The sequence below is a fragment of the Arthrobacter sp. PAMC25564 genome (assembly GCF_004798705.1).
Lineage (GTDB): Bacteria > Actinomycetota > Actinomycetes > Actinomycetales > Micrococcaceae > Arthrobacter.
Genome location: NZ_CP039290.1, coordinates 57,672 through 980,417, shown reverse-complemented (window position 1 = coordinate 980,417; position 922,746 = coordinate 57,672). Strand labels below are relative to the sequence as shown.

General features: G+C 66.9%; 800 protein-coding genes, 11 tRNA genes, 6 rRNA genes, 1 other RNA gene, 18 pseudogenes, 3 riboswitches and 1 other annotated feature (2 of these 840 running past the window's edge). Of the genes and pseudogenes, 426 read left to right on the top strand and 410 right to left on the bottom strand.

What is annotated here, in order from left to right; translation table 11 throughout:
* Positions 1-107: the end of a rhodanese-like domain-containing protein gene (locus E5206_RS04420; RefSeq protein ID WP_136321428.1), read on the top strand. Its footprint begins 304 nt before the window's first position; 107 of the gene's 411 nt are visible here — the last part of the coding sequence; its start codon lies beyond the left edge, outside the window; it ends in the stop codon at positions 105-107.
* Positions 108-1,316, top strand: a complete 1,209-nt coding sequence (locus E5206_RS04415; RefSeq protein ID WP_136321427.1) for an O-succinylhomoserine sulfhydrylase — start codon at positions 108-110, stop codon at positions 1,314-1,316.
* 10 nt (positions 1,317-1,326) lie between these two features.
* On the opposite strand, the gene E5206_RS04410 is transcribed toward E5206_RS04415, so the two are convergent.
* The 5 genes from E5206_RS04410 to E5206_RS04390 all read right to left on the bottom strand — a co-directional run bounded on the left by E5206_RS04410 (position 1,327) and on the right by E5206_RS04390 (position 7,319).
* Positions 1,327-2,448 (bottom strand): glutamate--cysteine ligase, encoded by a 1,122-nt coding sequence (locus E5206_RS04410; RefSeq protein WP_136321426.1) that lies wholly within the window; start codon positions 2,446-2,448, stop codon positions 1,327-1,329.
* Between the two features lie 115 nt (positions 2,449-2,563).
* Positions 2,564-4,087 carry a UDP-N-acetylglucosamine 1-carboxyvinyltransferase gene (locus E5206_RS04405; RefSeq protein ID WP_136321425.1) on the bottom strand — a complete coding sequence of 508 codons (1,524 nt, stop codon included), beginning with the start codon at positions 4,085-4,087 and terminating at the stop codon, positions 2,564-2,566.
* A 130-nt stretch (positions 4,088-4,217) separates the two neighbouring features.
* On the bottom strand, positions 4,218-5,021 hold the full coding sequence (locus tag E5206_RS04400; protein ID WP_136321424.1) for an energy-coupling factor transporter transmembrane component T: 804 nt from the start codon (positions 5,019-5,021) through the stop codon (positions 4,218-4,220).
* On the bottom strand, positions 5,018-6,631 hold the full coding sequence (locus E5206_RS04395) for an ABC transporter ATP-binding protein (protein WP_136321423.1): 1,614 nt from the start codon (positions 6,629-6,631) through the stop codon (positions 5,018-5,020). The genes E5206_RS04400 and E5206_RS04395 overlap by 4 nt, the downstream gene beginning before the upstream one ends.
* Before the next feature lie 55 nt (positions 6,632-6,686).
* Positions 6,687-7,319 (bottom strand): ECF transporter S component, encoded by a 633-nt coding sequence (locus tag E5206_RS04390; RefSeq protein ID WP_136321422.1) that lies wholly within the window; start codon positions 7,317-7,319, stop codon positions 6,687-6,689.
* 67 nt (positions 7,320-7,386) lie between these two features.
* Positions 7,387-7,530: riboswitch (TPP riboswitch) on the bottom strand.
* A 139-nt stretch (positions 7,531-7,669) separates the two neighbouring features.
* On the opposite strand from E5206_RS04390, the gene E5206_RS04385 reads away from it, so the two are divergent.
* Positions 7,670-7,933: a DUF4235 domain-containing protein gene (locus E5206_RS04385; RefSeq protein ID WP_136321421.1), complete on the top strand. Its 264-nt coding sequence runs from the start codon at positions 7,670-7,672 to the stop codon at positions 7,931-7,933.
* 36 nt (positions 7,934-7,969) lie between these two features.
* Here the strand turns inward: E5206_RS04385 and mnhG are convergent, their stop codons facing one another.
* The 6 genes from mnhG to E5206_RS04355 are packed head-to-tail and all read right to left on the bottom strand — an operon-like array spanning position 7,970 to position 14,398.
* Positions 7,970-8,365, bottom strand: coding sequence for a monovalent cation/H(+) antiporter subunit G (gene mnhG, locus E5206_RS04380; RefSeq protein WP_136323957.1), 396 nt, complete (start codon positions 8,363-8,365; stop codon positions 7,970-7,972).
* A gap of 19 nt (positions 8,366-8,384) precedes the next feature.
* Positions 8,385-8,663 (bottom strand): monovalent cation/H+ antiporter complex subunit F, encoded by a 279-nt coding sequence (locus E5206_RS04375; RefSeq protein ID WP_136321420.1) that lies wholly within the window; start codon positions 8,661-8,663, stop codon positions 8,385-8,387.
* Positions 8,660-9,205, bottom strand: coding sequence for a Na+/H+ antiporter subunit E (locus E5206_RS04370; RefSeq protein ID WP_136321419.1), 546 nt, complete (start codon positions 9,203-9,205; stop codon positions 8,660-8,662). The genes E5206_RS04375 and E5206_RS04370 overlap by 4 nt, the downstream gene beginning before the upstream one ends.
* The gene (locus E5206_RS04365; RefSeq protein WP_136321418.1) at positions 9,202-10,818 is read right to left on the bottom strand and encodes a Na+/H+ antiporter subunit D; all 1,617 of its coding nucleotides are present in this window, start codon (positions 10,816-10,818) and stop codon (positions 9,202-9,204) included. Before E5206_RS04365 ends, E5206_RS04370 begins: the two co-directional genes overlap by 4 nt.
* Entirely contained in the window at positions 10,815-11,393 is a 579-nt protein-coding gene (locus E5206_RS04360) for a Na(+)/H(+) antiporter subunit C (protein WP_136321417.1), read from the bottom strand. The genes E5206_RS04365 and E5206_RS04360 overlap by 4 nt, the downstream gene beginning before the upstream one ends.
* Complete coding sequence (locus E5206_RS04355) at positions 11,390-14,398, bottom strand: Na+/H+ antiporter subunit A (protein WP_136321416.1); 3,009 nt, start codon at positions 14,396-14,398, stop codon at positions 11,390-11,392. Before E5206_RS04355 ends, E5206_RS04360 begins: the two co-directional genes overlap by 4 nt.
* 185 nt (positions 14,399-14,583) lie before the next feature.
* On the opposite strand from E5206_RS04355, the gene E5206_RS04350 reads away from it, so the two are divergent.
* The 6 genes from E5206_RS04350 to E5206_RS04325 all read left to right on the top strand — a co-directional run bounded on the left by E5206_RS04350 (position 14,584) and on the right by E5206_RS04325 (position 21,380).
* Positions 14,584-15,987 (top strand): MFS transporter, encoded by a 1,404-nt coding sequence (locus tag E5206_RS04350; RefSeq protein ID WP_136321415.1) that lies wholly within the window; start codon positions 14,584-14,586, stop codon positions 15,985-15,987.
* A 39-nt stretch (positions 15,988-16,026) separates the two neighbouring features.
* Positions 16,027-16,509, top strand: a complete 483-nt coding sequence (locus E5206_RS04345) for a cation:proton antiporter regulatory subunit (RefSeq protein ID WP_136321414.1) — start codon at positions 16,027-16,029, stop codon at positions 16,507-16,509.
* A 5-nt stretch (positions 16,510-16,514) separates the two neighbouring features.
* Positions 16,515-17,702: a cation:proton antiporter gene (locus tag E5206_RS04340; protein WP_136321413.1), complete on the top strand. Its 1,188-nt coding sequence runs from the start codon at positions 16,515-16,517 to the stop codon at positions 17,700-17,702.
* A gap of 212 nt (positions 17,703-17,914) precedes the next feature.
* Positions 17,915-18,814 carry a helix-turn-helix domain-containing protein gene (locus E5206_RS04335; RefSeq protein ID WP_136321412.1) on the top strand — a complete coding sequence of 300 codons (900 nt, stop codon included), beginning with the start codon at positions 17,915-17,917 and terminating at the stop codon, positions 18,812-18,814.
* A gap of 105 nt (positions 18,815-18,919) precedes the next feature.
* Positions 18,920-20,830, top strand: coding sequence for an NADH:flavin oxidoreductase (locus E5206_RS04330; protein WP_205760003.1), 1,911 nt, complete (start codon positions 18,920-18,922; stop codon positions 20,828-20,830).
* Between the two features lie 13 nt (positions 20,831-20,843).
* Complete coding sequence (locus E5206_RS04325) at positions 20,844-21,380, top strand: VOC family protein (protein ID WP_136321411.1); 537 nt, start codon at positions 20,844-20,846, stop codon at positions 21,378-21,380.
* 551 nt (positions 21,381-21,931) lie between these two features.
* Here the strand turns inward: E5206_RS04325 and dcd are convergent.
* Together dcd and E5206_RS04315 are read right to left on the bottom strand one after the other, a co-directional pair.
* Positions 21,932-22,507, bottom strand: a complete 576-nt coding sequence (dcd, locus tag E5206_RS04320; RefSeq protein WP_136321410.1) for a dCTP deaminase — start codon at positions 22,505-22,507, stop codon at positions 21,932-21,934.
* 27 nt (positions 22,508-22,534) lie between these two features.
* Entirely contained in the window at positions 22,535-22,981 is a 447-nt protein-coding gene (locus E5206_RS04315; RefSeq protein ID WP_136321409.1) for an SRPBCC family protein, read from the bottom strand.
* Positions 22,982-23,220: 239 nt separating this feature from the next.
* On the opposite strand from E5206_RS04315, the gene E5206_RS04310 reads away from it, so the two are divergent.
* From E5206_RS04310 to E5206_RS04300, 4 genes are all read left to right on the top strand, one after another.
* A tRNA-Gly gene (locus tag E5206_RS04310) sits at positions 23,221-23,294 on the top strand.
* A 98-nt stretch (positions 23,295-23,392) separates the two neighbouring features.
* Positions 23,393-23,542, top strand: a complete 150-nt coding sequence (locus E5206_RS19175; RefSeq protein ID WP_168709263.1) for a hypothetical protein — start codon at positions 23,393-23,395, stop codon at positions 23,540-23,542.
* A complete protein-coding gene (locus tag E5206_RS04305; protein WP_136321408.1) occupies positions 23,539-24,699 on the top strand; it encodes a N(5)-(carboxyethyl)ornithine synthase in 1,161 nt (386 codons plus the stop codon). Before E5206_RS19175 ends, E5206_RS04305 begins: the two co-directional genes overlap by 4 nt.
* Positions 24,700-24,996: 297 nt before the next feature.
* Positions 24,997-25,356, top strand: a complete 360-nt coding sequence (locus E5206_RS04300) for a hypothetical protein (RefSeq protein ID WP_240689935.1) — start codon at positions 24,997-24,999, stop codon at positions 25,354-25,356.
* An 89-nt stretch (positions 25,357-25,445) separates the two neighbouring features.
* On the opposite strand, the gene E5206_RS04295 is transcribed toward E5206_RS04300, so the two are convergent.
* Together E5206_RS04295 and E5206_RS04290 are read right to left on the bottom strand one after the other, a co-directional pair.
* The gene (locus E5206_RS04295) at positions 25,446-28,976 is read right to left on the bottom strand and encodes a bifunctional proline dehydrogenase/L-glutamate gamma-semialdehyde dehydrogenase (RefSeq protein WP_136321407.1); all 3,531 of its coding nucleotides are present in this window, start codon (positions 28,974-28,976) and stop codon (positions 25,446-25,448) included.
* Positions 28,977-29,181: 205 nt separating this feature from the next.
* Complete coding sequence (locus E5206_RS04290; protein WP_136321406.1) at positions 29,182-30,645, bottom strand: amino acid permease; 1,464 nt, start codon at positions 30,643-30,645, stop codon at positions 29,182-29,184.
* Positions 30,646-30,787: 142 nt separating this feature from the next.
* Here E5206_RS04290 and E5206_RS04285 point away from each other — a divergent pair, with 142 nt between their 5' ends.
* The 4 genes from E5206_RS04285 to E5206_RS04270 all read left to right on the top strand — a co-directional run bounded on the left by E5206_RS04285 (position 30,788) and on the right by E5206_RS04270 (position 34,572).
* On the top strand, positions 30,788-31,723 hold the full coding sequence (locus tag E5206_RS04285) for a LysR family transcriptional regulator (protein ID WP_136321405.1): 936 nt from the start codon (positions 30,788-30,790) through the stop codon (positions 31,721-31,723).
* A gap of 82 nt (positions 31,724-31,805) precedes the next feature.
* Positions 31,806-32,234: an aspartate 1-decarboxylase gene (gene panD, locus E5206_RS04280; protein WP_205760002.1), complete on the top strand. Its 429-nt coding sequence runs from the start codon at positions 31,806-31,808 to the stop codon at positions 32,232-32,234.
* Positions 32,235-32,364: 130 nt separating this feature from the next.
* On the top strand, positions 32,365-33,291 hold the full coding sequence (locus tag E5206_RS04275) for an AEC family transporter (RefSeq protein WP_136321404.1): 927 nt from the start codon (positions 32,365-32,367) through the stop codon (positions 33,289-33,291).
* Between the two features lie 162 nt (positions 33,292-33,453).
* Positions 33,454-34,572, top strand: coding sequence for a DUF1524 domain-containing protein (locus E5206_RS04270; RefSeq protein WP_136321403.1), 1,119 nt, complete (start codon positions 33,454-33,456; stop codon positions 34,570-34,572).
* A gap of 38 nt (positions 34,573-34,610) precedes the next feature.
* On the opposite strand, the gene E5206_RS04265 is transcribed toward E5206_RS04270, so the two are convergent.
* The 3 genes from E5206_RS04265 to E5206_RS04255 all read right to left on the bottom strand — a co-directional run bounded on the left by E5206_RS04265 (position 34,611) and on the right by E5206_RS04255 (position 39,300).
* Positions 34,611-37,238 (bottom strand): trehalase-like domain-containing protein, encoded by a 2,628-nt coding sequence (locus tag E5206_RS04265; RefSeq protein WP_136321402.1) that lies wholly within the window; start codon positions 37,236-37,238, stop codon positions 34,611-34,613.
* Between the two features lie 143 nt (positions 37,239-37,381).
* Positions 37,382-38,371: an LLM class flavin-dependent oxidoreductase gene (locus tag E5206_RS04260; protein WP_136321401.1), complete on the bottom strand. Its 990-nt coding sequence runs from the start codon at positions 38,369-38,371 to the stop codon at positions 37,382-37,384.
* Positions 38,372-38,496: 125 nt separating this feature from the next.
* On the bottom strand, positions 38,497-39,300 hold the full coding sequence (locus E5206_RS04255) for a hypothetical protein (protein ID WP_136321400.1): 804 nt from the start codon (positions 39,298-39,300) through the stop codon (positions 38,497-38,499).
* Between the two features lie 117 nt (positions 39,301-39,417).
* Between E5206_RS04255 and E5206_RS04250 the strand changes: the two genes are divergently transcribed.
* Positions 39,418-41,106 carry a helicase HerA-like domain-containing protein gene (locus E5206_RS04250; protein WP_136321399.1) on the top strand — a complete coding sequence of 563 codons (1,689 nt, stop codon included), beginning with the start codon at positions 39,418-39,420 and terminating at the stop codon, positions 41,104-41,106.
* Between the two features lie 106 nt (positions 41,107-41,212).
* Positions 41,213-42,205: a hypothetical protein gene (locus tag E5206_RS04245; protein WP_136321398.1), complete on the top strand. Its 993-nt coding sequence runs from the start codon at positions 41,213-41,215 to the stop codon at positions 42,203-42,205.
* Positions 42,206-42,278: 73 nt separating this feature from the next.
* On the opposite strand, the gene E5206_RS04240 is transcribed toward E5206_RS04245, so the two are convergent.
* From E5206_RS04240 to E5206_RS04215, 6 genes are all read right to left on the bottom strand, one after another.
* Positions 42,279-44,240 carry an NHL domain-containing thioredoxin family protein gene (locus E5206_RS04240; protein ID WP_136321397.1) on the bottom strand — a complete coding sequence of 654 codons (1,962 nt, stop codon included), beginning with the start codon at positions 44,238-44,240 and terminating at the stop codon, positions 42,279-42,281.
* Positions 44,240-46,276 carry a cytochrome c oxidase assembly protein gene (locus E5206_RS04235; RefSeq protein ID WP_240690121.1) on the bottom strand — a complete coding sequence of 679 codons (2,037 nt, stop codon included), beginning with the start codon at positions 46,274-46,276 and terminating at the stop codon, positions 44,240-44,242. Before E5206_RS04235 ends, E5206_RS04240 begins: the two co-directional genes overlap by 1 nt.
* A gap of 256 nt (positions 46,277-46,532) precedes the next feature.
* Positions 46,533-46,820, bottom strand: coding sequence for an HU family DNA-binding protein (locus tag E5206_RS04230; RefSeq protein ID WP_011776355.1), 288 nt, complete (start codon positions 46,818-46,820; stop codon positions 46,533-46,535).
* A gap of 340 nt (positions 46,821-47,160) precedes the next feature.
* A 5S ribosomal RNA gene (gene rrf, locus E5206_RS04225) occupies positions 47,161-47,277 on the bottom strand.
* A gap of 237 nt (positions 47,278-47,514) precedes the next feature.
* Positions 47,515-50,641, bottom strand: a 23S ribosomal RNA gene (locus tag E5206_RS04220).
* A gap of 563 nt (positions 50,642-51,204) precedes the next feature.
* A 16S ribosomal RNA gene (locus tag E5206_RS04215) occupies positions 51,205-52,728 on the bottom strand.
* Together the 16S, 23S and 5S rRNA genes form the textbook arrangement of a ribosomal RNA operon.
* An 857-nt stretch (positions 52,729-53,585) precedes the next feature.
* Between E5206_RS04215 and E5206_RS19530 the strand changes: the two genes are divergently transcribed.
* Positions 53,586-53,939: a hypothetical protein gene (locus tag E5206_RS19530; RefSeq protein ID WP_240690214.1), complete on the top strand. Its 354-nt coding sequence runs from the start codon at positions 53,586-53,588 to the stop codon at positions 53,937-53,939.
* A gap of 252 nt (positions 53,940-54,191) precedes the next feature.
* Here the strand turns inward: E5206_RS19530 and E5206_RS19525 are convergent.
* Positions 54,192-54,386, bottom strand: a pseudogene (locus tag E5206_RS19525) (hypothetical protein); the annotation flags it as partial.
* Positions 54,387-54,541: 155 nt separating this feature from the next.
* Between E5206_RS19525 and E5206_RS19170 the strand changes: the two are divergent.
* Entirely contained in the window at positions 54,542-54,661 is a 120-nt protein-coding gene (locus E5206_RS19170) for a transposase (RefSeq protein ID WP_168709261.1), read from the top strand.
* Between the two features lie 289 nt (positions 54,662-54,950).
* Here the strand turns inward: E5206_RS19170 and rrf (E5206_RS04200) are convergent.
* From rrf (E5206_RS04200) to rpmB, 6 genes are all read right to left on the bottom strand, one after another.
* Positions 54,951-55,067, bottom strand: a 5S ribosomal RNA gene (rrf, locus tag E5206_RS04200).
* A gap of 237 nt (positions 55,068-55,304) precedes the next feature.
* Positions 55,305-58,431, bottom strand: a 23S ribosomal RNA gene (locus E5206_RS04195).
* A 563-nt stretch (positions 58,432-58,994) separates the two neighbouring features.
* Positions 58,995-60,518: ribosomal RNA gene (locus E5206_RS04190) — 16S ribosomal RNA — on the bottom strand.
* Positions 60,519-61,152: 634 nt separating this feature from the next.
* The gene (gene rpsN, locus E5206_RS04185) at positions 61,153-61,458 is read right to left on the bottom strand and encodes a 30S ribosomal protein S14 (protein WP_136321394.1); all 306 of its coding nucleotides are present in this window, start codon (positions 61,456-61,458) and stop codon (positions 61,153-61,155) included.
* Between the two features lie 4 nt (positions 61,459-61,462).
* Positions 61,463-61,630 (bottom strand): 50S ribosomal protein L33, encoded by a 168-nt coding sequence (rpmG, locus tag E5206_RS04180; RefSeq protein WP_013602737.1) that lies wholly within the window; start codon positions 61,628-61,630, stop codon positions 61,463-61,465.
* Positions 61,630-61,866, bottom strand: a complete 237-nt coding sequence (rpmB, locus tag E5206_RS04175; protein WP_050687447.1) for a 50S ribosomal protein L28 — start codon at positions 61,864-61,866, stop codon at positions 61,630-61,632. Before rpmB ends, rpmG begins: the two co-directional genes overlap by 1 nt.
* 485 nt (positions 61,867-62,351) lie before the next feature.
* Between rpmB and E5206_RS04170 the strand changes: the two genes are divergently transcribed.
* From E5206_RS04170 to E5206_RS04160, 3 genes are read left to right on the top strand one after another with little or no spacing between them, the layout of a single operon-like run.
* Positions 62,352-63,794, top strand: a complete 1,443-nt coding sequence (locus E5206_RS04170) for a ferredoxin reductase family protein (protein WP_136321393.1) — start codon at positions 62,352-62,354, stop codon at positions 63,792-63,794.
* Positions 63,791-64,327, top strand: a complete 537-nt coding sequence (locus tag E5206_RS04165) for an FMN-binding protein (protein ID WP_136321392.1) — start codon at positions 63,791-63,793, stop codon at positions 64,325-64,327. Before E5206_RS04170 ends, E5206_RS04165 begins: the two co-directional genes overlap by 4 nt.
* Complete coding sequence (locus E5206_RS04160; RefSeq protein WP_240689934.1) at positions 64,311-65,153, top strand: FAD:protein FMN transferase; 843 nt, start codon at positions 64,311-64,313, stop codon at positions 65,151-65,153. The genes E5206_RS04165 and E5206_RS04160 overlap by 17 nt, the downstream gene beginning before the upstream one ends.
* Here E5206_RS04160 and E5206_RS04155 read toward each other — a convergent pair.
* Both E5206_RS04155 and E5206_RS04150 read right to left on the bottom strand, forming a co-directional pair.
* Positions 65,150-65,920 (bottom strand): SGNH/GDSL hydrolase family protein, encoded by a 771-nt coding sequence (locus E5206_RS04155; RefSeq protein WP_136321391.1) that lies wholly within the window; start codon positions 65,918-65,920, stop codon positions 65,150-65,152. The genes E5206_RS04160 and E5206_RS04155 overlap by 4 nt on opposite strands.
* An 83-nt stretch (positions 65,921-66,003) precedes the next feature.
* Positions 66,004-66,483, bottom strand: coding sequence for a MarR family transcriptional regulator (locus E5206_RS04150; RefSeq protein WP_136321390.1), 480 nt, complete (start codon positions 66,481-66,483; stop codon positions 66,004-66,006).
* Positions 66,484-66,595: 112 nt separating this feature from the next.
* Between E5206_RS04150 and E5206_RS04145 the strand changes: the two genes are divergently transcribed.
* Complete coding sequence (locus E5206_RS04145; RefSeq protein WP_136321389.1) at positions 66,596-66,883, top strand: YciI family protein; 288 nt, start codon at positions 66,596-66,598, stop codon at positions 66,881-66,883.
* A gap of 29 nt (positions 66,884-66,912) precedes the next feature.
* On the opposite strand, the gene E5206_RS04140 is transcribed toward E5206_RS04145, so the two are convergent.
* Positions 66,913-67,761 carry an SGNH/GDSL hydrolase family protein gene (locus E5206_RS04140; protein ID WP_136321388.1) on the bottom strand — a complete coding sequence of 283 codons (849 nt, stop codon included), beginning with the start codon at positions 67,759-67,761 and terminating at the stop codon, positions 66,913-66,915.
* A gap of 225 nt (positions 67,762-67,986) precedes the next feature.
* On the opposite strand from E5206_RS04140, the gene E5206_RS04135 reads away from it, so the two are divergent.
* Positions 67,987-69,939 carry an MFS transporter gene (locus E5206_RS04135; protein ID WP_136321387.1) on the top strand — a complete coding sequence of 651 codons (1,953 nt, stop codon included), beginning with the start codon at positions 67,987-67,989 and terminating at the stop codon, positions 69,937-69,939.
* The gene (locus E5206_RS04130; protein WP_136321386.1) at positions 69,936-70,502 is read left to right on the top strand and encodes a TetR/AcrR family transcriptional regulator; all 567 of its coding nucleotides are present in this window, start codon (positions 69,936-69,938) and stop codon (positions 70,500-70,502) included. Before E5206_RS04135 ends, E5206_RS04130 begins: the two co-directional genes overlap by 4 nt.
* A gap of 111 nt (positions 70,503-70,613) precedes the next feature.
* Here E5206_RS04130 and E5206_RS04125 read toward each other — a convergent pair whose 3' ends face one another.
* The 3 genes from E5206_RS04125 to E5206_RS04115 are packed head-to-tail and all read right to left on the bottom strand — an operon-like array spanning position 70,614 to position 76,488.
* A complete protein-coding gene (locus tag E5206_RS04125; RefSeq protein WP_136321385.1) occupies positions 70,614-74,087 on the bottom strand; it encodes an ATP-binding protein in 3,474 nt (1,157 codons plus the stop codon).
* Entirely contained in the window at positions 74,084-75,013 is a 930-nt protein-coding gene (locus E5206_RS04120; RefSeq protein ID WP_240689933.1) for a DUF4194 domain-containing protein, read from the bottom strand. Before E5206_RS04120 ends, E5206_RS04125 begins: the two co-directional genes overlap by 4 nt.
* A gap of 2 nt (positions 75,014-75,015) precedes the next feature.
* The gene (locus E5206_RS04115) at positions 75,016-76,488 is read right to left on the bottom strand and encodes a DUF3375 family protein (protein ID WP_136321384.1); all 1,473 of its coding nucleotides are present in this window, start codon (positions 76,486-76,488) and stop codon (positions 75,016-75,018) included.
* Between the two features lie 310 nt (positions 76,489-76,798).
* On the opposite strand from E5206_RS04115, the gene E5206_RS04110 reads away from it, so the two are divergent.
* On the top strand, positions 76,799-77,098 hold the full coding sequence (locus tag E5206_RS04110; RefSeq protein ID WP_136321383.1) for a hypothetical protein: 300 nt from the start codon (positions 76,799-76,801) through the stop codon (positions 77,096-77,098).
* A gap of 12 nt (positions 77,099-77,110) precedes the next feature.
* Here the strand turns inward: E5206_RS04110 and E5206_RS04105 are convergent, their stop codons facing one another.
* The 10 genes from E5206_RS04105 to E5206_RS04060 all read right to left on the bottom strand — a co-directional run bounded on the left by E5206_RS04105 (position 77,111) and on the right by E5206_RS04060 (position 95,175).
* A complete protein-coding gene (locus E5206_RS04105; protein ID WP_136321382.1) occupies positions 77,111-78,073 on the bottom strand; it encodes a hypothetical protein in 963 nt (320 codons plus the stop codon).
* 44 nt (positions 78,074-78,117) lie between these two features.
* Positions 78,118-78,984 carry a hypothetical protein gene (locus tag E5206_RS19410; RefSeq protein ID WP_240689932.1) on the bottom strand — a complete coding sequence of 289 codons (867 nt, stop codon included), beginning with the start codon at positions 78,982-78,984 and terminating at the stop codon, positions 78,118-78,120.
* A gap of 293 nt (positions 78,985-79,277) precedes the next feature.
* Positions 79,278-80,330 carry a hypothetical protein gene (locus E5206_RS04095; protein ID WP_136321380.1) on the bottom strand — a complete coding sequence of 351 codons (1,053 nt, stop codon included), beginning with the start codon at positions 80,328-80,330 and terminating at the stop codon, positions 79,278-79,280.
* A complete protein-coding gene (locus E5206_RS04090; protein ID WP_136321379.1) occupies positions 80,330-83,101 on the bottom strand; it encodes a hypothetical protein in 2,772 nt (923 codons plus the stop codon). The genes E5206_RS04095 and E5206_RS04090 overlap by 1 nt, the downstream gene beginning before the upstream one ends.
* On the bottom strand, positions 83,091-83,612 hold the full coding sequence (locus E5206_RS04085; RefSeq protein WP_136321378.1) for a hypothetical protein: 522 nt from the start codon (positions 83,610-83,612) through the stop codon (positions 83,091-83,093). The genes E5206_RS04090 and E5206_RS04085 overlap by 11 nt, the downstream gene beginning before the upstream one ends.
* A gap of 13 nt (positions 83,613-83,625) precedes the next feature.
* Positions 83,626-85,515: a hypothetical protein gene (locus E5206_RS04080; protein ID WP_136321377.1), complete on the bottom strand. Its 1,890-nt coding sequence runs from the start codon at positions 85,513-85,515 to the stop codon at positions 83,626-83,628.
* A 66-nt stretch (positions 85,516-85,581) separates the two neighbouring features.
* On the bottom strand, positions 85,582-88,257 hold the full coding sequence (locus E5206_RS04075; protein ID WP_136321376.1) for a hypothetical protein: 2,676 nt from the start codon (positions 88,255-88,257) through the stop codon (positions 85,582-85,584).
* 1 nt (position 88,258) lies between these two features.
* Positions 88,259-91,753, bottom strand: coding sequence for a tubulin-like doman-containing protein (locus tag E5206_RS04070; protein ID WP_136321375.1), 3,495 nt, complete (start codon positions 91,751-91,753; stop codon positions 88,259-88,261).
* A gap of 111 nt (positions 91,754-91,864) precedes the next feature.
* Positions 91,865-94,687 (bottom strand): vWA domain-containing protein, encoded by a 2,823-nt coding sequence (locus E5206_RS04065; RefSeq protein WP_168709259.1) that lies wholly within the window; start codon positions 94,685-94,687, stop codon positions 91,865-91,867.
* On the bottom strand, positions 94,684-95,175 hold the full coding sequence (locus E5206_RS04060) for a hypothetical protein (protein WP_136321373.1): 492 nt from the start codon (positions 95,173-95,175) through the stop codon (positions 94,684-94,686). The genes E5206_RS04065 and E5206_RS04060 overlap by 4 nt, the downstream gene beginning before the upstream one ends.
* A 507-nt stretch (positions 95,176-95,682) precedes the next feature.
* Here E5206_RS04060 and E5206_RS04055 point away from each other — a divergent pair.
* The 3 genes from E5206_RS04055 (at position 95,683) to E5206_RS04045 (ending at position 98,983) form a co-directional block, all read left to right on the top strand.
* The gene (locus tag E5206_RS04055) at positions 95,683-96,243 is read left to right on the top strand and encodes a TerD family protein (RefSeq protein WP_346763465.1); all 561 of its coding nucleotides are present in this window, start codon (positions 95,683-95,685) and stop codon (positions 96,241-96,243) included.
* A gap of 48 nt (positions 96,244-96,291) precedes the next feature.
* A complete protein-coding gene (locus tag E5206_RS04050; protein ID WP_136321371.1) occupies positions 96,292-96,873 on the top strand; it encodes a TerD family protein in 582 nt (193 codons plus the stop codon).
* 118 nt (positions 96,874-96,991) lie between these two features.
* On the top strand, positions 96,992-98,983 hold the full coding sequence (locus E5206_RS04045) for an acyl-CoA dehydrogenase family protein (protein WP_136321370.1): 1,992 nt from the start codon (positions 96,992-96,994) through the stop codon (positions 98,981-98,983).
* Here the strand turns inward: E5206_RS04045 and E5206_RS04040 are convergent.
* The gene (locus E5206_RS04040) at positions 98,980-99,375 is read right to left on the bottom strand and encodes a YchJ family protein (RefSeq protein WP_136321369.1); all 396 of its coding nucleotides are present in this window, start codon (positions 99,373-99,375) and stop codon (positions 98,980-98,982) included. The two genes, E5206_RS04045 and E5206_RS04040, sit on opposite strands and share 4 nt — an antisense overlap.
* Positions 99,376-99,613: 238 nt before the next feature.
* Between E5206_RS04040 and E5206_RS04035 the strand changes: the two genes are divergently transcribed.
* From E5206_RS04035 to E5206_RS04020, 4 genes are all read left to right on the top strand, one after another.
* A complete protein-coding gene (locus E5206_RS04035) occupies positions 99,614-99,973 on the top strand; it encodes a hypothetical protein (protein ID WP_136321368.1) in 360 nt (119 codons plus the stop codon).
* A gap of 40 nt (positions 99,974-100,013) precedes the next feature.
* Positions 100,014-101,018, top strand: a complete 1,005-nt coding sequence (locus E5206_RS04030; protein ID WP_136321367.1) for an aldo/keto reductase family protein — start codon at positions 100,014-100,016, stop codon at positions 101,016-101,018.
* Between the two features lie 2 nt (positions 101,019-101,020).
* On the top strand, positions 101,021-101,875 hold the full coding sequence (locus E5206_RS04025) for an SDR family oxidoreductase (RefSeq protein WP_136321366.1): 855 nt from the start codon (positions 101,021-101,023) through the stop codon (positions 101,873-101,875).
* Positions 101,876-102,012: 137 nt separating this feature from the next.
* Complete coding sequence (locus E5206_RS04020; protein ID WP_136321365.1) at positions 102,013-103,128, top strand: sulfite oxidase; 1,116 nt, start codon at positions 102,013-102,015, stop codon at positions 103,126-103,128.
* 44 nt (positions 103,129-103,172) lie between these two features.
* Here the strand turns inward: E5206_RS04020 and E5206_RS04015 are convergent, their stop codons facing one another.
* The 6 genes from E5206_RS04015 to E5206_RS03990 form a co-directional block, all read right to left on the bottom strand.
* The gene (locus E5206_RS04015) at positions 103,173-104,054 is read right to left on the bottom strand and encodes a cytochrome c oxidase assembly protein (protein WP_136321364.1); all 882 of its coding nucleotides are present in this window, start codon (positions 104,052-104,054) and stop codon (positions 103,173-103,175) included.
* 46 nt (positions 104,055-104,100) lie between these two features.
* Positions 104,101-104,820 (bottom strand): SGNH/GDSL hydrolase family protein, encoded by a 720-nt coding sequence (locus E5206_RS04010; protein ID WP_136321363.1) that lies wholly within the window; start codon positions 104,818-104,820, stop codon positions 104,101-104,103.
* 129 nt (positions 104,821-104,949) lie between these two features.
* Positions 104,950-105,726, bottom strand: coding sequence for an SDR family oxidoreductase (locus E5206_RS04005; RefSeq protein ID WP_136321362.1), 777 nt, complete (start codon positions 105,724-105,726; stop codon positions 104,950-104,952).
* An 83-nt stretch (positions 105,727-105,809) separates the two neighbouring features.
* Positions 105,810-107,576: a DUF4389 domain-containing protein gene (locus E5206_RS04000; protein ID WP_136321361.1), complete on the bottom strand. Its 1,767-nt coding sequence runs from the start codon at positions 107,574-107,576 to the stop codon at positions 105,810-105,812.
* A 75-nt stretch (positions 107,577-107,651) separates the two neighbouring features.
* A complete protein-coding gene (locus E5206_RS03995; protein ID WP_136321360.1) occupies positions 107,652-108,707 on the bottom strand; it encodes a zinc-dependent alcohol dehydrogenase family protein in 1,056 nt (351 codons plus the stop codon).
* Positions 108,704-109,042: a hypothetical protein gene (locus tag E5206_RS03990; protein ID WP_136321359.1), complete on the bottom strand. Its 339-nt coding sequence runs from the start codon at positions 109,040-109,042 to the stop codon at positions 108,704-108,706. The genes E5206_RS03995 and E5206_RS03990 overlap by 4 nt, the downstream gene beginning before the upstream one ends.
* A gap of 343 nt (positions 109,043-109,385) precedes the next feature.
* On the opposite strand from E5206_RS03990, the gene E5206_RS03985 reads away from it, so the two are divergent.
* Positions 109,386-110,885 (top strand): amidohydrolase family protein, encoded by a 1,500-nt coding sequence (locus E5206_RS03985; protein ID WP_136321358.1) that lies wholly within the window; start codon positions 109,386-109,388, stop codon positions 110,883-110,885.
* 18 nt (positions 110,886-110,903) lie between these two features.
* Here E5206_RS03985 and E5206_RS03980 read toward each other — a convergent pair whose 3' ends face one another.
* Positions 110,904-112,049 (bottom strand): Fic family protein, encoded by a 1,146-nt coding sequence (locus E5206_RS03980; protein ID WP_136321357.1) that lies wholly within the window; start codon positions 112,047-112,049, stop codon positions 110,904-110,906.
* A 181-nt stretch (positions 112,050-112,230) separates the two neighbouring features.
* Positions 112,231-112,740, bottom strand: coding sequence for a hypothetical protein (locus E5206_RS03975; RefSeq protein ID WP_136321356.1), 510 nt, complete (start codon positions 112,738-112,740; stop codon positions 112,231-112,233).
* Between the two features lie 161 nt (positions 112,741-112,901).
* Between E5206_RS03975 and E5206_RS03970 the strand changes: the two genes are divergently transcribed.
* Entirely contained in the window at positions 112,902-114,221 is a 1,320-nt protein-coding gene (locus tag E5206_RS03970; protein ID WP_240690118.1) for an HNH endonuclease signature motif containing protein, read from the top strand.
* Between the two features lie 811 nt (positions 114,222-115,032).
* Here E5206_RS03970 and E5206_RS03965 read toward each other — a convergent pair.
* The gene (locus E5206_RS03965; RefSeq protein ID WP_136321354.1) at positions 115,033-115,542 is read right to left on the bottom strand and encodes a hypothetical protein; all 510 of its coding nucleotides are present in this window, start codon (positions 115,540-115,542) and stop codon (positions 115,033-115,035) included.
* 2 nt (positions 115,543-115,544) lie between these two features.
* Complete coding sequence (locus E5206_RS03960; RefSeq protein ID WP_136321353.1) at positions 115,545-116,849, bottom strand: hypothetical protein; 1,305 nt, start codon at positions 116,847-116,849, stop codon at positions 115,545-115,547.
* Positions 116,850-117,085: 236 nt separating this feature from the next.
* Between E5206_RS03960 and E5206_RS03955 the strand changes: the two genes are divergently transcribed.
* The 4 genes from E5206_RS03955 to E5206_RS03940 all read left to right on the top strand — a co-directional run bounded on the left by E5206_RS03955 (position 117,086) and on the right by E5206_RS03940 (position 119,217).
* The gene (locus E5206_RS03955; RefSeq protein WP_136321352.1) at positions 117,086-117,313 is read left to right on the top strand and encodes a hypothetical protein; all 228 of its coding nucleotides are present in this window, start codon (positions 117,086-117,088) and stop codon (positions 117,311-117,313) included.
* A 521-nt stretch (positions 117,314-117,834) separates the two neighbouring features.
* A complete protein-coding gene (locus E5206_RS03950; RefSeq protein ID WP_136321351.1) occupies positions 117,835-118,086 on the top strand; it encodes a type II toxin-antitoxin system prevent-host-death family antitoxin in 252 nt (83 codons plus the stop codon).
* Complete coding sequence (locus E5206_RS03945; protein WP_136321350.1) at positions 118,083-118,355, top strand: Txe/YoeB family addiction module toxin; 273 nt, start codon at positions 118,083-118,085, stop codon at positions 118,353-118,355. Before E5206_RS03950 ends, E5206_RS03945 begins: the two co-directional genes overlap by 4 nt.
* Before the next feature lie 244 nt (positions 118,356-118,599).
* Complete coding sequence (locus E5206_RS03940; protein ID WP_136321349.1) at positions 118,600-119,217, top strand: uracil-DNA glycosylase; 618 nt, start codon at positions 118,600-118,602, stop codon at positions 119,215-119,217.
* A 15-nt stretch (positions 119,218-119,232) separates the two neighbouring features.
* On the opposite strand, the gene E5206_RS03935 is transcribed toward E5206_RS03940, so the two are convergent.
* Both E5206_RS03935 and E5206_RS03930 read right to left on the bottom strand, forming a co-directional pair.
* Positions 119,233-120,474, bottom strand: coding sequence for a HipA domain-containing protein (locus E5206_RS03935; RefSeq protein ID WP_136321348.1), 1,242 nt, complete (start codon positions 120,472-120,474; stop codon positions 119,233-119,235).
* Positions 120,471-120,773: a type II toxin-antitoxin system Y4mF family antitoxin gene (locus E5206_RS03930; RefSeq protein WP_136321347.1), complete on the bottom strand. Its 303-nt coding sequence runs from the start codon at positions 120,771-120,773 to the stop codon at positions 120,471-120,473. Before E5206_RS03930 ends, E5206_RS03935 begins: the two co-directional genes overlap by 4 nt.
* 247 nt (positions 120,774-121,020) lie before the next feature.
* Between E5206_RS03930 and E5206_RS03925 the strand changes: the two genes are divergently transcribed.
* Positions 121,021-121,779 carry a glucose 1-dehydrogenase gene (locus E5206_RS03925; protein ID WP_136321346.1) on the top strand — a complete coding sequence of 253 codons (759 nt, stop codon included), beginning with the start codon at positions 121,021-121,023 and terminating at the stop codon, positions 121,777-121,779.
* 16 nt (positions 121,780-121,795) lie between these two features.
* Positions 121,796-122,752 carry an L-lactate dehydrogenase gene (locus E5206_RS03920; RefSeq protein WP_136321345.1) on the top strand — a complete coding sequence of 319 codons (957 nt, stop codon included), beginning with the start codon at positions 121,796-121,798 and terminating at the stop codon, positions 122,750-122,752.
* A gap of 57 nt (positions 122,753-122,809) precedes the next feature.
* Here E5206_RS03920 and E5206_RS03915 read toward each other — a convergent pair.
* A pseudogene (locus tag E5206_RS03915) lies at positions 122,810-123,427 on the bottom strand (cation diffusion facilitator family transporter); the annotation flags it as partial.
* A 257-nt stretch (positions 123,428-123,684) separates the two neighbouring features.
* Here E5206_RS03915 and E5206_RS03910 point away from each other — a divergent pair.
* From E5206_RS03910 to E5206_RS03885, 6 genes are all read left to right on the top strand, one after another.
* Entirely contained in the window at positions 123,685-124,401 is a 717-nt protein-coding gene (locus E5206_RS03910; RefSeq protein ID WP_136321344.1) for an FCD domain-containing protein, read from the top strand.
* 47 nt (positions 124,402-124,448) lie between these two features.
* Entirely contained in the window at positions 124,449-125,504 is a 1,056-nt protein-coding gene (locus E5206_RS03905) for an asparaginase (protein ID WP_136321343.1), read from the top strand.
* An 8-nt stretch (positions 125,505-125,512) separates the two neighbouring features.
* Complete coding sequence (locus E5206_RS03900; RefSeq protein ID WP_240689931.1) at positions 125,513-126,940, top strand: aspartate ammonia-lyase; 1,428 nt, start codon at positions 125,513-125,515, stop codon at positions 126,938-126,940.
* Positions 126,941-126,977: 37 nt separating this feature from the next.
* Entirely contained in the window at positions 126,978-128,504 is a 1,527-nt protein-coding gene (locus tag E5206_RS03895; protein WP_136323950.1) for an amino acid permease, read from the top strand.
* A 122-nt stretch (positions 128,505-128,626) separates the two neighbouring features.
* Complete coding sequence (locus E5206_RS03890) at positions 128,627-129,943, top strand: GNAT family N-acetyltransferase (RefSeq protein ID WP_136321342.1); 1,317 nt, start codon at positions 128,627-128,629, stop codon at positions 129,941-129,943.
* Between the two features lie 105 nt (positions 129,944-130,048).
* Positions 130,049-130,702 (top strand): hypothetical protein, encoded by a 654-nt coding sequence (locus E5206_RS03885; RefSeq protein WP_136321341.1) that lies wholly within the window; start codon positions 130,049-130,051, stop codon positions 130,700-130,702.
* 22 nt (positions 130,703-130,724) lie between these two features.
* Here the strand turns inward: E5206_RS03885 and E5206_RS03880 are convergent, their stop codons facing one another.
* Together E5206_RS03880 and gluQRS are read right to left on the bottom strand one after the other, a co-directional pair.
* On the bottom strand, positions 130,725-131,414 hold the full coding sequence (locus tag E5206_RS03880; RefSeq protein ID WP_136321340.1) for an HD domain-containing protein: 690 nt from the start codon (positions 131,412-131,414) through the stop codon (positions 130,725-130,727).
* A gap of 9 nt (positions 131,415-131,423) precedes the next feature.
* Positions 131,424-132,320, bottom strand: coding sequence for a tRNA glutamyl-Q(34) synthetase GluQRS (gene gluQRS / locus E5206_RS03875; protein ID WP_136321339.1), 897 nt, complete (start codon positions 132,318-132,320; stop codon positions 131,424-131,426).
* A 353-nt stretch (positions 132,321-132,673) separates the two neighbouring features.
* Here gluQRS and E5206_RS03870 point away from each other — a divergent pair, with 353 nt between their 5' ends.
* Entirely contained in the window at positions 132,674-133,132 is a 459-nt protein-coding gene (locus tag E5206_RS03870) for an Lrp/AsnC family transcriptional regulator (protein WP_205760049.1), read from the top strand.
* A gap of 21 nt (positions 133,133-133,153) precedes the next feature.
* On the opposite strand, the gene E5206_RS03865 is transcribed toward E5206_RS03870, so the two are convergent.
* Positions 133,154-133,609, bottom strand: coding sequence for an Lrp/AsnC family transcriptional regulator (locus tag E5206_RS03865; protein WP_136321338.1), 456 nt, complete (start codon positions 133,607-133,609; stop codon positions 133,154-133,156).
* A gap of 117 nt (positions 133,610-133,726) precedes the next feature.
* Here E5206_RS03865 and E5206_RS03860 point away from each other — a divergent pair, with 117 nt between their 5' ends.
* Positions 133,727-134,410, top strand: a complete 684-nt coding sequence (locus E5206_RS03860) for a LysE family translocator (RefSeq protein ID WP_136321337.1) — start codon at positions 133,727-133,729, stop codon at positions 134,408-134,410.
* Positions 134,411-134,428: 18 nt separating this feature from the next.
* Here the strand turns inward: E5206_RS03860 and E5206_RS03855 are convergent, their stop codons facing one another.
* From E5206_RS03855 to E5206_RS03835, 5 genes are all read right to left on the bottom strand, one after another.
* Positions 134,429-134,785 carry a nuclear transport factor 2 family protein gene (locus E5206_RS03855; protein WP_240689929.1) on the bottom strand — a complete coding sequence of 119 codons (357 nt, stop codon included), beginning with the start codon at positions 134,783-134,785 and terminating at the stop codon, positions 134,429-134,431.
* 39 nt (positions 134,786-134,824) lie between these two features.
* Positions 134,825-135,802: a hypothetical protein gene (locus tag E5206_RS03850; protein WP_136321336.1), complete on the bottom strand. Its 978-nt coding sequence runs from the start codon at positions 135,800-135,802 to the stop codon at positions 134,825-134,827.
* Positions 135,803-135,833: 31 nt separating this feature from the next.
* Positions 135,834-136,334, bottom strand: coding sequence for a DUF456 domain-containing protein (locus E5206_RS03845; protein WP_136321335.1), 501 nt, complete (start codon positions 136,332-136,334; stop codon positions 135,834-135,836).
* Positions 136,335-136,480: 146 nt separating this feature from the next.
* Positions 136,481-137,692, bottom strand: coding sequence for an NADP-dependent malic enzyme (locus E5206_RS03840; RefSeq protein WP_205760000.1), 1,212 nt, complete (start codon positions 137,690-137,692; stop codon positions 136,481-136,483).
* 302 nt (positions 137,693-137,994) lie between these two features.
* Positions 137,995-138,612, bottom strand: coding sequence for a TetR/AcrR family transcriptional regulator (locus E5206_RS03835; RefSeq protein ID WP_136321334.1), 618 nt, complete (start codon positions 138,610-138,612; stop codon positions 137,995-137,997).
* A 249-nt stretch (positions 138,613-138,861) separates the two neighbouring features.
* Here E5206_RS03835 and rraA point away from each other — a divergent pair, with 249 nt between their 5' ends.
* Positions 138,862-139,338: a ribonuclease E activity regulator RraA gene (gene rraA, locus E5206_RS03830; RefSeq protein WP_136321333.1), complete on the top strand. Its 477-nt coding sequence runs from the start codon at positions 138,862-138,864 to the stop codon at positions 139,336-139,338.
* Positions 139,339-139,444: 106 nt separating this feature from the next.
* The gene (locus tag E5206_RS03825) at positions 139,445-141,106 is read left to right on the top strand and encodes an MDR family MFS transporter (protein ID WP_136321332.1); all 1,662 of its coding nucleotides are present in this window, start codon (positions 139,445-139,447) and stop codon (positions 141,104-141,106) included.
* 80 nt (positions 141,107-141,186) lie between these two features.
* Here E5206_RS03825 and E5206_RS03820 read toward each other — a convergent pair whose 3' ends face one another.
* From E5206_RS03820 to E5206_RS03805, 4 genes are all read right to left on the bottom strand, one after another.
* Complete coding sequence (locus tag E5206_RS03820) at positions 141,187-141,636, bottom strand: MarR family transcriptional regulator (RefSeq protein ID WP_136321331.1); 450 nt, start codon at positions 141,634-141,636, stop codon at positions 141,187-141,189.
* 116 nt (positions 141,637-141,752) lie between these two features.
* Positions 141,753-142,901, bottom strand: a complete 1,149-nt coding sequence (locus E5206_RS03815) for a mannitol-1-phosphate 5-dehydrogenase (RefSeq protein ID WP_136321330.1) — start codon at positions 142,899-142,901, stop codon at positions 141,753-141,755.
* Positions 142,901-144,874, bottom strand: a complete 1,974-nt coding sequence (locus E5206_RS03810; RefSeq protein ID WP_136321329.1) for a PTS mannitol transporter subunit IICBA — start codon at positions 144,872-144,874, stop codon at positions 142,901-142,903. The genes E5206_RS03815 and E5206_RS03810 overlap by 1 nt, the downstream gene beginning before the upstream one ends.
* A 58-nt stretch (positions 144,875-144,932) precedes the next feature.
* Positions 144,933-145,661, bottom strand: a complete 729-nt coding sequence (locus E5206_RS03805) for a TetR/AcrR family transcriptional regulator (protein WP_136321328.1) — start codon at positions 145,659-145,661, stop codon at positions 144,933-144,935.
* 143 nt (positions 145,662-145,804) lie between these two features.
* Between E5206_RS03805 and ptsP the strand changes: the two genes are divergently transcribed.
* The 3 genes from ptsP to E5206_RS03790 all read left to right on the top strand — a co-directional run bounded on the left by ptsP (position 145,805) and on the right by E5206_RS03790 (position 148,360).
* Complete coding sequence (gene ptsP / locus E5206_RS03800) at positions 145,805-147,490, top strand: phosphoenolpyruvate--protein phosphotransferase (RefSeq protein ID WP_136321327.1); 1,686 nt, start codon at positions 145,805-145,807, stop codon at positions 147,488-147,490.
* Positions 147,491-147,574: 84 nt separating this feature from the next.
* On the top strand, positions 147,575-148,000 hold the full coding sequence (locus E5206_RS03795) for a helix-turn-helix domain-containing protein (RefSeq protein WP_136321326.1): 426 nt from the start codon (positions 147,575-147,577) through the stop codon (positions 147,998-148,000).
* Between the two features lie 96 nt (positions 148,001-148,096).
* The gene (locus E5206_RS03790; RefSeq protein WP_205759999.1) at positions 148,097-148,360 is read left to right on the top strand and encodes a hypothetical protein; all 264 of its coding nucleotides are present in this window, start codon (positions 148,097-148,099) and stop codon (positions 148,358-148,360) included.
* An 18-nt stretch (positions 148,361-148,378) separates the two neighbouring features.
* On the opposite strand, the gene E5206_RS03785 is transcribed toward E5206_RS03790, so the two are convergent.
* Positions 148,379-149,599, bottom strand: a complete 1,221-nt coding sequence (locus E5206_RS03785; RefSeq protein WP_136321325.1) for a PucR family transcriptional regulator — start codon at positions 149,597-149,599, stop codon at positions 148,379-148,381.
* A 235-nt stretch (positions 149,600-149,834) separates the two neighbouring features.
* Here E5206_RS03785 and ald point away from each other — a divergent pair, with 235 nt between their 5' ends.
* Positions 149,835-150,953, top strand: a complete 1,119-nt coding sequence (gene ald, locus E5206_RS03780) for an alanine dehydrogenase (RefSeq protein WP_136321324.1) — start codon at positions 149,835-149,837, stop codon at positions 150,951-150,953.
* A 110-nt stretch (positions 150,954-151,063) separates the two neighbouring features.
* Here the strand turns inward: ald and E5206_RS03775 are convergent, their stop codons facing one another.
* The 6 genes from E5206_RS03775 to E5206_RS03750 all read right to left on the bottom strand — a co-directional run bounded on the left by E5206_RS03775 (position 151,064) and on the right by E5206_RS03750 (position 158,970).
* Positions 151,064-152,119 (bottom strand): Gfo/Idh/MocA family oxidoreductase, encoded by a 1,056-nt coding sequence (locus E5206_RS03775; protein WP_136321323.1) that lies wholly within the window; start codon positions 152,117-152,119, stop codon positions 151,064-151,066.
* A 1-nt stretch (position 152,120) separates the two neighbouring features.
* On the bottom strand, positions 152,121-153,830 hold the full coding sequence (locus E5206_RS03770; RefSeq protein ID WP_136321322.1) for an ABC transporter family substrate-binding protein: 1,710 nt from the start codon (positions 153,828-153,830) through the stop codon (positions 152,121-152,123).
* Positions 153,827-156,091 carry an ABC transporter ATP-binding protein gene (locus tag E5206_RS03765; RefSeq protein WP_136321321.1) on the bottom strand — a complete coding sequence of 755 codons (2,265 nt, stop codon included), beginning with the start codon at positions 156,089-156,091 and terminating at the stop codon, positions 153,827-153,829. Before E5206_RS03765 ends, E5206_RS03770 begins: the two co-directional genes overlap by 4 nt.
* Positions 156,088-157,047 carry an ABC transporter permease gene (locus tag E5206_RS03760; protein WP_136321320.1) on the bottom strand — a complete coding sequence of 320 codons (960 nt, stop codon included), beginning with the start codon at positions 157,045-157,047 and terminating at the stop codon, positions 156,088-156,090. The genes E5206_RS03765 and E5206_RS03760 overlap by 4 nt, the downstream gene beginning before the upstream one ends.
* A 2-nt stretch (positions 157,048-157,049) precedes the next feature.
* Positions 157,050-158,036 carry an ABC transporter permease gene (locus E5206_RS03755; RefSeq protein WP_136321319.1) on the bottom strand — a complete coding sequence of 329 codons (987 nt, stop codon included), beginning with the start codon at positions 158,034-158,036 and terminating at the stop codon, positions 157,050-157,052.
* A 280-nt stretch (positions 158,037-158,316) separates the two neighbouring features.
* Positions 158,317-158,970: a TetR/AcrR family transcriptional regulator gene (locus tag E5206_RS03750; protein WP_240689926.1), complete on the bottom strand. Its 654-nt coding sequence runs from the start codon at positions 158,968-158,970 to the stop codon at positions 158,317-158,319.
* 126 nt (positions 158,971-159,096) lie between these two features.
* Between E5206_RS03750 and E5206_RS03745 the strand changes: the two genes are divergently transcribed.
* The 4 genes from E5206_RS03745 (at position 159,097) to E5206_RS03730 (ending at position 162,127) form a co-directional block, all read left to right on the top strand.
* Positions 159,097-159,660, top strand: a complete 564-nt coding sequence (locus tag E5206_RS03745; RefSeq protein WP_136321317.1) for an NADPH-dependent FMN reductase — start codon at positions 159,097-159,099, stop codon at positions 159,658-159,660.
* Between the two features lie 157 nt (positions 159,661-159,817).
* Positions 159,818-161,110: a PLP-dependent aminotransferase family protein gene (locus E5206_RS03740; protein ID WP_136321316.1), complete on the top strand. Its 1,293-nt coding sequence runs from the start codon at positions 159,818-159,820 to the stop codon at positions 161,108-161,110.
* Between the two features lie 70 nt (positions 161,111-161,180).
* Positions 161,181-161,609: a universal stress protein gene (locus tag E5206_RS03735; protein ID WP_136321315.1), complete on the top strand. Its 429-nt coding sequence runs from the start codon at positions 161,181-161,183 to the stop codon at positions 161,607-161,609.
* A 179-nt stretch (positions 161,610-161,788) separates the two neighbouring features.
* Positions 161,789-162,127 (top strand): hypothetical protein, encoded by a 339-nt coding sequence (locus E5206_RS03730; protein ID WP_136321314.1) that lies wholly within the window; start codon positions 161,789-161,791, stop codon positions 162,125-162,127.
* Positions 162,128-162,345: 218 nt separating this feature from the next.
* Here E5206_RS03730 and E5206_RS19515 read toward each other — a convergent pair whose 3' ends face one another.
* The 7 genes and pseudogenes from E5206_RS19515 to E5206_RS03695 all read right to left on the bottom strand — a co-directional run bounded on the left by E5206_RS19515 (position 162,346) and on the right by E5206_RS03695 (position 168,911).
* A complete protein-coding gene (locus E5206_RS19515; protein WP_240690213.1) occupies positions 162,346-162,492 on the bottom strand; it encodes a hypothetical protein in 147 nt (48 codons plus the stop codon).
* The gene (catA, locus tag E5206_RS03720) at positions 162,489-163,367 is read right to left on the bottom strand and encodes a catechol 1,2-dioxygenase (RefSeq protein WP_136321313.1); all 879 of its coding nucleotides are present in this window, start codon (positions 163,365-163,367) and stop codon (positions 162,489-162,491) included. Before catA (E5206_RS03720) ends, E5206_RS19515 begins: the two co-directional genes overlap by 4 nt.
* A gap of 186 nt (positions 163,368-163,553) precedes the next feature.
* Positions 163,554-163,813 (bottom strand): annotated as a pseudogene (locus tag E5206_RS03715) (enolase C-terminal domain-like protein); the annotation flags it as partial.
* 45 nt (positions 163,814-163,858) lie between these two features.
* The gene (locus E5206_RS03710; RefSeq protein ID WP_136321312.1) at positions 163,859-165,358 is read right to left on the bottom strand and encodes a dihydrolipoamide acetyltransferase family protein; all 1,500 of its coding nucleotides are present in this window, start codon (positions 165,356-165,358) and stop codon (positions 163,859-163,861) included.
* Between the two features lie 56 nt (positions 165,359-165,414).
* Positions 165,415-166,395 (bottom strand): alpha-ketoacid dehydrogenase subunit beta, encoded by a 981-nt coding sequence (locus E5206_RS03705; RefSeq protein ID WP_136321311.1) that lies wholly within the window; start codon positions 166,393-166,395, stop codon positions 165,415-165,417.
* Entirely contained in the window at positions 166,395-167,645 is a 1,251-nt protein-coding gene (gene pdhA, locus E5206_RS03700; protein WP_136321310.1) for a pyruvate dehydrogenase (acetyl-transferring) E1 component subunit alpha, read from the bottom strand. The genes E5206_RS03705 and pdhA (E5206_RS03700) overlap by 1 nt, the downstream gene beginning before the upstream one ends.
* A gap of 147 nt (positions 167,646-167,792) precedes the next feature.
* A complete protein-coding gene (locus tag E5206_RS03695) occupies positions 167,793-168,911 on the bottom strand; it encodes a histidinol-phosphate transaminase (RefSeq protein ID WP_205759998.1) in 1,119 nt (372 codons plus the stop codon).
* A gap of 60 nt (positions 168,912-168,971) precedes the next feature.
* On the opposite strand from E5206_RS03695, the gene E5206_RS03690 reads away from it, so the two are divergent.
* Positions 168,972-169,400 (top strand): phage holin family protein, encoded by a 429-nt coding sequence (locus E5206_RS03690; RefSeq protein WP_136321308.1) that lies wholly within the window; start codon positions 168,972-168,974, stop codon positions 169,398-169,400.
* 12 nt (positions 169,401-169,412) lie between these two features.
* Here E5206_RS03690 and E5206_RS03685 read toward each other — a convergent pair whose 3' ends face one another.
* Positions 169,413-170,798 carry a hypothetical protein gene (locus E5206_RS03685; protein ID WP_136321307.1) on the bottom strand — a complete coding sequence of 462 codons (1,386 nt, stop codon included), beginning with the start codon at positions 170,796-170,798 and terminating at the stop codon, positions 169,413-169,415.
* Complete coding sequence (locus E5206_RS03680; RefSeq protein ID WP_240689924.1) at positions 170,798-171,142, bottom strand: hypothetical protein; 345 nt, start codon at positions 171,140-171,142, stop codon at positions 170,798-170,800. Before E5206_RS03680 ends, E5206_RS03685 begins: the two co-directional genes overlap by 1 nt.
* A gap of 211 nt (positions 171,143-171,353) precedes the next feature.
* Here E5206_RS03680 and purB point away from each other — a divergent pair, with 211 nt between their 5' ends.
* The 5 genes from purB (at position 171,354) to E5206_RS03655 (ending at position 179,543) form a co-directional block, all read left to right on the top strand.
* Positions 171,354-172,796, top strand: coding sequence for an adenylosuccinate lyase (gene purB / locus E5206_RS03675; protein WP_136321306.1), 1,443 nt, complete (start codon positions 171,354-171,356; stop codon positions 172,794-172,796).
* Complete coding sequence (locus tag E5206_RS03670) at positions 172,793-173,461, top strand: histidine phosphatase family protein (RefSeq protein ID WP_136321305.1); 669 nt, start codon at positions 172,793-172,795, stop codon at positions 173,459-173,461. Before purB ends, E5206_RS03670 begins: the two co-directional genes overlap by 4 nt.
* Positions 173,462-173,592: 131 nt before the next feature.
* A complete protein-coding gene (locus E5206_RS03665) occupies positions 173,593-178,434 on the top strand; it encodes an NAD-glutamate dehydrogenase (protein WP_136321304.1) in 4,842 nt (1,613 codons plus the stop codon).
* Between the two features lie 97 nt (positions 178,435-178,531).
* The gene (locus E5206_RS03660) at positions 178,532-179,035 is read left to right on the top strand and encodes a GNAT family N-acetyltransferase (RefSeq protein WP_136321303.1); all 504 of its coding nucleotides are present in this window, start codon (positions 178,532-178,534) and stop codon (positions 179,033-179,035) included.
* 73 nt (positions 179,036-179,108) lie between these two features.
* A complete protein-coding gene (locus E5206_RS03655; protein WP_136321302.1) occupies positions 179,109-179,543 on the top strand; it encodes a hotdog domain-containing protein in 435 nt (144 codons plus the stop codon).
* A gap of 7 nt (positions 179,544-179,550) precedes the next feature.
* Here E5206_RS03655 and E5206_RS03650 read toward each other — a convergent pair whose 3' ends face one another.
* The 3 genes from E5206_RS03650 to E5206_RS03640 form a co-directional block, all read right to left on the bottom strand.
* Positions 179,551-179,943: a nuclear transport factor 2 family protein gene (locus tag E5206_RS03650; protein ID WP_136321301.1), complete on the bottom strand. Its 393-nt coding sequence runs from the start codon at positions 179,941-179,943 to the stop codon at positions 179,551-179,553.
* A 111-nt stretch (positions 179,944-180,054) separates the two neighbouring features.
* Positions 180,055-181,245, bottom strand: a complete 1,191-nt coding sequence (locus E5206_RS03645; protein ID WP_136321300.1) for a 4-hydroxybenzoate 3-monooxygenase — start codon at positions 181,243-181,245, stop codon at positions 180,055-180,057.
* Positions 181,246-181,418: 173 nt separating this feature from the next.
* On the bottom strand, positions 181,419-182,189 hold the full coding sequence (locus E5206_RS03640; RefSeq protein ID WP_136321299.1) for a helix-turn-helix domain-containing protein: 771 nt from the start codon (positions 182,187-182,189) through the stop codon (positions 181,419-181,421).
* Positions 182,190-182,392: 203 nt separating this feature from the next.
* Between E5206_RS03640 and E5206_RS03635 the strand changes: the two genes are divergently transcribed.
* The gene (locus tag E5206_RS03635) at positions 182,393-183,733 is read left to right on the top strand and encodes an aromatic acid/H+ symport family MFS transporter (RefSeq protein WP_136321298.1); all 1,341 of its coding nucleotides are present in this window, start codon (positions 182,393-182,395) and stop codon (positions 183,731-183,733) included.
* Positions 183,734-183,743: 10 nt separating this feature from the next.
* On the opposite strand, the gene E5206_RS03630 is transcribed toward E5206_RS03635, so the two are convergent.
* A complete protein-coding gene (locus E5206_RS03630) occupies positions 183,744-184,808 on the bottom strand; it encodes an FUSC family protein (RefSeq protein ID WP_136321297.1) in 1,065 nt (354 codons plus the stop codon).
* Positions 184,809-184,957: 149 nt separating this feature from the next.
* On the opposite strand from E5206_RS03630, the gene E5206_RS03625 reads away from it, so the two are divergent.
* Positions 184,958-185,812, top strand: coding sequence for an amino acid-binding protein (locus E5206_RS03625; protein WP_136321296.1), 855 nt, complete (start codon positions 184,958-184,960; stop codon positions 185,810-185,812).
* Here the strand turns inward: E5206_RS03625 and E5206_RS03620 are convergent.
* The 8 genes from E5206_RS03620 to E5206_RS03585 form a co-directional block, all read right to left on the bottom strand.
* Positions 185,809-188,406, bottom strand: coding sequence for a WecB/TagA/CpsF family glycosyltransferase (locus tag E5206_RS03620; RefSeq protein WP_136321295.1), 2,598 nt, complete (start codon positions 188,404-188,406; stop codon positions 185,809-185,811). The two genes, E5206_RS03625 and E5206_RS03620, sit on opposite strands and share 4 nt — an antisense overlap.
* 9 nt (positions 188,407-188,415) lie before the next feature.
* The gene (locus E5206_RS03615; protein WP_136321294.1) at positions 188,416-189,021 is read right to left on the bottom strand and encodes an acyltransferase; all 606 of its coding nucleotides are present in this window, start codon (positions 189,019-189,021) and stop codon (positions 188,416-188,418) included.
* Between the two features lie 58 nt (positions 189,022-189,079).
* Positions 189,080-189,736 (bottom strand): acetyltransferase, encoded by a 657-nt coding sequence (locus E5206_RS03610; RefSeq protein WP_136321293.1) that lies wholly within the window; start codon positions 189,734-189,736, stop codon positions 189,080-189,082.
* A complete protein-coding gene (locus tag E5206_RS03605) occupies positions 189,729-190,916 on the bottom strand; it encodes a DegT/DnrJ/EryC1/StrS family aminotransferase (RefSeq protein ID WP_136321292.1) in 1,188 nt (395 codons plus the stop codon). Before E5206_RS03605 ends, E5206_RS03610 begins: the two co-directional genes overlap by 8 nt.
* Positions 190,913-191,908: an NAD-dependent epimerase/dehydratase family protein gene (locus E5206_RS03600; protein WP_136321291.1), complete on the bottom strand. Its 996-nt coding sequence runs from the start codon at positions 191,906-191,908 to the stop codon at positions 190,913-190,915. The genes E5206_RS03605 and E5206_RS03600 overlap by 4 nt, the downstream gene beginning before the upstream one ends.
* Positions 191,905-193,017: a Gfo/Idh/MocA family oxidoreductase gene (locus E5206_RS03595; RefSeq protein WP_136321290.1), complete on the bottom strand. Its 1,113-nt coding sequence runs from the start codon at positions 193,015-193,017 to the stop codon at positions 191,905-191,907. The genes E5206_RS03600 and E5206_RS03595 overlap by 4 nt, the downstream gene beginning before the upstream one ends.
* Positions 193,018-193,034: 17 nt before the next feature.
* Positions 193,035-194,696 carry a sugar transferase gene (locus E5206_RS03590; RefSeq protein WP_240689922.1) on the bottom strand — a complete coding sequence of 554 codons (1,662 nt, stop codon included), beginning with the start codon at positions 194,694-194,696 and terminating at the stop codon, positions 193,035-193,037.
* 332 nt (positions 194,697-195,028) lie between these two features.
* A complete protein-coding gene (locus E5206_RS03585) occupies positions 195,029-195,952 on the bottom strand; it encodes a diacylglycerol kinase family protein (RefSeq protein ID WP_136321289.1) in 924 nt (307 codons plus the stop codon).
* Positions 195,953-196,103: 151 nt separating this feature from the next.
* Here E5206_RS03585 and E5206_RS03580 point away from each other — a divergent pair, with 151 nt between their 5' ends.
* Entirely contained in the window at positions 196,104-196,334 is a 231-nt protein-coding gene (locus tag E5206_RS03580; protein WP_136321288.1) for a hypothetical protein, read from the top strand.
* Positions 196,335-196,355: 21 nt separating this feature from the next.
* Here the strand turns inward: E5206_RS03580 and E5206_RS03575 are convergent, their stop codons facing one another.
* The 12 genes from E5206_RS03575 to E5206_RS03520 all read right to left on the bottom strand — a co-directional run bounded on the left by E5206_RS03575 (position 196,356) and on the right by E5206_RS03520 (position 207,881).
* Complete coding sequence (locus E5206_RS03575; protein ID WP_136321287.1) at positions 196,356-197,171, bottom strand: IclR family transcriptional regulator C-terminal domain-containing protein; 816 nt, start codon at positions 197,169-197,171, stop codon at positions 196,356-196,358.
* Positions 197,172-197,232: 61 nt separating this feature from the next.
* Positions 197,233-197,916 (bottom strand): 3-oxoacid CoA-transferase subunit B, encoded by a 684-nt coding sequence (locus tag E5206_RS03570; RefSeq protein ID WP_136321286.1) that lies wholly within the window; start codon positions 197,914-197,916, stop codon positions 197,233-197,235.
* The gene (locus E5206_RS03565; protein ID WP_136321285.1) at positions 197,916-198,575 is read right to left on the bottom strand and encodes a 3-oxoacid CoA-transferase subunit A; all 660 of its coding nucleotides are present in this window, start codon (positions 198,573-198,575) and stop codon (positions 197,916-197,918) included. The genes E5206_RS03570 and E5206_RS03565 overlap by 1 nt, the downstream gene beginning before the upstream one ends.
* A 3-nt stretch (positions 198,576-198,578) precedes the next feature.
* Entirely contained in the window at positions 198,579-199,793 is a 1,215-nt protein-coding gene (locus tag E5206_RS03560; RefSeq protein ID WP_136321284.1) for a thiolase family protein, read from the bottom strand.
* Positions 199,794-199,875: 82 nt separating this feature from the next.
* Positions 199,876-200,328, bottom strand: coding sequence for a 4-carboxymuconolactone decarboxylase (gene pcaC, locus E5206_RS03555; protein ID WP_136321283.1), 453 nt, complete (start codon positions 200,326-200,328; stop codon positions 199,876-199,878).
* Positions 200,325-201,143 carry an alpha/beta fold hydrolase gene (locus tag E5206_RS03550; RefSeq protein ID WP_136321282.1) on the bottom strand — a complete coding sequence of 273 codons (819 nt, stop codon included), beginning with the start codon at positions 201,141-201,143 and terminating at the stop codon, positions 200,325-200,327. The genes pcaC and E5206_RS03550 overlap by 4 nt, the downstream gene beginning before the upstream one ends.
* A complete protein-coding gene (locus E5206_RS03545) occupies positions 201,136-202,611 on the bottom strand; it encodes a lyase family protein (RefSeq protein WP_240689920.1) in 1,476 nt (491 codons plus the stop codon). Before E5206_RS03545 ends, E5206_RS03550 begins: the two co-directional genes overlap by 8 nt.
* Positions 202,608-203,207 carry a protocatechuate 3,4-dioxygenase subunit alpha gene (gene pcaG, locus E5206_RS03540; protein WP_136321281.1) on the bottom strand — a complete coding sequence of 200 codons (600 nt, stop codon included), beginning with the start codon at positions 203,205-203,207 and terminating at the stop codon, positions 202,608-202,610. Before pcaG ends, E5206_RS03545 begins: the two co-directional genes overlap by 4 nt.
* The gene (gene pcaH, locus E5206_RS03535) at positions 203,200-204,108 is read right to left on the bottom strand and encodes a protocatechuate 3,4-dioxygenase subunit beta (protein ID WP_205759997.1); all 909 of its coding nucleotides are present in this window, start codon (positions 204,106-204,108) and stop codon (positions 203,200-203,202) included. The genes pcaG and pcaH overlap by 8 nt, the downstream gene beginning before the upstream one ends.
* A gap of 36 nt (positions 204,109-204,144) precedes the next feature.
* Positions 204,145-206,115: a sugar phosphate isomerase/epimerase and 4-hydroxyphenylpyruvate domain-containing protein gene (locus E5206_RS03530; RefSeq protein WP_136321280.1), complete on the bottom strand. Its 1,971-nt coding sequence runs from the start codon at positions 206,113-206,115 to the stop codon at positions 204,145-204,147.
* The gene (locus E5206_RS03525) at positions 206,115-206,996 is read right to left on the bottom strand and encodes a shikimate dehydrogenase (RefSeq protein ID WP_136321279.1); all 882 of its coding nucleotides are present in this window, start codon (positions 206,994-206,996) and stop codon (positions 206,115-206,117) included. Before E5206_RS03525 ends, E5206_RS03530 begins: the two co-directional genes overlap by 1 nt.
* A gap of 144 nt (positions 206,997-207,140) precedes the next feature.
* Positions 207,141-207,881, bottom strand: coding sequence for an IclR family transcriptional regulator (locus tag E5206_RS03520; protein WP_136323942.1), 741 nt, complete (start codon positions 207,879-207,881; stop codon positions 207,141-207,143).
* A gap of 360 nt (positions 207,882-208,241) precedes the next feature.
* On the opposite strand from E5206_RS03520, the gene E5206_RS03515 reads away from it, so the two are divergent.
* A complete protein-coding gene (locus E5206_RS03515; protein ID WP_136321278.1) occupies positions 208,242-209,561 on the top strand; it encodes an MFS transporter in 1,320 nt (439 codons plus the stop codon).
* Positions 209,562-209,745: 184 nt separating this feature from the next.
* The gene (locus E5206_RS03510; protein WP_136321277.1) at positions 209,746-209,982 is read left to right on the top strand and encodes a hypothetical protein; all 237 of its coding nucleotides are present in this window, start codon (positions 209,746-209,748) and stop codon (positions 209,980-209,982) included.
* A gap of 4 nt (positions 209,983-209,986) precedes the next feature.
* Here E5206_RS03510 and E5206_RS03505 read toward each other — a convergent pair whose 3' ends face one another.
* The 3 genes from E5206_RS03505 to E5206_RS03495 form a co-directional block, all read right to left on the bottom strand.
* Positions 209,987-210,277, bottom strand: coding sequence for a MoaD/ThiS family protein (locus tag E5206_RS03505; protein ID WP_136321276.1), 291 nt, complete (start codon positions 210,275-210,277; stop codon positions 209,987-209,989).
* 6 nt (positions 210,278-210,283) lie between these two features.
* On the bottom strand, positions 210,284-211,408 hold the full coding sequence (locus E5206_RS03500) for an exo-alpha-sialidase (RefSeq protein ID WP_136321275.1): 1,125 nt from the start codon (positions 211,406-211,408) through the stop codon (positions 210,284-210,286).
* Between the two features lie 96 nt (positions 211,409-211,504).
* On the bottom strand, positions 211,505-211,705 hold the full coding sequence (locus E5206_RS03495) for a hypothetical protein (protein ID WP_136323941.1): 201 nt from the start codon (positions 211,703-211,705) through the stop codon (positions 211,505-211,507).
* Between the two features lie 148 nt (positions 211,706-211,853).
* Here E5206_RS03495 and E5206_RS03490 point away from each other — a divergent pair, with 148 nt between their 5' ends.
* The 4 genes from E5206_RS03490 (at position 211,854) to E5206_RS03475 (ending at position 215,629) form a co-directional block, all read left to right on the top strand.
* Positions 211,854-212,351, top strand: a complete 498-nt coding sequence (locus E5206_RS03490) for a universal stress protein (protein WP_136321274.1) — start codon at positions 211,854-211,856, stop codon at positions 212,349-212,351.
* Between the two features lie 236 nt (positions 212,352-212,587).
* Positions 212,588-212,935 (top strand): metal-sensitive transcriptional regulator, encoded by a 348-nt coding sequence (locus E5206_RS03485; RefSeq protein ID WP_136321273.1) that lies wholly within the window; start codon positions 212,588-212,590, stop codon positions 212,933-212,935.
* Positions 212,936-213,002: 67 nt separating this feature from the next.
* A complete protein-coding gene (locus E5206_RS03480) occupies positions 213,003-213,233 on the top strand; it encodes a cation transporter (protein WP_136323940.1) in 231 nt (76 codons plus the stop codon).
* 59 nt (positions 213,234-213,292) lie between these two features.
* Positions 213,293-215,629 carry a heavy metal translocating P-type ATPase gene (locus tag E5206_RS03475; RefSeq protein WP_205760047.1) on the top strand — a complete coding sequence of 779 codons (2,337 nt, stop codon included), beginning with the start codon at positions 213,293-213,295 and terminating at the stop codon, positions 215,627-215,629.
* A 12-nt stretch (positions 215,630-215,641) separates the two neighbouring features.
* Here the strand turns inward: E5206_RS03475 and E5206_RS03470 are convergent, their stop codons facing one another.
* Positions 215,642-216,607 carry an EamA family transporter gene (locus tag E5206_RS03470; protein ID WP_136323938.1) on the bottom strand — a complete coding sequence of 322 codons (966 nt, stop codon included), beginning with the start codon at positions 216,605-216,607 and terminating at the stop codon, positions 215,642-215,644.
* Between the two features lie 162 nt (positions 216,608-216,769).
* Here E5206_RS03470 and E5206_RS03465 point away from each other — a divergent pair, with 162 nt between their 5' ends.
* Positions 216,770-217,312, top strand: a complete 543-nt coding sequence (locus E5206_RS03465) for a CGNR zinc finger domain-containing protein (protein WP_136321272.1) — start codon at positions 216,770-216,772, stop codon at positions 217,310-217,312.
* On the opposite strand, the gene E5206_RS03460 is transcribed toward E5206_RS03465, so the two are convergent.
* From E5206_RS03460 to E5206_RS03450, 3 genes are all read right to left on the bottom strand, one after another.
* Positions 217,309-217,665 carry a hypothetical protein gene (locus tag E5206_RS03460; protein WP_136321271.1) on the bottom strand — a complete coding sequence of 119 codons (357 nt, stop codon included), beginning with the start codon at positions 217,663-217,665 and terminating at the stop codon, positions 217,309-217,311. The genes E5206_RS03465 and E5206_RS03460 overlap by 4 nt on opposite strands.
* Before the next feature lie 84 nt (positions 217,666-217,749).
* Complete coding sequence (locus tag E5206_RS03455; protein WP_205759996.1) at positions 217,750-218,343, bottom strand: hypothetical protein; 594 nt, start codon at positions 218,341-218,343, stop codon at positions 217,750-217,752.
* Between the two features lie 80 nt (positions 218,344-218,423).
* Positions 218,424-219,752: an MATE family efflux transporter gene (locus E5206_RS03450; RefSeq protein WP_136323936.1), complete on the bottom strand. Its 1,329-nt coding sequence runs from the start codon at positions 219,750-219,752 to the stop codon at positions 218,424-218,426.
* Positions 219,753-219,961: 209 nt separating this feature from the next.
* On the opposite strand from E5206_RS03450, the gene E5206_RS03445 reads away from it, so the two are divergent.
* Complete coding sequence (locus E5206_RS03445) at positions 219,962-220,396, top strand: DoxX family protein (protein ID WP_136321270.1); 435 nt, start codon at positions 219,962-219,964, stop codon at positions 220,394-220,396.
* 91 nt (positions 220,397-220,487) lie between these two features.
* Here E5206_RS03445 and catC (E5206_RS03440) read toward each other — a convergent pair whose 3' ends face one another.
* Positions 220,488-220,766, bottom strand: coding sequence for a muconolactone Delta-isomerase (gene catC, locus E5206_RS03440; RefSeq protein WP_136321269.1), 279 nt, complete (start codon positions 220,764-220,766; stop codon positions 220,488-220,490).
* Positions 220,767-220,811: 45 nt separating this feature from the next.
* A complete protein-coding gene (locus E5206_RS03435) occupies positions 220,812-222,200 on the bottom strand; it encodes a TIGR00366 family protein (RefSeq protein ID WP_205759995.1) in 1,389 nt (462 codons plus the stop codon).
* Positions 222,201-222,416: 216 nt separating this feature from the next.
* On the opposite strand from E5206_RS03435, the gene E5206_RS03430 reads away from it, so the two are divergent.
* Together E5206_RS03430 and E5206_RS03425 are read left to right on the top strand one after the other, a co-directional pair.
* Positions 222,417-223,346, top strand: coding sequence for a LysR family transcriptional regulator (locus E5206_RS03430; protein ID WP_205759994.1), 930 nt, complete (start codon positions 222,417-222,419; stop codon positions 223,344-223,346).
* 81 nt (positions 223,347-223,427) lie between these two features.
* A complete protein-coding gene (locus tag E5206_RS03425; protein WP_136321268.1) occupies positions 223,428-224,417 on the top strand; it encodes an acyl-CoA thioesterase in 990 nt (329 codons plus the stop codon).
* Here the strand turns inward: E5206_RS03425 and lhgO are convergent.
* Positions 224,414-225,613: an L-2-hydroxyglutarate oxidase gene (lhgO, locus tag E5206_RS03420; protein ID WP_136321267.1), complete on the bottom strand. Its 1,200-nt coding sequence runs from the start codon at positions 225,611-225,613 to the stop codon at positions 224,414-224,416. The two genes, E5206_RS03425 and lhgO, sit on opposite strands and share 4 nt — an antisense overlap.
* 31 nt (positions 225,614-225,644) lie before the next feature.
* Positions 225,645-227,024, bottom strand: a complete 1,380-nt coding sequence (gene dnaB / locus E5206_RS03415; RefSeq protein ID WP_136321266.1) for a replicative DNA helicase — start codon at positions 227,022-227,024, stop codon at positions 225,645-225,647.
* A 628-nt stretch (positions 227,025-227,652) separates the two neighbouring features.
* Between dnaB and E5206_RS03410 the strand changes: the two genes are divergently transcribed.
* Positions 227,653-228,120, top strand: coding sequence for a hypothetical protein (locus tag E5206_RS03410; RefSeq protein WP_136321265.1), 468 nt, complete (start codon positions 227,653-227,655; stop codon positions 228,118-228,120).
* Between the two features lie 3 nt (positions 228,121-228,123).
* A complete protein-coding gene (locus E5206_RS03405) occupies positions 228,124-228,696 on the top strand; it encodes a hypothetical protein (protein ID WP_136321264.1) in 573 nt (190 codons plus the stop codon).
* 25 nt (positions 228,697-228,721) lie between these two features.
* Here the strand turns inward: E5206_RS03405 and E5206_RS03400 are convergent, their stop codons facing one another.
* The 5 genes from E5206_RS03400 to rpsF form a co-directional block, all read right to left on the bottom strand.
* Positions 228,722-229,348, bottom strand: a complete 627-nt coding sequence (locus E5206_RS03400) for an FMN reductase (RefSeq protein WP_136321263.1) — start codon at positions 229,346-229,348, stop codon at positions 228,722-228,724.
* A 288-nt stretch (positions 229,349-229,636) separates the two neighbouring features.
* A complete protein-coding gene (rplI, locus tag E5206_RS03395; RefSeq protein ID WP_136321262.1) occupies positions 229,637-230,089 on the bottom strand; it encodes a 50S ribosomal protein L9 in 453 nt (150 codons plus the stop codon).
* Positions 230,090-230,106: 17 nt separating this feature from the next.
* On the bottom strand, positions 230,107-230,346 hold the full coding sequence (rpsR, locus tag E5206_RS03390) for a 30S ribosomal protein S18 (protein ID WP_003800144.1): 240 nt from the start codon (positions 230,344-230,346) through the stop codon (positions 230,107-230,109).
* A 125-nt stretch (positions 230,347-230,471) separates the two neighbouring features.
* Positions 230,472-231,056: a single-stranded DNA-binding protein gene (locus tag E5206_RS03385; protein WP_136321261.1), complete on the bottom strand. Its 585-nt coding sequence runs from the start codon at positions 231,054-231,056 to the stop codon at positions 230,472-230,474.
* Positions 231,057-231,111: 55 nt separating this feature from the next.
* Positions 231,112-231,417 (bottom strand): 30S ribosomal protein S6, encoded by a 306-nt coding sequence (gene rpsF / locus E5206_RS03380; RefSeq protein WP_136321260.1) that lies wholly within the window; start codon positions 231,415-231,417, stop codon positions 231,112-231,114.
* Between the two features lie 289 nt (positions 231,418-231,706).
* On the opposite strand from rpsF, the gene E5206_RS03375 reads away from it, so the two are divergent.
* The 9 genes from E5206_RS03375 to E5206_RS03335 all read left to right on the top strand — a co-directional run bounded on the left by E5206_RS03375 (position 231,707) and on the right by E5206_RS03335 (position 243,566).
* Positions 231,707-232,390 (top strand): DUF1345 domain-containing protein, encoded by a 684-nt coding sequence (locus E5206_RS03375; protein WP_136321259.1) that lies wholly within the window; start codon positions 231,707-231,709, stop codon positions 232,388-232,390.
* A gap of 342 nt (positions 232,391-232,732) precedes the next feature.
* Positions 232,733-235,453 (top strand): LuxR family transcriptional regulator, encoded by a 2,721-nt coding sequence (locus tag E5206_RS03370; protein ID WP_240689918.1) that lies wholly within the window; start codon positions 232,733-232,735, stop codon positions 235,451-235,453.
* Positions 235,454-235,988: 535 nt separating this feature from the next.
* Positions 235,989-236,648, top strand: a complete 660-nt coding sequence (locus tag E5206_RS03365) for a NeuD/PglB/VioB family sugar acetyltransferase (RefSeq protein ID WP_136321257.1) — start codon at positions 235,989-235,991, stop codon at positions 236,646-236,648.
* Positions 236,582-237,730 carry a glycosyltransferase gene (locus E5206_RS03360; protein WP_136321256.1) on the top strand — a complete coding sequence of 383 codons (1,149 nt, stop codon included), beginning with the start codon at positions 236,582-236,584 and terminating at the stop codon, positions 237,728-237,730. Before E5206_RS03365 ends, E5206_RS03360 begins: the two co-directional genes overlap by 67 nt.
* On the top strand, positions 237,727-239,217 hold the full coding sequence (locus E5206_RS03355; RefSeq protein WP_136321255.1) for an oligosaccharide flippase family protein: 1,491 nt from the start codon (positions 237,727-237,729) through the stop codon (positions 239,215-239,217). Before E5206_RS03360 ends, E5206_RS03355 begins: the two co-directional genes overlap by 4 nt.
* A gap of 10 nt (positions 239,218-239,227) precedes the next feature.
* A complete protein-coding gene (locus E5206_RS03350) occupies positions 239,228-240,343 on the top strand; it encodes a DegT/DnrJ/EryC1/StrS family aminotransferase (RefSeq protein WP_136321254.1) in 1,116 nt (371 codons plus the stop codon).
* A 5-nt stretch (positions 240,344-240,348) separates the two neighbouring features.
* Positions 240,349-241,449: a glycosyltransferase family 2 protein gene (locus E5206_RS03345; RefSeq protein WP_136321253.1), complete on the top strand. Its 1,101-nt coding sequence runs from the start codon at positions 240,349-240,351 to the stop codon at positions 241,447-241,449.
* 31 nt (positions 241,450-241,480) lie between these two features.
* Complete coding sequence (locus tag E5206_RS03340; protein ID WP_136321252.1) at positions 241,481-242,716, top strand: glycosyltransferase family 4 protein; 1,236 nt, start codon at positions 241,481-241,483, stop codon at positions 242,714-242,716.
* Positions 242,703-243,566: a glycosyltransferase gene (locus E5206_RS03335; protein ID WP_136321251.1), complete on the top strand. Its 864-nt coding sequence runs from the start codon at positions 242,703-242,705 to the stop codon at positions 243,564-243,566. Before E5206_RS03340 ends, E5206_RS03335 begins: the two co-directional genes overlap by 14 nt.
* Positions 243,567-243,584: 18 nt before the next feature.
* Here the strand turns inward: E5206_RS03335 and E5206_RS03330 are convergent, their stop codons facing one another.
* The 18 genes and pseudogenes from E5206_RS03330 to E5206_RS03245 all read right to left on the bottom strand — a co-directional run bounded on the left by E5206_RS03330 (position 243,585) and on the right by E5206_RS03245 (position 273,720).
* Positions 243,585-244,709 carry an O-antigen ligase family protein gene (locus E5206_RS03330; RefSeq protein WP_168709257.1) on the bottom strand — a complete coding sequence of 375 codons (1,125 nt, stop codon included), beginning with the start codon at positions 244,707-244,709 and terminating at the stop codon, positions 243,585-243,587.
* A gap of 139 nt (positions 244,710-244,848) precedes the next feature.
* Positions 244,849-245,556 (bottom strand): hypothetical protein, encoded by a 708-nt coding sequence (locus E5206_RS03325; RefSeq protein ID WP_136321249.1) that lies wholly within the window; start codon positions 245,554-245,556, stop codon positions 244,849-244,851.
* Entirely contained in the window at positions 245,553-246,341 is a 789-nt protein-coding gene (locus tag E5206_RS03320) for a hypothetical protein (RefSeq protein ID WP_136321248.1), read from the bottom strand. The genes E5206_RS03325 and E5206_RS03320 overlap by 4 nt, the downstream gene beginning before the upstream one ends.
* Complete coding sequence (locus tag E5206_RS03315; protein ID WP_168709256.1) at positions 246,319-247,245, bottom strand: glycosyltransferase; 927 nt, start codon at positions 247,243-247,245, stop codon at positions 246,319-246,321. The genes E5206_RS03320 and E5206_RS03315 overlap by 23 nt, the downstream gene beginning before the upstream one ends.
* Before the next feature lie 5 nt (positions 247,246-247,250).
* Complete coding sequence (locus E5206_RS03310; protein ID WP_136321247.1) at positions 247,251-248,696, bottom strand: glycosyl hydrolase; 1,446 nt, start codon at positions 248,694-248,696, stop codon at positions 247,251-247,253.
* A gap of 28 nt (positions 248,697-248,724) precedes the next feature.
* Positions 248,725-253,770 (bottom strand): DUF4082 domain-containing protein, encoded by a 5,046-nt coding sequence (locus E5206_RS03305; RefSeq protein ID WP_240689916.1) that lies wholly within the window; start codon positions 253,768-253,770, stop codon positions 248,725-248,727.
* Between the two features lie 540 nt (positions 253,771-254,310).
* Entirely contained in the window at positions 254,311-258,996 is a 4,686-nt protein-coding gene (locus E5206_RS03300; protein ID WP_136321245.1) for a DUF4082 domain-containing protein, read from the bottom strand.
* A 323-nt stretch (positions 258,997-259,319) separates the two neighbouring features.
* Positions 259,320-260,639: a M18 family aminopeptidase gene (locus E5206_RS03295; RefSeq protein ID WP_136321244.1), complete on the bottom strand. Its 1,320-nt coding sequence runs from the start codon at positions 260,637-260,639 to the stop codon at positions 259,320-259,322.
* 47 nt (positions 260,640-260,686) lie between these two features.
* Positions 260,687-261,010, bottom strand: a pseudogene (locus E5206_RS03290) (3,4-dioxygenase subunit beta); the annotation flags it as partial.
* 271 nt (positions 261,011-261,281) lie between these two features.
* Positions 261,282-262,730, bottom strand: a complete 1,449-nt coding sequence (locus tag E5206_RS03285; protein WP_136321243.1) for an amino acid permease — start codon at positions 262,728-262,730, stop codon at positions 261,282-261,284.
* A 327-nt stretch (positions 262,731-263,057) separates the two neighbouring features.
* Positions 263,058-263,957: an ABC transporter permease gene (locus E5206_RS03280; RefSeq protein ID WP_240689914.1), complete on the bottom strand. Its 900-nt coding sequence runs from the start codon at positions 263,955-263,957 to the stop codon at positions 263,058-263,060.
* Complete coding sequence (locus E5206_RS03275; RefSeq protein ID WP_136321242.1) at positions 263,954-264,904, bottom strand: ATP-binding cassette domain-containing protein; 951 nt, start codon at positions 264,902-264,904, stop codon at positions 263,954-263,956. The genes E5206_RS03280 and E5206_RS03275 overlap by 4 nt, the downstream gene beginning before the upstream one ends.
* Before the next feature lie 145 nt (positions 264,905-265,049).
* On the bottom strand, positions 265,050-266,552 hold the full coding sequence (locus E5206_RS03270; protein ID WP_136321241.1) for a phosphatase PAP2 family protein: 1,503 nt from the start codon (positions 266,550-266,552) through the stop codon (positions 265,050-265,052).
* Between the two features lie 54 nt (positions 266,553-266,606).
* The gene (locus tag E5206_RS03265) at positions 266,607-267,803 is read right to left on the bottom strand and encodes an MFS transporter (RefSeq protein ID WP_136321240.1); all 1,197 of its coding nucleotides are present in this window, start codon (positions 267,801-267,803) and stop codon (positions 266,607-266,609) included.
* Between the two features lie 131 nt (positions 267,804-267,934).
* Positions 267,935-269,617, bottom strand: coding sequence for an ATP-binding cassette domain-containing protein (locus E5206_RS03260; protein WP_136321239.1), 1,683 nt, complete (start codon positions 269,615-269,617; stop codon positions 267,935-267,937).
* A 51-nt stretch (positions 269,618-269,668) separates the two neighbouring features.
* Entirely contained in the window at positions 269,669-271,657 is a 1,989-nt protein-coding gene (locus E5206_RS03255; RefSeq protein WP_136321238.1) for a penicillin-binding transpeptidase domain-containing protein, read from the bottom strand.
* Between the two features lie 66 nt (positions 271,658-271,723).
* Positions 271,724-272,380 carry a response regulator transcription factor gene (locus E5206_RS03250; protein WP_136321237.1) on the bottom strand — a complete coding sequence of 219 codons (657 nt, stop codon included), beginning with the start codon at positions 272,378-272,380 and terminating at the stop codon, positions 271,724-271,726.
* Entirely contained in the window at positions 272,377-273,720 is a 1,344-nt protein-coding gene (locus E5206_RS03245; RefSeq protein WP_136321236.1) for a sensor histidine kinase, read from the bottom strand. The genes E5206_RS03250 and E5206_RS03245 overlap by 4 nt, the downstream gene beginning before the upstream one ends.
* A gap of 186 nt (positions 273,721-273,906) precedes the next feature.
* Between E5206_RS03245 and E5206_RS03240 the strand changes: the two genes are divergently transcribed.
* Positions 273,907-275,028 (top strand): ABC transporter permease, encoded by a 1,122-nt coding sequence (locus tag E5206_RS03240; RefSeq protein WP_136321235.1) that lies wholly within the window; start codon positions 273,907-273,909, stop codon positions 275,026-275,028.
* A gap of 45 nt (positions 275,029-275,073) precedes the next feature.
* Positions 275,074-275,775: an ABC transporter ATP-binding protein gene (locus E5206_RS03235; protein ID WP_136321234.1), complete on the top strand. Its 702-nt coding sequence runs from the start codon at positions 275,074-275,076 to the stop codon at positions 275,773-275,775.
* Positions 275,776-275,785: 10 nt separating this feature from the next.
* On the opposite strand, the gene E5206_RS03230 is transcribed toward E5206_RS03235, so the two are convergent.
* Genes E5206_RS03230 through E5206_RS03215 form a run of 4 tightly spaced genes read right to left on the bottom strand, consistent with a single transcriptional unit; the run spans position 275,786 to position 280,862 of the window.
* On the bottom strand, positions 275,786-277,225 hold the full coding sequence (locus E5206_RS03230) for an NAD(P)/FAD-dependent oxidoreductase (RefSeq protein WP_136321233.1): 1,440 nt from the start codon (positions 277,223-277,225) through the stop codon (positions 275,786-275,788).
* Positions 277,218-278,687 (bottom strand): glycosyltransferase 87 family protein, encoded by a 1,470-nt coding sequence (locus E5206_RS03225; RefSeq protein ID WP_136321232.1) that lies wholly within the window; start codon positions 278,685-278,687, stop codon positions 277,218-277,220. Before E5206_RS03225 ends, E5206_RS03230 begins: the two co-directional genes overlap by 8 nt.
* A gap of 60 nt (positions 278,688-278,747) precedes the next feature.
* Positions 278,748-279,332, bottom strand: coding sequence for a histidine phosphatase family protein (locus E5206_RS03220; RefSeq protein WP_205759993.1), 585 nt, complete (start codon positions 279,330-279,332; stop codon positions 278,748-278,750).
* The gene (locus tag E5206_RS03215; RefSeq protein ID WP_136321231.1) at positions 279,333-280,862 is read right to left on the bottom strand and encodes a CCA tRNA nucleotidyltransferase; all 1,530 of its coding nucleotides are present in this window, start codon (positions 280,860-280,862) and stop codon (positions 279,333-279,335) included. It abuts the gene before it with no gap.
* 182 nt (positions 280,863-281,044) lie between these two features.
* On the opposite strand from E5206_RS03215, the gene E5206_RS03210 reads away from it, so the two are divergent.
* From E5206_RS03210 to trxA, 5 genes are all read left to right on the top strand, one after another.
* Positions 281,045-281,593, top strand: a complete 549-nt coding sequence (locus E5206_RS03210; protein WP_240689912.1) for an NUDIX hydrolase — start codon at positions 281,045-281,047, stop codon at positions 281,591-281,593.
* A 60-nt stretch (positions 281,594-281,653) separates the two neighbouring features.
* A complete protein-coding gene (gene murJ, locus E5206_RS03205; protein ID WP_136321230.1) occupies positions 281,654-283,711 on the top strand; it encodes a murein biosynthesis integral membrane protein MurJ in 2,058 nt (685 codons plus the stop codon).
* A 172-nt stretch (positions 283,712-283,883) separates the two neighbouring features.
* Positions 283,884-285,506: an ABC transporter substrate-binding protein gene (locus E5206_RS03200; RefSeq protein ID WP_136321229.1), complete on the top strand. Its 1,623-nt coding sequence runs from the start codon at positions 283,884-283,886 to the stop codon at positions 285,504-285,506.
* A gap of 175 nt (positions 285,507-285,681) precedes the next feature.
* Positions 285,682-286,638, top strand: coding sequence for a thioredoxin-disulfide reductase (gene trxB / locus E5206_RS03195; protein WP_136321228.1), 957 nt, complete (start codon positions 285,682-285,684; stop codon positions 286,636-286,638).
* Positions 286,639-286,676: 38 nt separating this feature from the next.
* On the top strand, positions 286,677-287,003 hold the full coding sequence (trxA, locus tag E5206_RS03190) for a thioredoxin (RefSeq protein ID WP_136321227.1): 327 nt from the start codon (positions 286,677-286,679) through the stop codon (positions 287,001-287,003).
* Between the two features lie 2,866 nt (positions 287,004-289,869).
* On the opposite strand, the gene E5206_RS03185 is transcribed toward trxA, so the two are convergent.
* The 5 genes and pseudogenes from E5206_RS03185 to E5206_RS19165 form a co-directional block, all read right to left on the bottom strand.
* Complete coding sequence (locus E5206_RS03185; RefSeq protein ID WP_240689909.1) at positions 289,870-290,481, bottom strand: ATP-binding protein; 612 nt, start codon at positions 290,479-290,481, stop codon at positions 289,870-289,872.
* 125 nt (positions 290,482-290,606) lie between these two features.
* A pseudogene (locus E5206_RS19810) lies at positions 290,607-291,372 on the bottom strand (IS21 family transposase); the annotation flags it as partial.
* A gap of 39 nt (positions 291,373-291,411) precedes the next feature.
* A complete protein-coding gene (locus tag E5206_RS03175) occupies positions 291,412-293,847 on the bottom strand; it encodes a site-specific integrase (RefSeq protein WP_136321225.1) in 2,436 nt (811 codons plus the stop codon).
* Entirely contained in the window at positions 293,835-295,055 is a 1,221-nt protein-coding gene (locus E5206_RS03170) for a site-specific integrase (RefSeq protein WP_136321224.1), read from the bottom strand. Before E5206_RS03170 ends, E5206_RS03175 begins: the two co-directional genes overlap by 13 nt.
* A gap of 33 nt (positions 295,056-295,088) precedes the next feature.
* The gene (locus E5206_RS19165) at positions 295,089-295,250 is read right to left on the bottom strand and encodes a hypothetical protein (protein WP_168709255.1); all 162 of its coding nucleotides are present in this window, start codon (positions 295,248-295,250) and stop codon (positions 295,089-295,091) included.
* An 83-nt stretch (positions 295,251-295,333) separates the two neighbouring features.
* Here E5206_RS19165 and E5206_RS03165 point away from each other — a divergent pair.
* Positions 295,334-296,561: pseudogene (locus E5206_RS03165) on the top strand (IS3 family transposase).
* Positions 295,619-295,734: a sequence feature (AL1L pseudoknot), on the top strand. It overlaps the preceding pseudogene by 116 nt.
* Positions 296,562-296,597: 36 nt before the next feature.
* Here E5206_RS03165 and istA read toward each other — a convergent pair.
* Positions 296,598-297,935: pseudogene (gene istA / locus E5206_RS03160) on the bottom strand (IS21 family transposase); the annotation flags it as partial.
* A 386-nt stretch (positions 297,936-298,321) separates the two neighbouring features.
* Between istA and E5206_RS03155 the strand changes: the two are divergent.
* A complete protein-coding gene (locus E5206_RS03155) occupies positions 298,322-298,822 on the top strand; it encodes a hypothetical protein (RefSeq protein ID WP_136321222.1) in 501 nt (166 codons plus the stop codon).
* 37 nt (positions 298,823-298,859) lie between these two features.
* Here the strand turns inward: E5206_RS03155 and E5206_RS03150 are convergent, their stop codons facing one another.
* From E5206_RS03150 to E5206_RS03135, 3 genes and pseudogenes are all read right to left on the bottom strand, one after another.
* Complete coding sequence (locus tag E5206_RS03150; protein WP_136321221.1) at positions 298,860-299,165, bottom strand: hypothetical protein; 306 nt, start codon at positions 299,163-299,165, stop codon at positions 298,860-298,862.
* A gap of 1,264 nt (positions 299,166-300,429) precedes the next feature.
* Positions 300,430-300,896 (bottom strand): annotated as a pseudogene (locus E5206_RS03140) (IS481 family transposase); the annotation flags it as partial.
* Positions 300,897-301,092: 196 nt separating this feature from the next.
* Positions 301,093-302,331, bottom strand: a pseudogene (locus tag E5206_RS03135) (IS110 family transposase).
* Between the two features lie 112 nt (positions 302,332-302,443).
* Between E5206_RS03135 and E5206_RS03130 the strand changes: the two are divergent.
* On the top strand, positions 302,444-302,623 hold the full coding sequence (locus E5206_RS03130; protein ID WP_136321220.1) for a hypothetical protein: 180 nt from the start codon (positions 302,444-302,446) through the stop codon (positions 302,621-302,623).
* Between the two features lie 772 nt (positions 302,624-303,395).
* Here the strand turns inward: E5206_RS03130 and E5206_RS03125 are convergent.
* The 8 genes from E5206_RS03125 to rpmH form a co-directional block, all read right to left on the bottom strand.
* Positions 303,396-304,631 (bottom strand): ParB/RepB/Spo0J family partition protein, encoded by a 1,236-nt coding sequence (locus E5206_RS03125; RefSeq protein ID WP_136321219.1) that lies wholly within the window; start codon positions 304,629-304,631, stop codon positions 303,396-303,398.
* 66 nt (positions 304,632-304,697) lie between these two features.
* A complete protein-coding gene (locus E5206_RS03120; protein ID WP_136321218.1) occupies positions 304,698-305,765 on the bottom strand; it encodes a ParA family protein in 1,068 nt (355 codons plus the stop codon).
* Positions 305,766-305,851: 86 nt separating this feature from the next.
* Entirely contained in the window at positions 305,852-306,502 is a 651-nt protein-coding gene (rsmG, locus tag E5206_RS03115; protein WP_136321217.1) for a 16S rRNA (guanine(527)-N(7))-methyltransferase RsmG, read from the bottom strand.
* A gap of 17 nt (positions 306,503-306,519) precedes the next feature.
* Positions 306,520-307,113 (bottom strand): R3H domain-containing nucleic acid-binding protein, encoded by a 594-nt coding sequence (locus tag E5206_RS03110; protein ID WP_136321216.1) that lies wholly within the window; start codon positions 307,111-307,113, stop codon positions 306,520-306,522.
* Positions 307,113-308,090: a membrane protein insertase YidC gene (gene yidC, locus E5206_RS03105; RefSeq protein WP_136321215.1), complete on the bottom strand. Its 978-nt coding sequence runs from the start codon at positions 308,088-308,090 to the stop codon at positions 307,113-307,115. The genes E5206_RS03110 and yidC overlap by 1 nt, the downstream gene beginning before the upstream one ends.
* 16 nt (positions 308,091-308,106) lie before the next feature.
* The gene (yidD, locus tag E5206_RS03100) at positions 308,107-308,484 is read right to left on the bottom strand and encodes a membrane protein insertion efficiency factor YidD (RefSeq protein ID WP_240690111.1); all 378 of its coding nucleotides are present in this window, start codon (positions 308,482-308,484) and stop codon (positions 308,107-308,109) included.
* Positions 308,485-308,506: 22 nt separating this feature from the next.
* Positions 308,507-308,917: a ribonuclease P protein component gene (gene rnpA, locus E5206_RS03095; RefSeq protein ID WP_136321213.1), complete on the bottom strand. Its 411-nt coding sequence runs from the start codon at positions 308,915-308,917 to the stop codon at positions 308,507-308,509.
* Between the two features lie 40 nt (positions 308,918-308,957).
* Complete coding sequence (gene rpmH / locus E5206_RS03090; protein ID WP_003800212.1) at positions 308,958-309,095, bottom strand: 50S ribosomal protein L34; 138 nt, start codon at positions 309,093-309,095, stop codon at positions 308,958-308,960.
* Positions 309,096-309,557: 462 nt separating this feature from the next.
* On the opposite strand from rpmH, the gene dnaA reads away from it, so the two are divergent.
* From dnaA to E5206_RS03040, 11 genes are all read left to right on the top strand, one after another.
* A complete protein-coding gene (gene dnaA, locus E5206_RS03085; protein ID WP_136321212.1) occupies positions 309,558-310,979 on the top strand; it encodes a chromosomal replication initiator protein DnaA in 1,422 nt (473 codons plus the stop codon).
* Positions 310,980-311,561: 582 nt separating this feature from the next.
* Complete coding sequence (gene dnaN, locus E5206_RS03080; RefSeq protein ID WP_136321211.1) at positions 311,562-312,686, top strand: DNA polymerase III subunit beta; 1,125 nt, start codon at positions 311,562-311,564, stop codon at positions 312,684-312,686.
* A 103-nt stretch (positions 312,687-312,789) separates the two neighbouring features.
* Positions 312,790-313,674, top strand: a complete 885-nt coding sequence (gene gnd, locus E5206_RS03075) for a phosphogluconate dehydrogenase (NAD(+)-dependent, decarboxylating) (protein WP_136321210.1) — start codon at positions 312,790-312,792, stop codon at positions 313,672-313,674.
* Between the two features lie 26 nt (positions 313,675-313,700).
* Positions 313,701-314,897: a DNA replication/repair protein RecF gene (recF, locus tag E5206_RS03070; protein ID WP_136321209.1), complete on the top strand. Its 1,197-nt coding sequence runs from the start codon at positions 313,701-313,703 to the stop codon at positions 314,895-314,897.
* Entirely contained in the window at positions 314,894-315,457 is a 564-nt protein-coding gene (locus tag E5206_RS03065; protein WP_136321208.1) for a DciA family protein, read from the top strand. Before recF ends, E5206_RS03065 begins: the two co-directional genes overlap by 4 nt.
* Before the next feature lie 412 nt (positions 315,458-315,869).
* Positions 315,870-317,975, top strand: a complete 2,106-nt coding sequence (gene gyrB / locus E5206_RS03060) for a DNA topoisomerase (ATP-hydrolyzing) subunit B (protein WP_136321207.1) — start codon at positions 315,870-315,872, stop codon at positions 317,973-317,975.
* A 60-nt stretch (positions 317,976-318,035) separates the two neighbouring features.
* The gene (gyrA, locus tag E5206_RS03055; RefSeq protein ID WP_136321206.1) at positions 318,036-320,696 is read left to right on the top strand and encodes a DNA gyrase subunit A; all 2,661 of its coding nucleotides are present in this window, start codon (positions 318,036-318,038) and stop codon (positions 320,694-320,696) included.
* Positions 320,693-321,328, top strand: coding sequence for a DUF3566 domain-containing protein (locus E5206_RS03050; protein ID WP_136321205.1), 636 nt, complete (start codon positions 320,693-320,695; stop codon positions 321,326-321,328). Before gyrA ends, E5206_RS03050 begins: the two co-directional genes overlap by 4 nt.
* A gap of 97 nt (positions 321,329-321,425) precedes the next feature.
* A tRNA-Ile gene (locus E5206_RS03045) sits at positions 321,426-321,499 on the top strand.
* Between the two features lie 34 nt (positions 321,500-321,533).
* Positions 321,534-321,686, top strand: a complete 153-nt coding sequence (locus E5206_RS19510) for a DLW-39 family protein (RefSeq protein ID WP_240689907.1) — start codon at positions 321,534-321,536, stop codon at positions 321,684-321,686.
* Between the two features lie 71 nt (positions 321,687-321,757).
* Positions 321,758-321,833, top strand: a tRNA-Ala gene (locus E5206_RS03040).
* A gap of 76 nt (positions 321,834-321,909) precedes the next feature.
* Here the strand turns inward: E5206_RS03040 and E5206_RS03035 are convergent.
* Positions 321,910-322,356 (bottom strand): cupin domain-containing protein, encoded by a 447-nt coding sequence (locus E5206_RS03035; RefSeq protein ID WP_240689905.1) that lies wholly within the window; start codon positions 322,354-322,356, stop codon positions 321,910-321,912.
* A gap of 40 nt (positions 322,357-322,396) precedes the next feature.
* Here E5206_RS03035 and E5206_RS03030 point away from each other — a divergent pair, with 40 nt between their 5' ends.
* Positions 322,397-323,311 (top strand): DMT family transporter, encoded by a 915-nt coding sequence (locus E5206_RS03030; RefSeq protein WP_136321204.1) that lies wholly within the window; start codon positions 322,397-322,399, stop codon positions 323,309-323,311.
* A 12-nt stretch (positions 323,312-323,323) separates the two neighbouring features.
* Here the strand turns inward: E5206_RS03030 and E5206_RS03025 are convergent, their stop codons facing one another.
* Positions 323,324-324,199: a glycosyltransferase family 2 protein gene (locus E5206_RS03025; protein WP_136321203.1), complete on the bottom strand. Its 876-nt coding sequence runs from the start codon at positions 324,197-324,199 to the stop codon at positions 323,324-323,326.
* 98 nt (positions 324,200-324,297) lie between these two features.
* Positions 324,298-325,239 carry a hypothetical protein gene (locus E5206_RS03020; protein ID WP_136321202.1) on the bottom strand — a complete coding sequence of 314 codons (942 nt, stop codon included), beginning with the start codon at positions 325,237-325,239 and terminating at the stop codon, positions 324,298-324,300.
* A gap of 155 nt (positions 325,240-325,394) precedes the next feature.
* Between E5206_RS03020 and E5206_RS03015 the strand changes: the two genes are divergently transcribed.
* Both E5206_RS03015 and E5206_RS03010 read left to right on the top strand, forming a co-directional pair.
* Positions 325,395-325,940, top strand: a complete 546-nt coding sequence (locus tag E5206_RS03015) for a peptidylprolyl isomerase (protein ID WP_136321201.1) — start codon at positions 325,395-325,397, stop codon at positions 325,938-325,940.
* Between the two features lie 9 nt (positions 325,941-325,949).
* On the top strand, positions 325,950-326,813 hold the full coding sequence (locus E5206_RS03010) for a rhomboid family intramembrane serine protease (RefSeq protein ID WP_136321200.1): 864 nt from the start codon (positions 325,950-325,952) through the stop codon (positions 326,811-326,813).
* Positions 326,814-327,780: 967 nt separating this feature from the next.
* On the opposite strand, the gene E5206_RS03005 is transcribed toward E5206_RS03010, so the two are convergent.
* The gene (locus E5206_RS03005; protein ID WP_136321199.1) at positions 327,781-328,386 is read right to left on the bottom strand and encodes a DNA-3-methyladenine glycosylase I; all 606 of its coding nucleotides are present in this window, start codon (positions 328,384-328,386) and stop codon (positions 327,781-327,783) included.
* A gap of 129 nt (positions 328,387-328,515) precedes the next feature.
* On the bottom strand, positions 328,516-328,770 hold the full coding sequence (locus tag E5206_RS03000) for a cell division protein CrgA (protein WP_136321198.1): 255 nt from the start codon (positions 328,768-328,770) through the stop codon (positions 328,516-328,518).
* 243 nt (positions 328,771-329,013) lie between these two features.
* Here E5206_RS03000 and E5206_RS02995 point away from each other — a divergent pair, with 243 nt between their 5' ends.
* The 3 genes from E5206_RS02995 to E5206_RS02990 are packed head-to-tail and all read left to right on the top strand — an operon-like array spanning position 329,014 to position 330,545.
* Positions 329,014-329,733: a class E sortase gene (locus E5206_RS02995; protein ID WP_136323928.1), complete on the top strand. Its 720-nt coding sequence runs from the start codon at positions 329,014-329,016 to the stop codon at positions 329,731-329,733.
* Positions 329,734-329,736: 3 nt separating this feature from the next.
* On the top strand, positions 329,737-329,892 hold the full coding sequence (locus E5206_RS19160) for a hypothetical protein (protein ID WP_168709253.1): 156 nt from the start codon (positions 329,737-329,739) through the stop codon (positions 329,890-329,892).
* A gap of 11 nt (positions 329,893-329,903) precedes the next feature.
* A complete protein-coding gene (locus E5206_RS02990; protein ID WP_136321197.1) occupies positions 329,904-330,545 on the top strand; it encodes an aminodeoxychorismate/anthranilate synthase component II in 642 nt (213 codons plus the stop codon).
* A gap of 134 nt (positions 330,546-330,679) precedes the next feature.
* Here E5206_RS02990 and E5206_RS02985 read toward each other — a convergent pair.
* Positions 330,680-330,937 (bottom strand): annotated as a pseudogene (locus E5206_RS02985) (3-oxoadipyl-CoA thiolase); the annotation flags it as partial.
* A 225-nt stretch (positions 330,938-331,162) separates the two neighbouring features.
* Between E5206_RS02985 and arsD the strand changes: the two are divergent.
* Together arsD and arsA are read left to right on the top strand one after the other, a co-directional pair.
* On the top strand, positions 331,163-331,558 hold the full coding sequence (arsD, locus tag E5206_RS02980; RefSeq protein ID WP_136321196.1) for an arsenite efflux transporter metallochaperone ArsD: 396 nt from the start codon (positions 331,163-331,165) through the stop codon (positions 331,556-331,558).
* 8 nt (positions 331,559-331,566) lie between these two features.
* Positions 331,567-333,330, top strand: coding sequence for an arsenical pump-driving ATPase (gene arsA, locus E5206_RS02975; RefSeq protein ID WP_136321195.1), 1,764 nt, complete (start codon positions 331,567-331,569; stop codon positions 333,328-333,330).
* 53 nt (positions 333,331-333,383) lie between these two features.
* On the opposite strand, the gene E5206_RS02970 is transcribed toward arsA, so the two are convergent.
* From E5206_RS02970 to E5206_RS02955, 4 genes are all read right to left on the bottom strand, one after another.
* Complete coding sequence (locus E5206_RS02970) at positions 333,384-333,617, bottom strand: hypothetical protein (protein WP_136321194.1); 234 nt, start codon at positions 333,615-333,617, stop codon at positions 333,384-333,386.
* 76 nt (positions 333,618-333,693) lie between these two features.
* Positions 333,694-334,179: a GNAT family N-acetyltransferase gene (locus E5206_RS02965; RefSeq protein ID WP_136321193.1), complete on the bottom strand. Its 486-nt coding sequence runs from the start codon at positions 334,177-334,179 to the stop codon at positions 333,694-333,696.
* Positions 334,180-334,214: 35 nt separating this feature from the next.
* Entirely contained in the window at positions 334,215-334,565 is a 351-nt protein-coding gene (locus tag E5206_RS02960) for a metalloregulator ArsR/SmtB family transcription factor (protein ID WP_136321192.1), read from the bottom strand.
* 66 nt (positions 334,566-334,631) lie between these two features.
* On the bottom strand, positions 334,632-335,372 hold the full coding sequence (locus E5206_RS02955; protein ID WP_136321191.1) for an MIP/aquaporin family protein: 741 nt from the start codon (positions 335,370-335,372) through the stop codon (positions 334,632-334,634).
* 45 nt (positions 335,373-335,417) lie between these two features.
* Here E5206_RS02955 and E5206_RS02950 point away from each other — a divergent pair, with 45 nt between their 5' ends.
* From E5206_RS02950 to E5206_RS02920, 6 genes and pseudogenes are all read left to right on the top strand, one after another.
* The gene (locus E5206_RS02950) at positions 335,418-336,092 is read left to right on the top strand and encodes a helix-turn-helix domain-containing protein (RefSeq protein ID WP_136321190.1); all 675 of its coding nucleotides are present in this window, start codon (positions 335,418-335,420) and stop codon (positions 336,090-336,092) included.
* 233 nt (positions 336,093-336,325) lie between these two features.
* On the top strand, positions 336,326-336,748 hold the full coding sequence (locus tag E5206_RS02945; protein ID WP_136321189.1) for an arsenate reductase ArsC: 423 nt from the start codon (positions 336,326-336,328) through the stop codon (positions 336,746-336,748).
* A gap of 154 nt (positions 336,749-336,902) precedes the next feature.
* On the top strand, positions 336,903-337,865 hold the full coding sequence (trxB, locus tag E5206_RS02935) for a thioredoxin-disulfide reductase (protein WP_136323927.1): 963 nt from the start codon (positions 336,903-336,905) through the stop codon (positions 337,863-337,865).
* A 114-nt stretch (positions 337,866-337,979) separates the two neighbouring features.
* Positions 337,980-339,217: pseudogene (locus E5206_RS02930) on the top strand (NAD(P)-binding domain-containing protein).
* Complete coding sequence (locus E5206_RS02925) at positions 339,214-339,876, top strand: arsenate reductase ArsC (RefSeq protein ID WP_136321188.1); 663 nt, start codon at positions 339,214-339,216, stop codon at positions 339,874-339,876. The pseudogene E5206_RS02930 and the gene E5206_RS02925 overlap by 4 nt, the downstream one beginning before the upstream one ends.
* Positions 339,873-340,307 (top strand): low molecular weight phosphatase family protein, encoded by a 435-nt coding sequence (locus E5206_RS02920; protein WP_136321187.1) that lies wholly within the window; start codon positions 339,873-339,875, stop codon positions 340,305-340,307. Before E5206_RS02925 ends, E5206_RS02920 begins: the two co-directional genes overlap by 4 nt.
* 32 nt (positions 340,308-340,339) lie before the next feature.
* Here the strand turns inward: E5206_RS02920 and E5206_RS02915 are convergent, their stop codons facing one another.
* Together E5206_RS02915 and E5206_RS02910 are read right to left on the bottom strand one after the other, a co-directional pair.
* Positions 340,340-341,410: an NAD(P)/FAD-dependent oxidoreductase gene (locus E5206_RS02915; RefSeq protein WP_205759992.1), complete on the bottom strand. Its 1,071-nt coding sequence runs from the start codon at positions 341,408-341,410 to the stop codon at positions 340,340-340,342.
* A gap of 283 nt (positions 341,411-341,693) precedes the next feature.
* Positions 341,694-342,569 (bottom strand): helix-turn-helix transcriptional regulator, encoded by an 876-nt coding sequence (locus E5206_RS02910; RefSeq protein ID WP_136321186.1) that lies wholly within the window; start codon positions 342,567-342,569, stop codon positions 341,694-341,696.
* A gap of 188 nt (positions 342,570-342,757) precedes the next feature.
* Between E5206_RS02910 and E5206_RS02905 the strand changes: the two genes are divergently transcribed.
* The 9 genes from E5206_RS02905 to E5206_RS02860 all read left to right on the top strand — a co-directional run bounded on the left by E5206_RS02905 (position 342,758) and on the right by E5206_RS02860 (position 352,958).
* Positions 342,758-343,429, top strand: coding sequence for an SDR family NAD(P)-dependent oxidoreductase (locus E5206_RS02905; RefSeq protein ID WP_136321185.1), 672 nt, complete (start codon positions 342,758-342,760; stop codon positions 343,427-343,429).
* Positions 343,430-343,462: 33 nt separating this feature from the next.
* Entirely contained in the window at positions 343,463-344,668 is a 1,206-nt protein-coding gene (locus E5206_RS02900) for an MFS transporter (RefSeq protein ID WP_136321184.1), read from the top strand.
* Positions 344,669-344,722: 54 nt separating this feature from the next.
* Positions 344,723-345,271 (top strand): cyclophilin-like fold protein, encoded by a 549-nt coding sequence (locus tag E5206_RS02895; protein WP_136321183.1) that lies wholly within the window; start codon positions 344,723-344,725, stop codon positions 345,269-345,271.
* A gap of 60 nt (positions 345,272-345,331) precedes the next feature.
* Entirely contained in the window at positions 345,332-346,372 is a 1,041-nt protein-coding gene (locus E5206_RS02890; protein ID WP_136321182.1) for an alcohol dehydrogenase catalytic domain-containing protein, read from the top strand.
* 188 nt (positions 346,373-346,560) lie between these two features.
* Entirely contained in the window at positions 346,561-346,905 is a 345-nt protein-coding gene (locus tag E5206_RS02885; RefSeq protein ID WP_136321181.1) for a carboxymuconolactone decarboxylase family protein, read from the top strand.
* Positions 346,902-347,303: a cupin domain-containing protein gene (locus E5206_RS02880; RefSeq protein ID WP_136321180.1), complete on the top strand. Its 402-nt coding sequence runs from the start codon at positions 346,902-346,904 to the stop codon at positions 347,301-347,303. Before E5206_RS02885 ends, E5206_RS02880 begins: the two co-directional genes overlap by 4 nt.
* A 565-nt stretch (positions 347,304-347,868) precedes the next feature.
* Positions 347,869-349,131 (top strand): bifunctional glycosyltransferase family 2/GtrA family protein, encoded by a 1,263-nt coding sequence (locus tag E5206_RS02875; protein WP_240689904.1) that lies wholly within the window; start codon positions 347,869-347,871, stop codon positions 349,129-349,131.
* 8 nt (positions 349,132-349,139) lie between these two features.
* Positions 349,140-351,353, top strand: coding sequence for a glycosyltransferase family 39 protein (locus tag E5206_RS02870; RefSeq protein ID WP_136321178.1), 2,214 nt, complete (start codon positions 349,140-349,142; stop codon positions 351,351-351,353).
* 837 nt (positions 351,354-352,190) lie between these two features.
* Positions 352,191-352,958 carry an MFS transporter gene (locus E5206_RS02860; protein WP_205759991.1) on the top strand — a complete coding sequence of 256 codons (768 nt, stop codon included), beginning with the start codon at positions 352,191-352,193 and terminating at the stop codon, positions 352,956-352,958.
* Positions 352,959-353,106: 148 nt separating this feature from the next.
* Here the strand turns inward: E5206_RS02860 and E5206_RS02855 are convergent, their stop codons facing one another.
* Positions 353,107-354,129, bottom strand: coding sequence for an acetylxylan esterase (locus E5206_RS02855; RefSeq protein ID WP_136321177.1), 1,023 nt, complete (start codon positions 354,127-354,129; stop codon positions 353,107-353,109).
* A 219-nt stretch (positions 354,130-354,348) separates the two neighbouring features.
* Between E5206_RS02855 and E5206_RS02850 the strand changes: the two genes are divergently transcribed.
* Entirely contained in the window at positions 354,349-355,080 is a 732-nt protein-coding gene (locus E5206_RS02850) for an FCD domain-containing protein (RefSeq protein ID WP_205759990.1), read from the top strand.
* Positions 355,081-355,153: 73 nt separating this feature from the next.
* Complete coding sequence (locus tag E5206_RS02845) at positions 355,154-355,930, top strand: glucosamine-6-phosphate deaminase (protein WP_136321176.1); 777 nt, start codon at positions 355,154-355,156, stop codon at positions 355,928-355,930.
* Between the two features lies 1 nt (position 355,931).
* Here E5206_RS02845 and E5206_RS02840 read toward each other — a convergent pair whose 3' ends face one another.
* The 18 genes from E5206_RS02840 to E5206_RS02755 all read right to left on the bottom strand — a co-directional run bounded on the left by E5206_RS02840 (position 355,932) and on the right by E5206_RS02755 (position 378,906).
* Positions 355,932-357,209 (bottom strand): amidohydrolase family protein, encoded by a 1,278-nt coding sequence (locus E5206_RS02840; protein ID WP_136321175.1) that lies wholly within the window; start codon positions 357,207-357,209, stop codon positions 355,932-355,934.
* A 50-nt stretch (positions 357,210-357,259) separates the two neighbouring features.
* A complete protein-coding gene (locus E5206_RS02835; RefSeq protein ID WP_136321174.1) occupies positions 357,260-357,946 on the bottom strand; it encodes an N-acetylmannosamine-6-phosphate 2-epimerase in 687 nt (228 codons plus the stop codon).
* A gap of 46 nt (positions 357,947-357,992) precedes the next feature.
* Positions 357,993-358,931: an ROK family protein gene (locus E5206_RS02830; RefSeq protein ID WP_136321173.1), complete on the bottom strand. Its 939-nt coding sequence runs from the start codon at positions 358,929-358,931 to the stop codon at positions 357,993-357,995.
* A 46-nt stretch (positions 358,932-358,977) separates the two neighbouring features.
* Entirely contained in the window at positions 358,978-359,895 is a 918-nt protein-coding gene (locus E5206_RS02825; protein ID WP_136321172.1) for a dihydrodipicolinate synthase family protein, read from the bottom strand.
* A 52-nt stretch (positions 359,896-359,947) separates the two neighbouring features.
* Positions 359,948-360,754 carry an ATP-binding cassette domain-containing protein gene (locus tag E5206_RS02820; protein ID WP_136321171.1) on the bottom strand — a complete coding sequence of 269 codons (807 nt, stop codon included), beginning with the start codon at positions 360,752-360,754 and terminating at the stop codon, positions 359,948-359,950.
* Positions 360,751-362,847: a dipeptide/oligopeptide/nickel ABC transporter permease/ATP-binding protein gene (locus E5206_RS02815; RefSeq protein ID WP_136321170.1), complete on the bottom strand. Its 2,097-nt coding sequence runs from the start codon at positions 362,845-362,847 to the stop codon at positions 360,751-360,753. The genes E5206_RS02820 and E5206_RS02815 overlap by 4 nt, the downstream gene beginning before the upstream one ends.
* 3 nt (positions 362,848-362,850) lie before the next feature.
* On the bottom strand, positions 362,851-363,756 hold the full coding sequence (locus tag E5206_RS02810; RefSeq protein ID WP_205760046.1) for an ABC transporter permease: 906 nt from the start codon (positions 363,754-363,756) through the stop codon (positions 362,851-362,853).
* 162 nt (positions 363,757-363,918) lie between these two features.
* The gene (locus tag E5206_RS02805; protein WP_136321168.1) at positions 363,919-365,577 is read right to left on the bottom strand and encodes an ABC transporter substrate-binding protein; all 1,659 of its coding nucleotides are present in this window, start codon (positions 365,575-365,577) and stop codon (positions 363,919-363,921) included.
* Between the two features lie 237 nt (positions 365,578-365,814).
* Positions 365,815-367,524, bottom strand: a complete 1,710-nt coding sequence (locus tag E5206_RS02800; RefSeq protein WP_136321167.1) for a sialidase family protein — start codon at positions 367,522-367,524, stop codon at positions 365,815-365,817.
* Positions 367,525-367,626: 102 nt separating this feature from the next.
* A complete protein-coding gene (gene pknB, locus E5206_RS02795; protein WP_136321166.1) occupies positions 367,627-369,624 on the bottom strand; it encodes a Stk1 family PASTA domain-containing Ser/Thr kinase in 1,998 nt (665 codons plus the stop codon).
* A gap of 6 nt (positions 369,625-369,630) precedes the next feature.
* The gene (locus tag E5206_RS02790; RefSeq protein ID WP_136321165.1) at positions 369,631-371,454 is read right to left on the bottom strand and encodes a protein kinase; all 1,824 of its coding nucleotides are present in this window, start codon (positions 371,452-371,454) and stop codon (positions 369,631-369,633) included.
* The gene (locus tag E5206_RS02785; RefSeq protein WP_136321164.1) at positions 371,451-372,905 is read right to left on the bottom strand and encodes a penicillin-binding protein 2; all 1,455 of its coding nucleotides are present in this window, start codon (positions 372,903-372,905) and stop codon (positions 371,451-371,453) included. Before E5206_RS02785 ends, E5206_RS02790 begins: the two co-directional genes overlap by 4 nt.
* Positions 372,902-374,353 carry an FtsW/RodA/SpoVE family cell cycle protein gene (locus E5206_RS02780; protein WP_136321163.1) on the bottom strand — a complete coding sequence of 484 codons (1,452 nt, stop codon included), beginning with the start codon at positions 374,351-374,353 and terminating at the stop codon, positions 372,902-372,904. Before E5206_RS02780 ends, E5206_RS02785 begins: the two co-directional genes overlap by 4 nt.
* Positions 374,350-376,080, bottom strand: coding sequence for a PP2C family serine/threonine-protein phosphatase (locus E5206_RS02775; protein ID WP_136321162.1), 1,731 nt, complete (start codon positions 376,078-376,080; stop codon positions 374,350-374,352). The genes E5206_RS02780 and E5206_RS02775 overlap by 4 nt, the downstream gene beginning before the upstream one ends.
* 2 nt (positions 376,081-376,082) lie before the next feature.
* Complete coding sequence (locus E5206_RS02770; protein WP_136321161.1) at positions 376,083-376,565, bottom strand: FHA domain-containing protein; 483 nt, start codon at positions 376,563-376,565, stop codon at positions 376,083-376,085.
* Positions 376,562-377,311: a DUF3662 and FHA domain-containing protein gene (locus tag E5206_RS02765; RefSeq protein WP_136321160.1), complete on the bottom strand. Its 750-nt coding sequence runs from the start codon at positions 377,309-377,311 to the stop codon at positions 376,562-376,564. The genes E5206_RS02770 and E5206_RS02765 overlap by 4 nt, the downstream gene beginning before the upstream one ends.
* A gap of 354 nt (positions 377,312-377,665) precedes the next feature.
* Positions 377,666-378,634: a multidrug DMT transporter permease gene (locus E5206_RS02760; RefSeq protein ID WP_240689903.1), complete on the bottom strand. Its 969-nt coding sequence runs from the start codon at positions 378,632-378,634 to the stop codon at positions 377,666-377,668.
* Positions 378,635-378,684: 50 nt separating this feature from the next.
* Positions 378,685-378,906, bottom strand: a complete 222-nt coding sequence (locus tag E5206_RS02755) for a hypothetical protein (protein WP_136321159.1) — start codon at positions 378,904-378,906, stop codon at positions 378,685-378,687.
* A gap of 240 nt (positions 378,907-379,146) precedes the next feature.
* On the opposite strand from E5206_RS02755, the gene E5206_RS02750 reads away from it, so the two are divergent.
* Positions 379,147-379,229 (top strand) — tRNA-Leu (locus E5206_RS02750).
* A 513-nt stretch (positions 379,230-379,742) separates the two neighbouring features.
* Positions 379,743-381,056 (top strand): polysaccharide deacetylase family protein, encoded by a 1,314-nt coding sequence (locus E5206_RS02745; RefSeq protein WP_168709251.1) that lies wholly within the window; start codon positions 379,743-379,745, stop codon positions 381,054-381,056.
* A 62-nt stretch (positions 381,057-381,118) separates the two neighbouring features.
* Here E5206_RS02745 and E5206_RS02740 read toward each other — a convergent pair whose 3' ends face one another.
* On the bottom strand, positions 381,119-381,808 hold the full coding sequence (locus E5206_RS02740; protein ID WP_205759989.1) for a TetR/AcrR family transcriptional regulator C-terminal domain-containing protein: 690 nt from the start codon (positions 381,806-381,808) through the stop codon (positions 381,119-381,121).
* 175 nt (positions 381,809-381,983) lie between these two features.
* Between E5206_RS02740 and E5206_RS02735 the strand changes: the two genes are divergently transcribed.
* The 3 genes from E5206_RS02735 to E5206_RS02725 are packed head-to-tail and all read left to right on the top strand — an operon-like array spanning position 381,984 to position 385,849.
* Positions 381,984-383,372, top strand: coding sequence for an NAD(P)/FAD-dependent oxidoreductase (locus E5206_RS02735; RefSeq protein ID WP_136321156.1), 1,389 nt, complete (start codon positions 381,984-381,986; stop codon positions 383,370-383,372).
* A 33-nt stretch (positions 383,373-383,405) separates the two neighbouring features.
* Complete coding sequence (locus tag E5206_RS02730; protein WP_136321155.1) at positions 383,406-384,329, top strand: universal stress protein; 924 nt, start codon at positions 383,406-383,408, stop codon at positions 384,327-384,329.
* Positions 384,326-385,849: an APC family permease gene (locus E5206_RS02725; RefSeq protein WP_136321154.1), complete on the top strand. Its 1,524-nt coding sequence runs from the start codon at positions 384,326-384,328 to the stop codon at positions 385,847-385,849. The genes E5206_RS02730 and E5206_RS02725 overlap by 4 nt, the downstream gene beginning before the upstream one ends.
* Before the next feature lie 24 nt (positions 385,850-385,873).
* Here the strand turns inward: E5206_RS02725 and E5206_RS02720 are convergent, their stop codons facing one another.
* Together E5206_RS02720 and E5206_RS02715 are read right to left on the bottom strand one after the other, a co-directional pair.
* On the bottom strand, positions 385,874-386,512 hold the full coding sequence (locus E5206_RS02720; protein ID WP_136321153.1) for an NADPH-dependent F420 reductase: 639 nt from the start codon (positions 386,510-386,512) through the stop codon (positions 385,874-385,876).
* A gap of 31 nt (positions 386,513-386,543) precedes the next feature.
* Positions 386,544-387,155: a hypothetical protein gene (locus E5206_RS02715; RefSeq protein ID WP_136321152.1), complete on the bottom strand. Its 612-nt coding sequence runs from the start codon at positions 387,153-387,155 to the stop codon at positions 386,544-386,546.
* A 136-nt stretch (positions 387,156-387,291) separates the two neighbouring features.
* Between E5206_RS02715 and E5206_RS02710 the strand changes: the two genes are divergently transcribed.
* Entirely contained in the window at positions 387,292-387,669 is a 378-nt protein-coding gene (locus E5206_RS02710; protein WP_136321151.1) for a VOC family protein, read from the top strand.
* A gap of 24 nt (positions 387,670-387,693) precedes the next feature.
* On the opposite strand, the gene E5206_RS02705 is transcribed toward E5206_RS02710, so the two are convergent.
* Complete coding sequence (locus tag E5206_RS02705; RefSeq protein ID WP_136321150.1) at positions 387,694-388,305, bottom strand: NADPH-dependent FMN reductase; 612 nt, start codon at positions 388,303-388,305, stop codon at positions 387,694-387,696.
* 136 nt (positions 388,306-388,441) lie between these two features.
* Entirely contained in the window at positions 388,442-388,846 is a 405-nt protein-coding gene (locus tag E5206_RS02700) for a DUF5997 family protein (RefSeq protein ID WP_136321149.1), read from the bottom strand.
* Positions 388,847-388,926: 80 nt separating this feature from the next.
* Here E5206_RS02700 and E5206_RS02695 point away from each other — a divergent pair, with 80 nt between their 5' ends.
* A complete protein-coding gene (locus tag E5206_RS02695; protein WP_240689901.1) occupies positions 388,927-389,673 on the top strand; it encodes a LysR family substrate-binding domain-containing protein in 747 nt (248 codons plus the stop codon).
* Here E5206_RS02695 and E5206_RS02690 read toward each other — a convergent pair.
* The gene (locus E5206_RS02690) at positions 389,670-390,005 is read right to left on the bottom strand and encodes a hypothetical protein (RefSeq protein WP_136321148.1); all 336 of its coding nucleotides are present in this window, start codon (positions 390,003-390,005) and stop codon (positions 389,670-389,672) included. The two genes, E5206_RS02695 and E5206_RS02690, sit on opposite strands and share 4 nt — an antisense overlap.
* A gap of 205 nt (positions 390,006-390,210) precedes the next feature.
* Between E5206_RS02690 and E5206_RS02685 the strand changes: the two genes are divergently transcribed.
* Both E5206_RS02685 and ureB read left to right on the top strand, forming a co-directional pair.
* Positions 390,211-390,480 carry an urease subunit gamma gene (locus E5206_RS02685; RefSeq protein WP_240690107.1) on the top strand — a complete coding sequence of 90 codons (270 nt, stop codon included), beginning with the start codon at positions 390,211-390,213 and terminating at the stop codon, positions 390,478-390,480.
* 10 nt (positions 390,481-390,490) lie between these two features.
* Positions 390,491-390,736, top strand: a pseudogene (ureB, locus tag E5206_RS02680) (urease subunit beta); the annotation flags it as partial.
* Between the two features lie 104 nt (positions 390,737-390,840).
* On the opposite strand, the gene purU reads toward ureB, so the two are convergent.
* From purU to E5206_RS02630, 10 genes are all read right to left on the bottom strand, one after another.
* Positions 390,841-391,695 (bottom strand): formyltetrahydrofolate deformylase, encoded by an 855-nt coding sequence (gene purU / locus E5206_RS02675; RefSeq protein WP_136321146.1) that lies wholly within the window; start codon positions 391,693-391,695, stop codon positions 390,841-390,843.
* Between the two features lie 3 nt (positions 391,696-391,698).
* A complete protein-coding gene (gene cycA / locus E5206_RS02670; protein WP_136321145.1) occupies positions 391,699-393,141 on the bottom strand; it encodes a D-serine/D-alanine/glycine transporter in 1,443 nt (480 codons plus the stop codon).
* A complete protein-coding gene (locus E5206_RS02665; RefSeq protein ID WP_136321144.1) occupies positions 393,131-393,967 on the bottom strand; it encodes a methylenetetrahydrofolate reductase in 837 nt (278 codons plus the stop codon). The genes cycA and E5206_RS02665 overlap by 11 nt, the downstream gene beginning before the upstream one ends.
* Positions 393,968-394,012: 45 nt before the next feature.
* Positions 394,013-395,020, bottom strand: a complete 1,008-nt coding sequence (lipA, locus tag E5206_RS02660; RefSeq protein WP_136321143.1) for a lipoyl synthase — start codon at positions 395,018-395,020, stop codon at positions 394,013-394,015.
* 13 nt (positions 395,021-395,033) lie between these two features.
* Positions 395,034-396,431 carry an L-serine ammonia-lyase gene (locus E5206_RS02655; protein ID WP_136321142.1) on the bottom strand — a complete coding sequence of 466 codons (1,398 nt, stop codon included), beginning with the start codon at positions 396,429-396,431 and terminating at the stop codon, positions 395,034-395,036.
* Between the two features lie 123 nt (positions 396,432-396,554).
* The gene (gene glyA, locus E5206_RS02650; RefSeq protein ID WP_136323923.1) at positions 396,555-397,865 is read right to left on the bottom strand and encodes a serine hydroxymethyltransferase; all 1,311 of its coding nucleotides are present in this window, start codon (positions 397,863-397,865) and stop codon (positions 396,555-396,557) included.
* A gap of 11 nt (positions 397,866-397,876) precedes the next feature.
* Positions 397,877-398,260 carry a glycine cleavage system protein GcvH gene (gcvH, locus tag E5206_RS02645; RefSeq protein ID WP_136321141.1) on the bottom strand — a complete coding sequence of 128 codons (384 nt, stop codon included), beginning with the start codon at positions 398,258-398,260 and terminating at the stop codon, positions 397,877-397,879.
* Between the two features lie 99 nt (positions 398,261-398,359).
* Entirely contained in the window at positions 398,360-399,472 is a 1,113-nt protein-coding gene (gcvT, locus tag E5206_RS02640) for a glycine cleavage system aminomethyltransferase GcvT (RefSeq protein ID WP_136321140.1), read from the bottom strand.
* 12 nt (positions 399,473-399,484) lie between these two features.
* Positions 399,485-402,358 (bottom strand): aminomethyl-transferring glycine dehydrogenase, encoded by a 2,874-nt coding sequence (gene gcvP / locus E5206_RS02635; RefSeq protein WP_136321139.1) that lies wholly within the window; start codon positions 402,356-402,358, stop codon positions 399,485-399,487.
* Between the two features lie 157 nt (positions 402,359-402,515).
* A riboswitch (glycine riboswitch) is annotated at positions 402,516-402,613 on the bottom strand.
* A 120-nt stretch (positions 402,614-402,733) separates the two neighbouring features.
* Positions 402,734-403,426, bottom strand: a complete 693-nt coding sequence (locus E5206_RS02630) for a GntR family transcriptional regulator (protein ID WP_136321138.1) — start codon at positions 403,424-403,426, stop codon at positions 402,734-402,736.
* A 106-nt stretch (positions 403,427-403,532) separates the two neighbouring features.
* Between E5206_RS02630 and E5206_RS02625 the strand changes: the two genes are divergently transcribed.
* From E5206_RS02625 to E5206_RS02605, 5 genes are all read left to right on the top strand, one after another.
* Entirely contained in the window at positions 403,533-404,291 is a 759-nt protein-coding gene (locus tag E5206_RS02625; protein WP_136321137.1) for a 5-oxoprolinase subunit PxpA, read from the top strand.
* An 80-nt stretch (positions 404,292-404,371) separates the two neighbouring features.
* Positions 404,372-405,709: an MFS transporter gene (locus E5206_RS02620; protein WP_136321136.1), complete on the top strand. Its 1,338-nt coding sequence runs from the start codon at positions 404,372-404,374 to the stop codon at positions 405,707-405,709.
* 19 nt (positions 405,710-405,728) lie between these two features.
* Positions 405,729-407,375 carry a 5-oxoprolinase/urea amidolyase family protein gene (locus E5206_RS02615; RefSeq protein WP_136323922.1) on the top strand — a complete coding sequence of 549 codons (1,647 nt, stop codon included), beginning with the start codon at positions 405,729-405,731 and terminating at the stop codon, positions 407,373-407,375.
* Positions 407,375-409,159, top strand: coding sequence for a biotin carboxylase N-terminal domain-containing protein (locus E5206_RS02610; protein WP_136321135.1), 1,785 nt, complete (start codon positions 407,375-407,377; stop codon positions 409,157-409,159). Before E5206_RS02615 ends, E5206_RS02610 begins: the two co-directional genes overlap by 1 nt.
* Before the next feature lie 365 nt (positions 409,160-409,524).
* Positions 409,525-410,205 (top strand): HD domain-containing protein, encoded by a 681-nt coding sequence (locus E5206_RS02605; protein WP_136321134.1) that lies wholly within the window; start codon positions 409,525-409,527, stop codon positions 410,203-410,205.
* Positions 410,206-410,255: 50 nt separating this feature from the next.
* On the opposite strand, the gene E5206_RS02600 is transcribed toward E5206_RS02605, so the two are convergent.
* Positions 410,256-412,637, bottom strand: coding sequence for an excinuclease ABC subunit UvrA (locus tag E5206_RS02600; protein ID WP_136321133.1), 2,382 nt, complete (start codon positions 412,635-412,637; stop codon positions 410,256-410,258).
* 144 nt (positions 412,638-412,781) lie between these two features.
* Here E5206_RS02600 and E5206_RS02595 point away from each other — a divergent pair, with 144 nt between their 5' ends.
* The 10 genes from E5206_RS02595 to E5206_RS02550 all read left to right on the top strand — a co-directional run bounded on the left by E5206_RS02595 (position 412,782) and on the right by E5206_RS02550 (position 423,359).
* Positions 412,782-413,576, top strand: a complete 795-nt coding sequence (locus E5206_RS02595; protein ID WP_136321132.1) for an IclR family transcriptional regulator — start codon at positions 412,782-412,784, stop codon at positions 413,574-413,576.
* A gap of 154 nt (positions 413,577-413,730) precedes the next feature.
* Complete coding sequence (locus E5206_RS02590) at positions 413,731-415,008, top strand: cytochrome P450 (protein ID WP_136321131.1); 1,278 nt, start codon at positions 413,731-413,733, stop codon at positions 415,006-415,008.
* Between the two features lie 5 nt (positions 415,009-415,013).
* Positions 415,014-416,102, top strand: a complete 1,089-nt coding sequence (locus E5206_RS02585; RefSeq protein ID WP_136321130.1) for a PEP/pyruvate-binding domain-containing protein — start codon at positions 415,014-415,016, stop codon at positions 416,100-416,102.
* A gap of 58 nt (positions 416,103-416,160) precedes the next feature.
* On the top strand, positions 416,161-418,029 hold the full coding sequence (locus tag E5206_RS02580) for a PEP-utilizing enzyme (RefSeq protein WP_136321129.1): 1,869 nt from the start codon (positions 416,161-416,163) through the stop codon (positions 418,027-418,029).
* Positions 418,022-418,810, top strand: a complete 789-nt coding sequence (locus E5206_RS02575; protein ID WP_136321128.1) for an SDR family oxidoreductase — start codon at positions 418,022-418,024, stop codon at positions 418,808-418,810. The genes E5206_RS02580 and E5206_RS02575 overlap by 8 nt, the downstream gene beginning before the upstream one ends.
* Before the next feature lie 47 nt (positions 418,811-418,857).
* Positions 418,858-419,178 (top strand): 2Fe-2S iron-sulfur cluster-binding protein, encoded by a 321-nt coding sequence (locus E5206_RS02570; protein ID WP_136321127.1) that lies wholly within the window; start codon positions 418,858-418,860, stop codon positions 419,176-419,178.
* Positions 419,179-419,180: 2 nt separating this feature from the next.
* Positions 419,181-420,530, top strand: coding sequence for an FAD-dependent oxidoreductase (locus E5206_RS02565; protein WP_136321126.1), 1,350 nt, complete (start codon positions 419,181-419,183; stop codon positions 420,528-420,530).
* Between the two features lie 32 nt (positions 420,531-420,562).
* Positions 420,563-421,345 (top strand): HD domain-containing protein, encoded by a 783-nt coding sequence (locus tag E5206_RS02560; RefSeq protein ID WP_136321125.1) that lies wholly within the window; start codon positions 420,563-420,565, stop codon positions 421,343-421,345.
* Positions 421,342-422,865, top strand: coding sequence for an aldehyde dehydrogenase family protein (locus E5206_RS02555; RefSeq protein ID WP_136321124.1), 1,524 nt, complete (start codon positions 421,342-421,344; stop codon positions 422,863-422,865). The genes E5206_RS02560 and E5206_RS02555 overlap by 4 nt, the downstream gene beginning before the upstream one ends.
* Positions 422,866-423,047: 182 nt before the next feature.
* Positions 423,048-423,359: an antibiotic biosynthesis monooxygenase gene (locus E5206_RS02550; RefSeq protein ID WP_136323921.1), complete on the top strand. Its 312-nt coding sequence runs from the start codon at positions 423,048-423,050 to the stop codon at positions 423,357-423,359.
* Positions 423,360-423,375: 16 nt separating this feature from the next.
* Here the strand turns inward: E5206_RS02550 and E5206_RS02545 are convergent, their stop codons facing one another.
* Both E5206_RS02545 and E5206_RS02540 read right to left on the bottom strand, forming a co-directional pair.
* Complete coding sequence (locus tag E5206_RS02545; RefSeq protein ID WP_136321123.1) at positions 423,376-423,978, bottom strand: hypothetical protein; 603 nt, start codon at positions 423,976-423,978, stop codon at positions 423,376-423,378.
* A 6-nt stretch (positions 423,979-423,984) separates the two neighbouring features.
* The gene (locus E5206_RS02540) at positions 423,985-424,479 is read right to left on the bottom strand and encodes a hypothetical protein (RefSeq protein WP_136321122.1); all 495 of its coding nucleotides are present in this window, start codon (positions 424,477-424,479) and stop codon (positions 423,985-423,987) included.
* Between the two features lie 254 nt (positions 424,480-424,733).
* Here E5206_RS02540 and E5206_RS02535 point away from each other — a divergent pair, with 254 nt between their 5' ends.
* Together E5206_RS02535 and E5206_RS02530 are read left to right on the top strand one after the other, a co-directional pair.
* On the top strand, positions 424,734-425,732 hold the full coding sequence (locus E5206_RS02535) for an ABC transporter substrate-binding protein (RefSeq protein ID WP_136321121.1): 999 nt from the start codon (positions 424,734-424,736) through the stop codon (positions 425,730-425,732).
* Between the two features lie 118 nt (positions 425,733-425,850).
* On the top strand, positions 425,851-426,207 hold the full coding sequence (locus tag E5206_RS02530; protein WP_240689899.1) for a hypothetical protein: 357 nt from the start codon (positions 425,851-425,853) through the stop codon (positions 426,205-426,207).
* A gap of 201 nt (positions 426,208-426,408) precedes the next feature.
* Here the strand turns inward: E5206_RS02530 and E5206_RS02525 are convergent, their stop codons facing one another.
* The 7 genes from E5206_RS02525 to E5206_RS02495 are packed head-to-tail and all read right to left on the bottom strand — an operon-like array spanning position 426,409 to position 433,879.
* Positions 426,409-427,833, bottom strand: coding sequence for an NtaA/DmoA family FMN-dependent monooxygenase (locus E5206_RS02525; RefSeq protein WP_136321120.1), 1,425 nt, complete (start codon positions 427,831-427,833; stop codon positions 426,409-426,411).
* 10 nt (positions 427,834-427,843) lie between these two features.
* The gene (locus E5206_RS02520; protein ID WP_136321119.1) at positions 427,844-428,995 is read right to left on the bottom strand and encodes an LLM class flavin-dependent oxidoreductase; all 1,152 of its coding nucleotides are present in this window, start codon (positions 428,993-428,995) and stop codon (positions 427,844-427,846) included.
* Positions 428,992-429,861, bottom strand: a complete 870-nt coding sequence (locus E5206_RS02515; protein ID WP_136321118.1) for a DUF1684 domain-containing protein — start codon at positions 429,859-429,861, stop codon at positions 428,992-428,994. The genes E5206_RS02520 and E5206_RS02515 overlap by 4 nt, the downstream gene beginning before the upstream one ends.
* Complete coding sequence (locus E5206_RS02510; protein WP_136321117.1) at positions 429,845-431,017, bottom strand: LLM class flavin-dependent oxidoreductase; 1,173 nt, start codon at positions 431,015-431,017, stop codon at positions 429,845-429,847. Before E5206_RS02510 ends, E5206_RS02515 begins: the two co-directional genes overlap by 17 nt.
* Positions 431,014-432,036: an ABC transporter substrate-binding protein gene (locus E5206_RS02505; protein WP_136321116.1), complete on the bottom strand. Its 1,023-nt coding sequence runs from the start codon at positions 432,034-432,036 to the stop codon at positions 431,014-431,016. Before E5206_RS02505 ends, E5206_RS02510 begins: the two co-directional genes overlap by 4 nt.
* An 11-nt stretch (positions 432,037-432,047) precedes the next feature.
* Entirely contained in the window at positions 432,048-432,866 is an 819-nt protein-coding gene (locus tag E5206_RS02500; protein ID WP_136321115.1) for an amino acid ABC transporter ATP-binding protein, read from the bottom strand.
* On the bottom strand, positions 432,863-433,879 hold the full coding sequence (locus tag E5206_RS02495) for an amino acid ABC transporter permease (RefSeq protein WP_136321114.1): 1,017 nt from the start codon (positions 433,877-433,879) through the stop codon (positions 432,863-432,865). Before E5206_RS02495 ends, E5206_RS02500 begins: the two co-directional genes overlap by 4 nt.
* A gap of 260 nt (positions 433,880-434,139) precedes the next feature.
* Here E5206_RS02495 and E5206_RS02490 point away from each other — a divergent pair, with 260 nt between their 5' ends.
* The 3 genes from E5206_RS02490 (at position 434,140) to E5206_RS02480 (ending at position 437,343) form a co-directional block, all read left to right on the top strand.
* A complete protein-coding gene (locus tag E5206_RS02490; RefSeq protein ID WP_136321113.1) occupies positions 434,140-436,086 on the top strand; it encodes an FAD/NAD(P)-binding protein in 1,947 nt (648 codons plus the stop codon).
* A 2-nt stretch (positions 436,087-436,088) separates the two neighbouring features.
* The gene (locus E5206_RS02485; RefSeq protein ID WP_136321112.1) at positions 436,089-436,703 is read left to right on the top strand and encodes a GNAT family N-acetyltransferase; all 615 of its coding nucleotides are present in this window, start codon (positions 436,089-436,091) and stop codon (positions 436,701-436,703) included.
* 82 nt (positions 436,704-436,785) lie between these two features.
* Positions 436,786-437,343: a LacI family DNA-binding transcriptional regulator gene (locus E5206_RS02480; protein ID WP_136321111.1), complete on the top strand. Its 558-nt coding sequence runs from the start codon at positions 436,786-436,788 to the stop codon at positions 437,341-437,343.
* Here E5206_RS02480 and E5206_RS02475 read toward each other — a convergent pair.
* Together E5206_RS02475 and E5206_RS02470 are read right to left on the bottom strand one after the other, a co-directional pair.
* Positions 437,340-438,377: a bile acid:sodium symporter family protein gene (locus tag E5206_RS02475; protein WP_136321110.1), complete on the bottom strand. Its 1,038-nt coding sequence runs from the start codon at positions 438,375-438,377 to the stop codon at positions 437,340-437,342. The genes E5206_RS02480 and E5206_RS02475 overlap by 4 nt on opposite strands.
* A 205-nt stretch (positions 438,378-438,582) precedes the next feature.
* Entirely contained in the window at positions 438,583-440,250 is a 1,668-nt protein-coding gene (locus E5206_RS02470; protein ID WP_136321109.1) for an MFS transporter, read from the bottom strand.
* Positions 440,251-440,426: 176 nt separating this feature from the next.
* On the opposite strand from E5206_RS02470, the gene E5206_RS02465 reads away from it, so the two are divergent.
* On the top strand, positions 440,427-441,014 hold the full coding sequence (locus tag E5206_RS02465; RefSeq protein ID WP_136321108.1) for a TetR/AcrR family transcriptional regulator: 588 nt from the start codon (positions 440,427-440,429) through the stop codon (positions 441,012-441,014).
* Here the strand turns inward: E5206_RS02465 and E5206_RS02460 are convergent.
* Both E5206_RS02460 and E5206_RS02455 read right to left on the bottom strand, forming a co-directional pair.
* The gene (locus E5206_RS02460) at positions 441,004-442,185 is read right to left on the bottom strand and encodes an FAD-dependent oxidoreductase (RefSeq protein ID WP_136321107.1); all 1,182 of its coding nucleotides are present in this window, start codon (positions 442,183-442,185) and stop codon (positions 441,004-441,006) included. The genes E5206_RS02465 and E5206_RS02460 overlap by 11 nt on opposite strands.
* Positions 442,186-442,187: 2 nt before the next feature.
* Complete coding sequence (locus E5206_RS02455) at positions 442,188-442,376, bottom strand: ferredoxin (protein ID WP_136321106.1); 189 nt, start codon at positions 442,374-442,376, stop codon at positions 442,188-442,190.
* Positions 442,377-442,588: 212 nt separating this feature from the next.
* On the opposite strand from E5206_RS02455, the gene E5206_RS02450 reads away from it, so the two are divergent.
* Both E5206_RS02450 and E5206_RS02445 read left to right on the top strand, forming a co-directional pair.
* The gene (locus E5206_RS02450) at positions 442,589-443,062 is read left to right on the top strand and encodes a MarR family transcriptional regulator (protein ID WP_136321105.1); all 474 of its coding nucleotides are present in this window, start codon (positions 442,589-442,591) and stop codon (positions 443,060-443,062) included.
* Between the two features lie 90 nt (positions 443,063-443,152).
* On the top strand, positions 443,153-444,601 hold the full coding sequence (locus E5206_RS02445; protein WP_240689896.1) for an MFS transporter: 1,449 nt from the start codon (positions 443,153-443,155) through the stop codon (positions 444,599-444,601).
* 289 nt (positions 444,602-444,890) lie between these two features.
* Here E5206_RS02445 and E5206_RS02440 read toward each other — a convergent pair whose 3' ends face one another.
* The gene (locus E5206_RS02440; RefSeq protein WP_136321104.1) at positions 444,891-445,997 is read right to left on the bottom strand and encodes a RelA/SpoT domain-containing protein; all 1,107 of its coding nucleotides are present in this window, start codon (positions 445,995-445,997) and stop codon (positions 444,891-444,893) included.
* A 198-nt stretch (positions 445,998-446,195) separates the two neighbouring features.
* Between E5206_RS02440 and E5206_RS02435 the strand changes: the two genes are divergently transcribed.
* From E5206_RS02435 to E5206_RS02415, 5 genes are all read left to right on the top strand, one after another.
* On the top strand, positions 446,196-446,987 hold the full coding sequence (locus tag E5206_RS02435) for an alpha/beta hydrolase (RefSeq protein ID WP_136321103.1): 792 nt from the start codon (positions 446,196-446,198) through the stop codon (positions 446,985-446,987).
* Positions 446,988-447,074: 87 nt separating this feature from the next.
* Positions 447,075-448,454 (top strand): Na+/H+ antiporter NhaA, encoded by a 1,380-nt coding sequence (nhaA, locus tag E5206_RS02430; RefSeq protein ID WP_136321102.1) that lies wholly within the window; start codon positions 447,075-447,077, stop codon positions 448,452-448,454.
* A gap of 67 nt (positions 448,455-448,521) precedes the next feature.
* Positions 448,522-449,886 (top strand): MBL fold metallo-hydrolase, encoded by a 1,365-nt coding sequence (locus tag E5206_RS02425; RefSeq protein WP_136323918.1) that lies wholly within the window; start codon positions 448,522-448,524, stop codon positions 449,884-449,886.
* Positions 449,887-449,960: 74 nt separating this feature from the next.
* Positions 449,961-450,938, top strand: coding sequence for a PfkB family carbohydrate kinase (locus tag E5206_RS02420; RefSeq protein WP_136321101.1), 978 nt, complete (start codon positions 449,961-449,963; stop codon positions 450,936-450,938).
* Positions 450,935-451,468 carry a YbhB/YbcL family Raf kinase inhibitor-like protein gene (locus E5206_RS02415; protein ID WP_136321100.1) on the top strand — a complete coding sequence of 178 codons (534 nt, stop codon included), beginning with the start codon at positions 450,935-450,937 and terminating at the stop codon, positions 451,466-451,468. The genes E5206_RS02420 and E5206_RS02415 overlap by 4 nt, the downstream gene beginning before the upstream one ends.
* A 123-nt stretch (positions 451,469-451,591) precedes the next feature.
* Here the strand turns inward: E5206_RS02415 and E5206_RS02410 are convergent, their stop codons facing one another.
* Complete coding sequence (locus tag E5206_RS02410) at positions 451,592-452,935, bottom strand: MFS transporter (RefSeq protein WP_136321099.1); 1,344 nt, start codon at positions 452,933-452,935, stop codon at positions 451,592-451,594.
* Between the two features lie 270 nt (positions 452,936-453,205).
* Between E5206_RS02410 and E5206_RS02405 the strand changes: the two genes are divergently transcribed.
* The 7 genes from E5206_RS02405 to E5206_RS02375 all read left to right on the top strand — a co-directional run bounded on the left by E5206_RS02405 (position 453,206) and on the right by E5206_RS02375 (position 459,421).
* Positions 453,206-453,787 (top strand): PadR family transcriptional regulator, encoded by a 582-nt coding sequence (locus E5206_RS02405; protein ID WP_136321098.1) that lies wholly within the window; start codon positions 453,206-453,208, stop codon positions 453,785-453,787.
* Positions 453,788-453,956: 169 nt separating this feature from the next.
* On the top strand, positions 453,957-455,054 hold the full coding sequence (locus E5206_RS02400; RefSeq protein WP_205759988.1) for an aromatic ring-hydroxylating dioxygenase subunit alpha: 1,098 nt from the start codon (positions 453,957-453,959) through the stop codon (positions 455,052-455,054).
* Positions 455,055-455,085: 31 nt separating this feature from the next.
* Positions 455,086-456,090 (top strand): PDR/VanB family oxidoreductase, encoded by a 1,005-nt coding sequence (locus E5206_RS02395; protein WP_136321096.1) that lies wholly within the window; start codon positions 455,086-455,088, stop codon positions 456,088-456,090.
* Between the two features lie 94 nt (positions 456,091-456,184).
* Positions 456,185-457,003 carry an HAD family hydrolase gene (locus E5206_RS02390; RefSeq protein ID WP_136321095.1) on the top strand — a complete coding sequence of 273 codons (819 nt, stop codon included), beginning with the start codon at positions 456,185-456,187 and terminating at the stop codon, positions 457,001-457,003.
* A gap of 114 nt (positions 457,004-457,117) precedes the next feature.
* The gene (locus E5206_RS02385; RefSeq protein WP_136321094.1) at positions 457,118-457,366 is read left to right on the top strand and encodes a hypothetical protein; all 249 of its coding nucleotides are present in this window, start codon (positions 457,118-457,120) and stop codon (positions 457,364-457,366) included.
* Between the two features lie 76 nt (positions 457,367-457,442).
* Positions 457,443-458,252, top strand: a complete 810-nt coding sequence (locus E5206_RS02380; protein WP_136321093.1) for a glycerophosphodiester phosphodiesterase — start codon at positions 457,443-457,445, stop codon at positions 458,250-458,252.
* 44 nt (positions 458,253-458,296) lie between these two features.
* Positions 458,297-459,421: a glycerate kinase gene (locus E5206_RS02375; RefSeq protein ID WP_136321092.1), complete on the top strand. Its 1,125-nt coding sequence runs from the start codon at positions 458,297-458,299 to the stop codon at positions 459,419-459,421.
* 27 nt (positions 459,422-459,448) lie between these two features.
* Here E5206_RS02375 and E5206_RS02370 read toward each other — a convergent pair whose 3' ends face one another.
* Together E5206_RS02370 and E5206_RS02365 are read right to left on the bottom strand one after the other, a co-directional pair.
* A complete protein-coding gene (locus E5206_RS02370; RefSeq protein WP_136321091.1) occupies positions 459,449-459,937 on the bottom strand; it encodes a DUF6328 family protein in 489 nt (162 codons plus the stop codon).
* Between the two features lie 51 nt (positions 459,938-459,988).
* Positions 459,989-461,215: a multidrug effflux MFS transporter gene (locus tag E5206_RS02365; RefSeq protein ID WP_136321090.1), complete on the bottom strand. Its 1,227-nt coding sequence runs from the start codon at positions 461,213-461,215 to the stop codon at positions 459,989-459,991.
* 236 nt (positions 461,216-461,451) lie between these two features.
* On the opposite strand from E5206_RS02365, the gene E5206_RS02360 reads away from it, so the two are divergent.
* A complete protein-coding gene (locus E5206_RS02360; protein WP_136321089.1) occupies positions 461,452-461,748 on the top strand; it encodes a hypothetical protein in 297 nt (98 codons plus the stop codon).
* Between the two features lie 102 nt (positions 461,749-461,850).
* On the opposite strand, the gene E5206_RS02355 is transcribed toward E5206_RS02360, so the two are convergent.
* Positions 461,851-463,206, bottom strand: coding sequence for a solute carrier family 23 protein (locus tag E5206_RS02355; protein WP_136321088.1), 1,356 nt, complete (start codon positions 463,204-463,206; stop codon positions 461,851-461,853).
* Between the two features lie 237 nt (positions 463,207-463,443).
* Between E5206_RS02355 and E5206_RS02350 the strand changes: the two genes are divergently transcribed.
* The 3 genes from E5206_RS02350 to E5206_RS02340 all read left to right on the top strand — a co-directional run bounded on the left by E5206_RS02350 (position 463,444) and on the right by E5206_RS02340 (position 466,036).
* A complete protein-coding gene (locus E5206_RS02350) occupies positions 463,444-464,049 on the top strand; it encodes a malonic semialdehyde reductase (protein ID WP_136321087.1) in 606 nt (201 codons plus the stop codon).
* Between the two features lie 166 nt (positions 464,050-464,215).
* On the top strand, positions 464,216-464,761 hold the full coding sequence (locus E5206_RS02345) for a 2'-5' RNA ligase family protein (protein ID WP_136321086.1): 546 nt from the start codon (positions 464,216-464,218) through the stop codon (positions 464,759-464,761).
* Between the two features lie 108 nt (positions 464,762-464,869).
* The gene (locus E5206_RS02340; RefSeq protein ID WP_136321085.1) at positions 464,870-466,036 is read left to right on the top strand and encodes a GGDEF domain-containing protein; all 1,167 of its coding nucleotides are present in this window, start codon (positions 464,870-464,872) and stop codon (positions 466,034-466,036) included.
* Between the two features lie 32 nt (positions 466,037-466,068).
* Here the strand turns inward: E5206_RS02340 and pgm are convergent, their stop codons facing one another.
* Positions 466,069-467,730: a phosphoglucomutase (alpha-D-glucose-1,6-bisphosphate-dependent) gene (gene pgm, locus E5206_RS02335; protein WP_136321084.1), complete on the bottom strand. Its 1,662-nt coding sequence runs from the start codon at positions 467,728-467,730 to the stop codon at positions 466,069-466,071.
* 151 nt (positions 467,731-467,881) lie between these two features.
* On the opposite strand from pgm, the gene E5206_RS02330 reads away from it, so the two are divergent.
* Positions 467,882-468,478, top strand: a complete 597-nt coding sequence (locus tag E5206_RS02330) for a DUF4190 domain-containing protein (protein WP_136321083.1) — start codon at positions 467,882-467,884, stop codon at positions 468,476-468,478.
* Between the two features lie 67 nt (positions 468,479-468,545).
* Here E5206_RS02330 and E5206_RS02325 read toward each other — a convergent pair whose 3' ends face one another.
* Positions 468,546-469,457 (bottom strand): glutaminase, encoded by a 912-nt coding sequence (locus E5206_RS02325; protein ID WP_136321082.1) that lies wholly within the window; start codon positions 469,455-469,457, stop codon positions 468,546-468,548.
* Positions 469,458-469,592: 135 nt separating this feature from the next.
* Positions 469,593-471,206, bottom strand: coding sequence for a PucR family transcriptional regulator (locus tag E5206_RS02320; protein WP_136321081.1), 1,614 nt, complete (start codon positions 471,204-471,206; stop codon positions 469,593-469,595).
* A 568-nt stretch (positions 471,207-471,774) separates the two neighbouring features.
* On the opposite strand from E5206_RS02320, the gene E5206_RS02315 reads away from it, so the two are divergent.
* The 3 genes from E5206_RS02315 (at position 471,775) to E5206_RS19800 (ending at position 476,115) form a co-directional block, all read left to right on the top strand.
* Positions 471,775-473,220 (top strand): amino acid permease, encoded by a 1,446-nt coding sequence (locus E5206_RS02315; RefSeq protein ID WP_240690105.1) that lies wholly within the window; start codon positions 471,775-471,777, stop codon positions 473,218-473,220.
* 65 nt (positions 473,221-473,285) lie between these two features.
* On the top strand, positions 473,286-474,515 hold the full coding sequence (locus E5206_RS19805; protein WP_346763463.1) for a hypothetical protein: 1,230 nt from the start codon (positions 473,286-473,288) through the stop codon (positions 474,513-474,515).
* The gene (locus E5206_RS19800) at positions 474,463-476,115 is read left to right on the top strand and encodes a hypothetical protein (RefSeq protein ID WP_346763474.1); all 1,653 of its coding nucleotides are present in this window, start codon (positions 474,463-474,465) and stop codon (positions 476,113-476,115) included. Before E5206_RS19805 ends, E5206_RS19800 begins: the two co-directional genes overlap by 53 nt.
* 32 nt (positions 476,116-476,147) lie before the next feature.
* Here E5206_RS19800 and E5206_RS02305 read toward each other — a convergent pair whose 3' ends face one another.
* Both E5206_RS02305 and E5206_RS02295 read right to left on the bottom strand, forming a co-directional pair.
* The gene (locus tag E5206_RS02305) at positions 476,148-477,617 is read right to left on the bottom strand and encodes a peptide MFS transporter (RefSeq protein WP_136321079.1); all 1,470 of its coding nucleotides are present in this window, start codon (positions 477,615-477,617) and stop codon (positions 476,148-476,150) included.
* Between the two features lie 264 nt (positions 477,618-477,881).
* Positions 477,882-478,483 (bottom strand): annotated as a pseudogene (locus tag E5206_RS02295) (maleylpyruvate isomerase family mycothiol-dependent enzyme).
* Positions 478,484-478,950: 467 nt separating this feature from the next.
* On the opposite strand from E5206_RS02295, the gene E5206_RS02290 reads away from it, so the two are divergent.
* The 4 genes from E5206_RS02290 to catC (E5206_RS02275) all read left to right on the top strand — a co-directional run bounded on the left by E5206_RS02290 (position 478,951) and on the right by catC (E5206_RS02275) (position 482,819).
* Positions 478,951-480,336, top strand: a complete 1,386-nt coding sequence (locus E5206_RS02290) for an aromatic acid/H+ symport family MFS transporter (RefSeq protein WP_205759987.1) — start codon at positions 478,951-478,953, stop codon at positions 480,334-480,336.
* Positions 480,337-480,469: 133 nt separating this feature from the next.
* Positions 480,470-481,414, top strand: coding sequence for a LysR substrate-binding domain-containing protein (locus E5206_RS02285; RefSeq protein WP_136321076.1), 945 nt, complete (start codon positions 480,470-480,472; stop codon positions 481,412-481,414).
* Positions 481,411-482,514 (top strand): enolase C-terminal domain-like protein, encoded by a 1,104-nt coding sequence (locus tag E5206_RS02280; protein ID WP_136321075.1) that lies wholly within the window; start codon positions 481,411-481,413, stop codon positions 482,512-482,514. Before E5206_RS02285 ends, E5206_RS02280 begins: the two co-directional genes overlap by 4 nt.
* A 26-nt stretch (positions 482,515-482,540) precedes the next feature.
* Positions 482,541-482,819, top strand: a complete 279-nt coding sequence (gene catC / locus E5206_RS02275) for a muconolactone Delta-isomerase (RefSeq protein WP_136321074.1) — start codon at positions 482,541-482,543, stop codon at positions 482,817-482,819.
* A 38-nt stretch (positions 482,820-482,857) separates the two neighbouring features.
* Here the strand turns inward: catC (E5206_RS02275) and E5206_RS02270 are convergent, their stop codons facing one another.
* The 5 genes from E5206_RS02270 to benA all read right to left on the bottom strand — a co-directional run bounded on the left by E5206_RS02270 (position 482,858) and on the right by benA (position 490,231).
* Positions 482,858-485,662 (bottom strand): AAA family ATPase, encoded by a 2,805-nt coding sequence (locus tag E5206_RS02270; RefSeq protein WP_240689894.1) that lies wholly within the window; start codon positions 485,660-485,662, stop codon positions 482,858-482,860.
* An 89-nt stretch (positions 485,663-485,751) separates the two neighbouring features.
* Complete coding sequence (locus tag E5206_RS02265) at positions 485,752-486,579, bottom strand: 1,6-dihydroxycyclohexa-2,4-diene-1-carboxylate dehydrogenase (RefSeq protein WP_136321072.1); 828 nt, start codon at positions 486,577-486,579, stop codon at positions 485,752-485,754.
* Entirely contained in the window at positions 486,579-488,150 is a 1,572-nt protein-coding gene (gene benC, locus E5206_RS02260; RefSeq protein WP_136321071.1) for a benzoate 1,2-dioxygenase electron transfer component BenC, read from the bottom strand. The genes E5206_RS02265 and benC overlap by 1 nt, the downstream gene beginning before the upstream one ends.
* Positions 488,151-488,275: 125 nt before the next feature.
* Complete coding sequence (gene benB / locus E5206_RS02255; protein ID WP_136321070.1) at positions 488,276-488,812, bottom strand: benzoate 1,2-dioxygenase small subunit; 537 nt, start codon at positions 488,810-488,812, stop codon at positions 488,276-488,278.
* 36 nt (positions 488,813-488,848) lie between these two features.
* Positions 488,849-490,231, bottom strand: coding sequence for a benzoate 1,2-dioxygenase large subunit (benA, locus tag E5206_RS02250; protein ID WP_136321069.1), 1,383 nt, complete (start codon positions 490,229-490,231; stop codon positions 488,849-488,851).
* A 322-nt stretch (positions 490,232-490,553) separates the two neighbouring features.
* On the opposite strand from benA, the gene catA (E5206_RS02245) reads away from it, so the two are divergent.
* Positions 490,554-491,450, top strand: coding sequence for a catechol 1,2-dioxygenase (gene catA / locus E5206_RS02245; RefSeq protein ID WP_136321068.1), 897 nt, complete (start codon positions 490,554-490,556; stop codon positions 491,448-491,450).
* Positions 491,451-491,906: 456 nt separating this feature from the next.
* Complete coding sequence (locus E5206_RS02240; RefSeq protein WP_136321067.1) at positions 491,907-493,232, top strand: benzoate/H(+) symporter BenE family transporter; 1,326 nt, start codon at positions 491,907-491,909, stop codon at positions 493,230-493,232.
* A gap of 197 nt (positions 493,233-493,429) precedes the next feature.
* Here the strand turns inward: E5206_RS02240 and E5206_RS02235 are convergent, their stop codons facing one another.
* A complete protein-coding gene (locus tag E5206_RS02235; protein ID WP_136321066.1) occupies positions 493,430-494,857 on the bottom strand; it encodes an amidase in 1,428 nt (475 codons plus the stop codon).
* 121 nt (positions 494,858-494,978) lie between these two features.
* Between E5206_RS02235 and E5206_RS02230 the strand changes: the two genes are divergently transcribed.
* The 3 genes from E5206_RS02230 (at position 494,979) to E5206_RS02220 (ending at position 496,635) form a co-directional block, all read left to right on the top strand.
* Entirely contained in the window at positions 494,979-495,305 is a 327-nt protein-coding gene (locus E5206_RS02230; RefSeq protein ID WP_136321065.1) for a rhodanese-like domain-containing protein, read from the top strand.
* 18 nt (positions 495,306-495,323) lie between these two features.
* Positions 495,324-496,304, top strand: a complete 981-nt coding sequence (gene pheA, locus E5206_RS02225; protein WP_136321064.1) for a prephenate dehydratase — start codon at positions 495,324-495,326, stop codon at positions 496,302-496,304.
* A 94-nt stretch (positions 496,305-496,398) separates the two neighbouring features.
* Positions 496,399-496,635: a hypothetical protein gene (locus E5206_RS02220; protein ID WP_136321063.1), complete on the top strand. Its 237-nt coding sequence runs from the start codon at positions 496,399-496,401 to the stop codon at positions 496,633-496,635.
* Here E5206_RS02220 and E5206_RS02215 read toward each other — a convergent pair.
* Entirely contained in the window at positions 496,632-497,696 is a 1,065-nt protein-coding gene (locus tag E5206_RS02215) for a diacylglycerol kinase family protein (protein ID WP_136321062.1), read from the bottom strand. The genes E5206_RS02220 and E5206_RS02215 overlap by 4 nt on opposite strands.
* Positions 497,697-497,773: 77 nt before the next feature.
* Between E5206_RS02215 and serS the strand changes: the two genes are divergently transcribed.
* Complete coding sequence (gene serS, locus E5206_RS02210) at positions 497,774-499,054, top strand: serine--tRNA ligase (protein WP_136321061.1); 1,281 nt, start codon at positions 497,774-497,776, stop codon at positions 499,052-499,054.
* Positions 499,055-499,152: 98 nt separating this feature from the next.
* Positions 499,153-500,058, top strand: a complete 906-nt coding sequence (locus tag E5206_RS02205; protein WP_136321060.1) for an HAD family hydrolase — start codon at positions 499,153-499,155, stop codon at positions 500,056-500,058.
* Here E5206_RS02205 and E5206_RS02200 read toward each other — a convergent pair.
* Both E5206_RS02200 and E5206_RS02195 read right to left on the bottom strand, forming a co-directional pair.
* A complete protein-coding gene (locus E5206_RS02200; protein ID WP_136321059.1) occupies positions 500,055-500,654 on the bottom strand; it encodes a MarR family transcriptional regulator in 600 nt (199 codons plus the stop codon). The two genes, E5206_RS02205 and E5206_RS02200, sit on opposite strands and share 4 nt — an antisense overlap.
* Before the next feature lie 157 nt (positions 500,655-500,811).
* Positions 500,812-501,300: an inorganic diphosphatase gene (locus E5206_RS02195; protein ID WP_136321058.1), complete on the bottom strand. Its 489-nt coding sequence runs from the start codon at positions 501,298-501,300 to the stop codon at positions 500,812-500,814.
* Between the two features lie 141 nt (positions 501,301-501,441).
* Here E5206_RS02195 and dacB point away from each other — a divergent pair, with 141 nt between their 5' ends.
* The 15 genes from dacB (at position 501,442) to E5206_RS02120 (ending at position 516,712) form a co-directional block, all read left to right on the top strand.
* Positions 501,442-502,932 (top strand): D-alanyl-D-alanine carboxypeptidase/D-alanyl-D-alanine-endopeptidase, encoded by a 1,491-nt coding sequence (gene dacB, locus E5206_RS02190; protein ID WP_136321057.1) that lies wholly within the window; start codon positions 501,442-501,444, stop codon positions 502,930-502,932.
* Positions 502,933-503,016: 84 nt separating this feature from the next.
* Positions 503,017-504,135, top strand: coding sequence for a zinc-dependent metalloprotease (locus E5206_RS02185; protein WP_136321056.1), 1,119 nt, complete (start codon positions 503,017-503,019; stop codon positions 504,133-504,135).
* A 128-nt stretch (positions 504,136-504,263) separates the two neighbouring features.
* On the top strand, positions 504,264-505,301 hold the full coding sequence (gene tilS, locus E5206_RS02180; protein WP_205759986.1) for a tRNA lysidine(34) synthetase TilS: 1,038 nt from the start codon (positions 504,264-504,266) through the stop codon (positions 505,299-505,301).
* Between the two features lie 29 nt (positions 505,302-505,330).
* On the top strand, positions 505,331-505,882 hold the full coding sequence (gene hpt, locus E5206_RS02175) for a hypoxanthine phosphoribosyltransferase (protein WP_136321055.1): 552 nt from the start codon (positions 505,331-505,333) through the stop codon (positions 505,880-505,882).
* A gap of 222 nt (positions 505,883-506,104) precedes the next feature.
* Positions 506,105-508,171, top strand: coding sequence for an ATP-dependent zinc metalloprotease FtsH (gene ftsH / locus E5206_RS02170; RefSeq protein ID WP_136321054.1), 2,067 nt, complete (start codon positions 506,105-506,107; stop codon positions 508,169-508,171).
* Positions 508,172-508,228: 57 nt separating this feature from the next.
* Positions 508,229-508,822, top strand: a complete 594-nt coding sequence (gene folE / locus E5206_RS02165; protein ID WP_136323916.1) for a GTP cyclohydrolase I FolE — start codon at positions 508,229-508,231, stop codon at positions 508,820-508,822.
* Between the two features lie 11 nt (positions 508,823-508,833).
* Positions 508,834-509,781 carry a dihydropteroate synthase gene (gene folP, locus E5206_RS02160; RefSeq protein WP_136321053.1) on the top strand — a complete coding sequence of 316 codons (948 nt, stop codon included), beginning with the start codon at positions 508,834-508,836 and terminating at the stop codon, positions 509,779-509,781.
* Between the two features lie 13 nt (positions 509,782-509,794).
* Positions 509,795-510,163 carry a dihydroneopterin aldolase gene (gene folB / locus E5206_RS02155; RefSeq protein WP_136321052.1) on the top strand — a complete coding sequence of 123 codons (369 nt, stop codon included), beginning with the start codon at positions 509,795-509,797 and terminating at the stop codon, positions 510,161-510,163.
* The gene (folK, locus tag E5206_RS02150; RefSeq protein ID WP_136321051.1) at positions 510,160-510,696 is read left to right on the top strand and encodes a 2-amino-4-hydroxy-6-hydroxymethyldihydropteridine diphosphokinase; all 537 of its coding nucleotides are present in this window, start codon (positions 510,160-510,162) and stop codon (positions 510,694-510,696) included. The genes folB and folK overlap by 4 nt, the downstream gene beginning before the upstream one ends.
* Positions 510,693-511,214: a DUF3180 domain-containing protein gene (locus tag E5206_RS02145; protein ID WP_136321050.1), complete on the top strand. Its 522-nt coding sequence runs from the start codon at positions 510,693-510,695 to the stop codon at positions 511,212-511,214. Before folK ends, E5206_RS02145 begins: the two co-directional genes overlap by 4 nt.
* Positions 511,195-511,707, top strand: a complete 513-nt coding sequence (locus tag E5206_RS02140) for a PH domain-containing protein (protein ID WP_136321049.1) — start codon at positions 511,195-511,197, stop codon at positions 511,705-511,707. Before E5206_RS02145 ends, E5206_RS02140 begins: the two co-directional genes overlap by 20 nt.
* Positions 511,708-511,748: 41 nt before the next feature.
* Entirely contained in the window at positions 511,749-513,278 is a 1,530-nt protein-coding gene (locus E5206_RS02135) for a PH domain-containing protein (RefSeq protein ID WP_136321048.1), read from the top strand.
* Positions 513,271-514,218, top strand: coding sequence for a DUF2520 domain-containing protein (locus E5206_RS02130; RefSeq protein ID WP_240689891.1), 948 nt, complete (start codon positions 513,271-513,273; stop codon positions 514,216-514,218). Before E5206_RS02135 ends, E5206_RS02130 begins: the two co-directional genes overlap by 8 nt.
* Positions 514,219-514,232: 14 nt before the next feature.
* On the top strand, positions 514,233-515,120 hold the full coding sequence (panC, locus tag E5206_RS02125) for a pantoate--beta-alanine ligase (protein WP_136321047.1): 888 nt from the start codon (positions 514,233-514,235) through the stop codon (positions 515,118-515,120).
* A gap of 167 nt (positions 515,121-515,287) precedes the next feature.
* Positions 515,288-516,712, top strand: a complete 1,425-nt coding sequence (locus tag E5206_RS02120) for a DHA2 family efflux MFS transporter permease subunit (protein WP_136321046.1) — start codon at positions 515,288-515,290, stop codon at positions 516,710-516,712.
* 67 nt (positions 516,713-516,779) lie between these two features.
* On the opposite strand, the gene E5206_RS02115 is transcribed toward E5206_RS02120, so the two are convergent.
* Together E5206_RS02115 and E5206_RS02110 are read right to left on the bottom strand one after the other, a co-directional pair.
* A complete protein-coding gene (locus tag E5206_RS02115) occupies positions 516,780-517,613 on the bottom strand; it encodes an alpha/beta hydrolase (RefSeq protein ID WP_136321045.1) in 834 nt (277 codons plus the stop codon).
* Between the two features lie 49 nt (positions 517,614-517,662).
* Positions 517,663-518,592: an alpha/beta hydrolase gene (locus E5206_RS02110; protein WP_136321044.1), complete on the bottom strand. Its 930-nt coding sequence runs from the start codon at positions 518,590-518,592 to the stop codon at positions 517,663-517,665.
* A 77-nt stretch (positions 518,593-518,669) separates the two neighbouring features.
* Here E5206_RS02110 and lysS point away from each other — a divergent pair, with 77 nt between their 5' ends.
* The 8 genes from lysS (at position 518,670) to dhaM (ending at position 526,909) form a co-directional block, all read left to right on the top strand.
* Entirely contained in the window at positions 518,670-520,202 is a 1,533-nt protein-coding gene (gene lysS, locus E5206_RS02105; RefSeq protein ID WP_136321043.1) for a lysine--tRNA ligase, read from the top strand.
* Between the two features lie 2 nt (positions 520,203-520,204).
* Positions 520,205-520,390 carry a hypothetical protein gene (locus E5206_RS02100; protein WP_136321042.1) on the top strand — a complete coding sequence of 62 codons (186 nt, stop codon included), beginning with the start codon at positions 520,205-520,207 and terminating at the stop codon, positions 520,388-520,390.
* Positions 520,391-520,522: 132 nt separating this feature from the next.
* Positions 520,523-520,849 (top strand): Lsr2 family protein, encoded by a 327-nt coding sequence (locus E5206_RS02095; RefSeq protein WP_136321041.1) that lies wholly within the window; start codon positions 520,523-520,525, stop codon positions 520,847-520,849.
* A gap of 226 nt (positions 520,850-521,075) precedes the next feature.
* Entirely contained in the window at positions 521,076-523,568 is a 2,493-nt protein-coding gene (locus E5206_RS02090; protein WP_136321040.1) for an ATP-dependent Clp protease ATP-binding subunit, read from the top strand.
* 113 nt (positions 523,569-523,681) lie between these two features.
* A complete protein-coding gene (locus tag E5206_RS02085) occupies positions 523,682-524,191 on the top strand; it encodes an amino-acid N-acetyltransferase (protein WP_136321039.1) in 510 nt (169 codons plus the stop codon).
* A 404-nt stretch (positions 524,192-524,595) separates the two neighbouring features.
* Entirely contained in the window at positions 524,596-525,597 is a 1,002-nt protein-coding gene (gene dhaK, locus E5206_RS02080; RefSeq protein WP_136321038.1) for a dihydroxyacetone kinase subunit DhaK, read from the top strand.
* 2 nt (positions 525,598-525,599) lie between these two features.
* Complete coding sequence (gene dhaL / locus E5206_RS02075; protein ID WP_136321037.1) at positions 525,600-526,226, top strand: dihydroxyacetone kinase subunit DhaL; 627 nt, start codon at positions 525,600-525,602, stop codon at positions 526,224-526,226.
* Positions 526,223-526,909, top strand: coding sequence for a dihydroxyacetone kinase phosphoryl donor subunit DhaM (gene dhaM, locus E5206_RS02070; protein ID WP_136321036.1), 687 nt, complete (start codon positions 526,223-526,225; stop codon positions 526,907-526,909). Before dhaL ends, dhaM begins: the two co-directional genes overlap by 4 nt.
* 31 nt (positions 526,910-526,940) lie before the next feature.
* Here dhaM and E5206_RS02065 read toward each other — a convergent pair whose 3' ends face one another.
* From E5206_RS02065 to E5206_RS02045, 5 genes are all read right to left on the bottom strand, one after another.
* Complete coding sequence (locus E5206_RS02065; RefSeq protein WP_136321035.1) at positions 526,941-527,483, bottom strand: hypothetical protein; 543 nt, start codon at positions 527,481-527,483, stop codon at positions 526,941-526,943.
* 89 nt (positions 527,484-527,572) lie between these two features.
* On the bottom strand, positions 527,573-528,409 hold the full coding sequence (locus tag E5206_RS02060) for an A/G-specific adenine glycosylase (protein WP_346763473.1): 837 nt from the start codon (positions 528,407-528,409) through the stop codon (positions 527,573-527,575).
* Between the two features lie 205 nt (positions 528,410-528,614).
* The gene (locus tag E5206_RS02055) at positions 528,615-528,905 is read right to left on the bottom strand and encodes a Dabb family protein (RefSeq protein ID WP_136321033.1); all 291 of its coding nucleotides are present in this window, start codon (positions 528,903-528,905) and stop codon (positions 528,615-528,617) included.
* On the bottom strand, positions 528,902-530,566 hold the full coding sequence (locus E5206_RS02050; RefSeq protein ID WP_136321032.1) for an FAD-dependent oxidoreductase: 1,665 nt from the start codon (positions 530,564-530,566) through the stop codon (positions 528,902-528,904). The genes E5206_RS02055 and E5206_RS02050 overlap by 4 nt, the downstream gene beginning before the upstream one ends.
* A 102-nt stretch (positions 530,567-530,668) precedes the next feature.
* Complete coding sequence (locus tag E5206_RS02045) at positions 530,669-531,430, bottom strand: SDR family oxidoreductase (protein WP_136321031.1); 762 nt, start codon at positions 531,428-531,430, stop codon at positions 530,669-530,671.
* A gap of 145 nt (positions 531,431-531,575) precedes the next feature.
* On the opposite strand from E5206_RS02045, the gene E5206_RS02040 reads away from it, so the two are divergent.
* From E5206_RS02040 to E5206_RS02020, 5 genes are all read left to right on the top strand, one after another.
* Positions 531,576-532,355, top strand: coding sequence for an IclR family transcriptional regulator (locus tag E5206_RS02040; protein ID WP_136321030.1), 780 nt, complete (start codon positions 531,576-531,578; stop codon positions 532,353-532,355).
* A gap of 322 nt (positions 532,356-532,677) precedes the next feature.
* The gene (locus E5206_RS02035) at positions 532,678-533,946 is read left to right on the top strand and encodes a cytochrome P450 (RefSeq protein WP_205759985.1); all 1,269 of its coding nucleotides are present in this window, start codon (positions 532,678-532,680) and stop codon (positions 533,944-533,946) included.
* Positions 533,939-535,189 (top strand): FAD-dependent oxidoreductase, encoded by a 1,251-nt coding sequence (locus E5206_RS02030; RefSeq protein WP_136321028.1) that lies wholly within the window; start codon positions 533,939-533,941, stop codon positions 535,187-535,189. Before E5206_RS02035 ends, E5206_RS02030 begins: the two co-directional genes overlap by 8 nt.
* 11 nt (positions 535,190-535,200) lie before the next feature.
* Positions 535,201-535,524, top strand: coding sequence for a 2Fe-2S iron-sulfur cluster-binding protein (locus E5206_RS02025; RefSeq protein ID WP_136321027.1), 324 nt, complete (start codon positions 535,201-535,203; stop codon positions 535,522-535,524).
* 187 nt (positions 535,525-535,711) lie between these two features.
* Positions 535,712-536,293 carry a hypothetical protein gene (locus E5206_RS02020; RefSeq protein ID WP_346763462.1) on the top strand — a complete coding sequence of 194 codons (582 nt, stop codon included), beginning with the start codon at positions 535,712-535,714 and terminating at the stop codon, positions 536,291-536,293.
* 1 nt (position 536,294) lies between these two features.
* On the opposite strand, the gene disA is transcribed toward E5206_RS02020, so the two are convergent.
* Positions 536,295-537,371, bottom strand: a complete 1,077-nt coding sequence (gene disA, locus E5206_RS02015) for a DNA integrity scanning diadenylate cyclase DisA (RefSeq protein ID WP_136321025.1) — start codon at positions 537,369-537,371, stop codon at positions 536,295-536,297.
* Between the two features lie 319 nt (positions 537,372-537,690).
* Between disA and E5206_RS02010 the strand changes: the two genes are divergently transcribed.
* Positions 537,691-539,304 (top strand): peptide chain release factor 3, encoded by a 1,614-nt coding sequence (locus E5206_RS02010; protein ID WP_136321024.1) that lies wholly within the window; start codon positions 537,691-537,693, stop codon positions 539,302-539,304.
* Between the two features lie 51 nt (positions 539,305-539,355).
* Here the strand turns inward: E5206_RS02010 and E5206_RS02005 are convergent, their stop codons facing one another.
* A complete protein-coding gene (locus E5206_RS02005; protein WP_136321023.1) occupies positions 539,356-540,558 on the bottom strand; it encodes a helix-turn-helix domain-containing protein in 1,203 nt (400 codons plus the stop codon).
* A gap of 97 nt (positions 540,559-540,655) precedes the next feature.
* Between E5206_RS02005 and E5206_RS02000 the strand changes: the two genes are divergently transcribed.
* Both E5206_RS02000 and E5206_RS01995 read left to right on the top strand, forming a co-directional pair.
* Positions 540,656-541,732 (top strand): ferredoxin reductase, encoded by a 1,077-nt coding sequence (locus tag E5206_RS02000; protein ID WP_136321022.1) that lies wholly within the window; start codon positions 540,656-540,658, stop codon positions 541,730-541,732.
* A gap of 13 nt (positions 541,733-541,745) precedes the next feature.
* A complete protein-coding gene (locus tag E5206_RS01995) occupies positions 541,746-542,951 on the top strand; it encodes an acyl-CoA desaturase (protein WP_205759984.1) in 1,206 nt (401 codons plus the stop codon).
* A gap of 27 nt (positions 542,952-542,978) precedes the next feature.
* Here E5206_RS01995 and radA read toward each other — a convergent pair whose 3' ends face one another.
* Together radA and E5206_RS01985 are read right to left on the bottom strand one after the other, a co-directional pair.
* The gene (gene radA / locus E5206_RS01990; RefSeq protein WP_136321021.1) at positions 542,979-544,352 is read right to left on the bottom strand and encodes a DNA repair protein RadA; all 1,374 of its coding nucleotides are present in this window, start codon (positions 544,350-544,352) and stop codon (positions 542,979-542,981) included.
* 78 nt (positions 544,353-544,430) lie between these two features.
* Positions 544,431-545,558: an FUSC family protein gene (locus E5206_RS01985; RefSeq protein ID WP_136321020.1), complete on the bottom strand. Its 1,128-nt coding sequence runs from the start codon at positions 545,556-545,558 to the stop codon at positions 544,431-544,433.
* A gap of 268 nt (positions 545,559-545,826) precedes the next feature.
* On the opposite strand from E5206_RS01985, the gene pstS reads away from it, so the two are divergent.
* The 4 genes from pstS (at position 545,827) to pstB (ending at position 550,022) form a co-directional block, all read left to right on the top strand.
* The gene (gene pstS, locus E5206_RS01980; RefSeq protein ID WP_136321019.1) at positions 545,827-546,948 is read left to right on the top strand and encodes a phosphate ABC transporter substrate-binding protein PstS; all 1,122 of its coding nucleotides are present in this window, start codon (positions 545,827-545,829) and stop codon (positions 546,946-546,948) included.
* Positions 546,949-547,145: 197 nt separating this feature from the next.
* A complete protein-coding gene (gene pstC, locus E5206_RS01975) occupies positions 547,146-548,078 on the top strand; it encodes a phosphate ABC transporter permease subunit PstC (RefSeq protein WP_136321018.1) in 933 nt (310 codons plus the stop codon).
* Positions 548,079-549,188, top strand: a complete 1,110-nt coding sequence (pstA, locus tag E5206_RS01970; RefSeq protein WP_136321017.1) for a phosphate ABC transporter permease PstA — start codon at positions 548,079-548,081, stop codon at positions 549,186-549,188.
* A 54-nt stretch (positions 549,189-549,242) separates the two neighbouring features.
* Entirely contained in the window at positions 549,243-550,022 is a 780-nt protein-coding gene (gene pstB / locus E5206_RS01965) for a phosphate ABC transporter ATP-binding protein PstB (protein WP_136321016.1), read from the top strand.
* Positions 550,023-550,049: 27 nt separating this feature from the next.
* Here pstB and E5206_RS01960 read toward each other — a convergent pair whose 3' ends face one another.
* The 3 genes from E5206_RS01960 to E5206_RS01950 all read right to left on the bottom strand — a co-directional run bounded on the left by E5206_RS01960 (position 550,050) and on the right by E5206_RS01950 (position 552,673).
* The gene (locus E5206_RS01960; protein WP_136321015.1) at positions 550,050-551,066 is read right to left on the bottom strand and encodes an inorganic phosphate transporter; all 1,017 of its coding nucleotides are present in this window, start codon (positions 551,064-551,066) and stop codon (positions 550,050-550,052) included.
* Position 551,067: 1 nt separating this feature from the next.
* Positions 551,068-551,685 (bottom strand): nuclease PIN, encoded by a 618-nt coding sequence (locus tag E5206_RS01955; RefSeq protein WP_136321014.1) that lies wholly within the window; start codon positions 551,683-551,685, stop codon positions 551,068-551,070.
* 331 nt (positions 551,686-552,016) lie between these two features.
* Entirely contained in the window at positions 552,017-552,673 is a 657-nt protein-coding gene (locus E5206_RS01950) for a hypothetical protein (protein ID WP_136321013.1), read from the bottom strand.
* A gap of 226 nt (positions 552,674-552,899) precedes the next feature.
* Here E5206_RS01950 and E5206_RS01945 point away from each other — a divergent pair.
* Positions 552,900-552,972 (top strand) — tRNA-Lys (locus E5206_RS01945).
* A 75-nt stretch (positions 552,973-553,047) separates the two neighbouring features.
* Here the strand turns inward: E5206_RS01945 and E5206_RS01940 are convergent.
* On the bottom strand, positions 553,048-554,208 hold the full coding sequence (locus E5206_RS01940) for a GGDEF domain-containing protein (RefSeq protein WP_168709250.1): 1,161 nt from the start codon (positions 554,206-554,208) through the stop codon (positions 553,048-553,050).
* A 226-nt stretch (positions 554,209-554,434) separates the two neighbouring features.
* Between E5206_RS01940 and E5206_RS01935 the strand changes: the two are divergent.
* Positions 554,435-555,245 (top strand): annotated as a pseudogene (locus tag E5206_RS01935) (putative protein N(5)-glutamine methyltransferase).
* An 85-nt stretch (positions 555,246-555,330) separates the two neighbouring features.
* Here E5206_RS01935 and E5206_RS01930 read toward each other — a convergent pair.
* The 4 genes from E5206_RS01930 to E5206_RS01915 form a co-directional block, all read right to left on the bottom strand.
* Complete coding sequence (locus E5206_RS01930; RefSeq protein WP_136321011.1) at positions 555,331-555,594, bottom strand: GlsB/YeaQ/YmgE family stress response membrane protein; 264 nt, start codon at positions 555,592-555,594, stop codon at positions 555,331-555,333.
* A 139-nt stretch (positions 555,595-555,733) separates the two neighbouring features.
* Positions 555,734-556,705, bottom strand: a complete 972-nt coding sequence (locus E5206_RS01925; RefSeq protein ID WP_136321010.1) for an aldo/keto reductase — start codon at positions 556,703-556,705, stop codon at positions 555,734-555,736.
* A 103-nt stretch (positions 556,706-556,808) separates the two neighbouring features.
* On the bottom strand, positions 556,809-557,018 hold the full coding sequence (locus E5206_RS01920; RefSeq protein WP_136321009.1) for a dodecin: 210 nt from the start codon (positions 557,016-557,018) through the stop codon (positions 556,809-556,811).
* A 76-nt stretch (positions 557,019-557,094) separates the two neighbouring features.
* Positions 557,095-557,988 (bottom strand): SGNH/GDSL hydrolase family protein, encoded by an 894-nt coding sequence (locus tag E5206_RS01915; protein ID WP_136321008.1) that lies wholly within the window; start codon positions 557,986-557,988, stop codon positions 557,095-557,097.
* 170 nt (positions 557,989-558,158) lie between these two features.
* On the opposite strand from E5206_RS01915, the gene E5206_RS01910 reads away from it, so the two are divergent.
* Positions 558,159-558,416, top strand: a complete 258-nt coding sequence (locus E5206_RS01910; protein WP_018774886.1) for a metal-sensitive transcriptional regulator — start codon at positions 558,159-558,161, stop codon at positions 558,414-558,416.
* A gap of 41 nt (positions 558,417-558,457) precedes the next feature.
* On the opposite strand, the gene E5206_RS01905 is transcribed toward E5206_RS01910, so the two are convergent.
* Positions 558,458-559,168, bottom strand: coding sequence for a FadR/GntR family transcriptional regulator (locus tag E5206_RS01905; protein ID WP_136321007.1), 711 nt, complete (start codon positions 559,166-559,168; stop codon positions 558,458-558,460).
* Positions 559,169-559,328: 160 nt separating this feature from the next.
* On the opposite strand from E5206_RS01905, the gene E5206_RS01900 reads away from it, so the two are divergent.
* From E5206_RS01900 to E5206_RS01870, 7 genes are all read left to right on the top strand, one after another.
* Positions 559,329-560,840, top strand: coding sequence for a four-carbon acid sugar kinase family protein (locus E5206_RS01900; protein WP_136321006.1), 1,512 nt, complete (start codon positions 559,329-559,331; stop codon positions 560,838-560,840).
* A gap of 27 nt (positions 560,841-560,867) precedes the next feature.
* Positions 560,868-561,767, top strand: coding sequence for an NAD(P)-dependent oxidoreductase (locus E5206_RS01895; RefSeq protein ID WP_136321005.1), 900 nt, complete (start codon positions 560,868-560,870; stop codon positions 561,765-561,767).
* 130 nt (positions 561,768-561,897) lie between these two features.
* Complete coding sequence (locus E5206_RS01890; RefSeq protein ID WP_136321004.1) at positions 561,898-563,364, top strand: GntP family transporter; 1,467 nt, start codon at positions 561,898-561,900, stop codon at positions 563,362-563,364.
* Positions 563,364-564,227, top strand: coding sequence for a class II fructose-bisphosphate aldolase (locus tag E5206_RS01885; protein ID WP_136321003.1), 864 nt, complete (start codon positions 563,364-563,366; stop codon positions 564,225-564,227). Before E5206_RS01890 ends, E5206_RS01885 begins: the two co-directional genes overlap by 1 nt.
* 109 nt (positions 564,228-564,336) lie before the next feature.
* Positions 564,337-565,677: an acyltransferase gene (locus E5206_RS01880; protein WP_136321002.1), complete on the top strand. Its 1,341-nt coding sequence runs from the start codon at positions 564,337-564,339 to the stop codon at positions 565,675-565,677.
* Positions 565,674-566,018 carry a GNAT family N-acetyltransferase gene (locus E5206_RS01875; protein ID WP_136321001.1) on the top strand — a complete coding sequence of 115 codons (345 nt, stop codon included), beginning with the start codon at positions 565,674-565,676 and terminating at the stop codon, positions 566,016-566,018. The genes E5206_RS01880 and E5206_RS01875 overlap by 4 nt, the downstream gene beginning before the upstream one ends.
* 49 nt (positions 566,019-566,067) lie before the next feature.
* Complete coding sequence (locus E5206_RS01870; protein WP_136321000.1) at positions 566,068-566,841, top strand: SDR family oxidoreductase; 774 nt, start codon at positions 566,068-566,070, stop codon at positions 566,839-566,841.
* A gap of 12 nt (positions 566,842-566,853) precedes the next feature.
* On the opposite strand, the gene E5206_RS01865 is transcribed toward E5206_RS01870, so the two are convergent.
* Together E5206_RS01865 and E5206_RS01860 are read right to left on the bottom strand one after the other, a co-directional pair.
* Entirely contained in the window at positions 566,854-567,930 is a 1,077-nt protein-coding gene (locus tag E5206_RS01865; RefSeq protein WP_136320999.1) for an FUSC family protein, read from the bottom strand.
* A 129-nt stretch (positions 567,931-568,059) separates the two neighbouring features.
* Positions 568,060-569,655, bottom strand: a complete 1,596-nt coding sequence (locus E5206_RS01860; protein WP_136320998.1) for an MFS transporter — start codon at positions 569,653-569,655, stop codon at positions 568,060-568,062.
* Positions 569,656-570,031: 376 nt separating this feature from the next.
* Here E5206_RS01860 and E5206_RS01855 point away from each other — a divergent pair, with 376 nt between their 5' ends.
* Both E5206_RS01855 and E5206_RS01850 read left to right on the top strand, forming a co-directional pair.
* On the top strand, positions 570,032-570,265 hold the full coding sequence (locus E5206_RS01855) for a hypothetical protein (protein WP_136320997.1): 234 nt from the start codon (positions 570,032-570,034) through the stop codon (positions 570,263-570,265).
* 85 nt (positions 570,266-570,350) lie between these two features.
* A complete protein-coding gene (locus E5206_RS01850; protein ID WP_136320996.1) occupies positions 570,351-570,611 on the top strand; it encodes a hypothetical protein in 261 nt (86 codons plus the stop codon).
* Positions 570,612-570,776: 165 nt separating this feature from the next.
* Here E5206_RS01850 and E5206_RS01845 read toward each other — a convergent pair whose 3' ends face one another.
* Entirely contained in the window at positions 570,777-571,772 is a 996-nt protein-coding gene (locus E5206_RS01845; protein WP_136323914.1) for a LacI family DNA-binding transcriptional regulator, read from the bottom strand.
* 274 nt (positions 571,773-572,046) lie between these two features.
* Between E5206_RS01845 and E5206_RS01840 the strand changes: the two genes are divergently transcribed.
* Genes E5206_RS01840 through E5206_RS01830 form a run of 3 tightly spaced genes read left to right on the top strand, consistent with a single transcriptional unit; the run spans position 572,047 to position 575,404 of the window.
* Complete coding sequence (locus E5206_RS01840; RefSeq protein WP_136320995.1) at positions 572,047-573,030, top strand: nucleoside hydrolase; 984 nt, start codon at positions 572,047-572,049, stop codon at positions 573,028-573,030.
* A 50-nt stretch (positions 573,031-573,080) separates the two neighbouring features.
* Positions 573,081-574,451 (top strand): MFS transporter, encoded by a 1,371-nt coding sequence (locus E5206_RS01835; protein WP_240690103.1) that lies wholly within the window; start codon positions 573,081-573,083, stop codon positions 574,449-574,451.
* A 2-nt stretch (positions 574,452-574,453) separates the two neighbouring features.
* On the top strand, positions 574,454-575,404 hold the full coding sequence (locus tag E5206_RS01830) for a ribokinase (RefSeq protein ID WP_136320993.1): 951 nt from the start codon (positions 574,454-574,456) through the stop codon (positions 575,402-575,404).
* A 43-nt stretch (positions 575,405-575,447) separates the two neighbouring features.
* Here the strand turns inward: E5206_RS01830 and E5206_RS01825 are convergent, their stop codons facing one another.
* The gene (locus E5206_RS01825; RefSeq protein ID WP_240690102.1) at positions 575,448-577,892 is read right to left on the bottom strand and encodes an ATP-dependent DNA ligase; all 2,445 of its coding nucleotides are present in this window, start codon (positions 577,890-577,892) and stop codon (positions 575,448-575,450) included.
* Positions 577,893-578,052: 160 nt separating this feature from the next.
* Between E5206_RS01825 and E5206_RS01820 the strand changes: the two genes are divergently transcribed.
* On the top strand, positions 578,053-579,042 hold the full coding sequence (locus tag E5206_RS01820; protein ID WP_136320992.1) for a Ku protein: 990 nt from the start codon (positions 578,053-578,055) through the stop codon (positions 579,040-579,042).
* 266 nt (positions 579,043-579,308) lie between these two features.
* On the opposite strand, the gene E5206_RS01815 is transcribed toward E5206_RS01820, so the two are convergent.
* Genes E5206_RS01815 through E5206_RS01800 form a run of 4 tightly spaced genes read right to left on the bottom strand, consistent with a single transcriptional unit; the run spans position 579,309 to position 583,513 of the window.
* Positions 579,309-579,587 (bottom strand): HPr family phosphocarrier protein, encoded by a 279-nt coding sequence (locus E5206_RS01815; protein WP_136320991.1) that lies wholly within the window; start codon positions 579,585-579,587, stop codon positions 579,309-579,311.
* Between the two features lie 58 nt (positions 579,588-579,645).
* Positions 579,646-581,706: a fructose-specific PTS transporter subunit EIIC gene (locus tag E5206_RS01810; protein ID WP_136320990.1), complete on the bottom strand. Its 2,061-nt coding sequence runs from the start codon at positions 581,704-581,706 to the stop codon at positions 579,646-579,648.
* Positions 581,707-581,708: 2 nt separating this feature from the next.
* Entirely contained in the window at positions 581,709-582,695 is a 987-nt protein-coding gene (locus tag E5206_RS01805; protein WP_136320989.1) for a hexose kinase, read from the bottom strand.
* Positions 582,692-583,513, bottom strand: coding sequence for a DeoR/GlpR family DNA-binding transcription regulator (locus E5206_RS01800; protein ID WP_136320988.1), 822 nt, complete (start codon positions 583,511-583,513; stop codon positions 582,692-582,694). The genes E5206_RS01805 and E5206_RS01800 overlap by 4 nt, the downstream gene beginning before the upstream one ends.
* Positions 583,514-583,839: 326 nt before the next feature.
* Here E5206_RS01800 and E5206_RS01795 point away from each other — a divergent pair, with 326 nt between their 5' ends.
* From E5206_RS01795 to E5206_RS01725, 15 genes are all read left to right on the top strand, one after another.
* Positions 583,840-585,060: a beta-ketoacyl-[acyl-carrier-protein] synthase family protein gene (locus tag E5206_RS01795; protein WP_136320987.1), complete on the top strand. Its 1,221-nt coding sequence runs from the start codon at positions 583,840-583,842 to the stop codon at positions 585,058-585,060.
* Positions 585,061-585,126: 66 nt separating this feature from the next.
* Positions 585,127-585,756, top strand: coding sequence for a phospholipase (locus tag E5206_RS01790; RefSeq protein ID WP_136320986.1), 630 nt, complete (start codon positions 585,127-585,129; stop codon positions 585,754-585,756).
* A gap of 118 nt (positions 585,757-585,874) precedes the next feature.
* Positions 585,875-586,909 (top strand): LacI family DNA-binding transcriptional regulator, encoded by a 1,035-nt coding sequence (locus E5206_RS01785; RefSeq protein ID WP_240689888.1) that lies wholly within the window; start codon positions 585,875-585,877, stop codon positions 586,907-586,909.
* Between the two features lie 139 nt (positions 586,910-587,048).
* Positions 587,049-587,786: an HAD-IA family hydrolase gene (locus E5206_RS01780; protein WP_136320984.1), complete on the top strand. Its 738-nt coding sequence runs from the start codon at positions 587,049-587,051 to the stop codon at positions 587,784-587,786.
* Positions 587,787-587,857: 71 nt separating this feature from the next.
* Positions 587,858-590,191 carry a glycosyl hydrolase family 65 protein gene (locus E5206_RS01775; protein ID WP_136320983.1) on the top strand — a complete coding sequence of 778 codons (2,334 nt, stop codon included), beginning with the start codon at positions 587,858-587,860 and terminating at the stop codon, positions 590,189-590,191.
* Between the two features lie 220 nt (positions 590,192-590,411).
* Positions 590,412-592,082: an ATPase, T2SS/T4P/T4SS family gene (locus E5206_RS01770; RefSeq protein WP_136320982.1), complete on the top strand. Its 1,671-nt coding sequence runs from the start codon at positions 590,412-590,414 to the stop codon at positions 592,080-592,082.
* 29 nt (positions 592,083-592,111) lie between these two features.
* Positions 592,112-593,590: a type IV pilus twitching motility protein PilT gene (locus E5206_RS01765; RefSeq protein ID WP_276605953.1), complete on the top strand. Its 1,479-nt coding sequence runs from the start codon at positions 592,112-592,114 to the stop codon at positions 593,588-593,590.
* Positions 593,591-594,820, top strand: coding sequence for a type II secretion system F family protein (locus E5206_RS01760; protein ID WP_168709249.1), 1,230 nt, complete (start codon positions 593,591-593,593; stop codon positions 594,818-594,820).
* 206 nt (positions 594,821-595,026) lie between these two features.
* Positions 595,027-595,470: a prepilin-type N-terminal cleavage/methylation domain-containing protein gene (locus E5206_RS19715; protein ID WP_136320981.1), complete on the top strand. Its 444-nt coding sequence runs from the start codon at positions 595,027-595,029 to the stop codon at positions 595,468-595,470.
* Positions 595,471-595,624: 154 nt separating this feature from the next.
* The gene (locus tag E5206_RS01750) at positions 595,625-596,992 is read left to right on the top strand and encodes a prepilin-type N-terminal cleavage/methylation domain-containing protein (protein ID WP_136320980.1); all 1,368 of its coding nucleotides are present in this window, start codon (positions 595,625-595,627) and stop codon (positions 596,990-596,992) included.
* Positions 596,989-597,729: a hypothetical protein gene (locus tag E5206_RS01745; RefSeq protein ID WP_136320979.1), complete on the top strand. Its 741-nt coding sequence runs from the start codon at positions 596,989-596,991 to the stop codon at positions 597,727-597,729. Before E5206_RS01750 ends, E5206_RS01745 begins: the two co-directional genes overlap by 4 nt.
* Positions 597,726-599,579: a hypothetical protein gene (locus E5206_RS01740; RefSeq protein WP_136320978.1), complete on the top strand. Its 1,854-nt coding sequence runs from the start codon at positions 597,726-597,728 to the stop codon at positions 599,577-599,579. Before E5206_RS01745 ends, E5206_RS01740 begins: the two co-directional genes overlap by 4 nt.
* Positions 599,576-600,421: an A24 family peptidase gene (locus E5206_RS01735; RefSeq protein WP_136320977.1), complete on the top strand. Its 846-nt coding sequence runs from the start codon at positions 599,576-599,578 to the stop codon at positions 600,419-600,421. Before E5206_RS01740 ends, E5206_RS01735 begins: the two co-directional genes overlap by 4 nt.
* Before the next feature lie 57 nt (positions 600,422-600,478).
* The gene (gene pilM, locus E5206_RS01730; RefSeq protein ID WP_136320976.1) at positions 600,479-602,377 is read left to right on the top strand and encodes a type IV pilus assembly protein PilM; all 1,899 of its coding nucleotides are present in this window, start codon (positions 600,479-600,481) and stop codon (positions 602,375-602,377) included.
* On the top strand, positions 602,377-603,030 hold the full coding sequence (locus E5206_RS01725; RefSeq protein ID WP_136320975.1) for a hypothetical protein: 654 nt from the start codon (positions 602,377-602,379) through the stop codon (positions 603,028-603,030). Before pilM ends, E5206_RS01725 begins: the two co-directional genes overlap by 1 nt.
* A 10-nt stretch (positions 603,031-603,040) precedes the next feature.
* On the opposite strand, the gene E5206_RS01720 is transcribed toward E5206_RS01725, so the two are convergent.
* The 8 genes from E5206_RS01720 to E5206_RS01680 all read right to left on the bottom strand — a co-directional run bounded on the left by E5206_RS01720 (position 603,041) and on the right by E5206_RS01680 (position 611,495).
* Positions 603,041-604,348 (bottom strand): MFS transporter, encoded by a 1,308-nt coding sequence (locus E5206_RS01720; RefSeq protein WP_136320974.1) that lies wholly within the window; start codon positions 604,346-604,348, stop codon positions 603,041-603,043.
* Between the two features lie 257 nt (positions 604,349-604,605).
* Positions 604,606-604,728: a type B 50S ribosomal protein L36 gene (gene ykgO, locus E5206_RS01715; protein WP_136320973.1), complete on the bottom strand. Its 123-nt coding sequence runs from the start codon at positions 604,726-604,728 to the stop codon at positions 604,606-604,608.
* Between the two features lie 510 nt (positions 604,729-605,238).
* Positions 605,239-605,382, bottom strand: a complete 144-nt coding sequence (locus tag E5206_RS19400; RefSeq protein WP_205759983.1) for a hypothetical protein — start codon at positions 605,380-605,382, stop codon at positions 605,239-605,241.
* A 387-nt stretch (positions 605,383-605,769) separates the two neighbouring features.
* A complete protein-coding gene (locus tag E5206_RS01705) occupies positions 605,770-606,720 on the bottom strand; it encodes a zinc ABC transporter substrate-binding protein (RefSeq protein WP_136320971.1) in 951 nt (316 codons plus the stop codon).
* A gap of 500 nt (positions 606,721-607,220) precedes the next feature.
* Positions 607,221-608,114: a hypothetical protein gene (locus E5206_RS01700; RefSeq protein WP_205759982.1), complete on the bottom strand. Its 894-nt coding sequence runs from the start codon at positions 608,112-608,114 to the stop codon at positions 607,221-607,223.
* Between the two features lie 232 nt (positions 608,115-608,346).
* Complete coding sequence (locus E5206_RS01695; RefSeq protein WP_168709248.1) at positions 608,347-609,684, bottom strand: hypothetical protein; 1,338 nt, start codon at positions 609,682-609,684, stop codon at positions 608,347-608,349.
* Positions 609,674-610,441 carry a TIGR03943 family protein gene (locus E5206_RS01685; RefSeq protein WP_136320968.1) on the bottom strand — a complete coding sequence of 256 codons (768 nt, stop codon included), beginning with the start codon at positions 610,439-610,441 and terminating at the stop codon, positions 609,674-609,676. The genes E5206_RS01695 and E5206_RS01685 overlap by 11 nt, the downstream gene beginning before the upstream one ends.
* The gene (locus E5206_RS01680; protein ID WP_136320967.1) at positions 610,431-611,495 is read right to left on the bottom strand and encodes a permease; all 1,065 of its coding nucleotides are present in this window, start codon (positions 611,493-611,495) and stop codon (positions 610,431-610,433) included. The genes E5206_RS01685 and E5206_RS01680 overlap by 11 nt, the downstream gene beginning before the upstream one ends.
* Before the next feature lie 634 nt (positions 611,496-612,129).
* Here E5206_RS01680 and E5206_RS01675 point away from each other — a divergent pair.
* Complete coding sequence (locus tag E5206_RS01675; RefSeq protein WP_168709247.1) at positions 612,130-614,550, top strand: polysaccharide deacetylase family protein; 2,421 nt, start codon at positions 612,130-612,132, stop codon at positions 614,548-614,550.
* Between the two features lie 390 nt (positions 614,551-614,940).
* On the opposite strand, the pseudogene E5206_RS01670 reads toward E5206_RS01675, so the two are convergent.
* Positions 614,941-616,085: pseudogene (locus tag E5206_RS01670) on the bottom strand (IS110 family transposase); the annotation flags it as partial.
* 374 nt (positions 616,086-616,459) lie between these two features.
* Here E5206_RS01670 and E5206_RS01665 point away from each other — a divergent pair.
* The 7 genes from E5206_RS01665 to E5206_RS01635 all read left to right on the top strand — a co-directional run bounded on the left by E5206_RS01665 (position 616,460) and on the right by E5206_RS01635 (position 626,289).
* Positions 616,460-617,344: a hypothetical protein gene (locus E5206_RS01665; RefSeq protein ID WP_240690100.1), complete on the top strand. Its 885-nt coding sequence runs from the start codon at positions 616,460-616,462 to the stop codon at positions 617,342-617,344.
* A complete protein-coding gene (locus tag E5206_RS01660; protein ID WP_136320965.1) occupies positions 617,335-618,084 on the top strand; it encodes a 5-oxoprolinase subunit PxpA in 750 nt (249 codons plus the stop codon). Before E5206_RS01665 ends, E5206_RS01660 begins: the two co-directional genes overlap by 10 nt.
* An 82-nt stretch (positions 618,085-618,166) precedes the next feature.
* Positions 618,167-621,877 carry a nitrate reductase subunit alpha gene (locus E5206_RS01655; protein WP_136320964.1) on the top strand — a complete coding sequence of 1,237 codons (3,711 nt, stop codon included), beginning with the start codon at positions 618,167-618,169 and terminating at the stop codon, positions 621,875-621,877.
* On the top strand, positions 621,877-623,574 hold the full coding sequence (gene narH, locus E5206_RS01650) for a nitrate reductase subunit beta (protein WP_136320963.1): 1,698 nt from the start codon (positions 621,877-621,879) through the stop codon (positions 623,572-623,574). Before E5206_RS01655 ends, narH begins: the two co-directional genes overlap by 1 nt.
* On the top strand, positions 623,571-624,191 hold the full coding sequence (narJ, locus tag E5206_RS01645) for a nitrate reductase molybdenum cofactor assembly chaperone (RefSeq protein ID WP_136320962.1): 621 nt from the start codon (positions 623,571-623,573) through the stop codon (positions 624,189-624,191). The genes narH and narJ overlap by 4 nt, the downstream gene beginning before the upstream one ends.
* Position 624,192: 1 nt before the next feature.
* Complete coding sequence (gene narI, locus E5206_RS01640; RefSeq protein ID WP_136320961.1) at positions 624,193-625,020, top strand: respiratory nitrate reductase subunit gamma; 828 nt, start codon at positions 624,193-624,195, stop codon at positions 625,018-625,020.
* Positions 625,021-625,065: 45 nt separating this feature from the next.
* Complete coding sequence (locus E5206_RS01635) at positions 625,066-626,289, top strand: MFS transporter (protein WP_136320960.1); 1,224 nt, start codon at positions 625,066-625,068, stop codon at positions 626,287-626,289.
* A gap of 24 nt (positions 626,290-626,313) precedes the next feature.
* On the opposite strand, the gene E5206_RS01630 is transcribed toward E5206_RS01635, so the two are convergent.
* Positions 626,314-627,519 carry a DUF445 domain-containing protein gene (locus tag E5206_RS01630; protein ID WP_136323910.1) on the bottom strand — a complete coding sequence of 402 codons (1,206 nt, stop codon included), beginning with the start codon at positions 627,517-627,519 and terminating at the stop codon, positions 626,314-626,316.
* Positions 627,520-627,725: 206 nt separating this feature from the next.
* On the opposite strand from E5206_RS01630, the gene E5206_RS01625 reads away from it, so the two are divergent.
* From E5206_RS01625 to E5206_RS01605, 5 genes are all read left to right on the top strand, one after another.
* Positions 627,726-628,625 carry a glycerophosphodiester phosphodiesterase family protein gene (locus E5206_RS01625; protein ID WP_136320959.1) on the top strand — a complete coding sequence of 300 codons (900 nt, stop codon included), beginning with the start codon at positions 627,726-627,728 and terminating at the stop codon, positions 628,623-628,625.
* Positions 628,626-628,673: 48 nt separating this feature from the next.
* Positions 628,674-629,135, top strand: coding sequence for a hypothetical protein (locus E5206_RS01620; protein WP_136320958.1), 462 nt, complete (start codon positions 628,674-628,676; stop codon positions 629,133-629,135).
* 10 nt (positions 629,136-629,145) lie between these two features.
* Entirely contained in the window at positions 629,146-629,907 is a 762-nt protein-coding gene (locus E5206_RS01615; RefSeq protein WP_136320957.1) for an AzlC family ABC transporter permease, read from the top strand.
* Positions 629,904-630,215, top strand: a complete 312-nt coding sequence (locus E5206_RS01610) for an AzlD domain-containing protein (protein ID WP_136320956.1) — start codon at positions 629,904-629,906, stop codon at positions 630,213-630,215. The genes E5206_RS01615 and E5206_RS01610 overlap by 4 nt, the downstream gene beginning before the upstream one ends.
* A 78-nt stretch (positions 630,216-630,293) precedes the next feature.
* Positions 630,294-630,584: a hypothetical protein gene (locus E5206_RS01605; RefSeq protein ID WP_136320955.1), complete on the top strand. Its 291-nt coding sequence runs from the start codon at positions 630,294-630,296 to the stop codon at positions 630,582-630,584.
* Between the two features lie 43 nt (positions 630,585-630,627).
* Here E5206_RS01605 and E5206_RS01600 read toward each other — a convergent pair whose 3' ends face one another.
* Entirely contained in the window at positions 630,628-631,266 is a 639-nt protein-coding gene (locus E5206_RS01600; protein WP_136320954.1) for a TetR/AcrR family transcriptional regulator, read from the bottom strand.
* Between the two features lie 155 nt (positions 631,267-631,421).
* Between E5206_RS01600 and E5206_RS01595 the strand changes: the two genes are divergently transcribed.
* From E5206_RS01595 to ppsA (E5206_RS01585), 3 genes are all read left to right on the top strand, one after another.
* Positions 631,422-631,808, top strand: coding sequence for a thiamine-binding protein (locus tag E5206_RS01595; protein ID WP_136320953.1), 387 nt, complete (start codon positions 631,422-631,424; stop codon positions 631,806-631,808).
* A gap of 49 nt (positions 631,809-631,857) precedes the next feature.
* Complete coding sequence (locus tag E5206_RS01590; RefSeq protein WP_136320952.1) at positions 631,858-632,535, top strand: O-methyltransferase; 678 nt, start codon at positions 631,858-631,860, stop codon at positions 632,533-632,535.
* Between the two features lie 66 nt (positions 632,536-632,601).
* The gene (gene ppsA, locus E5206_RS01585; RefSeq protein WP_136320951.1) at positions 632,602-634,989 is read left to right on the top strand and encodes a phosphoenolpyruvate synthase; all 2,388 of its coding nucleotides are present in this window, start codon (positions 632,602-632,604) and stop codon (positions 634,987-634,989) included.
* Here the strand turns inward: ppsA (E5206_RS01585) and E5206_RS01580 are convergent.
* Together E5206_RS01580 and E5206_RS19500 are read right to left on the bottom strand one after the other, a co-directional pair.
* On the bottom strand, positions 634,940-636,859 hold the full coding sequence (locus tag E5206_RS01580; protein WP_136320950.1) for a heavy metal translocating P-type ATPase: 1,920 nt from the start codon (positions 636,857-636,859) through the stop codon (positions 634,940-634,942). The genes ppsA (E5206_RS01585) and E5206_RS01580 overlap by 50 nt on opposite strands.
* Before the next feature lie 93 nt (positions 636,860-636,952).
* Positions 636,953-637,237, bottom strand: coding sequence for a hypothetical protein (locus E5206_RS19500; protein WP_240689886.1), 285 nt, complete (start codon positions 637,235-637,237; stop codon positions 636,953-636,955).
* 67 nt (positions 637,238-637,304) lie between these two features.
* Between E5206_RS19500 and E5206_RS01575 the strand changes: the two genes are divergently transcribed.
* Positions 637,305-637,982, top strand: coding sequence for a polysaccharide deacetylase family protein (locus tag E5206_RS01575; RefSeq protein ID WP_240689884.1), 678 nt, complete (start codon positions 637,305-637,307; stop codon positions 637,980-637,982).
* Positions 637,983-638,041: 59 nt separating this feature from the next.
* The gene (locus tag E5206_RS01570) at positions 638,042-641,242 is read left to right on the top strand and encodes an HAD family hydrolase (RefSeq protein WP_136320948.1); all 3,201 of its coding nucleotides are present in this window, start codon (positions 638,042-638,044) and stop codon (positions 641,240-641,242) included.
* A 53-nt stretch (positions 641,243-641,295) separates the two neighbouring features.
* On the opposite strand, the gene E5206_RS01565 is transcribed toward E5206_RS01570, so the two are convergent.
* From E5206_RS01565 to E5206_RS01540, 6 genes are all read right to left on the bottom strand, one after another.
* Positions 641,296-642,306, bottom strand: a complete 1,011-nt coding sequence (locus E5206_RS01565; RefSeq protein ID WP_136320947.1) for a zinc-dependent alcohol dehydrogenase family protein — start codon at positions 642,304-642,306, stop codon at positions 641,296-641,298.
* A gap of 78 nt (positions 642,307-642,384) precedes the next feature.
* Positions 642,385-643,236, bottom strand: coding sequence for a universal stress protein (locus tag E5206_RS01560; protein WP_136320946.1), 852 nt, complete (start codon positions 643,234-643,236; stop codon positions 642,385-642,387).
* 108 nt (positions 643,237-643,344) lie between these two features.
* The gene (locus E5206_RS01555) at positions 643,345-644,463 is read right to left on the bottom strand and encodes a YihY/virulence factor BrkB family protein (RefSeq protein ID WP_136320945.1); all 1,119 of its coding nucleotides are present in this window, start codon (positions 644,461-644,463) and stop codon (positions 643,345-643,347) included.
* Positions 644,464-644,544: 81 nt separating this feature from the next.
* Positions 644,545-645,090: a DUF3618 domain-containing protein gene (locus E5206_RS01550; RefSeq protein WP_136320944.1), complete on the bottom strand. Its 546-nt coding sequence runs from the start codon at positions 645,088-645,090 to the stop codon at positions 644,545-644,547.
* Positions 645,091-645,107: 17 nt separating this feature from the next.
* Positions 645,108-645,521, bottom strand: coding sequence for a phage holin family protein (locus E5206_RS01545; RefSeq protein WP_205759981.1), 414 nt, complete (start codon positions 645,519-645,521; stop codon positions 645,108-645,110).
* Complete coding sequence (locus E5206_RS01540; RefSeq protein ID WP_205759980.1) at positions 645,518-646,357, bottom strand: hypothetical protein; 840 nt, start codon at positions 646,355-646,357, stop codon at positions 645,518-645,520. The genes E5206_RS01545 and E5206_RS01540 overlap by 4 nt, the downstream gene beginning before the upstream one ends.
* A gap of 235 nt (positions 646,358-646,592) precedes the next feature.
* On the opposite strand from E5206_RS01540, the gene E5206_RS01535 reads away from it, so the two are divergent.
* Complete coding sequence (locus E5206_RS01535; RefSeq protein ID WP_136323908.1) at positions 646,593-647,501, top strand: fused MFS/spermidine synthase; 909 nt, start codon at positions 646,593-646,595, stop codon at positions 647,499-647,501.
* 28 nt (positions 647,502-647,529) lie between these two features.
* Here E5206_RS01535 and E5206_RS01530 read toward each other — a convergent pair whose 3' ends face one another.
* On the bottom strand, positions 647,530-648,447 hold the full coding sequence (locus tag E5206_RS01530; RefSeq protein WP_136320943.1) for a LysR family transcriptional regulator: 918 nt from the start codon (positions 648,445-648,447) through the stop codon (positions 647,530-647,532).
* 132 nt (positions 648,448-648,579) lie between these two features.
* On the opposite strand from E5206_RS01530, the gene E5206_RS01525 reads away from it, so the two are divergent.
* Positions 648,580-649,956 carry an MFS transporter gene (locus E5206_RS01525; protein ID WP_136320942.1) on the top strand — a complete coding sequence of 459 codons (1,377 nt, stop codon included), beginning with the start codon at positions 648,580-648,582 and terminating at the stop codon, positions 649,954-649,956.
* Positions 649,957-650,033: 77 nt separating this feature from the next.
* Complete coding sequence (locus E5206_RS01520) at positions 650,034-650,783, top strand: 3-hydroxybutyrate dehydrogenase (RefSeq protein ID WP_136320941.1); 750 nt, start codon at positions 650,034-650,036, stop codon at positions 650,781-650,783.
* 56 nt (positions 650,784-650,839) lie between these two features.
* Here E5206_RS01520 and E5206_RS01515 read toward each other — a convergent pair whose 3' ends face one another.
* Complete coding sequence (locus E5206_RS01515; protein ID WP_240689882.1) at positions 650,840-652,357, bottom strand: amino acid permease; 1,518 nt, start codon at positions 652,355-652,357, stop codon at positions 650,840-650,842.
* Positions 652,358-652,533: 176 nt separating this feature from the next.
* Entirely contained in the window at positions 652,534-652,977 is a 444-nt protein-coding gene (locus E5206_RS01510) for a protein-tyrosine phosphatase family protein (RefSeq protein WP_136320940.1), read from the bottom strand.
* A gap of 192 nt (positions 652,978-653,169) precedes the next feature.
* On the opposite strand from E5206_RS01510, the gene E5206_RS01505 reads away from it, so the two are divergent.
* The 15 genes from E5206_RS01505 to E5206_RS01435 all read left to right on the top strand — a co-directional run bounded on the left by E5206_RS01505 (position 653,170) and on the right by E5206_RS01435 (position 669,082).
* A complete protein-coding gene (locus E5206_RS01505; RefSeq protein WP_240689880.1) occupies positions 653,170-654,078 on the top strand; it encodes an IclR family transcriptional regulator in 909 nt (302 codons plus the stop codon).
* A gap of 159 nt (positions 654,079-654,237) precedes the next feature.
* Positions 654,238-655,941 carry a urocanate hydratase gene (locus E5206_RS01500; protein WP_136320939.1) on the top strand — a complete coding sequence of 568 codons (1,704 nt, stop codon included), beginning with the start codon at positions 654,238-654,240 and terminating at the stop codon, positions 655,939-655,941.
* The gene (gene hutH / locus E5206_RS01495) at positions 655,938-657,530 is read left to right on the top strand and encodes a histidine ammonia-lyase (protein ID WP_136320938.1); all 1,593 of its coding nucleotides are present in this window, start codon (positions 655,938-655,940) and stop codon (positions 657,528-657,530) included. Before E5206_RS01500 ends, hutH begins: the two co-directional genes overlap by 4 nt.
* Positions 657,531-657,682: 152 nt before the next feature.
* The gene (locus tag E5206_RS01490) at positions 657,683-657,919 is read left to right on the top strand and encodes a hypothetical protein (protein ID WP_136320937.1); all 237 of its coding nucleotides are present in this window, start codon (positions 657,683-657,685) and stop codon (positions 657,917-657,919) included.
* 302 nt (positions 657,920-658,221) lie between these two features.
* Positions 658,222-659,334: a DUF475 domain-containing protein gene (locus tag E5206_RS01485; RefSeq protein WP_136320936.1), complete on the top strand. Its 1,113-nt coding sequence runs from the start codon at positions 658,222-658,224 to the stop codon at positions 659,332-659,334.
* A gap of 51 nt (positions 659,335-659,385) precedes the next feature.
* The gene (locus tag E5206_RS01480) at positions 659,386-659,976 is read left to right on the top strand and encodes a TerD family protein (protein ID WP_136320935.1); all 591 of its coding nucleotides are present in this window, start codon (positions 659,386-659,388) and stop codon (positions 659,974-659,976) included.
* A 37-nt stretch (positions 659,977-660,013) separates the two neighbouring features.
* Entirely contained in the window at positions 660,014-660,595 is a 582-nt protein-coding gene (locus E5206_RS01475; RefSeq protein ID WP_136320934.1) for a TerD family protein, read from the top strand.
* 69 nt (positions 660,596-660,664) lie between these two features.
* On the top strand, positions 660,665-661,246 hold the full coding sequence (locus tag E5206_RS01470; RefSeq protein ID WP_136320933.1) for a TerD family protein: 582 nt from the start codon (positions 660,665-660,667) through the stop codon (positions 661,244-661,246).
* Between the two features lie 32 nt (positions 661,247-661,278).
* Entirely contained in the window at positions 661,279-662,475 is a 1,197-nt protein-coding gene (locus E5206_RS01465) for a toxic anion resistance protein (RefSeq protein WP_136320932.1), read from the top strand.
* Positions 662,476-662,509: 34 nt separating this feature from the next.
* The gene (locus tag E5206_RS01460; protein ID WP_136320931.1) at positions 662,510-663,019 is read left to right on the top strand and encodes a hypothetical protein; all 510 of its coding nucleotides are present in this window, start codon (positions 662,510-662,512) and stop codon (positions 663,017-663,019) included.
* Between the two features lie 8 nt (positions 663,020-663,027).
* Entirely contained in the window at positions 663,028-663,570 is a 543-nt protein-coding gene (locus tag E5206_RS01455) for a TerD family protein (protein ID WP_240690098.1), read from the top strand.
* Between the two features lies 1 nt (position 663,571).
* Positions 663,572-664,327 carry a hypothetical protein gene (locus E5206_RS01450; protein WP_136320929.1) on the top strand — a complete coding sequence of 252 codons (756 nt, stop codon included), beginning with the start codon at positions 663,572-663,574 and terminating at the stop codon, positions 664,325-664,327.
* Positions 664,328-664,362: 35 nt separating this feature from the next.
* Positions 664,363-665,547, top strand: coding sequence for an HpcH/HpaI aldolase/citrate lyase family protein (locus tag E5206_RS01445; RefSeq protein WP_136320928.1), 1,185 nt, complete (start codon positions 664,363-664,365; stop codon positions 665,545-665,547).
* Positions 665,544-668,207 carry a phosphoribosyltransferase domain-containing protein gene (locus tag E5206_RS01440; protein WP_136320927.1) on the top strand — a complete coding sequence of 888 codons (2,664 nt, stop codon included), beginning with the start codon at positions 665,544-665,546 and terminating at the stop codon, positions 668,205-668,207. Before E5206_RS01445 ends, E5206_RS01440 begins: the two co-directional genes overlap by 4 nt.
* Positions 668,204-669,082 carry an HAD family hydrolase gene (locus tag E5206_RS01435; RefSeq protein ID WP_136320926.1) on the top strand — a complete coding sequence of 293 codons (879 nt, stop codon included), beginning with the start codon at positions 668,204-668,206 and terminating at the stop codon, positions 669,080-669,082. The genes E5206_RS01440 and E5206_RS01435 overlap by 4 nt, the downstream gene beginning before the upstream one ends.
* Here the strand turns inward: E5206_RS01435 and hutG are convergent.
* Both hutG and E5206_RS01425 read right to left on the bottom strand, forming a co-directional pair.
* Positions 669,063-670,043 carry a formimidoylglutamase gene (gene hutG, locus E5206_RS01430; RefSeq protein WP_136320925.1) on the bottom strand — a complete coding sequence of 327 codons (981 nt, stop codon included), beginning with the start codon at positions 670,041-670,043 and terminating at the stop codon, positions 669,063-669,065. The two genes, E5206_RS01435 and hutG, sit on opposite strands and share 20 nt — an antisense overlap.
* A 76-nt stretch (positions 670,044-670,119) precedes the next feature.
* The gene (locus tag E5206_RS01425) at positions 670,120-671,562 is read right to left on the bottom strand and encodes an NCS2 family permease (RefSeq protein ID WP_136320924.1); all 1,443 of its coding nucleotides are present in this window, start codon (positions 671,560-671,562) and stop codon (positions 670,120-670,122) included.
* Positions 671,563-671,673: 111 nt separating this feature from the next.
* On the opposite strand from E5206_RS01425, the gene E5206_RS01420 reads away from it, so the two are divergent.
* The gene (locus E5206_RS01420; protein ID WP_136320923.1) at positions 671,674-672,066 is read left to right on the top strand and encodes a hypothetical protein; all 393 of its coding nucleotides are present in this window, start codon (positions 671,674-671,676) and stop codon (positions 672,064-672,066) included.
* A gap of 26 nt (positions 672,067-672,092) precedes the next feature.
* On the opposite strand, the gene E5206_RS01415 is transcribed toward E5206_RS01420, so the two are convergent.
* Positions 672,093-672,728 carry an NAD(P)-binding protein gene (locus E5206_RS01415; protein ID WP_136320922.1) on the bottom strand — a complete coding sequence of 212 codons (636 nt, stop codon included), beginning with the start codon at positions 672,726-672,728 and terminating at the stop codon, positions 672,093-672,095.
* Positions 672,729-673,176: 448 nt separating this feature from the next.
* Here E5206_RS01415 and E5206_RS01410 point away from each other — a divergent pair, with 448 nt between their 5' ends.
* The 5 genes from E5206_RS01410 to E5206_RS01390 all read left to right on the top strand — a co-directional run bounded on the left by E5206_RS01410 (position 673,177) and on the right by E5206_RS01390 (position 680,115).
* Positions 673,177-674,214, top strand: coding sequence for a universal stress protein (locus E5206_RS01410; RefSeq protein WP_136320921.1), 1,038 nt, complete (start codon positions 673,177-673,179; stop codon positions 674,212-674,214).
* A gap of 33 nt (positions 674,215-674,247) precedes the next feature.
* Positions 674,248-676,977 (top strand): PEP/pyruvate-binding domain-containing protein, encoded by a 2,730-nt coding sequence (locus E5206_RS01405; protein ID WP_136320920.1) that lies wholly within the window; start codon positions 674,248-674,250, stop codon positions 676,975-676,977.
* A 72-nt stretch (positions 676,978-677,049) separates the two neighbouring features.
* A complete protein-coding gene (locus E5206_RS01400; RefSeq protein ID WP_136323905.1) occupies positions 677,050-678,165 on the top strand; it encodes a hypothetical protein in 1,116 nt (371 codons plus the stop codon).
* A gap of 17 nt (positions 678,166-678,182) precedes the next feature.
* The gene (locus E5206_RS01395) at positions 678,183-679,220 is read left to right on the top strand and encodes an ATP-binding cassette domain-containing protein (protein WP_136320919.1); all 1,038 of its coding nucleotides are present in this window, start codon (positions 678,183-678,185) and stop codon (positions 679,218-679,220) included.
* Positions 679,221-679,365: 145 nt separating this feature from the next.
* Positions 679,366-680,115, top strand: coding sequence for an ABC transporter permease subunit (locus tag E5206_RS01390; protein WP_240690097.1), 750 nt, complete (start codon positions 679,366-679,368; stop codon positions 680,113-680,115).
* A 30-nt stretch (positions 680,116-680,145) separates the two neighbouring features.
* Here the strand turns inward: E5206_RS01390 and E5206_RS01385 are convergent, their stop codons facing one another.
* From E5206_RS01385 to E5206_RS01365, 5 genes are all read right to left on the bottom strand, one after another.
* Positions 680,146-681,582 carry a C40 family peptidase gene (locus tag E5206_RS01385; protein ID WP_136320918.1) on the bottom strand — a complete coding sequence of 479 codons (1,437 nt, stop codon included), beginning with the start codon at positions 681,580-681,582 and terminating at the stop codon, positions 680,146-680,148.
* A 246-nt stretch (positions 681,583-681,828) separates the two neighbouring features.
* Positions 681,829-682,749 carry a cation diffusion facilitator family transporter gene (locus tag E5206_RS01380; protein WP_136320917.1) on the bottom strand — a complete coding sequence of 307 codons (921 nt, stop codon included), beginning with the start codon at positions 682,747-682,749 and terminating at the stop codon, positions 681,829-681,831.
* A gap of 10 nt (positions 682,750-682,759) precedes the next feature.
* On the bottom strand, positions 682,760-683,206 hold the full coding sequence (locus E5206_RS01375) for a metallopeptidase family protein (RefSeq protein WP_136320916.1): 447 nt from the start codon (positions 683,204-683,206) through the stop codon (positions 682,760-682,762).
* Positions 683,207-683,242: 36 nt separating this feature from the next.
* Positions 683,243-684,220, bottom strand: a complete 978-nt coding sequence (locus E5206_RS01370) for a DMT family transporter (RefSeq protein ID WP_136320915.1) — start codon at positions 684,218-684,220, stop codon at positions 683,243-683,245.
* Between the two features lie 95 nt (positions 684,221-684,315).
* Positions 684,316-685,197, bottom strand: a complete 882-nt coding sequence (locus tag E5206_RS01365) for an ArgP/LysG family DNA-binding transcriptional regulator (protein WP_136320914.1) — start codon at positions 685,195-685,197, stop codon at positions 684,316-684,318.
* Positions 685,198-685,266: 69 nt separating this feature from the next.
* Between E5206_RS01365 and E5206_RS01360 the strand changes: the two genes are divergently transcribed.
* From E5206_RS01360 to E5206_RS01285, 16 genes and pseudogenes are all read left to right on the top strand, one after another.
* Positions 685,267-685,869: a LysE family transporter gene (locus E5206_RS01360; RefSeq protein ID WP_136323903.1), complete on the top strand. Its 603-nt coding sequence runs from the start codon at positions 685,267-685,269 to the stop codon at positions 685,867-685,869.
* Between the two features lie 42 nt (positions 685,870-685,911).
* A pseudogene (locus E5206_RS01355) lies at positions 685,912-686,322 on the top strand (FMN-binding negative transcriptional regulator); the annotation flags it as partial.
* A gap of 169 nt (positions 686,323-686,491) precedes the next feature.
* Positions 686,492-686,564 (top strand) — tRNA-Glu (locus E5206_RS01350).
* Positions 686,565-686,660: 96 nt separating this feature from the next.
* Positions 686,661-686,734 (top strand) — tRNA-Asp (locus E5206_RS01345).
* A 48-nt stretch (positions 686,735-686,782) separates the two neighbouring features.
* A tRNA-Phe gene (locus tag E5206_RS01340) sits at positions 686,783-686,858 on the top strand.
* Positions 686,859-687,107: 249 nt separating this feature from the next.
* The gene (locus E5206_RS01335; RefSeq protein WP_240689878.1) at positions 687,108-687,563 is read left to right on the top strand and encodes a hypothetical protein; all 456 of its coding nucleotides are present in this window, start codon (positions 687,108-687,110) and stop codon (positions 687,561-687,563) included.
* 52 nt (positions 687,564-687,615) lie between these two features.
* Positions 687,616-688,077, top strand: a complete 462-nt coding sequence (locus tag E5206_RS01330; protein WP_136320912.1) for an Asp23/Gls24 family envelope stress response protein — start codon at positions 687,616-687,618, stop codon at positions 688,075-688,077.
* Positions 688,074-688,265 (top strand): hypothetical protein, encoded by a 192-nt coding sequence (locus E5206_RS01325; protein WP_136320911.1) that lies wholly within the window; start codon positions 688,074-688,076, stop codon positions 688,263-688,265. The genes E5206_RS01330 and E5206_RS01325 overlap by 4 nt, the downstream gene beginning before the upstream one ends.
* A complete protein-coding gene (locus tag E5206_RS01320; RefSeq protein ID WP_136320910.1) occupies positions 688,262-688,645 on the top strand; it encodes a hypothetical protein in 384 nt (127 codons plus the stop codon). The genes E5206_RS01325 and E5206_RS01320 overlap by 4 nt, the downstream gene beginning before the upstream one ends.
* The gene (locus E5206_RS01315; protein WP_136320909.1) at positions 688,642-689,271 is read left to right on the top strand and encodes a DUF6286 domain-containing protein; all 630 of its coding nucleotides are present in this window, start codon (positions 688,642-688,644) and stop codon (positions 689,269-689,271) included. The genes E5206_RS01320 and E5206_RS01315 overlap by 4 nt, the downstream gene beginning before the upstream one ends.
* Positions 689,268-689,879, top strand: coding sequence for a hypothetical protein (locus E5206_RS01310; RefSeq protein ID WP_136320908.1), 612 nt, complete (start codon positions 689,268-689,270; stop codon positions 689,877-689,879). The genes E5206_RS01315 and E5206_RS01310 overlap by 4 nt, the downstream gene beginning before the upstream one ends.
* A gap of 175 nt (positions 689,880-690,054) precedes the next feature.
* The gene (locus E5206_RS01305) at positions 690,055-691,344 is read left to right on the top strand and encodes an ABC transporter substrate-binding protein (protein WP_136320907.1); all 1,290 of its coding nucleotides are present in this window, start codon (positions 690,055-690,057) and stop codon (positions 691,342-691,344) included.
* Positions 691,345-691,351: 7 nt separating this feature from the next.
* On the top strand, positions 691,352-692,389 hold the full coding sequence (locus E5206_RS01300; protein WP_136320906.1) for a sugar ABC transporter permease: 1,038 nt from the start codon (positions 691,352-691,354) through the stop codon (positions 692,387-692,389).
* Positions 692,386-693,273 (top strand): carbohydrate ABC transporter permease, encoded by an 888-nt coding sequence (locus E5206_RS01295; protein ID WP_136320905.1) that lies wholly within the window; start codon positions 692,386-692,388, stop codon positions 693,271-693,273. Before E5206_RS01300 ends, E5206_RS01295 begins: the two co-directional genes overlap by 4 nt.
* 74 nt (positions 693,274-693,347) lie before the next feature.
* Positions 693,348-693,554 carry a hypothetical protein gene (locus E5206_RS01290; protein WP_136323901.1) on the top strand — a complete coding sequence of 69 codons (207 nt, stop codon included), beginning with the start codon at positions 693,348-693,350 and terminating at the stop codon, positions 693,552-693,554.
* 107 nt (positions 693,555-693,661) lie between these two features.
* Complete coding sequence (locus E5206_RS01285) at positions 693,662-694,729, top strand: LacI family DNA-binding transcriptional regulator (RefSeq protein WP_136320904.1); 1,068 nt, start codon at positions 693,662-693,664, stop codon at positions 694,727-694,729.
* A 30-nt stretch (positions 694,730-694,759) separates the two neighbouring features.
* Here E5206_RS01285 and E5206_RS01280 read toward each other — a convergent pair whose 3' ends face one another.
* Together E5206_RS01280 and E5206_RS01275 are read right to left on the bottom strand one after the other, a co-directional pair.
* The gene (locus tag E5206_RS01280; protein ID WP_136320903.1) at positions 694,760-695,671 is read right to left on the bottom strand and encodes a hypothetical protein; all 912 of its coding nucleotides are present in this window, start codon (positions 695,669-695,671) and stop codon (positions 694,760-694,762) included.
* Between the two features lie 31 nt (positions 695,672-695,702).
* Entirely contained in the window at positions 695,703-696,509 is an 807-nt protein-coding gene (locus tag E5206_RS01275; RefSeq protein ID WP_136320902.1) for an exodeoxyribonuclease III, read from the bottom strand.
* Between the two features lie 202 nt (positions 696,510-696,711).
* Here E5206_RS01275 and E5206_RS01270 point away from each other — a divergent pair, with 202 nt between their 5' ends.
* Genes E5206_RS01270 through E5206_RS01255 form a run of 4 tightly spaced genes read left to right on the top strand, consistent with a single transcriptional unit; the run spans position 696,712 to position 701,071 of the window.
* Positions 696,712-698,211 (top strand): CoA-acylating methylmalonate-semialdehyde dehydrogenase, encoded by a 1,500-nt coding sequence (locus E5206_RS01270; protein ID WP_136320901.1) that lies wholly within the window; start codon positions 696,712-696,714, stop codon positions 698,209-698,211.
* Positions 698,211-699,302 carry an enoyl-CoA hydratase/isomerase family protein gene (locus E5206_RS01265; RefSeq protein WP_136320900.1) on the top strand — a complete coding sequence of 364 codons (1,092 nt, stop codon included), beginning with the start codon at positions 698,211-698,213 and terminating at the stop codon, positions 699,300-699,302. The genes E5206_RS01270 and E5206_RS01265 overlap by 1 nt, the downstream gene beginning before the upstream one ends.
* A complete protein-coding gene (gene mmsB, locus E5206_RS01260; protein ID WP_136320899.1) occupies positions 699,295-700,236 on the top strand; it encodes a 3-hydroxyisobutyrate dehydrogenase in 942 nt (313 codons plus the stop codon). The genes E5206_RS01265 and mmsB overlap by 8 nt, the downstream gene beginning before the upstream one ends.
* Before the next feature lie 58 nt (positions 700,237-700,294).
* Complete coding sequence (locus E5206_RS01255; RefSeq protein WP_136320898.1) at positions 700,295-701,071, top strand: enoyl-CoA hydratase; 777 nt, start codon at positions 700,295-700,297, stop codon at positions 701,069-701,071.
* Positions 701,072-701,141: 70 nt separating this feature from the next.
* Here the strand turns inward: E5206_RS01255 and E5206_RS01250 are convergent, their stop codons facing one another.
* Genes E5206_RS01250 through E5206_RS01240 form a run of 3 tightly spaced genes read right to left on the bottom strand, consistent with a single transcriptional unit; the run spans position 701,142 to position 704,118 of the window.
* Positions 701,142-701,780: a class I SAM-dependent methyltransferase gene (locus E5206_RS01250; protein ID WP_136320897.1), complete on the bottom strand. Its 639-nt coding sequence runs from the start codon at positions 701,778-701,780 to the stop codon at positions 701,142-701,144.
* Between the two features lie 59 nt (positions 701,781-701,839).
* Positions 701,840-702,346 carry a MarR family transcriptional regulator gene (locus tag E5206_RS01245; protein WP_136320896.1) on the bottom strand — a complete coding sequence of 169 codons (507 nt, stop codon included), beginning with the start codon at positions 702,344-702,346 and terminating at the stop codon, positions 701,840-701,842.
* A 35-nt stretch (positions 702,347-702,381) separates the two neighbouring features.
* Complete coding sequence (locus tag E5206_RS01240) at positions 702,382-704,118, bottom strand: AMP-binding protein (protein ID WP_136320895.1); 1,737 nt, start codon at positions 704,116-704,118, stop codon at positions 702,382-702,384.
* A gap of 162 nt (positions 704,119-704,280) precedes the next feature.
* Here E5206_RS01240 and E5206_RS01235 point away from each other — a divergent pair, with 162 nt between their 5' ends.
* A complete protein-coding gene (locus E5206_RS01235) occupies positions 704,281-705,516 on the top strand; it encodes an acyl-CoA dehydrogenase family protein (RefSeq protein WP_136323900.1) in 1,236 nt (411 codons plus the stop codon).
* A 9-nt stretch (positions 705,517-705,525) separates the two neighbouring features.
* Here the strand turns inward: E5206_RS01235 and E5206_RS01230 are convergent, their stop codons facing one another.
* The 3 genes from E5206_RS01230 to E5206_RS01220 all read right to left on the bottom strand — a co-directional run bounded on the left by E5206_RS01230 (position 705,526) and on the right by E5206_RS01220 (position 709,237).
* The gene (locus E5206_RS01230; protein ID WP_136320894.1) at positions 705,526-706,209 is read right to left on the bottom strand and encodes a response regulator; all 684 of its coding nucleotides are present in this window, start codon (positions 706,207-706,209) and stop codon (positions 705,526-705,528) included.
* Positions 706,206-708,905 carry a DUF4118 domain-containing protein gene (locus tag E5206_RS01225; protein ID WP_136320893.1) on the bottom strand — a complete coding sequence of 900 codons (2,700 nt, stop codon included), beginning with the start codon at positions 708,903-708,905 and terminating at the stop codon, positions 706,206-706,208. Before E5206_RS01225 ends, E5206_RS01230 begins: the two co-directional genes overlap by 4 nt.
* Before the next feature lie 128 nt (positions 708,906-709,033).
* A complete protein-coding gene (locus tag E5206_RS01220) occupies positions 709,034-709,237 on the bottom strand; it encodes a cold-shock protein (protein ID WP_013599688.1) in 204 nt (67 codons plus the stop codon).
* A 157-nt stretch (positions 709,238-709,394) separates the two neighbouring features.
* On the opposite strand from E5206_RS01220, the gene E5206_RS01215 reads away from it, so the two are divergent.
* Entirely contained in the window at positions 709,395-710,138 is a 744-nt protein-coding gene (locus E5206_RS01215) for a glycosyltransferase family 2 protein (protein WP_136320892.1), read from the top strand.
* Here E5206_RS01215 and E5206_RS01210 read toward each other — a convergent pair.
* From E5206_RS01210 to E5206_RS01190, 5 genes are all read right to left on the bottom strand, one after another.
* On the bottom strand, positions 710,135-711,082 hold the full coding sequence (locus E5206_RS01210) for an alpha/beta hydrolase (RefSeq protein WP_136320891.1): 948 nt from the start codon (positions 711,080-711,082) through the stop codon (positions 710,135-710,137). The genes E5206_RS01215 and E5206_RS01210 overlap by 4 nt on opposite strands.
* A gap of 67 nt (positions 711,083-711,149) precedes the next feature.
* Positions 711,150-712,157, bottom strand: coding sequence for an alpha/beta hydrolase (locus E5206_RS01205; protein ID WP_240689876.1), 1,008 nt, complete (start codon positions 712,155-712,157; stop codon positions 711,150-711,152).
* On the bottom strand, positions 712,157-714,817 hold the full coding sequence (locus E5206_RS01200; protein WP_240689874.1) for a PEP/pyruvate-binding domain-containing protein: 2,661 nt from the start codon (positions 714,815-714,817) through the stop codon (positions 712,157-712,159). The genes E5206_RS01205 and E5206_RS01200 overlap by 1 nt, the downstream gene beginning before the upstream one ends.
* Positions 714,818-714,831: 14 nt before the next feature.
* Positions 714,832-715,188, bottom strand: a complete 357-nt coding sequence (locus tag E5206_RS01195; RefSeq protein ID WP_240689872.1) for a hypothetical protein — start codon at positions 715,186-715,188, stop codon at positions 714,832-714,834.
* A 95-nt stretch (positions 715,189-715,283) separates the two neighbouring features.
* Positions 715,284-716,339, bottom strand: a complete 1,056-nt coding sequence (locus E5206_RS01190) for a zinc-dependent alcohol dehydrogenase family protein (protein WP_136320890.1) — start codon at positions 716,337-716,339, stop codon at positions 715,284-715,286.
* Positions 716,340-716,527: 188 nt separating this feature from the next.
* On the opposite strand from E5206_RS01190, the gene E5206_RS01185 reads away from it, so the two are divergent.
* The 6 genes from E5206_RS01185 to E5206_RS01160 all read left to right on the top strand — a co-directional run bounded on the left by E5206_RS01185 (position 716,528) and on the right by E5206_RS01160 (position 725,594).
* On the top strand, positions 716,528-717,388 hold the full coding sequence (locus E5206_RS01185; protein WP_136320889.1) for a 3-hydroxyacyl-CoA dehydrogenase family protein: 861 nt from the start codon (positions 716,528-716,530) through the stop codon (positions 717,386-717,388).
* 290 nt (positions 717,389-717,678) lie between these two features.
* Positions 717,679-719,607: a hydantoinase/oxoprolinase family protein gene (locus E5206_RS01180; protein ID WP_136320888.1), complete on the top strand. Its 1,929-nt coding sequence runs from the start codon at positions 717,679-717,681 to the stop codon at positions 719,605-719,607.
* 53 nt (positions 719,608-719,660) lie between these two features.
* A complete protein-coding gene (locus E5206_RS01175; protein WP_240689870.1) occupies positions 719,661-720,104 on the top strand; it encodes an acetone carboxylase subunit gamma in 444 nt (147 codons plus the stop codon).
* 14 nt (positions 720,105-720,118) lie between these two features.
* On the top strand, positions 720,119-722,245 hold the full coding sequence (locus E5206_RS01170; RefSeq protein ID WP_136320886.1) for a hydantoinase/oxoprolinase family protein: 2,127 nt from the start codon (positions 720,119-720,121) through the stop codon (positions 722,243-722,245).
* A 62-nt stretch (positions 722,246-722,307) separates the two neighbouring features.
* Positions 722,308-724,653: a hydantoinase B/oxoprolinase family protein gene (locus E5206_RS01165; RefSeq protein WP_136320885.1), complete on the top strand. Its 2,346-nt coding sequence runs from the start codon at positions 722,308-722,310 to the stop codon at positions 724,651-724,653.
* Between the two features lie 119 nt (positions 724,654-724,772).
* Complete coding sequence (locus E5206_RS01160; protein WP_136320884.1) at positions 724,773-725,594, top strand: hypothetical protein; 822 nt, start codon at positions 724,773-724,775, stop codon at positions 725,592-725,594.
* 24 nt (positions 725,595-725,618) lie between these two features.
* On the opposite strand, the gene E5206_RS01155 is transcribed toward E5206_RS01160, so the two are convergent.
* From E5206_RS01155 to E5206_RS01140, 4 genes are all read right to left on the bottom strand, one after another.
* Entirely contained in the window at positions 725,619-728,435 is a 2,817-nt protein-coding gene (locus tag E5206_RS01155; protein WP_136320883.1) for a LuxR C-terminal-related transcriptional regulator, read from the bottom strand.
* A gap of 224 nt (positions 728,436-728,659) precedes the next feature.
* Positions 728,660-729,844 (bottom strand): acetyl-CoA acetyltransferase, encoded by a 1,185-nt coding sequence (locus tag E5206_RS01150; RefSeq protein WP_136320882.1) that lies wholly within the window; start codon positions 729,842-729,844, stop codon positions 728,660-728,662.
* Positions 729,841-730,539, bottom strand: a complete 699-nt coding sequence (locus tag E5206_RS01145; protein WP_136320881.1) for a CoA transferase subunit B — start codon at positions 730,537-730,539, stop codon at positions 729,841-729,843. Before E5206_RS01145 ends, E5206_RS01150 begins: the two co-directional genes overlap by 4 nt.
* 32 nt (positions 730,540-730,571) lie before the next feature.
* The gene (locus tag E5206_RS01140; RefSeq protein ID WP_136320880.1) at positions 730,572-731,300 is read right to left on the bottom strand and encodes a CoA transferase subunit A; all 729 of its coding nucleotides are present in this window, start codon (positions 731,298-731,300) and stop codon (positions 730,572-730,574) included.
* Between the two features lie 255 nt (positions 731,301-731,555).
* Here E5206_RS01140 and E5206_RS01135 point away from each other — a divergent pair, with 255 nt between their 5' ends.
* Together E5206_RS01135 and E5206_RS01130 are read left to right on the top strand one after the other, a co-directional pair.
* Positions 731,556-732,332 (top strand): IclR family transcriptional regulator, encoded by a 777-nt coding sequence (locus E5206_RS01135; protein WP_136320879.1) that lies wholly within the window; start codon positions 731,556-731,558, stop codon positions 732,330-732,332.
* Positions 732,333-732,711: 379 nt separating this feature from the next.
* Positions 732,712-733,614, top strand: a complete 903-nt coding sequence (locus tag E5206_RS01130) for a plastocyanin/azurin family copper-binding protein (protein ID WP_240689868.1) — start codon at positions 732,712-732,714, stop codon at positions 733,612-733,614.
* Positions 733,615-733,638: 24 nt separating this feature from the next.
* Here the strand turns inward: E5206_RS01130 and nadE are convergent, their stop codons facing one another.
* Positions 733,639-734,463 (bottom strand): ammonia-dependent NAD(+) synthetase, encoded by an 825-nt coding sequence (gene nadE, locus E5206_RS01125; RefSeq protein WP_136320878.1) that lies wholly within the window; start codon positions 734,461-734,463, stop codon positions 733,639-733,641.
* Between the two features lie 78 nt (positions 734,464-734,541).
* Entirely contained in the window at positions 734,542-735,507 is a 966-nt protein-coding gene (locus E5206_RS01120; protein WP_240690095.1) for a LacI family DNA-binding transcriptional regulator, read from the bottom strand.
* A 288-nt stretch (positions 735,508-735,795) separates the two neighbouring features.
* Between E5206_RS01120 and E5206_RS01115 the strand changes: the two genes are divergently transcribed.
* The 16 genes from E5206_RS01115 (at position 735,796) to E5206_RS01040 (ending at position 758,069) form a co-directional block, all read left to right on the top strand.
* Positions 735,796-736,644: a sugar phosphate isomerase/epimerase family protein gene (locus E5206_RS01115; RefSeq protein WP_136320877.1), complete on the top strand. Its 849-nt coding sequence runs from the start codon at positions 735,796-735,798 to the stop codon at positions 736,642-736,644.
* On the top strand, positions 736,641-737,651 hold the full coding sequence (locus E5206_RS01110; protein WP_136320876.1) for a Gfo/Idh/MocA family oxidoreductase: 1,011 nt from the start codon (positions 736,641-736,643) through the stop codon (positions 737,649-737,651). Before E5206_RS01115 ends, E5206_RS01110 begins: the two co-directional genes overlap by 4 nt.
* Before the next feature lie 285 nt (positions 737,652-737,936).
* On the top strand, positions 737,937-739,466 hold the full coding sequence (locus E5206_RS01105; RefSeq protein ID WP_136320875.1) for an ABC transporter substrate-binding protein: 1,530 nt from the start codon (positions 737,937-737,939) through the stop codon (positions 739,464-739,466).
* A gap of 74 nt (positions 739,467-739,540) precedes the next feature.
* A complete protein-coding gene (locus E5206_RS01100; RefSeq protein WP_136320874.1) occupies positions 739,541-740,482 on the top strand; it encodes an ABC transporter permease in 942 nt (313 codons plus the stop codon).
* Positions 740,479-742,314, top strand: a complete 1,836-nt coding sequence (locus E5206_RS01095) for a dipeptide/oligopeptide/nickel ABC transporter permease/ATP-binding protein (protein ID WP_136320873.1) — start codon at positions 740,479-740,481, stop codon at positions 742,312-742,314. Before E5206_RS01100 ends, E5206_RS01095 begins: the two co-directional genes overlap by 4 nt.
* Complete coding sequence (locus E5206_RS01090; protein WP_136320872.1) at positions 742,311-743,219, top strand: ATP-binding cassette domain-containing protein; 909 nt, start codon at positions 742,311-742,313, stop codon at positions 743,217-743,219. The genes E5206_RS01095 and E5206_RS01090 overlap by 4 nt, the downstream gene beginning before the upstream one ends.
* A gap of 71 nt (positions 743,220-743,290) precedes the next feature.
* Complete coding sequence (locus E5206_RS01085; RefSeq protein WP_136320871.1) at positions 743,291-744,127, top strand: sugar phosphate isomerase/epimerase; 837 nt, start codon at positions 743,291-743,293, stop codon at positions 744,125-744,127.
* Between the two features lie 21 nt (positions 744,128-744,148).
* Complete coding sequence (locus E5206_RS01080) at positions 744,149-745,315, top strand: Gfo/Idh/MocA family oxidoreductase (RefSeq protein WP_136320870.1); 1,167 nt, start codon at positions 744,149-744,151, stop codon at positions 745,313-745,315.
* Positions 745,316-745,428: 113 nt separating this feature from the next.
* A complete protein-coding gene (locus E5206_RS01075) occupies positions 745,429-746,508 on the top strand; it encodes a LacI family DNA-binding transcriptional regulator (protein WP_136320869.1) in 1,080 nt (359 codons plus the stop codon).
* 174 nt (positions 746,509-746,682) lie between these two features.
* The gene (gene uxaC / locus E5206_RS01070) at positions 746,683-748,110 is read left to right on the top strand and encodes a glucuronate isomerase (protein WP_136320868.1); all 1,428 of its coding nucleotides are present in this window, start codon (positions 746,683-746,685) and stop codon (positions 748,108-748,110) included.
* 74 nt (positions 748,111-748,184) lie between these two features.
* Positions 748,185-749,552: a mannitol dehydrogenase family protein gene (locus E5206_RS01065; protein ID WP_240690093.1), complete on the top strand. Its 1,368-nt coding sequence runs from the start codon at positions 748,185-748,187 to the stop codon at positions 749,550-749,552.
* A 232-nt stretch (positions 749,553-749,784) separates the two neighbouring features.
* On the top strand, positions 749,785-751,593 hold the full coding sequence (uidA, locus tag E5206_RS01060; protein ID WP_136320867.1) for a beta-glucuronidase: 1,809 nt from the start codon (positions 749,785-749,787) through the stop codon (positions 751,591-751,593).
* A 62-nt stretch (positions 751,594-751,655) separates the two neighbouring features.
* Positions 751,656-753,092 (top strand): glucuronide transporter, encoded by a 1,437-nt coding sequence (gene uidB / locus E5206_RS01055; protein WP_136320866.1) that lies wholly within the window; start codon positions 751,656-751,658, stop codon positions 753,090-753,092.
* A 47-nt stretch (positions 753,093-753,139) separates the two neighbouring features.
* Positions 753,140-754,369 carry a D-mannonate dehydratase ManD gene (gene manD, locus E5206_RS01050; RefSeq protein ID WP_136320865.1) on the top strand — a complete coding sequence of 410 codons (1,230 nt, stop codon included), beginning with the start codon at positions 753,140-753,142 and terminating at the stop codon, positions 754,367-754,369.
* Complete coding sequence (locus E5206_RS01045; RefSeq protein WP_136320864.1) at positions 754,369-756,681, top strand: gluconokinase, GntK/IdnK-type; 2,313 nt, start codon at positions 754,369-754,371, stop codon at positions 756,679-756,681. Before manD ends, E5206_RS01045 begins: the two co-directional genes overlap by 1 nt.
* Positions 756,682-756,803: 122 nt before the next feature.
* A complete protein-coding gene (locus E5206_RS01040; protein WP_136320863.1) occupies positions 756,804-758,069 on the top strand; it encodes an FAD-dependent oxidoreductase in 1,266 nt (421 codons plus the stop codon).
* A 14-nt stretch (positions 758,070-758,083) separates the two neighbouring features.
* On the opposite strand, the gene E5206_RS01035 is transcribed toward E5206_RS01040, so the two are convergent.
* The 5 genes from E5206_RS01035 to acsA are packed head-to-tail and all read right to left on the bottom strand — an operon-like array spanning position 758,084 to position 763,630.
* Positions 758,084-758,326: a phosphopantetheine-binding protein gene (locus E5206_RS01035; RefSeq protein ID WP_136320862.1), complete on the bottom strand. Its 243-nt coding sequence runs from the start codon at positions 758,324-758,326 to the stop codon at positions 758,084-758,086.
* A 13-nt stretch (positions 758,327-758,339) separates the two neighbouring features.
* Complete coding sequence (locus tag E5206_RS01030) at positions 758,340-759,800, bottom strand: dihydrolipoamide acetyltransferase family protein (RefSeq protein ID WP_136320861.1); 1,461 nt, start codon at positions 759,798-759,800, stop codon at positions 758,340-758,342.
* Positions 759,793-760,773 carry an alpha-ketoacid dehydrogenase subunit beta gene (locus E5206_RS01025; protein ID WP_136320860.1) on the bottom strand — a complete coding sequence of 327 codons (981 nt, stop codon included), beginning with the start codon at positions 760,771-760,773 and terminating at the stop codon, positions 759,793-759,795. The genes E5206_RS01030 and E5206_RS01025 overlap by 8 nt, the downstream gene beginning before the upstream one ends.
* On the bottom strand, positions 760,770-761,804 hold the full coding sequence (pdhA, locus tag E5206_RS01020) for a pyruvate dehydrogenase (acetyl-transferring) E1 component subunit alpha (protein WP_136320859.1): 1,035 nt from the start codon (positions 761,802-761,804) through the stop codon (positions 760,770-760,772). Before pdhA (E5206_RS01020) ends, E5206_RS01025 begins: the two co-directional genes overlap by 4 nt.
* Complete coding sequence (acsA, locus tag E5206_RS01015; protein WP_136320858.1) at positions 761,801-763,630, bottom strand: acetate--CoA ligase; 1,830 nt, start codon at positions 763,628-763,630, stop codon at positions 761,801-761,803. Before acsA ends, pdhA (E5206_RS01020) begins: the two co-directional genes overlap by 4 nt.
* A gap of 156 nt (positions 763,631-763,786) precedes the next feature.
* Between acsA and pyrE the strand changes: the two genes are divergently transcribed.
* The 4 genes from pyrE to E5206_RS00995 all read left to right on the top strand — a co-directional run bounded on the left by pyrE (position 763,787) and on the right by E5206_RS00995 (position 767,017).
* On the top strand, positions 763,787-764,356 hold the full coding sequence (gene pyrE, locus E5206_RS01010) for an orotate phosphoribosyltransferase (protein WP_136320857.1): 570 nt from the start codon (positions 763,787-763,789) through the stop codon (positions 764,354-764,356).
* 99 nt (positions 764,357-764,455) lie between these two features.
* On the top strand, positions 764,456-765,250 hold the full coding sequence (locus E5206_RS01005; RefSeq protein ID WP_136320856.1) for a GAF and ANTAR domain-containing protein: 795 nt from the start codon (positions 764,456-764,458) through the stop codon (positions 765,248-765,250).
* Positions 765,251-765,345: 95 nt separating this feature from the next.
* Positions 765,346-765,894 carry a hypothetical protein gene (locus E5206_RS01000; RefSeq protein WP_136320855.1) on the top strand — a complete coding sequence of 183 codons (549 nt, stop codon included), beginning with the start codon at positions 765,346-765,348 and terminating at the stop codon, positions 765,892-765,894.
* Between the two features lie 82 nt (positions 765,895-765,976).
* On the top strand, positions 765,977-767,017 hold the full coding sequence (locus tag E5206_RS00995; RefSeq protein WP_136320854.1) for a thioesterase domain-containing protein: 1,041 nt from the start codon (positions 765,977-765,979) through the stop codon (positions 767,015-767,017).
* A gap of 17 nt (positions 767,018-767,034) precedes the next feature.
* Here the strand turns inward: E5206_RS00995 and E5206_RS00990 are convergent, their stop codons facing one another.
* A complete protein-coding gene (locus E5206_RS00990) occupies positions 767,035-767,889 on the bottom strand; it encodes an HAD-IIA family hydrolase (RefSeq protein ID WP_136320853.1) in 855 nt (284 codons plus the stop codon).
* A gap of 161 nt (positions 767,890-768,050) precedes the next feature.
* On the opposite strand from E5206_RS00990, the gene E5206_RS00985 reads away from it, so the two are divergent.
* From E5206_RS00985 to E5206_RS00975, 3 genes are all read left to right on the top strand, one after another.
* On the top strand, positions 768,051-768,635 hold the full coding sequence (locus E5206_RS00985) for a TrmH family RNA methyltransferase (RefSeq protein ID WP_240690091.1): 585 nt from the start codon (positions 768,051-768,053) through the stop codon (positions 768,633-768,635).
* Between the two features lie 128 nt (positions 768,636-768,763).
* Positions 768,764-769,783, top strand: a complete 1,020-nt coding sequence (fbaA, locus tag E5206_RS00980) for a class II fructose-bisphosphate aldolase (protein ID WP_136320851.1) — start codon at positions 768,764-768,766, stop codon at positions 769,781-769,783.
* Between the two features lie 2 nt (positions 769,784-769,785).
* Positions 769,786-770,211: a DUF3151 domain-containing protein gene (locus E5206_RS00975; RefSeq protein WP_136320850.1), complete on the top strand. Its 426-nt coding sequence runs from the start codon at positions 769,786-769,788 to the stop codon at positions 770,209-770,211.
* 122 nt (positions 770,212-770,333) lie between these two features.
* Here the strand turns inward: E5206_RS00975 and E5206_RS00970 are convergent, their stop codons facing one another.
* Both E5206_RS00970 and E5206_RS00965 read right to left on the bottom strand, forming a co-directional pair.
* Positions 770,334-770,966, bottom strand: a complete 633-nt coding sequence (locus tag E5206_RS00970; protein WP_136320849.1) for a uracil-DNA glycosylase — start codon at positions 770,964-770,966, stop codon at positions 770,334-770,336.
* A 233-nt stretch (positions 770,967-771,199) separates the two neighbouring features.
* Complete coding sequence (locus E5206_RS00965) at positions 771,200-772,408, bottom strand: cobalamin-independent methionine synthase II family protein (protein WP_136320848.1); 1,209 nt, start codon at positions 772,406-772,408, stop codon at positions 771,200-771,202.
* Between the two features lie 266 nt (positions 772,409-772,674).
* On the opposite strand from E5206_RS00965, the gene E5206_RS00960 reads away from it, so the two are divergent.
* From E5206_RS00960 to E5206_RS00945, 4 genes are all read left to right on the top strand, one after another.
* On the top strand, positions 772,675-773,964 hold the full coding sequence (locus E5206_RS00960) for an adenylosuccinate synthase (RefSeq protein WP_136320847.1): 1,290 nt from the start codon (positions 772,675-772,677) through the stop codon (positions 773,962-773,964).
* 209 nt (positions 773,965-774,173) lie between these two features.
* Positions 774,174-774,674 (top strand): hypothetical protein, encoded by a 501-nt coding sequence (locus tag E5206_RS19150; protein ID WP_168709246.1) that lies wholly within the window; start codon positions 774,174-774,176, stop codon positions 774,672-774,674.
* Positions 774,675-774,761: 87 nt separating this feature from the next.
* Complete coding sequence (locus E5206_RS00950) at positions 774,762-775,310, top strand: sigma-70 family RNA polymerase sigma factor (protein ID WP_136320845.1); 549 nt, start codon at positions 774,762-774,764, stop codon at positions 775,308-775,310.
* Positions 775,307-776,110, top strand: coding sequence for a hypothetical protein (locus E5206_RS00945; RefSeq protein ID WP_136320844.1), 804 nt, complete (start codon positions 775,307-775,309; stop codon positions 776,108-776,110). Before E5206_RS00950 ends, E5206_RS00945 begins: the two co-directional genes overlap by 4 nt.
* Before the next feature lie 112 nt (positions 776,111-776,222).
* Here the strand turns inward: E5206_RS00945 and E5206_RS00940 are convergent, their stop codons facing one another.
* Genes E5206_RS00940 through E5206_RS00920 form a run of 5 tightly spaced genes read right to left on the bottom strand, consistent with a single transcriptional unit; the run spans position 776,223 to position 781,670 of the window.
* Entirely contained in the window at positions 776,223-776,720 is a 498-nt protein-coding gene (locus E5206_RS00940; protein ID WP_136320843.1) for a CoA-binding protein, read from the bottom strand.
* Complete coding sequence (locus E5206_RS00935) at positions 776,717-778,066, bottom strand: O-acetylhomoserine aminocarboxypropyltransferase/cysteine synthase family protein (protein WP_136320842.1); 1,350 nt, start codon at positions 778,064-778,066, stop codon at positions 776,717-776,719. Before E5206_RS00935 ends, E5206_RS00940 begins: the two co-directional genes overlap by 4 nt.
* Positions 778,066-779,274: a dimethylsulfone monooxygenase SfnG gene (gene sfnG / locus E5206_RS00930; RefSeq protein ID WP_136320841.1), complete on the bottom strand. Its 1,209-nt coding sequence runs from the start codon at positions 779,272-779,274 to the stop codon at positions 778,066-778,068. Before sfnG ends, E5206_RS00935 begins: the two co-directional genes overlap by 1 nt.
* A 9-nt stretch (positions 779,275-779,283) precedes the next feature.
* Complete coding sequence (gene acs / locus E5206_RS00925) at positions 779,284-781,335, bottom strand: acetate--CoA ligase (RefSeq protein WP_136320840.1); 2,052 nt, start codon at positions 781,333-781,335, stop codon at positions 779,284-779,286.
* Positions 781,326-781,670: a hypothetical protein gene (locus tag E5206_RS00920; RefSeq protein WP_136320839.1), complete on the bottom strand. Its 345-nt coding sequence runs from the start codon at positions 781,668-781,670 to the stop codon at positions 781,326-781,328. The genes acs and E5206_RS00920 overlap by 10 nt, the downstream gene beginning before the upstream one ends.
* 357 nt (positions 781,671-782,027) lie before the next feature.
* On the opposite strand from E5206_RS00920, the gene E5206_RS00915 reads away from it, so the two are divergent.
* From E5206_RS00915 to E5206_RS00885, 7 genes are all read left to right on the top strand, one after another.
* Positions 782,028-782,453 carry a CoA-binding protein gene (locus E5206_RS00915; RefSeq protein WP_136320838.1) on the top strand — a complete coding sequence of 142 codons (426 nt, stop codon included), beginning with the start codon at positions 782,028-782,030 and terminating at the stop codon, positions 782,451-782,453.
* Positions 782,454-782,565: 112 nt separating this feature from the next.
* The gene (locus E5206_RS00910) at positions 782,566-783,471 is read left to right on the top strand and encodes a polysaccharide deacetylase family protein (RefSeq protein ID WP_168709245.1); all 906 of its coding nucleotides are present in this window, start codon (positions 782,566-782,568) and stop codon (positions 783,469-783,471) included.
* Positions 783,472-783,532: 61 nt separating this feature from the next.
* A complete protein-coding gene (locus tag E5206_RS00905; protein WP_136320837.1) occupies positions 783,533-783,955 on the top strand; it encodes an MmcQ/YjbR family DNA-binding protein in 423 nt (140 codons plus the stop codon).
* Positions 783,952-784,500, top strand: a complete 549-nt coding sequence (locus E5206_RS00900; RefSeq protein ID WP_136320836.1) for a DUF1990 domain-containing protein — start codon at positions 783,952-783,954, stop codon at positions 784,498-784,500. The genes E5206_RS00905 and E5206_RS00900 overlap by 4 nt, the downstream gene beginning before the upstream one ends.
* 160 nt (positions 784,501-784,660) lie before the next feature.
* On the top strand, positions 784,661-784,978 hold the full coding sequence (locus tag E5206_RS00895; protein WP_136320835.1) for a putative quinol monooxygenase: 318 nt from the start codon (positions 784,661-784,663) through the stop codon (positions 784,976-784,978).
* 77 nt (positions 784,979-785,055) lie between these two features.
* The gene (locus tag E5206_RS00890; RefSeq protein WP_136323892.1) at positions 785,056-785,349 is read left to right on the top strand and encodes a DUF503 domain-containing protein; all 294 of its coding nucleotides are present in this window, start codon (positions 785,056-785,058) and stop codon (positions 785,347-785,349) included.
* A 115-nt stretch (positions 785,350-785,464) separates the two neighbouring features.
* Positions 785,465-786,406 carry a hypothetical protein gene (locus tag E5206_RS00885; RefSeq protein ID WP_240689866.1) on the top strand — a complete coding sequence of 314 codons (942 nt, stop codon included), beginning with the start codon at positions 785,465-785,467 and terminating at the stop codon, positions 786,404-786,406.
* Between the two features lie 71 nt (positions 786,407-786,477).
* Here the strand turns inward: E5206_RS00885 and purL are convergent, their stop codons facing one another.
* The 3 genes from purL to purS all read right to left on the bottom strand — a co-directional run bounded on the left by purL (position 786,478) and on the right by purS (position 789,894).
* Positions 786,478-788,808 (bottom strand): phosphoribosylformylglycinamidine synthase subunit PurL, encoded by a 2,331-nt coding sequence (gene purL, locus E5206_RS00880; RefSeq protein ID WP_136320834.1) that lies wholly within the window; start codon positions 788,806-788,808, stop codon positions 786,478-786,480.
* A 62-nt stretch (positions 788,809-788,870) separates the two neighbouring features.
* Positions 788,871-789,641 (bottom strand): phosphoribosylformylglycinamidine synthase subunit PurQ, encoded by a 771-nt coding sequence (gene purQ / locus E5206_RS00875; RefSeq protein ID WP_136320833.1) that lies wholly within the window; start codon positions 789,639-789,641, stop codon positions 788,871-788,873.
* 1 nt (position 789,642) lies between these two features.
* Positions 789,643-789,894, bottom strand: coding sequence for a phosphoribosylformylglycinamidine synthase subunit PurS (gene purS, locus E5206_RS00870; RefSeq protein WP_018776110.1), 252 nt, complete (start codon positions 789,892-789,894; stop codon positions 789,643-789,645).
* A 329-nt stretch (positions 789,895-790,223) separates the two neighbouring features.
* Here purS and E5206_RS00865 point away from each other — a divergent pair, with 329 nt between their 5' ends.
* Together E5206_RS00865 and E5206_RS00860 are read left to right on the top strand one after the other, a co-directional pair.
* Positions 790,224-790,409 (top strand): hypothetical protein, encoded by a 186-nt coding sequence (locus E5206_RS00865; protein WP_136320832.1) that lies wholly within the window; start codon positions 790,224-790,226, stop codon positions 790,407-790,409.
* Positions 790,410-790,767: 358 nt separating this feature from the next.
* Entirely contained in the window at positions 790,768-793,953 is a 3,186-nt protein-coding gene (locus E5206_RS00860) for a S8 family serine peptidase (RefSeq protein WP_136323890.1), read from the top strand.
* A gap of 68 nt (positions 793,954-794,021) precedes the next feature.
* Here E5206_RS00860 and E5206_RS00855 read toward each other — a convergent pair whose 3' ends face one another.
* Genes E5206_RS00855 through E5206_RS00840 form a run of 4 tightly spaced genes read right to left on the bottom strand, consistent with a single transcriptional unit; the run spans position 794,022 to position 796,445 of the window.
* Complete coding sequence (locus E5206_RS00855; RefSeq protein ID WP_136320831.1) at positions 794,022-794,402, bottom strand: serine protease inhibitor; 381 nt, start codon at positions 794,400-794,402, stop codon at positions 794,022-794,024.
* Positions 794,399-795,358: a 3-methyladenine DNA glycosylase gene (locus tag E5206_RS00850; protein ID WP_136320830.1), complete on the bottom strand. Its 960-nt coding sequence runs from the start codon at positions 795,356-795,358 to the stop codon at positions 794,399-794,401. The genes E5206_RS00855 and E5206_RS00850 overlap by 4 nt, the downstream gene beginning before the upstream one ends.
* Complete coding sequence (locus E5206_RS00845) at positions 795,327-795,896, bottom strand: SSI family serine proteinase inhibitor (protein ID WP_136320829.1); 570 nt, start codon at positions 795,894-795,896, stop codon at positions 795,327-795,329. Before E5206_RS00845 ends, E5206_RS00850 begins: the two co-directional genes overlap by 32 nt.
* Positions 795,897-795,923: 27 nt before the next feature.
* Entirely contained in the window at positions 795,924-796,445 is a 522-nt protein-coding gene (locus E5206_RS00840) for a MarR family transcriptional regulator (protein ID WP_136323889.1), read from the bottom strand.
* A gap of 110 nt (positions 796,446-796,555) precedes the next feature.
* Here E5206_RS00840 and E5206_RS00835 point away from each other — a divergent pair, with 110 nt between their 5' ends.
* Positions 796,556-796,780, top strand: a complete 225-nt coding sequence (locus tag E5206_RS00835) for a hypothetical protein (protein ID WP_136320828.1) — start codon at positions 796,556-796,558, stop codon at positions 796,778-796,780.
* A 119-nt stretch (positions 796,781-796,899) separates the two neighbouring features.
* Positions 796,900-797,118: a hypothetical protein gene (locus tag E5206_RS00830; protein ID WP_136320827.1), complete on the top strand. Its 219-nt coding sequence runs from the start codon at positions 796,900-796,902 to the stop codon at positions 797,116-797,118.
* A 135-nt stretch (positions 797,119-797,253) separates the two neighbouring features.
* Here the strand turns inward: E5206_RS00830 and E5206_RS00825 are convergent, their stop codons facing one another.
* From E5206_RS00825 to ffs, 4 genes are all read right to left on the bottom strand, one after another.
* Complete coding sequence (locus E5206_RS00825) at positions 797,254-798,612, bottom strand: aspartate kinase (RefSeq protein WP_136320826.1); 1,359 nt, start codon at positions 798,610-798,612, stop codon at positions 797,254-797,256.
* Between the two features lie 324 nt (positions 798,613-798,936).
* The gene (gene recR, locus E5206_RS00820; protein ID WP_136320825.1) at positions 798,937-799,536 is read right to left on the bottom strand and encodes a recombination mediator RecR; all 600 of its coding nucleotides are present in this window, start codon (positions 799,534-799,536) and stop codon (positions 798,937-798,939) included.
* Between the two features lie 48 nt (positions 799,537-799,584).
* On the bottom strand, positions 799,585-802,383 hold the full coding sequence (locus tag E5206_RS00815; RefSeq protein WP_136320824.1) for a DNA polymerase III subunit gamma and tau: 2,799 nt from the start codon (positions 802,381-802,383) through the stop codon (positions 799,585-799,587).
* Positions 802,384-802,410: 27 nt separating this feature from the next.
* Positions 802,411-802,507: signal recognition particle sRNA small type (gene ffs, locus E5206_RS00810), an RNA gene on the bottom strand.
* Between the two features lie 226 nt (positions 802,508-802,733).
* Here ffs and E5206_RS00805 point away from each other — a divergent pair.
* A tRNA-Ser gene (locus E5206_RS00805) sits at positions 802,734-802,818 on the top strand.
* 86 nt (positions 802,819-802,904) lie between these two features.
* Here E5206_RS00805 and E5206_RS00800 read toward each other — a convergent pair.
* A complete protein-coding gene (locus tag E5206_RS00800) occupies positions 802,905-803,816 on the bottom strand; it encodes an oxygenase MpaB family protein (RefSeq protein ID WP_136320823.1) in 912 nt (303 codons plus the stop codon).
* A gap of 228 nt (positions 803,817-804,044) precedes the next feature.
* Here E5206_RS00800 and E5206_RS00795 point away from each other — a divergent pair, with 228 nt between their 5' ends.
* From E5206_RS00795 to E5206_RS00780, 4 genes are all read left to right on the top strand, one after another.
* A complete protein-coding gene (locus E5206_RS00795; RefSeq protein ID WP_168709244.1) occupies positions 804,045-805,475 on the top strand; it encodes a M23 family metallopeptidase in 1,431 nt (476 codons plus the stop codon).
* A 122-nt stretch (positions 805,476-805,597) separates the two neighbouring features.
* Positions 805,598-806,083, top strand: coding sequence for a glutathione peroxidase (locus E5206_RS00790; protein ID WP_136320821.1), 486 nt, complete (start codon positions 805,598-805,600; stop codon positions 806,081-806,083).
* A gap of 230 nt (positions 806,084-806,313) precedes the next feature.
* Positions 806,314-807,525, top strand: coding sequence for a formaldehyde dehydrogenase, glutathione-independent (gene fdhA / locus E5206_RS00785; protein ID WP_136320820.1), 1,212 nt, complete (start codon positions 806,314-806,316; stop codon positions 807,523-807,525).
* Positions 807,526-807,720: 195 nt separating this feature from the next.
* A complete protein-coding gene (locus E5206_RS00780; RefSeq protein ID WP_136320819.1) occupies positions 807,721-808,662 on the top strand; it encodes a phosphodiesterase in 942 nt (313 codons plus the stop codon).
* 46 nt (positions 808,663-808,708) lie between these two features.
* Here E5206_RS00780 and E5206_RS00775 read toward each other — a convergent pair whose 3' ends face one another.
* Together E5206_RS00775 and E5206_RS00770 are read right to left on the bottom strand one after the other, a co-directional pair.
* Positions 808,709-810,343 (bottom strand): stealth family protein, encoded by a 1,635-nt coding sequence (locus E5206_RS00775; RefSeq protein WP_136320818.1) that lies wholly within the window; start codon positions 810,341-810,343, stop codon positions 808,709-808,711.
* Between the two features lie 97 nt (positions 810,344-810,440).
* Positions 810,441-811,352 (bottom strand): hypothetical protein, encoded by a 912-nt coding sequence (locus tag E5206_RS00770; RefSeq protein WP_136320817.1) that lies wholly within the window; start codon positions 811,350-811,352, stop codon positions 810,441-810,443.
* Positions 811,353-811,533: 181 nt separating this feature from the next.
* Between E5206_RS00770 and E5206_RS00765 the strand changes: the two genes are divergently transcribed.
* Together E5206_RS00765 and E5206_RS00760 are read left to right on the top strand one after the other, a co-directional pair.
* The gene (locus tag E5206_RS00765) at positions 811,534-811,833 is read left to right on the top strand and encodes a type II toxin-antitoxin system VapB family antitoxin (RefSeq protein WP_205759979.1); all 300 of its coding nucleotides are present in this window, start codon (positions 811,534-811,536) and stop codon (positions 811,831-811,833) included.
* Complete coding sequence (locus tag E5206_RS00760; protein WP_136320815.1) at positions 811,826-812,512, top strand: LytR C-terminal domain-containing protein; 687 nt, start codon at positions 811,826-811,828, stop codon at positions 812,510-812,512. The genes E5206_RS00765 and E5206_RS00760 overlap by 8 nt, the downstream gene beginning before the upstream one ends.
* 39 nt (positions 812,513-812,551) lie before the next feature.
* Here E5206_RS00760 and E5206_RS00755 read toward each other — a convergent pair whose 3' ends face one another.
* From E5206_RS00755 to E5206_RS00745, 3 genes are all read right to left on the bottom strand, one after another.
* On the bottom strand, positions 812,552-813,190 hold the full coding sequence (locus E5206_RS00755; protein WP_136320814.1) for a TetR/AcrR family transcriptional regulator: 639 nt from the start codon (positions 813,188-813,190) through the stop codon (positions 812,552-812,554).
* Between the two features lie 35 nt (positions 813,191-813,225).
* Complete coding sequence (locus tag E5206_RS00750) at positions 813,226-813,939, bottom strand: DsbA family oxidoreductase (RefSeq protein WP_136320813.1); 714 nt, start codon at positions 813,937-813,939, stop codon at positions 813,226-813,228.
* 79 nt (positions 813,940-814,018) lie between these two features.
* Entirely contained in the window at positions 814,019-814,555 is a 537-nt protein-coding gene (locus E5206_RS00745) for a GNAT family N-acetyltransferase (protein WP_136320812.1), read from the bottom strand.
* Between the two features lie 268 nt (positions 814,556-814,823).
* Between E5206_RS00745 and E5206_RS00740 the strand changes: the two are divergent.
* Together E5206_RS00740 and E5206_RS00735 are read left to right on the top strand one after the other, a co-directional pair.
* Positions 814,824-815,002, top strand: a pseudogene (locus tag E5206_RS00740) (sugar kinase); the annotation flags it as partial.
* Between the two features lie 135 nt (positions 815,003-815,137).
* Positions 815,138-816,334 carry an MFS transporter gene (locus E5206_RS00735; RefSeq protein WP_136320811.1) on the top strand — a complete coding sequence of 399 codons (1,197 nt, stop codon included), beginning with the start codon at positions 815,138-815,140 and terminating at the stop codon, positions 816,332-816,334.
* Between the two features lie 201 nt (positions 816,335-816,535).
* Here the strand turns inward: E5206_RS00735 and aceB are convergent, their stop codons facing one another.
* Positions 816,536-818,200: a malate synthase A gene (aceB, locus tag E5206_RS00730; RefSeq protein ID WP_136320810.1), complete on the bottom strand. Its 1,665-nt coding sequence runs from the start codon at positions 818,198-818,200 to the stop codon at positions 816,536-816,538.
* Between the two features lie 258 nt (positions 818,201-818,458).
* Positions 818,459-819,790 (bottom strand): isocitrate lyase, encoded by a 1,332-nt coding sequence (aceA, locus tag E5206_RS00725; protein WP_136320809.1) that lies wholly within the window; start codon positions 819,788-819,790, stop codon positions 818,459-818,461.
* 145 nt (positions 819,791-819,935) lie between these two features.
* Here aceA and E5206_RS00720 point away from each other — a divergent pair, with 145 nt between their 5' ends.
* Positions 819,936-821,447, top strand: coding sequence for an XRE family transcriptional regulator (locus E5206_RS00720; protein WP_136320808.1), 1,512 nt, complete (start codon positions 819,936-819,938; stop codon positions 821,445-821,447).
* Positions 821,448-821,513: 66 nt separating this feature from the next.
* On the opposite strand, the gene E5206_RS00715 is transcribed toward E5206_RS00720, so the two are convergent.
* Positions 821,514-822,755 (bottom strand): IS110 family transposase, encoded by a 1,242-nt coding sequence (locus E5206_RS00715; protein WP_136320807.1) that lies wholly within the window; start codon positions 822,753-822,755, stop codon positions 821,514-821,516.
* Between the two features lie 465 nt (positions 822,756-823,220).
* Here E5206_RS00715 and E5206_RS00710 point away from each other — a divergent pair, with 465 nt between their 5' ends.
* Complete coding sequence (locus tag E5206_RS00710; protein WP_136320806.1) at positions 823,221-824,969, top strand: pyruvate dehydrogenase; 1,749 nt, start codon at positions 823,221-823,223, stop codon at positions 824,967-824,969.
* Between the two features lie 85 nt (positions 824,970-825,054).
* On the opposite strand, the gene E5206_RS00705 is transcribed toward E5206_RS00710, so the two are convergent.
* Positions 825,055-825,837, bottom strand: coding sequence for an ABC transporter permease (locus E5206_RS00705; protein WP_240690089.1), 783 nt, complete (start codon positions 825,835-825,837; stop codon positions 825,055-825,057).
* Positions 825,837-826,628 (bottom strand): ABC transporter ATP-binding protein, encoded by a 792-nt coding sequence (locus E5206_RS00700; protein ID WP_136320804.1) that lies wholly within the window; start codon positions 826,626-826,628, stop codon positions 825,837-825,839. Before E5206_RS00700 ends, E5206_RS00705 begins: the two co-directional genes overlap by 1 nt.
* Before the next feature lie 227 nt (positions 826,629-826,855).
* Between E5206_RS00700 and E5206_RS00695 the strand changes: the two genes are divergently transcribed.
* The gene (locus E5206_RS00695; RefSeq protein WP_136320803.1) at positions 826,856-827,551 is read left to right on the top strand and encodes a queuosine precursor transporter; all 696 of its coding nucleotides are present in this window, start codon (positions 826,856-826,858) and stop codon (positions 827,549-827,551) included.
* 39 nt (positions 827,552-827,590) lie between these two features.
* Here the strand turns inward: E5206_RS00695 and tgt are convergent, their stop codons facing one another.
* The 6 genes from tgt to E5206_RS00665 all read right to left on the bottom strand — a co-directional run bounded on the left by tgt (position 827,591) and on the right by E5206_RS00665 (position 834,068).
* A complete protein-coding gene (tgt, locus tag E5206_RS00690) occupies positions 827,591-828,859 on the bottom strand; it encodes a tRNA guanosine(34) transglycosylase Tgt (protein WP_136320802.1) in 1,269 nt (422 codons plus the stop codon).
* Between the two features lie 54 nt (positions 828,860-828,913).
* The gene (locus E5206_RS00685) at positions 828,914-829,639 is read right to left on the bottom strand and encodes an SRPBCC domain-containing protein (RefSeq protein ID WP_136320801.1); all 726 of its coding nucleotides are present in this window, start codon (positions 829,637-829,639) and stop codon (positions 828,914-828,916) included.
* Positions 829,640-829,723: 84 nt separating this feature from the next.
* The gene (locus E5206_RS00680; RefSeq protein WP_136320800.1) at positions 829,724-830,740 is read right to left on the bottom strand and encodes a DUF6707 family protein; all 1,017 of its coding nucleotides are present in this window, start codon (positions 830,738-830,740) and stop codon (positions 829,724-829,726) included.
* Positions 830,741-831,052: 312 nt separating this feature from the next.
* On the bottom strand, positions 831,053-832,651 hold the full coding sequence (locus E5206_RS00675) for an IS1182 family transposase (RefSeq protein WP_136320799.1): 1,599 nt from the start codon (positions 832,649-832,651) through the stop codon (positions 831,053-831,055).
* Between the two features lie 87 nt (positions 832,652-832,738).
* Positions 832,739-833,278 (bottom strand): NUDIX hydrolase family protein, encoded by a 540-nt coding sequence (locus E5206_RS00670; protein ID WP_136320798.1) that lies wholly within the window; start codon positions 833,276-833,278, stop codon positions 832,739-832,741.
* Between the two features lie 43 nt (positions 833,279-833,321).
* Positions 833,322-834,068 (bottom strand): VOC family protein, encoded by a 747-nt coding sequence (locus E5206_RS00665; protein ID WP_136320797.1) that lies wholly within the window; start codon positions 834,066-834,068, stop codon positions 833,322-833,324.
* Between the two features lie 90 nt (positions 834,069-834,158).
* Here E5206_RS00665 and E5206_RS00660 point away from each other — a divergent pair, with 90 nt between their 5' ends.
* Together E5206_RS00660 and E5206_RS00655 are read left to right on the top strand one after the other, a co-directional pair.
* Positions 834,159-834,758 (top strand): YdeI/OmpD-associated family protein, encoded by a 600-nt coding sequence (locus E5206_RS00660; RefSeq protein WP_136320796.1) that lies wholly within the window; start codon positions 834,159-834,161, stop codon positions 834,756-834,758.
* Positions 834,759-834,832: 74 nt separating this feature from the next.
* A complete protein-coding gene (locus E5206_RS00655) occupies positions 834,833-835,588 on the top strand; it encodes a phosphatase PAP2 family protein (RefSeq protein WP_136320795.1) in 756 nt (251 codons plus the stop codon).
* Here the strand turns inward: E5206_RS00655 and E5206_RS00650 are convergent.
* The 5 genes from E5206_RS00650 to E5206_RS00630 form a co-directional block, all read right to left on the bottom strand.
* On the bottom strand, positions 835,585-837,477 hold the full coding sequence (locus tag E5206_RS00650) for a glycogen debranching N-terminal domain-containing protein (RefSeq protein WP_136320794.1): 1,893 nt from the start codon (positions 837,475-837,477) through the stop codon (positions 835,585-835,587). The genes E5206_RS00655 and E5206_RS00650 overlap by 4 nt on opposite strands.
* Positions 837,478-837,547: 70 nt before the next feature.
* Positions 837,548-838,684, bottom strand: coding sequence for an ABC transporter ATP-binding protein (locus E5206_RS00645; protein WP_205760036.1), 1,137 nt, complete (start codon positions 838,682-838,684; stop codon positions 837,548-837,550).
* A gap of 50 nt (positions 838,685-838,734) precedes the next feature.
* On the bottom strand, positions 838,735-840,327 hold the full coding sequence (locus tag E5206_RS00640; protein ID WP_136320793.1) for an iron ABC transporter permease: 1,593 nt from the start codon (positions 840,325-840,327) through the stop codon (positions 838,735-838,737).
* A 5-nt stretch (positions 840,328-840,332) separates the two neighbouring features.
* Positions 840,333-841,388 carry an iron ABC transporter substrate-binding protein gene (locus tag E5206_RS00635; RefSeq protein ID WP_136320792.1) on the bottom strand — a complete coding sequence of 352 codons (1,056 nt, stop codon included), beginning with the start codon at positions 841,386-841,388 and terminating at the stop codon, positions 840,333-840,335.
* Between the two features lie 167 nt (positions 841,389-841,555).
* On the bottom strand, positions 841,556-842,773 hold the full coding sequence (locus E5206_RS00630) for a glycoside hydrolase family 76 protein (RefSeq protein ID WP_136320791.1): 1,218 nt from the start codon (positions 842,771-842,773) through the stop codon (positions 841,556-841,558).
* 170 nt (positions 842,774-842,943) lie between these two features.
* On the opposite strand from E5206_RS00630, the gene E5206_RS00625 reads away from it, so the two are divergent.
* Both E5206_RS00625 and E5206_RS00620 read left to right on the top strand, forming a co-directional pair.
* Positions 842,944-843,777 (top strand): SDR family NAD(P)-dependent oxidoreductase, encoded by an 834-nt coding sequence (locus tag E5206_RS00625; protein WP_136320790.1) that lies wholly within the window; start codon positions 842,944-842,946, stop codon positions 843,775-843,777.
* A gap of 56 nt (positions 843,778-843,833) precedes the next feature.
* Positions 843,834-845,015: an acyl-CoA dehydrogenase family protein gene (locus E5206_RS00620; RefSeq protein ID WP_136323887.1), complete on the top strand. Its 1,182-nt coding sequence runs from the start codon at positions 843,834-843,836 to the stop codon at positions 845,013-845,015.
* Here the strand turns inward: E5206_RS00620 and E5206_RS00615 are convergent.
* From E5206_RS00615 to E5206_RS00600, 4 genes are all read right to left on the bottom strand, one after another.
* Positions 844,990-845,880: a DUF1684 domain-containing protein gene (locus tag E5206_RS00615; RefSeq protein ID WP_240689865.1), complete on the bottom strand. Its 891-nt coding sequence runs from the start codon at positions 845,878-845,880 to the stop codon at positions 844,990-844,992. The two genes, E5206_RS00620 and E5206_RS00615, sit on opposite strands and share 26 nt — an antisense overlap.
* A gap of 78 nt (positions 845,881-845,958) precedes the next feature.
* Positions 845,959-846,564 (bottom strand): TetR/AcrR family transcriptional regulator, encoded by a 606-nt coding sequence (locus E5206_RS00610; protein WP_136320788.1) that lies wholly within the window; start codon positions 846,562-846,564, stop codon positions 845,959-845,961.
* A gap of 543 nt (positions 846,565-847,107) precedes the next feature.
* Positions 847,108-847,485, bottom strand: coding sequence for a cupin domain-containing protein (locus E5206_RS00605; protein WP_136320787.1), 378 nt, complete (start codon positions 847,483-847,485; stop codon positions 847,108-847,110).
* Positions 847,486-847,860: 375 nt separating this feature from the next.
* Positions 847,861-848,094, bottom strand: a complete 234-nt coding sequence (locus E5206_RS00600) for a hypothetical protein (RefSeq protein WP_205759978.1) — start codon at positions 848,092-848,094, stop codon at positions 847,861-847,863.
* A 114-nt stretch (positions 848,095-848,208) separates the two neighbouring features.
* Here E5206_RS00600 and E5206_RS00595 point away from each other — a divergent pair, with 114 nt between their 5' ends.
* The 3 genes from E5206_RS00595 (at position 848,209) to E5206_RS00585 (ending at position 852,328) form a co-directional block, all read left to right on the top strand.
* Positions 848,209-848,889, top strand: coding sequence for an NAD(P)-binding domain-containing protein (locus E5206_RS00595; RefSeq protein WP_136320786.1), 681 nt, complete (start codon positions 848,209-848,211; stop codon positions 848,887-848,889).
* Positions 848,890-849,099: 210 nt separating this feature from the next.
* The gene (ppc, locus tag E5206_RS00590; protein ID WP_136320785.1) at positions 849,100-851,913 is read left to right on the top strand and encodes a phosphoenolpyruvate carboxylase; all 2,814 of its coding nucleotides are present in this window, start codon (positions 849,100-849,102) and stop codon (positions 851,911-851,913) included.
* A 109-nt stretch (positions 851,914-852,022) separates the two neighbouring features.
* Positions 852,023-852,328, top strand: a complete 306-nt coding sequence (locus E5206_RS00585; RefSeq protein ID WP_136320784.1) for a hypothetical protein — start codon at positions 852,023-852,025, stop codon at positions 852,326-852,328.
* Here E5206_RS00585 and E5206_RS00580 read toward each other — a convergent pair.
* Both E5206_RS00580 and E5206_RS00575 read right to left on the bottom strand, forming a co-directional pair.
* Positions 852,325-852,948: a VTT domain-containing protein gene (locus tag E5206_RS00580; RefSeq protein WP_136320783.1), complete on the bottom strand. Its 624-nt coding sequence runs from the start codon at positions 852,946-852,948 to the stop codon at positions 852,325-852,327. The two genes, E5206_RS00585 and E5206_RS00580, sit on opposite strands and share 4 nt — an antisense overlap.
* 68 nt (positions 852,949-853,016) lie before the next feature.
* A complete protein-coding gene (locus E5206_RS00575) occupies positions 853,017-853,946 on the bottom strand; it encodes an RluA family pseudouridine synthase (protein WP_136323886.1) in 930 nt (309 codons plus the stop codon).
* A 221-nt stretch (positions 853,947-854,167) separates the two neighbouring features.
* Here E5206_RS00575 and E5206_RS00570 point away from each other — a divergent pair, with 221 nt between their 5' ends.
* Positions 854,168-854,836 (top strand): helix-turn-helix domain-containing protein, encoded by a 669-nt coding sequence (locus E5206_RS00570; protein ID WP_136320782.1) that lies wholly within the window; start codon positions 854,168-854,170, stop codon positions 854,834-854,836.
* A complete protein-coding gene (locus tag E5206_RS00565; protein ID WP_136320781.1) occupies positions 854,829-855,521 on the top strand; it encodes an SRPBCC domain-containing protein in 693 nt (230 codons plus the stop codon). The genes E5206_RS00570 and E5206_RS00565 overlap by 8 nt, the downstream gene beginning before the upstream one ends.
* Before the next feature lie 111 nt (positions 855,522-855,632).
* Here the strand turns inward: E5206_RS00565 and E5206_RS00560 are convergent, their stop codons facing one another.
* A complete protein-coding gene (locus E5206_RS00560; protein ID WP_136320780.1) occupies positions 855,633-857,138 on the bottom strand; it encodes a PLP-dependent aminotransferase family protein in 1,506 nt (501 codons plus the stop codon).
* Between the two features lie 61 nt (positions 857,139-857,199).
* Here E5206_RS00560 and E5206_RS00555 point away from each other — a divergent pair, with 61 nt between their 5' ends.
* A complete protein-coding gene (locus E5206_RS00555) occupies positions 857,200-857,805 on the top strand; it encodes a hypothetical protein (protein ID WP_136320779.1) in 606 nt (201 codons plus the stop codon).
* A gap of 78 nt (positions 857,806-857,883) precedes the next feature.
* Here the strand turns inward: E5206_RS00555 and E5206_RS00550 are convergent, their stop codons facing one another.
* The 4 genes from E5206_RS00550 to E5206_RS00535 all read right to left on the bottom strand — a co-directional run bounded on the left by E5206_RS00550 (position 857,884) and on the right by E5206_RS00535 (position 865,125).
* Positions 857,884-858,717 carry a DNA-formamidopyrimidine glycosylase family protein gene (locus tag E5206_RS00550; RefSeq protein ID WP_136320778.1) on the bottom strand — a complete coding sequence of 278 codons (834 nt, stop codon included), beginning with the start codon at positions 858,715-858,717 and terminating at the stop codon, positions 857,884-857,886.
* Positions 858,710-863,743: an ATP-dependent helicase gene (locus tag E5206_RS00545; RefSeq protein WP_136320777.1), complete on the bottom strand. Its 5,034-nt coding sequence runs from the start codon at positions 863,741-863,743 to the stop codon at positions 858,710-858,712. The genes E5206_RS00550 and E5206_RS00545 overlap by 8 nt, the downstream gene beginning before the upstream one ends.
* Positions 863,744-863,816: 73 nt before the next feature.
* Positions 863,817-864,455 carry a DUF4232 domain-containing protein gene (locus E5206_RS00540; protein ID WP_136320776.1) on the bottom strand — a complete coding sequence of 213 codons (639 nt, stop codon included), beginning with the start codon at positions 864,453-864,455 and terminating at the stop codon, positions 863,817-863,819.
* A 457-nt stretch (positions 864,456-864,912) separates the two neighbouring features.
* On the bottom strand, positions 864,913-865,125 hold the full coding sequence (locus E5206_RS00535; RefSeq protein WP_136320775.1) for a hypothetical protein: 213 nt from the start codon (positions 865,123-865,125) through the stop codon (positions 864,913-864,915).
* A gap of 230 nt (positions 865,126-865,355) precedes the next feature.
* Between E5206_RS00535 and E5206_RS00530 the strand changes: the two genes are divergently transcribed.
* From E5206_RS00530 to E5206_RS00510, 5 genes are all read left to right on the top strand, one after another.
* Complete coding sequence (locus tag E5206_RS00530) at positions 865,356-866,513, top strand: AI-2E family transporter (protein ID WP_136320774.1); 1,158 nt, start codon at positions 865,356-865,358, stop codon at positions 866,511-866,513.
* Between the two features lie 78 nt (positions 866,514-866,591).
* Positions 866,592-868,121, top strand: a complete 1,530-nt coding sequence (locus tag E5206_RS00525; protein WP_136320773.1) for an HlyD family efflux transporter periplasmic adaptor subunit — start codon at positions 866,592-866,594, stop codon at positions 868,119-868,121.
* Positions 868,122-868,151: 30 nt separating this feature from the next.
* Positions 868,152-868,844 (top strand): ABC transporter ATP-binding protein, encoded by a 693-nt coding sequence (locus tag E5206_RS00520; protein ID WP_346763461.1) that lies wholly within the window; start codon positions 868,152-868,154, stop codon positions 868,842-868,844.
* Positions 868,841-870,085, top strand: a complete 1,245-nt coding sequence (locus E5206_RS00515; RefSeq protein WP_136320771.1) for an ABC transporter permease — start codon at positions 868,841-868,843, stop codon at positions 870,083-870,085. Before E5206_RS00520 ends, E5206_RS00515 begins: the two co-directional genes overlap by 4 nt.
* A 7-nt stretch (positions 870,086-870,092) precedes the next feature.
* Complete coding sequence (locus E5206_RS00510; protein ID WP_136320770.1) at positions 870,093-870,671, top strand: hypothetical protein; 579 nt, start codon at positions 870,093-870,095, stop codon at positions 870,669-870,671.
* A 5-nt stretch (positions 870,672-870,676) separates the two neighbouring features.
* Here the strand turns inward: E5206_RS00510 and E5206_RS00505 are convergent, their stop codons facing one another.
* The 4 genes and pseudogenes from E5206_RS00505 to E5206_RS00490 all read right to left on the bottom strand — a co-directional run bounded on the left by E5206_RS00505 (position 870,677) and on the right by E5206_RS00490 (position 874,685).
* On the bottom strand, positions 870,677-871,336 hold the full coding sequence (locus E5206_RS00505) for a GntR family transcriptional regulator (protein WP_136320769.1): 660 nt from the start codon (positions 871,334-871,336) through the stop codon (positions 870,677-870,679).
* Between the two features lie 121 nt (positions 871,337-871,457).
* Positions 871,458-872,450 (bottom strand): transketolase C-terminal domain-containing protein, encoded by a 993-nt coding sequence (locus E5206_RS00500; RefSeq protein ID WP_136320768.1) that lies wholly within the window; start codon positions 872,448-872,450, stop codon positions 871,458-871,460.
* Positions 872,447-873,349, bottom strand: a complete 903-nt coding sequence (locus E5206_RS00495; protein ID WP_240689862.1) for a transketolase — start codon at positions 873,347-873,349, stop codon at positions 872,447-872,449. The genes E5206_RS00500 and E5206_RS00495 overlap by 4 nt, the downstream gene beginning before the upstream one ends.
* Positions 873,349-874,685: pseudogene (locus E5206_RS00490) on the bottom strand (MFS transporter). The gene E5206_RS00495 and the pseudogene E5206_RS00490 overlap by 1 nt, the downstream one beginning before the upstream one ends.
* 195 nt (positions 874,686-874,880) lie before the next feature.
* Between E5206_RS00490 and E5206_RS00485 the strand changes: the two are divergent.
* From E5206_RS00485 to E5206_RS00465, 5 genes are all read left to right on the top strand, one after another.
* Positions 874,881-875,705, top strand: coding sequence for a sugar phosphate isomerase/epimerase (locus E5206_RS00485; RefSeq protein WP_136320767.1), 825 nt, complete (start codon positions 874,881-874,883; stop codon positions 875,703-875,705).
* A 29-nt stretch (positions 875,706-875,734) separates the two neighbouring features.
* Positions 875,735-876,511, top strand: a complete 777-nt coding sequence (locus E5206_RS00480; protein WP_136320766.1) for an SDR family NAD(P)-dependent oxidoreductase — start codon at positions 875,735-875,737, stop codon at positions 876,509-876,511.
* A gap of 35 nt (positions 876,512-876,546) precedes the next feature.
* On the top strand, positions 876,547-878,289 hold the full coding sequence (locus E5206_RS00475; protein ID WP_136320765.1) for a dihydroxyacetone kinase family protein: 1,743 nt from the start codon (positions 876,547-876,549) through the stop codon (positions 878,287-878,289).
* The gene (locus E5206_RS00470) at positions 878,286-878,804 is read left to right on the top strand and encodes an RpiB/LacA/LacB family sugar-phosphate isomerase (RefSeq protein WP_276605952.1); all 519 of its coding nucleotides are present in this window, start codon (positions 878,286-878,288) and stop codon (positions 878,802-878,804) included. The genes E5206_RS00475 and E5206_RS00470 overlap by 4 nt, the downstream gene beginning before the upstream one ends.
* Before the next feature lie 189 nt (positions 878,805-878,993).
* Complete coding sequence (locus E5206_RS00465) at positions 878,994-879,254, top strand: hypothetical protein (protein WP_136320764.1); 261 nt, start codon at positions 878,994-878,996, stop codon at positions 879,252-879,254.
* Positions 879,255-879,308: 54 nt separating this feature from the next.
* Here E5206_RS00465 and E5206_RS00460 read toward each other — a convergent pair whose 3' ends face one another.
* From E5206_RS00460 to E5206_RS00450, 3 genes are all read right to left on the bottom strand, one after another.
* Positions 879,309-879,725 (bottom strand): DUF1003 domain-containing protein, encoded by a 417-nt coding sequence (locus tag E5206_RS00460; protein WP_136320763.1) that lies wholly within the window; start codon positions 879,723-879,725, stop codon positions 879,309-879,311.
* 58 nt (positions 879,726-879,783) lie between these two features.
* Positions 879,784-882,171 carry a phosphoenolpyruvate synthase gene (gene ppsA / locus E5206_RS00455; RefSeq protein ID WP_136320762.1) on the bottom strand — a complete coding sequence of 796 codons (2,388 nt, stop codon included), beginning with the start codon at positions 882,169-882,171 and terminating at the stop codon, positions 879,784-879,786.
* 153 nt (positions 882,172-882,324) lie between these two features.
* Positions 882,325-883,143 carry a pyruvate, water dikinase regulatory protein gene (locus tag E5206_RS00450; protein WP_136320761.1) on the bottom strand — a complete coding sequence of 273 codons (819 nt, stop codon included), beginning with the start codon at positions 883,141-883,143 and terminating at the stop codon, positions 882,325-882,327.
* Positions 883,144-883,309: 166 nt separating this feature from the next.
* On the opposite strand from E5206_RS00450, the gene E5206_RS00445 reads away from it, so the two are divergent.
* Positions 883,310-883,570 (top strand): hypothetical protein, encoded by a 261-nt coding sequence (locus tag E5206_RS00445; protein WP_136320760.1) that lies wholly within the window; start codon positions 883,310-883,312, stop codon positions 883,568-883,570.
* A 338-nt stretch (positions 883,571-883,908) separates the two neighbouring features.
* Here E5206_RS00445 and E5206_RS00440 read toward each other — a convergent pair whose 3' ends face one another.
* The gene (locus E5206_RS00440) at positions 883,909-884,649 is read right to left on the bottom strand and encodes a DUF981 family protein (protein ID WP_136320759.1); all 741 of its coding nucleotides are present in this window, start codon (positions 884,647-884,649) and stop codon (positions 883,909-883,911) included.
* Positions 884,650-884,771: 122 nt separating this feature from the next.
* Between E5206_RS00440 and E5206_RS00435 the strand changes: the two genes are divergently transcribed.
* Positions 884,772-885,443 carry a TetR family transcriptional regulator gene (locus E5206_RS00435; RefSeq protein ID WP_136320758.1) on the top strand — a complete coding sequence of 224 codons (672 nt, stop codon included), beginning with the start codon at positions 884,772-884,774 and terminating at the stop codon, positions 885,441-885,443.
* 187 nt (positions 885,444-885,630) lie between these two features.
* Here the strand turns inward: E5206_RS00435 and E5206_RS00430 are convergent.
* Positions 885,631-885,720, bottom strand: a tRNA-Ser gene (locus E5206_RS00430).
* Positions 885,721-885,869: 149 nt separating this feature from the next.
* Between E5206_RS00430 and E5206_RS00425 the strand changes: the two genes are divergently transcribed.
* From E5206_RS00425 to E5206_RS00410, 4 genes are read left to right on the top strand one after another with little or no spacing between them, the layout of a single operon-like run.
* The gene (locus tag E5206_RS00425) at positions 885,870-886,889 is read left to right on the top strand and encodes a zinc-binding alcohol dehydrogenase (protein ID WP_136320757.1); all 1,020 of its coding nucleotides are present in this window, start codon (positions 885,870-885,872) and stop codon (positions 886,887-886,889) included.
* 4 nt (positions 886,890-886,893) lie between these two features.
* Complete coding sequence (locus tag E5206_RS00420; protein ID WP_136320756.1) at positions 886,894-887,292, top strand: 6-carboxytetrahydropterin synthase; 399 nt, start codon at positions 886,894-886,896, stop codon at positions 887,290-887,292.
* 10 nt (positions 887,293-887,302) lie between these two features.
* Positions 887,303-888,475, top strand: coding sequence for a glycosyltransferase (locus E5206_RS00415; protein WP_205759977.1), 1,173 nt, complete (start codon positions 887,303-887,305; stop codon positions 888,473-888,475).
* A 4-nt stretch (positions 888,476-888,479) separates the two neighbouring features.
* Positions 888,480-889,748, top strand: coding sequence for a crosslink repair DNA glycosylase YcaQ family protein (locus tag E5206_RS00410; RefSeq protein ID WP_240689860.1), 1,269 nt, complete (start codon positions 888,480-888,482; stop codon positions 889,746-889,748).
* 15 nt (positions 889,749-889,763) lie between these two features.
* Here the strand turns inward: E5206_RS00410 and E5206_RS00405 are convergent, their stop codons facing one another.
* Positions 889,764-890,267: a nucleoside deaminase gene (locus E5206_RS00405; protein WP_136320755.1), complete on the bottom strand. Its 504-nt coding sequence runs from the start codon at positions 890,265-890,267 to the stop codon at positions 889,764-889,766.
* 61 nt (positions 890,268-890,328) lie between these two features.
* On the opposite strand from E5206_RS00405, the gene E5206_RS00400 reads away from it, so the two are divergent.
* From E5206_RS00400 to E5206_RS00385, 4 genes are all read left to right on the top strand, one after another.
* On the top strand, positions 890,329-891,132 hold the full coding sequence (locus tag E5206_RS00400; protein WP_168709243.1) for a phosphatase PAP2 family protein: 804 nt from the start codon (positions 890,329-890,331) through the stop codon (positions 891,130-891,132).
* Between the two features lie 12 nt (positions 891,133-891,144).
* Positions 891,145-891,780 carry a uracil phosphoribosyltransferase gene (gene upp / locus E5206_RS00395; protein WP_136320754.1) on the top strand — a complete coding sequence of 212 codons (636 nt, stop codon included), beginning with the start codon at positions 891,145-891,147 and terminating at the stop codon, positions 891,778-891,780.
* 76 nt (positions 891,781-891,856) lie between these two features.
* Complete coding sequence (locus E5206_RS00390; protein WP_136320753.1) at positions 891,857-892,234, top strand: glyoxalase superfamily protein; 378 nt, start codon at positions 891,857-891,859, stop codon at positions 892,232-892,234.
* 90 nt (positions 892,235-892,324) lie between these two features.
* Positions 892,325-893,005 carry an HAD-IA family hydrolase gene (locus tag E5206_RS00385; protein ID WP_136320752.1) on the top strand — a complete coding sequence of 227 codons (681 nt, stop codon included), beginning with the start codon at positions 892,325-892,327 and terminating at the stop codon, positions 893,003-893,005.
* Between the two features lie 39 nt (positions 893,006-893,044).
* Here E5206_RS00385 and E5206_RS00380 read toward each other — a convergent pair whose 3' ends face one another.
* From E5206_RS00380 to E5206_RS00355, 6 genes are all read right to left on the bottom strand, one after another.
* Positions 893,045-895,060, bottom strand: a complete 2,016-nt coding sequence (locus E5206_RS00380) for a glycosyltransferase family 39 protein (RefSeq protein WP_136320751.1) — start codon at positions 895,058-895,060, stop codon at positions 893,045-893,047.
* 6 nt (positions 895,061-895,066) lie between these two features.
* A complete protein-coding gene (locus E5206_RS00375; RefSeq protein ID WP_136320750.1) occupies positions 895,067-897,067 on the bottom strand; it encodes a glycosyltransferase family 39 protein in 2,001 nt (666 codons plus the stop codon).
* Positions 897,068-898,468 (bottom strand): bifunctional glycosyltransferase family 2/GtrA family protein, encoded by a 1,401-nt coding sequence (locus E5206_RS00370; protein WP_136320749.1) that lies wholly within the window; start codon positions 898,466-898,468, stop codon positions 897,068-897,070.
* A gap of 152 nt (positions 898,469-898,620) precedes the next feature.
* On the bottom strand, positions 898,621-899,382 hold the full coding sequence (locus E5206_RS00365; protein WP_136320748.1) for a hypothetical protein: 762 nt from the start codon (positions 899,380-899,382) through the stop codon (positions 898,621-898,623).
* Positions 899,382-899,540, bottom strand: a riboswitch (cyclic di-AMP (ydaO/yuaA leader). Its footprint overlaps the gene before it by 1 nt.
* A 149-nt stretch (positions 899,541-899,689) precedes the next feature.
* Entirely contained in the window at positions 899,690-901,297 is a 1,608-nt protein-coding gene (locus E5206_RS00360; protein WP_205759976.1) for a HAMP domain-containing sensor histidine kinase, read from the bottom strand.
* A 3-nt stretch (positions 901,298-901,300) separates the two neighbouring features.
* The gene (locus E5206_RS00355) at positions 901,301-902,041 is read right to left on the bottom strand and encodes a response regulator transcription factor (protein ID WP_136320747.1); all 741 of its coding nucleotides are present in this window, start codon (positions 902,039-902,041) and stop codon (positions 901,301-901,303) included.
* 233 nt (positions 902,042-902,274) lie between these two features.
* Between E5206_RS00355 and E5206_RS00350 the strand changes: the two genes are divergently transcribed.
* The 5 genes from E5206_RS00350 to E5206_RS00330 all read left to right on the top strand — a co-directional run bounded on the left by E5206_RS00350 (position 902,275) and on the right by E5206_RS00330 (position 906,302).
* Positions 902,275-903,126 (top strand): hypothetical protein, encoded by an 852-nt coding sequence (locus E5206_RS00350; RefSeq protein WP_205759975.1) that lies wholly within the window; start codon positions 902,275-902,277, stop codon positions 903,124-903,126.
* Between the two features lie 503 nt (positions 903,127-903,629).
* Entirely contained in the window at positions 903,630-904,493 is an 864-nt protein-coding gene (locus tag E5206_RS00345) for a winged helix-turn-helix domain-containing protein (RefSeq protein ID WP_136320746.1), read from the top strand.
* A 402-nt stretch (positions 904,494-904,895) separates the two neighbouring features.
* Positions 904,896-905,099 carry a dodecin family protein gene (locus tag E5206_RS00340; protein WP_136320745.1) on the top strand — a complete coding sequence of 68 codons (204 nt, stop codon included), beginning with the start codon at positions 904,896-904,898 and terminating at the stop codon, positions 905,097-905,099.
* 56 nt (positions 905,100-905,155) lie between these two features.
* A complete protein-coding gene (locus tag E5206_RS00335) occupies positions 905,156-905,683 on the top strand; it encodes a histidine phosphatase family protein (RefSeq protein WP_136320744.1) in 528 nt (175 codons plus the stop codon).
* A 115-nt stretch (positions 905,684-905,798) separates the two neighbouring features.
* Positions 905,799-906,302 carry a hypothetical protein gene (locus tag E5206_RS00330; protein WP_136320743.1) on the top strand — a complete coding sequence of 168 codons (504 nt, stop codon included), beginning with the start codon at positions 905,799-905,801 and terminating at the stop codon, positions 906,300-906,302.
* Between the two features lie 32 nt (positions 906,303-906,334).
* Here E5206_RS00330 and E5206_RS00325 read toward each other — a convergent pair whose 3' ends face one another.
* The 5 genes from E5206_RS00325 to E5206_RS00305 form a co-directional block, all read right to left on the bottom strand.
* Positions 906,335-906,997, bottom strand: coding sequence for a hypothetical protein (locus E5206_RS00325; protein ID WP_136320742.1), 663 nt, complete (start codon positions 906,995-906,997; stop codon positions 906,335-906,337).
* Positions 906,998-907,022: 25 nt separating this feature from the next.
* Entirely contained in the window at positions 907,023-907,697 is a 675-nt protein-coding gene (locus E5206_RS00320; protein ID WP_136320741.1) for a TetR/AcrR family transcriptional regulator, read from the bottom strand.
* Positions 907,694-909,742, bottom strand: a complete 2,049-nt coding sequence (locus E5206_RS00315) for a YhgE/Pip domain-containing protein (protein WP_136320740.1) — start codon at positions 909,740-909,742, stop codon at positions 907,694-907,696. The genes E5206_RS00320 and E5206_RS00315 overlap by 4 nt, the downstream gene beginning before the upstream one ends.
* Positions 909,739-910,425, bottom strand: coding sequence for an ABC transporter ATP-binding protein (locus E5206_RS00310; RefSeq protein ID WP_136320739.1), 687 nt, complete (start codon positions 910,423-910,425; stop codon positions 909,739-909,741). The genes E5206_RS00315 and E5206_RS00310 overlap by 4 nt, the downstream gene beginning before the upstream one ends.
* A gap of 135 nt (positions 910,426-910,560) precedes the next feature.
* Positions 910,561-912,042 carry an NAD(P)/FAD-dependent oxidoreductase gene (locus tag E5206_RS00305; RefSeq protein ID WP_136320738.1) on the bottom strand — a complete coding sequence of 494 codons (1,482 nt, stop codon included), beginning with the start codon at positions 912,040-912,042 and terminating at the stop codon, positions 910,561-910,563.
* Positions 912,043-912,197: 155 nt separating this feature from the next.
* Between E5206_RS00305 and E5206_RS00300 the strand changes: the two genes are divergently transcribed.
* Positions 912,198-912,929, top strand: coding sequence for an FCD domain-containing protein (locus E5206_RS00300; RefSeq protein WP_136320737.1), 732 nt, complete (start codon positions 912,198-912,200; stop codon positions 912,927-912,929).
* 74 nt (positions 912,930-913,003) lie between these two features.
* Here E5206_RS00300 and E5206_RS00295 read toward each other — a convergent pair.
* Positions 913,004-913,077, bottom strand: a tRNA-Arg gene (locus tag E5206_RS00295).
* A 277-nt stretch (positions 913,078-913,354) separates the two neighbouring features.
* Here E5206_RS00295 and E5206_RS00290 point away from each other — a divergent pair.
* A complete protein-coding gene (locus E5206_RS00290) occupies positions 913,355-915,187 on the top strand; it encodes a phosphoenolpyruvate carboxykinase (GTP) (protein WP_136320736.1) in 1,833 nt (610 codons plus the stop codon).
* A gap of 66 nt (positions 915,188-915,253) precedes the next feature.
* On the opposite strand, the gene E5206_RS00285 is transcribed toward E5206_RS00290, so the two are convergent.
* From E5206_RS00285 to E5206_RS00270, 4 genes are all read right to left on the bottom strand, one after another.
* A complete protein-coding gene (locus E5206_RS00285; RefSeq protein WP_136320735.1) occupies positions 915,254-916,414 on the bottom strand; it encodes a globin domain-containing protein in 1,161 nt (386 codons plus the stop codon).
* 143 nt (positions 916,415-916,557) lie between these two features.
* Positions 916,558-917,007, bottom strand: a complete 450-nt coding sequence (locus E5206_RS00280; RefSeq protein ID WP_136320734.1) for an Rrf2 family transcriptional regulator — start codon at positions 917,005-917,007, stop codon at positions 916,558-916,560.
* 19 nt (positions 917,008-917,026) lie between these two features.
* On the bottom strand, positions 917,027-917,503 hold the full coding sequence (locus tag E5206_RS00275) for a hypothetical protein (RefSeq protein WP_136320733.1): 477 nt from the start codon (positions 917,501-917,503) through the stop codon (positions 917,027-917,029).
* Positions 917,504-917,506: 3 nt separating this feature from the next.
* Positions 917,507-918,925 (bottom strand): phosphomannomutase/phosphoglucomutase, encoded by a 1,419-nt coding sequence (locus E5206_RS00270; protein WP_136320732.1) that lies wholly within the window; start codon positions 918,923-918,925, stop codon positions 917,507-917,509.
* A gap of 109 nt (positions 918,926-919,034) precedes the next feature.
* On the opposite strand from E5206_RS00270, the gene E5206_RS00265 reads away from it, so the two are divergent.
* On the top strand, positions 919,035-921,236 hold the full coding sequence (locus E5206_RS00265) for a RecQ family ATP-dependent DNA helicase (RefSeq protein ID WP_136320731.1): 2,202 nt from the start codon (positions 919,035-919,037) through the stop codon (positions 921,234-921,236).
* Here the strand turns inward: E5206_RS00265 and E5206_RS00260 are convergent.
* Both E5206_RS00260 and E5206_RS00255 read right to left on the bottom strand, forming a co-directional pair.
* Positions 921,181-922,677 carry an MFS transporter gene (locus E5206_RS00260; RefSeq protein WP_136320730.1) on the bottom strand — a complete coding sequence of 499 codons (1,497 nt, stop codon included), beginning with the start codon at positions 922,675-922,677 and terminating at the stop codon, positions 921,181-921,183. The genes E5206_RS00265 and E5206_RS00260 overlap by 56 nt on opposite strands.
* On the bottom strand, positions 922,674-922,746 hold the end of the coding sequence (locus E5206_RS00255; protein WP_136320729.1) for an NAD(P)/FAD-dependent oxidoreductase. 1,535 nt of this gene lie beyond the right edge of the window; 73 of the gene's 1,608 nt are visible here — the last part of the coding sequence; the start codon falls outside the window, past its right edge — the gene reads right to left on this strand; it ends in the stop codon at positions 922,674-922,676. The genes E5206_RS00260 and E5206_RS00255 overlap by 4 nt, the downstream gene beginning before the upstream one ends.

Here is a 922,746-nt window from a genome sequence, read left to right as displayed (position 1 = left end):
CCTACAACGTCCTTGAGGGCTTCGAAGGCGAGACGGACCAGCACGGCGAGCGGACCGTCAACGGCTGGAAGAACCGCGGGCTGCCCACCAACCTCGGAAAGCACTAAATGACCTTCAACCCCGACGCCGCCGGCTGGAGCCCCGAGACCCAGGCCGTCCGGGGCGGACTCGACCGCACCGGCTTCCAGGAAACCACCGAGCCGATCTTCCTCAACTCCGGTTTCGTCTACGAATCCGCCGCAGCCGCCGAGCGTGCCTTCACCGGCGAGGACGAGCGCTTCGTCTACTCCCGCTATGGCAACCCCTCGGTCGCCACCTTCCAGGAGCGCCTCCGGCTGCTCGAAGGCACCGAGGCCTGCTTTGCGACGGCGTCCGGGATGTCCGCCGTCTTCACCGCCCTCGGCGCGCTGCTGGGGGCCGGCGACCGCGTGGTCGCCGCCCGCTCGCTGTTCGGCTCCTGCTTCGTGATACTCAACGAGATCCTGCCGCGCTGGGGCGTGGAGACGGTCTTCGTGGACGGCCCGGACCTGGAGCAGTGGCGCTCGGCGTTGTCCGAGCCGGCGACGGCGGTCTTCTTCGAGTCGCCCTCGAACCCGATGCAGGAAATCGTGGACATCGCCGCGGTGAGCGCACTGGCCCACGCCGCGGGGGCGACGGTCGTCGTCGACAATGTCTTCGCCACTCCCCTGCTGCAGCGCTGCGGGGATCTCGGCGCGGACGTGGTGGTCTACTCCGGCACCAAGCACATCGACGGCCAGGGCAGGGTGCTCGGCGGCGCGATCCTGGGCACCAGGGAATTCATCGACGGTCCGGTCAAGCAGCTCATGCGCCACACCGGCCCGGCGCTCTCAGCCTTCAACGCGTGGGTGCTGACCAAGGGCCTGGAAACCATGGCCCTGCGGGTGAACCACTCCTCTGCGTCGGCCCTGCGGCTGGCCGGATGGCTCGAGGAGCAGCCCGCCGTCAATGCGGTGTTGTACCCGCTGCTGCCGTCCCATCCCCAGCATGAACTGGCCGCGAAGCAGATGAGGGCCGGCGGCACAGTGCTGACGTTCGAGCTCTCACCGTCAGCCGGACGCTCCGCGAAAGAGGCCGCCTTCGCGCTGCTGGACGCACTGCGGATCATTGACATCTCCAACAACCTGGGCGATTCGAAATCCCTCATCACGCACCCCGCCACGACGACCCACCGCGCCATGGGGCCGGAAGGCCGGGCGGCAATCGGGCTCAGTGACGGCGTCGTGCGGCTCTCGGTGGGCCTGGAAGACGTCGACGACCTGATCAGCGATCTGGGACAGGCGCTAAAGCAGATCTGACAGCGCTGATTTAACCCTGCGATGGCACTTCCGTCGGCTCTTCCGTCGTTACGCGGACGGCGTGACCAACGGCGCCGCAGAGTCCGGCTTCCCGGAACGACCGGCGCAGCTCCTGCGAACCGGTCCCCTGCGCCAGGATCCGGTGGACGCCCGCGCGCACCAGTCCCAGCTCACTCTGCTCCGCGAGCACGGGGGCCACGAAGTCCACCAGGGCTTCGACCACCTCCCGGGCAGGTGCAGGTCGGAAGCTGCCGAAATCCAGCAGCTGTTCCTGCAGCCCGCAGTTGCTGGCCTGCCAGGCGGCCATCCGCAGCAGCACGGTCGGCACCGGGGCAGGGTCCACGCCGTCACGCCATTCCCGGCTCGCCGATTCCACGAGCGCCCGTACCAGCACAGCGATCAGCGCCGCGTCTTCGGCCCGAAGGCAGACGTCGGCAACCCTGACTTCCACGGTGGGATGGTTGCGGGACAGCCGCGCATCGAAGTAAACCATCCCTTCGTCGAACAGCACGCCGCTCTCCAGGAGCCGGGCGACCACCCGCCGGTAAACCGGCAGGCCGCCGAAGATCATCGAGGGCCCCGACCCTGGCCACCGGTTCCATGCCTGCGTACGGTAGCTCTCGAAACCCGTCTCGCGGCCATTCCAGAAGGGGGAATTGGCGCTGAGCGCAATCAGCACGGCCAGCTTGTCGCGGATCCGGTCCATGACAGCCACACCTTCCTCGGGCGACTCCACGAGCGTGTGGACGTGCAGGCCACAGGTCAGCTGGTCGAGGACGGTGAGCCCGAAGCGTTCCTGCATGGTTCCGTAGCGGGGGTTGGGCGTCGTGTGGCTGTCGGCCGCCAGCGGGGAGGTGGCCAGGGCTGCCACGCGGGCGCCGTGCTGCCGTGCCGCCTGGTCCGCGAGGGCCCTACCCCGCCGGATTTCGTGCAGCAAGCCTGTATGGTCCAGGCACGGCACCGTCTGGGTTTCAATCTGTTCAAGCTTAAGTTCGAAACTGAAGCCGGCGGCCTCGTGGCCGGTGACCTTCCCCGGGTTCAGGCGGGACATCAGGGCGCCGGCGAGCGCCATCGGGGAACCCGTCCCCGGGTCCACAATCAGCAGCTCTTCCTCAACGCCGAAAGTGCGCATGCATCCATTGTGCGCGGGAGGGGAGGGAACGCGCCACAACGCGGGGTCATCTACGGCCCATTTGCCGCCGCCGCATGGGCGCGATGTGACCCCGCGTTGCTTGAACCGGGGGCGGTCAGTCCTGGAAGTACTCGATCTTCGCCCCGATGGTGTTGAGCCGTTCGGCCAGGTCCTCGTAGCCGCGTTCGATCACGTAGATGTTGCGCAGTTGCGAGACCCCGCGGGCAGCGAGCATCGCCAGCAGCAGGCAGGCTGCCGGGCGGAGGGCCGGCGGGCAACCCACTTCCGCCGCACGCCATTTGGTGGGCCCGTTGACGTAGATCCGGTGCGGATCAAGCAGCTGCACCTGGGCGCCGAGCTTGTTCAGCTCGGTCAGGTAGATGGCGCGGTTGTCGTAGACCCAGTCGTGGATCATCGTCTGGCCCTGGGCGTTGGCGGCGATGACCGCGAAGAACGGCAGGTTATCGATGTTCAGGCCGGGGAACGGCATGGGGTGGATCTTGTCCTCCGGCGCGCGCAGTTCCGAGGGCCTCGTGGTGACGTCCACCAGCCGGGTGCGGCCGTTGCGGGCCAGGTACTCCCCGGACACCTCGAGCCGCTGGCCCATCTGCTCCAGCGTGGCGAGTTCGATTTCCATGAACTCGATCGGGACGCGGCGGATGGTGACTTCCGAGTTCGTCACGATGCCGGCGGTGATGAGGCTCATCGCCTCGATCGGGTCCTCGGACGGGAAATATTCGATGTCGACGTCGATCGACGGGCGGCCGGTGATCTTCAGCGTGGTGGTGCCCACGCCCGCGATCTCCACGCCGAGCATCTGCAGGTAGAAGCAGAGATCCTGCACCATGTAGTTGGGGCTGGCGTTGCGGATGATGGTGCTGCCCCGGCGGTGGGCTGCGGCCATGATGGCGTTCTCGGTGACGGTGTCGCCGCGTTCGCTGAGCACGAAGGAGCGGTCGTGACCGTCCGACGGCGGCGCCTGGACCGCGTAGAACCCGGACTTCGCCTCCACGCTGAGGCCAAACTGGCGCAGCGCCTGCATGTGCGGCTGCACGGTGCGGGTGCCGAGATCACAGCCGCCGGCGTACGGCAGCCGGTATTCGCTGGATTCGTCCAGCAGGGGGCCCAGCAGCATGATGACGCTGCGGGTCCGGCGGGCCGCCTCCACGTCCATCGAGTCCAGGTCCAGGACCGCGGGGCGGCGGATCTGGAGATCGTTTGCGTTGAGCCAGGTGCATTCGACGCCGATGCTGGTCAGCACCTCGACAATCCGGTTGACCTCTTCGATCCGGGCAAGGCGGCGCAGCGTGGTGGTTCCGCGGTTGATCAGGCTGGCACACAGCAGGGCCACCCCGGCGTTCTTGCTGCTGTTGACGTCCACGGCACCGGAGAGGGTACGGCCGCCTTCCACCCGCAGGTGGGTCATCTGCGGCCGGCCGACCTTGACGATGGTCCGGCCGACGATTGTCTCGAGCCGCTGGATCATTTTCAGGCTCAGGTTCTGCTTGCCCTGCTCCATCCGGGCAATGGCGCTCTGGCTGGTTCCCAGCTCCGCGGCGAGCTGTCCCTGGGTCCAGCCCCTGTCTCCACGGGCATCGCGGAGCAGCAGGCCAACATGTTCAGCAGTCTGTGGAGTCATCCAAGGAAAATATCACAGATGAGTTATTCACCCCTGGTATTCCCGCCGGGGTGCCGTTAATCTCACAGGAATACCCGCTCCGTGCGATAAACGGACGGTCATCGGGCAGTCGGCGGCCGATCAGCGGCTGTTACTGCCTCGTGATGAAGACAAGGTTCCAGGTGCCGGCACCCAGGGCCGCCGCGACGGCGGCCGCGGCGATGCCCAGTCCGCCCAGCAGCACCCAGAGATCGAGGCTGCTGAACGTCGAGGGCCGCGCCCAGGTCCGCTGCGCCCCGCCGAAGCCGCGCGCTTCCATGGTCACGGCGAGCCGGGAGGCACGCCGGATGGCTTGTACCAGGAGCCCGAAGCTCTGCCCCAGGGTGGCCCGCAGCCGCTGGTACGGGTTGCCGTGCGAGCCCACGCCGCGGGCCCGCCGGGCCATGCCGATGGTCTGCCATTCCTCGGCCATGAGCCCCACGAGACGCATCGCAGCGAGGGTCCCCAGGACAAAGCGGTGCGGCAGTTTCGCGTTCTGGGCCAGCGCGTCGGCAAGATCCGTCGGGTCCGTGCAGCTCATCAGCAGTACCGCGGGCAGCGCGATGGCGAGCCCGCGGAGCATGAAGCCGAGCCCCAGCTGCAGGGAGCCGGCGCTGATGGACCAGATGCCGGCGTCGAGCAGAATGTTCCCGGTGTCCGGCGCCAGGATGGCGGTGCTCCAGCCGCCCAGCGCCGCCGCCAGGATCAGCGGCCAGCCGCGCTTCCACAGCAGCGGCAGGCTCAGCCCGGCGAGCGGGAAGAGCAGCAGTTCGCAGGCCAGCGCCACCGATGCCGAGACCCAGTCGATGGACAGGGCCAGAACGAGGGTGATGAGTACGACGGCGGTGAACTTGGCCAGCGGATTGGCGCGGGTCAGCAGCGCATGGTTGCCGCCCAGGCTCAGGACCTCCCTCATGGCGCCACCACCTTGCCCGGTCCCCGGCGCCCCGGTGCTTGGCGTTCGGGAGCGGCCAGGCTGAGCTGGGTGCCGCCCAGGACGGCGGTGAATTCCTCGTCATGCGTCACGGAGACGACGGCGGTGCCGGCGTCGAGGAGCTCGGAGAGGAAGGACGCCAGTTCGGCCCAGGTGTTCGCGTCCTGCCCGAAGGTCGGTTCGTCCAGGACCAGGACCTGGGGGTGGGCTGCGAGCACGGTGGCCACCGAGAGGCGCCGTTTCTCGCCGCCGGAGAGCGTGTAGGGGTTGGCGTCCACCAGTTCGGTCAGCCGCAGCCGTTCCAGCAGCTCGTCCACGCGCTCTTCGCCGCGGCCGAGGTGGCGGGGGCCGAACATCAGCTCATCGAGCACCCGGCCGGTGACGAACTGGTGCTCGGGTTCCTGGAACACGGTTCCTATCCTGGCGATCAGCTGCTCGGCCTTCCATTTGTAGGGATCGAGGCCGGCCCCGGCGCTGAGCGCCAGGGTGGCGGACACCGCGCCGGAGACCGGCGCGAGCAGGCCGGCCAGGGTCAGGGCGAAGGTGGATTTCCCCGAACCGTTCGGACCGGTGATGGTCAGCGCCTCCCCGGCCCGGACCTGGGCCGTGATGCCGGACTGGACCGGACGTGGGGGGATGGCGCGGAAGCCCCCGCGCAGGCCGGCCCGGCGCGGCCGTTCGCGGGACACGGCAAGCTCTTCCGCGGCCAGCAGGAGCGTGCCGGCGTCGGAGGAAACGCCGGAACGGCCGGCAGTGCCGCGTCCCCGGGTCTGCGGCACATGTCCCGGCACCCAGACGCCGGCGGAAATGAGCATGTCCCGTGCCTGCACCAGGACCTGGTCCGGTGGTCCATCGATCAGCACCGCGGGCTCCGTGGGGGATCCGGGCTGCAGCACCACGATCCGGTCCACGAGGTCTTTCCACACGGCAACCCGGTGCTCCACGACCACCAGGGTGGCCCCGGTCTTGTCCAGGCAGCGGCCCACGGCGTCGCGGACCTCCAGGACGCCGGCCGGGTCCAGGTTGGCGGTGGGTTCGTCGAGCAGGAGCAGGCCCGGACGCATCGCCAGGATGCCGGCGAGCGCGAGGCGTTGCTTCTGGCCGCCGGAGAGGGCCGCCGTCGGATGGTCCAGAGGCAGCCGGGCCAGCCCGACGTCGTCGAGTGCTTCCTGGACCCGCCGCCAGATTTCCGCCGGCGGCACAGAGAGATTTTCCGCCCCGAACGCGACGTCGTCGCCGAGCCGCGACAGCACCACCTGGGTCTCCGGGTCCTGCTGGACCAGACCGGCCCGGCCGCGCTGTGCGCGCGGCGGGGCGCCGTCGACCAGGAGGCTTCCGGTTTCGTCGGAGTCCTCGGCACCGCCCGGGGAGCCGGCAGCGCCGGCGCCGGAGGTGCTGTCGCCTAGTACCCCCGCCAGGGCATGGAGCAGGGTGGACTTGCCGGCGCCGGAAGGACCCAGGAGCAGTACCCGTTCGCCGGGTCGGATGTCCAGGTCCAGCCCGTTGACCGCGGGGCGGGGCCGGCCGGCGTGCCGCCAGCCCCAGCCGCGGGCCGTGATGGCCGCCGGGCGGACGCCGTCGGAGGGTGTCATGGGTCGATATCCGTTGTCACGAGGGGAACAGTCAGTAGGGCAGCAGTCGCAGCCGTCAGGAGTAGACGGGCTCCGTGGCAGCCTTCCGGGAGGCGAAGGAGCTCAGCACCCCCGTCCTGGCCAGGCCTCGGGTGGCGAGCCAGGACAGGGCGCCGGCGATTACGGCGCCGGAGATCGCGGTGAAGATGATGTACGCGAGCTTGTCGCCGGCGGCGTAGGCGATGTTCCAGCCCCACGGCAGGAAGGAATCGTTCAGGCCGCAGAACAGGCCCGCGCCGGCGCCGGCCAGCAGGGACACCGGCAGGTTGAACTTCCTGTACACGAGCGCGGCGAACACCAGTTCCGCTCCGAGGCCCTGGAGGACACCGGAAATCAGCACCGTGGTGCCGTACTGGGAGCCCATGATCAGCTCACCGGTGGCTGCCACGGTTTCACAGAACAGCGCGGCACCCGGCTTGCGGACGATCAGCATGCCCAGGACCGCCGGGATCATCCAGCCGCCGGCGTAGAGCCCGGTCAGGGGCGGGTAGAGCGCGTTGACCGGTGCGGAAATCAGGTTGGCGCCCTGATCCCAGGCCCAGAAAATCACGCCGCCGGCAACCGCGATCAACGCGGCCACTACGATGTCCACAACACGCCAGCTGTAGCCGCGTCCGGGAAGTGTCAGCTTTGCAGAAATACCAGTCATGTCGTCCTCCTGAGGAACAGGAGGGGAGAGTGCTCCGGCGGGCCGCGGCTTCCGCCGCCGCACCGGTCACTCTGAGAACTCGACTCCCTTGCGCCGGTACTAACCGGATCAGGTTCGAGGGTCTGCGGCTGTCCGCACTCTCAGCGCCCACCTGTGGTTCCCCTGGATTTCTCCAGTGGGGCCCGACGGCGGCGCTCCCCTGTCGTCTTAAAATCACGTCGTATTAAAATCGCCCTTGTGGGCGTTGCTCAGTTTACACCCTGGAGGCCTGATTTCAGCCGGTCTGGACGGTCCGGCCGGGGAGGCTAGGCTAGGGGAAGCCCTCTTTCCTCCCGCAAGGAGTCCGAAGAATGAACATCTTCATCAAACTACTCGGCACCGGCATCAGCCTCCTCGCCGGCTTTGTCGGCACCAAGCTCGTGGACACCGTCTGGGAAAAGTCCACCGGCAACAAGCCGCCCAAGGGTCACGACGACGACGTTCCCACGACGTTGCGCTCCGCCCTGACGTTCGCGCTGATCTCGGCATCTGTCAGCGCCGTCATCCAGGTCCTCGCCAACCGCGGCACCCAGCGCGCGATCACCCGCTTCGCCAAGACCCAGGACCTGGTCTAAGCGCATCGTCTGACCGGACCCGGCCACCACCGCCCGTCAGCGCTCTTCCGCCACCGGCCCGGCATCGTCGGTAAAACCGCTCTTGCCGGCTGCCTGCTGCACCACGGCCTCCAGCTCGTCGGTGCTCAGCAGCTCCGGGCGCAGGTGCTTGGTGCGGTAGCCGGCGCGGCCCACCATGTGGGCGGACACCGGGACGGTGAGCAGTTGGAAGATCCAGGCCACCACCAGCACCGGCCAGACCCACCAGGTGCGCAGCTGCAGTCCCACCGCGGCGAGCAGCAGGAACAGCCCGAGCACCTGGGGCTTGGTGGCGGCGTGCATCCTGCTCATCAGGTCGGGGAAGCGCAGCAGTCCGATGGCTGCGGCGAGGGACATCAGGGCGCCGACCACCATGAAGACTGCCGAGACCGCGTCGATCAGGGCGTCGGTCATGGTGCCGGCGGCGAGCGTTTCAGGATTCACGGACGTTCTCCCGCCGGTCTGCCACGAACCGCGCCACGGTGACCGAGCCGACGAATCCGATGATGGAGATCGCCACCAGCAGCATCAGGTTGTTGAGGTGCCGGTTCACGGCCATGTCGATGCACAGCGCCGCCCCGACAATCGCCAGCAGCACATCCGCGGCGAGCACCCGGTCCAGCAGCGAGGGTCCCCTCGCGATCCGGATGATCGCTCCCGCCGCGGCCAGGGTCAGCACGACGGCGGTTACGGTCAGGACAAGCTGCATCATGGGCCCACCTCCTGGTTGAGTGCGGTTAGTTCGTCCTTGGTCCCCATGATGCGGATCAGCCCGGCCTCGGTGTCCCGCACCTCCTTACGGAGCCTGGCCGCGTCACCGGCGTTGCGGACGTTGATGCCATGGATGTATAGCGTGGACGTGGAGCGGTCCACCTCCACCACCAGGGAGCCCGGAATCAGCGAAATCACATGCCCGGTGGCTGTCACCAGCAGATCGGAGTGGCTGCGCAGCGGGACGGCGACGACGGCGCTGACCACCCGGGGCCCGCGGGCCACGGCCAGGAACAGGACCTGGCAGCTCGCTGCCACCACCTTGGCCAGGAAGACGACGGCAAAGGGGATGGCGCGCAGCACGTTGAAGCGACCGCCGAGCTCCACCGGGGGCAGGTAGAACAGCCGGGCCACCACCACCGCGATGAGGGCGCCGAAAAGCAGGTTGCCGGCGCTGAAGTCCTGCCAGAGGGCGCCCCAGACGATCACCAGCCAGATCAGCAGGGGCAGTTCCTGGCGCAGCGAGATGCGTTTGCGGCTCATTTCCCGCCGCCCTGCGCCGGCCCCGGCTGGGCGATCGGCGGCACCGGCGCGTCCTCGCCGAGCACCGCCTGGATGTAGGAGGACCTGTCCAGCATCTCCTGTGCCGACTGGTCCGCCACCCGGAACAGCGGCCCGGCGAAGACCGTCAGCGCCACACCGAAGATCACCAGGCCAAGGGTGGACCCCACCATGGCCCGCGGCAGCAAGGTGACGTTGGTCCGGCCCGCCCGGTTGCCGGTGGCAGAATCCCCGGGAGCGGCGAGCAGCACCGGATCCGGATGTTCCGCATCTTCGGGCTTGCGCCAGAACGCGCGGTTCCAGACCCTGGCGACGGCCAGCAGGGTCAGCAGGCTGGTCAGCACTCCCCCGATCACCAGCGCATAGGCCAGCGGCGTACCGAGTTGAACCCCGGCCTGCAGCAACCCGAGCTTGCCCAGGAAACCGGAGAACGGCGGAATCCCGGCCAGGTTCATGGCCGGGACGAAGAACAGCACCGCCAGCACCGGGGACAGCTTGGCGAGCCCGGCCACGCGGTCCATCGACGAGCTGCCGCCGCGGCGTTCAATCAGGCCGGCCACCATGAACAGACTCGTCTGGATGGTGATGTGGTGGGCCACGTAGAAGACCGCGGCGCCCAGCCCGGCCACCGTGGACATCGCCAGCCCGAACACCATGTAGCCGATGTGGCTGACGAGGGTGAAGGACAGGAGCCGCTTGATGTCGCTCTGGGCCAGGGCGCCGAGGATTCCCACCACCATGGTCAACAGCGCCGCGACCATCAGCGCGGCGTTGAGCGTGTCCCCCGGGAAGAGCAGCGTCTCCGTGCGGACCATCGCGTAGACGCCCACCTTGGTCAGCAGGCCGGCGAACACCGCCGTGACCGGCGCGGGGGCGGTCGGGTAGGAGTCCGGAAGCCAGAAGGACAGCGGGAACACGGCGGCCTTGATGCCGAAGGCGACCAGCAGCATGACATGCAGCAGGGTCTGCGTGCCCTGGTCCAGGCCCGCCAGCTTGATCGCGAGGTCGGCCATGTTGATGGTTCCGGTGGCCCCGTAGACCATGGCGATCGCGATCAGGAACAGCACCGAAGACACCACCGAGACCACCACGTAGGTCACGCCGGCGCGGATGCGGGGACCGGTGCCGCCGAGCGTCATCAGCACATAGCTCGCGGTCAGGAGGATCTCGAATCCCACATAAAGGTTGAACAGGTCGCCGGAGAGGAAGGCGTTGGACACCCCGGCCACGAGGATCAGGTAGGTGGGGTGGAAAATCGACACCGGCGCATCCCGGTCGCCGTCGGCCATGCCCTGCCCGGTGGCGTACACCAGCACGGCGAGGCTCACGGCCGAGGACACCACCAGCATCAGTGAGGAGAACTGGTCCACCACCATTACGATGCCCCACGGAGGAAGCCAGCCGCCAATGTTCACCGCCGCTGTGCCGCCCTCCCAGACGGAGGCGAGCAGCCAGCACTCGAGCAGCAGCGTCAGGGACAGCAGCCCGATGCTGACGGCCCGCTGGGCCCGCGAGTACCGGATCAGCAGGAAGGTCAGGGCTGCGCCCACGATGGGAAGTACGACGGCGAGCGGGGCAAGACTGGCGATGTTCACGCTCCGTCTCCTTCCGGGTGTTGGGTCACGTTCCGGGAACCGGGCTGTTCTTCCGCCGCGGCGATCTCGGCCTTGATCATGCGGTCGCCCGCCAGCACGCCGGCGGTGCTGGCTCCGGCGGGCGTGTTTGAGATCCCGGTTCCGTCCGAACCGATCATGGTCAGCGGGAATTCCGAGGTTTCCATCGGAACCACGGAGTCGTCCTCCGCGTCGAAACTCGGCGTCTCCGCCACGCGGCGGTCCTCGGCGTCGTCCTGGATTTCATCCTGGCGGCCCAGGACCCAGGTGCGGTAGATGATGCCCAGCATGAACGCCGTGACGGCGAAGGAGATCACGATCGACGTCAGGATCAGTGCCTGCGGCAGCGGATCGTTGTAGGCCCGCGGGTCCGTGTCCTTGCCGAAAATCGGTGCCAGCCCTGCGTAGCCTCCGGTGGCGAGGATCAGCAGGTTGGTGGCGTTGGCCAGCAGCATGAGGCCCAGCAGGACCCGGGTGAGGCTGCGCTCCAGGATCAGGTAGATGCCGCAGGCATACAGGGCTCCCATGACCATCAGCAGGGTCAGGTTGACGCTCATGCTTTCCCCCTGGCCGTGGCTTCGGCCGGAATTCCGCCGGCTTCCTGGTCTTCCTGCGGCTCCGCCGGATGTTCCTCGAAGTGCTCGTCGATCTCCGCCCCCAGGCTGCGCAGCACATCGATGACCAGGCCGACGACGACGAAGTACACCCCGATGTCGAAGAGGGTCGAGGTGACGAACTTGATGTCACCGAAGACGGGCAGCCACAGCTCGACGATGGCGCTTTGGAACACCTGGCCGCCCAGCAGCAGCGGCATCACCCCGGAGGCCGCCGCCGTGGCGAGGCCGATCCCCAGCATGGTTCCGGCCCTGACCGGGGTGGCTTCCCGCAGCTCGAAGCGGCCGCCGGCGAGGTACCGGATGGTCAGGGCGAGTCCCGCGGTAAGACCGCCGGCAAAACCTCCGCCGGGCAGGTTGTGCCCGGCCAGGAGCAGGTAGAGGGAGAAGACGATGATGGAGTGGAAGATGAGCCGGGTGACGACTTCGAAGATGATCGAGCGGCGTTCCGGCGCCAGGGTCCGCCCGGCCACAAGCCAGGCGTCGCGGCTGGCGGCGGCGAACCGGCGGCTCATGGCCAGCGCGGCGTCGTCGCGGGTGTTTCCCCGGACGTGGTTCCGCCGGCCTACGGTTCCTTCGGGCACGGTCGAGGATGCCCGGATGCGGTCGCCGCGGCCGCGGACGAAGATGAGGCTGGCAACGCCGGTGGCCGCCAGGGCCAGCACGGAGATCTCGCCGAAGGTGTCCCAGGCGCGGATATCCACCAGGGTGACGTTGACGATGTTCAGCCCCCCGCCGCCCTCGTAGGCCAGCCTCGGGAACTCAAGCGACACCGGCACCGCCACCCGGGCCCCGAGGGCGTAGATCGCCACGAAGACCATAGTGATCCCGAAGGCCGCGCCGATGATGACCCTGATGACCCGGTATTTTCCCCCGGTGCGGTCCCGCAGCTCGGCGGGGAGGCTTCGCATGGCCAGGACAAAGGCCACCAGGATGATGGTCTCGACCAGCATCTGGGTCAGCGCGAGGTCCGGCGCGCCCTGCAGGGCGAACATCAGGGCAATGCCGTAGCCGGTGACGGAGACCATCAGCACCGCCAGGAAGCGCTTGTTGGCGCGTACGGCGGCGAGCGCGGAGATGACGATCCCGGCGCCTGCCACGAGCTGCAGGGGGGAGTTGGGGTCGATGAAGTACAGGCCGCCGGGCAGCGGCTTGTTGGCGAGGACCAGCGCCGTGAGCGGCAGCACGAAGGCCACGGTGAGGATGACGGAGAGATAGAAGAACAGCGAACCGCGCTGCGTCCGGCCGGTCACCCAGACCGCCGCGTCGTCGAGGGCGCCGATGGTCCACTGGTACACGCGGTCACCGTCGATCCAGCCCGGGACCACGCCCTGCAGCCGGGAAATAGCGTCACGTCCGTAGAACATGGCCACGCCGAGCGCGAAGGTGAGGACGGTCAGCCCCAGCGCCGGGGTGAAGCCGTGCCACAGCGAGAGCTGACCGGCCGCACCGGACGCGGATCCGCCGTCGTGGGCTGCGCCGTCGGCAAAGAGCGCCGCGTACGGCTGGATCCAGCCGTCGACGGCGGCCGGCCACAGCCCGTAGAGAACCGTCAGGACGCTCAGGATGGCCGGGGCGGCGAGGAACGCCGGTTTGATCGGCTGGAACAGGGTTTTTTCGACGCCGGGTTTCAGCGCGAAGGCGCCCCACATAAAACGGGCGCTGTAGGCGAAGGTCAGGATGGAGCCCAGGACCAGCCCGGCGAGGATCATCAAGCCTGCCGGCGAGCCGGCGCCGTAGTGGACGAATGCCTCGAACACGGATTCCTTGGCGACAAAGCCGGCCAGCGGCGGAACGCCAGCCATCGACGCCGCACCGATCCCGGCCACCACCGCCAGCGCCCGGGCGGAGCCGTAGACGCCGGAGAGCTGGCGGATGTCGCGGGTTCCGGCCTGGTGGTCGATGATGCCCACTACCAGGAAGAGGGCGGCCTTGAAGAGACCATGCGCCAGGAGCAGGGCCAGGCCGGCGAGCGCCGCATCCGGGGTGCCGAGTCCCACCACCATGGTCAGGAAGCCCAGCTGGCTCACGGTGCCGTAAGCCAGGATGAGTTTGATATCCGTCTGGCGCAGCGCCCGGTACCCGCCCACCAGCATCGTGGCCAGGCCCAGTCCCAGCACCACCGGCAGCCAGTACGGGGTTTCCGCGAACCCCGGGGCGAGCCGCGCCACCAGGTAAATGCCGGCCTTCACCATGGCGGCGGCGTGCAGGTAGGCGCTCACGGGCGTGGGCGCCGCCATGGCACCGGGCAGCCAGAAATGGAACGGAACCAGGGCGGATTTGGAGATCGCACCGATCAGGACAAGGACGACGGCGGCGTCCACGGCTCCCGATGCCGGCCCCGTGGCCAGCTGGGGTGCCAGCGTAAGGATGGTCGAGATCCGGTAGGTCCCGGCGGCGGATCCCAGCATGATCAGGCCCACCAGCATGGCCAGGCCGCCGGCGGTGGTCACCATAAGCGCCTGGAGCGCGGAGCGGCGGGCAGCCAGCCGGGTGCGTGCGTAGCCGATCAGCAGGTAGGACAGCAGGGTGGTCAGTTCCCAGAAGATGAACATCAGAAGCAGGTCATCGGCCGTGACCAGGCCGAACATCACCCCGGCGAAGGCCAGCAATTGGGCGCCGAAACCGCCCAGGTAGTCGTCCTTGTCCTTGAAGTACCGGGCGCAGTAGACGAGCACCAGCGCGCCCACGCCCAGGACCAGCAGCGACATGACCCAGGCCAGGGCGTCCATCCGGAAGGCGAGCTCGAGCTTGAGGTCGGGAATCCACGGCAGCACCTCGGACGTGTATCCGGCGTCCGAATAGACCGGCCCCTGTTGCAGGAGCAGCCAAAGGAAGGAGCCGCCCGGAACCACCGCGAGCGCGTAGAACGCATTCCTGCCGAACTTCCGGAAGAGGAACGGCGCCACAGCAGCCACCGCAAAGTGCGCGGCAAGGACTGTGATCACTGGTATCTCCGCAACGTCTGGAATTCGATTGGCAAAAAGTTGGGGCTGGCGGTTATTCGTTAGGTTCGGTGCGGACAGTTTACCAAGCGTGCACAAATTCTTTTCCTAACGGCTCCGCACGGCGGCTCGTGCTGGCGGCGTTGCCGTTCATCCGGCGTCCGCAGTGGACGGCTACCATTGCGGCTATGAACTCCGCTGCGGCTCCCGGGGCCATCCGCCCGTCCCCTGAACTGGAATCCGGGAGCGGCGTCTCCCACAAGGGACGGATCCTTGCCTGGGCCGCCTGGGACTGGGGTTCCGCGGCCTTCAACGCCGTCATGACCACCTTTGTCTTCACCGTGTACCTGACTTCCAGGGCCTTCGGCGGCGAGGACCAGGCCTCGGCGGTCTTGGGCGTCGCGCTGGCGATCGGCGGCGCGGCCATCGCGCTGCTGGCGCCGGTCACGGGCCAGCGCTCGGACACCGGCGGCCGGCGCAAGCTGTGGCTGGGCGTCAACACCGCCGCCGTCGCGATCCTGACCGGCCTGTGCTTTTTTGTCTTCCCGCGGCCGGAATTCCTGCTCCTCGGCGTGACGCTTATTGCCCTGGGCAATGTGTTCTTCGAATTCGCCGGCGTGAACTACAACGCCATGCTGGCACAGATCTCCACCACCGGGAACATCGGCAAAGTCAGCGGATTCGGCTGGGGCATGGGCTATCTCGGCGGCATCGTGGCACTGCTGATCGTGCTTCAACTGTTCGTCCAGCCCAGCTTCGACTGGTTCGGCGCATCCACCCGGGACAGCCTCAACATCCGGCTCGTGGCCGTGTTCTCCGCCCTCTGGTTCTTCGTCTTCGCCCTGCCGGTCCTGTTCGCCGTGCCGGAAGTCCCCAGGGCCACGAAGGGCGCGGGCCTGGGCTTCGTGGCGTCCTACGGCCTGCTGATCCGCCGCATCAAGGCGATCTACCGGACGAGCCCGCACACCATCTTCTTCCTGCTCGCGAGCGCCATCTTCCGGGACGGGCTGGCCGCGGTGTTCACCTTCGGCGGGATCATCGCCGCCGGCACCTTCGGCTTTGAACTGAAGGACGTCATCTTCTTCGCCATCTTCGGCAACATTGTGGCAGCGGCCGGGGCTATTGCCGGCGGCTTCCTGGACGACCGGATCGGGCCGAAGGCTGTCATCATCGGTTCCCTGATCGGGCTCCTGACCGCGGGCACCGCCATCCTGGTCCTCGGCAGCGGCAACTATGTCATCCTGGGCCGGGACTGGGCCGGCGCCACGACCTTCTGGGTGTTCGGGCTGTTCCTGTGCCTCTTCGTGGGGCCGGCACAGTCGTCCTCGCGCGCCTACCTCGCACGGCTCGCCCCGCACGGCGAATCCGGGGAGCTCTTCGGCCTCTACGCCACCACGGGCCGGGCCGTCAGCTTCCTCGCCCCGGCGCTGTTCACCCTGTGCATCGCCATCGCATCCCCGCTCGTGGCTGCCGGCGAGGCCCAGCGCTGGGGCATCCTCGGCATCATGGTGGTGCTGCTGGCCGGGCTGCTGTTATTGCTGCCGGTCAAGCCGCCAGGCAAGGCGGACATCGCCGTCGTCCCGGACGCCTGAGGCCGGACGAAACGCCGGTCCGCGCACTAGGCTGGAACCATGAACGTGGATGAGACAGACCTCCCCGGCCTTGGCCGGCGCAAGGACTTCATGACCGCTTCGGGGCGCCGGATCGGCGTCGTCGAGTACCGTGAAGGCCAGACTGAACTGATCGTCTCGACCTGGGACGATCCGGACACCTGCCAGGCGTCCATCCCGCTGACCGCTGATGAGGCCGCCGCCCTCGGCAACCTGCTGGGCGGCCAGCGCCTGGCCATGCAACTCTCCGAAGCACACCGGGAAGTCCCGGGAATCGTCACCCGCCAGTTCTCCATCGGCGCGGAATCCCCGTTCCATGACAGGCCCATGGGAGACGCCTGCATCCGCACCCGCAGCGGCGTCTCCATCGTGGCCATCATGCGCGAAGGCGAGGTGCTGCCCTCCCCCGGGCCCGACGTCGTCCTCCACCCCGGTGATCTCCTCGTCGCCGTAGGAACGCAAGAAGGCCTGGACACGGCAGCGCGCATCCTGCGCAACGGCTGAACGGGATGGATCCGCTGGCACTGACCCTGATCGAACTGGGGGCCGTCGTGTTCTGCCTCGGCCTGCTGGCGAGATTGGCCGGGCGGATCGGAATGTCCCCCATCCCGCTGTACCTTGTCGGCGGCTTGTTTTTCGGGGCGGGAGGCCTGGTCAAACTCGAAGGCATGCACGAGTTTGCACATCTCTCCAGCGAGATCGGCGTGATCCTCCTGCTGCTTATGCTCGGCTTGGAATATACGGCGGCCGAGCTCGTGACGGGCCTGCGGCGCTCCTGGCAGGCCGGCGTCCTTGACCTGGTCCTGAACTTCCTCCCCGGCGCCGGGCTGGCAGTGATACTGGGCTGGGGGCTCGTGGGAGCCATGGTGATGGGCGGCGTCACCTACATTTCGTCCTCCGGCATCGCGGCCAAGGTCATTACCGACCTCGGCCGGATCGGCAACCGTGAAACACCCACGATCCTGTCGATCCTGGTCTTCGAGGACCTGGCAATGGCCGTCTACCTGCCGATCCTGACAGCCACCCTGGCCGGAGTCAGCTTCGTGATGGGCCTGCAGACGGTAGGGATTTCCCTCGCCGTCGTCAGCTTCGTCCTCGTGGTGGCCCTGCGCCACGGCCACCATGTCTCCAAAGCGGTGCACAGCGAAAACTCCGAGGTGTTCCTGCTCAACCTGCTGGGCGCGGCGCTGCTCGTGGCCGGGCTGGCTGCCGCCATGCAGGTTTCGGCGGCCGTGGGCGCCTTTATGCTCGGCATCGCCATTTCCGGCGCGACGGCGCACAATGCCACGCGCATCCTCGAACCGCTGCGGGATCTCTTCGCGGCGATCTTCTTTGTGGTCTTCGGGCTGAACACCAATCCCTCGACCATACCGCCGGTCCTCGGCTGGGCCCTGCTGCTGGCGGTCCTGACGGCGGCCACCAAGATGATCACGGGAATCTGGGCGGCGAAGCGTGCGGGGATCGGTGTGCCGGGCCGGTTCCGGGCCGGCGCGGCACTGATCGCCCGCGGCGAGTTCTCGATCGTCATCGCAGGCCTTGCCGTCGCCTCCGGCGTGGTGCCCCAGGACCTGGCGGCGCTGGCCACCGCGTACGTGCTGATCATGGCCATCATGGGTCCGCTGGCGGCACGCTTTGTGGAACCGCTCGTGAAGATGCTGCGGCGTCCCGTGAAACGGCCGGCGGTCCTGCACCCCTGAGGTCACGGTCGCGCGATGGACCCGTTCGAGGCGCTTCACTACCTTTCGCGGCCCCGGTGTCCACCGAAGAGCGGGTGCCGCCCCTCGCACCTATATTCCCTATATCGGGTATCGGGCTAGAATTTGTAAGCCTGTGCGATCGGACCGCAGCAACGTTGCTGGGGAGCCGAAGGCGGAGGGATGTTCCAGTTCTCGATGGACGGAGGCCTCATATGGCGTCGGAAGACGTTGTCAGCAACGAGATGGTTGTGGATTTCGCGACCAGCCATCTGCCGTGGAGTCTGGACGTCAGGCGCGAGGCCGAGCTCCGCCACGAGACCCGGACGCTCGGAGAGTTCTGGGCAGTCGGCTGCACGCTGGGTGGGATGGTCGGGCGGCGCGGTTCCACCGAACTCCGTCGGACCGACGGCGAGTATCTGGCCGTATTGCTCGTGCGGCAGGGCACCGAGGTCTTCTCCCAGCACGACAGGAAGGCCCTTGTGGGCGGAGGAACGGCCGTGCTCTGGGACGGGCTCCGGCCGGCTGAATGCTACAGCACCGGTCATCTGGACAAGATCACTTTCTTCCTGCCGCGGGAGCTCGCCAGGGAGGCCTTGCCCCGCTTCGAGTCAATCGTTGGGATACCGTTGCCTTCCTCCCCCAGTCTTCGCCTGTTGTACTCCTGGCTTGAAACGTCGATAGGCGCCGATTACCTGGACGACGGCGCGGCTTCCACAGCCGGGCGTGTGGCCGTCGATCTGCTGACGTCCGCGATCGGGGCGTCGTCGAATTTTGTCCTCGACACGAAGTCGATCCGGCTGATGGAGGTGCGCGCCTTCATCGACTCCAACCTGAACGACAACGCACTGAGCGTCGGGGACATCGCCCGTGCGAATGCGGTGTCAATCAGGTATCTGCACCTGCTGTTCCAGGGTGCTGGCGAGACGTGCGGGCAGTACCTGTCGCGCCGGCGACTTGAGGTAGCACAGCGTCTGCTGACGACGCAGTCGGACATGGCGATCACCGATGTCGCGCTTCGTTGCGGCTTCGCCAGCCCCTCATCGTTCAGCCGGGCATACCGGTCCGCCTACGGGCTCGCACCGAGGGATACACGGCTGCGCCTGCCGTCCTGAGAACTCTGCACCGCAGGCCAACTATTCTGCACCCGAGGGCATGCGCGGGAACTGTCGAGCCTCCATTGTTGATGAGATGACCGTCACAACACGAGGAGATCAACGATGACTACTCAACCCTCCGCCGAAGCCGTCCAGACCAGGCAGGGCATCGAGATGTCCCGGCCCCACCCTGCGCTGTTCCAGACTGGCCAGATCGGCCGGATGACCCTGCGGAACCGCTTCGTCCAATCCCCGATCTTCACCCAGTACGCGGGCACGTTCGGCGATGTCAGTGACCGCATGATCGAGTACTTTCGGGCCAGGGCCCGGGGTGGCGTCGGCCTGATCATCACCGAGAACACTTCTGTCGACTGGATGGTCGGCCGCACCGTGGGCCATCCCATCCGGATTGACCATGACCGGTTCCGTTCGGGCCTGGCAGCCCTGACCGAGGCGGTGCACAACGAGGGCGCCAAGATCGCCGTCCAACTACACCACACCGGCCGTCAGAATTCGCAGGGCAACACCGAACGGAACGAACCACCGATAGCCCCGACAGCGGGCATCACCAGCGCATTCGGAACGCCTCCGCGTGCCATCGAACTGGCCGAGATCCCCGGTCTGATCGACATGTACGCGCAGGGCGCACGGCGTGCAGTCCAGTCCGGGTTCGACGCGGTGGAGCTCCACGGTGCCCACGGGTACCTGCTGGGGCAGTTCCTCTCACCGAAGACCAACAAGCGCACCGATGAGTACGGCGGTTCCCTGGAGAACCGCGCGCGCTTCGCCCTCGAGGTAGTCAAAGCCGTCCGGGACATTGTTGGCCCGGACTTCCCGGTCATGTACCGCCTGAGCGTGGAGGAGCCGTACGAGGGCGGACTCCCGCTGGAGGAAGGCCTCGCGTTCTGCCAGATGCTGGAGCCGTATGTGGATGCCCTGGACGTCTCGGCTGGAAATTACGACACTGCGGACGTCCTCCTGCCCATGTACCCGCCCGGCAACCTTGTGCATTACGCCAAGGCGGTGAAGGAACGCGTGTCGGTGCCGGTGATCGCTGTCGGCCGGCTGACCTGGCTGCTCGACGAGATGGACGAGGCCGTCGCGGCAGGCGAGCTGGACTTCGTCGCCCTGGGCCGGGCCCAGCTCGCCGATCCCGACGCCGTGGCCAAGACCCGCCGCGGCGACGGCGCCCACGTGCGCCGCTGCATCGCCGTCAACGAGTGCATCTCACGCTGGATGTTCAACGGCCAGCGCACCCAGTGCGTCATCAACCCGGCCCTCTCGCAAGAGGCGCGCGCAAAGGAAGCCCTGCGCCGGGCGGACGTCACAAAGCGGGTGCTCATCGTCGGGGCAGGGCCCGCCGGCTGCGAGGCGGCCATCGTCGCCGCCGAGCGCGGCCACGATGTCACGCTCATCGAACGGGAGCCGGAGCTCGGCGGCCAGTTGCGCGCGTGGTCGGCGGCCAGCTTCCTGAACACCGAGATGACCAACATGATCAACTTCTACCGAGTCGAGCTCGAGCGCCTCGGTGTCGATGTGCGGCTCGGCGTCGAAGCCACCCAGGACGACCTCGATGGCCACGACTCCGTCCTGCTGGCCACCGGCACGCTCACCGACGGGCTGCCCGAAGGCGCCATCGACGCCGTCGACATGCTCTCCACCGGCAACCTTCCCGACGGCGGGCACGTCACCGTGCACGGCGACACCGAGATTGCGATGTTCGCCGCGCTCTGGCTCGCGGAGCAGGGCCGCGGCGTCACGCTCAGCTCGCCGTCCGACGACGTGGGGCTGGACACCAACGACATGCAGCGCGCCCGTCTCGCCCAGCTGCTGACCGCCGCCGGTGTCGAGACGATCACGGGGCAGCCCGCCCCGGACGGCGGGGTCGTGGTGTGGGCCCAGGAGCGCATCGCCAGCGACGTGCTCGCGGATAAAGTCGACGACGAAAAAATCCACGCGGTCGGCACGCGGGCGCGTGGCGGCCGGATGTATGAGGCCACCCAGTCCGGATTCTGGGCAGCGGCAGAGATCTAAGGGAAGAAAATCAATGACAATCCGCGCAATTGAACACGTCGGCATCACCGTGCCCGACCTCGAGCAGGCCACCACGTTCTTCACCAAAGCCTTTGGTGCCGAGACTCTCTACGACATGCTCGACGAGCCATTGGCCGGACCTGCGGTCGAGTCGGGACTGGGCATACCACCGGGGGCAACTATCGAATCGATCCGGATGATGCGTCTTGGTGAAGGGCCGAACCTCGAACTCTTCGTGTACTCCGGGACAACGCAGCGTGACCCCGTGGTCCCCAGCGACTACGGCCTTCAACACTTCTGCATCTACGTCGACGACATCGACAAGGCCGCCAGCCAACTTGAGGAGGCCGGCGGAACGCTGCTGAGCCAGCCGAACGACCTACCGGGAGGGGACGCCGGAGCCGGCAACCGTTACCTCTACGCCCGAACTCCGTGGGGCAGCACGATCGAGCTCGTCACCTACCCATCGACGCAGGCCTACGAGGCCGGTACGCAGCTTCGTCGGTGGCGTCCCCGCGCGGCGGCAGATCACTCTCAGCAGGAACTATGACCGTCGTCTGACCCAGTTCCGCGAGCAGTACCCGGTGACCCGGACGAACAGATGCCCTTTGCCTTGGAATCATGAGGTTTGCCAACAACCCCAGGACCAGGCGGAGGGCATCTGTTCCGTGGCAACTCTTCGCAGGCCAGCCCTGTCCGCATCCGGGTGGGAGCTACGCGACGTGCTCCACTGCTGTCGAATTCCGTGTGGCCTTCCGCGAAGCAGGGACAGACGTGGATTCCCGCCACACGACTCCTACGGGAAGCTTGACGGCCGGCCGGCGAGCTTCGGGCCAGGGCCGTCAGGCCCTTCCTGCGCTTCTCGTCCGGCCAGGATCCCTCAGGGACGCCAGGGCAGACGCGGTTGGACAGCACCACCGCTTCTGCGCCTTCCAAGTCCAGCCTTGGCCGGAATGCCTACCTCGCTGACCCCGACAGCGTTCGGATCGAACTGCTCGGCAGGCCCGATCTCAGGAATCTCTAAGTATCGAAATTCTGGGCGCCGCCGGCCAAACGCAACCAAGTCCCGTCGATCCGGCCCGTGGCCCCGGCCTGGTGGTCCTAAAGTTCCGTACGGTGGAAGTTCAGGTGGCTGCGGCTTGCCGTCGGGCCACGCTGGCCCTGGTAACGGTTGCCGTACTCACCGGAGCCGTAGGGGTGCTCGGCCGCCGAGCTGAGCCGGAAGAAGCACAACTGGCCGATCTTCATGCCCGGCCACAGCTTGATCGGCAGCGTGGCCATGTTGGAAAGTTCCAGGGTGACGTGTCCTGAGAACCCGGGGTCGATAAAGCCCGCCGTCGAGTGGGTCAGCAGGCCCAGCCGGCCCAGCGAGGACTTGCCCTCGAGCCGTGCGGCGATGTCATCCGGCAGTGTGACGGTCTCGTAGGTGGAACCCAGGACGAACTCCCCCGGGTGCAGGATGAACGGCTCACCGGCGTCGACCTCGACGAGGCGGGTCAGCTCGGGCTGTTCCTCCGCGGGGTCGATGTGCGCGTACTTGTGGTTGTCGAAGAGCCGGAAGAACCTGTCAATCCGCACGTCCACCGACGACGGCTGGACCATGCCAGGGTCGAACGGCTCCAGCACAATCCGTTGGGAATCAATTTCGGCACGAATGTCGCGGTCAGAGATCAGCACACGATCAAAAATACCGTACCCGTCCGCTTATTCTTCCTCAGGCATATTTTCCAACACGGCCTTGAGCCGTTCAAGCTGGCAGACTTCGGCCTTCATCCGTCGGCTGAATACGTTGGTCAGCCGGTCCAGCAGCCCCTTCGGCTCGTATTGCAGGGCGAAGCGGACCCGGGTGTTCCGGCCTTCAGTGCTCAGGTAGTAGCCTCCGTGCGGCCGTTCGGGGCCGACGATGACCTGGTACTGGATCTCCGCGCCCGGCCGTGCCTCGGTGATTTCAAAATCCGCGGCAACGGGGCGTCCGCCTGGCCCGGTAAGGGTCTGCCGGTAGACGGCGCCCTTGGCACCTTCGGCGCCGGATTCCAACTCGATGCTCCTGATGCCCTCACGCCAGCTCGGGAGATTGTGGGCGCCCAGCAGGAAGGTGTACACACTCATGGCATCGCGCTCGATGACGACGTCGTACTCTGCGAATGCCACGGAAAATCCTTGCTCTGGGGATGACTGATGGGCGTAGCCCGCTTCCCCCAGAGACTGCAGCTAGCTTCTTCAGAATAGACAGCAATGCCCGCCATGCGCGGTCGCGCGGCGGGCATTGCCGAAGACTTATCCGAAGCGTTATGGGACCCTGCCGTTGCGTGTGGCCCCGCTGTACCGCGTCCGGCAAAGTCCTCCGGCTGTTGTAAGCTGGTTTCCGCAGTGCTGAAAATCGCGGCAACGCGGCTGTAGCTCAATGGTAGAGCGCTAGCTTCCCAAGCTTGATACGCGGGTTCGATTCCCGTCAGCCGCTCCAATTCGTGCATAACCCCCTCCCTGCCGCTGACCGCCGTTAGGTCGCTACCTGTATCGTTCGAAGTCAGGAACCGCTACGGTTCCGCTACAGGAGCGATCATGGCTGACAAATCCCCCCGTCAAGCAGCATCCAAAAAATCCGGCAAATCCATCAAGGAAAAACGCGCCGACAAAAGAACTGCTTCAGCACCGCCCAGCTCCATGGACAAGGCCACGGCCGCCAAGCCGGCGAGTCCCAAAAAGAAGTGACCGGCGCCTTGAACCACCTCACCATCGGGGTCCTCGCCAGCTCACGCAAGCCCGACGAGCGGCGCCTCCCCATCCACCCCCTGCACCTGGAACGCATCGCCCCGGAGCTCCGGCAGCAGCTGATCCTGGAAAAGGGCTACGGCGAGCGGTTCGGCGTTTCGGACGCGCACCTGGAGCCGCTCGTGGGGCGCATGGCCACACGCACGCAACTGCTGGCGGAGGCCGATGTCGTCCTCCTGCCCAAGCCGCAACCGGAAGACCTTGCCGAACTCCGCGACGGGCAGGTCCTCTGGGGCTGGCCGCACTGCGTCCAGGACCGGGCCATCACCCAGCTGGCGATCGACAAGAAGCTCACGCTGATCGCCTTCGAGGCGATGAACCACTGGGCCAGCGACGGCGGCTTCGGCCTGCACGTGTTCCACAAGAACAACGAACTGGCCGGTTACTGTTCCGTGCTGCATTCGTTGGCCCTCACCGGCTCGACCGGAGACTACGGCCGGAGGCTGAGCGCCGTCGTGATCGGTTTCGGGGCCACAGCCCGCGGCGCCGTCACGGCCCTCAATGCCCACGGCATCCATGATGTCCAGGTCCTGACCAGCCGCGGCGTTGCGGCCGTGGGGTCGCCCATCCACTCGGTACGGATCGCACAGTTCGACCACGATGACAAGGCGCCGTTCCTCAGCGAGGTCATCACCGAGCGCGGCCGGGTGCCGCTGGCACCGTTCCTCGCCGCGAGCGACATTGTGGTCAACTGCACGCTGCAGGATCCCAACGCCCCCCTGACCTATCTGCGCGCCGAAGACCTGGACGCCTTCCGGCCCGGCAGCCTGATCGTGGATGTTTCCTGCGACGAGGGCATGGGCTTCAGCTGGGCGAGGAACACCACCTTCGCCGAGCCGATGTTCAAGGTCGGCGACCACATCGACTACTACGCGGTGGACCACAGCCCCTCCTACCTCTGGAATTCCTCCAGCTGGGAGATCAGCGAGGCGCTGCTGCCGTTCCTGGAGACCGCGATCTCCGGCCCCGAGGCCTGGGCGAAGAATGAGACCATCCGCCGGGCGATCGAAATCCGCGACGGAGTGATCCTCAACCTGGACGTGCTGCAGTTCCAGCAGCGCGAGTCCGAGCACCCCCACTTCCCGCTGGAGGTTTAGTCCGCATCCGGGACCCCGGGCGGCCGTTGCTCGCCCGCCCGGGGTCCTGCCCTGCCCCGCCGGGCCACGACGGCGGCCTACGTGTCATTCCCGGTGCCCGAGGCGCATACCTACTCGGAGTGCTTGCTGTACTTACGCGAATTGGACCCTACTCGGCCATTGAACACGGCCGGTACTTGCTTTATCCTGAAGGTCTAAGGTCAAGCAGAGGCCCCTGACGACGATTCGAAAAACGAACGATGTCCTTTGCTGATGCCCTGAGGCGACTGCACTGGAGGCGTTCGGGATAGGCCGACAATGACGCCAGTCACAAACCGTCCCCATCTTCCCGCATCCGCAGGAGCCAATGCGCTGAAAACCGCGCGGACCCTGACAGCTGCCGCGGCACACGGCGCCGCCGCACCGCATGCCAGCCGCGGGCGCCTGGACGCGCACCACCACAGCCTTGTTGAATCCGAATACGTGGGCAGCCCGTACTGCGAGCGGTGCGGCACGGATGAATTCATCTATCTGGAGACCTTTGTCCCCGCCGCGCACCGCCGGGACGGTTCGATCAGCAAGCTTGGCGAGGTCACCTACTTCTGCTCAGGCTGCGACGACTTCTCCGCCCACGCAGTGCCCGCCTCCTGGGTACCGCCAGGCTGGTACTTCGGCTGATACAGCCCGCGGCTAAAGCCCCCTAACGACATCGCCGCTCGCCCGCACTTTTGGTGCGGGCAAGCGGCGATGTCGTTTAATGGCGGTCCTTAGATCAGGGCGTCCGAGAGGTGGCTGGGCGTGCCGAAGCGGTGCGCCGTGATGCTGATGGACTGCTCGTGCAGGAACGGCAGCAGCTCGACGCGTCCGGCTTCGGTGACCGGGTGGGCGTAGATGGCCAGGTCCGGGCGGCCTCCCGTAGCCTCCGCCAGTGCCTTGGTGTCCCCGCCGATCAGCCGGATCCGGCTACCGGACAGCTTGCCGGCCTGGGCGAGTTTCCCGGCCGAGGCCAGCCACTCGGCGTCGTTCTCCACCGTGGCGGCGATGCCGAGCCCGGACAGGACGGCGCGGAGCCGGGCGGGCAGTTCGACGGCGGCAGAGACCGTCAGCGCGGACCCTGCCAGGACGCCGGCCGCGACGGTCCGGACCAGGCCGGCCAGCGGCCCGCCTTCCGCGAGGCGGACGGTGACGGGCAGGGCACGGTAACGGAAGATGTTGCGTTCTGCGCTCAGGCCGGAGACGTCCCTGGCCGTGCCGAACTCATCGGCCCAGGCGTGGGCGTCAGAGGCCAGGGCCCGCTGCAGCGGCGCGAGTTCGTCGACCGCCAGGAAGCCCTTGGCCGCTTCCTCGAGCCGGCGGACTCCCGAGTGGGCGGGGGTACCGGCGGCGGCGCTGGGCTTGCTGACCCAGTCGCCGAGCCCGGCGAGGTAGTTGGGTCCGCCGGCCTTGGTGCCGGCGCCGACGGCGGATTTCTTCCAGCCGCCGAAGGGCTGGCGCTGGACGATTGCGCCGGTGATGCCGCGGTTGACGTAGAGGTTGCCGGCCTGGATGGTGTCCAGCCAGAGTGCGAGTTCGTCCGAGTTGAGCGAGTGCAGGCCCGCGGTGAGGCCGTAGTCGATCTGGTTCTGGATCGCGATGGCTTCCTCGAGGGTCTCGGCCGTCATGACGCCGAGGACGGGGCCGAAGAACTCGGTGAGGTGGAAGTGGGATCCGCGCCGGACACCTGAGCGCACGCCGGGGCTCCAAAGCCTGCCGGTTGCGTCCAGCTTCCGCGGCTCCACGGCCCAGCTTTCGCCCTCGCCGAGGGTGGTGAGGGCGTTGAGGAGCTTGCCGTTGGCGGGCTCGATGATGGGGCCCATCTGGCTGGCCGGGTCCTCCGGGTAGCCGACCTTCAGCGAGGTGACGGCGTCGATCAACTGGTTGTGGAACCGCTTGGATTTGGCGACGGAGCCGACCAGGATGACGAGGGAGGCGGCGGAGCACTTCTGGCCGGCGTGGCCGAACGCGGAGTACGCCACGTCCTTGGCCGCGAGGTCGAGGTCCGCGCTGGGGGTAACGATGATCGCGTTCTTGCCGCTGGTCTCGGCCAGCAGCGGCAGGTCCTGGCGGAAGGAACGGAACAATTCGGCGGTCTCGTAGCCGCCGGTGAGGATGACCCGGTCCACGGCGGGGTGGGAGACCAGCTGCCGGCCGAGTTCACGCTCGCCCAGCTGGACCATGGTGAGCACATCGCGCGGGATGCCGGCTTCCCAGAGGGCTTCGATCATGACCGCACCGCTACGCCGGGCCTGCTTGGCGGGCTTGATCACGACGGCGGAGCCGGCGGCCAGGGCGGCCAGGGTCGAGCCGGCCGGGATGGCGACCGGGAAGTTCCAGGGCGGCGTCACGACGGTGAGCCTGGCCGGGACGAAGGTGGCGCCGTCGATCTTCTCCAGCTTGCGCGCCGACTCGGCGTAGTAGTGGGCGAAGTCGACGGCCTCGCTGACCTCGGGGTCGCCCTGGTCGATCGTTTTGCCGGTCTCGCTGGCCATGACCTCGAGGAGGTCGGCGCGGCGGGCTTCGAGGACGTCGCCGGCGCGGTGCAGGATTTCGGCGCGCTCGGCGCCGGACAGGGCGCCCCAGGCTTTGCCCTTCTCGATGGCGGTGTCGATGACCGCGTCCAGGGTCGCCTCGTCGTTGATCGTGGCGGCCTGGACGGCGGCGTTGCCCAGGGTGGACGTTGCCACGCGGCCCAGGATGGCGCGGCCCCAGTCGCGGTTGGCGGGCAGCGACGGATCGGTGTCCGGGGTGTTGCCGAAGGAGTCGTGCGGCATCGGCTCGGCCGGGAGGGCGCGGTTCTGCCGGCGGTTCGGCGGCGGGACCTCGTCGTCGAGCTTGGCGAGGGAGGCCAAGAAACGCTGCTTCTCGCGTTCGAACAGCGATTCGTTCTCGGAAAGTTCGAACACCGCGGACATGAAGTTGTCCTGGCTGGCGCCTTCTTCGAGGCGGCGGATCAGGTAGGCAATCGCGACGTCGAACTCGGCCGGGTGCACCACCGGGGTGTAGAGCAGGAGCGAGCCGACGTCCTTCTTGACCGCTTCGGCCTGGCCCTGGGCCATGCCGAGCAGCATCTCGAATTCGATGCCGGAGTCCACGCCGCGCTGCCTGGCCAGCAGCCAGGCGAAGGCGATGTCGAAGAGGTTGTGGCCGGCGACGCCGATCCGGACGTTGTGGATCCGCTCCGGGTGCAGCGCATAGTTGATGACGCGCTTGTAGTTGGTGTCCGAATCCTGTTTGGTGTTCCAGGTGGCGAGGGGCCAGCCGTGCAGTGAGGCTTCGACCTGTTCCATCGGCAGGTTGGCGCCCTTGACCACGCGGACCTTGATCGCGGCGCCGCCGTCGGCGCGGCGGGCGGCGGCCCAGTCCTGCAGGCGGATCATGGCGGCGAGGGCGTCCGGCAGGTACGCCTGGAGCACGATGCCGGCCTCGAGGTTCTTGAACTCGGGCTTGCCCAGGATCCTGGTGAAGACCGCGATGGTCATGTCCAGGTCCTTGTATTCCTCCATGTCCAGGTTGATGAACTTGGCCTTTTTCCCGCCGCCGGCGAAAGATGCGGCGCGGGTGAAGAGCGGGGTCAGCTTCTCGACGACGTGCCCGACGGCCTCGTCGAAGGCCCAGGCGGAGTGCGGGGCCACCGTGGAGGAGACCTTGATCGAAACGTAGTCGACGTCCGGGCGGGACAGCAGGGTGTGGGTGCCCTCAAGCCGGCGGGAAGCCTCGTGCTCGCCGAGGACGGCCTCGCCGAGCAGGTTGACGTTGAGCTTGATGCCGTCCTTGCGGATCTTGGCGATGGCCGGGCCCAGCTTGGCGTCGGTGGCATCGACAATCAGGTGGCCGACCATCTCGCGGAGCACACGGCGGGCGGCCGGGATGACCAGCTGCGGCAGGACCGGAGCCATGGTTCCGCCGAGGCGGACCGCGCTGCGCATGTACCAGGGCAGGAAGGCCGGGACCTTCGGGGCGAGGGCGGCGAGGTTGCGGGCGGCGACGTTCAGGTCTTCAGGGCGGACCACGCCGTCGACGAATCCCACCGTGAAGTCCAGGCCGTTCGGGTCTTTCAGGACACCGGCGAGCTGCTCGGCCGAGGCGTCGACCGGGACCTTCGCCGCCTCGGTGAGCCAGTGGCGGACCAGCGCGACGGTCTCCTCGGCCAGGGCAGCGGCTTCGAGGACCGGCGAGCCTTCCGGGACGGCGGCATGGGCGGCTTCGTTGCCGGCGGCGCTGCCGGTGTTCACGCCGGATTCCGTGGAGATGTGGGTCATGGCTGCAACTCGTTCTTTCTCAAGATGTGGACCGTTCTAAGAATCAGTATGGGACCGGTTTTCCATAAGATAAAGCGACGTTTTCCGAGCAATACTGGTTAGAAAAAGCGAATGTTTCAGCACCCCTTAAACACCTCTGGCCGCCAGCCGGAGTGGCTGACGGCTAGAGCGGACGGGGCGGCAGCGCCGTCGTCGTCCTCCGCAGCTAAGCGACTGGACGGTGCATCTCCACGGCCTCCTCGTGCCGGGGGCTGTCCGGGTTCATCAGCGAGTGCTTGCGGCCGTACCCGAAGTAGATGACCAGGCCGACAACGAGCCAGACGAAGAACCGCAACCATGTCTCCCAGTGCAACTGCAGCATCAGGAAGGCCGACGCAAGCATGCCGAACGCGGGAACCACGGGCATAAACGGCAGGCGGAAGGTGCGGGGGGCGTCGGGTTTCTTGTAGCGGAAGATGATCACCGACAAACAGACGACGACGAACGCGGCGAGGATGCCGATGTTGGTCAGGTCCGCCACAGTCTTGATCGGGAAGATACCGGCCAGCACGGAGGATGCGATGCCGGCGATCCAGGTGACGCGCTGCGGCGTGCCGTGGCGGTCCGTCTTCGCGAACCAGCCGGGAAGGAGCCCGTCGCGGCTCATCGAGAACCACACGCGGGTGACGCCGAGCAGGAACGTCAGCATCACGGTGAGGATGGACAGGACGGCGAACACCGAGATGATCGTCGCGATCACCGGCAGCCCGACGCCGTTGAAGGCGGAGGCGAAGCCGGCCTTCGGGTCAATCTCCTTGTAGTTCTGCATGCCGGTGAGCACCAGGGTGGCGGCGACGTAGAGCAGCATGGCAACGATCAGCGAGAGGATGATGGCCTTGGGCATGTGCTTCTTGCCGTCCGTGGCTTCCTCCGCCGCGGTACTCATGGCGTCGTAACCGAACACGGCGAAGAACACGGTGGCTGAGCCGGCGAGCACCGGCCCGAAGCCGCTGGGCATAAACGGGTTGTAGTTGTTGGTGTTGATGTAGAAGATACCCAGGCCGATGATGAACAGGATCAGGACGACCTTGATGGCCACGGCCACGAGCTCAAAACGGCCGAAGGCCTTCGTGCCGCGGGACAGGATCCAGGTCACCAGCAGGCAGACCAGGATGGCCGGCAGGTTGATGACGCCGCCCTTGCCCTCGTCAGCCGTCGAGGTCATCCAGGCGGGCATATGGATCCCGATTCCGGAGAGGAACGCGTCGAAGTAGCCGGAGATGCCGATGGCGACGACGGCCACGATGGCGATGTACTCCAGCAGCAGGTCCCAGCCGATGAACCAGCCGATCACTTCGCCGAGGGCCACGTAGCCGTAGGTGTAGGCGGAGCCGGCCCGCGGGATCATGCCCGCGAATTCGGCATAGGACAGCGCGGCGGCGGCGGACGCCAGCCCGGCAATCAGGAAGGAGAACAGTACCGCCGGCCCGACGCCGGGTTCGTTCTCGCTGCCGTGCGCCACGAGGCCGGCCAGGGAGAAGATGCCGACGCCGATAATGCCGCCGACGCCGATGGCCGTCAGCTGCCAGAGCCCGAGGCTCTTGAACAAACCACTGTGCTTGTTTTCCTCTTCGATGTCGTCGATGGGCTTGCGCCGCATGATCGACCGGGTCAAATCTCTTGTGCTCATCAGGGTCTCCTGCTTAGGTCTTTGGCCCATCAATCCGCCCTGTGATGGGGGTTACTCGAGGACAACAGTATGCAAGCCCTGTTGCGTTAGATAAAGTGAATTCTTCTTATCAATAACCATTAGATTTCACGAAGGAACAGCGATGCTCGACGTCCGGCGATTGCGGTTGCTTCGTGAACTGAAGATCCGGGGAACCCTGGCCGAGGTCGCCGAAGCCCTCCAGTACAGCCCCTCCTCAGTCTCGCAGCAGCTGGCCCTGCTCGAAAAGGAAGCCGGCGTCGAGCTGCTGCGGAAGACGGGGCGACGTGTCCAGCTCACCCCCCAGGCCGAAGTCCTGGTGGCCCACACGGCCCAGTTGCTTGAAACCCTCGAACAGGCCGAGGCCGACCTCGCGGCTTCCCTGACCACGGTCACCGGCACCGTGCGGATCGCGGTCTTCCAATCCGCCGCCCTGGCACTCATGCCGGACGCCCTGACCCGGATGTCCTCCAGCTACCCGCAGGTGCGGGTGGAAATGACCCAGCGGGAACCTGAAACGGCGCTCCACGAGACCTGGGCCCGCGACTTCGACCTGGTCATCGCCGAGCAGTACCCCGGCCACGCGGCCCCCCGCTACGCCGAGCTGGACCGTATCCCGCTGACCAGCGACGCCATCCGGCTCGCCGTCCCGCCGCCGTCGCCGGGCCGGCCGGCCATCAGGACCCTTACGGACACGGCAGAGCTGCCCTGGGTGATGGAACCGCGCGGGGCAGCATCGCGGCACTGGGCCGAGCAGGCCTGCCGGAGCGCCGGATTTGAGCCCGACGTCCGCTTCGAAACCGCCGATCTGCAGGCCCAGATCCGGCTGATCGAATCCGGAAATGCCGTGGCCCTGATGCCGGACCTCGTGTGGACGGGCCGCGGCACCAGCACGCAACTCCTGGATTTGCCGGGGGATCCGCGCCGGACGGTCTTCACCTCGGTGCGGCGTTCCAGCGCGAAGCGGCCCGCCATCCTGGCCGCCCGCGAGATCCTGGCCGAGACAGCCGCCTCCATCGGCCCCTCGACGCCGTCGCAGTCCCGGCCGCCGACGGCATGAGCCGTGGCCGGCACGTAAGCTGGCGGACGGTGTTCTGCGCGTCACAGCGCGCCGGACGGCCGGGCGCTAAACTGATGACGTTATGAATCGAACAATATTCAAATCCAAGATCCACCGCGCCACGGTCACGCACGCGGACCTCCACTATGTCGGTTCGGTCACCGTGGACCTGGATCTGCTGGAGGCGGCCGATATCCTCCCCGGCGAGCTCGTGGCGATTGTCGACGTCACCAACGGCGCCCGGCTGGAGACCTACACGATTGCCGGCGAGCGCGGCTCCGGTGTCATCGGCATCAACGGCGCAGCCGCGCACCTGATGCACGAGAATGACATCGTCATCCTCATCACCTATGCCCAGATGACCACGGAAGAGGCCAAGGCCTACAACCCCAAGGTCGTCCACGTGGACAAGGACAACCGGATCCTCCAGATCGGCAACGACCCTGCCGAGGGGCACACGCCCGGAATCATGCGTCCGCCGCACGCGCTGAACAACGCCTCCCTGAACTGAGCAGCCTGACTCCCTGGAGGGGCCCCGGCAGGGCTTCGCGGCGTAACACGCCCGCCGGCTGAATAAAAGCTGATTACTCTGGGATGGTGACCGCCTCCCCTTGCCTGCCTGAACTGCTGCGGGCAGCCGCGTGCTAGGCGTCCTCGCCGGCTTCTTCGTCGTCTGGTCCATCATTCTGGTGGGCATGTTCGTCGGCCGGCGGAACATTCTGGGGGAAAACGCCCGCTCCGTGCTCAGCGCGCTGACCTTTTTTGTCGCCAGCCCCGCCCTGCTGTTCGAGACGCTGAGCAAGGCCAGGCTCCAGGACGTCTTTGCGGCACCGCTGCTGGTGACCGCCGTCGGCGCCGTTACGACGGCGGCACTGTTCTTTGGGATCGTCCGGTTCCTGCTCAAACGCTCCCTGCCGGAATCCCTTATGTCGGCCATGAGCGCGTCCCTGGCCAACTCGGCCAACCTGGGCATCCCGATCGCCGTCTTCGTCCTCGGGGATGCCAGTTATGTGGCGCCGCTGCTGATCTTCCAGCTGGCCTTCTTCACGCCGGTGTTCCTGATGGCCCTCGATTCCGCCACCACTGCGCACCGGACCACTCCGCTGAGTTTCGTGCTTATGATCCTGCGGAATCCGATGATCGTGGGGTCCGGCCTGGGCCTCGTGGTGGCCGGGACCGGCTGGCCGGTACCCGAGCTCGTGATGCAGCCGATCCACCTGATCGGGGGCGCCGCCATCCCGGCCATGCTGATCGCCTTCGGCATGAGCCTCAACGGTTCCAAACCCCTGCAGGCCGCAGAAGGTCGCCGGCTCGACACCCTGCTGGCCAGCGGCTTCAAGCTCATCGTCCACCCGCTGCTGGCATACCTGTTCGCGCGCTTTGCACTGGGGATGGACGGGCAAGGGCTGTTCGCCGCCGTCGTGACCTCCTCCTTGCCCACCGCGCAGAACGTGTTTGTCATCGCCAGCCGCTACCGGACCGGCATCACCGTGGCCAAGGACACCGTGCTGATCACGACGGTGGTTGCCGTGCCGGCCATGATCGGTGTGGCCCTTCTCCTCGCCTGAAGACGCTGACTCCTTCTGAAGCAACGCGGGGTCATATCGCGCCCATGCCGGAGCCCTGGATGGGCGCGATATGACCCCGCGTTGCTGTGTGCGCAGCTAGGCTGGGACCGGTCTTAAGCCGTCGCGCGGGCACCCCCGGGCAACAGCACGAAATGGGGAGAAATGCACAAGGTCAGAACACGCGGCACCGCCACGTCCGGGGCCGTCGACTGGATCGCGGCCGGGCTGGCCGGGCTGCTGCTGGTATCCGCGACGGCGTGCGCCCCGGCCGCGGGCAGTTCACCGTCTGCCGCGCCTGCTGCCGGGACCGCCGTAGGAAGCCCGACGGCGGGTGCAACACCATCCCCGACGGTCACGGCCACCGCCACCCCGTCGGACCCCGACGCCGCCCCGCTCGATCCTGACTCGACGCCCGGCGTCGCCCTTTCCGGCGCCAGCGCCCCGCATCAGCAGCCCGCCTACGCCAGCAAGGCCCTGGACGTGCTGGCCATCCTCCCGATCAAGGGCCGGGCGCCCAAGACCGGTTACTCCCGGGACCAGTTCGGCCAGGCCTGGGCCGACGTGGACCGCAACGGCTGCGACACCCGCAATGACACACTCCGGCGGGACCTCACCGCCATCGCCCTCAAGCCCGGGACCCATGACTGCGTGGTGCTTTCCGGCGTGCTGAACGATCCCTACACGGCGACCCTGATCAACTTCCTCCGCGGCAACAACACCAGCACCGCGGTGCAGATCGACCACGTCGTCGCGCTCAGCGACGCCTGGCAGAAGGGCGCGCAGCAACTCAGCGTCGCCCAGCGGCTCTCCTTCGCCAACGACCCGCTGAACCTGCTCGCCGTCGACGGACCCAGCAATATGAAGAAGAGCGACGGCGACGCCGCCACCTGGCTGCCGTCGAACAAGTCGTACCGCTGCACCTACGTGGCCCGGCAGATCTCGGTCAAGTCCAGCTACGGGCTCTGGGTCACCCAGGCCGAACACGATGCCATGGCCCGGGTCCTGGGCGACTGTCCCGATGCCCAGGCGCCCACAAACCAGGGGGCTCCCCCGGGGCCGGCGGCAGCCCCGGCAGCCGGGACCCCGGCGCAGCAGGCCGCCCCGGCGCAGGCCCCTGCCGCCCCGGCCTACGTCCGACCCGCGCCGGCTCCGGTTCCGGCGGCCGCCTATTACGCGAATTGCGCCGCGGCCCGTGCCGCCGGCGCGGCCCCGCTCCATGCGGGCCAGGCCGGCTACCGCCCCGAGCTCGACCGTGACAAGGACGGCGTCGCCTGCGAATAGCCGCCTGCGGATAGCAGGCCGGTGCGGGTTCCACGGAGTCAGTTCTTCGGCAGCCCGTCCAGCAGGCGCGCGCAGCGGATGAACCCCAGGTGCGAATACGCCTGCGGATGATTGCCGAGATGGGTTTCGGTGCCCGGATCGTATTCCTCCGGCAACAGGCCTGTCGGCCCGAACAGGTTCACCAGTTGGTCGAACAGGTCCCAGGCCTCCTCGATCCGGCCCACGGCAATGTAGGCCTCGATCAGCCACGTGGTGCAGATGTGGAAGCCGCCCTCCAGGCCCGGCAGTCCGTCGTCGTACCGGTACCGGAAAACGGTGGGCCCCACCCGCAGTTCCCGCTCCACCGCCGTGACCGTGTCCAGGAAGCGCTGGTCGGTGACGTCGAGCAGGCCGGACAGGCCGATGTGCAGCACCGCGGCGTCGAGGTCCGGGCTGTCGTAGGCCACGGTGTAGGAGTTGGCTGTCCCGTCCCAGCCCTCGCGCAGGACCTCCTCCCGGATGGTGGCGGCCGCGGGTCCCCAGGCGGGCGGCGCCGTCCGGCCGTGGCGCGCTGCCGTGCGCAGGGCCCGGTCCAGCGCCACCCAGCACATCACCTTGGTGTAGATGTGATGCCGGGGCGCCCGGCGGGCCTCCCAGATCCCGTGGTCCGCTTCCTGCCAGCGCGCCAGCACGGCCGAGGCCATCTGGACCATCAGTTCCCAGTGGGGATCCGACAGGACACCCTTCCGCGCGCTCAAGGCATCGATCAGCTCGGCGATCGGCCCGAACACGTCCAGTTGGACCTGGTGGTCGGCCGCGTTGCCGATCCGGACCGGGCGGGACCCCGCATAGCCGGGCAGGCTTTCGATGATGGCCTCGGTGGACAGCGGCGCCCCGGTCACGGAGTACAGCGGATGGAGCCATTCCGGTCCGGGTGCATGGGAGAGGATCCGGCCCAGCCAGGCCAGGAATCCTTCGGCCTCCGCCGTGGAGCCCAGGTCCACGAGCGCATTGACGGTCATGGAGCCGTCCCGCAGCCAGCAGTACCGGTAGTCCCAGTTCCGCGTGCCGCCGATTCCTTCCGGCAGCGAGGTGGTCGGCGCGGCCAGCACCGCGCCGGTGGGCTCATGGACCAGGGCGCGCAGCACCAGCGCCGAGCGGCGCACGAGGGACGGCTTCACGCCGGGCAGCTGCAGGCCCTGGACCCAGCGGCGGGAATGATGTGCGACGGCGGAGCGCCGCCCGGTCTCGTCGTCAGGTTCCGCGGGCTGGGGTTCCGTGTCCCCGCAGCGCATGTTCAGCACGATGGGCCCATGCAGCAGGTCCACGTCCGCCGTGGCGGTGGCATGGCGGCCATCGGAGGTGATGGCGAAGCTGACGCCGGGCGCCAGCAGGATGATGGGATCCGCCGTCCCCACCACGTGCAGTTCCGCCCCGCGCGCCTCCATGCTGAACGGGGCGTTGGCATAGTCGGGCCGGGGCGCAAAGACGATCCTGGCGGTACCTGTCCCGGAAAGCACCCGGACCAGGCTGGTGATGCCCTCCGGGGCAGGCTCCAGATAGTCGGTCACGGTGACGTCCGCCCAGCGGGTCTCCACGATCATGGTGCTGTCCACATAGCGCTGCCCCAGGACCTGCGACGCCTTCACCGGTCCCACCGAAAAATGACCGGCCGCGTCCCCGCCGAGGATATGGGCGAAGAGTGAGCCCGAGTCCGGCAGCGGGTGGCTCATCCAGCAGATCTTGGCGTCGGGCGTGATCAGGGCCGTGGAGGATCCGTTCCCGATCATCGAGTGCCGTTCCAGCCCCACGGCGTCCTCACCGAAGAGCCAGGCGCGCCGGAGTTCAAAGAGGATGGCCAGGACCCGGGCGAAGGACTCCGGATCCCGGAGCCGGTGCGCGGCGCCTGTGGGGCCCTCCCCCACCCGAAGGCCCATATCCGGCCCGCGGAGGGTGGCCATGGCGAGCTCGTCGCTGAACGCGTCGCCAGCGTAGAGGGCGGCGCTCACGCCGAGCATGGAACGCAGGTGCTCCAGTGCGGCGGCCTTGGACGGTTCCACCACGGACAGGTCCAGCACCGATCCGTCCACGATGAAGAACAGGCCGTGCTCCCTGGCGATCTCCTCGGCCTGCTCGGTAGCCGTTGCCACGATGTCGGGCGACGCCGGCCTCGTGTGCACTGACACGGCGACAGGTTTGCGCTCGATACTGATGCCACGATAGGCCCCGGCGGTTTCCGCGAGCGCCTGGCTGGCCTGCTGCAGGACGGATTCGGTGGCCAGGGACAGCCCGTGCGCATAGCCCATATCGAACTCGGCGCCGTGCGAGCCCACCAGATGGACTTCGGCCGGGAGCCGTGAGACGGCCGCGAGGTCGCGCAGCGAACGGCCGGAGATGACGGCCGCGTGGGTGTTGGGCAGGGCCGCAAGGGCGCGGAGGGCGATGGCGGCGCTGCCCAGCGGCAGCGTCTCGGTCGAGATGCCTTCCGCGGCACAAAGGGTTCCGCCGTAATTGCAGGCCACCAGCAGCCCCGGCGTGCGGGCCAGGATCTTCAGTTCCGCCAGCAGCTGCGGCGTCAGTCCGTCGTCGGCGGCGTCGGTCTGCACGAAGGCGCGGAGCAGGCCCAACGGCAGGGATTTCGTCAGCAGGGCAGAGTCGGCCAGGGACTGGTTGAGCGGAGTGGGCATGTGCGGAATCCTTCGGATAGTCCCCCATGAATTCGTGAGAATTGTCCGGCCAGGGACTGCATCCAGTGTCCCGCGCCGCTATTTCGCCCGGGTGTCCCGTCTGTTGCAGCCGTGTAACGTCTGCAACTCTTCAGCCAGGGCGCCTACGCCCGTACGAGCCCGGCGGCCTGGGCCAGCAGTTCCACCGAGCGCAGCCGCGCTTCGGTGCCGGTGCTTTGGTGTGCAACGATCAGCTCGTCGGCGTCGGCGTGGGCGGTGAACTCATCCAGGTACTCGATCACGGCGTCGGAGGTGCCGACGGCGGAGTACCTCATCATCTGCGCCGTGTGCTGGCCCTGCGGCGAGTCCAGGATCAGGTCCGCCTCATCGTCGCTGAACACGCGGCCGTTGCCGAAGAACAGGGAGATACGTGCGCGTTTGGTGGCCTGGAAGATCGCCTGTGCCTCGGCGGCGGAGTCCGCGGCGATCACGTTCACCCCGGCGATGACGTGCGGGGCCTCCAGCTGCGCGGAAGGCTTGAACTCGCGGCGGTACAAGGCGACGGCGTCCTGCAGCGCGTTGGGCGCAAAGTGCGAGGCGAAGGCGTACGGCAGGCCCAGCTGGGCGGCAAGCCTGGCCCCGAACAGCGAGGACCCCAGGATGTACAGCGGCACGTTGGTGCCCTTGCCGGGCACTGCCTCCACACCCGGGATCCGGGTGGGGCCGGTCAGGTAGCCCTGGAGTTCCAGCACGTCCTGCGGGAAGCTGTCCGAAGACATCGGATCGCGGCGCAGCGCCCGCATCGTGTTCTGGTCGCTGCCGGGGGCACGGCCCAGGCCCAGGTCGATCCGTCCCGGGTGCAGGGTTTCCAGGGTTCCGATCTGCTCGGCGATCGTCAGCGGTGAGTGGTTGGGCAGCATGACGCCGCCCGCGCCGAGGCGGATGGTCTCCGTATTTGCGGCGATGTGGGCGATCAGCACGCTGGTGGCGGAGGAGGCGATGGCGGACATATTGTGGTGCTCCGCGTACCAAATCCGCCGGTAGCCAAGCTTCTCGGCGCTTTGCGCCATGGCCACGCTTCCAGCGAAGCTCTCCGCCGCCGTCTGGCCCTTGCCGATGGTTGCCAGGTCAAGGATGGAAAGCGGAACAGTCACGGAAAAGCCGGCCTTTCGTAGCGGAACAGTGTTGTGGACCAGGGTCCGGAGCCGCACCGGGTTTCCGGTGCGGGCACACTGGGGTCAACGACGGCGGGGCCCGGGTTATTTCTGCGGCTCTCCGCTCACTTGCACGGGTAGTCGTAGTCCAGGCCGCCGGAAACATACTGCGTCAGGGACACCCGGCTGCCGGGGGTCAGCCCGGGAAGGGTGCAGGCAGACTTTGCTCCGGCCAATGACCGTGCCCCCGCCAGCCAGCTCGGCAGCCCGGCGAGCGGGCTGTTGGACGGGACGGAGCCGGCGATCTGGCTCCACTGGCTGCCGGTTGAATAGATGCCGACGCCCGCACCGATGCTCTTGAAGTAGGCGGTCATGCCTTCCAGATCAGCGGTATTGGCGGCCTTGTCGGCCTGCCAGGTGTTGCCCGTTTCCACGTCTAGCCACCAGAAATACGACGCCGGATTGCTCACCCCGCGCAGCATAGCGTCGTCGTAGGCCTTCGCATAGCCGTACATGTAGGAGCAGGCTTTGAAGTCAGCGGCGGCGCAGTCCCCGTAGGGGTTGGCCACGGCCGTCCCCTGGTAGGTGTTCGAGCTTGGCCACCACGAGCCCTGCAGCCCGGGATTGGCCGTGTTGACGTAGAGCGCGATCCTGGGCTGGGACGTCGCCGCAGGGGATAGTGCCGTGCCGGCCCACGCAAGTTCGGCACCGAGGCACGGGTTTGTCGTGTTGGCGAGCCCGTTGTTGACACCGACGATGGCGAACGCGGGTTTCGTGGGAAGTGTTTTGCCGCACTGCGGCCAGGACACATCAATGCCCACAAGGTCGGATGAACGGGCCGGGGCCGCCGTGGCCGGGGCGCTGCCCAGGAGGACAAGGCCCAGCATGGTGGCAACTGTCAGGATGAGCTTCAATATCGATGTGGCCATGCCGAAGTCTAAGGTCCGCCTCCGCGCCGGTCCGGGAACTTCTCCGCGCATGTCCGGATGGAATTGGCACGGCCCGTATCCGGGTCAGGCGCCAACAGACCCGTCTATGCTAGCGGCATGGCCATCAAATCCACGGCAGAAAAAGTCGCCACGATCCAGAAGGGGTACACCCTCGAGGGCCCCACGATCGAGTTGGGAGCCGCGATCATCGACGGCGAGCTCCACAAGGATGCCCCCGTCCGGCTGCCGCTGGCCATGATGAACCGGCATGGCCTCGTGGCCGGTGCAACCGGCACCGGGAAGACCGTTACCCTGCACATGATGGCGGAGCAGCTTTCCACCGCAGGGGTGCCGGTGTTCCTCGCTGACATCAAGGGCGACCTCTCCGGCCTGGCCACGGCCGCCACTGTCAGCGAAAAACTACTCGCCCGCACCGAAAGCATCGGCCAGGCCTGGTCCGGAAAGACGTTCCCGGTGGAATTCCTGGCCCTCGGCGGCGACGGCAACGGCATTCCGGTCCGTGCCACCATCACCTCCTTCGGACCCGTCCTGCTCTCCCGCATCATGGAGCTCAACGAGACCCAGGAATCCAGCCTGCAGCTGGTCTTCCATTTCGCGGACACGAAGAACCTGGAACTGATCGATCTGAAGGACCTGCGCGCCGTCATCGCGTTCCTCACCTCGGACGAGGGAAAGGACGAACTTGAGGAGCTGGGCGGACTCTCCAAGGCGACTGCCGGCGTCATCCTCCGCGAACTGATCACGCTCGAGGCACAGGGCATGGAGAAGTTCTTTGGCGAACCGGAGTTCGACACCGCCGAATTGCTGCGCACCGCCCCGGACGGGCGCGGCGTCATCACCTGCCTGGAGCTGCCCACGCTGCAGACCAAGCCCATGCTGTTTTCCACCTTCCTGATGTGGCTGCTCGCGGACCTCTTCGAGGAACTGCCGGAGGCCGGCGACCTGGACAAGCCGAAGCTGGTGTTCTTCCTCGACGAGGCCCACCTGCTGTTCAACGGCGCCTCGAAGGCGTTCCTGGCGGCCATCACCACCACCGTGCGGCTCATCCGGTCCAAGGGCGTCGGCATCTTCTTTGTCACCCAGACTCCCAAGGATGTCCCGGCCGATGTACTGGGCCAGCTCGCCAACCGGATCCAGCACGCCCTCCGCGCCTACACCCCCGAGGATGCCAAGGCCCTCAAGGCGACGATTTCCACCTTCCCGATCAGTGACTACGACCTTGAGGAGACCCTCACCTCGGCCGGAATCGGCGAGGCCGTCGTCACGGTCATGAATGAGAAGGGCGCGCCGACCCCCGTGGCGCTGACCAGGCTGCGTGCCCCGGAATCCGTCATGGGTCCCAGCACCGATGCGCTGGTCTCCAGCTCTGTGGCCGGCTCCGCCCTGCTCCCCAAGTACGGCACCGCGGTGGACAACGTCTCCGCCGACGAGAAGCTCACCGGCAAGGCTGCGGCCTCGACGGGACCGGCCGCTGCCGGGCCGGCCGCTGCGCAGGGTCGCTCCCTTGATCCCGCTGCCGTCGACGCCGATGCCCGGCGGATCGAGGAAGAGATCCTGGGCCGGCCCAGCAGCAGGCCCGCACCGGCGCCCGGGCACCCGGCCGAACGTGAGGCCCCGCGGCAGGCTCCGAAGGACGGCGGCGGCATGGTCGGCGAAATTGCCGGAGCCCTGGGAGGAGCCCTCGGCGGCGGCCTCAAGAGCATGGCCCGCTCACTGGGAACGCAGCTCGGGAGGGAGTTGCTCCGCGGAGTCTTCGGCACCGCCCCCAAACGCCGCCGCCGCTAGGGAACCCCGGCGCCGCCGGGCGCACGCTGAAGCGATCCCCCGGTGCTGCAGGGGCACCTGTGACACCGGCAGTCCTTGGGGTGCAGGTATCGTAAGGTACGTGCAAATGAGTCAGGCGTTGGTCAGGATCGCAGCCGGGTGGCTGCTGGGCCTGATGCTTGCCGTGGCTGCGTCCATCGTCGCCGTCAATCTGGTGAACAACTCCATCGCGAGCCCGCAGCAGCCTGTCCGCGAGTATCTTGACGCTTTGCAGAAGGGTGAGGGAGAGCGGGCGCTCGGCCTGCTGCACGCTTCGGTGCCGCAGAGCAACGCCGCCATGCTGGACGGAACGGCGCTGCAGACGGCCGCAGCACGGATCGCAGGGGTGAAGTTCGGCGACGCCGAGGAGCGCGGCGGGAACCAGGTCATGGTGCCAATCGATTATGCGATTGACGGCAGCCAGCTGCACACCGAGTTCCTGCTGGAACGCTCCAGCACAGAGTGGCTGTTCTTCCACACATGGTCCTTTGTCCCCTCCGCGTTGCCGGTGCTGGACGTCACCGTGGTCAATTCCAACGAGGCCACCCTCAACGGCATCCCGGTGAACATGCCCAACGGCCGCAATTCCTTCGCTGTCTTCTACCCTGGCGAATACGAGGCCGCCCTCAACGGCCAGTACTTCTCCGCCCCGCCCACCCGTGCCACGGTCTCCAGCCGGGACGTTCCCGCGGCACCGCTGAACCTCCTGACCGAAGCCACTCCTGCACTGAAGGACGCGGTCAGCGCCAAGGTCAAAGAATTCCTGGACTCCTGTGCCGCCGAGGCTGACAAAGAGCAGAAGCTCCAGCCGGACTGCCCGTTTTACCACGCCACCAACAACCGCGTGATCGACGGGACCATCGACTGGAGCATCACCGAATACCCCTCCGTCCGGATTGAGCCGTTCGGCGGCCGCTGGGTGGTGGCGCCGCTGGACGGCAAAGCCCGGATCAAGGCCCGGCAGGTGGACCTGTTCACGGGCGCCGTCACGGAGCTCAACGCTGTCCACGATTTCAGCTTCACCACACGCCTGGACATCGACGCGGCTTCCGTGAAGCTCACCCCGCTCCTGAACTACTGAGCCGCCGGCCGGGCCGGCTTAAAGCCAAAAGGCTGCTGTCCGTGACGCAGTGGTCACGGACAGCAGCCGGGGGTCAGTCCATTCCGCGCAGGTCCAGCACCAGTTCGGTGTCGCCGTCGGACTGCAGCAGCACCGGGATGCCCCAGTCCTGCTGGTACAGGTGGCAGGCCGCGTGGTCCGGGATCTCGCCAGCCGCGTCCTCCGGGCCGTCGCAGGCCGCGGCGCGGGCGGTAATGTGCAGCACGCCCTCGGGGATGTCGGAGGCAAGTTCCAGGGTGCGGAGCAGGCCCACGGAGGTCCCGCCGCCGGCCAGCAGCAGCTCCGGCGGGGTGGAGGAGATCTTCAGCTGCGTGGGGTCGCCCCAGCGGTCGTCCAGCTTCTGGCCGGTCGGCGCAGTGAAACGGACCGTCAGCTCCAGCAGCCCGGGAGCCACGGGGCTCTTGGGCCGGTGGGTCTGCGCCGCGCCCTCGTCCACCTGTTGTGCTTCCTTCGGGATCGGCACATATACCAACTGGTGCTTGTTCGCCTCGACGACCACCAGCAGCGGCTCCGAACCGGCGGCGCGGGTGTGGTCCACGATCACGTCGGAGGGCTCGGACAGTCCGCGCGCCAGGGTGGAGACGGTGCCTGAGGCGGGGTCGTAGCGGCGGACGGCGCCGTTGTAGGTGTCGGCGACCGCCACCGAGCCGTCGGGCAGCACGGTGACGCCGAGCGGGTGCTGCAACCGGGCTTCGGCGGCGGGTCCGTCGCGGAAGCCGAAGTCGAACAGGCCCTTGCCCACGGCCGACTCGACGGTGATGCCGCCGCCGTCGCCGATCACGAGCTTGCGCAGCGCCGAGGTCTCGGAGTCCGCCACCCAGATGTTACCGTCGGCGTCCTCGGCGAGGCCGGAGGACTGGGCGAACCAGGCTTCGGCCGCCGGGCCGTCCAGCAGGCCCTCGAGCCCGTTGCCGGCGATGACGGACACGGCACCGGAAACCGGGTCGAAGCTGAAGATCTGGTGCACGCCGGCCATCGCCACCACCACGGCGTTGAGCCTGCTGGACCACACGACGTCCCATGGGGAGCTCAGCGAGACCGCGAGCGGATCGGCCTCCAGCCGGGCGCCGAAGGCCGCGCCCTCTTCATCCACGCGCGCCGGTCCGGTCTCGAGCAGCCGCTGGATACCGTTGCCGGCCAGGGTGCTGACGGTTCCGTCGGCGAGCGAGAGCCCGCGCAGCCGGTGGTTCACGGAGTCCGCGATGACGACGTCGTAGCCCGTCTCCGCCGCGGCGTCCGACGGGAGCAGGACGAGGCCCTGCGGCTCGTTGAACCGGGCTGTCGCGGCGTAGCCGTCGGCGTAGCCTTTTTCGCCGGAGCCATAGGTGCCCAGCACGGTCTGGAAATCGGTGGACAATTCCACCAGGCGGTGGTGGCCGGTGTCGGTGACCAGCCAGGAACCGGCCTCCGGTCCGGTTCCGATGCCGCGGCCGGCGGGGAGGTACAGGGCCTTGCCGGGGAAGCGCAAGGTGCCCGACGTCGGCTCCGGCGCCACGTAGGGGCCGCTGCCGCGGTGCAGGGTGCCCTTGGCCTCATGCTCGGCGATCAGCTCGGGGACCAGCACGGCAAGGCCGTCCGCGTGGCCTTCACCGGAGAGGTGGGCCACGATGTAGCCCTCGGGGTCGATGACCACCAGGGTGGGCCATGCGCGGGCGGTGTAAGCCTTCCAGGTGTCCAGTTCGGGATCGTCCAGGACGGGGTGGCGGATCTCGTAGCGTTCCACGGCTGCGGCAAGCGCCACCGGATCCGCCTCGTGCTCGAACTTGGGCGAGTGCACGCCTACGGTAACGAGGACATCCGAGTACTGCTGCTCCAGCGGACGGAGTTCGTCCAGCACGTGGAGGCAGTTGATGCAGCAGAAGGTCCAGAAGTCCAGCAACACGATCTTGCCGCGCAGGGATTCAAGGTCCAGGGGCTTGCCTCCGGTGTTCAGCCAATTGCGGCCCACCAGTTCAGAAGCCCGGACCCGGAGGTGGGTGCGTACAGTTTCGCTCATCAGCGTCCTTCCAGCTTTGAGTTGCGTTCGCCCAGCCTGGCATCTCGCTCCGCCAGCTTGGCAAACATATCGTTGTAAGCAGTGAGATCGGCGTCGTTATTCCGGTCCGCGGCCCGGTCGGTCCGCTTGGACTCGCGCGCATCGGAACGGGACCACATGACGGCGACGCCGATCGCCACCAGCAGGGTGGGCACTTCGCCGATGCCCCAGGCCACCGCACCGCCCATCTGCTGGTCCAGCAGTGCCGAGGGTCCCCAGGTCCGGCCGAGGTTGCCGAAGTAGTCCGCAGCAAGTAGCCCGGTCCCGCCCATGATCGAGACGCCGAAGAAGGCGTGGAAGCCCATCGTGGCCAGCAGCAGCAACAGCCGCATGGGGTAGGGCGCACGGCGGGGCAGCGGATCGGTGCCGATCATGGTCAGCACGAAGATGTAGCCGGTGAGGGCGAAGTGCAGGTTCATCAGCTCGTGGCCCACGTGGTCCCGCATGGCGTAGCCGAAGGCGTCCGAGTAGTAGAACAGCACGATCGAGCCGGCGAAGTTGGCCGCGGCGAACAGGGGGTGCGTCACGAGCTGGGAGAACTTCGAGTGCACGAAGATCAGCAACCATTCACGCGGCCCGCGGGAGCTGTCCCGCCGCGGCGCCAGTGCCCGCAGCGCCAGCGTGACGGGGGCGCCCAGCACCAGGAACAGCGGGGCCACCATGGTCAGCGCCATATGGTCCACCATGTGCGCCGAGAACAGTACGCGGCCATAGACCGACGGCGGCCCCGAGGTCACATACGTCAGCACAGCGAGTCCGATCACCCAGTTGATGGAGCGGAACCAGGACCAGGAGTCACCGCGCTGGAGGACCCTCCGGATGCCGAGGAAGTAGGCGACAAGGCCAAAGAGTACGACGGCGACCCACAGCCAGTCGAGGCGCCATTCGGTGAGCCAGCGGCCGGGTGTCAGTTCAGGCGGCAGTTCGTAGCCAGAGAGGATGAAGGCCGGGGAAGCATCGGGAGCGAAGGATGTGGGCTGCGGCGGGGCCGAGCGGCCCAGCGCGACGGCGATTCCCGACGTCGCGCCCATGATGGCCAGCTCCGCTGCGACGAGCTGCCAGAGGAGCCTGCGTGCGGATCTGCCGACCCCCTGGTCGCCCAGCTGCGGGATGACCCAGCGGCGGTGCATCAGGCCGATGCCGCCAAGCACCACGGTGGCTGCGGCCTTGGCCAGGATCAGTTGACCGTAGGCCGAGCCGAAGAGGTCCCCCCAGTTCGTGATGCGGATGCTGGCGTTGACCACGCCGGACGCGAAGACGAGGGCGAAGGCGAAGCCGGCAAGGGCGGAGAACCGGCGGAGCGTAGGTTCGGTGATATCAGGGTTTCCTGCGGCTTTCCCGCCCGCCCCGGCGCCGCCCAGGATCCCGGAAAGGAGCGCGAGCATGATGATCCCGCCGACCCAGACCGATACGCCGACCAGATGCAGCCCGAGGGAGTTGATCGCACCTTCGTGGTCGCTGGAACTGGAGGAGTGGCCGATCAGCGCTGCGGGAACGAGCCCGACCAGGGCAAGCAGCAGGGTTGCTGCCAGTCCGCCGCGGGAGCGGACCCCGAAGAGCGCGGTGGTGACCACGGCGGCAATGATGACCACGGTAAGCCAGGCCCGGCCGGTCTCGATGTCGGTCATGAAGTAGACGAGGGACCGGGTGAACTCAGGGTCGCCGGAAATCCCTTGTCCGGCGATATCCGAGTACCCCAGGACCAGCACGGAGATCGCCGACAGCGTCCAGACGGCTCCGGCGGCCGCGGTAATCGCCAGCGCACGGGCAAAGGCCGGATGTTCCGGGGCGCCACGGTCCTTGGACCGTGAGCCGTTCAGGGTCCGCGGCAGGATGGCGACGGCGAAGATGAGGCCCCCGATCACAGTGGCCAGGGAGACGTTATGGATCGCCTTGGCCACCGGCAGCCCCCAGCGGACCAGGGCGCCGGGGTCCGAGACTTCACGGGCGGCTGCGGCCCCGGAGAAGAGCAGTGCCGCTGCAAGGCCCAGGAACAGCGCGGCGAGGCCGGCGAGCTGCCAGGGGCGGGTGACTCCGTCCGCGCTGGCAGCAGGGCCCCGCGCTCCCCGTGTGGGGGTTGGCGCTGTGGCTTTGGAAGAGGGTTTTGCTGCGGAAGGCACATGTCCATTGTCCGCTATGCCCGTCTGCTCGCCGAATCGTGGGGTGTGCGGGCGCCCATGACCACATCCGGGTTAACGAAAAAGGAGCGGCAACCCTGGGGTTGCCGCTCCTTTCAAGCATTCGGGAAGAAGACTACTTCTTCTTGGCGACTGCAGCCTTCAGCTTGGAGCCGGCGGTCAGCTTGACGCTGTGGCCAGCGGCGATCTGGATGGTCTCGCCGGTCTGCGGGTTGCGGCCGGTGCGGGCTGCACGGTCGGTGCGCTCAACTGCGAGCCAGCCCGGGATGGTGATCTTCTCGCCCGCGGCGACAGAGGTCTCGAAAACCTCGAACAGTGCATCGAGCACGGAGTTGACGGCTGCCTGGCTGGTGCCGGCCTTGCCCGCTACCTCTGCAACAAGTTCACTACGGTTCTTAGCCATTTATGTCCTCCTGGACGGTCATGATTTCTGGAGCCTGCACACGGCATGCGTACAAGCCACTGTTCGAAAACTTACCAGCTTGCCGCCGCAGAGACCGCAAATTCCGCGTGTTTTCGGCCTTTTTTGGGGAAAATCACCGGAATCGTCAGCTTTCGAGGTCAAATTCCGCCATCTGCCGGCGTTCCCTCAGGTCCTGCGGGTTCCCGGGGCGGCGTTCCCTCAGGTTCCGCGGGTTCCCGGTTCCGGGACCGGCGGCGGGCGGTGTGGGAGTGGCGTGTTGGTGGTGGGTTTTAAATGGCGCGAGCCCCGACCGGGGGTCGGGGCTCGTGCTCTAAATAGTGTCCGGCGGTGTCCTACTCTCCCACACCCTCCCGGGTGCAGTACCATCGGCGCTGTGGGTCTTAGCTTCCGGGTTCGGAATGGGACCGGGCGTTTCCCCCACGCTATGACCGCCGTAACCCTTGCTCCGCACCTGGCACCCTGGTGGGTGTGGTGGGAAATCTGTGGTTACAACCTGTCCGCTGCATGTGTGTGCAGTGGTGGTGTTGTTGTGTTGTGGTGGTGTTCCCTGGTGCAACGTGCCCGTGGTGCGGGTTTGTTGTTTGGGAACCACATAGTGGACGCAAGCAGTCTTGTTTCTTTGTACTCTCTTCATGGTGTGAGCGTCTTTTGAATCCGTTCACGAAGAGAGTGTGTGGTGTAAGTTATCGGCCTATTAGTACCGGTCAGCTTCAACAGTCTTTAGTCCTGTCTTCCACGTCCGGCCTATCAACCCAGTGGTCTGGCTGGGGGCCTCTCACACACAAGGTGTATGGAAATCTCATCTCGAAGCGAGCTTCCCGCTTAGATGCTTTCAGCGGTTATCCCATCCGAACGTAGCTAATCAGCGGTGCACTTGGCAGTACAACTGACACACCAGAGGTTCGTCCGTCCCGGTCCTCTCGTACTAAGGACAGCCCTTCTCAAATTTCCTGCGCGCGCAGCGGATAGGGACCGAACTGTCTCACGACGTTCTAAACCCAGCTCGCGTACCGCTTTAATGGGCGAACAGCCCAACCCTTGGGACCTACTCCAGCCCCAGGATGCGACGAGCCGACATCGAGGTGCCAAACCATGCCGTCGATATGGACTCTTGGGCAAGATCAGCCTGTTATCCCCGAGGTACCTTTTATCCGTTGAGCGACGGCCATTCCACAATGTACCGCCGGATCACTAGTCCCGACTTTCGTCCCTGCTCGAGATGTCTCTCTCACAGTCAAGCTCCCTTGTGCACTTACACTCGACACCTGATTGCCAACCAGGCTGAGGGAACCTTTGGGCGCCTCCGTTACTTTTTAGGAGGCAACCGCCCCAGTTAAACTACCCATCAGGCACTGTCCCTGACCCGGATTACGGGCCGAAGTTAGATGTCCAAAGTGACCAGAGTGGTATTTCAACGATGACTCCACCCGGACTGGCGTCCGGGCTTCCACGTCTCCCACCTATCCTACACAAGCCACTCCGAACACCAATACCAAACTATAGTAAAGGTCTCGGGGTCTTTCCGTCCTGCTGCGCGTAACGAGCATCTTTACTCGTACTGCAATTTCGCCGAGTTTATGGTTGAGACAGCGGGGAAGTCGTTACTCCATTCGTGCAGGTCGGAACTTACCCGACAAGGAATTTCGCTACCTTAGGATGGTTATAGTTACCACCGCCGTTTACTGGGGCTTGAATTCTCAGCTTCGCCTTGCGGCTAACCGGTCCTCTTAACCTTCCAGCACCGGGCAGGAGTCAGTCCGTATACATCGTCTTGCGACTTCGCACGGACCTGTGTTTTTAGTAAACAGTCGCTTCCCCCTGGTCTCTGCGGCCCCTGCACGCTCCGGACAGCTTGTGTCCATCACGCTGGGGGCCCCCCTTCTCCCGAAGTTACGGGGGCATTTTGCCGAGTTCCTTAACCATAATTCTCTCGATCGCCTTAGTATTCTCTACCTGATCACCTGTGTCGGTTTGGGGTACGGGCGGCTAAAACCTCGCGTCGATGCTTTTCTCGGCAGCATAGGATCACCGGATCCCCCCGTGAGGGGGTCCCATCGGGTCTCAGGCATCATGAACGGCGGATTTGCCTACCGTTCGCCCTACATCCTTAGACCGGGGCAACCATCGCCCGGCCCGGCTACCTTCCTGCGTCACACCTGTTAATACGCTTGCCTCCCAGGATCAGGTCCCGCGCTCCACCAAAACCCTCACACCACAAGGGCGGTCGGGCAGGTCTCGGGCGGTTAGTATCCCCTGTTCAGCATGGGCGGTTTTTCGCCGGTACGGGAATATCAACCCGTTGTCCATCGACTACGCCTGTCGGCCTCGCCTTAGGTCCCGACTTACCCAGGGCAGATTAGCTTGACCCTGGAACCCTTGATCATTCGGCGGACGGGTTTCTCACCCGTCTTTCGCTACTCATGCCTGCATTCTCACTCGTGTAGGCTCCACCGCTGGTTTACACCGCGACTTCACTGCCCACACGACGCTCCCCTACCACTCCAGACACCTGAACCACGAAGGCTAGGCACTTGTCTGAAATCCACAACTTCGGCGGTGTACTTGAGCCCCGCTACATTGTCGGCGCGGAATCACTTGACCAGTGAGCTATTACGCACTCTTTTAAGGATGGCTGCTTCTAAGCCAACCTCCTGGTTGTCTTCGCAACTCCACATCCTTTCCCACTTAGCACACGCTTAGGGGCCTTAGTTGGTGGTCTGGGCTGTTTCCCTCTCGACTATGAAGCTTATCCCCCACAGTCTCACTGCTGCGCTCTCACTTACCGGCATTCGGAGTTTGGCTGACGTCAGTAACCTTGTAGGGCCCATTAGCCATCCAGTAGCTCTACCTCCGGTAAGAAACACGCAACGCTGCACCTAAATGCATTTCGGGGAGAACCAGCTATCACGAAGTTTGATTGGCCTTTCACCCCTACCCACAGCTCATCCCCTCCATTTTCAACTGAAGTGGGTTCGGTCCTCCACGACGTCTTACCGTCGCTTCAACCTGGCCATGGGTAGATCACTTCGCTTCGGGTCTAGATCACGCCACTGCAACGCCCTGTTCAGACTCGCTTTCGCTACGGCTTCCCCACACGGGTTAACCTCGCGACGTAACACTAACTCGCAGGCTCATTCTTCAAAAGGCACGCCGTCACCAGAATCAGACTGGCTCCGACGGATTGTAAGCACACGGTTTCAGGTACTGTTTCACTCCCCTCCCGGGGTACTTTTCACCTTTCCCTCACGGTACTGGTCCGCTATCGGTCATTAGGGAGTATTTAGGCTTATCAGGTGGTCCTGACAGATTCACACGGGATTTCTCGGGCCCCGTGCTACTTGGGATACTCTCCAGGCGGTATGACAACATTTCGGTTACGGGGCTCACACCCTCTCTGGCCGGCCTTTCAAGACCGTTCACCTATGCCCACACTTCGCACCTCACCAGTCCGGCAGAACTGGTACGGAAAGTCCCACAACCCCGACCATGCAACGCCCGCCGGCTATCACACATGGAACGGTTTAGCCTGATCCGCGTTCGCTCGCCACTACTGACGGAATCACTATTGTTTTCTCTTCCTGCGGGTACTGAGATGTTTCACTTCCCCGCGTTCCCTCCACACACCCTATGTGTTCAGATGCGGGTCACCAGGCAGCTCGCGCCCCTGGCGGGGTTTCCCCATTCGGACACCCTGGGATCACAGTCCGGTTATCGACTCCCCCAGGCTTATCGCAGATTCCTACGTCCTTCTTCGGCTCCTAATGCCAAGGCATCCACCGTGTGCTCTTAAAAACTTGACCACAAAAGATCAAAAACGCTATTTTCGAGAGAACCACGGAAACCACACCGCCACCAGCCACACCCCCGAAGAGGCACAACCACGCAACGGCACAGATCCAGGTTCATATTCTTGGAAATTGCTTCTTATAAAAGATGCTCGCGTCCACTATGTAGTTCTCAAACAACAACCCCGTACCACACACCCCACACACCAGCCCCGCCAAAGCAGGAACCGGAACCGTGTGATCGGTGCAGCCAGGAAACCAGAAACAAACAAACCCACACCACACCCCGCCCGCCCCCACAAGGGAACAAACAGACATGCGGCATGGCCCTGTTGCCTCAGGACCCAACAGTGTGCCAAACACTACCCGGCGGACCATCCCGGCGAGCGTTCCAGGACAGGACACCCCGAAGGGAACCCGTCCGTACTAGCTGCCGGCCTGTGCCGCCAGGCACCTATCTGCTGATATTCCACCCGTGAGCACCCGCCGCAGAACAATCGCCTGCGCAACGGGCCTACTCCTGACAACCCCTGAACACCCGCATACACGGGGCACGGAAAGTTGTAGGTGCTCCTTAGAAAGGAGGTGATCCAGCCGCACCTTCCGGTACGGCTACCTTGTTACGACTTAGTCCCAATCGCCAGTCCCACCTTCGACAGCTCCCTCCCACAAGGGGTTAGGCCACCGGCTTCGGGTGTTACCAACTTTCGTGACTTGACGGGCGGTGTGTACAAGGCCCGGGAACGTATTCACCGCAGCGTTGCTGATCTGCGATTACTAGCGACTCCGACTTCATGGGGTCGAGTTGCAGACCCCAATCCGAACTGAGACCGGCTTTTTGGGATTAGCTCCACCTCACAGTATCGCAACCCTTTGTACCGGCCATTGTAGCATGCGTGAAGCCCAAGACATAAGGGGCATGATGATTTGACGTCGTCCCCACCTTCCTCCGAGTTGACCCCGGCAGTCTCCTATGAGTCCCCGCCATCACGCGCTGGCAACATAGAACGAGGGTTGCGCTCGTTGCGGGACTTAACCCAACATCTCACGACACGAGCTGACGACAACCATGCACCACCTGTGAACCGGCCGCAAGCGGGGCACCTGTCTCCAGATGTTTCCAGTCCATGTCAAGCCTTGGTAAGGTTCTTCGCGTTGCATCGAATTAATCCGCATGCTCCGCCGCTTGTGCGGGCCCCCGTCAATTCCTTTGAGTTTTAGCCTTGCGGCCGTACTCCCCAGGCGGGGCACTTAATGCGTTAGCTACGGTACGGAGAACGTGGAATGTCCCCCACACCTAGTGCCCAACGTTTACGGCATGGACTACCAGGGTATCTAATCCTGTTCGCTCCCCATGCTTTCGCTCCTCAGCGTCAGTTAATGCCCAGAGACCTGCCTTCGCCATCGGTGTTCCTCCTGATATCTGCGCATTTCACCGCTACACCAGGAATTCCAGTCTCCCCTACATCACTCTAGTCTGCCCGTACCCACCGCAGATCCGGAGTTGAGCCCCGGACTTTCACGGCAGACGCGACAAACCGCCTACGAGCTCTTTACGCCCAATAATTCCGGATAACGCTTGCGCCCTACGTATTACCGCGGCTGCTGGCACGTAGTTAGCCGGCGCTTCTTCTGCAGGTACCGTCACTTTCGCTTCTTCCCTACTGAAAGAGGTTTACAACCCGAAGGCCGTCATCCCTCACGCGGCGTCGCTGCATCAGGCTTGCGCCCATTGTGCAATATTCCCCACTGCTGCCTCCCGTAGGAGTCTGGGCCGTGTCTCAGTCCCAGTGTGGCCGGTCACCCTCTCAGGCCGGCTACCCGTCGTCGCCTTGGTGAGCCATTACCTCACCAACAAGCTGATAGGCCGCGAGTCCATCCAAAACCACAATAAAGCTTTCCACCCCCCACCATGCGATGAGGAGTCATATCCGGTATTAGACCCAGTTTCCCAGGCTTATCCCAGAGTTAAGGGCAGGTTACTCACGTGTTACTCACCCGTTCGCCACTAATCCCCCCACAAGTGAGGTTCATCGTTCGACTTGCATGTGTTAAGCACGCCGCCAGCGTTCATCCTGAGCCAGGATCAAACTCTCCGTTGAAGTAAAACAAAAACAGACACAACCAACAGGCCCACGGGAAAACGCGGACCCAGGCTGCACAAAATTTGAAACCAGCTGTAAAAACCAGACCACACCACGGGGTGGCGGATCCAGTCAATTCAACCAATCCAATACAATAAATTGGTATCAACAAACTTGGCACACTATTGAGTTCTCAAACAACAGACACACCCGGCACCACCCGGACCACACGGTCCAGGATCGCTCCGGAGCAACCTAACAAACTTACCCGAACCCGGAAAACAAAGCAAATCAACGTTTCCGCAATCCGCACCCTCCCGGGAAGGCCCCCACCCGCATCCGTTGCGCACGAAGGCGTCAACCAGATACTGGCTTTGAATTTTAGGGGATTGGCCGCCGTGGTTTCCAGTGTTTCCGCTGGTCTCCCTCTCGGCGACTTAGAAAACAATACACCCACTTGGCCTCCAACGCAAACCCACCCGGGTATCACCTCCGTTGCAGCCCAAAAAGCCTGCCAGTCCGGGCCAGAACGGCCCCCACCCCGCCCAAACAACCGTTGGTCTCAGCACCAAGAAACGTGTCCTCCGCCACCGCAGTAGACCTCCCCGATGGAGAGCATCGAGTGCTGAGGGCACAACCTGATACAACCAGCCGACGCCTGCGCCAGATCTTCCAGGCCAACGTGCTGTGGCATTCAACGGACCTTCGAGAGGATAGGCGTGGTTTGGTGATATTGCCGTGCGTACGTCACCGGCCATCTCTGAGGTAGTGTCACCGCCACGGGGACAGGGTAGATCACGGACGGCAATGAGACACCCGAACGCCGCCCGCCCCCGCGGCGAGAACGGAAGTTCACGGTCGGCCTGCTCGCCCTCGTGCTGCTCATCCTCCACACCGCGGTCTTCACCTTCAGTTACTTTGCAGCCGGAGCCGGCGTCGACGCAGGCATCGGTGTGGGCCTGCTTGTCGTCTTCTTCACGCTGCCCCTTGCCCTTTACGAGATTTTCCTCGGCGTTCTCTCCCTCGCCGGAGAGCAAGGCAGAATCCCGGGGTCCATCGCGCTGAAAATCACGTCCACGGTACTCCTGTTTGCCATCTACAAATCCGTCGAACCCCAGGTCATCTACGGCTTCCTGGTACACAACGCAGGGAGAGCCTTGCCGACCTTCTCCGGGGGTCAAGCCACGTCCAGCCAACATGCTGGCTCGTCCGCCCGTTTGCCCGGATAGGCCGCCTGCTGCGAGTAGGCATCTGAGTCTGTAGTTGGTGAAGTTGCGCAAGCCGCGAGGGATGCTGCGCGCGGTTTCGACGACGCCGTCGATCGATTGGGGCCCGTTTGAGGCGCCGTTGTTGTCGAAGGAGGCCAGGGTCGCTGTTTTCCACGTCCGCAGGGTCCGGCGGATCCCGTCGAGCTCATCGCTCTGGACCCGCCGGCGGACCATGGCGGACCCGAACTTCACGATATGGAACGCGTCCAGGACAGTGATGGCTTCGGGCAGCTCGTCACGGATCGCGTTCGCGTAGCCATGGAACGGGTCCAGCGCGCCGGTTCTGATGCCGGCGATGAAATCCGCGCCGCATTCTTGGAGCCAGCACGGGCCGTGAGTTTCGCCCGGGGAACTGCCAGCGGGTGTTCTTCGGTGAACGTGGTCCTCGGGCAGTCCGGGTCCGGGCACCGCCAGAGACGCTTCGCCCACAGCAGCCGCACGGTGCGGCCGAATCAGGGGATGTCCTGGAGGCGCACGTGCCGGCGGCTGTGCCGGACCGCGGCGTCGCCGCGGTCCGGGCAGCCACTGAACCGGGGCCGTGCCGGTCGCGTGACAGAGCTAACGTGGATGCCTTCGACACCAACGGCGCCTCCATCAGGCCCGCCGAAGCGATGAACGGCGCCATCAAAACCGCCCGCCGTATCGCTCGCGGCTTCCGCAATTTCCCCAACTACTGTCAATAGCCAATAGTTTGTACCCACGGGCAGCCAGCAAATGCCCGCGGCGGTCCGCGTTGCATCTCTCGATGGTTGGTCCTCCGGATACTGGCGGTGGTCTTCCATCCGTTCGATGTCACGGTTCTGCCGGCGACGTGCCTCTGCCTAGTGATTTTGCTTAACTTCCCGCTTGAGCACGGGGTGTGAGGGAAGGTTCGTGTCTTGAGCGCGAGGTGTGAAGGGGCGTGTGGATTTCGGGGTTAAATGCGGGAGAGCCCCAACCGTGTGGTTGGGGCTCTCGACCGTGTTAATGGTTGTCCGGCGGTGTCCTACTCTCCCACACCCTCCCGGGTGCAGTACCATCGGCGCTGTGGGTCTTAGCTTCCGGGTTCGGAATGGGACCGGGCGTTTCCCCCACGCTATGACCGCCGTAACCCTTGCTCCGCACCTGGCACCCTGGTGGGTGTGGTGGGAAATCTGTGGTTACAACCTGTCCGCTGCATGTGTGTGCAGTGGTGGTGTTGTTGTGTTGTGGTGGTGTTCCCTGGTGCAACGTGCCCGTGGTGCGGGTTTGTTGTTTGGGAACCACATAGTGGACGCAAGCAGTCTTGTTTCTTTGTACTCTCTTCATGGTGTGAGCGTCTTTTGAATCCGTTCACGAAGAGAGTGTGTGGTGTAAGTTATCGGCCTATTAGTACCGGTCAGCTTCAACAGTCTTTAGTCCTGTCTTCCACGTCCGGCCTATCAACCCAGTGGTCTGGCTGGGGGCCTCTCACACACAAGGTGTATGGAAATCTCATCTCGAAGCGAGCTTCCCGCTTAGATGCTTTCAGCGGTTATCCCATCCGAACGTAGCTAATCAGCGGTGCACTTGGCAGTACAACTGACACACCAGAGGTTCGTCCGTCCCGGTCCTCTCGTACTAAGGACAGCCCTTCTCAAATTTCCTGCGCGCGCAGCGGATAGGGACCGAACTGTCTCACGACGTTCTAAACCCAGCTCGCGTACCGCTTTAATGGGCGAACAGCCCAACCCTTGGGACCTACTCCAGCCCCAGGATGCGACGAGCCGACATCGAGGTGCCAAACCATGCCGTCGATATGGACTCTTGGGCAAGATCAGCCTGTTATCCCCGAGGTACCTTTTATCCGTTGAGCGACGGCCATTCCACAATGTACCGCCGGATCACTAGTCCCGACTTTCGTCCCTGCTCGAGATGTCTCTCTCACAGTCAAGCTCCCTTGTGCACTTACACTCGACACCTGATTGCCAACCAGGCTGAGGGAACCTTTGGGCGCCTCCGTTACTTTTTAGGAGGCAACCGCCCCAGTTAAACTACCCATCAGGCACTGTCCCTGACCCGGATTACGGGCCGAAGTTAGATGTCCAAAGTGACCAGAGTGGTATTTCAACGATGACTCCACCCGGACTGGCGTCCGGGCTTCCACGTCTCCCACCTATCCTACACAAGCCACTCCGAACACCAATACCAAACTATAGTAAAGGTCTCGGGGTCTTTCCGTCCTGCTGCGCGTAACGAGCATCTTTACTCGTACTGCAATTTCGCCGAGTTTATGGTTGAGACAGCGGGGAAGTCGTTACTCCATTCGTGCAGGTCGGAACTTACCCGACAAGGAATTTCGCTACCTTAGGATGGTTATAGTTACCACCGCCGTTTACTGGGGCTTGAATTCTCAGCTTCGCCTTGCGGCTAACCGGTCCTCTTAACCTTCCAGCACCGGGCAGGAGTCAGTCCGTATACATCGTCTTGCGACTTCGCACGGACCTGTGTTTTTAGTAAACAGTCGCTTCCCCCTGGTCTCTGCGGCCCCTGCACGCTCCGGACAGCTTGTGTCCATCACGCTGGGGGCCCCCCTTCTCCCGAAGTTACGGGGGCATTTTGCCGAGTTCCTTAACCATAATTCTCTCGATCGCCTTAGTATTCTCTACCTGATCACCTGTGTCGGTTTGGGGTACGGGCGGCTAAAACCTCGCGTCGATGCTTTTCTCGGCAGCATAGGATCACCGGATCCCCCCGTGAGGGGGTCCCATCGGGTCTCAGGCATCATGAACGGCGGATTTGCCTACCGTTCGCCCTACATCCTTAGACCGGGGCAACCATCGCCCGGCCCGGCTACCTTCCTGCGTCACACCTGTTAATACGCTTGCCTCCCAGGATCAGGTCCCGCGCTCCACCAAAACCCTCACACCACAAGGGCGGTCGGGCAGGTCTCGGGCGGTTAGTATCCCCTGTTCAGCATGGGCGGTTTTTCGCCGGTACGGGAATATCAACCCGTTGTCCATCGACTACGCCTGTCGGCCTCGCCTTAGGTCCCGACTTACCCAGGGCAGATTAGCTTGACCCTGGAACCCTTGATCATTCGGCGGACGGGTTTCTCACCCGTCTTTCGCTACTCATGCCTGCATTCTCACTCGTGTAGGCTCCACCGCTGGTTTACACCGCGACTTCACTGCCCACACGACGCTCCCCTACCACTCCAGACACCTGAACCACGAAGGCTAGGCACTTGTCTGAAATCCACAACTTCGGCGGTGTACTTGAGCCCCGCTACATTGTCGGCGCGGAATCACTTGACCAGTGAGCTATTACGCACTCTTTTAAGGATGGCTGCTTCTAAGCCAACCTCCTGGTTGTCTTCGCAACTCCACATCCTTTCCCACTTAGCACACGCTTAGGGGCCTTAGTTGGTGGTCTGGGCTGTTTCCCTCTCGACTATGAAGCTTATCCCCCACAGTCTCACTGCTGCGCTCTCACTTACCGGCATTCGGAGTTTGGCTGACGTCAGTAACCTTGTAGGGCCCATTAGCCATCCAGTAGCTCTACCTCCGGTAAGAAACACGCAACGCTGCACCTAAATGCATTTCGGGGAGAACCAGCTATCACGAAGTTTGATTGGCCTTTCACCCCTACCCACAGCTCATCCCCTCCATTTTCAACTGAAGTGGGTTCGGTCCTCCACGACGTCTTACCGTCGCTTCAACCTGGCCATGGGTAGATCACTTCGCTTCGGGTCTAGATCACGCCACTGCAACGCCCTGTTCAGACTCGCTTTCGCTACGGCTTCCCCACACGGGTTAACCTCGCGACGTAACACTAACTCGCAGGCTCATTCTTCAAAAGGCACGCCGTCACCAGAATCAGACTGGCTCCGACGGATTGTAAGCACACGGTTTCAGGTACTGTTTCACTCCCCTCCCGGGGTACTTTTCACCTTTCCCTCACGGTACTGGTCCGCTATCGGTCATTAGGGAGTATTTAGGCTTATCAGGTGGTCCTGACAGATTCACACGGGATTTCTCGGGCCCCGTGCTACTTGGGATACTCTCCAGGCGGTATGACAACATTTCGGTTACGGGGCTCACACCCTCTCTGGCCGGCCTTTCAAGACCGTTCACCTATGCCCACACTTCGCACCTCACCAGTCCGGCAGAACTGGTACGGAAAGTCCCACAACCCCGACCATGCAACGCCCGCCGGCTATCACACATGGAACGGTTTAGCCTGATCCGCGTTCGCTCGCCACTACTGACGGAATCACTATTGTTTTCTCTTCCTGCGGGTACTGAGATGTTTCACTTCCCCGCGTTCCCTCCACACACCCTATGTGTTCAGATGCGGGTCACCAGGCAGCTCGCGCCCCTGGCGGGGTTTCCCCATTCGGACACCCTGGGATCACAGTCCGGTTATCGACTCCCCCAGGCTTATCGCAGATTCCTACGTCCTTCTTCGGCTCCTAATGCCAAGGCATCCACCGTGTGCTCTTAAAAACTTGACCACAAAAGATCAAAAACGCTATTTTCGAGAGAACCACGGAAACCACACCGCCACCAGCCACACCCCCGAAGAGGCACAACCACGCAACGGCACAGATCCAGGTTCATATTCTTGGAAATTGCTTCTTATAAAAGATGCTCGCGTCCACTATGTAGTTCTCAAACAACAACCCCGTACCACACACCCCACACACCAGCCCCGCCAAAGCAGGAACCGGAACCGTGTGATCGGTGCAGCCAGGAAACCAGAAACAAACAAACCCACACCACACCCCGCCCGCCCCCACAAGGGAACAAACAGACATGCGGCATGGCCCTGTTGCCTCAGGACCCAACAGTGTGCCAAACACTACCCGGCGGACCATCCCGGCGAGCGTTCCAGGACAGGACACCCCGAAGGGAACCCGTCCGTACTAGCTGCCGGCCTGTGCCGCCAGGCACCTATCTGCTGATATTCCACCCGTGAGCACCCGCCGCAGAACAATCGCCTGCGCAACGGGCCTACTCCTGACAACCCCTGAACACCCGCATACACGGGGCACGGAAAGTTGTAGGTGCTCCTTAGAAAGGAGGTGATCCAGCCGCACCTTCCGGTACGGCTACCTTGTTACGACTTAGTCCCAATCGCCAGTCCCACCTTCGACAGCTCCCTCCCACAAGGGGTTAGGCCACCGGCTTCGGGTGTTACCAACTTTCGTGACTTGACGGGCGGTGTGTACAAGGCCCGGGAACGTATTCACCGCAGCGTTGCTGATCTGCGATTACTAGCGACTCCGACTTCATGGGGTCGAGTTGCAGACCCCAATCCGAACTGAGACCGGCTTTTTGGGATTAGCTCCACCTCACAGTATCGCAACCCTTTGTACCGGCCATTGTAGCATGCGTGAAGCCCAAGACATAAGGGGCATGATGATTTGACGTCGTCCCCACCTTCCTCCGAGTTGACCCCGGCAGTCTCCTATGAGTCCCCGCCATCACGCGCTGGCAACATAGAACGAGGGTTGCGCTCGTTGCGGGACTTAACCCAACATCTCACGACACGAGCTGACGACAACCATGCACCACCTGTGAACCGGCCGCAAGCGGGGCACCTGTCTCCAGATGTTTCCAGTCCATGTCAAGCCTTGGTAAGGTTCTTCGCGTTGCATCGAATTAATCCGCATGCTCCGCCGCTTGTGCGGGCCCCCGTCAATTCCTTTGAGTTTTAGCCTTGCGGCCGTACTCCCCAGGCGGGGCACTTAATGCGTTAGCTACGGTACGGAGAACGTGGAATGTCCCCCACACCTAGTGCCCAACGTTTACGGCATGGACTACCAGGGTATCTAATCCTGTTCGCTCCCCATGCTTTCGCTCCTCAGCGTCAGTTAATGCCCAGAGACCTGCCTTCGCCATCGGTGTTCCTCCTGATATCTGCGCATTTCACCGCTACACCAGGAATTCCAGTCTCCCCTACATCACTCTAGTCTGCCCGTACCCACCGCAGATCCGGAGTTGAGCCCCGGACTTTCACGGCAGACGCGACAAACCGCCTACGAGCTCTTTACGCCCAATAATTCCGGATAACGCTTGCGCCCTACGTATTACCGCGGCTGCTGGCACGTAGTTAGCCGGCGCTTCTTCTGCAGGTACCGTCACTTTCGCTTCTTCCCTACTGAAAGAGGTTTACAACCCGAAGGCCGTCATCCCTCACGCGGCGTCGCTGCATCAGGCTTGCGCCCATTGTGCAATATTCCCCACTGCTGCCTCCCGTAGGAGTCTGGGCCGTGTCTCAGTCCCAGTGTGGCCGGTCACCCTCTCAGGCCGGCTACCCGTCGTCGCCTTGGTGAGCCATTACCTCACCAACAAGCTGATAGGCCGCGAGTCCATCCAAAACCACAATAAAGCTTTCCACCCCCCACCATGCGATGAGGAGTCATATCCGGTATTAGACCCAGTTTCCCAGGCTTATCCCAGAGTTAAGGGCAGGTTACTCACGTGTTACTCACCCGTTCGCCACTAATCCCCCCACAAGTGAGGTTCATCGTTCGACTTGCATGTGTTAAGCACGCCGCCAGCGTTCATCCTGAGCCAGGATCAAACTCTCCGTTGAAGTAAAACAAAAACAGACACAACCAACAGGCCCACGGGAAAACGCGGACCCAGGCTGCACAAAATTTGAAACCAGCTGTAAAAACCAGACCACACCACGGGGTGGCGGATCCAGTCAATTCAACCAATCCAATACAATAAATTGGTATCAACAAACTTGGCACACTATTGAGTTCTCAAACAACAGACACACCCGGCACCACCCGGACCACACGGTCCAGGATCGCTCCGGAGCAACCTAACAAACTTACCCGAACCCGGAAAACAAAGCAAATCAACGTTTCCGCAATCCGCACCCTCCCGGGAAGGCCCCCACCCGCATCCGGCACACACAAAGTGCGCCATTTTCCAGGCTGTTCATCAAGGGGGTCGGTCGCTATCTTTCCGCATCAGCGGCGGCGACTCGAATGACTTTACACGCCCCACGCACCCGGCGCAAATCCACCTCCGGAGGCACCAGAATCCGCGGCAATCCGGACCAAAACAGGCTATCGGGCTCCCAACCGGGGCGCCGGCGTCGTAAATCCAGCCTGTGCGGTGCATCACCTAACGGGAGGCTAACGGGCGACGCAAAAAGGGCCGGCAACCAAACGGTTGCCGGCCCTTTTCAAGCCACTGGCTTCAGGGGTGCTGAATTACCAGGAAGACTTCGTGATGCCCGGGAGCTCACCGCGGTGAGCCATGTCGCGGAAGCGAACACGGGAGATGCCGAACTTCTGGAAGGTACCGCGCGGGCGGCCATCGATGATGTCGCGGTTACGCAGACGTACCGGCGACGCGTTGCGGGGCAGCTTCTGCAGGCCGAGGCGTGCAGCTTCCCGTGCTTCGTCGGTCGAGTTGGGGTTAACCAGGGCCTTCTTCAGTTCGAGGCGCTTTGCGGCGTAACGCTCGACGATGACTTTACGCTGTTCGTTCTTAGCAATCATTGACTTCTTAGCCATGTGTTTAGCGCTCCTCTCGGAATTCGACGTGCTGGCGGATTTTGGGGTCGTACTTCTTCAGGACCATGCGGTCCGGATCGTTACGACGGTTCTTGCGCGTCACGTAGGTGTAACCCGTGCCCGCGGTCGACTTGAGCTTGATGATCGGACGTACGTCCTTGTCCTTTGCCACTAGAGCTTCACTCCTCGTGCCAGGATGGCGGCGACTACTACGTCGATGCCACGTACGTCGATGGTCTTGATGCCCTTTGCAGAAACCTGCAGCGTGACATTACGGCGCAGGGACGGAACCCAGTAGCGCTTCTTCTGGATGTTCGGGTCGAACCGGCGCTTGTTGCGGCGGTGCGAGTGCGAAATGCTGTGTCCAAAGCCCGGCTCGGCTCCGGTCACCTGGCAGTGTGCTGCCATGACGACTCTCCTCAAAAATAAATGAAACGGTTGGCGGAGTTCCCGCATAACCGTGCGATAGGCAGCGTCCGCATCCAGCCCCCGCCCAGATAACTCCGCATTTGTGGAACAGACGAAAAACCGGCTGTTTCCTCATTGCGGCGAAAATTGTGGGCCACGGGCACCGGGCAGTGGCAAGCCTTGGGAAAGCCACTACGAAGTACCGGGATGCTGGGCGAATACAGGAGTGCGCGCAACTTGAGCCCCTAACTACCGGCCATCAGGACCGTCGATTTCTCAGACAGATCCTGCCAACCGGAGCAATTGCACACGCTCCGCGCCACCTAGCGCCTCCCAAGTCTACGAGCTAGGCGAATTAAAGACCAATCCTGCGTTGCCGGGAGGAGCCGGGGGTGTATAAGGGCAGGCGGCACCGAACCGGATGTCATATCCCCGCCGTAGTGTTTTCACAGCCAAATGAAAGGCGGCAGGTGGACTCTGGAGGCATGAACACACAACTCCTGGCGCCCCGGCCTGCGGTTCCCCGCCGCTCCCCCGGCGCCGCGAATCCTTTCAGGGGACAGCACCGACGACGGTTGCTCACCGCGGACCTGCTGACAGTCCTGTTCTGGGCATCGCTGGCCGCAGCCGTCGCGTTGTGGATGGCCGACGGCGGCGCGGCGGGTTTCTCGACCCCCGCCGGGTCCTTCACGGCACTCGGGATTGTCACCGGCCTGGCCGGCATGGATCTGGTGTTGCTCATGCTGCTGCTGGCGGCCCGCATCCCGCTGATCGACCGCACCGTCGGGCATGACCGGGCCCTTGAGTTCCACCGCAAACTCGGGAAACCGGCCCTCTATCTTCTGCTCGGCCACGGGATCCTGATCGCGATCGGCTATGGAATGGCCGAAGGGCTGGACCCCGTCAGCGAGCTGGTTGCCCTGTGGGTCCTTGTCCCGGATATGTGGCTGGCCATTGTCTCGATTGGCCTGTTCATCGCCGTCGTCGTCACCTCCCTGGTGGCCGTCCGGCGACGTTTTCCGTACGAATTCTGGTACGCCGTCCACCTGCTGACCTACGCCGCGGTGCTGACCGCGATCCCCCACCAGTTCAGCGTCGGAGCGCTCTTTGCCGAGGGCACCTGGCAGCGCTGGTACTGGCTGGCGCTGTGCATCCTTACCGGCGCCGCACTGCTGTACTACCGGGTGGCGCAACCAGTGCTGGCAACGTTCAGGCACCAGTTGACGGTCAGCCGGGTGATACCGGTGGCGCCCGGCGTCGTCAGCATTGAAATGTCCGGGCTTCACCTTGATCAGCTAGCCGGGAGCGGCGGCCGGTTCTTCGTCTGGCGGTTCCTCGCCCCGGGCCTCTGGTGGCATCCACACCCGTTCAGCCTCTCGGCCGAGCCTATGAAGTTCGACGCCGGCGGCCGGGGCACGCTGCGGATTACGGTCCGCAACCTGGGACGGGGTTCGGCGCAGCTCGCTTCGCTGAAACGCGGCACCAAGGTGGCCGTGGAGGGTCCGTACGGACTGTTCAGCACCGCTGCGAGGAGCCGGAACCATGTAGTCATGGTCGGTGCCGGGATCGGCATTACGCCGATCCGCGCCCTGCTGGAAAGCACGCCGTTCCAGCCCGGGAACGCCACCGTGATCCTCCGCGGACACAGCGAATCCGAGCTCTATCTGGGCAAGGAAATCCTTGAACTCTGCAGGCGCCGGGGCGCCACGCTCTTCCACCTGACCGGATCGCGGCCAGCCGGCGTCCGGACCTGGCTGCCGGAGGGCTCCGCACGCGCCGGCCACCGGCTGGCCAGTTACGACCCGAACGTCGCCGATGCGGACGTCTACGTCTGCGGCCCCGCCGCCTGGGCGGAAAACGTTCTTGATGATGCCCGTGCAGCCGGCGTCCGCGACGAACAGCTCCACTACGAAAGGTTTGACTGGTGAGAATCCGTGCAGCAGTTTCAGCAGCCCTGGCCTCCGCCGGCATCCTCATGGCGGGCTGGCAATCGGGCATCCACGTAGCCGATACCGGCAGCTCCATCGCGAGCTCGGCCGGCACCACCGGCACCGGTTCGTTGGGCACCGATGCATCGGCGGGATCCCCCGGCAACTCCGGGTCCACGGGCTCGAGCGCAACGTCAGGCTCGAGCGCAACGTCAGGCTCGAGTGCCGGCGGCGCCACAGGGGCCTCGGCCAAAGCCGGAGGGACCTACCCCGGCGCCGTCGTCCAGACCCGCTTCGGCTCCGTCCAGGTGCAGATCACGGTTCAGGCCGGGAAAATCACCGATGTCACGGCGCTGCAGCTGACCGACGCCGAACGCAAGTCCGTGCAGATCAGCAACCGGGCCGCCCCGCTCCTGCGCGCCGAGGTGCTCAAAGCCCAGTCCGCAAACGTGCAGACCATCAGCGGTGCCACGGTGACCAGCGGCGCGTACTTGACCTCGCTGCAGGCGGCTCTCGATGCAGCCAACCTCTGAGCTGGGCAGTTCGGCGCTGAAGACCAGGACCTTTGGTTCCATGGGCACCATCGTCAGCCTGGCGGTTCCCGCCGGGGCCGTCCACGGAACGGCCGGTGGCGCGGACGGCGGGCTCGACGCCGCAGCTGCCGCCGTCGAACGGGTTTTTGCCGGGCTGGACGAGACTTTCAGCCTGTACCGCCCCGGTTCGGAGGCCAGCCGGCTTGCCCGTGGCGAGACCTCGCTGCGGCAGGCCTCCCAGCTGATGCGGGACCGCTACGCGGACGCGGTCAGTTGGCGCCTGCTGACGGAGGGCGCCTTCTCTGCGGAGCGGCCCGACGGCGTCCTGGACCTTTCCGGAATCATCAAGGGTTACGCAATCCAACGGTCAGGCGACGCGCTGCTGGCCCTGGGGATCGAGGACTGGTGCCTGAACGCCGGGGGCGATGTGCTGGTGAACGGCTCGCCTGATCCCGGGACGGAGACCGGGACCGGGGCTCACTGGCAGGCCGGGATTGTTGACCCGCAGGACCGCGGCACACTGATGGCCGGCTACGCCTTGGGCGGGTCCGGCACAAAGCGGGCCCTGGCGACCTCAGGCTCCGCGGAACGTGGCGACCATATCTGGGGCGTCCGCAGCCGGACAGAGGCCGGGGGCGCCGGGTTCCGCCAGGTGTCGGTGGCCGCGGCGGACATCGTCACCGCGGACGTGCTGGCGACGGCGATCGTGGCCGGCGGGATGCCGATGCTGAACCGGGCAGCCGACGGCTGGGACATCGAGGTGCTCGCCGTGCGGAACAGCGGCGAGCTGCTGGCGACGCCCGGTTTCCGGGCTTCGCGGACTTAGCCTGCTTCGAGGTGGGTGAGCCGGGCGTACCGCGGCGCCAGGCCGTCGCCTGAGGACGTTCCCGTCACGCGACGGACGACCCACGGCGCGGCGAATTCGCGGACCCACCGGGCGTTTGCGCGGATCGCTTCGGCCCGGCTGAGTTCCGGCACCGGCGTCATGGGCGGGATGTCGATCGAGTGCTCGTGTTCCAGAACGGTCAGGACGCGTTGGGCCATGTTGGCGTGGCCGGCGGGGGACATGTGCATCCGGTCGGTGCCCCACATGCCCCAGTCGTAGTACTCGCTGAAACGCCAGTAATCCACCAGCAGGGCTCCGTGGTCCCCGGCAATCCCCCGCACCAGCTCGTTGTAGATGGCAGTCCGGCCGCGCATGGTGCCGAAGATCTTGGAGCCACGCGCGTCGAAGCCCGTGAACATCACCACGGTGGCGCCCGTTGCCTTCAGCTTGCGGATGCCGGCATCGTATTCCACCAGAAGGGCATCGATGTCGATCTTGGGCCGGAGAATGTCATTGGCGCCGGCGTAGATGCTCACCAGCGTGGGTTTGAGTTCGACGGCGGCATCGACCTGCTCGGCCATGATCTGGCGGAGTTTCCTGCCGCGGATGGCAAGGTTGGCGTAGCCGAAGGACGGATCCGCGGAGCCGAGCTGTTCGGCGACCCGGTCTGCCCAGCCCCGGACACCGTTGGGACGCGTCGCGTCGTCGTCGCCGACGCCTTCCGTGAAGGAGTCTCCAAGGGCTACGAAGCGGGTCGTGAAATCCATGGATCCAGTCTGGCATCAGTTGCCGCGAGCAACAAAGACGGGCGTCCCCGCCCTACCTTGCCGGGGGCTGTCCTCGGCCGGACTCAGTTGTCGCGCAGGATCCAGTGGCCTGAGTCCAGGCGGCCCACTATCTTCTCGCCGATCCGGGCCAGGTCCGCGACGTCCTCCTCGCTCAACGCATCCAGGAGCAGCGACCGGACAGCCTCGACGTGTCCCGGAGCGAGCTCCTCAATGATGGCCATTCCGGCGTCGGTGAGGTGCGCGGTGGTGACGCGGGCGTCGCCCGGGTGGGGCCGGCGTTCGAGCCATCCCCGGTTCTGCAGCTTGGTGACCACATGGGAGAGCCTGGACAGGGAGGCGCTGGTGCGCGCGGCCAGTTCACTCATGGGCAGATACCGGCCCTCGGCCTCGGAAAGCATCGCCAGCACGTTGTAGTCGAACAGCGAGAGCTTGCCCGCTGCATGAAGCTGGGTGTCCAGGGCGGCCGGCAGCAGCGTGTTGATGCTCAGCTGGGCCAGCCAGGCACGGCGTTCGTCGGCATTGAGCCAGCGCGTTTCGGTCATGGCTACATTCTAGACTCGGAGCTTGACGGTTCAACCGCCCACCCGGGGTCCGCGCCCCGGTCCGCGGAAAACTTCCTCCCTGCCGGTCGCAGGCTCCGGGTAGGCTGACCGTATGTACGTAGTCTCCCTGACCTATAAGGTGCCCGAAGAGATCGTGGACTTCCACCTCCCGGCGCACGTCACCTGGCTGCAGGACGCCTTCGACCAGGGGGTATTCATGGTCGCGGGGCGCAAGATCCCCCGCACGGGAGCACTGCTGCTCTCCAACGCGGACCGGGACATCCTCGACGCCGCCCTGGCCAAGGATCCGTTCTACGTCAACGGAGTGGCCGACTTCGAGGTCATGGAGTTCCATGCGAACAGGGTGGCCGACGGCTACGAAAACCTCCTGGACAGCTGAACCGCGGGCGCCCACGCCACCGGCAGTCCTCAGCCCGGTCGCTGGCCCGGTCCCGGAACCCGGAGCAGTTTCTTCAGGCCGCCCTTGCGCGGAACCCTGACAGGTTCGGGCCAGCGCGGGCTGAGTTGATCCCCGAGGGTCACGCCGCGCAGCTTTCGTCCGAAGAGGGGCAGCACCCAGTCGCGCACCCAGCGGCGCTGCCGGCGCTCCCAGTCCCGGAGGCCCAGCTTGGCGGGCGGCTCCCACTCCAGGGGTTTGATCTTGTGCGGCACCCCAAGATGATCCAGGACCTGCCCGGCGAGGTATTTGTGGCCCGGCTTGGACATGTGCAGGCGGTCCGAATCCCACATCCGCGGATCGTAGTACGCGTCAAAGCACCAGTAGTCCACGAGCACGGCGCCGTATTTGGCGGCAATCCCGCGGACGCCCTGATTGTAGGCGGCGTTGCGCTTCTTCAGCGGTTCGAGCAGCGCGGACACCTTGACGTCGAAGCCCGTGAACAGCACCAGCGTGGCCCCGGTACCGGCGAGCGCACGCACAAGGGATTCGTAGTCCGTCATCAGGGAGCCGACGTCGGTGCCGAAATCCAGGATGTCGTTGCCGCCCGCGTAGAGCGTGACCAGCGTTGGTTTCATGGCAAGCGCCGGAGCCAGCTGTTCGTCGATGATATGGCGCAACCTCTTGCTCCGGACGGCGAGGTTGGCGTACTCCCAGCCCGGTTCGGCCTTGGCCAGCCTCTCCGCGACCCGGTCCGCCCAGCCCCTGACCCCGTTGGGCAGCCGGAGGTCGTGGTCCCCCACCCCCTCGGTGAAGGAATCCCCCAGCGCGACATAAACCCGCCGCCCATCCGTGCCCGGGGACAGTAGGTTTTCTGCCATGCCGCCACGCTAACCGACCAAGCCGACGTCGGGGTTAACGCACGGGGCCCATCAGGTGAGCTAAGCGGACGCCCCGCAGGACCGGGAGGCCTGTGGGCAGGAAGTGAGCAAACACATGGTGCCGGCGATTGCACCGGCCAGGTGAACAGTGGTTCACTCATCACGAGAGTAAACGCGCGTTCACCACCTGGCTGAGCGGCCCCTCCCTGCGGAAAGTTCAGCCCTATGACGCGAGAAAGCACCCTGCCCCGATCACCAAGGACCATCACGGCGGTCCTCGCAATTTCCGGCACCCTTGTCGCCCTGATGCAGACCCTTGTTGTGCCGCTGCTGCCGGACTTCCCGAGGATCCTTAATGTCACCGCCGACGACGCCTCCTGGCTCGTCACGGCGACGCTGCTCTCCAGTGCGATTGCCACCCCGATCGTTTCCCGCAGCGCGGACATGTATGGCAAGCGGAAGATGATGGTGGTGTGCATGGCCATCATGGTGGTGGGCTCCGTCCTGGCGGCCGTCGGCGGGAGCTTTCTTTGGCTGATCATCGGGCGGGCCATGCAGGGCTTCGCCTCGGCCCTGATTCCGGTGGGAATCAGCATCATGCGCGATGAACTGCCCAAGGAGAAAATGGGCTCGGCGGTGGCGCTGATGAGTGCCACGCTGGGCATCGGCAGCGCCCTCGGGCTGCCGCTCGCCGGGATACTTTACGAAAGCCTGGGCTGGGAATCGATCTTCTGGGTGTCTGCGGGCGCAGGCTCACTGCTGCTCGCTGCCGTGGTGCTGGTGGTTCCGGAGTCCAGGGTGCGGACGCCGGGCCGGTTCGACTACCTCGGAGCCATGGTGCTCTCTGCGGCGTTGGCCGCACTGCTCCTGGCCATCTCCAAGGGAGGATCCTGGGGCTGGGGCTCCGAGCCGGTGCTGCTGCTGTTCCTTGCCGCTGCGCTGCTCCTGGCTGTCTGGGTGCCCTATGAACTCAAGGCCGGCCAGCCGATGGTGGATCTGCGCACCTCCGCCCGCAGGCCGGTGCTGCTGACGAACCTGGCCTCGTTGCTGATCGGCTTTGCCATGTTCGCCAATATGCTCCTGACCACGCAGCAGCTCCAGCTGCCCGCCTCCACCGGCTACGGGTTCCAGCTGAGCGTCATCACGGCCGGCCTGTGCATGGTCCCCTCGGGGCTGGCCATGGTGGTGTTCGCTCCGGTATCCGGGGGCATCATCAAGCGGTTCGGAGGGCAGCCCGCCCTCATCGCCGGGGCGGCAGTCATGATTGCGGGGTACGTCGGGCGGGTCTTCTTCTGGGATTCCATCGCCTCGGTCATCATCGGTTCCACGGTTGTCAGCATTGGCACGGCCATCGCGTACGCGGCCATGCCCACCCTCATCATGGGAGCCGTGCCCATCACCGAGACAGCCTCGGCCAATGGCCTCAACAGCCTGGTTCGGTCGATTGGAACCTCGACGTCGAGCGCCGCCGTCGCAGCTGTCCTGACGTCCGTCACCATAACCGTCGGGACCGCGCAGCTCCCGGCCTTCCAGGCTTTCCAGGATGTCTTCTGGATGGCAACACTCGCGTCCGCGGCCTCGATCATGGCCGTTGTCTTCATTCCCGCGGCGGTGGGCGGCCGGCGGGCTCCGGTCCCGACGCCAGTCGCGAGCGAGCTCGTGGTGCAGGGCCGCGTCCTGTCGGCAGACCACCGCCCCCTCACGCCCGCCGTCGTCACGGTGCTGCAAACCACCGGTGAACCGGTGGACTGGAGCCGGGTGGACAGCGAGGGAAACTATTCGGTCGCGCTGCCCGGCGCCGGCAAATACCTGATGGTGGCCAATACGGCAGGATGGGCGCCCATGGCGGAAGTGTTCGACTTCGATGGCCGCACGCTTGGGCAGAACTTCCATCTGCACGACCGGCTGCAACTCGGCGGCGTGGCCAGGGCGGCCGGCACGCCCCTGGAAGGTGCGGTTGTGACGCTGCTGCAGGCCACCGGCGAGCATGTGGCCACCACCAGGACGGAGAACGACGGCACGTATTCGCTCCCGTTGCCCGCCCCCGGCCGCTACATCCTCACCATGCTTCACCCCCTCACCCATCAGGCGATGGCGCGGAAGCTGGCCGTGGACAACCGCTCGGTCAATGCCGATCTGGAGCTGGACACGCCCACCGAGCAGTTGGTGGACGCATGACAGGCCCGGGCTACGCGATCCCGTCCAGCCGCGACGCCGTCCTCGACTCTGCCGGAAGGCTGTTCGGCGCGCGCGGCTACCGTGCCGTGACAGTGCGGGACATTGCGTCCGACGCCGGCGTCTCGGCCGCTCTGGTGATGAAGCTGTACGGCTCAAAAGAGAAGCTGTTCGCGGCAGCGCAACCGGACGAATCGCTCCTGACTGAGCTGCAGGTGCCGGCCGCGGAGCTCGGCGCAAACCTGGTTTTCCGGGTGCTCATGAGGCGGGAGCGTGGCCTCAGGGAACCCTGGGCGATGCTCCCGTTCACCATCCAGGATTCCCCCACCCCGGAAACAGCCCGCGCCGGGACGCGTGAACTTTACCTGGCCAGTATCGCCGGCCTGATCGGGGACACGACCCGGGAGCGGCGCTACGCTTCCATGGTGGTGGCGCTGATGACCGGCTTCGGCGAGGCGGTCCGGACGTTTGGCCTGTTCGAGGGCTGGGATTTTGACGACGTCGTGGCCCGCTACGGGGCGATCGTGCAGGCCCAGATCGACGAGTGCCGGGCGGCCTGCCCCTGACCAGGCCCGGCGTCGCAAGGCAACGCGGGGTCACCTACGGCCCATTCCGGTGCGGATTATGGGCGCGGAGTGACCCCGCGTTGCCTTGGGCCGGAGCGGGCGCCGTCCGGGTCAGCGGAGGACGATGTCTACCGGGTTGGCCTCGGAACGCCAGGTCCCCTCGGATCCCGGACGCGGTCCGATCACCGGGGATGTGAGGACGCCGGAGCGGTTGGTGCGCTTGTCCCGGAGGATCTCCGTGACCGATCCGAGGTGCCGGGATAGGTCAATCACGTTCTCCGGCGCGGCCAGGAGCAGCTGGAAGCCGAATTCGTGCAGCGCCTTGATGCCGGCGCCGGCGAATTCCTCCGAGGCCAGCACGAAGGCCTCGTCCATCATCACGGTGCCGTAGGTGGTGAAGCCCTGCTCGGCAATGCCCAACTGGTAGCTCAGCGCCGCGGCCATGATGAAGGCCGTGAACCGCTGCCGCTCGCCGCCGGACATCGAGCCGGTGTCCGCGTGCATAAAGACCTCGGACTTCCCTGAGCCCTTTTTCGAGCCCTGGATCTCGCGGTGCTCCTTGCACTGGATGAACAGGTGCCCGCGGACGTCCAGCACCTCGGCACGCCAGCGCCGGTCCTCCGGGGTCTGCGAACCCAGCCGCTTCACCAGCGTTTCGAGCGACTTGTAGCGGTTGGTGAGCTCGGCGTCGTCGTCCTGCCCCGGCCCGGACGCCGGCACCGGCGCCTTCCCCGGCCGGCTGTGGCGGACCTTGAGCGCAGCCTGGATGGCGTCCTTGAACTGCTTGGCCGTGGCGGGCAGGGTCTGCTTGATATCCAGTTCCAGGAAGCTGCCCTCATGGAAATTGACCTCGGAGAGGATGCCGTTCAGCGGCAGGATCCGGCTCGTGATGGAGCGGCGTTCCTCATCGAGCAGGTGCAGCAGCGTGCTGAAGGATTCGTGCGTGCGCTGGTTGAAGAACTGCCGGAATTCGGCCTCCTGGGCGGGCAGCCCGTCGCTGACGATCGCGTGGTAGCGGGATTCGAACTCCCCCGCGGCGCCGATCGAGGTGCCGTGGTCCGCGGAGATCGCCGTGCCCCATTCGCGGACGAAGCCTTCGAAGATCCGGGTGAGGCGCTCGGAGGTGGCCTGTCCGCGGGACTCGGCCACGTGCAGTTCGGCGAGGAGCCGGGTGCGGACCTGGTTGGCCAGGTTGTCCAGTTCGTGCATCTCCCGGAGGTCCCCGGCGTCGGCGAAGTACGGTTCCAGCGCTTCGACGGTGGAGTCCGACGGCGGGGACTGCGCCAGCCGGGCGCGCGCGGCGTCCAGCAGCGAATCGGCAGCCGTCAGCTGGGAGTCGAGGGCCTTGTACTCGCTTTGCAGCACGGCGGCAGCCTCGGTGCTGGACTGGTGTTTGTGCCGGGCCGCCTCGATGTTCGCCCGCAGGGGCTCGAGGTCGGCCTGGGCGGCGAGGGCATCCTTGAGCCGCTGTTCGATCTTCGCGAGCTCATCCGCGGCCACGGCGGCCGAGACCTGCTCCCACGGGCGCAGGTCATCGGCCACGCGGCGCAGGGCCTCGAGCTGCCGGGTCATGCCCTGGTGCGATTCTTCCCGGCTTTGCGCCAGTTCGGCGGCCTTGGCCAGTTCCTGCTGCAGGTCCTCGACCTGGGCCGCCACGAGCTCCAGCTTGGCGGCGTTGTCGAAGCCGAGCACATAGTCCTGGCGGGACGTGAAACGGTCATCCTTCTCCACCGTGTGGCGGTTGCGCTTGACCACGCCGCCCAGGCTCAGGCCCTTGTCCAGCCTGGCCAGCTCGTCCGGGTCCTCCACACAGGGGTAGGCGAAGTCGAGGGCAATCCGTTCCCGGATCCAGGTACTGGCCGCCGCCAGCGCGTCCGGGTGGGGGGCCGCGTCGGTGAGGAAACCCAGCTTGGTCAGCAGCTCGCCGTCGGCCACGTCCTCGACGGCCAGCGCTCCGCCGGCGAGCGGCTTGGACACGTCCACCGCGCGGAGCGCCCCGCGGACGGAATGGTCGTTGAGGTACCGGGTCACGGCGGCGAAGTGCTCGCCGGGGACCAGCAGCGTCGTGGCGAGGCTCCGCAGTGCGCGCTCGGCGGCGGGCCGCCACTGTTCCTGGCCTTCGGCGAGGTCGATCAGCTCACCGCCGAACGGCATCTGCTCCTCTGGGACGCCGGTGGCGGCGGCGATGGCGCTGCGGTTTTCAATGCTCGACGGCGGCAGCAGGGACTTGCGTGTCTTGAGCGAGACGAGCTCCTGCTGGGCCGCGGCAAGTTCGCGTTTCCTGGTCGCGTGACCGTCGAACGCCTCGAAGCGCAGCTCCTTGAGCGCCTCCGAATCGTCCTTCAGTTCGGCCGAGCGTGCCGCCGCCTGCTCATGGGCCTGCTCCCAGCCGGCCGCCGACCACGGAAGTTCCAGGCCGGCGTCGGACAGCGCCGTCCGGGCGGATTCCTCCACCTGCTGCCGGAGCTTGAGCCCCACCCGGGCGTTCTCCAGCGACTGCTCGATCGCGGAGATCGCATTCCCGCCCTGGTTGTTGTAGTCCGCCTCGAGCTGGCGCAATTCCTTGGCCAGGCCGTCGCGGATGCCGCGTTCGGCGCCGAGTTCCCTGGCTTTGGCCTGCGCGAGCCCGCGGTAGCGTTCCAGTGTCTCCTCGTGGACCGTGACCGCGAGCCGCTGCTTGTAGGCCTCGAATTCCCCACCCGAGAGGTCCCGCAGCCGGTTCGCGTCGAGCAATGACTGGGCATATTCCCGGTTCAGTCCGGGGACCGGGGCCAGCTGGTCGCGCTGCTGCCGGACGTCCTCAAGGCGCTGCCGGATGGACATGAGGTTGCTGAATTCCTCCACTACGTCATCCGCGGCGGACAGCGTGGCGGGGGCATCCAGGACCTGGTCGCGGAAGAAGGTATTGACGCTGCCGCCCAGGCCCTTGCCGGCCTGGATCACGCGCAGCAGCGGAAGGGCCTGGTCGGAATTGATCCCGAGCAGCCGCCGGAAGCGTTCGGCGAAGGCCTTGTGGACGTCGAATACCTGGGCATCGGGAAAGATCGCGTCCAGGGCGGACTTGGTGAACCGCTTCTCCGCGATGACCTCGAGCGCCTCAAGGTCCAGCGGCCTGTTGTCGATCAGGTAGTAGCGGCCGACGCTGGACTCCGTGCCGTTTTTGGGCAGGTCAAACAGCGCCGAGACGGTCACCCTTGTGCCCGCGGCGTTGTCGAAGGTCAGTGCGACGGCGGACCAGGTGGCGCCGGGGCGCTGGAAGGCACTCGCCGAGCCCTCTCCGACGGCCTTGTCCCCCACCTTGCCGCGCATGTAGGTAAACGTGGTCCGCTTGTCCTCCACCGCACCGCCGGCACGCTGGGCCGCTGCCTCGTTGGAGCGCGGCCGGGCATCGAAGACCCGCAGCATCGCGTCGAAAAGCGTGGACTTGCCGACGCCGGAGTTACCGGTCAGCAGGGTGCCGTTGCGGTCCACGTGCATCGTGTGGGCGCCATGGAACGTGCCCCAGTTGACCACCTGGACTAGGGCCAGGCGCATCTGGCCGGGGTTGGTGAGGTCGCCGATGGGCAGCATGGTTGCGATGCTCACTTGGCTGCCTCCGCTTCGTCAGTGTGGTCGCCTTCCGCGGCCGCGTTGGTGGACGACGACGCCGCCCCCGCCCCTGCGCCGCGCAGCTGATCTTCGATCAGCTCAGCGCGCGGCTCCGACAGGCCCGATGCCACTCCCGGGGCGGCATCGGCGTCGTCGTCCTCTGTGTCATCCGCCTCGGTGTTCGCGGCCACATCGACGTCCAACTCCAGGAGCGGTTCGGTGCCTGCCTGGTCGGTGCTGGCTGCCACGAGGGCTTCGATCTGGGCCGGGATGTCTCCGATGTTTTCGAAGGGGAGAGCCAGGGGGAGGGCGTTGGAGATGGTGTAGACCTCGTCCAGTCCGGTGGTGAGGAGGAGTTGGCGGGCCAGGAGCTTGGTGATGGCCCGGTTGACGACATCGGAATCGCGCAGGGCGTCCTGCTGGCCGGCCGGCTGGTAGTGGGCCACGAGTTCGGCGATTTCCTCGCGCGTGATCGTGGGGTCCGTCTGGGCCGTGACATGGCGGTCCAGCAGGAGCCGGAGGCGGAGCAGCACGATCGTTTCGACGCGGCTCAGGGCCCGCTGCTGGCGCAGGATGCTGGAGCGGGTGCTGCCGCCGATCGCCTCGGGATCCACCGGGCGCAGCACGGCCACCTTGCGTTCGTGATCCAGCTGGAGGGTCAGGAAGACCTCGGACAGGCGGCTCCGCAGGATCAGCTGGTTATCCAGCAGGGTGGTCCAGAGCTTCTCGTCGCGGCCGCCGTCGACGTAGGGACCTTTGAGGAGTTTCACGAGGGCCTGGCGGACCTTCATCGGGAGCACGCCGGTGTCCCCCGGAAACAGCGCGGCGCCGTCCACGAAGGTGTCCCGCGGGGTCACGGTGAACGGGTCGGCGTGCGTGTGTTCAGGCTCCGCGGCCGCTGCTTCTGGCGAAAATTCAGTCATCGTCAATCTTTCTTGAGCGTAACCACCGGCAGGTATGCCCTGCGGGTGGTGCCGTCTATCTGTTCGAAGTCGATGGGCTCCCAGGCTTCGCGGTCGAAGCCTGCACCGTCGTGGAGGGCGTGGGAGAGCAGGGCGCGGATCGAGTTGATATGGCGCTCCTCGACCGGGAGCTGGTTCCAGGCCTCGGAAAGGGAGGAGGCTCCCGCCACCGCGGCACGGATGAGCTCCGGCCTGGCCTTGCCGGTTCGCGGCGAGCGCGCGCGGTCCGAGTCACTGAAGGCGATCGGGTCCGCGAGTTTGGGCGGGGCCGCGAACTCGTCCGGGTCGAAGAGCTTGACCATCGCGAGGGATTCGAAGCCGGCATTGAACAGTACCGGGCCGCGGACCAGGCCCGGGCGTTCGCGCTCGTACGGCAGGGACCGGATGGCCTGCTCGGCCTCGCGCAGGACCTTGCGGAGCCGTACCGACTGGCGGAAATCGTCGCTCTGGACGTAGGTGTTCAGGCTTTCGCTGAGCTTGCCGTAGATCCGCTGGATCTGGCTGTGCTGGGTGCGGAGTTCGGCCACGAGGTTCTTGAGGGTCTCGCGTTCGTCCTGGCTGAGCTCGTCCGCGAACTGCCGGCTGAGCACCTCGCCGATCGCGGACCGGAACCTCAGCTGCTGCTGCGGATCCTCCAGGAACGCGGTGAAGGAGCGGAAGGTCCTGCCCTCGGGGCTCTGCCGGAGCCGCTTGTCCGCCTCCAGGACCTGGGCCATGGTGGCGCCCTTGCTGAGGGATTCCTCGATGATCTGGTTGCGGAGCTCCCCCACGAGTTCCTCGATCCGGTCACGCATCTTCTTGTAGTCGGCGGGCAGGCTGGCCGCGAGATCCAGGATGTTGCCGGCCGCTTCCACCGCCTCGTCGTCGTCGAGCAGGCCGTCAAAGTCGCCGGAACTGATGTCCTCGATCAGCTGGCGCCGTTCACCGATCTCCTCCTCGAGGGCCTCCAGCCGGGCGCTCTGGTCCGGGTTGGTCTCGTTGGCGAGCTTCTCGACGTCGCCCAGCAGCGTGCCGAGCCGGGAGCCGTTGAGGGTGGAACGTTCGCTGGAGAGGCTGTCGAGGAATGCGAGGACGCGGGCCGCGGGCTCGGTGACTTCGTAGACGATCTGGCCGGACTGGTTACGGCGCGTCAGGAAGTTCTTCCGGGTCCACTCGTCCGCATATTTCTTCCCTGAGGGCGCGCCGCCGGCGGGGCCGCCCTGTTGCTCTGCCGTGCCGGGGCCTTGGCGGCGGAGCTGCTCGAGGAAGGCGTCGACGTCGGCGTGGAACTGTTCCAGCGGCAGCTGCGGCCTGATGCGGGTGAAGGAGGCTTGAAGCACTGCGATCACCCAGGGCGCGGAGCGGGTGAGCGCCCAGGCTGGTCCCTTGATGAGGAGTTCGAGGTCCCGGAGCCGGGCGCTGATGGCGTCGGCAGAGGACACGGCGGAGCGGGACATGCACTCTCCTTCGGCTGCCTTGGGGATGTTGTCGGGCAGCGGATTCGAAGAAGACTGCCAACTACAAGGTTAACGCAGCCCCCCGGCCGCATTAATCCAACGCGGGGTCGTACCGGGCCCATCGCGGACCGTGACATGGGCCGCAGATGACCCCGCGTTGTTTCCGCGACCGCTCCGTGACCTACTCTCCAGTAGTATTTCGATCCCGTATCAACGGCCGCGCCACGGCCCCAAGACCCTAGTTGCATCCACCACAGTCCCCCTACGCTCGGGGCTAGCGGTTCAGCCAAGGTGATGATCAGGGGGAACAATGCAGTTCGACCTAAGCGCAGTGGAAACGGCAACCATGGTGTTCTTTGGAACTCTCGTGGTTGCCTTGGTGATTGCCCTCTTCATGATGACGGCGGCCTTCGCGGCGCTGGTCCTGGTGGGCGTCGGGCGCCTCGCCTGGGCCATCGTGGCCAGCACATTGCTGGGGCTGGTCCACGGCATCAATCACGCGTGGGACCGCCTGGTCCACCACGCCTCCGCGGTGGAGCTTCCCGGTGACTTCCAGCCGCAGACGTCTTCCGTTGGGGTTGTTCCGCAGGGTGGAATGCTGGACCGCTGACAGGTTCGCCTGTCAGTTTCCGGTACCCCAATACGATCCGTCGCTGGACCGCTCTTGGCTCCAGCTGAGCGGGCGGACCGGAATCGGAGCTTCCGGTCCGGCCGCAGCTTGACGGTCCATGCCTGAGCCGCCCGGTGAAGGGCGGCGGGCTATCCTGTCGGCCTGCCGGACTACGAGAAAAGACCACAGCAGGAGTCCTGCGGAGAACAGAAGCAGGCAATACCACGCCGGGCCGATCTCAAACTGGAGCCCCTGGATGGGGGCAGCCAAATCAACGGCGCCCGGTTCGACCCTGGCACCGGAAAGCCCGAGCATGGCGGGGTCCACCGTTGGCGGCAAGTCGATCCCCACCGCGCCCGCATCCAGGTTCAACGCCCCCAACGCGTCCGCGACCGTGAACTTCAGGGCACCCAGGGAAGAGGCCAGTTCCACAACCGGCGCACGCAGCGCGACGGCTACACCGGCCAGGAACATCCAGGTGCTGCCGACCCACGCCAGCAAAATCGCAGAGCCCCGGCTGGGACGCCTGAGCAGCGGCAGGCCCCCAAGGATCATGAGCGCAATCGTGACCACTACGGCACCGCCGAGCACCGTTCCCCACGCACCAACGCTGATCCGCGAGACCCCGGGAATCCGGACCACGAACCAATCGACAAAGGCCGTCACCGCAACGACGCCAGTGAGCGCCGCGAGGCTAGCCAGGGAAACAATGCCGCTGCGGCTCTTCCACTGCCACGGCAGGGCGGTGTCGTGACCAGACCGGCGCTCCCTCCTCGCGACCGCGACTGCCGCCAGGATGGCCACGCCCAGCACCGGAACGAGGATGCCGGCCGCGACTCCAAGGGTGCGGCTGAATCGGCCGATCGAGGCCAGTCCAAAGCCGGCTATCGCGCCGAAAAGGCTGGCAGCCAGGACCGCGATGAGCCCGGACTGAATCGCGAAATTGGCCCACATGCCCAGATTCACTGTGACCATTCCTCCCACCGCGGCTGAACGCGGGTTCCGGACTCGGCGGATGGCTAGATGGCACCCGTCATGCTTAGTACCCATTTGGCAGGATCAAGGCACCGGAACGGCGCGATTCCCCGTGAGTGGACGGCGTCGCCTGACGGTGACTCGCCGAGTGCGGAAACTGCAAAGAACCTGTACGGGATGCGCTGGCCGGCGCCCGGATTCTCCAGGCTCAGGACCAGGTGCCGTGCGTTCAGTTTGTGCAGCAGGCTGCGCACCTCTTCGTGCAGGAGTTCGCCGTCGTCCTGGTCATACTTGGAGGACTCCAGGCTTGGGTCCCGCAGGAAGGCCGCACCGGAATTGGACATGACTGATTGCCACTGGACATCATCCACATTCCGGAGCTCTTGCATTGCATCAAACTTCGACAAGATGACGGCCAGCGGCGGCGTCGCCGTTCCGATGATGTTAAGCAGGTTGCTCAGGACCGTGTTGGGATCCCCGCCCAGGCGGAGCTGCGCCGGGATGAGGTCCTGCACCTTGGCGCGGATGTCCGGAACGGTGAGCGGGTCAAACATGAAGAAGACACCGTCAGCGTGCCGCAGGAAAGCCAATGGCATCGTGTCTGCTGGCGGCTTTTCCATGTCCTCGCCTGCCACGTCACGGATCACCAGGTATCTCCTGACCCCATTCAGGATGCCAAGGCTAAAGATCAAAGGCTCCACCACATACGAATCGTGCGTAGCGGCGGGTGGGGTTGCCGGCATCAGTCCACGGGCTTCAAATAGGGGCTTTTCGTATATGTTTTTGTACGTTTCCTGCGTTCGCGCATCTGCAAAGTGAATTGTGCCGTTCATCGTGGCCATAAAGTGGCCCAATTGCTTGATGAGGACGGCGATGTAGAGGGATTTTCCGGTGGCCCGTGCCCCATTCATGGCGATGCAGGTAGCGCTTGCTTCGCGCCATCCCTCAATGAGGGTTTGGTGGCAATGCGGGCAGGCCTCCGGTGCAATCTCGTGGCATTGGGGGCACTGGACCGGTGCCGTGGGCGCCCAGCCCCGGGGTGCCGCCGGAGGTCGGTCCTGCCGCACAGCAGGGCCGTTGCTGACCGTCTTCCCCATGTAGCGGCTGGCCACATCGTCGGGTGAGGTGGGGCATTTGCCCGAGCGGCAGAGCCACAAATAGGAGTCTTCGGGCAATCGCTGGAAGCACGAAGGGCATCGGGTCGTCACAGACCGGTCCTTTCAGCGAAAACGGTGTCACGGTCAAAAACGCTTTGCAATAGCGAAGTTACGAGTCCGCGTAATTCTGCCGGGTCGGCCAGAAGCCTGGCTTCCAGCGTTTCGTCCCCCGCGGGCGGCTCAACAACAGTACTGTGAACGGTTGTACCGCCCAGCAGCCGCCAGACGCCGGGGGACGTGACGGCGACGATGTGCCGCCGGCCCGGTGCCGCTTGCTCGGCGGTTTCCAGTTCGACGACGTCTGCCGGCAGCGAGTCCGTCAGAAGATAGGTGAGGGAGTTCGAATTATCGGGCTGTGTCCAAGGCAGACGCGACGCCGACCGGAAGCCGTTCGAGGGAATGCGGCTAAGTTGTGCGTCCTGTACCGACTGGGGAAGAGCCACCAGAGGCTGCGAGGGGAGCCGCTCCGCCGAGTTCCCAATGATCCCAGCGGAAATATCGGTACCGTTCGTGATCACTTGGGCGACACCGGTCAGGACTCGGACCAGTCCGGCGAACGTTCCGTTCCTGGCCAAATGCAACGCCGAACCCGAGCGGTCCACCGCAATATTCATTGTTAAGGCCGCACCGTCATCGAAGCTTTGCACACCGAGCAATTCGCGAGCGGCGACACGTGCCGCGTTTCCGAGTGCCCCCAGATCGGAATCCTCCTTGTTCTGGGCAGCCCTGAGGCTCAATGCTCCGTCGACCAGTTCGACCGAGACCAGGTCCTTCCTGTCCAATCCTGAAACATCGACCGGAACCAGAACGGCTCGTTGCGGATCCCCCGATTCCCGGTCTTCGACGGCAACAGAAAAATGCACAACCGTCTGTGACGGGAAACGATCCCTGCCAGTCGGAATCACGGAGACAGTCGTCGCGGCCTCAACCCTGGGCAGGATGACCATGCTCGGCGGCCGGACCACGGACGGGACGGAGCGGCCACCCTGCGTCACCTCCAGCCAGGCCTCCACGCCCCCGCCCTCGACACGCACTGTCATGTTAAGGGGACGGACGGTGAGCCGGACTTCATTCGTGCCCTCCAGCAAATATGTGGGCATTAGCGATCCTTTCTTGTTCCGGGCCTGAGGGCACCCAGAAATGTCGGCCTTGGGCTTGCTGTTGGTTCAACCAAGGATTTCCACCAGGACCGCAGGAACCGGTCCCGGTCGTCGTATGCCTTCTCTGCACGGCGATCGGTCATCGCTTCCGAAGATTTCGGCCAGAGCCGGGCGGCGAGCGACTCGGACAGTGCCATGGAAGTGGACGCGTGGCATGTTGCCAGGACCCTGCGCAGTGGAACCTCCAACAACGGCACCGGCCCGTCACCCGGATCCCAGGTCACACCGGACAGCGGATGCCGCTGCGCGGATGGCGGATCCGGATAGCCGGGCGCATTTTCCAGAGCAACTTCTGCAAGACGCTGGAGGAGTTGCCCGCCCAGAAGCCCCTGGTCTGCGCAGTCCTGCAAGATGCCAACGGCCCGGGCCTCCGGCTCCGGCTTGTAGCCGGCCACGAGGTTCCGCACCAAGGATGGCCATACATACTCGCCCGGACGATGCCCGGAAACCAGCGCTGCCGCGACGACGACGGCATCCGTCACCTCCGGGGGCAGGCTACGCGGGTGGACCGCCTCCAGCGCAGCCTGGACCGTCTCAATCATCCAGTCCGCAACGCCGGGAAGCTGTTCGGCATATCTCGTCGTCCACCCCCCGCGGGACTCAAGCCTGAGACGCGCGAAATCGACTTCGGCGCCGTCGCCGTCCCCGCGTTCCTTCTCGATCAGATCCACCAGTTGATCCAGCGTCCCGGATCGCGGCTCGAGCACGAGTGCCGGCACAAAGGTTTGCCCCGGCAGATACCGGGGACAGCGACGCTCGATCACCAGCAGTTCGCCGGCGCTCCACGCGGGGGCCGACGTGAAGACTGCGTCCCACAACCGGTTGTGAGGGCTGCTGGGGTCGTCCGCTATCAGTGCCATGGCCGCGATCGGCCGCGCTCCCTCCGATGTTCCCTGGCCGGATACACACTGCCAGATTGCAATTTCGCCGAGAAGTTCCGGAATCTGCGAGGTCTCCGTCACGGTCCGGAAGAATCGGTCGAGCTCAGCGGGCGCGGCCGCCCACAGGAGCCAGTCGCAGAAGGGCGGCGGGATGCGGTGTCCGGCCGCGGAGGTGTGGAATCTCGCGGTGCTTCCTACAGCGGCGACAATGGATCTGCAGAGCCGGGGCGACAACTGGCCGACGGCGGTCACCATGGCCGCCGCGGCGGTGTCGTCGTCTATCACGGCGGAGACGACGCACTCCAGAATTTGCGTCGTGGCCTCGGCAAGGACGTCATCGTCCGGGTCCCAGAGATCTGCCAACCCGCCGCGGCAAAGGAAATCAAGGAACCGCAACGCCCCGTACAGCGAGTCGTGTCGGGGCTCCGCCAAGACCTGGGTCCGGATTCCGAGAACGGCCTGACGGGCGGAAGCGCGCAATTCCGGCGTCGCGAGTTCGGGCCGGTAATCGGGTGGGAGGGGCATGGGCCCTGTGCGGGCCCTCCACTCAGGATCGTCGAGGGCACGCGCGATGTAGACGTTTATCAGGGTGTCCCGGATGGACGGGGAAACGTCCACGCGCTGCAGATCGCCCCAAGCCTGAACAGCCCCGCCGCCGTTGTCCCTGCCCATACTCGATAGGGCCAAGGAAAGCAGTTGCTCGTCGTGCCGCAGAGCGTCAGGAGAATGCATCTTGACCACAGCAGCGGCCTCATCCTGGAGATCGCCAAATAGCTCGGCAAGCCTGAGAACTGCCATCGCAAGAGGCCAGGCCGGTTCCCGGCCCGTATCCCCAACACGGGCCGAAATGTCATCGAGTTCAGCCAAAGCCGCAGCCGCAGTAGCTGCGTTCAGCAGCACCGACTGAGCGAGTTCTGACCACGCCGTCGCAACGATCAGCGATCCGGCCTGGGTCTCATGCGGCTGACCGCCCACTTCACCGAGGTCCGGCATTTCGCGCTCATCGAGAACCGCGTAGCCGGCGTCCGGGCTCAAGTCCGGCACGTCGCTCCGCGGCACGCACGCTATCTGTACGCCCCGTTCGAAGACCGTCGCCAGGGCACCGGCTCTCTCGTAGACCGAGAAACTCAGGCAACGGGCGGTGCTCGGGGACGTCAGGCTTGCCAAAGCACCGATCCAAAGCGCAGCCGATTCCGCAGAGTCGGCAACAAGGACTATCCGGGGTCCCCCGCGCAGCGCTGCCGACGCCGCGTCAAGCAGCACACTGAGCAGCCCGATGCGCCAGCGGCCGGGGTCGAAGAGGAATTCCAGGACAGTCTCCCGGCTCAATCCAGCCCCAAAGACGGGCTGCCCGGTGTTGGCCAGTCCGGACCTGGCAACCTGTTCGGGACCGAAGGGGCACATCAGGTCCGGCGAACGCCACAATTCAATGGGCCTGATCGCTGGTTCGGCCGCGTCAATGGTGCGGTCCAGCAGCACGTGGCTGAAAACGTTCCCGGGCCGGCCCGTGGAATCCCGGCCGGCCATGACGCTGTGCCAGTAGGAACCCCGGCCCCCGCCGTCGGCGATGTACGTCAGTCTCCGGGGCATTGCCTCCAGCTCCGCGGGACTCGGAAACGCGCTCAACGGGACAGCAGGATCAAATGATGTCACGATCCGGGATTTCAGGGCTTCGACTTCGTCGTGGCTCAGGTTTCCGGCGGTGTCCTTGACTTGCCATCCGCCTCCGGCACCGTTCCCGGGGTCAAATGAGGCGTACGTGAGCTGCGCCCACCGCGAAACACCCTTGGGCGAATTTTCCACTGTCATCTTGCCCCCGTCAGCGCCCATCGAACATCCCCTTGAAGGGGTTCACGGGGCCGGCGAGCCGCAATGACCGAAGCGGCGGATCGAGCAGGGCGACCATCCTCAAGACATCGACCGGCAAGTCGGCGAACAGCCGGACATAGCCCTCGGTCGGACTGACTTCACGGGACCATGCCTCGGGCTCCGTTTTCCAGGTGCGGGACCCGTCGGGCCCAGGATTGGTATCGGGAACAAATCGACGGGCCGGCGGGGTTGCCTCATCCCCATCACTGACCATGCTCAGGGCGACCCCATCGAGAACAGTCAGGGGGAGCCGCTCGCGGTTGTACACCAGGACGAAAGGAGGCATGGACGGCGTCGAATCGATCGCATGGACGCTGACGGTGAGACCGCTGGTCTTACCGAGCAGGCTCTTCTTGACCCCGATCTGGTAGCCGAGCCTCAATATCGGCGGATACGCCACCGTCGCTGGCGCCCCGGCCACGCGTCTGCCGGCCTCGAAACTGACGGGCACCAGGTGAAGGTCACAGCCCATGGACGGAAGCTGGTCATGGAAATGCAATCCCCCACGCTGCTGGTAGTCCGCCTGGGTGATTTCCAGTGGATCTCCGCCCAGCGCCAGCTCCGGGTCTGTCCCCTGTCTGGCCGCGATACACCAGCACCGACGCTGCACCGGCCGGCCAGTCGAAGGTGAGGATCTGGCTGTTGACGCGCTCCAGGATCTTGGGATTACGGACCTTTTCCCGGCGCGACTTGAAGGTCGTGCCTCCGACGAGCGCCATGCCGTCAAGCAGAGTCACAGGTGTGAAGTATGCCCTGGTCCAACCCGACGGCCACGGAACGCTGACCATCGAGGCCCGCCCCTGTGAAAGCGCTATGGGATGCGACAGCCTCGATTCGTCCGTCAAACCGTTGATCACCAAAGAATCAGCGGACAACGCCTCCAACTCGATGCCTGAAGTTGGCGGCAGTTCGGTGCGGTAAATCGACACCGTTCCGCCCGCAGGTGCGCTCCATTCCAATTCGAAGTACGGTATGTCCGGATCGGAGCTGAGCCGGATTTCCAGGTCCGAGACCGGCTCCAGCACCGCTGAGACCTTTAGTGAACTGTTGGCGGGGCTCGACAACCGCGCGACGCCGTCCACAACGGCTTCCGCATAGACCTGGTAGAGGTAATGGGATCCCCGTTCGGCGCGCGCGTCAACGAATCCGCCGAGATTGTCTGATTCGGCCAGGATCCGGTACTGCGGGTCTCCTCCCGCGGTGGCCGCCTTTTCGATCGGAATCCGGAACACCTGGACGCTTCGCGTACCGGGCAATGCCGACCATTGTCCAATGATCCGCCCCTCATCCTCCGTGACATTAACGCCGAGGACCTCGCCTACGAAGGCACCTTGCGCATGCAGGGTGGGCTGGGCTGCCACCGCGGCTTCGATCGAAGGTCCTTCGTTGAGCCAGACTTGAAGGTGCCGGACAGCGGCTCCGAGCGGCCTGCCATCCACGGCTGAGTCGCTGTGCGCGACACAAACGAGGTCTGCCCGGTCGGGTGAATAGGGCGGGTGGTCATCGCTCGAGATCACCCGGTAGATCTTGATCGGCTGATCTGATCCGCTGTGTGGCCACGAATACTGCCGGGCACCGTCGCCGTCCCGTCGGATGGTTAGCGCGACCGGATTCAGCGTGGACGGGCCATATTCGAACTGAGCAAAGGACTTTGGATCTATCGGCTCGGCCGGCGCCCGGCCGGCTTCAGCGGGGGCAGGCTGCCTGACCGGCGGCTCGGCCGCCGGCACGCTCTTGGGTTCGGCCGGAACCGTTCCCTTTGGACCGGTCGGAACCGGAACCTCGACGGCGGGAACGCTTGGGGAAGCTCCCGGATCAGGCTCCCCGACGACGTCCGCGACCTCGTCCGCGAACCGTCCGGCTGCGGGCGGAAGCATCCTTCGGATGTCCTCCGCAGTGGTCACCCCGGAGTTGGCCACCTGATGGAGGTGCGACTCCTTCAGGTTTGAAATGAACGACCGGCCGTTCGCGGTTTCGCCGTCACGCCAGGCCTTGAGCGCTTCGAGGACTCTCGCCTCGGGCGTTCGGGGCTGCGCCTCGGGCGCCGCCGGCGCTCCCGGTCCGACCACCGGCGATGGATCGGACCTGCTCTCCGTTGCGGGCTTTCGCCCGGCATCGGTTTCAGGCTCATCAAGTTCGGGACCCAGTTGCCGGTGCGGCTCGGCGATGTTGAATGCCACCTGGTTCATGACTTCCTTGATCGCCTTGGGCCAGGCCCCGACCAGGTCAGCGTCCACGCCGGGGACGTCGACGGTCTTCGCCCTTGCTATCGATGCCAGATCCCCAGGGCAGGGCACGCGGAATCCCCGGGCCTCAGCATCTGCGGCCCACAACGTCAGGGCCAGGTAACGGGCCTCGAACTTCTTGTCAGTCATCAACATCTCCTGCGGGGTCGCCCATCCTGGCGGTCGGCGAAAGGGGAATCAGGTTCGATCGGGGGATCAAAAGGTGGGGCCCGTCGGCATGACGAATTCCGGGGGGTCGGTGGGGTCAAAAGGATCCTCTGCGGGAATTGACCACCAGTCCTTGTCTATGGTCGTTTTCGAGATCAGAAACTCGTGTTCGGGAATCCCCGCGCTGAACTGGACAAGCGTGAGCTGCTGGCTGAGACCCGAGTTGCTCTGGAATCTGCTGCTGCGGTCTACGGCGGCCCGACCGGCGCTGCGGCCGACATCCGTGAGGACAGCACTGTCAAAGAGTTGGGACACTGCGCCGGCGCCGGAATCCTGCATTCCGGACATGAATTCGCTAAGTGATGTCTGAACCTGGCTGGATCCGCGGACCTCATCCACAGTGGACTGCAATCCCGCCGCTGTGGACGCCCTGTGACCTTCCAGGCTGTTGAGGGCTCCTGCCCACAGCTCTTCGCCGGCGGCCGGGTCGATGCCGCGCCCGTCCAGAATCCGAATCCAGTCCGGCAGGAGTGACAACTCGCCGTCGCCCGGCTGGCGGAAGATCGAGTCAGGCTGGCCCGTCAGCTCGTAACCGCGCACCCCAAGTTGGCGGCCGGCGTTCAGAATGGCCAGTTCCCAGGACCTTGTCAGCCAACCGACGCTGAACAGATCACGGCGCAGTTCAGCGGCCGCGAGGCCGATAACCTGCTGGTCAACCGCGGCCGCGCCGACCCGCACATTCAAGGGAAGTCCTTCGACCGCCGGAGTCCGTCCGGTTCCGGTTGCGCCCGCCCGGCCGAATGGCTCGTTGAGCACGGTACCGATGATGTCGGACCAGGCGAGAAACTGGCTGTAAGCACCTCCCAGCCTGCGGAGATCGCGAAGTGCGTGCCGCAGGTTCCTGCGTGAGACCTCGTCGTCACTGATCAGCTGCTTGCGTGCGTTCAGCAGCCGGAACAGGTCCCGCTGGCCCCTGAGGAACGTGACCAAGGCGGCCGCAAACCAGCCCAGAACCAGCGTGGTAGCGGCGATCGCAGCGGCGGCAACGGTGAGCACGCCTGTCAGGAACAGAACAGCGATAACAGCCACCCCGGCGATCAAAATACCCACCAGGATCTTCATCCACCAGGAAAGCCTCTTCTGCTTCGCCATGACGCTGCCCATCATTCCGTCCGCTGAGGCCGCGTCGCGGATCTGGGTGAGGAGGCGCTGAACCTCGTTCTGGACCTCCATGAGGCTCTGGCCGATCCGTGTGCCCACACGCGCAGCGAACGTGTCCTCGAACTGTGCCTTCCAGCCACGCAGTTCCTGCACCGTCCGGCTGGCAGACAAGCCCAGGGCCGGATCATCGGCCGCGCGCTGAAGGCGCTGCTCCATGGTGAAGGTGCCCAGGACATCAAAGGGGCGTACGGAGTGAAGCTCGATGGCAGCCGCCAGATGTGGTGGAATCTGCTCAAATCGGGCCTCCGAACCCGGGACGGCCATTTCCGGTCCCCGAAGCACGGCCCGCTGGGTACCTACCTGGACCGGCGGAAGCGCGTCCACCCGCTCGCCGGCATCAGCCAGGGTCATGGCACCGGCCGCATAGTCCCGCCACACCGCGGACAGATCTGCGGCGGCTTCATGGTCATCCTGCATCCCGGAGGTCCCAAGGGCTTTGTCCAACGTCACGGCGGCGTCGCGGACATCCAGCCACGAGACCGGAAGGCCATGGGGAGTCACGCCGTCGACCATCACTGTGTACTGGGACGGGGCAGAGCCGAACACGGCACCGTGAACTGCTGCGGCGGCCTGGGACTTGGCTCTCGTCGCGATCCGGTTGGCCCAGCTCCGGGGCGCGCCCTTCAGTGCGGCCAGCAGGAAACTGAACATCATCCTGAGCGCTTCCAATGCGCCGATGGGCTTCGGAGTCTCCGCCCGCCTGGCCTCACGGGGCCCGCGCAGAACACCCTGATGTTTAGCCCACAGGCTGTCCGACATCGCCTGGGCCGCGCGTCCATGGTCTTCGATGTAGGTGGTGGATCCGCCGTGATGGGTCGGTAGCGGCAGCCCTTGCCGCGTGGAAATTACCTCCTTCTTCAGCATTTCCTCCACCGCCGAGGTGTCGAGCTGGCGGTGGTAGGCCCGCACCAGACAAGCGCTTTGCCCGGGGAGGGGGGATTGCCCATCCAACGGCGTTCCTTGGCTGCCATGCCACAGCCCGAGAACGGAAGCGCACGCGGATGCCGCGAGGACACCAAAATCGTGCGGGTCCTGCGTGGAATACAGAAGTTTCTGGCCGATGCCGGGCCCTGCGGATTCTTCGGGAGCGAGCACCAGATTATGCCAGCCGTCCTGGGCAAGTCCCTCTATCTGCTTGGACTCCCCGGCCCGTGTGATGACCATCCGGACGCGGAGGACCTGGCGTCCTCCCATCGAAGACTCCAGGAACTCCGCAATGTCCTGCCCGGTCCGGACGTCGACCTGGTCTTGCGAGGCCATCCCGGGTACCAGTACGCACAACCGAATGGCGCTGTACCCTTCTTCTCCGGCCATGCCCTGCAGGGTGATGCCAGTCTGGGCGCCATCGGCGACCAGGACACCACCGATGCTTGTTCCAGTCACCATCCGGGGCTCGATCCAGACAAAGGGGCCGATCAGGTCCAATCCCGACAGATCGGTCAGCGAGTCCCGGATTCCGGCGGCCAGACCCCGCGGAGCCACAAGAACTGTCAACGCACCCATCTCAGAACGCTCCAATCCCGGGGAACGTCAGGCCATCATCGGCGCCGCCCGGCGTCACGGCCACGACGGGGACCGCGAGCGAGCGCTGGTACGCGGTTTCAAGATGCTGCAGCAGCTCGCCGAGGACAATGTAAATGTCGTCGGCGAGGTCGCGGAAGATTGGCGTGGCGCTGGCCGCCCGTCTGGTCGCAATGACGGAAAAACTGCCCCCTCCGGTGTTGCCCTCCTTGCCCGGCGGCATGAAATGGTCGCCGGCAAGCCCCCGGATTGTCTCCAGCCACGCCTTGGTCAGCTCAAAGCGATCGTCGACCGTGCTTTCCGGCACCACGTCCGGGACCCGGCTTGGTGATCCGGAGAGCGTCTCGCCCGTGCCCAGCCAGGCGGCCAGGGAGGCGCCGGCAGAAACTTCGAACAGCCCCGCCGCCGGCTCTTCGGCCGTCGAATCGTACAGCCCGCGCAGTACGTGGTACGGCCGCAGGGAGGACAGGACCGGGGCCTGGTGCGTCCGCGCTACAGCGATAAGGATGGATTCCATCACCGCCGGCAGCCAATCGAAGGACTTGGCCAGGAACTGTGCCGGAGGAGTCAACAGCGGGTTGGGGAACTGGATCCATTTGCGGTTCAACTCGTCCCAGATCTCGACGGCGGTTTCGTACGGCGGCTCCGGGAGCCGGAGCTGGCCGGTGATCTGGCCGACGAACCAGCCGGCGATCATGGCGCGGCGTTCCGCGTCTCCCATGGGCAGGGACGCAACGAGCGGCCGTGACCTCCGGTGGCTCCAGAAGCCCTTGCGCTCGGGCAGCGAGGTGCCCGCCCATTGCTGTGCCACGGGGCCCAGTACGGAGTCAAAAACTAGGGGCGAATAGTTCCGGTAGGAGCCAAAGATGTCGATCCGCTGCACGTTCGCGTCTTCGCTGAGTGATCCCCTCAAGATGTCCGCCGTTTCCTCGGCGATGTTCGGATTCTCCGCCGTTTTGGCGATCAGCATCTGGGTGAGGTCGTCGACTGCCATGAAGGGGATCGACGAAAACTTGTAACGGTACGCCACGGACGCGTCGTGGACCATCCGCACAACGTCGGGATTGACGCCGATCAGCGGTACCGCCCGGTTCAAGGCCTGCGCGAACTTCGTCGCGAGTTCTGCCTTCCGCTGCGGTATCTCCGATTCCCGCGCGTCCAGGCCCAGCACGTAGTCGCGTAGTGACAGCGAACAGAACCGGTGGAAAGGCTCATGGGGGCGGGCGACGTACTGCCGCGCCCGGTCCAGGACCTTGGATGGCGCGGTGTGGAGGACAAACCGCGGCCGTGACGGAGTTACCGGCGCGTGTGAGACCGGATCGCGGTTGAACTCTCCCGGCCGCCAGGCCGCGACTTGTTCGAGCAGGCCGGCGGGAGCGGCAGATCCGCTTGCAACCGGCCATCTGCCACTGATCACATGGTCCGTGAGCCGCCTGCGTGCGTCACGGAACGCGAGCTGTCCGGCCGCTCCGCCACCGCTGGCCGTCACATCCGCTTCATACTGGCCGGCGAAGAATCTGGACTCCGTGATGAGGATTTCGTTGTCCGCTACGTCAAAGCGCTGCGGCACGCCGCGGTCCTCGTCCGAGGGCCAGGACCCGTACTGGTCCGTGGCGACGTCGGCCAGGCCCACCGGAGTTGACGTCGCGGCAACGGCCCCCGTCAGGACGTCCAACGCTTCGCTCAGCGCGTCCTTCATCGACGGCAGCACCTCCGATACGAAGGCGGTGAAGACGTTGCACGCTGACCCGGCGGCCTGCGCAAACAAGAGGTCTGTCGCCTGTCCGCGGATCAACCCGGCCAAACGGTCGATGACGGATTGGCCGTTGGCAATGACGTTCATCTGCCCGACCTCGTTCTCGAACTGCCCCGGTATGGCCGCAACATTCGGCATCCCGTGGTTGGCCATCTCCTTCAGCGTGACCACCAACTGGTCACGCAGCAGGGCTTCCAGCCGTTCAACGATGGCCCGCGCATACGGCAGCCCGAACTGCGTGACGGCCTGCTCGATCTGGCTCATAAAATGTCCGAGGAGGACGTCTTTGTAGTCGTACGCCCAGGCATAAGCTGCCTCGGATGTTCCCGCGGTCACCGCGACCTTGCGCTCCTGAAGCTTCTGCCGCAGCACCGGCAACCACTGCGCCGCATGGTTTCCCGCGGGCGCGGGGAGATAGGGCACCACCTGCTCATCCGAGATCGTCGCTGCCAGCCGGGTGACGTCCTGGCGCCTGAATGCCGTCTCGGTGAACCACTCCAGCACCTGGCTCTGCCCCAGCGCGCCCTCCGCCGCGGTGGGCAGCCCCAAGGCCCCACAGATGTTGCTCCACTGGCTGGTCACCAATGCGTTGACCTGTTCCACGGACGACGCCGTGTTCCCGGTTTGCAGATGTCCGCTGCGCAATCGATCCACTGCCGTACGCGCCAAGCGCTGGGCCGAGTACTCCGCGTAGCGGTCACGACCCATGCTGAGGCTGGCGAACCCGAAGGCCCCCCATGCGACGTCGTTTGACTCGGCTCCCCAGCCAAGGAACTGGCGGCGTGCCGGCTTGTCCTCGGATAGGTTGCCGAGGTCGAAGGAGACGAAGTCGCCCGACGCCCTGCCGCTTCGCATCAGCGCAGCAAGGCCCCGGCCGAGGCCGCGGTATACGGCGTTTTGCGTGCCGTCTCCAAACATGGTCCGCTCCACGCCCGAGAACCGGCCGACCGGGAACACGCGCGCGAACGGCTTTTCACCCGTGGCGCCGCTCTGTTCGCCGAGGGCTGCCAGCGTCCGTGCGTCGTGCTCTTGCGCGGCAACGGTTTGGGCGGCCACGATTTCCCCGAGCATGGCCAGCGAATTGGCGCGAACGCCGCCGCGGGCTGCCGGCGGCAAACTGTCAAACACGTCGGCCGCCAGCATGAACACACCCATGAGGCCAGGAGTCACGCCGGGGACAAGTGTGAGGAGGCGGCAGACGTCGAGTGCCATGGACGCGCCGGCGCCTCCCGCCATCGATGAAACCACCAGGACGATTGGAGGCTCGACGGAATGGAACGCGTCCGACCCCGGCAGGAGTCCTTGTACATGCTCCATCTGGGCATTGGTTTCCACGAGGTTGAGTTTCTGGAACGCACGCTCAAGTCCCATCCGCACGTCGGACGCTTTACTCAAGGTAATCATGCGGCCAACAGCCCGCATCTGGCCGGCGCCACTGTGGATCGGAACGCCGATCTTGTTCGGGTCACGCGGAGCCCACGTGCCGATCTCTTCCAGCGACCGCTCGTTGGAAAGTCTGTGGCTCAGCGCGTTGTCCAGGATCGGGTAACTGCCGCTGTTGGGTCCCGTCCCGATGTAGGTGCCGCCCTGTTGGAACACATTGCCCACCCCCGGGATGGCAGTATCCGGAGCCAGCGGCACATCAATGTGGACGAACTGCCATCCCGCAGGGATCTCATCGATGCCTTGCGCATGGAGCTCGGACTTGAGCTGATCCATCATGAACGCCAGCGTCGCTCCACCGGATCCCCCACAACCAACAACCAGGAATTTGCGCACGGCCCTACCTATCTGCTCTGTAATCGAAAACTTCGTCGCTGGGACTGGGACCTGTCACGGAGGCGGGGTGCCCCACGGACTCGTGACCTGGGGGTCTTGCGATCCGGAGGCCGGTTCCGGTACCGGGGCCTGGTCCGGGCTGGCGCCGCCGAATCCGCTGAATCCCCCCGGCCCGGCACCCCGGTTTGCCGCGCTGAACCCGGAAAATCCGCCGGCGCCTCCGGATGCTGTCGGTCCGGACCCGGGCACCTGACCAGGGGTAGTGGCTTCAGCGACGTCCGCGGCGCGCATCGCTTCGGCCAGGCGCTCCCTGAGCAGCGGAAGCCGGCGCGCAATGTCGGCCGCGATGTCCTTCTTCTCCGCGGGCGAGGCATCCCCGGCGGTCAGCACCAGGACCGAGGCCGACGCCGGATCCCCCATCGGGTCCACCAGCAGGACCCAGTGGTTGTGGACCGCAAGGGGCAGCCGCGGGGTGAGCCCGCGCCGGTCGGCGGCGGGGGCTGCTGATCCGACGCCGTACCGGGCGGGAGCCAGCACAGCCACGTACCCGGATCCCAGTGGAGACCAGCCTGTCTTGGCACGCAGCTCGATCCCGGCCACCGTGAGTGATCGTGAGCCCGAGGCCTTCATTGGAACAAGGTCGGTCAGGTCGGTGTCCCGGATGACGAAGGGCTGGCCGTCGCGCAGCAGCTGTTGGTGGGAAATGGTCACAGGGATGATCTCGCCGGACAACACACGTCCCGGGATCCTGGCGACGAACCACTTGGCGCCGTACATCAGCAGCAACGGAATGCCGGGGCCAAGCACAAGGGCCACGATCAATGCCAGCAGGAAATTGGTGGTATTTAGGGGCTTGGACATGCTCGCCGTAAACGCCACGCTCACCGGCAAAGCCCTGCCCGGTTCGCCGTCGGGCGCAATCATGAGCTCAATCCGGCCGTTGACCGAACCGTTGTCCGGCTGGTCTGCCGCAAAAGTCATCGGCAGGGAATTGACGTCCTTGACCTTGATGCAGCTTTCCGGTCCGGAGGCTTTGGCGAGCCCGATCGTCACTTTGCCCAAAGCCGCGGGCGACGCCACGATGTCCGGTGACTTGCCCGCGGCCAGCCAGACGCAACCGGCGCCGGAGACCTGAAGCGCGGCGGATGCCTGCGACGTCCCATCCATCTGGCCGAAATCGATCTTCGAACCCACCACGGGAAACTCTGCCGGAGGAAGCAGGTTCACCGGAACAGATGCCAAAGCGGGCGTCAGCGCCGTACCCGGGACAGGGTTCCCGCCTGCCGTCGTTGGTGCCGTCGTGATGGCCAGGTCCAGCTTCAGTTCGGCAGCCCCGACGGAAAACCCGGTGAGATCCAGGGTGACCGGCTTCGCAATGTCGGCTTTGCCCAGCGCATCAGCCACGACCATCGTTTTGCCTTCGGAGCCAACCAACGAGGCCGTCAGTTTTACGTCACCGAGCAGCGAGCCGGGGTCAACCGGGTTTCCGGCGGCGTCCAGCAGTCCCAGCTGGATATTGCCGATCTTCTCGCCCACGTGGAGCGGAGATGCTGCCGGATTGAGCCACGCCGGCTTGAGGCTCCCCTCGATGTGGATGCTGGACCGGGAGGGTTTGCCCCCCGACTGGCCGGCCGGGTCCGTAAATGCGAGCTGCCACAATCCGCTCCAGGACTTGCTTCCAGCACCTGCCGCCATGGAAATCACGACCGTTTTCTCGGACAGCCACGTGTACTTCAACGAACTGCCGTCGGCCGCGAGCGTTACCTCGGTGCCGACGTTCGTCCTGGGGAGCTGGCTAAGGTGGCCCAGCGGATCCAAGAGCGACGCCGAGATGCCCGGGGCATCGGCTGTCGCCAGCACCCGGACAGCAGGGGTGGACTGATCAAGCACGAACCGGTGTGCGCTGTCAGCGCAGACGGCCACCTGGCAGATGCCGCTGGTCTGGAGAATGGCACGGCTCTTCGGTGAACTCACGCCATCGAAGGCGAACAGCAGTCCGTCGATGTCCGTCGCCAGATGGAACTCACCGGGGATGGGTGCAGTCAGTTTTCCACATTCCGAGGAGTCCGAAGTTGATTTACCGGCCACCACAGATTCGAGAAACGAGAAATCCGATGGTTCGCCGCTTTGCAGGCCCACGCCGAAAACTGAGACGTGCGATGAGCGCAGCTGGTCAGCCAGGCCACCGCCCCGGCAAATGTCCGAAACAGCCAACTGCCGGACTTGCTCGACGGCGGCCTGGCTGGTCAGCTCCACGTCGGGAGCAAATGGCTTGGCGGCGCCAAACAGTGCCTTGTCCTCGTTGCTTTGACGGATGGTGTAGTTGATGGCACCGTCGGTGAACCAGACCAGCGTTTGACAGCTTTGTGTTCCGGGACGGGCTGCGGCCCTGGCAGCGAGCTCAGTCCGGGCACCGTCCAGGGCCGTCCAATAGTCGGTCTCCATACCCTGGACGCGGTCTTTCAGTGAAGCGATGGTGGCTTGGACGCCCGGGAGGGTCGTGTTGTCCAGCGACGTCCAGTCGTCGATTCGGGAATAGCCCTGGGCGAAGACGCTTACCGCGACGCTCAGGTCCGCCTTCGAGCCGGTCGCAAAGTCTGCCAGTTGTTTGACCAGGTAGGACGCCGACGTCACGCGGGCATTTTCGGGGTCCGTTCCCTGCAGGCTTGACGACTCGTCGACCAGGAGCAATATGTCCGTTGCCCCGCCACCGGCGACGCAGGCTCGAAAATCATCCACCTGGGTCGAGGTCTTTTCCGCCGTTGCAACCGGGGCCGGCGCAGCCGGGGCTGCTGCAAGCGCGGAACCTGCTCCGAGGGCCGGAAGGGCGGCGCACAGCGCTGCGGCGGTCAGCGCCGCCAGCCAGCGGCGGATCAAAGCCGGCCTGCCCAGTTTGCGATGTGCAGCGCGCTCACGACGACGGCCACGAGACTTGCCAGCAGGGCCAGCCGTTGCATCCATGGAGCCACAGCACTGCCCGAATAAAGCGTAAATGTCCGTGCCCTTGTGTCCTTCAACGAGAACAGCGCCACGGCTGCAATAGCCACCGGCCCGCCCAGGAACCAGGCGGAAATAGCCGCTGCCGGCAGTTGGCCAAATGTGAGGGCCACGCCAATCGAAAGGGCGGCCGCGGCTGCCGCAATATACAGCCAAAGCATGGGTGCCGCAACAACTTCAGAACCCGTTGCGTCGTGAGTTGCGTGGGGAAGGGTTGAAACAGAACCACCAAATCCTGCAAATGGGTCGGCGGGTGCCACACGGTTCTGGGCGTCGCCGAATTGGCCGTCCGCTGGAGCCGGCGATTGACTGTTCGCCGGAGTCCCGCTGTATTGACTGAAGTCAAAGGGGCTAGGCCCGTTGGACATGCTTGATTCCCCCATTTCATGGCCGCAAAGCCCGGCACGAGTGCCGCTGGCGCACAGCGGCACTCGTGCCGGCCCGTCAACTCGAAGGCCCGGGAATGCCATATTCTCCGGCCCCATGTCAAGTCACAGGCGCTTCTTGCGGCCATACTATGTCCAAGCACCCGCCTGCACAACAAAAAGATTTCCAATTTCAAAAACCGACGAAACATGGGTCGAATATGTCGTGTCCAGCCCGAAAAAACGTGGGCCCCGAAAGAATTTTGCGCGGAAAAGGTAGATATTCTGCGATCAACTAATATGATGCGAGAAGTCTTGGGGGACTCTCTTCCGGGATGTATTTCGCAGTCCTGAAGGCATACGCTCGGCCTTGACAATGCCGTGTTCAACACGCGCATCCGGAGCGAATGAATCCGTTCTGCAGTTGTGTCCAGTCACTGAGCAGCAAACCGCATAAGATCAACGGAAGTGGGAACCAGAATGAGCTTGAGTTTGCAGAAGGGTCAGTTTTTGTCGCTGACCAAGCAGAACGGTGAGACACTGACCAATGTCCGTTTCGGCCTCGGTTGGGACGCTGCTGTGCCAGCCAGGAAGGGCTTCTTCGGCGGCAAGAAGGCCGTCGAGATCGACCTCGACGCCTCGGCGATTCTCTTCGACGCCAACAAGATCCATGTCGACACGGTCTTCTATAACCAGCTGGCCAGCAAGGACGGCTCGATCCAGCACACCGGCGACAACCTGACGGGCGATGGCGACGGCGATGACGAGACCATCCTGGTCAACCTGACCGGGGTCTCAGCCTCGGTCCAGCACATTGTCTTCACCATCACCAGTTACTCCCAGCAGACCTTCGACCAGGTGCAGAACGCCTTCTGCCGCGTGATCGACGATTCCGTCCCAGGCAGCCCCGAAGTGTCGCGCTATGCGCTGGCAGAAACCGGCCGGTACACAGCGATGATCATGGCCAAGCTGTCGCGCAACGGCGGCACGTGGACGTTCCAGGCCATCGGCGCACCCGCCCAGGGCCGCACCCCCGTCGACGTAATCGCCAATGCGGCTGGCGTTCTGTAGCCGCACGCCCGGCCAGATCCGCACCCGCAACAAGACAAGGAGCCATTCATGTCCACTCTGACCCTCAGCAAAGGTAGCAACCTGTCCCTGACGAAGGCCGACCCTGGTCTCCGGCGGGCAATGATAGGCCTGGGCTGGGACCCCCGCACCACCGCCGGCCAGCAGTTCGACCTCGATGCTTCGGCCCTGCTGGTGTCAGCCTCCGGCCGGGTCCGTTCAAACGATGACTTCATCTTCTATAACCAGCTCTCCTCGAAGGACGGCTCCGTCGTCCATCAGGGTGACAACCTCACCGGCGAGGGTGAAGGCGACGACGAGCAGATTCTCATAGATCTGGATGCGGTCGCGGCCGACATTGAAAGGATCGTCATTGTGGTTTCCATCCACGATGCGGAGGCACGCCGGCAGAATTTCGGACAGGTTCGAGATGCGTTCTGCCGGGTGGTCAATGATGAAACCGATGCCGAAGTGGTCCGCTATGACCTCACCGAAGACGCGGCCGCCGAAACCTGCATGATCTTCGCGGAGCTCTACCGCAGCAGCGCGGAATGGAAATTCCGCGCCGTCGGCCAGGGATACGCGTCAGGGCTGCACGGAGTCGCCGTCGACTTCGGCGTCCAGCTCGGGTGAGGAGCCAACCCCTAGCACCGCAACCTACCCGCGGGTAGTATTGCGGGACAGCTGAAGGGTCTCCCACCCACGGCGGACCCAGGGCTCGAGCCGGCCAGCCGGTTAGAGGAGATGCCCGATGAGCTCCGCCATTGAAGATCCAGCCGCCGAGCTGCCGGCAGCGCCCGGCACGGACCACATCGGCCCGGACGCCACCGCCGCCGACGCCCGGGCCGTCACCGAAGCCGCCCGCGAGACCAGCTGGGACCGGCCCAGCTTCGCCAAGGGACTCTACCTCGGCAGCTTTGACCTGAGCCTGGTCCACCCTTGGCCCGAGGCCCCCGCGGACGACGTCGAACGCGGCGAAGCCTTCATGGCGCGCCTCACCGACTTCTGCCGGACCCTGTCCGGGCGCACCATTGAGCGCGATGCCCGGATCCCGGACGAATACCTGGCCGGGCTCGCGGAGCTCGGTGTGTTCGGGATGAAAATTCCCCGCGATTACGGCGGACTGGGCCTCTCGCTCGTGTACTACGGCCGGGCCCTGGGGCTTCTGGGCTCGGTGCATCCCAGCCTCGGCGCCCTGACTTCCGCGCACCAGTCCATCGGCGTTCCCGAGCCCGTCAAGGTCTTCGGCACGCCGGCGCAGAAGCAGGAGTACCTGCCGCGCTGCGCCGCCGGCGCCATCACCGCGTTCCTGCTGACGGAGCCCGACGTCGGCAGCGACCCCGCCCGGATGGGCAGCACCGCCGTTCCCTCGGAGGACGGCGAATCCTATCTGTTGGACGGAGTAAAGCTGTGGACGACCAACGGCGTGATTGCCGAACTCGTCGTCGTGATGGCTCTGGTGCCGCCCCACACCGGAGCGGACGGCATGGTGCAAAAGGGCGGCATCAGCGCGTTTGTCGTCGAAATGGACTCCCCCGGCATCACGGTGGAAAACCGCAATGCCTTCATGGGGCTGCGCGGCATCGAAAACGGGGTCACCCGCTTCCACCAGGTCAGGGTTCCGGCGGCCAACCGGCTGGGGCGCGAGGGCCAGGGACTCAAGATTGCCCTCACCACGCTGAACACGGGCCGGCTCTCGATTCCTGCGCTCTGTGTCGCTTCCGGCCGCTGGAGCCTGAAGATCGCCCGCGAATGGTCCAACGCCCGCACCCAGTGGGGCCGGCCGGTCGGCCAGCACGAGGCCGTCGGCAAGAAGATCGCCTTCATTGCGGCCAGCGCGTTCGCCCTGGACGCGGTGTTCGAACTGTGCGCGGAAATGGCGGACGCCGGGCAGAAGGATGTCCGGATCGAGGCGGCCCTCGCCAAGTTGTGGTCCACCGAAATCAGCTGCCGGATCGCGGACGAGCTGGTGCAGATCCGTGGCGGCCGCGGCTTCGAAACCGCAGACTCGCTTCAGGCCCGAGGCGAGCGCGCCGTGGCGGCCGAGCAGCAGCTCCGGGATCTGCGGATCAACCGGATCTTCGAGGGTTCCTCGGAAATCATGAAGCTGCTGATCGCCCGCGAAGCCGTGGACGCGCATCTGGCAGCCGCCGGCGACCTCGCCTCCGCCGACGCTAGCCTGTCCGACAAGGCGAAGGCCGCCGTCGGAGCTTCCGGCTTCTACGCCAGGTGGCTACCGAAGCTGGTGGCCGGCGCGGGCATGGACCCGCGGTCCTACAGCGACTTCGGCCGACTGGCGAAGCAGCTGCGGTTCGTGGAACGGTCCTCGCGGCGGCTGGCCCGGCAGACCTTCTACGGAATGGGCCGCTGGCAGGCGAAGCTCGAGCACAAGCAGGCATTCCTGGGCCGGATCGTGGACATCGGGGCGGAACTGTTCGCCATGGCTGCGTCCTGCTCGCGGGCCGAAATGCTGCTGCGCACCTCCCCGGAGCGGGGCGCCTCCGCCTACGAGCTGGCCGAAGCCTACTGCGAACAGGCCCGCGTCCGCGTGGAGGAATACTTTGACCAGCTGTGGAGGAACACGGACGACGCCGACCATGTGCTCTCCCGCAAGGTCCTCGCCGGCGGGTACGAGTGGCTGGAGGCCGGCGTGCTTGACCAGTCCGAAGGGACCGGCCCGTGGATTGCGGATGCCAGCCCGCGCGCTTCGGTGAAGGAGAACCTGCACCGAAAATACCGCTAGGCGGCCACGACGCCGTCGAGATAGTACCAGCGGCGTGCTACCCGCACGAAACGGCTTGTTTCATGCTGGACTCCGCGTTCGCCGTCGTGCCGGAAATGGGCCTGGAACTCAACGGTCCCCTCGCTGTCCAGTGGACCGCCGCGGCTGGTGGAGACGATATCCAGGCGGCGCCACTGGATCGCGGGGTCAAGCTCCAGTCCGGCGGGCCGGGTGTCGGGATGCCAGGTCCGCAGCAGGTAGCCGGCGTCCAGCACCACGAAGGCGCTGTACCGGGACCGCATGAGTTGCTCCGCCGTCGGGGCCTCCGCGTCGCCGCGGTGGAAGCGGCCGCAGCACCCGCTGTACTGCTCGCCGGAGAGGCAGGGGCAGTTGCCTGCATCGGGGTACGTCACGAAATGTCCTTCCGGCGGGCCGGACGGCGCCGGCAGGGCTGCTTCCGACTATAGACGCACCCACATGGACGCACCCACCCGGGGCACCGCCGTCGCCTCCGGGATATCAGCTTGGACACATCTCCACAGCGGCCGCAAAACCCCGTGTGTCCGCGCCGAAAAGTCCGTATTGTTAAGGGGGCTGTTGACTGGCGGACTTTTGGCGGCAGGAACCTCCAGGCTGGAGAGGAGAGGTGAAGTGGACGACCCGACAACCATCGCCCTGAACCTGACTTTCTTCGGGACCCTCGGCGTGGCGTTCGTCATGTCCATCGGGCTCTTCATCGTTTTTGTCGTCACGCTGGTGCTCGCCGGCGTCGGCCGGCTCGTGGCTGTTATGGTCATGGCCCTCGCCGGACTCCTGGGGAAACGCCAGTCCGGGCAGAGAACATCATCCGCCAGGCAGGCCAGGGCGCCGCGCCCGGGGCGGAAGGAACCCCAGCTCTCAGCGGAATGGGCTGCCGCGGTGGCACGGGCCGATGCGCGGGCCAGTGCCCGGGCCGCAGCGGAGACCGGGCCGGAACACAAGCCGCAGGCCGAGGCCCGCAAAGCCGGCTGAACCCTTACCCCGGACAGGCAAGTCCGCTACGGTGAAACCCATGGAATTCAGATACCTCGGGAACAGCGGCTTCAAGATTTCGGAAATCACGTTCGGCAACTGGCTTACCCACGGTTCGCAGGTGGAGAACGACGTCGCCACCGAGTGCGTCAGGGCAGCGCTCGACGCCGGCATCAGCACCTTTGACACGGCGGACGTCTATGCCAACACGGCGGCCGAGAAGGTCCTCGGCAACGCCCTGAAGGACGAGCGCCGGGAGTCCGTGGAAATCTTCACCAAGGTCTTCGGCCCCACCGGCCCCAAGGGCCACAACGATCTAGGCCTGTCCCGCAAACACATCATGGAGGCCATCAACGGCTCCCTGACCCGGCTGCAGACGGACTATGTTGACCTCTACCAGGCCCACCGCTACGACTACGAGACCCCGCTGGAAGAGACCATGCAGGCTTTCGCGGACATCGTGCGGCAGGGCAAGGCACTCTACATCGGCGTCAGCGAATGGACGGCCGGCCAGATCCGCGACGGCCACGCCCTCGCCAGGGAACTGGGCTTCCAGCTGATCTCCAACCAGCCGCAGTACTCCATGCTCTGGCGGGTCATCGAGGCCGAGGTCATACCGGCGTCGGAAGAGCTGGGACTGTCCCAGATCGTCTGGTCCCCGATGGCGCAAGGCGTCCTGAGCGGCAAGTACCACCCCGGCAAACCGGCCCCGGAAGGCAGCCGCGCGACGGACACAAAGGGCGGCTCGAAGATGATCGAGCGCTGGATGGCCGACGAGGTCCTCACCGGCGTGCAGCAGCTCAAGCCGATTGCCGAGGAGGCCGGCCTGACCATGGCCCAGCTGAGCATCGCCTGGGTGCTGCAGAACAAGAATGTGGCCTCGGCCATCATGGGTGCGTCCCGTCCGGAGCAGATCGAGAAGAATGTGGCAGCCGCCGGCGTGAAGCTGGATCCGGAGATCATGGACAAGATCGACGCCGCCATCGGCACCCTGGCCGAGCGGGACCCGGCCCAGACCAAGTCGCCCGCGTCGCGGGAGGGCTAGGGATGACGACCGGGCCTGAGCTCGCCGTCACGGGTTCCACCGGGCAGCTCGGCGGCGCCGTGGCCAGGCTGCTGGCCGACGCCGGCAGCCCGCAGCGGCTGCTGGTGCGCGACGCCGGCCGGGCGCCGGAACTCGAAGGTGCCGTTCCCTTCGTGACCAGCTACGCCGACCCGGAGCGGGCGACGGCGGCCCTGGCCGGCGTGAAGACGCTGTTTATGGTCTCCGCGGCCGAGGCCGAGGACCGGCTGCAGCAGCACTACACCTTTATCGACGCTGCGGCCGCGGCCGGGGTCCAACACATTGTCTACACCTCGTTCTTCGGGGCCGCGCCTGATGCGACGTTCACCCTGGCCCGGGACCACTTCGCGACGGAGGAGCGGATCAAGGCCTCCGGGATGGACTACACCCTCCTGCGGGACGACTTCTATCTGGACTTCCTGCCGCTGCTGGCCGGGGAGGACGGCGTCATCCGCGGCCCTGCCGGGGACGGGGCGATGGCCGCCGTCGCACGCGCGGACATTGCCCGCTCGGCCGCCGCCGTGCTGCGGGACCCGGCACTGCACGTCGGACGGAGCTACGATCTCACGGGGCCGGAGGACATCTCGCTGGCCCAGGCCGCGGCGATTCTGACCGCGGGGACCGGCCGGACCATCACCTTCCACAACGAGACGCTCGAGGAGGCCTACGCCTCACGGGCCTCCTACGGCGCCCCGCCGTGGCAGGTCGACGCCTGGGTGAGCACCTACACGGCCATCGCGGCCGGCGAACTGTCCGGCCCGACGTCGGCCGTGCACGAGCTGACCGGCCGGGAACCTCTGAGCCTGGCGCAGTTCCTGGCGGAGTCGCACCACATCTAGAGGCTCCGGGCTCGGGCATACTGCTGCACGGGAGCATCCTTGACGGCTTCGGGGCCCCGGCGTAGACCTGTGGAGAGGGAACCTGCCAAAACGAGGCCGGACCCGGCAAGCAGATTGGCAGCGCCATGCCCAAGCAGATGTCAAAACACACATCCGGGAGCCAGCGGCGGCAGGCACCGCGGCTCACACCGCATCCGGGCGAGCCGAGCCACGGCCCGCTCACGGGCGAGGAGCTCCAGCTCGCCGTGCGGAACCATTCCATGCCGCTCGAAGCGCTGCGCAATGACATCACGCCGCCCGGGCTGCACTACCTGCTGGACCACTTCGACATCCCGTTCATCGATGCCGAGCACTGGCACCTGCGGATCGGCGGCGCCGTGCAGCGGTCGCTCGAGCTGAGCCTCCGGGCCCTCCGCAAGGCCCCGAGCATCAGCGTCCCGGTCACGCTGGAATGTGCCGGCAACGGCCGGTCCCTGCTGCGGCCCCGCCCGCTGAGCCAGCCGTGGATGCTTGAGGCCGTCGGCACCGCGACGTGGACCGGTGTCCCGCTCGCCTACCTCCTGTCCCAGGCCGGAGTCGAGGACGACGCCGTCGAGGTGGTGTTCACCGGCGCGGACACCGGGATCCAGGGCGGAGTCCGCCAGCAGTATGCCCGGAGCCTGCCGGTCTCCGAGGCGCTGCGGCCCGATGTCGTGCTGGCGTACCGGATGAACGGCGCCGAGCTGCCGACGCAGCATGGCTACCCGCTCCGGCTGGTGGTGCCCGGCTGGTATGGCATGGCGAGCGTCAAGTGGCTGTCCTCGATCAAGGTGGTGACCAAACCCTTTGACGGATTCCAGCAGCAGATCGCGTACCGCTACCAGCAGGACGCGGAGGACGCCGGGACCCCGGTCACGTGGATCAAGGTCCGTTCCCTGATGGTCCCGCCGGGCATCCCGGATTTCTTCACCCGCCGCCGGATCCTGCCCGCGGGGCCGGTGATGCTGATGGGCCGCGCCTGGTCCGGGGAGGGCGCGGTGCAGCGCGTCGACGTCGGGATCGACGGCAAATGGGCGCCCGCCCATCTGGAGCACCCCGCGGCGCCCTTCGCCTGGTGCGCGTGGACGATGCCGTGGGTGGCCGATCCCGGGGAACACGAGCTGTCCTGCCGTGCCACGGATGCCAGCGGGGCTGTACAGCCGCTGGAGCAGGTGTGGAATTACCAGGGCATGGGTAACAACGTGGTGCAGCGGATCAAGGTCACCGTCGAGTAGGGGCCTCCGGATAGGGGGCGCCGCCGCAGGCTTCGTGCCCCGGCCTACTGCCCGCGCCGCAGGTGCTGCTCGTTGAGTTCGTCGAGCTGCTGGTCCGTCAGGTCGTCAAAGCCGCGCGCCTCGCGTTTGTCACTGCGGGAGAACCGCATGAACATCAGGATGATCAGCGGCAGGTCCACGATTTCGCAAATGAACCACAGGATGTCCCCCGCCAACTGCTGGTCCCGCAGCGGATCCGGGAACCAGCCCGGCGCCGCCTGCATCGTCATGACGTGATCGAGCACCTGCCCGTTCAGCCGCAGCAGGATCCCGGGGACCGCATCGATCAGAAGCTCGATGAAGACGAAGACGAACTCCAGGGTGATGTACGCGCTGGAGCGGTGGAAGTCCGCCTCCTCGATGATGGGAAGTGCCATCAGCAGGCCGAGCAGCGGAATCCCGATGGTCAGGAGGGCCTCGGCCACCGGATCCGTGCGCAGCGTATAGAACAGCGGGGTGAGGAATGTGGAGAAGAGGGCCAGCCCCAGCAGCGGAGCGGCCATCGAGTTGCTCACAAACCGCACCAGGCGGTTGGCGAGCGCAGCGTTCAGCCGCCCGATTCCCGTGGGCGGGAGCGCCGCGCGGGCCAAGGAGATGGGCCTTCCCAGTCCGATCAGCAGCGGCACCACGAACAGCAGCAGGGAGATCTTCAGGGTGAACGCCCACCGCAGCTGGGCGCTGTAGACACCGGGGAATCCGCAAGTCAGCACGGTCAGGGAGCCGAGGCCGAGGAGGTAGAACGCCACGGTCCGCCACAGCGGCCAGCGGTGGCCCTTGGCGGCGGACGCCTTGAGGCCGAGCGCGTAGAGCACGCCGGAGGCGGTGATCATCGCCAGGGCGGCCCAGTCAATCTGCCAGGCGGTGAGGACTATGTCGAGGGGTGGCACTGGCCTATGATAGCGGCGCTTCCTTGGAGAACGCCCGGGCGGCAGGTCATCCAGCGGCCCGGGCCAGCCCAGGCGGCGCGCCCGCTGACGCCTGCTCGATGACGGCGGCGATGTGTTCCAGGAGGTAGTGCTGGCCGGCGACGGTGGGGTGGTCGCCGTCGGGACCGATCAGATCCGCGACGTCATTGCTGATCCAGCCCTCGGCGATCGGGTCCACGAACTCGGCTCCCGCTCCCGACGCGGCGGTCTTGAGCTGTTCACGGACTGCCAGCAGCCCAGGGTCAGGATCGGGCAGGTAGGACGGCGGACCGACGACGATGATCTTTGCGGACGGGGCGAGGGCCACCGCGTCGGTGATCGCCGCGGATGCTGCGTCGGCCACGGCACTCGGGGCGTAACCGATGTCGTTCTCGGACCCGAAGAAGACCACCACGCCGGTATCGGGGGTAACGAACTGGTCCACCTGGCTGCCGAAGGTGCCGTCGAAGTCACCGGCGGTGACGTAACCGCTGCCGTTCTCGGCGGCGTTGACCACCTGGTAGTCGCTCAGGACCGGGTCGGTCCGGATCAGGGCAGGCCAGGCGTCCTCGGGCGAGGTCCCGTGGCCGGTGCTCAGCGAATCGCCCACGACGACCACCCGGATCCCCGGGGCGGCTGTCCCGAGGATTTGCGGCGGGGGCGCCGCAGCGGCGGGCAACAGGAAGATCAACAGTCCCACCGCGGCCAGCCAGCTGAGGTGTTTACGGGGCAGCAGACTAGGCGACATGGTTGCTGCCTCCCGATCCGGTTTCGCGGTTGCCGGACATGGCACCGCACCTGCCATTCTGCCTTGTGAATGTTTCATCGGTGTAGCCGGCGGGCAGCGGTAGGGAAATCATCACGTCAATCCACGCTGTTAGTCCACGATCGCGCCGCTGGAGATGTTGACGGTGGCGTCGGTAATGGCGCCCGCCTTGTCCGAGGAGACGAAGCAGGCCACGTTCCCGACGTCGGCGAGGGTGGCGGTGCGGTTCAGGTGGGCGGCTTTGGTGATCTCCGCGACGATCTCCTCCCGCCCCTCGGTCTGCCAGGGGATGGTCTCGACGATCCCCCCGGAAACCATGGTGACCACGCGCACGCCGTGCCGGCCCAGCTCCAGTGACCATTGCCGGCGCAGTCCCTCCAGCGCGTCCAGCGCCACCTTGAAGCCGCCGAGCCCGGGGAGGGTCTGCGGTCCGGAGCCGCCGAACATCAGGACGACGCCGGAGCGCTGCTTGATCATGTAGGTGGCCGCCGCGCGCGTGGTGAGGAATTGGGTGCGGGTGGCCAGGGCAATGGGCCTGGTGAAGTCATCGACGTCGATTTCCATCAGCGGCTGCTGGACGTCGCCAAAAGAGATCACGTTGAAGGAGATGTCGATCCGCTTGCTCTTCTTGGCCACGCGGTCCACGAAGGCATCCACCTGTTCTTCGTCCAGGGCATCGACGACGGCGATTTCCGCCTTCCCGCCGGCCTCCTGGATATCCCGGGCTACTTTCTCCAGCGGCGCTTCGGTGCGTCCGGCCAGGTGGACGGCCGCGCCCTCCGCCGCGAAGGCCCTCGCCACGGCCCCGCCGATCGCCCCGCCCCCGCCGTAGATGAGGGCCGTCTTGCCATGCAGCAAACCGCTTTCCGGCGTTCCGTTCTCCGGCATCGTCGCCTGCCTCCCGCCTCGGAGTGGTGAATTCCCTCAACTATGTTCTTGCCGGCGGCCGGTGGCAAGGGGGCTGAGGGTCGCTACGGTCCGGGCGGGGCGCCGGGTCCTGGCTGCGCGGGGCCGTTCGGGCCCTGCGGCGCGCCGGCACCGCCGTGATCCTCCGGGTTGATGGAAGCCGCGGGACCGCCGATGCCGTAGTAGCCGGCTGGTCCGGCGGGGGGACCGCCGGCGGCCGGTGAGGGACCCGGTCCGGAAGCAGGCGGCGCATACGGCGCGGCTGCGGCAGAGCCTGCGGGAGGGCCGCCGTAGGCGATGGCGGGGACGTCCCCGGGATCGGCGGGCCCCATGTCCAGATGGAACGGCGGGTATTCATCGCGCATCAAGGACACGTAGGTGATGACGCGGTAGATCCAGCGGTTCAGGCCGAGCAGAAGGTCGAAGATGCCCCTCCAGTACTCGCCGGTGAACAGCAGGATGAATCCGGCGATCAGGACCAGCAGCCCGATGAGGGATAGTCCCATACTTTCCTGGACCCAGTTGCCGTCCCGGGAGGTCCAGGTCCTGGCCGTGCCGGTCAGCACCCCGATGATGAGCAGGTGCGGGATTGCCAGCAGCCAGGACTTGACCAGCACCAGGCCACGGGACAGCCGCTCGGGATAGTCGACGTCGAAGTCCGCCGGGTAGTCCGTGCGGGCCAGCGTGAAGGGCGGGTACAGGTCCGTGCCGAGCGCCCCGTAGGAGTAGAAGGCCACCCGCCAGTTCCAGCGGATCACCCCGACGTTGAAATTGAACAGCGAGCGCGGATAGCGGCCGGTGAACAGGATCGCGAACCACGCCACAATCGTGACGACAATGAAGGCGAACCACAGGAAGAACAGCACGACGTAGTGCGGGATCACGAGGAACCACTTCACCAGCCACATCCAGCGGGAGAGGTTGGGATCCAGGTAGCCGCTCAGCCGCGCCGGATAGATGTGGGCGGACGGCCCCGGGGGCGCGCTCCCCCAGGCTGGCTGCCCTGGGACGGGGTAGCCGGCCGCCGGGTAGGGTTGGGCTGGGTAGGGCTGGGCCCCGTACGCTTGACCGGGACCGGGCTGGCCGGGATACGGCTGCATGGCGTGGGCCTGCGCCCCGTAGGGCTGTGCAGGATACCCCGGCGGGAGCGGAGGCGGTCCCGCGCGGCCCAGTCCCGCGGCGCCGAGGACGATCAGGGGCAGGCCGATGAGCAGGAAGACGATGCCACTGATCAGCAGGCCGATGAAGATGGGCCCGAGCAGATCGGAGCGGGCACCGGCCTGAAGATCAAAAGCCACCGGGGTGCTGGCGTCGGCGTTCATGATGACCACGGCCCAGGTCCCGGACTGCAGATCCCATTTGAGCTGCTGCGTTCCCGGCCCGGTGGCGGAGGCCGTCCAGAACGGCTGGTCGGCCGGCCGTGCCGGGGCCCTGGTGCCGGCAACCTCACGGTACTGCGTCCGGAACGGATTGAACCGCACCTCGACGATCTCGGAATGTTGGACGTTGCTCAGGTACGCCTCCACATCGGACCGGGGCGCGATGCCGATGAAGATTGCCTTGACCGGGTCGGCGGCCGTGCCGCTGAGCATCACGCTGCCGGCGATGTCCATGGGCCCCGCCTCCGGCACGCCGCGGGTCATGATGTCCAGGCGCGGGGAGGACAGGGCATAGGAGTCGGCCGAAAAACGTTCGGAGGGCGAGGTGAAGTACCCGCCGTCGCGCTGCTGGTAGTTGGCCCACCCGGTGGCGCCCGCGCCCGCCAGCAGCCCCAGGCCTAGAAGGGCGCTGAGCGTGCCCAGCACCAGCATGACAATCCGGCCTGGTCGCATGGCGGCCGTCCTTTCAGATGGTCCTTTTCAGGACTCGGGGTTCCGCCAGGTGCCTGACCGCCCTGACTCGGGCCTTCATGCAGTGATCACGACCTTGAGTGCCTTGGTTTCCGCAGCGCGCGAGAAGGTGTCGTAGGCCTCGATGAACTGGTCAAAGGTGAAGTGGTGGGTGGCGAACTTCTCCGCCGGCACCTTCTTCTGGGCCACGAGCTTGAGCAGCATCGGGGTGGTGTTCGCATTGACCAGGCCCATGCTGATATTGATGTTCTGGATCCAGAGATCTTCCACATGAAGTTCCACGGACTTGCCGTGCACGCCGACGTTGGCAATGTTGCCGCCTGGCCGGACGATCTCCGTGCACATGCTGAAGGTGGCAGGGATGCCTACCGCCTCGATGGCCACGTCCACGCCCTGCCCGTCGGTCAGGGCCAGCACCTGCTTCTTCCAGTCCGCGTCTCCGGAGAGGACGACGTCGGTGGCACCGAACTCGCGCGCCTTCTCCAGCCGGTTGGCGTCAAGGTCGACGGCGATGATGGTGGCGGCGCCATAGAGGCCGGCGGTGGTGATCGCGGCCAGGCCGACGGGGCCGGCACCGATCACGGCGACGGTGTCCCCGGGCTTGACCCGCCCGTACTGCACGCCGATCTCGAACCCGGTGGGCAGGATATCGGAGAGCATAACGGCTTGGTCGTCGCTGACGCCCTCGGGCAGCAGGTGGAGGGAATTCTCGGCGTAGGGGACGCGGACGTATTCGGCCTGGGTGCCGTCGATTAGGTGCCCGAAGACCCAGCCGATGCCGGACTGGCCCTCCTCGCCCAGGCAGTGGGAGTAGAGGCCGCTCTTGCAGTTGGCGCAGTGTCCGCAGGACTTGATGCAGGAGATGATGACCCGGTCCCCGACCTTGAGGCTGGTGACGGAGGAACCGATCTCCGTGATGGTCCCGACCCCTTCATGGCCCAGGATCCTGCCCTTGGTCACGGCGGGGACATCACCCTTGAGGATGTGAAGGTCTGTGCCGCAAATGGTGGTGGTCTCCACCTTGACAATCACGTCGCTGGGATTCTGGATGGTGGGATCGGGGACGTCCGTCCAGGACTTTTCTCCGGGACCGCCGTAGACGAGGGCTTTCATACGTGCTCCTTGGTTTTCATGATGGTCGGCTTGGTCTTGATGATGGTGGGTGGGTCCACGATGCTCAGCCGGCACGGGGTCTCCGAAGCGTCGATCCCTGAGTGCAGCAGCGAGAGCCGGGCACGTTCGCGGAGTTCGTCCATGGCGGCGGCCGATACCCGTGCGTGGGCCAGGTCAATGACGATTTCGTGACTCGGCAGTTTGATGGTGGCGCGCCGGCAGACGACGTAGAGTGCACGGATGTTTGCGGCCGTGACCACGCCATGCACCTCGATCCGCGATTTTCGTAGATTCTCATCGATCCGGACCGTCACCTTCAGCCGCGGATTCCTCACGTGCTCGTCCATGGGACGCTCAGGGCTCCCGGACCGGCGAGATCCGGGATGTCTTGATGTCCAAAGGTTCAGTGTGCGTGTTCATTTGGTCGTGGTCTCCTGCCTTTTCCTGCTGGCGCGGGAAAGTGCAAACCGCCATTTCCTTCCCCAAGGTGTAGCGAGACCGGTACTGCATTTACTGCTTACAAGGCGGATCATCCCCCAAATGGCCGTGCAGGAGCCGCCCAAGTTCAGCTTGGCGTGTGGGTGTTGCAGGGACAAGGGACGAAAGGCCCTTGCCTGGAGTTTTGGCGTCCGGAGTTTTGGCCCGGTCGCCGGCCGTTCACCCCGTAGCCTGTTGCTTATGGCTGAAACCACTGCCGCCCCTGGCCTCGTGCTCGCCTCCGTCAGGCAGCCGGGCGGGACTATACCGTGTGACATCCACATCGCCGACGGCGCGGTCACCCGGATCACGCCCGCCGGAGCCGCAGCAGAGCTGCCCGCCGGGTCCCGGATCATCGACCTGGACGGGCGGTACGCCATTCCGGGCCTGTGGGATGAGCATGTGCACATGACGCAGTGGGCCCTCGCCGCCAACCGGATCGACCTGTCCCGCGCCGGATCCGCCCGCGAGGCAGCCGACGTCGTGCGTTCCCGTCTTGCCGGCCCTCCGGACGACGGCGGCAGCTCCGGAACGGTGGTCGGCGTCGGGTTCCGCGACTCCGTCTGGGCGGACGTGCCCAGCCTCGAACTGCTCGACGGCGTGACCCGGGACCGTCCGACGGCGCTGATCAGCCATGACCTGCACTGCGTCTGGCTCAACAGTGCGGCGGCTTCCCGCTACGGCGTGGCGGTGGATGAGTCCGGCCTGCTCCGGGAAGAGCCCGCGTTTGAGCTGACCCGCGAGCTGGGCCGCTTGCCGGACGCCGTCGTGGACGCCTGGGTCCGGGACGCGGCCCGGGCGGCGGCCGCGCGCGGGGTCGTGGGGATTGTCGACTTCGAAATGACCTGGAACCGGGACGTCTGGCTGCGGCGAGTGGCTGACGGATTCGATTCCCTGCGGGTGGACGCGGGGGTCTATCCGCAGGATCTGGACCAGGCCATCCAGGAGGGCATGCGCACCGGCCAGGAGCCCGGCGGCGGCGCCGGGCTGCTGCGGGTGGGGCCGCTGAAGGTGCTGATCGATGGTTCCCTGAACACGCGCACGGCCTACTGCGTGGACCCGTATCCGCACGGCGGCCGGGGCCTGCTCACCGTGAGCGAGGCGGAGCTGGTGGCGCTGCTGGTCCGGGCCCGGGAGGCCGGGTTCGTCCCGGCGGTGCACGCGATCGGCGACGCCGCCAACGAGGTGGCGCTGAACGCTTTCGAAGCGGCCGGCATCCGCGGGCGGATTGAGCATGCCCAGTTTGTCCGCAGCCAGGACTTCGCCCGCTTCGGCGAGCTGGGACTGACCGCAAGCGTCCAGCCGGCCCATGCCCTGGATGACCGTGATGCTGCCGAGGCAAACTGGGCCGGACGCACGGACCGGGCGTTCCCGTTGCGGTCGCTGCTGGCTGGCGGAGCTGCGCTGGCGCTGGGCTCCGATGCGCCGGTGGCGCCCTTGGAGCCGTGGACCGCGATGTCCGCGGCCACCACTCGGGCACGCGGGGACGGCCGAGCGCCGTGGCACCGGGAGCAGGCCCTCACCCGGCAGGAGGCGCTGACAGCGTCGACGCGCGGACGGAGCAGGATCCGGGTGGGCGATCCGGCCGACATCGCGGTGCTCGACGGCGATCCGCTGGCCGTGCCGGACGCGGTGTTCGCTTCCATGGCTGTCGCTGCGACACTGGTGGCGGGGCGGTTCACGCACCGGAGCGGCGTATAACTCGGACGCTTCGTCTGCTTACTCACTGTCGCGGAGAATCCTCGGCAGGAAATCCAGCTCGTCGAGTTCCCGCACAAGCAAGCCAGTCAGATCACTGGGTGCCAGGCGCAGTCGATAGGCACGTTTGCCCTCGGCAACTGGCTCGATGATTCCCCGGTCCAAGAGTTTGCGGATCGCCTGGCTACGTGTCGCTGGTGACCCCGGGAACGCCAGAGCCAGGTCTGCGGCCTTCGCCTCGGTGATCTTCGCTATGGTCGAGAGTGCTTGGGCCTCCGCGACGGTGAATCGCGCGGAGCGTAACCCGCGCGCGATAGCAGGCAAGAGCAGCTTCCCAATAACGAATTCCTGTTTTCCAAGCATCGACAGCTTGTTTAGATCGGACAGGAGACCCTCGAGCACGTAGGTCGACCACCGGATCAGCGCCTCCGGCTCAAGGGAGTCCGCATCCTCCAGCCTTTCGTAGTAGAGCTCCCGGTTCTCCCCGAAGACCGCGGTGGGATTGAGACCCCGGTAACCGGCGGCGGCAAATCCCTGGCGCCTCATAGCCGCGTAAGTAAGCAGCCGGCCCACGCGTCCATTGCCATTGCCGAACGGGTGTATCCACACAAATCGGTGGTGGGCCAAAGCGATCTTCAAGAGGTCGTAATTCTGCTCAACATCTGCATTGATGAAGTCCAGAAGCAGCGTCATATCGCTGTGCACATCGCCAGGAGCGGGAGGACGATGGTGTGATCCACTAATGGTCACATCACTCAGCCTGTAGGCCCCGGGCGTTTTGTCACCTTCCCGCTCCAGCCCGGTGACTGCGATACGGTGAAGTTCCCGGACGAAGCCATGACTGAGAGTGGTGCCCCGCTCAACGGTGCTATCCACAAACGCCGTTGCTTCGTGAAGCTGGATGATCTCCTGCACTTCGTCATTGGCTCGTAGTTCATCCATGCCAGACGCCGCGACCCCTGCCACGGCATCAACAATCGAAGTGCGGTTCCCTTCGATCCGGGCACTCATGATCGTCGACAGCAGTTGGAACAGCGACCTCAACTGTGCGAATACAGCAGGAGGGGTGGTGCCATCGCCCAACTCTCCACGGACCCGCTCCAGCTGAATGATCGCTTTCGCCAGCGGGGAGCTGAATGGGAACTCGGGGTAATTGATGGGCAGCATGGCGCAATACTTTCACCTAGAGGTCCAAACATTTAAGACACTGCCCTACTTTGACCTGCTAAGTCAAGGAACATGAGGGAGCACTGGGGAACAACAATTAATTCTTGGAGGACAGACATTTAATCCCGCGGCTGGCAGGGTCCGCTTCCTCAACCGTGGCCGGGCGGTTCACCTTCGGCCGCTAAACACCCTTAACCCGTGCCTGGACCAGGTTGGCGAACGGCAGCCGGCCGTACTCTTCCACGAACGCGGCGTGGTACCCCGCTTCGGCCGCGTTGAGCTGCTCAACGGGCAGCTCCTTCCACGCGATGACCAGGGATCCGGCCGCGGCGAGCTGCCAGATCAGCCGGCCGTCCCAGTGGCCCGGCGGTTTGCCTTGGCCGAAGTCCACGAATTCCTGGATCTGCCGGCGCAGCCCTCGGTTGCCCTTGCTGCCGGGACCGGCCTTGCCCACATAGAGGACGTCGGCGCCGTCGACCCATTCGGCGTCGAGCTCTTCCGCCTTCAGGGTGGGGTCCTTTTTCTTGAAGATGCCGGCCGTGCTCTTGGCCAGGAACTGCGGCCGGAAGCCCTCGGGCCGCAGCACCGCGAAGATCCCGGGTTTCTGCGGGATCCGGTTGATGTCAAGGTCCGCGAGCGGCCGGAAACCGGTGAACCCGTCGGCTTTCAGGGTCTGTCTGTTGATCGGCATGGGTTCCTTGGATCGGGTCGAGGGCGTTCCTTCAAAGCTTACGGATACACAGTTCCGTGGCCGCGCAAATTGTCACAGGTGCCTGATTGACTGTTTCCATGGACGGCGAGCAGAGGCCCGAAGTGGCCCCGAGTGCAGCGGTTGGTGTGGTGGTTACGGAGATGATCCGCAGCCTGGCTGCCGCACGGCCGTCCGGCGACGGTGCCGGGATGATTGACCAGCTTCGTGACCTGGAGGACTTGAAGTCCGCCGCGGCAGCTTTACAGGCCCGGATCGCCGTCGCCTTCGACGCCGAGCAGCGCAGCGACCAGTCCCGCGCGGGCGTTCCCGCCGATCAGCTCGGCGCCGGCATAGCGGCGCAGATCGCCCTCGCCCGGCGGGAATCCCCGCCCCGCGGCAGCCGGCTCCTGGGCCTGGCCAAGGCGCTCGTCACCGAAATGCCCCGCACCCTGGCGGCCTTGGAGACCGGCCAGCTCAATGAATGGCGCGCCACACTCCTGGTGAAGGAAACCGCGTGCCTGAGCGCGGCGGACCGCCGCGCCGTCGACGAGGAGCTGGCGTCCGACGCCGGGACATTCAGTTCAGCGGGCGACCGTGCGGTCGTCGCCGCGGCCCGGGCCGCCGCCTACCGGCGGGATCCGCGCTCCGTCACCGAACGTGCCAGCCACGCCGCAGCCGAACGGCACGTCAGCCTCCGCCCGGCGCCCGACACCATGTGCTACCTGACCGCACTCCTCCCGGTGGCCGAGGGCGTCGCCGTCCACGCGGCGCTGACCCGGCAAGCCGACACCCTGCGCTCGGCCGGGGACCCCCGCTCCCGCGGCCAGCTCATGGCCGACGCCCTCGTCGAACGGATCACGGGAACTCCGGGCGGGATCAGCGGCATCGAGATCCAGCTCATCATGACCGACCGCACGCTCCTCCAGGGGGACAGCGAACCCGCCCGGCTCCCCGGCTACGGCATCGTCCCCTCAGGGTGGGCCAGAAACCTAATCAAGGGACCGGGCACGGACGATACGGAATTCCACACCTTTCTCCGCCGGCTCTACACCGCCCCCGGCACCGGCGACCTCGTCGCGATGGAATCCCGGGCACGGCTCTTCCCGCCCGGGCTCCGCCGCTTCATCCAGGCCCGGGACAACAGCTGCCGCACGCCGTTTTGCGACGCCCCGATCAGGCACCTGGACCACATCCTCCCCTGGCGCACTGGCGGAACGACTAACCAGATCAACGGCGCCGGGCTCTGTGAAGCTTGCAACCACACGAAAGAAGCACCCGGCTGGAGCGCCCACCCCCGCCCGGGCCCCCGGCACTCGCTCGAACTGACGACACCGACCGGCCACAGCTACCACTCCACAGCCCCGCCGTTACCGGGAGCTCCGTATCCCGAGACGGCAGCATTCCGCCACCGGCGCGAACCCCGGCACCTCGCCAAATCGCTCATGCGCGGCAGACCCAGGGGCGCAGCGGCCGCGGCCTGAGCTGTTCAGGTTATCGCCCGAACCGCGATTCGGCACACGGATGCCGAAAACGATGGGGGCGTCCCCGCGGACGCCGTCGGGGCTTTCACCCCAGTAGCACATGCACGGGCTTGAACCTGAAAGGTCCGCCACAGTCGGGCCCGAAGGGGTGCTCCCCGGTTGATTCCGTTTCGATCTGCAGGATGCGGACAACGCGGGCACCGGAAATGGCCACCGCTTCCACGTAGATAGACGTGACACTGACGGGCGGTGTCAGGTACGGCGCGGACTGCGGCACCATCCATTTACCGTCCGGTCCCATTGTCACGGACGCGGGAGTGCAGCCATCCCCGAAACAGGCGGCCACTGAGGCCGGCTGCGTGGAAAACACCAGCTCTACGTCACCCACGTACCCGTACCCGATGGCCGGGCACACCCGAGTTGACCCCGGCATGCGCCCGAACAGGAGGGCCAGTGCCAACAGGCCGGCAAGCACCCCTAGCGCAAGCAGAAATATCCCCCGAGGCTTCATGGTGTGAGCCTAGCCCGTCGTCCTGCGGGAGTCTCGACTGAAAGGACTCAGATCGCAGTCTCCAGTCGGGGCAGTGCGTCGATCAGACTCTCGGCGTCAGCAGCCTCAAGGCCGAACGCGAGGCTGACTGCGGTCACCAACGGTTGCTTGGCATGCTTGAGCAGTGACTTCTCCACCGGAGACAGGTGGCCCGCACCGAGCGGCGTTGGAGGTTGCGGACCACCCCGGCGACGGCGTAAATGTCACCGGATCGGAGCTTTTCCTGGGCATCCGCCGTCCGGGGTGCGCGTACGACGGCGGTTAGGCACCTTGGGTGCGTGCCCTGACCAGGTTCGCGAAGGGCAGGCGATCATGGCGCTGGATGAATTTAGCGTGGCAACGGGCTTCCGCCGCGTCCACTTCGGATCCGGGCAGGACTTTCCAAGCGATCACGAGCGACTGCGACTCGGCCAACTGCCAGATCAGCCGCCCACCCCAATGGCCCACCGGGGCGCCGCGGCCGAAGTCCGCAAATTCCTGGATCCTCTTGCGGAGGCCGCGCTTGCCCGTCTTCCCGGCGCCTGCCTTGCCTATGTAGAGGACTTCTGCCCCGTCCACCCATTCGGCCGACAAGACTGGCCCGGGCAGGGAGGGATCCTTGCCCTTAAAGCGGCCGCCCGCGCTTGTCGCCAGAAAGCGGGGCACGACGCCCTCGGGTATCAATACGGCGTAGATACCGGGCGCCTGCGGGATCTCAGTCAGCTCGAGCTCGGCGAACGACCGGAAACCGGCAAACCCGTCGGCGGTGAGGGCCTGCTTGGTGAAATCCACTGCTAGCCGTCGGCGGCCGGCATTCGGGTGATTGACGAATCGTCGACGTCGGGTTCAGACTCTGCTTGCGTGATTTCTGCCGTAGGGAGTCGGCGCTCCTCGATCCCGTGCGCTACATGCAGGATGGCATCCTCGACCGTTCCCCCGATCGCCTTGGGAACGGAAGCCACTCCTTCGGCAACAGCGACAGCGGCACCCGACACCGCCCCACCTGCTTTCTGGCCCGCTCGCATGACGGATTCATGCCAGCGGGTGCGCTTGATCGACGAGGGTTCGGGCATGTCGAAGTTCGAGCTGAAGATCCGCAGCAGCCGCTGCAGTTCTTCGGCGGCGGTATACAGCCTTGCCATCTCCATGGGGTTCGTGACGCGGGTGAACGTATCGACGTCGACTGCCGCCGATATAGCGTCGGACAGATTTTGAAGTGCGGCGGCGGTGCTTGCCATTCGCCGCTCCCGCGACTTGGCGATGTGTCGGGAATGAGCTGCGGAATCCGATCCGTCGCGCGCGCTGCGGACCGCCTCCAGAGAGTCCATTCGAACCATGTTGGTGAGCGCCACTGCCGCGATGACCAGCCAGTGCTTCAGTTCGCCCTTGGCGGCCGCCTCGGCGCTACCCACCCGCTTGCTGAGGTTCTTGACGCCGAGCCCGTCAGCAATGGTGTTGAGGTGGTTAAGGGCGACGGCGTGCGCCTGGGCCAGGGCTGCAGCCTGTCCCGAAATCTGGTCCCAAAGGGCATCGTTGAGCTGGCCGGTCTCCTCGAAATACCCAAACGCCTTGTCCAGGACGTGGGTGGTGCCCTGCACGTTGCCGAGTGCCTCATCGCGGTTATCTCGGATGATTGTGTCTAGCTTCGCATCCACAGCCTGAACAAGGGCATCGAGTTCTTTGAGGGCCACGCGGATCGCCAAAGTTGCGGCCATGATCTGCACGTTCGCGGCCGCGGCGGGGTTGACTGGTGAGGAGCTCACCAGTTCGATGATCGTGTCGATCCTGCCATCGGACTGTCGTAGCACACCGCTGATAATCCCGAGCTTTTCCTCGGTGGATCCGACGAGTTCCAGGAATCGAGCGTAGGACTCGGGAGTCATGTGGAAAGAGTTGCCCTGGACATTTGCCGACATAGCAAGCGCAGCGGCCCCAGCCAGGCTGGCAAGCAGATCCGCCACCCCTGACCCTAGGTTCGCGGTGCCCTCTTCCTTGACGTCAAGCTTGCGGAAAAGCTCGGCGATTGCTGTCGGATCACCCGCCACCAAGGCATCGCTGCCGTCGACGTACAGGGAAAGTTCGCGGTCATTGTCGGTCATCCCAACATCTTCACACACGCGGGTCCTGGCATGGCGGGCGCCACTTCGGAGTCCTCAGGAACGGTGCGGCCGAGCAATGTCACCCGTCCCACACAATGCCAAGGCGCGTACAGCGAGCTGGTCTGCGAGGAGTTACAGCCATGAATGTGCCATTTCACCACTTGCCTCAGTTCCTCGGGCACAATCTCGCACAGTGCTAATCTCGGGGACAGGCGAAACGAAGTGTGGAGAAAACTGTGGCAGGAAGAGCGGACAAAGTCGCAGCAGCGATCAAGGCTGGCGGCGCGACGGCGAAGCAAGCTGCTGCCAAAGTGCATGACATAGCCACCGACCCAGTTGTGCAGGAGAAGGCCCGGAAGCTCGCCGAGAATGGCGCAAAAGCCTACCGCGCGGCCACCAGCCCAGAGGCGAAGAAGGCCTACCGTCAGGTCGCAGCCTTCTTGAAGAAGACACGCAGGAAGTAAGGCTGTCCGGCCGACGCTCCGGACTCACCAGAATCTGTGTAACCGCCCAACGTCGCCCCTCCCCCACACATGCAGTGCACGGCCGTCTACTCATCGCCCACTTGATCCTAAAGAAGATCGGGCGACGAAAACTCACGGATCCAGATTCTGACCTGAGTGACGACTTGGGCGAAGTCGAGGTCACGACGCTCAAGTACCTCCAAAGCTTCGAAGATAATTTTCCTAACGAGTCGTACCCGGCGAACGTGTTCAAAAACAAGTCGCGATGCGACGAGCTAGTGGTGTGGATTTGATGGGTTGAGCCTGACGCGGCATTCAAAAACGCTCCGAAGCGCTCGAGAGGCCGCGTCAATCCTCCTCCATAGACAGTCGCGGATAATCTGAGCCTCCCGGGCCCTGGGCGACAAGACCAAGATGCATGCCCTACTGAAGATGCTCAGCGAGCTGGTTTACGAGGAGCTGCAGATATGACCGACACGGCCGCCTCAGGCGTACAATAAGTTGTACGCAAGGAGATCCCCATGAAAACACTTACCTACTCCCAGTCACGCGCGCACTATAAGGAGACCCTTGACGCGGTCACCGATGACCGCGAAGAGGTCGTGATTACGCGCCCCGGCAAGGAAGACGTCATCATGGTGTCCCGGTCCGACTACGAGTCGCTGCGGGAGACGGCTTACCTGCTCCGCAACCCGGCCAACGCCCGCCGACTCCTGGGCTCGATCGAGGAGTTGGAGGCCGGCCGCGGCGTGGCGCGGGATCTGGCCGAATGAGGCTTGTCTGGTCCGAGGCCGCATGGGAAGACCACGTTTGGTGGCAATCCCAGGACCGCAGAATCCTCACGCGGATCAATGCCCTTATCAAAGATATTGAGCGCAACGGCAACGAAGGCATCGGAAAACCGGAGCCGCTCAAACACGGCTTCCACGGCTACTGGTCCCGCCGCATCACCGACGAGCATCGGCTGGTCTACAAGTACTTAGCGACGGACAACGGCGTCGAAGTCCTGATTGCCGTCTGCCGTTACGACTACGGAAACTGAACCCCGGAGCCCGCCCCGACCCCGGCACGCAGGACCTGCAGGTACCTTCGCGATCTCGCTATGAGATGGTTCGGACTTTTGATGGTCTCTGACAACCCGGCGTACATCTGATGGTTACCTGCAGGCAGTTTTAAGATTACTCCGGGCCGTCCCGGAGCGCCACCGAAAAAGGCGCCCTGTCACCCGACCGCGTAGAGTGGAAGGAGACGCCTGATTCTGGACGCCAAGCGCTGAGGGAGAAATCGTGACGATTGACTGGGACGAAAAAAAGGCCCTGCTGCAGGAGCCGAACATCGCTGCCGTGACGCAGCTGTGCGACGAACTCATGGAGAAGAAGCCGGGGTCGGTCGTCCCCTATATCGATCCCATCCATGACGAGGACGAATGCCGGATCGTCAGCCTGCACATCAGCCCCGGCAAAGGCACCGAGTCGGGTTTCGTCTCCCACTTCAACGATGACGAAGCCGCCCGCCGCGCGACCTCCATCTACGAGACTGCCGAGCTTGACCCCCGCTACGTGATGCCGTGGAACGCCTACCCGTGGGTCCGCGATCCGGAGCTCCCTTCCGCCCTGAACGTCCAGGAGAAGACGGACGGACTCCGCCCCTTCCGCCAGTTCCTGAAGATCAACAAGCGCGTCTCCGCCGTGATCGCCCACGGCGCCGATGCCCACGCCTTCCTGACGCTCTTCGAGAAGACCTACCACTCCTCGCTGAAGAACCATGGCGTCAAGATCTACAAGGCCACCGCCCTTGGCGGCCGCGCCTTCGCCGTCTCGGCCGCCAAACAGGAAGAACTCCTCACCAAGAACGTCGAGGTCTACAAGGACGCCATGCAGCGCGCCGGCATCCAGCACCTCTGATCCACCACCCCCGGCTCAGCCCTCGAGCAGCCTCCGCCGGTGCCTGAGCTCCTTGAGCCACGCCCTGGTGACCATCGCCGCGAAGGGCGAGCCGCCGTCGTCGTTGGTTGACGCGAACGCGGTGCCCGCCTCCAGATCCGCCAGCAGCAGGCCTGACGCCTTCAGCCCCAGCTCAAGCACCTGGAGCGCGGCGCGTTCCGTCAGCCCCAGCCCTGTGGCCCAGCCGAGGAAATGCCTCCGCGAGATCCCGGTCCGTTTGCCGTCCAGCGTGAGCGCCAGCGTCTTGTCCCCGTAGACCACGGTGGAGGGGATGTCGTACACCGGGGCAATGGACCACTCCCCCGACGGCTGCTGTACCATGGACACGTTCTTCGCATGCAGGTCCCCGTTGCCGCTCAGCCACGCAAACACCGCCTGGATAGCCAGGTTCCGCAGCGCCGGCAGCGGCGCCGCGCAATATGCCGCCAGCGCCCGGCACAGCTGCCCGTACCCCACGTTGTACTTGTCCGCCGGGTAAAGCCCCAGCACCTGCGCCCCGTCCTCGACGGCGAGCCGCAGCACCGCATCCGGCGCCCCGCCCGCCGTATATTCCCTAGCAGGAATACGGTCGAAGCGCTCCACCAGCAACCCTGTCCGGCCCGCAACGTCGCGGATCAGCTGCACCCGGCTCAGCGGAATCCGCAACTTCGCCGCATAGCGGAACATGACGAACTCGTTCTCCACCACGTGCGGGAACTCCGGGGCATTGAGCTTGAGGATGAACCGCCGGCCTGCCCGCGCCACCGGCATCGAGATCATCCCGGCGGAGAGTTTGTCCTGCACCCCGGCGAGCGCCACCGGGTCGATCAGGCCCGAATCCCCCAGCAGCGCGTCGAAATCCACGGGCCTCTTGGGATCCAGCTGCACGGCATGCTCGTCCGGATCCAGCTTCTCGCCGTGGCCCACGATCTGCACGTCACCCACGGGATTGGCGCCGGCCGCGATCAGCAGCGAGAGCTCGTCATCGACGCTGGTCTTCACCGAACGGCGCAGCGCGTTCAGCCGCCGCCCCTCCGGCAGCAGCCCGGTGAAATAGGGCGGCGCGGCGCCTGCCGCGGAGAACACCGGCTCCGCGGTCAGCGGCAGGGAACTCGCGACGGCCCGCCCGCCCGCCGCGAGATACGCCGGCAGGTAGCTGAACCTCGTGCCGCCGCCGTGCCGCTCCAGCCGCGCCGCCAGCACGCCGGCTTTGTAGACGTCCGCTACCCGGCGCGTCATGGCCGGGGCGCTTCGGGTTTTTGGAGTTCGACGGCGGGATGCCCGCCGTCGGGCGCCGCGCCTTCAAGCGCCCGGGCGGCGGAACTGGTCCGGGTTCCCAGCCGCAGTTCGAGCCCGAGCGTGTCCAGGAGCGCCAGCAGCGAGTCAAGCTGGACGCTGCGCTTGCCCTGCTCGACAAACCTCACGAAGCGCTCGGACACCCCGGCGAGTTCGGCGAGGTCCCGCTGGCTCAGCCGCAGCCTCCCGCGGCGCGCGCGGACCTCGGCCGCCAGCCGGTCCGGGAATGATTCCGCCGTCATGATCCCCCCTTCTCGCTGCTCAACAAAGTAGGCACGAACGTGCCGTTCTTCCTGGAAATCCAGTCTAGACCCCGACACCGGCTGCGCATAGGGCCATTCCGGTACGTTCGTACCGGCGAGCGGGAGATATCCACATAGGGTCCAACGGCCCTCCACACCCGCGTTCCGCATGAGGATGCTTGAGGGAGAGCCCGCTTCCAAAACGGATGCCCCGTCGCGGACTGCTCCGGATCGGAAGGACAAAGCCATGGGACGGTTGGATGGCAAAGTAGGCCTCATCAGCGGCGGTGCCCGTGGCATCGGAGCCGCCATCGCCGGACGCATGCTCAGCGAAGGCGCGAAAGTCGTCGTCGGGGATGTCCTGGACGAGGACGGCGGGAAGCTGGCGTCACAGCTCGGCGACGGCGTCCGCTACGTGCATCTGGACGTGACGAAACCTGCCGACTGGGAGCAGGCGGTGAACGAGGCCGTGACCGCATTCGGTCGCCTCAGCATCCTGGTCAACAATGCCGGCATCGTGAACTTCGGCCGGATCGACGAGTACGCCTACGAGCAGTGGTCCCGGATCCTCGATGTGAACCTCACGGGCGTCTTCAACGGCATCAAGGCCGCCGCGCCCGCGCTGGCCCGGGCAGGCGCCGCATCCATCATCAACATCTCCTCGATCGCGGGGCTGCGCGGATACGAACAGCTCTCCGGGTATACGGCGTCAAAGTTCGGGGTCCGCGGCCTGACCAAGAGCGCGGCCCTGGACCTGGGTGGTTCCGGAATCCGGGTCAACTCCGTGCACCCGGGGGTCATCCAGACACCCATGACGGATGGCATGACATTTGACACCGGGCATGTCCCGTTGCACCGGATCGGCCAGCCGGGAGACGTTGCAGACCTCGTGGTGTATCTGGCCGGGGACGAGTCCAGTTTTGTTACGGGCGCCGAATTCGTCATCGACGGCGGGGAAACCGCGGGCACCGTAACGCCGGATTCTGCCGTTCTGCCGCGAGACTGAAGGGAAGAGGAAACCCATGTCCGAGAATTCCGGATCGAAGCTGGCGATCGTCGGCGCCGGCAGCGTCGGCACCTCCCTCGCCTACGCCGCCCTGATCCGCGGCTCGGCCAGCCACGTCGCCCTGTACGACGTGAACGCCACCAAGGCCGATGCCGAGGTGCTGGACCTCGCCCACGGGACCCAGTTCGCCGCGGCTGCGGCGACGGTCACCGGTGGCGGGGACATCGCCGCGACGGACGGCGCCGACGTCGTCGTCATCACGGCCGGCGCGAAACAGGCGCCGGGCCAGACACGCCTGGACCTGGCCGGCACGAACGTCCGCATCCTCGAACAGCTTATGCCGCGGCTGCTCACCCATGCCCCGGACGCCGTCTATGTGCTGGTCACCAACCCCTGCGACGTGCTGACCGTCGCGGCCCAGAAGATCTCCGGGCTGCCGGCCTCCCGCATCTTCTCCTCCGGCACCGTGCTGGATACCTCCCGGCTGCGCTGGCTCCTGGCTCGGCGGGCCGGCGTCTCGCTCACCAGCGTCCACGCCAGCATGGTGGGCGAGCACGGTGACACGGAGTTTCCCATCTGGTCCGGCGCCACGATCGGCACGGTCCCGATCCGTGACTGGAAAGTGGAGGGCCAGCGCATCTTCACCCCCGAGTCCCTTGCCGAGACCGCCTTGGAAGTGACGCAGGCTGCCTACAAGGTCATCGCCGGCAAGGGCGCCACCAACTATGCGATCGGCCTGTCCGGCGCGCGCATTGCGGAGGCGCTGCTGCGCTCCGAGAACGCGGTCCTTCCGGTCTCCACCGTTCTCAGCGGCCAGTACGGGATTTCAGGAGTGGCCCTGTCCCTGCCGAGCATCGTGGGGCACGGCGGAGTCCGTCTGGTTCTGGAAACGCCCATGGACGACGGCGAGATCGTGTCCCTGCACCACTCGGCGGAAACGCTCCGGCAGAGCCTGGCGACGCTGGGGATCTGAACCGGCTGACTCGCAGCTGGGGCCGTTTTGAACCCTGAAAACGGCCCTAAGTACGTGTCAGATGGGCTGAGGGGGACGCGTCACGGCGGGCACCACCGTCACCGAGTCGAGGTGCGGAAGCGCGGCCCTCGCGCCCTCCTCCAGCTTGGGGGCCAGCGAGGCAAGCTCCGCCAGCCGGGAGTCAGGGGCGATGGGGACGGTGATCTCGGCGTGGAGCCGGTGCCCGGACCAGCGCAGCCGCGAGCTTCCCCCGCCCAGCGAGTGTTCCCGGACGACGGCGGCGAGCCTGTCGCTCAGCTCAGGATCGACGCCGTCCATCAACCGGCGCCCGACGTCGCGCATGGCGCCCCACAGCAGGACCACGATGGCGGCGGAGATCAGCAGGCCCACAATAGGATCCGCGAGCGGGAAACCCAGCCAGACGCCGACGACCCCGGCCACCACCGCCAGGGAGGTGAAACCGTCCGTCCGGGCATGGACGCCGTCGGCCACGAGCGCCGGGGAGCCGATCCGGCGGCCGACGCGGATCCGGTAGACCGCCACAAGCTCGTTCCCGGCAAAACCGAGCAGCCCGGCCGCAAACACCCAGCCGAGGTTCTGGACCGGTTGGGGTTCGAACAGGCGGCGGATGGATTCGACGGCGGCCACGATCGCCGAAAGCGCGATCATCGCCACAGTAGCCGGCTTCCCGACCCTCTCGGCCAGGCGTTGACCGGCATCTCGCCCTCCCCCAACGCCCGTATCAGCCTGACCCGGGTGGCGTCAGGCAGCATGGCGAACACCTCAACGGCCAGTTCCACGTGCGGGCTGTCCAAACCAATTTACATATATGCATCTATACGCAGATTCTTTCATACATCAACCCCCTGCCTGACTGGCCTGAATCAATAAAGGTGTTGACACCATAGTGTGATCCATGCCATATTAGTTGCGTGAACCTGTCAGACAGCCGGACAGCCGGATATCAAAGCGAAGGAACCATCACTCCGCTTGCCCGCCTCAGCGCCGCCGAGGCCGTTTTCAACGCCATTCGCGGCGACATCGAAAGCGGCAGGGTAGCCGTTAGCGCCAAGCTCAGCTCCGAGGCCGCGCTTGCACAGCAGTACGGCGTCAGCCGCTCCGTGGTCCGTGAGGCGCTGCGGTCCTGCAACGCGCTGGGCCTGACAGTCACGAGGACGGGCAAGGGGACGTTCGTCGTCGCCAACCAAGTGGCCAATGACCTTGTGCTCGGCCAGTTCTCTGCCCGGGACCTCACCGAGGCGCGCCCGCACATCGAAATCCCTGCCGCAGGCCTGGCAGCCGAACGCCGATCCGCCGAGGACCTGGACACCCTGCGAAGCATGGTGGCCTCCATGGCGGTGGAGTCCGATCCGGAAGCCTGGGTCACCCTCGATTCCAGCTTCCACGCAGCGATCGCCCGGGCCAGCGGCAACAAGGTATTCGAAAGCGTCGTGGCGGACATCCGCGATGCCCTGGCGCACCAGTCCGAAACGCTGAACCTGGTGACCGACCGCCAGCTCGCGTCGGACCACGAACACCAGCGCATCCTGCAGGCCATCGAAGCGGGCAATGCCGCCGACGCCCGCGCCGCCATGAGCGAGCACCTCCATGCCGTGGGCGTGGCCCTCGATTCCATCCTCAGCGAGTAACCAGCGCCCGATCACCGCCAGCGCCCAGTCACCACCACAAGGATTCCATGTCCCTCCCTGCCTTAGCCGAAAACGCCCCCAACCGGGAGCTCGGCCGCCTCCCGCGGCACGTTCCCCTGGCCGCCCAGACCCGCGGCGGACTCGTTGAAAGCATCCATTACGGTTCACTGATCGCCACCGCGGGGGAAGCATCGGGCACCCGCACCCTGCTCTCCGCCGGCGACCCCCTGGCGCCCTTCTACCCGCGCTCCGCGCTCAAGCCGCTGCAGGCCGTGGCCATGGTCCGGGCGGGGCTGGACCTGCCTGCGGACCTCCTGGCTCTCACCGCTGCCAGCCATTCCGGCGCGGCCATGCACCGCGACGGCGCCGCCCGGATCCTTCAGATCCACGGCCTCACGGCAGCAGACCTCCAAAACAGCACCGATCTCCCCTACGGCCCCAGCGAGCGCGAGGAATGGCTGCGGGGCGGCGGCGTGCCCACGCAACTGACCCAGAACTGCTCGGGAAAGCACGCCTCCATGGCCGCCACGTGCGTCATCAACGGCTGGCCGGTGCGGGGATACCTCGACCCAGCACACCCCCTGCAGCAGCTCGTGGCCGGGACCGTCCGCGAACTCACCGGCGAGGACCCGTCCCGCATCACCACCGACGGCTGCGGCACCCCGCTCTTCGCCCTGACGCTTCGCGGCATGGCCCGCGCCTTCGGACGCCTGGCTGCTGCCCAAACGAGCGGCGGCGACGCCACAGCCGAAAGCCCGGAGGCCGCCGTCGCGCAAGCGATGCGCCAGTATCCGGAGATGGTGGCCGGAGAAGGGCGGGACGTTACCGAACTGATGCGCCTGGTGCCCGGTCTGCTGGCCAAGGACGGCTTCGAAGGCGTGCAGCTGGTCGGACTGCCGGACGGGCGCGCCGTCGCGCTGAAGATTTCCGACGGCGGCGACCGCGCCCGCATGCCCGTCACCATCCGTGCACTTGAGGCGCTCGACGTCGACACCGCGCCGCTCGCACGAATCGCCGCCCAGACCGTCCTGGCCGGTGGCCGCCCCGTGGGGCAACTTCAGCCCACCGATTTTCTCACTACCACCACACCCGAATCCCATTGAGGACACCCATGACTGCCGCCGCTGCCAGCATCACTACCCGCATGGATTTTCGCTCCGAGCACGATCTGCTCGGGGACCGCGATGTGCCCGCCGACGCGTACTGGGGTGTCCACACACTCCGCGCCGTGGAAAACTTCCCCATCACCGGTCAGCCGCTGTCCTCCAACATGTACCTGGTCCGCGGGCTGGCCGCCGTCAAGATGGCGGCAGCCCGCACCAACCGCGAGCTCGGGCTCCTGGACGCCGAGCGCGCCCAGGCGATCGAGGACGCCTGCATGGATGTGCTGAGCGGCAAGCTCAGCGAGCAGTTCGTGGTGGACGTCATCCAAGGCGGCGCCGGGACGTCCTCGAACATGAACGCGAACGAGGTCATCGCCAACCGGGCCCTGGAAATCCTGGGCCGCCCGAAGGGCGACTACGCACGGCTGCACCCGAACGACCACGTAAACCTCAGCCAGTCCACCAACGACGTCTACCCGACGGCGGTGAAGCTGGGCACCATCTTCGCCGCCCGGGAACTGTTGGAGGCCCTCACCGAACTGGAGGAGGCCTTCGCCGCCAAGGCCGTGGAGTTCCGCACCGTGGTGAAGATGGGACGCACGCAACTGCAGGACGCCGTGCCCATGACCCTGGGCCAGGAGTTCGGCAGCTACGCCGTGACCATCGGCGAGGACCGGCTGCGGCTGGCCGAGGCGGACCTGCTCATCCACGAGATCAACCTGGGTGCCACGGCGATCGGCACCGGGCTGAACGCTCCCGCCGGGTATGCCGAGGCGGCCTGCCGGCACCTGGCCGATATCACCGGCCTGCCCCTGGTCACCGCTGCGGACCTGATCGAGGCCACCCAGGACGTGGGCGCCTTCGTGCACCTCTCCGGGGTGCTCAAGCGCGTGGCTGTGAAGCTGTCCAAGATCTGCAACGACCTCCGGCTTCTCTCCTCCGGCCCGCGGGCCGGCTTCGGCGAAATCAACCTGCCCGCCGTGCAGTCCGGCTCCTCCATCATGCCCGGCAAGATCAACCCGGTGATCCCGGAGGTGGTGAGCCAGGTGGCCTATGAGGTCATCGGCAATGACGTCACCATCACCATGGCCGCCGAAGCCGGGCAGCTCCAGCTCAACGCGTTCGAACCGATCATCGTCCATTCCCTCCACAAGAGCATCTCCCACCTGGAAGCCGCCTGCCGCACCCTGACGGCCCGCTGCGTCCGGGGCATCACCGCCAACACCGAGCACCTCCGCCTCACGGTGGAACAGTCAATCGGCCTCGTCACCGCACTGAACCCCCGACTTGGCTACGCCACGGCCACGGCCATCGCGCAGGAAGCGCTCGCCACCGGCAAGGGCGTTGCGGAGCTCGTGCTCGAACACGGGCTGCTCACCGCCGAGCAGCTCGAAGACCTCCTCAGCCCGCAGCGCCTGGCCAACCTGAGCAAGTAGACAAAGGATTCGTATGACACAGCAGCAAGCGGCCGCCATGCAGAAACCGGCCCTTACCGACCACACCATTCCGGCGCATGCCCATGCCTCCGAAGCCACCCTCCATGTCGAGGATGAGGGCTACCACAAGGGCCTCAAACCCCGCCAGGTCCAGATGATCGCGATCGGCGGCGCCATCGGCACCGGGCTCTTCATGGGCGCCGGCGGCCGCCTGGCCGCAGCCGGCCCGGCCCTGGTCATCAGCTACGCAGTATGCGGATTCTTCGCCTTCATGATCCTCCGCGCCCTCGGCGAGCTGGTGATGCACCGGCCCTCATCAGGTTCCTTCGTCTCCTACGCCCGTGAATTCTTCGGCGAGAAAGCCGCATTCGTCACCGGCTGGCTGTACTGGCTGAACTGGGCCATGACCGCGATCGTGGACATCACCGCCGTCGCGCTTTACATGAATTTCTTCAAGAAATACTGGGCGCCCATCGCCGACGTGCCGCAGTGGACCTGGGCGCTGACCGCACTGCTCCTGGTGCTCGGCCTGAACCTGATCTCCGTCAAGGTGTTCGGCGAACTCGAGTTCTGGTTCGCACTCATCAAGGTGGTGGCCCTCGTGACCTTCCTGCTGGTCGGCATCTACTTCGTCCTCTTCGGCACCCCGGTGGATGGACAGCAGGTGGGCTTCAGCCTCATCGCTGACAACGGCGGCATGTTCCCCAATGGCTTCCTGCCCGCGATCGTGGTGATGCAGGGTGTGGTGTTCGCCTACGCCTCGATCGAACTGATCGGCACCGCCGCCGGCGAAACCGAAAACCCGGAAAAGATCATGCCCAAGGCCATCAACACAGTGGTTGTCCGGATCGCGGTGTTCTACGTCGGTTCCCTGGTACTGCTCTCCCTCCTGCTCCCCTATACCTCGTACAAGGCCGGCGAAAGCCCGTTCGTCACGTTCTTCGGCTCCATCGGAGTGGAGGGCGCGGACGCCATCATGAACCTGGTGGTCCTCACGGCGGCACTGTCCTCCCTGAACGCCGGCCTGTACTCCACCGGCCGCATCATGCGCTCCATGTCCGTCGCCGGCTCGGCCCCGAAATTCGCCGCACGCATGAACAAGGCGGGCGTGCCCTACGGCGGTATCGCCCTCACCGCGGCAGTGGCGGTTCTCGGCGTGGTGCTGAACGCGCTGGTTCCGGCTGAAGCGTTCGAGATCGTGCTGAACGTCGCATCCCTGGGCATCATCAGCACGTGGGGCATGATCGTCCTGTGCCAGATGCAGCTCGCCAGGCTGGCCAAACGCGGCGAGCTGTTGCGCCCGGCTTTCCGGATGCCCGGCGCGCCCGTCACCGGCTGGATCACGCTGGCCTTCCTGTTGGCGGTGCTGGTCCTGATGGCCTTCAACTCACCGGTTGGCACGTGGACCGTCGCCTCGCTTGTGGTCATCATCCCGCTGCTGATGCTCGGCTGGCGGCTCTGCCGCGAGCGTGTGCTGGAACTGGCCGCGGTCCGCGACGGCTTCACCGGACCGTACCCGCTCGTGGCCAACCGGCCCACGGCAGGGTCGCCCGGCGGCAAATAGAACCTCGCCCGCCGCGTGCCGGCGTAATGCAACGCCGCCGCAACCTCTCAACAAAGCTGTTCGCATAAGCTCAACAGACAAGCTCACACCGGCTCAGCGACGAACCATACGGGAGACACCTCATGACCACCTGGCGGATCAGGGATTTTCATTCGGCCGACCTCGACGGCATCCTGCACCTCTGGGAATCCCTCAAGGCCACGAACGTGGAGCCGGTCTACGCGCTTTCGGAGGTCCTCGCCTCCTGCGAGAAGGACCACGCCGTCGTCGCGGTGCAGGGCGATCAGGTGGTGGGTGCCGCCGTCGGACGCGCCGCCCATGACCAGGGCTGGATCGTCTTCCTGGCCACGCTCCCCGAGTTCCGCGGCCGCGGGATCGGCACCTCGCTGCTGGCCGCCGTCGAAAACCGGATGGCCCCGCACGGGCTGAACAAGCTCTCCGCGCTGATGCCCGAATCCGAAACCCGAGTGGAGGCCTTCCTGGGCCGCGGCTTCGTGCTCAAGAAAAACCTGCGCTACTTCGAACGCAAGATCCCGGTCCAGCGGCAGGAGCTCGAACCGCTGGGCCAGCTGGGCGGCCGGATCCTGGCCCGCGACCTCTGGGAAAACGTGGCGGGCATGCGCAAGGAAAAGGAACTGCTGGAACGGCGCCTCGTGCTGCCGCTGGCCGAGGCCGATCTCGCCGATGAATACGGCGTGGTGCCGCCGCGCGCCGTCGTCCTCTTCGGTCCTCCCGGCACCGGCAAGACGACCTTCGCGAAGGCGATCGCCTCCCGGCTGGAGTGGCCGTTCGTGGAGGTATTCCCGTCCCGGCTGGCCTCCGACCCCAAGGGCCTGGCCGGCGCGCTGCGCGAGACGTTCCTGGAGATTGCCGAGCTGGAGCACGCCGTCGTGTTCATCGACGAGGTGGAGGAGATCGCCGCGCAGCGTTCGGGCGAACCGCCGTCGCCGCTGCAGGGCGTCACCAACGAGCTGCTCAAGATCATTCCGGCGTTCCGCGAACAGCCCGGCCGCCTGCTGGTCTGCGCCACCAACTTCATCCGGGCCCTGGACACAGCGTTCCTGCGCCACGGCCGGTTCGACTACGTGATTCCCATCGGCCTGCCCGACCGCCAGGCCCGCGAGGCCATGTGGCAGCGCTTCATCCCCGCCACCGTGGTGGACGACGTGGATGTGGAGCTGCTGGTGGACCGCACCGAGGGCTTCTCCCCCGCGGACATCGAGTACGCGGCCCGGAGCGCCTCCCAGCGGGCCTTGGAAAAGGCGGTGTACGACGACGGCGGCGCGGCTTCGAGCGGCAGCGTCTCCGTCCGTGAGGCCGTCCGGAAGGGCCCGGCAACCCAGGATTACCTGGACGCGATTGGTGACACCCGCACCACGGTGAGCGACGAGGTCCACGAGCAATTCCTCGAGGACATCGACGCCCTGGGCCGGGTGTAGCCGCACCTCAAAAGCAACGCGGGGTCAGATACGGCCCATGTCGGGCCCCGGGATCGGCGCTAGGTGACCCCGCGTTGCATTCAATCCTGAGCCCGGGAGGCACCCTTGACCCTCTTCTTGACGATTCTCAGCGGCGTCGCCTGGACCGTGGTGTACGCCGACGCCATCAGGGTTGGATTCAGGGACAAGAGCTACGCGATCCCTGCCGCCGCGCTGTGGCTGAATTTCGCCTGGGAAGCCATCTACGCCGTACGCTCCGTCGCCACCGGAATCTCCGTCCAGGGCGTTTTCAACATCGTGTGGGGGCTGGCCGACGTCGTGATTGTGTATACCTTCCTCAGGTTCGGCAGATCCGAGCTGCCGGACTGGGTGACGCGGAGGCTCTTCATCGGCTGGACGCTCCTGCTGGGCGTCACATCGTTCGCCGTGCAACTGCTGTTCGTGGCGGCGTTCGGCTGGGAGGAGGCGTCCCGGTATGCGGCGTTCCTGCAGAACCTCCTGATGTCCGGGCTGTTCATCGCGATGTTCGCGGCCCGCGGCGGACTCCGGGGGCAGTCGCTGCTGATCGGCGTCGCGAAGTGGATCGGGACGCTGGCGCCCACCATCGTCTTCGGCTGGTACGGGAATTCGCCGCTCATCCTCGGCGTCGGCGCCCTCTGCAGCGTCTTTGACCTCGTCTATATAGCCCTTCTGTGGCGGGCAACCATAACGCGGGGTCAGCTACGGCCCATGATGGGCCCCGGGATGGGCGCCAAATGACCCCGCGTTGGCAGGCAGGCAGTCAGTCCTGTTCGGCGTCCGCGGTCCCCAAGCCCCCGGAAGGGCGTTCGACCGGCGCATCGTCCTCCGCTACAGGTTCGTAGGACAGGTTCTCGTAGTCGGTGTCGTCCGCCTCGTCGAGCATGTCGTCGAGTTCCTCGAGCAGCCACGGATTAACCCGGGCAAGGATCTTCCGGGTTTCCTCCACGGGAACGGCGGCGTAGAGCACCGGGCGGGCGTCGTCGTAGCGGGTGACCGGCGGCTTGTCCGGCCACTTCTCCGCCAGCGCCTTGACCCGTCCGGGCAGTGAATTGTGCGCGTTGTCCGCGATCTTCACCAGGCTGGCGTCGTGGTCCTCGGCGATGTAGCGGATGCCGGCCTGGTAATCGTCGGGGTTCTCGTGGAAGCGCTTCGTGACGCGCTCGATGATGCCCACGGCACGGTCGGAAACGCCCATGTCCAGCAGCGCCTGCCGCGTCATCGGGGTGTCCTCGGCGATGTCATGCAGGTAGCCGGCAATCCGGATGTCATCGTCGAAGTCAGCCAGCGCATCGCCCACCGCCAGCACGTGCTCGCGGTAGGGCCGCTTGAGCTTGTCCTTCTGCCGGTTGTGCGCCACCTCGGCCAGGACCTTGGCCGTCTCAACGGTGAAGCGGGGCTGAGTGGACTGTGGCTCAGGAGAGCTTGCTTCCAAGAATTCTGGTTCTGACATCCTCCCAGCCTACGCGCCGCGCCCGTGCATCTGCGGCCACACCCAGGGTTCCCGCGGCAGCGCGGCAGGGTCAAAAACGGCAAGCGCCCGCTCCAGCGGCCCGGCCGGCAGCCCGAGGGAGGCCAGCAGCCTGTCCCGCACCTGGTCCACCGGCACGCCGGCCGACGCCAGGTCGGCGAGCGTCACGGCGCCATCCCGCTTGGCCAGCCGGGCGCCGTCGGCGTTCAGCACCAGCGGAACATGCGCATATTCCGGGACCGGAATATCCAATAGGGCCGCAAGGTAGGCCTGCCGGGGCGTGGAGGGCAGCAGGTCCTCGCCCCGGACCACCTGGTCGATGCCCTGCGCGGCGTCGTCCACCACCACGGCCAGGTTATAGGCCGTCACGCCGTCGTTGCGCCGGAGCACGAAGTCATCCACGATTCCGGTGTAGCTTCCGTGCAGCACATCCTGCACCGTCGCTGCAGTCACCCCGGATCGGAGCCGGATCGCCGCGGGCCGGGCGGCGCGTTTGGCCTCGCGTTCGACGGCGGAGAGGCCGCGGCAGGTGCCCGGATAGGCGCCCTGCGGCGCATGCGGCGCGGAGGGGGCCTCCTGGATTTCCCGGCGCGTGCAGAAGCACTCATACGTCAGGCCCGCCGCCGCCAGCCGGCCGATCGCTTCCGAGTACAGCGGCTCCCGGTCCGTCTGGCGTACGACGCCGCCGTCCCAACTCACGCCGATCGCCGCCAGATCGCGGAGCTGCTCCGCCTCGGCGCCGGCCCGGGCACGGTCCAGGTCCTCCACCCGCATCAGGAACCGCCGGCCGGTGGACCGGGCAAAGAGCCACGCGAGGATGGCCGTCCGGAGGTTGCCCACGTGGAGTTCGCCGGAGGGGCTGGGGGCAAAGCGGCCTGCAGACGTCATGGCACCACCCTATTCCCGGCAGGACAGCAGCAAGACAAGAGCCCCTCAGCTACCGATGACTTCGGAAAAACCGACGTCGGTGGCTCAGGGGCTCTTGCCAGTGGAGTGCGGAAAATATTGTGCGGAGTGACGATGCGTGAACAAGAGTCAATCAGCGGCGGGTTCCTTGCGGGAAGCCTGATCGAGGGTCCGGGTGGTGTGCCGGGGTGCCTGTAGCCGTTGGGATCCGGCGGTGGCCAGCGTCCCTTGTTGTCACCATTTCAACAGAAGCCCTACAGTTGGTGCAACAGACTTCCACTGCACTGGTCAATCTGACCAATACCAGCCATGCCAACGGACAGGAAGTGGTCATTTTGCAGGAACTCGACCCGACGGACCGGCGGATCCTCGTCGCCCTCGATGCGGACCCCCGGGTGCCGATCATGGTGCTGGCCCAGAAGCTGGGGCTCGCACGCGGCACCGTGCAGTCGCGCCTGGAGCGGATGACGGCGTCGGGCGCCCTGCGCCCGAACAGCAGCCGGGTGCTGCCGTCCGCGCTGGGCCGGGGCGTGGCGGCGGCGGTGAGCGCCGAACTGGACCAGAGCCACCTGAATGAGGCCATCGCCGCCCTGCGGAACATCCCGGAGGTGCTCGAATGCCATGCGCCGGCCGGCGATACCGACCTGCTGATCCGTGTGGTGGCCAGGAGCCCGGACGACCTGTACCGGGTTTCCGAAGAGATCCGGCTGTGCCCGGGGATCGTACGGACGTCCACGAGCATGTTCCTGCGCGAGGTCATCCCGTACCGGACCACGGGGCTGCTGGACACCTGAGCCCGCCACACGGTAGCGGATTCAGACCGGCGGGCCGGTGTTGGCTTTCAGGTTCTTCATCACCAGCGTTGAGGTCAGGCGTTCGACGCCGGGCAGGGACGTCAGTTCGCTGTCGTAGAACCGCTGGTAGGCCGGCAGGTCCTCCGCGATGACCTTGAGCAGGTAGTCCGGCGAGCCGAACAGCCGCTGCGCCTCCACGATGTTCGGATTGTCCGCGACCCGGTTCTCGAAGATCTCCATCGTGGCCCGGTCCACCTGCCGGAGCGTGACGAACACGATCGCCTCGAAACCGAGCCCGACGGCGGACGGATCGATGTCCGCGCGGTAGCCCCGGATGACGCCCGAGGCCTCCAGATCCCGCAGCCGCCGATGGCAGGGCGCCACGGTGAGGCCCACCTTCGCGGCGAGCGCGGTGGCAGTCATCCGCCCGTCCTCTTTGAGGTAGCGCAAAATATTTCTGTCGACGGCGTCAATCACGCAATAATTTTACCCAGACCCGGTATTTCCCCGCTAAATCAGGGAACACTTCTGGCGCGAAATTTCCTAGAGTTACTCCTGTACCCGCCGGGGGTACCCGCGCAACAGGAGTCCGCCGTGAACACCCAGCTTTTCCTCGCCTTTATCGCGGTTGCCGTCGCCCTGGCCTGCACCCCGGGCGTCGACTGGGCCTACTCCATCGCAGCCGGGCTGAAGGAGCGCAGCTTCGTCCCCGCCGTGGCCGGGCTCTGCGGCGGCTACGTCGTCCACACGGTGCTCATGGTCGCCGGGCTCGCCGCCCTGCTCACGAACATGCCCGGCGTCCTTGGCTGGCTGACCGTCGCCGGTGCCGCGTACCTGATCTGGCTCGGCGTCGCCACCCTCCGGTCCTGGCGCGGGGCCAGCTTCAACGCCGGCGAAGCCGGCGGGCCCGGCGCTGGGACCACCGGGGCCGCGCCGTCGCCGTCGAACCAGTTCCGGATCTTCCTGCAGGGGATGGGCACCAGCGGGATCAACCCGAAGGGCCTGCTGTTCTTTATCGCCTTGGTCCCGCAGTTCGTCAGCCCCGAGGCCGCGCTTCCGGTCCCGGTCCAGTCCGGGCTGCTGGGCCTGACCTTCGTCCTCCTCGTGGCGGTCATCTACAGCTGCGTGGCACTCCTGGCGCGGAAGCTGCTGCAGTCCCGGCCCGGGGCCGCCCGCCGGGTCACGCTGGCCAGCGGAGTCATCATGCTCGCACTCGGTGCCGTGCTGCTGTCAGAACAGCTCATTCCGGTGCTGAGCGCCGCCGTCCTGCGCGGCTGATTCCGGAGGCCGCTGCCGCTACTTGCGCTGCATGTACCACTCGGTGAAGGACGAGGCTCGTCCATCCCCGGCGAGCTGGATGATCCAGAGGTTGTCGTAGCTGCGCCCGGTCCCCCGGTAGCTGGTGTTGCCCTGGACGAAGGCACGGCCGCCATCAACCCCCAGCAGCTTCCACTCGAAGGTCCAGTCGTCGGGCTCATCCCGGCTCGCGAGCCAGTGTTCCACGATCCGCTCCCGGCCGGTCCATGGCTCGGGTTCGTGCGGGCTGGTCGCGTAGACGGCGTCCTCGGTGAACAGCGCCCGGATATCCTCCGGATCGTTCGACGTCCATGCCGTGATGTAATGCTGCATCCAGCATGCCGCTGCATCTCTCATGCCTTGTTTGTACCCCCTGTGCCGGGGCCCCGCAAGCCGTCAGCCGCCGTCGGCCTGGCCGTATTCCCGGTCCCAGAGTTCGTGCAGTTCCGCGTCCTTCCTGAGCGCCTTCACGGTTTCCAGCTCGGCCGGTTTCCGGCGCTGCCACTCCCGTGGATCCAGGGACTTCCGTCCGGTGTCCAGCAGGAGCAACGCACGGTCCGTCAGTGCATCATTGCGCAGCGAAAAGTCAGTCTTCCGGCGGCGCAGGACCTCCTGCAGCGCGGACCGCGCACCGTCGTAGTCCCCGACTTTCCGCAGCGAGCGGGCCCGCACCAGCAGCAGCGCCGCCGAAAGGTCGTCGCCGTTGAGCAGCCCCTCGGTATCCGCCGCCACCTCGGCATCGCGCCTCAGCAAGGCCGCCAGCGAACAGCGCGCCAGCGCGAGCGGCAACGACGGCGGCAGCCCAGTCAGCGCCGCCAGCGCCGCCTCCGTCTGCCCGGTCTCGCGCAACGCGTGGGACAGGGCCAGGAACACCGCCTCCTCGCTGAACAGCACCGGGACCTCGATCCGTTCGGCGACTTGGACGCGGGTGAGCACCCCGGGAAGGAAGACGGAGGCATAGCGGTTGGCGTCGTCGTCGTTCCTCGTCAGCAGGCCACGCTGGAGCAGTTCGGAGGCACGCAGGTGGCTGCCCTGCGAGTAGGCCAGCAGCCCTGCCATGAGGTGGCAGAGCCCGGCCCAGCCAGGGAAGGCGCGGGCGAGGGCGATCAGCCGGTCCGGATCGGCGCCGCCGAAGACGGCACCGTGCACGGCTTTGGCCGCCTTGCCCGGCATCCGGCCCAGCCGGGGAACCGGGCCCTCCACGGCCAGGCTGCCGCGGATCCGTCCGCCCAGGACGCCGGAGACCAGGCCGCCCACGCCATCGGCCAGCCCACGCACGGGCGTCCGCACCACCGCCTTGCGGAAGGGCGTGAGGTCACGGGTGTCGCGGTACAGGACCTGGTGGGGTGCGGATTCTGGGGCTCCGGAGGTCATGCCCCCAATGGTAGTAGGGCGGGGGGCGGTCTCAGGAGGCCGCCGCCACCCAGACGCCGATCAGCCAGGTGCTCGCGGCGAGGCAGGCCAGCCCGAACTCGACGATCATCCCCAGCCCGGTGGCCTTCAGCGCGGCCCAACTGGAGGCCACGGCGCCCCGGAAGGTGCGGGTGCGGTGGAATTCACTGGCCAGCAGTCCGGCGGCAAAGCCGATAACGAGTCCCAGCACGGGGATGATGAGCATTCCGATCGTGCCCAGGACCAGCCCGGCAAGGACGGAGCGGCTGGGGATGTTGTGCTGTTTGAGTTTCCGGCCGGTGAGCACCGCGCTGGAAGCCATCCCGGCCAGCACGAAGACCATGCCGACGCCGAACACGACCCAGCCGGTGGTTCCGGCGCCGCCCCAGAGGGCCCAGGCCAGCAGGCTCAAGCCGATCACGATGCTGCCCGGAAGGACGGGGATGATCGTCCCGGCCACCCCCACGAGGATGGCGAGGCCGCAGAGGATCGTCACGATGGCCTGCGGGTTCATCGCCCCAGTCTATGGTCCGGCCGGGTCCGGCGGGGCGGAGCCGCTTGGGCCACGGGTTAAAGACCGGCGGCGGAGCCTCCCCCAAGAAGGCCCCGCCGTCGTCGTCTATCCGGCCGGCCGCTGACCGGCCGGCGTTGCGCGGTGGACTATTCCGCTTCGACCGCCGCGGCGACGGCCGCAGCCACTGCCGGAGCCACGCGGGGGTCCAGCGGGCTGGGCACGATGTACTCGGCGGAGAGTGCATCTTCCGCCAGTGCCGCGATGGCGCGGGCGGCGGCCAGCTTCATGGCCGGGGTGATCCGGCGGGCGCCGGCGTCGAGGGCTCCACGGAAAATGCCCGGGAACGCCAGGACGTTGTTGATCTGGTTCGGGAAGTCGCTGCGCCCGGTCGCAACGACGGCCGCGTACTTGCGTGCGACCTCCGGCAGGACTTCGGGGTCCGGGTTGGACAGCGCGAAGACGATCGAGTCCTGGCTCATGAGCTTGAGGTGCTCCTCGTCCAGCTTGGAGGAGGAGACACCGATGAAGACGTCGGCGCCGAGCAGCGCCTCGGCGGGGCCGCCGGAGACGCCGCGCGGGTTGCCGAGCCGGGCCAGCTCGGCCTTCTTGCTGGCCCGGTCGGCGGCGATGTCCGCGCGGTCGCTGTTGATGACGCCGCGTGAGTCCAGCAGGACCACGTCCGTGATGCCGGCCGTCAGGAGCATCTGGGCGACGGCGATACCGGCCGCGCCGGCGCCGGAGACCACAACGCGCAGCTTCTCGAGTTCACGTCCGGTCACCTTCGCGGCGCCGGTCAGTGCGGCGAGGACCACGACGGCGGTGCCGTGCTGGTCATCATGCATGACGGGGCAGTCGAGCGCCTCGATCAGCTTTTCTTCCAGCTCGAAGCAACGGGGTGCCGAGACATCCTCAAGGTTGACGGCGCCGAAGCTCGGGCGGAGCCGGACCAGGGTCTCGACGATCTCGTCGACGTCGGTGGTGTTCAGCACCAGCGGGATGGAGTCCAGCTCGCCGAAGGCCTTGAAGAGGGCGGACTTGCCCTCCATGACGGGCAGCGAGGCGCTGGCGCCGATGTCGCCGAGGCCCAGGACGGCGGTGCCGTCACTGACGACGACGACGAGGCGCTGGGCCCAGGTGAGGGTCTTGGCCAACTCCGGGTTGGCGTGGATCGCCCGGCTGACCTGGGCGACGCCCGGCGTGTAGGCAATGGACAGGTCGCGCTTGCTGGCAAGCGGGACGGTGCTGGAAATCGAAAGCTTGCCGCCCTGGTGGGCTGCGAAGATTTCCTCGTCGCTGAGCACGGCTGCCGGCTCTGCGGGGGAAATGGTGTTGGCGGGAATGGTCGTTTCAGTGGACACTTCGTTGTCTCCTGGGGCTCATCGTGGGCTTAAGGCTCATGGAAGCTCAAGCACAGGCATGCTCAAGATGGTCTGGGAACGTCCGCAGCGGCCCCATGGATGGCGGGTCTGCGATAAAGCTCCGGGTACTGCTGGCGGCGGGCCGCGCTTGTCCTGCAATGGTAAACAAAACCGCGGCGGGCTGACGTGTCGCGGGACACAGGGTTGGCGACGGTGAAACGTTTATCCAACAACCTGAGTGAGTGAAATCACCGAAACAAGCGGTTACCGGCCGGTAGTTTATCGCCACTGGTCTAGACCAGTTACGCGGCTTCGGTGGCTTTCGACAGCAAGGAGCAGGCCTTCTTGAGGTCCTCCTCGGCCTCAAAGAGGGACAAGCGGCGGCAGCGGACCGCCTGGACCAGACCGGTGACCGTCAGCAGCAGGACCCGGGAGATGGCGGCGTCGCCGCTCACTGCGGTCACCGCCTTCTCGGCAATGGAGTCGATCTCGCGGAGCAGCCGGGTGGTGTCTGTGTCCTTCACATAGACCACCCGGTTCAGGGACTGCTCCACGGCGGGCTGCATGAGGCGCATGTGGAAGATCTCCATCACCGCCCCGGCCAGCGCGTGGGCCGGTACCTCCCCCGGGGCGTGGACTCCCGCGGCGCCATGTCCCGCGGCCTGCGGGCTGCCGGCCAGAAGCTCCCCGAGCTGCTTGCGGTAAAGCGCCAGCACCAGCTGGGTGGCGGAGGGGAAATAGCGGTACAGCGTCCCCAGCGGAACGTCGGCCCGGGCCGCCACCTCGGAGAGTACGACAGAGTCGAGGCCTTTGCGTGCGAACCCGGCGGCAACCTCGAGAATCCGTGTGTAGCGGATCCGTTGCCTGGGCAGCGTGGGGGGAGGGGCCATCGGTGGAAGATCTGAGTGGAATTCAGGCATCAGCAGCGTTCCGGGGTCGTTTTTTCTCGGCAGCCGGGAGGGTTCCCCCCACAAGCGCTGCCGCGGCAATTCCCGTCAACTATACGCCACAGCAGGGGGCCGGAAGCCAGTCAAACGGCGGCACCGGGGGTGGCTGGCGGGGCCTGCAGTCCGCCAAAAGCGGCCACTCAGCGGACTGCTGAATCAGCCCGGGCCGGGCTATCGTGGGGATCGACACCGACCACCGAGTTCCAACGCAGGGAGAATCCAGTGACCGCACCAGCCGTCAATACCGCCGATCTTTACGACGAACGCGGCGCGGAGCTCGACTCCGTGGCGCTGCAGTTCCAGTCGCTGGGCGGGCGGTCGCATTTCAGCGGCCCGGTCCGGACCATCCGGTGCTTCGAGGACAACGCCCTGGTCAAGGCCACCCTGGCCACCCCCGGCGACGGCGCCGTCCTCGTGGTCGACGGCGGCGGCTCGCTCCGCACGGCCCTGATGGGGGACATGATCGCCGCGAGCGCCGTCGCGAACGGCTGGGCCGGCGTCGTTATCAACGGCGCGATCCGGGACCGGACGGCGATCGCGGAATTGCCGCTGGGCGTGAAGGCTCTCGGCAGCAACCCGCGCAAGAGCGCCAAGGCCGGCGCCGGGGAGAGCGGCGTGGACCTGGAGATCGACGGCGTGGGAATCCGGCCCGGCGTCATGATCTGGTGCGACCCGGACGGGATCCTGGTCGAACGCTGAGGCCTTACTGCCCGGGGAGGTGGCAGCGGGAACAAAGCAGCCCGTAACATAGTTACTGAAAGCAACTATCAGCTTGATTCCAAAGAAACTTCCCCTGGGAGCAGTCATGTCCAAAACCACCTCTATGCGCGTGCCAGGAGAGGTCCTGACCCACCGTCAGACCATCACCGTCATGGTGGGACTCATGCTCGGCATGTTCCTGTCCTCGCTGGACCAGACCATCGTGTCCACCTCGATCTACACCATCGCCAACGACCTCGACGGGCTCTCGCTGCAGGCCTGGGCCACCACGGCGTACCTCATCACGTCCACCGTAAGCACCCCGCTCTACGGCAAGCTCAGCGATATCTTCGGCCGCCGGCCGCTGTACCTCGCCGCGATCCTGATCTTCCTGGCCGGCTCGCTGTATGCCGGGTCGGTCCACTCCATGACCGAACTCGCCATCGCCCGTGGCATCCAGGGCATGGGCGCCGGCGGCCTGCTGGCCCTCGCACTGACCATCATCGGGGACATCGTGGCCCTCAAGGACCGCGCCAAGTTCCAGGGCTACTTCATGTCCGTGTTCGGCATTTCCTCGGTGCTGGGACCGGTCATCGGCGGCGCCTTCGCCGGCTCGGCCAACATCCTGGGCTTCGACGGCTGGCGCTGGGTGTTCTTCATCAACCTGCCGATCGGCCTCGCCGCCCTGGCCGTAGTGTTCCTCTACCTGCACCTGCCCGCCAAGCACGAGAAGCAGAAGATCGACTACTGGGGCGCCGCCGCCATCACGCTGGCGATCGTGCCCCTGCTGCTGGTAGCCGAACAGGGCCGCAGCTGGGGCTGGGCCTCGGCCGGCTCACTGCTGTGCATCGGCCTCGGCGTCGTCGGCATCGTCGCGTTCCTGCTCGCCGAGAAGCGCGCCGGCGACTACGCCCTGATCCCGCTGCGGCTCTTCCGGAACATCACCTTCGGCCTGTCCTCGCTGCTGAACTTCATCATCGGCGTCGGCATGTTCGGGGCCATCGCGATGCTCCCGATGTACCTGCAGCTGGTCAAGGGGCTCACCCCCACCGAGGCGGGCCTAATGATGATCACCTTCACGGTAGGCATCCTCTTCGGCTCCATCACGGCAGGCCGGACCATCTCGGCGACGGGCACGTACCGGATCTTCCCCATCCTGGGCACCGCCATCCTGACCGGGGCCGCCGTCGTCATGGGCCTCTCGCTCGGCGCCGACACCCCGCTCTGGGTCCCCGGAGCCATCGCCGTGTTCTTCGGCCTGGGCCTGGGCTTCTGCATGCAGCCGCTCACCCTGGCGATGCAGGTCTCCGTGCCGGCCAAGGACATGGGGGTGGGGACCTCCTCTGCCGCGTTCTTCCGCTCCATGGGCGGCGCCGTGGGCACGGCAGTGTTCATCTCCATGCTGTTCAGCCTCGCTGCGGACAAGGTCGCCAGCGGCATGAAGGACGCCATGCAGAACGCTGACTTCCTCAAGGTCCTGAAGGATCCCGCCGTTGCCGCCGACCCGGCGAATGCGAAGCTCTACGACTTCTTCAAGGGCGGCGCCAGCAACGATTCACTCAATGACACGAGCTGGCTGCACGCGGCGAACCCGACGCTTACCCGGCCCATCACCGAGGGTTTCGCCCAGTCGATCGACGCCGTGATGCTCACCGCCGCCGCGCTCACCGGCATCGCGTTCCTGGTCAGCTTCGCCCTGCCCAAGAAGAAGCTCACCGACCCGAAGGCTGTCGCCAAGGAGGCGGGCGCGGCAGTAGCGGCCCACTAGCCGGTCCGGGAACCGGCCCGCGTCACGGCAGGCAGTCTTGTGGGGCTGCCTGCCGTCGCTGTTTCCCGCCGGGCGCCGGGTCAGGCGTGCAGCGCAGCGTTGATCTTGCCGAACACCGGCAAGGCTGCGTCGAGGGCGGCACGGTCGCCATCCGAGAGCGAAGCCAGGATCCCGGCCATAACGGCGTTGCGGCGCGCGTTGGCGTGTTCGACGGCGGTCCGGCCTTCCCCTGTCAGCGTCACCCGCACGGCACGTGAGTCGTCCGGATCCGCGTCCCGCCTGGCCAGTCCGGCGCGTTCAAGCTTGATGATCTGCTCCGTGGCGCTGGGTACCTTGACACCGAGGTTCCGTGCGATTTCGCCCACCCGGACGCCGTCGTCGAGCAGCATCTTGAGGGTGCTGAGCTGGGCGGCGCTGAGCTCGCCGTCGGCGTCGAGGCGGCGGACCAGGTAGATGGTGAGCCGGAGGGCTTCACGGAAATCCTGGGCGAGGGCGATGAGCCCGGCGTCGGACGGTTCACTGGGGTTCATATTTAGGGAGCCTAACAATTTATCATCGGACCGTCAAGGATCCTGCGGTGCATGCCGCCACCCAACACACGACGCCGGACCCCGCGTGGGTTCCGGCGTCGGCGTCCAGGGACGGTTCAGACCGCGGCCTTGGCCTCTTCCACCAGGGCGGCGACGGCTGGGAACAGCGGGTGGTCCGGGGCCAGACCGGTGATCTTCGCCGTGGCCTCATCCGGGGTGGAGGACGCCAGGATCTGCGCGAGTTCCACGGCTTCGGCGTCGGCCGGGTCGTTGAAGCGCAGGGCCGCGGCGATCGCACCCAGCAGCGCCTCCGGGACGATCCCGCGTTCGGCCAGCTCCGCCGCCGGACCGATGAAGCGTTCGTGCCGGCTGAGCTTGCGCAGCGGCGCCCGGCCCACCCGGTTCACGGTATCCGGCAGGTACGGGTTGGAGAAACGGCCGAGGATCTTCTGGACGTAGGCCTCCTGCTCGTCACGGCTGAAGCCGTGCTTGTGCACGAGCAGTTCCTTGGTCTCGTCCAGGACGGCACGCACATCGGCGGCGACGTCCTGATCGGCCATGGCCTCGGAAATCTTGTCCAGGCCCGCGTCGAAGCCGAAGTACGCGGCCGCGGCATGCCCGGTGTTCACCGTGAACAGTTTCCGCTCGATGTACGGCTCAAGGTTGTCCACGAAGGTCGCCCCCGGGATGACCGGTTCCTTGCCCGCGAACGGGGTGCGGTCGATGACCCACTCGTAGAACGTCTCCACAGTGACATCCAGACCCTGCCCCGCGTCCTGGTTCGGCACGATCCGGTCCACGGCCGTGTTCGCGAACACGGCCGCCGCGTCCAGGGAGCCCGTGGCCGGATCCCACGCGGCGGCAACCTCGGACTTCAGGATGTCCGTCGCATTGATGGCGTTTTCACACGCCATCACCTGCAGCGGAGCCAGTCCCGCGGCCCGGGCGGCGATCCCCTTGGCGATCACGGGGGCCACGAACTTGAGAATGTGCGGCCCGACCGCGGTGGTGACGATGTCCGCCGCCGCGATTTCCCCGATGACGTCCGCTTCCTGCGTGCTGGAGTTCAGCGCACGGAAGTTCTCCACGGTGCGCACGGCGGGGTGCTCCCCCACCTCATGGACCTGGTAACTGTCCGCCGCGGCCAGCCGGGTGATCAGGTCCTCCGCGACATCCGCGAACACCACCTCGTACCCCGCCTCGTGCAGCAGCAACCCCACGAATCCGCGCCCGATGTTTCCAGCCCCGAAATGAACAGCTTTCACTAGGAGTTGACCTTTCCGAACAGGGCCAGGACTTCCTCGACCGTGGTGGCCTCCTCAAGCTGCGCGACCTGGGCCTTGTTCGTGAAGACCTTGGCGATCGAGGACAGGATGTGCAGGTGCTCGTTGTTGATCCCGGCGACACCCACCACGAACTTGACCTCCTTGCCGTTCCAGTCGATCCCGTTCGGGTAGCGGATGACGGACACCGCGGACTTCATGATGTGGTCCTTGGCCGCGTTGGTGCCGTGCGGGATGGCGAGGAAGCTGCCCATATAGGTGGAGACGGATTCCTCGCGTTCGTGCATGGCATCGAGGTAGCCGGAGTCGACGGCGCCGCGGTCCAGGAGGAGCTGTCCGGCCTCGTCGATCGCCGCGTCACGGGTGGTCGCCTTGCCGCTCAGGATGACGCTTTCGGCCACCAGGATGCCGGCCGGGCCGGTTTCCTCGGCCTCCGCTTCCGCGGCGGGCGCGGCAGCCACAGCGGCGCCGGCCGCCCCGGCGTCGGCCTCTGGCGTCCCGGCGGTGTTGCTGCTCTTGACCAGCTCCACGATCTCGTCGTAGCGCGGGCTGTTCATGAAGTTGTCCACCGAAACATGCACCGCGCTGGCGGTCGCGGGCTTGGCCCGCTCGGTCAGGTCCTGGTGGGTGATGACGACGTCGTACGTATCGCTCAGGTTCGCGATGGCGGAATTGGTGACCTTGACGTCGGGGAATCCGGCAGCCTTGATTTTGTTCCGCAGCACCGAGGCGCCCATCGCGCTCGAGCCCATGCCGGCGTCGCACGCAAAGACGATGTTCCTGACCGGCCCGGCGAGCACGGCAACGCCGCCTGCGCCCGCGCCGGCACCCGCGAGGGCGGAGGAGACGGAGCTCTTCTTGCCCTTCATGGATTCCATCCGGGAAGTGGCCGCGCCGAGGTCGTCTTCCTCAGTGGACTTGCTGGACTTGAGGATCACCGAGGCGATCAGGAAGGACACCGTGGCGGCGAGCAGCACCGAGAGTGCCACGCCGAAGTAGCTGTCCTTCGCGGTCGCGGCGAAGACGGCGATGATGCTGCCTGGAGCTGCGGGGGAGCGCAGTCCGGCGCCGGTGACCACGAGGGTGAAGATACCGGTCATGCCGCCGCCGATTGCGGCGAGGATGATGATGGGCTTCATCAGCACGAACGGGAAGTAGATTTCGTGGATGCCGCCGACAAACTGGATCAGCGCAGCTCCCGGTGCCGACGCCTTGGCCAGGCCCTTGCCGAACAGCATGTAGGCGAGCAGGATGCCCACCCCCGGGCCGGGGTTGGCCTCGAGCAGGAACAGGATGGACTTGCCCTGGGTCAGGGCCTGTTCCGTGCCCAACGGGGTCAGGATGCCGTGGTTCACGGCGTTGTTCAGGAACAGGACCTTGGCCGGTTCGATGAAGATGCTGGTGAACGGCAGCAGCCCGTTGTTGACCAGGAATTCGACGACGGAACTGGCGCCGTTGCTGAAGGTCTTCACCACCGGGCCGATCACGAGCATGCCGAAGATGGCCATAACGGCGGCGACGATGCCTGCGGTGAAGTTGTCGATCAGCATCTCGAAGCCGGGCTTGACCTTGTTCTCCCAGAGGCTCTCCAGCTTCATCATGATCCACGCGGTCAGCGGGCCCATGATCATGGCGCCGATGAACATGGGGATGTCCGTACCGACGATCACGCCCATGGTGGCCGCGGCACCGACCACGCCGCCGCGCACCCCATAGACCATCCGGCCACCGGTGTAGCCGATCAGGAGCGGCAACAGGAAGGTGATCATCGGTCCGACGAGTTTGGCCAGGTCCGTGTTGGGCGTGAAGCCTGCCGGAATGAAGAAGGCCGTGATGATGCCCCAGGCGATGAAGGCACCGATGTTGGGCATGATCATTCCGGACAGGAACGTCCCGAACTTCTGGACGCCGACCCGCATGCTGGTCCGGGGTTTCGCAACTGTCTCTGTTGCCATCTGATTTCCTAACCGTCATTCCTGCTGCACCGCAGGATGATCCGATAATTTCGACGAGCTAGCTGGTGGAGCTGGTGGAGATCCGGTGGAGCCATTCGAGGAACAGCTTGAGTTCCGAGCTGGAGAGCTGGTCCGAGTGGGACGCTTGGAGCGCCGCATTCAATGCGATGGCCGCCACGACCACTGACGATTTCCCGGTATCTTCGGGACTGCTGTCCCTGGCCTGCTCCGTGGAAACCGCAAAGATCATGGCGTCGCGGGTCATGGCGGACAGCTCGAGATTGCGCTCGGGCGCCTTTTCCGTGATTAGCATGAGAGTCACGCCCACATTGGCCGCCAGGATGCTCCTGGCCGCTTCCCTGGGCGGGACGTTGAGCTGGCCGGCGACTGCAGCCTTGTTGAGCATCTCTTCCATAAGCGACTCGGCATCGGCGACGATGGCCGGCCTGCTCTCAGGGCGGATATTGCCAAACATGACCAGATACAATTCCGGCTGGTTCAGCCCGAACTGCACATGGTTGTCCCACATCCGCCGGATGTCCTCCAGCGGCTGGCCGGACGGGGCGAAGTCGCGTTCGCCCGCCACATATTCCTCAAAACCTGCGGCGACGACGGCGTCGAACAGCCCCTCCTTGTCGCCGAAGTGGTGATAGAGGGTAGGGGCCGTGACGCCCGCCAGCTGGGTGATCTGGCGGGTCGAGACCGCCGATCCGCCAGAGTTGGCCAGCAGCTCGGCCGCCGCATGCAACAGCCTCGCTTTGGGCGGAAGCTGGCCATCGAAACTCATAACCGCTACCCTAGCACCTATAGCAACGCTATATGAAGTGCATCACATACAATTTTTGCAGGTGCCCCATCGGCCGGCTGACGTAGCTGTCAGCAGGTCCGGCGCCTGGCGAACTGGCTACCGGCAGAGAATGAGGACCTTCAGTGCAGAACTTCCCAGGAGTAGGCGTCAGCCCCGGCCGCATCATCGGCACCATCCGCCAGATGCCGAAACCGGTCAGCGAGCCCCCGGCCGGCGAGCAGCTGCCGTTCGATGTCACGGCGGAGGAGGCCACGGCAGCGCTGAAGACGGCCGCGAAGGCCGTCCATGACGACCTCAAGGCCCGGGCCGCGACGGTCAGCGGCGATGCCAAGGCGGTCCTGGAAGCGACGGCACTCATGGCCTCGGACACCATGCTGCTGAAGTCCGCCACCAAGCTGATCGGCCGTGGCACCTCCAACCAGCGCGCCATCTGGGAGGCCGGCGCCTCGGTCTCGGAAATGCTCCACAACCTGGGCGGCTACATGGCCGAGCGCGCGACCGATGTCCTGGACGTCCGGTCCCGGATCGTCGCCGAACTGCGCGGCGTGCCCGCCCCGGGCATCCCGGCTTCCGCCACCCCGTTCATCCTGATCGCAGAGGATCTTGCCCCGGCCGACACCGCCACCCTGGACCCGGACAAGGTCCTGGCCCTCCTCACCGCCGGCGGCGGCCCGCAGTCCCACACCGCCATCATCGCCCGCTCGCTCGGCCTGCCCGCCGTGGTTGCCGCGGCCGGCGTTGACCAGCTTCCGGACGGCACGGAAGTCTACGTTGACGGGGCCGCCGGCATCATTGTGGTGGATCCCGATGAATCCCAGCGCGCCGCGGCGGCAGCATGGGCCACCACCGCCTCGCTGCTGGCGGCTTTTGACGGCACGGGTTCGACGGCGGACGGGCACCTCGTGCCGCTGCTGGCCAATGTCGGCGGGGCCAAGGACGCCGTGGCCGCCGCGGGCCTGAACGCGCAGGGCGTCGGGCTGTTCCGGACCGAGTTCTGCTTCCTGGAGCGGGACACCGAGCCCACCGTGGAGGAACAGGCCGCCGCCTACAAGGGCGTCTTCGACGCCTTCCCTGGCAAGAAGGTGGTGCTCCGGACCCTCGACGCCGGTGCGGACAAACCTCTGCCCTTCCTGACCGACGCCACGGAGCCCAATCCGGCCCTGGGCGTCCGCGGCTACCGCACCGACTTCACCACCCCGGGCGTGCTGGAACGCCAGCTGCAGGCAATCGCCCGCGCCGAGCAGGACTCCGAGGCCGACGTCTGGGTCATGGCGCCGATGATTTCCACTGCCGAGGAGGCCGCCCGCTTCGCATCGCTTTGTGCCGCGGCCGGGATCAGGACGCCGGGCGTCATGGTGGAGGTCCCGTCAGCGGCCCTCACGGCCGAGGCCATCCTTCGGGAAGTCGCCTTCGCCAGCCTGGGCACCAACGACCTCACGCAGTACGCCATGGCCGCCGACCGGCAGCTCGGCCCGCTCGCTGCGCTGAACACGCCCTGGCAGCCCGCCGTGCTCCGGCTCGTGGGCCTGACGGTTGAGGGATCGATGGCGGAAGGCCACAACAAGCCGGTGGGTGTCTGCGGCGAGGCCGCGGCGGATCCGGCCCTCGCCGTCGTCCTCACCGGGCTCGGCGTCACCACACTGTCCATGACGGCACGCTCGCTCGCGGCCGTCGCCGCCGTTCTCAAGACCGTCACACTGGCCGAGGCGCAGGAGCTGGCCAAGCTGGCGCTGTCCGCGCCGAGCGCCACGGAGGCGCGGGCCTGGGTCCGGGAGAAACTGCCGGTGCTGGAGGAGCTCGGGCTGTAGGGCCCGAAGCCTGCGGGGCGCGGGGCGGGGAACTTGGACGGTCCGGGATGCCGGCCGCGCTGCGGGCCGCGCTAGGATTCAGCCATGGCACTGATCGCACCCCGGGTGGCGGCCGGCCTTCCGGCCGAGGACGCACAGAACCTCCGGTACGCCCTGAGCGGCAGCCACGACATCACGGTGTTCGTGGACGGCACCGTGCACCGGCTGCCCCCGGCGGCGCGGGACGCCGTCGTCGACCTGCTGGGCCGGTTCAGCCGGGGCGAGGCCGTGACGGTCAGCAGCGTCGAAGAAATGCTCACCACCTCCCAGGCCGCGGAGCTGGCGGGCATCTCGCACACCTACCTCCGGAACATGACCGACCGCGGCGAGATCCCGGTGGAGTACCGGGGTACGCACCGTCGCATCCGGCTCGCGGACATCATGGCATGGCTCGAAACGCAGAAGAAGAACGCTCCTCCGGAGGGGGCCGGAGACGGTGCCGCCACAGAGGGTCCCGGCCCACGGGAATGACGGCGGCACGGATGGTTCGTGACGCCCTGATAAGGATCAAGCAACGATCCCGGGCCTGCGCTGAAACGCCAGTGAGCCCGGGGTTACGCTTGAATCGTGGGTAAATTCAGAGGGTGGCACGTCGTGGCCGGCATTGCCGCCATGGCGCTCACGTACGTCCTCGGAACCGCCCTGGGGCTGAACAACACGGCCACCTTCATGTCCAGTTGCGTCGCCTTCGTGGCCGTCTCGCTCTGGATCGACCGCCGGATTTCGCTCCGTAGGAGCAAGGCAGCGAGGGGCGCCGCCCGCCAGCCCGGGCCGGACGGCCATGACACGGGACTGGCCCTCGACGCCGACGCTTCCAAGCGCGAGGGCTGACCCGAAGGCTGGATCTGGCTAGATCCGCGGCCGGCCGGCCCAGCGCCGCGCCTTGAGCGCCGCGTGAAGTTCCAGGCGGACGATTCCCTTCAGCGGATCCACGCCCAGCAGCTGGCGGATCCTGCCCAGCCGGTTGTAGATGCTGCTTCGGTGCAGGTGCAGCTTTTCCGCGACCTCCTGGACCGAGCCGTCGTTGTCGTAGAAGAGTTCCAGGACGGGCAGCAGTTCACCGTTGCGGTCGTGGTCCTCGAGAATGCGGAAGTACACGGATCCCGGATCCGTCCCGGCCCCCATGCCGCCCCCGGCCGAGGCCAGGAGCTGGTAGAAGCCGGTGGCGCGGCAGTCCACGAGTTCACCCAGCTGGGCGTCCACCGCCGCGGCCTGGGCCGCTTGCTTTGACTGCCGGTAGGCCTCGGCCATTTCACGCGGCCTCGAGAAGCCTTCGCTGGTGCCCAGGATGATCCGCCGGACGGCCCGGCCGGCGCGTTTCGCGAGTTCCAGCTGGTAGTGGACCAGGACCTGGGCGTGGTCCGCCCGCCCGGTGGACTCCTTGAAAAGTACGACGGCGTGGGTTTCGGTACCGGCGCTGAACAGTGCCGCGTCCACCCCGATGGTGGCCTGCAGCGCCGCGGAACGGTGGATCAGCCTGGCGGCGATGGGGTCCGGGCCTTCGGCCCAGCCATCGGCGTCGAGCACGGTCACAAGCTGCCAGGGGCCGCGCCCCTGCACTTCCTTCCAGCCGGCCACGGCCGCCACCGCATTCGCCTCGCCGGCGCAGGCGGCCAGGAATTCCTGTTCGCGCCGGCGGCGGAACTCGGATTCGGCGGTGTTGGAGTCCAGCAGCAGCTCGGACAGCTGCTCGAGATCGCGTGCGACCTCCGGCAACTGGAGGAGGACCGACGTCGCACCGGGCTCTTCCTCGTCCAGCTGGACCCAGAGATACCCAACCCGGAAGCCGCGCACCAGCAACGGCACACAGACCCGCCCCAGCATCCCCAGCTCCTCATTGGCCGGCACAACAACGGGACGTACCGCCGTCGCAATCCCGTGTGAGAGCTGCCAGGCGCTGACATCCACCGCCACCCGCTTGCTGAGCAGGAAGTTCACCCGGACCCGGTCCGCGTGGGACTGGTTGGAGCTGTAGGCGAGGAGGAGTCCATCAAGGTCCTCCAGCGAGAGGCCGCGGCCCAGCTTCTGCGCCACCCGCTCCACGAGCTGCTCCACATCCTGCTGCTGCATGCTGCCAGACTACTGCCCCGGCCCGGTCCGAAGCGAACGGACAGCAGGCGACACCTGACGTTTGCTGTCCCGACAAATGTCGAATGCAGGATGGGAAGAACCTTGGAATTCCGGGGAACGGCGATCCGGGCCGGCCTCCAGTTCTGTCGCCTGCATCACAGGCGGATCTATTCTGGAAACACAACGTCCCCCGCACAAACCCGGCCCATACGGCCGCCAGCACTGGAGCCAAAAAATGATCATCGGTGTCCCCAAAGAGATCAAGAACAACGAATTCCGCGTCGCCATCACGGCCGCAGGCGTCCACGAATTCCGCACCCACGGCCACGCGGTCCTGGTGGAGCGCGGCGCGGGCCTGGGCTCCGGCATCACGGACGAGGAATACGCCATCGCCGGCGCCGAGATCGTTGCCGAGGCCGACGACGTCTGGGCCCGCGCGGACATGGTCATGAAGGTCAAGGAGCCGGTCAAGGCCGAATACCACCGCTTCCGCAAGGGCCTGATCCTCTTCACCTACCTGCACCTGGCCGCCGAACCGGAACTGACCCAGGAACTGATCAACACCGGCGTCACCGCCATCGCCTACGAGACCGTCCAGGAGGGCCGCTCGCTGCCGCTGCTCGCCCCGATGTCCGAGGTTGCCGGCCGCCTGTCCGTCCAGGTCGGCGCCACATCCCTGATGGCGCCTGCCGGCGGCAAGGGTGTGCTGCTCGGCGGCGTACCGGGCGTCCGTCCGGCCAAGGTTGTTGTCCTGGGCGCCGGTGTCGCCGGCACCAACGCCGCCGCCATGGCCCTGGGCCTCGGCGCGGACGTCACCATCCTGGACATCAACATCAACCGCCTGCGCGAGCTGGATGCCCAGTACCAGGGCCGGCTGAAGACCGTGGCCTCGAACAAGTACGAGATCGAGAAGTCCGTCGTCGACGCCGACCTCGTGATCGGCTCCGTGCTGATCCCGGGCGCCAAGGCGCCGAAGCTGGTCAGCAACGAGCTCGTGTCCCGGATGAAGCCCGGCTCCGTGCTGGTGGACATCGCCGTGGACCAGGGCGGCTGCTTCGAGGACACGCACCCCACCACGCACCAGGAACCGACGTACAAGGTCCACAACACGATCTTCTACTGCGTTGCCAACATGCCGGGCGCCGTTCCGAACACGTCCACCTACGCGCTGACCAACGTCACCCTCCGCTACGGCGTGGCGCTGGCCAACCTGGGCGTCAAGGCTGCCTTCGAGCGGGACGCCGCCCTTGCCGCCGGCCTGAACATCGCCGCCGGCAAGGTTGCCCACCACTCCGTGTCCGAGGCGCACAACCTGCCCCTGGTGGCCGACTGGCACCAGCTGGTCTCCGCCTAGCAACCGCCTGCAGTCAGCATCGGCTGCTCCGTTACCGCCCTTTGGGACCTCCAAAACGGCGGTTACGGAGCAGCCGATCGCTGTTTAAGTCCGTCTCACGCGAGTGCCCGTTAAACCAGTGCCCGGGCCTGCTCCATGAGTTTCAGCACTTCGACCGGGCCGGCCGGATCCACGGGCACGGGGAGCGCCGAGGCTGCGCCGCCGTCGTGGATCTTGTCCGCCAGGATGCGGTAGAACTCGGGGTAGGCGCCACGGTCGGTCGGCAGGCGGTCCAGGTGGCCGTCCCGGCCGAGCGTTCCGGCCCAGTCGCGGTCCTCGACGCCGTACCCGGCGTCCAGCGGGCTGCCGCCGGCCACGATGTAGGGTGCCTGCGGGTCCACCCCGTGCTTGGTGAAGCCGCCGTCGCTCCCCAGCAGGCGGTAGCGGGGCCCCTGCTGGGCGCAGAGCATGTTCATCCACAAATGGCTGATCACCCCGGACCCGTGGCGCAGGGCGAGGAATACGTCGTCGTCCACCTGCTCCCCCGGGCGCCGGGCGTTCAGTTCCGCGTGCGTGACGGTGGCCGGTCCGAAGAGCTGGAGTGCCTGGTCCAGCAGGTGGGTGCCGAGGTCGAACAGCACGCCGCCGCCCTCGTCCGCCGTCGCGGCCGCCTTCCAGGCCTTGGTGACCTCCGGGGACCAGCGCTCAAAGCGGGACTCGAACCGTGTCACGGCGCCAAGGGAACCGCTCTCCAGCAGGCCGCGGACGGTCAGGAAGTCCCCGTCCCAGCGCCGGTTCTGGAACACCGTAAGCACCCGTCCCAGCCGGGCCGCGAGCCCGATCAGCTCCTGGCCCTCGGCGCTGCGCACCGTGAACGGCTTGTCCACGACGACGTCGAGCCCGGCTTCCAGCGCGGCCTTCGCGAGCGGGTAGTGGGTGGCCGGCGGCGTGCCGAGCACAAGGAGGTCCAGCTCCCCGTTGAGCTCAATGATGTCCGCGGGGGTGTCCACGATCCTGGCCCCGGGGTGGCGGCCGGCCGCGGATGCCTTCCTGCCGGCGTCAGACGTGGCGATGACGTCGAGGGAATACGCGGGGTTCGCCCCAATCAGGGGGGCGTGGAAGACGCTGCCCGAGAGTCCGAAGCCGGCCACGGCGGTACGGATGGGCCGGCTGGATTCCGGATTCATGCTATTTTTTTTCCCAGCCGAGGGTGGTCCAGTCCGGAACCTGGGATGCGCTCTTGAACAGGGACGGGCCGAAGTTGGCCAGGCCGGTATGCACGAAGGAGATCTGCGGACCGTTCATAACAACGCCCATGGAGAAGTACTTGGCCATGTGCTTCTTCTCGACTTCCATCGCTGCCTTGTTGCGCTCGGCGTTGTCGGCAATGGTGGAGAGCTTCTTGATCTCGGCGTCCAGCTCGGCGTCCCCGAGTTTGTTCTCGTTGGTCGTCGAATCGTAGAACTGCTTGACGGCATCCGTGGCGTCCGGGCCGACACCGTAGCCGGAGACGCTCAGGACGTAGTCACGGCTGCCCATCGCCTTGCCGAAGTCGGCGGAGGCGCGCTGGTCGATCCCGACGTCCATGCCGCCGTCCTGGAGCTGCTTCTGCAGGGTCTGCGCGAAGGCCAGGCCGGTGGGGTCGTCCCCGAAGTTGCTGATCTTGAAGGCGGCGGGAACACCGTCCTTCTCCATGATGCCGGCGGCGTTGGGCTTGTAGCCAGCGTCGGTGAGGACCTTCTTGGCAGCGTCCGCGCCGGTTTCCTTGACCGGGTAGTTGTCCTGGTAGTACTTGGAGAACGGCATCAGCATCATCGATCCGGGGCTGGGTTCGTCCCAGTTCAGGCCGTTGAAGCGGACCTTGCGGAGCGCCTCACGGTCGACGGCGGTGAAGATCGCCTTGCGGATCGCGACGTCGGTCAGCGGCGCCTTCTGGGCGTTGAGGTTCAGTCCGCCGGCGAAGAGGCGCTGGCCACGGCGGACCTCGGAGTTCTTGGTGCCCTCGAGCTGTTTGTACGGGGTGACCGAGTTGGCGGAGACGGCATCGATTTCGCCGTTCTTGAAGGCGGCGATGGCGGCGCTGCTCTCCAGCTGGCGGAAGACGACCTTGTTCAGGACGGGCTTGGCGCCCCACCACTTGTCGTTCGGGGCCAGGGTGACGGTCTTGGCGGCGCTGTCGTACTGGTCCAGCTTGAAGGGACCTGCCATCCACTCGGGGTGCATCTCCCCCGTAAAGCCGTTGTTGAAAATTTCCGGGGTGTTCACCTTGGGGTGCACGAAACCGGTGAAGAGGGAGTCCAGCGGGTAGACCGGCTGGGTGGTGGTGACGATGACTTCCTTGTCGTTCGCACCGGCCTTGACGGAATCCACAAACTCGTAGGCGCCGGAGCTGACGATGTCGATGTCCTTGTTCGTGCCCCTGAGCATCTGCCAGGTGTTCTCGAAGGTCTTCACATCGATTGGCGTGCCGTCGTTGTAGCTTGCCTTGTCGTTCACCTTGATGGTGATGGTCTGCTTGCCGTCCTTGACCTCGCTCTTGACGTCTTCGCAGAAATCCTTGTTCGGCGTTGCGGTGCCGTCGAAGTCGAAGTTCCAGCAGCCCCAGGTGCCGGCTTCGTCGATCGGGCGGTGCAGGGCAGTGTTGTCGCCGCTGTTGCCATTGGTGGAGAAGCTGTTGAAGTCCGGACCGATGCTGCCCAGCGGCAGCGTCACGGTGCCGCCCGGCTCGAGATCCTTGGCGTCCTTGGCGTTGATGCTGACGAGCTTGGACAGATCGCTTCCCGCCTCCTGGCCTTTGCCGGACTCGGGCCCGGTGGCCTTGCCACCGCCGCCGCAGGCGGTCAGCGCGAGCGCCGCCACGACGGCGGCGACGCCGCCGATCTTCGTCAGATTCTTCATTGAGTTCCCTTCAATTCCTGGTGCGGGTTGTGCTGAGTGATCGGGCCCGGGTCATGGACGACGAGCAGCTCCGCGTCCAGTTCCCCGTCGGGGAAGAAGCAGGCGAACTGCTGGTCCGGGACCGCGGCCGCCGTCGGACGGTCCGAAGCGGGCCGGTCCGGCACCGGGCTGCCGGCCGCCTCCTGCGGCCCCGGCTCCAGCGGGGGTTCCAGCGTCAGGCACTTCTCCTGCCTGGCGGCCGGAAGCGCGGCGAAGACGGGGCAGCGCGAGGCGAAATTGCAGCCCTTGGGAGCGTCCACGGGCGAGGGCAGGTCTCCCTTCAGGATGATGCGTTCGCGGCTGCGCTCCAGCCGGGGGTCCGGCACGGGGATCGCGGAGAGCAGCGCGCGGGTATACGGGTGGCGGGGGTTGTCGAAGACGCAGTCCACGGTCCCGATCTCCACAATCTTGCCCAAGTACATCACGGCCACACGGTTGGAGATGTGCCGCACCACGGACAGGTCGTGGGCCACCATGAGGTAGCTCAGCCCCAGTTCGGCCCGGAGCTGGTCCAGCAGATTGATGACGCCGGCCTGCACGGACACATCCAGGGCGGACACCGGCTCGTCCAGGACCACCAGTTTGGGGTTCACGGCCAGGGCTCGGGCAATGCCGATGCGCTGGCGCTGGCCGCCGGAGAACTGGTTGGGGAAGCGGTTGACGTGGTCCGGCTGGAGGCCGACGAGTTCCATCAGCTCCAGGATCCGCTTGCGGATGGCGGGCTTCGCCATCCCGGAGTTTTCCAGCGGCTCGGCGAGGATCTCGTAGACGGTGAAGCGGGGATCCAGGGCGCCGGTGGGGTCCTGGAACACGAGCTGGAGTTCCTTGCGCATGGCGGCCTTGGTCCTGGCATCGGCGGCCACCTTGTTGCTCAGGCCGCCGATGATCACCTCGCCGTCCTGGTCCTGGTGGAATTCCATGATTTCCAGCAGCGTGGTGGTCTTTCCGCAGCCGGACTCGCCCACGATCGAGAAGCACTCGCCCTCGCGGAGGTCGAAGCTGATGCCGTCCACGGCCTTGACGGTGCCGATCCGGCGCTTGATCAGTGCGCCCTTTGTCAGCGGGAAGTGCTTCCTGACGTCCTTGAGCTCCAGCACGGCCTTGCGCCCGGCCCGGGGGATCGCGTCAAAGCGGGACACCGGCACGGACGGGGCAGAGAAGATCTTATGGACGTCGACGCCGCCGAGCGAGTCCGCCTTGATGCAGGCGGCCGCGTGTGCCGGCGTGCCGGCGACCGGCCGGAGGGCCGGTTCGCCGGCCCGGCAGGCGTCAATGGCCAACGGGCAGCGCGGTGCGAAGGAGCAGCCGGTGGGGATGTGGACGAGGTTCGGCGGGATGCCCTCGATCGGCACCAGTGAGGTCTTTTCCGCAATGTCCACGCGCGGCACGGCGCCCAGCAGGCCCATCGTGTAGGGCATCCGCGGGTTGTAGTAGATCTCGTCGACCGTGCCGGTCTCCACCGGCTTGCCGGCGTACATCACCATGATGTCGTCCGCCATGCCGGCTACGACGCCGAGGTCGTGGGTGATCATTACGACGGCGGCGCCGGTTTCCTCCTGCGCGTTGTGCAGCACCTCGAGCACCTGCGCCTGGATGGTGACGTCGAGCGCCGTCGTCGGCTCATCCGCAATGAGCACCCGCGGATTGTTGGCGATCGCGATCGCGATCATAACGCGCTGGCGCATGCCGCCGGAGAACTCGTGCGGGAAGGCCTTGAGCCGGTCCCTGGGGCTCGGGATGCCCACCAGCCCCAGGAGTTCGACGGCGCGGGCCTCCTTGGCGTGTTTGCTCATGGCGGGGTTGTGGACCGCCAGGGCCTCGATGATCTGGCTGCCGACCGTGTAGACCGGGGTCAGCGAGGACAACGGATCCTGGAACACCATGGCGATATCGTTGCCGCGGTACCGGCACATTGCCTTGTCACTCAGCCCAAGCAGCTCCGTGCCCAGCAGCCGGACCGAGCCGGTGACCTCGGCGGTGTCCGGCAGCAGGCCCATCACGGCCAGGGACGTGACGGACTTCCCCGAACCGGATTCGCCCACGATGCCGAGGGTCTTGCCCGGCAGCAGGTCGAAGTCGACGCCCCGGACGGCGTGCACCACCCCGTTTTCCGTGTTGAAGCGGACGGACAGGTCCCGGACGGAGAGCACGGCCTCGGTGGGCGCGTGCAGCCCGGCCACGTGCAGCCGCTCGGCCGTGCCGGCGGTGACTTCCCTGCTCATCTGCGTCTCTTCTTTGCGCTGCCAATGGAACCGGAGCCGGGATCGAACGCGTCGCGCAGTCCGTCGTTCATCATGGCCAGCGAACCGGTCAGCAGGAACATCACGAGCAGCGGCACCCAGAACATCCACGGAAAGGTGGAGACCTGGGAGGTTGCCTGTCCGATCAGCACACCCAGGCTGACATCCGGGACCTTGATGCCGATCCCGATGAAGGAGAACGCCACTTCGGCAAGGATGGCCCCGGTGACGCCGCGGGTGATGTCCAGGACCAGCAGCGAGCCGATGTTGGGCACGAGGTGCCGCCAGACGATCCGCCGTGCCGGGATCCCCATGTACTGGGCGGCCTTGACGAAGTCGCGCTGCATGAGGGACATCGAGAGGGAACGGATCAGGCGGGCGGTTCCCATCCAGCTGAAGACCAGCAGCACGATGATCAGCAGGAGCCAGCTGGGAAGGTTTTTGCGCAGGCCGTTTCCGCCGCCGCTGGTGGCCACGGCCACCACCAGCAAGGCCGGCATCATGATCAGGGCTTCGAGGATGAACAGCATGACCTTGTCCACCCTGCCGCCGAAATAGGCCATGGTGCAACCGTAGACTGCGGCGATCAGCACCGAGACGAGGCCGACGACGAGGCCGATCAGGATCGAAATCCTGGTCCCCTCCACGGTCAGGGCGTAGAGGTCGATCCCGGCCTGCGAGGTACCCAGCAGGTGTTCCCCCGACGGCGGCATGCCGATATTGAGCGGGTCGATCGTCTCCTTGTCCCAGCTGGACAGGAACCCGCCGATGAAGGAGAAGAGCGTCAGGGCAAGAAAGATGGCCAGGCCTGCGACGGCGGTCCTGTTGCGCAGGAAGCGCCGGAGGATGATTGTGGACTTCGCAATGACGACGTCGTCTTTTTCGAACCTGGCTTCGTCGGCCGCGGCCGCCGGGCCGGCGGCGTTCAGGTTGGTCATGGTTACCGCACCCGCACTCTCGGGTCGACCAGCGTGGTGGCAAAGTCCGCGAGGATGGCCCCGACCGCGAAGATCACCGAGCCGTAGGCGAGGGTCGCCGTCGCCGCGTTGACATCCTGCAGGGCGATCGAATCGATGGACCAGGAACCGATGCCGTGCCAGGCGAAGATCTTCTCCGCGAAGAAGCCGCCGGCGAAGATCGCCGGGACCGTGAAGGCGATGCTCTGCGCCACGGGAATGAAGGAGACGCGCAGGGCGTGCCGCGTGATGGCCTGGTTGCGGGTCAGTCCCTTGGCCCGCGCCGTGCGGACGAAGTCGGCGTTGACGTTGTCCAGCAGGTACTGGCGCTGGGCGATCTGGTAGGCGCCCCAGCCCACGATCGTGATGGCGAACGTCGGCACCGCATAGTGGGCCAGCATGTCCAGGAACCGGGTCCAGCCGTCGCCCTCCAGCCCGGGGGTGGAAATCCCGGTGACAAAGAAGATGCGTTCGCCCACGGCGTCGTTGATGCTGATGGCGCCGAGCTGGACCAGGAAGTACGCGATCGGCGCGGGAACGATGTACATCAGGTAGCTGTAGGAGGTGATCACCCGGTCCGCGGCCTTGTACTGCCGTGCGGCGGTGTAGACGCCCAGGGCGACGCCGATGATCAGGGTCAGGATGATCGCGGCCAGGAACAGCCGGGTCGAGATCCAGACCCGGTCGCCGAACTCGGCGTTGATGTAGGCCCCGTTGGGGCTGCGGCCCCAGTCCCAGCGGGTGATGACTCCCGTGAGCCATCCGACGTAGCGTTCCCATGGGCTGAGCGTCGGGTCAAGGCCCTTGAGCCGGAAGGAATTGACCACCTGTTCGGGCGTGGGCTTCGGAATGCGCTCCTGTTCCAGCAGTGCCGGCTGCAGCGTGCTCACGGCGAGGAGGTATCCGGCCGAGGTGGTCAGGAAGATCATGACGACATATGTGATGGCACGTTTTGCGAGATATCGAAGCATGGGCCGACTAGTTCCGGATCGCCGTGGTCTGTTCAGTCCCGGACGTCGCGGGCCGGGCTGGAACGGCCTGCCTGCGCGCCGGGGTCTTTACATTATTCACAACTTCGGTCCTTCCGTCCTCCCCTAGCCGGCATGGGGGTTCCCCTGCCGATCCGGGATCATAGGCCGGCGGATGCCTGGCCGTCCGCAGGCCGTCCGGCGGAGTCTTGGTGGACCCATGTTGCGGGTCACAGTCCTGAGGAAACTACCACACCTTGGTTATGGAAAGGTGCGGTCCGGCCTACGCCCCGCGGACGACCCGGGTGACAAGCTCACGCCAGGTCCCCGCGAGCCGCTCCGGCGCTATCCCCTGCACCCGGACTGCGAGGAGCAGGCGGTCCGGGTCCAGCACCGCGCTCAGCGCCGAGGCCATCAGCCACGGGTCCGCCGTGACACCGGCCTCGCGCAGCAGCATCTCCAGGTGACGGTGCCAGAGCACGGCCGCGGGCACGTCGAACCTGTTGTGCGCGGACTCTTCGGCCGCCCTGGCCAGCTCCCCGAATTCCAGGAGCCAGGCGATGCGTGCCGTGCCGACGGCAATCAGCCGCTGCAGCGGCGAAGCGCCGGGCCCCAGCGGGGGCGCCCCGAACATGAAACGCCCCTGGAATTCGGCCTCGGCATCGCTGAGCAGGGCCATCATCAGCCCGGCACGGCTTCCGAAACGGCGGAACACGGTGCCCTTGCCGACGCCGGCCCGCTGCGCCAGCTCGCCCATGGTGAGCCTGTCCACCCCGCCTTCCTCGACGAGCTCGCGGGCGGCGCAGAGCAGGAGCTCGCGGTTCCGGGCGGCATCGCGGCGTTCGGTCTCCGGACCCGCCGCTGCGCCATGCGCAGCGCCATGCGGTGCACCGTGCCGGCCGTCGGGCGCGTCGGAGCGGATTGGGATGAGGCTCACACCGTTCATTCTAGCCCCGGGGAATAATAACCGGACCGTAGTCCGTTTAGACTGGGTGAAGGCCCCAAAAGCCTCCACAATCAGCCAGCCGCTGGAACCTCCGCGGCGCGATGCATAGGAGAACACATGTCCAAGAACACTGTCCTCACCCTGGTCGGCAGCCTGCGCGCCGGCTCCACCAACCACAAGCTCGCCGAGGCCATCGCACTGAACGCACCCGAGCAGGTTGAGGTTGTCATCCACGACAGCCTCGGCAACATCCCGTTCTACAACGAGGACATCGACGTCGAGGGCCAGGTCCCGGCCGCCGCAGCCGCACTGCGCGCCGCAGCCAACGCAGCCGACACCCTGCTGTTGGTCACCCCGGAGCACAACGGCACGGTACCGGCGTCGCTGAAGAATGCCATTGACTGGCTGTCCCGCCCGTACGGCGCCGGCGCACTGTCCGGCAAGCCGACCGCCGTCGTCGGCACCGCCTTCGGCCAGTTCGGCGGCGTCTGGGCCCAGGACGAGGCCCGCAAGGCCGTCGGCATCGCAGGCGCCCAGGTGCTCGAGGACGTCAAGCTGGCCGTCCCGGGCTCCATGGTCCGCTTCGCCGAGGTCCACCCGAAGGACGACGCCGAGGTTGTTGAGCAGATCAAGGGCGTCTTCGACGCCTTGGCACAGGCACGCACCGTCGAAGCAGCCTGAGTCCAGGCACATCCGGCTTCACTCCAGAACGCCCCCGACCGCCACGGCGCCGGGGGCGTTCTGCGTCCCGGACCGGGTTGCTGCCGGGAGGATGCGGCGCGGCTTCGAAGTGAACAAACGTTGCCCCATTGACAACATGGGTTGTAGTCTTGGGAATGTGACCCACAAAACACTTGATGCCGCCGCCGACATTCTCCCGGCCGAGGCAATTGATGCAATCGAACGTGCGGCTACGTCCGCCCACCGCCACGAGATCCTCTTCTCGGAGCGCGCAGCAAACATCAAGCAGTCAGCAGTCCGCGACGTCTTCGACATTTCGATGCGCCCCGGCCTCGTCTCCCTGGCCGGCGGGAGCCCGTACCTTCAATCGCTCCCGCTGGAACGCCTTGGCCAGACCGCCGCCAAGATCATCGCCGAACAGGGAATGACGGCCCTGCAGTATGGCACCGGCCAGGGCACCCCGGAGCTGCGCACCCAGATCTGCGAGGTCATGGCGGCCGAGGGAATCCTCGATGCGCGGCCTGAGAACGTTGTGATCACGGCCGGCTCGCAGTCGGCCCAGGATGTGGCCACCAAGGTCTTCTGCAACCCGGGCGACGTTGTCCTCGTGGAGGACCCCACGTATGTCGGGGCACTCAATACCTTCGAGGCCTACCAGGTTGAGATTGCGACGGTGCCGATGGACGCGGACGGCATCATCCCGGAACTGCTGGCGGCCCGGATCGCGGCCCTCCAGGCGGCGGGCAAGAGCGTCAAGTTCCTCTACACGATTCCCAGCTTCAACAACCCCTCCGGCATCACACTCGCGCCGGAACGCCGGCAGCGGGTCGTCGACATATGCCGTAAAGCGAATATTTTAGTGCTGGAAGACAACCCGTACGGACTGCTCCGCTTCGACGGAAAACCCCTGACACCCTTGCGGGCAGCCAATCCGGACGATGTCATCTACATGGGATCCTTCTCCAAGATCTTCGCGCCGGGGCTTCGGATCGGCTGGGCCCTCGTCCCGGCGCATCTGCAGCGCCGCTACTACCTGGCCTCGGAGGCCGTTACCCTGTGCCCGCCCACGCTGAACCAGATGCTGGTCTCCGCCTACCTGCGGGACTATGACTGGCGCGGCCAGATCGAGACCTACCGGGGGCTCTACGAGGAGCGCTGCAAGGCGATGCTCGCGGCCTTGGACGAGTACATGCCCGAGGGCCTGAGCTGGACCCGCCCGGACGGCGGCTTCTTCGTCTGGGTCACACTGCCCGAAGGCGTGGACACCTATCCCCTGCTGCAGAAGGCGATCGACGCCGGCGTCGTGTTCATTCCCGGCGCGGCATTCAGTCATTCGGACAAACCGTCCAACAAGATCCGGCTGGCTTTCAGCGCCGTGCCGCCGGAATCCATCCGCGAGGGCGTCCGGCGGCTGGCGCCGGTCCTGCGGGACGCCATCTCCGCACTGTAGATTGCAGCCTGTAGCCTGAATCATCATTGCTGCATAGCCGAAGACGTTTGTTGACCCAGAGGAGCATTTAATGACCGGAATTATTGTCGTCGGCGTCGATGGCAGTGACACTGCCCTGAAGGCTGCGCAGGCGGCGCGGGACCTGGCCGCTTCCCTCCGGGCAACCCTCCACGTCGTCTCCGCCTTCGACAGCGACAAGACCGAGATCTTCAGCAGCGGCAGCGACCAGTGGATCGTCTCCGACGCCGGCAACGCCGAGAAAGTCGCCAAGGGCGTGGCAGATTCCCTGCGCACGGAAGGCGTCAACATCACTTACGCCGCTGCACGAGGCAAGCCCGCGGAGGCCCTCGTCCAGGAAGCGGAGCGCTCCGGAGCCCGGATGATCGTGGTGGGCAACAGGAACATGCGCGGGCTCGGGCGGGTGCTGGGCAGCGTTGCGAACAGTGTGGCCCACAACGCCCCCTGCGACGTCTACATCGCCAAGACCGACGAGGCCTAGGACGGCATGGTTCCTGGCTGGCCGACGGCGGGCAGGAATGCGCCGGTTTGGGCCGCATCACAGGCCCTGGTGGGCAGCCTCACCCGTATTTTGCTGAGGGAGGCAGCGCCCCGGCAGTAAAATTGGAGATGCCCCCGATGATGCGGACATCCTAAGAACCTACTGATCCGGGGGACCCCTTGCTCACTCTTCAGCGCCGCCAGCTAGTCGGCCACGACATCCTGCTGGCCCGCCACGGCAACCACATCAGCGCCATGCGCGTGGACCGCAGCGCAGGCAGAGTGGTCGCATTCCTGGACGACGGCTCCACGGACAGCGCCCCCAACATGATCACCCCCGGGCTCCGGATGCCCCACACCGTCCAGAGCGTCCTGCGCGAGGACTGGAAGTTCCTCGCCGTCGTAAGCGGATGCTGCACGGGATTTGCCGGCCTGTTGTTTGCCGCCGCGGCCGCCCTGGCCAGCATCAGCGGCGATGCGGGCCTGGCCAACATGCTCTCCATCTATTCGGCGAACTGAGCCGTCTTCCGGCGCCACAAGCAACCACACGTCTTAACCCCGCCGCGGGGTTAAGACGTGTGGAGGGTTTTGAAGGAACTTGCCCCGGCGAACCAGCCCGATTCCGGGGCATCACCGGAGTGGTCCCAAGGCGCTCCCTCGACGAGGCGTCCGACCTGGCGGAGGGGTACCGGGCGGCGCGCGAGGTGCGGGTCAGGGTGGCCTGGACGAGCGGCGGGTCAAGCGATACCGCGGTGAAGGCGGTGATCGTGGCGCGGAACGCCGTCGACCGTCCGGGTGGTGACCACCGTGACAACGGTGGTGAACGTGCCGAATGCGTGGCGCAGTTCCCGGTTGTCAATGGCCCCCCTGACCTCCTGAGTCATCGACTTCTCCCTATCCGGTCGAGCGCCTCAGTCGTGCGGTCGAGGATGAAGTCGTAGGTGACTTCCCGGCCCTGGCCGTCGGCGCGCCCGGTGGGGGCGAGCACGAGGTCTGGTTTTACGGCCGAGGCGATGTCGTCGGCAACGTGCTCGTCGCCTTCGAAGTACAGCTGGGTGGTGATGAGCCGGTGTCCGGCCGCCGAAACCTTGAGGTGGATATGGGCGGGGCGCCAGGCGTGCCAGCCGGCGGCCGCGATGAGGGCTCCGCAGGCGCCGTCGGTGGGGATCTGGTAGGGCGCGGGCTGGATCGTGTTGATCTGGAAGTTGCCCTGGTCATCGGCGATGACGGTGCCGCGGAGGTTCCATTCCGGCAGGCCCGGGGCGAACTGGGAGTAGAAGCCGAGGTCGTCGGCGTGCCAGAGCTCGATCTGCGCGCCGGCGAGGGGCTCGCCGGCAACGCTCTTGACGTGGCCCTGGAACAGCAGCGGGGTTCCGGGCTCCTCGTCGCGCATCGGCAGCGTGGCGGGGCTGTGCTGGACGGGGGCGCCCGGCAAGTAGTATGGGCCCTCGATGGTGCCCTTGGAGCCGTGCCGGTTGGCGTTGGCGACCTCCTCGACGGAGTGTTCCACCCAGACGTCCAGGAACAGCGGCCATTCGCCGGTTTCGCCGACGCTGATGAGCCAGGCTTTCAGGGCGTTGTACTCGTCGTAGCTGACCAACTCGTCCGTGACGATGTCATTGACCGCCTTGATCAGCCGGCCGGCGAGGGCGCTGACGCGCGCCTGGCTGGTACCTCCCCCGACGTGCTTGTTCTCCCTGAAGCGGGCCGTTGCCCCTGCGCCCGAAGCGGCGGCGGTGGCCTGGGTTTCCGTCGTCATGATGACTCCTTTGTCGATGCATCGTGCGTGGTTTCCGGACTGATATGCACTCACGTTGGGTGCTGTGCCCTGTCTCACATCCGGTCTTGGTTCAACGGTAGGACCGTTATTGATCGATGGGAAATACCTATTTCGGCCTTATTGAAAGCTTTTGCATATCAATGTGGAGTTTAGCGGACTGTCCACGAAGGCCGCACCGAATGTCACGGTCGCCAGGCTTCCCACCTGGGTGTCGATCTGGTTGCCCATCGTGACGTCCTGCGGCGGCCAATCGCCTTGCCGGCGTCGCACGGCTCTTCGAGCATGGACAGCCCCAGGCCCTCGGTGCAGCGGAGCACCTCCATGGCCCCGTTCGCCCTCCAGCCGCGGCTCGCGTCGAGGTAGATCTCGGTGCCCTCCCCCAGGAGTTCTGCGGCGGGCTTGAAGCCGAGCATGTGGGACACGCGCTGCATACCAATGGCCGGGATCGTGCCGGCCGGGGTCCAGCAGAGTCAGTCCAGCAGCAGTGCAGGCTCCTCCAGGATGGCCGCGACGTCGGCCATGAAGCGGGCCGAGAGGTCGCCGTCCACCACCCGGTGGTCGAAGGAGCCGCCGAGGGTGGTGATCCAGCGCGGAATGACTTCGCCGTCGAGCACCCAGGGCTTCTGCTTGATGGTGCCGAAGGCAACGATCGCCACCTCGCCGGGGTTGATGATCGGGGTGCCGGTGTCGATGCCGAGGGCGCCGATGTTGGTGATGGTCAGGGTGCCGCCCTGCATCTGCGACGGCTGGGTCTTGCCCGCCCGGGCGGTCGTGGCCAGCTCGTTCAGGGCCAGGGCCAGTTCCTTGAGGGAGAGGTCCTGGGCGTTCTTGATGTTCGGCACCATCAGGCCGCGCGGTGTGGCGGCGGCGATGCCGAGGTTCATGAAGTGTTTGACATGGATCTCGGCGGAATCGCCATCTGCGCTGTCCACCCAGGTGGCGTTGACGCTGGGGTTGCGCGCCGCGGCCCAGATGACCGCCTTGGAAAGAATCAGCAGCGGGGAAACCTTGATGCCCTCGAAGTCGCGGGACAGCTTGAGCCGCTTGACGAACTCCATGGTCCGGCTGGCATCCACGTCCACGAAGATGCTGACGTGCGGAGCCGCGAAAGCCGACTCGACCATGGCCTTCGCCGTGGCCTTGCGGACGCCCTTGACCGGGATCCGCTCGATCCGCTGTTCCTGCGGACGGCCGGTCTTGCCCCAGAAGGTGTCCGCCTTGTCCACCTCGGCGTCGCGCTGGGCCTGGTAGCTCACCAGATCCTCACGGGTCACCTCCCCGCGGGCGCCGGTGGGGACGACGTCGGCGAGGTCGATGCCGAGATCCCGGGCAATCTTGCGCACCGGCGGCTTGGCCAGGACCTTGCTGACGAGGCCGCTGATGGCCCCGCCAAGGGTGGGCCGCTGGTCGATGCCTTCAGCGGACACCGTCCGCTCTGCATGGGCGACGGCCTCCGGGCTGATCCAGATGCCGTGGCTCTCCACGGGGTCGACCAGATCTTCGATTGAGCCGGCCGAAACTTCGGAGACGGCGGCCGGGGCGGCGGAAACCCGGCGGCGGCGCTTGACGGCGTCTGCCTTGGGTCCGGAGCCCACGAGGGGGCCTCCGGCCGGGCGCCCGGCCGCCTCGCCGGCGTCGGACACATCCGGCGTCAGCTTTCCGTACAGCGGGGCATCGGGAGCCGGCGCGGCGGCGGGCGGCTTCCCCGGCGCGCCTGCGTCGGCGTCCACGGCGTCGGTGACGCTGATGATGGGGGTCCCGACGTCGACCGTCACGCCCTCCGGAACGAGCAGCTCGGTGACGGTGCCGGCGAAGGGCGAGGGCAGTTCCACGAGGGACTTGGCCGTCTCGATCTCGCACAGCACGTCATTGATGGCCACGGTGTCGCCGGCTTTGACCTTCCAGGCAACGATTTCGGCCTCCGTCAGACCTTCGCCCACATCGGGGAGGTTGAACTTATTGAGCGTCATAGGGGTCCTCGGTTTCGAAAGGCTGCATCGGTCCGCTGCATCAGTGGCAAGGGCCGTCAGTAAGAAAGGGCACGGTCCAGTGCCTCAAGGATGCGGTCGATGTCCGGCAGGTAGTCTTCTTCCACCTTGGCCACGGGGTAGGGCATGTGGAAACCGCCGACCCGGATGACGGGGGCCTCGAGCGAGTGGAAGGCCCGCTCACTGATCCGGGCCGCAATTTCGCCGCCGATGCCGCCGAAGGTGGGGGCCTCGTGCGCCACGATCAGCCGGCCGGTCTTCCGGACGGACTCCGTGACGGTGTCGAAGTCGATCGGCGAAATGGACCGGAGGTCGATCACTTCGACGCTGTGGCCGTCCTCGGCGGCGGCGTTGGCCGCGGCAAGGGCCACCGGCACGAGCGGTCCGTAAACCACCACGGTTGCATCCGTGCCTTCACGCAGTACATGGGCCTTGAAGGGGTCCGTGGCCTGGCCGGCGGATTCCGTGTCGACCTCGCCCTTGAGCCAGTAGCGGCGCTTGGGTTCGAAGACGATCACGGGGTCCTGGCAGTCGACGGCCTGCTGGATCATCCAGTAGGCGTCGTGCGGGTTGGACGGGGTGATGATGCGCAGGCCGGCCGTGTGGGCGAACAGGGCTTCCGGGGATTCAGAGTGGTGCTCGATCGAGCCGATGCCACCGCCGTAGGGGATCCGGATGACGACGGGAACGGTGAGGTTGCCGTTGCTGCGCGCGTGCATCTTGGCCAGCTGGGTGGTGATCTGGTTGAAGCCCGGGAAGACGAAGCCGTCGAACTGGATCTCACAGATGGGTAGGTAGCCGCGCAGGGACAGGCCGATCGCGGTGCCGATGATGCCGGACTCGGCCAGCGGGGTGTCCACCACACGGTCCGCTCCGAATTCGGCGATCAGGCCGTCCGTGACGCGGTAGACGCCGCCGAGCGGCCCGATGTCCTCCCCCATCAGGAGGGAGCGCGGGTTGTTGCGCAGCGCCGCACGCAGGCCTTCATTGATGGCCTTGGCAATGGTCATGGTGGTCATCAGTGGCCCGCACCTTCTGCCTGAACGGCGCCTTCGTCGGCGAATCCTGCGCTGTACTCCTCGAACCAGGCCAGCTCTTCGGCCACCAGCGGGTGTGCTTCCACGTACGTGTTGGCGAACGCGGTCCGGATGTCCGGGGTTTCAAGGTCGTAGGTGGTCTTGCGGACGTAGGCTGCGAGCTCGTCGCCGTCGGCCTTGACCTGCTCGAAGAAGGCCTCGTCCGCCAGGCCCTCGGCCCGGAGGTACTTTTCCAGGCGCTCGAGCGGATCCTTGGCCCGCCACACGGATTCCTCGGCGGATCCGCGGTACTTCGTGGGATCGTCGGCCGTGGTGTGGGCTCCGACGCGGTAGGTGAAGGCCTCGATCAGCACTGGGCCCCTGCCCTCGCGGGCATGCTCGAGCGCCCATTCGGTGACGGCGTGGACGGCGATCACGTCGTTGCCGTCCACCCGGATGCCAGGGAAGCCGTAGCCCTTGGCGCGGTTGGCCAGCGGAATCCGGGTCTGGACCGAGCTCGGGACCGAGATCGCCCAGTGGTTGTTCTGGCAGAAGAAGACGACGGGGGCGTTGTAGGACGAGGCGAAGACCATGGACTCATGGACGTCCCCTTCCGAGCTGGCACCGTCACCGAAATAGACCACGACGGCGGCCTTGGGCTCCGTCACCTGGCCTTCCGCCCCGCCCGCGGCCGCGGCCGCCGCCGCCGCGAGTTTCTGGTCGCGCTGGATGCCCATGGCGTAGCCGACCGCGTGCGGGGTCTGGGCCGCGAGGACGAGCGTGTAGAGGTGGAAGTTGGTGTCCTTGGGGTTCCAGCCGCCGTTGGAGACACCGCGGAACTGGCGCAGCAGCTCAGCCAGGTCGACGTTGCGGGTCAGCGCCACACCGTGTTCGCGGTAGGTGGGGAAGATGTAGTCCTGCGGCTGGCTGGCCCGGCCGGAGCCGATCTGGGCGGCTTCCTGTCCAGTGAGCGGGACCCACAGCGCCAGCTGGCCCTGCCGCTGGAGGGCCGTGGCTTCCACGTCAAAACGTCGGATCTTTGCCATGTCGGCATAAAACCCGCGCAGCTTCTCCGGGTTGAGCCGCTCGGCATATTTCGAGAAGACCGGGTCGGTGCCGAGTTTCCCGTCGGGGCCCAGCAGCTGCACCATCGGCTCGGCCGGGGCGCCCAGTTGGGCTTCGGCTTCCGCCTCAAGCTGGTCATCGAGATCGGTTCCGTCGAACTCGGTAGAGGGCAGATGTGTGGCGCCCATACCGTCTCCTTGCTTGCCGCATCCGAATGCGCCGCAATCGCTGGGATACCTGCCGGGCCGGGAATGTATTCCGAATTCGGCATGTATTTTGGCTTACTGGTCCTTACTTTATCCGCAGGGCGCTGCCCGCAGGCGTCATGTTAAGCGCTAGGAACGCCGTGGCGGTTTTGTATAGATCGCACAGAGTTCCAGGAAGCGGGTGTTGGCCTCGGTCTCGCCGATGCTGACCCGGACTCCCTCGTCCCCGAAGGCCCGGACGGACAGTGCCCGTTCCCCCGCCAGCGCGGCGAACTCCGCGCTGTTGGCGCCGAGATTGAGCCACACGAAGTTACCTTGGGCCTCCGGAACGAACCAGCCGAGCTCCCGGAGCCCGGCGGTGACCCGGTCGCGTTCGTCGACCAGGCTTTGTACCCTTTCTACAACCTCGCCATAGTGTTCCAGCGATGTGACCGCCGCGATTTCTCCGATCTGGGACACGGAGAAGGGCGTCGCGGCGACGCGCAGGTGCTGGGTGAGTTCAGGGCGGGAGACGCTGTAGCCGACCCGAAGCCCGGCGAGGCCGTGCGCCTTGGAGAAGGTCCGCAGTACGACTACGTTCGGGTACTTGCGGTACATCTCGATGCCGTCAACGGCGTCCTCGGCGCGCACGAACTCCTGGTAGGCCTCGTCGATGACCACCACGACGTCGGAGGGTACGGCCTTGATGAAGCGCTCGGTTTCCTCCCTCGTGATGATCGGCCCGGTGGGGTTGTTGGGCGTGCACAGCAGGATCATCCTGGTGCGTGCTGAGACGGCAGCCGCCATCGCATTGAGATCGTGGCGGCCGTCGCTCGTGAGCGGGATCCGGATGCTCTCCGCCCCCGCCAGGCCGACACAGATGGGGTAGGCCTCGAAGGAACGCCAGGCGTAGATGACCTCATCGGCCTTGCCGTCATCGTTCTGGCCCGCGAACGTGGTCAGCAGCTGGTTCAGGGCCCCGAGGCTCCCGGCACCGGTGACGATGTCCTCGGCAGGGACGTCCAGGAACCCGGCGAGGGCAGCGCGCAGCTTGCTGCTGAGCGGGTCCGGGTAACGGTTGAAGTCGGTCTGTGCCGCGATCGCCTGCTGCACTGCGGGAATGGGCGGCAAGGGGTTCTCATTGGAGGACAGCTTGTAGCTGACCAGACCCTCGACGGGGACCGGCGGCTTGCCGGCCGCGTAGCGCGGAAGGAGGTCTACCACCGGGCGCGGCCTGATTCCTCCGGCCGAATTCTCTGATGAAGTCATGACACCTAGCCTACTTCGCCGTCCATGCCGCAACGCGGTGGCATGTGACAGCATGGGGCCATGCGCTCATTCATCGTCCGGGTAATCATCAACGGGCTTGCCCTCTGGATTGCCAGCTGGATCCTTCACGGCAGGCTGGACATCTCCACCTCCGCCACCGAGGCGGCCGTGGCCCACAGCGGAGTCGTCCAGGGCGCGGACATCATCGGGCTCATCCTGGCCTACCTGTTCATCGGGCTGATCTTCGGTGTGGTCAACGCACTTGTGAAGCCGCTGGTGAGTCTGCTTTCGCTCCCGATCACGATCCTGACCCTGGGGCTTTTCACGATCGTCATCAACGCCGCGATGCTCTATCTGACGTCCTGGCTGAGCAGCTACACCCCCGTCCACTTCACCATCGACTCGTTCTTCTGGACCGGGGTCTTCGCGGCCATCATCATCACCGTCATCTCAGTGGTCGCCGGCCGGCTGGCGGGCGCGAGGCGCTGAGTCCAGGCGCCATCACCTGCCCCGGGGCGCGGCGTCGCGCCTGAGCGAGAAACGCGTGACCCTGGCGCCGCCGCCGGCACCAACGACCGCGGCGAGCGCGGCGGTGGAGGCCTGCAGTGACGGATCCCGGCTTACGGAAACCGCCTCGGCGCCCTCCGCGTAGTTGGCCAAGCGGTGGCCGGGTCCCAGGCCGACGTCGTCCCACGCCCCAAAATCCAGCGGATTGGTGAGAATCAGCGGGTTGGTGAGGGTCACCGTCACCCGCTCTTTCGTGTCGGCGTTGGGCAGGCCGTCTGCCCCGGGCACCAGGTCCTGCTCGTGCTCCAGATGCAGGCTGCCGATCCCGGGGGCCGGCTCTATGCCCCCCACCGGGGAGCCCGCCGTCAGCACGAATTTCAGATCGTATTCGGCCAGGAACGCCCGGTCCTGGCTGAGGTTCATGGCATGGATGCCGCCCTGGCTGTAGCCCACGGCGGCAACCTGCTCGCCGGCTTCCGCTCCTGCCTCCCGCAAGGCCTCGCGGACGGCGGCGTTCATCTCCGCGGAGTCGAAGCCCAGGGACTCGGCGATCCCCGCGATATCGAAGGGGTTCGTGCCCTCGGGGAGTCCGTCCAGCTGGGTTCCCGGGATGATGACCACCCAGGCCCGCTGGCCGCCGCTGCCGGTCTGGAGGACTTCGATGTCTCCACTCGTGCGGCCAACGGCTTCAGCCCGCCGCAGCAGCCCGGCCGGCGCGAGATCCGCCTCCTCCGTCCTCGTTTCCTGGCCGGCGATCCGGACCGGGCGTGGCCTGAGGAACTCCAGCCCGGGGGCCGCAGCCAAGCCCCGGACGATGCGGCGGACGTCCGTGGGCCCGCCGGCGGCGCCGATGGCCGCTGCCGTTGTGACCGGCACGCCCAGGAGCAGGGCCAGGTTCCGGGGCAACATGGCGATCCCGTCCTCCGCGATGTCGCGGGCTTTCATCGGCGGCAGGCCGAAGATGCCCGACCCGGAACCGTACTCTGCGCCGTACAGCCCCATCCGCAGGAGCAGTGCGTTCCGGGCCTCCGTGAACTCATACTCGCGCTGGCTCGCCCTGACCTCCCGGGCCATGCGCTCCAGATCCAAGCGGACACGGCCGATGGCCCGGGCGCCCTCTCCCACGGCGGTAATGGCGGAGCTTCCGCTGGCATAGGAATCGGGCTGGTAGGGGAACAGCGCATGCCGCACCGCGTCCGCCTCCATTTCCACCTCCTGCAACTGCCGCAGGACGCCCTCCAGGGCCGCCGCACCGGCAAGCAACTCCTCAAACTGGAAGCTGAGTCCACCCACCCCGCCGCGGATCCGGAGCATGCCGTCGTCAGGGGGCTGCGACGGCTGCGGCGCTCCCCCGGTGCCGGACGGTGTCGCCTCCGCCATCAGTACCCCTGCCGGCCGGAGGAAAGCACCACATTCTGGGCGTGCCGGAGCACGACGGCGGAGGCTTCCTGCAGGGTGTTCCGGCTCCTGCGCAGCGAAGCCGCCTGCAACGACAACGCCGTCCGGTAGGCGCGCCCCGCCGGCGACTGCCAGGTTTGCAGCTCAAGGCCGGCCAGCCGCGAGAGGGCGGAGTCCGCCCGGTCGGCACAGACCGCGACGCGGGCTGCCAGCAGCCGGACCTCGTAACTGCGTGAGGCGCAGGCAGCCGCATCGGCCGCCGCCACCGGATCGGCCACGGTGCCACCCGTGGCGCCTGCCATCGTGCCTGCCATCGTGCCTGCCATTTAGCGGCCCGCCCTCTCCCGTTCCCGGCATCACACCGGATGTCTTCGACGCTAAGGATCCCCGCGGCCGTGCTGAAGCTCCCCGGCGGGCTATGTGGATAAGCAGCCGGAAGGGCTGCCGGACCCGTCATGGCGGATCCGTCACGGCCGGCGGAAGTCACACGGACAGCCGTGCTTAAGGCCCGCCGCCAGTTCGTGAAAGAATCGGACCATGCCTGAAACTGCCGCCACCGCCGCCACCCGTACGCCTTCCGGACGCCTGGCCCTCGCCGCGTCTTCACACCAGATCGCGCTCGGCCCGCTGGATGGCCGCTACCAGTCCGCCGTCGCGCCCCTGGTTGATTATCTTTCCGAAGCCGCCCTGAACCGCGACCGCGTTGCCGTGGAAGTCGAATGGCTCATCCACCTTGCCGGCAACAACGTCCTGCCGGGCGCCGGGCCGCTGACCCCGGAGCAGCAGGAAAAGCTGCGCGCCATCGTGACCGAATTCGACGCCGACGCCGTCAGTGAACTGGCCGACATCGAGGCCGTCACGGTGCACGATGTCAAGGCAGTGGAGTACTACATCGGCCGCCGGCTGCCCGGCATCGGCATCGAACGGCTCACGGCCATGGTGCACTTCGGCTGCACTTCGGAGGACATCAACAACCTTTCCTACGCCCTGGGCATCAAAGGCGCCGTGGAGGACGTGTGGCTGCCGGCCGCCCGCGGCCTGGTGGCCCAGATCAGCACGATGGCGGAGGACAACCGCGCCGTGCCGATGCTCTCCCGGACGCACGGCCAGCCGGCCACCCCCACCACGCTTGGCAAGGAACTGGCCGTCTATGCCCACCGGCTCACCCGCCAGCTGGAGCGCATCGCCGGGACCGAATACCTCGGCAAGATCAACGGCGCCACCGGCACCTACGCCGCCCACGTGGCCTCCGTCCCGGGAGCAGACTGGCAGCAGGTGTCGAAGACCTTCATCGAAGCCCTTGGCCTGAGCTGGAACCCGCTGACCACCCAGATTGAAAGCCACGACTGGCAGGCAGAGCTGTACTCCGACGTCGCACGCTTCAACCGGATCCTGCACAACATCTGCACGGACATCTGGAGCTACATCTCCATCGGTTACTTCGTGCAGGTCCCGGTCGCGGGGGCCACCGGCTCCTCGACCATGCCGCACAAGGTCAACCCGATCCGCTTTGAAAACGCCGAGGCCAACCTGGAGATCTCCTCCGGACTCTTCGATGTGCTGGGCTCCACCCTGGTCACCTCCCGCTGGCAGCGCGACCTCACGGATTCCTCCTCGCAGCGCAACATCGGCGTGGCCTTCGGCCACTCGCTGCTCGCCATCTCCAATGTGGCGAAGGGCCTCGAACGGCTCAACGTCGCGGAGGATGTGCTCGCCGCGGACCTCGACACCAACTGGGAAGTCCTGGGCGAGGCGATCCAGATGGTCATGCGCGCCGAGGCGATCGCCGGCGTCGAAGGCATGGAAAACCCCTACGAGCGGCTCAAGGACCTGACCCGCGGGCAACGCGTCGATGCCGCCCGGATGCAGGAGTTTGTCCAGGGCCTCGGCCTCCCGGCCGAGGCCGAAGCCCGGCTGCTGGCCCTCACCCCCGGCAAGTACACCGGTCTCGCGGAAAAGCTGGTGGACCACCTTAAATGAGGCTCCTCCTCATCCGCCACGGCCAGACTCCCGGAAACGTGCTGGGGCAGCTGGACACCGCCCACCCCGGCCCCGGGCTGACCGAGCTCGGCAAGCGGCAGGCTGCCGTCCTGGCCCGGGCACTGGCGAATGAGCAGATCGACCAGCTGTACGCCTCCACCCTGATCCGCACCCAGCTCACGGCCCGGCCGCTCGCCACGGTGCGCGGGCTCGGCATCGAGGTACTGGAAGGTCTGCGGGAGATCGAAGCCGGATCGCTGGAGAAGCTGACCGATCACGAATCGCACCTGCGCTATCTGGGTACGGTGTTTGCCTGGACGGCCGGGGAGCTGGACCGCCGGATGCCCGCCGGGCCCAACGGCCACGACTTCTTCGAGCGCTACGATGCCTCGATCGCCCGGATTGCCGCGGCCGCGGCGGACTCCGCCACGGGGACGGTGGCCGTGGTCAGCCACGGCGCCGCCATCCGGGTCTGGGCCGGGCGGAGGGCCGGCAACGTCGAACCCGGTTTCGCCGCCAAGCACGTGCTCGCCAACACCGGCATCGTTGCGCTGGACGGCGATCCCGACGCCGGCTGGCGGCTGATCCACTGGGACGGCAGCCCGGTGGGAGGCCTGGTCCTCGCGGACCCGACGGCGGAGGACCCCACCGGCCGCCCGCTGTAGGCCAACCGCACGCCACAGCAGCGGCCGGCACTGGACGGCTCCCGCGCAGCCCGCCATGATAAAAGGAGGCGCGGGGGCTGGACCGTCTACCGCAGTTTGCGATGGCACCCCCGCAGTGGAGGCGCGGTGACATGTCACGCAAATCGGTACCCCCGGAGCACGCCAGGACCGCCGGTTCCTTTGAACCCAGCGGACCTTTTCTGGCCGACTACTACGCGCAGGTGCCCGCGGAGGACCTGCGAAGCTACAACCCCGGGACGCTTCAGGCACGGGCGGCGCATCACGTGTTGCTGGCGTCGTCGCTGGCGCCCGGCCAGGCAGCCGTCGGGATCCTGAACGAACCGGACGCCAGCATCGTTGCAGTGGTCGCCGAGGACATCCCGTACCTGGTCCACTCGATCACGGCGGAGCTCACACGGGACGACGCCCCGATCCGGCTTCTTGTTCATCCGAGCTTCCAGGTGGTGCGTGATCCGGTGTCCCACGAGTTGTTGGACGTCCGGCGTGCCCCTTCTACGCAAGGCGCTGTGGGAGGACCGGGGCGGGACGCCGGCAGAACGGAGACCTGGATTGCCGCGGAGATCGGCAGGCTGGCAGACGACACTGCGGCAAGGGAACTCACGGAGAACCTGCACAGGGTGCTGGATGATGTCCGGGTGGCCGCCGAGGACGCCGCCGCCATCCATGGCAAGCTGTCCGAGGCCGTTGCCTCGGTGGACGGATTCCCCGACGCCGTTGTTCCGCCGCGGGAACAGCTTCGTGAGCTGCTCCTCTGGCTGGAGGATGGCAACTTCCTGTTCCTCGGCTATGCCGAATTTACGCTCACGACGGCGGGTGGCCAGGAGCTGCTCACTGAGCGGCCGGGTGCCGCGCTGGGCCTGCTGAGGCGCCGCCCGGGCGGCACCGATGAAGGACCGGGGCACGGGCAGCCGAGCATCCGCGGGCTCAAGGCACTCACGCTTGCCACCTCGGGGCTGCGGTCTACCGTCCTGAGGCGGTCCTACCTGGACGAAGTGCGCCTGCAGCTGTTCAACGAGACCGGCCGGGCCACCGGGGAACGACGGTTCGTGGGGCTGTTCACCCCCGGCGCCGCGCATCAGTCCGTCCGGCGGATTCCGGTGATCCGCGAAAAAGCCCAGGCCGTCACCGAACACCTGGGATTTACGCCCCGGTCCCACCATGGCAAGGACCTGCTGGCGGTTCTGGAGACCTTCCCGCGCGATGAACTGTTCCACATCGAGGTGGATGACCTCACCCGGCTGGCGGGCGAAATCCTCCGCGCCGAGCAACTCCGGCAGACACGCGTGTTCCTTCGGCCTGACAGCTTTGGCTTGTTCATGTCCGCGCTGGTCTTCTTTCCGCGCCGCCGCTACAGCACGGCCGTCCGGCTGCGGATGGAACAGGAGCTCAGACTGGCCTTCAAGGCGAAATCCATCGAATTCGAGGCCCGGCTGACCGAATCCCCCATGGCCCGGGTGTTCTTCCGGATCCTCATGGCTGGTGCAGCGTCCGATGTCCCGGCATCCGGCACGGCCGGCGTCGATCCCTCCCAGCTGGAGCGGCGCCTGATCTCGGCCACCCGTTCGTGGTCGGACGGACTCGACGAGGTTATCCGTGAGCGCTTCCCCGCGGCAGAGGCCGCACGGCTCTCCGGGCTGTGGTCGGACGCGTTTCCCCCGAGCTATCGAGCGGACTACGAAGCGGAAACCGCCATCGGGGACATCGTCAATTTCGAAACGTTCGATCTGGACGGCACGGGCGGTCGTCCCTTCGGGGATCCGCTGCTTACGGTGTACATCCGGCGGGGCGCGTCGCCCACCCTGGCCGAGGATGCCCGGATCCGCCTCTACCTGACTACGCCCAGGAGCCTCACGCAGATCCTGCCTTTCCTGCACAACCTCGGGCTCGAGGTGCTGGACCAGCGGCCGTTCGAGCTCCGGCGGGGGACCGGCCAGGACGTGTTTCTTTACGACCTCGGTGTGAAGTACCCCGCCGGCGTTGACCCCGAGGAAACCAGCGGACTGCTCGCCGATGCGTTCGGCGCTGCCATGCGGGGCGACGTCGAATCCGACCGGATCGACGCACTCGTCATCCGGGAGGGCGTGGGCTGGCGGCAGGCGGCAATCCTGCGCAGCTATGCGAAGTACCTCCAGCAGTTGGGGACAACCAACTCGTACGGGTTCATCGCGGATACGCTGCTGGCCAACGTCCGAGCAACGCACGCGCTCCTGGCCCTGTTCCAGGCGAAGTTCGATCCCGGGCTCGACGTCCCCCGCCGGTTCCGGGCCACCGCGGCCGCCCGGAAAGAGCTGCTGGCCGCGATCGACGAAATCCCCGTCCTCGACGCCGACCGGCTGCTGCGCACGTTCATGAACCTCGTGGAAGCCACGCTGCGGACCAACTACTTCCAGGGCAAGGGCCACCTGAGTTTCAAATTGAATCCGGCCGCGATCGCCAACGCACCGTTTCCACGGCCGAAGTATGAGATCTGGGTCTACTCCCCACGCGTTGAAGGCGTCCATCTCCGGTTCGGAGCATTGGCCCGCGGCGGGCTGCGCTGGTCTGACCGAAGCGAGGATTTCCGGACCGAGGTCCTGGGCCTGGTCAAGGCGCAGAACGTGAAGAACTCCGTCATTGTGCCGACGGGGGCCAAAGGCGGGTTCTATCCCAAGCAATTGCCGGACCCGGCCGCAGACCGGGAGGCTTGGCTGGCCGAAGGCCTGGCATGCTACCGGATATTCGTCAGCGGGCTGCTGGACCTCACGGACAACCTGGTCCCGTCCGTGCACGGCGAGTCGGTCGTGCCGCCGGAGCACGTGGTGCGGCACGACGGCGACGACTCCTACCTGGTGGTGGCTGCAGACAAGGGAACAGCATCTTTTTCCGACGCCGCCAACGCCGTTGCCAGGGAGTACGGCTTCTGGCTCGGGGACGCCTTCGCATCCGGCGGGTCAGTGGGCTACGACCACAAGCAGATGGGAATAACGGCCCGCGGGGCGTGGGAATCCGTGCGGCGCCATTTCAGCGAACTGGGCATGGATTCGCAGAGTGAAGACTTCACTGTCGCGGGCATCGGCGACATGAGCGGCGATGTTTTCGGGAACGGGATGCTGCTCTCGCCACACATCCGGTTGGTGGCGGCATTCGACCATCGGCACATCTTCCTTGATCCGGCCCCCGATGCCGCGGCATCCTTTGAAGAACGCAAGCGTCTCTTCGGGCTCCCCCGTTCGTCCTGGGCCGACTACGACCCCTCGCTGATCAGCGAGGGCGGCGGCGTCCACTCCCGCCGGGCCAAGACCATCGCAATCACGGAACAGGTCCGGAGCTCCCTCGGCCTGACGCCGGGGACGGTGTCGCTGCCGCCTCACCGGCTTTTGCAGGCCATCCTCCGGGCCCCCGTGGATCTGCTCTACAACGGTGGCATCGGAACGTATATCAAGGCGTCCACGGAAAGCCACACCGAGGTGGGCGACAAGGCCAACGATGCCATCAGGGTCAACGGCGCCGAGCTGAGGACCCGGGTCGTCGCCGAGGGCGGGAACCTGGGCGTCACCCAGCGCGGACGGATCGAGGCGGCCCTCTCCGGCGTCCTGCTTAACACCGATGCGATCGACAATTCGGCGGGCGTGGACTGTTCGGACCATGAGGTCAACATCAAGATCTTCGTTGACCGGATGATCGCGGCCGGCAAGATGCCGGCCGCGGAACGCACCGGCTTCCTGCATTCCCTCACCGATGAGGTTGCCCGCCTTGTCCTGGAAAACAACGTGGACCAAAACGTCCTCCTGTTCAACGACCGGCACTTGGTGCTCGAGTGGAGTCCCGGGTTTGAGCGGATCATGGATTGGCTGGAGAACGCCACGGACCTGGACCGCCGGCTGGAGGCGCTGCCAAGCACGGAGCAACTCCAGGACAGGCTGCGGTCAGGCAAGGGACTGACCGCACCGGAACTGTCAGTGCTGGCCGCCTATGCAAAGATCGAGCTGGCCAGGGAGCTCAACGCCAGCGATCTCGCCGATGACCCATGGTTCAAGCGGGCGCTCCGCGGCTACTTTCCCCGCCGGTTGTCCGAGCGCTTTGACGCCGATCTCGACGCCCATCCCCTGCGCCGCGAGATCGTGTGCACCGTTGTGGCCAATGACATGATCAACCTGGGAGGCATCACCTTCGCCTTCCGCGCCATCGAGGAAACCACGGCCACCGCGGCGGCCGTGGCCAGGGCCTTCGTGGTCGCCCGGGAGGCTTTCGACCTGCCGTGGATAGTGGCACGGCTTGCCGCCCTTCCCCCCGGGTCTCCGAACGAAGAAGCCGCTGAAGTGGCCCTGCATATGCGCCGGGTCCTCGACCGCGCAACCCGGTGGTATGTATCGCGTGATCATCGGGACCAGCCGGTCGTCGAGGCCTTGGGGCGGATCGCGCCGACTTTTGAGCTGCTGAGGACCAGGACCCTGGACTTTCTGCGCGGTTCCGATCTTGACCGCGCCCAGGACCGGCTGTCACATTGGGACAAGGCGGGGATGCCGCGGGAGTTGGGAAGGCGCGCCTGCGATCTACTGGAGAGTTTTGGGCTCCTGGACATCTCCGTGGTGTCGGAACAGGTGGACGAATCCCTCACCACGATCGCCGATCTGTACTTCGCGGTCTTCCAGCGGATCGGTGCGGCGAGCCTGTTGCTGCGCATCACCGACCTGCCCCGGCAGAGCCGGTGGGAAGCCCTGGCCCGTGCAGCCCTGCGTGACGACGTCTACTCCGCCGTGGCGGACATGACGATTTCCGTCATGCAGTCCACCCATGGCCGCGACGCCTCCGGCGCCGATACCGTGGAACGCATTGTGGCGTGGGAACGCGGTCACCAGGAGCAGCTGGGACGCATCAAGGACACCTTCGCGGAGGTGACCAAACCGGGACAGGTGGATATCGCCTCCATCTCGGTGGCACTCAAGCTGCTCCGGACACTCGTGCGAAGGTGAAGATACAGTTCTCCGAACCCTTACCCGCAGGAAACACCGCCGAAACCGCCATTGCCTAACCTTGAACTGCATAACCCTTCGGCGAATCGAGGCAGTGATGCAGACCAACCCCCGGCTCAACATCAGGCAGGTCACGTGGACCAACCCGGTGGGGGCGGCCCTGCGCGCAGCCCAGCAGGCGGAACTGGACGCCCGCTTCGGCAGCAGCGACCACGAACCCGGGCCGCCGCCGTCGGAAGCCGACACGGCCATCTTCCTTGTCGCGCACGACAAGGCCTCCGGACAGCCCGTCGGCTGCGGCGGACTGCGGATCCTGGACGGGCACACCGCCGAGATCAAGCGGCTCTACGTCCTGCCGTACACCCGCGGATCCGGCGTGGCGACCTCGATCCTGGCCGCGCTGGAAGCCCACGCCCACGCCATCGGCATCACCTCCATCACCGCAGAGGCGGGCTCCGCCCAGCCCGATGGCCGGCATTTCTACGAGAGTTCAGGCTTCGGAGCCGTGCCGAATTTCGGGCCCTATGTGGGGGTGGAGCACTCGTACTGCTATGCCAAGGCCATCGATTCGCACAGCGCCGCCCACACCGCCATGGCGTGAGGCCACAGTGCCAGGCCACAGCGTGAGGCCGTCACAGAGGGAAGGCCGCGCCGCCGTCGGCTAACCTCGCACTATGGAAACGGCCGATATTACCTTCCGCACCCGCAAATGGGTGCGGCCCGAAGACCTTAATGCCAACGGCACGCTGTTCGGCGGAAGCCTGCTCAAATGGATCGACGAGGAAGCTGCGATCTACGCCATCCTGCAGCTGGGCAACGGCCGGGCCGTCACCAAGTACATTTCGGAAATCAACTTCGTCAGTTCCGCCGTCCAGGGCGACCTGATCGAGATGGGCCTGACCGCCACCCGATTCGGCCGGACCTCCCTGACCATGCGCGCCGAGGTCCGGAACATGATCACCCGCCAGAGCATCCTCACGATCGAGGAAATCGTCTTCGTGAACCTGGATCCGGCCGGCAAGCCCGAGCCGCACGGCTACACCGAGATCACCTATGACCGGGACAGGGTTCCAACCCACCATCTGACGGAGACGCTTAACCAGGACTAGTCCCGGGTCAGGTCCAGAACTCGTCTGCCTTGGCCGTGTCCTCGAAGAACTCCCGGCCCTCGGCGACCTTTCCGTCGCGGATCACGAACGTGATGACGGTGGCCAGGTCAAGGGTTTTGCCATTGCTTTCGCCCCGGGTCTGCTGGATCCCCACCGTGTGGTTTTCCCCGCCGATGATGTCCTGGACGTCGGCTTGGAAGTGACCCTGGGTGCGCGCTCCCAGTTCACCGAAATACGCCAGGACGGCGTCGCGACCCTGTTTCTTCCCCGACAGCACGCCGCTTCCGGCAACGTGCCAAACAGCGTCCTCGGCGAATATCTCGCTGAGGGTCGGTATGTCCCCTGCGTTGAAGGCCTCGTACCCCCGCCGGACCAGTTCAGCATTTTCTGCGGCTCCCATTTCGGACACCTCTCCGTCATCCTTGTCGGGTCATTCCGGGACGGCTTAAGGCTAGTCCTGGCCCGGGTGCCTGTCGATGGGAAAATCATCGGCAGGCACCCGGGACGGCCGCTAGCTGGAGGCCGGCCAGCCGGTGTACGCCTCGGCCAGGTAGGCGCGGCCGTGACGGGAGGACACCACGGAGTTGAGCTCCCCGAGCTGGCGGGCACGGGCGAAGTCGTCGCCGCCGACCGGGGTGTGCAGCATGGAAGTCATCCAGTAGGAGAACTGCTGGGCTTTCCAGACGCGGTCCAGGGCGCGGCCGCTGTAGCCATCGAGCAGCGCGGTGGAACCGGACTTGTAGAAGCTGTCGAAGCCCTCGAAGAGCACCTTGACGTCGTGGAGCGCCAGGTTCAGCCCCTTGGCGCCGGTCGGTGGAACGGTGTGCGCGGCATCCCCGGCAAGGAACAGGTTCCCGTGCCGCATCGGGGCGTGCACGAAGCTGCGGAACTTCAGGACCGTCTTGTCGATGACCGGCCCCTCCTTCAGCTCGAAGCCGTTGCCGTTGACTCGGCTGCGGAAGGCGTCCCAGATCCGGTCATCGCTCCAGTCGTTGACGTCCTCGTTCGGGTCACACTGGAAGTAGAGGCGCTGGACCGTTTCGGTCCGCTGGCTGATGAGGGCGAAGCCGTTTTCGGAGTTGGCATAGATCAGTTCGTCGGAGCTGCGCGGCGTCTCGGCGAGGATACCGAACCAGGCGAAGGGGTATTCGTGGAAGTACCACTTGCGCTGCGCCTCCGGAATCTGGAACCGGCTGTGGCTGCGGGAGCCGTCGGCGCCGGCGATGAAGTCGGCCTGGAGTTCGTATTCCACGCCGTCTGCGTCCGTGAACCAGACCTTCGGCTTGCCTTCGAGGTCGTGGATGGTGGTATCCGTGACGCTGTAGCGCACGTCCCCGCCGTCGGCCTGGCGCCGGGCAGCAAGGTCGAGGAACACGTCGGTCTGGGGGTAGAGCCAGACGGATTCCCCGACCAGGTCCTGGAAATCGATGCGGTGGCTTTCGCCGTTGAAGCGCAGTTCGATGCCGTCGTGCCGGTCGCCGTCCCGGAGCACCCGGTCGGAAGCGCCGCTGTCCACGAGGAGGTTCACCGAACCGTGTTCCAGGATGCCGGCGCGGACGGTCTCCGAAATTTCCTGGTGGCTGCGGATCTCGATGACGGTGGATTCGATCCCTGCCTTGGCCAGCAGGTGCGAAAGCATAAGCCCCGCCGGGCCGGCACCCATGATGGCGACTTGGGTGGTGATGACTTTACGGTTTGCCATGTGTTCCTCGCTTCGTTGCGGGGCCGTTGCTGCTGGGCTCCCTGCGGTACTTGGCGTACCTTGCAGGCGGTGCATTCAGCGCGTCGGGCCGGTTGGATTCCCTGGCTACAGTGTGCGCCCGGACACGTGATGAGCGTTACATCAATTTCATTGAATGGAACCAGCGCATGGAATTAGACGGACCGGGGGGACACGGCCCCCGGGGAGTCATGCAACTGCCGCCCGATGCCGCGTGCCGCCGTCTGCAGCGCCGGAACCAGGGCCTGCAGCCGCATTTCATGCAGCGGAACCACGACGCCGAGCGCGGCCACCGTGCGGTTCCTCGCGTCCCGCACGGGCACGGCGATGCCCCAGGTGTCCGGGTCCACCACCCCGGCCAGCTGGGCGTAGCCGTGGGCCGCGGTCTCGTGCAGGAGGGTGCGGACATCCTGCGCCCGCAGCTTGCCGGCGGGATCCTTGAACCGCCGCAGGTATTCGGCCTGCACGGCCGGTGGCTGGTTGGCCATCAGGGCAAGGCCGGCCGAGGAAACGTGGACCGGCATCCGGCCCGCGATCTGTGCGCGGTTCGCGACGGATCCGCGGCGTGAGAGGCGTTCCACGAAGAGCGCCTCCCAGCCGTCCAGCACGGCCAGGTTCACATTCTGGTTCAGCACCTGCTGGATGTCCTCCATGAAGGGCATGGCCGCCTGACGCAGCGCCAGCGTGGGCGAGTTGCGGTTGACCAGTTCCCAGAGCCGCAGCCCCAGCCTCACCGAGCCGCCGCTTCCGAGCTCCAGCAGCCCGTGCCCGGCGAGCTGCCGGACCAGCCGGTGGGCCGTGGCCAGGGGCAGGGCGGCCCGTGCGGCCAGCTCGGAGAGCTGCAGTTCCGTGACGCCCGCGGGAAAGGCTTCGATCACCCGCACGACGCGGTCCACCACGGAATCCCCGGACCCGGAGTTCGCCATCGGAGCCCCTTCCGTTGAATGGTAGCTGGCTTTCCACTCTACACATTCCGGCGGGAGGGAACGGCGGGGGCCTTGGGCGGGAGCCTTTCCCGCGCCCCGCCGAAGTGGTAGAACTCTCACGTGGGAACAATGCGGAAAGGAACGCGGCCGGTGCCGTGTTCGGTTGGAAATCCACGCACAGAATCGCTGAGGTAGCCACGTCCATGTCCTCGCTGAAGAAGAAATCGCGCTGGCCCGTCTGGCTGTGCTGGCTGGCCATGGTCCTGGACGGCTTTGACCTCGTGGTTCTTGGCACCGTCATCCCGACCCTGATCAAATCCCACGAACTCGGGTTCGACGCCGTGGGGGCCACATTTGCGGCCACCATCTCGCTGGTGGGCGTAGGGCTGGGTGCGTTGTTCATCGCCCCACTGGCGGACCGCTTTGGCCGGCGTAAGCTGCTGGTGGCCTGCGTGACCTGGTTCTCCATCTTCACCATTGCCGTCGTCTTCGCCCCGAACGTGGCGCTCTTCAGCGTTTTCCGGCTGCTCGCCGGGCTTGGCCTGGGGGCGTGCCTTCCGGCCGCGCTGGCCTACATGAATGACTATGCCCCGGCCGGCTCTGCCGGGAAGTCCACGACGCGGACCATGACCGGTTACCACGCCGGTGCCGTGGCCACGGCTTTCCTTGCCCTTATGGTCATCCCGAGCTGGCGGACCATGTTCGTGGTGGGCGGCGTGGCCGGCCTCGCCCTGGTTCCATTCCTCTGGTTCAGGCTTCCGGAAACACTGCCGGCGGCGTACCGCGTCCCCGAGGCTGCTGTCAGCCAGGCGGCGCAGCCCGGCGCTGTGGCCGGCCCCGCGGTGACTCCGATGCCTGCACCGGCGTCCCAGCCGGTGCCGTCGGCGCCGGTGCCGTCCTGGTCCGGGGCAGCCCAGCCGGAGCGGGCCGGTTTCCGGCACCTCGGCCGGAAGCCCTACCCGCTGGTGGCCGCCGGCGTGGCCGTGGCGTCCTTCATGGGGCTGCTCCTGGTCTACGGGCTGAACACGTGGCTGCCGCAGCTCATGTCATCCGCCGGATATTCCCTCAGCGCGGGACTTTCGCTGCTGCTGGTGCTCAACGTCGGTGCCGTGGCGGGCCTCCTGGTCGCCGGTGTCCTGGCGGACCGGCACGGTACGAAGAAGATCGTGCTCCTCTGGTTCGGCCTCTCCGCGGTGTTCCTGGCGGTGCTGAGCGTCAAGCTCCAGAACGAACCTCTGCTCAATGTGGCGGTGTTCGTGACGGGCGTGTTCGTCTTCAGCTCCCAGGTCCTGGTGTACGCCTGGGTCAGCCAGCTCTTCCCGGCCAGCCTGCGCGGCACCGCCCTGGGCTTCGCCGCCGGGGTGGGCCGCTTCGGCGCCATCCTGGGCCCGGCCGTGACCGGCACCCTCGTGGCCGCAGGCATTGCGTATCCGTGGGGCTTCTACGTTTTCGCCGCCGCAGCCGTGCTGGCTGTCGCGGCGCTGGCTTTCGTGCCGCAAACCGTCGCCGCAGCGCCCGGACCGCCGGCCGCCGTCGGGCGCTAGCAGGTAGCGGTCAGCCCGGCGGCTGCCGGCCACGCAGGCGCCGCCAGAGCGTCGGGGCCAGGACGACGGCGATGCCGACGGCGGCACCGATGGCGGTCTCCACGATCCGGTCCCGCAGCAGGATTACGGGCGAGGAGGGCGCGACCAGCAGCGTCGAGATCAGGGCCAGGGGCGTGACGAAAATCTGGGCCAGGACGTATTGGCGTGCAATGAACATTTCGGCCCCGAACTGGCAGGCGGCAATCACCAGCACGGTCTGCCAGGGCGCGGGCCGGAGCAACAGGATCCCGGCCAGCAGCACGAGCCCCAGGGCCGTGCCCACGATGCGTTGCACACCCCGGCTGACGCGGTGGCGGGTGGTATGCCCGACCAGGGGGACCACCGCCGCCACCATGGCCCAGTAATTGTGGCCGAATCCCAGCCATTCGCCAGCCAGGGTCCCCAGGGTTCCGGCCAGGCCGGCCGCGATGAGATAGCCGACCGCTTCGAGCCGGGCTGCCCGCTTTTCGCCCGGAGTCAGCCGCGGGGGTTGCGGCCTCACCCATGGCGTCCGGTGGCTCCGGACCACGCGGGAGGAGATTCCGATCAGCAGAGACAAGGCGACGGTGAGCACCGCCACCAGCATCCCCTGCCACAGCGGCGGCTGGTCAGGGATCGACGCGATCGCCGCGAAGGCGAAGATGTGGAAGAGCGAGCCTGCCGGGCGGAGACGCCACCAGGCGATGATCAGGGAGCATCCCCCTGCCACCACGGTGGTGGCCAGGACCTGGATCCAGGTGGTGTTCGAGGCGGTGAGCGCGAAGGCCTCGCCGGTGCGGGCCGTCAGGGTGGCCAGGAGCATCACGAGCACCATCAGCAGGCCGCCCCGCAGCTGGATGACGAACCGCTTGGCGTGCGGCTCGTTCCGGCCGTAGATCCCGGTGAAGGCCCCGAAGGAGGCAAAGACGGCCAGATCCAGCCGGTCCAGCAGCAGCAGGGTGATGAGGGGGACAAAGACGCCGACAGCGCACCGGAGCGCCACCTGATGGTCGTTCCTGCTGGGTGCCATCGTGAACATTTCGGAGGGCATCTTCACGGCTGGGGGCGCCTTTCGTTGCGATCAGGATTTACGACGGCGGCAGTGGCATCCACGCTGGATTCTACGCCGGAAAGGCCAGTGCTGCCGGTCCGAAACTGTCACCGGGCGGCAATCCGCCTGAAACAGCGGGCCGCCATCATGGGAGCATGAATCCCAAAGCCCATGGCAGAACGCCGTTCCCGGCGCCGTCCGAGTTGAGCTGTGAAGTCTGCGGCCAGATGCCCGAACCGACCAAGGCACGGCTGACCCTCGCCAACATCGCCGTGATGCTGCCGATCGAGCTGCTGCTGCATGCCGCCGTCGTGGAAACACAGCTGCCGTATGTCGCCAAGGTGCTGGTCCTCACGCTGACCGCCACAATCCTGGTCATCTGGGTGGCGGAGCCGTCAGCGGCGCGGATGCTGCGGCGCTGGCTGCACGCTCCGGCCCTGCGCCACCGCAGCCGGCTGGTGGCCGCGCCGGCCCTGTGGCGGGCCCGGACGGTGCTGAAGGACAGGCCGGGTTCGCTGCTGAAGATTACCCAATCGCTGGCCCGGCTGGACACCAACATCCTGAGCATCCACGTCCACCCGGTGGCCGGCGGGGTGCTGGACGAGTTTGTGCTCTCCGCCCCCGGCGGGCTCCGCGACGGGGAACTGCTCCGTGCCCTGCGGGACGGCGGCGGCGGGGATCCCCATGTCTGGCCCACCACCGCTCTGGCCATGGCGGACGGGCAGACCGGGGCGCTGAGCCTGGCCGCCCGGATTGCCGCCGATCCCCATGAGCTGCCGCTGGCCGTGGCGGAACTGCTGCACGCCGGGATCGTCCCCCCGGAGGCTCCGGACACCCGGCAGCAGCCTCCCGCCGTCGACGGCACCATGCTGCGGATCCCGACGGCCTGGCAGGGCCCCATCACGTTTGTCCGGCCCGGCGAACCGTTCACCCCGGCAGAATCCGCCCGCGCCCACCGGCTGGCGGAACTCGCCGAGATCCTGGCATACCGTCCCGTCCCTCCGGCCTAGGAATCCCCGCGGCTGCTGTTGTCACGTTCCCAGCCGCCCGGCCGCGCCGCACCCCGGCGGCCGGCAACCGCAAATCCCAAATAGACGGCGGCATTGGCTGCCGAGAGCGGTCCCCGGATGGATCTGACCACCTCCGCCAAGGTGTGCCGGGCGGTACTGTGCTGGCCCTCACGGCCGTTCTGCTCGGCGTTGCCGCGGTAGACCCGATGCAGCACCGCCAGCTGGTCACGGGGTGTCCGGGGAGGCCGGATCACGACGGGCTCGACATCCAGGACCGCCTTTTCCGAAGCCGCAAACAGGCGGTCCACGAACAGGTCATCGGCAATCACGTCCGGGAACTCCCCGAACCGCTGGTGGCCCCGCTCGGACACGCCATACACGCCGCCCGCCCAGAGCCCGCTGCGCGCAGACGGCAACCGCAGGCGCGTGCCGTAGTAGGCGTGGATTAACGGATGGGCGTCCTGGAGGTCCACCCGCGCCGCCGGACGTGCCGCCAGGAGCGTGCCCTCCGACAGTGCGTTCAGGACGTCCCGCACCGTGCCGGGGCTTATCTGTGCATCCGCGTCGAGGTAGAGCCTCGGCCACCGGGTGGCGGCAGCGTCGCCCGCGTTCAGGGCCGCGGTCTTGGAGGGCCGCGGCGATTCCAGGACCGTCACGCCTTCGAAGCGGCGGGCGATCTCGGCGGTGTCATCGGTGCAACCGTTGCAGACCACGAACACTTCCAGCCTGCCGGCAGCCGCCAACTGGGCCAAAGGAGCCAACGTCCTGGCAATCACCCCTGACTCATTGTGCGCCGGGATGATCACCGAGCCCGCAGGGAATTCCGAAGCGTCAGCGTCCCTGGTGGGGCCGGGAAGGTCAGCCCAGCGATCTTCGGAGAGCATGGTCCACAGCACACCCTGACGGTCCGGCTTCCAGCACCGCAGCACTTCGGACAGGATCTGGACGGTGTGGAACACGGCCGCGTACGCTGCCGAGTGGTACTTGCGGATGTAGCGGGTCCGATTAATGGCCATCAGTGCGTTCAGTTCCGTTGACGCGCCGGATCCGCCGCCCTTATGGGTCATGGTGGCCGCAGGCTCGTACCAGACCGTTTCGTCCAGCATCCGCAGGCGGCGGAAGAAATCTGTCTCTTCCGAGTAAAGGAAGTACGACTCGTCCCACGGCACTGAGTCGGCCAGGGAGCGCCGGACCATCAGCGCGGCGCCGGTCGCCCACTGGACCGGGTGCGGGTGGTCGTAGCCTTCCGGGTTGAAATCGGTGGTGGCGAGCCAGCCGGGCCGGCTGCCCGCCCGGCGGCCCAGAAACGCGTCACCGACGGCGCGCGTGAGGCTCGGTTCCCGGTGCAGCGTCGGACTGGTGCCGCCGTCCGGGTCGATCAACCGCGGGACGACGGCCCCCGCCCGGGAAGCACGCAGCCGCTGCAGCATGGTCTTCAGGCTGCCCCGTTGGACCCTGAGGTCCGGGTTGAGCACCACCACCGTGGCGGAATCACCGGCTCTCCGCAGGGCAGCATTGATTCCCGCCGAATAGCCAAGATTGCCCCCGGTGGAGAACGCGATGACGTCGGGGTGTCCGCGGCGCACCAGCCCCAGGGTTCCGTCCCTGGAGGAATTGTCCGCCACGAGCACCCGCAGGGTCAGATCCGCTGTTTCCTCCCGCAGGCTTTCGAGCAGTGCACCGATGTCCCGTGAACTGTTGTAGGTGACGACGACGACGGCAGCGTCCGCCAAGCCGTCCGGCCCGGTAAAGCGGGCCGGGGTCCGGGGGGCGGGTGCAGCGTGCGGCACCGAAGCCGTTAGGGCCGGGGGCACGGTGCACGAGTCGGTCCGCAGCTTCAGATATGCCGGCGGTCCACCGATCAGGTAGCGGCCGGCCAGCCGCCGTGGCTCCAGGGCCAGCCGGTAGCTCCATTCCAGGCCGTGCTCGCTCACCCACCGGGGTGCGCGCCGGACGCGGCCGGCAAGGAAGTCCACGGCCGCGCCGAAGGCCAGCAGCACGGCAGCACCGGTGAGGCTTCCGTACTGGTCGATCCAGAGCTCCTGGCGGGGTTTGCCGAGTCCCACATACAGGATCTGCGCTCCGGAGCCGGCTATGTCCCGGGCGATCCGTTCCGAGTCCGGGATGGAGGCCAGTTCCTTCCGGTCCGGAGACCACATCCCGGCCACGTGGAGCCGCGGATGTTCCGCCGCAATCTTGTCCGCCAGCAGCCGCTGGTTGTCCTCCGAACCGCCGAGGAATCCCACCCTCAGGCCGAGTTCCTCAGCCCGGGCCAACAGGGGGGACGCCAGATCGCTCCCGGCCAGCCGCGGCCAGCGGCGCCCGGTGAGCCGTTGTGACTGCGCCACCAGTGGCGCTCCGTCCAGCAGGTACAGCCACTCCACGGCGCTGGCAGGATCCGCGTGCAGGGTGCCGGCCCAGCGGCCGCCGGTGCCGAAATGGTTGAGATGGTCAAGATTCACCGAGGCGACAGCCAGCGGCGGAATACCACCACGGGCTGCACGCGCGAGGATCAGCTCCAACGCCGGTTCAGGGTCCATGAGATCCACCGGCGTGCCGCCCAGGATCACCCTGCTGCTGCCCAGCTCTTCCATGCCGCCCCCTCAGGATATTTCCGCGGGCAACAACTGCCCGTCAGCTTCGACATAGCGCCGCCCGGTGGCGGGGCACAGCCAGGTACCGCCGTCGTCCTGCTTCAGCGGATGCCCGGCCTCTCCCACCCAGCCGGCCTGCCGTGCCGGGACCCCGACAACGACGGCGTAGGCCGGAACGTCCTTCGTGACGACGGCTCCGGCGGCCACAGTCGCCCATTCGCCGATGACGACCGGTGCGATGCAGACAGCGCGGGCTCCGATGGAGGCACCCTTGCCCACGGTGACCCCGACGGCCTCCCAGTCGTCCGATCCTTTGAGGCTTCCCTCCGGGGTGATGGCCCGCGGATACAGGTCGTTGGTCAGAACGGCCGCGGGGCCGACGAAGACGCCGTCGGCAAGGCGTGCCGGTTCATAAACCAAGGCATAATTTTGCAGCTTGCAGTTATCGCCGACGGTGGCCCCCGGGCCGATATACGCGCCCCGGCCGATGTTGCAGTTCTTGCCCACGGCGGCGTCCTCGCGGACCTGGGCAAGATGCCAGATCCGGGTGTGCGCCCCGATGCTCGCGGTCTCTGCCACGTCTGCTGTGTTGGCAATGTTCTTCGTGTCACTCATGTCGCTCCTGCCGTAAACGGTTCCTGGATCCCAGTGGCGGGCACTGGTTTTCATGGCCCTATCCCGCCGATCGGCTAAGGACTCCGCTTCGCATAGCGCGCGCCGGAACACCGACCCAGGTCTCGTCCTCGGGCACGTCGGCCAGGACGACCGCGCCCATGCCGATCACCGCCCCGGCACCCACCGAGGCCCCTTCGCGCACGCTGGCGTTCATGCCCAGGTAGGCGCCACGCCCGATCCTGACACCGCCGCCCAGCGAGACTCCGGCGGCGAAGGTGGCGAAATCCTCAACGAAATCGTCATGGGTGAGCGTCACGCCTGGCATCACCACCACGTGCTCCCCGAGCGTCACCCCCGCGGTCAGGGTGACGTGGCCCAGCAGGATGCTCCCCGGGCCGATGTCGCAGCAGTACGGGACCCGTACAGAAGGATCGACAACGGTCGCAAAGCGGTATGCCGGGAAGCCCAGACCGGCGAGTCTGGCGACGACCCGCTCACGCGCCCGCCCGGCACCGATGCAGACGACCGCCCTGGCTTCCGGGTAGCGGAGCACGTCGCTGGGCGGCCCGAGGACGCGTGCGCCATCAACCACGGACCCCACCTTGGCAGTGTCATCGTCGAGGATGCCGACGACGTCGAACTGGCCGGACTCGCGGACGGTGGCCAGCACCTCGCGGGCCAGGCCACTGGCTGCAATGAGAAGGAGCTCACTCATGTGATCGCTCCCCGCTCGCGCGCAGGATGGAGCGGGTCACCCGGTACTGATCGTCCGGGGTCAGCTGATGGTAGACCGGGAGAATAACGGTGTTGTCCGTGAGCCGTTCGGTGACGGACAAGTCCGCGCTGCCGGTGTCCAGTCCGGCGTAGGCCGGCTGCCGGTGCGCGGCCATGATGCCGCGCCGCGCGGAGATGCCGTCCCACGCCAGCTGTTCCAGCAGTTCCTCCCGGCCCAGGGGGAACTCCGGCAGGACCTCGAACCAGAAGGACTGGAAATTGCTGGTGCCGTAGACGGGATCCCGGCTGAAGCGCAGCCCTTCCAGGTGACCGAGCGCCTTGGTGTAGCCGGCGACGATCTGCCGGCGCCGGACCACCGCCTGGGACAGCCGTCCGAGCTGCACAAGCCCCACGGCTGCCTGCATATCGGTCATCCGGTAGTTGAAGCCGATTTCCAGGTACTCCTCCGCCGGGGCCAGGATCGAGGCGTGGCGGTCATTGGCGGACACACTCATGGCGTGTTCGCGCAGTTGCCTGGCCCGGTGCGCCCATTCGGCGCGGCCGGTGGTCAGCATGCCGCCCTCGCCGGTGGTCAGGATCTTGCGGGGGTGGAAGGACCATGCGGCGAGTTCGGCGCCTGCCCCCACCGGGCGCCCCCGGTATGTGGAGCCTGCCCCGCAGGCCGAATCCTCGATCACCGTGATGCCCAGCGGGTCGCACAGCTCCCGGATCGGTTCCAGGTCGACAGGCATGCCGCCCTGGTCCACCACGATGACGGCCCGGGTGTCCGGGGTCAGGGCCGCGGCCACGGTCTGCGCCGACACGTTGCCGGTGTCCGCCTCGACGTCGGCAAATACCGGCCGGGCGCCCACGTACGTGGCGGCGTTGGCGGTGGCGATGAACGAGAAGGAGGGCACGACGACGTCGTCGTGCGGCCCGACGCCGGCCACTTTCAGCGCCAGGTGCAGGGCCGTGGTGCAGTTGGAGACCGCGACGGCGTGCGCGGCCCGCTGCGAGGCGGCAAAAGCTTCCTCGAACCTCGCCACGCGGGGCCCCTGCGCCACCCAACCGGAAGCGATCACTTCCGCCACGGCGTCGGCTTCCTCGCTTCCGAGCCATGGTTTCATCACGTTAATCCGGCTCAGCGCCTGGTCCTGGTCATGGTCCTGACTGATGGTCATCGTGCGGCTCCAACCCGGGAGGCTGCGATTTCATCCCGCAGCGGGCGCCACCAGGCGACGAGCTCCCGGAGGCCTTCCTCGAGCCCGGTTTCAGCACTGAAGCCAAGATCGAGCCTTGCCGCCCTCGTATCCGCCTGCCGACGGACGACGCCGTTTACGGCGCGGTCCGGACCGTGCTCCACGTGCAGGCCCGAGTCCATGGCGCGCAACAGGGCCTCGGCGAGTTCCAGCAGGCTGGTCTCGGCGCCGCTCGCGACGTTGTAGACGCCCTCCCTGACGTCACTGCCGGCGGCCAGGATGTTGGCCCGGGCGATGTCCCGGGTGTGGACAAAGTCCATGGTCTGCCGTCCGTCTCCGAAAATCAGGGGCGGCTGGCCGTCCGCGATGCGTTCCATCCAACGCACCAGCACCTCGGTGTACAGGCCGTGCACGTCCATCCGGGGTCCGTAGACGTTGAAGTACCTCAGCAGGACATAATCCAGCCCGGTCATGGCCCGGAAGCTGCGCACCATGCCTTCGTTGAAGGACTTGGCCGCGCCGTAGAAGGTGTCGTTGTTGTGGTGATGGTGGCGTTCCGTGGTGGGGAACGCCTCCGCCATGCCGTACACCGAGGCGCTGGAGGCCGCAATCAGCTTGTCCACGCGCTGGGCTGCCGCAGCCTCGATCACGTTGAAGGTGCCGTCCGCCAGCACCTCCAGGGCCAGCCGGGGCTCCTCCGCACACTGGGTAATCCGGATGGCCGCCTGGTGGAAGACGATGTCCTTGCCCCGGGTCAGGTCGTGGACCAGGTCCCGGTCGCGCACATCGCCTTGGACCAGCTGCACCCGGCCGGTGGCCAGCGCATCATCGAGGTTCGCCCGGCGGCCCCGGACGAGGTTGTCCAGGACGTCGATCCGGTCAACCCCGGCGGCGACCAGATGGTCAACAAGTGTGGAACCGATGGTTCCGGCTCCCCCGGTCACGAGGACCCGTGCCCCCTGCAACGTGCTCATCGCGTTCCCTCCAATTGGACCTCGTTGCCGATGACGGCGCTGGACCGTCCATCCGCTTCGAGGCTGCTGCTCACTGCTTCCAGCACCGAAAGCACCCGGAGGCCGGCGGCCCCGCTGGTCCGCGCGGGCCGCTGCTGCCAGATGCTGCTGGCGAATTCGGCCACCATCTGGCCGAGCGCCTCGTGTTCGGGCAAGGCCGGCGACCAGGTGTCGCCGAGCCGGTAGGAAATGGCCGAGGCCTTCTTGTCTGCCGCGGACCGGGACTGCCTGTCCAGGCTGACGCCGCGGTCGTAGATGCTGAGCCGCTGCTGCGGATTCAGATCGTCCCAGACGAGCGTGCGCCGGGAGCCCCCGACGACCAGCTGGCGGATCTTGGTCGGGCTCAGCCAGTTCACGTGGACGTGTGCCATGGCGTCGTTGGGCAACGCGAACGTCAGGTGCCCGATGCACGCATGGCCGGTGCCCAGGGGATCCGCACCGTGTGCCGCCACCTCCACCGGCTGCAGCCCGCCAGGAAGGATGAAGTCGAGGATGGACAGGTCGTGCGGGGCGAGGTCCCAGAAGACATCCACGTCCGGCTGCACCAGCCCCAGATTGATCCGTACCGAATCGATGAACAGGATGTCGCCAAGCGACCCGTCGGCGATCAGTTCCCGGATCTTCAATACTGCCGGGGTATAGCAGTAGGTGTGGTCCGCCATCAGGACCAGCTCCCGCTCTTCCGCCTCCTCGACCATCTCCAGTCCCTTGATCCGGCTGTCGGCGAGAGGCTTCTCGACCAGCACATGCTTGCCGGCCTTGAGTGCCGTCAGGGCGATGCCGTGGTGCGTGTGTGCCGGCGTCGCAATCGCAACGGCGTCGACGTCGACCAGGTCCAGCAGTTCGTCAATGGACCTGAAGACGGGAACCCTGCCCTGGGCCGCGGCGAGCTTGGCTGCCCGCGGCTGGTCCAGGTCCACTATTCCGGCGAGCTCCCAGTCAGGGCTCGCCGTGAAGTTGCGCGCCAGGTTGGGGCCCCAATAGCCGGCGCCGATGACGGCAACACGCAACTGACCCGTAGCTCCCGCAAGGTCCAGGCCGCGGGAGTACCCCGGAGGTGTTTCATCCATTGTGTATCCTCTCTAAGTCAGTACGCGCCCGCAGGCAGGCACATAGCTCTGAAGGTGCGCCACATGATGATGACGTCGCCCATGATTGACCAGTTTTCGACGTAGTAGAGATCCAGGCGCACAGCCTCATCCCACGGCAGATCCGATCGGCCGTTGATTTGCCACAGCCCGGTGATTCCCGGTTTGATCAGCAGCCGGCGGTGCGTGTGCCGCTCGTAGCCGCCGACCTCGCGCTGCAACGGGGGCCGGGGTCCGACCAGGCTCATTTCGCCGGTCAGGACGTTCCAAAACTGGGGGAGTTCGTCCAGCGAGTAACGCCGCATCCAGCGTCCGCAGCGGGTAACCCGCGGATCGTTGTGCATTTTGAACAAAACGCCGGCGCCCTCGTTCTGCGCCCCGAGCCCGGCCAGCGCGGCTTCCGCGTTGGTGACCATGGACCGGAATTTCAGCATCCGGAATGGTTTCCCGGCTTTGCCCACCCGCTCCTGCCGGAACAGGACCGGCCCAGGGCTGTCGCGTTTGACGATGATCGCCAGAACGAGGAACAGGGGCGACAGCAGGGCCAGGGCAGTCGCGGCCACCGCGATGTCCAGCAGCCGCTTGAAGGCATGCTTGGCGCCGCTGTACCGCGGCACGTCCACGTGCATCAACGGCAGCCCTTCCACCGGACGCCAGTGGATCCGGGGCCCGGCGACGTTGGTCAGGGACGAGGCCAGCACAAGTTCCGCTTTGTGCTCTTCAAGCCCCCAGCCCAGTTCGCGGATGTACTGGTTGCCGCCGGGCATCGGGCCGGCAACGATGACCGCTTCCGCCCCGCAGCGGCCGACTGTCCGGACGACGTCATCAGTGGAGGACAGGACCGGCACCCGGCGGCCGTCGACGTCGAACGAGGTCCCCCGCCGCCCGCCGGGCAACGACACCCCGAGAACTTCGTAGACGGAACCGGACTTCCGGGCGATCCGCTTGAGCACGTAGCGCACATCATCGGCCTGCCCAATGACAATCGCCTTGACGAGGTACTGCCCCTGGGCCTGCCGCGCGTTGTACCAGCGGCGGGCAAACCAGCGGCTTCCGGGCAGCAGGATGAGACCCAGCGGCAGGGAAACCAGGTGGAACGCCGATGCCGGCTGGACGCGGAACGCTACCAGGCCGACGGCGAGCAGCCCGAAGACCGCGCTGCTGGCGGCGGCGACACGCTTGTACTCGCTGGTCCCGGTTCCCAGAATCTTCGGGTCCCTGGTGCGGTAGAGGCTCAGGGCCGCAATCCACAGCACGCCGAGGACCCCGCCGATGAAGGCCGCGTTAAGATCGGCCTGGCTTCCCCCGAAGGGCTGACCGGCCTCGAAACGGACGAGGAATCCAGCGATGACGGAGACGATGACGACCAGGGCATCCGTGCCACGCAGCAGACGGCGCAGGAACCGCGCCCATTCCCGGCCGGAGAGCCTTGCCGTTGCGGGCGTGGTGGCGGGCAGGACCGCAGCGTCAACCGGGGCGCGTCCGGCGGAGGGCCGAAGTGCGGGCGCAACGGTTGCAGGAGCAGCGTGCGTGGCATGGCCCGTATGCAGGGCATGGGGTGCGTACACGAGATCGGGCACCATCCCTCCGGGGCGGGCGCCGGCGTGTCCGGGGCTTTGGAGGGCCAGGCCGAGCGGCATGCCCTCTGGCTGCGGTGTCACCGTCGCCAGCCCGAGCTGGAATCCGTGGCCCGCGGGCCCGCGGACGTTTCGTCCGCACAAAATAAGGTTGCCCGGCCATTCGGCCGAACACTCCGGGCGACAACGACCCTTCGTGCCATTGCGACTCCCTCCAAAGGCAATTGGCTGCATCGTTTGATGCCTGAGCCAATCCAAGTTGGTGGGGCCCCAAGGGTCACGAGTGGTTTATACTTGGCTTTTCGCACCGCCCTCCGGCGGCACTGTCCGGGTAGTACTCACTGACCGGAAATTTCCGCTGCGCCGGCACCGGAAATTGGCCGACACGTATCGCCGAACGGCGGCGGAAGATGCCTTTAGGCGCTCATCCGGATCTTCAGGGCGTCGCGCTCGACGGCCACGGCGAGATGCGTTCCGGTGCCGAGGTGGTCACCGTCCAGCTGGAATTCCTGTTCATGGCCGAGGTCGATTTCCGCGGTTTTGCCGGCGAAGTACTCCACCGACCGGTTCTTACTCCGCTTCCGGCCGAACACACCGGAGAGCACATTCAGCCAGCCGAACCGCCCGGCGGGTGCCAGGATCACAACATCGAGGATGCCGTCGTCGACCTTGGCGTCGGGGAAAATCTCGACGCCGCCCATGATCTTGCCGCAGTTTCCGACCATCACGCTGCGGATCCGGCGGCGCACCGGCGCCTGTCCGTCGATGCTGATCGTCGCCTTCACCGGTTTGCCCGGCAGGTGGCGGATCCCGGCCTCCACATACGCGAGCCAGCCCACGCGGTCCTTGAGCTCATCCAGGGTGTTCGCCATGATGGCGGCGTCGTAGCCGAGGCCGGCCATCACCAGGAACACCTCTTCCTGGTCCGAGTGGTCCAGCCGCGCCTTGATCACATCGATGGACTTTTCGCTGCCGTTCAGGACGTCGTAGCTGGCGGCCACCGGATCCGTGATGTCGATCCCGAGGTTGCGTGCCAGCAGGTTCCCGGTCCCCAGCGGGACGATGCCCATCGGGATGCCGCTGCCGGCAAGGACCCCTGCCACGCAACGGACGGTGCCGTCGCCGCCGGCGGCGATGACGACGTCGACCCCCTGTTCCAGGGCCTGCCGTGCCTGGCCGAGGCCGGTGTCCTTAGCCGTGGTTTCCAGCCAGAGCGGCTCGGCCCAGCCTTGCGCCTCACACAGCCGGTGGAAGGCGGCGCGGAAGTCCGCCCCCGAGGATTTCATCGGATTGATGACCACGGCGGCGCGCCTGGACGGGGCTGGGGTGTTCTCTGGCATGGCGTCCTTCGGGGCGAGGGGCGGGAGGTGGGCCGAACTGAAATCCTAGCCGGACTCCCGCCGTTACGTCGGCAGCCTGGGTCCGAACCGTGGACGTCCGCGCGCCGGAGTCACTAGACTGGCCATGCCCACGGCGCCGAAGCGGAGGAACATGACCGAACCAAAGAGTTACTCAGCCGAGGCTGAGGCCTCCAGCATGGATCCCCACGACTGGGGCCGGGCGATGGCGCTGGCGGTCACGCGGCTGGCCGCGCAGCTGGCCCCCGGAGACAGCGAGGACATCCATGCCTCCTTGCTGGGCAGGGACCTGCGCCTCTTGATCAGCGACGACCCCGCGGGGGTCAGGATCACCGTCTCGACCGGGCCCGTCGCAGGCTCCTGACACCAGCCGGAAACCCGGCCGCTAACGGCCGGCGGACAGATCCGCGGAGATGAGCTCCGCGGTGGCCACTGTCTCCGCCCGCACCGTCTCCAGATAACGTTCCGGGTCCGGCTGCGCGGCGACGGATTGGGCCTGCAGGGAGACGTTGATGGCCGCCACAACCTTGGGCCCATCAAGGACCGGGGCTGCGACGGACATCAGCCCGAGTTCGAGTTCCTGGTCCAGCAGGCACCACCCCTGGGCCCGGACGGTGGCCAGCTCCGCCAGGAGCGCCTCCCGGGTCCCGATGGCCCGCGGGGTGAGCGGCCGGATCTCGGCCGCGGCGAGGTAGTCCTCCAGCCGTGCGGGCGGGAGGGCCGCGAGCAGCACCCGGCCCATGGACGTGGCAAAGGCCGGGAACCGGGTTCCGACCGTGATGCCAACGGTCATGATCCGCCGGGTCGACACCCGCGCTATGTAGGCAATGTCGGTGCCTTCCAGCACGGCCGCCGACGTCGACTCCCCCAGCTTGAGCGCGAGTTCCTCAAGGTGCGGCTGGGCGAACTGCGGCAAGGACAGCCCGGACAGGTAGGCGTATCCGAGCTGCAACACCTTGGCGGTCAGGGCGAAGATCTTGCCGTCGGTGCGGACGTAGCCCAGTTCCACGAGGGTGTGCAGGAACCGCCGGGCGGTGGCCCGGGTGAGGTCTGTCCGGGCCGCCACCTCCGTCAGCGTCATTTTCGGGTGGTCCGTGTCGAAGGCCCGGATCACGGCCAGTCCGCGCGCCAGCGACTGTACGTACTGGTCGCTGGCGGCGGGTGCGCCGTCCGCGCCGGCGCCCTTTGCTGCCTCAATCATTTCTGCCCCTCATGGTCCCGCATCACTTCCTACCCGGGCTTCGGACCCGCGAGCGGCTCCGTCAGCTTCCGGCGGCGGATGCGGCCTTGAGCGGCACCGGCACCATGGCCTGCAGCTCCTCGAGGGTGCAGCCGAAAGTCTCCCGCACCTCGACGCCCTCCGGGCCGGTCAGGAACACGGCCTTGTCCGTGTACACCCGGGTCACGCAGCCGATCCCGGTGAGCGGGTAGCTGCAGGTCTCGACGAGCTTGGACACGCCCTCACGGGTCAGGAGCGTCATCATCACGAAGACGTCCTTGGCGCCGGTGGCGAGGTCCATGGCCCCGCCGACGGCCGGGATCGCGTCCGGGGCGCCGGTGTGCCAGTTGGCCAGGTCGCCGGTGGCGGAGACCTGGAAGGCCCCCAGCACGCAGATGTCCAGGTGCCCGCCGCGCATGATGGCGAAGGAGTCCGCGTGGTGGAAGTAGGAAGCCCCGGGCAGCTCGGTCACAGGGATCTTGCCGGCGTTGATGAGGTCGCCGTCGATCTGGTCCCCCGTGGCTTCCGGGCCCATGCCCAGCATGCCGTTCTCGGTATGGAGCGTGATGTTCTGCTCCGGCTCCAGGTAGTTGGAAACCAGGGTGGGCTGGCCGATGCCGAGGTTCACGAAGGATCCAGGCTTGATGTCCCGGGCCACCAGGCGGGCCAGGTCATCGCGGCCCAGGGGCTTGTCTGAGGTCCGAATGGACGTCTGGGTGCTGCTCATCAGGCCACCTTCACAATGCTGTTGATGTAGATTCCGGGGGTCACGATGATCTCCGGGTCCAGGCCGCCGGTGGGGACGATCTCGGACACCTGGACCACGGTGTGCTTGGCCGCTGCGGCCATGATCGGGCCGAAGTTGCGGGCGGTCTTGCGGTAGACGAGGTTGCCCTTGCCGTCGGCCTTGAGCGCCTTGATCAGGGCGACGTCGGCGTGGATGGGGGTTTCGAAGACCTGGCCGCGTCCGTCCAGGATCCGGGTTTCCTTGCCTTCGGCGAGCATGGTGCCATACCCGGTGGGGGTGAAGAATCCGCCGATGCCGGCGCCGGCGGCGCGGATGCGCTCGGCCAGGTTGCCCTGCGGGACGAGTTCCAGCTCGATCTCGCCGGACCGGTACTTGGCATCGAAGTGCCAGGAGTCGGACTGCCGCGGGAACGAGCAGATCATCTTCCTGACCCGGCCTTCCTTGATCAGCAGCGCGAGGCCCTGGTCGCCCTGGCCGGCGTTGTTGTTGACCACGGTGAGGTCCTTGGCGCCGCAATCCATCAGGGCGTCGATGAGCTCGAACGGCTGGCCGGCGTTGCCGAAACCGCCGATCATCACGGTGGAGCCGTCCTTGATGCCGGCAACGGCCTCGCCGACGGTGTCTACGAAGTTCAACATGCCTTAACCCTTTTCTGTCTTTGCCGACGGCGCGGCAGTCACGTTTTCGAGGACGATGGCGAGGCCCTGGCCGACGCCGATGCAGATCGCGGCGACGCCCCAGCGTTGGCCGGTGGCCTGCAGGGTGCGGGCCAGGGTGCCCAGGAGGCGGCCGCCGGAGGCGCCGAGGGGGTGGCCCATGGCGATCGCGCCGCCGTGCCGGTTCACGATTCCCGGGTCGATGTCCCAGGCGGTGATGCAGGCCAGGGACTGCGCGGCGAAGGCTTCGTTGAGTTCGACGGCGCCGACCTGATCCCAGCCGATGCCGGCCTTGGCGAGGGCCTTGTTGGCGGCCTCAACGGGGGCGTAGCCGAAGTACTGGGGGTCGTTGGCGTGCGCGCCGCGCCCGGCGATCCTGGCCAGCGGGTCCATCCCGAGGATCCCCGCGGCGTTTTCGGAGCCGAGCCAGGCCGCGGAGGCGCCGTCCGAGAGCGGGGAGGCGTTCCCGGCGGTGACGGTGCCGTTGCCGGTGCGGAACACGGTCTTGAGTCCGGCGAGTTTCGCCGCGGAGGACCCGGCCCGGATCGTCTCGTCGCGGACCAGGTCCGTGCCCGGGACCGGGGCGACGAGGTGGTCGTAGAAGCCCTCGTCCCACGCCTTGGCGGCGAGGTTGTGCGAGGCGGCGGCGAATTCGTCCTGCGCCTGCCGGGTGACACCGTATTTCTCGGCCAGCCGTTCGGTGGCCTCGCCCAGGGAGATCGTCCAGTCCGGGTCCATGGCCTGGTTGACCAGGCGCCAGCCCAGTGTGGTGGAGGCCAGGTTCAGGTCCCCGGCCGGGTAGGGCTTCTCGGTCTTGGGCAGCACCCAGGGTGCCCGGGACATCGATTCGACGCCGCCGATCAGCATCAGGTCCGCGTCGCCGGTGTTGATCTGGCGGGAGGCGATGATCGCGGCGTCCAGCGAGGAGCCGCAGAGCCGGTTGACCGTGGTGCCGGGGATGGAGACCGGCAGGCCGGCCAGCAGGGTACCCATCCGGGCGACGTTGCGGTTTTCCTCGCCCGCGCCGTTGGCGTTGCCGAACACGACCTCGTCGATGCGTTCGACGTCGAGCCCCGGGGCGCGCTTCACGGATTCTTTGATCACGTGCGCGGCGAGGTCATCCGGGCGGACCCCGGCCAGCCCGGAACCGAACTTACCGAACGGCGTCCGCACGGCATCGTAAACAAAAGCCTGATTCATTTTTGCTCCTCTAATTCTCTGTGCACCCATCTAGCTGGCAGTCGATGTCGTTATGAGGGCTCAAAACGACACCTGCTGCCAGCTAGTTGGGCGGGACGGGGGTTTCGTCGAGCTCAGTGTTGTCCATGGAATGGAAGACCTGCTGGGCGGTCTTGAAGGCGGTGTTGGCGGAAGGGACTCCGCAATAGATGGCGGTCTGGAGCAGGATTTCCTTGATTTCGTCCCTGCTCAGGCCGTTGGTGATGGCGGCGCGGATATGCATGGCCAGTTCTTCCCAGTGCCCGTGGGCCACCATCGCGGTGATGGTGACGGCGGAGCGCATCTGCCGGGTCAGGCCGGGCCGGGTCCAGATGCCGCCCCAGGCGATGCGGGTGATCATGTCCTGGAAGTCCTCGCTGAAGGCATCCTTGTTGGCGTTGGCGCGGTCCACGTGGGCGGCGCCGAGCACCTCGCGGCGCACTGCCATGCCGCCGTCGTAGATTTCCGTGCTGGTGGCGTCCGGCTGGACCACACCGTTCCGTTCGGGGCCGGTCACTGTCCGGCTCCGCGAGATTCGGCCCAGGTGATCAGGGTCCGCAGCAGGTCGGCGACGTGCCCGGGAGCTTCGAACGGCGCCAGGTGTGCGACGCCCTCGAGGCTCACGGCACTTGCGGTGCCACCGCCGGCGGTGATCCCTTCGACAATTTCCTCGGCGAAGGACGGCGGGGCAACAGTGTCCTCCACGCCCGCGATGGCCTGGGTGGGGACGCGGATGCTGCCAAGCTCTTCCCGGACGTCGAAGCCGGCGAGGGCTTCGCAGCAGAAGGCGTAACTGAAGCGGTCGGCGTCGCGCAGGTTGTGCAGCAGGCGGCCGCTGAGCTCCGGTTCGCGCTCCATGAAGCCGGGGCCGAACCAGCGCTGCGCCGAGCCCTGGATCATCACCGGGGTGCCCTGGGTGCGCACGGTTTCGGCGCGTTCCAGCCAGCCCTCGGGGGTGCCGAGCTTGGCTCCGGTGCACTGCACGGACAGGCTCTTGAGCCGTTCGCCGTGCTTGATGCCCAGCTGCAGGCCGGTGGCCCCGCCGAGGGAAACACCGGCGTAGTGGAACTGCGCGCCGGGGGCGATCGAATCGACGAGCCCGATGACGGCGTCGGCCAGCTCGGCGACGTCGAACGTTTCCTTCGCGGCCGGCGAGATGCCGTGGCCGGGCAGGTCCCAGGCGACGACGTCGAAGTCGTCACCCAGCAGCGCGCCGGCCCGGGCCCACAGCAGGGAGGACGTCCCCAGGGACGGCCCCACCACCAGGAGTGGCTTGTGGCCGAGGGTGCGCTGGGGGGAAAGCAGTACGGCCTTGACTGTTGGTCTAGCCACGGGAGGCTCCGTTCAGATCGGGATTCAATGATGGCTGGGCGTCCGCGCCGGCTGCTGTGCCGCCCGCGTAGTCCGGGAAGGCCGCGAGGATGCGGCGGGAGATTTCGGCGGCCTGGCCCAGGTAGCTGGCCGGGTCCAGCAGCTCCTCGAGCCGGGCGTCGGAGAACAGCTCCGCCGGAACGGCCGCCCGGAGCAGCCGCCGGTAGATGGCGGCCTGGTCCGCGGCCGGGGCCTGCAGAGTCCGGTCCACAACGGCCTGCAGCCGCTGCTTGCCGTCGGCCCCCAGAAGCGGTGCCACTGCGGCGGACACTCCCTCGCTGAGCAGCAGCGGGCCGGACAGGTCCAGGTTGCGGCGCATGGCGTCCGGGAAGAGCTGCAGGCCCTCGGCGAGCTCCCTGAGGTGCCCGGCGGCGCCGAGGGCCAGGCGGAGCAGTTGCCGGAGGGCCGGCCACTCGGTGTGCCAGGCGCCGTCGGGGCGTTCGTCGTTGAAGTTGGCTGCGGCAAGGTGCAGCTGGGCGGCCTGCGCGGGCGCCTGGAGGGCTGCGCTGCGGACCAGCACGGAGAGCACCGGGTTCTGTTTTTGCGGCATGGCCGAGGACACGCCGCGTCCGGCGGCGCGCGGCTCGGCAAGCTCGGCCACTTCGGGGCGGCTCAGGAACAGCACATCGCCGGCGATCTTGCCCAGCGCATCCGTCACCGCCGCCAGCGAGTCCCCCAGCGCGGTGATGGCCAGCCGGTTGGTGTGCCAGGGGCCGGGCGTGGCGGCCAGGCCCAGCCCGGCGGCGAGGCTGTCCGAAAGATCGAAGGGTGTCACGGCCGCGCCGGTGGTCAGCACGGTGCCGGCCGCCAGTGTTCCGGCGGCGCCGCCCATCTGCACCGGCAGCTCAACGGCCTCGAGGCGGCGAGCCGCGGCGGCGACTCCGTGGAACCACTGGGCAGCCTTGAGCCCGAAGGTGAAGGGAAGCGAGTGCTGGGTCAGGCTGCGGCCCACGCACAGCGTGTCCGCATGCTCTTCCGCGAGGGCCGCCAGCGCCGCCGCCGTCCGCTTGAGGTCGGCCAGCAGCGCCGGGAGGGCGTTGCGGGCGAGCAGCATCAGCGCCGTGTCGAGCACGTCCTGGCTGGTCAGCGAGGTGTGCACCGCCTGTGCGGCGCCGACGCCCGCTGTGTCCAGGGCCTTGACCTGTCCACGGAGATCGGCCAGCAGCGGGATCACCGGGTTGGCGCCGCCCTGCGCGCGCACGGCGATGCCGGCGGCGTCGTAACGGTATGCCTCGGCGGCGGCAGCCACCACGGCGGCGGAGCCGGCCGGGGCGAGGGATGCCTCTTCCAGGACGGCGGCCCAGGCGGCCTCGACGGCGAGAATCGCCGCGAGCACTGCCCGGTCCCCGGTCAGCGCCGCCACAAGGGGCGACGCCGACACGGGGCTCAGCAGGCCGACGTCGCCGTCGGAGCGGGGCGGATCAATCACTGGGCGGCGCCCTCGGCAGCCGTTCCCTCGACGGCAGGTCCTCCCTCGAAGTCGAGGAACACGGTTTCGCCCTCGCCTTGGAGCCGGATGTCCCAGCTGAGGCCGCCGTCGGCATCCCGGCGCGCGATCAGCGTGCGGCGGCGTTCCGGCGTGAGCGAGCTCAGCAGCCGGTCTGCGGCCAGGGCTTCCTCGTTTTCCGGAAGGTAGACCCGGGTGAAGAGCCGGTTCATCAGGCCGCGGGCAAACACGGCCACGGAGATGAACGGCGCCGCCCCGGCTTCGGTGGGGCCCGGGTTGACGGTGGTGAAGGTGAAAGCCCCGGTGTTGCCGACGGCGCTGCGGCCGAAGCCGGTGAAGGTGTAGCCGTCCCGGACGAGGGAGCCCGTGTGATGGGGGACCTTGCCCTCGGCGTCCGCCTGCCAGATTTCCAGGATCGCGTCCGGGATGGGGTGGCCGGCGCCGTCGTACACGGTTCCCTGCAGCCGGATGGAGCCGGGTGAGCCAGGGGCCAGCAGTTCGCGGTCCTTGTTGTAGGGCAGGGCGTAGCCGTAGAACGGTCCTACGGTCTGGCCGGGGGTGGGGGTGAGTTTACTCATGGTCATCTCCGCCTGATCCCAGAGCCTCGTTTTCGGTCCAGGTCCGCTTCGACCCGGTCAGGACGATGTCCCAGTTGTAGGCCAGCGCCCATTCGGGCCTGGTCTGCTCGTGGTTGTAGGTGGCCACGAGCCGGTCCCGCGCGTCCTGGTCGACGATCGACTGGTAGATCGGGTCCAGCGGGAAGAGCTGGTCACCGGGGAAGTACATCTGGGTGACGATCCGCTGGGTGAATTCCTGTCCGAACAGCGAGAAGTGGATGTGGGCCGGGCGCCAGGCGTTGAGGTGGTTCTTCCACGGATAGGCGCCGGGCTTGATGGTGGTGAAGCTGTAGGAACCGTCCGCGCCCGTGATGCAACGGCCGACGCCGGTGAAGTTCGGGTCCAGCGGTGCCGGGTGCTGGTCCCGCTTGTGGATGTAGCGCCCGGCGGAGTTGGCCTGCCAGATCTCCACGAGCTGGCCCGCAACGGGCCGGCCGTCGCCGTCGAGTACGCGGCCCGAGACGATAATGCGTTCGCCGACCGGTTCACCGTTGTGCTGGATCGTCAGGTCCGCTTCGAGCGCGTGCACGTCCATGTGCCCGAACGCGGGAGAGTACAGCTCGATGGTCTCCGGGTCAGCGTGGTGCAGGTCCTTGGTAGGGTGGCGCAGGACGCTGCTGCGGTACGGGGCGTAGTCCAGCCGGGGCTGGGTTTCCGCCGCAGTACCGTTCTTGAGCGCCTGGGCGTAGGCATCGCCGATGGCCTTCATTTCGGCGCTGAGGTCCGCCTGCGACTCCGCAGCGGCATCGAGCGGCGCATACGTCTTTGGTGCGGCTCCGGTTTCGGCCTGTGGCGCCGCATCCGACACATCTTCGGTGATTGGGTCGGCGTTGAAAAATTCGAGTTCGATTTCTTCAGGCACAGCAGCCTCCCTTCGTTGGGTGGTGGTGGGTCGGGGTCAGGTGGTCAGTTTGGGCTGGTGCAGGTGGTCGTACTGCACCGCGTGCCGGACCGGGGCGTTCGGTGCGCCGTAGCCGTCGTAATTGCCGCGGCGTTCCACCATTTCGAAGAACACGCTGCCTACGGTGGCGGTGTAGAAGTGCAGGAATTCGCCGTCGGCGTCGCGGTCATAGAGCAGGTTGAGCTCCCGCAGGGTGGCCAGGAAGTCGGGCTCCAGGCCGAACCTCGCATCCAGGTCCTCGTAGTAGTTCGCCGGGATCTTCAGGAAGTCCAGGCCGCGGTCCCTCGCGGCCCGGGCGGTGGCCACGAGATCATCCACCGCGAAGGCAATATGTTCCTGGTACGTCCTGCGCTGGCCGGTGCCGGCGGCATTGGCGGTGCCGGCGGCACCATCCTGCTGGATGAGCGGTGCCAGGTTCAGCACGAGGCGGACCCCACGGTCCTCGGTGAGCATCACCTGGGAGCGGACCAGCCCGGTGGGGCTCGGAACCTCCGCGTAGGGCTGCGGCTCCAGGGCCAGGGCGCTGGTGTAGAACAGCACGGCCTCGTCAAAGTGCTGCCAGGGCTGGGCCAGGTTGACGTGGTCGATCACGGCACTTGGCTGGCCGGGTGCCGGAATTTCCAGCCCTTCGCCGAATTCGCGGGTCCACGCGGCGGTGCCGTCGGGGCTGCCCTGGCACAGGAAGATCTCGGTGGAGTCCGGGGCGGCGAAGCCCTGGAAGATTTCCTCGTCGGCCTGGCTCTTGCGTGGCACGGCCGGGGCCTTGAGCTGCTGGGCACGGGCGGCGGCAATGACGGGGGAATCGACGTCGAAGCCTAAGGCAGAGATTGCAGGCGCGCTGGCGGTCTCCGGGTTTGCGGCGGGGGCGCCATCCAGGGCCGGGGGCTGTTCGTTGATGATCACCCGCGCGTGGCCCATAGTCCACAATTGCACATTCTTGGTCCGGTGGCGGCCGTTGAACGCGAATCCCAACTGGCCCAGCAGGGTTTCCAGGCTGGCGGTGTCCGCGGCCCTGACCTCTGCAAAGTTGAAGCCGGCCGGCTCGGCCACCTGCGGCAGGGTGGCCAGTTCCATCGGATAGCGGCGGCGGCCGGCAGCCCGGGCGCCGCCGGGTCCGCCCGTGCTGTCCGCAGCGGGGCCCGGGTTGGCCTCAAGCCATTTGGCGCTCTGTTCTTCGAGCCAGATCAGGGAGCGCATCGCGTCCACGGCCGTGCGTTCGACATCGGACTGGCGGAAGACGTCGTTGAAGACCTCCAGGGACACCGGGCCGGCATAGCCGGCACGGACGACGTGGCCCATGAACTTGGCGAGATCAAACTGTCCTTCACCCGGGAAGACCCGGTAGTGCCGGCTCCAGGAGAGCACGTCCATGGACAGTTTGGGGGCGTCGGCGACCTGGACGAAGAAGATCTTCTCCGGGTTGAACCCTTCGATCGGGGCCGTGTCCCAGTCGCGGGAAAGGATGTGGAACGAGTCAAGGCAGGTGCCCAGGCTGGGGTGGTCCACCATTTCCACGAGGCGGTGGGCATGCTCGTAGTCGTTGACGTACTTCCCCCAGGCGAGGGCCTCGTACGCCACCTTCATGCCGTGTTCCCCGGCGAGGGCGGCGAGGCGGGAGAGCTGGGCGGCCCGGAGTTCGTCGTCGTCGATGGCGGCGGTTGCCACGTTGGAGCAGACCAGGATGGTGTCCGTGCCCAGCCGGGACATCAGCCTGAACTTGGCCTCCGCCCGGCGCAGGTTGGTGGCGAGGAGCTCCTCGGGAACGCTGTCGAAGTCGCGGAACGGCTGGTAGAGATCCAGGGTCAGGCCCAGATCGGCGGCCATCTTGCGGACCTCCTCCGGGCTCAGCGGGGACGTGACGAGGTCCTGCTCGAAGATTTCGATCCCGTCGAAGCCGGCGATGGCGCAGGCCTGCATCTTTTCCCGCAGGGTGCCGGAGAGGCAGACGGTGGCGATTCCGGTGCGCATCAGGCGGCCACCTCTTCGGCGGCCACGAGTTCCAGGAAATGTGCGCGCATGCGGTCCGCGTCGGCCTCGCGTCCGGTGAAGATCCGGAAGGCGTCGGCTGCCTGGCCGACGGCCATCCGGCCGCCGTCGAGCACGTCGCAGCCCTTGGCCCGGGCTTCGCGGACCAGCTCGGTTTCGATCGGCCGGTACACGATGTCCGCGACCCAGTGCCGGGGCTCAACGAGGGACATGTCCAGCGGAACGCCGGGATGGGCGGCCATGCCCACCGGGGTGCAATGCACCAGTCCGTCGGCCAGCGGCATGAGCCGCGGCAGCTCCGCCGTCGTCCGCGCCGTGACCTCGCTGCCCGGGAAGAATCCAGCGAGTTCGGCCGCGCGTGCCGCGCAGCGGGCAGCATCGGTGTCCACCAGGTCCAGTTCACGGACGCCGGCTGTCAGCAGGGCGTAGGCGACGGCGGAGCCGGCGCCGCCGGCTCCGAGCTGGACCACCCGGTCCAGCTTCGCGCCGGGAAGGCCCGATGCCAGGGCCGCCGCGAAGCCGGAGAAGTCTGTGTTGTGGCCGATGAAGCGGCCGTCCCGGATGACCACGGTATTGACCGCTCCCAGCCGGCGGGCGTCGGGCGAGACCTCGTCCAGGTGCTCCAGGACCAGCTGCTTGCAGGGGTGGGTGATGTTCAGGCCGTTGAAGCCAAGCCGCCAGGCTCCGGTCAGCAGCTCCCCGACGGATTGGCCTGGCAACCCCAGCTCAATGAGATCGATGGGGCGGTAGAGGTACCGGAGGCCCTGCACATCGCCTTCGCGTTCGTGCATGTAGGGCGTGAGCGACGGCATGACGCCATCACCCACCAGTCCCACGAGGAAGGACTCTGCTCGATTGCTCATCCGTGTAGCTCCTTTGACAACGGCACTCGGCGGGCGGGGACGCGCTGGGCGTCGCCGGCAGGCCGGGTGATGGGGATTACATTACCGTAAATGTTCATATCTTGCACTGTTGTTCGTATAGCGAACAAAGTATTGCGACCCGCCTCATCGCTGGGGCAGCCTGGCCGACAGCTCCGCCGCGGCGGACTGCAGCAGCGGAACGAGGGCCACAAGGGCCTCCATGCTCATCCGGAAGACGGGGACGGCGGTGGCCAGCGAGGCGAAGGCATGGCCCTGCGAGTCGAAGACCGGGACGGCAAGGGCCCGCATCCCCAGCTCGTTTTCCTCATCCATGGTGGCGTAGCCGCGGCGGCGGACCAGGTCGATCTCGGCCCGGAAGGCGTCGCGGTCGGTGATGGAAAACTCGGTCAGCGGGTCCAGCTCCAGCTCCTCGACAAGCCGCGCGCGGGTGGCGTCATCAGCGAAGGCCACCAGCGCCTTGCCCACCGAGGTGGTGTGCAGTGCGCCCAGATGTCCGGGGTCGCTCGTGACGCGGAAGGTCTGGGGGCCGTCCACCTTGTTCACGGTCAGGTGATGGTTTCCGTCGCGGACGGAAAGGATGGTGGCCTCCCCGGTCTCTTCGGTGACTCGCCGCAGGACCGGCAGGGCAGTTCCGGCGAAACCGTGGTGGTTGGAGACGCGCTGGCCAAGCTGGAAGACGCGGAGGCCCAGTCGGTAGCGGCGGCCGTCCGGCTCGTAGTCCACGAAGCCGTCCCGCGTCAGGGAGCCGAGCAGGCGGTAGGTGGTACTGAACGGCAGCTCGGCCCGGCGGGACAGCTCGGCGGCACTCGCGCCACGGGGCTCGTCGCCCAGCAGGACCAGCAGCCCCAGGGCCTTGCCCACCATGTCGGTGCGGGCATCTTCCTTGCCTGGCTTGGCGGCATGCGCCGCAGTGCCTCCCGGACCCGCGACCCCCGGAACGGCATCGCCGGGGCGGGCTGCAAGCTCGGGCACTTCTGTGTCCTGATTCACACTCATGCCTAAATACTCTCACATGGTGAGAGCTATTTCTAGATGGTGATCATTTTCTTGACAAGTGACTGTGCTCACAGCCATGATTGCTACATCGCACAAGTAGCTTCCACCATGTGGCTACTAGTCCGGGTCTTTCCACGGACCTCCGGCTGCCGCACACTTAATGAAGCCTGTGGCAGTCGAGACCTTCCTGATCCATCCGCGACAACGTCGTCACATCAAAGGAACATCATGAGCAAGACACTCCCGTCCACGACGGCGGCTACTGCCACCCCCGCCGGGACGCCCAAAAAGGCAGCCCTCGCCAGCTTCCTGGGCAGTGCCGTCGAATATTACGACTTCTTCATTTTCGGCTCGGCAGCCGCTCTGATCTTCCCCAAGGTCTTCTTCCCGGACGCCGACACCAACGCCGCAATCATGTCCTTCGCGACCTTCGGCTTCGCGTATGTGGCCCGTCCGGTAGGCGCCGTCATCCTGGGCCACTTCGGTGACCGGGTGGGCCGCCGGAAGGTCCTCATGTTCACGCTGCTGCTGATGGGCGCCTCGACGTTCGTCATCGGCTGCCTTCCGGACTTCAAGTCGGTCGGCTGGTGGGCTCCGGTGCTGCTGGTGCTGGCGCGTCTTTGCCAGGGCCTCTCCGCCGCGGGCGAGCAGGCCGGCGCCTCATCCATGACGCTCGAACACGCGCCTGACAACCGCCGTGCCTTCTTCACCTCCTGGACCCTGACCGGCACCCAGGGCGGCCAGATCCTCGCCGCCCTCGTCTTCATCCCCGTTCTAGCCCTGCCTGACGACATCAAGTACGGGATCGGCTGGCGCATCCCGTTCTGGCTCAGCGCCGTTGTGGTCATGGTGGCGTTCTTCATCCGCCGCACCCTGCACGAGCCGCCGGCCTTCGCGGAAGCCCAGAAGACCGCACAGATCGCCAAACTCCCGGTCGCCGACCTGCTCAAGGACCACTGGCGTGACGTCCTCCGCGTGATCGCCTGCGCCTTCATCGCCGCCGTCTCCACCGTCTTCGGCACCCTGGCCATCAGCTACGCCAAAAACGTCGCCGGTGTGGACGGCACCACCACGCTGTGGCTCGTCGTCGGAGCCAACTTCGTCGCCCTCGGCACGCAGCCGCTCTTCGGCAAGCTAGCGGACCGGATCGGCCGCAAGCCGGTCTTCGTCTACGGCGCACTGGCCAGCGCGGTCCTGACGCCGGTGTTCCTGCTGAGCCTGGAGTCCGGCAGCGTCCCGCTGATGTTCCTCGCCGCGATCGGCTTCTTCTCCTTCGGCTACGCGGCCTCCAACGCCGTCTGGCCTTCCTTCTACGCCGAGATGTTCAGCACCAGGGTCCGGTTCTCCGGCCTGGCAATCGGCACCCAGCTTGGCTTCCTGATGGCTGGCTTCGCCCCGGCGATCGTCGCAGCCATGGGCGGCATCCAGCCCGGCGGCTGGGTCCAGATCAGCATCTTCACAGCGATCATCTGCGTGATCGCCGCCGTCTCGGCCCTGACCGCCAAGGAAACCTTCAAGGTCCCCACCAGGGAACTCGGCCTGCGCTAGCCCCCGGCAGCGTTCCCGCCCGCTTACTGACCGGTCGCCCGGCGTGTTCACCCAACACGCCGGGCTTTTCCGTGCCGGAAATAACCCACCGCTTACCGGGCCGAAACGGCGCCGCAACATTGGCGCGGCACACTGGAAGTGCCGGCAATTGCAGGCACCAGCTCCAGTCCAGGAGGCCCCCGCCATGTTGAAGGAAGCGAAAGCCCATGTAACCCGTATCCGCGCCCTCGACCAGCTGCACCGCGGCGATGAGATCGAGGCCCGCCTGCGTGTAGGCCCGAATTACGACGACGTCGTGATCCGCCGCGGCAGCGTCCAGGAGACCGCGCCAGGAATCGGCGTCGTCTGGATCATGGACCGGCTCTCCGGCATGCGAAAGGCCGTCAACACGGATGAGTGCACTCTCTGGCGGGTCGCCTGAGGCCTCAGCCGCCGGCCACGGACTGGATGATCAGGACCTCCTGGCCCGGGGCCACCTCGGTCGCCAGGCCCTGCAGCCGCCGGATCTCATTCCCGTTGACGTAGATATTCACGTAGCGGCGGACCGAGCCGGTTTCGTCCCGCAGCCGCCTTGAAAGCGCCGGATATCCTCCGGCTACCAAATCCAGCAGCCACTTCACCGTCACCGCCGAGTCGGCGGGCGCAGTCAGGATGGACTGCCCGCCGGCCAGCGGCTGGAGCACGCTGGGCAGCAGCACGCTGATTTCAGGCGCCATTGACGCTCACGGCATCCCGGAGACGCCGGGGAGCCGGGCTGCCGCGACGGACGCTGCCCGCACGCACAGCACATCCGGCAAGTGTGAGGCCACCTCGGTGAAGTGTTCGCCCTCATCGTCGCTGGCATAGACACTTCCGCCCCGGGTCCCGAAGTAGACGCCGGCCGGCTCGCCCGAATCGACACAGGCGGCGTCGCGCAGCACCGCGTTGTACTCGGCTTCCGGAAGCCCGGTGTCCAGCCGCTTCCAGCTCCCGCCGGCGTCGTCGGTCCGGTGGACGGCCAGTTTGCCGTCCGGCGGGATCCTTTCACTGTCGGCCTTCAACGGAATCACCCAGGCGGTACCGGCCCGGCGCGGATGCGTCAGCATCACGAACCCGAAGTCCGCCGGCAGCCCCTCGGCGATCGACTCCCAACTCTCGGCGTCATCGTCGCTGCGGTAGACGCCGTGATGGTTCTGCGCGTACAAACGGCCGTCGACGGCGGCATCGCCGGCAATCTTATGGACGCACTGCCCGAATTCAGGGTTGGGATCAGGCATGAAGCGGGCGGAAATCCCCTTGTTACGCGGCTCCCAGGAGGTACCGCCGTCGAGCGAGCGGTAAACCCCGCCGGTGCTCATGGCGACGTGCACCTTCTCCCCCGTCGGGTCCACGACGATCGAGTGGGCCGCGGCGCCGCCATAGCCGGCGCCCCATTCGCTGCGGTGCGGGTGGTTCCAGAGCCCCCGGTTGAGCTCGAAGTGCTCACCGCCGTCGGTTGATTTCCAGACCGAGATCGGCTCGCAGCCGGCCCAGACCACTCCCGGCCGGGCCGCTGAGTCCGGGTGGATCTGCCAGACCCGCTCCAGCGCAGCCCCGGTGTCGTCAGGGAAGCGGATGGCGCCCTGGTCCGGCTCGTCCCAGGTCCCGCCCAGGTCATCGGAGTGGAAGACGGTGGGGCCCCAGTGCTCGGAACGGACTCCCACCAGGATCCGGGTCCGGTCCCCGCGCGTGTCGATGCCGATGCTGGGGATTTCGCTCATCAGGAAGTGCGGGCCGGAAAGCGACCATTCCTTGCGGTCGGGGCTGGTGGCAAGCCACAGCCCCTTCCGGGTTCCGATCGCCAGGACATAACTGTCTGCGGTAGCCATGCCCCCATGCAACCACCCCTGCCGGGTGACCGCAATGGTTTCTTCGTGCGCCCGGACGACGCCGGGGGTCCAGCCGTGAGTCCGCCGGATCCGGCGTCAGTCGACGAACTCCGACTGTGTCTCGATAAAGTCCCAGTCTGCCTCGGTCAACACTGCGGCCACGACCTCCGGGCCGGGGCCGCCGGCCGCCGCGATGCTCTGCAGCACCTCCACGGGCAACTCGGCGGAGCGCAGGTTTTCCCGGAGCCACTCCTTGCACGCCAGATCCAGATCCAGCCACCACATGAAGATTTCCACGGCGGTCACCCTTTCCTTGTCCTTCCACGTTAGGCCCCGCACCGAGGGCGTTCAATAGCCGGTCCCCCGCCGAAGCCCCGCCGAAAGTCCGCCGAAGATCGGGAAGTAAGTCCCTGTTCAGGCTGCCGGCCCGGGGAAACAATTGGGTATGTCTTCAGAGCGCAGCAGCGGCGCGGCTCCCCTGGTGGTCGGGGTGATGCCCGGCCAGCATCCTGAGGTGCTGGAAACCGCAACATCACTGGCAAAGAGCCTCGCCGTCCCGATGATCTGTGCCTATGTGGACGAGGCGAGCTACCTCGTGGAGTGGGACCCGGCACGGTCCGCACATCGGCTTTCCCTGCACCCTGACACCGACGACGCCAAGATCCGGGCCGTGACCGAGGGTCTGCAGTCCACGATGGAGGCAGCCTGCGCAGGCCAGGGGATCGAGTGGTCCCTGCGGACCCTCGCCGGGGATCCCGCCCGGGCGATCGGCAGGCTCGCTGCCGAATCCGGCGCAGCCATGATCATCGTCGGGACACCAGAACGCGGGCTCGGCCACCGTCTCGCCGCGGCTCTCAACGGCTCTGTGGCTGCGTGGCTGAGCCATCACCAGGAGCATCCGGTCCTGGTCGTTCCGGCACGGGCCGCGGATGCCGGCGGGTGACCCGGCAGGCTAAAAATAAAGTGAAAGTACTTATTTGAGACGCTGGTTTTACCCCCGTGCCGCCAAGTATGCTTAATCCGGTGGAAAGGTAAACGGCCCACCCCCAAAGCCGCTCCGGAGTGCGTATCCCCCAATAACGCACTCCGGAGCTCTTTAATTTTCCGGACCGCCCGTTGAGACCCGAGATACCCCGCCGGGTACTTGATTGATACCCCTAGGGGGTATATTCTGGGTTTATGAACGAGTCCGAAGTTCCCCTCCATGCCCCGGTGGAGACGGAAGCGCAGGGGCAGCACGGCTATTCCTCCAACAAGGAGGCCTACCTGCGGCGGCTCAAACGGATTGAAGGCCAGGTGCGCGGCATCGCCCGGATGGTCGATGAGGACAAGTACTGCATCGACATCCTCACCCAGGTTGCCGCCGTGACCAAGGCCCTGCACGCCGTCAGCCTGGGGCTCGTGGAAGAACACATCGGCCACTGCGTGGTCGGTGCCGCCGCTGAACCGGACCCGGATCTGCGGGCCGAGGCGATTGACTTCAAGGTCAAAGAGGCCACCGATGCCATCGGCCGCCTGCTGCGGTAGCGGCAACACCACTCACCACACCATCGGGCTGATGAACCACAATCAGTCCACCGACAAGGAGCAGGCCATGAGCACCGTTTCCACCACCGTCGACGTTTCCGGGATGACCTGCGGACACTGCGTGTCCTCCGTCAGCGAAGAACTCGAGGCCCTCGACGGCGTCGAAAAGGTCGACGTCGACCTCAACTCCGGCGGTATCTCCACCGTCACCATCACCTCGGCACGGGCGCTGTCCCCTTCCGAAATCGGCGAGGCCATCGCCGAGGCGGGCTACCTGGTGGTCGCCAACGAAGCCTGAGCCCCACCCCATCACCAGCCGGACCACCATCGGAACGGGAAAGTACAGTGAGCAGCACCGTGGATAAAGAGCAACTGCTGGACCAGCCGCAGGGCCGGGTGCTCGAGCTCGATATCGAGGGCATGACCTGCGCCTCCTGCGTCAGCCGCGTCGAACGCAAGCTCGGAAAGCTCGACGGAGTGGAGGCCACGGTCAACCTCCCGCTGGAATCCGCCCACGTCACGGTGCCCGCCGGCGTCACCGACGAGCAGATCACCGCCACGGTAGCCGCCGCCGGTTACAAGGCCACGGTCCGCGCCCCGCTGTATACGGGCCCAGTGCCTGCGACCGCCGAAATCCCCGCCGGCGGACCGGCGAAGCACCCAGGCGGCTCGGCGAGACACCCCGCGAGCCGCCTGCGTTCCCGGCTGATCCTCGCCGCCGTGCTGACCGTCCCGGTGGTCCTGATTTCGATGTTCCAGGCCTTCCAGTTCCCCAACTGGGGCTGGTTCGTGGGTGCGCTGGCCTTGCCCGTGGTCACCTGGTCGGCCTGGCCGTTCCACCGGGCCGCGGCCGTCAACGCCCGGCACCTTGCCTCCACGATGGATACCCTGGTGTCCATCGGAGTAACCGCGGCCTACGTCTTTTCAGCCTGGCAGCTGCTCGCGGACCCGTTGCTGACGGCCCACCCCGATATGACTGGCATGACCGGCATGGAAGGGATGGAGAGCGCGTCCGGCGGGCTCTACTTTGAAACCGCCGCGGTCGTCACCACGTTCCTGCTGCTGGGCCGCCATCTGGAGGCCAACGCCAAACTCAAGGCCGGCGATGCCCTCAAAGCCCTGCTGAATCTCGGCGCCAAGGATGCCACCATCCTCCGCGACGGCCAGGAGTACAAGGTCCCCGCCGACCGGCTGGACGTGGGTGATGTCATCGTGGTCCGCCCCGGCGAGAAGATCGCGACCGACGGCGTCGTCATTGACGGCTCCTCCGCCGTCGACGCCTCCCTTGTGACCGGCGAATCCGTTCCGGTCGAAGTCGGTCCGGACAGCCCTGTCACGGGCGCCACCATCAACACCTCGGGCCGGCTCCTCGTCCGCGCCACGCGCGTGGGCTCCGGGACCACCCTGGCCCAGATAGGCCGGCTCGTCGCCCAGGCACAGACCGGAAAGGCTCCGATCGCCCGTCTCGCGGACCGCATCAGCGCCGTGTTCGTGCCGGTCGTCCTGGTCATCGCCGTGGTCACCTTCGCCGTCTGGCTCGTGCTGGCAGGCCCGGCCATCGGCGACGCCGAACTCCGCGCCGCCTTCACGGCCGCCGTCGCCGTGCTGGTCATCGCCTGCCCCTGCGCCCTCGGGCTGGCCACTCCCGTCGGGCTCCTCACCGGAACCGGCCGGGGAGCACAACTGGGCATCCTCATCAAGGGCCCGCAGGTCCTCGAGGACACCAGGACGGTGGACACCATCCTGCTGGACAAGACCGGCACGGTGACCACCGGCCAGCTCGCCGTGGACGGCACCCAGGCGTTCTCCGGCTTCACCCGTGCCGGGGTCCTGCGCCTGGCCGGTGCTGTGGAGGCCGCCTCCGAGCACCCGGTCGCCCGGGCCATCGCCGAGGCGGCAGGTTCCGCGGCAGGCCCGGGCAACGACGCCGGGAAGCTCCCCGCCGTCGTCGGCTTCCATTCAGCCCCGGGCGGCGGAGTGACCGGAACCGTGGAAGGACGCCTCATCACGGCAGGCCGCACCGGCTGGCTGCGGGAGAACGGCATCGCCGTCACGGCGGCACAGCAGGATGCCCTCCGCGCGGCCGAGGAATCCGGAGCCACCGCCATCTGGGTTGCCGTGGACGGGGCCGCTGCGGGCATCATCAGCCTGCGGGACACCCTCAAGCCGGGCTCCGCCGCGGCGATCGCCAGGCTCCGGGGTCTCGGCCTCCGTCCGATCCTGCTGACCGGCGACAATGCCGCGGTGGCGGCGCAGGCGGCCGCCGCCGTCGGGATCAGCCCCGAGGATGTGTTTGCCGGCGTGCTGCCGGAGGGCAAGGTCGAGGCCGTGCGGAAGCTGCAGGCCGGCGGCGCCACCGTGGCCATGGCGGGGGACGGTGTGAACGATGCCGCGGCGCTGGCGCAGGCAGACCTGGGCATAGCGATGGGCTCGGGCACGGACGTGGCCATCGAGGCGGCCGACCTGACCGTCATGGGCAACGACCTCGGGCAGGTGGCACAGGCCATTGAACTGTCCCGCCGGACCCTCGGCACGATCAAGACAAACCTCTTCTGGGCCTTCTTCTACAACGCGGTCGGCATTCCCGTGGCGGCCCTGGGCCTGCTCAACCCCATGATCGCCGGCGCGGCGATGGCCGCGAGCTCCGTGCTTGTGGTGGCCAACTCGCTGCGGCTCCGCAGCTTCGGCAAATAGCGGCGCGTCCGCTTAGGGAACGGGTTCGACGTCGTTCGCGTGATCCAGCTGCGCCGGCAGCGGGACCGCCCCGGGCGCGGAGGCGCCGCGGAGTTCGTCCACGCGGACCAGCACCACCCCGCCGACAATCAGGATCCCGCCCAGGAGCTGGACGGGGCCGGGGAGCTCGCCAAGCAGCAGCCAGGCCCAGATGACGGCAAACAGCACTTCGGTCAGCGAGACAAAGGAAGCGACCTTCGAGCCGAGGGCCCGGGCTGCGACGATGCCCGAGACATAGGCAACGACCGTCGCCAGGACGACGAGGCCGGCCAGCGCCACCCACCACGGGGTGATCCAGGGGCCCAGCCTGGTATCGGCCGTGCTGAACGCCATCGGCAGCAGGCCTGTCGCCGCGGCGAGCCACATCACGACGGCGCCCACCATCAGCCCGCCGGAGGCCAGGACGATCGGCGGAAGGGTGTCGTTCTCCTTGGCCGTGATGAAGAAGTAGATGGCGAGGCAGACGGCGGCCGCGATCCCCCACAGGACGCCGATGAGATCGATCTTCACCGCTCCGGTGAGGTCCAGGACCAGGACCAGCCCGCCCAGGGAGAGCAGCGTGCCCGCGATGGTCAGTGGCCGCGGCCGTTTCCGGCTGGCTGCCCAGAGCCAGAGCACGATGATGACAGGGGCCAGGTATTCGAGCAGGAGGGCGACGCCGACCGAGAGCCGGGACACGGCGTTGAAGTAGAACAGCTGGCAGGCCGCGACGCCGATCAGGCCGAAGAGCAGGACGGTGAGCCAGTTGTCCTTCAGCTGGTGCCAGCGCCCGCGCAGTGCCGGCAGGGCCGGGATTGCCAGGATCAGCGCGGCGCCGGTGAGCCGGGCGGTGACCGCGGCGCCGGGGGTCCAGCCTGTCTCCAGCAGCGCCTTGGCGAACGAGCCGGAAAGGCCGAACACCGCCGAGGAAAACAGGGCAACGCCCAGGCCCGAGGCCATGAAGCCTGAAGCCGGGAGCCTTGTATCAGGACCCGGCTTTCCGGCATGGGCTTTGACCGGTGCGTCGGCGGGGTGGCGTGCGGCAGACACGGGCTGCCTCCTGTCAGGAGTAAACTGGGGTTATGGTCATGACAATACGCGCCCCCAAGGTAAGGAGTCAAGATGGTTTTTGCCCCTGACACGGAAATTGCCCTGCGTTCGGTGGTCAACCTCATCAACAGTGCGGCCAACGGCGAAGAACATCTGGCCACCACCGGGGACCTGGACCGCTTCCTCGAAGCCGAGGGATTCACCGGCTCCCGGACCCGGGACGCGGCGGAGCTGGCCAGCGTCCACCGGCTCCGCGGCCAGCTTGCCGCGCTTTGGCTCGCCGGTGAGGATGCCGCCGTGGAGACCGTCAACCGGCTGCTCCGGGAGGCCCGGGCACTTCCCCAGCTGGTCAAACATGATCAGTGGGACTGGCATCTGCATGCAACCACGCCGGAGGCGCCGCTGGCGGACCGGATGAGCACCGAGGCAGCCATGGCCCTGGTTGACGTGATCCGCAGCAAGGAAATGGACCGCCTGCTGGCCTGCGCCGCCGACGACTGTGACGCTGTGGTGCTGGACCTGAGCCGGAACCGCTCCAAGCGCTATTGTGACACCGGAAACTGCGCCAACCGGGCGCACGTGGCCGCGTACCGGGCGCGGAAAGCCGCCTCCTAGCCGCGGGGCGCGTCACCCGGGGCGTCGGAGGCTCCGGGGGCCGGCGGTGCGGAATGGCCGCCGTGGCCCGGGGAGGGCTTCTTCGAGCTCAGGTTGACGCCCGATCCTTTGCCGAGGTGTTCCGGGTTGTCCTTGTGTCCCATCGACAGCATGGCGAGCACCACCAGGATCACGATGAAGGCGCTGACCCCGCCGATGAAGGCCAGGTCAAATCGGGGCGAGCGCGCGCTGCCGCCCGAGGCGAAGATCAGGACGCCGAAGAAGACCAGCACGCCCCAGAACGTGGAGAACATGAGCGGTCCCTTGACCGAGGTCCGCAGCTTGCGCGGTTCTCCGGATTTCTGCTGTGCCAAGGTGCTTTCCTCCTGCAGCCAACGCCCGGCAGGCGTGGCAGGTTTGTAACGCAATCGTTCTACGCAAGGTAGAACCTGTCGGTACTAGTTTACGGCCTCGCCGGAATCGCCCCGCGCATCGTGGCGCAGGGTCAGGCCGGCCAGCAACCACAACACGCCGCTGATGATGGCGCCGCCGCCGGCAACGCCGAGGAGCGCATGGGCGCCCAGGCCGATGAAGAACGGCAGGGCGGCGGCGGTGCCGAGACCGATCACGCCGGAGGCGATCCAGTCACGTGCCAGCACCGAGCGGCCGCTGCTCCTGACGCCGAGGTACAGCTCCGCAATGGCTGCCAGGCCCAGGCCCAGGGCCGCGAGGGTCCCGAAAACGAGTCCGCTGGAAAGCAGTGCCACCGCCGCGCCTGTTCCGGTCAGGACGGCTCCGCCGGCGGACAGGATCTTGCCGGAGGGCGAGCCGGCCGCGAATCCGGTCTTTTTCACACTCCAGATCAGCGCCAGGCCTGTGGCCAGCAGGTAGATTCCGCCGGCCCAGCCCATTCCGGCGTCGGACGGCACGGCCCAGAAGACGGTCAGCGCTCCGAACACGAGCGCGACGGCGGCACGGACGAGCACGGGCTTCCAGAGGTCCGCCGCGGCGGGCAGGGCGGTGGACGCGTGAGGGCTTGCGGGGAGAGTCACCCGTCCAGTTTAGTGCGAAGCGGATCCGCGCCGTGCCCAGCCAGCCAGCGGCCCGGCGGGAACGGCTCAGCGGGCACGGCTCAGCGGGAACCGGGCACCATCCAGCGGTCGGTGCGTGCACGGAGGCCCAGTGTGAGCGCGCGCGCCAGCATGTAGCCCAGGGAGAACGCCGCCCACACCCAGAGCAGCCCCGCACCGCCGTCGGCCCCGGACAGCCGGACGGCCAGCAGCAGCGGGAGGTAGACGGCGAGATTGACGACGCCGGCGATCGCCAGGTACCGCGCGTCACCCGCGCCGATCAGGACGCCGTCGAGGACGAAGACGTAGCCCGCTATCGGCTGGCCGGCGGCGAGCACCCAGAGTGCGAGCGTGAGCGCGGCCCGCACCCCGTTGTCTGCGGTGAAGAGCGGTCCCGCCCAGGGCGCCACCGCGGCCAGCAGGACGCCGGTGCCGGCACCGAACCCGAGGCCCCAGCGGGTCATGGTGCGCGTCAGTTCGCGCGCCGTACCCGTGTGCGCGGCGCCGAGCTCCTTGCCGATCAGGGCCTGGGCGGCAATCGCGAGGGCATCCAGGGCGAACGCGAGGAAGGTGAAGATGGTCATCGCGAGCTGATGGGCGGCCAGGTTGACGGGGCCCTGGGCGGTGACCACGAGGACCGTGGCGAGGATCGCGATGCGCAGGCTGAGCGTTCGCAGCATGAGCCAGGAACCGACCCGGGTCATCGCCCGGATGCCGCGCCAGTCCGGCAGCAGGGGGACGCCATGGCGGCGGGCATTGCGCTGCACCATCAGCACGTATACAAGCGCCATGGCCCACTGGGCGATGCTGGTGCCGACGGCGGAACCGGTGACGGACCAGTTGAGCCCGTAGACCAGGACGAGGTTCAGCACAAGGTTCAGCGTGAATCCGGCGGCGGCCACCGCCAGCGGGGTCCGGGTGTCCTGAAGTCCCCGCAGCACGCCGGTGCCGGCGAAGATGAGCAGCATGGCCACCAGGCCGGGCATAGACCAGCGCAGGTAGTCCACCGCGAACAGCCGCACCTCACCGCGCGCGCCCATCAGGTCCATCAGCGGTTCCGCGGCAAGGAACCCGGCCGCCGCCAGGACGATCCCCAGCAGGAGCGCCAGCCAGACGCCGTCGCGTCCGGCCGCGAGTGCCCTGGGGAGCTGGCCGCTGCCGACCGCCCGCGCCACGGCCGGCGTCGTGGAATAGGCCAGGAAGACCATAAGTCCCACCGCGGTGTGCAGCACGGCGGATGCCAGTCCGACGCCGGCCAGCTGGGCCACGCCGAGGTGGCCCACGATGGCCGAATCCGCGAGCAGGAACAGCGGCTCGGCGACCAGGGCGCCGAAGGCGGGCACCGCGAGGCGCAGGATCTCCCGCCGGTGGCCGGCGGGAGCGGGCTTCATCGCGGTCTGCCGCGCAGGCGGCCGTGCGGGAGGCGGAGGGGAGGCAGGCACGGAACCACCCTAGCGGGGTCGGCATCGTCACAGCAGGTCGCTTTTAGTTGACAATTCAACCAAATCAGTGGAAACTCGAAGTTGAAGCTACAACCTTGAGGTCGTGACTGAACGCCCGAGACAGCGCCCTTCCCCCGACTCCTGAAAAGGCACATCACATGAACCAGCCCGCACTCACCACCTCGGCCCGCACCATCCTGCGCGTCATCACCGGATTCCTCTTCGCCGCCCACGGCTGGCAGAAATTCAACGAATGGACCATCGCCGGCACCCAGGCCGCATTCACGCAGATGGGTGTTCCGGCCGCCGGGCTCGCGGCCCCGGCCGTCGCCACGCTCGAACTCGTCGGAGGTATCGCGCTGATTGTCGGCGTGCTGACCCGCGTCTTCGCCGTCCTCCTGGCCCTGGACATGCTGGGCGCCCTGTTCCTGGTGCACGTTTCGGCCGGCGTCTTTGCCGCCACCGGCGGCTATGAACTGGTGCTCCTGCTGGCCGGCGCGGCCGTTGCCGTCGCCTTGGTCGGCGCGGGCAAGCTCTCCGCGGACCGCGCCCTCTTCGGCCGCGCCAACTCGAAGCTCAGCGTCCTCGCATAGCCCCTCCCCCAAAACAAGAGCAGTGCACGACGGCGGGCAGCCACCTCAGGGTGGCTGCCCGCCGTCGTGCACTGTCAGCTGCTGGCGCTGTTCAGTGGATATCCGAGGGGTGCTTCGCCAACGGCGTCACCTCGATGTCCATGTAGGGGAACAGCGGCAGGCCGGAGAGCATCTCGTGCAGCTCGTCATTGCTTTCCGCGTCAAAGACCGAGTAGTTGGAGTATTCGCCCACTACCCGCCAGATGTGGCGCCACTTTCCCTCACGCTGGAGGTTCTGCGAGTAGGCCTTTTCCACGGCCTTGATCTCGGCGGCCTTCTCGGACGGCATGTCAACGGGAATGTTGACGTCCATGCGTACCAGGAACAACATCGGCATCTCTCTTTCGTTCGTGTTCGTTTGTGCGGGATTGCGGTCCTAGCCCAGGAAGCCCCAGAGCAGGACAGCGGCAATGTAGATGATGCCAACCCAGAACATCATGATCACCGTATAGCCCATGATGTCCTTGAGCTTGAGCTTGGACAGGGCCAGCGCCGGCAGGATCCAGAACGGCTGGACCAGGTCGTTCCAGGCGTTGCCGAGCATCACGGACATGGCGGTCTGGGCCGGGGAGGCGCCGATCGCCTTGGCCGCGTCCATCATGAACGGACCCTGAATCACCCAGTGTCCGCCGCCGGAGGGGGCAAAGAAGTTGATCAGGAACGAGCTGACCAGGCCCCAGAACGGCAGGGTCTCCGGCGTGGAGATGCTGGTGAAGATGCCCGAGATCGTCAGGACGAGTCCCGAGGCGCCCATGATCGCCATGATTCCGGCGTAGAAGGGGAACTGCAGGATGATGCCGGAGATGGTCTTGATGCCCTCGTTCAGCTGGCGGAGGTAGGCGTTCGGCGTGCCCAGCAGCAGGAGGCCCAGGAAGAGGATGAAGAAGTTGATCAGGTTCAGGTCCACGCCGCCGCCGCGGATGAAATTGATGACCACGTAGGCCATGCCGAGCGCGCCGATGCCGAGCGCCAGGATGCGGCTGTTGTTCAGCTTTGCCGCGAAGGTGTTGGCGTCCACGTCCGCTGCCGTAGTCGTGACGGGTGCTGCGGCGTGCTGGGCGCGGTCAATCTCGGTGACGGGCTGTCCCGGCTTGGGGTGCAGCATTCCATTCAGCAGCGGCAACGTGATCAGGACGACGGCGGCGGTGATCAGCATCGGAGCGGAGAAGATGGTCTCGGCCAGCGTGATGAGGCCCATCTGCTTCTCCATCGGGTGGCCCGGCGTGGAGATGACCATCGGAATCGTGGCGGACAGGCCGAGGCCATACATGGTGAAACCGCTGTAGGCCGCGGCGATGATCAGCGGGTAGTGCACGTTCCTGACGTGCAGGGCCAGCTTCTTGGCGATGATGCCGCCGATCACGAGGCCGAAACCCCAGTTCAGGTAGGACCCGACTGCGCCCACCAGGGTGGCGACGATGACGGCGGTCCGCGGGGTTTCGACCCGGCTGACGATCGCATCCATCAGCCGGTCCACGGCGGGAGCGTTGGCCAGGACGTAGCCCATGGCCAGGATGACCGCCATCTGCGTCGTGAACGCCAGCAGGGACCAGAAGCCCTTGCCCCAGGCAGCGGTCACGTCGGTGAAGCTCTGCTGCTCGACGACGATGGCCAGGATGACGGTGAGGAACGTCAGGACAATGGCGAAAACGAAGGGGTCCGGCAGGTACCGGCGCATGAGCTCGGTAAAGAAGCCCGCCACCTTCTGCATGAGGCCTGCGCGTTTGACCGCGGGGAGTTCAGTCTCGATGACTGTCTTGTTCATGGATTTTTTCCTCTTTGAAGTGCCGAAATTTCACGGGTAATTCATCGCAGACCGCGGGCGTCCGGCTGCCCGAAGGGTGAATGGAGGCCGCAACGGGCCTCCGGGTCGCAGTGCTTCCCATCACAGGCTCTCGTTAGGCGGCGCACATTCAAGATGACAGAAGGCGCCAATTAGCGTCCAATAAAATATCGCTAGACATCTAATAAGGAAACCGTTATGGGTAGCATGATGCATTTGAAGTACCTCCATGCCTTCGCGGTCCTCGCGGAGGAATTGCACTTCGGCCGCGCCGCGGAACGCCTGTCGGTTGCGCAGCCGCAGCTGAGTGTCTGGATCCACAAGCTGGAACAGGACCTGGGGGTTGAGCTGTTCGACAGGAGTTCACGGACCATCCGGCTGACCGAGGCCGGACATGCGGTGCGGGAGCCCATCCTGCAGACCCTGGACAGCGCACGACTCATTGATCGTGCCGCACTGCTCGGCGGGGCCAGCGTCGTGGGGCAGGTCACCGTCGGCTATGCGGGGGCAGGCAGCCGGTCGGTGCTGCCGCCGCTGGCCAAGGCAGTCCGCACTGCCGAGCCCGGCATCGAGCTCAAACTTGTGTCGATGGTGTACGCGGGGTCCGCGCCGGCCCAGGTCGCGGCGGGCGTCCTGGATATCGGCTTTTCCCGCCTGCCGGTCCGCAACACCGAAGTCAACACCAGGGTGTTTACCTACGAGCGCCTGCTGGCGGCATTACCGGAGGACCACACCCTGGCCTCACGGGATGCCGTGGACCTCAAGGATATGGCCAACGAACCCTTCGTCAGCTTCCCGGCCACGCAGGGCGCGTCTTTGCGCGACGCTGCGATGCGGCTGGCCCTGGAAGCCGGCTTCTCGCCCCGCGTGATGCAGGAGGCCCCGGATTCCTATGCCATTCTCGGCCTGGTCGCCGCTGGCGTCGGCGTGACCCTGACGCTCTCCTCGGTGAGCCACATCAACCATCCCGGCCTGGTCTATCGGGAGCTGACGGGCACCCCCACCTATCTGGCGACCGTCATCGTGTGGCCAAAACACTATGTCAGCCGGGCCACGCAAGCGGTACTGGCGCTCATGGAAGGGATCTTCCCGACCCCGGAACGGCCTTCCGGCCGCATCCTCGACTGAGGGCCGGCCCGTGTGGCGCACGCGCGGCGTTTATGTCCTTCCCCCGCGGCGGAATTCCGGGCCTGTCAGTAAACTCGCAGCATGAACGAAACAGCCGCCAATTCCGTGACCCTGCGTTTCCTTGCGGCCCCCACCGACGTCGGCCACAGCGGCTCCGTCGACGCCGGCACGGTGCTGGAGTGGGTCGACAAGGCGGCCTATGCGGCCGCCGTCGGCTGGTCCAAGTCCTATTGCGTCACTGCCTACGTCGGCAACATCCACTTTGCCGATCCGGTCAACAGCGGCGACATGGTCGAGGTCACGGCCACCATCGTCTACACCGGCCGCTCCTCGATGCACATCCGCACAGTGGTCTCGTCCGGCGATCCCAAGGGCGGTGCGGCCACGATGCGCAGCCAGTGCATGGTGATCTTCGTGGCGGTCGGGGAGGACGGCAAGCCCATCCCGGTCCCGCACTTTGAGCCCGCCACGGACGAGGAGACCGAACAGCGTGACCACGCGCTGGCGCGGATCAAGGTCCGGGAGGACATCGTCAAGGCCATGAGTGCCCAGGAATACACCGACGCCGGGACCGCCGAGCGTGTGGTCCTGCGGTTCATGGCTGCCCCCACCGATGTGAACTGGGGCGGGAAGGTCCACGGCGGAACCGTCATGAAATGGATCGACGAAGCCGCCTACGTCTGCGCCTCGCGGTACTGTGGGAAGGACACCGTAGCCGTGTTCTCCGGTGGCGTGCGGTTCTACCGTCCGCTCCTGATCGGCGATGTGGTGGAAGTTGAGGCGCGGCTGGTCTATACGGGGACCAAGGGCATGCACATTGCCGTCCATGTCCGCTCGGGAGATCCCAGGGGGCGGGAACTGAACCTCACGACCTACTGCCTGACGGTCATGGTCGCCCGCGATGAACACGGCACCTCAGTCCCGATCCCGCCGTGGGTGCCGGTGTCCGGGGAGGACAAGCGGCTGCATGCCCATGCCCGGGAGCTGCTGGAGATCCGCGGCAGGGCGCCCGGAAACCGGCTGCCCAACCATCTGCTGGCAGCCGGCCGGCAAGATCCTTCGGCGGGCTAGCCCACCAACAGGTAGCGGTTGACGAGGTGGTCCGCGATGGCCATGCACGAGGTGGCGGCCGGCGACGGCGCATTCCGCAGCAGCGTCACCGGTCCGACCTGGTCCACTGCGAAGTCGTCCAGCAGCGACCCGTCGCGGCCCCACGCCTGTGCCCGGACGCCCGCGGCGCTCTTCGCCGTAAGGTCCGGCATGGTGAGCTCCGGGATGAAGCGCCGGGCCTTGCGGTAATACATGGATTTGACCAGCGAGGCACTGATCTCGTCGACACCCATCCGCCAATGCTTTTTCGCCAACGGCCCGGCCCCGGGCCACCGCAACGATTCCCAGGTATCCTTCACCGAGACCGAGAGCCAGCCGTAGCCCTCGCGTGCCAGCGCCGGCACGGCATTCGGACCCACGTGGACCTCGTCGTACACGCCACGGGTGAAGTGCACCCCGAGGAACGGGAAGCGCGGGTCAGGGACCGGGTAGATCATCCCCTGCACCAGATCGTTGCGTTCGGGATTCAGCGACCAGTATTCGCCCCGGAAGGGGAGGATTTTCGGCGAGGGGTCGGCCCCCACCAGGCGGGCAACGACGTCGGACTGCAAACCGGCGCAGGCGATCACCCGGTCGAAGAGGTGCTCCGAGACGGCCGTGCCCACGCGCACCTTGCCGCCTTCAAGGGCCATCGATACCACCTCGTGTCCGAGCAGAATGGTGCCACCGGCTACCCGTACGTCCTGGGCCATCGCTTCGGTGATCGCCGCAAAATCGACGACGGCGGTGTGTGGCGAATGGACCGCTGCCACGCCGGCGACGTGCGGTTCGATGTCGCGCAGCCGGTCGACGTCGTTGATCCGGACCAGGCCGGGAACCCCGTTCGCCCTGGACCGCTTCTCGATTTCGGCCAACGCCGGCAGCTCGGATTCGTCGACGGCGACCACCAGTTTGCCTACTTCCCGGTACGGAAGGTTCTTCTCCTGACAGTAGTCACGGATGGCGGTGCGTCCCGCAACGCATAACCGCGCTTTCAGCGATCCCTCGGCGTAGTAGAGGCCGGCATGCACCACCCCCGAGTTATGGCCCGTCTGGTGGGCGGCCAGCCGGGCCTCCTTCTCGAAGACGGTGACCTCCCCGATCCCACGCTGGACGAGGGCCCGGGCCAGCGCGATGCCGACGATCCCGCCACCAATGATTCCGATTCGTTCGCTCACGTCAATGTGTCCTTATGCCGCGGTCTGCACGCTAGAAGCCGCCGCCGGCGTCGGCCGCCATGTTGGCGAAGCGCGAGTAGTGCCCCTGGAACGCCACCACGATGTCCTTGGTTGGGCCGTTACGGTGCTTGGCGATCAGGATGTCCGCCTCGCCGGCGCGGGGCGATTCCTTGTCGTAGACGTCTTCGCGGTGCAGCAGGATGACCATGTCCGCGTCCTGCTCGATGGAGCCGGATTCGCGGAGGTCGGAGACCATGGGCCGCTTGTCCTGGCGCTGCTCGGAACCACGGTTCAGCTGCGAGAGGGCGATCACCGGCACCTGGAGTTCCTTGGCCAGCAGTTTCAGTGCACGGGAGAACTCGGAGACTTCCTGCTGGCGGGACTCGACCTTCTTGCCCGAGCTCATCAGCTGCAGGTAATCGAGGATCACGAGCTTGAGGTCATGCTGCTGCTTGAGCCGCCGGCACTTGGCGCGGATTTCCATCAGCGACATGTTGGGGCTGTCATCGATGAACAGCGGGGCATCGTTCATCCGGCCCATCGTCGTGGCGATCTTGGACCACTGCTCGTCCTTGATGGTGCCCTTACGGAGGTCCTGGAGGCCGATGGTGGCCTCGGCCGACAGCAGGCGCATGGCGATCTCGTTCCGGCCCATTTCCAGGGAGAACATCACCGTGGCCAGGTTGTTCTTGATGGCCGCGGAGCGGGCGAAGTCCAGGGCGAAGGTGGACTTGCCGACGGCGGGGCGGGCCGCGATGACGATCATCTGTCCCGGGTGCAGGCCGTGGGTAAGCTCATCGAGTTCATAGAATCCGGTGGGCACCCCCGTCAGTCCCTCACCGCGGTGGCCGGAGGCTTCGATCTCGTCCACGGTGGCTTCCATGACGTCCTTGAGGACAACGTAATCCTCCGCGGTGCGGCGCTCGGCGACAGCGTAGATCTCGGCCTGTGCCTGGTTGACCAGGTCCTCGACCTCGCCGTCGGCACCGTAGCCCAGCTGGACGATCTTGGTGCCGGCGTTGACCAGGCGCCGCAGCACCGCGCGTTCGCCGACGATTTCCGCATAGTAGCCCGCGTTGGCTGCGGTGGGGACGGTCTGGATAAGTTCGTGGAGGTAGGCTGGGCCGCCGATCCGGTTGATCTCACCGCGTTTGGTCAGCTCATCCGAGACGGTCACGGCGTCGGCGGGCTCCCCGCGGCCGTAGAGGTCAATGATGGCCTCATAGATGGTCTCGTGCGCCGGGCGGTAAAAGTCCTGTCCGCGCAGGATCTCGACGACGTCGGCAATGGCGTCCTTGGACAGCATCATGCCGCCCAGGACGGACTGCTCCGCGGGAATGTCCTGTGGCGGTTTGCGGCTGCCTTCAGATCCCCGCGTGCCCTCGACTGAGTCCAGATGCGTAACTGACAAAGCTGCCGTCCTCCATTGTGTGCCGCGGTGGATATCCGTCCGCCGGCGGCGCGTAAACCATGTGCCTTCGTATGTGCTTGGTGCAAAGTGGCGTATAACCCGGCATGTACCGACCGGTTAAGTCCTATCAGCCGGCTCCGACAATATTGCCGGTGCGCCGGTACCCCCTGCGGCGGACGAAGCCGGACCCGTCAAGGAAGGTGCGCTGCATACCCCGGACTTCCGGATCCGCGGCTTGATATCCAGCTACGTTATCCCCCGATCCGGCGGGCACCAACCCGGCCTGGCGATGCCCCTGTGGATAAGCTGTGCACTAGTGCCTCCTGCTTGTGCACAGCCTGTGGGAATAGCTGTGGATAGAAAAATACTTCAGCGTGAAACAGGTCGTTGACCTGCGGAAACACTGGGATTACCTTGTGGACACAAAAATACTTTCGCAAAGCTTCATCCACAGCTTGCATCCTGCCGCTGGGGATACGTGGCGGATTCAGGCCCATAAGCGGAGCCAAATGCGCGCATTTTGTGGCCGACGTCACGGGATCTGGCCGAATTGACGGCTGTCCGGGCGCACTGTAAGCGACGGCGCGAAGGTGCTGTGGATAACTGCAATCTGGCATAAGCTCTAGACATGGGCGATGTACTGCTAGTCATACTGCCTGCCCTCATTCTCGCGGCAGTGCTGTGGGCCTTCGCCACGGCCCTGAAGCCGCGCAATTTCGGTATTTCCGACGCGGAGCGCTATCAATTGGAGCTTGCCGTGCGCTCACAGGCCCACTATGCGGCCCAGGTCCAGGCCGCCACGGCGGCGCGCGCCCGGGTGGATGCGGCCACCCGCCCCAGCCAGAATGAGCAACAGCAGTCGCAGCAAGCGGAGCATGCCCGCGCATCCCTGCGCGCCCAGGTGGGCTCCGCCCCGGCGGCGGGGCAAGCCGGCTACCAGGGCGCAGTCCTGCCCGGCGGCCAACTGAACCCCCAGTTCACCCTGCAGCTTCAGTCGCTGGCCCGGAACGGCAAGAAGATCCAGGCAGTCAGGCTGCTGCGCCAGGCAACGCATTCAGATCTCCTGACCGCCAAGAATTATGTAGATCGGCTGTAGCGCATGGAACCCCTGCTCATTCCCATTCTGATCCTGGCGCTCGTCGGCGCCGGCGTGCTGCTGGCAACCCGCGCACTGGGCCGCCGGGGCCTCCGGCCGCGGCCGGAGGCCCCGGCGCAGCCCGGCCTGGACCCCGTGGAACTCGCCCGGGCAGCGGCAGCCAAGCTCAACCAGGAGCAGCACCGCCGCCTGTACGCCCTGATTGCGCAGGGACAGGCCATGGCCGCCATCAAGCTCTACTTCGAGGCCACGGGCGACGGCCTCCGGGCCTCCCGGGACGCCGTCGGCGCCCTGGCCGCGCATCCGCAGCCCTTCCGCCCCACAGTTCCGCAGCAAGCCGTCGCTGAAGACGAGGAAGACACGCCGCAGCGTTTCCCGTACCGCTACCGCGCGATCGCCAGCAAGGGCGATGTCACGCGGGAGGTCAGCAGCAACATGCTCAACGATGAGATCTACGGCAGGATCCGCACCCTGGCCAAAAGCGGCGATCCCGAGGCGGCCGCGGCGGCCCTGACCCGCCACTCGGACATTTCCATGAAGCAGGCCAGGGAATTCATCGCATTGCTCGACGACTGACCGTAATCCGGGTCGGCTCCGGCCGCTAGTGTCCGCCTGAGATTCCGGCGAGCAACTGCTCAAAGGGCAACGATTCCAGTACTGCCGGCTTCTGTTGTGGCTGCACACCTTCCAGCAGGCGGGCGAACTCCCCTGACGCCCGGTCTATCCGTACCGAGAGCGGCGATCCGCCGTCGTCGGCGTTCCCCCAGTCCTGCGGGCCGGCGAAAACCGCGGTAGCGGCTATCCGGGTGCGCAGGTAGGTGAACAGGGGCCGCATGGCGAAATCAAGCACCATCTGGTGCCGGTCCGTGCCCGCCGTGGCGCCGAGCAGCACGGCCTTTCCCGCCAGGGACTTGGGGTCCAGGACATCGATGAACGACTTGAACAGGCCGCTGTAGGAGGCACTGAAAACGGGACTGACCGCGATGATGCCGTCCGAGGCCTCGACGCCGGCGATAACCTCGGCCAGGCGAGGGGCGGCGTAGCCGGTCACAAAGTTATTCGCGATATCCACCGCCAGGTCCCGCAGTTCCACGACATCGACGGTAACGGCGTAGCCGGACGCCGAGAGCTGGCGTTCAGCCGAGGCCGCCAGCTGGTCCGCCAGCAGGCGGCTCGAGGACGGGACGCCGAGGCCGGCGGAGAGAACAGTGATGCGGCGGGTTTCCACGGAGTACTCCTTGGGTAGATAAATTCAAAACTGCAATACATGCGTTTGCATCTATCTATGGAAGGAGCGGGGCCCTACTTTTATTCCCGTTCCTGTCTTCCGCCCCGCCGCCGGACTACTGCAACGCGGGGTCACTTACGGCCCATCCGGGGCGGCACAATGGGCGCTATCTGACCCCGCATTGGTTCAGACAGCAGAAAGCCCCCGCCATCGGTTCCTCAGAGGAATCCGAAGGCGGGGGCTTCCGGGCAGTTCAGGACTGCCTGGCCACAGGCCGTAGTCGAAGGACTACTTGCCCGGAACTACGTCGAGTTCGATCACAGCGGCGACGTCGTCGTGGAGACGGACGTGCGCCTGGTAGGAACCGATCGACTTGATGTGTGCCGGCAGTTCCACCTTGCGCTTGTCGATGCGGCCAAGGCCAGCGGCCTCAACAGCGTCGGCTACGTCGGCCTGCTTGACGGTGCCGAACAGGCGTCCAGTTTCGCCGGCCTTGACGACCAGCTTGACCGGCTTGGCGGAGAGTGCAGCAGCCTGCTTCTGAGCGTCTTCCAGGGAAGCGTGCTCGCGGGCAACGCGGGCAGCCTTGATGGACTCAACCTGCTTCTCGCCACCCTTGGACCAGGTCAGGGCGAAGTTGCGGGGCAGCAGGTAGTTACGTGCGTAACCGTCCTTGACCTCGACAACGTCGCCAGCAGCACCGAGACCGGTTACTTCGTGGGTCAGTATGAGCTTTGCCATGTTAGTTAATCCCTTCCTTAGCCGCGGCCAGCGCCGGAGTAAGGCAGCAGAGCAACTTCGCGGGCGTTCTTGATTGCCTGGGCGATCTTGCGCTGTTCCTGCACCGTGACGCCGGTGACGCGACGGGCGCGGATCTTTCCGCGGTCGGAGATGAACTTGCGCAGCAATGCTACGTCCTTGTAGTCGATGACAGTGATGTCAGCGGCCTTCAAGGGGTTGGACTTTGGTTTGGGCTTACGGAGTTCAGCCTTAGCCATCGTGGAGCTCCTATTCGATGGAGCCCGTGGATATTGATCCACGGGATGGTGGTGGTCCGGCGTCGTCTGCGCCTGGCAGCCTTGCGGCGTCCTGGCGGGTTCCGCCGTCGGGCCTTAAATGTTGTTTAGAAGGGAGGTTCGGAATCCGGGCCGTTGCCCCAGCCGCCGGCATTGCTGACCCCGGGCGTAGCCCAAGGGTCTTCCTGCGCTGCGGGCTGGTTGCCACCCCAGGTCCCACCGGAGTTGCCGCCCTGGCTTCCACCAGAGCCGCCGCCGAAGCCGCCGCCGCTGTTGCCGCCGCCGAAGCCACCCTGGGCACCGTTTCCGGCGCCCCCGGCGCCGGAGCGCTGGGTGCGGTTGACCTTGGCGTTGGCGTAGCGCAGGCTCGGGCCGATCTCATCGACCTCAAGCTCGATTACGGTGCGCTTCTCGCCTTCTTTTGTCTCGTAGGAACGGCTCTTCAGGCGACCGGAAACAATCACACGCATGCCCTTTGTCAGGGATTCGGCGACGTTCTCGGCTGCTTCGCGCCATACCGATGCACGGAGGAACAGGGTTTCCCCGTCCTTCCACTCATTGGACTGGCGGTCGAAGGTGCGCGGGGTGGAAGCGATGGTGAAGTTCGCAACTGCCGAACCTGACGGCGTGAACCTCAGTTCGGGGTCATTGGTGAGATTACCGATGACCGTAATAGTGGTTTCGCCTGCCATCTACTGCCTCCTTGTTCGTTCCTGCGGGTGTGAAGCTTGAAAGTCGGGGGCTGAATTACTCAGCAACAACCTTCTGCACTTCGGGGCGGGTGATCTTGGTGCGCATGATGGTCTCATTGAGGCTCAGCTGGCGGTCAAGTTCCTTGGCGGTAGCCGGCTCAGCGGTGAAGTTCACCACGGCGTAGATACCTTCAGTTTTCTTCTGGATTTCGTAAGCCAGGCGACGGCGGCCCCAGATGTCAACCTTTTCGATGGTTCCACCATCGGTGGTGATGACACTCAGGAACTTCTGAAGCGTTGGCTCAACGGTACGCTCTTCGACCTCGGGGTCGATGATTACCATCAATTCGTAAGGACGCATATGTGAACCCACCTCCTTTGGGCTAAGCGGTTACGGCATTTCCGTAACAGGAGGTTCATTTGCGGTGCCGTGCAGTTCCCAGCCACCCGAACGGGGGCGTGGCGCAGCACAGACTTCAATATCTTAGTGCATTCCGGTGGGTTTCGGCGATTCCTTCCCTGCCCACGGTAGGCGCGGCAGCCGTGCGGACGGAAGCATTGCAGTCACCATGTGGATAACGCCGGGGTTCTCGTCTGTGCCCGGGCAGCGGGCCGGCGCTGTGCAATGGTCGCTGTGCAATGATCAGGGAATGAACACCGGATCACCGTCCCGAGGCGCCGTCCGCGCCCGGCGAAGCCGCCTCCGGTTCGCTGTCATGCTGCTGGCGGGGCTGCTTGCAGCGATGGCTGCGGGCCTGACCGGGCACTGGGTGGAGGCTCCGGCGATTGGCTGGAGCAGTGCGGCGCTGACCTACATGCTTTGGGTGTGGCTCGTGGTCGGGCGGCTGGACCCTGCGGAGACCCGGTCACACGCCACTGCCGAGGACCCTTCCCGCAGCACCACCGATTTGTTGATCCTGGCCGCGAACGTCGCCAGCCTGGCGGCGGTGGCGGCGGTCGTCGTCGACTCCCACAGCAATACCGACGGCGCGTCCCGGCTCGGCGGCGGCCTGCTGGCTCTGACCTCGGTGGCCCTGTCCTGGATGCTGGTCCAGACGCTCTTCACGCTGCGCTACGCACAGCTTTACTACAGCACTGGCAGGAAAGCCGGGGCTGGGGTCGGCGGCATCGACTTCAACCAGACCCAGCCGCCGCAGTACACGGACTTCGCCTACCTGGCAACGAGCCTGGGCATGACGTACCAGGTCTCGGACACAGCCCTGCAGAACCATGGCATCCGTGCCGAGGCGCTGAAGCACAGCCTGCTGTCCTATCTCTTTGGCACGATCATCCTCGCCGCCACCCTCAACCTCGTGATCGGGCTGGCCGCCTAGCGGCCCACGGGACGGGCCGTCGCCCACGGGACGGGCCGTTGCCGGAAACGGCGCCGTCGATTCCTTGTCGAGGCCTTTCCAAGTATTTATGGCCTTCGCTACTCGTCTTCCGCGACAGCCCTACTCGATTCTTCCCGGGCCGTAGTAGTCCGGGGGAGCCAAAGCTATATTTGCAGCAGTAAAGCCATTTGGTCAGGGCTTGCGCTTCAACCCCGGAGCGTGATCCCGGACCTTTATTTTGGAAAAGCATTTGTCTGTTGCAGGCAAATACGTCAGTCAGGCTGCATTACTTCTTATGCGGAAATACAATGAAGCCAGGAGTGACGGTCTCTCGGGGATTAAATGGGGGGAACCATGGTCCTATTCGGCCGCGACAAGGAACTAGCCCGCATCGTTGCGTTAATCCGGAGTCCCCGGGAATCCGCAATGGTGGTCACCGGAAATCATGGAAGCGGGAAGTCCTCGCTCCTCGCGGAGATCCCGAAGCTCCATGATTTCCGCACCGTGCTCCTCCGCGCCAATCCTTCAGAATCGGATTGGCCCTTCTCCGGCCTGACGGCCCTGCTCAATGGCATCGACGACCCCGTGCTGGGCCCCATCACCGACCATGTGACCGACTCGGCTCGCCGCCTGCAGGATTCTTCGACCCTTGCAACAATGCTCCTGTCCGCGCTGCGACAACGGTCCGCGGCCAGGATAGTGGTGGTTATTGACGACGCCGACGAACTGGATTCCGCCAGCCAGACAGTTCTCGGATTCCTGGCCCGGCGTCTCGCAGGTACGGGCATCGTGCTCTTCGCCAGCATGCGCCGTGAGGCCCCGCAGAGCCCGTTTGCGCGGCTTACGTCCATTCATTTACAGGACCTCGGCCACAACGACACCGTGACAATGCTCCAATCCATTTCAGCAGGACAATCCAACAACGCCGTAATTCACGCTGTGGCTGCGGCTACGCAAGGAAATCCGCTCGCCTCGATTGAACTCTTCGATGCGCTGGTTCAACGGCAACGGCACGGAATGTACGCGCTGCCCATCCCCCTGCAGTGGAAGGGGAGCTTCGACGCTGATCTTGCCGCATCCATTTCGACAATTTCTCCCCGTGCACGACGCGCGCTGGACTTCCTGTCCCTTTCGTACCGCAGCCGGGTCGGTCTTTTGGAGCAAATGCCCGGCGATCTGTGGTCCGGAGTGGAGGAACTCCTCTCCGCCGGGATCGCCATCCGTGCAGGATCTTATGTGAATATTCAGAGCCAGATGCTGCGGTCCCATGTTTTCTCGGCTATGTCTCCCGGGCAAATAGCCGGCAGCCATCAGGCGTTGGCCGCGGCCGCGGAAACCGGGGATCCATTGGCGTGGCCCTGGCATCTGAGCTACACGCCGGCGGCACGACGGGACACATCATTCCGCCTGCTCCGCTTCGCCATTGAGCTGGTGAGGACCGGGCAGACTCAATCCGCCGTGGAGTACATCGAACGGGCGCTCACGATCAATCCGTGGGAAGAAGAGACAGCCGCGCGGCTGGGTACCATCGCCGAGGTGCTGTTCAGCAGGGGTGAGTTCGTCCACGCGAAGCGTTACCTGGACTGGGCACAGCGAACCACCCGAAACCGGGCTCTGACATTGCGCCTCACGGGCCTCGATTTCCAGATCGAACTCATGAAGGGCCATGCCGTGAGGCCGAGCATGATGCTGCGGCTGATCAAGGAATTCGGGCATCATGATCCGGCCTTCTCGGCCTGCCTCCTGTCCACCGGTGCGCTTTACCTGGCGGACCGCTGGCAGGTCGAGGACGCCGAGCGACTGCTTGAGCATGCAGAACAATTCCTGGGCTCGGCCTCCGGCGAATCCCTGGCGGTGAACCAGCGCGCCAGGCTCCTGACCGACGCGGTGAAAGGAAGCATTGAACGGATCCCGCGGTCAGCCGATGGGAGTGGCAACAGTTCAGTGGCGTCGCTGCTCCTGAAGGGCCGCGCCCTCAGCTACGCCGAGAACTATGAGGGCGCACGTGACCTCTTTGCCCTCGTCCGGAATCTGAACGCGGCCAGCGATGCCAACTGGAGCGAAACCGCCCGCTACTTCGCAGCCGACAACGAAATCCGTGCCGGGAATTTCCGCTCTGCGATCGCGCTGATTGACGAAATCGCCGGTTCGCCAACGAGCCAGCACTATCACCGTGGCCTGCGGAACAACCTGCTCCTCTGGCGCGCCCATGCGGCGGGGGACGAGGTGGAGGCGCAGTCGCGCCTCGCCGAGGCCCAACGGTTCGCCAGTGCTGACACCCCGGCGCAAGCCACAGCGCAACTTGTTGCCTGCCAGGGCCAGTTTGCGCTGATGCGCGGCGATCTTGCGGAGGCCGCGGCCATGCTCGCCCGGGCTTCGGAGATAGGCCTGGACTTCCCCAATCCCGCACTTCTGCGCTGTGAGTCCGATCTGGTCGAAGTACTGGTCAGGCTTGGCCGGCGCCGCGAAGCCACCCGGGCGCTGGCACGGCTGGAATACCGGTCAACCGGCCTGAAATCCCGGTGGCTGCGCATGGCCGTATCCCGGTCAAGGGCCCTGGTGGCGGAGGGTGACCAGTCCTTGGGGCTCTTCGCCCAGGCATTGGAGGCGTGGCAGAAAGGCGATTCTGTATTCGACCGGGCCCGGACGCTGCTCTGCTATGCCGAGCGCCTGAAGACCTCCGGCAGGCCCAAGGATGCGAAGGACTCACTCCTGAGGGCAAAAGCGCTTTTCGAGGAAGTCGGCGCTGCCGCATGGACGCAGCAAGTGGACACGTTGCTCCTCGGCGGCCGCGTCGCAGTGGTGCCGGAGATTCAAAACCCGGCCCTGCTGCTGCTCTCGGACCACGAACGCGAACTGGTGCAGCTGGTCTCCCGGGGCCGGCGCAACAAGGAAATCGCCGCATCGCTGTTCGTATCTGTTCGAACGGTAGAGGTGCGCCTGACGGGGATCTACCGGAAGTTGGGAGTCCAATCACGGTCCCAGCTCACCTCCCTGATATCTGCCAGGGAACCGTTGCCGGCGCCGGAGCCGGCCCGCGAGACGTCCCCGGTGGCCGTCTGACGGATTGTCTGCGGCTGAGGCCCCGGATCCGGATCCCGCGGATCCCGCAGATCCCGCATACTTCCCGCGCTTGAACCACATCGGCTCCCCGTTTCCGGTTTTCCCCCGCCCGTCGGGGCTAGCTTTTCCCTAGGCCCACCGAGCGAACTGCTGAACCGGGTCCATGTCGCCGGTATCCGCCGGCAGGTTCCGCAAAGAATCGGCGCCGCGCCGCGAAGGTTCGGCGAGAGAGAAGGTGGGGGATGGCGGTTTGGCCAGTTGCACGTCGGGACAGGCAATCCAGCGGGAACCGACCGGCGTCCGGTGCGGAGCGTCGCGTCGCACGGGCCGCGGCCGCCCGTCACAGATTCAATCCGGCCATTACCGGCCGGATTGCCGGGTCTGTTGCTGCACAACCGACCCGCGAACAGGAGCTGGCAGCATCCGGAGCTGACGGAACCCGAGTCCGGATGCTGCCAGCCAACCTCACCCCCGTGTCTACCGGGAGGGCTCCGCAGCCCTGCGCCGGTTTCCCGAAAATCGGGCTGGTGACCAGATGAGCGAGCTTTTGCTGATCGCCGCCACCGGCCTGGCCCGTGAGGTCCTGGCCACCGTTCGCAGCAGCGGACGCTACGACGTCGTCGGATTCCTTGATGACGCCGAGATGATCGGGAGCGATGTGGACGGAGCGCCCGTCCTTGGACCCATCGATGACTCTGTCCACTACACGCACGCCTTCTTTCTGGTCTGCCTGGATGCCGGCCGTCCCCGAGAGGCCCTGGTTGAACGTCTGAGTGCTCTCGGCATTGGCAGCAACCGCTATGCCACAGTGATCGACCCGTCGGTCCGGATGCCTGAGGGTTGCCGTATCGGCCGGGGCAGCATCCTGCTGCAGAACGTGACACTGACGGCCTCTGTCACCTTAGGTTCGCACGTGGTGGCCATGCCCGGGGTCACGTTTACGCACGACGACGCCGTGGCGGACTTCGCGACGTTTGCCGCCGGGACCACTCTTGGCGGCGGGGTCCGGATAGGCCGCGCCGCCCACCTTGGCATGAATTCCAGTGTGCGGGAACGGACGTTGATTGGCTCGTACGCTACGGTCGGCATGGGTGCCGCGGTCCTGAGTGACGTCCCCGACGGCGAAACGTGGGTGGGCGTCCCGGCACATCAGCTCAACCACGGTGGCGTCAACGGAGCGGCGGCTCAGCTGTGAACCGCGCGGCAATCCGGATTGGGTTCGGAAATCATCAGAAACCGACGGCACTGTTGCGTCGCCCGGTGGTTTCGGTCGTCATCCCGTGTTACAACTACGCCCGGTACCTCACAGAGGCTGTGGCGTCCGTCGTGAGCCAGGAGGGCGTCGATCTGGACGTCATCATTGTCGATGACGCCTCAACCGATGCCAGTCCGCGGGTTGCGAGGGAGCTTGCCGCCGGGGACGAGCGAATCAGCGTGGTTTTGCATAGTCAAAACCTGGGGCACATTGCGAGCTACAACGACGGCCTGTCGCGGGTCCGAGGCGAGTATGTTGTCCTGCTGTCAGCGGATGACTTGCTGGCACCCGGATCTCTGGCTCGATCCACAGCCCTGTTGGAAGCCCACCCCGAAGTCGGGCTGGCCTACGGCTATGCCCAGGAATTTCACGACAAGGTACCGCCGACCGGGGAGATGAGGAAGTCGTGGTCGCTCTGGACCGGCGAAGAATGGACCCGGATAATGTGCCGGCGAGGGTCCAATATCATCGTGAATCCAGAGGCGGTACTGCGCCGTTCCGTCATGGATCGGCTCGGCGGCTACAGGCCGGACATGCCGCATTCGGCGGATATGGAGCTTTGGCTGCGCGCCGCGGAGATTGGTTCAGTCGGACGAGTCAACGGAATCGTTCAAGCCTTCTACCGGGTCCATGGACTGAACATGCACCTGACGGATTTCGGTGGGGGACTCGCGGACATCCAGGCGCGGCGCCATGTCTTCGAAGATCTAGCGGGTATGCCGGGATCGGCCCTGAACCGTCACCCCGGACTGTTGCGCATGGCACGGCACGCACTGGCAGTTGAAGCAGTCCGCGCCGCCAACCAGGCCCTCGACAAAGGCGGGATGAACGCGGCTGCCGCAGAGGAGCTGGCCAAGTTCGCGGTGGAAACTGATGCCGGCATTACGGGCTCTGCGCCGTGGAGGGCATACCGCATTCGCGGGAAGGGCCGGATGCCCGCCTATCGGCGTCGGCTGTCCGGCAGGGTGGATAACTGGCGCTGGTCGTTGCGGTGGCGCCGCTGGAGGCGATTTGGCGTATGACGGCAACCGCATACCCCGGACTCCGGCAACGCATCGGACACGGACTCGCCTGGAGCAGCGTCAACAGCCTCGTTCTCCGCCTGAGCAGTTTCGCTGTGGGCATCGTCCTTGCGTGGCTCCTGGCGCCTGCCCAATTCGGGGTTTTCGCCGTGGCTCTGAGCGTTCAGGCGGTGTTGATATCGCTGGCCGATCTCGGAATGAGCGCAGACCTCGTCCGCTCAGAGGATCCTGTCCGTAAAGCGCCCACCGTCGCCAGCCTTGCCGCCGTCTCGGGAACCGTACTGACGGTGACGATGGCGGCGTCGGCCCAAGGACTGGCGGATCTTCTGGGTAGCCACGAGGCCGGCCCCGTCATTGCAGTCATGTCCCTCTCCCTGCTGCTCGCCAGCCTCGGTGTGGTGCCGTACGCGGCCCTGCAGCGGCTATTCGCGCAGAAGAAGATTTTTGGCATCTCGTGCGTAGAATTCGTTGTTGGGACATCGCTGACTATCGCACTCGTGCTTGCCGGGTGGGGGGTCATGGGCCTGGCCGTTGCCCGGATCTCCTCCCAGGCAGTTTCGCTGGTCCTTCAATTTGTCCTATCCGGGGAACGCCCCCGATTCGGTTTTGACCGGCACGTGGCCCCTGGAGTCCTGGACTACGGTCTGCCCGTAGCGGGTGCAAATATGTTGTCCTGGGCGCTGTTGAACGTTGACACCGTCGCCATCTCACGTCTTGCCGGGCCCGTGGCGCTCGGATTCTATTTCCTGGCATTCAATATCTCGAACTGGCCGATGAGCGCACTCGGCCAGGTGGTTCGTTCCGTTTCTATTCCAGCATTTGCCAGACTGGCACGGGGACGGTCGGATCAGAGCTTCGCGGCCATGCTTGGACCGGTGTGGGCCGTCTCCTTGCTAGCCGGTCTTATGTTGGCGGTTTTGGCCGGACCTGTGGTGCAACTCGTCTACGGGCCCAAATGGCTGCCCGCGTCATTGATCCTGGGCTGGCTTGGAATCTTCGGGGCACTCCGAACCCTATTTGACCTTTCAGCTTCGTATCTCCTCGCGCGGGGAGCAGCCCGGGTCACGCTGTTCGTTCAAGTTGCCTGGATCGCCGGCCTCATACCCGCCGTCCTGCTCGGCATCAGCCTGGATGGAACGGCCGGAGTGGCCGCAGCCCACCTGGCAACAGCCCTTCTTGTAGTTTGTCCGGCCTACGCCGTGTCCCTGAAGCGCAGCGGGGCAGACCTGCGGGCCGTGGCCTCCAAGCTCTGGCCACCCCTGGCCGCGGCCATACCGGCGGCTGCCGCCGCGATGGTCACGATATCCCTGCTCCCGACGCCGCTGACCCAACTCCTTGCCGGGGGCGCCGCCGGCACAGGTGTCTACATTCTGTTGCTGGCCCGGTGGTTCAGCAGACAAGTGCGTGCCGCTGCCCGTTGGGCATCAGACACCGAAACACCGGACCGCGGCAAAGAAGTATCGGAAACTCCAGCATCGACGAGCTGAAAGGAACATCATGACTACTCATCGCGTGCCACTGGTCGATTTGGCCCAACAACAGCGGCAGATCAACGACACAATTCGTGAGGGCTTCAACCGGGTCATCGCGGAAAGCAGCTTCGTCCTCGGACCCCAAGTCGGGGAGTTCGAAGAGGCCTGGGCAAGGTACTGCGGCGCCCAGTTCGCCGTCGGCGTGGGAAACGGGACCGACGCCATCGAGCTCGCCCTTCGGGCAACCGGCGTCAAGCCCGGAGATGAAGTGATTGTGCCGGCCAATACGTTCGTTGCCACGGCAGGCGCCGTCATGCGCGCGGGCGCCAAACTTGTCCTCGCGGACTGCGACACCGATTTCCTGGTGGAGCCCGGGAGCGTCGCGGAAAAGCTGACATCGCGGACCAAGGCTGTTATAGGCGTCCACTTGTTCGGCCAGGCGGCTCCCATGGAACTGCTTCGCCGTGCGACGAACGCGGACGTGGCCCTCGTTGAGGACATGGCCCAGGCCCAGGGCGCACAACGCTTCGGTGCCCGCGCAGGGTCGTTGGGCGACGTCGCCGCCACCAGCTTCTACCCGGGGAAGAATCTCGGAGCGTACGGGGATGCCGGGGCCGTCATGACGAGCTCGGCGGCAATTGCCGATCAACTCCGCAAGCTTCGCAACCACGGCGGAACAACCCGCTATGAGCACGGTGACATCGGCTTCAACTCGCGGATGGATTCCCTTCAGGCGGTGGTCCTGTCCGCCAAGCTCGCGCTCCTGGATCAATGGAACCAGCAGCGGGCGGAGGCTGCGGAGCTGTACGCCACGCTGCTGGAAGGTCTTGACGACGTCGTGCTGCCGGCCACCACGCCAGGCAACGAACACGTCTTCCACCTGTACGTCGTCCGTGTTCCCGGGCGCGACCGCGACCGTATTGTCGCCCGGCTGAACGAAAGCGGCGTTGGAGCCGGGGTCCACTATCCCCTGCCCGTCCATCTGCTGCCGGCCTATGAGTTCCTGGGCCACCGTCGGGGATCCTTTCCCGAGGCCGAGAAACACTCCCAGCAAATACTGTCCCTTCCCCTCTATCCGGGAATCACGGCGTCCCAGCAGGAATTCGTCGCCGAGCAACTGCGTACGTCGTTGGAGAAGTGAGAAAAATGGAGAATACGGTGCAAAGCGTTGATCGACGGATCCGGGTCAAGCCCCGGGCCGTACCGGAGCCGCCGGCAACTGTGACGGTCGTGGTTCCTTGTTACAACTACGCGAACTTCCTTCCCCAGGCCGTCCACAGCTGCCTTGCCCAGGAAGAGGTTGAGGTCGACGTGATCATCGTCGACGATGCCTCCACGGACTCCAGCCTGTCAGTCGCCAAAGGCCTAGCCGCAACGAACCCGAATGTCTCTGTGCTGTCGCACGAGCGAAACAAGGGGATGGTGGCGACATTCAATGACGGAGCAAAAATAGCCACGGGAGAGTTCCTGGTGCGGCTCGACGCGGACGATCTGCTCACTCCCGGGTCCCTTGCCCGTGCAACGCAGCTGGCCGGGGCGTACCCGTCCGTCGGACTCGTCTACGGTCACCCGATTCACTTTTCCACCGAGAGCCTGCCGGAGGCCCGGAGCCAGGCGTCGGCGTGGACCATCTGGCCCGGGCAGGACTGGCTGAGGGACCGGTGCCGCTCCGCGCAGAACGTCATCACGTCACCGGAGGCGCTCATGCGCCGTTCCGTTGTTGAACGCATCGGGTATCAGGCGCCGCTCCGCCATACACCGGATATGGAGTTGTGGTTTCGTATTTCCGCATTTGCGGACGTCGCCTACATCCACGGGGCTGACCAAGCCTGGCATCGGGACCATCCAAACAGCATGTCTGCCAAGGAAGTGGACGGCTGCCTGGATCTTGGCGAGCGGTATGAAGTCTTCGAAACCCTCTTCGGGGGTTTAGCCGGGCAGATACCCGGGGCCGAGGAGCTCCTTCGCGATGCCCGGACGGCGCTGGTCAACGAGGCGCTTTACACGGCGGGATTGGAACTCGACCGAGGCCTGCCCGATCCGGCCCTGTTCGCGGCGTACCGTGCGTTCGCGAAAGATGTGGATCCCGAAATCGAGGGATCGGCCCTGTGGGAAACTCTGTCCCGAAGGATCAACAACCCCGCTCCCGCTGCGGGCGCCAACGTGCTGCCTTTGCTGCGCCGCGTCAGGGGCCGCATCCGCACAAACAGGAATTGGCGCAAATGGCACAGAAACGGAGTGTTCTAAGGTGCAGAAGCAGTGGACCTCGATTCAACGCTTGAGTGCCAGGTTGCGGACCAACGGCGCGAGGGACGTCGCCCAGCGACTTGCCAAACGCACGGCCAGGAAGATCTCGACGACGTTCCGGACCGCAGAGCTGGATTTCCCGCTGCTGTATGCCGATATCGCCAACTCGACGGGCTTGCAACTGCCGACCCCTCAATCGCTCCCGTCTGAGGAGCCCCTCCGGATTGCCTGGATCTGCACTCCTCCCGGGCCTGGGAGCGGAGGCCATACGACGCTCTTCCGCATGGTCCAGGAACTGGAACGGCGCGGCCACGCCTGCACCCTGTTGCTCTACAACCGCCATGGATCCGAACTCCCTTACCACGCCGCTGTGATACGCCAGCACTGGCCATGGCTCCGCGCAGACATTCGCTACGTACCTGCCGAAATCGAGGGATATGACGCGACCGTGGCCAGCTCCTGGGAGACAGCCCACGTACTGGCCACGAGGGGGACCGCCGCGCAGCACAGGTTCTACTTCGTGCAAGACTTCGAGCCCTACTTCTACCCGCGCGGAAGTCTGTACGCGTTGGCCGAGGACACCTACAGGTTCGGCTTTCGGCACATCGCCGTCGGACACATGGTCCAGCACCTGATCAACGACGAAACCGGGGCGGCTTCCGTCGTCGCCCCCTTTGGCTGCGACACCGGCGTGTATCGCCTTGATAATACCGGACCACGCACTGGAGTCGTGTTCTTTTCGCGCCCTGACGTGGACCGGCGGGGTTTCCTGCTGGCCAAGTTGGCGCTGGAGGAATTTCACGCCAGGCATCCCGAGCAGTTGATCACGAGCTATGGGGACCGCCCGGAGAACTGGGATGTCCCCCATGTCCATGCAGGGAAGCTCTCGCCGTCTGATCTCAACAGGCTTTACAACCAGTCCGCTGCCGGACTCGCGCTCTCCTTCACCAACGTTTCCCTCGTCCCCGAGGAAATGCTCGCGGCCGGCACGACGCCGGTAGTCAACGACTCGCCCCTGGCCCGGATGGGCCTGAGCAATTCTCACGTGAACTGGGCCAACCCGACACCAGCCGGGCTCGCTGCCGCCCTGTGTAGCGCGGTGGAAGAGCCTCCATCGGCAGAACGGCTGGCGATGATCGCGGCGAGTGTGCGCTCCGGGTGGGAACCAGCGCAGCACGTTGTCGCGGGCGAACTCGAGCGCGCCTGCTATGGCTGCGGGTCGGCGCATTCAAAACCAGTAGGAGCAAGTGAACATGTTGAACGGTGACCTCACTACAGCGCCCAAAATAGCCGGCGGCGAAGCGTCTCATTTCGTCCTTACGCGCTTCAACGTGCGCTCGTTCTACCATGCGTCCGAACCGACTGATGCGTGGCTCCGCGAGCGGTTGCGGCTGTTCCGCCAGTATTGTTTACCCGCGTTGGCCGACCAGTCGTCCGCACAGTTTCTATGGCTGGTCTTCGTTGATGATCAAAGCCCGCAGTGGTTCCGGCAGGAAATCGAAAAGGATGCACGGGGAAGATTCGAAACAGTTTTCGTCTCCGGAGCATTCACCTCGAAGACCGTTTCGAAAGCCGTGGCGGCTCGAACGGATGCCCCTTACATTCTGACAACCAGGGTGGACAACGACGACGCCGTCGCACGGGACTTCGTTCAAACGATCCAGAACTGCTTCCAACGACAGGACTTCGAGTTCATCAACCTCGTCAACGGCGCCCAGTATGCCGACGGGAGGGTCTACTTGCGCCCATACACCAAGAATCCTTTCCTGTCCCTCGTCGAGGCTGCAGGAACGGCCGCGCCGGAGACCGTATTCGTAGAACATCATTACCGCGTCGATGAACGCGGCCCGGTGCGAAATATTCGCACCGCACATCCCATGTGGCTCCAAGTCATCCATGGCGGGAATGTCCTGAATGAAATTGTCGGACTCCGGGTCCCAGGGCATCGTATTGCCCGATTCTTTAACTGCGGCCTCGACTTCAATGACAGTTTTGTCGACTTGTTCACAGAGGTCTCCAAAGGAACGGCCCGTATTCTTTGGCGCATTGCGCGAAAGCCGTCTCGAGTCACCGAGCTTTGGCGGGCGACGTTCGCCAAGGGAATCAGCCGGAACTGAGCCTTGCAACATTCGCGGCTAACGCGCCGATCGCACCAATGAAGCTGATATCCCCAACATCATGAACAGCAGCCCTGCGGACATTGGGAAGCCCAGACCGTCGAAGAATGCGAACGTCAGGGCAGCGGCCGCCACGGACGCGGAGACCGCCGCGCCTAACTGGCGGAGGCCTGCATCGGTGGATCGGCGGGTAGCAGTCCACGGAATGATGATTGACATCGCCACAAGAACCAGGAATGCGGCGAGACCCAGCACGCCGACCTCGATCAACAAGCCCAAGAATTGATTATCAAGAATCAAATACTGCGGCAGGAAAGTGCTGAATCCCCGACCCACGAACGGGCTCCGCTGAGCTATATCAAAAGCAGCGGCGTATGAATTCGTTCTCGACACCGTGCTCGAATCATCGGCTACGCCAAGGAACATTCCCTTCAGCGTTCCTGCCATGCCGGGGACAACCGAATACATGATGACACCCAAACCGACTGCCGCAACAACGGCATACAAACGGACTCGCGCCGGCCAGCGGGGTAAAAGAACCAGAACGCCAGCGAGAACGCCAAGAAGTGCCGAGCGCGAGACCGAAAGCAGGGAGGCGAACATGATCACCGACACCGGAAGCCATCGAAGCAACATGCCGCGTTTGGTTTCGGTCATGGCCAAAGAGATCGCAAGCGGCAGTGACATGCATAGCACCACCCCATATTCCAGCGGGTGGGCCGCCGTTCCTTGCGGCCTGATGAACCCTCCTCGGCCCTCGACTCCGGAAAGGGAGGAATCCACGGCAAACCCAGGCAAAGAGATCCATTCGATTAATGATTCTCCCGTCCAGAACTGGGCGAGTCCCAATGAGGCCATCAGGGCGCCCGCCATCACGACGCGCCGGAGCAAAGTTTGCAGGCGTTCTCGCGTTTCGATTCCGTCGGAGGCAATCAAAGCAATGCCGACCCATCCCGCCAGCCGCAGCATTCCGCTGTCGGCCGGACTCGATTCCGAACCCGGCAGGCCACGGAAGTTTGCATACGCATAGCTGGCCAGAACACACCCGACGAACACCAGCAAGGCCGTCCGGATAACTCCGGAACCTCCCTTATAAGGAACAACTACCCCCACCCTGTTCCAGATCCACCAGAGAAGGCCCACCAGGCCCCAGAGTGTGGAGGGCCGGCCTGCTGACCCCAGCACCGGAATAGTCAGGTATGACGGGAGCGCGCAGACAAGCACCAGGTAGACCGTCAGAAATGAGGCAGCGTCCCATCCGGAACGCCTCCCCTGGTCAATCTCAGGCTGTGGCCGCGGACTGCGGCGCAATTTCAGTGGCACGGTGCCTCGTCCTTTCCGAGCGGCGACGACGTGATCGTGCCCATCTGTCAGAGAGGGCCGCTGCGCAGACGGTGAGGCTCAGGCCCAATACCCAAGCCGCGGCAGTGGCTTTGGCTTCACTCGTTCGATTGCGGGTGTAGACGAAGACCTCCGGCCGTAGAGGCACGGTCTCCATACCGATCCTTGCACTCCGTGCGACCCCACTTTCATCTTGAATGGAAGTCGACGCCGAAGAAATGTCGGCAACGACTTCATCCAAGGCAGCAGCCACGCGTTCGGGGCTGGAATCGACCGCTTGGATCCGGATGACGGGCGCATTGAAGATGCTTCCCCACTGCCCACCGGCATCAGCCAACGTGACGGACACTCCTTCCCGGACACCGAGTCCGTACAACTCGGCCGTCGGCGAGGAAAGCTTCACGGAGGGCCGTATCGCGTTGGTCCTTACCGCCACCACGCTGGTGAAATTTATCAGGGGTTCCGCGAACGCATCGTCAGTTCTCGACGACGCCACCCCTCCTGGCACGACAAAAACAACATCCATCTGCGCCGCATAGGCGCGGGGCGTGAGCATGAGAACTGCACAGGCAAGCGCCGTGCACGCAACCCCCGCGATGACCACGTACCAGCGTCGCCCCAATAGACGGAGCAGTTTGGCCATGGTCATGGGAGCATGGCGCGAACGTCGGTCTTCTCGGTTGGTTCGGCCGAATCCTCATCCCCCGGATCCGGGGCGAGCGGCTGGGACAGGGATGACTTTGACACTCCAGACCGCAACTGCCGTCGACGCAGGGATGGGTCTGGAGTTCCGCCCGGGCGCCCAGGGGCCGGACGCTCCAGGTTTCTGCGCGCGATTCCTCTGGCAAGGAGCAGCCCGTCCAGCATTCTGGCCAACAGCACAGTGCCTATGACGCCAACTCCCGCGGCGACGATCATGAGCTGAAGCTGGGCCTTGTTCTCCCTGGTTGGCTCGGGAGCCACGACTATCGTCTTCAGGTTAATCCTCGAGAAGTCCGCGACGGAAAGTTCGTCCTGCATGGTCTTGAGTGTGGCCGGGACTGTGGCCAAGGCGGCTTTCAGGCCGCCCATCGTTGCGCCTGGATCAGGGCCCGAAACCTTCACAACAACTATTGCCCCGCTCGTGGATCGGTCCGCGTCGATGCTGTAGGTCATGCCCGGAAACTGATTCAGGACAGGATCTCGCACCTCGGCTGCATTCGCCCGTCGTGTCAGGACGTCAAGTGCCTGCGACATTCCGACGAGGTAGAGGTAAGGGTTACCGGTGTCCCCCACCGTCGCCGACGGAGGCATGAGTACGAGGCTGCCGCTGGCTTCATATGTCGCCGGAACCTTCACGTACACCACAGAACACATACCTGCGGTCAGAACGAGACCGGCCAGCACCACGTACCAGCGTCTTGCGAGGCTCCTAATAAGTTCCTTCAGCCGCATCCGCTTCCCCCCTTACAGGGCCTGCCTTTCTGGCAGACAGCACTTCCTTGACCCTGCTAAGACCGTCCTTGCCCAAGACCATTATCATGAGGCATTTAACTGTCGATCTGCCATGTTCGCCCAGATATCGAGCGGGAGCTACCACCAGGTTTTCCCAGCGCAGTTCTCTGTCAGAAGGATAGCCGGTATCGGGTGGAATAACCGGAAAATTTTTCACATTAAGCAGGGACGAAACCATTCTTCCGCGAACCCGATTGCTGACATTCCCTCCGTGAACTACCTGCAACCAGGCCGGGGATCCAGCAATCTCCCGGACAGGCATGCTTTTACCGAGGAGATTGTGCCAGTCCGCCCAGCAAGTGACCGGCTCCTCCCACGATTCGACCACTGAACAAAACGCATTTCGGCGGTCGATTCGTGAGTAAAGGTCTTTTCCGGCCAGTATCAAGCCGCGGGAAAAATAAATCGCCGTCCGGACGCTCGGGATACTGGCCTGCATTTGAAGTCTTTCGCCAAAATCCACGGCCAATCCATCATCATTGTCAAGATTTGTCGTTACCAATCGTTTCCGCGGTTTTCCCACAACCTTGATCAGATCCGCCACCAGCTCATCGTGGTCGACGCTCGCCCTGAAGATCGGCACAAAGCCGCCATCGCCGGCCAGCTGTGGGATCCTCTCCTTCAGCCATGTCGGACTCTCGGGATCGAAATAGACAATCCAGCGGAAGTCCCCCGAAGTCTGTGCCCGGACAGACGGCAGGCAGAATCGCTCGAAGAGGTCAACCCTGTTCCTGAGCCAGCCCTCCTGCGCGCGGACCTGGCTCTCCCTGCCCGCCGTCGGCAGGTTGAAACGGGTCAGCAGCACATGATCCACATTGGACCCCGAAGAATCAGACACATCCATGTCGCTCAACCTTTCGTCGCACTTCCGGTCAGAGTGAAAACCGAGTTCGGTAGGGCCGTCAGGTTTGTTATCCCCGCGGCCATTAGCGGGCCTTCGACGGCCTCCATGTCACGCTCGGAATCGGTGGTGAACATTGAAAGCCGTATCGTCCCGCTCAGTCCCGCAAGCCGCACCGTCACCTTCACCGGTGAGTCGGAACTGTTCCGTCCGAAAACCGACACCCATCCTGACGCGGGGTCCTGGAAGGCCACGATCTCGACGCTTTCTTCACTGGACGACGCCGCAATGCGGACAGCATTGCGAGGCACGTAACGGATCAATTGCCGGAGGACGTAGTACGTTTTGCGTGGACTGTAAGTACCCTTTTCGGAGTCATAGGCGAGAAGTCCCCAGTAGCCGGTGCTTTCGTGGTGCTCGTAATAGCCGTCCCAGGCGTCATATTGCATAAGCCCGGCGGCGCCCTCCTGGAGGAGTCTGATGGCCAGGGAAGCTGTTTGCGCGGCAGACGACCAGTCGGCAGGGTTCGGTGACCCCGTGTCGCAGCCCGGACAGGGGCCGGAGAACTCGGTCACCCAGTAGTCCAGCCCAGGATGGGAGGACTTGGCCAGCGCCTCCGCCGCGCCTCCGGAGCCACCGTCGTAGCTGTGGATCCCGAAATGCGCCATCCGGGACATGACCAGGGAATCCGCGTTCAGCGCCTTCAGGTATTCGGAGCTGGCCTTGGCTGCGGACGCCGTGTCCGGCCCGACGAGCCGCATATCGCGAAGGCCCAGGCCGTCCAGACGGACCACAAGCTTGTGGAGGAGCCTCACATATTGCTCCGGCTCCACATGGGGTCCTTCGATCCCGTTCCAGTCGGTCTCGTTCATGGGGCTAAGCAAGGTGAAGTCCAGCCTCCGGACATTCCGTCCGTAGGCGACCATGGAAGCAATCATGCGGACCCACTGGTCCTCGGCTGCCGGGTCGATGTGGTTGCCACCCATCCACTCCGGCACGCCCCCCATAACGTTGACCATGACCTGTTGTCCGGGCTTGGACGAGATGTACTCGATGGTGTTCCACAAATCGGCCATCTTGCCGCGTTCATAAATGGGTGTGTAGCGGGACCAATCAATGGTGGCTGGATCAGACGGGTCCCTTTCCGCCACCCAGTCGGCCTTGTCGATGATCACGCGCCAGCTGACCTCGCCCAGATCGGCAATCATGTCGATCGCCGGCCGGAGCCGGCCGTTGTCCCAGCTGTGCACGTTCGCATTAACCCCCAGGCCTGAGACCGTCTGGAAACGCTCCGGACCGTCGGGGCTGGGGCTGTCCGGCTGCACTGCCGGGCCGCCGGGCGCTTGCTGGGACGCAACGTCCCGCCGAGCGTCTGCGACGCTGCCGGAACACGCGGTAATCAGCGCCAGGCACCCGACGACCACAGCCGCCCCGAAGCGTCCAACGGCTCTCATATGTGTTCCACTTTCCCCTTCACGACTATTATCTGACGACGACGTCGACCCAGTAGTTGGTGCTGTTGTAGCTGTCGGTGGGGAACGCCGTGGAGGTGCCATACCGGTAGACGCCGTTGGATCCGTCGGTGCCCGACGCGAGGCCATGCAAGGGCGCCGTGTCCGCCGCGTTGTTGAAGTAGCCGCCGTCAGCGGAGTACGACCCGTTCGGGGCGTAGTAGGACACCACATACGTGGTGTTCGCCGAGATCGGTACCGGCGTGGAGAACGCCGCCTGCTGCCAGCCCGAGTCCGTTTCCCCCGTGAACGTCACCGACGCCAGGAGCGTCCCGGTAGCCGTCCACAGATGCCCGACATGGGTTCCGCTGTTCGCCCCGCCCTTGTAAAACCGGACCCCCGTGACCGTCCCCGCCACATCCGAACGGAACTTCATCCCCAACTCCACGGCATTCGGATCATTGGCTACCAGGGTCGCAGGCACCGACGTCGGATTGAACACGGTGCACGGACACGATGACGGAGCCGCCGCCGTGGTGAACGTCCACGAATAGGGCGCCATGGTCTGCCCCGTCACATTCGTCGCACCGTTGACCGTGACCCCATATCTGGTGCTGAACGCCAGAGCACTCCCGGGAGTAAACGTCGCGGTCCTGGCCGCCGCGTCATACGCGGCAGTACCCGCCACCACAGCACCCCCCGCATCCTTCACAGTGAACACCACCGAGGACCCCGTCACCGCCTGATCAAACGTCGCAGCAGGCTTCGCCGCCACATCGACAGCCGAAGCACTGTCCGCCGGCGACACCGAGGAAACAACAGGCGCCGTGTTCGGGGCCGTGGTGGCGAGAACGACGTCGACCCAGTAGTTGGTGCTGTTGTAGCTGTCGGTGGGGAACGCCGTGGAGGTGCCATACCGGTAGACGCCGTTGGATCCGTCGGTGCCCGACGCGAGGCCATGCAAGGGCGCCGTGTCCGCCGCGTTGTTGAAGTAGCCGCCGTCAGCGGAGTACGACCCGTTCGGGGCGTAGTAGGACACCACATACGTGGTGTTCGCCGAGATCGGTACCGGCGTGGAGAACGCCGCCTGCTGCCAGCCCGAGTCCGTTTCCCCCGTGAACGTCACCGACGCCAGGAGCGTCCCGGTAGCCGTCCACAGATGCCCGACATGGGTTCCGCTGTTCGCCCCGCCCTTGTAAAACCGGACCCCCGTGACCGTCCCCGCCACATCCGAACGGAACTTCATCCCCAACTCCACGGCATTCGGATCATTGGCTACCAGGGTCGCAGGCACCGACGTCGGATTGAACACGGTGCACGGACACGATGACGGAGCCGCCGCCGTGGTGAACGTCCACGAATAGGGCGCCATGGTCTGCCCCGTCACATTCGTCGCACCGTTGACCGTGACCCCATATCTGGTGCTGAACGCCAGAGCACTCCCGGGAGTAAACGTCGCGGTCCTGGCCGCCGCGTCATACGCGGCAGTACCCGCCACCACAGCACCCCCCGCATCCTTCACAGTGAACACCACCGAGGACCCCGTCACCGCCTGATCAAACGTCGCAGCAGGCTTCGCCGCCACATCGACAGCCGAAGCACTGTCCGCCGGCGACACCGAGGAAACAACAGGCGCCGTGTTCGGGGCCGTGGTGGCGAGAACGACGTCGACCCAGTAGTTGGTGCTGTTGTAGCTGTCGGTGGGGAACGCCGTGGAGGTGCCATACCGGTAGACGCCGTTGGATCCGTCGGTGCCCGACGCGAGGCCATGCAAGGGCGCCGTGTCCGCCGCGTTGTTGAAGTAGCCGCCGTCAGCGGAGTACGACCCGTTCGGGGCGTAGTAGGACACCACATACGTGGTGTTCGCCGAGATCGGTACCGGCGTGGAGAACGCCGCCTGCTGCCAGCCCGAGTCCGTTTCCCCCGTGAACGTCACCGACGCCAGGAGCGTCCCGGTAGCCGTCCACAGATGCCCGACATGGGTTCCGCTGTTCGCCCCGCCCTTGTAAAACCGGACCCCCGTGACCGTCCCCGCCACATCCGAACGGAACTTCATCCCCAACTCCACGGCATTCGGATCATTGGTGGAAACAGTTGTTGGCACGGAGTTTGAGCTGAAAATATTACACGGGCAGGTGACGACAGCGGCCGTGGTGAACGTCCACGAATAGGGCGCCGCCATGGTCTGGCCCGTGGTGTTGGCAGCCCCACTGACGGTGGCAGTGTAGGTGGTCCCGGGGCTCAAGGCCGCACCTGGAGTAAACGTCGCGGTCCTGGCCGCCGCGTCATACGCGGCAGTACCCGCCACCACAGCACCCCCCGCATCCTTCACAGTGAACACCACCGAGGACCCCGTCACCGCCTGATCAAACGTCATGGACGGCTTCACTCCTGTGTCGACGCCAACGGCGCCGTTCGCTGGCGACACCGACGCCACCGTCGGCGCCGCCGGCGGCGCGGCCGTCGTAAACGTCCACGAATACGGCGCCGCCATGGACTGGTCCGCGGAATTCGTGGCACCACTCACCGTGGCCGTGTAGCTGGTGCTGAAGGCCAGGGACGTCCCAGGGGTGAACGTAGCCGTGTTCGTGGCCAAGTCGTATGCCACCGTCCCCTGGACCGCAGTGTTTGCCATGTCCTTCACTGTGAACACCACCGAGGACGCCGTCACGCCCTGATTAAACGTCCCGGAAGGCTTCGCCGCCACATCGACACCTGTCGCATTGTTGGACGGTGATACCGATGAAATTGCCGGTGCTGGGCTGCTCGACGGGCTGAAGACAGCGTCCATCCAGTAGTACTCTGCGTCGTACACCTGATCAGGGAATGAAGACGACTCGCCGTACCTGTAGAAGCCGTTCGGGCTGCCAGGCACGCTCCGGGTGAAGTGAAGCGGCGTGCCTCCCGTGCTGCCGTTCCCTGCGGGTGCCGGCGAGGGATGGTTGTAGAAATAGGCGGTGTCTTGGGCATAGTGACCGGCCGGAGCAAAGTAGGACACCACGTAATTCGTATTTGCGGTGACCTCGAGAGGCGGAGACAGGGTGGCACTCTGCCAGCCAGTCGCCGATTCCCCACTGAAAGTGACCGTGGCAAGCCGTTGCCCGGATTCGCTCCAGACGCTGCCTACGTGGGTGCCGGTATTCTTGGCGGACTTGTAGAACCGCAAGGCGCTGATGGTTCCCGCGACGTCGGAGAAGAATTTGGCCCCGACCTCGATTCCACTGCCGTCGCCGACGTCAGGAACAGCCGGGCTGACGTTAGTCCCGATCATGGAGCACGGACATGACACGTTCGTGACCCTGCCGGCCGTGGGCGATTCGATATTGCCGCTGTCATCAACGGCCCGGGAACGCAGAGTAGACGTCGGGCTCCCGTGCGCATTCCAACTGAAGGTCCAATTCGAGGTGCCCGTTGCCGGGCGCCAGGTTGCACCGCCATCCGTCGAGACCTCGACGCCGGCAACCACGCCGCCCACATCGGCGGCGGTCCCCGTCACGGTGACAATCGTGCCATCCGAAACAGTTGATCCTGCTGTAGGCGAAACGATGGTGGAAGTCGGAGCCGTCGAGTCTGTCGACGCCGACGCGGTCACCAAGCCAGCCGTGATCGTCGTAGCTTGCGTGCCCATGTCAGCAAGAAGGTTGACGGTGGCTTGCTGCATATTCTTGTCAGCTGCTTTTCCGGTGGTGAAGCCGTCCAGCCCCCAGGACCATTGCACCGTGCCGGCGCCGAAGACGAGGGCACCGCTGGGAGCCTTGTAGAGCGTGAGGTTATGGGTTGCGGCTTGGCCGTTCATCGTGCTGGACCCGTAGTCTGTGAAGACTTCCGCCGAGGAACTGACTGTGTTGGAAAGCCTGAACGAACCAGCTGGCCGGAACCCGTTGTCGGCGTCGATGTCCCACTCGTAGCCAAGGGTGCCGACTCCGGCCCCCAGGGTGGCCGAGGCGCCGGCGGCCAAGTTCGCAATCGAGGTCCCCCGCCATAGCCTGAGCTGTTTGTACGCTGCCGGGACCACGATGTCGGTGGTTCCGGAATTGACCATGAAGAATTGGCCTGTCAGGGAATTTTCCGGGTTACCCCCGCCACCGGTTGTCCCAAAACGCGGGTCCCGCCAGGTCCCGGTCCACGACACGGGATCGGTGGGTGCGTTGAAGTGCGTGTCTTTGTAGGCCACCAGAGTCCTGTCCGGTGTGTTCGTTCCGTCGGAGCTTGGTTCCAGCCGTGTCTTCCAGAACATTTCGTTCCCGCTGAAGAACGCCAGGTTCACGCCGGCGTCGCGAGCAGCCTCCACGTTGGCCCGTTGATCCCCTGTCCAGTATTCGTCGTGGCCCACTGACATAAAGACCTTGTGATTCAGCAGCAACGGGCCCCGGGTGGAGACGTCGACGCCGCTCATGTAGCTGACGTCGTAGCCGTTGGCCTCCATGAAACGGATCATCGGGTACTCGGCGTACATCAGCCAGCTTCTACCTTGGTCGTCCGCGGCGGAGTTGAAAGGCCTGTTGTACGAGACCTTGAACACGGCTTTGTATGTGAGTGGTTCTCCCGCCGGGCAGGCCACGGTGCAGCTGTACAGGCTATTGCCGCCGTAGGTGTTGTAGGCCTGCCACGTGGCATCAGAGGTCTGGAAGAGCATGGCGGAATGCGCGGCGTCATCGCGGACGATAAAGGGAACAACGCTTGCTTCACTAGTGTCATTGCGTACCAGCCGGGCCAGGTAAACGCCGGAAACCGCGGTATCCGGAACCTGCCAAGTGGCCGAAACTCCCCAGTTTCCGCAGTCGATCAGACCTGTGTCGGAGAACGTCGCACACGCCGGCTGGCTCTGCGGAAGGGCGGCGCTCGGCAGCACGTTCGCCGCGACCTTGCGGGCGCCCATCCCCTGGTAGTAGCCCAACCGGTAGACATCGATGTGGTACGAAGTGGACGGCGTGTTGACCTTGAACTCGATCGAGGCGCCGATATTGACGCTCATGGACGTGGCATAGCCTTGGATTGTGCTGCTGCCGGCCCCCGTGACCTGCCACTCCGACGCCGGGCTACCGGGCTGGGTGTTTTCGCAGGCTACTTTGCTCATGATCGGTGCCGTACACGGTCCGGCCGCATCCGCCGCCGGAACAGCGAAGACAGACAAGGCAGCAGCCAACAAGGCCGTAATCACGGCGTAAACTGTCGGCCGGACCAACCGGCGGGGCCAAACGATGTGTGCGGACTTCACGATGTACTCCCGACTCAGGCGCGATCATTCAAGGGCGCAGCCGCGGCGTCTGTACTGCCTTGGCCCCTCAAGGACGCCGACAAACCGGAGTCCTGCAGTTATGCGCCATCCAGCTATTTCAAACCGATCGCAGGTGGAGACGTCGAGGTGACTCTCCGCGGTAGTCCGGAACCTGAATCACCAACCTGCGGGGCTTCCATACGCCTTGAACTCTAAGCGCCCCCGGAACCCCTGCCAGGGCGTCGGAGTCAACTTTGTGGGTATCCGCAGGATCCATGTGGATGTGCAATTTGCGGGTCCGGCGTCCAATCGCAGAGGGACCCTGGGAACCGCGGTCATGAGGGGACTCGGAGCTGTTCTCATCCGGACTCCCTCGATGTACGAGGCCTCCGGCTATTGTCAGCTAAAGATGACGTCGACCCAGTAGTTGGCGTTGTTGTAGCTGTCGCTGGGGAAGGCAGTGGAGCCGTACCGGTAGACGCCGTTAAGGCCGTCGGTCCCGCTGGCCAGGCCATGCAGCGGCGCGTTGTCCGCGGCACTGCCGAAGTAGCCTCCGTTGGCGGAATAGAACCCGTTCGGCGCCTGGTACGAAACCACGTACGTGGTGTTGGCCGTGATGGCCACCGGGCTCGAGAAGGAGGCCTGCTGCCAGCCCGAGGCGGACTCACCCGCGAACGTCACCGAGGCCAGCAGCGTCCCGGAAGCGGACCACAAATGGCCCGTATGGGTCCCGGTATTGCTACTTCCCTTGTAGAACCGGACACCCGTGACAGTCCCTGCCACGTCGGAACGGAACTTCATCCCCAACTCCACGGCATTGGAGTCGTTGACTGTGACGGTGGACGGCACCGAAGTCGAACTGAACACGCTGCAGGGGCATCCGGCCGGAGCCGCGGCCGTGGTGAACAACCACGAATACGGAGCCGCCATCACCTGACCCGTGCTGTTCGTGGCACCGCTGACCGTCGCCGTGTACGTGATGCCGTACGCCAGGGCGCTCCCCGGAGTAAACGTCGCCGTGTTGCCCGCCGCATCATACGCAACCGTCCCCGCCACCGCAGCACCGCCGCTGTCCTTCACCGTGAACACCACCGACGAGCCAGTCACCGACTGATTGAACGTCGCAGCAGGCTTCACGGACACCGCCACACCCGTCGCCGCATTCACCGGAGACACCGACGACACCGCCGGCGCCGCATTCGAATTCGTGGCGAAGATGACGTCGACCCAGTAGTTGGCGTTGTTGTAGCTGTCGCTGGGGAAGGCAGTGGAGCCGTACCGGTAGACGCCGTTAAGGCCGTCGGTCCCGCTGGCCAGGCCATGCAGCGGCGCGTTGTCCGCGGCACTGCCGAAGTAGCCTCCGTTGGCGGAATAGAACCCGTTCGGCGCCTGGTACGAAACCACGTACGTGGTGTTGGCCGTGATGGCCACCGGGCTCGAGAAGGAGGCCTGCTGCCAGCCCGAGGCGGACTCACCCGCGAACGTCACCGAGGCCAGCAGCGTCCCGGAAGCGGACCACAAATGGCCCGTATGGGTCCCGGTATTGCTACTTCCCTTGTAGAACCGGACACCCGTGACAGTCCCTGCCACGTCGGAACGGAACTTCATCCCCAACTCCACGGCATTGGAGTCGTTGACTGTGACGGTGGACGGCACCGAAGTCGAACTGAACACGCTGCAGGGGCATCCGGCCGGAGCCGCGGCCGTGGTGAACAACCACGAATACGGAGCCGCCATCACCTGACCCGTGCTGTTCGTGGCACCGCTGACCGTCGCCGTGTACGTGATGCCGTACGCCAGGGCGCTCCCCGGAGTAAACGTCGCCGTGTTGCCCGCCGCATCATACGCAACCGTCCCCGCCACCGCAGCACCGCCGCTGTCCTTCACCGTGAACACCACCGACGAGCCAGTCACCGACTGATTGAACGTCGCAGCAGGCTTCACGGACACCGCCACACCCGTCGCCGCATTCACCGGAGACACCGACGACACAGCCGGCGCCGTCGGAGCCGCGGCCGTGGTGAACAACCACGAATACGGAGCCGCCATCACCTGACCCGTGCTGTTCGTGGCACCGCTGACCGTCGCCGTGTACGTGATGCCGTACGCCAGGGCGCTCCCCGGAGTAAACGTCGCCGTGTTGCCCGCCGCATCATACGCAACCGTCCCCGCCACCGCAGCACCGCCGCTGTCCTTCACCGTGAACACCACCGACGAGCCAGTCACCGACTGATTGAACGTCGCAGCAGGCTTCACGGACACCGCCACACCCGTCGCCGCATTCACCGGAGACACCGACGACACAGCCGGCGCCGTCGGAGCCGCGGCCGTGGTGAACAACCACGAATACGGAGCCGCCATCACCTGACCCGTGCTGTTCGTGGCACCGCTGACCGTCGCCGTGTACGTGATGCCGTACGCCAGGGCGCTCCCCGGAGTAAACGTCGCCGTGTTGCCCGCCGCATCATACGCAACCGTCCCCGCCACCGCAGCACCGCCGCTGTCCTTCACCGTGAACACCACCGACGAGCCAGTCACCGACTGATTGAACGTCGCAGCAGGCTTCACGGACACCGCCACACCCGTCGCCGCATTCACCGGAGACACCGACGACACCGCCGGCGCCGCCGGAGCCGACGGGCTAAAGACGGCGTCCACCCAGTAGTATTCCGCGTCGTAGATCTGGTTGGGGAAGGTGGACGAGCTGCCGTAGCGGTAGAAACCGTTGGGAGTGCCCGGCAGACTGCGGGTGAAATGCAACGGGGCGCTGTCGGTACTGTTATTTCCCGCAGGCGGTCCGGAGGGGTGGTTATAGAAGAATCCCGAGTCCTGGGAATAGTGGCCGGCAGGCGCATAGTACGAGACCACGTACATGGTGTTGGCGGTTACCGCCAGAGCCGGAGAGAGGGTGACGGTCTGCCAACCGCTGGAGGATTCACCGCTGAACGTGGCGGTGGCCAGGCGTTGCCCGGACATGCTCCAGATGTTTCCGATGTGCGTGCCGGTGTTCTTGGCGGCCTTGTAAAACCGTAGGGCGCTGATTGTTCCGGCCACGTCCGTGTAGAACTTCGCACCGACCTCAACGCCATTGGCATCGCCGGAATCGGGGGCCGCCGGTGCGGTATGAACGCCCACCAGTGAGCATGGGCACGAAATGTTCGTTACGAGACCGGGGGCGGGTGATTCGATGTTCCCGCTGTCGTCAACGGCACGGGACCGTAACGTGGATGTTGGACTTCCATGCGCGTTCCAGCTGAAGGTCCAGTTTGTTGTGCCGGTGGCAGGACGCCACGTCTTACCGCCATCGGTCGAAATCTCGACGCCCGCAACGACTCCGCCGGTGTCGGCAGCGGTGCCGCTGACCGTCACCACCGTGCCATCGGTTATGGTGGCTCCCCCCGCTGGTGAGGTGATGGCCGACGTCGGCGGAGTAGTATCCGTTGAGGCCTGGGCAGCGGACAGGCCAGAGATGATGGTCACCGGCTGTGACCCCATGTCGGCGAAGAGATTGACCGTGGCCTGCTGCATATTCTTGTCCACCGCCTTACCGGTCGTGAAGCCGTCCAGTCCCCAGGACCACTGCACGGTGCCGGCACCGAAGACCAAAGCGCCGCTTGCGGCCTTGTAGATCGTGAGGTTATGTGTTGCGGCTTGGCCGTTCATCGTGCTGGATCCGTAGTCGGTGAAGACCTCCGCCGATGTGCTGTTCGTTTGCGACAATTTAAAGGACCCTGCAGGCCTGAACCCATTGTCCGAATCGCTGTCCCATTCATAGCCGAGCGTGCCCAACCCCGCTCCCAAAGTCGCCGTGGCCCCCGAGGCCAGCCCGGCAATCGTGGTATTTCTCCACAGCCGCAGTTTGCTGAAACCGGAGGGCACAGTGATATCGGTGGTACCGGAGTTGACCAGGAAGAACTGTCCGGTCAGGGCGTTCTCAGGATTTCCTCCTCCCGTGGCGGTCCCGAAACGGGGGTCGCGCCAGGTCCCGGTCCACGACACGGGATCGGTGGGTGCGTTGAAGTGGGTGTCCTTGTAGGCCACCAGGGTGCGTCCTTGGGTGTTCGTGCCGTCGGCACTGGCTTCCCAGCGGGTGCGCCAGAAGGCTTCGTTGCCGCTGAAGAAGGCCAGATGCACGCCGGCGTCCCGGGCGGCCTCGACATTGGCCCGCTGGTCCCCGGACCAGTATTCATCGTGCCCCACAGACGTAAACACTTTGTGGTTCAACAGCAAAGGAGCCTTGGTGGCAACGTCCAGGCCGCTCATGTAGCTCACGTCGTAGCCGTTGGCCTCCATGAATCGGATCATCGGATATTCGGCGTACATCAGCCAGCTTCGTCCTTGGTCGTCCGCCGCGGAGTTGAAAGGCCTGTTGTACGAGACCTTGAACGCCGCCTTATACGCCATCGGGTTACCCGGAGGGCAGGACACCGTACACGAGTAGAGGCTGTTGCCGCCGTAGGTGTTGTACGCCTGCCACGTGGTATCCGAAGTCTGGAACAGGACGTCTGAGTGGGCCGCGTCGTCGCGGACGACAAAAGGAATCACGCTCGCGGCCGTCGCGTCATTGCGCACCAGCCGGGCTAGGTAAACTCCAGAGACGGCCGAAGTCGGGACCTGCCAGGTGGCCGAGATGCCCCAGTTGCCGCAGTCGATCAGCCCGGTGGCGGAGAAAGTGGCGCACGCCGGCTGGGACTGCGGAAGCACGGCGCTCGGCAGCACGTTGGCAGCGACCTTACGGGCGCCCAGCCCCTGGTAGTAGCCAAGACGGTACACATCGATGTGGTATGAGGTGGACGGCGTCTTGACCTTGAAATTCACGGTGCCGCCGACATTGACGCTCATGGACGTCGCATACCCCTGGATAGTGCTGTCGCCCGCGCCGGTGACCTGCCACTCCGAGGCCGGGTTACCCGGCTGGGTATTTTCGCAGGCCACCTTGCTCACAATCGGGGCAGTGCACGGTCCGGCCGCATTCGCCGTCGGGACTGCGAAGACCGACAACGTGGCGGCGAGGAGGGCCGTAATCACGGCGGAAACTGTCGGCCGGACAATCCGGCGGGGCAAGAAGGCATGTGCAGACTTCATGGTGGACTCCATGGTCGGGGGCGCGATCACTCAAGGGCGCGGCCGCGGTGTCTGCACCACCTTGGCCTGACGAGGACGCCGATACCTCGGAGTCCCGCTGTTTGGTGCTATCCAATTGTCTTGAAGCCAGCTGCAGGTGGAGACGTCGAGGTGACTCTCCGCGGCAGTCCGGAACCTGGACCACCTGCCTACGGGGCTTCCATACGCTTTGAACGTTAGGGCCGCTCCCGGGGCACCACCAGACGGCTGGAGTCAACTTTGTGGGTATCCACAGGATCTATGTGGGTCTGCAGGCTTCCGCTCAACCACCCGCTGACCTGCTGTTACGCCGCCGTACGGAAGAACAGCGCGGTCACCTTCGCCAACCGGTATGGGTCCTCGACGCCGCAGAGCTCGCGTGCGGAGTGCATCGAGAGCAGGGGCACTCCGACGTCGACTGTCCTGATCCCGAGCCTGGTTGCCGTCAGCGGGCCGATCGTGGAGCCGCAGGGCATCACGTTGTTGGACACGAATTCCTGGTACGGGATGCCGGCCGCGCTGCACAGCCGCGCCCAGCGGGCCGCGCCGGCGGCGTCCGTGGCGTAGCGCTGGTTGGCATTGATCTTCAGCAGCGGTCCGCCGTTCAGGGCCGGACGGTTGGCCGGGTCATGCCGCTCGGCGTAATTGGGGTGCACGGCGTGGCCCGCGTCCGCCGAGACACAGAACGACGCCGCGAACGCCTGCCGCCGCTGGCTCGCCGAGGCGCCCAGGCCGTCGGAGATGCGCACCAGGATGTCCTCGAGGACGGGCCCGCAGGCGCCGGAGCGGGAGGCGGAGCCGATTTCCTCGTGGTCGAAGGCGGCCAGCACGGCGATCGGGGCGCCCTCGGGCAGCGGTCTTGATGCGTGCGCGATCAGCGCCGCCAGACCGGCGTGCGTGGCGGAGAGGTTGTCCAGCCGCCCGGAGGCGAAGAACTCGCCCTTGGCGCCGAACACTGCCGGCGCCTGGGTGTCCGCGACGACGATGTCGTAGCCGCCGATCTGCGCAGGATCCACGCCTCCGCCCCGGACGCGCCCCGCCAGCAGCCCCAGCAGGTCCGCACCCGCGGGGTCACCGAGCCCGAAGACCGGATTCATGTGCTGCTGCTTGTCCAGCGCCAGGCCCTCGTTCACGGAGCGGTCCAGATGGATGGCCAGCTGGGGGAAGCGCAGCAGCGGCCCGGTGGCGGTGAGGTGCTGTGTGCCGTCCAGCATCACGAGCCGCCCGGCGAGCTGGAGTTCGCGGTCCAGCCACGAGTTCAGCAGGGGTCCGCCATAGACCTCGACGCCAGCCTGGAGCCAGCCGAACTTGCCGGTGGTGGGCTTGGGCTTGAGTTTAAAGGAAGGCGAATCCGTGTGCGCTCCCAGGATATTGAACCCCCTGGCCGGCCCGGCGCTGCCAGGCGCCACCCAAGCGATCAGGGCGCCGTCGCGGATCACGTAGTGCTTTCCGGCACCGTTTTTGGGGGCGGCACCGTCCCACGGCTCCAGCTCATCGAGGCCGGTGAAGCCCGCCTCATCCAGCCGGCGGGCGGCCTCATGGACGGCATGGAAGCTCGACGGCGACGCGGTGACGTACGCCCCGAGGTCCTGGATGTGGTCTGCGGCGGGGCTCTGTGTCGGCATGGCTCCGAGTCTATCCCCGCCCGATCCTGGGCTTCGCGCACCAAGACCTAGACGGTGACGTTCAGCCCGGCTGTGTTTCCCGCGGACACCGATCCCGTCATCGTCGCCGGCTGGTAGATCCCGCCGTCGTTGCCGAACACGTTGTTGGACTTCAGCGTGGTGCGGGGGAAGTTCCGCGCGCTGGATTCATAGCCGGCCGAGGCATAGAGCTCCTTGCAAGCCGCCTCGGTCAGCGCGATCTGGGAGACCGCAAGGACCTGGCCGGCCGCCGTCGCATTGCTCATGGACTCGAAGACCTCGAAGTGGATGTGCGGCCAGCGGCCGCTGTAGGCGCCGGGGTAGATAGTCGTGAAGGTGACCTGGCCGTTGGCGGCCCCGAGGAACATGCCCAGGGAACGGCGGCTGATCAGGGTGGAGAGATCGAATTCCAGCCCGCGGTCGTGGTTGGGGTGCGGGGGCTGCGGGGATGGGTTCATGGCTCTATGGAACCCCCGCACGCTATGCCGGAGCCAGTCCGCCGCTGTGAGCTGTGGTTTGCCCTCCCCGGACATGCCCTCTCGCGGCGGCAGGGAGTGGGCATGGTGCCCCTATGTCCACTCCCTGAGCGCCAGCACTGGGCATGTCCGGTGGTGGTTGAGAGGATTACGACGCGGGTCCGCCGCCGACAATGGCCTCTTGGCGGCTGGCGTCCTGGAGGGTGGACTCGGCCGGAATATCGGCGTTGGAGAGACGCGAGGCCTTCGCGCCGTTCTTGCGGTAGCGCCACAGACCGATGCCGACTACGACGGCGGCAAGGGCCAGTGAGAGCACGAGCGACTCCCGTGTGGTTTCGAGGATCACCATGCCGATCAGCAGGGCGACGATGCTTATGATGGCCAGCCAGGTGAGGTAGGGGAACAGCCACATCTTCAACTGGAGGTCCTTGGCAGCGGCACCCATCCGGCGGCGCAGGATCAGCTGGGAGCCTGCGATCACAAGCCACACGAACAGGGCGATGGCTCCCGAGGTGTTGACCAGGAACAGGAAGACCGTGTCCGGCGCGATGTAGTTCAGGCCGACGGTGACGAAGCCGACCACGGTCGAGGCCAGCACGGCGGCGGCGGGGACCCCCCGCTTGGAGATGCGCATCCAGGAGCGCGGGGCGTCGCCGCGGCGGGAAAGCGAGAACAGCATGCGGCTGGCAGTGTAGAGGCCGGAATTGAGGCAGGAGAGCACGGAGGTCAGCACCACGATGTCCATGATGGTGCCGGCACCCGGGATGCCGAAGAGCTCGATCACGGCGACATACGGGCTCTTGGCCACGGAGGCCGAGTTCCACGGCAGCAGGGTGACCACAACGGCGATGGAGCCGATATAGAAGACCAGGATGCGCCAGACGGTAGACTTCACGGCCTTCTTGACGGCGTCGACCGGGTTCTCGGATTCGCCGGCGGCGATAGTCGCGATTTCGGCTCCGAAGAAGGAGAAGACGACCACCAGGATGCCGGCCAGCACCGCGCCGGGGCCGTTGGGCATGAAACCGCCGTTGTCGATCAGGTTGCTCAAGCCCGGGGCGGGAACTCCGGGGACGAGGCCGAGGATGGCGGCCACGCCGAAGAGCAGGAACAGCGCGATCGCGGTCACCTTGATGGAGGCGAACCAGAATTCAAACTCGCCGAAGGACTTCACTGAGCCCAGGTTGGTGAGGGTCAGCAGCACCATCAGGAGGAGCGCCCAGACCCACTGGTCGATGCCCGGCACCCAGCGGTGCATGATCGCGGCTCCTGCCGTAGCCTCGATCCCCAGCACGATGATCCAGAACCAGGCGTAGAGCCAGCCGATACTGAATCCCGCCCAGCGGCCGAGTGCTTTGTCCGCGTAGGTGGAGAACGAGCCGGTCTCCGGGTTCGCGGCAGCCATTTCGCCGAGCATGCGCATGACCAGGATGACAACGAGTCCCGCCGCGGCGTAGGCGACCAGGATGCCGGGGCCGGCCTGCTGGATGGCGGCCCCGGACCCGACAAACAGTCCGGCGCCGATCACGCCGGCGATGGCGATCATGGACAGGTGCCTGGGTTTCAGGGATTTTGAAAGCTGTTGGTCAGCGTGCATTGAAGCGCCGTCCTTCGTGTATGGTGCGGGCCCGGATGCAGCGGGGTGTGTTGTGTTCCGGGCCACATGGTCGTTTCACCCTAGACGGGGCCGGTGATGGTCCGTCCTGTGCAGTTCCACAAATGACGCACCGGAAGACCGTGCGGTACTCCAAAAAGCGGCGAAGAAGGCAATAGAAGTTGCCTCAGAGGCAATTATGACATGTGCCTGAAACCACTGCTTCAGGACTCCGGGCGGTGAAGTAGTGAAGGACGCGTCAGCTTGGCGGGCCGGCGCGTCCTTCACTGCATCAAACATGTTCTGTGCCCAGAGGGCGGAGGCCCAGCCCTAAACGTCGCGCTTCTTGAGCAGCACGGCGGCCAAGAGCACCGGGATGACAACCCAGGCGCCGAGGACCAGACCGGCCTGCCACGCCTCCAGGGTGTCGGCGACATGGTCGGCGGCGGTCATGGGCGCCAGGGTGCTGTCCGGGATGAACTTGCGGAGTTCCTTGACGAAGTCGCCCTGGATAATCTGCAGGGCAATCGGCAGGACAAAGAAGATCCCGACGAGGCTCATGATGCCGCCCGCGGAGTTACGGATCAGGGCGCCCAGGGCCATGCCGATGGCGGCAACGGCGGCAACGTAGACACTGTTGATCACCAGCGTCCGGACGTAGTGGCCGCTGGAGATGTCCAGGGTGTGCCCATACTGGTCGAGGATGGGCGCTGCCACGAGGCCGGCCAGCCAGAGCGAAAAAGCCGTGACCAGGAAAGCGGCGACCACGACGACGAGGAGCTTGGCGAGGAAGGCCGGGGTCCGCTTCGGCACGGCCGTAAACGTTGAACGCGCCATGCCCGTGGTGAACTCGGAACTGATGATCAGCACGGCCAGCGACCCGAGAATCAGTTGCGCGAAGGAGATCCCGGCGCTGGGCGCCGAAGCTGCGATGTCCCCTTGGGCTGCCATGGCAGCGGCCCGCTGCGGATTCGCGCCGGAGGCCTGCAGTGCCTGGCCGATTCCCCACGCCGCGAGGGCGCCGACGCCCACAATGACGACGATCGTGGAGCCGAGCAGGATCAGCGTGGACAGCAGGGTGCGGAACTTGATGAATTCGGAATTCAGGACGCGTAGGAAGCTTGGGCCCGCGCCGGTGCTTGTGCCGTTGCCGGACAACGGGGGCCTGACGTCGGTTCCGGTGTGCGCGCCGCGGTGTGAGGGGATGGGTTCGAGGGTGGTGGAGCTCATGCCTGGTTGCCTCCGGACTGGACGGGAGCGGCAGCGCCCGTGGTGATCAGCGAGTGGTATTCGACCTCATCCTTGGTCAGTTCCATGTAGGCCTCCTCGAGGCTGGCCTGAAGCGGGGTGAGTTCGTAGATCATGACGTGGTTGTCCAGCGCGGCACTGGCGATCTGCCGCGGGTCCAGCCCCTTGACTTCGAGGAGCTCGCGCTCCTGGACCACCACCGAAGCGCCGGTACCGGCCAGCAGCTGCAGGAGCCGTTCCGGCTGGTCGGTGCGGACACGCGTGCGGCTCTGGCCCTTGCCGTTGATGATCTCCTCGATCGGGGCGTCGGCGATGATCCTGCCGCGGCCGATCACGATGAGGTGGTCCGCCGTGACGGCCATTTCGCTCATGAGGTGGCTGGACAGGAACACGGTGCGCCCCTCAGAGGCCAGATACTTGGCCAGGTTTCGGACCCAGACGACACCCTCCGGATCGAGGCCGTTGACCGGCTCGTCCAGGATGATTGTCTGCGGGTCGCCCAGCAGCGCCGCGGCGATTCCCAGCCGCTGGCCCATGCCCAGCGAGAAGCCCTTGACCTTCTTCCTGGCCACTTCCGCCAGTCCGGTCATCTCGATGACTTCGTGCACGCGCTTCTTCGGGATGCTGTGCGTGGCGGCCATCGCGAGCAAGTGGTTGTACGCGGTACGGCCGGTATGGACGGCCTTGGCATCCAGCAGCGCACCGACGTCGCGCAGCGGAGCGGTGTGCCTGGCGAACGCGGCACCGTTGACGGTGACGGAGCCCGACGTCGGACGGTCCAGTCCCATGATCATGCGCATGGTGGTGGATTTGCCGGCACCGTTGGGGCCCAGGAAGCCGGTGACCCGGCCGGCTTCGACGGTGAAGTTGACTCCGGCGACGGCGGTTTTATCGCCGTAGACCTTGGTCAGGCCTCTTGCTTCGATCATGGAAGCGTTCCTTTGCGTAGCAGGGGATGTGCGGAGCGTCGTGGACACGACTCGGTGTGCACACCCCACGCTACAGAGGCTGGCGGCGGATTCCGCCGGTCTCAGGGATGATTCAGGGTTGAATCAGGGTAATCCTCGCGGACGATCAACTCCCAGGCAGTGGCGAGTAATACTTGAGCGCGCCACGCTTCACCGAGAATTCGGCGGCGCGGACCCCCGGCATGACTTCGCCATCCACCGCCAGGACCATGGTCGAGTCCGCCGGCTCCACCCGGATGCTGGTGGTTTCCGTGAGGTGTGTGATCCGGGAGGTGGCCATGGTGCCCGTCAGCACGGCCCAGAGCAGGCGCAAGCGGGAAAACGGCTCGTCGGCGGTGATCATCCGCAGGTCCAGGACGCCGTCGTCCAGCACCGGACGCACCAGGGGTGCGTGGTCCCGGGGATAATAGCGGCCCCGGCCCACGTACATGATCCAGACCTTGTGCCGCACCCCGTCCACGATCAGCGAGGTGGGCGTCCCGGCCGCGAAGGTCCGGAACATCGCCACGACGCCCGCAAGTGGTTTGCCAAGCGCCGGCTGGAGCTGTTCCCGCCGTCGGACCAGGTTCGGGTAGAGGCCGATACTTGCCGTGTTGAGCATGGCCAGTTCCAGTCTCTCGGGGCTCTCCTGAAGGCCGCGTTCCACGGCCACGTGGCCGACGTCCGCCAGGGCGGCCCCGCCCGTGGAGGCCGCTTCGACTGCCGCGGCGAGGGTGGGCGTCCCGGCGTCGCGGGCGAAGTGGTTCAGTGTCCCGCCGGGCAGCACCAGCAGCGGGAGGGAGTGTTCGACGGCGGTTACGGCTGCGGTGCCGACCGTCCCGTCGCCGCCCCAGACGCCCAGGGCCACGACGCCTGGGCGGGACGCGACGGCGTCGATTTCGGTGGCAACATCCTCCTCCGGACCAATTTCCTTTATATACGCCTTCGGGAATACTTTGCGGAGGGCGTCCGCGGTCTCGTCGGCGTAGGAGCCGCCGAGAGTGTTCACCGCAATCCCCAATCCCTGCCCGTCGGCAAGTTCCGGGGCATGCACGCCGGTGCGGCTGGTCTCCGGGAAGGGCGGCCGGACGGGCCACCATTTCCGCGTCAGCAGGGCCGCGCCGGCGCCGATCACCGATCCGATCAGCACATCGGAGGGCCAGTGCGCCCCGGTGTGGACCCGGGAATAGGCGACGCCCGCCGCCGCGGGAGCCAGCGCCGCACCCAGTGCCGGGCGGACCATTCCAACCCCCAGCGTGAAGGCGACAGCCGAGGCGGAATGGCCCGAGGGCATCGAGGAACTCGTGGGCTGCGGACGGACGAAACGGAAAACGGGCAGCTGTTCGGGGAGCGGACGCGCCCGGGGGAGGAGTGTCTTGAACACCAGATTGGTCACACCGGAAGCCACCCCCTGTGCCAGGACGCCATGGAGGGCCGCGCGCCGGGTCTTCCCCGGAAAGAGCGCAAGAACGGAGGCGATGCCCAGCCATAGGCTGCCGTTGTTCGCGGCCGCCGACAGTTGCCGGAAGAAGTCATCGTGGCGCCCGCTTGGGAAGGCCGAGACAGCCCGCACCAGCTTGCGGTCCAATCTCGACAGGGGGCCCGGCGCTTTCCTCAGCATGCTTTTCATCTGACCACATTACTGCCGGCGAGCCGCTCCAGGGCCGGCAGACGCGCGGCTGTATCAGTCGGCCCGCAAGGGCTTCGCGGCGCCGGCGAGCAGCAGCGCCCCCAGGATGGGCACCCCGATGGCCAGCAGCGCCGGCCTGATTCCGGTGGCGTCGCCCAGGTAGCCGAGCAGCGGCGGCCCGGCGAGGAACGCGACGTAGCCGATCGTGGAAACGACGGACACCCGGGCAGCCGCACGCCTGGGATCGTCCGCCGCGGCGGACATGCCCACCGGGAAGGCGAGGGCGGCGCCGACGCCCCACAGGACGGCACCGGCCGTGGCGAGCCAGATGTTGCCGGCCAGCACAAAGAGCCCCAGCCCTGCAGCGGCCGCGGCCATGCTGGCACGCAGGACCGCCACCCGCCCGTAAGCGTCGATGGCCCGGCCGCCGAAAAAGCGAGTTGCTGTCATTGCCAGCACAAAAGCCGCGAACAAGAGGGCACCCGTGGACTGCGAGGCCCCGAGGCCGTCGACGACGGCCTTCGCGATCCAGTCATTGCCGGCGCCTTCGGTCAGCGTGGCGCCGAGGACAACGACGCCGATCAGCAGGGTGCGTCCATCGGTCCAGGCCGGGCGGCCCCTGGCTTCGTCCGTTTCCCCGGCCAGCGGGGCGGTTGCCGGGATATGGGGCAGGAAGTAGCGCGGGGCCAGCATGGTCAGCACGGCCACGACGCCGGCGATGACGAGCAGGTGCGCGGGGAGTCCGACGCCGAGGTTCGACAGTCCGGCCCCGATCAGGGCGCCCAGAAAGGCGCCGGCGCTGAAGGCCGCATGGAACTGCGGCATGATGGTGCGCCCGAGCCGGTGCTCGACGTCGGCCCCTTCAATGTTCTGGGAAACATCCCATAAACCGATGCCGATCCCGAAGAGGAACAGCGAAATGGCCGTCCCCGGGACGGAGGCCGCCATCAGGGACAACGCCACGCCGACACCGGCCGCCGCAGCAAAGAGTCCGGCACTCCGCACCGTATTGGCGGTGCCGATCCGGCCCACGACGAACCCGGCCGTGGGAAGGGCGATCAGCGAGCCGGCCGCCAGGCATAAGAGCAGGGTCCCCATCTGGCCGGACGTGACATGCAGAAGCTCGGTGACCGCCGGAATGCGCGCCGCCCAGCTGGCGAACACGAGGCCGTTGATCCCGAAAACGAGGAACGTCGCCGCGGCTGCGGCCTTGAGCTGGGCCGTGCGGGCTGCCGGGGAGAGCGCTGTCATGCCACCACTCTAGCGACAGCCCCCGGACATGCCTGCCGCTGCCAGGTGCCACCTCCACCAGCAACGCGGGGTCACTCCGCGCCCATAAAACTCCCCGGCTTGGGCGATATCTGACCCCGCGTTGTTGTGGACTAGCGGGTGCGCTCCACTCGTTTCTCGTCCCAGACGGGTTCCTCCGACTCGTAGACCTTGCCATCGGAGCCGAAGACCAGGAAACGGTCGAAGGTCCGGGCGAACCAGCGGTCGTGGGTGACGGCCAGGACGGTGCCCTCGAAGTGGTCGATCGCCCGTTCCAGCGCCTCGGCCGAGTGCAGGTCCAGGTTGTCGGTGGGCTCGTCCAGCAGCAGCAGCGTGGCGCCGGAGAGCTGCAGCAGCAGGATCTGGAAGCGGGCCTGCTGGCCGCCGGAGAGCGACTCGTACTTCTGCTCGGACTGCCCGGCCAGGCCGTAGCCGTCCAGGGCGCCGGCCGCGGCCTCGCGGCCCAGTCCGGAACGGTGTTCGTCGCCGCGGTGCAGGATCTCCAGCAGCGTCTTGCCCAAAAGGTCGGGCCGGACGTGCGTCTGGGCGAAGAAGCCGGGCCGGATGCGGGCGCCAAGTTTCACCGTGCCCTCATGCGGAACCTCAGCGATGTCGATGTCGGACACGGGCAGGTGCTCCCGCTCCGGATCGGTGCCGCCGGTGGCGAGGAGGCGCAGGAAGTGGCTTTTGCCGGAGCCGTTGGAGCCCAGGACGCCGACGCGGTCCCCGAACCACACCTCGGTGGAAAACGGCTTCATCAGGCCGGTCAGTTCCAGCTTCTCTGCCACGATGGCCCGCTTGGCGGTCCGGCCGCCCTTGAGCCGCATCTGGACATTCTGTTCGATCGGCAGCGCCTCAGGCGGACCGGCTTCCAGGAACTTCGCCAGCCGGGTCTGCGCGGCGTGGTACCGGTTGGCCATGTCGGAGCGGAACGCGGCCTTGTTCTTGTACATGTTGACGAGTTCCTTGAGCTTCACGTGCTCCTCGTCCCAGCGCTTGCGCAGCTCCTCGAAGCGGGCGTTCCGGTCCGCACGGGCGTCCACGTAGGAGCCGAAACCGCCACCGTGGACCCAAGCCCCGGCACCGTTGATGCCCGGTTCGAGCGTGACGATCCGGCCCGCGGCGTTATTGAGCAGCTCGCGGTCGTGGCTGATGAAGAACACCGTCTTCTTTGACTCGTTGAGCCTGGCCTCGAGCCAGCGCTTGCCCGGGACATCCAGGTAGTTGTCCGGTTCGTCGAGGAGCAGGAGCTCATCGGGGCCGGCGAAGAGCGCCTCGAGCACCAGGCGCTTCTGCTCGCCGCCGGAGAGGCTCGACGCCGGGCGGTGCTGGGCCCGGTCAAAGGGCAGGCCCAGGGCGGCCATGCAGACCTCGTCCCAGACGGTCTCGACGTCGTAGCCGCCGGCATCGCCCCAGTCCACGATCGCCTGGGCATATTTCATCTGGGTGGGCTCGTCGTCGAACTCCATCATCGCAAGTTCGGCCTCGTCGACGGCGCGCGCGGCGGCGGCCAGCGCGGGCGGGGCAGCTGAGACCAGCAGGTCACGGACCGTGGAATCGTCCCGGACCTGGCCGACGAACTGGCGCATGATGCCCATGTTGCCGGAACGGCCGATCACGCCTTCATCCGGGATGAGGTCGCCGGAGATGATCCGGAACAGCGTCGTCTTGCCGGTTCCGTTCGGCCCGATCAACGCCGTCTTGGTGCCGTCCGGGACCTTGAAGCTCACCCCGTTCAGGAGCTGGGTGCCGTCGGAGAGGTAGTAGTCGATGCCGGAAACGTCAATATGAGCCACGCGTTCAATCTTCCCACGGTTGCGCCCTCAGACCCCGCGCCGGCGGTGTCCTCAGCCGGCGGCGGTGAGGAACTCCTTGAGCAGCGGGCCGGACGTGGTGGCGCCGAGCCCGCCGTCCTCGACGAACACCGCCACGGCCAGGTCCCCGTGCACGGCCACGATCCAGGCGTGCGTCTTGGGCGGGTTGTCGTTGCCGAATTCCGCTGTTCCGGTCTTGGCCCCCACGGGTGCGCCCGGGACGGAGGCGAGGAACCCGGCATGCCCGGAGGTCACCACGGCGCGCATCATGTCGGCCAGCGAGGCGGCTTCTGCGGCGGTCAGCGGCGTACCGGAGCCCGTGGCGGGGGGAGCGGCGGAGGACGACGGCGAGGCGCCCGCCGCCGTCGGGTCCGCCCCCGCCGGAGCTGCCGGAGCGGTACCGGCGTCCGGATTCAGCACGAGCTGGGCCGAAACAGGGGATCCCTTCGCGACCGAGCCTGCCATGATGGCGGCCGCCAGCGGGGACATGAGCACCTTGCCCTGGCCGATCATGGAGGCGGCGTGCTCGGTACCCTCGGCCGCGCCGGGGACGGAGCCGAGGAAGGCCCCGGCACCCAGCGCCGGCGCCTCGGCGGCGACGCCCAGCGAGGTGGCCGCGGCTTCGAGCTGGGCCTGGCTGACGCCGTCGCGGGCGTTAATGAAGGCCGTGTTGCAGGAGTGGGCGAAGGCGTCGCGCAGGGTCACGGAGCCGAGGGAGGTCGCAGGGTAGCCTTCGGCGTTTTTGAAGGTCCGGCCGTCCACGGTGAGGGTGGCCGGGCAGTCGACCTTGGAATCCGGGGTCATCCCGTTGCGGAACATGGCCAGGGAATCCACGATCTTGAAGATGGAGCCGGGGGCGTACTGGCCCAGCATGGCGGTGTCGTAGCCGTTGCTGCCCGGCCCGGAGGCGGCCGCGAGGACTGCACCGGTCGAGGGGCGCAGTGCCACGATGGCCGAGGCCGGCCCGACCTTGCCCAGCACGTCCTCGGCCAGCTGCTGGAGTTTCGGATCCAGGGTGGTTTTCAGCGGGGTTCCGGCCTTGATGTCCACCCGGAACAGGAGCCTCCGCGGGTCGGGGGAGGCCGCCTTGATTTCTTCGGCCGTGAGCCCGGCCTTCTGTGCCCGGATCGTGATGCCGTCGGTGCCGCGCAGCTGCGCGTCGTATTGCTGTTGGAGGCCGCCGGTCCCAGTGGTGTCGCCGGCTTTGAGGACACCGCCGGACTTTTCGATCTGTTCCGCGCTGGCCTCGGCGGCGGTGCCCAGCAGGGCGCGTGCGAAGGTCCGGGTGGGTGCGAGCGGCAGCATGTCCTTGACGGCCCGGCCGCCGGGAATCGCGGAAATCTGCCCGTCCGTGATGGTCCGGGTGCCGTCGTCGCGCAGCGTGATGGCACTGACGAACGCCGCGGGGCCGGCCGCCGCGACCTGCGCGGCGTACACGGCGGGATCCACGCCCACCAGCTGGGCCAGCTTGGTGGCGGAGTCCGCCGCGTCGGCCCCGCCGAGCTGGGGTTTGTCGATCCCGACATTGACGACGGGGCGGTAGGTGACCAGTGGTACATCTCCGGCGCCCAGAATGGCGGCCCGTTGCGCGGGCTCGACGGAGCTGCTGAGCACCTCCCCCTCCGCCAGGTCCGGCACCAGGATGCCCGGGTTCCACACGGTCAGCCATTTATCGCCGGACTTCTTGAGCTGGGCGGATACCGTGTACTTCCACTCATCCGAACCGATCTTCCAGCTGTAGGCCAACGGGACGGTGGCCACACCGGATTCCAGCTTCAGCTCGCCGGCCTGCACCGATGGCTTAACCGGTTCAAGGGCCTTGAATACCTGTTTGAGCTGGTCGTTGGCTGCGCCGGAGTCGTTGCCCTCGAAGGCGACGGAGCCGACGTCGAGCGCGGCAACCGCGGCGGCAAGCTGCTTCACGGCATCCTGCGCGCCGGCGCGGCCGTCGTCGCAGGCCACAAGCGAGGCGCCAAGAATGAGTCCGACAAGGGCAAGTGAAAGTTTCGATGAGTTCCCCACCGCGCCATTATGCCTCGAGCCACGGACAATGCGCTTGTCATGCCATCCGGTCCGCCGAACCGGCGTTCAGTGGCGCCGGATAATCCGGCGCCGCGTGGCCACGGAGACCGCGGCGGTGCGGTTGTCCACGCCGAGCTTCCCGTAAATGTGCACCAGATGGGTCTTGACAGTTGCCTCGGAGATGAACAGCTGCTTCGCGATAGCCCGGTTGCCCAGGCCGCTGGCGAGCAGTTCCAGCAACTGGATCTCCCGGCCGGACAGGACCGGCTCCGGATTCCGGATCCTGCCCAACAGCCGGGCGGCCACCTCCGGTGCCAGGGCCGTCTGGCCCGCGGCTGCGGAGAGCACCGCCTGGCGGATCTGCCCGGGCGGCGCGTCCTTGAGCATGTACCCGCTGGCGCCGGCTTCCACCGCGGCAAGGATGTCGGCGTCGGAATCGTAGGTGGTGAGGATGAGCACCGGCGGGGCGGGCTGCCCGGCCTCGCCCGCCTTGATCCTGCCGGTCGCCGTAACGCCGTCCATTCCAGCGCCCATCTGCAGGTCCATGAGCACGACGTCGACCGGCTCGCCGAGGGTGCGGAGCCGGTTCAGCGCCGCCAGCGCGGCGCCGCCGTCGGCCGCTTCCGCGGCAACCGTAATGCCCTCAAAATCGCTCAGCATCGCCCTCAGCCCGGCCCGGACCACGGGGTGGTCGTCGACCAGCAGCACGCGGATGTCATTCACTGTTGTTGTTCCTTATCCAGGCGGCCATCCGGGTGGCCGGTGCCTGCCGCCGCGGGCGCCAGCGGCAGCCGGATGGCCACCACCGTTCCTTCCCCCGGCGCGGACTCGATGTCCATCCTGCCGGCCAGGGCGGCCACCCGTTCGCGCAGGGACTTCAGCCCATAGCCCGAACCGCCCGGGCGCCGCCGGGCCACACCGGCGGGATCGAACCCCACGCCGTCATCGTAAATATCCATCGCAACCTCGCTGCCGAGGAAGGACAGGGTCACGACGGCGGTACTCGCCTTCGCGTGCACCCACACGTTCGCGAGGCTCGCCTGCGCGGCCCGGAGCAGGGTGGTCCGGTACGGATTGGGGAGCTCCAGCGGCGTGCCTTCCAGGTCAAAACGGCACCGAAGCCCGGTGCCGTGCGCGGCCGCCTCGGTCTCGGTCCTTTCGCAGAGCCGGCGCAGGCTGTTCACCAGCGAACTCTCCTCCAGCGCCGGGGACTGCAGGCCGCGGACGAAGTTGCGGGCCTCGGCGAGGTTGGCGGAGGCCGTCTCCTGGACGGTCCGGAGCCTGTCCCGCGCGGTGACGGTGTCCCCGTCGTCGAGCGCCTTCTCGGCCGAGCGGCCCATCAGGACAATGCTGGACAAGCCCTGGGCCAGGGTGTCGTGGATCTCGCGGGCCAGCCGCGCCCGCTCGGCGAGGGTGCCGGCGTCGTGCTGGCTGCGGGCGAGTTCGGCGCGGGTCCGGCGGAGCTCTTCGGCCGCCCGCCGCTGGTGCTCCGCCTCACGGTAGAGCGCCCGGTAGGCAAGGCCGGTGACCACGGCGAACGCCGCCCCGAAGGCCGGGCCCAGCACCATCGGCAGTTGGAGGGCGGCATCCGCCGTTCCGCGATTGTGGAACCACAGCGCCACGATCACCAGCACCGTGCTGAGGACGATCGCCGGCAGGGCCAGGCGCCGGGGCAGCACGTGCAGCTGCAAGAAGAAGAGCGGGAAGGCCAGCCACACGAAGTCGGCGCTGGACCAGATGAGGAGCAGCCAGAGCAGGCAGGCGGCAGCCAGCCAACATGCGGCGAACGGTGCCGGGTCGAAGCGGGACGGGTCCTGGGCATGGCGTTTCTCCAGCACCGTGCCCGCCACGTAGACGGCCGCCAGAATCATGGCCGTGGCCAACGTCAGCGGTCCGTTGCCGTGGATTCCGGCCCCGGGCAGCCGGACCACCGCCACCAGCAGCAGCACCGCGAAACCGACGTGGAGGCTGACCCGCAGCACCCGCAGGATCCCGGCAGCACCGGTCGGTTCAACGGCAGAACCTGAAACCTCCACGTCCGCACTCCCGGCTTTGCCATCCATGGCTTCAGCGTAGTCCCCGGTCGCGGCCAATCCGCCCGAAAACGGCACGGCGCCGCGGCTATCAACCTATTGGTTGACAGCCGGATCATCCATCGCGTTCCCGGGGACCAACCGCCCGCCCGATGGCAGCGGCGCAGCGCCGCGGGAGAGTGGAAACACGGACACAATCCCCCGAAAAGGACAATCATGTTTCTTGCAATCCGCGATATCCGCTTCGCAAAAGGTCGATTCGCCCTGATGGGCGGGGTGGTCGCGCTCATCACCCTGCTGCTCGTTCTGCTCTCCGGCCTCACCGCCGGCCTGGGCAACCAGTCGACGTCGGCCATCGCCGCCCTCCCCGTTGACCAGATAGTTTTCGGCGCCCCGGCCGGGAGCAGCCCCAAGGCATCGTTCACCGAATCCGAGGTCACCCGACGGCAGCTCGCGGACTGGGCAGGACGTGGGGACGTCGCAAGCGCCGAGCTGCTGGGAATCACCCAGAGCCGTTTCCAGGCAATCGGCGCCGGTGGTGTCCCGGCAGGCACCGCAAACGTTGCCGTTTTCGGCACCGAAGAACCATTCGGCCCCGAAGAAACAGCTCCCCGCGGAATCGCCCCCGCACCGGTCGCCGAGGGAACCGTCGTGGTCGGCGAAGGCGTGGCCAAGGAACTGGACCTCCGGGCCGGCAGCCGCGCCACCGTCGGCGGCTCCGAACTGACCGTGTCCGCCGTGGTTCCGGACCAGTGGTATTCCCACACCGGAGTGGTCTGGACCTCGCTGGGCGAGTGGCGGAAGCTCGCCCACATCACGGGCAGCGAAGCCGCCGCGACGGTTATCGCCGTCACCTACGACGCCGGGGCAACGGCCGACGCCGACGCCGCCAACGCTGCGGCCGGTACGGTGAGCGCCAGCCGGGAGGGATCTTTCCAGGCCCTGGGATCCTACCGGAGCGAGAACGGCTCCCTGTTGCTCATGCAGGCGTTCCTCTACGGGATCTCGGCGCTCGTGATCGTCGCGTTCCTGACGGTCTGGACGGTCCAGCGAACCCGTGACATCGCGGTGCTGAAGGCCCTCGGCGGCTCCTCCGGCTATGTCCTCAAGGACGCCATGGTCCAGGCCGTGATCGTCCTGGTCGCCGGTGCCGCGGCGGGCGGCGGGATGGGTGTGCTGGGCGGTTTCCTGGCCGCTCAAGCAGCACCCTTCCTCATTACCCCGCAGACCACGCTTGTGCCGATCACGGGCATCGTGCTGCTGGGTCTGGCCGGGGCAGCGCTGGCGGTCCGGAATATCACCCGGGTCGATCCGCTCCTGGCCCTGGGCGGCAACTAGCGCCCGCCGGCTCTTCCCTGAAACATTCTGCGAAAGGCATACTTAATGAACACCGCTCTCAACCTCGTCAACGTCACGCTCGAATACCCGGACGGGGATGGCACCCTCAAGGCCCTCGATGGGATCAGCCTCAAACTCGATCCGGGGGTGTTCCTGTCCCTCGTGGGTCCCTCGGGCTCCGGAAAGTCCTCTTTGCTGGCAGTAGCCGCCACCCTGATCAGGCCCACCGCGGGGCTGCTCGTCATCGATGGAAGGGACGCCGGGGCTCTCTCGGACGCCGACCGCACCTCGCTCCGCCGGGACAAGATCGGCGTCATCTTCCAACAGCCCAACCTGCTGCCCTCCCTGACCGCCGTCGAACAGCTCGTGATCGGCGACCACCTGCGCCGCAAGCCGGCCCGGAAGGCAGCCAGGCGCGCCGCCGATTTACTCGAACTGGTGGGCCTCGGGCCGGCCCTGGACAAGCGGCCGCATCAGCTCTCCGGCGGCCAGCGCCAGCGCGTCAACATTGCCCGGGCGCTGATGGGAAGTCCCGCGGTGCTGTTGGTGGACGAGCCGACGGCGGCCCTGGACCACGAACGCAGTGAAGCGGTGGTGCGTTTGCTGCGCCAGGTCACCGACGAATTCCAGGTCGCGACGGTGATGGTCACGCATGACACGGAGTTTGTCCCGCTGACGGACGCGGTCGCAAGCATGCGGGACGGACGCTTGTCCGCCGTCCGGATGCTGAGTCCGGCTGCGTCCTGACCTCGAAGGGCTAGGGCGCCAGCTCCGGAACGGGAAGCTTGAATATGTCCGCAAGGGCATATTTCGCCGCGTGGAAGCCGGGCATGCCGGTCACCCCGGGCCCCGGCGGTGTCGAGGAGGAGCACAGGTATACCCCTGGCAGCGGAGTCCGCCACGGCACCGGGCTCAGCACGGGCCGCCGCAGCAGGCCCCGGATGTCCATCAGGCCGGCACCGAAGTCGCCGCCCACGTAGTTTTCGTTGTACTCCGCCAGCCCGGCCGCCGTCGTCGTCCGGTGCTGGATCACGACGTCCCGGAATCCCGGGGCGAAGCGCTCCAGTTGCGCCATGACCGCCTCGGCCATGTCCACGCCGGACCCGGCCGGGACGTGGCAGTAGCTCCAAAGGATGTGCCGGCCGTCCGGGGCGCGTCCGGCGTCGAAACGGGAGGGCTGGGAGACCAGGACATAGGGCCGCTCCGGGTGGCGGCCGGCGGCCACGAGGTTCTCCGCCTCGGCCATTTCTTCCCTCGTTCCGCCCACGTGGACGGTTCCGGCGTCGGCCAGTCCGGGCGCGGACCATGGCACCGGACCGGAGAGAATGAAATCGACCTTGCAGGCCGCATTTCCGAACCGGAACGCTTCAAGCGCCCGTCGGTAGCGGCCCGGGAACCTGCCGCCCGCCAGCCGGAGCAGAGCAGGTGGGGCCACGTCCAGCAGGGTGGCGCGGACCGGCGGCAATTCGGCCAGGGAGCCGATCCGGGCCCCCGTCTCGACGACGCCGCCGTGCGCTTCGATGTCCGCCACCATGGCCCGGGCTATCGCCGCCGATCCGCCCTGCGGGATCGGCCAGCCGCCTACGTGGGCAAGTGTCCCCAGCATGAGGCCGGCGCCGGCGGGAGCGAGTCCCGGCAGCGGCGCGACGGCATGTGCGGCGGCCCCGGTCAGCAAGGCCGGGGCCAGGTCCTCCCGGAACCTCGCATCCCAGAGCCTTGTGCCTTGTTCCAGCGTCCGGAGGCCGAACACCGCCGCCGCCACGGGATCCCGCGGCACCCGCAGCAACTGGTTCAGGGTCAGTTCCGTGATGCCTTCCACACGCCGCACCAGCGGGGCCATCAGCCGGTGGTACGCGCCGCCGTCGCGCCCCAGCCCGGCCGCCGTCCGCTCAAGCGAGCGGTAGGCCAGGGCCGCCCGGCCGCCGACCAGGGGAGAGCCATAGGAGATCTCCGGCACGGTGAGAGAGATGCGCCGCGACAGTTCGAACTGCCGGAAAAAGGGCGACGCCAGAGCCATCGGATGCACGGCGGAGCATACGTCATGGAAGTGCCCCGGCTCCATCAGCTCCGCGGTGCGCAGACCGCCGCCCGGTGTAGGGGCTGCCTCGTAGACATGCACCTTGAGTCCGGCCCGCGCCATCGTCACGGCCGCGGCCAGTCCGTTGGGACCGGAGCCGACGACGGCGACGTCAGGCATCGGCCGCGGCCTTCCGCCAGGGCAGCAGCGACGCCGACGGCCGCAGGAGGTCCAGCCGCAACCAGTCCGGGGCGCGGTCGAACGGTCCCCCGTGAGGATCGTCCAGGTCGTGGCGGCGGATGACGTCGTACTCCGGCTCCCAGATGTCCCAGGCCACCCGCGCCATGAGGTAGCCGATAGCGATCATGTGGCAGACGACGGCCAGGACGTAGTAGGGCATGTCGATGTTGTGCTGGGCGACGCCGCCGCTGGTCACCTGTCCCAGATACATCCAGACGGCAGCCCAGTGCAGGCCTTCAATGGCCTGCCAGATCAGGAAATCCCGCCATCTGGGCCGGGCGAGGGCAAGCAGCGGAATGAGCCACAGGACGAACTGGGGGGAGTACACCTTGTTGGTAAGGATGAACGCGGCAACGATCAGGAAGGCCAGCTGCGCGATCCTGGGCCGCCGGGCAGCCGTGAGGGCCAGCACCGCGATCAGGACGCAGGCCAGGAGGAACAGGTCCAGGGCCAGGGCGTTGATGGCTTCGGACTCCAGCGGTGTCCAGCCGAGCCGCCCTGCCACCAGGTTGTAGGCGAACCAGGCTGAGCTGTAGCCGGCCGGGCGCTCCTCGGTGAACTGGTAGAAGTACTTCCAGCCCTCGGGGTTGAGCGCGGCAACGGGGAGGTTGACGGCAAGCCACGCAACCACGGCGGCACCGGCGGTGACCACGAGGGCCCGGATGCGGCCGGTGCGCAGGGCCAGCAGCAGGATGGCGCCCAGGATCAGCAGCGGGTAGAGCTTGGTTGCCGTCCCCAGGCCGATAAAGATGCCTGCAAGGACCAGTTTGTTCCGGGAAAAGAAGTACATGCCGACGGCAAGCAGCCCGACGGCCCACATGTCCCAATTAATGGTTCCTGCCAGGACAATGCCGGGGGCCAGCGCCACCATGGCCGCGTCCCAGGGGCGCCGGCGGGTCATCCGGGCCGTCGCCACCACCGTGACGATCCAGACGGCAGCGATCAGGGTGGCATTGATGTCAAAGTAGGCCAGGACGCGGGGGGCGCTGGCGCCGTCGCCGGGCACCAGCAGTGCGGTGGCGCCCGCGATGAACCCCATCAGGACGGGGTATTCGAAGAAGCTTCCGTGCGTAACGAAGGGGAAGACGCCGTCGCCGAGTCCCCGGTTCCTGAACAGCTCCGGGAAGTCCGAGTAGCACGTCGCGTAAAACTGGCCGGGAGATTCCCAGCCGTTGCTCCGGCAATAGTTCTTGATCAGGACCCCGAGCAGCGCAGCCAGGATGGTGAGCAGGATGAGGACCCGTTCAACGGTGAAGAAGCCCGGCGAGACGATGCCAGGTGCCGAGCGGTGGCCCATCGGCCCGCCGATGAGTTCGGTGAAGTTCCTTAGCAACAGATCGCTGCGGCTCGGAATGACCAGTCGGGCCCGTTTGCGGTGCTCCGCCGGCTTTGTCTCCTGCATGGTCTCGAGCTTACCGGTGAGGCCGGGGCTGCCGGCGGAGGAAGCCCGGCCGGGTGGTGTTTACAGGCCCCAGCGGACGATCGCAGGCGTCTTCTTGTCCCAGCCCAGCGTGCAGACTTTCGCGGTCCCGAGGATGAAGTGGCGGCCCTCGTGGGGATCGAGTCCGAGCCACCGGGCGGTCAGGATCCGGGAGAAGTGGCCGTGCGCCACGATCAGGATGTTGTCGAGGCCGGATTCGAGCACCCGGGCCACAATCTTGTCTGCCCGCGCGGCAACGTCGTCGAGGGATTCGCCGTTTGGTACGCCATGGGTCCAGATCAGGTAATCCGGATTGTCCTTGCGGATCAGGTCCGAGCTGATGCCCTCATAGTCGCCGTAGTCCCATTCCACCGCGAGCGGTTCGAGCTGGGCGTCGGGATAGCCGGCCAGTTCCGCCGTCCGCCGCGCCCGGCGGAGGGGAGAGCTCAGCACGAGGTCAAAATCGACGGTTTCCAGCACCTTGCGTGCCTCCACGGCCTGCTGCTCGCCCTCCACCGTGAGGGGAAGATCGGTGAGGCCGGTGTACTGCCCGCTCTTGGACCATTCAGTCTCGCCATGCCGCAGGATCCAGAGCTGCGGACGGGGACCGTTGGAAGGTGCAATCACTTAGGACTCCTCGGTGGTGGAAGGTTCGACGCCGGCGGCCACGGTGGCGGCCCCGTGTGACGTGCCTGTCTCAGACATTCCCGCCGGTGAAGCTGCTTCAGGCTGCGCTGCCCACCACTGACGCAGCCTGGCCTCGGCGACGGCCGGATCGAGCGGGCCGTGCTCCATTCTTTCCTCCAGCAGGAACTTGTAGGCCCGGCCCACGACGGGGCCCGGCCTGAGTCCGAGCAGCACCATGATCTGCCCGCCGTCGAGGTCGGGACGGACGGCCTCGAGGGATTCCTGCTCACGCAGGGCCGCGATCCTGGCCTCGAGATCGTCATAGGCGAAGGAGAGCCGGTCCGCCTTGCGCTGGTTGCGGGTGGTCACGTCCGAGCGGGTGAGCCGGTGCAGTCGCTCCAGCAGGGGCCCGGCGTCGGTGACGTAACGCCGGACGGCGGAATCGCTCCACCCTGCGTCCCCGTAGCCGTAGAACCGCATGTGCAGTTCCACCAGCCGGGCCGTGGCCTTGATGGTGTCGTTGTCGAAGCGGAGGGCCTTCATCCGCTTCGCGGTCAGCTTGGAGCCCACCATGTCGTGGTGCCGGAAGCTGACGGCGCCGCCGGGCTCGAAGCGGCGCGTGGCCGGCTTGCCGACGTCGTGCATCAGCGCGGCGAACCGCAGCACAAAGTCCGGGCCCGGAACCGGGCCGTCCGCCTCCGTTTCCAGGCCGGCCGCCTGCTCCAGGACCTGGAGCGAGTGCTGGTAGACGTCTTTGTGGCGGTGGTGCTCGTCGGACTCGAGGCGCAGGGCGGACACTTCAGGCAACACAAACTCGGCCAGCCCGGTATCCACCAGCAGGTCCACCCCCGCCCGCGGATGGGCCGAGCAGATGAGCTTGACCAGTTCATCGCGCACGCGTTCCGCGGAAATGATGGTGATCCGTTCGGCCATCCGGGTCATGGCCTCACGGACGTCGTCCCGGACCGCCACACCCAGTTGGGCGGCGAAGCGGGCGGCGCGCATCATCCGCAGCGGGTCATCGGAAAAGGAGATTTCGGGCGCTCCCGGCGTGGCGAGGACCGAGGCGTGCAGGTCCCGGACGCCGCCGAAGGGGTCCACGAGTTCGAGCGACGGCAGGCGCAGGGCCATGGCGTTGATGGTGAAATCCCGCCGCAGGAGGTCGTCGGTGAGTGAGTGCCCGAACGCCACCACCGGTTTGCGGGACTCCGGATCATAGGCGTCGGCCCGGTAGGTGGTGATCTCGATCTGGAACCCGGCCTTGCGCATCCCGATGGTCCCGAAGGCGCGCCCGATCTCCCAGTAGTTGTCCGCCCACTTCCTGATCAGCGCGACGGTCTGGTCCGGAGTGGCATCCGTGGTGAAGTCCAGGTCCAGGGCTGCCCGGCCCAGGAAGAGGTCGCGGACGGGCCCGCCCACCAGGGAGAGTTCATGGCCGGCTTCGACGAACCGCTGCCCAAGCTCCAGCACCACCGGATCCACCTGGAAGTCAACGGTGTGGGAGTCGATCTTGTGATGTGCGTGCGCCATAGTCTCTTAAGCTTGTCAGAAAACCGGGCCAGCACCACACCGAAACCGTTCGTGAATCCCTTTGTGGGTCCGGTTGCTGGTTCCGTCAGTGGGCCGGCGGCGGCAATCCACTTTCCCCGCAGTCCACTTTCCAGCCACGTTTAGGTCATCAACAGCGTGCAAGAGTAGTTAGAGTGGACTTCATGGCCCATCCCGTACCGAGCGCTCCCGGCAGGAGGACAAACGCACCGTTGCCGTCGGCAATCGGTGCCAATGTCGCGCCCGTCCAGCACTCGGGACAGGCCTCCCTGCCCACCGTGGAGGAAATCTCCGCCGGCGGCGTCGTTGTGGACACGTCCGACGCCGAACTCCGGGTCGCGATCATCGCCCGCCTCAACCGCGGGGGGCGCCTGGAATGGTGCCTGCCGAAGGGCCACCCGGAGGGCAAGGAAAGCAACGAGGAAGCCGCCGTGCGCGAAATCGCGGAGGAAACCGGGATTGAGGGCGATATCCTCGCGCCGCTGGGAAGCATCGACTACTGGTTCACCGTCAGCGGGCACCGTGTCCACAAGACCGTGCACCACTACCTGCTGCAGGCCACCGGCGGGGAACTCACGATTGACAACGATCCGGACAAAGAAGCCGTGGATGTCGCCTGGGTTCCCATCCATGAACTCGCACGCAAGCTCTCCTTCCCCAACGAGCGCCGCATCGCGGATCTCGCCAAAGAAGTGCTTCCCGGACACCACTGAGCGTACGGAAGGCGCCGCCGCCGGCCGCGGTGGCGCGCAAAACCACGCCCGGATGAGACGATGAAGACAATGTCATCAGCCAAACCCACCCCCGCATCCTCCGGCGCCGCCAATTCCCCGGCTGCCCATCCCGGAGAAGCCCGTTCCAGCGCCATCATGGCCGCCGGCACCCTGGTTTCACGTTTCCTGGGGTTCGGAAAGACCTGGATGTTGGGCGCCGCGCTTGGCCTGGGCTCCACCGTCAATGACACCTTCATCAACGCCAACAACCTGCCGAACCTGATCTTCCTGCTGGTGGCCGGCGGCGTCTTCAACGCCGTCCTGGTTCCCCAGATCATCAAGGCGAGCAAGGCCCCGGACAGGGGAGCGGACTACATCAGCCGGCTGCTGACCCTCGCCGTACTGGTGCTGCTGACATTAACGCTGTTGGTGACCCTGCTGGCGCCCTGGGTGATTGAACTGACCACGCAGGGCTACTCGCCCCAGCAGAAGTCCCTGGCCGTGTCCTTCGCGTTCTGGTGCCTCCCGCAGATCTTCTTCTACGGCCTGTACGCCCTGCTGACCCAGATCCTGAATGCCAACGGAGCCTTCGGGCCGGCCATGTGGGCGCCGATCCTGAACAACATCGTGGCGATCGCCGGGCTGGGCATGTTTATCGGCATCCTGGGCGCCAACGTTGCCAACCCCCACACGCTGGATAACTGGGGTTCCTTCCAGACCTTCCTCGTAGCCGGGTTCTCCACGATCGGTGTCATCGCCCAGACAGCCATCCTGCTGATCCCCGTGCTCCGGCTCCGGCTGGGCCTACGGCCGCGCTTTGGCTGGCGGGGTGTGGGACTGGGCCAGGCTGCCAGGCTGAGCGTCTGGACCCTGGCGACTGCCGCCGTCGGGCAGCTCGCCTTCCTGTATGTCATGCGCATCGCCACTATCCCGGGGGCCGAACGGCTCCGCCTGGAGCACGCCGGGGACCCGGCGGCGTCAAGCCTGCCGGGCAACGCCGTGCTGGAAGTGGCCAGCCAGCTTTACCTCCTGCCGCACTCCATCATCGCGCTCTCGCTGGCCACCGTGCTCTTCAACCGGATGACCAGGGCTTCGCAGGACGGAAACAGGAACGAACTGCGGAACGCCCTCTCGCACGGCCTGAGGACCATGGCCGTGGCCACCGTCTTCGGGGCCCTGGCGCTGTTTGCCCTCGCCGGGCCGCTGGGCATGTTCTTCTCCGGCGGCTTGCGCCAGGACGGCGTTATGCTGGCCCAGACGCTGACGATCCTGGCGCTGAGCACACCGTTCATGAGCGCCAACTTCATGATGTCCCGGGTGTTCTACGCCAATGAGGACGCACGGACGCCGTTCTTCATCCAGCTGGTGCTGGCCCTGGTCAACGTCGTTTCCGCCTTCCTGATCCAGTTCCTGCCCTTCGACCAGATCATCTTCGCGATCGCCATCCTGTACACGGGCGGAAACATCCTCTCCGTCATAGTGAGCGCGTTCTTCCTCCGCCGGCTCCTGGGACACCTGGACGGTCCCCGCATCGCCAACTCGTATATCCGGATGGGCTATGCGGCGCTCGGGTCCGCCATCGCCGGGACCGTGGCCTTGTGGCTGCTGGGCAGCTACAACCCGGACGGATTCGCCTGGAGCAACCGCATCGCAGCCCTGGTGACCATCGTCATCGTCGGGCCCATCATGCTGGCCGCCTACCTGTTTCTCCTGAAGATCTTCCACGTGACGGAACTGCGGGACCTGCTGCGGCCTTTGCTGGGCCGGCTGGGGCGCGGCCCGGCCGCCGAACCCGGGCCCCGCCCGGAAGGCGCCGTTCCGGCACATGCGACGCCGGAACGTGCCACCGTCTCGGTGGATACCGGCCTGATTCCGAGGATCTCCGGTGAATTCGACGCGGCGTCGTTCCGCGCCGGCCCGGATCTTCGGGGCCGGGAGGAATTCTTCGATCGACGCCCCTCCGGCCCGGAAGGCGGCTACCTCCCCTCCGAGGACGTTCCCAACACCGCCCAGGGCGGACTGGGACGGGAGGACATCCCGCTGCCGGGACGCAGGACCTACCAAGGCCCGGCCGGTCATAATCCGTATTTCCCGTTCGGCCGGAAAAAGAAAAAATAGCGGCCTGCAGGTTCGGCTGCGCGGTGCCCGCGTGGCCCGGACACCGCATCGGCTAGGATCGAAGACTAACAAGGGGAGTTGCAGACCAGGGGTCAACCGGCTTACCGGGGGACGTGCGGACACTGATGAGGTGGTCACGGTCAGTAACTCCCGGACAGTCTAGGAGGAGCCCGTGTCCCATCCGATCGATGTCGGATCAGTACTTGGCGGCCGCTACAAGGTCACTGCCACCGTACTGACCTCGCATGACCAGGATCTGGTGCTGGATGGTGTGGACCAGGTACTGAACCGTGCCGTGAGCATCCTTGTCGCCGGCCCGGGAAACGCCGATCAGGTAGCACAGAGCGCGCGCGAGGTGGCCACGGGCGAGCGTCCCGGGCACGTGCAGATCCTGGACCTTGGCCTGAGTGACTCCACGACGTACCTCATTACCAACCACACCTCGGCAGCTGATCTGTTGGACCTCGTGGTGTCCGCCAACCCGCCCTATGTGGAGCCGTTCTTCACGGACACGCTGGGCAGTGAAATCTTTGGGCAGGCCCGTTCGCAGGAGCCCGAAACATACGACGGACTCTACGACGACGAGGAAGTCGACGCCGGGTACATCAGCTACGGCCAGAACCAACCGCAGCAGCCAGGACGGCAGCCGACCGCCCCGCCTGTTCCGCCTTCCCGGGTGCCGGCGCCTGCGCCGGCGTCTGAGGCCGCGCCCCCGGCACCCTCCGCGGGCAACGGTGCTGCCGCCCTTGGCGCAGCAGGGCTGGGGGCAGGTGCGGCTGGGTACGCTGCGGCCGCCGCCTCGGATTCTCCCGATACCGCGCCCCAGGAAGCGACTCCGCATACGACGGCGCCCCAGCCGATCCAGAACGGCGCCGCGGACCATCCGGCCGGGCCGGCAACCGCTCCCGCTGCGGCCGAGCCGCCCAAGGTGTCCCTGTGGTCCGACGAAGACTACGACTACGACGCCGTCGAGCAGCCGGCTCACCCGGCTGAGCAAGGCTACATTGCGGAGCCCGCCGCGGCAGCCAGTGCCGGCCGGGGCACCTTTGACCGCGCCCCTGGCAACTTCCCGGCTTCCGCCCGGGGCAATGACGGCACCCGGGGCAATGACTCCGGCGAGGATTTCTACGACGAGGACGAAGAGCAAAGCCGCGAGCCGCGGTCCATGCGCTGGCTCGTCGGGGGCCTCCTCGCCGCCGTCCTGGTGGTCGGCCTGATCTTCGCCGTCACCAACCTGGGCAGCCTCTTCAAGAGCAGCCCGCAGCCCAACGCCGGAGCAGGCTCCGCCAGCTCCCCGGCTGAGACCTCTGCACAGCCATCCGGCACCGCCAGTTCGGCACCGGTGGCGGGGCCGCCGGTGATCGAAGGCGTCACCCGGCTGGGGAACTTCGATTTCGCGGGGACGTATGACGGGGACCTTGTCAAGACGTTCGACGGGAATGGGGCCAGCTACTGGTCGGACATGGAGTTCGCCACGGACAACTGGGGCGGCCTCGCCACCGAAGTCCCCCTGGTCGTCAAGCTGAAGGGCCCTTCAAAGGTTTCTTCGGTGACGCTGAGCCAGTTGGGAGCGTCTGGCGGAAGCATCAGCGTGTTCACCAACGACCGTCCCGCCCTGGATGGAGCCAAGCAGGTGGGCAGCAACAGCTTCACATCCCCGGATCTCACGATGCCCTTGCCGGAACCTGTCACGGCACAGTACGTGATCGTCTCCATCAAGACGCTCCCGAAGCTGGCAGCACCAAAGACCCGCTATGGATATGGCCTCCGGCTGGCCGAGATCAAGGTCCAGTAGGCAGCCGTAACAAGCCTCAATCCCCGGCGGTCTCCGGAGGGGAGCCGGTATCCTGAATGGTGGCGGGCTTCCGCGACGCCCGCGTCCGGCGGAATATTCAGCACCAAGTATCAGTTGTGCCATGTGGCCGGCCACGCAGGCGGGCGCATCGACAAAGGAAGAGGTTCACCGTTCAGTGAGCAACGCAGAAAACACCGCGTCCGAAGTACGTGATGTCATCATCGTAGGCTCCGGCCCGGCGGGCTATACCGCCGCGGTGTACACGGCACGGGCCAACCTGAAGCCGCTGCTCCTGGCAGGGTCCGTTACCGCCGGCGGCGAACTGATGAACACCACCGACGTCGAGAACTACCCCGGATTCCCCGAGGGAATCATGGGACCGGACCTGATGGAGAACTTCGAGAAACAGGCTGCCCGTTTCGGCACTGACATCCAGTTCGAGGATGTCACCGAACTGGATCTCGACGGCGACATCAAGACCGTGACGATCGCGACGGGGGAGACCTTCCGAGCCCGCTCGATCATTCTGTCCACAGGATCCGCCTACCGCGAGCTGGGCCTGCCGAACGAAAAGCGTCTCTCGGGCCACGGCGTCAGCTGGTGCGCAACCTGCGACGGTTTCTTCTTCAAGGGCCAGGACATCGCCGTTATTGGCGGCGGGGACTCCGCCATGGAAGAGGCGCTGTTCCTGACCAAGTTCGCGAAGTCCGTCACGGTGGTGCACCGGCGTGACTCCCTCAGGGCCTCCAAGATCATGGCCGACCGCGCCCAGGAGCACGAGAAAATCAACTTCGTCTGGAACACCGGCGTGGAGGACATCATCGGCCAGGACAAGGTCACCGGCCTGCGGCTGAAGAATCTGGTGAACGGCACCGAGTCTGAACTGCCCGTTACCGGCGTCTTCGTGGCGATCGGCAACGATCCGCGCACTGATCTGGTCAAGGACAAGCTGGACCTGACCCCGGCGGGAACCATCGCCGTCGAGGGGCGCAGCTCGAAGACCAGCATCAAGGGGGTCTTCGCAGCCGGTGATGTCATTGATCCGACCTACCGCCAGGCGATCACGGCGTCCGGGTCCGGCTGTGTGGCCGCCCTCGACGTCGAACACTACCTCGCAGACTTCCACGCCTAAACGGCGCGCAGCAACCAACCGAAGAGAGAGACAAGGTTATGAGCAACGCAAAAGACGTAACAGACGCAAGCTTCAGCACTGATGTGTTGGCCGCCGACAAGCCGGTCATCGTGGATTTCTGGGCCGAATGGTGCGGCCCGTGCCGCAAACTTGGTCCCATCCTCGACGAGATCTCCGTGGAGTACGGCGAGAAGGTCAACGTCGTCAAGGTCAACGTCGATGACAATCCGGCGATCGCCGCGCAGTACGGCATCACTTCCATCCCGGCGGTCTACCTGTTCCAGGGCGGCGAAGTGAAGAGCACCGTCATTGGCGCCAGGCCGAAGCAGTTCTTCGAGAAGGAATTCGCGGACGTGTTGTCCTAGTTTTGTTTAGGTCCGTGAGCCGCGCGGACTGAGTGGTGGCCCTCACTTCCTGGAAGTGGGGGCCGCCGCTGTCTTGTGCTCGTCCTGGCGATGCCGGGTTGCCCGATAATTGGTTACGGTGCCGGGGGATCCCCGGGCACTAATATTCACAAAAGCATCTCTTTCTGGTTGTGTGCCGCCTGGTTTTTCAATCAACGGGATTGGCTTGTTGACCAGCACCATCCCCTACTTGGGGTTGGGGGAAAATCGCTTCCACTGGGCCGGATTATGTGGCTCCGGGATGTTTCACGTGAAACACCAGTGAACGGGACCAAATTCCGATGGCCCAGGGCGGGTGGGCGCCGGTCCTGACGACGCCGATTCGGCGTTTGCGGGATTGCACCCGATACCGCCGGTTCCTGATGGAGGACCGCAGCCAGGCCAACCAGGGCCGGCAGGGGATCCGGCGAGATTCTCCGGGAGGCGGCAGTGTTTCACGTGAAACACCGGACGGCGCAGGTGCGGGCATCACCGCAATTGCAGACCGGCCTCTCGAGTTTCTGCAAGCCGCTTAGTCATGGGGGGCCGGTGTGGCCAGCACGCCCGGCACATGTTTCACGTGAAACACCGGACGGCGGAGGTGCGGGCATCACCGCAATTGCAGACCGGCCTCTCGAGTTTCTGTGAACCGCATAGTCATGGGGGGCCGGTGTGGCCAGCACGCCCGGCACATGTTTCACGTGAAACACCGGACGGCGGAGGTGCGGGCATCACCGCAATTGCAGACCGGCCTCTCGAGTTTCTGCAAGCCGCTTAGTCATGGGGGGCCGGTGTGGCCAGCACGCCCGGCACATGTTTCACGTGAAACCTTCTTTGCCGGCTCTCTCCGGCCAAGACATCGGCCGGTTCCTCGCTTCACGACAGGGGACTATCTCTCTGGGCTGGATGTCGCTCAATAGCACTATCTGAAATATTCCTATCATATTCTGTCCAGGCCGAGGTTGACTCGTATGCCGCGTGACGTTCCGTTTCACGTGAAACATGCTGCAGGGCCGGGAACTCTTAGGAAACATGGACCATTACAAGTCGCCTAAGCCGCTCGCCCGGCCACCGGACTGCACTTGCCGTTCTCCCGAGTGGCCGTGCCTCCTGCCCGATCTGGCTCTATGTCATTGGCGGACCAGCCACAGTGCCGTCCCGGGGCACCTGTTGGCTGGTCGCCCGCTCTCTGAGGGGCAAGGGGCTGCTGCCGAGTGGGGAACCGTGAAGAAAGGGATTCACACTCGTATGCTCCGGCAATCCGGCTCGTTCTCCAGTTAATCACCGTATCTTCAGGGACTGCTTCCTCGAGTTCTCCACAGAAGTTATTCACACCGTTATCCACAGGTATTGAGGTATTGCTCACAGCCGGTGTGACCGTGGGTCCGTTGCCCGCGCGCCCATTGCCAAGCGGGCCTAATAGGGTGAACCGGACCACGTATCGGAGCGCCCGTTTGGTGCTGAAGCCGCGAGGTAATGAGTAACGTTCGAAAACCCAGAAAACCGCGAGATCTCGGGGAAAATTGGCCCGCTGACGTGGACTCAGCTAGCGGCAGGGCTCGAGCAGTATGGCGGTAACCCCGGCATATCCATGTTTCACGTGAAACCCAAAGCGACATGAAGAAGCTGCCGTGACAGCACAACGGCCGTGAAACGGAATGCCCGCGCAACTGCCTCCGATACTGCCGCGGGAAAACCCATCCACACAGTTATCCACAGAAATATCCTCCGGATATTCCCGCTCACGCCAGACCCGGCGCGTGCCGATCGGATGTCCTTTAGATGCCTCTGCCGCCCACCCTAAATCAACGTGGACTTCGGGCAGTCAGCCCATCGGACAGGGACAGCAACAGAGGTTACGACGCAGCCCCGATGATGTCTCCACCAGGCCCAACGTCCGGGGGACAGGTCCGCGGACACCCTGGTAGCACTCCTGCGGGCTATCCCGGTTCGTCTGAACATTCCCCAACGCCAGCCCATGACGGAACCACGGCCACACTCCCAACGAGGGCCAGCCTGCAGCGCCCGCAGGCCGAGCCATCCAAACTGCTCTGACAACGAATCCGGCATCTGCCACCGTCGACCCACAGAACCCGGGGCCGCGTTCGCCGGATCCCTGGGGCTGGAACCCAACGGGGTGCTCATCGCGGCTGCGTCCGGATCCGGGCCGTCACCCGGCGGTGACAGATCCCGTCCGAGTGGTCCGGGTCGCGATGATGCGCCGGAACGTCAGCGGTGGATTCGGTCGGCTGGGGGACCATTCCCGGGACGCAGTCTGGTCGCACGAGGAAGATCTGATCCCTTCCTCTCCCGTGAAGACTCGCCCAACGCGAGGCCTCCCGGCTGCGGATCAAGGCCGCCAAGGCCGCCAATCCCGGGGTCCTCTTCGGCCCTGCGAGCGGGTGCGTGGCCCGCCTGCAGGAGGGGCCCATTCTCGAGGGAAACTCGCACAGGAACTGGTAAAGCTACGCCAAAACAGCCTGCTCCTAATCGATCTAGTCCAGCTTGCGCCTATGCCGAGGCAATCGCGGGCCGCCGGTTGAAACGATGGTTCTGGGTTTTGTCGTCCCGGCGGGCGCTCTGACGTCAGCAGAGTTTCCGTGGTGGGGGCCCGATTGCGGGACCAACAGTGCTTCCGCGAAGTAGTCGAACTGGAATATCGGCAACAAGAAGGAGGGCCGTGCACTGCTTCCGCTGTTGAACCATCTGCTGTAGACGGGCAGCGTCGACCGGACGCGTGTTTGCCCCACAGCGCTGACCGGGGGCGAACATCACTGCGATCCTGTCGCGGGAATGACCCCGGGTGCCGGCGGGGTTGGCCATCGTTGGGCTGGTCAGTTCACCCGGGTTACTCCCTTTCGGGCGAGGGCCTGGGTGAGGCGGACGGAATCGCCGCTGGTCTGACACACGTGTGCGTGGTGCAGCAGCCGGTCAACGACCCTGTAGAGGCCTTCGCCGGCGTCCATTGCCACCGGCCCATATCGTCAATGACCACAAGCTCGGCGCGCAGGATCCAGGACACAGCCCGGGTGACGCTGTCATCGGCGCGGTGGACCCGTATCAGGACGCCGAGGGCTTCGAGAAAGAACGTCTTCCCGGTGACGGAGCCGCCGCAGACTATGAGGTTCTCCCGCCGGGTGATCCATTCCACGGCCCCCAACGTCTGCCGGATCGGGGCCGGGACGGAGGATACGGCGGGGTCCCATGCGTCGAAGGTTTTCCCGGCCGGGAAGCCTGCGGCCTTCCGGCGGGAGGCGAGCATGGACCGGGCCCGTCCGGCGGCTTCTTCGGCGACGAGTGCCTTGATATCCTCGACCGGTTCCCGGCGCTGCGCCCGGGCAGCCGCGATCAGTTCCGGGGCCAGCGCCCGGGCAGGGGTCATTTTCAGGGACCGCATCAGGACCTCCAGATCCGCGGGCAGTCGTGGAGCGGCGGTGTTGGTCGTGGTGACCCGGCCCATCGGGCATCCTCCGCGGTGGCATTGCTGGCGGTTGGGTCGCCGATCGCTGCCCAGGCGCCTGTTGCCTGGGTCAGGGAGGTCGCATCGTTGGCGACGTGCGTGGTGGTGCGGCGGATGTTGACGTTCAGGATCGAGGCCGGGTCCGGGTGGCGAAGCGGCCGGGCAGTGCAGCGTCGCCCCGGGCCCGGTCGATCTGGGCAATGTTGGCGTCTTTAGCCATCGTGAGGGCTTCGGCCATTTTCACGTTGATCCCTGCCGTCCCGGCCACGGCGGCCTCGGCAGCCAGGCCCTAGCGCCCTCGCCGATGGTAAGGAATGGCGGCCTCGTCCGCGCTGCGGGCCCTCACGTCATGCTCGCCGAAGATTCGGGTCTTGGCCGCGGAGAATGGCTCATCGTTGATGGCAGGGCTGCCGGGCCGTGCCCTGTCGTGGCAGGCGACTTCAACCTGGCCGGAAGTGCCATGGTGGACTATGATGACCTGCTCGCCGGGCCCGGGCGCATGGCTGCGTACGAACACCCGGGCCCCGAACCGATGCGCAGGGACCGAGTATTTGGCATTCTCGAACGCGGCCGTCGGGGTGTTCTCCGGAACCGTGCGGGCTAGCCCGAACACGACCGTGCGGGCGGTACTGGGGATCAGGTGCAACCGCGGGGCCTCCTCGGCCAGCATGGCCGACGGTTTGCGCCGGGTCACCCGATGCTCACGGTTGTTCACCTCGTCCACGAATGCCGCTCGGGCTGCCTCCAGTTCGGCGAACGAGGCTTATTCGCCGCGGGGGTTGGTGTCCTTCGGCACGGTGTCGGCCTTGGCGAGCTTCACGGACGCTTCACCCCGCCCTTTGTTGCTGGGTCCGCTTGCTGGCAGGTCAGCACGGTCACCGCGTATTCTCTGAACTCGCCCAAGGGGATGCTCGGAGGTGTCGGTGATGATCAATTTCTCTTGGTGGAGGGCAACCCGAGAGAGACGGTCGGTTGGCCTGTGCGGCGACGTTGAGCTTGGGCGAGTTTGTCCTCGGCTCCGGCGAGACTGACCTGCAAGCCCTCGATCTCGCCGAGCCAGCCTTCGCGTTCGGCCTCGGCGATGCGGGCGAGGAGGTTGTCGCGGATCTCGAGGAGCCGGTCGTGCTGGGCAGGGTCGGGCCAGAGCATCGGGCAGCGGATGCAGGCGTGCTCGTGAATGCAGGGGGTTCCGAATGCTCGCCCGCAGGTCCCGGTCGCGACTTTGCGTTTTTCGAAGTGCCCGAGGAACTCCTCCCATTCCTCGTCGGTGGGGGTGCGGTACTCCTCGCTCGGCCGAAGTGATCGTCTGCGGGCCAGGAACGCCAGGTGGGCGTCGACAGCCTCGGTGGGGTAGACAGCCTTGTAGCCCATGGTGACGTTGATGTCGCGATGTCCGGCGATGATCTGCGCGATGTGCGGCGGCAGCCCGCTGAGGACCGCGTCGGTGATGAACAGCCTTCTGAAGTCGTGGGGTGTGAAGTGCAGCGGCTTGCCGGTGACCGGGTCGGTCAGGCCCGACTGTTCCAGGGCTTCGGTGAGCAGATCGCGGATCAGTCCTGGGTTTATCGCCCGCTGCTCGCCCACGTCGCTGCGCTGGAACAGGACCGGTGCGGCTGGCCTCCAGATTCGCTCATGCTGGTCGTATGCCTCGACCAGCGGAACGGCTCCGGACTTGGGGTTTTGGACGCGGCGGATGATGAGGCTGAGGACGTCGGCCAGTTCGGGACTGACCACCAGCAACCGCTCGGTGTCGGTCTTGGACGGGGCGATCTGCAGCAAAGGAACGAGCTCTCCGCTGGTGGGCAGCCGGTATTGGACCAGACTGTGGTGGGACAGCTCGGTTAGTTCCTCGACGCGGATCCCGGTGGCCCGAAGGACCTCGACTGCAGCGAAGGCCCAGAACGCGTGCTCTTCCTCGTGGCCCAGATCGCGCCACTGTCCGGTGTCGGGGTCGACCGCCCAGATCTTCGCGGCAGCCGATCGTGAGGGAGCCACTCGCATCAGTGTCTGACCGGCCGCGGTGAACATCGTTCCGGGGGCAGCCTCGTTTGCCGATTCCAGCAGCGCGGCGGCGTCCTTCCGGTGCCGGTTGACGCTCTCGACCAGGACGGGCAGTACCGGCAGTCGTTCTCGCGTGCGGGCGTCCATGCGGGACTTGCGGTGGCGCTTGGACTTGCGGCGGTCGATCTCCTCCCTTCCGATTGGGCAGGGAGCGACCCAGTGCGCCCAGCGGGCCGGGTCCTCGAGGGCCCACTGTGCCAAGTCGAGGTAGAGCGCACGGACAGGAGTCAGGCATTCGCGGTAGTTGACCCGCTCGACTTCGATGTTTCGCTTGCGTCCGTCGGGGCCGGTGACGGTACGGGTGATGGTGCGCAGCCGCCGCTTCCAGGCACCGGCGACGCCGGCGGGGAGGACGAGGCTGTCAATGCCGGGGTGATGGCGCTCCACCTCGGCCCAGAACAGGCCGGCCAGATGGTAAGCGATCGAGGTCAGACTGCGGTAGTCGAGAGTCGGCTGGCGTTCCTTGAGGTAGGCGACCAAGAGATCGCGGATGTGACGGGAGGAGAGTTGGTACTGGTCGATCAACTCTTCAGGGGTTTTCTGTCCGGCGACGCGCAAGTGACGCAATGTGGCTGGTGCGTCGGGTCCGAAGGAGCCCATCTCGTGCAGCAGCCGGTAGAACAGGCCGGTCGAGCCGACATTGGTGCCGCGCGCGTCGGCTTCGGCGTCCAACATCTCCAGGACATCACCAGGGGTGATGTCCTTGATCGTCCCGCCCTTTGCCGAGACCAAAGCCGCGGCGCGGTAAAGGTTACGGGTCAGTGCCGCCTGGGCGACCTTCGGGTCGGCTGAGCATCGGGCCCGCAGTTCGGCGAATCCGTCGGGATCACGCATGGCCGCCATCGTTCGGCCCAGTGATCCGGCCCCGAACGCCGCGACGCTCAACCAGGCAAGCGAGGGGCGGATCAGGTCGGCGCCGAACACGATGTGAAGGGAACGGAAGAACTGCTCCTCATCCCAGCGGCTCTCCCGGCCGAGGCTTCGCAGCCAGGCCAGGGGAATCTGCCGCCAGGGCCGACCCGCTGCTTCGACGCCGGACGCCAACCACCGCTCCTGCCAGGTCGCGCCCGGATGTTCGCCGAGCCAGTCGAGAACCCATCGGCTGCCCTGACGCGGGACGCTCATATGATCGCTCGCCTCGGCATGCCGCGATCGCATGCGGGTCAAGGCCTCCGGCCGGTCCAGCATCGTTGCGGGCCAGTCGGTGTCGGCCGCTCGGGCCCGAAGCGACCCGCTCAGCAGTGGCGCAGGCGCGGCGGAGATACCGTCTTGGGTTTGGGGATCGTCGGTGATCAGGACAGGCATGATGGTGACCCTCCGAACAGGACTTGCAGGGTCTCGGGCGCATAGCCCGGCGCTGGAACTGGAGCCGCCCGCCGCGGGGCTTGGCGGGTCTGTTGCTCGTGGTGGTCCAAGACGCGCCGGATCACTTCCTGCTTCCGCGGACTCAGGTAGATCTGCGTGGTCGTCAACAGCGCGTGCCCGAGCACGAACTGGACATCGGTCAATGGCAGGTTCGGGTCCTCAGCCATCCGGTAGGCCGCGGTATGCCGCAGTGCGTGGAGCGTCGCATCACTCCCTGCCGCGCGGACCGCCCGTTCGAACATTCGGTGCGCCGCATGGTAGGTCAGTGGACGATAGGGCTCCCGCAGCGTCCACCAGACCGGCTGCGACCGTCCTTTTGGCAGACGCCCTTGCATCTCGAGCTCATAGAGCCGCAGCCAGACGAACGCATCAGGTGAAGCCGGCAGTTCCTGACTCGCCCCCGAGCCCTTGCGGATGACCGTGATCACCTGCCTGCCAGGATCAACGCCGCTGCGCAGGGCCGACAGTAGCTCCGAGGCCCGGGCCCCCGTCGAGACATAGAAAGCGACCATCGCGCGATCCCGGTGTGAGGGCAGGCGAGCAAAGATCTCGTTGAACTTCTCGTCAGGAATGCTGCGCGGGATCCTCGAGGCAAGTCGCGGCCGGAACAAGCCGCTCCGTTCGTTCCGGTAGGGCTCCATTGGATTGTGATGGGCATGCGCACGACCCCCGCGCCGTGAACTCTCCAACGGGTTGAGCAGTGGCCCAGTCCCGGTCTCGAGATGGAAGTCGTAGAACCGGCGCAGCACCGTCTCGCTGTGCGCCCGGACCGCCGGCGAATACGGGACCGGCTTCGACCAACGCCGCACCGACTCATCGGGCCTGCGCCAATGCGATCGTTGCGGCTTGCCCGCCACCAGCATCCAGCGGGCGAAGTCACGGGCATCGACACGGCTCGCCCGGTTCCAGTCGACGTCGACCGCCCAGAGGAAGCGGAACCACCGCAGCAGGTCCATCCCGTAGGAACGCAGCGTCGAGGCCGATCTGCCCGCCGCCTGCAACTCGTCGAAGAACGCCGACACCGCCGCGATCGGCGCACCTCCGGCATCAACAAGCCGACACGGCCGACACGGGTCCCCTGTGCTCTCAACCGCCCCTACCAACGGCACCGACAGTCGAGCCAGGTCTCTGTCCACGTCTTCGCTCATCACAAAACAAGACCGTAGACACCGAACCAGAAACTAAGCGTCAACCAGCACAAACGCGTGTCGTAGTTCAGTAAACGGGTAGTAGCGGGCGAAGTCCAGGGTCCGCTGGTTCCGCAACGCGACCCCGGCAACATGGGCGGTGGTGACGGTCTTCACCCCGCCGATCCGTGGCCCGTCATCGACGTCGTACTGCATCCCACATCCCCGGCTCGGTGATCCAGGGCCGGTGGACTCGTGAATCGCACCGGGTTTGATGGAGACATCGGTTACCCGGAAGGATGATTCCCATCCCAGAACGGAAGTACCCGGTTGAGCTGCGTGAGCGGGCGACACGGATGGTCCTTGATGCACGGAAAGACCCTGCGACCAGGACCGGCGCATACCGCCGGATCGGCGAGCAGCTCGGGGTGAATCCCGAAGCGCTCCGGACCTGGGTGAGCCGGGCCGAGATCGACGAGGGCCTGCGCCCGGGGAACGACGACGGCGGACTCAGACCGGATTACTGAACTCGAGCGTGAGGTCCGCGAGCTGCGCCGGGCGAACACGATCCTGAAGCAGGCCTCGGCTTGTCTATCGCGGCGGAGCTCGACCGCCCGTCGAGGTGATGTGCGCCTTCGTGGAAGAACACCGCGTTGAGCACGGGGTCGAGCCGATCTGCAAGGCACTGCAGATCGCCCCGAGCACGTACTACGCCCACCGTTCCCGGCCCGAGTCCGCCAGAAGCATCAGGGACAGGGAGCTGGCCGAGGAGATCCAGGACATCCATAAGAGGAACTACGGTGTCTACGGGGCCCGGAAGATCCACGCGCAGCTGCGCAGGCAAGACATCCAGGCTGCCCGCTGCACCGTGGAGCGGCTCATGCGGGCCGAGGGCTTACGCGGGATATCGCGGGCCAAGGGGCCACGGACGACTAAACCGGCACCGGAGACCGGCAGGCCCTCGGATCTGGTCGAACGCCGGTTCCAGGCGGCGGCACCGAACCGGTTGTGGGTCGCCGACATCACGTACGTCCGCACGTTCGCCGGCTGGGTGTACGCGGCGTTCGTTCTGGATGTCTTCTCGCGCCGCATCGTAGGCTGGCAAGTCTCAACCAGCCTCTATACCGAGCTGGCCCTGGACGCCTTGGAAATGGGGATCTGGTCCCGCCGGAAGGACGGCGCCGACCTTGCCGGGCTGGTCCACCACAGCGACCGGGGGTCCAGTATCGGGCCATCCGCTACGCCGAGCGCCTCGCTGCCGAGGAGGCTGTGGCTTCGGTGGGCTCAAAGGGCGATAGTTACGACAATGCCATGGCGGAGGCTCTAAACTCGCTGTTCAAAGCCGAACTGGTCCGGAACAAGGGGCCATGGCGTGACATCAACCACCTCGAGGTCGCCGTCGCCGAATGGGTCGATTGGTACAACCACCGGCGTCTCCACGGCGAGTTAGGCCACGTCCCGCCAGCCGAATACGAGCACCTCCACGCCAGTCACACCGAACCAGAACTACTCACAATTTCCAATTAAAAATGTCTCCATCAAACCCGGGGCTTGACACATGTCAGGGGCGTCCCCGCGCCGGATCAGCGTGTCGGCAGCGGCCATTGCGGCGTCGAAGCCGGCGGATCCGGACGCGGCATCCACCGCGTTGAGCAGCCGCCGCCGATCCGTGGCAGTGGCTTGATCCAGCCAGTCGCGCACCGGATCGGTGACCAGGGCCCGCAGCGGGGAATGGGACCACGCACCGGGCTTGGTCACCAGCAACGGGACCAGAGACGCTGGTTCAAAGATCGTCTCGGTCTGCCGGCCGAAAGCCCGCGGGAAAGACCTCACGGGTTCGGAATGCTCGTCAAGGATCTCGATGACGTCGTGGCGCAACCCCACGGTCAGCATCCGCCCATGGAAGGAGGGCCCGGCGGCGTAGGTGTTCCCGTCGATGAGCAGGTTCCGGGTCTTGTCGGCCTTCCGGGACTCGTAGCGGACCGGGTCGAACCCTACCCCCGGCAACTCCAGGGATGCCGCCACGTCCTGGGCGAACAGTTCACCCAGCGGCAGGCCCTTGCGATAGTGCGTGTTGCTGGCCAGGGCGTCGCACCGGGCCAGCAGAACTTCGTTGAGGCCGGCCAACGTGGCCGCCTCGGGTTCGGGGACCATGAGGTTGCGGCGCAGGAACCCGACAGCGTTTTCCACGTTCCCTTTCTCATGTCCCGAATACGGGTTGCAGTACCTGGATTCTGCCCGGTAGTGCAGCTTGAACGCGCCGAAGAGTTTGGTCTCCACGACCTTGGTCCCGATGCGGCGTCCGATACCCGTGGCATTGTCAAAGACCATATGCCTCGGCACGGCCCCCACATGCTCGAACACCCTGCGCAGCCCGTGGCAGACGCATTCGGCGGTCTCGCCGCGGTATGCCTGGACGAAGCGCATGTTCGAGAACGGGAAGGTTGCCACAAGGATGTGCAGGACCTGCCGGATCCCGGCGATGATGGCCTCGGCCTGCCCGAAGTCGACCTGCACGGTGCCGGCCGGCCACACCAGTTCGGTGAAGCCCTCCCCGGCCTGCCGGTTCCGGGCCGTCCACTTCTTCACGTGGCGTTGCACCGGGGAATACGTGCCGCTGAAACCATGCTCATCCACGAGCCGGTCAAAGATCCGCTTGGCCGTATGCCGCTGCTTGCGCGGCCGGCGCTGGTCCTCGCCCAGCCACCGCTCAATGATGTGATCGAACCCTGTCAACACCGAGGCGCCGGGCCTGGCCAGCGGTGCCGGCGCCGCCGGGGAGAAGTCTTCCTGCTCGGCGTACTTGGCCACCGAAGCACGGCTGACGCCCAACGTGCGGGCGATCTCACGCACCGGGACTCCCTGGGAATCGAGCCTTCTGATATTTTCTTGTACGGACATGGGTACCGTCATCTGCTTTCCAGCCCTTCCGGCGCATACGCTTCGCAATGGCAGCGCCGTAAGGAACCTATCCGGGAGGTGGCGGGCCCATGTCCCTGACACTCTAGGAAGGGCCCCGGCCACCGGGTGATCTCTATCCAAGCCAGCCCCCGAAACAACGATTTTCAGGAGAAAAGACTGGCCTGATTCTTACCGCTCTTTTGGCCTGAAACAAGCCACCAACCTGGCTCAAATTCCTGGCTGAAACGGCCTACAGATAGTCGATCACACACGGCCCCGCTGCGTGAGCTGTTCACCCTTCTCAAGGGCCCTGCGGTGTGCGGGTCCCGGCAGATGACCCGGTTCGCTGGCCGGCTGGTCGTGGCCATGACGGCACGCAGATGGCCGTGGCCGACACCGAGGCCAACCGGGCCAGGTACCCCAAGCCGCGCGGCGGCCCCAACGGGGAGGCCGGATACCCGATCATCCGGCTGGTCGCGATCCTCACGGCCGGGACCCGTTCGGTGATCGACGCGGACTTCGGCACCGACGCCATAGGCGAGCTGACCTACGCCCGGCAGCCCATCTCCTGCCTGCAACCGGGCATGGTGCTGCTCGGGGACCGGAACTTCGCCACCTGCGACTTCTTCCGTGAAGTGGTCGCCACCGGAGCGGACTTCCTCTTCCGCGCCAGGACCGGTCTCAGCGCCATGAAACTCCCGGTCCTTCAGCAACTGGCCAACGGTTCCTACCTCTCCCATGCCGCCGGCCAACGCGTACGGGTCATCGACGCCGAACTCACGGTCACCACCGAGGGCAAAACGCTCACCGCCGAATACCGGCTGGTCACCACGCTGCTCGACCCGATCCCAGGCTCCCGCCCCGGGACTGGTCAGGCTCTACCATGAGCGTTGGGAGATCGAAACGGCGTACTGCGAATTGAAATCATGCATCCTGAACGGCCGGGTGCTGCGCGGCCGGCACCTTGCCGCGGTCATCCAGGAGACCTGGGCGCTGCTGTCCTGCTGCCAGGTGTTGCGCACCGCGATGACCGATGTGACGCTGCGGCATCCCGAGGTCGATCCGGACCGCCTGTCCTTCACCATCGGACTGAGGTCCGCCCGCGACCAGGTGGTCCAGGCCCGCGGGATCCTCAGCGGAACCGTGGTGGACCTGGTCGGTCGCCTCGGGCCGGCCGTGCTGGCCGAACCGCTGCCGCATCCGCTCCCGGCCCCGGCCCCGGGTGGTCAAACGCGCGATCTCCAAATACCGCGCCAAGGAACGGGATGTCGACCATCGGACCTATCCCGCAACACTCAACACCAGGATCTTGACACCGGATCCCGGCCCCTAACCGAACGGCATTGGGGTTATGGTGCTCCGCTCCGAGGCGTTGGATCGGCGGACCGGCCAGTCCACCCCGAGCGCCTTGAACGTACTGCCGCCCGCTGCAAACAGACTGGAAATGCGCGGCAAGGTAGGTTCCCTTGGTCAGCATCGCGGCCAGCCCGTGACATGCTCGTCCCGGAGCTGGGGAATTTCGGACTGTAGCCGCCCCAGCGACAGCTCGGCAAGGATCGCCGGCTCATTTTCCTCCGCGAGCATCGCCTCCAGGGCCGCCCCCACCGACTTCGTCAGGATCTTCGAGGCAACGCTGGAGAGCTTGATGCCGACGTCCTACAGAACCTTCTCCATCCCTTGGTCGGCTCGGCTACGTTCCTCCACCTGGGTCTACGACGATGCCTGGGCTTTCCGTCGCCGACGTAGTGTGTTCCCATCGGCGACCTGGGGTGGCTGAGAATCTCGGTGTCTTGCGGTCCGAAGAACATGATGGCGTCGTCGTCGGAAATGACGCGGACGGTTTCTCCGATGTGTTCTTCACCCATCGAAGGGCCCGGCGACTCCCCGTGCAGGTATTGATGCAGGGTCTGGTGGAAGTGTACGTTTTGGTGGTCTTGTAGGGCTTGCCGGTGATCGGTCGCATTCCCTTGGCCTTGAGGAATTCGACCATGGCGCCGCTGCGGCCACGCCGGGTCGGGTTCCGGGATGCCCCGTTGTCGGAAAGGAATTTCAGCGGCACACAGTGGCGTTCGATAGCCAGGGCGACGGCGGTGATCGCAGCGAGCATGGTTTTCCCGCTGGCCACCAGGGAGGCCAGCACGAGCCGGGAATGGTCATCGATGAGCTGGAAGACTGCTGTCTTCGTCCGGCCGGCAAGCAGCCACTCCGTCGGGTGGATTTGCCAGACGGCATTCGGCTACGGATTGACGACGCGCTTGTAGGCCGCTGCGCGGCTTCTTCCGGGGTTCCGGACCACCCGGCCCCGGAAGAAGATCATGGCCACGCTCGCCCGCGACGGCGGCGGGAAGCCCGGCCTGGTCAGCTTTGCCACCACCGGCGGCGGGGGCACGAACGAGGGCCGCACAAGGCCGTGTTCGACCAGTCGCGGTCTCAGGCTTCCCCTTAGATGCAGGCCGCCTGACCGTGCCCCGGTGGGCATCGAGCCCGACACAAGGTTGAGCGCCATCCCGTTGTCGGTCAGCAAGCGTTGCGGCACCCCATGGGCTGCGATGACCTTGGGCACGACCGCCAGGCCGCCTCGCTCGTTTCACCGGATGCTACGTGGGAGGCGACCGCGAGGCGTGAATGATCATCTTGCAGGTGGAAGATCACGCACTTGCGCCACCGGTGAGTACCTCCTCGGTGGCATCCAACCGCCAGCAGGCGTTCGGGCCGGGTAGACGAACCTGCGGTACGCGGCCCGGGGTTTCTTCTTCGGTTCGGAACGGGCCACGTTCTTCTCCCGAAAGATCCGCGCCAGCGAAGCCGGCGAGGGTACGTGCATCCCCAAGGACACCATTTTGTCGTACACACTGATCGGCGCATGATCCAGCCCGGAAGACTCCAGGGCGGCACGCACCTTCAGCCGTCCATGCTTGAGGACCTGGGACAGCCGGTCGGCGAAGTTTGCGGGCGGCGTGCCTATTCACCCGTCCTTCTTTGCCACCACCACTATGGGCCGGCCAAAACCCCGCCAACACCACCGGGAAGTGTCACCACCACAACCCTCGGAAGTGTCACCGGTCTCCTGAGGCAGAACTGTCACCGATGTCCTGAGAGATAACACGCCCCTTGAATTCGACGGACCACTGCCTTCCAAATACGAAAGTAAGGCTCGTCAGGCTGCGGTGGCCGGGGTGATGGTGACGTCGAAGCCGGGGCTGTTGAGCTTTTTGATGGCGTTGTTCCTGGCTTTGACCGGGTCCAGCCGGGTGAAGTGGTCGGGCCCGGGGCCGGCGTAACATTCGCCCTCGGCGAGCAGGTGCCAGGCCGCGGTGAGGATGGAGTGCTCCACGGCGACGAGGGCTTTCATCGGTCCCCGGCGGGCGGCGATGCGCCGGTATTTGGCGGCGAGGTAGGTGTCCTTGCTCCCGGAGGCGGAGAGGGCCGCGGTGCCGAGGGCGGCTTTGAGGTATTTGTTGCCGGGCAGGATGTGCGCGGATTTGATCCGGCCGGCTGATTCGTTGGAGCCGGGACAGACACCGGTCCAGGATGCGAGCCGGCCGGGGGTTTCGAAGCGGGTCATGTCCGCCCCGGTTTCGGCGATGATCACGTCGGCGACTTTGAGTGAGACTCCGGGGATGGTGGCCAGGAATTCCCTGGCGGTACGAAAGGGTGTCATCGCCTCCTCGATGCGCTCGGTGAGCTGCTCGATGATGCGGGTCTGGGCGTCGATCCGGTCCAGGTACAGCCGGGCCATGAACGCGTGGTGTTCCTTGAACCGGCCGGTCAGCGCGTCCACGAGTTCCGGGATTTTGGAGCGGAGGGTTCCCTTGGCGAGTCCGGCGAGGACTTCCGGGTTCCGTTCCCCGTTGATGAGGGCTTCGAGCATCGCTCGGGAGGAAACCCCGGTCAGGTCTGAGACCACCGCGGAGAGCTTGATCCCGGAGCCTTCCAGGAACTTCTCCAGGCGCTGGATTTCACGGGTCCGGTCACGGGTGGCGATGGACCGGGCCCGGGTCAGATCCCGCAGTTCACGGATCGGTTCCGGCGGGACGAACGAGGCCCGGAGCAGGCCGTGCGCGGCGAGCCGGGCCAGTCAGGCCGCGTCGGAGACGTCCGTCTTCCGGCCCGGGATGTTCCGGGCGGCCTTGGCGTTGACCAGCATCACCGGCAGCGTCTCCTCCAAAAGATAAAAGAAGGGTTTCCAGTAGCCGCTGGTCGCTTCCATCACCACCGTGGTGACGTGCTCGCGTTCCAGAAGCTCCCGCAGCTCAAGGATCTGCCTTGTCGTCGCACCCCAGGTGGTCACCGTTGAAGTGTAGGTCCCGGCCCGTTGCCCCGGCCGACGGAGACAAACCTTCGCGTCGCGCTTGGAAATATCCATTCCCGCGGCCCGTTCGTGCACGACATCCATGACTGTTCCTCCTGACACCTTGACCTGGTTTATGTCGGCGTCTGTCGCGGGGAGGACAGGGAAAATTCAGGAATCTAACACTCGTGCTCCAAGGCAACAATCCACGGTTCCCATGGGAGTCCTCCGCGCCACACTAATGGGCAGGCTCACCATCAGCACCAAGTACGCACCGGCGTCGACCGAGACAGACACCTCCATGATCCGCCTCGTCACGCACCAACTGCCAGAGGCAAAACGCGAGGCACCGGCAACATTCTCCCACCACGGCGCGACAGCGACGCTGGGCCGCTAATCGGGGTCCCGGACCGGCATGCCGCGGGCGCGACACTGTTTCACGTGAAACACTGCTCGTTAGGTATTTCCCCAAAGGAGCGCTATGGGTGCGCGACTACGCGCGAAGGCAGCGCCCACCACCATGGCTGGCGCTGCTTCGCCGCGTTTCCGGCGCAGGACCATGACGTTTTGATGGGTGTGCATACTCTCGGCGCATATGCGGTCGGCCCGGCGCACGGCCGCACCAGTGTCCGGCGGGCACGAAAAGCCGGCCGGTATGTCCGGGAACAAATCGCAGCGTCCCCGTCACCGATGGACCCCGGGCAGCACGACGACGGATCCTCCGTATGTGGATTCCCGCTCCTGCCGCCGTGGGCAAGGCAGGCGGCAAGCTTTTCGGCTGGGCACCGCCCGACGATGCGACCGGCTCAGGGAGACCCTGACCGGGCTGTCCGGCCATAGGGAAATCCAAGCATTCATCGCCTGGCACGCGGGTGCTCAGGTCTTCTGTTCATCCTGCCCGCCATCCCTTGGTGAAACTCAGAAAGGATCCCGTCAGATGGGCCCGGAAGTTTTCCGCCTGAACGGCTATTTTCGCCCGCAAAGCCCGGCCTGTTTCACGTGAAACAGCAGAAGCGATGGTGACATCCACGCGGGGGCGCCGCACGTGGAGGACAGCAATGCAAGGAACCGCAGCACAACAGGACCCGCGCAGACTCCTACCCCGCGCCCTCACCCGGAGACAGCTAAGGCCTGTTTCACGTGAAACAGGCCTTATCTGAACCGGACTGCTAGCCCGATGCGCCTGGCGACAGTACATCCATGATCCGATTGAGATCCTCAACGCTTGCAAATTCAATGCTGACGCGGCCCTTCCTGGCCCCCAGCGAGATCTTGACGTTCGTGTCCAGCCGGTCAGACAACGAAGATGCCAGGTAATCGAGCCGCTCATGGCGCGCGCCGGGACGCGGGATGTTGTTCTTCGCCGGTGAAGCCGGGCTCTGGTAGAGAGTCACCGCCTCCTCGGTGGCACGGACGGACATACCTTCGGCGACAATCTTCTGGGCCAGACGTTCCATCGCCGCAGCGTCGGGCAGCGCCAGGAGGGCGCGCGCATGGCCGGCCGAAATGACGCTTGCCGCAACGCGACGCTGGACTAGCGGCGGCAGCTTCAGCAGGCGGAGCGTGTTGGAAACCTGCGGGCGCGAGCGGCCGATGCGATCCGCCAACTGCTCATGGGTTGTCCCGAAGTCTTCCAGCAGCTGCTGGTAGGCCGCGGCCTCTTCGAGCGGGTTCAGCTGGCTGCGGTGGAGGTTCTCCAGCAAAGCATCCCTGAGGAGGTCGTCATCCGTAGTATCACGGACAATCGCCGGGATTGTTTCCATTCCCGCGGCCTGCACTGCCCGCCAGCGGCGCTCACCCATGACCAGCTCATAGGGTTCTCCACCCTTTTCCGTTGAGGTACGGACAACAATTGGCTGGAGGACGCCAATTTCCTTGACCGAGTGAACCAGCTCCGCCATGTCATCCTCATCGAAGATGGAACGCGGCTGTTTGCGGTTGGGGTGGATGTCGGTGACAGGAATTTCGGCGAACCGGACCCCGGGGACCTCAACCAGTTCCACCTCCGCCCCGGTGCCGAACTCAGGGGCAGAATCCTTGGCAGCCTGTGCGGCGACCTTCTTGGCGGCTGCCTTGGAAGCGGCCGGCGTCCGAACGGGCGCCTTCTTGGGTGCAGGAGTTGTACCGGCAGCCGCATCGCCGGCTTCATCTGCAGCAGCCGCAGAATCGGCAGCGGCCGGCTTTAACGAGAACAGTTGCGGCGCTGCCGCATCCTGCTTCAAGTTGGCTGGCAGTTTGTCCGCGATTACGGGAGTATCCTCGACGAGAGACTTCTTCCGGGACTCGGGAAAGAAGAGATCCACGGGCCGGGAAGGTGCAGCAGCATTTCCGGAGGCGTTAGCCGGGGCGGAACTTGGAATGAGTGCGCCAAGTCCACGGCCGAGGCCGCGTCGCTTATCGCTCATGGATAAATCCCTCCAGTGGAAGAGCCGGGCATCACCTGGCTCTGGCTAGTGCAAGTCTTGAAGATTCTAACGTTCAGCGATTTCCGCTGCGGCTTCCAGATATGACAGGGCCCCGCTGGACGAGGGGTCATATGTCATGACGGTTTGCTGGTAACTGGGTGCTTCGGAAATACGCACGGAGCGCGGAACTACAGCACCAAGTACTTGCTGCGGGAAATGTTCCCGGACCTCTGCAGCCACCTGGGCGGCAAGGTTGGTGCGGCCGTCGTACATGGTGAGCAGAATGGTGGAAACAACCAGATCCGCATTCAAATGCTTCTGGATCATCTCGATGTTCTTCAGCAACTGGCTCAGTCCCTCGAGTGCGTAGTACTCGCACTGAATCGGGATGAGGACCTCGTTGGCGGCACAGAAGGCATTGACGGTGAGGAGTCCCAGGCTGGGAGGGCAGTCGATGAAGATATAGTCGAGCCGCTCCTCACCATTTGCGGCGCGTTCCTTGGAATAGACATCGATCGCCCGGCGCAGCCGCTGTTCGCGGGCTACGAGGCTTACCAGCTCGATCTCGGCACCGGCCAGATGAATGGTGGCGGGGGCGCAGATCAGCTTGCCGATATCAGGGCAGGGAGCCACAACGTCCTTCAGCGGCATGTCGTTGATCAGGACATCGTAGATGCTGTCGACGTCGGCGTGGTGTTCAATCCCCAGAGCCGTCGAGGCGTTCCCTTGTGGGTCAATGTCGATCACCAGGACATTGAGTCCGGCGGCGGCCAGGGCGGCGGCGATGTTGACCGTTGTGGTGGTCTTGCCAACGCCACCCTTCTGGTTGGAGACGGTGAAGATCCGGGTCTTCTCCGGCTTTGGCAGGTTCCGGCCCAGCAACCGTTCACGGCGCCTGTTCTCGTGCGCGAGCTCCCGGGCAATGGGGCTGGAATCGTCGATGGAGTCCAGGACGTTACGGCTGGCAGAAACTGCTGTTTCACGTGAAACATTCGCCATGCCGGTGCTTCGTGCAACCGATGCCGTGTGATTTCCTGAGTAATCATGAGCGACTGCGGGCGCAACAAACGCCCTTGCGGACCCCAGGGACACAAACGGGGGGATCCGCTGTGTGGAGGCTTCGCTACTGGTCACTGTGACACACTCACTCTCGTCCGGCTTTCACTGCCGGTTACTAGCCTAACCTCTTCCCCTTGGACTCCACGGGCACCGGGCTGGTGCTAGGTAATCTTTCGAGGCTTCTTCACGACGATCCGGACAACGGTTGTGGGTTCCTCAAGAAGATCCCCACCGACCACCACCACGGATGTCTCGACGCCGCCCAGCTTCCGGATCACCTTGGCTGCCTTTTCGATCTCCTCGCCGGCGCTGCGTCCCTTGATCGCAATGACCTCACCGTTGCCGGCAAGCAGCGGAATGGTCAGTCCGGCAAGGTTTGACAGCGCAGACACGGCCCGGGCCGTCACCACATCGGCGTCGACCATACCGACGGCAAGTTCCGCGCGGGTGCGCATGACCGTGACATTCTTCAGGCCCAGATCATCCACTACTTCCTGCAGCCAGATGACACGTCGTTCAAGGGGCTCAATAAGCGTTAATTCCAGGTCCGGCCGCGCGATGGCCAGGCACAGACCAGGCAGCCCGGCCCCGCTGCCGACGTCGGCCACGTGGCTGCCCTGGGCAATCTGGCTCTCGATGACCGCACAGTTCAGCACATGCCGGCTCCACAGTCGGGGCACCTCCCGCGGGCCGATCAGGCCCCGTTCGGTGCCGGTTGTGGCTAGATGCTCTACATAGCGCTTCGCGAGGTCCAGGCGGTCGCCAAAAATCGATTGTGCTGCCTGCAGTTCGGCCGCAGAAATTTCAACCATCAAGCTACTCAACGGATTCAGTCTGCGGAAACGACGATGTGCCGGTCGGCGCCTTCGCCCTCGGACTCACTGACAAACCCGAGATCCGCGACGGCGTCGTGCACGATCTTCCGCTCATAAGCGCTCATCGGCGCCAGTGCGACGGACTCGCCGGACTCCTTGACGGAGGCCACCGCCTCCTCTGCGATCTTCTGCAGCTCACCGGAACGTTCCGCCCGGTAACCGTTGATGTCCAGCACCAGGCGCGACCGGTTCTCCGTGGCGGACAGGACCGCCAGGCGAGTCAGCTCCTGCAGTGCTTCGAGGACTTCGCCGTCCTGGCCCACCAGGTTCTCCAGGCCGGCCGATTCTTCCTCGGTAACGATCGAGATATAGGTGCGGCCGTTGCGGACCTCAATGTCGATGTCGCCGTCGATGTCAGCGATGTCCAGGAGTTCCTCGAGATAGTCGGCCGCCACGTCGCCTTCTTCTTCCAGGCGGCTTGGGGTCGCCTCCTCTTCGGAGTTCCCGGATTCCTGACCCGCATCCTGGACATCGTCCTGGCCAGCGTCCACAGTCTCGTCGTCGATGACCTCGGTGGAAAAAGTGTGTTCGGTGCTCTCGGCGGACATTACTTCCTCTTCCTGTTTTTACGTTGCGGCTGGATGCGCTGGCTCTTGGCCTCAGCCACAGCAGCGGCGGCAGCTTCGGCGGCCTCGGCGTCGGCCTTCTTGGCACCCATCAGCGGCAGGGCCGGCAGGCCCCGGGCGGCCCTGCGCTCAGCAAGTGCCTTCGCTGCGGGGGATCCCGGCGTCGGCATCCGGCGGATCACGAAGAACTGCTGGCCCATGGTCCAGAGGTTGGTGGTGGTCCAGTAGATCAGGACACCGATCGGGAAGTTGATGCCACCCACGCCAAAGACGAGCGGCAGGATGTAGAGCATCATCTTCTGCTGGCGCATGAACGGGCTGGCCATGGCCTCTTCGGACATGTTCTTGGCCATGATCTGCTTCTGCGTGATGAACTGCGAGGCCGTCATGGCCAGGATCATCACGATCGAGAGAACCCATACGACCATTTCCTGGTCCCCGCCGCCGCCATGCAGGAGGGAGGCCGACAGCGGAGCGCCGAAGATGCTTGACTCGTCGAACTGCTTGACCTGCTCGACGCTCATGGCGCCGATACCCTGGCCGCCCGCCTTGGCGGTGCTGATGCCGGAAAGAACCTGGAACAGGGCGAAGAAAAACGGCATCTGGATCAGCATGGGCAGGCAGGCCGAGAACGGGTTGGTGCCGTGCTTCTTGTACAGGGCCATCTGCTCCTGCGCCATGGCCTGGCGGGACAGCTGGTCGGTCTTGCCCTTGTACTTGTCCTGCATCTTCTTCAGGTCAGGCTGCAGCAACTGCATGCCACGCTGGGCCTTGATCTGCTTGACGAAGACCGGAATCAGGGCGGCGCGGATGACCAGCACCAGCCCGATGATGGACAGCGTCCACGTCCAGCCGTTGGCCGCCGGCAAGCCGATGACGCTCAGTCCGTCATGGAATCCGACCATAATGACCGAGACCAGCCACTTGAACGGAAACATGATTGTTCCAAAGAAGTCCATACGATATCCCTATTCGTCAGGCCGCAAAGCGGCCTTCTCCATCAGACTGAGCAGCCAGGTACTTGTCCGGGTTGTTCAACACAACAATTGTGGGGGTGCGGTCTTCGGGCCACTCCCGGTGGCCGGCGGGGACGTGGTCCACTCCACCGGCGTTCCAGGGATGGCAGCGCGCCAGGCGCCGGGCAGCGAGCCAGCTTCCCTTCACAGCACCATGGACCGTGATCGCCTCCAGGGCGTAGGCCGAGCAGCTGGGGAAGAAGCGGCATACCTGGCCGTACAGCGGTGAAATCACCTTGCGGTAGGCCATCAGCAGCAGAATGAGGATATTGCGCGGCAGGTTCCAGAGGGCAGTGCCCAACCAGAGCAGGGCTGATACCAGAGCCGCTGATTTCAGATGAGGGACGGCGGCAGTTGAGTTACGCACGCGGGGTCCCTTCCTGTGTTATCTCGTCAGAAACTGATGAAGCAGCCTGGGGAAGGCGGCTGCCCAGCCGTTTCATCGTTGTTTCCAAAGCGGCGTCATAGTCGGCAAGCAGTTGGTCCCAGCTGGCCCCCGCCGCGGCGGGCAGGGCCCTGACCACGATGGCGAACCCACTGCCGTATTTCTGCAACGACAAGGCGCCGGCTTCTCTCAGTCTCCTCTTAACGAGGTTCCTGACAACAGCGTTCCCGACACTCTTGGAAACGATGAATCCGATCCGGCTTGGTTCATCGGCAGCGCAAGCTGCCGTATATAACACTAAGTTCCGGCGTCCATTGCGGACGCCGGAACGTACAGTTGTTGAAAAATCGGTTGATGTCCTTAGACGGTTCCGGGTGGCTAGCACCGTTCAACTCGCACAGGGATGTGGACCGACGAGTCAGTATTTAGGCCGACAGTTCGGTGCGGCCCTTGCCACGACGGGCTGCCAGGATGGCACGGCCGGCACGGGTACGCATACGAAGGCGGAAGCCGTGCTTCTTGGCTCGACGGCGGTTATTCGGCTGAAAAGTCCGCTTGCTCACGTTAGTTACTCCAGTGGATCAAAGGTGCGCCCACCCGATCAAGGGGAAGAACTGGCCGACGCTTATGTGTATGTGCCGCTGCCCTGGACTCGCAAGACGCGGAGCGTCAGGGAGAGATTCAAATTAGGGCGGAAAGCGGACACAAAGGACTTCACAACGTTAGGGCAAAATCCCACCGAGAGTCAAACCGGGGGTCGCTTCGCAGACTATCCCCAGCTGTGGCTAACTTACGTGCCAGCCTGTGGATGAAATGGGTCACAGGGCCCGATCCAGAACCACAACGGTGTAATTATCCACAGGCCTCAACCCAGCTATCTTCTAGGCTTTTGATCCCCTAGAGTGGCTCAGTAGCCGATTATCCACGGACTGTGCATAACCCTGTGGATGAAGCCGGGGCCAGGGCACTGGTTCACGACTTGTGGCTGCAGTTAATGCAGACAAGCAAGTTTGAGGAACTGATTGATGACAGTAGACGAAGCCAACCAAGCCAACACTGTCGGAAGTTCCTGGCGGCGAGTAGTGAGCCTTCTCGAGAACGACCACCGTGTCTCACCCCGGCAGCGCGGCTTCGTTATCCTCGCCCAGGCGCAAGGACTGATCGGCTCCACCCTTCTCGTGGCAGTGCCGAACGAACTGACCCGGGAGGTCCTGCAGACCCAGGTCAAGGAAGCCCTCGACGACGCCCTCCGGAATGTCTTCTCCGACGAAATCCGCTGTGCGATCGACGTCGACACCGATCTGGTGCCGCTGCACACTGAACCGGAACCCGCCGTCGAACTTTCCCGCGGGGCGGACCCCACGGTGGAGCTCAAGCCGCAGCCGATGCTGCCTAGCACCTCCCACGAATTCGGCCGCCTCAATCCGAAGTACGTCTTCGACACCTTCGTGATCGGATCCTCCAACCGTTTCGCCCATGCGGCCGCCGTCGCCGTCGCCGAGGCACCGGCGAAGGCCTACAACCCATTGTTCATCTACGGCGATTCCGGACTGGGCAAGACCCACCTGCTGCACGCGATCGGCCACTATGCCCGCCGGCTCTACAGCGGCATCCGCGTCAGGTACGTGAACTCCGAGGAATTCACCAACGACTTCATCAACTCCATCCGGGACGACGAAGGCACCAGCTTCAAGACCACCTACCGCAACGTCGATGTCCTGCTCATTGATGACATCCAGTTCCTGGCCGGCAAGGACCGGACGCTGGAGGAGTTCTTCCACACCTTCAATGCCCTGCACAACAACAACAAGCAGGTCGTCATCACCTCCGACCAGCCGCCCAAGCTCCTGGCGGGTTTCGAAGACCGGATGAAATCACGCTTCGAGTGGGGCCTGCTGACGGACATCCAGCCGCCCGAGCTGGAAACCCGGATAGCGATTCTCCGGAAGAAGGCCCTCAGCGAGGGTCTCTCCGCACCGGATGATGCCCTGGAATACATCGCATCCAAGATTTCCAGCAACATCCGCGAACTCGAGGGCGCCCTGATCCGGGTCACCGCGTTCGCCAGCCTGAACCGCCAGCCGGTCGATGTGGCCCTGGCCGAAATGGTCCTCAAGGACCTCATCACCGATGACGGCGCCCAGGAAATCACCTCCGCGCAGATCCTGACGCAGACGGCGGACTACTTCAAGCTCAGCATGGAAGAGCTCTGCAGCAAATCCCGCACCCGCACCCTGGTCACCGCACGGCAGATCGCCATGTACCTGTGCCGCGAGCTCACGGACATGTCCCTTCCCAAGATCGGCCAGGAGCTCGGCGGCCGCGACCACACCACGGTGATCCATGCGGACCGCAAGATCCGCGAACTGATGGCCGAACGCCGTGTGATCTACAACCAGGTGACCGAGCTGACCAACCGGATCAAGCAGCAGCAGCGCAATTCCTGAGCCGTCCGGTCACACACTCCTACCTTATTAACAGGCACCTGTGGACAACCCTGTGGATAGTTAAGGGGACAACCGCGGTTAATGGGCTTAAAACCCTTAAGGCGTCTGTGGATCAGCGAATCAGCCGAAAAAGTTGTCCCCATCCACAGCCTGTTTAAAACCTGCTGAACCCACAGTCCATGAACAGGGCTTAACCGCGGAACGGCACCGCGAAACGGAGTTATCCACAGTTTCCACAGCAGTTATTAACACTACTAATCCCAAGAAAATGAAATTCCCTCAAACAACAGTTTCTTGTCCGGCCCCCCTGACACGGCCTGGCCGTCCCCGACAACGGCGAAGAACGGAGCCAGGAACAGCCTGCCGGAGCACCAGCGGTGCAACCCGGGGATGGGAGAAACTCACATCATGGGGCTAAGCTGTCTGCAGTGCGTCCGTCCCGGAAAAACTTGTGGTTCACAACTGGCCCGCGGCACCCGGAACGGGAGGCACTTCCCTTTGTGATGGAGCCCGGCCCTGCCGGAGCCCTTACGGTTCGATGTTTTTGGCGATGACAGCAGCAATGAAAGGCGGCACCCTTCCGTGAAGTTCAGAGTCGAGCGGGACGTCCTGGCCGAGGCCGTGACCTGGACCGCCCGGTCGTTGTCTCCGCGGCCGCCAGTGCCGGTACTTTCGGGCCTGCTGCTCAAGGCCGAAGCGGGCACCGTCAGCCTCTCGAGTTTCGATTATGAAACCTCTGCGAGGCTCGAAATCCCTGCCGACATCACCACCGAGGGCACCATCCTGGTCTCCGGACGCTTGCTCGCCGATATCTGCCGCAGCCTGCCATCCGCTCCCGTCGACATCGAAACCGACGGCAACAAGGTCACTCTGAGCTGCCGCCGAAGCAGCTTCCACCTGGCCACCATGCCGGAAGCCGAATACCCGCCGTTGCCTGCCCTGCCGCCGATCAGCGGCACCGTGCCGGGCGACACCTTCGCCCAGGCGGTTTCCCAGGTGATCATCGCTGCCAGCAAGGACGACACCCTCCCGATCCTCACCGGCGTCCGGATGGAGATCGAGGACGATCTCATCACGCTCCTCGCAACGGACCGCTATCGTCTGGCCATGCGCGAACTGCCCTGGAAGCCTGTCACCCCGGGAATTTCCACCACAGCCCTGGTCAAGGCAAAAACGCTCAACGAAGTGGCGAAGACCCTCGGCAGCAGCGGCGACATCAACCTCGCCCTTGCCGAAGACGACAGCCGGCTCATCGGCTTCGAAAGCGGCGGCCGCACCACGACCTCGCTCCTGGTCGACGGCGACTACCCCAAGATCCGCTCGCTCTTTCCGGAATCAACCCCGATCCACGCCACGGTCCAGTCCCAGGAACTGGTCGATGCAGTGCGCCGTGTCTCCCTCGTGGCCGAACGCAACACCCCCGTCCGGCTCGCGTTCACCCAGGGCCAGCTGCATCTGGACGCAGGCACCGGGGAAGATGCCCAGGCCTCGGAAGAGCTCGAGGCCCAGCTGACCGGCGATGACATCACGGTTGCCTTCAACCCGCATTACCTGATCGAGGGCCTGAGCGTCATCGAAACCAAGTTCGTGCGCTTCTCCTTCACAGCTGCCCCGAAGCCGGCGATGATCACGGCCCAGCAAGACGCGGACGGCGAGGACCAGGGCGATTACCGCTACCTGGTCATGCCGGTCCGGCTCCCCAACTAGCTCACAGACGTTGTCGTTTTGAACCCTCAAAACGGCAACTAGTGCGAGCCAGTTGGGTGACGTTCCAGCCTGAAATACCCCAGCGCAGAAAAGAGTTCATACCGTGCACATCGGACTGATCGGCCTTGGAAAAATGGGTTTCAACATGCGCGAACGGATGCGCAACGGTGGAATCCAAGTGACGGGTTTTGACCGCAACACCGACGTCACCGACGTCGCAAGCATCGACGAGCTCATCGCCGCTGTGCCGGCGCCGCGACTCATCTGGGTGATGGTCCCGTCAGGCGACATCACCGACGCCGTGATCACCGAACTCGGCAACAAGCTCGACGCCGGGGACCTCGTGATCGACGGCGGCAACTCCCGCTTCACCGAGGACCAGAAACACGGCGCGGCCCTGGCCCAAAAGAGCATCCGTTTCGCCGATTGCGGGGTTTCGGGCGGTGTCTGGGGGCTTCAGAACGGCTACGGCCTGATGGCAGGCGGGGACGCAGCGGACATCGAACGTGCCCTGCCGGTCTTCGACGTTCTTCGTCCCGAAGGCGACCGCGCCGACAGCTTCGTCCACGTCGGCGGGATCGGCGCCGGGCACTACGCCAAGATGGTCCACAACGGAATCGAATATGGCCTGATGCAGGCATACGCGGAAGGCTACGAACTCCTCGCCGCGAAGGACATCGTCACCGATCTTCCGGGAACCTTCCGGGCCTGGCAGAAAGGCACCGTCGTGCGGTCCTGGCTGCTGGACCTGATGGTCAAGGCGCTCGATGAAGACCCGGGCTTGGAATCCATTGACGACTACGTCGAGGATTCCGGCGAAGGACGCTGGACCGTCGAGGAGGCCATCGCCAATGCGGTGCCCGCACCGGCCATCACGGCGGCACTGTTCGCCCGCTTCTCCTCCCGGGAGGACACTTCGCCGGCAATGAAGATGGTTTCGGCCTTGCGCCACCAGTTCGGCGGGCATTCCACCCGTCCGGCGAAATAGTTCCGCCCTGAGATCCTGAACCCGGCGTGTATCTAGAAAAACTCTCCCTGTTTGATTTCCGCAGTTACGCCCAGGTGGACCTGAGCCTCGAGCCTGGCGTCACCGTCCTTGTCGGGTCCAACGGGATCGGCAAGACCAACCTGATGGAAGCGATCGGCTACCTTGCCACGCTCAGCTCGCACCGGGTCAGTTCCGATGCCCCGCTGCTTCGTTTCGGCACGGAAAGGGCGATGATCCGGGCCAAGCTGGTGCGCGGCGGGCAGTCCACCGTCCTGGAGCTCGAAATCAACGCCAGCCGTGCCAACCGTGCACGGATCAACCGGAGCAATCCTGTGCGCGCCCGCGACATCCTCGGCATCTGCCAGACCGTACTCTTCGCGCCGGAGGATCTGGCCCTGGTCAAGGGCGATCCGTCGAACCGCAGGCGATTCCTTGACGACCTCCTCGTCAGCCTGATCCCGCGCCATGCTGCCACCCGGGGCGACTATGACCGGGTCCTGAAACAGCGCAATGCGCTGCTCAAATCGGGCCGGAGCGGCAAGTTCAGCTCCGCCCATGAAGCCACGCTCGACGTCTGGGACCAGCACATGGCGAGGGCCGGTGCGGAACTGCTGCACGCGCGGCTTGAACTGGTGGAGCGGCTGCGTCCGCACCTGAAGAACGCCTACGCCCAGCTCACCGACGGGTCGAAGGAAGCCGGCGCCATCTACCGCTCCACGCTGCAGCATGCTACAGAGGACGACGGCCCCGCGCCCGCCGCCACAGACGGGACCGGGCAGGCTGAAGATCTCCGTTTGCTTTCGATCGATGAGCTGACGGACCGTTATGTCCAGGCCTTCGCGGCATCGCGCCGCAAAGAACTGGAGCGGGGCATCTCGCTGGTCGGGCCGCACCGCGATGAGCTCGAACTCGTGTTGGGCGTGGCACCGGCCAAGGGCTATGCCTCCCACGGGGAAACCTGGTCCATGTGCCTGTCCCTCCGGCTGGCCTCGTACTATGTGATGCTGGACGACGCCCGGACCGGCGGTTCCGCGCCGATCCTGATCCTGGATGATGTTTTTGCCGAGCTGGATGTCCAGCGGCGGCGTAAACTGGCGGCAATAGTATCCGGTGCCGAGCAGGTATTGGTCACTGCCGCCGTCGAGGACGATATCCCGGCGGAGCTGGCCGGACGGCGGGTGAAGGTCATCCCGGGAGGAATCGATGAGCCGGAATATCGATGAATAAGGACACCGACGGCGGCCTGCAACCGGGCCGCGACCCCGATGACATCGATGCTGCCCAGGCGGCTTTGAACAGGATGCGCGACGCGGCCGCTGCCCGCGGGGAGATCCGGCGGAAGGCCCCGCCACGGCCCGGTTCCAGCCCGCAGAAACCCGGCCGCGGCATCGGTGGGACCCGCGGATTTCGGCAGTTCCACTCCACCGGACGTGACCCGCTGGGGTTGGGAAAGGTCGTTGGGCGCCTCGTCGCGGAACGCGGCTGGAGTTCACCGGTGGCGGTTGGTTCCGTGATGGCTCAATGGGGAACCCTGGTGGGACCGGAAATCTCAGCCCACTGCACCCCCGAGAGTTTCGAGAACACGACCCTGCACGTGCGGTGTGATTCCACGGCCTGGGCCACGCAGCTTCGCCTGTTGAGCCTGAGCCTGCTGGAAAAGTTCCGCACCGAATTGGGCGACGGCATCGTGACCAGCATCAAGGTCCTCGGCCCCGCCGCGCCGAGCTGGCGGAAGGGCATCCGGACAGTCAACGGCCGCGGTCCCCGGGACACCTACGGGTAGTTACGCCGTGCCGGAAGCCTCCGGATCTGAAGCACTCCTTGCAAAAATGCTTGAAAATTCCGCAAGCCGCGTGTAGGGCGCTTTAACGCCCGGGAGCCGTATAGGAACCTAGGGCAGGACCCCTAACGCCGTGCAGGGGGAGCCAACGGCCTCCCAGCGGCACTTTCCAGCGCGTTTGAGGCCTCGGAATGCGGGATAACGCTCCCTCGCACGGTAGAATTGTGGTAGATAACTGGGCGCCGGTGAAACGTTGACTGAGTCCGTTTCCGACGCAATGTCTGCGTGCGGCGGACGGTTCCTCGAGTCAGCGGACCAGCCGGTGCAGTCAGCGACGTGCCTGTTGGCAAAAGCCTTTCCCCCGGGAAGTGGCAACGGCCGGCCTTCAACGAATAAAGAGGAGTCGAAAGCGCCTGTGGCTAACGACAATGCAGATATCCCGGCAGTGGAACCAGCAGCGGAGGACGCCCTCACGGCTGATGCGCTGCCGGAGGCCGATACCCCGGAGGCCGATACCCGTCATGGGTACGGAGCCAGCGATATTACGGTGCTGGAGGGACTGGAAGCCGTCCGCAAACGCCCGGGCATGTATATCGGATCCACGGGTCCGCGCGGATTGCACCACCTGGTCTATGAAGTCGTTGACAACTCGGTCGACGAAGCCCTGGCCGGCTACTGCACCCACATTGAAATCGTTCTGCAGGCCGACGGCGGGGTCAAGGTGGTCGACAACGGCCGCGGCATCCCGGTCGACATGCACCCGACGGAGCACAAGCCCACAGTCGAAGTCGTTATGACCATCCTGCACGCGGGCGGCAAGTTCGGCGGCGGCGGCTATGCCGTGTCCGGCGGCCTGCACGGCGTCGGCATTTCGGTGGTCAACGCGCTCTCCAGCCGCGTCGAGACGGAGGTCCGCCGGCAGGGCCACGTCTGGCGGATGACATTCGCCGACGGCGGCAAGCCGCAGGGCGGACTGGTCAAGGGCGGGGAAACCACCGAGACCGGCACGACGCAGACGTTCTACCCGGATGCCAGCATCTTTGAGAGCACGGAATTCGACTTTGAGACGCTGCGGGCCCGCTTCCAGCAGATGGCCTTCCTGAACAAGGGCCTTCGCATCACGCTGACCGACGAACGCCAGCCCGCCGGGGAACCGTCCGAGGACGCGGACCTGGACCTCGATGCGGTTCCCACCGAAGGCGAAGTCCCCGCCGAGCACCACACGGTCGTCTACCAGTACGACGACGGGCTGCTGGACTACGTCAAGCATTTGAACTCCGGTAAAAAGGTCGATGTGGTCCACGAGGACGTCATCTCCTTCGAAACCGAGGACAAGGAACGCCACATCGCGCTGGAAATGGCGATGCAGTGGACCACCGCGTATTCCGAGAGCGTCCATACCTACGCCAACACCATCAACACCCACGAGGGCGGCACCCACGAAGAGGGGTTCCGCGCCGCGATGACATCGCTGATCAACCGCTATGCGCGGGAGAAGAGCATCATCAAGGAAAAGGATGACAACCTCACCGGTGACGACATCCGTGAGGGCCTGACAGCGGTCATCTCCGTCAAGCTGGCGGAGCCCCAGTTTGAGGGGCAGACCAAGACAAAGCTTGGCAATTCCGAGGTCAAGGGCTTCGTCCAGCGCGTCGTTACGGATGGGCTCGGAGACTGGCTGGAACGTAATCCCGGTCCGGCCCGTGACGTCATCCGCAAGGCGATTTCCGCGGCCCAGGCCCGGATGGCTGCCCGCAAGGCCCGGGACAACGCACGCCGCAAGAGCCCGCTGGAGTCGTTCGGCATGCCCGGAAAACTCTCCGATTGCTCGTCCAAGGATCCCTCGAAGTGCGAGGTCTACATCGTGGAGGGCGATTCCGCCGGCGGTTCCGCCAAGCGCGGCCGCAACCCGGCAACCCAGGCGATCCTGCCGCTGCGTGGGAAGATCCTGAACGTGGAGCGGGCCAGGCTGGACAAGGCACTGGGCAACGCCGAGGTCCAGTCCATGATCACGGCCTTTGGCACCGGGATCGGCGAGGACTTCGACCTCGCCAAGCTGCGCTATCACAAGATCGTCCTGATGGCCGATGCCGACGTCGACGGCCAGCACATCACCACACTGCTGATGACCCTGCTGTTCCGCTATATGCGCCCGCTGATCGAAAACGGCTACGTCTACCTCGCCCAGCCGCCGCTGTACCGGATCAAGTGGTCGAACGCCCCGCACGACTACGTCTACAGCGACCGCGAACGCGATGCCAAACTTCTCTCCGGCCAGGCCGCCGGCCGCCGTATCCCCAAGGACAACGGGATCCAGCGCTACAAGGGCCTCGGCGAAATGGACTACACCGAACTCTGGGACACCACCATGGATCCGGACCACCGCACGCTGCTGCAGGTCACCATGGATGATGCCTTGGCGGCAGACCAGACCTTCTCCGTATTGATGGGCGAGGACGTGGAATCCCGCCGGAACTTCATTCAGCAGAACGCCAAGGACGTTCGGTTCCTCGATATCTAGCGGCCACCAGCCCTTGAATATTCCTGGACTGATATATACCTGAAACGGAAAATATAGACTATGAGTGACGAAACACCCGAGGTTCCGGCCGAATCTGCCGATGCCGCCGAACCCGTCCTAGAGGGTGATGTGCTGGTAGACCGCATCGAACAGGTGGATCTGCAGACCGAAATGCAGCGCTCCTACCTCGACTATGCGATGGCGGTGATCGTGGGACGTGCCCTGCCGGACGTCCGAGACGGTCTCAAGCCTGTCCACCGCCGTGTGCTGTACGCGATGTTCGACGGCGGTTACCGCCCGGAGCGCTCGTTCAACAAATGCGCCCGCGTGGTCGGCGAGGTCATGGGCCAGTACCACCCGCACGGTGACACGGCCATCTATGATGCGCTGGTCCGGCTGATCCAGGACTGGACCATGCGTTACCCGTTGGCGCTGGGACAGGGCAACTTCGGCTCGCCCGGCAACGACGGGGCAGCCGCACCGCGGTACACCGAAACCAAGATGGCCCCGCTTGCGATGGAGATGGTCCGCGACATCGACGAGGAAACCGTCGACTTCCAGGACAACTACGACGGCAAGAACCAGGAACCCACGATCCTGCCGTCGCGTTTCCCGAACCTGCTGGTCAACGGCTCCTCGGGCATCGCCGTCGGCATGGCCACCAATATCCCCCCGCACAACCTCCGGGAGGTGGCTGACGGCGTCCAGTGGTACCTGGCCAACCCGACAGCCAGCCGCGAGGAACTGCTCGAAGAGCTGATCCAGCGCATCAAGGGACCCGACTTCCCGACAGGCGCCACGATCCTGGGCCACAAAGGGATCGAGGATGCTTACCGCACGGGCCGCGGCTCGATCACCATGCGGGCCGTCGTCAACGTGGAGGAACTCCAGGGCCGCACCTGCCTCGTCGTCACGGAACTGCCCTACCAGGCCAACCCGGACAACCTGGCCATCAAGATCGCGGAACTTGTCAAGGACGGCAAGATCTCGGGAATCGCCGACCTCCGCGACGAAACCTCCGGACGCACGGGCCAGCGCCTCGTGATCGTGCTCAAGCGCGACGCCGTCGCCAAGGTCGTGCTGAACAACCTCTACAAGCACACCCAGCTGCAGGACAACTTCGCCGCGAACATGCTGGCGATTGTCGACGGGGTGCCCCGCACACTGAGCCTTGACGCGTTCATCCGCCACTGGGTAACCCACCAGCTGGACGTCATCGCCCGCAGGACGCGCTACCGCCTCCGCAAGGCCGAGGAGGAAGCGCACATCCTGCGCGCCCTGCTCAAGGCGCTGGACATGCTGGATGAGGTCATTGCCCTGATCCGCGCATCCAACACCACCGAGGCGGCCCGCGATGGCCTGATGCAGCTGCTGGACATTGACGAGCTCCAGGCCCGGGCGATCCTGGACATGCAGCTCCGCCGGCTGGCGGCCCTGGAACGCCAGAAGATCCAGGACCGCCACGCGGAGCTGGAAGCCATGATCACCGAGTACAACTCGATCCTGGCCTCCGAGGTGCGCCAGCGCGAAATCATCAGCAACGAGCTCGCCGAGATCGTCGCCAAGCACGGCGACGACCGCCGCACCAAGGTCCTGCTGGGCTTCGACGGCGACATGTCCATGGAAGACCTGATCCCCGAAGAGGAAATGGTCGTCACCATCACCCGCGGCGGCTATGTCAAGCGCACCCGCAGTGACAACTACCGCTCGCAGCAGCGCGGCGGCAAGGGGATCAAGGGCGCCCAGCTGCGCGGCGATGACGTCGTCGAACACTTCTTCGTCACGACGACGCACCACTGGCTGCTGTTCTTCACCAACCTGGGACGCGTCTACCGGGCCAAGGCCTACGAACTCGCGGAAGCCGGACGTGATGCCAAGGGCCAGCACGTGGCCAACCTGCTGGCCTTCCAGCCCGATGAGCACATCGCCCAGGTGCTGGACCTCCGGGACTACCAGCACTCACCCTACCTCGTGCTCGCCACCAAACGCGGTCTCGTCAAGAAGACCCGGCTGGAGGACTATGACACCAACCGGTCCGCCGGCGTCATCGCGATCAACCTGCGTGACGGCGACGAGTTGGTATCCGCCCAGCTGGTCTCGGAAACCGATGACCTGATGCTGGTGTCCCGCATGGGCCAGTCCATCCGCTTCACCGCGACCGATGAAGCCTTGCGCCCCATGGGCCGGGCAACGTCGGGTGTGACCGGAATGAAGTTCCGTGAGGACGATGAACTGCTGGCAGCCGACGTCGTCAAGGACGGTTCGTTCGTCTTCATCGTCACCGAAGGTGGCTACGCCAAACGCACCGCGGTGGAGGAATACCGGCTCCAGGGCCGCGGTGGACTCGGCATCAAGGTGGGCAAGTACCAGGAGGAGCGCGGACACCTCGTGGGCGCCCTGATTGTCCAGGAAGAGGATGAAGTACTGGTGGTCATGGAGGGCGGCAAGGTGGTCCGTTCCTCGGTGGCCGGTGTGCCCGCCAAGGGCAGGGACACCATGGGCGTCATCTTTGCCAAGCCTGACAAGAACGACCGCATCATCGAGGTTGCGCGCAACAGCGAACGCGGTCTGGACGGCGACGAATCGGACGATGACGTAACGTTGGCTGAAAATACCGGATCACATGAGCGGTCCGCAGAGGCAGAATCAGTACCGGCCCCGGAGTCAGATGAATCGGGCAATGCCGAGCTGGACGAAGACAATACCGGAGGTAACGAGTGAGTAATTCCGACTCATATCCCAAGCCAGGCAGCGGCGTTCCTGGCGGAACGCGGCAGCCTGCAGCCGCCCCGCGCGTGGGGGCTCCCACGCGTCCGCAGCAGCGCCCGGGCGTGCCCGGCCTGGCCCCGGATTCAACACAGCGTCCGCCGGCCCCCGGACAGCGGCCTGTGCAGGGCCAACGCCCTGCAGCGCCGGGACAGCGTCCGCAGTTTTCCGGGCAGCGGCCCGACCAGCAGGCGGGCCTGATCAAGCCGGCGCCCAAGGCGAAGGTGCGCCGTGCCCGCCTGCTGGTCAGCAAGGTGGAGCCATGGTCCGTCCTGAAGATGGCGTTCCTGCTCTCGGTGGCCTTGGGCATCGTGACCGTCGTGGCCGCGATCGTACTTTGGACAGTGCTGGACCTGACCGGGATCTTTGACCAGGTGGACAGCCTGCTCGGAACCCTGGCCGGCTCGGAGGGCGGCGGCTTCGAACTCAAGAAGGTCGCCTCGCTGGGCCAGGTGGCTTCCTTCGCCACCATCATCGCCGTGATCAACGTGGTGCTGCTGACGGCCCTCTCCGTGCTCTCGGCGGTGCTGTACAACATCTCCGCGACCCTGGTCGGCGGCATCGGCGTCACCCTCACGGACGACTAGGACCAGTATTTTTCCCGATTTTCCCGGGAAAATAGCCTCGATTTGAGATCGGGCCGGGATGTGCTGTACAGTCATATCTCGGCCCGATGAGGCATCGGGGCGTATAGCTCAGGCGGTTAGAGCGCTTCGCTGATAACGAAGAGGTCCCAGGTTCAAGTCCTGGTACGCCCACGGAACCTGTACAGGTTCTGTAGAGGTTGAGGTGATGGTCCAGGGTCAAGTGGGCCGGAACGGGGTGCAAGTGAAGAAGTTGCTGGTTATTGCAGCTACGATCGCAGGCGTCCTGCTCTACAGGAGAGTGCAGGAATCCGAAGCCCGGAAGACGGTCTGGAGCGAATCAACCGATACGGTTGACTAGTCGGGATTACCGGTACGGAGGCATGAAAGTGGCTTCCGGAACCAAGATATGATTGTCGGGTTGCTTCTTATGGGGGCATGGCGCAATTGGTAGCGCACCTGCTTTGCAAGCAGGGGGTTCGGGGTTCGAGTCCCCGTGCCTCCACCATAAGAAAGGCCCCGGATTGCGGAAACGCAGTCCGGGGCCTTTTGCATTTGCCAGATCCGGTCGACGGCGGGCTGCCTCATTCCTTGGGCTTGGCATAGTCCTCCATGCCCCGCCAGTCGATGAAGACGTACGGCTCGTCGCCCACTACCCATGGGTCGTGCCCCGGGGGTATTACGCCGAAGCCGCCCGGGCCGAACTCGCTTTCCTCGCCGTCGTCCATGACGACCTTGAGGCGGCCCGAGACGGTGTAGCCCTTGTGGGCAACCATGCAGCTGTCCGTCTGGACCATCGGTTTGACGTGCTGGGACCATTTCCATCCAGGCAGGAACGTCGCCCGGGCCACGGCGCCGGCGTCGAGATTAACGAGCTCCACCTGACCCATCCCGTCGTTGACGGGCGGGTTTCCTCCGGATTGTCCAGGTTCTTGCGGATGGTCGAAGCCATGATGGTCTCCTTTGTGGAGGATGGTGAGAACGGATTTAAGACCGGCACCGCCGCCGGCGGCCGCCAAGGATCCGGACATTCGCCACCGGCCACCCTTCGCGCCCCACTACTGTTGGACCGTGAACTTCTTCCTTGCCGCCCTCGGGGTGCTGGGGGTGGCGTCCTCCGGCCCGCTCATCGCAGCCACCCTGGGCGCGACGTCCGTCAGTGCCCTCGCCATCGCTTTTTGGCGCAACGCCATCGGGGCTGCCGTGATGGCCGCGCCCGTTCTGATCCGGCAGCCGCGCCAGTTCGCCCGCGTCACGGCCGTGGAGTTCCGCTGGTCACTGGCGGCCGCCGTTGCCCTGGCATTGCATTTCGCCTGTTTCATCACCTCCCTGCAGCTGACCTCCGTCGCTGCAGCCACGGCGCTGGTCTGCCTGCAGTCCGGCTGGATTGCCGTCTTCCAGCTGTTCCGGGGAGTCCGGCACCGGTGGCCGGTGCTGGCCGGCCTCGGCATCGCCTTTGGCGGTGTCGTGGCCATCACGGGGTTCGATATGGGCGCCTCGCCGGATGCCCTGCTGGGAGACCTTCTCGCCGTGGCTGGAGGCGCCCTGGCCGGCATCTACACCCTGGCGGGCGGGAAGGCCCGGCAGACGATGGGTACCGGCGTCTACACGACGCTGTGCTACGGCATGTGTGCCGCGCTGGTCGCGGTATTGGCGCTGGTCGCGCAGCAGCCTCTCGCAGGGTTCGACGCCGCCGGCTGGCTGGGCATCCTCGCCATCACCGTGTGCGCCCAGCTGGTGGGGCACACTGCTTTCAACCACCTGCTTGCGACGATGAGCCCGCTGCTGGTGTCCATGATCATCCTGCTGGAGATTCCCGGCGCAGCACTGCTTGCTGCGGCGTTTCTGGCGGAAAAGCTGCCCGCCGGGACCTACGGGGGACTGGCGATGATCCTGGTGGGGCTCGCCGTCGTGGTCGCCGGACAGCGGAGCTCCCGGTCGGTCAGACGCAATGCCGCCCGGCTGGCGGAACTCGGAACCGACTGACGGCGACGGCGGCTACTGGCCGCCGCGGCGTGCGGGCTGGGCAGTATTGACCGTGTGGATGGCCCGCAGCAGCTTCGCCGGGAAGTACACCGAGAAGAAGACGACCATGGGCGCCTTGAGCGCCATTTTCTTGACGTTGTGCGCCTTGTACGTGCGGTCGAAGCGCGTCACGTAATAGCGGTAGTCGCGGGGCGAATCCTCGAGCCGGCGCGCGGACATTCCGGAAACCATCTGCGGCCAGTACTGGATGCGCAGCTCATGGTCGGCCAGGTGCAGGGATAGGTCAATATCCTCATGCATCTCGTCCTTTTCATCCCGGCAGGTCTCGGTACGGATGATTTCCCAGGCGGAGCGGCGCAGGGCCATATTGGACCCAAAGAGGAAGTGATACTGATGTTTCGCGAGCTTGAGCATCAGTTGGCGCATCTTGTCATCGGCCTTGAGACCGAAGCGGCGCATCGGCATGTCGTAGTAGACTACCGGTCCCGTGGCCGCATGGACGGACCCATCCGCGAAGGCCTTTTGCACCTGTTCAACCCAGTCGGGTTCCAGCACAGAGTCTGCGTCGATCCGGCCCAGGACTTCGCCGGTGGCGTGGTCCAGGCCGAAATTCCGGGTGGGGATGAGGCCCTGGGCCAGGTCCTGGCTGAGCAGGATGATCCGGCTCTCCGGATACTCCTGCTGCATCTGCACCACGATGTCAGCTGTGCGGTCTTTGGACATGTTGTCCACCACGATGATCTCGTGCGCGGGGACGGACTGGTACACGGCGGCGATCAGGCACTGCCGGATGACGCTTTCCTCGTTGTACGCCGGGATGACAATGGAGACGGCCGGTGGCGTCACGGCAACGTTCAAGGCATCCTCGGAGGATCTATCGGGTGACATCTCCTCAAATCTAGCATCAACGGGGCAACAAGAAGGGAGGGATCCCGTCCACGACGGAATCCCTCCCTTTGCGGGCTGCAAGCGGCCCGCAGTTGAAGCTACTTGGACGTGCCGTCTTCTTTGGCTTCCTCGGCGGCGTCCGTGGCCTCTTCGGCCACACCGGCCACACCGGCGGCGGCGTCCGTCACGGAGCCGGCGAGATCGGCGGAGACCTCCGCGGCGGTGTCGGCAGCGGCAACGGCGGCGGAACCGGCCGCGTCAGCAACCTCGTGGACCTCTTTGGCCGCGTCATCCGTGGCCTCGTTGACAGTGGCCTCGTTGACAGCGGTCGCCGGCACCGGTGCAGGCGTTACCGGCGTCGGGGTCTTCCACGGATCCTCGACCGGCTTGGATGCCTTCCAGGCGGCAACACCGGCGGCGACCGCAGCGGCGATGACGCCGAAGATCAGCAGACCGCGGTGCTTGGGCTTCTGCGGCTGGGACAGTTCCCCGCTCACGGCCTTGCTGGCCTGGTCGGCCGCAGCCCTGAGATGCTTGCCCGCGGTCTGCGCCTGCTCCTGGATGTTGTGCACCACACCGGAGTCGACGAGCTTCTGGGCGACGGCATCCACATGGGCGGGCGCGCCTTCCAGCGTGCGGTGCACGGCCTCGGAGGCGTGGCCGATCTGGTCCGAAAGCCTCGGCAGGTATTCGACGACGACCCTGTCGCGGGCCTGGGCGATCACCGGCGTCGCCTTGTCCAGGGCCTCGTGGAGCCGCGGAGTGGCGACCTCCACGGCGTCGTGGATCTTCGGCGCCAGCTGGGCCAGGCCGTCCTGGATGCGCGGGGTTACGGTGGCGACGCCGTCAGCCAGGTTGTGGGCTGCCGATTTGAGCCCCTCCTGGATCTTGGGAGAAGCGCTATCGATGCCATGCTGAAGGCGCGGAACGGCCCAGTTAACGGCTGCCTCGACCCGCGGTGCCGCCCAGTCCTTGGCGTTCTCAACGCCGGTGCTGACCGACTGCTCAAGGTCACGGGCAATACGATCCGATTTCTTCACAACTACCTCCCGATTAATGTGACGGTTCTGCTGTTAGCCTACGTGTCCGGGACCGGACCGGCTATTCTTCAGGCGGATTTCGGGGTGATTTCACCCAGCGCGGAACTGGCTGTTCGGCCCTGTGTGCTTTGCCCCGCCATGGAAGAATGGGCCCTATGACTGCCATCGCAACTGCAAAAGCAACCATCCACACGAGCCTCGGCGACATCGTCGTCAACCTCTTCGGCAACCACGCTCCCAAGACCGTCGAAAACTTCGTCGGACTCGCCACCGGCGAGAAGGCCTGGACCCACCCCGAAACCGGCGAGGATAAGACCGGAACGCCGCTGTACAACGGCACCATCTTCCACCGCATCATCAAGGACTTCATGATCCAGGCCGGCGACCCGCTGGGCCGCGGTGTGGGCGGACCGGGCTACAAGTTCGACGACGAAATCCACCCGGAGCTGACCTTCAACGAGCCCTACAAGCTGGCCATGGCCAACGCCGGCATCCAGATGGGCCGCGGCACCAACGGATCCCAGTTCTTCATCACCACCATCCCCACCGGCTGGCTGCAGGGAAAGCACAGCATCTTCGGCGAGGTGGCGGACGAGGATTCCAAGAAGGTCGTTGACGCCATCGAGGGTGTCCGCACCGGCATGGGCGACCGTCCGGTCGAGGACGTCACCATCAACAGCATTGACGTCGTTAAGCTCTAAGCCCAGTCCATGAGCTACGGAATTCCGGCGGCCGAGCCGTCCGCGGAGATTCCGGTGTGCCCTCGGCACCCGGACCGGCCCGCCTATGTGCGCTGCCAGCGTTGCGGGCGCCCGGCCTGCCCGGACTGCCAGCGGGCGGCCGCCGTCGGATTCCAGTGTGTTGACTGCGTCAACGAAACAAAACGTATGACGCCGCAGGCCAGGACGGTTTACGGCGGCACGGTGGCCACCGGCAAGCCCCTGGTCACGTTCCTTATCATCGGGCTGTGCGCCCTGGTTTACGTCCTGCAGTGGCTGATCCCCAATGACGGGATCTACCAGGAGTTCGCCTACGCCCCCGCCTTCACGGACATCGAGCCCTGGCGGATGCTCACCTCGGCCTTCCTTCATTCGCAGGGCTTCGTTCTGCACATTGTGCTGAACATGTACATGCTGTGGATCTTCGGCCAGGCGCTGGAGCCGCTGCTGGGCCGGGTCCGATTCCTTGCCGTCTACCTCTTGTCCGCCATCGGCGGCTCGGTCGGCTTCCTGCTGCTGACGCCGGTTTATCCCGTGGACGGTCCGGTGGGAGTCATCGGGGCCTCCGGTGCAATCTTCGGCCTCTTCGGCGCCATGATGGTGGTACAAAACCGCCGCGGCGGCGACACGAGACAGCTGTGGGTACTGATCGCCATCAACGGTGTCATCGGCTTCATGGTCCCGGGGATTGCGTGGCAGGCCCATCTCGGCGGCCTGGTCACGGGAGCCCTGAGCGCGGCCGTCATCGCCTACTCGCCCCGCGGCCGCCGGCAAAGCCTGCTGCAGACCGGCGGCCTGGCCCTTGTCCTCGTGCTGCTGGTTGCCGCATCGGCCTTCCGCATGGCCACGTCCTAGAACACCGGTGCCCGGTGCCCGGTGCCCCGTGGACGCCCAGCACGGTAAGCCCCGGCCTGATCGGGTGGGCAGGCGGTTGTCCTGGCCGGCCCAGCAGCCCGCGAAACCTCCGATCCGGACATGTCCCATGCAGGGGCCGGCGCGTGGACATATTCCGGTTATGCCCGGTCCGGGGCGCGAGGAATGGATATGTCCTCCCGTCCACGCGCATCCCAAGGTGTCGGCCTAAGGGTTTTCCACAGGGGTTATCCACATTGTTGGTAACTTACACGACTGTATTTCACAGACGATGGCCGATCTGGCCGCCCGGGCTGGCGATTTTCTCCGGGGGCGATTCCTTTCTCCACAATTGTGGATAAGTCCTGTGGGTTGTCCTGTGGTTAAGTGGACAACTTTGCCCGTGGGACGGATGTCTTTGTGGAGCGGGAGGCCTCGGCCACACGTCCTTAGGTACGGCAGGGGCTTCGGTGCGGCTGGCCGTTGGAGGTGATGCCGGATTTCAACAGCGTTATTCACATTGTTAATAACTTCGTCTCCGCAGGAGCCGGACGGAAAACCCCTGTTTTCCGGGCTACGGAGGTCCTTGAACCACATAGCTGTCCGGGTTATCCCCATCTGTGGATAAGTTGTGGGTAGTCTCTTGTTGCTATGTGGATAACTTCCCTGACCGTGCGGAAATCGAGCGCCGGCGCGAAGAGGAAACCGGGGAGGGGTCCGCCGTCGGACGTCGAGGGCGCGGCTTGGCCGATCCCTGGGCGAGGGTGCCGCTTATCCACAGGAAATCCACACTGTTAATAACTTTCAGGGGTTTAATCCGGTCGCCATCCGGGGAAGGTCCCGGCCCTCCGAGGGCGCGAGGGCGGCAGGATGGCAGGGTGCGAGCAGAATTTTCCACGAAAGTTATCAACATTGTGGATAACCTTCCCCACAGCTGTGCACGGCAGTGCTGCCGTGGAAGGCGGACGCCTCAGCGCGGCCAGATGCCGGAGCTGCCGCGCCGGTGGCTGTCCAAGAGGTGCGTGTCGACCATGCCGATGGCTTCCATGAGGGCATACATGGTGGTGGGGCCGACAAAGGCGAACCCGCGCTTCCGCAGCGCCTTTGACAGCGCGATCGACTCCGCCGAGGTGGTCGGGATGTGGTCGAGGGCCGTGGGCTCGGGAGTGGTGTCCGGCTTGAACTGCCACACGAAATCAACCAGGCCGCCGTCGGACCGGAGCGCGATGGTGGCCTGGGCGTTCGTGATGGCGGCGCGGATCTTGAGCCGGTTCCGGACTATTCCGGCGTCCTGCAGCAGCCGCTGGACATCATCCTCGGTGTAGGCGGCGACGATGTCGGGCTGGAAGTCGTGGAATGCAGCCCGGAAGGCCGGCCGCTTCCGGAGGATCGTTGCCCAGGAGAGCCCGGCCTGGAAGGCCTCGAGGCTGATGCGTTCGTACAGGCCCTGCTCATCACGGACCGGCAGGCCCCATTCGGTGTCGTAGTACTCGCGCAGCATCGGGTCTACGGCGGCCCACACGGGCCGCGCGAATCCATCGTCGCCGATCACGGTGCCGTTGGCGGCCGGGGTCATCTGGAATCCTTCCTCGGGGGTATGGTGCTGCCGGAATTATCGATCGCCCGGGGGAACGGGATATTAACGAGGGGCCGGTACACAGTGTGTACCGGCCCCTCAGGGTAATTCCCACAGCGTGATGCTTGATCAGGAACGCCAGCGTGTCGTCATCAGGAAGCCCGCGATGGCGATGCCGAACCCGGCGACGATGTTCCACGATGCCCAGGCCTGGACGGGGAGGGTGCCTTCGCTGATGTAGAAGGTGATGATCCACAGCAGGCCGATAATCATCAGGCCGAACATAACCGGCTTGAACCATACGGGGTTGGGTTTGTAAGCCTGTGCGGCGGACGTCTGCTGTGCGACGCCGGCGGTCTTTTTTCGCGGCTTTGACTCGGGCACGGGTCCTCCTTGGCGGGCGGAACCAGGAGCGGCACCGCGGCTTGATATCCTGCAGGAAGGAAACGCCGGCGGCCAACGCGCTCATGGTCAAGTTTGGGATTCTTACTCGCAGCCAATTCTAGCTGTAGTTCAGGCCACACCGGCGTCAAGCGCGAACGCCGTCCAGGAGGGGAACCCAAGGTGCCGCAGCCAAAGCAGAGGTCCGCTGCCGCCCCAACCCGCGGCGCCGGCGTTCTTTCCCGCATGGTCCAGGTGGCCGGCGAGCTGCTTATCACCGCAGGGGTGATCCTGCTGCTCTTCGTCGCCTGGCAGCTGTGGTGGACCAACGTGGAATCCGACGCCAAACAGCGCGACGTCATCAAGGACTTCGCGCAGGATCTGAAGACCGTGCCGGCGGCGCCGTCGACTGCCGCCTCCGCTGACTCCTCCGCCGCCTACGGCCCGGCCACTGTCGCTGCCGAACCCGCCGCCGGCGGGACGATCGGCATACTCTATGTCCCGCGTTTCGGTGCGGACTACACGCGCCCCATCGTCCAGGGAACAACTGCCGGCGTGCTGGATTCGCTGGGCATCGGCCACTACGCGGGCACGGCGATGCCCGGCGCGGTGGGGAATTTCGCGGTGGCCGGGCACCGGCAGACGCACGGCGCCGTGCTGGATAACATTGATTCCCTGGTGCCCGGGGACAGGATCTACGTCCAGACGAAGGACGGCTACTACGTCTACGAATTCCGGAACAGCGAGATCGTTCTGCCCTCCCGAACGGATGTGCTGCTGCCGGTCCCGACCCAGCCGGCGGCAACACCGAAGGAAAGTTACCTCACGATGACCAGCTGCAACCCGCGCTTCGGCTCCCAGGAACGCATTATCGCGTACTCGCTGCTGGAACGGTGGCAACCCGCATCGGCGGGGCCGCCGCCGGAGATCTCCGCCCAAGTGGCCCGCACCACCGGGCAGGGCTGAGCCATGTACGGCTGGATCTTCCGCCATCTTCCCGGTCCCCTGTGGCTGCGCATTGTCACATCGCTGGTGCTGCTGGCGGGCGGGCTGGTATTGATGGTTCAGTTCCTTTTCCCCTGGATGGCACAATTCACCCAGTTCACCGATTCGACGATTAATTAAGCAAGGCACCCATGAGCACAACCAAGATCCTCGTCGTAGACAACTACGACAGCTTTGTCTACACCCTGGTGGGTTACCTCCAGGAACTCGGCGCGGAAACGACCGTGGTCCGGAACGACGACGTCACCCTGGCGGAGGCCATCGAGTTGGCGGAGGCGCGCGACGGCGTGCTCATCTCGCCCGGGCCGGGAACGCCCGCCGCCGCGGGGGTCTGCATCGAACTGATCAAGTGGTGCGGCAACAACAACAAGCCCATGCTGGGCGTGTGCCTCGGCCACCAGGCGCTGGCGGAGGCCTACGGCGGAACGGTGACGCACGCCCCGGAGCTTATGCACGGCAAGACCTCACTCGTGGAGCACAGCGGAACCAGCGTGTTCGCCGGTCTTCCCTCTCCGATCACGGCCACCCGCTACCACTCCCTGGCGGCCGTCAGGGAGAGTATCCCTGAGGTCCTGGAAATCACCGCCGAAACGGCTACCGGCGTCGTCATGGGGCTGCAGCACCGCACCGCGCCGCTCTGCGGCGTCCAGTTCCACCCTGAATCCGTGCTCACCGAGGGCGGTTACCAGATGCTGGGGAACTGGCTGGAGTCCTTGGGTATGGAGGGCGCCGCGCAGCGGGCCTCGGCATTGAGCCCGCTGATCAAGCACTGACCCGCCGGACACCGGCGTGGGCTGTGCCATCCGCCGCTCGCCCATGGGGACTTGAGGGGCGGGCGGTGGATGCGGCGGAAACCATCGGCGGTCAGGGCATGCGCATCGGCCGCGGCCGGCGGCTGTGACGTTCCGAGGACGACGGCGAGGCCCTGGCCGACGCCGATGCAGATCGCGGCGACGCCCCAGCGTTGGCCGGTGGCCTGCAGGGTGCGGGCCAGGGTGCCCAGGAGGCGGCCGCCGGAGGCGCCGAGCGGGTGGCCCATGGCGAACGCGCCGCCGTGCCGGTTCACGATCCCCGGGTCGATGCCCCAGGCGCTGATGCAGGCCAGGGACTGCGCGGCGAAGGCCTCGTTCAGTTCGACGGCGCCGACTTCATCCCAGCTGATGCCTCCGTGGCATGGTGGAGCGCGGCGAGCTCGGACGGAATTCCGGCAAAGGGTCCTACGACTACTCCATGAACTGCCAGGGTCATGCCTTTATTGATCGACGATTATCGATATACTCAGGGGAGAGTCGCACCATGCTGGTCACGTCCTCCCGGGACGACGGCCTGGATGAATGGGGCTCCGTGTTTCGGTATCGGATCGAACCACCATGAAGCCAAGGAGAACCGCATGCCTGTTATCCGAATCTACGAATCCGCCCTCTGCTGCGACACCGGCGTCTGCGGCCCCGACGTGGACCAGTCCTTGGTGGACGTGACCGCGGATGTGCGGCACCTCCAGGGCCTCGGTGCCGACATCGCCCGCCACAACCTGGCCAGCGAACCGACCGCTTTCGCGGAGGACGAGACGGTTCGTGGGTTCATGCACCTGGTCGGCTCCAAAGGCCTTCCACTCACTATCGTCGACGGCGTCACGGTCGCCACCGGCACCTACCCGAACAGGGAGCAGTTGCTGACTTTCGCCGGACTCGGTGAAGCTGCGGAGGAGCCGACGTCGCGCCCGGAGCTGGGCCTCACCGAAAAGCAGTCCGCCGGCTGCTGCGGCGGCTCGACGAGCTGCTGCTAGGTTCCGGCGTGAAGTTCCTCGAGAACACGCCCCGGTTCCTGTTCTTCACCGGCAAGGGTGGTGTGGGCAAGACCTCCGTGGCGTGTGCGGCAGCGCTCACCCTTGCGAAGGCCGGTGGAAAGGTTTTGCTGGTCAGCACCGACCCTGCGTCCAATGTCGGGCAGGTCTTCGGCGTGACCATCGGGAACACCGTCACTCCGATCCAGGATGCGCCGGGTCTTTCCGCGCTGGAAATCGATCCGGAACAGGCTGCCGAGGCCTACCGGGAACGGATCATCGCGCCGGTTCGTGGTCTCCTGCCCGAGGCTGAACTGGCCGGCATCGCCGAGAGCCTTTCAGGGTCCTGCACCACGGAGATCGCCTCCTTCGATGAGTTCACCAACCTGCTCGCGGACGACACGGCCTACGGGGAGTATGAGCACATCGTCTTCGATACCGCCCCGACCGGCCACACGATCCGTCTGCTGCAGCTGCCTGGCTCGTGGACCGGCTTCCTCGAGACGGGCAAGGGGGATCCGTCCTGCCTCGGCCCCCTGTCAGGGCTCGAGAAGCACAAGCAGGTGTACGCCAAAGCCGTCCAGGCCCTCACGGACCCGGCCCGGACCAGGCTTGTCCTGGTCAGCCGGGCCCAGACCTCGTCACTGAGTGAGATTGAGCGGACGTATCTGGAACTCAACCAGATCGGCATCGGAGGCGGTTACGTCGTCGTCAACGGCGTCCTGCCGGAAGCCGCCGGTGAGGAGGAACTGGCGCAGGCCCTGCGCGCCCGGGAGGCTGCGGCCATCGCTGCCATTCCCGAGACGGTCGCCGGTCTTCCACGCGATGTCCTGGATCTGAAACCGGGCAACATGGTCGGCATTCCCGCACTTGAGTCCCTGTTCGTGGCCACTTCCGCCGCCGACATCACGGCTGACGCAGCACTGGTCCCCGAGGTTGAGGACGCCCCGCTGGCGGCACTTGTGGATGAAGTGGAACTCGACGGCCACGGCCTCGTGATGTGCATGGGCAAGGGCGGCGTCGGCAAGACCACCGTCGCTGCCGCCATCGCGGCTGCCCTGGCCAAACGGGGGCATGCGGTCCACCTGACCACGACTGATCCCGCCGCGCACCTCACCGAGACACTGCACGGTTCCATCCCGGGCCTGACAGTTTCACGCATCGATCCGGAAGCGGCGATCCAGGAATATCGAAGCCATGTAATGGAGACCAAGGGCCGGAGCCTGGACGATGCAGGACGCTCGGCCCTGGCTGAGGACCTGATGTCCCCGTGCACCGACGAGGTGGCCGTGTTCCGGCAGTTCTCCAGGGTGGTCCAGGAATCCCGCCGGCACTTCGTGGTGATTGACACGGCACCGACCGGCCACACCCTGTTGCTCCTGGACGCCACGGGTTCGTACCACCGGGAGATCTCCCGCCAGGTCGGCGACACGATGGGGTTCGTGACACCGCTCATGCGGCTGCAGGACCCGGCGCAGACGAAGGTTGTCCTCGTCACGCTGGCCGAAACGACACCCGTGCTGGAAGCCGAAGAGCTGAAGAGTGACCTGGAACGGGCCGGGATCCACCCGTGGGCCTGGGTCATCAACAACTCGATCGCCGCCGCACACCCGCGGACGCCGTTCCTGCGGGCCCGCGCCGGGAGCGAAATCGAACAGATCACGAAGGTGCACACCCTGACGGACAGGGTAGCCCTCATACCGCTGCTGCCCGACGAACCCGTCGGTGAAGAGAAGCTATCGGCACTGACCGCCCTCAGCTCCCAGCCTGCCTGACGCGGATCCGGCCCCCGCCGCCCCCTGGGCGGCGGGGGCTGTGGCCCGTCTGGCTAGCCGCCCAGGCGCTGGGCCAGGATTGATTCGATGTCCCGGGCGGTGGCATCCAGCCTGGCAATCGTGTCGCGCTGGATCGACCGCAGGTACTCGGCATCAGACTCGCCGTCCTGGACCCAGTTCTCGTCGCCGGGTGAGTCCATCGTCTGGCGCGTGTTGGCGGTTGCCGCCCTGATGTTGTCCAGCATCGCGCGCAACCGGTCCTCGGTGGTGGGAGCCTCGGTGTTCATGGTGTCCTCCTTGCTTGCGGTCCTGTTGCCAGGTCCATAGGGCTACTTTGTCGCCGTCGTGGGCGTTGCAGAAGAACTAAAAGGCCGGGGTCCGCCGCTCGATCAGGACGGTGTCCCGCCATTGGCCGGCAGCAGGGCCGTGGGGCATCCGGGCAATCTTTTCCCGTCGCCCTACAACCCTGAAACCGTGTGCGAGGTGCAGCTTCAAGCTCGGCTCGTTCTCAGGAAAGATGCTGGCCTGGATGGTCCAAATGCCGTCTTCTTCCGTCGAGGCGATCAGGGACCGGAGGAGGACTGACCCTATCCGCCGGCCGCGGGCTGCCTCGGAAACGTAGATGGAGTGTTCGACGACGCCGGAGTACACCGGGCGGGCGGAAACGGCAGAGACAGCTGCCCAGCCAAGAATCCGGCCGGTGGGCGCCTGCGCCACCAGGCGGTGGGCGGTGAGCCTCGAATCGTCGAAACGGCGCCAGTCCGGCGCACCGGCCTCGAAGGTTGCCTGCCCGGTCGCGATTCCCTCGCGGTAGATCCGTTGGACCTCGGACCAATCTGATTCCTGCATCGGCCGGACAATGCCGTCGGACGCCGAACTGTGACTCACAGGGTGGCCAGGAGTCCGGCCGTCTGTTCCAGGGCGCCGGGAACCAGGGAGTAATAGGCCCACGTACCGCGCTTTTCGCGGTGCAGCAGTCCCGCGTCGACCAGGATCTTCAGGTGGTGGGAGACCGTGGGCTGGCCCAGATCCAGCGGTTCGGTCAGGTCGCACACGCAGGATTCACCAGAGGCTTCCGCCTTGACGATGGAGAGCAGCCGCAGACGGTTCGGATCGGCCAGAGCCTTGAAGACCAGGGCTTTCTGCTTCGCCTCCTCGGCGCCCAGGGCAGGCATTCCTGCCGGGGTGCAGCAGGCTTCATCCGTGGCCGGCTCGAGGATAGGCAGCGAGTTCATATACCCATTATGCCCGGATATTGACAATCATCAATGTTGAAGCGAAAGGCCTTGGGCCGGCGAATGCTATGAGCGGGCCGTCTGGGAACTGTGCGGGAGAACGACGTCGTCCGCGGCGCGGGCCGCAGACGGGAACAGGACGAGGAGGAGGCCAAGGCCTACTGCCGCGCCGATCAGCTGCGCCACGACGAAGCCGGGAACGGAAGCCGGTGCGATGCCGGCGAAGGTGTCACTGAAAATGCGGCCGACTGTCACGGCCGGGTTCGCGAACGATGTCGAGGACGTGAACCAGTACGCGGCTCCGATGTAGGCGCCCACCGCCGGCGCGGCGAGGACGCCGCGGGAGGTGGCGGCCAGGGCGAAGATCAGCAGGATGAGCCCGGCGGTCGCGACAACCTCACCGAGCAGATGCCCCGTGGTTGCGCGCTCCCTGGCGGAGATGGAGGTGCCCACCTCAAACATGGCGTTCGCGAGCACGCTGCCACTGACCGCACCCACGGTCTGGGCAACCACATAGGTGCCAAGCTCGGGCAGGGTGAGCCCGGAGCCGCTGCGTCGGCCCAGGATCCAGTCGGTGAGGGAGACCACCGGATTAAAATGTGCGCCGCTCACGGGCCCGAGTACCAGAATCAGCACCGTCAGGCCCAGGACCGTGGCGGTGCTGTTCTGCAGCAACTGCAGGCCAACGTCACCCGGGGAGAGCTGCTGCGCGGCGATCCCGGAGCCGACGACGATGGTCACGAGCAAGCCGGTGCCGAGCAGTTCAGCGATAGCACGACGCCATAGCGGCGGTTGGTTGGAAGTCATGGCACCAGCTTGACCGAAAGAGTTAACTCAGTCAAAATTGAACCAATGAGTATTGAGACAATTGACGGATTTCGGGCGAGGGTGGCCAAGCACGCGGCCCTCGCCGATCCTGCGCGGCTGCGCATCGTTGACCTGCTGACCCTGGGGGACTTCTCCCCGACCGAACTGCAGGCCGAACTGGAGATGCCGTCGAACCTGGTGTCCCACCACCTGCGCGTGCTGGAAGTGGCGGGGCTGGCAACCCGCCACCGCTCTGAAGCCGACAGGCGCCGCAGCTATCTGCGGCTTGCAGCCGGCGCCCTGGAGGGACTGGTGCCGGGGGCTGAACACGGGGCCCGCCGTGTCCTGTTCGTCTGCACAAAAAACAGTGCACGGTCCCAGCTGGCCGCCGCGCTCTGGCAGCAGGTCAGCGAAATCCCGTCCACGTCGGCGGGAACACACCCCGCGGAGCGCATCGCCCGGGGCGCCATCGAGGTCGCCCGCCGTCACGGCGTGGACCTTGCAGACCTTCCTCCGCGCAGGCTGGACCAGGTGGCCGGGGAGGGGGACTTCGTCGTGACCGTGTGCGACAACGCCCATGAGGAGCTGGTGGGATTGGGCGGAGTGCACTGGTCGGTGCCGGATCCGCTGCGACTGGGCACCGAGGAAGCCTTCGACAAGGCCTTCAATGACATCGCCCACCGCATCAATGACCTTGCACCGCGCGTGCTTGCTGCCTGACCGGCCGACACGGCCCGCCCGCTCCTTACCGCTGCAGAGACGGGGAATTTTGCCAGGCTTCATCCGGAGCGGGCCGGGATGACGAAGGCTGTATCCCGCAAATATTGACAATCATCAATTTATAGTCCGATACTCTCAGTATCGATCGGTATCAATGTTCAACTGAGCGCTGCAGCGGCGGACACGAAGACCTCAAACAGATCCGTCAACCCACTGATTCCAGGAGAAACCCCGTGAGCACCGAAAACGCCAAGAAGCCCTCCGTCCTCTTCGTCTGCGTCCACAACGCCGGCCGCTCCCAGATGGCAGCCGCGTTCCTCACCACCCTCGGCGAGGGGCGGATCGAGGTCCGCTCCGCCGGCTCCCAGCCCGCGGACAAGGTCAACCCGGCCGCCGTGGCGGCCATGGCCGAACTGGGCATCGACATGTCCGCCGAGATCCCCAAGGTCCTCACCACCGAGGCCGTGAAGGAATCCGATGTAGTCATCACGATGGGCTGCGGCGATGCCTGCCCGATCTTCCCGGGCAAGCGTTACGAGGACTGGGAACTCGAAGACCCCGCCGGCCAGGGCGTGGACGCCGTCCGCCCGATCCGCGACGACATCAAGGCCCGCATCGAGGACCTCATCGCATCCCTGACTCCCGCCGCCAAGTGACCGGCCCGGCCACCAACCGCCAAGGAGCACGACCGTGAGCGCTGAAACCGGCAACACTGAACCCGGCAACACTGAACCCGGCAACACTGAACCCGGCAACACTGAACCCGGCAACACTGAACCCGGCAACACTGAACCCGGCAACACTGAACAGCTGATCATCATCGGATCCGGCCCCGCCGGCTACACCGCGGCGATCTACGCCGCCCGTGCAGGCCTGGCACCCCTCGTGATCGCCGGAGCCGTCACCGCCGGCGGCGCCCTGATGAACACCACCGAGGTGGAAAACTTCCCCGGCTTCCCGGGCGGTGTCCAGGGACCCGAGCTGATGGACGGGCTCCAGCAGCAGGCCGAGAAATTCGGCGCGCGGGTGGTGTTCGACGACGTCACGGAGGTCACGCTGACCGGGCACCTCAAGCGCATGGTTACCGCAGCCGGCGAGACCCACGAGGCGCCCGCCGTCATCCTCGCCACCGGCTCCGCCTACAAGGAACTCGGGCTGCCCGAGGAGAAGAAGTTCAGCGGACATGGTGTCTCCTGGTGCGCCACCTGCGACGGCTTCTTCTTCCGCGACCAGGACATCATCGTCGTCGGCGGCGGGGACTCCGCGATGGAGGAAGCGACGTTCCTGACCCGCTTCGGGAAGTCCGTCACCGTCGTGGTGCGCAAGGGTGAGCTCCGGGCCTCCCGGATCATGGCCCAGCGGGCCAAGGACAATCCCAAGATCAGCTTCGCCTGGAACTCCGCGGTCACGGCGATCCACGGCGATGGCAAGGTCACCGGCGTGACGCTGCAGGACACCCGCACGGGCGAAACCCGGGAGCAGGCCGCCACCGGCATCTTCGTCGCGATCGGCCACGTGCCGCGCACCGAACTGCTGCACGGCCAGGTGGACCTCGACGCCGAGGGCTACATCAGGGTGGACGTCCCCGCCACGGTCACCAACCTCTCCGGCGTCTTTGCCTGCGGGGATGCCGTGGACCACCGCTACCGCCAGGCGATCACGGCCGCCGGCACCGGATGCGCCGCCGCACTGGACGCCGAACGCTACCTCGCCGCGCTGGACGACGCCGACAGCATCGCCACCGCCCTGGTCGAAGCCCCCACCCACGGCTGACCCGGCCTGCCCAACTCGGTAGCAGCAGGGGTCGTTTTGAGCCCTCAAAGGGGCCTTAAATGACACCTAGTTGGGCACCGAACCGTCACCCCACCGGATGAAACAGAGGACACCATGGCTGTACTCAACAACCTTCCCGTAGCTGTCATCGGAGCCGGCCCCGTCGGCCTCGCCGCCGCAGCGCACCTGATCGAACGCGGCATCGAACCGCTGATCCTGGAGACCGGTTCGACGGCGGGAGCCGCCATCGAACAGTGGCGCCACATCCGGCTCTTCTCCCCGTGGCGGTACAACACCGACGCGGCCGCCGTCCGCCTGCTCGCCGGGACGGGCTGGGAATCACCGGAACCGACGGTGCTGCCCACCGGCGGCGAACTCATCGACCAGTACCTCACCCCACTCGCCGCACTGCCGGCGATCGCGTCCCGCCTGACTACCGGCGCCCGCGTCGTGGCAGTGACCCGGCAGGGCATGGACAAAACCCACAGCCGCGACCGCAACACCACACCCTTCGTGGTCCGGGTCGAACACACCGACGGAGAAGTCCGCGACTACCAGGCCGCCGCCGTCATCGACGCGTCCGGCACCTGGTCCACGCGCAATCCGCTCGGCACCTCCGGCCTGCCCGCCCTCGGCGAGGCCGCCGCCGCTGACAGGATTTCCGCACCGCTGCCGGACGTCCTGGGCCACGACCGCAAGACGTTCGAGGGCCGCACGGCGCTCGTGGTGGGCGCCGGCCACTCGGCCGCCAACACCCTGATCAGCCTCTCCGAGCTCGCAGCCGAGGCGTCCGGGACGAAGATCGTGTGGGCGATCCGCGGGGCCTCCGCAGCCGGCTCGGCTCCCGCCTGCGCCGACTGGTCGAGGCCGGTACCATCGAACTGCACACCGGCTTCGGGATCGCCGCCGTCGCAGCGCCCGACGGCACCGTCACCTTGACCTCTACGGACGGCCGTACCCTCGAGGCCGACGTCGTGGTCCCTGCCACCGGCTTCCGTCCCGACCTGGGCATCCTCCGCGAACTCCGGCTCGAACTGGATCCAGCCGTCGAGGCACCTAGCGACCTCGGCCCGCTGATCGACCCCAAATTCCACTCCTGCGGCACGGTCGAACCCCACGGCGCCAGGCTGCTGGCCCACCCCGAGCAGGACTTCTACATCGTCGGCATGAAGTCCTACGGCCGGGCCCCGACCTTCCTGCTCGCCACCGGCTACGAACAGGTCCGCTCCGTCGCCGCGGCCCTGGCCGGGGACCAGGAAGCGGCCGACACCGTCCAGCTCGAACTCCCCGAAACCGGCGTCTGCAACCAGACATCATCCGTCAAGGAACCCACCATTGGAGTGCTGACATGACTGACCACCCTGAATACGGCCTGGGCCTGCAGGACAACACCGAACTCCTGCACCGGATCAGTGCCCGCCTGGCCGACCGGTTCTCCGGCGTGTTCGCCGCAGAGACCGTCGAACGCTACGTCTTCGAGTCCTACACGGCGCTGGCTCGGACCGCGAAGATCAAGGCCTTCCTGCCCGCCACCACAGAGCATTTCGCCAACGACCGCCTCCATGCCCTGGCCAAGTCCAAGGGTGCCGTCACCAGCGACGTCCCGGAGGTGTTGTTCGTCTGCGTGCAGAACGCCGGACGCTCCCAGATGGCCGCGGCACTCCTGAACGTCGAGGCCAAGGGCCGGATCCGGGTCCGGTCCGCCGGATCCTTGCCGGCCGCCCAGCTCGACCCGGCCGTCATGACCGTGATGTCCGAAATGGGATTGGATCTGTCCAAGGAATACCCCAAGCCCCTCACCGACGACGTCGTTCGCGCCTCTGACGTGGTCATCACCATGGGCTGCGGGGATTCCTGCCCGATCTACCCCGGCAAGCGCTACGAGGACTGGGACCTGATGGACCCGTCGGGACAAAGCCTCGAAACGGTCCGGGAGATCCGGGACCAGATCCACACCAAGGTCAAGACACTGGTCTCCTCCCTGCTCACGAAGGAAACAACGCTCCCATGACCCAGCAAACCACGGGCATATCGAAGACCCCGGCCGTGCTCTTCGTCTGCAGCAAGAACGGCGGGAAATCGCAGCTCGCCGCCGGACTGATGAACCAGCTCGCCGGCGGGGCCGTCACGGTCTACTCCGCCGGCACCAAACCTGGCCAATCCCTCAATCCCCAGGCAGTGGAGTCCTTGACCGACCTCGGTATCGACATCACCGGCGAACATCCCAAGCCCGTTACCGACGAAGTACTGAACGCGGTCGACGTGGTGGTCATTCTCGGGACCGAAGCGAAAGTCGAACCCCGGATGGGAAAACGATTCGAGATATGGGAGACCGACGAACCCTCCGAGCGCGGCATCGAAGGCATGGAACGCATGCGCCTGGTCCGGGATGACATCAAGGCCCGGGTCCAGAAGCTCTACGTGGAGCTCGCCGGGAACTAGACCATGCCCGCCGTTCTGGCGTTTGACGCCGGTTACTCCGCCGGAGCGAGCACCTTCAGCTCGAACCCTTCGTAACCGGCTTCGCGGACTTCGGCGAGCTTGTTCCGGTAGTTGCCGAGGCCTCCGAGGTAGAACATGACGGTCTTCGTCTTTCCCGGGATGTTGGCGCCGAAGATCCAGGAGTCGGCCTTCGGGAAGAGCGTCATGTCGGCGATCTCCTGGCAGGTCCGGGTCCAGGCTTCCTCGGCCTCGGCCGTCGGCTCCACGGAGGCAACCTGTCCGGTCTCGGCGTCGTTGATCAGCTGTGAGATCCACTCGACCTGGGCCTCGATGCTCGGCGGCAGATTGGTGAAGGGGCCGTTGGGGCCAAGGATCATGAACATGTTCGGGAATCCGGCGGTGGTGACGCCGAGGTAGCTGGTGGGCCCATGCTCCCAGTGCTGCTGGATCGTCTCGCCGCCGCGGCCACGGATGTCGATCCGTGTGTAGTTTCCGTCCACGGCGTCGAAGCCGTTGGCGAAGATCAGGACATCGAGCTCGTGCTCCACGCCGTCCGAGGTCCTGATGCCCGTGGGCGTCAGCTCGACGATCGGTGTCTCCTTGACCGACACCAGCTCGACGTTGTCCCGGTTGAAGGTGGCGTAGTAGCCGCTGTCGCACAGGGGGCGCTTGGCGTAAAGGTCGGTCGGGGTGAGCTTGCGGGCCGTCTCCGGGTCCTCGACGATCTCGGCGATCTTGCCGCGGACAAACGCTGCGGCGGCCTCGTTAGCGTCCCGGTCCGTGGCAATGTCGCCGAAGGTGTTGAACATGAAGCGGAATCCGCCGCCGGTCTCCCAGGCCTTCTGGAAGACAGCCTGCCGCTCCGTTGCGGAGACGCTCATGGCAGGAACGGTGCTTTCCTCGAACCCGAAAGCTACGCCGGAACCCCGGACCTGTTCCCAGATCCTGCTGTAGTCCTTCTTGACGGATGCCACGTATTCCGGCGTGACAGTGGTGTTGCCGACCGGGACGCTGTACTGCGGTGAGCGCTGGAAGACGGTGAGGTGTCCGACATTGGGGGCAATGGCGGTGATGATCTGCAGGCCGGTCGAGCCGGCGCCCATGACGGCCGGTCGGCGCGGTTGTGATGGGACACTTCAGCGACCGAATCGGCCGTAAACGCGTCATGTGTGGAGTTTAGCGCTTCGTGGCGGTCACAGACCTCCCCCCGTTTATCGCCAACCTCAACAGCGCAAGGAAATCGGGGCTTCTACCAAGCATTGACGGGCTGCTCGTCCCGTCTCGGTAACGGATCCCTCGGAGGGCCAAAGCTGCAAATTGCATCGACAAGTGGCGGTCATGTTGCGGCACTGTCTGTCAGCTGATGCCTCACATATTTGAGATGCCCTAACGGGGCGCAGCCGGCATGGATCCTGTGGCTGCCCAGCTGGCGAGTAGCCTCAGTCGCTCAGCGCTGGGTGAGCCGGGTTCGGCGGTGTAGATCATGAGGACGCAGCCTGGGTCGGCAGTGATAATGAGTTCTTCGTAGGCGAGAGTGAGTTCGCCGACGACGGGGTGGTTGAATCGTTTTGTGCCGGACCCGTGGGTCCGGACGTCATGGGCGCCCCACAGCTGCCGGAATATATCGCTGCGCGTGGACAGCTCACCAACGAGGTCCTGGAGACCTTTGTCGTTGGGGTCACGGCCGGCTTCGGTCCGCATGATCGCGACGCACATCTCAGCGAAGAGCTCCCAGTCTGGGTAAAAGTCCCGGGATGCAGGGTCGAGGAACTGGAACCGGGCCAGGTTCGGAGTGCGACCGCCGGCGCCGATGAGGGGTGAATAGAAAGCCCGGCCGAGCTCATTCGTGGCAAGGAGGTCCTGGTGTTGGTCGCGCACGAAGGCAACGCCGTCAGTGATCGTACTAAGCACCCAGTGGAGACTGGGCCGACTTACGGTGTTCTTCGTGGATCGTCGGCGGGGACGCCCGGATAGCGGAATGCCGTCGGCCGCACGGGCAAGGTCGAAGAGGTGGGTCCGCTCCGTGTCGTCGAGGAGAAGGGCGCGGGCGATGGCGTCAAGCACGGATGAGGAGGCTCCGCTGATAGCACCACGTTCGAGCTTGGCGTAGTACTCGACGCTGACGTCGGCGAGTGTCGCAACTTCCGTGCGGCGAAGCCCGGCAACTCGTCTGTTCGGCCCGGCAGGAAGCCCGGCCTGTTCGGGGGTCACCTTCGCGCGGCGCGACATCAGGAACTCCCGTACCTCGGCTTTATTATCCATGCCACGAGAATACGTCCCCTCGAACTTCGTTGGGGTCCCCTGCTGGTACACCCCCCGATAGAGACTCCTCCCCGGGACGGTTCGCGTGTTGACTGGTTAAGGGCTTGCCCAGCGGTACGACCCGGGCGGGCTTTTCGACCTGACCCTTTCCCGCTGAAAAATGCCGCCTCATCGCTAGGAAGGACGTTATGACCGTTATCGCCATCGTCGGCGCCGGCACAGGGCTCGGCGCAGCCGTCGCCCGCCGCTTCGGAACCGAAGGCTTCGGTATCGCCCTGATCTCCCGCAACCAGAAAAAGCTCGACCTGCTCGCCGATGAACTAACTGCCGAGGGCTTCACCGCCCGCGGCTACGCCGCCAATGTCCGTTACCCGGAAGCCCTCACCGCGGCGCTGGAGCAGGCCGCACAAGAGCTCGGCCCGATCGAGGTCCTTGAATACAGTCCGCTGCCGCAGAAGGAATTCCTGCGCCCCGTGCTGGAGACGACGGTGACGGATCTGGCCGCAGCGGTGGAGTTCTCCATCTACGGGCCCGTCACGGCCGTGCACCAGGTCCTCGGCGGCATGCGCAGTCTGGGACGCGGAACCGTCCTGTTCGTCAACGGCGGTTCCGCCGTCCGGCCGAACCCGTCAGTTGCCGGAACGTCCATCGCGTTCGCGGGTGAAGCCGGGCTGGCGACGATGCTCCACGACACCCTTGGCGCAGAGAACATTCACGTCGGACAGCTGATCATCTCCGGCGCGATCGAACCCGGACACCCGCAGAACGATCCCGGCGCCCTCGCGCAGCGGCTGTGGGAGCACCACACCCGCCGCGACACGTTCCGCGAGTACACCGAAACGTTCCCGACCAGCAAGTAGCCCCGCGCAACGCAGTCGCGGGCAAGGAGAAGAATGACCACCACCACCAGCGCTCCGGCGCCGGCCCTGGAATCTACTGAGAAGCCGAAACGGCTGCCGTTAGCCAGCCTGGCCGCTCTGGCGGTCATCGGCTTCGTCCTTGTCGCGATGGAGACCATGCCGGCGGGCCTGCTGCCGGTTATCGCCGCCGGGATGGGTGCCAGCGAAGGCGCCGTCGGGATGTTCGTCAGCGCCTACGCCCTGGGCACGGTGATCATCACGATCCCCGCCATCACCCTGACCCGGGGCATGCGCCGCAAGCCATTGCTCCTAGGCGCGATTCTCGGCCTCATCCTGGCCAACAGCACCACGGCCCTCTCGAGCGACGTGATCCTGTCGCTGGTGTCGCGTTTCGTCGCCGGTGCGTTCTCGGGAATCATCTGGGGCATGCTGGCCGCCTACGGCCGGAAGATCAGCCCGCCCTCCCGTGCAGGGCTGTCGTTGGCGATCGTCTCCGTCGGGGCGCCCGTCGGATTTGCCCTCGGCACACCCCTGGGGTCCTGGCTCGGAACGACCTTTGACTGGCGGTGGGCCTTCGCCGGTCTTACCGCTGTCGCCGTTATCGCCGGTGTGTTCATCGCTGCGATCGCGCCCGACGCCGAAGGGCAGCCGGGCACCGCCCGGCTTCCCCTGGTCCGGGTGTTCCGCATCCCCGGTATCGCCGTGATCCTGGCCGTCATCTTCACCTGGATGCTGGCCCACAACACCATCTACACCTACATCGCACCGTACCTGAGGACTACCGGCAGCAGCCTCACCCTCGACGTCGAACTCTTCATCTTCGGGGTCGCCTCGATCGCCGGAATCATCATCACGGGTGCGCTCCTGGACCGCCACCCGCGCCCGTTGCTGCACGGAAGCGTCGCCCTGTTCATCGTGGCCGCGGTGGTGCTGTTAGCCGGCCACACATCGGTCCCGGCGATCATCGTCGCGACCGTGCTGTGGGGGATCACGTTCGGCGGGGCGGCCGCCCAGCTCCAAGCCGCCCTCACTACCACCGGAGGCGCGGACTCGGACGTCGCGAATTCGTTCCTGCCGGTGGCGTTCAACCTCGCCATCTTCACAGCCGGCATCCTCGGCGCCGCCCTGCTGACGAATTTCGGCGGCCTGGTCCTTGCGGTCGTGATGATCGTCGCCGGCATGGCGGCTCTCATGCTGACCATCTACGGGCGCCGCACCGCATTCCCCGCCCGGCTCTAGCAAAATCGGCCGGCCCGCAGAATCGCCCTCCCCTCATCCCCGGAAAGGATCCTCATGAACACTCCCAAGCGTTTTTCACCGGGCAAAGCCTTGCGGCCAGGCGTCGTGGCGCTGGTTTTGATCTCTACCGCTACGGCTATCGCTATGGCTGGCTGCACCGGCAGCCCGGGCGGGAGCGCTGATGCACGGCCGCCCTCCCCGGGTTCAACGGCGGTCGATCCGACTGCCGCTCCGACCGAAACGTCAACTACCACGCCGATTGTCATCGAGCTCGATGGCCGGAGAATTGCAGGAGAACTCGACGGCAGCGCCACGTCAGTGTCGCTTCTGGCCCAGCTTCCCCTGACCCTGGCGTTCCGTGACTATGGCGGCCAGGAAAAGATCTCGGAACTTCCGGCCCCGCTGGACCTCGAGGGCGCACCAGAGGGAAGTGACGCCGCGCCGCTGACGCTCGGGTACTACGTCCCCGAGCGAAGCCTCGTCCTTTACTACCACCACGTCGGATACTTCGCCGGGATCGTGCCAATCGGCACCTACGAAAACACCGATGCCGTCAAAACCCAGACCACCGATTTCACCGCCACCATCCGTAAAGCTGACTGACCCAGTCCCATCCCATTTGATTCTTCGCACCCCCCGGCCACCACACATCTGGAGATAGCAATGAAAGCAACCTACATGTTCGGCCCCGGCGACGTCCGCATCGTCGACGCCCCCGACCCGGTCCTCAAAGACACCACCGACGCCGTAGTCCGGATCGTCCGGGCGTGCGTCTGCGGATCGGACCTGCACCCGTACCACAGCATGGCCAGCGCCCCCGACCGAGTGTCCATGGGACACGAGTTCATCGGCGTCGTCGACGAGATCGGAACCGACGTCCGCACCCTCGCACCGGGCGACCTCGTCATCGCCCCATTCGCGTACTCCGACGGAACCTGCGAATTCTGCAGGGAAGGACTCCACACATCGTGCCTGCACGGAGGATTCTGGGATGCACCCGGAATGGGCGGCGGCCAGGCTGAAGGCATCCGGGTTCCGTTCGCCGATGGGACCCTCGTGAAAGTACCCGGCGTCGACGAGAAGTCCCCGCTGCTGACCTCCCTGCTGACCCTGTCCGACGTGTACGGCACCGGATGGCACGCGGCCACCCGCGCCGGCGTCACCGACGGAGACACCGTTGCCGTCATTGGCGACGGCGCCGTGGGCCTGATGGCCGTGCTGTCCGCCAGGCAGCTGGGCGCCGAACGCATCATCCTGATGGGACGCCACCCATCCCGCACCGGCCTCGGCATCGAGTTCGGGGCAACCGATATCGTCGCCGAACGCGGCGAAGAAGGTATCGCGAAGGTCCGGGAACTCGCCGGCGGTCACGGTGTCCGGAAGGTGCTCGAGGCGGTCGGACACATGCCGGCCTACGAGCAGGCGTACGGCATCGTCCGCCCCGGCGGAATCATCAGCCGCGTCGGGGTTCCCCAGTACGAAGAAGCCCCCGTCGGCTTCGGCAGCCTCTTCGGCGGCAACATCACCCTTACCGGAGGTCCGGCACCCTTACGCGCCTACATCGAACAGCTGATGCCGGCGATCCTCGACGGCACCGTCAACCCCGGCAAAGTCTTCGACCGCACCGTTGGCCTCGACGAGGTCCCCGACGCCTACCGCGCCATGGACAACCGCGAAGCCCTCAAAGTGATGATCGCCTTCTAACCGATAAAGCGTTGCGGGGGCTGTGCCACGGGGAACTGCCCCGAGGCAAGCCCCTGTTAGCGACGCCGGACCGGCACAGCGCCAGGATCGGTGCCCCAGCGGCCCGCCATTCCCGCTCGCCCACGAGAACCAATGACCCCGCTGCAACCGTCAGTAGCCGCAGTACACCCACCGAAAGAAGGATCATCATGACTGACCAACCCAAGCAGGTAGGTGGAGGCCGGAACATGTTCGGTGACTTCGCCCAGAAGCTTGCCGGGCTCACCGACGACATGCTCTTCGAGGACGTCTGGAACCGGCCCGAACTGAGCGCACGGGACCGGAGCCTCATTACCGTGGCCGTGCTCACCGCTGGCGGAAACACCGAGCAGTTAGGGTCCCATCTCGGCCGCGCCATCGAGAACGGCCTAACCCAGGAGGAGCTCATCGAAGCCATCACCCATGTCACGCTCTATGCAGGCTGGCCCAAGGGCATGTCTGCGATGGGCGTCGCCAAGCAACTCTTCACAGACATCAAGCAAGGAAAATCATGAACATCGAACCCTCTGTGCCCACCTCGAAAAACCCGGCGGCCCAATTCGCTGGCGACGTCTGGCTCGACCCGATCGCTCTTCCCCACGAGTCCGACCAGACAATGGTCGTCGCGACCGTCCGTTTCGCGCCCGGAGCACGTACCGCCTGGCACTCCCACGAGCACGGCCAGTATCTGCGTGTCACCCAGGGCGTGGGCCGTTTCGGTACCCGTGACGGCAGGATCATCGAGGTCCACCCGGGCCAGACGCTTTACACGCCGCCCGGCGAGGAGCATTGGCACGCGGCTGCCCCAGGCTGCTTCATGGAACACATCGCGATGCTTCAGAACGGCGAGGACCCGTCAAAGACCACCACTTGGGGCGAACACATCACCGATGACGAGTACAACGGCAACTAGGTAGACCGAGACGGTTCGGGCCGGGGCCGACCCGTTGGCCGCGGCCGCTCCCAGCTGGGCCCGTTATGTGACTCGCAGCGATAAATGGCGGGTTTTTCGCAGCGTTATTTGTCAAATGTCACCTTCGGCGCCCCAGCATCAGCGGATGCTATCTACGCGTGCGAAGCCCAACTCGGGCACAAACTCCCTGACTACCTTTGGCAACTCCCGGCTGAGACGAGTGGCATCGAGGGCGAGTACGGACTTGGCCTACTTTGGAGCACGCAGCGGCTCGCTCACCCCGCGCGATTTCGGGACGGCTCCACTCTGGGACATACACCCCCCTTCTCGGTGACACCGGCGCCGGTCTCGGCGCGTCGGACCAGAGCGGCTGGACGGCCATGGGCGTCCACCTCATTTATCGCAGGGCCTCGCCGAGCGCGGGCATGCAGGGTCTTTTCGGGAAGGTCACAGCTTCGTTGCGTACGTTGAGATCATGTCCAGTACGATGGGGACCCACTCCGGGAGCCTGCCGGCCGACCCCCCGGGGGGACAAGAGCCAGCGGAGGTGCCCGCGGTCGGTCGTATGCCTGCCATCCGGCCCGAGCGGGCTCCCGTCCCCACGTCCGACGGCACCGTGGTTCTCGATGTCGCGCTCCCGGTGTACAACGAAGAAGCGGCCCTGGAGCCGGCGGTCCGGCGTCTGCATTCCTACCTCAAGGACAGTTTTCCGCACCGGTTTGTCATTACCATTGCGGATAACGCGAGCACGGACTCGACTCTGGAGATTGCCCGCAGCCTTTGCGCTGAACTCAGTGACGTTCGGGTCGTGCATCTGGACCGGAAGGGGCGCGGACGGGCGCTTCGGACGGTGTGGCTTGCGTCGGAGGCGGCAGTTTTGGCGTATATGGATGTTGATTTGTCCACTGACCTGGCTGCGCTCGGGCCGCTTATCGCACCGCTGCTGTCGGGGCATTCGGATTTGTCCGTCGGGACGAGGCTGAACCGGAACTCACGCGTGGTGCGGGGGGCCAAGCGGGAGTTCATCTCCCGAAGTTATAACCTGGTTCTCCGGGGTTCCCTGGGCGCCCGGTTTTCAGATGCCCAGTGCGGCTTCAAGGCCATCCGTTCCGACATTGCGCGGGCACTCCTGCCCTGGACGGCCGATGACGCCTGGTTTTTCGACACGGAGCTGCTGGTCATCGCTGAACGGGCGGGCCTGAGGGTGGCGGAAGTGCCGGTGGACTGGACTGATGACCCGGACTCGTCGGTTGATATTCTGCGGACTTCCATCGATGACCTGAAAGGGATCGTGCGGATCGGGCGAGACATGATGAGCGGACGCATTCCCGTCGCCGAGCTGCGCGACGCCCTGGGCCGCAATGCGACGGACAGAAGCAGCGGAGCCCTCCTGGGGCAAATGGTCCGCTTCGGTGTCATCGGGGCCTTCTCGACCCTGGCCTACCTTGCACTGTTTATTCTCATGCGTACGATTGCCGATGCCCAGGCGGCGAATTTAGTGGCGTTGCTGATCACTGCGGTCGCGAACACGGCGGCCAACCGGCGGTTGACGTTCGGAGTCGCCGGACGCACGGGCGCCGTGCGGCATCAGTTCCAGGGCCTTGTAGTCTTTGTTTTGGGCCTGGCGCTGACGTCCGGGGCGCTGTTCTGGCTTCATTCCGGACGCGAACCCTCCAGGGGCCTCGAAGTGGCGGTCGTCGTCGGCGCCAACCTCCTGGCCACCTTGCTGAAGTTTATTTTGTTCCGGGTCTGGGTCTTCAAGCACCCACGCCGCAACCTCGCCGTGCCGCCCCCGCCGGGGCCCACTGATGCGCCCATAATCAAGTGAAAGACACCATGAGCTCCGAATTTATCACCGAGACCCACCCCGCCCGCGATCAGGCCCCCGATGCTCGCCGGCAGGGCGCTTCCGCCGCACTGTGGAAGCGCCTGGCCTACGGCGAAGGGCAACCGCGCTGGGTTCGGCCCTCCGCCGCGGCATTGCTCCTGCTGACAGGGCTCATTTACCTATGGAATCTGACGAACTCCGGATACGCCAATGCCTTCTACGCGGCGGCCGTCCAGTCCGGGACGAAGGACTGGACGGCGTTGCTGTTCGCATCCCTGGACCCGGCCAATGCCATCACCGTCGATAAACCGCCGGCAGCTTTCTGGATCCCGGCTCTTTTGGGCCGGATCTTCGGGTTCAGTTCCTTCACCATGCTCCTGCCCGAAGCCGTCATGGGAATCGCATCCGTCGGGCTGCTTTATCTCGCGGTGAAACGGGCAGCCGGACCGGCCGCAGGCCTTATCGCCGGAGCTGCACTCGCCGCGACACCGGTAGCGGCCCTCATGTTCCGTTTCAACAACCCCGACGCCATGATGGTCTTCTGCCTCATGACCGCCGCCTGGATGACGGTGACCGCCACGCAAAAGGGCAGTCCCGTCTGGCTTTTCTGGGCAGGAACCTTTGTCGGTATGGCCTTTCTGAGCAAGATGCTCCAAGGATTCATGACCGTCCCGGCTTTCGGACTCGCCTACCTGATAGCGGCCCCCGTTCCCCTGAAGAAGAGGCTTCAGCACCTGCTCGCCGCCGCAGGCGGTATCACGGTCGTCGCCGGAGCCTACGCGCTGGTGTTCCAACTCTTCCCGGTCTCCGCCCGGCCCTACATGGCCGGTTCCCAAACTAACTCCCTCTGGGAACTCGTCTTCGGCTACAACGGGCTCAGCCGCATCCTCGGTGGCAACGCCGGGGGCCCGGGCGTTGGTGTGGTGCCGGATCTCCCCGGCAACCCCGGGGGCCCCGCAGGTGGCCTCCCGGGCTATCCCGGGGGCGCCGGCGGCTTCCCTGGTGCGGGCGGCTTCCCCGGCGCCGGCGGCGCCGGAGGCGGATTTTCCTTTGGAGGCCCTCCGAGCGTCCTACGCCTGTTCGGGGGGGAGTTCAGCGCTGAAGTGGCATGGCTGCTGCCCACGGCGATCGTCCTTCTCGCCGCCACGCTGTGGTTCATGCGTCGGGCTCCGCGAACTGATATGGCCCGCGCGTCGCTGATCATGTGGGGCATCTGGCTGCTCACCGTCGCCGTGGTTTTTTCCTTCATGAGCGGCATAATCCACCCCTACTACACGGTCCAACTTGCTCCTGCCGTGGCGGCCGTGATTGGTATCGCCGGGGTCCAGCTCTGGAGGCACCGGTCCCGGCCCGCCGTTCGGGCTGTCCTGGTGTCGGCACTCCTGGTCACGGCGGTCTGGTCTTTCGTCCTGCTCTCCAGCAGCCCCGGGTGGCTCCCGTGGCTCCGTTGGACCGTGCTCGCCGTCGGCATACTCAGCGCGGCCCTGATCGCGGCCGGTCCGGCCCGGACCGGGCGGGCAGGTGTTGCGGCGGCGACATTGGCACTCCTTTCTGCAGGCCTTGGCACGGGCGCGTGGACTATCGCCACTGCGGCAACCGGCCATACCGGCGCTATACCTTCCTCAGGCCCGGCCTCCGCGACAAACAACCAAACCATGGGGCTGGCCGGCATCAGCAGCCCGAACGGCGCTGATTCCCGCGGCGGGGCAGTACGCGGGCGTCCTGACTTCCGCGCCCCGGCTAACCTCCAGCCAGGAGCCGCGCCCGGAGGTTTCGCGGATGCCCCCAGCGACCCGGCGCTGAATGCACTGCTGCAAAAGGAAACGACAACATGGTCCGCTGCCACCGTCGGGGCGAATAGTGCAGCCGCTCTTGAGCTTGGGTCCAATACGTCAGTGATGGCCATCGGCGGTTTCATGGGCTCTGATCCGTTCCCGACGCTGGACCAGTTCAAGCAAATGGTGTCCGCAGGACAGATTGCCTATTTCATCCCCGGCAGTCCCTTCGGCGGCGGCCCGCGCGGTCCGGAAATGCCGGCCGGATCCGGTGGCGCCGAATCGCAGGACAGCGGCCCGGGGGCCGGAGCCGGGAGCAACGGTGGCCCCGACGGCCGCACACCCCCGGGCGGGGGCGGCACGTCCTCGGCCATCACCCAATGGGTCCAAGCGACATTCCCGCCCACAACGGTCGGAGGGAGCACCGTCTACCAGTTGCGCAAATAAAGTCAGTCAGCCAACATGACTGCCATGGGCCGTGCGTCGGAAGCCCAATATGAATACTCATGCCATCGCTTTCAGCGGCCGATTCCCGGCCGCTCAGAGCTCAACGCGCCGACGACGCGGCATGACCGCTCAGCGTGAATTTCCCTACCGGCTGGGGCTCGGCGGTCGTGCCGGCGATAGCCTGCGCGGACGTCGCCGGCCGCCTTTGTCCCCCTGCCCGGTAGGCGCACGCTCCGTCACTGCGTAAGAGCCGGCGCGTCCATGAGATGCGGGAAGGTATGCGCCATCTCCAGCGCCGCCAGGGTCACCGCCTGGTTCTCGTTGATGGGCCGGCCGAGTACCTCGGCGGCTCGTTTGACCCGGTACGCCACGGTGTTGGTGGCCAGATGCAGGGCCTGGGCGTCTCAGACATGTCCAGATCGGATTCACCCCGTCGTTACGGCCCTGGTTGGCGCCGGACTAAAGATATCAATTGATACTGAGAAGCCTCAGCGACTCCACCTGCCGCTGTCTTGGAAAACAGCAGTTTTTCCAGACAACCCTTCAGACCCGGGAACAGGGCCGCGGCTCCCCCCGCGATAACGCTGCTTTCCGCCAGGCGGCCTTGTCTCGGCAAGTCGTCTCATAGACGGGAGTGTCTCCGGCACGTCTTAAGGGGATGAAGAAATCCACAGGCGTAAGGCCTGTCTACGCCGCTGTTCCGTTCGCCACTGACGAGCCTTAGGCCCTCCGGCGCGGCCCATCACCGTGAACGAAAGCCCATCGGCTTACGGGCACCAAGGGCGACATTTAGCGCTGCGAAAATGCCGCCACTTATCGCTGCAATTCAAAAGCGTCATGCTTGCCACGGTTGTCCTGATGGGCATCGCATCCTTCGCCATCGGGTGTCTTCCGACGTACGACCAGGTGGGCCTGTTGGCTCCGGCACTGCTGGTGGTACTCCGCATCGTTCAAGGCTTCTCCGCGGGGGCCGAGTCGGCGGGAGCTTCGACATTGACCGTTGAACATTCCCCGGTCGGGCGCCGGGGATTCTTCACCAGTTTCGTCATGGTCGGCTACGCCGTCGGCTGCTCACTGGCGACCGTCGTGTTCCTGCCGGTGGCGCTCCTGCCCGTCGAGCAGTTGCACAGCTGGGGCTGGAGGGTCCACTTCTGGCTCAGCGCCGTCGTCGTCATTACCTACTACGTGCGAAGCCACCCGGACGAAACCCCGGTGTTCGCCGAAGCAAAAGAGGAAAGCGCCGTCCGCAGGCTGCCGCTGAACGACGTATTCAAGTACCACTGGCGCGATGTGATCCGTGTCGCGGGCGCATCACTGATGGCAGCGATGCAGGCCCTGTTCGCCGTGTTCAGCCTTTCGTACGCAACCTCGGTAGGGGTGGACCGGAGCGCGATGCTCGCCATCATCTCCGGACCGATAGCGTTGTCGATTGTCGGCATCCCTGCAGCCGGCTACCTCTCCGACGTCATCGGCCGGAAGCGGACGATGCTGATCGCCTCTGTCGGCTGTGCGCTCACCATCTTCGGGTACCTTTGGGCGATTTCGACAACTGCTGATCGCGATTTTCGCGTTCCTCAATATGACCCTGTCCTTCAGCGGCTATAACGGCGTGTGGACGTCGTTCTTCGCCGAGCAGTTCCCCACACCCGTCCGATTCACAGGTATGGCCGTCAGCAACCAGATCGGAAACCTTCTTGCAGGATTCGCGCCGCTGGTCGCTACGCTGCTCCTGACCCCAGGTCCAACCGGCCCGCTAGCAGGCCAGCAGATCAGCGACGTATCGAAGTTGGCTGACCCAGTGGTGTTCCTGGCCGCCCTCGTGGTTGTTGAAACGGTAGACCACCACCGACTTGGCAGGGGCTGCGGACGGGGCTGCTGCTGCGCCGGCCCCGTAGGCGTTGTACGCGGCAAAGACCGTTGACGGCGGGCAGACATCGTCCATTAGCGCCACAGAGAACAGCGCGGGCGCCGTTGCACGCCGGCCCAGGTGGACGCCGTCGAAGTAGTTCAGGACAGCCAGCATGGACTCATAGCGGTCCCGGTGGCGGGAGAGGAATCCCGCAATTTCCGGATACGGGCCGCGCGGGGCGATGTCGATGGCGCGAGGAAAGTCCTGCAGGAACGGCACGTCCGCCATGGTGCCCAGGACGCCGTCCAGGCGCCCCGCCGCCAACCCGGCGGCTGCGATGGCCAAACCGCCTCCCTGGCTCAGGCCCACCAGCAGCACCCTCCCGGCATCCACTTCGGAATGACTCTGCGCGGCCTCGATAGCCCGGAAGGCGTCAACGAAGACGAGGCGGTAGTAGTAGTCCTCCCTGGCGGAGATGCCGCGCGTCATCAGCCCGGCGTAGGACACCTCTCCGGCCGACGGATGCGGATCGGCGGTCTCGCCCAGCATGCCGCCGTAGCCCTGGCCCCGGGTATCCATGATGAAGTGCGCATACCCGGCCTGCGCCCATTTGGTGTCCTGCTGGACCAGGCCGCGCCCACCGGAATAGCCGATGTACTGAACGACCACGGGCAACGCGCCAGCGGTGTCCCGGTTTGCCGGCAGATGCAGCCAGCCCTTGATCCGGGCCCCGCCGAAGCCGGAGAAGGAGACATCAAAACTGTCAATGACCCGTAGATGGTTCTCGACCGGCGTATAGACGGCATCCAGCGGGAATTCCCGGGCTTCGGCAATGGTCTGTCCCCAGAACTCGTCGAAGTCTTCGGGTTCGACGGCGGATGAGGTGTATGCGCGCAGTTGGTCCAGTGGCATGTCAAAGAGGGGCATGGCGGTCTCCGGAGTCGGGGCATACGTTCGAAAGATGATCCTACGTCCCATCTGCAAGATTGCGGGGGATCTTCCCGCGGAACTTCCCTGTTCAGCCGTCGCGTTGACTTTCTCGGAGGTCTTGAAGTTTTTCTCAACATTAGGACAAAGGACGTCCCATCTCCGATAGGATGAAGGAGACTAGTAGCCGTGTCCAGAAGCGCGGCCGAAGGAGATGAAGTGACAGTAGCACCGCAAGCGGTGTCGTCGGCCCGATACAGCGCGCAAATCAGATCCCATGCCCTCCAGACCAGGATTATGGACCTGATTCTTGAGCAGGGGCTGGACGTGGGGGATGCCCTCCCGACCGAAAGTGAGCTGTCCGCCGTCCTCGGAGTGGGCCGAAATACCGTCCGGGAATCACTGAAAGTGCTGCAGGCGCTGGGCGTGATCGAGATCCGCCATGGCTTCGGAACCTTCGTGGCCCCCAACAACTTCAGCGCCCTGACCGACGGGCTGGTCTTCCGCGGGAGGCTGTCCCTGCGGCACCACGGCGAGGAAGCCATGGAGCTTGTCGACGTGCGGCAGGCCCTGGAATCGGGTCTAATCGGCCCGGCCATCGATCTCGTGACGGTCGAGCAGCTCGGCGACCTCCGCCTCGTCATGGAGGCCATGGAGGAAGCCGCCGCGGCCGGTGAGCCGCTGGCCGAGCTCGATGCTGAATTCCACCGCCGGCTCTATGCTCCCTTGAACAATGAGCTGCTGATGAACCTCATGGATGTCTTCTGGAAGGTGTACCGGCAGATCCATCAGGCCCTCGGCGCGGGTCCTGTGAACCTCGGCGATCAGGTCCGTGACCACTGGGAGATCTACGAGGCAGTCGCGGACAAGAACAAGACCGTGGCAGCCGAGCGACTGCAGCGGCACTTCGACGGCATCCGCCAAAAACTCAAGGACGTCGCGGCCCGATAGTCCGCCCGCAGCGCCCCTCCCACCACTGCCGGTTCCATCCGGAACCAACCTGTCCCAGAAAGTGCCTGTTGACATGGAATTCTTCGTAGTACCCGACGCCGCCTCAACGGGCGCAATAGCTGCTGGCATCCTGGCCGCCGTCATCCGCAGCAAGCCCGAGGCCGTCCTCGGCCTGGCCACCGGTGGCTCGCCGCTCCCTGTGTACGCCGCGTTGGCCGCCCACCGCCTCGACATGTCCGGTATCCGGGGCTTCGCGCTGGACGAGTACGTGGGGCTGCCGGCAGGCCATCCACAGAGCTACGCCGAGGTGATCCGCCGGGAAGTCACCGAGCGGCTGCACCTGGATCCGGCGAGGGTCTCAGTGCCCGCGGGTGCCGCTGTCGATCCCGAGCGCGCAGCCGCGGCCTACGATGCCGCGATCGCCCAGGCCGGCGGCATCGACGTACAGATTCTCGGCATCGGACACAATGGGCATGTGGCGTTCAACGAACCCGGCTCGGCCCTGGACTCCCGCACCCGGGTCGAAGCCCTCACGGAGCGCACGCGGCAAGCCAACGCCCGCTACTTCAGCTCGCCCGACGACGTGCCGGGCCGGTGCATCACCCAGGGCCTGGGCACGATACTTGAAGCCCGCCAGCTGCTGCTGGTGGTAAGCGGGGCGGACAAGGCCGACATCCTCCACACGGCACTCAGCGGACCGGTCACGACGGACTGCCCAGCCTCCATTCTCCAGCTTCACCCCCATGTGACTGTCGTCGCCGACGAGACGGCGGCAGCACGGCTCGGGTCTGCCTCGGCCTCGGCCGAAACCACCCCGGTGACGGTGCGCACGGGAGCCGTCGGCGTCTGACTCAGGCTGCGGGCCGGTCGAGCACCCGGCCGGCCCGCAGTACGGTGAGCAGGCTGAAGCCGCGGTCCACGGCAACGATGTCCGCGTGCATCCCGGCCCGCAGGCTCCCGATCCGGGAGTCGAGTCCGAGCAGCTTCGCCGGCACCGCCGTTGCGGCCTGCACCGCATCGGCGGGGCTCACCCCCGCCCCGATTGTCCGGCGCACAACTTCGAGCAGGGTGGCGGTGCCGCCGGCCAGGGCGCCGTTGCCCTGCAGGGTGGCGGTGCCGCCGTGCACCACCACGGCAGAGGGCCCCAGTTCGTAGTCGCCGTCGGGCAGCCCGGTTGCCGCCATTGAATCGGTCACGAGTGCGACGTTGCCGGCTCCGACCAGCTCGAACACCATCCGCACCGTCTCCGGGTCCAGATGCACGCCGTCGCCGATGAGCTCCACGGCCACGGTGCCGGCGCGGGCCAGCCGGAGGCACGCCGCGACAGGACCGGGGCTCCGGTGGTGCAGCGGCGGCATGCCGTTGAACAGGTGGGTCACCGTCGGCCGGGCGCCCGCCCCGAATCCCCGCGCACCTGCGCCGGCGGTGCGGGCCGCGTGTTCCGCCGCCAGGAGGTCCGCGGCATCCGTCAGCGAGGCGGCGGCCGTGCGCGCATCCGCGTCGGTGTGGCCCAATGACGGCGTGACGCCGTGCCTGGCCAGCATGGCGAGGAGCTCGCGGGCCCCGGGCAGCTCAGGGGCATAGGTCATGGTTTTCAAGGTGCCGCCGGCCGCCCGCAGCAGTTCGCTGAGCAACGCCGGATCCGGGTCACGCAGCCAGCGCGGGTTCTGCGCCCCGCAGCGCGCGTGGGACAGGAAGGGGCCTTCGGAGTGGATTCCGGCGATGAGCCCCTCGGTAGCCAGGGGCCGCAGTATCGCCAGGGCATTCAGGAGGTCCGCGCTGGAGGCGGTGACCAGGCTGGCCAGCAGCGTGGTGGTGCCGCTGCGGTGCAGGAAGTCGACCGCGGCCCGGCAGGCCCGGCTGTCCCCGGTGGGGAAGTCCCCGCCGGCCGCGCCGTGGCAGTGCAGGTCGATCAGGCCGGGCAGGATCGAACTCCCCGGCGGCAGGCTGATCTCCTCAGCATTGGGGAAGTCCGCGGCCCTGAAACCACTTCGCGGCCCGGCATAGGCGATCCGTCCGCCGGTGACGGCCACCACGGAGCCTGGGTGTGCCTGGCCGTCCGAGATCAGCGTCCCGGACAGGAAGTACGCCGCAGGGCTGGTGGCATCATGGGGTTCCGGGCTGTGCATGGGTGTCCCTTTCACGGGTGGCGGCTTAGCTGGTCGGCATCAAAGAAGGTTCAGGAGCGCAACGCCTCCGCGAACCAGCCGGTGACGGTGGCCGGGTGTGTGATGGCGGTGCCGACGACGACGGCGAACGCGCCGGCATCGAGCGCCTGCTTCGCCTGGGCGGGGGTGTGGATGCGGCCCTCCGCCATGAGCGGCCGGCCGAGGCCGGCGGACGCGATCTGCTCCAGCAGCTCCAGATCGGGGCCCTGCGTCTTGGGCCGTTCGCCTGTGTAGCCGGCCAGGGTGGTGCCGATCAGGTCAGCGCCGGCCTCAATGGCGGCCGCGGCATCGGCGTAGGATCCGCAGTCAGCCATCACCAAGGCGTGGGATTCGGCATGGATGCCGGCCACCGTCTGGGCCAGGCTCAGCCCGTCCGGCCGCTGGCGGCGCGTGCCGTCGACGGCGACCACATGGGCGCCCGCGTGGGCCACCGCCACGGCATGGCGGAGGGTGGGGGTGATGAAGACGCCGTCGTGCCCGTCCTTCCAGAGCCCGATCACGGGGACCTCTACCGCGGCGCGGGTGTGCTGCACATCCGCGAGGCCCTGGACGCGGACCGCGGCGGCGCCGCCGAGGACCGCCGACGCCGCCAACTGCGCCGTGGTGCGGGGGTCCCGCATCGGCTCGCCGGGATACGCCTGGCACGAAACGATCAGTTGGGAGCGGAGGGACTCGAGGTCCCCGGGTGTCAGGATCATGGGGGTTCCTAGGTAGTCGAAGGGGTGTGCTGAGGCGTCAACGTAGTCAGTACAGCACGAGTCTGGCGGCGCCGGTGATGGCTGCGGAGTTTCCGAGCCCGGCGCGGAGCACCGGGACCCTTACCAGCGGGTCCAGCAATTCCCTGCGCAGTGCGGTTTTCATCGGCCCCCACCAGGCCCCTCCGGCGTCCGCGAGGCCGCCGGAGACGACGACGACGGCGGGATCCAGGATGTTGATCAGACCCGCCAGTGCCTGGCCCGCTGCCTGGGCGCCGGCCAGGATTGCCAGGCTTGCTTCAGCATTGCCCTCCTCTGCCAGGGCGAAGACGGCGCGGGTGTCGGCTGCCTCAGAAGAACCGCCCAGGCGGCGGAACGCCGCGTGGATGGCCGGTCCTGAAGCGACTGCCTCGAGATGGCCCGCGCCGCCGCACACACACGGCAACGGCTTTCCGTCGTGATAGGCATACGGCGAGGCGAAGTGGCCGACGTGGCCGCCGACGTAGCGGTGCCCGAGCACCGGCTTGCCGTCCAGGACCAGGCTCCCGCCAACGCCCGTGCCGAAGGCCACCAGCAGCGAGCTTGCTGTGCCGGCTGCCGCACCGTGCCACGCCTCACCCAGGGCGTGGGCATGGACATCGTTGACGGCCCGGACAGCCTCCGCGGCAAGCCCGAGCCGCTTGGCCAGCCCTTCCGTAAGTGCCGTGCCCGCCCAGCCGTGGATCGCTTCGGTAGCCGAGACCACAACTCCGCGCCCGGCATCGATCACTCCGGCAGATCCGACGCCCACCCGGGAGATGGGCATGCCCTCCGCAGCGGCCCGCTCCCGCAGCCCTGCAACCAGGGCTGCGGTCGCATCCAGAATCGCCTCGCCCCCGGCCCGGTTGAGAGTCGGAACTGTCTCTATAAACAGCACCTCCCCGGCCTCCGAAACAACCCCGGCAGCAGTCTTCGTCCCACCCAGGTCAACACCGATTGCGTACATCATTTTCCTAACAGAGGGATCCCGACGGCCCGCAGCGCACGGGGCAGGGCTAGACGAGGCCGTTGCGTTCCAGGATGACCTTGATCGCCGTCGTCTCGTCCTCGTTCAATGCCAGCATGGGCGTGCTCATGGTGTTGGATTCGATCACGCCCATGATCTGCAGGGCGGTCTTGAAGGCGCCGAGTCCTGCGGCTCCGCCGGAGACACGTCCGTTGGGGGTGTAGACGATCTCGAACAGGTCTGCCAGCCGGTCCTGTTCGGCAGCGGCCTTGGCCCAGTCGCCCGCGGCTGCGGCCTCGACGAGGTTGCGGTAGCCGCGCGGGTCCACGTTGCCCAGGCCCGGTACCACGCCCTGGGCGCCGCCGAGCAGTGCGCCGTCGACGACAACCTCGTGGCCGGTAAAGATGTCGAAGTTCGGGATGTCCCGGGCCGCCAGGAGCAGTTGGCGGAAGGCGACGTCGTCGCCTGAGGAGTCCTTGACTCCGGCGATTACGCCGTCGCGGCCGAGACGGACCAGCAGTTCGGTGGGCAGCTTGAAGTGGGTGCGGACGGGGACGTCGTAGGCGAAGACCGGCGTGCTGACGGCGTCGTGGATGGTGCGGAAGTGGGTTTCAGTCTCGTCCGCGTTGCCGATGGCGTAGTACATCGAGGTCACCACGATTGCGTCGGCGCCGAGGTCAATGACTTTCCTGGCCTCGTCGATGACGCGGTTGGTGGTCTGCTCGTTGGCGCCGACGATCAGCGGCACGGTGCCGGCGTTCGCCGCGGCGATGGTGCTGACGACGAGTTCACGCTCGGCGTTCGTCAGGTAGGGAACCTCTGCGGACGAGCCGAGGACGAAGAGTCCGGATACGCCGCCGTCGAGCAGGTGCCGGGTGAGGTTCTGCAGTGAATCGGTGTCGATGCTGCCGTCCGCGTGGCGGGGGGTGACGACGGGCGGGATGACGCCCTGGAATCGGGTGGACACAGGAAACTCCAATGATGGGTGGTTGAACGGGGTAAAAGCTGAAAGGGAAGAATCAGGGGTGCAGCAGGCTGGGCGCGGCGCCGAGCAGCTTCTTGGTGTAGTCGTTGCGGGGGTCGCCAAAGACCTCGGCCGCGGGTCCTTCTTCCACGATTTCGCCGAAGTACATGACGCAGATCCGGTCCGAGACGTAGCGGACGGTCTGGATGTCGTGGGAAATGAACACCAGCCCCAGGTTCAGTTGCATCTTGAGGTCGGCCAGCAGGTTCAGCACCTGCGCCCGCACCGAGACGTCCAGGGCCGACGTCGGCTCGTCCGCCACGATGATGTCCGGATCCAGGGCGAGGGCGCGGGCAATCGCAACGCGCTGGCGCTGGCCGCCGGACACCTGTGAGGGGGTGACTTCGGCCGCGGACTGGGGCAGCCCGACGAGGGCCAGCAGCTCTTTGCTTCTGGCGGCGCGGGAGGCTGCCGTCCCGATCCCGTGGATCTGGAGCGGGTCGGTGAGGATGTCCTGGATGGTCATCCGCGGGTTCAGGGCCGTGGCCGGGTCCTGGAAGACCACGGCGACGGAGCGGCCGAATTCCTTGCGCAGGGCGGCGTTCCGTTTGATGGCCGGCCGGCCGCGGAACAGGACCTCGCCGGAGGTGGGCGCCTGCAGGCCCACGAGCACGGAGGCCAGGGTGGACTTGCCGCAGCCCGATTCGCCCACGATCCCGACGGTCTCGCCGCGGCTGATGCTGAAGTCCACGCCGTTGACGGCCTTGACGATGTTGGGCCGGAAGAACCCGCCGGTCCGTGCCCGGTGGTGGACCTTGACGTTCTTCAGTTCGATCACGGGGGTGGCGGTTGACGTGCTCACTTGGCGTCCTCTTTCAGATGGCTGGCCCAGTAGTGGTCGGAATTCCCGCTGACGGGGGTCAGCACGAGGTGCTGGTCCGGGTCGGCGTCGGACCGTTGCGAGCGGGAGGCGAACCTGTCGCCGGCGGCGAAGGCGCCCGGCGACGGCACGGTACCGGGGATCTGGTGCAGGCGCACGGCGTCGGCCTCGATGGAGAGGACGGCACCGAGCAGGCCGCGGGTGTATTCGTGCTTCGGGTTCTGCAGCAGCGCGGATGCCCGTGCGGATTCCACCACCTGCCCGGCGTACATCACCGTGATGCGGTGCGCGAGCGACGCCACGAGGGCAAGGTCGTGGCTGACGAACACCATGGCGAAGCCCAGCTGCTCACGCAGTTCGTTGAGCAGCTCCACCACCTGGTGCTGCACGGTGACGTCCAGTGCCGTGGTGGGCTCGTCCGCCACCACGATCCTTGGCGAGCGGGACAGCGCCATGGCGATGAGGACGCGCTGGCGCTGGCCGCCGGAGAGCTCGTGGGGGTAGCTGGCGAGGGTGCGGACGGGATCCAGCTTGACCATTTCGAGCAGCTCGGTGGGGGTCTTGCGGCCGCCGCGCCGGGTCAGCTGCTCCAGCTGGTCCTTGATCTTCATGGACGGGTTCAGGGAACTGAGGGCATCCTGATAGACCATGGCGATCTGCTGGCCACGCAGCCCCTCGTACGCCTTGGCGCTGCTGCCCCCGGCCGCCGAATCGAGCAGTTCCTTGCCGTCGAAGGTGATGGATCCGGAGATCTTCGCGGTCTTGGGCAGGAGGCCCATGATCGCGAGGGAGGTGATGGACTTGCCGCAGCCGGATTCGCCCACGAGCCCCATGGTTTCTCCTTCGCGGACGGTGAAGGAGACGTTGTCCACGATGGCGGTGTCGCCGAAACGGGCAGGGAAGCGGATGGAAAGGTTCTTCACCTCCAGCACGGTCCGGGCTCCGGCCGGGACCTGGGGGAGCCGGTCGGTGCGGGTGGCTTCGACGGCGGCCAGCAGCCGCAGTTCCGCATCGAGCAGCGCGTGCGGGTCGCCGAAGGCGGCATCCTGGTCCTGAAGCAGCCCGGCTTCCGGATCCGCGTCGCCGGACGCGGCGCGGACGCCGTCGAGTTCATGCTGTTCCGCCACGGACCCTTGGGCCACGGACGTACCGATCTCCGTATCGACGGCGACGGCGGCCGCCGCGGCGGAGGAGCCGTCGTCGTCTTTCACGACCGGGGCGCGGCGGAGCTTCGGGTTCACCATGGCGTCGGTGAGGCCCTCGGCAAGGATGTTCAGGGCGAGCACGGTCAGCAGGATGGTGAGGCCCGCGAAGGTGGTGGCCCACCAGCCGCCGGAGAGCACCAGGTTGCGGCCGTAGGAGATCACGTTGCCCCAGGACGGTGCGGGATCCTGGACCCCGGCACCGAGGAAGGACAGTGATGCCTCCAGGATGATGGCGTCCGCGACCATGACCGTGGCGAACACCAGGACCGGGGCCGCGGTGTTGCGCACGATGTGCCTGAGCAGGATGTAGAAGCGGCCCGCGCCGATCACCCGCTCGGCGCGGACGTAGTCCTCGCCGTACTGGGAGAGCACATTGGCGCGGACCACGCGGGCCAGCTGCGGGGTGTAGATGATCGCGATGGCGACAATGATCGTGGGCACCGTGTTGCCGAAGGCAGCCAGCAGCACGGCGGCCAGGGCGATCCCCGGAAAGGCCATCAGGATGTCCATGAGCCGCATGATCAGTTCGTTCACGGCCTTGCTCGAGGTCGCGGCGAGCGAGCCCAGCAGGGCTCCGGCCGCGACGGCCAGCGTGACCGCACCCAGGCCGATCATCAGCGAGGACTGGGATCCGTAGAGCAGCCGGGAGAAGATGTCGCGCCCCAGCCGGTCGGTGCCGAATAGGTGCTCGCCGCCGGGTGCGGTGGCGGGAATGAAGGATTGCAGCGGATCGTGCGGGGCGATGAGGGGCGCGAAGATGGCGGCAAGGGTAATGACCACCAGGAAGACGAGGGCCAGCCGGGAGCTCCAGGGCAGGGCCCGGAAGCGGATCCCCGGGGCGCTCAGGCGTTCAGCGAGTTTGCTGCGCATGGGTCAGACCGTCCTGATTCGGGGGTTGATGAGCAGGTAGAGAAGGTCGACGGCGATGTTCACCAGGACAAAGGTGACGGAGATGGTCAGGACCACGCCCTGCACCAGGTTGACGTCCAGGTTGGTGATGCCGTTGAGGATCAGCTGGCCCATGCCCGGAAGGGCAAAGATCATCTCAATCACGACGGCGCCGCCCAGCAGGTAGCCGATCCGCAGGCCCAGCACGGTCACCGGGGTGACCAGGGCGTTGCGGAGCACATTCCTGGACACCACCTCACGGTAGGGGACGCCGTTGCCGACGGCGGTGCGGACGTAGTCGCGGTCCAGTTCCTCGACCATGGAGGTCCGGACCACCCGGATCAGCGAGGCCGAGACCGGGATGCCGAGCGCCAGGGCCGGCAGTGCCATCGAGTTCAGCCAGCCGCCGAAGCCTGATTCCGGCGTCGCGATGCCGCCCGAGGGAAACAGGGGGCTGTCGCCCAGGGCGAACCACTGGATGAGCAGGATGCCCAGCCAGAAGGACGGCGTCGCAACGGCGGCGATCGAGAAGATCCGGACCAGCTGGTCCTGCCACTTGTCCCGGTAGAGCGCCCCCACGATCCCGAACCCCAGGGACAGCACTATGGCGATCAGGACGCCGAGGAAGGTGAGCTGCAGGGTCAGCGGGAAGGCCGATCCGATCATGGCAGCCACGGACTTCGCCGGCGGCGTGGTCACGCCGAGATCAAGCTGGAGCAGCCTGCCCAGGAATCGGAAGTACTGCAGCACCAACGGATCGTTCAGTCCGTTGCTCTGGCGGTATTGTGCCTTGGCGTCCTCGCTGGCACCGTCGCCCAGCGCGCTGCTCGCCTGATCGCCTGGGGCAGCCTGCAAGACGAGGAAAACCAGCAGGGTAATGCCCAGGACCATCAACGGCAGTGCTGCGAGCCTGCGGCCCAGCAGACGCAATATCGTGACCAATGTTGTCTCCGGAATTCGTGGAAGGTTGTCCCGGCTTCAGCCGGTGTGGGGGATAAGGCATGTAGGTCCGGGCGGGAGGGGGGAGCCGCCCGGACCGGCGGTCAGCCTGAATCAGGCTGTGCGTCCGACGCCGATGAAGCCGACGCCGGTGGTGGGCAGAGGCTTGAAGCCGCTGAGCTTCTTGGCGTCCCAGGCACTCGGGAGCTGGCGGTGGAAGATCGGGTAGAGCGGGACCTCTTCGGAGACGAGGTCCACGATGTCGCCGGTGAGCTTCCGGGCGTCGGCCTTGGCTGACTGGCCGGCCTTGGCCATCAGGTCCACAAGTTGGGCCCGTTCCGGGGTGGCGGCCCAGTAGGCGCGGCCTTTCATCCAGGTGTCGCCGGCGTAGAACCAGCTCAGCAGCAGGTCCGCGTCGTTGCCGAACACGGACGGATCGCCAGGGGCCGCGACGACTGAGAAGTCTGCCTTGCCGACGCGGTCGGTGTACAGGGCGCCGGACTGCATGGTCTTGAGCGTGACCTTGACGCCGGGGATCTTGTTCCAGGATTCGAGCATCAGCGGGGCGACGTCCTTGACCCAGGCGGTGTCGGTGGTCAGGAGTTCGAATTCCAGGCTCGTGGCTCCCGCCTGCTTCAGCAGGTCCGATGCCTTCTGGGGGTCGTAGCCGTAGACGTTCCTGGCCTTGACGTAGTCCGGGTGGCCTTCCTGGAAGTAGGAGCTGGCGGCCTTGGCGTTGCCGAACAGGGCCTTCTTGATGATGGAGTCCTTGTCCAGCCCGTAGTGCAGGGCCTGGCGGACCAGCTTGTTATCGAACGGAGCCTTGGCGCAGTTGAACATCAGGAAGAGCATGCCGAAGGACTGGACGGATTCCACCGTGGCCTTGGACTTCAGTCCCTCGATGTCCAGGTACGGGACGTCCTCGATGGCCTGCACGCGGCCGGACTGCATCGCCGTGACGCGGGCGGCAGCGTCGGAGAGCAGCAGCCAGGTCATGCCCTTGGCCAGGGCGGGCATCGGTCCGTTGTAGTCGGCGTTCGCCTCGAACACGATCTTGTCGTCCTTGACGGCGGAGACCAGCTTGTACGGTCCCGTGCCGACCGGCTTGGCGTCGAATGCCTTGAGCTGGTCGGAGCCCAGCGGGAAGTTGGTGAGTGCCTTGGGTACGATCTTGACGACGGAGATCCGCGGGGCGAAGCCGGGGAAGGCATACGCCAGCGAGAACTCGACGGTCTTCGCGTCGAGAGCCTTGACGTCCTTGATGAACGGGATGAACTGCGAGAAGAGCGACTTGTTGGCCGGGTCCATAACGCGGGTGAAGGAGAACACGACGTCTTCGGCGGTGACCGGGGCGCCGTTGTGGAACTTGGCTCCGTCTCGGAGGGCCACCTGGTAGGTGGTGTCGTTGACCATCTTCGGGTCGGCGGCGGCCAGCGCGTTGTAGGGCTCCCGGGTCGCCGGGTGCAGCTCCACGAGACCCTCGTAGACATGAAGGTTGGCTGCCAGGGGAGTGGCCCCGGAGGATGACAGGGGATCGAATCCGGTGGAAAGAGCGTAGGAGATGCCGGCCTCGATGATGAGGTCCTTGTTGATCGGCGCCGTGTTCGCGGCCGCCCCCGTGGTCGTGGCGGCCGGGGCGCCGCAGGCGGCCAGGGAGGTAGTGAACGCCGCCGCCGCGCCCAGGGCGCCCGACAGCTTGAGGAAGCTCCGGCGGCTGGCATCGTTGGCCAACGGCAGGTTCTTGAGGGTCTTGCTCATGTGATGCCTCACCATTCCAGTAAATTTATCGGATGTAGGACGTCCGATGCTCGTATGGAAAACTGTAAGGGGCGTCACAGCACCTCGTCAAGGCGGAACCCCTGAGCCGGGGGCGGGGTGGGAGCATTTTGGTCGAGCTGTCCATCACAGGCTTCAAGACCGGACTGCCGCAGGACGCTGTGGCACCCGGGGAGCGGGCCGCGCGCCGACGGTAAATGTACGATTTGATCACCGACGCATCGGCCAACCTGGTCAGCAGGCGGGACTCTCCTCCACTTGAACCGCACCTGTTGCCATGTCGAAATGGAATCTTCGCCCGAGGCGCACGACCGTACCCTCGCATGTTCCTTCCACAGCAAAGACCAGCTTGAGAGCGCCCCGCGCCACATCCTCCTCGGTCACGGTGTAGCTCGGTGTGAAATAGAGGGCTTCGTCACCGGGCGCAAGGTCAGCAGATGGGAATGCCCCGGCCCCCGGTCCTGACAGCCGGACAGCCGTCGCCGCCTGGGACCCTTCATTTCGAACGCGCCCGGTGAAAGCAAGGATGTCGCCCGCCTTATAGCCCGGGATGATCGGACCATAGTTCAGATCCTGCGCCTCCCGGCTTCCGATCACCTGAACCCGTTCCGGCGAATAGCCCTGCCCGATTTCCTTCCAGGTGTGGACCCCCCAGTCACCACCCGGAGCAATGATGTGGAACTCCCCGGCATTCTGCCAGACAGGGGGGAGGCCAGGAGTGATGGAGCGCAGTTCCATGTGGAAGAGCAGGCCAGGGCCGGCACCGGGCGACGGAGTCTCCTTTGCCGCAGTGAGTTGATCTGTGAGCTGCTCGGCAGGGAGGGAAATGAATACTATTTCCCGGTATCCCTGCCGCTCATACAGGACCCCGATATTGCCGTCCGGCAGCCGTGCAGCCGTCGAATACGCGGAGCTTCCGGGGCACAGGAGCAGCTTGGCAGGCCAGGTCAGGCCGTTGTCAGGGGAAAGGCTGAGGACCGTGTTGCGTCGCAGCTGGGCGTCCTGGTTGTTGCTGGCCAGGAGCCAGGAGCCAGTGGACTCCGAAGCGAAAGCCCTCAACGCTGGCACGCCGTCAAAACGCACCAGCGAACCGTTGTCGCTTGGATCCGGCAGGTCCTCGACTGGAATCAACGGGCTCCAGCTATGGCCGCCCTCCTCCGACATAGCCGCCAGACGACGGGGAGTGGCCCGACTATGCAGCAGAAGCCGGCCGTCTGCGAGGACGGCGACCTTGTTCTCGTTGGGACCGATGCCGTCGGGCCCGGCGCCGATGAGATCCCCGAGCATCCAATTCTCGCCGTGGTCATCGCTATACGCCGAGGCTGCCATGATCTCCCCGCCGGCCAGGACGACAAACTGCTGCACCAACCTGCCTTGGAAAGGCCCGGCATGAATTTGAACGCCCTGCCCGGCCGATGCGAAGAGCCCTGTGATATCCGGGCCGCCCGCGCCGCCAGTGGCCGGGCGGAGCTTCAACTGTCCGGTGATCCGGCGATGCTGCCAGGTCAAACCGTCGTCATCGGAGAAGCTGATATCGCAGTGCTGGACATCATCATCCGGCTGCAGCCCGGCCGCGGCTTCGAAGAAGCCGGCACGCGTCCCCGCAGCATGGAAAATGAAAATCCGTCCGGTTTCAGCATCAACCAGGAGGCTCGGGTCACCGTAGCCGTTAAGCCCGACGCCGGTGCGCACGACCTGCTGGCTTTCCCAGGTCCGTCCGCTGTCAGTACTGCGGCGCAGCAGGAGATCGATCGGGCTGGGCAGGTCATCAAGGTTGGGACGCCCATCGTAGGCCGCCAGCACGGTGCCCTGCAGCGACACCGCCAAGGCCGGGATCCGGTATTGCCGGTATCCACCGACACCTCGGACCGCAAGGACGTGTTCAACCTCGGGATCAACCAGCGGTATAGGCGCGGCATCAACCGATGGAAGGTAGGATGTCATATCTACATCGTAAGGGGTCAGGAAATGCAGGGAAGAAATGCAGCCCGGAATCTCCCGCCGGACCCGGCCCAAAGATCATCGGTGGATCAAGGCTGAGGCAGGCTAGGGGAGGAGCTGGCCCAGGCTGAGGCCTTCCGTGTTGCTCTTGCTGCTCCTGGTCGATGTCGGCGTCGATGTAGGTGTGGGCGTGGGCGTGGGTGTTGGCGGGGGCGGCGGGGCCTTCGCCACCGTAACCGTGATGTTCTTGCCCTGTTCGATCTGGGCGTCCGCGGCGTCACTCTGCGCGGTCACCTTCCCCGGTTCCACCTGGGAGTTTTCGACTTCCTTGACCGTCATGGCCAGCCCGAGGTCCTTAAGCGCCGCTTCAGCCTCGGCCAGCGGCAGCCCGATCAGCTGCGGCATGGCTACCTTGCCGTTGGACACCACGAGTTCCACCGTGCTCCCCACGGCCACGTTCTGCCCCGGGGCAGGTTTGGTGGTGATGACGACGCCGGCCGGAACCGTGGGGCTGTTCGTCATGGTTGTGAAGGGCACACCGGCCAGCCCTTTCTGGCGCAGGTCATCGCGCGCGGCCGCCTCGGTACGGCCAGGCAGATCCGCGGGGATGGTGATGACGCCCGGGCCCTCCGATATGTTGAGCGTGATGTTCGAATTGCGTTCCACCGAGCTCCCCGAATCCGGAACCGTGCCGATGGCAATGCCCTTGGCGATGGTTGCGTGCCGGAGCCTGTTGAGCTGCGGCTGGATGCCGGCGTTGTAGAGCTTCTGCAGGGCCTCGGACTCGGTCAGCGATGTCACCGAAGGGACCACGACCTTCGCCACCGGCGCGGGCTGCTGGTTCATCATGTTGTACAGCCACAGGCCGCCACCGGTCAGGACCAGGACGGTGAGAATCACGAGCGTGGCAATCCAGGTCCGGCGGCGCGACCGCTGAAGCTGGGTGTGTTCGCGGGCGGCTGGCAGAACCAGCGGAAGACTGCCCGTGTCCGCGGCGGGATAGACCTCGGTATCATGGGCCGGAATGGCTGCGTCATCGCCCAAGCCGAGACGCGTCGGATGCGGCCGGCCAGTAAGTGCCTGATCCGGGGACTTTGCCCCGGTTGGCGAGAATGCGGCGGTCGGCGCAATGCCGCTGGACCCATCGACGGTGTTGGTGGGGCTGGTGGGAATCTCGTTCAATCCCAGCGGGTCCACGCCGACGCCGGCGCGCGCCGCACGGAGGGCGCGCCCGAAGGCCGCCGCATCCTGGAACCGGTCCGCCCGGTTCTTCTGCAGTGCCTTCACCAGCACGCTGTCCAGGGCTTCGGAAATCTCAGGGTTCAGACTGCTGGCCAGTTCCGGGATCTCGCGCACGTGCTGGTAGGCCACGGAAACGGGGCTGTCCCCGACGAACGGCGGGCGGCCGGCCAGCATTTCATACAGCAGGCAGCCGGCAGAATACAGGTCGCTGCGGGCGTCCACGGTTTCTCCGCGTGCCTGCTCCGGGGAGAGGTACTGGGCCGTGCCCACCACGGCCTGGGTCTGCGTCATGGTCGCGGCCGAGTCCGCCATGGCCCGCGCGATGCCGAAGTCCATGACCTTGATGCTGTTGGAGTCAGGACAGAACATCACGTTGGCCGGCTTGATATCGCGGTGGACGATCCCTGCCTTGTGACTGTAGTCGAGGGCTGCGAGCACCCCCAGGGTGAAGTCGATCGCCTGATCGATCGTGACTTCCTTCGCCCTGATCAGCTCACGGATCGTCTTGCCGGAAACGAACTCCATCACGATGTAAGGCACCCGGATGCTGTCGTCGTGATCGCCCGGGACCGCGTGGTCTCCGGTGTCATAAACGGCCACGATCGAGTGGTGGTTCAGCGCGGCCACGGCCTGCGCCTCGCGCTTGAACCGCGCCTGGAATTGCGGATCCCTGGCCAGATCCGAACGCAGCAGCTTTACGGCCACGGTGCGTCCCAGCCGGGTGTCGACCCCGCGGAAAACATCCGCCATTCCGCCCCGGCCGATCAGATCACCCAGCTCATAGCGCCCGCTGAGGACGCGCTGCGTGTTCTCAGGGCGGCGGTCCTCCCTGTGTGACGGTGTGCGGGGTGAAGTCGACATGGTTGCCTAGGGTGTCGACTTTGTGGTGGGAGTTGTTGCGGCTTTGGCCAGGTGGTAAGTCACCACGGAACCGGCGGTGACGTCGCTGCCGGGTGCAGGGTCGGAGCTGACAAACGTGCCTTCGGCTTCCTTGTTGATGGGGTCGACATCGGCGCCCTTGACCCAGCGCAGCCCCGCGTTCTGGATGGCCAACTGCACGTCCGCCTCCTTCGCGCCGGACTTGATCGAGGGAACCGTAGCCGGCTGGGGCCCCTTGGAGTAGCTCACCTTGATGGTTTGACCGGGCTGGACCGGCCCGGACGGGTCGATATCGATCACGGTGCCGGGGGTCGCATTATTGAAGACCTCGGCGCCGGTGACGCCCAGCTTCAGGCCGATCAGCTCATTGCGGACCTCGTTGTACGGCCGGCCGCGGTAAGCATCCGGAATCAGGTTGATGGCCACAGGGGTGGACTGGGTGGGCGTCGCGGAGCTGGGGGAAGGGCTGGGGGTGGGGGTCGCCGACGTCGGCGAGGCACTCGTGGAGCTGGGCTTTGCGCTGCTGGCGGCGGCGCTGCTGCTGGACGAGGACTGCGCGGGGAAGAGGATGCCGGCCTGGCTGAGGAAAACACCGACCAGGGCGAAGACCACAAGCAGGATCAGGGCAATCAGCGGCCACGTCCAGGGGCTGCGACCGCGGCCGCGGCGTTCCGGTTCATCCAGTGGCTCCTCGTATTCCTCGTCCTCCTGCACCCAGTTCCGCTCCGCTGCCAGGGCATCGGCGCGGGAGAGCGCGTCGCGGGCCCCGTAGCCGCTGGCCGCGGCAGCTCCGGCGGCCAGCCCTGCCGCGGCGCCGGCACCGGCGGCGCCGAGGACGGGCAGCGCCGAGGTGGCCGACGTCGAGCTGTCCCCTGCTGCGCTGGCGCCGATGACGCTCGTCGCCGCAGTGGGGACCTCCACGGGTGCCGTGATGGGCCCCGTTGCCGCCTCGAAGAGAAGCATGCCGGGAACGGCGGCGTGGGCGGCGGCGATGTCACCCCTGCGGATGGCCTCCGCTGCCTCGGAGAGTTTGATGGCGTTGGCCGGGCGGTTCTTCGGGTCCTTGGCCAGCATGGACATCAGCAGGGCCCGGACCGGCTTGGGCAGGTTTTCCGGCAGCGGCGGGGGAGCATCGTTGACCTGGGCCAGGGCAATGGCGATCTGGGATTCGCCGGAGAATGGACGGTGTCCGGCGAGGCACTCGTAGCCGATCACGCCGAGCGAATAGATGTCGGAGGCGCCGGTCGCCGTCTGGCCGGTGGCCTGTTCCGGGGCCAGGTACTGGGCGGTACCCATCACCTGCCCGGTCTGCGTCAGGGGGACCTGGTCGGCCAGGCGGGCGATACCGAAGTCGGTGACCTTGACGCGGCCGTCCGGGGTGATCAGCAGGTTGCCCGGCTTGATGTCGCGGTGCACGAGGCCCTGCGCGTGGGCGATTGAGAGCGCCCGCGCGGTCTGGGCGATCAGGGAGAGGGTACGGTCCGGCGAGAGCACCTGTTCATGTTCGATGATGCTGCTCAGCGGCTGCCCTGGGACCAGTTCCATCACGAGGTAGGCGGAGCCCTCTTCCTCGCCGTAGTCAAAGACGTTGGCGATGCCCACGTGGTTCAGGAGCGCGGTGTGCCGCGCCTCGGCCCGGAACCGCTGGAGGAACCCGGGATCGCCCGTGTACTCCTCCTTGAGCACCTTGATGGCGACGATGCGGCCAAGGATCAGGTCTTTGGCTTTCCAGACTTCTCCCATGCCGCCGATCGCAATGCGCGTGGTCAGCTGGAATCTGCCGCCGAGGGTGATTCCTGATGTAGGCCTCACTTATTCAACACCGCCTCAAAAATCTTCTTCGCGTTCGGACTGGTTAGCTGTGCGCCGGTGGTGATGTCTACGCCTTGCATGACGATGGTGACGGCCACTTGCGGGTCATTCGCCGGGGCAAACCCGGTAAACCATGAGTTGTTCAGGCCGGTGCCGAGTTCAGCGGTGCCGGTTTTTCCGGCAACCTGGACCCCATTCACCGCCGCGCCCCGGGCGATGCCGTCACTGACGACGCTCGTCATCCACTCGGTGATCTGCTTCGAGATTTCCGGCGTGGTGGACGTCCGCAGCGCCTGGGGCTTCGGCTCGCTGATGGCCCGCAGATCCGGTGAACGCACGGCCTTGATCAGGTTCGGTTGCATCTGTACGCCCCCGTTCGCGATCGCCGCGGTCATCATGTTGATCTGGAGCGGCGTGGCCCGGACGTCGCGCTGGCCGATTGCGGACTGTGCCAGCCCGGCCTGGTCGAGGTCTTTCGGGAAGACACTCGGGGCGAAGTCCAGCTTCAGCTGGTCGCCCCAGTCCTGGCCGAAGCCGAACTTTTCCGCCTGGTCGGCAATTGCCTTCTCCCCCAGATCGAGGGCGATGCTGGCGAACGGGGTATTGCAGGACTGCTGCAGCGCGAAGGCGAAAGTCGCCGTCGTCCGCGTATAGCAATTGCCGCCCGCGTAGTTGGGGAGCTTGTACTGGATGCCGGGGAAGGGCATTTCCGCCGGGTTGGGCAGCTCGCTGTCCTTGTTGTACTTGCCCGAGGTGAGTGCCGCAGCCGTGTCAACCAGTTTGAAGACCGATCCGGGAGCCAACAGGGCGCCGGTCGGTCCGCTGACGTTCTGGTTCAGGTTGATCCCGGGGATCTTGTTCAGCGCGTTGATGTTCTCCTGTTCGGCATCCGGATCCTGGGTGGCGATCAGGTTGGGATCGTAGGACGGCTTGGACACCATCGCGAGGATCGCGCCGGTCTTAGGGTTGGTCACCACGATCGAGCCGCGCTGCCCCTCAGGGATGAGATCGTAGGCAAGCTTCTGGATCTTGGGATCGAGGGTGAGCTCCACCGAGGCGCCCTTGGGCTGGTTTCCGAGGAAGAGCTGGCCGATCCGGTCCAGGAAGAGCTGGTCCGAGCTGCCGGCAAGCTGGCCGTCCATGGACTTCTCAAGCCCGGACAGTCCGTAGTTCTTGGAGAAATAGCCGGTGATCCCTGCGTACAGCTCGGGCTGGGTGTAAGTGCGCTGGAACTTGCAGCTCTCTGTGGCGGGAACGGACTGTGCAATCGGGGTGCCGCCGACGATGATCGCGCCGCGGTCATTGCAGTAGTTCTGAAGAAGGGCGCGCTTGTTCCAGGCATTGGCCTTGAGCTCGTCCGCCCCGATGACCTGGACGTAGCTGAGGGCACCGAAGATCAGGGCGAACATCGCGATCGCGGCAATCCATGAATTGCGGATGGCCTGGTTCACAGGTGCTTCACCGCCTCGGTGGGTGCGTCGGGAGTTGTCAGCTTGCCGGGGACCGCAGCCGGCTTCGAAGGCATGGCAGGGGTTCCCTTCCTGGTTCCCGGATCCTGTCCGGGCTGCATTGGGGTGGTGTCCACCGGGCTCCGCGCGGTGTGCGAGATCATCAGCAGCAGCCCGACGATGATCCAGTTAGCCAGCAGGGAGGAGCCGCCGGCGGCCAGGAACGGGGTGGTCAGGCCGGTGAGCGGGATGAGCCGGGTGACGCCGCCGATCACGACGAAACACTGCAGGGCGATGGCGAACGAGAGCCCGGTGGCCAGCAGCTTGCCAAAGGCGTCCCGGGTGCCGAGGGCGGCGCGGAAGCCGCGGGTGAAGAGCAGCAAGTACATCAGGACGATCGCGAAGAGGCCAATCAGTCCGAGCTCTTCGCCGAAGGAGGCGATGATCATGTCGCTGTTGGCGAAGGGCACGAGGTTGGGGCGTCCCTGGCCGAGGCCGGTACCGACCAGTCCGCCGTTGGCCATGCCGAACAGGCCTTCGACAATCTGAAGGCTTCCGCCGAACTGCCGCCCATAGACCTCGGGGGTGAAGGCGTTGATCCACCCGTCGATCCGGAGGGCCACGTGCGAGAAGACCTTTGATGCCACGAAGCCGCCGCCGGCCATAAGTACGACGCCGATGATCACCCAGCTGATGCGGCTCGTAGCGACGTAGATCATCGCCAGGAACAAGCCGAAGAACAGGATTGAGGTGCCGAGGTCACGCTGGAAGACGAGCACGCCGATGCTCACGAGCCACGCCGTAATCATTGGTCCCATGTCCTTGAACCGGGGGAACTGCAACGGCCCGATCTTGCGGCCCGCCAGCAGGATCAGGTCCCGGTTGGACGAAAGATACCCGGCGAAGAATACGGCCAGGGTGACCTTGGCGATCTCACCCGGCTGGAAGGTCATGGAACCGATCCTGATCCAGACGCTGGCGCCCAGGACCTCGCCGGCGGAGATGCCCGGCACGAGCGGCAGGACCAGCAGGACGGCGCTGAGGGCCAGTGAAATGAAGGTGAAACGGCGCAGGATCCGGTGGTCCTTCAGGAACCAGATGACGGCGATGGACACTGCCATGGCGACCAGCGTCCAGCGGAGCTGGTTGTTTCCGGTATCTTCGCCCACCCGGTCCAGGCGGTGGATCATCGCGAATCCGAGGCCGTTCAGGGCCACCACGATGGGAAGTATTACCGGATCAGCATACTTAGCCCGGATACGGAGCACCACGTGGAAAGCCAGGGCAGCCGCTGCCAGGAGGCTCGACTGGAACCAGAAGTCGGTGTCGAAGGCCTTCTGCCGGTCCACGCCCACGAGGGCGTTCGCGCCGATGCCGACGGCGAGGGCCAGGATCAGCAGGACCAGTTCCACGTTGCGTCGCGGCTTGGGTGCGGTGTCGATCGGTGTCATTTTCCGCCCTCACAAATCGGAGCAGTCTGCGTCGGCGAGGCCGACGGCTGGGCCGCTCCGGAGGTTCCGGGGCTGGCGGTTGCGCCAGGGGCCGGGGCCGAGCCGGCGACGGTCGGACTGGGGGAGGGCGTCAGGCATTCATCCGCGGGGGCCGTGGTGCCGGTGCGCTCAAGGTTCTTGACGATCCGTTGGGCGTCGTAGAGGTCCCGGGCCGGCACCGTCTGGCGCACGCGCTGCTGGGAGAATTCGGGGAGGTCTGACATCCGGATATCGGTCACCGTTTCGAGGGTGGAAAGCTGGATGGGCCCCAGGCGCTGGGAGACCCCGTTGAAGATGGCCACATGCTGGTCGTGTTCGCCGATGTAGTAGCGGGTTTGGGTCCACGCGTAGCCGAGCCACAGGCCGATGGCGAGGAGGGCGACGATGGCCGCCGCGATCGCGACGGTCAGCCAGCGGCGGGGGCGGCCAGCCGGCTTGTATTCCTCGGCGTCGTCGCGCGCCTGGTCCGACTTATGGGTCAGGACGGTGGCTGCCCGGCGGGACAACGTGCGCCCGGCGATGGACGGGATGGAACCGGATTCGGCGGCGCTGGCGGCAGCGCCAACAAGTTCGTGTGGGCGGCTGGAGAGTTCCTCGCGCAGGACCTCGGCGGAAAGATGCTCGCCGAGGTGCGGATCGGTCGTGGGCTCGGGCTCCTTGTCCGCAGCCTTATCCGCTTCCTCACCGGCTCCCGGAGAACCAGGGGAAGAGGCCGCGGCCGGCGTGCCCGTTGTGGCCGCGGCAGCGGAACCGGCGGCATCCTTTTTTGGTGATCCGTCGGGGGACTCCGCGGCACCGAAGGTGCTGCCGCTCAGCGGTCCGGCCGGCGCAGCGGGCGCTGACGTCGTGGCGGGGACGGCTGGCGGCACGGGGACGATGTCGACGGCGGCGGTGCTCACATCGTCGGGAGTCTGTTCGGCGATCTCCAGCATCACGACCGTCACGTTGTCCGGCGCACCGGCCTCAAGGGTGAGGTCGACGAGGAGTTCGGCGCATTCCCGGAGGTTCTTTGTCTCCCGGACGGTGCGCTCGACGACGTGTCCGGCGACGTAGTTGAGGCCGTCCGAGCAGAGCAGCCAGCGTTCGCCGGGTTGGACCTCGAGAGTGTCGAGGTCCAGCTCCGGACTCGCATCAACGTCGCCCAGGACCCGCATCAGGACGTTCTTGTGCGGGTGCGTTTCCGCCTCTTCCGGGCGGAGCCGGCCTTCGTCGATGAGGCGCTGGACGAAGGTGTGGTCAACACTGACCTGCTCGAATTCGCCGTTGCGCAGTCGGTAGGCGCGCGAGTCGCCGATGTGGGCGAAGTGGAGCTTGCCTTCGGCCAGCAGCAGTGCTGTGACGGTGGTTCCCATCCCGGCGAGCTTGGGGTTGATGTGGACCAGTTCGGAAAGCAGCGAATTGGCGGTCTGGATCTCATCCGCAAGGATGGTGCCGGCGTCGCCGTCGTAGTCGTCATGGTCCAGGTGGATCATATCCAGGACGGTGGCCGCCGAGGCGACGTCACCGCCGGCATGGCCGCCCATGCCGTCGGCAACGACGGCGAGATGCCGGCCGACGTAGGCTGAGTCGTCATTTTTCGCACGCACGCGGCCGACGTCGGAACGCGCGGCGTAGCGCATGATGAGCGGCCGCTTCGGGGCAGCTGATTTGCCTGCTGCCTGGCCTGCGGGGATGTCCGGTGCAGCCATGGCTACGGCCTCAATTCGATGACCGTCTTGCCGATTCTCACGGGGACACCCAGCTCCACCGGAAGGGCCCGGGTCAGCTGCTGGTCGGCCAGATACGTGCCGTTGGTGGAGCCGAGATCCTCGATGAACCAGCGGCTGCCCTGCGGGAACAGGCGCGCGTGCCGGCCGGAGGCGTAGTCGTCCTCCAACACAAGCGTGGCTTCCTGTGCCCGGCCGAGCAGGATAGGACTCGCGGCCAAGGGGATTGTGGTCCCCTTGAGGGGGCCTTCGGTTACGACCAACTGACGGGCCTGCTGCTTCACGGGAGCCGGGGCGGGCTCGGCCAGGGCGGGGTTCTTACGCACCTGGCGTGCGGTGGGGGCCCCGGCGGCGGCTTTGCTCCCGATCATCAGGTCCCGGCGCATGGCGGAGACGATGCTGAAGATCAGCACCCAGAGAAGGAGGAGGAAACCGAAACGCAGGGCCGTGATCGTCAGTTCACTCATGCGCGGCCGCCGGGGTTGGCGGGCAGGAAGCGGAAGATGATCTTGGTCCGTCCCATCGTTATGGTGGAGCCGTCGGTCAGGTCCGAACTGCCCACAATCTTGTGGCCGTTGACGTAGCTGCCATTGGTGGAACCCAGGTCAATGGCCTGGGCGGTGCCTTGGCCCGTGCGGATTTCCAGATGGCGCCGTGACACGCCGGTGTCATCAACGAGGATATCGGCGTCAGTGGAACGGCCCAGGACGATGGAAGGGGCATTCAGGGAATAGCGCTGGCCGTCAATATCCAGCACCGGCTGAAGCCGGGAGGGCTGGCGGGTTGGGGCAACGGGCAGCGTGCCGTGGAGGCCGGGCTGCGCCGGTGCAGACGGAGCGGAGGCCTTCTCGGTCCGGGAGGTGATTTCGAAGTCCCCGGCCCGGCGCTCTTCATCCCGGCGGAAACTGATGCGGACCGGCCCCTGAAGGGTGTAGCCCTGGCTGCGGACGTGGTTGATGACGACGTCGCACAGTTCCTCCGCGAGGGGTGTGCCCCATTCCTGGGCCCGGTGGAAATCGTCATCACTGAGAAGGACGTCGAAGACGTTCGGGGCCAAGGTGCGTCCCGCGGCGATCGTCATGGCTTTATGGTCCACTTCGCGGCGGAGGCGGCTGGCGATCTCGACGGGCTCAACCTGGGCACGGGAACCGGTGGAGAAGACTCCACGGACGGCCTTTTCGATGCCGCGCTCGACTTTGTCCAGCAATCCCATGGTCCTTCTCCTTTCCTGATGGCTGCAGGGCAGCATTCGTTCCGGAACTCGGTTTCCAACATGTGCAGGTGCCCACAGATAACGGGCACTCCTACATCAGATACTACTGGGCGAGGCTGGGAATGGCCTTAATGGGCGCCGTCACCCCGTGCCGAAAAACAGCTGCGGGGCCGTCCTGACATGCGGTGACACTCCCGGCAACGTTCGTGCACGCGTTAGTGCGGCCATGAAAGACGGTGCGCCTAAACAGACCAGCCGAGCAGGATCCAACCGGAGCGAGGCCGCCGGAGGGAGGGCCGCACGCCGCACCCTTTCAGCCATTCAGCGGCAGGGTTTGATACCCCAGGGACAGGTTCAGCTACGGGGTGGAGTGGCCGAATCCGATGCGAGCTTGTACGGGGGTGTGGGGGAGGCGGCCGGGCGGCCGGAGAGCTGGATCACGCCGTAAACTGCCAGGGCCCCGGCTGCCAGGAAGACGAAGATTGCCCACAGCGGTGCGCTGGCTGCTTCACCGAGCACGACGATTCCGATGGTGACCCCGATCATGGGGTCGATAACTGTGAGGCCCGCGACGACGAGATCGGGGGGCCCGGAGGAGTACGCGGTTTGCACAAAGTATGACCCCAGGAGTGCGGCCGCAACTATCCCGACGAGACACACAATGGTGAGTCCGTCGTCCGGCGTGAGGTGAAAACCTGTCTGAATCAGTGTGTGGACGCGGTCGATGATGACCTTGGCGAGCGTCGCGACAAATCCGAAAACAACGCCCGCACCGACAATGTAGAAGATGGCCGTGAATCGTTTGCGAAAGAGGACGAACGCCAGGGCCAGGGCTGCGAGGACACACGCGAGGATGATGAGGACCACCCGCAATTGAAGCGCGTCGATGGGCAGAGACGTTGTGGTGAGCGCTGCTACCGTGACGAAGAGTCCGATACCCCCAACGCAGAAAGTGATGGCCTTGATCGTGGCCCCGGTGAGCGGTCTCTTGCCGCCATGTGCGTTCATGATCGACGTGACGACCAACGCGACTGCACCCAAGGGCTGCACGACGGTCAAGGGGGCAAGAAACAAGCTGATCAGCTGAAGTACGATCGCGAGGCCGAGCATCAGCGTCCCGCTGACCCACGATGGGCGACGCGTCAGTGCTAGCAGTTGACTGAGGTGAAGACCCCTTTTGGCATTACCCGAGGTTGAGGCATTCACCTTGGTGACACCGCGGTGTTGAAATTCGGCGCCCAGGGCCAGGCAGACCGACCCCGCGAGAGCTATCGGGATGCCCAGTGCCTGCATCGGGGACAACGAAATGATTTCTAATGCCATCAGGCCAACGTACCTCCTAGTTCGAAGCTGGCGGCCTGCCCCGAATGGAGTTACCCCGCTGCCACGCCGTCCCAGCTGACGTGAACCCACCGCTGCCCCTCGCCATCCCAGGACTCCGAATGCCCCAGCAGTGCGATGTCCTCAAAAGTGGAGTGGATTCCATGGTGCTGAAGAGTGTCCCGGAGTTCCTGCGTGGCCTCCCGGACCGCTGAAGTCACGACCTCATGGTCATCGGACGTGACAAGACGGGAGGCAGCATAGGTGGGGGTCATGGACACTATCTTCCCGGTTCCTTCCCTCCAAGGGAAACGGTCCGGGGGTGCAATACCGGATCGCGGCGCTATCCCAGCGGGAGGGCAAGGACCGGCCCATTGACGTCCGAACAACAGCCCCGGCAGCCCACGAGGTCCTCGATTGGTGTTTTGCCGCAGTTGTCCGTTATGCTTGATCTCGCTGCTTTTACGAGGTTGGCGGACCGGAAATCGGGCCGAAAACCGGGTAGGAGAAGTTGCGCGCGAGTGGCGGAACGGCAGACGCGCTGGCTTCAGGTGCCAGTGTCCGAAAGGGCGTGGGGGTTCAAATCCCCCCTCGCGCACGCAATTAGGGACCCCGGGAAATCAATGATTTCCCGGGGTCCTTTTATTTTGCCCGCGACCCCTTGGGTGTTATAGGAGCCCGGGACGAAGCAGGTAGTTGTCCGGACGAAGCAGGTAGCAAAGGAGCCTGCGTTCCTGGATTAGCTGCAGAACCCCAGTGTTCGCTACTCATGACCCGTTGGGACCTGGCCGTTAGGATCCGAAGTGGCTTGTTGACGCACCATGCCAACTGTTCGGAATCCGGGCGATTCCTTAGGCGTCGGGCGATATGCCGCCACGACGCACCAGAAGATTCACTGTGGCTGACAGTCCAATGTCCGGTGACGCGGGGGGAGCCGGCACGGCGCAGCCGCACTACCGAACTGCGGGATGCAGACATGAAATTCACGAGTCACAAATTTTCCTTTCGGCCCACAACCGGGACCACAACCGAGCCCACACCGCGGGCCACCGCCACTGGAACTGTCAAGGTCCGGGGCAGGTGGCTGGCCGCGGGCAGCGTGGTGGGGGTCATGGCCAGCTTCTTGATGAGCGCCGTATTTGCGGTCCCGGCCCAGGCCGCCGACCCTCCGGCCGTTTCGCTGACGTTTGATGACGCCAACGGCGATCAGATGGCCGCGGCGCAGATTCTGAACGCGGCGGGCCTGAAGGGTACCTTCTTCACCCCCTCGGGCTTCCTGGATGCGACAGGTTATATGACTACGGCGCAGGCTCTGGCCCTCCAGGCTGCAGGCAATGAGATCGGCGGCCACACCGTGACGCACCCGGACCTGGCGCAAATGGGCCCGGACGAGGTCATGCGACAGGTCTGTAACGACCGCGTCAACCTGACAGCCAAGGGTTTCCGGGTCACGAGTTTTGCCTATCCGTTCGCATCGTTGACGCCTGCGGTGGAGCAGACGGTGAAGGACTGCGGGTTCAACAGTGCCCGGGGCCTGGGAGATCTGGAAAGCAAAGTGCCTGGCACCGCCGGTCTCGGGTTTGCCGAGACGGTTCCGCCCGCGGACCCGTGGCTGACCATGGCCCCGGATGAGGTTGACAACACCTGGACCCTTTTGGACCTGCAGAACCTTGTCACGAATGCGCAGCCGGGAGGCGGGTGGGTGCAGATCACCTTCCACCACATCGGCACGGGAGTTGATCCGACGTCTAACATTGCCGACCCGCTGACGGTGTCCACGGACGTCTACACGCAGTTTGTGCAGTGGCTCGCAGCGCAGCAGTCTGCCGGGCTCGCCACCGTCAAGACCGTGGACCAGGTGATCGGCGGAACGGTGCAGGCAGCCGTCAGCGGGCCGGCCGCACCGGCGCCCCAGACCACCGGGAACCTGTTCAAGAATCCGAGCCTGGAGACCGCCGGACCTCTCGCCACGGGCCTGCCCCAGTGCTGGGCCGGCGGCGGGTACGGAACCAACACGCGGGTCTTCACCACCGTGGCCCCGGGCCATACCGGAGCCGTTGCCGAGCAGATGGATGTGACGGGCTTCGCCAGCGGTGACGGCAAGCTCCTGCCGACATTGGATCTGGGTGAATGCGCCCCCAGCGCCACCCCCGGCCACAGCTACCAGATGAAGGCCTGGTTCAAGTCCACGGCTGCCACCCAGTTTGAGCTGTATTACCGCACTGGCCTGGGCACCTGGCATTACTGGACAGCCAGCCCCCAGGTGTTGCCGGCGGCGGACTGGACCCAGACCGCGTGGACGTCGCCGCCCGTGCCGGCCGGGGCTTCCGCCATCAGCATGGGTCTGAACCTGGTTGGTAACGGCACCCTGGTGACCGACGATTACGAGCTGACGGACGTCGCAGCGACGGCCCCGGCACCGTGAAATAGCCGGCGCAGTTCTTCCCCTTGGGCGGCAGGGATGCCCGTCCCCGGGGGAAGCGCCCGCTACGTCCGGAGCGCCCCGAATCCCGTAATGAGCGCTTCCAGTCCCAGGCTGAACGCGACGTCGGCCGGGTTTTCGAAGCCCTGCCGGGCCAGGCTCTCGACGGCGGAGGTGAAGTTGGGCGTCGAGGCCGCCATGCTGCCGGAATCAAAGATGTCCGCCGGTGCGGTGACGTCGTAGGCGGAGCCGAAGATGAAGGACTCCAGCGCCACGATGGCCGGGATGATGCGCTCCGTCGGGAAACCGGCCCTGCCGAAGCCCGCGCTGACGGCCTCATACATGGCCAGGGTCTTCGGCGCGTCGGTGACCGGCAGCACGGCGATGACCGGGATCAGCGGCGTGTGCTTGGAGAACACATCCCGGTAGCTCCAGGCCCACTCCCTGACGGCCTGGTCCCAGGTCCCGGTGTCGAATGCTGACACGTCCACGAACGAGGTCAAGTGGTCCTGGACGAGGACCAGCACGTCCCGCTTGGAGGAGACGTGGTTGTAGAGGGCCGACGGCGCGACGTTCAGCGTGCGGGCAAGGGCGGCCATGGTGAAGCCGTCGTAGCCGCTCTTGCGGATCAGCTGCAGGGCGGCGGCGGTGATGCCGTCCTGGTCCAGGACGGCGGCCGGCGGCCTGCCGACCCGCCGCCGCGGTTTGGCGTCCGCGGGGTGGGAATCTGCTGGGGCGCTCGTGGCTGCCGGCATTCCTGGCCTTTCTGCTGGGGGTATCCCAAGGATTATTCCATTGTGCGCTTCCCGGGCTGTGCACTTCCTAGCCCGCCGGGTCTTCCCTGTTCCGAACTAAGCCGCTATAGTCATTCTAAATGAATGACATTCATTTAGTGGTTCGCATCACTCTAGCGGCCACGGAGAGGACATCATGCTGGAACTTGACCGCGACGTCGTCATCGTCGGAGCCGGCCCCGCCGGGCTGACCGCAGCCCGGGAACTGAAGACGGCCGGACTGAGCGTGGCCGTACTGGAGGCCCGCGACCGGGTCGGCGGGCGCACCTGGACCGACACCATTGACGGCGCCATGCTCGAAATCGGCGGCCAGTGGGTCTCGCCGGACCAGACCGAACTGCTGGCACTGCTGGACGAGCTCGGCCTGAAGACCTACTCCCGCTACCGCGACGGCAAATCCGTCTACATCGGCTCCGACGGCAAGCGCACCCTTTATACAGGCGACACCTTCCCGGTCAGCGGCACCACCGCCGCGGAGATGAACAAACTCACCGCCCTGCTGGATACCCTCGCCGCCGAGATCGGCCCCACCGAACCATGGGCGCACCCCAAGGCCCGCGCCCTCGACACCATTTCCTTCCACCACTGGCTGCGCGAGAACTCCTCCGACGAGGAAGCCTGCAACAACATCGGGCTGTTCATCGCCGGCGGCATGCTCACCAAGCCGGCGCACGCCTTCTCGGCGCTGCAGGCCGTGCTGATGGCGGCCTCCGCCGGATCCTTCACGCACCTGACCGATGAGGATTTCATCCTGGACAAGCGGGTCATCGGGGGGATGCAGCAGGTCTCCCTGCTGCAGGCCGCTGAACTGGGCGACGACGTCGTCCTGGACAGCCCGGTCCGCACCATCAACTGGGGTGTGGACGCAGGCGGGGACCATCGCGTGAGCGCCGTTTCCGAACGCGCCACGGTAAACGCGCGCTTCGTGATCATGGCCGTGCCGCCGAACCTGTACTCCCGGGTGTCCTTCAACCCGCCGCTGCCGCGCCGCCAGCACCAGATGCACCAGCACCAGTCGCTGGGCCTGGTCATTAAGGTGCACGCCGTCTACAGCTCGCCGTTCTGGCGCGAGGACGGACTGTCCGGAACCTGCTTCGGCGCCGGCGCGCTGGTCCAGGAGGTCTACGACAACACCAACCACGAGGATCCCCGCGGCACGCTGGTCGGCTTCGTCTCGGACGAGAAGGCCGACGCGATGTTCGAGCTCAGCGCCGAGGACCGCCGCCGCGCCATCCTCGAATCGATGGCCGGATTCCTGGGCGGGAAGGCCCTGACGCCCGAGGTCTACTACGAGTCCGACTGGGGTTCGGAGGAATGGACCCGCGGCGCGTACGCCTCCAGCTACGACCTCGGCGGCCTGCACCGCTACGGCAAGGACCAGTTGGCGCCGGTGGGACCGATCTACTGGTCCTCCTCCGACCTGGCAGCCGAGGGCTACCAGCATGTCGACGGCGCCGTACGGATGGGACGCCAGACGGCGGCCCGCATCGTGGCGGCGGCAGACCGTGCATCCGTCACTTCCTAGAATTCCGCCCAGCAGCTCAGAAAGGACCACCGGATGCGATACGTAGTGGGGTATTCAGCCAACGCCAGGGGTCATGATGCCGTCAATCTGGCCATCTCGCTCGCCCGGGGCCGGGGCGCCAGCCTGGATCTTGTGCTGGTGGTTCCCGAGGTTTCGCAGTTCGGGGCCGCCCATGCGCCCAAGGCCGGATTCGAGAACCTGCTCAACGAGCAGGCCCGCGAATGGCTCGACGAAGCGCTGGCCCTGGTTCCCGCCGACGTCCCGGCGGAAGCACATGTCCGCAGCGGTGATTCCGAGGCGCACGCGCTGATCGACGCGACCGAGGAACTGCACGCGGAAATGCTCATCATCGGGGCGGCCAGCAGCGGACTGTTCAAAAGGTTCACGGTCGGTTCGGTGGCCAGCGCCCTGCTCCACGCAGCGTCTGTTCCGGTGGCTCTCGCGCCCCATGGATACCACCGCCAGGAGGCTTTGACCCGGCTCAGCTGCGGACTCGGCACGCGTGCGGGCGCCGAGAAGCTGCTGGACGTCGCGGTCGAGATGGCCGCCCAGCGGAAAGTGCCGCTGCGGGTGGTGTCGCTCCTGGCGCTCGACGGCGGCGACTCGCCGGTCGCGGCCGAAGCCGCGCGCGAGTACGCAGCGAAACACGTGGCTGCGGCGGCGGGCAGCCCGTCGGGAGCCCGGCCTGCCATCCAGGCCGACGTCGTGGTGGCCCAGGGCCGGAGCATCGAGGAAGCCGTGGACCGCCTCGACTGGGAGGACGGCGAAGTCCTGCTGATCGGATCCAGCCGGCTGGCCCGGAACCGCTCCATCTTCCTGGGGAGCACAGCCAGCCGGATCCTGCGGGCGCTGCCGGTGCCGATGATCGTGGTCCCCGGCGATTACGAAAGCAAACATGAGCCGGACGGCTCGACCCATTCAACGACGAATGACCCCTCCGGAGAGGCACACCAATGAGCACCGAACACGCGACGTCCGAGACGTTACCCAAGGAACACAAAGGCCTGAGCGACAAGGGGCTGAAGGCAGGATCGGTGGGACTGATCGGCGCCGTCGTCATCGGCGTGTCCTGCATCGCGCCCGCTTACACGCTCACTGCGGCCCTGGGCCCCACCGTGTCCGAAGTGGGGGTGCACCTGCCGGCGATCTTCCTCGTGGGCTTTGTCCCGATGCTGCTCGTGGCGCTCGGCTACCGCGAACTCAACAACGCCATGCCCGACGCCGGCACCTCCTTCACCTGGGCCTCCCGGGCGTTCGGGCCGTGGATCGGCTGGATGGGAGGCTGGGGCCTGATCGCGGCGACCATCATCGTGCTCTCCAATCTGGCGGCCGTGGCGGTCGACTTCTTCTACCTCATGCTGGCCCAGCTGTTCGGGAACCCGGACCTGGCCGGGCTGAGCAAGATTCTGCCGCTTAACATCGCCACGACGCTGGTGTTCATTGCGCTGGCCTGCTGGATCTCCTACCGCGGCATGGAAACCACCAAGGGTGTGCAGTACGTGCTGGTCGCGTTCCAGCTGCTGGTCCTGGGCTGGTTCGCGGTGGCCGCCTTCAGCCACGTCGCCAACGGCACTGCGTTCGACGCCACCGCCATCACGCCGGACTGGTTCAACCCGTTTGCCGTCGATTCCTTCTCTTCCTTCGCCGCCGGCGTATCGCTGTCGATCTTTATCTACTGGGGCTGGGACGTCACGCTGACCATGAACGAGGAGACGAAGAACCCGGAGAAGACACCGGGCCGTGCCGCCACCGTCACCGTGCTGGTGATCGTCATCATCTACATGACCGTCGCGCTGGCTACCCTGTCCTTCGCCGGCATCGGCGACACCGGACTGGGCGCCGGAAACCCGGAGAACCAGGGCAGCATCTTCGCCGTCCTCGCCGGACCCGTGATGGGCCCGTTCGCCATCCTGATGTCCCTGGCCATCCTGAGCAGCTCCGCCGCCTCGCTGCAGTCCACCTTCGTCTCCCCGGCCCGGACGCTGCTGGCCATGGGCCACTACAAAGCGCTGCCGCACAAGTTCAGCAGGATCAGCCCCACCCACAAGTCCCCGAGCTACGCCACGATTGCTGCGGCCGTGGCCGCCGCAGCCTTCTACGTCATCACGCGGACCACATCCGAGAACGCCCTGTGGGACACCATCACGGCCCTGGGCATGATGATCTGCTTCTACTACGGCATTACCGCACTGGCCTGCGTCTGGTTCTTCCGTGCCCAGGCTTTCAGCGGCGCCCAGGCGTTCTTCTTCAAGTTCCTGGCACCCCTGCTCGGCGGCGTCATCCTGCTGGTGATGTTCTTCAAGACCGCCTACGACTCCATGGATCCGGATTACGGCTCCGGATCATCGATCGGCGGCCTGGGACTCGTCTTCATCCTGGGCATGGGCGTGATCCTGCTCGGCGTGGTGCTCATGCTGGTCATGTACAAGCTCCGGCCCGAGTTCTTCAAGGGTCAGGTCCTGGCCCGGGGGATTTGAGTCCCTTCTAGCGGGGCACCGGGCTCAGTCGATGACCTTCAGTCCGGTGCCCCAGTTGAAGTTCTCGTACGCGGGGTTGGCCTGCAGCGCCATGATCAGGAGCTGGAATCCCTCCAGTTCCCGGGCATGGCGCAGTCCGCCGACCTGGAGCGGACGGAGCCCGGCCGCGCTGGCGAAGGCCGCCACCTCGTTGCGGGCCTTTTCGGAGTCGGAGGCGATGAAGACATCCAACGGCATCCCGCCGGTGGTGCCCGCGGCGAGGGGACCTGCAAAAGTCGTGTTGAAGGCCTTCACCACGCGTGCGCCGGGAAGCAAGGCGGCGATCTCTTCGGCGGCGGACGTGCCGGGTTCGACGACGAGGGAGTCGAAGGTTTCCATGTTGATCGGGTTGCTGATTTCGATCACGGTCTTGTCGCTCAGGGTATCCCCGTAATGCGTAGCGACTTCCTTAGCCGGACCAAAGTAGAGGGCCAACACCACGATGTCGCCGTCGGGGATGTCGCCGAGGCTCCCGGACGTGGTGTTGCCGCCGAGCTCCGTCGCGAGCTTGGCGGCATTTTCAGGGGTCCGGTCCAGGATCTGGACCTCGCGGCCGGCCGCCACGGCACGCGTGCCGATCGCCCGAGCCATGTTTCCGCTGCCGATGATGGTGATGTCTGTCATGGTGCTTCCTTCCGGGAAATGGTGCAGGGATTCAGCTCAATAGGGAAGCATTCAGGTTCACGCCGGCGGCGCGTTCGGCCTCGGCCAGGGCCTGTTCCAGCCGCCGGACTGCCGGGACGTAGCCGGCGTCGTTTCCGTCCCGCCGGTGCCCGGCACTCAGCCGTTCCGCCGCTTTCATCGCTTTGATGAGGGCAGCCGTTTCCGGTTGCCGCGGATCACTCATCGCAGGGAAGTCGATGCAGTAGCCCGGGTCGAGCTCGTAGCGCTGCCACCTTTCCAGCACCCTCCGGTGCAGGGCGGCGGCAGCCTCATCGGCAGTCACGGCTTCCCGGGAAGTGCGGCGGGCCCCCTGCCGGCTGATCAGCCCTGGGGCCAGCCGGTAGGCGGCAACGGCGGTCCCCGCCGCAAGGAGCCCAAGCATCATTCCGGCCCAGGGCGAGGCGAGGGAGGGGAGGATCACTGCCGGCACAACGACGGCGAGTCCCGCGAAACTGTCCCAGAACACCGCATCCGGCAACCCGGTGTCGTCGTTCAGGTGTTTCCGGGCCAAGTAGACAGAGCCGGCCACCGCGCACACAACGAGGACGGCGAGGGCGGCCAACTGCCACATCCCGAGCGGGAAGGATCCTGAGAGCGACGGCATTCCAACACACCTCCAGGACACGTTGACGGGGAACCTGCCCGGGCGGGCGCGGTTCCGCTAGTTCCATTGGAATCCCTGCGGACCCGGCCGTCAATGGCGTTCACAGCCGGGGCCCTCCTGACGTAGCCTTGGCCGCATGCGATTGAAAATGTGCAGCATCCACGTCAAGGATCCCGCCGCGGCCCACGAGTTCTACACCGGTACCCTCGGGTTCGAAACCCTGCTGGCCCTGCCGGAACACAACCTCTACATTGTGAAGGATCCGGGCGGCGGGAAATCCGCAGGCCTATTGTTGGAGCCCAGCGACAACCCGATCGGCGCCAACTACATGAACGCATGCCACGACGCCGGGATGCCGGCGATCGTCCTCGGTGTGCTTGATGTCCGGGCCGAATACGACCGGCTCGCGGCGAAGGGCGTCGTGTTCCAGGGCGAACCGACTGAGGGTCCCGCCGGAACCTCGGTGGTGCTCGATGACGGCTGTGGCAACTTCGTCCAGCTGCACCAGGACTGACGGCCACTTTCCAACGGCCCCGCCCTACCGGTCCAGCTTGCGCTCGTCCGGGTGCTCGTCGCCGATGTGCCCGGGGGCGTTGGCGGCGAGGACCCGCTCGACGAACGCGCCGAACTCCTCCATAAAGTGCCGGAGGAAGGTCTCGGTGCCGGGGTCGCTGACCTCGCCGTCGTCCCCGTAGATCGCGGGGTCGAACCGGATGTACGCTTCCGGCGCGTTGAGCTGGGGAGCGTCCAGGAAGCTCAGGACGCTACGGAACGAGGACTGCATGACGGCCGTGCCGATGCCGCCGGGGGAGGTGCCGATGATTCCGGTGGGCTTGCGGGCGAAGGAATTCGTGCCCCAGGGCCGGGATCCCCAGTCGATGGCGTTCTTCAGGGCCCCGGGGATGGAGCGGTTGTATTCCGGGGAGATGAACAGGATCCCGTCCGATCCTTCGACGGCCGTTTTGAGGGCCTGCCCCTCGGGCGGGTAGGCGGCGTCGAAGTCCGGGCTGTACAGCGGGAGGTCCCGGATCGGGATTTCCGTGAACTCCAGCCCTGCCGGGGCGAGCCTGATCAAGGCCTTGGAGAGCTTCCGGTTGATCGATACGCTGGACAGGCTACCGACAAAGTAACCAATTTTGTGCGTAGGCATAACGGGGTCCCTTCCGAAGTGCCGCCGGTGCGGTAACCGGGTTTTCGGGGGCCACCGCGCTGCGGATCTGACTCATTCCGCGAGCATAGTCCTGCGCGGGCGCCATGAGAACAGCCTTCGGGAACGGCGTTGCGTGCTACTCGGCCGCGGTGCGTGCCTTCTTAGCGTCCTTCTTCACGGCCTCGTCCTTGACCCGCTGGGCTTCGGCGCGGACGGCGGCGTGGGTGGAGCGCTCGGCCACCAGCCACGCGGGCGGAGCCTGCAGCAGCGCGGTGATTTCCGCCGTCGTAAGGGCCTCTTCGACGCCGCCGCGGGCAAGGCCGCTAATGGAGACGTTCAGCTTCTGCGCCACCACGGGGCGCGGGTGCGGGCCGTTGCGGCGGAGTTCCGCGAGCCACTCCGGCGGGTTGGCCTGGAGCTCGGCGAAATCGGCGCGGGTAATGAGCGAATCCTGAAACTCCTGGGGTGTTGCGGGCAGGTAGATGCCAAGCTTCTTGGCAACGGTCGCCGGCTTCATGGACTGGGAGTTTTCAGAGGTCATGCTTCAAGGGTATCCGGCGTGGAGGCCTGCAAGGCACCAACACCGGTACCATACTCCAGCACTGGCGGTACTGTGAACGTGTGTCCGCTGAAGATGAATCACCCCAAAACGCCTCCCCGTCCGAGCCGTCCGAGCCCGAAGCGCGGGAGCTGCGGTTCGCGTACGTTGCCGGCGTGACCCCGGGCAAGTGGATCCGGCGCTGGGAAGAGCGGATGCCTGATGTTCCGCTGCGCTCCTTTATGTCCGACGACGGGGCCCAGCTCGCGGTGTTGCGCGAGGGTACCGCGGACCTGAGCTTCGTCCGTCTTCCGGTGGAGCGCGAAGGCCTGAGCGTCATTCCCCTCTACGAGGAGCAGCCCGTGGTGGTCGGGCCCAAGGGCCACGAGATTTCCCTGTTCGAGGAAGTGGCGCTGGCGGACCTGTCGCAGGAGACCTTCCTGGATGTGCAGGAACTGGGCGGCCCCCAGATGGCCCTCCAGATGGTGGCTTCCGGCGCCGGCCTGGTGATCCTGCCGATGTCCGTGGCACGCCATTTCAACGTCAAGGACACCGTGGCGCGCAAGCTCACGGGGGCGCCTGTCACGGAAATCGCGCTGGCATGGCCCAGCGAAACCACGGATGAAGTGATCGAGGAGTTCATCGGGATTGTCCGAGGCCGCACCGCGGCCAGCTCACGCCAGCCCTCCGCCCAGCAGGAGAAGCCCAAGCGGGAACCGAAGCCGGACCGGCGGGGCCCCGCCGTGAAGAAGCCCAAGGTGGCCCAGCGCTATGCGCCCAACCCCGACAAGGGCCGCGGCAAGGGATCCCGGAAGAAGGGCAAGCGCTAAGCCGCGCAGGCGTCCCTGAGGGACTTCACCGCGTCCGCCGGAACCTGGTCTCCCGAGGCTGCGATCTGCCGCAGCGCCGCGGTGATGTCCGCCCGAACCCCCGAGGTCTCCGCCCCGGCGACAAGCCCGCGGAGCAGTTCCTTGTCCTTGATGCTGACCAGCCCGTCGTCCACGAGGGCACAGGCCTGCTTCTTCACCTCGCTGGCGGCTGCAGTGGCGAGCTGCGAGGCGCCGTCGCTGACGGCCTTGTTAGCGGCGTCCTGCACCTGGCCGCACCCGGTCAGCACCACCAGGAGCGACGCAGCGGACAAAGCGGCCAAGGTTGCTTTCATAACGTCAGCATAGTGGTGAGCCGCCGCGCAGAACCCGCGCTGGACGCGTGACCCGGATCCGGCGTTGCTCATGCAGGCCAACGCAAGCTGCAGGAAATGTCCCCCGACTATGCTGGGCACTACCGCGGCGCTTGTCGGCCGGGGTATTGCCTTGTCCGGAAGGGATTCCGTCACGCACCTGTTGCCCCGGGAGCAGGAGAAGCTCATGATCGTGGTCGCGGCGGACCTTGCCCGTCGACGGCAGGCCCGGGGTCTGAAGCTGAACTTCACCGAGGCCGTGGCGCTCATCAGTTACGAACTGATCGAGGGCGCGCGGGACGGCCGGACTGTGGCGGAGCTGATGAGTTACGGCACCACGCTGCTTGGCCGCGGCGACGTCATGGAGGGCGTTCCGGAGATGATCCACGATGTCCAGATCGAAGCCACCTTCCCGGAGGGCACCAAGCACGTCACCGTCCACGATCCCATCCGCTAGGAGCACGTTGATGATTCCCGGAGAATACGTCCTTGGGGCCGCGCCGCTGGTGACTAACGCCGGCCGCGAGTCGATCGACGTCGCCGTCACCAACACCGGCGACCGGCCCATTCAGGTGGGTTCACATTTTCACTTTGCCGAGGCCAACGCCGCCCTTGAATTTGACCGTACCGCTGCCTATGGCCGCCGCCTGGACATCCCGGCCGGGACCGCGGCCCGGTTCGAACCGGGGGACAGCAGGACGGTCCGGCTGATCGCCTACCGGGAGGCCAGTTACCGGCAGAACACCCACATCATGCTGCGGCCGCCGCCGGGCCAGGCTGGGCGTGGGTTTCACGTTCAGCCTGGGCCACGGGCGGGTCAGCGCAGGATCACAGTCCGGTTTCCATCGAGCAGGATTCGGCCCTCGCAGTGCCAGCGCACGGCCGTGCTCAAGGCTGCGCACTCGGCGTCCCGGCCGACGGCGACAAGGTCCTCAGCGGTGTAGGTGTGGTCGACCTCGATGACCTTTTGCGAAATGATCGGGCCCTCGTCGAGCTCGGCGTTGACGTAGTGGGCGGTTGCTCCGACTGTTTTTACGCCGCGTTCGTAGGCCTGATGATAGGGCTTGGCACCCTTGAAGCTTGGCAGGAAGGAATGGTGGATGTTAATGGTCCGTCCCGTCAGCTTGGCCGACAGCTCGTCGCTGAGGACCTGCATGTAGCGGGCGAGGACCACGAGTTCGACGTCGAATTCGTCCACGAGCTCCAGTAGCCTTGCCTCCTGGGCGGCTTTGGTCTCCTTCGTGACCGGAAGGTGGAAGAAGGGGATGCCGTGCCACTTGACGAGCTCCTCATGGTCACGGTGGTTGGACACGACGGCCACGATATCCACTGGAAGGTCGCCCGTGCGCGTCCGGAACAGCAGATCATTGAGGCAATGCCCGAACTTGGACACCATAACGAGGACCCGGCGTTTACGGCCGTGCGGCTCCAGCTGCCAGTTCATTTGCCATTTCTCGGCCAAGGGTGCGAAGTCGGTGCGCAGCTCCTCCGTGCTGAAGGCCTTGCTCCCGGACGCGAAATGCATCCGCATAAAGAACTGCTTTTCCGGGCGGTCGCCGAAGTGCTTGGTGTCTATGATGTCGCAGTCGTGGTCCAGCAGGTACCCGGTGACCGCGTGGACGATCCCCGGGGATTCGGCACAGTTGACGGTGAGAACGTGTTCGGTTTCCATGACTCAGCCTTCCCGCTGTGTCTTCTCGCCGGCAAGGTCCTGCTGGAAGGCCGCGTAGCGGGCCAGGTGGGCCGGGCGCCGGCGCAGGACGAGCCAGGCGGCACCGAGCAGGATGAACCAGACCGGGGTGATCAGGAGTGCCAGAAGGGTATCCGGCTGCGTGGTCAGCGCCCACAGGACGAACGCGAAGAAAGCGAAGACCAGCCAGATCATGGGCCTGCCGCCGGGCATCTTGTACTTGGACGCCTCGTGCAGGTGCGGACGGCGGGCCCGGAAGGCAAGGTAGCTGGCCAGGATGATCGACCAGACGAAGACGAAGCAGACCGCGGATACCGTGGTCACCATGTCAAAGGCCTTGCCGATGTCCTGTCCCGCGTACATCAGCACAACGCCGGAGAGCAGCAGGACGCAGGACAGGAACAGCGCGTTCTGCGGGACCTTGCGCCGGGACAGTCCGCCGAACAGGGCCGGGGCATCGCCCTCCTGGGCCAGGCCGTAAACCATGCGCGACGTGGAGTAGATGCCCGAGTTGGCCGAGGACATCGCCGATGTCAGCACCACCAGGTTGACCACGGTGGCGGCAGCTCCCAGGCCGGCCAGGGAGAACATGGCTATGAAGGGGCTGTGCCCGGCCTGGAACTGGGTCCACGGGGTGACGGACATCAGGATGATGAGGGCGCCCACGTAGAAAAGCAGTACGCGGATCGGGATGGAGTTGATGGCCTTGGGCAGGTTCTTTTCCGGGTCCTTGGCCTCCGCGGCCGTGGTGCCTACCAGTTCAATGCCCACAAAGGCGAAGACGGCGATCTGGAACCCGGCCACGAAGCCCATGAATTCATTCGGGAAGAAGCCTCCGTGGCTCCACAGGTTGGTGAAGGTGGCCGGTCCGGCGTCGGAGCTGAACCCGCTGAAGATCATGAACAGGCCAACCACAATCAGGGCCGCGATGGCGATGATCTTGATGAGGGCGAACCAGAATTCGGTCTCCCCGAAGGCCTTCACCGTGGTGAGGTTGAGGAGCAGTAGGATGGCGATGGTCGCCAGGCCCGGAATCCAGAGCGGCAGCCCCGGCCAGAGTTCCTGCGAGTAGCCGGCGATGGCAATGACGTCGGCGATTCCAGTGATCACCCAGCAGAACCAGTAGGTCCAGCCGGTGAAGAACCCGGCCCAGGGGCCCAAGAGGTCGGCGGCAAAATCGCTGAAGGATTTGTAGTGCAGGTTGCTCAGCAGCAGTTCGCCCATCGCCCGCATAACGAAGAACAGCATGAAGCCGATGATCATGTAGACGAAGATGACGGAGGGGCCGGCGGCGGAGATCGTCTTGCCCGAGCCCATAAAGAGCCCCGTACCGATGGCACCGCCAATGGCGATGAGCTGGATGTGCCGGTTGCTGAGCTGGCGCTCAAGATGCGGCGCCTGCTGGGCCGTAACAGTTTCAGATGACACTTGCTGCTCCTCGAATCAATGCGGGCTGGAGTGCTGCTGGGGTTGACGCCGGAAACGGTTCATCGGAAACCGAATCCAGGTTGTTGAAGCTGTAGAGATGGATGCCCGCGATGCTGCCGGGCTGGATTTCGAGCCCGGCCACCAGGTTGTGGGGCGAGTAGCGGTCCCCGCTCAGGAGCTTGCGGGCCAGCGGCCCCTTGCGGCTGAGGAACTTCAGGGAACTTCCGACGCCGATCTGGGTGGCCAGGGAGACCAGCTTGGTCCGCGGGACGGACCCCGCCACCCCGGCCCAGACGGGCAGCTGCACGCCCTCGCGGCGCAGGAGCGCCGCGTAGTCCAGGACCGTCGGGGCGGAGAAGCACATCTGCGTCACGACGTGGGTGGCCAGGTGCTGCTTGGCCAGCAGCGCGTCCAGCAGGTCCAGGGGGCCCACAGCGGGGTGGCCCTCCGGGTAGCCCGCAATGCCGGCCCGCATCGCGCCGCCGGAGTGTTGCGCGATGTCTTCCAGGAGCGGGAGAGCGGACTGGTACGGCCCCGCGGGCTGCTTCCGGTCGCCGCCGATCACGAACACTTCACCGATGCCGGCGACATTGCAGTCCCGCATGATGCCGGTCAGCTCGGCACGGCTATGCAGGCTCCGCGCCGCGAGGTGCGGGATGACCCGGTAACCGAGCATGCTGAGCTGCACCGCGGCGCGCATCGTCCGCTCGATGCCGTGATGGGGCAGGCACGTCACCGTGAGCGTGGTGGTCAACGGCACCACGGCCTGGACCTGTTCAACGATTCCCTCTGAAGGGATGATTTCGATTCTGGTGGGGAACATCATTGGTCCTCTCTGGATATTACATGGTTCCGGGTGCTGTACCGGGTGTCAGGCGTGCGCCGCGAGCAGGGAGCTGGCTTCCTGGCGGGTGCTGCCGGAGGACTCGATGTGGGCGAGGTGGGCGGGGATTTCCCGGCCCTTCTTGCGCATCGCGGTGGCCCAGAGCCGGCCGGCGCGGTACGAGGAGCGCACCAGCGGGCCGGACATGACGCCGAGGAAGCCGATCTCGTCGGCTTCGTGCTGCAGGTCCACGAATTCCTGCGGCTTGACCCAGCGGTCCACCGGCAGGTGCCGCTCGGAGGGGCGCAGGTACTGGGTGATGGTGATCAGGTCGCAGCCGGCGTCGTGCAGGTCCTGCAGGGCCGCGGAGATCTCCTCGCGGGTTTCGCCCATGCCCAGGATCAGGTTGGACTTGGTGACCATGCCCAGGGCCCGGCCCTGGGTGATGACGTCCAGGGAACGGTCGTAGCGGAACGCGGGGCGGATGCGCTTGAAGATCCGCGGCACGGTCTCGACGTTGTGGGCGAAGACCTCCGGTTGGGAGTCGCAGATCGCCTGAATGTGTTCGGGCTTGCCGGAGAAGTCCGGAATCAGGAGTTCCACGCCGGTGCCCGGGTTCAGTTCGTGGATCTTGCGGACCGTCTCGGCGTAGAGCCAGACGCCCTCGTCGGCGAGGTCATCGCGCGCCACGCCCGTGACGGTGGCGTAGCGCAGCGCCATGGCCTGGACCGAGCGGGCCACCTTGGTGGGCTCGAACACGTCCACCGGAGAGGGCTTGCCGGTATCGATCTGGCAGAAGTCGCAGCGCCGGGTGCACTCGGAGCCGCCGATCAGGAACGTCGCCTCCTTGTCTTCCCAGCATTCGAAGATGTTGGGGCAGCCGGCCTCCTCACACACCGTGTGCAGGCCTTCCTTCTTCACCAGGTTCTTGAGCTGGACGAACTCGGGGCCCATCTGGACCTTGGCCTTGATCCACTCCGGCTTCCGCTCCACGGGTACAGCCGAGTTACGCTGTTCAACGCGCAGCAGCTTCCGGCCTTCTGGTGCCAATGTCATTTGATCTCTCCCCTTAGCATTCGACGACGTTGACGGCGAGGCCGCCCATGGCGGTTTCCTTGTATTTGGAGGACATGTCCTTGCCGGTTTCGCGCATGGTCACGATCACCTCGTCCAGGGAGACCCGGTGGGTGCCGTCGCCCCAGAGCGCCATTTTGGCGGCGTTGATGGCCTTCGCGGCGGCGATCGCGTTGCGTTCGATGCAGGGGATCTGCACGAGCCCGCCGATCGGGTCGCAGGTCAGGCCCAGGTTGTGTTCCATCGCGATTTCCGCGGCGTTTTCCACCTGCGCGGGGGTGCCGCCCATGACCTCGGCCAGGCCCGCGGCCGCCATCGAGGACGCCGAACCGACCTCGCCCTGGCAGCCGACCTCGGCGCCCGAAATGGACGCCTGTTCCTTGTAGAGCACCCCGACGGCGGCGGCGGTCAGCAGGAACCTGACCACAACGTCGTCGCGGTCCCCCTGGCTGGCCTGGTCCATGCCGGGCGCGAAATGCAGCGCGTAGTACAGGACGGCCGGGATGATGCCGGCCGCGCCGTTGGTCGGGGCGGTGACCACCCGGCCGCCGGAGGCGTTTTCCTCGTTCACGGCCAGGGCGATCAGGTTCACCCATTCCTGCCAGTACTTCGGGTCCCGGTCCTTGTCCTCTTTCATCAGCCGTTCGTGCCAGTCAGGGGCACGACGGCGGACCTTCAGCCCGCCGGGCAGCAAACCTTCGCGTTTGAGGCTGACCTGCACGCAGCCTTCCATGACGGAGTAGATGTGCAGCAGGCCTTCACGGATCTCGGCCTCGGTCCGGGAGGCGCGTTCGTTCACGAGCATGACCTGCCCGATGGACAGGCCCGTGGAGGCGCAGTGCTCCAGGAGTTCCGCCGCGGTCCGGAAGGGCAGCGGCAGGCCCTGTTTGGAGGCGTCGAGTTCCTTCAGCGCCGCGTCCTCTTCGCCCTCGCGGACGATGAAGCCGCCGCCGACGGAGAAGAACGTCGCCGTATGCAGGACCTGCCCGCCGGCGTCCGAGACGGTGAACGTCATCCCGTTGGTATGCCGCGGCAGGATCGTCAGCGGCCGCAGGACCATGTCCTTCACCCCGTACGGCAGGGCTAGGGCACCGGCCAGCTGCAGGGTCCCGGTCCCGGCGATCGCGGCGAGGCGGTCCTCGACCTCCTCCGGGAGGATCTTTTCGGGATGGAAACCCTCCAGGCCCAGCAGGATCGCCGTCATGGTCCCGTGGCCATGGCCCGTTGCCGCGAGGGAACCGTAGAGGTCAACCCGCAGCGACGCCACCTTCTCCAGCACCCCGGAGGCCCTGAGTTCCTCGGCGAACACCGCAGCAGCCCGCATCGGGCCCACCGTGTGTGAACTGGAGGGCCCTATTCCGATGGAAAAAAGATCAAAGACGCCAACAGCCATAGCCGGGTTCCTTACTGGATAGGTGTGCGGACGGAGCGGTGGGGAGGACGAGCGGGCACGCGTGAAAAGTCCGGTCCGCCGGCGCCGGAGCCGACCCAAAAAGAGATCAGTCCCGGGATGACATCAGCCGAGGTTGGCAACCGAGGGGTAGAGCGGGTGGGCGGCGGCGAGGGCCTCCACCCGGGTGCGCAGGCCGGAGAGGTCCGCGCCGGCGTCGGCCATCAGGGCCTCGGCGATGATGTCCGCGACCTCGGCGAAGGCAGCCTCGCCGAAGCCGCGGGTGGCCAGGGCCGGGGTGCCGATCCGCAGGCCCGAGGTGACCATCGGCGGGCGCGGGTCGAACGGCACGGCGTTGCGGTTCACGGTGATGTCAATCGCGGCCAGGCGGTCCTCGGCCTGCTGGCCATCCAGCTCGCAGTCGCGCAGGTCCACCAGGACCAGATGGACGTCGGTGCCGCCGGAGACCACGTTGATCCCCTTCGCGGTGACGTCGTCCCGGGCCAGGCGGTCGGCCAGGATCCTGGCACCGGCCAGCACACGTTCCTGGCGTTCCTTGAACTCCGGGGACGCGGCGATCTTGAAGGCCACCGCCTTGCCGGCGATGACGTGCTCCAGCGGTCCGCCCTGCTGGCCCGGGAACACCGCGGAGTTGATCTTCTTCGCGATGTCCGCGTCGTTGCTCAGGATGATCCCGCCGCGCGGACCGGCGAGGGTCTTGTGCGTCGTGGAGGTGGTGACGTGGGCGTGCGGCACCGGGGACGGGTGCAGGCCCGCGGCCACCAGGCCGGCGAAGTGCGCCATGTCCACCATCAGGTACGCGCCCACCAGATCGGCGATCCTACGGAACTCCGCAAAATCCAGCTGCCGGGCGTACGCGGACCAGCCGGCCACGATCAGGGCCGGCCTGGTCTCCAGCGCCAGGCGCTCCACCTCGGCCATGTCGATCCGGTGGTCATCCTCGCGGACCTGGTACGGGACAACGTGGTAGAGCCTGCCGGAGAAGTTGATCTTCATCCCGTGGGTCAGGTGCCCGCCGTGGGCCAGGTTCAGGCCCATGATGGTGTCCCCGGGCTTGATCAACGCGTGCATCACCGAGGCGTTCGCCTGCGCGCCGGAGTGCGGCTGGACGTTCGCGAACCCGGCACCGAACAGGGCCTTGACCCGGTCAATGGCGAGCTGTTCGATCACGTCCACGTGCTCGCAGCCGCCGTAGTAGCGCTTGCCCGGGTACCCCTCGGCATACTTGTTCGTCAGCACCGAGCCCTGCGCCTGCATCACAGCCACCGCGGTGTGGTTCTCCGAGGCGATCATCTCCAGCCCGTCCCGCTGCCGGCCCAGCTCCGCATCAATCCGGGACGCGACCTCCGGATCCAGGACCGACAGATCCGCATCCAGGGACCGGGAAACCACCTGCTGGAACGCCGTCGTTCCCATCGCGGCGCCGCTCACAGTTCGCCGCCGTTGGCTGCAGCATAGTCCGCGGCCGACAGCAGCGGACCCTCTTCCGTCACGGTCACCTTGAACAGCCAGCCCGCACCGTACGGGTCGGAATTGATGACTGCCGGATCGCTGACGACGCCGTCATTGACCTCGATGACCTCGCCCGTGACCGGGGAGTACAGGTCCGAAACAGACTTCGTGGACTCGATCTCGCCGCAGGTTTCGCCAGCGGTCACCGTCGCGCCGACCTCGGGCAGGTCCACGTACACGATGTCGCCGAGGGCCTCAGCGGCAACAGCGGACACGCCAACTACGGACGGGCCGGAGCCATCAGTGGCGATCCACTCGTGCTCGGCGGAGTATTTCAGTTCAGCAGCTACTTTAGCCATGGTGTCATTCCTTAAAGTTTTGGTGTTTGCGAAAAGTGACGGAGCGTCGGTCCAAACCTTGCGAAAGGTGAGGGAGCGTCGGATTTTTAAGCGGGAGGGCTACTTTTGGCGCTTGTAGAACGGCAGGGTTACAACCTCGAAGGGCTCTGCCTTGCCCCGGAGGTCGATGTCCAGGGCGGTGCCCGGTTCGGCGTGCTCGACGTCGACGTAGGCCATCGCGACCGGGTAGCCGAGGGTGGGTGAGGGCTGGCCGGAGGTGACTTCGCCAACCACTGCGCCGTCCTTGAGGACCGGGTAGTGGCCGCGGCCGGCACGGCGTCCCAGGCCCTTCAATCCGACCAGCTTGCGCTTGGAACCGGCTTCCTTGGCTGCTTCCAGCGCGGAGCGGCCCACGAAGTCGCCTTCCTTGCTCTTGAGCGCCACAACCGGGCCCAGGCCGGCGTCGAACGGTGAGCGCTCGAGGGACAGCTCGTTGCCGTACAGCGGCATGCCGGCCTCGAGCCGGAGCGAGTCGCGGGAGGCGAGGCCGCACGGGATGATGCCGAACTCGGCCCCTGCTTCGGCGACCTTTGCCCACAGGTCAGCGGCGCCGTCGTTCGGTACAAAGAGCTCGAAGCCGTCCTCGCCGGTGTAACCGGTGCGGGCCAGGATGACGTCGTGGCCGGCCACGGTGAGCTCGTTGAACGCGTAGTACTTCAGCTCGGTGATCAGCGCGTGCTGGGCCTCATCGGTGAGCTTGAGCAGGATGGCCTCGGCCTTGGGACCCTGCACGGCGATCAGCGAGGTCGCCGCGGAGGCGTCCTCCACCGTCACGTCGAAGTTCGCTGCGCGCTCGGCCAGGGCAGCTGCGACGACCTTGGCGTTGCCGGCGTTGGGGACCACCAGGTACTTCTCGTCACCGAAACGGTAGGTGATGAGGTCATCGATGATGCCGCCGTCGGCGTTGCAGATGAGCGAGTATTTGGCCTTGCCGTCCGCAATGGCGGAGAGTTTCCCGACCAGGGCGTAGTCCAGGAAAGCGCCGGCTTCGGGGCCGGTGACCCAGACTTCGCCCATGTGGGAGAGGTCGAACAAGCCTGCGGACTTGCGGACGGCGTGGTGCTCGGCCAGCTCGGAGCTGTACTTCAGCGGCATCTGCCAGCCACCGAAATCGGTGAAGGAGGCACCGAGTTTCTTGTGCTCTTCGTAGAGAGCCGTGTAGTTCTCAGTCATTTCTGGCTGTCCTTAGTTCGCGGCGTCGTCGGAGTGGTCCTCGAAGTCTTCGAGGGGCGGGCAGGAGCAGATCAGGTGGCGGTCCCCGGCGGCGCCGTCGATCCGGCCCACGGGCGGGAAGTACTTGTCCTGCTTGAGGTGGTGGACCGGGAAGACGGCCTGCTCGCGGGAGTAGTCACGGGCCCAGCCGGTGCTGACGACGGCGGCCGCGGTGTGTGGTGCGTTGCGCAGCGGGCTGTCCTCGACGGTGAAGTCACCGTTGGCGACCTGGTCGATTTCGGCGCGGATGGTGATCATCGCGTCGATGAAGCGGTCGATCTCGGCCAGGTCCTCGGACTCGGTGGGCTCCACCATCAGGGTCCCGGCCACCGGGAATGCCAGGGTGGGGGCGTGGAAGCCGTAGTCGATGAGGCGCTTGGCGACGTCCTCGGCCGTGACCCCGGTCCTCGCGGTCAGTTCGCGCAGGTCCAGGATGCACTCGTGCGCCACGAGTCCGCCCTCACCGGTGTACAGGACCGGGAAGTACTCGTTCAACCGGGCCGCGATGTAGTTGGCCGCCAGGAGCGCGGACTTGGTGGCCTCGGTCAGGCCTTCAGCGCCCATGAGCTTCACGTACGCCCAGGAGATCGGCAGGACACCGGCGGAGCCGAAACGGGAGGCGCTGATGGCCACGCCGTGGCCTGCCTCGTGCGCTGCCTTGTTCGCGTCACCGGGCATAAACGGTGCCAGGTGGGCCTTGGCCGCGACCGGGCCGACGCCGGGTCCGCCGCCGCCGTGCGGGATGCAGAAGGTCTTGTGCAGGTTCAGGTGCGAGACGTCGCCGCCGAACTGGCCCGGCTGGGCCAGGCCCACGAGCGCGTTGAGGTTGGCGCCGTCCACGTAGACCTGGCCGCCGGCGGCATGCACCGCGTCGCAGACCTCCCGGACGTCGGCGTCGTAGACCCCGTGGGTGGACGGGTAGGTGATCATGATGGCGGCCAACGCGTCCTTGTGCAGCTCAATCTTGGCCGTGAGGTCGGCGTGGTCGATGGTGCCGTCCGAGGACGTCGCGACCACAACGACCTTCATGCCGGCCAGGACCGCGGACGCGGCGTTGGTGCCGTGCGCGGAGGCCGGGATCAGGCAGATGTTGCGCTGGGCCTCGCCGCGGGAGTGGTGGTAGCCGCGGATGGCCAGCAGGCCCGCGAGCTCGCCCTGGGAACCGGCGTTCGGCTGGATGGAGACCTGGTCGTAGCCGGTGATCTCGGTCAGCTGGGCTTCGAGGTCCTCGATCAGCTCACGCCAGCCGGCGGTCTGGGAGTCCGGGGCGAACGGATGGATGGAGGCGAACTCCGGCCAGGAAATCGCTTCCATCTCCGCGGTGGCATTCAGCTTCATCGTGCACGAACCCAGCGGAATCATGGTGCGGTCCAGCGCCAGGTCACGGTCCGAAAGCCGGCGGATATAACGCAGCAGCTGGGTCTCGGAGCGGTGCGTGTTGAACACCGGGTGCTGCAGGTACTCGGAGGTACGGAGCACTGCTTGGGGCAGGTCAAAGCCCTTCGCGTCGACAACCGGACCGGCACCGAAGGCGACGGCGATGGCGGAGAGGACCTCCGTCGTCGTGGTTTCATCAGCGGAGACGCCGATGGTGTCGTCGTCGATGTGGCGCAGGTTGATGCCGCGTGCTTCGGCGGCGGCGATGACCTTGGCGGCCTTGCCCGGGACGCGGACCGTGACGGTGTCGAAGAAGGTCCCGGTGACCAGTTCGCGGCCGGCGACCTGAAGGGTGGTGGCCAGGCTGCGGGCGTTGTTGTGGACCCTCTCGGCGATGGCCTTCAGTCCGTCCGGGCCGTGGTAGACCGCGTAGAACGAGGACACGATGGCAAGCAGCGCCTGCGCGGTGCAGATGTTGGACGTGGCCTTCTCGCGGCGGATGTGCTGCTCGCGGGTCTGCAGGGCCAGGCGGTACGCGGGCATCCCGGCGTTGTCCTTGGACACGCCGACCAGGCGGCCCGGCATGGACCGCTCCAGGCCCTTCGCCACCGCCATGTAGGCCGCGTGCGGGCCGCCGAAGAACAACGGGACACCGAAACGCTGGGAGGAACCGACGGCGATGTCGGCGCCCTGCTCACCCGGAGGCGTGATCAGGGTCAGCGCGAGCAGGTCGGCGGCGACCGTGACGAGCGCACCACGCTCCTTGGCCTCGGCGATGACGGCGGAGTGGTCGAAGACCCGGCCGGACACGCCGGGCTGCTGCAGCACAATGCCGTTGATGACGCCCTCCGGCAGGCCCTGGGACAGGTCCGCGACCTCAACCTCGAAGCCCAGGGCCTCGGCGCGGCCCTTGACGATCGCGATGGTCTGCGGGAGGCAGTCGGCGTCCAGGACGGTCTTGCCGTCGTGGGCTTCCTTGTTCTTGTTGGCGCGGCGCATCATCAGCACGGCCTCGGCCACCGCCGTTGCTTCATCGAGCAGGGACGCGTTCGCGATCGGCAGGCCCACCAGGTCCTGGACCATGGTCTGGAAGTTCAGCAGCGCCTCGAGCCGGCCCTGCGAGATCTCCGGCTGGTACGGGGTGTACGCGGTGTACCAGGCCGCGGCCTCCAGGATGTTCCGGCGGATCACCGCAGGGGTGACCGTGTCGTAGTAGCCCTGCCCGATCATCTGTACAGCCGTCTTGTTCCTGGACGCAATCCTGCGCAGCTCCGCAAGGACCTCGACCTCGCTGAGGGCTTCGGGGAGAGCCAGCGGCTTTGCCTGGCGGATGGAGTCGGGGACGGCAACGTCCACGAGGCCATCAACGCTGTCATAGCCGACGGTCTTGAGCATGGCGTCGACGTCAGACTGGCGGCGCGCGCCAATATGCCGGTCGGCAAAAGCGCTGGATTTGGATTGAACGGTCATGAGGAACTCCATAATTCAGGTAGCGCAAAAGCGCCACGATGATTCGGGTTCCTCCCCGCTCTGTCTGGGACCTGAGAGTTTCCGCATTGCCCGCTGTCGCAGGACGCCACTTGCACCGTCGGTGAGTCCGGTCTCCCGGACTGCTTTCCAGAGTTGCCTTGCCGCGGCGGTACGTGGGCCTGAGAGATTCCTGGGGAGGATTTGCTCCTACGGCGCCTGCTGAATGTACCGGCAGGACTCTCCCGCCGCAGATCATAAGCACGATCACTTGTCAGTGATACGCCTCACAACTTAGCCGAAGTTTGGGCGGCACGCAACAGACCGCGAAATCACACCGACTATTACGCCCACCTCAGCCCACAGCACATCCGGCCCTCACTCCCCGTGGACGGCGCTCTGCTTCGCCTCGGACCGGTCCAGATACGCGAGGAGCAGGTCACCGGCACGGTCCAGTTCGCTGGCCTCCAGTGCTGCGCAGATTTCCTCGTTGTCGCGCAGGTAGCCGCGGTAAAAGTCCGCCTCCAGCGTCGCCTTATGGAAGAAGAGCCGCATTTCGGCCAGCACCTGGGACATGATGGTGTCCAGCCGCCGGCTCCCGGCCAGCGCCACGATGGCGCCGTGGAAATGCTGGTTTGCGTTTCCGAGCGCCTCGTCGTCGTTGACGGCCGCCGCTGCGCGGCCTTCCTGCACCGCCGCCCGGACCGCAGCGATGCGCTCGGGGCTGCCGCCGCCGCGGATCGCACTGACTTCGATCGCCCGGCGCACGGTGTAGACATCGTGGATATCGCCGGGTTCCAGGCTCGCGACAAACACCCCGCGGTTGGGATGCCGGACCACAAGGCGTTCGGCGGCGAGTTCGGCAAACGCCTCGCGGACGGTATTGCGGGAGACGCCCAGCTCCTCCGCAATCGCTGATTCCGTCAGCCTGGTACCCGGGAGCAGCCTTCCCTCCGCCAACTGCAGGCGCAGTTCAGCGGCCACCCGGTCCGCCACCGAGGGGACCGCGACGCGGAGGCGTGCGGCGGCGCCCAGGGTTACCCCCGGGGCGGGGGCTTCGGAAGTCGTCATGCCCCGAATCTACACGATTGTCACATCGTGGAATCGAAGGATTGTTGAACAATCAGAGTTTTTGGTACATCCTAGATAGGGGCCCATCAATGAGACGAGGATCACAATGGCAACCATCGACCTGAACAGCGACGTCGGGGAGTCCTACGGACGCTGGAGCCTGGGCGACGACACGGCAATGTTCCGTTCCGTCACGAGCGCCAATGTGGCCTGCGGTTTCCACGCCGGGGACCCGTCCGTGATCCGCCGGACCTGCCGTGAAGCGGTCGCCGCAGGCGTAATGATCGGCGCCCACGTCGGCTACCGCGACCTCGCCGGCTTCGGCCGCCGGTTCCTGGATATCGACCCGAACGAGCTGGCGGACGACGTCGTCTACCAGATCGGCGCGCTGCAGGCCCTGGCCGCAGCCGAGGGCGGCAAGGTCAGGTACGTGAAACCGCACGGCGGTCTGTACAACGCGATCGTCGCGCACACCGCGCAGGCGAAGGCCGTCGTCGACGCCGTACGGTCCGTCGACCCCAACCTCCCCATCCTGGGCCTGCCGGGCTCGGAAGTACTCCGGCTGGCCGAGGCCGCCGGGCTCCGCGCGGTGACCGAAGCCTTTGCAGACCGGGCCTACAACCCGGACGGCACCCTTGTTTCCCGGACCCTCCCCGGAGCCGTCCTGATGGATCCGGCGCTGGTCACCGAGCATGTCCTCCGGATGGCCGCCGATTCCGCCGTCCGCACCATTGACGGCTCCATCCTGAAGATCCGCGCCGAGAGCATCTGCGTCCACGGCGACTCCCCGGGAGCCGTCACCATGGCTGCCGCGGTGCGGAAGGCGCTCTCCGACGCCGGCATCATCACCGCCGCCTTCGTCTAAGCCGCACGCGCCCCCCGGCGCCCCCGCACGTCACCCACCAAGCAGCAACAGGCAGCACCCGCACACCTGGAGGAACAGTCATGACCGCAGCACACCCGGCCACCCCGGCCACTGCCAAGAGGAGGCTGCCGCCCGGCGCCCTGAAGGCCTACATCGCCAGCCTCACCGGCACCTCGCTGGAGTACTACGACTTCGCGATCTACTCCGTGGCCTCGGCCCTCGTATTCCCCAAGATCTTCTTCCCCGGCAACAACGAGTTTGTCGGCCTCCTGCTCTCCTTCTCCGCGTTCGCCGTCGGCTACCTGGCCCGCCCTATCGGCGGCGTCATCTTCGGCCGGCTCGGTGACAAGATCGGCCGCAAGCAGGTCCTCGTCGCCACCCTTATGCTGATCGGTGCCGCCACTGTGCTGATTGGCGTGCTTCCGGATTACTCGGTCATCGGCGTCGCAGCCCCCATCCTGCTGGTCCTGTTGCGGCTGGCCCAGGGCATCGGCGTCGGCGGCGAATGGGGCGGTGCCGTCCTGCTGTCCAGCGAATTCGGCAACGCCAGCAAGCGCGGCTTCTGGTCCTCGGCAGCACAGATCGGGCCGCCCGCCGGAAACCTGATGGCCAATGGCGTCCTGGCGCTGCTCGCCGCCACCCTGACCAACACGGAATTCCTGTCCTGGGGCTGGCGCGTGGCCTTCCTGGCCTCCGCCCTGCTGGTGGTCTTCGGTCTGCTGATCCGGCTCAAGCTGGAGGAAACCCCCGTATTCAAGGCCATCCAGGCCCACGGTGAGGCGCCGAAGGCCCCCATCAAAGAGGTCTTCACCAAGGAACCCCGCGCCCTCGTGGCCGCCGCGCTGTCCCGTGTCTGCCCCGACGTGCTGTACGCCCTCTTCACCGTCTTTGTGGCCGTCTACGCCACCAAGGAACTTGGCATGACCACGGGCAACGTGCTCGGCGCCATCCTGATCGGCTCCGCGTTCCAGCTGGGGCTGATCCCCGCGGCCGGCGCCCTCACGGACCGCTTCAACCGCCGCCTCGTCTACGGCATCGCGGCCGCCGGCACCGCCGTGTACATCCCGCTGTTCTTCCTGATGATCCAGGGCAGGTCCGTCCTGATGCTGACCATCGGCGTCGTGATCGGCCTGGCCTTCCACGCCTTCATGTACGGTCCGCAGGCCGCCTACATCACCGAGCAGTTCCCGGCCCGGCTGCGCTACGCCGGCAGCTCGCTGGCCTACACCCTCGCCGGTGTGATCGGCGGCGCCGTCGCACCGCTGATCTTCACGGCCCTGTACGCCGCCACGGGCAACTGGTACCTGATCGCGGGCTATCTCCTGCTGGCCTCCGTGGTGACCGTCGTAGGCCTGGCCCTCGGCCGGAACCCGCAGACCCAGGAAGAAGAGCGGCTCCTGCAGGAAGCCCGAGCCTGAGGGCGCGGTAAAACGGATGATGGAGTCAGCAATGGAAGCCTTGACCGTGCACAAGGTCCGCGCCGTGCGGGCCGTGGGAACACGCGCGGTGCTCGCCGAGCTCTCCGGCACCCAGGATGTGCTGGCCCTGCAGTCGCTGCTCCTCGGGAAGCCGCTGCCGGGCCAGCTGGACGTGCTGGCCGCGGCCCAGACGGTCCTGGTCACGGCCGACTCGCCGGCCTCGGCCCGGCGGATCGCCGCCCGACTGCTGCAGCTCGACCTCACCGCTCCCGTCCAGCGTGACGGCGAACTGGTTGTCATCGACACCGTGTACGACGGCGAGGACCTCGCCGAAGTCGGCAGGCTGACCGGCCTCAGAACCGAGGGCGTGATCGCAGCCCATTCCGGCCAGCTCTGGACCGTGGCCTTCGCCGGTTTCGCGCCCGGATTCGGGTACATGGTGGGGGAGACCCAGCAACTGGAAGTGCCCCGTCGCAGCTCCCCGCGCACCGCCGTCCCGGCGGGCTCGGTGGCTCTGGCCGGGAACTATTCGGCCGTGTATCCGCGCAGCTCACCCGGCGGCTGGCAGCTGATCGGCCGGACGGGCGCGAAGATGTGGGACCTGGGCCGGGAGCAGCCCGCACTGGCCGCCCCCGGTCACCGCGTGCGGTTCCGCGCGGTCCGGGACGTTGTGGCACTGGTGCCGGAACACCCGGCCCAGCGTGCTGCTCCGGAGGCGGCTTCGGGCCTGCGGGTTCTCTCGCCGGGGCTGCAGAGCCTCGTCCAGGACCTTGGCCGGCATGGCCATTCGGCCCTGGGCGTCTCCACCGCCGGCGCGTTGGACCGTGCCTCACTGCGCCGTGCCAACCGCCTCGTCGGCAACGCGCCGTCGGCGGCCGCGATCGAAACCGTGGCCGGGGGACTCAGGGTGCAGGCCTTCGGGGACCAGGTCATCGCCGTCGCCGGGGCGCCGTCCGAGCTGATCATTGAGTCGCCGTCGGACTCCGGGCCACTGCGCACGGTGCCGGTGGCCACGCCCTTTGCCCTGCTCGAGGGGGAAATCCTGAGCATCGGTGCGCCGGCAAGCGGCTTCCGCAGCTACCTCGCCGTCCGCGGCGGCGTGGATGCCGCCCCGGTGCTGGGCAGCCGCTCCACGGACACCATGTCCGGGATCGGCCCCGCCCCGCTGGCCGCGGGGCAGCTGCTTGCCGCCGGTGGCGAGGCCGAATCCGGCGTCGTCGGACACCCGGAACTGCAGCCGGACTTCCCTGGCTGCGGGGTGACCGTGCTCGACGTCGTCCCCGGCCCGCGCGCCGACTGGTTCGACCAGGCGGCGCTGGACTCCTTCACCGGGCAGGAATGGGAAGTGACGCCGCAGTCCAACCGGGTGGGCATGCGCCTGCGGGGCACCCCGCTGCAGCGCAACCGCCAGGGCGAACTGCCCAGCGAGGGGACCGTGGCGGGCGCCCTGCAGGTCCCGCCGGAGGGGCTCCCCGTACTCTTCCTGGCCGACCACCCGGTCACCGGCGGCTACCCGGTGATCGCCGTGGTGGTCGACTCCCAGCTGGATCTCGCCGCGCAGGTCCCCATCGGCGGCACGATCCGCTTCCGCTGGGCGGCCTCCGAAAAGAGCACGGCCCCATCCAACACCGTAAACACCACTTCCGAACGAAAAGCGAGTAACTGATGCGCAAGGTCCTGATCGCCAACCGTGGCGAAATCGCGGTCCGGATAGCCCGGGCCTGTGACGACGCGCAGCTGGCGTCCGTCGCCGTGTACGCGGACATCGACGCCGACGCGCTGCACGTCTCCGCCGCGGATGAAGCCTTCAGCCTCAACGGGAACGCCCCGGCGGACACCTACCTGAACATCCCGAAGCTGCTCGCCATTGCCGCCGTAGCAGGGGCGGACGCCGTCCACCCCGGCTACGGTTTCCTCTCCGAGAACGCGGACTTCGCCCAGGCCGTCCTCGCCGCCGGGCTGACCTGGATCGGGCCGAGCCCGGACGCCATCCGCCTGCTCGGCAACAAGATCACCGCCCGCGACGCGGCCCTCCGGGCCGGCGCCCCGCTCGTGGCCGGGAGCGACGGCCCGGTGGAGACCGCCGCGGAGGCCCGGGCCTTCGCCGAACAGCATGGCCTGCCGATCGCCATCAAGGCGGCCTTCGGCGGAGGCGGCCGCGGCATGAAGGTGGTCCGCGGCCTGGACGAGGTCGAGGAAGCCTTCGACTCCGCGGTCCGCGAGGCCGTCGCCGCCTTCGGCCGGGGCGAATGCTTCGTTGAGCGCTACCTGGACCGCCCGCGCCACGTCGAGGCGCAGGTCCTGGCCGACGCGCACGGCAACGTCGTCGTCGTCGGAACCCGCGACTGCTCGCTCCAGCGCCGGCACCAGAAGCTCCTGGAGGAGGCCCCCGCACCGTTCCTGACGGAACGACAGACCCGCCAGATCTACGACGCCGCCAAAGCCGTCTGCCGGGAGGCGGGCTATTCCGGAGCCGGCACGGTGGAATTCCTCGTCGCGGCCGACGGCACCGTCGCGTTCCTTGAGGTGAACACCCGCCTGCAGGTGGAGCACCCCATCACCGAGGAGACCACCGGGATCGACCTCGTGCAGGAACAGTTCCGCATCGCCGCGGGGGAGCCGCTGCGCTTCACCGAAGACCCGGCGCCCCGCGGGCACTCTTTCGAATTCCGGCTCAACGCCGAGGACGTCGGCCGCGGCTTCCTCCCCTCGCCCGGGACCATCACCGGGTTCTCCGGCCCCACCGGCCCGGGAATCCGGCTCGACACGGGGGTCCGTTCGGGCTCCTTCGTGGCGCCGCAGTTCGATTCCCTCCTCGCGAAGCTCATTGTCACCGGCGCCGACCGCCAGCAGGCCCTGCGCCGGGCCCGCCGGGCACTGGCCGAGATGAGCATCACCGGGGTGGCGACCGTGCTGCCGTTCCACCGTGCGGTGCTCGAATCCCCGGACTTCACCTCCGAAACCGGCCTGGGCATCCACACCCGCTGGATCGAAACCGACTTCGCGGACAGTATCTCCATCCCGGCCGACCCGGGCTACGGCACCACGGCGCCCGACGGCGAACGCCGCACCATCACCGTCGAGGTGGACGGCCGCCGTCTCGCCGTCGGGCTTCCCGCTGAGCTGCTGGACGGCTGGGCACGCTCCGGCGGCGCTGTTCCGGCCGGGGTGCCGTTACATCCGGCGTCCGACGGCGGCGCTGCCGCAGGCGCCGCTTTGGGCATAGAGGACCTTGACCCGGAGGAGTTGCGCGCGGACATGGCCGGGACCGTGGTGAAGTGGCTCGTTGAGCCCGGCGCCGAGGTGTCCGCCGGCGATCCCGTCGTTGTGCTGGAAGCGATGAAGATGGAAACCCAGGTCTCCGCGCACCGCGACGGCACCGTCACGGGTGTCCGCGCGGAAGCCGGCGGCGTGGTTGCAGCGGGCGCGGTGCTCGCGCTGATCGGGTAATGGCCGATCGGACAGCCGCGGCCCGGAGCCGCCGTCCGGTCCTTCACGCAGAAGGGGTCCGGCCGGTACGGAACCGGACGGACCCCTTATCGGCGTGGGGGTGCCGCTATCCGATGTGGCCCGACAGGGCGACAAGGACGCCCGCCGTCGGCGCTGGCCACGGCCGCGGGTCCGGGGTCCCGGGTATTCCCCGTTGCCCTTGGTTGCAAGGCCAGCGCAGCGTTCCGGGGACTGCCGGGACATTGGCCGCACTATTTTCGGCCCGGGCCGGCCCGGCCCTTTCCGCCCGGCGTTTTCCGCTGGCCGGTTCCGCTGGACGGAAGCGCCGGCTTGCCCGCGCCCTCGTGGGAGGGCAGGCTGGCAGGATGACCAAACTGCAGCCTGCTGCCAACCACTCCGGCCTGGATGCCTCCGCGGGAATCGAGGCGGAGCCCGACGGTGTCATCGCCCTCGACCCGGTGTTGGCCGCCCTCTGGGAGCTCGCCGCACCGTTCCTGAAGGTGCGGGACAACGACGCCCATACGCTCTACGCCTTCGGGCTCGCCCGCGCCCTGCTGGACGCGCACCCGGAGGCGGACGCCGCCGTCGTCCTTCCTGCGATCATGCTGCACGACATCGGCTGGTCGCAGGTGCCGCCGGCGGAGGTCCTGCAGGCGATTGCCCCCGGCGGGGGCAGGCCGGACCTGGTGCTGCTGCACGAGAAGGAGGGTGCCCGGCTGGCCGCCGGCATCCTTGAACAGGCCGGGTACGACGCCGCGAAGGTGCCGGCCATCCTGGCCATCATCGACGGCCATGACTCCCGGCGCGAGGCCCTCTCGATCGAGGACTCGATCGTCAAGGACGCCGACAAAACCTGGCGGCTCAGCCCCCACGGCATCGACACCGTGATGGACTGGTTCGGCCTGGACCGCGGGCAGGCCCTCCGCCTCTGCAGCCAGCGCGTCCACGGTCACCTGTTCACGCCGGAAGCGCGTGCCATGGCGCGGGCGCTGTCCGCGCTCGAATCCGTGACCCTGTGGCCGCAGCGGCAGGTGCTCTTGCGCTGAAGGGAACGCTCGAAACAGACGGGCAAACCCGGTGCCCGCGAGGGCCCCAGTCAGGTGCCGACGTAGGCCGCCAGGTGCTCGCCGGTGAGGGTGGACCGGGCCGCGACGAGGTCCGCGGGGGTGCCCTCGAAGACGATCCTGCCGCCGTCGTGCCCGGCGCCGGGGCCGAGGTCGATGATCCAGTCGGCGTGCGCCATGACCGCCTGGTGGTGCTCGATGACGACGACTGACTTGCCGGAGTCGACGAGCCGGTCGAGCAGGCCAAGCAGGTTCCGGACATCGGCGAGGTGCAGGCCGGTGGTGGGCTCGTCGAGGACGTAGACGTCACCCTTCTCGGCCATCTGGGTGGCCAGCTTGACGCGCTGCCGCTCGCCGCCGGACAGTGTCGTGAGCGGCTGGCCGAGGCTGAGGTAGCCGAGCCCGACATCCACGAGCCGGTCAAGGATCTTGTGCGCCGCCGGCGTACGGGCCTCTCCCTCGCCAAAGAACACCTCGGCCTCGGTCATCGACATTGCCAGTACCTCGGCGATGTTGCGGCCAGCCAGCTTGTATTCCAGGACTGACGCCAGGAACCTCCTGCCCTCGCAGTCTTCGCAGGTGGACTCGACGGTGGCCATAACGCCCAGGTCGGTGAAGATGACACCCGCACCGTTGCACGTGGGACAGGCGCCTTCCGAGTTGGAGCTGAACAGCGCCGGCTTCACGCCGTTGGCCTTCGCGAACGCCTTGCGGATCGGCTCGAGAAGGCCTGTGTACGTCGCAGGGTTGCTGCGCCGCGACCCCTTGATGGCACCCTGGTCGATCACCACAACACCGTCGCGGCCGGCCACGGAGCCTTGGATCAGCGAGCTCTTGCCCGAGCCCGCCACCCCGGTGACGACGGCCAGGACCCCGAGCGGGATGTCGACGTCGACGTCCTTGAGGTTGTGCGTCGATGCGCCACGCACCTCGAGCGCGCCCGAGGGCGTGCGCACCGTCGCCTTAACCGTGGCGCGGTCGTCGAAGCGGCGGCCCGTGATGGTGTCACTGTCCCGCAGCCCCTCGACGGTGCCCTCAAACACGACCTCGCCGCCCTCAGTGCCTGCGCCCGGGCCGAGGTCAACGACGTGGTCAGCGATGACGATGGTCTCCGGTTTGTGCTCGACGACGAGCACCGTGTTGCCCTTGTCCCGCAGCTGCAGCAGCAGCTGGTTCATCCGCTCGATGTCATGCGGGTGCAGGCCGATCGTTGGCTCGTCGAAGACGTAGGTGATGTCCGTCAGGGACGAGCCCAGGTGCCGGATCATCTTGGTGCGCTGGGCCTCTCCCCCGGACAGGGTGCCCGCAGGCCGGTCGAGCGAGAGGTAACCCAGCCCGATTTCGGCGAACGACTCAAGCAGGTGCCGCAGGCCTTTGAGGAGCGGCGCGACCGAAGGCTCGTTGAGCCCGCGGACCCAGATGGCCAGGTCGCTGATCTGCATCTCGCACAATTCGGCGATGTTCTTGCCCTGGATCTTCGAGGACCTGGCCTCCGGGCTGAGCCGCGTGCCGTTGCACTCGGGGCAGGCCTGAAACGTGATGGCGCGCTCCACGAACGCCCGGATGTGCGGCTGCATCGCGTCGACATCCTTGGAGAGCATCGATTTTTGGATCTTCGGGATCAGACCCTCATAGGTGAGGTTGATGCCCTCCACCTTGATCTTGGTGGGCTCTTTGTAGAGCAGGTCGTTCAATTCCCTTTTGGTGTACTTCGCGATGGGCTTGTCCATGTCGAAGCCAGCGCCGCTGAAGATGCGGCCGTACCAGCCGTCCATGCTGTATCCGGGGATCGTGAGCGCACCCTCGCTGAGCGACTTGCTGTCGTCGTAGAGCGCAGTGAGGTCGAAGTCCGAGACCGATCCCATGCCCTCGCACCGCGGACACATACCGCCAAGGTAGACGGCGTTTTGGACGACGCTTTTCTCCACCCTGCCGCTCTTCTCGGTGCTCATCACCCCGCTCGCCTTCCGGGTCGGAACGTTGAAGGAGAACGCCGTGGGGGGCCCCACATGCGGCGATCCGAGCCGGCTGAAGAGGATCCGGAGCATGGCATTGGCGTCGGTGGCGGTGCCGACCGTGGAGCGGGGGTTGGCGCCCATCCGCTCCTGGTCGACGATGATTGCGGTCGTCAGGCCTTCGAGGATGTCGACGTCGGGCCGTGCCAGTGTGGGCATAAAGCCCTGCACAAAGGCGCTGTAAGTTTCGTTGATCATCCGCTGCGATTCCGCGGCGATCGTGGCGAACACGAGCGAGCTCTTACCCGAGCCGGAGACGCCGGTGAACACCGTCAGCCGGCGCTTCGGGATCTCGACGCTGATGTCCTTGAGGTTGTTCTCGCGCGCACCCTGCACGCGGATCAGCTCGTGGCTGTCGGCGGGATGCGGCGATGCCGGCGTCGTGGTGGTGATGTCCATGGCGCGATCATACTAGTGGCGGGCCGGCCCGTTCCTGATCGACGGCGGGAAGCGGACTAGACTACTAGACTCGGATCCGGGCTGCCAGCTGGCCCGGTTGACGGCCGCATCCGGGCGGTAAAACCCTGCGACAAGGAGGTCAGGATGGCCGGCGGCAGCCGCGAACCCGGCAGGACCGTGACCTCGAAAGTCCTCTCCATCCTGGAAGCCTTCGAAAAGTCGCGGGGTGCCCTCAGCCTGACCGATATCGCGGAAAAATCCGGGCTGCCGCTGAGCACCGCGCACCGGCTGGTCACTGAACTGGCGGACTGGGGCTTCCTCACGCGCCAACCCAACGGCCGCTACCAGCTTGGGATCCGCCTCTGGGAGCTCGCCCAAAACACCGGCCGGCAGCTCCGCGATGCGGCCCGCCCCTATGTCCAGGACCTGTTCTCGCTCACCGGCGAAACCGCGCACCTGGCCGTCCGGGCCGGCCACGAGGTGCTCTACATCGACCGCGTCTACGGCTCCAAGCGGGTGCCCCGCGCCGGCCGGGTCGGCGGCCGGCTGCCCATGCACGCGACCGCCGTCGGGAAGGTCATCCTGGCCTTCGAGGAGGACTGGGTCCGGGACGCGTACCTGAACCGGCAGCTGGAGCGGCATACTGCGCATACCCACGTGGACCGCAAGCGGCTGGCCGCGGAACTGGCGCAGATCCATGAGCAGGGCTACGCGACCACCCTGGAGGAAGTCCGGCTCGGCTCCTGCTCCATCGCCGTCCCGGTCTTCCACACCGGCAGGATCGGCGCCTCGATCGGCCTGGTGCTGCCCACGAACCAGGCCGCCACGATGACCCGGCACCTGCCGGTCCTGAAGGGCATCGCGGCCCAGATCGAGCGGGCCACGGCCCGGATCCCGCTCGAGACGCTGCTGGGCAGCAACGTCGCGGGGACGGACTGAGCCAGAGTCCCCGCCCCACAAGGACGGAAAGAAACTGACTTCCACTCAGTGGAAGCGACCACTGCCATTCCGAGGTGATGGGGGCCACACTGATGACTAAGAACCCCCGGCATGCACAGCCGCCGCCGGCGGGACCGAACACCAAGGAGCCCAGATGTCATCGTCGACTGAAACGGCCGGCCGCTGTCCCATTGGGCACGGCGCCGAAGCCCCCGCCGGGCACCACGGCTACGAGCCGTTCCAGATGAAGGATCCCTTCCCCGCCTACGCCGAACTCCGGGCCGAGCAGCCCGTCATGTTCGACGAGCGGATCGGCCTGTATGTCGTCTCCCGCTATGACGACATCAAGGCCGTCTTCGAAGACTGGGAGACCTTCTCCAGCGAAAACGCCCAGGCCCCAGTCCGCGAACGCGGAGCCGCGGCCAAGAAGATCATGGAAGACGGCGGCTTCACCGCCTACTCGGGCCTGTCCGCCCGACGCCCGCCGGAGCACACCCGCATCCGCGCGGTCGTCCAGAAGGCCTTCACGCCCCGCCGGTACAAGGCGCTCGAACCCTTCATCCGGCAGAACGTCGTCGAACTCCTCGAGAAGATGCTGGCCCGCCCGGAACACCGCGGCGACATGGTCAAGGACCTCGCCTACGACGTCCCCACCATCACCATCCTGACCCTCATCGGCGCGGACGTCTCCCAGGTGGACACCTTCAAGCGCTGGTCCGACTCCCGCGCCGCGATGACCTGGGGCGACCTGTCCGACGAGGAGCAGATCCCGCACGCCCACAACCTCGTGGAGTACTGGCAGGAGTGCCTGCGCCTGGTCAAGGTCGCCCACGAGGAAGGCGGCGACAACCTCACCGCGGACCTGGTCAAGGCGCAGCAGGAAGGCGCCGAGATCTCGGACCATGAGATCGCCTCCGTCCTCTACAGCCTGCTCTTCGCCGGGCACGAGACCACCACCACGCTGATCTCCAACGCCCTGCGCGAACTCCTGGGCCGCCCCGAGCAGTGGAAGCAGCTCGTCCAGGACCCCAAGAAGATCCCCGCCGCGATCGACGAGGTCCTGCGCTACGCCGGCTCGATTGTCGGCTGGCGCCGCAAGGCCCTCAAGGATACAGAGGTGGGTGGGGTGAAGATCCCCGAAGGGGCGCAGCTGCTGCTCCTGATGGGCTCCGCCAACCGCGACGACACCAAGTTCGACGCCGGCGAGGACTTCGACATCACCCGCCCGAACGCCCGTGAGCACCTCTCCTTCGGGTTCGGCATCCACTACTGCCTGGGCAACATGCTCGCCAAGCTCCAGGCCAAAATCGCGCTCGAGGAAGTGGCCCGGCTCGCCCCGGAGCTGCAGCTGGAGAACCCGGAGGCCATCACCTTCCGTGAAAACCTCTCCTTCCGCGTCCCCGAGACCGTCCCCGTCAGCTGGAAGGCCTAACACCGATGGAAAGCAACGAATACATCCAGTTCTTCGACGGCGGCATTGAGCCGGCGCTCGAAAACCTCGGCGGCAAGGGCGCCTCCCTGGTCACCATGACTTCCGCCGGCATGCCCGTCCCGCCCGGCTTCGTGGTCACCACCGCCCAGTTCGACGCCTTTATGGAGGAAGCCGGGATCACCAGGCACATCCACCAGCTCCTGGCTGATCTGGACCCCGAGGACATGGGCCAGGTGGACAAGGTCTCCTCCGCCATCCGCGAGGACATCTGCTCCCGCCCGGTGCCGCAGGCGATGCGCGAACTCACCGTCGGCGCCTACGAATCCCTGATGTCCCGCTTCGAAGCGCCCGTCCCGGTCGCCGTGCGCTCCAGCGCCACCGCCGAGGACCTGCCGGACGCCTCCTTCGCCGGCCAGCAGGACACCTACCTCTGGCTCGACGGCGTCAAGGCCGTCACCGAACACATCCGCCAGTGCTGGGCCTCGCTCTTCACCTCCCGCGCCATCATCTACCGGCTCAAGAACAACATCCCCAACGAGGGCCTTTCGATGGCCGTGGTGGTGCAGAAGATGGTCAACGCACGCGTCTCCGGCGTCGCCATCACTATGGATCCCACTAACGGCGACCGCTCCAAGATCACCATCGACTCCTCCTACGGGGTGGGGGAGATGGTGGTCTCCGGGCAGGTTACCCCGGACAACATCAAGCTCGACAAGGTCACCTTGACCGTCATCACCGAGCACCTCGGCGACAAGCATGCCGAACTCGTCCCGGACGCCGTCGCCGGCCGCCTCGTGGAGCGGGAGGTCGACGCCGAACGCCGCGGCCGCCGCAGCCTCACCGACGCCGAACTCACCGCCGTCGCACAGATGGCCAAGCGCGCCGAAAAGCACTACAAGTGCCCGCAGGACATCGAATGGGCCCTCGACGCGGACCTGCCCGACGGCGAAAACCTGCTCCTGCTGCAGTCCCGCCCGGAAACCGTGCACTCCTCCAAGCCCGCCGTTCCGACGGCCGCCAGCACCGGCGGCTACTTCAGCGGGCTCAGCCCCTCGACGGTTGCAACGGCACCGGCAGCCACCCGAAAAGTTTGACCCGCTAGTCCGCTCCATCACCCAGGCTCAACGCCGAGCCCGTATTGAAAGGACCGCTATGTCCCTGAAGTCCTTCCCCAAGCCCTCCGAGCTCCCGGTACCCGCCGGCGCCGAGGGCTGGGAAAAGATCTACCCCTACTACCTCGTCTTCCAGGACAAGCTCAAGGAGCAGGAGGACGCCAAGTTCTGGTTCTGCGACAGCCAGCACTGGCCCACCGTGTTCAAGCCCTTCGAGACCATCGGCGGCGAGTTCGCGGTCAAGTGCCTGGGCCAGTACAACGCCCGCCACCTGATGATCCCCAACGCCAACGGCATCGAGTTCCGCATCCACCTCGGCTATCTCTACATGTCGCCGATCCCGGTGCCGGAAGACCAGATCGCCGCCCGTGTGCCGCTGTTCGAGCAGCGCGTCGGCCACTACTTCCAGAACTGGGAACAGCTGCTCAAGCAGTGGCATGTCAAGGTCAAGGGCACCATCGACGAGATGGAAACCATCTCCTTCCCCAAGCTCCCGGACGTCGTGCCGATCGAGGACATCCTCTCCGGCAAGGGCAAGGACGGCTCCGAGAAGCTGCTGGAAAGCTACGACCGGCTGATCCAGCTGGCCTACCAGAACTGGCAGTACCACTTCGAGTTCCTGAACCTCGGCTACATCGCGTACCTGGACTTCTTCAATTTCTGCAAGCAGGTCTTCCCCAGCATCCCGGACCAGTCCATCGCGACCATGGTGCAGGGCGTGGACATGGAACTCTTCCGCCCGGATGACGAGCTCAAGCAGCTCGCGAAGCTCGCCGTCGAGCTGGGGCTGCAGGCTCATTTCAGCAACACGGACGACGTCGACGCCACCCTGGCTGCCATCGCCGCCGCCCCGGGCGGAGACCGCTGGACCGCCCAGTACGAGGGCGCGAAGGACCCGTGGTTCAACTTCACCGTGGGCAACGGCTTCTACGGCCACGACAAGTACTGGAACGAGCACCAGGAGATCCCGCTGGGCTACATCGCCGACTACATCCGGCGCGTGGACGAGGGCCAGGAAATCATGCGCCCGGTCGAGGCCCTGATCACCGAACGCGACCGCATCATCGAGGAATACCGCGAGCTGCTGGAAGGCGAAAACCAGGCCCTCTTCGATGCCAAGCGCGGACTCGCCGCCACCGCGTACCCGTACGTGGAAAACCACAACTTCTACATCGAGCACTGGACCATGGGCGTCTTCTGGCGCAAGATCCGCGAGCTGTCCCGGATGATGCAGGCCGAAGGCTTCTGGACCCAACCGGACGACCTGCTGTACCTGGGCCGCAACGAGGTCCGCGACGCGCTCTTCGACCTCGTCACCGGCTGGGGTGTCGGCGCCAAGCCGATCGGCCCGGACTACTGGCCCGAAGAGATCGAACGCCGCCGCGGGATTGTGGACGCGCTCAAGACCGCCCGCCCTGCCCCGGCCCTGAACACCCCGCCGGAGTCCATCACCGAACCCTTCACCCGGATGCTCTGGGGCATCACCACCGAGCAGGTCCAGCAGTGGCTGGGTGCCGGCGAAGCGGTCGAAGGCGGCGGCCTGCGCGGCATGGCGGCCTCGCCTGGCGTCGTCGAAGGCCTGGCCCGCGTCATCACCGACGCGGACCAGCTCTCCGAGGTGCAGCAGGGCGAGATCCTTGTTGCCACGGTCACGGCGCCGTCCTGGGGCCCGATCTTCGGCAAGATCAAGGCCACCGTTACGGACATCGGCGGCATGATGAGCCACGCGGCCATCGTCTGCCGCGAATACGGCCTGCCGGCCGTGACCGGCACCGGCTCGGCCTCGACCACCATCAAGACCGGGCAGCGGCTCCGGGTGGACGGCACCAAGGGCACGGTCCAGATCCTCGACGACGATGCCGAGCTGCAGGTCGCCGGACCCGGGGCACACAGCCACAGCCATGTCTGATCCGAACATGCCTGATCCGCAGCAGGATGGTGCGGGCCGGCCGGCCCGCACCATCCTGATCACCGGTGCCGCCGGCGGGCTGGGCCGGGCGTTCGCGCTCGGCTTCGCCCGCCGCGGCTACCGCGTGGCGGTGGCCGACGTGAACCTCGCCGGCGCGGAGGAAACCGCCAAGCTGGTGCTGGATACCGGGGCCGATGCGGCCGCCTTCCATGCCGACGTCACGAGCGTCGACTCCACCGAAGCCCTCGCGAAAAGCTGCGCGGACTTCGGCAACGGAAGCATCGACGTCGTGCTCAACAACGCCGCGGTGTACGCGGGGGTGACCCGCAGCCCGTTCGAGGACATCGACCCGGCCGAATGGGACCTGGTCATGAACGTGAACCTCAAAGGCCCCTGGCTCGTCACCCGCGCGGCGAGCCCCTATCTGCCCGAGGGCGGGCGCGTCATCAACCTCTCCAGCGCCACGATCTTCAGCGGCTCGGAACAGTGGCTGCACTACGTCGCCTCCAAGGGCGGTGTGGTGGCCCTGACCCGGGTGATGGCCAAGGAACTCGGCCGGCGGGGGATCACGGTCAACACGATCGCCCCCGGCTTCACGCTCACCGAGGCCAGCTACGGGCTGATGGAGAACGCCGAGAACTACGGCGTGGACCGCGGAGCGATCAAGCGGGCCAGCCAGCCCGAGGACATCGTCGGCGCCGCACTGTTCCTTGCCGGCCCGGACAGTTCCTACTACACGGGCCAGACCATGGTGGTCGACGGCGGCCGCCAGTTCATCTGACTGTGCCCGATCTCCCGACTTTCCGACTTCAACCCTAAGGAGGGCCAATGCCAACGGTCCATTTTACCGACGCCGAAGGCGCGGTCCGCGACGTCCAGGGCAACGCCGGCGACTCCGTCATGGAAACTGCGGTGCGCAACGGGGTCCCCGGCATCGTGGCCGAATGTGGCGGCTCGCTGTCCTGCGCCACCTGCCACGTCTTTGTCCGCGAGGACTGCCTCTCCCAGCTCCCGCCGATGGAGGACATGGAGGACGAAATGCTCTACGGCACCGCCGTGGACCGCGAGGACAACTCGCGGCTGTCCTGCCAGCTGCGCCTGAGCGACGATATCGAACTGTTCGTCACCACCCCGGAAACCCAGGTGTAGCCGTGAGCACCCACGCAGTTGAGCAGTCATCCGCCGGGGCAGCAACGGGCGCCGCAACCGAGGGCGCAACGCCGTCAGAGACTCCCGCCCGGACCGGCCTGCTGATCATCGGGGCGAGCCAGTCCGGCGTCCAGCTCGCCGTGTCCCTCCGGGCGCTCGGGTTCGAGGAGCACATCACCCTGCTCGGCGACGAGGACCACCGCCCCTACCAGCGGCCCGCCCTGTCCAAGGAGTTCCTACAGGGCACGGTGGAGAGCGAATCGCTGATCTTCCGTTCCAACGAGTACTGGGCCGAGCACAACGTGGACCTGGTCAAGGGCGAATACATCGTCCGGATCGACAAGGAAGCGGACGGCTCCGGCGTCGCGCACTCCTCCTCCGGCAAGCAGTTCCCCTTCAAGCGGCTAGCCCTCACCGTGGGCGCCCGTGCCCGCAAGCTCGAGATCGAGGGCGGGGACCTCGACGGCGTGCTGTACCTGCGCAATGCCGATGACGCCCTGGCGCTCAAGGCCCGGGTGGGGGACGCGCAGGACGTTGTGGTGATCGGCGGCGGCTTCATCGGCCTCGAAGCCGCGTCCAGCCTGCAGAAGATGGGCAAGAACGTCACCGTGCTGGAGTTCGGGCCGCGGCTCGTGGGCCGCGCCGTCGGCGAGGAAACCGCCGAGTACTTTCTGCAGGCGCACCGCTCCCGCGGCCTGGACATCCGGCTCAGCACAAGCGCCAAACGGTTCACCGCGGACGGCGCCGCCGGCGACGGTCGTCGTGCGGTCGCCGGCGTCGAACTCCAGGACGGCACCGTGCTGCCGGCGCAGATCGTACTGATCGGCATCGGCGTCATCCCCAACACCCAGCTGGCCGAACAGCTCGGGCTGGCGGTGGACAACGGGATCGTGGTGGACCGCTTCGCGCTGGCCTCGGACGGGACCACGGTGGCGATCGGGGACTGCGCCAACATGCCCAACCCGGTGCCCGGCTCCGCGCCTGGCGAGCGGATCCGGCTGGAAAGCGTCAACAACGCGATCGAACACGCCAAGGTGGCCGCCTACTCGCTGACCGGACGGCGCGAGGAATACGCGGGCATCCCGTGGTTCTGGTCCAACCAGGCGGACCTCAAGCTGCAGATCGCCGGCCTCTGCAACGGCTACGACCAGACCGTCCTCCGGCGGGATCCGGAACGCGGGAAGTTCAGCGTCCTCTACTACCGCCAGGGCCAGGTCATCGCCGCGGACTGCGTCAACGCGCCACTGGACTTCATGGCCGTCAAGAACGCCCTCGCCAAGGGCCAGAACGTCCCGGCCGCCGCGGCCGCGGACCCGGCCACACCCCTCAAGACGATCACGACGGACAGCTAGCCACTCCGGCCGGCCGCCCGCGAAGGAGCATTATGACCACGCCCAAGACTCCGGTTGCCGACGTCGGCAACGCCGGCGCAGCCGGCACCGCGCCCGTGCACCCTGCGGACGTCAATCCCGCGGACGTTCACCCCGCGGCTGCGGACTTCGCCGCCGCCTATCCGGTCCGCCCCGTCCCGGCTCCGGGCCCGGTGGACACCGACCCGATCGCCACCACCCCGGCCGCCGTCGAGGAACTCGACGGGCTCTGGAAGGCCGTGGTGCAGGAAACCCGGACCCGCGGCAACGACATCCACCTGCCGATCTCCCTCGCCTTCGCCGAACGCCTCTGCCGGGCCTACCCCGACGCCGACGCCGAACTGGTGCGGGTGGCCACCCTGCTGCACGACACCGGCTGGGCGCACGTGGACGAATCCCGCATCCTCTCCGAGGGCTTCACCGGCGACTGGCGCAAGGCCACCATCCGCTACGAGCACGAGAAGCAGGGTTGCGACGTCGCCCGCCGGGTCCTGCCCGGGCTCGGCTACTCCGCGGAATTCATCGAACGCGTCTGCGCCATCATCGACGGCCACGACACCCGGCCCGTGGCGCACTCGCTGGAAGATGCCCTGATGCGCGACGCCGACAGGCTGTGGCGCTTCGACCAGGCCGGGATCGCCCTCGCGTCCTCCTGGTTCAACATGGACCCGGCCACCTACACCGACCGCCTCGCCGCGGAAATCATCCCGGAACTCATCACCCAGGCAGCCGTGGACATGGCCACCGCGGACCTGAACCGCTCCACCGCCCTGCTCAAGACGGCGGTCATCCGATGACGTCCCCAACCCCCTCCGCAACGCACGACGCCCTCGCGGCCCGCGCCGCGTTGTCCCTGCCGTACACAAACGTCGACGACATCTTCATCGACGGCGCCTGGACCCCGGCGCGCGGCACCGGCCGCAACCCGGTCACCGACCCCGCCACGGGCGAAGTCTGGGGTTCGGTGCCGGACGGCACCGTTGAGGATGTGGACGCCGCCGTCGCGTCCGCCCGCAGGGCGTTCGACGGCGGATGGCCGCGGCTGGCGCCGTCCGAGCGGGCCGCGTACCTGCTGCGCATCGCCGAGGAGGTGGAGAAGCGCGCGGAGGAGCTCTCGCTGACCAATACCCGCGAGAACGGCTCGCCGGTCGCCGAATCTTCCGGTGCGGCAGCGAACGCCGCCGGCATCTTCCGCTACTTCGCCACTCTCGCCGGGTACCTCGAGCGCGAGGACGTGCGGGCTTTCCCCAAGGGCGGCGGCGAATCCGTGGTCCGGCGTGACCCTTTGGGGGTCTGCGCGCTGATCGCACCGTGGAACTTCCCGATCAACCTGGTGGTCATCAAACTGGCCCCGGCGCTGCTGGCCGGCTGCACCGTGGTGATCAAGCCGGCGTCGCCCACCCCGCTGTCCCTGCGGGTGATCATCGACGCGGTGGCCGCCGCCGGTGTCCCGGCCGGCGTCGTCAACCTGGTCACCGGTTCCGGCCGGCTGGGGGACGCGCTGGTGAAGCACCCGGGCGTGGACAAGGTCGCCTTCACCGGGTCGACGCCGGTGGGCCGGAAAATCGCCGCCGCCTGCGGGGAACTGCTGCGCCCCGTCACCCTGGAACTCGGCGGGAAGTCCAGCGCGATCGTGCTGCCGGACGCGGACCTGGACGCGATGTCCAAGGTGCTGATCCGCTCCTCGATGCGCAACACCGGGCAGACCTGCTACATCTCCACCCGGATCCTGGCCCCGGCCAGCCGGTACGAGGAGGTGGTGGACATGGTCACCAAGACCATCGCCGCCGGCAAACAGGGCGACCCGCTGGACCCGGACACCGTGTTCGGGCCCTGCGCGACGGAATCCCAGTACCGGACCGTGCTGGAGTACGTTGAATCGGGCCTGGCCGAAGGCGCCCGCGCCACCACCGGCGGACGCGCAGCGTCGCTCGGCGGCGGCCTGGAAGGCGGCTATTTTGTGGAACCCACCGTCTTTGCCGACGTCACCCCGGAGATGCGGATCTCCCGCGAGGAGATCTTCGGCCCGGTGATCTGCATCCTGAAGTACAACGACGCCGGCGGCAGTGCCGATGAGGCGGTTGAGTTGGCAAACAACACCGAGTTCGGCCTGGGCGGGCTGGTGTTCGGAGGCGATCCGGAGGCGGCGTTGGCCGTGGCCGACAGGATGGATACCGGCTCCGTCGGCATCAATTTCTTCGCCTCCAACCACGCCGCACCCTTCGGCGGCCGGCACGATTCCGGCCTCGGCACCGAGTACGGCATCGAGGGCCTGAACGCGTACCTGAGCTACAAGTCGATCCACCGGAAGGTGTGATTGCTCCAACGCGATTACTCCAACGCGGGGTCACTTAGCGCCCATCCGAGGCCGCGGGATGGGCCGTAGGTGACCCCGCGTTGCTGGGTGGCGGCCGCCGTCGGGCAGAAGGGCCCTACCGCCGTCCGGGGGACGGGAAGATAATCGGGGTATCCATCCCCTCAATCCACCCCGTGCAGAAAATGGAGGCGATCGACGTGTCGGTTTACACGCTGGGAATCTGGTTGGTACACCCGGGCCGCGAGAACGATTTTGTGCAGGCCTGGCGTGATCTGGCCCGGAAGACGCAGGAGGATTTCCCGCACGCCAAGGCCGTGCTGATGCATGACCATGACGTGCCGAACCGGTTCATCAGTACCGGCCCATGGGAGTCGCTGGAACAGGCTGAAGTGTGGCGGGCGTCCGAGATGTTCAAACAGAGCATGGAAGGCATGCGCGAAATGCTGGAGCATTTCGAGGCACGCACCCTGGACGAGGCAGCCAGCATCGGCTGAGGCGGTGAGCCTCCGGTCAGCCTGCCGTCAGCGCCTCGAGGACGGCAGGGAGGAGCACGCCATTCCGTCCCCAGACCGGGTCGAAGACCTCGACATACCAGGAGTCTGCCAGCACGAGCGCCAGGCTTTCGTTGGCTTCCTCTGACCAGTCCCGGAGCTGATCATCGCCGACCGGGCCCTCGCTGCTGCCCAGCACCGTCACGACCTCACCATCGCGCAGGGTCACGGGGATTGACGACTGGCTGGCTTCGCCGGGGGCGTGGGCGACGGTCACCAGATCGGTCCGCCCGGACAACTCCAGCAGCGCCGCCGCTGACTCGACACTGCAAAAGCCGGCCACATAAGCGCGCTGGGCGTGCCCTTCGGCGAGAACCCCGGGCTGGGATTCCTTGGTGAAGAGGCCGCTCCGGTTGAGTCCCGCAAGCGCGCCGGCAATGGGCCGGGTTTCCTCATCAAAGCCGGGAGCTGATGTCCCCGGCTGATACTGGCTGCGTCCCTCCAGCCATCGTGCAGTCAGCTCGCCGGCCGCCGGGATGGTGGCCGCCTGCCGCCAGACCTCACGGTCGGCCAGGAGCCGGCCGAAACGGTCCTGTTCGGTGGTGTACCGGTCCGTCGCCATCTTCAGCTACGCCTCCCGCCCAGCAGAGTGCTGCTGCAGCAGTTGGGCGAGGCGCTCGGAGCTGAGCCGCAGCGCCTCAAGCTCGCGCCGGCTGAACTCGTCGATGTTCCGGTTGACCCGCTCCGCGAGCTCCTCGACGTCGGCGCCGGCGTCCAGTTCGTATTCGTGGCTGAGCGTCACCAGGGACTGCCCGTCTGCGCGGTGGATTTCCCATTCACCGCGCAGCGCGTGGAAGGGAGCCTCGACGTCTAGCTGGCGGAACTGTGCACGGTGGCGGTCCGCATCGAAAACCCGGCGGCAGTAGCTGGAGCTGAGGGACCCGTTGGCGACGATCGAGATCCGCAGTTCGTGGATGGAATCGTCGCCGCTGACGCGCTCGGCGTAGACGGTGAGACCATCAAGGTACGGCCAGTGTGCGGCCTCCCGCAACAGGCCGAAAATGACGTCCTCCGGGGCATCGATGCTGAGCCGGTGCGTGGTCCGGCGCGTGGTCAGTGACATGTCCGGCCCTCCTGTTCGTGTGGTCTTCTAAGCAGGCTAGGCGCAGCGGGGCCCCGCCGGGTAGAAATTCGTCCCGCCGCGTCACGGAGGGCAACCTGCGGTAACACTGGGCCACCCCAGGTCATTTCCAGGCCTCCGGGTTAACCGCGGTTACCCCCTGTATCCCTTGGTTTCACCGCCTTTTGACCGGCATCCGGCCAGCCCGGATAGTTGCTGGCATGAGCAGTAATCCACGAACTTCCACGGGGAGAAAAATGTCCAGAAAATCGTCCACAGCGTTCAGATCCGGTGTCAGCGTGGCTCTTGCCGCCACCACCCTGCTGGGCCTGGCCGCCTGCTCCGACCCCGGCGCGTCGGCCGCCGGCAGCGCCAACCCGGCCACGCCGTCGTCCTCCTCCACCGGAGTCAAGACCTTCAACCTTTCCCCGCAGCAGGACCGGGTGAAGGCCACCGTCGACAAGGCCGCCGCCGCCCTTGTCCCGGACGCCATCAAAAAGGACGGCAAGCTGACCGTGGCAGTCAGCCCCTTCGCCGCACCGCTGGCCGTCTATGCCACGGACAACAAGACGCCGGTCGGCAACGAGGTGGATCTCGCCGTCGCACTGGCCGAGTCGCTGGGCCTGGAAGCCGACATCGTTCCCACGGCCTGGGCCGACTGGCCCCTCGGCGTCGACTCCGGCAAATATGAGGCCGTCATCTCCAACGTCACCGTCACGGAGGAGCGCAAGCTCAAGTTCGACTTCGCCAGCTACCGCGAGGACAAGCTCGGCTTCTACGCCAAGGCTGACAGCGCAATCGGCAAGGTGGAAACCGCGGCCGACGTCGCCGGTAAGCGCGTGATCGTCGGATCCGGCACCAACCAGGAGGCCATCCTGCTGCGCTGGGACGAGGAGAACAAGAAGAACGGCCTGAAGCCGGTTGAGTTCCAGTACTACGACGACGACTCCGCGTCCCAGCTTGCCCTCCAGTCGGGCCGTGCGGACCTGACCTTCGGCCCCAACGCCACGGCAGCCTTCAAGGCCGCCTCGGACGCCAAGACCAAGCTCGTGGGCCTCGTCGACGGCGGCTGGCCGCTGAAAGCCAACATCGCCGTCACGAGCAAGAAGGACAATGGCTTCGCTGCCGCGGCCGCGGCCGGCCTGAACCACCTGATCGAGGACGGCAGCTACGCGAAGATCCTGGACCGCTGGGGGCTGGGCGATGAGGCTGTGAAGAAGTCCGAGGTCAACCCGGCAGGCCTGCCCAAGACGTAGCTCCCAGGCCACCAGAGGACCAACGCGGGGTCAGATCGCGCCCATCCCGGAGGGGATTATGGGCGCGATCTGACCCCGCGTTGCTGTGGCCTCCGGAGAGTCCTCCAGCTCTCTCCAGATGGACGCCGCACGCATTATCGTGATTACCCAATCGAGGAAAGGATCAAGGATGTTCACGCTGCAGGTAGGTTATCCGGTCCGGGACTATGCCGCATGGAAGCAGGTGTTCGATAGTGATCCCGCAGGCCGTGCCGCCTCGGGCGCCCGCTCGATCCGGGTATTTCGGGACACCGACGACGGGAACAGTGTGGCCGTGCACCTGGACTTCGACACGAAGGACGCCGCGGCGGCGTTTCTGGAGCGGCTACGCACCAATGTGTGGAATAACCCGGAAGTGATGGAGCCGCTGATGGCGGGATCGCCGGCAGCCAGGATCCTGGAGCAAGTGGGCAGCGAAAATCCGGCCGCGGGCTGACCTGTTCCGGGGCTGATGCATCGATCGCTCCGTAACTGCCCTTCCGGGGCGTGAAAAGGGCGGGTGCGGAGCAATCGATGTGGGTTAGAGGTTCTGCTGCCAGATCGTCAACTGCAGCCTGATGGTGTCGGCGCTGTTGTTGCTCCGGGGGCCATTGCCGCTGCTTACGCCGGCGGTGCCGGACTCTGCCGCGCCCATTGCCTAGACCCGCACTGCGTTGGCAACGGCTTCGGCCGCGGCGACGGGGCGGACAGGGGTGGCCAGTCCGAGGTTTTCCCGCAGCGTGGTGCCGGCGTATTCACTCGGGTACACGCCGCGTTCCTGCAGGGCGGGCACCAGATGGTTGACGATGTCATCCAGGCCGCTCGGGATGAGCCAGGGCGAAATGTTGAACCCGTCGACGGCGCCGGTGCGGGCATACTCCGCGAGGCGGTCCGCCACCTCGGCGTAGGAGCCGGTGAAGGTGGAGTCCCCGCGGGAGGTCTTCGCGGAGACGAACTGGCGGATGGACAGGCCCTTCTCCTTGGCCTCGGCCCGCCACTGGTCCGCGAGCTGCCGGGCCTTGGCGCCGTGGAAGCCGCTGCCGCGGGTTTCGGACGTTTCCTCCACTACGGGGTCGATCTCCGGAAGCGGCCCGTCAGGATCAAAGCCCTGCAGTTCGCGGCCCCAGAACTGCTCCAGATAGGCAATGGCCTGCTGCGGGCCGATCTGCAGCTCACGGACCCAGGCCTTCTTCTCGAGCGCCTCCTCCGGTGTGGCGGCCAGGATGAACTCGCTGGCGGGCATGATCTTGACGTCGTTGGCTCCCCGGCCGGCCTTGAGCGTGCGCTCGACGATGTCGCGGCGGAACTGCAGCGCGTCCTCAAGCTGCGGGTGGGCCGAGAAGATGACGTCCGCCTGACGTGCGGCGAAGTCACGGCCGTCCGGGGAGTCCCCGGCCTGGAACAGGACCGGCCGGTACTGGGCGCTGCGCGGCAGCCCCGGGGTGACATCCACGGTGTAGTGCCGGCCGGTGTGGTGCACCCGGCGGACGGCACCGGGGGCGGCCCAGCGGTCCGCCGACGGCGAGGAGGCGACGGCGTCCTCGTCCCAGGCATCCCAGATCCGCTTGGCCGTTTGCACGAAGGCCTCGGCATGGACGTAACGGTCCGCATGGTCGAGGTAGCCGCCGCGGCGGAAGTTGGCCCCGGTCCAGGCGTTGTCCGTGGTGACGATGTTCCAGGCCGCGCGGCCTCCGGAGATCAGGTCCAGGGAGGAGAGCCGGTGGGCCAGGTCTGCCGGGTCGTTGTACGTGGTGTTCTGGGTGGCCACCAGGCCGATGTGCGAGGTCACGGCGGCCAGGGCGGCCAGGGCGGTCTGTGCATCGGGCCGGCCGGCGACGTCGAGGGCGTGCGGGCGGCCGAGGTGCTCCCGCAGCCGCAGCCCTTCGCCGAGGAAGAACGCGGAGAACAGCCCGCGCTCGGCGGTCTGGGCGAGGCGCCGGAATGATTCGAAGTCCGTCTGGGAACCGGACTCAGCGGATTTCCAGATGGTTCCCGAGTTGACGCCCTGGAAGAAGACGCCCAGGCTGAGCTGCCCGGAGGGCGTGGATTCCCGGGCCGGATTCGGGTACGGATTGTGGCTCACGGTTCTCTCCTTAGTTTCCTGCGGCGGGTGTGGCGGCGTGGCGGCTGGCCGGCCGCGCGAGGCCGAGCTGGTCCCGGAACGAGGCGTCCAGGACCACCGGCGCCAGGATTCCGCGGCGGCGCAGTTCGGGAAGCACCAGCCGGGACAGCTCTTCAAGGTCGGTGTCCAGCACGGCCGGGTGCAGCCGGACGCCGTCGGCGACGGCGAGGACCTCGGCCAGCAGCTCGGTCAGCCCGGTGGCGGTGCCAAGGAAGCGTGCCCGCGTGCTGTCCCAGGGTGTGTGCGCGTCCAGTGCGGCGAGCCTTTCGGCGGCAGCCTGCCCCCGGGCGTCCAGGACGACGTCGAGCTCGGCGATCAAGGCCGGCGCAGCGCCCGCGCCGAACGCGGCGAGGGCTTCCCGTGTTTCCGTGAGTTCGGCGGAGAGGAGCTCGGGGGTCGGGGCAGAGACCAGCAGCCCATCAACAGCCCCGGCAACGAGCTCCTCGGGTGCGAGCAGCCCCGCCGGCGCCAGCACGGGAAGCTGGCCCTGGAGCGGCCGCGGGACGATTGACGGACCCTTCACGGCGTAGTTCCCGCCCTCGAAATCGCTGTAGTGCAGCTTGTCCACGTCCAGATAGCGCCCGGTGGGGACGTCGCGGATCACCGCGTCGTCCTCCCAGGAGTCCCAGAGACGGCGGCTGACCTCGATGGCGTCCGCGGCTTCCTGCGCCAGCCGGCCCCCGCGCACCGTTTCACGGCCGACGGCGGCGGCGTCGGCGGAGCTGGTCGAGGCGGCGACGAGCCAGCCGGCCCGCCCGCCGGAGACATAGTCCAGGCTGGCGAGCTGGGTGGAGATGTGGAACGGCTCCGTGTAGACAGTATCCACTTCCGGGATCAGGGCGATGGAACGCGTGATGGGTCCGGCAAAGGCGGCGCGCTGCAGGGCGTTGAGCCGCGCAGCGGCATCCGGCCCCTCGGGGAGCCGGCCGTCGGCAATCGTTGCGCCGTGGAATCCGGCGGATTCGGCGGCCAGGATGACGTCGCGGAGACGTGCGGGGGTGAGCACGGCCTCCGGCCGGGAGCGGGAAGCCCGCCATGCCGCCGGGTGGGCTCCGGCGCCGTCGAGCTCCAGCAGCAGGAGAGCGTGCCCCTGCCCGGGGTGGTTCTGGGAAGCTTGGCTCATGACGCGTCCTGACGCTCGTAAGGGATCTTTTCTCCGGCCTCGACGGCCACGGGCAGGCGGTTTTCCGCCGGAGGCAGCGGGCAGGTCGCCAGGTCCGTGTAGGCGCAGGGCAGGTTCACAGCCCGGTTGAAATCGAGCGTGACGGTGCCGTCCGGGCCGGGGGCTGCGATGGTGAGCGAGCGGTTGGCCGCATAGGTGGTCTTGCCCGAGGTCGCGTCGGTGAACAGCACGGACAGGGTTCCGGGGGTGTGGCCGTTGAAGGCGGTCAGGACCAGGTCCTGGCCTGCCAGCCGGAAGTGGAGCTCGCCGGAGGCTTCGTAGACGTGCTGGATGCCTTCGACCGCGGCGCCGACGGTGGTGGGACGTGGTTCGGCGAACGGAAGAAATATGCCCGTAACGGAATATTTAGAGTCCGGTGCGTACGCGGGCGTTCCGCGGTAGCCGGTGAGCAGCGGATTGAGGGGATGCCGCGGCCGCACGACATAGCGGCCGCCGCGTTTGGCGAGCTCGATCACGGTGTGCCCGGCGCCGGCGTCCTCCACGCGCAGGGTGAGCCCGTCGCGCTCGGGAACCGGGCCGAGGAACACGGTGGCTCCGGTGTCGTCGGGGTTCAGGTCCTGCCCGTCCAGGAGGACGTGTTCGCCTGCCCCCAAAACCAGGCGGACGACGTCGTTCTCCACACTCCAGATGCCGGGCGCCCCGTCCAGGCGGGACGGCTCGGCGTCAAGCCAGTGCAGGTGGGTGACGGCGAGGAAGCCGTGCGGCTCCGCCCGGTGGCGTTCGTGCGCGGCGTGCCAGTCTGTCCAGATCGTGGCGAAGGAATCGTAGCTCGCGGCGGGACCGGCAGTGTCAGTGGGCGTAGACATGGGAGCTCCTGTAGCTGTTGTGGTCGGCAGTGACGCGGGCCGCGGCGTCGGGTTCGGTGCCTGACTTGCCGGCGAGGCTGGACTCCGGGCGGCCGGCGAAGGGATCATCCTCGGACCAGAGCGTGGTGGGCGCCGCGGCGCGGAGGGCCGGGATGACCTCAAGCGCGAACCGTTCCAGGATCTCCAGCTGCTGCTCGAACGGCTGCGTGGTCGGAAGGGCGATGGACTGCAGGTCGTGGCCGTAGAGCTCGTGGTAGCTGAGGATCTTGTCAATCACCTGTTCCGGGCTGCCCACCAGGGCAGGGCCTTCGGCGACGGCGTGGTCGATGTCCCGGTAGGGGGAGTTGTTGCCGGGAACGTCGCGGCCCGAGGTGAGGGCCTCGTAGACCGGGCCGAACTGGCGCTTGGCTTCCTGCGTGGTGTCCGCGATGAACACCCCGCCCGCGCCGGAACCGGAGCCCAGGTACTGGTGCCGGGGATCGTGGCCGTGGCGTTCGTATTCTTCGCGGTAGTGGTCAATCAGCACCTTGTAGTTTTCGCGCGGCTGGATCGCGTTGGCGGTGAACAGAGGATCGCCCCATTTGGCGGCAAGCGCCGCGGAGGTCAGGCTCGTCGCCGAGCCGTGCCAGATGCGCGGAGCCCCGGCGAACGGCCGCGGCGTGGTGGTGGTGGGCTCGGTCAGCGCCGGGCGGAACGTCCCGGACCATGTGACGTTCTCCTCGGTCCAGAGCCGCCGCAGCAGGCCGTATTTCTCCGCCAGCAGCGTCCACTGGTCAGCCAGGTCCAGGCCGAAGAGGGGGTACTGCAGCACCTCGTTGCCCTTGCCGATCACCAGCTCGAGCCGGCCGCGGCTGAGCTGGTCGATCGTGGCGTAGTCCTCCGCGACCCGCACCGGGTCCAGCACGGACAGCACGGTTACGCCGCTTTGCAGCCGGATGGTGGACGTCACGGCCGCGATGGCTGCCAGTACCGTGGTGGGGGAGGAGGAAATGAACTCGCCCGCGTGGCGTTCCCCGACGGAGAAGGCGTCGTAGCCAAGTTCCTCGGCTCGGCGGGCCGTCTGGACCACCTGGTTGAGCCGGTCCGCGGTGGAGACAATCTCCCCGGTGACCGGGTTCTTCAGGTGGGGGATGATGTCAAGGACCTGGAACCTCATTTGCCGGTCCCGAAGTTCGCCTCGGTGACGGTCTTGGACTCGGGGAGTGCTTCCTCGGAGAGTCCCCAGCGCTCCAGGACCTTGCCATAGGAGCCGTCCTTGATGACCGCGTTCAGGGCATCGGTGATCACCGGGGCCAGGCCGTTGCCCTTGAGCGTCGTGGCGGCGACGAGGGTCTCGGACGGCCAGCCGGCGTTGACCTTGCCCACGACCTTGAGGTCATCGCGGGTGTTCTCGCGGTAGGAGACCGTGGGGTAGGGGGCGAGGTTGAGGTCGGTGCGGCCCGAGGCAAGAGCCAGGACGGTGTCGGCATCGTTGGAGTAGTACTGCAGCTCCGCGGGGGCCTTGCCCTTGGCCTCGAGCTCCTTGTTCCAGGCGATCAGGATCTTCTCCTGGTTGGTACCGGAGCCGACGGAGACCTTCAGGCCGGAGATGTCATCGGAGCCCTTGATGTTGTAGCTGGAGTTCTTCTTCGCCTCGAAGCCCATGTAGGCGGCGCGGTAGCTGGCGAAGTCGAACAGCTTCACCCGGGCGGCATTGATGCCGACGTTGGAGAATACGGCCTCGAAGTCGCCGGACTGGGTCTTCAGCGGCCAGTTCTCCCAGGATGTGATCTGCAGGTCCAGGTCCAGGCCCAGCTTGTCCGCGACGAGCTGGGCCAGGTCCACCTCGACGCCGATGGTTGTTTTGTCATCGGTGGCGTGGAAGGTCAGCGGGATGGAGCCGGCGGTGGTGGCCACGGTCAGCTTGCCGTCCTTGCTGATCAGCGCGGGAACCTTCGCCGCCAGGGCCGTGTCCTTCTCCGCGCGGATCCGGTTCTGGTCCGGTGAGGTGTTGTAGACGACGCCGTTCTTGGCAGCTGTCGCAGTGCCGCTGGACGCGGAACCGGCCGCCGAGGCGCCGGGATCGGAGCAGCCGCTCAGCGCCAGCGTGCCGGAAAGAGTGCCGATGAGGGCGACGACGGGCAGCGCCGCGAGTTTGCGCAGCCGGGCTGGGAGCGGGGTGATGAAAGATGCCATGGGGGAGTTCCTTAGATGTTGAAAGCGGGTTCGATCACCTTGGAGAAGAAACTCCGGGTGCGCTCTTCCTGCGGGTTGGTGAAAATTGCCTGGGGGGTGCCCTGTTCGACGATCTGGCCCTGGTCCATGAAGACCACGGTGTCCGCGACGTCCCGGGCGAAGCCCATCTCGTGTGTGACGATGATCAGCGTGGTGCCGGACTTGGCGAGCTCGCGGATGACGTCCAAGACCTCGTTGACCAGTTCCGGGTCCAGCGCCGAGGTGGGCTCGTCGAAGAGCAGGATCTTGGGGTCCAGCGCCAGCGCGCGGGCGATCGCGACGCGCTGCTGCTGGCCGCCGGAGAGCTGCCGGGGGTAGGCGCCGGCCCGGTCCTTCAGGCCCACGCGGTCCAGCAGTTCAAGGCCGCGTTCCCGGGCTTCGGCCTTCGAGAGCCGGGGCTTTCCGGAACGCGGCGCGACGACGGGTGCCTCCACCACGTTTTCCAGCGCCGTGAGGTGCGGGAACAGGTTGAAGTTCTGGAACACCATGCCGATTTCGGTGCGCTGCTTCAGGATGTCCTTTTCGCGCAGCTCGTGGAGTTTGCTGCCGCGGATCTCGTAGCCCACGAGCGTGCCGTCGATGGCGATGAAGCCGCCGTCGAGCTTTTCCAGGTGGTTGATGGTGCGCAGGAGGGTGGACTTGCCGGAACCGGAGGGACCGACGATGACTGCCACGCCGCCGGGCTCGACGGTCAGCGTGACGCCCTTGAGGACTTCGACTGCCCCGAAGGACTTGCGGACCTTGGTGATTTCCACGAGGCCGCGGGTGGCTTCCGTGACTGCGGTGCTCATCGGAGTCCCTTCACTCGGGTGTCGGTGGCGTGGGTGGACAGGAACTTCCGGACCTTCTGCAGCGGTGTCAGCGGCAGCGTGCGGACGGCGCCCCTGGAGTAGTGCCGCTCGATGTAGTACTGGAAGATGCTCAGGACCGAGGTGATCGCGACGTACCAAAGCGTGGCCACGAGCAGCAGCGGCAACACCTGCTGGGTGCGGTTGTAGATGACCTGGACGGTGTAGAACAGCTCGGAGTAGGCCAGCACATAGACGATCGAGGTGCCCTTGACCAGACCGATCACTTCATTGAAGGCCGTTGGCAGGATGGCCCGCATGGCCTGGGGCAGGACGATCCGGGTGGAGCGACGCCAAGCCGGGATGCCGAGTGCCGCGGCGGCCTCCAGTTGGCCCTGGTCCACGGAGAGGATGCCGCCCCGGATGATTTCGGCGGAGTAGGCCGCCTGGTTGAGGGTCAGGCCGAGCACCGCCGCTGCGAACTGGCTGATCAGTGTGGTGGTCTGCACCTCGAAGAACCGGATGTCCGTGAAGGGGATGCCTAAGCTGACCTTCTCGTACAGGTAGCCCAGGTTGTACCAGAGCAGCATCTGTACCAGCAGCGGGGTGGAGCGGAAGATCCAGGAGAACGTCCAGGACACGGAGAGCAGCAGAGGGGACGCGGACAGGCGCATCAGGGCCAGGATGAAACCCAGGATGAAGCCGAGGGCTCCGGAGATCGCGGTCAGCTTGAGCGTCTCCAGCAGGCCGTTGAGGATCGACTTGGCGGTGAACCACTGCGCGACGACGCCCCATTCCCAGCGCGGGTTCGTGGCGAGGGACCAGGCGATGCCTAGGACGCCGAGGGCCACCAGGACGGTGCCTACCCAGCGCCACGGGTGGCGGGCCGTGATCACGCGGTAGTCGGCGTAGTCGGTCGCCGGCCCGCGGGACTCCGGTGCGGTCCCGGTGCCGACGGGACCGGCGCCGTCGTCCCCTGGCAGGGTCTGCGCCATCGTGGTTACTGTCGAACTCATGCGCCACCTCGCTTCTTCCGGTTGGTTTGTGGGGTTCAGATTGGTGCAAATCTAGGGGCGCCCGGATGGCGCGGCAAGGCGGGAAGTTGCATTCGTTCACGGGGGCTCTCGCGGCGTCATGAGTCGTTTTCTTGCCCCGTCTTACGCGCGGTGACGCGGGGTGAACAGCCGTGAACGGCGCCTCGACCGGGGCCCTGGCCGGTGCCTAGCATGGGGCCCTGAACCACCCGAATTATGTGCCGTCCTGATCAGGAGTCCCCATGCCAGCGAATCCACCAGCCGTTGTCTTTGTCGGCGGGGGTCCCCGCGCTGCCGGAATCCTGGAGCGTCTCGCCGCCAACCGGCCGGAACTCTTCGAGGGACCGCTGGACGTCCACGTGGTCGAGCCGCACGAGCCCGGCTCCGGGCGGATCTGGCGCTACGGGCAGGACCCTGGCCTGATGCTCAATTCGGCCGCCGCGGACGTCACAATGTTCACCGACTCCTCCGTGCAGTGCGAAGGCCCTGCCTCGGACGGTCCCGGGCTGTCCGAGTGGGCCTCCGGTGTGCTGGATGGCTCCATCACGGATGTGCAGGAGCTGCCGGCGGAACTCGTCCGTCAGTTGCGGTCCCTGACCGGGGCCACGTTTCCCACCCGACAGCTGCAGAGCAAGTACCTGGAATGGTTCTTCCGCCGCGCGGTCGCCGCCCTCGGAACCGCCGTCACCGTCACGGTTCACCGGGACTGGGCCATAGGCATCGAGGCAGGCAATGAGCCCGACGCCGGTGCGTACCTCGTTCGGCTGGCCGGCGGCGCAGTGCTGCGGGCCGACGTCGTGGTCACCGCCCTGGGGCACACTGATTCGCTGCCGGACGCGGCGTCCGCTGCCTGGGGCGACTTCGCCGCCCGCCACGGCGGGTATCACGCGGCACCCAGCTACACCACCGACGTCGACTACTCACCAATCGCGCCCGGGCAGGACGTGATCGTCTCCGGCATGGGCCTGGCGTTCGTTGACCTGCTGGTCCTGCTGATGGAGGGCCGGGGCGGACGCTTCGAGGAGGCGCCCGACGGCGGCCTGCGGTACCTGCCGTCCGGCGCGGAACCGCGCCTCTGGGCCGGATCGCGGCGCGGCGTGCCCTATCACTCCAAGATCTCCTCCACCCTCCGCGGCGAACCCGTCGGTGCCCCGAGGTTTTTCACGACGGCCGCCGTCGGGGCACTGCTGGCGGTGCACGGCGAGCTCGATTTCCGCAGCCAGCTCTGGCCGCTGATCGCGAAGGACGCCGGCTACGCGTACTACCGCGAGCTCTTCACCGGCCATCCGGAGCGGGTCAGCATCGGCTGGACCGAGTTCGCGGAACGCTTCACAGCGGCTGACTGGTACAGCGCGGAACGGGTCCGGCTCGTAACCGAGTCCGTCCCGGACGGGGAACTGCACCTGGACCTGGAACGGCTGGACCACCCCTTTGCCGGCCGCGGTTTCGCCGGACATGACGAGGTCCAGGCGGCGGTGGCGGCGTACATCGAAAACGACCTCCGGCTGCGGACAGGGCCGGAGCATTCCGAGACGCTGGCCCTCTTCCACGGACTGCTCAGGGTCTACATGGACCTGGGCCGCCTGGTGCCGGCCGAGCGGCTGAACGCCCGCTCCCAGCAGGCAGTGCACGGCTGGTGGCACGGCTTCTTCAGCTTCGTGGACTCCGGGCCGCCGCCGCGCCGGCTGAAGGAGATGCTCGCGATCCACCGCGCCGGACTGCTGGAGTTCATCGGCCCCGGGCTGCAGATCTCGGCCGACGAGGAATCGGGCCGGTTCGTGGCCGGCTCGGCCCGCTCCGGCGTGAGCGTGTCCGCCACGGCGCTGATCGAGGCACGGCTGCCGGCACCCTCCGTGGCGCGGTCCGCGAACCCCCTGCTGCGCCACCTGCACGGCTCGGGTCTCGGGACCGAACAGGAGCTGCTCACCGCGGAAGGCCTGCACGCGACGGGACGTCTGCTGGTATCAAGGGAAAACGAGCTGCTCAGCCCCCTGGGCGAACCCCGCCCCCGGGTGTTCGGCGTCGGCCCTGGCACCTCTGGCTGGGGGGCAGGCGCCTTCGCGCGGCCCGGCATCAATGCCGCACCCTTCCGGGAAAACGATGCCCTCGCACGGCGTGTCCTCAAAGTCCTGGCACAGGACGACAACCACTCGGCGGGGGCGCCCGCCGCCGTTTCTGAAAAGGCCTGACAATGATCCGCCAAACGATTCCAGCAGCCGTGCGCCCTTCGGAACTCACGGTTTTGGACCTGCCCCTGGCCGATCCCCGCGTCCGCCCGCTCCTGGATGAGCTGGCCTGGGAGTACGAGACCCGGTACAGCGGGCTGTTCGGTCCCGGGGCAGCTGCCGAGGAGCTGAGCCGCTACCCGGCGGACGAGTTCGCGGCCCCCGACGGCGCCCTGCTGATCGTGCAGGAGAACGGCGAATCCATTGCCGGCGGGGCATTCCGGCGTCACGGGCCCGCGACCGCCGAGTTCAAGAGGATCTGGACGCACTCGGCCCACCGCCGCCGTGGCCTGGCCCGGTTTGTGCTCGCCGAGCTCGAGGCGTTGGCTGCCGCGCGCGGCTACCGGACTGTGTACCTCACTACCGGCCCGCGGCAGCCCGAAGCCAAGCACCTCTACCTGAACACAGGCTACGAGGCGCAGTTCGACCTCTCTGCAGACCCCGAAACCATCGGCCCGCTGGCCTTCACCAAGGCTCTCGCGGCAAAGAGGGGCCCGGAAAACCCCAACGCGGGGTCACCTGGCGCCCATCACGGGGCCCCGGATGAGCGCCACGTGACCCCGCGATGGGGTGAAGGATAGAGTTCAGACTGGGGGTCTGCCCCAGACAAAATTTTGAGCACCCGCCACGAATCAGCGGCGGAGAAGTACCCGGGAGTCATCAGTGCGGCATGGATCCAGGCCCACCATCCGCGACGTCGCGGAGTCGGCAGGTGTATCACTCACCACCGTCTCCTACGTGCTCTCCGGCCGGCCCGGCGGCACCACCCGGATCAGCCAGCCCACCCAGGACCGCGTCCATGCCGCCGTCCGGGAACTGGGCTACGTGGCCAACCGGGCGGCCCGCGGAATGCGGCGGGGCCGGACGGACCTTGTGGCAGTCGCCGTCGCTGACCTCGAAGACCCCCGGGACCGGGTCCTGGCCGCCGCGGTAGCGCGGCTCCTGCCGCAGCACGGGTACCAGCCGGTCATCCTGCTGGGCGAGGGCTGGCGGCAGTTCATGCTCTCCGGCGGTGCCGACGGCGTGATCCTGGCGGTTCGCGGCGAGGACACCGACGACGTCGAGACCCTCGCGGAACTGGCCCGGCGCGGCGTCGCCCAGCTGGTTTTCTCGGACACCCTGCAGCCCGCGGGTTTCGACGTTTTGGCGGCGGGGACCGCAGCGGAGGAAGACTTCGCGGAGCGCGCCGTCGCTATTCTGATCAGCCGCCTGCGCGCCTAAGCGCCGCGGCTGGGTGCCGGCCTCTCAGCGTCCCGCAGCGGGCGCCGGGCCAGCCAGGCTGCCACGATCGCACCCGAAACGTTGTGCCAGAGCGAGAATACGGCGGACGGCAGGGCGGCCAGCGGGCTGAAGTGGGCGGTGGCCAGCGTGGCGGCCAGGCCCGAGTTCTGCATTCCGACCTCGAAGGCCAATGCCCTGCGGGCCTTGTCGTCGAGGCGGCCCAGCTTCCCGGCGAGGTAGCCCAGGCCCAGGCCGAAGCCGTTGTGGAGCACCACGGCGAGGAAGACGATGCCGCCGGCGGCCACGATCTTGCTGGCGCTTCCGGCCACCACGATCGCCACGATCAGGGAAATCACGACGGCGGAGGCCCACGGCAGTGCCGTCAGCACCCTGGCCACCAGTTTCCTGAGGAACAGCCTGGCCAAAAGGCCTGCGATCACCGGCAGGAGCACGGTCTTGACGATGTCCAGCACCATGCCGCCGGCGTCGATGTCCAGGAAGGAACCGGCCAGGAACAGCACCAGCAGCGGTGTCACAACCGGGGCGATCAGGGTGGAAACGGAGGCGACTGCCACGGAAAGGGCAACGTCGCCCTTGGCCAGGAACGCCATAACGTTGGAAGCCGTGCCGGACGGGGCGCAGCCTACCAGGATCAGGCCCACGGCCAGTTCCGGTTCCAAGTGGAGGCCGACGGCGATCACCCAGCCGGCGCCGGGCATGATGACGTAGTGCGCAACGATGCCCAGGACGACGGCCCAGGGCCGCTTGGCCACGGAGGCGAAGTCCGGCGGCGTCAGGGTCAGGCCCATGCAGAACATGATGATGCCCAGCAGGTACGGAACGCCCGGTGCCAGGGGTTTGAACGCGCCCGGCAGGAGGAAACCGGCCACGCCGGCCAGCACCACCAGGATCGGGAAGACGGTCACCGCGACGCGGGCAATCCTTGCCTCGGCGGCCAGGGCGGGATTGGCCGGAACGCCAGTGTCGGTGCTGGGTTTCAGGAGGGATGTGGGGGATTTAGTTGCCTCAAGCATCCAAGTATGGTTCCACCGCGGCCGGACCGTGGCCAGTTCATGACCGCAGCCCGGAAAAGTATGTCAGATTACTTTCGCCGCTCGCCCGCGTTCCTGCCCGGTTGCTTCGGCCCGGACGCTGAAAAGCCCGGGCGTGTCCTTGGTGGCACGCCGGGCGACCGGTCAGCTACCGGGCAGGAACGCAGGCTCCCGGCCCCGGACCTGACTAGTGTGCCGCGACGGCTCCGGTTTCAGAGGGGTCCCGCAGCGGGTCGACGAAGGCCTCGGCGTCGGGCTGGGTGTCGCGCACCCCGTGCAGGCCGATCAGGGTGAGCAGCGCTGCTGCACCTGCCGCGATGGCACACACGAGGAATGCCTGGGAGAAGCCGTTTCCGAGGGCCAGCAGTGCTATTTCGTGCGCTGCGGAGCCGGGAGCTCCCGGCGGCAGGCTGTTGAGCGCGATGGGGCCGCCGGCCTGGGCGATGGCCGCGGCTGCTCCCGCCTGGTCAGCGGGAAGGCCGGCACCCGGAAGGGCGGCACCCAGCCGGGCTCCGGCCGCGCTCAGGGCCACGGCGCCGGCCAGCACGGGGCCGAGGGCGAAGCCCAGGTCGCGGAGCAGGTTGGTGGTGGCGCTGGCCATGCCGGCCAGGTGCAGCGGGACGGTGTTCAAGGCAATGGCCGTCATCGGGCTGAGCGTCAGGGCGAAGCCGACCCCGATCAGCAGGGCCGGGGCCATGAATGGGGTCATGCTCATGTTGGTGACATCCAGGGCCGAGGCCATCAGCGCACCGATGGTCATCAGGAAGAAGCCAGCGGTCAGCAGCCAGCGGCCTGCGACGCGGGTGAGCAGCCGGGAGATCAGCGGAACCAGGACGAAGGTGGGGCCCTGCAGCAGGAGGAACAGCAGGCCCACGTTGAGCGGGCTCTGGTGCTGGACCGGACCGAGCCACATGCTCAGGGAGAACAGGCTGCCCAGGAATGCGAACATGCCGACGACGGCGACGATGGAGGAGACCGTGAAGCCGCGGTTGAGGAAGAGCCGAAGATCCAGCAGCGGGGACTTGACGCGGGTTTCGATGATGACGAACGCGGCCAGCAGGACGATGCCGGCGACGAAGGCGAAGACGACGTGGGACGCGCCCCAGCCGTCTTCCGGTCCCTGGACCAGGCCGAAGAGGACCAGGATCAGGCCGAGGGCAAAGGTGATCTGGCCCCACCAGTCCGGCTTGCGGCCCTGGGCGGCCTTGTGTTCTGCCGCCACGAGGAGCGCCACGATCACGGTCAGGACGCTGAGGACGGCGACCACGATGTACGCCGCGCGCCATGAGCCAAGGCTGGCCAGAGTGCCGCCGAGCAGCGGAGACAGGGCCGCGCCCACGGACAGGAAGCCTGCCCACATGGCGATGCCCCTGGCCCGCTCACGCGCATTTGTGGTGACGGCCGCGACGAGGGCCAGGGAGGCGGGGAAGATGGCTCCCGCGCCGAGCCCGTTCAGGGCCGAACCGATCCACATTCCCTCAATGCTGGCGGACAGGGCGCAGACCAGAGATCCGATAACCAGCAGCGCGGAGCCGCCGATGACGAGCTTCTTGTGGCCGAGCTTGTCGCCCAGCAGGCCGAAGGTCAGCTCGAACACGACCACGGGGATCATGAAGGCTGCCGTGATCCAGGTCAGCTGTGACCCCACGGTGTTGAACGTCTGCTGGAACACCCCGTTGAGGGATCCTGGCAGCGCGTTGGCGATCTGCGCGATCATGACGGCGACGGCGGCAGCGGCGAGGGTGCCCTTTACACGGAGGGGCGCGAGTGATGCCGCCGCTGCCAGTGCAGATGGAGGAGGTGCCTGCTGCGGCGGGTAGGTCTGGAGTGGAACGGTCCCGGAATCGTGACTCATGGAAAACTCCTTTGTTCTCTTGCTTAATCGGCGATGAGTTACCGATGTGATGTCTATTACAAAGCTACTGTTCACTAGACATTGCGTCAAGTGAGTTATCAGTATGATGGCAGGTGGGGCATGAGCCGCGTACCGTCCCGCCAGATGGGGGAGCGCACCTGCATTACGCTGGCCTTGTGGCAAGCATTAGAGAAGCTCAGAAACAGATGACCCGCCGGCTGTTGCTCGAGAAGGCCCTGGAGCTCTTCGAACGGAAGGGGTACGCGGCAACGACCGTCGATGACATTGCCGCCGGTGTCGGGACCACCAGGGCCACCTTCTACGCGCATTTCCCCTCCAAGGGGCAGCTCATGCAGTCGCTTGTCACCCGCTCCAATGAGATGCTCACGGCGGCGGATGCGCCGTCCTTGCAGTCGGTGGTGGAGTCAGGCGACCGTGGGCAGATCAGGGTGTGGCTGGAGCGAAAGTTCGAGCAATGGGCCGAAATCCGCCCCTATGTCACTGCTGCGCATCAGGCTGCCGCGAGTGAACCTGAAATTCAGGCGGCCCTGGATGAGTGGTTCGACGGCGCCATCGATGAGATGCAGGCCGGATTGGACCGGGCCGGGCGGTTCGAGCCGGCCAGTCGACGCGTCCGCTGCTCGCTCGCCTTCGGCGACCTGGAGTTCATTTCGCGGCGGTGGATGCGGCTCGGCTGGACCGTGGACCGCGACATCTCGCTGGACCTGATGGTTGACACCTGGTGCTTCCTGCTCACCGATTAGTCAGCGGGGGCGCCGCTGCCGGGGCGGTGTTGCTGAGCCGGCGCAGCTTGGGAATGGGGATCCGGTAATTGATCGCCACCGCGGTGCCCGAACCGTCCTCGTGGGACCAGCGCATGAGGGCCGGGCCGTCATGAGGATTGCCTTCGACGAATCCTGGCGGGCCTGCCAGGGGAAGGAAGCCGCTCGCCTTCAGATTGAGGCCGAACTGTTCGGTCCAGAAGTACGGCTGGAAGTCGAGCTCCGGGGCGTCATCGCCCTGGACCAGTGCCAGCGCCCCGACCTTGCTCTGCTCGATGGCGCTCGTCCACAGCGGGACCCGACGGATGCCATGCCGGGTCGGGAACGCTGCAACATCTCCCGCGGCGACAACGTCGGGCCGAAGCCGCCCGCGGGTGTCGACTTCGAGCCTTCCGTTGCTCAGGAGCCCGCTGGTCGACAGCCACTCAAGGTTGGGTACGTCTCCTACTGCGCTGATCACGAGTTCAGCCTCGATGACCGAACCGTCGGCGAGCAGTACCTGGCGGTGCCCGCCGGCATCGCGCAGTCCGACCGCCCGGGACGACGCGACCTTCAGCCCATCGCGGTGGGCTGAAGCGACGAAGACATCTGACAGGTAAGGACCGAGCTGCTGGACCAGCGGACGGTCGCGCGACACGAGGGTGACCTCGCACCCCGCGGAGAGGCAACCGGAGGCGATCTCCATCCCGAGTGCGCCGCCACCGAGGACAACGACCGAGGGCTTGCTGATGAGCCGTTTCCGGAGGGTGAGCGCGTCCTCGAGGTTGCGCAGCGTCAGCTGCTCCACCTCAGGGCCGTCAAGGTCAGCGTTGCCCAGCCGCCGTGCACGCGAGCCGGTGGCGATGACGACGGCGTCGTACGGAACGTCCGTGCCGTCGTCGAGAATCACGGCCTTCCGGGCGACATCGAGCCGCGAGGCGCTCACGCCAAGGATCTCCTGTGCCCCGTGACCTGAGGGCGGAAGATGATGGGATGTCATCTCCCCGCCGTCCAGGAGCGCGGCTTTGGACAGCGCGGGCCGGCTGTACGGCGCATGGTTCTCGTCGCCCACGATGGTGAGTTCGCCGTCGAAACCGGCGGCCCTCAAGGAATCGCTTGTGGTGAGGCCGGCGATTCCGTTGCCCACAACGACGACACGTTTCAGTGGCTGCATCGTCAGGCCACGCGGAGCGCGGCAACCGGGCAGACGCGGACGGCGGCCTTCGCGGCTTCGAGGTCGCCATTGTCAACGGCCTCGACGTCCAGGACCAGTTCGCCATCGTCGTCCAAATGCATCAGCTGCGGCGCGGCTTCCTCGCACAGGCCGTGGCCTTCACAGCGCGGCCGATCAAGGACAATCTTCATTTCTTCCTCCGGGTGTGTCCAGGGTGTGGCTACGTTGCCAGCCCCGTCCCAAAAGTGTGACAGCGGCCATATAGTTCGGCAAATGAATATTGATTATCCGTTAAATGCATCAGATGAATTATTGAACGCGGCAGGCACTGTTCCGCCGGCCAGTCCCGTCATCGCGGCGGTGACCCCGGAAGCCCTCCCGGCCCCGCGCCTATGCTTATGGAATGGAAAGTGTTGAAGCAAGCACAACGCCGGCACAAGCCATGGACCACCGGGCCCTGGCCGTGGCGCTGCTCGACATCTCCTCCGATGTCCGCCGGAAATCCCACAACGATACGGGAGTCCGGCCACTGTCAAACGGTGTGCTCGAAATCCTCCGGGTCATCGAAAGCCATCCGGGGATCACCGTCGCCGAGGTCGCCTCCCGCCTGGGCCGGCAATTCAGCAATGTCAGCGTGCAGTTGCGCGAGCTCGTGGCCGGAAATCTTGTCACCCGTACGCGCGACGCGGCTGACAAGCGTTATGTCGCCCTGCATCCGACGGCGGAGTCCCAGCGCATCAAAGCGCTGCTCGAGGGCGCGTGGGCGGAAGCGCTGGCCTCCGCGAGTTCCCGTCTGTTGCCGGCGGAACGCGAGCAAATAGCCGCCAGCCTACCGGCCCTGCAGCGGCTCGCCGCGGTCCTCGCCGAACCCGAGTAGTCACCCCCGTCACTTCAATTCCGGACGTGATCACTTTCCTCCAGTAATTATACTTGTATAAGTATAATTACCTTGAAGAATGGAGACAGCGTGGCGACACAGTTGGCAAACGCGGGCGTGCAGCAGGGCAGCCGGCCGGTCTGGGGAGCGCTGGTGTTCCTGGCCCTGGCGCAATTCATGGTCGTGCTGGACGGAACGATCGTGAACCTGGCGCTGCCGCGTCTCCAGACCGAGATGGGGATCAGCGATTCGACGCGTTCCTGGGTGGTCACGGCCTACGCGCTGGTCTTCGGTGCTTTCCTGCTGCTCGGCGGGCGCATCGCGGATTTCTGGGGACGGAAGCGGACCTTCATCGTGGCCGCGGCGGGTTTTGCCCTCGCGTCCCTCATCGGCGGCATCGCACAACAGCCGTGGGAACTGATCAGCGCCCGGGCGCTGCAGGGTGTGTTCGCGGCGCTGCTGGCTCCGGCCGCGCTGGCGCTCCTGACCGTCGCGTTCCCCGGCGGCAAGGACCGTGGCACGGCGTTCGCGATCTTCGGCTCCATCACCGGCGTCGGCGCCGCCGCCGGCGTCCTGCTGGGCGGGTTCCTGACCGAACACGTGACCTGGCGCTGGTGCTTCTTCGTTAATGTGCCGATCGCCGCCATCGCCCTCGTCGGCGTGTGGTCACTCGTCAGCGAAAGCAAGGCCCAGGGGTCCACCAAGTACGACTGGCCCGGCGTTGTGCTGGCCGCGCTGGGCCTGGGGTCCCTGGTCTACGGTTTCACCAACGCGGAGCACGGCTGGGACGCCCCCGAAGCCTGGGGCTTTATCCTCGCCGGCGTCGTTCTGATGGTGCTGTTCGTCGTCGTCGAACGGAAAGTCAAGCACCCGCTCCTGCCGCTGCGCGTGGCAACCGAACGCAACCGCGGAGCGGCGTTCCTGGCCTCGTTCCTGTCCGGTGCGGTGCTCATCGGCGGCGTCCTGTTCATCAACTTCTACATCCAGATCGTTCTCGGGTTTGCACCCTTCCTCGCCGGTCTTGCCTCCCTGCCCATGACGGTGGCGGTGCTCATCACGGCAGCGCTCGTCGCGAAGAACCTGCCGAAACTGGGCGCAAAGATCCCCACGGCACTCGGCCCGGTCTTCATGGCGTCCGCCATGCTGTGGCTCACCCAGGTGGGTGCGGACGGCAGCTACGTCGTCAACATGCTGCCTGCCCTGCTTCTGATGGGCGCGGGCCTGGGGATGGTCTTCGTTCCGATGCAGAACCTGGCCCTGTTCGGCGTGGACAAGGATGATTCGGGCGTTGCCAGTGCCTTGGTCAACGCGTCTCAGCAGATCGGCGGCTCCCTGGGGATTGCCTTCTTCAGCACCGTCGCTGCCGCGGCCACCGCCGGTGGCGTCTCGTTGGCGGCGCTCAGCACCGGCTATGCGGCGGTCTTTCTCTGGGCCGCCGGAGTCGCCATCCTGATCGCCCCGATCGCCCTGCTGCTCATCAACATCGACCGCAAGAAGTTCAGCGGAACCGAAGGCGACGCCCCCGTCCACCTGGGCTGAACCGCGTCCCCAAGGCGGTCACGGTCCTTCATGATGCGCACATTCCCTGACGCAGCCGGTATTCCGGTAGCGCCGGGGAACTTGCGCATCGCCCAGAGGAAATCCTCCGCGCTGTGGAACATTGAGCCGACCTCGTCCCAGCTCCGGACGAGGTCGCGGACCTCGGGATCGTCGGCCCGCTTGCCTGCCGTCAGGTAGCCCAGGCCCTCCTCGACGAGGCCGGCCCAGCGGGTCCTGGCGTCAGAAGTGGGGAGAACCGGCACAGCTCCTGGTCAGCGCGCGCCAAGCCCTACCCTTGCGTGAGCCGGTACCGCTCGATCTGCTTGAGCCGCCGCAGGAGGCTGTCCCGCCGCGGGTGCGGCACGGCGTCGGCCGGTTCCGCGGTGAGCTCAATGTGCTCGGTGCCGTACTGCCAGAGCAGCAGGTCATCCAGCAGCCGGTCCGGGCCGGGCGAGTAGCGGTGGTCCAGGGCCTTGCGGACTTCGGTGATCCGGTTGGCACTGAGCAGTCCGGCGAGCTGCATGGTCTGGTTGAGGCCGTGGGCTGCCATCAGCTCCGCGGCCCAGCCCCAGTCGTCGTCGACCTTCCGGTCCACGTGCGGCAGCAGGGTGCGCCAGACGTCCCGGATCCGGTTCGGCGTGAGCTGGGCTGCGCCTTCGCCGTCCATGTCCCAGTAGCTGCGGACCTCTTCGTAGCGGTCGTGGAGGTCCGAGAATGCGCTCTCCACCGTTTCCAGCATGGCCGCCGTGGCGGTGAACTGGCGGTCGAAGTGCGGTGTCCACGCGCGCGGATCCTCGGCCTTGAACCGGATGTCGTGCTCGATTTCGCTCCAGGCATGGGCAAAGACCGTGCGGATCTGGCATTCGAAGAAGTAGCTGCCGTTGGGCGGGACGTCCGGGTTGAAGACCTGCTGGTAATCCTTGACCACTTCGTTCTGGATGGTCCGCAGGATCAGGTGCCGGCTGGAATAGCCGTAGGTCCCGGACTCGATCGAACCGATGTCCTTCTCCCGGTCCCCGCGGCAGTCGAAGAGGTGGCGCTGACGCTTGATAAGGTTGGCCACCGCCGCGTTCTCAGCCGGAAGCTTCGTGATCACCCGGATGCCCACCATGTCATTGAGCGTCCGGAAAGGGTCCGGGAACTTGAGGATCCGGGGGCCGCCGGGTTCCAGCGGCTCCTCCGTCCGCGAGATCTTTTCCCGGAAGGACTCCACCGTCTTGGTGCGGCCGGTGACAAACAGCGGCGTCACGTCGGTGCCCTTGAGCATGGTCCGCAGCATCAGCAAGACCTCGCGGGTGATGAGTTTCAGGGCAGGGCGCACCCGTTCGTAGAGTTCCACGTTTTCCTGCACGGATGCGCGCAGGACGGGGTCCAGACGGTCCCAATTGCTAGCCATGCGATTAGCTTACGGCGCAGCTACGACGGCGGCCGGGTGACACCCCCGCCCGCCGTTGCCCTACGCGGTGCCGCGCGGCGCCCAAGGTAGGCTCAGCACATGGCTCACGTGCGGCGTCGGCCTGTCACCGCAGCCGCAGCGGCGGTGACACTGGGGACAGTCTCCGCCGGCTCATAACCGGGCCCCGAGGAGGACACAGTGATGCGGCACAAGTACCACTACGGGGATGATCCCAGCCAATGGGGTGAGCTGTTCCTGCCGGAAACCGCGCCCAAGGGCATTGTCGTCGTCATCCACGGCGGCTACTGGCGTTCACAGTATGGCGCCGAACTCGGAGAGCCGCTGGCCAAGGACCTCGCGGCGCACGGCATGGCTGCCTGGAACCTGGAATACCGGCGCGCCGGCAACGGAGGCGGCTGGCCGAACACCTTTGCGGATGTGCTGGCCGGCATCGACAAGCTTCGCGACGTAGCGGCCGAGCACGGCCTCGGCCTGGAGCGCGTCGTTGCGCTGGGGCACTCCGCCGGCGGCCATCTGGCCGTCTGGGCGGCGGGACGCAGCCGGCTGGACCGGCTCGGCGCCCCGGAGGCGGACCGCCAGCTGCTGCGAAACCTCGACGGCGGCGCGGTGCAGCTCACCGGCGTCGTGAGCCAGTCCGGGGTGCTCAACCTGGCGGCCGCCGAGCGGCTCAACCTCAGCAACGGCGCCGTCAGCAACCTGCTCGGAGGATCCTCCGAGAAATACCCCAAAAGGCATAAATACACGGACCCGATGAGCGCCGTGCCGTTGGGGGTTCCGGTCTATGCCGTTCACGGCACAGAGGATGACACCGTCCCGGTGAGCCAGTCCGAGTCGTATGCCGCAGCGGCGAAGGCTGCCGGCTCCCCGGTCCAATTGCTGAAGATCCCCGGTGATCACTTTGCCCTGATCGATCCGAAGGCCGCCGCCTACCGGAAGTGCCGCGAACTCGTCCAGCAACTGCTCGGCTGAGCCCCGGCCCGTTTGCGGATAGACTAGCAACAGGTGCGCCGGGAAGTCTGGTCGGCATAGTTCAGTCGACCCAACTTTTAGGACCCCATGAGCGCCACGCCTCCTCCCGTCCCGCCGCGTTTCACCGTCTTTGGCCGCGGCAGCTACGCCGAATCGCTGCGGATCGGGGAAATCCTGCGCAAGGAAACGGTGGGCGGCGCCCTGCTGGTCGCGGCCGCCGTGATCGCCCTCATCTGGGCCAACTCTCCGGCCTCGGGCAGCTACTTTGCGCTCCGGGACTTCCGGATTGGCTACGCACCCTGGCACCTTGAGCTGAGCCTGGCGGCGTGGGCTTCCGACGGACTGCTGGCCATCTTCTTCTTCCTCGTCGGGCTCGAGCTCAAACGGGAGTTCATCGCGGGCGACCTGCGGCAGCCGAGCAAATCGGTCGTGCCCGTCGCCGCGGCGGTGGGCGGCGTCATCGTTCCCGCCCTGATCTTCGCCCTGGTCAACCTCGCCAGCCCGGAGACCCTGCGGGGCTGGGCCATCCCCACCGCCACCGATATCGCCTTCGCCGTCGCGGTGCTGGCGATCGTGGGCTCGCACCTGCCCAGCGCCCTGCGGATCTTCCTGCTCACCCTCGCAGTGGTGGACGACCTCCTGGCCATCTGCATCATCGCGGTCTTCTACTCCAGCAACCTTCAGCCCCTGCCGCTGCTGCTGGCGCTCATCCCGCTGGGCCTCTATACCTTCCTGGCGCAGAAGTACCGGCGCTTCTTCGGCACCCACCCCATGGCCGCATGGCTGATCCTGCTGCCCCTCGGCATCGCAACCTGGGCGCTCGTACACTCCTCGGGCATCCACGCCACGGTGGCCGGCGTCCTGCTCGGCTTCGCGATCCCGGTGATCCGCTCCCGGGCCAGCGGCGGCCCCGAGGCCGGGCCGGGCCTGGCCGAAATTTTTGAACACCGCTTCCGCCCGATTTCCGCCGGGGTGGCCGTTCCGGTCTTCGCCTTCTTCTCCGCCGGCGTCGCGGTGGGTGGCTGGGAGGGACTCGGCTCGGCGCTGACCGATCCGGTGGCGGTGGGCATCATCCTGGCCCTGGTGCTGGGCAAGCCGGCAGGGATCCTTGGGACGACCTGGCTTCTTACCAAGGCCACCAGGGCACGGCTGGATGCGTCCTTCAAATGGATCGATATCTTCGGGGTCTCCATCCTGGCGGGCATCGGTTTCACCGTGTCCCTGCTCGTCGCCGAGCTGAGCTTCGGCCAGGGCAGCGTCCACGATGACCACGCGAAGGTCGCGATCCTGGTGGCATCGCTGCTGGCGGCGCTGCTGGCCACCGCGGTGCTGCGGACCCGGAACCGCCAGTACCGCCGGGCAGAGGAAGAGGAAAAGGTCGATTCGGACCACGACGGCATCCCGGACCTCTACCAGCAGGACGCATACCAGCAGGACGGCGCCGCGGGCCAGCATCGCCAGCCCTAGCCAGCCGGGCGGCCCCGGCCCCGCCGACCGGCTTGATTTCGCACGCCCAGGGGCCATGATGGGAACCATGGACGTCATCGTGATCGAAACTCCCCAGTTGGGGGACCGGAGCTATCTGGTCCACGACGGCTCGGTGGCGCTGGTCATCGACCCGCAGCGGGACACCGACCGCGTCGAAGCCGCGGCCAGGGAAGCCGGCGTCGTCATCACGCACGTGGCTGAGACGCACGTCCACAACGACTACATCACCGGCGGCCTGGAGCTGGCCAAGGCGCACGGCGCGCAGTACCTCGTGAACGCCGCGGACCCGGTGACGTTCGATCGCCAGCCCATCACCGACGGCCAGACCGTCAGGGTGGGCTCGCTGACGGTCAGGGCCGTCGCCACCCCCGGCCACACCCACACGCACCTGTCCTTCATCGTCGACGACGGCGGGAGGCAGGCCGTCTTCTCCGGCGGAAGCCTGCTGTACGGATCCGTCGGCCGGACCGACCTCGTCGCAGCGGAGGACACGGTCGGCCTCACCCACGACCAGTACGCCTCGGTACGGCGCCTCGTTGCCCAGGCCGGGCACGACGCCGCGCTGTTCCCGACGCATGGCTTCGGCTCGTTCTGCTCGTCCGGGCCGGCGTCCGGCGCCGGATCCTCCACGATCGGCGAGCAGCTGACCGCGAACCATGCCCTGACGGACCCGGACGAGGAGCACTTCGTCCGCGAACTCATTGCCAACCTCACGGCCTACCCCTCGTACTACGCGCACATGGGCGTCGCCAACGCACAGGGCCCCGGCCCGGCGGTGCTGGCCGTGGCGGAGTCGCTCGACGCCGCGGAGCTCGCCCGGCGCCTCCACGACGGGGAGTGGGTGGTGGATCTGCGCCACCGCGTGGCGTTCGCCAGCAACCACCTCCAGGGCAGCGTGAGCTTCGAATACGGGAACAGCTTCAGCACCTACCTGGGCTGGGTGATGCCATGGGGTGAGAAGCTCACCCTCGTCGGCTCGCACGGGGACGTCGAACACGCCATCCGGGACCTCACCCGCATCGGCATCGAATCCCCGGATGCCGCCGTCGGTACGGATCCGCACGCCCTGGCCCCGGAGTCCGCCCTGGCCTCCTACCCCCGCGTGGGCTGGGATGAGGTGCTGGCGGGCCGGGCCGGCGCAGACACCGTCCTGGACGTGCGGCGCGCCGACGAATACGCCAAGTCGCGGGTGGCCGGTGCGGTGAATGTCCCGCTGCACGAACTCCTGCTGCGCCTGACGGACATCCCGGCCGGAAAACTCTGGATCCACTGCGCATCCGGTTACCGGGCCGGCATCGCCGCCAGCCTGCTGCAGCGCGCCGGCAAGGACGTGGTCCTCATCGATGCGAGGTACCGGGATGCCGAGGCCGCCGGGATACGGATGGACACGTCCCGCCCCCTCCCCGGCTGAGCGGCATGCCGGGTCCGTCAATCGGACGCCGCAAAACAGGGGCGCCGGGCTGCGTTCTCTGGCAGAGTATGAGCATGCTCACAGTTATTGGCGAGGGCCTGGTCGATGTCGTCCAGCGCTCCTCCGGGACCCAGGCCCATGTCGGCGGCAGCCCCCTGAACGTGGCGGTGGGGCTGGCCAGGCTGGACCACCCGGTGCAGTTCGTCGGCCGCTACGGGCGGGACGCCTACGGTGAATCCCTCGCCGCCCACCTTAAATCCAGCTCCGTGCTGCTGCCCGTGGCCCCGGACGGACTACCCACCTCCGTGGCCACCGCGCAGATCGGCGACGACGGCGCCGCCAGCTATACGTTCGACCTCGCCTGGGAGCTGCCCGGCTTGGCGGAGCGGCTGCCCTTCCTGCTGCAGGGCACCACCCTGCTGCACACCGGATCGATTGCCACCATGCTGGCGCCCGGCGCCGCCGCGGTGCTGGCCGCCGTCGAACATGCCCATCCTTCAACGACGGTCAGTTTCGATCCAAACTGCCGGCCGAGCATCATCGCCGATGTGGACTACGCGCGCGGACAGGCGGAGAAATTCGTCGCCCTGGCGGACATCGTGAAGGCCTCCGACGAGGACCTTGAATGGCTGTACCCCGGAGTGGATCCGCTCGACTCGGCGCGCCGCTGGCTCGCGCTGGGCGGCGCGGAAGGCCCGGCGATGGTCGTGGTGACCCGCGGCGCCGAGGGCCCCTGGGGCGTCAATGCCGCCGGCGAAGCGCACTTCCCCGCCCCCGCGGTGACCGTGGCGGACACCGTCGGTGCCGGGGACTCCTTTATGGCCGCGCTGCTGTCCGGCGTGGTGGACCGGGGCCTGGACGGTGCACAGAACCGCAAGGCCCTCCGCGAATTGTCCGCCGGCTCGATGCGCGAACTCCTGGCGCACGCGGCCGCCGCGGCGGCGGCGACCGTGTCCCGCGCCGGCGCGAACCCGCCCACCCGGGAGGAACTGAAGCTGGCGGAGGCCGGTGCGCCCCTGCCGGCCTCAACTGCAAGGGAAAGGCAGCCATGACAACCCGTGATCCCCACGAAGCCCGGCACGGCAACTCTGCCTTTACACTGGGCAGCGAATCGTTCGACGACGGGCAGACCCTCCCGGCCGCGCAACGCGGCGCCGCGACCGGACCCGGCGGCAGCGACGAATCGCCACAACTGAGCTGGCGCGGCGCCCCCGCCGGCACCAGGAGCTATGCCGTCACCATGTTTGATCCGGACGCCCCGGGCCACGGCGGATTCTGGCACTGGGCCGTGCTGGACATCCCCGCGGACGTCACCTCCTTGGCGGCGGGCGCGGGTTCCCGGCACGGCGGCGGCCTGCCGCGGGGCGCCTTCCAGTTGAGGAACGACGGCGGGTCGGCCGGCTATCTGGGGGCCGCGCCGCCCAAGGGCCACGGGCCGCACCGTTACATCGTCACCGTCCATGCCCTGGATGTTGCGCAGTCCGGGCTCGACGCCGGCGCCTCCCCGGCGAAGCTGGAAGCGAAGCTCGGCCCGCACACGCTGGCCAAGTCGACGCTGACCGGAATCTACGAACGGCGCTAGCCCCCGGCCCGGGGTGCTGGCCGGTCCCGACGCCGAAATCGCCGGAATCCTGCGAATTCGCCGTAATTTTCCGGCGATCCGGCACGCTTCCGGCGGTTTCGCGCTCGCGGCAGGCCTGCCGCGTCAGACCGCCGTCGTCAGCTTCTCCTGTACTTCGGCGCTTGACCGCGCCTCCGGGGCGGCCGGCCGCATGGCGGCCACGGCGGCACCGGCCACGAGGACCACGACGCCGACACCCATGTAGAGCATGGAAGCCGTCCAGTGCGCATCAAGCAGGGCGCCGGTCATCAACGGGGCGACGATCGCGCCAACCCGTCCGATCCCGATTGCCCAGCCCACGCCGGTGCTCCGCACGGACGCGCCGTAGAGCGCCGGGGTGATGGTGTACATGCCCGCGATGCAGCCGTTGATCAGCATGCCCACCACGCCGCCGGCCACGAAGGCGAGGGCGAGGACGCCCGCGGTGGAAATGAACATCACCATGGTGGCGGCGGACAGGACAGCAAAGGCGATCATCACCTTCCGGCTGTTCCAGCGGATGGTTAGCAGGCCGTAGAGCAGGGACCCAAAGGTGCCGCCGAGGGTCAGCATCAGCCCACCGACGACTCCCTGGCTCTCGGTCATACCGGCCGTGACGAGGAGCCGCGGCGTCCAGCTGTTCACGAAGTAGAAGCCGAACATAGTGGCAAAGAAGGCCAGCCAGACGAGCCACGTGGAGCGGCGGTTGCCTGCCGTGAACAGTTCGGAGAGTTTGTTCTCGCGGTCCGCCTTGACGGCGGCTGCGGGGAGCTCCGTCACGGCCGGCTGTCCGATCTTGCGGGCGATCTTGTTGAGGCGATCAAGGACATTGCGGGGACGGCGGGTGGCCAGGAAGTCCACGGACTCGGGCAGCAGGACCGCCAGCAGGACGAAGGTGGCGGCTGTGCAGATGCCACCGAACAGGAAGACCGAGCGCCAGCCGAAGCTTGCCTGCAGGGTCACCGCAGCAGTGCCGCCCAAGGTCGCCCCGATGCCGTAGCCGGCGGTGTAAATGCTGATGGCCAGCCCACGCCAACGCTTTGACGAGTACTCGCTGGCGATCACATTGGTGCAGGCGAGGATCCCGCCGATGCCGAGGCCCGTGACCACGCGCCAGATCCCGAGTTCAACGGCGGAATGCGACAGGGAAGCCAGCAGCATCCCGGTGGTGGCGAGACCGACGGAGACCAGAACCATGGGCCGGCGTCCGATAAGGTCGGCGAAGGGGGCCAAGCCCAGCGAGCCGATGGCCATGCCGACCAGTCCGGCGCTGAGCAGAATGCCAAGTTCTGCGCCGCTGAGGCCGAATTCGCGGGTGACGCTGTTGGCTGTGAAGGCCATGGCCAGGACGTCGAAGCCGTCAAGGGCATTGAGGACGATGCACAGTCCCACAATCAACCATTGGTACAGGGACATGCGTGACGCGTCGATGCGTTCTTGGAGTTGCATGGGACTACTTTCTGGAGGCCTCGGGCGGTCCGGGCGGATGCTTAACTGCGGGTACGGAAGGGGAGGTGTGGCTTTCCGGAGCCAGCGGCCGGACCTCATCGTTGAAGGAGCGGCAGCAGGGCAAACTATCTATACTGATAGTTATATGTGGCGCGAGACACAGCATAACTATGAATGTAGATAGTTGACAAGGGGTTTAATGGAGGCTGCGTCCGGTCCTGCCGAAAGGCATCGGCACCGCGGCGCCCTGACGGAGAGGATCGGTGGCAGGTGAGTCTGCGTTACGCCCTACTTGCATTGCTGACGTCCCAACCCCTGACGGGCTATGACGTTTTCAAGCACTTCGAACAGTCTGTCGGCTACGTCTGGCATGCCCCGGATTCTCAGATCTACCCCGAGCTCCGCCGGATGGAAAAGGATGGACTCCTCCGTGGTGTCGAGGAGCCCTGGGGTAAAAAGGGCAAGAAAAAGCGTTACCACATCACCCCGGAAGGGGTCGAGGCTTTCCGGGCCTGGATGAACACCACCCTGGACTATGCGCGGGAGCGCGACCCGATCCACCTCAAGGCGGCTTACCTGGAGTGGGCCGAACCCGAGGCGGCGCGGGCCCAGATGCGCGCTCACATGGCGTACCACTCCTCCCGTGCACGGCAATGGCAGGAGATGATCGAGGCACTGGAGGACCGCAGCAACCCCATCCTGGCAAGGCGCCTCGAATCGGCACCCGAAGTGGATCGGGCCAAGATTGCCGGGTATAAGATCTTCACCTACGAAGGCATGATTGACCGCGCCAAGGCGGAGATAGCATGGGCCCAAAGAGGCCTGGAGTTGATTGACAAACTCGAATCCTGATCGCCGAAAGGCCCGGAAACCGAAGGTGTCCGGGCCTTTCGCATTCCCGCTGCCCTGTGCCATTTTCCGTGCGGATCGGGAAGGGTTGCAACTAACTATCAACATAGGTATGCTGTGATCCAGACCACTACCTATGTATATAGGTATAGCGTGACGGGAAGGAATAACCATGACCGCGCTGATGCAGTCCATGAGTTCGACAACCAACAAAGTGCTGGGCTACCCGCTGAATGCCTGGTACGTGGCCGCCTGGGACCATGAAGTTACCCGAAAGCCGATGTCGCGTCGGATCGCCGACCGGCCCCTGGCCCTGTACCGCACCGAGGACGGCAGGGCCGTGGCCCTCGCGGACGCATGCTGGCACCGGCTGGCACCCCTGTCCATGGGTAAGACGCTCGGCAAGGACCAGATCCAGTGCCCCTACCACGGCATCGTCTACAACTCCGCGGGCCGCTGTGTCTCCATGCCGGCGCAGGAAACCGTCAACCCGAGCGCCACCGTGCCGTCCTTCCCCGTGGTCGAGCGCTACCGCTACCTCTGGGTGTGGCTGGGCGATCCGACCCGGGCAGATCCGGACCTGATCCCGGACATGCACCAGATGAGCTCGGACGAATGGGCCGGCGACGGGGAGACCATCTTCGCCCCCTGCAACTACCAGCTGGTGCTGGACAACCTGATGGACCTGACCCACGAGGAATTCGTGCACTCGTCCTCGATCGGGCAGGACGAGCTGAGCGAATCTGATTTCGTCGTGACCCAGGATGGCAACACCGTCACTGTGTCCCGCTGGATGCTCGACATCGATGCACCGCCGTTCTGGCTCAAGAACATGCGGGACAAGTTCCCCGGTTTTGACGGCAAGGTGGACCGCTGGCAGATCATCACCTTCCAGTCGCCGTCGACCATCAACATCGACGTCGGCGTCGCGATGGCCGGCACGGGTGCCCCGGAAGGTGACCGCAGCCAGGGCGTGAACGGCTTCGTCATGAACACCATTTCCCCGGAGACCGCCAAGACCTGCCACTATTTTTGGGCCTTCATGCGCAACTACCGGCTGGAGAGCCAGCTCATCACCACCCAGCTGCGCAACGGGGTGCACGGCGTGTTCGGCGAGGATGAGGCCATGCTCAAAGCCCAGCAGGAGGCCATCGACGCCAACCCGGACTATGAGTTCTACAACCTCAATATCGACGCCGGCGGCATGTGGGTGCGGCGGCTGATCGAGCGCCAGCTCGTCGCCGAAGGCCGCCTCATCCCGACCGTCTGACCGTACCGGCACCGAGAAGTTAGAAGAAGCCATGGCAGCAACGAACCTAGAGATCTGGCAGACAGGCACTGTCGTCGAGGCGGAGTCCATCACCGCGGAGACCCGCCGCCTGGTCCTGTCCCAGTCCCTGCCCAAGCGGGCGGAGCCCGGCTCGCACATCGACGTGATGGTGACGATCGACGGCGAACGGCACAAGCGCTCCTATTCCGCGGTGGATTCCAGCGAGGACGGCCAGCGTGTGGCGATTAGCGTCTTCCGGACCCCGCAATCACGCGGCGGCTCGGTGTTCATGCAAGGTCTTGAGATCGGGGACCAGCTTGAGATCACCCAGTCCCTGCAGAACTTCCCGCTCCGGGTGGGCGCACCGCGTTACGTGCTGCTGGCCGGCGGCATCGGCATCACCGCGATGGTCAACATGGCCCGCGTGCTCCGCAACACCAAGGCGGACTACACCCTCGTCTACTCCGGCCGCAGCCGTGACGCGATGGCCTACCTGCCCCAGCTGGAGGGGCTCCACGGCGACGCACTTCGCGTTCACGTGGACGACGAAGGCACGGCACTGCAGGTCGATGAGCTGCTAGCTTCGGTGGATCCGGAGACGGAACTCTATATGTGCGGTCCGATCCGGCTGATGGATGCCGTCAAGCGCGGCTGGGACACGCTCGGGCTCAGCATGCCGAACCTCCGGTACGAGACCTTCGGCAACAGCGGCTGGTTCGACCCGGAGGAATTCCTCGTCCGCGTGCCGCGCCTGGGCGTCGAGGCGACTGTGGGTCCCGGGAAGTCCATGCTGGAGGCCCTCGAGGATGCCGGCGTCGACATGATGTTCGACTGCCGCAAGGGTGAGTGCGGGCTCTGCGAAGTGCGGTTGCTGGGCCTGCAGGGTTCCATCGACCACCGCGACGTCTTCTACAGTGAGCGCCAGCAGCACGCCGCGGCGAAGATGTGCTGCTGCGTCTCGCGGGCCGTCAGTTCCGAAACCGGGGCGCGGGCGGACTCGGGCGGGGAACGCGCCGTCGTCACGATCGACGTCTGAGCCGCACCCTGCGGCCGTCGGCCCGCGAGCCGGACGCAGCGCAGACCGGAGCGGGCCGGGAATCCGCCCCGACAAGCCAACGTAGACTGGCAGTATGCGGCTCGTAGCAAGTGACATTGACGGAACGATCCTCGGCCACGACGGCAAGATCAGTGCCCGCACTGTCCGGGCGTTCCAGGCCTGCCGCGACGCCGGGGTCGAACTGGTCTTTGTGACCGGGCGCCCGCCGCGCTGGCTGAACCCCCTGCGCGAGCAGCTGGGCCACACCGGAACCGTGATCTGCTCCAACGGTGCGGTGGTATGGGACCTCGAGGCGGACCGGATGGTATCGGCCCGGGCCCTGGAACTGGACGCCGTGTTCGAGGCGCGCCGCATCATCCGACGGCTTCGCCCCGCGGCACTGTTCGCCGCCGAAACCCTGACCGGCTTCCACCTGGAACCGGGGTTCATCGAGAACGGCTCCGGCCGCCTGCTCGCCGAGTACACGCCTGCAGCGCTGCACACCACGCTGACCGCCGCGGATTCCGTTGTGAAGTTCCTGGCAATCGTCCGCGAGGGGACCGCGGATGATTTCCTGGCCGAGGTGACCCCTGCCGTCGCACACCTGGCAGCGGCCACCCACTCGGCGCCGAACATGGCGCTTCTGGAACTCTCCCTCCCCGGTGTGAACAAGGCCGTCACCCTCGCCGAATATGCCGCGTCGCTGGGCATCGGGGCCGGCGACGTGGTGGCATTCGGGGACATGCCCAACGACATCGAGATGCTGCGCTGGGCCGGCGACGGCTATGCGATGGCCAGCGGCCACCCGGAGGCCATCCGCGCCGCCGGCCAGCAGGCCCCGCATTTCGACGACGACGGCGTGGCCCAGATCCTTGAGGCCAAACTCGCTGCCCGGGGCGTCCGGCTTCCCTGATCCTCCCCGCTGACGGGCCGCCACCCGTTTCCCGGCGGCCCGTCAACTGCCGTTCACCTTGGCCTCCTACGCTGAAGCTTCGCGACGGGTTTATTGAGCAATGGTGGGGAAATCATGGCCAGGTACCGTATGGAAAACAGGGACGAGCAGCCTCTGCGCCGGGTGGATCCGGACGAGCACTGGAAGAGCCTGCGCCAGGGTGACCGGGTCCGGGTCCGGCTCTTGCCCGGCTATGAAGCCACTGGCCTGGTGGCCGCCGTCACCTCGGACCACACCGCCGTCTGGGTGGACCTCGACGGCGGCCGCGGCCGCACCCTGCTGCACTGCAGCGACGGCGTGGACATCCTCCCGAACCCCTCCTGATTCCGCCCAAGGAGTCGAAGCCGGAGCCGGACCGGGGCTCCGGCTCCGGCAGGCGGGGCTCCGGTACGCTTCAGGAGTGAGCGATCCGCATCCCTTCTTCGCGGCCGGCGGCTTGAATGATGAGGGCCCCGCGGCGCCCCTCGCGATGGCACACCGCGGCTTCTCCCGGGACGGCCTGGAAAACTCGATGGCCGCGTTCCGCGCCGCCGTCGAGCTGGGGTTCCGGCACCTGGAGACGGACGTCCACACCACGGCCGACGGCGTCCTGCTGCTCTTCCATGACGAAACCCTGGACCGGGTCACGGACGGACGGGGCAGGATCTCGGAACTGTCCGCGGAGACGGTCGCGCTCGCGCGGATCAACGGCGCGGAGCCGATCCCGCTGTTCGAGGAGCTGATCACGGCCTTTCCTGAGGTCCGGCTCAACCTCGACGTCAAGGACTGGGGCTCGGTGGCACCCCTGGCCGCAGCGATCGAACGGTACGGGCTACACGACCGGGTGCTGATCGCCAGCTTTTCGGACCGCCGTCGCCGCGCCGTGCTCAGGCAGCTGAGCCGGCCCGCCGCCGGCTCGGGCGGCATCGTCTCCAACGCGCTGTTCGTTCTGCTGGGGCCGGTGCTGCCGGCGCCGCTGCTGCGGCTCGTGGCGGGGCGGGCGCTCCGCGGTGTCCACGCCCTGCAGGTCCCGGTCCGCTACGGCGCCGTGACGGTGGTGACGCCGGGCCTGGTCCGCCGCGCGCACCGGCACGGCCTGCAGGTCCATGTCTGGACCATCAACGAGACCGCGGAAATGCACCGCTTGCTCGACCTCGGCGTCGACGGGATCGTCACCGACCGCGCGGACCTGCTCAAGGAGGTCCTGCAGGAGCGCGGGCTGTGGGACTGAGCACCATGGCAGCCGCTGTCGGCCCCGGCTGGCAGGATAGTGCCATGCGCATCCTCATCGCCCCGGACAAGTTCAAGGGCTCCCTCACCGCCGCCGAAGCCGCCTCCGCCATCGCCGAAGGCGCCCTCCGGGTCTATCCCGACGCCGAGGCCATCCAGTTTCCCGTGGCCGACGGCGGCGAAGGAACCCTGGCGGCAGCCGTCGCCGCCGGGTACGAGGAGCGGCTCAACGCCGTCGTCGGCCCGATCCTGGCTCCGGTCGGCGCCGCCTGGGCCATCCGCAAGGACGCGTTCGGCGGGGCCACCGCGGTGATTGAAACGGCGCAGGCATCCGGCCTGGCGCACATGGAACCCACACCGGCCAACGCCCTGCGCGCCCACAGCTACGGCTGCGGGCAGCTGATCGCCGCGGCGCTGGACGCCGGCGCCACGGAGATCGTGCTGGGCCTGGGCGGCTCGGCCATGAGCGACGGCGGCAGCGGCGCCCTCCGCGCGCTGGGGCTCACGCCTCTGGACGCCGCCGGCAACGTCGTTCCCCTGGGCGGCGGTTCGCTGGCGGATGTAGTGTCCGTGGATGCCGGCGGCCTCGATCCCCGGCTGTCCGCCGTGAAGTTCCGGATCGCCGTGGATGTGCAGAACCCGCTTTTCGGCAGCGACGGGGCAGCGCAGGTGTTCGCTCCCCAGAAGGGTGCCGACGAGGACGCCGTGGATCTGCTCGACGCGGGACTGCGGAACTGGGCCTCGGTCCTGCGCCAGGCCACCGGCCGGGACGTCAACATCCCCGGTGCCGGAGCGGCCGGTGGCTTCCCGGCGTCGTTCCTGGCCTTCACCAACGCCGCCCTGGAAGGCGGGTTCCAGCTGGTGGCAGGTCTCACCGGCCTCGCTGCCAGGCTCGCCGGGGCGGACCTCGTGATCACCGGTGAGGGATCCCTGGATTCCCAGTCCCTGACCGGCAAGGCACCGATTGCCCTCGCCGATGCAGCGCAGGAACGCGGCATCCCGGTGATCGTGGTCGCCGGACGGATACTGGTCACACCGGAGGAGCTTGCCGGGCATGGCGTGGTGGCGGCGGCGCAGTTGCTGGACCTGGCCGGGAGCCCGGACGATGCCCTCGCGAACGCCGCGAAGTACCTCAGCCGGGCGACCAGCCAGGTGCTCGAAGGGGCCTAAGGGCGCGCCCGGCCTGCGATGCCTTGGTCACTTTCGTGCCTGCCGGCGGAGCCTGGCCGGGAGATAGACCAGCAGGACCAGGAGCACGGCCAGCAATGCCGCGCCGGCGGTGAGCCCTGCAGTCCGTCCGGCTGCGACGTCGAAGACCAGGGCCGAGGTGCCCACGCTGAGCAGGCCGACGCCGGCCAGCGCCACCTTCGCGATCCTGTCCGCGCTGGACACCAGCGTGGATTTCAGGTGCATCCTGAACAGCCGCCGGTGCACACTCACCGGCAGCAGGATTAGGGCCGTGGTAAGCGCGGCCAGGACGACGTTGGCGAGATAGAGCGTTGTCTCGAAGCGGTCCAGGGTCTCGAACCTCGACTGGAACGGCAACGTCAGGAGAAAGCCCGCGAGGATCTGCACCCCGGTCTGCAGGACGCGGAGCTCCTGGAGCAGTTCGAGCCAGTTGCGGTCCAGCTGCTCTTCGACCGACTCATGCCGCCCGTCGTCGGCGGACTCCTCCGTATGGGACACTGGCACACCTCCGGGCGGGGCAGAACCGGTCTATGGGACGGCAGTCTACTCTCAGGCCAGGCGGCGGGCGGACAGCGCGGCCGCCACGGCCAGGGCCGAGCATACTGCCATGGAGATGGCCATCGGCACCGCCGACTGCTGGCCGGCCAGTCCGGTCAGCGGGCTCACGAGGCCTCCGAAGATGAACTGGACCAGGCCCAGCACCGCCGAGCCCGCGCCGGCCCGCCCCGGGGCCCGCCCCTGGGCGAGGCCCACGGCGTTGCCGAAGACGAAACCCAGGCAGGACTGGCTGACGAAAAGGTGTACCAGCGTGGGCCAGCCGGTGATCCCGGCCAGGACGAGACCGAGGCCCGCGACGTTGACCGCACCCACGATCACGACCGCCGTGCGCAGGATGGTGCCGGGCTCGATGCGGTCGAGCAGCCGGGTATTGACGATGGCCCCGAGGATGGAGCCGCCCGCGTTTACGGCGAAGATCACGGAGTAGCCCAGGGCGGAGAAGCCCAGCACGTTCTGCACCACGAACGAGGAAGCGGAGATGTAGGAGAACAGGGAGCCGAACGCGAAACCGAAGGTCAGGGCGTAGGCCATGAACGAGGGGGTGCGCATGACCGCCCAGGAGGTGCCGACGACGGCGCGCAGTCCACCGCGGTGGCGCTTTTCCGGCGGCAGCGTCTCCGGGATGACGAATAGGGAGCAGGCGAGCATCAGCAGGCCGAACCCGGAGAGCGCGTAGAACACGGCCTGCCACGGGGCGACGGTGGCAATGACCCCGCCGAGCAGGGGGGCCACGGCAGGGGCGAAGGAGGTGATGGTCGCCAGCACCGAGAAGAGTTTCGCTGCCTGCCGCCCGGTGGCGATATCGGCGACCACGGCCCGGGCGATCACCACGCCCGCGGCGCCGGCCAGGCCCTGGACCGCGCGCAGCGCGATGACCACCTCGATGCTGGGGGAGAGGACGGCCGCCAGGGAACTGAGCAGGAACAGCACATTGCCCGCCACCATGAGTCGGCGCCGGCCCACCACATCGGAGACCGGGCCCAGCAGGAACTGCCCGAGTGCCATGCCGACCATGTAGGTGGTCAGGGTCAGCTGCACCGCCGTGGCCGAGGTCCCGAAGTACTCGGCCATGCGGGGCATGGACGCCAGGTACATGTCCGTGGCCATCGGGCTGACCGCGCTCAGGATGCCGAGCGCCACCACGAGCGCGACCCGGTCCTTGCGGCCGGAGAGGTTGAGCCGGGAGCGGACGCGGTCCTCGAGGTGCGGTGCCGTCATGGGTCATCCTTCGAGCGGGAAGCAGGCGGGGTGCCGGGTGTGCCGGAGCCAGTCCATGCTATCCCAGCGGAACCGCGGGAACGCCTGCGTCGCTGGGCGGGGGCATCCGGGGACGCATTGGTACTAAGTTTACTGACTATTTCCGCGTAGGCTGGAACTGTCTGCTTCGCCGGGCCATTCCGAGGGGCCTGCTTCGCCGGGTCCGGAGGAAGGCACCCATACACAGGAGGACTGAAATGACGCAGGAGAACCAGCAAGGAAGCCGCATCGAGGAGCCGGGCGGCTACGGAACGCCGACCCCCGAAGAGGAGATGCCGGGCGCAGCCGGGAACAAGCCGGACGCAGCGGTGCCTTCCACTGACGCCGAGATGGACGCCTCCAACACGGAGAAGCCAGACGCAGAGGGCCCCGTCTCCTCGGAGCCCGGCCAGGACGCGGCCGGCCTGCCCGACGGAAGCGGCACCGACCTTCCTGGCAGCAAGGCGCCGAAGGACCGTGACAGCGACGACAAGGAATCCTTCGACGCCGGCTGAGCACCGCCGTCGGACGTCCCGCCGCATGCTGACAACAAAGGCCGGCATCCCGTCGCTCTTCAGCGGCAGGATGCCGGCCTTTTGTCCGGCGCGGGCCAGAGGCTAGCGGCGCTTCCTGGCCGCGCGCTTCGCCGCGGCGCTCGCTGCAGCCTTGACCGCGGGAGGCAGGACGGAACCCTCGGTCTCGGGCTCGGCCACCGTGCCGCGTGCCTTCCCGATGGCCTTCATGCCGTGGTAGATCACCAGGGCGGCGGCGGAGCCCAGGGCAATGCCGTTGAACGTCAGGTCGCCGACGGCCCAGGTGTAGTCCGCGATGCCGATGATCAGTGCGACGGCGGCCGTGGTGAGGTTGACAGGGTTGGAGAAGTTAACCTTGTTCTGGACCCAGATCTTCACGCCCAGGACGCCGATCATGCCGTAGAGCATCGTGGCCGCGCCGCCCAGCACGCCAACCGGAACGGTCGCGATGAGCTCACCGAACTTCGGCGAGAAGCTCAGCACTACGGCAAAGATGCCGGCCACCCAGTAGGCCGCCGTCGAATACACCTTGGTGGCGGCCATTACGCCGATGTTTTCCGCATAAGTCGTGGTGCCCGAGCCGCCGCCGAAGCCGGCCAGCACGGTGGCCGCGCCGTCGGCCATCAGCGCGCGTCCGGAGACTCCGTCGAGGTTCTGTCCGGTCATGGCGGACACGGACTTCACATGGCCGATGTTCTCTGCGACGAGCACCAGCACGACCGGCACGAAGAGTCCCACGACGCCGAGGTGGAATTCGGGGGTCTGGAAGTACGGCAGCCCGATCCAGGCGGCGCCGTCCATCTTGGAGAAATCGACTTCGCCGCGCATCATTGCGACGATATAGCCCACCACGACGCCCACCAGGATGCTCAACCGGCCCAGGATGCCGCGGAAGAAGACGCTGACCAGGATGATCGTGGCGAGGGTGATCACGGCCGTGACGGGGGCGGCGGCGAAGTTGTTTTTGGCAGCCGGGGCCAGGTTGAGGCCGATCAGGGCGACGATGGTGCCCGTGACGATCGGCGGCATCAGCCGGTTGATCCAGCCCGCGCCGAACTTCTGCACGAGGGCGCCGATCAGGGCCAGCCCGACGCCGGCCAGCACGACGCCGCCGAGCGCGCCCGGGATGCCGAACTGGTGCTGCGAGGCCATTATCGGCGCGATGAAAGCGAAGCTGGAGCCGAGGTAGCTCGGCACCTGGCCCTTCGTGATGACCAGGAACAGGAGTGTGCCGATGCCGGAGAAGAAGAGCGTGGTGGCGGGCGGCATGCCGGTGATGATCGGGACCAGGAAGGTGGCGCCGAACATGGCGACAACGTGCTGCATCCCGACGCCGATGGTGAGGGGCCAGGCAAGGCGCTCGTCCGGCTTGACGACTTCACCGGGGCGGATCGACTTGCCGTTGCCGTGGAGCTTCCATTTGGTACCGAGCATGCTCATTGCCGGGAGCCTTTCAGAGAATAGGGCGGGGCGGGGAAGGAATCTTCCGCAGCAACTTTACCGCGCGGCCCGTTCCGGCCCGCGCGGTCCTGTCCTGTGCGGTCCTGTCCCTTGCAGGGGCATGTGCCGAAGGTCATGGGCGGACACGGGAAGTGGAGGACCGGCGCCGGGGTTGTAATTATGGAAGCAGAACGCCAGCCATCACCCGGATGCGCGGGCCCAGCGAAAGGGATGCGAATGACAATCGCCCATGACGAAGCAGCAATCGACGCAGCGGCCGTAGACGCAATCTTTGCCGAAGCCCGCACTGCCAACGCCTTCACCGGGGAGGTTACGGACGAGCAGGCGCGCGCCATCTACGAGCTGACCAAGTTTGGCCCCACCGCGTTCAACTCGCAGCCGCTGCGCGTCACCTACGTCCGCTCTGAGGCGGCCCGCGCCACCCTCGTGGGCACCCTCTCCAACGGCAACCGTGCCAAGACGGCGTCCGCGCCGCTCGTGGCGGTCCTCAGCTACGACACGTCCTGGCAGGAACAGTGGGACAGCTTCCTCCCCGGCTACAACGCGCCCAAGGCCATGTACGATGCCGCTCCGGACCTCGCCGCCGCCACCGGCAACAACAACGCCCACCTGCAGGCCGGCTACTTCATCCTCGCCGTCCGCTCCCTCGGATTCGCCGCCGGTCCCATGACGGGGGCGGACTTCCCCGCGATTGACGCCGCTTTCTTCCCCGACGGCAGCCAGAAGAGCTTCCTCGTGGTCAACATCGGCCTGCCCGGTGTGGACGCGTGGGGTGAGGCCAAGCCGAAGTTTGCTTACGAGGACGTCGTCCGCACCGTCTAAGGGTTTTCGCGGAGGTGCCTCCGGCACCATGGGGGACAGGCCGGAGGCACACGGGACGCAAATATGCGGTTGAGCGCAAGGCCTGCATCCAGGGCCACTTCACATCTTAGTCCGCAGCGGAGCCCGGGCCATAGGGCGTTGCGCGCTGCCGTGGCAGACTTGCCCCATGCGGAACCTGATCGTGGTGGCCTTCCTGGAGCCCGTCACCGAGGGGCTCGAATTCCCCCGGGATGACTGGCCGCTTCACATCACCCTGGTGAAGTTCGACGTCGTCGGGCCCCGGATCGCAGCGGGCGAAGGTGCGCGGGGTGCCCCCGTGGCGCCCCCAGCGGAGCCCGATCCGGGTGATCCGCTCGCCGAACGGATCGCCGCCTTGATGGACGCCCCGGTCGCGGCGGCGCTGGGTAGCCCGATGACCGTCGGCGCGGAGGCTGGCTTCGGCCGGACCGGGGCGGTCCCGGTCAGCCTGATTGAGCCCAGCGGCGCGCTGCAGACCCTGCATGAGGCCCTGGTGCAGGTCGTGGGGGCACTGCCCGGCCGGATCCCCACCCCGGGCTACACCCTCGGCGGCTACCGCCCGCACGTCTCCCACCTCCGCGAAAAGCGGCTCAGTGCGGGCGACGTGCTGGTCCTGGACCTGATCGGGCTGGTGGACATGGCGCCCGACGGCGGGCACGCTACCCGGCGGGTCCTACGGCTCTGGAGCGCCTGACCCGTAGCCCGGCGTCACAGTTTTCGGGCCGGGGTGCCATACTGGGGTCAATTGCGATGCTGGGTCGATCACTATCGGGCCATCGAGTGTGGACCGGGGGGTCACGACATGACGCTGGACACGTCGACGCTTCGGGTTGCGTTCGCTATCGTGTCGCTGACGCTGCTGCTGCTCTTCTATTTCATCACCTTCCGCCGGACCCGTGCGGCCTACAGTGGCTGGTGGTGCCTGGCGCTGACCCTTTTCCTTACCGGCTCCGCCGCGTATCTGCTGAACGGCACCGTGCACCAGGTATGGGCAAACCCGCTGGGGAACGTGGTGCTCGTTGCCGGCTCGGCCAGCGTGTGGGCGGGAGCCCGTTCGCTACGGACTGCCGTGCCAGGGATCTGGTACCTCGCGGCCGGTCCTGCGGCAGCCGCGGTGGCCTCGCTGCTTGACCACCCCGCGACGAACAACTGGGCCGGGGGTGCCGTCTTCCTCGCGCTGATGGCAATCCTGATCGGGCTATCGTCCCGGGAATTGTTCCTGCTGGACCACAGCTACTCCCGCGTGCACCGTCCCCTGGCCGTGGCCACATGCATCCTGGCCGCCTACTATCTGGGCCGTCTGGTGGCCTTTGTGGTGGAGGGGCGCGACGGCCGGATCTTCACCTCGGTCTTCGGATCCGCCGCAACCACCATTGTCTCGTCGGTGCTCCTCGTCGTCGCGTCCTTCTCGATGGCCGAGCTGAGCTACGAACAGCAGACGCAGGACCTCCGGGCCCGGGCGACGGTGGACGGGCTGACCGGGCTGCTCAACCGTACGGCGTTCATGGACCTTGCCCGGGACGAGCTGCGCAGGCTCAACCGGGCCAGGACCACCGCCACGCTGATCCTGGCCGATCTGGACCATTTCAAGTTGATCAACGACCAGTTCGGGCACTCCGCCGGAGACACCGCGCTGCAGGCCTTCGCAGACGCCTGCACTGCCGCGGTGCGTTCCACGGACCTCGTGGGCCGGTACGGCGGGGAGGAATTCATCCTGCTCCTGCCCGGAGTGCCGCCCGAACGTGCCAGCGAAATCGCGGCGGACATCAGCCGGCGGCTCCAGTCCCACCAGTCCACGCTGGTCCCTCGGCTGCCCACCGTGAGCTATGGGATTGCCGGCACCGCCCCCGGCCGTGTGGACCTTGAGGCGCTGGCCGCGTCGGCGGACGCGGCCCTCTACCGGGCCAAGACCCTTGGGCGGAACCGCTCGGTGCTGGCCGCGAGTCTCCTCGAGGACAAATCAGCCTGACGGCGGCCCGCCCGCGGGGCGGCGCCTGAGCCCTAGGAAATGACCCCGTCCACGAGTGCCTTGGCCTCGGCCTGGACCTGCTTGAGGTGCTCCGCGCCCTTGAAGGACTCGGCGTAGATCTTGTAGACGTCCTCGGTGCCGGATGGCCGCGCCGCGAACCAGGCGTTCTCGGTGACCACCTTGAGCCCGCCGATGGCCGCGCCGTTGCCGGGCGCCTCGGTCAGCTTGGCGATGATGGGTTCGCCTGCCAGTTCCGTTGCGGTGACGTCCGACGACGACAGCTTGCCCAGCGCGGCCTTCTGCTCACGGGTGGCAGCGGCGTCGATCCGGGCGTAGACGGGGTCGCCGAACTGGTCGGTGAGGCCCTTGTAGAGCTGGGAGGGCGACTTGCCGGTGACCGCGGTGATCTCCGAGGCAAGCAGCGCCAGCAGGATGCCGTCCTTGTCCGTGGTCCAGACGCTGCCGTCCATCTTGTTGAAGGAAGCGCCCGCGGACTCCTCGCCCCCGAAGGCCCCTTCGCCGGAGAGCAGGCCCGGAACGAACCATTTGAAGCCGACCGGGACCTCGACGAGCTTGCGGCCCAGGCTTGCGGCCACGCGGTCGATGATCGAGGAGGACACCAGGGTCTTGCCGATCACGGACTTCGGGTTCCAACCGGTCCGGTGGCGGTAGAGGTAGTCGATCGCGACGGCGAGGTAGTGGTTCGGGTTCATCAGCCCGCCGTCCGGTGTGACAATGCCGTGCCGGTCGGCGTCGGCGTCGTTTCCGGTCGCGATGTCGAACGGCGTCTTGCCGGAACTGTCGGCGGCCATCCGGCTGATCAGCGACGCCATGGCCGAGGGCGAGGAGCAGTCCATCCGGATCTTCTCGTCCCAGTCGAGGGTCATGAAGGCCCACTGGGGATCGACGGTGGGATTCACTACGGTGAGGTTCAGGTGGTGGCGTTCGCCGATTTCGCCCCAGTAGTCCACGGACGCGCCGCCCATGGGATCGGCGCCGATCCGCACGCCGGCCTCGCGGATGGCAGTCAGGTCCAGTACCGAGGGGAGGTCGTCCACATAGCTGCTGAGAAAGTCGAACTTGCCGGTGGTGTCGGCGGCCAGGGCGTCCGCCACGGGTATGCGCTTGACTCCGCGGAGCCCGTTTTCCAGCAATTCGTTGGCGCGGTTGGCGATCCATCCTGTGGCGTCGGTGTCCGCCGGGCCGCCATGGGGGGGGTTGTACTTGAAGCCGCCGTCGCCGGGAGGGTTGTGGCTGGGGGTGACCACGATGCCGTCGGCCTGCGGTGCCCCGGCCGGGGAGTTGTTGTTATGGGTGAGGATGGCGTGGCTCAGGGCCGGGGTAGGGGTGTAGCCGTGGCGGGCGTCGATCAGTACGTGGACGCCGTTGGCCGCGAGTACCTCCAAGGCGGAGTTCTGCGCCGGTTCGCTCAGGCCATGGGTGTCCTTCGCCATGTACAGCGGGCCGGTTATGCCCTGGCCCGCACGGTATTCCACGATCGCCTGGGTGATGGCGAGGATGTGGGGTTCGTTGAAGGACGCCTTTAGGCTCGAGCCACGGTGCCCGGAGGTGCCGAAGGCCACCCGCTGGCCCGGGTCCCCCAGGTCCGGCGAAACGTCGTAGTACGCATCAAGGAGCGCAGTGAGGTCAACAAGGTCTTGGGGTTGGGCAACTGTGCCCGCGCGGCTAGCCATGGCACCAGCATGCCAGACGACGGCGGACGGCAACACGATTTAGGCGGAATCCGGTCCCTGTGACGCGGAAAATATCCTGCTCTTTGGTTCGGGGCGGCGGTACCCTGAGTCCAGAGACTTCACGAGGGGACGATCCACGGGGTGACGATCCATGACTGACCAGCCGAAACAGGGTAACGACGGGATGCCGGAGGGCTACGGACCGCCGCCCCATATCCCGGCCCAGGATCCGTACGGCCAGCCGGGAAGCCCCTATGGCACCGCCTACGGTGCGCCGACCCCGCAGCCGTACGGCGCACCGACCCCGCAGCCGTACGGCGCACCGACCCCGCAGCCGTACGGCGCACCGACCCCGCAGCCGTACGGCGCACCGACCCCGCAGCCGTACGGCGCACCGACCCCGCAGCCGTACGGCGCACCGACCCAGCAGCCGTACGGCCAGCCGGGAAGCACCTACAACGCGTACGGCCAGCCGGGCTACTACGGGGTGCCGCCCGCGCCCAAGAGCCTGAGCATCGCGAGCCTGTGCTGCGGCATCGCCGTGTTCCTGGGGTTCGGGTTCTTCATCCTGACGCAGATCGCCGCGGTCATCCTGGGGCACCTGGCCTTGACCCGGGAGCCTGCCGGCAAGGGCATGGCCATTGCGGGCCTTGTTCTGGGCTACGTGGGAATCGCGATCACCGTGCTGGTAATCGTGATCTTTTCGCTGGCCATGGGCAGTGCCAGGTATCGCGGCTACGGCGCCTAAAGCCGGCTTCCAGCACCGGAGGCTTTTTGCCACCGCCAACTGCCAGCCCGATCTGTCGGTTCCGAAGTCAGAAAATGGACAGGCCGGTTCGCGTGGTGAACTCGTCGAGGGCGGCGACTCCTGCAACGGAATTTCCCGAACGCCCAAGCCCGGGGCTCCATACACAGATGGTGCAGTTGTTGGGCACCACAGCGATGATCCCGCCGCCTACACCGCTCTTGCCGGGAAGGCCCACGCGGTAGGCGAATTCACCTGCGGCATCGTAGGTTCCACAGGTAAGCATCACTGCATTGATTCTCTTGGTCTGGGCCGGGGAAAGCAGGGCAGTGCCGTCTGCGCGTAGCCCGTTGCGGGCCAGGAATCTGCTGGCCAACGCCAGATCGGTGCAGCTCATCGCCAAGGAACACTGACTAATGTAGGCGTCGAGGACTTCTTCCACCGGGTTGTCCAGGTTTCCGCAGCTGGCCAGGAAGTGCGCCAGCGAGGCATTCCGGTTGCTGTTCCGGGCCTCCGAATCGGCCACTATGGAGTCGATCTGGATCGAGCCGTTTCCGCTTTCGGTCCGGAGCAGATCGCGAACAGCCGTGGAAGCGTCCTGGGAGACGCTCAGGAGCCTGTCCGTGACCACGAGTGCGCCCGCGTTGATGAAAGGGTTACGGGGAATGCCGTCCTCGTGCTCAAGCTGAACCAGCGAATTGAACGGATTGCCGGACGGCTCCCGGAACACGCGCTTCCAGATCCTGTCGCCGTCGCCGGCGAGCACCAGCGCCAGCGCATACACCTTTGAAATGCTCTGGATCGAGAATGCCATTTCCGAGTCCCCGGAGGAGAACACTTCCCCATCGCCGGTTGCTACAGAAATTCCGAAGTGATCGGCCCGCACTGAGCCGAGCTCGGGGATATAGCCCGCTACTTCCCCCTGGCCGATATGGGGTTTGATCGAGCCGACGATATCGTCCAGCAGGTTTTGGATGTCCATGATTCTCTACTTCTGTTTCGGGGGATGTGCACGTGCTGGCAGGGATGACCACGTGCGTAATCGCGGTGATTGCTGGATGAATTGTTGATACTTTCAGCCGGCTGCCGGGGCGAGCTCTCCGTGGCTTACAGACTGTTACCGGTTTTCGGATTCCGTCCAGAGCCGGATTTGAAGATGGGCGAGTAACCGCTGGCCCGGATCCTGGAGGTCGATGCCCGCGACCTCGCAGGATCGGCGGAGCCGGTAGTGGACAGTGTTCCGGTGGATCAGGAGCTGCTCAGCGCACTGGTTCACGTCGCCGAAGGACTCGAGGTATGCCAGCAGCGTGATGGCAAATTCGGGGTATCGCGCGCAGAGCAGCGTGATGCCTTTGTGGCGAAGACGGTCATTGGAACCGATCAGTTCAAGCAATTCGTTGACCAGGACCGTCGTCTCCACCTCGCTGAAAGAGGCCACGCGCATGGACGGAGTGTCCTTGAGGACCTTCAGCACGTTGCGGACGTGTTCAAGCGAAGTATGCAGGCGGTCCAGCCGCTCGACTACGGGTCCGATGGCAGCCTGCACCTGTAGGCCAAGGTGGGTGCCGGCGTCTCTGACAATCAAATTGACGAGCCTGCTGATAGCCGCGGGTGACTTATCCGGGTCCAGATCCGGCAAGATGATTGCTGTCTCGAGTCCAAGCGTGCCCACTACGGCGCCGTGCCTGAAGGCGGCGGTATGAATGGAGATCAGGTTGGCCAGCTCTCCCCGTCTCAGCTGCAGTCCGGGGGCTGCCTGATTCAGGCCACCTGATGAAACGAGCACAAGGGCTGCAGGCTTGGACGGATCGAGCCCTGCGGATTGGGCCTGGGAATGACTCTGGGCAGTGCTGCTGAGCAGGCTTGAAACACGGTCCCGACGCATGGACTGGGATTGTTCATTGCGGTGCCGCACCAGTTCGATTGCTGCATGGCGGGCAGATCCCACCAGGATCCTGTCGGTGTTGGGAGCAAGGCCTTCGGTTCCTTCCTGCAGCCAGATGTAGCCCAGAACCCTCCGACCTGCATGAATGGCAATCGCGACACGTTCGCGGAGGCCCTCTTCAGGATTTGCCGGGATGTGGATTGGCGCCTCACCGGCCTGCAGGTGTTTGTAAACGCCGGATTCCTTGAGTAGTTTCTGGTAGCGCTCCGGCCCCCGTCTCGCCAAGATCGACAGCCTGCGCAGTTCATCCACGTCGTTGGACGCGGGGGAGTACGCCAGGACCCTGTTGGCGGTGTCCTCTATGATTACGTGCCCGTGCGCGAGCGTTGCCGTCGTCTGCGCGATCCCGAAGAGATCCCGTTGCATCAACGTGGAGGTATCCCCGGAAGGGAGCGATTCCCTGATGCGGTCAATCGCTATGCCCTCGATCTGGCCCCACCGCGTCGACGGCGAAACGGCAATAAGGCCGATTCCCGTTGGACGCAGGAGTTCCAGAACCGCCGCGAGCTCGCTATCGGTGCCCTTGACCGCTATGGCCACGGGGTTGTCCGGGATCAATTCCCGAATCTTGGGCAGTGCTGCCCGGCCCCTCGCGCCAACGAGAAGGACAAGCGCCCCCGGGCGGACAGGGTCCCTGTCCTCGGAATCAACGATGACTGTCTCGCTGACTCTTTCGTTGTCAGCCGCAGGAGCTATCAGCAACTGACCGTTATCCACACCGATGTCTTCAAGAATATCGCTGAGCGTGACACTGACAGCGACCCCATCGAGTTCCTCAGGTTCCACTGCTGCGTTCAGGCCCTTCCCCGTCGAAGTTGTCAATGATGGCCAGTGCCACAGCCATGAACGTTACTCGCCCATCGGATCAACAAAGTTGGCATCCGGCACAATTCTGCATTTGTGAATTTGTCGGCCCTGCCAAGTTAAATTTATCGCCCTGGATCTAGAGTTGGATACCGTCCTCCCATCGCAAAGGTGCGCAGGGAGCGGCAAGAACGCTTCAACTTTTCCACCGCTGAGCGCGGTACAGGAGTCAAAGGAGACCCCAGTAGTGACAAGCTCGCTAAGACCGCACGTCCGTTCAGTTTTGCAGCCGCGGTGACATTGAAGCGGCACTGAACGCTTTACCTCCCGCCTCCCCGGCCCCGCCTGGGAGGACCTCACACAGCGGGGACTTCGCCTCGCAAATCGGCGAGCAGGACCTTCCTTGGCGGTACTTCGTCCTGCCCCGGCTGACACTCGCTTGTCTCCTCCAACAAATTTTGGGAATCTCATGAAAACCAACGACTTGGATCCACAGCTAGACCGGGCGGATGCCCTAGAGAACAGCAGGGAACTGCTCGGCGACAGATTGATGGCCGCGCAGGATTTCTCCAACGAGGAAACCGGCTACCACAAGACCCTCAAGCCCCGGCAGATCCAGATGATCGCGATCGGCGGTGCCATCGGCACGGGGTTGTTCATGGGCGCCGGCGGCCGGCTCAACGGTTCAGGACCGGCGTTGATCCTGGTTTATGCCGTCTGCGGCTTCTTCGCTTTTCTCATCCTGCGCGCGCTGGGTGAGTTGGTGCTCTACCGCCCGTCGTCGGGATCCTTTGTTTCCTACGCACGGGAGTTCTACGGCGAAAAAATGGCGCACACCGCTGGGTGGCTATACTTCCTCAACTGGGCGATGACCTCCATCGTGGACGTAACAGCCGTGGCCCTCTACGTGAAGTTCTGGGCGCCGTACTGGGAGCCGGTCCGGGACGTTCCGCAGTGGCTGATCGCCTTGGTTGCACTGGTTGTGGTGCTCGGACTGAATCTGGTTTCGGTCAAGGTATTCGGTGAGATGGAGTTCTGGTTTGCACTGACCAAGGTTGCCGCGCTTGTCGCGTTTCTCATCGTCGGCGTGTGCTTCATCGTCCTGGGCGGCAAGACCGACGTCGGAACACCGGGTTTTGGCGTCATCCTGGACAACGGCGGGGTGTTCCCCACCGGGGCTGTGGCGCCTCTCTTGGCCATCAGCGGCGTCGTGTTTGCCTACGCGGCGATTGAACTCGTCGGTACCGCCGCGGGCGAAACAGCGAATCCGGCAAAGGTCATGCCCAAGGCCGTCAACACGGTAGTTGTGAGGATTGCCGTCTTCTACGTCGGATCCGTCCTGTTGCTGTCCATGTTGCTGCCGTTCACGGCATACAAGGCCGGCGAATCTCCCTTCGTGACGTTCTTCTCCCATTTGGGTTCCGCAGAAACCGGAGCAGTCTCGGCCTCGATCATGAACTTCGTGGTCCTCACGGCCGCTTTGTCCAGCCTTAACGCCGGGCTGTACTCCACGGGCCGGATTCTACGGTCCATGGCGGTCAACGGATCGGCTCCCGCTTTCACAGCCAGGATGAGCCGGAACGGGGTCCCCTACGGCGGGATCCTGCTCACCGCCGTCGTCACCCTTGTCGGTGTGGGACTGAACGCCTTGGTGCCGTCGCAGGTCTTTGAGATCGTGTTGGAGATATCGGCCGTGGGAATCATCGGCGGGTGGGGAACCATCATCCTCTGCCACATCAGACTTCAGAAATGGGTCAGGCAGGGCAGGGCACAACGTCCATCGTTTCGGCTTTTCGGTGCGCCCTACACCTCCTATCTCACGCTCGGCTTCCTCGCCTTCGTCCTGGTGACGATGGGTTTCTCGGAAACCGGCCGCTGGGTGCTGGCGTCCCTTTTGCTTCTGATCCCGCTGCTGTCCCTTGGCTGGTACGCATCCCAGCGGCGGAGACGGCACTCTGACGCGACGGCGGCTGCTCATCTGGAGACGACTCCCTAGGCAACGTCCCAGAACGAACACGCATTCCACCCCGGACTCTACGAGAAAGCATGAAAATCCAAGACATGAACAATGACGCCGCCTCCTCATCACATCGCGTCGAACCGGAAATGAGCACCCCGAGCCGGGCCTGGCGCGTCCGTGCCGACGCGTGGGATTTCCTCGGCTACGCCATGAAACAGTTGAGCGCGGCAGACTCGTCCCCGGGAAACCAGAACGGCCTTCATGGCCAGGTTCGGCGGGCCCTCGGATTGCTGGACGCCATCGAGCTGTACTGGTCGTCTCCAGGGCTGGAGGCCGTGGCCCGCTTGCGCCGCTGCATCAGCGCAGGTGACTACGGCGAGGCTTTTGACCTGGTGGAAAGGGTCAAGCGCCGGGTGTGCCGTATCCAGTCTGCGCCGGAACAGTTCCAACACGGCCTGGAGCCGCACGTCCCGGTCGAAAACGGGGCCCCGGAAGGACCTGAGCTGTTTCCGGACCGGCCCACGTTCGAAGTGCTGGTGGTTGACGACATCACAGAGCAGGAAGCGGAGGCACTGAAGAGCGACATGCTCGGCCAGCGCAGGCCGGCGGATGCCTTCAGCTACGAAGTCAACGTTGTTCCTTCCTATGAGGACGCACTCATTGCGGTCCTGCTCAATCCCGACATCCAAGCGTGCGTCCTCCGGCCAGGCTTCACCAACCATAGCGGCCAGCCGACAGGAACGGACCTGTTGCAGTTCCTCGCCCGGCACCTCGAGGACGATCTTGAAGCCCTCCGCCCCATCGACCGGATTTTGCGGCTGGCCGAACGGATCGCCGGGCTCCGGCCAGAGCTGGACGTCTATCTTGTGGCGGGCGTTGCCATCGAAGGCCTTGCAGGCTCGTTGACCCGCAGGTTCGCCAGGATCTTCCGGCGCGAGGATCGCCTGGATCTGCATCTGTCCTTGCTGGCTGGAGTGGCGGACCGCTACGAGACGCCGTTCTTCACGGCGTTGCAGGAATACAGCCGCCGACCAGCCAGTGTCTTCCATGCCCTCCCGATTTCCCGCGGCGGTTCCGTTGGCAACTCACCGTGGATCAAGGACATGGCCGATTTTTACGGGCTGAACCTGCTTCTGGCTGAAACATCGGCCACCTCCGGGGGTCTCGACTCCCTGCTGGACCCGCACGGTTCAATCAAGAAAGCCCAGACGCTGGCGGCACGGGCGTTGGGCGGAGAAGACATTCTTCGTCACCAACGGAACCTCCACCGCGAACAAGATCGTCCACCAGTCCATCGTCGCCCCTGGCGACGTAGTCCTGGTCGACCGTAATTGCCACAAGTCCCACCACTACGCCTTGATGCTCTCCGGTGCGCAGGTGGCCTATCTCGATGCCTACCCGTTGGACCAGTACTCCTTTTACGGGGCCGTGCCGCTGGCCAGCATCAAGAAGATGCTCCTTGACTACCGGCGTGCGGGGCGGCTGGATGACGTCAAAATGATCGCCCTGACAAACTGCACTTTCGACGGCATTGTCTATGACGCCGAGCGGGTCATGGAGGAGTGCCTGGCCATCAAACCTGACCTGGTGTTCCTGTGGGATGAAGCCTGGTTCGCCTTCGCGGGTTTCCACCCCGTCTACCGGCGCCGGACAGCAATGGCGGCGGCCAGGAAGCTTGAGTCCGAATTCAGGGATCCCGATTTTGCGCTCCGTCACGCCGAACAGGCTGAATCGCTTTGGGACCAGGAAACGGGGGAACCAGCCGATGACGAGGCCTGGCTCAGGACCCGGCTGATCCCGGATCCGGCCAAGGCGCGGCTTCGGGTCTACGCCACCCAGTCAACGCACAAGACCCTGACGTCTTTGCGGCAAGGATCCATGGTTCACGTGTTCGATCAGGACTTCGAGCATCTGAACGGAGAGGCATTCCGCGAAGCCTATATGACGCATACGTCGACGTCGCCGAACTACCAGATCCTCGCCTCACTCGACATTGGCCGGCGCCAGGTGGAGTTGGAGGGCTATTCGCTGGTGCAGAAGCAGGCTGATCTTGCGGTCAGCATCGCCCAGGCCGTGGCCCGGAATCCGCTGCTGAAAAAGTACTTCCGGGTCCTGGGATCGAGGGAGCTCATTCCGGCCGAATACCGGGAAACGGATTGCTCCATGCCGCTTAGCCAAGGTCTGTCTGTCCTTGACGAGGCCTGGCGGCGGGACGAATTCGTGGTCGACCCCAGCCGCCTGACGCTGGACATCGGACTGACCGGAATCGACGGTGACACTTTCAAACACGATCACCTGATGGACAAATACGGGATACAGGTCAACAAGACCTCCCGCAACAGCGTGCTCTTTATGACCAACATCGGCACGTCGCGCAGCGCCGTTGCGTATCTCGTGGAGGTGCTCGTCAAGCTCGCCGAATCTTTCGATACGGAGCAGCGGACCCTTGGTCCGCGTGGGCTGACGGCACGCGCTGCCCGTGTAAGCGCCCTCAGCAGCGCACCGCCCGCGCTCCCGGATTTCAGCCGGTTCGCCGATCGCTTCCGGCATGACGACGCGACGCCTGACGGGAACCTGCGGGCCGCCTACTTCGAGACCTACAAGGCCGGCGCGACTGAATACATGGCGCCGGACGAGCTGGACAGAAGGGTCTCCTCGGGAGCCGAAGTGGTCTCCGCCGGCTTCGTGACGCCGTATCCGCCCGGGTTCCCCATTCTGGTGCCGGGGCAGGTGATCACTGCAAACACGTTGAACTTCATGGCAGCCTTGGATACCCGCGAGGTCCACGGGTATGATCCTGACCTCGGCTTCAGGGTGTTTACGGAATCCGGCATGCCCGACACAGCGGGCGCCGGACATGGTGCGGAGGGACGTACGACGCCCGTCGGGCACGGAGCCGGGCAACTGCACTGCGCTTCGGTCAGTCCATGAGTGCCGCGAGCAGCCGCCCGGCGTTCATCGGGTCAGCGTACGCCGCCCATGAGTTTCCTGATCGCGGGCGAGGCGGCAGCCAGGCCCACGGCCAGAAGCATGGCGGTTCCGCCGATGCCGATGAAGTAGGGCAGCTCGTCCTTCGGGTTGTACAGGCCGGACAGGATGCCGGCCAGCGTGGTGCCCAGCGACACGGAGAGGAAGAACAGCGCCACCATCTGGGTGTGGAAGGCCTTGGGTGCCAGCTTGGTGGTCACGGACAGGCCGATGGGGGAGAGGAACAGCTCCGCCAGCGTGAACAGGAACAGGATCCCCACGAGCGCCAGCAGCGGGGTCTTGCCGCCGCCGGCCAGCGGGATGAAGGCCAGGAACGCCAGGCCCATCACGAACAGGCCGATCGAGAACTTCAGCGCGGAACCGGGCTGCTTGCGGCCGAGCCTGGTCCACAGGGCGGCCATGATGCCGGCGAAGACGATGATGAACACCGGGTTGATGGACTGCACCCAGGCGGCCGGCATCTCCCAACCGAACAGGTTCCGGTCCAGCTTCTCCTCCGAGTACACGGCGATGAAGGTGAACTGCTGCTGGAACAGCGCCCAGAACGCGGCCGAGGCGATGTACAGCGGGATGAACGCCGTCACGCGGCGGCGCTCGGTGGCACTGACCTTCCTGCTGCTGAAAATCAGGGCAAAGTACAGCACGGACGCGCCGATGGCCGCGTAGGCCATGGACAGGGCGAGGTTGCCGGCGTTCACGGTGCCGGTCACCAGCAGCACCGCGATGGCCACGGCGAGCCCTAAGAAGATCAGCCCGTACCGCGTGCGCTCCGCGGCGGGCAGGGGGTTCGGCACCCGGTGGGTTTCTGCGGGGAGTTTCTTGCGGCCCAGCGAGTAGATCACGAGGCCCAAGGCCATGCCGACGGCGGCGGCGCCGAAGCCCCAGTGGAACCCCTGGCTTTCCTGGAGCCACCCGGTGACCAGCGGGCCGATCAGCGCGCCGGCGTTGATGCCCATATAGAAGATGGAGAAACCGGCGTCGCGGCGTTCGTCCTTCTCGCCGTACAGGCTGCCGACCAGGGCGGTGGCGTTGGCTTTCAGCCCGCCGGAGCCGACGCCCACCAGCACGAGCCCGGTGATCAGGCCGGGAATGCCGGGCACGAGCGCCAGGGCGACGTGGCCGGCCATGATCATGATGGCCGAGCCGAACAGCACGCGCTCGGAACCGAAGAGCCGGTCCGCGAGCCAGGCGCCGAGGATGGTGGAGAGGTAAACGCCGCCGCCGTAGGCGCCGACGAGGCCGGCCGCCAGGCCCTGCTCAATCTCCAGCCCGCCCTTGGCGGCCGAGAAGTACATGTAGTAGAGCAGGATTCCCTGCATGCCGTAGAAGGAGAATCGCTCCCACATTTCTACGGAGAAGAGGCTGGCCAGCATCTTTGGGTGGCCGAAAAAGGAGGTATCGCCCTGCGTTGGGGCGGCGGGCCTGGATAAATGAGTTGTGCTCATTTACTTAATGCTGACAGTGTGACGCGGGATTGTCACATTCGGGCGGGCCAGGGGCAAACAGCCCGGACCATGTTTTGCCTCCCCTGCGCCGGATTTCCGAAGGCGTGCCGGGCTGGGCGGGGCTTATTCTCCACAGCGTCCACGGCGTTGAACATGATGACCTGCCGGACGGCTTTTCCGTCGGCCAGCTGGTCTGTGGCCTCGTTGATGTCGGCGCATTCGATCACGAACTTGGCTTTGACACCGTCCTTCGTTGCGGTCCGCTCACCAGGAAGGCAGTGCCGGCACCGGGCCGTCCACATCAATGTTTTCGGCGTCCCCGCGGGCCAGCCACTGGAGCAGGCCCTCGCGATCGGACACAACGTGCAAGCCGCCGTCGCCGATGACCCACTCGTCACGCTCTTCGGTCACGAGTGTCATTCCCGGGGCGCCCTTGGCACGCAGCGACCGCACCACGGCTTCGAGGGCGTTCAACAGCGAATCGGGGTCGGCCTCCTCGAGGGTCCAGGCAGTGTTGAGGTCATGGTGATGCACCACCACCTCGGCAATTCGAAGCGCCACGATGGAAGTGGCGGGGATCGTCTTGCCGCTCACCTGCACTTCCGGGGCTGCGAGCTCCCCGCCCAGCCGCTGGGCCTGCTCGGCAAAGTTCCGGGCGGATTCCCGCAGTTCTCCAATGAGCTCCTCCCGCGGCAGGGCCGCCAGGGCGGAGATCGCTTGGGAGCGGGCCTCGCTTGAGGCGTACAGGGTGCGTTCCTCACCGGAGGAAGCCCAATCGATGAGCTTTACCAGGGCGCGGCGCTGGATGCGACGTGGGCGATGACATCGGCCCGGGTCCATCCCTCGCACAGCGAGGGCGCGGTCATCTCCTCGTCGGACAAGGACGCGACGGTGGCCAGGAACATGTCCGTTTCCCTGCCCAGGCGGGACAGGTCTGAGTGCAGGCGTGCGCGGTTGATCATCCTGCCAGCCTATACACGCGTCCGAACCCGTACCAGCGTTCCTGCCCCGGCGTTCCATATCCAGATCGTATGGACTGATACGGTCCCTGCGCCCACAGGCCACGACGCCCAGCGGCTCACCGAAAGCCTTCAGGCTCGATTCGGCGTTTCTCTCTCGAATTTCCGCTAGCAGCCTTCCTTTACCAATTGAGTGCATAAAACGTTCCGTTGATAATCGAAAACATCTCAATACCACCCCGGCCAAAACCCGGACATTTACCTCATATGGCATGCGTCACACTTCTGTCAGGCTGGAAGCACTCGGAGGACGGCCCCTCGGATCCTCCCGGCGCCGCAGCGCCTCCACTTCGCCCAGAGAGGACTTGGGGACCGTGACACAATCGCATGTCGATATCGCCGAAAATCCACGAAAGGAGGCGCGCACGGCCAATTGGGTCGCCTTCATCATCTGCACAGCCCTCTTGTTTGACGGGTACGATCTCGTCGTTTACGGCACTGTCCTTCCGGGTTTGCTCGCGGACCCAAGCCAGATCGGACCGTTTGATGCAGCCGCAGCTGGCCTCCTCGGGTCCTGGGCCCTCATCGGAGTACTCGTGGGCTCACTGATCTGCGGCGCCGTCGGCGACTTTTTCGGTCGGCGCCGGCTGATGCTCCTGGGCATCGCCTGGTTCTCCGTCGGCATGTTCGCCACGGCCCTGACCACAAGCGTCCCTGCTTTCGGTGCCATGCGGTTTGTGACCGGACTCGGCCTGGGACTGGTCATTGCCAGTGCCGGCGCCACCATGGCTGAGTTCGCGCCCGCGGGAAGGCGGCAGTTCTACAACGCAATTGTTTATTCAGGGGTCCCGGCAGGCGGCGTCCTGGCATCAATCCTGGGCATCCTGTTCCTTGACAGCATCGGCTGGCGCGGCCTGTTCATCATCGGCTCCCTGCCGCTCGTCGTTCTCCTGCCCATTGCCTGGCGCAAGCTCCCGGAATCACCGCGTTGGCTGCTGTCCCGGGGCCGTGAACAGGACGCCCTGGCCGCCGCGCAGCGCACCGGCGTCCCGCTCATCGAAGAGCGGGTGATCCTTCAGGTGGGCGCCGCGCCGCACAAGTCCGGCTTTGCAGCCGTATTTTCCCGCCAGTTCGCCGTGGCATCCATTCTGCTGGGCCTGATGTCCTTCTCAGGCCTTCTGCTGACTTACGGACTCAACACGTGGTTGCCAAAAATCATGGAGGGCTACGGCTACGGGCGGACGTACTCCCTGTTCTTCCCACTGGCACTCAACCTTGGCGCGGTGGTCGGCGGTTTGCTCGCGTCCCGTTTCGCGGACAAGAGTGGCCCCCAGCGGGTCATCGCCGCCACCTTCGTACTGGCCACCATCTCCCTGACGCTCATGACCTTCAGCTTTCCGCTGCCGCTGTTCTTTGCCTTTATCGCCCTCGCGGGGGTTGGAACACTGGGCACCCAGGTACTGGTTTACGGGTTCCAGTCCAACTACTTCACCACCAATGCCCGGGCGGCCGGGGTCGCGTGGTGCGCAAGCGTGGGACGGCTGGGCGGGGTGCTCGGTCCGATCATCGGCGGCTGGCTCGCCGCCGCGGGGGTCGGCGGGTCCACGGCCTTCTACATCTACGGGGCAGTGGCACTTATCGGGGCCGTGGTGACCGTCCTGGTCCCCCGCCAGCGCAGGCTGGAGGAGGCCGGGCATAAAGTCGAGGCGATCGCCGAAAGCCGGGCAGAGGACGGCATCCCTGCTGGACAGCTCAGATAGTCGGTCGGTGGCTGCCCTGACAATATTACGTCTGCGAAATATACTAGTAGGGCTCTTTAGGGATATTCTTTGAATCAATCACGGGCCCAGGGCAGCACCATCGGGGCCGGTCGGGCGGAAGGACGGCATCACGTTGGACATCCGGCAGCTGAACTATTTCATCGCGGTTGCCGAGGAGCGGCACTTCGGCCGCGCGGCCAAGCGCCTGCATATGGCCCAGCCACCCCTGTCGCAGCAGATCCGCCAATTGGAGGATCAGCTTGGAGTCCGGTTGCTCAACCGCACCACCCGCAGAGTGGACCTCACAGCGGCAGGCCAACTCCTGCTGGACCGCGGACGGCAGATCGTCAACGACGTAGCGACGCTTCAGGCCGATGTCTATCAGGTCGGGAGGGGCGCCACCGGCGTCCTGCGGGTGGGCTTCTCAGGGTCCGCAACCTACGGCGTCATGCCCCGCATCGCCCGCCTCGCCAGACAGCTCCTGCCGGGCCTGTCCCTTGCGCTGCACGGCGAAATGCTCACGCCTTCCATGGAAGCGGGGCTGCGGGACGGCACTTTGGACGCGGCATTGCTGCGTCCCCCTGTTGCTTCCCAGGACATCGACTACCGGATTGTGACCCGGGAGCCGCTCGTCGTCGCGCTTCCCTCGTTCAGCGCCCTGGCCGTGGATCGGCCCGTGGCCATGCACGAACTGCAGGACCAGGACTTCATCGCCTACCCGCCCGAATCTGCGCTCTCCCGCACCACCTCAGACCTGTGCCGCCAGGCGGGCTTCCAGCCACGCATCACCCAGGTCGTAGGCGAGACCTCCACGATGCTGGCGTTCGTAGCCGCAGGGGGCGGGGTGGCCGTCATGCCGTCCAGCGTGCGGGCCTTCCAGCTCGAAGGCGTCGCCTACCGGGAGATCGAAAACGTCCCCGCGGTGGAGCTCGCTGTCGCCTGGCTGCGCGGGCACCCCTCCGCGCTGCTACAGAACTTCCTGGACGTCGTGGATACCGCGACTGCAGGACCCCCGGCGCCTGCCCCGGCCCCCGGCAGCGCGCCGTTTCCCACTGATGAAAGGCTTACCCGCTCATGAAGATCGCAGCCATTGAGGCGATTCCCTACTCGATCCCCTATCTTCATCCACTGCACTTCGCCTCCGGTTCCGTGCACGAGGCAGACCATGTGCTGATAAGGCTTCGCACGGACGATGGGGTGGTGGGCACCGCCGACACCCCGCCGCGCCCCTACACCTACGGTGAGACGCAGAAGTCCATCGTTGCGGTGGTGGAGGATGTTTTTGCCCCGCAGCTGATCGGCGTCGACATCTTTGACCGCGAGAAAATTCAGGCGATCCTGCACCGGACGGTGCACAACCAGACCGCCAAAGGCGCCGTGGATATCGCCCTGTGGGACGTCATTGGCAAGGCTCTCGGACAGCCGGTGACAAAACTGCTGGGCGGATATACTGACTCGCTGCGGGTCTCCCACATGCTCGGATTCAAGCCCGCACAGGAGTTGCTGGCATTGGCTCTGGAGTTCCGTGAGACGTATGGCATCAACACGTTCAAGCTCAAGACCGGCCGCCGCCCCCTTCACCTTGACATCGAGGCCGCCCGGGTATTACGGGAGGGTCTGGGTGAAGACGCCGAGCTCTACATGGACGCCAACCGCGGCTGGTCCGCCAACGAGGCCGCCGAGGTACTGCGCCGCACGGCGGACCTGGGCCTGCAGTTCCTTGAGGAACCCGACGACGCCCGCGAAGTCCTCGGCCGCCGCCGTCTCGTGGAGAACTCCCCCATCCCCATCGCCGCGGACGAATCTGCCGCCAACCTTGGCGAGGCCGCGCGGGAAATCCTCACCGGCGGCGCGAACCTCCTGGCGGTAAAGACGGCCCGGTCCGGTTTTACCGAGGCCGCCAAAATCGTCGGGATGGCCGAGGGCATGGGCATCGACGTCTATATCGGCAACCAGATCGACACCCAGGTCGGCACGGTCGCATCGGTGGTCTTCGGCGCCGCCTTCGCCCACACGGCCAAGCGCGCAGCGGAGCTGTCCAACTACCTGGACATGGCCGACGACCTTTTGGCCGAGCCTTTGGCCATCACCGGCGGGCGCATCCGTGTTCCCGAGGGCCCGGGCGCGGGAACCGCTGTTGACGAGGACAAGCTCTCCCTCTACCGCACAGACCGATAACCGCACCTTCCACCGAAAGGACATCCATGAAGTACCTGGTCCACATGGACGTAAAACTGCCCGTCGACCTGCCCGCCGACGAGGCTGCGGAGATCAAGGCCAGGGAGAAGGCCTACTCGCAGCAGTTGCAGCACTCGGGCAAGTGGCCGGAAATCTGGCGCGTGGTGGGCGAATACGCCAACTACTCGATCTTCGACGTCGGCTCGAACGACGAACTCCATGAGATCCTGCAGGACCTGCCGCTGTTCCCCTACATGGACATCTCTGTGGTGCCGCTCGCCAAGCACCCCTCCGACGTCAAGTAAACACCGGCGTGTGGGCTCAGTACCGGCTGTGTTTCGGGTCAGTCCTTGGCGCGGAACGCGGCCGCGAGTTCACTGCGGGAGCGGATTCCCATTTTCCTGTAGAGCCGCGTCAGGTGGTACTGCACCGTTTTCTCCGCCACGAACAGAGCCCGGGCCGCCTCCTTGTTGGTAGCCCCGGTCGCCACCAGCCTGGCCACCGCCTGCTCCTGCGCAGTGAGCTGAACCTGGTGGCGGCTGACGGCAGTGAGCACGGGGTCGGCCGGGTCGGGCATGTTCCCGACGTCGAGGCCTGTGGCCGCCAACTCCCGGTCGCACCGTTCCACGTAGGTGGCCGCCCCCAGGGAGTCGTACAGGTCACGGGCCGCGCGCAGGACTGTGGACGCCAGACGCCGTTTGCCCGCCCGCCGCATGCTCTGGCCAAAGGCAAAACTTACCCGGGCCCGTAGATACGGCCGGTTGAGCCCCCGGAGGTGGCCCAGGGATGCCTCAAAATGTTCCCTGGCCGTGTCGGGGTCCCCCTGCGCGGCCACGAGCCGGCCCCTGGCCCAGGCCATGCGCGCCAGGTCCGAGGGTATTTCCCGCTCGCGCGGCACGCGCTCGAACGCCGTGAGGAACGAGTCGGCAGCGTCGAGCTGGTCAGTCATGACAAGCGCGTTGACATATGTGTCCTGCCACGGCCAGAAGGACACCCGGTTCTCCGTCCACGGGTCCAGCTCCGTCAGCGGCTGCAGCACAGCCAAAGCGCTTTCATAGTCGGCCCTCGCCTCGTGAAAGCGGGCACGGGCGAGGCTTGCCGGCACCTGCATGGCACAGTACGTCCCCGGCTGCACCGCGGCCTGCGAAACGTAGTATCGGGCCCGCTCCCAGTCTCCGCGCATGGACCAGAGCTCGGCCGCGGTCCAGTAGAGCAGGGGGCGGATCAGCGGCATCCGCGAGGTCTCGAGGCGCACGGATGCGCGCGCCACGGTGGCGGCGGCGGCATCCCAGTTGCCGAGGATCAGGTGGGTGCGCGCCAGCCAGGCCTCGGCCCACAGGGAAATCCGCATCGAACCGCCGCGGTACTCCGTGGGAGCAGCGGACTCGAAGTTCACCAGCGCTGACTCAACGTTGTCAAGGCGCAGTGCCAGCCAGCCGGCACCCATCTGGACCCGCTGCTTCTGGGCGTTCTCGGCAGCGTGTTCGAAGGCCCGGTTATAGGAGGCCTCCGCCTCTGCCAGCCGGCCCTGCGCATACAGGCCCAGGCCGTAGATCGCCTCTGACTCAATGTGGGCGGGGGTTTCCGGCTGCGTAAGTTCCATGGCCCGCTCTGCCCAACCGGTAATCAGCGGGCCGTCCCAGGACGCTACCCCGTGCAGAACGAAGCGCTGCGCTACTTGCGCTGCGGCGGAGGGATCACGCTGCGGGTTGCAGGTCCGCCACGCCATCTCCAGCTGCGTCTGCGCGCTGCCGTTCTGTCCCGACGCCGTGGAGAGGTAGCCCAACACGGAGGAGCGGAGCGACGAGGACGGCAGGGCGTCCACGGCTGCGGCCCACATCTGCGCCTGGGCAATGTCGCCGGAACCCACCAGGGCATCCACGGCCCTCAGGAGCCTGTCGTTCCGGGAGCGGATGTCCCGGGAAAGCCGGGACGCGGAGAACAGAGCTGTTGAGGCATCCTGCCACGCTCCCACCAGGGCTTGGCAGCGGGCGAACTCCTCCAACTCCTCGGCCAGGGCCTCGTCTGCACCGGGCGTCGCGGAGACACGGTGGCCCAACCGTTCGCCCTCGGGCTGCACGGCCTCAGCGGCCAGCCGGTGCAGCGCAATGCGCCGGCTGGGAACGATCTGTTCGTAGATGGCCTCGGCGGTGCCAGGTTCAAAGAAAACGACCGCGGAACGGGCCTGATCAACAGACAACCCCAGCAGCCCGGCGCGGTGTCCTTCGTCCAGGACTTCCATGACGGACTCCACCCCGCTGACTTGGGAAACCTCTGCCAGGCCGGCGCTGCGCCCGAGCAAGGATGCAGCCTCCGCGATAGAGACCAGCCCCGGGGACGCTGCGCCGAGGATACTGCGCACCCGGGCACGCACCCGGGAAGTGGGAGGCAGCGAGGGAAACCACCTCTGCCAGGTCTCCGGCGGCAACTCGCGCAGCAGCTCCACGATCGGTTGCGCAAGCCCTCCGGTGTGCTGGACCAGGCGGTGGGCCGCCGTCACGCTGAGGTCGATGCCGAGCACCCGCCGGGCGAGATCCTGGACCTGCTGCGGGGTGAGCGGATCCAGCGGGATACGGGTGACCTGGTGGCCCGTGAGAAAGTCCAGCGCACCTGCGGGGACCCGGGGCGCGTCCTCAGGGTTGAGCGTGAGTACGAACATGATCCGTTTTCCGTGCAGCCGGCGCATGACGAAGGTGAGGATGCGCAGGCTCTCCACGTCGAGTTTGTGAACGTCGTCGACGGCGACAACTACGCTGCCGTGGGACTGCAGTCCTTCGAGATGGGTGGTGAGGGTCGAGGCGTAATTGACCACCTGGGCGGGGGTAAGAGCCGCGACGGGGCCCGCGGGCAAGGCCGGGCCGCCGTCGTAATCCTTTGCCGAGCGCGGCGGCAACGTGAGCATGAGCTGGGAGTAGCCGGCGAGGGCAAACTGCGCCTCCCATTCGTCGCCCGTGGCGGACAGGACACGGACACCACGGGCCACCGTGCGGCAGTGCTCAAGGAAGAACTCCAGGACGGCGGTCTTCCCGGACCCGGATGGACCGGTGATCACCACTGCGCCCACATTGCCCTTGCGGACCGTGCGGAGAATTTCCAACAGCTCCTCGAAGACCCCGGACCGGCCAAGGAGCGGCAAATCCTCCGCCATTTCACCGTATATGGAGCCCGCCGTCATGACGGCAAGTCTACCGGAGCGGGCCGCCCGGCCCTGGCGGCGGGCATCCATCACCGGCGGCCTTAGCCCAGGTCTCCGCCAGCGACTGGAAGGATGCTGCCGGTCAGGTAGGACGCTTCATCTGATCCGAGGAATACGATGGGCGCGGCCTGTTCGTCCAGGGTTCCGTAGCGCTTCAAAAAGGACGACTCCACGGTTTGGTCAACGATCGCCTGGTACCAAGCCTTTTCCGTGGTGGACTCAGCCTCCGGCCCACGCTTGACCTTGCGGGGCGGTGCCTCGGTGCCGCCCGGGGCGGTCGCGACCACGCGGATGCCGCGTCCGCCCACCTCCATCGCCAACGACTGCGTCAGGGCATTAACGCCACCCTTCGCAGCCGCGTAAGGCACGCGGTGCAAACCGCGGGTGGCCACCGAGGAAACGTTGACGATGGTGCCCGAACCCTGTTGCAGCATGGCCGGCAGCACAGCCCGGCAGGTCCAGAGGGTGGGAAAGAGCGAGCGGCGGATCTCCTTCTCGATCTTGTCCTCGTCGTACTCTTCGTAGGGGCGGGCCCAGATGGTGCCGCCTACATTGTTGACCAGCACGTCGACCCGGCCGTGGGCGGCCAGCGCCGCCTCGACGGCTTGCTGCGCCCCTGCGAAGGTCTCGAGATCAGCGGTCACAGCGGTAGCCGAGCCTCCTGAACCGGAACCCTGTGCGGCCTCCTGGATCTCCCGTGCCACGTCATGGACCAGTCCGGACCGGTCCACCAGGACCACCGCGCCGCCCTCGGCACCGATCCGCTCGGCCACTTTCTGGCCAATACCCTGGGCGGAGCCCGTCACGACGGCTACCTTGCCGGCGTACCGGCCCGGAGTAACGAACTGTCCCGCATAAGGGCGCGACATCAGCGGCCGGCCTTGGCATCGATCGCCGCGGCCATGGTTTCCTTGGCGTCCCGTGCGTGGGCCATCATGACCTCCCGCACCCGAGCCTTGTCCTGGCGCTCGAAGGCATCAACGATATCAAGGTGGTCCTGCGTGACCCGCTCGAAGATTCGGGTCCCCGGTTCGAAGGCCGCAGCCATCTGTGCGTGGACGTCGAGCCTGCGGTAGGACTCAAGCAGCATGGGGTTGTCGCAGACAATGAAGAGGTATTCGTGGAACTCCTCGTTGGTCCGCGCGAACTCATCCGGTTCCCGGACGGTGCCGGCAGCCACAGAGCGCGTGGTGGCTTCGGCGAGCCGCCGGAACTGGGACAGCTGTTCCTCGCTGAGGCGGCCCAGCATCAGCTCGCTCACCGCGAGCTCCAGGCCCATGCGGGCGTCCAGTTGGGCGAAGCTGTCCTCCTTGCGGAAATCCAGCCGGCCGGTCTCCAGGGAGGAGACGGCCTCGCTGCGGGTCATCGTGTCGCCTTCGGCCTGGATCTTCTCCGTGGGTGCCGGTGCCCCCGTTTCGGCGTCGCCGCCGGTGGCCTCTTTCGGGGCAAAGCGCTCGAAGTAGAAGTTGGCGGGCTTGATGCCCTCGGAGTCCAGCCACTTCGAAACGGCATTGACCATGGGCGGCGGGCCGCACAGGTAGATGTCAACATCGCCGTCGTTCAGGTGGGAGGGTTCGATGATCTGTGGGACATAGCCCGTGTGGGGAGCGGACGTGCCGGGTTCGGAAGCAATGTAGTCCCAGGTGAATCCGGGTACCTTCGCCTCATATTCCCGCAGCCAGTCCAGCCCGGCGATGTCCGCCTCGCGGGACACGCCGTAAATCAGATGGACCGGTACCGACGGCGGGTTCTCGGAGAGCTTCTCGAGGATGGACAGGAGCGGGGCCAGGCCCGTGCCGCCTGCCAGGAGCAGCAGGGGGCGCTTGGGCTCCCGCAGGAAGAACGAGCCGTACGGACCGGTGAACTCGATGGTGTCGCCCACCGCCGCCCTGTCGCGCAGGTATTCGGACATCGCGCCCTGCGGTGTGACCCGCACCATGAACGAGGCATCCTGCACCTCGGGGCCGCTGCTGAAGGAGTAGGAGCGCTCCGCGTCGGTTCCGGGGACCTTGAGGTTGACGTACTGGCCCGGGAGGAAGGCCAGGGCGTCCCGGTTTTCGACCTCAAGGGCGAAGGAAACCGTGGTTTCCGAGTGCTTGTTGAGTTCCTTCATGGTGGATGTGAAGGTGGAGGCTGAGGTTTTCGCGGATTCCGACGTGGCAGGAATCTGGATGGCCAGATCCGACTCCGGGACAGCCTGGCAGGTGAGCAGGTAGCCCTTTTCGAGCTCTTCCTCCGTCATCGCGTCGTCAATGTAGTCGCCCGGGTCAAAGGTGCCGGAATCACAGAAGGCCTTGCAGGTGCCGCAGGCACCGTCCCGACAGTCTGATGGAATGTTGATGCGTGCCTTGTACGCGGCGTCCATCACGGTCTCGTGGTCGCCGACCTTGATGACTTTGGTGACGCCATCCTCGAAGCTGAGGGCTACTTTGTGGCCCATGGTTTCCTCCTGGCTGGGGGTCGTTGTCGTCGCGACCCGGGAAAGTGCGGACATGCCCGGCGGGCACGGGTTTCGGAACGGTCGAGGCCGGTGCCCGGGAGGTGCCGGGCACCGGCGTGTGGCCGTCAGATCATGTAGACGTCCACCACGTGGTGGATGTAGTCGTTCTTCAGAACGACCTTCTTTTTCATGATTACCGGCTCGGCGCCGGCGAGGTCGATCGTGTAGAAGCTGGTCCCGAAGTACGTGTCTGTGGTGTTGTAGCGGAAGTACAGGGTGAACCAGTTGAAGCGCACCTTCACTTGGTCACCGTCGTGCCCCACGATCTCGATGTCTGTGATGTTGTGCCCGGTACGGGGCTCCGGGAGGGAGGTGGCTGAAGACCGGTCCGTCTTGATCCGGAAGACACGGTCTTCAATGCCGCCGCGGTTGTCGTAGTAGATGAGCGAGATCTCGTTCTGCGGGTCCTCGGTCAGACGGTCGTCGACGTCCCATGCGGGCATCCAGAACTCGGAGTCCGGGTGGTAGCACTGAAGCCACTCGTCGAACTGGCGCTCGTCCAGCAGGCGGGCTTCCTTGTACAGAAAGGCACGGACAGTTTCGAGGGTGGCGATCTCCTCGACGGTCTTGAGTGCCGCAGTTGGTCTGGTCAGGTTTGTCATGGGTTATGCACTCTCTCTGGTTCGACGTGGACGCGGTCAGGCGGTGACGGGAACGGTATGCAGTGCGGAGTGCTCCTCTTCCGCCAGCGCCCGGTCCATGACTTCCTTCCAGTACCCGTGCTGGACGGGGTAGAGCCCCTCGTCCTCGGTGCGCACCCCGGAAGCGATGACCTTGGTCATGCCCAGCGCCTGGGCCTGTTCGTCGGGGCCGGCAATCTCATGGGTGGACCCGCGGGTCATGTCGTTCCATGGGGCCGAGGTGGCCCAGTAGGTCTTGTTGCAGGACCGGAACTCCTCAAGGTCGTCGGGTGTGGCCATGCCGGTGGCGTTGAAGAAGTCCTCGTACTGTCGGATGCGCTTGGACCGGTTCTCCTGCGATTCACCCTTGGGCGCGATGCAGTAAATCGTCACCTCGGTCTGGTCCGCGGAGATGGGACGGAAGTGGCGGATCTGCGAGGAGAATTGGTCCATGATGTAGACATTGGGGTACAGGCAGAGGTTCCGCGAGATGTTGATCATGAAGTTCGCCATCTCCTCGCCGTACTTTGCAACGAGCTCCTCGCGGCGGTCCCACAGAGGACGGTCCTCCGGGTTGGTCCATTCCTGCCACAGCAGCAGGTGTCCGTGTTCGTAGGAATAGAAACCGCCCTTGACCTTGCCCCACTTGCCGGCGTCCATGGCCTTGGTGGTGTTGGCGGAGTCGCCAGCGCTGCGGCGGGCCGTGGTGGCGGCGTAGTTCCAGTGCACGGCCGTGACATGGTAGCCGTCGGCGCCGTTCTCGGCCTGCACCTTCCAGTTGCCGTCATAGGTATAGGTGGACGACCCGCGCAGCACCTCAAGTCCCTCCGGGGACTGGTCCACGATGGAGTCGATCACCTTGGTAGCGTCCCCCAGGTGCTCCTCGAGCGGGAGCACATCCGCCTTCAAGGAACCAAAGAGGAAGCCGCGGTAGGAGTCGAAGCGGGCGACCTTGGTGAGGTCGTGGGAGCCCTCTTTGTTGAAAGTCTCCGGGTAGCCGGCGTTGCGGGAGTCTTTGACCTTCAGCAGCTCACCGGAGTTCTTGAACGTCCAGCCGTGGAACGGGCAGGTGAAAGTGGTGCGGTTATCCGTCTTGCGACGGCACAGCATGGCGCCGCGGTGTGAGCAGGCGTTGACGATGCAATTGAGGTTTTCGTCCTTGTCGCGGGTGATCACCACGGGAGTGCGGCCGATGTTGGTGGTGAAGTAGTCCCCGACGTTGGGGATCTGGGACTCGTGGGCGAGATAAACCCAGTTGCCCTCGAAGATGTGTTTCATCTCCAGTTCAAAAATATCTTCATCGGTAAAAATTTCGCGCTTGGCCCGGATGACGCCGTTCTCACGGTCGTCGATCACGGCGTCTGCAAGGACCTCGCGGACATGGGTCAGGTTCTCGGTCATGGCGTGCTCCTTCATTGGAGAGTGCTGGACGGATGGTCGGGAGGTCCGCGCCAGGCGGCGGTGGGTGCCCCGGGGACGTTGTGAGGCAATTCTTCCCTATCGTGACCGCACTCACATCAGGCAAACACCTAGGTTCGACCAAGGGTGCCTTTATGTACGCTTTATGACAAAAAACCGGCCAAATCGATATTTGTAGCGTTCTTATTTCATGCCTACGATGAGACAGACATCACGCGAAGCGGCGTTGCAGCAGGTTGAAGCCTGCGCCCAGCGCTTCGCAGCGGGTGCAGGAGCCCTTCCTGGCCCCTTTTCAATGAGGACTATGGAGATCACCATGACTGAGACCCAAGCGGAGAGCCGCAAAGAGAACGAGGGCACGGCCGTCGAGGCCGGCTCAAAGGCCACCGAGCGTTTCACCGCCTCGGGCAAGCTTGCGCGGCTGGATGTGCCGAAGGAAAGGGTGAGCCTGCTGGCGGGGGCACTCATCAAAGCCGCCAATGACATCGTCGTCGAACACCAGGTCACGTACGAGGAGTACAACGCACTCAAAGCCTGGCTCATTAAGGTGGGAACTGACGGTGAATGGCCGCTGTTCCTCGACGTGTGGCTGGAGCACACTGTGGAGGACGTCAACTCCCAGGACCGCCCCGGCACCGTGGGTACCATCGAAGGACCCTACTACGTGCCGGGCTCCCCGGTGCTCCAGACCCCGGGCACTGTCGAAATGCGTGAGGACGAGGAAGGCACCCCGCTGCACTTCAGCGGCCGCTTCACCGATACGGATGGCAACCCGATCCAGAACGCCCAGGTGGAGATCTGGCACGCCGACAGCGCCGGTTTCTACTCCCAGTACGCGCCGGGCCTCCCCGACTGGCTCTTCCGCGCCACGGTCAAGGCAGACGACGACGGCCGCTTCGAAATCAACACGATGCGCCCGGCGCCCTACCAGATTCCCACGGACGGGGCCTGCGGGCAGCTGATCAGCGCAGCAGGCTGGCACGCCTGGCGTCCGGCGCACATCCACATCAAGGTTTCCGCGCCTGGCTTCCAGCCCGTAACCCAGCAGCTGTACTTCCCCGGTGATCCCCACAACGCGGATGACATCGCCTCGGCAGTCAAGCCTGAGCTCATGCTTGACCCGAAGCCGCGCACGGACGGCGGGGCAGGCGAAGAAGTGGTCTATGACTATGTCCTCGCCAAAGAGGGCCAGCACAAGTAAGGGCCACCGCTCAGGACTTGGTGCCGGCGCCTCCGCCCGGCACCGAAGGCGCCCCGGAGTGCAAACTCCGGGGCGCCTGTACTTTTTTGCCGCCCTTGCCAGGAGCCCGAATGCCGCCATCCCATCAGGAGCCACCCGCAGTCACCCCGTGGGAGCCGCCGTGGCTCGGGCCCGAGAGCGGTCAGCCTGGCCGTTGGAGCGGCGGGGGGCTTTACTTAGGGCCAGCTTGCGTCCTGGGTGTTTGGCAGCTGGTCTGGTCCCCGTCAGCGAACCCCTGGCGCTTATCGCACCCTGGTGACAACCCCCGTTACTTTGTTAAGAGCTCCTGGGACCGATACGGGCTTGGGGTTGCGGGCCAGCAACCCCGATTCTTGCTCGTTCAGGGGCTATAAGAAAGGTAACGGGGTGGCGGTGGCGGACCGGTAGGAGCATTGTCATCGTCGATCAGGAGCAACCATGCCCAGTCCAGCCTCAGAGCCGCCCACACGGGAACCCGGGGGGCCTGCCGCGGCGCCCAAGCGTTCACCGCTGCTCGAACGCCCCGCGCTCCGGCCCGCCGGGGTGCGCGACCTGATGCGCGACATCGCCCCGCAGTATGTCAGCAATGGGGTGATCGGGCTGATCTTTTCCGCCTCCGGGCCCATCGCGGTGACCCTGGCCGTCGGCGCGGCCGGCGGTCTGAGCCAGGCCGAGCTGGCCTCGTGGGTGTTCGGCATCTTCCTCTCCGCCGGCCTCGCAACCCTGGTGATGTCCCTGCTCTACCGCCAGCCCCTCGGGTTCGCGTGGTCCATCCCCGGCACGGTGCTGCTGGGCCCGTCCCTGCAGCACCTGACTTTCCCGGAAGTGGTGGGAGCGTTCTTCGTCTCCGGGGTGCTCATCCTCGCCCTGGGCGCAACCGGGCTGGTGCGACGGATCATGGCGGCCATTCCCATGCCCATCGTCATGGCCATGGTCGCGGCCGTGTTCCTGCGCTTCGGCACCGACATCGTCGCCTCTTCCCAGGCCAACCCTGTGGTCGCCGGGCCGATGGTGCTGGCTTTCATCGTCCTGACCGCCGTGCCAGCCCTAGGCAAGTACCTCCCGCCGGTGTTGGGCACCCTGGTGGTCGGCATCGTCGCCGTAGCGGTGAGCGGGCAGTTCGCGATGGAGTCCGGAGCCGGGCCCGTCATCGCTACCCCGGTGTTCACCCCACCCGAGTTCACCTGGGCAGCGCAACTGGAACTGGTGGTGCCACTGGCTATCACCGTCCTGATCGTGCAGAACGGCCAGGGCGTGGTCGTTCTGCGCGCCGCCGGCCACCATCCACCGGTCAACGCCTTCGCCATTGCCTCCGGCGGGTTCTCCGTGCTCAACGCCGGATTCGGCGCCGTCTCGGCGTGTGTGACGGGCCCGACCAACGCCCTGCTGACCTCCTCCGGGGACAAACACCGCCAGTACACAGGTGCGGTGGTCTATGGCCTGCTGTCACTGGTATGTGCGCTGCTGGCCCCGACCCTGACCCGGTTCATGCTCGCCACCCCCGAGGCCTTCGTCCTGGCCCTGGGCGGCATTGCCATGCTCAAGGCCCTCCAGCAGGCCTTCGTCACCGCGTTCTCCACGACCTTCACCCTCGGCTCACTGGTGACCTTCGTCGTCACGATCTCGGGTCTGAATCTGCTCAACATCCACGCCGCGTTCTGGGGCATCCTCATCGGCTACGCTGTCTCCCGCCTGCTCGAGCGGCACGACCACTCCGCCTCGCCACAGTTGGCATCACCAAACGATCAGTCCGGCGCCTCGTAAAACCACAGTTTGATATGAAACTGGGTGACTGTTGACTTCGTTTGGGGGCATTTTCACAGTTGGGAAGGGCGGTTCCTGTTGACGCCGGACCCGAGATTTCCCCGCACGGCACTGCAGGCTGTCCGCGACACGAGGTCCGGAACCGCCATTCGAGGCTGAAAGAAAACCGCCATTCCCAACCAACAGCCACGCGCGGGTCAGAAACCCAGCTGGGCAGCCACCTGCAGCAGCAGCGCCTCGGACCCCATCGGCCCGATCAGCTGGATGCCCATCGGCAGGCCGGCACCTTTGGCGCCGCCGGTCCAGTGCACCGGGATGCTGACGGCCGGCAGCCCGCACACGTTCACCATCGAGGACCAGGGCGCGTATTCGCACTGCTTGCGGTAGTCGCCGTCGGCGTCTCCCGTCCACTCGGCCGCGGGCCAGTAGCCGTCGCCGTGGGCGGCACCGGTGAACCAGCCCACCGGGCGGGGGGTCTGGGCCAGTGCGGGCGTCAGGATGAGGTCCCAGGCGGAATACTGGGCGATCGTGTCCCGCTGGAACTGCCGCAGGAACCCGAGGGCGTCGCTGAGCCTGGCTGGACTGCGCTGGTGGGCGCGCCGCCGGAACGTCCGTGTGAGCGGGGTCAGCAGCGCCTCGCGTTGGGGAGCGATCCGGGCGCTTCCGACGCCGGCGGTCCAGGCCGTCGTGAACGCGTCCGGGTAGCGGTTGTCGTAGCGGATGGCGGCTTCCGTGGTTTCGTGGCCGGCCGCCTCCAATAATCTGATGCCTTCCGCCAGGGCGTCGAGCGACTCGTCCTCCGGGGCGCAGGGGAAGAGCGCGTGCCACGGGCTGTCCAGGCTGACGCCGATCCGCAGCCTGCGCGGTTCCCGGGAGGCCTGCGCAAGGTAGCCGGGCCCGGGGGTCCCGGGCGTCTCCGGAACCAGCGCATCGAGCATCAGCGCCGCGTCCGCGGCGGAGCGGGCCAGCGGACCCGCGACCACCAGGCCGGCCGGATCTCCGCTGCTTTCTCCCGCGGGCACAAGCCCCCGGCCGGGTTTCAGCCCGACGAGGCCGCAGGCCGCCGCGGGAATGCGGACCGAGCCGCCGCCGTCGCTCCCGGGGGCGAAGGGCAGCAGCTCCGCGGCCACGGCGGCAGCACTGCCGCCGGAGGAGCCCCCGGAGCTGCGGCTGAGCGCGTACGGGTTGCGTGAGGGCGGTGCGATCCGGTTTTCGCTGTACGCCGTCAACCCGAACTCCGGAACCTGCGTCTTGCCCAGCGAGATGGCACCTATACCCTTGAGCCCGGCGGCCAGGGCCCCGTCGGCCAGCGGGGGCCTGCGCTCGAGGGCGGCACTGCCGTGGGTGGTGACGACGCCGGCCACGTCCGTCAGGTCTTTGAAGGCGACCGGCACGCCGTGAAGCATGGGCACGGTCCCTGCCCTTGCGGCGCCGGCATAGGATTCATCCGCCGCAGCCGCATCTTTGAGGGCCTGCTCGGCCGTGACGGTGATGAAAGCGCCCAGGTGCGGGTTCCCGGCTGCGATCCGGTCCAGGAAATGAGCCGCCGCCTGTTGGGCCGAGAGTTCGCCCGAGCGCAGCGCGTCACGCAGCCGCACGGCCGAGAGCTCGTGGATTTCAGCCACGGATGGGGTCTCCTCTCCACACTCCTGAATCCCTGAAGCGTAACCTGCCGCCTGCTAGGGCATGGCGCGGGCCGCGGGCGATACGCTGGGACGGACCCTTAGATTTCCGGAAAGGACTTCCATGAGCCACCTCGATACCGTGAAAGTGTCCGAGATCCCCGACGGGGCCACGATCCTGGACGTCCGTGAAGACTACGAATGGGTTGCGGGACACGCCGAAGGCGCCCTGCACATTCCCCTGGACCAGCTTCCGTCCCGGATCGACGAGCTCGACCCGGATGAGGATCTCTACGTCATCTGCCGCACCGGCGGACGGTCCTTCCGCGCGGCCCAGTGGCTCGTGGGCCAGGGCTATTCCGCGCTGAACGTCGCGGGCGGCATGGACCAGTGGCTTGAAACCGGAATGCCGCTGGTGTCCGACAACGGACTCAAGCCGGTCATCCTTTAACCGCAGAAAGAAGTGCCGATGTCCGCTCCAACCGTCACCTACACATTCCTCGGACCCGAGGGCACCTTTACCGAGGCAGCCCTGATGCAGGTCCCGGACGCGGCGGACGCCATCCGCGTCCCGTCCTCGAATGTGAACACGGCGCTGGACAAGGTCCGGGCCGGTTCGGCGGACGCGGCCATGGTGCCGATTGAGAACTCCGTCGAGGGCGGCGTCACGGCGACCCTCGACGCCATCGCAACAGGCCCGGAGCTGCGGATCCTCCGCGAAGCCCTCGTGCCGATCAGCTTTGTCCTCGTGGCCAGGCCCGGCACCCGGATCGAGGATATCCGCCGCATCTCGACCCACGGCCACGCCTGGGCACAGTGCAGGTTCTGGGTTGACACGAATATTCCTGATGTTGAATATATCCCCGGGTCGTCCACGGCCGCCGCCGCACTGGGCCTCCTGGCGGACGGAGCCCGCCACGACGCCGCGATCTGCGCTCCGATTGTGGCCACCCAGCAGCCTGGCCTGGCCGTGCTGGCAGAAGACATCGGCGACAATCCCGGCGCCGTCACCCGCTTCGTCCTGGTGGGCCGGCCCGGCGTGCTGCCCGAGCGGACAGGCGCGGACAAGACCACCGTGGTGGTGCCGTTGCCCAAGGACCGCCCGGGCGCGCTGATGGAGATCCTGGACCAGTTCGCCACCCGCGGCGTGAACCTGAGCCGGATCGAATCCCGTCCCACCGGCCAGTACCTCGGCCACTACTTCTTCAGTATCGACGCGGATGGCCACGTTGCCGATGCCAGGATGGCGGATGCCCTCGCGGGCCTGCACCGGATCAGCCCGGCAACCCGGTTCCTGGGTTCCTACGGACGCGCCGACAGCCACCGGACGAACGTGGCACCGCATACCTCGGACCAGGCATTCCGGGCGGCGCATGCATGGGTGAAAAGCATTCTCACCGGCGCATCAGTGGCCCCTGGACAGGCGCCGGAGGCTTCGCCCACAGCGTAGACAAATGCCAGATGGGGCACTTCCGCCCCTAGAAAACTGTGCGTATGCTTGCCTGATCCATATTGGGGAAGTCCTCTACCAGAGGGAGCAGGTCATGTCAGGCACCAGTACCGAAAATGACGGCCAGGGAATGATTGTCAATCCCAAGCCGACTGCTGAAAACCAGGACTGGGACGGCGACGACGCCGACCGTGCGGACCGGCTGCGCTTCGAAGAGGAGCAGGCAATGATCCGTGAGCAGTCCGAGGCCCGGGCCGCGAAGGCCGCTGCTGAGGCGAAAAAGTCCGCCGCTGCGAAAGACGAAGCCGCGAAGAAGCAAGCCAGCGCCTAGCCCGCTTCGGTGCCTTCCTTCACCCTGACCAGCAGCGAGCCCGGCGCCACCTGGACGGTGACCTTGGTGGCCTCGCCCGAGGGGTCGCCGTCGATCTGCGTCGGCATCGGCTCCGCGCACCGGATCGTGATCTTGCCGGAGCGGTAGTACGTCATCACCGGCAGGGTCCGCTTGTGTTTCAGGACGATCTTCCAGTACATCGCCAGCCAGCCGATCGCGCTGCGCGGGCTCATCACCACCACGTCCAGCATGCCGTCATCGATCATCGCCTGCGGGATGAAGTCGATTCCTCCGGGGATGAGCCCGCAGTTCGCGAACAGCACGCTGCGGATCTTCCGGGTCTGCTCGGCCTGGCCATCCAGCGAAATGGAAACTTTTTTGCGGCGGCCGGGCAGGTGCCGGACTCCCGCCTCGGTGTAGGCCAGCCAGCCAACGGCCTTCTTCAGCCCGTCATGGGTGTCGCCGATGACCTCGGCGTCCATACCGATGCCGGCGATTACCAGGAAGAGGTGTTCCGCGGACTCCGCGGTCCGTGAGTTCTCCACCCTCATGCGCGCCGTATCGATGAAGCGCTGATGCCCGAACAAGGCTGTCTGCACGCTGCCTTGGAGATCGGAGACGTCCAGATGCACATTGCGGGCAAGCAGATTGCCGGTACCGAGCGGGATCAGTCCCATGGCAATGTCGGTGCCGGCCAGGACCGCTGCCACGACGCGCACGGTGCCGTCGCCGCCGCCCACCAGGACGACGTCGGCCCCGTAGTCCACGGCCTGCCGGGCCTGCGAGAAGCCTGGATCCGCGGCGGTGGTGTCAAAGAAGCGGGGCGGGTCCCAACCGGCAGCACGGCAGGCATTGCTGATCAGCACCCGGGCCTCTGCCGACTTGGCTTTGATCGGGTTCATGACGACGGCGACCTTCTGCCGCCCCAGGCCGGGACGGTGTGTTTCTTCCCAGACCGCGCTGCGGGTGTGCTTCGCCTTCAACCGGCGCACGCCCCACCAGCTGGAGGCGGCGAAGGCCAGGACTCCAGCAATGATGAGGTAGAGCAGCCAATCGCGCATGGTGCTCCAACACTATCCCGCCGTTGCCCCGTGGCAGGGTTGCCCACCTGCGGCACCGGATTGGATAGTCTTATCCGGTGATCGACGTAAAAGACCTCAGCGAAAATCCGGACAAGTTCCGGGCCAGCCAGCGCGCCCGCGGCGCAGATGAATCCGTCGTGGACGCGATCATCGCCGCGGACTCGGCCCGGCGCGCGGCACTGATCCGCTTCGAGAACCTGAGGGCCGAGCAGAACGCCTTCGGCAAGAAGGTCGCGAAGGCCAAGGGCGAGGAGAAGCAGGCCCTGCTCGCCGATGTCAAGGTCCTGGCCGCCTCTGTCAAGGCTGCCTCCGCGGAAGCCGACGTCGCACAGGCCACCCATGAGGAGCTGCTCCGGGTGGTCCCCAACCTGATTGAGGACGGCGTCCCGGCCGGCGGCGAGGATGACTACATCGTGGTCAAAACGGTCGGCACGCCGCGCGGGTTCACCGACTTCGAGCCCAGGGACCATCTGGAAATCGGTGAGCTGATCGGCGCGATCGACATGGAACGCGGCGCCAAGGTCTCCGGCTCGCGCTTCTACTTCCTCCGCGGCGTCGGGGCCCGGCTGGAGATGGCGCTGATGCAGATGGCGATGGAGCAGGCCATCGACGTGGGCTTCGTGCCCATGATCACACCCACGCTGGTCCGCCCCGAAATCATGCAGGGGACCGGGTTCGACGTCAAGCACGACGCCGAGATCTACCGTCTCGCCGAGGACGACCTTTACCTCGTGGGCACCTCGGAAGTGGCCCTGGCCGGCTACCACTCGGACGAGATCCTGGACCTCACCGCCGGGCCTATCCGCTTCGCCGGGCAGAGTTCCTGCTACCGCCGCGAGGCCGGTTCGCACGGCAAGGACACCCGCGGCATCATCCGGGTGCACCAGTTCAACAAGATCGAGATGTTCGTCTACACCACGGTGCAGGAGGCGGCCGCCGAGCATGCCCGGCTGCTGGCGTGGGAAGAGGAGATGCTGGCCAAGTGCGAACTGCCGTACCGGGTGATCGACACCGCCGCCGGCGATCTGGGCAATTCCGCGGCCCGCAAGTTCGACTGCGAGGCCTGGGTCCCGACCCAGGGCGCCTACCGGGAGCTGACCTCGACGTCCAACTGCACGACCTTCCAGGCGCGCCGCCTGAATATCCGCGAACGCGTGTTCAACGAGGACGGCGCGCCCAAGGGCACCCGGGCCGTGGCCACGCTGAACGGCACCCTGGCCACCACGCGCTGGATCGTCGCGATCCTGGAACACCACCAGAACCCGGACGGCTCCGTCAACATCCCCGCCGCGCTGCAGAAATACCTCGGCGGGATGACCGTCTTCCCCGTCCTCTGATCCCGCGGGCCCCAGGACACGGAAGTTTCACCCCACGTTCACGCCCTGCTGTGGCGTGCATCCTAGCGGCTCCCGGGGGTCTCTGTTCTACTTGTTGAATGACTACATTGACTGAAACCTCAGTCGCCGGCAACGATGACCAGCGCAACGATGACCAGCGAAACAACAAGCAGAACACCGACGGCGGGAAACTGATGATCGCCCTCGACGTCGACGGCACCCTCGTGGACCACGACGGCCACATGTCGGTCCCCGTCCGCGAAGCCGCCCAGGACGTTGTGGCCGCGGGCCATCACGTCATGATCGCGACGGGCCGCTCGCTCAAGGCCACGCTGCCCATCATCGAGCACATCGGCATTGAGAACGGCTATGCCGTGTGCTCCAACGGCGGCGTTACCCTGCGCCTCGATTCCAGCCTTTCCGAGGGCTACGAGGTGCTGCACAAGGCCACGTTTGATCCGGGGCCGGCCCTCCGCGCCCTGCGCAAGCGGCTGCCCTCGGCCAAGTACGCCCTGGAGGACGAGGACGGCAACTTCCTCTCCACGGAGCGCTTCCAGGACGCGAGCTTCGGCGTCGAGGCAATCGGCGTCGACTTCCAGACGATGCTGGAGGCCACCGCCGTGCGCGTTGTGGTGTTCAGTTCCGAAAACACCCCCGAGGAATTCACGAAGGCCATCCGCCACATCGGGCTGGCCGGCGTGACCTACTCGGTGGGCTGGACGGCATGGCTCGATATCGCCGCCGCGGGCGTCACCAAGGCCAGTGCCCTGGAGCATCTCCGCGGCAGGCTGAGCATCGAGGCCCACCGCACGGTCGCCGTCGGCGACGGCCGCAATGACATCGAGATGCTCACCTGGGCTGCCCGTGGCGTGGCCATGGGCCAGGCACCCGAGGAAGTCATCGCCGCCGCGGACGAGGTCACCCACTCGGTTTACGACGACGGCGCCGCCCACGTCCTGCGCAGTATCCTCCGCCCGGAGTCCGCGCTCAGGGAAAACAGCTAGCGGGCCTCGAGAATAAGACCCAGCAGCCGGGCCGCCGCGGGCCGCGCGGCGTGTTCCTCGTTCCACTGGGCCCGCGCAACGGCCTTGCTGACAGCCTGGGTGGTAATGCCGAGTTCTGCCGCGACGGCCTTCTGCTGTCCACGCACGCCAGGGGTCAGCAGATCCAGCACCCGCCATTCCGCGGGACTCCGGTCCAGCACAATATGGCCCAGCAGGCGCAGGACGGCCTCCGCTTCGGCGGCCAGTTCGGCCAGCGGGCCCTCCACTGCCACCGGGACACGGTCCTTGCCGTGGCGCAGCCGGTCCACGGCGCGCCGGGCATAGACCAGCCCGTGGCCGGAGGCGTCCTTGATCTGGTTCGGCAGGGGCTCATTGACCGGCCCGACGCCGATTCCGACGTACCAGCTGCCGCTGCGCAGGCCGATCATCGCCGCTTCCACGGCCTGGCGGGGGCAGTCCAGGATGCCCTGGACCTCGTCCTCCACGGAGCGGTCGAAATCGAGGCGCGCCGGAATATGCCGCAGGTCCTTGAGGAGCTGGGGCACACGATCGCCGTCGCGCCGGCTGTCGATTTGGTTGATGGTCAGCGTGAACATACTGCCTCAAACACTACCTGCTGTCCGGGTGGTTGCCAGGGCAAGGATCCGCAGCCGGACCCTCCCTTAAACCAGCCACGCGGGGTCACTTACGGCCCATTCCGGGTGTCCGGATGGGCCGTAAGTGACCCCGCGTTGGGGTGCAGGAGGGGAAGCGTCAGTGCGCGGCCGGCACGTAGCGTTTGATGGAAGCCTCAAGCTCGGCTTCGGCGGCGGCGCGGTCGCCCCAGCCCTCGGCCTTGACCCACTTGCCCGGCTCCAGGTCCTTGTAGCGGGTGAAGAAGTGCTCGATTTCCCTGATCAGGAACTCGCTGACATCGCTGATCTCGTTGATGTGGTCGAAGCGGGCATCGGCCGGGACGCACAGGACCTTGGCGTCTCCGCCGCCGTCGTCGGTCATGTTGAACACGCCGATGGGGCGGGCCTCAACGATCACGCCGGGGTGCAGATCGAAGTCCTGCAGGAGCACCAGCGCATCCAACGGGTCGCCGTCCTCACCAAGGGTGTTCTCGAAGAAACCGTAGTGTGTGGGGTACTGCATCGAGGTGAACAGGACGCGGTCCAGACGGATGCGGCCGGTCTCGTGGTCGACTTCGTACTTGACGCGTGATCCCTTGGGGATCTCGATGGTCACGTCATGCTTCATGGAATGCTCCTTGACGATTTCGGGGGTGCGCGGCACACAAAAAGGACTGCCGGTGCCGCCGACTACTATTGAGGATATAGCGAGAGGCCCAGGTTTCAGGAACTAGTGGGGACATTTCAGGACTAAAGGACCAGCAGCAGCATGAAACGCAGAGCCAGCCGCGCAGGCACGGACCCGGTGGCGGGCCTGCTGCGGGGCATCCTCCCGATGCTGTTCCTGACCCTCCTGGTGGTGGCGCTCGCGATCCCTGCCGGCCTGGCAATCGCGCCTGCCTTCCACCGTCCGGACAGCTCCGCGGCCGCCGCAGACACGCCCGCTCCCTGGCAGCAGGTCCCCACCCGCCTGAGTCCACCCGGCGGCACCGGCGCCGGGGCGGTCCAGCCGCTCAGCAGTTCCGCGCCCGTCCCTGGCCCCGGTGCCCTCGCCGCCCAGCTTAACGACGCCCTGAAAACCGACGGCGCCGGAGCCTTCACCGGTGTGGTGCAGGACGCCGCCACCGGAGCGCTGCTCTTTGACCGCGCAGGGGACGAGACCCGCGTACCGGCGTCCAACATGAAGCTCCTGACCGCGGTTTCGGCGCTGCGCGTCCTGGGCCCGGACCGGCGCTTCAGTACCAAGGTGGTGGCGGGGTCCGCTCCCGGCTCCGTGGTCCTCACCGGCGGAGGAGACGTCCTCCTGGGCGCCGGCGAGTCAGCCCCGGACGCAGTCCTCGGCCATGCCGGGCTCGCCACGCTCGCAAAGGCGACCGTCCAGGCCCTCCGGCACGACGGCGCGGCCGGCACCGTATCGGTGCAGCTGGATGACTCCCTCTTCACCGGGCCTTCCCTCAACCCGGCCTGGAGCCCCGATGACGTCGCGGCCGGGGAGACGGCCCCGCTGTTCCCTCTGGCCTTGAACTCGGCACGCTTCGACCCGGCCAGCACCACCGGCCCCCGACCCCAGGACGCCGCGATGGGCGCGGCCGAGGCGTTCTCCGCCCAGCTCGCAACCGCCGCCGCGGCGGCGGGACTGACGGTGGCGCCCGGCGTCGAACGGGTACCGGCGCCGGTACCGTCCGGCAACGCGCGGATCCTGGCGGAGGTCCAGTCCGCGACGGTAGGCCAGCAGGTGGACCTGCTGCTGCGGACCTCGGACAACTTCCTCGCCGAGGTGATGGGCCGGATGTCCGCCCTCGCCAGCGGCCGGCCCGGGAGCAACGACGGCGCCATCGCAACCGTCCTGCAGCAACTGGGGGAGCTGGGCATCCCCACGGAAACCCTCCATGCGGCCGACGTCTCCGGCCTCGCCCTGGCCAACCAGGTCTCCGCCCGCCAGCTCACCGAAGTGGTCCGCGCCATAACCTCCGGCCCGGACCCGCGGCTCCGCGCCGCCCTTGCCGGGTTCCCGGTGGCCGCCCTCACGGGAACGCTGGGGGACCGCTACACCGATGCGTCCACGGCACGCGGCGCGGGCCTGGTCCGCGCCAAGACGGGCACGCTGAACACCGTGATCGCGCTCAGCGGCTATGTCGTCGACGCCGACGGCCGGCTGCTCGTGTTCTCCTTCATCGGCAACGGGCTGACTCCGGGCGCCGCCAACAAGCCCGCCCTGGACCGGGCCGCGTCACTCCTGGCCGGCTGCGGCTGCCGCTGACGCGGCCTTCGCCGGTCAGCGGACTCGTTCGCCGGTCAGCGAACTTAAGGCGGAACGCCAGCCCGCTGTGATCTGATGGATCCTATGGAGTCCTCTGCACGCGAGACATCAGCCCAAGCCCAAAACCTCGTCAACTGGGAACTTGCCGCTGCGACGGCCGCCCGCCTGGCGCCTGCCGGGCCCACCCTGGGATCCGCCGAAATCGGTGCCGCGGTGGACAATCTGCGGCTCATGGCCGAGATCTCCGTGCCCCACGTCCACGACATCACCGGACTCGAGGCCGCTCGGGACCTGCGGGACTCCTCGGTCCTAGTGGTGGACCGGGCATCCTGGGCCAGGGCGAACACCCAGAGCTTCGCCGTCATGCTCCAGCCCGCGATGGAAAGGATGCTCGAGGGCCGCCGCGGCACCGTCAGTACAGGCGCGGCCAGCGTCAGCGGCGCCATCACCGGCGGGCAGCTCGGCGCGGTCCTGGCCTTCCTCTCCAGCAAGGTCCTGGGCCAGTACGATCCCTTCTCCGCGCTGGCCGAAAACTCCACGGCCCCCGCCGCCGGACGCCTGCTGCTCGTGGCCCCGAACATCATCTCCGTGGAACGCGACCTCAACGTAGAACCCGCTGATTTCCGGCTCTGGGTCTGCCTGCATGAACAAACCCACCGGGTGCAGTTCGCGGCCGCCCCGTGGCTGCGGCACCACATGCTGGACGAGATTGAGAACCTCAGCGGCCAGCTGCTGGGCAACGTCGATTCCCTCATGGAGCGGGCCTCGGCTGCGGCAAAGTCGCTCAAGGACCGGGCCGCGCCCGGTGCCGTCCCCGGCCGCGGCGCCATCCTTGACCTGCTGCAGAATCCGGAGGAAAAAGCCGCGCTCTCCCGCCTCACGGCCCTCATGAGCCTGCTCGAAGGTCACGCCAACGTGGTGATGGACGCCGTCGACGCCGGCATCGTCCCCTCGGTGAAGACCATCCGGCAGCGCTTCAACTCGCGCGGCAAGAACCACGGCGTGATCGAGAAGTTCATCCGCAACCTCCTGGGCCTCGATGCCAAGATGCGCCAGTACAGCGACGGCGCAAAGTTCGTCCGAGAGGTCGTCGCCGTGGCGGGGATGGAAGGCTTCAACAGGGTCTGGGACTCCGCGGCCCAGCTGCCAACCGAAACCGAGATCCACGATTCGAAGCTCTGGCTCGAACGGATGGGGCTCTAGTCCCGGTGCCTGCCAGCAAACCCCCCGCCGCACCTCCAGGCCCACCTCCCGCCGCCGGCGGCCCCGCCGTTCCCACCGGACGACGCAGGCCCGGCCGGCTCGCGCCCGTCGTCGGCACGGCGCGGAAAATGCTGCAGGACGCACTGGCCGCCGCCGGCTACCCGGAGCGTGTGCTCGTCGCCTGCAGCGGCGGCCCCGATTCGCTGGCCCTCGCGGCCGTCGCCGCCTACTTCGCCCGCCGCGGGCACGTGGACGGCCGCCCGGTGTCCGTTGGCGCCGTCGTCGTTGACCACCAGCTGCAGCCGGGCTCCGCCGCGGTGGCCGCCACCACGGCCCGGGTGCTCCGGGAACTGGGACTCGCACCCGTCGCGGTCCGGGCCGTCGAGGTCGCCGCCACCGGCATGGGCCCGGAAGCAGCTGCCCGGGACGCCCGCCATGCGGCGCTCGAAGGCATCGCCGACGAAACCGGCGCAGGGGCGATCCTGCTCGGGCACACCCTCGATGACCAGGCCGAACAGGTCCTCTTGGGGCTGGCGCGGGGTTCCGGGACCCGGTCCCTTGCCGGGATGCGTCCGGCCCGCGGCCGACTGCTCCGGCCCTTCCTCGGCCTGCGCCGGGACCAGACCCTGGAGATCTGCGCCGTGGAGGGCCTGGATCCCTGGCATGATCCCAGCAACGCCGATCCGGCCTTTGCCAGGTCCCGGACACGCGTCGAGGTGTTGCCGCTGCTCGAGAAAAAGCTCGGACCGGGAGTCGCCGAGTCGCTGGCCAGGACCGCCGCCATCCTGCAGCTCGACGCCGATTTCCTTGAGGACGTGGCGAACGACACCTTTGCCCGGCTGCGGGAGCAGTCCGGGGCTGAGATCAGCCTCCCCGAGGACGCCCTGCGCGAACTGGCCCCGGCCGTGAGGTTCCGGGTCATCGCCAAGGCGGCCGCCGCCGTCGGCGGTCAACAGCCCAGTTACCAGCGCCTGCTCGCCGCGGAAGCGCTGCTGCGCCGGCAGGGATCGGCCGGCCCGGTGGAGCTCCCCGGCGGGGTCAGCGTCTACCGGCTCTCGCTCGCGCGACTGCTCACGGCGGGGCAGTCCGACGCCGCCGGCGTGCCCCGGCAGGGCGCGCGCTGTGGGAAGCTTGTATTCCGGCCTCACAAACCGCCCCTTATCTAGTCGACCCCGCATCTACACAGGAGCCATTGGTGGATTCAAACGACGTCCAGGCAGACCTCAAGCACGTTCTGTACTCCAAGGAACAGATCCAGACCCGGATCACCGAACTCGCTGCCGAGATCGACAAGGACTATGAAGGCCGTGATCTGTTGATCGTCGGCGTGCTCAAGGGCGCCGTCATGGTCATGGCAGACCTGGCCCGGGCCCTGCACAGCCACGTCTCGATGGACTGGATGGCCGTCTCCTCCTACGGCTCCGGCACGCAGTCCTCCGGCGTCGTCCGCATCCTCAAGGACCTCGACACGGACCTGATGGGCAAGGACGTCCTGATCGTCGAGGACATCATCGACTCCGGCCTGACGCTGTCCTGGCTCAAGACCAACCTGGAATCACGCGGCACGGCCTCGGTCGAAATCTGCACCGCCTTCCGCAAGCCCACGGCCGCCAAGGTCAAGATCGACGTCAAGTACGTCGGCTACGACATCCCCAACGAGTTCGTCGTGGGTTACGGCCTGGACTACGCAGAGAAGTACCGCAACCTGGACTTCGTCGGCACCCTCGCACCGCACGTCTACGAGTAGCGGCGCGCCTGCCCCGGCCCGGTGATGCGCCATTCCTGTGACCCGGCTGGGTCTGTCCTGAGTCAAAACCGTCCCGGTCCGCTACGCCCAGAGGGAACTTTTGGACTTCACCGTGCGTGAGTTATTGCGACGGTGTATAGCTAGACACTGACGCAGCACCACACGCGCGCAGAACGGTCGCCGTGCAGCACTACCAGGAGGGACGGGGCCAGCCCCGAACAGATGAAAGCTAAGAGTTTCTTCAAGGGCCCGGGCATCTGGATTGTCGTCGTTGTCGGTATGCTGCTTCTGGCCTTTGCCACCCTGGCACCGGGCGGCTCAAACCGGATCGATACGGACAAGGGCCTTGGACTGCTGACCGCAGGCGGCAAGGTTGAACAGGCCAAGATTTTCGACGCCGAGAACCGTGTGGACCTGGTGCTCAAGGACAACCTTTCGGTCGACGGCCAGGACAAGGGCAAGAACGTCCAGTTCTATTACGTCAACGCCCGTGCCCAGGACGTCGTCAAGGCCGTCACGGATTCCAAGCCGCCGAGCGGCTTCACCGACCAGCCGGTCGAGAACAACTGGTTCTCCGGGCTGTTCTCGCTCCTGATCCCCGTGCTTCTGCTGGGCGTCCTCTTCTGGTTCCTGCTCTCCCGCATGCAGGGCGGCGGCTCCAAGGTCATGCAATTCGGTAAGTCCAAGGCCAAGCTGGTCAACAAGGACATGCCACAGGTCACCTTCAGTGACGTCGCCGGCGCCGACGAGGCCGTCGAAGAACTCGAAGAAATCAAGGAATTCCTCCAGGAGCCGGCCAAGTTCCAGGCCGTTGGCGCCAAGATCCCCAAGGGCGTGCTGCTCTACGGCCCTCCGGGCACCGGAAAGACCCTCCTGGCCCGCGCCGTTGCGGGTGAGGCCGGGGTGCCCTTCTTCTCCATCTCCGGTTCCGACTTCGTGGAAATGTTCGTCGGCGTCGGCGCCTCCCGCGTCCGCGACCTGTTCGAACAGGCCAAGGCGAACGCGCCGGCCATCATCTTCGTGGACGAGATCGACGCCGTCGGCCGCCACCGCGGTGCCGGCATCGGCGGCGGCAACGACGAACGCGAGCAGACCCTCAACCAGCTGCTGGTTGAAATGGACGGCTTCGACGTCAAGACCAACGTCATCCTGATCGCGGCCACCAACCGCCCCGACGTGCTCGACCCGGCCCTGCTGCGCCCGGGCCGCTTCGACCGCCAGATCTCCGTCGAGGCCCCCGACCTGATCGGCCGCGACCAGATCCTGAAGGTCCACGCGAAGGGAAAGCCGATGGCTCCGGGCGTGGACCTGCGGGCCGTGGCAAAGAAGACCCCCGGCTACACCGGCGCGGACCTGGCCAACGTGCTCAACGAGGCCGCCCTGCTGACCGCACGCTCCAACGCCAACCTGATCGACGACCGCGCCCTCGACGAGGCCATCGACCGGGTCATGGCCGGCCCGCAGAAGCGCAGCCGGGTCATGAAGGAACACGAGCGCAAGGTCACCGCCTACCACGAAGGCGGACACGCCCTCGTGGCGGCGGCCCTGCGGAACTCGGCGCCGGTCACCAAGATCACCATCCTGCCGCGTGGCCGCGCCCTGGGTTACACCATGGTGGTCCCGGAAAACGACAAGTACTCGGTCACCCGCAACGAGCTGCTCGACCAGATGGCGTACGCCATGGGCGGCCGCGTCGCGGAAGAGCTCGTCTTCCACGATCCGTCCACGGGCGCGTCCAACGACATCGAAAAGGCCACCGGGATCGCCCGGAAGATGGTCACCGAGTTCGGCATGAGTGAGCGCGTCGGGGCCGTGCGCCTCGGCCAGGGCGGCGGCGAGCCCTTCCTGGGCCGCGACGCCGGCCACGAGCGCAACTATTCGGACCAGATCGCCTACATCGTCGATGAGGAAGTCCGCCGCCTGATCGAAGGCGCCCACGACGAGGCTTACGCCATCCTGACCGAAAACCGCGACGTCCTGGACTCGCTGGCCCTTGAGCTGCTGGAACGCGAAACCCTGAACCAGGCCGAGATTGCCCAGGTCTTCACCAACATCCGCAAGCGCGATTTCCGTGAGATCTGGCTCTCCAAGGAGACCCGCCCGATCCAGGGTGCCGGTCCGGTGGAATCCCGGATGGAGAAGGCCGAGCGGGAAGCCCAGGAGGAAGCCACGCACGCCCGGCTCGAGGAACCGCTGGACACGTTCCCGCCGCACGCCCAGGGCGTCGCCAGCCAGGAGCCCTTCCAGGGCGGTGTCACGGATCTGGGGCCCGACGGCCATCCCGGCTAGGCTGTTTCCGTGACTTTCATCTTTGACGACGACAATATTCCTGCCACCGCCGCCCCGATGACGGGGGATGCGTCCACGCCCGTTTCGGCCGTGGACCGCCCCCGGATCGAGGCGGCGGTGCGGGAAATCCTGCTGGCCATCGGCGAGGACCCGGACCGCTCCGGACTCGTGGACACCCCGAAGCGGGTGGCCAAGGCCTACACCGAGATGTTCGCCGGCCTGCACCATGATCCGGCTGAAATCCTGGCCACCACCTTCGACCTCGACCATGAGGAACTGGTGCTGGTCAAGGACATTCCCTTCTACTCCACCTGCGAGCACCACCTCGTGCCGTTCCACGGGGTGGCGCACGTCGGCTACATCCCCTCGCACGACGGCAAGGTCACCGGCCTGAGCAAGCTGGCGCGGCTGGTGGACATGTTCGCCCGCCGCCCGCAGGTCCAGGAACGGCTGACCACCCAGATCGTCGAAGCCCTCGTCGCCCACCTCAAACCGCGCGGCGCGATCGTCGTCATCGAATGCGAACACCTCTGCATGTCCATGCGCGGCATCCGCAAGCCCGGTGCCAAGACCGTCACCAGCGCGGTACGCGGGCAACTGCATGACCCGGCCACCCGTGCCGAAGCCATGAGCCTCATCATCGGAAGGTAATACAACAGACAATGGACTCCCTCGCTGCAGCCCCTGGAACCGGGCCGGCAACCTCGCCCCTGCCCATCCTGCGCAAGCCCCGCCCGGTGGCGCGCTTCAAGGACCTGCCCACGGACCGGACCCTCGTGATGGGCATCCTGAACGTCACCCCGGACTCCTTCAGCGACGGCGGCAAGCACCCGACGGCGGATACCGCCATCGCCGCCGGGCTGCGGATGTTCTACGCGGGGGCCGACATCATCGACGTCGGCGGGGAGTCAACGCGCCCCGGCGCGGCCGAGGTCAGCGTCGAAGAGGAGAAGCGGCGCGTCCTGCCGGTCATCGAGGCGCTCGTGAAGGCCGGCGCCCTGGTCAGCATCGACACGACCCACGCGGCCACCGCGGCCGCCGCGCTCGAAGCCGGCGCTGCGGTCATCAACGACGTCTCCGGGCTGACCATGGAGCCGGAGATGGCCGAACTGGCTGCCCGCACCAAGGTCCCCTACATCCTGACGCACCGCCGCGGAAATGCGAGCACCATGGACTCGCTGACGGACTACCGGAACGTGGCGGAAGACGTCGCCGCGGAAATCGCCGGCGTCCGGGACAAGCTCTATGCCGCCGGCGTCGCCCCGGAGCAGATCATCGTGGATCCGGGCCTGGGCTTCGCCAAGACCGATGTGCAGAACTGGGAACTCCTGAAGCACCTGGACGTCCTTCAGGCCCTGGGCCACAAGGTCCTCGTGGCCGCCTCGCGCAAGCGCTTCCTTGGCACCCTCCTGACGGTGGCCGGCAAGGCCGCCCTGCCACCGGAACGCGATGCCGCCACCGCCGCCATCACCGCGATCAGCGCCTTCCGCGGCGCCTGGGCAGTCCGCGTGCACGACGTCGGCCCCAGCCTTGACGCTGTCAAGGTCGCCGCACACATGGCACCTTCAGCCCCCGCGGCGACTAAGCCGGCCGCCCCCGGCCATAACTGATCCGGCCGCCGCCATGGACCAGATCACGCTGAGCGGTGTCACCGCCGTCGGCCATCACGGGGTGTTCGACTTCGAACGCCGCAACGGACAGCCTTTCGTTGTTGACGCCGTGCTGCACCTCGATTTCGGCAAGGCCGCCGTCTCTGACGACGTCCTGGACACCGCGCACTACGGTGAAGTGGCCGACTGCATCCGGAGCTGGATCACGGGGGAGCCGCTGAACCTGATCGAGGCACTGGCCGTGCGGATCGCCGACGACGTGCTCGCGAAGTTCCCCGTCACCGCCGTGGACATCACCGTGCACAAACCCAAGGCGCCCATCGAGGTCGAATTCGCCGACGTCGCCGTCAGCGTGCACCGCGTGCAGCAGTCCCCGTCATGAGCCCCGCCTACACCCGCGCCGTGATAGCGCTCGGCAGCAACCTGGGGGAGCGTAACGACACCCTGACCGCCGCCGTCGCCGATCTCGTTGATCCGCCCGAGGTCCGGCTGCTGGCCATCTCGCCGATCGTCCAGACGAAGGCGGTGGGCGGCCCGCCGGACCAGCCGGACTTCCTGAACATGGTCATCGCCGTCGAGACCAGCCTCACCGCGGCGGAGCTGCTCAGCCACTGCCACGCCGTGGAGCAGCAGCACCTGAGGGTGCGTGGCGTCCGGTGGGGCCCGCGGACCCTGGACGTGGACATCATCACGTACGGGGACCTCGTAAGTTCGGACCCCGCGCTTACGCTGCCACATCCACGTGCCGCCGAGCGGGCCTTCGTGCTCTATCCGTGGTCGCTGATCGATCCCGCGGCCGAGCTGAACGGCGAGCCGGTCGGCGATCTCGCCGCCAAAGCCGCGGATTTCGCCGACCTGACGCCGTTCGACGGCTTCCAGCACGCCAGCGGCGTGGCAGGAGCGGAGCAGCCGTGAAGCTGACCAATCCCTGGCTCCTCGTGGTCATCTGCGTGGCCCTGGTCGGGGCAGGCTGGGCCGCAACCATAATGACCACCCGCTACGGCCTGGCGACGCCGGTGCTGCCGCTTACGGCGCTCATCACCATGGGCGTGATCCTGGTCCTGACCCTGGTGCTGGGCATCCGGGTGCTCCGCTGGCGCAACGGCAAGAAAAAGAAGATGCTCAACCCCATCCTGGCCGTCTGGACCCTCGTCCTGGCCCAGGCCTGCGCGTACACGGGAACCGTGTTGCTGGGCTGGCACGCCGGGATCTTCGCGGAGCAGCTGCGGCTCTGGAACCTGCGCAGCAACCAGGCCATCACCTGGCAGGCACTCGCCATGGCCGGCGGCGGGCTGGCCATGATCGTCGTCGGCCTCGTCGTGGAACGGTTCTGCCGGATTCCGCCCGAAGACGGCGACGCCGACTCGGCCCCCGGGCTGCAAGGAAAACGCAAGCCGACCGCGGAAGGCGAATATGCATACCGAGGCGATTGACCCGCCGGGAATCACCTGGCTGCGGGTCTCGCCCAGATACATCACGGTGCGCCTCGCGGGCTGGGCCCTCGGAAACCTCATCGCTGTCGCCGTGCTGTCGCTGCCGCTCGTGTTTGTCCTGGCCGGATCGTGGACGTGGCCCCCGCTGTGGCTGGCGGTTGCCGTGCCCGTTGCGATGCTGCTCCTGGCCCTCTGGCGGCTGGTGCTCATCCCGCGCCAGGTGCGTTCCATCGGTTACGCCGAGCGCGAGGACGACCTGCTCATCCGCCGCGGCATCTTTTTCCAGCGCACGCTTGTGGTCCCCTATGGCCGCATGCAGTACGTGGATATCGGTGCGGGGCCGGTGGAGCGCGGCCTGGGCCTGTGCACCGTGAAACTGCACACCGCCTCCGCCGGGACCACGGCCGGGATTCCTGGCCTGCCGGCCGCCGAGGGCGCGCGGCTCCGCGAGCAGCTGTCCGTCCGCGGCGAAGCCCGCCTGGCCGGGCTGTGACGGATCCGCAGTGACGGCCTGGCCATGAGGGACCTGTTGTGATGCCCGGCGGCAACGGGGTTGCCCCGCAGCTGTCCGACGGGGCCGGGACGGATCAAACGCCCGACGGCGGCTGGCGGCGGGTGCACCCGGCGTCGCCCTTCGTCCGGGGCTGGGTGGCGCTGGCCGCGATGGGATTCTTCTTCGGCCGCGACACCTTCGAGCGGCTCCTGCAGGGGGCTCCGCTGGTGGACGAGCGGCTCGCGGGCCGGGCGCCGTGGCTGCTGCTCGGCGGCGGGGCGGTGCTGCTGCTGACCGTGCTCGGCTACATCCTGAGCTGGTACTTCACCCGCTATCAGGTGGCGCAGGGCTACGTCCGCGTCAACACCGGTTTCCTCTTCAAGCAGCAGCGGCAGGCCCGGCTGGACCGGGTGCAGGCGATCGACGTCGTGCAGCCGCTGCTGGCCCGGATCTTCGGACTGGCCGAGCTCAGGTTTGAGGTAGCCGACGCCGGGGAGTCGGCCGTGCGGCTCGCATACCTCCGGATGGAGGAGGCGCGGCAGTTGCGTGCGACGATCCTGGCCCGCGCGGCCGGCGTCGCGCCGGATCCGGAGCGCCCCGGGGCAGCCGCCGCCGAGGCCCCCGAACAGGCGGTGCTGACCGTACCGCCGTCGCGCCTTGCCGGATCGCTGGTCCTGAGCGAGCAGAGCGTCGGTGTGGTGCTGGGCGCCGTTGCCTCCGTGGTGCTGTCCGCCGTCACCGAGAACCGCGGTTTCTACCTCTACCTGATCCCGGCGGCGCTGGGCCTGGTGGCCGCCTACTGGTCGATGTTCAGCAAGGGCTACAACTTCACCGCCGCCGTGTCCCCGGACGGCATCAGGCTGCGTTACGGGCTGCTGGACACCCGGGCGCAGACGCTGCCGCCGGGCAGGATCCAGGCGCTGCGGGTCAGCCAGCCGCCGCTGTGGCGGATCTTCGGCTGGTACCGGATGCAGGTCAACGTGGCCGGCTACGGGGCCGCGGGAAACAGCGGGGAGGGCTCGGCCCGGACAACGCTCCTGCCCGTCGGGACCGTGGCCGACGTGCTGTCGATGCTCTCCCTGGTCCTGCCCGATCCCGGGACCCCGGACCCGGTGCGGGTCTTCACCGCGGGCCTCACCGGGTTGGCGGACCGGACACGCGCGGCTAGGCGGGACGCCGACGCCGGGTTCATTACGACGCCGCGCCGCGCCCGCCTGCTCGCGCCGCTGGGCTGGCGCCGCAACGGCTTCACCGCCACGGACACCGCCCTGCTGATCCGCTCGGGACGCTGGTGGCGGCACCTGGTGGTGGTGCCGCATCAGCGTACGCAGTCGATCGCGCTCGAACAGGGTCCGCTGGCCCGGCGCTTCAGGGTGGTTGACCTGGTCCTGCACACCACGGCCGGGCCGGTGTCCCCGAGGCTCGTCCAGGCCGGCCTGGACGAAGGCCGGGCACTGTTCGAGGCGCAGTCCGTCCGCGCCCGCGCCGCCCGGAAACTCCAGAGGAGTGAACACTGGCTGGCGCAGGCGCGGCCGGCTCCCAAGCAACAGGAAGGCCCGCAACATGGCTAAGCCAGGACGCCTCGGCGTCGGAATCATCGGTGCCGGCAAGGTCGGCGCCGTGCTCGGTGCGGCCCTGCGCGGCGCCGAGCACGCCATCATCGGGGTGTCCGCCGTCTCCGAGGCCAGCCTCGAACGCGCCGCAACCCTGCTCCCCGGGGTGCCCGTCCTCGCGGTGCAGGACATCGTGGAACGCGCCGAACTGGTACTGCTGGCGGTCCCGGATGACGCCCTTGGCCCGCTCGTGGAAGGCCTTGCCAAGCTCGGCGCCTGGCAGCCCGGCCAGCTCGTGGCGCACACCTCCGGCCGTTTCGGGGTCGGCATCCTGCATCCGGTCCGCGCCGCCGGTGCGGTGCCGCTGGCACTGCACCCGGCGATGACCTTCACCGGCATGAGCCTGGACCTCACCCGGCTGCTGGACTGTACCTTCGGTGTCACGGCGGACCCTGCGATGCTGCCGATCGCCCAGGCGCTTGTGGTGGAAATGGGCGCCGAGCCTGTGGCGATCGCCGAGGGCGATCGCGTGCTCTACCACGCGGCCCTCGCGCACGGCTCGAACCACCTGGTCACCCTCGTGGCGCAGGCCTCGCAGCTCCTCCGGGAGGTCGGCGTCGACGCCCCGGAGCGGATGCTGGGGCCGCTGCTGCGGGCCACCCTGGAAAACGCCCTCGCCTCGGGGGAATCGGCACTGACCGGGCCGGTGGCACGCGGGGACGCGGGCACCGTGGCGGCGCACGCGGAGGCCCTCCGCGAGCACGACGGCGGTTCCGGCGGGGATATTCTGGAGGCGTACCTGGCCATGGCCCGTGCGACGGCCCGCCGGGCAGGAAGCCGGGGACTGCTGCGGCCGGAACAACTTGACGGCATCAGGCAGGCGCTTGACACCGCAGGCCAAGAGCCGGGCGGTGACGTCGACGGCGGCGACCCCGACGCTGAAGCGGCGCAACCCTAAGGAAGGACCCTGACATGGCAATCCAACTCGTGACGACGGCGGCCGAATTGCGCGCCCAAAGCACCCGGCTGCTCTCGCGGAAGCGCGGCGCGTCCCAGGGCCTGGTCCCCACCATGGGCGCCCTGCACGAGGGGCATGCCCAGCTGGCGCGCACCGCCGTCGGCCAGAACGACGTCGTGGTGGCGAGCATCTTCGTCAACCCGCTGCAGTTCGGCGAGGCCGCGGACCTGGACCGTTACCCCCGCACCCTGGATGCGGACCTGGCCCTGCTGGAGGCCGAGGGCGTGGACCTGGCGTTCGCACCTTCGGTGGATGAGGTCTACCCCGGCGGAGAGCCGCTGGTGCGGATCACCGCGGGGCCGATGGGGGAGAAGTGGGAGGGCACCTCCCGTCCCGGACACTTCGACGGCGCCCTGACCGTTGTGGCAAAGCTGCTGCACTATGGGATGCCCGGGGCGGGCCTCTCCGCGTACCGGGCCTATTTCGGCCAGAAGGATGCGCAGCAGCTGGCCCTGGTCAGGCGCATGGTCGAAGACCTGAACTTCCCGGTGGAGATCGTGGCCGTGCCGATCGTGCGCTCCGCGGACGGCCTCGCGCTGTCCAGCCGCAACCGATTCCTGTCCGGGACGGAGCGTGAGGCGGCGCTCGTGCTGTCCCGGGCCCTGCGGCTGATCGAGGAACGGGCCAAGGCCCATGAGCCGCTGGACCTGGAATCTGCGCGGGCGCTGGTGGAATCGCAGCCGCTCGTGGGGCTGGACTATTTCGAGGTCGTGGATCCGCGCACCCTCGAACCGCTCGCCGAGAACTGCAAGGACACCCCGTTCCGCGGCGAGGGACTGGCCATCATCGCAGCCAAGGTCGGCCCGGTGCGGCTGATCGACAACGTGCCGCTGGACTCCTGAACTAAAGGCAACGCGGGGTCACCTGGCGCCCATCCGGTGGCTCTCCATGGGCCGTGTCTGACCCCGCGTTGCCTTCAGACGGGAATGCGGCCGGGGCTTAGGCTGTTTGAACCTGCAGCAGCGCCGACGCTCGCCGGACCCACACCCAACTCCCTGAGGGAATACCCATGTCGACAGACGTCACCACCAACGCCGCCCCGGCGAAGATCTCCCGGGAATCCGTCACGATCATCGTCACGTTGTTGGTGGCCACGTTCGTCGTGATCCTCAACGAGACCATCATGAACGTGGCCCTGCAGCGGCTGATGGTGGACCTGGACATCGATGCGCCCACCGTGCAGTGGCTGTCCACGGGCTTCATGCTGACGATGGCCGTCGTGATTCCCACCACCGGGTTCATCCTGCAGCGTCTCTCCACCCGTGCCGTGTTCATGCTCGCGATGGGCCTGTTCTCCGGCGGCACGCTGCTGGCTGCCCTGGCGCCGGGCTTCGAAGTCCTGCTGCTGGCCCGCATCGTCCAGGCCTGCGGCACGGCGATCATGCTTCCACTCCTGATGACCACCATCCTCACGCTCGTGCCGGTGGAGCGCCGCGGCGCCGTGATGGGCAACGTGAGCATCGCCATCTCGGTCGCGCCGGCGATGGGCCCCACGGTTTCCGGCCTGATCCTGGAGCACTTTTCCTGGCGCTTTATGTTCGTCTTTGTCCTGCCGATCGCCCTCGCCGCGTTTGCCATCGGCGCCAGGTTCCTGAGGAACGTCGGCGAAACGGAGAAGACCCGGCTGGATGCCCTGTCCGTCGTGCTGACGGTGCCTGCCTTTGGTGGGCTCGTGTACGGGCTGAGCCAGATCGGCGGCGGCAGCGCAGGATCCGGCAGCCCTGCCGTCATTGCGCTCGCCGTCGGCGTCGTGGCAATGCTGGCTTTCGTGCTTCGCCAGCTGAGGCTGCAGAGGTCCGACGCGCCGCTGCTGGACCTGCGTGCGTTCAACTTCCGGATGTTCACCGTGTCCGTGCTGCTGCTGGTGGTGGCCATGATCGCCCTGTTCGGCGTGGTGATCCTGCTGCCGCTGTACCTGCAGGAAATCCGCGGGCTGAAGTCGCTGGAGACGGGCCTTGCCCTGTTGCCCGGGGGCCTCGCGATGGGCCTGCTGGGTCCGTTCATCGGCCGGCTCTTCGACAAGGTCGGGCCGCTGCCCCTGACGGTCACCGGCTCGGTCCTGATGGTGCTGGCCCTGTGGCAGTTCTCCATGCTCGATGCGGGCACGCCTGTCTGGTGGATCATTGCGTTGCATGTGGCCCTGAGCCTGGGCCTGGCACTCCTGTTCACGCCGGCCTTCACCACCGGGCTGAACCCGCTGCCGCCGCACCTCTACTCCCACGGTTCGGCGATCATGAGCACACTGCAGCAGGTGGCCGGCGCCGCCGGTACGGCGCTCCTGGTTTCGATCTACGCCGTTGTATCCGCCGCCGCGGGAATCGTCGCCGGCATGCACGCCGCGTTCCTGACGGCGGCAGTCATTGCCCTCGCCGCCGTCGTGCTGTCCGTCATGATGCGCAAGACCGCCGGGGCCGAACAGCCGGCCGCCAAATAACGCAACGCGGGGTCACGTAGCGCCGGTGCCGCCGGGCAACATGGGCCGCATCTGACCCCGCGTTGCCTTAGCCGGCGAAGAAGGCGCTCAGCTCGGAGATCAGCCGGTCCGGGGCCTTGTTGACGCCGTCGTGCCCCATGCCCGGCAGGATCGTGTAGCTCGAGCCGGAAAGCACATCGTGGATCTGGGCGCAGGCCACGCCAAAGTACGCGGGGCTCTTCTCGCCCACAATGATGAGCGTTTCCAGGGGCAGTTCCAGGAACGGCTCGGCCGGCATGTCGGCGGCGATGATGGCCTTGATCTCGCGGACGCCGGTCTGCATGAGCTCGCGCAACTGCTTGCCGAGCGGCGTGCCGGACGCCAGCTTGTTGGCCAGGGTCAGCATGGACAGCGGCATTCGGGACAGGGCGCTGCCGGTTTCGAGGCCCTTGACCAGCACCGCGAGGGCGCGGTCGTCGTCGCCGGCCGCCGTCGCGCGCTCATATTCCGCGGTCCAGTCGGCGGTGACGCTGTGGTTCACCGAGACGGCCGGGTCGTAGACGGCCAGCCGTTCCACCGGCAGGGTGCGGGCCGCGTGCAGGGCCACCGCGCCGCCGAAACTGTGTCCGAAGACATCGGTGCTGGAGGTGTGTTTCATCACCGCGTGGAGGTCGCGGATGTCCACGTCCAGGGTGTAGTCCTCCGGCTGCGGGGAGGAGGAGCCGCGTCCGCGCCGGTTGAAGGTGTGCACGGGCCTGCCGAGCGAGGCGCTCAGCTTCTGCGCGAAGCGCGTGTAATCGGCGGCTGTCACCATGGAGGCCGGAACGACGACGACGCCCGAGCCTGCCGAGGCCAGCTCGGCACCCGTGCTGAAAAGCTCAATCGTTCCGCCGTCGGGGGTTCTGATGTTCTCGCGGGTCATGGTCCGAGCCTAGCCGAGGCATCCGTAAGCGCGCAGCCCGCCGGCCTCCTTATGGGCCCGGGCGGAAGCGCCGCCGGCGTCCGGGGAGCGGGCCGGCGCTGCCGGGTGCGCCAAGGAGGAACCTCGCCGTGGTCAGGGCGAGCCGGTTGCCGGGACGGATGGGGCCCTCGTGCAGCTGCCCCGGAACCAACGCGAATTCGATGGCCGGGACCGCCGCCGCGAGCTGCCGCGCGGTCTCGGCGAAGTACGCGGGACTCCAGCCGCCGCTGAGCATCAGCGTGGGAGTGGTGACGGCGCTGAAGTCTGCCAGCTCCGCGTCGGCGTCGAGCACGGCACGCATCTCCGCGACGGCGGTGGGCAGCAGTTCGCGCATTTCGGCACCCAGGCTGGTCCGGGCGGAGAGGATGCTGAGCATGCGCAGCGCGCCGAGCGGCAGTTTGGATACCGGCCCCGCTGTTTCCAGCCCTTGGACCAGATGCGCCCAGGCGTCATCGAGCTGCCCGGCCGCCACCGAACGCTCCAGCTCGGGGCGCCAGCGCCGGTTGAGGTTTCCGGACAGGGACACCGCCGCGTCATAGGTCACCATCCGGCGGATGGGGACGGCCAGCGCCGTCTGCATGGCCACGAAGCCGCCGTAGCTGTGCGCCACGACGTCGGTCGAACCGGTCTCGCGCAGCACAGTGGCCAGGTCGGCGGTTTCCGTCGCGGCGGAGTAGCCCGGCGGCTGGGGCGAGGATCCGGCGCGCCCGCGCCGGTTGTAGCAGTGCACCGGCCGCCCCAGCAGGCGGCCGAGCTTCCGGGCGAAGGGCCGGTAGAGCGCGTCGGTGACCAGCGTCCCGTGAACCACGACGACGCCGGCACCCTCCGGGGCCCCCGCGCCGCCGGGCGCTGCCGGCGCCATGCCCGCGGCGGCCGGGCGGAACGTGTGCACCTCCAGGTGCCCGCCGCCGTCGTCAGTGCCCACCGTCCAGGTCTCCACAGCCCTGAGTCTATTCCCGAACGCCTTCCCGGCTGCGGGAACCGGTGCGGGCGGAACTCCCGGTAAACTTGGGGATTGTGACTTCCCAAAACACCCCCGCCCCGATCACCGCCGCCGAACCAGCCGACGCCAGCGAACAGATGCGCATCCGGATGGAGAAGCGTGCCAAGCTGATCGAGCGCGGCATCGAGGCGTATCCGGTGGGTGTCGAGCGCACCCATTCGCTGGGTGAAATCCGCGAAAAGTACGCCCACCTTCAGGCCGACGAGACCACCGGCGAGATCGTCGGCGTGACCGGCCGCATCGTGTTCATCCGGAACACCGGAAAGCTGTGCTTCGTCACCCTCCAGGAGGGCGGCGCGGAGGGCAAGGCGGTCCGGTTGCAGGCCATGCTGAGCCTGGCCAACATCGGCGAGGAAGCCCTCGCGGACTGGAAGTCCCTCGTGGACCTGGGCGACCACGTCTTCATCAAGGGCGAGGTCATCTCCTCCCGGCGCGGCGAACTTTCCGTGATGGCCGAATCCTGGGCCATGGCGTCGAAGGCACTGCGCCCCATGCCCGTGCTGTACGCCGAACTTAATGAGGAAACCCGCGTCCGCCAGCGCTACGTTGACCTCATGGTCCGCGATGAGGCCCGCGAAATGGTCTACACCCGGGCGGCGATCACCCGCTCCATCCGCGAGACCCTGCACCGCCAGGGCTACGTCGAGGTGGAAACGCCGATGCTGCAGCTGGTCCACGGCGGCGCCACGGCCCGCCCGTTCGAGACCCACATGAACGCGTTCGACCAGAAGATGACGCTGCGCATCGCCACGGAGCTGTATCTCAAGCGCACCGTGGTCGGCGGGATCGACCGGGTCTATGACATGGGCCGCGTGTTCCGCAACGAGGGCGTCGACTCCACCCACAGCCCCGAGTTCACCACCCTGGAAAGCTACGAGGCCTGGGCCGACCAGTTCGTTATGGCGGACCGGATCAAGGAGATCATCCTTGATGCCGCCGACGCAGCCGGCGTGGGCCGCGTCCTGCAGACCGAGGCCGGGGAGATCAACCTCGACGGCGACTGGGCCTGGATGGCGGTCTACCCCGGCTTGTCCGAAACCGTGGGCCGGGAGATCACTCCGGACACCCCCGCCGCGGAGTTGTTGGAACTGGCCGCCACGCACGAAGTCAAGGTCGATGCCAACTGGGATGCCGAGAAGCTCGTCGTCGAGCTCTTCGGTGAACTCGTGGAGCCGACGCTGCTGAACCCCACCTTCGTCTACGACTACCCGCCGTCCGCGCAGCCGCTGGCCCGCCAGCACCGCGAGGATGACCGGCTGATCGAAGCCTGGGACCTGATCATCGGCGGCATGGAACGCGGCACGGCCTTCTCCGAACTGATTGATCCTGTGATCCAGCGCGAACGCCTCACCGAGCAGTCCCGACGCTCCGCCGCGGGCGATGTCGAGGCCATGCAGCTGGACGAGGACTTTCTCCGTGCCCTGGAATACGGCGCCCCGCCGATGGGCGGCATCGGCCTTGGCATCGACAGGCTGGTGATGCTGTTCACCGGCGCCGGAATCCGCGAGACCATCCTGTTCCCCCTGCTGAAGCCCGAAGGACACTGAGCGTGGACTACATTGCCGTATTGCTGCCGTCCGTCGTCGTCGGCCTTATTTTCTGGTTCGCCATGAAATCGATCTTCAACGCGGACAAATCGGAGCGCCAGGCTGAGGCCCGCGCCCAGGCTGAAGCCGAAGCGCGTGGCCAGGATGCCGGTCCGGCAGAAGGGCATTCCGCAGGGAATAGCAAATAGCGGCTAATCCGGCCTTTGGTTTTCCTTTGGCCGGAGTTTTCCACTTTGACGCCTTGCCATAAAGCAGAGGATACTTTTCATATACACATCCTGCTTTGTTAAAAAGCTCGTCCTTTTGGAAAGAGAGTCTTTATGGCACAGAAAGTAAAAATCATCCTCGTGGATGATCTGGATGGGGGATCCGCGGACGAAACTGTCCGGTTTGGCCTAGATGGCGTCAGCTATGAGATCGACCTGTCGGCAGGCAATGCTTCAGAACTCCGCTCGGCCGTTGAGCGGTTTATAAACCATGCACGCAAAACATCAACCGGCCGCGCCACGCGGACCAAGATTTCAAGCGGACGGAATCAGGATTCCGCTCAGATCCGTCAGTGGGCCCGGGACAACGGCTATGCGGTAAACAGCCGCGGCCGTATCCAGGCTGAAATTCAGGAAGCCTACCAGAAGGCCAATTCCTAGATTTTCCCGGGTCTGACCGCCACACACGCCAGTGCCCCCGCCACCCGGTGGGGGCACTGGCGTGTGTGGGCCCCGGTTGCGGCCTGTCGACGCCCCTCCGGGGCAGCCTTGCCGGGGGTTGTGTGTCGGCGCGGATGCCTCCGGGTTTCCCCTGTGGCGAACAAACCCCAAATCTTGTAGCCAGCCACGTAGCATCAGAGTAAGTCGTAGCTAGGAGTGTGGCGAAATGTTTGAGCGATTTACGGACCGTGCCCGTCGAGTAGTTGTGCTTGCCCAAGAAGAGGCACGCATGCTGAACCACAATTACATTGGTACCGAACACATCCTCTTGGGTCTGATCCATGAGGGTGAAGGTGTGGCCGCCAAAGCCCTTGAGTCCTTGGGCATTTCGCTCGACGGCGTCCGCGAGCAGGTGCAGGAGATCATCGGACAGGGCCAGCAGGCCCCGTCCGGCCACATTCCCTTCACGCCGCGCGCCAAGAAGGTGCTGGAGCTCTCGCTGCGCGAGGCCCTGCAGCTGGGGCATAACTACATCGGAACCGAGCACATCCTGCTCGGCCTCATCCGCGAGGGTGAAGGCGTTGCCGCCCAGGTGCTGGTCAAGCTCGGCGCGGACCTGAACCGTGTCCGCCAGCAGGTCATCCAGCTGCTCTCGGGCTACCAGGGCAAGGAAACCACCGGCGCCGGCGTCGGCCCGGGCCAGGCCGAAGGCACCCCTGCCGGTTCCGTGGTCCTGGACCAGTTCGGCCGCAACCTCACCCAGGCTGCGCGCGAGAACAAGCTGGACCCGGTGATCGGGCGCGAATCCGAAATGGAACGCGTCATGCAGGTCCTGTCCCGCCGTACCAAGAACAACCCGGTGCTGATCGGCGAGCCCGGCGTCGGCAAGACCGCCGTCGTCGAGGGCCTGGCCCAGGCGATTGTCCGCGGCGACGTGCCCGAGACCATCAAGGACAAGCAGCTGTACACCCTGGACCTCGGGTCCCTCGTGGCCGGCTCCCGCTACCGCGGTGACTTCGAAGAGCGCCTCAAGAAGGTCCTCAAGGAGATCCGCACCCGCGGCGACATCATCCTGTTCATCGATGAGATCCATACCCTCGTCGGTGCCGGTGCGGCCGAAGGCGCCATCGACGCGGCGTCGATCCTGAAGCCCATGCTGGCCCGCGGCGAGCTCCAGACCATCGGTGCGACCACATTGGATGAATACCGCAAGCACATCGAGAAGGATGCTGCCCTGGAACGCCGCTTCCAGCCGATCCAGGTCAAGGAACCCTCTGTCGCACATACGATCGAGATCCTCAAGGGCCTCCGCGACCGGTATGAGGCACACCACCGCGTCACCATCACCGACGGCGCCCTCGCGGCGGCCGCGAGCCTGTCCGAACGCTACATCTCAGACCGTTTCCTTCCGGACAAGGCGATCGACCTGATCGATGAGGCCGGCGCCCGGCTGCGCATCCGCCGGATGACGGCCCCGCCGGAGCTGAAGATCATGGACGAGAAGATCTCCGCCATGAAGCTGGAGAAGGAATCCGCGATCGATGCCCAAGACTTCGAAGGCGCCGCATCGCTGCGCGACAAGGAGCAGAAGCTCATTGCCGAACGCGCCGAGAAGGAACGCCAGTGGAAGTCCGGCGGCATGGACGACATCTCCGAGGTGGATGAGGAACTCATCGCCGAGGTGCTGGCGAACTCCACCGGCATCCCGGTCTTCAAGCTCACCGAGGAGGAGTCCTCGCGCCTGCTGAAGATGGAAGACGAACTGCACAAGCGCGTCGTCGGCCAGGACGCGGCCATCAAGTCGCTGTCGCAGGCCATCCGCCGCACCCGTGCAGGCCTAAAGGACCCGAAGCGTCCGGGCGGCTCGTTCATCTTCGCCGGCCCCACCGGCGTCGGCAAGACCGAACTCGCCAAGGCCCTTGCCGAATTCCTGTTCGGTGACGAAGATGCCCTGATCACCCTGGACATGTCCGAGTACTCGGAGAAGCACACGGTGTCACGGCTCTTCGGTGCCCCTCCGGGCTATGTGGGCTACGAGGAAGGCGGGCAGCTGACCGAGAAGGTCCGCCGTCGTCCGTTCTCCGTGGTGCTCTTCGACGAAGTGGAGAAGGCCCACGCCGATCTCTTCAACTCACTGTTGCAGATCCTGGAAGACGGCCGCCTGACCGATTCCCAGGGCCGCGTGGTGGACTTCAAGAACACGGTGATCATCATGACCACCAACCTCGGCACCCGGGACATCTCCAAGAGCGTGGCCACCGGCTTCCAGTCCGGCACGGACACCCAGACCGGCTACAACCGGATGCGGGCCCGGGTCACGGAGGAGCTCAAGCAGCACTTCCGTCCGGAGTTCCTGAACCGTGTTGATGACGTTGTGGTCTTCCCGCAGCTGACCCAGGACGAGATCATCGAGATCGTGGACATGATGATCGGACGGCTGGAGAAGCGCCTCAAGGACAAGGACATGGGCATCGAGCTCACGCCGGCGGCCAAGGTGCTGCTGGCAACCCGCGGCTACGATCCCGCCATGGGTGCCCGGCCGTTGCGCCGCACCATCCAGCGCGAGATCGAGGACCAGCTCTCCGAGAGGATCCTCTTCGGCGAGCTCAACGCCGGTGACATCGTGGTGGTGGATGTGGACGGCCAAGGCGACGAGGCCAAGTTCACCTTCGCCGGCACCTCCAAGCCGCGGATCCCGGAGATCGCTCCGAGCGTCTAGGTACCAAATGCGAGGGCCCCGCCAGCTCCGAAAGGAGTTGGCGGGGCCTTTGCCGTGTCGCCGCTGTGCACGGGCGGGGCGCCGGAAAGACGGCGGCGCCGTAGGATTGGGCTGTGACTGAGACGATCCGCATCCGCCCTGCCCGCACCAGTGATGTAGCGGCCATCAAGTCGCTGGTGGCGCCGCTGGCCGATCAGCGGATCCTCATGGCGAAGGAGACTGTGGCGTATTACGAAAGCCTGCAGGAATTCCGGATAGCCGAATCCCCTGACGGTGAAGTGATCGGCTGCGGCGCTCTTCACGTCATGTGGGAGGACCTGGCCGAGGTGCGGACGCTCGCGGCAGCGTCGTCCTGGCGGGGCACGGGAGTAGGGCACCGGCTTGTCGAACGGCTGCTGGAGGATGCCAAGGACCTGGGAGTCTCCCGTGTTTTCTGCCTGACCTTCGAAGTGGGGTTCTTCAAGAAGCACGGTTTTGAAGTCATGGCGGACCAGACGGCCGTGGACCCGGAGGTTTATTCGGAACTGCTGCGCTCGCATGACGAGGGCGTCGCCGAGTTTCTGGATTTGGCCAGGGTGAAGCCCAACACCCTTGGCAATACCAGGATGATCAAGGCCCTCTAACGGCTCCAAAACCGCATTAAATGCGGCCGGCGACAAGCCCCGAAGATGCATTGCCCCGCGGCCCGGCTCCGGGACTTCCGCTCAATAAACTTGGTGGATAAACTGATCCCGGCCCAGGGGGCGGGCCGTCATCTTCCGGAGGCAAAGAAATTGCACAAAGACCTAATTTTTCCAGGTTTCTCGGCATTTCAAATGACTGCCGCCGGAGCGCCCGCGGGGCCGGACTTCCGGCATGGGCGGACAGGCGGCCCTGACTGACGACGTCCCCCGGACACCAGCAGATCCTGGGATTTCCGCAGTCTCCAGGCTCCGCTTCAGCCGTTTGGAACCGGTGCCTACCACTGGCAGGGTCCCGGTAGTAGGGTCTAGACAAGCAGCCAGGACACCATCCAGGGAGCACCGCCATGAAGAAGCTCATCAATGATCCCCGCGCCGTGGTCGACGAGTCAGTGGAGGGGTTCGGGCTTGCCCATGCCGACCTCGTGACCGTCTTCGCGGACCCGAAGTACATCGTCCGCAAGGATGCGCCGGTGGCAGGCAAGGTGGGGCTCGTTTCCGGCGGAGGCAGCGGCCACGAGCCGTTGCATGGCGGCTATGTGGGGATGGGCATGCTCGACGCCGCCGTGCCCGGCGCCGTGTTCACCTCGCCCACCCCGGACCAGATCCTGCCGGCCACGCTCGCCGTGAACTCCGGCGCCGGCGTCGTGCATATCGTGAAGAACTACACCGGCGACGTGCTCAACTTCGAGACCGCAGCGGAACTGGCGCAGGCCGAAGGCGTGGAGATCCGCACGGTCCTGGTCAACGACGACGTCGCGGTGCAGGACTCGCTGTACACCGCGGGGCGCCGCGGCGTGGGCGGCACCGTGCTCGTGGAGAAGATCGCCGGGGCGGCCGCCGAGCGCGGGGACAACCTCGACGCCGTCGCCGCCATCGGTGACCGCGTGAACCAGAACGTCCGCAGCATGGGCGTCGCCTTGACCGCCTGCACCGTCCCGCATGCGGGCGTGCCCAGCTTCGAGCTGGAGGAAAACGAGATCGAGATCGGCATCGGCATCCACGGTGAGCCCGGCCGGCACCGCATCCCGATGGAAAACGCCGACGGCATCACGGACCGGCTGCTGGACCCGGTCATCAGCGACCTCGGTGTGGCCTCCGGCGACAAGGTGCTCCTGTTCGTCAACGGCATGGGCGGGACGCCGCTGAGCGAGCTGTATATCGTCTACCGCCGGGCCGCGCAGGTGCTCGCCGGGAAGGGCGTCACCGTGGCCCGCTCGCTGGTGGGGAACTACATCACCTCCCTCGAAATGCAGGGCTGCTCCATCACGGTCCTGCGCCTTGACGACGAGATGACGGCACTGTGGGACGCTCCCGTCCACACCCCCGCCCTCCGTTGGGGCGTCTGACCGTGGGGCTGGACGTCAACTGGGCGGTGCGGTGGCTCACCCTGTCGGCCCAGGCAATGTCGGACCACCGGGTGGAACTGATTGAGCTGGACCGGCCGATCGGGGATTCCGACCACGGCGAGAACATGGACCGCGGCTTCAGGGCCGTGATGGAAAAACTGGCAGAGTTGCCCCCGGAAACCCCCGCGGCGGCGCTGAAGCTGACGGCGATGACCCTGATGTCCAAGGTGGGCGGTGCGGCCGGCCCACTGTACGGGACGGCCTTCCTGCGGGCGTCCACAGCGCTCGGGGACCTCGCCGACGTCGACGCCGCCACGCTGGCGACGGCCCTGCAGGCCGCCCGCGACGGTATTGTCGCCCGAGGAAAGGCAGAGTCCGGGGACAAGACGATGGTGGACGCGTGGACGCCGGCAATAGAAGCGGCCGCGGCTGCCGCCCGAGGCGGCGATGTCCACAAGGTGCTGCTGGCCGCGGCGGAGGCGGCCGAGGCCGGGGCCGTGTCCACGGATCCCATGCTCGCCCGAAAGGGACGCGCCAGCTACCTGGGGGAGCGCAGCATCGGCCACCGTGACCCCGGCGCCGTCTCCAGCGCCCTGATCCTGCGCGCCGCGGCCGGAGCCGCCGAATGACGGTCCGGCTCGTCGTCGTTTCACACAGCGGGAAGATCGCCGACGGCGCCGTCGAACTTGCCGCCCAGATGGCGCCCGACGTCATGATTCTCCCGGCCGGAGGCACCGACGATGGCAGGATCGGCACGAGCCTGGAAAAGATCATGGCAGCACTGGAACAGGCCGCCGGCGGCGCGGATGCCGGCGACGGAGTCGTCATACTGACGGATCTGGGCTCGGCGGTGATGACCGCGGAGTCGGCAGTGGAATTCGCGGCGGATCCGGAGTCGGTGCTGCTCGCCGATGCCCCGCTAGTGGAGGGGCTCGTCGCGGCCGCCGTCGCGGCGCAGGCCGGGGCCGACGCGCAAGCCGTGAAGGAAGCCGCCGAGGCGGTCTACCGGCCCCCGCCGGTCCCCGAAATGCCGGCACGCGAGCATCAGCAGCCGCCGGACGCGACGGGCGACTTCGAGCTCGTGAACCAGGCCGGAATGCACGCACGGCCGGCGGCGAAGATTGCGGGCGGGCTGTCCGGCATGGACGTCGAGGTGACGGTCAACGGCGTTGACGGCACCTCGATGACGGAGCTCATGATGCTCGGGGCGCCCAAGGGAACCGTGCTCCATGTGGAGGCGAGCGGGCCGGACGCCGCCAAGGCGATGCGCTATGTCGGCGGCCTGGTCGAGTCGGGCTTCGGGGAACCATAGGGCCCTGCCGCTATTCCGTAGGGCCCAAGGGTTACCCCGGAGCGGGCCGGACCGGGGCCGGCGCCTCGGGACCCTGCCGAAGGCCGCCGGCATCCAGCACGAGGCCGGCTGTGATGAACCGGCCGCACTTCTCGCCGAAGGGGTAGGCCACGCGCGGCGTGAACGTGAGCGTCCGGACCGGCAGCGGGAGGCCGCCGGGATCCGTTCCGGTGGACGTCGCCTCGATACTGTCTCCGGTCAGGCCATCAAACATCAGCATTCCCCGGAGCGTGCCGTCAGGGGAAGAGCTTGCCGAACAGGGCCGCTCGCCGTCCTCCGGACCGGGTCCACAGCCCTGGTCCACGGTCGTGTACCCCGGTACGAGCTGAAGGTCAGCCTCCGCGCAGCGGCCGGCCTGGCATGCCCTAAGGTGGACGGTCCGCACCGAAGCGGCGTAGTCCTTGGCAACGGTCAGGGCGACCAGGGGCGCCTGGCCGATCGCGGGGCAGACCGTCCCGGCCCGGCATCCGCTCATCAGGAGCGCGCCGGTGAGCGAAATGCCGGTCAGGGCTACGGCCGCCGCGGACTTGCGCATGCTTCAGCGTAGTGCGGTGGGGCGTGCCCGGCCAGGTCCCGGGGGCCAGGTCCCGGGGGCCAGATCCCGGGGGCCAAGAGTCCCGGGAGTCACGCCGGGAGCCGGAAGCCGCCCAGATGGAGTTCCGCCAGCCCGTCGCTCAAGAGGCCGGCCAGGGCGCGTTCAAGCTGCTCGGGAGCCGAGTTGAGCCGGTGCAAAGCGGCGAGCGGAATGCCGATCCCCTCCGGCGCGAAGCCAAGGTCCGCCGGGGCGCGCTGGAATAGTTCCGGCTCCACCGGCGCCTCGGCCATCCGGAGGACCGCCATCACGGCGCCGCGGACCTGCCGGTCCGTTCCGTGCCAGGACTGCCCCTTGGGCGTATACGTCGGCGGCGGCTCGCCGGCTGCGAGCCAGGCGCAGGAGCTGCGCACCGGGCATTCCCCGCACTTCGGCGCCCGCGCCGTGCACACGAGCGCCCCCAGCTCCATGACGGCGGCGTTCCAGCGCACCGAAGCGCCGACGTCGTCCGGGAGAACCTGTGCCGCGAGCCGCATTTCAGCGGCGGTCAGGGCCTGCGCCGGCAAGGCTGTGCCGGAGAGCAGGCGGGCGTGGACCCGGCGGATATTGGTGTCCACCACCGTTTCCCGGCGGCCGAATGCGAAGGCGGCAACGGCCGCGGCGGTGTAGTTGCCCACGCCGGGCAGCTCGAGCAGCTCCGCATGGCTGGCCGGCACGTCGCCGCCATGGTTGTTGACGATGGCGGCGGCGGCCGCGTGCAGCCGCAGGGCCCGGCGGGGATAACCCAGCCGCCCCCAGGACCGGACCGCCTCCCCGGCGGGTTCCCGGGCCAGGCCGGCCGGTTCCGGCCAGCGCCGCAGCCACTCCTCCCACACGGGCAGGACACGGACCACCGGTGTCTGCTGGAGCATGATCTCGCTGACGAGCACGCCCCAGGGGGTGCGGTCCGCGGCCCGCCACGGAAGTTCCCGGGCATGGGCCCGGAACCAGTCAGCCAGTGCTTCATGGAGCACGGCCAGGGGCGGCCCGCCGGCAGGAGTGCCGGCGGGCGCTGTGGTGGGATCGGCGAGGGCTTTGATCCAAATACTCTAGTAGATCGGCACGCCGGACGCCGCCGGGATCCCGGATGCGGGGTCAGAGTTCGAAGTCGACCGAGAGGATCTGCTCGCTGTTGGGGAACGAGTACTGCTTGAGCGGCTCGTGCAGCGGGTGGGTGTTGTAGACCGCGATGTCCTCGAGCCGGTCGAAGTCCGCCACGATGGCGTAATCGAAGGACCGCTGCTGGTTCACGACATCCGGGCCGTGCGTGAGTTTCAGCAGCCCCGGAATGTTGCCGTCCATCCGGTCCAGTCCGTCAATCCAGGCCTGCCGGTCCGCGGGCGGGAAACCGGGCTTGAACTTGAACAGGACTGTATGGCGGATCATGCGTGCGTCCCGGCAAGCTCGGTGGCCGCGGTGTACTCCGCCGGCTGCCCGGCGATGGTGCGGCCCGCGAGGTAGCCCATGGTCATGATCGGGCCCAGGGTGGCGCCCGCGCCGGGGTAGCCCGCGGCATAGGCGTTTTCGGTGGTGTTGCCGGCCGCGAAGAGCCCACCGATCGGCTGGTCGTCGACATCCAGCACCCGGCCGAGGCCATCGGTGGCGACTCCGCCGTTGGAGCCGAAGGCTCCGTTGACTACCTCCAGGGCGTAGAACGGCCCGGACTGCAGCGGCCCCAGCGAAGGGTTCGGCCACGGGCATTCCTCATCGCCCCAGTACTTGTCGTAGGCGCTCTCCCCACGGCCGAAGTCCGGATCCTCGCCCAGCACCGCGTGTTCGTTGAACCGCTCCACGGTGGCTTCCAGGGCGGCTGCGGGAACACCGATCTTCTCGGCCAGCCCGGCCAGGGTCGGGGCCTCGATCAGGTAGTCCGGCGTGGGCTGGCCGGCCCGGTGGGCCAGGATGCCGTAGCGCTCGAGGTAGCTCTCGTCGAACACGACGTGCGCCGGGGTGTTAAGGGTCTGGTTGTTCGGAGAGTCCCAGGACTGAAGGCAGCGGGCCAGGTCGTTGTAGTTCTGGGATTCGTTGGCGAAGCGCTCGCCGTGGCGGTTGACCATGATCGAGCCGGGACCCTGGCGCTCGAAGCGCAGCAGGGTGCCGATCGGCTGGCCGTCGCGGGTGTCACCGGTGATGGCCATCGGGGCCCACCAGGCTTCGCGGGTGCCGCGGGTCTGGCTGCCGAGCCGCTGGGCCATCTTCAGGCCGTCACCGGTGTTTCCGGGAGGCGAGCACATGATGTAAAGGCGCGAGGCCAGCAGGGAATCAGCGAGCTTCCTGTCCCATTCGAACCCGCCGGTGGCGAGCACGACGCCGTCGTTGGCTTCGAAGATCTCACCGCTTTCCAGCTCGACGCCGGTGACGCGGACCCCGTCGGTGAGCAGGCGGTGGCCGCGGGCGCCGACCACCAGTGAGGCGCCGTCGCGGACCAGGCTGCCCAGGAGCATGGTGACCAGCGCATGGCCCTTGGCCACCAGCCCGTCAGCCTGGCGCCGGTTCAGGTCATCCCAGGGAAACTTGGTGAACGCACCCCAGTTCTCGTATTCCTGCATGGTGAAGGGCGCGCGGCCGTCAGAGCGGACATGTGCGGCCAGCTCCCCGAGGGTCTCGCGGATATTGGCCAGTTGGGGCTCCACGGTGCGGCCGCCGTCGACAGCGCCGGGCAGATCCTGGCGGTAGTCCGGGAAGTTATCGAGGAAGATGAACTTCACCCCGCACTCATCTTCCGTGAACCGCAGCATGGTGTCCCCATAGTCCAGGGCGGCGTCGAGCAGTTCGTCCCGGCCGCGCCCGCGGGCAACGGCGCGGACGTACTCGGCGGCCGCTTCCTTGGAATCCGCGATGCCCGCGGCCCTGGCGTAGTGGTTGTCGGCAATCCAGAGCATGCCGCCGGAGACGGCCGAGGTGCCGCCGAGGAGCTCGGTTTTTTCCAGTACGACGACGGACTTGCCGGCGCGGGCCGCGGTCGCGGCGGCGGTCAGGGCGCCGGCGCCCGAGCCAACGACGACGACGTCGTAGCGGTTGGTTTCGGTTCCGTTCAGGAATTTCATGGTGGGACCTTTCGGGTGGATCAGGTGCTGGGGAGGCTGGCTGGTGCGGGGAACCCCTGATGGGGAGCCCTCTGACAGTTGTGGTTCTGGCGGGGTGCGGCCTCAGACGGCGGTGTAGCCGCCGTCGATGACGAGCTCGGAGCCGGTGGTGAAGCGGGACTCGTCCGAGGCCAGGTAGAGCACGCCGTAGGCGATTTCATCGGGTTCGCCCTGGCGGGGGAGCGGGTTCGAGCCGACCAGCTGCTTGTAGTAAGCCTCGGCGCCGATCGAGGACTGTTCGGCGGAACGCCGGCTCATCCGGGTGTCCATCGAGCCCGGGTGGATCGAGTTCACCCTGACGCCGTGCTCGCCGTAGGTGGCGGCATCGGACTTGGACAGCAGCCGGACGGCGCCCTTTGTGGCGTGGTAGAGCGGGACGTTCCTGCCGCCGGTTATCCCGTGGATGGAGGAGAAGTTGATGATGCTCCCGGCGCCCTGCTCGATCATGGCCGGGACCACGTACTTGGTCATCAGCCAGACGCCTTTGACGTTGACGTCGAAGATCAGGTTGAAGTCATCGACCGATGCGGTGTGGGAGGCCCCGGCGCGGCCGATGATTCCGGCGGCATTGACCAGGACGCCCGGTGCTCCGAGCTCGTCCCGGATCCGCGCCACGGCGTCGGCGACGCTGTCCTCGCTGGTGACGTCGACGTCGTACTGGGTCACTCCGGGGTGCGGTTCACCGGCGGGGATACCGGCGACGTCCAGGCTGGCGACCTTCGCTCCGTGCTCGGCCAGCAGGCGGACAGTGGCGCCGCCAAGGTCCCCGCGTCCGCCTGTCACGATTGCGATTTTTCCTGCCACGCGTCCGGCTGAAATTTCCATGTTGTCGCTCTCCTCGGCCGCTACGCTGCGGCTGGTCCGGTGCTTCTGGCCTGTGTCCTGAGCAACGGTGACACAGAGCACATCGGCCGCAATATGGGCCTTACCGATGAACGGAAGAATGTTCCTTGGGTGGGAGACTGTGAGGGTGGCTAACTCTCCCTCCGGTGATTCGGTCATCGGCCGCGTCGTCCGGCTGATGAGCGCTTTTGACCGCCAGATGCCCTCAATGTCGCTCTCCGGACTTGCCCGGCGGGCCGGCCTGCCGCTGACCACCGCCCACCGCCTGGTGGAAGAGCTGGCCAGGCACGGGCTGATCGAGCGCTCCGACGACGGCGAACTGCGGGTCGGGATGCGTATGTGGGAGCTCGCGGCACGCGGCTCGCAGGCGCTGAACCTGCATGAAGTTGCTTTGCCCTTCATGGAGGATGTCCAGGCGGCGGTGCACCAGCACACCACCCTGGCCGTGCTGGACCGCGGCACGGTGCTCTATGTGGAGCGGCTCTCCGCCGCCGACTCCGCTCTGGACTCGGCCCACATTGCCCAGCGGATGCCCGTCCATGCCGCCTCATCCGGGCTCGTCCTGCTGGCCTATTCCCCGCCCTCCCGCCAGGACGAAGTCCTCGCCGGGCGGTTGGAGCAGGTGACCCCGGAGACCATCACGGATCCCCTGATTATCCGGAAACACCTTGCCGAGATCCGGCAGCGCGGATTCGTCGCGCTGCCGGGCATCGGCGTCACCGACTGGCTGGGAATCGCAGTCCCCGTCTTCGGCCCCGAGAACAAGATAGTCGCCGCACTGAACGCGATTGTTCCGCGGGGTGAGGCCGATGTGCCCATCACCGTTCCGGCGTTGCTCACCGCTGCGCACGGAATCTCGCGCGGGCTTGGAGCGGAAAACCGTCCGCGGGGATCCCGCCGCCTCTAGCCACCCCCGCCGTCCCTGGCGGTCCCTGGCGGTCCCTGGCGGCCCCTGGCGGCCCCTGGCCGCAGCGACCGGGCGGCCCGGTCCACTTTTTCCGATCATCGGAAGCGGGGTAGGTCTCTTCCTGCCCGGTTGCCATTCTGGGTGGAGACGCAGATCACCATCCCGGCCCAGTCGGAGCCCAACTCGACGTCCAGCGGGAAACGGGATCCATCGGCCCGGCGGAATGATCCCCGGCGGTCGCCAAACAATCCCATTGCCATCAGAATCCGTCAGCCGTCCTGGCTTCAGGACGGCCGGAAACAACTTCGAAAGAAGGACAACGATGTCCGCAATCACGCACACCGCGATTCCCGAGGCCCAGGCCGCCGGAGAGCTTCCCCCGTATTCCCATGAACTGGCCTGGCCTGGGCACCTCGCACCTTTCAAGGTGGTCGACGACGGAACCCAGGGCGACCCCTACGAGCACTACGCCTGGATGCGGGAGAACGCCCCGGTACTGCGCGCCCACTCGCCCGCCTCCGACGTCTGGTTCATCTCCCGGTTCGACGACGTCCGAAAGGCCATGCGGGCACCGAAGATCTTCTCCTCACAGGTGGTGGACCCGGTCCCGCTGACCTTCCTCACCCTCTTCGATGCGCCGAACCACACGCGGCTGCGCCAGGTGGTGGCCCAGGCCTTCACACCGAAAGCCATCGCCCGGTTTGAGGGCCGGGTGCGGGAAAACGCCCACAAGTACCTTGACGCGATGATCGCCAAGGGCGGCGGCGACGCCGTGGAGGACTTCGCGATTCCGCTGAGCATGTCCACCATCAGCGCCCTCCTGGACGTCCCGGCCGCAGACTTCGAGAAGATGAAGTTCTGGTCCGATGAGACCTTCAGCTACTTCGGCCGGCTGGCGCGCAACGCCCCCGGCACCGGCACCGACGAGCAGAGCACCTTCGAGTTCTTCGCCTACCTGAAGGAGACCATGGAGCGTCTCTACCGGGAGGAGAACGACTCCGTGGGCGGCCACATCGCCCGGATGTGGAAGGACGGGCTGCTCTCGGAAAAGGAAGCCAAGGAGCTTTGCGCCTTCGTCTTCGTCGCCGGCCATGACACCACGACCATCCTGCTCGCCAACGCCTTCCGCATCTACAGCGAACAGCCCGGCCTGCTGGCCCGGATCCGCGAGACTCCCGCCGACGCGGACGCCTTCGTTGAAGAACTTGCCCGCTTCCGCGGAACCGTACAGCGGGCCAGCCGCATCACCACCGAAGAGGTGGAGGTTGCCGGCGTCACCATCCCCAAGGGTGCCATCGTGCGGCTGCTGCCCGCGGCTGCCAACCATGACGACGCCAAGTATCCCGACGGCGGAAGATTCGACATCGACCGCGATGCCAGCGGCCACCTCGGCTTCGGCCACGGCGTCCACAGCTGCCTCGGGTCCCCGCTGGCCCGGCTGGAAACCCGCGTCACGGTTGAACTCCTGGCGGAAAAACTGGGCTCCATCAAACTGGATCCGAACAAGCCCATCACCTACGTCCGGGGTAACAACCTGACCAACTCCGGACCCGAAACCCTGCACGTGGAACTGGAGACGTCCAATGGTTGAGAACCACGCCACCGAGCCCATCATCATCGTCGGAGCAGGCCATGCCGGAGTCGCAGTCGCCGCCGGACTGCGCACCCGGGGCTGGCAAGGAGGCATCCTGCTCGTCGACGCCGAGAAGGAAGTGCCCTACGAGCGCCCCCCGCTGTCCAAGGAACTGCTCAAGCCGGGGGCGCCGGAGGAGCCCACCCTGCTGCGCAGGGAAAAGTATTACGAGGACAAGGCAATTGAACGGATCGGCGGCCTCACCGTGGAATCCCTCGACCGTGCCGGCCGCACGGTGCTGCTTTCCGACGGCAGCCGCCGCGGCTACCACCGCCTCGTCATCGCCACGGGTTCCCGGGCACGGGCGTTGCCGGTCCCCGGCGCCGATCTCCCGGGCGTCCAGGCGCTGCGCACCCGGGACGATGCCCTCGAACTCAAGCGCGCCCTGGTCGCCGGGGCCCGTGTGGTCATTATCGGAGCCGGCTACATCGGCCTCGAAGTGGCCGCAGCTGCCGCGAAGTCCGGCTGCGAGGTCACCGTGCTGGAATTCCAGGACCGCGTGATGAGCCGGGTGACCTCAGAACCGGTGTCACGATTCTTCGAAAGCCTGCATCAGGCCAACGGCGTCCGCTTCGTCTTTGGAGCGGCGGTGACCGCGGTCGAGGGAACCGATCGGGCCGAGCGCGTCATCACGGCCGATGGGTCCTCTTACGGCGCCGACGTCGTGATTGCCGGCATCGGCGTGGTTCCCAACCAGGAACTGGCCGAGCAGGCTGGCATCGATTCCCGGGACGGGATCCTGGTCGATGGACACGGCCTCACCTCGGACCCCTACGTCTACGCAGCGGGTGACGTGACCCGCTTCACGAGCCCCTGGGACGGGGCCAGCCAACGCCTCGAATGTATCCAGAGCGCATTGGCGCAGGCCGACGGCGTGGCCGAAGCCATCGCCGGAGGCGCCCCTAAAACCACCGAAATTCCCTGGTTCTGGACGGTCCAGCACGGAGTTCGGCTGCAGACAGCCGGCGTCCGGCACCCCGATGACGAGACGGTTGTGCGCGGCACCCCCGCCGAAGGGAAGTTTTCCGTGGTTTATCTCCGGAACGGCAGGCTGTCCGCCGTGGACACAATCGGCGGGCTCACGGACTTCCGTCCGGCCAAGAAGCTCATAGCCGAGGGAGCCCGCATCGATCCCGCACTCGCCGCCAATCCCGCCGTCAGCCTCGCCGAGGCCGCCGCAGCAACCGATCCGAAGAATTGAGAGCAACCGCGATGAGCAACAACGAAGTGAATGTCATCGACCGCGAAGGTGCAGCACGTCCCATCGAGTGGGAGCCGGAACAGTCCCTGATGGAAGCGCTCCGCGACGCCGACCTGCCGGTCCTGGCGTCCTGCGGCGGCACGGCCTCCTGCGCCACCTGCCATGTGTTCCTCGAGAAAGAGGTCTTCGACGCCCTCGGGGAGCGCAGCGAGGACGAAATCGAACTGCTCGTGGACGCCGAAGGGTACCGCGAGGATGCCTCCAGGCTCTCCTGCCAGGTCGGGTTCGAAAGCCATTTGGACGGCCTGACCGTCACGCTGGCCCCGGAAGACTAGCCGGCGGTGGGGAGACAGGGGTCTCACCGTGCCGCTCCGCCTGCAACCGGCGTGGTGGTTCCCCGGAACGCCGGCCACTCTCTAGCCTAGAAGAATGGTCAGGCAAGGCAACTCAGGAACGAACGGTCCACGGCGGAAACCCTCGCGGAAGCCGGCCAGTCCCGTTTTCCGCCGCCGCCGTCTGTTCGTGGGCGCCGCCCTGCTGCTGGTGATCGCCATCGCCATCGGCGGCTTCGCCGCAATCTCCAGCGCCCTCGCCGGCGGCCAGGCCTCCACGGACGCGGGCGGATCCGCCACGGTGGGCACGCAGGCCGCTCCCTCGGATGCGGCCTCGCCTGCGGCCACGGCGCCCGCCGCCTCGGCGACCCCCACGCCTCCCAGCTGCGAGCAGAATCTGGTGACGGTGACGGCCGCGACGGACAAGGCCGCCTATGCCGACGGCGAGAACCCGCTGCTGACCCTGAAGGTCACGAACGGCAACAGGGTCCCGTGCGAGGTGAACATCGGAACATCACAGATGGAGTTCCTGATCACCAGCGGTTCGGACCGGATCTTCTCCTCCCAGGACTGCCAGGCGGACAGCACCGATCTGGTGAAGACCATCGCGCCGGGACAGAGTGAAACCGCGAATTTCCCCTGGGAACGGAACCGCACGGTGCAGGGCTGCGCCCCCATCCAGGCGAAGCCCGGCGCCGGCGGCGCCTATTACGTCTTCACGGCGCGACTGGCGAACAAGACGAGCCCCAAGGCTGTGTTCCAGCTCCACTGAGTCAGAGGAACCGGTCCAGGAGGCTCGCCTCGGCCATCCGGCTCAGGCCCTCGCGGACCGTCCGGGCGCGCTGGTCGCCGATCCCGTCAACGGTCATAAGGTCATCGATGGTGGCGGCCATGAGGAACTGCAGTCCGCCGAAGTGGTCCACGAGGCGGTCGGCAACGGCCTTCGGCACTGCCTTCAGCCCGGAAAGCAGGCGGTAGCCGCGCGGCTGGACGACGGCGTCGAGGTTCGCCTCGCCGCCGGCGAAGCCGACGATCCCGGCAATCCTGCCCAGATCGATCAGTTCGGTGGGGCCCAGGCCCACGAGCGACTTGACCGCGTTCTCAATGTCCGCGGCAGAGGCGTCCGGGCCGGAGTAGTCGCGGATGATCACGTCGCTGCCCGGGCCGCGGCCCACGGTCAGTTCGTCCAGTTGCAAGGAGAGCAGCCGGCCGTCTTCGCCGAGTTCGAGCACATACTGCGAAATCTCCTCGGAAATCCGGCGCACCATTTCCTGGCGCTGCAGCGTCACGGCGACGTCGCGCACCGTCACCATGGCTTCGATTTCCAGGGCCGAGAGCGAGCTGGTCACCTGGTCCAGGCGCGACCGGTAGCGCTCCAGAGTGGCCAGCGCCTGGTTGGCGCGGGCCAGGACTTTTTCGGAGCCCTCCAGGACGTGGCGGAGCCCGTTCACGTAGAGGGCGATGATCTGCATCGACTGGCTGACCGAGATGACCGGGACTCCGGTCTGGATGGCGACCCGCTCCGCGGTCCGGTGCCGGGTGCCCGATTCCTGGGTTGCGATGCTGGAGTCTGGGACCAGCTGGACGGCCGCCCGCAGGATGTTGCTGGCATCCTTGTCGCAGATGATGGCGCCGTCCATTTTGGCCAGTTCGCGCAGGCGGGTGGGGGAGAAGTCGATCCCGATGTCAAAGCCGCCGGAACAGATGGATTCAATGGTCTTGTCAATGCCCAGGACGATCAGGGCGCCGGTGCGTCCCCGGAGGATGCGCTCGAGGCCGTCCCGGAGGGCCGTGCCCGGCGCCACCCTGCCCAGAGTCGCCTTGAGTGAATCTTCAGGGCTCCGAGCCATGGTTTTCCCTTCAAAGGTGCGGGCTGCCGCCCGCAAGTGCGCCGGTTTCCAGTGTTGGCCGGCAGGATCAAAAGTACTCGGTTTTCCGCTCTCACCATAGTACGGGTACGGTGCCGCCTTAACCGCACAGGCAAGCCTCAAAGTGCTCCATCGGGACGCTCCCCGGGGCGCTTCCCGGATGGCCTTGGCGGCCCCTTTCCGGGGCGGCACTTTCAGCAGGCAGCACGGCGGGTCCGCGGCCTGCGATAAACTTGGAGTCTCGGGTGTACCGCGGGCTCTCCGCCGATCCCCTCCCCACAGCCACAGCGAAAGTAGCACCGTGTCTCAAGAAGTCGTTAGCCCCGCACGAGTCCAGGAGATTCACAAGCAGGCGGCCCGGCGTCGGACTTTCGCGGTCATTTCCCATCCCGACGCCGGCAAGTCCACGCTGACCGAGGCGCTCGCGCTGCACGCCAAGGTGATCGGCACGGCCGGTGCGTCCAGCGGCAAGGCCAACCGCAAGGAAACGGTCTCGGACTGGATGCAGATGGAAAAGGACCGCGGCATCTCCATCAGTTCGGCCGCCCTGCAGTTCGCCTACCGGGACACCGTGATCAACCTCCTGGACACCCCGGGCCACGCCGACTTCTCCGAGGACACCTACCGGGTGCTGGCCGCCGTGGACTGCGCCGTGATGCTCGTGGACGCCGCCAAGGGCCTGGAAACGCAGACCATGAAGCTCTTCGAGGTCTGCAAGCAGCGCAACCTGCCCATCATCACCGTGATCAACAAATGGGACCGGCCCGGCCTGGACGCCCTGGCGCTGATGGACGAGATCACCGAGCGCACCGGGCTCCAGCCCATGCCGCTGACCTGGGCCGTCGGCATTTCCGGCGACTTCCGCGGCGTGTGGGACCTGCGCAACGACCGCTTCGCGAAGTTCCAGCGCAACAACGCCGGCGCCAACATCGCCATCACCGAGTACTTCACCCCGGAGCAGGCCGCTGCCAGCCAGGGCAATGACTGGTCCAACGCCGTGGACGAGGCCGGGCTCGTCATCGAATCCAACCTCGGGTTCGACGTCGAGGCCTTCCACTCCGGCCAGGCCACGCCGATCCTGTTCAGCTCGGCCGCCCTGAACTTCGGCGTGAAGGAAATCCTCGACGCCCTCGTGGACTTCGCGCCGCCCGCCGCTCCGCGGCCCGACGTCGACGGCGCCCCGCGCCCCGTCGACGCACCCTTCGCCGGCTTCGTCTTCAAGGTCCAGGCGGGCATGAACAAGGCCCACCGCGACCACGTCGCCTTCATTCGGGTCTGCTCCGGCATCTTCGAGCGCGGCATGGTGGTCACGCAGGGCCGGACGGGAAAGTCTTTCGCCACGAAGTACGCGCAGCAGGTCTTCGGCCGCGAACGCGAGGTCATCGACGAGGCCTTCCCCGGCGATGTCGTCGGGCTTGTGAACGCCTCCTCACTGCGGGTCGGAGACAGCCTGTTCCTGGACGAGCCGGTGGAATTCCCCGCGATCCCGCTGTTCGCCCCGGAGCACTTCCAAGTGGCCCGGTCCAAGGACCCCAGCCGCTTCAAGCAGTTCCGCCGCGGCATCGAACAGCTCGAGCACGAGGGCGTCATCCAGGTGCTCCGCTCCGACATCCGTGGCGACCAGGCCCCCGTGCTGGCCGCCGTCGGCCCGATGCAGTTCGAGGTGGTCGAAGACCGTATGGCGCACGATTTCAGCGCGCCGATGCGGCTGGAGCGGCTGCCGTATTCGATCGCCCGGATCTCGACGGCGGATGCCATGCCGGCGCTGGCCAACGTGCCCGGCGCGGAGGTGCTGCTGCGTTCCGACGGCGAGTACCTGGCGCTGTTCAACGACGTCTGGGCGCTGCGCCGGATCGAAAAGAACCACCCGGACCTGACCCTGCTGCCGATCGGCACGCACAACCCGGCGAAATAGCGGCAAGGAGCCCGGCGGCTTAGCGCCCGCCCTGCTTAACTCCTGCCCTGCTCAACGCCTGCCGGCGAGGAGGGCCAGCTCCAGCTCGAACCGTGCCTCCGGATCCTCCAGGGCGTCGCCGAAGAGCTCGCGCAGCTGCGCCGCCCGGTAGCCCACGGTCTGCGGATGGATTCCGAGTTCGGCCGCGACCGGACCACGTTGGCCCCAGTGCCGGAGCCAGGAGAGCAGGGTTTCCGCCAGCCGCTCGCGCTGGGCGGGGCGCAGGCCCTCCAGGGGCGCCAGCCGGCGGTTGGCCAGCTCGGCGATCGCGGAGGGCTCCGCGCCCAGAATTACCTCCGCCAGATGCTCGTCCGCCCAGATAGGCGGGTCTTCCGGCCCGTCCCGCGGAGGCAGGACGGAGGCCGCCAGCACGGCAAGGCGCAGCGAATCCGGGACTTTTTCCCAGCTGCCGGCCGGCCCCACGGATGCGCCACGCCCCAGCAGGGCCTTGTCCAGGTCCGCGCGCGCGGACCTGGACTGCTGCGCCGGGACGAGGGCGACGGCGTCGGTTTCGCGTTCGACGACGAGCGTGCGGGCTCCCAGCCGCACCCGCAAGCCGGCCGAGCGTTCCACCGGCAGGGTCACCACCACCATCCGCTGCGGCAGGGACCAGTCGGCCATGGCGGCCGTCTGGCGCAGGGCGGCTTCATCCGCCTGCCCGAGCAACAACAGATCCAGCAGCTCGGTGCGGCGCCGGTCCACCGCCCCGGCGCGCTCGGACTGTTCGACGGCGTAGGCCTCGGCGCTCACCGCCGACAGCTCGTCAATGTACGCCAGGATCGATTCGCCCAGGTCCACGACCACGCTCTGGCCGAGCTGGCGTTCGACGGACATCCGGGACATCTCCCGGAAGACCACCCGGGCGCCCATCCGGTAGGCGCTCAGCAGGGCGTCCATGCTCCGGCCCTGCCGGAACTCGCCGCTGCCAAGACCGGCCACCAGTTGCCTGCTCTCCTCGGACAGGGCCGGAAGCCGGGTCCCGGGCAGCTGCAGGAACCGGTCCAAGGCTGCGGCCACGCCCCGCCGGAGGCCGCGGCCGAACCGGCCTTCAATGGGCCTCGCATAGGCGGGAACCAGTTGCGGCACGGCATCGATGATCGCCTCCACAATGCCGGGCATCATGGGCCGGAGCATGTCGCTGACCTCCCGCGGCAGCGCCAGCCAAGGGGGGTCATACGCGGGGGGTGCGGGGCGGCTTTCGGCTGGTGAATTCATGGGCAGATCCAAAATTTGTTTCTCGGCGATAGTTTCCAGGAAATGATCGTATGCCTTGGGTGAAGAGTTATGACCCGGACTGACATAAGCTGGAAGCATGATCCGGCTCCGTAAGCTGGCGCGCGCCGCATCGATACTGACCACCCCCCTGGCTCCAGAAGACATTCTGTCGCTGTTCAACCCTGTGTTTTCTGCCCGCCAACTGCGCGGCGTAGTCACCCGGGTGGTCCCCGAAACGGCCGATTCCGCCACCATTTTCTTCCGTCCCGGCCGCGGCTGGCAAGCGCACCTTGCCGGCCAGTGGGCCCGCATCGGCGTCGAACTCGACGGCGTCCGCCATTGGCGTTCCTACTCGCTCAGCGCCCCGGCCGGCATGGACCCGGCCATCACGGTCACCGACATGGGCGCCGTCTCCGGGACCCTCGTGCATTCCACCAAACCCGGCGATGTCCTCTTCCTGGCACCCCCGCAGGGCGACTTCGTCCTGCCGGAACACCCCCGTCCGCTGCTCATGCTGACCGCCGGCAGCGGAATCACGCCGGTGATGTCGATGATCCGCACGCTCGTGCCGCACCGCCCCGACTCCGACGTCGTGCTCATCCACACCGCCCGGACCGCCGCGGACGCCATCTTCCGTGAGGAACTCGCCGAACTCGCCGACCAGTTCCCCAACTTCCGCGTCACCCACTGGTTCACCGGGGAACGCGGCCGGCAGGACTTCAGTTCCGCCGACGAGCTGGAAGCGCTCTGCCCCGACTGGCGCCGGCGCGCCGCCTATGCCTGCGGCCCCGAAGGCTTCCTTGACGACGCCGAGGCGCTCTGGGCGGCCGAAACCGCTGGCGCTGCCGGCGATGCGGAGGGTGCCACCCTGACCATCGAACGTTTCAGCACCAAGCTTGCCGGCGGCGACGGACACGACGGCGGACTGGTCACCTTTGAGGCCTCGGACCGCGAAGTCGAAGCGGATGGCGACACGCCCCTGCTCGACGTCGGCGAAGACGCCGGGGTGCTGATGCCCAGCGGCTGCCGCATGGGAATCTGCCACAGCTGCCTGATTCCGCTCCGGGCCGGCCAGATCCGTGACCTGCGTACAGGCGAAATCCACGGCGAGCCTGGCCAACTAATCCAGACGTGCGTTTCGGCAGCCGCCGGACCCGTTAACCTCGACCTCTGAGGAGTACCACCGCATGACGATCGTTACCAACAAACCGGACGTTTCCGAGGGCGGTGCCTCCGACGGCGGCGCTTCCCCGAAGAAGGTGCCCGCCGTGAAGACGCGGCCCGGCGCCCTCGCCGAGTCCGGCAGCCCGCTGGTCCGCCCCCCGGCCGCCGCGCACCTCTCCGACGAGCAGGTCGCCGAGCTGGGCCGCGAACTCGACGCCATCCGCGACGAGGTCCTGGCCAAGCGCGGGGCATCCGACGCCGCCTACATCCGCCGCGTCATCAAGATCCAGCGCGGGCTGGAGATTTCCGGCCGCGCGGCGCTGCTGGTGAGCAAGAACAAGGGCGCCTGGATTGCCGGCACCACCCTGCTGAGCCTCGCCAAGATCCTGGAAAACATGGAGATCGGGCACAACGTGCTGCACGGCCAGTGGGACTGGATGCGGGACCCTGATATCCACTCCACCACGTGGGAATGGGACTTCGTGACGCCGGCCCGCGCCTGGCAGCACACCCACAACGACCTGCACCACCGCTGGACCAACGTGGTGGGCAAGGACAACGACGTCGGATACAACCTGCTCCGGATGGACCCTGACCAGGAATGGAAGCCCTTCAACCTGGGCAACCCGCTCTATAACGCCCTGCTGGCGCCGGTCTTCGAGTGGGGCATTGCGATCTACGACCTCGAGCTGCAGGACTACAAGGAGGGCAAGAAGACCAAGGCCGCCCTGGTCAAGGACCTCAAGGCCCTGGGGCGCAAGGCCCTCAAGCAGTTCACCAAGGACTACGCCGCCACCCCCGCCGTCGCCATGCTCACCGGCTCCGGCAAGCAGGCGCTCTACGGCACCCTGACGGCGAACGCGGTCCGCAACGTCTGGGCCCACGCGGTGATCTTCTGTGGGCACTTCCCGGAGGGGACGGACACCTTCACCGAGGACATGGTCGAAGGCGAGACCCGCGGCGACTGGTACGTCCGGCAGATGATCGGATCCGCCAACATCTCCGGCTCCAAGTTCATGCACTTCATGACCGGCAACCTTTCGCACCAGATCGAGCACCACCTCTTCCCGGACATTCCGTCCAACCGCTACGCCGAGGTGGCGCCAAAGGTCCAGGAAATCTGCCAGCGCTACGGACTGACGTACATTTCGGGTCCGCTCCTGAAGCAGGTCGGCTCCACCTGGGCCAAGGTCTTCAAGCTTGCGCTGCCGCCCAGGAAGAAGGCCTAAGCACCGCGTCTCCGGCCGCTGCCGGACCTAGCTGATCAGCAGGCCCAGCGCCTCGGCCAGGTGCCCGACCTCCCGCACGGAGAACCCGGCGGGGACCGGGCCGGGGCCGTTGGGGCTGGCCGGGACGACGGCGTGCGTGAACCCCAGCCGGTGGGCTTCCTGGATGCGCTGGTTGATCCCGGGCACCGGCCGGACTTCGCCGGCCAGGCCCACCTCGCCGAAGGCGATGAGCCGCTGAGGCAGCGGCTTTTTGGCTTTGGCGGACGCGACGGCCAGTGCCACCGCCAGGTCCGTGGCCGGTTCGCTGAGCTTCACACCGCCCACGGTGGCCACGTAGGAATCATCCTTGTGCAGCAGGCAGCCGGCGCGCTGCTGCAGCACGGCGAGCAGCATCGCAACCCTTGAGCTGTCCAGCCCGCTGGTGGCCCGGCGCGGCTGCGAGCTTGAGCTTTCGGCCAGCAGGGACTGCACCTCGGCCAGCAGCGGCCGGCGCCCTTCCAAAGTCACCGTGATGCAGGTGCCGGAGACAGGCTCCTTGGTCCGCGAGACGAACAGCCCGCTCGGATCGGCGAGGCCCACGATGCCGTCCTCATTCAGGTCGAAGCAGCCGACGTCATCCGTGGGCCCGTAACGGTTCTTGACGGCGCGGAGCAGCCTGAGCCTGGAGTGGCGCTCGCCCTCGAACTGGCACACCACGTCCACGAGGTGCTCCAGCAGCCGCGGCCCGGCGATGGAGCCGTCCTTGGTCACGTGCCCCACCAGGAGTGTGGTCATGTTGCGGCGCTTGGCCGCGGCGATGAGGGAGGCCGCGACCTCGCGCACCTGCGAGACGCCGCCAGCGCTGCCTTCAACATCGGCGCTGCTCAGGGTCTGGACCGAGTCCACCACCAGCAGCCGCGGCTCAAGCTTCTCCACCTGCCCCAAGGCCTGGCCAAGGTCGGTTTCCGCGGAGAGATACAGGGATTCGGCGACGGCGTCGATCCGGTCCGCGCGGAGCTTCACCTGCGCTGCGGATTCCTCCCCGGTGATGTACAGGACATCCTGCGCGGTGCGGGCGAACTTGGCCGCAACATCCAGGAGCAGCGTGGACTTGCCCACGCCGGGTTCGCCGGCGAGCAGGATGACGGCGCCGGGGACCAGCCCGCCGCCGAGGACCCGGTCCAGTTCGTCCACACCGGTGGGCAGGAACGCCGCCGTCGTGGCATCGATGTCGGCGATCCGGCGGGCCGGCTCCAGCACGGTGGTTGCCGCCGTCGTCCGGGCGACGGCGCCGCCGGTCTCCTCGACGCTGCCCCAGGCCTGGCACTCGCCGCAGCGGCCCACCCACTTTGCCGTGGTCCAGCCGCATTCGGCGCATTTGTAGCCCGGTGCCTTGGATGCGCGGGAAGTCTTCGTAGCCATTGCTCCACACTATCCGGGGGCAGCGACATCCATGGCCGGTGACAGGGCCGGCCCCGGTCCGCCCCGGACAGCGGCGGCCTACAGCGGCGGCAGGATGTCCCGGGCTTCCTTGGAGTCCACCCCGGCGGCCTCGAGCAGGTCCACCATGAGCGGACGGAACAGCATGACCACCGTTTCGCCCTCGAGCAGCTGGACGTCCAGGAGCCGGGGATGCAGCCGGCCGGCGATCTCCCGCAGGTCCGTCCGGGCCGTCCGCAGGTGCGCCCGCCGGACGCCGTCGTGCAGCTCCGCCAGGCCCAGGGAGAGTTCGTCGATGGCGGCGGCTGTTTCGTCCAGCACCTCGGCGATGTTCTCCGTTGCCTCGTCCGTGAGGGCGGCATGGTTGATGGCGCTGGTCAGCCGGCGGGCAAAGACACGGCTGTTGCGCAGGGCAAGATCGATGAAGTCCACCGATTGCTCCAGCCGGTCCAGCTCGTCCCGGTGCCGCCGGTAGGCCGGGGCCAGGGTGGCCACCTCGCCGGAGGTGCGCAGGGTCTGGCGCATGGAATCGACGAGCGGCTGGACGTTGCGTCCGCGGATCAGGGCGTGCCAGGCCTGGGTGGAATCGCTGTACCGCAGGGCGGAGGAACATTCCCGCAGTACCTCGGCCAGCTCGTGCAGGAGTTTCTTCACGTCGTTGCGCGGTTCCCGGCGCGGGTCTTTCGGGACGAGGAAGGTCACCAGCAGGGCGAAGGTCCCGCCGACGAGCGCGTCGATGCTGCGGGTGAACGGGCCACCGGCCGGCGCGGGTAGCAGCACCACCAGGAGGGACTGCAGCCCCAGCTGGGTAGTGAAGATCACGCCGCGGTCCAGGAAGCGCGCCAGCAGGATGGAGAAGAAGAGGACGACGGCGGCCTGCCAGATTCCGGCCCCCAGCCAGTGCAGCAGCAAATCACCCACCACGATGCCCAGGGTGCAGCCCAGGCCCACCTCCACCACCCTGCGCAGCCGGGGCTCGCGGGAGAAACCGAGCGCAATAAGGGAGGAAGTGGCGGCAAAGAGCGGACCCGTATGGCCCAGGACGTATTCCGCGAAGGCATAGGCCCCCACGGCGCAGACGGTCATCTGGACGGCCGGCAGCAGGGAGTTGCGGCTCCTGACAATACCGGTGCGGACCCGGCCCCGCAGGAATCGTGCGCTTGCGGAGAGTCCAGTACCGGAGGCCATGCCCACCAGTCTATTTGCTGGCAACACCCGCCGGGCACCCGCACGGCACGCGCCCCCGCCACTACGACTGTGACCCACATAACGCAATGGGAACCCGGCAGTTGTAAGCCACTGTCCCGGCGCCGTTCACCTTCCGTTAACTTTGGACCCCAATTCTCTTCATCTGGGGCACCTACCTTCGATAAAGGTACAAAAAGTACTCACAGTCTTTTGTCCGGACGCCTCCGGTCCGGCACGCATCAGAAAATCCCTGGAAGGGGTACATCTAGTGAAGGCACTTCGCATCGGCCGCCACGCGGCTGTCGCTGTTATCGCAGCCGGCGCACTCGCGCTCACCGCTTGTGGTTCAGACAACGCCACGAACGCCACCCAGTCCGCAACGCCGTCCGCGGCCGCCGTGAAGGTCACCGGCACGCTGACGGGCATCGGCTCCTCCGCGCAGGGTGCAGCCATGGACGTGTGGAAGACCAACTTTGCCTCGGCAAACCAGGGTGCCACCGTGCAGTACTCCCCGGACGGCTCCGGCGCCGGACGCAAGGCGATCCTCGACGGTTCCGCCCAGTTCGCCGGCTCCGATGCTTACCTCAAGGATGACGAGTTCGCCAGCTCCAAGGACAAGTGCGGCCCTGACGGCGCCATCAACATCCCGGTCTACATTTCCCCGATCGCCGTGGCCTTCAACCTCCCGGACGTCAAGGAACTGAAGCTCGACGCCGACACCGTTGCCAAGATCTTCCGTGGCTCCATCGCCAACTGGAACGACCCGGCCATTGCAGCCCTGAACCCGGACGTCAAGCTTCCGGACCTCAAGGTGACCCCGGTCAACCGCTCGGATGACTCCGGAACCACCCAGAACTTCACGGACTACCTGGCCGCCGCTGCCCCCACCGTCTGGACCGACAAGGCTGCCGGCATCTGGCCCGCATCCCTCAAGGGGGAGAACGCCAAGGGCACCTCCGGCGTCGTCAAGACCGTCACCGACACCCCCGGTGCCGTCACCTACGCCGATGACTCCGCCGTCAGCGGCAAGCTCGGCACCGCCCAGATCAAGGTCGGCTCGTCCTTCACCAAGATCTCCGCAGACGCCGCCGCCAAGGCAGTCGACGCCGGCAAGGCTGTTGACGGCCGCAACGCCAACGACCTCTCCATCAAGCTGGACCGTACGACCACCATCGAGGGCGCCTACCCGATCGTGCTCGTCTCCTTCCACGTCGTTTGCGCCACCTACGCCACGCAGGCAACTGCTGACCTGGTCAAGGCCTTCGAAAGCTACGTAGTCTCCGACTCCGGCCAGAAGGCTGCCGCTGACGCCGCCAAGTCTGCACCGCTGTCCAAGACCCTGCAGGACAAGGCACTCAAATCCATCACCGCCATCAAGGCCAAGGCCTAGGGATACGACGCACTCCAAGGCATAGTGGAAACACCAGCCTGACTCAGGTTCCCTGTCCCGGTCCGGGCGGTCACAGACCGCCCGCCGGGGCAGGGAACTTAAGTGTTTCTCCCCAGCTTCAAAAACTTTCCACCGCTGCCGACGCCAGAGAGATCCTGGACAGGCAGTCGATTCTGATCGAACCCTAAGGATCGCTTGTGACCACCAACTCCCTGACAAGATCCCAGGGCGCAGGACGCGCCGGGGACAAAGTCTTTTCCGGAGCCACCTTGGCCGCTGGGTGCCTGATCCTTGCCGTGCTCTTCGGTGTTGCACTGTTCCTGGTGATCCAGTCGATCCCCGCGCTGGTGGCGTCGCCTGACAAGATCCAGGGCGGGGCAGGCTTCTTTGCCTACATCTGGCCGATCGTCATCGGCACGCTCATCGCGGCAGTCATCGCCCTCGTGATCGCCACGCCCGTCGCAATGGGCGTGGCCCTCTTCATCTCCCACTATGCGCCCCGCCAGCTGGCAAACGGCCTTGGCTACGTGATCGACCTGCTGGCCGCCATCCCTTCCGTTGTCTACGGTGCCTGGGGCGCGGCATTCCTTGCCAAGGAGATCTCACCGGCCTACAACTGGCTGGCGGCCAACATGGGGTGGCTGCCCATCTTCCAGGGCCCCGCCTCGGCCACCGGCAAAACCATCCTCACGGCCGGCATCGTGCTCGCCGTTATGGTGCTGCCCATCATCACCTCCCTGACCCGCGAAATCTTCCTGCAGACCCCCAAGCTGCACGAGGAAGCCGCGCTGGCACTCGGAGCCACGCGCTGGGAGATGATCAAGATGGCCGTCCTGCCGTTCGGCCGCCCGGGAATCATCAGCGCCGTCATGCTGGGCCTGGGCCGTGCGCTCGGCGAGACCATGGCCGTCGCGCTGGTGCTGTCCTCCGGCGCCCTCACCGCCAGCCTGATCACGTCCGGAAACCAGACCATCGCCGCCGAAATCGCACTGAACTTCCCTGAGGCCAGCGGCCTGAAGGTGAGCACACTGATCGCGGCCGGCCTGGTCCTGTTCCTGATTACCCTGGGCGTAAACATGATCGCCCGCTGGATCATCACCCGGCACAAAGAATTCTCGGGAGCCAACTAAATGACCTCCACGCTTTCCCCAGTCCGCAAGCGCTCCGCCCTGACCAAGGGCCAGCTGCCCAAGTTTGCCCCGTACGTGGTCCTGGCCCTCGCCCTCATCATCGGCGCCGCCATCCTCGCCGTGATCGGCTTCAATGCCTTCGGCTGGGGGATCGTCTCGGCTATCCTCTTCGCCGCCGGCCTGACCGGCTGGAGCGCCGCCGTCGAGGGCTCCCGCAGGGCCAAGGACAAACTGGCCACCTGCCTTGTCATGGGATCCTTCCTTATTGCGCTGCTGCCGCTGATCTCCGTGATCTGGACCGTACTGGTCAACGGACTCCCGGGCATCGCCGCCCCCGGATTCCTCGGCACCTCCATGAACGGCGTGACGGGTTCCTTCGACAACAAGAGCGTCGAGGAAGGCGCCCCGGTGGTCGGCGGCATTTACCACGCGCTTATGGGCACCGTCCAGATCACGCTGCTCGCGACCGTCATCTCCGTGCCGGTGGGCCTGCTGACCGCGATCTACCTCGTTGAGTACGGCAACGACCGGCGGCTGGCCCGCGCCATCACCTTCTTCGTGGACGTCATGACCGGCATCCCGTCGATCGTGGCCGGCCTGTTCGCCGCCGCCTTCTTCTTCGCCGTAGTGGGGCCGGGCACCAAGACCGGCGCCGTCGCCGCCGTCGCGCTGTCCGTGCTGATGATCCCGGTGGTGGTCCGCTCCAGCGAGGAAATGCTCAAAATCGTCCCCAACGAACTCCGTGAGGCGGCCTACGCCCTCGGCGTCCGGAAATGGCGCACCATCCTCAAGGTGGTCATCCCGACGGCGATTTCCGGCATTGCCTCCGGCGTCACCCTCGCGATCGCCCGCGTGATCGGGGAGACCGCCCCGATCCTGGTCACGGCCGGCTTTGCCACCACGATCAACACCAACGTGTTCGGGGGCTGGATGGCTTCGCTCCCCACGTTCATCTACACCCAGATCCTCAACCCCACCTCGCCGTCGAACCCGGACCCGTCATCGCAGCGGGCCTGGGGAGCGGCCCTGGTGCTCATCATCCTGGTGATGCTGCTGAACCTGGGGGCGCGCCTGATCGCCAGGATCTTCGCCCCCAAGTCCGGGCGCTAGCCCCGGCGGCGCGACTAAACTTCAATCCGTACCTCCAGCAAGTGAAGGAAAATCATGTCTAAGCGCATCGACGTCAAGGACTTGAACGTCTACTACAGCAAATTCCTGGCCGTCGAAGACGTCAACATCAACATCGACGCCAAGTCGGTCACCGCATTCATCGGCCCCTCAGGCTGCGGCAAGTCCACCTTCCTGCGCACCCTGAACCGCATGCACGAGGTCATTCCCGGCGCCCGCGTCGAAGGAGAGGTCCTGCTGGACGGGGACAACCTTTACGGCCCGGGCGTGGACCCGGTCACGGTACGCTCGCAGATCGGCATGGTATTCCAGCGCCCCAACCCGTTCCCCACGATGTCCATCCGTGACAACGTGCTGGCAGGCGTGAAGCTGAACAACCAGAAGATCTCCAAGGGCGAGGCCGATGCCCTCGTGGAGCGCTCGCTGCGCGGCGCGAACCTGTGGAACGAAGTCAAGGACCGCCTCGGCAAACCCGGCTCCGGCCTCTCCGGCGGGCAGCAGCAGCGCCTGTGCATCGCCCGCGCCATCGCCGTGGAGCCCCAGGTGATCCTGATGGACGAGCCCTGCTCCGCCCTGGACCCGATCTCCACGCTGGCCATTGAGGACCTCATCAACGAGCTCAAGGACCAGTACACCGTGGTGATCGTGACCCACAACATGCAGCAGGCGGCCCGTGTTTCGGACAAGACGGCCTTCTTCAACATCGCCGGCACGGGCAAGCCGGGCAAACTGATCGAATACGGCGAAACCCACACCATCTTCAGTAACCCGACCCAGAAGGCCACCGAGGACTACGTTTCCGGCCGCTTCGGATAACCACTCGGGGTAGGCCGAGCTGAAATCTTACAGCCGCGCCAGGGGCGAGAGCGAGAGTCCCAGGATGAACGCGACGGCGGCGGTGACCGCCGGGGTCAGCACCCAGAAGGCCAGGATGCGGATCACCAGCCAGCGGTTGGTCGCGGGGAATCCCTGGTTGGTGCCGGCACCGAGGACCGACGAGGTCACGGTGTGGGTGGTGGAAATGGGCCAGTGCAGCCCGATCGCCCCCACCAGCAGGATCAGCGAGCTGTACAGCTGGGCCACGGACCCGCGCAAGGGATCGATCCGGGTCAGCCGGTAGCCGATGGTGTAGGAAACCCGCCAGCCGCCGGCCAGCGTCCCGGCCGTCAGCATCCCGGCGGTGAGCAGCACCACCCACAGGGGCAGGGAGGCGCCGTCGGACAGTCCGGAAGCCAGCAGCGCCAGAATCACGACGGCGCTTGTGCGCTGGCCGTCCTGCAGCCCGTGGCCGAGGGCCACGGCGCCGGCGGCGACCGCCTGCGCGCGCCGGGACCGCCGGTTCACGACGTTCGGCGGCGTATAGCGCGCCACCCAGACGGCGGGCCAGACCAGGAGATAGGCGCCCAGGAAAGCGATCGCCGGCGACAGCACCAGCGGCAGTACCACCTGGAAGATCAAGGAGTCGTCCACTCCGGTGACGGGGTGGCCGCCCACTGCGATGCTCGCGATCCCGGCTCCGGCCACCCCGCCGACCAGGGCATGTGTGGATGAGGACGGGATGCCCCGCCACCAGCTGTAGATTCCCCAGATCACCGCGCTGAGGAGCCCGGCCAGGAGAATGACCAGGCCGTTCTCCCCACGCGGAAGCGTTATCCAGCTCCGGCTGATCTCCAGCGCCAGCGTGGCGCTCACCGCGGCACCGACAAAGTTGAACAAGCCGGCCAGCAGCACCGCCACGGTGGGGGTCAGGGCACGTGTCCGCACTGCCAGGGCCACGGAGGCGGAGGCGTCCCGGAAGCCGTTGAGAAACGCAAACGCCCCGGCGAAGACCACCACCAGGGCGAAGAAGGTGAGCGCCACGTCAGGATTCCTTGACGATGATGCTGCCCACCTGGGTTGCGATCCGCTTCATGTCCCTCGTGACTTCCACCAGCTGGTTGGCGATGTCGCGGTTGCGGACATACGGGGCCCACTTCATGTCATTGAGCATGTCCGCCATCCAGACCCGGTGGGTGCGCTCCGCACGCTTGGACAGGCGCAGGATCTCGATCCAGTAGTCCTCCAGCTCGTCCAGGTTGTTCAGTTGCCGCATGGCCTCAACGGTGAGCTCGGCCTGCCTGCTGATGATTTCCAGCTGGTCCGCGGCCCGCTTGGGCAGCCGTTCCAGCCGGTAGAGGGATATCAGCTCGGCGGCGGCGTCGAGCTTCTCCATCGCCTCGTTGAGGTAGCGGGAGAGGGCATACAGGTCCTCGCGTGGGAGCACGTTCACGAAGCTGGTCCGCATGTGCGTCAGGAGGGCAAAGTGCAGCTCGGCAGATTTCGCCTCGTGGTTGTGCATGTCCTCCACCAGGCGGGCGTGCTCGCTGGCCGGGACACCGATGATCTCCGAGAGTGTGCCTGTCGCGAGCATGATCTGGCGGGCCATCGTGGACAGCAGGTTCAACCCGGCCGGTTCCTGGGGGAAAAAGCGCAGCTTCACGCGGGGTTGCCGGGCTTCGGGAGGGACGTGCTCGGGTATGGTCGGCCGGCTCTATGACGTGACGATGACCCGCTCATAAGCATTACTTTACCGTCCATGGTGTGGGGACCGGGACATCCGGCGGGGCGCCGCCGGGCATGTGGGGACTCCGGGCTCCGGGCGCGTGGGGCGGGCATAAAAATGGTGCCGAACCGGATACGCCTCTCGGCGGTAGGCCGCTCTAGGCGGCTATTTGTTGAAGCCCGGGGGTTTCGCGGTTCGGCACCGCCTTTAGTTTTCTACGTCGCCCGCACCAAGTCAACATTGACAGCCCGGCGCCGGCGTGCGCGGCTCAGTCCAGTTCGCCCAGCCGCCACGCGTTGGCGGCGTGTTCCAGGTCCTCGGCGGTCTTGACCAGCAGGTGCGAATTGCGGGTCAGCTTGCTCGCATGATTCTCATTGCTGTGTTCCGCGCCGTCGGCGAGGGTGGCCTGGCCGAGTGCCACCACCCGGCAGAACGCGGCGGAGCGTTCCAACGCGACGTCGAAGTCGCCGTCGAAAGCTCCGGACAGGATGGCGTCCGCCATTGACTTCATCTCGTCCGCCCCGGGCGGCTCTGCGGCGCCGGCGACCACATGGGAGACCTGTGCGGTGTCCTTGCCGGCCCTGAAGTAGACGGAGATCCGTTCGGGATCCTGGATGGTGGCGGCCCGCAGGGCGTACAGCCGCCACAGGGCACCCGGGAGGGACCGCGCCGGGCTCTCGGCCCACATCTCGGCGATGGCTTCGAGGCCTTGCTCGTCGGCCAGCTTCACCAGCCGCTTGGTGACCGTGGGATCGTCGCTGTCCCGGCCGCGGCGCACAAGCGCCTGCGCCGCCAAATGGGCGGCCTCCGAGACCCGGGCAGGATCGGCCCCGCCGGCGAACGGTTCAAAGTCCATGGGCGCGAAGGGCTTCGGCTTGTGGGGCCGGTGCGGTCCGGAGGTGCTGGATCCTGCTTGCTCGGTCATTCCACCACGCTACTCCAGTGCCGTCCGGTAATCGAGGATGCCGGCGCAGCCATCCGGAGACCCGAAGGGATGGACTATTGAAGCGGCGTCGGAATACGACGGCGGCGCCCACGCCTGCGTGCGAAAGCCGGCTCCGGTCTGGGGTACAGTATTAACGTTCAGAAATGGACTGGGCTGATCGGCTTTGGAATGGTGGATTCATCCGCAATTCCGGGGCATTCAGTTGGGGCCTTTAGCTCAGTTGGTAGAGCATCGGACTTTTAATCCGTGGGTCGTGGGTTCGATCCCCACAGGGCCCACTCTTTTAGCGAAGAGTGGAAAACCCCCGGCATCCTGGCGAAAGGATGCCGGGGGTTTTTGTTTGTGCCGGCTGCTCAGCCCACCGGGTGGCTGGCCGGTGCCGGGCCCACCATGGCCCGGTTCCGCCCGGCTGCCTTCGCCGCGTACAGGGCGCCGTCCGCCTCACGGATCAGGCGCTGCAGGCCGGCGTTCCTGCCGCGTGTGTCGACGACGCCGAAACTCGCCGTGGGCGCAGGGGCCCCCTCGGGCAGTGATCTGTGCGCAGCCAGGGCTGTATTGATCCGGTCGGCGATCCGGGCGCCCTCCTCGGCGTCGACTCCGGTCAGCAGCATGGCAAATTCCTCGCCCCCGTAGCGCCCCACAAGGTCCGCCGTCCTGACGGTCGAACGGCAGGCCTCGCTGAAGGCACGGAGAACACCGTCCCCGGCGGCGTGGCCGTAACCGTCGTTGATGGCCTTGAAACAGTCCAGGTCTGCCATCACGATCGCCGTGTCGACGCCGGCGTCCAGATTGGCGCGGAGGCGCAGCTGTGCCTTGTTGATGAATTCGCCGCGGTTCAGGAGGCCGGTGAGTGCATCGCGGGAGGCGCGCTCTTTGAGATCCTGGGTCCGGCGGGCGGTGTTCAGGGACGTGATGCTGGAGGAGACCACCACCAGCAGGACCATGGCCATGAGCAGGCCCACGCCAGCCCCGAACAGCAGCTGGAAGAGCGCGCCCTCGGGATCCAGCAGGAGCAGGCCCGCCGTGCGGCTGAGGTAGTAGAGGGCGCAGGCGGCCGCAGCGATGGCCAGGGAGCGCTCGACGTTCCAGGAGCTTTGACGCTCACGCCACAGCTCCAGCGACGCCAGGCCGAGCGCCGTCCCCATCAGGGCCAGGCATGCGATGCTGGCGGACCTGGTGTCGGTGGCAAAGCGGACGGCGAAGACCACGACAGTGGGAACTGCCAGCAACCAGGGACGCACCTGGCGCCCGGCCAGGGACCGGGTTCCGGCCCAGACGCAGCCGGAGCCGAGCACCATCACGCCGTTGCCGATGCTCGGCGCCCAGGCCTCGTTCCAGGCTTCGCCCATCAGATAGAAGAGCGCGGCGCTGAAGAAGGAGCCGACGGCAACGCACCACCAGGCGGCGAAAACGGCCCGCGACTTGCGGTACGTATCGAAGTAGAACAGCACCAGCATGGTCAGGGTCAGTACGGCAAAGACCACCATGAGCGTCGACTTGTCGAGCAACACCATCCGCGAACGATTCCCATCTGCCGGTGGCCGCCCCGCAGACCGTCGGCGTAATTGCCCCGCCGGATCAGGCCCCGGCCGGGTCCAGTCTCCCAGAACCTCCGCCGCCGCCCAAGCTGCGACACCATGGTTGCCGAAGCTGCACAGGTCCGCGTAAAGCATGCCGTCCCGCCAGTTAGGTAGCATTGGCTTTCCAACGACCATGGCGGAAAGGGAAAGGGTGCCCTGCATGCCGTCTTGCCAGGCACCGGACTCCGCGATTGTCCGGAAACTGCGGGCCGCCGGTTGCGTTTTTGCTGAAGACGAAGCCCGCCTGCTGACGGAGACCGCTCAGACGGCGCGGCAGCTCGAGCAGATGGTGGAGCGCAGGGTCTCCGGACTTCCGCTGGAGCACATCCTGGGTTGGGCGGAGTTCTGCGGGTTGAGGATTGCGGTGGAAACGGGGGTCTTTGTGCCCCGCCGCCGCACCGAGTTCCTCGTCCGGCGGGCCGTCCGGCTCCTGAAGCACTCCGGCGCCGTCGGTCCGGTGCCCGTCGTCGTCGACCTCTGTTGCGGTACCGGTGCCGTCGGGGCTGCGATCGCCTCGCTGGCGGGCGCCGTGGAGCTGCACGCTTCCGACGTCGACCCGGCAGCGGTGGCGTGCGCACGCCGGAACATCGTACCGCTGGGCGGGGAAGTCCACGAGGGCGACCTCTTTGACCCGCTGCCGGCCCGGCTCCACGGTGCGGTCCGGGTGCTTGCGGTCAACGCGCCCTACGTGCCGTCGGCGGCGATCGGGACCATGCCGCCCCGAAGCCCGCCTGCACGAGCCCAGGGCCTGCCTGGACGGCGGTGCCGACGGGCTGGACGTGCAACGGCGGGTGGCCGCCGCGGCCCCGCAATGGCTGGCACCGGGCGGCCACCTGCTGATCGAGACGAGCCGGCGGCAGGCTCCCAGGACCGCCGATCTGTTCCACCGGAGCGGGCTCACCGCCCGGATGCTCAGCTCCGCGGAACTGGACGCAACCGTGGTGGTGGGCGGGATCCGTACGGACCGCTAGGACACCTTGTCCGGGTCGACGTGCCTTGCACGAAAAAACCGGCCCCGGGAAGAATCCCGGGGCCGGTTTCCGGCCAGGCTCCGCTTTAGCGCACTGAGCGCTTGGTGATCATGCCATAGATCAGCAGGACGATGATCGCACCGCCGATGGCCAGCAGCCAGGTCGACAGCGAGAAGAACTCATTGAGGCCCGTGCCGAACAGCGCGCCGCCAATCCAACCGCCAAGAATGGCGCCGACAACGCCGAGCAGCAGCGTCATGAAGATGCCGCCGCCCTGGCGTCCCGGAAGGATTGCCTTAGCGATTGCTCCGGCGATGAGGCCCAGAATCAGAAATGCGAAAAAACCCATTTTGTCGTTCCTTCTTCTTTCTAGTGAGGAGACACCCGGGTTGCCGGGTGCGCTTCATCCTTCTCCCCTAATAGTAATCATGCTTACTATAAAAGGGCCACCCGGTGCGTGGAAATCTGTCCCGGCGCCTGGCCGGCTGTCACCAGGCGTAGTCCTCCGGCGCGGTCCGGTGGCCCGGGAAGATCCCGTCGAGGCGCTGGAGCGCGGCGGCGTCGAGCGTCACGGTCAGGGCGCGGATGGCGGCGTCGAGCTGCTCCCGGGTGCGCGGGCCGACGATGGGAGCGGTCACGGCGGGCTGGTGCAGGAGCCAGGCCAGGGCCACGTCGCCGGGTTCGTGGCCCAGTTCGTCGGCGAACTCCTCGTATTGCCGGATCTGGTCCTGGTGGGTCTTGAGGGTTTCGAAGGCGCGGCCTTTGGCGCGGCGGACGCCGTCGCGCTCCTTCTTCAGCACGCCTCCCAGCAGTCCGCCGTGCAGCGGCGACCACGGGAGGAGCCCCAGCCCGTACTGCTGCGCGGCCGGGACGACTTCCAGCTCCACGTTGCGGGTGAGCAGGTTGTAGATGGACTGTTCGCTGACCAGGCCGTTGTAGCGGCGGCGGCTGGCGGCTTCCTGGGCCTGGGCAATGTGCCAGCCGGCGAAGTTGCTGCTGCCCGAGTAGAGGATCTTTCCCTGCTGGACCGCGACGTCGGTCGCCTGCCAGATCTCATCCCAGGGGGTGTTCCGGTCCACGTGGTGGAACTGGTAGAGATCGATGTAGTCCGTCTGCAGCCGCTTCAGGCTTGCATCCAGCGCCCGGCGGATGTTCAGGGCGGACAGCCTGGACTCGTTGGGCCGGTCCGTCATGGTGCCGTAGAGCTTGGTGGCGAGCACGGTGCGTTCCCGGCGCTCGCCACCCTTGGCGAACCAGCGGCCCAGGATTTCTTCGGTCCAGCCCCGGTGTCCCGTTCCGCCGTAGACGTTGGCGGTGTCGAAGAAGTTGATGCCGGACTCCTGCGCCGAGTCCATGATGGCGTGGGCGTCCGCCTCTTCGGTCTGCGGGCCGAAGTTCATCGTGCCCAGGCAGAGGCGGGACACTGACAGGCCGGAGCGGCCCAGATGGGTGTACTGCATGGCTTTCCTCGTCTTCCCGGGGAAGCGGCCGCCGGCGCGCCGTCCCCCGTGGGAGCCCCGGAACGGGGGGCCGTGCGGGGGACCGGCGCTCCGGTGCCGGATCTCAGCGCTCCAGGCGGAACCCGAGCTTGATGGTCACCTGCCAGTCGGAAACCTCGCCATTGTTCAGGTGCCCGCGGATCTCCTTGACCTCAAACCAGTCCAGGTTCCGGAGGGTCTTGGCGGCCTCCGCAATGCCGTTGCGCACGGCAGCGTCAACGCCCTCGTTCGAGGTTCCGACAATTTCAGAAATGCTGTAGGTGTGATTAGACAACTTCGCTCCTCGTGATCGCCTTTTTGATACCGGCTGTGGGCCGTTCCTGCAGACTAGCGGACGGATCACGGCCGGACTAGGGGTGGGGGATGCCCGCCGCAGGGTCCGGGGCGGTGCTGCCGGACCCGGAAACGGGGCCGGCAGCGGACCCGGAAACCGGCCCGGGTTCGGGCCGCTTGGCCGTCAGCGGCGCCTCATCGGCGCGTGGCCTGATCCGGCTCACCATCCAGGGGAAGAGGTAATGCGTCGCCCAGGCCAGGTCGCCGGCGCGGGTCTCCCGCCAGCTGCCGGCGGGCATCGGCTTGGGTTCCAACGGCCGCAGGCCGTGCGGCACATTGAGGGTGTCCAGCACCATCGTGGCGATGGTGTGGTGTCCCAGCGGCGAGAAGTGAAGCCGGTCCGGATCCCACATCTGCGGGTGCGCCAACTGCCGCAGCGTCCATAAATCGGCAATGATGCCGTTGTGCCGGGCCGCTATGGTGCGGATGTTCTCGTTGAAGACGGCCACTTTGCCGCGGGTGTGGCCCAGCAGGGGAGTCTCGCCCCAATCGGGCCCGGTAAACAGCACGACGGTCGCGCCGGTGGCGGCCAGCTGCCGCACCGCGGCGTCCAGGGCGACGGCGAGCCGGTCCGGGTCGCTCCGGTGGAACACCAGATCATTCCCGCCGGCGGACAGGGTCACCAGGTCGGGCTTGAGTTCCAGGGCCGGCCCGAGCTGCTGGTCCAGGATCTGCCGCAGCAGGAGGCCGTTGATGGCGAGGTTGGCGTAGGCAAAGTCGTCGCGGCGCGCGCTGAGCTCCTCTGCGGTACGGTCCGCCCAGCCCCGAATGCCGCCGGGGCTCAACGGTTCCGGATCCCCGAGTCCTGCCGTGAAGGAGTCCCCCATCGCGACATACCGGCTCCAGGACCCCGGGGTGGGTCCGGTGTTGCCGGTGCTGCCGGCCCCCGGCTTGAAGCTGGCGGCGTTCACATCCCCAGCATTACGCCGGTATTTCCTGCCGCGCTAGGTACTTAGGTCCCTAGCGCGGTGGCGCCAGGCGTCGTAGGCGCCGGCACCACGCATCCGCTCATACCCCAATGGGGTATAAAATACTGAGGGGGGTATAGAATTAAGCGAAGCCTGTGAACCCGGAGGTACCCATGGAACTCGATCCCACCGACATGAAGCCCGTCATCAACCGGCTCCGCCGCGCGCAGGGGCAGCTCGCCGCTGTCACCCGGATGATCGAAGAGGGCCGCGACTGCAAGAGCGTCGTCACCCAGCTCGCCGCCGTCTCAAGCGCCCTGGACAAGGCGGGATTCTCGATCATCGCCACCGGCCTGCAGCAGTGCATGCAGCAGGAGGACCCCAGCCTGGACCGGGCCGAACTGGAGAAACTCTTCCTCTCGCTTGCCTGAGCGGGCTGCCGGGTAACCCCGGCGCCTCGGTCCGGGCCCGATCAGGCCGGACGGTCCGCCAGGACATAGGTCTTCAGGTCATCCAGCGTCTGCTGCATGTGCGCGTCCATGGCCTCGCGGGCACGCCGCGGATCGCGGGAGGCCAAGGCATCCACAATGGTCTGGTGGTGCCCGATGGCATGCGCCTGGATATCCGGCACTTTGGACGTTTCCGTCCGCCGCTTTTCCAGGATCCGGTGCAGCGGTTCGAACAACACGCCGACGAACACGTTCTCCGAGGCCTGCAGGATGAGGTCGTGGAACGCCAGGTCCGCCTCCACAAATGCCGCGACGTCGTTGTTGCCGTGCGCCAGCCGCATCGTTTCCAGTTGCCCGTAGAGGCCCTGGATATCGGCGTCGCTGATCCGTCCGGCCGCCAGTTCGCAGGCGCCGGTTTCCAGCATCCGGCGGAGCTCAATCAGCTGGATGGCGGCGGAGGCATCGTTTTTTCCTTCGGATGCTGCGCGCAGGACGGCTTCCAGGGAGGCCCAGCGGTTCAGCGGATTCACGAAGGTCCCCCGGCCGCGCTCCACGCTGAGGATTCTCTGGGCTTCAAGGGTCTTCATTGCCTCGCGGACGGTCATGCGGCTGACCTCGTGCCGGGCGCTGAGTTCGAGCTCCCCGGGGACACTCGCCCCCGGCGGGAACTCGCCGGCAATGATCCGGTCCAGCAGTTCATCCGCCACCACGCCGACTAACGATTTCCTGGCCAATTTTCCCCGTTCAGCGCCTCACTCCTGCCTGAGGGACAAGTCTACTTGCGCGTTTTTGTACTGCATGTCACACTATCATCAGTCATCAGATGTCAGACATCTTACAAATACCTATCTGGCGATACCAAGTACCGCAGACTTACACACAATGGAGTGCAAAGTGCACGTTGAAGCAGAAGTGCTGGCCGCCTTCCCCGCGGAAGTGCAGATCCCCGCCCGGCTCGTGGCAGAGGGCCTGGACGCGTCCTCCGGGACTTCGCCCCGGGTCTTCGTCGTGCTCGACGACGACCCCACCGGAACCCAGTCCGTCGCGGACCTGCCGGTCCTTACCCGGTGGGAAGTGGCGGACTTCGCCTGGGCCTTCGCCCACGAAATCAACGGCCGGCGCCAGCGCGCCGTCTACGTGCTGACCAATACCCGGAGCCTGGACCCGGCAGGGGCGGCGGCCCGCAACGGGGCAGTCGTCCGGAATGCCCTCGCGGCGGCCGCATCGGCTGACCCGGCGCTGCGGCTCAGCTTCGTCAGCCGCAGCGATTCCACCCTCCGCGGCCACTACCCGCTCGAACCGGACGTCATCGCCGCCACCGTCACCGAGGTTAACGGCGAGACGAGCGACGGCGTCGTGATTGTTCCCGCGTTCCCCGACGCCGGACGCGTGACCATCGGCGGGGTGCACTACATGCGCGGCACCGGCGACGACGCCGGACACCTCACCCCCGTGGCCGAGACCGAATTCGCCCGGGACGCCAGTTTCGGCTTCGCCAACTCGGAGATGGCCAAGTACGTGGAGGAAAAGTCGAAGGGCCGCTTCCCCGCGGACTCGGTGATCGTGCTGGACCTGAACATCATCCGGGCCGCGGGACCGGACGGCGACCCGGCCGTCTCTGCCAAAGCCATCGCCGACGCCCTCGATGCAGCCACGGACTCCACCCCGATCGTGGCGGACATCGTCACCGAAAACGATCTCCGCGCCCTTGCCCTGGGTCTGGAGGAAGCCGAGCGCCGCGGCAAGAAACTGCTCTACCGCGTGGGCCCGCCCTTCGTGCGGGCCCGGATCGGCCAGGAGATCCGCGCCGAACTCAGCGGCGAGGAAGCCTTCGCCCGCACTACCCCCTCCGAAGCCGGCGGCCTGATCATCGTCGGCTCGCACGTCGGCGTCACCACCCGCCAGCTCAAGGCGCTGACCGAACAGCACAGCGCCGCGCGCATCGTGGAGATCGACGTCGAGAAGCTGCTTGCCGCCGAAACCGAAACAGGCGGCGCCGACGGCTACCTGGATGAGACCGTGGACGCCGTGGTGCAGGCCCTCCACGGCGGTGACGTGATCGTCCACACCAGCCGGCTGCTGATCAAAGCCGGCGACGCCGCCGAAAGCCTCCGGATCGCCCGCACGGTGTCCGCCGCCGTCGTCGCGGTGGTGAACCGCACGCTCAACACGTTCCCGCCGCGCTTCGTGATTGCCAAGGGCGGCATCACCTCCTCGGACGTCGCCGCACATGGCCTGGAAATCCGGCACGCCATTGTCCGCGGCCCCATGCTGCCGGGCATCGTGAGCCTGTGGGAGCCGGTGGACGGGCCCGCCGAGGGCATCCCGTACGTCGTCTTCGCCGGGAACGTCGGCGATGACCAGTCCCTGGTCCAGGTCACCCGCAAGCTCAGCAACACCTTCTAGACTGCCTCGATTTCAACGGAGAAAACCATGACTGCAAACTACAAAGTCACCGTCCTGGGCCTCGGCGCCATGGGCCTGCCGATGGCCACCCGCCTCGCCACCCGGCTGACCGTGCACGGCTTCGACATCGCCGAGCCCCGCCTCAGGCTGGCCGAAGAGGCCGGCATCCGGACCTTCACTTCCGCCCGGGAAGCTGCCGAGGGCGCCGACGCCCTGCTCCTGGCCGTGCGCAACGGCGAGCAGCTCGACGAGGTCCTCTTCGGCGAAAACGGCGTGGCCTCCGTGCTGAAGCCCGGCGCCGTCGTGATCCTTGGCAGCACGGTGGGCACCGAGGCCATCCCGGAGACCGTCGCCCGCCTGGCCGGATCCGGCGTCGCCCTGGTCGACGCACCCCTCTCCGGCGGTCCCAAGCGCGCCGGCGAAGGTGACCTGCTGATCGTCGTCGGCGCCGAGCCCGCCGCCCTGGAAACGGCCCGACCGGTCCTGGAACTGCTGGCCTCCACGCTCACCGTCGTGGGCGACAAGCCCGGCGACGGGCAGGCCCTCAAGACGGTCAACCAGCTGTTGTGCGGCATCCACATCGCGGCGGCCGCCGAGGCCATGGCCCTCGCGGACGCGCTGGGCCTGGACCAGGCAAAGACCCTCGCGGCCCTCGAAGCCGGCGCCGCAGGGTCGTTTATGCTCTCCAACCGCGGACCCCGGATCCTCGAGGCGTACACCGAGGGGGGCGCCGAGGTCCTCAGCCGCCTGGACATCTTCGTCAAGGACATGGGGATCGTCGGCAAGGCCACCCGCGCCGCCGGCCTCGCCGCTCCGGTGGCCGCGGCCGCAGAACAGCTCTACCTCCTGGGCCAGGCCCAGGGCCTCGCCGCCGCCGACGACTCCGCCGTCATCAGGGTCCTCGCGCCCACTAAACACACCGCCTAGCCCTCGCTTAAAACGGGCCCCGGGCCCACACCACCAAGCCCGGCGACGGCGGATCCCCCCTTCCGCCGCCGCCGACCCCTCCCGTCGTTACCCTTTTCCAAGACTGTCCTGTCAAAGGAGACACCCCACCATGACACCCTTGATCAACTCCTTGATGGTGAGGGCCGCCGATGCGCCCGTCATCAAGCCGGCCGTAGAGCTGGGTACTCCGCTGCTGCTGACCATCGCTGCTGCCGGCGTCGCGCTGTTGCTGCTCATGATCATCCGCTTCAAGATCCAGGCCTTCGTGGCCCTGCTGACCGTCAGTATCCTGGTCGCCGTGGCCGCGCAGATCCCGCTCAAGGATGTCTTTACCGTGGTGGCCAACGGGGTCGGCAGCACCCTGGGTAAGGTGGCAATCCTGATTGCCCTCGGCGCGGTGCTCGGCCGGATGATCGAGGTCTCCGGCGGCGTGCAGTCGCTGGCGGACCACTTCACCCGGAAACTGGGCGCCAGGCGGGTGGCCGTGGCCTTGACCGCCGTCGGCTTCCTCGTCGCGATTCCGGTCTTCTTCGAGGTGGGCATCATTGTGCTGGTGCCGATCGTCTACGCCTTCGCCAAGATCGCGAACGCGCACCCGGTGAAGTTCGGCCTGCCCATGGCCGGCATCATGCTTTCCATCCACGTGGCGGTACCGCCGCACCCGGGCATTGTTGCCGGCGCGGGCGTGCTCGGCGCCGACATCGGCCTGATCGCCCTGATCTCGCTGTCCATCTGTGTCCCGCTCGGATTCCTGTCCTACTGGGTGGCCAGCATCATGAACCGCAAAGACTACGAGCTGCTGCCCGCCGTCAAGACGCAGGTGGACGAGTTCGGCTCCGATTCCCTGGTCCGCGCCGGCCACGCCGGCCCCGGCCACCATGCCATCGCCCCACCCCGTCCGGGCCTGATCATTTTCCTCATCGCCGCCCCGATCACCCAGATCCTGCTCGGCACCATCGGCACACTCCTGATCGACAAGAAGGACTACTGGTACGGAGTCGCAGCGTTCGTCGGCAACCCGTTCCTGGCCCTCCTTGTGGCGGTGGCGCTCTCCTTCTTCCTCCTTGCCGTCCGCCGGAACTGGTCCCTGAAGGAGACCGGTGAAATTTTCGAGGGCGCACTGCCCCCGATCGCCTCGATCCTCATGGTGGTGGCCGCCGGCGGCGTGTTCGGCGGGGTACTGCAGGTGTCCGGCATCGGCGCGGCGCTCTCCGAAACCCTGGACAAACTCGGCGTGCCCCTGCTCCTGCTCGGTTTCATCATTTCGCTGGCCCTCCGCGCAGCCCAGGGCTCGGCCACCGTGGCCATCGTGACCACCACGGGCCTGCTCTCCGCCGCCGTGGCCAACGGCGGCTACACCCCGGCGCAGATCGCCGTGATCGTGATCGCCATCGGCTTCGGTTCCCTCGGCCTTTCCCACGTCACCGACGCCGGCTTCTGGGTGGTGGTCCGCTATTACGGACTGACCGTCGCCGACGGGCTCAGGACCTGGACCGTCCTCACCACCGTGCTGGGGCTGGCGGGCTTCGCGCTGACCTTTGTGGCCTGGATCCTGGTCGGAGGCCTCGGCGTCTGATGCGTGCCAACCTTGACCAGCTGGTCGCCTCCGCCCTGCAGCACGGCTCCGCAGTTCCGGCCTTCACCTGCTACGACTTCACCACCGCGCTCGCCGTGGTAGGTGCGGCCGAACAGGCAGGCCGCGGGGCCATCCTGCTGGTGGCACCGAAGACTGCCGCGACGCCCAAGGGCCTGCGGCTGATCGCGGCCCTCCGCGGACTCGCGGACGGCGCCGCCGTTCCGATCGCCGTCCAGCTGGACCACGCCTCCGACCTCCGGGTGATAGCCGACGCCGTCACCGCCGGGGCGGATTCGGTGCTGGTGGACGGGTCATCCTTGCCGTACGAGGAAAACATCGCCCTGGTACGGGACGCACGGGCTGCCCTGGACGCCCAGGGGAGTACCGGCGTCGTGATCGAAGCGGAACTCGGCGGCCTCGCCGGTGACGAGGACCGCGCCTTCGGTGCGGACCGGTCCGGCGTTGCCGTGGCGGGTCTGACGGACTCCGCGCAGGTGGAGGATTTTGTTGCCCGCACCGGCGCCCAGTTGCTGGCCGTGGCCGTGGGCAACGTCCACGGGAAGTACCAAGGGGAGCCGCAGCTGCGCTGGGACGTGCTGCAGGACATCGCGGTGCGGACCCGCATCCCGCTGGTGCTGCACGGCGCCTCCGGGATCCCGTCGGAGGAACTGGTCAAGGCCGCTGCCATGAACGTGGGCAAGGTGAACTTCAATACGGAGCTCCGCACCCGGGTGCTGGCCACGCTGGAGGAAAAGACCCCGGCGTACCGTGCCGACGGCGAGAACCTCCAGGGACTGCTGGCCGACTGGGACGCCGCGGCCAGGGACTTCGCCGCCGCGGCGCTGGGCACGCTCTCGCGCTGAGACGGGCTGCCTATGGGCTGGCAGTTGACCGCGGCAAGGCCGAGAATGGAGGCACAGCGGCACAATGAGCGGCCGCGTCCGTTCTATTGGCAGTTTCCTAAGGGGCGCAATGGGTGTTCCGCAGCTTGGGGCAGGCGGCGGACCGGCAACCAGGCCGGAACGCGACCTGGTGATCGACCTTGCCAGGTTCTTCTGCCTTGGCATCGTGGTGGTGGGACACACCATGATGGTCAGCCCGGTTCTGCACGCTGACGGCACCGTGACCACGGAAAACACCCTGGGCAATCAGCGCTGGTTCGAGCCGGTCGTCTGGGTCCTGCAGGTGATGCCGCTCTTCTTCGTCGCCGGCGGCATCACCGGGCTGCGGTCCTGGCAACGGCTCCGCGCCCGCGGCGGCAACGCCTTCGACTTCATCCAGGCAAGGATGCTGCGCCTGATCCGTCCCGCGGCCGTGCTGCTGGCCGTGATGTTCACCGGGCTGTGGGCCGCCCGGCTGGCAGGGGTGGACCCCGAGGTCATCCAACTGCTGACCGCCGGGGCCGGCATGCCGCTATGGTTCCTCGCCGCCTACCTGGCCGCCCAGCTGAACCTTCCGCTCCTGGCCGGCCTGCACTCCCGGGCCCCCTGGCTGACCCTTGCCGGCCTCGTCGCGCTCGTGGTGACCGTGGACTGCCTGCGAGGAACCCTGCCGCTGCTGGCCTATGCCAACATGATCTTCCTGTGGTGCGCCGTGCAGCAGCTCGGCTTCATCATTTCGGACAGCTGGTTGCTGAACCTGCGCCGGTCCGCGCTGGCGGGCATCATCGTGGCCAGCAACCTGGTGCTCGGACTGCTTGTGCTGCTGGGGCTCTACCCGGGAAACATGCTGGTCAACCTCAATCCGCCCAACTTGACCCTGCTGTTCCTGGGCATCTCGCAGGCCGCCGCCCTCCAGCTGTTCCGGCCGGTCCTCGCCCGGCTGGCGCGCGTCGGATGGGTACAAAAGGTCGTGGCCTTGGCCGGCCGGCGGGCCATGACCGTCTACCTGTGGCACCTGCCGCTGCTTGCGGCCATGTCCGGGCTCCTGCTGTTGACCAGGTTCCCCCAGCCGGCGGGCGGTACCGCCGCCTGGTGGTGGGCGCGGCCGCTTGTGCTGCTGGCCGTCATCGTCCTCCTGCTGCCGGTGCTGGCGCTGTTCGGCCGGCTGGAAGAGCGTCCGACGTCGTCCGGCCACGCGCGCCCCCGGCCGGCGGCCGCCGTGGTGACGGCTGCCGTCGTCGTTTTTGTCCCGGTGTCCGACGCCGCCCTCAACGGGCTCACGCTGGGACTCCTCGGCGGGGGAGCAGCGTGTTTCGTCCTCGCCACCCTGCTCCTTGGCCGGGTCCCGGCCCGGAGTCCGGCGGATGCGCCGCCCGGCGGTTCCGGACCGCCATTGCCACACCCGCCATTAAGTGCCAATGTCGAACCATGACGGAGAACTCGGCAGCCATTGAAGACACGTTCAGCCCGGACGTCACAACAACCCGAAACGATGAGTTGCACCGCTATGAGCTGCACAGCGGCGGCAAGCTGGCTGTCCAGATCCGCTTCATCGACAGGCCCGGCCATGTGGATTTCATCCATACCGACACGGCGGAGCAATTCCAGGGCCAGGGGCTCGGCAAAGTGCTGGCCCACTTCGCCCTGGATGACGTCGTGGCGGCAGGCAAAAGGATCATCCCGGACTGCCCGTTCATGTACCGGTACCTGCGCAAACACGAGGTCTACCACCAGTGCGTGGACTGGCCGGAGCAGGCTCCGGAAGGAGCCTGAGGCCGGCACCGACGAGCTCCAAAGCCGCCGCCACGGTTAGGCTGTCGCCATGACGTCAACTCCCCAGACAACCACTGCCCTGATTACCGGAGCGACCGCCGGTATCGGCGCGGAATTTGCCCGCCAGCTCGCCGAACAAGGCCACAACGTCGTGCTCGTGGCCCGGGACGCAGCCCGGCTCCAGGCGGGCGCGGCGGAGCTGGAGAAACGGTACAGCATCCGTGCCGAGGTGATCGCCGCGGACCTGACGGAGGACGACGGCGTGGCCGCCGTCGTCGCGCGGCTTGCGGACCCGGCGCGGCCGGTGGAGATCCTCGTGAACAACGCCGGAACCGGGCTGCTGCATTCCTTCGCCGAGAACGACATTGCCGAGGAGAAACGGCACCTCAGGCTGCACGTCGGGACCGCCATGGAGCTCACCCACGCCGCGCTGCAGGGCATGCTGGCGCGCCGCTCCGGGCGGATTATCAACGTGGCCAGCGTGGCGGCGTTCCTGCCCCGCGGAACGTATTCGGCCGCGAAGGCATGGCTCCTTAGCTTCAGCCGCTGGGCCAACCTCGACTACGCCAGGCAGGGTGTCAGGGTGACGGCGGTCTGCCCCGGATTCACGCACACCGAGTTCCACGACCGCATGGGCATGGACAAGGCGGTGGCACCGCGCTGGATGTGGCTGCAGGCGGAGCGCGTGGTGCGGGAAGGACTGGCTGACAATGAACGCGGCAAGGCCGTCTCCATCCCCACCAGGCGCTACAAGCTGCTGACCGTGGCCGCCCGGATCCTGCCGGCCCGGCTGGTGGCAGGACCGCCCAGAAGGACCAAATAGCGCCGGTTTGAATCAGCGGGCCGGATCCATAACGCCCGGGACCGGGGGCCGCCGGCTGCGGATCAGGACCACTACGGCGATGCCGACGGCGGCGCCGAGCAGCGTCTCGATGGCGCGCTCCGTTACCAGAAGGTCGGGATCTGCGGGGGCGGCGAGCTGCGTCATCAGCAGGATCAGCGGCGTGAACGAGACCATGGCAAGGCCGTAGTGCCGGGTCATGAACAGCTCGGTAGTGAATTGCAGGACGATCACCAGTATGGCCAGGACGGCGGCCTCGTGCCCCGGGAAACCCTTCAGCGGGGACCCGTCCCAGGGGAACAGGACGATCGCGACCACCACGAGGCCAAGGAGCGTCCCGACGATCCGGTGGATGCCCCGGTAGACGCTGCTGGGCATGTCCGCCCCGGCAAGCGGCACGGCCGCCGCGGCCATCGCCCAATGCGGATGCCCGCTTCCGCTGAGGACCCCGATGGACCCGGCAGCCCCCACCGCGGCCACGTAGCGGGCCGCATGGATCCAGGCCGCCCGGCGTCGGACACCACGCCACGGCGCGATATCCCGCGCGGCGCCGCGCTTCCAGCTGCGCACCCGGACCCAGCCGCCGAAGCCGACGGCGAGGGAGAAGGCGGCGGACACGGCGCCGATCAGCATGGCGGCATACCAGGGAACGGTGGTGGGAACCGAGGCGCAGGCGCCCAAGGCCAGGATCCCGAAGAAAGGGCCGTTGGGCTTGAGCCCCACTTTGTCAGCGAACAGTGATCCGGCGCCGGCCAGCACCGTTTCGATCGCCACCAGCGCCCAGGAATGGAGATGGTTGACCGAAAGGAACACTCCCACCCCTGTCCCGGAAAGGAGCAGGAAGGCCGCCTGGCCCTGGTGCCGGAGCCTGAGCTGGTGCGGCTCGGTGCGGCCGTACATGCCCGTCAAAGCGCCGAAAACGGCGTAGATGATGAGGTCCGGGCGCCCCGCCGCCAGCAGCGCCAGGGACGGTACGGCCACGCTGATCGCGACACGCAGCGCGGAGAGGTGGTCGCGGTCGGCAGGAGCAAGACGGTGCAGCCTGCGGACATGCCGAAGAGCGGACTGCATCCGGCACGCCTCCTCTCGCTCTTTCCAACCTTCAAGTCTGCCAGACGCGCCTGAGGCCTGCTGAGGTGCTGTCACAAGGAGCAACACGCAGAGCAGGCCTCACCGGGCGGGGCTTGAGCTACCGCAAGCCTAGGCCCGGGCCGGAACCAATATGTCTTCGCTGACGGAATCCGTGGCCGGCGCCACGAAGGGCATCTCCATCTCCTCGAGATCGATCAGCGGATTCTCGTCCTGCGTGGCAACCAACTCGCGGGCCTCGGCCTGGGTGTCCACGCTGGGCATGGAGCCCGGCAGCGGACGCTGGGCCGATTCCTTGAGGAAGTAGATCGCGACGGCGCCGATCGCCGAGGTGGCCATCAGGTAGTAGGCGGGCATCATGTCATTGCCGGTGGCAGCGATGAGGGCCGCGATGATGAACGGTGTGGTGCCGCCAAAGATGGCCACGGAGAAGTTGTATGCGATCCCCATGGCACCGTAGCGGCTTGACGTCGGGAACTGGGCCGGCAGGGCGGAGGCGAGGTTGGCGACGTAGAACGTCACCGGGAAGGCGATCAGGCCCAGTCCCAGCATGGTGGACCAGATTTCGCCGACGCCGATCAGCGCGAATGCGGGGGCGGACAGGACTACGGTGCTGACGGCTCCGATCCAGAGCACGGGGCGGCGGCCGATCCGGTCAGAGAGCTTGCCGGTCAGCGGAATGCAGAGGCTCATGATGACCAGTACGGGGATCGTCAGCAGGGTGCCGTGGACCGGGTCATAGCCCTTGGACTCCGTGAGGTAGGTCGGCATATACGACGTGAGGGCGTAGCCCGCGGTATTGGCGGCTGCCACCAGGATCATCGCAACGATGATGGAACGCCAGTAGGCCTTCACAATGCCCACCGGGCCCTTGGCCGCGGCGGCATCGCCGGCAGTGGCGTCCTTGGCGATTTCTTCCTGGGCGTCCAAAGTCGCCTGGAACTGCGGGGATTCCTCAATCTTGCTCCGGAAGTACACTGCGATCAGTCCGAGCGGGCCGGCGACCAGGAACGGGATCCGCCAGCCCCACTCCTCCATGGCGGCCTGGCCCAGAGTCAGCTGCAGCACGGAGACGAGGGCGGCACCCAGGGCGAAGCCGAGGTAGCTGCCCATGTCCAGGAAGCTGGCGAAGAATCCGCGGCGCTTGTCCGGGGAGTATTCACTCACGAAGGTGGTGGCACCGGCGTACTCGCCGCCGGTGGAGAAACCCTGGACCACCTTGAGCAGCACCAGCAAGGCGGCTGCCCACATGCCGATCTGCGCATAGCCGGGCAGCAGGCCAACGGCGAAGGTGCTCGCGGCCATGATCATCAGGGTCGTGGCCAGGATTTTCTGGCGGCCGATCTTGTCGCCGAGCCAGCCGAAGATCACGCCGCCGAGGGGCCGGGCAATGAAGGTGGCGGCGAAGGTTCCCAGCAGGAACAGGGTCTGAACGGACTTGTCCGCGTCCGGCAGGAATACCGGTCCCATGGTGGTGATCAGGTAGCCGAACACGCCGACGTCGTACCACTCCATGGTGTTACCCACGATCGTGCCGCCGAGTGCCTTCTTGAGCATCGGCTGGTCCACAACGTTTACGTCGGACTCTTTGAGCCGACGGCGTGCCAGTAGCTTTGGTTTTCTCACACCCTGGGGTGCGGTTTGGTTGGTTCTGCCGGCGTTCACAACGCCTGCTGAAGAGTCGGTCGTGCTTCGGTCTGTGGGCATTTGGGCCACTCCTAGGGAGGTCATTTGCTTGCGACTTGTAGCTGCCCCGCTCCGGGCAGGCTTTCAATTTTACGTGACTTCTATGGCTTTTTCGATTTTGGTGCCGTATGATGCGGTGATTTGGCGCCCGATCGGCCCCGATCGGCAGGATTCTTTTCCCCGGTTTCACCGCCCGGCTGCTGGGAACGGCCGGCGTTTGCGGTGAAGTGTCCAAATTTTTCCGCCGACGGCGTCCGGCAGCCGGTTTTCAGGCCAGGATCGCGGTCCGGGGACCGGCGGAAGGAGGGTGTTCAGGGGGTTCCCACACCGCATAAAGTGGATCCACCGGGGTGCCGGGACGAGGCCGGACGAAACGGCCATACAAGGAGAGCGTTCCATGACTGACAAAGACAGCAAGAAAAGCGACACTTCAGAAGGCAAAGACGGCGGGAAGCAGCGCGGAGCCGAGACTCCGGACACGGGCATCAAATCCCGCCTGACCGATGCCCAGAAGGAAATGCTCGCCAGCAAATCGCGGGGCGGCGCCGGCTCGCAGAGCGTCGGGCACAGCCATAAGCCCACCCACGCCAGCGGAAAGCAGGGACCTGCGGAGAAAAAAGTCCGCTGGTAGCGCTACAGACATCTCCTCCCTGCGGACCTACCATGGGTGGACACTTCATTTCACAGCATTAATTGGCACAGCGGAAGGAAGAGCAATGGCGGATCATCACTCCGGAGAAGAAATCGAACCTGAGGTGGCCAGCCACTTGGCTGAGTCCATGGATGAGGCCCCCGGGCCGGAACCGGTGCATCCCCTTCCACCCCCCGCGTCCGAGGGACACTCGTGGCCCGATGGCAGCGGCAAACACCGCCACCCGAAGGATCGCGACGAGGTCCACGGACGGCAGAGCCAGCAGGTTGCGGAGGCAGCCGAGCACCGGACCAGCCGGCCGGACATCCCGCACCGGGACAAATGACACACCACCGCCGGCCGGGTGGAGTCCAGGCTCAGCGCCGGGCCCGGCGGATGGACATATCCCGGTTGCGCCCGGTCCCGGGCGCGAAGAATGGGCATGTCCTCCCGATCCGAAGAGGTACTGGCCCCTAAACCCTGCCCCCTGACGGATTAACGAAAACGGCCGCTAGGGACCACCCACCGGCCCCGTGGTGGAGGCGCGTTCGATGAGCGTGCTGGCCAGGGTCCGCTGCGGTTCGGTGAGCACACCGCCGCGCATCAGCTTCCTCAGCGCCTGGCCCGCCTCCTCGCCGAGCGCCGCCGCCGGCAGGTGCACGCTGGTCAGTGCCGGGCTGCTGGTGGACGAATACGGCAGATCGTCGAACCCGGCCACGGCCAGCCGCGCCGGAATCGCTATGCCGGCAACCCGCGCCTCCTGGAGTACGCCGTAGGCATGGGTGTCCGTGCAGCAGACGACGGCGGTAATCCCGCTGCGCTGCCAGGCGGGCCAGGCGGCGGCAAAGGCGGCGGCCGCGGCACCGACGTCGATGGGGGTGCTGGCGAAGGCGCCGTCGGGCACCTGGATGCCGCTGGCGGCGGCCTGAGCCAGAAATGCCTCCCGGCGCACCCGGAACGTGGCAGTCCCGCTGGTGCTGTCCAGATACGCCACCCGGACATGGCCCAGGGCCGCCAGGTGCTTGGCGAGCTCGCGGGCACCGTGGCCGACATCGAAGTTGACGGACGGGGCATAACCCTCAACCCCGGGCGCATCCATCAGCACCACTGGCGCGGTGCTGTGCAGCCGGTCCAGGAACGCTGCATCCGGGGCGTCCACGAGCAGCCCGGCCGGCCGCAGCGACATCAGGGCGCGGACCTCCTCCGGGGTGGGCAGCTGGCCCGGATCGCTGACCGCCAGAAGCAGCTGGTAGTCGGCGCCCAGGGCGCTGCGCACGCCGCCGATCACCTTGGCAAAGAAAGGGTTGGCAACGTCGGGGGCGGCCAGAATGACCAGGTTGCTGCCGCCGCGGGCCAGCGAGCTGCCGATGCCGTCCACCACATAGCCGAGTTCCTCGATGGCGGCCGTGACGCGGGCGATGTTCTCCGCCGAGACGCGGCCCTCCGTCTTGCCGTTGGCCACGAGGGAGACGGTTGCGGTCGAGACGCCTGCCCGGGCGGCCACCATGGCGGCTGTGACGCGCGCACCGGGCATGCCGGCCACGGCTGTAGCTGCCGTGCGGGCCGGGGCGGCGCGGGGTTTGGGGGTGGATTCGTTACTGGGCCGCATGCCTCGATGGTATCGGCCAGACATCGTTCTTCGCGGGATTCACGCGGGATATGGCGTCAAGCGCTTGACGCATTTCACGTTAAGCGCTTGACGTGACGGCGTTGTGGTGCCACACTTTTTCTAAATGACTCTGCATGCCCCTGTGCAGAGGCCCCAAAGACGTGGAGTAATCATGACTGTTACATCTGCACCACCGCGTACATCTGCACCACCGCGCAAGATCATCCTGGACTGCGATCCCGGCCACGATGACGCCGTCGCCCTCTTGCTGGCGCACGGCAACCCGAACATCGAGCTGCTGGCCGTGACCACCGTGGTCGGCAACCAGACGCTGGAGAAGGTGACCCGCAATGCCCTGGCCGTGGGCACCATCGCCGGCATCACCGGCGTCCCGTTCGCCGCCGGCTGCGACCGCCCGCTGGTGCGCACCATCGAGAACGCACCCGACATCCACGGCGACTCCGGCATGGACGGCCCCGACCAGCCCGAGTCCAGGATCGAGCTGGACCCGCGCCACGCCGTCGACCTCATCATTGAGACGATCATGGCCCACGAGCCAGGCACCGTGACCCTGGTTCCCACCGCGGGGCTGACCAACGTTGCCATGGCCGCCCGCAAGGAGCCGCGCATCGTTGACCGTGTGCAGGAAGTTGTCCTGATGGGCGGCGGCTACCACGTGGGCAACTGGAGCGCCGTGGCGGAGTTCAACATCAAGATCGACCCCGAGGCCGCGCACATCGTCTTCAACGAGAAGTGGCCCGTGGTCATGGTGGGCCTGGACCTGACACACCAGGCGCTGGCCACCCCCGAGGTGGTGGCGCAGATCGAGGCCGTGGGCACCAAACCGGCCAAGTTTGTGATGGAACTGATGGAGTTCTTCACCAAGACCTACAAGGACGCCCAGGGCTTCGACTACCCGCCGGTGCACGATCCCTGCGCCGTGGCCTACGTCATTGACCCCACCGTCATGACCACCCGCAAGGTGCCGGTGGACATCGAGCTCACCGGCATGCACACTCTCGGCATGACCGTGGCTGATTTCCGTGCTCCGGCCCCCGCTGACTGCCACACCTCCGTGGCCGTGGACCTGGACCATGCGAAGTTCTGGAACCTGGTGACGGACGCCCTCGTGCGCATCGGGGAGGTCGACCTGTGAGCACCTCCCTGATCGGCTCAAAGTCCGGCACCGCCAACATCGCCGCACTGATGACGGCGCTGCTGGCCGCCTGCGTGGCGTTCCAGCTCAATGCCTCCATGCTCAGCCCCGCCCTGGTCACGATGGGCAGGGAGTTGCACACGGACCAGGCCACCATTGGCCTGTCCCAGACCTCCTTCTTCACCGCGGCGGCCCTGTTCTCGCTGTTCCTGCCGCGCCTGAGCGACATCGTGGGCCGCAAGAAGATCCTGGTCATCATGATGGTCCTGATGGCTGCCGGCTCCGTGATTTCCGCCCTGGCACCCGACGTCACCTGGCTCTTTGTGGGACGCATCGTCCAGGGCGTCAGCGGCCCCACGGTGCCGCTGTGCCTGATCATGCTGCACTCGGCCGTCAGCGAGCCGAAGAAGTACGGCGTGCTGATGGGCCTTATCACCGCAGTTAACGGCGGCATCGCCGGCGTCGATTCCTTTGTGGGCGGCTACTTTGCCGAGCACTATGGCTTCCGCAGCATTTTTTGGCTGATGGTGGCCTTGGCCGTCGTCGCCACGGGCCTGATTGTCTGGCTGGCCGGCGAAAGCAAGCCCGGCGAGGGCACCAGGATGGACTGGGCCGGCGTGTTCTTCATTGTGGTGGCCGTGGGCGCCCTGCTGACGGCGCTCAACCAGGCCTCCGGCCTGCTGGCCGGTTTCTCTGCCGCAACGCTGGCCTGGTCCGTGGGCCTGGCCGTCGTCGCCGTCGTCGCCTTTGCACTGTTCTGGAACACGGAAAAGCGTTCCAAGCACCCCATGGTGGAGGTGGCCCACTTGCGCCAGCGCGCCACCTGGGCACCCCTACTGACCACCACGCTGACCATGACGGGCATCTTCGCCGTCATCAATGGCATTGTGCCCGCCTTCGTGCAGGCGGCTGACCCCGGCTTCGGGATCGGTGCCACGGAGATGTCGCTGCTGATCCTCACCCCGTACGCCCTGCTGGGCTGGGTCTTTGGCCCGGTCAGCGGCCGGCTGGCCCCCATGCTGGGCTACACCCGCGTACTGCGCATCGGCATGGTGGGCTCGCTGGTGGCACTGGCCATCATCGGCTTCTTTGGCCTGCACAGCCTGGGGCTGATGATCACCGGAACCGTGCTGCTGGGCATCATGTACGCCGGGACTGTGAACATCATGCTCAACGGCCTGGGCGTGGTGCTCTCGCCCAAGGGCAACCCCGGGTTCCTGCCGGGCATGAACGCCGGAGCCTTCAACCTGGGTGCCGGGCTGAGCTTCCTGGTGCTGCCGGCCGTGCTGGTGGCCGCGGGATCCATGGGCGGCGCGGGCTCGTACCTGGCCACCGTAGTCGTGGCCCTGGTGGTCACCGCGCTGGCGCTGGGCGCCTCGATGCTGATCCCCAAGCCGGTTGAGGCCGAGGTGGCGCACTGACCATGGAGGCACCGACCAAGACCGGAAACGCCGGCCGCATTGTGGTGGTGGGCTCCTTGAACGCGGACCTGACCATCTACACTGAACGGCTGCCGCTGCCGGGCGAAACCCTGCACGGCAGCGGCTTTGCCGTGAATCCGGGTGGCAAGAGCGCCAACCAGGCCGTGGCCGCGGCCCGGCTCGGTGGCGCCGTCACGCTGATCGGTGCGGTGGGCAATGACGCGAACGGCGCAATGCTGCTGGCCTCCACGGCAGGGGCGGGCGTGGACGTCACGCGCGTCCGGCACACGGCCGAGCCCACCGGCGTCGCGGTGATTTCCGTTGACGCGGCCGGGGAGAACTCCATCATCATCGCCGCTGGCGCCAACGGAACGCTGGCATCGGAGCATGTGGACCCGGCCGCCTTCGACGGCGCCGCCGTCGTCGGGCTGTGCCTGGAGGTGCCGCTGGCGACGGTGCAGGCGGCCGCGCAGGCCGGGCACAACGCTGGCGCCCGGGTGCTGCTGAACCTCTCGCCGTATGCGCAGATTCCGCAGGCGCTGGCGGGGCTGACTGATGTGCTGCTGGTCAACGCCCACGAGGCCTCGCAGTTCCTGGGCGGCTTCGACATGCCGTCGCCGGAGGCGCCGGAAACCGAGTGGGAGGCCGCCGTGGCGCAGTTTGCCGCCTACGGGCTGGCGCAGGTGCTGGTGACGTTAGGCTCGCAGGGCTCCGTGGTGCTGGACTCAACCTCCGACACCCCGGTGGTGCGGATTGCGCCCACCCGGGTGGACGCCGTGGACACCACCGGCGCCGGAGACGCCTTCACCGGTGCCGTTGCCGCGCGCCTGGCCGCCGGGGACGCGCTGGTGGACGCCGCCCGCTATGCCTCCGTGGCCGCGGCCATGGCGGCCACGCGCAAGGGCACCCAGACCGCCTACCCCACCGCGGCCGAGGTCAGCGCCTTCCGCTGACTCAGGTCGCTTTCCTCGCGCCTGGCGTGATTGCGGCGGACGCTCAGCCGGGCTCCATCACCACGTCGGCCGGTGCCTTGTCCAGCCGCCAGCCACGCCACACCGGGTGCCGGAGCTTGCCGCTTCCGGTCCATTCCGCGTAGCTCACTTCCCCGACGAGCTTGGCACGCACCCACTGGGCGTCCGCGGCATCAGCGGCCGGCACCTCGCCGAAGGGGGAGGTCTTCCGCGGCATGGCATCGAGCTGCTGCCGGAGTTCCTTGAGTTCACGGGTGCTGAAGCCAGTGCCCACCCGCCCCACGTACCGCAGCCTGGCGCCTTCGGGGATGCCGAGCAGGAGTGACCCTACGGAGTGCTCCCGCTCGCCCTTCCCCGGGCGCCAGCCGCCGACCACCACCTCCTGGGTGCGTTCGAGCTTGAGCTTGAGCCAGGACCTGCTGCGCTGCCCGACGTAGCGGCCGTCCGTCCGCTTGGCCATCACCCCTTCAAGCCCCAGCTCCGCGGCGCTCTCCAGAATGTACCTGGCGTCGCCGGCGACCAGTCCTGAGAGCTCGACCGGGCAAGCCGAGTGCCGGAAGAACCTCTCCAGGCGGGGCCGGCGGTCCCGCAGGGGCAGTCGGCGAAGGTCCTCGCCGCCGTCGGACAGCAGATCGAACAGCATCAGCCGCACGGGGGTGGAGGACAGCGCCTTGGCGACGTCGTCCGGTTTGGTGAGTTTCATCCGCCCTTGCAGGAGCCCGAAATCGGGCCGGCCGGAGGGTCCGACGGCGACGATCTCGCCGTCGGCGGTGAAGTCCCGTTCGGGCCAGCAGATGCGGTCGGTCAGCTCCGGGTACGTCGCGGACATGTCCTTGCCGTTGCGGCTGATGAGACGGATCTTCCCGGCGTCGCCGACGATCAGCGCGCGCACCCCGTCCCACTTGAGTTCAAACTGCCAGTCCTTGCCAGCCAGGTCCGCGGTGGTCCCGGAACTGGCCAGCATCGGCCGGAACTCCGCGGAACCGGCGGCCGGTTCGGATCGGCCCGCGCCGGCGGTGGCCGGCGCAGCGGTGTGCCCCTTCGCCTGCCCTGGCGGGTCCATCAGGTGGATGAGCCACTGGTCGTTGCCCTGGCCGGTGTGGATCAGGGCGAACCTGCGCGTGCCGCCCAGGCCGCCGTCGTCTGCTCCCGTGAGGGTGGCGATGACTTCCTTGCCGGCGACCCATTTTTCACATTCGTAGTAACCGTGGTCCCAGATGCTGACCGTGCCGGCGCCGTATTGGCCTTTCGGGATGGTGCCCTCGAAGTCGGCATAGTCCATCGGGTGGTCCTCGGTCTGGACCGCGAGGTGGTTCTGCGTCTTGCTGGTGGGGACGCCCCTGGGCAGGGCCCAGGACACCAGCACGCCGTCGCGCTCCAGCCGGAAGTCGTGGTGCAGCCGGCGGGCATGGTGCTCCTGGATCACGAACTTTTCCCGCTGCGTGCCGCCGTCAGCCTCGCCGTCGTGCCGTTCCGCCGTGAACGGCTCGGGGGTGCCGGCCGCGTCCCGTTTGCTGCGGTACAGCTCCAGGCGTGGGTCCGCGTCGCCGCCGTCGCCCGGGCCTTCCGCGTGGCCGCCCGTCTGGTCTTCCTCCTGCCCGCCGCCGCCCCGGTTGCTGGCGGCTGCGTCCGGATGGCCGCCGTGCCGGGTGCCCCCGGAGATCACGGCGAAGGGATCCTTCCCGGCCTTCACCCGCCGCATCACCTCCCGGTAGTCCAGCTGGTGCAGGGAGGGGGAGCTGAGCTCGCGCCAGGTCCGGGGTGCCGCCACCATCGGTTTCAGCCGCCCGCGGAGGGAATACGGGACGATGGTGGTTTTCGCGGCACTGTTCTGGCTCCAGTCCACCAGTACCTTGCCGCTGCGCAGCGTCTTCTTCATATCGCTCACCGCCAGCTCCGGATAGTCGGACTCCAGGGCCCTTGCCAGCTCATGGGCGAACTCGGAAATCTGTTCCGAACTGCGGGTCCCGTCCAGCGCCGCGTAGAGGTGGATGCCCTTGCTGCCGCTCGTCACCGGCACCGGGTCCAGCCCCACGTCCCGCAGGATGGCGCGGGCCAGCCTGGCGACTTCCGCGCATTCGGCCAGACCCGCACCCTCGCCCGGATCCAGGTCCAGGACCATCCGGTCCGGTGGCATCGCGTTCCCGTGCGAGTCGACGCGCCACTGCGGCACATGGATCTCCAGGGCGGCGATCTGCGCGAGCCAGGCCAGCGTGGCCGGGTCATTGACGAGCGGGTACTGGTTGGTGCGCTCCTTGTGCCTGATCGAGGCGCGCGGCACCCAGCCCGGCGTCGACTCGTCCAGGTTCTTCTGGAAGAACATCTCGCCCGGTGCCGCTGCGGTGCCCACCCCGTGCACCCAGCGCTTCCGCGTGGCCGGCCGGTTGGCGGCGGCCGGGATCAGCACCTGCGCCACGGCGGCATAGTAGGCCAGGACGTCGCCCTTGGTGGTGCCCGTTTCCGGATACATCACCTTGTCGAGGTTGCTCACGGTCAGTTCGCGCCCGGCGATCCGGACCCGCTGCTTGCCGTTTGACGGGCCCGGATCGCCGGACGAAGCCTTACCGGGCGGAGTCTTGCCGTTGGCCAACGGTCTTCACCTCCGCACAAGTCTGTTGTTCACTTGTTCCATGAGAGCCATCTGGAAAGGTGCGATAGCGTTCGGGCTGGTCAACGTCCCGGTCAAGGCCTACAGCGCCACCGAGGACCACGACATCAGCCTTCATCAGGTCCACAACGCCGACGGCGGACGGATCCGCTACCAGCGCCGCTGCGAGGTCTGCAGCAAGATCGTGGACTACGAGGACATCGACAAGGCCTACGAGGACGACGGCCGCACCGTGGTCCTCAGTCGGGAGGAGCTGAAGTCCATCCCCGCGGAGAACAGCCACGAGATTGAAGTGGTGCAGTTCGTTCCGGCGGACCAGCTCGATCCCATCATGTTCGAGAAGAGCTACTACCTTGAACCGGATTCGAAGTCGCCCAAGGCCTACGTGCTGCTTCGCGGCGCCCTCGAGGACACGGACCGGGTGGCCATTGTCCAGTTCGCCCTGCGCGAGAAGACCCGGCTGGGCGCCCTGCGGATCCGCGACGAGGTGCTGATGCTGCAGTCCCTGCTCTGGGCGGACGAGGTGCGCGAAGCCAGCTTCCCGGCCCTCGAAACCCCGGTCCGTATCTCCGCCCAGGAACGGGAAATGTCCGCTGCCCTGGTGGATTCGATGGCCACGGACTTCGAGCCGGACCAGTTCACGGACGACTACCAGATCCAGCTGCGCCAGCTGATCGAGGCGAAGCTGGAGAAGGGGGAGTCGCTGGACACCGAGGAAACCTTCGGAGTACCGGCCGCCGACGCCGGCGACGGCGAAGTGATCGACCTGATGGAAGCACTCAAACGGAGCCTGGAGAAGAAGCGCGGAGCCGGGGCAGCGTCCGCCCGGGACAAATCCGCCGGCAAGCCTGCCGCCACCACGGCCGCGACGGCCGCCCCGAAGGCGGCGGCTGCCAGGACCACGGGCAAAACCGCTTCGAAGACCACGGCCGCGGCTGCCCCTAAGGCTGCGTCGAGGGCCGCCAAGGCAGCCCCCCAAGCCGCCGCCAAGAGCACCCGCAAGGGGGCCTGAGGCTTCGGAAGGCGCGCCCTTGCCGGCCGCGGCCATCGGGATCAGGAGTTCCTGAGTGCGGAGGTGAGCGCGTACTTCCTCGCGGGCATGGCTACCTCGGATTCCGGAAAAGGAGAGCTGAGGATTAAAAACTAGCGGCGCAGCCGGGCCTAGACAAGCTTTTACTAAGTTCCCTTATGGGATCCCCTCAAGGACCGTCTGGAACGCCGGAGGCCCGGCCACACCCCGTTCAGGGTGCAGCCGGGCCTCCGGGAGCCGCTGCGCTGCTATTCGGCGTCGTGATCCGTCTCAAGGATCTGCACGAGGCGTTCCAGCGCCGCGTCGGAGCCTTCGCCCTCGGCCCGCAACACCACAACCTCGCCGTGTGAGGCGCCCAGGCTCATCAGCGACAGGATGCTGGCGGCGTCCATGGCCTCGTCTTCCGGCTCGCCCAGCCGCGCGATGGTGATTTCAAGATCGAACTCGCCTGCTGCCTCGGCGAAGATGGCCGCCGGGCGGGCGTGCAGCCCGACCCGGCTGGCAATGGTGGCGTTACGTTCGGTCATTTCTGCTCCTTGATTTCAGCTTTGGGAATGTCAGTTGGGGAAGTATTGCTGGACCGGCTCAGACGGTTACGGGAACCGCTTCCACCGTATCAACGGACTTCTTGACTGCCCAGCGCTTGAGCGCCAGTACGCTCAGCGCGGTGACGACGGTTCCGACCAGGATGGCGACAACGAACATCACGAAGTTGTCGATGGCGAAGAAGACGAAGATTCCGCCGTGCGGAGCCTTGGACCCGACTCCGGCCGCCATCGAGATGGCTCCGGTGATGGCCCCGCCGAGCATGCTGGCCGGAATGACCCGGAGCGGGTCGGCGGCAGCGAAGGGGATGGCGCCTTCGGAGATGAACGAGGCGCCCAGCAACCAGGCCGCCTTGCCGTTTTCACGCTCGGCCAGGCTGAAGCGCTGCTTGTCCAGGACCGTGGCGAGTGCCATGGCCAGGGGCGGAACCATGCCGGACGCCATCACCGCGGCCATGATCTGCCAGGGAGCCTGGTTGTCCATGCTTGCGGCGCCGAGGCCGGCTACGGCGAAGGAATAGGCCACCTTGTTGACCGGACCGCCGAGGTCGAAGCACATCATCAGGCCGAGGATCACGCCGAGGGCGATGGCGCTGGCGCCGGTGAGGCCGGACAGCCAGCCGCTGAGGCCCTTGCTGATGGCGGCGATCGGACCGCCCAGGATCAGGAACATCAGGCCGGACGCGACGAGCGAGGCCAGCAGCGGGATGATGACCACCGGCATCAGGCCGCGCAGCCAGCGGGCAACCTGGATCCGTCCGATCACCAGGGCGATGTAGCCGGCGAGCAGGCCGCCGACGATGCCGCCGAGGAAGCCGGCACCCATGAACCCGGCAACGGCGCCGGCGACGAAGCCCGGCGCGATGCCCGGCCGGTCAGCGATCCCGTAGGCGATGTAGCCGGCCAGGGCCGGCACCAGGAAGCCCAGCGACAGTGCGCCGATCTTGAACAGGACCGCGCCGATGTAGGCGCCGAGCGGGCCCCAGGCGTTGTCCGGGAACTGGGTCGGCAGGTTGAAGAGGCTGTTGTCCACGACGATCGCATCCGCGTACTTCGTGATCAGGTAGCCGCCCATCAGGAAGCCGAGGGCGATCAGCAGACCGCCGCCTGCGACGAACGGGATCATGTAGCTGACACCCGTGAGCAGGGCCTTCTTCAGCTTCTGGCCGATGTGCTCGCCCTTCTCCTCGGCCTCGTGTTCGGCCTGCTCCTCCGCCCCGAAGTGCGGCACGCGGCGGGCGTTCGGGTTGTCGGCGGCGGCCAGGGCTTCCTGGATCATCTTGTCCGGCTCGTCGATGCCGCGCTTGACCGGGGCGTTGATGACGGGCTTGCCGGCGAAGCGCTCCTTGCCGCGGACGTCTACATCCACGGCGAAGATCACGGCGTCCGCGGCGGCGATGACCGCAGGATCCAGCGGCTTGGCGCCGGAGGAACCCTGGGTCTCCACCTGCAGGTCCACCCCGACCTCCCGGGCCGCGGCCACGAGCGAGTCGGCGGCCATGTAGGTGTGGGCGATGCCGGTGGGGCACGCGGTGACCGCCACGAGGCGCTTGGGGCCCCGAGCGCCGGCAGCTGCACCGGCCGCAACGGCACCGGCGGCGGGCGCCGCGGCTTCGGCGGGAGCCTCGGGTGCGGCGTGGGCCGCGGGCTTGTCAGCCAGTGCGCCGTCGACCAGTTCAACGATTTCCGTAGGGGAGGACGCGGCGCGCAGGGCTGCCGTGAAGTCCTTTTTGATCAGCGAGCGGGCCAGCCTTGAGAGGAGTTTGAGGTGCTCCTGGTCCGCGCCTTCGGGCGCCGCGATGAAGAAGATCAGGTCCGCCGGGCCGTCCTTGGCGCCGAAATCGACCGGCTGGGAGAGCCGTGCCATCGCCAGGGTGGGCTCGGTGACCGCCGTCGAGCGGCAATGCGGGATTGCGATGCCGCCGGGGACGCCGGTGGCGGTCTTCTGCTCCCGGGCGAAGGCGTCGGCAAAGAGGCCTTCGACTTCGGTGGCGCGTCCGTTGGCCGCAACCCTGCCTGCCAGGTGCCGGATCACGTCCTCGGGCGAACCGCCCAGGTTCTGGTCGAGCTCGACCAGATCGGTGGTGATGAGCTGGGTCATTGTCAATCCTTCCGGAGGGCCGTGATGGTTACGGCGTCAGGGGTGGTTTGGTGGACTGCCGGGACGGTGGAGCCCGGCAGGGACGCGGCGGCGGCACCATGGGCCACCGCCTGTCGGAGGCAGTCGGCCGGGGCGGCGCCCTGGCTGGCGGCGAGCAGGTAGCCGGCAAGCGAGGAATCGCCGGCGCCGACAGTACTGACCGCCTTGACCGGCGGATGCGTGGCCAGCCACGCGCCGTCGGGCGTTACGAGGACCGCCCCCTTGGAACCGAGGGTGGCCAGCACTGCGCCCACTCCGGAACGCACGACGGCGGCGGCGGCCGCTGCGGCGGCCTCCGGATCCGCTTCGAGTTCTTCGGCGGACTTGTCCGTGGCGAATCCGGCTGCGGCAGCCAGTTCCGCCAGTTCCTCGGCGTTGGGTTTCAGCAGGTCCGGTTTTCCCGAGGCGTCGCCGGAGATTGCGGCGGCGAGCGGTTCGCCGGAGGAATCGACGGCGATGCGCGGTGCATCGTTGCCGTCATTCATGGAGCGCAACCGCCGGGTGACGGTGGCGTAGAAGTCGGCTGGGACTCCGGGTGGGAGCGAGCCGGCCAGGACGACCCAGCTGGCCCCGTGGGAGTGGTCCAGCAGCAGCCCGATCAGGGCTTCCTGCTGGTCCGCACTGAGCCTTGGGCCGGGTTCGTTGATTTTGGTGGTGACGCCGCCGGGCTCGGTGAGCGCCACGTTGCTGCGCAGCGGCTCGCCGATGGGCAGCGCCGCGAACGGCACCTCGCTGTCGCGTAGCCCGGCAAGCACGGGATCGGCCTCGGCGCCGGGCAGCACGGCGACCGTCTGCAGCCCGGAGGCCACGAGGGCGCGGGAAACGTTCACTCCCTTGCCTCCGGATTCCTGCCGGACGGAGACGGCCCGCTGGACTTCGCCGCGGAGCAGGGGCCCCGGCAGGGCCACGGTGCGGTCCAGGCTGGGGTTGGCGGTCAGGGTGACAATCACGCGACCACCACCTCCACTCCGGCGTCCGCAAGCGCTGCTGCAAGGGCCTGGCTGGGTTTCCTGTCTGTGATCACGGTGTCCAGATCTTTCAACGAGGCGAACTGGACCAGCGTTTCCGCGTCCAGCTTGGAGGAATCAGCCAGCACCACGATGCGGCGCGCTGATTGGACGAAGGCAGCCTTCACGGCGGCTTCTTCAGGATCGGGAGTGCTCAGCCCGAAGGCTGCGTGGATGCCATTAGTGCCGATGAAGGCAATGTCCGGGCGGATCCTGCGGGCGGCTTCCACAGTGGACTGGCCGACGGCGGCCTGGGTGATCCCGCGGACCTTCCCGCCCAGCAGGTGCAGGGCGATGCCGGGTTCCCCGGAGAGTTTTACGGCGATGGGCAGCGAATGGGTGATGACGACGAGTTCGACATCGGCGCCCGAGGCAGCGGCGGGCGAGGCCGCGGCGGCCGTTGCCGCCGTGCGGGCGGACAGGAGTTCGGCGAGGGCCTCGGTGGTGGAGCCGGCGTCGATTAGGATGCTTCCGGCGAGACCCTGGGGGATGAGCGCCAGCGCGGCCTCGGCAATGCGGATCTTCTCCGGCTGCCGCTGGACGGTGCGCTCGAGGACGCTTTCTTCGGCGGTGCTGAAACGGTCCGGGGAGACGGCGCCGCCGTGGACGCGCCGGACGCTGCCGGTCGCCTCGAGGGCGGCGAGGTCCCGGCGGACGGTTTCCGTGGTGATGCTGAAGCGCTCGGCCAGGTCCGTGACGCTGGCCCGGCCGCTGACGGAGATAAGCCCCACGATCAGCTGTTGGCGTTCCTCGGCGAACACTTACCCTCCATTGCGTCAGTACTGCTGAAATCCGTTATCCGCTTCAGTGACCCCCATCACATGAAGTGGAATTGATTGACTTTATCTGTGTTCTTGTTGCTTTGTCAATGGAAAACAACAGGAACGCAGATGCCATGCGGCAGCTCCCTCGGGACATGTCCATTTTTCGCGCCGCGGGGTGGGCACATGAGGAGTATGTCCACCCGTGGCCTCACGAGTGGGGCATGCGCAACAGTCGGCACGTACCCTTGAAGGGTGCCTGGCGCCAGGCCTTGCAGTGCGCCAGCCCCGCTCTCCCGGCGGGCCTCACAGAATCACGGTTAGCAATGTCTGAATTTTTCCCCAGGGTCGTCGTCACCGGACTGGGCGCGGTGACCCCGGTGGGCGGCACGACGGCCGAGACCTGGGCCTCCCTGCTGGCCGGGCGCTCCGGAATCCGGGCGCTCGACGAGGACTGGGCGCAGGGTCTGCCCGTCCGCATGGCCGGCCGCGTGACCACGGACCTGGCTTCGCTGCTCTCCGTTCCCGAATACAAGAGGATGGACCGGTGCGGGCAGTTGGCACTCATCGCGGCGAGGGAAGCATGGGCGCAGGCCGGCCGCCCGGAAGCCGACCCGGAACGGTTGGCGGTGGTGATCGGCTCCGGCTACGGCGGCCTGGACACCACGCTGGAGCAGACCCGGACCCTTGACGGCAGCGGCCCCCGCCGGGTATCCCCGCACACGCTCACCCGCATCATGACGAACGCCCCCGCCGCCTGGGTGTCCATCGACGTCGGCGCCAAGGGCGGGGCAAGGACCCCGGTGAGCGCCTGCGCCTCCGGGGCGGAAGCCATCTCGCAGGCGGCAGGCATGATCCGGGCCGGGGCCGCGGACGTTGTGATTGCCGGCGGCGTGGATTCCTGCATCAACGGACTGATCATCAGCGGTTTTGCGCAAATCCGTGCCTTGTCCACGCGAAACGAGGATCCGCAGTCCGCATCGCGGCCCTTCGACCGGGACCGGGACGGGTTCGTGCTGGCCGAAGGCGCCGGCATCCTGGTGCTGGAACGCGAAGACCATGCCCGCGCCCGCGGCGCGGAAATACTGGGCGTCGTCGCCGGGACCGCGGTGACGTCCGACGCCGTCGACATCGTCGCTGCCGATCCGGCGATGCAGCGCCGGGTGATGGAAAAGGCCATCGCGGACGCAGGGCTGAGCCCCCGGGATATCGGCCTGGTCCACGCCCATGCGACCTCCACCCCGGTGGGGGACCGCCTGGAAGCGGAAGCCATCACCGCCGTCCTCGGAAACCAGGTTCCCGTCACGTCAACGAAGTCCCTCACCGGGCACCTCCTCGGAGGCGCCGGCGCGCTCGGTGCCGTCGTCATGATCCAGGCGCTGCGGACCCGGGCGTTCCCGGGCACGCGCACCCTTGCGAACCCGGACGAGGGAATCGGCCTCAACATCATCCCGGAATCAGTCTCGGGCCTGACGGCGACGGCTGGCATAGCCAACGCCTTCGGCTTCGGCGGCCACAGCACCGCGTTGGTGATGACCGCGGACTGACCCCCGCCCCGGGGCGACGGGTTGATGCGCAGCCGGCCGGGGCCGCGGGAAAGTTAGGCTGGGCCCATGGAGACAGTCGCCTGGTCCAAACCCGAACACAAACGTGCCGGCACGCCGTTGCTGGTGATGATGCACGGCTACGGAACGGACGAATCACGGATGGCGCAGCTGTTCGGCTCCCTTCCGCCCGAGTTCAGTTGTGCGGCCCTGCGCGCCCCGAAGGTGATCGGGGACCACTACGGCTGGTTCCTGCTGGACTACTTCCTCACCCACGATTTCGCTGACGTCATCTCCAGCACGAACGCCGTCTTCGCCTGGATCGACTCCGTCAAAGCGCAGCACAGCAGCGTCAGCCTGCTCGGCTATTCGCAGGGAATGGCCATGGCGAGCACGCTGCTGCGCCTCCGGCCCGCGCAGTTCCGGGCCGTCGTCGGACTGTCCGGATTTGTCCTGGACAACGAACTGCTGGCAATGAGCGAATCCTTCGAGGTCCGGCCGCCGTTCTTCTGGGGCCGGGACCGGGCGGACGTTGTGATCAACGACGACGCCGTCGAGCACACCGGGGAATGGCTGCACCGGAATACCGCGCTCACGGCGCGGACCTACCCCGGGATGGGGCACTCCATCGCCAAGGCGGAACTGGTCGATGTCAGCGTCTTCCTGCGCCACTACGCGCTGCGGCTAAAGCCCCGCTGACGCCCCGCCGGCACCAAACGGCGTTTCTCCACTTGCATGCCAATTTTGTAAGCGTTTACACTCTACTTCGGCCATGTTCACTGGCCCATCACTTCAGGGGGAAGAAAGGGCTGAGCCCGTGCTGCAGGCCAAGACCCCGCGCGCAACCATCCAGGACGTCGCCGCGCTGTCCGGGTTGTCCATCTGTACCGTCTCCCGGGCGCTGCGCCAGCTGCCCAATGTCTCCGAAAAAGCCCAGGCCAAGGTCAGCGATGCGGCAGCCAAACTGGGCTACAAGGCATCGTCCGCGGCCTCCCGGCTGGCCGGCGGAAGCACCGGTTCCGTGGCCATCATCGTCCCCACCGCGACCGCCTGGTTCTTTGCCCAGGCCGTGGAGGCTGCCGAGGAAGTGTTTGCCGCCGGCGGTTATGACACCGTCCTGATCAGCCTTCGGAACCGGCCCAGCGTGCACCGGAAGCTGTTCGGCGACCTGGCCGGGCTGTCCCAGCGCGTGGACGGCGTGCTCCTGCTCAACATCGCCCTGAGCGAAGCCGAGATCGCAGCCCTTGCCGGCTCGGGGCTGGCCGTGGCGAGCGTCGGCATGCACGGCGTGCCCTGGGACAACGTCGGCATCGACAACGAGGAGGCGGCGCGCACGGCCACCAAGCACCTGCTCGGGCTCGGCCACTGGGACCTGGCCATGCTGTCCGGGAGCGAGGCCGGCGGGCCCTCGGTGGTGACCGGCAGCGAGCGGCTGCGGGGCTTTGGGCGTGCCCTGGCGGACCATGACCTGACCGTCGATCCGGACCTCGTGATCGATGCCGGCTTCAGCATCGACGGCGGCCGCCTGGCCATGACCGAGCTGATCGAAAACCGCAGGATGCCGTCCGCGATCCTGGCCGGCTGCGACGAAACAGCCTTCGGTGCGCTCATGGCCCTGAGGGAGTTCGGTTTGTCAGCGCCGAAGAACGTGTCCATCATAGGAATAGACGATCATCAGATGAGCTGGTTCCTGGGACTGACCACAATGGCCCAGCCAGTAGCCGATCAGGGCGCCTTCGCAGCCAACCTGCTGATTGAAAGACTCCACCACCCGGGGCTTCCGAATCCCCCGACCAGCCATGTGCTGGACACCAGGCTGGTGGAGCGCAGAAGCACCCGCCGCCGCCGCTGAACCGGACGGCGCAACGCCCCTGGACCACCGCAGCACCCCCAGCGTCCGGCGCCCGGCGTCGTCGATGACCGCCGCCCCCGTCCCGCACCGCCGCCGAAAAACCCACCGACTTGCCTGCCGTCTGGAAGGACACCGATTCATGACTGAGCTCCCCGCCACCGCCGCCCCGGGCTGGACCGGCGCCTCCGCCATCCTCTTTGACCTCGACGGCGTCCTGACCCCCACCGCGATCGTGCACGAACGCGCCTGGCAGGAACTCTTCGACGGCTTCCTGCGCTCTGTGCCGGAGGCGGCCGGTTACACCGGAAGCGACTACTTCGACCATATCGACGGCAAGCCCCGGTTCGATGGCGTCCGCGATTTCCTGGCCTCCCGGAACATCGTCCTGCCCGAGGGCCCGCTGGATGATGATCCGGAGAACAACACCGTCCACGGCCTCGGCAACCGCAAGAACAAGGTCTTCAACGACATCGTCGCGGCCGGCGGCGTGAAACCGTACGAAGGCTCCGTACGGTTCATCGAAGCCGCGCTGGCCCGGGGACTCAAGCTCGCCGTCGTCTCATCCTCCCGCAACGCCCCGGCCGTGCTCAAGGCAGCGGGCCTGTCCGATTATTTCCCGGTGGTGGTGGACGGCGTCGTCGCCGTGGCCGAGGGGCTGCCCGGCAAGCCCAGCCCGGCCACCTACGAATACGCCGCGCGGCTGCTGGGACTGCCCAGCGGGGACTGCGTCGTCGTCGAGGATGCCGTCTCCGGCGTCCAGGCCGGAAGCGCCGGGAACTTCCATTCCGTGATCGGCGTGGACCGGGGAGCCGGCCGGCAGACCCTGCTCGACGCCGGCGCCACCCTGGTGGTCAACGACCTCGCTGAGCTGCTCTAGCCTCCGCACGCCCCGCCGCACACCCCGCACTTTTCGCCACCCGCAGCCAATACCCGCCAAGGACCCCCATTATGGCTCTCATCACCTCGGACCGCGCACGGTTCCCCAACGACCCCTGGAAGCTCGTCGAGACCGTCCACCTGCCCGGAAACGCCGGCACGCTGGAAACCCTCTTCAGCCTCGGCAACGGACATCTGGGGATCCGCGGCGCCCATTGGGCTGCTGCCGACGCCGACCTTCCGGGCAGCTTCATCAACGGATTCCACGAGACCTGGGACATCAAGCACGCCGAAAACGCCTACGGCTTCGCCCGGACCGGCCAACGGATCCTCTACATCCCCGATGCCAACAACTTCACCGTGATCATCGACGGCGAAACCCTCAGCCTCGGCGAATCCACCGTCCTGGACTACCGGCGCAGCGTTGATTTCGCCACCGGCATCTACGAATGCCGGATCACCTGGCAATGCCGCTCCGGCGCCGCCGTCACCACCACGGAGCGGCGCGCCGTCGGCTACCAGTCCCGCGGCGCGCTGGGCATCTCGCTGGAGGTGGCAGCGGACCGGGACATCTCCGCCGACGTCACGTCCTCGGTGATCAACCGCCAGGACCAGCCGGTCGATGACCACTCCGAGCACGACCCGCGCCGCGCCGGACGCCACGCCGGCCGTGTGCTGCTGCCCGTCCGGCTCGACGGCGGCGACGGTTCGCTGCGCCTGTCCTGGGAGGCCGCGGAATCCAGGCAGCGGCTCGGTATGGCCGTGGACCACTGGACTTCCGCCGGGGTCCAGCCCTTCGAGACCCTGGTGGACCAGGACGACAGCAGCGTCCGCTACGTGCTGGCCGTCGGCCCCGCCGTGCCGTTCGTGCTGGAGAAGAGCGTCAGCTACGCCGTCGGGCAAAACGTCGAGGACCTGGCCGACGCCGCCGAGGCCGGCCTGCGGCCGGTCGGCGAGGTCTTCGCCGAGAGCACGGCGCACTACCGCGACTATTGGACCACGAGTGACATCGTCCTGGCGGGCCAGACCGAGCTGCAGCAGGCCGTCCGCTGGAACCTCTTCCAGCTGGCGCAGGCAACGGCCTGCGCCGATGTCGCCGGCATCCCGGCCAAGGGGGTGTCCGGCTCCGGCTACGACGGCCACTACTTCTGGGACCAGGAGGTGTACCTGCTGCCGTACCTGAGCTACACCAACCCCGCCAACGCCCGCCAGGTGCTCGAATTCCGCCATGAAATGCTGCCCGAGGCCAAGATCCGCGCCAAGGAGCTCAGCGTCGACGGCGCCCTGTTCCCGTGGCGCACCATCAACGGGCTGGAGGCCAGCGCCTACTACGCCGCCGGAACGGCCCAGTTCCACATCGCCGCCGCGATCGCCTTCGCCACCAACCGCTACATCTGGGCCAGCGGGGACCGGGAGTTCCAGGCGACCATGGGCTCCCAGTTGCTGATCGAAACCGCGCGGATGTGGGTCTCGCTGGGCTTCTTCGGCAAGGACGGGCTCTTCCACATCCACGGCGTCACCGGCCCGGACGAGTACACCGCCGTCGTCAACGACAACCTGTACACCAACGTCATGGCGCGCTTCAACCTGCGCGCCGCCGCGGCGCTGGAGCATGCGGAGATCGACGACGCCGAACGCGAGCTCTGGGAGCAGGCCGCCAACCGGATGCAGCTGCCTTACGACGAGGACCTCCAGGTGTACTCGCAGGACAACGACTTCATGACCCTGGAACCGTGGGACTGGACCACGCCGCGGTCCAAGTACCCGCTCCTGCTGCACTTCCACCCGCTGGTGATCTACCGGCACCAGGTGCTCAAGCAGGCGGACACCGTGCTGGCCATGTTCCTGCAATGGCAGGATTTCTCTGCCGAGGACAAGCGCCGGGCCTTCGACTTCTATGACCCGATCACCACCGGCGACTCCACCCTGTCCGCCTGTGTGCAGGGCATCATGGCGGCCGAGGTCGGCTACGGCAAGGCCGCGCTGGAGCACTTCACACACGCCCTGTTCATCGACCTCGACGACACCCACGGCAATACGATCGACGGGGTCCACATCGCCTCCACCGGTGGCGTGTGGAGCTCGCTGGTCAGCGGCTTCGCCGGCCTGCGGGACCAGGGCGCAGTGCCGTACTTCGATCCGCGGCTGCCCACGGACTGGGACGGGCTCGAGTTCCACTTGAAGATCCAGGGCCGGCTGCTGCACGTCGAACTGGACCAGGCCTCGATCCGGCTGTGCCTCCGGGAGGGTGCCCCGCTGCAGGTCGACGTGCGCGGGGAACTCTTCACGATCGGCAGCGGGCCGGTCCGGGTTCCGCTGGCGCCCGTGGCCGCCCCCGAGCCCACGATTTTCCCCAGCGGACTTCCGACGGCGTCGATCCCGGTGGTCCGCGCCCGCGCCTCCTAGACCCCCGCCACCTAGACCCCCGCCACCCCCGCAGCCCCCGCCAAAGCAACGCGGGGTCACCTACGGCCCATGATCCCCACTGACATGGGCCGTACGTGACCCCGCGTTGCACTCGCCGTCCCGCATCCGGGCGGGTTAGTCTTGGCAGGCTTGCCGACGAAGGGCAGGCATTCCTGTTTGGCCGACGGACGCGGCTGGTGCGTCCCTGAAGGAGGCGCGTGTGGCATCCTTGACGGACATTTTGCTGCTGGAGGGCGTGGTGACCCCCGAGCACGTGGCCCGGCTCGGCAGGGACCGGTCCAACGATGCGGCGGCTATCCGCAGCCTGCTCAGCGACGGCGACGTGACGAGTGCACAGGTTGCCAGGGCGCGTGCCGTGCAGGCCAATCTGCCGTTTGTCGAGTTGCTCGTCGTCCCGATCGACCGGGCCGCGGTTTCCCGGCTGGCGCCGTCGTTGTGCCGCAGGCATGAGGTGCTGCCGCTTTCCATTGCCGACGGGCGGGTGACGCTGGCGATGTGGGATCCGGGAAATGTCGTGGCGATCGATGATGTGCGCACCGCCACCAGGCTGCCGGTGGATGTTGTTGTTGCCGACCGCGCCGACCTGCTGTCCGCCCTCGACCGGTTCCTGCGCGCCGACGACGAGCTGAACGACCTCACCCACACCCTTGAAGAAGAAAGTGTCGCGACGGAGGACGACGGCCGGGCTCCGATCGACTCCTTCGAGGACGATGTGCCGATCGTCCGGTTCGTCAACCTGCTGGTGAGCCAGGCGATCCAGGACCTCGCCTCCGATATCCACATCGAACCGACGGCCAGCGAGGTGCGCGTCCGGTACCGGATCGACGGCGTGCTGCACGAGATGCAAAGCGCACCCAAGAGCATCCAGAACGGCGTGATTTCCCGGCTGAAGATCATGAGCGACATCGACATCGCGGAGCGCCGCAAACCGCAGGACGGCCGGATGTCGGTCCGGCACGGCAGCCGCACCGTGGACCTGCGCGTCGCGACGCTGCCCACGGTCTGGGGCGAGAAAATCGTCATGCGAATCCTTGACAACAGCTCGCTGACCGTCTCGCTGCGTGACCTGAACCTGCTGGAACACAACTTCGAAGCCTACAAGACCTCCTACACCAAGCCCTACGGCATGATCCTGGTGACCGGGCCCACGGGGTCCGGGAAGTCCACCACCCTCTACACCACGCTGAAGACGGTGGCGCGGCCGGAGATCAACGTGATTACGGTGGAAGACCCGGTGGAGTACCGGATGGACGGGATCAACCAGGTCCAGGTCAATCCGAAGGCAGGGCTGACGTTTGCCAGCGCCCTGCGGTCCATCCTGCGCAGCGACCCCGACGTCGTCCTGATTGGCGAAATCCGCGATCACGAGACGGCCCAGATCGCCGTGGAGGCGTCGCTGACCGGCCACCTTGTGCTCTCCACCCTCCACACCAACGACGCGCCGAGCGCCATCACACGACTGACCGAGATGGGGATCGAACCGTTCCTGGTGGGATCCGCCATGGACTGCGTGGTCGCGCAGCGGCTCGCGCGCAGGCTCTGCGACCGGTGCAAACGGCCGGTGGAATACGAGCCGGAGAAGCTCGCCGCGCTGCGCTTCAGTTTCGACCCGGACAGGCCGCCGCCGGTGCTGTACCGGCCCGGCGGCTGCACCGGCTGCTCACAGACGGGCTACCGTGGGCGGATGGCCGTGCACGAGGTCATGACGGTGACGGAGGAAATCGAGCGGCTGGCCGTCGCCCGGTCCTCAAGCGCCGAGATCGCCCGCGTGGCGCGTGAGCAGGGGATGCTGACCTTGCGCGAAGATGGCTGGGAGAAGGTCAGGATGGGCCTGACGTCCATCGAAGAGATCTTGAGGGTAGTGGCTTAGTGGCTCGTCGAATGCTGGAAGGACAGTGAATGGTGGAGCGCCCCGTTTATGAGATCCCCGTGGTGCAACCCGGCGATTCCGCGGCGGGCTGGGCGCCCCAGCGCCTCGTGACCGGGGGCCGCCGCGTGGCCCGACTCGAACCGGAGCCCGCGGGTATGCCGGACCATGCGGCGGATCTTGACGGTGAGCCGGGGCCTGGTGCGGGGCGGCTCTGGGATGTCACGGATCCGGAGTCCGCCGATCCGGTCGACGTCGGCCGTCCGGCCGCCGTCGACGACACCAGTGACGCCGCCAGCGCGCCGCCCGACCGGACAGCCGGGCCGGCGGCCGCGGGCCGGGTCCTGGTTGGTGAGGCGGCGGGTGCCGCCATAGATCCCGAGCTGTTGGCCGCCCTGCACGCGGTGCTGAAGCAGGGGGCATCAGACCTGCACCTGACCGTCAATGCCCCGCCGATGATCCGTGTGGACGGCGCGCTGCGGCCGGCCGGCGGCCCGGAGCCGTGGCAGCGAGACAAGGTGCTCTCCTCCCTTGGCAGCCTCCTGACCGAGGAGCAGCGGACCATCTTCGATGCGGAGCTGGAGCTCGACTTCGCCTACACCCTCCCCGACACCGCCCGCTTCCGGGTGAACTACTATCAGCAGCGCGGTTCGCTCGGCGCAGCGTTCCGCCTGATCCCCTGGGAGATCAAGCAGTTCGAGGAACTCGGGATCCCCGAGAGGATCGGAGAGTTCGCCAAGCTGCCGCGCGGCCTGGTGCTGGTGACCGGACCCACCGGCTCCGGCAAATCGACGACCTTGGCGGCGATGATCGATCTCGTCAACCGGACTCGTGCGGACCACATCGTGACGGTGGAGGACCCGATCGAGTTCCTGCACAAGCATCGGAAGTCGATCGTCAACCAGCGCGAGGTGGGCAACGACACCCACAGCTTCGCGGCAGCGCTCAAACATGTGCTGCGGCAGGACCCGGACGTTATCCTGATCGGAGAACTGCGCGACCTCGAGACGATGTCGGTAGCCTTGACCGCGGCCGAGACCGGCCACCTGGTCTTCGCCACCCTCCACACGCAGGACGCAGCCCAGACCATCGACCGTGTGATCGACGTCTTCCCCCCACACCAGCAGGGGCAGGTACGCTCCCAGCTCGCCGGAGTGCTGCAGGGCGTGGTCTGCCAGACGCTGGTGAAGCGTGCCAACGGCCGCGGCCGCGTGGTGGCCACAGAGGTGCTGGTGGCCACCCCCGCCATCGCCAACCTGATCCGGGAGGGCAAGACCTACCAGGTGCACTCCATGATGCAGGCCGGGCGCAGCCTGGGCATGCATACGATGGACCAGCATCTGGCCGAGCTGGTCGGCTCCGGCCGGATTACCCGCGCCGCGGCGAACGAGAAGGTGCACGATCCGGAAACCTTCGACCGGCTCATCGAGCGGGGCGACTCCTCCGGCGCCATGGCCGAGCGTGCCGCCGGCATCGATTTCGGGGATTCGTTCTCTTCCGAGGCCAGCTAGGTGGGCGCCGCGCAGGCCTGGGCCTACACCGGCCGGGACAGTGCCGGCAAGCTCGTCAAGGGACGCTTGGATGCCTCCAGTGAGGCCGCCGTCGCCGCACGACTGAAGACTATGGGCCTTTCTCCCGTCAGCATCGCGGAGGCGACGGCGGGAACCGGGCTGAACCGCGAGATCTCGATTCCCGGATTCGTAAAGGGCGTCAAGCTCAAGGACCTGGCCATCATGAGCAGGCAGCTGGCCACCATGGTGGGCGCCGGGCTCTCGCTCTTGCGCGCGCTCAACATCGTGGCGGAGCAGACCGAGAGCAAGCCGCTCGCCAGGATCCTCACGGAAGTGCGCGACGACGTCGAGACGGGGCTCTCGCTCTCGGACTCCATGCAGAAGCACCCTGTCGACTTTCCCCCCATCATGGTCAACATGGTGCGTGCCGGGGAGATCGGCGGCTTCCTTGACGGTGCGCTGGAGTCCATTGCAGGCAGCTTCGAGGCGGACGTCAAGCTCCGCGGCACCATCAAGTCGGCCTTGAGCTACCCCATGATCGTCCTGGTCATGACGGTGTTCTCGGTGGCCGCGATGCTGATCTTCATTGTGCCGGTATTCCAGAAGATGTTTTCCAACCTTGGCGGCACGCTGCCGTTGCCTACCCAGATGCTCGTGGTGCTCTCGGAACAGATGGTGTGGCTCGTGCCGGCCGCCGTCCTCACTGGTTCCGTCTTCGCGGTGTGGTGGGGAAAAAACAAGAACGCCGTCGAGGTGCGCCGGGTGGTGGATCCGCTCAAGCTCAAGCTCCCGGTGTTTGGGCCACTGTTGACCAAGCTCGCCGTGGCCCGGTTCAGCCGGAACTTCTCCGCGATGATCGGTTCCGGCGTGCCGATCCTGCAAGCATTGCGGATCGTGGGGGAGTCGAGCGGGAACTGGGTAATGGAGTCGGCGCTGAACGAGGTCGCGGAATCCGTGCGGCAGGGCGAGTCCATTGCGGGCCCGCTGGCTAAATCCCCTGCTTTTCCGGCCATGGTGACGCAAATGATCGCGGTAGGAGAAGACGCCGGAGCCCTGGAGCAGATGCTCGCCAAGATTGCCGATTTCTACGACGCCGAAGTCCAGGCGACCACGGAGCAGCTCACGGCGCTGATTGAGCCGCTAATGGTCGCATTCCTCGGAATCGTGGTGGGCGGCATGATTGTGGCCCTGTACCTGCCCATTTTCAATATCTTCACCTTGATAAAGTGATTGTGGCTGCCTCGCGGAGCAAGGGGAGTTGGGGAACAGAGCCTGAACAGTAACTGCAGGAACAGCCTGCCATGCCGTCATTTAGCGACCGGACATCACGTGTTCGTGCAATTTTCCCAAAATAACACCAGAAAGTAGATTGCTCGGATACACTTCAGTTCGGCTCGCAATTGTGCGCCCTCCAGCTGAGTATTTAGGGGAATTTCATGGTCTCACGTGCTTTCCACGCGCTCGCCGCCAGGCGCAGCGCCCTCGCCGAGAAAGAAAAGGGATTTACCCTGATCGAACTCCTCGTCGTCGTCATCATCATCGGCATTCTTGCCGCCATTGCCATTCCGGTTTATTTGAATGTCCAGAACGGTGCCAAGGACAGCGCAGTGCAGGCCGACCTGACCAGCGCCAAGACGGCTGTCATCTCTGCGCAGACCACTGGCAACGGCACGCTTCCTACGGACCAGCCCGCTTTGGTGGCCACCGGTTACAGTGTGCCGGGCGCCAGCAACTACACGACAGCGCTGGCTTACGCACCGACCGTCGACAAGAAGGGTTTCTGCATCTTCGCGCAGAGCGCGAGCGGAACCTGGTTCGCTATTGATGCTTCATCGTCCGTGCAGAAGGACAAGAAATGCGCAGCCGGGGTCATGGGCTAAAGGCCGCCGCCTGAGCATTTTTCAGTAGGGCGATCGCTGGTGGGATGTCCGTGGGGCTGCATCCCGCCAGTCTTCGTTTCGCATTACTGCTCCCTGGAGCAATCCCGAAACAAACCACAAGAGTGCTGCCCGACCCCGCTGAAAGAGGTGCACCGTGAGGACTTTCCGCGCACGCCTGCGCCCGGGCTTTGGATCAGACACCGCGCCGGAGGATGGTTTTTCCCTCGTTGAGGTCCTCATCGCCATGATGGTGTTCGCCATTCTCTCCATCGGGGTCGCCTACTCGCTGCTTTCCGTCCTCGCCATGACGAAGGAGGGCCGTGCCCGGGAGATGGCCACGAACCTCGCGGCGCAGGAGATCGACCTGGACCGCTCGGCGAAGGACGTCTTCACGCTGGGCGATTCCACCAACCCCGTGACCAACTCCCTCGGCAGCTTCCTCGTAAAACGCACCACCCAGTGGGTCAGCGGCGCCAGCGAAGGCAACGGATGCGGCTCCGGAACGGGGGCGCTCCAATACAAGCGCATCAACGTTTCCGTCACCTGGGACGGCATGCGTGCCGGGGCATCGCCCGTCCGCAGCGACACGCTGCTGGCGCCCAAGAACGTCATCAACGATCCCGCCCTTGGCACGATCATCGTATCTACGCTGACCGCCGGTGGCGCCGGCAGCGCCGGAATCTCCGTCTCCGCCGCGCCCACGCCGGGCGTTACCGGCAACACCGCCGTCGCGGTCACCGGTACGGCCACGAATGCCCAGGGCTGCAGCTACCTGCTGAAGGTGGTGCCGGGCACCTACGATGTCACCGTCTCCCGCGCCGGCTACATCGACAACGGCCAGGTTCCCACCAGCACGAAGGCCACCAACATCGCCGTCACCGCCGGGACCTCCGCGTCCGCCGGGTTCAACTTTGACCTCGCCGGCTCGTTCTCCGTCAACTATGCGTCCAACGCCACCGCCGGAACCGTGCAATTCCCGAGCAACCTGGACACCACTTTCCTCAGCACGGCCGGCGTCTACGTCTCCACGGCCGCCACCGCCGCCGCCAGCCGCACCCTGCAACTCTTTCCCTTCCCAAGCGGCTACGCCGTGATGGCCGGCAAATACGTTGCCCCCAGCCAGAGTTCCCCCGGATGCCTCTCCGTCGACCCTGAGGCCTGGCCGGCGGCTCCCACCCTCACGGCGGCCGTCCGGACACCATCGACGACGACGACGGCCGCCGCCTTGCCGATGGGCTTGCTCACCCTCTCCGGAGCCGCCGGCAAGTTCATCACGGCGGTATCGGCTACGGGAACGGGCGCCGGGGATCCGGGCTGTTCGGTGCCGATGACGTACACTTTCGACGCCCTCGCAACGGCCGGAAGAATCGCTTTGCCCTACGGATCGTGGACCCTGTACACCGGTTCCTCAAAGGGTGCGAAAACCACAGTCCTCGCTGCCGGCTCCATCACCGTGGCGGCCCCCAGCGCCGTCTCATCCGGCGGCGTGGTGACGCTCGACCCGCGTACGGTGGCGCCATGACCGCGCTGACCACAGCATGCGGGGCCCGGTTCCGCCGCGTCGCAGCAAGTCCGGAGCGCGGTATGAGCCTTACCGAGCTGCTGGTGGCCAGCATCGTGCTGATGATCGTCCTCACGGTCACCGCCAACCTCTTTATCAACGCCACGAAATCGATGGGGATGGCCTCCGCCGTCAACGCCAATACCGCCAACGCCTCCACCGGCATGAACGAGGCCACGCGCGTTATCCGGGGCGGCACCTCCAACCCTGTGCAGGCACAACTCCTGGACAATCCAGCCTTCATCGAGGCAAGGCCGGAATCTGTCATCCTGTATTCCTTGGTAGGCGGAGACCGGAACGATCCGCATCCGGTGATGATCCGGCTCTCGCTCAACGCGCAGCGCCAGCTGGTCGAAGAGCGGTGGACCGCCACGGTCGTGGCCGGTTATTCGACCTTTACCTCACCCTATGTTGGCGCCTCCGGCTACGTCGCCCCGCAGACCACCCGCATCCTGACCACGACGGTTTCCCCGCACACGGGGACCGCGGCCTACCTCTTCACCTATTACAGTGATGTGCCGGGGACGGTGCCTCTCGCCACGGCCGGGACGGATGTCCCTGCGGCGAGCCTCGCCGCGATCGTCACCGTGCGGGTCAGCCTGACGGTGCAAAAAAGTTTGACTGACAGCAATTTGCCCGTCACGCTCGAAAACCTCGTCGGCATCCCGAACCTCAACGCCTCGGCGACGATTTCATGAGCGGAAACAGAGTGGCCAGGCCGCAGACCGCGGGAATACCCGTCCCGCGGCGTGAAGAGGGCGTGGCCCTGATCGTGGTGATCGGGATCGCCGCGGTCCTCACCGTGCTCGTCACCGCGGCCCTCAGCGTCTCGCTCGGCGGCCTGGTCAGGGCCAGGACGGACCAGGACTGGAACGCAGCCATGGCAGCCGCCTACGCCGGGGTCGATGACTATAAGAGCAAGCTCGCCAATGACAACACGTACATGCAGTATGGCAATCCGGACTCACCATTCAGCGCCGCGAGCAAGGCGGCCGGTACGTTGGCGCTCCCGACGGGCTCCGCGATCAACCCGGCGTTCGGCATCGGCCAGGCCGGCTCCTGGGCCACAGTCCCCGGCAGCAGCGGCACCGCCACCTACCGCTACGAGGTGGACAATTCCAACTACTGGGCCACCGGGGTCCTCCGGCTCCAATCGACCGGACGCGTGGGAAACCAGACACGGAGCATCGTGGTCAACCTCAAGCAGGCCGGGTTCATCGATTTTCTCTACTTCACCAACTATGAGGTCCAGGACCCCGATCTGACGGGCATGAACGGCACGAACGGACAGCCCAATTGCGCCCAGTACAAGTGGCAGGGCCGCTCCTCCTCATGCGTTCAGATCCAGTTCGGCCCCAGTGACGTGATCAACGGCCCGCTGCACTCCAATGACACGCTTTACATCTGCGGCGCCACCTTCAACGGCCCCGTAACGACTGCCAACACCGCGAACCCGCCGAGGTATGACAAACCATCATCCGGATGTTCGACGCCCACCTTCAGTGTCCCGGGCAGCCCGGCCTATGCCGCCGTCGTCGGCATGCCGCCGTCGAACGCCAAAATGAAGGACGAGACACGCACCGACATCCCCGCCCTGGTGCCCCGGCCCGGTTGCCTGTACACGGGGCCGACCAGCATCGTCTTCAACGCGGACGGGACCATGACGGTGCGCTCTCCCTGGACGAAGGCCACCCGCGTCGTCGGGAACCCGGCAACGGCCGTCGGCACCCCTCCCACCGGATCGTCCTCCTGCGGAACGCCGGGGGACCCGGCCAAGACCCTGGCCCAGAATGCGAACACCTTGGCGGGGGCAACGGGTCAGGTCATCACCGTGCCGGCCAAGAACCTGATCTATGTGCAGAATGTGCCCTCGAGTACCGGCGACCCTAACTACTGGCCGTCGGCGAGCACTCCGCCCGGACTGAGCTGCACGGGGCTCACAGGCAGCAGCGGTACTGGCAACGGAATCGGTTACCCCACGACGAACGAGTACGCTCCCACCGCGACGTCCGGAACCCAGGCCTACGGCTGCCGCAATGGCGACGCCTTCGTCGAGGGCCAGTTGCACAGCGCCGTCACCATCAGCGCCGCCAATTACCTCTACGTGACCCGGAACATCACCTATGTTGACCCGAAGGCGGACATCCTGGGGCTGGTGGCGGAGAACGCGGTCTGGGTCTGGAACCCGATGAAGTGCACGACAAACTGTTCGAGCATGAGCAACACCCCGCTTCTGAACGACAGCGTGAAGGACAACGGGCGGACCGTCAATGCCGCCATCCTCTCGGTCAACCACACTTTCCAGGTACAGAATTACGACAAGGGCAACCTGCGCGGAGCTCTCACGGTCGGTGGCGCGATCGCCCAGAACTTCCGTGGTCCCGTCGGCACCAGCGGGTCCACCGGTTATACGAAGAGCTATCTCTACGACCAGCGCTTCCGGAACATTGCGCCGCCCAAGTTCATGGTGCCGGTTTCCACCACCTACGGCGTCAGCGTCCAGGTTGAGGTCGGCAAAGCGTTCAACCCCGATGGGAGCGCCGGATGAGTCCCTCCAGCCCGGGCCTCTGGCCCACCTTCATCAGCGCGTACGCAGGCCTCTTCGGCCTGCTCATCGGGTCCTTCCTGAACGTCGTCGTCTACCGCGTGCCGAACGGCCTCTCCATCGTGTCCCCGCCGAGCGCCTGCCCCGGCTGTGGCCACGTCATCAAGGCCTACGACAACATCCCGGTCCTGTCCTGGCTCATCCTGCGCGGGAAATGCCGCAGCTGCGCCAAGCCGATCTCAAAGCGCTACCCGCTCGTGGAAGCGGGGACCGGGATCGTCTTCGCCGGGGTCGCATTGTGGGCCTGGACCGGCGGCGCCTCCGCCCGCCCCGCCGAGGGGGCCCCAGGCATCCTCGTCCTCGTCGGGTTCCTGTACCTGGCCGCGGTCAGCGTGGCGCTTGGACTGATCGACATCGACACCCACCGCCTGCCCGACGCCATTGTCCTGCCCAGCTACCTCGTAGGCGTCGCCCTCTTCACCGTGGCCGCCGTCGTTTCCGGGGACTATTCCGCGCTCCTGCGCGCCGGCGTCGGCATGGCCGTGCTCTGGACCGCCTATCTGCTCATGGCGCTCGCCTACCCCGGCGGCATGGGATTCGGCGACGTCAAACTGGCCGGATTGCTGGGACTGTTCCTGGGCTGGGTGGGCTGGGGCCCGCTGCTGGTTGGGGCCTTCGCCGCGTTCCTGCTGGGCGGCCTGTTCTCGCTGGCGCTGCTTGCAGCCCGCAAGGTGAACCGCAAGAGCGGCATCCCGTTCGGCCCCTGGATGCTTGCCGGAGCCTGGACCGGCATCATTGGCGGCGACTCGTTGTGGAAGGGGTACCTTGCGTTGGTCGGACTCTAGCAGCACATCATCACCGCATACGCGGAAATCCCCACTGACAGGGAAGGAGCAGGGCACTTGGTACAACGCATAGGAGTGGACATCGGCAGCACCGCGCTGCGCGCCGTCGAAGTCCGAAATCCCGACAAAGCCAGGCCCACCGTGCTCCGGTACCTCGAAGTCCCGCTGCCTGACGGTGCGGTCAGCCGCGGCCTGGTGGCAGAACCGGACGTCGTGGCGGCAGCCCTCAAACAGCTGTGGTCCAAGGGCGGTTTCCGGTCCAAGAGCGTGGTGCTTGGCGTCGGAAACCAGCACGTGCTGGTGCGTGACCTCACCGTCCCCGGAGCCACCCTGGCCGCGATCCGGGAATCGTTGCCGTTCCAGGTCCAGGACATGCTGCCGATGGCCGTTGCCGATGCCCAGCTGGATTTCTACCCGACAACGGAAGACACGGACGCCGACGGGACCGCCGTCGCCGGGCTGCTTGTGGCCGCGGGGAAGGAGGCGGTGCTGGGCAATATCGAGGCCGTGCGCCGCGCCGGACTTCGGACGGTCGACGTCGACCTCCTCCCGTTCGCCGTCAGCCGCGTGCTGCTTCCGCGTGCGGACGGCGACGGCGTGGTGGCAGTCATCGATGTGGGCGCGAGTACCACCAGTGTGCTCATCGCAAAGGACGGCGTCCCGCAGTTCGTGCGCCTCATCCCGGCCGGTGGCCGCGACCTCACCAACGCCCTGGCGACGCGCCTGGGGATGGGCACCGCCGACGCGGAACTCCTTAAGCGGAAGCTCGGGCTTGGCTCGCGCAAGGGGGTCCCGGAAGAGCATCACGAGGCCCTCGGAATCATTTACGAGACAACCAGCGAGCTCCTGATCAGCCTCCGCAACACGATCGAGTACTACCTGAACAGCCGCCCGGATGAGACCGTGCGGCATCTGGTGCTGAGCGGCGGTGGGGCCGAGTTGCCCGGTTTCGCGGACAGCCTCACCGAGGTGACCCGGCTGGAAGTGGTCACGGGGGATCCGTTCCAGCGTGTGGACCTTTCGCGCCGCCTCCAGTCAGACGGGCAAGGACCGGACCGCTTGTCCATGACCGTGGCCCTCGGCCTCGCGGTCGGGGACGGTGGCACGGATGAAGCAGGCACAGACACCGGCAAATCCACAGGCGCCGCCAAATCCACAGCCACCGCTGATCCGGGCCCGGTCCGGAAGCCGTGGAGTTTGGCCGACGCCGCCACCGCTGATCCGGGCCCGGCCCGGAAGCCGTGGAGCTTCGCCGACGCCGCCAAACAGCCGCTTCGCATGCCGTCGTTCCGCGGGAAGCCGGCCGGGCACGGCGGCGGCATCGCCGTCGGCGGAAAGCGCCAGATCGATCTGCTGCCGACGGAGACCCGCAAGCTCGTCGCCGCCAGGAAGATGCGCGACCGTTTGGGACTGGCCGTCGTGGCCGTGCTCCTGCTCACCTTGCTCAGCTCGGGAGGCGCCGCCGTGGCGGCGCTCGTGGCGCAGGGCGAGCTGGCCTCCGAACAGGCTCAGACGGGGTTGCTCCTGGCGGAGCAACGGCAATATGGGGGAGTGCGGCAGGTCCAAGATGAGGTGGCGCTTCTCCAGGCCGCCCGTGCGATCGGGATGAGCCCGGAAATTGATTGGAAGGCCTATCTGGATGACGTGCAGAAGACGTTGCCCGGGGGCATGACCATAGATACCGTGCAGATCGACTCGTCGTCGCCGCAGACGGCGTACGTCCAATCCACCGCACCCTTGCAAGGCGACCGGGTGGCTACGCTCAGTTTTACCGCAAAGAGTCCCACCCTGCCCGTGGTACCGCCCTGGCTGGACCGGCTGCAGGCCCTGAGGGGCTTTGCCGATGCGCTGCCGGGTTCCCTCGTCAAAAGCGCAGACGGCGGCTACCAGATCAACATCACGATGCACATCAACGAGGCCGCGTTCTCGAAGCGTTTCCCGGCGGGGGGAAAGTGATGGATAAGAACAGGATCTTCCTGATCGGCGCGGTTCTGGCGATGGCCGTTATTGTGCTGTTCGGGTTTCTCGTTGGCGTGCAGCCCCAGCTCGCTGCCGCGGCCGCGGCGCAGGAAAATGCAGCGGCGGCGCGGGCGAAGAATGCCGCCAGTGCCAATGTCCTGGCTGCCTTGAAACGGGACTACGCGACGCTGGATGTGCTGAAGCAGCAGCGTGACGCGCTGCGCCAGGCCATCCCGGCGGGCACTGACATGTCATCCTTTATCGCCGAGATCCATTCGCTCGAGGTTGCCCACGGCGTGACCCTCTCCGCATTCACCGTGACAGATGGCCAGGCCTATCTGCCCGCGAAAACCGCGACGCCGGCCGCGGCAACGGCCACAACTCCAGCCACAACGCCGGCTCCGGCGTCGAGCGCCGGAGTGAATTCAAAGAACTTCACCTTAATGCCGATCCAGCTCACCGTGACCGGTCAGTATGCCAAGGTCTTGAATTTTGTCTATGGTTTGCAGACCGGGACCCGGCTCATGCTGGTGACCACGTTTTCGAGTTCCGCCACGGGAGCGGGGCCTTCCTCGGATGTCAGCGCCTCGATCGGTGGCTTCGCCTATGTGCTGTCCGATACGCCGCCGGGCCCGCCGGCAGCTGGATGACAGGTGCTCCCTACTTGCCCACCTGCGCCGTGCCCCGGCCGGCTCCGCGCTCCACAGCCCGGTCCAAGGGGTTGGCGAGCTCGTCGGCCCGCATCCGGGCGACGATCATCGCCGCCACGGCCACAACCGGGCATACCCCTCCGGCCACCAGGAAGATGAGCCAAACCGGTACAACTTCGGCGGCGGGCCCGGCCAGGGCCATGGAGACCGGCATAAGACCCAGCGAGACGAAGAAATCCAGGCTGGACACCCGGCCCAGCAGATGCGGGGGCACCCGGCGCTGCAGCAGGGTCCCCCAGATGACCATGCCCACGCCGTCGGTGGCGCCGAAAACGAACAGGGCGAGGGCCAGCCCCCAGAAACTGTCCATGATTCCCACCGCGGCCATCGGGAGGCTGCCGGCTCCCCAGCAGACCATCATGACGGTGAGGTAGCGGCGCGGCAGCGGGAACCAGGCGGTGGCCAGCGAGGCCGCGGCGCCTCCGACGCCCATGATCGCGAGCAGGAAGCCGAACATGCGGGAGTCGCCGCCGAGCTGGTCCCGGACCACAAAAGGGAGCAGGACCTCGATGGGGCCGATCAGGAACAGCACGGAGATGCAGGCCCACAGCAGGGTCCACAGCAGCCAGGGCGTCCGGACCGTGTAGGCCACCCCTTCCCGGAGATCCTGCAGCAGCGGGGCCTTGGCACGCTCCTCGGTGTGTCCGCTGCCCGGCCGTGACTGTCCAAGGTCGCGGCCGAGGAAGTTCAGCACCCCGAAGGCCAGCAGATGGCAGGCCGCCACCCCGGCCACGGCATGGGCCGGGGACACGGCCGCCACCAGGAGGCCCGCCACGGCCGGCCCGGCGGCCTGTTGCAGGATCGGCCGGATGGTCCCCTCCATGCCGTTGGCTGCCAGCAAGTCTTCCGGCGGCAGGATCCGGGGCAGGATGGCGGAGTAGGCCGGGAAGAAGAACGCCGCCCCGATGCCCAGCACGAATGCTCCGAGCGCCAGGTGCCAGAGCTGCAGCCAGCCCAGTACGGCCAGTCCGCTGATTGTGGCGATAACGGCCAGGTTGGCGCCCTCAACCCCGATGATCAGGAGCCGCTGCGGAACGCGGTCCGCCGCGATGCCGCCCGCCAGCACAAAGGCCACCAGGCCCGCGCTGCCGGCCGCCGCCACCAGGGAGAGTTCCAGCGGGCCGCCGCCGAGGTGGATCACCTCGTAGACCATTGCCACGGCCCACATCCCGGAGCCGAAGATGGAGATCGCCAGCGCCATGATCAGCACCCGGTATTCCCGGTGCGCGAACGGTCGCAGGGCCCTCAGCGCGCGCATGGATCCAGTGTAGGCGCCGCTTTCGTGGCAGAAACAGATAGAAACCGGACAGAAACAGAAGGAATCTCAATGATGTTGTCAACGGCTTGTACGGTCGTCAGTGACTGAACCGCCACCGCCTGGCGCGCACACTCATTGGTAGTGTTCTCGGCCTGACCTGCAGAGGTCCCCCACCAGAGAATCTGGTCGGGGGCCCTCTGTCATCCCTGCGGTCCGGCTACGTGTGGTTCCGACGGGGAAATCCCACCCCAGCCTGGTCAGCCCTGCCGGGCTTTCATTCGGGGGTTTTTCTTGTTGATGACGAAGGTCCTGCCGCGACGTCGCACGACCTGCGCTTCCGGTATTTTCTTCAGCTCCCGCAGTGAGTTCCGTACTTTCATGTGTCGCTCCTTCTTGTCAGGCTCAGTGTGTTGAGTTGAGCTCGAACGGTTCGGACAGGCCGGCAAAGCCTGCATTCATTTCAGCATCGGTGAGTTCGCAGCCGGCGAGGAGCCGTGCGATTTCAGCCTGTCAATGTCCTCACCGGTTGCCGCCACAGATCTTTAGGAGGCGGCATCGCCTCCCCTGTGACTTCTCCCCGGACGTTGCTTCAGGCCGGCGCCGGTGTTTGGCTTGGACTGTGGGCACTGCACAGCTGGGAGGGAAAGCTCACCTTTTCTGCATCACGCCCCCCCGCGGATCCGTTGCCGGATTGTGCGGTGTTCATTTCCGGACCGGCGGGTGTCCCGGCCGCTGGTCGCCCAGTACCTTCGGCTGCTGCGCGGTGATGGAGTTTTTTGCCTGGACGGTCCCGGGCCGTGAGGCACTTACGGCATTCCAGGTCCGGATTAACCGCATCCTTCAATGACACTTTCCTGGAAACAGGACGCTGCGATAGTAGAGGAGCAAGACTAATGACCGTTGAAGATACTCGTGCCGAGCATGGCCCTGCTGAGCACGAGCACCGGCCCGGCTGCGGGCACGAAACCGTCCAGCATGATGACCACGTGGACTACGTCCACGACGGCCCCAAGCATGCCCTTCATGGTGACCATTACGACGAACACTAAGCCCTGAAAAGCGGTAGTGCGGACCGCCGGCCACGCCGGAGTCCGCGCTTCCAGGTCTTTAGCCTCACGCGGAACCGGTTGCGGGCCAAGGCCGGTCCCACGTGTCCACACCTAATTGTCCTGGCCTCCTTGAGGCAATGCCAGAGGCTTCGCGGGGACAGCAGGGGCCGGGGCAGGAGTTGTCCTGTTCGCGGATGAGTTTCCGCTCTGCCGCGATCCTGGCTTTTGCCGTCCTGCGCACTTTGCTGGCGGGCATGGGGCGTCCTCGTTCGTGCGGTCTGCGGGGTTCAGGGGGCCTGCTCTGGCTCAACCCCGGCTATGAAGTCAGCGCATCAGGTCTGGTTAAAGGCCCGTTCCTGATCCTCCCGGGGTTCAGCCCTGCAGGGCTTTATCGATGTGGTCGACGTTACTGTTCATCCATTGAAGGTAATTCTGGCCCTCCGGGAGGGTTTCGGTGAAATCGACGACGGGGACTCCGGCTTTCGCGGCAGCATCCTTGAGGGCCTTGGTTTCGGGTCCCTCGGTCTGGTCATTGTAGGCCAGGAACTTCACCCCCTTGCCGGAGATCAAATCAAGAGTCTCCTTCAATACGGGCACTGCCACGTCTTGGCCGGCTTCGATGGCGTGGCTGTATTCTTCGGGGGTTTTGTTGACCAGCCCGGCCGCCTGGAGAAGGTAGAGGGGCACCGGTTCGGTGATCGCGACGGCATCGCCGGTGTGGTGCGCCTTCAGGGCAGCGGTGCGGCCTTTGAGCTTGCCCAGATCGGCCTTGAACCGGTCGGTGTTCGCCGTGTAGCTCGCGGTATTTGCCGGGTCGATGCGGGCCAGGTTTGTGGACACGGTGTCCGCGAACGCGGTCATGGCCTCGAAGTTATACCAGAGGTGCTCGTTGAAATCCGCGGCCGCGGTGGTGGATTCCGGGGAAAGCCCGGAGAGTTTCGTGACATCGATGAGCTGGTGGTCCCCGGTGTTTTCTGCGGCAAGGGTGCTGAAAAAGTCATCGTAGCCGCCGCCGTTTTCGATCAGCAGCCGCGCCTTGGACACGGCGAGCCTGTCCTGTGGGGTGGCCTGATACGAATGCGGGTCCTGGCCGGAGCTGTGGATGATCGGGGTGATGTGGACCTTTTCCCCACCGATCACGTGGACAATGTCCCCGTAGACATCCGTCGACGTTGCCACCTCCACCGGCCCCGCTCCCGCCGAGGCAGGCGCCTGGCCCGTTCCTGCCGAACCGCAGCCCGCCAGCAGCAGCACCGCTCCCGCCGCTGCGAAGGCGGCAAGCACGCCCGCCCGCGGACCCCGCTGAAAAGTTCCTTCATGCATGTGAAAACTCCTTTTAGTGCTAATGAGAATCAATCGCATTAACCATACATGGAGCCGATCCTTTTCACGGCATAGTGACGATGCCCCATCCTGAACCGGCGGGAGCAGACGCCATCGAGTACCTTTGGAGGTATTCTGCCGGTCAGCGACCACCCCTGCCCCTTCCCCGGCTCCGGCCCCAACGGAACCCTCCGCGACACCGGCCGCGGCGTCCTCCACCGGCGGTGAGACGGCCGGGTGGTTTGGGCTGGCCACAGGGTTGCCCGGCCTGGTCATAGGCGTGACCGCTCCGCACACGCCCCGCTAAGGCGACCTGACTTACGCCGGCTGCCGAAACTTTGAAGGATCGGATAGCGAAAAGGCGACGAATTCCGCGACCTGCGAGGCCCTGATCCGTCTGGCCGGGAATCGAAGGCCCCGTCGGACCGACGTCAACAAGGCGCAGCGCCAAGGCCAAGGAGTGGATCCCGGCCGGCCTGTTGGACCCCTTAGTTGACGAGTTAGTTGACGAGCTGGATGGCGTGCGCGCGGTGCGGGATTTGCACCGGCTGCGGGGTGGGTGGCTCCAGGGTCGGCGGCTCCTGCGGGAGGATCGGGCAGTGGTAGTTGTAGTCGAGGTCTCCGGCGGTAAATTGGGTTAGTGCGACGATCCCGCCGGCTGTGAGCGGGGCGGACGCGCACTTCGCCTGCGCGGAGGCTGTTGATGTTGCTCCGGGGATCCAGCTCTTGAGCCTGTACAGGTTGCTGCCGGGATCGACGGCGCCGGCAATTTCTCCGAACTGGTATGTGGTGGAATAGATGCCGACTTCTGCCCCGGTGCTCTGCAGATATGCGGTCATGCCCTCCAGATCTGCGGCGTTGGCTGCTGTGTCGTCTGACCAGCTGTTCCCGGTTTCCACGTCCAGCCACCACATACGGCGTGCGGGATCTGTGACTCCCCGCAGGTTCACGTCATCGAAGGCCATGGCGTAGCCGTAGACGTAGGCACAGGCCGCGGTTCCGGTGCCGTCGCATATCCCATAGGGGTTGGTGACGTCCGTTCCCCGGTAAATGTTCGATGAGGGCCACCACCAGGACGCGCCGGGTCCCGGATTGGCAGTGTTTACGTACACCGCCGCCGGGGTACCTGCCGCCGCACCAGTGGTGCCGGCCGCCCAGGCCAGTTGCCTGGCCAGACAAGGATTCGTGGTGTTCGCCCGGCCGCCGTTCACGCCGATGACCGCGGATCCCGGGGGTGCGGGAAGGTCGCCCCCGCACTGGGGCCAGGAGATGTCGTTGCCCAGCGCGGCGGGGTCCGGGGGCGGATACAGCGAATCGGGGCTTGCGGCGCGGGCAGGGCTGGCTTGGCACGCGAACAGCAGACAGGCAACGACAAGTAGTTTTGCGGCTTTCATTAACGGCCCCAGCTTCCGAACAACAGGCAACGGGCCTTCAGCAGCCCACTTCGCACCCTAGCGGTCCTGTCCCGGAGGATCATGAGTGGTCGCTACTGGACTTGCAGAAGTGAATCCGCACATGACACCTGTCTTCTACTTATTTCGACCCGCACAGCAAAGCAGCGGGTCTGGCGGTTAGTAATTGGCGAGGTGCACAGTCCTGCGATGCCAGTGTTGTGTGAGGGGCGGGCTACCCGCACCAGTTCGGAAGGAACCCGGGAATGGTGCGCACCAGGGCTCCGGTCTTCACGTCCACGACGGCGGTCTGCATGGGGGTTGGTGCGGCGCGGTTCGGGTAGTGGTCCCCGACATAACCGGGGGAGGCTGTTTCGATGGCGAGGTACTCGCCGGTGGGCGCGAGGCAGACGTTGAGTATGCGGGACCAGCCGGGGTCCGGCCGGTAGAGCAGGTGTGAGCCGTTCCTGTCGGTGAGGTTGACGACAGAGCTTTCCTTCCCCGCATCGAAGGTGCTCTTCACTTGGGCGTACAGGCCGCCGACGTCCAGAAGGAGGGGCTGGCCGGTGGTGGCCGTTGTCCCGTTTTGGCTGCTCTTCAGCCCGGCACCGTCGGCGATGCTCAGCGGCGTGGGCGTGGGCGTGGGCGTGGGCGTGCCGGTGGCGAGGTGGATGGTTGAGTACCGTTCCGGGTCTATGCCTTGGCGCAGTCCCCGGTCGGCGACGACGAGGTCGCCGGTGCCGGGGACAAAGCCGAGGAATCCGCTGTGCGTTCCCAGGGGTGTGATTTTGCCTGGGCTCAAGGGATCCAGGAGGAACATGGACTGGTCATCGGTCCGTGCCACGAGCGAGGTGGAGCCCGGGACAAATTTCCAGTCCGCCGCGGAGACCGGACCGTTGATCCCCTGGACCGGCTTCGGTGTGGAGGAAGGGTCCTCGACGTCGTAAACGAAGAGTTCTTTCCCAAGCTGGTCCGTGGCCGATGAACTGGTGAAGGTGTAGCCAACCAGATGGCCCGACGCGGCCGCGTGAATGTTCTCCACGTTCCCGGGCTTGGGCAGCGGCACGAGCCGCGGGGCACCGCCGTCGAGGGGGACGATCTCCAGGGTGCTGGTGTTGTCGTCGTTGAGCGTGGCAACGGCCAGGGCGGCGGGAAGCGCAGCAAATTCCTGGATCCGCGGGGCACGGACAAGCTCCGTGCCACCCCCGCCGCCGGGGAGGTTGGCCCCCAGGATGGTGTCTGGAATCTTCTTGCCTGCGCCGTCGAGGCCCGCTTTCCGTTCCAGTGTGTAGATGGCAAAAGAGGCGGTGCCGGAGGCGTGCTGCAACGCCGAGACGGAGTTGGGGTGCTGCAGTTGCGCCAGGTTCCCCGCGGTCAGGGCGCCGGCGAGGATGGCGAGCGTGGCGATGGTGCCATAGAGCGAGCGGGCAAAGCTGCGCCCGGCCCGGCGCGCCGCGGCTGCCTGCTTGGCAGACGCCTTGCCTCCTGGCCTGGTGGAGGGCCTGGCTGCCGGCCTGGCTGCCGGCTTGGCAGAGGGCTTGGCTGCGGGCCTGGTGGACGGTTTAGTAGACATAGGGCTGGGCCGGTTGTGTGGTGGGAGTGATCGTGTCAGGGATGAGAACGATCGATTCGTGGCTGGCGGCATCCGGGTTCGGGTGGAAGCCGCTGGTGGTGGTCACCCAGCTGTCCGTCTTGTACTCGTTCTGCCAGCCCGGATGGTAGACGGGCACCCCGATGGGCTGGGCGTCAACGGCGCAGCAGGTCACCACGAAGCGCGTCACGAAGAACACATTGGCCGGATCATTCTTGTCCGGCGTGACGAACCCGGTGACGGTGGCGGTCTTGCCGGCAAAGAAATCCTGGCCTGCGCCCGAACGGAGCAGCGAGGCCCAGTCCCTGACGGTGAACGCCGAGTAGTCTCCGCCCGCGAGCTTGCCGGCATCGTTTTGGGTGAGCGCCGAGGCGGAGCCATTGAGGCCGCGCTGGCTGACCGTCGACGTGGTGAGGGTCGACGGCGGCAGGACCAGCAGGCCCACCACCGCGGCGGTGATGGTCAGGATGCTTCCGGCGGCCCAGAGCCAGCGCCACCGCCCCCCGGTGCCGGTTTCCGCGTGTTCGTGTCCGTGCCCTTCCGGGGCAGCGGGGCCCAGGGCAAAGGCCGCCAGGGCCAGCACGGCCGCAATCACGGCCATGACGATGGTGAACACGAAGTACCGCGGATGGATGTAAAGCGCGAGCTGGCCCGTCAGGCCAAGCCACAGCGTGGCCACTATGCCGATAAGGCTCAGGGCCACGCCCTGCCAACGGCGAACAAGGATTCTAATGGACATAGTTGACCGCCAATCCAAGCACGGCGGCGCACAACGCCACCAGCACGCTGAGCTGAACGAGGGTTTTGGAGGTGAACGTGGTGCGCAGCAGGGCGAGCATTTTCACGTCGATCATCGGCCCGAACACCAGGAACGCCACGATGGCTCCCGGCAGGAACGTTGCGCCGAAGGACAGGATGAAGAACGCGTCAACGTTGGAGCAGATGGCCACGACAAAGGCCAGGAGCATCAGGGCCAGCACGGACCAGATCGGGTTGCTCCCGAGCGTGACGAGCACCTCCCGGGACACGGCGACCTGGATGATCCCGGCCAGGGCGGCGCCGATGAAGAGGGCCGGCATCATCGCGCCGGTTTCCTGGACGAACATCCCCACACTCCGCGCCGCCTTGCCCGGCTGCCCGCCGTGGTGGTCCTTCAGGGCGCAGGCCGCCTGGAACCGGGGCGTCAACAGGTCAGCCGGGCGCGGATGCCGGCTGTAGAGCCAGCCCACCAGGTTCGCGATGGCGAAACCACCGGCGATGCGGGCGACGAGGATATTGTTGTCCCAGCCAAAGGCCTGCTGCGTGGTGACGATGGTGATGGGGTTCAGGATCGGCGCGGCGAACAGAAACGTCATCGACTCCGCCACCGTCAAACCATTGACCATCAGCCCGCGCGCCAGCGGAACATTGCCGCATTCACACACCGGCAGCAGCATGCCCAACAGCGAGAGGACCATCCGCCGCAAAACAGGGGTTCTCGGCAGCCGGCGCAGCAGCAGCCCCTCCGGCAGCCAGATCTGCACGGCGATCGAGAGCACGATCCCGAGGAAGACGAAGGGCAAGGATTCAATCACGACGCTGATCGACAACGTGGCAAAGTCCCGCGCCGCATCCGCCATCCCCACCCCGCCCACGGAGGACGGAACCAGGAACCGAACCGCGAAAAGCAGGGCCACCAGGGCGACGCCGACCAACAACCCGGCGACAGACCTTCCCCGCACGGCACCGGCCCGGCCCCCGGCCGCTATGACGGGTGCCGGCAGCCCACGTTTGTCTATGGCTGGCAGCGGCATGGGCACTCCTTCCGTGACCGGGCCGGGCATCCCTGCCCGAAGGGCTGACACCGGAGACTGTACAGGCTGGGGTTTGGGGCGACTAGCCCCGGCAACCGGCACGATCCGGCCGGCCGGCTGCGGAAGAATATTGGAAGCAGCCCGGGCCAGCGCCCTGGTGCGGGCGCAGTGGGCGCGCTGGCCTCTCCAACGGGGACCGTGGGGCCAGTGCGGCAGCGCCGCAAGCCGTACCAATGCGCGGAGTCCCTGGAAAAACAAGAGTGGTCCGCCCGAAAAGACAGGTAGTCGGCACTCATACCCTGGCTGAGGACCCGCTGTAGGGTCGAAGCGTCTGCCAACCACAACGCTCGGCGGACGTCTATCCGCCACCCATGGCCACATGTGACGCACGGGTGGCGGATACAGAGTACCCGCTCCAGTAACGAACGGGACATGCCCGGGGGCGACATGTCCCGACCAGTCTCAGTTCTGAATCGAGTCAGGTCCCATGAAACTATTCCGGCGTCGCGGCCCGAAGGGCCAGCCTTTCCAACAAACCCCTCCGGCGTCCGCAGGCCTGTGGACCGGGGCCACACTCCCAGGACGGAACCACGCCGGAAAAACCCGTAAGACGAACTGGGCCGCCGCGGCGGCCATGGGCACGGCAGCACTCCTGCTGGCGACGTTCTTCAACGCCGCCGTCCTGGCGCCGCCAGCACGTGCGGCCGGTCTCGTCACAGTGACGCTGACATTCGACGATGCCCACGTCGACCAGATGGCCGCTGCAGCCTATATGAATTCCAAGGGCCTGCACGGAACGTTCTATACGCCGTCAGGCTTTCTCAATTCCGACAGCCTGCACATGACAACCGCCCAAGCCCTGGCGCTCCAGACCGCGGGAAACGAGATTGGCGGACACACTGTCACCCACCCCGATTTGACCTTGACCGACACCGCTGAGCAACAGCGGCAAATCTGCGACGACCGCACCAACCTGACCAACATGGGGCTGCGCATCACCAGCTTCGCCTATCCGTATGCCGCTTCCAGCCCGGCCATCGAGAGCGTTGTGTCGGCGTGCGGCTACAACAGCGCCCGTGGACTGGGTGACATCGCCAGCCAGATCCCGGCCTCCGCGGGCTCCCCCCTGGCCGAGACCATGCCTCCGGCCGACCCGTTCCTGACCAAGGCCCCGGACCAGCTCGACAATACCTGGACACTGCAGAACATGGAGGACCTGACCCTTAAGGCCGAGCCGGGCGGCGGTTGGATGCAATACACCTTCCACCACATCAACGTCCCCGGTAACCCCCTCGATGTCACCACAGCCAATTTCAATGCGCTCATCGACTTCCTGGCGGCCGAGCAGGCCGCGGGGCGGGTCACCGTGAAAACGGTGGACCAGGTGATGGGCGGAGCGGTGAAGCCGCTGGCTGCCAACGGGCCGACGCCACCGGCACCCATCACTTCAGGGAACCTGCTCCGCAACCCCGGATTTGAGACGGCGGGTTCCGTGGTCGGCGGCCCCCCGGACTGCTGGGTTCCGGGCTCCTACGGCACCAATACCTACACCACCAGCACCGTGACGACGGCCCACACCGGGACCGCCGCCGAGCAGTTGGTCGTGTCCGCCTACACGGATGGTGATGCCAAGGTGCTTCCGCCCCTTGACACCGGCCAGTGCACACCGACCGTCACTCCGGGTCATCGCTACACGATGTCGGCCTGGTATACCTCCACGGCGAATACCCAGTTCGAGGTCTACTACAGGTTGGGTCAGGGCAATTGGCAGTATTGGACGTCCAGTCCGCTGTACCTTCCCGCTACGGCCTACACCCAGGTGACCTATGAATCTCCTCCCATGCCCGCCGGTGCCACCGCCATGTCCATGGCATTGACCCTCCTGAGCACGGGAACGCTCGTCACAGACGACTACAGCCTCACCGATGGCCTGACGACTCCGGGAGCGTTCCAGCCCATCACACCGGCCAGGCTCCTTGACACGCGCACAAGCAGCGGGCCCGTGGCACCCAACGGGACGGTTTCCTTCCAGGTGGGCGGCGTGAACGGCATCCCGGCAACCGTCTCCGCGGTGACATTCAACCTCACCGTCGCCAACCCGACGTCCAACGGTTTTGTCACGGCATATGCTTCCGGAACCACCCGGCCGAATGCTTCCAACGTGAACTATGCCAAGGGGCAAATTGTCCCCAACAGTGTCACAGTCCCGGTGGGAACGGACGGAAAAGTTACCCTCTTCAACGCCTCCGTGGTGGGAACTGCGCAGCTGATAGCCGACGTCTCTGGCTACTATTTGTCCGGAACGGTGGCCGCTCCTGGTGCATTCCAACCGATCGCGCCGACGAGGTTCCTTGACACCCGCAGCCCCACGGCGCCGCCAGTGGCTGCCAAAGGGACCGTGTCGTTCCAAGTTGGCGGAGTCAGCGGAATCCCGTCAAGCGTCTCAGCAGTTACTTTCAACCTCACTGTGGCCGACGCAAAGTCCGACGGATTCGTCACCGCCTACGCCTCCGGCTCGGCTGCTGTGCCCAATGCGTCCAATGTGAACTATGCCGCCGGGCAGATTGTCCCGAACAGCGTCACCGTCCCGGTGGGAACGGATGGGAAGGTGGCCCTGTTCAACGCCTCCGTCGGCACCGCGAACCTGATCGCGGACGTCTCCGGCTACTATCTCGCCGGCACACCCACACTTCCCGGCACCTTCCAACCGGTCGCGCCTACCAGGTTTCTGGACACACGGACTCCAACACCGGCAACACCGGCAACGGCCGACGGAACCGTATCGTTCCTCATCGGCGGTGCCAACGGTGTCCCCACGTCCGCATCAGCCGCGACGTTCAACCTGACCGTGGCCAACCCGACATCCTTCGGGTTCATCACGGCCTATGCCTCCGGTGGCACACTGCCCAACGCATCCAACGTGAACTTTGCAAAAGGGCAGATTGTTCCCAATTGCGTCACCGTCCCGATCGGGGCCGACGGAAAGGTCAACCTCTACAACAGGTCAAACGGGACAACCCAACTCATCGCGGATGTCTCGGGGTACTTCCTTTAGCAGATAGATGTGGGCCACGCGGGGATGTTTCCCGTGCGGTCAGACAGAAGGCATGCAGTCCCGCACTTCTGCGGAGTGCGGGATGTCAGGAGGTCTGGGTTCTGATGGATGAAGGCCAGCAGGAGCCGGTGCGTGTTGCTTCCTGCTCGCGGCCCCCGGGTCTGGGAAGCCTGGTTGGCCTACTACCGACTCGGGGGCAGCCTGGATGAGAGGGCCGTCGATCCATATCTCTACGGATTGCTGCCGCTGCCGGCGCTGGACTGTAATCGGCTGGCGATGGCCTTGAACGAGCACTTGGCCCGACTCCGGATGCCGAAGTTCGCTTCCTAGAGTGCCTAAAGAAACATCACGCAGCCTCAGCATGCCAGGGACCGGGGTGTAGGTGGTGCCGTCGCGGAGCATGGCCCAGAGGACGTTCAGGCGGCGCCGGGCCAGGAGAGCATGGCCTGAATGTGGGTTTTCCCTTCGCCGCGTTTGCGGTCGTAGACCCGTGAGACGGGGCAGGATTTCAGGGCCGACAGCCCGGAGAAGACGCGGAGCAGCCTGCGGTCGTAGCGGCGGGGCCGGTGGTGGTTGCCGGTGATACGGCCGGAGTCCCTGGGTGCGGAGGCGAGGCCGGCGACGCCGGCGAACTGGTCCGCGGTTTCAAAGACGGTGAGGTCTCCTCCGGTGGCGCCGAGGAACTCGGCGGCCAGCACGGGGCCGAAGCCCGGCATGCTGAGCAGGGTCCGGGTGTACCGGTGTTCGGTGACCTTCTCGCTGATCAGCGAATCGAGCTCTGCCAGTTCCTCATTCAGGGTGATGATCTCCTGTGCGAGGGCGGCGACGATCAGCTCTCCGAGGTGCTGGGCCGGGACGGTGGTGTGCTGGGATTTCGCGGCCTCGACTGCTGCTGTGGCGACGGCAGCCGAGGAGCGGGCACCGTGTTTCTTCAGCCAGGCATGAAGCCGTGTCTGGCCGGCGCGGCGGATGCCGTCAGGAGTCCGGTTCTTGGTCAGCAGCAACAGGGCCGCTTTGGAACGGCTGTAATCGAAGGCCCGCTCCAGCGCGGGGAAGTACTCCAGCAGCTGGGCCTGCAGGCGGTTGATCGCCCGGACCCGGTCCGCGGATTTGTCCGCCCGCCGTGCGGTGAGGATCCGCAGCCCGGTACTGATCTCATCCCCGGCCCGCAGCGGCTGGAGGTCTTTCCGCATCCTGGCCTGGTCAGCTATCACGGCAGCGTCCTTGGCGTCCGTTTTGCCGTCGCCGCGATAAAGCCTGGAGGCGTGATGCACGGTCCGGCCAGGGATGTAGAGGATGTTCTGGCCGTGGCCGACGAGCAGCGCGATCAACAGCGCCGGCCCGCCGTGGTTCAAATCCGTCGCCCAGATCACCTCGTCCCGTCCGGCGAGTTTCAGGACGTTGGCGATGAGTTCGAGCAGGGCTGGTTCGTCGTTGGGGACTCGTTGGGAGAGCAGCCGGTTTCCGTCGGCGTCGATCACAACGCAGTGATGGTGGGCTTTGCCGGCGTCAATACCGGCCCATAGGTGCACCAAGAACAGCCTCCAGTCTGTCGGTTTGGGTTAAGGCCCAGCAGATAACCGCGCCGTCGTGTCCTTATCCGGCGATCATGTCGCGTCTCTTAATCAGCGGTCGGGTCATCGCGGGGTGGCGGGCGGCCAATCCTTCGAAGCCGTCACGAGCCCGTCCGGCACAGCAATCAATGCCATACCCGCCTCCCCTGGGCAGCCACGACCCTGCAACAGCCACGGAACCACCCGTCAACACCATAAGGAAACAGCCAGAAACAGCGAGGCCCCCCGCCGGGCGACGCGAGGCGATGCTACCGGGCGGTAGCCAAAGGGCATGGTGGCTTAGTGTTAAGGGAAGTGACAGTCAGGAGCTGTTCCGGTTCCGACGAGAGGCGATGATGGCCAAGCGCAGCAACCCGGCAATGAAGATTGCCCAGAAGACCGCCCACAACGCGATGTTCGACGCCGAGGGCAAACCCAAGCCGGGCGTCCACAACCTGCTGCTCCGCGCCGTTGAAGTCCAGCGGCCGCTGGTGCTGGCGAACATCCGGCGGCTCCAGCGGAAGTATCCCCGGGCGACGGCGGCGCAGCTCGCCGCCAGGCTGGAACGGGACTACCTCGTGGCCGTCACCGGCGGCGGGGCGCTGGTTGGCGGGACCGCCGTCGTGCCCGGCGTGGGGACCGCAGCGGCACTGGGCCTTTCGGCCGCCGCCACAGTCGGGTTCCTGGAAGCAACCGCGCTTTTCGCCACGTCCCTCGCCGAACTCCACGGCGTGCGGATGGTGGACCCGGACAAGGCCAGCACCCTGGTCATGGCCATCATGCTGGGCGAGGAAGGCATGGAACTGCTGAGCTCGCTAAGCGGCCAGGCGGCAGGGAGGAGCACGGGCCCCGCACAGGCCTGGGGCTCCCTCTTCGCGCGCCGGGTCCCGCTGGCCGGCTTCGGTACGGTGCGTGAGCGGATCCAGCGGGCCTTCCTCCGGAGCCTGCTGAAGCGCCAGGGCAGCGCCTTCCTGGGCAGGGCACTTCCCTTCGGCGTCGGCGCCGTCGTCGGCGGGGTGGGAAACCGCCTGATGGGACGCGCCGTCGTCGCAAACGCCAAGGAAGCGTTCGGCCCCATGCCGGACACGATCCCGGGAGAACTCCTCGTGGGCACGGGAGGCGCCGCTTCGGCGGCAGACTCCCTGGACGCTTCCCCGGAGAACCCGGCACGGGAAAACCCTGAACGGAAAGACCATGCCCGGAAAGACCCTGCACAAGAAGGCGGCAACTTTTGGATCTGAACGCTGACCTGGGAGAGTCCTTCGGGACCTGGACCATGGGCGACGACGCCGCCATGTTCCCGCTCATCACGAGCGCCAGCGTGGCCTGCGGGCTGCATGCCGGTGACCCCGTGACCATGCTGGACACCTGCCGGGCTGCCTATGAACTCGACGTCCGGGTGGGCGCCCACATCGGGTATCCGGACCTGGCCGGGTTCGGCCTGCGCTCGATGGACATGACCTTCGACGATCTCTTCGGCGCGGTGCTGTACCAGCTCGGCGCGCTGGACGGGGTGGCCCACGCGGTGGGTGCCTCGGTGGATTACGTCAAGATGCACGGGGCGCTCTACGACCGCACGGTGCACGACGCCGAGCAGGCCTCAGCCGTGATCGCCGCCGTCCAGGCCTACGATCCGGGGCTTCCCATCCTGGGTTTCCCGGGCTCAGCGCTGCTGGGGATCGCCGAGGAAGCGGGGCACCCGGTCTTCTTCGAAGCCTTCGCGGACCGCGCCTACCTCCCCGACGGCACCCTGGTGCCGCGGTCGCAGGAGGGGGCGCTGCTGGACGACGTCGGGCAGATCACCGCGCGGGCGGTGCGCTTGGCCACCAGGGGCGAAATCGAGGCGGTCGACGGCACCGTGGTCCGGATCGAGCCGCAGTCCCTGTGCCTGCACGGCGACACCCCCGGCTCGGCCGCGACGGCCGCGGCGGTCCGAGCCGCGCTGGAAGCTGCGGGCGTGGAACTGGAGCCCTTCGCCTGATCGGCGCCGATCAGTCCGGACAGGGCCTGCCCAGTGTCCTAAGGCTCTATCCGGGCCAATGAGCGCGACCTAGCTTGAAGGCATGACTGCCGGAGGCACTGCGGGGTTCGATGGACCCGCCTCGGATGCGATGTTGAAGCTGGGCCGTTTCTTCACGAAATGGGACCAGACCGACGACGGCAGGGCGGTGTTCCGGGAGGGCGGCCGCAAGGGCGACATCTTCTACCGGGACCGCTGGAGCCACGACAAGGTGGTCCGCTCCACGCACGGGGTGAACTGCACCGGGTCCTGCTCCTGGAAGGTGTACGTCAAGGACGGCATCATCACCTGGGAATCCCAGCAGACCGACTACCCCTCCGTGGGCCCGGACAGCCCGGAATACGAGCCGCGGGGCTGCCCGCGCGGGGCGGCCTTTTCCTGGTACACCTACTCACCCACGCGCGTCCGGTTCCCGTACGCACGGGGCGTCCTCGTGGAGATGTACCGCGAGGCCAAGGCCAGGCTCGGCGATCCGGTACTGGCCTTCGCCGACGTCGTGGGGGACCCCGAACGGCGCCGCCGCTACCAGCAGGCCCGAGGCAAGGGCGGCCTGGTGCGGGTGTCCTGGCAGGAGGCGATCGAAATCGCCGCCGCGGCGCACGTGAACACCATCAAGGCGTACGGCCCGGACCGCTGCGCCGGATTCTCGCCGATTCCCGCGATGTCCATGGTCTCGCACGCCGTCGGGACCCGCTTCATCCAGCTGATCGGCGGGGTGATGACGTCCTTCTACGACTGGTACGCGGACCTCCCCGTGGCCAGCCCACAGGTGTTCGGGGACCAGACAGACGTCCCGGAATCCGGTGACTGGTGGGACGCACGGTACCTCATGATGTGGGGCTCCAACGTCCCCGTGACCCGGACCCCCGACGCGCACTGGATGGCCGAGGTACGCTACCGCGGCACCAAGGTGGTGACCGTCAGCCCGGACTACGCGGACAACACGAAGTTCGCCGACGAATGGCTCCCCGCCCAGGCGGGAACTGACGCAGCGCTCGCGATGGCGATGGGGCACGTCATGCTTAAGGAGTTCTTCGTCGAGCGTGACGTGCCGTTCTTCTCCGACTACGTCCGCCAGTACACCGACCTGCCCTTCCTGGTCCGGCTCGACCGGCGCGACGACGGCTCCCTCACCCCGTCCAAGTTCCTCACCGCCCGGGACCTCCCGGCCGAGTCCGGTGCCGAGGACGCGGCATTCCGCACCGTCCTGTTCGACAAGAAAACCGGCCTCCCCGCCGTCCCCAACGGCTCCATGGGGTTCCGCTACTCCGGCAGCGGCGAGGGCAAATGGAACCTGGACCTCGAGGGGATCGAGCCCGCGCTGTCCCTCCGCGAGGTCTCCGGGGAAAGCGCGGAGATCCTGCTGCCCTGCTTCGAGGACGCGGACGGCGCCGGCAGCGTGCTCCGCCGCGGTGTACCTGTGCTGGAGGTGGAAGGCCAGCTGGTCACCACGGTGTTCGACCTTATGCTGGCCCAGTACGGCGTGGGCCGCGAGGGGCTCCCGGGGGACTGGGCCGCCGGCTACGAGGACGCCTCGACACCGTACACGCCCGCCTGGCAGGAGGAGATCACGTCCGTCCCGGCGCAGGCCTGCATCCGGGTGGCCCGGGAGTTTGCCCGCAACGCCGAGCAGTCCAAGGGCCGTTCGATGATCATCATGGGTGCCGGAATCTGCCAGTGGTTCCACGGCGACGCCACCTACCGGGCCGTCCTGGCCCTCGTTATGCTGACCGGCTGCATGGGCCGCAACGGGGGAGGCTGGGCGCACTACGTGGGGCAGGAAAAGACCCGTCCCGCCACCGGCTGGGTCTCCCTGGCGAACGCGCTGGACTGGTCCAGGCCGCCGCGGACCATGATCGGCACCGGCTACTGGTACATGCACACGGACCAGTGGCGGCAGGACGGCTACTCCGCGGACGCGCTGAAATCCCCGCTCTCCACCGGGGCCCTGGACGGCATGCACACCGCGGACGCCCTGGCCCAGTCCGCGCGGCTCGGCTGGATGCCGTTCTACCCGCAGTTCGACCGGAACCCGCTGGACCTCGCGGACGAGGCGGAGGCCGCCGTCGCCGCCGGCACCGCGAAGGACACCCCGGGCTACATCGCGGACGCCCTGAAGAACCGCACCCTGAACCCGGCGATCGAGGACGTGGACGCGCCGGAGAACTGGCCGCGGACCCTCGTGCTGTGGCGTTCGAACCTGTTCGGCTCCTCGGCCAAGGGCAACGAGTACTTCCTGCGCAACCTGCTGGGCACCCACAACAACGTCCTGGGCAAGGACCACGCCGAGGGCCTCAAGCCGAGGGACGTGAAATGGCATGAGCAGGCGCCCGAAGGGAAACTGGACCTGCTGGTCTCCGCCGACTTCCGGATGACCTCCACCACCCTGCTGTCCGACGTCGTGTTCCCGGCCGCCACCTGGTACGAGAAGCATGACCTGTCCTCCACCGATATGCACCCGTTCGTGCACGCCTTCACGCCCGCGATCGACCCGCCGTGGGAGACCAAAACGGACTTCGACACCTTCCACCTGCTGGCCCAGGAATTCTCCCGGCAGGCAAAAACCCACCTCGGGGTCCGCCGGGACCTGGTCAGCGTGCCGCTGCTGCACGACACGCCCGGCCAGCTCGCCCAGCCCGGCGGGATCGTGCGGGACTGGCGGGACACGTCCATTCCCGCGGTCCCCGGGCAGAACATGCCCATTTTTTCCGTGGTCGACCGGGACTACACCGCCATCGCGGACAAGCTGGCCGCCGTCGGGCCGCTGGCCGACAAGCTGGGCTTCACCGTCAAGAACGTCACCTACAAACTCGCCGGCCCGCTGGAGCGGCTCAGCCGCTCCAATGGCGTGATGCTCGGCGGCGCCGCGGACGGACGCCCGGCGATCGACACCGACGCGAAGATGGCCGAGGCCATCCTGGCGTTTTCCGGCACCACCAACGGCGCGCTGTCCGTGCAGGGCTTCAAGGACCTGGAGATCCGCACCGGCCGGAAACTCGCGGACCTTTCCGAGGGTTCCGAGGAAAAATTCATCACCTTCGCCCAGACCCAGGCCGGCCCGGTCCCGGTGATCACCTCCCCGGAATGGTCCGGCTCCGAGACCGGCGGCCGGCGCTACGCCCCGTTCACCATCAACGTGGAGCGGCTCAAGCCCTGGCACACCCTGACCGGGCGGATGCACTTCTTCCTGGACCACGACTGGATGATCGACATCGGCGAGGCCCTGCCGATCTACCGGCCGCCGCTGGACATGCACCGCCTGTTCGGCGAGCCGAAGCTCGGCCAGGACGGGTCCATGGAGGTGGTGGTCCGCTACCTGACCCCGCATTCCAAGTGGTCCATCCACTCCGAATACCAGGACAACCTGCTGATGCTCTCGCTCTCCCGCGGCGGTCCGACGGTCTGGATGAGCCCGTCCGACGCCGAGTCCATCCAGGTCAATGACAACGACTGGGTGGAGTGCGTCAACATCAACGGCGTCCTCGTGGCGCGGGCGATCGTCAGCCACCGGATGCCGGCCGGCGTGGTCTACGTCCACCACGCCCAGGAACGCACCATCGACGTGCCGAAGTCCGAGGCCACGGGCCGGCGCGGCGGCATCCACAACTCGGTGACCCGGCTGCTGGTCAAACCCTCGCACCTGATCGGCGGCTACGCCCAGCTGGCCTACGCGTTCAACTACCTTGGCCCCACCGGAAACCAGCGCGACATGGTGGCCACCGTCCGCCGTCGTTCCCAGGAGGTGCAGTACTGATGCGTGTTATGGCTCAAATGGGCATGGTCATGAACCTGGACAAGTGCATCGGCTGCCACACCTGTTCCGTGACCTGCAAGCAGGCCTGGACCAACCGTGCGGGCACCGAATATGTCTGGTTCAACAACGTCGAAACCCGCCCCGGGCAGGGGTATCCGCGGCGCTACGAGGACCAGGAGAAGTGGCACGGCGGCTGGGTGCTGAACAAGCGCGGCAAGCTCGTGCTCAAGGCCGGCGGCCGGGTCAAAAAACTCTTCGGGATCTTCGCCAGCCCGGTCCAGCCCGAGCTCAAGGACTACTACGAGCCGTGGACCTATGACTACAAGACCCTCGTGGACGCGCCGCTGGGCGACGACTTCCCGGTGGCCCGGCCCAAATCCCTGATTACCGGGGAGGACACCAAGATCACCTGGTCCGCCAACTGGGACGACGACCTCGGCGGTTCCACCGAGAACGGCCACCTGGACCCGATCGTGGAAAAGGTCCGGCGGGAGTCCGAGGACAAGATCAAGTTCGCCTACGAACAGACCTTCATGTTCTACCTGCCGCGGATCTGCGAGCATTGCCTGAACCCGTCCTGCATGGCTTCCTGCCCGTCCGGCGCCATCTACAAGCGGGTGGAGGACGGGATTGTCCTGGTGGACCAGGACAAGTGCCGCGGCTGGCGCCAGTGCGTCACGGGCTGCCCATACAAGAAGATCTACTTCAACCACAAGACCGGCAAGGCCGAGAAATGCACCTTCTGCTACCCGCGCGTGGAGGTGGGGCTGCCGACGGTCTGCTCGGAAACCTGCGTGGGCCGGCTCCGGTATCTGGGGTTGTTCCTGTACGACGCCGACGCCGTCACCGCGGCGGCGGCCGTCACCGACCCCCGGGAACTCTACGACGCCCAGATGGATGTGCTGCTGGACCCGAACGATCCCGCCGTCCAGGCCGAGGCCCGGGCCCAGGGTATCCCGGAGGACTGGATCGACGCAGCCCGGCGCTCGCCGGTCTACGCGCTGGCCAAGGTGTACAACGTGGCGCTGCCGCTGCACCCGGAATACCGGACCATGCCGATGGTCTGGTACGTGCCGCCGCTCTCACCCGTGGTGGACCTGCTGCGCGACCAGGGGCACGACGGCGAGGATACCGGCAACCTCTTCGGCGCCATTGACGCCCTGCGCATTCCGGTGGAGTACCTCGCGGAACTGTTCACTGCCGGGGACACGGAACGGGTCACCGCGGTGCTGAAGAAGCTCGCGGCGATGCGCTCCTTCATGCGCGGCATCAGCCTCGGCAACGATCCGGACGATTCCATCCCGGAAGCCGTGGGCATGGACGGCCAGACCATGTACGAGATGTACCGGCTGATGGCGATCGCAAAATACGAGGAGCGCTACGTCATCCCGAAAGCCCATGTGGAACAGGCCCACGACCTTGAGGAGATGGGCTGCTCGCTGGATTTCGACGGCGGACCGGGCATGCAGGATTCCGCCCCGTTCGGGGAGGCCAGCGGCAGGCCCGTCCCGGTGGCCGTGGAAACCTTCAACGCCCTGCGGGACCGGCAGACCTCGGGCTCCGCGCCCGGCGAAACGACCCTGCGCGGCCGGGTCAACCTGCTGAACTGGGACGGGACGGGGGCGCCGGAGGGGCTGTTTCCGGAAAAACACCCCACGGCGCCGGAGCCGGGATCGCCGGCGGGGGAGCGGCCATGACCCGCCGCCAGCAGGTGGTCTACCTCGCCGCGGCATGGTGCCTGTCCTACCCCGACGAGGAACTGATCGGCAGGGTCCCGCTGATGCGCGCCGCGCTGGCCGAGTTCCCCGGCGCCGTCGCGGATTTCCAGGAGGTGCTGGATTCGATGGAATCCACACCGCCGATGGACAGCCAGGCCCACTATGTGCGCGAGTTCGACCTCGGCAAGCGCCACGCCCTCCACCTGTCCTACTGGACGGACGGGGACACGCGGCGCCGCGGCGAGGTGCTGGGCAACTTCAAGAAGACCTACCGGCAAAGCGACATCCTGGTGGACACGCACGGCGAGCTGCCGGACTACCTCCCGATGGTCCTCGAGTACGCCGCACTGGTGGACCTCGCGGCCGGCCGCGGGCTGCTGATCCAATACCGCTCCAGCCTGGAGATGCTCCGCTTCGGGCTGCTCCGGGACGGGCTGCCGCACGCCCGGATCCTGCAGGCCGTCTGTGCCACGCTGCCCGGAAAATCCCCGGCGGACGAGCAGGCGGTCATGCGGATGGCCGGCTACGGGCCGCCCACCGAGGCCGTTGGCCTGGACCCCTACGATCCGCGCCTGCTGCCCGTGAAGGGGGCCTGAGATGGACACCGCCGCACCTGCCATCACCGCCCTGGACATCCTGTTTTGGGGCGTTCTCCCGTACGTCATGATGGTGATCCTCGTCGGCGGGCTCGTCTGGCGCTACAAATACGACCAGTTCGGCTGGACCACGAGGTCCTCCCAGCTCTACGAGTCCAGGCTGCTGCGGATCGCCTCGCCGCTGTTCCACTTCGGCCTCCTCGCCGTGATCGCCGGCCACTTCTTCGGCCTGGTCATTCCGATGGTATGGACCCAGGCGGTGGGGATGAGCCAGGAGTTCTACCACTTCAACGCCCTGCTGGTGGGCGGCGTGGCCGGGGTGGGAACCCTGGGCGGGATCATCCTGCTGATCTACCGCCGCCGGACCACCGGGCCCGTCTTCATGGCCACCACCAGGAATGACAAGACCATGTACGTGGTGCTGACGGCGGCGATCGTCTTCGGGCTCTGGACCACGCTCGCGAGCGTCTTTGACGGCGAGCACGGGCACAATTACCGCGAAACCGTGGCCCCGTGGTTCCGCTCGCTGTTCATCTTCCAGCCCGACATCGCTGCCATGGCCGGGGCGCCCTTTTCCTTCCACCTGCACACCCTGGTAGGCATGACGCTCTTCGTGATCTGGCCATTCACGCGGCTGGTCCACGCCTTCACGGCGCCGTTCCACTACCTCTTCCGGCCCTACATCGTCTACCGCTCGCGGGACCGGGACACCGGCCGCGCCGGAGGCAAGCCGGCAGCCGGAACCTCTGCCGCGCGGACCACCGGAACCGCCGCGCGCCGGGGCTGGTCCGCCGTCGGAACACGGGACCGGGACACCCGGAACCGCTGAGCCGCCGTCCTGAACCGAAACTATTGAACTGAAGAGGAGAACACCGTGGCCGGAGCAGCGTCCCCGTCCCTAGCCGCCCCCGCCGGCCGGACGCTCAACCTGGTGCTCGCCACCTCCGCCTCGGTGGTGTGCTTCTGGGCCTGGAACTCCGTCGCCACCCTGGGTGCCTTCTACACCCAGAACCTGCACCTCAATCCGGCCACCACCGGCGTGCTGGTCGCCATGCCCGTCTTCGTGGGCTCGCTCGGGCGGATCGTCGTCGGCACCCTGACGGACAGGTACGGCGGGCGGGCCATGTTCAGCTTCGTCCTGCTGGCCTCCATCCTCCCGATCCTGCTGGTGGCCGTCGGCGGCACCATCAGATCCTTCGCGCTGGTGCTGGGCGCCGGGCTGCTGCTGGGGGTCGCCGGAACCGTCTTCGCCGTCGGGATCCCCTTCGTCAGCGCCTGGTACGAGCCCGCGCGGAGGGGATTCGCCACCGGCGTCTTCGGCGCGGGCATGGGCGGGACGGCCCTGGCGGCCTTCCTCAACCCCCGGCTGGTCGCCGGAATCGGCTACTTCCCCACACACCTGCTGATCGCCGCCATCCTGGCGCTGATGGCCGTCCTGATCTGGTTCCGCATGCAAGAGTCCCCGGGCTGGACCCGCAACAACGCCCCGGTGCTGCCCAAGCTGCTCGACGCCGCGAAAACCCCCGTCACGTGGAAGATGTGCTTCCTCTACGCCGTCGTCTTCGGCGGCTTCGTCTCCTTCGCCACCTACCTGCCCACCTACCTCCGGGATGTCTACAGCTTCGATCCGAGCGGGGCCGGGGCCCGCACCGCCGGGTTCGCCCTCGCTGCCGTGCTGGCCCGGCCGGTGGGCGGGGTACTCGCCGACAGGCTGGGTCCCAAACCCGTGGTGCTCACGTCCCTCGCCGGCGTCGCGGTGCTCGGCTGGCTGGTCAACCTGCAGCCCGACGGCGAAGTCCCCGCCGGCCTCACCTTCGTGGCCATGGCTGCCGCGCTGGGATTGGGGACCGGCGGCGTCTTCGCCTGGGTGGGGGTGCTGGCGCCCCAGGGAAAGGTGGGCAGCATCAGCGGGGTGGTCAGTGCGGCCGGCGGCCTTGGTGGCTACTTCCCGCCGCTGGTCATGGGAGCCACCTACGACCCCGCGACCCACAGCTACTCGATCGGGCTCCTGCTGCTGGTGGGGACCGCGCTCGTGGCCCTGGCGTTCACGGTCTTCGCCGTCCGGGGCCGGACCCCGGCGAAGGTCGCGGCGGCCTGACTGGTTCTGCGACCCGGCGGATTTCTAGCCGAACACCAGGTGCGCCACCGTGAAGATGGCCAGCCCGGCGAGGGCGCCCACCACGGTGCCGTTGATGCGGATGAACTGCAGGTCCCTGCCGACCTGGAGTTCGATCTTCTGCGAGGTCTCCTCCGCGTCCCAACGGGCCACGGTCTCGGTGATCACGCCGGCGATGTCAGAGCGGTACGTCTTGACCAGATAGCCCGCGGCGTCGCCGATCCAGGTGTTCACCTTGCCGGCCAACTCGGGATCGACCACCAGCCGGGTGCCGAAGTCGTGCACGGCGGCTTTGAACTTGACGGTCAGTTCGCTGTGCGGATCGTCGACGGCGGTGAGCAGCGCCGCCTTGATGGTGCCCCAGGTGCGGGAGGCCAGTTCCCGGACCTCGGGGTCGCCGAGGACCTGGGCCTTGATGCCCTCGGCGCGGGCGATCATGACCGGATCATGCTGCAGCTCCTGCGCCAGCGAGGAGAGGTACTTGTCGATGGACTGGCGGACCTGGTGCTGCGGATCGGACTGCACCGCACGGGTGAACTTAAGGATCTCCAGGTAGACCTTGTCGCCCATCAGGCCGTCCACGAACTGCGGCACCCACTGCGGGGAACGGTCCGAGACCAGCCTGCTGACCGTCTCATGGTTGTCCCGCACCCAGTCCACGGTGCGGTCCACGAGCAGGTCCACGAGCGTGTGGTGGTGGCCCTCGGCGAAGATCCGCTCGGCGAGCCGGCCCACCGGGGGTCCCCACGGCGGAGTGAGCAGATGCCGGCGGACCATGCCCTCGATCACGGACTGGACGTCGTCGTCGTTCAGCACCTTGAACGCGCCGCGGATGACGGCGGCACCTTCCTTGGCGACGCGCTCGGCACCGCCCGGTCCGGACAGCCACGCACCCGCCTTGCGGGCGATGTCAACGGAGGCAAGTTTGTGGGCGACCACCTGCTCGGAGAGGAAGTTGGTTTCCACGAATTCGCCCAGTGAGGCGCCGATCTGGTCCTTGCGCTGCGGGATGATGGCGGTGTGCGGAATCTTGAGGCCCATCGGGTGCTTGAACAGGGCCGTGACGGCGAACCAGTCGGCCAGCGCGCCCACCATACCGCCCTCGGCCGCGGCCCGGACATACTCGAGCCACGGATACTGCTTCTGCAGCGCGAAGGCGACCACGAAGATAACGGCCATCACGATCAGCAGCGATACGGCCAGCAGCTTCATCTTCCGCAGCGCGGCGGCCTTCCCGGCGTCGTTTGACCCCGCGGCCCGGCGGGCGGCCGGTCCGCCGGCACCGACGCCGGTCTGTGCGCCGGGCGAGGGGTGCGCCGTGCTGTCGGCGCCTTCCGGACGGGCATTTGGCTCAGTGTTCACCTGCATGTGCCCAGCCTAGCCCCGCGCCGGTGCCGGCCGTCCGCTAACGTGTCAGCATGACGACTGACGAGTTGCTCCCCGCCCGTCCGCTGGTTTACGCCCACCGGGGCTCCAGCGGGGTTTTCGCCGAGCACACCCGCGCCGCCTACCTGCAGGCGATCGCCGACGGCGCCGACGGCGTCGAGTGCGACATCCACCTGACCCGGGACCAGCACGCGGTATTGCTGCACGATGCCAACCTGGACCGCACCTCGGACGGCACCGGAGCCGTGGCCGACCGGACCCTCGAGGAGCTCCGGCTGCTGGACTTCTCCTCGTGGAAGGGTGCGAGGATTCCGGACGAGTACGGAGCCAGGTCCGAGCAGTTCCTGACGCTGCCCGAACTGCTGGACATCCTGCGCCTGGCCGGCCGGGAGATCGGCCTGGCGATCGAACTCAAGCACCCCAGCCCCTACCAGCTCAAGCTCGAGGACAGGGTCCTTGAAGTCCTGGTGGAGGAGGGCTGGAATCCCGCCACGTCGATGCTCGGCAACATCCGGGTCTCCTTCATGAGCTTCAGCCCGGACGCGGTGAAGCACCTGCTCCAGTCCGTTCCCGCGGAGGCCGTCTGCCAGCTCGTGGACGACGTCAAGGTGGAGGAAATCCGGGGGGAACTCGGCCTGGGTGTCCTCACCGGCGGAGCGCTGGCGAATGTCATGAAGGCGGCGCAGACGGAGGCGGAACGGATCCTGGACGACGGCGAGGTGGGACTGGCCGGACCTGGCATCACATACGTCCGGCAGCACGCCCGCACGGTCCAGCGCTGGCTCGATTCCGGCCGCCGGTTCCGCGTCTGGACCGTGGACTCGGAAAACGATGTGGCGCTCTGCCACGGCCTGGGCATCCAGGAGATCACCACGAACCGGCCCGCAGAGGTCCTCGCCCAGCTCACGTCAGGCAGCCAGCCGGTCCGGTGACGGGCCGGCCGATTACGGCCTTCCCGGCGGCTGTGATTGAGTGGTTCCATGCCTTTAAGCTGGTCCCGCCGGGCCACCCAGACCCTGTCCGCGGCTGCCTTGGCCACACTGCTGCTGGCCAGCGCCGGAAAGCACTTCCGGGATCCCGGCTTCTTCGACCAGGTGGTTCCGGATATCCTCTGCCGCGATGATTCCGGCGAACGGTCCAACGGGCCGCTCGCCGTACTGTCCCGCGAGGAATGGGTGGCGGTGAGCGGACTGCTGGAAGCGGGCGCCGCCGTCGGACTCCTGTTCCCTCCCACCCGCCGGGCGGCGGCCGGCTGCGTCACCGGCATGTTCACCCTCTTCCTCGCCGGGCACATCGACGCCCTGCGCAGGGCCTACGGTCCGGCCGGAACCCCCGGACAGCGCAAGGCGCACACCCTGCGCCTCCCGCTCCAGGCGCCCCTCATCGCCTGGGCCTGGAGCCTGCGGGCCCCGGCAACGCCCGCCCTGGAGATCCGGGTATGAGGCTGCGGCGGTGAAACTCCTGCAGTCCCCGGCCGTGCGGGTCGGGCTGTCCATCAGCATCGCCACCGGCCTTTACGGGGTGTCCTTCGGCGCCCTGTCCGTCACCTCCGGGCTGGACTTCTGGCAGACCATGGCCTTGAGCCTGCTGCTGTTCAGCGGCGGCTCGCAGTTCGCATTCATCGGGGTGGTGGCCGGGGGAGGCTCCGGCGTCGCCGCCATGGGTGCTGCCACGCTGCTAGGCATGCGCAACGGGATCTACGGGATGCAGATCAACGCCCTGTTGCGCCCGCGCGGCTGGCGGAGATTCGCCGCGGCCCACGTGACCATCGACGAGTCCACCGCCACGAGCACCGGGCAGACGGACCCGGCCGAGCAGAAGCGCGGTTTTTGGACCGCCGGGATCGGCATCTTCGTGCTGTGGAACCTTTTCACCGCCGTGGGCGCCCTGGCCGGGGGAGCCTTGGGGGACCCCAAACAATGGGGGCTCGACGGCGCCGCGGTGGCGGCCTTCCTGGGCCTGCTCTGGCCCAGGCTCAAAGGCCGCGAACCCATGGCGATCGCCGTCGTCTGCGCCCTGGCCACGGTGCTGGCCGTGCCGTTCGTTCCCGCCGGCGTGCCGATCCTGATTGCAGCGGTGGTGGCGGCCGGGATCGGCTGGTTCAGCCATGGCCGCAGCGACGAGGGCCTGGAACCTGACATGGACCCGTACGCGGAGCATCCCACGGGCCATCCGGATCGTCCATCGGGTCCTCCCTCCGGGGGTGCCGGATGAACCTTTGGATGTGGCTGCTGCTCGCCTGCCTGCTCGCGTATGCGTGGAAACTGCTCGGGTACCTCGTGCCCGCCAGCCTGCTCCGCAACCCGCGGATGTCCCGGATTGCCGGGACCATGACCATCGGGCTGCTGGCGTCCCTGACGATCGTGAACACTGTGGCCTCGGGCCCGTCGCTGGCGCTGGACGCCCGGCTGGGAGCGCTGGCCGCGGCCGGTATCGCCCTGGTTTTCCGCGCGCCGTTCCTCGTCGTGGTGCTCGCCGGTGCCGGCGCGGCCGCCGGCCTGCGGCTGCTGGGCTGGGGCTGACGCTTCCCGGGCTGCGTCCGGGTGCGTAATGGCCGTTGGCCCTTACCCGCCACCGGGGTCCTGTGGGAGCATTCCATCATGAGCGAAAATGACGTTCCGGAGGCCCCGGAGCCGGAAGCAGAGCGGCCGGAGGCCCCGGAGCCCGAGCCGCAACCGGAGGCAGAGCGCCCGGAGGCGCGGCGTCCTGCGCCGCCCCGTCCCGAGGTGCCGGCGCCGGGCAAGGGACATCCCAAGCCCCACGAGACCTTCGTTCCCCCCGGGCCCGAAGCCACCCGGGAGCTGCGTGAGATGGCCCGCCGCCGCCGGGAGGCCGAGGAGAAGCTGCAGCACCACCTGCTTGAGGCCAAAGAGAAGCCGGCGGAGCACTAGTTCCGGCTCGTCCGGGGCCGGCCCCGGACGTCTTCCCCCGCCATCAGCGCTGGCCGAGAACGGCATCGAACGCGGTGCCCGGCAGCGGCGCCTGCGGCGGCAACGGCCGGTGGGGCCGTTCCGTCCGGATGGCGTCTTCGACGAGGGCGACCGGCCGGCGCCAGGCGTCCGATCCTGCTTCCATCGTGTCCACGACGCCGATCAGCATGGCCAGCAGCCGGATCAGGTCGGTCATCGAGATGTCGCTCCGCAGGGTGCCCTGGCCCTGGCCGCGGCCCAGCAGCACAGCCATCGATTCGATCAGGCTGCCGGTGATGCCGGTCAGCAGCCCGCGCCTGCCCGCCACGGCGCCCAGGAGGTTGGCCTCCTCGCTGGCTACCCCCATGAGGGCATAGATCACCCGGAAGAGACCGTCGGCGGCATCCGGGGCGGCCAGTGCTTCGTCAATGACCGGGTCCACCAGGCGGCGGAGCTGCCGGTTCAGCGCCGCCAGCACCAGCTCCTCCTTGTCCGCGAAGTTCCTGAACAGCGTGGCGGGGCCCACCCCTGCCGTGATGGCGATGGTCTGCAGCGGCACTTCCGGTCCATGGTCACGGAAGCACTGGCGGGCCGCGGTGATGATCTTGTCCACGTTGCGCGCAGCATCGGCGCGGAGTGGCCTGCGGTCTAATGCCCGGTTCATTTGCCTAGGGTAGCAACGGGAACTTCGGCCCACCTTGTTACTCATTGGTAGAGCCCTATATGACGGGTCTGCCATCTGCCGGCCCGCTCGCCGGCCGCAGGGCAGGCACCGGGCCGGAACGGAACAGCCGTGGCGGCGCGTGAAAGACTGGAGCCATGTTGCTTGCATTCTCTGTCGCACCCTCAGGCCGTCCCCCGGCCGTAAGGCCGGATTCCGACGCCGGTTCTGTCACTGATTCTGCCGCGGGCGGCGGCCAGGCGGACGACGCATCCGTCCACGACGCCGTCGCCGAGGCAGTGCGGATCGTCCGGGAGTCCGGGCTGCCGAACCACACGGATTCCATGTTCACCACAATCGAGGGCGACTGGGATGAGGTTTTCGCGGTGGTCAAGCGGGCCACGGAGGCCGTGGGACGCTACGGCAGCCGGGTCTCGCTGGTCATCAAAGCGGACATCCGGCCCGGCTATTCCGGGGAACTCAGCGGCAAGCTGGACCGCCTTGAAAAGGCCATCGGCGACTCCCGGGACCAAAGCCGGAGCTAAGCGCACCGGGAAGCTACCGCCGCGTCCGGCCAACTGCGAAACTGGGGGCATGATCGAGCATCAGCCCGCCGCCGGCTGGATCGCCGTCGAGGACTTCCTCTCCGCTGTTGTGGTCCGCCCGGACAGTGCCCTCAAACACGCGGTGAGCGCCGCCCTCGAGGCGGGCATGCCGCCGATTGAAGTGGCGCCCAATGCCGGGAAGCTGCTCAAGCTGCTGGTCCGGCTCTCCGGCGCCCGCCGGGTGCTGGAAATCGGAACGCTGGCCGGCTTCAGTACCATCTGGATGGCGCAGGGGCTGCCCGACGGCGGCCGGCTGGTCACCTGCGAATACCTTTCCAAGCATGCTGAGGTGGCCCGAGCCAACGTCGAGGCGGCCGGGCTGGGGTCCAAAGTGGAAATCCGGACCGGCGCTGCCCTGGACACCCTGGCCGCCCTTGAAGCCGAGGGCGCGGACCCCTTCGATTTCGTCTTCATCGATGCCGACAAGGAAAACAACGCGAACTATCTGGACTGGGCCATCAGGCTGGGCAGGCCCGGCACCACTGTGGTGATGGACAACGCCGTGTGGGAAGGCGCCGTGTTGGACCCCTCGCTGGACACCGTCAACGCCCCGGGCATCATCGGCGCGCTGCAGATGATGGGGGAGGACCCGCGGCTGGACGGCACCGTGATCCAGACCGTGGGCTCGAAAGGCTGGGACGGCTTCGCGCTCGCCCTCGTGCGGTAGGTCCAAAGACTCTTACCCAGGTTTGCCGCCGCGCCCAGTATTGGCCCTGGATACAGGAGCGCAGACATGGCTGATTCCCCGGTGAAGTGGTTTGAAGAGATCGGTATGGGCGACGTCCCGCAGGTGGGGGGCAAGAACGCGTCGCTTGGCGAACTGATCCAGTCGCTCAAGGCCCAGGGCGTGCGCGTCCCCGACGGGTTCGCCACCACCGCGGCCGCCTACCGGACGTTTATCGCGGCCAACGGGATCGAGGACACCATGCGCTCGCGGATCCTCGGCTACCGTTCCGGCGGTGCCTCACTGCGCGCCACCGGTGAGGCCATCCGGGAGCTGTTCCTGGCCAGCGAATTCCCTGAAGACATCGCCGAATCCATCCGCGCCCACTACCGGGAGCTGGGGAAGCGCGCCGGCCTGGACAAGCTGTCCGTGGCCGTCCGCAGCAGCGCCACGGCCGAGGACCTTCCCGACGCGAGTTTCGCCGGCCAGCAGGAGACCTTCCTGAACATCGCGGGAGAGCGGGAGCTGCTGGACGCCTGCCGCCGCTGCTATGCCTCGCTCTTCACCGACCGGGCCATCAGCTACCGGGAGGTCAAGGGCTTCGACCACCTGGACGTTGCGCTCTCGATCGGGGTGCAGCGGATGGTGCGGTCCGACGTGGGCGCGTCCGGCGTGATGTTCTCCATCGACACCGATTCCGGCTTCCCCCGCGCGGCCGTGATCAGCGCGGCCTGGGGTCTGGGCGAGACCGTGGTCCAGGGCACCATCAACCCGGACAAGTACCTCGTGTTCAAGCCGCTCCTGGCGGACGAGTCACTCGCCCCGATCATCGGGAAGACCCTCGGGTCCAAGGAGCGGAAGATGGTCTACAGCCGCGGCGGCAGCGCACGCACCCGGATGGTGGACACGGCCGAGGCGGAGCGCCGCGCCTTCGTGCTCGACGACGCCGAGATCCTCGCCCTGGCCCGCTGGGCCGTGAGCGTCGAAAACCACTACGGCCGGCCGATGGACATGGAGTGGGCCCGGGACGGCGAGACCGGGGAGCTCTTTATGGTCCAGGCCCGGCCCGAGACGGTCCAGTCGCTCAAGACCGGCTCACGCTTCAGCATCCACCACCTGCTGGAGACGGGCCCGGTGCTCGCGGCCGGCTCAGCGATCGGCGACTCCATCGCGCAGGGCACGGCCTGCGTGATCAGGAGCGCCGCGGACATCGATAAATTCCGCGACGGCGCCATCCTCGTCACCGAAATGACCGACCCGGACTGGGTCCCCATCATGCAACGGGCGGCCGGCATCGTGACGGACCACGGCGGTCCGACGAGCCACGCGGCGATCGTCAGCAGGGAACTCGGGGTGCCGGCAATCGTCGGAACCGGGAACGCCACGAGTGTCCTGGCCGAGAACCAGGCCGTGACGATTTCCTGCGCGGAGGGCGAAGAAGGCCGGGTGTATGAGGGCAGCCTCGCGTTCGAAACTGAGGAGGTGGACCTCGGCGAACTGCCGGAGACGCGCACTGCCGTCATGGTCAACATCGCCAGCCCGGCAGCCGCCTTCCAGTGGTGGCGGCTGCCCGCCGACGGCGTCGGACTCGCACGGATGGAATTCATCATCAGCAGCCTGATCCGGGTCCATCCGATGGCGCTGGTCCACCCGGAACGCGTCACGGATGCCACGGAGGCCGGGCAGATCCGCGAGCTGACGCGGGGATATCCGGATCCGAAGGAGTACTTCGTGGACACCTTGGCGCGCGGCATTGCCAAGATCGCCGCGCCCTACCACCCCCGCCCGGTGATTGTCCGGCTCAGCGACTTCAAGACCAATGAGTACGCCCACCTGATCGGCGGGGCTGCCTTCGAGGAACCGGAGGAGAACCCGATGCTCGGCTTCCGCGGCGCCTCACGCTACTACGACGAGCGCTACCGCGACGGTTTCGTCCTCGAATGTGCGGCGCTCAAACGGGTGCGGGAGCAACTTGGCTTCCGCAACATCATCGTCATGGTGCCGTTCTGCCGGACCCCGCAGGAGGCGGACAAGGTGCTGGCGGTGATGGCGGAGAACGGGCTGGTGCGCGGCGGGAACGGGCTGCAGGTCTACATGATGTGCGAGATCCCCTCGAACGTGGTGCTCGCGGAGAAGTTCGCCACCCGCTTCGACGGCTTCTCGATCGGCTCCAATGACCTCACCCAGCTGGTCCTCGGCGTGGACCGGGATTCCGGGCAGCTCGCGGCGCTCTTCGACGAGCGGGACGAGGCCGTCATGGCCATGATCAGCGAGGCGATCCGCAAGGCCCATGTTGCCGGGATCAAGATCGGCATCTGCGGGCAGGGCCCCAGCAACCACCCGGACTTCGCCGCGTTCCTGGTCCGGGAGGGCATCGATTCGATCTCGCTGAACCCGGACAGCTACCTCAGGACCGTTCCGCGGATCGCCGAGGCGGAGAAGGCGGCAGCGGGGTAGCGGCGCGGGTCTTGCCGGCTTTGCTCCTCCCGCCGGAATCCGTCCTTCCGGCTCCCAGGGCGCGCAGCGCATTGAGGATCGTGGCAAGGTCCACCACCTCCTGCGACAGGGCGCCGGCAATGGCCGGCACATAGCCGGCGGCCGCGGCGATCATAAGGGCCACGCTCAGCGCGATGCCGATCCAGATGCTCTGCAGAGCGACCTGCACGGTGCGCTGCCCGATCCGGACGGCGGCGGCTGCCTTGGACAGGTCGTCGAGGATGATCACGACGTCGGCGGACTCGCCGGCCGCCGTCGAGCCGCGCGCCCCCATGGCGATGCCGACGTCGGCGACCGCCAGGACGGGGGCATCGTTCACGCCGTCGCCGACCATCATGACCGGGCGGAGCGGCAGCGACCTGACGGCTTCAACTTTGTCCGCCGGCAGGCACTCGGCCTGGACATCGGTGAGCCCGGCCTCGGCGGCGATGTGTTCGGCCGTGGCGAGAGCATCGCCGGTCAGCATGACCGTGTGGGTGACGCCGAGTTCCTTGAGTTCGGCGAGGGTGCGGCGGGTTTCCCTGCGGATCGGATCGCTCATCACAAGGCAGCCGACGTACTCGCCGCCCACGCCCACGTAGATGGCGAGCTGGCCGCTGTCGAGGTCCATTTCAACGACGCCGGGGACCGATTCCGCCACGAAGTTGGGTTTGCCGACCACCACGTCCTGGCCGTCGAAGAGCGCCCGGACGCCGTGGGTGGCGAATTCGTTGGCCGCGGTGGCGGTGGCGAAGGGCAGGCCCCTGCCGCGGGCCGCGTCCATGACCGAGGCGGCAAGGACATGCGAGGAATACTGTTCGGCCGAGGCGGCCAGCCGCAGGACCTCGTCCTCCGTCATGGTTCCGGCCGTGCGGATGCCGACCAGGGCCGGGCGGCCGTAGGTCAGCGTCCCGGTCTTGTCGAACGCGACGGTCTTGATCCGGCTCAGCTGTTCCAGCACCCCGGCGTACTTGACGATGATGCCGGAGCGGGCGGCCCGGCTCATGCCGCCCAGGAAGGCTACCGGCGCAGCGATCAGCAGCGGACACGGCGTCGCCACCACCAGCACCTCGGCGAAACGGGCGGGGCTGCCGCTGATGATCCAGCCCGCGGCGCCCAGCACATAGGCCAGTGCCGTGAACGGGACGGCGTAGCGGTCCGCCAGCCGGACCATCGGCGCCTTGCTCTCCGAGGCTTCCTTGACCAGGGCGACGATCCGGCTGTACTGCGAGTCCTCCATCAGCGCCGAGACCTGCATCCGGATGGCAGCCTCGCCATTGACGGACCCGCTCATGAGCCCGTCCCCGGCTGCCCGCTCCACCGGAAGGCTTTCCCCGGTGAGCGAGGATTCGTCAAAGCTGCCCAAGGGGGAGAGCAGGATGCCGTCCAGCGGCACGACTTCGCCCGGTTTCACCAGCAGGATGTCACCGACCCGGACGTCGGTGGCGGCCACGTCCTCCTGCTGGCCGTCGTCGTGGTTCCCCTCCCGCACCCGGTGGGCGGTCTGCGGGACGCGCTCCAGCAGGGCCGTCAGCTCGCCCTTGGCCCGCCCGGCGGCGTAGTCCTCCAGGGCCGTGCCGCCGGCCAACATGAGCACAATGATCATGGAGGCGATGAACTCGCCCACCAGCACCGTGCTGATAATCGCGGTCACCGCCAGGACGTCGATGCCCCACTGGCCGTTCATCAGCCGGCGGACCATGCCCACGGCGAGATAAGCCGCCACAGCCAGGGCATAGAGGCTCGCTACGAGCCGTGCAATGCCTTCCTGCCCCGACAGCAGGAGGATAACGACCGCCAGCAGGGCAGCGAGCGTGCCCGCAACAAGCGGATACCGGGCCACTTTTTTCACGGCTGTCCTGCCTTTGATTCGGGACCGCTTGAGTGTCTTCGACTAGTTGCATCCTACTGCGCAGGCCTGCCGCGAACGCCCCTGGGGGACAGGTTACGCAGGCGCGGAGGGCCTTTCAGCCCTGGCCCCGGAGGTACCGATGGTGCCAAGGTGAAGCATGTGGTCGATGTTCGCCGGCAAGCGGCGCCGTCTGGTGGCTGTGGTGGCCGTACTGGTGCTGCTGGCAGCAACGGTGGTGGCGGTCATCCTCACATGGGGTCCACCGGCGGCGGGTCCGACGGCGTCGGTGACATCACCGTCGGTTTCCGGGTCCGCCGGCCAGACCGCCAGTCCGACGCCGTCGGAGACTTCGACCGCCACTGCCTCCGCCGGTGACACGGCGCCCGCTCCCGCAGAGCCCGCGCCGGTGCCGCCTGCTGTGCCAGCGCCCGCGGAGCCAGCTCCGGTGCCACCCGAAGCGCCCGCGCCTGAGCCCGCAGCACCGTTCCCCGCCGCGCTCGCCAGCCGCGACATCGAGGTCATCCCGGGCGCGGGGCCGGTGGTTGCCCTGACCTTCGACGCCGGAGCCAACGCCGCCGGGCTCCCCAGCATCCTGCAGACCCTGTCAGGCGCCGGAGTCCGCGGCACGTTCTTCCTGACCGGCAGCTGGGCGGCCGCGAACCCGGCCGGAGTGGCATCGATCGTGGACGGCGGCCACCGGACAGGCAACCACTCGATGACTCATCCGGGCTTCACCGGCCTCCCGGACGCCGCCATCCGGGAGCAGGTCCTGGGCGCCCAGCAGACCATCCAGGCCGCCGGCGCCGATCCCCGCCCGCTGTTCCGCTTTCCCTTCGGCGAACGCGATGCCCGGACCATCGCCACGGTCAATGCGCTGGGCTACGTCCCGGTCCGCTGGACCGTGGACACCCTCGGCTGGAAGGGAACCAGCGGAGGGGTAACGGCCCAGATAGTGGCGGACCGCGTGCTCGCCGGGCTGCAGCCCGGCGAGATCGTCCTGATGCACATCGGCTCCAACCCTGACGACGGGACCACCCTGGACGCCGACGCCCTGCTCCAGGTCATCACCCGGATCCGCCAGGCCGGCTACGGCTTCACCACGCTGGACCAACTGCTGCGCTAGCAGCCACTCAGGGCCGATGGCCACTTTCGCCCTGCCCGGATCACTGATACCACTTAGCCATGACGGAGTCGCCCACAGTTGCCGCCGCGCTGGCACCAGTCGATGCCGTGATCTTTGACCTTGACGGGGTTGTGACGGACACCGCCGAGCTCCGCTCGGCCGCGTGGCAACAACTCTTCGACACCGTGCTGCAGGACCCGCGGCTTCCCCCGGAGACCAGGCGGGATCCCTTCTCGGACGGCGACTTTTCCGGTTACATCGAGGGGCGGACCGGGGAGGACGGGGTGGCAACGTTTCTGGCCTCCCGTGGAGCCTCGATCCCGCAGGGCTCGCCGGCGGACGGCCCGGGGGAATGGACGGCGTTCGGGCTCGCGGAGCGCCAGAACGAGGGGTTCGAACAGTTGCTCGGCGCCAGGCCAGTCCGGGTGTTCCCTGGCACCGTGGCCCTGCTGGAGCGGCTCAAGGCGGGCCGGATCCCCGTCGTCCTGGCCACCTCCAGCCGGAACGCGGGAGCGATCGTGGCAGCCGCGGGCCTTGAGGGCGCCTTCGACCACATCATTGACGGCCGGACCGCCCTGGACCGTGGCGTCGCGGGACAGCCCGCCCCGGCCCTGGCCCTCGAGGCGGTGCGCAGGCTGGAGATCGCGCCGTCGCGGGCGATGGTGATCGGGCAGGCGGTCTCCGGCGTGGAGGCCGGCCGGCGCGGCGGCTTCGGGCTCGTGGTCGGCGTCGACCGGACCGGCCGGCGCTCGGCGCTGGAAGCCGCGGGCGCCGACGTCGTGGTGGAAGACATCAGCGAACTGGACATCGGGCTGGTCATCACCCACCCCTGGCTGCTGGTCTACGAGGGTTTCGATCCGGCGCACGAGGGGCACCGGGAGGCACTGACCACCCTGGGCAACGGCTACCTGGCCACCCGGGGAGCCGCTCCCGAACACCGCGCCGGCGAGGTGCACTATCCCGGGACCTACCTCGCAGGGATCTACAACAGCCTGCACAGCGTCGTCCAGGGCCAGGAAACGGTGGACGAGCATATGGTCAACATCCCGGACTGGCTGCCGCTGGATGTCCGGATCGAGGGCGCTGGCTGGTGGTCCGAGGGCGGCCTGAAGCTCCGCGGCGAACGCCGCACGCTGGACCTCAAGCGTGCCGTGCTGAGCCGCGAAGCGCTGTTGGAGGACGACGCCGGGCGGCAGCTCCAGCTGCTCCAGCGCCGGCTCGTGTCGATGGCTGAACCGCACCTGGCCGCGCTGGAAACGACGCTCACCGCCGTGGGCTGGAGCGGCCGCGGCAGCATCCGCAGCGGCTGCGACACGGACGTGACCAACTCGAACGTGCCCGAGGACGCGCAGCTGGCCCACCGGCACCTGACAGACGTGGCGGTTTCGGCGTCCGACGGCGGACCCGGCATCGGACGGCTGACGGTGGACGTCCGGACGAGCACGAGCCGGATCGGCATCGCCCTCGCTCTTCGGACCGAAGTCTCGGAAGTCTCCGACATCCCGGGAGTCTCCGGCGCCCCCGCCGCAGGTGTTCCCGAGCAGCTGGGCGGGCTGCACGCCCACCGCTTCGACGTCGACTTCAGGGACGGGGTACCGGTGACGGCGACCAAGACCGTCGCCATCGCGAGCTCCCGGGACCATGCCATCTCCTCGCCCCGGACGGCCGCCCAGGCCGTGCTGGCCCGCGCCCCACATGACTTCGAGGTCCTGCTCGCGGAACACGAGGCGGCCTGGAGCCTCCTGCTGGAGCCGTTCATCATCGAGTCCGATGCCCCCTCACCGGCGCGGCTGATCCTGAACCTGCACGTTTTCCATCTGCTGCAGACCGTCACGACCCACACGGCCGAACTCGATGCCGGGGTACCGGCCCGCGGCCTGCACGGCGAGGGCTACCGCGGGCACATCTTCTGGGACGAGCTCTTCGTCCTGCCTGTGCTGAACTCCCGCCTGCCCTCGGTGGCCCGGGAACTGATCGACTACCGGTGGCGGCGGCTCGGCACCGCTCGTGACGCGGCCAGGGCCGCGGGCCTCCAGGGGGCGCTCTTTCCCTGGCAGAGCGGCAGCGACGGCACGGAGCAGACGCCGAAGCTGCTGTTCAACAAACTGTCCGGGCACTGGATGCCGGACTATTCCCACCGCCAGCGGCACGTCGGGCTGGCCGTCGCCTTCAATGCCTGGCAGTACTTCGAGGCGACGCAGGACCGCGGCTGGCTGACCCGGCACGGCGCCGAAATCGTCGTCGACGTCGCCAGGCTGTTCGCGTCCATGGCGGACTACGACGCCAAGGAGGACCGCTTCCATATCAAAGGCGTTATGGGCCCGGACGAATACCACACAGGCCACCCGGGCAACCCAGGCGGCGGCCTCAACGACAACGCCTATACCAACGTCATGGCCGCCTGGGTGTTCGACCAGGCGGTCTGGATCATGCACTCCGTGCGGGGCTTCGACATGGAGGAGCTGCGGGCCCGCCTGGGCATCACCGCCGCCGAGATTGCGCACTGGGCGCAACTGAGCCGCCGCATGTTCGTGCCGTTCCACGACGACGGGATCATCAGCCAGTTCGACGGCTACAGCGCGCTCCGGGAACTGGACTGGAACCACTACCGCCGCAGCTACCGGAACATCGAACGGCTGGACCTGATCCTGGAGGCCGAGGGCGACAGCACCAACCACTACCGGCTGGCCAAACAGGCCGATGTCCTCATGCTGCTCTACGTCCTGGGCGAGGACCAGCTCCTCGGATTCCTGGGCCGGATGGGGTACGCCGTGACGCCCGCGCAGATCGGAGCCACGGTGGACTTCTATCTCGCCCGGACGGCACACGGGTCAACGCTGAGCCGGGTCGCCCACGCCTCCGTGCTGGCGCAGCGGGATCCTGAACGGGCGTGGGCCACCTTCCGGGAGGCCCTCGACGCGGACCTGGACGACACCCAGGGCGGAACCACGAGCGCGGGCATCCACCTGGGCGCCATGGCCGGCTCCATAGACGTCGTCCAGCGCAGCTTCGCCGGATTGCGCATCACCCGTGACGCCCTGGACTTCACCCCCAGGCTGCCGGCGGAGCTCAGCCGGGTCGAATTCCAGGTCCGCTACCGCGACCAGCTGCTGGCCGTCCGCCTCGAGACGGACCGGCTGCGGGTCTCTGCGGCCCCGGGCGACGCCGCCCCGGTGCTGGTCCGGGTGGGTACCCAGCGGGTGCTGCTCCGCGCCGGCCAGGAGCATGAATTCCTGCGCGCGGACGGCCGGCCCAACTGACCCGCAGTACTGGCCGTTTCCAGCGCCCCCGGAGGCCACAACTGCCAGCTACTTCACCGCGTCCCGTCCAGATGCAGGACGGCGGCGCCGGTGATCCGGTCTTCGGCCAGGTCCCGCAGCGCCTTGTCCGCGGCCGGGAAAGGGTAAGCCACGGTGGTGGGACGGATCGGGATTTCCGCGGCAATCCGGAAGAACTCCTCGCCGTCGGCCCGGGTGTTGGCCGTGACGCTGCGGAGCTGGCGTTCCTGGAAGAGCTCGGAGGAGTAGTGCAGGGGCGGAATGTCGCTGAGGTAGATGCCGGCAACGGCAAGGGTTCCGCCGCGGTCCAGGGCGCGCAGCGCCACGGGCACCAGCGAGCCTACGGGTGCGAAGAGGATGGCGGCGTCCAGCGGATCCGGCGGCGGTTCGTCGGCCCGTCCGGCGAAGGTCGCCCCCAGCTCGAGGGCGAGGCGGCGGGCTTCTTCGGACCGGGTCATGACGTACACCCTGGCGCCACGGTAGAGGGCGATCTGGGCGGCGAGGTGAGCGGAACCCCCGAAGCCGTAGATGCCCAGCCGGCCGCCGATCGGCAGTTCCGCCCGGCTCAAGGCACGGTAGCCGATGATGCCCGCACACAGCAGGGGCGCGGCCTCGTCGTCGGTGAAAACCTCAGGAATCCGGTAGGCGAATTTCTCGGCGACGGTGACCAGTTCCGCATAGCCGCCGTCGCGGTCCCAGCCGGTGAACGTGGGGGCCAGGCACAGATTTTCCTGGCCTCGCAGGCAGAAGCGGCAGGAACCGCAGGTGCCGCCCAGCCATGCGGCGCCCACTCGTTCGCCGGGGCGGAACCTGGTGGCCTCCGGGCCGGATTCGATAACTTCACCGACTACCTCATGGCCCGGGATGATGCCGGGGTGACGCGGTTTGAGGTCGCCTTCAGCCAGGTGCAGGTCCGTCCGGCACACCCCGCAGACCCGGACCTTGAGCAGCACTTCGCCCCGTCGTGGCCGGGGCTCAGGGCACTCCGCGGCCACCAGGGGGCCTCCGCTTATGGGTCCCGGATGTCCAACCCGCCAGGCTCGCATGGCGGCCTCCCTTGTCTTGCACTGTTTGTCTTGCGCTTCATCGTGAACCTCCGCAACCCTCCAGGGGCAGCGGCGGGTTCAGCGGGTAATCAGTACGTTGCAACGTGCCTTGTGCAGCACAGCGGAGACGGTGTTGCCGGGGCCGCCCTCGCGGTTATGGGTTCCAAGCACCAGCGCATCCGCCCCGGATGCCGCCGCGAGCAGCTCCCTGGCCACGGAATGGCTGTCCTTCAAGGACCCGGACACCGTCAGCCCGGGCGCCAGCTTCCGGGCCGCCTCCAGCGCATGGTCCAGCAGTTCCTGGCCGTGGAGGGGGGAATGGCGGCCATGTTCCTCCCGGTTTCCGGCGTCCGCCTGGCCGACATGGACGAGCTGGAGCGAGGTGCCGAGCGCCTCCGCCAGCCGGACGGCGCCGGCCAGTGTGGCCGGGCCCCGGGCCGACGCGTCGACCCCCGCCACGACGGGCCGGCCAGGGGTGCGGGGACGCCAGATGACCATCAGCGGGCAGGGGGAGGAGCCTGCCAGCTCCAGGCAGACGGAGCCCGCCAGCTGGCCCAGGACGCCGCCGATCCCACGGCTGCCCACCACCAGCACCCGCGCATCGGCGGCCGCGGCGCGCAGCACCGGGGCCGGGAGGCCGGCTTCCATAACGCCCTCGACGTCGGCGGAGGCATCGGCGATACTTCGGGCCAGTTCGACACCCTCGGCCAGGATCGCCTCGGCCGAGTGCCGCAGCCCGCTTCCCGCGATACCCTTGACGGGGCCCAGGTTCCTGGTGAACAGAGGCCAGACCCAGGCATGGATCACCCGGAGGCGGGACTTCCCGGCAGCGGCGTACCCGGCGGCCCACCGCACAGCCAGCTGCGCGGCCTCCGATCCGTCATAGCCCACCGCGACGGCGGTGCGCTCATGCCCTGCTGCGGGTGCCAAAATGCTTCCTTCCGGCTCGATGGCCGTACCACGCCCCAGCGCTCCCTGCTTCCAGTAGAGACCGGAAGATCCGGGCGGGGCTAGGGGCTTTGGTCCCGCGGGGCGCGGCTATCCAGCGCCGGTATCCCGCTTGCCGCCGTGCTGCTCCCGCAGTTCGCGCCCGCGCCGGATGTCCTCTTCCTGGCGCGACTGCAGTTTGTCGCTCTGTTTGGTGTCCCGCGGCGGCAGCTGGATTGTCTGCTCCGCCTCGATTCCTGCCTGCAGTTGCCGTCCGCGTTCCGTTTCGGCGTCGAACTCCGCGCCGAACAGCAGCGACAGGTTCAGGATCCAGAGCCACAGCAGCATCACGATCACGCCGCCGATCGCGCCGTAGGTCTTGTTGTAGCTGCCGAAGTTGGCGACGTAGAACGCGAAGCCGAGAGACGCCAGGACGAAGACCACGACGGCGATGAATGAGCCCATGCTCAGCCAGCGGAACCTGGGCTGCTTCACATTGGGGGTGGCGTAGTACAGGATCGCGATGGCCACCACGACGAGCAGCACCATCACCGGCCACTTCAGGATGTTCCATGCCGTGAGGAAGGCGCCACCGAGCCCGACGGCGTTGCCCACCGCTTCGGCCACCGGCCCGCTGAGCACCAGCATGGCGGCGAGCACGGCAACGATCGCCACGGTGGCGATGGTGACGCCGAGCATCGTGCCCCTGAGCCTGATGAAGGGCCGGCCCTCGTCGACTTCGTAGACCCGGTTCATGGCCCGGGCGAAGGCTCCGACGTACCCGGAGGCGGACCACAGTGCGGTCAGGACGCCGATCACCAGGGTGAAACCGGCGGCCGGCGAGCTGGTCAGTTCGTCGATGGGCTGCCGGATGATGTCGACCGTGGAAGCCGGGGCGATGCCCTGGACGATCTCCAGAAGTGCCGCCGTCGTCTTCCCGGCCTGCCCGAACACCCCCAGGAGCGAGACGAGCGCCAGGAGCGCGGGGAAGAGGGAGAGGACCGAATAGTAGGTCAGGGCGGCGGCGAGGTCCGGGCACTGGTCCCTGCTGAACTCGCGGAGGGTCTTCCTGGCGATGTACTTCCAGGAAGGTTTCGTGACGTCGGTGGGATTGACCGGCTTGCGGGAATCGTCCGGCGCGGGCGCCGTGCGGGCCTTGGCGGTGCTGCTCTGGTCCGTTTCGGCGTCGGTCATGGTGTCATTTTCTGCCCTGGCGAGGTTCTTGGCCATGGAAGTCTTCCTTCGTGGGGTTAAGCGCAGCGGCCGGCCGCCCCGCCCGGAAGCGGGGCGGCCGGCAGGGTTCCGGAGGGCCTAGGCCTGCTTGATGTTGTCAGCGGCTGATGCCGCCGTTTCCTTGACGTCCCCGACGGCGTACTGACCCTCTGTCTTGATGGTCTCGGTGGCCTCGGCGGCGCTCGCCTTGATATTCTCCATGGACTCCTGGGCAGGCCCGCGAAGTCCCTCGGCCACGTTCTTCCCGGCCTCGGCCAGCTCCGTGGTGAGCGGTTCGGCGGCCGACTTGAGGGCGTCCGCCGTTTCGCGTTCCTTCTCACTGGCAGGGATCAGCGAGGAGAACAGCAGACCGGCACCGAAGGCGATCAGCCCGGCCGCGAGCGGGTTGCCCTGCGTCTTGGTGGCCAGCCGCCGGGGTGCGCCGCCGGCTGCATCGCCGGCTGTTCCCATGACTTTGTCCTTCGCACCGAACACGGTGTCCTTGACTGTTTCCTTGACCTTGTCTGTCTGCCGCTGAACAATGTGCGACGGCGTGACCTTGTCCGCCACGGCGTCGACATTGGTGCCGAGCCGCGCGCGGGTTGCTTCGATATCGGCTCGGATGGCATCCGGGTTTTCACTCATGGTGTTCCTCGCTGGAGCTAGGGGGTGGGTTTGAGCGTGGGTGGAATTTCCTGCAGGGTCTCCGCGGTCTGCGGCATGCCCTTGATGGCGTTGAGCTCCTTCCGGCCCATGCTGGCCAGGACCGCGGCGGCGATACCCCAGAGAACGGCGACGATGACGCCGGACCAGCCGAGCCCCATCACGTATCCCAGCGCCCACCACAGGGCGAGGGAAAGGAACAGGAACACGAAGTGGCCAGCGACGCCCGCACCGGCGAGCATTCCGCTGCCCTTGCCTGCCCGGGTGGCCGACTGCTTGAGCTCGACCTTGGCCAGTTCGACTTCCTGCCGCATCAGGGTGGACATGTCCCGAGTAACGTCGCCAAGTAGTTCACCGAGGGACAACGTCTCGGCCTTGGCCTGGACAGCAGTCGGGGGCATCTCGCTGGTCATCGCCGTTCACCACCAAAGAGTTCGTCTCCCAGCGGATCGGCGAGACCAGCCGTCGTGGCATCAGGGCCGGGCAGCTGCACGGGCGGCGGCGGGACCGCCATTCCGGTGTCGGGCACCCGGGCGACCGGTACGGCGGCGGCATGGGCGCCGTACGCCGGGGCGCCCGTTACCGGTGCCGTAGCCGCTGGGCCGGTCGACTCCGGGGCTCCGGCGGCGAGGCTACGGCTGAGCCGGCCTGCCAGGATGCCTGCTCCGGCGGCCAGCAGGAGGAAGGTGCCGGGCTTTTGCCGGGCAAAGGACTTCACTTCGTTCAGCAGTGAACCGGGATCCCGGCCGTCGAGCCATGTTGCCACGGCGGAAGACCTTTCGGCGGCCTGTCGGACGAGGTCGGTGGCGACACCGGGCTGGTCGGAGGCCGCGGCCATGGAGCGGAGTTCGGTCGAGATTGAGCGCAGCCCTTCTGTGACCTTTTGCTGCTGCGTACCGGCCTGTTCAGTTAGGTCGGATTTGGCCTGATTGAGCAGGTCCCGGGCGTTGGCCTTGACCTCGGCGGCAACATTGGCGGCCTCGGACTTGGCCGTTTCAGCCACGTTCCGGGCTGAATCCGCGGCCTGTCGGGAGACCTTCGTAGCCTCGTCCTTGGCGGTGTCGGCCGTGGGCGCGCCGGGGGCCGGCCCCGGGGACGGGGACGGGGCTGTCGGGACGCCATCCGGTGTCGCGCTGTAGATTTCGCCGTCTGCGACGGGTGGAAACGTCGGGTCCTGGCGGAGGGGTGCCTGCTGCGTAGCCGTAGGGGTGCCGTAGCTCCCGTTCTGGGGCCATGGGTTCTCTGTCATCGTCGCTCTCTTTCCAAGAAGATCGGCTGCTGATCACAAGCCGGCAATACTGGGGCTTAAATACTAAGCATGATTACTATCAGATGGTAAGTACCCTTCCCTTTTTATTTTCTCGGAGCACGGGCCCCGCCCCGTGCTGCACCGGGCCAGGCCGGGCCGCTCCCGACAGGCGGCGCGCAGGCGGCACGCGGGCGGTGAACTAGGGTTGAAACATGAAGAAAACGGTGCACGGCTGATGGCGAAGCGGGGCAAGGCTGCCGGCCGGAACAGCGGAAATTCGACGGCCGGAGTGGTGGACCTGCCCAAGGGTGCACGCCCGGACGGCCCGGTTGAGGGCGTCTACTACATCGACACCGGCGACTGCGAGCTGATCCCGGACCAGGACAATTCGAATGGCTGGCTCCTGCGCATCAACGGCGTCATGAGTTCCCACATCGACCTCGCCGATCCGCTGTTCCTCGACTTCGAATACATGCGCTGGATCGCCGCGCTGGTGGAATCGCGCTGGCCCCGCGAATCAAGGCCGAAACTGCGCGCCCTGCACCTGGGCGGGGGAGCATGCTCACTGGCCCGCTACTTCCATGCCGCCTACCCCGACGCCCGCCAGGTGGTCGTGGAACTGGACGGAAAGCTCGCCGAATACGTCCGCGGCTGGTTCGACCTGCCCAAGGCCCCCCTGCTGCGCCTGCGCGTGGGCGAGGCCCGCGAAGTCACCGAGGGCCTCACTCCGCACACCCGTGACCTGATCATCCGTGACGTCTTCGCCGGATCCTTGACGCCCCGGGCGCTCACCACCAAGGAATTCAACGGGCATGCCAAGCAGGTCCTGGCTCCCGGCGGGATCTACGTGGTCAACTCCGGCGACGCCCCGGACCTGAGGAACGCCCGCGAGGACGCCGCCACCATCGCGGACAGCTTCGAGCACACGGTGATCATCGCGGACCCGGCCATGCTCAAGGGCCGCCGCTACGGCAACATGATCATGGCCGGCAGCGACCAGCCGTTCGACGACGACCCCGGCCTCGCGCGGCGCCTGCTGGGCGGGGCGGTGCCCGCACACATCTGGAACGACGCGAAGGTCAGGGCCTTCGCGGCCGGCGCCCCGGTCCGGCACGACCCGCAACCCCCATCGAGTGCTCCGTAACGGCCCCCATGGCGCCTGAAAACGGCGGTTACGGTGCAACCGATGACCCCGCGGGCCGGCCCAGCAGGGCATCGCGGTGGGCTGTGGTCTGTTCCCGCAGTGCCTGCACGACGGCGGCCACCGCCGGCCGGCGCATCGAATCGGGCCGGAGCACCATCCAGTAGGGGAGCAGTTCCGCGAACTCTTCCGGCAACAGCCTGACCAGATCCGGATGCAGGTCCGCCGCAAAGCACGGCAGGAACCCGATCCCGGCACCGGCCCGTGTCGCCTCCACATGGACGAAGACGTTGGTGGAGGTCAGCCCGTCCCGCATGGCCGGAACCAGCCGGCGCGGGGCATCCAGGTCATCTACCTGGAGCATTGAATCCACAAAGTACACGAGCGGATGCGCCGTCAGTTCCTCCAGCGTGGCGGGCATCCCGTACTCGGCCAGATAGTCCCGCGAGGCGTACATGCCGAGCATGTACTCGCCGAGCCGGGCTGCTTCGGCGCGGTGCACCTGGGGTTCGCCGACCACCACCTCGATGTCCAGGCCGGAGCGCTGCTGCAGGGCCCGCCGGGTGACCGTGACGATCTCGACGCTGAGCCCGGGGTGGTCGCGGCGCAGCCGGGCCACGGCGGGGGCGGCGATGTAGGCGCTGAAGCCGTCCGTGGCGGTCATCCGGACGACGCCGGTGATCGGGTCCGGGGTCCGGCCGGGCTGTTCGAGCGTGCGGATGGCCGATTCCACCTGCTCGGCCACCCGGACGGCTTCCTCGCCGAGTCCGGTGAGCTCCCAGCCGCCGGCGGCGCGGGAAAGCACACGCCCGCCCAAAGCCTTCTCCAACGCCGCTATCCGCCGCGAAACGGTGGTGTGGTTAAGGCCCAAGGCCTGGGCCGCCGTCGTGAATTTTGCCGAACGGGAGACCGCCAGCAGCACCAGCAGATCATCGGGATGTGCATTCATATCTGCAATTCTGCACATAAGCGGTGCCGCATTGGCCATTGAATCGCCAACTCTGTGCAGCAATACTCAGTGGAGCCAATTCAAGTGCTGTACGTCACAGCACGTGTCACCGTGGACACTAAGGAGACCCAGATGAGCGTAAACCAGCGCTCTGCATCCGCCGCCCCCGCACCCAAGGGTTCCGGCCTCAAGAAAATCGTCGCCGCTTCGATGGTCGGCACCGTCGTGGAATGGTACGAATTCTTCCTGTACGCCACCGCCGCAACCCTGGTGTTCGGCAAGTACTTCTTCCCTCCCACCGGCAATGAGCTGGACGGCATCATCCAGGCCTTCCTGACCTACGCCGTCGGCTTCGTGGCCCGCCCGCTCGGTGGCATCGTCTTCGGCCAGATCGGCGACAGGCTGGGCCGCAAGCCCACCCTGCAGCTCACCATCGTCATCATCGGTGTCTCCACCTTCCTGATGGGCTGCCTGCCCGGGTTCGCCGACCTCGGCTACCTTGCGCCGGCCCTGCTGGTCCTCCTGCGCTTCATCCAGGGCTTCGCCCTGGGCGGCGAATGGGGCGGCGCCGTACTGCTCGTGGCCGAGCAGAGCCCCAACGAATCCCGCGGCTTCTGGTCCAGCTGGCCCCAGGCCGCAGTGCCGGTGGGCAACCTGCTGGCAACCCTGGTCCTGTTCATCATGTCCAACGTGCTGAGCAGCGCCGAATTCCTCGCCTGGGGCTGGCGGGTGGCCTTCTGGCTCTCAGCCGTGATCGTTTTCGTCGGCTACTACATCCGCACCCACGTCTCCGAATCGCCGATCTTCCTGGCAGCCAAGGCGCAGATGGAGAAGGAGCAGGCCATAAGCTACGGCGTCCGCGAGGTCATCCGCAAGTACCCCAAGGGCATCCTGCAGTCCATGGGCCTGCGGTTCGCGGAAAACATCATGTATTACCTCGTGGTCAGCTTCTCGATTGTCTACCTCAAGACGGTGGACAAGTACGACACCTCCTCGCTCCTGCTGGCCCTGCTGATCGCGCACCTCGTGCACTTCCTGATCATCCCGCAGTTCGGCCGGCTCGTGGACAGCTGGGGACGCAAGCCGGTCTACCTTGTCGGTGCCATCACCGGCGCGAGCTGGCCGTTCTTCGCCTTCCCGATGTTCGACACCCGCAACCCGGTGGTTATCGTCCTGGCCGTGACCATCGGCCTGTGCCTGCACGGCCTCATGTACGCCGGGCAGCCGGCCCTGATGGCCGAGCTGTTCCCGACCCGGATGCGCTACGCCGGCGTCTCGCTCGGCTCGCAGGTCACCTCGATCTTCGCCGGCTCGCTGGCGCCGCTGCTGGCCACCCAGTGGCTCAAGGACACCGGCTCCTGGCTGCCCACCGCGATCTACCTCCTTGTGGCCTGCGCCATCACCGCCGTCGCGGTGCTCACCTTGAAGGAAACCAAGGGCATTGCGCTGGAGGAAGTGGACCGGGCCGACGCCGAACGTGAAGGCCTTGCCGTCGCTGCGGCGCGCTGAACTGCTTGAGTTTGGGCCGGCTCCAGCCACGCTGGAGCCGGCCGCCTCATTCGATTTTTGATAGGGAAGGCTGAGTTATGGAAAACACGCTGAACGGACGCAAGGCCCTGGTCACCGGCGGTGCCGGCGGGATCGGCGCGGCCAGCGTCCGCGCCCTGGCCTCGCGGGGCGCCAAGGTGGTGATCGCGGATGTGGACGAGTCCGCCGCCGCAGCCCTCGCCGATGAGGTCGGCGGCACTTCCTGGGCCGTCGACCTCCTCGACGTCGGGGCGCTCCAGGCCCTCAGCCTGGACTGCGACATCCTCGTCAACAACGCGGGGATCCAGCGCATCAGCCCCATCGAGGAGTTCGATCCCGCCGACTTCCGCCGGATCATCACGCTGATGCTCGAGGCGCCGTTCCTGCTCATCCGGGCCGCGCTGCCGCACATGTACGCCAACGGCTTCGGACGGATCATCAACCTCTCCTCCGTGCACGGCCTGCGGGCCTCGCCGTTCAAGAGCGCTTACGTTTCCGCCAAGCACGGGCTGGAAGGCCTCAGCAAGGTGACCGCGCTGGAGGGCGGGGCCCACGGCGTCACGTCCAACTGCATCAACCCCGGCTATGTCCGGACGCCGCTGGTCGAGGCGCAGCTCGTCGACCAGGCCAAGGTCCACGGCATCCCGGAGTCCGAGGTCCTCGCCAAGATCATGCTGACCGAATCAGCGATCAAGCGTCTCGTGGAGCCGGAGGAAGTGGCGTCCCTGGCGGCGTGGCTCGCGTCGGACGACGCCGGCATGGTCACCGGCGCCAGCTACACGATGGACGGCGGCTGGTCCGCGCGGTAGTCCGCCAGCCGCCCGGCGGTGCGGGGAGCCGGGCGACCGGCCGGGCGGCGCCGGGGCTATCGTGGGGCGGGCACCTGCTGGAGCTGCGAGGTTTCGTCCGCCAGTTCCGCGCGGACCCGGCCGTGGCCGCGGACCCAGAACCGGTAGGCGAGCACCAGCAGGCCGAGCCAGACGGCGCCCACGTAGAGGGCCACCCGGGTGTCCTCGAAGGCGCCAAGGATTCCGATCACCAGGGCCATGAAGACGATGGTCAGCACGGAAGCGGCGGGCCACCACGGCGACGGGAATTCCGACGCCGGCAGCCCCTTGCGGGTGATCTCGCGCTTCATCGCCACGTGCGAGGCGAGGATCATGGCCCAGACCCACACCGTGGCGAAGGTGGCGATCGAGGCGATCAGCAGGAAGACGTCCTCCGGGATGACGGCGTTCAGGACCACCCCGACCAGCAGGATGCCGGTCATCAGCACCACGGTCAGCCACGGAACCCCGTGGCGGGAGACCTTGCCGAAGCTTGCGGGGGCATGCCCCTGCCTGGCCAGGCCGAAGAGGATCCGGCCGGCGCCGAAGATGTCGCTGTTGACGGCCGAGAGCGCGGCGGTGATCACCACGGCATTGAGGATGTGCGGCGCGGCCGGAATGCCCAGGCCGCTGAAGATCTGCACGAAGGGGCTGCCGTTGGTGCCGATCTCATTCCACGGGAACAGGCTCATCAGCACGCCGAGGGTCAGCACATAGAACAGCAGAACGCGCACGGGGACGGTGTTGACGGCCTTCGGGATGACCGACTTGGGGTCGGCCGCCTCACCGGCGGTGATGCCCAGGGTCTCGATCCCGCCGAACGCGAACATCACGACGGCGAAGGAGGCCAGGAGCCCTTCGAAGCCGTTGGGGAACATGCCGCCGTGCTCCACGAGGTTGCCCAGGCCCGGGGCGACGGTTGCGCCGCCGGCCTGGAAGCCGAAGACGATGATGGCCGCGCCGCCCACGATCATGGCGATGATGGCCGCGACCTTGATCAGCGAGAACCAGAACTCCAGCTCGCCGAACACCTTCACGCTGAGCAGGTTCAGGGCCGCCAGGAAGAAAATGATTGCCAGCACCCAGATCCAGCGCTCCACCGCGGGGAACCAGAACCCCATGTAGATGCTGAAGGCCGTGACGTCCGCGATGGCCACGATCGCCATCTCGAAGACATAGGTCCAGCCGGTCACAAAGCCGGCCATCGGGCCGAGGTAGCGGCTCGCGTACTGGCCGAACGAGCCGGAGACCGGGTGCCGCACGGCCATTTCCCCCAAGGCCCGCATCACCATGAACACGGCCGCGCCGCCGATCATGTAGGCGAACAACACGGCGGGCCCGGCCATCTGGATGGCGGACGCGGAGCCGTAGAACAGCCCGGTTCCGATCGCGGAGCCCAGGGCCATGAACCGGATATGCCGGACGTTGAGTCCCCGGCTCAGGACGGTTTCGACGACGGCGCCGGCGCCTCGTCCGGGGGTGGCGGCGGTCCCATCGGTCTTTCCAGCAGTCTCGCCGGCGGGAGCCGGGTGCGTGGCTGTTTGGGCTTGTGGCATGCGAATACCTTCTCGTCATTGGGAGGGGGATCGCTATCCAGCAGACCATGTTTGGTGCAGCTGTGATCAGGCTCACGGCGGGTTGGTGTCTTTGATTTCAGACTGTGGATCTCAGGCTGTGCTGACCGCCAAGCCGGATGCCCGCCGTCGTGCCACCGGCAGGCCACCTTGGTGCATTACCCGGGCGGCGGCCGGAAACGGGCGACGTACCCGTGCTGCCAGGGCGTCTCCACCGTGCGCCGGTGATATTGCCGGCGCACGTAGGAAACGGCCTGCTCCGGCGGGACCCCGTCCAGGATGGCGATGCAGGCCAGTGCCGTGCCGGTCCTGCCGCGGCCACGCCAGCAGGCGATCTCCACGCGCTCGGTCTGGGCCCGGCGCCACGCTTCGCTCAGCGCTTCCAGGGCCTCCGGTTCGTCGGCCGGCAGCCGCAGGTCCGGCCAGTGCACCCAGCGTGATTCCCACGCCACCGGGGGCGGGCTCTTGCCCAGCAGATAGACACCGAATTCAGGCTGCGGTCCCGCGGGAAGCGGCCCACGCAGGGCGCGGCCGCGGATGAGCCGGCCGGAGGGCAAAACCATGACGCCGTCCTGGGCCGGGTCCCACGTCTGCTCCACCATGGTCCAGATCGTAGCCGTTCTGCCGGAGACCTGACTACGGCGGGCCCTGCGCCGTTCCCGAAGGGGCGGGGGGACAGGCGGAATGTCCGGGATGCCAGACATCGATGGGCGACGGCGGCCTGTCCGGATCCGCCGGCCAGGCGCATGCTTAAGTACGGGATACCGGACACCGCCCGAATTTGAAGAGGACCCATGCCAGCCACGAGCACCACCCTGACCACCACGGCTGCGGCGCCGCCCGCACCCGCACCCGCACCCGCGGCGTCAAGCGCCGCCCCCATCGCCAAGACGGCGCCCAGAACCGGCGCGAAGGCGACCTCCAAGGTCCCGGCGGCCGAGAACACCCTGCGCATCCTCAAACTGCTGGCCTCCAAGCGGGGGCCGATGGCGGCGTCGAACATTGCCACGGCGCTGGGACTGCCGCGCTCCAGCGTCTACCACCTGCTCGGCGTGATGGAGGCGAACGGCTTCGTGCTGCACCTGCACGAGGAGCAGCGCTACGGCCTGGGCATCAGCGCCTTCGAACTCAGCTCCGCCTATTCGCGGCAGGAACCCCTGTCCAGGCTCGGCCGGCCCATGCTCGCCTCTCTCGTGGATGTGATCGGCGAGAGCGCGCACCTCGCCGTGCTGCACGGCCGGGACGTGCTCTACATTGTCGAGGAGCGGGCCAAGAACCGCCCGTCCCTCGTGACCGACGTCGGGGTCAGGCTCCCGAGCCACCTGACCGCGAGCGGCCGGGCCATCCTTGCGGCGCTGCCGAAGTCGCAGGTCCGCGCGCTGTACCCGAACGCGGCCGCCTTCACGGCAAGGCACGAGACCGAGTCGCCCATCATGAAATACTCCGCGCTGTCCTCGCACCTGGACCAGGTCCGGCAGCGCGGCTACGCGACCGAACACGGCGAGGTGACGCCGGGCTTCGGATCGATCGCCGCGGCGGTCACGGACCACGTGGGCTGGCCGACGGCCGCCGTCGCGGTGACCTTCCTCGAGGCGAAGCTGCCCGCGGAGGAGTGGCCGGCCCTGGCCGCGCGGGTGCAGAAGGTCGCGGACGAGCTCTCGGTCCGCATCCATGGCCGCCCCAGCCCAACTAGCTCGCACTAGTTGTCGTTTTGACGCCTCAAAACGACAACAACTGCGAGTCAGTTGGGTCTGGAATCCCGGACAGCACCCGCCCGCAGGCCCTGTTTCCGGGGCCGCGGGCAGGCTTTAGTTGATACAGAACCTCTTCCCGGAACCATTCAAGACACGAAGGAGCCCCTCATGGCACCCGCCGATTTCACCACCGGTGCCCGCCCGGTCAAAGCAGCCCGCGGCACCACGCTCACCGCCAAGTCCTGGCAGACGGAAGCCCCGCTGCGGATGCTGATGAACAACCTGGATCCCGAGGTCGCCGAACGCCCCGATGACCTGGTGGTCTACGGCGGCACCGGCCGGGCCGTCCGGTCCTGGGCCGCGTTCGACGCGATCACCCGCACCCTGGAAACCATGGAGAAGGACGAGACCCTGCTGGTCCAGTCCGGCAAGCCGGTCGGCGTGTTCCGCACCAACGAATGGGCGCCGCGGGTGCTCTTGGCCAACTCCAACCTCGTCGGCGACTGGGCCAACTGGCCCGAGTTCCGCCGGCTCGAGGCCGAGGGCCTGATGATGTACGGCCAGATGACCGCCGGATCCTGGATCTACATCGGCACCCAGGGCATCCTGCAGGGCACCTTCGAAACCTTCGCCGCGATCGCCCGCAAACTCACCGGGGACGAGAACGGTACGCTCGCCGGCACCCTGACGCTCACCGGCGGCTGCGGCGGTATGGGCGGCGCGCAGCCGCTCGCCGTCACCCTGAACGACGGCGCCTGCCTGATCGTCGACGTCGACGAGGCCCACCTGCGCCGCCGCGCCGGCAAGCGCTACCTCGACGAGGTGGAGACCGACCTCGACGCCGCGATCGCCAAGGTCATCAAAGCCAAGGAAGAGCGCCGTGGCTTGTCCGTCGGCTACGTCGGCAACGCCGCCACGGTGTTCCCCGAGATCCTGCGCCGCCATAAGGCCGGCGAGCTGACCGTGGACATCGTCACGGACCAGACCTCCGCGCATGACCCGCTGAGCTACCTGCCCGAAGGCATCACCGTGGAGGAATGGCACCGCGAGGCCGCCGCGGACCCGGAGGGCTTCACCAAGAAGGCCCAGACCTCCATGGCCAGGCACGTCCAGGCCATGGTCGAGTTCCAGGACGCCGGCGCCGAAGTGTTCGACTACGGCAACTCGATCCGCGACGAGGCCCGCAAGGGCGGCTACAACCGCGCCTTCGAATTCCCCGGCTTCGTCCCGGCGTACATCCGCCCGCTGTTCTGCGAGGGCCTCGGCCCGTTCCGCTGGGTCGCCCTTTCCGGCGACCCGGAGGATATCGCCGTCACCGACGCGGCAATCAAGGAGCTGTTCCCGGAGAACAAGCACCTGCACCGCTGGATCGACGCCGCACAGGAGCGCGTGGAGTTCGAGGGCCTGCCGGCGCGGATCTGCTGGCTGGGCTACGGCGAACGCGCCAAGGCCGGACTGCTGTTCAACCGGCTCGTCAAGGAAGGCAAGGTCAAGGCCCCCATCGTGATCGGCCGCGACCACCTGGACTCCGGCTCCGTCGCCTCCCCGTACCGCGAGACCGAGGCCATGGCCGACGGCTCGGACGCAATCGCCGACTGGCCGCTGCTCAACGCCCTGCTCAACACCGCGTCCGGAGCCACCTGGGTCTCCATCCACCACGGCGGCGGCGTCGGGATCGGCCGTTCCATCCACGCCGGCCAGGTCTCCGTCGCCGACGGCACTGACCTCGCCGCCGAAAAGCTCGAACGCCTGCTCACCAATGATCCCGGCATGGGCGTCATCCGCCACGCCGATGCCGGCTACGAGCGCGCCGTCGAGGTCGCCAGGGAACGCGGCGTCCGCATCCCCATGAACGAAGGAACCGCAAAGTGACCTTAACAACCCACGAACCGCTCACCGTCACCCTCGGCTCCAGCGGCGTCACCCCCGAGGACGTCGTCGCCGTCGCCCGCCACGACGCAAAGGTGACCATCGACCCGGACGCCCTGGATGCCGTCGCCAAGGTCCGCGCCCACATCGACAGCCTTGCCCACAGCGAGGTCCCGGCCTACGGCATTTCCACCGGCTTCGGGGCGCTGGCCAACCGGCACATCCCCAACGAGCTGCGCACCCAGCTGCAGAAGTCCCTGATCCGCAGCCACGCCGCCGGCATGGGCCCGGCCGTGGAACGCGAGGTGGTCCGCGGCATCATGTTCCTGCGCGCCAAGACGCTCGCCTCCGGCCGCACCGGCGTCCGCCCGGTGGTGCTGCAGACCATGGTGGATGTCCTCAACGCCGGCATCACCCCGGTGGTCCGCGAATTCGGCTCCCTCGGCTGCTCCGGGGACCTCGCGCCGCTGTCCCACTGCGCCCTCGTGCTGATGGGCGAAGGCGAAGCGGAAGGGCCCGACGGCGTGACATACGGCGGCCGGGGCGAACGGGCTGTCGCCGAACTCCTCGCCGGGCACGGGATCGCCCCGGTCACGCTCGCCGAGAAGGAAGGCCTGGCCCTCGTCAACGGCACCGAAGGCATGCTCGGCATGCTGCTGATGGCCATCGCGGACATCCGCCAGCTGCTCACGACGGCGGACATCACCGCCGCGCTCAGCGTCGAGGCGCTGCTCGGCACGGACCAGGTGTTCCTGCCCGAGCTGCACGCCGCGCTCCGGCCGCACCCGGGCCAGGCCGCCTCCGCGGACAACATGCTCCGGGTGCTCTCCAACTCCCCGATCGTGGCCTCGCACCGGATCAACGACACCAAGGTCCAGGACGCCTACTCGCTGCGCTGCGCACCCCAGGTCGCCGGCGCCGTCCGGGACACCGTGGACCACGCGGCCCTCGTCGCCTCCCGCGAACTGGCCGCCGCGATCGACAACCCGGTGGTCCTGCCCGACGGACGCGTCAGCTCCAACGGCAACTTCCATGGCGCCCCGGTAGCCTACGTCCTCGACTTCCTCGCCATCGCCGTCGCGGACCTGAGCTCCATCGCCGAGCGCCGCACCGACCGGATGCTCGATCCGGCGCGCTCGCACGGGCTGCCGGCCTTCCTGGCCGCGGATCCCGGCGTCGATTCCGGCCTGATGATCGCGCAGTACACCCAGGCAGGGCTGGTCTCGGACAACAAGCGGCTGGCCGTTCCCGCCTCGGTGGACTCGATTCCGAGCTCCGCGATGCAGGAGGACCACGTGTCCATGGGCTGGCACGCGGCCCGCAAGCTCCGGAAGGCGGTTGAGAACCTGCGCCGCGTCCTGGCGATCGAACTGGTCACCTCGGCCCGGGCGCTCGACATCCGGACCCAGCTCTCCGACGGCGCCCTCACGCCGGGGCCGGCCGGCACGGCCGTTATCGCCGCACTGCGCGGCGTCGTCGACGGTCCGGGGACGGACCGGTTCCTGTCACCGGAGCTTGAAGCGGCCGACCGGCTGCTCGCCTCCGGCGCGGTCCGGGCCGCGGCCGAATCCGCCGTCGGAAATCTCGCCTGAGAAGAAACAAAATGCAGTTCAGATGAACAATTTCCGGCGCCCCCGAAATAGTTGGCAACACGGCCGTCGGGGGCCCGGAAACTGTAGTAAAAATGAAAGTCCATACCAACGAAGTTGTGGCAAAGAACATATACAAAGGGGTAGAAGTTCAAATGAAAGCACGCGGGACGGTTTTGTCCAGACGCCAGGCATCCGCCACCACGGTTTCCGACTGGAGAAGCCTCAAGGCCGGAGACCGGGTCGAAATCCTCAAGCACGCGCAAGCTTTGGCAGCCGGTGAGGTCGAAGAAATTTCGATGAGCGGCAACGTGCTCTGGCTGGTCCCGGCGGACCCGTCCGAGACCCAAATCTTCCTGAAATCCGACGGCGTCCAGGTGCGGCGAGCCTAGCCGAACCCAGCCTCAACAGAAAGTCCCGGTCGTCCCGACCGGCCCCGCATCCGGCGGGGCCAGCCCGGGCGACGGGGACTTTTTTGTGGCCAGGAACGTTGGGCAGGTGACTGCGCCGCCCGGAATGTCCGATCCGGCCCGACCCGCCGCCGCTGAAAAATGGCCGGGCGTCGGGCTAGAGAGTGTCGGACCCTGCGGTTATGATGTTGGCACGAAGTCTTGGGGGATAACTTCCGGGATGTTTTTCGCCGTCTTGCCGTCATTTGCCGGCCAGGACCCGTCGTTCCAGGAGTTGTTCGAGCGTGTTTTTCAAGACTTTCGGTTGGTCGTTAGCGGTCACCATCATCGCATTGGCGGTGGCTTTCCTTTACGGCGGCCCCCAGGCGCTAATTCTTTGCCTCATCCTGGGCATTCTTGAAATCAGCCTGAGTTTCGACAACGCGGTGGTCAACGCGCGAATCCTCGAACGCATGAACCCGTTCTGGCAGAAGATGTTCCTGAGCGTGGGCGTCATTATCGCGGTCTTCGGGATGCGCATCCTCTTCCCGCTGCTGATTGTCGGAGTGACAGCCCAGCTGAACCCGGTTGAAGCCGTCAGCCTGGCGATGGAAAAGGGCGACCCGCACACTCCCGGCAGTTATGGCTACCTGCTGCACGAAGCGCATCCGCAGATTGCCGCGTTCGGCGGAATGTTCCTCCTGATGCTGTTCCTGGACTTCATCCTCGCCCACCGCGAGATCAAGTGGATCAAGTTCCTTGAAATCCCGCTGGCCAAGCTGGGCAAGCTCGACAGCGCCTCCCTGATTCTGGGCATGGTCGCGCTGGCCGTTGCCGGTGGCGTGGCTGGCGACAAACAAGGAATCGTCTTGCTGGCGGGTCTTCTGGGCATGATCACCTACTTCCTGGTGAACGGCCTCGGAAACCTCTTCGACGTTGACGCAGACGGTGATGTCGACGCCGATGACGCTGACATCGTCGTACATTCAGGCCCCACCGGAGCCGCAAAAGTGGCCGGAAAAGCCGCCCTCATGCTGTTCCTCTACCTGGAAGTCATTGACGCCTCCTTCTCCTTCGACGGCGTCATCGGCGCCTTCGCCATCACCTCGGATCCGATCATCATCGCCCTGGGACTGGGCTTCATCGGTGCCATGTTCGTCCGCTCCCTGACGGTCTTCCTGGTCCGCCAGGGGACGCTGGACGAATACGAATACCTCGACCACGGGGCGCACTGGGCCATCGGCGCTCTGGCCGTGATCCTGCTGGTCACGATCGTGGTTCCCATCAACGAGATCGTGACCGGCCTGATCGGCGTCGTGTTCATCGGAGCCGCCTTCGCCGGCTCCGTCCGTCGCAACAAGCGGGCCGCTGCCGGCGAACAGAACGAATCGCTGCAACCGGCCGATCTGAACAGCTAGTCCACCACGGTACAAAATCCCCAACCACCACGATGAGAAGCGAGTAAATCAATGGGTTTGAGTTTGCAGAAGGGCCAGTCACTGTCGCTGACCAAGCAGAACGGTGACTCCCTGACAAACGTCCGCTTGGGTCTCGGCTGGGACTCTGCCGTTCCGGCCAAGAAGGGATTCTTCGGCGGAACCAAGACGGTCGAAATCGACCTGGATGCCTCGGCCATCCTGTTCGACGGCGACGGTAAGCACCTGGACACGGTCTTCTTCAACCAGCTCACCAGCAAGGACGGCGCCATCCGCCACACCGGTGACAACCTGACCGGCGCCGGGGACGGCGACGACGAGACCCTCATGGTGAACCTGCCCGACGTCTCGCCGGCGGTCCAGCACATCGTTTTCGTCATCACCAGCTACAGCCAGCAGACCTTCAACATGGTCCAGAACGCCTTCTGCCGGGTCATCGACGACTCCGTCGCGGGCAGCCCGGAAGTCGCCCGCTACGATCTCACGGAGTCCGGCCCGAACACGGCAATGATCATGTCGAAGCTTTCGCGGAACGGCCACGCCTGGAGCTTCCAGGCGGTCGGGACCCCGGCCAACGGCCGCACGGCCGTTGACGTCCTCGGCGTCGCGGCGTCTGCGCTCTGAGCTACTGTTTAGTCCCAGCCCACCGAAGGAGTAACACGTGTCCAGCCTGACTCTGAGCAAGGGCAGCAACCTGTCCCTGACAAAAGCCGACCCCGGCCTCCGCAAGGCCATGATCGGCCTCGGCTGGGACCCGCGGACCACCGCGGGGGAGCAGTTCGACCTCGATGCCTCGGCGCTCCTCGTCCGGGCCGACGGCAAGGTCCGCTCCAACGACGACTTCATCTTCTACAACCAGCTGACCTCGCCCGACGGCGCGATCGTGCACCAGGGCGACAACCGCACCGGTGAGGGCGAAGGGGACGACGAGCAGATCCTGATTGATCTTGACTCCGTGGCCTCCGACATCGAGAAGATCGTCATCGTCGTGTCGATCGACCAGGCCGAGGCCCGGCGGCAGAACTTCGGCCAGGTGCGCGACGCCTTCTGCCGGGTTGTGAACCAGGAGACCGACAACGAAGTTGTCCGCTACGACCTTACCGAGGACGCAGCCGCCGAGACGTGCATGATTTTTGCGGAGATCTACCGCAACAACGGCGAGTGGAAGTTCCGTGCCGTCGGCCAGGGCTACGCCTCCGGCCTCCATGGCGTAGCCACGGATTTCGGCATCGTCCTGGACTAGCAGGAGGTGGCCCGGCAACCCCCGGGCCACCCAGCGCAACTTCACCCGACTGAAACAAGGAGCACAAACATGGCCGGCCTGACTCTGACCAAAGGCAGCAACCTCTCGCTCACCAAGACCGATCCCGGACTGAACAAGGTCCTCGTCGGTCTGGGCTGGGACCCACGTACGACAGCCGGCGACGCGTTCGACCTGGACGCCTCGGCGCTCCTCCTCGGAGCCGACGGAAAGGTCCGTACTTCAGCGGACTTCATCTTCTACAACCAGCCGGCGGCAGCCGACGGCTCGGTCGTCCACAAGGGGGACAACCGTTCCGGTGCCGGCGACGGCGACGACGAAGTGATCGCCGTCGAACTGTCAGCCGTGGCGGCAGACGTTGAGCGGATCGTCTTCGTCGTCTCGATCGACCAGGCGGAGGCCCGCCGGCAGAACTTCGGCCAGGTGCGCTCCGCTTACTGCCGCGTCGTCAACCAGGGCACAGACGCTGAGGTGGTCCGCTACGACCTCAGCGAGGATGCGGCGCCGGAGACCTGCATGGTTTTCGCGGAGCTGTACCGGCACAACGGGGAGTGGAAGTTCAAGGCAGTCGGCCAGGGCTATGCGACAGGTCTGGCCGGCATTGCCGCGGACTTCGGCGTCCAGCTCGACTAAGACTCCGCGACCAAGGAAAGAGAGACGCACCAATGAGCATGCAACTCACCCCGCCTGACACCGCGGCCTCGACGCCGCTCGTCCTGAACGCTCCGGAGAGCCTGGACATCGTCAAGGTCGACGACGCCCCGGGCATGGTCCCGGTTCCGGCTGAACGCCAGCAGGAGATCAATGCGCAGGCGCGGGCCTTTGTCAGCGAAGTCGCCGCGATGAACCCGCACAGCCCCGAGTACACGAGCAAAATTGACGGGATCAACCGGCTGGCGGGCCAGCAGCTGGTGTCCTCCGCCAGCACCTCGAGCCGGCTCCTGGAACGGTCCTCCACTTCGTTGGCCAGCGCGAAGAAGTCGGGCAGCAGCGCCCAGGTGCACGTGGCGGCAACGCTCGGTGAACTCCGGTCCACGGTCGAAGACCTCACCCCCAACGAAGCTGACCTGAGCGTTGGCCGCAAGATCCTTGGGATCATCCCGGGCGGCAACAAACTCGCGAAGTACTTCCAGAAGTATGAGACCGCCCAGACCCAGCTGGACAAGATCATCAAGTCCCTGATGTCCGGGCAGGACGAGCTGCTCAAGGACAATGCCGCGCTCGCCCAGGAAAAGACCCAGTTGTGGGAAACCATGCAGGGCCTGAGCGAGTACGCGGTCTTCGCGAAGGCCCTGGACGCCGCAACCGCCGACCGGATCGATCAGATGAAGCTGGCGGGCCAGGTCGAAGAAGCCAACACCCTCGACTCGGATGTGCTGTACCCGATCAGGCAGCGCCACCAGGACATCCTGACGCAGCTGGCCGTCTCTGTGCAGGGTTACCTGGCCATCGACATGATCCGCAAGAACAACACCGAGCTGATCAAGGGTGTGGAGCGGGCGCGCACCACAACGATCTCCGCGCTGCGGACCGCCGTTATTGTGGCCCAGGCGCTGGCCAACCAGAAGATGGTGCTGGACCAGATCGATGCCATCAACACCACAACGAACAACATGATCCTCAAGACTTCCGAGATGCTCAAGGACCAGACGGCGCGCATCCACCAGCAGGCGGCCAGTTCCGGAGTCAGCGTGGAGACCCTGCAGAAAGCCTTCGACAACGTCTTCCAGACAATGGACGCGATCGACACCTTCCGCTCCCAGGCCAACAAGAGCATGGAAGGCACCGTCCACGCCCTTGAGGCGGGGCTGGAGCGGGCCCGTCCCTACCTGGACCGGGTCCGGCAGCAGGAGGGGAATTAGCGGCCGCCAGCCCTGAGCAATAGGCTTACGGGCTATGGTCGGAAAATTCTTAGGCTCGCTGTTCGGCAGCAGTGCTGTTGCCCAGTCTGTTGTCGAACAGCAGCCCGTGGCCGATCCTGGCCAGGATGAGCTGGCGGCCACGTCAGCGGCGCTCGAGGAACTCCGCAGGATGGCCCTGCGCCAAGGGGCGGAACTGCCGACCGCGGTACTTTCACAGCTGCTTCAGCTGGCTGACGTCCTCCGTGCCCTGATCCGCTACATCGGGAAGTCAGGGGCGTCCACCGAGCAGCGCGTGCTGCTGGACGCTGTCATCACGGACTATCTGCCGTCGCCGCTGCGTGCCTACTCAATGATGTCGGCGGACTCACGGAGGGACGATTCCGCCGACACGACGGTGTTGCTGGAGCAGCTGGACACTCTTTACTCCACCGTTCAGAACCTGGACAACCAGGTCCGTACGGGCGCCATTACGGAACTGGCCGTCCACGGCCGGTTCCTCAGGGACAAGTTTGATGTTGACGGTCTCCACCTGGAAGGACACTAGTGGCTTCGATGGTCGCGGGCAGCAACGCCGCCCTTACCGCAGAGAACCCCGGCCTCGGCAAGGTGCTGCTCGGGATCGGCTGGGACATGGTGCCGAGCCGCGGTCCGCAATCCGAGCCGGTTCCGATGGTCATCATGTGCGGGGCGGACGGCCGCGCCGTCTCGGACGAACACCTCGTGTTCTTCAACCAGATCGCCAGCCCCGAGGGCAGCGTCGCGTTCGCCGGAACCGAGGACCAGGAGCAGATCGACGTCGACCTGCTCCGGGTTCCCGACGCCGTCAGCAAGATCGCCGTGCTCGTCTACATCGACCCGGACGTGCGGGGCCCGGGCACCTTTGGCGCCGTCCGGAACGCCTACCTGCGGGTGGCCGATGAGCGGGACAGGGAACTGCTCCGCTTCAACGTTCCGCCGATGAACATGGACAAGATCAACGCGATGATCCTTGGGGAGCTCTACCGGCACGCCGGCGGCTGGAAGTTCCGGGCCCTCGGCCAAGGCTACGAGACCGGGCTGGCAGCCGTCGCCGCCGATTTCAAGCTGAAGCTCTGACATGCCCCTGGACCGAAACACCATCCGGACGGATCTGGGCTATCTCAGCCGCCGGCGCAAAGCCACCAAGCCGCCCGAAAGGATGCAGCCGGCGTCGGCCGGCCACGGCGGCCCCCCGGGTTCCGGCGGACTCACGCTCGACACCGTAGCTTCCCGTCCCGCCCCGCCGGCCCAATCGTCGGGGACCCCGGCAGCGCCGGGGCGTCCTGGCCAGGCGTCCGGCCCGCGGTCGGCACCGGCCGTCCGCGTCTTCCCGGCCCCTGCCTTCGGCGACGTCCGTCAACTGGGTGAGGCGAACCCTGTGGTGCGCCTGGACGCGCGGCAGTCCGCCATCGGGTCCCTCCTGGTGGCCGGGGCCCGCTCGGTGGCGTGGGAGGACAGGGACTTCACGACGGGAGCCCGCGACGCCGACGGGCTGACGGCGGGAACCAGCGTCAGCACTCCTGGAAACCGGCCCCTGGCCGGCATCCAGGACTCGTCCGGAGTGGTATCCCTGCGCCACGTGCGGCTGCTCCGCCGTGCGTTGTTCATCGCCGGGGAAGCGCCGCTGACAATCGGGGTCTTCGACGGCGCGGCCGCCGCGGTTGCTCCCCGGAACGACGCAGGGTCGCGGACCGTGCTGTATGTCTCCCGGATCGGAGCCGTCCTTGAGCTGCGCGCCGAGTTCGTCCCGGAAGACGCCTCCGATGCGGCCGTGTGGGCCATATTCGGTTTCACGATGACAATCCCGCTGGACCAACGGGTCCTCCGGCGCTGATCCGGCACGACGCCACCGCTACTATCTGGGGGACAATGCAGCACTTCAAGGCCTTGGCCGATCCGGTCAAGGAACGACTTTTCCATCTGCGGCCCGAGGTGCTGCGCCGTACCTCGGACCCGGGGCTGCTGGCGGTGGCATTGGGCGCCACTCTTTACACGCCTGCCACGAGAAGTGCCCTGGCGGAGGGCATCCGGAAGCAGGCCAGGGCCGGATGCCTGAGCACCGTCATTTGCCTCGAGGACGCCGTTCCCGACGCTGAAGTGCCCGCGGCGGAGGAGAACCTGCTCGCCGCCCTGACGGAACTGGACGGCATGGACGATCCGGGCGGGCTGCCGCTGATCTTCATCCGGTGCCGCACCCCCGAACAGCTGCTCGACGTCGGAAGGCGGGCCGGTGCAGCCCTGGACGTCGTATCTGGCTTCGTCCTGCCCAAGTTTGAGAATGAGACAGGCCGCGGCCGGGCCTTCCTGGAGGCGTTGCGGCTGTTGAACGAGGAATCCGGCCGCACGGCGGATCCGTACGCGCCGGCGCTGCGGGCCATGCCGATCATCGAGGACCTTTCGACAACCCATCTGGAGTCGCGGGTCCGTGTGCTGACGGACAACCTGGCCCTGGTCAAGGAGTTCCGCGGGCTGGTGCTCTGCGTCCGGATCGGTGCAACGGACATGTCCAGCGCCTTCGGGTTGCGGCGTTCCCGCGACCTGACGATCTACAACGTCAAGGTGGTGGCCAACATCATCGGCGACGTCGTGAATATCTTCGGCCGCCCGGACGACGGCTGGGTCATTTCCGGCCCGGTGTGGGAGCACTTCGCCAACACGGAACGGGTTCTGCGGCCCCAACTGCGGGCCACCCCCTTTGAGGCCATCAACGAGGGCGCACTCCGCCAACGGATCCTGATGGACAACCTGGACGGGCTCATCCGCGAGATCGAATTGGACCAGGCCAACGGGCTGCTCGGCAAGACCGTGATCCATCCCAGCCATGTGCCCGTGGTGCATTCCATGTGCGTTGTGAGCCATGAGGAGTACGTGGATGCCTTGGCCATTGCTGGGGATACCGGCGGCGGCGTGAAGGCCTCGCCATATGGCAACAAGATGAACGAGTCGAAGCCGCACCGGGCCTGGGCGGAGCGCACTTTGCTGCGTGCCCGGGCTTTCGGCGTCGCGAACCCCGGCGTAAGTTTCGTCGAACTCCTGGAAGCGAGCATGCGATGAGTGTTGTCCAGACGGACGTTTCCTGGACCGGCGGGTATGTCCGGGACGTCCTCGGCATCGGCGTGGCCACCGTCCCCGGGCGCTCCGTGCTGCCGGTCGAAGCCCTGGTCGGGGTGGCGCTGCGGCGTAACCCCAAGCGGGCCCATCTGCTCGTCTCCCGGGTTCTCGCCAAGCACATCCCCACCGAACCGGGGATCACGACATCGGCCGGCCGGCTGCTGGCCCTCCTGGTCCGGCAGGAACTTCAGGACGCCGCGGTCCCGGCCGCAGGCTCGGCGCCGCCCGCCGGGCCGCTCGGCGCCGTCATCGACGAGGCCGCGGCGAAGCTTGCGGGCCTCCTGGCCCCGGATCCTGCCGGCAACAGTGTTTCCGGCTCCTCCTGCGAGCGGGAAACCCGGCGGGCCAGGATGTCCGCCATCGCCGGTCTCGGTGAACTGCTCGACGCGCACCAGACAACACTTCCCGGCACCGTGACGATCGGTTATGCAGAAACCGCCACCGGGCTGGGGCAGCTTGTCGCCGGGCAGCTGGGAACGTACTACCTTCACTCCACCCGGCAGGCAGCGGGCGGCGAAGGGGTGGCGCCGTACGGAGCGTTCGAAGAGACGCATTCGCATGCCACCTCCCATCAGCTCCTGCCGACCAGCCGCGCAGCCCTGGACCTGGCCGGCACCGTGATCCTGGTGGACGACGAGCTGAGCACCGGTGCCACAATCGTCAATACCATCCGTGAACTTCACCGCACGGCCCCGCACCGCCGGTATGTCGTTGCGTCCCTCGTAGACCTGCGTTCGGCAGCAGACCGCGGAGGGCTTGACGCCCTCGCCGTCGAACTCGATACACGGATCAGCACCGTGGCCTTGGCGGACGGAAGGATCCGGTTACCGGGCACGCTTGCCGCGGATGCCTCGGAACTGATCCGCACCTTCCCGCCGCCTGCCGTCCCGCACCAAGGCCCGGCGGAAACCCCTGCGGGGCAGCTTCGGGTAGTGGACCTGAACGGCGCCGTCCCGCCCATCCGGAGCGCACGCTTCGGCGTCGCGGGGCGGCCCGATCCGCAGCAGGCGGCCGGGATCGCCGCTGCCCTCGCCGCCTCCATCGACGGCGGGGCGCTGCCCGGCAGCCGGCTCCTGGTGCTGGCCACCGAGGAATTCATGGCCCTCCCGCTGGCCGTCGCCGTCCGGCTGCAGGAGCTTTGCCCCGAGATCGACGTCCGCTATTCGACCAGCACACGGTCACCGATCGCGGCCCTGGACGAGCCGGACTATGCGATCCGTTCGGCTGTGGCGTTTTCCGGTGGTGACGATGCCGCGGACGGGCCAGGGCCCCGGTTCGCCTACAACTTTGGGCACCCTGAAGGGCTTTTCGACACCGTGGTGATCATGCCGGAGCCCGGGACTCCGGCCGCCGGGCTGACGGCGCCGGGCAGGATCGTGGAGGCCGTGGCGGGCACCCGCGCCGCCGTCGGGCTTGTGCTGCTTCCCCGCCAGGCGCCGTTCCCGGCGCCGCTTGCCGGCCCCGCCTTCGGCTCCTACGCCGCGGAGGACGTGCAATGGCTGCTCAAGGACCTGAGCTTCGCACAACTGGAGGCGCCGCCGGCCGAACGCGAAGCTGCAATCCAGTCCGGCAAGGCCAGTTACGCTGAATCGTTGCCGCAGGAATTCGAGCCCTCAGCCGAGTACCAGGCCCTCTTCCAGGCGGCGCTGGACAGCTCTGCGGCCCGGCTGGCGCACGCCGTCGGCACCCTCACGGAGCAGGTCCTGAAGCTCCGCAATGATACTCCGGTGCTTGTGTCCCTGGCGCGCGCCGGCACCCCGGTGGGGATCCTGATGAAGCGCTGGGCCCGGGAAGTCCACGGCCTGGACCTGCCGCACTATGCCATCAGCATCGTCCGCGGGCTCGGCATCGACCAGGCCGCCCTCGGTTACCTTGCCGCCCGCCACAGCCCGGAAAAGATCATGTTCGTCGACGCCTGGACCGGAAAAGGTGCGATCGCCCGCGAGCTTGAGTCCGCTGTCGGGCTCTTCCGGAAGACCGACGGCGCGGCGTTCCGGCCTGAGCTGGCGGTCCTCGCGGACCCGGGACACTGTGTGCGGATCTTCGGCACCCGGGAGGACTATCTCGTCCCTTCCGCCTGCCTGAATTCCACCGTCTCGGGCCTCGTGTCACGCACCGTCTTCAACGAGGAGCTGATCGCCCCAGGCGATTTCCACGGCGCCAAGTTCTACTCGCACCTGGCGGGCAGCGATGTTTCCAACGGTTTCCTGGACGCCGTCACGGCCCGTTTTCCGGAGGTGCGCGATGACGTCCTGGCGGCGGCGGCCGGCGCACCCGCGCAGCTGGAGGCGCTGCCGGAGGCTGACTGGTCGGGCTGGGCTGCCGTTGAAGGCATCAGCCGGAGCTTCGGCATCAACAACGTCAACCTGGTCAAGCCGGGCGTCGGCGAGACCACCCGGGTCCTCCTGCGGCGCGTGCCGTGGAAAGTGCTCATACGCCCGGACGCGATCCGCGACATCGCGCACGTGCTGCACCTGGCCGAACAGCGCGGCGTCGAAGTCCTGGAGGTCCCCGGCCTGCCCTACAGCTGTGTCGGCCTGATCCATCCGCTCCACACCCCGGGCGCGACAGGGGCCGACGGAAAGACCGTGATCGACGTATGAGCCCTCGCTCAAGCGCCGCACCGGTCATCCTGGCCAGCGATCTTGACCGCACCCTGATCTACTCGGCGAACTCCATGGCGCTGACGGGGAGCGACAACCTGGCGCCTAGGATGGTGGTCTCGGAGGTGTATGACGCGGCGCCGCTGTCCTTCATGACCCGGGCAGCCGAGGAGTTGCTTGCGGCGATCGTGGAGCAGGGCATCTTCGTGCCGGTAACCACCCGCACGCAGGCCCAGTTTGCCCGGGTACAGCTCCCCGGAGCAGGCCGCGGCTACGCCGTGACGAGCAACGGGGCCGTCCTGCTGTATGACGGCGAACCCGATCCTGGCTGGTCACACCACATCCGGCGGTCCCTGGCCGGGCATTGCGCCCCCCTGAGCGAGGTGCTGGCCCATCTCACCGGCAGCGCGGCAGTTCCCGGGATCCTGCGGGTCCGGACGGCCGAAGACGTCTTTCTGTACTCGATCGTCAACCGGCACGAACTCTCCGCCGGCTATCTCCAGGACCTTGCGGCCTGGTGCCATGAGCGCGGCTGGTCCACGTCCCTGCAGGGCCGCAAGCTGTACTGCGTGCCTGTGCCGGTCAGCAAGGAAACCGCCGTTGCCGAAGTCCGGCGGCGCAGCGGTGCCGGACTCCTCGTCGCCGCTGGCGACTCGCGGCTGGATGCCGGCCTCCTCGAACTGGCGGACATCGCGATCCGCCCCGCGCACGGGGAGTTGCACAGCGACGGCTTCGCCCGGGCGAACCTGATGGTGACGGCCGCGTCGGGCGTGCTGGCGGGGGAGGAGATCCTGCGGTTCATGAGCGGGGTCCTGGCGGAGTCGATGAGCCCCGTCGCCGGGGTGCCGGACGCCGCTACCCCAGCAGTGTGTTGAGCAGCCGGGCGGCGACTTTCGCGGTGCGGCCGTCGACGTCGTACTCCGGGTTCAGCTCCGCGATATCCAGGTGCAGCAGCTTCCCGCTCACGGCCACCTGGCGGCACACCGCGTTGATCACCGGCAGCGGGACGCCGTAGGCGGCCGGCGCGCTGACCCCGGGTGCCACCGACGCCGGCAGTACGTCCAGGTCGATGGTCAGGTACAGTGCGTCCACCTGCGCCAGGAAGGCCGCGACAAAAGCTCCCGAGGCCTCCGCCGAGCAGTCCTCGTCCAGCAGGTAGTCCACGCCGAGGTCATCGGCGGTGCGGAATAGTGCCCGGGTGTTGTTCGGCTCGGAAATCCCGACGACGGCGTACTTCAGTTCGCGGCCGGCGGCGGCTTCGGCGCGGGCCATCTGCAGGAACGGGGTGCCGGAACCGGGCACGGGTTCGTCGCGGAGGTCGAAGTGGGCGTCGAGGTTCAGCACGCCCACCCGCAGGCCCTCGCGGACCGCCAGGGAGCCGGCCACGCCCAGGTAGCTGGCGAATGCTGTCTCGTGGCCGCCGCCGAGCACCACGGGAAGCCTGCCGGCATCGAGCAGCCCGGTGATGGCCAGCCCGGCGCGCGCCTGCCCCGCCTCGAGGGCGTCCCCGGCCACGGTGACGTCGCCGGCGTCGTGCACCTCACGGTCCAAGTGGAACGCGAGCGGGCCGAGCGCGGCGCGGATGGCGGCAGGGGCAGCCGCGGCACCCGTGCGGCCCTTGTTGCGGCGCACTCCCGCGTCGCTGCCGAAGCCCAGGATGACGGCCGGGCGCGGGTGGTGCGTTCCGGGATGCGGGACGGGGTCCGTGCCAGGGAGCGTGCGCGGGCCGTAGGGGGTCACGGCCTGCCACCAGCGGCGATGCTCGGGGCCTTCGCCGTCGAACCTCCCGGTCCAGGGCTGCGGCGGGACATCAACGGTGATCATTGGGAAAGCCATGCTCCAAGCTCACCCCAGCCGGGGCCCTAAAACCAGCCGCGCCGCCGCCGGACTGTCCGAAATCCCGGAAACCACGTTAGTGGATCCCGAGCGCGGCCTCGATCGTGCCGATGCCGAAGAACAACAGGAATGCCGCGGCCACTACCCACATGAGCGGGTGCACGTCGCGGGCACGGCCCTGGACGGCGCGGATCAGGACGAAGGCGATGAAGCCGGCACCGAGGCCGTTGGCGATCGAGTAGGTGAACGGCATCAGCGTGAAGGTCAGGAACGCGGGGATCGCGATGCCCCAGTCCTGCCAGTCGATCTTGCCGACCTGGGAGACCATCATGAAGCCCACGACGACGAGGGCCGGCGCCACGGCCTCGAACGGGACAAGGTTGATCAACGGGGTGAAGAACATCGCGACGAGCAGCAGCAGTCCGGTGACGATCGAGGCCAGGCCAGTCCGGGCGCCTTCGCCGATGCCGGCGCCGGATTCGACGAAGATCTGGTTGGAGGAGACGGACGCGCCGCCGCCCACGATCGCGCCGAGCGCGTCAATCTGGAGCACGCGGTCGACGTTGGGAATGTTGCCGTCCTTGTCGATCGTGCCGGCCTCGGTGGCCAGGCCCACCATGGTGCCCATGGCGTCGAAGAAGATGCTCAGCAGGATCACGAAGGCGAGCAGCGCGGCGGCCACCACGCCGAGGTGTTCAAAGGCGCCGAACGGGTTGGCCTTGCCGATCAGGGACAGGTCCGGGGCGGCCCATTCGGTGAACTTGGGGGCCACCAGGGACCAGCCCTGCGGGTTGACGTTCTTGCCGTCGAAGCTGGGGCCGATGTGCAGCGTGAATTCCAGGATCACGGACAGGACCGTGGAGGTGATGATGCCGATCAGGATGCCGCCCCTGACCTTGCGGACCACGAGGGCGATGGTCAGGACCAGCCCGACCACAAACACGAGGGTGGGCCAGCCCAGCAGTTTGCCGTCGAAGCCCAGGCCGACCGGGACGGTGGTGCCGGCGACGTCCGGGATGCGGCGCACGAAGCCCGCGTTGACCAGTCCGATCAGGGCGATGAACAGGCCGATGCCGACGACGATCGCGGTCTTCAGGCCGTCCGGGACGGCCTTGAACACCGCGGTCCGGAAGCCGGTGAGGACCAGGAGCAGCATGGTGACGCCGGAGAGCATCACAAGGCCCATCATGTCCGGCCAGGTCAGGCCCGGGTTGGTGGCCACGGTGACGGCGGCGAAGGCATTGACGCCCAGGCCGGTTGCCAGCGCGAAGGGGTGCTTGGCCCAGGCACCCATGAGGATGGTGAGGATGCCGGCGACGAAGGCGGTGGCGGCCGCGACGGCCGGGAACCCGAGGGTGGCGCCGGAGGAATCTGCGCCGGAGAGGATCAGGGGATTCAGGACCACGATGTAGCTCATGGCGAAGAACGTGGCGAAACCGCCGCGGATTTCGCGCGAAAAGTTGGACCCCCGCTCGGAGATCTTGAAATACCGATCGAGTGCAGAGCCCTGCTTAAGCATTGGTCCTCCGGGGGTTGTGGGTGCTACCTGAATTCTATTGGCTGCCACCGCGGTGGCCCCGCGTTTTCGCCTAGTCTGTAAGGAAGACAACACTTAGGAGTAGCTTCTTCCATGCGCCCCATCCGACAGTTCCTGAGCGCACTGGCGGGCGCCGTGGTCCTTGCCTTCGTCCTGATGGGCGCCGCCGGCCCCGACCGGGCGGACGGGCCCCACCCCGTCGACGGAAGCTTCCCCTTCACCGTCACGGCAGGCGCAGCAGGTCCGACGGCGACGGCCGCCGTCCCCACGATGGGCACGCCCCAGCCGGGCACCACCGTCGCGCCGGAGAACGCGCCGAGCTCCGCTGAACCGTTCCCCTGGAGCCTGGTCATCTTCGTCGGAACGGCCGTGGGAATCCTGGTCGCCCTGGGCCTGATGGCCAAGCGGCGGCTGGACCCGGACGATGGAGCGGCTGGACCGGACAACGGAGGGGCTGAGCCGGGAAGCGGGTCTCCCGGGCATTAGCCCGGGTTAGGTGGACTGCCGGCCGCTCAGGCCGGCTCCGCGAGGGCGAAGCCTCCGGGCCCGACTGTTGGAATGCCATCGGGGTAGACCTTGGCGGAAATGGCGTGGCCCACGACTTTTGCCTGGCGGAGTACTTCCTTGGGCGTGGGGGTGATGAGTTGACCCACGCCTACCAGGTACATCCCGAGGGCATTCATGGCAGCCATCAGGTTCTGCCCCGCCGCCACGCCCAGGTCAGAGAGCATGCGGCGCAGTTGGCTGTGGGCGCAGCGGGTCAGGACGACGTGGTCCGCCAGGAGGACACCGCCCGGGGTGCGGATTGCCCATTGTTGGGTGGGGCCGCCGTCGCCGGCGTCGAGATGGTCCAGCTGCAGGGCCCGGATGTTGTTGCGGACATCGAGTTTGTGGTTCGTGGCATAGTTCCGTAGATGCCGAAGGATCTCATTGCGCTCCCGGAGGCTTGCGGCGTCCGCGGCGTCACAGCGCTGCAGGGACGAGGTGTTGGCCGGATGGCCTGCGCCCAGGATGTCCAGGCCGTCCACGATGATGGAGTCCACGCCGCGGCGCTGCAGTTCGCTGGCAACGGCCAGACCGGAGAGCCCCGTGCCGATGATGACGGCGTTGGTCCGTTCGATACCCCCATGGCTGGGCAAGCTCGACACCGCAGGGTCCCTCCTCGAATGGTTCCAGTCACGGGGCAGCGCCCCGTCCATGTCCTTTTGCCCCGGTCCTGAGGCTAGCCGGTTCCCGAGCCGCGTTCTGAAAGATGAGTCTCGGTTCAGCAATGCCTCGAACACTATCCAAGATTGTCCGCCGTGGATAGAGCCCGCGAAACATTCGCCGTGCCGGGGATTCGGCGTGTTTCCGGGCCGGAAGCATGGCGTTCCGGCGCAGCTGAACGCCGTGTTAACACTGGGTAAAACCTTCGCCGTGCCGCTGCCCCGGGGCTCCCGGACGCCAGCTTGCTTGTTCGCGGAGATCCGAGAATAGTTACGAAAATCAGGGGTTTCGCGCGCTGCTCACGGTCTGCGACGCCAGCGGACGCTGCCCGCGGAGACTTCTGGCAGAATAGCCGCAACATCAGGCAAGAATCGCGAGGAGGCGGACCCCATGGGCCGAGAACAGGTGCATCCGGACCCGGCAGGGGACGCCGGCGGCGGGTCTGCGGCGCCGCGGGGGATCGTGGTCGGCGTGGACGGCTCGGACCACAGCCATTGCGCCCTGGTCTGGGCCGCCCGGGAAGCCGAACGCCGGCACTCCCCGCTGCACATCGTGACCGCCTACTCGGTTCCGATCTTCGCCGCTTCAGGGCTCGACGGCGGCTACGCCACCGTGGACGATTCGGTGATCCGCGAAGGCGCGGAAGCCATCCTGAAGCAGGCCGTCGACAAGGTCGCCGGCTACAACATCGACGTCGACGCTTCGGTCGAGAACGGCGACGCTTCCGGCGTGCTGCTGGAAATGACCGAGACCGCCGAACTCCTCGTGTTTGGCACCCGCGGCCGCGGCGGCTTCGTGGGCCGGCTGCTCGGTTCCGTCAGCAGCGCACTTCCCGCCCACGCGAAATGCCCCACCGTCACCGTGCCGCTGATCTGCGCCGAACGTCTGGGGGAGACCACCGATGACAGGCATGTGAAGGCCGAGCAGGCGAAGTCCGGCCGGCTGCCGATCGAAAACGTCGTGGTGGTGGGCGTGGACGGTTCCGAGCAGGCCCGCGTGGCCGTGCTGGAGGCGGCCGCCCAGGCAGTGCGGCTGTCGGCGCCGCTGCGGCTGGTGTGCGCCGTGCCGCAATACAGCGGTTCGCTGGCCTGGGTGCCCGCACCAATGGACCGCGAGGCGCTTTTCGCTGACATCAAGGTCCAGCTCGACGCCGGTGTGGCCTGGGTGAAGAGCCATTTTCCGGGCCTGCAGGTTCAGACGCAGCTCGTGGACGGCTCGCCCGTGGACATCCTCGTCGAGGCCAGCCGCCATGTGGAGCTCGTCGTCGTCGGAACCCGCGGACGCGGGGGATTCACCGGGATGCTCCTGGGCTCCACCTCCGACGGCATCCTGCACCACTCGAAGGGCCCCGTCATGGTGGTCCCGGACCGCGATGATCCGCGGCTGGCAGACCGGCCGGGATTCGGCCCGATGCCCGGCGCCTCCTAGCGCCCGCATCGGCGCCCAAGGGACGGCCAGCAGGTGGAGCAGCTCAATTCGCCCGGGACAGGCCGGGGCGGGCCGGTCCTGGCGCTGGAGCTGCTCAGCCAGGACCTGGTGCCTGTGGCCGGCGGCAAGGCGGCCAACCTGGGCGAACTGCTGCGCGCGGGCCTGCCGGTTCCCGGCGGGTTCTGCCTGACCACGCACGCCTACCGGCGCGCCATGGCGCCCGCGGGGCTCGGGGAAACCCACCGTGCCCTCGCCGCCTGCGCCCCTGGCGATCTCCCGGCGCTGGCCGCACTGGCGGCCACGGCCCGCGGCCTGGTCCTGGCCGCCGAGGTTCCGGCGGAGATTGCCGACGCCGTCCGTGCCGCCTATGCGGCGCTGGGGACCGAAGCCGCCGTCGCGGTCAGATCGTCCGCCACCGCCGAGGACCTGGCGTTCGCCAGCTTCGCCGGACAGCAGGACACCTTCCTGAACGTGGTGGGCGCGGAGGCGGTGCTGGCCGCGGTCCGGCAGTGCTGGGCCTCGCTGTGGACGGACCGGGCCGTGGCGTACCGTGCCGCCCAGGGGATCGGCCCCGCTACGGTGTCGCTGGCGGTGGTGGTCCAGCGCATGGTGGATGCGGCCGTCGCCGGCGTGCTCTTCACGGCGAACCCGGTGACCGGCCGGCGGCACGAGGCGGTCATCGATGCCAGCCCGGGACTGGGCGAGGCGGTGGTCTCCGGTGCCGTCAACCCGGACCACTTTGTGGTGGACGGCGCCACACGCAGGGTCCTGGAGTGCCGGATCGGGGACAAGGGCGTTGCCATCCGGCCGCTGCCCGGCGGCGGAACCGAACGTGTCGACCAGCCGGATGCGCGGTTCCAGCCGTGCCTGGATGACGCCCAGCTCGCTGCCCTGGAGCTGCTGGGCCGGCGTGCCGAGCTGCACTTCGGCTCGCCGCAGGACCTCGAGTGGGCGATCGACGGGGACGGCAGGGCGTGGCTGACACAGTCCCGGCCGATTACGACGCTCTACCCCCTTCCGGAGAAGCCGCCGCCAGGCACGGAGGTCCGCGTCTACCTCTGCTTCAGCCTGGCGCAGGGACTGACCCGTCCGCTGACCCCGATGGGCCTGGCCGGCATCCGGCTGATCGCCTCCTCGGTTGCCCTGGCGGCCCGGTTCCAGGTGCCGGAGCCGCGCGAGGGACCCGCCCCGTACGCCCAGGCCGGGCAGCGCATCTTCTTCGACCTCACGCCCGTGGTCCGGAGCAGGATCGGCCGTGCGATCGTTCCCCGGGTGTTCGACGTTATGGAGTCCCGGTCCGCCGCCGTGCTGCGGCGGCTCTTTGCCGATCCGCGGTTTTCCGTGACGATCACGTCACCGTGGCCGCTGCTCCGTCACCTGGCGCCGGTGGCGGCCCGGTTCAGGGTGCCCGAGTCCCTGGCCCGGGCCCTTTTCCGGCCGGAGGCGGCACTGAAGCGGGCCGAACGGGTCGGCGAGGAGCTCCGGACCGCACTCGTGGTGCCTGCCGGCGCCACGGCCGCACAACGGCTGGACCACGCCGAGCGCATCCTGGGCACGGAGGTTTTTCCGGTGGTTCCCACCATCCTGCCGCTCCCGGCGCTGGGCTTCGCCCTGCTGGCCGTGGCCGGAAAACTCGTGGGGCGCGGGCTGGAACCGGGAGAGCTGCAGGCGGTCCTGAGGGGGGTGCCCAACAATGTGACCACCGAGATGGACCTCCACCTCTGGCGGCTCGCGGCGGCCATCCGCGCCCATCCGGAATCGGCCGCGGTACTCGCCGGCCAGCCCCTGCCGGAGCTGGTGCGCCGCTACCGTTCCGGTGGCCTGCCCGCCGTCGTGCAGTCCGGGCTGGCGGGTTTCCTGAGCCGCTACGGCCACCGGGCCGTTGCCGAAATAGACCTCGGCATGCCACGCTGGTCGGATGATCCGGCGCACATTCTTGGCGTCCTGGCCAATTACCTGCGGCTGGATGATCCCGCGCTGGCGCCGGACAAGCAGTTCAGCAAGGCAGTGCGCGAGGCGGATGCCCAGGTCGAACGGCTCATCGCCGCGGCGCGGGAACGGAGCAGGCTGCGGGCAGGCCTGGTCCGGGCTGCGCTGAAACGGACCCGGATGTTCGCCGGGCTGCGCGAACTGCCGAAGTACTACCTCGTCGAGGCGCTGGCGGCAGTACGGGAACAGCTCGCCGCCGTGGGAGCCGAACTGGCCGCGGCCGGGCGCCTCGACGCGCAGGACGACGTCTTCTTCCTGGACCTCGGCGAAGCACGGCTGGGCTTGGAGGGCAAAAAGCTGCAGGACATCGTGGCGGGGCGGCGCGACGCGTACGAGGCCGAACTGGGCCGCCGGCACATCCCCCGGGTGCTGCTTTCCGACGGCACAGAGCCCGAGGCGCTGCAGTCCGCCGGCGCCGGCGGCCGGGCCTCCGCGGCGGCGGGCGTCCTGTCCGGCACGCCCGCCTCGGCCGGCACCGCCACGGCCAGGGCGCGCGTGATCCTGGACCCGCAAGGGGCGCACCTGGAGCCCGGCGAAATCCTGGTGGCGCCGTCCACGGATCCCGGCTGGACCCCGCTGTTCCTGACCGCCGGCGGACTCGTGATGGAGATGGGCGGGCCCAACTCACACGGCGCCGTCGTCGCCCGCGAATACGGGATTCCGGCGGTGGTGGGCGTGCCGGACGCCACGGCCAGGATTGTCACCGGAGACAGCGTCACGGTCGACGGCGCCGCCGGCACCGTGACGCCGGTGCGGCACCCCACGGAGGGGTGATGCAGCCCCCATCCAGGCGTACTGTTGAACTATGAGCTGCAATGTTGGAGCGAGTTGTGGAGCGAGGCCGTGATGACCCGCAAATGGCTGCGCTGGCTGCCCGCCGTGGCCGTACCCGCCGTGATCGCCGCCGGGGTCCTGACGGGCTCGCTTCCCGCGAGCGCCGGGGATCCGTTGCCGCCCAAATCGCCGGAGCAGGTGCTGCAGCTGGTGGCCCAGCACCACAAGCAGGCACTCTCCGGGACCCTGGAGCAGAGCTCGGACATCGGGCTGCCGGAACTCCCCAAGACGGCACCCGGTGCAGGCTCACCGGACACCGCCTGGCTTGAGCTGCTGGCCGGGCCGCACACCGCCCGGATCTACTCGGACGGCGCGGACAGTGCCCGCATCCAGATGATGGACCGGATGGCTGAACGGAACGCCGTCCGGAACGGCAACGAACTGTGGTTCTACAACTCCCAGGACAACACCGCGGCGCACGTCCAGCTGCCGGCCGACGCGGCCGGGCGCCAGGAGTCAGCCAAGGCCCTCATGCCGACCCCCGAAGAGCTCGCCGCCAAGCTGCTGGCCACCCTCGATCCGAGCACCGACGTGGCTGTCGGTGCGGATGTCCAGGTGGCTGGACGGGCCGCGTACAACCTGGTGCTCACCCCCAAATCCTCGGCCACCCTCCTGGCGTCCATCGCGATTTCCGTTGACGGCCAGAGCGGCCTCCCGCTGGGCGTCGAGGTGAAAGCCCGCGGGCAGGCCGATCCCGCCTTCCGGATCGCCTTTACGAGCCTCAAGCTCGAAGCCCCGGACGCCTCCATCTTCCAGTTCACCCCGCCGCCCGGTGCCACCGTCAAGGAGATCCCGGTTCCGGAGCATAAGTCCGACGCCGCCACGCCGCGGCCGGACACGGAGCACAAGGACGCCGGCAGGCACGCCGTGACCGGAACCGGCTGGGAATCCGTCATCGAATTCCAGGCCCCCGCGGACAAGACCCCGGCCGGTAAGGCCCCCGCGGACAAAGCCCAGCCGGGCGGGCAGTCCGGAGCGGCTGCGCTGCTCCGGCAGGCCACGGTCCCCGTCTCCGGCGGCCGGCTGCTGACCACCTCGCTGGTGAACGTGCTGATCCTCGACGACGGCCGCATCTTCGCCGGCTCCGTGCCCCTGGAGCGGCTCCAGGCCGCAGCAGCGCAGCGGTAACTGCCCGTGACCGCCGAATGACCGCCGCCGCGCCGGCTGCCGAACTGAGCATCGAGACCACCGGCCTCAGCAAGCGGTTCGGCCACCAGTTGGCCGTCGACGGCGTCGACCTGGCCGTGCCGAAAGGCTCGGTCTTCGGCTTCCTGGGCCCAAACGGCTCGGGCAAGACCACCACCATCCGGCTGATGCTGGGCCTGGCCTCCGCCACCGGCGGCTCCGTGCGCCTCCTTGGCCAGGAGATGCCGCGGCGGCTGCATGAGGTGCTGCCCCGGGTGGGGGCCCTCGTCGAGGGCCCGGCGTTCTATCCCTTTCTCTCCGGCGCGGCCAACCTGCACCGCCTGGACGCGGCGGACCGCTACGTATCCGCCGCCACCCGGCGGGACCGGGTCCACTCGGCGCTGGAGCGGGTGGGCCTGACGCATGCCGCGGACAAGAAGGTCCGGGCCTACTCCCTGGGCATGAAGCAGCGGCTGGGGATCGCGAACGCATTGCTGGCTCCGCGGGAGCTGCTGGTGCTGGACGAGCCCACCAACGGACTGGATCCGCAGGGAACCCGGGAGGTGCGCAGCCTGGTGCGCTCGCTCGCCGCCGACGGCGCCACCGTGTTCGTCTCCAGCCATCTGCTGGCCGAGGTGGAACAGATCTGCACGCACGCGGCCATCATGAGCGCGGGCCGGCTTGTGGCGCAGGGGACCCTGGCGGAGCTGCGCCAGGCGGGACAGGCCCGGATCCGTGTGCTGACCCCGGATCCGGGAGCCGCGATGCAGGTCCTGGCGGGTCTGGGGCTGACTGCCATTGCCGAAAATGGAGTCGGGAGTCCACGCAGCGGTCCGGCCGGCGGCACAGCCAACGGATCCGCCGGTGCCGTGCTGTTCGCGCCGCTGCCGGCTTTCGCCCCCGACGGCGGCGCTGACGACGGCGGTCCGGCTCCCGAAGCGGTCGTGGCCGCCCTCGTCGCGGCCGGTGTCCGGGTCCGGGGTTTCGCCACGGAGCAAGTCAGCCTCGAGGAGCGCTTCGTGGCACTGACAGGGGAGGGGTTCGACGTTGTCCAGTAAGGCATCCGCCGCGGCTTCCCCGGAACCTCCCGCCGTGGCCTCCCGCCAGGCCGCAACGCAGGCCTCCCCGCGGCGCCGTCCCTGGGCCGGGGGACTGCTCGCCTCCGAGCTGGGGGTACTTTTCCGCCGCCGCCGGACGTGGGCCATGCTGTGCGCCCTGGCGGCCATCCCCATCCTGATCGCCGTGGCCGTGCGGGTGTCCTCCGCCGTGCCGCCGGGCCGCGGGCCGGCCTTCCTGGACCGGATCACCCAGAACGGCCTGTTCGTCGGCGTCACGGCACTGCTGGTGTCCGTCCCGTTGTTCCTGCCGCTGACGGTCGGGGTGGTGGCCGGCGACACGATAGCAGGGGAGGCCGGGCTGGGGACCCTGCGCTACCTCCTGGTGGCACCGGCGGGGCGGGTCCGGCTGCTGCTTGTGAAGTATGCCGGTGCGGCGGTCTTCGTCGTCGTGGCACCGCTGCTGGTGGCGCTGGTCGGGGCCGGGATCGGTGCGGCGCTCTTCCCCGTCGGGCCGGTCACGCTGCTTTCCGGGGACACGATCGGGGCCGGCGGGGCCATGGTGCGGCTGCTGCTGATTGCCGCGTACCTTGCCGTTTCCCTGCTGGGGCTCTCGGCGATTGGCCTGTTTCTCTCCACGCTCACGGACGTGCCGGTGGGGGCCATGGCGGCTACCGTGGTGCTTTCGGTGGTCTCGCAGGTGATGGATGCGCTGCCGCAGCTGGAGTGGCTGCACCCCTGGTTGTTCACCCACTACTGGCTGGACTTCGCGGACCTGCTCCGCCAGCCCATTGCCGGGGACTCCTTCGCCAGCAACGCCCTGTTACAGGCAGGGTACATCGCGGCCTTCGGGGCGCTCGCCTACGGCAAGTTCGTCACCAAGGACGTGCTCTCCTGACGGCTTCCGGAGGCTGCGTCCGGCGCGCCGTCAGTACCGGGCGGCGTAGGGGTGCAGCTGCATCCCGGCCATGGAGGCGATGTCCGTCACGGTAAGGCCGGCTTCCGGGTTCAGGGCCTGGACCACCCGGCCGCCGCCAAGGTAGATGGCCACGTGGTAGAAATCCGGGGCCGCGCCCCACACCAGCAGGTCACCGGGCTGGGCCTGGGAGATGGGCACGTGCACCGGGGCCTGGGCGAATTGTTGGGCGGCCGTGCGCGGAAGGTATTTCCCGGCCGCGGCGAACGCGTTCTGTACCAGGCCCGAGCAGTCGAAGCCATAAGCTCCGGTGCCGCCGTACTGGTAGAAGTAGGGCGAGCCGACCTTCGACAAGGCCACCGAGACAGCTGACTGGTTGGACCCGCCGGGCACCGGGGCCGGAACAGGCACCGGCGCGGGTACAGGATCCGGCGCCGGCACCGGGGCCGGCGCAGGAACGGGCGCAGGGGCAGGATCGGGTGCCGGGGCAACCAGGGCCGGCGCAACCGGCTCCGGAACGGCCACGACGGCGGGCCCCGGCCGTGCAGGCCCGGCGGCAGGCGCCTGGGCTGCCGGGACGGATGGATTCCCCGGGGCCGGCTGCGGGGCAGCGTTCTGGGTGGCCGCCGCGGTGACCGCCGCGAGCCGCTCCTGCTGGCGCTGGCGGTCCAAGGCGTCCACCCGGGCGGATTCTAGGGCGACGGTGGTGTTCTTCAGGCTTGCAAGCTGGTCCACCAGCACGGTCCGTTGCGCCGTGGCCTCGGACACGGCCTTCCGCTGCGCATCGCTGGCGCGCTCGGCGTCGGCCTTGCGCGATTCCGCCTCGCGGGCGGCGTCATCCGCGGCCCGGTTGGCGTCGGCGGCGGCAGCCGTGAGCGACTCGGCGGCTGCCGCGGCGGTTTCCGCGGACTGGAAGGCCCGGCTGCGGCCGGCGGTCACGGCCTCGAGTGTCGCCGCGTCCTGCAGCGCCTGTCCGGTGCCGCTGACAAGGCTGCTCAAGGCCGGATTCAGCCCGCCGTTGCGGTAGAGCTCCCCAGCCAACTGGCCGATCTGCTTGTGTGTCTTCTGCTGCTCCGCGCCGGCCGCCGCGGCCTTGGCGGCGGCGACTGCGGCCGCATCCCGCCGGGACTGGAGCTCCACGAGGGCATCGCCGTAGGCGTTGTTGGCCTGCAGGGAGGCGGCGAGGCTGGCGTCCTGGGCGGCGGCGGCATCCGCCAGGAGCCGGTCGATCCGGCTGACCTGGTCCGCCGTCGCGCTTTCACTGGCCTTGGCCGCGGCGATCTCATCCGGGGAGGGGATCTCGGGCGACGCCGGTACACCCAACGCCGCGGCCTGAACGCTCAGGGATGCCGGGGCGGCAGAGGCCTGCGCCGGCAGCACCAGGGTGCCCAAGAGCACGACGGCGGTGCAGAGCACGGCGCTCTTTCGGCCGGATCCGGTCCAAGTCATGGGCAAACCTCGCTGCAACGTCAGGCTGGAATGAGCGAGGTTGGATTCTGGCGCGTGAAAAAGCCCCTCTGCGGATCACCCAGCAGGGATGACGCTACTTGCCATTTGCCACTCTGGCAACAATGGTCACATCAATAACATAAACAACAATGATGTTATTTGGCCACACCGGCCGACGGCGTGTTGGGTCCCGGCGGAGCCGTTTATGCCCGCCATCCGGCCACGGACGGGGGTCCCGGAGCGGCCTCAGGCGTGCTGGCGGGCCTCATGCTCCGAGTGGGTGGCGGGCTCCAGCTGGAAGGTGCAGTGTTCGGTGTCGAAGTGCGAGCCGAGGCAGCTGCCCAGCTTATCCAGCACCCGGTCCGCACCGCGTGCGCCCAGCGCCGCGTCCTCCACCACCACATGGGCGGAGAAAACCGGAACGCCGGAGGTGATGGTCCAGATGTGGATGTCGTGGACGGACACCACTCCCTCCACGGCGAGGATGTGTTCGCGGATCATCCGGACGTCCACGCCCTTGGGGGTCGCCTCGAGGAGCACATCCACCACGTCGCGGAGCAGGTGCCAGGCCCGCGGCAGGATCATCACGGCGATGAGGAGGGAAGCGACGGTGTCCGCGGCCTGGATCCCGGTGACCATGATGACGATCGCCGCGGCGATGACAGCGAAGGAGCCGAGCAGGTCGCCCAGGACTTCAAGATAGGCACCCCGCACGTTCAGGCTTTCCTTCTGGGCTCCGCGAAGGATCAGCAGCGACACCAGGTTCGCGACGGCGCCAAGGACGGCGGCGAAGAGCATGACGTCGGTGTGCACTTCGGGCGCCGAGCCGAGCCGCCGGATGGCCTCCGTGAAGATGACCACTGAGATCACGATCAGGACCAGCGCGTTGGCCAGCGCGGCCAGCACTTCGGCGCGCTGGTAGCCGTAGGTGCGCTGGTCGCTCGCGGGCCGGGCGGCGATCCAGGCGGCCAGCAGGGCGATGAAGACGCCGGCGGCGTCGGAAAGCATGTGCCCGGCGTCGGCGAGCAGCGCCAGCGAGCCGGACACGAGGGCGCCGGCGATCTGGATCAGCACGACGGCGAGGGTGATGCACAGGACGGCGACCAGGCGCTTGCGGTGTTTCCCTGTGGCCGTGATCCCATGCGAGTGGCTGTGGTCGTGTCCCATGCCTCTAAGGCTAGCCCCAGCCGAGCTCGTGCAGGCGCTCGTCGCTGATGCCGAAATGGTGCGCAACCTCGTGGACCACCGTGACGGTGACTTCCTCGATCACGTCCTCACGGGAGTCGCAGATCTCCAGGATCGGCAGTCGGTAGATGGTGATGCGGTCCGGCAGCGAGCCGGCGTCCCACCAGGAGTCCCGTTCGGTCAGCGGCACGCCCTCATAGAGTCCCAGCAGCACCGTGTCCGGATCCTCGCCCGGCTGCGGCGTGTAGTCGTCCTCGATGAAGACGGCCACGTTGTTCATGGTCTTCGCCAGCTCCGGCGGGATCCGGTCCAGGGCATCCGTCACCGCGGACTCGAACTGGTCTTCAGACATGGGGAACGGCATCGGGAATGGCCCGTCGTCGGGGCCGTCCCCGCCGTCCGGAACGATCGGAAGTCCGGGAGGCAGTGAAGCGGGCATACCCAGAACTCTATGCCCTGCTGCCAGCCGCCTGGGCTAGCGCGACCGGCGCCGCGTCAGCCCCACTCCCAGCAGGCAGATGGCCCCGCCGACCAGGCCCCAGATGGTGGGGATTTCACCCAGCACGAGCCAGGAGATCAGGATCGTCGTGCCGGGCACCAGATAGGTGGTGGCGGCGAGCCGGCCGGCGTCGATCAGGGACAGCGCATACGCCCAGGTGGTGAAGGCGATGGCCGTGGGGAAGACGCCGAGATAGGCAAGTCCCAGGGTGGCCGGCAGCGGGGCCGCCTGCAGCTCGGTGATCAGCTGGCCGGCGAAGGGCAGGCAGCACACCGCGCCGACCATGATCCCGAACCAGGTGGCCTGCGCAGCAGGGAACTTCCGCAGCACCGGCTTCTGGACGATCACACTCACCGCGGCGAGGGCCGCCGCGAGGAGGCAGAGCAGCACGCCGGCCACGTCCGCCGTCGAGCGCTGGCCGGAACCGAGCGCGATCACGGCGACCCCGCCAAACGCGACGAGGCTTCCGATGATCAGCCAGCGCGGGAACCCCTCCTTCAGGATGAGGCCGGCCATGACCGCAACCAGGATGGGGTTGACGTTGATCAGCAGGGCCGCGGTGCCGGCGTCCAGGAGATGCTCGGCGGCGTTCAGCGCGACGTTATAGCCGCCGAACCACATCACGCCGTACACCAGGATGGGCCACCATTCGCGGCCCCTGGGCAGATTATTGTTCTTCCGGAGTTGTGGCAGCACCACGAGGCCCAACACGACCGCGGCAACCGCCAGCCGGCCGAGGGTCAGGGGGCCGGGGGAGAAGCTGGGCCCGACGGCCCGGATGCCCACAAAGGCGGAAGCCCACAGCACCACCGTGACGACGACGGCGGCGAGGCCGAGCCTGCTGATCTGGCCGGGCGGGGCGGAGCGGTCGGGGTGGACGGAGGTGGCAGGGCCCGGTGGCACTTCGTGGGTGCGATCCGGCTGCGTGGGGCCTGTATCGGCGGTTGTTGCCATGCTGTCAATCTAGCCTTCCCGGTGTCGCGGCGGCTGGCGGAAATCGGTCACGTCTAGTCGAATTCCTGCCACGGCGGTGCGCCGCCCCGGCGGGCTCACCGGAGGGGGCGGGCGGCCGCTTGGATAGCCGCCGCGACCTCATCGAGCGCAGCCGATCCGTGCCGCCATTGCTGCCAGTGAAGCGGCACATCCACGTGCGCCGCGGGGTCCAGAGAGACCAGTATGCGGCGCTTCAGCTCATCCGAGACCTCGATTTCGGGCAGCAGTCCCCACCCCATCCCCCAGCGGATGGCTTCGCCGAACTCGTGGGCGGCCGGGACATAATGCCGGGGCGGCTGGAGTGCCATTCGGCCGCAACTCCGCAGGTACCGGTCCTGCAAATCGTCCTTGCGGTCGAAGACGATGACCGGTGCGGGGGCGAGCGTTTCCGCCGTCGCTCCTTCGGGAAACCACCGGGCGGCGAAGTCCGGAGTGCAGACCGGCAGATAGCGCATAACACCCAGGCGCCGGGAGGAGCAGCCCGGGGCCGCCTTTGCCGTGGCGGTGATGGCAGCGGCCGCGGCGCCGCTCCGGAGGAGTTCCAGCGAGTAGTCCTGGTCCTCGCGCAGAATCTCCAACTGGACCTTGTCCGCCACCGCCGCCAGCCCGGGCAGTGCCCAGGTGTGCAGGGAATCGCTGTTGATGACCAGGGTCAGCCGTACGCTGGAAGGCTGCGCGCCCGGCTGCAGTTCTTCGGCCAGATCGGCGGAGAGCATCTCAAGCTGCCGGGCGAAGCGCACCACAGCGTGGCCGGACGAGGTGAGTTCGACCGGGCGGGTCCGCTTCAATACCGGCCGGCCGACGGCGACCTCGAGGGCGCGGACGCGCTGGCTCACCGCCGACGCAGTGACCCGGAGGTGGGTGGCAGCGGCCTCAAAGCTTCCGTGCGCCACGATGGCAGCCAGGGTCCGGGCCTGGTCCGGAGAGACATCGATCATTAGCCCATCTTATGTAAACCAAGAATTATTAACTGGTTTCATGTTGTGGTGCCCCCTACCGTGGCTTCTGTGATCCTCTCCCTCATTTCAGGCTTGGCAAGCGGGCTGTCCCTCATCGTGGCCATCGGCGCCCAGAACGCCTTCGTGCTCCGCCAGGGCGTCCAGCGCGCGCACGTCGCGCTTGTTGTTGCCGTGTGCGCCGTCTCGGACCTCGTGCTGATTGTGCTGGGCGTTGCCGGGGTCGGCGTCGTCATTGAGCGGGCGCCTGCGGTTCTCGAGGTGGTGCGCTGGGCGGGTGCCGCCTTCCTCCTGGCCTACGGACTGATGGCCGCAATGCGTTCCATCCGCGGAACGCAGGCGCCCCGGCCGGCAGTGGGGCAGGAAGGAAGCTGGCTGGCCGCACTGGGGACCTGCCTGGCGCTGACCTGGCTCAACCCACATGTCTACCTGGACACCGTCCTGCTGCTGGGGTCCCTGGCCGGCACGCACGGAGCGGACGGACGCTGGTGGTTTGCCGCCGGAGCGGGGCTCGGCAGCGTGGTGTGGTTCGCCGCGCTCGGTGTCGGCGCCAGGTTCCTCGCGCCGCTGTTCGCCCGGCCGGGCAGTTGGCGTGTGCTCGAGGGCGGCATCGCCTTGGTCATGGTCACGCTGGCCGTCACGCTCGTAGCCTGATCTTGTCAGCCGTCGCCACCACAGCTCCGGAACGGGCCATTGGGCGAATCCCTCGTCATTGTCCAGCGGTCCGATGCCTACATTTCCCCGTCCTGGTACCCGTCAAAGGCTGAACATGGCCGGGTTGTGCCCACGTGGAACTACACCACGGCGTACGTCTACGGCCGGCTCGTCGTCCATGACGACCCGGTCTGGGTTGAAGACCTGGTCCGGCGGCTGACCACGCTGCATGAAGCATCCTCGGCAGAGCCCTGGAGCGTGGACGATGCGCCTGCCCGCTTCATCGCCGGTCAGCTCCGGGCGATTGTCGGCGTCGAACTTGTCATCACGAGGGTTGAAGTGAAACGGAAGCTCAGCCAGAACCGGCCAGCCGCCGACATTGGCGGGGTCATCGCGGGTTTGCGCGCCAAGGGTGAGCTGGATGCGGCCGACGACGTCGAACGGGCGCGGTAGGACCCGATCTGGCGGGCCTGAGCGCGCCAAAGGATGCCGGCCGCCGATTTTGGATAATCCGGGGGTCTGCCCTTATAGTTTTATAGTCCAGTTCGGAGCAACTCGAAAGGACAAAAACGAACGGCTTCGGCCCTTTATTTTTGCCCCTGATGAGCCGGATTGAGTTCAGGCCCCCATCGTCTAGCGGCCTAGGACACCGCCCTTTCACGGCGGCGGCACGGGTTCGAATCCCGTTGGGGGTACGCAAGGAAGTGGTCAAACCGGATGTGAAAGTCTGGTAAGCTAAAAGCCTTGAAAAATTGCGGTAGCGATACCGCAGACATGCAAGAAACAAGCAAGGCCCTGTAGCGCAGTTGGTTAGCGCGCCGCCCTGTCACGGCGGAGGTCGCGGGTTCAAGTCCCGTCAGGGTCGCTCTGATTGCCAGAAGAAATTCCGGCTGTCATGGTGACATGTCACCTAGGCTCTGTAGCTCAGTTGGTAGAGCGTTCGACTGAAAATCGAAAGGTCACCGGATCGACGCCGGTCGGAGCCACCACTGGGAAGCATCAGTTCTTCGGAACTGGTGCTTTTCTTCTTTAACCCCTTCATCGGCTGCTCCGTAACTGCCGTCATGGCGGCCCAAAAGGGCCGTTACGGAGCAACCGATCCGGGGTCGACGGCGGCCGGTTTGGGGATCCCGCCGTCAGCACGGCTAGACTCGCACGCTGGGGAAAGAACGCCAAGACCGCCGGCAGCCTGGTCCGGACCGGCGGTGCAGTCTCAACCGGAAAAGTGATCTCTAAACGTGATTTTGAAGAATGTTGCACGCCCGCTGACCGCCGCCGCCCTCCTTGCCACCCTGGCCCTGACCGCCTGCTCGGCGCCGGAAGCCGTGAGCGCGCCGTCGTCCGCGGCCGCCACTTCCGCGCCGGCCTCCGCCACCCCGAGCCCCAGCAAGGCCTCCGGGCCCTACGGGGACTTCCCCACGGCGGCCGAGGCCTGCGCCAAGATCTCCGAACAGGCAACCGGTGCCACGCTGCTGCCGCTCTCGGCAGCCCAGGGCAAGACGGCTGAACTGGAGCAGTCCAAGGCCGAACTCAGCCGGACCGCGGAGCGTGTCCCGGACAGCCTCAAGGCCGACTTCGCGAACCTCGCCAAGGTCGCGGTCGCCGGCGTGAGCGACCAGGCCGTCTTCTCCAGCGGCAAACTGCAGGCCGCCATGGCCCCCGTGACGGGCTGGCTCGCCGCCAACTGCACCTAGCCTTCCGGGAAGCAAGGGCTAGGGTGGTGTCAAAGAGAAGGGGGAGCGCCTCATGGAATACCAGAATCCTCAACCCGTTGCCGGCCCCGGAGCCGGGCCGCCTGCCGTGATGGCGGCGGCCAGCGGCCGCACCGTGATTTCCGAGGCGGCCGTCGCCAAGGTCGCCGGCATCGCCGCCCGCTCGGTTCCCGGCGTCTACTCCCTGGGATCCGGCCCGTCCCGGGCCCTGGGCGCCATCCGGGACGCCGTCGGGAGCTCTGACCATGCTGCCGGCGTCCGCGCGGAAGTCGGCGAAACGCAGGTGGCCGTGGATATCGACCTCGTGGCGGTCTACGGCACGCCGCTGCACGCCCTGGCGGACCAGATCCGTGCCGCTGTCTACTCGGCGGTCGAAGAGCTCGTCGGACTCCAGGTCATCGAGGTTAACATCGAGATCAACGACGTGTACGTGCCCGGCCCGGCGAAGCCCGCCGCCCCGGGCGAGGTCCGGCCGGCGAGGGAGCCAATCCAGTGAATCTGACCGTAGTGGGGATCGCAGCAGGCGCGTTCGTGGCCTTCATGTCCTTCCAATTTGGTGTCTGGGGTTTCCTGGGCGCGTTGCTGTTCATGGGCATCGGAGCCCTGTTTGGCCGGGCCGCGGAAGGGAAACTTGACCTGCGCAGCGTGCTCGATGCCCTCACGGGCCGGCGTTCCTCCTCATGAGCGGCACCGGCCCGGCCGTGTCCCCCCGCGCCGGGCTGGCCGGGCACAACCGGATCAGCACCCAGGCCCTGACCAGTGTGGCGAGGGCCGCCGCCGCGGAGGCCCTCGGCGTCCCGCCGCAGGACGTGCGTGCCGACTGGGCCGACGACGACGGCCTGTTGGCTTTGTCCCTCATCACCCCGATCGCCGTCCCCGCACTGCCCGCCGTCCTGCGTGATCCGGGGCGGGTGGCGGGTTTTGGCGGCTCCATCTGGGACCGGGCCGTGGCCGCCAAGGGGAATATCCTGCGGCGCGTCACCGAGCTCAGCGGGGCACAACTGAGCCGCGTGGACATCCGTATCAGCGGCGCCGCCGTCACTGAACGACGGAGGGTCCGGTGAGCCAGGATACTGAAAACGGCCACGCCGGCAACGAATCGCGCACCCCCGGGACGGGGGCGGATCTGGAGCGGATCCTTAAGCGCGAGAGCAGCTCGTCAAGGGCCGTTGCCTCCGTCATCGCAGCCGTCCTGGTGATTGTGCTGTGTGGCTACGCCCTCCTTGAAACCGCCGTCCGGGCCGTCGGCCAGCCGCCCTGGCTGGTGGATCCCCAGACCGCCGCGGAGAACATCGTGGCGCTTCCCGACGGCGTGCCGCCGCTGCTGCTCGGCGTCACCGGCGCCGTGCTGGTCATGGCCGGGTTGTTCTTCTTCCTCAATGCGGTGCTGCCCGGGCGCCGGGCCCGCCACCTCCTGCAGGACCGCCGCGCCGCCGTCGTCGTCGATGATGAGGTGATCGCCTCCGCCCTCGCGCGCCGGGCGCGGCTGGCCGCCAACGTAACGCAGGAACAGGTGATGGTGATTGTGTCCAGGAACCGGGTGCTCGTCAACATCCGCCCGACCTCAGGCGTCCCCCTCGACGCCGACGCAGTCCTTGCCGCCGTGCGCGGCGAACTCCAGGAGATGAGGCCATCCCCCCTGCCCGAGGTCCGGATCAACGTGGCCACCGCGGGGGTGATCGGGGCATGAACAACACCCCCAGAATCCTCAACCGCATCCTGATCGGCGTCCTCGGAATCACGCTCCTTGCGATCGGCCTCCTGCTGATCCTGCTGGCGGGCGTGCCGGCCGTCGGAACCTGGTGGCGGGAATGGTCGGCCGGGGTGTGGGGCACCGTGCGCGGGCTTTTCGACCGGACGAGGTTCCCCGGACAGCCGGAGAGCTGGCTGTGGATCCTCATCGTGTTGCTGCTGGCGGTGGTGATCGCGGTGATGGTGGCGTGGGTCGCCCAGCAGGGCAAGGGCCGCGCCAACCTGCTGGTGGCTGAGGAGGATCCGGGGGAGGTGCCCGGGGATGTCCGGATCGGCAGCGGCGTCGCCGAACAGGCGCTCCGGGCGGCGCTTGCGGACCGCCCGGATCTGGCCGGAGCCACCGTCGCCACCTACGAGATCCGGGGCGAACCGGCGCTGAAGATCCGGGTGCAGCCGCGCCAGGGCGTGGCCCCGCACACCCTCGCCGCGGAGGTCTCCGCGCTGGTGGAGGCGCTCGACGCCGTGATCGGCAAACGGACGCCGGTGCTGATCCATATCGGCTCCGGCGCGCGGTCCAGGTTCGGGCGGGCCGAGCGCGTCCGCTGACGGCCGGGCGGTGCGGCCCGGGAAACAGGCCCGGATGCGGCCCGCGCAGGGCAGGCCTCCTTTGGGTAAAGGTTGATGTAAACGCTTGCATTCCTCACCGCATGGTGATTAGTGTGATGGTCACCACACCAACTGCACCGCCGTTATCCGGTACTCAGCGAGGAGCCACCCACATATGAAAACACCCACGTTCCTACTTCCCGTAGCCACAGCAGGCGTTCTAGTCCTCACGCTCTCCGCCTGTGGTGGCGGAGGAGGCGGCGGTGGCACCAGCGCCGGGTCCGACGCCGAAAACGGACTGGACGGGCGCGGCCCCATCACCTACGTCCAGGGCAAGGACAACAGCAACGTGGTCCGCCCGCTCATCGAAAAGTGGAACGCTGCCCATCCGGACCAGAAGGTCACCTTCAAGGAGCAGACCGACCAGGCGGACCAGCAGCACGATGACCTCGTCCAGCACCTCCAGGCCAAGGATTCCACCAGCTATGACGTCATGAGCGTCGACCTCGTCTGGACCGCGGAATTCGCGGCCAAGGGCTGGCTGCAGCCACTCAAGGACAAGATGGCCGTCGACACCTCCGCCATGCTGAAGCCGACGGTGGACGGCGCCACCTACAAGGGGATCCTGTACGCGGCACCGCAGTCCTCGGACGGCGGCATCCTGTACTACCGCAAGGACCTCGTGCCCACGGCTCCCAAGACCTGGGACGAGATGATGGGCATGTGCTCCATCGCCAAGGCCAACAACATCGGCTGCTACGCGGGCCAGTTCTCCAAATACGAGGGCCTGACGGTGAACGCCTCCGAGGCGATCAACTCCGCGGGCGGTTCCGTGCTGGACAAGGACGGCAAGCCCAGCCTGAACACCGACGCGGCCAAGGCCGGTCTCGGCAACCTGGCGAAGGCCTATGCGGACGGCAACATTCCGAAGGAAGCCATCACCTACAAGGAAGAGGAATCCCGCCAGGCCTTCCAATCCGGCAAGCTGCTCTTCCTGCGCAACTGGCCGTACGTGTACAACCTGGCCACCACTGAAGGTTCCTCCGCGGTGAAGGACAAGCTCGGCATGGCAGCCCTTCCGGGCAAGGACGGCCCGGGCGCCTCCTCGCTGGGCGGTCACAACACCGCCGTCAGCGTGTACTCCAAGAACAAGGCCACGGCCCTGGACTTCATCAAATTCCTGACCACGGATGAAACCCAGAAGTTCTTCGCCACCCAGGGCTCCCTGGCTCCGGTGCTCGGCGCGCTCTATGACGACAAGGACCTCGTCGCGAAGCTGCCGTACCTGCCGGTGCTGAAGACCTCGATCGAGAACGCCGTGCCGCGTCCTGTCACCCCGTTCTACCCGGCCGTGACCAAGGCCATCCAGGAAAACGCCTACTCCGCCATCAAGGGGGAGAAGCCGGTGGACGCCGCACTGTCTGACATGCAGAAGTCCATCGAGTCAGCCAGCGCGGGACAGTAGTTCAGCCATGGCAACCGAATTGGGCCCGACGCCGGTCAAGGCACCGGCGTCGGGCGGGACCCCGCTCCACCGCGCACCTAACGGCGTGGGGGAAGACAACCGCATCGCGAGCCAGGGCCGGTGGGCCTCGTGGCTCCTGGCACCGACCATCATCGCCCTTGCGATTGTGATCGTTTACCCGATCGTCAGCGCCGTCGTTATGTCCTTCCAGAAGGACGCAGGCCTTGACCCGGTCACAGGACTCTTCACCGCCGGCGGCCCGGCCGGCGTCCAGAACTACGTCAACTGGCTGGCCCAGCAGTGTTCCGCCCCGGGCGGCGGAACACTGGCCTGCCCGCCCGGAACCCTGGGATCGCAGTTCTGGTCGGCCACCGCCACCACCTTCTTCTTCTCGGTGGTGACCGTGGCGTTCGAGACCGTGCTTGGATTCTGGATGGCCATCATCATGGCGCGGACCTTCAAGGGCCGCAGCGCCGTGCGCGCCGCCGTGCTGGTGCCGTGGGCCATCCCTACCGCCGTCACCGCCAAGCTGTGGCTGTTCATCTTCGCCTTCGAGGGCATCGCCAACAAGATGTTCAACACCACGATCCTGTGGACCGGCAGCGAGTGGCCGGCCAAGTGGGCGGTCATCATCGCGGATGTGTGGAAGACGACGCCGTTCATGGCGCTGCTCATCCTGGCAGGCCTGCAGATGATCCCGGCCGAAGTGTATGAAGCGGCAAAGGTTGACGGCGCCACGGCCTGGCAGCGGTTCCGGATGATCACGCTGCCGCTGGTCAAACCGGCCCTCATGGTGGCCATCCTGTTCCGTACCCTGGACGCCCTGCGTATGTTCGACCTCCCCTACATCCTGACCGGAGGCGCGAACAACACCACCACCCTGTCCATCCTGGTGATCAACCAGATCAGGCAGGGCTTCAATGCTGCGGCGGCCCTCTCCACGATCACGTTCATCATCATCTTTCTGGTCGCTTTCATCTTCGTCCGGTTCCTCGGCGCGAATGTCGTGGAGCAGCAGACCGGCGCAGCCAAGGAGAAGAAATGAGCACCGCGACAGCATTGCGGGCCCAGCAGGACCGGGGCCGGAAGCTTTCCCAGAACCGGGAGAAGTGGGCGCAGGGGCGGACCTATATCAGTGCCGCCGTGATCCTCATCTGGTGCCTTGCGCCGGCCTATTGGATGGTCGTCACCGCATTCCGGGACGTCGGCTTCACCTACGACACCTCGCTGCTGCCCACCCACATCACGCTGGACAACTTCAACACGGCCTTCGACACCTCCTTCGGCAACCGGTTCGGACAGGCGCTGCTCAACAGTGTGTTCATCGGCCTGGTGGTCACCCTGGTCTCGCTGATCCTCGGCGTGTTCGCGGCGTACGCGCTGGCACGGCTGAACTTCAGGTTCAAGTTCCTCGTGCTGGGCTTCATCCTGGGAGCCTCGATGTTCCCGGGCGTTGCCCTCATCACCCCGCTGTTCCAGCTCTTCACGAACATCCACTGGATCGGCACCTACCAAGCGCTGATCATTCCGAATATCTCCTTTGTGCTCCCGCTCACCGTCTACACCATGACGTCCTTCTTCCGCGAGATGCCATGGGAGCTCGAGGAGTCGGCCCGGGTGGACGGCTGCACCCAGGGGCAGGCGTTCCGCAAGGTGATCATGCCGCTGGCGGCCCCGGCCATCTTCACCACGGCGATCCTGGCGTTCATCTCCTCCTGGAATGAGTTCCTGATCGCCAGCCAGCTCTCCAGCGATGCGACCCAGCCGGTGACGGTGGCCATCGCGAGCTTCGCCGGCGCCCAGCCCAACCAGATTCCGTACACCGCCATCATGGCGGCGGGCACCATCGTCACCATTCCCCTCGTGGTCCTGGTGCTGGTCTTCCAGCGGAAGATCGTGGCCGGCCTGACGGCGGGTGCAGTCAAGTGACACCCTTCGCGGCCCGGGGCAAGCCGGCCCCGGGCCGGCGCAAACCGGGGGAGGTCCGGTCAGTACACCGGCGCGTGCGCTCCGGGGAAGACTTCGACATCATCATCGGTTTCCTGGGCTTCTGGGCGGTCGTGCTGCTGGTGGTCACACTCTGGATGGAAGTGACCGGCCAGCCGGCCCTCGGCTGGGCCCTGGGACTGCTGGGCATGTTGCTGGCTTTGTACGGCATGACCAGGCTGCGGCGGCGGCTGCCGCACCGGACGGCGACCCGGCGCAGCTGACGGGCGGGCGCTGGAGTCGCCGTCATATGCGTCGTCACGGGGGATGCGGGGAAGGCACTTCCGCGGACAGCCGATAGGCTTCTGCGGACAGTCGACAAGAGGACACGGTGGCACGGACAACTGACAGGGCGCAGCGCGGCGGGCACTCCGGCATCAGCATCGAGGATGTTGCCGCCGCCGCCGGGGTCTCCACCGCCACCGTATCCAGGGCCGTCCGGGGCTTGCCCCGGGTATCGCCGGCCACCCGGGAGAAAATCCTCGGCATCGCGGCGGATCTCGGCTATGTGGCCTCTTCCTCGGCGTCCGGACTGGCCACCGGCCGGACCCGGACCATCGGAGTGCTGGCTCCCTTCGTCAGCCGCTGGTTCTTCTCCAAGGCGATCGAGGGCGCGGACCGGGAGTTGCACGCCCGCCAGTACAACCTTTCCCTCTTCAACCTGGGCGGCCACGGCAGCAACCGCGAGCGGCTCTTCAGCAAGACCATGGTCTATAAGCAGATCGACGCGCTGCTGGTCCTGTGCATGGCGCTGACCCACGAGGAAATCGAGCATCTCCAGAAGATCGACATCCCGCTGGTCGTCGTGGGCGGGCACGTCGAGGAATGCCCGTATATCGGCATCGACGACTACGCCGCGGCCTCCACTGCCGTGCGCCACCTCATCGGTCTCGGTCACCGGGACATCGCGCTCCTGCACGGCGACGACGAAACGGACCTGAACTTCGACGTTCCCCGGGTCCGGATCAAGGCCTTCCAGGACGTGATGGCGGAAGCCGGGCTGGACGTCCGGCGGGAGTGGGACCAGTGGGGGGACTTCACCGTCCACAGCGGGCAGGAAGCGTTCCACCGGCTCTGGGACAGGCCCGGCGCGAAGCCCACCGCAATCTTCTGTGCCTCGGACGAGATGGCGATGGGGGTCATCTTCGAGGCCGGCCGGGCCGGGGTCCGGGTTCCGGCGGACCTCTCGGTGATCGGAATCGACAACCACGACTTTTCTGAAGCCGTGGGGCTCACCACCGTTGGACAGCTCCCGGACGAACAGGCCGAGCTGGGCACCAAGATGCTGCTGGATGAACTCGACGGCATTGAAGGAGCGGTGCGCTCCACCGTGGCGCCGCACCAACTGATCATCAGGAGAACGACGGCGGCGCCCCGGTCCGGGGAGCCTGCAAGCTAGGAACCGCGCAGGAATCTTGGCCCGGGCAGCTCAGGAGGCGCGTGCCAGCTGCCGGATCGGGATCCAGCGTGAGGCCAGCCGGCGGTAGGCCGCGGCCGCCCCGGTCATGTCGCCCTCGGCAAGGCACTCGATGCCGAGCCGGACGTCCAGCGGGGAATCGTCCGGGTAGACCTTGTCCGCCACCGCGCCGTAATCGAGTTCCACGACGGAATCCCGGTGGAACAGCTCAAGCCACTCCGTGAGCTGGGTCAGGTCCTCGAGCATGTCCAGGTCCGGGGCGGCGAGGGCCAGATGCGCCACCGCGTACCGGACCCTCTCGAGGGCCTCGCTGATCGTCGCACGGATGCGCACGGTGACGATGTGCCCCTCGGACTCCACAACATCCGTGGGGTCCGATTCCTGGAACAGGCAGAACCAGCTGAACGGGATGCCCCAGGTCGACGCCCGGGTGTGGACTCGCCCCAGCCCGTCGTGGGACCGGGCCTCGTCGATGCGTTCCTGGTGCCGTTCGCGTTGTTCCTCCGGGATCAGCAGCTGGGCCAGCGGCCCGTGGATCCCTTCCATCAGGGCATTTGCGGCCAGCCCTGCCCGGAGGACCAGCTGGCTGGGGCAATACAGCAGCCGCTCGGGCTGCGCGGCGGAGACGGGCCCGGGAAGGGAACCGGCAGCCTGCTTCGTGACGGAACCCTTCTTTGCCGGTGCCACAACAACGCGCACGAGATCCGTGCGCCCGGTGGGAAAGGGATCCCCGCCCGGGCGCGTGATGCGGCCCAGGGAGGCCAACAGCTCGGCGTTCTCCACAGCCGCACGGGAAGCCGTCCCGGCCGCCGCCGCCCGGAGGACCTCCTGCTGCTCCTCGGGGAAGGCGTCCAGGGGTTCATAGATCCGAAGCGCGGAAGAGAACGGCAAGCCGGCCTGCCCGCGGTAGAGGTTTCCCGTCATCGGACCACAACGCTTCCCTGGGCGGCCGGCATCAGTCGCTCAGCTCCACAATCACGGGGGCGTGGTCGGAGGCGCCCTTGCCCTTGCGTTCCTCGCGGTCGATCATCGCGCCCGTGACCCGGGAAGCCAGCGCGGGGGAGGCCAGGATGAAGTCGATCCGCATGCCTTCCTTCTTCGGGAACCGCAGCTGGGTGTAGTCCCAGTAGGTGTACACCCCGGGACCCGGGGCATGCGGGCGGACAACATCCGTGAATCCGGCGTTTTCGAAGGCATGGAAGGCCGCCCGTTCCGGCTCGCTGACGTGGGTGAGGCCTTCGGAGCGGAAATAATCGATGTCCCAGACGTCCTCGTCCTGCGGGGCGATGTTCCAGTCACCCATCAGCGCGATCTGCGCTTCGGAGTCATCCCGGACCCATCCCTCGGCGTGGGACCGCAGCGTGTCCAGCCAGCTGAGTTTGTACGGCATGTGTTCGTCGTCGAGCGCCCGCCCGTTGGGGACGTAGAGGCTCCAGACCCGGATGCCGCCGCAGGTGGCGCCGATCGCGCGGGCCTCCTGCACCTCGTCCTTGCCGCCCTTGCCGAAGACGGGCTGGTCCATGAAGGTGCGTTCGACGTCGTCGAGGCCGACGCGCGAAGCGATGGCCACGCCGTTCCACTGGCTCAGGCCGAAATGTGCCACCTCGTAGCCGTTTTTCTCGAACAACTCCCAGGGGAAGTTCTCGTCCTTGCACTTGGTTTCCTGGAGGGCCAGGACATCACAGTCGGTGCGCTGAAGCCATGCCTCAACGCGGTCGGCGCGGGCACGGAGCGAATTCACATTCCAGGTAGCAATCTTCACAGTTCCTAACTTACCGAATTTGGCTGCCGGACGAAGCGGCGGCCCGGTCCGGCCCCTCTGGAAATTACTAGGAAGTCCGAGTATATTCAGCAGCAGGGATGACCTGGATCACAACCGGCCAGGACATCATGCCGGCAGTCGTGGCCGGCGATCAAAGCCGGATCCACATCAGGCAACCACAGGTGCAAAGGAGCATTCGACCATGGTTCGTGAACTTTCCCATTACATAGACGGACAGCACGTACAAGGCACATCGGGCCGATTCAGCGATGTGTATGATCCGTGCACCGGCCAGGTCCAGGCCAGGGTCCCGCTGGCCAGCACCGACGAGGTCCGCAACGTGATCGCCAGCGCGGAGAAGGGCCAGCTGGAATGGGCCGCGATGAACCCGCAGCGCCGCGGCCGGATCCTGCTCAAGTTCGTGGACCTGGTCAACCAGAACCTGGACGAGCTCGCCACCCTGCTGTCCTCCGAGCATGGCAAGACCTTCCTGGACGCGAAGGGCGACATCCAGCGGGGCATCGAGGTCGTGGAGTTCGCCGCCGGCGCCCCGCACCTGCTCAAGGGCGAGTTTTCGGACAGCGCCGGAACCGGGGTCGACGTCCATTCGATGCGCCAGCCGCTCGGCGTCGTTGCCGGCATCACGCCGTTCAACTTCCCTGCCATGATTCCGCTGTGGAAGTCCGGTCCGGCCCTCGCCGCCGGCAACTCCTTCATCCTCAAGCCCTCCGAACGGGACCCCTCCGTGCCGCTCCGCCTCGCGGAACTGTTCACCGAGGCCGGGCTGCCGGACGGGGTTTTCAACGTGGTCAACGGGGACAAGGAGGCCGTCGACGCGCTGCTGGAGGACTCCCGGGTCCAGGCGATCGGCTTCGTCGGCTCGACCCCGATCGCCCAGTACATCTACGCCACCGCGGCCGCCAACGGCAAACGTGCGCAGTGCTTCGGCGGGGCAAAGAACCACATGGTGATCATGCCGGACGCCGATCTGGACATGGCCGCCGATGCCCTGATGGGCGCCGGGTTTGGCTCCGCCGGCGAACGCTGCATGGCGATTTCGGTCGCAGTACCCGTGGGCAAGGCCACCGCCGATGCGCTTGTGTCCAAGCTGCAGGAACGGATCAAGGACCTCAAGGTCGGCCACAGCCTGGCCGGGGATTCGGACTTCGGACCCGTCGTGGCGCCCTCCGCCAAGGAGCGGATCGAAGGCTACATCCAGGCCGGCGTAGAGGAAGGCGCCAGCCTCCTGGCGGACGGCCGCGGCCTGAAGGTCGAGGGCTATGAGGGCGGCTTCTGGGTGGGCCCGACGCTATTCGACAACGTCACCAAGGAGATGAAGATCTACAAAGAGGAGATCTTCGGCCCGGTGCTGAGCGTGCTCCGCGCGGAGGATTACGACGAGGCCCTCCGGCTGTGCAGCGAACACGAATTCGGCAATGGCGTGGCCATCTTCACCCGCGACGGTGACTCCGCCCGGGACTTCGCCAGCCGGGTCCAGGTGGGCATGGTCGGCATCAACGTCCCCATCCCGGTGCCGATCGCCTATTACACCTTCGGCGGCTGGAAGGCCTCAGGCTTCGGTGACCTCAACCAGCACGGCGCCGATGCCTTCCGCTTCTACACCAAGACCAAGACCGTCACCACCCGCTGGCCCTCAGGCATCCGCACCGGCACCAGCTTCGTGATGCCGGAAGGAAGCTGATGGTAGGCAAACACGCCGGGGACGCGCTGCCTGCTGAAGCCCTGTTCGACGAAGTTCTCTTTGAAAGGCGCGGCCGGCTGGGCGTCATCACGCTCAACCGGCCCCAGGCAGTCAACGCCCTCACCGCGGGCATGGTGTCGGCCATGCTGGAGCAGCTCACGCTCTGGGCGGACGACGACTCCGTGGCCGCGGTGCTGGTCCGTGGCGCCGGCGACCGGGGACTCTGCGCCGGCGGCGACATCGTCGCCATATACCGGGACATACTCGACGGCGGCAACGCGACGGCGGACTTCTGGGCCGAGGAATACCGGCTGAACTCCCTCATCTCCGCCTATCCCAAGCCGTACGTGGCGTTCATGGACGGGCTGGTCCTCGGCGGCGGCGTGGGGATCTCCGCGCACGGTTCGGTCCGGATCGTCACCGAACGCACCCGGACGGGGATGCCGGAAACCACGATCGGGTTTGTGCCCGACGTCGGCGGAACGTTGCTGCTCTCCCGCTCGCCGGGGGAGTCCGGCACGCATGCGGCGCTGACCGGCGCGCATCTGGACGGCGCGGACGCCCTGTTCCTGGGGCTCGCGGATACCTTCGTGCCGTCCGGCCGCCTGGCGGAGTTGGCGGCGGCACTGGAAACCCAACCGGTGGAAGCCGCCGTCGCGCGCTTCTCGGAGCAGCCCCCGGCCTCCACGCTGGAACGGCAGCGGGAGTGGATCGACGCCTGCTATTCAGGTGACGACGCCGAGGAGATCCTGCGCCGGCTGCGCGCCTTTGGGGGAGAGACTGCCGGCCCGGCCGAGACGATCGCGGCCAAGTCCCCGACCGCGGTGAAGGTGGCGCTGGAATCCCTGCGCCGGGTCCGCGGGCTGAGCCTGGCGGAGGCCCTCGAGCAGGAATACCGGGTGGGACTGCGCTTCCTCGAGGGCCCCGACTTCCGCGAGGGCATCCGGGCGCAGGTGGTGGACAAGGACCGCACCCCGCACTGGCAGCCTGCCACCCTCGCGGAGGTAAGCCGCGACGACGTCGAGGCCTACTTCGCGCCGCTGGGCGAGCGTGAACTGCAGCTATCTTCAAAGGAGACCAATCATGTCTGAGACCACACGCTCTGAGCCCGTGCGGGCCGAGGGCACGATCGCCTTCCTGGGCCTGGGACACATGGGCGGTCCGATGGCCGTCAACCTGGTCAAGGCCGGCTACTCCGTGACCGGTTTCGATCTGGTGCCGGCGGCGCTGGAATCTGCCCGGGCACACGGCATCTCCACCGCGGACACGGCGGCCGGGGCGGTGGCCGGTGCTGCCGTCGTGCTCACCATGCTGCCCAGCGGCAGGCACCTGCTGGACGCTTACCGGGGCACGGGCGGACAACCCGGGCTGCTGGAGGCCGCCGGACCGGACACCATGTTCCTGGACTGCTCCACCATCAACGTGGACGAGGCCCGTGAGGCGGCGGAACTGGCCATCGCGGCCGGCCACCGCGCGGTGGATGCGCCGGTGTCCGGCGGCGTCGTCGGCGCCGAGGCAGGCACCCTGACGTTCATGGTCGGCGCGCTGTCGGAAGACTTCGAGGCGGTCAAACCGATGCTCGAAGTGATGGGCAAGCGCGTGGTCCACTGCGGGGAGCACGGCGCGGGGCAGGCCGCGAAGATCTGCAACAACATGATCCTCGGCGTCTCGATGATCGCGGTCAGCGAGGCCTTTGTGCTCGGCGAGAAACTGGGACTCACGCACCAGGCGCTGTTCGACGTCGCCTCCGCGGCCTCCGGACAGTGCTGGGCGCTGACCACCAACTGCCCCGTGCCGGGGCCGGTTCCCACAAGCCCCGCCAACCGGGACTACCAGCCCGGCTTCGCCGGCGCGTTGATGGCCAAGGACCTCAAACTGGCGCTGAACGCCCTGACAAGCACCGGCGTCGCCGCCCGGCTGGGCCCCCTCGCCTCGGAAATCTACGATACCTTTGCCGCGGAAGGCGGTGCGGGCCGGGACTTCTCCGGCATCATCACCGACATCCGGGACAAGTCCTCGCACTAGCGCGGAACCCGCAGATTTGACCAGCAGCCTGAACGGGCACCAGCCAAAGGGGACACCTATGACAGAGTACGCGAACATTCTGGTGGAGCGCCGCGGCCGGGTGGGCCTCGTGACGCTCAACCGGCCCGAGGCGCTGAACGCCCTCAACAAGGCCACCATGGATGAACTGGTGGCAGCGGTGACGGAGATGGACGCGGATCCCGGGGTGGGCGCCGTTGTGGTCACCGGTTCCGCGAAGGCCTTCGCGGCCGGTGCCGACATCAAGGAGATGCAGTCCAAGGGCTACATGGAGATGTACGCGGCGGACTGGTTCCGTGGCTGGGAGGACTTCACCCGGCTGCGGATCCCGGTGGTGGCGGCGGTGTCCGGCTTCGCCCTCGGTGGCGGCTGCGAGCTGGCGATGATGTGCGACGTCATCATCGCCGGGGACAACGCGAAGTTCGGCCAGCCGGAGATCAACCTGGGCGTCCTGCCGGGGATGGGCGGCTCGCAGCGGCTGACCCGTGCGGTGGGCAAGGCCAAGGCGATGGACATGATCCTGACCGGGCGCTTCATCGGGGCCGAGGAGGCCGAACGGTCCGGGCTGGTGTCCCGCGTGGTGCCGGCCGCGGACGTCGTTGACGAGGCGCTGAAGGCCGCGGAGCTGATCGCGTCCAAGTCAAAGCCCGTGGCGATGCTGGCCAAGGAAGCCGTCAACGCCGCCTTCGAGACCGGGCTGGGCCAGGGCGTGCTGTTCGAACGCCGCCTCTTCCACTCGCTGTTCGCCACCGAGGACCAGAAGGAAGGCATGGCGGCGTTCAGCGGGAAGCGCCAGGCCGAATTCAAGCAGCGCTAGCAGGCGGAGGCCGGGCCTGGCCCTGAGGCGTTCCCCCGGGCCAGTCCTGGGGCTTCGGGCGGCGCGCCTGCTAGGCCCGCGCCTTGCGCCTGGCGCGGAGCACGGAATCCTGGACGGTGACCGGGGTGCCGTCGGGGTCGCCCTCGGCCCGCGGCCGTGACACGCAGGTTACGATCTCCCATTCGCGTGGATCGAGGTCCGCCGCGATCTGCTCGGCGGTGAAGAGCAACCCGGGTGCAGAGGGCCGGCGCACGCTGGTTTCCAGGTCCGAGGGGTGGTGGCCCACGATCAGCAGCGTCCCGCCGGGGGCCACCGACGCGGCGAGCCGGCGGTACACCCCATCCCTTTGCGGTGCAGGCAGGTGCAGGTACTGGGCCGAGACGAGGTCGAAGGTCCCGGCCGGGGGCGGGGAGGCCGTGAGGTCCTGGTGCTGCCAGTTGATGCGGGCGGCAGTTTCCGGGTCATCTTCCACCGCGGCGGCTGCCCTGGCCAGGGCCACGGACGAGATGTCCACCGCCGTCACCCGCCAGCCACGGCGGGCAAGCCAGACGGCATCCGCGCCTTCTCCCGCCCCGACGTCCAGCGCGGAACCGGGCACGAGATCCGCGGCTTCGGCCACCAGCTGGGGGTTCGGTTGCCCGCTCCACACGGATCCGTGCTGGCCGGGCAGGCGGTACCGCTCGTCCCAGAACGATTCATCGAATTCCATGCAGCTCTCCTTGGTTCCGGTTCCGTCCCACCGATGGCCCCGCAGACGAAGTGTACGGCTCAGCTGCTGAAGTCCCCGGCATTCCGGCGGAAGGCGCCCAGGATCCGGATCAGCTGGTCGACGTCGTGCTCCTCGAAACCGGACCGGCCGAAGACCTCCGAGTTCAGCACCGCCGTCGCACGCTTGGCCAGGGCGCGCCCCTCGGGGGTGAGCTCAATCAGGGTGGTGCGACCGTCGGTGGGGTGCGGCGAGCGGAGCACCAGCCCGGCGTCCTGGAGCCGGTCGACGGCGTTGGTCACCGAGGTGGGATGGACCTGCAGCAGAGCGCTCGCCTTGTTCATCGGGAGCGCGCCGCTGCGGGCGAAACTCAGCAGGGCCAGCAGTTCGTACCGGGCAAAGGTCAGCCCGAACGGCTTGAGGGCCGCTTCGATCCGGGCCAGCAGGATCTGCTGGGTCCGCATGATGGCGGTGATGGCAGCCATCGGCGCCGCAACATCGCCCCAGCCGTGCCGCTCCCAGTTCAGCCGGGCATCGGCAATCGGGTCACGCGGCAGCGGAGTTCCCACGGCACCCCTTGCTGGTCGTCTCAAGCGTCATGGGTTCAGCCTAGCTTTTCCGGCTGGCTTTTCAGGCCCGGGAAGTCCGATTCGGAGTACTCCGTGCCGAGGCCTTCGGGAACCGCGCCGCCGCCGTGCCGCACTTCCTCGCTGTGCCGCAGCTCCACGCGCCGGATCTTGCCGGAGATGGTCTTGGGCAGTTCGGCGAATTCCAGCCGGCGGATCCGCTTGAAGGGGGCCAGATGGTCGCGGCAGTACCGCAGGATGTCCTCGGCCAGTTCCGGGCCGGGCTGATGCCCGGCGGCCAGGACCACAAATGCCTTGGGCACGGACAGCTTGAGCGGATCGGGGGAGGGGACGACGGCGGCCTCCGCCACCGCCGGGTGCTCGATCAGCACGCTTTCCAGCTCGAAGGGCGAGAGCCGGTAGTCCGAGGACTTGAAGACGTCGTCGCCGCGGCCCACATAGGTGATGATGCCGCGCTCGTCCCGGCTTGCCATGTCACCCGTGTGGTAGTAGCCGTCACGGAAGGCGTCCGCCGTCTTCTCGGGGTCGCCGTAGTAGGCCTTCATCAGCCCGACGGGGCGCGGGTCCAGGCGCAGGCAGAGCTCGCCGTCGTTGCCTTCCTCGCCGGTGGCGGGGTCAACCAGCACAACGTCGTAGCCGGGCAGCGGCCTGCCCATGGCGCCGATCTTGATCGGCTGGCCGGGTGTGTTGGCGATCTGCACGGTGGACTCTGTCTGGCCGAAGCCGTCCCGGATGGTTTGGCCCCAGGCACGCTGGACCTGGTCGATCACCTCGGCGTTGAGCGGTTCGCCGGCGGAGACCACCTTTGTCGGCGGGTTCTTCAGCTGGGTCAGGTCGGCCTGGATGAGCATCCGCCAGACGGTGGGCGGGGCGCAGAAGCTCGTGACGGACTCGCGGTCCATCTGTTCCATCAGTGCCTTGGCGTCGAAACGTTCGTAGTTATAGATGAACACACACGCCTCGGCGATCCAGGGGGTGAACACATTCGACCACGCATGCTTCGCCCAGCCGGGAGAGGCCACGTTGAGGTGCACATCGCCCGGTTCCATCCCGATCCAGAACATCGTGGACAGGTGTCCCACCGGGTAGGAGGTGTGCGTGTGCTCCACCAGCTTGGCCTTGGAGGTGGTGCCGGAGGTGAAGTAGAGCAGCAGGGTTTCGTCCGCCAGGGTCGGGGCATCCGGGGTGAAGTCCGTCGGGGAGGCGGCGGACTCCGAGTACTGCAGGGCCGTCGGAATGGTGGCTTCGCCGCCGATTTCGATCAGGGTGTAGTCGCCCGGAACGTCGGCAAATTTGGCGATGTTGGCGCTCCCGACGGCGGCCCAGTTCGCCCCGCCGCGTTCCACCCGGTCCAGCAGGTCCGCAGACCCCATCAGGGTGGTGGTCGGGATCATCACGATGCCGAGCTTGATGCCGGCGAGCATCAGCTCCCAGAGTTCCACCTGGTTGCCCAGCATGATGATCATCCGGTCGCCGCGGCGCACCCCCTGGCCCCGAAGCCAGTTGGCCACCTGGGCGGAGCGGCGGGCGAGGTCCGCGAAGCTGCGCCGCGTCGCGGAGCCGTCCTGCTCCACGATTACGAGGGCCGGCCTCCCGGCCTTGGCCGGGTCCGCCGCGATCGCATCAAACCAGTCCAGGGCGAAGTTGAACTGCTCAAACCGCGGCCACTGGAATTGGCTGCGCGCTGCGCCGTAATCCTTGCGGAGATCCAGCAGGCGGTCGCGTGCGGCACGGAATTCCTCAGTGACTGTCATGGTGCACCTTTCGAAGTCTGGTGGCGCAGCCGTTCAAGCCCGGCGCCGTTGCCCGGAGACCACCAGTTCCCTAGTGATACCCATCACTGTGCAATATACTAGGACATCCAAGGGTTTGGAAGAGCGGCGCCGCTCAACGGGCGGCGCATGACGAAGGGACACATGCCCGTGCAGCCACAAGGACGTGCCAGCGGACAGGGCTCCGCCACAGCGGAATCAGCGGCGGAAACAGCGGCGGAGCCGCCATTTCCGGACGCCGACCTGATGTACATCGTGGAGCTGCTGCCCCCGGATGAGCAGATCCGCTACCAGGAGATCCGGGAATTCCTGCAGTCCCGGATCCGGGCAGCCTCGATCGACTACTGGAACCGCGAGGAGTTTCCCTTCGGGCTGCTGGCCGAACTGGGCAAGCACGGGCTGGGCGGCCTGCAGACCGACGGGACGTCCAAGCTCTTCAAAGGCCTGATGTATGTCGAAGTGGCCCGGGCAGACGTGTCGCTTTCGGCGCTCGTGGGGATCCACAATGAGCTGATCGTCGGCATGATCGACCAGCTGGGCTCGGAACAGCAGAAGTCACGCTGGCTGCCGGGGCTGACCGCCTTCACCGAGCTCGGTGCCTTCGCGCTGACGGAGCCGGACCATGGCTCGGACATCGCCGGGGGACTCGAAACGACCGCACGGCTCGAGCGCGGGGAATGGGTGATCAATGGCGCCAAGCGCTGGATCGGTGCCGGCACCATCGCGGACTTCGCCCTGGTCTGGGCCCGGGACGTCGCCGACCAGCAGATCAAGGGCTTCATCGTGGAAGCGGACCGGCCCGGCTACACCGCCACCAAGATCGCCAACAAGATCGGGCTGCGGATCATGCAGAACGCGGACATCGTGCTCGAGGACGTCCGCATCCCGGAGTCCAACCTGCTGCCCGGCGCCACGGACTTCTCCAAGGCCAACGAGTTGCTGCGCGATTCGCGGGCCTGGGTCGGCTGGCAAGGTGCCGGCATCCAGCTGGCCGCGTTCGACGTCGCGCGTTCCTACGCGCTGGAGCGCAAGCAGTTCGGCAAGGAGCTGGCCAGGTTCCAGCTCATCGCGCAGCAACTGGCCGAGATCCTGGGCAACGCCACCGCCTCGCTGGCGCTGATGGCGCAGCTGGCCCGCATCCAGGAGGAAGGCAAGCTGGAGATGGTCCAGGCCGCGATGGCAAAGTCCACCACGACCCGGCTGGCCCGGGCCTCCGTGGCAATGGGCCGCTCCCTGATGGGCGGCAACGGGATCAGCAGCGACTATGAGATGGGAAAGCTCTTCGGCGACGCCGAAATCCTCTACACGTACGAAGGCAGCTACGAGATCAATTCGCTCATCGTGGCCCGGGCCGTGACCGGGAAGTCGGCTTTCGTCTAGGCCTCCGGCTCACGGAAGGAAACGGTAGCCGATGCCCGCCTCGGTGAGCAGATGGCGGGGATTGGCGGCGTCCGGCTCCAGCTTGCGCCGCAACTGGGCCATGTAGACGCGCAGGTAATTGGTTTCCTTGGCGTACGCCGGGCCCCACACCTCGGTCAGCAGCTGCTGCTGGGTGATGAGCTTTTCGGGGTTCCGGACCAGTACTTCGAGCATGTTCCATTCCGTGGGCGTGAGCCGGACATCCTGGCCGTCGCGGAGGACGCGGCGTTTCGCCAGATCCACCGTGAAGGCATCGGTGGCGATGACCGGTGCCTGCTCCGGACCCTCGCTGCGGCGCAGCATGGCGCGCAGCCGGGCCAGCAGCTCGTCCAGCCCGAACGGTTTGGTGATGTAGTCGTCGGCGCCCATGTCCAGGGCCTGGACCTTATCCTCGGAGCCGTGCCGGGCGGACAATACCAGGATCGGGACGCGGCTCCGGATGCGGAGCTCCCGGATGACGCCGGTGCCGTCCATGTCCGGGAGCCCGAGGTCCAGGACCACGACGGCGGGCGGGTTCTGCCGGGCCGCGAGCAGGGCGGAGCGCCCGTCCGTGGCGGTGGCGACGTCATAACCATGGGCCTGCAGGGTGATTCGCAGGGCGCGTAACAGGTACGGATCATCATCGACCACCAGGACGCCCGTCTTCCCGGTCATCCCTCGTCCCGCCCGGAGAGGAGCGGCGGCGCGTCGTGGCGACGGGCCAGGGCCGATTGTGGTTCCAGTGGGGCCTGGCCCTGATGCGCGTCGACGGAGGCGGCTGCGGACAACGGGAGGCTGATGACCATGGTCAGTCCGCCGCCCGGGGTCGCCTCGGCCGTGAGCTTGCCGCCCATCGCCTCCATAAAGCCCTTTGCCACCGCCAGGCCGAGACCGACGCCCGTGGCCTGCGTCGCGTCGTCGAGGCGTTGGAACGGCCGGAACATTTCCACTACCCGTTCTGCCGGGACTCCCATGCCGTGGTCGATGATTCGCAGTTCCCCGGCCGGACGTCCGCCCGCCGTGGCAGGGGTCAGCCCGCGGGCGGAACCGGCCAGGACAATGTCCGAACCAGGCGCGTACTTGACGGCGTTTTCGACGATGTTCGCAATGACACGCTCCAGCATCCCGGGGTCTGCATCGACCTCGGGCATATTGGCGGGCAGCTCCACCCGCACCAGGTCCGCCGCGATCCCGTGCAGTCCGCCGGGAATTGCCTCGTGCCAGCGTACCGGTCGCAGCAGGGGCTTGATGGAGTCGGAGGTGAGCCGGGACATGTCCAGCAGGTTCCCCACCAACACATCCAGCCGGTCGGAGCACTCCTCGATAGTGGCCAGCAGCTCCTGCTCCTCGTCGCGGGTGTAGCGGACCCCCTCCTGGCGGAGTCCCCCGACCGCGAGCTTGATCCCGGCCAGTGGAGTCCGCAGATCATGCGAGACGGCGCGAAGGATTGAGGTGCGCATGGTGTTGCTTTCGGCCAGCCGAAGGATTTCGTTCCGGCTGGCCAGCAGTTGCTGGCGTTCCAGCTGCGCCACCAGATGCACACCAAAGGCACCAAGCAGCTTCCGGTCGCTGGCCGGCAGGACGCGGCCGGAGAGGACCAGGCAGGTCGTGGCATCGATTCGTTCCACATTTTCGCCCTGGATCCCTGCCGGGCCGGCGCCGGAATCTGTGCCTGAGCCACCGGCGGCGTGCGGGATCTCGCCGACACCGGTGATGAGCCGCCAGTCGGACCGGGAGCCGCCGTCGCCCTCGGGAAGGTTGAAAAGTGCGGCGCCACGGACCTGGAAAACGTCGATGGCCTGCTCGAGCAGGCCGGTCACGGTGTCTTCCGAGCCCGCCGCACCGCGCGAAAGATCGGCCAGCGTGGCGGCTTCGGCGCGGGCGCGGGCGGCCTCCTTGGAACGCCTGGCCGAGAGGTCCACGACGGTTGCGACGGCGGCGGACACCCCGACAAAGACCAGGAGGGCGAGCACATTCTGCGAATCGCTGATGGCCAGGTTGCCCACCGGCGGGGTGGAGAAGTAGTTCACCAGCAGGCTGCTCCAGACCGCCGCCACGACCGCCGGCCAGAGACCACCGACGAGCGCCACGGCAACAGACCCCGTGAGCTGGACCAGCACGGTCGTGGCCAGGTTCCTGTCCGGATTCACGGCGGTCACAAGCTGGAGCAGCGGCGGCAGGAAAACCGCGAGAACGAAGCCGATCCTGACCCTTGTCCGGCCCAGGTCCCGTTCCAGGTCCCGTTCCAGGTCCCGCTGCCGGGAAACGCCCGGGCCGCCGCTGCCGGGGGACTGCGAGACCGTGAGGACGTCGATGTCGCCGGAGCCGCGGGCCACGCGGCCGGCAACACTCCCGCCGCGAACGGCCTTCGCCAGTCCGGAGAGCCTGCCCTGGCGGGGGAGTCCGACGACGATCTGGCTGGCGTTGACGCTGCGGGCGAAGTCGAGCAGGGCGCCGGCCGGATCTCCGCCGGCCACGACGTGATAGCTGCCGCCAAGGTCCTGGACCAGCCTGCGCTGGGCTTCGAGGGCCTGCGGGGACTCGCCGGGCACCCCGTCGGCCGCTCGCACATGCACCGCCAGCAGGTCGCCGCCGTTGACCCGGTTGAGGATCCGGGCGCCGCGGCGGATCAGGGCCTCGCCGTCGGGGCCGCCGGCCAGCCCGACGACGACGCGCTCGCGGGCGGGCCAGCTGGCCTCGATCCCGTTGCCCTCCCGGTACCTGGCCAGGCCTTCGTCCACCCGGTCCGCCAGCCACAGCAGGGCCAGCTCACGCAGTGCGGCCAGATTGCCCGGACGGAAGTAATCCGAGAGGGCGGCATCGATCCGGTCGGCTGCGACGATCCTGCCGTCCGCGAGCCGCTGGCGCAGGAGCTCGGGGGAGATGTCCACCAGCTGGATCTGCCCGGCCCGGCGGGCAATGTCATCAGGAATGGTCTCGGCGGGGCGGATCCGGGTGATGGCGTGGATGACGTCGCTGAGCGAAGCGAGCTGCTGGATGTCCAGGGTGGACAGGACATTGATCCCCGCCTCCAGCAGTTCGTCGATGTCCTCCCAGCGGTGCTGGTTCCGGCTGCCGGGGAGATTGGCATGCGCGTACTCGTCCACGATCGCCGTGGCGGGAGCGCGCCGGAGCACTGCGTCAAGGTCCAGCTCCTCGGCCTGAAGCCCGCGCCACGGCACCCGCCGGGCCGGAATGCCCTCAAGCCCTGTCAACAGTTCACGCGTGTCCCGGCGGCCCCGGTCCCGGGCGAACGCGACGACGACGTCCTCGCCGTTGCCGCGCAGCCGTTGCCCCTCCCGGAGCATGGCGTAGGTCTTGCCGACGCCGGGTGCTGACCCCAGAAAGATGCGCAGCGTTCCACGTGCCATGCTGTCATTCTTCCATTCCACCCTCTTCCCGGCACACAAACGCCCCTCCGGAGGAATCCTCCGGAGGGGCGTTTGTGGTCTTCGGGGAAAAGGTCCCGGCCGGCTGGCCGGGCTACTTTCCAGAGTTGTTAGAGCGGGCGGATGTTCTCAGCCTGCGGGCCCTTCGGGCCCTGGGTGACGTCGAACTCGACCTTCTGGTTCTCGTCCAGTGAGCGGTAGCCGCTGCTGGCGATTGCCGAGTAGTGGGCGAAAACGTCGGCCGACCCGTCATCCGGGGCGATGAAGCCAAAACCCTTTTCGGCGTTGAACCATTTAACTGTGCCTGTAGCCATGCCATATCCTTCTGAAACGCTGCTGATCTCCGGCGGCCCTGAGGCCAACGGCTGCGGAGACATTCGTCCGCTGTCCCCAACGTACGGGTCCCCGGCCCGCGGTGCAAGGGCCTAAGGCGGGGAGTTCGAATCGGCCGGGCGCTATAGTCGGGGCACGATGTCAACAATCTCGGTGGTCATCCCCTCGCGGAACGATGCAGAAATGCTGTCCGCGTGCCTGGCCGCGCTCGCCCGGCAGACCAGGCCCGCCGACGAAGTAATCGTGGTGGACAACGGCAGCAGAGACAACACCGCGGCAGTTTGCGCGGCGGCCGGTGTCCGGAGGATCGCCGTCGATCTGTCCGGGATCGCCGCGTCCACGGCGAAGGGGTTCGACGAAGCCACGTCCGAGGTGATCGCGCGGCTGGACACCGACTCGGTTCCCCCGACGGACTGGCTGGAGCGCGTCGAAGCCATCCTTGACGGGGCTGGCCCGTTCGCGGCCGTGACCGGCCCGGGGGATTTCTATGGCGGCAGCCGCTTTTCCCGCTGGCTGGGCCGGAATGTCTATATCGCCGGGTACTTCTGGGCGATCGGACACCTGCTCGGACACCCGCCGTTGTTCGGCTCGAACTTCGCCCTGCGCTCGGGGGTGTGGAAACTGATCCGTTGCTCGGTCAGCCGAGGACTGCCCCCGGTCCACGACGACCTCGACATTTCCTACCAGCTTCCCCCTGAGGTGACCGTCATTTGCGAGCCGACGCTTCGGGTTGGCGTCTCAGCGCGGCCCTTCGAGAGCTGGCAGGCCGTCGGCCGCCGGCTCTCGATGGCGTGGACGACGTTCCGGATCGAATTCGCCAAGGAGCCCCCGCTGCGGCGGCGCCGGCGTCGCAAACGCTGGGAACACGGGCACCCTGCCTAGCCAGTAGTGGCAAAGAGCGCGATCAGGTCCCGGCTGATCTGGTACGGCGAGGTTTCACTCGGGCTGTGCCCACCGCGGTACACCATGATCCGCGCACCAATCGACTGTGCAAAACGCCGGTGCAACGCCAGCGGCCAGAGGTCGTGTTCCCCGACGGCGACAAACTTCGGCAGGGTTGCGCGGGCCAGGACCGGACGGAGATCGGGCGCGTGCTGCATGAGGTCGAAGATGTCACTGACGGATTCGCGACGCGTCAACCGGAAACGGTCCTTGACGAACCGCAGGCGGCGCGGGGGAACCCTGTTGATGTTGCGGCGGATGCCCCAGATCGTCAGCGCCGCGCCGACACGGCCGGTGGCGTAGCGGCTGAGCCGGCCGATAATGCGCACTCCGAGGAAGCTCCGGTCCGGCTCGGGCGGGCAGCTGATCAGCGTCAGGCTGCGGAACTTCTCGGGGCGTTGCGCGAAGGCGATCTGCGCCACGATCGCGGCGAAGGAATACCCGACGACGTGCGCGGCGCCTTCACCGTCGTCGAGCATCGCGATGAGGTCATCGCGGAAGAGATCGTAATCGTAGTGGGCCCGCGGTGGCACCAGATGCTCGGGCCCGGCCCCGGCTGATTCGTACTGGCCGGCGATGTCGCAGCTGAGCACAAAATACCCGGCCGCCGCGAGCTCGGGCAGCATCAGGCCGAAGTCTTCCTTGGACCCGGTGGCCCCAGGGATAAGCAGCACCCGCGGGTTGCCGGGGTCTCCCATGACGATGGTTGCGAGCGTGCCGCTGGGTGCCTCGAAGTGGCCGCGCTCCGCGCCTTCGGGAAGGACGCTCCAGTCGACGTCGGGCAGGGCCGCATCGCGGCGCGCGGCGTCATCGACCACCGCGGAACCGCAGCCCTCAGGCTCGGGTTCGGGCAGGTCCTGTGTGTTGCGCTCTGCGGACGCCATGCACTAAACATAGCCCCGCCGGCCGGCGCATGCCGCAGCTCCCAGGGTGGCTGCCTTGGGACGGTTCCTAGGCGACTTTGCGCACAAAGGCGTGGATCCGCCGGTACACTTCCTGCGATTCCGGATAGCGGAAGTCCTGTTGCCAGGTGTGCTCGGTGTTCGCGTTGTCCCGGCCGTAGATGAGGGTGTCCACTTGGACCGCGTGTTCGCGCAGCCGGGCGATGAAGTTCAGGTTCGCGCCGTAGAAAAAGTCGCGCTCCGAGGTGGTCACGAAGACCGGCGGAAAGCGGGCGTCCAGCCATTCGATCGGCGAGAGGAAGCCGGCAGCCTCGCGGAGCGCTTCAAGCCTGCTGCCGCCGGTCCTGCCGCTGGCCCTACGGATCTGGCGGCCCCGGCTGCGGAAGCCGGGAAGCAGCATCCGGATGAAGTTCAGGCTCAGGACAAAGCCCCTGTCAAAGAAGACGGAGAAGTCCACTATGCTGCAGTGCTGGACCAGGCCCTTGAAGTCCGTGGATGGCACGGCAGGATTCAGCCCGTAGTGCCGGGCCAGTTCCGGGTGGAAACTGGCGGCGGTGAGGAGGGCCGCGATCTGGCCGCCGGCGGAGTCCCCGCCGAGGATGATCCGCGACGGGTCGCCGCCGAAACCTGCGATGTTCCTGCGGACCCAGGCCAAGGCGGCGTTGCCGTCCGCCAGGACGTGGAACATGTGGAAGCGCGGTGCCATGCGGTAGTTGACGTTGACCACCACCATGCCGCCCTCGGCCTGGCTGGCGCAGTATTTGGTCAACGGGGCCTTGTCTCCAGAGGTCCAGCCCCCGCCGTGGAAGTAGACGTAGACGGGCAGCGGACCGGCGGCGTCAGGTCCGCTGCCCGGGGTGCCGGCAGGTGCCGGGGTGATCACGTCGAGGCGGTGCGCCCGGATGCCGTCGCCCACGAAGTCGACGTCGTGGACGTACGTGACGGCGGTGATGGGATCGACGTTGAAGCGGGAGTTCTCGCTGGAGCGCACGGAATGCATCATCACCCGCCACGCCCAGACCGGTACCCGGCGCAGGACGTTCCTCGCGGCGATCATCACCGCACGGTTCCGGCCGCGCCGTCGACCGTGACGATCTGCCCGGTGCGCAGCCGGGTGGTGGCGTCCGGCACACCGACCACGGCCGGGATCCCGTACTCACGGGCCACCACGGCCCCGTGCGAGATGACGCCGCCCATCTCCATGACGAGCGCACCGGCGGTCATGAACAGCGGGGTCCAGCCGGGGTCGGTGGAGGGCGCCACCAGGATCTCCCCGGGCTCGAGGTGGGCGCCTACCGGGTCCATGATGACCCTGACCCTGCCGGTGGCGGTGCCGGCCGACGCCGGCGTTCCAGCCAGGGCGCCGGACGCCGGGGACTTCGCCATCAGGGCGGCCTCGACGTCGGTGCCGTCGGAGAGCAGGAGCCGCGGGATGCGCCGCCGTCGCAGTTCATTGCTGTAGAGCCGGCGGCGGTCCCGGACCAGTCCCTTCAGGTCCGCGCCGCGCAGGCCCACGCGTACCTCATCAAAGTCGAGGAAGAAGACGTCGTCCGCGGCCGCGACGGCCCCGGCCCCGGCGAGTTCGCTGCCGATCAGGAGGAGCTGGCGGCGCATCGCGGCAAGGGCCTGGACGATGAAGAACTTCGGCAGTTCGCGGAGCCCGGACAGCTGCCGCGCCCGGTGCAGGCAGAGCTCCACGAGCCGGGCGCGGAGCCGGCTCCGCGCCCGTGCCCGCTGCACGAGATCGCGGATCCGGTCCTCCGCATGGTCCACCGCCCGCGCGAACTGCCGGTCGGGGCCCTGTTCGGGGTCCTCCACGCGCAGGTAGTTGGAGATCATGCCGAGGATGTGGTCCGGCACTTCGGACCACCGCGGCATGCCGAGATCGATCTCGGCCACCGCACGGTGGCCGTAGCGCGCCAGGAAACCGCTCAGGCCCGCCTGCGCCACCGCCGGCAGCGTGCCGGCAGCAAAGCCGGCGGCCAGTTCCTCGGGGTTTTTCGCCAGGAAGACCTCGCGGGACGCCGGGTCCGCCCCGATGGCCACCGACAGTTGCCAGAGTTCAAGATCCATCTCGGTGGTCACGTTGTGCGGCAGCCCGCGCAACACTGCCTCCAGCTCGCGGGGCTTCGCAATGCCACGGAGCAGCCGGCGGGCCACGGCCAGCATGATGTAGCCGACCGAGGGCCCCGGCAGGGTGGCCAGGATCAGACCGTCAACAGTCCGGTCCAGGATGCGCTGGGTGTGATCGAGCCGGCGGAAGGCAGTGGCAGGTTCGGGCAGCGCCAGTTCCGCGTCGAGGCGCTTGCCGTAGGCCTGGGCCCGGGCCAGCTCCGCCTCGGGCCGCAGCGCCGCACCGATCAGGGCTGGAAGCAGCCGGAGAACCAGGAGAACGCTGTCTGTCCCCTCGCTGCTGGGGATGCCCCGGGCCGCGCCGGCCTTGGCGAGGGACTGGCGCAGGGTGCGTTTGCTGACGCTGAACCTCGGGTCCTCAAGCAACGCAGGAAAGACTGCCCCGGACCTCCCGTCCGCCAGCGGGAGGATCCGCTGCAGGTAGCTGCGGCCGTATTTGTTGTGCACCAGGGGCGTCAGGTCCACGTACATGCGAAGCCCGGGATTGACGTACTGCCAGGGGCCTTTGCGGTTCCTCACCGCGCCCAGCACCGAGAGTCCCATCGGCGTGATCGGGCGGGTGAGGCCCTGAAGCAACGTTCCGCACAGGTACACGCGGGTCCCGGCTGCGGGCCGCGATTCCGAGCCGGACGGTTCCGCGGCGGCCGGATCGGGCAAAGGGTAGAGCGTGGTGATCGGGCGCGACTGGGTCAGCCAGAGCTTCCCGCCGGCGTCGATGACCCATTCAATGTCCTGGGGCGTGCCGAACAGCCGCTGGACCGTGTCTCCCAGCGAGGTGAGTTCACGGATCTGGGCATCCACCAGGCTCGGCCGCCGCCCGGGTTCCTTCCCTCCCGGCGAGCGGAGAAGGACCTGGCCAGTGGCCGTTTCCACCACGAAATGGTCGGGATTCACCGCGCCGGATACCACCGCCTGCCCCGGCCCGGGACTCGCGTCGATGACCGTTTCGGTCCGGGTGCCGGTGACAGGATTGGCCGTGAACAGCACTCCGGCGGCGGCGGCGTGGACGACGTCCTGGACGACGACGGCGAGGCCGGCGTCGCGGTGGCTGACCCCGTTGGCGGAGCGGTAGGCAACGGCCCGTTCGGTCCAGAGCGAGGCCCAGCAGCGCCGGACGGCCTGGACCACGGCGTCAGCGCCCACGATGTCGAGGTAGGAATCCTGCTGCCCGGCGAAGCTGGTGAGCGGGAGGTCCTCAGCTGTGGCCGAGGATCGGACCGCCACCGCGGGCGAGGCGCCCAGTCCGGCGTAGGCCTTGCGGACGGCGGCGTCCACCTCGTGGGGGATTGGCGCTGTCACGACCATCTCCCGCGCCCGCCTGGCCAGCTCACCCAGTTCCTCGCCAGCCGGAGCTTTCTCCGGGCCGGCGCCGTCGAGGTGCGCCGCCAAGGCATCCAGCTCCGGCGGCGCCGCCATCCGGTACGCAGAGGTAGTGAGGCAGAACCCGCGCGGCACAGGGAGGCCTGCGGCCACCAGTTTGCCGAGGTTCAGTGCCTTTCCGCCGACCAGGGACAGGGGCGCGGAGCCCAGATCACGGAGGTCCAGTACCAGGCTGTCCTGCCCGTTGATGCCTGCAGAACCCACTTTTTGCTCCCTCGCTAGCCAGCCTCCGCGTCGCCGGCGTCCTCCCACTGCACATCGAGGTTGCGGAATGTCGGCGGGCCATCGCACAGGGCAGCCATCTTCGCGGCGAAGTCGGATGTCTCGGGCCGGTTGGAGTTTTCCATCGCCGATTCATAGGAATCGAATTCGACGATAGTGAGGTAAGTTCCGGGTCGGTCGCGGTCTGCGGTGGCCATGATCCGGCGGAAAGTGGGGGCAGTGGTCCCTTCGGTCCGTGACGGACGGCCGAGTGCCTCGACCTCCTCGATGCGGGACGTCTGGAATTCGATGATCTGCACAAACCCGGCCATGATGGCTCCTCGGTGGCGGCGGTGGATGCTGATGCGCTTCACGCTAGACCCGTGGTGTTTGGAGTGCAAGGGCCCGCGCCAGAGGCCGCACACGGGCACGGCACCGCCGCCGTCGGGAGCCATGCCGGGCGCTCCGGCTACGGGGTGAGCAGGACCTTGATGGCGCGGCGTTCATCCATGGCACGGTAGGCCTCGGGAGCTTCCTCCAGCGGCATAACGACGTCGAACACGCGGCCCGGATTGATCGTGCCGGCCAGCACATCGGCCAGCAGTTCGGGGATGTAGGTCCGGGCCGGGGCCATTCCGCCGGCGATGGAGATGTTCGTGTCGAACAGGTAGCGCAGCGGGGCCTCGGCGCCACCGGTCGGGACGCCGACGAAGCCCAGCGCGCCGCCCGGACGGACGCTGTGGAGCGCCTGATCCATGGATTCCTTGGTCCCGACGCACTCGAGCACGGAGTCGGCCAGCACCCCGCCGAGGAGTTCGCGGACCTTCGCCACGCCTTCCTCGCCGCGTTCGGCCACGATGTCCGTGCCGCCGAACTCGCGGGCTATGGCCTGGCGGTCGGCGTGGCGGGACATGGCGATGATCCGCTCGGCGCCCAGCCGCTTCGCCGCCAGCACGCCGCAGAGCCCGACGGCGCCGTCGCCGACCACAACGACGGTCCTGCCCGGGCCGGCCTTGGCGGCGAGGGCCGCGTGGTGGCCGGTGGCCATCACATCGGAGAGCGTCAGCAGGCTGGCGCGCAGGGCGGCGTCCGGCTCGGTGATGCCCGGAACCTTGACCAGGGTGGACTCGGCCAGCGGAACGCGGACCGCTTCGCCCTGGCCGCCGTCGACCGCGAGCCCGGTGTCGTCCTTGCCGCCCCACCCGGCCAGGTGGTCGCAGGCGACGGTGACTCCGTTGCGGCACTGGGGGCATTCGCCGCAGCTGATCACGAACGGTGCGATCACGAAGTCACCTACGGCGAGCTCGGTGACGTCGTCGCCGATGCTTTCGACCGTCCCGATGAACTCGTGACCGATCGCTGATGGTTTGTGGGTGGGCCTGACCCCGCGGTAGGGCCACAGGTCGGAGCCGCAGACGCAGGACGCGGTCACTTTCACAACGACGTCGGAGGGCAGCAGGACGGTGGGGTAGTCGCGGTCTTCGACCCGGATGTCGCCGGGGGCGTGGATGATGGTGGCGCGCATGAAGGCTCCTCGCATGGTGGTGGGCAGGCTTGGACCGAGTTTAGTCCTCCCGGGCCGCCGGGGTCCTTGATCTGCGGTACGGCCCTTGTGCTTGGCACCCTTCCTGCCCTTGTATTGATCGCCAGGGGCACCAGCACGAACCGCATCAATCTGGCCGCCGCATCGGTGGCCTCCTGAAAGGAACTGACATGACCTATACGCTCCCCGCCAATATCACGGAACGGCCCATTACCGTCATCGGCGGCGGCACCCTGGGCCGGCGCATCGCCTTGATGCTTTCGCTCCAAGGCGCCGAAGTGCGCGTCTACGACACAAGCCTCGCCGTAGCCAAAGCCGCTATCGAGTACATTGCAACCCAGCGCCACCGCGCCGTCGAAGAGCTCGGGGGCAACCAGGCGGTCCGGCTCGCGGCGAGGGACAACCTCGTGGACGCCCTCCGGGATTCGTGGCTCGTGGTCGAGTCGGTCCCCGAAAAGCTTGGCCTTAAGCAGGCAATCTTCGCTGACCTTGACCAGTTGGCAGCCCCGGACGCCGTGCTGGCCAGCAACTCTTCCTCGTTCGCTTCCTCCGAATTCATCGGCGGAGTGAACAGCCCGGAGCGTGTCCTGAACATGCACTTCTACATGCCGCCGGCGGTGCGTTCGGTGGAGCTGATGTCCAGCGGCCACACCGACCCGCGGATTATCGGGCTGCTCATGGCCGAGCTGCCCAGGTACGCGCTGATCCCGCACCTGGTGCGCAAGCAAAGTACCGGCTTCATCTTCAACCGGATCTGGGCAGCGATCAAGCGCGAATCGCTCCTCGTCGTGGCCGAGGGAGTGGCGGAGCCGCAGGACGTGGACGCCTTGTTCGCCGACATCTTCAAATCGGAAACCACTCCTTTCCGCTTTATGGACGAGGTCGGACTGGATGTGGTCCTGGACATTGAGAACCACTACTGCGAGCTGGCCGGGGTTGAGAACAAATCGGCCCCCATGCTGCAGGAGTACATCGCCAAGGGCTGGCTGGGGGTTAAGAGCAGCCGCGGCTTCTACAACGACTACGCCTGACCCCCAGCTGACCCCGCACCGGACCCGCATCACAAGCAACGCGGGGTCAGTTACGGCCCATTTGCCCGCCATGAATGGGCCGTAGCTGACCCCGCGTTGCTTTATGCCCCACTCCGCCACCCACCCGGGTAGCCGCCCAAGCCCCGCATAGTCCACCCGGTCAGGTGGTTGCGGGCCACTCCGGCTGCTGAGCCACACTGAGATCAGTCCTCAATGTGGCTTGGATCACAGTCAAATGTTGAGGAATACGCAGCTTGTGTCACCGCGCCCCAACATACAAAGGAGTATCAATGGAACGGCTCATTAACATCGACAACGGTGGGACACTGACCGATATCTGTGTCTGGGATGGCGAGAATTTTTCGTTCACCAAGACGCTCACCACGCCCTTTGACCTCTCCCAGTGTCTCTTCGACGGCATGGCCAAAGCATCCAAGGAGATCTTCGGCGAAGAGGATCTCCCCGGGCTGCTGCACTCAACCCGCCACATCCGGTACTCCACCACCCAAGGCACCAATGCCCTCGTGGAACGTAAGGGACCCCGGATCGGCATCCTTACCGACAGCCCTGTCCTGGCCGAAGAACTTCGCAAGGGCCACGCCGCAGCGGAGCTGTTCGAAGACCTCGTCGGAACCCGCGTGGCCGTCATCAACGCAGGGCAGGACGTTGAGGCGCTCGCCCAGGAAATTGTGAAGCAGGTCAACCGGCTGACGACCGACGGCGCCGCGCGGCTGGTCATCGCGATGGCGGACAGGGACAAGGAGAAGGCCGTCAAAGGCATCCTGCTGCGGAAGTTCCCCCGGCACCTGCTGGGCTCGGTACCCATTCTGTTCTCCTGGGAATTCACGCCCGACACTGTCCAGGGGCGCCGCGTCTGGTCCGGAATCATCAACTCCTTCCTGCATCCCACCATGGAGCGGTTCCTCTACAGCACCGAGCACCGGCTCCGGGACCACAAGGTCAAGAACCCGCTCCTGATCTACCGCAATGACGGGGCTTCCTCACGAGTGGCCAAATCTGTCGCGTTGAAGACCTACTCTTCCGGCCCCCGCGGCGGGCTGGAAGGTACAAAGGCACTCTCCGAGGCCTACGGACTCGCGCATGTGCTGATGATCGACGTCGGCGGCACAACCACCGATGTCGGCTCGGTGAAGAACTCAACCATCTCCACCGACCGCAGAGGCTCCATCCAGGGTGTCCCGGTTTCCTTCGAGATGAGCAACGTCCACTCCAGCGGCGTCGGCGGCAGTTCAGTCATCGCAGTCCGCGACGGCGCCATCACCGTCGGCCCGGAGAGCGTCGGAGCCGCCCCTGGCCCTGCTTGTTTTGGTTTTGGGGGCAAGCAGGCCACCATCACGGACGTGAATCTGCTGCTGGGCGTCCTGGACCCGGACACCTACCTCGATGGCGGGTTCAGCCTTGACGCCGAACGCTCCCGCGCGGTCATCACCGAAGTGATTGCGGACCCTTTGGGGATCACCCTGAACGACGCGCTGATCCGGATGGAGGCCGCCTACTTCGAACGCATGGCGAAGTCCTTCGCCGATGATATCGAGGATGCGGATGCCACGACGGTGGCCGCATTCGGCGGGGCGGGCCCCATGAGTGCGTGCGGTGCGGCACGGATCGCCGGCGTCCGCCGGGTCCTGGTGCCCCGGATGGCCGCGGTCTTCTCGGCCTTCGGGATCGGCTTCTCCGACATCGCGCAGACCTATGAGGCGAACGTCGCGGGGCTGGACACCGAAGGGTTCTCAGCCGCCAAGGCGGCACTCCTGGCCCGGGCGGCGCGGGACATGTTCCAGGAGGGCCATGACATCGGCGACTGCCGGCTCGAATGGAATGTTGTGCTGGAAGACGCCGAAGGCCAGCTGGTCTCGGAGCTCCCCTACCTGGAATCCGACCCGCAGCCCGCCAGCGGCGAACACAACACCATGCTGACCCTGACCGCCCGCTTCGAACTGCCGCACGCGTCGATCAGGCGGGCCGAAGCACTGGCGAAGCAGCCCGCCGTCGCCGCCTCCACCCGGACCGTCCGCTCCGCCGTCGACAAGGTCGATGAGGTGCCGGTATTCGAACTGGAGCGCCAAACCGCCGGAGCCTCAGCCGCGGGCCCGGCCATCGTGGAGGGCCCCTATTTCACGGCCCGCGTGCCGCATGGCTGGACCTTCGATGTGACGGTCTCCGGTGACCTCATGCTTACAGACACCATCCAGAAGTGACCCCCACACGACCATCAGCAAGAAAACAGGTGAGACACGCTATGCGGATTCCAATGACGGAATATCTGATCATCGACCTCGACACGGAGCGGTGGACCTGCAGGGTCTGCAGCCATGACCTCGGCGACGCCCGGGGCAACTACAAAGAGGGAACCCTGGTTTACGACCGGGACCCAAGAGACATCCACCAGTCGATCCTTGACCCGGAAAAGTACGAGTTCACCTTCGCTCCGGACCCCACTTTCTGCAGGATTCTCGAGTTCTACTGCCCGGGTTGCGGGACACAGATGGAAACCGAGTACGTGCCGCCGGGACACCCGCCGACAGTGGACATGCTCTGGGATATCGACTCGCTCCGCGAACAGTGGACGAAGCGTGGAACCAACCCGGAGACCGTCATCAACTACGGACCCGGCGAAGAGGCCGTTGCCGACTTCAGCCCGGCACTTGGCTCGTACAACAGCCTGTCCCCGTCCGCCCCCCACTCGCACAGCTAAGGAAACCACTGGTCATGAAACGAATTTCCGTTGACATCGGCGGTACATTTACCGACTGTTTCTTCGCCTGGGACGGCCAATACGTTGAAGCAAAGGCGCTGACAACACACCACAACCTGGCCCAGGGCTTCAACGAAGCACTCGACCTCGCCTGCTCGCGAGCCGGACTGGACCGGGACCTCGTCCTGAAGGAAGTCGATTCCGTCCGCTATGCCACCACCCTCGGCACCAATGCCCTCATCGAAGGCAAGGGCCCGCGGGTTGGCGCCCTCGTGACCCACGGTTTCGAGGACACCATCCCGCTCTCCCGGGGCCGCGGCTACGGCGAAGGGCTGGATCCTTCGAAGCAGCAGAACATGCCGGATGCCACCCGCCCCGATCCGCTCGTGCCCCGTGCCCTGATCCGCTCGGTGAAGGAGCGCATCAACTCCGCCGGCAATGTGGTCGTTTCGCTGATGGAAGACGATGTCCGGATCCAGGTGCGCGAACTCGTGGATGCCGGAGCGGAGGCGATCGTCGTCTCGCTGGTCAACTCGACCGAAAACCCGGTCCATGAGCAGCAGATCCTGGAGATCATCCTCGACGAGTACCCGGCCCACGAGCTCGGCGCCATCCCCGTCCTGTTGGGAAGCCAGGTGTCCGGCCGAAAAGGCGAGTACGTCCGGGCGACGTCGACGATTGTTGACGCCTTCCTGCACGAGATCATGTTCCACGCCCTCGGGCAGCTGTCCAACAACCTGCGTTCGTCCGGCTACGACAAACCCATGCTGGTCATCCACAACTCAGGCGGTATGGCGCAATCCAACTCGACGGATGCCCTGCAGACCATCCATTCCGGCCCCATCGCCGGCGTGGGGGCGGCCCAGCACCTGGCTGACAGCACCGGCCTGGGCAACGTGATCTCGACGGATATGGGCGGCACGTCCTTCGACATCGGACTGGTTCCCGAGGGCGGGGTCAAGCACTACGACTTCCAGCCGACCATCGGACGCTGGCTGGTCTCGGTTCCCATGATCCACCTGCTGACCCTGGGCGCGGGCGGCGGCTCGATCGCCAGCTACGACCGGATCCACCACTCGGTGCAGATCGGGCCGGAATCGGCCGGCTCAGACCCGGGCCCCGCCTGCTACGACCGCGGCGGCCTCCGCCCGACTGTCACGGACGCCGACCTGGTCCTGGGCTACCTCGATCCGGACAACTACGCCAACGGCTACATCAAGCTCAACAAGAAGCGTTCCATCTATGCCATCGACGAGGTGCTCTCCGATGAGCTGGACATGGACACCATCCAGGTCGCCAAAATCATCAAGAATTCCGTCGACGAGCAGATGGCGATCGGCATGTCGAAGGAACTGCGTGTCCGGGGCTACCTGCCGGAAGATTTCACCATGCTGGCCTATGGCGGCAACGGACCCCTGCACGCCTGCGGCATCGCCGATCATGCAGGGATCCGCAGGATCCTCGCCCCGCCCTTCTCCTCGGTCTTCTCGGCCTGCGGTGCCGGCAACATGAAACCCCTCCATATCCACGAGCGGGGCTCCCACGTGGTCCTGTACAACCCCACGGACCGCAGCCTCTACAACAGCTACGGCGAACTGAACCGTGTCATCCAGGAGCTCGAGGCAAAGGGCAGGGAGGACCTGGTCCGCCAGGGCTACAACCCCGCCGACATCCGCCACAGCCTCGAGATGGACCTGCGTTACGGCAACCAGCTGGTGACCACGGCAGTCGTCTTCGACATCAACCGCGTGAACGGCGTCGCCGACGTGCTCCATCTGATCCGGACGTTCTCCGACATCTACGGCCAGCGCTACGGGGCCGGAAGCCAGGCCCCCGAGGCCGGGATCAGGGCACAGACCGTGCGGGTTTCGTCCTATGTGGACGGGGACGTGGTCAAGTTCGACTCGATCGACTCCGGGCATGACCGGACCATGCCGTCGCCGATCGGCACCCGGCAGGTCCACTTCGTGAAGATCGACGGAGCCGTCGACACGCCCGTCTATGACGCCGAGGCCCTGCACCACCAGCACGTCATCCACGGCCCGGCGATCGTGACGACCGAAAACACCACCTATCTCGTCGAGCCGGCCTGGCGCCTGGAGCCGACATCCCAGGGCGCCGTGTGGTTCCTCAAAGACTGATCCGTGCCTGGCGGATCCCCAACCTCCCCTCCCGCTACTCCCATTGAAGGAGCTAGACAGCAATGACGCTTACAGCAAATGAAAACAGCACCGTTGGTGGAGCCGACGACGCGGCCGCCGGCGGCACCGCCCAGCCGCTGACCGCCCAGGAACAGCAGTGGGTCGACCAGTTCATGGACGAAACCACCCTCTTCCTCGGCCCGGACCCTGCCATCATGCGCAGCCACCAGATCACCTCCCGCTCGGCCTACGAAGAGGAGTGCATCGCCAAGGGCGTGGATCCCATCAAGGTCGACCGGATCCGCAAACGGCTTGCCGGCGCCCTCGACGAAGGCTACGAAATGTGCGAGGCCATGGGTGCCGCTCCCGGCGCAAAGTGGGGGGACCTGACGACGGCGATCTACACCGCCGAGGGTGACGTCACCTACCTGTCCTGCCACGGAGTCATCGCGTTCTCCGCGATCCTGCACCACCCGATCCGCTACATCATGAAGTACTGGAAGGACGAACCGACCGTCGGGATCAACCCCGGCGACGGGTTCATCCACAATGATGCCCGGTACGGGAACGTCCACAACACGGACCAGTCGATGATCACCCCGATCATGCGCGACGGCAAGATCATCGCGTGGGTCGCGGCAACGATCCACGAGGGCGAGAACGGCGCCTGCGAGCCGGGCGGAATGCCGTCAGGCTCGGAGACCCCGTTCGACGACGGACTGCGGATGTCCCCGTTCAAGATCGTTGAGAAGGGCGAGCTTCGCCGGGATCTGCTGACCTTCCTGCAGCACTCGGTCCGCGACCCCAAACTGCAGCTGGCGGACCTCAAGGTCAAGATCGGTGCCGTCCAGCGGATCCAGGAACGCGTTGACAGCATCATTGAAGAAGTGGGCGTTGAGACGTTCGTAGCCGCGCTGCGGGTCACCGTTGAGGATGTGGAGCAGGAAGTCAAACGCCGCATCAGCGAGCTCCCCGACGGAACCGTGTCCTTCAACCAGTTCATGGACTCCACGCTCAAAGAAAACATCCTGATCAAATTCGCCTGCAAGGTCACGGTCAAGGGCGACAAAATGACGGTCGACCTGAGGGGAACGGGCCCGGAAATCCTCAACCGGGCCATCAATTCCCCGCTGTGTTCGGTCAAGTCCATGATGATGCAGGCGATCCTGGCGTTCTGGTGGCCGGACCTGCCACGGTGTACCTCGGCGATGTCGCCGATCGATATCATCTCGGATGAACACACCTGGGCCGACGCCGGTTACGATGCGCCGATGGGGCAGTCGCTGCAGGCCTCGTTCCGCGGGTTCTCGGCCCTGCAGACGGCCTTCGCCAAGATGCAGTTCTCCAACCCGGAGAAGTTCTCCAACGTGCTGGCCCCGTGGTTCAACCAGATCAACACCTTCCTCTGGGGAGGCCTGACCCAGCACGGGGACCAGGTGGGCAACCTGTGTGCGGACCTCAACGGGATGGGCGGCGGGGCCAAGGCGTTCCGCGATGGTGAAGATGCCGTTTCCCCGCTGTTCTGCGCCATGGCTGACACCGCTGAACAGGAAGTCATGGAGGAGGAAGTCCCCTTCATGCAGCTGGTCAGCAAGCGGATCGTCCGCGACAACCAGGGCTTCGGCAAGAACAGCGGCGGCATGGGCTACGAGATGATCGTCGCCGCCGAAGGGACGCCGATGTGGGGCTTCATGACCGTCACCTCGGGGTCCAAGTTCTCCTCCGTCACCGGGATGTTCGGCGGTTATGGCTGCAGCACAAACCCGCTTGCCATGGTCAAGGGCATCAACATCTACGACATCATCCGCAAGGATTCCAGCAAGTTCGACTTGTCCATGGAGCGGATCATGAACGACCAGCCCTACGAGGGTGGCAAGTACAGCACCGCCCACATGGGCCTGCAGTTCGACGTCGCAAAGGACGGTGAGCTGTACATGATCGCCCAGGGTTCCGGCGGCGGCTACGGCGACGTCCTGGAACGCGACCCCGAGGCGGTCGCCAAGGATCTGGAGCTCGGCCGCATTTCAGCGAAGGTCGCCACCAGCATCTACGGCGTCGTCTGGAATCCTGACACCTTCGTGGTGGACCAGGAGGCAACCACCCGGTTGCGTTATGACTGCCGGCAGGCCCGGATCGCCCGAGGCAAGCCGTACAAGGAGTTCCTGGAGGGCTACGTGAAGGCCGAACCCCCGAAGGATCTGCTCTACTACGGGTCTTGGGGCGACGATACCGACGAGCTCACCGCCACCCATTTCACCAGCAACGGCCCGGAACGGGTCAAGGCGACCGTCGACAAACTGCCGCTGATCATGCTCCCGGACCGCAGGGAAGTGAAGATCACCGCGTTGGAGGACCGGATCCGCGAGCTCGAAACCAAGCACGGTGAAGTTGTCCAGCGCAAGTCCTAGCCCGTCAGCGTCCTGACTCAGGACGCACCAACCCCAAAAGCCTTCAGCGCCGCATGCGCCGGAATCCCGGACGGTGCGGCGCTGGAGGCCTTTCACAGCCACAGTCCGGAGAGAGACAAATGACCACCACCACTGCCGCCACACTTGCCAATGTTGTTGCCGCACCTCCGTCAGGCCGGCCGAAAGCCGTGCTGTTCGACCACCACGACTACGCGTCTTCCGTCATTCTTCGCGGCCGGCCCGTCCCCTGGGACAACGCCACCGCTTACGCGGCCTTCTTCGCCCAGGCGCAGGGGCTGCTCCGGCCGGACGCAGCCCTCCTGGACCTGAACCGGCTCTATGGCCACCTGACCGCCGGCAACACCGGACTCGAGACCGCCATGGCGGCCAGATCGCGGACCGGCTACGCCCTGCGGACCTTGCTGGGAGACGACGACGTCAACCGGGCGGTGCTGGACTTTGTTACCGCGTTCGCCAAGACAGCCCGCCAGCCAGTGGTCCTGCGCATCCCCTCGCCGATGGAATGGCTCATTGGTACACACCACTTCTCGGGCGCGGACGACACCAGCGGGCTTGACGCCGACAACGCGGAGAACGCCTCCATGTATGTCAGCGACTGGCTGCGTGCCTTCGCCGGGCTGCCCATCGCAGGACTCCTGCTGGACAACCGGACGCCCGCCGGTTCCCGGCGCAACGTGACGGTGTCGCTCGAGGCCTACACCCCGATTTCCAACCTTGCCGTCAACTACCGCTGGACCCTGGGGCAGCTCGACGACGACCAGGTGAACCTGCACGGAGAAACCGCGGTGGGCGCGTATATCCCTTCAAGGTTCTGGCTGGAACGGGAGGTGGAGCTCCCGGCCGGGGACTTCTACCTGAGCTCGATCCCAAGCGCCGCTTCGCCGGAAGGCGTATTGGCCCGGCTGGAAACCCTGGGGTAGCCGGCCCTGCGTGCGCCGCTCCGGTCAGTCCGGGGGGAGCAGGTGCCGGCGTCTGGCCTCTGTGACACAGGCCCTCCGGTCGCTGACGCCGAGCGCGTTGAACAGGCTCTTGAGATACCACTTGACCGTGTTGATGCCCAGATGCAGCTCCTGGGCGATTTCGCGGTTGGACCTGTTCTTCTCGACAAGATGGAGAATCGTCTGTTCGCGCTGCGACAGGCCCGGTTCCGGAACAGGCGTCGTTGCCGAGCCCAGGGTTTGGGCTGCCGGGCCGGATGACCATCCGGCGTCGCGATTGGTCCTGGCCTGGGAATCCAGCCGGATGAGGATACTGAGGAAACGCGGCAGTTCAGGGCTCACGCCGTCCGTGGGGGAACCGCGCCGCTGCTTGGCCGAGAGCGCGCGCACCAGTTCCAAGCAGCTTGGGCCGCCGTCCAGAACCGGGCGGACCAACCCCAGCCGGCAGCAGGTGGCCAAGGCAGGCAGCAGCGTCGCTTCAGCTTCGTCACGGTGGCCTGCCTGCTCAAGGGCCGCAGAGAGCACGATGCGGGCGTTGAGTTCAGCCCTCGGACCCTGGTAGGCCGTGGCGCGTGCCAGCAGATGCCGGGCAGCGTTCACCGTGGCCGTGGTGGATCCCTGGCCGGCGCGCCCGGCACCAGCCATGGCGGACCGCAGCTGTGTGGCCAGCAGGATCTGGTGCCTGGCCTCGGCCAGACCTTCCAGCCGCGGTCCCGCTGCTTCTGCGGCAGCTGCAGTTTCCGCGCCGGCCGCCGCGGGAAGCATGGCTTGATGGGGTTCGGCCGGCCCGGGCCGTGGGCTGATTCCCAGCTGGACGCGTTCCAGATTGATGACCAGTTTCAGCCGGTCCAGACCGAGGCTGTCCGCGACAAGATCGCCTTCGTCCAGGATTTCCCGCGCCCGTGACGCGTCGCCCCGGAGTGCCTTGATCCGCGCCAAGGTGGCGAACGTCGAAATCATGAAGTCCACGACGCCGCCTTCGGAGCCCAGCTCATGGGTCTCCTCAAGAAGCTTCTCCGCTTTATCGAGCTCGCCGCGTTCGTAAAGAAGCTGCCCCATCATTGCGCCCGCCAGCCGCGCCGCATGCGAGTATCGTCCTGCCTTGCGCCGGCCGAGTTCCACAGCCGCGGTGAAGTGCTGGTCCACGCTGTCCAGATCGAGCAGGGCGTAGGCGGCAAGCCCCGCGAAACACTGGCCGTACACGCCACTGAAGGGGCCCGAGGTGAGGCCGTGGAACTTCGCGGCCCAGCGCTGTTGTTCCAAAGCGAGAGGGTAATCGCCGTCGTGGATCTTCTTGAACGTTGAGACGTTCGCTGCCACTGAGACGATCCAGGGCCGGAGCAGGTCCGCCTGGGCAAAGCATTTTTCGTCGAGTTCATCCACATGGTTCACCCGGTCGCCGTACATATCGATGCAGCTTTGGACGACGAGCCCCTCAACGCCCAGTTCAAAGCGGTCGTGCTCGGTCAGCGTCGCATCAGCGGGCATCACGGCTTCGGCCAGGTCCAGGGCGCTTTGCGCCGCCCCGGACTGATGAAGCAGGGTGTGGGCCCAGGCTACGGCCATCTGGAGCCTGGCTTGCCCGGCGACGTGGTCAGCCGGGATCTTGCCGACGAGTGCCAGCAGGGTCGACATGCTCGAGTGCTCGACCAGCCACATCGCGCGGGATTCGACGATCTCCACCCCGAGCTCGACGTCTCCGGCGGCGAGGGCATGGTCCACCCCGTCGCTGGGAAATCCGTTTTCCGCATACCAGCGGGCAGCGATCAGGTTCAGTTCTTGGGTCCGGCCCGGGTAATCGCGCTCCAGACGGCGGCGCAGGTAGTCCTCAAACAGGTGGTGATAGCGGTACCACGTGCCGTCCTCGTCAAGGGGCTGCAGGAAAAGGTCCTGGGCCTGGATCTTCTCCAGCATGGCCTGGCCGAGTTCCACCCCCGAGAGGGCGGACGCCAGCCCGGCGCACAGCCGTTCCGGAACCGAGGTCATCAGGAGGAAATCCAGCGTTTCGGGGTCGAGGGTGTCGAGGACATTTTCGGCCAGATATTCACCGATTGACGCGTGCCGGCCGGAGAGCCGCTCGATCAGTTCCGAGGCCTCACGGTGGTCCCGCAGGGAAAGGGAGACCAGTTGCAGGGCCGCGATCCAGCCTTCAGTGGTCTGGTGGAGGCTCGCCACGTCCCCCGCATCGAGATCGAGCCGGTTGATACCTACCAGGAAGTCCTTGGATTCATGTTCATCGAACCGCAGCGAGACCGCATCCACTTCCAGCAGCTGGTCCCGCACCATCAGCCGGCCCAGCGGCAGGCCCGCGCGGGAGCGGCTGGTTATGATGAAGGACAGATGGGAGCCGCCGGCGTCGAGCAGCCGTTCGACTACCGCCCTGGTTCTGGGCTCCGTGACCAGGTGCCAGTCATCCAGGGTGATCACGATGTCCTGGCCGTCCTCATCAATGGCGTTGATGAGGGCTGGAACGACATATTGCTCAGCGTCGTCGGGCCGCTCCTCAAGCAGCTGCTGCAGTTCCTCGTTTAGTCCGGGACGGGCTTTGCGGATTGCCTGAAGCAGATGTGACAGGAACCAGATGGTGTTGTTGTCATCCCGGTCCAAGGACAACCAGACGGTGACGAGGCCCTGGGCCGCGAGGATTTCCATCCATTGGGCGGCAAGAGTTGACTTGCCAAATCCGGCCGGGGCGTGGATCAACGCGAGCCGGCGTTTCCGGTCCGAGTGGAGCATCTCGGTCAGCCGCGCGCGGTGAACCCACTGGCCAACCGGCTCGGGCGCGCGGAACTTGCTTGACGCACTGGGCGGTCCTGTCGGCATCCGCCACCTCCTTGTGGTCCGGCTGTAGCCGGGAATGCATCTAGCCCTCTGAAATCCTATGGGAACAGCGGCGTCAAAGACAGCGGAGGTCCCCCGGGCTGATTCGCCGTGCGGGTTCCTGGCCCGGCGTTGTGGCCCCGGGCCCGGAACACCCCCAACGCGGGGTCACTCACGGCCCATTAAAGGGCCCGGGATGGGCCGTATCTGACCCCGCGTTGCTTTTCCTAGACGGCTTCGAGGACGCTGACGTAGTTCGCGATGCCGACGCCGCCCATGTTCTGCACCGCGGCCCGGCGGGGGTTGGGCAGTTGCATGGCGCCGGCGGTGCCGGTGAGCTGCATCGCGGCGACGACATGCTGGGAGACGCCGGTGGCGCCGACGGGGTGGCCCTTGGCCTTGAGCCCGCCGGAGACGTTGATGGGCAGCTTGCCGTCCTTGAAGACCCAGCCTTCGGCCAGGGCGCGGGCGCCTTGGCCCGGGCCGGTCAGTCCCATGGCCTCGTACATGAGCAGTTCGGCGATGGTGAAGCAGTCATGCACCTCGGCGAAGTCCAGGTCCTCCAGCCCGACGCCGGCCATCCCCAGCGCGCGCTGCCAGGACACCCGGGTGGCGGCGAAGGCTGTCGGGTCCCGGCGCTCGGCGGGGAAGAAGTCGTTCGCGTGGCCGAAGCCGGCGAGCCGCACCGGCGCGGTGGCCCCGCCGGTGGGGGCAACGCTGATCACGACGGCGGCGGCGCCGTCGGACACGGGGGAGCAGTCGGTGCGGCGCAGCGGATCGGCGACCATCGGGTTCTTGTCCGAGACGGTGCGGCAGAACTCCTCGCCGAGGTCCTTGCGGAGCTGGGCGTAGGGGTTGTCCACGCCGTTGCGGTGGTTCTTCGCGGCGATCGTGCCGAGCACATCGGAGACCGGGCCGTAGCGCTTTTCGTAGTGCTTGGCGACCTCGGCGAACAGCCCGGTGAAGCCGGTGGTCGAGGTCTTCCCGGCCATGTCGTAGTCCGCGCCGAGCAGGGCGGCCCCGACGACGTCGGCGCCGGCCTGCGTCATCTTTTCGGCGCCGATCACCAGGACGGTCTTCGCCGTGCCGGCCAGCAGCGACTTGGTGCCCTGCTGGAAGGCGGCGGACCCCGAGGCGCAGGCGTTCTCGACCCGGGTGGCCGGGACGTTGGCGAGCTGGGCCGAGACCTGCAACGCGAGCGAGGAGGGGAAGGCCAGCGGCATCATGCCGGAGTTGAACTGGCCCAGATAGACCTCGTCGATCTGGCCCGGTTCGATCCCGGCGTTGCCGATCGCCTCGGTGGCGACCTGCACGATCAGCGACTCGAGCGTCTCGTCCGTGAGCTTGCCGAAACGGCTGTGGCCCCAACCGGTGAGCAGGACATCCTTGTCGAACTGTTCCTTCAGGCTCATGCCGTGGCTCCTTCGAATGCCGGTGTCTCTTCGGGTACTTCAAGGGTTTCGAGCGCGACGTCGAACGCCGCCCCGGTCTTTCCGCGCAGCTCCTCCACGGTGACGCCGGGTGCGAGGCGGGTCAGCGTGAGCTGCCGGCCGGAGCCTGTCTTAACAAGGTCGAAGACCGCGAGGTCGCTGATGATCCGGTCCACGCAGCTCAGGCCGGTGAGGGGCAGGGTGCATTCCGGAACGATCTTGGCGGTGCCGTCCTTGGCGTTGTGCTCGGTGAGGACCACGACGCGCGGGGTGCCGGCGACGAGGTCCATGGCGCCGCCCATGCCCTTGACCATTTTGCCGGGGATCGTCCAGTTGGCGAGGTCACCGTTCCCGGAGACCTGCATGGCGCCCAGAATGGCGACCTTCACATGCCCGCCGCGGATCATGCCGAAGGAGGTGGCGGAGTCGAAGATGCTGCCCCCGGGCAGCACCGTGACGGTCTGCTTGCCGGCGTTGATCAGGTCCGCGTCCTCCTCGCCCTCGTAGGGGAACGGGCCCATGCCGAGCAGGCCGTTCTCGCTCTGCAGGACGACGCGGACGCCCCCGGGCAGGTTATTGGCGACCAGCGTGGGGATGCCGATGCCAAGGTTGACATAGTCGCCGTCGTTGAGTTCTTCGGCCGCGATGGCAGCCATTTCATTCCGGGTCCAGGCCATGGTGTTTCTCCTCAAAAGTCTTTAGGTGCAGTTCAGGCGGGTACGACGGCGGGCGCGGCCCCGGCGCGCGGGCGGACCGTCCGCTGTTCGATGTCCTTGACCCGGCCGCTGGCCTGGACGAGGCGCTGGACGAAGACGCCGGGGGTGGTGACGTGGTTGGGGTCCAGCGCGCCGGGTTCGACGATCACCTCGGCTTCCGCGACGGTCACGGCACCGGCCGTGGCCACCACCGGGTTGAAGTTCTGCGCGGTGTAGCGGTAGACCAGGTTGCCGTCGGTGTCGGCGGTGTGCGCGTGGACCAGCGCGACGTCGGCCTTGATGGCGCGCTCCTGGACATACGTTTCGCCGTCGAACTCGGCCAGCGGCTTGCCTTCGGCGACGAGGGTCCCGACGCCCGTCTTCGTGTAGAAGGCGGGGATGCCGGCGCCGCCGGCGCGGAGGCGCTCGGCGAGGGTCCCCTGCGGGGTGAACTCGACCTCCAGCCTCCCGGCGAGGTACTGCTCGGCGAAGAGCTTGTTCTCCCCCACGTAGGAGGCGATGACCTTGCGGACCTGGCCGGCTTCGATCAGCACGCCGAGGCCCTTGCCGTCCACGCCCATGTTGTTCGACACCACGGTGAGGTCCTTCACGCCGGAATCCCGGACGGCCTCGATCAAGTCCGCCGGGATGCCGCTGAGCCCAAAGCCACCCACGGCCAGCGTCATGCCGTCCCGCAGTACGTCCTGCAGCGCGGCGGCTGCTCCGGATTTCACCTTTGACATTACATCTCCTCATTGAGCGGTTGAGCTTGGGTGATGGGCCGCGGCCCGAGCCGGGGTTACCCGGCCTTCCGATCCAATTTCCGATCCACTTTGTGGACGGTTGTTCTGATATTGGAGCGTACGGTGCCCCTGCAGGGGCTGTCAATGCACAAAGTTTGGCGAAAAACCTGCATTTTTACAGTGTGGACGCTAGGCTGTTGACTATCCACAATATGGATACTTTATCGATAACGATCCGGAAAACCCGAGGAGAAGATGAATTCATTACCCGTCCAGGGCGCCCAGGTGGTGAGCCGGGTTGCGGCCCTGCTGAGGATCGTGGGACGGAAACCCGAGGGCTCCGCGCTCGTGGAGCTGGTCCGGGAATCCGGCCTCACCCGCCCCACGGTGCACCGGCTGCTCAGCTCCCTCGCGGCCGAGGGCCTGCTGGACCAGGACGCGAGCAGCGGAAACTGGGTACTGGGGCCGGAGATCCTGCTGATGGGGTCCGTGGCCTCGGCCCGGTTCCCGCTGGAGGACATCGCGCGGCCCAGCCTCCGCCGGCTGGCCGAGGAGACCGGCGAGAGCGCCTTCTTTTCCGTCCGCCGCGGCTCCGAGACCGTGTGCCTGCTCCGTGAGGAAGGCAGCTTCCCGGTGCGTTCCTTCGTGCTGCACGAGGGCGTCCGCTTTCCGCTGGGCGTCGCCTCTGCCGGGACCGCCATCATGGCGTTCCTGCCCGAGGGGGAGCAGGAGGAACTGCTGGCCTCGTGGGCAACGCACGCCGGCAGTTTCGCGGCGGCCCACACCGAGGCGCTGGTCCGGAGGAACCTGGCGGAAACACGGCAGGCCGGTTATTCGGTCAATCCCGGGCTCGTGCTGGAAGGCAGCTGGGGAATGGGCGCGGCGGTCTTTGACCGGCGCGGCCGTCCGGCCTGGGCGCTGTCCCTGACCGGCATACAGCCGCGCTTCAAGGAGGACCGCCAGCCGCTCCTGGGGCGCCTGCTGATGGAGGAGGCCCACCGGATCTCGACGCTGCTCCAGGGCACCGGGTAGGACGCCGGCGGTGCGCCGGCGGGTCAGCGCATCGCCACGGATCTTGCCACAGCGTCTCGACAAATCATCGGCTGCGGAGCACGATGAGAACTGCTTGTAAAAGCACATCGATGCTAGTACCCGGCAGCGGGCCTGTTTCCGGCGGCTTCCTCTGCCCACCCCGTCCGGAGCGGTTGAGGGAGCGGAAGAAGCCAGGCGGACGCGCACCCGTCCGGCCCCGGCCGCCGTCGTGGTCGACGGCGGCCGTGAAAAGATACCAGGCCGGTTACCGGCCGTTCATGCCAGATTCAAAGGAGTGAGTCGGTTGACTCCTCATGCTGAAACGTCTCGAATGCGGCGCCTGCTGCGCGTCCTGTTTGCATCCATCACAGCTCTGTTAATGACCTTGGCGGTCAGCGGCACCGCCTTCGCAGAAGGCAAATCAGACGGCGGCAAATCCTCGCGGACCTGGACCGTCCAGGTCGGTTCCGAATCCTCTGACCAGGCGATCCAGGGGATGGCCTTCCTGCCGGAAAACGTCTACATCAATGCCGGCGACAAAGTCACGTGGAAGGCGAACTCGGCGGAAATCCACACCGTCAGCTTCCTGGCCGACGGCCAGTCGCTGGAGTCCACCCAGCCGTTCAACCCGATGGATCCGCTGAGCATCCTCAGGCAGGGCGGGGATAGCTATGACGGACATGCGTATTACAACTCCGGTGTTATGTCGAACGTGTCCGACAGCGGCTTCACCGAAGCGAAGAAGTACACCCTGACGTTCCCGGACACGGGCGAGTTCACGTACTACTGCCTCGTGCACGGGATGGCCATGAAGGGGACGGTCCATGTCCGGGCCACGGGAACGGACTACCCGTATTCCCAGTCGGAGTATGACAGCCAGGCAATGAAGCAGGAACAGAAGATCCTGCGCGACGGCCTCAAGCAATGGGACGTGGCCCGGGACCAGGCCAATCAGCACACCGTTATCGCCGGAACGGACAACGGAACTTCCATGGTCATGCGGTTTGTGAACCAGGACATCGTGGTCCACGTGGGCGAGACGGTGGCCTTCGTGAACAACGGCATGGGCGCGCCGCATACGGTCACCTTCGGCACGGAGCCGGCCAATCCGTTCGTGCCGCTCGGTGATCCCCGCAACTTCACCGGCGGGGATTTCAACTCCGGGATCATCCCGCCGGACACCACCTACACCGTGACCTTCAACAAGGCGGGGGAGTTCGATTACATCTGTGCCCTCCACGACTTCATGGGCATGAAGGGAACCGTGAAAGTCAGGAACTGATCACGCCCGCGACGGCGCCGTACCCTACTCCCGCCACCAGGTGTCGCCGAGTGTGACCGGAACGGTCCGCTTGTGCCGGGTGCTGAGGTATTTCTGTTCGATCCGTTCGGCCACCCCGTCGGGGACTTCGAGGCCCTCAAGGTAATCGTCGATCTCGTCGTACTTGAGACCGAGTTCGTCTTCGTCGGTGCGGCCGGGCCTGCCGTCGAGCAGGTCGGCGGTGGGCACCTTGTCCCAGACCCGCGTCGGCGCGCCCAGTTCAACGAGGAGCGCACGGTTCTGGCGCTTGTTGAGACCGAAGAGCGGGAGTACATCCGCGCCGCCGTCGCCGAACTTGGTGAAGAATCCCGTCACCGATTCGGCGCCATGGTCCGTGCCGATGACAAGGTAGTTATGCTCGCCGGCCAGCGCGTACTGCGCAATCATGCGGGAGCGGGCCTTCATGTTGCCCTTGGTGAAGTCTGAAACGGCTTCGCCGGTGGTCTTCTCGAACTCGGCCTCGAAACCCTCCACCGCCGGGGCAATATTGAAGGTCCACTCGGTCTTGGCGCCGATAAAGTCCAGTGCAGCCTGGGCGTCTTCCTCGTCGTGCTGGAAGCCGTGGGGGAGCCGGACCGCGACAAAGTTCGCGTCCACCCCTTCGGCTTCCAGTTCCTCTACGGCCAGCTGGGCCAGGCGTCCGGCCAGCGAGGAGTCCAGCCCGCCCGAGATGCCCAGCACGAAGCCCTTGGTGCGGGTGGCCCTGAGGTAGTCCTTCAGGAACGTGACGCGCCTGCGCACCTCCCCGGCGGGGTCGACCCGGGGCTGCACGCCCATTTCTTCGATGATTTTCGCCTGGAGTTCACGCATGGTTCAAAGCCTAGCCAGCGGTGTCAACCGGGCTCAACTGTTGCGGCCGGAATCATCCGGTTGCCCCCGGCAACACGGTCAGGAAGTTCCCGGCGCCGCCCCGGTGGAACCGCGAACCGTCAGGTGGGTGGGCATCACCGAACGACTGCGGTTGGCGCCCCCGGACAGGGGATTGAGCTGGGCCAGCAACATCGACACGGCTACCCGTCCGGCCTGTTCAATCGGGGAGGTCATGGTGGTCAAAGGGGGGTTGCAGAAGTCTGCGCCGAAGATGTCATCGCACCCGACGATGCTCATGTCCTCCGGAACCCGGATGCCGCGTTCACGGAGGCGTTGGAGCATCCCGATGGCAATAAGGTCGTTGAAGGCTATGCAGGCGGTCACCCCGCTGTGAACGGCGGAATCCGCTGCGGCCGCACCCGATTGTGTCTTCGGCGCGAACGGTCCAAGTCTGAGGACCTCCATCCCGCGCTCCTCCGCAGCTTCCGAAAGGGCAGTCCAGCGCCGCGTGCTGGACTGGGAGGACAGCGGACCTCCCATGAAGGCGACGCGCGTGTGGCCCAGTGAGATCAGGTGGTCCAGGGCCTGGCTGGTCGCGGAGGGGGTATCGATGATGACCGCCGGCACTCCGGGAACATCGCGGTTGACGGTGACCATGGGCATTTTCGTTGCGGCGGCAAGCAGGACGTCATCGCTCAGCCGCGAGGCGGCAACAATGATTCCGTCGGCACTCTTGCGCAGCTGTTCCATAGTGCTGGCTTCCACCTCGTCCGACTCCTCGGTGTCCACCAGCAACTGGGTGTAGCCTGCCGCCTTGAGCTGGAGCTGGGTTCCGCGGATCAGGTCGAAGTAGAAGGGGTTGGTGATGTCAGGAACCAGCACTCCCACGGCACCGGTCCGTCCCGAGCTCAAGGCCTTGGCCTGGCTGTTCGGAGTGTAGTTCAGCTCGGCCGCAGCGGCTTCGATCCGCTCACGGGTGCGAAAATTGACCCGCTCCGGCGTGGAGAGCGCCCGTGAAACCGTTGACGCCGCGACGCCGCACATTGCAGCGATGTCGTGGATCGTGGCAGGGCGGTTGACTCCGGCTGGTGCAGCCACGGCGCTCCTCTCTGAACGTGATGACCCGGAAGGGGAAAGTCGGTGCTGTGACACGTGCCACAGCACCGCTAGCCCAAGATTGCCATATCCGCGCCCGTATTGGCAATCGGTTGTCATCATGTGCGGGCGGAACTAGACTGGCGGCAACACCCGATCTGTGAACTGAGTCACCGCGCACCGGAGCCGGATTCCACGGCAGCCCGTTCAGCGTCGACGCAACCCAAGGAGCTTCCCGTGACCGAAACATCAACCGCAGTATGGCCGCTGTCCGGATTCGGCGACGAGGTGGATCCGGACCCTGCCGTGCAGGCGGCCGTGCTGCTGGCCCTGGGTGCCAGCCACATCGAAGTCCGCAGCGCCTGGGGCACCAATGTCTCCGAACTGGAGCCTGAGCAGGTGGCCATGCTGAAGGCGATCCTGGACGACAAGGGCCTCAAGGTCTCGGCGGTTGCGAGTCCGATCGGGAAGGTTGACGTCGGCCTGCCGGTGGAACACGAGGTGGAGCGGTTGCGCCAGATCATCTCCGTCGCCAGGGCGCTGGATACCACCTACATCCGCATCTTCTCCTTCTACCGGGGCGTCGGCCAGAGCCCGGAAGACATCCGCGAGGATGTCCTCATCCGGATGAGGGCGCTCGCAGCGGAAGCCGCGCAGGCCGGCGTCGTGCTCCTGCACGAAAACGAGAAGGGTATCTACGGCGATACGCCCGAACGGGTCCTGGACATCATGGAATCCGTCGATTCGCCGGCCCTGCGGATCGCCTGGGACAACGCCAACTTCGTCCAAGTGGGGGTCAAGCCCTACACGGACGGCTACGCGATGCTGCGCCCCTACCTCGAGTACTTCCAGGTCAAGGATGCGATCATGGCGAGCGGCGAAGTGGTGCCCGCCGGTGAGGGCGACGGCGAGCTCGACGCCACCATCGCGGCATTGAAGGCCGACGGATTCGCCGGCTTCGCCTCGCTCGAACCGCACCTGGCCAGCGCCCATGAGCTGGGCGGTTTCTCCGGCCCGGTGGCGTTCGGTGCCGCCGCCCGGGCCTTCGCCGGGCTCGCCGCCAGGAACGGGGTGACGCTTTCATGACGGTCCGGACGGCAGTGATCGGCTGCGGTGATGTCTCGTCTGTCCACTTCGGGGCCATTTCCAAGCTCGACGGCGTCGAACTGGTGGCCGTCTGCGACACGGATCCGGGCCGGCTGGCTGCCGCGGTGGCCGCCTACGGTGTTCCCGGCTTCGTGGACCACCTGGGCCTCATCGCCGAGGCACGGCCGGACGTGGTCCACATCACCACGCCCCATGACCAGCATGCCGCCCTGGCGGCGGACTGCCTCGAGCGCGGCGTCAACGTCATCGTCGAGAAGCCCCTGGCCCACACCCTTGCCGAGGGTCGAAGGCTCGTTGAGGCCGCCGCGAACAGCCACGCCAAGATCGCCGTATGTTTCCAGAACCGGTACAACGCGACGTCGCAGGCGATGCAGGCGCTGCTGTCCTCTGGTGAGCTCGGGGCGGTCCTCGGCGCGTCGGCCACGGTGATGTGGCAGCGGGGCGCCGGCTACTACCTGGACCGGCCGTGGCGGGGCAGTTGGGCCGGGGGCGGCGGCGGACTCCTGATGAACCAGGCCATCCACACCGTGGACCTGCTGCAGTGGCTGGTGGGCGACGTGGTCACGGTGAGCGGCAATGCGTCCACGCGCTTCCTGGGCGGGGCCATCGAGGTGGAGGACACCGCCGAATTCGTGGCGGAGCACGCCAACGGGGCGCGCAGCGTCTTCTACGCCACGCTTGCCAACGCGGTGAATGCTCCGGTGACCCTGGACATCATCACGGAGCGGGCCACCCTGAGCCTGCGCGGCGACCTCACGGTGACGTATGGGGACGGACGCGTGGACGTGGTGCCGGAGCGCGTGCTGGAATCCGGCGGCCGGGCGTACTGGGGCGTCTCCCATGAGCTGCTGATCACTGACTTCTATGCCCGGCTGGGGGATGACGGGCCGTTCTGGATCAACCCCGCCGAAGCAGAAAAGTCGCTGCGGATTGTCAAGGAGATCTACCGCCAAAGCTACCCGGAGTCGCTCGACGCCGTGGGCTGAGGCGGTGCTGAGGCTTCGCCTCACCACCGACGTGCCGCTGAATTCGCGCGTGGATTACAAGCGGTTGCGTCCGGCGCCGGCGTGCTGCCGCCCCGAATCCGGCCTGCCATGGCAGGGAACATCCCGGCTCCCGTCAAGTCCGGTGTTGAACTTTTGAAAAAGAATGACAATCGGTTGCCAATATAGGCAACAATGCGTACTGTGAGTCTCACAGAGCGGGTGTGGTGCACGCCACACTCGCTCAACAATGAAGTCCCCACCGGTTTTCACAGACAGGAGCCAACAATGAAGTTAGGTCCCAAGGCAGCGGCAGCTGCCCTCATCATCAGCGCCTCCCTTGCGCTGACAGCCTGCGGCGGAAGCGCCCCGGCTGCCGGCGGCGCCGGCGCAGCCGGCACCACCAGCCTGACCCTGGGCACCGTCGTCGACCTCAAGTCCTTCGATACCTCGGTGGCGCACATCGGTCACACGATGCCGATTTTCCAAGCCGCCTACGACACGCTGATCCAGCGACTCCCGGACGGCAAGCTCGCTCCGATGCTGGCCACCAAGTGGGAGTACAACGCTGACAACACGGTTCTGACGGTAAGCCTGCGCACCGGCGTCACCTTCAGCGATGGAGCCAAGTTCGATGCCGCCGCGGCCAAGGCCAACCTGGATTACTTCAAGAAGGTCAAGGGATCCGACGCCTACCAGGTTGCCTCCCTGGGCGACGTTGCAGTGGTCGATGACAGCACCCTCAAGATCACCCTGACGACCCCGGACCCCGCCTTTGAGTACTACCTGACGCAGGCCGCAGGCCTGATGGGCAGCCCCAAGGTGCTCGGCACCCCGGAAATGGCGGCTGCGCCCGACGGCACCGGCCCCTACGTCATGGACAAGGCCAGCTCGGTGGTTGGCTCGCAGTACGTCTTCACCAAGCGCGAGGGCTACTGGAACACCGACCTGCAGAAGTTCTCCAAGGTCACCTTCAAGGTCCTTACCGACCTCACCGCCCGCACGAACGCCCTGGTCTCCGGCCAGATCGACGGCGCGCTCCTTGACCCCAAGACCGGCAAGCAGGCTGACGCGGCCGGCATGAAGCTCAACGCGAGCCAGGTTGACTGGCAGGGGCTGCTGCTCTTCGACCGGGACGGCAAGATCAACCCGGAACTGGCCAATGTGAAGGTCCGCCAGGCCATCAACTACGCCTTTGACCGCAAGACCATACTGGACCAGCAACTCCTGGGCCAGGGAACGGTGACGTCGCAGGTGTTCGGCCCGGAGTCCGGCGCCTACATCAAGGACCTGGACACCAAGTACACCTACGACCCCGCGAAGGCCAAGTCCCTGCTGGCCGAGGCCGGCTATGCCAGCGGATTCACGCTTAAGCTGCCCACGTTCACCGGTTACGAGTCCTTGGTTGCCATAGTTACCCAGCAGCTGGGAGACATCGGCATCAAGGTGGAGGCCGTGCCGGAACCGCAAGCCAACCTGATTGCCGACTTTGCTGCGGGAAAGTTCGCGGCCGCTCCGTTCCAGCTCTACCAGGGCGAGCCGTGGGTTGCCATCAATCAGATGATCTCCACCACCGCGCTGTACAACCCGTTCAAGAACACCAGCCCGGAACTGCAGGCCAAGATTGATGCCGTCCACAACGGTGCTGCGAACAGCGCAGAACTGGCCAAGGACGTCAACACCTACGTCACGGACAACGCCTGGTTTGCCCCGTTGTACCGTCTGAACCAGATGTACTACACGTCTAAGGCGGTCACGGTGACACCGCAGCTGCAGCAGGCGGTTCCGTCCCTCTACAACTACGCCCCCGCGAAATAGCATGGCCGCCGGTGGGGAGGGGCAGCCCCTCCCCATCGGTCCCACACCCGCAGCCATCCAAAACGGAGCGCACAATGCTGACCTTTATTCTTCGCCGAGTTGCCGCGGGCATCGTGGTGCTCTGCGCGATCTCCTTCATCACCTATTTCCTCCTCTATTTCTCCAGCGCCAACATTGCGCGCAATATCCTCGGTGAGTTCGCCAGCCAGGACCAGGTCCAGGCCAAGGAAATCGCTCTGGGGCTGGACCAGCCGCTCCTGCCGCGGTTCTTCACCTGGGCCGGACACGCCATCACCGGAGACTTCGGCACCTCCTGGTTCACCTCCGAGCCCGTGGTCCACGCACTGGAGAACCGGCTGCCGGTGACCCTGACGCTGGTGGTGGTCGCCATTGTGTTGATCGCGATCTGTGCCACGCTGCTGGGCATGGCCGCCGCGGTGAAGCGCGGCTGGATCGACCGGGCCGTCCAGACCGCCGCCGTCGTCGGCGACGCCATCCCCGGATTCGTCATCGCCATCGTCCTGGTGACGCTCTTCGCCATCCAGCTGAAGATCTTCCCGGCCACCAGTTCCATCGTCCCCGGTGCCGACGCGGGCGTGTGGATCGCCTCCATGGCGCTGCCCGTTATCGCTCTGTTGATCAATGGTGTCACCGGCGGTGCGCAGCAGATCCGCAGTGCTGTGATCAAGCAACTGGAAAAGGACTACGTCCGTACCCTGCGCAGCCGTGGAATCAGTGAGCGCGAGATCCTCTTCAAACATGTGCTGCGCAGCGCCGCACCGGCCGGACTGACCGTCTTGAGCCTGCAGTTCGTGGGCATGCTCGGTGGTGTGGTCATCATCGAGCAGATCTTTGCCTTGCCGGGCATGGGCGCTTTGGCTGTCCAGTCCACCACCATGGGAGACATCCCGCTGGTCATGGGTGTGGTGTTATACACCGTTGTCATCGTCATTATTGTCAACCTGCTGGTGGATCTCATCAACGGTTGGCTCAACCCGAAGGTGCGTGTTTCATGAGCCAGCCTGCAGCCGCGAGCGGCCAAACGGGAACGGTGGTCCGTTCGCGTGTCGTTACCCGGATTCTGAAGAATCCCATGGGTCTGGCAGCCATCATCATCCTGGCCGTGATGGTGTTGTTGGCCGTGCTGGCCAATGTCCTGGCGCCCTTTGACCCCAATTTCGCCAACATCGGCAAGTCGCTTGCAACTCCGGACACCAGCAACATCCTGGGCACCGACAGCGTGGGCCGCGATGTCTGGAGCCGCCTGGTCTTTGGCGCACGGACCACGCTGCTCTCGGCCCTGCTCTGTGCAGCGGTGGCCATCGGCATCGGCCTGCCGGCCGGACTGATCGCCGGCTACTACGGTGGAAAGTTCGACTCGGCGGCCAACTGGGTGGTCAACATCCTCATGAGCCTGCCCGGCATCATCGTGCTGCTCACCGTGCGGGCAGCCTTCGGCCCGTCCGTGTGGATCTCGATGATCGCCTTCGGCATCCTCATCAGCCCCGGCTACTTCCGCCTGACCCGGACCTCCGTCCAGGCGGTCCGCAACGAGCTGTATGTGGACGCAGCCCGTGTGGCCGGCCTCAGCGATGCGAGCATCATCAGCCGGCACATTTTCTCCGTGGTCCGCGCACCCATCATCATCCAGACCGCCATGGTCTGCGGCGTCGCCATTGCCATCCAGTCCGGTCTTGAGTTCCTTGGCCTGGGCGATCCGACCATCGCCACGTGGGGTGTGATGCTCAGCGAGGGCTTCAAGAACGTCTACCTCAACCCGACTCTGCTGCTCTGGCCGGCCCTGGCCATTGGCCTGAGCATCGGTGGCCTGGTGCTGCTGGGTAACGCAGTCCGCGACGCACTCGAAGACGGCATCAAGTTCAAGGCCCGCAAGAAGCTGCCGGCACCCGCTGGCACAGCAACTGATCGTACAACGGCGGAACCCACCACCCGCGCCAGCCGCAAGTCGGTCGCTGCGGTGGAATTGGGCACCGAACACCACCTGGTCAAGGTCTCGCACTTGGGCGTTGGCTACCCGCAGGCCGATGGTTCCATCAAGAAGGTTGTCGACGACGTCTCCTTCCACGTGGACCGAGGCGAAGTCCTGGGCATCGTGGGCGAATCCGGCTCGGGCAAGTCCCAGACGGCCTTCTCCATCCTTGGCCTGCTTCCGGACAATGCCCGGATTGTGGCCGGCAGCATCCAGTTCGACGGCACCTACACCGTGGCTCCCGGCGATGAGCGGGTCAACCAGGGCAGGCTTTCGCCCCTGCGCGGGAAGCGGATCTCCTACATTCCGCAGGAGCCGATGTCCAACCTGGACCCAGCCTTCACTGTCGGGTCCCAGCTGGTGACGCCGATGATGCGGGTGCTGGGCAGTTCCAAGTACGAGGCCCGGAAGCGTGCCCTTAAACTGTTGTCCGACGTCGGAATCGCCAACCCGGAGCGGACCTTCAACGCCTATCCGCATGAGGTCTCCGGCGGCATGGCCCAGCGCGTCCTCATCGCCGGCGCCATCAGCTGCGAACCGGACCTCATCATCGCCGATGAACCCACCACGGCCCTGGACGTCACAGTCCAGGCCGAGGTCCTGGACCTCATCCGCGATCTGCAGCGCAGGCTCAACGTTGGCGTCATCTTGGTGACGCATAACTTCGGCGTCGTCGCGGACCTCTGCGACCGCGTTGTGGTGATGCAGAACGGAAGGCTCGTCGAGGAAGGCCCGGTGCGGGAGATCCTGCGGGATCCCAAGGACATCTACACCCGCACCCTCCTGGCCTCCATGCTCGAGGGCAAGGAACCCATGTCCATGCTCGTATCAGCGACCTCCCAGGGGGCGGCATCATGACAGCAACCACAGCCACCGACGCTGCAAGAGGTCCCGCTGGCGAACGTGAATGTCTCCTCCGGGTCGATAACCTGGTGGTGGAATACCCCGGAAAGGGCTTCCGCGCCAAGCCGTTCCGGGCCCTTACCGACATCAACATCTCCATCGGCCAGGGCGAAACCCTCGGACTCGTAGGAGAGTCCGGTTCAGGGAAGACCACGCTGGGACGGGCCGTCCTGGGCCTCGCGCCAGTCACCGGAGGCAAGATCACCTTTGAGGGCCAGGACATCAGCCATGCCAGCCGCAAGCAGCGCCGTGTCCTGAGCCGCGACCTCCAGGTGGTCTTCCAGGACCCGTACACCTCGCTGAACCCTGCCCTGGAAATCGGGGACATCCTCGCCGAGCCCCTGGGAGTGCAGGGCAAATCCCCGGCCGAGGCCAAGAAGCGGGTCCGTGAACTGCTGGACCAGGTGGGCCTGCCTTCCGATGCCATCAACCGCCTGCCGCGCGAATTCAGCGGCGGCCAGCGGCAGCGCGTGGCGATCGCCCGTGCCCTGGCTCTGTCTCCGAAGCTGATTGTCTGCGACGAGCCCGTGAGCGCCCTTGACCTGACGACCCAGGCACGCGTTCTTGACCTCTTCCTGCAGATCCAGCGGGACACCGGCGTGTCCTATCTGTTTGTCTCCCACGACCTCGATGTGGTCCGCCACATCAGCCACCGCGTGGCTGTCATGTACCGCGGAGAGATCGTGGAACAGGGGTCGGCCGACGTCGTCACCCGGGACCCCGAACACCCCTACACGCAGCGGCTGCTCCTCGCTTCCCCCGTGCCGGATCCGGACCGCCAGGAGAAGCGCCGCGCTGACCGCCACCGGCTGCTTGAGGTCCAGCGGCAGCAGAACGAACAGGCCGCTGCCCTCGCGTAGAGGGCTGCAACGAAAATCACCGAACAGATAACCAGGGGAGGACCAATATGGCCACAATAGGCGTACAGGCAATGATGCTGAAGGACAGCTTCAGTGAAATCGGGGCGTTCGAGACGCTCCGGAAGGTCAGTGCGATCGGCTACAACGCCGTCGAGATCTCACAGATTCCCATGACGGCGGAGAACGTCGCGGAACTGGACCGGTCCCGCACCGAGCTCGGGATGGACATCGCCGCGCTGTCCGTGGCAATGGAGATGCCCAAGGGGCGCCCCGGCGACTCCCTCAAGGACCACTTCGACAAGATCGTCGACGACGCCAAGCGCCTGGACTCCAGGCTCCTGCGCATCGGCATGCTGCCGTTCCCTGCGATGAAGTCCATCGAAGCCGTGATCGACTTCGCCAAGGAAGCCAACGGCTACGCCGAGCGGCTGTCCGAACACGGGATCGGCCTGTACTACCACAACCACCACATCGAGTTTGCGAAGTTCGACGGCAAGTACATGCTGGACATCATCGCGGAGAACTCCCCGGCCATGGGCATGGAAATCGACGTCCACTGGGTGCAGCGCGGCGGGTTGGATCCGGTGCGGACCATCGGGAAGTACGCCGGCCGGACGGCCATGGTCCATTTGAAGGACTACCGGATCGGTGAGCTGCCGGAGGCCGCTTTCGGGATGCTGGAAACCGGGGACCTTCCGGGCTTCATGCAGGCGTTCAAGAACGTGGTCCAGTTCGCGGAGGTGGGAGAAGGCAACCTCGACTTCCCCTCGATCATCGATGCAGCCCAGGCCGCCGGCGCCCAGTACCTGCTGGTGGAGCAGGACGAGCTCTATGGCCGGACCGTCTGGGACGCCCTGCAGACCTCCTACGACAACCTCGTGGCCATGGGCCACGCCAAGCTGTTCTAAGACAATACGGAGAAACACCACATGAGCAAGAAAGTACGCCTCGGCATCATCGGCCTGGGCCAGCAGGGCGGCATGTACGCCAAGTTCATCACGGACGGCCTGGTCCCCAATATGGAGATCGGTGCCATCTGCGACACTGATCCGGCCAAGAGGGAAGTTGCCTCGGCCACTTACCCGGACGCGCCGTTCTACGACGACTACATCGCCATGCTCGAAAGCGGCGACGTCGACGCGGTAGTCACCTGCGTTCCGCACTTCCTGCACCCCGAGATGGGCATCGAGGCCCTGAAGCACAACATCCACGCGCTCGTGGAGAAGCCGGCCGGCGTCTACACCAAGCAGGTCAAGGAACTGAACGAGTTCGCTGCCAGCAAGCCGGAGCTGTCCTTTGGCATCATGTTCAACCAGCGCAACAACCCGCTGTACAAGAAGCTCAAAGAGATCGTGGACAACGGCGAGATCGGTGCCATCCGCCGCAGCAACTGGATCATCACCAACTGGTGGCGCCCGCAGGGCTATTACAATTCCAGCGAATGGCGCGCCACCTGGGGCGGCGAAGGCGGCGGCGTCCTGGTCAACCAGGCACCGCACCAGCTGGACCTGTGGCAGTGGATCTGCGGCGTGCCGCAGTCCGTTTACTCCAAGGTTGCCTACGGCTTCCGCCGGGACATCGCCGTCGAAGATGAAGTCACCGCTGTCGTCGATTACGGAGACGGCGTCACCGGCGTTTTTGTCACCGCCACGCACGACCTCACCGGCACCGATCGCTTCGAGATCCTGGGTGACCAGGGCAAAATCGTGGTCGAGAACAGCAAGACCGCTACCGTGACCCGCCTGAAGAAGCCTGAGCGCGAGCTCAGCGAGGGCATGGATATGGGCGACGTCCGGAAGCTCTTTATGGGCCAGCTGAACCCGGAGGAGTACTACACCACCGAGGTCATCGAGTTCGAATCCGTCTGGGGTGCCCAGCACGCCGGTGTCCTGGAGAACTTCGCGGCCAACATCCTGGACGGCACTCCGCTGCTGGCCCCGGGGTCGGACGGCATCAACGGCGTGCGCCTCGCCAACGCCATCCACCTCTCCAGCTGGACGGGCAAGGAAGTGGGCCTGGACTTCGACGAGGACGAGTTCCTCGCGGAGCTCAACAAGCGGATCGCCGAAGAAGGCAAGTTCCCCGAACGCGCCTAGCCGCGTCTAGCCGGCAACCCCAGCCCAACCGACTCGCAGTTGTTGTCGTTTTGAGCGCTCAAAACGACAACAACTGCGAGCTAGTCGGGTTGTTTCCTCGGTAGGATGGGGCGGTGACTGAACCCGCGAAGCCCGACGACGCCGCAACCACGGCACCGGTCAAGAAGCATGGCCGGGGCGGCAAGTCCAGTGCGACCATTTATGACATCGCCAGGGTTGCCGGAGTCAATCCTTCCACTGTCTCCCGGGCGCTGAGCAAACCGGGCCGGGTCAGCGCGAAGACCCAGAGGCTGATCGAGGATGCCGCCGCCGAGCTCAACTATCACGTCAACCCCTTTGCCCGCGCCCTGCCCACCGGCCGGACCAGTACCCTGGGCCTGATCGTCGCCGACATCACCAACCCCACCTTCTTCGACATCATCCGGGGCGCTGGGGCCACCGCCGCGCTCCGCGACTACACGTTGATCCTGGCGGACTCTGCGGAGTCCGCGGTGACGGAGGTGACCGCGGCCAGGCGCATGATGGCGGCCGCGGACGGCCTCATTCTGGCCAGCCCACGCATGGACGACGACGAGATCCGTGAACTCGGCCTGGACAAACCGGTGGTGGTGATCAACCGCGAGGTCCAGGGCGTTCCTTCTGTTGTCCCGGACGTCAACAAGGGAATCGGCGAGGCGGTCCGCAGCCTGGCCGCCAACGGCCACCGGAAAGTGGCCTTCGTGGCCGGACCGCGGCAATCCTGGATGTCCGCGCGGCGCTGGGAAGGTGTCCAGGCGGCCTGCGAATGGTCCCGGCTGGAAGCCGTGAGGGTGGAATCCAGCAAGCCCACCGTCGACGGCGGCCGGCAAGCGGCGCGTGATGTCCTGGCCAGCGGCGCTACGGCCGTGCTGGCCTACAACGACCTCCTGGCCATCGGCCTGATGCAGGAACTCCAGGCCGCCGGCGTGGCCGTGCCCGACGACATCAGCATCGTGGGCTTTGACGACATTTTCGGCGCAGATTTCACCACGCCGCCGCTGACCACGGTGCGCTCCCCGCTGGGCGAATGCGGCTCGGCTGCAGTCACGATCCTGCTGGATATGCTGCATGGCGGCGCCGGCGGTGTGGCCGGGGCTGCCCCGACGCTGCGCGTGGAGACCGAGCTGGTCCTCCGCGGCTCCAGCGGCCGGCTCCTGCCCCAGCGACGCCCTTAGTTTCCCGCGCCGCGCAAAATTCCTGCCGCTGCGGGAATTCCCGGGTCGCCGGAGAAATTGCGCAGCGCCAGCCGAATTCCGAGTCGCCGACATCACCTGCCCGGCACCCGCAAGCAGCTGGCAATTTTTGGCAACCGGTTGACAAGCCGGTGAGTGAGGCCGGACCATTGATCTATGTCACAGTCGATTGCCGCCAACCCAGACCGGCTCCTCCCCGCGGATCCCGGCACGCGCAGCATTGCGCGCGAGCTCCTGGCCCGGGTCCAGGATCTTCCCATCATTTCCCCGCACGGGCACGTTGACGCCGCTGTCATCGAGCACAACACGCCCTTCCCCGATCCCGCGGCGCTGCTGGTGAGCCCGGACCACTACGTGACCCGCCTGATCCACGCGAGCGGCGTCCCGCTGGAGCAGCTGCGCCCGCAGGCCGGTGCCCAGGCCGACCCGTCCGCCGCGGCACCGGAATCGCGCAAGGTGTGGCGTGCGTTCTGCGAGGCCTGGCCGCTCTTCGAGGGCACCGCCTCCGGCTACTGGCTCCGCGACCAGTTCCACAGCGTTTTTGGCCTGGAGCAGGAAATCTCGGCGGAGTCTGCCGATGCCAGCTACGACGCCATCTCGGCCAAGCTGATCGAACCGGGTTTCCGGCCCCGCCAGCTGTTCAAGGACTTCAACATCGAGGTGCTGGCCACCACCGACGATCCGCTGGATGACCTGGCCGCCCACAAGGCCCTGGCCCAGGATGCCACCTTCCACGGCCGCGTGCTCCCGACCTTCCGGCCGGACGCCTACCTGAACCCGGCCAACCCCGCCTGGGCCGGCAACGTTGAGCGCCTCATCGCGGCGGCGGGCGACGGCGGCAGCGGTTTCGCCGGCTACCTCACGGCCCTGGAGAGCCGGCGTCGTTACTTTGTGGAGCACGGCGCAGTCTCGTCCGACCATGGCGTGCGCACGCCGCGCACCCTCAAGCTGGACGCCGCAGACGCGGAGCGCCTCTTCGAGCGGGCCCGTTCCGGCGAAGCCACCGCCGCCGAGCGCGAAGACTTCGAAGCCCACATGATGTACCAGATGGCGCGGATGTCGGTTGAAGACGGGCTGGTCATGACCATCCACCCGGGTTCCTTCCGCAACCACCACACGGATACGTTCAATAAGTACGGTGCGGACACCGGGCACGACATCCCCTTCGCGATCGACTACACCGCCTCGATCCGGCCCGTCCTGCAGGACTTTGGCAACCACAAGGATTTCCACCTGGTGCTCTTCACCATGGACGAGACGGTCTACTCGCGCGAACTCGCGCCCCTGGCCGGCTTCTACCCCTCGGTGTACCTCGGTGCCCCGTGGTGGTTCCTGGACGCGCCGGACGCCATGCTGCGCTTCCGCTCCGCCGTCACCGAAACCGCAGGCTTTTCGCGCTCCTCCGGCTTCATCGACGACACCCGAGCCTTCTGCTCCATCCCGGCCCGGCACGACGCCTCCCGCCGGATCGAAGCGTCGTTCCTGGCCCGCCTCGTGGCGGAGCACCGGGTCAGCGAGGACCGCGCCCATGAACTGATCGTCGACCTCGTCGACGGCGCTCCCCGAAGGGTCTTCAAGCTGTGACCATCCACGAGGCCGCCCCGGCCACTGAAACCTCTGCGCCTGCCTCCGCACCGCAGGAATCCACCCTTCCGCAGCTGAACCGCCGGCTCCGCCCCTCGGCGAAGGCACCCGTGCGGATCGTCCACCTGGGCCTGGGGGCCTTCCACCGCTCGCACCAGGCGTGGTACACCCACCATGCCGGCGACGCTGCGGCCTGGGGCATCGCTTCCTTCACCGGCCGCCGCCCCGACGCGGCGCTGGCGCTGGCCGAGCAGGATGGCCTCTACACGGTGGTTGAGCGCGGTGACACGGGCGACTCCTTCGAGATCGTCAGCAGCATTGTCGACGCAATCGACGGCGCCGACGTCGGCCGGCTTGCCCAGCTCGTGGCAGCGCCGGCCACGGCGGTGATCACCCTGACCATCACCGAGGCCGCCTACCGCCTGGGCGCCGACGGCAGCCTGGACCGGGCAGCGGCCGACGTCGTGGCGGACCTTGACCTGCTGGCCTCGGGCAGCGGAACGCCGGTGACGCCGCTGGGCCGGCTCGTCTTTGCCCTCGCCGCCCGCCGGGCCGCCGGCGGCGGCCCGCTCGCCGTCGTCTGCTGCGACAACCTTTCCAACAACGGAACGGTTGCCCACAACGCAGTAGTCGGTCTTGCCGAGGCCTGGGACGCCGGATTGGCGGCCTGGATCGATGCGCAGATCAGCTTTGTCAGCACCTCGGTGGACCGCATCACGCCTCGCACGACCGAAGCGGACCTCGCGGCGGTGGAGGCCGCCTGCGGCTACCGCGACAACTCGCCGGTGGTGGCCGAGCCCTTCCGTAACTGGGTGCTCAGCGGCGGCTTCCCTGCCGGACGCCCGCGCTGGGAGGACGCCGGAGCGGTGTTCGTGGACGAGATCGAGCCCTACGAAAACCGGAAACTGTGGCTCCTCAACGGCGCGCACTCGCTGCTGGCGTACGCCGGGCAGTTGCGCGGCCACACCACCGTCGCAGGGGCGCTGGCGGACCCCGTCTGCCTGCAGGCTGTGGAACAGTTCTGGGACGAAGCGGAGGCCAACCTGCACGGCGCCGACCTCCGGATCCCCGAATACCGCGCCGAACTGCTGGCCCGGTTCCGGAATGCCCGGATAGCCCACCACCTGGCCCAGATCGCGATGGACGGCAGCACCAAGCTCCGGATGAGGGCGGTTCCCGTGTTGCTCGCCGAGCGGGCGCAGGGGCGGTCCGGGGCAGCCGCGGCCCTTGTGATCGCGGCCTGGATGGACTTCAGCGCCGCGGCGCCAGCGTTCCACGATCCGCTGGCGGCGGACGTGGTCGCGGCCAACACCCGGGGCGGCGCCGGGCGTGTCCGCGCACTGCTGGCCCTGCTCAGCCCCGACCTCGCCGGCGACGACGACGTGGTCCGCCTCATCGAAGATCTGGGCGGCAGCTTCTCCGGGCCGGCTGTCCAGGAGTAAGGCGCACCAATCCACAGGCGTCGCGCTGCCCGGGCCTGCAGCATCCGCTTCGGGCCCGGGCAGCGAACGTTTCAGCAGCGGCTGGACGGCGCCGCAGAAAACATTTGGCAACCGCTTGCCAAATGTTTGCCACGTGACTAGGATTACAGCCAGAGAAAACGCTGGCCGCCAGCACCGGCCCGGCCGATCCACCGACGGTCCCACCCCGCAACGACGCGTAAGGATTCCCCAGATGCTGAAGCCCCAGGCAAGTGAAACCCGCGAGATCATCAACCTCGACGGCCTCTACCGGTTCAAGGTGGACTTTGACCGCAGCGGCCACCAGGAGGAATGGTTCAAGGGCCCGTTGCAGTCGCCCCTGGAAATGGGCGTCCCGGCCAGCTACAACGACGTCTTCCCCGACAAAGCCATCCGCGACCACGTGGGCTACGTCTGGTACCAGCGCGAGGTGCGCGTCCCCCGCGGCTGGGCAGGGGAGCGCATCCATCTCCGGCTCGACTCCGCCACGCACGAGGGAATGGTGTGGGTGGACGATGTCCTCGTGGCCCAGCACACCGGCGGCTACATGCCGTTCGCTGCTGACATCACCGGACACGTGACGCCGGGCCAGACCTTCCGCCTCACCGTCTCCGTCAACAACGAGCTGACCCAGGCCACGATCCCGCCCGGCAGCATCACCGTGACCGAGGACGGCCGCCGCCAGCAGAGCTACCTCCACGACTTCTACAACTATGCGGGCCTGCACCGCAGCCTCTGGCTGTACAGCACACCGGCCGTGACGGTGGACGATATCACCGTGGTCACCGGCTTCGACGGCCCCACCGGCAGCGTCGACTACACGATCGCGACCGCCGGCGGTACCGGCACCGAAGCAGTCGCCGTCGTCCTGAAAGACGCCGACGGCGCCGAAGTGGCCAGGGCCGAAGGCGCCGAAGGCACCCTGGTGATCAACGACGTCGTGCTCTGGAAGCCGGGCGCCGCCTACCTTTACAGCCTCACCGCCGAGATCCGCGACGGCGGCCAGTTGCTGGACAGCTACACGCTGCCGGTCGGCGTCCGCACCGTGGAGGTCCGCGGCAACGAATTCCTGATCAACGGCGAACCGTTCTACTTCACCGGCTTCGGCATGCACGAGGACCACATCGCCATCGGCAAAGGCCACAGCAACGCCCAGATGGTCAATGATTTCCAGCTCCTGGACTGGGTGGGCGCGAACTCCTTCCGGACTTCCCATTACCCCTATGCCGAAGAGGTCATGGAGTTCGCCGACCGGCACGGCATCGTGGTGATCGACGAAACCGCGGCCGTGGGGCTGCACCTGGGCTTCGGCGCCGTCTTCGGCGGCATCTCCAAGAAGACCTATACCGAGGGCGGCGTGGACGGCAAAACCGCCGCCAACCACCGGCAGGCCATTTCCGAGCTCGTGGCCCGGGACAAGAACCGCCCCTCTGTCGTGATCTGGTCCATCGCAAACGAACCCAATGGCTCCGAGGAAGGTGCCCGCGAATACTTCCAGCCCCTCGTGGAGCTGACCCGGGAACTGGACCCCACCCGTCCCGTGGGCTACGTCAACGTCATGTTCGACACCCCGGACAAGGAACTCCTGGGCGATCTGTTCGACGTCATCATGCTGAACCGCTACTACGGGTGGTATCTGAACAACGGCGACCTCGAAACCGCGGAGCAGGTCCTCGAGAAGGAACTGCGGGAATGGGAAGCCAAGTACGGCAAACCCATGATCATGACCGAGTACGGACCGGACACCATGCCCGGCTTCCACTCGATCTACGAGCAGCCCTGGAGCGAGGAATACCAGGCCGCCTTCCTGGCCATGTACCACCGGGTCTTTGACCGCGTGGACGCCATGGTGGGCGAACAGGTCTGGAATTTCGCGGACTTCCAGACCTCCAACGGCATCATGCGCGTGGACGGCAACAAGAAGGGTGTCTTCACCCGGGACCGCCGCCCCAAGCCCGCAGCCTACGCATTGCGCCAGCGCTGGACTGCGCTGGCCGGCAACAAGAACTCCACCAGTGCATAGCCCTTTTCATATGCAGTATCGCCGGCCTCCAGGGGCCGGCAACGGGTAAAGGAGCCCACACAATGAAAAAGCTGAACAAGCTCAGCATCATCGGCTATGGAGCCGGGGATGCGGCAAACAACCTCGCCTTCACCACCGCCACGATGTTCCTGCTGGTGTACTACACCGACGTGGCCGGGATCTCCGCCGCGGCCGCCGGAACACTGCTGCTGGCGGTCAGGATCTTCGATGCCTTCGCCGACGTTTTTGCCGGCCGGGTGGTGGACCGTGCGTTCAGCAAGCGGTTCGGCAAGTTCCGCCCGTTCATCATGTTCGGTTCCATCCCGCTGCTCCTGCTGAGCGTTGCCACGTTCTCCGTCCCGCAACTGGGCGAATCCGGCACGCTGCTCTACGCCTACGTCACATACGCGGCCCTCGGCCTGGCCTACAGCCTGGTCAACATCCCCTACGGCTCCCTGGCCGGTGCGATGACCCAGGACCCGGGGGACCGGGCCAAACTGGGCTCCGCCCGGATGATCGGCGCCTTGCTGGTCGGTTCCGCCCTCGGAATTTTCGTCGCTCCGCTCATCAAGCCCGGCGCTGACCTGCAGGGAACCTTCACCACCATCACCCTGGTGTTCGTGGCGATCGGTGCCGCCCTGTATTTCTTCACCGTGCTGACAGCCAAGGAGAGGGTGCACCGCGCCGTCCCCAACGTCACGTTCAGACAGAGCATGGACACGCTCAAGGGCAACAAGCCGCTGCTGATGCTGTGCCTGAGCTCCTTCTTCTTCCTGACCGGATACCTGGCGCTGACCTCGGTGCAGCTGTACTACCTGCGTGACGTGCTGCACCGCCTTGACCTGTACCCGGTTCTCTCCATCGTCCAGCTGGCACTCACCTTCGTGCTGGCGGGCTTCATGCCCAGGCTGGTCCGGAACCTCGGCAAGAAGCGCGTCTACATCTACTCGGCGCTGCTGACTGTCATCGGCGGCGCGGTCATCTTCCTCACCCCGGCCAGTCAGGTCTGGATCGGCTTCGCCGGCCTCGTTGTCAGCCTGGTGGGCGTCCTTGCCGTCAACATCGTGGTGTGGGCGCTGGAAGCCGACACCGTTGAATACGGTGAATGGCGCACCGGCGTGCGCACCGAAGGCATCACCTATGCCCTGTTCTCCTTCACCCGGAAGACCGGCCAGGCGGTGGGCGGCGCACTTGCCGCCTACGCCCTGGCCCTGGGCGGCTACAAGTCCGGCGCAGCCCAGACGGCGGATGCGGTATTCGGCATCCAGTTCGCGGCCGGTGCTCTGCCGGCGATCATGACCATCCTGGCCGTCCTGGTGATGTCCAGGTACACGCTCACCGACGCCATGCACGCCCGGATCCTCACCGAGATCCAGGACCGCCGCAAGAACTCCGAAGGCGCCGCCATCACGGCAGCAGCCGACGAAAAACCCACAACGCCCGGCGCCGCCGCAGCCCGTTCAGGCGCAGCCACGCCGCCCGCCTCAGCCAGCAACTAGCACACACCGACCCAGCACCGCCCCAGCCCCGCTCGAAAGGACCAGCTGTGAAAATCATTGCCGCGGAAGTCTTCGTGACAAGCCCGTCCCGTAACTTCGTCACCCTCCGGATCACCACGGACGACGGCGTCACCGGGATCGGTGACGCGACCCTGAACGGGCGTGAACTGGCCGTCGCCGCGTACCTCAAGGAGCACATCGCGCAGCTGCTGATCGGCAAGGACCCGCACCGGATCGAGGACACCTGGCAGTTCCTGTACCGCAGCTCCTACTGGCGCCGCGGGCCGGTGACGATGGCCGCGATTGCCGCCGTCGACATGGCGTTGTGGGACATCAAGGGTAAAATGGCCGGGATGCCGGTCTACCAGCTCCTGGGCGGGGCGTCCCGGAATGGGCTGCGCGCCTACGGGCACGCCTCCGGCTCGGACCTCGAGTCCTTGTTCGATTCGGTCCGCGAGCATCTGGAACTGGGCTACAAGTCCATCCGCATCCAGACCGCCGTCCCGGGCATCAAGGCCGTCTACGGCGTCGCCGCCCAGGCCCAGGCCTCCGGGGAACGCTACGACTACGAGCCCGCCGGCCGCGGCGCCTTCCCACAGGAAGAGGACTGGGACACCCGCGCCTACCTGCGGCACCTGCCCACCGTCTTCGAGGCCGTCCGCAACGAGTTCGGCCCGGAGATCCCGCTGCTGCACGACGGGCACCACCGGATGACCCCGATCCAGGCGGCCAAGCTCGGCAAGGCGCTGGAACCCTACGACCTGTTCTGGCTCGAGGACTGCACCCCGGCCGAGAACCAGGAAGCACTGCGCCTGGTCCGGTCGCACACCACGACCCCGCTGGCCATCGGCGAAATCTTCAACACCGTGTACGACTTCCAGACCCTGATCAAGGAACAGCTGATCGACTACGTCCGGGCCGCCTCGACGCACTTCGGCGGGATCTCGCCGCTGAAGAAGGTCATGGACTTCGCCGCCCAGTACCAGATCAAGTCCGGCTTCCACGGCCCCACCGACATTTCCCCGGTGGGCTTCGCCGCGCAGCTGCACGTCGGCCTGGCCATCCACAACTACGGCATCCAGGAATACATGCAGCACTCCGACAAGACCAACGAGGTCTTCGAGCAGTCCATGACGTTCAAGGACGGCTACCTGCACCCGGGCGACAAGCCCGGCATCGGCGTCGAATTCAATGCCGAGGCCGCCGCGGCCTACCCGTACCAGCAGGCCTACCTGCCCTACAACCGCCTCGTCGACGGAACGGTCCACGACTGGTGATGAACAACGACTTGGAAACGACAGCCCTTAGCGGGCGCCGCGTTGTTGTTATGGGCGTTTCGGGCTGCGGCAAGACCACCATCGGCGACCTCGTCGCCCGTGAACTGGACGTACCCTTCCTCGACGGCGACTCGCTCCACCCGGTGGAAAACGTCGCCAAAATGGCGGCCGGCACCCCGCTGACGGACGAGGACCGCTGGCCCTGGCTGGCCACCGTCGGCAGCGCACTCGCCAGCGCCAGCGTCGGGGCGGGCGGACTGGTCCTGGCCTGCTCCGCACTCAAGCGCAGCTACCGGGACGCCATCCGCGCCCAGGCGCCGGACACCGTGTTCCTGCACCTGCACGGCAGCAAGGACGTCCTCGGTGCCCGGCTGGAAGGCCGCAGCGGCCACTTCATGCCGGCCGCGCTGCTCGACTCGCAACTGGCGACACTGGAAGCGCTGGGAGCGGACGAGTCCGGCGTCGTAGTGGACATCGCTGCCCCGGTGGACCGCGTGGTCAGCGAGGCGCTGGCCGGCCTCGCCGGGGGGGCCGCCCGTCCGGCGCAGCCCGGCGCGGACGTTGCCGGACCGTTCCTGGTGGATCTGGCCGCGGCACCCTTCAACCTCGACGGCGACGCCATCGCCTGGGTGGACGCCACCCTGGCATCGATGTCGCTCGAGGAAAAGATCGGCCAGCTGTTCATCAACCACAACAACGACTACTCCCCGGAGTACCTCGACGGCGTCCTGGACAACTACCACGTCGGCGGCATGCGCTACCGGCCCGGCCCCTCGGCCGCCGTGCAGGAACACATCCGCTACGCGCAGTCCAGGACCAAGGTCCCGCTGCTGGTGGCTTCCAACCCGGAAATGGGCGGCGCCGGAAGCTGCGACGACGGGACCTTCGTCTCCACCCACCTGCAGGCCGGCTCGCATCCGGACAAATCAATCGCCCGGCAGATGGGGCAGGTCGCCGGCGTCGAGACCGCAGCCCTTGGCTGCAACTGGGCGTTCGCCCCGATCGTGGACATCCACTACAACTGGCGGAACACCGTCATTTCCACCCGGTCCTTCGGCAACACCCCGGAAATCGTGGTGGAGCGGGCCAAGGAGTACTTCGACGGCATCAGCGAGTCGCCCACCGTATGCGCCATGAAGCACTTCCCGGGCGACGGCATCGACGAGCGCGACCAGCATGTGGTCACGTCCTACAACACCCTCGGCTACCGGGAATGGAGCAAGACATACGGCCACGTGTACCGGGAAATGATCGCCCACGGTGTGCAGTCCATCATGATCGGCCACATCGGCGCTCCGGAGCTCACCAGGCACTTCCGTCCCGGTACGGCGGATAAGGACATCATGCCCGCCAGCCTGGCCCCCGAACTGCTGCAGGACCTGCTCCGCGGCGAACTCGGCTTCAACGGGCTCATCCTCACCGACGCGTCCCAGATGATCGGCCTTACCCAGGCCATGAAGCGCAGCGAGCTCGTCCCGGCCACCATTGCGGCCGGCTGCGACATGTTCCTGTTCTTCCGGAACCCGGCCGAGGACTTCGGCTACATGATGGACGGTTACAAGTCCGGGGTCATCACGGAGGAGCGCCTGCACGACGCCCTGCGCCGGATCCTGGCGCTCAAGGCATCCCTGGGGCTGCACACGAAGCCCCGCGAAAGCCTGGTTCCGCCGGTTGAAGCCCTGGACCTGATCGGCAGCGAGGCCCACCGGGCCATCGCGGCCGGGATCGCGGACAAGACCGTCACCCTGGTCAAGGACACCGCGAACAACCTGCCGATCACGCCGGAGACGCACAAACGCATCCGGCTGTACGGCATCTCCGGCGGCGCGGACTTCACCCGCGCCGATCCGCTGGCCTACCTGGACACCGTCAAGGACGAGCTGCAGAAAGCCGGCTTCGAGGTGCACCTGTTCAAGACGGCCGACCAGCGCGAGGCGGAGGGGGAGACCGGTGTGAATTTCATGTCGATCATCTCGGAGGAAGCCACCGGCGGCTACGCCGACAAGTACGACGCCGCGTTTGTCTTCGCCTGCGTCTTGGGCTTCGCCCAGGAAGCTGCCATCCGGATCAAGTGGTCCACCCCGATGGCCGCAGAGATTCCCTGGTACGTCACCGAGGTCCCCACCGTGTTCGTGTCGCTCAACCAGCCCAACCACCTGATTGACGTGCCGATGGTGAAGACGGCCATCCACGCCCACGCCGGAACACGTGAGGCCATCCGGGCAACCATCGACAAGATCCAGGGTAAATCGGAGTTCCAGGGGACGTTCAACGGGAACGTCTTCTGCGATTCCTTCGACACCCGGCTCTAGGGTTCCGGACCTGCGCTACGCAGAATACCCGGCGCTGCGCGGATCCGCGCAGCGCCGGGTATTCTGCGTAGCTCCGGCGCCGTTGCGCAGCGAAAACCACTCCAACGGCGTAGCGTGTGGCCATGGAGAAGACCGGATGTGCCGTGGTGGGCGGCGGCCCCGCAGGTATGATGCTGGGCCTGCTGCTGGCCCGGGCAGGGGTGAAGGTGACCGTGCTGGAGAAGCATGCAGACTTCCTCCGGGATTTCCGTGGCGACACCGTCCACCCCTCCACCATCCGGCTGCTCGACGAGCTTGGCCTGGGCGAGGAATTCCGCCGCCTCCCGCAAAGCCGGCTGCAGAACGTCGCCTTCCCGGTCCCGGGCGTCGGCGAGGTGGCGGTCGGCGAGTTCGACTCGCTGAAGCCGCCCTATAACTACGTGGCCATGATGCCGCAATGGGATTTCCTGAACTTCCTCGCCGGGGCCGCTGCCCGGGAGCCAGGTTTCACCCTTCGGATGGAACACCACGTGACGGCCCTGATGCGCGACGGCGCCCGGGTCACCGGAGTGCGCTACCGCACGGCGGACGGCGCGGCGCGCGGGATCGAGGCGGACCTCGTCGTAGCCTGCGACGGCCGGCACTCCGTGCTGCGGCGCACCGCCGGGCTGGTGCCGAAGGACTTCCCGGTGCCGTTCGACGTCTGGTGGTTCAGGCTGCCGCGGCGTGCCGCCGGCCCGGTCTCCGCGGACTCCCCGGACCACGGCCCGGTGGCCGGCATCGTGCCCGCTTTCGGCAAGGGCGAGGCCCTCGTGGCGCTCTTCCGTGATGACTACTACCAGATGGGCTACCTCGCGCCGAAGGGCGCCGACGCCCTCATCCAGGCCGAGGGTGTGGAGCGGTTCCGTGCACGGATCGCGGCGCTGCGCCCGGACCTGGCCGACCGTGTGGACGCCATCGCCTCACTGGCTGAGCTGCACCACCTCGACGTCCGCCTGGACCGGCTGCGCCGCTGGCACCTGGACGGGCTGCTCTGCATCGGCGACGCGGCCCATGCCATGTCTCCGGCGGGCGGAGTGGGCATCAACCTGGCCATCCAGGATGCCGTGGCCGCGGCGGCGCTCCTCGCCCCGGCCCTCCTGCGCGGCGCCGTACCCGAGAAGGAGTTGGCGGCAGTGCAACGACGGCGGCGCATGCCCACCGTCGTTGTCCAGACCGCCCAGCGGGTCCTGCAGCACACGCTGTTCGGCCCCATCCTGGCCGGAAAGCGCTCCGGGGTGCCGCGGCCGTTGCTTTTCGTGGCCCGGCATGCGCCGGTGCTCCGCAGAGTCCTGCCGCGGCTGATCGCCTTCGGTCCCCGGCCCGAGCACGCCCCGGCGTTCGCCCGCCGGGCCCAGCGGCGGGCCTGACCGGCCCGGCGCTTCTAGCCGTGGGCCGCGAGGTAGCCGATCAGGCCTTTGACCGTGGCCACCTCGGGGTAGTCGCGCTCGGGAATGTCGATCCCGGTGTCCGTGTCGATGATTTCCACGAGCCGCAGGAAATCCAGTGAATCGAGTTCAAGGTCCTGCCGCAGGCGGGAATCCTCGGCCACCTCCGCCAGGTCCACATCGGGGGCGACCTTGGCGATGGCGGCCTGGACCGCCGCGCGGGCGTCCTGTTCGTTCATGGTGCTTCCCGTTTCACAGTTCCTCCGGTTTCTGCAGCAGTTCTTCGATGCGGGCGAGGTAGCGGCCGCCGCGCAGCCCGTCGCTGACGCGGTGGTCGGCCGAGAGCGTGGCAATGACGGCATGACGGACGCCGAGCATCCCGTTCTGCGCCCACGGCTGTTCCATGACGCGGCCGAAGCCGACCATGGCGACCTGCGGGGGATAGATGACCCCGTACACGCTCTCCACGCCGAGGTCTCCGAGGTTGGTCACGGTGATGGTCGGGTCAGCCATTTCAGCACGCTGCAGCCGGCCGGCGCGCGCACGGCTGACGAGGTCCCGCAGTTGCTCCATCAGCACGTCCACGGGAAGCGTGTCGGCGTCGTGTATCGCCGGTGCCACGAGGCCGCCCTGGCGCAGGGCCACCGCGATGCCAAGATGCACGCGGGCGCTCGGCCGGAACCCGCCGTCGTCGTAGAAACCGTTGACCTCCGGCACCTCCTTGGCCGCGAGTGCCGCGGCCTTGAGCAGGAGCGCGGAGGGGACCAGCCTGGCGGCGACCGGCCGCTGGGCGTTGACGGACTGCATCCAGGCGACGGCGGCGCGCAGGTCTACGGTGGTGCTCAGGTAATAGTGCGGGATGGTCTTCTTCGAGCGCGCCATCAGCGTGCCGATGGCGCGGCGCAGGCTGGCTACCCGCTCGCGCCCCTCCGCAGGCTTTCCTCCGGCCGGCTCCTCCCGGGGCGCCCCGGGATGCACCTGTGGTGCAGGGGCCAAGGTCTCCGGTACAGCTGCCTCCGGAACGGTTTCCTCCGCACGGCTGCCCACGGCGCCCTGCACGGCGCCCTGCGCGGCGCCCTGCACGGCGCCCTGCACGGCGCCCTGCGCGGCGCACTGCACGGCGCCCTGCACGGCGCCCTGCACGTCGGTCACCGTCACGGCGCCCTGCGGACCGGTGCCGGCAATGGCTGCAAGGTCGACGCCAAGCTCGGCAGCGAGGCGCCGGGCCCGGGGCGAGGACCGGACGTGGCCGGCGGTGCTTGGCCGGGCTGCCACCGCGTGCTCCACGTCTGCCCGGGTGATGGCCCCGTCCCTGCCGGTGCCGTGGATCGTGGCCGGGTCCACCCCCAGCCGGTGCGCAAGGTGCCGGACCGGCGGCGCAACCGGGACAGCTGGTGGCGGGGCTGCTGCCGCCGGGATGCCCGGGGCGGGCTTCGCGCGCGGCGGCGCCTCGCGGGCCGGCGCACCGGTCTCGGCCGGGGTCTGCGTGATCCGGGCCAGCGGGGTGCCGACGGGCACGGTTTCGCCCAGGTCCACCAACAGCTCGGCGACGACGCCCTCCTGGAAGGATTCCACGTCCATGACGGTCTTGTCGGTGTCGACGACGGCCACGAGGTCCCCGCGGCGCACGTAGTCGCCGGGCTTGACCAGCCACTCGACGATCTTGCCGTGCTCCATGTCGGCCCCGAGCGAAGGCATCAGGAAGTCACCCATGCGCCCCTGCCGCCTCCCGCGCCGCGGCGACGATCCGCTCCACCGAGGGCAGGGCGGCCAGTTCCAGGTGCTTGGCATAGGGGATCGGCACCTCGGCGCTGCAGACCCGGCCCACGGGCGCGTCCAGGTCAAAGAAGGCATGCTCGGTGATCCGGGCGCTGATTTCCGCGGAGATGCTCCCGCTGCGCCATCCTTCGTCCACCACCACCGCCCGGTGCGTCCGGGCGACCGAGGCGAGGATGGTGGCCTCGTCGAGCGGGCGGAGCGTGCGCAGGTCCAGCACCTCCGCGTCGATGCCCTCGCCCGCGAGCTGCTCCGCGGCGTCGAGCACGGCGGGAAGCGTCCCGCCGTAGGTGATCAGCGAAAGATCCTGGCCGGGACGCCGGATGGCGGCGGTGTCGATATCCACCGGGCCGGCGTCGTCGTCGAGTTCCCCGGCGACGTTGTAGAGCGAGCCGTGCTCGAAGATCAGCACCGGATCGGGATCCTCGAGTGCCGTCCACAGCATCCCGCGGGCATCCGCCAGGGTGGCCGGGGCGAGGATGCGCAGGCCGGGGATGTGCGCGTACCAGCCTTCGAGGCTGTGGGAGTGCTGGGCGCCCAGCTGCCGGCCGGCGCCGGTGGTCATCCGGATGACGAGCGGCACGTGGAACTGCCCGCCGGACATGTGCAGCAGCGAGGCGGCGTTGTTCACGATCTGGTCCAGCGCGAGCAGGCTGAAGTTCACGGTCATGATCTCCACGATCGGGCGCATCCCGCCGAGGGCCGCCCCGATGCCGGCGCCGACGAAGCCGGACTCGGACAGCGGCGTGTCACGGATCCGCTCCGGGCCGAATTCCTCCAGCAGCCCCAGGCTTACCGCGAACGATCCGCCGTAGGCTCCCACATCCTCGCCCATCAGGAACACCCGGGGATCGCGCTGCATCGCTTCGCGGATCCCGGCCCGGAGCGCCTCGCGGTAGCTGGATTTCATGGCTCGCTCCGCTCGCTGCCGGCGCCGTCGCTGCCGGTGCCCCACTCGCTGTAGACGAAGCGCGTGAGCTCCTCGACCGGCTCCAGTGTCCCGGCTTCGGCGAAGGCGACGGCGGCGGTAACCTCCGCGGCGGCATCCGCCTGCAGCTGTGCCCACTCCGGCTCGGAGAGCTGGCCCGCTGCCTCCATTCTGCTGCGGAGCAGGGCGATGGGGTCCCGTTCCTGCCATCTCGCGACCTCGGCCTTCTCGCGGTACCGTTCGGGATCGAACATCGAGTGGGCGCGGAAACGGTAGGTGCGCAGTTCCAGGAAATGCGGGCCGCCGCCCGAGCGGACGGCGTCCACGGCCCGGCGTGCGGCCTCCTCGACGGCGAGCACGTCCATGCCGTCCACGGCCCAGGCCGGGATCTCGTAGCCGGAGGCCTTGAGTGCGATGTCCGTCTGTGATTCCGAGCGGCCCAGCGCGGTTCCCATGGCGTAGAGGTTGTTCTCGCAGCAGAACAGCACGGGGAGCTGCCAGAGCGCCGCGAGGTTGAGGCTCTCATGGAACTCGCCCTCGGCGACGGCGCCTTCGCCGAAGAAGCACACGGTGACGTTGGGCCGCCCGGCCATTTTGTCCGCGAGCGCCAGGCCGACGGCGAGCGGCAGCCCCCCGGCGACAATTGCGTTCCCGCCGTAGAAGTGCGTGGCGGCGTCAAAGAGGTGCATCGAGCCGCCCCGGCCGCGGCAGCAGCCCTCGACGCAGCCGTACATTTCGGCCAGGATCGCCCCGGCGGGGACGCCGCGGAGCAGCGCGTGGCCGTGTTCCCGGTAGGTGGCGGCGACGGCGTCGTCCGGGGACAGCGCCTCCAGGACCCCCGCTGCGACGGCTTCCTCGCCGATGTAGACGTGCAGGAAGCCGCGGATCTTGGCGGCACTGTACAGCTCGACGCACTTCTCTTCGAGCTGCCGCACGCGGAGCATCTGCAGCAGCAGATGCCGCCCGTGCTCCGGATCCAGCGGGCGCGGCGCCGGATCCAGCGGGCCGCTCATTGCTGTGCCTGCTGTGTCGGGGCGGGCGGCGTTTCGATGGTGGAGGTGTCGCCCTCGGGCAGGCCGAGTTCGCGGGCCTTGAGCAGGCGGCGGAGGATCTTGCCGCTGCGGGTCCGGGGCAGGGCCGGGGTGAAGTCCAGCAGCCGTGGCGCCACGGCCGGACCCAGCCGCTTGCGGGCGAAGCCGATGATGTCCAGCTGGAGCGCCTCGGAGGGTTCCCAGCCCGGGCGCAGTTCCACGAAGGCCTTGACGATTTCGCCGGCCACCGGGTCGGGGACGCCGATCACCCCGGCCTCGGCCACGGCGGCGTGCTCCATCAGGGAGCTTTCCACTTCGAAGGGGCCGATCAGGTGCCCGGAGGACTTGATCACGTCGTCGCCGCGGCCGACAAACCAGTAGTACCCGTCGGCGTCGCGCTTGGCGAGGTCGCCGGTGAGGTACCAGCCACCCACGAAGCAACGGCGGTAGCGCTCCTCCTCGTGCAGGTAGCCGCGGAACATCGAGGGCCAGCCAGGACGCAGCGCCAGTTCGCCCACCGCGTCCGGCGCCGTCACGAGCACGGCCGCGCCGTCGCGGACGATCGGTTTGTCCTGTCCGTCGCGGGCCACGAGGGCCGCCTCGACGCCGGGCAGCGGGCGCCCCATCGAGCCCGGGCGGATCTCCGTGGCGGCGTAGTTGGAGATCATGATGCCGCCCGTCTCGGTCTGCCACCAGTTGTCATGCACGGGCTGGCCGAAGGCCTCCTGGCCCCAGACCACGACCTCCGGGTTGAGCGGTTCGCCCACGCTGGCGACAAAGCGCAGTGCGGACAGATCATGGCCCGCGGCGCGCTCCGCCCCGGCCTTCATGAGCATCCGCAGGGCCGTAGGGGCGGTGTACCAGACGGTGACGCGCTGTTCGGCGAGGATCCGGTACCACCGGTCCGCGTCCATCTCCTCCTCGTCCACGATCGTCGTCACGCCGTGGGTGAGGGGCGCGATCACGCCGTAGGAGGTGCCGGTGACCCAGCCCGGGTCGGCCGTGCACCAGTAGATGTCCTCCGGATGCAGGTCCAGGGCGGAGCTGCCGGTCGCGTGGTGCGCGGTGACGGCGTCGTGGACGTGGATGGCGCCTTTCGGGGTGCCGGTGGTGCCGGACGTGAAGTGCAGCAGGGCCATGTCCTCGGCCTGCGTCGGGGCAATCCCGCCGTCCGGCGGGGCTTCGCGCATCAGCGCGGCGAGGTCCAGGGTGCCCGGTTCCGGCTGGCCGTCGGCGTCGGTCAACAGGATGTGGCGCAGCTCCGGAAGCGAATCGCGCAGCTGCGCGATCTTCTTGCGGTACAGCGCCCGGGTGGTGACCAGCGCCCGGCCCGAGCCCAGCTGCAGCCGCTGGCGCACGGGTTCCGGGCCGAAGGCGGAGAACAGCGGGCAGAAGACGCTGGCATTCTTGAGCGTGCCGAGCACGGCGATGTACAGCGCGGGGCCGCGGCCTGCCAGCGAAAAGACGCGCTCACCGCGCCCGATGCCGAGGCCGCGCAGCACGCCGGCAAAGCGGTTGGTCTGTTCGGCGAGCTCGGCGAAGCTCAGGGAATGGCTGGTGCCGTCGGCCCGGACGAACCGGAGGGCCTCGCGTCGGCCGCGGCCGCCGGCTGCGTGCCGGTCCACGGCCTCATAGGCGATGTTGATGCCCCGGCCGCCGGGCAGTCCTGACAGTTCGTGGCGGGCTTCATCCCATGTGAACGCGGCACACGCCGCGCCATAGTCCACCAGGTTCGGCCGCACCCGGAGGCTGCCAAGGTCTTTGGGAATCGTGGGCCAGCGGATCGAAGGTTCGGTTCCTGCCGTCATGCTTCCATCGGACTCCTGCCGGCCCGGGCTGCCTAGAGTAAAAAGACCCGTGCCTCGGCGCCCGCACAAAAGGGGCCACTCGAATCCCCGTGGCCCCGGCGACATCTGGGCAGCCGGCTGGGAATCCCGCATCCAGAAACCACTAAACTGGGACCCATGACTGCCACTAGTGACTCTGCTGCCCGTGCCCGCCTGCTGGAACTGATCAAGGAACTGGCAGTCGTCCGGGGCAAGGTCATCCTCTCCAGCGGCGCGGAGGCCGATTACTACATCGACCTGCGCCGCATCACCCTGCACCACGAGGCGTCCAAGCTGGTCGGCCAGGTCATGCTCGCGCTGATGGACGACGCCGGCATCGGCTTTGAGTGCGCCGGCGGGCTCACCATGGGGGCAGACCCGGTCGGCACCGCCGTCATGCACGCCGCCGTCGACGCCGGGCGCCCCGTGGACGCCTTCGTCGTCCGCAAGGCGCAGAAGTCCTACGGCATGGGCCGCCAGGTCGAGGGCCCCTCGGTCGAGGGCCGCAAGGTGCTGGTCCTGGAGGACACCTCCACCACGGGCGGCTCCGCGCTGACCGCCGTCGAGGGCGTCCGCAAGGCCGGCGGCAACGTGGTCGCCGTCGCGGTGATCGTTGACCGCGCCACCGGAGCCAAGGAAAAGATCGAAGCGGAAGCCGGCGTTCCCTACCTTTTCGCCTTCGGTAAGGACGAACTCGGTCTCGACTAGGCCTGCTTCCGCCGGCAGGAGGCGTGTGGACGGGGACAGTACGGTGGCTTATCATTTCCCTACCTGCCCATCAGCCCCTGCCACTGGAGAACACGCGCCATGCCCCCGTCCGAACAGTCCCTGGCGGTCGCAGAAACCCTGGGTACCGAACAGTCGGTGAACACCGTCGACCGGATCCAGAACCTCATCCTGGACAGCGCGGATTTCGAGGAGTTCCTCAACGAACTCGCGCGCTTCTCGGCGCACCAGGTGGCTGGCGCCGGTGATGACGCACTGTGCGGCATCACGCTGTTGAGGGACCGCAAGGCCGCCACGATCGGCTGGAGCAGCGACTCCGCCCGGGAAGTGGACGAGATCCAGTACCGGCTGTCCCAGGGTCCGTGCCTGACCGCAGCCCAGGAAGAGCGCGAGGTCTACGTTCCGGATCTCTTCGAGGAAGACCGCTGGGGCCCGGACTATGCCAGTGCCGTGGCCTCGCACGGGCTGCGCTCGGTGTTGTCCGTGCCGTTCCACCTCCAGGGCGAGGCCCAGGCCGCGCTGAACCTGTACTCGGACATGCCGCGTAAGTTCGACGGCGACGTTGCCGCCCGGGCCCGGGGATACACCCGCGAAATTTCGCAGGCGCTGCGGCTCGCCGTCCGGTTCTCGCTGCACACGGACAGTGCCACGAACCTGCGGGCCACGCTTGAATCCCGCACCGTGATTGACATGGCCGTGGGCATTGTCATGGCGCAGAACCGCTGTGACCAGGCGACTGCTGTCCGGATCCTCACCGAGGCGTCCAGCAACGGCAACGTCAAACTGCGGGACATCGCAACCTCGCTGGTGCAGTCGGTGGGCGGATCCGGGACCCGGACGCACTTCGAAGAGCCCGCCCGGAAAAAAGCCGTCTGATCCGGAAGCGGACTCTGACTTGTGTGCATGCCCTGCCAAGGTTAGGCTGGATGAGGTTGAGCCGTCGGCCATAGACACCTTCATTTGGAGTACCTATGGACCAGACCCTTCACCCCCGCGTCAAACTCGACATCGCCTTGGACGTCGTCCGGATCGACATCCGGGGGAGCCTCACGCAGGACTCCCGGCCTTCGCTGATGCAGATCATCCAGCGGGTCCGCCGGATGGGCATCACCTCCCGCATCCACGTCCACCTGGGCCGCGCGGCCTTCGTCGAATCATCGGCCCTGGCCGGTCTCCGCAATGACCTGAACGCCGTCGGCAGCGGCATCCCGGCGGGCAGCTCCGGAGGGCTGCCGCTCGGAGCCGGCGTCTCCCTCGAACTGAACCCGCACGACGACGGCCCCGCCGCGGAGTTGGAACCGCTCGAGCTGTCCACGGACCTCGCGGCCTCCCTTGACACCTCCGGAACGGGCCCGCTGGCCCGCTACTCCGACGACGAACTGCTCGCCGCCAGCGACTCCGTGTTCGGCCTGCTCGACAATCCCGCGGATATGGCACGCACGGAACTGCTGGCGAGCTACGAGGAGATCGGTCTCGAGATCAGCCGGCGCGAAGTCGGCCAGCAGCCGGAGCCTGCCTAGCAGCTGCGCGCTGGCGTCCGCCATGGGGCCAGACTGCAGGCCCCGTTGCTGATCCGTGATCTGCAGTGGCTACGGTAGAGGAGTGCCGCCTGTACCGGAAGCCGAGGATCAGGGCGGGCCCGGTTCCACCGAGACCCGCTGGCTCCGGCATGCCGCCGAACTGAAGAGGTTTTCGCGGCGGAGCTTCCTGACCGGGACGGGGTCCGCCTCACTGCTGGCCGCGGACATGATCTTCACGAGGTGGGTGCAGTCCGAGCGCCGGGTGAACAAGATCCTCACGGTGCCGGACGAGACGGCCGAAAAATACTTCCCGAACGCCAGCTGGTTCCTGTTTCCCGGTTACAAGACGAGCTGGGAGGAGGCGCTGTGGATCCTGAACGCCCTCCGTGGTTCCCTCACTAAGCGGGGCCAGCTTGCCGCCGTCGGGTACTCCAACGTGGGGCTGGACATCGACAAGATCGTCATCGCCGTGATCGAGCACGTGCGCGCCCACAAGCTCAGCACCCTCTATTTCTACGGCCACAGCTTCGGTGGCATGGTGGCAACCCAAGTGGCCGCCCGCCTCCGCGAACTGCACGGTGTCGAAGCGTCCTTCATCCTGCTCGACTCCAGCCCCTTCAGCCGATCCGACGTGCTGGACCAGAGCTGGTTCGAGGGGGTGGTGTTCCTCTACGAGAGCGGATTCCGTTTCCCCACGGTGCTGCGGGGCGGCTACGAGCTCGGCGAACGGATGCTCCACAAGGATGAGCGCAGCTGGGGCCAGGTGTGGGACCAGACCCTGGAACAGCTGTCTCCGATCGCGCCCTCCAGCGTGCTGATCCAGTCCGAATCCGCCTACATCTACCACTTTGACGCGAGCCGTTACGTCGGAAACCTCGGCGGAACCCGGATGGCGTTCATCGGCAATCCCAAGGACAGCACCGTGGACTATGAGACCGCCCGGGACGGCTGGCGGCTGACCTTTGCGGCGAACATGGCCTCCGACGGGCTGCGCACGGACGGGGCCCGGCCCGCCCATGCCAGCCCGGGATGGAGCCCGTCCGTCTACCGTCCGATCATTGAAGAACTCGAGGACGAGCTCTTCCCGCTGCCGGCCGGCGGCGGGAAGAAGACAGCGTTCTGAGCGTTCTGGCGGCGCCGCTAGATCTGGTTCTTCAGGTCCGCCACGGAGTTCAGGATCTGGTTGGGCCGGAACGGGTACGCGGCGATATCGTCCCGGTGCGTGATGCCGCTGAGCACCAGCACCGTGTGCAGCCCGGCCTCCATGCCGGCAATGATGTCCGTGTCCATCCGGTCCCCGATCATGGCCGTCGTTTCCGAGTGCGCGTCGATCTGGTTCATCGCCGAGCGGAACATCATCGGGTTCGGCTTCCCCACGATGTAGGGCTCCCGGCCGGTCGCCTTCGTAATGAGCGCCGCGATGGCGCCGGTGGCCGGCATCGGGCCGTCCTTCGACGGGCCGGTGGCGTCCGGGTTGGTCGCGATGAACCGCGCGCCGCCCAGGATCAGGCGGATGGCCATGGTGATGGCCTCAAAGGAATAGGTACGGGTCTCGCCGAGCACCACAAAGTCCGGGTCCTGGTCCGTGAGGATGAAGCCGGCCTCGTGCAGCGCCGTCGTCAGCCCTGCCTCGCCGATCGTGTAGGCGCGGTTGCCCGATTCCGAGCCCCGCACCTGGTCCTTGAGGAACTGGGCCGTGGCCAGCGCCGACGTCCAGATGTTCTCCTCCGGGATTTCCAGGCCCGAGGACCGCAGCCGGGCCGCGAGGTCCCGGGGCGTGTAGATGGAGTTGTTGGTCAGGACCAGGAACCGCCGGGAAGTGTCTACCCAGCGCTGGATGAGTTCAGCGGCCCCGGGGATGGGCTGGTTCTCATGGACCAGCACGCCGTCCATATCCGTCAGCCAGCACTCGATGTCCTGGCCGCTGCGGTACAACGACGCCGATGTACGTGTTTCGTCTGGCTCTGCCCTTTGGTCCGCGCGCTGGTCCGCCATGGTGTCCTCCGCCGTAGTGTGCCGCTTCGTGTCCCCCAGTCTAATGTTGAGTGGTGACTGAACCCGAGACTCCCAGCGAACCCCGTACCGCCCCGGCGGCCCAGCCAGAGCCAGAGGCTGAGGCGAAGGCGGAGGTCGGCGTCGGTCCCTGGGAAGGCGAGCTGCCCGGGGGCGGACACTGGGATCCGGAACTCCTGGCCGAGGGCGACCGCCGCAACGTCGTGGACAAGTACCGCTACTGGAAGCACGACGCGATCGTTGCGGACCTCGATTCCCGACGCCACAACTTCCACATCGCCATCGAGAACTGGCAGCACGACCTCAACATCGGCACGGTGGTGCGCACCGCCAACGCGTTCCTCGCCAAGGAGGTGCACATCATCGGCCGACGCCGGTGGAACCGCCGCGGGGCCATGGTCACCGACCGCTACCAGCACATCCGCCACCACCCCACGGTCGAGGACTTCGTGGCCTGGGCGCAGGGGGAGGGGCTGGCGATCATCGGGATCGACATCTTCCCGGACTCCGTGCCGCTGGAAACCTACGAACTGCCCAAGGACTGCGTGCTGGTGTTCGGGCAGGAAGGGCCGGGCCTGACGCCGGAGGTCCACGAGGCCGCGCTCGCGACCCTGTCGATCGAGCAGTTCGGCTCCACCCGCTCCATCAACGCCGCCTCCGCCGCGGCCATCGCGATGCACGCCTGGATCCGCCGGCACGTCTTCGGCCAGCTCCCGGGACACGGCTAACGAGTATTACAGGGCCGCGTGACCGGAAACACTGCGCCGTCGCAAGGAATGGCTAGGATGGTGCGTAGCCGACGAGGTTCACTCCAGGGTCAACCAGCCCGCAGACGAAATTCACATGAGGAGTCAGCATGCCCATTGCAACCCCCGAGATCTACTCCGAGATGATCGACCGCGCAAAGACGGGCGGCTTCGCCTTCCCGGCCGTCAACGTCACGTCCTCGCAGACCCTGAACGCCGCACTCCGCGGCTTCGCCGAGGCCGAGTCCGACGGCATCGTCCAGGTCTCCACCGGCGGTGCGGCCTACTGGTCCGGCGCCTCCACCAAGGACATGGTCGCCGGCTCCCTGGGCTTCGCCGCGTTCGCCCGCGAGGTGGCGAAGAACTACGGCGTGAACATCGCGCTGCACACGGACCACTGCCCCAAGGACAAGCTGGACGGCTTTGTCCTGCCGCTCCTGGCCGCGTCCGAGGAAGAGGTCAAGGCCGGCCGCAACCCGCTCTTCAACTCGCACATGTGGGACGGCTCCGCCGAGACCCTCACCGAGAACCTGCGCATCGCCCGGGAACTGCTGGAGCGCACCGCCGCCGCCAAGATGATCCTCGAGGTCGAGATCGGCACCGTCGGCGGCGAGGAAGACGGCGTCGAGAACGCCATCAACGACAAGCTGTACACCACGGTCGAGGACGCCCTGGCCACCATCGAGGCCCTCGGCTCCGGCGAGAACGGCCGCTACATCACCGCCCTGACGTTCGGCAACGTGCACGGCGTGTACAAGCCCGGCGGGGTGAAGCTGCGTCCGGAGATCCTCAAGGACATCCAGGCACAGGTCGGCGCGAAGCTCGGCAAGACCAACCCCTTTGACCTGGTCTTCCACGGCGGCTCCGGCTCCACCGAGAAGGAAATCGCGGACGCCGTGTCCTACGGTGTCATCAAGATGAACATCGACACCGACACCCAGTACGCCTACACCCGCCCCGTGGTGGATCACATGTTCCGCAACTACGACGGCGTGCTGAAGGTCGACGGCGAGGTCGGCAACAAGAAGCTCTACGATCCGCGCGTCTGGGGCGCCTCCGCCGAGGCCGGCCTTGCCGCCCGCGTCGTCGAGGCAGCCCAGCAGCTCGGCTCCACCGGCAAGACCTTCTGAGCATGTCCGACGACTTCCGCAAGAACCTGATGGGCCCCGAGCCCACGCTCCTGCCCGCGGAGACCGAAATCTACCAGCACCTGGCCCTGGGCCAGGAAGCCCTGGACCTGGTGGAGAAGCACCCGACGTCCTCGCTGCTCTGGGCCATCCTGGCCGAAGAAGCGTGGAAAGAGGGCCGGACCATCGATTCCTACGCTTACTCGCGGGTCGGCTACCACCGCGGCCTGGATTCGCTGCGCCGCAACGGCTGGCGCGGCGTCGGGCCGATCCCGTGGGAGCACGAACCCAACCGCGGCTTCCTCCGCGCCCTGTATTCGCTGGGCCGTGCCTCCGCCGCGATTGGCGAGGCCGAGGAGCCGGAGCGGATCGAGAAGTTCCTCACGGACTCCGATCCCACCGCCAAGGCGGCCATCGAGGCCGAGGGCTAAACCCGGATCCAGACAGCAACGCGGGGTCACTTACGGCCCATTCCACCGTGGTGGATGGGCCGCAAGTGACCCCGCGTTGCTTTAAAGACGACGGCTTTAAGCCGACGACGGCGGAGGATGCCTTAGCTGGTCTTCGCGAGTCCGGTCCGGGCCATGGCATCCGCGTACGCAGTGTGCATTTCTTCGAGGTACTGCTCCTGCCGGGCCGGGGTGCCAGCGAAGGCACGGCCGCTGAGCGAGCGGACTTTGTACGTCTTCAGGCCGCGGCGCCAGATCATGGGCACTTCGGTCTTGAGCAGCAGATTGGCGAGGCGGTTGGCCTCGGTGCCGTGGGCAACGATCACGGAGGCGCGGGGCACGACGGCGAGGAACTTCAGCAGCGGCTTGAGGCCGGCGGAAATCTGGTCCGGCGTGAACTTGCCGTTGGGCTCACCGGGTACGTACCAGGGGTGGACGTTCCACGGCATGATGTATTCCGGGCGCAGGCCCAGCTTCCACTGGACGCCGAGCATCCGGGTGGCGGCTTCCTCGTCCCCGGCGGTGATGAAGCCGGACTCATCCTCGGTCCCGATGTTGGAGAAGAGGCTGATGATGCGGCATTCGTCGACGTCGTGCATCGGATCAACGTAGGGTACATTGGTGCCAGCCTTGTTGGCCCGCAGGGTGTCGCAGAGCTCGTTGACGGCCGCGACGCTGGGTTCGTAGCGACGGCTCAGGAGCTCTTCGCGGAAATTTTCAGTGGCCAAGGCTGTCATATATTGCTGCATCTCCTGCGGGATTGGTAACGCTGCCAGACCGGATGTGGGCACGCCAAATGCGGGGCACGCAGAGTCCGGTATGGTTTGAAAATGTGGTGTGGACCGATTCCTGGTCGATCCTTATCAGTCTATCAAGCCCTGCGAAATGCCGGGCCGCCGGACGCCGCCGCAGTGACGGCCGGCGGTGTTCCCGGTACCCGCGCGCGGAACCGGCTGCCTTTCCCCGCCAGCTACCAGAGCCGCTTGCTGGCGCGGCGGGCGCCTTCGCCAAGGGCCTCCAGCTTGGCGAAGGCAATCTGGGGATGGACCCGGCCGCCGAGTCCGCAATCTGTGGACGCAATCACATTTTCGCGCCCCACCAGCTCGGCAAAACGAACGATCCGGTCCGCCACGAGCTCCGGGTGCTCCACCACGTTCGTGGCGTGCGATACGACGCCGGGGATGATGACCTTGCCCTTGGGGAGCTTGGAGTCTTCCCACACCCGCCATTCGTGCTCGTGGCGGACATTTGCCGCTTCGAAGGAGTAGCCGCCGGCGGTGACCTGCAGGACCGAATCGAGGATGTCCGCGAAGGGGATATCCGTGGTGTGCGGGCCGTGCCAGGATCCCCAGCAGACGTGCAGGCGGATCTTGTCCTGGGGGAGGCCGCGCAGGGCCCAGTTGGTGGCCTCGACCCGGAGCTGGATGAACTTGAGGTAGTCCGCCAGGCTGGGCTCGGGGTTGATCTGGTCCCAGCTTTCGGCCAGCGAGGGGTCATCCAGCTGGACCGTCAGGCCGGCGTCGATGATGGCCTTGTACTCCTCGCGCATCGCGTCGGCGCAGGCGTAGAGGAGCTCCTCGTCGGTCTTGTAGTACTCGTTCGCGACGCGGGCGCAGGACCCCGGCGACAGGGAGGCCACAAAACCCTCGGTCAGTCCCGCCGCGGCCAGGCCAGCCTTCAGGTTCGCGATGTCCGAGCCGACGAGCGCGTGACCGGTGTAGCTCAGCGGCCCGGCGATTTTGGGCTGGGTGACGCTTTTGCGGTGGGCCAGGATCCCGGAGGACGGATCGTTGTAGGCCTCGTTGAACTTCTGCCGGTCCCGGCGGTCGGGGAAGGACGTCAGGACGATGTTGCCTGGTGTGGAGCGGTGCACACCGGCGTCGGCCCAGCGGTCCACATCGGTCGGTTCCAGGCCGCCGAGCCGGGAGAAGGAGTAGTTCCACCACGCCCCGTAGTCCACCGAACTGGACATCGTGTGGCCGTACTCGCCATCGTTGGGGATGTCGATGCCGAGGTCCTTCTGGCGCCGGACGATGTCCGCCACCGAGCTTTCCAGCAGGTCCAGGAATTCGGGGGTGATGCCGTCGGCTTCCTTGGCCTCGTTCGCGGCGATCAGTTCCGGGGTGCGGGGCAAGGAGCCGGCGTGGGTGACGCGGATGTGGTCGGTGTTCTGGTTCATGTGGCCACTCTCACATAATTCCGGGAACTGGCAAATCGACTGGCCATTGTGTCGCGGCGCGGCGGGCAGGGCAGGGGCGGGTGCCAAAGCGGTACTTGTCACCCGCATCGGCTAAACTTGGGTGGTAAGAGCCCCGGAACTCTGTCGTTGATGGGTAAGAAGCACAGCGGTAGGTTTGGGGCATTCTGATGAACGGCGCTGAGCTCCGGTGAAGTCACTTCGGTGAACCAACTGCGGTCCGGCCCGAACGAATGGGGGAGGATCCCATGCCAGCAATCGTGATCGTCGGAGCCCAATGGGGCGACGAAGGCAAAGGTAAAGCCACTGACCTGCTTGGCGGCCGCGTCGACTACGTCGTCAAGCCCAACGGCGGCAACAACGCGGGGCACACCGTCGTCATAGGCGGTGAGAAGTATGAGCTCAAGCTCCTTCCTGCCGGCATCCTGAGCCCGAACGCGGTTCCGATCATCGGCAACGGCTGCGTGGTGAACCTTGAAGCACTGTTCCAGGAGATCGACGGACTGGAAGCCCGCGGCGCGGACACCTCCAAGCTTCGCATTTCCGCCAACGCGCACCTCGTGGCGCCCTACCACCAGGTCCTGGACAAGGTCACCGAGCGTTTCCTGGGCAGCCGCGCCATCGGCACCACCGGCCGCGGCATCGGCCCCGCCTACATGGACAAGGTGGCCCGCCTGGGCATCCGCGTCCAGGACGTCTTCGACGCGTCCATCCTGCGCCAGAAGGTCGAAGGCTCGCTGCGCCAGAAGAACCAGTTGCTGGTCAAGGTCTACAACCGCCGCAACATCGAGGTGGACGAGATCGTGGAGTACTTCCTGTCCTTCGCCGAACGCCTCCGCCCGCTCGTCATCGACAGCACCTTCGTCCTGAACAAGGCGCTGGACGAGGGCAAGGTCGTGCTGATGGAGGGCGGCCAGGCCACGTTCCTGGACGTCGACCACGGCACCTACCCGTTCGTCACCTCCTCGAACCCGACGGCCGGCGGCGCCTCCGTGGGCTCGGGCATCGGCCCCACCCGGATCTCGCGCTCCATCGGCATCATCAAGGCGTACACCACCCGTGTGGGCGCCGGGCCGTTCCCCACGGAGCTGTTCGATGAGATGGGCCTGTACCTGCAGAAAACCGGCGGCGAATTCGGCGTCAACACCGGCCGACCGCGCCGCTGCGGCTGGTACGACGCCGTGCTGGCGCGCCATGCCTCCCGCGTCAACGGCTTCACGGACTACTTCGTCACCAAGCTGGACGTGCTCACCGGCATCGAGCAGATCCCGGTCTGCGTAGCCTACGACGTCGACGGCGTCCGGCACGACGAAATGCCGATGACCCAGACCGAGTTCCACCATGCCAAGCCGATCTTCGAGTACTTCGAAGGCTGGACCGAGGACATCACCGGCGCGCGCACCCTGGACGACCTTCCGGAGAATGCCAGGAACTACGTGCTGGCACTGGAGAAGCTCTCCGGCACCCGCTTCTCCGCGATCGGCGTCGGCCCGGACCGCGACCAGACCATCGTGATCAACGACCTGATCCTTGACTGACGGTCTGACAAACAACTGACGCCCGACGGCGGCGGGCCACCCGGACAGGGGGCCCGCCGCCGTCGTCGTTAACCCAGAAAAAGAAACTCCGATCGGTGCGTAACCTTTCGGGGTACCCCAGCGATTACTCCTTTGTAAGCGCCGCCGGAGCCTGGACCCCCATCAGGCATCCGGCCGGCCTTCCGCCAACCAAAGGATGTATCCCTGTGATGAAGAGTGTTAGCAAGACCACCAAGATTGCTATCGGCGCCGCCGTTCTGGCGGTCGGAGGATTCTCCGGCATCGGGCTGGCCAACGCGGCCCAGGTGTCCAGCACCCAGTCCGGCACCCAGCGGGCTGAAGTGGCCCACACTGTGCCCGCCACCCCGGCCGTTCCCGCCGTCCCGGCCACCCCCAAACTTCCCGCTGCGCCGGCGGTCCCGGCCACCCCTGCCGTTCCGGCGGCCCCCTCCGCTGACGGCTCCGCCAAGGGCGATGCCGACGTTGACGGCACCGAAGGTGGCGCCGAGGGCTCCGCCGACGCTGACAAGGGCGGTGCCGACGTCAAGGGCGGCGCCGCTGCCAAGGGCGCAGCCGGCGAGGCTCACGCCAACGCTGACGTCCACGCAGCCGTCCCTGCCGTCCCGGCGGTGCCGGGTACCAAGGGCGTACCGGCTGTTCCTGCCGTTCCGGCCACCCCGTCAGCCGAGCTGCCCAAGCTCGACAAGTAAGTACGGAACGCCTCCCACGGAGGCATCGGGGGTGCGGCCGCTAGACTTGCCGGGGCCGCACCCCAGCAGTAACGGAAGGACAGCCTCTTGGCAGAACAGCTAAGCGATGACGAATTGTCAGCCGCCCTAGCTGGCGAGCCCTCAGGCTTCAGCGCCGTCTACACCGCCGTTTCCCCCGCGGTGCTGGGCTACTTCCGGGCCCGCGGAGTAGAGGACGCCGAGGCGCTCACCCAGGACGTCTTCGTGGACGTCCTGCCGAAATTGGCCAAGGTCACCGGTGGCCACAGCGGTCTGCGGACCTTCATCTTCTCTGTGGCCCACGCCAGGCTGGTCGATTACCGGCGGCGGGCCGCACGCACGCCCTATTTGGCCGAATACGATCCCCGGGACGACGCCCGGTACGCCAAGTCCGCCGAGGATGAGGCTCTCGGATCCCTCGGCGGCATGTCCGGCACCCTGTCCCGGCTCAACGAGGAGCAACGGGAGGTCCTGGTCCTGCGGATCGTCGCGGACCTCTCCATCGAACAGGTGGCCGGCATCATGGACAAGACGCCGGGTGCCGTCAAACAGCTTCAGCGACGCGGGCTCAGTGCCCTGCGCGAACTCGTCACCGAAAAGGACCACGCAGCATCATGACCGGCACACGTGACCCCCAGCAGGATGGCAGCATCCAGGCGATGCTCCGTGATTCCGGCCTCGAGGCTTCCACCGAACTCCGCGAATCCCTGGAACAGCTCCGCGCACTGGTCCCGGAGCGGGCCCCTGCGCCCCGGGCTGATCTCGCGGCGCTGCTGGCCGCCGGTGCCGGCGGTTCCGTTGCCGACAGTGCTGCCGCAGGCCCGACGACGGCGATGCGCGCCGTCGTATCCCCGCCGGCTCCGGCGGACGGCACGTTGCCACCGGGCGTCACGAGCCTGACGGACCGCCGCCGGAACCGGAATCGCCGCCTGGCGATAGTGGGCGGCGCCGTCGTGGGTGCCATGAGCCTCGGGGCAGGCGCCGTGGCAGCGTCCAGCGAGGACTTCCGCCACAACGTCGGGCAGGCCATCGGCGTCCTGTTCCAGCCGGCCGCCCGTACCCCGGCCCCGGAACATGCCCAGCCGTCCCCGGCTGACATTCCGGCCGTTCCCGCGGCGCCCACGGCTGCGGCGACCAACGCTGCTGCTTCGCCCGGGAGCGGGACTCCCGGCTCGACGGCTGCTGCCGTCCCGCCGCCGTCCGGCCCCACGACGCCTCCGGGCGCCGGCCGTGGCGGACTATTTCCCCCGCAGGGCGAACGCCCGGTCGCTCCCGGGGTTCACGACCTTCCCGGCCAGCACGGACTTCCCGGTCCCGGCGATGGCCCGGCTGATGGCCGGAGCCTGCCCGAGGCCCCCGCACCGGTCAGCCCCACCCTTCCGGGCGTGGTTCCGACGAAGCTCCCCGGCCAGCCCTGATCCGTCCGGTTCGCGGTCCGTCCGGTTCGCGGGTCGGGTGCAGGCTCGCGGTTGCCTTACGGCGACCCCGGCGCCTGAGCCGCGAGTCCGGGATCCGAACGTGCCGGAGGCGCTAGGCCAGGACCTGGCGCTTCGAGGAAATGACGCCGGTGTCGAAGCCGGCGAGGTGCAGGCCGCCGTGGAAACGGGCATGCTCAATCTTCACGCAGCGGTCCATCACGACGTCGAGCCCGGCGGCTTCCGCCTCCTTGGCCACGTCCTCGTGCCAGGACCCCAGCTGCAGCCACAGCGTCTTGGCGCCCGCCGCGATGGCCTCGTCCAGGACACCGGGCAGGTCGTCGTGCTTGCGGAACACATCCACGATGTCCGGGCTCTCCGGCAGGTCCGCCAGCGAGGCGTACGTCGGCTCGCCCAGGATTTCCTTCACCACCGGGTTCACGAAGTACACCTTGTACCGGGTGGAGGACTGCAGGTAGGTGGCCACGAAGTAGCTCGCGCGGGACGGCTTGTCCGAGGCGCCCACAATGGCGATCGACTTCGCCTGCCGCAGCAGGTTCAGCCGTTCCGGCGCGGACGGGCCGGTCCAGGTTCTGGTTTCTTCACTGCTCATGACAGCGCTCCAATCGTGCAGGCGTCAGCCTCGGTTGAACTGTCCGCGGGGAAGGCCCCGGCCTCGGACGCCGCGGTAAGCGCCTGGTCCAGGTCCCAAAGGATGTCCTCGATGTCTTCGAGGCCGATGGAAATGCGCACCAGGTCCTCCGGGACGCCGGCCGCCTCCAGCTGCTCGGGGCTGAGCTGCTGGTGGGTCGTGGAGCCCGGGTGGATCACCAGGGTCCGGGAGTCGCCCACGTTGGCCAGGTGCGAGGCCAGCTGCAGGGACTCGATGAACTTCTGTCCCGCGGCACGGCCGCCCTTCACACCGAAGGAAAACACCGAGCCCGGTCCCAGCGGCAGGTACTTTTTGGCCCGCTCAAAGTGCGGGTGCGAGGGCAGGCCGGAGAAGTTCACGTAGGCCACGCGCTCATCGGCCTCAAGCCATTCGGCGACGGCCTGGGCATTCTTCAGGTGCTCGTCCAGGCGCTGCGGGAGCGTTTCCACGCCCTGCAGCAGCTGGAACGCCGACTGCGGGGACAGCGCCGGTCCGATGTCGCGCAACTGCTCGCAGCGCAGCTTGGTCAGGAAGCCGTACTCGCCGAAGTTGCCCCACCAGGAGACGTTGCCGTAGGAGGCCACGGGTTCGGTCATGGTGGGGAACTTGCCGTTGCCCCAGTTGAAGCGGCCGCTCTCGACCACCACTCCGCCCAGGGTGGTGCCGTGCCCGCCGAGGAACTTCGTGGCGGAGTGGATCACGATGTCCGCCCCGTGTTCGATCGGCCGCACGAGGTACGGCGTGCTCAGGGTGGCGTCGACGACGAGCGGGATACCGGCGTCGTGCGCCGCCTTCGCCAACCCCTCAAGGTCCTGGACTTCCGACGACGGGTTGGCCACCACCTCGACGAAGATCGCCTTGGTATTCTCCCGGATGGCCGCCGCGTAGTCCGCCGGATCGGTGCCCGCGACGAAGGTGGTGTCGACGCCGAAGCGTCGCAGCGTCACATCGAGCTGGGTGACGGTGCCGCCGTAGAGTTGGGAGGCGGCCACGATGTGGTCCCCTGCCTGGGTGAGGGCCGCGAAGGTGATGAATTCGGCCGCCATGCCGGAGGACGTGGCCACCGCACCGATGCCGCCCTCGAGGGAGGCGATGCGCTCCTCGAACGCGGCGACCGTGGGGTTGCCGATCCGCGAATAGATGTTGCCGTACTTCTGCAGGGCGAAGAGGTTGGCCGCGTCCTGGGTGTCCTTGAACACGAAGGACGTCGTCTGGTAGATCGGGACGGCGCGGGCGCCGTGCTCGGCGTCGGGGGTGCCGCCGGCGTGCAGGGCGCGGGTGCGGAAACCGAAGGTGCGGTCAGCCATTACGCGTTCACCAGCCCGGTGGTTGAGCTGGCCGAAGCCACCGGCGTCCCGGACAGATCCAGTTCCGTGCCGTGCTTGCGCGCGAGGTCTGCCTCAAGCTCGCGGACGATCGGCAGGATGTCCTGGCCGAACGCCGCGACCTCCTCCTGGAAGTGCAGGTAGCCGGTGAGGAACAGGTTCACGCCGATCTTCTTGTACTCCACGATCCGCTCGGCGATCTGCTCGGGGGTGCCGATCAGCTGGGTCTTGAAGCCGTCGTTGTACTGGACCAGGTCCTCGAAGCTCGAGTCGGCCCACATGCCCTTGCCGTCCCTGGTGGAGGGCCCGGCTTCCTGGACCGCGTCGCGGAAACCCTCGACGGCCGGTTTGTGCGCCTTCTCGATGATCTCGCGGAGAGTGTCGCGGGCTTCCTTCTCCGAATCGCGGGCAATGACGAAGCCGTTGAGGCCAAAGTGGGGTGCCGCGAGCCGGCCCTCGGTACCGCGCAGGGTTTCAGAGGACGCCGCGACGACGCCGGCGATGTTCTCCTTGAAGCCCTCGAGGTCCTTGCCGTTGGAGAAGTACCAGTCCGCCACCCGCCCGGCCGTGGCCTGCGCCGCGGTGGAGTTGCCGCCGAAGAAGATCTCCGGGTGCGCGCGCCCAGGAACATCCAGGGGGGCGGGCTGCAGGGTGAAGTCGGTGATGTTGTAGTACTTGCCGGACTGGCTGAAGTTCTTCTCGGTCAGGAGTCCGCGGAGGACGTTGATGAATTCCTCGGTGCGGACGTAGCGCTCGTCGTGTTCCAGCCACTCGAGGCCGAAGTTGGTGAATTCATCCTTGAGCCAGCCGGAGACGATGTTCACGGCGGCGCGGCCGTTGGAAATGTGGTCCGCGGTGATCAGGTATTTGGCGAGCACGCCGGGGTGCCACATGCCGGGGTGGACGGCGGCGATGACCTTGAGCCGATCGGTGGCGGCGAGCAGCGCCAGGCTGAAGGAGGTCGCCTCGTGCTGCTTGTCGGCGCCGTAGGAGGCGGCGTAGCGGGTCTGGGTCAGGGCGTATTCGAAACCGGAGTTCTCGGCAATCCGGGCCAGTTTCTTGTTGTAGTCGAAGTCCCAGCCGGTGCGCTGTTCGATGGTGGAGACCACCAGTCCGCCGGAAACATTGGGGACCCAGTAGGCGAACTTGAGTGGCTCGGAAAGACGGGCGACGTTGCTGATGTCGGTCATGGTGTTCCTTTACTTCTGGGTGGGGAGGGCCGGCGCGGCAGCGGTGGCCGCTGTGCGTTCGCGCAATACGTGCTGGATGTCGGCGATGGCCGGTTCGTTCTGGAGTGAGGTGGTGTCGCCCAGCGCCGTTCCTTCGAACAGCTGGGTGAGCAGCCGCCGCATGATCTTGCCGCTGCGGGTCTTGGGGACATCCGGGACCACGACGACGTCGCGCGGCTTGGCGATCGGGCCGATCGCCTTCGCGACGTGGTGGCGGAGCTCCTCAGCAAATGAGTTTGGGCCCACGCCCGCAGGGTTCCCTGCCCGAGCTTGCGAGGGGAGGGAACGGGTGGGGACCACGAATGCCACGATGGCGTGCCCGGTCTTCGGGTCCGCGACGGGGCACACCCCGGCCTCCACCACGTCCGGGTGGGACACGAGGGCCGATTCGATCTCGATCGTGGACAGCAGGTGCCCGGAGACGTTGAGGGTGTCGTCCACCCGCCCCAAAATCCAGATGTCGCCGTCGTCGTCATACTTGGCGCCGTCACCGGCGAGGAACCAGCCCTGTTCGGCGTACTGGCGCCAGTACGAATCGAAGTAGCGCTGCGGGTTGCCCCACACCGTCCGGGCAATGGCGGGGCCGGGGGCGTCCACCACGATGAAGCCCTGGACACCCGCCGGAACGGTGCTGCCGGCGGCGTCCACGATCCGGGTGCCGACGCCGGGCAGCGGCCGCGCCGCGCAGCCGGGCTTGAACTCCGAGTCGGTCGGGGCGGGGGAGAGGATGGTGGCCCCGGTCTCGGACTGCCACCAGGTGTCCACCACCGGCGCGGTGCCGGCGCCGATGTTCTCGCGGAACCAGCGCCAGGCCTCGGGGTTGACGGCCTCGCCGACGGTGCCGAGCAGCCGGATCGAGGAGAGGTCGTAGCTGGCCGGGACGCCGTCGGGGAACCAGCCCATCAGGGAGCGGACCAGGGTGGGCGCCGTGTAGTACTGCGTCACACCGTAGCGTTCGATGATTTCGAAGTGCCGGCCCGGGTGCGGGGTGTTCGGCGTGCCCTCGAAGATCACCTGGGTGACGCCGTTGGAGAGCGGGCCGTAAATCTCGTAGGTGTGGGCCGTGACCCAGGCGAGGTCGGCCGTGCACCAGTGGACGTCCTGGTCCCGGAGGGCCGGATCCGGGTTGCTGAAGAGGTGCTCGAAGCTCCAGGACGCCTGCGTGAGGTAGCCGCCGGAGGTGTGCACCAGGCCTTTGGGCTTGCCGGTGGTGCCGGAGGTGTACATGATGAACAGCGGTGTCTCGGCGTCGAAGGCCTCCGCGGTGTGGACCTCGGAGGCCCGCCCGACGGTGTCGTGCCACCAGACGTCGCGGCCCTCGGTCATCGGGACGGTGTCCAGCAGCTCCGGCGGTGTGGTGCGGTTGACCACCAGGACATGCTCAATCTCGTTGTGGCCGGCGACGGCGGCATCCGCGTTGTCCTTGACCGGGACTGCGGCACCGCGGCGGAACTGGCCGTCGGTGGTGACGAGCAGCTTGGCACGGGTGTCCTCCACCCGGAACTTGAGCGCCTCGGCGGAGAAGCCGCCGAAGACGAGCGAGTGGATGGCTCCGATGCGGGCCACCGCCAGGGTGATGATGATGGTTTCCGGGATGACCGGAAGATAGATGACCACACGGTCGCCCTTGGTGATGCCGAGGGCGAGGAGGGCGTTGGCGGCTTTGGAGACCTCGCGCTGGAGCTCGGCATAGGTGATGGAGCGGCGGTCGCCCGGTTCGCCCTCGAAGTGCAGCGCCACCTTGTCCCCGCGCCCGGCTTCAACGTGCCGGTCCACGCAGTTGTAGGCCACATTGAGCTTGCCGCCTTCGAACCAGGTGATGTCCGGGCCGGTGCCGGCCTCGACGTCGGCCGGAACCCGGCGGTGCGCGGTGTGCCACGGCTTGCCGGCCGGAGCTGTTCCCGGCCCCTGTTCCCAGTCGAGGCGGAGGGCTGCGGCCTCCCAGAACGCGATGCGTTCAGCTTCGGTGGCGGGGCTGCCGCTATCGATTGCCTCGGTGGCTGTTGTGATGCTTACGCCCATCGGGCTACCGTCCATTTCTTCGTGAGGTCCGGAAGGGCATCGGTGATCTTCAGCCCACGTCGCAGACGCGCCCAGCCGTTGGCCGGGATCCCGGCGGGGGACCATCCGTTCGCCGGGGAGCCGCACCGGCCCGATTCGGGCAAGGCTGGCTGGGCGGCGTCTGCCGGGGTTGCCGCAACGCCAGTAGCCTGCAGGGCTTGAATACCGGTTGCCGCAACATTGTTGCCGGTGGGCGCGGGAGGGTGCGCCTGCTTCACCAGCGGGTTATCGGGGGTATCGGCGGCAGGGACGTCCGGGGACGAATCTGGCGCGGAATAGGACAGGACAGCAGTCATGGGGGCACTCCATCGGTCCTGGCAGTAGCACCCTACGGAAAGAGCCTGTGAAGCCGGGTGGTCGGTCCGGCCTTTCCCGAGGCTCTCTGCCTTGCTATCGCGGGAGTCCAGGGAAGATTCCAGCGACCAGGGTTGCTGCGGCTTCATCGATCCAGGTCTCTTGGCCGCTCGGGATGGTCGTTTCCAACTAAAACGGAATCGCTGGTTTTTCCCAAATCGGGGCGGTTTACTTCGTAATATTCGGTTCCGGGCCTGAAGAAGGGCGCCTGGCTGTCATTTGTTCGGAGCCGGCTCCGGATGCTGAGGGCCTGCGGCGACGTGCCCGTGGCCCGCCGCCGTGGAGGTTAGGCTTTGGTCATGGCCCACGTGAACGATCCGGCAGTCCTCGAAAGGCTCATGCGCACCAAGGGCCGGTGGGCCATCGTCGGGCTGACCACCAACGAATGGCGTGCCGCGTACGATACCGCCCTGTTCATCCGGGACCGCCTGGGCATGGAGATCATCCCGGTAAACCTTCCCGGCGATACCGTGCACGGCGAGACAGGGTACAAAAGCCTGGCCGACATTCCGGCCGCCAAGCGGCCCATCGACGTCGTCGACTGCTTCCTGAATTCCCGGAAGGTGGGCGCCGTCGTGGACCAGGCGATCGCCGTCGGGGCCAAGGCCGTCTGGTTGCAGCTGGGCGTCATCGATGAAGCGGCCGCAGCACGGGCCAAGGCCGCCGGCCTCGATGTGATTATGAACACCTGTCCGGCGCTGGATGCCCGGCGTTTCGGCCTCTAGTTTCGGCCCCTGACCGCCGGCGGCCGGCCCCCCCCATCCGGCGCGTCACCGACCCGCCGTTTTGCTCTGCTACTGTTCTGCTGAATCATCCCCCAAGAAGCCAGGACCAGCCATGTGTGAGCACCATCCGACAGTGCTCCCGGCCACCCCCGGACGGCGGGCGGCACTGGGCCTTTTGGGAGCCTCCCTGATGGCGGCCTTGGGCGCGTGCGCGGTGCCGGGAAGCACGACGGCGGGAGTGGCAGCCGCGGCCGGCCCCGGCCCCGGCGCCGCACCGGGCGCCGGGCAGCCGCTTCCCGCGCTGCTGACGGTCCGGCAGGGAAATGCCGCGGTCCCCGGAGATCCCACGGCACCCGCGGCCCTGCGCCGCCCGGGAAGCAAGCGCATCCGGCGCAGTTTCATCCCGGACTTCAAGCTGCCGCCGGTGCAAAACGGACTCGCGCCCGTCCTGACCAGGATCGAGACGAAACACCCTGTGGTGTTCCTGACCATTGACGACGGCATTACGAGGACCCCGGAGATGGTGCGCCTCATGACCGAATACGACTACCCGGCATCGATCTTCCTCACCCGGAACTTCGTCCAGAACGATCCGGCCTTCTTCAAGCAGTTCGCCGTGCAGGGCAGCCTGGTGGAAAACCACACGATCAGCCACAACATCAACATGGTCACTCAACTCGGGTACCAGCAGCAGCTCGCCGAGATCACCGGGATGCAGGACTACGCCCAGCAGCAGTTCGGACGCCGCCCCACCCTGTTCCGGCCGCCGGGAGGCGCCTACTCCACTGCCCTGCGGCAGGCCGTCGCCGCAGCCGGAATGAAAGCGGTCGTGACCTGGGAGGCCAAGGCCAATGCCGGGCGCATGGACTACCAGTACGGGAATGCGCTGCGCCCGGGGGACATTGTGCTGATGCATTTCCGCCCCGAGTTCGCCGCCGACCTGGCCGCCTTCCGTGCAGCCCAGCTGGCCGCCGGCCTTGAAGTGGTGCTGCTCGAGGATTTCCTCGGCGTCGCCTGAGCCGCTCTGATCTCGCCGGATCTCCGTGCCAAATGTCCGTGGACGGAAGTAGGCTCGAACCATGGATGTAGTTGCACTGCGCCGGCTGTGCCTCGGCTTCCCCGGCGCTTTCGAGGACTTCCCCTTTGGCCCGGAGACATCCGTCTTCAAGGTGCGTGCCGCGGTTTCCGGTGGTGCCCGCCACGAGGCCAAGATGTTTGCCCTGTCCGCCATGGACCCGGACGACTGGTCCGTGAGCCTGAAATGCGACCCGGTGCTCGCCGAACAGCTGCGGGCCGCCCACCCGGAGATCGCCGGCGCCTGGCACCTGAACAAGAAGCACTGGAACGGCGTCCGGCTCGACGGCGCCCTGCCCGATTCGATGGTGCGGGACCTGGTCGAGGACTCCTATGACCTCGTCGTCGCCACGCTGAGCCGGCGGCAGCAGGAACAGCTCGGCTGGGCCACGCTCAGCATGGGAACCCCGCAGCAGGCGCGGCCATGAACGGGCCGCGGATTGCCCCCGGCGGACTGAACTATGCGGGCATCGGATCCACGGAGCACGGGCCACTCCCGGCGGACGTTGAATGCCTCGTCTCGGAGGCTTATCTGGGGCACGGCCCCGCGGCATACCGGCGGGCCGTCCAAGGCATGCTGACGTGGCAGCTCCAGAGAGGGGCCGGTCTGCGGGTCCGTGCGGAGTCCGACGCCGTGGTCCCGGGCGCACGCGTGGTGAGCGGCTTCGGCGCCGGGCCGTTCCGGATTGACGCGCCGTGCGAGGTCGTCTGGGTGCGCGCCCCGGTGCCCGGGGACGGGCCCCAGTCGGCAGGATTCGGTTACGGCACGCTGCCGGGCCATCCGGTCCGCGGCGAGGAGGCCTTTGAGATCTCCATCGATGGGAATGGCATGGTGCTGATCAAAATCACCGCCTTCGGCGTGCCGTCGAGCTGGTTCTACGCGGCCGGCGGCGCGCTGGCCAAGCGGGCGCGGGCTCTCATCACTTCCCGCTACCTTGGGAGTGCACAAGAACTGGCCGCAGGCGTGAACTGAGCAGGAGCCGGCAGATGCCGGAGCAACGGACCCTTGCAACGCGGGGTCACTTACAGCCCATTGGTCCGGCCGGGACGGGCGGGATCTGACTCCGCGTTCCTGACTTGAAAGAATGGGACGTGTCACATCCGAGTCAGATCCGAACGGAAGGCTTCAGCCAATGATCTTCATCGTCGTCAAATTCAAGGTCAAGCCAGACTGGTCCGAGCGCTGGCCCGGCCTCGTGGAGGACTTCACCCGGGCCACCCGCCAGGAACCCGGCAACCTCTGGTTCGACTGGTCCCGCAGCGTGGAGGACCCCAACGAATTTGTCCTGGTCGAGGCCTTCAAGGACGGCGCCGCCGGGGCCCACGTCAGCAGCGCACACTTCCAGCAGGCCATGGCGGACCTGCCGCAGGCGCTGCTGGAGACGCCCCGGATCATCAGCCGCCAGCTCGACGGCGAGGGCTGGGACCGGATGGGCGAACTCACCATCTAATCCCATCGAGTGCTCCGTAGCTGCCTTTTTGAGCGCCCAAAACGGCACTTACGGAGCAATGGATGAAGAATAGAGGCATGTGGATCGGCTGGATTGAATTCGACCTCCTCCTCGGCGATGTCCACACCCTGAAGGAGAAGCGTTCGGTGGTGCGGCCCGTGCTGGCCGAAATCAAGCGCCGCTTCGACGTCTCCGTGACCGAGGCCGGGCTGCAGGACCAGTACCGGCGCACGGTGATCGGCGCCGGGCTCGTCGCGGCCGACCGGGCACACCTGCTGGAGGTTCTCGCCGCCGTCGAACGCTTCGTGGCGGCACGTCCGGAGATGGAGCTGCTCAGCGCCCGCCAGCGGGAACTCCGCAGCGACGACTGACCATCGATTGCTCCACAACGGCCCTTTTGAGTGCCCAGAAGGGCAGGCCTGGAGCAATGGACCGGGATTGTGGATAACTTCTGCGGACTCGTCACCGATCTGGTCTTATGAAGCCATGAAAACCGCGCAGCCGTTGCCGGAGGACTTCCAGGACCGCCCCTTCACCGTCGCCGAAGCGACGTTGGCTGGCGTGTCGCCCAAGCGATTGCGTCACGGCTCGCTGAGGGCGATGGGCAAGGGAATTCGTTCCCTGGGCCCGACGGCGGAGCTCCCCTTGAGCGTGCGAGTGCGGCCTTTCCTTGAGGTCAATGAGCGATGCACCGCATCCCACCTCACCGCCTTGGGCCTGTTGGGGCTGCCGGGGCGACAGCAGAAGGAGGCCACCGAGATGTATCACATCATTCGCCCGGAGGGGGAGGCCCACCTCAACCGGCCGCACATCGTCGTCCACCGCATGAAGCTCTATGAGGATGAGATCACGATTCTGGACGGGATTCCCATCACCACTCCTGAGCGGACTTGGCTGGATCTTGCCGAAATGCTGACTCTGGACGGACTCGTGGTTGCCGGCGACAGTTGCGTCAGGGTGCCCCGAGCGGAATTTGAGGGCCGGGATATGCCGCTCTGCAGCCTCGCGGATCTGCAGCGGATGATCGACCGGCATAAGGGTAAGCGCGGCCTACGGAGGGCCAAAGAGGCCATCAAGTTGATCCGGGTGGGCTCCGATTCGCCGCAGGAATCATTGCTGCGGCTTGCCATGGTGCGGGCCGGCCTGCCGGAACCGGAACTGAACGTCCCCATCATCGATGCGGAAGGCGCACGGCACCATGAGCCGGATCTCTCCTACCGGAAATACAAAATCGGCATCGAGTACGAGGGGGCGCACCACAGTGGCGAGGGGCAGATCGTCCGGGACATCGCCCGCTCCGAGCGGTACACGGCCGTCGGCTGGACAGAGGTCCGGATCTCCAAGCGCCACATGCATGGTGATGCCAGGGCCGCAGTGGCCAAGATCCGGACCGCGCTTGTCCAGGCCGGCTGGCGTCCGGGCCGTTAACGAACGATTGCTCCGTAACTGCCGTTCTGAGGGTTCAAAAGGGCAGCTGCGGAGCAATCGATGGAGGTGGGTTAGCCGAAGTACTTCGGCAGGGTCGCCTCGTGGGCTTCGCGGAGCGCGTCAAGGTTCATGGTCTCGACGCCGTTGATCTCCAGCTTGCCGCCCTCAGCGTCGACCACGCCGATCCGGACGTGCGCGAAGCCGCGGGCCGTGCACATGTCCTTGAAGCGGATCTCCTCCGAGCGGGGGACGCCTACAATGGCGCGGCCCTGGGATTCGGAGAACAGCGCCGTGAACAGGTCCACCCCGTCGCGGTCCAGGACATCCTGGAGCGCGATCCGGGCGCCGACGCCGTAGCGCAGCGAGGACTCCACGAGGGCTGCCGCTAGGCCGCCTTCGGAGAGGTCGTGCGCGGAGTCCACCATGCCGTCCCGGGACGCATTGATCAGGATTTCACCCAGCGCCCGTTCGGCCGCGAGGTCGACCTTGGGCGGCAGCCCGCCGAGGTGTCCGCGCATGTTGGACCATTCCGAACCGTCCAGTTCTGCCGCTGTCGTGCCCAGCAGATAGATGGCCTGGCCGTCCTCGCGCCAGCCTGACGGCGTGCGGCGGGCGACGTCGTCGAACTTGCCCAGCACGGCCACCACGGGGGAGGGGTGGATGGGGACGGTGCCGGTCTGGTTGTACAGCGACACGTTGCCGCCGGTGACCGGGATGCCCAGCACCATGCAGGCGTCGGACAGGCCGCGGATGGCCTCGGCCAGCTGCCACATGACGGCGGGGTCCTCGGGAGAGCCGAAGTTCAGGCAGTCGCTGACGGCCATCGGCACGGCGCCGGAAGTGGCGACGTTCCGGTAGGCCTCGGCCAGTGCCAGCTGCGCGCCGTGGTACGGATCGAGGTAGGTGTAGCGGCCGTTGGCGTCGGTGGCCAAGGCTACGCCCAGACCGGTTTCCTCGTCCACCCGGACCACGCCCGCGTCGTCCGGGAACGCCATCGCGGTGTTGCCGCCGACGTAGCGGTCGTACTGCTTGGTGATCCAGGACTTGTCGCACATATTCGGCGAGGCAACTAGTTCGGTAATGGCGGCGGCCAGTTCCGCGGGCGCCGAGGGGCGACCCGCATCCTGGACGGAGCCGGTGAAGGAGTCGGCCTGGACCGCGTCCTGCCATTCGGGGCGGGCATAGGGGCGGTCGTAGACCGGACCATCGTGGGCCACGGTGCGCGGGTCGACGTCGACGATGACTTCGCCTTCCCACGTGATGATCAGGCGGCCGGTGTCGGTCACCTCGCCCAGCCAGGAGTACTCGACAGCCCACTTGTCCATCACGGCTTCAAATGCGGCGATGTTCTCCGGGGTGACCACGGCCATCATGCGTTCCTGCGACTCGGACATCAGGATTTCGCCCGGGGTCAGGGTGGGGTCCCGCAGCAGGACGGAGGTCAGTTCAACTTCCATGCCGCCGTCGCCATTGGAGGCGAGCTCGGAGGTGGCGCAGGAAATGCCCGCGGCGCCCAGGTCCTGGATGCCCTCGACCAGTGAACCCTTGAACAGCTCCAGGCAGCACTCGATCAGGACCTTCTCGGCGAAGGGATCGCCCACCTGGACGGCGGGGCGCTTGGACGGCTTGGTGTCGTCGAAGGACTCCGAGGCCAGCACCGAGGCGCCGCCGATCCCGTCGCCGCCGGTCCGGGCGCCGAAGAGCACCACCTTGTTGCCCTTGCCGGAGGCGTTGGCGAGCCGGATGTCCTCGTGGCGCATGACGCCGACGGCCAGCGCGTTGACCAGCGGGTTGCCCTGGTACACGGAGTCGAAGACCATTTCGCCGCCGATGTTGGGCAGGCCCAGGGAGTTTCCGTAGCCGCCGATGCCGGCCACGGCGCCGTGCATGACGCGGGCCGTGTCCGGGTGGTCGATGGCGCCGAAACGCAGCGGATCCATCACGGCGACCGGGCGGGCACCCATCGAGATGATGTCGCGGACAATGCCGCCGATGCCGGTGGCCGCGCCCTGGTAGGGCTCCACGAACGACGGCGAGTTGTGGGACTCGATCTTGAACGTCACGGCCCAGCCGTCGCCCAGGTTCGTAACGCCGGCGTTTTCGCCGATCCCCACGAGCATGTCCTTCTTCATCTCCTCGGTCACCTTTTCGCCGAACTGGCGCAGGTGGTTCTTGGAGGACTTGTAGGAGCAGTGCTCGCTCCACATCACGGAGTACATGGCGAGTTCGGCGCCGGTCGGGCGGCGGCCCAGGACCTTGACGACCTCGTCGAACTCGTTCTGCTTCAGGCCCAGCTCGGCCCAAGGCAGTTCGACGTCGGGGGTCTTGGCGGCGTTTTCAACGGTGTCGATGTTGAACTTCTTGGCCGCGGTGACGTTTCCGCCCGCGGGGCCTGGGTCCACGCCGGCAGGGTTCCCGGGCCGAGCTTGCGAGGTTAGGGTGCCGATGGGGCGCGAGGTCTCCGTCATTTGTTGTCTCCCACGATTTTGTTCAGGACAGAGGTGAAGAAACCGAGGCCCTCGGTGCCGGGGCCGTTCTCGGGGCCGAAACCGGCCTCCACCGCGTGCTCGGGGTGCGGCATGAGCCCCACGATGTTGCCGGCCGCGTTGGAGATGCCGGCGATGTCGCGGCGGGAGCCGTTGGGGTTGAACCCGACGTAGCGGAACACCACGCGTCCTTCAGCCTCGAGGGCGTCCAGCGTCTTCTCATCCGCGATGTACTGGCCGTCCTGGTTCTTCAGCGGGACGGTGATTTCCTGGCCGACGGCGTAGTCCCGGGTCCAGTCGGTGGCGTTGTTTTCCACCCGGAGGACCTGGTCGCGGCACATGAACTTGAGGTGGTCGTTTTTGATCATCGAGCCCGGCAACAGGTGCGATTCCGTGAGGATCTGGAAGCCATTGCAGATGCCGAGCACAGGAAGTTTGGCGTCCGAGTTGGCGGCGTCGATGATTTTGGACATCAGCGGCGCGAAACGGGCGATGGCGCCGGCGCGGAGGTAGTCACCGTAGGAGAAACCGCCGGGAATCACGACGGCGTCGACGTCGCCCAAGGTGGTGTCGGCGTGCCACAGCGCCACCGGGGTGGCTCCGGCGAGGCGGATCGCACGGGCGGCATCACGGTCATCCAGGGTGCCGGGGAAGGTGACGACGCCGATCTTCGCACCGGCGAGCTTGCCAGCACCAGGAGCGTGCGCGGCGACGGCAACAGCCTCGCCGATCAGGGGGAGTTCAGTCATCTCAGGCCTCGACGACCTCGACGTTGACGACGTCCTCGATCACCGGGTTGGACAGCAGGGTCTCCGCGGCGTCCCGGGCCTGGGCCAGGATTTCCTCCGTCACCTCGCCGTCGACCGTGAGTTCAAAGCGCTTTCCCTGACGGACAGAGCTGAAGGCGGTGAAGCCGAGCCGGGGGAGTGCACCCACGATGGCCTTCCCCTGCGGGTCCAGAATCTCGGGCTTGGGCATGACATCGACAACGATCCGGGGCATCCGGCAACTCCTGTGCGTGAGCGTTGGGTAAGGGCGCAGCGGAGTCGTGCCGTCTCACGCCGCTCCTGGCCCCGTCGTGATCACCGCAGTGAACAACAGGCGGGGTCAATGAAAGAAAGTGGACGTGCGCTCCGCGAGCTTGCACGCCCATTCTACCGGCCGCGGTGCGCCCCGGCGTATTCGCGCTGTGAGTGTGAATTTGGGCACTGGCCTGCACGCGTGGCCCCCGGCCCGGCAGCCGCCATAAAACCGGGCGCTGTCCGGTGCCACCAGCGGAAGAGACGGCTGCGGCTATGGTCCGGGAGGTGCGCCGTCAGTAGGATGAGCGCATGGCTGAGAAACCGAAGTCCGTGCTGTTGCCCGTGCTCGCCGCCGTCGTATTTGCCGGACTTGGCCGGATGGTTGTGCAGAAGATCAAGGCGGACCGTGCAGTCAAGGACAGCAATGTGGCTGCGCCCCTGGACGAGAAAACGCGGGCCTGGATCAGCGACGTGGTCAGGACCCCGCGGCAGTAGGCACCCCGCAGTAGATACCGCGCCCATCGCCCGCCGGAAGCTGCCCTCCGCTGCGACGGCGCCGCCTTGGTGTGCCATTAACGAGCGGAACCAAAGGGCTCTCCGGAGGGCCCTGTGTCGAATTGCGTGACAAATTCTGATTAGTTTTTGTGTTGCATGTCATATACCACTCTCAGTCTGTACTGTATGAATCGGCTGGTCTCCGTCGGGGTCGCACGAGCTTGGGCTCGAGCGGCCCCGTCAGCTTGTTGAGCCCGGCAAGGTCGCTGGGGCCGATCCGTACGAAAGGTTCAAATCACTCGTGAAATCACCAGGAAAGAGCTTCCTTCGAAACGGGGGACTCCGGAGGGCCGCGGCGCTGGCCCTGGGCTTGCCGGTTCTCTTGTCAACAGCCGCCATCGCGCCCGCCAGCGCCGCACCCCGGGAGGCATCGCCCGTTGCCGGAGTTGCGCAGAAGAATCTGGATCCGAGCAACTATAAGGACGGCCGCTACATTGTGGTCCTGGCTGAAAAACCGGCGGCCACGTATGACGGCGGCACGGACGGCCTGCCGGCCACCAAGCCGGAGTCCGGCCGGAAGCTGGACGCCAACAAGTCCGAGGTGAAGAAGTACCAGGCCCACCTCGAGAAGAAGCAGTCCGAGGTCGCCGGACAGCAGCGCGTCAGGATGCAGCACCAGTTCACCGCGGCCATCAACGGCTTCAGCGCCAAGCTGACGGCAGACCAGGCCATCAAGCTGGCCAAGGACCCCGACGTCCTGCTCGTTGCACCGGATACCGAAAACGCGCCCGACTATTCCAGCACCGATTTCCTCAAGCTCAGCGGCGCCACCGGCAGCTGGAACACCAAGTTCGGCGGCCAGGATGCGGGCGGCAAGGGCGTCGTCGTCGGCGTCATCGACACCGGCTACACCCCGTCCAGCGCCTTCTTTGCCGGTACGCCGGTCCAGCCCCTTACCGGAGACCCCGTCGTCGGGGTGCCGTACCGCACCGCTGACGGCAAGATCTCAATGCTCAAGGCCGACGGCGGCACCTTCACCGGTGATTGCCAGGCCGGCGAGGGGTTCGACGGCACTGCCTGTAACTCCAAGGTCCTCAGCGCCCGCTACTTCGCCAATGAATTCCAGTCTTACGTCGCTGCCGCCGACCGTGCGCCGGAAGAACTGCTCTCCCCGGTCGACGTCGCCAGCCACGGCACGCACACGGCCAGCACTGCCGCCGGAAACGCCAATGTCGAGGCAGAAGTGGACGGCCGCAGCTTCGGCCTGACCAGCGGCATCGCCCCGGCCGCGAAGCTCTCCATCTACAAGGTCTGCTGGGAAGCCAACGATCCCAACTCGGGCGGCTGCTACTCCTCCGCCGCGATCCAGGCCGTCGACCAGGCCATCCTGGACGGCGTGGACGTCCTGAACTACTCCATCTCCGGCGCGACATCGACGACCACCGATCCGGTCTCGCTGGCCTTCCTGTCCGCAGCCTCGGCCGGCATCTTCGTGGCAGTCTCGGCCGGCAACTCCGGTCCGGCGGCCGGCACGGTCAACCACGGCGCGCCGTGGCTGACCACCGTCGCGGCCACCAGTTTCTCGCAGGAGCTGCAGGGAACCGTTGAATTCTCCGACGGCAGCAAGTACCGCGGCGCCAGCATCATGAACAGCCAGGTTACGAACGCCGGAGTCGTGCTGGCCGCCAACGCGGCTGCCGCGGCCGGGAACCCGGATGCCGCGCTGTGCGGCCCGGACACCCTTGACGCGGCAAAAACCGCCGGCAAGGTCGTGGTCTGCGACCGCGGCGTCTTTGACCGCGTCGCCAAGAGCGCGGAGGTCAAGCGCGGCGGCGGCGTCGGCATGATCCTGGTGAACCTGAGCGACTCCTCGCTGGACACGGACAAACACTCCGTCCCCACTGTCCACCTGAACCCCCCGGCCACCGAGGCCATCAAGGCCAAGGTCACCGCCGACCCGGCCATCACGGTTTCCCTGGTCGACAAGGACACCACCGGCCTGGCCCTCGAGGCGCAGCCGCAGATCGCCGGATTCTCTTCCCGCGGGCCGCTGCTGGCCGCCGGATCCGACCTGCTGAAGCCTGACGTTTCCGCTCCGGGCGTTGCTGTCCTGGCCGGAGTTTCACCGATCGGCACCGGCGGGGACAACTTCGGCTTCCTCTCCGGCACCTCGATGGCATCACCCCACGTTGCCGGCTTCGGCGCGCTGGTCCTCGGCAAGAACCCGAACTGGTCACCGGCCGCGGTGAAGTCCGCCATGATGACAACCGCCGGCGACGTCAGGAACGCCGACGGGACCAGGAATGGTGATGTCTTCGCCACCGGGGCGGGCCAGGTGGACCCGGCCCGTGTGCTGGATCCGGGCCTCGTGTACGACGCGGGCACAGACGACTACCTGGCCTTCATCCAAGGCACCGGAATGGATCTGGGTATCCCGGGGATCGGGACCACCAAGCCGCGCGACATGAATGTGCCATCCTTCGCCTTGGGCAACCTGGCCGGAAAGATCGAGGTCACCCGAACGGTGACCGCCTTGACCCCGGGGGTCTACAAGGCCACGGTGGATGTTCCGGGCGTGAAGGTCAGTGTGACCCCGGCCGTGCTGAACTTCAGCTCGGCCGGTGAGAAGCGCACGTTCAAAGTCTCCTTCGAGAACCAGGGCGCACCCCTGGGACAGTTCGCGACGGGGGCATTGACCTGGCAGGGCGCCAACAAGAAGGTTTCCTCGCCGGTCGCGGTCCGTCCGCAGTCCATCGTGGCGGCCAGCGATGTGGCCTTCAGTTCCGAAGGCGGCACCGGCTCCGGAGACATCAGGCTCCTCTCCGGTACCGACTCGCCCATCACCATGGCCCTCGATGGCCTCTCCAAGGCGGACTCCACGGGCGTGGCACTCGTCCCGGGACCCCTTAACTTCGTCACGGATGCCTCGAACCTCGTCAAGACGGTCCAGGTTCCGGCCGACCGTCAGCTGGCGAAGTTCTCGGTCCTGTCCTCCGACCCGAATGCCGACTTCGACTTGTATGTGATGACCCCCGAGGGTCCGCTCACCGCCGCGACGACGTCCGCCAGCGAGTCGGTGTCCATTCCGAACCCCGCGCCGGGCGAGTACACGATCTACGCGAACTTGTCTGCCAGTCCGCAGGGCAGAGCCACCAAGGCATCCGTTGATGCGGCCGTACTGGGCGCAAACATGGGCAATGCCACGCTCACACCGAACCCGCTCCGGCTCGCCAACGGCAAGTCCGGCAAGGCCACCCTGGACTGGAAGGGGCTGGCTGCCGGCTCCTACCTCGGCCGCGTGACGTTTGCCGGAGCAAGTGATCCGAGCTTCGTCAGCGTCCTGGTGACCCCGGCAGGCGTCGTGGTGGTTCCGCCGACGTCGGAGGACCAGGACAGCAACGACGGACCCGGTGACGAGGGCGACAACGCCAACCATGACGGCAAGGACAAGAAGGACAAGAAGGACAAGGGTAAGAAGGTGAAGAAGGAGAAGGCCAAGATCCAGAACGGGGATCATGGCAAGGCTCCGGACAACGCCATCTAGGCCGACGTCACACCTCGGAAACGGCAACGGCCGGCGGTATCCACCGCCGGCCGTTGCCGTTTCTGCGCTCAGACCGCGCCGCTGGATCCGGACACCCCGCCCAGCAACGGGGCCATGGCCCGCCAGCGGGAGATCTCGCAGCCATCGGTGCGGCTGAAGCTGCTGTGCACTTCGCGGCCCAGGAACCAACCCGTCACGACGGCAGTCTGCGGACCGCCATACTGCTGCGTGCAGAGTTTCGGTGGCCCCGGTTTGGGGAAGAAGATCTCCTCGCCATGCTGGCGCAGGGCTGCCAAGGCCCCGGCGGGATCCGGCAGGGTGGATGAGGCGGCCACGGCGCCGTCCGTGGCCTCGAGCCGGAAGGTGTATTCGGGGGCTCCCGGAGCCTCTGTCAGGCGGATGGTGAGCTCGACGTCGTGCTGTCGGCGCAGGTCCGGGGGTGCCGTCATGGCTGTCCGTCCGGGTCCGTTGCCTGCGGCAACCGCGTGAGCTCCCGCAGCAGCCGCCGCCGCAGCTCCTGCGACTCTGCGGCGAATCCCCGCTGGTGGTCGATGTACTCGGCCTTGCCCTCCGGCGTCTCGATCCTGATGGCCGGGTAGCCCCAGTCGCCCAGCTCATACGGGGAGGCCCGCATGTCCATGGCCCGGATCCGCCAGGAGAGCTCGAAGCAGTCCATCACGAGCTCGCTCGGCAGTGCCGGGGCGAGCTTGTAGGCCCACTTGTACAGGTCCATATTGGCGTGCAGGCAGCCGGGCTGCTCCATGGCCCGCTGGTTCTCCCGGCTGGGCTCGAGGCTGTTCAGCGGAACGGCGTCCGGGGTGTAGAACCGGAACGCGTCGAAGTGGGAGCAGCGGATCCGGTTCTCTTCCACCACCTGGTCGGTGCGTTCCGGGCCGAGCCGGAGCCGGAGGTATTCGTGCCGCCGCTCGAACTTGTCCTGCCGGTACACCATGGCCCACTCGTGCAGCCCGAAGCAGCCGAACTGGGCAGGCCTGGCGGCGGTCCCGGAAAGAATGATTCCGGCGAACTGCAGCGCATCCCGGCGGTCGCGCAGGAAGGCCCCGACGTCGACCGTGACGGCCGCGGTGCCCGCCGGCAGCCCGGCGGAGGCGAGTTCGCCGTCGTCGGCTTCGCGGTAATGCTTCCAGCTGGTCCGCTCTGCCGCGGCCGGGCCGGAGAGCACGACGCCGGCGCCAGGGTGCCAGCGCAGCAGCTGGCCGGGCTTCTGCGTGTAGTAGGTGAAGAGGAAGTCCTCCACCGGGTGCTTCTGCCCGGCGGAGCGCCGGGCAAGGTACGGCTCGGCGTAGCGCCGGACGCGTTGCTGGTAGACGGCCTGGCGTTGCAGCCAGTCGTCCTGCGGAAGGTGTATCAGCTTAGTCAGCTCCACCGCTTGAGCCCAGGACATCCTTGGCGGCATTCCAGGCGGCGATTTCGCAGCCGTCGCGCAGGCTGAAGCTGGCCTCCACCGAGCTGCCGTCCACGATGCCGGTGACGGTTGCCTGTTGCGGACCGCCGTACTGCTGGGTGCAGACCCGGTCTTTGCCGGCCGGAACGGGGCTGAGGATGGCCGGGTTGGCCTTCAGGGCCGTGCAGGCGGCCGCGGCACTGGGGTGCTGGCTTTCGGCGGCCGGTGCGCCGTTCTGGCAGACGAGGGTGAAGTTGGCGGGAGTTCCGGTCTCGGAGGGTTTCACCATGATGGCGAGTTCGGCGTTGCCCTGTCCGGGGCCGGACGGCAGCGGGGCCGCCGAGGGTGACGGGGCGGGGGAGGTCGTCTCAGTGTCCGGCGAGGGGGTTCCGGGCGACGGGGTGGTGGGGGTGGGCGCCGTCGTGCTGGCGGACGGGGACGGTGCGGACCCGCCGTTCGGCGTGCAGGCGGCCAACCCGGCCGCGGCCATCAGGAGGGCCGCCAGAACAAGTGCCGGCCGGCCCGAGTGCGTGCGCATCAGCAGTCCTCCTCCGTTGAGCACAGTCTACCGCCGGGGTGCGTCTTCCGGCGTGGCCGCGGTGGCGGACCCGGTTGCCGACCCGGTGGCGGCGATCAGGTCCATCATGGACGCATGCAGCCGTTCCACCTGTTCACGGGTCAGGCCCAGCCGGGCCATCATGGTCCCGGGGACCGCCAGCGCCTGCTGCCGGAGTGCTGCGCCGCTGGGGGTCAGGCGCACATCGAGGGTGCGCTCGTTGCCTTCCCGGCGCTGGCGGGTGATGAGGCCGGCCGTTTCGAGCCGGCGCAGCAGCGGCGAGATGGTCGCGGGCTCCTGCGCGAGGGCCTCGCTGATGTCACGGACGGAGCGGGGGCTGGACTCCCACAGGCACAGCATGACCAGGTACTGCGGATGAGTCAGGCCGAGCTTGTCCAGTACCGGCTTGTAGGCTCCGACCACGCTCCGGGAGGCCACGGTCAGGGCGAAGCAGAGCTGGTGTTCCAGCAGGAGATCCCCGTCGGCAGGAGTCGCAGGCGTTGGCGCTGCGGTGGCGGGGGCGCCGGGAATTCTTTCGGTCACGCTGGTCAAGCCGGCCTCCTCCTGATGGTTAGTGCACTAATGATTAGCGTACACTGGAGGGAGTGTTAGTAAGAGTTTGTTCCCAGGAGAGGATAGCGATGGCCAAGGAAAATGCCGCCGAGAGGTTCATGCGTGCAACCGGGAGACTTCGGGCAATCTTCGGACCAGCCAGCCGCAGTTCCCTCGGGCATGAGATGACGGAGCAAAACAAGCAATTGCTGGTGCAGCGGCAGGCCGAAACCCAGCAGTGGGAAACCCTGCACCGGCCGGACGGCAGCACCTATGTTGTGCCCCGGAATCCCGACGACAAGTCCCTGCGCTAAGCGGCATTCACTGCCCTGGCTGCCCGGTCCTTTTGCCGCCGTCGGGCGTAAAATGAGGGCACGGCACACCGAGTGCAGTATCCGTGTTCTACCCGTGGCGAGGGAAGGGGGTGGGAAGTGTGGCACATGCAGTCATCCGCTTCATGAATCTGACCGACAGGCTGAGGTTTCTGTTCGGACCCGCAAGTCGGGGCGACGCTGCTGCGCCGGTGATTCACCGGCATGATGACTTCGAGCACGCCTCGGAAGATAACCTTTCAACTTTTGAGGTCGAGACGGACTCGCAAGGGCATCACTACGCTGTGCGTAAGGAAGACCTTTGGAAAGAAGGGGTCTGACGGCGCGCAAAGGCGGCGCTCAATAACGGCGTTGAATAACAGAGTGCGAAAAGGGAGCGGCAGGTGCCGCTCCCTTTTTCATGCGCTTCTTTTCCGGGCCTGGCGGGTTTCGTGGCCCGCGGGGGCCGGGTGGTCCTAGCGACCGGTGCCGCCGTAGACCGTCGCCTCGTCCTCGCTGTCCAGTCCGAAGGCCTTGTGGATGGCACGCACGGCATCGTCCAGCAGGTCGGCGTGGGTCACCACGGAGATGCGGATCTCCGAGGTGGAGATCATGTTGATGTTGATCCCGGCGGCTGACAGCGCGGCGAAGAACCGTGCCGAAACGCCCGGGTGCGAGCGCATGCCGGCGCCGATCAGGGACAGCTTGCCGATCTTCTCGTTGTATTCGATGTTCTCGAAGCCGATCTCCGGCTGCGCGGCGCGGAGGGCGGCCAGCGCGTCGGCGCCTTCGACGATCGGCAGCGTGAAGGAGATGTCCGTCTTGCCGGTGCCGTGGGTGGAGACATTCTGCACGATCATGTCGATGTTGGAGTGCGCGTCCGCGATGACCTGGAAGATCGCCGCGGCTTTGCCGGGGATGTCCGGTACGCCGACCACCGTGACCTTGGCTTCGGAACGATCGTGGGCAACGCCGGAGATGATTGGCTGCTCCAAGGCAACTCCCTCTTGGATGGTGATCTTGTCGTCGGCGCTGGGCAGTACCCAGGTGCCTTCGTTCTGGCTGAATGAGGAACGGACGTGCAGCGGGACCCCGAAACGGCGGGCGTATTCGACGCAGCGCAGGTGCAGGATCTTGGCGCCGGACGCGGCCAGTTCCAGCATTTCCTCGCTGGAGATGCGGTCGATCTTCCGTGCGGCAGGAACAACGCGCGGATCGGCTGTGTAGATGCCGTCGACGTCGGTGAAGATCTCGCAGACATCGGCGTCGAGGGCGGCCGCCAGGGCTACCGCCGTCGTGTCCGAACCGCCGCGTCCCAGCGTGGTGATCTCGTGGGTGACCCGGCTCATGCCCTGGAAACCGGCCACGATCGCGATGTGGCCCTTGTCCAGCGCCGTGCGGATCCGGTGCGGGTCGACGTCGATGATCCGGGCCTTGCCGTGGATGCCGTCGGTGATCATACCGGCCTGGGAACCGGTGAAAGACTGGGCGGAGGCGCCGAACTTGTTGATGGCCATGGCCAGCAGGGCCATGGAGATGCGCTCGCCGGCGGAAAGGAGCATGTCCATTTCGCGGGCGGGGGCAGAGTCGGTCACCTGGGCCGCGAGGTCGAGGAGCTCGTCGGTGGTGTCGCCCATCGCGGAGACAACGACGACGACCTCGTCGCCGGCGTTGTGGGCATCCACGACCCGCCGGGCGACGCGCTTGATGCCTTCGGCGTCCGCCACGGAGGAGCCGCCGAACTTCTTCACTACGAGGTGCTTGGTGGCGGCCGCCGAAACGGGCAGCTCCTGCGGCTGCGGTCCGGGCTGGACTTCGGTAGTGGGCAAACTCATGCGCGCACCCTCACTGGATCATCGGGGTTCTGGGCCAAGCAACCAAACGGCGCGACGGCGTAACTTCTCAGCCCAGTTTATCGCCGGGAGCCCCCGGGCGTGGAATTGTGACCGAATGCCAGACATTCTGGCCCCCATCCCGCCGGACATGCCCGCCGTTGTGCCCTCCCTGCAGGCGGGGGACATGCCCCCCGTTGCAACCAAGGGATGGGCATAGTGGCACTATGTCCATTCCCAGGCGCCAGGGATGGGCATGCCCGGCGGTGCGCGCGACGGGATCACAATGCCAGGACCACGACGGCGGGGCTTGTGGCCGGAAGCAGCTCAGGTCAGCGCGTTCCGGCGGCCTTCGAAGGCGCGGCCCAGGGTGACCTCATCGGCGTATTCGAGATCTCCGCCCACGGGCAGGCCTGATGCCAGCCGGGTCACGGCGATGCCGATCGACTTGAGCATCCGCGCCAGGTACGTGGCCGTGGCTTCGCCCTCAAGGTTGGGGTCGGTGGCGATGATGATTTCCTGGATGGCACCGTCATTGAGGCGGGTAAGGAGTTCGCGGATCCGGAGCTGTTCGGGCCCGATGCCCGCGATCGGGTTAATCGCACCGCCCAGTACGTGATACCTGCCGCGGAAGGACCGTGTGCGCTCCACGGCCAGAACGTCCTTGGACTCCTCGACGACGCAGATGATTGAGGGATCCCGCCTCGGGTCGCGGCAGATATTGCACAGTTCCTGCTCGGTGACGTTGCCGCAGACCGTGCAGAACTTGACCCGCTCCTTCACCGTAGTGATGGCGTCGACGAGCCGCTTCATGTCCTGCGGATCGGCCTCGAGGATGTGGAAGGCCAGCCGCTGGGCGGACTTGGGCCCGATTCCGGGCAGGCGTCCGAGCTCGTCGATCAGCTCTTGAACTGCACCTTCGTACACAATGTCCTCGTTCGTTGGGAGTGGGGGCGGCCTGGGTCCGCGGGGTGGCTAGAAGCGCGGTGGCAGGGGACTTCCGTCCAGGGACCGCTCTTCGACCAGTTTTCCGCCCAGAATGCGCTCGACGGCGGCGCGGCCGAAGACACCCGATTCCTCGATCGTTTCGTCATCCGCGCTGGGGATGTCCTGGACATAGCCGGTGGTCGCGGCCGTGGCCCGGGACGGTGCCTTCGCCCGCCCGGCCTCGGCCTCCGGGCTGTTGGACAGCCGCTGGTACAGGCTTTGCCGGCCCGCAGGGACTGGCGCAGCGGGAGCCGCTGGAGTTGGAACGGGGGCGGGGGCCGGCACGGTGGGCGCGGACGCGGCCCCGCCATGCTGCGGGATCTGGGCCGTTGCCGGTTCGTAATGCGGTGGTTCCGGCTCGGGCGTGCGCTCCGACTCCGGTGCTGCGCCGGCCGGGGTGTACTGACCCACATTGCTGTCGGCGCCGACGGTCCAGATCCCGGGTGCCTGCTCGACGGCTCGTGCCCAGGGGTCCTCGGAGGTGTCCGGTGCCTGCGCCGCCGGAGTCCCGGCCGCCGCGGCGGAGGCACGTGCCGGAGTTGCTGCTTTCTTCCGGGCGGGTGCGGCCGTCGGCATGGCGGCCCGGGGCGCCGCCGGAGCCGAGGGGTCCCAGTCCATCGGCGGTTCCTCGTCCAGCGGCGGGGCATCCTCATCCCGGGGCGGGCCCCAATCGGCATCGGCGTAGGAATATGGCTCGCCCGGATCCGCGGGTCCCTCCGGCTCCGCCGGATGGGCGGCTGGCCGCGCTGCCGGGGCGGCAGTTGGCGGTGCCGGCTGCGGCTCTGCAGCGGCCGGCGACTGCGGCACAGGGGTCTGATCAACGGTCGTCTCGGGGGGTGGGGCCTGAACGGGCAACCGCGCTGCCCCGGAGCCGGCAGGAGGACCAGTCACGGCTGCGGACGGCCGGACTTCCGGCGTCAGGCCCCAGGCAGCATCAGCGGACGTTACCGGGAGGTCCCGGCTGGCGGGTGCTTTTGGGTTTGACTCAGAGCTCGCCGCGCTGTTGGCTCCGCCGGCCACGGCGTTGATCTGGCAGTCGATGCCGATCGTCTTATGGATCGCCTGCCGCAGGTTCTCGGCGTGGTCCGCCCGGCCGAAGGCGCCGGCGAGCCCCGGGGTGGTGAACGCGAGCGTCAGGACCTGGCCTTCGAAATGGCCGACCTGGGCATTCGGTTCCACCAGCGCCCACGTGCTGCGCTTGATCTTGGACAGTGTCTGCAGGATCTCGGGCCAGGCCCGGCGGAGGACCTCGACGTCGGGTCCGGATCCGGCGGCCGGGGCAGGCTGTGCCGGCCCGGGCTGGGCGGGGCGGGACGGTACTTGCTGCGCCGGACGGGAAGCCTGCGCCGGCGGCGCTGCCTGGACAGCGGGGGCCGGCACGGACGGGACCCGTCCCGCGGCGGCGGGCTCGTCCACGGGCCAGTCGCTTGTGCTGACACGCGGTGCCGTGAGCGGTTCCCGGACCGGCTCTTCGGCGCGGGCCACGGGAGCGGAAACGGGCTCGACCGGCCGGACGGGTGCGGGGGGCGGCATGGTGGCCGGCGCTTGCGCGGCCACGGGCGCGACCGCTGCAGGGGCAACGGGAGCGGGAGCGGCCGGGGCCCCGACGTCGTTCCCGGCGTAGTTCAGGCGGCGTTCCACCCTGTCGATCCGGGCAGCGATGCCGCGTTCCGTCTGCTCAGCGGAGGGCAACAGGATGCGGGCGCAGAGCAGTTCGAGGTGCAGCCGCGGTGACGTGGCACCGGTCATCTCCGTGAGCGCGGTGTTGGTGACGTCTGCGGCGCGGGATAGCTCGGCGGCGCCCAGGTTGTGTGCCTGGTTCTGCATCCGCGCGATCTGGTCCGCCGGCATGCCGCGGAGGATGGACTGGGCGCTTTCGGGCATGGCCTGGACGATGATCAGGTCACGGAAACGCTCCAGCAGGTCTTCCACGAAGCGGCGGGGATCATGCCCGGTCTGGATGACCCGGTCCACGGCGCGGAACACGGTGGCGGCGTCGGAGGCTGCGACGGCCTCGATCACATCGTCCAGCAGCGAGGCGTGGGTGTAGCCGAGGAGTGCGACGGCCAGCTCGTAGTCCAGGCCCTCCGGCCCGGCGCCGGCCATCAGTTGGTCCAGCACGGAAAGCGAGTCGCGGACGGAGCCGCCGCCGGCGCGGATGACCAGCGACAGCACACCGGGGGCTACCGGCACGTTTTCCTGATTGCAGAGCAGCTCCAGGTAGGCCATAAGAGGCTCCGGCGGCACGAGCCGGAAGGGGTAGTGGTGTGTGCGGGAGCGGATGGTGCCGATGACCTTGTCCGGCTCCGTGGTGGCGAAGATGAACTTGATGTGTTCCGGCGGCTCTTCGACGATCTTGAGCAGCGCGTTGAAGCCGGCGGAGGTGACCATGTGGGCTTCGTCGATGATGAAGATCTTGTAGCGGTCGCGGACCGGGGCATAGGTGGCCCGTTCGCGCAGATCGCGGGCGTCGTCCACGCCGCCGTGGCTTGCGGCGTCGATCTCGATGACGTCCAGGGAGCCGGAGCCGCCGCGGGCCAGTTCGATGCAGCTGGGGCACTTGCCGCAGGGGGTGTCGGTCGGGCCCTCGGCGCAGTTCAGGCAGCGGGCCAGGATGCGGGCGGAGGTGGTTTTTCCGCAGCCGCGGGGGCCGGAAAACAGGTACGCGTGGTTGACCCGGTTCTTGCGCAGAGCCGTCATCAGCGGCTCAGTGACGTGTTCCTGCCCGATGACGTCCGCGAACGAATCGGGGCGGTATCTACGGTAAAGGGCGGTAGTAACAGTCACAGATAAACCCTACCAATCGGCACAGACATAAAAGACCCCCCATGCACCCGCCAGAGCCCATTTACCCTTGCTACCTTCCGGTCCTGGGGGAGTTCAACAGGATGACGCCACATGAGGGGCCGTCGACAAGTTTACCCGACGTTTGGGTGTGCCCCGAATCGCGCACTTTGGACCGGGGAAATCCCACGGGACATGCCCATTCTTCGTGGCGGGGAGTGGACATGATGGGCCTATGTCCACTGGCCGCGGTGAGGGTGGGGCATGTCCTGTGTCGAGGAGTCCGGGCGGCCAATTGGGCGATGGCGGGAAGTTCAGGTAGTCTAGTATCTGCTTTTGATTCAGAAGCTACTGGAGAATTCGCCTAGCGGCCTATGGCGCACGCCTGGAACGCGTGTTGGGTTAACGCCCTCGGGGGTTCAAATCCCCCATTCTCCGCGTTTGGCCCCGGTCCCTTGGACCGGGGCCTTTTTGCGTCTCGGCGGCCTTCCGCAACTACCCCCTGACCGGGCAGCGTCCCGTGATCAGGCCCGGTAGCCCAACCGGCGGAGCCGGGCCCGGGCAGCCTGCTCGCTCGGGCCTACCCGCCCCAGCGCCAGATGGACGACGGCGAGCGTCACCCGGGTGGCCAAGGTCACCGGCAGCGGGATGGGACCAAGCCCGGCGGTCCGGAGCCCCAGCAGTTCCCGGTACTTGGGCTCTAGGCTGGTCACGGCGGCGGCAAACAGGATCCGGTAGCCAGGCTTTAGCGCCGGGTGGAGCGGCGGATTGCGGATGAACGCCACCGTCTCGGCGACCCTGCCGTCGGAACGGAGCTCGCCGTCGTCGTACCAGCGGTCCAGCTGCCGCCGCATTTCCGCCTCACTGAGGGGCGGACCGTCCACGCCCATCAGCCGGCCGGCCTGCGCCCACTCCCGGACATAGGCATCCGGGCCGCCCGGGATGGGCCTGCCCCACAGCTTGTGCGCGGAGAGAAACGCATCGGTGAAGGCAATGTGGACCCAGCGAAGCAGTTCAGGATCGTTGGCCGCATAGCTCCGGGCGACGCCGTGGCCGTCGACGTAGTCCCCGCGGACGCTGCCGTGCAGCCGGAGCACCCAGTCGGACGCGGCACGTGCCGCGGCCGTGGAGCCGTAGGACACGGTGAAGATCCAGCGGATCGTCCCGGCCAGCCGGCCCAGGGGGTCCTCACGGAAGCGGGAGTGGTCGTGGATACCGGCAAGGGCGCCCGGGTGGAGCGCCTGCATGAGCAGCGCCCGGATGCCTGCCACGATCGTCGGCATGTCCCCATGCACGGCCCAGACGGCCGAGCCGGGCAGGTGATAGCCGGCGTCGTCACCTTCCGCGAGGTGTAGCACCCACTCCGGCACGGCGTCGCGGGTCCCGGTGAACGTGCTTTTGAGTTCGGCCTGCCATTCCCTAAGGACATTGCGCATACTCCATTCTCACCCCGGCCCCACTGGGTCAACACCTGCTTGGGCACGGGCGACTACTGGGGTGCCGCCATGGCTCTACTCGTAGGCGGCGAGGAACCCGGATTGGGCCCGCAAAAGACCGGTTTGCCGGTTCACAGGGCTAGTCGGCTGTGGTCCCATTGGAAGGTGAGTCCGTCGAGATTGGGGTCTGGTGGGCAGATCGGGCGGGCAGATTGCAGGAGTCACATCGTGGGAAAACACTGGGGAAACTCATCGAGTGAGCAGTCGATCAGGGCACGGACCATGGCCGTGCGCTGGTTGTCCGGGGTAGTGTGCCTGGCACTGGCGGTCTTGGCCGTCGGGATCCAAGGGCTGGGGGGAACCCTGACTCAAGCTGAGCCCGCCGCATTCCCGGCCTCCGGTGTGGTGGGACCCGGCACGTTGGACGCCTCGGCTCCGGGCACCGCCCGGGGCACGGCGGCTACGGCGGCCGCGCCCGCGTTCACCGCCGATGCCCTGGCGATCGTGGCCTTCGCCCGCTCCACGGTGGAGACCACTTCCAAAGCGGGCGGCGGCGGACTCAACGTCGCCTCCGCCGGGATGAAGCGGCCGCCGTTGGGCTCACTCATGGCACCGCTGGAAACGCTGGTGCCGACTTCCCCGTACGGGCTGCGCATCAGCCCGCTGACGGGAACCGCGGGTGAATTCCACTGGGGCCAGGACTATGCTGCGGCCTGCGGCACGCGCGTCTACGCGGCCGACACCGGTGTGGTGCGGGCCGTCGGATGGCACCCCTGGGGCGGCGGCAACCGGGTGGAAATCGACCACGGCAACGGCCTCATCACCACGTACAACCATCTGGAAGCGATCGCCGTCAAGAAGGGTGATTCGGTGCAGGTGGGCCAGGTCATCGCCAGGGTGGGAACCACCGGATCCTCAACCGGCTGCCACCTGCATTTCGAGACCATCCTCAACGGCGCACACACCGACCCGCTCGGCTGGGCGATGATTCCGATCCATCAGGTGGACCAGCTCGGCACCATCGACATGGTCAGCTATGAACCGGATGCCGGCAAGGCCTCAAACGCCAGCCTCGGCTGGGCCATTCCGGTCCGGACGGATCTGACCCATGTGGTGGCCGGCGGCGTCCAGGAACAGACCGTCGCCGCCACGGCAGCCGCCGCCGCAGCCGCTCCAACGGCGTCGGCCGCCGCCAGCGAGGCAGCCGCAGCGCCGCCCTCGCAATCGGCCGCCGTGACGCCGACGCCGAGTGTCACCAAGACGCCGAGTGTCAAGCCCACGCCGACGCCGAGCGTCACCAAGGCGCCGAGTGCGACCGTGCCCCCGACGCCTGCTGCGCCGGCCCCGACGCCTGCTGCGCCGGCCCCGACGCCCAGCGTGACGCCCACTCCGGGAGCGACGACGCTCCCGGCGCAAGCCGTGCCGTCAACCATGCCGCCAGCCCCGCCGGCGGCCACTGCGCCGCCGACCACGCAGGCGGCCACCGCGCCGCCGACCGCGCCCCCGGCCGTGCAGCCGCCGGTGACGGTGGCTCCCAAGCCGGCAGCACCTCCTGCACCCACCGGTGCCCCGGCGCCCCAGCCGCTCGCCACCAACACCACCAAACCGACGGCGTCCCTGGCCCCCACACCGGATCCCACTACGACGTCGCTCCCGTAGCACCAGGTGAGGAACGGAGACCCGGGCACAAAAGCGTCCCCGCGGGCGTTGGAACCCAATGGCAGGCGTGCCCACTTCCGGGACGCCGCTTCGGACCACCCAACTTCGCGAGGAAGCTTCCCATGACCTCTCTGCACTCGATTCCCCTCACGCTCATCGACGGCACGGACACCGATTTCGGCCGCTTCAAGGGGGAGGTGGTGCTGGTGGTGAACGTCGCATCCCAGTGCGGATTCACGCCGCAGTATGCAGGGCTCGAGGCGCTCCACGAGAAGTTCCGTGAGCAGGGTTTCCAGGTCCTCGGTGTCCCGTGCAACCAGTTCGCCGGCCAGGAGCCAGGGGCCGACGCCGAGATCGCCGAGTTCTGCGAACGCAACTTCGGCGTGACGTTCCCGCTGACCACCAAGGCAGACGTCCGGGGCAAGAACCAGCACCCGCTCTACGCCGAACTGACCAAATTCAAGAACGGCGTGCTTCCGGGCCTCGTGAAGTGGAACTTCGAGAAGTTCCTGGTGAACCGCGACGGCGAGGTTGTGGCGCGCTTTGCCCCCACGGTCGAGCCCGACTCGCCCGAGGTCATCGAGGCAGTCCAGGCGGCCCTCGACTGATCACGGCACCCGATCGCGGCAGAGGTCAACAGCCCCTACCCCGAAGCATGCTCACCGTCTAGACTGGCCGGACCCTCCAGCAATCCGGGCCCAGCCACGTTGTTCTGGCTGCGGCGCAGTTTTGTCTGCCGGCAGTTGCAGCCGGTGTGGCTTCGGAGGGCGCATCAGACAGCTTCGTGAATCACAACTGGGCACCCGTCTCGGGGGTCCGTGAAACCAGGAGGAAAGAGATGACAGGGAACAAAGCCGTTGCCTTCAAGGGGCCAGGCAAGGTCGAACTCATCGACATTGACTACCCGAGCTTCGAACTCAAAGACGGCCCGGGGGTCAACCCCGCCAACGTGGGCCGCTCGGTGCGCCATGGCGTAATCCTCAAGACCGTTGCCACCAACATCTGCGGCTCCGACCAGCACATGGTCCGGGGACGCACCACCGCTCCCGTGGATCTCGTGCTGGGCCACGAAATCACCGGCGAGGTCGTTGAAGTAGGCCCCGACGTCGAGTTCATCAAGGTGGGGGACATCTGTTCGGTCCCGTTCAACATTGCCTGCGGCCGCTGCCGGAACTGCAAGGAACGCAAGACGGGCATCTGCCTCAACGTCAATCCTGACCGTCCCGGCAGCGCCTACGGGTATGTGGACATGGGCGGCTGGGTGGGGGGCCAGGCCAACTACGTCCTGGTGCCCTACGCGGACTGGAACCTGCTGAAGTTTCCGGACCGGGACCAGGCCCTGGCGAAAATGATGGACCTGACCATGCTGTCCGACATCTTCCCGACGGGATTCCATGGCGCCGTCACTGCGGGCGTCGGGGTGGGCTCCACTGTGTACGTCGCCGGTGCGGGTCCCGTGGGTCTCGCCGCAGCCACCAGCGCACAATTGCTGGGTGCCGCCGTCGTGATTGTCGGTGACATGAACACGGACCGCCTGGCGCAGGCCCGCAGCTTCGGCTGTGAAACGGTCGACCTGAGCAAGGGCGGCCCGGCCGAGCAGATCGAGCAGATCCTCGGCGTACCGGAAGTCGATTGCGGTGTGGATGCTGTCGGATTCGAGGCGAAGGGCCACGGCGCCGGTGCGCACGAGGCCCCGGCCACGGTGCTGAACTCCCTGATGGAAGTGACTGCGGCCGGCGGTGCGCTCGGCATTCCCGGGCTCTACGTCACCGGGGACCCGGGCGGCGTCGACGAGGCCGCCAAGAAGGGCTCGCTCTCGATCAGCCTCGGCACGGGCTGGGCCAAGTCGTTGAGCTTCACTACGGGCCAGTGCCCGGTGATGAAGTACAACCGCGGCCTGATGATGGCCATCCTGCATGACAAGGTCCATATCGCCAGGAACGTCAATGCCAAAGCGATCACGCTGGAGGATGCGCCGAAGGGCTACGCGGAGTTCGACGCCGGAGCGGCCACGAAGTACGTGCTGAACCCTAACGGGTACCTGAGCTAGACGTCAGGTACCTGAGTATGCAGGATCCGGCGGACACATACCGGAGCAGGTATGTGTCCGCCGGAATACTCGTTGTTTCCCATTTTTCAAACATGCCTACTGGAGTTTGCACATTGTTGGCCGAATGTCTGGTTGGATAGACCTTACTGAGAGGGACGTTGGAGGCACCGCTTCCACCCAACCAGGAAGGTAGCAATGGAGCACATCGAGGCCGAGCACCCCCGGCCACGTCATTTTCTACTCCATCTGAGCGACCCACACCTGTTGGCCGGTCCGCAACCCCTGCTCGGCGCGGTGGACAGTGATGCCCTGCTCAAGCAACTCTTCGAGGAAGTGCAGGCTTCCGGTGCGCGCCCCGAAGCAGTGATCTTCACAGGGGACCTGGCCGACCGCGGCGAAGCAGGCGCCTATGCCAAACTGCGCGCGATCGTCGAGCCCGCCTGCAAGGCCATGGGCGCCCAGGTCATCTGGGCGATGGGGAACCACGATGACCGGGCGAATTTCCGCACCGGGCTCCTGGACCAGCCGGCCGACGACGCCCCCGTGGACCACAGCTACTTCATCAACGGGCTGCGCATCATCACCCTGGACACCTCCGTCCCCGGTTTCCACCATGGCGAACTGAGCCCCGCCCAGCTGGACTGGCTCGCGTCCGAACTGGCCACCCCGGCCCCGGACGGGACCATCCTTGCCCTGCACCACCCGCCCGTTCCCTCGGTGCTGGACCTCGCCGTGCTTGTCGAGCTCCGCGGCCAGGCCGCGCTCGCCGGCGTGCTGCGCAACTCCGATGTCCGCACCATCCTTGGCGGGCACCTGCACTATTCGACGACGGCGACCTTCGCCGGCATTCCCGTCTCCGTGGCATCGGCCACCTGCTACACGCAGGACCTGAACGTGCCGGTCGGCGGGACGCGCGGACGCGACGGCGGCCAGGCCTTCAACCTCGTCCACGTCTACGAACACACGATCGTGCACTCCGTGGTCCTCCTCGGGGACACTCCCGCGGTGGGCGAGCTTGTCTCGGCCCAGGAAGCCCAGCGCCGGATTTCGGCCGCCGGCATCCGGATCCCGAGGCAGGCCAGGCTCGAGGACCCGGCAAGGACCCAGGGCCACCGCAGGATGACGACCCGTAACTGAGGCAGGCCCTGGGGCGGGGCGCCGCCAAGCGGTGGCCCACCCGGCGTCATTTCTCCCAGGGGGCCTTGATCGGGTAGTACTTCTCCAGGAAGTCCGTGACCAGGCCGGCACGCTCTTCCGCGGGGACCTCGGGGAAGCTGCCGTCGTTCAGGCAGAAGAAATCCATGTTCCGCTTCGCCAGGAGTTTGGGCAGGTAATTCAGCCCCGCCCGGGCCGTGGTGTCCACGTACTTGACCTTGGCCGCCGTCTGGGTGACGGCGCGGCCGGTGAGCAGTGCGTAGTAGTGGTAGAACGAGTTGGTCACCGAGATGTTGTCCGCAGCCCGGAAGGTGCTGGCGGCGGTTTTGGCGAACTCGGCCGGGAACTCCTGTTCCATCTGCGCGATAACACTGCGCCGCAGGGGGGCCGCCGTGTGCTCCAGGTGCCGGGTGGTGATCCGGCCGAAGCGGTTCCAGAGCAGCTTGCGGTTCACCCGGGCAGCGTTCTCAAAGCCGCTGCGCTCGGCGTCGTTGTCGCCCAGGCCGATCCGGGTTTCCGCCTCGATGAACTTGGTGATCCCGCCCGGAGTGAAGAACATGTCCGGTCCCACGGCGCGTCCGAAGAACATGTCGTCATTGGAATACAGGAAGTGCTCGGAGAGCCCCTCGATGTGGTGGAGCTGGCACTCGACCGCCTGCGAATTATGCGTCGGCAGCACGGACGGGTCCGCAAAGAACTCCTCGCTGCGGACGATCGTCACGCTCGGGTGGTCCGCCAGCCAGGACGGCGTGGGAGAGTCCGTGGCGATGAAGATCCGGCGGATCCAGGGCGCAAACATGTAGATCGAGCGCAGCGCGTACCTGAGCTCGTCAATCTGGCGGAAGCGGGCCTCATGGTCATCGCCTTCGCCCACCACGACGCCGGCCATGCGGGCCCGGCGGGCGGCGATGTACTCCGGGGAGCTGCCGTCCACCCAGGAGAACACCAGATCGATGTCAAAGCTGATGTCGCTGGCGTGGTCGGCGAACATGTTCTCGATGGTGGGCCAGGTGTGGCCGTAGCGCTCCACGGTGCCGCGGACAGCGTCCTGCGCCAGCATGGTCCGGCGGGTGAGGGAGTTCTCGATGGGGAGGATCAGCTGGTCCCCTTCGAAGCTCCAGAGCTCAAGCTGGACCCCGGCCGAGGCACCGAATTCAAAGCCGCCTTCGGGTTCGACGCGGGGGCGGTAGAGCCGGAAGATACGGGCCTGGCGGTTGGGGGAGAGCTCTCCGTCGGCCACCAGCACCGAGGACTTCTTCTTCGCGTCGACGCTCATGGAGTAGAAGGGCTCGTCGCGGCAGGCCGCGACGAGCGCATCGCGCAGTTCCTTGCGGTTCTTCCAGTCCACGGCGATGACGGGGCGGTGGTTGTTGCCGCGGACCAGGAGGTAGTCCAGGCCGGCGCCGTCGAGCACGGAGCGGATGAACATCAGGTCTTCGACCATGGCCTGGTAGGGCGTGCGGTTTTCATTGATCAGCCCATAACGGCCCCGCCGGCGGACTACGTCGGGGCGGGCCCGGAACCTGGCGACGGCGGCCGCGGACGTAACCTCGTCATGGGCATCCTCGGAGGCCTGTCCGCCGTAGTAGATCTCGTCCTGGACCAATGCGTCTGTAATGTCGTTTCTCCGGGCTTCTGTGCGTGGTTGTGTATCTACTTGCATGATAACGCGAGCCCTAAAATCGCCCCGTAAAGCCGCCGCAAACCGCCGCAAACCGCCGCGCGGCCGCCGCAGACGCCCCGCGGCCGCGGCCGGAGGTTCAGTCCGCGAGGGCAGTCCGCCAGCTGCGCAGGAAGGCCGCGCCGGCGTCGTCGTGGATGACGTCCTCGGCCAGGCCCAGATCGGCCGCGGTGAGCACATCATACGGCTTCACCGGGATGCCGTCCGCGGGACGGACATCCACGTGCTTCACCGCGTGGTCGTTGTGGTGCAGCCAGTCGGCCATCGCGTAGTCGGTGCGGGAGTCTCCCACCGTGCGCCAGGCCTGCGGGGTGATGCCCCGGGCCGCCAGCAGTTCCACGGCCCGGCTCGCGCCGAGGTCCTTGCCGAGCCGGATGGACTCGATGTCCGTGGAGATGATGGTCGGATCCACGCGGTAATCGACCTTGTCGTCTGAATCCGGGGCATGGTGGTCCAGCCGGCTGACGCCGAGGCCGTGCCGGGCCATCAGCTCCATCGCGTCGGCGTCGAAGAGTTCCTGCTCGGCGCGGTAGTCGGAGTTGGCGACCGCGATGTGCTGTTCCACGGAGACCATGGCCCGCTTGGTTTCATCGAAGAACATATGGGCGGAATAGTCCTCGGCGACCAGCCGGCGGACGTCGTCGCCGAAGGCGCGGGGGATGGCGAGCTCCCCATCCACATGGATGGGACCGGGACCGGCCGCGGTGTAGCTGAACCAGACGGCGCCCTTCTCGCACACGGCGTGGATGACGGTCCCGGCCGGCATGCCGGCAGCGATCATCGGCTCCATCACCTGCTTGCGGATGAAGTCATCGGAGCGGCCGGTATTGAAGATGACCGGGATCCCGGCGGCGGCCAGGGCCAGCATGTCCGCGATGATCCCTGGCTTCACATCGCGGGTGACCGGGCTCGCCACCGGGCCGTCGACGTCGAGCAGCAGGGCGAGCAGGGGAGCCGAAGGCGGGGCGGCTGGATTCTCGGATGCAGTCATGGATCCATTCTCTCAGCCGTCACGTCCCGCCGCATTTGTCCGGGAGCGGGGGGACAGGCGGCTTTTGCCGTGGCAAGCCCGGGCACCACTTCGTGTGACACATGGTTACCGTTTGGCTACAACCTCCCGCCTCCGCCGGTCTTTGATTCCCATGGCCGTCCAAGTTCCCTAGGCTTGCATGGTGATATTCAAAGCTGTGGGCGAGGGACGCCCTTACCCCGACCACGGATACACCACGCCCAAGGACTGGGCAGCCCTGCCGCCACGGCCGGTTCGCCTGGACGAGCTGGTGACCACCAAGCGCACCCTGGACCTTGAGGCGCTGCTCGCGGAGGACTCCACGTTCTTCGGCGACCTGTTCCCGCACGTCGTCCAGTACCGCGGCGTCCTCTACCTGGAGGATGGCCTGCACCGGGCCGTCCGCACCGCGCTGCACCAGCGCACCGCGATCCACGCGCGGGTCCTGGTGATAAATGGCTAGAAAGCCGAAGGACGTCTCCGTCCTGCACGGCCACCACGTGGTCACGGCCTCCGAGCTGGAGGCCGCCTTCGTGGAGCCCGAGGACACGGAAGACAATCCGCTCCGGCTGCGCCGCAGGATCCTGCACGGCGCCGTCCTGGTGGTGCTCGTCAGCATGATTGCCGCGGGGATCCTGACGGCGCTGGCGATCATGAACGGCCAGATCCAGCTTCCGACGGCGGAGCGCAGCCACGCCGCAGCGTCCCTCTGCCCTGAGGCGACCTTCGACTACACACCGCCGGAGAAGATCAACCTCAACGTCTTCAACTCCACCAGCCGCCCGGGACTGGCCCGGACCGTGGCCGACGAGTTCGCCGCGCGCAAATTCATCGTGGGGAACGTCGGGAACACCACATCCAGTTACCTCGGCGTCGCGCTGGTCGTGTCCGGAGCCGCCGGCCAGTCGGCGGCGTTCAGCGTCCAGCGCAACCTGCCGGGCTCGGATTACGTCCAGGACGGGCGCACGGACCCGAGCGTCGACGTCATCCTGACTGGTGACTACAAGGAACTGGCGGCGCCCGAGCTGGTGGACCAGACGCCGGGCAGGCTCAGCTGCCCGCGGGAAACCCGGCGCATCGTCGAAGATCCCAAATGGCCCGTCATGCCGCCGGCGGTTCCGCCGAGCGGCTCGGCGGGTTGAGCCGGGCCTGGGCACGGGTCCGGGATCGGGCCTGGGTGCCTAAGCGCTGAGGCGGGCGGGGCGGCCGGTGCTGTCGAACCGGGCACCGGCTCCCAGCTGGATGAACCGCACGGTGCGCGCGATGCGGGCCTCTGCCCCCGGATCCTGCCCCGCGCCGTCGCCGCGGGCGGCACTCGAGGAGAGCGTGCCGTGGATGAGCTGCGCCAGCTGGGCGACGTCCGCCTCGGGAAGGTAGCCCTGGGCCATGCCGTCGCGCAGGATACCCTGCAGGAGCACGCTGAGCTCGCCCACATGGTCCGCCAGCTTCGCGAAGGACGCCGGCGACAGGACCGCCCCCATGGCGGGGCCCGGCGGCAGGTGCCGGCGGCTCAGGTCCTCGACCTGGGCGCGCACGTAAAGGGCCAGCCGCTCCACCGGGTTCTCCAGCGAGTCCAGTGATTCCCTGAGGTCCTGGAGGAAACGCTCCGTCTCGTCCAGGGCATAGGCGATGAGGAGCTCTTCGATGTCCGCGTAGTAGTTGTACACGGCGGTGCGTCCGATCCGCGCGTGCCGGGCCACGTCCGTCATGGTCAGCCCGGGCAGCCCATGGGTGAAAAGCAGCTCCCCGAATGCGGTCAGGATGCGGCGTTGGGTCTCGGCACGTTGGGCGGCGTTGCTCGCGGCCGAAATCCTGGGCATACGGACACTTTAGCGCGATCTGTCACCAAATCCTTTTAGACCACGCAACCTTCCGGTCCGCAGACCTCACCGGTGGCGTCGCCGCTGCCGGCAGTGTTGACCATGATGAGCGGATGGCTTTCCTGCCACGCCTGTTCGAGTGCTTCACTGAACGTCTCGGCGGCCTGGGCACCGGAGAGGCCGTACTTCCGGTCGATGACGAAGAACGGGACGCCGTTGATGCCCAGGGCGCGGCCCTCCTCGAAGTCCTGCCGGACGGCGTCGGCGTATTTGTCGGTGCTGAAAAGCTCGGCGAGCTCGCCGGCGCCGATCCCGAGGTCCAGCCCCAGCGAGGTCAGGTACTCCCGGCTGCCGATGTCCTTGCCGTGTTCGAAGTGGTCGCTGAGCAGGCGTTCCTTCGCGGCGTCCTGCTGCCCGTGGGTGGCGGCGAGGTGGATCATGCGGTGGGCGGTGAAGCTGTTGGCCACCACGACGTCGTCAAAGCGGTAGTTGAGGCCCTCGCCTTTGGCCTGGGCGGCCACGTGCTCGAACATGCCGGAGATCTGCCCGGGGGCCAGGCCCTTGCGGGTGCTCAGGTACTCCAGTTCGGTGCCGTCATAGTGCTCCGGGAGCGTGGGGTCCAGCTGGTAGCTGCGCCACTGCACCTCCACGGAGTCGCGGTGCGGGAACGCCGCAAGGGCGGTTTCAAAGCGGCGTTTGCCGATGTAGCACCAGGGGCAGGCGACGTCGGACCAGATCTCAATCTTCATGCTGGCAACAACCCCGCGGGTGCCGGTGCCATTCCCTCGCGGGCTGTCGGCTTGGTCACGGCCCCATTGGGCGCGCTGCTCACAGCGTGGCCGGGCGCTCCATCACGAAGTCGTGCTCCACGGTGCTTCCGAGCCGGAAGGACTTGGTTCCGACCTTGCGGAAGCCGGACTTCTCGTAGAACCGGATGGCCCTGGCGTTCTGGCTGTTCACGCCCAGCCAGAGCCCCCGGGCGCCGGCAGCCGCGGCGGAGCCGATGCTGGCGTGCATCAATTCTGCCGCGGCGCCGAGGCCGTGGTGGTCCGGATGGACATAGCACTTGCTGAGCTCGGTGCACGGCAGCTCGCGCAGGACGGCGGCCACCTCCGGATCCTGGGTGGGGCGGGCCACCAGCAGGCTGTAGCCGCGGAGCTCGCCGGCGGCATCGATGACCAGGACCGTCACATCCGGATCGGCCAGATAGGCGCGGAAGTTGGTCTCGCTGAGGGTGTTGGCCAGGTGCGCCGCGATGTCCTCCGGCCGGGATCCGGGCGGGCAGGCCAGCGGGAAGGTCACGGCGGCCAGTGCGGCCAGCTTCCCGGCGTCGTCCGCGCCGGCTCTTCGGATCACGTGGCTCATGCCAAAAACCCTAGCCCCTGGGCGGCTCCTGCTTGGCTTTGTTGCGGATTCCGCTGCGCAAAAGGGCCTGCGCTGCGGGAACTGCACGACGCTACGGGAATCCGGGTAGCGCCGGCCCTTTTGCGTGTCGCCCGCCGGGAAACGCAGCGAAAGCTACTGCGTGAAGGCCGCATCGAAGGAGGTGTTCGACGCGCGGGAAGCCATACTTCTTCAGCGCAGCGAGCGCCGGCAGGGCCTGAAGGCGGACAACGGCGGCGACGTGTTGCGCCTCGTGTCCGGCGTGCGCGAAGTGGTCTACCGGCGCTCGCTGCCTTGGCGACGACCCATCTGCGGATTGGCCTGTCTGTGGCCGGCGACGAGGCCGCCATCCGGGGCGCCAGCCAGATGGTCACCCAGTACGTCCTCTCGCCTGCGGTGATCGACGCGACCCTGCAGGCCGCGGGCTGAACCGGCCCGGGTGCGCCGTCACGGACTCTCGGGCTGTCACGTTGTGCCTGTCATGTTCCGTGGACGGCGGGGGCGCGTGATAGCAATGGGACTGATGAAACCACAATCCTTCCCGCTGGCCGAGCCGCGGCACCCATGAGTTCGAACCGCATCCTTTCCAGGGCGACCCCCGGCTGGATCCTGCTGCTCTCGATCGGGCTCATCGCCCTGAACATGCGCGGCCCCCTCGTGGCGGTGGCGCCGGTGGTCGGTGCCATGAAGCAGGACCTCGGGTTTTCTCCCGCGGAACTGGGCTACCTCACCGGTATCCCGGTGTTGTGCTTCGCCCTGGCCGCGCCGCTGGCTGCCTTGACCGGGAGGAAGCTGGGGCCGGAGTTCGCCATCACGCTCACCTTGCTCGGTGTGTTCCTCGGCGTGGTGGTGCGGTCCTCGGGCGGCGGCGCCCTCGTTATGCTCGGCACCGTGATCCTGGGCATCGCCATCACGGTGGGCAACATCGTCGTCCCGCTGATCATCCGGCGTGACTTCACGCCGGCCCGCCAGGGTGCGGCGATGGGGGTCTACACGGCGGCACTGAACATCGGTTCCTTTATCACAGCCATGGTGACGGCGCCCCTGGCCGAGCTGCTCGGCTGGCGCCTGGCGCTGGCTTCCTGCGGTGTCTTCGCCCTGGCAGCGGCGGCGTTCTGGGCGCTGGCCGTGCGCCGCCGGGCCTTCGTGCCCGAGGCCGTTCCCGGAGCGGATCCGGCGCGGCCGGCAGGCAAGCCGGCGTCGCGGTGGATCACGGCAGGCCTTACCGCCGGGTTCGCCGGCCAGGCCTTCTCCTACTACGGGGTGACGGCGTGGCTGCCCAGCCTGCTCGCCGACGAGCTCGGTATGGCACCGTCGGCCGCCGGCGCCGGGTCCTCGCTGTTCCAGATTTTTGCGATCGTCGGCGGACTCGGGGTGCCGTTCGTCGCCCGCTATGTCAGCACGACGACGGCGGGCCTCGCCCTGGGGGCGTTGTGGCTGAGTGTCCCGGCGGGCCTGCTGCTGGTCCCTGGACTGTGGTGGCTGTGGTCCTCATTCGGCGGCGTCGCCCAGGGCGGCGGCATCACGCTGATCTTCATTGCCATCATCAGGCTCGCCCGCGACCAGGCCTCGGCGGGCCGGATGTCCGCCGTCGTTCAGGGCGCCGGCTACTCCTTCGGTGCTGTGGCACCGACCCTGCTGGGCTATGTGCACGGTGTCTCCGGATCCTGGACCGGGCCGCTGTTGATCATCCTTGGCTCGACGGCTGCGTTCACCCTCGGCACCGCCCTCTCGCTGCGCCACGTCCCGAAGCGGCACTAGCGGCTGGCTTTGGCGCCGGGATGAAAGCTAAGGCCCATGTTTCGTGTGGAAACATGGGCCTTAGCTGATCTCCCGATGAAGTTGTGGGGAGGTGCTCCGCCGCTGGGCCGCCGCCCCGGATCTCGGGGTGCCTGTTGCGAAGGGCGTGGCGCCCCAGCTGACGGAAATCTATCCGGACTTTGCTGCTCCGTCCGAGGCCGTTCAGGCCGGCAGGAGCGTGGGGTCGTCGCTGGCGATGTCGACGCCGTCGCGCGCCTCGTGCAGGAACCTGTCGTAGGCCGGAAGCGTCAGGAAGGCCGGGAACTCGTTGCCGAGCGTGACTTCCTCGAAGATGTCCCGCGCGTCGGCGAAGCGGTCCCCTTCGAAGCGTTCCAGCTTGGCGAACTCCTCATCGAGCATGTTCTCCACCCACTCGCGGGTGATGACGTCGCCCTTGTCCGTGATGGCGCGGGAGAAGATCCACTGCCACAGCTGTGAGCGGGAGATCTCCGCGGTGGCGGCGTCCTCCATCAGGTTGTGGATGGCCACGGCGCCGTTGCCGCGCAGCCAGGACTCGATGTAGCGGATGCCCACTTCGATGTTGTTCCGGATGCCCTGTTCGGTGATGGTGCCGGTGGTGGAGGCGATGTCGAGGAGGGCGCGGTCGTCGGGGGTGACATCCTCGCGGAGGCGGTCCAGCTGGTTGGGGCGGCCGCCGAGGACGCCGTCGAACACCTCGCGGCACACCGGAACCAGGTCCGGGTGGGCCACCCAGGAGCCGTCGAAGCCGTCGCCGGCTTCGCGGGTCTTGTCCGCCCGGACCTTCTCGAAGGCGATGGCGTTGGCCTCCGGGTCCTTGCGGTTGGGGACGGCCGCGGCCATCCCGCCGATAGCCATGGCGCCGCGCTTGTGGCAGGCCCGGACGAGCTGTTCGGTGTAGGCGCGCATGAACGGCTGGGTCATGGTGACCTGGGCCCGGTCCGGCAGGACGAACCGCGGTCCGCGGGTGCGGAAGTTCTTGATCAGGGAGAAGATGTAGTCCCAGCGGCCGGCGTTCAGGCCCGCGGCGTGCTCGCGCAGTTCGTAGAGGATCTCTTCCATCTCGAACGCCGCGGTGATGGTTTCGATCAGCACGGTGGCGCGGATGGTGCCCTGCGGGATGCCGAGGAGGTCCTGGGCCAGGACGAAGATGTCATTCCACAGCCGGGCCTCGAGGTGGTTCTCGATCTTGGGCAGGTAGAAGTACGGTCCCTTGCCTTGGGCGATCAGGCGGTGGGCGTTGTGGAAGAAGTACAGGCCGAAGTCCACGATGCCGCCGGCGATCGGGGTGCCGTCAATGAGCATGTGCTTTTCCGGCAGGTGCCAGCCGCGGGGCCGGACCACGATCGTGGGCAGCTCACCGGCGGGTCGCAGCTTGTACTCCTTGCCTTCCGGGGAAGTGAAGTCGATGCGGCGTTCCAGGGCGTCGGTGAGGTTGAGCTGGCCCTGGATGACGTTGCGCCAGGACGGGGTGGAGGAGTCTTCCATGTCGGCGAGCCAGACCTTGGCGCCGGAGTTCAGCGCGTTGATGGTCATCTTCTTGTCCACCGGGCCGGTGATCTCCACGCGGCGGTCCTCCAGGCCCGGAGCAGGGGGAGCGACGCGCCACTTCGGATCGTTCCGGACGGACTCGGTCTCGGACAGGAACCGCGGGTCCTGGCCCTTGCCGATCTGGGTGCGGCGGATCTGGCGGGCCTTCAGCAGTTCCCGGCGCCGTTCCGCGGTGGCCTTGTGCAGCTTGGCGATGAACGCCAGCGCGTCCGGCGTGAGCACCTCGCCCTGCCGGCAAATCGGCTGTGCCGCCAACGTGATCCCGTTGATGGTGAAGTTGTCAGTGAAGCTGTTCATTTCAATCTCTCCCTGAGAAGCAAATGATCGACGGCGATTGGTGTGGTGCGGCTTGGGACCGGGAAAGGCAATCCTCCGCGTGCTATTCCCCATCCCCGTCTGGGCCTCGCAGAGCTCGGCCAGACGAGGACAGGGCCCCTTTTACGCACGCTTCCGGATCACCTTACCCGGGCCCCCGATGGCATAAGCACCAATGGTGCCGGCCGCCGTCGTGCCTTCCGGTGAGTGTTCTGGACACCTCACCTTGGGCGGGGAATATTAGTGGAACTGGCCTTCTTCGGTGGATCCCACCAGGGCCAGGGTGGATGCGTTCGGGTTGAGCGCGGTGGCGATGTCGTCGAAGTAGCCGGTGCCGACTTCGCGCTGGTGTTTGGTCGCGGTGTAGCCGCGGGATTCGGAGGCGAATTCCTTCTCCTGCAGCTCGACGTAGGCGCTCATGCCTTCACGGGCGTAGCCGTGGGCGAGGTCGAACATCGAGTAGTTCAGGGCGTGGAAGCCGGCCAGGGTGATGAACTGGAAGGTGAAGCCCATGGCGCCGAGTTCGCGCTGGAACTTCGCGATCGTGGCGTCGTCGAGGTGCTTCTTCCAGTTGAACGACGGCGAGCAGTTGTACGAGAGCATCTGGTCCGGGAAGTCGGCCTTGACGGCTTCGGCGAACTTGCGGGCCAGCTCCAGGTCCGGGGTGCCCGTCTCCATCCAGATGAGGTCGGAGTACGGGGCGTAGGCCTTGGCGCGGGCAATGCAGGGTTCGATCCCGTTGCGGACCTTGTAGAAGCCCTCGGCGGTGCGCACCGGCTGTCCGCCTTCGCGGATCACGAATTCCTGGTCGCGCGGGTCGACGTCGGAGGTGATCAGGGTGGCTGCCTCGGCGTCGGTGCGGGCGATGATGACGGACGGGGTGCCGGCGACGTCGGCGGCCAGGCGGGCGGCGTTCAGGGTGCGGACGTGCTGCTGGCTGGGGATCAGGACCTTGCCGCCGAGGTGGCCGCACTTCTTCTCCGAGGCAAGCTGGTCTTCCCAGTGCACACCGGCGGCGCCGGCCTGGATCATGGACTTCATCAGCTCGTAGGCGTTCAGCGGGCCGCCGAAGCCGGCCTCGGCGTCGGCGACGATCGGCACCATCCAGTCCTCGACGGTCTGGATGCCTTCGGAGAATTCGATCTGGTCGGCGCGGAGCAGCGCGTTGTTGATGCGGCGGACCACGGTCGGCACCGAGTTGGCCGGGTAAAGGGACTGGTCCGGGTAGGTGTGGCCCGAGTTGTTGGCGTCAGCGGCGACCTGCCAGCCGGAAAGGTAGATGGCGCGGAGGCCGGCCTTGACCTGCTGCACGGCCTGGTTCCCGGTCAGGGCGCCCAGGGCATTCGTGTACTTGCCGGTCTTGTGCTCTTCGCTGAGCTGCTTCCACAGCTTCTCGGAGCCACGGCGGGCCAGGGTGTGCTCCTCGGAGACACGGCCGCGGAGGCGGACGACGTCGGAAGCCTTGTAGTCCCGGGTCACACCTTCCCAGCGCGGGTTGGCGGCCCACTCGAGCTCCAGGGCGGCGGCCTGCTCTTCGGGCGTCTGCTGGGTGGGCTCAAATGCTGCAGTCATCTTTGTCTCCTTGGTTGTGCCCCGTGAGCCGGCCCGTCCTGCGTCTTTGCAGTCGGGGCCAGCTGGTCCGGAGCGGTGTTTCTTTCCGTAAGACCTACTTTTCTTTACTTTCAAGGGGGTTACTAGACCTAAATCATGGAAAGAAATGCACTTCTTCGCGTATTCTGAAGAAATGCACTCAGCCAGTTGGAACCGCCAAGCATCGTCCGCCTTGACTCCCACGGTGCCCGAGGTGGATGTCATCAGCATGGGCCGCCGCGTCCGCCACCTCCGCAAAGCCGCCGGACTCACCCTCGATGACCTGAGCGCCGCCGTCGGGACCGCGCCGAGCCAGCTGAGCCTGATCGAAAACGGCAAGCGCGAACCTAAGCTGGGCCTGCTCCAGCAGCTTGCTGCCGCGCTCGGCGTCAGCATCGACGAACTGCTCGGGGCGGAGCCGCCCAACCGGCGCGCGGCACTGGAGATCGAGCTGGAACGCTACCAGCGCAGCCCGATCTACGAATCCCTCAAGCTGCCCAAGATCCGGATCAGCTCGCGGCTGCCGATGGATGTGCTGGAGTCGATGGTGGGCCTGCAGCACGAGCTTGAGCGCCGGCTGAACGAGCAGATCGCGACGCCGGAAGAGGCCCGCCGCGCGAACGGCGAACTGCGGGCGATGATGCGCGAACGGAACAACTATTTCCCGGAGTACGAGGCCGAGGCGCAGAAGGTCCTCGCCTCGGTCGGGCATACCAGCGGCCCGCTGTCCCACCACGTCATCGCGGACATCGCCGGGCACCTCGGTTTCAGCCTCCACCATGTGAGCGACCTGCCGCATTCCACCCGTTCGGTGACTGATCTGAAGAACCGTCGAATTTACCTGACCCAGAACTCACGCAGCGACCACGACCCCCGTTCGGTCCTCCTGCAGGCTCTCGGGCACTACGTCCTGGGCCACCAGACCCCCAGCAACTACGGGGATTTCCTGATGCAGCGCGTGGCCACAAACTACTTCGCCGCGGCGCTGTTGCTGCCCGAGCAGGCCACCGTGGAGTTCCTGCAGAAGGCAAAGCAGGCCAAGGAAATTGCGGTCGAGGACATCCGGGACGCCTTCGCCGTGTCCTATGAGACCGCGGCGCACCGCTTCACCAACCTTGCCACCCACCATCTGGGTCTCCGCACCCACTTCCAGAAGACCCACCAGAGCGGCATCATCTACAAGGCCTATGAGAACGACGGCGTGACGTTCCCCCAGGACCATACGGGCGCGATCGAGGGCCAGTTCTCGTGCCGGAACTGGACGTCCCGGGTGGTGTTCGATGTAGCGGACAAGTTCAGTGCGTACAACCAGTACACGGATACCCCGGCGGGAACCTACTGGTGCACCGCACGGACGGAGCGCTCGGTCAACGGCGAGTTCTCGCTCTCGGTGGGCGTGCCGTACGCGGAGGTGAAGTGGTTCCGCGGCCGGGATACGACCGAACGGTCCAAGTCCACGTGCCCGGACGAGAACTGCTGCAAGCGCCCGCCGGCGGCGCTCGCGTCCGAATGGGCGGGGAACGCGTGGCCCTCGGCGCGGGCGCACTCGCACCTGCTCGCCGCCATGCCGCCAGGTGCGTTCCCCGGCGTGGACGAGACCGAGGTCTACTCCTTCCTGCAGGCGCATTCCGGGAGCTGACGCGAAAATTGTGGTGACGTGGGATGGGTGCGCCCGGGGCAGGTTGTTGACGGTGCGGGTATGGCCCTAACCGGTCCGTTGCAGAGGCTCGAGGATCACCTGATAGCCGAGGTTTTCGAGCTGTTGAACGGCTCTTTCTTTGCTGCGCAGCGGCTGGCGGCGGGTGTAATAGTCGGGGCCCGGGTCGACGTAGCACTCTCCGGTGGTGAGCATGTGCCAGATCGAGATGAGCATGGAATGCTCCACCGCGACGAGGGCTTTCATCGGCCCGCGGCGGGACTTGATGCGCCGGTACTTCGCCCCGAGATACGTGGTTTGGGAGCGGGAGACCGTCAGGGCCGCGGTGCCCAGCGCCCGTTTGAGGTAGCGGTTTCCGGGTCTTGTTTTGGTTGACTTGACCCGTCCTGCGGATTCGTTGGCCCCGGGCGCCGTCCCGCCCCAGGAGGCGAAGTGCCCGGCGGTGGGAAAGACGGTCATGTCGGCCCCGGTTTCGGCGATGATGACCTCGGCGGTGCGGGTGCTGATGCCCGGGACGGTCGCCAGCAGTTCCCGGGCGGCGCTAAAAGGCTTCATCTGTTCCTCGATGCGGGCATCGAGGCGTTGGAGGTCCTTGGTGTGGGCATCGACCCGGTCCAGGAACAGCCGGGCCATGAACGCGTGGTGTTCGTTGAACCGGCCGGTGAGGGCCTCCGTCAGTGCGGGGATCTTCCGGCGCATGCCCCTCTTCGCCAGATCGGCCAGCACGGCAGGGTCGTTCTGGCCCTCGATCAGGGCCTGGAGCATCGCCCTGCCGGAGACACCGGTGATGTCTGTTGCGATCGAGGAGAGCTTGATCCCGGAATCCTCCAGCATCTTCTCCAGCCGCTGGACTTCGCGGGAACGTTCATCGGTGATCGCGGTCCGGGCCCGGGTCAGATCACGCAGCCGGCGGATGTTCTCCGGCGGGACCAGGCAGGCGTGCAGTAGGCCGTGCGCGCCGAGCTGGGCGAGCCAGGCCGCGTCGGAAACGTCCGTCTTCCGGCCCGGGACGTTCCTTGCCTCTTTGGCATGAACCAGCTGAACGTTAAGCCCCTTGTCTTCGAGCAGAAAGTAGAACTGGCGCCAGTAATCCCCGGTCGCCTCAATCACCACCAGGCCCACATCCTGGGCCAGCAGGTAGTCGGCCAACCGGTTAACCTCGTTCGTCATCGCCCCCCATGTCGTGATCTCCTGGCTCGTTTTCCCGCGGTCGCCCGTGATCCGCACGCAGGCCTTCGCGTCCCGCTTGGACACATCCAGTCCCGCGCACCGTTGATACAGAACATCCATCGCTTCACCATCCGTTTCGCCGCCGTTGAGTAGGGAGCGTGTACCGGAAAGGAGAGCAAAAAACAGTAATCTGACGCTCGTGCTCATGGGCAACATTCCACGGTCCCCGCGGAAACAGGCTCTCCACCACCAGGCTGACATACAGGCTCACGGCACCACAGGGAGACCAGGGTCGTATCCGGAACACAGCAGCAGTATCAGCCCGCTTCGCATCCGGAACAAGACGGGCCGGCACGCACAACAGGACGACCGAGGAATTTTCCCGTTCCACGGCGGGACGAGCGAAGCCGGCCCTGAGCGGCTGATATGTAGGTCCAGTTGCCGCAGGACGCTCCCTCAGGTTCTGCCGGCTGCCACCGGACGCTCCCTCAGATCAGCTGCGGGAGTGTTTCAGGGCAGCGTTCCACCCGCCCGGACTATATTGGCCGTATCAGCCAACAGATCCGATTGCGGGAGCGTCCACCCATGGCCAAGGAACTTGCAACCCAGCTCGTCGAACAACTCCAGGCTGCCGGCGTGCAGCGTATCTACGGCATAGTCGGCGACAGCCTGAACCCGATTGTCGACGCCGTCCGGAAGACCGGCGGCGCCGGCAACGGCGGAATCGACTGGATCCACGTCCGGCACGAAGAGGCCGCGGCTTTCGCCGCCGCGGCGGAAGCCCAGCTGACCGGCCGGCTCGCGGTGTGCGCCGGCTCGTGCGGGCCCGGAAACCTGCACCTGATCAACGGGCTCTACGATGCCAACCGCTCCGGAGCACCGGTCCTGGCCATTGCCTCGCACATTCCCAGCAAACAGATCGGCAGCAGCTACTTCCAGGAAACGCACCCGGACCGGCTCTTCACCGAATGCTCGGTGTATTCCGAACTGATCAGCACCGCCGAGCAGGCGCCGAGGGTGATGCACAGCGCCATCCAGCACGCCATCGCGCTCCGGGGAGTCGCCGTCGTCACCCTTCCCGGTGACATCGCCGGGCTGGAAGCAACGGCCGCCACCCCGGCTCCTGCCGCGTTCCGGCCGGCGACGCTGTCGCCGGATCCCGCCAGCGTGCAGGAACTGGCCGACGCCATCAACGCCGCCGAAAAGGTGGCAATCTTTGCCGGGGCCGGCGTGCAGGGCGCGCATGATGAGGTCATTGCCTTGGCCGAACTGATCAAGGCACCGATCGGCCACTCGCTCCGCGGCAAGGACGTCATGCAGTATGACAACCCGTATGACATCGGCATGACGGGGCTGCTGGGGTACGGCGCCGCCGCCGAGGGGATCGAGGACGCGGACCTGCTGATCCTGCTGGGCACCGACTTCCCCTACGACCAGTTCCTCCCCGGGACACGCACGGCACAGGTGGACCGGGCCGCCCAGAAGCTGGGCCGGCGGACCGACGTCGATGTCGCCGTGCATGGCGATGTCCTCCCCACACTCGCCGCGCTGAAGCCGCTTCTCCAGGCGAAAAAGAGCCGCCGCTTCCTCGACGCCATGCTGAAGAAGCACGACCGGCTCATGAACAAAGCCGTCGGAGCCTACACGCGCAAGGTGGAAACGAAAGAGCCGATCCACCCCGAGTACGCCGCCTCGCTGCTTGACCAGGTGGCGGCGGAGGACGCGATCTTCACCGCCGATACCGGCATGTGCAATGTCTGGACCGCGCGGTACATCAACCCGCTGGGCACCCGCCGGCTGATCGGCTCCTACCTGCACGGCTCGATGGCGAATGCGCTTCCGCATGCCATCGGCGCCCAGTTGGCCTACCCCGGGCGCCAGGTCGTCTCGGTGTCGGGCGACGGTGGCCTCTCGATGCTCCTGGGTGAGCTCATCACCGTCGCCGCACACCGGCTGCCGGTGAACGTGGTGGTGTTCAACAACTCCACCCTGGGCATGGTCAAACTGGAAATGCTGGTGGACGGGCTCCCTGACTTCGGCGTGGACGTGCCCGACGCCAACTATGCCGCGGTGGCCCGGGCCCTGGGGTTCCATGCCATCCGCGTCACCGACCCGTCCAAAATCGAGGCTGCGTACCGGGAAGCCTTTGCTCACCCGGGCCCGTCGCTCGTGGAACTGATCACGGATCCCAAGGCGCTCTCGATTCCGCCGAAGATTAAGGGCGCGCAGATCCTGGGCTTCGCCACGGCCATGTCCAAGGTGGTCCTCAACCGGGGCGCCGGCGAGGCAGTCAGCATGGCACGGAGCAACCTGCGCAACATCCCGCGGCGCTGAGCCGGCAGCGAATTCGCCGGAATGCCGTAGCTGATCACCTACCCGGTGCCCGGCACTGCGGACGACGGCGGGTGGCCGGCCCCGGCTACTGGGCGTTGTCCGCGAAGCGCAGTTGCAGGATCGTGCCGGCGACGCCCGCCATGAACGTCCCCGCGAGTACCGCGTTGCTGCCCCCCGGCAGCGATTCGGCGGGGTCGGCCACCACTCCGATCAGCAGCGGGACGATCGAATAGGGGAACCACTCCGCCCAGCCGGTCCTGCCGAACAGGTTGCCCAGGGCCAGCATCACCAGCGAGAAGGCGATGGGGGCCACCTCGCCCCGGCTCCACACGGCGATCCAGGCGACCATGGGCGCGAGCAGGAACGCGATCGCCGGAGCGAGCAGCAGCTTTGCGATTCCGGTCGCGGCCAGCTCCGCCGAGAACCCCGGCAGCCCCATCGCGAGTCCGATCGCCAGCGCTTCGACCAGGACGAGAGCGACGAGCGCCATCCACCAGACCGCCGCGACCAGCAGCTTGGCGACGACGAACCAGTGACGGCCCACCGGCAGCGCGAGCATGTTCTTGGCGGTGGCGTCACGGTACTCACGGCCAAACAGGTAGGCGACAATGAACGCCAGCAGCAGCATCCCGCCGATGCCAAAGATCAATGTGAGCATGTAGAAATACGCGGGCCACGTCGCCTCGATCCCCGCGAGGCTCGCTTTGGTGCCCAGAAGCCCCAGCTGGGCCGCCCGCCCCGGTTCACGCACGATCCAGATGAAAAGTGCGATGCCGGGCGGCATCAGCGCGAACACCGCCAGGGTGGCCCACGTCGTCCTGGAACGGCGGAGCTTCATAAACTCGGTGGCGAGAACCTGCCCGAACATCAAGCATCGCCACTCTTCGGGCCATCGCCCGTGCGCGCCAGGAAGTAGCGCTCCAGATCCAGCGAGAGCAGCGCCTGCTCCCGCTCTTCCGGTGTGTAGGCGTCCGCTGCAAAGGCGCGGGCCTTCGCGGCAAGTTCGTCACGCGATGACTCCTCGATGAGGCGGCCGTCGTGAACGATGCCGATACGGTCCGCCAGGTGGGCGACCTCGGCGAGGTTGTGGCTCGACATAAAAACGGTGACACCGTGCTCGTCGGCGAGCGAACGGAGCAGTTCGCGGATCTCGACAATACCGGCCGGATCGAGCCCGTTGGCGGGCTCGTCGAGCACCAGCAGTTCGGGGGAGTGCAGCAGTGCGCGGGCGAGCGCGAGGCGCTGCTTGTTGCCGAGCGAGAGCTGCCCGGCGCGCCGGTCCGCGTAAGGACCGAGGCGGAGCAGCCCGATCGAGCCGGCGACCGATCGCGGCGACGAGCCGGTGAGGCGGCGCTGGATGTCGAGGTTCTCGCGCACGGTGAGGTTGGGATAGGCGGTCGCGGTCTCGACCAGGAAACCGATGCGCGAGAACACACCGGTCTCGCCAGGCACAATGCGCCGGCCGAGAACGGTGATCTCCCCGCCGCTGGGACGGATGAGGCCGAGCAGCATGCGGATGGTCGTCGTCTTGCCCGCCCCGTTCCTGCCGAGGAACCCGTAAATCTCGCCCCGCCGGATGTCGAGGTCGAGCGAGTCGACGGCGGCGACGCCGCGGTACCGCTTGACGAGGGCGCGGGTGGAAACCGCGGTGTCAGGCATAGGTCTCCTTCATGGCCCCATCCTGCCACCGCGCCCGGAACGTTCACAGTGCGGGATGAACAGTATGGCGGCTCCAGCGGCACCCCGTGCCAGCGGAGGATGCGAGAATGGAGGGCGGTCCGGGTGGTTGTTCTGCCGGGGCCGTCCAGTGCTAATACAGCCGGCCGCCGGCCGCGTTCCCATCGAGGATCCGGGCAGCCGAGCGAACCACTACGAATGGAACACCCATGACTTCTGCCAAGACCCTCCCGGCTGCAGCGCCCCCCAAGTTCGCCTCGATCGGTTCCCCGTATTTCGGCATCCTGCTGGCCTTTATGGCCGTGGTTCTGATCCTGTCCAACATCGGGGCGGCCAAGGGCGTGGCGATCGGCCCGATCATCACCGACGGCGGCTTCTTCCTGTTCCCGCTGGCCTACATCCTGGGCGACGTCATCAGCGAGGTCTACGGCTTCAAGGTGGCGCGCAAAGCCATCTTCACCACCTTTGCCCTGTCCGTCTTCGCGTCGCTGTGCTACTGGATCATCATCGCGCTGCCCGGCTTCGACGACGAGTTCGGTGCCTCCAAGCAGGCCGCCCTGGAAGGTGCGCTGGGCCCCGTCCCGCAGATCGTGCTGGCCTCGCTGCTGGCCTTCCTGGCCGGCCAGACCATCAACTCCTGGATCCTTGTGAAGATGAAGGCTCGCACGGGGGAGAAGTCCCTGTGGGCCCGGCTGATGGGGTCTTCCGGCGCGGGCGAGTTCGTGGACACGCTGATCTTCTGCAGCATCGCCGCGTCCGTGATCGGGATCAGCGACGCCGGCATGTTCGTGAACTACGTCCTGGTCGGCTTCGTCTACAAGACCCTCGTGGAGTTCCTCTTCGTGCCGCTGACCTCGCTGGTGATCCGCTGGATCAAGAAGCGCGAACCGAGCTACGGGGCGTAGGCGGCCGGCGCATTCCGGCGAGTTCGACGGCGGCGCGGACTACGGGTAGTACCGCCCCAGCGTTTCGGCTTTGAACTCGAAGAAGTTCCCGGCCTCGATGGCCAGGCGGGCGTCGTCGACCATCTTCACCACGAAGCGCTCGTTGTGGATCGAGATCAGGGTGGCCGAAACAATTTCCTTGGCCTTGAACAGGTGGTGGATGTAGGCCCGGGAGTAGTTCAGGCAGGCGTAGCAGTCACAGCCTTCCTGCAGCGGGCCGAAGTCGCGCTTGTACTTGGCACCGGAGAGGTTGTACCGGCCGGTGGGCGTATAGAAGGCCGAGTTGCGGGCCACACGGGTGGGGGACACGCAGTCGAAGGTGTCCGCGCCGTTTTCGATGGCCGTGAAGATGTCGTCCGGTTCGGAAATGCCGAGCAGGTGCCGGGGCTTGTTCTCCGGCAACTCCTCATTGCACCAGCGCACGATCGTGCCCAGATTCTCCTTCTCCAGTGCCCCGCCGATCCCGAAGCCGTCGAAGTCCATGGCACCGAGGTCCCGGCAGGCCTTGCGCCGCAGGTCCTCGTACTGGGCGCCCTGGATGACGCCGAACAGCGCCTGGTACGGCTTGCCCGGACGCTCCGACGTCAACCGGAAGTGCTCGGTGAGGCACCGCTCGGCCCAACGCCGGGTCCGCTCCAGGGACTCCTCCTGGTAGCCGCGGGAGTTCTGCAGCGTGGTCAGCTCATCGAAGGCGAACATGATGTCCGCGCCGATCTGGTGCTGGACATTCATGGAGATCTCGGGGCTGAAACGGTGCCGGTCCCCGTTGAGGTGGCTCTTGAACCACACGCCTTCCTCGTCCACGTGGGCCAGCCGCTCCTTGCCGGGAGCGACGGCGTCATCCGGGCCCGAGGTATCCACCAATTTCATCTCGATGACCTTCTTGAACCCGGAGCCCAGGCTCATCACCTGGAACCCGCCGGAGTCGGTGAAGGTGGGGCCGGGCCAGTTCATGAATGCGCCGAGCCCGCCGGCCTCGTCCAGGACATCCGCACCGGGCTGGAGGTAAAGGTGGTAGGCGTTGGCCAGCACGGCCTGCGCCCCCAGCTCGGCGATGGACTCCGGCAACACGGATTTGACCGTGGCCTTGGTGCCGACGGCGATGAACGCCGGCGTCCGGATTTCGCCGTGCGGGGTGGTGATGGTGCCGGTGCGGCCCAGGAACTCCCCGCCGTTGGCGGTGAGCTGCGCGGCCGACGGCGGGCACGTTTCACTCAGGCGTTTGCCCACGCGGAAGGAGAATTCGGACTGCCGGGCGGGTGGGAGCATCGGTTTAGGGTTGGCTGGCACCGTTCAAGTGTGCCAGCTATCACCCCGCAAGCCTTAGTGCAGCGGATCGGATGTGGGGTAGTTCTCAGCCCGCCACTTGTCCCAGTAGCCGCGGATCGCCTCGAGCCGGTGGGCCCCCAGATCGTAGCTGGAGACGATCACGAGCGAACCGCCGTCGGGCCGGATATCCGGGATGGCGGGCTGGTCCGCCACGATCACCAGGCCTTCCCCGTGCTCGGCGTAGCTGTGGACCGTCAGGCCCACCTGGTGGTTGCTCCGGAACCACACCTTGCCCGAGACGTCCTCGCCGGTGGCCAGGGTGAGCGAGTACGGTTCTCCGGGCGCCGGGACGTCGCCGAGCCCAAGCTTCTCGATGGCCGAGCCGTCGCTCCCGGGCACGGAGAAGAAGAATGTCTTCCGCTTCCCGTGCGGGTGGTGCTCAAGGGCGAAGCGCAGCTGCTGCAGGAACGTCAGCCAGCCCTGGGTAATGTCCTCGTCCCAGGCGGCCCACTCGGAATTGTGGTCGACCGCGGCCCTCGTGACGCTGACTTCCGTGCCGGTGGGGACCGGCTTCAGCGTGAAGATGTCTCCGCCGTTGACCACCAGGGACGTGTGGTCGGCGCCTTCGACGACATTGGGGCTGAAGTAGATCTCGTTGATTTCGGCGGCCAGGTCATCGGCCTCCCAGCCGTGCCACTGGGCCACTTTGGCGGGTTCGCGCAGCATCGTCCAAACCTGCTGCGCATCGGAATTGATCACAACGCTCAGATTGTTCGTCATGGGGTGAATCTACAACGACCGGCCGTGAGGGGGTAGGGCCCTCCGGCTGTCGCTTGGCACCGCGCTGGCCGAACACAGGGAGCCTCAGGCGCGGACCGACTCCAGTTCATTGACGATCCGGCGCTCCAGTTCCTGGGTGCCGATGGTTTCCGAACCGCCGTGGGCGCGCAGGAAGAGCAGTGATTCGAGCCGCAGCCGCCGCCACTCACGCTCCGCATCCGGGTTCGAGTTGTCGATGGAGCGGAAGACTTCCTTGTCATACAGGTTCGGCTCGTTGAGGAGGCGCTGGCGCACCTTCGCGTTGATCCGGGCCTTGAACGGGTCCGTTTCCATCGTGTCGGGCGCCCGGAGGAACCTCTCATAGGCCGCGGCCCGCTCCTCCTGCCCCAGCTGCCGGCAGATGTAGCTGGACAAGGCCAGCGATGACTCAACCGAGGTCCAGCGGCCCGGGTTGCCGTCGAAGGGCAGGACATTGAGCAGATCCGCGACGGCGAGGGCGTGCTCGGGGTCCTTGAGGATGATGAACAGCTCGTGGGCCAGATCGCTGAGGTCCTTGAGGCAGCTGCCGGACTTGGTGTTGATACCCTTGGCCAGCCGCTCGCCGAGCAGCTGCACCCCGGGTGAGCCGGGATGCGCCTCGGCCACTGCCTCGATCACGGATTCGGGGGTTCCCTCGGGGGCCGGGATCAGGGCAAGGTCATCTTCGCCCGGACTGCCCAGGGCGGGCGGGCCGGCGGGAAGCGGCGGAACAACGACGGCGGGGGGTGCGGTGGCGCCGTCGGCCGGCTCCTCACCGCTGTGCCCGGAACCGCTGTGTCCGGAACCGCTGTCCGCGGGCGGCCCGGCTACAGCGGCGGCCGGCGGTTCCGTGTCCGGCTCGTCCACCGTGAGCAGGACCGTCGAACCGGCCGCGATCCGCAGCATACCGCCCCCGGTGAGGGTCGCCAGGACGATGGCGGACGTACCGAAATCGTCCGTTTCAACGTCCACGCGCTGGATTTCGGCGGAGCGGTCTCCGCCGGGCAGGAGCAGCTGGTCGCCGGCCTGCAGAGATCCAGCCTGCTGTTCTTTGTAGTTCCGGAAGGCTGGGGGGTGGGTCATCGGGAGTCCTTAAAGTCTCTTGCGGTCCACCCAACAGTCTACAAAGGCGGCGGCGTGAAGCTGGGACGCACGCGTTGCTTCGAGCGTTCCGGGGCCCCGCCCGGGCCGCCCGGAGGCTCCTAGGAGCGCGCTGAACTAATGGCTGTTTGAGGGGCCGGTTCGGTGTCTGGGCGTCCGGGGCGGCCCCTTCGTCGTTTCGGGGGTTCGGGCGGGACGGGCGTTTTCCGGTCGCCGGCCCGTTTGGAGTATCGGCGGCGGGGGCGTGGGTGCCTTCGCCGGCGGTGCCCGGAGGGCGCGGCTGGCGCCCCGGGGCTATGCGATGGCCCAGGCGCCCTCCCGGACGGTCAGCCCGAGGCTGAGGAGGCGTTTGAGGTTCACCGCGCCGGCCCGGAGCCGGAACCAGGCATCGTTTTTCGCCACGCCGAGGTAGCGCAGGCGCCGGTTGTTCCCGGCGGTGAGCCACGCGATGGAGCGTTCGACCATGGGCCGGTGCTGTTTGTAGTCGGACTGGAAGTCCTCGTTCCGGGCTGCGGCGCGGTGGGCGCGCATCAGTTCGTGGTCGGGATGCAGTTCGATCTTGCGGCCGCCTGCCGCGGTCGTGCACCTGTCTTTCAGCGGGCACCCGCGGCAGGCGGCGCCGAAGGTGACGCGGCCCTTGGCCGTGATCCTGCGGCTGAGCCCGTTCGGGCAGGTCAGCGTCCCGGCGGCCTTGTCGTAGGCGAAGTCATCGATCGTGAATCCGCCGGCGATGGCGGCGGCCAGCGGTTTGGGTTTGACCAGGGCCCGGTGTCCGGCCGCGGCGAGGGCCTTGAGCATGTCCCCGGTGCCGTAGGCCGAATCACCGAGGGCGTCCACCTGCTGGTTTTCCTCCACCGTCGGGTCCGCTGACAGCAGCCCGGCCCCGGCCTCGGCATCCGAGGAACCGGGGCCGGCGGCCTTCGTTACCGCGGCGGCAGTCACGATCCCGGTCCCGGGCTCGTTGACGATGTGTGCCTTGTATCCGTCCCGCATCGCCTTGCGGGTCTTGTGGGCGTGCCGCGCGTCGGGGTCCACGATGGAGATCATCCGGTCCGGGGCGGTTTTCCGGGCGATCTTCCACCGCCCGTCCGTGCCGTCCGAGTCCTCGGCCGGTTCCACGTCCTGCCCGGCAACCAGCGCCAGCAGCGCATACGCTTCGGCGGCCTTCGGATCGCCTGCATCGGAAGGATCGCCGGGGTTTTTGTCGAACTGCTGCGGGTCCACCGCCGCCAGCAGCGCCAGCGCGTCGTTGACCAGGGCGGAGATCAGCTCGTCCCTGGCCTGCGCGTCGTCCCAGGCGATGTCCGGTTTCCCGGCACGGGTGTAGTCGTACCCGGTGGCGTGGGCCGCGATCAGGTCCTTGCCGCCGGGCACATCGCGGCCGAAGCGGCGCACGGCGGCGATCAGCTGCGTGACGGTGTCCTGCCGTGCGACCGCGTCATCCAGGACCGTCGAGTCAAGTGCCCTGCGGTTGCGGCCCTTGAGGATCCCGGTGGCGGTGACGACTTCGGTGACCGCGTCCATGATCCGGTGCGGGTTCGCGCTTGCCGCCAGGCGCTTGCGCCAGTACACGAGCGTGGTCGGGTGGAACGCGGTATCCGTCAGCGCGTACCCGCAGGCCGCCTTCCACCGCAGGTCATACGTCAACGCCTCGGCGGTCTCCCGGTCCGAAAGCCCCTGCAGGGCCTGCAGCACCAGCACCGAGCCGATCACCGGCGCCGGCACCGAGGGCCTGCCCCGCTTCGACCCGAACAGGTCCTCCATCATCGAATCAGGGAACAACCGTCCCCGGTGTTCGGCCAGGAACGCGAAAACGCTGCCCGGGGCCAACAGCTCCCCGGCCAGCGCCTCCACGTCCAACAGCGTCCGCTGTTCCCGCTCACGTCCTTGCATAAGACCAGTCTTAACCACCGGGCCGGCAAGTCCAGCAGGCACGCCTTAAACCTTCGAGATTACCGACGCAAATTGTTCAGCACCCTCCTAGTTGCCCACGCCGGCGAAGGCCAGCGCCTGGCGGATGAGGGCGCCGCGGCCCCCGCTGAACTCGAGCTGCACGTCCGAGCCCATGACTTCCTGCGGCGTCATCCAGGTCAGCTCGAGGGCGTCCTGCCGCGGGGAACAGTCGCCCGTGACCGGGATGATGTAGGCCAAGGCGACGGCATGCTGCCGGTCATCGGTGAAGCCCGTCTGCGAGGGGGACGGGAAGTATTCAGCCACGGTGAACGGGACGGGGCTGATCGGCAGCTGCGGAAACGCCAGCGGGCCGAGGTCCTTCTCCATGTGGCGGAGCAGGGCGGCACGGATGGTCTCTCGGTACAAGACCCGGCCCGAGACCAGGGAACGGATCATGGTGCCGTCCTGGTCGGCCTGCAGCAGGGTGCCGACCTCGTTCACGAACCCTAGCGGATCCAGCCGGACCGGGACGGCCTCGACGTAGACCATGGGCAGCCTGCCGCGCGCCTCAAACAAATCGTCTTCGGAGAGCCAGCCGGGATTCGGGTCAGGAGTGCGAACGTTCATGGTTAAGTTCTACCCCATCGCGATGGGTCCGGCGTTGTCACACTCAGGCAGGCCCCCGTGCCGAGGCAATCCAGAGGGTCGGATGGTGGGCGGCAGCGCCTTCCGCATCGGGGTTGGCCACATGCAGCGAACGGCTGAAGGCCTCCTCGGTCAGGGCCACGTCATGCCCCGCCTCGGCAAGCCGGTTCCGCAAGCCATCCAGATCGCCGTCGTATTCGAAGCCCAGGCCGGCCCGCCCGGGGCCGGCAGCCGCACGGACCATCAGGACCCCGCCGTTCTTCGCCGTGAAGTCAGCAGTTTCGTCGTTGTCCGGGACGGGGCGCGGCCGGGCGCCAATGCTGCGCAGCGTTCCGGCTGCCCCCGCGGCATCCTCGGAGAACCACACCCCGACGACGGCGATGGCCGGATCCGCCTCCGCGGACCCGGCCCAGGTGCCGTCGGCCGCGCGCACCGCAGGATCGGCCAGGAAGCTGAAGCCGTCCGTGGCGGTAATGCGGCACGAGGAGCCGTGGTCCGCCTCGATGACCTCCGCGGTGGTACCCCCGCCGACTGCCCCGGCCTCGTTGGTCCGCCGGGCGAACTCTTCCGGATCGCCGACTTCCACCCCGAGGCTCGTGGTGCCGTCTGCCGCGGAACCCTCCTCGGTGAAATGGAGCGCCAGGCGGCCCGAACCGGCGTCGAACTCGCGCCAGGTGGCCTCGTCGGAGGTCTTGACCAGACCGAGATCGAGGAGGAGCCGCTCCCACTGGTCCAGGCGGGATGTGAAGTGGACGGGCCTGACACGCAGCATCGTTGCTCCTCGGGTGGGACGGGTTCCGGCTCTTAGGGATATGGTGCCACCAAAGCGGCGCTTCTGCTCCGCCTGGTACAAAATGAAGGCATGGCTGCTGAGCTTGAGGAACTGCTGGTGAAGGACGCCGCCGCGTGGCGCGCATGGCTGCAGGCGCACCACGCGGAGAGTCCGGGCGTGTGGCTGGTGCTGCACAAAAAGGGCGGCTCGGTCACGGAGCTGGACTACGAGGCCGCCCTGCTGGAGGCGCTCTGCTTCGGCTGGATTGACGGCCAGGGCAGGCGCCGGGACGAGGCGACCTCGTTCCAGCGGATGACCCGCCGCGGGCCCAGGAGCGCGTGGTCGGCGCGGAATGTGGAGCGGGTCGGGCGGCTCGAAGCCGCCGGGAAAATGACTGCGGCAGGCCGTGCCGCCGTCGAGGGCGCCAAGGCGGACGGGCGCTGGGAAGCGGCGTATTCCGGGGCGGCGACGGCGGAAGTCCCCGCGGACCTCGCCGCGGCCATCGCGGCCGAACCCCGGGCGCAGGCCATGTTCGAGGTCTTAAGCTCGGTGAACCGCTATGCCCTGATCTACCGCACCAACGCGGTCAAACAAGCCTCGACGCGGGAGCGGAAGATTGCCGGCTTCGTGGAAATGCTGGCCCGGTATGAAACCCCGTACCCGCAAGCCAAGCGGCCCCAGGCCCCATAGGCCCCCAGCCCGATCCCAGCAATCTGCCAGCGGACGCCCGGGCTACCGGCAGCCACAGCTGGCAGAATCGGCTGATGCCTGCTGTCCGCCGTGTGCCCCGCGCTCCGTCCGCTCCGGCACGGCGCGCCCGCACCGGTTCCCAGCGCAGCCTCTTCTTCGGGGCAGCAGGCCTGCTGGTGGCTGGCGATGCGTTCTTCTGGTTCATCCTGGCCGCGGTCCAGTCGGACAGCGGACCGGCCGCCCTTGACAGCCCGGTGCATGACGGACTGGTGGGGTCCCGCAACCCGCTGGCCACCGGCGTACTGACGGCAGTGGCCACCGTGACGTCCCCGCTGTGGATGGCGCTGATCGGGTTGGCGATCGCCCTTGCATGGGCGGCATGGAATCGCGAAATCTGGCGGCCCGGCCTGCTGATGGGGGCGATGGCGGCATCCTTCGGGCTCTCCACCCTGATCGGGCACGGGGTGGACCGAGCCCGCCCCTCGGCGGGCGATTTTATGCTGGGCCCGGCCGATAGCCTTTCATTCCCCTCGGGGCATACTTTCGGCGCCGGGGTCTTCCTCCTCGTCCTTGCCTACCTGTTCGTGGCGGGCCGCGCGAAGCCGACGACGGCGGTGCTAGCCTTCGCGGGGGCAGCGGCCGGAACCGCCGTGGTCGCCCTGGCCCGGCTGTACCTGGGCTACCAGTGGCTGACCGATGTGCTTGCGTCACTGGGGCTGGCCGTGGCTGTTACCGGGACCGTGATTCTGGTGGACGGACTCCGCACGGCGCGGTCCGCGGGCAACGCGGGCGCCCCGCGCGTCGGAGCGGGTCCCGCGGAAGCGCCCTAAAACCTGGTGCCCAGTGCCTGGGCGATCACCACGGCCGAGGCTGAGGACCAGGCCTGCGGGTGGCACGACGCCGGGTACGGCACCGCACGGCCGGATTCCTCGGAGCCCACTCCGGCGAAGAGCTCCGGCAGCCGGTGTCCGAAGGAGCCTGACGCGTCCAGCAGGCCCTCGGCGAGGATCCGCGCTTCGGTGCTGAAACCCTCCGCGAGCAGCCCGCGGACCGCAATGGCGGTGTCGTGGCTCCAGACCGAGCCGCAGTGGTAGCTGAAGGGCCAGAAGCCCGCGGCCCGGCGCGAGATGGTGTGCACACCGTAGCCGGAAAACAGCTCCGGGCTGAGCAGCCGGTCCGCTACGAGCCGGGCTTCGGCAGCGTCCAGGATCCCGGTGCCCAGCAAGTGCCCCATGTTGGAGGCCGGGATGTCCAGGGCTGCGCCGTGCCCGTCCAGGGCCATGGCAGGGAACGGCCCGCCGTCGTCCTCCACCCAGAACCGCTCCCGGAAATTGTGCCGCAGGGCAGCGGCGAAGTCCCGCAATGCCTGGCCGCCGGGTTCCCCGTAGGCATCGAACAGCCCGGCAGTTTCCAGCGCGGCCTGGTAGGCGTAGCCCTGGACCTCGGAAAGGGCGATCGGGCCGTCGGCCGGGCGCCCGTCGCGGAACTGCATGGCGTCCGCGGAATCCTTCCAGCCCTGGTTGCTCAGGCCATGCCCGGTGGCGTCCTGGTAGCTGAGGAACCCGGGGTTCGCACCGCCGGCCGTGTTTACGCCTGCGGCGTTTAACAGCCATTCCGCCGCCCGCGCCGCGTTGGGCAGCAGGGAACGGACCGCGTCGTCGTCCGTTCCGGCGCGGCCCAGCTCGCCGAGCAGGCACAGCCAGAGCGGCGTGGAATCCACGGCGCCAAAGTACACGGGGGGAAGGTGCAGGCCCTGGCTCTCCAGTACCAGTTCGCCGGACCTCAGCTCATGCAGGATCTTGCCCGGTTCCTCGGCGGACGCAGGATCATTGCGTGTGCCTTGGAAGGCGGCCAGGGTGCACAGCGTTCCGGCGGCAAGGCCGGCGTCGAGTGGCATCAGCAACCGTGCGGCCCACAGCGAGTCCCGGCCGAAAAGGGTGAAATACCAGGGTGCGCCGGCGGCCACGAAGGACGCGTCAGGCAACTCCCGGGTGGCCAGGCGGAGGCCGGCAAGCTCATCGAGGGAGTTGTCCAGGAGCAAGCGCAGTGCCCCCGTCGGCTCAGTGCGGGGCCGCCGCGATGCCGGCGGACGCGCGGCAACCACGGCGTCCCCGCTGTCTGCCAGCACGGCCTGCCATTCAGCCTCGAAGGGCCGCCCACGGCCCGCAGTTCCCCGCCACAGGAGCCGTTCTCCCCAGGTGACGCTGCCGGGGGAGGCCACCGTGAGCGATTTGCCGCCGTCGCGCCAGCGGAGGGCGGAGTCGTCGGCCGAGAACGGCTGGAACGGATCCCGGAAGCGGCTGAGGCGGATCCCGGACATTTCGGTGAAATCGGCGGCGAGCTGCACCTGGATTTCCACGTCAAGGGCCTCGAGTGAGGTGCTCAGCTGCAGGGAATGGCGGACCACGCCGGGGGTGACGGTCCAGGTCTGGAGCAGCTCGACGGCGGGGTCCTCCGTGGGGCCTGCGATGCCGCGGACGATTCCCCGGACGCGCAGCACGCCGCCCGGCTCGACCTCGACCGTGGCCGGTTCGGGCTCCAGGCCGTTGACCCGGACCTCGGCCCGGCACAGCATCCGGGTGTCCCCATGGAGGAGGCCTGTGAACCATCCCGCACCGGAACCGCCTCCGCTGGCCATGCGTCCGTCGGCGTCGAGCCACAACTGGGTGGGGGCCGCGACGGCACAGTGCTGGCGGTGAAGGGCCGGCTGAACAGTCATGGGCCCACCCTATGCCGGGGGCAGGACGGTCTCAATGGAGCACGGGGGCTGTGGCGTGCCGGTGCGGGACTCATCCCTGCGGCAGGTCCTCCAACGGGAAGGCCACGGCCTCGCCCACGACGCGCAGGCGGAGTTCGGTGCCGGGGCGGGCGATGGAGGCATTCCAGTGCCGGATGGTGATGACTTCGCCGCCGCCGGGGTAGCGGTGATCGGCTACGGCTCCCTCGGCGAGGACCGGCGGAACGGGGAGCTGGAGCCGCACCGTGGTTTCAGGGCCGAAGTAGTCGGTATCCACGACGGTGCCGCGGATGGGGCCGTCCTCGGTGATCCGGATCTGCTCGGGACGGAGCATCAGCTGGACCCGGCCCTGGGCGGGAGGCCTGCGCACCGGGATGCCGCCCAGCGAGCAGGTGGCCAGGGAGCCTTCCATCCAGGCATCGAGGATGACGGCGTCGCCCAGGAACTCCGCGGTGGCCCGGTCCGCCGGGCGGGTGTAGACGATGAACGGGTTGCCGATCTGGGCCAGTTTCCCGTCCCGCATGACGGCGACCTGGTCCGCGAAGGACAGGGCCTCACCCTGGTCATGCGTCACTAGGATCGTGGTCACGCCGGCGTCCTTCAGCACTTTGCCGACCGCCCTCCGGGTGGCCACCCGGAGGCCGGCGTCGAGCGCGGAGAACGGCTCATCCAACAGCATGAGTTCCGGCTCGCGGGCCAAAGCGCGGGCCAGCGCGACGCGCTGCTGCTGGCCGCCCGAGAGCTCGTGCGGGCGCCGCTTGGCCATGGCCGGGTCCAGGGCGACCATTTCCAGCAGTTCACCGACCCTGGCCTGGACCCCGCGGTGCCTGCCGGGGAGCTTTGCCGCGTCGAGGCCGAAGGAGATGTTCTGCCCGACGGTCAGGTGGGGGAACAGGGCGCCGTCCTGCGCCACGTAGCCGACATGGCGTTTATGCGCCGGGACCCAGACGCCATCGCCCGCCACCTTGCTGCCGTTGAGCGAGATGCTGCCGGTGTCGGGATGCTCAAAGCCGGCAATCAGCCGCAGCAGCGTGGTCTTGCCCGAACCGGAGGGGCCGACGATCGCCGTCGTCCCACCCTGGGCCACCGAGAGATTGACGCCCTTGAGCACGGCCTGGGAACCGAAGTTCTTGGTGACGGCGGTGATCTCCAGGTGGTTATTGGTGCTGGGGGCCACGGACGCGGCGATCCGGGGCTCTGGGAGCCGCGAAGGCGAATAATGCAAAGGAGAATAATCGGTCACTGTCCCGCTGCTTTCTTCGACTGCTGGAAAAGGAGGTAGGTCATCGGCGCCGAGATCAGGATCATCAGCAGGGCATACGGGGCGGCTCCGGCGTAGTCGATTTCGCTGCTCTTGCTCCAGAACTCGGTGGCAAGGGTCCGGGTCCCGTTGGGGGAGAGCAGCAGGGTCGCCGTGAGCTCGTTGACGATCGCGAGGAACACGAGCGCCGCCCCGCCAGCGGCGGCGGGAGCCGTGAGGCGCAGCGTCACCAGGAGGAAGGAGAGCAGGGGAGGCTTGCCGAGTGCCTGCGCGGCCTCGTCCAGCTCCTTGGGTGCCTGTGACATGCCGGAACGGATGTTGACGAGCGCCCGCGGCAGGAACAGCAGCACATAGGCCGCGATCAGGAGTCCTGCGGTCTGGTACATGCCCGGCGCCAGCCGGATGCTCACGGTCACGAAGGCCAGTCCCACCACAATTCCGGGCATGGAGCTCGTGACGTAGTTGGACAGTTCCAGGGCCTTGCTGAACCAGCTCGGATGCCGCACCGCCAGATACGCCATGGGGAACGCGACGACGGTGGTGGCTATGGCCCCGGCCAGGCCGTAGGCGAGCGTCTGCAGCAGCGCCGGAAGGAATTCATCCGCTGCCCAGATCTCCGGGCCGCCGGCAAGGATCCAGCGCAGCACGAACGTCAGCGGCAGCCCGAAGGCCAGTCCGGTGAGGGCGATCAGCGACAGCTGGGCGGGGACCTGATAGGCGTGCAGGGGCAGGCGCAGGGCGCGGCCCTGGGTGCCGGAGCCGACCCTGGCGTAGCGGGCGCTGCCACGGCCGCGGACTTCCACCAGCAGCAGGATCAGGCAGATGAAGACGAGAACGCTGGCCAGCATGTTTCCGGCGGTCCCGTTGAAGGTGGACCGGTACTGCACCATGATCGCGGTGGTGAAGGTGTCGAAGCGGATCATCGCGAAGGCGCCGTACTCGGCCAGCAAGTGCAGGGATACCAGCAGGGCACCGCCGGTCATGGCGATGCGCAGCTGGGGCAGCACGACGCGGAAGAAGGCTCGCCAGGCGCCCAGGCCCAGGGATGCGGCGGACTGCTCGATGGCCGGGTCCAGCCGGCTGAGCGTCGCCGCCGCCGGGATATATACCAGCGGGAAATAGGAGAGGGTGGCGATCAGGACGCCGGACCACAGCCCGCCGAGCGAGGGCACAGCGGAAACCCACGCATAGCTGTTGACGAAGGCCGGAATCGCCAGCGGGGCGGCGAGGAGCACGGCCCACCACCTGTGGCCCTTGAGGTTGGTGCGCTCCACCAGCCAGGCGCCGCCCACCCCGAGCACCAGGCACAGCGGCACCGTGATCACCATCAGCAGCACCGTGTTGAGCAGGAGTTCTCCCACCCGCTCGCGGAAGATCAGGGCGACGGCGGCGTCCCAGCCGGTGGCGGCCGTCATGAAGATGACGTAGCCCAGCGGGATGAGCGAGAAGAGGGCGATCAGGACCGCCAGGATCGCGACAACGGAAACTCCGAAAGGCGGGCGGGGGCGCTTGCCCCTGCCCGCCGACGTCGTTTCCCCGGAAATTTCGGGAGCCGCCAGCTTGCTTGCCATTGCTACTACAGCAGCCCCGCCTGGGTCATCAGCTCGGTGACCTTGGCGGAGTTGAGCTTGGCAGGATCCACGGTGGGGGCCTGCAGCTCCTTCAACGGCACGAGCTTGTCGTTCGCCGGGACATCGGAGGCGATGGCGTACTCGAAGGAGGTGCCCTTCTGGAGAATCTCCTGGCCCTTCTTGCCGGTGATGAACTTCAGGAAGGCCTGGGCGGCCGCGGCGTTCTTGGAGGACTTCAGCACGCCGCCGCCGGAGACGGACACGAATGCGCCGGGATCCTGGTTCTTGAAGTAGTACGGCGTGAGGTTCTTGGAGTTCTCTCCGGTCTTGGCCTGGTCGCCGTAGTAGTAGTAGTGGTAGATCAGGGCGGCGTCCACCTCGCCGGCGTTGACGGCCTTCATGGCCGTGCTGTTGCCCTTGTAGGCCTTGGAGTTTTCCTTCATGCCCTTGAGCCAGTCCGCGGTGGCGGCTTCGCCCTTGAGCTCGAGCAGGGCGGAGACGATCGCCTGGAAGTCGGCGCCGGACGGCGATGCCGCCCACTTGCCCTTCCATTCGGGCTTGGCCAGATCCAGCATGGACTTGGGCAACTGGCTGTCGCTCAGCTTGCTCTTGTCATAGACGAGCACGGTGGAGCGTGCCGCGATGCCGGTCCACTTGTTGGTCGAGGGGCGGAATGCGGCCGGCACCTGGTCGGTGGTGGCCTTGTCCACGTCTGCGAACAGGCCGGCGTTTTCCACCTGGGCCATGGCGGGGGAGTTCTCGGTGAGGAAGACGTCGGCCGGGGAGGCCTGGCCTTCCTGGATGATCTGGTTCGACATCTCCGTGTCGTCCCCCTGGCGCACCGTGACCTTGACGCCGGTTTCCGCGGTGAAGGCGTCGACCCATTCCTTGGTCAGGGTGTCGTGCTGGGCGTTGTAGACCGTGATCTCGCCGGCGACTTTGCCGTCTGTCCCGGCGCTGCTGCTGCCGCCGCTGGAGGTGCCGGAGCCACAGGCTGCCAGGCCGAGCGCGGCGGTGGCGAGGAGTGCGATCCCGGCCAGCGCATTGTTGCGGATCTTCATGGGGCTACTTTCTGCAAGGAATAGGTCTGGGGAGCCCTAGCCCCCTGTGAGCGGGGAAGTTAGGGCATGCTCACTAGGAAAAACTGTAGGTTAGCCAAACCTAAGCAACCAACTCGATTACGCCTTAAGTGATCAGGATCACATCAATTACGAAACTATTGCATGATCTAATTCCCTGCTGCGTCACCCGGGCCGCCGGCCCGCCGGGCGATGGCGGCCGCAGCTTCCAGCACCATCCAGGCCTGGAGCTGGGTGGACAGTTCGAAGGCGGCGCCGGCCGGGTAGCTCAGGCGAGCCGGCAGCTCGGGCCGTAGGGAGAAGACCAGCCTGCCGCCGCGGCGGGCGAGCGGGTCGGTGGCCGGAAGGGTGCGGCGGCCTTCCCAGAAGGCCTCCGCGGTGTCCGTCACGAGCAGGGCCGCCGTGGCCCGGGTCCCGGCCGGAAGCCGTTCGTCCATGGCCGCCAGTGCCAGGTATCGGACCAGGATCCCGGTGAAGAGTCCGCCGTCGCCGGTTCCCTCGCAGCGCAGCACCGTCGCACTGCGCCCCGTCAGCGGTGCGGCCAGGGTGAAGCTGCGCGCCACCGCTGCCACGAGGGCGGAGGCCCGTTCAAGGTTCCCCGCGCCGCCAAGTTCGAGCAGGGCGCCGAGGACCGGACCCTGGTTGTAGGAATAGATGGCGCTTTCCATCAGCACCTCCCCGGTGCCGGTGATCCGCAGCCCGTCCCGGTACATGCCCTGTTCCGGGTCGTAGAGCCGGGCATCGAGCCAGTCCAGCAGGGCCTGGGCCTTGGCGGCCCTGCCGGTCCGGGCGTAGTGGAGTGCCACCGGTGCGGTGGCGGGCGTGTTTTTGAAATCGCGTTTCTTGCTCCAGAAGGTCCCGCCGCCCAGATCGTCCGTGGAGGCGGAATCGAACTGCTGCGTGAGGCGGTGCAGGACGCGGGCGGTGCGCCGGCCGCCCGGCTTGCTGGCGTCGGCGGCAAGCTGCCCCAGCCTCAGGGTGGCAAGGGCCAGCCACGCCATGTCGTCGTAGTAGTTGTTGACGACCGTGAAAAAGTTGCGCAGCCGGATGCCGGTGAGGAGCCGTGAAGCCAGCTTTCCGGCGCTCGGCCGGGTTTCGCCGTCGAACTTCGCTCCCGGACGGCCGGCGTTCAGATTGACCAGCTCCCGCCGGCCGGCGTCCACAAGGCAGTCCAGGTAGTGCGCCTGCCACCAGTAGTGCCAGGGCCGGGCCAGGTCCTTCAGCCGGCTGGAGGGCCGGACGATCGCGGCGATGTGGGTGCCCGGCAGGAGGAACAGCCGTTGTCCGTAAAGCCTGGTCACCGTGCGCGCCGCCTCGTCGGCACGGAAGGACCAGTCCGGGGCGGTGGCGGCGTCAGCTGGGGTCATGGATCCAGCCTAGTGGCGGGGGTCATCCGGGGTGCGATCGCCGGGGAGGTGCGGTATGTCCGCAGTTCAGTTAACATTCACTAACTAATGTTCCCCGCCGCCGGTGACTGCCTCGTCCATCAAGGTGCGCAGTCCGCGGCAGGGTTCCGGTTCCACATCAAGGAGGATGCATGGACATCAAGGGTACTGTCGCGCTGATTACCGGCGGGGCCTCGGGTCTTGGTGCGGCGACGGCGAGGCGCCTGTTCGACGCCGGCGCGTCCGTTGTGCTGCTGGACCTGCCGGGCTCGGCCGGTGACGCCTTCGCCGCGGAGCTCAACGCCCGGGGGAAGGCGGGCAATGACGCCTCCGGAGCCGTAAACCCGCCGGAACAAACAAACAAGGCAGTCTTTGTCCCTGCGGACGTCACTGACGAGGCGCAGGTGCAGGCCGCCGTCGACGCCGCCGTCGCGCTGGGCCCGCTGCGCATTCTGGTGAACTGTGCCGGGATCGGCACGCCCGGAAAGGTGCTGGGCCGCGACGGCGTGCTCCCTCTGGAGAACTTCAACCGCGTCATCCAGATCAACCTCGTGGGCACCTTCAACGTGATCCGCCTGGCCGCGGCCGCGATGGCGGCCACCGAGCCGGCAGTGACGGAACTGGGCGGTCCGGAACGCGGAGTCATCATCAACACCGCCTCCGTCGCCGCCTTCGACGGCCAGATCGGCCAGCCTGCCTACGCCGCCTCCAAGGGTGCCGTGGCTGCCATGACGCTGCCGATCGCCCGCGAACTGGCGCGCTCGCTGGTCCGGGTTGTCACGATTGCCCCGGGCATTTTCGAGACGCCGATGATGGCAGGCCTGCCGCAGGAGGCGCAGGACTCGCTCGGCCACCAGGTCCCGCACCCGTCCCGGCTGGGCCGGCCCGCGGAATACGCGAACCTGGCCGCGCATATCGTCGACAACACGATGCTCAATGGCGAGACCATCCGCCTCGACGGCGCCATCCGGATGGGACCGAAGTGACCGCTCCGGCCGCCTCATCCCCGGGGTCGGCGCCGGCTTCGGCACCCGCGGCTTCGATGGCGGGGCTGCCCACGGCCGACTTCTTCGACTTCGAATCACTGCTCAGCGCCGTGGAGCGGGCGAAACTGGCGGAACTGCGGGAGTTCCTGGCGGCCGAGGTCGCCCCCTTCGCCACGGACTGGTGGAACAAGGCCGAATTCCCCGCCCACATCCTGCCCAAGCTGGCCGGCCTGGAGCTCAGCGCCCCGGCCCAGCGTGGCTACAGCCACCTGTTTGCCGGGCTGGTGATCGCCGAAATGACCCGCGTGGATACCTCGCTGGCGACTTTCTTCCTGGTCCACCACGACCTTTTCGTGGAGTCGCTCTACGCCTTCGGCTCGGCGGAGCAGAAGGGCCGCCTGCTGGAGGACGCCGCGGGCCTCCGGACCACCGGCGCCTTCGCCCTCACCGAGCCGGACCACGGCTCCGACGTCGCCGGCGGGATGGAAACCCGGGCCCGGCGGGTGCCCGCTTCGGCGGACGACGGCGGGGACTGCTGGGTACTCAACGGCGCCAAGCGCTGGATCGGCAACGGGACGTTCTGCGACTACATGCTGGTCTGGGCCCGCGACGAGGCCGACGGCGGCATCCGCGGCTTCATCGTGGACGCGAAGCTGCCCGGCCTGAGCCGGAGCAAAATTGAGAACAAGATCGCCCTGCGCACCGTGCAGAACGCGGACATCGTGTTCGAGGATGTCAGGGTGGCCGAGGCTGACCGCTTCGCAGGGATCAACAGCTTCGAGGACACCAACGAGCTGCTGCGCGGCTCCCGGATCATGGTGGCGTGGCAGGCCGTGGGACAGCAGCTGGCCGCGTTCGACGTCGCCCGGCAGTACGCCGTCGAACGCCGGCAGTTCGGGCGGCCGCTGGCGAAATTCCAGCTCGTCCAGCAGCAGCTGGTGACCATGCTGGGCAACGCCGTGGCAAGCATGGGAATGATGGTCCGGATTGCGCAATTGCAGGAGCAGGGTGCCGGGGACATGGCCCAGGTGTCCCTGGCGAAGTCCTATGTCAGCGCCAGGATGCGGGAAACCGTGGCGATGGGCAGGTCCCTGCTGGGCGGCAACGGGATCGTCACCGACTACCGGATGGCGAAGATCTTCTCCGATGCGGAGGCGATCTACACCTACGAGGGTTCGTTCGAGATCAACACGCTGATCGTGGGCCGGGCGGTTACCGGGGTCTCGGCGATCGTCTAGCCGGTGGGAAGGGCGCAGGCTCTTTCTCCCCGGCTTCGATCCGGTAGTCCAGGCTGTTGTTCTTCACCGGCATGGGGCAGGTGCCATACGGGGTGAAGGCGCTGGGGTAGTTGATGGCCCGGTTGAAGTCCAGGATGACCGTGCTGTCCGGGCGGGGCCTGGCCGTGGACACCTTGCGCCACTCGGCCGTTGCCTGTTCCGGCGGGGCCGCGCCGTTGGTCTCGTCATGGAACGTGACCGTGAGGGCGCCGAGGTTCTCCTCCTCGGCCTGCAGATGGAACTCGTGGTCCTTGCCCGGCAGCCGGAACACCAGCTCGCCGACGGAACGGTGGACCCCGTCCACCAGCGGGTTGGCGGTGCCGATGGGGATGTCCACCGGCTCCGGATACCGCACGAACTTCGCCTGGACCGCCAGTTCCGGCCGGAAGTCGAAGGTCGGCACGCCGTCGAACTCCGTGAACACGGGCGACTTTGAATCCCGGGTGCGGATGGCGTACTTGTCCGCCCGCATGGCAAGCTCCACCACCACCTGGCGGCCGTCGTCGCCGCCGTACTGCACCCACATCAGCGACTCCTCATCCGACAGCGTCGCGCTGAGGGTCCCGTCCACGGGCTCGCCGGTCTCCACCAGCGTCAGCCCGTCAGCCGCCACGGCGGTGAGGAACGCCGTCGTGCCGTCCGTGGACCACAGCCCGGGGGCAAGGTCGACGGCTCCCGGCCGGTCCTCCAGCCACTGGAACGAGGCCAGGGTCAGCCAGCCGTGCGCGCTGGCCAGGGCCGTGTTGCGGCTGTTCCGGAAGCGCTGCCAGCGGGCGAGTTGGGGGTCGGTTTGCGCGCCGGCGGTGGTGTTGTTCAAGGCGGTCACGGGTTCCTCCATGTCGGTGATCCCAGCTGGCTCGCAATTGTTGTCGTTTTGAGGCCTCAAAACGACAACAATTGCCACTCAGTTGGGGAGTGCAGCTGCCACGAGTTGTGATGCGGTGTCGCGGGCGGCGATGGCGGCCGCCGGGTCGCCGTCGAGCACCCCGCTGGCCAGGCCGCCGTCGAGCAGCAGGGTCAGGCTGCGGGCGAGCCGGTCCGGATCCTGCGCGCCGGCGCGGACGGCCAGGTCGCAGATCCAGGCACGGATCTGCTCCTTGTGGGCCACCGTCCGATCGTGGATGCGGGTTCCTGAGGCCGACTCGGCCGCGGCGTTGATGAAGGCGCAGCCGCGGTAGCCGTCACGCCGGCAGGCGGTTGTCAGGGCATTGAACAGGCCCACGAGCTGCGCGGCCGGGTCCTCGCCGGCAGCTTCGGCGGCGGCGTGAAGCTGCCCGCTCCAGGCACCGTCGACCATCTCCAGATACGCCAGAATGAGGTCGTCCTTGGCCGGAAAATACTTGTAGAACGTGGCCTTCGCGACGCGGGACTCGGCGATGATCGTGTCGATGCCGGCGGCCCGGAGCCCCTGGGAGTAGAAGAGCCGGAAGGCCGTTGCCAGGATCTTCTCCCTGGCATGCCCGGCAGGCGTGCGGACGGCCTGTGGTGCCGTGGTGGCAGTCGGAGTCATGGCTCCATGGTACACAGACAAGTCTGTCTGTGTCCTGCAATGCAGGCGGCTCAGCAGTGGGCCGCCAGGCCCAGGACAATCATAGCCAGATCAGGACTGCGTAGAGGGCGCTCAACCCCACCCCGGCACCCGGGGAGCCGGGGTGGGGTTGAGCGCCAGCCCGGGTAGGGCCCGGTCCCTTGCGAGGGGCCTATCGTGCGCCTGAGAGCAGCGGTGCCGTGGCCCGAGCAGGTGTGGGTATTTCGCCCGGTCCCTCCGTGGCGCTGTCCGTGACCGCGGGACTGGCCTGACGGGCGCTGAGGTGGGCAAGGACCGAGGCCCGGCCGCAGTGCGGACACGTCGTTTCGCCTAGACCTGTGGGATCGGAGCAGTGCAGTCCGTCGCGAAAGAAATAGTCCCGTTCGTGCCCGTGACCGTCCTCAACATGCTGGACGTCATAGTCGGCCACCCAGTCATGGCTGCAACCAGTGCAAGTGAAAATCAACCGTTCGAACGAAATTTCTCTAAGAATCATGACCTTCTCCTTTTAGTCTGCCGAGTCATTCAGGGTGCGAAGGAGCGGTGGCCGGTGTAGAAACCTAGCGCATAGTCAGGGGTCTCGAATTTGACTGTTGTGCCCTTGGGGAAGAACAGCACGTCGCGCTCCCTGGCATGCGTGACGTCTCCTGTGGTCTGGTCGGTGAGGATGAATTCGCCCTGGATGACGACCTTCATTTCGTCGTAGGTGTATGTGTATACCAGGGGTTCGGAGGCCTTGAGTTCGAAGAATCCGGCGCTCATGACCGACCCGCCGGGGTTGGAGAGGGAGTCACCGATGGAGGCATCACACCCGGGTTCGTTCATCTGCGGCAGGGAGCTATAGCCTCCTTCCACCTTGTGGATGGATCCGGCCTTGCTCAGTGTTCCTACCAGGGTTTCCATGTCTCTCCTATGAATATTGTTATGAAAGGTTTGTCAGAACTGTTCATCATTAGGTGCATATAAGACTGCGGCGAAGATCACGTCAGAATCCCGGCCGGGGTCCGGGAGGGACCGCCTGCAAACCCGACATCCTCTAATTTATGGAGGACCAGCCGGGCTCTGCTCAGAGTCCTGCTGGTGTGATGCCGGTCACGGACGCTCGTTCCACATGCAAAGCTACGCCGTTGAATTCATATAGTCGAGACCTATAAAAAATAAATGTTTTCCGAATTCAGATTTCGCCGCTCGAGCCGGAGACGCCGGCCGCAAAGCTGGTTTCCGGCCCTCCCGAAGGCTGTCGTGATTGCGTTGATCCCGTCGCCCGGCTAGGGGATATCACCCATCTGCGCCGTTCCAGCGTCCCCGGGGGTCGCGCAGGAGGCCGAATTTCATGCTGATCTGGGCGTCCTCGGGCTGGCGGCCTCTGATCGCATCGCGGAGCAGCATCTCGTTGTGTCCCATGCCGTCCCGGTGTCCAGCAGGGTCCAGTAGGGTCGCGCCGGCATCGAGGGCGGCGTGGATCGTGGAGGCGCTCTCGGCGTCGTCGGCCGGCCGGCAAGGGTTGGACATGCCCATCGGCCCGACGCCCGATGTTGCCCCCTTGCCATAGACAGGTCTGTCTGATAGCGTCTTGCCCACCAGTAGACAAGCCTGTCTACTCCACCCCTGCGGATTGAGGATGCCATGAAGATTGCTGTACTGGGAACCGGCACTGTTGGCCCCACGATTGCCGGAGCCCTGGCCGGGCTGGGGCATGAGGTGGTCATCGGCACCCGCGATCCGGAGGCGACGCTGGCCCGGACTGGGCCGGGGCTGATGGGTGCGGCGCCCTTTGCCCAGTGGCATGCGGGGCACAGCCAGATCGGTGTCGCCACCTTCGCGGACGCCGCTGCCGGCGCCGAGATCGTCGTCAACGCCACCAACGGCGGCGGATCCCTCGACGCGCTGACCGCCGCCGGCGCCGCAAATCTGGCCGGCAAGGTCCTTGTGGACGTCGCGAACCCGCTCGACTTCTCCCAGGGCATGCCGCCGTCGTTGAATCCGGTGAACACGGACAGCCTCGCGGAGCAGATCCAGCGGGCCTTCCCGGAAGCCAGGGTGGTCAAGACCCTCAACACCATGACGGCCAGCGTGATGGTGGATCCGGCGGGCGTGGCAGGGGGAGAGCATTCGGTCTTCGTTTCCGGAAACGACGTGGACGCCAAGGAGACCGTGACCTGGCTGCTGAAGGGCTTCGGCCACCGGGACATCATCGACCTGGGCGACATCACCACCGCCCGCGGCGCCGAAATGATCATGCCGCTCTGGCTGCGGCTCTGGGGTGCACTCGGAACCGGGCACTTCAATTTCAAGATCGCCCGGTAAGCCTTCACCCGACCAGCTCGCAGCCGGGGCCGTTTTGAGCGCCCAAAACGGCCCCGGCTATGAGTCGGTTGGGGGTCGGGGCAGGACACTATTTGAGACGGATTCCCAGTCGGGACGTGAGCCGGGTAACATCCCATAGGAACACGTAACCCGGCTCACAGTATCCAGCGCAGTGTACGAGCCACGTCGATCCCTCGAAAGATTGTTGTAATGGCTGACACTGCAATGAATCCCGGCACCGATCTCGCCTCCGAACTGCGGGCCGATGTCCGCCGGGTCTCCACCCTGCTCGGCGAATCCCTCGTCCGCCAGCACGGCCCCGAACTCCTGGAACTCGTGGAACAGGTGCGCCTGCTGACCAAGGAATCGAAGGAAGCGGCCCGCGGCGGCGCCGATGCCACCGGTCCCTGGAGCGCGTACGACGTCGTCGCCCAGGTCCGCGAACTGCTCGGTTCCCTGCCCCTTGAGCAGGCCACCGAGCTGGTCCGTGCCTTCGCCTTCTATTTCCATCTGGCCAACGCCGCCGAGCAGGTCCACCGGGTCCGCGGGCTGCGCAGGCGGCCGGAAAAGGACGGCTGGCTCGCCAAGGCGGTCACGGACATCGCCGCGAAGGCCGGCACTTCCGTGCTGCAGGAGGTCGTCAACGAGCTCGACGTCCGGCCCATCTTCACCGCCCATCCCACGGAGGCTTCCCGCCGCTCGGTGCTGGATAAGGTCCGCCGGCTTTCCGATATCCTCGCCGAGGCCACGGCCGACGGCACGTCCGCGCGCCGCCGCCAGGACCGCCAGCTCTCCGAGGTGATCGACCAGATGTGGCAGACGGATGAGCTCCGCCAGGTCCGGCCCAACCCGGTGGATGAGGCCCGCAATGCCATCTACTACCTGACCGGAATCCTCACCGATGCGATGCCGGAGATGCTCTCGGATCTCTCGGAGCTGCTTGGCGAGCACGGGGTCACGCTGCCGTCGCAGAAGGCCCCGATCCGGTTCGGCTCCTGGATCGGCGGCGACCGGGACGGCAATCCAAACGTCACGGCCGAGGTCACCCACCAGATCCTGCAGCTCCATAACCAGCACGCCGTCCGGATCAGCATCGGGCTGATTGACGAACTCATTTCCATCCTGTCCAACTCGACGGCGCTGGCCGGGGCGGACGCTGAACTCCTGGACTCGATCGACGTCGATCTCAAGAACCTCCCGGGCCTGGACCGCAGGGTCCTGGAGCTGAACGCGCAGGAACCATACCGGCTCAAACTCACCTGCATCAAGGCCAAGCTGCTCAACACCGGCCGGCGGGTGGCGGCCGGAACCGCGCACGAGCCCGGCCGCGACTACGCCGCCACCGCGGAACTCCTCGCCGAGCTGGGGCTGCTGGCGCGGTCCCTGCGGAACCACCACGCCGCGCTGGCGGCCGACGGCGCCCTGGCCCGGGTCCGCCGCGCCATCGCCTCCTTCGGGCTGCACCTGGCCACGCTGGATATCCGCGAACACGCCGACCACCACCATGACGCCGTGGGGCAGCTGATGGACCGCCTCGGCGGACCCGGCGTCCGGTACGCGGAACTCAGCCGGGCCGAGCGGCTCGAGGTGCTGGGCTCCGAACTCGCCTCCCGGCGCCCGCTGTCCGGCCACCCGATCAAGCTCGACGGCGTCGCGGACGGCACCTACGACGTCTTCCGGGAGATCCGGAGGGCCCTGCGCACCTACGGCCCCGACGTGATCGAGACCTACATTGTCTCCATGACCCGGGGCGCGGACGACGTCCTGGCCGCTGCGGTGCTGGCCCGCGAAGCCGGACTGGTGAACCTCTTCGGTGCGGCACCCTATGCCAAGATCGGCTTCGCGCCGCTGCTGGAGACCGTGGAGGAACTGCGCGCCTCGGCCGAGATCGTGGACCGGCTGCTCTCCGATTCGTCCTACCGTGAGCTGGTCCGGCTGCGCGGTGACGTGCAGGAAATCATGCTGGGCTACTCGGACTCCAACAAGGAATCCGGCGTGATGACGAGCCAGTGGGAGATCTACAAGACCCAGCGCAAGCTGCGTGATGTCGCCTCGAAGCACGGCGTCCGGGTACGCCTCTTCCATGGCCGCGGCGGCTCCGTGGGGCGCGGCGGCGGCCCGACGTACGACGCGATCATGGCCCAGCCCAACGGGGTGCTCGAAGGCGAAATCAAGTTCACCGAACAGGGTGAAGTCATCTCCGACAAGTACTCGCTGCCCGAACTGGCCCGCGAGAACCTGGAACTCTCGCTCGCGGCGGTCCTGCAGGGCTCCGCGCTGCACCGCACCCCGCGTACCTCCGAGGACCAGCGGGTGCGTTACGGCCATGTCATGGAGACCATCTCCGACGCCGCGTTTGCCCGCTACCGGACGCTGATCGAGGATCCGGACCTGCCCGCCTACTTCCTGGCCTCCACCCCGGTGGAACAGCTGGGGTCGCTGAACATCGGCTCACGGCCCTCCAAGCGGCCCGATTCCGGCTCCGGGCTCGAAGGCCTGCGCGCCATCCCGTGGGTCTTTGGCTGGACGCAGTCGCGGCAGATCGTCCCTGGCTGGTTCGGCGTCGGGTCCGGCCTCAAGGCCGCCCGCGAGGCGGGAAACTCGGCCCAGCTCGTGGAGATGATGGAGAGCTGGCACTTCTTCCGCTCGGTCCTCTCCAATGTCGAGATGACGCTGGCCAAGACGGACATGGACATTGCCGGCTACTACGTCTCCACCCTGGTCCCGGAGGAGCTGCACCACCTCTTCCGCGCCATCCGGGCCGAATATGAGCTCACCGTCGCCGAAGTCCAGAAGCTCACCGGCGAGCAGCTCCTGCTCGATGCCCAGCCCACCTTGAGGCGCTCGCTGGAAATCCGCGACCAGTACCTGGACCCGATCAGCTACCTGCAGGTGGAGCTGCTCCGCCGCGTGCGGGCTGAAGCCTCCGCGGGCAGCTCCGGGGCCGAGATCGATGAACGCCTCCAGCGTGCCATGCTCATCACCGTCAACGGAGTAGCCGCCGGCCTGCGCAACACCGGGTAGCACTTCCTTCCCCTGCCGACGCTCCCTCAGGCGTCGCAGTTTTTTCCGGACGCTCCCTCACATCAGGTGCGGGAGCGAGCGTTGGCGGCGGCGCGGCTAGGGTTGTTCAATGCCGTCGTTCCAGACCAGACTCAAGATCACCGGGCTCAAGCCGGGCAACCCTCCGGAAGCCGTGATGGCCGCGGCGGTGGAGGCGCTGGAGACGCGCCATCATGTGGAATCAAACCAGTTGGAGCTCGCCGGCGGCGTTCCCCAGCTGAACCTGCGCTTCCTGGTCGAGCCCACCTCCTACAGCGGCGAGAACAGCCAGGCCCGGGAATCGGCAGCGATGATGCGTGACGCCGTCGAACGCGTTGCGGTCACCGGAAACCTGACGGTCCTGCGCCGCAACCGCGGCCGCTGGGCGCCCGTCTAGAAGTCCAGTTCCTCGTCGGGATCAGCGGCGGGGGGCCGGCTGCCCCGGCGGCGGGTCACGATCACGCCCACGACGGCGCCGATCACCAGCCCCGCGCCGACGCCGATCAGCGAACTCGCCCAGAACGGCAGCCTGGTGGCCGAGCCGGTGAAGTAGCCCAGGCTGACGGACCAGGCCGCCCAGAGCGTCCCGCCCAGTGCCGCGCAGAGGCTGAAGCCGCGGGTGGAGACGTTGGCAATGCCCGCTGCCGCCGTCGTCGCGAGCCGTCCGCCCGGGATGAAACGGACTCCGATGATCGCGGCGTAGGTGGAGGACCGGCCGGCCCTGGCGATGGCCCGATGGACTGCCGCATGGAACGCCCGGCCCCATTTCCAGCGGTCGATCACATGGCTCAGGCGCCGCTTAAAGAGCTGGAACACCAGCATGTCGCCGAGCCAGGAGGCTGCAGCGGCGAGGATCACCACCACGACGGCGTTGGCACGCCCCTCGGCCGAGAGCGCGCCGCCGGTGATGACCAGCATCTCGGACGGGACCGGCGGGAAAATGGCGTCGCCAAGGACCGTAGGGATGATCCAGAAATAGATCGCCGCCCCCCAGCTGTCCGCATTGCCCAAGTCCATGGGCACAAGGTACCGCACTTCAGGCCGGTCCCCGACCGTACCGCGGCTGCCGACAGGCCTGTGACAGGCTAGCGTGCTTCGCTGAGTTCCAGCTGGCTGCGGTACTCCACCGGCTGCCTGCTGACGGGATCGACGAACCGGATCCCGCGGGCCAGGAGCTGCAGCGGCTTGGAGTAGTCATCCGGGGCCTTGTCCAGCAGCTCCGGATAGAACGAGTCGTTGACGATCCCCAGCCCCAGCGACGCCATGTGCACACGGAGCTGGTGGGTCTTGCCCGAGTGCGGCTCCAGCCGGTACAGCGCGTTTTCGATGCCGGGAGCGGCGCCGAACGTCCGCAGCCGCTCGATCCGGGTCTCGGTGTTGGGTTCGCCGTCGATCACCTCGGCGAGCAGGTAGCTGCGGGACTTGGTCATCCGGTTCCGTACTATGACGGGGAACTTCACCGCGGGATGGCCCGGTGCGGGCTCGGCGGCGGCCACGCACTCGTATTCCTTCTGGACCTGGCGCTTCTCAAAGAGCACCTGGTACTTGCCTCGGGTCTCGGGGTTGGTGGAGAGCAAGAGGATGCCGGCGGTCATGCGGTCCAGCCGGTGCATCGGGATGAGGTCCGGCAGATTGAGCTGGTTCCGGAGCCGGACCAGGGCCGATTCCTGGATGTACGTGCCGCCGGGCGTGGTGGGCAGGAAATGCGGCTTGTCCACCACCAGCAGGTGCTCGTCCTGGTGCAGGATGGTCAGCTCCACCGGGATCCGGGTCTCCGGCGGCAGCGTGCGGTAGTACCAGATGAAGGTGTGGTCCTGCAGTGGCGTCGCGCGGTCCAGGGGGAGGCCGGCCTGGCCGACGATCTCTCCGGCGTCGAACCGGTCCTCGATGCCCTGGGGGTCGATGTGGCCCCAGCGGTGCATCATGTAGTCCATCGCGGTATCCCAGGGCCCCTCGTCCGGCAGGCGCAGGCGCGTTGCGTTGACGCCGTCGCGCACGGGAAGGGGGGATTGCATCACCGGTCCATTCTACGTGTCCGCTCCCGGCCGGTCGGCGTGCTGCCCCGCCCGCCTCTCGCCCGCCGCACCCCCAGTTCGCGGGAGGCCTGCCCGGTCGCCGCACGCGTCCGGCGAACGGCAGACTTCCGGCTACGCCGAAGGGCCGGACACGCGACCGCCGGTCACCGAACAGAAAAAAGTTCTTGACAAATAAAACTGTCGGCAGGCATGCTTGACGCATGTTGGACATCGCAGTGATCGAGGACCCGGCCGCTGCGGAAGCGTCGCTGGATCCGATCCGGACCCGCATCCTGCAGGAGCTCGCCCGGCCCGGATCGGCCACACAGCTCGCCGCCAAGGTCGGATTGCCGCGGCAGAAGGTCAACTATCACCTGAAGGCCCTCGAGCGCCACGGGCTGGTGGAACTGGTGGAGGAGCGGCGCAAGGGCAACGTCACCGAGCGGGTCCTCCAGGCCACGGCTTCCTCGTACCTCATTTCGCCGGTGGCGCTCGCTTCCGTGGCGCCGGACCCCCACCGGTTCTCGGACCGGTTCTCCGCCTTCTGGCTGCTCGCGCTCGCCGGCCGGATGGTCCAGGAAATGGGCCAGCTGATCGCGGGGGCCACGGCGGCGAAGCAGAAACTCGCCACCTTCGCGATTGACGGCGAGATCACGTTCCGTTCCGCCGCCGACCGGGCCGCCTTCGCGGAAGAGCTCGGCGCCGCCGTGGCCCGGCTCGTGGACCAGTACCACGACGGCGGCGCCTCGGGCGGAGCCGGGCCGGGCGGCACCCCGGCGGGTGGCGGGCGCAAGCATCGCCTCGTCGTCGCGCTTCATCCGGCACTCAAACCCGCGGCACTCAAACCGCCACGCACCACCCCACACGCAAAGGAGCAGGAGAATGACTGACAAGCGGAATTTCGAGATCGTCTACGACACTGAGCTGCCCGGCACCCCCGAGCAGGTCTGGGAGGCGGTCACCAAGGACACCCCGGCGTGGATGTTCCCCACGGACCAGTGGCCGGCCGTCAGGACCATGGACGAGTACCCCACCCACCTGGTCTCCCGGATGGACGGCCCGGACGGCTGGTTCAACCAGCTCGAGCACGTGCTGGAACCGCTCGACGGCGGCCGCGCCCGGCTGCACTACGTCCACAGCGGCATCTTTGCGGACAACTGGGACGAGCAGTACGACGGCGCCAGCAAGCACACCGCGTTCTACCTGCACACCCTTGGCCAGTACCTGAAATACTTCGGCGGCAGGCCCGTCGTGTTCACGGATATCCAGGCGCCTGCCGCGTCGCAGACCCCGGACGGATTCAACCGGCTCAGGAGGGCACTGCGCATGGACGGCTCCGCAGCGGGCAGCGCGGTGGAGCTGGAGCTCGACGGCGTCGGGAAACTGGCCGGGGAAGTCGACTTTTCCAACGAAAACTTCCTGGGCCTGCGGACGGCCGACACGCTGTACCGGTTCTTCGGCCGCAACGCATTCGGCGCGCCGGTGGGCATGACCGTCCACGATTTCAGCGGCCGCGGGGACTCCGAAGCCACAGCCCGGGCGTGGGGCGGCTTCCTCGAGAAGGTCTACGCGTAGGAGTCCCGCCCGCCGGCGCCGTGCGGATTACCTGGCGCTGCGCAAATTACCCGGCGACCCCCGGATTCGGGCGTCGCCGGGAAATTTACGCAGCGCAGGGAATTCCCCGAGTCAGGCGATGGCTGCGGCCGGCGCGACCACGAGGTTCCGCCGCAGCTGGGGAGCGGCCTCCACCCTGTCCTGGGCCGAGCGCAGCGCACGCACGGCGGTCTCCAGCTGCTCCGGCGGCAAGGTGAACGGCACCCGGAGGTAGTGCTCAAACGCCCCGCCCAGCCCGAACCGGGGGCCGGCGGCGAGCCGGATGCCGAAGTCGGGTGCGATCACTGCAAGCGCCGTGCTGATCGGCGCCGGAAGCCGGCACCACACGGACAGGCCGCCGTCGGGCCGTTCCGGTTCCCAGCCTGGCAGGTGTCCGCGCACCAGTTCCAGCAGGATGTCGCGGTTCCCGCGCAGCGCGGCGAGCCGGGCAGGAAGCGGCTCCGTCATGGCGTTGACCAGATGCGCCGCGGCGAGCTGTTCCACCACGGGGCCGCCGAGGTCCAGGGTGGTGCGGGCGGCAGTGAAGCGCTGGATGAGGGGTTCGCTGGCCCGGATCCAGCCGGTCCGAAGCCCCGCCCAGTGCGACTTGCTGAGGGAACCAAGCGAAACCACAGCCGGGCTGAACGCGGCCATGGGAGTGGAGCCGGCGGCGTCGAGGTTCAACTCGCGCAGTGTCTCGTCCACCACCAGTACCGTGCCCGAGGCTGCTGCGGCACGTATGAGCCGGCGCCGCTGCGGATCGGACATCAGCCGCCCGGTGGGGTTGTGGAAGTCCGGCACCACATAGGCCATCGCGGGCCGCTGCTGCAGCAGTGCGGTCTCCATCGCGTCGGGATCCCAGCCGGGCGTGGCGCCGGCCACGGCGGGAGGCATGGCCACCGGCACGGGACGGCACCCCGCGGCGCGGATGGCGTCGAGGGCGTTCGGGTAGCTCGGATGCTCCACCAGGACCTTGTCCGCTCGGCCGGCGAGCGTGCGCAGGATGATGTTCAGGGCATGCTGTGCGCCGGAAGTCACCAGGATCTGCCGGGCAGTGGTGGGAACGCCCGACGCCGAATACCGCGCTGCGATCGCCTCCCGGAGCGCGCCCACGCCGAGCGCGTCGTAGCCGAAGCCGGGCAGCAGTGCCGGCAGTTCCGTCAGCGCGGCCGCAAAGGCCCGGTGCACCACCTCACCGCTGGCCGGCAGTGAGGCATAGGCAAGGTCCAGGAGCCCGGGCGGGACGGCCAGGCCCGGCGCGCCGCTGAGGCTCGATGCTCCGGCCGCCCCGTCTGCGCCTCCGCCTCCTACGTTCCGCGGCCCATGACCCGGGATGCAGGTCCGGCCCCTGCTGCCTTGGCCACTGCTCAGGAAGCCCTGCTCGCGCAGCGAGGAATAGGCTGCGGTCACGGTGGTGCGGCTGATGCCCAGGGCCGCGGCGAGGGACCGCTCGCTTGGCAGCGCGACGTCCAGCGGGACGCGGCCGTCGAGGACCAGCAGGCGGACGACGTCGGCCAGCTCGCGGTAGGCGGGGGCGGTGCCGAGGTGCCACCCGCCCAGCAGGCGGGCGAGGGAACCGGGATTCAGGGAGCCGGACATAAGGCCAGTATCTCAAACTGGATATGGAATACAAGGCCAGTTTTCCGGGAAGATGGGTGCCATGATGCCCCGCAGACTCCTCCAGCTTCTTGTCGGCCTCGCCCTGTACGGCGTTTCCCTGGCGATGTTCATCCGGGCCGGACTGGGACTGGACCCCTGGGACGTCTTCCATCAAGGGCTGGCCGGCAGGGCAGGTCTGAGCATAGGCACCGTGGTGGTGATCGTCAGCTTCCTGGTGCTGCTGCTGTGGATTCCGCTGCGGCAGTGGCCCGGCGTCGGCACGTTGTGCAATGCCGTGCTGGTGGGGGTCTTCGCGGACGTCGGCCTGGCGCTGATCCCGGAGTTCTCCCAGCTGGGCGGACAGATCGGCATGCTCGCCGGAGCCGTGGTGCTGAACGGCATCGCCTCGGCGTGCTACATCGGAGCCCGCCTCGGGCCCGGCCCCCGGGACGGCCTGATGACCGGGCTGGCCCGGCGCACCGGATGGTCCGTGCGGGTATCCAGGACCGGCATCGAAGTGGCGGTGCTCGGAGCCGGCTGGCTGCTGGGCGGCTCCATCGGTGTCGGCACGGTGGTCTACGCGCTGGCCATCGGCCCGCTGGTGCAGCTTCTGCTGCCACGGTTCACCGTTCCGGAGCCGAAAGCGCTGCAAGCCGCAGCGCACTGACGCCGAACGTTGCCGGCGACGCGGGAATCAGTCCGCGCCGGGTAATGTGAGCGTCGCAGGACCGGATCCGCAGCGGTTCTATTCGGGCGCCGGCTGGCACCCCGGGCAGTAATAGATATCCCGTTCCTCGGTCCCTGCGGCCGTGGCTAGGACTCCACGGCGTACCGGCGTTCCGCACTTCAGGCAGGGCTGGTGCTCTCGGCGGTACACCCAGTAGCCGGGCCGCCCGGCCATCCGGGCCACCGGGATGCCCCGTGCATGGAGCACCGTGGTCCGCGGGCCCGGCCCCAGATTGGCTTCCAGCAGGGCTTTGGCGCCCGCAATCAGTCCGCCCAGGTCACCCACCGCGGAGACCGGGGACGCCGGGTGGACGCCCGAGCGGAAGCATGCCTCGCAGCGGTAGATGTTGCCGATTCCCGCCAGATTCCGCTGGTCCAACAGCGCGACGCCGATCGGAACCCCGGGTGCGGTGCGGATCCGCCGTTCGGCCTCGGCCAGGTCCCAGTCGGGCCCGAGCAGGTCCGGGCCGAGGTGGCCCACGACCGAGTCCTCCTCGGAGGTACGCACCACCTCCAGGATGCCCAGGGAGAACCCGACGGCGTCTGCCGCCGCGGTGCGCAGCACACACCGGGCGGTGAACCCGGGTTTCCGCCAGCGGCCTCCCGGCGGGTAGACCTGCCAGGCGCCTTCCATCTTCAAATGCGAGTGGATGGTCAGGCGGTCCTCCCGAGACGGGCCCTGCAGCCGCATGAGCAGATGCTTGCCGCGCGGCACCACCTCGTTCACAGTCCAGCCATCCAGCTTGAGCGTGGCGAAGCGCGGGACCCGGAAGTCGGAAGAAATCAGCTGCTGCCCGGCCAGCGCCGCCTGAAGCTGCGCCGCCGCGCGGAAGACGGAGTCGCCCTCAGGCACGGATCCTCAATCCCTTCGGTGTGGAGTAGGCGCCGGCCTGGGCCAGGGCGGCGGCGACGGGAGTGTCCAGGATGCCGTGGCCGTTGACCTTTTCCATGATCAGCTTGTCCACCGCGCCGCGTTTCACCACCCCCACCAGCGCCGCGCCCGCCGCGGCCAGGATCCCGGCGTCGTCACTGAACGCGAGCAGGGTCTTGCCGCCACGCTCCACATAGAGGACCAGGGCGCCGTCGACGAGCACCACCAGGGCGCCGGCCTTCCGGCCCGGGCGGTGGCCGGTGCCGGCTTCGACGTTGAGCGCAGGCCACGGCAGGGCAGCACCGTAGGCGTTGGCAGGGTCGGTGGCGGCGAGGGCCAGCGCGACCGGCTCGGGCTTGGACAGCTGGGTATCCTCGGCGAAGGACCGCAGCCGGTCCACCGTGGCCGGGACGGCAAACTGTGCGGCGCCGAGGTGTTCGATGAAGTACCCGCGGCGGCACCGGCCGGCCTCCTCCAGCCGCGCGAGCACCTTGTACATCAGGCCGAAGCCGCCCAGGATGTTCTCCGCCATGACCGATCCGCGGGTGACCACCCCGTACCGGTCCAGCAGGAGTTCGGCGGTGGCACGGGCATGGATGGTGGGATCCAGTTCGGGGGCAGGCAGCGCGGACCAGCGGCCCGCGGCGAGCGGGGGAGTAGGCGCCGCGCCGGTGGCGGAACCGTAGCGGCCTCCGGTGAGCCCGGGCGAGCCCAGCAACCCGGTGCCGTGGGCGCGTCCCAGCCGGCTCAGCCGCGGTGCCCGGGCCCGCGGCGCGCGGGCGACCTGCCGGTGGGCGGTGTGGCCGCCGGCGATCAGGGCGCGGACCGGCGCGAACGTGTCGCCGGTGAGACGCCCGGCCCAGGCGAGGTCCCACAGCGCGGAGACCACATCCTGGTCGCTCAGCACCGTATCCATGCCGCCGGCAATCCCGGTCAGCTGCCGGAAGAAATAGCCGCCGCCGTTGTTCCGCAGGTGCTCCAGGAGCCGCAGCTGCGCGTCGCCGGGCACAAAGTCGATGGCGGGGTTCAGCGTCAGTTCGGCCGAATCGGCCAGATGCAGGCTCACCCACCCGTCATTGCCCGGCAGCGAGCCCGCGCCGGACCAGAGGACCTCGCCGGCTGCCATAAGTTCATCGAGCATGGCCGGCTGGTAGTCGGATACCCGGCCGGCCAGGACCAGCGGCTCCCAGGCCGACGCCGGAATGGGCACCCCGGAGAGCTGGTCCACGGCGGTGATGATGCCGTCCAGCCCACGCAGCGCCGGCTGCCCGCGGCGGCTGCCGGGGGCGCGGACGTTCTGCCAGGCCGGAAGGAAACGGCCATAGGCGGCGGAGTCCACGGGTTCGACCTCCGCGCGCAGCGCGGCGAGTGAACGGCGGCGGAGCTTGCGCAGGACCTCGGCGTCGCACCACTCGCTGACACTTGCCGGAGGCAGAACGACCGGCAGAACGACAGACGGGGCCGTGGGGGCTGCAACGCCGGCATCCGCGTCCGGTGCTGTCCCTTCCGGGGGCGGGGCATGGGGGCGGAACTCGCCTTCCACCACCCGTCCGTCCGCGGCGAGCCGCTTCAGTGCGGTGCCGACGACGGCGACGCCGAGTCCCAGCCGGGCGGCGGCTTCGGCCGAGGTGAACGGCCCGTGGGTGCGGGAGTAGCGCGAGACGAGATCCCCCAGCGGATCCGCGACGGGCTCGATGAAGGCCAGCGGCACGCCCATCGGCAGCGGCACGCCAAGGGCATCGCGCAGGCGGGCGGAGTCCTCCACCGCTGCGTAGCGTTCGACGCCGCCGACGTTGACCTTGATGGCGCGGTTGGCGCGCTGGAGAGCCGCGAGGTGCGCCGTGGCGTCGGCGGGGGAGGCCGCCGCCTTGACGGGCCCGTCCACCGGACCGGGCCCGGGCATCGAAGCCGCCTCCAGCCGGGCGGCGACCTCGTCCGGCGTGAGCGGGCCGAGCAGGCGCAGGAGGTCCGCGACGCCCTCAAGCCCGCGCGCCCGCCGGTCCGGAGCCAGGCGCTGCAGCTCACGTTCGGTGGCGTCGATGACCTTGGCGTCGAGCAGTTCGCGCAGTTCCACCCGGCCCAGGAGCTCGTTGAGCAGGGTGGAATCCAGTGCCAGGGCCGCGGCCCGGCGTTCGGCGAGCGGGGAGTCGCCCTCATAGAGGAACTGCGCGACGTAGCCGAACAGCAGGGACTTGGCGAAAGGCGAGGGCTGCTGGGTGGTGGTCTGCACGATCCGCAGCTCGCGGCGCTCAATGGAGGCGGCGATGCCCTTCAGGGCCGGAAGGTCGTAGACATCCTGCAGGCATTCGCGCACCGTTTCCAGCACGATCGGGAAGGTGGGGTATTTCCGGGCGACATCCAGCAGCTGGGCGGACCGCTGCCTTTGCTGCCACAGGGGCTGCCGTTTCCCGGGATTCTGCCGGGGCAGCAGCAGGGCGCGGGCAGCGCACTCGCGGAAACGGGAGGCGAACAGGGCGCTGCCGCCGACCTCCGCCGTCACGATCTGTTCCAGCTCCTCGGGATCAAAGAGGAACAGCTCGGCGCCGGGCGGCTCGTCCTCCATCATTGGCACGCGCAGCACGATGCCGTCGTCGGCGGCCATGGCGGAGCCGTCCATCCCGTACCGCTGGTGCAACCGCTGCCCGACGGCCAGGGCCCAGGGTGCATGGACCGGCATGCCGAAGGGGCTGTGCAGCACCACCCGCCAGTCACCGAGTTCGTCATGGAAGCGCTCCACCACGAGGGTCGTGTCGCAGGGGACCACCTCGGTGGCCAGCTTTTGTTCGGCCAGGTACTGGATCAGGTTGTTCGCCGCGAAGTCGTCCAGGCCGCTCGCCTTGCAGCGTGCGGTGGCGGGCCCGACGTCGGACGCGGAAAGTTCGCGCATGAACGCGCCGAGGGCACGGCCGAGGTCAACCGGCCGGCCGAGGGAATCGCCCTTCCAGAAGGGAAGCTTGCCGGGCTGGCCGAAGGCCGGGGAGACCAGGACGCGGTCGTGGGTGATGTCCTCGATCTTCCAGCTGGTCGCGCCGAGGGCGAAGATGTCGCCGACCCGGGACTCGTAGACCATTTCCTCGTCGAGTTCGCCCACCCGGCGCCCGCCCTTGGCCGCCGCCGCGGCCGGGCTCGCGGCCCGCCCGTCCGCGCTGGCAGCCCCGGAGCCCTCCGCCTCGGTGCCGATGATGTAGACGCCGAACAGCCCGCGGTCCGGGATGGTGCCGCCGGAGGTGACGGCGAGCCGCTGCGCCCCCGGGCGCCCCTCGATGGTGCCGGCGTTGCGGTCCCAGATGATCCGCGGCCGCAGTTCCGCGAATTCATCCGAGGGGTAGCGGCCCGCCAGCAGGTCCAGGGTCGCTTCGAAGGCGGAGCGGGGGAGCGAGGCGAAGGGTGCGGACCGCCGGACCGTGGCGAACCATTCCTCCACGTCAATGGCACCCAGGGCAGTGGCGGCGACGGTCTGCTGGGCCAGGATATCCAGCGGGTTGGCCGGAACGCTGAGCCGCTCGATCTTGCCGCCCAGCATCCGTTCCACCGTGATGGCGGTGTGCACGAGGTCCGCCCGGTGCTTAGGGAACAGGACGCCCTGGGAGATCTCGCCGACCTGGTGGCCGGCACGGCCCACCCGCTGCAGGCCGCTGGCCACCGAGGGCGGGGATTCCACCTGCACGACGAGGTCCACGGCGCCCATGTCGATACCGAGTTCCAGGGAGGAGGTGGCCACCACACAGCGCAGCCGCCCGGACTTCAAATCGTCCTCGATCAGGGCGCGCTGGTCCTTGGACACGGAGCCGTGGTGGGCCCGGGCCAGGACCGGATCGGCGCCGGCCGTACTGCCGGCCTGGGCCATCATGTGCGCCGGCGTGGCGGTGGAGGTGGAGGTGGAGGCGGGCAGCGACGCAGCACCGCCGGACGGCACCGGAGCCGGTGTGGTTTCGAAGTCCGGCGCCCCGGCACCAAACCCGTCCCGGCCGCCGGCCGCCGCCATCAGCCGGCGCTCGGCGTAGATCTCGTTGAGCCGTGCCGTCAGCCGTTCGGCCAGCCGGCGGGAATTCGCGAACACGATGGTGGACTGGTTGGCCAGCACCAGATCGACGATCTTCTCCTCCACATGCGGCCAGATGGACGCCTGCGGCTGCAGCCCGGATGCCGGGCCGGAGTCGAAGGCCCCGGCGGCTCCCTGCAGATCGGACATGTCCTCCACCGGGACGGAGACGGTCAGGTCCCAGTTCTTCCGCGACGGCGGGGCCACGATTTCCACCGGTGCCGGGCCGGCGAGGAACTGCGCCACGAGCTCCCTGGGCTCCACGGTGGCCGAGAGGCCGATCCGCTGCGCCGGCTTGGGCAGCAGGGCGTCGAGGCGTTCCAGCGATACCGCCAGATGTGCCCCACGCTTGGTGCCCGCCACGGCGTGGACCTCGTCGACGATGATGGTGTCCACCTCGCTGAGGGTCTCCCGCGCCTTGGACGTCAGCATCAGGAACAGCGATTCCGGGGTGGTGATAAGGATGTCCGGCGGGTGGCTGAGCAGCGTGCGGCGCTCCGACGCCGGCGTGTCCCCGGACCGGACCCCGACGGTGATCAGCGGCGCGGGCAGCCCGAGGCGTTTGGCGGTCTGGGTGATGCCGATCAGCGGGGCGCGGAGGTTGCGTTCGACGTCGACACCGAGCGCCTTGAGCGGGGAAATGTACAGCACGCGGGTCTTCCGCTTGGGCGCCTTCCGCCGCGCGGCCTTCAACGCCGCAGCGTCCAGGCCGGGCAGTTCCTCCGGTCCGGCGGCGGTGGAGACCAGCAGCCGGTCCAGCGCCCAGAGGAAGGCCGCGAGCGTCTTGCCGGAGCCGGTGGGGGCCACGACGAGGGCATGCGAACCCGAGGAGATGGCGTTCCAGGCACCGTCCTGGGCCGGGGTGGGCGTGGAAAAAGCACCCAGGAACCAGTCCCGGGTCGGCCGGCTGAACCGGTCCATGGCACCGGCCGCAAGTGTGCCGCCGGCGAGCTCGCGCCCCTTCATCCCTCCATCATGCCTTACGGCACCGACAGTCTCCGGCGGCGGTATCGTCAGCCAAAAGCCGCCACGCTGACGGCTACTTGGCCTGGAAGGCCCCGATGGTCAGCAGGGCGATGCCTGTATTGCTGCAGGCGTCCCGTGGCTCGGCGAGGAACAGCGAGGCGGTGTCCTCGGGCGGGTAGACGCGGAGGCCGGCAGCCTGGGTGCGGGTGCAGTCGTTGTAGTTGCCGGCCTGGGTGTAGCGCAGTGTTGCGGTGCCGGCCTGGCCCGGCGCGAGCAGGACGTCGGTTACAGGGGTGGATTCGTCGCGGGTTGCCGGCGCGCCGATCGGCTCGCCGTTGGCGTCGGCGGTGAGGGAGACTCCGGCGAAGCCTTTCAGGAGGCAGGGCCCGGTGCCGGTGTTCGTCAGGATCAGCTGCATGTAGACGCTTCCGGCGGCGCCGCCGCCGGTGGAATCGGTGCTGGCGGTCAGGCTGGCGGCCTTGCACAGGGCGGGCCCGGACGGTGTGGACGCCTGCGTTGCCGGTGCCGAAGAGGACGGGGCCTGGGGCACGCCGGAACCGTTCGACTGGGTCGACGCGCTTGCCGACGGGGCCACCGTTTCGCTGACAGCCTGGGCCTGCGGTTGGCTGGCCCCGCAGCCGCCGAGCAGGAGCGCTGCCGCGGCAGCCGCCGTCGTAATTACCAGTTTGTAGTTCATTCGCTGAGGCCTCATGGCTCAACTTTTATGCCCGGCGTAGCCTTAGTCAACGACGCCACGGCGGCGGGTCCTGATTGATGCCCGGATTGTGATTTCCGGGCAACAACCGGGGCCAACCGCCATGTGACGGCCGCTAATCTGTTTCCGGTCCCCGGCAGTAGTGGCAGTCATCCGCGCAGGATCCGTCGTCGATCTCGACCTCGTCCCGGCGGGCTGGGGTGCGGGAGACCTGTTTCTTGTGCAAAGTCACGATGATTCCTGGAGGTCGCTGGCGGGAAACGCTGATGTGACCCAGCTAACCGCGTGTGGCGGGAGCGGCTCAATGGGCCAACGGACGGAGACGGCCGCTGCGCGTTGTGCATGCGTCCAGCGGTCTCGAGGGTGTCAGCGGTCCAGGCGCATCCAGCGGCGGCGCAACTCCAGGGACCGGAGCCACGGGGACCACCGCGCCGGATGCCGGGATTTTTCCGGCCTAAGCGATCAGCGCATGGAGGTCGACGCCGAAGAAGGCCACCAGTGGCCAGAGTAGGATCGCCGCCAGGCCTTCCATGATATTGCCGGGGATGTTCCAGGCCACCAAGTATCCATGAGTGGCGGCGACCAGCAGGCCGATGGCCAGATAGGCCAGCCCTATGAAACCAATTCCACGTCCGCCCAATCGGCGTCTGCCAAATCCGCGCATCATCGCTTCTCTCCCGTGATGGGTGGGAGCTAAAGTCTATTCCGCACCTGCCTCCATGGATATGGGCGGACCCCACAGTTCAGGCCAGGGCCTGGCTGCTGGGCCGGCAGCGGATTTCTGAACTGGCCTCGGCCGGACTCGGGGTCCTGGGGCGCGTGATCGCCCCCGCACGGACAACGGCGTGAAGAATGGAACTGAAGGATCACACAAGCCGGCCCGAAAGAGGAAACCCCATGCCTGAAACTACAGGCGGCACCGCGGCGCCCAGCCCGGTTACATCGAATGAAACCGCCGGGAGGCCACCCACAGGCCTTCCGCCAATCTGGTCCGGGCCCCTGGGCAGGGCAAGCATCCGTTCTGTCCAGATCCTGCTGGTCGCGGCCCTGGCGTGGGCGATTCTGTGGGGACTGACAAGGGTCCCGCTGGTCATCATTCCGGTCACCATCGCCCTGATCCTGGCTTCCGCCATCTCGCCCCTCGTGCGCTGGTTGACTGGCCATGCCTGGCCGCGGGTACTGGCCGTGCTGGCATCTTTCGTCGCGATCCTGGCCGTGTTCGGCGGCGTTATCACCGGTATCGTTTTCCTGATCCGATCCCAGTGGCAGGAGCTTTCCGTCCGGGCACTCGCCGGAGTGGACCAGCTGCACGCCTTCCTGAACAACGGGCCCATCCCCGTCAGCGACGTGCAGATCAACGCCACCCGCGACTCCATCAAGACCTTCTTCGTCAGCAGCGCCTTCGGGACCGAGGCCCTCACCGGGCTGCGCGTCGCCGGCGAAATCGCCGCCGGGGCCGTCTTGCTCGCAGTGATCCTGTTCTTCTTCCTCAAAGACGGCGAAAAGATCCGCGACTTCCTGTTCGGATTCCTTCCCGCCGGCCACCGCGCCAAGGCGCATCTGGCCGCGCTGCGCAGCACCGCCGTCCTGGGCGGCTATGTGCGCGGAACAGCCATCGTCGCAGCCGTCGACGGACTGGTCGTCGGCCTCTCCCTGCTGATCCTCCGGGTGCCGCTCGCGCTGCCGCTGGGAGTGTTCGTCTTCATCGGCGGATTCATCCCGATCGTCGGGGCGACGGCGGCGGGCACCCTGGCGGTAGCCGTCGCGCTTATCTCCAACGGGCCCGTGGCGGCCCTGATCGTCCTGGCCGTCGTCATCGGAACGAACCAGCTCGAACACCATTTCCTCCAACCCGTCCTGATGGGCCGGGTGCTGAGCATCCACGGACTGGTGATCCTGCTGGCGCTGGCCGCCGGAACGACCCTGGCGGGCATCATCGGGGCCCTCCTGGCCGTGCCGCTGACCGCTGTGGGATGGACCGTAATAAAAACCTGGTCCGGCCGGGATGCCCCGGCCCTGGAACCTGGCGGCCCGGCGTCTGAGGCCCCTGCCTGACCGGAACTGGGTCCCCCGCCGGGCTGGCTCCCACGGTTTTCCCGGTATCTCCCCAGCAACGGCGGTTATGGTCCATCCATGACCTCAAAAACCCTTGTCATCAACTCTGCCCTGGGCGCTGTGATTCTGGCGCTGGGCGCCGGGACATACCTCTCCGTATCGGCCGCAGGCTCAACTTCGCCGGCGGCTTCTGTCCGGACGGTGGCGGTAGGCAAGGCAACCATCGCGGCGGTTGCGACGGCGTCGGGCAACGTATCTCCGGCGGCGACGACGGTGGTCAACGCGCAGAACTGCACCGGGCCCATCCTTTCCGTCAGCGCAACGCTCGGCCAGCAGGTGAGCGCCGGCCAGCAGCTGCTGACGATCGATCCGACGAATGCGCAGAATGCGCTCAAGGCAGCGCAGGCCCAGCTGGATTCGGTGAGTGCCCAGGCCAACCAGCAGCAGGTGTCCGCCGCCGGCCAGGTGTCCTCCGCCAACCAGAGCCTGGCCAACGCGCAGCAGTCGGCGAACCTGGACGCTTCACAGCTGGCTGCTGCCGTGGCCGCGGCGCAGAAGGCGGTGGATGCGGACAACGCGGCCCTCTCAGCCGCGCAAGGTGCGCCCGTTCCCACTCCGAAGCCCGCCAACTGGGTGGACCCGGTGGCGGCGGCGCAGAACCAGCTGACGAAGGACCAGCAGCTGCTGACCCAGGCGCAGAACCAGCAGTCCTCCACGCAGCTGAAGGACAAGCAGCAGGTCTCCACCGCCAGCACGGCACTGGGCAACGCGCAGAATTCGGCGGCTTCCGCCGGCGGGGCCAACGTCACCAGCGCCCAGCTCGCGGTCGACACCGCGCAGGGCAACCTGGCCTCCTGCAACCTGAATTCGCCGGTGGCCGGCACGATCACGGCCGTCAGCGCGACGGTCGGCGCCTTGACTGGCGGCTCCGGCTCGGCGTCCTCAGGCTCGGCGTCCGCCGGCACGGGTGCCTCCGGGGCCTCCGGAGCCGCCGCCTCGACATCCTCCGGGTCGTCCTCCGCTTCGGGCAGCGGACTGGTCACGATCAGCGACACCGCGCACTTGCAGGTGGTGGCGGGCTTCTCCGAGTCGGATATCGCCAACATGAAGCCGGACCAGACCGCGCAGTTCACGTTCCCGGCCCTGACCCAGGATGCCACCGCGACGGCGGTCACCGGCAAGGTCGTCTCGATCGCCCAGACCTCAAGTACCAGCAACGGCGTCGTGACCTACCCCGTCACAGTTTCGATCGCGAATCCGCCGGCGACGCTGCGGCTTGGCCAGAGCGCCAACATTTCCGTCACCACCGCCACAGCCGACAACGCCTTGGTGGTGCCGAGCCTGGCCGTGACCACCAGCGGCACCCGCCAGAGCGTCAATGTCGTCAAGAACGGGGCCACGACTCCCACCAAGGTCACCACCGGGATTTCCGCCAACGGCAGGACCCAGGTGCTTACCGGTCTTTCCGAAGGAGACCAGATTGAACTGCCGGCGATCTCCAGCACCCTGGACAGCGGTACCGGCACCGGCAGCACGGGCAGCGGGTTCGGCGGGGCCGGATTCGGCGGCGGAACGCGCGCCGGCGGCACCCGGAACGGCGGCCAGTAGGCCATGACGGCGGTGATCGAACTGTCCGGCGTGAGCAAGGTTTACGGCAAGGGTGAAGCGGAGGTCCGGGCGCTCGACGGTGTCGACATCTCGATTGAGCGCGGCGACTTCGTGGCCATCATCGGGGCGTCCGGATCGGGCAAATCGACCATGATGAACATCATCGGCTGCCTGGATGCCCCGACCTCGGGCAGCTACCTGCTGGACGGGATCAACACGGTGGAGCTGGACGAATACCAGCAGGCCCAGATCCGCAACCGCAAAATCGGTTTCGTGTTCCAGAACTTCAACCTGATCTCCCGGACCCGGGCGGTCGACAACGTCGCCATGCCGCTCGCCTACGCCAAGGTCGGCCGGCATGACCGGCGGGGGCGCGCGCTGGAGATGCTCGACGCCGTGGGGCTGGCCAGCCGGGCGGACCACAAGCCCTCGCAGCTTTCGGGCGGCCAGCAGCAGCGCGTGGCCATCGCACGGGCCCTCGTCACAAATCCGGTCCTGCTGTTGGCCGATGAACCGACGGGCGCCCTTGACTCGCGCTCATCCGCGGAGATCCTGGACCTCTTCGACAAGCTCCATGCATCAGGCCGGACCATCGTTATGATCACGCATGAGATGGACGTCGCCGAGCGGGCCGGGCGCGTGGTGCGCATGCAGGACGGCCGGATCGTTTCCGACGACCGTCAGCGGCCACTCGGCAGCCGCGTCCTGGCGGTGGCGCCATGAACCTGCTCGAATCAGCCCGGTTCGCCCTCTCCGGGGTCGCGGCCAACAAGATGCGCTCGGTGCTGACCACCCTGGGGATCCTCATCGGCATCGCCGCCGTCATCGTCCTGCTCGCGGTCGGCGCCGGCACCAGCAACGCCATCAGAGCCCAGATCGGCAAGCTCGGGACGAACGTGCTGACGGTGAACCGGTCAACCGCCGTCGGGGGACGCGCCGGTGCCGGGGCCCAGCCGGGTGCGAGCCGCACCCGCAGCACCAACCTCACCATCGAAGATGAACAGGCCCTGACGGATCCGGTTCTGGCCCCTGACATCGCCCGCACGGCGCCGATCGTGCAGGCGCAGGGGGTGACCGGAACCTACAGCAATGCCACGCACGCCGTGGCCAGCTTCCTGGGGACCTCGTCGTCGTATTTCGACATCAGCGACAGCACCGTGGCTTCCGGCGCGCTTTTCACGGATGCCGACACGCAGGCCGCAAATCCGGTCGCCGTCATCGGCAACACGGTCGCTGCCGATCTGTTCGGGAACAACACCGGCTCCGCCGTCGGGCAGACCATCCAGCTGAACGGCCAGAACTTCACCGTTGCCGGCGTACTGAGCATCAAGGGATCGTCCGGGCAGAACGACCCCGACGACGTCGTGGTGGTTCCGCTGTCCGCGGCGCAGAACAAGTTCACCGGCTACTCGCCGACGCTGGCATCGATCACGGTGCAGGCGAAATCAGCCGAAGTCATGAACCAGGCGCAGAACGAACTGCAAATGATCCTGGATGCCCGGCACCACGTCGATGCCAGCAACCGCGACTACCAGATCCGGAACCAGGCACAGATCCTGACCACCGCCACCACTACGACGCAGACCCTGACCACCCTGCTGGGAGCCGTGGCCGCGATCAGCCTGCTGGTCGGCGGGATCGGCGTCATGAACATCATGCTCGTCACTGTTACCGAGCGCACCCGGGAGATCGGTATCCGCAAGGCCATCGGGGCCTCGCGGGGGAGCATCGTCGCCCAGTTCCTGATTGAGTCGCTGATCATCTCGGTCATCGGCGGTGTGGTCGGAATTGTCATCGGCTTTGCCGGCAGCGCTTTCCCGATCCTCGGTGTCCAGCCTGAGGTCCAGGCGTGGACAGTTTGGGTCTCCCTGGCGGTCTCGGCCTTCATCGGCCTGGTCTTCGGCGTCTACCCCGCGAACAAGGCCGCGAAGCTGCGGCCCATCGATGCCCTCCGTTACGAATAGGACTTCCATGAAGAATTTCTTCCCCGAGAACAGCGCCACATCCCGTAGCCGCCGCGCTGCGGACATGCCGGAGCTGGCTCCGGCCGGGCCGGTGTTCACCGAGGCGCTGACAGCCCCCATGCCCCTCGGCGATTGGCAGCTGGAAGAAGCGTCAGCGACCGCACACCAGACCGCAGACCAGACCGCGGACCCGACGGCTGACCCGACGGCGGTCGATGGCGTCCCGGATGTACCGGTGACCGACGACGAGCCTTTCGTCCCGAAGCTCAGATACGTGATGGGACGCTCCACCAAAGTGCTGGTGTGCGTGCTGCTCGTCGCGGGGGGCGTTTTTGCCGGTTCCGCCGTCCAGAAACAGATCGACGCCGGGGGCCGGGCGGCCAGGGTCGGCAATTTCCAGGGCCCGGGGGCCGGAACCGGAAACGGGGCCGGAAACGGGGCCGGAACGGGCAACCCGACGACCGGCCAGGGACGCCGCAACGGCGGTACCGGAACCGGTGGTGCTACCGGAACCGGGGGAGCGGGGACCGGCGGTGCGGGCTCCGGCACGCAGCCCGGGGCCCCGGCCCAGGGCGCCGGCCAGTAACGGACCTAGGCGACGAGATTGTCCGCGGCGGTGTCCATGTGTTCCCGGATGGTTTTGCGGGCCAGGGAGGCATCGCCGGTTTCGATCGCGGCCACGATGTCGTGGTGCCGGTCCACGCTCATGTTCTTGACGCCTTTTTCCAGCCCGGCGAACATGATGGACATCCGGATGGACCCTTCCAGCGATTCCCACGAGTGGAGCAGGGTTTCATTGCCGGTGAGGCGGCACATGGTGCGGTGGAACTCGAGGTCGGATTCGATCCTCTTTTCGAGAGTGCCCTTCGTGGCTGCCGACATGGCGTCGATGGCGGCCCGCAGCGAGCTAATGACGTGTTGCCGCTCGGGGAGTTCGCAGAGCGTGCGGGCGGCCAGTGATTCCAGGGCGGCGCGCACCGAGTAGATGTCCCGGATTTCCTTGGCGTCCAGATGGCGCACGGACAGCCGGCCGCGTGGTCCGGCGGAGAGCAGGCCTTCCTGTTCCAGTTGCCGGAGTGCCTCGCGGAGGGTGCCGCGGCTGATCTGGAGCATGTCGGAAAGCTCGGTTTCCACGAGGTGGCGGCCGGGCTCGAGTTCTCCGCTCGTGATGGCGATGCGCAGGGCGGAAAGCGCCTGCTCACGGAGGCTCTTCTTTTCCAGTCCAAGAAGCGGTGCTGTGGCTCCGGCCATCGTATTGGTCCTCTATGTCAGTGGTCGACTGTTTACATTTGGTGTGTTAACAGTTGATGTTACGGCAGAAGCGCGGAACCGGCGGTGAAACGGCCCCGCGCTTCCGTGTTGCGGATCCGGCTCAGCCGAGTTCTGCCAGGACTTTTGCCACGACCCGCTGGACGGAGAGCCCGTACCGTTCGTGCAGGGTGGGCAGGGCGCCGGCGTCGAGGAACTCATCCGGCAAGGCAATTGGCACCACGCGCTTGCCGAGCCCGGCGGTGACGACTGCCGAGGCGACTGTCTCGAACAGGCCGCCGATCACGCTGTGGTTCTCCAGTGTCACCGCGAGCCGGTCGGTGTTCAGTTCCGCCAGCACGGTGGCGGTGTCGAACGGTTTGATGGTGGGGGCGTGGACGACGGCGACGTCCACGTTGTGGGCCGCCAGTGCCTTCGCAGCCTGCAGCGCCCGCATGGTCATCAGCCCGCTGGAGACAAACACGACGTCGTTGCCGCCGCGGAGGACCTTCGCCTTGCCGAGTTCGAAGGTGTAGTCGTATTCGTCCAGCACGGTGGGGACGTTGCCGCGCAGCAGCCGCAGGTACGTTGGCCCGTCGCTGGCCGCGAGTTGGGGGACGGCCTGTTCGATGTCCAGCGAATCGCACGGATCCACGATGGTGAGGTTGGGCATGCCGCGGAAGATTGCCATGTCCTCGGTGGCCTGGTGGCTGGGACCGTAGCCCGTGGTCAGGCCGGGAAGGCCGCCCACGATGTTCACGTTGAGGTTGGGTTCGGCGCTGTCCAGGCACAGGAAGTCGTAGGCCCGCCGGGCTGCGAACACGGAGTAGGTGGATGCGAAGGGCACCAGGCCGGTTTCAGCCAACCCTGCCGCCGCCCCGAACAGCAGCTGTTCGGCCATGCCCATCTGGAAGAACCGCTCCGGGAAGGCCTGGGCGAAGATGTGCATGTCCGTGTACTTGCCCAGATCCGCGGTCAGGCCCACGATCCTGTCATTTTCCTGCGCGGCTTTGACCAGGGCGTGCCCGAAGGGTGCGGACACGGTCTTCTGGCCCGGGTCCGCGAAGGACGCGATCATGGCCGATGTTTTCAGCTTTGGTGCGGTGGCGGTGCTCATCGGCCGGCCTTTCCATGGAATCCTGCGGTCAGTTGTTCGCGGCAGAGCTGCCATTCGTGCTCTTCGATGCGCATGAAGTGCGCCTTTTCCCGGTCCTCGAGCAGGGGCACCCCGCGACCCACCTTGGTGTCGCACAGGATTACGGACGGGCGTCCGACGGCGGACGCCCGGGCGGCGGCGTTGTCGAACGCCGCCAGGAGTGCACCGACGTCGTTGCCGTCCACCCGCTGGGCGTACCAGCCGAAAGCCTCCCACTTTTCTGTAACGGGTTCGGTGCGGAGCACGGTGTCCGTCTTGCCGTCCGCCTGCAGGGCGTTGATGTCCACCATGGCGGTCAGGTTGCCCAGCTGATGGTGATGGCCACCCATGGCGGCCTCCCAGGTGGAGCCCTCGTCCAGTTCGCCGTCGGAGAGGAAGTTGTAGATCCTCGCCGCCGAGCGCTGGTGCCGCAGGCCCAAGGCCATGCCGACGGCGATGGAAAGCCCATGGCCCAGGGAGCCGCCGGAGATTTCCATGCCGGGCGTGTAGGTGGACATCCCGGACATCGGGAGCCGGGAATCATCCGAGCCATACGTGTCCAGTTCGTCCACCGGGATGGTCCCGGCTTCGGCCAGGGCCGCGTAGTGGCCGATGGCGTAGTGGCCCGTGGAGAGCAGGAACCGGTCCCGCCCCTCCCACTCTGGGTCGCCGGCCCTGAAGCGGAGCTGGTCCGCATAGACGGCAGCCAGCATGTCCGCCGCACCAAGGGCCTGGCCGACGTAGCCCTGTCCCTGGACCTCGCCCATGTTCAAGGCATGGTGCCGGATCCGGAACGCTGCACCCTGGACCCGTGCCGTGCGCTCCGCTGCTGTTTCCCCGGGGATTCTGCCGGGCCTGTGCACCTCGCTGATGGTTGCCATCAGGCGTTCACCGACTGCGGGGTGCTTTTGGTGGCCGCGTCCGCGAGCTCACGTTCGCGCCTGCCCCACGTTTCACGAGTGGCGACGGCGGCCACAGGCCGATGGCTGCGTAGGCGCCGAAGAGCAGGGCCGGGCCCATCCAGCCGAAGCTGACGAACAGCAGGGTGGTGATGAACGGGGTGAAGCCGGAGACCATGGCGGAGATCTGGTAGGCCAGTGAGGCGCCGGAAGCGCGGGTCTTGGCCTGGAAGAGCTCCGGGAACCAGGCGCCCTGGGCTCCGGCCAGGGAATTCTGGCAGACGGCGTAGGAGATCACGAGTGTGGCGATGACGAAGATGAACATCCCCGTGTTGACCAGCAGGAACATCGGGACCGCGAACAGCAGGGCGAAGGCGCAGGACCAGATGTAAAGGGGCCTGCGGCCGATCTTGTCCGTCAGCCGGGCCCAGGCCTGGGTGGCGAAGATGCCGATAGCGGAGGCGATGCACAGGGCCACGAGCGTTTGGGTCTTGTCAGCCAGGTGCTGGCTGTTCAGGTAGGAAATCATGTAGGTGATGGACACGGCGTAGCCTGCGGTCTCGGCGATCCGAAGGCCGATGCCCTTCACGATGCTGCGCCAGTCCGTCTTCAGGACCTCGACGATGGGGGACTTCACGATGGTGCCGCTGTCCTTGATCTCATCGAAGACCGGGGATTCGGGGACCTTGGAGCGGATGATCAGGCCGACGGCGACCAGCACGATGCTGGCGAGGAACGGGATGCGCCAGGCGAGTTCGCCGCCGAGCTGGACGCTGAAGAGGAAGACGAGGTTGGCCAGCAGGAGCCCGACGGGGAAGCCGGCCTGGACCATTCCGGTGTACTTGCCCTTGGATTTCCACGGCGCGTGCTCATAGCTCATCAGGATGGCGCCGCCCCATTCCGCGCCGAAGGCCAGGCCCTGGACGATGCGGACGAATACCAGCAGAGCCGGGGCCAGCAGGCCCACCTGGCCGTAGGTGGGGAGCAGTCCGATGACGAAGGTGGCGATGCCCATGAGGATCAGGGATGCGACCAGGACGGGCTTGCGGCCCAGCTTGTCTCCGAGGTGGCCGCCGATGATGCCGCCGATGGGCCGGGCGGCGAAGCCGACGCCGAGGGTAGCGAAGGCTGCGAGGGTTCCGGTCACCGGGTCGCCGGTGGGGAAGAACGCGGTGCCGAAGTAGAGGGCAGCCGCGGTACCGAAACCGATGAAGTCATACGTTTCGATGACCGCGCCGACGCTGGAGCCGATGGCGACCCGCTTTGCATCCTTGGTGCCGTGGACCGGACCGCGCATGGCCAGAGCTTCTTTGCTCATTGGTGAATCCCTTTCGAAGAGCGACTGACGCCTGACGCCCCAGCACTGTCGACTGTTAACACATGATACGCCAGTGTGACCCGCATCATGTCGTTCTGTCAACAGTCAACTTCAAGGGTTGACTGTTGACAGTTGACCGCAGTAGTGTGGTCCTCATCACTACGGCCCACGGGCACGACCAGAGGATCAACGACGATGTTCAACCCCCGACTCGGCTGCTCGTCCATCAGCTTCCGCCACCAGGACCTGCCCACGGCCGTTCGGACCATTGCCGGGCTGGGTTTCGAGGAAATCGACCTCGGCGCCCTTCCCGGTGTCTGCGACCACGTCCCTTACGAACTGGATGCCGACGCCGTGACGGCCGTTTCCGCCAGCGTCGCTGCCTCCGGGCTCCGGGTCCGGTCCGTCAACGGGGACATCGGGGACCTGAACGCCGTCCTCGGCGCCGATGCCCAGGCAGCCCGGAACCGGCACCTCGACGCACTCCTCACCCTCGCTGCCAACACCGGCGCGAAAGCCCTGGTACTTCCCTGCGGCGCCCTGGGCCATGACCCGGTCCGGAGCCTCGAGGAGGACCTGGACACCATCGCCGAGCAGCTCACCCGGGCCGGGGAGCGTGCCGCGGGATTCGGCGTCGAACTCTGGACCGAATCACTTCACTTCCTGCGCTTCTGCTGGAACCTGGAACGCGCCGGACTGCTCGCACACCGGCTGGCCGGTTCCGGCGTCGGGATCGTCATGGACTTCAGCCACATCGTCGCCGCCGGCGAAGACCCGCTGGAGTACATCAAGCGCCACGAGGGCCGGATTTCCCACGTCCATCTCAGGGACGCGGTGCCGGGCAACATCAACCTCAGCATCGGCAACGGCGACGCCGATTTCGGCGCAGGGCTGAGGGCGCTGGCCGCCGAAGGTTACGCCGGCCACTTCTCCCTGGAACTCGAAACCCGTGACGTCACCCACGACGAGCGCCCCGCCGCGGCCGCCAAAGCAGCCAGCTACATCACCGACCTCATCTGAACACCACAGCAACCAACCCAAGGAGCATCATGACCACCACCATCCAGCGCACCGCCGTCCTCACCGGGGCAACCTCGGACCGGGGCATCGGCATCACCACCGCACGCCGCTACGCCAACGACGGCTGGGCCGTCGTGATCCTGGACCTCGACGGCGAGAAGTCCGCGAAGGTCGCCGCCGACATCGGCAACGAATTCAACGTCCCGGCCTTCGGCCACGAGATCGACGTCGCCAGCGAGGACTCCGTCAACGCCGCCTACAGGGCCGTCGCCGCCGAAGTCCGCTCCGGCAACCTGCCCCCGGTCGGGGCACTGGCCAACATCGCAGGGATCACCTCGCCGGTGCCGTTCCTGGAAACCACGCTGGAACTCTGGAACAAGGTCATGGCCGTGAACTCCACCGGCACCTACCTGGTGACCAAGGCCTTCCTGCCGGACATGATCGCCAGCGGCTGGGGCCGGATCATCAACATGTCCTCCGTGTCGGCCCAGCGCGGCGGTGGCGTCTTCGGCAAGGTCCCCTACTCCGCCGCCAAGGCCGCGATCCTCGGCTTCACCAAGGCGCTGGCCCGCGAGATCGGCAGCACCGGTGTGACCGTCAACGCCATCACCCCCGGCGCCGTGGACACCAACATCCGCGTGGGCAGCACGGACGAGCAGGAAGCCGCGATCAACGCCGGCATCCCGGTGGGCCGCAACGCCACCACCGAGGAAATCGCCGCCGTCATCACCTTCCTCTCCTCCGAGGAATCCGGCTATCTCACCGGAACCACCATCGATATCAACGGCGGAAGCCACATCCACTAGCAGCCCTCGCAGGCGCCAAGTCAGAGAGCCCCACAATGACCAGAATTTTCAACGACCCGTCCGATTTCGCCGAGGAAGCCCTCGCCGGTTTCTGCGACGTCCACTCCGGCCTCGTCCGGCAGGTGCCGGGCGGCGCGGTGCGCCGGCACCGGCCCACGCAGCCAAAGGTTGCCGTGCTTGCCGGCGGCGGCTCGGGCCACTATCCGGCCTTCGCCGGGCTCATCGGCACCGGACTGGCCGACGGCGCCGTCGTGGGCAACATCTTCACCTCACCCTCCGCGCAGCAGGCCTATTCGGTGGCGAAGGCCGCGGATTCCGGCGCCGGGGTGGTGTTCGCTTACGGAAACTACGCGGGCGACGTTATGAACTTCCGTCTGGCCAGCGAACGGCTTGCCGCCGAGGGACTCCGGGTGGAGAACGTGCTCGTGACCGACGACGTCGCCAGCGCCCCGCCGTCGGAGTCGGAAAAACGCCGCGGCGTCGCCGGGGACTTCACCGTTTTCAAGGTCATGGGGGCCGCGGCCGAAGCGGGCGCGAGCCTGTCCGACGTCGTCCGCCTTGGACGCAAAGCGAATGAACTGACCCGGAGCATAGGGACCGCCTTCCACGGGTGCACCTTCCCCGGGGCGGATGCGCCGCTGTTCACCCTGCCGGAGAAGCAGATGGGGCTCGGCCTGGGAATCCATGGCGAACCCGGACTGTTCGACACCGCGCTGCCGTCAGCCAGGGAGCTGGGCCAGGAACTCGTGTCCCGGCTGCTGGCCGAGACGCCCCACGATGCCGGCCGGCGGATCGCCGTTATCCTCAACGGACTCGGCTCCACCAAGCACGAGGAGCTGTTCGTCCTGTGGCTGACGGTCGCGCCGCTGCTCCGCGCCGCGGGCTACACCCTGGTGATGCCCGAGGTGGGTGAACTCGTGACCAGCCTGGACATGGCCGGGGTCTCGCTGACCATCACCTGGCTGGACCAGGAACTCGAAACCCTGTGGACGGCACCCGCCGAGACCCCCGCCTACCGGCGCGGTACCACAACCCACCCTGCGGGGGAACCGTCCGGCGAACACATGACCAATGACATGGCTGACATGGAGATGTTCGACGCCGGTGACACCTCACGGTCCTATGCGGGAAACTGCGTGGCAGCGCTCGACGCCGCCCGCGCCGCCCTGCATGGAGCCGAGAAGAAGCTGGGGGAGCTGGACGCCATCGCCGGGGACGGGGACCACGGACGAGGCATGGTCCGGGGGATCGACGCTGCGCACGCCGCCGCCACCGCCGCCAACTCCCGGGGAGCAGGCGCAGGTGCCGTGCTCGTCGCGGCCGGTGACGCCTGGGCTGACAAAGCCGGCGGGACCTCGGGCGTACTGTGGGGCGCCGGCCTGCGGGCTTTCGGTGAGTCGCTCGGGAACGAGCGGGCCCCCGTCGCACTGGAGCTGGCGGCGGCCCTGCGCTGTTTTTCCACCCGGATTGTTGACCTTGGCAAGGCAGAAGTCGGCGACAAGACCATGGTTGACGCTCTGATCCCGTTCACCGAGACGTTCTGCCGCCTGGTCGAGGAAGGCGCCGGTCCGGACCTGGGCTGGGCGCAGGCTGCCGCGCAAGCCACGGCCGCGGCGGAAGCCACCGCGGCGCTTCGCCCCCGCAAGGGCCGCGCACGCCCGCTGGCAGAAAAGAGTGTGGGAACGGTCGATCCGGGAGCAACGTCGCTTGCGATGATTTTCAGTGTGGCGGGCCCGCACCTGGCAGCAGTCCGGCAACCGGCCGGAGCACGCTCATGAGCACCGCGGCGCAGGGCGTTAACAACGATATGGAAGGACTGCCGGTGGGTATTCGACTCATCCTGGGCTCCGACGAAGCCGGGGTCGACTACAAGAACCAGATCCTCGAGGACCTTCGCAGTGACCCCCGGGTCAGCGAGATCATCGACATCGGCGTCAACCGCAGCGATACCCCCGAGCAGTTTGCCAGGCCGTACCCCTACGTCGGCATTGCCGCCGGGGAGATGATCAGGGACGGGCACGCAGACCGGGCCATCCTGTTCTGCGGCACAGGAATCGGCGTCGCCATCGCCGCCAACAAAATCGACGGCATCCGCGCCGCCACGGCCCACGACTCCTTCAGCGTGGAGCGCTCTGTGCTCTCCAACGACTGCCAGGTCCTCACCATGGGCCAACGCGTGGTCGGCGTGGAACTGGCCCGCCGGCTGGCCCGGGAATGGATCGGCTACACCTTCGACCCGACGTCAGCCTCCGCAGGCAAGGTCAAGGTCCTGAGCGATTTCGAGGGCTGCTGAAGCCTCATGGGCGTGGCCTCCGCTTCGGTAACCAGGTACATCGGAGGCGCCTGCGGCGCCGTGGAGCTTGCCCCGGCGGTCTTCCTTCTGCCCGCGCGTCGTGGATACATTGGGCGCAGGTGTGCAGTGCCCGGCGATCATCCGCCTGGACCTGAACGCCTATGACCTGAGCGAAAAGGTGCACAGCCCATGAAACTTGCCATCGAATACTCGTTCCGACTCCGGTACCAGGACAACACCCACGAAGTCGTCATTCCTGCCGAGCGGCTTCTGGATGTTCCCCTGGACGTCGAGACGGTCCGCCGTCTTGTGGAACATGATGACGCGCTGCTGGCTGAGCTCTTCCGGGATTTCCTGCCGGAGTACCGGCAGATGGCGAAGGATCCCGCCTACTGGTCCGAGGAGCTGGAACGCGACGATGAGCGGATCAAGCTCGTCGAAGTGGTCTGAAAACGCACCGCTCCCAGGCTGTTCCGGACCGGCACTCGAACGCCCGCCGGCCCTTTAATTCAAGGCTCTCGACATCGCCAGCTCTTTGAGTTCCTTCAGGATTTCCAGCTGCTGGCTGTTGATGGCCATCAGAAGCTCGATCTCTTCCTTGGCCTTGACATTCGTGTCGTAGTCGTGTTGGGCCATCGCAGCGGCGATGGCGTCCTGCCGTTTGGCGGCGATCAGAAGGATGGCGCCCTGGAGGCCGGCCAGCATGGACAGCAGAAGGTTCAGGAGAATGTACGGGTAGGGGTCCCAGGAATTCGTCGCGAGTGCCCACGTGTTGATGGCGGCCCAGATCAGCATGAAGCCGATGAAGCCTCCCACGAAGGGCCAGCTTCCCATCCCGTTCCGCATGATGTCGGCGGCGCGCTGGCCTTTGGTCAGTGAGGCTTTGTGCCCGGCGTGCCAGTTCTTTTGTTGATCGGTCATGACCCAGAGTAGCCGCGGGACAGGCGTGAACCTGACCCGCGGCTTCGTCAACGAGGTATCAGTTCGCCTCGGCGCTTGCTGCTGCGAGGCGGATCCAGGTGTCCACCACGGTGTCCGGGTTCAGCGAGACGGAGTCGATTCCCTCGCTGACCAGCCATTCGGCGAAGTCCGCGTGGTCGCTGGGGCCCTGGCCGCAGATTCCCACGTACTTGCCGCGTTCCTTGCAGGCCTTGATGGCCATGCTCAGGAGCTTCTTGACGGCGGGGTTGCGTTCGTCGAAGCTGCCGGCGACGATCGCGGAGTCCCGGTCCAGGCCAAGGGTCAGCTGGGTCATGTCATTGGAGCCGATGGAGAAACCGTCGAAGTAGTCCAGGAACTCGTCGGCCAGCAGCGCGTTGGACGGCAGCTCACACATCATGATGACCTCAAGGCCGTTCTCGCCCCGGCGCAGTCCGTTCTCCGCGAGCAGGTCGATGACGCCGCTGGCCTCGTCCAGGGTACGCACGAACGGGATCATCAGCTTGACGTTGGTCAGGCCCATCTCGTTGCGGACGTAGGACAGGGCCTCGCACTCGAGGTCGAAGCAGTCCCGGAAGGACGGCTCCAGGTACCGCGAGGCGCCGCGGAAGCCGATCATCGGGTTCTCTTCATGCGGCTCGTAGGCGGGTCCGCCGAGCAGGTTGGCGTACTCGTTGGACTTGAAGTCGGACATCCGCACAATCACGGGCTGCGGCGCGAAGGCCGCGGCGATGGTGGCCACGCCTTCGGCCAGGCGCTTGATGTAGTAGTCGCGCGGGCTGTCGTAGGCGGCAATCCGCTCCCGGATTTCCGCGGCCACATCTTCCGGCTGCGCGTCCAGGTTCAGCAGCGCCTTGGGGTGGATGCCGATCTGGCGGTTGATGATGAATTCCAGCCGGGCAAGGCCCACACCGTGGTTGGGCAGCTGGGCAAACGTGAACGCCTGCTCCGGGGTGCCGACATTCATCATGACTTTGACCGGAGCCTCGGGCAGCTGGGCGATCTCGGTTTCCTCGACGCTGAAGTCCAGCAGCCCCTCGTAGATCAGGCCGGTCTCACCTTCGGCGCAGGAGACGGTCACTTCGAGGCCGTCGGACAGAACGTCGGTGACGTCTCCGGTGCCGACGACGGCGGGAATCCCCAGTTCGCGGGCGATGATCGCCGCGTGGCAGGTGCGGCCGCCGCGGTTGGTGACGATGGCGGAAGCACGCTTCATGATCGGTTCCCAGTCCGGGTCGGTCATGTCGGCGACGAGGACGTCGCCGGTTTCGAAGGCGGCCATCTGGTCGATGGCGGTGAGGATGCGGACCCGGCCGGCGCCGATGCGCTGTCCGATGGCGCGACCCTCGGACAGCACCTTGCCGGTCTCGTTCAGGCGGAAGCGGCTCCGCTGGCCGGCGGCCTTGCGGGACTGCACGGTCTCCGGGCGCGCCTGCAGGATGTACAGGCCGCCGTCGATCCCGTCCTTGCCCCATTCAATGTCCATGGGGCGCCCGTAGTGGCTCTCGATGGCGAGGGCGTGGCGGGCGAGCTGCTCGACGTCGTCGTCCGTGAGGCTGAAGCGGTTCCGCAGCGAAGCCTCCACCGGAACGAAGTCGATCGTGTGGCCGATTTCGCGGTTGCTCGTGTAGGTCATCTGGAGCGCCTTCTCACCCAGCCCGCGCTTGAGGATGGCAGGCCGGCCCGCCAGCAGCGCCGGCTTGTACACGTAGAACTCATCCGGGTTGACGGCACCCTGGACAACGGCCTCGCCGAGGCCGTAGGAGGAGGTGACGAAGACGGCGTCGTTGAAGCCGGATTCGGTGTCCATGGTGAACATGACGCCGGAGGCGCCGACGTCGGAACGCACCATGCGCTGGATTCCGGCCGAGAGCGCGACCTCTGCATGTTCGAACTTGTGGTGCACCCGGTAGGCGATGGCGCGGTCGTTGTAGAGCGACGCGAAGACATCCTTGATGGCCACGAGGATGTTGTCGATCCCGCGCACGTTCAGGAAGGTCTCCTGCTGGCCGGCGAAGGAGGCATCCGGAAGGTCTTCCGCGGTGGCGCTGGAGCGGACAGCCCAGGAGAGGTCCGCGGATCCTCCGTGCTTCTCCACCAGCTTCTGGTAGGCGTCACGGATCTGCGCTTCGAAGTCCGGCAGGAACGGCGTCTCGCGGATCAGGGTCCGGATCTCCTGGCCGGCAGCGGCCAGGGCCGTCACGTCGTCGGTGTCCAGGCCGATCAGCCGGTCAGCAATCTTCTGGTCCAGGCCGGAGTCAGCCAGGAAGCTGCGGTAGGCGTCCGCTGTCGTCGCGAAGCCGTCCGGCACCTGGACTCCGGCGGAGGTCAGGTTCTGCACCATCTCACCGAGGGAGGCGTTTTTGCCGCCGACCCGGTCCAGGTCCTTGAGTCCGAGTTCTGAGAACCACAGAATGTCTGTCGTCATTTATTTACTGCTCCTTTGCAGATGGTGGCATGCAGGGGCGCCGCCCAGCGTGCGGCGATCACCGCTTGGTGGGCGCAAGTCCTGTCCACAGTTTCACGTCTCCGCCAGTCTTTCCACATGACGTGCACCACACCGTGATTGTGAAAAGTTTCACTAGTGTTTGAGGTTCATCTGCTGCAGGATCGTGGCGGCCATTTCCTCCACGGACACGCTGGCCGAATTGAGGTACGGAATCCCGTGCGAGATGTACAAACGCTCGGCGCTGCGCAGCTCAAAACCGCACTGCCGCAGTGACGCGTAGGGTGAGCCGCGCCGGCGCTCGGTGCGGACCTGGCTCAGGCGCAGCGGGTTGGTGGTGAGGCCGAAGCATTTCTCCACAAACGGCCGGAGCGGCTTGGGGAGGCCTTCGCGTTCAAAGTCCTCGTCCACCAGCGGGAAGTTCGCGGCGAAGATGCCATGCTGCAGCGCCAGGTACATGGTGGTGGGCGTCTTGCCGCACCGGGACGGGGCCACGAGGATGACCTGGGCCTTTTCCAGCGCGCGCAGGCTCTGGCCGTCGTCGTGCTCCATGGCATATTCGACGGCGGCCATCCGGGACTGATAGCGGGCGGCGTTGCCCAGGCCGTGCGCGCGCCCCGGTTCCCCGCTGGCCTGTGTGCCCAGGGCCCGCTCCAGTTGCCCGACGTGCGTCCCGATCAGGTCCACGATGATTCCCTGGCACGTTGCCAGGACCAGGCGGATGTCGCTGCCCACGGCGGTGGAGAACACGATCGGCTGCGGGCCGCGGGCGGCCAGCCCGTCGATGATTCTGACGACCGACTGTGCCTGCTGGACGGTCGTGATGAAGGGGATCGTGATCCGGTCATAGTTGTTTCCGGGGAACTGCGTCAGCAAGGTATTGCCGAGTGTTTCCGCGGTAATGCCCGTACTGTCCGAGAGGAAGTAGACCGGGCGGAGATCGTCGTTGGTCATGAACGCATTCTCCACTACGGGGGACCGCATTCCCCAAGTACGCACCGTTGATTTCGCTCCCTATCGCCGGAGTGGAGGCAGTGGTACGTTCAGCGCGAGGGGGACATGCTCCCGCGGATCCTCTTCAATCCAGCTCCTGATACACCTTCAGAAAGCAGAGGCAACGATGACAACAGTGATGATCTTCCACGAGGTCGACGATGTGGAGCACTGGCTCGGTTCACCAAAACGCGAAGAAGTCTTCGGGCCCCTGGGCATTACGGTCCGAACGTTCGTCGACCCAGGCAAGAGCAACCGTGTCGGCTTGATCGCCGACGTGCCCGACATGGACACCTTCCAGCGCGTGATGGAATCCGAAGCCGCGGCCGAAGCGATGAAATTCGACGGCGTCCGCCCGGAAACAATCCTGATGCTCCTCGAGCCCTAAGGACACCCGGCCACCTGGCGGTGCCGGCGTTAGGAAAACGTTAAGACTTTGCCAGGAACGCTCACGGCGGCGCTGACTCAGGATAGTTTTTATGGTGCGCCGTCCCTGCAGAGTCCCCCAATGATGCAGGGGCGGCGCCTCATAACGCGACGGACAGCATGGGCCGGCACAGGAACCCGCGTCACGGACAGCCCACAACCTTAATTCCGGACAAAGCAAAGGCCCTGCTTCCCCTACAAACAAAGGGAAGCAGGGCCCTGCTATTTGGCGGTGACGGCCCATTGGGGCTGGCGCCATAGCCTGGGCCTCTTGGTTGAGGTCCCTGCCGGCCAGACTCCCTACATGGTGTTCACAATCAGGCCGATGTGCGTGAAGTAGTTCATGGCGCCAAAGAGCAGGAATGCCAGCCCGGTCAGATACCAGACGATGCCGATGGTCTTGACCAGTCCGGATGCCGCTGCGCCGGAGGTGCGGAGCTTGGCAATGGCAAAGGGGAACAGCACGGCACCGACCCCGACGAGGGCAAAGAGCCCGGACATGAAGGTTGCTTCAATGATGGGATAGGCGGCGAAGGCTCCGGAAATTGGCTCCTGGGCGGGGGCTGCAAAAAGCTGGTAGGTAACGCCGGCAGCCGCGATGGCGAACAGGCTCAGGCCGAGTCCGCCAATGAAGAGCGACAATGGGCGGACCGTATTTGCTGCAAAGGCAATCGGGTCGGGGGCAGAGGTGAGCGCCTCGCCGCGACGCCACAGGTAAAAGGCCGCCCCGAGCAGCGGCACGCCGAAGCCCAGGCTGGTTTCGCCGAAGATAATGTTGTCGAACGGGAAGCCACCTGCCGCCAGCGGCCACGTCAGGGTCATGTGCAGGCCGGTGGTGGTGAGGATCAGGCCAAGCACGCCAAAAGCCAAAGACCAGCCGTCTGTGCTGACAGTTGCATCATTGTTGCGGCGGAACCGAAAGAGGTCACGGCTGAAAATGACCACGGCCAACAATCCCGCCCCGGCGGCCAGTGACATGATGGTGTTGTAGGTAGGCATAATCGCCCAGTCGATTTTGAGAGCTTCCGTTGTCATGCTCATGATGCAATCGCTTTCCCTTTGCGTGGGCCGCCATGGTCCATCCTTAAAGCCATACTGTTGTATGGCTTTTCATGTAGCGCCGGGAGCGGTGGTTTTATTCCTGCTGGACCGGGGTCAGGAGGGTGAGGGAAATTAAGCAACATCGTAGCCAGGCGAAGCAGGAGCTGATGGCCGCGGCCGCCGCACGATTGCTGATTGACGAAGGCCCGTCCGCCGTCACGCATCGTCGCGCCGCCGAGGCTGCCGGGCTCGCCGCGGGATCCGGAAACTACTACTTTCCATCCAAGAAGGAACTGTTTCGGGCCGCTGTTGCAGGAGCCGAGGACCTGCGATCTGAAAGCGCCCTGAAGGTTGCTCGGGATTGCCATGGCGGTGAGGAGAGCCTGACGTCGGTTGCCCTCCGGCTGATGGCCATCTACTTTGCCCCCAAGCTAGGCTCGAACGTGGTCACTGCCAGGCTCAATCCCATTCTGGAGGCTGGCCACGACCCTGAGCTGCAAGAGATCATCCGCAACCACCAGCCGCTGCTGGCCGGGGCCCTGAACATCGGGCTGGAACGGATGACCGGCCAAACGCTGGCGAGCAATGACATGAAGTTGCTCATGCAAACCATCGGAGCGTCGCTCCTGTATGGCTTTGCCCTCGGGGAGGATGACTTGCTTGGCTATTCAGCCCGTTCGATCGCCCGAATCCTGGATTTGTTGGATGTACGCGTTGCGGCGGCCCCGGACCACCGGCCAGCGTGCCCTGCCGGCGGTCCCGAAGCTCAACCGTCGACGGCCCAGGCCCGCTGATAGGCGGGTCGATCCAGAGACCCCCACATGGTCCTGATGGATATTCCCGTGCAGCGGGCGTCCTGCGTCGCGGGAGGAAGGAGCACCGCGAAAGTTCTGTTGCTGCTGCGTTACCGCAAGGCCCTTTCCACTCAACGCAAAAGGCCCTGCTTCCCTTGTAAACAAGGGGAAGCAGGGCCTTTCCACATGGCGGTGACGGTGGGATTTGAACCCACGTTGGCTTTGACACCAAACAACATTTCGAGTGTTGCACCTTCGGCCGCTCGGACACGTCACCAACCTGTATAGGGTACCGGAGCATGGCGCACTTCCCCAAAACGGCCCCGAAATACCCGCCGCGGCGTCCCGCCCAGGGCGCCCGCGGCGCCCCGCTCGAACCAACACCCCTTCCCCGTACGCTGGCAGGGCACTAGATTCGTCAGCACGATGAGCAGCACTGACAAGCAGGCAGCAGGGCAGACCGCAGCAACCGCATACTGGACCGTCGGCCCCGGAAAGGGCGGACTCCGGCGCGAGGACCTGCCCGCGCCCGGAGCCGGCGAGGCCCTCGTGCGCACCCTGTTTTCGGGCATCAGCAAGGGCACCGAACTGGTGGTCCACAACGCCCGCGTTCCCGAATGCGTCGCCGCGGAGATGGCCGCACCGCATCAGGAAGGCACCTTTCCCTCGCCGGTGAAGTTCGGCTACCTCTCCGTCGGCGTCGTGGAGCAGGGCCCGGCGGAATGGCAGGGCAGGACGGTCTTCTGCCTGCACCCGCACCAGGATCGCTACGTCGTCCCGGTGGAGTCCCTCACCGTGGTCCCGGACGATGTCCCTGCCCGCCGCGCCGTGCTCACCGGCACGGTCGAAACGGCCGTCAACGGGCTCTGGGAGGCCGGCCCCCGCCTGGGCGACAGGGTTGCCGTGATCGGCGCCGGACTCGTCGGCGGCATGGTGGCCAAACTCCTGGGCGCCTTCCCGCTGGGCCGCCTGCAGCTGATCGACGTCGACCCGGCCAAGCGCGCGTTCGCCGGCACCCTCGGCGTTGACTTCAGCCACCCCGACGACGCCCTGCCTGACTGCGACATCGTGATCCACTGCTCCGCCTCGCAGGAAGGCCTCGAGCGGAGCCTGCAGCTCGTCGGCGACGAGGGGGACGTCATCGAGATGTCCTGGTACGCCGACCGCAAGGTCACCCTGCCGCTCGGGGAGGACTTCCACGCCCGCCGGCTGTCCATCCGTGCCAGCCAGGTGGGCGTGGTGGCCCGGGCCCGCCGCCACCGCCGCACCAACGCCGACCGGCTCAAACTCGCCGTCTCCCTGCTGAACGATCCCGGGTTCGACGTCTTCCTCACCGGCCAGTCGCCCTTCGAAGAACTGCCCGAAGTCGTCCAGCGGCTCTCCGACGGCACGCTCGACGCGCTCTGCCACGTTATTGAATACCCATCGACCGAAGCCACGAGGTAAAACCGTGTTCAGCCTGACCGTCCGCAGCCATTTCATGATCGCCCACAGCCTTCCCCGCGAGGCGTTCGGCCCGGCCCAGGGCCTGCACGGGGCGACTTTCGTCGCGGAGGTGACCTTCCGCCGTCGGGCGCTGAACGCGGACGCGATCGTCCTGGACATCGGCGAAGCCGGGAAGGTGCTGGACTCGGTCCTCGCCGGGCTGAACTACAAGAACCTCGACGAACACCCCGATTTCGCCGGCAGGCTGTCCACCACAGAGGCCCTCGCCCAGTACATCGCCGACGCCGTGGCGGCACAGATCCGCGACGGCGCTGACGGCCGCGAACTGGCAGGCCTGGACGTCACCCTGCGCGAGACCCCCGACGCCTGGGCCGGCTACTCGCTCGACTTCGACGCGAGCTAAGATCCCCTCCGTGCCGCCGTCCGGCCCCCGCATCCGCTTGGTGGTCCCGGGCAATGTGCGCCACAACTCGGGCGGGAACGTCTACAATGCCGCCCTCGCCCGGGAGCTTGCCACCCAGGGGGCCGAGGTGGAAACCTGCCCGCTCGACGGCGGCTGGCCCGTCGGCAGCCGTGAGGACCGACGGCGGCTGGCCGGCTTGCTGGGAGACTCCGGGCGTGCCCCCGCCGGCGCCTACAACCAGGCGGGGGACCGGATAACCCTTGTGGACGGGCTGCTCGCCTGCGGGGCGCCGGAGGAGCTGGAAGCGGCCGCAGCCGCCGGACGGCCCGTATGGATCCTGCTGCACATGCCGCTGGGCACCCACCCGGACCGGGAGCACCGCGCCCTGGATGCTGCCGCCGGCGTCATCTGCACCAGCGGTTCGGCCGCGGCGGGCATCCGGGCCAGGCACGGCTTCGACGCCGCCCGGGTGGCCCTGCCGGGCACCGGGCCCGCACCGCTGGCCGGCGGCTCGCAGCCCCCGCACCTCATCGCCGTGGCCGCCCTGCTGCCGAACAAGGACCAGTCGCTGCTGCTCGATGCGCTGGCCGGTCTCACCGGGCTGCCGTGGACGGCGTCCCTCGTCGGCTCCGACACCGCCGACCCGGTCTACGCCGCACAGCTGAGGGACACCGTGGAACGGCTGGGGCTTCAGCACCGGGTGAGCGTCCCCGGCGAGTTGCGGGGCGCCGCGCTTGAGGCGGAATGGGCCGCCGCAAACCTCAGCCTGCTCATCTCCCGGGCCGAGACGTACGGGCTGGCCGTGACAGAATCGCTCGCCCGCGGCATCCCGGTGGTCGTGCGTGCGGGCACCGGTGCCGTCGAGGCGCTCGCCGCCGGTGTCCGGCTGGAAAGCGGCCGGCCGGACAGCAACCGGCCGGACACCGCGGATCCGGAAACCGCCGTGCCGGGTACCGCCGTCGCCCTCGCGGCGGACGCGGCGCCGCTGGCCGGGGTGCTGCGCCGCTGGCTCACCGACCCCGGTCTCCGGTCGCGCTGGCGTGCCGCGGCTGTGGCGGCGCGTGGCCGGCTGCCCGGCTGGGACGCCACCGCCCGGACGGTGCTGTCCATCATCAGTGCCGACGGCACGGCCACACCGCAGGCCCGGGTTGATTCCACTGCCGAACAAGCTGTTGGAGAATGAGCCCATGACAACCGAGCCGATGACGACGAATGTGCCTCCCGTTGGGACCCTCACACCGGAGCGGCTCCGTGCCTGGGCCTGGCACAAACAGGGCCTGGACGGCTCGCTGGCCGGCTGCACGGCGGAGCAGGTCTTTGCCCGGGCCGGGTGGGCGCGGTCCGTGGGCGGCGCCAACCCCTACCTCACGCTGTTTGCCCGGGCCGGCATCCGCCGCGACCAGGTCGACGCCGACGTCCTCGCGCACCGCATCCTCGAACTCCCCACCGCACGCGGCTGCACCTACGTCCTGGGCCGTGACGACTTCGGCTGGGCGCTGCAACTGGGCCGGGACGCTGCCGAGGCCACCGTCAAGGTGCTCGGCAGGCTTGGCGTGGACCGCGGCGAAATCACGCTGCTGGAAGAACAGGTGCTGCACACCCTCGCCGAAGCCGAGGCGCCGCTGGACCCGCGCCAACTCAAGGAGGAGCTCGGCGATTCCGTGCGCAACCTCGGCGAGGAGGGCAAGAAGAAAGGCGCCACCACCACGCTGCCCACGGCCCTCGGGATCCTGCAGTCGCAGGGACGGATCCGCCGCGTCCCCGCGAACGGCCGCCTCGACCAGCAGCGCTACGCCTACGAGCTGTGGGGCCAGCCGGCCGGCACGCTCGACGACGCGGAAGCCCGCACCGAACTGATCCGCCGTTACCTGGCCTGGACCGGCGGCGCCACGTTTAAACAATCCCAGTGGTTCACGGGTTTCACCGTGGCGCAGACCAAGGCGGCACTCGCCGCCGTCGGCGCCGTGGCGGTCCCCACCGCGGTGACCGCCGCGGTGGACGCGGGGCTGTGGCTGCTGCCCGACGACGTCGGGCGCCTCGCCGCCTTTGAGGAACCCGCCGGGGAACAGATCCAACTGCTCGCCGGAACGGACTCGCTGGTGCTGCTTCGCCGCAACGCGGCGGACCTGCTCGATCCGGACAGCCCTGAAGGGGACAACATCGCCAGGAAGATCATGGCCTCGCTCGCGCTGCAGGCCGACCTCCCGGACCACCCCATCCTGGACCGCGGCAGGATCATCGGGCTCTGGCAATACGATCCGGGCAAGGAACGGATCGTGCCCTGGCTCTTCCACGGCGCGACGCCGGCCGTGACCCAAAGGATCGCCGAGGTGGAGGCCTGGATCCGGGATGACCTCGGCGACTTCCGCGCCTTCAGCCTGGACTCACCTGCCAGCCGGCAGAAGCGGATCGACGGCCTGGCGGCAGCCGCAGCAGGCTCCGTGGCCGGTAACTAGCGGTACCGCAATGGCTCAGGCGCCGCGGTGCCCGGCGAAGAAGTCCCGAAGCAGCGCCGCACACTCCTGTTCCCGGACGCCCGCATACACTTCCACCCAGTGGTTGAGCCGGCGCTCGCGGAGGATATCGAACACGGAACCGGCGGCTCCGGCCTTCTCATCCCAGGCGCCGAACACCACCCGCGGGATCCGTGCCAGCACAATCGCCCCGGCGCACATGGCGCACGGTTCCAGCGTCACCACGAGCGTGCAGTCCGCCAGCCGCCAGCCCTCGCCGGGTTCCCCGAGCGTGGCCCGCCGCTCCTGCAGGCGCGCCGCAGCCTCGCGGATGGCCACCATCTCGGCGTGCGCCGTCGGGTCCCCGAGCGCCTCGCGTTCGTTGCGCCCGGAACCGAGCACCCCGCCGTCGGGCCCGATCACGACGGCGCCGATCGGCACGTCCGCGGTGGCCAGCGCCCGGCGCGCCTCGGACAGGGCAAGGCCCATCCAATCGGCATGGCGGGGCTCCGGTGCGGTCATTGCTCAATGATAGTTTCGTGGGAAGCGAAGCCTTGAACGGGCTAGGAACAGGGAGGCAGCCGTGAACACCTTGACTGACCGTTGGGGCCGCTGGGTGGTTCCCTATGCGGCTCTCTGGATCACCCTGCTGGTCGGCGGCGTGATCGTGGTGGTCCTGGCACTCCTCGGCGCGGAGGTCTATGACAATGTTGTGGACGACGCCGGACTCGCGAGCCTGGACAAGCCCACCCTGGCCTTCGCCGAGCAGTTGCGCACTCCCGCGCTGGACACGGCAGTGACGGCGTTTACGAACATCGGCGGCGGGATCGGCATGCCCATCCTGGCCACCATCCTGACCGCATGGCTGACCTTCATTACGCGCACCTGGCGGCCGCTGATCCTGATCGGCGGCGCCGCCGCGGTGTCCGTGACGGCCACAGCCGTGGGCAAGAAGCTGGTGGGCCGCACCCGGCCGGACCATGCCGACGCGGTCCCGCCGTACGAGAACTCCCCATCCTTCCCCAGCGGGCACACGCTCAACACCACCGTGGTGATCGGCGTCGTGGTGTATCTGGCCTGCCTGCAGGTAAAACGGACGATCACCCGGGTCGGACTGATCACCGCCGGTGTGGCCTTTGCCGTGGCGATGGGCCTGAGCCGGGTCTTCCTGGGCCATCACTGGATGACCGACGTGATCGCCGCCTGGCTGCTCGGCCTTGCCTGGCTGGGGATCGTGATCCTTGCGCACAGGCTCTTTCATGTGTTGCGGCACCGCGAACACGCGGGCCCGGCACCGACGTTTGACCACCCGCTGCGCGAGGCGGTTGCCGCGGCAGACGACGCCGGTGCGCCGGGCTCCCGGGGAGGGCCGCCGACGTCCGGGTGATAGTTTTGACCCATGCGCACTCTCGTTGTGGACCACCCGCTGGTCGCCCATAAGCTCACCGTCCTGCGGGACAAGAACACCCCCTCCCCGGTCTTCCGCCAGCTCACCGAGGAGCTCGTCACACTCCTCGCTTACGAGGCCACCCGTGAGGTCCGCACCGAACCGGTCACCATCGAGACGCCGGTCGCCACCACTATCGGCACCGCCTTCACCAAACCCACCCCGCTGGTGGTCCCCATCCTCCGCGCCGGGCTCGGCATGCTTGAGGGCATGACCAAGCTCGTCCCGACCGCCGAGGTCGGCTTCCTGGGCATGGCCCGGGATGAAGAAACCCTGGACATCATCACCTACGCCGAGCGCCTCCCCGAGGACCTCACGGACCGCCAGATCTTCGTCCTGGACCCCATGCTGGCCACCGGCGGCACCTTGCGCGAGGCCATCAAATTCCTCTTCAAGCGCGGCGCCTCGGACGTCACCTGCATTTGCCTGCTGGCCGCCCCGGAGGGCCTGGCCAAGCTGGAGGAAGAGCTCGCCGACGCCAACGTGACAATCGTCCTGGCCTCCATTGACGAGAAGCTCAATGAGAAGTCCTACATCGTGCCGGGCCTCGGCGACGCCGGGGACCGCCTTTACGGTGTGGCCGGCTGATTCAGCCCGGAAGGCCCGGCGGCCGCCGGGCGTCCCTTGCCTTCCGGTTCTGCGTGTCCACGGCTAGCCTGTGGCCATGGACTGGAAACTTGAACTCGTCTTCGTCCCGGTATCCGATGTGGACCGCGCCAAGGACTTCTACGTCAACAAGGTCGGCTTCAACGCCGACTACGACGAGCGGCCCACGGACGGCATCCGCTTCGTCCAGCTGACCCCGCCCGGTTCCGGCTGCTCGATTGCCATCGGGGAGGGCCTCAACGACGCTGCGCCCGGGACCGCCCCCAGCCTTCAGCTCGTGGTCAGCGACATCCAGGCGGCGCACAAGCAGCTCAAGGACAACGGTGTGGACGTCAGCGACGTCGATGTCCAGGACTGGGGCCACTTCGTTTATTTCGCCGATCCGGACGGCAACAAATGGGCGGTGCAGTACATCCCCGGCCGGGCCAACGGCTGATCCCGCCAGATTGTGCGCCGTGACCGCCCGGCCCTCGGTCCGCGGGGTGAACGCGGGGTGTGAGGCGGGGGCATGGGGCAGGATGGGGTCATGAACCTTCCCTCCCGTCCTAGTGTCACGACCCTGACCGCCCGGGCCGTCCTGTTCGATATGGACGGCACGGTGGTCGATTCCACCAGCATCGTGGAGCAGGTGTGGACCACTTTTGCCGGGCGCTACAGCCTGGATATCGGGGAGATTCTGCGCTCCTCCCACGGCGTCCAGGCGATGGACACCGTCCGCAGGTTCGCCCCGGCCGGTGCGGACATCAATGCCCTCGCGGCCGAACTGGGCAAGATGGAGCTGGCCGAAACCCGCGGGATTGTCCCGGTGCCAGGGGCGCGGGAGCTGCTGGCGAGCCTCCCTCCGGACGCCGTAGCGCTGGTGACGTCGGCTTCACGGGAGCTGGCCGAGGTCCGGATGGCGGCCGCGGGGATCGGCGTCCCGGCCGCCTCGGTCACGTCTGAGGACGTCAGCCGGGGCAAACCGCACCCTGAGGGATACCTCCGGGCCGCCGCCCTGCTGGGTGTGGACCCGGCCGACGCGGTGGTGTTCGAGGACGCCCCGGCCGGCATCGCCGCGGGACGCGCCGCCGGCATCCGGACCGTGGCGGTCGGGCCCAACGCCGGCGAACTGCCGGAGGGTGTGCTCCATATTCCCGACTTCTCCGGGGTCTCCGTAACCACGCACCTCACCGCCGCCGGCGTACGCACCGTGTCCTTCAGCTTCTAGGGTCCGCACGCGGTCCCGGACCGCTCCAGCCCTGTCCGCCTACCCCGCCAAAAGGTACACCGTGGTGCCGCCGACGGTCCGGGCGGTGAAATTCGCCTGCACCCAGGCGGCGATCCGGGCCGCGTCGTCAGAGCCGGTTTCGCCCTGCATCATGCGCCCGGCGATGAAGTAGTGGATCTTTCCCCCGGCCACGAGCTGCTGGAACTGCTCCAGCGTCGGTGCGGGGTCGGTGCCGTTGAACCCGCCCACGGCCATCACCGGGAGCCCCGTCGCCAGCTGGTACCCCGCGGCATTGTTGGATCCGACGACGGCGGCGGCCCAGATGAAGTTCCCCGCGTTCGTTTCCAGCGCGGTCACCAGGGCGGACGACGGCGTGCCGGCACCCAGGAGCCCGCCCATGCCGCCCCCTCCCGGGCGGGGTCCGCGGCCCACGCCCGTCCCGTTGGCGTTGCCCTGGCCGCCGAAGACCGGCGGTATCCCGGCCGCACCCCGTCCGGTGGCCGCCGGCCCGGCACTGACGATCGAACCGCTCTGCGCCGTGGACGCGGTGGCAAGCGAGTATGCCAGCGGGCCGGCGAGGGCGGCGGCGACGGCGACGGCCGCCGTCGTCCGGGCAAGGAATCCGGGCGCCGCAAGCCGCGGGAGCGCAGCGGCGGCCAGCACCAGGACACCGGCGGCGAGGGCGCCCAGGAGCACTGCCCAGCGCAGCCACGGCAGGAACGCCGCGGTGCGGCCCAGCAGCTCGGACGCCATGAATCCGGCGGCCAGGATCGCCGCGGCGAGGACCGCCGCGGCCACGGGCCGGGCGCGTCGCTGCCAGAGCAGGACGCCACCCAGGCCCGCGAGTCCGGCGATCCCCGGCGCGAGGGCCACCATGTAATACGGGTGGATGATGCCGGCCATGAGGCTGAAGGTCAGGCCCGTGACAGCCACCCAGGCGCCCCAGACGATCACCGAGGCCCGCACGGCGTCGGTGCGCGGAGCATGCCGCCCCAGCCACAGCAGCCCCGCGCCGAGCAACAGCACCGAAGGCAGCAGCCAGGCGATCTGGCCGCCGAATTCGCTGTTGAAGAGCCGGAAGAGCCCCGGCGTGCCCCAGCCGTTGCCGCCGCCCACACTGCCGGTCTCCTGGCCGTTGAGCCGGCCCAGGCCGTTGTAGCCGAGCGTGAGTTCCAGGATGGAGTTGTTCTGCGAGCCGCCGATGTACGGGCGGTCCGCCGCGGGGATGAGCTCGACGGCGGCCAGCCACCAGCCCGCCGAGACGGCCATTGCCGCACCCGCACCCAGCAGATGCAGCAGCCGCTTGCCGAGCTTGGCCGGGGCAGCGAACAGGTAGGCCACGGCGAAGCCGGGGACAACCAGCAGCACCTGCAGCTGCTTCGCCAGGAAGCCGAAGCCCAGGAACACGCCTGCCAGCAGGAGCCAGCGCAGGGCGGCTTTAGCGGCGGTGGCGTCCTGGACGGACCGGAGCACGGCGTACGCGGCCGCGGTCATGAGCAGTACCAGCAAGGCATCCGGGTTGTTGAAGCGGAACATCAGCACCGCCACCGGGGTCAGCGCCATGACCGCACCGGCGAGGAGGCCTGCCCGGTGGGCAAGCCCGGCGTCGGCGGTGGCCGGCGCGGCGGCCCGGCGCACGGACAGGTAGACCAGCCAGACCGTCGCGACGCCCATAAGCGCCTGCGGCACCAGGATGCTCCAGGAACTGAGCCCGAACAGCCGCACGGACAGGCCCATCACCCAGAGCGCGGCCGGCGGCTTGTCCACCGTGATGGAGTTGGCGGCGTCCGAGGAGCCGAAGAACCACGCCGTCCAGTCCTGCGATCCGGCCTGGGCAGCGGCGGAGTAGAACGCGTTGGCCCAGCCGGAGGCGCCGAGGTTCCACAGGTACAGGGCACCGGTGGCCAGCAGCAGGACGGCCAGTTCGAGGCGTGGCCGCAGCGGTGTCAGCCGCGGGACCCTCCCGCGGCGCGGAGTCCCGGCAGCCTGGCCTGTGGCCAGGCTGCCGGGACTCTGTGGAACGGGGGAGGACACGGGGTGAAGGGTATCAGTCATGGCAGCCTAGGCGCCCAGCCTGTAGACCGTGGACGTGCCCACGGTCTGGGCCTGGAAGTTCGCCGCGACCCAGGCGGCCACCTCGGAGTTGCCCCCGCGGCCTCCGCCGCCGCCCATCCCGCCGGAGATGAAGTAGCCGATCTCGCCGCGGCCCACCATCGCCTGGAACTGGGCCAGCGTCGGGTAGGGATCGCCGCCGTTCCAGCCGCCGAGGGCAATCACGCTGGTGCCGGAGGCGAGTTCCAGGCTTGCCGCCTGGCTCGCGCCCGAGACGATTGCGGACCACTTGGTCCCGGCGGACTTCAGCAGCGCGGTCAGCTCGGTCGAGGCGCCTTCGTTGCCGGGGCCCCCTGTCCCGCCGCCCAGGCCATCAGCGCTGCCCTGGGCACCCCCGAATCGGGCGGTGGTCCGGCCGCCGCCCATCGCCGAGGCGGTGGGCCCGGAGGCGGGGATGGAACCGGAGTGCGGCTGGGCCGCCGTCGCGAGCGTCCAGGCAGCGGTTCCCGCCCCGCCGGCCAGCAGCGAAAGGACGACGACGCCGGCCGTGGCCGCCTTGCGGAACCGGCCGGGGAGGCCCGGGAGGCTGTCCACCCGCAGGATCACTGCGACGGCGGCGAGAAGACCCAGGACGACGACGATGACGCGGAGTCCGGGCAGCCAGCCCGGATCGCGGCCCAGGAGCACCGCGGACCAGACCGAGCTGGCCAGCACCGTGGCGGCCAGGACGATCCGGGCCGGCCAGTAGGCCCGCCCCCGCCACAGCTCCACTGAGCCGATGCCCACCAGGGCTGCGATCGCCGGAGCCAGTGCCACGGTGTAGTACGGGTGGATGGTGCCGCTCATGAAACTGAAGATCGCGGCGGTGACCGCGAGCCAGCCGCCCCACAACAGGAGGGCCGCGCGGGTCTTCGAGGTCCGTGCCTCCCGCCGGGTGAACCACAGCCCGGCGCAGAGCAGGATCAGGGCCGCCGGCAGCAGCCAGGAAACCTCGCCGCCGAAGCTGGTCCCGAACATACGGGTGATGCCGGCGGCTCCGCCGAATCCGACGTTCCCGCCGAACCCGCCGCCGGGTGCGCCGCCGCCTCCCGGCATGCCGCCACCGGAACCGGTGATCCGGCCCAGGCCGTTGTAGCCGAAGGTGAGCTCCAGGAAGCTGTTGGTCTGGGAGCCGGCCATATAGGGCCGGGCCGAGGCAGGGGTCAGCTGGAACAGTGCGATGTAGGTCCCGGCCACGACGGCGATCCCCGCGGCCGCGCCGAGCAAGTGCAGCAGCCGCCGTCCCAGGGTGGTGGGGGCGGCCCAGAGGTAGGCCAGGGCGAGCCCGGGCATGATCAGGAACCCCTGCAACATCTTGGCCAGGAACGCCAGGCCGATCACGGCGCCGGCCGCCGCCAGCCATTTCCAGCCGGCCCTCTCGATGGCGCGGGTGGTCAGGTAGCCGGCCAGCATCAGGCACAGGGTCAGCATGGCGTCAGGGTTGTTGAAGCGGAACATGAGGGCCGCCACCGGGGTCAGCGCCAGGGCGCCGCCGGCCAACAGGCCTGCCGCCGGGCCGGAGATGCGCTTGACCGTCAGATAGAGGAGCCCGACGGCGGCGACCCCCATGAGGGCCTGCGGAATGAGCATGCTCATTGCCGAGAATCCGAACATCCGCCCGGCCAGGGCCGGGATCCACAGCGCCGCCGGTGGCTTGTCCACGGTGATCGCGTTGCCCGCGTCCAGGGAACCGAACAGCAGGGCGGTCCAGTCCTTCGTGCCGGCCTGGACAGCCGCGGCGTAGAAGGAGTTGGCGTAGCCGGTGGCTTCCAGGTCCCACAGGTACAGCACGGCGGTGAGCGCCAGCAGCAGGGCCACCGAGGGCCGGACCCAGTGCGGCTGGGTGCCGAAGAGCAGGCGTTCACGGCGGTTTTGCGGGTGCCGCGTGGCCGGCTGATCCAACGGGCCATCGGGGGCCGGGGCAGCGGAGCCGCCACCGGATCCGGCTGGGGAACGAAGCGTGGTGGTCATCTACTTGGCCGTTTCTGTGCGGGGGCGGGAAGCGTCTGTGGTGCCGGCGGCCGGACCAGGATGGGCGCGGCGGCGCCGGAACACCACCAGCCGGAACAGCAAGAACTTTACGGCGGTCGCGGCGAGGTTCGCCGCGGTGACCGTGACGACTTCCAGCCAGCGGTCCGGGGTTCCATGGACGAGGGCCAGGGCGCCGGAGGTGAGCGCCAGGCCGATGCCGAAGACCAGGAGTCCTTCGAAGTGGTGGCGTGCCGCGTGGTGGCGCCCCTGGACGCCGAAGGTGAAGCGCCGGTTGGCGGCGGTGTTGGCCACCGCCGTGATGAGCAGCGCCAGGAAATTGGCGAGCTGGGGGTCCATGATGCCGCGGCAGAGCAGGAAGATCGCGAGGTAGGCGAGGGTGGAGGCGACCCCGATGCTGCCGAAGCGGACGAGTTGCCCGAACAGGCTGCCGCCGGGGCTTTGTTCATGTGGCCGGGAAGCGGCAGGCAGCGGGCCCCGGGCGAGGGCGGCGCGCAGTTCGGGAACGGGGATCCGGCCCGAGACCAGGTCCCGGCTCAGCCGGGCCATGCCGCGCAGATCAGCCAGGGCGGTCTGGAGGATGTCGACGCTGGAATCGGGATCGTCGGTCCAGTCCACCGGCACCTCGTGGACACGCAGCCCGCATCTTTCGGCCAGCACCAGCAGCTCGGTGTCGAAGAACCAGGCATTGTCCAGGGTGTGCGGGAGCAACTGCCGGGCGACGTCCGCACGGATGGCTTTGAACCCGCACTGCGCGTCGCTGAAGTGCGCGCCCAGGAAGGTGTGAAGCAGGACGTTGTAGCCGCGGGAGATGAATTCCCGCTTGGGGCCCCGGATCACGCGGGAATTGTGTGCCAGCCGGGTCCCGACGGCGAGGTCGGAGTGTCCTGAAATCAGCGGGGCGAGCAGGGGCCCCAGCGCCGCGAGATCGGTGGACAGGTCCACGTCCATGTAGGCCAGGACGGGCGACGGCGAGGCGAGCCAGACTTTCCGCAGCGCGTTGCCGCGGCCCTTCTCAGCAAGATGGACCACCGTCACCTCGCGCAGTTCACGGGCCACGCGTTCGGCGGTCTTGAGGGTTCCGTCCGTGCTGGCGTTGTCCGCCACGGTGATCCGGAAGCTGTGCGGGAATGTGCCCAGCAGGTAGGCGTGCAACCGGCGCAGGCAGGCTTCCAGGTCCCGCTCTTCGTTGTAGACCGGTATGGTCACGTCCAGCACCGGCAGGGTGGTGCGGGTGTCGATGGGGGAGCGGCGGGTGCCCGGCCCCGCGATGGGTCCTGCAACGGGTCCGGCAGCCAGTGCCGGCCCGGCGGCGGGAGCCGGAATGTCCGCCGTCGCCGGCGGCTGCGACAGGGTTCCTGTGGCCTGGTCTGTGAACGTCATTCCTCCACTGTGACGCCCGCTCTTATGAAGGCTTTAGTGCCAAGCTGTGCAAGGGCTGTGGAAGTCCGCCGGTCGTGGCAACTGCCGGCACACCGGAGGCCCCGCATCGCGCGGATGCGGGGCCTCCGGTTGAGGGGCTGGCTGTGCCCGGTTTAGTACCAGTTGTTGGCGTAGTGGAAGTTCAGGGCGCCGCAGGGGGAACCGTAGCGGGTCTTGACATACGTCAGGCCCCAGTTGATCTGGGTCCGGTAGCTGGTCAGGTAGTCGGCGCCGGCGCTCGCCATCTTCTCGGCAGGCAGGGCCTGGACCACGCCATAGGCGCCGCTGCTGGCGTTGGTGGCGGTTGTCCTCCAGTCGGATTCCCGGGTCCACAGCTTCATCAGGCACTGCATCTCGCCGGGAGCCCAGCCGTAGCTGCCCACCTGCACGGCGGCGTAGGCCTGCGCCCCGGCCGGGTCATCGACGGCGACGGGGGGTGCCGGTGCCGGTGCCGGCGCTGCTGCGGGTGCCGGAGCAGGCGTGGGTGCCGGCGCTTCCGCGGGCTTCACCTCGGAGGACTGGGGTGCGATGCTGCCGCTGGCGGGGGCAACGGGCTGCGCCGCGATCTGGACCTTCTCGAAGTTCAGCTTGGGCAGCGGATCCGCGCTGGGGATGGACTCCTCGGCGCTGGTGGCGCCGGTGGCGCTGGCATTCCAGCGGGCGGTATCGGCGGCCTGCCCGGCGGCGCCGACTCCGATCAGCACCGCACAGGCTGCGGTCACGACGGCGGCGCGGCGGCCGGTGGATCCGATGCCGGCGGCAAACCGGGACAGGGCTGAAGCGGGCTTGGCTGGCTCGGCGCGGTGGCGCGAGGCCTTGGACCGGGATTTCCGGACAACGCCCGCAGGGCGCGGTTGTACCTTGAATTCAGTCATGATCGCCTCTCAACGCCGGTGGAGTTAGCTGTCGGGTTCGGATGAGAAATCCGGCCGCACGGAAGATCACGTGTCGGCTTCACCCCAAGGGTGCATGCATGCAGAATGCCCGGGAACTCTGGGTCCCCCACCTCTGCCTGGTCCAGCGGAATCCGGGAAGCGGCAGAGTTTGGCGTCCGTCCGGATATGCGGCCCCAATGGCGGCCGCACTCGAAAAACCCTACCGGAGTTGAGGGATTAAGTCACGTTTCGATAACAGAAACCGCGACGGCGGTGCGTCGGCTTGCGCCCAGCGCCCGCCACATCGTCACCGGGGGGCGGCAGGCGGAGCCGGTGGAAGGCGGACGGCGAACTCCGTCCGGCCCGGCCGGGAGGTGACCTCGACGGTTCCGCCGTGGGCCTCCACAATCGACTGCACGATGGACAGACCCAGTCCGCTGGTCCCCTCGGCGGTAGGTGCCGGTGCCGGGGCCCCGCCGGCCGGCCCTGCTCCAGCGCGGGCGGGTGCCCCCGAGGTGACCGGCGCACCCGCCCGGGCGGCCGCCGCTGCCGTCGTCACCGCAGGGTTCTTCCGTGCCGCGTCGGCCCGAGCGAAACGGGCAAAGACCCGGTCAATGAACTCGGGCGCGATCCCGCTGCCGTTGTCCGTCACCGTCACCACGGCGCTGCCGTCGGCCGAGCGCATCACGCCGGTGACCACCTTCGTCCCGGGCGGGGTGTGCTTACGGGCATTGGAGAGCAGGTTGGCCAGCAGCTGGTGGAGCTGGGCCGCATCGCCGCGGACCACCACGGGCTCTTCCGGCAGCTCCAGTTGCCAGACGCGGTCCGGGGCTATGACCTTCTCATCGCTGACCGTCTCGATCGCCAACTGCGTGAGGTCAACATCGCTGAGCTTGAGCGGCTGGCCCTCGTCCAGCCGCGCCAGCAGCAGCAGGTCCTCCACCAGCGTGGTCATCCGCAGGGACTGGCTCTGCACCCGGGCGAGGGACTTCTCGCCGTCCGGCGTGAAGTGCTCAGTCATCCGCATCAGCTCGGTGTACCCGCGGATGGCGGTCAGCGGGGTGCGCAGCTCGTGCGAGGCGTCCGCCACGAACTGGCGCACCTTCATCTCGCTGTGCTGCCGCGCCTCGAGCGCGTTGGAGACGTTGTCCAGCATCTGGTTCAGCGCGTAGCCCACACTGCCCACTTCCGTTCCGGGATGGGCGGCCGACGCCGGAACCCGCACCGCGAGTGCCACCTCACCGGCGTCGAGCGGGAGGCGGGACACCTTGGTGGCCACCTCGGACAGCTGCTCCAGCGGTTTCATTGTCCGGCGGATCAGGGCCGTGCCGGCGAGGCCGATCAGCACGAGGCCGCCGGCGGACACCACCACCATGGTCCAGACCAGTGAGGCCAGGGTGTTCTCCTTCTCGGCCAGCGGAAGCCCGGTGATGATCACGTCGCCGTACGGTGCCTGGACGGCCGTGAGCCGGTAGGCGCCGGCGGACAGCGTGCGGTCCACCGGGATGCCGTTCGGTGCCAGCGCGAGGAGGACGTAGTCGTCGTCGGGGGACAGGCTCTTGCGGGTGGCGTCCTCCGCGAGGAAGCCGGCGCTGCTGACCGCGCCGCCCAGGATCCGGGCGTTCAGCGTGCCGACGCCCTGGCCGCGGGCCTCGAGGGGGTCGGGGCGTCCGCCGGTCCCGCCGGGCAGGGGCCGGCCGAATTCGCGTGCACGGGACGACGCCTGGTCCAGCTGGGTATCGAGCTGGCGGGTGAGGAAGAGGTCCATGGAGGCATAACTGAACAGGCCGACGGCGCCGCAGATCGCCACGAGCAGGGCCATGGCGACCAGGACCAGCCGGGTGCGCAGGTGCCACGTGGACGGGTTGCGCCAGTCACGGCCGGGGGTGCGGACCTCACCGGCTAGAGTGGGCACCGGCTACTCCGCCGGCTTCAGGACGTAGCCGGCGCCGCGCACCGTGTGGATCATGGGCTGGTGGTTGGCATCGACTTTTTTGCGCAGGTAGGAAATGTAGAGCTCGACGATGTTCGCCTGGCCGCCGAAGTCGTAGTCCCAGACCCGGTCCAGGATCTGGGACTTGCTGATGACGCGCTTGGGGTTCTCCATGAGGTAGCGCAGCAGTTCGAACTGCGTGGCCGTGAGGTGCAGTTCCTCCCCGGCACGGGTGACTTCCCGGGTGTCGACGTTGAGCACGAGGTCCCCGACGACGAGTTCCGCGGTGTCCATCGCGGCCACGCCAGAGCGCTGGACGAGCCGGTGCAGGCGCAGCAGCACTTCTTCCATGCTGAACGGCTTGGTGACGTAGTCATCCCCGCCGGCGGCCAGTCCGGTGATCTTGTCCTGCACGGCGTCCTTGGCGGTCAGGAACAAGGCCGGGACCTCCGGCGCGAAAGCCCGGATCCTGCCCAGCAGTTCCACGCCGTCGAATCCGGGGAGCATAACGTCCAGCACCAGGACGTCGGGGCGGAACTCCTTGGCAAGCTTGACCGCCTCGGGGCCGTCGGCGGCGACGGCGACGGACCAGCCCGCCATCCGCAGGCCCATACTCATGAGCTCGGAAAGGCTGGGCTCGTCGTCCACCACCAGCGCGCGGATGGGCGAGCCGTCGGGATGGGTGAGCTGGGGAAGGTTGTTGGTCATGGAGTGCGAAGTGGCCATGGGACAACTCTCCGTTCTGCCGGTTGGTTGCGGCTTTGGGGATCCTGTGCGGCACCTGTGAATCCCAGCCTAGCGAGCTGGATGCGCCCGTGGGTGTACGGATCTGCTTTCCCTGCCCGTTGGAAGGCCGTCGGCAGGTCACAGCCGCAGCTGTTGAGCCGCACAGCGCATGCACAGGATCGCTCAGCACTCTGGAGGGGACACCGATCCCGTCCCGATTGAAGGAGAACCCCATGAGCGGACAGCAGCCCGGGCCCGTCCCGGAACCCACCACGGATGCCGCGGCCGCGCCTGCGCCCGTGACACGGCCGGGCGGCGGGCCCGTCGCCCCAGGGCCCGCCGCCGCGCCCTTTGCCGCGCAGCACGACGCCTGGCCGCCGGCGCAGGCCGCAACGCCAGGCTGGGGCGCGCCCGGACACGGTCCGGCGGCGCCGGCGCAGGCCGCAACGCCAGGCTGGGGCGCGCCCGGAGCAGCTCCCCAGGGAGGCTCCACGGCCAGGCTCTGGACGCTCAAGCGGGGTCTCGTCGTCGGCGGGGCCGCCCTGGTGCTCGCCGCCGGGGCAGGTGTCGGTGTGTATGCCCTTACCTCAAGTTCGGCGTCAGCTGATGGAACGACGCGCGGCGCGGCTGGCGCCCCCGGTGGCCAAGGCCCGGCCCAGGGCGGCTTCGCCGGCGGGATGCCGGGCCAGGCCGGCCCCGGCCAGGGCGGAGCCGGCAACTTCTCGCCCGACGGGATGGGTGGCGGACTTGCCGCTGCCCTGCATGCCGAATACGTGGTCCTTCAGGGTGGCGCGTACGTCACGAAGGCCGAACAGCTCGGCAGTGTCACCGAGGTCACTTCGGGTTCCGTCACCGTGAAGAGCAGCGACGGATTCACGCGCAGCTACGCGCTGGGTGCCGATGTGGTGGTCAGCAAGCAGCAACAAAGGCGCCAGCAGGCCGGGGGAAGTACCGGCAGCCAGTTGGGCGTGGCGGACATTGCCACCGGGGCGACGGTCCGGATCGTCGCGGCCAAGAATGGAACCGACTACGCAGCCGAGTCAGTGGTGCTCGTGGCGGCCACCGCAACCGGCCAGGCCAACTGAGCCTGGCGTGACCACTCTGTGGACGGTGGACAGGCGCCACTTGATTCAGCGGTGTTTCATCTAATTCCAATACAGTGAATGATCATGAACGAGAGGGGCCTTCCACCGAACATACTTCGGCGAGAGGCCCCCTTTGATTCCTTGATCTGAAAAACACTTGTTATTTTATTGCACTGCCAGAATTGTGATCTGCACTACATTTCCGCTTTTCGTCTCACTATGTGGAACTTGCGGTCCATTGTTACTTGCAAGTTCCCATTGTTACGATGCACACTTCAATTGTGAACAAGAACTCAACAGCACCTGCAGCCGCAGCTTCCTGGGTCAGCACACCCGCTGGTACCGAGATGCGCTGTTGTCGAATGCACGCCTAACTTTTACACCCCAAGAGTTTCTAGGCATTCGCCCCCAGCCCAGCGTCGGGCGCCCCTCCCCAGTCTTCATTGCGGGGAAAAGTAGCATTCGAGCCGCGATGACGGCCATTCACATTGAGGTAAGCATTCATGTCAGTTGCATCTGGATACGTCCACATCTCCGTCCGTAACGCCAGCAAGGCCGGGCAGACCTCGGGCATTCGCCAGGGCTTCGGCGGCCGCCCGGCCTTCGCCCCCGCCAGCTCCGGCAGCAGCTTCCCTGCGCCCGGCTACGCCGCACAGGGCTACAACCCGAACTCCTATGGACAGCTCCGCGCCGTTCCGCCGGCACCGGACACAGCGCCCACCCCCGTGATTGCCCCCGGCGCCGGTGCAGCGGTCCGCCCCGCCGCTGGTGACAACGTTGCCCGCGGCTTCGTGCTTTACATGGGGATCGACGAAGACACCGCGGCGGCTGCCGGCACGTCCATCGCCAAGCTGGCCCAGGAGATCCGCGCCTACGCACAGTCCCTCGTGGCCGGTGCCGAAAGCTACGCCGCCGTCGCCGTGGCGCCGGCCAGCGCGCCCGGTTCCGCCCTCGACGTCGTCCGTTCCACCTTCGGTGACCCGACGGCCGGTGCCCGCCAGCGCACGGAGACCGCGCGCCTCCAGCCGCCGCAGGACCCTCGTCCGTCCGGCGTGCTGATCGATCTCGCCCGCCGTGAAGTGCACCTCGACGGCGAATCCCTGAACCTTACGTTCAAGGAGTTCGAGCTCCTGAACTACCTCGTCGAGAACGGCACCCGCACCGTGGGCCGCGACGAGCTGCTCGAAGGACTGTGGCGCAATGCCGAAGAGGTGCCGAACGAGCGCACCATCGACGTCCACATCCGCCGCCTGCGCTCCAAGCTCGGACGCCTCGCCAACACCGTCCGCACCGTCCGCGGCCAGGGCTACCGCTTCTACGAGCACCCCGAAGTTGTAGTCTGGGCCGCTCCGGAATACTCCATCTAGCCTTTTTGGTCCGCACGAAAGCGTCCGTCCCTCTTGTTGGGGCGGGCGCTTTCGCTTTCGCGGCACGATCCCTCGGCGCCTGCGCCCATTGCGCACAATGCGGCATTTTGCCGTGCCTTAGCGTTCGCTGGCTCCCTTGACCTCGCAAGCTCGGACAAGGAACCCGGCCAGCTCTCTTCCTCCCTCGTTCCTTAGTCGGCGATGCGGCACTACGCAAAATGTCGCCTTGCGCGCTTTGCCACTGCGGGATGTGCCGCTACGCTTCAGCGCCCCCCACTCGCCGGGACATGGCCTTGTGCGTAACCGGCTAAGGAGCATGTACCGCCGCGGCTGGTGGGCCCTGTTGTGTTTCCTGCCTCCGGCGTAGTCACGGACCGTTGAGCCGACTCTTGGGAGGAAGATATGTCTGTTGCTCGGATTACTACCCTGAGCGCGAACTCCAAGACCTCGTTCGATGCCGCCATCAAGGAGGGCGTCGACCGGGCTAACAAGACCCTGCGCAATGTCACGGGGGCGTGGGTGAAGGAACAGAAGGTTGAAATCAGCGACGGCGCCGTCGTTGCCTGGCACGTTGTGCTGGAAGTGACGTTTTTCCTGGACGACTGAGTGACGGCTGGCGGGATGCGCGCCCATGGGAACCGCCACCGCACTAGGATTGGGGCATGAGCGCGCATCACATTCGACGGCTGGTGATCATGCGGCATGCCAAGGCCGACTGGCCCGGCGGAGTCGCCGATCATGACAGGCCGCTCGAAGAGCGCGGCCACCGGGATGCACCGGTGGCCGGCAGGTGGCTGCTCAAGCACGACGTCGTCCCGGATTTTATCCTCTGCTCCAGTGCCCTCCGCACCAGGCAGACCTGTACCTGGGTGTGCAGCGAACTCGGAGACAAGGCGCCGACGCCAAAGCTTGAGGACGGGCTCTACGCGGCCCCCGCGCAACGGATGCTGACCGTCATCAACCATGTCCCGGATACCGTCACCACCCTCATGGTGATCTCGCACATGCCCGGGGTGCAGGACCTGGCCATGTACCTGGCGTCCCGCGATTCCAACCACGATGCCTACATGGATGCCGCCACGCGGTATCCCACCAGCGCCCTGACGGTGATGGAGACGGAAAAGCCCTGGGCCGAGCTGGACGGCCAGGATGCCAGGCTGACCCGGTTCAAGGTGCCGCGGGCCAAATAGCGGGGTTACCGGCGGACGCCGCCGGTACCGGGCCTCCATAGTCACGCGCCCGATTCTGCGCTTTACTGTTGCTGTTCACCCATGTGTTGTTGCGACAGGGAAGAGGCGGATCATCGTGGATTCAGGCCAGATCGTAGGGATCATCGTCGGCATTGTCGTAGTGCTCGCGATCATTGCAGTGGCAGTCTTCCTTAGCCGCAAACGCAAGGTGGCCGCGGACCGGAACCGGGCCGCGGAGATGCGCGAACAAGCCAGGGCGGATGAGCTCACCGCACGGGAGCGCGAGGCGAAAGCAGCCCGGGCCGAAGCAGACGCAAAGCAGGCCGAGGTCGATGCGGAGCGGTTGCGCCGGGAAGCCAGCAGCCGCCAGCAGGAGGCAGAAAGCGTCCGTGCCGGCTCCCAGGAGCAATTGCGAAAAGCCGATGAACTGGATCCGGATGTGGTCACGTCCGAAGGCGGTCCGTCCCAGCCGGGTGAAGCGGAGCTCCGTGAAGGTGGAACCCACGACGGCGGACCACGCGACGGGGCTGCGGGTGATGAACTGCGCCGTGACCGCAGCGCGCGCGGGAATATCGCCGGCGACGACGCCACCCGCAACCCGGGCGACGGCCAGGCCTGAGGGGACCGGCCCGTTGATTAGCGGACTCTCGCTCAGCGGCGGGCGGTTGTCCTGCCCGCCGGCCGGGCGGGGGACTTGGCAGCTGGTTTGACCGGGGTCCTGGCCACAGGTTTAGCTGCCGAGGGCTTGGCCGCTGACGACGGCGCCGGCCGCTTGGCTGCCGGGGCTGCCGGGCGGCCCGGGCGGGGGGCAGCTTTGCCGGATCCCGTGCCCCGTGGCGTTGCGCTCCTCGCCGGGCCCCGGGACGCCGGGCCCCGGGACACCGGACGCCGGCGCGACGCATACCGGGCGCCGCGCGGGCTGTTGCCCCGGCCGGGCAGGACCGTGCCGGCGACCAGCAGCAGCAGGGTGGCCGCTCCGGCGGCCGCCGCGAGGTAGAAATACAGGTCCGGATGCGCGGAATCGACGTGGGTGGACAAGGCCTCGGGATCGGGATTGAAGGCGAGCCCCCATTGCCGCAGGAACGCGATGCCAAAAGCGATGAAGAGGGTGCTGCCGAGCCCGCTCGCGGCCAGGGTCCTATGCCGCCGCCGGATCACGAGTTCGGCCACACACGCCACGTAGGCCACGGCGGAAGCAGCAAGGAACCACAGGAACACCGTTTCGTGAAGCGTGATAGCGGTCAGCACCAACAGCGCCAGGGCGGCGAGCATCGCTCCGATGGCAATCCTGCCGCTGTTACCCATGTGGCGCATGTGAACAATCATCCCTGAGAGGGGACTACTTCACCACGTAGCCGCGCATGGAGGCCATGATCGCGCCGACGCTCTGCTCCCTGGTCCGCTCCGGGTTGTACGTCTGGCGGTCCAGGCCCACCACGAAACAGGCACCGAAAACAGCCGTTTCCAGGCTGCCCCGGGAAACAGCCGGATCCACCGGGTAGACGGCAGCCACGCCCTCAATCGCGGCCCCGACCACGGCCAGGAGCCGTCCGCGGAGCTCGGTGAACGTGTCCTGCCATTCGCTCGGCGTCCGCCAGTTCTCGCTGACCCACAGCCGGGCGAAGGAAGGATACTCGTCCATGAAGTCCATGGCCTGCCCGATCATCTCCGCCATGGCGTTGAGGGGATCCGCTGAATCGTCCTTGACGCTCAGGAGCCGTGCGAGCAGGATGTCCACGCCGTGACGCAGCAGCTGGGCGATCAGATCGGACTTGCTGCCGAAGTTGTAATACACGGTCCCCTTGGAAACACCGGCGGCCGCCGCAATCTCATCGACCGTGACCCCGGCCGCGCCGCGCTCGCCGATCAGCTCCATGGAAGCGTCGAAGAGCTTCTGCTTGGTGGCATTCGTGCGGCCGGGACGGAGCCTTTTTTCCGCTTCGCCCGCGGCTGCTTCGCCGGAGGCCGGCGTGCCGGCGTCTGAGGTGCCGGGACCCTTACGGATCGTGCTCATACGGCGATCTCCGGTTTCAGGGACTTGAGGGTCCAGTATTTGTTCTTGCGAACGGCAAGCGTTGACAGTGCCAGCCCCAGCACAGTGTAGCCAACCAGGCCCAGCATGGTGGGCACGATGATGGCCAGATCGGCCCCGTAGACCAGGTGCCGCATGCCGCTGACCACATAGCCCATGGGGAGGACCTGGTGCACCACGTGCAACGGCCCGGGCGTGGTCTGCCAGGGGAACGTGCCGCCGGAGGAGACAAGCTGCAGCACCAAAAGGATCAGCACCACGAGCTTTCCGGGCGATCCGAGCAGTGCCACAACACCCTGGATGATCGCGCTGAACGCCATCGCTGCCGCCAGCATCAGGAACCACATCAGCACGGGATGGGCAGGATTGAGCCCCAGCCCCACATCCACGACGAGCGTGAGCAGGCTGGCCTGGACGGCCGAGACCGCCAGGAACGGGATCCAGCCCCCGGCCGCGATCTTCCACGACGGCGCATTGGACGCCAGCGCCCGCTGCGTGACGGGCCGCATGGCCTGGACCAGCATGAAGATCCCGATCCACAGGGACAGGGTGAGGAAGAACGGGGCGAGGCCTGCGCCGTAGGAGTCCGCCTTGGCCTGCGAGACGGTGCTGACGGCGACGGGGTCCGCCATGACCCTGGCGAGGCTGTCCTTCTGCGTGCCGTCGGGGTTGGGGACCTTCCCGGCACCCTTGGCGAGTTCGTCGGCCAGGGTCCGGGCGCCGCCGGACGCGGCGGCGGCCCCGTTCTCCAGCTGTGCCGCGCCGTCGTCGAGTTTCTGCGCCCCCTCGGAGAGCCTGCCCGCGCCGTCCAGCGCGTTCTGCTGCCCGGCGGCAAGGGCGGAGGCGCCGCCGGCGAGCCGGTCCGCCCCGGCGGAGGCCTGGCTGACGGCGGTGCTGAGCGCCGGGGCGGCGCCGGCCAGCGTGGCGGCGCCTGCATTGACGGCCGCCGAGCCGTCTGCCAGCTGCTGGAGCTGGCCCGCGGCCGTCTTGAGGGTGGCAGCCGGGCTTGTGGAAGTGGCCGGGGCGGGGTTGGCATCAAAGTCGGCCAGGATCGCAGCGGCCTGGGCCGGGGTGATGGCCCCGGCCGCGACCAGCCGGGCGTTCGACGCCGTGACCAGGCTGCGCCGTGCCTGCGCTGCCGCCTGTTCGGAGGCGGTCAGCTGGCCTACCAGGCCCTGGACTTTGGTGTTGAGCGCGGCGTTGCCGGCGGCCACGCCCGCGGCACCCTCGGCGAGCCGCTGGGTGTCGGCAGGCAGGGCGGTCGTCTTGTTGTTGAGCTGGGCGAGTCCGGTGCTGAGCTGGCCGGCCCCGGCGCTGAGCGTGGCGGCGCCGTCCCGGAGTTTGAGCTGCCCGCTGTAGAGTCCCGCGGCGCCGCTCCTGAGCTCTGACGTGCCCTGGTGCAGGGTCACCGTCCCGTCGTGGAGAGTGGCGATGCCATCGGCCAGTTGCCCGGCGCCGTCGGAGGCCTTCAGCATCTGCGAGTGGATCGTGCCGAAGCCGGTGAGGAGTTGGTTGGCGGTTTCCTCGCCTACTTCCTTGGCGACCGTGGCGTGTACCGAGGTGCTGAGCTTGTCCACGATGGTGCCCAGCAGGTAGTTGTTCGCATCGTTCGTGGTGACGTTGAGCATGGCTTGGCTGGCGGCGTCGAAGCTGCCGGGGGAGACGAGGTTGGCGGAGAAGTCCTTGGGGATCTTCAGGGCGAAGGCGTACTTGCCGGAGCTCACGCCCTGGTCCGCTTCGGCCGTGCCGGCGACGGTCTGCCAGTTGAAGACATGGCCGTCGGCCAGGCTCTCGGCGACCTTCCGGCCGGCCTCCAGCCTGGTGCCGTCGGCCGAGGTGGCGCCGGAGTCCTCCACCACGAGGGCCGCGTCGATCTGGTTCAGGTTTCCATACGGATTCCAGTTGGCATAGAGGTACACGGCGCCGTAGAGCAGCGGCACCATGGTCAGCGCCAGGATGGTCAGTTTGGGCAGCAAGCCGCCGGTCATACGCTTGAGTTCGGAGCGGGCCAGCCGCAGCACGGTCACTTTGCGTCCTCCGTCTCGGGAGTTTCGCACAGCTCCTGCGGAAGGCCTTCTGCGGTGCGGACAGCCGCATTGCCGATCACCGCGGTGGGGCCCGACCAGCGCTCCGGGACACGGCTGACGGTGGCTACGACGGCGAGCGGACGGCCGGCGTCGTTCGCCAGTTCCTCAAGCCGCGGCAGCCAGTCCGCGGGATCGCCGCTGTGGCGGTCCGGAGAGTCAGCCACGAGGAGGTCGGTGTGCGGATCCACGAGGGCAAGGGCTGTGAGCAGTTCGAGCCGCCGGTCTGCCGGAAGCTGCTCGGTCCACAGCCCGGCGATGTCCTCGAAGCGGTTGACCTTGAGCCAGGGTTTGCTGAGCAGGGCACCACGGTAGCGGCGGGGGACCAGGGCAAGGTCCTCCGTGACGAGATCGCGGACGCTCAGGTGCTGCTCGGGATCGTTGACGCCGGGGGAGTCCACGACGGCGCTCGCCTGCCGGAGGTTCCTGGTCCGGGGGCTCCCGTCCCATTCCAAGGTCCCGCCGGAAGGCTTCATGCGTCCGCTCAGGGCCAGGGCCAGGGCGGTGCGCTGGTCCTGCCGCGTTCCGGACACCAGCAGGAGCCCGCCGCGGCGGGCCTGCAGCGAGGTGGGCGGAAGCAGGTCATCCCGCCGGCCGTTCACGTGGAGCTGATGCGCAGAGAGCAATGCGGGCCTTTCGCAGAAGAATGTCTGCCTCAAGGCTAACTAAACTGACTGGTCAGTTCAAATAGAGCTGTACGGATGTGATCAACCAGACGGACCCTGCCCGGGCACGGGGCAGGGCGCTGCCGCGGAGCGGACTCAGAGGCCGTAGTCCTCGAGCAGGCGGAGCCACACTTCGCTGATCGTGGGGTAGGACGGAACCGCATGCCAGAGGCGGTCCAGCGGCACTTCGCCCACGACGGCAATGGTGGCGGCGTGCAGCAGCTCGGCCACGTCCGGGCCCGCGAACGTAGCACCCAGCAGGACCTTGCGGTCCTCATCGACCACGAGCTGGGCCCAGCCCTCGTAATGCTCGGCGTGCAGCGAGGAGCCGGCCACCTGGATGGGGAGCTCCACCGAAGAGACTCGGTAACCGTCCTTTTCCGCCTGTTGCACCGTCCGCCCCACGCTGGCCAGTTCCGGGTCGGTGAACACCACGTTCGGCACGGCATGCTCGTCGGCCGTCTGCGCGTAGCGGCTCCACGGGGCGGGCTCCCCGTCGAGCCGGCCCTTGGCCCGCGCGGCGATGGTGTCCCCGGTGGCCCGGGCCTCGTATTTGCCCTGGTGGGTCAGCATGACTTTCCCGGCGGCGTCGCCGACGGCGTAGAGCCATGGCCCGCCGTTGCCGGCTGCGCCGCCGGTTGCATCATTTCCGGTGGCGTCCGCAACCATGCCGGTGGAATCGGTCCGGAGCCGCAGCGGTTTGCCGTCCGCGGGGGTGAGCCCCACGCTCTCCAGCCCGATCCCTTCCAGTGCCGGGTGCCGGCCGGTGGCTACGAGGAGTTTGTCCGCAGTGACAGTGCGGCCGCCGTCGAGCACGAGGGCGTAGCTTCCGTCCGCGTTCTCGCGGACGCTTTGGGTTCCGGTGTTGAGGTGGAGTTCGACGCCGTCCGCGCGCAGGCCTGCCGCGACAAGTTTCACCGCCGGCCCCGGGAACGCGCCCAGCAGCCCGTGCCGGGCCACCACCGTCACCGCCGCGCCAAGCCGCGCGTAGGCCTGGGCGAGTTCGGTGCCGGCCACGCCGCCGCCGAGAACGGCCAGCCGTTTGGGGATTTTCTTTGCGGAGGTGGCCTCCCGCGTGGTCCAGAATTCGATGTCCGCCAACCCGTCAATGGGCGGCACATTGGGGCGGGAACCGGTCGCGACCACGACGGCGTGCCGCGCCGAGAGCGCGTAGCTGTTGCCGTCCAGCCCTGCCACCTCCACCTTGCGCGGGGCGGTGATCCAGCCGTGGCCGCGGATCAGCTCGATCCCGGTGTCCTCGACCCACTTGACCTGGCCGTCGTCCTGCCAGTTGGAGGTGAAGTAGTCCCGGCGCTTCAGCACGGCGGCGGCATCCAGGGTCCGGGTAACCGCCTGCTCGGCGCCGGGGACGGTCTGGGCGCCGTGCAGGGCCGTTCCGGGCCGGAGCAGGGCCTTCGACGGCATGCACGCCCAGTAGGAGCATTCACCGCCCACCAGTTCCGCCTCAACCAGCACCGCAGTCAGTCCGCCGCGGACCACGCGGTCCGCAACATTCTCACCGACGGCGCCCGCGCCGATCACGATGACATCGAATTCACGTTCAGGCTGTGCTGTCATGGCAACAGCCTACGCCCGGGCCGTGGCCCCGATCCGGTGCCCCGATCCGGGCGCGCCTTCCGGTTCCGGATGGCAGCAAACCGCTCCGTAAACGCCCTGTGCAGGACGTGGGACCTTCGCTACTGTGGAAGCACGTATGGGGGAGGGGAATGACCATGGCCACAGCCAATATCGTGCCGCAGGCGAGGTTCAGTGCACAGGCACGGCTTCGGGCGCTGCAGTCGGACATCATGGAGCTGATCCTGGAGCGCGGGCTGGAAGCCGGTGACCCGCTGCCCACCGAGAATGAGCTCTCGGCTGACCTCGGCGTCGGCCGGAATACCCTGCGGGAGTCGCTCAAGGCGCTCCAGGCGTTGGGCGTGGTCGAGATCCGTCACGGCTTCGGGATGTTCGTGGCCGCCAGCAACTTTGATGCCCTGACGGAGGGACTCACCTTCAGGGGCCGGTTGTCGTTGCGGCACCACGGGCAGGAGGCCCTGCAGCTGGTGGAGGTCCGGCAGGCGCTGGAGGCCGGGCTGATCGGCGGCGCCATGGACCGGATGACCCCGGAACAGCTGGCCGCCGTCGAGGAGTCCGTGCTCCGGATGGAAACCCTGGCCGGGGCCGGTGAGCATTTCGTGGAAGCCGACGCCGAGTTCCACCGCCGGCTGTTCGAGCCGCTGAATAACGAGCTGCTGATCAGCCTGCTGGGGGTCTTCTGGAAGGTTTACCGCCGGATCCACAATGAACTCGGCGGCAAGGACCCGGTGGATCTGGTGGCGGTGGCTGCGCTGCACCGGGAAATTTACGAGGCTGTAGCCGCAGCGGACAAGGCCCTGGCCGCCCAGCGGCTCAACAGCCATTTCGACGGGATCCGGCGCCGAATCACCCGGGCCGTTGCGGGGTAGCATCACAGGCTTAAAGCAAAAGATCCGCACCGGCGGACCGGTGCGGATCTTTCTTTGATTCTATTTCTCTACTGTGCGCCCAAAGGGATTCGAACCCCTGACCTTCTGTTCCGTAGACAGACGCTCTATCCAGCTGAGCTATGGGCGCATTCTCGGCTCTTGCAGAACTTCTCGCTCCCCGAACCTCGAATTACTTTACGCGAGGGGAGCCGCAGTTACAAATCGAACCCGGTGTAATCTGGCTGACTAGACCGGTCTATGTGACCTTAGTCACAAAATTGCATGTTCTTGAGGGGGTTGTCCCTTGAATTTGCGCGGATTTTGATTCCGGGCACCCAGGTCATCCCATGTCCTGACCCGAAAATGAACCCTCCTCGACACCTAGCATTTAGGACACACGACTGAACCCGAGGAAGGGAACCGTAATGGGAGATCTGGCGCGACTGCCGTTGCTTGAAAAAGCACCCACCACACATGCTGGCCTGCTGGCATGGGTCGAAGAGGTAGCTGGACTGACCCGGCCGGACCGGATCCACTGGGTTGACGGTTCTGAGGAAGAGTACACCCGGCTTACGGATGAGCTCGTCGCCTCTGGCACCCTCACCCGGCTGAACGAGAAACTCTTCCCGAAGTCCTTCGCGGCATTCTCCGATCCGGCCGACGTCGCCCGCGTCGAAGAGCAGACCTTCATCTGCTCCGAAAAGGAACGCGATGCGGGCTTCACGAACAACTGGATGGCTCCGGCCGACATGAAGGCGAAGCTGCACGGGCTGTTCGCCGGCTCCATGCGCGGACGCACCATGTATGTCATCCCCTTCGTCATGGGCCACCTTGACGCCGAGGAACCCAAGTTCGGTGTGGAGATCACGGACAGCGCCTACGTTGTTGCCTCCATGCGGATCATGGCCACGATCGGTACCGAGGTCCTGGACAAGATCACCGCCATGAACGCGTTCTTCGTGCCCGCACTCCACTCCGTCGGCGCCCCGCTGGCCCCCGGACAGGCTGACGTCGCGTGGCCCTGCAACCCGGACAAGTGGATCGTGCACTTCCCCGAAGAGCGCTCCATCTGGTCCTACGGCTCCGGCTACGGCGGCAACGCCCTGCTGGGCAAGAAGTGCTACGCCCTGCGCATCGCCTCGGTGATGGCCCGCGACGAGGGGTGGCTCGCGGAGCACATGCTCATCCTCAAGCTCACCTCGCCGGAGCAGAAGAAGTACTACATCTCCGCGGCGTTTCCGTCTGCCTGTGGCAAGACCAACCTCGCCCTGCTCGATCCGACCATCGAGGGCTGGGAAGTCGAAACCCTCGGCGACGACATCACCTGGATGCGGATCGGCAAGGAAGGCGAACTGCGCGCCACCAACCCCGAGGCCGGCCTGTTCGGCGTCGCCCCGGGCACCGGCTGGGGTACCAACCCCAACGCCATGCGCGCCATCGCCAAGGGCCACAGCATCTTCACCAATGTTGCCCTTACGGACGACGGCGGTGTGTGGTGGGAAGGCATGACCGATGAGGTTCCGGCGCACCTGACCGACTGGCAGGGAAACTCCTGGACGCCGGAGTCGGACAAGCCTGCCGCCCACCCGAACTCCCGCTTCTGCACGCCGATTTCCCAGATCGACATGCTGGCCGAGGAGTACTACAGCCCGGAGGGTGTGGAGCTATCCGCCATCCTCTTCGGCGGACGCCGCAAGACTACGGTGCCCCTCGTGACCGAGGCCCGCAGCTGGACCAACGGCATCTTCATGGGCTCCACGCTCTCCTCGGAAACCACCGCCGCCGCCGCCGGCCAGGTCGGCGTGCTGCGCCGCGACCCGATGGCCATGCTGCCCTTCATCGGCTACGACGCCGGCGACTACCTGAACCACTGGATCAGCGTCTCCGGCAAGGCCAACCCGGAACGGCTGCCCAGGATCTTCCTGGTCAACTGGTTCCGCCGCACCGCCGACGGTGACTTCGCATGGCCCGGTTTCGGCGACAACGCCCGCGTCCTGAAGTGGGCCATCGAGCGCATCGAGGGCAAGGCCGACGCCGTCGAGACCCCCATCGGCTTCGTGCCGGCCGGCCACTCGCTGGACCTCACCGGCCTGGACCTGACCCACGCCCACGTGGAAGACGCCGTTCGCGTCGACCGCGCGGAATGGGACACGGAGCTGGCCTCGATCGAAGAGTGGTACGCCAAGTTCGGCGACTCCCTGCCCGTGGCCCTGCGCTCCGAGCTCGAGGGCCTGAAGGAACGCATGGCGGCCCACTAGCATCCGACTGATCCAACGACGGCGGCCCCGCACCTTGCGAAAGGTGCGGGGCCGCCGTCGTACTCCTTAGCTGGCGAGCCAGATGTCCGGGCCGAAGACCTCGTAGTGGATCCTGGTGGCCGGGATGCCGGCGTTGATGGCCTCGTTGCGGATGTTTTTCATGAACGGCAGCGGCCCGCAGAGGTACAGAGAGGCGTTGGCCGGCAGGTCCACTTCGCGCAGGGACATGAAGCCCGTCTTTGCCCCGGCTTCCGGCTGCTCGAGCCAGAGCTGGAGGTCGGCGCCGTCGAGGCGTTCGACGTCGTCCGTCATCTGGCCGCGCAGTGCCCAGCTGTCGAGGCTGCTTTCCGCGTGCAGGACCAGGACCTGGCGGTCCGAGCCGGACTCCGCGAGGGAGCGCAGGATGGAGGCGGTGGGCGTGCAGCCGATGCCGGCCGAGGCCAGGACCACCGGGCCGTCACCCTCCTTGAGCGTGATCTCGCCATAGGGGTTGGAGATTTCGAGGATGTCGCCGACCGCCACGGTGTTGTGCAGCACGGGGGAGACCTCGCCGCCGTCGTCGAGCTTGGTGGTGAAGGTGCGGCTGGCTCCGGCATCGCCGGAGAGCGAGTACTGGCGGACCTGGCGCAGGCCGTCCGGGAGGGTGACCTTGACGCTGACGTACTGGCCCGGAAGGGCGGGCGTGATGGGGGTGTCGTCCGCCGGTTCCAGGGTGAAGGTCATGGAGCCGGTGCCGGCCGGGGCCTTGGCCGTGACCTTCCAGGGGGTCCACATCTTGCCGTTCGCCTGTGCGGCATAGAGGCCCTTTTCCAGCTTGATCAGCGCGTCCGCCATCAGCCAGTAGACCTCGGTCCAGGCTTCGGCGATCTCCGGCGTGATGACCTCGGCCAGGTCCTCGGCGATGGCGGCGAAGAGGTGCTCGTACACCACCTGGTACTGCGGCTCGGTAATGCCCAGGGAGGCGTGGCGGTGGGCGATGCGGGACAGTACGGTCTCCGGCAGGGTTCCGGGGTTGCTCACCAGATGGCTGGCGAAAGCGGCGATGCTTCCGGCCAGGGCCTGCTGCTGGTCGCCGGAGCGCTGGTTGGAGCGGCTGAACAGGCCGTCCAGGAGTTCCGGGTGCGCGGCGAAGAGGCGGGCGTAGAACTTGGGGGTGATCTCACCGATCCGGGAACCGACCAGCGGCAGGGTGGCCTCGATGACGGGGAAGGATTTGTCCGAGAGCATTGCTGACTCCTGAGATAGTGGCCCGGGGTCTTCGACCGGACCGGTCTGAAATACCTGCATTTCAAATACAAGTATTTATGCCTCTGTTCTACAGGACGTAGAAAACATTTCCAAATCGGCCCGCCCGCGGATTACGTTCCGGTTCAGAGTCCGGGGCGCAGGCCGATCGCCTGGAACACGGGGGTCATCTGCCGCGAGGTGGGCAGCGAAGCGACGACGATGCCGTCGAGTTCACGGTAGAAGGCCTCGCGGGCGCGGGACAGTGCGCCGCGGAGCCGGCATTCGTTGATCAGCGGACAGGTCCCGGCGGCGGCCACGCAGTCGGCCGGGTCCAGCCGGGTGTCCAGCTGGCGCAGGAGCCGGCCGACGGTGGCGACGCGGCCGGCGCTGCTGAGCCGGGAGCCGCCGTGGCGGCCGCGCTCGACGTCGATCATGCCCAGTTCGCGCAGTTTCGCCATCGCCTTGCTGACGTGGTTGTAGGGTGTGCCGACGGCGTCGGCGATGCCCTGGGTGGTGAGCAAGGTGCCGTCGGGCGCTGCCGCGAGCACCATCATGGCGCGCAGGCTCACATCCGCAAAGGCATTGATCTTCATGGCACCAGCTTAGGCCGGTCTAGTCCACCCAGACCGCGGGTTCGTTGGTATCGGCGGAGAGCCGGCCGAATTCCAACTCGTGGGTCTCGGGGTTAGCGGCATAGGGGAGGACCGCGGCGAACAGGGAGCCGTCGCGGTGCTCGGCGGCCACGTGGATGGCGTCCGTGTCCTCTTCCGGCAGCGTGATGTCGCAGACGACGGCGGCCGCGCGGAAGTCGTCCCGGTGCTGCCGCAGCAGCTCGTTGAGGTCGCGGATCATGGAGTCCGCGTCGAAATCGGCGTCCGTGCCCTCGGCCGCGTCGGCGGGGGTCACCGCGACCAGCCGGACCTCGCCGTCGTTCTCCACGACGAGGGCGAACGGCAGGAAGCCGCCGTTTCGTTCCAGCTGCTCCTGCGCGGCACCGACACCGGTGCCGAGCAGGTTTTCCAGGTCTGTCGCGCTGGCCTCCGGCACCGAATCACGCCAGGAGCCGGCATCCACGGGGGTTTCCGTCACGGCTTAGGCCCGGACCAGCGCCAGGACGCGGTCGCGGACGCGTTCCATCGTGGCGGCGTCGGTGGCTTCAACGTTCAGGCGGAGGAACGGTTCGGTGTTGGAGGGGCGCAGGTTGAACCAGTAGCTCCCGTCCGTGGCGATGAAGGTGCTGCCGTCCAGGTGGTCAACCTCGACATCCTCGGAGTGGAAGTCCTCCCGGACCCGCTCCACTGCCCCTGCCTTGTCTTCGATTTCCGAGTTGATCTCGCCGGAGGACATGTACGGCTCATATTCGCGGCCCAGTTCGGAGAGCGGTCCGTCCTGTTCGCCCAGCGCTGCCAGCACATGCATGGCCGCCAGCATTCCGGTGTCCGCGTTCCAGAAGTCACGGAAGTAGAAGTGCGCCGAGTGCTCGCCGCCGAAGATGGCGCCTTCCGCGGCCATCACGGCCTTGATGAAGGAGTGGCCCACCCGGGTGCGGACGGCCCGGCCGCCGTGGCGCTTTACGAGCTCCGGAACGGCGAGTGAGGTCAGCAGGTTGTGGATGATGGTGGGGTTGTCCTCGCCGAGGCCCTGCGCGCGGGCGATCTCGCGGCGGGCCACCATTCCGGTGATGGCCGACGGCGAGACGGGGTCGCCGTTCTCGTCGATGACGAAGCAGCGGTCGGCATCGCCGTCGAACGCCAGGCCGATATCCGCGCCATGCTCGACGACGGCGGCCTGCAGATCGCGCAGGTTGGCCGGTTCCAGCGGGTTGGCGGGGTGGTTCGGGAAGGACCCGTCCAGCTCGAAGTACAGCGGAACGATCTCGAGCGGAAGTTTGGACAGCAGGGCATCGCCAAGTACCGCCGGGGTGGTGAGGCCGGCCATGCCGTTGCCGGCGTCGACGACGACCTTCAGCGGCCGTGAACCGCGCAGGTCGACCAGGCTTCGCAGGTACTCCGCGTAGCCCTTCAGGACGTCGTGCACGCCGATCAGGCCACGGGTGCCCGCCTTCGGGATGGAGCCGGCGTTGAGGTATTCCTCGGCGCGGGCCTGGATTTCCTTGAGCCCGGTTTCGGAGGAGATCGGCACGGCGCCGGCCTTGGCCATCTTGATGCCGTTGTATTCGGCCGGGTTATGGCTGGCGGTGAACGTGGCGCCGGCTGCGTTCAGGGAGCCGCAGGCGTAGTAGAGCTCGTCGGTGGAGATCAGGTCCAGGAGCTGGACGTTGGCTCCGCGGGTTGCGGCGCCGTTGGCAAAGGCCTTGCTGAACTCGGGGGAGGAGGGGCGCATGTCGCCACCCACCAGCACGGTCTGCCCCTCGAGGCCCAGGACATCAACGAAGGCGGCACCGACGGCTTCGACGATCTCCGCGGTGATGGAGTCACCCACAATTCCGCGCACATCGTAGGCCTTGAAGGAAGCCGAGAGGTCATAGGTCTTTATCTTGTCCGTATTCACGCGTCTTATCTTACGTTGAAGCCGAAAAGCCCTGTGGAAGGGAACGGGTTTGTCCACATGGCGGAGTGCGGGCTTCATGGGTGTCGGAGCGGGCTGGGATACTGAATCAATGGCCAATACTCAGAATGCTGCCGTCCTTTCCGCCTCCACTCCCTCGTCCCCGGCTGCCGAGGCCGGGAGCCCGGGGACGCGCGAACAGGCCCAGACGGTGCTGCGTGAACTCGTCGGGCACCCCGGCGCGGAGTTCCACGACGGGCAGTTTGAGGCCATCGAGGCGCTCGTCGACGGCGGCCGGCGGGCGCTGGTGGTGCAGCGCACCGGCTGGGGAAAATCGGCCGTGTACTTCGTCGCCTCGCTGCTGCTGCGGCGCCGGGGCGCGGGGCCCACGCTGATTGTCTCCCCGCTGCTGGCGCTCATGCGGGACCAGGTGGCCGCGGCGGCGAGGGCCGGGGTCCGGGCCGTGGCGATCAACTCCGCCAACCAGCTTGACTGGGACACCGTCCGCGGGCAGCTCGCCGCCGACGAGGTCGACGTCCTGCTGGTCTCACCCGAGCGCCTCACCAACCCCTCTTTCCGCGAGAACCAGCTCCCGGAGCTGATCCGCCGCACCGGGCTCCTGGTCATCGATGAGGCCCACTGCATCTCGGACTGGGGCCATGACTTCCGCCCGGACTACCGGCGCATCGCGGACCTGATCACCCAGCTGCCGGACACCGTGCCCGTGCTCGCCACCACGGCCACCGCCAACTCCCGGGTGGTCCACGACATCGAGGAGCAGCTGGGCGAGGGCGTGCTGACCATCCGCGGCGCCCTGGGCCGGGAATCGCTGCGGCTCGGCGTCCTGAACCTGCCGGACTCCCGCGACCGGCTCGGCTGGCTGCTGACCCACCTCTCCGGGCTGCCCGGCAGCGGCATCATCTATACGCTCACCGTGTCCGCAGCAGAGGACACCGCCCGCCTGCTGGCCGAAGCGGGCCACGAGGTGCTCGCCTACACCGGCCGCACCGATCCCGCGGACCGGGAACGCGCGGAGCAGCTCCTCAAGGACAACCAGGTCAAGGCCCTCGTGGCCACTTCCGCGCTCGGCATGGGTTTCGACAAGCCGGACCTCGGCTTTGTGGTGCACCTGGGGGCGCCGTCGTCCCCCGTGGCCTACTACCAGCAGGTGGGCCGTGCCGGCCGTGGGGCCGCGGACGCCGATGTCCTGCTGCTCCCCGGTTCCGAGGACCGCGACATCTGGCAGTACTTTGCGACCGCGTCGATGCCCTCGGAGGCGAAAGCCGCCGACGTGCTCACCGCGCTCGCCGAGGCCGGAACCGCCGTGTCCACGGTGGCGCTTGAGGCGCGGGTGGACCTGCGCCGGACGCCGCTGGAGCTCCTGCTGAAGGTGCTCGCCGTGGACGGCGCCGTGGAGCGTGTCGGCGGCGGCTGGCGGTCCACCGGCCGGCCCTGGACGTACGACGCCGAACGGTACAGCCGCATCGCGGAGGCCCGGGTGGACGAGCAGGATTCCATGGTGATCTACCAGGACACGGCCGGCTGCCGGATGGAATACATCACCTCGGTCCTGGACGACGAAACCGCCCACGCCTGCGGCCGCTGCGACAACTGCACCGGGCGCTGGTTCCCCACCGACATTGCCTCCTCCGCCACGGAAGCCGCCGGCCAGACGCTGAGCCGCGCCGGCATCGTCCTGGAGCCGCGGCTGCAGTGGCCCAGCGGAATGGACCGCCTCGGGGTGCCCGTGAAGGGCAAGATCAAGCCCGAGGAAAGCCTGGCCAACGGCCGGGCGCTGGCGCGGCTGACGGACCTGGGCTGGGGCGGCGCGCTGCGGGAGACCTTCGCCGCGGGCGCGCCGGACCGTCCGGTGGATCCCGGAATGCTGCAGGCCTGTGTCCAGGTCCTGCGCGAATGGGGCAGCGGAGACGGCCGCAACCCCGGCTGGAGCGGCGCGGGCCGTCCGGCCGCGATCATCAGCGTCCCCTCCCGGAACAAACCGGGACTGGTCGATTCCCTTGCCCGCGGTATTTCCGGGATCGGCCGTATCCCGTACCTGGGCCAATTGCAGCTCGAACACGGCGGACCGACGGGCGGCCGCGGCGGCAACAGCGCCTACCGGCTCGCCGGGGTGTGGGAGCGCCTCGTCCTCGGGCCGGAGCTGGAAGCCGCCCTGGCCGGGATCCGCGGCCAGAGCGTGATGCTGATCGATGACCTGGTCGACAGCCGCTGGACCGTCACGGTCGCCGGCCGGGCCCTCAGGCTGGCGGGCGCGGGGGCTGTGCTGCCGCTGGTGCTCGGCCAGGCCGGCTGACCGCGGCTCCCGCATGGCGGGGGAGGGTCAGGCTGTCCAGGGTGCTCAGGAGCATAACGGCGGCGATGGCCAGGAAAGCGGCCCGGTAGGGTGCCACCGGGTCGCCGCCGCCGGACCCCGCCGGGCCCCCGAGAGTGCCCGCTGATTCGAAAATGCGGAGCAGCAGCGCGCCCACGGCAATCCCGGCCCCGGCCGCGAGCTGCACGAGCGTGGCGGAGACGGCGTTCGCGGACGGCAGCTGGGCGGGAACGACGTCGGCGTACTGGACCGTGGCGTACGCCGAGAAACCGATGGACCGGAAGGCACCGCTGCCCACCAGGAGCGCGAAGATCAGCGGCTCGGGAGTCCCGGCGTCGAGCAGTGAGCACAGCACGAACGTGGCCGCGGAGGCCAGCGACGCGAAGACCAGCATGGGCTTGAAGCCGAAACGCCGGATGAGCGGCGTCGTGGCCGGCTTGATCCCGATATTGCCCACGAACACGGCGGCCACGAGGATCCCGGCGTGCAGCGGGTCCCAGCCGAAGCCGTTCTGGAACATCAGGGGCAGCAGGAACGGGACGGAGCTGATCGTCAGGCGGTAGACGAAGCCGCCGGTGGCGGTCGCGCGGAACGTCCTCGTTGCAAAGACCGCCAGGTTGAACAAGGGGTTCCGGGCCCGCCCCATCCACAGCACGGCACCGGCCAGGAAAAGCAGTCCCGCGGCTACGCTGACGGCCGCCGGCGCCCCGGCGGCGTGGCCGCCCGCGAGCTCCAGGCCCACCACCAGGGCGCCCACGCCCAGGGTGGTCAGCGCCAGGCCGGGCCAGTCCAGCCGGCGCTTGCCGTCACCCGCGGCCGCCGGGACGAGGCGCAGGGCGGCCAGGAACGCCGCCAGTCCCAGCGGGATGTTGATCAGGAAGATCCAATGCCAGGAGAGGTACGACGTGAGCGCTCCGCCGACCAGGGGTGCCAGGACCGGCGCCAGCAGCCCGGGCCAGACCAGATAGGCGGTGGCCCGCAGCAGGTCTTTCTTCGGGGTGCCGCGTAGCACCACGAGGCTTCCTACCGGGACCATCATGGCGCCGCCGGCACCCTGCAGCACCCGGCTCAGGGTCAGCATGGTCAGGTCCTGGCTGAGTGCACAGAGCAGCGACGCGGTGGTGAAGGTGGCGATGGCCACGCAGAAGACCAGGCGCGCCCCGAGCCGCTCCGCCAGCCAGCCGCTGAGCGGGATCCCCATCGCTACGGTCATCAGGTAGGCCGTCATGGTGATGTTGACGTCTGCGGCCGCCACCGAAAAATCCGCGGCAATGCTCGGAATGGCCGTGGTGAGCACGGTCCCGTCGAGGAATTCCATGAAGAATGTCGCGGCCACCAGGAGGGCCAGGCGCGGGCTCCATGTGTCCAGCGTCGTAGCGGTGCCGGAAGCGGGGGCGCCGGAAGGGCCACGTCGGGTGTTCATGCGGATTCCAGCACTGCCATGGCCGCGTTGTGGCCGCCGATGGCGCTGACTGCTCCGCCGCGGCGGGCC

Coding starts and splice junctions, on each gene's coding strand:
- E5206_RS02600 (WP_136321133.1), bottom strand. CDS start 412,637: ATGGACATCACCACCACGACGCCGGCATCGCCGCATCCCGCCGACAGC.
- E5206_RS02120 (WP_136321046.1), top strand. CDS start 515,288: ATGTCGACAGACGTCACCACCAACGCCGCCCCGGCGAAGATCTCCCGG.
- acs (WP_136320840.1), bottom strand. CDS start 781,335: ATGGGCGTAAGCATCACAACAGCCACCGAGGCAATCGATAGCGGCAGC.
- E5206_RS00775 (WP_136320818.1), bottom strand. CDS start 810,343: ATGCAAGTAGATACACAACCACGCACAGAAGCCCGGAGAAACGACATT.
- E5206_RS03570 (WP_136321286.1), bottom strand. CDS start 197,916: ATGAGCAGCACCCAGACGTCCATTCGGACCTCAGACAAGCCCCTGGGC.
- E5206_RS01205 (WP_240689876.1), bottom strand. CDS start 712,157: ATGATCGCCGCGAGGAACGTCCTGCGCCGGGTACCGGTCTGGGCGTGG.
- E5206_RS01215 (WP_136320892.1), top strand. CDS start 709,395: ATGTCAACAATCTCGGTGGTCATCCCCTCGCGGAACGATGCAGAAATG.
- E5206_RS02055 (WP_136321033.1), bottom strand. CDS start 528,905: ATGATCCGCCATACAGTCCTGTTCAAGTTCAAGCCCGGTTTCCCGCCC.
- trxA (WP_136321227.1), top strand. CDS start 286,677: ATGAGCAACGCAAAAGACGTAACAGACGCAAGCTTCAGCACTGATGTG.
- E5206_RS01510 (WP_136320940.1), bottom strand. CDS start 652,977: ATGGTGGAGCAGACGTGGGACCCGGCCCAGGACGGCGTCATGGTTTTG.
- E5206_RS04270 (WP_136321403.1), top strand. CDS start 33,454: ATGCACAAGGTCAGAACACGCGGCACCGCCACGTCCGGGGCCGTCGAC.
- E5206_RS03785 (WP_136321325.1), bottom strand. CDS start 149,599: ATGCAGCAGCAGGATGTGGAGCAGCTCGTGGAGCGGGTGGCGCAGAAG.
- E5206_RS04090 (WP_136321379.1), bottom strand. CDS start 83,101: ATGGGCGCTGACGGGGGCAAGATGACAGTGGAAAATTCGCCCAAGGGT.
- E5206_RS00300 (WP_136320737.1), top strand. CDS start 912,198: ATGGCCACAGCCAATATCGTGCCGCAGGCGAGGTTCAGTGCACAGGCA.
- E5206_RS01570 (WP_136320948.1), top strand. CDS start 638,042: ATGACGGAGTCGCCCACAGTTGCCGCCGCGCTGGCACCAGTCGATGCC.
- E5206_RS04025 (WP_136321366.1), top strand. CDS start 101,021: ATGACGACCGGGCCTGAGCTCGCCGTCACGGGTTCCACCGGGCAGCTC.
- E5206_RS03595 (WP_136321290.1), bottom strand. CDS start 193,017: ATGGATGAAACACCTCCGGGGTACTCCCGCGGCCTGGACCTTGCGGGA.
- E5206_RS01855 (WP_136320997.1), top strand. CDS start 570,032: ATGACTGACAAAGACAGCAAGAAAAGCGACACTTCAGAAGGCAAAGAC.
- E5206_RS00575 (WP_136323886.1), bottom strand. CDS start 853,946: ATGCAATCCCCCCTTCCCGTGCGCGACGGCGTCAACGCAACGCGCCTG.
- E5206_RS02575 (WP_136321128.1), top strand. CDS start 418,022: ATGTCTGATCCGAACATGCCTGATCCGCAGCAGGATGGTGCGGGCCGG.
- catC (WP_136321074.1), top strand. CDS start 482,541: ATGAAGTACCTGGTCCACATGGACGTAAAACTGCCCGTCGACCTGCCC.
- E5206_RS00560 (WP_136320780.1), bottom strand. CDS start 857,138: ATGTCCGGCTCCCTGAATCCCGGTTCCCTCGCCCGCCTGCTGGGCGGG.
- E5206_RS02030 (WP_136321028.1), top strand. CDS start 533,939: ATGGTTGAGAACCACGCCACCGAGCCCATCATCATCGTCGGAGCAGGC.
- E5206_RS03510 (WP_136321277.1), top strand. CDS start 209,746: ATGTTGAAGGAAGCGAAAGCCCATGTAACCCGTATCCGCGCCCTCGAC.
- E5206_RS03505 (WP_136321276.1), bottom strand. CDS start 210,277: ATGGCGCCTGAAATCAGCGTGCTGCTGCCCAGCGTGCTCCAGCCGCTG.
- E5206_RS03405 (WP_136321264.1), top strand. CDS start 228,124: ATGGAACCCCTGCTCATTCCCATTCTGATCCTGGCGCTCGTCGGCGCC.
- glyA (WP_136323923.1), bottom strand. CDS start 397,865: ATGGGAACGACGGCGTTCCAGCAGGTGGTTTCCCGGTCCCTGGATGCG.
- mmsB (WP_136320899.1), top strand. CDS start 699,295: ATGTCTGAGACCACACGCTCTGAGCCCGTGCGGGCCGAGGGCACGATC.
- E5206_RS03620 (WP_136321295.1), bottom strand. CDS start 188,406: ATGGAAGAGCTGGGCAGCAGCAGGGTGATCCTGGGCGGCACGCCGGTG.
- E5206_RS03170 (WP_136321224.1), bottom strand. CDS start 295,055: ATGAGCGAAGACGTGGACAGAGACCTGGCTCGACTGTCGGTGCCGTTG.
- E5206_RS02025 (WP_136321027.1), top strand. CDS start 535,201: ATGAGCAACAACGAAGTGAATGTCATCGACCGCGAAGGTGCAGCACGT.
- E5206_RS02135 (WP_136321048.1), top strand. CDS start 511,749: ATGCCCGGCGGCAACGGGGTTGCCCCGCAGCTGTCCGACGGGGCCGGG.
- E5206_RS03600 (WP_136321291.1), bottom strand. CDS start 191,908: ATGAGCACGTTGCAGGGGGCACGGGTCCTCGTGACCGGGGGAGCCGGA.
- E5206_RS01140 (WP_136320880.1), bottom strand. CDS start 731,300: ATGTCAAAGGTGAAATCCGGAGCAGCCGCCGCGCTGCAGGACGTACTG.
- E5206_RS02090 (WP_136321040.1), top strand. CDS start 521,076: ATGTTTGAGCGATTTACGGACCGTGCCCGTCGAGTAGTTGTGCTTGCC.
- E5206_RS02500 (WP_136321115.1), bottom strand. CDS start 432,866: ATGAGCACCGCAGTCACGGAAGCCACCCGCGGCCTCGTGGAAATCACC.
- E5206_RS02955 (WP_136321191.1), bottom strand. CDS start 335,372: ATGACTTCCAACCAACCGCCGCTATGGCGTCGTGCTATCGCTGAACTG.
- E5206_RS01135 (WP_136320879.1), top strand. CDS start 731,556: ATGAATTCATTACCCGTCCAGGGCGCCCAGGTGGTGAGCCGGGTTGCG.
- E5206_RS00265 (WP_136320731.1), top strand. CDS start 919,035: ATGGCCAATACTCAGAATGCTGCCGTCCTTTCCGCCTCCACTCCCTCG.
- E5206_RS01005 (WP_136320856.1), top strand. CDS start 764,456: ATGCCCCCGTCCGAACAGTCCCTGGCGGTCGCAGAAACCCTGGGTACC.
- E5206_RS00370 (WP_136320749.1), bottom strand. CDS start 898,468: ATGACGTTCACAGACCAGGCCACAGGAACCCTGTCGCAGCCGCCGGCG.
- E5206_RS00665 (WP_136320797.1), bottom strand. CDS start 834,068: ATGCTGCGTGTCAGGCCCGTCCACTTCACATCCCGCCTGGACCAGTGG.
- E5206_RS03035 (WP_240689905.1), bottom strand. CDS start 322,356: ATGTCCGGATCCTTGGCGGCCGCCGGCGGCGGTGCCGGTCTTAAATCC.
- E5206_RS01390 (WP_240690097.1), top strand. CDS start 679,366: ATGCTGTGCGCCCTGGCGGCCATCCCCATCCTGATCGCCGTGGCCGTG.
- E5206_RS01925 (WP_136321010.1), bottom strand. CDS start 556,705: ATGCAGTACACCCATCTGGGCCGCTCCGGCCTGTCAGTGTCCCGCCTC.
- E5206_RS02630 (WP_136321138.1), bottom strand. CDS start 403,426: ATGACGACTTCCGAAGCCCCCGCCCCGGGGGTAACCCTGGGCGCCGCC.
- E5206_RS03775 (WP_136321323.1), bottom strand. CDS start 152,119: ATGAATCCGGAATCCAGCCGGCCCATCCGTACCGCCGTGGCCGGCTTC.
- E5206_RS01735 (WP_136320977.1), top strand. CDS start 599,576: ATGAGTCCCTCCAGCCCGGGCCTCTGGCCCACCTTCATCAGCGCGTAC.
- E5206_RS03345 (WP_136321253.1), top strand. CDS start 240,349: ATGGAGAATACGGTGCAAAGCGTTGATCGACGGATCCGGGTCAAGCCC.
- E5206_RS03695 (WP_205759998.1), bottom strand. CDS start 168,911: ATGACTTCATCAGAGAATTCGGCCGGAGGAATCAGGCCGCGCCCGGTG.
- E5206_RS01230 (WP_136320894.1), bottom strand. CDS start 706,209: ATGACCGGGAAGACGGGCGTCCTGGTGGTCGATGATGATCCGTACCTG.
- E5206_RS01600 (WP_136320954.1), bottom strand. CDS start 631,266: ATGAACCGGGCATTAGACCGCAGGCCACTCCGCGCCGATGCTGCGCGC.
- E5206_RS02000 (WP_136321022.1), top strand. CDS start 540,656: ATGATCCGGCTCCGTAAGCTGGCGCGCGCCGCATCGATACTGACCACC.
- E5206_RS02510 (WP_136321117.1), bottom strand. CDS start 431,017: ATGAGGTTCCAGGTCCTTGACATCATCCCCCACCTGAAGAACCCGGTC.
- E5206_RS01545 (WP_205759981.1), bottom strand. CDS start 645,521: ATGACCAGCGAGATGCCCCCGACTGCTGTCCAGGCCAAGGCCGAGACG.
- E5206_RS03890 (WP_136321342.1), top strand. CDS start 128,627: ATGACCACCTGGCGGATCAGGGATTTTCATTCGGCCGACCTCGACGGC.
- E5206_RS02780 (WP_136321163.1), bottom strand. CDS start 374,353: ATGACACCGATCGACACCGCACCCAAGCCGCGACGCAACGTGGAACTG.
- ald (WP_136321324.1), top strand. CDS start 149,835: ATGATCATCGGTGTCCCCAAAGAGATCAAGAACAACGAATTCCGCGTC.
- mnhG (WP_136323957.1), bottom strand. CDS start 8,365: ATGACCGACGCCCTGATCGACGCGGTCTCGGCAGTCTTCATGGTGGTC.
- E5206_RS01410 (WP_136320921.1), top strand. CDS start 673,177: ATGGGCCGAGAACAGGTGCATCCGGACCCGGCAGGGGACGCCGGCGGC.
- fdhA (WP_136320820.1), top strand. CDS start 806,314: ATGACAGGGAACAAAGCCGTTGCCTTCAAGGGGCCAGGCAAGGTCGAA.
- E5206_RS03125 (WP_136321219.1), bottom strand. CDS start 304,631: ATGAGCGATAAGCGACGCGGCCTCGGCCGTGGACTTGGCGCACTCATT.
- E5206_RS00495 (WP_240689862.1), bottom strand. CDS start 873,349: ATGGCAACCATCAGCGAGGTGCACAGGCCCGGCAGAATCCCCGGGGAA.
- E5206_RS02005 (WP_136321023.1), bottom strand. CDS start 540,558: ATGAATTCACCAGCCGAAAGCCGCCCCGCACCCCCCGCGTATGACCCC.
- E5206_RS01025 (WP_136320860.1), bottom strand. CDS start 760,773: ATGAAATCCAGCTACCGCGAGGCGCTCCGGGCCGGGATCCGCGAAGCG.
- E5206_RS00580 (WP_136320783.1), bottom strand. CDS start 852,948: ATGGACTTGGGCAATGCGGACAGCTGGGGGGCGGCGATCTATTTCTGG.
- E5206_RS03295 (WP_136321244.1), bottom strand. CDS start 260,639: ATGCCGACACAGAGCCCCGCCGCAGACCACATCCAGGACCTCGGGGCG.
- E5206_RS01110 (WP_136320876.1), top strand. CDS start 736,641: ATGACGGTCCGGACGGCAGTGATCGGCTGCGGTGATGTCTCGTCTGTC.
- E5206_RS03975 (WP_136321356.1), bottom strand. CDS start 112,740: ATGCCGATCAACAGACAGACCCTGAAAGCCGACGGGTTCACCGGTTTC.
- E5206_RS02095 (WP_136321041.1), top strand. CDS start 520,523: ATGGCACAGAAAGTAAAAATCATCCTCGTGGATGATCTGGATGGGGGA.
- nadE (WP_136320878.1), bottom strand. CDS start 734,463: ATGCGTGAACTCCAGGCGAAAATCATCGAAGAAATGGGCGTGCAGCCC.
- E5206_RS01680 (WP_136320967.1), bottom strand. CDS start 611,495: ATGCCGCTGCCAGCCATAGACAAACGTGGGCTGCCGGCACCCGTCATA.
- folK (WP_136321051.1), top strand. CDS start 510,160: ATGAGCCCCGCCTACACCCGCGCCGTGATAGCGCTCGGCAGCAACCTG.
- E5206_RS04375 (WP_136321420.1), bottom strand. CDS start 8,663: ATGATGCAGCTTGTCCTGACCGTAACCGCCGTCGTGCTGACCCTGGCC.
- rpsN (WP_136321394.1), bottom strand. CDS start 61,458: ATGGCTAAGAAGTCAATGATTGCTAAGAACGAACAGCGTAAAGTCATC.
- E5206_RS04160 (WP_240689934.1), top strand. CDS start 64,311: ATGCAGCCAACCTCTGAGCTGGGCAGTTCGGCGCTGAAGACCAGGACC.
- E5206_RS03525 (WP_136321279.1), bottom strand. CDS start 206,996: ATGAGCAATCGAGCAGAGTCCTTCCTCGTGGGACTGGTGGGTGATGGC.
- E5206_RS03480 (WP_136323940.1), top strand. CDS start 213,003: ATGAGCACCGTTTCCACCACCGTCGACGTTTCCGGGATGACCTGCGGA.
- E5206_RS02965 (WP_136321193.1), bottom strand. CDS start 334,179: ATGCAGGAATCAGATTGGTCCGAGGTCCAACGGATCTACCGCGAGGGA.
- E5206_RS00485 (WP_136320767.1), top strand. CDS start 874,881: ATGTTCAACCCCCGACTCGGCTGCTCGTCCATCAGCTTCCGCCACCAG.
- E5206_RS00635 (WP_136320792.1), bottom strand. CDS start 841,388: ATGAAGATCCGCAACAATGCGCTGGCCGGGATCGCACTCCTCGCCACC.
- E5206_RS04350 (WP_136321415.1), top strand. CDS start 14,584: ATGAACTCCGCTGCGGCTCCCGGGGCCATCCGCCCGTCCCCTGAACTG.
- dhaM (WP_136321036.1), top strand. CDS start 526,223: ATGACGGTCCGGCTCGTCGTCGTTTCACACAGCGGGAAGATCGCCGAC.
- E5206_RS04095 (WP_136321380.1), bottom strand. CDS start 80,330: ATGCCCACATATTTGCTGGAGGGCACGAATGAAGTCCGGCTCACCGTC.
- E5206_RS03285 (WP_136321243.1), bottom strand. CDS start 262,730: ATGCACGCTGACCAACAGCTTTCAAAATCCCTGAAACCCAGGCACCTG.
- E5206_RS04060 (WP_136321373.1), bottom strand. CDS start 95,175: ATGTCCAACGGGCCTAGCCCCTTTGACTTCAGTCAATACAGCGGGACT.
- E5206_RS02325 (WP_136321082.1), bottom strand. CDS start 469,457: ATGGACATCCAAAACCTGCTGGACGATATCGTCGGCTCGATCAAACCC.
- E5206_RS04005 (WP_136321362.1), bottom strand. CDS start 105,726: ATGCCGGAGAACGGAACGCCGGAAAGCGGTTTGCTGCATGGCAAGACG.
- E5206_RS01440 (WP_136320927.1), top strand. CDS start 665,544: ATGAGTGTTGTCCAGACGGACGTTTCCTGGACCGGCGGGTATGTCCGG.
- E5206_RS01095 (WP_136320873.1), top strand. CDS start 740,479: ATGAGCCAGCCTGCAGCCGCGAGCGGCCAAACGGGAACGGTGGTCCGT.
- E5206_RS01100 (WP_136320874.1), top strand. CDS start 739,541: ATGCTGACCTTTATTCTTCGCCGAGTTGCCGCGGGCATCGTGGTGCTC.
- E5206_RS03010 (WP_136321200.1), top strand. CDS start 325,950: ATGAGCTACGGAATTCCGGCGGCCGAGCCGTCCGCGGAGATTCCGGTG.
- E5206_RS02855 (WP_136321177.1), bottom strand. CDS start 354,129: ATGCCCCTCTTTGACATGCCACTGGACCAACTGCGCGCATACACCTCA.
- fbaA (WP_136320851.1), top strand. CDS start 768,764: ATGCCCATTGCAACCCCCGAGATCTACTCCGAGATGATCGACCGCGCA.
- E5206_RS02885 (WP_136321181.1), top strand. CDS start 346,561: ATGACTGACCAACCCAAGCAGGTAGGTGGAGGCCGGAACATGTTCGGT.
- E5206_RS01185 (WP_136320889.1), top strand. CDS start 716,528: ATGACCTATACGCTCCCCGCCAATATCACGGAACGGCCCATTACCGTC.
- E5206_RS03905 (WP_136321343.1), top strand. CDS start 124,449: ATGTCCCTCCCTGCCTTAGCCGAAAACGCCCCCAACCGGGAGCTCGGC.
- E5206_RS01150 (WP_136320882.1), bottom strand. CDS start 729,844: ATGAGCCTGAAGGAACAGTTCGACAAGGATGTCCTGCTCACCGGTTGG.
- E5206_RS00515 (WP_136320771.1), top strand. CDS start 868,841: ATGAACCTGCTCGAATCAGCCCGGTTCGCCCTCTCCGGGGTCGCGGCC.
- E5206_RS02035 (WP_205759985.1), top strand. CDS start 532,678: ATGTCCGCAATCACGCACACCGCGATTCCCGAGGCCCAGGCCGCCGGA.
- E5206_RS04110 (WP_136321383.1), top strand. CDS start 76,799: ATGCAGTTCGACCTAAGCGCAGTGGAAACGGCAACCATGGTGTTCTTT.
- E5206_RS03735 (WP_136321315.1), top strand. CDS start 161,181: ATGACCGGAATTATTGTCGTCGGCGTCGATGGCAGTGACACTGCCCTG.
- E5206_RS03855 (WP_240689929.1), bottom strand. CDS start 134,785: ATGAGAGATGCAGCGGCATGCTGGATGCAGCATTACATCACGGCATGG.
- E5206_RS02845 (WP_136321176.1), top strand. CDS start 355,154: ATGGAATTCTTCGTAGTACCCGACGCCGCCTCAACGGGCGCAATAGCT.
- E5206_RS01565 (WP_136320947.1), bottom strand. CDS start 642,306: ATGCGAGCCTGGCGGGTTGGACATCCGGGACCCATAAGCGGAGGCCCC.
- E5206_RS02315 (WP_240690105.1), top strand. CDS start 471,775: ATGGCCGCGCAGGATTTCTCCAACGAGGAAACCGGCTACCACAAGACC.
- E5206_RS00670 (WP_136320798.1), bottom strand. CDS start 833,278: ATGAACGTTCGCACTCCTGACCCGAATCCCGGCTGGCTCTCCGAAGAC.
- E5206_RS02185 (WP_136321056.1), top strand. CDS start 503,017: ATGGAGTCCTCTGCACGCGAGACATCAGCCCAAGCCCAAAACCTCGTC.
- E5206_RS02140 (WP_136321049.1), top strand. CDS start 511,195: ATGCATACCGAGGCGATTGACCCGCCGGGAATCACCTGGCTGCGGGTC.
- E5206_RS04415 (WP_136321427.1), top strand. CDS start 108: ATGACCTTCAACCCCGACGCCGCCGGCTGGAGCCCCGAGACCCAGGCC.
- E5206_RS00745 (WP_136320812.1), bottom strand. CDS start 814,555: ATGAGCCACGTGATCCGAAGAGCCGGCGCGGACGACGCCGGGAAGCTG.
- E5206_RS01665 (WP_240690100.1), top strand. CDS start 616,460: ATGGCCAAGCGCAGCAACCCGGCAATGAAGATTGCCCAGAAGACCGCC.
- purQ (WP_136320833.1), bottom strand. CDS start 789,641: ATGACTGAACTCCCCCTGATCGGCGAGGCTGTTGCCGTCGCCGCGCAC.
- E5206_RS00715 (WP_136320807.1), bottom strand. CDS start 822,755: ATGGATGTTCTGTATCAACGGTGCGCGGGACTGGATGTGTCCAAGCGG.
- E5206_RS03530 (WP_136321280.1), bottom strand. CDS start 206,115: ATGCGCACCGGAATCGCCACCGTCTGCCTCTCCGGCACCCTGCGGGAA.
- E5206_RS00540 (WP_136320776.1), bottom strand. CDS start 864,455: ATGAGGCCTCAGCGAATGAACTACAAACTGGTAATTACGACGGCGGCT.
- E5206_RS00425 (WP_136320757.1), top strand. CDS start 885,870: ATGAGCAGCACTGACAAGCAGGCAGCAGGGCAGACCGCAGCAACCGCA.
- E5206_RS00700 (WP_136320804.1), bottom strand. CDS start 826,628: ATGCCTGACACCGCGGTTTCCACCCGCGCCCTCGTCAAGCGGTACCGC.
- rpsR (WP_003800144.1), bottom strand. CDS start 230,346: ATGGCTAAGGCTGAACTCCGTAAGCCCAAACCAAAGTCCAACCCCTTG.
- E5206_RS01835 (WP_240690103.1), top strand. CDS start 573,081: ATGACGGCGCTGCTGGCCGCCTGCGTGGCGTTCCAGCTCAATGCCTCC.
- E5206_RS02375 (WP_136321092.1), top strand. CDS start 458,297: ATGCGCATCCTCATCGCCCCGGACAAGTTCAAGGGCTCCCTCACCGCC.
- E5206_RS01210 (WP_136320891.1), bottom strand. CDS start 711,082: ATGGCGTCCGCAGAGCGCAACACACAGGACCTGCCCGAACCCGAGCCT.
- E5206_RS00445 (WP_136320760.1), top strand. CDS start 883,310: ATGACAACAGTGATGATCTTCCACGAGGTCGACGATGTGGAGCACTGG.
- E5206_RS04155 (WP_136321391.1), bottom strand. CDS start 65,920: ATGGATTTCACGACCCGCTTCGTAGCCCTTGGAGACTCCTTCACGGAA.
- E5206_RS03985 (WP_136321358.1), top strand. CDS start 109,386: ATGGCTGAAACCACTGCCGCCCCTGGCCTCGTGCTCGCCTCCGTCAGG.
- E5206_RS03935 (WP_136321348.1), bottom strand. CDS start 120,474: ATGACGCGCCGGGTAGCGGACGTCTACAAAGCCGGCGTGCTGGCGGCG.
- E5206_RS02490 (WP_136321113.1), top strand. CDS start 434,140: ATGCCAGCGAATCCACCAGCCGTTGTCTTTGTCGGCGGGGGTCCCCGC.
- E5206_RS01380 (WP_136320917.1), bottom strand. CDS start 682,749: ATGGGACACGACCACAGCCACTCGCATGGGATCACGGCCACAGGGAAA.
- E5206_RS19150 (WP_168709246.1), top strand. CDS start 774,174: ATGAAGAGTGTTAGCAAGACCACCAAGATTGCTATCGGCGCCGCCGTT.
- E5206_RS01145 (WP_136320881.1), bottom strand. CDS start 730,539: ATGGCCTGGACCCGGAATGAAATGGCTGCCATCGCGGCCGAAGAACTC.
- E5206_RS02690 (WP_136321148.1), bottom strand. CDS start 390,005: ATGAAAGCAACCTTGGCCGCTTTGTCCGCTGCGTCGCTCCTGGTGGTG.
- folE (WP_136323916.1), top strand. CDS start 508,229: ATGACGGGGGATGCGTCCACGCCCGTTTCGGCCGTGGACCGCCCCCGG.
- E5206_RS02875 (WP_240689904.1), top strand. CDS start 347,869: ATGCCTGCCATCCGGCCCGAGCGGGCTCCCGTCCCCACGTCCGACGGC.
- E5206_RS04010 (WP_136321363.1), bottom strand. CDS start 104,820: ATGTCGCCTAGTCTGCTGCCCCGTAAACACCTCAGCTGGCTGGCCGCG.
- E5206_RS03950 (WP_136321351.1), top strand. CDS start 117,835: ATGAAAACACTTACCTACTCCCAGTCACGCGCGCACTATAAGGAGACC.
- E5206_RS02535 (WP_136321121.1), top strand. CDS start 424,734: ATGTCCAGAAAATCGTCCACAGCGTTCAGATCCGGTGTCAGCGTGGCT.
- E5206_RS04050 (WP_136321371.1), top strand. CDS start 96,292: ATGTCCACTCTGACCCTCAGCAAAGGTAGCAACCTGTCCCTGACGAAG.
- E5206_RS00675 (WP_136320799.1), bottom strand. CDS start 832,651: ATGCAAGGACGTGAGCGGGAACAGCGGACGCTGTTGGACGTGGAGGCG.
- E5206_RS04250 (WP_136321399.1), top strand. CDS start 39,418: ATGGCCATCAAATCCACGGCAGAAAAAGTCGCCACGATCCAGAAGGGG.
- E5206_RS04135 (WP_136321387.1), top strand. CDS start 67,987: ATGACGCGAGAAAGCACCCTGCCCCGATCACCAAGGACCATCACGGCG.
- E5206_RS00710 (WP_136320806.1), top strand. CDS start 823,221: ATGGCCAAGGAACTTGCAACCCAGCTCGTCGAACAACTCCAGGCTGCC.
- E5206_RS01515 (WP_240689882.1), bottom strand. CDS start 652,357: ATGCCACAAGCCCAAACAGCCACGCACCCGGCTCCCGCCGGCGAGACT.
- E5206_RS04295 (WP_136321407.1), bottom strand. CDS start 28,976: ATGACCCACATCTCCACGGAATCCGGCGTGAACACCGGCAGCGCCGCC.
- E5206_RS01490 (WP_136320937.1), top strand. CDS start 657,683: ATGAAAGCACGCGGGACGGTTTTGTCCAGACGCCAGGCATCCGCCACC.
- gyrA (WP_136321206.1), top strand. CDS start 318,036: ATGAGTGACGAAACACCCGAGGTTCCGGCCGAATCTGCCGATGCCGCC.
- pdhA (WP_136320859.1), bottom strand. CDS start 761,804: ATGAGCGGCCCGCTGGATCCGGCGCCGCGCCCGCTGGATCCGGAGCAC.
- E5206_RS00640 (WP_136320793.1), bottom strand. CDS start 840,327: ATGGCAAGCAAGCTGGCGGCTCCCGAAATTTCCGGGGAAACGACGTCG.
- E5206_RS03770 (WP_136321322.1), bottom strand. CDS start 153,830: ATGAAGAATCTGACGAAGATCGGCGGCGTCGCCGCCGTCGTGGCGGCG.
- E5206_RS00440 (WP_136320759.1), bottom strand. CDS start 884,649: ATGAGCATGACAACGGAAGCTCTCAAAATCGACTGGGCGATTATGCCT.
- E5206_RS02515 (WP_136321118.1), bottom strand. CDS start 429,861: ATGTCTACGCCCACTGACACTGCCGGTCCCGCCGCGAGCTACGATTCC.
- E5206_RS01090 (WP_136320872.1), top strand. CDS start 742,311: ATGACAGCAACCACAGCCACCGACGCTGCAAGAGGTCCCGCTGGCGAA.
- E5206_RS00625 (WP_136320790.1), top strand. CDS start 842,944: ATGGACATCAAGGGTACTGTCGCGCTGATTACCGGCGGGGCCTCGGGT.
- E5206_RS01220 (WP_013599688.1), bottom strand. CDS start 709,237: ATGGCTACAGGCACAGTTAAATGGTTCAACGCCGAAAAGGGTTTTGGC.
- E5206_RS03960 (WP_136321353.1), bottom strand. CDS start 116,849: ATGACCGACAATGACCGCGAACTTTCCCTGTACGTCGACGGCAGCGAT.
- lipA (WP_136321143.1), bottom strand. CDS start 395,020: ATGACATTGGCACCAGAAGGCCGGAAGCTGCTGCGCGTTGAACAGCGT.
- E5206_RS03300 (WP_136321245.1), bottom strand. CDS start 258,996: ATGAAGTCTGCACATGCCTTCTTGCCCCGCCGGATTGTCCGGCCGACA.
- E5206_RS01555 (WP_136320945.1), bottom strand. CDS start 644,463: ATGGCCAAGAACCTCGCCAGGGCAGAAAATGACACCATGACCGACGCC.
- E5206_RS00320 (WP_136320741.1), bottom strand. CDS start 907,697: ATGAGCACGATCCGTAAGGGTCCCGGCACCTCAGACGCCGGCACGCCG.
- E5206_RS00800 (WP_136320823.1), bottom strand. CDS start 803,816: ATGCGCAATGTCCTTAGGGAATGGCAGGCCGAACTCAAAAGCACGTTC.
- E5206_RS01420 (WP_136320923.1), top strand. CDS start 671,674: ATGCGCCCCATCCGACAGTTCCTGAGCGCACTGGCGGGCGCCGTGGTC.
- E5206_RS01780 (WP_136320984.1), top strand. CDS start 587,049: ATGACTGAGCTCCCCGCCACCGCCGCCCCGGGCTGGACCGGCGCCTCC.
- E5206_RS03810 (WP_136321329.1), bottom strand. CDS start 144,874: ATGGCAACAGAGACAGTTGCGAAACCCCGGACCAGCATGCGGGTCGGC.
- E5206_RS04085 (WP_136321378.1), bottom strand. CDS start 83,612: ATGGGCTGTGACCTTCACCTGGTGCCCGTCAGTTTCGAGGCCGGCAGA.
- E5206_RS01365 (WP_136320914.1), bottom strand. CDS start 685,197: ATGATCGATGTCTCTCCGGACCAGGCCCGGACCCTGGCTGCCATCGTG.
- E5206_RS01850 (WP_136320996.1), top strand. CDS start 570,351: ATGGCGGATCATCACTCCGGAGAAGAAATCGAACCTGAGGTGGCCAGC.
- E5206_RS00335 (WP_136320744.1), top strand. CDS start 905,156: ATGAGCGCGCATCACATTCGACGGCTGGTGATCATGCGGCATGCCAAG.
- E5206_RS01840 (WP_136320995.1), top strand. CDS start 572,047: ATGACTGTTACATCTGCACCACCGCGTACATCTGCACCACCGCGCAAG.
- E5206_RS01795 (WP_136320987.1), top strand. CDS start 583,840: ATGTCTGAATTTTTCCCCAGGGTCGTCGTCACCGGACTGGGCGCGGTG.
- rpmB (WP_050687447.1), bottom strand. CDS start 61,866: ATGGCAGCACACTGCCAGGTGACCGGAGCCGAGCCGGGCTTTGGACAC.
- E5206_RS00475 (WP_136320765.1), top strand. CDS start 876,547: ATGACCAGAATTTTCAACGACCCGTCCGATTTCGCCGAGGAAGCCCTC.
- E5206_RS00410 (WP_240689860.1), top strand. CDS start 888,480: ATGACAACCGAGCCGATGACGACGAATGTGCCTCCCGTTGGGACCCTC.
- E5206_RS00365 (WP_136320748.1), bottom strand. CDS start 899,382: ATGACTGAATTCAAGGTACAACCGCGCCCTGCGGGCGTTGTCCGGAAA.
- E5206_RS01860 (WP_136320998.1), bottom strand. CDS start 569,655: ATGCCCACAGACCGAAGCACGACCGACTCTTCAGCAGGCGTTGTGAAC.
- E5206_RS03370 (WP_240689918.1), top strand. CDS start 232,733: ATGGGGGGAACCATGGTCCTATTCGGCCGCGACAAGGAACTAGCCCGC.
- E5206_RS02265 (WP_136321072.1), bottom strand. CDS start 486,579: ATGTCGCGCCCTTATGCGGGACAGTTCGTTACTCCGGGCCGGTACGCC.
- E5206_RS00565 (WP_136320781.1), top strand. CDS start 854,829: ATGACTGACAAGCGGAATTTCGAGATCGTCTACGACACTGAGCTGCCC.
- E5206_RS02420 (WP_136321101.1), top strand. CDS start 449,961: ATGCTCACAGTTATTGGCGAGGGCCTGGTCGATGTCGTCCAGCGCTCC.
- E5206_RS04265 (WP_136321402.1), bottom strand. CDS start 37,238: ATGCCCACTCCGCTCAACCAGTCCCTGGCCGACTCTGCCCTGCTGACG.
- E5206_RS03665 (WP_136321304.1), top strand. CDS start 173,593: ATGTCACGCAAATCGGTACCCCCGGAGCACGCCAGGACCGCCGGTTCC.
- E5206_RS01425 (WP_136320924.1), bottom strand. CDS start 671,562: ATGCTTAAGCAGGGCTCTGCACTCGATCGGTATTTCAAGATCTCCGAG.
- catA (WP_136321313.1), bottom strand. CDS start 163,367: ATGACGACGGAAACCCAGGCCACCGCCGCCGCTTCGGGCGCAGGGGCA.
- E5206_RS03215 (WP_136321231.1), bottom strand. CDS start 280,862: ATGGCGCACGCACATCACAAGATCGACTCCCACACCGTTGACTTCCAG.
- E5206_RS02200 (WP_136321059.1), bottom strand. CDS start 500,654: ATGTTCACGCTGACCATCAACCAAATCGACAGCCGGCGCGACGGCGAT.
- E5206_RS02385 (WP_136321094.1), top strand. CDS start 457,118: ATGGCCAGGTACCGTATGGAAAACAGGGACGAGCAGCCTCTGCGCCGG.
- E5206_RS01910 (WP_018774886.1), top strand. CDS start 558,159: ATGGAACTCGATCCCACCGACATGAAGCCCGTCATCAACCGGCTCCGC.
- E5206_RS04340 (WP_136321413.1), top strand. CDS start 16,515: ATGGATCCGCTGGCACTGACCCTGATCGAACTGGGGGCCGTCGTGTTC.
- E5206_RS01605 (WP_136320955.1), top strand. CDS start 630,294: ATGAGCGAAAATGACGTTCCGGAGGCCCCGGAGCCGGAAGCAGAGCGG.
- E5206_RS03895 (WP_136323950.1), top strand. CDS start 126,978: ATGCAGAAACCGGCCCTTACCGACCACACCATTCCGGCGCATGCCCAT.
- E5206_RS00530 (WP_136320774.1), top strand. CDS start 865,356: ATGCCTGAAACTACAGGCGGCACCGCGGCGCCCAGCCCGGTTACATCG.
- nhaA (WP_136321102.1), top strand. CDS start 447,075: ATGAGCGCCACGCCTCCTCCCGTCCCGCCGCGTTTCACCGTCTTTGGC.
- E5206_RS00835 (WP_136320828.1), top strand. CDS start 796,556: ATGGCCAAGGAAAATGCCGCCGAGAGGTTCATGCGTGCAACCGGGAGA.
- E5206_RS03445 (WP_136321270.1), top strand. CDS start 219,962: ATGAACCAGCCCGCACTCACCACCTCGGCCCGCACCATCCTGCGCGTC.
- E5206_RS03650 (WP_136321301.1), bottom strand. CDS start 179,943: ATGGGAGCCGCAGAAAATGCTGAACTGGTCCGGCGGGGGTACGAGGCC.
- E5206_RS01400 (WP_136323905.1), top strand. CDS start 677,050: ATGACCCGCAAATGGCTGCGCTGGCTGCCCGCCGTGGCCGTACCCGCC.
- E5206_RS03425 (WP_136321268.1), top strand. CDS start 223,428: ATGAACGAAACAGCCGCCAATTCCGTGACCCTGCGTTTCCTTGCGGCC.
- E5206_RS02925 (WP_136321188.1), top strand. CDS start 339,214: ATGACTGACCACCCTGAATACGGCCTGGGCCTGCAGGACAACACCGAA.
- purU (WP_136321146.1), bottom strand. CDS start 391,695: ATGGAAACCGAACACGTTCTCACCGTCAACTGTGCCGAATCCCCGGGG.
- E5206_RS02240 (WP_136321067.1), top strand. CDS start 491,907: ATGCCCAGTCCAGCCTCAGAGCCGCCCACACGGGAACCCGGGGGGCCT.
- E5206_RS02470 (WP_136321109.1), bottom strand. CDS start 440,250: ATGAGTCACGATTCCGGGACCGTTCCACTCCAGACCTACCCGCCGCAG.
- E5206_RS02915 (WP_205759992.1), bottom strand. CDS start 341,410: ATGGGCGCCGGCTCGACCGGCCTGCAGATCATCACCGCCATTGCCCCC.
- E5206_RS03275 (WP_136321242.1), bottom strand. CDS start 264,904: ATGATCGAAGCAAGAGGCCTGACCAAGGTCTACGGCGATAAAACCGCC.
- E5206_RS02725 (WP_136321154.1), top strand. CDS start 384,326: ATGAGCACCGAACACGCGACGTCCGAGACGTTACCCAAGGAACACAAA.
- E5206_RS03635 (WP_136321298.1), top strand. CDS start 182,393: ATGTCCTCGCTGAAGAAGAAATCGCGCTGGCCCGTCTGGCTGTGCTGG.
- E5206_RS01505 (WP_240689880.1), top strand. CDS start 653,170: ATGCCAGCCACGAGCACCACCCTGACCACCACGGCTGCGGCGCCGCCC.
- E5206_RS00720 (WP_136320808.1), top strand. CDS start 819,936: ATGCACTTCTTCGCGTATTCTGAAGAAATGCACTCAGCCAGTTGGAAC.
- E5206_RS03485 (WP_136321273.1), top strand. CDS start 212,588: ATGAACGAGTCCGAAGTTCCCCTCCATGCCCCGGTGGAGACGGAAGCG.
- E5206_RS04410 (WP_136321426.1), bottom strand. CDS start 2,448: ATGCGCACTTTCGGCGTTGAGGAAGAGCTGCTGATTGTGGACCCGGGG.
- dacB (WP_136321057.1), top strand. CDS start 501,442: ATGAAACGCAGAGCCAGCCGCGCAGGCACGGACCCGGTGGCGGGCCTG.
- E5206_RS02810 (WP_205760046.1), bottom strand. CDS start 363,756: ATGGTCCTGGGCATTACCCTGCTGGTTTTCCTCGTCTTGCAGGCTGCC.
- E5206_RS03470 (WP_136323938.1), bottom strand. CDS start 216,607: ATGGCCTCGGGCCTGGGCGTTGCCCTGTTTTCCTCGGCGGTGTTCGGC.
- E5206_RS02880 (WP_136321180.1), top strand. CDS start 346,902: ATGAACATCGAACCCTCTGTGCCCACCTCGAAAAACCCGGCGGCCCAA.
- E5206_RS01255 (WP_136320898.1), top strand. CDS start 700,295: ATGACAGAGTACGCGAACATTCTGGTGGAGCGCCGCGGCCGGGTGGGC.
- E5206_RS01030 (WP_136320861.1), bottom strand. CDS start 759,800: ATGGGTGACTTCCTGATGCCTTCGCTCGGGGCCGACATGGAGCACGGC.
- E5206_RS03645 (WP_136321300.1), bottom strand. CDS start 181,245: ATGGCAAACCGTAAAGTCATCACCACCCAAGTCGCCATCATGGGTGCC.
- E5206_RS03225 (WP_136321232.1), bottom strand. CDS start 278,687: ATGCAGGAGACAAAGCCGGCGGAGCACCGCAAACGGGCCCGACTGGTC.
- E5206_RS01330 (WP_136320912.1), top strand. CDS start 687,616: ATGGAATACCAGAATCCTCAACCCGTTGCCGGCCCCGGAGCCGGGCCG.
- E5206_RS01305 (WP_136320907.1), top strand. CDS start 690,055: ATGAAAACACCCACGTTCCTACTTCCCGTAGCCACAGCAGGCGTTCTA.
- E5206_RS01320 (WP_136320910.1), top strand. CDS start 688,262: ATGAGCGGCACCGGCCCGGCCGTGTCCCCCCGCGCCGGGCTGGCCGGG.
- E5206_RS02990 (WP_136321197.1), top strand. CDS start 329,904: ATGAGCACAACCAAGATCCTCGTCGTAGACAACTACGACAGCTTTGTC.
- E5206_RS00960 (WP_136320847.1), top strand. CDS start 772,675: ATGCCAGCAATCGTGATCGTCGGAGCCCAATGGGGCGACGAAGGCAAA.
- E5206_RS03795 (WP_136321326.1), top strand. CDS start 147,575: ATGGCACTGATCGCACCCCGGGTGGCGGCCGGCCTTCCGGCCGAGGAC.
- E5206_RS01655 (WP_136320964.1), top strand. CDS start 618,167: ATGACTGCCGGAGGCACTGCGGGGTTCGATGGACCCGCCTCGGATGCG.
- E5206_RS02545 (WP_136321123.1), bottom strand. CDS start 423,978: ATGGCGACGGACCGGTACACCACCGAACAGGACCGTTTCGGCCGGCTC.
- E5206_RS02440 (WP_136321104.1), bottom strand. CDS start 445,997: ATGGCTAGCAATTGGGACCGTCTGGACCCCGTCCTGCGCGCATCCGTG.
- E5206_RS04075 (WP_136321376.1), bottom strand. CDS start 88,257: ATGGGTGCGTTGACAGTTCTTGTGGCTCCGCGGGGTCTGGCCGCCGGA.
- E5206_RS03685 (WP_136321307.1), bottom strand. CDS start 170,798: ATGGCGGAGGCGACACCGTCCGGCACCGGGGGAGCGCCGCAGCCGTCG.
- E5206_RS02665 (WP_136321144.1), bottom strand. CDS start 393,967: ATGATGTTCCCCACCAGAATCGAAATCATCCCTTCAGAGGGAATCGTT.
- E5206_RS00595 (WP_136320786.1), top strand. CDS start 848,209: ATGAAGATTGCTGTACTGGGAACCGGCACTGTTGGCCCCACGATTGCC.
- E5206_RS01995 (WP_205759984.1), top strand. CDS start 541,746: ATGACGATCGTTACCAACAAACCGGACGTTTCCGAGGGCGGTGCCTCC.
- E5206_RS02340 (WP_136321085.1), top strand. CDS start 464,870: ATGACGCTGGACACGTCGACGCTTCGGGTTGCGTTCGCTATCGTGTCG.
- E5206_RS04145 (WP_136321389.1), top strand. CDS start 66,596: ATGTACGTAGTCTCCCTGACCTATAAGGTGCCCGAAGAGATCGTGGAC.
- E5206_RS02760 (WP_240689903.1), bottom strand. CDS start 378,634: ATGGCATTAGAAATCATTTCGTTGTCCCCGATGCAGGCACTGGGCATC.
- E5206_RS02590 (WP_136321131.1), top strand. CDS start 413,731: ATGTCATCGTCGACTGAAACGGCCGGCCGCTGTCCCATTGGGCACGGC.
- E5206_RS02410 (WP_136321099.1), bottom strand. CDS start 452,935: ATGCAACTCCAAGAACGCATCGACGCGTCACGCATGTCCCTGTACCAA.
- E5206_RS01265 (WP_136320900.1), top strand. CDS start 698,211: ATGGTAGGCAAACACGCCGGGGACGCGCTGCCTGCTGAAGCCCTGTTC.
- E5206_RS00845 (WP_136320829.1), bottom strand. CDS start 795,896: ATGCGCACGCACTCGGGCCGGCCGGCACTTGTTCTGGCGGCCCTCCTG.
- E5206_RS03210 (WP_240689912.1), top strand. CDS start 281,045: ATGGCCCATCCCGTACCGAGCGCTCCCGGCAGGAGGACAAACGCACCG.
- folB (WP_136321052.1), top strand. CDS start 509,795: ATGGACCAGATCACGCTGAGCGGTGTCACCGCCGTCGGCCATCACGGG.
- E5206_RS00480 (WP_136320766.1), top strand. CDS start 875,735: ATGACCACCACCATCCAGCGCACCGCCGTCCTCACCGGGGCAACCTCG.
- E5206_RS01550 (WP_136320944.1), bottom strand. CDS start 645,090: ATGAGTGAAAACCCGGATGCCATCCGAGCCGATATCGAAGCAACCCGC.
- E5206_RS03265 (WP_136321240.1), bottom strand. CDS start 267,803: ATGACAGCGCTCTCCCCGGCAGCCCGCACGGCCCAGCTCAAGGCCGCA.
- E5206_RS03660 (WP_136321303.1), top strand. CDS start 178,532: ATGCAGACCAACCCCCGGCTCAACATCAGGCAGGTCACGTGGACCAAC.
- E5206_RS19400 (WP_205759983.1), bottom strand. CDS start 605,382: ATGGTCACCATGAAGGGCATGCTTGGGGCCGTCGTGGACGTAGTCCAC.
- E5206_RS03980 (WP_136321357.1), bottom strand. CDS start 112,049: ATGCTGCCCATCAATTACCCCGAGTTCCCATTCAGCTCCCCGCTGGCG.
- E5206_RS04290 (WP_136321406.1), bottom strand. CDS start 30,645: ATGAGCACAAGAGATTTGACCCGGTCGATCATGCGGCGCAAGCCCATC.
- E5206_RS02215 (WP_136321062.1), bottom strand. CDS start 497,696: ATGCGCGATTGGCTGCTCTACCTCATCATTGCTGGAGTCCTGGCCTTC.
- upp (WP_136320754.1), top strand. CDS start 891,145: ATGCGCACTCTCGTTGTGGACCACCCGCTGGTCGCCCATAAGCTCACC.
- E5206_RS01825 (WP_240690102.1), bottom strand. CDS start 577,892: ATGTATCCGGAAACGGGCACCACCAAGGGCGACGTCCTGGCCTACTAT.
- E5206_RS03065 (WP_136321208.1), top strand. CDS start 314,894: ATGAATAAGGACACCGACGGCGGCCTGCAACCGGGCCGCGACCCCGAT.
- E5206_RS02620 (WP_136321136.1), top strand. CDS start 404,372: ATGACCGCAGCACACCCGGCCACCCCGGCCACTGCCAAGAGGAGGCTG.
- E5206_RS00770 (WP_136320817.1), bottom strand. CDS start 811,352: ATGACTGCATCCGAGAATCCAGCCGCCCCGCCTTCGGCTCCCCTGCTC.
- E5206_RS04130 (WP_136321386.1), top strand. CDS start 69,936: ATGACAGGCCCGGGCTACGCGATCCCGTCCAGCCGCGACGCCGTCCTC.
- E5206_RS01520 (WP_136320941.1), top strand. CDS start 650,034: ATGGAAAACACGCTGAACGGACGCAAGGCCCTGGTCACCGGCGGTGCC.
- E5206_RS00380 (WP_136320751.1), bottom strand. CDS start 895,060: ATGACTGATACCCTTCACCCCGTGTCCTCCCCCGTTCCACAGAGTCCC.
- acsA (WP_136320858.1), bottom strand. CDS start 763,630: ATGACGGCAGGAACCGAACCTTCGATCCGCTGGCCCACGATTCCCAAA.
- E5206_RS04245 (WP_136321398.1), top strand. CDS start 41,213: ATGAGTCAGGCGTTGGTCAGGATCGCAGCCGGGTGGCTGCTGGGCCTG.
- sfnG (WP_136320841.1), bottom strand. CDS start 779,274: ATGACCGACATCAGCAACGTCGCCCGTCTTTCCGAGCCACTCAAGTTC.
- radA (WP_136321021.1), bottom strand. CDS start 544,352: ATGGCTACGAAGACTTCCCGCGCATCCAAGGCACCGGGCTACAAATGC.
- E5206_RS01725 (WP_136320975.1), top strand. CDS start 602,377: ATGGATAAGAACAGGATCTTCCTGATCGGCGCGGTTCTGGCGATGGCC.
- E5206_RS03450 (WP_136323936.1), bottom strand. CDS start 219,752: ATGAAGCCCGCTCCCGCCGGCCACCGGCGGGAGATCCTGCGCCTCGCG.
- E5206_RS00600 (WP_205759978.1), bottom strand. CDS start 848,094: ATGTCCAACCCTTGCCGGCCGGCCGACGACGCCGAGAGCGCCTCCACG.
- E5206_RS01705 (WP_136320971.1), bottom strand. CDS start 606,720: ATGCATGAAGGAACTTTTCAGCGGGGTCCGCGGGCGGGCGTGCTTGCC.
- murJ (WP_136321230.1), top strand. CDS start 281,654: ATGAAGACAATGTCATCAGCCAAACCCACCCCCGCATCCTCCGGCGCC.
- aceA (WP_136320809.1), bottom strand. CDS start 819,790: ATGACTGCAGCATTTGAGCCCACCCAGCAGACGCCCGAAGAGCAGGCC.
- E5206_RS01000 (WP_136320855.1), top strand. CDS start 765,346: ATGGACCAGACCCTTCACCCCCGCGTCAAACTCGACATCGCCTTGGAC.
- E5206_RS00305 (WP_136320738.1), bottom strand. CDS start 912,042: ATGACAGCACAGCCTGAACGTGAATTCGATGTCATCGTGATCGGCGCG.
- catA (WP_136321068.1), top strand. CDS start 490,554: ATGGAGATCACCATGACTGAGACCCAAGCGGAGAGCCGCAAAGAGAAC.
- E5206_RS03490 (WP_136321274.1), top strand. CDS start 211,854: ATGTCTTCAGAGCGCAGCAGCGGCGCGGCTCCCCTGGTGGTCGGGGTG.
- E5206_RS03385 (WP_136321261.1), bottom strand. CDS start 231,056: ATGGCAGGCGAAACCACTATTACGGTCATCGGTAATCTCACCAATGAC.
- E5206_RS03015 (WP_136321201.1), top strand. CDS start 325,395: ATGACTGCCATCGCAACTGCAAAAGCAACCATCCACACGAGCCTCGGC.
- E5206_RS02345 (WP_136321086.1), top strand. CDS start 464,216: ATGCGGAACCTGATCGTGGTGGCCTTCCTGGAGCCCGTCACCGAGGGG.
- E5206_RS03410 (WP_136321265.1), top strand. CDS start 227,653: ATGGGCGATGTACTGCTAGTCATACTGCCTGCCCTCATTCTCGCGGCA.
- E5206_RS01170 (WP_136320886.1), top strand. CDS start 720,119: ATGAAACGAATTTCCGTTGACATCGGCGGTACATTTACCGACTGTTTC.
- E5206_RS04150 (WP_136321390.1), bottom strand. CDS start 66,483: ATGACCGAAACGCGCTGGCTCAATGCCGACGAACGCCGTGCCTGGCTG.
- E5206_RS02115 (WP_136321045.1), bottom strand. CDS start 517,613: ATGACCCGCGAGAACATCAGAACCCCCGACGGCGGAACGATTGAGCTT.
- E5206_RS00605 (WP_136320787.1), bottom strand. CDS start 847,485: ATGGAAACCCTGGTAGGAACACTGAGCAAGGCCGGATCCATCCACAAG.
- uidA (WP_136320867.1), top strand. CDS start 749,785: ATGCTGAAGCCCCAGGCAAGTGAAACCCGCGAGATCATCAACCTCGAC.
- E5206_RS01225 (WP_136320893.1), bottom strand. CDS start 708,905: ATGGCACGTGGAACGCTGCGCATCTTTCTGGGGTCAGCACCCGGCGTC.
- E5206_RS00650 (WP_136320794.1), bottom strand. CDS start 837,477: ATGACTGTTCAGCCGGCCCTTCACCGCCAGCACTGTGCCGTCGCGGCC.
- E5206_RS02425 (WP_136323918.1), top strand. CDS start 448,522: ATGGACGTCATCGTGATCGAAACTCCCCAGTTGGGGGACCGGAGCTAT.
- E5206_RS01875 (WP_136321001.1), top strand. CDS start 565,674: ATGACGGAGAACTCGGCAGCCATTGAAGACACGTTCAGCCCGGACGTC.
- E5206_RS00585 (WP_136320784.1), top strand. CDS start 852,023: ATGCCGTCGTTCCAGACCAGACTCAAGATCACCGGGCTCAAGCCGGGC.
- E5206_RS19410 (WP_240689932.1), bottom strand. CDS start 78,984: ATGAATGGGGCACGGGCCACCGGAAAATCCCTCTACATCGCCGTCCTC.
- E5206_RS02205 (WP_136321060.1), top strand. CDS start 499,153: ATGACTACATTGACTGAAACCTCAGTCGCCGGCAACGATGACCAGCGC.
- E5206_RS01535 (WP_136323908.1), top strand. CDS start 646,593: ATGGCGAAGCGGGGCAAGGCTGCCGGCCGGAACAGCGGAAATTCGACG.
- E5206_RS00405 (WP_136320755.1), bottom strand. CDS start 890,267: ATGACCGCACCGGAGCCCCGCCATGCCGATTGGATGGGCCTTGCCCTG.
- E5206_RS00610 (WP_136320788.1), bottom strand. CDS start 846,564: ATGACTCCGACTGCCACCACGGCACCACAGGCCGTCCGCACGCCTGCC.
- E5206_RS03320 (WP_136321248.1), bottom strand. CDS start 246,341: ATGCGGCTGAAGGAACTTATTAGGAGCCTCGCAAGACGCTGGTACGTG.
- E5206_RS00890 (WP_136323892.1), top strand. CDS start 785,056: ATGTGGATCGGCTGGATTGAATTCGACCTCCTCCTCGGCGATGTCCAC.
- E5206_RS04300 (WP_240689935.1), top strand. CDS start 24,997: ATGACGCCAGTCACAAACCGTCCCCATCTTCCCGCATCCGCAGGAGCC.
- E5206_RS03820 (WP_136321331.1), bottom strand. CDS start 141,636: ATGAACCCCAGTGAACCGTCCGACGCCGGGCTCATCGCCCTCGCCCAG.
- E5206_RS03930 (WP_136321347.1), bottom strand. CDS start 120,773: ATGACGGCGGAATCATTCCCGGACCGGCTGGCGGCCGAGGTCCGCGCG.
- E5206_RS00855 (WP_136320831.1), bottom strand. CDS start 794,402: ATGACGGCACCCCCGGACCTGCGCCGACAGCACGACGTCGAGCTCACC.
- E5206_RS03690 (WP_136321308.1), top strand. CDS start 168,972: ATGCGCTCATTCATCGTCCGGGTAATCATCAACGGGCTTGCCCTCTGG.
- E5206_RS02585 (WP_136321130.1), top strand. CDS start 415,014: ATGGAAAGCAACGAATACATCCAGTTCTTCGACGGCGGCATTGAGCCG.
- E5206_RS03765 (WP_136321321.1), bottom strand. CDS start 156,091: ATGAGCAGGGAAGTCACCGCCGGCACGGCCGAGCGGCTGCACGTGGCC.
- E5206_RS02720 (WP_136321153.1), bottom strand. CDS start 386,512: ATGACAGACATCACCATCATCGGCAGCGGAAACATGGCTCGGGCGATC.
- E5206_RS03900 (WP_240689931.1), top strand. CDS start 125,513: ATGACTGCCGCCGCTGCCAGCATCACTACCCGCATGGATTTTCGCTCC.
- E5206_RS03625 (WP_136321296.1), top strand. CDS start 184,958: ATGAATCCCAAAGCCCATGGCAGAACGCCGTTCCCGGCGCCGTCCGAG.
- E5206_RS03325 (WP_136321249.1), bottom strand. CDS start 245,556: ATGACCATGGCCAAACTGCTCCGTCTATTGGGGCGACGCTGGTACGTG.
- E5206_RS19515 (WP_240690213.1), bottom strand. CDS start 162,492: ATGACTCAGGAGGTCAGGGGGGCCATTGACAACCGGGAACTGCGCCAC.
- E5206_RS03520 (WP_136323942.1), bottom strand. CDS start 207,881: ATGGTGGGCAAGGCCCTGGGGCTGCTGGTCCTGCTGGGCGACGAGCCC.
- E5206_RS02870 (WP_136321178.1), top strand. CDS start 349,140: ATGAGCTCCGAATTTATCACCGAGACCCACCCCGCCCGCGATCAGGCC.
- E5206_RS01395 (WP_136320919.1), top strand. CDS start 678,183: ATGACCGCCGCCGCGCCGGCTGCCGAACTGAGCATCGAGACCACCGGC.
- purS (WP_018776110.1), bottom strand. CDS start 789,894: ATGCCCCGGATCGTTGTCGATGTCATGCCCAAGCCCGAGATTCTGGAC.
- arsD (WP_136321196.1), top strand. CDS start 331,163: ATGCCTGTTATCCGAATCTACGAATCCGCCCTCTGCTGCGACACCGGC.
- E5206_RS01435 (WP_136320926.1), top strand. CDS start 668,204: ATGAGCCCTCGCTCAAGCGCCGCACCGGTCATCCTGGCCAGCGATCTT.
- rpsF (WP_136321260.1), bottom strand. CDS start 231,417: ATGCGTCCTTACGAATTGATGGTAATCATCGACCCCGAGGTCGAAGAG.
- uxaC (WP_136320868.1), top strand. CDS start 746,683: ATGTCACAGTCGATTGCCGCCAACCCAGACCGGCTCCTCCCCGCGGAT.
- E5206_RS02495 (WP_136321114.1), bottom strand. CDS start 433,879: ATGAGTTCGACAGTAACCACGATGGCGCAGACCCTGCCAGGGGACGAC.
- E5206_RS03005 (WP_136321199.1), bottom strand. CDS start 328,386: ATGACCCCGGCCGCCAACGGCACCGTGATCGGCGACGATGGATTCGCG.
- E5206_RS02400 (WP_205759988.1), top strand. CDS start 453,957: ATGACCGCGCTGATGCAGTCCATGAGTTCGACAACCAACAAAGTGCTG.
- E5206_RS01455 (WP_240690098.1), top strand. CDS start 663,028: ATGGTCGCGGGCAGCAACGCCGCCCTTACCGCAGAGAACCCCGGCCTC.
- hutG (WP_136320925.1), bottom strand. CDS start 670,043: ATGGCTTTCCCAATGATCACCGTTGATGTCCCGCCGCAGCCCTGGACC.
- E5206_RS19165 (WP_168709255.1), bottom strand. CDS start 295,250: ATGCAGTACGACGTCGATGACGGGCCACGGATCGGCGGGGTGAAGACC.
- E5206_RS01890 (WP_136321004.1), top strand. CDS start 561,898: ATGACACCCTTGATCAACTCCTTGATGGTGAGGGCCGCCGATGCGCCC.
- E5206_RS00500 (WP_136320768.1), bottom strand. CDS start 872,450: ATGAGCACCGCCACCGCACCAAAGCTGAAAACATCGGCCATGATCGCG.
- E5206_RS02960 (WP_136321192.1), bottom strand. CDS start 334,565: ATGAACTCGCTGCCTATCCTCGAGCCGGCCACGGATGAAGCCTGCTGC.
- E5206_RS02130 (WP_240689891.1), top strand. CDS start 513,271: ATGGCTAAGCCAGGACGCCTCGGCGTCGGAATCATCGGTGCCGGCAAG.
- E5206_RS03925 (WP_136321346.1), top strand. CDS start 121,021: ATGGGACGGTTGGATGGCAAAGTAGGCCTCATCAGCGGCGGTGCCCGT.
- E5206_RS00505 (WP_136320769.1), bottom strand. CDS start 871,336: ATGGCCGGAGCCACAGCACCGCTTCTTGGACTGGAAAAGAAGAGCCTC.
- E5206_RS03130 (WP_136321220.1), top strand. CDS start 302,444: ATGGGAGTCCTCCGCGCCACACTAATGGGCAGGCTCACCATCAGCACC.
- aceB (WP_136320810.1), bottom strand. CDS start 818,200: ATGAACAGCTTCACTGACAACTTCACCATCAACGGGATCACGTTGGCG.
- E5206_RS03515 (WP_136321278.1), top strand. CDS start 208,242: ATGAGCAAGACACTCCCGTCCACGACGGCGGCTACTGCCACCCCCGCC.
- E5206_RS03240 (WP_136321235.1), top strand. CDS start 273,907: ATGTTTCTTGCAATCCGCGATATCCGCTTCGCAAAAGGTCGATTCGCC.
- E5206_RS00355 (WP_136320747.1), bottom strand. CDS start 902,041: ATGGCCACTTCGCACTCCATGACCAACAACCTTCCCCAGCTCACCCAT.
- dhaK (WP_136321038.1), top strand. CDS start 524,596: ATGAAGAAGCTCATCAATGATCCCCGCGCCGTGGTCGACGAGTCAGTG.
- E5206_RS01280 (WP_136320903.1), bottom strand. CDS start 695,671: ATGACGGGAAACCTCTACCGCGGGCAGGCCGGCTTGCCGTTCTCTTCC.
- E5206_RS03575 (WP_136321287.1), bottom strand. CDS start 197,171: ATGATTGAGGCAGCAAAGGGCGCCGGCGCGGACGGCGCACCCGCCGCC.
- E5206_RS04030 (WP_136321367.1), top strand. CDS start 100,014: ATGGAATTCAGATACCTCGGGAACAGCGGCTTCAAGATTTCGGAAATC.
- E5206_RS00620 (WP_136323887.1), top strand. CDS start 843,834: ATGGCGGGGCTGCCCACGGCCGACTTCTTCGACTTCGAATCACTGCTC.
- gcvH (WP_136321141.1), bottom strand. CDS start 398,260: ATGGCTAAAGTAGCTGCTGAACTGAAATACTCCGCCGAGCACGAGTGG.
- E5206_RS01165 (WP_136320885.1), top strand. CDS start 722,308: ATGACGCTTACAGCAAATGAAAACAGCACCGTTGGTGGAGCCGACGAC.
- E5206_RS02755 (WP_136321159.1), bottom strand. CDS start 378,906: ATGACCCCCACCTATGCTGCCTCCCGTCTTGTCACGTCCGATGACCAT.
- uidB (WP_136320866.1), top strand. CDS start 751,656: ATGAAAAAGCTGAACAAGCTCAGCATCATCGGCTATGGAGCCGGGGAT.
- E5206_RS01700 (WP_205759982.1), bottom strand. CDS start 608,114: ATGAAAGCCGCAAAACTACTTGTCGTTGCCTGTCTGCTGTTCGCGTGC.
- E5206_RS02995 (WP_136323928.1), top strand. CDS start 329,014: ATGGTCCAGGTGGCCGGCGAGCTGCTTATCACCGCAGGGGTGATCCTG.
- E5206_RS03745 (WP_136321317.1), top strand. CDS start 159,097: ATGTCCAAGAACACTGTCCTCACCCTGGTCGGCAGCCTGCGCGCCGGC.
- E5206_RS02835 (WP_136321174.1), bottom strand. CDS start 357,946: ATGATCCTGACACCCGGGGACCTCGAGTCCCTCCGCTCCCAACTGATC.
- E5206_RS03110 (WP_136321216.1), bottom strand. CDS start 307,113: ATGTCCGCCGAGAGCACCGAACACACTTTTTCCACCGAGGTCATCGAC.
- E5206_RS00510 (WP_136320770.1), top strand. CDS start 870,093: ATGAAGAATTTCTTCCCCGAGAACAGCGCCACATCCCGTAGCCGCCGC.
- E5206_RS02745 (WP_168709251.1), top strand. CDS start 379,743: ATGGCCAGCTTCTTGATGAGCGCCGTATTTGCGGTCCCGGCCCAGGCC.
- E5206_RS19175 (WP_168709263.1), top strand. CDS start 23,393: ATGGCTGACAAATCCCCCCGTCAAGCAGCATCCAAAAAATCCGGCAAA.
- E5206_RS02230 (WP_136321065.1), top strand. CDS start 494,979: ATGAGCCACCTCGATACCGTGAAAGTGTCCGAGATCCCCGACGGGGCC.
- E5206_RS01445 (WP_136320928.1), top strand. CDS start 664,363: ATGCAGCACTTCAAGGCCTTGGCCGATCCGGTCAAGGAACGACTTTTC.
- E5206_RS00630 (WP_136320791.1), bottom strand. CDS start 842,773: ATGACCCCAGCTGACGCCGCCACCGCCCCGGACTGGTCCTTCCGTGCC.
- E5206_RS03230 (WP_136321233.1), bottom strand. CDS start 277,225: ATGCCTGACGTCGCCGTCGTCGGCTCCGGTCCCAACGGACTGGCCGCG.
- E5206_RS01870 (WP_136321000.1), top strand. CDS start 566,068: ATGACGTCAACTCCCCAGACAACCACTGCCCTGATTACCGGAGCGACC.
- E5206_RS01540 (WP_205759980.1), bottom strand. CDS start 646,357: ATGACAGAGAACCCATGGCCCCAGAACGGGAGCTACGGCACCCCTACG.
- E5206_RS01130 (WP_240689868.1), top strand. CDS start 732,712: ATGACCTTGGCGGTCAGCGGCACCGCCTTCGCAGAAGGCAAATCAGAC.
- pdhA (WP_136321310.1), bottom strand. CDS start 167,645: ATGGGCGCCACACATCTGCCCTCTACCGAGTTCGACGGAACCGATCTC.
- E5206_RS03235 (WP_136321234.1), top strand. CDS start 275,074: ATGAACACCGCTCTCAACCTCGTCAACGTCACGCTCGAATACCCGGAC.
- E5206_RS00975 (WP_136320850.1), top strand. CDS start 769,786: ATGTCCGACGACTTCCGCAAGAACCTGATGGGCCCCGAGCCCACGCTC.
- pstB (WP_136321016.1), top strand. CDS start 549,243: ATGTCTAAGCGCATCGACGTCAAGGACTTGAACGTCTACTACAGCAAA.
- E5206_RS00325 (WP_136320742.1), bottom strand. CDS start 906,997: ATGCGCCACATGGGTAACAGCGGCAGGATTGCCATCGGAGCGATGCTC.
- pstA (WP_136321017.1), top strand. CDS start 548,079: ATGACCTCCACGCTTTCCCCAGTCCGCAAGCGCTCCGCCCTGACCAAG.
- E5206_RS04370 (WP_136321419.1), bottom strand. CDS start 9,205: ATGAGCCGCAAACGCATCTCGCTGCGCCAGGAACTGCCCCTGCTGATC.
- E5206_RS02715 (WP_136321152.1), bottom strand. CDS start 387,155: ATGCCGTCGCTCTCAGGATCCTTCCCGCTCGGGATGTGGCAGTTGGCC.
- E5206_RS00660 (WP_136320796.1), top strand. CDS start 834,159: ATGGCTGCTGAGCTTGAGGAACTGCTGGTGAAGGACGCCGCCGCGTGG.
- E5206_RS01310 (WP_136320908.1), top strand. CDS start 689,268: ATGAACAACACCCCCAGAATCCTCAACCGCATCCTGATCGGCGTCCTC.
- E5206_RS04390 (WP_136321422.1), bottom strand. CDS start 7,319: ATGACTGGTATTTCTGCAAAGCTGACACTTCCCGGACGCGGCTACAGC.
- E5206_RS01235 (WP_136323900.1), top strand. CDS start 704,281: ATGCCCGTGCAGCCACAAGGACGTGCCAGCGGACAGGGCTCCGCCACA.
- E5206_RS01035 (WP_136320862.1), bottom strand. CDS start 758,326: ATGAACGAACAGGACGCCCGCGCGGCGGTCCAGGCCGCCATCGCCAAG.
- E5206_RS02395 (WP_136321096.1), top strand. CDS start 455,086: ATGGCAGCAACGAACCTAGAGATCTGGCAGACAGGCACTGTCGTCGAG.
- E5206_RS00655 (WP_136320795.1), top strand. CDS start 834,833: ATGCCTGCTGTCCGCCGTGTGCCCCGCGCTCCGTCCGCTCCGGCACGG.
- E5206_RS02540 (WP_136321122.1), bottom strand. CDS start 424,479: ATGTCACTGACCACGCGCCGGACCACGCACCGGCTCAGCATCGATGCC.
- pyrE (WP_136320857.1), top strand. CDS start 763,787: ATGACTGCCACTAGTGACTCTGCTGCCCGTGCCCGCCTGCTGGAACTG.
- E5206_RS00915 (WP_136320838.1), top strand. CDS start 782,028: ATGGCCCACGTGAACGATCCGGCAGTCCTCGAAAGGCTCATGCGCACC.
- E5206_RS03355 (WP_136321255.1), top strand. CDS start 237,727: ATGACGGCAACCGCATACCCCGGACTCCGGCAACGCATCGGACACGGA.
- E5206_RS02685 (WP_240690107.1), top strand. CDS start 390,211: ATGATCGTGGTCGCGGCGGACCTTGCCCGTCGACGGCAGGCCCGGGGT.
- E5206_RS02560 (WP_136321125.1), top strand. CDS start 420,563: ATGACCACGCCCAAGACTCCGGTTGCCGACGTCGGCAACGCCGGCGCA.
- E5206_RS03175 (WP_136321225.1), bottom strand. CDS start 293,847: ATGCCTGTCCTGATCACCGACGATCCCCAAACCCAAGACGGTATCTCC.
- E5206_RS02970 (WP_136321194.1), bottom strand. CDS start 333,617: ATGAACACCGAGGCTCCCACCACCGAGGACCGGTTGCGCGCGATGCTG.
- E5206_RS02455 (WP_136321106.1), bottom strand. CDS start 442,376: ATGAAGATTGTCCTTGATCGGCCGCGCTGTGAAGGCCACGGCCTGTGC.
- E5206_RS03500 (WP_136321275.1), bottom strand. CDS start 211,408: ATGGCTACCGCAGACAGTTATGTCCTGGCGATCGGAACCCGGAAGGGG.
- E5206_RS02475 (WP_136321110.1), bottom strand. CDS start 438,377: ATGCTTGAGGCAACTAAATCCCCCACATCCCTCCTGAAACCCAGCACC.
- E5206_RS02710 (WP_136321151.1), top strand. CDS start 387,292: ATGCGATTGAAAATGTGCAGCATCCACGTCAAGGATCCCGCCGCGGCC.
- E5206_RS01190 (WP_136320890.1), bottom strand. CDS start 716,339: ATGCGCGCCACCATCATCCACGCCCCCGGCGACATCCGGGTCGAAGAC.
- E5206_RS02270 (WP_240689894.1), bottom strand. CDS start 485,662: ATGGCGGAGGATTTGCCGCTCCTTGGCCGGTCCGGGGTCTTCGAGGAG.
- E5206_RS03305 (WP_240689916.1), bottom strand. CDS start 253,770: ATGAGCAAAGTAGCCTGCGAAAACACCCAGCCCGGTAGCCCGGCGTCG.
- E5206_RS02840 (WP_136321175.1), bottom strand. CDS start 357,209: ATGCACAGCCCGGAACCCCATGATGCCACCAGCCCTGCGGCGTACTTC.
- E5206_RS02045 (WP_136321031.1), bottom strand. CDS start 531,430: ATGGAAATTTCAGCCGGACGCGTGGCAGGAAAAATCGCAATCGTGACA.
- E5206_RS03560 (WP_136321284.1), bottom strand. CDS start 199,793: ATGAATCAGGCTTTTGTTTACGATGCCGTGCGGACGCCGTTCGGTAAG.
- E5206_RS03680 (WP_240689924.1), bottom strand. CDS start 171,142: ATGGCAGGCACGATGGCAGGCACGATGGCAGGCGCCACGGGTGGCACC.
- E5206_RS00900 (WP_136320836.1), top strand. CDS start 783,952: ATGAACGGGCCGCGGATTGCCCCCGGCGGACTGAACTATGCGGGCATC.
- E5206_RS03670 (WP_136321305.1), top strand. CDS start 172,793: ATGAGGCTCCTCCTCATCCGCCACGGCCAGACTCCCGGAAACGTGCTG.
- E5206_RS04105 (WP_136321382.1), bottom strand. CDS start 78,073: ATGGTCACAGTGAATCTGGGCATGTGGGCCAATTTCGCGATTCAGTCC.
- E5206_RS19510 (WP_240689907.1), top strand. CDS start 321,534: ATGGTCCAGGGTCAAGTGGGCCGGAACGGGGTGCAAGTGAAGAAGTTG.
- E5206_RS02065 (WP_136321035.1), bottom strand. CDS start 527,483: ATGCGCAAGTCCGCGGCGGCCGTAGCCCTGACCGGCATTTCGCTCACC.
- E5206_RS04255 (WP_136321400.1), bottom strand. CDS start 39,300: ATGGCCACATCGATATTGAAGCTCATCCTGACAGTTGCCACCATGCTG.
- E5206_RS00280 (WP_136320734.1), bottom strand. CDS start 917,007: ATGAAGATCAATGCCTTTGCGGATGTGAGCCTGCGCGCCATGATGGTG.
- E5206_RS00545 (WP_136320777.1), bottom strand. CDS start 863,743: ATGAAGGGGCGCGAGCTCGCCGGCGGCACACTTGCGGCCGGTGCCATG.
- E5206_RS03605 (WP_136321292.1), bottom strand. CDS start 190,916: ATGACCATCAGTCAGGACCATGACCAGGACCAGGCGCTGAGCCGGATT.
- E5206_RS03995 (WP_136321360.1), bottom strand. CDS start 108,707: ATGAAAGCCCTCGTCTACGGCGGTCCCGGAGAAAAGTCCTGGACGGAC.
- E5206_RS00350 (WP_205759975.1), top strand. CDS start 902,275: ATGAGCGGACAGCAGCCCGGGCCCGTCCCGGAACCCACCACGGATGCC.
- E5206_RS02570 (WP_136321127.1), top strand. CDS start 418,858: ATGCCAACGGTCCATTTTACCGACGCCGAAGGCGCGGTCCGCGACGTC.
- E5206_RS04240 (WP_136321397.1), bottom strand. CDS start 44,240: ATGAGCGAAACTGTACGCACCCACCTCCGGGTCCGGGCTTCTGAACTG.
- E5206_RS02805 (WP_136321168.1), bottom strand. CDS start 365,577: ATGGTGAGGCATCACATGAGCAAGACCCTCAAGAACCTGCCGTTGGCC.
- E5206_RS01880 (WP_136321002.1), top strand. CDS start 564,337: ATGGGTGTTCCGCAGCTTGGGGCAGGCGGCGGACCGGCAACCAGGCCG.
- panC (WP_136321047.1), top strand. CDS start 514,233: ATGGCAATCCAACTCGTGACGACGGCGGCCGAATTGCGCGCCCAAAGC.
- E5206_RS04230 (WP_011776355.1), bottom strand. CDS start 46,820: ATGGCTAAGAACCGTAGTGAACTTGTTGCAGAGGTAGCGGGCAAGGCC.
- E5206_RS04405 (WP_136321425.1), bottom strand. CDS start 4,087: ATGACTCCACAGACTGCTGAACATGTTGGCCTGCTGCTCCGCGATGCC.
- E5206_RS03760 (WP_136321320.1), bottom strand. CDS start 157,047: ATGACCAACCTGAACGCCGCCGGCCCGGCGGCCGCGGCCGACGAAGCC.
- E5206_RS00965 (WP_136320848.1), bottom strand. CDS start 772,408: ATGAACCAGAACACCGACCACATCCGCGTCACCCACGCCGGCTCCTTG.
- E5206_RS01685 (WP_136320968.1), bottom strand. CDS start 610,441: ATGTCCATTAGAATCCTTGTTCGCCGTTGGCAGGGCGTGGCCCTGAGC.
- purB (WP_136321306.1), top strand. CDS start 171,354: ATGCCTGAAACTGCCGCCACCGCCGCCACCCGTACGCCTTCCGGACGC.
- pheA (WP_136321064.1), top strand. CDS start 495,324: ATGTCCGCTCCAACCGTCACCTACACATTCCTCGGACCCGAGGGCACC.
- pgm (WP_136321084.1), bottom strand. CDS start 467,730: ATGGCTAGCCGCGCGGGCACAGTTGCCCAACCCCAAGACCTTGTTGAC.
- E5206_RS00755 (WP_136320814.1), bottom strand. CDS start 813,190: ATGCCCAGGATTTCGGCCGCGAGCAACGCCGCCCAACGTGCCGAGACC.
- E5206_RS00680 (WP_136320800.1), bottom strand. CDS start 830,740: ATGACCCACCCCCCAGCCTTCCGGAACTACAAAGAACAGCAGGCTGGA.
- disA (WP_136321025.1), bottom strand. CDS start 537,371: ATGGCTCGGAGCCCTGAAGATTCACTCAAGGCGACTCTGGGCAGGGTG.
- E5206_RS02775 (WP_136321162.1), bottom strand. CDS start 376,080: ATGGCTGCACCGGACATCCCCGCAGGCCAGGCAGCAGGCAAATCAGCT.
- E5206_RS03025 (WP_136321203.1), bottom strand. CDS start 324,199: ATGTCACCCGATAGATCCTCCGAGGATGCCTTGAACGTTGCCGTGACG.
- E5206_RS01695 (WP_168709248.1), bottom strand. CDS start 609,684: ATGTCTACTAAACCGTCCACCAGGCCCGCAGCCAAGCCCTCTGCCAAG.
- E5206_RS00555 (WP_136320779.1), top strand. CDS start 857,200: ATGATGCCCCGCAGACTCCTCCAGCTTCTTGTCGGCCTCGCCCTGTAC.
- narH (WP_136320963.1), top strand. CDS start 621,877: ATGCGTGTTATGGCTCAAATGGGCATGGTCATGAACCTGGACAAGTGC.
- E5206_RS02605 (WP_136321134.1), top strand. CDS start 409,525: ATGACCAAACTGCAGCCTGCTGCCAACCACTCCGGCCTGGATGCCTCC.
- E5206_RS01885 (WP_136321003.1), top strand. CDS start 563,364: ATGCGTGCCAACCTTGACCAGCTGGTCGCCTCCGCCCTGCAGCACGGC.
- E5206_RS02900 (WP_136321184.1), top strand. CDS start 343,463: ATGACCACCACCACCAGCGCTCCGGCGCCGGCCCTGGAATCTACTGAG.
- E5206_RS00990 (WP_136320853.1), bottom strand. CDS start 767,889: ATGGCGGACCAGCGCGCGGACCAAAGGGCAGAGCCAGACGAAACACGT.
- E5206_RS00920 (WP_136320839.1), bottom strand. CDS start 781,670: ATGACTGCTGTCCTGTCCTATTCCGCGCCAGATTCGTCCCCGGACGTC.
- E5206_RS03565 (WP_136321285.1), bottom strand. CDS start 198,575: ATGTTGAACTTCGTAGACACCGTCGGCGAGGCCGTTGCCGGCATCAAG.
- E5206_RS01620 (WP_136320958.1), top strand. CDS start 628,674: ATGCCTTTAAGCTGGTCCCGCCGGGCCACCCAGACCCTGTCCGCGGCT.
- E5206_RS03585 (WP_136321289.1), bottom strand. CDS start 195,952: ATGCCAGAGAACACCCCAGCCCCGTCCAGGCGCGCCGCCGTGGTCATC.
- E5206_RS00260 (WP_136320730.1), bottom strand. CDS start 922,677: ATGAACACCCGACGTGGCCCTTCCGGCGCCCCCGCTTCCGGCACCGCT.
- E5206_RS02555 (WP_136321124.1), top strand. CDS start 421,342: ATGACGTCCCCAACCCCCTCCGCAACGCACGACGCCCTCGCGGCCCGC.
- E5206_RS03365 (WP_136321257.1), top strand. CDS start 235,989: ATGAGCGAGCTTTTGCTGATCGCCGCCACCGGCCTGGCCCGTGAGGTC.
- E5206_RS00750 (WP_136320813.1), bottom strand. CDS start 813,939: ATGAAGATTGAGATCTGGTCCGACGTCGCCTGCCCCTGGTGCTACATC.
- E5206_RS01775 (WP_136320983.1), top strand. CDS start 587,858: ATGGCTCTCATCACCTCGGACCGCGCACGGTTCCCCAACGACCCCTGG.
- ppc (WP_136320785.1), top strand. CDS start 849,100: ATGGCTGACACTGCAATGAATCCCGGCACCGATCTCGCCTCCGAACTG.
- E5206_RS02280 (WP_136321075.1), top strand. CDS start 481,411: ATGAAGATCGCAGCCATTGAGGCGATTCCCTACTCGATCCCCTATCTT.
- E5206_RS00525 (WP_136320773.1), top strand. CDS start 866,592: ATGACCTCAAAAACCCTTGTCATCAACTCTGCCCTGGGCGCTGTGATT.
- E5206_RS03430 (WP_205759994.1), top strand. CDS start 222,417: ATGGGTAGCATGATGCATTTGAAGTACCTCCATGCCTTCGCGGTCCTC.
- panD (WP_205760002.1), top strand. CDS start 31,806: ATGAATCGAACAATATTCAAATCCAAGATCCACCGCGCCACGGTCACG.
- E5206_RS02905 (WP_136321185.1), top strand. CDS start 342,758: ATGACCGTTATCGCCATCGTCGGCGCCGGCACAGGGCTCGGCGCAGCC.
- ppsA (WP_136320951.1), top strand. CDS start 632,602: ATGGCTGATTCCCCGGTGAAGTGGTTTGAAGAGATCGGTATGGGCGAC.
- E5206_RS01160 (WP_136320884.1), top strand. CDS start 724,773: ATGACCACCACCACTGCCGCCACACTTGCCAATGTTGTTGCCGCACCT.
- ppsA (WP_136320762.1), bottom strand. CDS start 882,171: ATGACGACAGACATTCTGTGGTTCTCAGAACTCGGACTCAAGGACCTG.
- E5206_RS03825 (WP_136321332.1), top strand. CDS start 139,445: ATGTCCAAAACCACCTCTATGCGCGTGCCAGGAGAGGTCCTGACCCAC.
- E5206_RS00460 (WP_136320763.1), bottom strand. CDS start 879,725: ATGACCGATCAACAAAAGAACTGGCACGCCGGGCACAAAGCCTCACTG.
- E5206_RS19160 (WP_168709253.1), top strand. CDS start 329,737: ATGTACGGCTGGATCTTCCGCCATCTTCCCGGTCCCCTGTGGCTGCGC.
- E5206_RS01040 (WP_136320863.1), top strand. CDS start 756,804: ATGGAGAAGACCGGATGTGCCGTGGTGGGCGGCGGCCCCGCAGGTATG.
- E5206_RS01370 (WP_136320915.1), bottom strand. CDS start 684,220: ATGGCAACAACCGCCGATACAGGCCCCACGCAGCCGGATCGCACCCAC.
- narI (WP_136320961.1), top strand. CDS start 624,193: ATGGACACCGCCGCACCTGCCATCACCGCCCTGGACATCCTGTTTTGG.
- E5206_RS00905 (WP_136320837.1), top strand. CDS start 783,533: ATGGATGTAGTTGCACTGCGCCGGCTGTGCCTCGGCTTCCCCGGCGCT.
- E5206_RS02360 (WP_136321089.1), top strand. CDS start 461,452: ATGACGCAGGAGAACCAGCAAGGAAGCCGCATCGAGGAGCCGGGCGGC.
- E5206_RS19805 (WP_346763463.1), top strand. CDS start 473,286: ATGAACAATGACGCCGCCTCCTCATCACATCGCGTCGAACCGGAAATG.
- E5206_RS01590 (WP_136320952.1), top strand. CDS start 631,858: ATGATCGAGCATCAGCCCGCCGCCGGCTGGATCGCCGTCGAGGACTTC.
- E5206_RS00935 (WP_136320842.1), bottom strand. CDS start 778,066: ATGGCTGACCGCACCTTCGGTTTCCGCACCCGCGCCCTGCACGCCGGC.
- E5206_RS04020 (WP_136321365.1), top strand. CDS start 102,013: ATGTCAAAACACACATCCGGGAGCCAGCGGCGGCAGGCACCGCGGCTC.
- E5206_RS01765 (WP_276605953.1), top strand. CDS start 592,112: ATGGTGGAGCGCCCCGTTTATGAGATCCCCGTGGTGCAACCCGGCGAT.
- E5206_RS04330 (WP_205760003.1), top strand. CDS start 18,920: ATGACTACTCAACCCTCCGCCGAAGCCGTCCAGACCAGGCAGGGCATC.
- gcvT (WP_136321140.1), bottom strand. CDS start 399,472: ATGACTGAGAACTACACGGCTCTCTACGAAGAGCACAAGAAACTCGGT.
- E5206_RS03710 (WP_136321312.1), bottom strand. CDS start 165,358: ATGACGCTCAATAAGTTCAACCTCCCCGATGTGGGCGAAGGTCTGACG.
- E5206_RS04140 (WP_136321388.1), bottom strand. CDS start 67,761: ATGGCAGAAAACCTACTGTCCCCGGGCACGGATGGGCGGCGGGTTTAT.
- E5206_RS04400 (WP_136321424.1), bottom strand. CDS start 5,021: ATGAGGGAGGTCCTGAGCCTGGGCGGCAACCATGCGCTGCTGACCCGC.
- E5206_RS01480 (WP_136320935.1), top strand. CDS start 659,386: ATGGGTTTGAGTTTGCAGAAGGGCCAGTCACTGTCGCTGACCAAGCAG.
- E5206_RS01470 (WP_136320933.1), top strand. CDS start 660,665: ATGGCCGGCCTGACTCTGACCAAAGGCAGCAACCTCTCGCTCACCAAG.
- E5206_RS04345 (WP_136321414.1), top strand. CDS start 16,027: ATGAACGTGGATGAGACAGACCTCCCCGGCCTTGGCCGGCGCAAGGAC.
- E5206_RS02655 (WP_136321142.1), bottom strand. CDS start 396,431: ATGGCTGTTGGCGTCTTTGATCTTTTTTCCATCGGAATAGGGCCCTCC.
- E5206_RS04385 (WP_136321421.1), top strand. CDS start 7,670: ATGAACATCTTCATCAAACTACTCGGCACCGGCATCAGCCTCCTCGCC.
- E5206_RS02920 (WP_136321187.1), top strand. CDS start 339,873: ATGACCCAGCAAACCACGGGCATATCGAAGACCCCGGCCGTGCTCTTC.
- E5206_RS02770 (WP_136321161.1), bottom strand. CDS start 376,565: ATGAGTGAACTGACGATCACGGCCCTGCGTTTCGGTTTCCTCCTCCTT.
- E5206_RS02610 (WP_136321135.1), top strand. CDS start 407,375: ATGCGCAAGGTCCTGATCGCCAACCGTGGCGAAATCGCGGTCCGGATA.
- catC (WP_136321269.1), bottom strand. CDS start 220,766: ATGTTGTTCCTGGTACGCATGGACGTCAACATTCCCGTTGACATGCCG.
- gcvP (WP_136321139.1), bottom strand. CDS start 402,358: ATGACCGTTCAATCCAAATCCAGCGCTTTTGCCGACCGGCATATTGGC.
- E5206_RS00970 (WP_136320849.1), bottom strand. CDS start 770,966: ATGACAGCCTTGGCCACTGAAAATTTCCGCGAAGAGCTCCTGAGCCGT.
- E5206_RS02830 (WP_136321173.1), bottom strand. CDS start 358,931: ATGATGTACGCAATCGGTGTTGACCTGGGTGGGACGAAGACTGCTGCC.
- E5206_RS02895 (WP_136321183.1), top strand. CDS start 344,723: ATGAACACTCCCAAGCGTTTTTCACCGGGCAAAGCCTTGCGGCCAGGC.
- E5206_RS04395 (WP_136321423.1), bottom strand. CDS start 6,631: ATGACACCCTCCGACGGCGTCCGCCCGGCGGCCATCACGGCCCGCGGC.
- E5206_RS00940 (WP_136320843.1), bottom strand. CDS start 776,720: ATGAGCAGTGAAGAAACCAGAACCTGGACCGGCCCGTCCGCGCCGGAA.
- E5206_RS02735 (WP_136321156.1), top strand. CDS start 381,984: ATGCTGGAACTTGACCGCGACGTCGTCATCGTCGGAGCCGGCCCCGCC.
- E5206_RS04045 (WP_136321370.1), top strand. CDS start 96,992: ATGAGCTCCGCCATTGAAGATCCAGCCGCCGAGCTGCCGGCAGCGCCC.
- E5206_RS01940 (WP_168709250.1), bottom strand. CDS start 554,208: ATGGTGTTGCTCGACAAGTCGACGCTCATGGTGGTCTTTGCCGTACTG.
- E5206_RS04285 (WP_136321405.1), top strand. CDS start 30,788: ATGCTCGACGTCCGGCGATTGCGGTTGCTTCGTGAACTGAAGATCCGG.
- E5206_RS03850 (WP_136321336.1), bottom strand. CDS start 135,802: ATGACCTCCGGAGCCCCAGAATCCGCACCCCACCAGGTCCTGTACCGC.
- E5206_RS01155 (WP_136320883.1), bottom strand. CDS start 728,435: ATGCCGACAGGACCGCCCAGTGCGTCAAGCAAGTTCCGCGCGCCCGAG.
- E5206_RS19715 (WP_136320981.1), top strand. CDS start 595,027: ATGGTCTCACGTGCTTTCCACGCGCTCGCCGCCAGGCGCAGCGCCCTC.
- E5206_RS02505 (WP_136321116.1), bottom strand. CDS start 432,036: ATGGCATCTTTCATCACCCCGCTCCCAGCCCGGCTGCGCAAACTCGCG.
- E5206_RS02595 (WP_136321132.1), top strand. CDS start 412,782: ATGGCCGGCGGCAGCCGCGAACCCGGCAGGACCGTGACCTCGAAAGTC.
- E5206_RS01675 (WP_168709247.1), top strand. CDS start 612,130: ATGGGCACGGCAGCACTCCTGCTGGCGACGTTCTTCAACGCCGCCGTC.
- E5206_RS04115 (WP_136321384.1), bottom strand. CDS start 76,488: ATGTCCCGCTCCGCCGTGTCCTCTGCCGACGCCATCAGCGCCCGGCTC.
- rsmG (WP_136321217.1), bottom strand. CDS start 306,502: ATGGTTGAAATTTCTGCGGCCGAACTGCAGGCAGCACAATCGATTTTT.
- E5206_RS02460 (WP_136321107.1), bottom strand. CDS start 442,185: ATGCAGCCACTGAAACGTGTCGTCGTTGTGGGCAACGGAATCGCCGGC.
- E5206_RS01450 (WP_136320929.1), top strand. CDS start 663,572: ATGCCCCTGGACCGAAACACCATCCGGACGGATCTGGGCTATCTCAGC.
- E5206_RS04120 (WP_240689933.1), bottom strand. CDS start 75,013: ATGACTGAATTTTCGCCAGAAGCAGCGGCCGCGGAGCCTGAACACACG.
- E5206_RS01530 (WP_136320943.1), bottom strand. CDS start 648,447: ATGAATGCACATCCCGATGATCTGCTGGTGCTGCTGGCGGTCTCCCGT.
- E5206_RS01625 (WP_136320959.1), top strand. CDS start 627,726: ATGACGACTGACGAGTTGCTCCCCGCCCGTCCGCTGGTTTACGCCCAC.
- E5206_RS00850 (WP_136320830.1), bottom strand. CDS start 795,358: ATGTCCTGGGCTCAAGCGGTGGAGCTGACTAAGCTGATACACCTTCCG.
- yidC (WP_136321215.1), bottom strand. CDS start 308,090: ATGGACTTCTTTGGAACAATCATGTTTCCGTTCAAGTGGCTGGTCTCG.
- E5206_RS02220 (WP_136321063.1), top strand. CDS start 496,399: ATGTCAGGCACCAGTACCGAAAATGACGGCCAGGGAATGATTGTCAAT.
- E5206_RS04325 (WP_136321411.1), top strand. CDS start 20,844: ATGACAATCCGCGCAATTGAACACGTCGGCATCACCGTGCCCGACCTC.
- E5206_RS03880 (WP_136321340.1), bottom strand. CDS start 131,414: ATGTCAGAACCAGAATTCTTGGAAGCAAGCTCTCCTGAGCCACAGTCC.
- E5206_RS01460 (WP_136320931.1), top strand. CDS start 662,510: ATGGTCGGAAAATTCTTAGGCTCGCTGTTCGGCAGCAGTGCTGTTGCC.
- E5206_RS01250 (WP_136320897.1), bottom strand. CDS start 701,780: ATGGAATTCGATGAATCGTTCTGGGACGAGCGGTACCGCCTGCCCGGC.
- tgt (WP_136320802.1), bottom strand. CDS start 828,859: ATGCTCCCACCCGCCCGGCAGTCCGAATTCTCCTTCCGCGTGGGCAAA.
- E5206_RS01300 (WP_136320906.1), top strand. CDS start 691,352: ATGGCAACCGAATTGGGCCCGACGCCGGTCAAGGCACCGGCGTCGGGC.
- E5206_RS04000 (WP_136321361.1), bottom strand. CDS start 107,576: ATGCGACCAGGCCGGATTGTCATGCTGGTGCTGGGCACGCTCAGCGCC.
- E5206_RS02910 (WP_136321186.1), bottom strand. CDS start 342,569: ATGGATAATAAAGCCGAGGTACGGGAGTTCCTGATGTCGCGCCGCGCG.
- E5206_RS02800 (WP_136321167.1), bottom strand. CDS start 367,524: ATGACATCCTACCTTCCATCGGTTGATGCCGCGCCTATACCGCTGGTT.
- E5206_RS01105 (WP_136320875.1), top strand. CDS start 737,937: ATGAAGTTAGGTCCCAAGGCAGCGGCAGCTGCCCTCATCATCAGCGCC.
- E5206_RS04070 (WP_136321375.1), bottom strand. CDS start 91,753: ATGATGGATCAGCTCAAGTCCGAGCTCCATGCGCAAGGCATCGATGAG.
- E5206_RS01465 (WP_136320932.1), top strand. CDS start 661,279: ATGAGCATGCAACTCACCCCGCCTGACACCGCGGCCTCGACGCCGCTC.
- E5206_RS00790 (WP_136320821.1), top strand. CDS start 805,598: ATGACCTCTCTGCACTCGATTCCCCTCACGCTCATCGACGGCACGGAC.
- E5206_RS03185 (WP_240689909.1), bottom strand. CDS start 290,481: ATGGGCCGGGTCACCACGACCAACACCGCCGCTCCACGACTGCCCGCG.
- E5206_RS01385 (WP_136320918.1), bottom strand. CDS start 681,582: ATGACTTGGACCGGATCCGGCCGAAAGAGCGCCGTGCTCTGCACCGCC.
- E5206_RS01895 (WP_136321005.1), top strand. CDS start 560,868: ATGACTGCAAACTACAAAGTCACCGTCCTGGGCCTCGGCGCCATGGGC.
- E5206_RS03245 (WP_136321236.1), bottom strand. CDS start 273,720: ATGGATGGCAAAGCCGGGAGTGCGGACGTGGAGGTTTCAGGTTCTGCC.
- E5206_RS03920 (WP_136321345.1), top strand. CDS start 121,796: ATGTCCGAGAATTCCGGATCGAAGCTGGCGATCGTCGGCGCCGGCAGC.
- E5206_RS02625 (WP_136321137.1), top strand. CDS start 403,533: ATGGCAACCATCGACCTGAACAGCGACGTCGGGGAGTCCTACGGACGC.
- E5206_RS02415 (WP_136321100.1), top strand. CDS start 450,935: ATGACAACCCGTGATCCCCACGAAGCCCGGCACGGCAACTCTGCCTTT.
- E5206_RS00735 (WP_136320811.1), top strand. CDS start 815,138: ATGAGTTCGAACCGCATCCTTTCCAGGGCGACCCCCGGCTGGATCCTG.
- pcaG (WP_136321281.1), bottom strand. CDS start 203,207: ATGAGTAAACTCACCCCCACCCCCGGCCAGACCGTAGGACCGTTCTAC.
- E5206_RS03805 (WP_136321328.1), bottom strand. CDS start 145,661: ATGAGTTTCGATGGCCAGCTTCCGCCCAAAGCGAGGCTGTTGCATGCG.
- E5206_RS00570 (WP_136320782.1), top strand. CDS start 854,168: ATGTTGGACATCGCAGTGATCGAGGACCCGGCCGCTGCGGAAGCGTCG.
- E5206_RS02355 (WP_136321088.1), bottom strand. CDS start 463,206: ATGAGCATGCTCGGTACCAAATGGAAGCTCCACGGCAACGGCAAGTCG.
- E5206_RS01810 (WP_136320990.1), bottom strand. CDS start 581,706: ATGACCCAGCTCATCACCACCGATCTGGTCGAGCTCGACCAGAACCTG.
- E5206_RS00285 (WP_136320735.1), bottom strand. CDS start 916,414: ATGCTCTCGGACAAATCCTTCCCCGTCATCGAGGCCACCCTGCCGCTG.
- rplI (WP_136321262.1), bottom strand. CDS start 230,089: ATGGCAAAGCTCATACTGACCCACGAAGTAACCGGTCTCGGTGCTGCT.
- E5206_RS02765 (WP_136321160.1), bottom strand. CDS start 377,311: ATGGGATTGCTGGACAAAGTCGAGCGCGGCATCGAAAAGGCCGTCCGT.
- E5206_RS01375 (WP_136320916.1), bottom strand. CDS start 683,206: ATGCCCGCTTCACTGCCTCCCGGACTTCCGATCGTTCCGGACGGCGGG.
- E5206_RS02195 (WP_136321058.1), bottom strand. CDS start 501,300: ATGAAGCATGACGTGACCATCGAGATCCCCAAGGGATCACGCGTCAAG.
- E5206_RS01610 (WP_136320956.1), top strand. CDS start 629,904: ATGAACCTTTGGATGTGGCTGCTGCTCGCCTGCCTGCTCGCGTATGCG.
- E5206_RS01080 (WP_136320870.1), top strand. CDS start 744,149: ATGAGCAAGAAAGTACGCCTCGGCATCATCGGCCTGGGCCAGCAGGGC.
- E5206_RS02950 (WP_136321190.1), top strand. CDS start 335,418: ATGAGTATTGAGACAATTGACGGATTTCGGGCGAGGGTGGCCAAGCAC.
- E5206_RS01950 (WP_136321013.1), bottom strand. CDS start 552,673: ATGACCGAGCAAGCAGGATCCAGCACCTCCGGACCGCACCGGCCCCAC.
- E5206_RS01270 (WP_136320901.1), top strand. CDS start 696,712: ATGGTTCGTGAACTTTCCCATTACATAGACGGACAGCACGTACAAGGC.
- E5206_RS03945 (WP_136321350.1), top strand. CDS start 118,083: ATGAGGCTTGTCTGGTCCGAGGCCGCATGGGAAGACCACGTTTGGTGG.
- E5206_RS00375 (WP_136320750.1), bottom strand. CDS start 897,067: ATGACCACCACGCTTCGTTCCCCAGCCGGATCCGGTGGCGGCTCCGCT.
- benC (WP_136321071.1), bottom strand. CDS start 488,150: ATGGGCCACAAAGTAGCCCTCAGCTTCGAGGATGGCGTCACCAAAGTC.
- folP (WP_136321053.1), top strand. CDS start 508,834: ATGGACTCCCTCGCTGCAGCCCCTGGAACCGGGCCGGCAACCTCGCCC.
- benA (WP_136321069.1), bottom strand. CDS start 490,231: ATGACCGAGAACCTGACCCATGTCCGCGAGGTCCTTGCAGACGCCGTG.
- E5206_RS03310 (WP_136321247.1), bottom strand. CDS start 248,696: ATGAGAGCCGTTGGACGCTTCGGGGCGGCTGTGGTCGTCGGGTGCCTG.
- E5206_RS01595 (WP_136320953.1), top strand. CDS start 631,422: ATGTTGCTTGCATTCTCTGTCGCACCCTCAGGCCGTCCCCCGGCCGTA.
- E5206_RS03640 (WP_136321299.1), bottom strand. CDS start 182,189: ATGGCGAACTCCGGGTCCGGGGATTCCGTGGTGGACCGCGTCGTGCGG.
- E5206_RS00695 (WP_136320803.1), top strand. CDS start 826,856: ATGACTTCTGCCAAGACCCTCCCGGCTGCAGCGCCCCCCAAGTTCGCC.
- E5206_RS03755 (WP_136321319.1), bottom strand. CDS start 158,036: ATGCTTCGATATCTCGCAAAACGTGCCATCACATATGTCGTCATGATC.
- E5206_RS00705 (WP_240690089.1), bottom strand. CDS start 825,837: ATGTTCGGGCAGGTTCTCGCCACCGAGTTTATGAAGCTCCGCCGTTCC.
- pknB (WP_136321166.1), bottom strand. CDS start 369,624: ATGTCGACTTCACCCCGCACACCGTCACACAGGGAGGACCGCCGCCCT.
- E5206_RS02365 (WP_136321090.1), bottom strand. CDS start 461,215: ATGACGGCACCGCACCTCGAGGACCGCGTCCGCTCCCGGCTCAACCTC.
- ftsH (WP_136321054.1), top strand. CDS start 506,105: ATGAAAGCTAAGAGTTTCTTCAAGGGCCCGGGCATCTGGATTGTCGTC.
- E5206_RS01865 (WP_136320999.1), bottom strand. CDS start 567,930: ATGCAGTCCGCTCTTCGGCATGTCCGCAGGCTGCACCGTCTTGCTCCT.
- E5206_RS02050 (WP_136321032.1), bottom strand. CDS start 530,566: ATGAAATTCCTGAACGGAACCGAAACCAACCGCTACGACGTCGTCGTC.
- benB (WP_136321070.1), bottom strand. CDS start 488,812: ATGACAAACCTGACCAGACCAACTGCGGCACTCAAGACCGTCGAGGAG.
- E5206_RS01500 (WP_136320939.1), top strand. CDS start 654,238: ATGGCACCCGCCGATTTCACCACCGGTGCCCGCCCGGTCAAAGCAGCC.
- E5206_RS01745 (WP_136320979.1), top strand. CDS start 596,989: ATGACCGCGCTGACCACAGCATGCGGGGCCCGGTTCCGCCGCGTCGCA.
- E5206_RS00345 (WP_136320746.1), top strand. CDS start 903,630: ATGTCAGTTGCATCTGGATACGTCCACATCTCCGTCCGTAACGCCAGC.
- E5206_RS03970 (WP_240690118.1), top strand. CDS start 112,902: ATGATCCGCAGCCTGGCTGCCGCACGGCCGTCCGGCGACGGTGCCGGG.
- E5206_RS04335 (WP_136321412.1), top strand. CDS start 17,915: ATGGCGTCGGAAGACGTTGTCAGCAACGAGATGGTTGTGGATTTCGCG.
- E5206_RS03375 (WP_136321259.1), top strand. CDS start 231,707: ATGAACACCGGATCACCGTCCCGAGGCGCCGTCCGCGCCCGGCGAAGC.
- E5206_RS00535 (WP_136320775.1), bottom strand. CDS start 865,125: ATGATGCGCGGATTTGGCAGACGCCGATTGGGCGGACGTGGAATTGGT.
- E5206_RS04080 (WP_136321377.1), bottom strand. CDS start 85,515: ATGACTGACAAGAAGTTCGAGGCCCGTTACCTGGCCCTGACGTTGTGG.
- E5206_RS00760 (WP_136320815.1), top strand. CDS start 811,826: ATGGCTAGAAAGCCGAAGGACGTCTCCGTCCTGCACGGCCACCACGTG.
- E5206_RS01525 (WP_136320942.1), top strand. CDS start 648,580: ATGAGCGTAAACCAGCGCTCTGCATCCGCCGCCCCCGCACCCAAGGGT.
- E5206_RS00390 (WP_136320753.1), top strand. CDS start 891,857: ATGGACTGGAAACTTGAACTCGTCTTCGTCCCGGTATCCGATGTGGAC.
- E5206_RS01720 (WP_136320974.1), bottom strand. CDS start 604,348: ATGCGCGCGCTGAGGGCCCTGCGACCGTTCGCGCACCGGGAATACCGG.
- E5206_RS00910 (WP_168709245.1), top strand. CDS start 782,566: ATGTGTGAGCACCATCCGACAGTGCTCCCGGCCACCCCCGGACGGCGG.
- E5206_RS00340 (WP_136320745.1), top strand. CDS start 904,896: ATGTCTGTTGCTCGGATTACTACCCTGAGCGCGAACTCCAAGACCTCG.
- E5206_RS03615 (WP_136321294.1), bottom strand. CDS start 189,021: ATGAGTGACACGAAGAACATTGCCAACACAGCAGACGTGGCAGAGACC.
- E5206_RS01085 (WP_136320871.1), top strand. CDS start 743,291: ATGATGCTGAAGGACAGCTTCAGTGAAATCGGGGCGTTCGAGACGCTC.
- E5206_RS02550 (WP_136323921.1), top strand. CDS start 423,048: ATGGAGGCGATCGACGTGTCGGTTTACACGCTGGGAATCTGGTTGGTA.
- E5206_RS01240 (WP_136320895.1), bottom strand. CDS start 704,118: ATGACAGTCACTGAGGAATTCCGTGCCGCACGCGACCGCCTGCTGGAT.
- E5206_RS00685 (WP_136320801.1), bottom strand. CDS start 829,639: ATGACGAACAATCTGAGCGTTGTGATCAATTCCGATGCGCAGCAGGTT.
- E5206_RS01180 (WP_136320888.1), top strand. CDS start 717,679: ATGGAACGGCTCATTAACATCGACAACGGTGGGACACTGACCGATATC.
- E5206_RS03580 (WP_136321288.1), top strand. CDS start 196,104: ATGACCGAACCAAAGAGTTACTCAGCCGAGGCTGAGGCCTCCAGCATG.
- E5206_RS03270 (WP_136321241.1), bottom strand. CDS start 266,552: ATGAAAAGCATGCTGAGGAAAGCGCCGGGCCCCCTGTCGAGATTGGAC.
- E5206_RS00780 (WP_136320819.1), top strand. CDS start 807,721: ATGGAGCACATCGAGGCCGAGCACCCCCGGCCACGTCATTTTCTACTC.
- E5206_RS00385 (WP_136320752.1), top strand. CDS start 892,325: ATGAACCTTCCCTCCCGTCCTAGTGTCACGACCCTGACCGCCCGGGCC.
- E5206_RS02730 (WP_136321155.1), top strand. CDS start 383,406: ATGCGATACGTAGTGGGGTATTCAGCCAACGCCAGGGGTCATGATGCC.
- E5206_RS02615 (WP_136323922.1), top strand. CDS start 405,729: ATGGAGTCAGCAATGGAAGCCTTGACCGTGCACAAGGTCCGCGCCGTG.
- E5206_RS00895 (WP_136320835.1), top strand. CDS start 784,661: ATGATCTTCATCGTCGTCAAATTCAAGGTCAAGCCAGACTGGTCCGAG.
- E5206_RS02700 (WP_136321149.1), bottom strand. CDS start 388,846: ATGACCTCTGAAAACTCCCAGTCCATGAAGCCGGCGACCGTTGCCAAG.
- E5206_RS03465 (WP_136321272.1), top strand. CDS start 216,770: ATGGTTTTTGCCCCTGACACGGAAATTGCCCTGCGTTCGGTGGTCAAC.
- gluQRS (WP_136321339.1), bottom strand. CDS start 132,320: ATGACGTCTGCAGGCCGCTTTGCCCCCAGCCCCTCCGGCGAACTCCAC.
- E5206_RS02450 (WP_136321105.1), top strand. CDS start 442,589: ATGGAAAGTGTTGAAGCAAGCACAACGCCGGCACAAGCCATGGACCAC.
- ykgO (WP_136320973.1), bottom strand. CDS start 604,728: ATGAAAGTACGGAACTCACTGCGGGAGCTGAAGAAAATACCGGAAGCG.
- E5206_RS02860 (WP_205759991.1), top strand. CDS start 352,191: ATGCTTGCCACGGTTGTCCTGATGGGCATCGCATCCTTCGCCATCGGG.
- E5206_RS01740 (WP_136320978.1), top strand. CDS start 597,726: ATGAGCGGAAACAGAGTGGCCAGGCCGCAGACCGCGGGAATACCCGTC.
- E5206_RS01120 (WP_240690095.1), bottom strand. CDS start 735,507: ATGTGCGGCGTCGCGGCGTCAACGGTTTCACGGGCGCTCTCCACGCCG.
- E5206_RS00470 (WP_276605952.1), top strand. CDS start 878,286: ATGAGCACCGCGGCGCAGGGCGTTAACAACGATATGGAAGGACTGCCG.
- E5206_RS04170 (WP_136321393.1), top strand. CDS start 62,352: ATGAACACACAACTCCTGGCGCCCCGGCCTGCGGTTCCCCGCCGCTCC.
- E5206_RS02530 (WP_240689899.1), top strand. CDS start 425,851: ATGGACGCCGCACGCATTATCGTGATTACCCAATCGAGGAAAGGATCA.
- E5206_RS03610 (WP_136321293.1), bottom strand. CDS start 189,736: ATGAGTGAGCTCCTTCTCATTGCAGCCAGTGGCCTGGCCCGCGAGGTG.
- E5206_RS04360 (WP_136321417.1), bottom strand. CDS start 11,393: ATGAGCGTCAACCTGACCCTGCTGATGGTCATGGGAGCCCTGTATGCC.
- E5206_RS02350 (WP_136321087.1), top strand. CDS start 463,444: ATGACAATCGCCCATGACGAAGCAGCAATCGACGCAGCGGCCGTAGAC.
- E5206_RS01820 (WP_136320992.1), top strand. CDS start 578,053: ATGAGAGCCATCTGGAAAGGTGCGATAGCGTTCGGGCTGGTCAACGTC.
- dnaA (WP_136321212.1), top strand. CDS start 309,558: ATGACAGTAGACGAAGCCAACCAAGCCAACACTGTCGGAAGTTCCTGG.
- E5206_RS02520 (WP_136321119.1), bottom strand. CDS start 428,995: ATGAGCCAAGCTTCCCAGAACCACCCCGGGCAGGGGCACGCTCTCCTG.
- E5206_RS02740 (WP_205759989.1), bottom strand. CDS start 381,808: ATGCCGGCAGCCACGAGCGCCCCAGCAGATTCCCACCCCGCGGACGCC.
- E5206_RS03705 (WP_136321311.1), bottom strand. CDS start 166,395: ATGACCACCATGACCATTGCCAAGGCCATCAATGAAGGCCTGCGTGCG.
- E5206_RS03435 (WP_205759995.1), bottom strand. CDS start 222,200: ATGAACAAGACAGTCATCGAGACTGAACTCCCCGCGGTCAAACGCGCA.
- E5206_RS01845 (WP_136323914.1), bottom strand. CDS start 571,772: ATGGTGGCCGCCCGGGCAGGCGTCTCGACCGCAACCGTCTCCCTCGTG.
- E5206_RS00885 (WP_240689866.1), top strand. CDS start 785,465: ATGAAAACCGCGCAGCCGTTGCCGGAGGACTTCCAGGACCGCCCCTTC.
- E5206_RS01295 (WP_136320905.1), top strand. CDS start 692,386: ATGAGCACCGCGACAGCATTGCGGGCCCAGCAGGACCGGGGCCGGAAG.
- E5206_RS01815 (WP_136320991.1), bottom strand. CDS start 579,587: ATGACCGAACGTAACGCCACCATTGCCAGCCGGGTCGGGCTGCACGCC.
- E5206_RS01045 (WP_136320864.1), top strand. CDS start 754,369: ATGAACAACGACTTGGAAACGACAGCCCTTAGCGGGCGCCGCGTTGTT.
- E5206_RS01175 (WP_240689870.1), top strand. CDS start 719,661: ATGACGGAATATCTGATCATCGACCTCGACACGGAGCGGTGGACCTGC.
- E5206_RS03835 (WP_136321334.1), bottom strand. CDS start 138,612: ATGCCTGAATTCCACTCAGATCTTCCACCGATGGCCCCTCCCCCCACG.
- E5206_RS01790 (WP_136320986.1), top strand. CDS start 585,127: ATGGAGACAGTCGCCTGGTCCAAACCCGAACACAAACGTGCCGGCACG.
- E5206_RS03350 (WP_136321254.1), top strand. CDS start 239,228: ATGACTACTCATCGCGTGCCACTGGTCGATTTGGCCCAACAACAGCGG.
- E5206_RS02580 (WP_136321129.1), top strand. CDS start 416,161: ATGTCCCTGAAGTCCTTCCCCAAGCCCTCCGAGCTCCCGGTACCCGCC.
- E5206_RS02815 (WP_136321170.1), bottom strand. CDS start 362,847: ATGCGCAGCAAACTCGCTGAACGCCTGAGCGCCCCGGGGATCCGCTTC.
- E5206_RS03655 (WP_136321302.1), top strand. CDS start 179,109: ATGGAAACGGCCGATATTACCTTCCGCACCCGCAAATGGGTGCGGCCC.
- E5206_RS01930 (WP_136321011.1), bottom strand. CDS start 555,594: ATGGGTTTTTTCGCATTTCTGATTCTGGGCCTCATCGCCGGAGCAATC.
- E5206_RS02305 (WP_136321079.1), bottom strand. CDS start 477,617: ATGAGCACAACTCATTTATCCAGGCCCGCCGCCCCAACGCAGGGCGAT.
- E5206_RS03280 (WP_240689914.1), bottom strand. CDS start 263,957: ATGAGCTCCACCACCCTCGAACCCATCCCCTCACACCGCGGCGCGCAC.
- E5206_RS02890 (WP_136321182.1), top strand. CDS start 345,332: ATGAAAGCAACCTACATGTTCGGCCCCGGCGACGTCCGCATCGTCGAC.
- E5206_RS00450 (WP_136320761.1), bottom strand. CDS start 883,143: ATGACCAACGACGATCTCCGCCCGGTCTACTTCCTCTCGGACAGTACG.
- E5206_RS01985 (WP_136321020.1), bottom strand. CDS start 545,558: ATGGCCTCCGGTACTGGACTCTCCGCAAGCGCACGATTCCTGCGGGGC.
- E5206_RS00865 (WP_136320832.1), top strand. CDS start 790,224: ATGGCTGAGAAACCGAAGTCCGTGCTGTTGCCCGTGCTCGCCGCCGTC.
- E5206_RS02705 (WP_136321150.1), bottom strand. CDS start 388,305: ATGCCTACGCACAAAATTGGTTACTTTGTCGGTAGCCTGTCCAGCGTA.
- tilS (WP_205759986.1), top strand. CDS start 504,264: ATGCTGCAGGACGCACTGGCCGCCGCCGGCTACCCGGAGCGTGTGCTC.
- E5206_RS00465 (WP_136320764.1), top strand. CDS start 878,994: ATGAAACTTGCCATCGAATACTCGTTCCGACTCCGGTACCAGGACAAC.
- E5206_RS02330 (WP_136321083.1), top strand. CDS start 467,882: ATGACTGACCAGCCGAAACAGGGTAACGACGGGATGCCGGAGGGCTAC.
- E5206_RS00290 (WP_136320736.1), top strand. CDS start 913,355: ATGGGAGATCTGGCGCGACTGCCGTTGCTTGAAAAAGCACCCACCACA.
- E5206_RS00945 (WP_136320844.1), top strand. CDS start 775,307: ATGACCGGCACACGTGACCCCCAGCAGGATGGCAGCATCCAGGCGATG.
- E5206_RS03845 (WP_136321335.1), bottom strand. CDS start 136,334: ATGAACCCGCAGGCCATCGTGACGATCCTCTGCGGCCTCGCCATCCTC.
- E5206_RS02390 (WP_136321095.1), top strand. CDS start 456,185: ATGCGGCTCGTAGCAAGTGACATTGACGGAACGATCCTCGGCCACGAC.
- E5206_RS03335 (WP_136321251.1), top strand. CDS start 242,703: ATGTTGAACGGTGACCTCACTACAGCGCCCAAAATAGCCGGCGGCGAA.
- E5206_RS02485 (WP_136321112.1), top strand. CDS start 436,089: ATGATCCGCCAAACGATTCCAGCAGCCGTGCGCCCTTCGGAACTCACG.
- E5206_RS03315 (WP_168709256.1), bottom strand. CDS start 247,245: ATGGATGTGTCTGATTCTTCGGGGTCCAATGTGGATCATGTGCTGCTG.
- E5206_RS01830 (WP_136320993.1), top strand. CDS start 574,454: ATGGAGGCACCGACCAAGACCGGAAACGCCGGCCGCATTGTGGTGGTG.
- E5206_RS00825 (WP_136320826.1), bottom strand. CDS start 798,612: ATGAGTTTGCCCACTACCGAAGTCCAGCCCGGACCGCAGCCGCAGGAG.
- E5206_RS01630 (WP_136323910.1), bottom strand. CDS start 627,519: ATGAAGCTGCTGGCCGTATCGCTGCTGATCGTGATGGCCGTTATCTTC.
- narJ (WP_136320962.1), top strand. CDS start 623,571: ATGACCCGCCGCCAGCAGGTGGTCTACCTCGCCGCGGCATGGTGCCTG.